General features: G+C 62.9%; 805 protein-coding genes, 7 tRNA genes, 1 other RNA gene, 9 pseudogenes and 1 riboswitch (1 of these 823 running past the window's edge). Of the genes and pseudogenes, 386 read left to right on the top strand and 436 right to left on the bottom strand.

The window, feature by feature from the left end:
* Nucleotides 1-280: 280 nt before the first annotated feature.
* From araD1 to chvE, 4 genes are all read right to left on the bottom strand, one after another.
* A complete protein-coding gene (araD1, locus tag JQK88_RS07620) occupies nucleotides 281-1,276 on the bottom strand; it encodes an AraD1 family protein (RefSeq protein ID WP_203277917.1) in 996 nt (331 codons plus the stop codon).
* 196 nt (nucleotides 1,277-1,472) lie between these two features.
* The gene (gene mmsB, locus JQK88_RS07615) at nucleotides 1,473-2,765 is read right to left on the bottom strand and encodes a multiple monosaccharide ABC transporter permease (RefSeq protein WP_112565523.1); all 1,293 of its coding nucleotides are present in this window, start codon (nucleotides 2,763-2,765) and stop codon (nucleotides 1,473-1,475) included.
* Nucleotides 2,762-4,294 (bottom strand): multiple monosaccharide ABC transporter ATP-binding protein, encoded by a 1,533-nt coding sequence (mmsA, locus tag JQK88_RS07610; protein ID WP_203277916.1) that lies wholly within the window; start codon nucleotides 4,292-4,294, stop codon nucleotides 2,762-2,764. The genes mmsB and mmsA overlap by 4 nt, the downstream gene beginning before the upstream one ends.
* 122 nt (nucleotides 4,295-4,416) lie before the next feature.
* Nucleotides 4,417-5,487 carry a multiple monosaccharide ABC transporter substrate-binding protein gene (chvE, locus tag JQK88_RS07605; protein WP_192258872.1) on the bottom strand — a complete coding sequence of 357 codons (1,071 nt, stop codon included), beginning with the start codon at nucleotides 5,485-5,487 and terminating at the stop codon, nucleotides 4,417-4,419.
* 296 nt (nucleotides 5,488-5,783) lie between these two features.
* Between chvE and JQK88_RS07600 the strand changes: the two genes are divergently transcribed.
* Nucleotides 5,784-6,773 (top strand): LysR family transcriptional regulator, encoded by a 990-nt coding sequence (locus tag JQK88_RS07600; RefSeq protein WP_203277915.1) that lies wholly within the window; start codon nucleotides 5,784-5,786, stop codon nucleotides 6,771-6,773.
* Nucleotides 6,774-7,054: 281 nt separating this feature from the next.
* Nucleotides 7,055-7,513: a hypothetical protein gene (locus JQK88_RS07595; protein ID WP_192258874.1), complete on the top strand. Its 459-nt coding sequence runs from the start codon at nucleotides 7,055-7,057 to the stop codon at nucleotides 7,511-7,513.
* Between the two features lie 66 nt (nucleotides 7,514-7,579).
* On the opposite strand, the gene JQK88_RS07590 is transcribed toward JQK88_RS07595, so the two are convergent.
* Nucleotides 7,580-7,653, bottom strand: a tRNA-Gly gene (locus JQK88_RS07590).
* A 299-nt stretch (nucleotides 7,654-7,952) separates the two neighbouring features.
* On the opposite strand from JQK88_RS07590, the gene JQK88_RS07585 reads away from it, so the two are divergent.
* Nucleotides 7,953-8,216, top strand: coding sequence for a DUF6460 domain-containing protein (locus tag JQK88_RS07585; protein WP_181056239.1), 264 nt, complete (start codon nucleotides 7,953-7,955; stop codon nucleotides 8,214-8,216).
* Nucleotides 8,217-8,226: 10 nt separating this feature from the next.
* Here JQK88_RS07585 and JQK88_RS07580 read toward each other — a convergent pair whose 3' ends face one another.
* Complete coding sequence (locus JQK88_RS07580) at nucleotides 8,227-9,129, bottom strand: histone deacetylase family protein (RefSeq protein ID WP_203277914.1); 903 nt, start codon at nucleotides 9,127-9,129, stop codon at nucleotides 8,227-8,229.
* A 133-nt stretch (nucleotides 9,130-9,262) separates the two neighbouring features.
* On the opposite strand from JQK88_RS07580, the gene JQK88_RS07575 reads away from it, so the two are divergent.
* Nucleotides 9,263-10,600 carry an MATE family efflux transporter gene (locus JQK88_RS07575; protein WP_246749746.1) on the top strand — a complete coding sequence of 446 codons (1,338 nt, stop codon included), beginning with the start codon at nucleotides 9,263-9,265 and terminating at the stop codon, nucleotides 10,598-10,600.
* Here the strand turns inward: JQK88_RS07575 and JQK88_RS07570 are convergent.
* Nucleotides 10,597-11,673: a quinone-dependent dihydroorotate dehydrogenase gene (locus JQK88_RS07570; RefSeq protein WP_192258877.1), complete on the bottom strand. Its 1,077-nt coding sequence runs from the start codon at nucleotides 11,671-11,673 to the stop codon at nucleotides 10,597-10,599. The two genes, JQK88_RS07575 and JQK88_RS07570, sit on opposite strands and share 4 nt — an antisense overlap.
* Nucleotides 11,670-12,020 (bottom strand): DUF952 domain-containing protein, encoded by a 351-nt coding sequence (locus JQK88_RS07565; RefSeq protein WP_192258878.1) that lies wholly within the window; start codon nucleotides 12,018-12,020, stop codon nucleotides 11,670-11,672. Before JQK88_RS07565 ends, JQK88_RS07570 begins: the two co-directional genes overlap by 4 nt.
* Before the next feature lie 106 nt (nucleotides 12,021-12,126).
* Here JQK88_RS07565 and JQK88_RS07560 point away from each other — a divergent pair, with 106 nt between their 5' ends.
* Together JQK88_RS07560 and JQK88_RS07555 are read left to right on the top strand one after the other, a co-directional pair.
* Nucleotides 12,127-12,561, top strand: a complete 435-nt coding sequence (locus JQK88_RS07560) for a hypothetical protein (RefSeq protein ID WP_192258879.1) — start codon at nucleotides 12,127-12,129, stop codon at nucleotides 12,559-12,561.
* Nucleotides 12,562-12,662: 101 nt separating this feature from the next.
* The gene (locus JQK88_RS07555; RefSeq protein ID WP_112565503.1) at nucleotides 12,663-13,322 is read left to right on the top strand and encodes a response regulator transcription factor; all 660 of its coding nucleotides are present in this window, start codon (nucleotides 12,663-12,665) and stop codon (nucleotides 13,320-13,322) included.
* A 53-nt stretch (nucleotides 13,323-13,375) separates the two neighbouring features.
* On the opposite strand, the gene JQK88_RS07550 is transcribed toward JQK88_RS07555, so the two are convergent.
* A complete protein-coding gene (locus tag JQK88_RS07550; protein WP_192258880.1) occupies nucleotides 13,376-14,032 on the bottom strand; it encodes an O-methyltransferase in 657 nt (218 codons plus the stop codon).
* Nucleotides 14,033-14,125: 93 nt separating this feature from the next.
* On the opposite strand from JQK88_RS07550, the gene JQK88_RS07545 reads away from it, so the two are divergent.
* Nucleotides 14,126-14,758: a TetR/AcrR family transcriptional regulator gene (locus JQK88_RS07545; RefSeq protein ID WP_192258903.1), complete on the top strand. Its 633-nt coding sequence runs from the start codon at nucleotides 14,126-14,128 to the stop codon at nucleotides 14,756-14,758.
* An 84-nt stretch (nucleotides 14,759-14,842) separates the two neighbouring features.
* Here JQK88_RS07545 and JQK88_RS07540 read toward each other — a convergent pair whose 3' ends face one another.
* On the bottom strand, nucleotides 14,843-18,331 hold the full coding sequence (locus tag JQK88_RS07540; protein ID WP_203277912.1) for a PAS domain-containing hybrid sensor histidine kinase/response regulator: 3,489 nt from the start codon (nucleotides 18,329-18,331) through the stop codon (nucleotides 14,843-14,845).
* Between the two features lie 253 nt (nucleotides 18,332-18,584).
* Here JQK88_RS07540 and mscL point away from each other — a divergent pair, with 253 nt between their 5' ends.
* Together mscL and JQK88_RS07530 are read left to right on the top strand one after the other, a co-directional pair.
* The gene (mscL, locus tag JQK88_RS07535) at nucleotides 18,585-19,004 is read left to right on the top strand and encodes a large conductance mechanosensitive channel protein MscL (RefSeq protein ID WP_192258882.1); all 420 of its coding nucleotides are present in this window, start codon (nucleotides 18,585-18,587) and stop codon (nucleotides 19,002-19,004) included.
* A gap of 207 nt (nucleotides 19,005-19,211) precedes the next feature.
* Nucleotides 19,212-20,384 carry a pyridoxal phosphate-dependent aminotransferase gene (locus tag JQK88_RS07530; protein WP_203277911.1) on the top strand — a complete coding sequence of 391 codons (1,173 nt, stop codon included), beginning with the start codon at nucleotides 19,212-19,214 and terminating at the stop codon, nucleotides 20,382-20,384.
* Nucleotides 20,385-20,402: 18 nt separating this feature from the next.
* Here JQK88_RS07530 and hemA read toward each other — a convergent pair whose 3' ends face one another.
* Entirely contained in the window at nucleotides 20,403-21,680 is a 1,278-nt protein-coding gene (gene hemA / locus JQK88_RS07525; RefSeq protein WP_203277910.1) for a 5-aminolevulinate synthase, read from the bottom strand.
* Between the two features lie 279 nt (nucleotides 21,681-21,959).
* Between hemA and galE the strand changes: the two genes are divergently transcribed.
* The 3 genes from galE to JQK88_RS07510 all read left to right on the top strand — a co-directional run bounded on the left by galE (nucleotide 21,960) and on the right by JQK88_RS07510 (nucleotide 26,150).
* The gene (gene galE / locus JQK88_RS07520) at nucleotides 21,960-22,955 is read left to right on the top strand and encodes a UDP-glucose 4-epimerase GalE (protein WP_203277909.1); all 996 of its coding nucleotides are present in this window, start codon (nucleotides 21,960-21,962) and stop codon (nucleotides 22,953-22,955) included.
* A 115-nt stretch (nucleotides 22,956-23,070) separates the two neighbouring features.
* Complete coding sequence (locus tag JQK88_RS07515; protein ID WP_203277908.1) at nucleotides 23,071-24,321, top strand: D-amino acid dehydrogenase; 1,251 nt, start codon at nucleotides 23,071-23,073, stop codon at nucleotides 24,319-24,321.
* Between the two features lie 2 nt (nucleotides 24,322-24,323).
* Nucleotides 24,324-26,150, top strand: a complete 1,827-nt coding sequence (locus tag JQK88_RS07510; RefSeq protein ID WP_203277907.1) for an alanine racemase — start codon at nucleotides 24,324-24,326, stop codon at nucleotides 26,148-26,150.
* Here JQK88_RS07510 and JQK88_RS07505 read toward each other — a convergent pair whose 3' ends face one another.
* The 7 genes from JQK88_RS07505 to JQK88_RS07475 all read right to left on the bottom strand — a co-directional run bounded on the left by JQK88_RS07505 (nucleotide 26,151) and on the right by JQK88_RS07475 (nucleotide 33,320).
* On the bottom strand, nucleotides 26,151-27,527 hold the full coding sequence (locus tag JQK88_RS07505) for an FGGY-family carbohydrate kinase (protein WP_203277906.1): 1,377 nt from the start codon (nucleotides 27,525-27,527) through the stop codon (nucleotides 26,151-26,153).
* The gene (locus tag JQK88_RS07500) at nucleotides 27,524-27,841 is read right to left on the bottom strand and encodes an L-rhamnose mutarotase (protein WP_203277905.1); all 318 of its coding nucleotides are present in this window, start codon (nucleotides 27,839-27,841) and stop codon (nucleotides 27,524-27,526) included. Before JQK88_RS07500 ends, JQK88_RS07505 begins: the two co-directional genes overlap by 4 nt.
* A complete protein-coding gene (locus JQK88_RS07495; protein WP_203277904.1) occupies nucleotides 27,841-28,836 on the bottom strand; it encodes an ABC transporter permease in 996 nt (331 codons plus the stop codon). The genes JQK88_RS07500 and JQK88_RS07495 overlap by 1 nt, the downstream gene beginning before the upstream one ends.
* Nucleotides 28,833-29,810 carry an ABC transporter permease gene (locus tag JQK88_RS07490; RefSeq protein ID WP_203277903.1) on the bottom strand — a complete coding sequence of 326 codons (978 nt, stop codon included), beginning with the start codon at nucleotides 29,808-29,810 and terminating at the stop codon, nucleotides 28,833-28,835. The genes JQK88_RS07495 and JQK88_RS07490 overlap by 4 nt, the downstream gene beginning before the upstream one ends.
* Nucleotides 29,807-31,357 carry a sugar ABC transporter ATP-binding protein gene (locus JQK88_RS07485; RefSeq protein ID WP_246749745.1) on the bottom strand — a complete coding sequence of 517 codons (1,551 nt, stop codon included), beginning with the start codon at nucleotides 31,355-31,357 and terminating at the stop codon, nucleotides 29,807-29,809. Before JQK88_RS07485 ends, JQK88_RS07490 begins: the two co-directional genes overlap by 4 nt.
* 114 nt (nucleotides 31,358-31,471) lie before the next feature.
* Entirely contained in the window at nucleotides 31,472-32,467 is a 996-nt protein-coding gene (gene rhaS / locus JQK88_RS07480) for a rhamnose ABC transporter substrate-binding protein (RefSeq protein ID WP_203277902.1), read from the bottom strand.
* A gap of 49 nt (nucleotides 32,468-32,516) precedes the next feature.
* Entirely contained in the window at nucleotides 32,517-33,320 is an 804-nt protein-coding gene (locus JQK88_RS07475; RefSeq protein ID WP_192258893.1) for a DeoR/GlpR family DNA-binding transcription regulator, read from the bottom strand.
* A gap of 184 nt (nucleotides 33,321-33,504) precedes the next feature.
* On the opposite strand from JQK88_RS07475, the gene JQK88_RS07470 reads away from it, so the two are divergent.
* The 3 genes from JQK88_RS07470 to ggt all read left to right on the top strand — a co-directional run bounded on the left by JQK88_RS07470 (nucleotide 33,505) and on the right by ggt (nucleotide 38,844).
* Entirely contained in the window at nucleotides 33,505-35,607 is a 2,103-nt protein-coding gene (locus JQK88_RS07470) for a bifunctional rhamnulose-1-phosphate aldolase/short-chain dehydrogenase (protein WP_192258894.1), read from the top strand.
* Between the two features lie 108 nt (nucleotides 35,608-35,715).
* Nucleotides 35,716-37,008, top strand: coding sequence for an L-rhamnose catabolism isomerase (gene rhaI / locus JQK88_RS07465; protein WP_203277901.1), 1,293 nt, complete (start codon nucleotides 35,716-35,718; stop codon nucleotides 37,006-37,008).
* A 96-nt stretch (nucleotides 37,009-37,104) separates the two neighbouring features.
* A complete protein-coding gene (ggt, locus tag JQK88_RS07460; protein WP_203277900.1) occupies nucleotides 37,105-38,844 on the top strand; it encodes a gamma-glutamyltransferase in 1,740 nt (579 codons plus the stop codon).
* A gap of 22 nt (nucleotides 38,845-38,866) precedes the next feature.
* Here the strand turns inward: ggt and JQK88_RS07455 are convergent, their stop codons facing one another.
* From JQK88_RS07455 to JQK88_RS07445, 3 genes are all read right to left on the bottom strand, one after another.
* Complete coding sequence (locus JQK88_RS07455) at nucleotides 38,867-39,211, bottom strand: hypothetical protein (RefSeq protein ID WP_112561882.1); 345 nt, start codon at nucleotides 39,209-39,211, stop codon at nucleotides 38,867-38,869.
* 257 nt (nucleotides 39,212-39,468) lie between these two features.
* Nucleotides 39,469-40,821, bottom strand: a complete 1,353-nt coding sequence (locus tag JQK88_RS07450; RefSeq protein WP_203277899.1) for a sigma-54-dependent transcriptional regulator — start codon at nucleotides 40,819-40,821, stop codon at nucleotides 39,469-39,471.
* Nucleotides 40,821-42,680 carry a sensor histidine kinase gene (locus JQK88_RS07445; protein WP_203277898.1) on the bottom strand — a complete coding sequence of 620 codons (1,860 nt, stop codon included), beginning with the start codon at nucleotides 42,678-42,680 and terminating at the stop codon, nucleotides 40,821-40,823. Before JQK88_RS07445 ends, JQK88_RS07450 begins: the two co-directional genes overlap by 1 nt.
* Before the next feature lie 240 nt (nucleotides 42,681-42,920).
* Here JQK88_RS07445 and JQK88_RS07440 point away from each other — a divergent pair, with 240 nt between their 5' ends.
* Together JQK88_RS07440 and JQK88_RS07435 are read left to right on the top strand one after the other, a co-directional pair.
* On the top strand, nucleotides 42,921-44,255 hold the full coding sequence (locus JQK88_RS07440) for a dicarboxylate/amino acid:cation symporter (protein WP_246749744.1): 1,335 nt from the start codon (nucleotides 42,921-42,923) through the stop codon (nucleotides 44,253-44,255).
* A gap of 144 nt (nucleotides 44,256-44,399) precedes the next feature.
* Nucleotides 44,400-44,981, top strand: coding sequence for a histidine phosphatase family protein (locus JQK88_RS07435; RefSeq protein ID WP_203277896.1), 582 nt, complete (start codon nucleotides 44,400-44,402; stop codon nucleotides 44,979-44,981).
* A gap of 177 nt (nucleotides 44,982-45,158) precedes the next feature.
* Here the strand turns inward: JQK88_RS07435 and JQK88_RS07430 are convergent, their stop codons facing one another.
* Nucleotides 45,159-45,923, bottom strand: a complete 765-nt coding sequence (locus tag JQK88_RS07430; protein WP_192252185.1) for a pseudouridine synthase — start codon at nucleotides 45,921-45,923, stop codon at nucleotides 45,159-45,161.
* A gap of 119 nt (nucleotides 45,924-46,042) precedes the next feature.
* Between JQK88_RS07430 and JQK88_RS37125 the strand changes: the two genes are divergently transcribed.
* Nucleotides 46,043-46,204 (top strand): hypothetical protein, encoded by a 162-nt coding sequence (locus JQK88_RS37125; RefSeq protein WP_312037244.1) that lies wholly within the window; start codon nucleotides 46,043-46,045, stop codon nucleotides 46,202-46,204.
* Between the two features lie 6 nt (nucleotides 46,205-46,210).
* On the top strand, nucleotides 46,211-46,420 hold the full coding sequence (locus JQK88_RS07420; RefSeq protein WP_192252188.1) for a DUF768 domain-containing protein: 210 nt from the start codon (nucleotides 46,211-46,213) through the stop codon (nucleotides 46,418-46,420).
* Nucleotides 46,421-46,498: 78 nt separating this feature from the next.
* Here the strand turns inward: JQK88_RS07420 and JQK88_RS07415 are convergent, their stop codons facing one another.
* Entirely contained in the window at nucleotides 46,499-46,957 is a 459-nt protein-coding gene (locus tag JQK88_RS07415; protein WP_203277895.1) for a hypothetical protein, read from the bottom strand.
* Nucleotides 46,958-47,146: 189 nt separating this feature from the next.
* Here JQK88_RS07415 and JQK88_RS07410 point away from each other — a divergent pair, with 189 nt between their 5' ends.
* The 12 genes from JQK88_RS07410 to JQK88_RS07355 all read left to right on the top strand — a co-directional run bounded on the left by JQK88_RS07410 (nucleotide 47,147) and on the right by JQK88_RS07355 (nucleotide 55,787).
* Nucleotides 47,147-47,404 (top strand): DUF982 domain-containing protein, encoded by a 258-nt coding sequence (locus JQK88_RS07410; protein WP_112561894.1) that lies wholly within the window; start codon nucleotides 47,147-47,149, stop codon nucleotides 47,402-47,404.
* A 72-nt stretch (nucleotides 47,405-47,476) separates the two neighbouring features.
* Nucleotides 47,477-48,076, top strand: coding sequence for an SOS response-associated peptidase (locus tag JQK88_RS07405; protein WP_203277894.1), 600 nt, complete (start codon nucleotides 47,477-47,479; stop codon nucleotides 48,074-48,076).
* 372 nt (nucleotides 48,077-48,448) lie between these two features.
* Nucleotides 48,449-49,435 carry a hypothetical protein gene (locus JQK88_RS07400; protein WP_203277893.1) on the top strand — a complete coding sequence of 329 codons (987 nt, stop codon included), beginning with the start codon at nucleotides 48,449-48,451 and terminating at the stop codon, nucleotides 49,433-49,435.
* A 466-nt stretch (nucleotides 49,436-49,901) separates the two neighbouring features.
* Entirely contained in the window at nucleotides 49,902-50,351 is a 450-nt protein-coding gene (locus JQK88_RS07395) for a hypothetical protein (RefSeq protein WP_203277892.1), read from the top strand.
* A 95-nt stretch (nucleotides 50,352-50,446) separates the two neighbouring features.
* Nucleotides 50,447-51,199, top strand: a complete 753-nt coding sequence (locus JQK88_RS07390; RefSeq protein ID WP_203277891.1) for a hypothetical protein — start codon at nucleotides 50,447-50,449, stop codon at nucleotides 51,197-51,199.
* Between the two features lie 338 nt (nucleotides 51,200-51,537).
* Nucleotides 51,538-52,101, top strand: coding sequence for a hypothetical protein (locus JQK88_RS07385; RefSeq protein ID WP_210388220.1), 564 nt, complete (start codon nucleotides 51,538-51,540; stop codon nucleotides 52,099-52,101).
* A 130-nt stretch (nucleotides 52,102-52,231) separates the two neighbouring features.
* Nucleotides 52,232-52,588 (top strand): hypothetical protein, encoded by a 357-nt coding sequence (locus JQK88_RS07380; protein ID WP_203277889.1) that lies wholly within the window; start codon nucleotides 52,232-52,234, stop codon nucleotides 52,586-52,588.
* 73 nt (nucleotides 52,589-52,661) lie between these two features.
* On the top strand, nucleotides 52,662-53,171 hold the full coding sequence (locus JQK88_RS07375; protein WP_203277888.1) for a hypothetical protein: 510 nt from the start codon (nucleotides 52,662-52,664) through the stop codon (nucleotides 53,169-53,171).
* Between the two features lie 101 nt (nucleotides 53,172-53,272).
* Nucleotides 53,273-53,707, top strand: a complete 435-nt coding sequence (locus tag JQK88_RS07370) for a hypothetical protein (RefSeq protein WP_203277887.1) — start codon at nucleotides 53,273-53,275, stop codon at nucleotides 53,705-53,707.
* Nucleotides 53,708-54,463, top strand: a complete 756-nt coding sequence (locus tag JQK88_RS07365; RefSeq protein WP_203277886.1) for a hypothetical protein — start codon at nucleotides 53,708-53,710, stop codon at nucleotides 54,461-54,463.
* A 281-nt stretch (nucleotides 54,464-54,744) separates the two neighbouring features.
* Entirely contained in the window at nucleotides 54,745-55,347 is a 603-nt protein-coding gene (locus tag JQK88_RS07360) for a hypothetical protein (protein ID WP_203277885.1), read from the top strand.
* A 74-nt stretch (nucleotides 55,348-55,421) separates the two neighbouring features.
* Nucleotides 55,422-55,787, top strand: a complete 366-nt coding sequence (locus JQK88_RS07355; protein WP_203277884.1) for a DUF3768 domain-containing protein — start codon at nucleotides 55,422-55,424, stop codon at nucleotides 55,785-55,787.
* 44 nt (nucleotides 55,788-55,831) lie between these two features.
* On the opposite strand, the gene JQK88_RS07350 is transcribed toward JQK88_RS07355, so the two are convergent.
* Entirely contained in the window at nucleotides 55,832-56,098 is a 267-nt protein-coding gene (locus JQK88_RS07350) for a helix-turn-helix domain-containing protein (protein WP_203277883.1), read from the bottom strand.
* Between the two features lie 173 nt (nucleotides 56,099-56,271).
* Here JQK88_RS07350 and JQK88_RS07345 point away from each other — a divergent pair, with 173 nt between their 5' ends.
* The 8 genes from JQK88_RS07345 to JQK88_RS07315 all read left to right on the top strand — a co-directional run bounded on the left by JQK88_RS07345 (nucleotide 56,272) and on the right by JQK88_RS07315 (nucleotide 62,050).
* Entirely contained in the window at nucleotides 56,272-56,802 is a 531-nt protein-coding gene (locus JQK88_RS07345) for a hypothetical protein (RefSeq protein WP_203277882.1), read from the top strand.
* A gap of 105 nt (nucleotides 56,803-56,907) precedes the next feature.
* Complete coding sequence (locus JQK88_RS07340) at nucleotides 56,908-57,102, top strand: hypothetical protein (RefSeq protein ID WP_203277881.1); 195 nt, start codon at nucleotides 56,908-56,910, stop codon at nucleotides 57,100-57,102.
* Between the two features lie 226 nt (nucleotides 57,103-57,328).
* Complete coding sequence (locus JQK88_RS07335) at nucleotides 57,329-58,480, top strand: DNA cytosine methyltransferase (protein WP_210388256.1); 1,152 nt, start codon at nucleotides 57,329-57,331, stop codon at nucleotides 58,478-58,480.
* 3 nt (nucleotides 58,481-58,483) lie between these two features.
* Entirely contained in the window at nucleotides 58,484-59,257 is a 774-nt protein-coding gene (locus JQK88_RS07330) for a GIY-YIG nuclease family protein (protein WP_203277879.1), read from the top strand.
* Nucleotides 59,254-59,667, top strand: a complete 414-nt coding sequence (locus JQK88_RS07325; protein ID WP_203277878.1) for a very short patch repair endonuclease — start codon at nucleotides 59,254-59,256, stop codon at nucleotides 59,665-59,667. The genes JQK88_RS07330 and JQK88_RS07325 overlap by 4 nt, the downstream gene beginning before the upstream one ends.
* A 237-nt stretch (nucleotides 59,668-59,904) precedes the next feature.
* Nucleotides 59,905-60,768: a hypothetical protein gene (locus JQK88_RS07320; RefSeq protein ID WP_203277877.1), complete on the top strand. Its 864-nt coding sequence runs from the start codon at nucleotides 59,905-59,907 to the stop codon at nucleotides 60,766-60,768.
* Nucleotides 60,769-60,920: 152 nt separating this feature from the next.
* Nucleotides 60,921-61,289 (top strand): sunset domain-containing protein, encoded by a 369-nt coding sequence (locus JQK88_RS37765; RefSeq protein ID WP_446669871.1) that lies wholly within the window; start codon nucleotides 60,921-60,923, stop codon nucleotides 61,287-61,289.
* Nucleotides 61,232-62,050, top strand: coding sequence for a hypothetical protein (locus JQK88_RS07315; protein ID WP_203277876.1), 819 nt, complete (start codon nucleotides 61,232-61,234; stop codon nucleotides 62,048-62,050). Before JQK88_RS37765 ends, JQK88_RS07315 begins: the two co-directional genes overlap by 58 nt.
* Before the next feature lie 39 nt (nucleotides 62,051-62,089).
* On the opposite strand, the gene JQK88_RS07310 is transcribed toward JQK88_RS07315, so the two are convergent.
* The gene (locus JQK88_RS07310; protein WP_203277875.1) at nucleotides 62,090-62,614 is read right to left on the bottom strand and encodes a hypothetical protein; all 525 of its coding nucleotides are present in this window, start codon (nucleotides 62,612-62,614) and stop codon (nucleotides 62,090-62,092) included.
* A gap of 141 nt (nucleotides 62,615-62,755) precedes the next feature.
* On the bottom strand, nucleotides 62,756-63,349 hold the full coding sequence (locus JQK88_RS07305; protein WP_203277874.1) for a recombinase family protein: 594 nt from the start codon (nucleotides 63,347-63,349) through the stop codon (nucleotides 62,756-62,758).
* Nucleotides 63,350-63,663: 314 nt separating this feature from the next.
* Between JQK88_RS07305 and JQK88_RS07300 the strand changes: the two genes are divergently transcribed.
* The 3 genes from JQK88_RS07300 to JQK88_RS07290 all read left to right on the top strand — a co-directional run bounded on the left by JQK88_RS07300 (nucleotide 63,664) and on the right by JQK88_RS07290 (nucleotide 66,896).
* Entirely contained in the window at nucleotides 63,664-64,680 is a 1,017-nt protein-coding gene (locus JQK88_RS07300; RefSeq protein ID WP_203277873.1) for a Y4kA family protein, read from the top strand.
* Between the two features lie 31 nt (nucleotides 64,681-64,711).
* Complete coding sequence (locus JQK88_RS07295; protein ID WP_203277872.1) at nucleotides 64,712-64,960, top strand: hypothetical protein; 249 nt, start codon at nucleotides 64,712-64,714, stop codon at nucleotides 64,958-64,960.
* Nucleotides 64,961-65,696: 736 nt separating this feature from the next.
* Entirely contained in the window at nucleotides 65,697-66,896 is a 1,200-nt protein-coding gene (locus JQK88_RS07290; protein ID WP_203277871.1) for a M23 family metallopeptidase, read from the top strand.
* Nucleotides 66,897-67,181: 285 nt separating this feature from the next.
* On the opposite strand, the gene JQK88_RS07285 is transcribed toward JQK88_RS07290, so the two are convergent.
* The 3 genes from JQK88_RS07285 to JQK88_RS07275 all read right to left on the bottom strand — a co-directional run bounded on the left by JQK88_RS07285 (nucleotide 67,182) and on the right by JQK88_RS07275 (nucleotide 70,036).
* Nucleotides 67,182-67,457, bottom strand: coding sequence for a hypothetical protein (locus JQK88_RS07285; RefSeq protein WP_203277870.1), 276 nt, complete (start codon nucleotides 67,455-67,457; stop codon nucleotides 67,182-67,184).
* A gap of 550 nt (nucleotides 67,458-68,007) precedes the next feature.
* Complete coding sequence (locus JQK88_RS07280) at nucleotides 68,008-69,174, bottom strand: DUF262 domain-containing protein (protein WP_203277869.1); 1,167 nt, start codon at nucleotides 69,172-69,174, stop codon at nucleotides 68,008-68,010.
* A 1-nt stretch (nucleotide 69,175) separates the two neighbouring features.
* Nucleotides 69,176-70,036 (bottom strand): FRG domain-containing protein, encoded by an 861-nt coding sequence (locus tag JQK88_RS07275; RefSeq protein ID WP_203277868.1) that lies wholly within the window; start codon nucleotides 70,034-70,036, stop codon nucleotides 69,176-69,178.
* A 471-nt stretch (nucleotides 70,037-70,507) separates the two neighbouring features.
* Here JQK88_RS07275 and JQK88_RS07270 point away from each other — a divergent pair, with 471 nt between their 5' ends.
* From JQK88_RS07270 to JQK88_RS35815, 4 genes and pseudogenes are all read left to right on the top strand, one after another.
* Nucleotides 70,508-72,412 carry an ATP-dependent nuclease gene (locus tag JQK88_RS07270; RefSeq protein WP_203277867.1) on the top strand — a complete coding sequence of 635 codons (1,905 nt, stop codon included), beginning with the start codon at nucleotides 70,508-70,510 and terminating at the stop codon, nucleotides 72,410-72,412.
* On the top strand, nucleotides 72,409-74,313 hold the full coding sequence (locus tag JQK88_RS07265) for an ATP-dependent helicase (protein WP_203277866.1): 1,905 nt from the start codon (nucleotides 72,409-72,411) through the stop codon (nucleotides 74,311-74,313). The genes JQK88_RS07270 and JQK88_RS07265 overlap by 4 nt, the downstream gene beginning before the upstream one ends.
* Nucleotides 74,314-74,351: 38 nt before the next feature.
* Nucleotides 74,352-74,708: pseudogene (locus JQK88_RS37900) on the top strand (DUF8426 domain-containing protein); the annotation flags it as partial.
* A gap of 135 nt (nucleotides 74,709-74,843) precedes the next feature.
* Nucleotides 74,844-75,377: a restriction endonuclease gene (locus tag JQK88_RS35815; protein WP_210388219.1), complete on the top strand. Its 534-nt coding sequence runs from the start codon at nucleotides 74,844-74,846 to the stop codon at nucleotides 75,375-75,377.
* Between the two features lie 107 nt (nucleotides 75,378-75,484).
* Here the strand turns inward: JQK88_RS35815 and JQK88_RS07255 are convergent, their stop codons facing one another.
* The 7 genes from JQK88_RS07255 to JQK88_RS07225 all read right to left on the bottom strand — a co-directional run bounded on the left by JQK88_RS07255 (nucleotide 75,485) and on the right by JQK88_RS07225 (nucleotide 82,662).
* Nucleotides 75,485-76,198: a hypothetical protein gene (locus JQK88_RS07255; protein ID WP_203277864.1), complete on the bottom strand. Its 714-nt coding sequence runs from the start codon at nucleotides 76,196-76,198 to the stop codon at nucleotides 75,485-75,487.
* A gap of 150 nt (nucleotides 76,199-76,348) precedes the next feature.
* Nucleotides 76,349-77,509: a His-Xaa-Ser system radical SAM maturase HxsC gene (gene hxsC, locus JQK88_RS07250; RefSeq protein ID WP_203277863.1), complete on the bottom strand. Its 1,161-nt coding sequence runs from the start codon at nucleotides 77,507-77,509 to the stop codon at nucleotides 76,349-76,351.
* A gap of 1 nt (nucleotide 77,510) precedes the next feature.
* The gene (gene hxsB, locus JQK88_RS07245) at nucleotides 77,511-78,968 is read right to left on the bottom strand and encodes a His-Xaa-Ser system radical SAM maturase HxsB (RefSeq protein ID WP_203277862.1); all 1,458 of its coding nucleotides are present in this window, start codon (nucleotides 78,966-78,968) and stop codon (nucleotides 77,511-77,513) included.
* Nucleotides 78,961-79,293 (bottom strand): His-Xaa-Ser system protein HxsD, encoded by a 333-nt coding sequence (gene hxsD / locus JQK88_RS37375; protein WP_203277861.1) that lies wholly within the window; start codon nucleotides 79,291-79,293, stop codon nucleotides 78,961-78,963. Before hxsD ends, hxsB begins: the two co-directional genes overlap by 8 nt.
* Nucleotides 79,293-79,553, bottom strand: a complete 261-nt coding sequence (locus tag JQK88_RS07235) for a hypothetical protein (protein WP_127218519.1) — start codon at nucleotides 79,551-79,553, stop codon at nucleotides 79,293-79,295. The genes hxsD and JQK88_RS07235 overlap by 1 nt, the downstream gene beginning before the upstream one ends.
* A gap of 204 nt (nucleotides 79,554-79,757) precedes the next feature.
* Nucleotides 79,758-80,987 (bottom strand): HNH endonuclease, encoded by a 1,230-nt coding sequence (locus JQK88_RS07230; RefSeq protein WP_203277860.1) that lies wholly within the window; start codon nucleotides 80,985-80,987, stop codon nucleotides 79,758-79,760.
* Entirely contained in the window at nucleotides 80,962-82,662 is a 1,701-nt protein-coding gene (locus tag JQK88_RS07225) for a RecQ family ATP-dependent DNA helicase (protein WP_203277859.1), read from the bottom strand. The genes JQK88_RS07230 and JQK88_RS07225 overlap by 26 nt, the downstream gene beginning before the upstream one ends.
* A gap of 192 nt (nucleotides 82,663-82,854) precedes the next feature.
* On the opposite strand from JQK88_RS07225, the gene JQK88_RS07220 reads away from it, so the two are divergent.
* Both JQK88_RS07220 and JQK88_RS07215 read left to right on the top strand, forming a co-directional pair.
* Nucleotides 82,855-83,340 carry a hypothetical protein gene (locus JQK88_RS07220; RefSeq protein WP_203277858.1) on the top strand — a complete coding sequence of 162 codons (486 nt, stop codon included), beginning with the start codon at nucleotides 82,855-82,857 and terminating at the stop codon, nucleotides 83,338-83,340.
* A gap of 92 nt (nucleotides 83,341-83,432) precedes the next feature.
* Nucleotides 83,433-84,365 carry a hypothetical protein gene (locus tag JQK88_RS07215; protein ID WP_203277857.1) on the top strand — a complete coding sequence of 311 codons (933 nt, stop codon included), beginning with the start codon at nucleotides 83,433-83,435 and terminating at the stop codon, nucleotides 84,363-84,365.
* Nucleotides 84,366-84,698: 333 nt separating this feature from the next.
* On the opposite strand, the gene JQK88_RS07210 is transcribed toward JQK88_RS07215, so the two are convergent.
* The 13 genes from JQK88_RS07210 to JQK88_RS07150 form a co-directional block, all read right to left on the bottom strand.
* The gene (locus tag JQK88_RS07210; protein ID WP_203277856.1) at nucleotides 84,699-84,971 is read right to left on the bottom strand and encodes a hypothetical protein; all 273 of its coding nucleotides are present in this window, start codon (nucleotides 84,969-84,971) and stop codon (nucleotides 84,699-84,701) included.
* 97 nt (nucleotides 84,972-85,068) lie between these two features.
* Nucleotides 85,069-85,371: a hypothetical protein gene (locus tag JQK88_RS07205; RefSeq protein ID WP_203277855.1), complete on the bottom strand. Its 303-nt coding sequence runs from the start codon at nucleotides 85,369-85,371 to the stop codon at nucleotides 85,069-85,071.
* A gap of 155 nt (nucleotides 85,372-85,526) precedes the next feature.
* Nucleotides 85,527-87,227: a DUF6538 domain-containing protein gene (locus JQK88_RS07200; protein WP_203277854.1), complete on the bottom strand. Its 1,701-nt coding sequence runs from the start codon at nucleotides 87,225-87,227 to the stop codon at nucleotides 85,527-85,529.
* 86 nt (nucleotides 87,228-87,313) lie between these two features.
* Nucleotides 87,314-87,389 (bottom strand) — tRNA-Phe (locus JQK88_RS07195).
* 225 nt (nucleotides 87,390-87,614) lie between these two features.
* Nucleotides 87,615-87,806 (bottom strand): DNA gyrase inhibitor YacG, encoded by a 192-nt coding sequence (gene yacG / locus JQK88_RS07190; protein WP_142869784.1) that lies wholly within the window; start codon nucleotides 87,804-87,806, stop codon nucleotides 87,615-87,617.
* On the bottom strand, nucleotides 87,803-88,429 hold the full coding sequence (locus JQK88_RS07185) for a Maf-like protein (RefSeq protein ID WP_192252197.1): 627 nt from the start codon (nucleotides 88,427-88,429) through the stop codon (nucleotides 87,803-87,805). Before JQK88_RS07185 ends, yacG begins: the two co-directional genes overlap by 4 nt.
* A 19-nt stretch (nucleotides 88,430-88,448) precedes the next feature.
* Nucleotides 88,449-88,667, bottom strand: coding sequence for a translation initiation factor IF-1 (gene infA / locus JQK88_RS07180; protein ID WP_006200926.1), 219 nt, complete (start codon nucleotides 88,665-88,667; stop codon nucleotides 88,449-88,451).
* 183 nt (nucleotides 88,668-88,850) lie between these two features.
* Complete coding sequence (locus JQK88_RS07175) at nucleotides 88,851-89,261, bottom strand: arsenate-mycothiol transferase ArsC (RefSeq protein WP_246501579.1); 411 nt, start codon at nucleotides 89,259-89,261, stop codon at nucleotides 88,851-88,853.
* Nucleotides 89,262-89,304: 43 nt separating this feature from the next.
* Nucleotides 89,305-89,790, bottom strand: a complete 486-nt coding sequence (locus tag JQK88_RS07170; protein WP_192252203.1) for a UPF0262 family protein — start codon at nucleotides 89,788-89,790, stop codon at nucleotides 89,305-89,307.
* A 6-nt stretch (nucleotides 89,791-89,796) separates the two neighbouring features.
* Complete coding sequence (gene hisD, locus JQK88_RS07165; RefSeq protein ID WP_203277853.1) at nucleotides 89,797-91,089, bottom strand: histidinol dehydrogenase; 1,293 nt, start codon at nucleotides 91,087-91,089, stop codon at nucleotides 89,797-89,799.
* 110 nt (nucleotides 91,090-91,199) lie between these two features.
* Nucleotides 91,200-91,634 (bottom strand): DUF2948 family protein, encoded by a 435-nt coding sequence (locus tag JQK88_RS07160; protein WP_192252209.1) that lies wholly within the window; start codon nucleotides 91,632-91,634, stop codon nucleotides 91,200-91,202.
* Nucleotides 91,635-91,935: 301 nt separating this feature from the next.
* Entirely contained in the window at nucleotides 91,936-93,228 is a 1,293-nt protein-coding gene (murA, locus tag JQK88_RS07155) for a UDP-N-acetylglucosamine 1-carboxyvinyltransferase (RefSeq protein WP_203277852.1), read from the bottom strand.
* A 140-nt stretch (nucleotides 93,229-93,368) separates the two neighbouring features.
* A complete protein-coding gene (locus JQK88_RS07150) occupies nucleotides 93,369-93,587 on the bottom strand; it encodes a hypothetical protein (RefSeq protein ID WP_203277851.1) in 219 nt (72 codons plus the stop codon).
* Nucleotides 93,588-93,735: 148 nt separating this feature from the next.
* Here JQK88_RS07150 and JQK88_RS07145 point away from each other — a divergent pair.
* The 5 genes from JQK88_RS07145 (at nucleotide 93,736) to JQK88_RS07125 (ending at nucleotide 95,799) form a co-directional block, all read left to right on the top strand.
* Nucleotides 93,736-93,810: transfer RNA gene (locus tag JQK88_RS07145), tRNA-Thr, on the top strand.
* A 149-nt stretch (nucleotides 93,811-93,959) separates the two neighbouring features.
* Nucleotides 93,960-94,277 (top strand): hypothetical protein, encoded by a 318-nt coding sequence (locus JQK88_RS07140; protein WP_192248404.1) that lies wholly within the window; start codon nucleotides 93,960-93,962, stop codon nucleotides 94,275-94,277.
* A 128-nt stretch (nucleotides 94,278-94,405) separates the two neighbouring features.
* Nucleotides 94,406-94,651, top strand: a complete 246-nt coding sequence (locus JQK88_RS07135) for a hypothetical protein (RefSeq protein WP_192248401.1) — start codon at nucleotides 94,406-94,408, stop codon at nucleotides 94,649-94,651.
* A gap of 9 nt (nucleotides 94,652-94,660) precedes the next feature.
* Entirely contained in the window at nucleotides 94,661-95,353 is a 693-nt protein-coding gene (locus tag JQK88_RS07130) for an SOS response-associated peptidase (protein ID WP_203277850.1), read from the top strand.
* 182 nt (nucleotides 95,354-95,535) lie between these two features.
* The gene (locus JQK88_RS07125; RefSeq protein WP_192248395.1) at nucleotides 95,536-95,799 is read left to right on the top strand and encodes a hypothetical protein; all 264 of its coding nucleotides are present in this window, start codon (nucleotides 95,536-95,538) and stop codon (nucleotides 95,797-95,799) included.
* Between the two features lie 23 nt (nucleotides 95,800-95,822).
* Here the strand turns inward: JQK88_RS07125 and JQK88_RS07120 are convergent, their stop codons facing one another.
* From JQK88_RS07120 to JQK88_RS07100, 5 genes are all read right to left on the bottom strand, one after another.
* Nucleotides 95,823-96,083 carry a hypothetical protein gene (locus JQK88_RS07120; protein WP_192248392.1) on the bottom strand — a complete coding sequence of 87 codons (261 nt, stop codon included), beginning with the start codon at nucleotides 96,081-96,083 and terminating at the stop codon, nucleotides 95,823-95,825.
* A 25-nt stretch (nucleotides 96,084-96,108) separates the two neighbouring features.
* Complete coding sequence (locus JQK88_RS07115) at nucleotides 96,109-96,312, bottom strand: hypothetical protein (protein WP_203277849.1); 204 nt, start codon at nucleotides 96,310-96,312, stop codon at nucleotides 96,109-96,111.
* 259 nt (nucleotides 96,313-96,571) lie between these two features.
* Nucleotides 96,572-96,796 (bottom strand): DUF768 domain-containing protein, encoded by a 225-nt coding sequence (locus JQK88_RS07110; RefSeq protein WP_192248386.1) that lies wholly within the window; start codon nucleotides 96,794-96,796, stop codon nucleotides 96,572-96,574.
* A gap of 110 nt (nucleotides 96,797-96,906) precedes the next feature.
* On the bottom strand, nucleotides 96,907-97,107 hold the full coding sequence (locus JQK88_RS07105) for a DUF768 domain-containing protein (RefSeq protein WP_192248383.1): 201 nt from the start codon (nucleotides 97,105-97,107) through the stop codon (nucleotides 96,907-96,909).
* Nucleotides 97,104-97,982: an ATP-dependent DNA ligase gene (locus tag JQK88_RS07100; protein WP_246501456.1), complete on the bottom strand. Its 879-nt coding sequence runs from the start codon at nucleotides 97,980-97,982 to the stop codon at nucleotides 97,104-97,106. Before JQK88_RS07100 ends, JQK88_RS07105 begins: the two co-directional genes overlap by 4 nt.
* Nucleotides 97,983-98,112: 130 nt before the next feature.
* Between JQK88_RS07100 and JQK88_RS07095 the strand changes: the two genes are divergently transcribed.
* The 4 genes from JQK88_RS07095 to JQK88_RS07080 all read left to right on the top strand — a co-directional run bounded on the left by JQK88_RS07095 (nucleotide 98,113) and on the right by JQK88_RS07080 (nucleotide 100,505).
* A complete protein-coding gene (locus JQK88_RS07095; RefSeq protein ID WP_203277848.1) occupies nucleotides 98,113-98,298 on the top strand; it encodes a DUF3606 domain-containing protein in 186 nt (61 codons plus the stop codon).
* An 852-nt stretch (nucleotides 98,299-99,150) separates the two neighbouring features.
* Entirely contained in the window at nucleotides 99,151-99,369 is a 219-nt protein-coding gene (locus JQK88_RS07090; protein ID WP_192248377.1) for a hypothetical protein, read from the top strand.
* A 570-nt stretch (nucleotides 99,370-99,939) separates the two neighbouring features.
* Nucleotides 99,940-100,161, top strand: a complete 222-nt coding sequence (locus JQK88_RS07085) for a hypothetical protein (RefSeq protein ID WP_192248371.1) — start codon at nucleotides 99,940-99,942, stop codon at nucleotides 100,159-100,161.
* Between the two features lie 170 nt (nucleotides 100,162-100,331).
* Nucleotides 100,332-100,505 (top strand): hypothetical protein, encoded by a 174-nt coding sequence (locus JQK88_RS07080; protein ID WP_192248368.1) that lies wholly within the window; start codon nucleotides 100,332-100,334, stop codon nucleotides 100,503-100,505.
* 473 nt (nucleotides 100,506-100,978) lie between these two features.
* Here JQK88_RS07080 and JQK88_RS07075 read toward each other — a convergent pair whose 3' ends face one another.
* Entirely contained in the window at nucleotides 100,979-101,572 is a 594-nt protein-coding gene (locus JQK88_RS07075; protein ID WP_203277847.1) for a cell envelope biogenesis protein TolA, read from the bottom strand.
* 496 nt (nucleotides 101,573-102,068) lie between these two features.
* On the opposite strand from JQK88_RS07075, the gene JQK88_RS07070 reads away from it, so the two are divergent.
* From JQK88_RS07070 to JQK88_RS07060, 3 genes are all read left to right on the top strand, one after another.
* Nucleotides 102,069-103,037 (top strand): YihY/virulence factor BrkB family protein, encoded by a 969-nt coding sequence (locus JQK88_RS07070; RefSeq protein WP_312037243.1) that lies wholly within the window; start codon nucleotides 102,069-102,071, stop codon nucleotides 103,035-103,037.
* Between the two features lie 51 nt (nucleotides 103,038-103,088).
* Nucleotides 103,089-104,024 carry a complex I NDUFA9 subunit family protein gene (locus tag JQK88_RS07065; RefSeq protein WP_203277845.1) on the top strand — a complete coding sequence of 312 codons (936 nt, stop codon included), beginning with the start codon at nucleotides 103,089-103,091 and terminating at the stop codon, nucleotides 104,022-104,024.
* 554 nt (nucleotides 104,025-104,578) lie between these two features.
* Nucleotides 104,579-104,764 carry a hypothetical protein gene (locus tag JQK88_RS07060; RefSeq protein WP_192248356.1) on the top strand — a complete coding sequence of 62 codons (186 nt, stop codon included), beginning with the start codon at nucleotides 104,579-104,581 and terminating at the stop codon, nucleotides 104,762-104,764.
* A gap of 360 nt (nucleotides 104,765-105,124) precedes the next feature.
* Here JQK88_RS07060 and JQK88_RS07055 read toward each other — a convergent pair whose 3' ends face one another.
* Nucleotides 105,125-105,538: a tellurite resistance TerB family protein gene (locus JQK88_RS07055; protein WP_192258856.1), complete on the bottom strand. Its 414-nt coding sequence runs from the start codon at nucleotides 105,536-105,538 to the stop codon at nucleotides 105,125-105,127.
* Nucleotides 105,516-105,713, bottom strand: a complete 198-nt coding sequence (locus JQK88_RS07050) for a hypothetical protein (protein WP_192258855.1) — start codon at nucleotides 105,711-105,713, stop codon at nucleotides 105,516-105,518. Before JQK88_RS07050 ends, JQK88_RS07055 begins: the two co-directional genes overlap by 23 nt.
* Here JQK88_RS07050 and JQK88_RS07045 point away from each other — a divergent pair.
* Nucleotides 105,697-107,346, top strand: a complete 1,650-nt coding sequence (locus JQK88_RS07045) for a lysine--tRNA ligase (RefSeq protein WP_192258854.1) — start codon at nucleotides 105,697-105,699, stop codon at nucleotides 107,344-107,346. The genes JQK88_RS07050 and JQK88_RS07045 overlap by 17 nt on opposite strands.
* Here JQK88_RS07045 and JQK88_RS07040 read toward each other — a convergent pair.
* From JQK88_RS07040 to JQK88_RS06995, 11 genes and pseudogenes are all read right to left on the bottom strand, one after another.
* Nucleotides 107,309-108,178, bottom strand: coding sequence for a thermonuclease family protein (locus JQK88_RS07040; protein WP_192258901.1), 870 nt, complete (start codon nucleotides 108,176-108,178; stop codon nucleotides 107,309-107,311). The two genes, JQK88_RS07045 and JQK88_RS07040, sit on opposite strands and share 38 nt — an antisense overlap.
* A complete protein-coding gene (locus tag JQK88_RS07035) occupies nucleotides 108,178-108,828 on the bottom strand; it encodes a S24 family peptidase (protein ID WP_203277844.1) in 651 nt (216 codons plus the stop codon). Before JQK88_RS07035 ends, JQK88_RS07040 begins: the two co-directional genes overlap by 1 nt.
* A gap of 110 nt (nucleotides 108,829-108,938) precedes the next feature.
* Entirely contained in the window at nucleotides 108,939-109,862 is a 924-nt protein-coding gene (locus JQK88_RS35985) for a sterol desaturase family protein (protein ID WP_203277843.1), read from the bottom strand.
* Nucleotides 109,863-109,995: 133 nt separating this feature from the next.
* Nucleotides 109,996-110,373 (bottom strand): annotated as a pseudogene (locus JQK88_RS07025) (thioesterase family protein); the annotation flags it as partial.
* A 102-nt stretch (nucleotides 110,374-110,475) separates the two neighbouring features.
* A pseudogene (locus JQK88_RS07020) lies at nucleotides 110,476-110,640 on the bottom strand (thioesterase family protein); the annotation flags it as partial.
* An 11-nt stretch (nucleotides 110,641-110,651) separates the two neighbouring features.
* The gene (locus tag JQK88_RS07015) at nucleotides 110,652-112,871 is read right to left on the bottom strand and encodes a 3-hydroxyacyl-CoA dehydrogenase NAD-binding domain-containing protein (RefSeq protein WP_192258851.1); all 2,220 of its coding nucleotides are present in this window, start codon (nucleotides 112,869-112,871) and stop codon (nucleotides 110,652-110,654) included.
* A gap of 23 nt (nucleotides 112,872-112,894) precedes the next feature.
* Entirely contained in the window at nucleotides 112,895-114,103 is a 1,209-nt protein-coding gene (locus tag JQK88_RS07010; protein ID WP_192258850.1) for an acetyl-CoA C-acetyltransferase, read from the bottom strand.
* A gap of 33 nt (nucleotides 114,104-114,136) precedes the next feature.
* Nucleotides 114,137-115,306, bottom strand: coding sequence for an acyl-CoA dehydrogenase family protein (locus JQK88_RS07005; protein ID WP_192258849.1), 1,170 nt, complete (start codon nucleotides 115,304-115,306; stop codon nucleotides 114,137-114,139).
* The gene (locus JQK88_RS36895; RefSeq protein WP_281434852.1) at nucleotides 115,303-115,425 is read right to left on the bottom strand and encodes a hypothetical protein; all 123 of its coding nucleotides are present in this window, start codon (nucleotides 115,423-115,425) and stop codon (nucleotides 115,303-115,305) included. The genes JQK88_RS07005 and JQK88_RS36895 overlap by 4 nt, the downstream gene beginning before the upstream one ends.
* 114 nt (nucleotides 115,426-115,539) lie before the next feature.
* The gene (locus tag JQK88_RS07000; RefSeq protein WP_192256916.1) at nucleotides 115,540-117,330 is read right to left on the bottom strand and encodes an acyl-CoA dehydrogenase; all 1,791 of its coding nucleotides are present in this window, start codon (nucleotides 117,328-117,330) and stop codon (nucleotides 115,540-115,542) included.
* A gap of 275 nt (nucleotides 117,331-117,605) precedes the next feature.
* Nucleotides 117,606-118,064 carry a MerR family transcriptional regulator gene (locus tag JQK88_RS06995; protein WP_112560507.1) on the bottom strand — a complete coding sequence of 153 codons (459 nt, stop codon included), beginning with the start codon at nucleotides 118,062-118,064 and terminating at the stop codon, nucleotides 117,606-117,608.
* Nucleotides 118,065-118,548: 484 nt separating this feature from the next.
* Between JQK88_RS06995 and JQK88_RS06990 the strand changes: the two genes are divergently transcribed.
* The 4 genes from JQK88_RS06990 (at nucleotide 118,549) to JQK88_RS06975 (ending at nucleotide 125,837) form a co-directional block, all read left to right on the top strand.
* Nucleotides 118,549-122,496: an SEL1-like repeat protein gene (locus tag JQK88_RS06990; protein ID WP_192256915.1), complete on the top strand. Its 3,948-nt coding sequence runs from the start codon at nucleotides 118,549-118,551 to the stop codon at nucleotides 122,494-122,496.
* A 193-nt stretch (nucleotides 122,497-122,689) separates the two neighbouring features.
* Nucleotides 122,690-123,613: a sulfite exporter TauE/SafE family protein gene (locus JQK88_RS06985; protein ID WP_023669608.1), complete on the top strand. Its 924-nt coding sequence runs from the start codon at nucleotides 122,690-122,692 to the stop codon at nucleotides 123,611-123,613.
* Nucleotides 123,613-124,404 (top strand): TIGR02186 family protein, encoded by a 792-nt coding sequence (locus JQK88_RS06980; RefSeq protein ID WP_192256914.1) that lies wholly within the window; start codon nucleotides 123,613-123,615, stop codon nucleotides 124,402-124,404. The genes JQK88_RS06985 and JQK88_RS06980 overlap by 1 nt, the downstream gene beginning before the upstream one ends.
* A 176-nt stretch (nucleotides 124,405-124,580) precedes the next feature.
* On the top strand, nucleotides 124,581-125,837 hold the full coding sequence (locus tag JQK88_RS06975) for an Hsp70 family protein (RefSeq protein ID WP_192256913.1): 1,257 nt from the start codon (nucleotides 124,581-124,583) through the stop codon (nucleotides 125,835-125,837).
* 5 nt (nucleotides 125,838-125,842) lie between these two features.
* Here the strand turns inward: JQK88_RS06975 and JQK88_RS06970 are convergent, their stop codons facing one another.
* Complete coding sequence (locus JQK88_RS06970; protein WP_376740375.1) at nucleotides 125,843-126,685, bottom strand: LysR family transcriptional regulator; 843 nt, start codon at nucleotides 126,683-126,685, stop codon at nucleotides 125,843-125,845.
* Between JQK88_RS06970 and JQK88_RS37370 the strand changes: the two genes are divergently transcribed.
* Genes JQK88_RS37370 through JQK88_RS06955 form a run of 4 tightly spaced genes read left to right on the top strand, consistent with a single transcriptional unit; the run spans nucleotide 126,599 to nucleotide 131,615 of the window.
* Nucleotides 126,599-127,018 carry a hypothetical protein gene (locus tag JQK88_RS37370; protein WP_376740383.1) on the top strand — a complete coding sequence of 140 codons (420 nt, stop codon included), beginning with the start codon at nucleotides 126,599-126,601 and terminating at the stop codon, nucleotides 127,016-127,018. The genes JQK88_RS06970 and JQK88_RS37370 overlap by 87 nt on opposite strands.
* A complete protein-coding gene (locus JQK88_RS06965) occupies nucleotides 127,015-129,945 on the top strand; it encodes a molybdopterin oxidoreductase family protein (RefSeq protein ID WP_203277842.1) in 2,931 nt (976 codons plus the stop codon). The genes JQK88_RS37370 and JQK88_RS06965 overlap by 4 nt, the downstream gene beginning before the upstream one ends.
* A complete protein-coding gene (locus tag JQK88_RS06960) occupies nucleotides 129,942-130,676 on the top strand; it encodes a 4Fe-4S dicluster domain-containing protein (RefSeq protein ID WP_203277841.1) in 735 nt (244 codons plus the stop codon). The genes JQK88_RS06965 and JQK88_RS06960 overlap by 4 nt, the downstream gene beginning before the upstream one ends.
* 3 nt (nucleotides 130,677-130,679) lie before the next feature.
* Nucleotides 130,680-131,615 (top strand): dimethyl sulfoxide reductase anchor subunit family protein, encoded by a 936-nt coding sequence (locus JQK88_RS06955; RefSeq protein ID WP_203277840.1) that lies wholly within the window; start codon nucleotides 130,680-130,682, stop codon nucleotides 131,613-131,615.
* Nucleotides 131,616-131,622: 7 nt separating this feature from the next.
* On the opposite strand, the gene JQK88_RS06950 is transcribed toward JQK88_RS06955, so the two are convergent.
* Nucleotides 131,623-132,495, bottom strand: coding sequence for a LysR substrate-binding domain-containing protein (locus tag JQK88_RS06950; RefSeq protein WP_203277839.1), 873 nt, complete (start codon nucleotides 132,493-132,495; stop codon nucleotides 131,623-131,625).
* A 94-nt stretch (nucleotides 132,496-132,589) separates the two neighbouring features.
* On the opposite strand from JQK88_RS06950, the gene JQK88_RS06945 reads away from it, so the two are divergent.
* Nucleotides 132,590-133,561, top strand: coding sequence for a quinone oxidoreductase family protein (locus JQK88_RS06945; protein WP_203277838.1), 972 nt, complete (start codon nucleotides 132,590-132,592; stop codon nucleotides 133,559-133,561).
* Between the two features lie 3 nt (nucleotides 133,562-133,564).
* On the opposite strand, the gene pdeM is transcribed toward JQK88_RS06945, so the two are convergent.
* The 5 genes from pdeM to JQK88_RS06920 form a co-directional block, all read right to left on the bottom strand.
* A complete protein-coding gene (pdeM, locus tag JQK88_RS06940; protein WP_203277837.1) occupies nucleotides 133,565-134,281 on the bottom strand; it encodes a ligase-associated DNA damage response endonuclease PdeM in 717 nt (238 codons plus the stop codon).
* A 1-nt stretch (nucleotide 134,282) separates the two neighbouring features.
* Nucleotides 134,283-136,829: a ligase-associated DNA damage response DEXH box helicase gene (locus JQK88_RS06935; RefSeq protein WP_203277966.1), complete on the bottom strand. Its 2,547-nt coding sequence runs from the start codon at nucleotides 136,827-136,829 to the stop codon at nucleotides 134,283-134,285.
* Nucleotides 136,830-137,032: 203 nt separating this feature from the next.
* A complete protein-coding gene (locus JQK88_RS06930) occupies nucleotides 137,033-137,893 on the bottom strand; it encodes a C40 family peptidase (protein WP_203277836.1) in 861 nt (286 codons plus the stop codon).
* Nucleotides 137,894-137,919: 26 nt separating this feature from the next.
* Complete coding sequence (locus JQK88_RS06925) at nucleotides 137,920-138,270, bottom strand: MarR family winged helix-turn-helix transcriptional regulator (RefSeq protein ID WP_203277835.1); 351 nt, start codon at nucleotides 138,268-138,270, stop codon at nucleotides 137,920-137,922.
* 70 nt (nucleotides 138,271-138,340) lie between these two features.
* Entirely contained in the window at nucleotides 138,341-139,702 is a 1,362-nt protein-coding gene (locus tag JQK88_RS06920; protein ID WP_203277834.1) for a leucyl aminopeptidase family protein, read from the bottom strand.
* Nucleotides 139,703-139,943: 241 nt separating this feature from the next.
* Here JQK88_RS06920 and JQK88_RS06915 point away from each other — a divergent pair, with 241 nt between their 5' ends.
* On the top strand, nucleotides 139,944-140,765 hold the full coding sequence (locus JQK88_RS06915) for a tetratricopeptide repeat protein (protein WP_203277965.1): 822 nt from the start codon (nucleotides 139,944-139,946) through the stop codon (nucleotides 140,763-140,765).
* Between the two features lie 99 nt (nucleotides 140,766-140,864).
* Here JQK88_RS06915 and JQK88_RS06910 read toward each other — a convergent pair whose 3' ends face one another.
* The 9 genes from JQK88_RS06910 to JQK88_RS06870 all read right to left on the bottom strand — a co-directional run bounded on the left by JQK88_RS06910 (nucleotide 140,865) and on the right by JQK88_RS06870 (nucleotide 150,138).
* Nucleotides 140,865-141,881, bottom strand: a complete 1,017-nt coding sequence (locus JQK88_RS06910; RefSeq protein ID WP_203277833.1) for a type II secretion system F family protein — start codon at nucleotides 141,879-141,881, stop codon at nucleotides 140,865-140,867.
* Nucleotides 141,882-141,921: 40 nt separating this feature from the next.
* Nucleotides 141,922-142,935 carry a type II secretion system F family protein gene (locus JQK88_RS06905; protein ID WP_203277832.1) on the bottom strand — a complete coding sequence of 338 codons (1,014 nt, stop codon included), beginning with the start codon at nucleotides 142,933-142,935 and terminating at the stop codon, nucleotides 141,922-141,924.
* 131 nt (nucleotides 142,936-143,066) lie between these two features.
* Nucleotides 143,067-144,578: a TadA family conjugal transfer-associated ATPase gene (locus JQK88_RS06900; RefSeq protein ID WP_203277831.1), complete on the bottom strand. Its 1,512-nt coding sequence runs from the start codon at nucleotides 144,576-144,578 to the stop codon at nucleotides 143,067-143,069.
* Nucleotides 144,579-144,607: 29 nt separating this feature from the next.
* Nucleotides 144,608-145,891 (bottom strand): CpaE/TadZ family protein, encoded by a 1,284-nt coding sequence (locus tag JQK88_RS06895; protein ID WP_376740382.1) that lies wholly within the window; start codon nucleotides 145,889-145,891, stop codon nucleotides 144,608-144,610.
* Nucleotides 145,892-145,945: 54 nt separating this feature from the next.
* A complete protein-coding gene (locus JQK88_RS06890) occupies nucleotides 145,946-146,683 on the bottom strand; it encodes a CpaD family pilus assembly protein (RefSeq protein WP_192256885.1) in 738 nt (245 codons plus the stop codon).
* A 13-nt stretch (nucleotides 146,684-146,696) separates the two neighbouring features.
* Nucleotides 146,697-148,241 (bottom strand): type II and III secretion system protein family protein, encoded by a 1,545-nt coding sequence (locus JQK88_RS06885; protein ID WP_203277829.1) that lies wholly within the window; start codon nucleotides 148,239-148,241, stop codon nucleotides 146,697-146,699.
* On the bottom strand, nucleotides 148,238-149,053 hold the full coding sequence (cpaB, locus tag JQK88_RS06880) for a Flp pilus assembly protein CpaB (protein WP_203277828.1): 816 nt from the start codon (nucleotides 149,051-149,053) through the stop codon (nucleotides 148,238-148,240). Before cpaB ends, JQK88_RS06885 begins: the two co-directional genes overlap by 4 nt.
* 205 nt (nucleotides 149,054-149,258) lie before the next feature.
* On the bottom strand, nucleotides 149,259-149,777 hold the full coding sequence (locus JQK88_RS06875) for an A24 family peptidase (RefSeq protein WP_203277827.1): 519 nt from the start codon (nucleotides 149,775-149,777) through the stop codon (nucleotides 149,259-149,261).
* Nucleotides 149,778-149,964: 187 nt separating this feature from the next.
* Entirely contained in the window at nucleotides 149,965-150,138 is a 174-nt protein-coding gene (locus tag JQK88_RS06870; RefSeq protein WP_203277826.1) for a Flp family type IVb pilin, read from the bottom strand.
* A gap of 370 nt (nucleotides 150,139-150,508) precedes the next feature.
* On the opposite strand from JQK88_RS06870, the gene JQK88_RS06865 reads away from it, so the two are divergent.
* From JQK88_RS06865 to JQK88_RS06855, 3 genes are all read left to right on the top strand, one after another.
* Nucleotides 150,509-150,931 (top strand): pilus assembly protein N-terminal domain-containing protein, encoded by a 423-nt coding sequence (locus JQK88_RS06865; protein WP_192250024.1) that lies wholly within the window; start codon nucleotides 150,509-150,511, stop codon nucleotides 150,929-150,931.
* Nucleotides 150,932-151,084: 153 nt separating this feature from the next.
* Nucleotides 151,085-151,699 carry a TadE/TadG family type IV pilus assembly protein gene (locus tag JQK88_RS06860; RefSeq protein ID WP_246501494.1) on the top strand — a complete coding sequence of 205 codons (615 nt, stop codon included), beginning with the start codon at nucleotides 151,085-151,087 and terminating at the stop codon, nucleotides 151,697-151,699.
* A gap of 36 nt (nucleotides 151,700-151,735) precedes the next feature.
* On the top strand, nucleotides 151,736-152,359 hold the full coding sequence (locus JQK88_RS06855; protein WP_203277825.1) for a TadE/TadG family type IV pilus assembly protein: 624 nt from the start codon (nucleotides 151,736-151,738) through the stop codon (nucleotides 152,357-152,359).
* 8 nt (nucleotides 152,360-152,367) lie between these two features.
* On the opposite strand, the gene JQK88_RS06850 is transcribed toward JQK88_RS06855, so the two are convergent.
* Nucleotides 152,368-153,324, bottom strand: a complete 957-nt coding sequence (locus JQK88_RS06850) for a phosphate/phosphite/phosphonate ABC transporter substrate-binding protein (RefSeq protein ID WP_203277824.1) — start codon at nucleotides 153,322-153,324, stop codon at nucleotides 152,368-152,370.
* A gap of 176 nt (nucleotides 153,325-153,500) precedes the next feature.
* On the opposite strand from JQK88_RS06850, the gene JQK88_RS06845 reads away from it, so the two are divergent.
* The 11 genes from JQK88_RS06845 (at nucleotide 153,501) to JQK88_RS06795 (ending at nucleotide 165,085) form a co-directional block, all read left to right on the top strand.
* On the top strand, nucleotides 153,501-154,742 hold the full coding sequence (locus JQK88_RS06845) for a phosphopentomutase (protein WP_203277964.1): 1,242 nt from the start codon (nucleotides 153,501-153,503) through the stop codon (nucleotides 154,740-154,742).
* On the top strand, nucleotides 154,735-155,625 hold the full coding sequence (gene mutM, locus JQK88_RS06840) for a bifunctional DNA-formamidopyrimidine glycosylase/DNA-(apurinic or apyrimidinic site) lyase (RefSeq protein ID WP_203277823.1): 891 nt from the start codon (nucleotides 154,735-154,737) through the stop codon (nucleotides 155,623-155,625). The genes JQK88_RS06845 and mutM overlap by 8 nt, the downstream gene beginning before the upstream one ends.
* 166 nt (nucleotides 155,626-155,791) lie before the next feature.
* Nucleotides 155,792-156,565 (top strand): enoyl-CoA hydratase, encoded by a 774-nt coding sequence (locus tag JQK88_RS06835; RefSeq protein WP_192250016.1) that lies wholly within the window; start codon nucleotides 155,792-155,794, stop codon nucleotides 156,563-156,565.
* Nucleotides 156,566-156,804: 239 nt separating this feature from the next.
* Nucleotides 156,805-157,071, top strand: coding sequence for a 30S ribosomal protein S20 (rpsT, locus tag JQK88_RS06830; protein ID WP_023681995.1), 267 nt, complete (start codon nucleotides 156,805-156,807; stop codon nucleotides 157,069-157,071).
* Nucleotides 157,072-157,920: 849 nt separating this feature from the next.
* Nucleotides 157,921-159,465, top strand: coding sequence for a chromosomal replication initiator protein DnaA (gene dnaA, locus JQK88_RS06825; protein ID WP_203277822.1), 1,545 nt, complete (start codon nucleotides 157,921-157,923; stop codon nucleotides 159,463-159,465).
* Nucleotides 159,466-159,821: 356 nt separating this feature from the next.
* Nucleotides 159,822-160,940, top strand: coding sequence for a DNA polymerase III subunit beta (gene dnaN, locus JQK88_RS06820; protein WP_203277821.1), 1,119 nt, complete (start codon nucleotides 159,822-159,824; stop codon nucleotides 160,938-160,940).
* A 59-nt stretch (nucleotides 160,941-160,999) separates the two neighbouring features.
* A complete protein-coding gene (recF, locus tag JQK88_RS06815; protein WP_203277820.1) occupies nucleotides 161,000-162,145 on the top strand; it encodes a DNA replication/repair protein RecF in 1,146 nt (381 codons plus the stop codon).
* A gap of 31 nt (nucleotides 162,146-162,176) precedes the next feature.
* Nucleotides 162,177-162,932: a molybdopterin-synthase adenylyltransferase MoeB gene (locus JQK88_RS06810; RefSeq protein WP_203277819.1), complete on the top strand. Its 756-nt coding sequence runs from the start codon at nucleotides 162,177-162,179 to the stop codon at nucleotides 162,930-162,932.
* 4 nt (nucleotides 162,933-162,936) lie between these two features.
* On the top strand, nucleotides 162,937-163,425 hold the full coding sequence (locus JQK88_RS06805; protein WP_203277818.1) for a GNAT family N-acetyltransferase: 489 nt from the start codon (nucleotides 162,937-162,939) through the stop codon (nucleotides 163,423-163,425).
* Nucleotides 163,422-164,675 carry an aconitase X gene (locus JQK88_RS06800; protein WP_203277817.1) on the top strand — a complete coding sequence of 418 codons (1,254 nt, stop codon included), beginning with the start codon at nucleotides 163,422-163,424 and terminating at the stop codon, nucleotides 164,673-164,675. The genes JQK88_RS06805 and JQK88_RS06800 overlap by 4 nt, the downstream gene beginning before the upstream one ends.
* Nucleotides 164,672-165,085 (top strand): aconitase X swivel domain-containing protein, encoded by a 414-nt coding sequence (locus JQK88_RS06795; protein ID WP_203277816.1) that lies wholly within the window; start codon nucleotides 164,672-164,674, stop codon nucleotides 165,083-165,085. Before JQK88_RS06800 ends, JQK88_RS06795 begins: the two co-directional genes overlap by 4 nt.
* A gap of 12 nt (nucleotides 165,086-165,097) precedes the next feature.
* Here JQK88_RS06795 and JQK88_RS06790 read toward each other — a convergent pair whose 3' ends face one another.
* Complete coding sequence (locus JQK88_RS06790) at nucleotides 165,098-166,099, bottom strand: 2-hydroxyacid dehydrogenase (protein ID WP_203277815.1); 1,002 nt, start codon at nucleotides 166,097-166,099, stop codon at nucleotides 165,098-165,100.
* 157 nt (nucleotides 166,100-166,256) lie between these two features.
* Between JQK88_RS06790 and JQK88_RS06785 the strand changes: the two genes are divergently transcribed.
* On the top strand, nucleotides 166,257-166,814 hold the full coding sequence (locus JQK88_RS06785) for an SH3 domain-containing protein (RefSeq protein ID WP_112560553.1): 558 nt from the start codon (nucleotides 166,257-166,259) through the stop codon (nucleotides 166,812-166,814).
* Nucleotides 166,815-166,835: 21 nt separating this feature from the next.
* Here JQK88_RS06785 and JQK88_RS06780 read toward each other — a convergent pair whose 3' ends face one another.
* Nucleotides 166,836-167,195, bottom strand: coding sequence for a DUF4260 domain-containing protein (locus JQK88_RS06780; protein ID WP_203277814.1), 360 nt, complete (start codon nucleotides 167,193-167,195; stop codon nucleotides 166,836-166,838).
* Nucleotides 167,196-167,206: 11 nt separating this feature from the next.
* Nucleotides 167,207-167,638, bottom strand: a complete 432-nt coding sequence (irrA, locus tag JQK88_RS06775; RefSeq protein ID WP_192249994.1) for an iron response transcriptional regulator IrrA — start codon at nucleotides 167,636-167,638, stop codon at nucleotides 167,207-167,209.
* A gap of 346 nt (nucleotides 167,639-167,984) precedes the next feature.
* On the opposite strand from irrA, the gene fabA reads away from it, so the two are divergent.
* From fabA to JQK88_RS06755, 4 genes are all read left to right on the top strand, one after another.
* Nucleotides 167,985-168,500, top strand: coding sequence for a 3-hydroxyacyl-[acyl-carrier-protein] dehydratase FabA (gene fabA, locus JQK88_RS06770; protein ID WP_023669566.1), 516 nt, complete (start codon nucleotides 167,985-167,987; stop codon nucleotides 168,498-168,500).
* A gap of 124 nt (nucleotides 168,501-168,624) precedes the next feature.
* Complete coding sequence (fabB, locus tag JQK88_RS06765; protein ID WP_203277813.1) at nucleotides 168,625-169,845, top strand: beta-ketoacyl-ACP synthase I; 1,221 nt, start codon at nucleotides 168,625-168,627, stop codon at nucleotides 169,843-169,845.
* Nucleotides 169,846-169,876: 31 nt separating this feature from the next.
* On the top strand, nucleotides 169,877-170,689 hold the full coding sequence (gene fabI, locus JQK88_RS06760) for an enoyl-ACP reductase FabI (RefSeq protein WP_203277812.1): 813 nt from the start codon (nucleotides 169,877-169,879) through the stop codon (nucleotides 170,687-170,689).
* Nucleotides 170,690-170,994: 305 nt separating this feature from the next.
* Nucleotides 170,995-172,548, top strand: a complete 1,554-nt coding sequence (locus tag JQK88_RS06755) for a putative bifunctional diguanylate cyclase/phosphodiesterase (protein ID WP_203277811.1) — start codon at nucleotides 170,995-170,997, stop codon at nucleotides 172,546-172,548.
* 31 nt (nucleotides 172,549-172,579) lie between these two features.
* Here the strand turns inward: JQK88_RS06755 and JQK88_RS06750 are convergent, their stop codons facing one another.
* The 10 genes from JQK88_RS06750 to rimP form a co-directional block, all read right to left on the bottom strand.
* Nucleotides 172,580-173,593: a class I SAM-dependent methyltransferase gene (locus tag JQK88_RS06750; RefSeq protein ID WP_203277810.1), complete on the bottom strand. Its 1,014-nt coding sequence runs from the start codon at nucleotides 173,591-173,593 to the stop codon at nucleotides 172,580-172,582.
* A 90-nt stretch (nucleotides 173,594-173,683) separates the two neighbouring features.
* The gene (gene pnp / locus JQK88_RS06745) at nucleotides 173,684-175,831 is read right to left on the bottom strand and encodes a polyribonucleotide nucleotidyltransferase (RefSeq protein WP_112566388.1); all 2,148 of its coding nucleotides are present in this window, start codon (nucleotides 175,829-175,831) and stop codon (nucleotides 173,684-173,686) included.
* 278 nt (nucleotides 175,832-176,109) lie between these two features.
* Complete coding sequence (gene rpsO / locus JQK88_RS06740) at nucleotides 176,110-176,484, bottom strand: 30S ribosomal protein S15 (RefSeq protein WP_281401875.1); 375 nt, start codon at nucleotides 176,482-176,484, stop codon at nucleotides 176,110-176,112.
* Nucleotides 176,485-176,659: 175 nt separating this feature from the next.
* The gene (corA, locus tag JQK88_RS06735; protein WP_192249979.1) at nucleotides 176,660-177,754 is read right to left on the bottom strand and encodes a magnesium/cobalt transporter CorA; all 1,095 of its coding nucleotides are present in this window, start codon (nucleotides 177,752-177,754) and stop codon (nucleotides 176,660-176,662) included.
* A gap of 43 nt (nucleotides 177,755-177,797) precedes the next feature.
* Nucleotides 177,798-178,763 (bottom strand): tRNA pseudouridine(55) synthase TruB, encoded by a 966-nt coding sequence (gene truB, locus JQK88_RS06730; RefSeq protein ID WP_203277809.1) that lies wholly within the window; start codon nucleotides 178,761-178,763, stop codon nucleotides 177,798-177,800.
* Complete coding sequence (gene rbfA / locus JQK88_RS06725) at nucleotides 178,763-179,182, bottom strand: 30S ribosome-binding factor RbfA (RefSeq protein WP_112566397.1); 420 nt, start codon at nucleotides 179,180-179,182, stop codon at nucleotides 178,763-178,765. Before rbfA ends, truB begins: the two co-directional genes overlap by 1 nt.
* A gap of 171 nt (nucleotides 179,183-179,353) precedes the next feature.
* Nucleotides 179,354-181,918 carry a translation initiation factor IF-2 gene (gene infB, locus JQK88_RS06720; protein ID WP_203277808.1) on the bottom strand — a complete coding sequence of 855 codons (2,565 nt, stop codon included), beginning with the start codon at nucleotides 181,916-181,918 and terminating at the stop codon, nucleotides 179,354-179,356.
* Nucleotides 181,915-182,565, bottom strand: coding sequence for an RNA-binding protein (locus tag JQK88_RS06715; RefSeq protein ID WP_112566403.1), 651 nt, complete (start codon nucleotides 182,563-182,565; stop codon nucleotides 181,915-181,917). Before JQK88_RS06715 ends, infB begins: the two co-directional genes overlap by 4 nt.
* Before the next feature lie 38 nt (nucleotides 182,566-182,603).
* Nucleotides 182,604-184,199, bottom strand: a complete 1,596-nt coding sequence (gene nusA, locus JQK88_RS06710) for a transcription termination factor NusA (protein ID WP_112566406.1) — start codon at nucleotides 184,197-184,199, stop codon at nucleotides 182,604-182,606.
* Between the two features lie 51 nt (nucleotides 184,200-184,250).
* A complete protein-coding gene (rimP, locus tag JQK88_RS06705) occupies nucleotides 184,251-184,883 on the bottom strand; it encodes a ribosome maturation factor RimP (protein WP_192249970.1) in 633 nt (210 codons plus the stop codon).
* Nucleotides 184,884-185,259: 376 nt separating this feature from the next.
* Between rimP and JQK88_RS06700 the strand changes: the two genes are divergently transcribed.
* Nucleotides 185,260-185,424 (top strand): hypothetical protein, encoded by a 165-nt coding sequence (locus JQK88_RS06700; protein WP_192249967.1) that lies wholly within the window; start codon nucleotides 185,260-185,262, stop codon nucleotides 185,422-185,424.
* Between the two features lie 45 nt (nucleotides 185,425-185,469).
* Here JQK88_RS06700 and trmB read toward each other — a convergent pair whose 3' ends face one another.
* From trmB to JQK88_RS06610, 18 genes are all read right to left on the bottom strand, one after another.
* Nucleotides 185,470-186,171 (bottom strand): tRNA (guanine(46)-N(7))-methyltransferase TrmB, encoded by a 702-nt coding sequence (trmB, locus tag JQK88_RS06695; RefSeq protein WP_192249964.1) that lies wholly within the window; start codon nucleotides 186,169-186,171, stop codon nucleotides 185,470-185,472.
* Nucleotides 186,172-186,191: 20 nt separating this feature from the next.
* The gene (metK, locus tag JQK88_RS06690) at nucleotides 186,192-187,457 is read right to left on the bottom strand and encodes a methionine adenosyltransferase (protein ID WP_192249961.1); all 1,266 of its coding nucleotides are present in this window, start codon (nucleotides 187,455-187,457) and stop codon (nucleotides 186,192-186,194) included.
* A 204-nt stretch (nucleotides 187,458-187,661) separates the two neighbouring features.
* The gene (locus tag JQK88_RS06685) at nucleotides 187,662-188,081 is read right to left on the bottom strand and encodes a helix-turn-helix domain-containing protein (protein ID WP_192249958.1); all 420 of its coding nucleotides are present in this window, start codon (nucleotides 188,079-188,081) and stop codon (nucleotides 187,662-187,664) included.
* 137 nt (nucleotides 188,082-188,218) lie between these two features.
* On the bottom strand, nucleotides 188,219-189,811 hold the full coding sequence (gene lnt / locus JQK88_RS06680; protein WP_192249956.1) for an apolipoprotein N-acyltransferase: 1,593 nt from the start codon (nucleotides 189,809-189,811) through the stop codon (nucleotides 188,219-188,221).
* Nucleotides 189,812-189,898: 87 nt separating this feature from the next.
* A complete protein-coding gene (locus JQK88_RS06675; RefSeq protein ID WP_192249940.1) occupies nucleotides 189,899-190,369 on the bottom strand; it encodes a VOC family protein in 471 nt (156 codons plus the stop codon).
* 10 nt (nucleotides 190,370-190,379) lie between these two features.
* Nucleotides 190,380-191,471 (bottom strand): hemolysin family protein, encoded by a 1,092-nt coding sequence (locus tag JQK88_RS06670; RefSeq protein WP_192249937.1) that lies wholly within the window; start codon nucleotides 191,469-191,471, stop codon nucleotides 190,380-190,382.
* Nucleotides 191,472-191,499: 28 nt separating this feature from the next.
* On the bottom strand, nucleotides 191,500-192,006 hold the full coding sequence (gene ybeY / locus JQK88_RS06665) for an rRNA maturation RNase YbeY (protein ID WP_192249934.1): 507 nt from the start codon (nucleotides 192,004-192,006) through the stop codon (nucleotides 191,500-191,502).
* 17 nt (nucleotides 192,007-192,023) lie between these two features.
* Nucleotides 192,024-193,016 (bottom strand): PhoH family protein, encoded by a 993-nt coding sequence (locus tag JQK88_RS06660; protein ID WP_376740374.1) that lies wholly within the window; start codon nucleotides 193,014-193,016, stop codon nucleotides 192,024-192,026.
* A gap of 83 nt (nucleotides 193,017-193,099) precedes the next feature.
* On the bottom strand, nucleotides 193,100-194,452 hold the full coding sequence (gene miaB, locus JQK88_RS06655) for a tRNA (N6-isopentenyl adenosine(37)-C2)-methylthiotransferase MiaB (RefSeq protein WP_246501502.1): 1,353 nt from the start codon (nucleotides 194,450-194,452) through the stop codon (nucleotides 193,100-193,102).
* Between the two features lie 132 nt (nucleotides 194,453-194,584).
* Nucleotides 194,585-195,385 (bottom strand): lyso-ornithine lipid O-acyltransferase, encoded by an 801-nt coding sequence (olsA, locus tag JQK88_RS06650; RefSeq protein ID WP_192249927.1) that lies wholly within the window; start codon nucleotides 195,383-195,385, stop codon nucleotides 194,585-194,587.
* Between the two features lie 27 nt (nucleotides 195,386-195,412).
* Nucleotides 195,413-195,907, bottom strand: a complete 495-nt coding sequence (rimI, locus tag JQK88_RS06645) for a ribosomal protein S18-alanine N-acetyltransferase (protein WP_192249924.1) — start codon at nucleotides 195,905-195,907, stop codon at nucleotides 195,413-195,415.
* Nucleotides 195,907-196,584 (bottom strand): tRNA (adenosine(37)-N6)-threonylcarbamoyltransferase complex dimerization subunit type 1 TsaB, encoded by a 678-nt coding sequence (gene tsaB / locus JQK88_RS06640; RefSeq protein WP_192249921.1) that lies wholly within the window; start codon nucleotides 196,582-196,584, stop codon nucleotides 195,907-195,909. The genes rimI and tsaB overlap by 1 nt, the downstream gene beginning before the upstream one ends.
* A gap of 107 nt (nucleotides 196,585-196,691) precedes the next feature.
* Nucleotides 196,692-197,798, bottom strand: a complete 1,107-nt coding sequence (locus JQK88_RS06635; protein ID WP_203277807.1) for a DUF1513 domain-containing protein — start codon at nucleotides 197,796-197,798, stop codon at nucleotides 196,692-196,694.
* Nucleotides 197,799-197,800: 2 nt separating this feature from the next.
* Nucleotides 197,801-198,874, bottom strand: a complete 1,074-nt coding sequence (locus JQK88_RS06630; protein WP_192249915.1) for an imelysin family protein — start codon at nucleotides 198,872-198,874, stop codon at nucleotides 197,801-197,803.
* Entirely contained in the window at nucleotides 198,874-200,475 is a 1,602-nt protein-coding gene (locus tag JQK88_RS06625) for a di-heme oxidoreductase family protein (protein ID WP_203277806.1), read from the bottom strand. Before JQK88_RS06625 ends, JQK88_RS06630 begins: the two co-directional genes overlap by 1 nt.
* A gap of 12 nt (nucleotides 200,476-200,487) precedes the next feature.
* On the bottom strand, nucleotides 200,488-200,973 hold the full coding sequence (gene bfr / locus JQK88_RS06620; RefSeq protein WP_142868533.1) for a bacterioferritin: 486 nt from the start codon (nucleotides 200,971-200,973) through the stop codon (nucleotides 200,488-200,490).
* Complete coding sequence (locus JQK88_RS06615) at nucleotides 200,939-201,247, bottom strand: (2Fe-2S)-binding protein (RefSeq protein ID WP_112566456.1); 309 nt, start codon at nucleotides 201,245-201,247, stop codon at nucleotides 200,939-200,941. Before JQK88_RS06615 ends, bfr begins: the two co-directional genes overlap by 35 nt.
* Before the next feature lie 60 nt (nucleotides 201,248-201,307).
* Nucleotides 201,308-202,600, bottom strand: coding sequence for an imelysin family protein (locus JQK88_RS06610; RefSeq protein WP_203277805.1), 1,293 nt, complete (start codon nucleotides 202,598-202,600; stop codon nucleotides 201,308-201,310).
* 494 nt (nucleotides 202,601-203,094) lie between these two features.
* Between JQK88_RS06610 and JQK88_RS06605 the strand changes: the two genes are divergently transcribed.
* Entirely contained in the window at nucleotides 203,095-204,348 is a 1,254-nt protein-coding gene (locus JQK88_RS06605; protein ID WP_203277804.1) for an NAD(P)/FAD-dependent oxidoreductase, read from the top strand.
* Nucleotides 204,349-204,363: 15 nt separating this feature from the next.
* Here the strand turns inward: JQK88_RS06605 and JQK88_RS06600 are convergent, their stop codons facing one another.
* Nucleotides 204,364-205,641: a 4-aminobutyrate--2-oxoglutarate transaminase gene (locus JQK88_RS06600; RefSeq protein ID WP_142868528.1), complete on the bottom strand. Its 1,278-nt coding sequence runs from the start codon at nucleotides 205,639-205,641 to the stop codon at nucleotides 204,364-204,366.
* A gap of 255 nt (nucleotides 205,642-205,896) precedes the next feature.
* Here JQK88_RS06600 and JQK88_RS06595 point away from each other — a divergent pair, with 255 nt between their 5' ends.
* From JQK88_RS06595 to JQK88_RS06585, 3 genes are read left to right on the top strand one after another with little or no spacing between them, the layout of a single operon-like run.
* Nucleotides 205,897-207,027, top strand: a complete 1,131-nt coding sequence (locus JQK88_RS06595) for an efflux RND transporter periplasmic adaptor subunit (protein ID WP_203277803.1) — start codon at nucleotides 205,897-205,899, stop codon at nucleotides 207,025-207,027.
* A complete protein-coding gene (locus JQK88_RS06590) occupies nucleotides 207,024-208,106 on the top strand; it encodes an efflux RND transporter periplasmic adaptor subunit (protein WP_203277802.1) in 1,083 nt (360 codons plus the stop codon). The genes JQK88_RS06595 and JQK88_RS06590 overlap by 4 nt, the downstream gene beginning before the upstream one ends.
* Nucleotides 208,106-211,195, top strand: a complete 3,090-nt coding sequence (locus tag JQK88_RS06585; RefSeq protein ID WP_281434851.1) for an efflux RND transporter permease subunit — start codon at nucleotides 208,106-208,108, stop codon at nucleotides 211,193-211,195. Before JQK88_RS06590 ends, JQK88_RS06585 begins: the two co-directional genes overlap by 1 nt.
* A 195-nt stretch (nucleotides 211,196-211,390) precedes the next feature.
* Here JQK88_RS06585 and JQK88_RS06580 read toward each other — a convergent pair whose 3' ends face one another.
* From JQK88_RS06580 to ffs, 11 genes are all read right to left on the bottom strand, one after another.
* A complete protein-coding gene (locus JQK88_RS06580; RefSeq protein ID WP_203277801.1) occupies nucleotides 211,391-212,137 on the bottom strand; it encodes an ABC transporter ATP-binding protein in 747 nt (248 codons plus the stop codon).
* Nucleotides 212,134-212,979, bottom strand: a complete 846-nt coding sequence (locus JQK88_RS06575; RefSeq protein WP_203277800.1) for an ABC transporter ATP-binding protein — start codon at nucleotides 212,977-212,979, stop codon at nucleotides 212,134-212,136. Before JQK88_RS06575 ends, JQK88_RS06580 begins: the two co-directional genes overlap by 4 nt.
* On the bottom strand, nucleotides 212,976-213,896 hold the full coding sequence (nikC, locus tag JQK88_RS06570) for a nickel transporter permease (RefSeq protein ID WP_192249879.1): 921 nt from the start codon (nucleotides 213,894-213,896) through the stop codon (nucleotides 212,976-212,978). Before nikC ends, JQK88_RS06575 begins: the two co-directional genes overlap by 4 nt.
* On the bottom strand, nucleotides 213,893-214,960 hold the full coding sequence (locus tag JQK88_RS06565) for an ABC transporter permease (RefSeq protein WP_192249876.1): 1,068 nt from the start codon (nucleotides 214,958-214,960) through the stop codon (nucleotides 213,893-213,895). Before JQK88_RS06565 ends, nikC begins: the two co-directional genes overlap by 4 nt.
* Before the next feature lie 18 nt (nucleotides 214,961-214,978).
* Entirely contained in the window at nucleotides 214,979-216,616 is a 1,638-nt protein-coding gene (locus tag JQK88_RS06560) for an ABC transporter substrate-binding protein (protein WP_203277799.1), read from the bottom strand.
* A 266-nt stretch (nucleotides 216,617-216,882) separates the two neighbouring features.
* Entirely contained in the window at nucleotides 216,883-218,160 is a 1,278-nt protein-coding gene (locus JQK88_RS06555) for a lytic murein transglycosylase (protein ID WP_203277962.1), read from the bottom strand.
* 179 nt (nucleotides 218,161-218,339) lie between these two features.
* Nucleotides 218,340-218,945, bottom strand: coding sequence for a recombination mediator RecR (gene recR, locus JQK88_RS06550; protein WP_192249870.1), 606 nt, complete (start codon nucleotides 218,943-218,945; stop codon nucleotides 218,340-218,342).
* A 97-nt stretch (nucleotides 218,946-219,042) separates the two neighbouring features.
* The gene (locus JQK88_RS06545; RefSeq protein WP_192249867.1) at nucleotides 219,043-220,011 is read right to left on the bottom strand and encodes a cell wall hydrolase; all 969 of its coding nucleotides are present in this window, start codon (nucleotides 220,009-220,011) and stop codon (nucleotides 219,043-219,045) included.
* A 216-nt stretch (nucleotides 220,012-220,227) separates the two neighbouring features.
* Nucleotides 220,228-220,551: a YbaB/EbfC family nucleoid-associated protein gene (locus JQK88_RS06540; protein WP_112560695.1), complete on the bottom strand. Its 324-nt coding sequence runs from the start codon at nucleotides 220,549-220,551 to the stop codon at nucleotides 220,228-220,230.
* Nucleotides 220,552-220,581: 30 nt separating this feature from the next.
* Complete coding sequence (locus tag JQK88_RS06535; RefSeq protein ID WP_203277798.1) at nucleotides 220,582-222,399, bottom strand: DNA polymerase III subunit gamma/tau; 1,818 nt, start codon at nucleotides 222,397-222,399, stop codon at nucleotides 220,582-220,584.
* A gap of 105 nt (nucleotides 222,400-222,504) precedes the next feature.
* An RNA gene (gene ffs / locus JQK88_RS06530) (signal recognition particle sRNA small type) lies at nucleotides 222,505-222,601 on the bottom strand.
* A gap of 158 nt (nucleotides 222,602-222,759) precedes the next feature.
* Between ffs and JQK88_RS06525 the strand changes: the two genes are divergently transcribed.
* The 3 genes from JQK88_RS06525 to JQK88_RS06515 are packed head-to-tail and all read left to right on the top strand — an operon-like array spanning nucleotide 222,760 to nucleotide 224,486.
* Entirely contained in the window at nucleotides 222,760-223,179 is a 420-nt protein-coding gene (locus JQK88_RS06525; protein WP_112560693.1) for an HIT domain-containing protein, read from the top strand.
* 37 nt (nucleotides 223,180-223,216) lie between these two features.
* Nucleotides 223,217-224,158, top strand: coding sequence for an NAD(+) diphosphatase (nudC, locus tag JQK88_RS06520; protein WP_203277797.1), 942 nt, complete (start codon nucleotides 223,217-223,219; stop codon nucleotides 224,156-224,158).
* A 22-nt stretch (nucleotides 224,159-224,180) separates the two neighbouring features.
* Nucleotides 224,181-224,486 carry a Dabb family protein gene (locus JQK88_RS06515; RefSeq protein WP_192249856.1) on the top strand — a complete coding sequence of 102 codons (306 nt, stop codon included), beginning with the start codon at nucleotides 224,181-224,183 and terminating at the stop codon, nucleotides 224,484-224,486.
* Here the strand turns inward: JQK88_RS06515 and JQK88_RS06510 are convergent.
* Nucleotides 224,483-225,346: a prephenate dehydratase gene (locus tag JQK88_RS06510; RefSeq protein WP_112560690.1), complete on the bottom strand. Its 864-nt coding sequence runs from the start codon at nucleotides 225,344-225,346 to the stop codon at nucleotides 224,483-224,485. The genes JQK88_RS06515 and JQK88_RS06510 overlap by 4 nt on opposite strands.
* A 9-nt stretch (nucleotides 225,347-225,355) precedes the next feature.
* Nucleotides 225,356-226,084 carry a 3-deoxy-manno-octulosonate cytidylyltransferase gene (locus JQK88_RS06505; RefSeq protein WP_192249853.1) on the bottom strand — a complete coding sequence of 243 codons (729 nt, stop codon included), beginning with the start codon at nucleotides 226,082-226,084 and terminating at the stop codon, nucleotides 225,356-225,358.
* A 192-nt stretch (nucleotides 226,085-226,276) separates the two neighbouring features.
* On the opposite strand from JQK88_RS06505, the gene JQK88_RS06500 reads away from it, so the two are divergent.
* The 7 genes from JQK88_RS06500 (at nucleotide 226,277) to JQK88_RS06470 (ending at nucleotide 235,707) form a co-directional block, all read left to right on the top strand.
* Nucleotides 226,277-226,936 carry a c-type cytochrome gene (locus tag JQK88_RS06500; RefSeq protein WP_192249851.1) on the top strand — a complete coding sequence of 220 codons (660 nt, stop codon included), beginning with the start codon at nucleotides 226,277-226,279 and terminating at the stop codon, nucleotides 226,934-226,936.
* A 152-nt stretch (nucleotides 226,937-227,088) separates the two neighbouring features.
* Nucleotides 227,089-228,966 (top strand): extracellular solute-binding protein, encoded by a 1,878-nt coding sequence (locus JQK88_RS06495; RefSeq protein WP_192249848.1) that lies wholly within the window; start codon nucleotides 227,089-227,091, stop codon nucleotides 228,964-228,966.
* Complete coding sequence (locus JQK88_RS06490) at nucleotides 228,966-230,834, top strand: extracellular solute-binding protein (protein WP_203277796.1); 1,869 nt, start codon at nucleotides 228,966-228,968, stop codon at nucleotides 230,832-230,834. Before JQK88_RS06495 ends, JQK88_RS06490 begins: the two co-directional genes overlap by 1 nt.
* Nucleotides 230,835-230,864: 30 nt before the next feature.
* Nucleotides 230,865-231,962: a microcin C ABC transporter permease YejB gene (locus JQK88_RS06485; protein ID WP_192249842.1), complete on the top strand. Its 1,098-nt coding sequence runs from the start codon at nucleotides 230,865-230,867 to the stop codon at nucleotides 231,960-231,962.
* Nucleotides 231,962-233,101, top strand: a complete 1,140-nt coding sequence (locus tag JQK88_RS06480; protein ID WP_192249839.1) for an ABC transporter permease — start codon at nucleotides 231,962-231,964, stop codon at nucleotides 233,099-233,101. The genes JQK88_RS06485 and JQK88_RS06480 overlap by 1 nt, the downstream gene beginning before the upstream one ends.
* Nucleotides 233,098-234,726 carry an ABC transporter ATP-binding protein gene (locus tag JQK88_RS06475; protein WP_203277795.1) on the top strand — a complete coding sequence of 543 codons (1,629 nt, stop codon included), beginning with the start codon at nucleotides 233,098-233,100 and terminating at the stop codon, nucleotides 234,724-234,726. Before JQK88_RS06480 ends, JQK88_RS06475 begins: the two co-directional genes overlap by 4 nt.
* A 39-nt stretch (nucleotides 234,727-234,765) precedes the next feature.
* On the top strand, nucleotides 234,766-235,707 hold the full coding sequence (locus tag JQK88_RS06470) for a 2-hydroxyacid dehydrogenase (protein ID WP_112560682.1): 942 nt from the start codon (nucleotides 234,766-234,768) through the stop codon (nucleotides 235,705-235,707).
* 12 nt (nucleotides 235,708-235,719) lie between these two features.
* On the opposite strand, the gene JQK88_RS06465 is transcribed toward JQK88_RS06470, so the two are convergent.
* Both JQK88_RS06465 and JQK88_RS06460 read right to left on the bottom strand, forming a co-directional pair.
* Entirely contained in the window at nucleotides 235,720-236,079 is a 360-nt protein-coding gene (locus tag JQK88_RS06465; RefSeq protein WP_203277794.1) for a hypothetical protein, read from the bottom strand.
* A gap of 108 nt (nucleotides 236,080-236,187) precedes the next feature.
* Nucleotides 236,188-237,117 carry a methyltransferase domain-containing protein gene (locus JQK88_RS06460; RefSeq protein ID WP_203277793.1) on the bottom strand — a complete coding sequence of 310 codons (930 nt, stop codon included), beginning with the start codon at nucleotides 237,115-237,117 and terminating at the stop codon, nucleotides 236,188-236,190.
* Nucleotides 237,118-237,221: 104 nt separating this feature from the next.
* Between JQK88_RS06460 and JQK88_RS06455 the strand changes: the two genes are divergently transcribed.
* Together JQK88_RS06455 and JQK88_RS06450 are read left to right on the top strand one after the other, a co-directional pair.
* A complete protein-coding gene (locus tag JQK88_RS06455) occupies nucleotides 237,222-238,232 on the top strand; it encodes a ligase-associated DNA damage response exonuclease (RefSeq protein WP_203277961.1) in 1,011 nt (336 codons plus the stop codon).
* Between the two features lies 1 nt (nucleotide 238,233).
* Entirely contained in the window at nucleotides 238,234-239,829 is a 1,596-nt protein-coding gene (locus tag JQK88_RS06450; protein ID WP_192249825.1) for a cisplatin damage response ATP-dependent DNA ligase, read from the top strand.
* Between the two features lie 10 nt (nucleotides 239,830-239,839).
* Here the strand turns inward: JQK88_RS06450 and JQK88_RS06445 are convergent, their stop codons facing one another.
* The gene (locus tag JQK88_RS06445; protein WP_203277792.1) at nucleotides 239,840-241,069 is read right to left on the bottom strand and encodes a hypothetical protein; all 1,230 of its coding nucleotides are present in this window, start codon (nucleotides 241,067-241,069) and stop codon (nucleotides 239,840-239,842) included.
* A gap of 352 nt (nucleotides 241,070-241,421) precedes the next feature.
* Here JQK88_RS06445 and JQK88_RS06440 point away from each other — a divergent pair.
* The 5 genes from JQK88_RS06440 to JQK88_RS06420 all read left to right on the top strand — a co-directional run bounded on the left by JQK88_RS06440 (nucleotide 241,422) and on the right by JQK88_RS06420 (nucleotide 247,334).
* Nucleotides 241,422-241,497 (top strand) — tRNA-Thr (locus JQK88_RS06440).
* A 722-nt stretch (nucleotides 241,498-242,219) separates the two neighbouring features.
* Nucleotides 242,220-243,386, top strand: coding sequence for an acyltransferase family protein (locus JQK88_RS06435; RefSeq protein ID WP_203277791.1), 1,167 nt, complete (start codon nucleotides 242,220-242,222; stop codon nucleotides 243,384-243,386).
* Nucleotides 243,383-244,495: a glycosyltransferase family 2 protein gene (locus tag JQK88_RS06430; protein ID WP_203277790.1), complete on the top strand. Its 1,113-nt coding sequence runs from the start codon at nucleotides 243,383-243,385 to the stop codon at nucleotides 244,493-244,495. Before JQK88_RS06435 ends, JQK88_RS06430 begins: the two co-directional genes overlap by 4 nt.
* Entirely contained in the window at nucleotides 244,492-245,538 is a 1,047-nt protein-coding gene (locus tag JQK88_RS06425) for a glycosyltransferase family 2 protein (protein WP_203277789.1), read from the top strand. Before JQK88_RS06430 ends, JQK88_RS06425 begins: the two co-directional genes overlap by 4 nt.
* Nucleotides 245,538-247,334, top strand: a complete 1,797-nt coding sequence (locus JQK88_RS06420; protein WP_203277788.1) for an ABC transporter ATP-binding protein — start codon at nucleotides 245,538-245,540, stop codon at nucleotides 247,332-247,334. The genes JQK88_RS06425 and JQK88_RS06420 overlap by 1 nt, the downstream gene beginning before the upstream one ends.
* Nucleotides 247,335-247,454: 120 nt before the next feature.
* Here JQK88_RS06420 and JQK88_RS06415 read toward each other — a convergent pair whose 3' ends face one another.
* Genes JQK88_RS06415 through JQK88_RS06395 form a run of 5 tightly spaced genes read right to left on the bottom strand, consistent with a single transcriptional unit; the run spans nucleotide 247,455 to nucleotide 252,694 of the window.
* The gene (locus JQK88_RS06415) at nucleotides 247,455-248,285 is read right to left on the bottom strand and encodes a dipeptide ABC transporter ATP-binding protein (RefSeq protein WP_203277787.1); all 831 of its coding nucleotides are present in this window, start codon (nucleotides 248,283-248,285) and stop codon (nucleotides 247,455-247,457) included.
* A complete protein-coding gene (locus tag JQK88_RS06410) occupies nucleotides 248,285-249,130 on the bottom strand; it encodes an ABC transporter ATP-binding protein (RefSeq protein ID WP_112560673.1) in 846 nt (281 codons plus the stop codon). Before JQK88_RS06410 ends, JQK88_RS06415 begins: the two co-directional genes overlap by 1 nt.
* Entirely contained in the window at nucleotides 249,130-250,014 is an 885-nt protein-coding gene (locus JQK88_RS06405; protein ID WP_246501501.1) for an ABC transporter permease subunit, read from the bottom strand. Before JQK88_RS06405 ends, JQK88_RS06410 begins: the two co-directional genes overlap by 1 nt.
* A gap of 26 nt (nucleotides 250,015-250,040) precedes the next feature.
* Nucleotides 250,041-251,048 (bottom strand): ABC transporter permease subunit, encoded by a 1,008-nt coding sequence (locus JQK88_RS06400; RefSeq protein ID WP_192249812.1) that lies wholly within the window; start codon nucleotides 251,046-251,048, stop codon nucleotides 250,041-250,043.
* A gap of 47 nt (nucleotides 251,049-251,095) precedes the next feature.
* Nucleotides 251,096-252,694, bottom strand: coding sequence for an ABC transporter substrate-binding protein (locus JQK88_RS06395; protein ID WP_203277786.1), 1,599 nt, complete (start codon nucleotides 252,692-252,694; stop codon nucleotides 251,096-251,098).
* Between the two features lie 477 nt (nucleotides 252,695-253,171).
* On the opposite strand from JQK88_RS06395, the gene JQK88_RS06390 reads away from it, so the two are divergent.
* The gene (locus JQK88_RS06390; RefSeq protein WP_203277785.1) at nucleotides 253,172-255,157 is read left to right on the top strand and encodes a long-chain fatty acid--CoA ligase; all 1,986 of its coding nucleotides are present in this window, start codon (nucleotides 253,172-253,174) and stop codon (nucleotides 255,155-255,157) included.
* 38 nt (nucleotides 255,158-255,195) lie between these two features.
* On the top strand, nucleotides 255,196-255,906 hold the full coding sequence (locus JQK88_RS06385; RefSeq protein WP_312037242.1) for a class I SAM-dependent methyltransferase: 711 nt from the start codon (nucleotides 255,196-255,198) through the stop codon (nucleotides 255,904-255,906).
* Here the strand turns inward: JQK88_RS06385 and JQK88_RS06380 are convergent.
* Both JQK88_RS06380 and pgi read right to left on the bottom strand, forming a co-directional pair.
* Entirely contained in the window at nucleotides 255,890-256,621 is a 732-nt protein-coding gene (locus JQK88_RS06380) for an HAD family hydrolase (protein ID WP_192249806.1), read from the bottom strand. The two genes, JQK88_RS06385 and JQK88_RS06380, sit on opposite strands and share 17 nt — an antisense overlap.
* Entirely contained in the window at nucleotides 256,618-258,261 is a 1,644-nt protein-coding gene (pgi, locus tag JQK88_RS06375) for a glucose-6-phosphate isomerase (RefSeq protein ID WP_203277960.1), read from the bottom strand. Before pgi ends, JQK88_RS06380 begins: the two co-directional genes overlap by 4 nt.
* A 376-nt stretch (nucleotides 258,262-258,637) precedes the next feature.
* Between pgi and pdxR the strand changes: the two genes are divergently transcribed.
* Both pdxR and JQK88_RS06365 read left to right on the top strand, forming a co-directional pair.
* Complete coding sequence (gene pdxR / locus JQK88_RS06370; protein WP_192249804.1) at nucleotides 258,638-260,131, top strand: MocR-like pyridoxine biosynthesis transcription factor PdxR; 1,494 nt, start codon at nucleotides 258,638-258,640, stop codon at nucleotides 260,129-260,131.
* 207 nt (nucleotides 260,132-260,338) lie between these two features.
* On the top strand, nucleotides 260,339-261,961 hold the full coding sequence (locus JQK88_RS06365) for a trimethylamine methyltransferase family protein (protein WP_203277783.1): 1,623 nt from the start codon (nucleotides 260,339-260,341) through the stop codon (nucleotides 261,959-261,961).
* 16 nt (nucleotides 261,962-261,977) lie between these two features.
* Here JQK88_RS06365 and JQK88_RS06360 read toward each other — a convergent pair whose 3' ends face one another.
* Nucleotides 261,978-262,376: a hypothetical protein gene (locus tag JQK88_RS06360; RefSeq protein WP_192250052.1), complete on the bottom strand. Its 399-nt coding sequence runs from the start codon at nucleotides 262,374-262,376 to the stop codon at nucleotides 261,978-261,980.
* 138 nt (nucleotides 262,377-262,514) lie between these two features.
* Nucleotides 262,515-264,320 carry an IlvD/Edd family dehydratase gene (locus JQK88_RS06355; protein WP_203277782.1) on the bottom strand — a complete coding sequence of 602 codons (1,806 nt, stop codon included), beginning with the start codon at nucleotides 264,318-264,320 and terminating at the stop codon, nucleotides 262,515-262,517.
* 145 nt (nucleotides 264,321-264,465) lie between these two features.
* On the opposite strand from JQK88_RS06355, the gene JQK88_RS06350 reads away from it, so the two are divergent.
* Nucleotides 264,466-264,915 carry an SRPBCC family protein gene (locus JQK88_RS06350; protein WP_192249797.1) on the top strand — a complete coding sequence of 150 codons (450 nt, stop codon included), beginning with the start codon at nucleotides 264,466-264,468 and terminating at the stop codon, nucleotides 264,913-264,915.
* Between the two features lie 31 nt (nucleotides 264,916-264,946).
* On the opposite strand, the gene JQK88_RS06345 is transcribed toward JQK88_RS06350, so the two are convergent.
* Nucleotides 264,947-266,125 (bottom strand): Mrp/NBP35 family ATP-binding protein, encoded by a 1,179-nt coding sequence (locus JQK88_RS06345; RefSeq protein WP_246749766.1) that lies wholly within the window; start codon nucleotides 266,123-266,125, stop codon nucleotides 264,947-264,949.
* A gap of 157 nt (nucleotides 266,126-266,282) precedes the next feature.
* Here JQK88_RS06345 and JQK88_RS06340 point away from each other — a divergent pair, with 157 nt between their 5' ends.
* The 10 genes from JQK88_RS06340 (at nucleotide 266,283) to JQK88_RS06295 (ending at nucleotide 276,473) form a co-directional block, all read left to right on the top strand.
* Nucleotides 266,283-267,182 (top strand): LysR family transcriptional regulator, encoded by a 900-nt coding sequence (locus JQK88_RS06340; RefSeq protein WP_192249793.1) that lies wholly within the window; start codon nucleotides 266,283-266,285, stop codon nucleotides 267,180-267,182.
* A 135-nt stretch (nucleotides 267,183-267,317) separates the two neighbouring features.
* The gene (locus tag JQK88_RS06335; RefSeq protein WP_112560655.1) at nucleotides 267,318-267,797 is read left to right on the top strand and encodes a formate dehydrogenase subunit gamma; all 480 of its coding nucleotides are present in this window, start codon (nucleotides 267,318-267,320) and stop codon (nucleotides 267,795-267,797) included.
* The gene (locus JQK88_RS06330; protein ID WP_192249792.1) at nucleotides 267,794-269,350 is read left to right on the top strand and encodes a formate dehydrogenase beta subunit; all 1,557 of its coding nucleotides are present in this window, start codon (nucleotides 267,794-267,796) and stop codon (nucleotides 269,348-269,350) included. The genes JQK88_RS06335 and JQK88_RS06330 overlap by 4 nt, the downstream gene beginning before the upstream one ends.
* 10 nt (nucleotides 269,351-269,360) lie before the next feature.
* Complete coding sequence (fdhF, locus tag JQK88_RS06325; RefSeq protein ID WP_203277780.1) at nucleotides 269,361-272,273, top strand: formate dehydrogenase subunit alpha; 2,913 nt, start codon at nucleotides 269,361-269,363, stop codon at nucleotides 272,271-272,273.
* 2 nt (nucleotides 272,274-272,275) lie between these two features.
* Nucleotides 272,276-273,106, top strand: coding sequence for a formate dehydrogenase accessory sulfurtransferase FdhD (gene fdhD, locus JQK88_RS06320; protein ID WP_203277779.1), 831 nt, complete (start codon nucleotides 272,276-272,278; stop codon nucleotides 273,104-273,106).
* The gene (locus JQK88_RS06315) at nucleotides 273,096-273,410 is read left to right on the top strand and encodes a formate dehydrogenase subunit delta (RefSeq protein WP_192249786.1); all 315 of its coding nucleotides are present in this window, start codon (nucleotides 273,096-273,098) and stop codon (nucleotides 273,408-273,410) included. Before fdhD ends, JQK88_RS06315 begins: the two co-directional genes overlap by 11 nt.
* A 156-nt stretch (nucleotides 273,411-273,566) precedes the next feature.
* Nucleotides 273,567-275,120, top strand: coding sequence for an alpha/beta fold hydrolase (locus tag JQK88_RS06310; RefSeq protein ID WP_203277778.1), 1,554 nt, complete (start codon nucleotides 273,567-273,569; stop codon nucleotides 275,118-275,120).
* Between the two features lie 109 nt (nucleotides 275,121-275,229).
* Entirely contained in the window at nucleotides 275,230-275,709 is a 480-nt protein-coding gene (locus JQK88_RS06305) for a carboxymuconolactone decarboxylase family protein (RefSeq protein ID WP_192249779.1), read from the top strand.
* Nucleotides 275,710-275,785: 76 nt separating this feature from the next.
* A complete protein-coding gene (locus tag JQK88_RS06300) occupies nucleotides 275,786-276,148 on the top strand; it encodes a nuclear transport factor 2 family protein (RefSeq protein WP_023688799.1) in 363 nt (120 codons plus the stop codon).
* Between the two features lie 10 nt (nucleotides 276,149-276,158).
* A complete protein-coding gene (locus JQK88_RS06295) occupies nucleotides 276,159-276,473 on the top strand; it encodes a hypothetical protein (protein WP_203277777.1) in 315 nt (104 codons plus the stop codon).
* A 271-nt stretch (nucleotides 276,474-276,744) separates the two neighbouring features.
* On the opposite strand, the gene JQK88_RS06290 is transcribed toward JQK88_RS06295, so the two are convergent.
* From JQK88_RS06290 to JQK88_RS06250, 9 genes are all read right to left on the bottom strand, one after another.
* The gene (locus tag JQK88_RS06290; protein WP_203277776.1) at nucleotides 276,745-277,230 is read right to left on the bottom strand and encodes an ester cyclase; all 486 of its coding nucleotides are present in this window, start codon (nucleotides 277,228-277,230) and stop codon (nucleotides 276,745-276,747) included.
* A 45-nt stretch (nucleotides 277,231-277,275) separates the two neighbouring features.
* Nucleotides 277,276-278,703 carry a gamma-aminobutyraldehyde dehydrogenase gene (locus tag JQK88_RS06285; RefSeq protein ID WP_203277775.1) on the bottom strand — a complete coding sequence of 476 codons (1,428 nt, stop codon included), beginning with the start codon at nucleotides 278,701-278,703 and terminating at the stop codon, nucleotides 277,276-277,278.
* 26 nt (nucleotides 278,704-278,729) lie between these two features.
* A complete protein-coding gene (locus JQK88_RS06280) occupies nucleotides 278,730-279,545 on the bottom strand; it encodes an ABC transporter permease (RefSeq protein WP_192249766.1) in 816 nt (271 codons plus the stop codon).
* Nucleotides 279,535-280,503 (bottom strand): ABC transporter permease, encoded by a 969-nt coding sequence (locus JQK88_RS06275; protein WP_203277774.1) that lies wholly within the window; start codon nucleotides 280,501-280,503, stop codon nucleotides 279,535-279,537. Before JQK88_RS06275 ends, JQK88_RS06280 begins: the two co-directional genes overlap by 11 nt.
* Nucleotides 280,500-281,498, bottom strand: a complete 999-nt coding sequence (locus JQK88_RS06270) for an ABC transporter ATP-binding protein (protein ID WP_203277773.1) — start codon at nucleotides 281,496-281,498, stop codon at nucleotides 280,500-280,502. Before JQK88_RS06270 ends, JQK88_RS06275 begins: the two co-directional genes overlap by 4 nt.
* Before the next feature lie 177 nt (nucleotides 281,499-281,675).
* Nucleotides 281,676-282,830 carry an ABC transporter substrate-binding protein gene (locus JQK88_RS06265; protein WP_203277772.1) on the bottom strand — a complete coding sequence of 385 codons (1,155 nt, stop codon included), beginning with the start codon at nucleotides 282,828-282,830 and terminating at the stop codon, nucleotides 281,676-281,678.
* Between the two features lie 210 nt (nucleotides 282,831-283,040).
* Complete coding sequence (locus JQK88_RS06260) at nucleotides 283,041-283,952, bottom strand: LysR family transcriptional regulator (protein WP_142868454.1); 912 nt, start codon at nucleotides 283,950-283,952, stop codon at nucleotides 283,041-283,043.
* An 80-nt stretch (nucleotides 283,953-284,032) separates the two neighbouring features.
* A complete protein-coding gene (locus JQK88_RS06255; RefSeq protein ID WP_203277771.1) occupies nucleotides 284,033-284,650 on the bottom strand; it encodes a DedA family protein in 618 nt (205 codons plus the stop codon).
* Between the two features lie 192 nt (nucleotides 284,651-284,842).
* Complete coding sequence (locus JQK88_RS06250) at nucleotides 284,843-285,607, bottom strand: DeoR/GlpR family DNA-binding transcription regulator (RefSeq protein WP_192249748.1); 765 nt, start codon at nucleotides 285,605-285,607, stop codon at nucleotides 284,843-284,845.
* Between the two features lie 419 nt (nucleotides 285,608-286,026).
* Between JQK88_RS06250 and JQK88_RS06245 the strand changes: the two genes are divergently transcribed.
* Together JQK88_RS06245 and JQK88_RS06240 are read left to right on the top strand one after the other, a co-directional pair.
* Nucleotides 286,027-286,911, top strand: a complete 885-nt coding sequence (locus JQK88_RS06245; RefSeq protein ID WP_192249745.1) for a phosphotransferase family protein — start codon at nucleotides 286,027-286,029, stop codon at nucleotides 286,909-286,911.
* On the top strand, nucleotides 286,908-289,361 hold the full coding sequence (locus JQK88_RS06240; RefSeq protein ID WP_203277770.1) for a GcvT family protein: 2,454 nt from the start codon (nucleotides 286,908-286,910) through the stop codon (nucleotides 289,359-289,361). The genes JQK88_RS06245 and JQK88_RS06240 overlap by 4 nt, the downstream gene beginning before the upstream one ends.
* An 8-nt stretch (nucleotides 289,362-289,369) precedes the next feature.
* Here JQK88_RS06240 and JQK88_RS06235 read toward each other — a convergent pair whose 3' ends face one another.
* A complete protein-coding gene (locus tag JQK88_RS06235; protein WP_203277769.1) occupies nucleotides 289,370-290,002 on the bottom strand; it encodes a class I SAM-dependent DNA methyltransferase in 633 nt (210 codons plus the stop codon).
* Nucleotides 290,003-290,108: 106 nt separating this feature from the next.
* On the opposite strand from JQK88_RS06235, the gene JQK88_RS06230 reads away from it, so the two are divergent.
* On the top strand, nucleotides 290,109-291,011 hold the full coding sequence (locus JQK88_RS06230; RefSeq protein ID WP_203277768.1) for a phosphotransferase family protein: 903 nt from the start codon (nucleotides 290,109-290,111) through the stop codon (nucleotides 291,009-291,011).
* 10 nt (nucleotides 291,012-291,021) lie between these two features.
* Here JQK88_RS06230 and JQK88_RS06225 read toward each other — a convergent pair whose 3' ends face one another.
* The 3 genes from JQK88_RS06225 to JQK88_RS06215 form a co-directional block, all read right to left on the bottom strand.
* On the bottom strand, nucleotides 291,022-291,495 hold the full coding sequence (locus JQK88_RS06225; RefSeq protein WP_203277767.1) for a DUF805 domain-containing protein: 474 nt from the start codon (nucleotides 291,493-291,495) through the stop codon (nucleotides 291,022-291,024).
* 226 nt (nucleotides 291,496-291,721) lie between these two features.
* Nucleotides 291,722-292,645 (bottom strand): DMT family transporter, encoded by a 924-nt coding sequence (locus tag JQK88_RS06220; RefSeq protein WP_203277766.1) that lies wholly within the window; start codon nucleotides 292,643-292,645, stop codon nucleotides 291,722-291,724.
* A 298-nt stretch (nucleotides 292,646-292,943) separates the two neighbouring features.
* Nucleotides 292,944-294,239, bottom strand: a complete 1,296-nt coding sequence (locus JQK88_RS06215) for an amidohydrolase family protein (RefSeq protein WP_203277765.1) — start codon at nucleotides 294,237-294,239, stop codon at nucleotides 292,944-292,946.
* A gap of 153 nt (nucleotides 294,240-294,392) precedes the next feature.
* On the opposite strand from JQK88_RS06215, the gene JQK88_RS06210 reads away from it, so the two are divergent.
* A complete protein-coding gene (locus tag JQK88_RS06210; protein ID WP_192249714.1) occupies nucleotides 294,393-296,147 on the top strand; it encodes an ABC transporter ATP-binding protein in 1,755 nt (584 codons plus the stop codon).
* Nucleotides 296,148-296,190: 43 nt separating this feature from the next.
* Here JQK88_RS06210 and ilvD read toward each other — a convergent pair whose 3' ends face one another.
* Entirely contained in the window at nucleotides 296,191-298,035 is a 1,845-nt protein-coding gene (ilvD, locus tag JQK88_RS06205; RefSeq protein ID WP_192249710.1) for a dihydroxy-acid dehydratase, read from the bottom strand.
* Between the two features lie 271 nt (nucleotides 298,036-298,306).
* Here ilvD and JQK88_RS06200 point away from each other — a divergent pair, with 271 nt between their 5' ends.
* On the top strand, nucleotides 298,307-298,774 hold the full coding sequence (locus tag JQK88_RS06200) for a VOC family protein (protein ID WP_192249707.1): 468 nt from the start codon (nucleotides 298,307-298,309) through the stop codon (nucleotides 298,772-298,774).
* 232 nt (nucleotides 298,775-299,006) lie between these two features.
* Here the strand turns inward: JQK88_RS06200 and JQK88_RS06195 are convergent, their stop codons facing one another.
* The 3 genes from JQK88_RS06195 to JQK88_RS06185 all read right to left on the bottom strand — a co-directional run bounded on the left by JQK88_RS06195 (nucleotide 299,007) and on the right by JQK88_RS06185 (nucleotide 302,213).
* Nucleotides 299,007-300,599, bottom strand: coding sequence for a peptide chain release factor 3 (locus tag JQK88_RS06195; RefSeq protein ID WP_203277764.1), 1,593 nt, complete (start codon nucleotides 300,597-300,599; stop codon nucleotides 299,007-299,009).
* Between the two features lie 91 nt (nucleotides 300,600-300,690).
* Nucleotides 300,691-301,620: a haloalkane dehalogenase gene (locus JQK88_RS06190; protein WP_192249701.1), complete on the bottom strand. Its 930-nt coding sequence runs from the start codon at nucleotides 301,618-301,620 to the stop codon at nucleotides 300,691-300,693.
* The gene (locus tag JQK88_RS06185; RefSeq protein WP_203277763.1) at nucleotides 301,617-302,213 is read right to left on the bottom strand and encodes a TetR/AcrR family transcriptional regulator; all 597 of its coding nucleotides are present in this window, start codon (nucleotides 302,211-302,213) and stop codon (nucleotides 301,617-301,619) included. The genes JQK88_RS06190 and JQK88_RS06185 overlap by 4 nt, the downstream gene beginning before the upstream one ends.
* Nucleotides 302,214-302,325: 112 nt before the next feature.
* On the opposite strand from JQK88_RS06185, the gene JQK88_RS06180 reads away from it, so the two are divergent.
* Nucleotides 302,326-303,393 (top strand): NAD(P)/FAD-dependent oxidoreductase, encoded by a 1,068-nt coding sequence (locus JQK88_RS06180; RefSeq protein ID WP_192249696.1) that lies wholly within the window; start codon nucleotides 302,326-302,328, stop codon nucleotides 303,391-303,393.
* Here JQK88_RS06180 and JQK88_RS06175 read toward each other — a convergent pair.
* The 3 genes from JQK88_RS06175 to JQK88_RS06165 all read right to left on the bottom strand — a co-directional run bounded on the left by JQK88_RS06175 (nucleotide 303,387) and on the right by JQK88_RS06165 (nucleotide 306,075).
* Nucleotides 303,387-304,760: an amidase gene (locus JQK88_RS06175; protein ID WP_192249693.1), complete on the bottom strand. Its 1,374-nt coding sequence runs from the start codon at nucleotides 304,758-304,760 to the stop codon at nucleotides 303,387-303,389. The genes JQK88_RS06180 and JQK88_RS06175 overlap by 7 nt on opposite strands.
* 137 nt (nucleotides 304,761-304,897) lie before the next feature.
* A complete protein-coding gene (locus tag JQK88_RS06170) occupies nucleotides 304,898-305,692 on the bottom strand; it encodes a class II glutamine amidotransferase (RefSeq protein ID WP_203277762.1) in 795 nt (264 codons plus the stop codon).
* Between the two features lie 128 nt (nucleotides 305,693-305,820).
* Nucleotides 305,821-306,075 carry a DUF6356 family protein gene (locus tag JQK88_RS06165; RefSeq protein WP_192249690.1) on the bottom strand — a complete coding sequence of 85 codons (255 nt, stop codon included), beginning with the start codon at nucleotides 306,073-306,075 and terminating at the stop codon, nucleotides 305,821-305,823.
* A gap of 115 nt (nucleotides 306,076-306,190) precedes the next feature.
* On the opposite strand from JQK88_RS06165, the gene JQK88_RS06160 reads away from it, so the two are divergent.
* The 6 genes from JQK88_RS06160 (at nucleotide 306,191) to JQK88_RS06135 (ending at nucleotide 310,876) form a co-directional block, all read left to right on the top strand.
* On the top strand, nucleotides 306,191-306,661 hold the full coding sequence (locus JQK88_RS06160; protein ID WP_192249688.1) for an Lrp/AsnC family transcriptional regulator: 471 nt from the start codon (nucleotides 306,191-306,193) through the stop codon (nucleotides 306,659-306,661).
* An 85-nt stretch (nucleotides 306,662-306,746) separates the two neighbouring features.
* Nucleotides 306,747-307,232, top strand: coding sequence for a dUTP diphosphatase (dut, locus tag JQK88_RS06155; protein WP_192249685.1), 486 nt, complete (start codon nucleotides 306,747-306,749; stop codon nucleotides 307,230-307,232).
* A gap of 150 nt (nucleotides 307,233-307,382) precedes the next feature.
* Nucleotides 307,383-308,054, top strand: coding sequence for an HAD family hydrolase (locus tag JQK88_RS06150; protein WP_203277761.1), 672 nt, complete (start codon nucleotides 307,383-307,385; stop codon nucleotides 308,052-308,054).
* A 73-nt stretch (nucleotides 308,055-308,127) separates the two neighbouring features.
* Nucleotides 308,128-308,982, top strand: a complete 855-nt coding sequence (locus tag JQK88_RS06145) for a hypothetical protein (RefSeq protein WP_192249679.1) — start codon at nucleotides 308,128-308,130, stop codon at nucleotides 308,980-308,982.
* A 77-nt stretch (nucleotides 308,983-309,059) separates the two neighbouring features.
* Nucleotides 309,060-309,863 (top strand): isocitrate lyase/PEP mutase family protein, encoded by an 804-nt coding sequence (locus JQK88_RS06140; protein ID WP_203277760.1) that lies wholly within the window; start codon nucleotides 309,060-309,062, stop codon nucleotides 309,861-309,863.
* Nucleotides 309,864-309,877: 14 nt separating this feature from the next.
* Nucleotides 309,878-310,876: a proline racemase family protein gene (locus tag JQK88_RS06135; protein WP_203277759.1), complete on the top strand. Its 999-nt coding sequence runs from the start codon at nucleotides 309,878-309,880 to the stop codon at nucleotides 310,874-310,876.
* Between the two features lie 5 nt (nucleotides 310,877-310,881).
* Here JQK88_RS06135 and JQK88_RS06130 read toward each other — a convergent pair whose 3' ends face one another.
* Together JQK88_RS06130 and JQK88_RS06125 are read right to left on the bottom strand one after the other, a co-directional pair.
* Nucleotides 310,882-311,583: a sulfate transporter family protein gene (locus JQK88_RS06130; RefSeq protein WP_192249672.1), complete on the bottom strand. Its 702-nt coding sequence runs from the start codon at nucleotides 311,581-311,583 to the stop codon at nucleotides 310,882-310,884.
* Between the two features lie 96 nt (nucleotides 311,584-311,679).
* Nucleotides 311,680-312,582 (bottom strand): DMT family transporter, encoded by a 903-nt coding sequence (locus JQK88_RS06125; RefSeq protein ID WP_246749740.1) that lies wholly within the window; start codon nucleotides 312,580-312,582, stop codon nucleotides 311,680-311,682.
* 285 nt (nucleotides 312,583-312,867) lie between these two features.
* On the opposite strand from JQK88_RS06125, the gene JQK88_RS06120 reads away from it, so the two are divergent.
* The 3 genes from JQK88_RS06120 (at nucleotide 312,868) to JQK88_RS06110 (ending at nucleotide 316,381) form a co-directional block, all read left to right on the top strand.
* Complete coding sequence (locus JQK88_RS06120; RefSeq protein WP_203277758.1) at nucleotides 312,868-313,860, top strand: adenosine kinase; 993 nt, start codon at nucleotides 312,868-312,870, stop codon at nucleotides 313,858-313,860.
* Between the two features lie 257 nt (nucleotides 313,861-314,117).
* Nucleotides 314,118-314,831 (top strand): antitoxin Xre/MbcA/ParS-like domain-containing protein, encoded by a 714-nt coding sequence (locus tag JQK88_RS06115; protein WP_203277757.1) that lies wholly within the window; start codon nucleotides 314,118-314,120, stop codon nucleotides 314,829-314,831.
* A gap of 380 nt (nucleotides 314,832-315,211) precedes the next feature.
* A complete protein-coding gene (locus tag JQK88_RS06110) occupies nucleotides 315,212-316,381 on the top strand; it encodes a porin (protein ID WP_203277756.1) in 1,170 nt (389 codons plus the stop codon).
* 96 nt (nucleotides 316,382-316,477) lie between these two features.
* Here JQK88_RS06110 and JQK88_RS06105 read toward each other — a convergent pair whose 3' ends face one another.
* A complete protein-coding gene (locus JQK88_RS06105; RefSeq protein ID WP_203277755.1) occupies nucleotides 316,478-317,551 on the bottom strand; it encodes a sensor domain-containing diguanylate cyclase in 1,074 nt (357 codons plus the stop codon).
* Nucleotides 317,552-317,760: 209 nt separating this feature from the next.
* The gene (locus JQK88_RS06100) at nucleotides 317,761-320,040 is read right to left on the bottom strand and encodes an NADP-dependent malic enzyme (RefSeq protein ID WP_203277754.1); all 2,280 of its coding nucleotides are present in this window, start codon (nucleotides 320,038-320,040) and stop codon (nucleotides 317,761-317,763) included.
* Nucleotides 320,041-320,298: 258 nt separating this feature from the next.
* Between JQK88_RS06100 and mutS the strand changes: the two genes are divergently transcribed.
* From mutS to JQK88_RS06085, 3 genes are all read left to right on the top strand, one after another.
* Complete coding sequence (mutS, locus tag JQK88_RS06095) at nucleotides 320,299-323,031, top strand: DNA mismatch repair protein MutS (RefSeq protein WP_192249651.1); 2,733 nt, start codon at nucleotides 320,299-320,301, stop codon at nucleotides 323,029-323,031.
* A gap of 88 nt (nucleotides 323,032-323,119) precedes the next feature.
* Entirely contained in the window at nucleotides 323,120-323,584 is a 465-nt protein-coding gene (locus JQK88_RS06090; protein ID WP_192249648.1) for a nuclear transport factor 2 family protein, read from the top strand.
* A 9-nt stretch (nucleotides 323,585-323,593) separates the two neighbouring features.
* Complete coding sequence (locus tag JQK88_RS06085; RefSeq protein ID WP_203277753.1) at nucleotides 323,594-324,169, top strand: TetR/AcrR family transcriptional regulator; 576 nt, start codon at nucleotides 323,594-323,596, stop codon at nucleotides 324,167-324,169.
* Here JQK88_RS06085 and JQK88_RS06080 read toward each other — a convergent pair.
* The 4 genes and pseudogenes from JQK88_RS06080 to JQK88_RS06065 all read right to left on the bottom strand — a co-directional run bounded on the left by JQK88_RS06080 (nucleotide 324,166) and on the right by JQK88_RS06065 (nucleotide 328,914).
* Nucleotides 324,166-324,924 (bottom strand): MBL fold metallo-hydrolase, encoded by a 759-nt coding sequence (locus JQK88_RS06080; RefSeq protein WP_246501491.1) that lies wholly within the window; start codon nucleotides 324,922-324,924, stop codon nucleotides 324,166-324,168. The two genes, JQK88_RS06085 and JQK88_RS06080, sit on opposite strands and share 4 nt — an antisense overlap.
* Nucleotides 324,925-324,976: 52 nt before the next feature.
* Nucleotides 324,977-325,821 (bottom strand): annotated as a pseudogene (locus JQK88_RS06075) (aldo/keto reductase).
* Between the two features lie 143 nt (nucleotides 325,822-325,964).
* Nucleotides 325,965-326,357, bottom strand: coding sequence for a CopM family metallochaperone (gene copM / locus JQK88_RS06070; RefSeq protein ID WP_192249640.1), 393 nt, complete (start codon nucleotides 326,355-326,357; stop codon nucleotides 325,965-325,967).
* Nucleotides 326,358-326,400: 43 nt separating this feature from the next.
* The gene (locus JQK88_RS06065) at nucleotides 326,401-328,914 is read right to left on the bottom strand and encodes a heavy metal translocating P-type ATPase (RefSeq protein ID WP_192249638.1); all 2,514 of its coding nucleotides are present in this window, start codon (nucleotides 328,912-328,914) and stop codon (nucleotides 326,401-326,403) included.
* Between the two features lie 187 nt (nucleotides 328,915-329,101).
* On the opposite strand from JQK88_RS06065, the gene JQK88_RS06060 reads away from it, so the two are divergent.
* From JQK88_RS06060 to JQK88_RS06035, 6 genes are all read left to right on the top strand, one after another.
* The gene (locus tag JQK88_RS06060) at nucleotides 329,102-329,944 is read left to right on the top strand and encodes a glycosyltransferase family 25 protein (RefSeq protein ID WP_192249636.1); all 843 of its coding nucleotides are present in this window, start codon (nucleotides 329,102-329,104) and stop codon (nucleotides 329,942-329,944) included.
* A 33-nt stretch (nucleotides 329,945-329,977) separates the two neighbouring features.
* On the top strand, nucleotides 329,978-332,773 hold the full coding sequence (locus tag JQK88_RS06055) for a [protein-PII] uridylyltransferase (protein ID WP_192249634.1): 2,796 nt from the start codon (nucleotides 329,978-329,980) through the stop codon (nucleotides 332,771-332,773).
* A gap of 40 nt (nucleotides 332,774-332,813) precedes the next feature.
* Nucleotides 332,814-334,421, top strand: coding sequence for a murein biosynthesis integral membrane protein MurJ (murJ, locus tag JQK88_RS06050; protein ID WP_203277752.1), 1,608 nt, complete (start codon nucleotides 332,814-332,816; stop codon nucleotides 334,419-334,421).
* A 173-nt stretch (nucleotides 334,422-334,594) separates the two neighbouring features.
* Nucleotides 334,595-335,662, top strand: a complete 1,068-nt coding sequence (gene trpS, locus JQK88_RS06045; protein ID WP_192249630.1) for a tryptophan--tRNA ligase — start codon at nucleotides 334,595-334,597, stop codon at nucleotides 335,660-335,662.
* A gap of 267 nt (nucleotides 335,663-335,929) precedes the next feature.
* Nucleotides 335,930-336,421 (top strand): universal stress protein, encoded by a 492-nt coding sequence (locus JQK88_RS06040; protein WP_192249619.1) that lies wholly within the window; start codon nucleotides 335,930-335,932, stop codon nucleotides 336,419-336,421.
* A 188-nt stretch (nucleotides 336,422-336,609) separates the two neighbouring features.
* Nucleotides 336,610-337,179, top strand: a complete 570-nt coding sequence (locus JQK88_RS06035) for a NifU family protein (protein WP_112560600.1) — start codon at nucleotides 336,610-336,612, stop codon at nucleotides 337,177-337,179.
* Nucleotides 337,180-337,296: 117 nt separating this feature from the next.
* On the opposite strand, the gene JQK88_RS06030 is transcribed toward JQK88_RS06035, so the two are convergent.
* Nucleotides 337,297-337,914: a L,D-transpeptidase gene (locus tag JQK88_RS06030; RefSeq protein WP_192249616.1), complete on the bottom strand. Its 618-nt coding sequence runs from the start codon at nucleotides 337,912-337,914 to the stop codon at nucleotides 337,297-337,299.
* Between the two features lie 239 nt (nucleotides 337,915-338,153).
* Here JQK88_RS06030 and cueR point away from each other — a divergent pair, with 239 nt between their 5' ends.
* The 5 genes from cueR (at nucleotide 338,154) to JQK88_RS06005 (ending at nucleotide 341,932) form a co-directional block, all read left to right on the top strand.
* Entirely contained in the window at nucleotides 338,154-338,576 is a 423-nt protein-coding gene (gene cueR / locus JQK88_RS06025) for a Cu(I)-responsive transcriptional regulator (RefSeq protein ID WP_192249613.1), read from the top strand.
* A 51-nt stretch (nucleotides 338,577-338,627) separates the two neighbouring features.
* A complete protein-coding gene (locus JQK88_RS06020; RefSeq protein WP_192249610.1) occupies nucleotides 338,628-339,032 on the top strand; it encodes an OsmC family protein in 405 nt (134 codons plus the stop codon).
* Nucleotides 339,033-339,444: 412 nt separating this feature from the next.
* Nucleotides 339,445-339,945 (top strand): MmcB family DNA repair protein, encoded by a 501-nt coding sequence (locus JQK88_RS06015; protein ID WP_181056465.1) that lies wholly within the window; start codon nucleotides 339,445-339,447, stop codon nucleotides 339,943-339,945.
* A gap of 171 nt (nucleotides 339,946-340,116) precedes the next feature.
* Nucleotides 340,117-340,863: an SDR family NAD(P)-dependent oxidoreductase gene (locus JQK88_RS06010; protein WP_203277751.1), complete on the top strand. Its 747-nt coding sequence runs from the start codon at nucleotides 340,117-340,119 to the stop codon at nucleotides 340,861-340,863.
* 43 nt (nucleotides 340,864-340,906) lie between these two features.
* A complete protein-coding gene (locus tag JQK88_RS06005) occupies nucleotides 340,907-341,932 on the top strand; it encodes an RNA polymerase subunit sigma-70 (protein WP_203277750.1) in 1,026 nt (341 codons plus the stop codon).
* Here JQK88_RS06005 and nhaA read toward each other — a convergent pair.
* From nhaA to JQK88_RS05980, 5 genes are all read right to left on the bottom strand, one after another.
* Nucleotides 341,929-343,113, bottom strand: coding sequence for a Na+/H+ antiporter NhaA (gene nhaA / locus JQK88_RS06000; protein WP_203277749.1), 1,185 nt, complete (start codon nucleotides 343,111-343,113; stop codon nucleotides 341,929-341,931). The two genes, JQK88_RS06005 and nhaA, sit on opposite strands and share 4 nt — an antisense overlap.
* Before the next feature lie 361 nt (nucleotides 343,114-343,474).
* Nucleotides 343,475-344,038: an ActR/PrrA/RegA family redox response regulator transcription factor gene (locus tag JQK88_RS05995; protein ID WP_112560594.1), complete on the bottom strand. Its 564-nt coding sequence runs from the start codon at nucleotides 344,036-344,038 to the stop codon at nucleotides 343,475-343,477.
* Between the two features lie 143 nt (nucleotides 344,039-344,181).
* Nucleotides 344,182-345,507, bottom strand: coding sequence for an ActS/PrrB/RegB family redox-sensitive histidine kinase (locus tag JQK88_RS05990; RefSeq protein WP_203277958.1), 1,326 nt, complete (start codon nucleotides 345,505-345,507; stop codon nucleotides 344,182-344,184).
* Nucleotides 345,508-345,539: 32 nt separating this feature from the next.
* A complete protein-coding gene (gene hrpB / locus JQK88_RS05985) occupies nucleotides 345,540-348,128 on the bottom strand; it encodes an ATP-dependent helicase HrpB (protein WP_203277748.1) in 2,589 nt (862 codons plus the stop codon).
* Nucleotides 348,129-348,175: 47 nt separating this feature from the next.
* Entirely contained in the window at nucleotides 348,176-349,066 is an 891-nt protein-coding gene (locus tag JQK88_RS05980) for a DMT family transporter (RefSeq protein WP_203277747.1), read from the bottom strand.
* A 26-nt stretch (nucleotides 349,067-349,092) separates the two neighbouring features.
* Here JQK88_RS05980 and JQK88_RS05975 point away from each other — a divergent pair, with 26 nt between their 5' ends.
* From JQK88_RS05975 to dhaK, 14 genes are all read left to right on the top strand, one after another.
* Nucleotides 349,093-349,791 (top strand): PIG-L deacetylase family protein, encoded by a 699-nt coding sequence (locus JQK88_RS05975; protein WP_203277746.1) that lies wholly within the window; start codon nucleotides 349,093-349,095, stop codon nucleotides 349,789-349,791.
* A 233-nt stretch (nucleotides 349,792-350,024) separates the two neighbouring features.
* Nucleotides 350,025-351,356 (top strand): ABC transporter substrate-binding protein, encoded by a 1,332-nt coding sequence (locus tag JQK88_RS05970; RefSeq protein WP_192249589.1) that lies wholly within the window; start codon nucleotides 350,025-350,027, stop codon nucleotides 351,354-351,356.
* Between the two features lie 117 nt (nucleotides 351,357-351,473).
* Nucleotides 351,474-352,421, top strand: a complete 948-nt coding sequence (locus JQK88_RS05965) for a carbohydrate ABC transporter permease (RefSeq protein WP_210328085.1) — start codon at nucleotides 351,474-351,476, stop codon at nucleotides 352,419-352,421.
* Nucleotides 352,418-353,368, top strand: coding sequence for a carbohydrate ABC transporter permease (locus tag JQK88_RS05960; RefSeq protein WP_112560588.1), 951 nt, complete (start codon nucleotides 352,418-352,420; stop codon nucleotides 353,366-353,368). Before JQK88_RS05965 ends, JQK88_RS05960 begins: the two co-directional genes overlap by 4 nt.
* A complete protein-coding gene (locus JQK88_RS05955; protein ID WP_192249583.1) occupies nucleotides 353,365-353,571 on the top strand; it encodes a hypothetical protein in 207 nt (68 codons plus the stop codon). Before JQK88_RS05960 ends, JQK88_RS05955 begins: the two co-directional genes overlap by 4 nt.
* Nucleotides 353,572-353,573: 2 nt before the next feature.
* On the top strand, nucleotides 353,574-354,686 hold the full coding sequence (locus tag JQK88_RS05950; RefSeq protein ID WP_192249580.1) for an ABC transporter ATP-binding protein: 1,113 nt from the start codon (nucleotides 353,574-353,576) through the stop codon (nucleotides 354,684-354,686).
* A complete protein-coding gene (locus tag JQK88_RS05945) occupies nucleotides 354,679-355,692 on the top strand; it encodes an ABC transporter ATP-binding protein (protein WP_203277745.1) in 1,014 nt (337 codons plus the stop codon). Before JQK88_RS05950 ends, JQK88_RS05945 begins: the two co-directional genes overlap by 8 nt.
* A 65-nt stretch (nucleotides 355,693-355,757) precedes the next feature.
* Complete coding sequence (locus JQK88_RS05940; protein WP_203277744.1) at nucleotides 355,758-357,401, top strand: dihydroxyacetone kinase subunit DhaK; 1,644 nt, start codon at nucleotides 355,758-355,760, stop codon at nucleotides 357,399-357,401.
* Between the two features lie 70 nt (nucleotides 357,402-357,471).
* Nucleotides 357,472-358,074 (top strand): dihydroxyacetone kinase subunit DhaL, encoded by a 603-nt coding sequence (gene dhaL, locus JQK88_RS05935; RefSeq protein ID WP_203277743.1) that lies wholly within the window; start codon nucleotides 357,472-357,474, stop codon nucleotides 358,072-358,074.
* The gene (dhaM, locus tag JQK88_RS05930) at nucleotides 358,071-358,460 is read left to right on the top strand and encodes a dihydroxyacetone kinase phosphoryl donor subunit DhaM (RefSeq protein ID WP_142867578.1); all 390 of its coding nucleotides are present in this window, start codon (nucleotides 358,071-358,073) and stop codon (nucleotides 358,458-358,460) included. The genes dhaL and dhaM overlap by 4 nt, the downstream gene beginning before the upstream one ends.
* A gap of 21 nt (nucleotides 358,461-358,481) precedes the next feature.
* On the top strand, nucleotides 358,482-358,784 hold the full coding sequence (locus JQK88_RS05925) for an HPr family phosphocarrier protein (protein ID WP_203277742.1): 303 nt from the start codon (nucleotides 358,482-358,484) through the stop codon (nucleotides 358,782-358,784).
* Nucleotides 358,768-360,354 carry a phosphoenolpyruvate--protein phosphotransferase gene (ptsP, locus tag JQK88_RS05920; RefSeq protein ID WP_203277741.1) on the top strand — a complete coding sequence of 529 codons (1,587 nt, stop codon included), beginning with the start codon at nucleotides 358,768-358,770 and terminating at the stop codon, nucleotides 360,352-360,354. The genes JQK88_RS05925 and ptsP overlap by 17 nt, the downstream gene beginning before the upstream one ends.
* An 11-nt stretch (nucleotides 360,355-360,365) precedes the next feature.
* Nucleotides 360,366-360,791: a hypothetical protein gene (locus JQK88_RS05915; RefSeq protein WP_112560582.1), complete on the top strand. Its 426-nt coding sequence runs from the start codon at nucleotides 360,366-360,368 to the stop codon at nucleotides 360,789-360,791.
* A 26-nt stretch (nucleotides 360,792-360,817) separates the two neighbouring features.
* The gene (dhaK, locus tag JQK88_RS05910; RefSeq protein ID WP_192249564.1) at nucleotides 360,818-361,804 is read left to right on the top strand and encodes a dihydroxyacetone kinase subunit DhaK; all 987 of its coding nucleotides are present in this window, start codon (nucleotides 360,818-360,820) and stop codon (nucleotides 361,802-361,804) included.
* Between the two features lie 50 nt (nucleotides 361,805-361,854).
* Here the strand turns inward: dhaK and JQK88_RS05905 are convergent, their stop codons facing one another.
* The gene (locus JQK88_RS05905; RefSeq protein ID WP_192249562.1) at nucleotides 361,855-361,959 is read right to left on the bottom strand and encodes a lasso RiPP family leader peptide-containing protein; all 105 of its coding nucleotides are present in this window, start codon (nucleotides 361,957-361,959) and stop codon (nucleotides 361,855-361,857) included.
* Between the two features lie 417 nt (nucleotides 361,960-362,376).
* On the opposite strand from JQK88_RS05905, the gene JQK88_RS05900 reads away from it, so the two are divergent.
* The gene (locus JQK88_RS05900; RefSeq protein WP_192249559.1) at nucleotides 362,377-363,402 is read left to right on the top strand and encodes a nucleotidyltransferase family protein; all 1,026 of its coding nucleotides are present in this window, start codon (nucleotides 362,377-362,379) and stop codon (nucleotides 363,400-363,402) included.
* A gap of 7 nt (nucleotides 363,403-363,409) precedes the next feature.
* On the opposite strand, the gene JQK88_RS05895 is transcribed toward JQK88_RS05900, so the two are convergent.
* The 4 genes from JQK88_RS05895 to JQK88_RS05880 form a co-directional block, all read right to left on the bottom strand.
* Nucleotides 363,410-364,405: a phosphoenolpyruvate carboxykinase (ATP) gene (locus JQK88_RS05895; protein WP_192249556.1), complete on the bottom strand. Its 996-nt coding sequence runs from the start codon at nucleotides 364,403-364,405 to the stop codon at nucleotides 363,410-363,412.
* Nucleotides 364,402-364,836 (bottom strand): lasso peptide biosynthesis B2 protein, encoded by a 435-nt coding sequence (locus JQK88_RS05890; RefSeq protein ID WP_192250039.1) that lies wholly within the window; start codon nucleotides 364,834-364,836, stop codon nucleotides 364,402-364,404. Before JQK88_RS05890 ends, JQK88_RS05895 begins: the two co-directional genes overlap by 4 nt.
* Nucleotides 364,836-365,123, bottom strand: coding sequence for a PqqD family protein (locus JQK88_RS05885; protein WP_192249553.1), 288 nt, complete (start codon nucleotides 365,121-365,123; stop codon nucleotides 364,836-364,838). Before JQK88_RS05885 ends, JQK88_RS05890 begins: the two co-directional genes overlap by 1 nt.
* Before the next feature lie 508 nt (nucleotides 365,124-365,631).
* A complete protein-coding gene (locus JQK88_RS05880; RefSeq protein WP_203277740.1) occupies nucleotides 365,632-366,477 on the bottom strand; it encodes a DUF2259 domain-containing protein in 846 nt (281 codons plus the stop codon).
* Between the two features lie 145 nt (nucleotides 366,478-366,622).
* Between JQK88_RS05880 and JQK88_RS05875 the strand changes: the two genes are divergently transcribed.
* From JQK88_RS05875 to JQK88_RS05865, 3 genes are all read left to right on the top strand, one after another.
* Entirely contained in the window at nucleotides 366,623-368,530 is a 1,908-nt protein-coding gene (locus JQK88_RS05875) for a propionyl-CoA synthetase (RefSeq protein WP_192249547.1), read from the top strand.
* Nucleotides 368,531-368,821: 291 nt separating this feature from the next.
* The gene (locus JQK88_RS05870) at nucleotides 368,822-369,529 is read left to right on the top strand and encodes a metallophosphoesterase family protein (protein ID WP_203277739.1); all 708 of its coding nucleotides are present in this window, start codon (nucleotides 368,822-368,824) and stop codon (nucleotides 369,527-369,529) included.
* A 31-nt stretch (nucleotides 369,530-369,560) separates the two neighbouring features.
* Nucleotides 369,561-369,737 (top strand): hypothetical protein, encoded by a 177-nt coding sequence (locus JQK88_RS05865; protein ID WP_192249541.1) that lies wholly within the window; start codon nucleotides 369,561-369,563, stop codon nucleotides 369,735-369,737.
* Nucleotides 369,738-369,758: 21 nt separating this feature from the next.
* Here JQK88_RS05865 and JQK88_RS05860 read toward each other — a convergent pair whose 3' ends face one another.
* The 6 genes from JQK88_RS05860 to JQK88_RS05835 all read right to left on the bottom strand — a co-directional run bounded on the left by JQK88_RS05860 (nucleotide 369,759) and on the right by JQK88_RS05835 (nucleotide 377,460).
* The gene (locus JQK88_RS05860; protein ID WP_192249538.1) at nucleotides 369,759-372,137 is read right to left on the bottom strand and encodes a polysaccharide biosynthesis tyrosine autokinase; all 2,379 of its coding nucleotides are present in this window, start codon (nucleotides 372,135-372,137) and stop codon (nucleotides 369,759-369,761) included.
* A gap of 182 nt (nucleotides 372,138-372,319) precedes the next feature.
* Nucleotides 372,320-373,216 (bottom strand): UTP--glucose-1-phosphate uridylyltransferase GalU, encoded by an 897-nt coding sequence (gene galU, locus JQK88_RS05855; RefSeq protein WP_192249535.1) that lies wholly within the window; start codon nucleotides 373,214-373,216, stop codon nucleotides 372,320-372,322.
* Between the two features lie 141 nt (nucleotides 373,217-373,357).
* On the bottom strand, nucleotides 373,358-374,341 hold the full coding sequence (locus tag JQK88_RS05850) for a glycosyltransferase family 2 protein (protein WP_192249532.1): 984 nt from the start codon (nucleotides 374,339-374,341) through the stop codon (nucleotides 373,358-373,360).
* Nucleotides 374,298-375,248 carry a glycosyltransferase family 2 protein gene (locus JQK88_RS05845; protein ID WP_192249529.1) on the bottom strand — a complete coding sequence of 317 codons (951 nt, stop codon included), beginning with the start codon at nucleotides 375,246-375,248 and terminating at the stop codon, nucleotides 374,298-374,300. Before JQK88_RS05845 ends, JQK88_RS05850 begins: the two co-directional genes overlap by 44 nt.
* Nucleotides 375,245-376,243: a glycosyltransferase family 2 protein gene (locus JQK88_RS05840; protein ID WP_192249526.1), complete on the bottom strand. Its 999-nt coding sequence runs from the start codon at nucleotides 376,241-376,243 to the stop codon at nucleotides 375,245-375,247. Before JQK88_RS05840 ends, JQK88_RS05845 begins: the two co-directional genes overlap by 4 nt.
* A 44-nt stretch (nucleotides 376,244-376,287) precedes the next feature.
* Entirely contained in the window at nucleotides 376,288-377,460 is a 1,173-nt protein-coding gene (locus JQK88_RS05835) for a glycosyltransferase (RefSeq protein ID WP_192249523.1), read from the bottom strand.
* A gap of 483 nt (nucleotides 377,461-377,943) precedes the next feature.
* Here JQK88_RS05835 and JQK88_RS05830 point away from each other — a divergent pair, with 483 nt between their 5' ends.
* The 3 genes and pseudogenes from JQK88_RS05830 to JQK88_RS35980 form a co-directional block, all read left to right on the top strand.
* Complete coding sequence (locus tag JQK88_RS05830) at nucleotides 377,944-379,230, top strand: glycosyltransferase family 4 protein (RefSeq protein ID WP_203277738.1); 1,287 nt, start codon at nucleotides 377,944-377,946, stop codon at nucleotides 379,228-379,230.
* A 281-nt stretch (nucleotides 379,231-379,511) separates the two neighbouring features.
* Nucleotides 379,512-380,306, top strand: a complete 795-nt coding sequence (locus JQK88_RS05825) for a family 16 glycosylhydrolase (protein WP_203277737.1) — start codon at nucleotides 379,512-379,514, stop codon at nucleotides 380,304-380,306.
* 330 nt (nucleotides 380,307-380,636) lie between these two features.
* Nucleotides 380,637-381,686 (top strand): annotated as a pseudogene (locus JQK88_RS35980) (polysaccharide pyruvyl transferase family protein); the annotation flags it as partial.
* Nucleotides 381,687-381,911: 225 nt separating this feature from the next.
* Here JQK88_RS35980 and JQK88_RS05820 read toward each other — a convergent pair.
* From JQK88_RS05820 to JQK88_RS05780, 9 genes are all read right to left on the bottom strand, one after another.
* The gene (locus tag JQK88_RS05820; RefSeq protein WP_203277736.1) at nucleotides 381,912-383,375 is read right to left on the bottom strand and encodes a lipopolysaccharide biosynthesis protein; all 1,464 of its coding nucleotides are present in this window, start codon (nucleotides 383,373-383,375) and stop codon (nucleotides 381,912-381,914) included.
* Nucleotides 383,372-384,541, bottom strand: coding sequence for a glycosyltransferase (locus JQK88_RS05815; RefSeq protein WP_203277735.1), 1,170 nt, complete (start codon nucleotides 384,539-384,541; stop codon nucleotides 383,372-383,374). The genes JQK88_RS05820 and JQK88_RS05815 overlap by 4 nt, the downstream gene beginning before the upstream one ends.
* A gap of 221 nt (nucleotides 384,542-384,762) precedes the next feature.
* Complete coding sequence (locus tag JQK88_RS05810; RefSeq protein ID WP_203277734.1) at nucleotides 384,763-386,004, bottom strand: glycosyltransferase; 1,242 nt, start codon at nucleotides 386,002-386,004, stop codon at nucleotides 384,763-384,765.
* Nucleotides 386,005-386,243: 239 nt separating this feature from the next.
* The gene (locus tag JQK88_RS05805) at nucleotides 386,244-387,323 is read right to left on the bottom strand and encodes a glycosyltransferase (protein WP_192249505.1); all 1,080 of its coding nucleotides are present in this window, start codon (nucleotides 387,321-387,323) and stop codon (nucleotides 386,244-386,246) included.
* Between the two features lie 31 nt (nucleotides 387,324-387,354).
* The gene (locus JQK88_RS05800; protein ID WP_203277733.1) at nucleotides 387,355-388,686 is read right to left on the bottom strand and encodes a UDP-glucose dehydrogenase family protein; all 1,332 of its coding nucleotides are present in this window, start codon (nucleotides 388,684-388,686) and stop codon (nucleotides 387,355-387,357) included.
* 55 nt (nucleotides 388,687-388,741) lie between these two features.
* The gene (gene exoK, locus JQK88_RS05795) at nucleotides 388,742-389,623 is read right to left on the bottom strand and encodes an endo-1,3-1,4-beta-glycanase ExoK (RefSeq protein ID WP_246749739.1); all 882 of its coding nucleotides are present in this window, start codon (nucleotides 389,621-389,623) and stop codon (nucleotides 388,742-388,744) included.
* Between the two features lie 122 nt (nucleotides 389,624-389,745).
* Complete coding sequence (locus JQK88_RS05790) at nucleotides 389,746-390,141, bottom strand: hypothetical protein (RefSeq protein WP_192249500.1); 396 nt, start codon at nucleotides 390,139-390,141, stop codon at nucleotides 389,746-389,748.
* Between the two features lie 127 nt (nucleotides 390,142-390,268).
* Nucleotides 390,269-391,291: a glycosyltransferase family 2 protein gene (locus JQK88_RS05785; protein WP_192249497.1), complete on the bottom strand. Its 1,023-nt coding sequence runs from the start codon at nucleotides 391,289-391,291 to the stop codon at nucleotides 390,269-390,271.
* A 145-nt stretch (nucleotides 391,292-391,436) separates the two neighbouring features.
* Complete coding sequence (locus JQK88_RS05780; RefSeq protein ID WP_192249494.1) at nucleotides 391,437-392,564, bottom strand: nucleotidyltransferase family protein; 1,128 nt, start codon at nucleotides 392,562-392,564, stop codon at nucleotides 391,437-391,439.
* A 497-nt stretch (nucleotides 392,565-393,061) separates the two neighbouring features.
* Between JQK88_RS05780 and JQK88_RS05775 the strand changes: the two genes are divergently transcribed.
* From JQK88_RS05775 to JQK88_RS05750, 6 genes are all read left to right on the top strand, one after another.
* Nucleotides 393,062-393,214 carry a lasso RiPP family leader peptide-containing protein gene (locus JQK88_RS05775; RefSeq protein WP_023684233.1) on the top strand — a complete coding sequence of 51 codons (153 nt, stop codon included), beginning with the start codon at nucleotides 393,062-393,064 and terminating at the stop codon, nucleotides 393,212-393,214.
* Nucleotides 393,215-393,390: 176 nt separating this feature from the next.
* Nucleotides 393,391-393,660, top strand: a complete 270-nt coding sequence (locus JQK88_RS05770) for a PqqD family protein (protein WP_312037240.1) — start codon at nucleotides 393,391-393,393, stop codon at nucleotides 393,658-393,660.
* Nucleotides 393,653-394,060, top strand: a complete 408-nt coding sequence (locus tag JQK88_RS05765; RefSeq protein ID WP_246749738.1) for a lasso peptide biosynthesis B2 protein — start codon at nucleotides 393,653-393,655, stop codon at nucleotides 394,058-394,060. The genes JQK88_RS05770 and JQK88_RS05765 overlap by 8 nt, the downstream gene beginning before the upstream one ends.
* A gap of 3 nt (nucleotides 394,061-394,063) precedes the next feature.
* A complete protein-coding gene (locus JQK88_RS05760; RefSeq protein WP_203277731.1) occupies nucleotides 394,064-395,983 on the top strand; it encodes a lasso peptide isopeptide bond-forming cyclase in 1,920 nt (639 codons plus the stop codon).
* Nucleotides 395,980-396,957: a phosphoenolpyruvate carboxykinase (ATP) gene (locus tag JQK88_RS05755; protein WP_203277730.1), complete on the top strand. Its 978-nt coding sequence runs from the start codon at nucleotides 395,980-395,982 to the stop codon at nucleotides 396,955-396,957. The genes JQK88_RS05760 and JQK88_RS05755 overlap by 4 nt, the downstream gene beginning before the upstream one ends.
* 5 nt (nucleotides 396,958-396,962) lie before the next feature.
* Entirely contained in the window at nucleotides 396,963-398,798 is a 1,836-nt protein-coding gene (locus JQK88_RS05750) for an ABC transporter ATP-binding protein (protein ID WP_203277729.1), read from the top strand.
* 46 nt (nucleotides 398,799-398,844) lie between these two features.
* Here JQK88_RS05750 and JQK88_RS05745 read toward each other — a convergent pair whose 3' ends face one another.
* On the bottom strand, nucleotides 398,845-399,117 hold the full coding sequence (locus tag JQK88_RS05745) for an exopolysaccharide production repressor protein (RefSeq protein WP_203277956.1): 273 nt from the start codon (nucleotides 399,115-399,117) through the stop codon (nucleotides 398,845-398,847).
* 607 nt (nucleotides 399,118-399,724) lie between these two features.
* Between JQK88_RS05745 and JQK88_RS05740 the strand changes: the two genes are divergently transcribed.
* From JQK88_RS05740 to JQK88_RS05730, 3 genes are all read left to right on the top strand, one after another.
* Entirely contained in the window at nucleotides 399,725-400,402 is a 678-nt protein-coding gene (locus tag JQK88_RS05740) for a sugar transferase (RefSeq protein ID WP_112396228.1), read from the top strand.
* Between the two features lie 176 nt (nucleotides 400,403-400,578).
* Nucleotides 400,579-401,829, top strand: coding sequence for a polysaccharide biosynthesis/export family protein (locus tag JQK88_RS05735; RefSeq protein WP_192249475.1), 1,251 nt, complete (start codon nucleotides 400,579-400,581; stop codon nucleotides 401,827-401,829).
* 115 nt (nucleotides 401,830-401,944) lie between these two features.
* Entirely contained in the window at nucleotides 401,945-403,036 is a 1,092-nt protein-coding gene (locus JQK88_RS05730; protein WP_203277728.1) for an acyltransferase family protein, read from the top strand.
* Between the two features lie 63 nt (nucleotides 403,037-403,099).
* On the opposite strand, the gene JQK88_RS05725 is transcribed toward JQK88_RS05730, so the two are convergent.
* The 5 genes from JQK88_RS05725 to JQK88_RS05705 all read right to left on the bottom strand — a co-directional run bounded on the left by JQK88_RS05725 (nucleotide 403,100) and on the right by JQK88_RS05705 (nucleotide 410,449).
* Nucleotides 403,100-404,383 carry an O-antigen ligase family protein gene (locus JQK88_RS05725; protein ID WP_203277955.1) on the bottom strand — a complete coding sequence of 428 codons (1,284 nt, stop codon included), beginning with the start codon at nucleotides 404,381-404,383 and terminating at the stop codon, nucleotides 403,100-403,102.
* Between the two features lie 300 nt (nucleotides 404,384-404,683).
* Nucleotides 404,684-405,511 (bottom strand): SDR family NAD(P)-dependent oxidoreductase, encoded by an 828-nt coding sequence (locus tag JQK88_RS05720; protein WP_203277727.1) that lies wholly within the window; start codon nucleotides 405,509-405,511, stop codon nucleotides 404,684-404,686.
* 96 nt (nucleotides 405,512-405,607) lie between these two features.
* Nucleotides 405,608-406,093: an acetone carboxylase subunit gamma gene (locus JQK88_RS05715; protein WP_203277726.1), complete on the bottom strand. Its 486-nt coding sequence runs from the start codon at nucleotides 406,091-406,093 to the stop codon at nucleotides 405,608-405,610.
* Nucleotides 406,090-408,294: a hydantoinase B/oxoprolinase family protein gene (locus JQK88_RS05710; RefSeq protein ID WP_203277725.1), complete on the bottom strand. Its 2,205-nt coding sequence runs from the start codon at nucleotides 408,292-408,294 to the stop codon at nucleotides 406,090-406,092. The genes JQK88_RS05715 and JQK88_RS05710 overlap by 4 nt, the downstream gene beginning before the upstream one ends.
* A gap of 13 nt (nucleotides 408,295-408,307) precedes the next feature.
* Complete coding sequence (locus JQK88_RS05705) at nucleotides 408,308-410,449, bottom strand: hydantoinase/oxoprolinase family protein (protein WP_203277724.1); 2,142 nt, start codon at nucleotides 410,447-410,449, stop codon at nucleotides 408,308-408,310.
* Nucleotides 410,450-410,565: 116 nt separating this feature from the next.
* Between JQK88_RS05705 and JQK88_RS05700 the strand changes: the two genes are divergently transcribed.
* Nucleotides 410,566-411,339 carry a helix-turn-helix transcriptional regulator gene (locus JQK88_RS05700; protein WP_203277723.1) on the top strand — a complete coding sequence of 258 codons (774 nt, stop codon included), beginning with the start codon at nucleotides 410,566-410,568 and terminating at the stop codon, nucleotides 411,337-411,339.
* A gap of 20 nt (nucleotides 411,340-411,359) precedes the next feature.
* Here JQK88_RS05700 and JQK88_RS05695 read toward each other — a convergent pair whose 3' ends face one another.
* The 3 genes from JQK88_RS05695 to JQK88_RS05685 form a co-directional block, all read right to left on the bottom strand.
* Nucleotides 411,360-411,941: a DUF1349 domain-containing protein gene (locus tag JQK88_RS05695; RefSeq protein WP_203277722.1), complete on the bottom strand. Its 582-nt coding sequence runs from the start codon at nucleotides 411,939-411,941 to the stop codon at nucleotides 411,360-411,362.
* Between the two features lie 15 nt (nucleotides 411,942-411,956).
* A complete protein-coding gene (locus tag JQK88_RS05690) occupies nucleotides 411,957-413,396 on the bottom strand; it encodes an aldehyde dehydrogenase family protein (protein ID WP_192249448.1) in 1,440 nt (479 codons plus the stop codon).
* 167 nt (nucleotides 413,397-413,563) lie between these two features.
* Nucleotides 413,564-414,049 (bottom strand): hypothetical protein, encoded by a 486-nt coding sequence (locus JQK88_RS05685; protein ID WP_203277721.1) that lies wholly within the window; start codon nucleotides 414,047-414,049, stop codon nucleotides 413,564-413,566.
* A 138-nt stretch (nucleotides 414,050-414,187) separates the two neighbouring features.
* On the opposite strand from JQK88_RS05685, the gene JQK88_RS05680 reads away from it, so the two are divergent.
* The 6 genes from JQK88_RS05680 (at nucleotide 414,188) to JQK88_RS05655 (ending at nucleotide 419,519) form a co-directional block, all read left to right on the top strand.
* Entirely contained in the window at nucleotides 414,188-414,574 is a 387-nt protein-coding gene (locus JQK88_RS05680; protein ID WP_203277720.1) for a hypothetical protein, read from the top strand.
* An 89-nt stretch (nucleotides 414,575-414,663) separates the two neighbouring features.
* A complete protein-coding gene (locus JQK88_RS05675) occupies nucleotides 414,664-415,899 on the top strand; it encodes an ROK family transcriptional regulator (protein WP_203277719.1) in 1,236 nt (411 codons plus the stop codon).
* 14 nt (nucleotides 415,900-415,913) lie between these two features.
* Complete coding sequence (locus JQK88_RS05670) at nucleotides 415,914-416,993, top strand: Gfo/Idh/MocA family protein (RefSeq protein ID WP_203277718.1); 1,080 nt, start codon at nucleotides 415,914-415,916, stop codon at nucleotides 416,991-416,993.
* A complete protein-coding gene (locus tag JQK88_RS05665) occupies nucleotides 416,993-417,829 on the top strand; it encodes a sugar phosphate isomerase/epimerase family protein (protein WP_203277717.1) in 837 nt (278 codons plus the stop codon). The genes JQK88_RS05670 and JQK88_RS05665 overlap by 1 nt, the downstream gene beginning before the upstream one ends.
* Nucleotides 417,826-418,629 (top strand): alpha/beta fold hydrolase, encoded by an 804-nt coding sequence (locus tag JQK88_RS05660; RefSeq protein ID WP_203277716.1) that lies wholly within the window; start codon nucleotides 417,826-417,828, stop codon nucleotides 418,627-418,629. The genes JQK88_RS05665 and JQK88_RS05660 overlap by 4 nt, the downstream gene beginning before the upstream one ends.
* The gene (locus JQK88_RS05655; protein WP_203277715.1) at nucleotides 418,626-419,519 is read left to right on the top strand and encodes an ROK family protein; all 894 of its coding nucleotides are present in this window, start codon (nucleotides 418,626-418,628) and stop codon (nucleotides 419,517-419,519) included. Before JQK88_RS05660 ends, JQK88_RS05655 begins: the two co-directional genes overlap by 4 nt.
* A 25-nt stretch (nucleotides 419,520-419,544) precedes the next feature.
* Here JQK88_RS05655 and JQK88_RS05650 read toward each other — a convergent pair whose 3' ends face one another.
* The 6 genes from JQK88_RS05650 to JQK88_RS05625 all read right to left on the bottom strand — a co-directional run bounded on the left by JQK88_RS05650 (nucleotide 419,545) and on the right by JQK88_RS05625 (nucleotide 425,882).
* Nucleotides 419,545-420,543, bottom strand: coding sequence for an ABC transporter ATP-binding protein (locus tag JQK88_RS05650; RefSeq protein ID WP_203277714.1), 999 nt, complete (start codon nucleotides 420,541-420,543; stop codon nucleotides 419,545-419,547).
* 32 nt (nucleotides 420,544-420,575) lie between these two features.
* A complete protein-coding gene (locus JQK88_RS05645) occupies nucleotides 420,576-421,637 on the bottom strand; it encodes a Gfo/Idh/MocA family protein (protein WP_203277713.1) in 1,062 nt (353 codons plus the stop codon).
* Complete coding sequence (locus JQK88_RS05640; RefSeq protein ID WP_192249431.1) at nucleotides 421,634-422,473, bottom strand: carbohydrate ABC transporter permease; 840 nt, start codon at nucleotides 422,471-422,473, stop codon at nucleotides 421,634-421,636. Before JQK88_RS05640 ends, JQK88_RS05645 begins: the two co-directional genes overlap by 4 nt.
* Before the next feature lie 10 nt (nucleotides 422,474-422,483).
* A complete protein-coding gene (locus tag JQK88_RS05635) occupies nucleotides 422,484-423,413 on the bottom strand; it encodes a carbohydrate ABC transporter permease (protein WP_192249428.1) in 930 nt (309 codons plus the stop codon).
* A gap of 250 nt (nucleotides 423,414-423,663) precedes the next feature.
* The gene (locus JQK88_RS05630; protein WP_203277712.1) at nucleotides 423,664-424,923 is read right to left on the bottom strand and encodes an ABC transporter substrate-binding protein; all 1,260 of its coding nucleotides are present in this window, start codon (nucleotides 424,921-424,923) and stop codon (nucleotides 423,664-423,666) included.
* Nucleotides 424,924-424,925: 2 nt separating this feature from the next.
* Nucleotides 424,926-425,882 carry an N-acetylmuramic acid 6-phosphate etherase gene (locus JQK88_RS05625; protein WP_203277711.1) on the bottom strand — a complete coding sequence of 319 codons (957 nt, stop codon included), beginning with the start codon at nucleotides 425,880-425,882 and terminating at the stop codon, nucleotides 424,926-424,928.
* A 198-nt stretch (nucleotides 425,883-426,080) separates the two neighbouring features.
* Here JQK88_RS05625 and JQK88_RS05620 point away from each other — a divergent pair, with 198 nt between their 5' ends.
* From JQK88_RS05620 to JQK88_RS05595, 6 genes are all read left to right on the top strand, one after another.
* The gene (locus JQK88_RS05620) at nucleotides 426,081-426,959 is read left to right on the top strand and encodes a glucosamine kinase nucleotide-binding domain-containing protein (RefSeq protein WP_203277710.1); all 879 of its coding nucleotides are present in this window, start codon (nucleotides 426,081-426,083) and stop codon (nucleotides 426,957-426,959) included.
* A complete protein-coding gene (locus JQK88_RS05615; RefSeq protein ID WP_112561221.1) occupies nucleotides 426,956-427,738 on the top strand; it encodes a GntR family transcriptional regulator in 783 nt (260 codons plus the stop codon). Before JQK88_RS05620 ends, JQK88_RS05615 begins: the two co-directional genes overlap by 4 nt.
* Nucleotides 427,735-428,766: an SIS domain-containing protein gene (locus tag JQK88_RS05610; RefSeq protein WP_112561222.1), complete on the top strand. Its 1,032-nt coding sequence runs from the start codon at nucleotides 427,735-427,737 to the stop codon at nucleotides 428,764-428,766. Before JQK88_RS05615 ends, JQK88_RS05610 begins: the two co-directional genes overlap by 4 nt.
* Nucleotides 428,763-429,938, top strand: coding sequence for an N-acetylglucosamine-6-phosphate deacetylase (nagA, locus tag JQK88_RS05605; protein WP_203277709.1), 1,176 nt, complete (start codon nucleotides 428,763-428,765; stop codon nucleotides 429,936-429,938). The genes JQK88_RS05610 and nagA overlap by 4 nt, the downstream gene beginning before the upstream one ends.
* A 9-nt stretch (nucleotides 429,939-429,947) precedes the next feature.
* Nucleotides 429,948-431,060, top strand: a complete 1,113-nt coding sequence (locus tag JQK88_RS05600) for an NAD(P)/FAD-dependent oxidoreductase (RefSeq protein ID WP_203277708.1) — start codon at nucleotides 429,948-429,950, stop codon at nucleotides 431,058-431,060.
* 66 nt (nucleotides 431,061-431,126) lie between these two features.
* Nucleotides 431,127-433,235 (top strand): ABC transporter ATP-binding protein/permease, encoded by a 2,109-nt coding sequence (locus tag JQK88_RS05595; protein WP_203277707.1) that lies wholly within the window; start codon nucleotides 431,127-431,129, stop codon nucleotides 433,233-433,235.
* A gap of 8 nt (nucleotides 433,236-433,243) precedes the next feature.
* Here the strand turns inward: JQK88_RS05595 and JQK88_RS05590 are convergent, their stop codons facing one another.
* The 4 genes from JQK88_RS05590 to JQK88_RS05575 form a co-directional block, all read right to left on the bottom strand.
* Entirely contained in the window at nucleotides 433,244-434,755 is a 1,512-nt protein-coding gene (locus tag JQK88_RS05590; protein WP_203277706.1) for a malonate--CoA ligase, read from the bottom strand.
* A 92-nt stretch (nucleotides 434,756-434,847) separates the two neighbouring features.
* Nucleotides 434,848-435,579, bottom strand: coding sequence for a GntR family transcriptional regulator (locus JQK88_RS05585; protein ID WP_203277705.1), 732 nt, complete (start codon nucleotides 435,577-435,579; stop codon nucleotides 434,848-434,850).
* Between the two features lie 479 nt (nucleotides 435,580-436,058).
* Nucleotides 436,059-436,736, bottom strand: a complete 678-nt coding sequence (gene rpe, locus JQK88_RS05580; protein WP_192249399.1) for a ribulose-phosphate 3-epimerase — start codon at nucleotides 436,734-436,736, stop codon at nucleotides 436,059-436,061.
* A 140-nt stretch (nucleotides 436,737-436,876) separates the two neighbouring features.
* A complete protein-coding gene (locus JQK88_RS05575) occupies nucleotides 436,877-438,835 on the bottom strand; it encodes a hypothetical protein (protein WP_203277704.1) in 1,959 nt (652 codons plus the stop codon).
* Nucleotides 438,836-439,029: 194 nt separating this feature from the next.
* Here JQK88_RS05575 and JQK88_RS05570 point away from each other — a divergent pair, with 194 nt between their 5' ends.
* Nucleotides 439,030-439,584, top strand: a complete 555-nt coding sequence (locus JQK88_RS05570) for a dihydrofolate reductase family protein (RefSeq protein WP_203277703.1) — start codon at nucleotides 439,030-439,032, stop codon at nucleotides 439,582-439,584.
* Between the two features lie 104 nt (nucleotides 439,585-439,688).
* Here JQK88_RS05570 and JQK88_RS05565 read toward each other — a convergent pair whose 3' ends face one another.
* The 9 genes from JQK88_RS05565 to bcoG all read right to left on the bottom strand — a co-directional run bounded on the left by JQK88_RS05565 (nucleotide 439,689) and on the right by bcoG (nucleotide 453,862).
* Nucleotides 439,689-443,531: a DUF7929 domain-containing protein gene (locus JQK88_RS05565; protein WP_203277702.1), complete on the bottom strand. Its 3,843-nt coding sequence runs from the start codon at nucleotides 443,529-443,531 to the stop codon at nucleotides 439,689-439,691.
* A gap of 10 nt (nucleotides 443,532-443,541) precedes the next feature.
* Complete coding sequence (locus JQK88_RS05560; RefSeq protein WP_246749737.1) at nucleotides 443,542-445,479, bottom strand: hypothetical protein; 1,938 nt, start codon at nucleotides 445,477-445,479, stop codon at nucleotides 443,542-443,544.
* Nucleotides 445,480-445,960: 481 nt separating this feature from the next.
* Entirely contained in the window at nucleotides 445,961-446,896 is a 936-nt protein-coding gene (locus JQK88_RS05555) for an alpha/beta hydrolase (protein WP_203277700.1), read from the bottom strand.
* 215 nt (nucleotides 446,897-447,111) lie between these two features.
* Complete coding sequence (locus JQK88_RS05550; protein WP_203277699.1) at nucleotides 447,112-447,894, bottom strand: carnitinyl-CoA dehydratase; 783 nt, start codon at nucleotides 447,892-447,894, stop codon at nucleotides 447,112-447,114.
* Nucleotides 447,887-449,965, bottom strand: a complete 2,079-nt coding sequence (locus tag JQK88_RS05545) for an acetate--CoA ligase family protein (RefSeq protein WP_203277698.1) — start codon at nucleotides 449,963-449,965, stop codon at nucleotides 447,887-447,889. Before JQK88_RS05545 ends, JQK88_RS05550 begins: the two co-directional genes overlap by 8 nt.
* 66 nt (nucleotides 449,966-450,031) lie before the next feature.
* Nucleotides 450,032-451,195 (bottom strand): acyl-CoA dehydrogenase family protein, encoded by a 1,164-nt coding sequence (locus JQK88_RS05540; RefSeq protein ID WP_203277697.1) that lies wholly within the window; start codon nucleotides 451,193-451,195, stop codon nucleotides 450,032-450,034.
* Nucleotides 451,196-451,200: 5 nt separating this feature from the next.
* Complete coding sequence (locus JQK88_RS05535; RefSeq protein WP_203277696.1) at nucleotides 451,201-452,295, bottom strand: carnitine 3-dehydrogenase; 1,095 nt, start codon at nucleotides 452,293-452,295, stop codon at nucleotides 451,201-451,203.
* Between the two features lie 2 nt (nucleotides 452,296-452,297).
* A complete protein-coding gene (locus JQK88_RS05530) occupies nucleotides 452,298-452,924 on the bottom strand; it encodes an HD domain-containing protein (RefSeq protein ID WP_203277695.1) in 627 nt (208 codons plus the stop codon).
* A 14-nt stretch (nucleotides 452,925-452,938) separates the two neighbouring features.
* A complete protein-coding gene (gene bcoG / locus JQK88_RS05525; protein ID WP_203277694.1) occupies nucleotides 452,939-453,862 on the bottom strand; it encodes a 3-dehydrocarnitine:acetyl-CoA trimethylamine transferase BcoG in 924 nt (307 codons plus the stop codon).
* A gap of 79 nt (nucleotides 453,863-453,941) precedes the next feature.
* On the opposite strand from bcoG, the gene JQK88_RS05520 reads away from it, so the two are divergent.
* The gene (locus JQK88_RS05520) at nucleotides 453,942-454,922 is read left to right on the top strand and encodes a GlxA family transcriptional regulator (RefSeq protein ID WP_181056733.1); all 981 of its coding nucleotides are present in this window, start codon (nucleotides 453,942-453,944) and stop codon (nucleotides 454,920-454,922) included.
* Here JQK88_RS05520 and JQK88_RS05515 read toward each other — a convergent pair.
* From JQK88_RS05515 to xylA, 5 genes and pseudogenes are all read right to left on the bottom strand, one after another.
* Entirely contained in the window at nucleotides 454,903-455,664 is a 762-nt protein-coding gene (locus JQK88_RS05515; protein ID WP_312037239.1) for a TIGR01458 family HAD-type hydrolase, read from the bottom strand. The genes JQK88_RS05520 and JQK88_RS05515 overlap by 20 nt on opposite strands.
* A gap of 87 nt (nucleotides 455,665-455,751) precedes the next feature.
* Nucleotides 455,752-455,955: a hypothetical protein gene (locus JQK88_RS05510; protein WP_203277692.1), complete on the bottom strand. Its 204-nt coding sequence runs from the start codon at nucleotides 455,953-455,955 to the stop codon at nucleotides 455,752-455,754.
* A 204-nt stretch (nucleotides 455,956-456,159) separates the two neighbouring features.
* Nucleotides 456,160-456,252 (bottom strand): annotated as a pseudogene (locus JQK88_RS37895) (hypothetical protein); the annotation flags it as partial.
* Nucleotides 456,253-456,325: 73 nt separating this feature from the next.
* Nucleotides 456,326-457,084 (bottom strand): SDR family NAD(P)-dependent oxidoreductase, encoded by a 759-nt coding sequence (locus tag JQK88_RS05505; RefSeq protein WP_203277691.1) that lies wholly within the window; start codon nucleotides 457,082-457,084, stop codon nucleotides 456,326-456,328.
* A gap of 139 nt (nucleotides 457,085-457,223) precedes the next feature.
* The gene (xylA, locus tag JQK88_RS05500; RefSeq protein WP_203277690.1) at nucleotides 457,224-458,549 is read right to left on the bottom strand and encodes a xylose isomerase; all 1,326 of its coding nucleotides are present in this window, start codon (nucleotides 458,547-458,549) and stop codon (nucleotides 457,224-457,226) included.
* 113 nt (nucleotides 458,550-458,662) lie between these two features.
* Between xylA and JQK88_RS05495 the strand changes: the two genes are divergently transcribed.
* The gene (locus JQK88_RS05495) at nucleotides 458,663-459,025 is read left to right on the top strand and encodes a nuclear transport factor 2 family protein (protein WP_203277689.1); all 363 of its coding nucleotides are present in this window, start codon (nucleotides 458,663-458,665) and stop codon (nucleotides 459,023-459,025) included.
* Between the two features lie 263 nt (nucleotides 459,026-459,288).
* Here JQK88_RS05495 and xylB read toward each other — a convergent pair whose 3' ends face one another.
* From xylB to JQK88_RS05480, 3 genes are all read right to left on the bottom strand, one after another.
* Nucleotides 459,289-460,743: a xylulokinase gene (gene xylB / locus JQK88_RS05490; RefSeq protein WP_203277688.1), complete on the bottom strand. Its 1,455-nt coding sequence runs from the start codon at nucleotides 460,741-460,743 to the stop codon at nucleotides 459,289-459,291.
* Between the two features lie 82 nt (nucleotides 460,744-460,825).
* The gene (locus tag JQK88_RS05485) at nucleotides 460,826-462,148 is read right to left on the bottom strand and encodes a tetratricopeptide repeat protein (protein WP_203277687.1); all 1,323 of its coding nucleotides are present in this window, start codon (nucleotides 462,146-462,148) and stop codon (nucleotides 460,826-460,828) included.
* A gap of 25 nt (nucleotides 462,149-462,173) precedes the next feature.
* Entirely contained in the window at nucleotides 462,174-462,797 is a 624-nt protein-coding gene (locus tag JQK88_RS05480) for a LysE family translocator (protein WP_181056726.1), read from the bottom strand.
* A 227-nt stretch (nucleotides 462,798-463,024) separates the two neighbouring features.
* Between JQK88_RS05480 and JQK88_RS05475 the strand changes: the two genes are divergently transcribed.
* The 6 genes from JQK88_RS05475 to JQK88_RS05450 all read left to right on the top strand — a co-directional run bounded on the left by JQK88_RS05475 (nucleotide 463,025) and on the right by JQK88_RS05450 (nucleotide 469,042).
* Complete coding sequence (locus JQK88_RS05475; RefSeq protein WP_192249344.1) at nucleotides 463,025-463,792, top strand: L,D-transpeptidase; 768 nt, start codon at nucleotides 463,025-463,027, stop codon at nucleotides 463,790-463,792.
* A 99-nt stretch (nucleotides 463,793-463,891) separates the two neighbouring features.
* Entirely contained in the window at nucleotides 463,892-465,058 is a 1,167-nt protein-coding gene (locus tag JQK88_RS05470) for a diphosphate--fructose-6-phosphate 1-phosphotransferase (protein WP_112565578.1), read from the top strand.
* Entirely contained in the window at nucleotides 465,058-465,807 is a 750-nt protein-coding gene (locus JQK88_RS05465; RefSeq protein WP_203277686.1) for an MBL fold metallo-hydrolase, read from the top strand. The genes JQK88_RS05470 and JQK88_RS05465 overlap by 1 nt, the downstream gene beginning before the upstream one ends.
* Nucleotides 465,808-466,033: 226 nt before the next feature.
* On the top strand, nucleotides 466,034-467,560 hold the full coding sequence (locus JQK88_RS05460) for a DegQ family serine endoprotease (RefSeq protein ID WP_203277685.1): 1,527 nt from the start codon (nucleotides 466,034-466,036) through the stop codon (nucleotides 467,558-467,560).
* A 127-nt stretch (nucleotides 467,561-467,687) separates the two neighbouring features.
* Nucleotides 467,688-468,299 carry a molybdopterin-dependent oxidoreductase gene (locus JQK88_RS05455; RefSeq protein WP_192249336.1) on the top strand — a complete coding sequence of 204 codons (612 nt, stop codon included), beginning with the start codon at nucleotides 467,688-467,690 and terminating at the stop codon, nucleotides 468,297-468,299.
* Nucleotides 468,296-469,042 carry an FAD-binding oxidoreductase gene (locus JQK88_RS05450; RefSeq protein WP_192249333.1) on the top strand — a complete coding sequence of 249 codons (747 nt, stop codon included), beginning with the start codon at nucleotides 468,296-468,298 and terminating at the stop codon, nucleotides 469,040-469,042. The genes JQK88_RS05455 and JQK88_RS05450 overlap by 4 nt, the downstream gene beginning before the upstream one ends.
* A 14-nt stretch (nucleotides 469,043-469,056) precedes the next feature.
* Here the strand turns inward: JQK88_RS05450 and JQK88_RS05445 are convergent, their stop codons facing one another.
* Entirely contained in the window at nucleotides 469,057-470,157 is a 1,101-nt protein-coding gene (locus tag JQK88_RS05445; protein WP_192250030.1) for an FAD-binding oxidoreductase, read from the bottom strand.
* Between the two features lie 78 nt (nucleotides 470,158-470,235).
* The gene (locus tag JQK88_RS05440; RefSeq protein ID WP_203277684.1) at nucleotides 470,236-471,483 is read right to left on the bottom strand and encodes an aromatic ring-hydroxylating oxygenase subunit alpha; all 1,248 of its coding nucleotides are present in this window, start codon (nucleotides 471,481-471,483) and stop codon (nucleotides 470,236-470,238) included.
* A gap of 117 nt (nucleotides 471,484-471,600) precedes the next feature.
* Nucleotides 471,601-471,803: riboswitch (cobalamin riboswitch) on the bottom strand.
* Nucleotides 471,804-472,304: 501 nt separating this feature from the next.
* Here JQK88_RS05440 and JQK88_RS05435 point away from each other — a divergent pair.
* The 3 genes from JQK88_RS05435 to JQK88_RS05425 all read left to right on the top strand — a co-directional run bounded on the left by JQK88_RS05435 (nucleotide 472,305) and on the right by JQK88_RS05425 (nucleotide 473,143).
* Nucleotides 472,305-472,508, top strand: a complete 204-nt coding sequence (locus tag JQK88_RS05435) for a DUF680 domain-containing protein (protein WP_192249327.1) — start codon at nucleotides 472,305-472,307, stop codon at nucleotides 472,506-472,508.
* An 80-nt stretch (nucleotides 472,509-472,588) separates the two neighbouring features.
* Nucleotides 472,589-472,792, top strand: coding sequence for a DUF680 domain-containing protein (locus tag JQK88_RS05430; RefSeq protein ID WP_192249324.1), 204 nt, complete (start codon nucleotides 472,589-472,591; stop codon nucleotides 472,790-472,792).
* A gap of 123 nt (nucleotides 472,793-472,915) precedes the next feature.
* A complete protein-coding gene (locus JQK88_RS05425; protein ID WP_192249321.1) occupies nucleotides 472,916-473,143 on the top strand; it encodes a DUF680 domain-containing protein in 228 nt (75 codons plus the stop codon).
* Nucleotides 473,144-473,317: 174 nt separating this feature from the next.
* On the opposite strand, the gene JQK88_RS05420 is transcribed toward JQK88_RS05425, so the two are convergent.
* The 5 genes from JQK88_RS05420 to JQK88_RS05400 all read right to left on the bottom strand — a co-directional run bounded on the left by JQK88_RS05420 (nucleotide 473,318) and on the right by JQK88_RS05400 (nucleotide 479,906).
* Nucleotides 473,318-474,430, bottom strand: a complete 1,113-nt coding sequence (locus JQK88_RS05420; protein ID WP_192249318.1) for an ABC transporter ATP-binding protein — start codon at nucleotides 474,428-474,430, stop codon at nucleotides 473,318-473,320.
* 65 nt (nucleotides 474,431-474,495) lie between these two features.
* Nucleotides 474,496-476,157 (bottom strand): beta-galactosidase BglA, encoded by a 1,662-nt coding sequence (gene bglA, locus JQK88_RS05415; protein ID WP_192249315.1) that lies wholly within the window; start codon nucleotides 476,155-476,157, stop codon nucleotides 474,496-474,498.
* 5 nt (nucleotides 476,158-476,162) lie between these two features.
* Complete coding sequence (locus JQK88_RS05410) at nucleotides 476,163-477,317, bottom strand: carbohydrate ABC transporter permease (RefSeq protein WP_192249312.1); 1,155 nt, start codon at nucleotides 477,315-477,317, stop codon at nucleotides 476,163-476,165.
* Nucleotide 477,318: 1 nt separating this feature from the next.
* Nucleotides 477,319-478,332 carry a carbohydrate ABC transporter permease gene (locus tag JQK88_RS05405; protein WP_192249309.1) on the bottom strand — a complete coding sequence of 338 codons (1,014 nt, stop codon included), beginning with the start codon at nucleotides 478,330-478,332 and terminating at the stop codon, nucleotides 477,319-477,321.
* A 218-nt stretch (nucleotides 478,333-478,550) separates the two neighbouring features.
* Nucleotides 478,551-479,906: an ABC transporter substrate-binding protein gene (locus tag JQK88_RS05400; RefSeq protein ID WP_192249306.1), complete on the bottom strand. Its 1,356-nt coding sequence runs from the start codon at nucleotides 479,904-479,906 to the stop codon at nucleotides 478,551-478,553.
* Nucleotides 479,907-480,268: 362 nt separating this feature from the next.
* Between JQK88_RS05400 and JQK88_RS05395 the strand changes: the two genes are divergently transcribed.
* From JQK88_RS05395 to JQK88_RS05385, 3 genes and pseudogenes are all read left to right on the top strand, one after another.
* Nucleotides 480,269-481,291 carry a substrate-binding domain-containing protein gene (locus tag JQK88_RS05395; RefSeq protein WP_203277683.1) on the top strand — a complete coding sequence of 341 codons (1,023 nt, stop codon included), beginning with the start codon at nucleotides 480,269-480,271 and terminating at the stop codon, nucleotides 481,289-481,291.
* Between the two features lie 572 nt (nucleotides 481,292-481,863).
* Entirely contained in the window at nucleotides 481,864-482,889 is a 1,026-nt protein-coding gene (locus JQK88_RS05390; RefSeq protein ID WP_192258389.1) for a hydroxyacid dehydrogenase, read from the top strand.
* Nucleotides 482,890-482,932: 43 nt separating this feature from the next.
* Nucleotides 482,933-483,217, top strand: a pseudogene (locus tag JQK88_RS05385) (substrate-binding domain-containing protein); the annotation flags it as partial.
* 898 nt (nucleotides 483,218-484,115) lie between these two features.
* Here the strand turns inward: JQK88_RS05385 and JQK88_RS05380 are convergent.
* Nucleotides 484,116-484,952, bottom strand: a complete 837-nt coding sequence (locus JQK88_RS05380) for a coiled-coil domain-containing protein (protein ID WP_192254995.1) — start codon at nucleotides 484,950-484,952, stop codon at nucleotides 484,116-484,118.
* A 575-nt stretch (nucleotides 484,953-485,527) separates the two neighbouring features.
* On the opposite strand from JQK88_RS05380, the gene JQK88_RS05375 reads away from it, so the two are divergent.
* The 5 genes from JQK88_RS05375 (at nucleotide 485,528) to JQK88_RS05355 (ending at nucleotide 490,560) form a co-directional block, all read left to right on the top strand.
* Nucleotides 485,528-486,670 carry an amidohydrolase gene (locus JQK88_RS05375; RefSeq protein WP_192254997.1) on the top strand — a complete coding sequence of 381 codons (1,143 nt, stop codon included), beginning with the start codon at nucleotides 485,528-485,530 and terminating at the stop codon, nucleotides 486,668-486,670.
* A gap of 128 nt (nucleotides 486,671-486,798) precedes the next feature.
* Nucleotides 486,799-488,145, top strand: a complete 1,347-nt coding sequence (locus JQK88_RS05370; RefSeq protein ID WP_192254999.1) for an NAD(P)/FAD-dependent oxidoreductase — start codon at nucleotides 486,799-486,801, stop codon at nucleotides 488,143-488,145.
* 211 nt (nucleotides 488,146-488,356) lie between these two features.
* A complete protein-coding gene (locus JQK88_RS05365) occupies nucleotides 488,357-488,533 on the top strand; it encodes a hypothetical protein (RefSeq protein ID WP_192255001.1) in 177 nt (58 codons plus the stop codon).
* A gap of 174 nt (nucleotides 488,534-488,707) precedes the next feature.
* Complete coding sequence (locus JQK88_RS05360; protein ID WP_203277682.1) at nucleotides 488,708-489,274, top strand: OsmC family protein; 567 nt, start codon at nucleotides 488,708-488,710, stop codon at nucleotides 489,272-489,274.
* Nucleotides 489,274-490,560, top strand: a complete 1,287-nt coding sequence (locus JQK88_RS05355) for an NAD(P)-binding domain-containing protein (RefSeq protein ID WP_192255003.1) — start codon at nucleotides 489,274-489,276, stop codon at nucleotides 490,558-490,560. The genes JQK88_RS05360 and JQK88_RS05355 overlap by 1 nt, the downstream gene beginning before the upstream one ends.
* A 10-nt stretch (nucleotides 490,561-490,570) precedes the next feature.
* Here the strand turns inward: JQK88_RS05355 and JQK88_RS05350 are convergent, their stop codons facing one another.
* The 15 genes from JQK88_RS05350 to puuE all read right to left on the bottom strand — a co-directional run bounded on the left by JQK88_RS05350 (nucleotide 490,571) and on the right by puuE (nucleotide 505,879).
* Nucleotides 490,571-491,989 carry a S8 family serine peptidase gene (locus tag JQK88_RS05350; RefSeq protein ID WP_192255005.1) on the bottom strand — a complete coding sequence of 473 codons (1,419 nt, stop codon included), beginning with the start codon at nucleotides 491,987-491,989 and terminating at the stop codon, nucleotides 490,571-490,573.
* A complete protein-coding gene (locus JQK88_RS05345) occupies nucleotides 491,979-492,647 on the bottom strand; it encodes an anti-sigma factor (RefSeq protein ID WP_192255447.1) in 669 nt (222 codons plus the stop codon). Before JQK88_RS05345 ends, JQK88_RS05350 begins: the two co-directional genes overlap by 11 nt.
* A gap of 14 nt (nucleotides 492,648-492,661) precedes the next feature.
* Nucleotides 492,662-493,228: a sigma-70 family RNA polymerase sigma factor gene (locus tag JQK88_RS05340; protein ID WP_192255007.1), complete on the bottom strand. Its 567-nt coding sequence runs from the start codon at nucleotides 493,226-493,228 to the stop codon at nucleotides 492,662-492,664.
* Between the two features lie 287 nt (nucleotides 493,229-493,515).
* Nucleotides 493,516-494,355 carry an alkaline phosphatase family protein gene (locus JQK88_RS05335; RefSeq protein WP_192255009.1) on the bottom strand — a complete coding sequence of 280 codons (840 nt, stop codon included), beginning with the start codon at nucleotides 494,353-494,355 and terminating at the stop codon, nucleotides 493,516-493,518.
* Between the two features lie 95 nt (nucleotides 494,356-494,450).
* Nucleotides 494,451-496,106 carry an ABC transporter ATP-binding protein gene (locus JQK88_RS05330; RefSeq protein WP_192255011.1) on the bottom strand — a complete coding sequence of 552 codons (1,656 nt, stop codon included), beginning with the start codon at nucleotides 496,104-496,106 and terminating at the stop codon, nucleotides 494,451-494,453.
* The gene (locus JQK88_RS05325) at nucleotides 496,106-496,933 is read right to left on the bottom strand and encodes an ABC transporter permease (RefSeq protein WP_192255012.1); all 828 of its coding nucleotides are present in this window, start codon (nucleotides 496,931-496,933) and stop codon (nucleotides 496,106-496,108) included. The genes JQK88_RS05330 and JQK88_RS05325 overlap by 1 nt, the downstream gene beginning before the upstream one ends.
* A 10-nt stretch (nucleotides 496,934-496,943) precedes the next feature.
* Nucleotides 496,944-497,903 carry an ABC transporter permease gene (locus tag JQK88_RS05320; protein WP_192255014.1) on the bottom strand — a complete coding sequence of 320 codons (960 nt, stop codon included), beginning with the start codon at nucleotides 497,901-497,903 and terminating at the stop codon, nucleotides 496,944-496,946.
* Nucleotides 497,904-497,919: 16 nt separating this feature from the next.
* On the bottom strand, nucleotides 497,920-499,506 hold the full coding sequence (locus tag JQK88_RS05315; protein WP_192255016.1) for an ABC transporter substrate-binding protein: 1,587 nt from the start codon (nucleotides 499,504-499,506) through the stop codon (nucleotides 497,920-497,922).
* 154 nt (nucleotides 499,507-499,660) lie between these two features.
* Nucleotides 499,661-501,646, bottom strand: coding sequence for a CocE/NonD family hydrolase (locus tag JQK88_RS05310; protein WP_203277681.1), 1,986 nt, complete (start codon nucleotides 501,644-501,646; stop codon nucleotides 499,661-499,663).
* 79 nt (nucleotides 501,647-501,725) lie between these two features.
* A complete protein-coding gene (locus tag JQK88_RS05305) occupies nucleotides 501,726-502,139 on the bottom strand; it encodes a type II toxin-antitoxin system MqsA family antitoxin (protein WP_203277680.1) in 414 nt (137 codons plus the stop codon).
* 1 nt (nucleotide 502,140) lies between these two features.
* A complete protein-coding gene (locus tag JQK88_RS36890; protein ID WP_281434850.1) occupies nucleotides 502,141-502,272 on the bottom strand; it encodes a type II toxin-antitoxin system MqsR family toxin in 132 nt (43 codons plus the stop codon).
* A 208-nt stretch (nucleotides 502,273-502,480) separates the two neighbouring features.
* A complete protein-coding gene (locus tag JQK88_RS05295; RefSeq protein WP_203277679.1) occupies nucleotides 502,481-503,074 on the bottom strand; it encodes a nucleoside deaminase in 594 nt (197 codons plus the stop codon).
* 5 nt (nucleotides 503,075-503,079) lie between these two features.
* Nucleotides 503,080-503,580, bottom strand: a complete 501-nt coding sequence (locus JQK88_RS05290; protein ID WP_203277678.1) for an ureidoglycolate lyase — start codon at nucleotides 503,578-503,580, stop codon at nucleotides 503,080-503,082.
* Nucleotides 503,577-504,434, bottom strand: coding sequence for a bifunctional allantoicase/(S)-ureidoglycine aminohydrolase (locus JQK88_RS05285; RefSeq protein ID WP_376740372.1), 858 nt, complete (start codon nucleotides 504,432-504,434; stop codon nucleotides 503,577-503,579). Before JQK88_RS05285 ends, JQK88_RS05290 begins: the two co-directional genes overlap by 4 nt.
* 26 nt (nucleotides 504,435-504,460) lie before the next feature.
* The gene (gene puuE, locus JQK88_RS05280; RefSeq protein WP_203277676.1) at nucleotides 504,461-505,879 is read right to left on the bottom strand and encodes an allantoinase PuuE; all 1,419 of its coding nucleotides are present in this window, start codon (nucleotides 505,877-505,879) and stop codon (nucleotides 504,461-504,463) included.
* Between the two features lie 199 nt (nucleotides 505,880-506,078).
* Between puuE and uraH the strand changes: the two genes are divergently transcribed.
* The 4 genes from uraH to xdhC all read left to right on the top strand — a co-directional run bounded on the left by uraH (nucleotide 506,079) and on the right by xdhC (nucleotide 511,469).
* Nucleotides 506,079-506,453 carry a hydroxyisourate hydrolase gene (uraH, locus tag JQK88_RS05275; protein WP_203277675.1) on the top strand — a complete coding sequence of 125 codons (375 nt, stop codon included), beginning with the start codon at nucleotides 506,079-506,081 and terminating at the stop codon, nucleotides 506,451-506,453.
* A gap of 3 nt (nucleotides 506,454-506,456) precedes the next feature.
* A complete protein-coding gene (xdhA, locus tag JQK88_RS05270) occupies nucleotides 506,457-507,938 on the top strand; it encodes a xanthine dehydrogenase small subunit (protein WP_203277674.1) in 1,482 nt (493 codons plus the stop codon).
* Complete coding sequence (xdhB, locus tag JQK88_RS05265) at nucleotides 507,938-510,298, top strand: xanthine dehydrogenase molybdopterin binding subunit (protein ID WP_203277673.1); 2,361 nt, start codon at nucleotides 507,938-507,940, stop codon at nucleotides 510,296-510,298. Before xdhA ends, xdhB begins: the two co-directional genes overlap by 1 nt.
* Before the next feature lie 160 nt (nucleotides 510,299-510,458).
* A complete protein-coding gene (xdhC, locus tag JQK88_RS05260; RefSeq protein WP_192255030.1) occupies nucleotides 510,459-511,469 on the top strand; it encodes a xanthine dehydrogenase accessory protein XdhC in 1,011 nt (336 codons plus the stop codon).
* A gap of 13 nt (nucleotides 511,470-511,482) precedes the next feature.
* Here the strand turns inward: xdhC and JQK88_RS05255 are convergent, their stop codons facing one another.
* From JQK88_RS05255 to JQK88_RS05245, 3 genes are all read right to left on the bottom strand, one after another.
* Entirely contained in the window at nucleotides 511,483-512,733 is a 1,251-nt protein-coding gene (locus JQK88_RS05255) for an LLM class flavin-dependent oxidoreductase (protein ID WP_192255032.1), read from the bottom strand.
* The gene (locus tag JQK88_RS05250; RefSeq protein WP_246749736.1) at nucleotides 512,730-513,710 is read right to left on the bottom strand and encodes an LLM class flavin-dependent oxidoreductase; all 981 of its coding nucleotides are present in this window, start codon (nucleotides 513,708-513,710) and stop codon (nucleotides 512,730-512,732) included. The genes JQK88_RS05255 and JQK88_RS05250 overlap by 4 nt, the downstream gene beginning before the upstream one ends.
* Nucleotides 513,711-514,192: 482 nt before the next feature.
* Nucleotides 514,193-515,113, bottom strand: coding sequence for a LysR family transcriptional regulator (locus tag JQK88_RS05245; RefSeq protein WP_192255034.1), 921 nt, complete (start codon nucleotides 515,111-515,113; stop codon nucleotides 514,193-514,195).
* A gap of 138 nt (nucleotides 515,114-515,251) precedes the next feature.
* On the opposite strand from JQK88_RS05245, the gene JQK88_RS05240 reads away from it, so the two are divergent.
* From JQK88_RS05240 to JQK88_RS05225, 4 genes are all read left to right on the top strand, one after another.
* A complete protein-coding gene (locus JQK88_RS05240) occupies nucleotides 515,252-516,469 on the top strand; it encodes a urate hydroxylase PuuD (protein WP_192255036.1) in 1,218 nt (405 codons plus the stop codon).
* Between the two features lie 2 nt (nucleotides 516,470-516,471).
* Nucleotides 516,472-517,788, top strand: a complete 1,317-nt coding sequence (guaD, locus tag JQK88_RS05235) for a guanine deaminase (RefSeq protein WP_203277672.1) — start codon at nucleotides 516,472-516,474, stop codon at nucleotides 517,786-517,788.
* A gap of 222 nt (nucleotides 517,789-518,010) precedes the next feature.
* Nucleotides 518,011-518,508, top strand: coding sequence for a heme-degrading domain-containing protein (locus tag JQK88_RS05230; protein WP_112567441.1), 498 nt, complete (start codon nucleotides 518,011-518,013; stop codon nucleotides 518,506-518,508).
* Nucleotides 518,505-519,770 carry a glycerate kinase type-2 family protein gene (locus tag JQK88_RS05225; protein WP_203277671.1) on the top strand — a complete coding sequence of 422 codons (1,266 nt, stop codon included), beginning with the start codon at nucleotides 518,505-518,507 and terminating at the stop codon, nucleotides 519,768-519,770. Before JQK88_RS05230 ends, JQK88_RS05225 begins: the two co-directional genes overlap by 4 nt.
* Before the next feature lie 227 nt (nucleotides 519,771-519,997).
* Here the strand turns inward: JQK88_RS05225 and JQK88_RS05220 are convergent, their stop codons facing one another.
* The 4 genes from JQK88_RS05220 to JQK88_RS05205 form a co-directional block, all read right to left on the bottom strand.
* On the bottom strand, nucleotides 519,998-521,458 hold the full coding sequence (locus JQK88_RS05220) for a UdgX family uracil-DNA binding protein (RefSeq protein WP_203277953.1): 1,461 nt from the start codon (nucleotides 521,456-521,458) through the stop codon (nucleotides 519,998-520,000).
* A 2-nt stretch (nucleotides 521,459-521,460) separates the two neighbouring features.
* On the bottom strand, nucleotides 521,461-522,696 hold the full coding sequence (locus tag JQK88_RS05215) for a putative DNA modification/repair radical SAM protein (protein WP_203277670.1): 1,236 nt from the start codon (nucleotides 522,694-522,696) through the stop codon (nucleotides 521,461-521,463).
* Nucleotides 522,697-522,783: 87 nt separating this feature from the next.
* The gene (locus JQK88_RS05210) at nucleotides 522,784-524,169 is read right to left on the bottom strand and encodes a glutamine synthetase family protein (RefSeq protein ID WP_203277669.1); all 1,386 of its coding nucleotides are present in this window, start codon (nucleotides 524,167-524,169) and stop codon (nucleotides 522,784-522,786) included.
* A 62-nt stretch (nucleotides 524,170-524,231) separates the two neighbouring features.
* Complete coding sequence (locus JQK88_RS05205; RefSeq protein WP_203277668.1) at nucleotides 524,232-525,614, bottom strand: aspartate aminotransferase family protein; 1,383 nt, start codon at nucleotides 525,612-525,614, stop codon at nucleotides 524,232-524,234.
* A 158-nt stretch (nucleotides 525,615-525,772) separates the two neighbouring features.
* Here JQK88_RS05205 and JQK88_RS05200 point away from each other — a divergent pair, with 158 nt between their 5' ends.
* Nucleotides 525,773-526,225, top strand: coding sequence for a hypothetical protein (locus JQK88_RS05200; RefSeq protein WP_192255048.1), 453 nt, complete (start codon nucleotides 525,773-525,775; stop codon nucleotides 526,223-526,225).
* A 17-nt stretch (nucleotides 526,226-526,242) separates the two neighbouring features.
* On the opposite strand, the gene JQK88_RS05195 is transcribed toward JQK88_RS05200, so the two are convergent.
* Nucleotides 526,243-526,674 (bottom strand): MarR family winged helix-turn-helix transcriptional regulator, encoded by a 432-nt coding sequence (locus JQK88_RS05195; RefSeq protein ID WP_192255050.1) that lies wholly within the window; start codon nucleotides 526,672-526,674, stop codon nucleotides 526,243-526,245.
* A 63-nt stretch (nucleotides 526,675-526,737) separates the two neighbouring features.
* On the opposite strand from JQK88_RS05195, the gene JQK88_RS05190 reads away from it, so the two are divergent.
* Complete coding sequence (locus JQK88_RS05190; RefSeq protein ID WP_203277667.1) at nucleotides 526,738-527,193, top strand: hypothetical protein; 456 nt, start codon at nucleotides 526,738-526,740, stop codon at nucleotides 527,191-527,193.
* A gap of 2 nt (nucleotides 527,194-527,195) precedes the next feature.
* Here JQK88_RS05190 and JQK88_RS05185 read toward each other — a convergent pair whose 3' ends face one another.
* Both JQK88_RS05185 and JQK88_RS05180 read right to left on the bottom strand, forming a co-directional pair.
* Entirely contained in the window at nucleotides 527,196-528,170 is a 975-nt protein-coding gene (locus JQK88_RS05185; RefSeq protein ID WP_203277666.1) for a WD40 repeat domain-containing protein, read from the bottom strand.
* A 247-nt stretch (nucleotides 528,171-528,417) separates the two neighbouring features.
* Nucleotides 528,418-529,458: a CobW family GTP-binding protein gene (locus tag JQK88_RS05180; protein WP_192255056.1), complete on the bottom strand. Its 1,041-nt coding sequence runs from the start codon at nucleotides 529,456-529,458 to the stop codon at nucleotides 528,418-528,420.
* Nucleotides 529,459-529,890: 432 nt separating this feature from the next.
* Between JQK88_RS05180 and JQK88_RS05175 the strand changes: the two genes are divergently transcribed.
* On the top strand, nucleotides 529,891-530,361 hold the full coding sequence (locus JQK88_RS05175; protein ID WP_192255058.1) for a MarR family winged helix-turn-helix transcriptional regulator: 471 nt from the start codon (nucleotides 529,891-529,893) through the stop codon (nucleotides 530,359-530,361).
* Between the two features lie 15 nt (nucleotides 530,362-530,376).
* Here the strand turns inward: JQK88_RS05175 and JQK88_RS05170 are convergent, their stop codons facing one another.
* Nucleotides 530,377-531,240 (bottom strand): AraC family transcriptional regulator, encoded by an 864-nt coding sequence (locus tag JQK88_RS05170; RefSeq protein ID WP_203277665.1) that lies wholly within the window; start codon nucleotides 531,238-531,240, stop codon nucleotides 530,377-530,379.
* 46 nt (nucleotides 531,241-531,286) lie between these two features.
* On the opposite strand from JQK88_RS05170, the gene JQK88_RS05165 reads away from it, so the two are divergent.
* From JQK88_RS05165 to JQK88_RS05145, 5 genes are all read left to right on the top strand, one after another.
* Nucleotides 531,287-531,694, top strand: a complete 408-nt coding sequence (locus JQK88_RS05165; RefSeq protein ID WP_192255062.1) for a DUF2000 family protein — start codon at nucleotides 531,287-531,289, stop codon at nucleotides 531,692-531,694.
* A gap of 184 nt (nucleotides 531,695-531,878) precedes the next feature.
* Entirely contained in the window at nucleotides 531,879-532,763 is an 885-nt protein-coding gene (locus JQK88_RS05160; protein ID WP_192255064.1) for a DMT family transporter, read from the top strand.
* A gap of 65 nt (nucleotides 532,764-532,828) precedes the next feature.
* Nucleotides 532,829-533,851, top strand: a complete 1,023-nt coding sequence (locus JQK88_RS05155) for a LacI family DNA-binding transcriptional regulator (RefSeq protein ID WP_112563795.1) — start codon at nucleotides 532,829-532,831, stop codon at nucleotides 533,849-533,851.
* A complete protein-coding gene (locus JQK88_RS05150; RefSeq protein WP_203277664.1) occupies nucleotides 533,848-534,831 on the top strand; it encodes a 2-hydroxyacid dehydrogenase in 984 nt (327 codons plus the stop codon). Before JQK88_RS05155 ends, JQK88_RS05150 begins: the two co-directional genes overlap by 4 nt.
* Before the next feature lie 92 nt (nucleotides 534,832-534,923).
* The gene (locus JQK88_RS05145; protein ID WP_203277663.1) at nucleotides 534,924-535,331 is read left to right on the top strand and encodes a hypothetical protein; all 408 of its coding nucleotides are present in this window, start codon (nucleotides 534,924-534,926) and stop codon (nucleotides 535,329-535,331) included.
* Between the two features lie 9 nt (nucleotides 535,332-535,340).
* On the opposite strand, the gene JQK88_RS05140 is transcribed toward JQK88_RS05145, so the two are convergent.
* Nucleotides 535,341-536,114 carry a gamma-glutamyl-gamma-aminobutyrate hydrolase family protein gene (locus JQK88_RS05140; RefSeq protein ID WP_112563764.1) on the bottom strand — a complete coding sequence of 258 codons (774 nt, stop codon included), beginning with the start codon at nucleotides 536,112-536,114 and terminating at the stop codon, nucleotides 535,341-535,343.
* 296 nt (nucleotides 536,115-536,410) lie between these two features.
* On the opposite strand from JQK88_RS05140, the gene JQK88_RS05135 reads away from it, so the two are divergent.
* Nucleotides 536,411-537,520 carry a TRAP transporter substrate-binding protein gene (locus JQK88_RS05135; RefSeq protein WP_142867874.1) on the top strand — a complete coding sequence of 370 codons (1,110 nt, stop codon included), beginning with the start codon at nucleotides 536,411-536,413 and terminating at the stop codon, nucleotides 537,518-537,520.
* Nucleotides 537,521-537,774: 254 nt separating this feature from the next.
* On the opposite strand, the gene JQK88_RS05130 is transcribed toward JQK88_RS05135, so the two are convergent.
* From JQK88_RS05130 to JQK88_RS05115, 4 genes are all read right to left on the bottom strand, one after another.
* Nucleotides 537,775-538,803 (bottom strand): zinc-dependent alcohol dehydrogenase family protein, encoded by a 1,029-nt coding sequence (locus tag JQK88_RS05130; RefSeq protein ID WP_192255074.1) that lies wholly within the window; start codon nucleotides 538,801-538,803, stop codon nucleotides 537,775-537,777.
* Nucleotides 538,804-538,922: 119 nt separating this feature from the next.
* Nucleotides 538,923-540,701, bottom strand: coding sequence for a TRAP transporter large permease (locus JQK88_RS05125; protein ID WP_203277662.1), 1,779 nt, complete (start codon nucleotides 540,699-540,701; stop codon nucleotides 538,923-538,925).
* Nucleotides 540,698-541,303, bottom strand: coding sequence for a TRAP transporter small permease subunit (locus JQK88_RS05120; protein WP_203277661.1), 606 nt, complete (start codon nucleotides 541,301-541,303; stop codon nucleotides 540,698-540,700). Before JQK88_RS05120 ends, JQK88_RS05125 begins: the two co-directional genes overlap by 4 nt.
* A gap of 198 nt (nucleotides 541,304-541,501) precedes the next feature.
* Complete coding sequence (locus JQK88_RS05115; protein ID WP_203277660.1) at nucleotides 541,502-542,407, bottom strand: branched-chain amino acid ABC transporter permease; 906 nt, start codon at nucleotides 542,405-542,407, stop codon at nucleotides 541,502-541,504.
* Nucleotides 542,408-542,559: 152 nt separating this feature from the next.
* Between JQK88_RS05115 and JQK88_RS05110 the strand changes: the two genes are divergently transcribed.
* The 6 genes from JQK88_RS05110 (at nucleotide 542,560) to JQK88_RS05085 (ending at nucleotide 551,284) form a co-directional block, all read left to right on the top strand.
* Nucleotides 542,560-543,171 carry a CGNR zinc finger domain-containing protein gene (locus tag JQK88_RS05110; RefSeq protein ID WP_203277659.1) on the top strand — a complete coding sequence of 204 codons (612 nt, stop codon included), beginning with the start codon at nucleotides 542,560-542,562 and terminating at the stop codon, nucleotides 543,169-543,171.
* Nucleotides 543,164-543,694 (top strand): hypothetical protein, encoded by a 531-nt coding sequence (locus JQK88_RS05105; RefSeq protein ID WP_376740371.1) that lies wholly within the window; start codon nucleotides 543,164-543,166, stop codon nucleotides 543,692-543,694. Before JQK88_RS05110 ends, JQK88_RS05105 begins: the two co-directional genes overlap by 8 nt.
* Nucleotides 543,695-543,915: 221 nt before the next feature.
* Entirely contained in the window at nucleotides 543,916-547,386 is a 3,471-nt protein-coding gene (locus JQK88_RS05100) for an indolepyruvate ferredoxin oxidoreductase family protein (RefSeq protein ID WP_203277658.1), read from the top strand.
* 134 nt (nucleotides 547,387-547,520) lie between these two features.
* Entirely contained in the window at nucleotides 547,521-549,836 is a 2,316-nt protein-coding gene (locus tag JQK88_RS05095) for a putative bifunctional diguanylate cyclase/phosphodiesterase (protein WP_192255084.1), read from the top strand.
* Nucleotides 549,837-550,229: 393 nt separating this feature from the next.
* On the top strand, nucleotides 550,230-550,994 hold the full coding sequence (locus JQK88_RS05090; RefSeq protein ID WP_192255086.1) for an N-acyl amino acid synthase FeeM domain-containing protein: 765 nt from the start codon (nucleotides 550,230-550,232) through the stop codon (nucleotides 550,992-550,994).
* A gap of 140 nt (nucleotides 550,995-551,134) precedes the next feature.
* Entirely contained in the window at nucleotides 551,135-551,284 is a 150-nt protein-coding gene (locus JQK88_RS05085; protein WP_112563742.1) for a DUF3096 domain-containing protein, read from the top strand.
* 8 nt (nucleotides 551,285-551,292) lie between these two features.
* On the opposite strand, the gene JQK88_RS05080 is transcribed toward JQK88_RS05085, so the two are convergent.
* Nucleotides 551,293-552,108 carry an alpha/beta fold hydrolase gene (locus tag JQK88_RS05080; RefSeq protein ID WP_203277657.1) on the bottom strand — a complete coding sequence of 272 codons (816 nt, stop codon included), beginning with the start codon at nucleotides 552,106-552,108 and terminating at the stop codon, nucleotides 551,293-551,295.
* A 260-nt stretch (nucleotides 552,109-552,368) separates the two neighbouring features.
* Here JQK88_RS05080 and JQK88_RS05075 point away from each other — a divergent pair, with 260 nt between their 5' ends.
* The 4 genes from JQK88_RS05075 (at nucleotide 552,369) to JQK88_RS05060 (ending at nucleotide 555,751) form a co-directional block, all read left to right on the top strand.
* On the top strand, nucleotides 552,369-552,593 hold the full coding sequence (locus tag JQK88_RS05075) for an aa3-type cytochrome c oxidase subunit IV (protein WP_192255090.1): 225 nt from the start codon (nucleotides 552,369-552,371) through the stop codon (nucleotides 552,591-552,593).
* Between the two features lie 81 nt (nucleotides 552,594-552,674).
* The gene (locus JQK88_RS05070; protein WP_203277656.1) at nucleotides 552,675-553,922 is read left to right on the top strand and encodes a Re/Si-specific NAD(P)(+) transhydrogenase subunit alpha; all 1,248 of its coding nucleotides are present in this window, start codon (nucleotides 552,675-552,677) and stop codon (nucleotides 553,920-553,922) included.
* Nucleotides 553,922-554,347 (top strand): proton-translocating transhydrogenase family protein, encoded by a 426-nt coding sequence (locus JQK88_RS05065; protein WP_210328238.1) that lies wholly within the window; start codon nucleotides 553,922-553,924, stop codon nucleotides 554,345-554,347. The genes JQK88_RS05070 and JQK88_RS05065 overlap by 1 nt, the downstream gene beginning before the upstream one ends.
* 6 nt (nucleotides 554,348-554,353) lie before the next feature.
* A complete protein-coding gene (locus JQK88_RS05060; RefSeq protein WP_192255096.1) occupies nucleotides 554,354-555,751 on the top strand; it encodes an NAD(P)(+) transhydrogenase (Re/Si-specific) subunit beta in 1,398 nt (465 codons plus the stop codon).
* 75 nt (nucleotides 555,752-555,826) lie between these two features.
* On the opposite strand, the gene JQK88_RS05055 is transcribed toward JQK88_RS05060, so the two are convergent.
* Both JQK88_RS05055 and JQK88_RS05050 read right to left on the bottom strand, forming a co-directional pair.
* Nucleotides 555,827-556,744: a hypothetical protein gene (locus JQK88_RS05055; protein WP_203277655.1), complete on the bottom strand. Its 918-nt coding sequence runs from the start codon at nucleotides 556,742-556,744 to the stop codon at nucleotides 555,827-555,829.
* A gap of 9 nt (nucleotides 556,745-556,753) precedes the next feature.
* A complete protein-coding gene (locus JQK88_RS05050) occupies nucleotides 556,754-557,041 on the bottom strand; it encodes a hypothetical protein (RefSeq protein ID WP_203277969.1) in 288 nt (95 codons plus the stop codon).
* 48 nt (nucleotides 557,042-557,089) lie between these two features.
* Between JQK88_RS05050 and JQK88_RS05045 the strand changes: the two genes are divergently transcribed.
* Complete coding sequence (locus JQK88_RS05045; RefSeq protein ID WP_203277654.1) at nucleotides 557,090-558,541, top strand: hypothetical protein; 1,452 nt, start codon at nucleotides 557,090-557,092, stop codon at nucleotides 558,539-558,541.
* 91 nt (nucleotides 558,542-558,632) lie between these two features.
* Here JQK88_RS05045 and gyrB read toward each other — a convergent pair whose 3' ends face one another.
* The 3 genes from gyrB to JQK88_RS05030 all read right to left on the bottom strand — a co-directional run bounded on the left by gyrB (nucleotide 558,633) and on the right by JQK88_RS05030 (nucleotide 564,533).
* Nucleotides 558,633-561,104 (bottom strand): DNA topoisomerase (ATP-hydrolyzing) subunit B, encoded by a 2,472-nt coding sequence (gene gyrB, locus JQK88_RS05040; RefSeq protein WP_203277653.1) that lies wholly within the window; start codon nucleotides 561,102-561,104, stop codon nucleotides 558,633-558,635.
* A 145-nt stretch (nucleotides 561,105-561,249) separates the two neighbouring features.
* Complete coding sequence (locus tag JQK88_RS05035; RefSeq protein ID WP_246749734.1) at nucleotides 561,250-563,880, bottom strand: caspase family protein; 2,631 nt, start codon at nucleotides 563,878-563,880, stop codon at nucleotides 561,250-561,252.
* A gap of 83 nt (nucleotides 563,881-563,963) precedes the next feature.
* Complete coding sequence (locus tag JQK88_RS05030) at nucleotides 563,964-564,533, bottom strand: NADPH-dependent FMN reductase (RefSeq protein ID WP_203277652.1); 570 nt, start codon at nucleotides 564,531-564,533, stop codon at nucleotides 563,964-563,966.
* A 217-nt stretch (nucleotides 564,534-564,750) separates the two neighbouring features.
* Between JQK88_RS05030 and JQK88_RS05025 the strand changes: the two genes are divergently transcribed.
* Complete coding sequence (locus JQK88_RS05025; protein ID WP_203277651.1) at nucleotides 564,751-566,121, top strand: cytochrome P450; 1,371 nt, start codon at nucleotides 564,751-564,753, stop codon at nucleotides 566,119-566,121.
* A 15-nt stretch (nucleotides 566,122-566,136) separates the two neighbouring features.
* Here JQK88_RS05025 and JQK88_RS05020 read toward each other — a convergent pair whose 3' ends face one another.
* The 8 genes from JQK88_RS05020 to JQK88_RS04985 form a co-directional block, all read right to left on the bottom strand.
* Nucleotides 566,137-567,117 (bottom strand): complex I NDUFA9 subunit family protein, encoded by a 981-nt coding sequence (locus JQK88_RS05020; protein WP_192255109.1) that lies wholly within the window; start codon nucleotides 567,115-567,117, stop codon nucleotides 566,137-566,139.
* Between the two features lie 163 nt (nucleotides 567,118-567,280).
* Nucleotides 567,281-567,733: a DoxX family protein gene (locus JQK88_RS05015; RefSeq protein ID WP_203277650.1), complete on the bottom strand. Its 453-nt coding sequence runs from the start codon at nucleotides 567,731-567,733 to the stop codon at nucleotides 567,281-567,283.
* A 308-nt stretch (nucleotides 567,734-568,041) separates the two neighbouring features.
* On the bottom strand, nucleotides 568,042-568,401 hold the full coding sequence (imm45, locus tag JQK88_RS05010; protein WP_203277649.1) for an Imm45 family immunity protein: 360 nt from the start codon (nucleotides 568,399-568,401) through the stop codon (nucleotides 568,042-568,044).
* Nucleotides 568,402-568,425: 24 nt separating this feature from the next.
* On the bottom strand, nucleotides 568,426-569,427 hold the full coding sequence (locus tag JQK88_RS05005) for an Ldh family oxidoreductase (RefSeq protein ID WP_203277648.1): 1,002 nt from the start codon (nucleotides 569,425-569,427) through the stop codon (nucleotides 568,426-568,428).
* A 120-nt stretch (nucleotides 569,428-569,547) separates the two neighbouring features.
* Nucleotides 569,548-570,357: an ABC transporter permease gene (locus JQK88_RS05000; RefSeq protein ID WP_203277647.1), complete on the bottom strand. Its 810-nt coding sequence runs from the start codon at nucleotides 570,355-570,357 to the stop codon at nucleotides 569,548-569,550.
* Entirely contained in the window at nucleotides 570,357-571,070 is a 714-nt protein-coding gene (locus JQK88_RS04995; protein WP_312037248.1) for an ABC transporter permease, read from the bottom strand. The genes JQK88_RS05000 and JQK88_RS04995 overlap by 1 nt, the downstream gene beginning before the upstream one ends.
* 158 nt (nucleotides 571,071-571,228) lie before the next feature.
* The gene (locus JQK88_RS04990) at nucleotides 571,229-572,029 is read right to left on the bottom strand and encodes a transporter substrate-binding domain-containing protein (RefSeq protein WP_203277646.1); all 801 of its coding nucleotides are present in this window, start codon (nucleotides 572,027-572,029) and stop codon (nucleotides 571,229-571,231) included.
* A 54-nt stretch (nucleotides 572,030-572,083) separates the two neighbouring features.
* Entirely contained in the window at nucleotides 572,084-572,899 is an 816-nt protein-coding gene (locus JQK88_RS04985; RefSeq protein ID WP_312037237.1) for an ABC transporter ATP-binding protein, read from the bottom strand.
* Nucleotides 572,900-573,112: 213 nt separating this feature from the next.
* On the opposite strand from JQK88_RS04985, the gene JQK88_RS04980 reads away from it, so the two are divergent.
* The 4 genes from JQK88_RS04980 to JQK88_RS04965 all read left to right on the top strand — a co-directional run bounded on the left by JQK88_RS04980 (nucleotide 573,113) and on the right by JQK88_RS04965 (nucleotide 577,093).
* On the top strand, nucleotides 573,113-573,985 hold the full coding sequence (locus JQK88_RS04980; protein WP_203277645.1) for a dimethylarginine dimethylaminohydrolase family protein: 873 nt from the start codon (nucleotides 573,113-573,115) through the stop codon (nucleotides 573,983-573,985).
* Entirely contained in the window at nucleotides 573,955-574,623 is a 669-nt protein-coding gene (locus tag JQK88_RS04975) for a TetR family transcriptional regulator C-terminal domain-containing protein (RefSeq protein ID WP_203277644.1), read from the top strand. The genes JQK88_RS04980 and JQK88_RS04975 overlap by 31 nt, the downstream gene beginning before the upstream one ends.
* On the top strand, nucleotides 574,620-576,200 hold the full coding sequence (locus JQK88_RS04970; protein WP_203277643.1) for a 5-guanidino-2-oxopentanoate decarboxylase: 1,581 nt from the start codon (nucleotides 574,620-574,622) through the stop codon (nucleotides 576,198-576,200). Before JQK88_RS04975 ends, JQK88_RS04970 begins: the two co-directional genes overlap by 4 nt.
* Before the next feature lie 185 nt (nucleotides 576,201-576,385).
* Entirely contained in the window at nucleotides 576,386-577,093 is a 708-nt protein-coding gene (locus JQK88_RS04965; protein WP_192255126.1) for an SDR family NAD(P)-dependent oxidoreductase, read from the top strand.
* 14 nt (nucleotides 577,094-577,107) lie between these two features.
* Here the strand turns inward: JQK88_RS04965 and JQK88_RS04960 are convergent, their stop codons facing one another.
* The 6 genes from JQK88_RS04960 to aroA form a co-directional block, all read right to left on the bottom strand.
* Nucleotides 577,108-577,410, bottom strand: a complete 303-nt coding sequence (locus JQK88_RS04960; protein WP_192255128.1) for a hypothetical protein — start codon at nucleotides 577,408-577,410, stop codon at nucleotides 577,108-577,110.
* 95 nt (nucleotides 577,411-577,505) lie between these two features.
* Nucleotides 577,506-578,327, bottom strand: a complete 822-nt coding sequence (locus JQK88_RS04955; protein WP_192255130.1) for an MOSC domain-containing protein — start codon at nucleotides 578,325-578,327, stop codon at nucleotides 577,506-577,508.
* A gap of 263 nt (nucleotides 578,328-578,590) precedes the next feature.
* Entirely contained in the window at nucleotides 578,591-580,288 is a 1,698-nt protein-coding gene (gene rpsA, locus JQK88_RS04950) for a 30S ribosomal protein S1 (protein ID WP_112563700.1), read from the bottom strand.
* A gap of 206 nt (nucleotides 580,289-580,494) precedes the next feature.
* Nucleotides 580,495-581,136: a (d)CMP kinase gene (gene cmk / locus JQK88_RS04945; RefSeq protein ID WP_203277642.1), complete on the bottom strand. Its 642-nt coding sequence runs from the start codon at nucleotides 581,134-581,136 to the stop codon at nucleotides 580,495-580,497.
* Complete coding sequence (locus JQK88_RS04940) at nucleotides 581,136-582,098, bottom strand: Abi-alpha family protein (RefSeq protein WP_203277641.1); 963 nt, start codon at nucleotides 582,096-582,098, stop codon at nucleotides 581,136-581,138. The genes cmk and JQK88_RS04940 overlap by 1 nt, the downstream gene beginning before the upstream one ends.
* A 10-nt stretch (nucleotides 582,099-582,108) precedes the next feature.
* Nucleotides 582,109-583,470 carry a 3-phosphoshikimate 1-carboxyvinyltransferase gene (aroA, locus tag JQK88_RS04935; protein WP_203277640.1) on the bottom strand — a complete coding sequence of 454 codons (1,362 nt, stop codon included), beginning with the start codon at nucleotides 583,468-583,470 and terminating at the stop codon, nucleotides 582,109-582,111.
* 206 nt (nucleotides 583,471-583,676) lie between these two features.
* Between aroA and JQK88_RS04930 the strand changes: the two genes are divergently transcribed.
* The 3 genes from JQK88_RS04930 (at nucleotide 583,677) to JQK88_RS04920 (ending at nucleotide 584,800) form a co-directional block, all read left to right on the top strand.
* A complete protein-coding gene (locus JQK88_RS04930) occupies nucleotides 583,677-584,069 on the top strand; it encodes a TIGR02300 family protein (protein ID WP_181056631.1) in 393 nt (130 codons plus the stop codon).
* Between the two features lie 172 nt (nucleotides 584,070-584,241).
* Nucleotides 584,242-584,317: transfer RNA gene (locus JQK88_RS04925), tRNA-Ala, on the top strand.
* A 147-nt stretch (nucleotides 584,318-584,464) separates the two neighbouring features.
* The gene (locus JQK88_RS04920) at nucleotides 584,465-584,800 is read left to right on the top strand and encodes a hypothetical protein (protein WP_246749733.1); all 336 of its coding nucleotides are present in this window, start codon (nucleotides 584,465-584,467) and stop codon (nucleotides 584,798-584,800) included.
* Between the two features lie 49 nt (nucleotides 584,801-584,849).
* Here the strand turns inward: JQK88_RS04920 and JQK88_RS04915 are convergent, their stop codons facing one another.
* From JQK88_RS04915 to msuE, 5 genes are read right to left on the bottom strand one after another with little or no spacing between them, the layout of a single operon-like run.
* The gene (locus JQK88_RS04915; protein WP_112563690.1) at nucleotides 584,850-585,614 is read right to left on the bottom strand and encodes an ABC transporter ATP-binding protein; all 765 of its coding nucleotides are present in this window, start codon (nucleotides 585,612-585,614) and stop codon (nucleotides 584,850-584,852) included.
* A 24-nt stretch (nucleotides 585,615-585,638) separates the two neighbouring features.
* Complete coding sequence (locus JQK88_RS04910) at nucleotides 585,639-586,637, bottom strand: ABC transporter substrate-binding protein (RefSeq protein ID WP_203277639.1); 999 nt, start codon at nucleotides 586,635-586,637, stop codon at nucleotides 585,639-585,641.
* 39 nt (nucleotides 586,638-586,676) lie between these two features.
* Nucleotides 586,677-587,525: an ABC transporter permease gene (locus tag JQK88_RS04905; protein WP_203277638.1), complete on the bottom strand. Its 849-nt coding sequence runs from the start codon at nucleotides 587,523-587,525 to the stop codon at nucleotides 586,677-586,679.
* A gap of 25 nt (nucleotides 587,526-587,550) precedes the next feature.
* A complete protein-coding gene (locus JQK88_RS04900) occupies nucleotides 587,551-588,927 on the bottom strand; it encodes an LLM class flavin-dependent oxidoreductase (protein ID WP_192255144.1) in 1,377 nt (458 codons plus the stop codon).
* Nucleotides 588,928-588,977: 50 nt separating this feature from the next.
* On the bottom strand, nucleotides 588,978-589,535 hold the full coding sequence (gene msuE, locus JQK88_RS04895; RefSeq protein ID WP_192255146.1) for an FMN reductase: 558 nt from the start codon (nucleotides 589,533-589,535) through the stop codon (nucleotides 588,978-588,980).
* Between the two features lie 332 nt (nucleotides 589,536-589,867).
* Here msuE and JQK88_RS04890 point away from each other — a divergent pair, with 332 nt between their 5' ends.
* On the top strand, nucleotides 589,868-590,887 hold the full coding sequence (locus JQK88_RS04890; RefSeq protein WP_192255148.1) for an LLM class flavin-dependent oxidoreductase: 1,020 nt from the start codon (nucleotides 589,868-589,870) through the stop codon (nucleotides 590,885-590,887).
* A 170-nt stretch (nucleotides 590,888-591,057) separates the two neighbouring features.
* Here the strand turns inward: JQK88_RS04890 and JQK88_RS04885 are convergent, their stop codons facing one another.
* The 5 genes from JQK88_RS04885 to JQK88_RS04865 all read right to left on the bottom strand — a co-directional run bounded on the left by JQK88_RS04885 (nucleotide 591,058) and on the right by JQK88_RS04865 (nucleotide 597,602).
* Entirely contained in the window at nucleotides 591,058-591,903 is an 846-nt protein-coding gene (locus JQK88_RS04885) for a fumarylacetoacetate hydrolase family protein (RefSeq protein WP_192255150.1), read from the bottom strand.
* 150 nt (nucleotides 591,904-592,053) lie between these two features.
* Nucleotides 592,054-592,785 carry an SDR family oxidoreductase gene (locus JQK88_RS04880; RefSeq protein WP_192255152.1) on the bottom strand — a complete coding sequence of 244 codons (732 nt, stop codon included), beginning with the start codon at nucleotides 592,783-592,785 and terminating at the stop codon, nucleotides 592,054-592,056.
* 182 nt (nucleotides 592,786-592,967) lie between these two features.
* Nucleotides 592,968-595,340, bottom strand: coding sequence for an aldehyde dehydrogenase family protein (locus JQK88_RS04875; RefSeq protein WP_203277637.1), 2,373 nt, complete (start codon nucleotides 595,338-595,340; stop codon nucleotides 592,968-592,970).
* A gap of 166 nt (nucleotides 595,341-595,506) precedes the next feature.
* The gene (deoC, locus tag JQK88_RS04870; RefSeq protein WP_203277636.1) at nucleotides 595,507-596,556 is read right to left on the bottom strand and encodes a deoxyribose-phosphate aldolase; all 1,050 of its coding nucleotides are present in this window, start codon (nucleotides 596,554-596,556) and stop codon (nucleotides 595,507-595,509) included.
* A 218-nt stretch (nucleotides 596,557-596,774) separates the two neighbouring features.
* Nucleotides 596,775-597,602, bottom strand: a complete 828-nt coding sequence (locus tag JQK88_RS04865) for a ferredoxin--NADP reductase (RefSeq protein WP_192255158.1) — start codon at nucleotides 597,600-597,602, stop codon at nucleotides 596,775-596,777.
* A gap of 221 nt (nucleotides 597,603-597,823) precedes the next feature.
* On the opposite strand from JQK88_RS04865, the gene JQK88_RS04860 reads away from it, so the two are divergent.
* Both JQK88_RS04860 and JQK88_RS04855 read left to right on the top strand, forming a co-directional pair.
* Nucleotides 597,824-599,908 carry a hydantoinase/oxoprolinase family protein gene (locus JQK88_RS04860; protein ID WP_192255160.1) on the top strand — a complete coding sequence of 695 codons (2,085 nt, stop codon included), beginning with the start codon at nucleotides 597,824-597,826 and terminating at the stop codon, nucleotides 599,906-599,908.
* A 1-nt stretch (nucleotide 599,909) separates the two neighbouring features.
* On the top strand, nucleotides 599,910-601,595 hold the full coding sequence (locus tag JQK88_RS04855) for a hydantoinase B/oxoprolinase family protein (protein WP_192255162.1): 1,686 nt from the start codon (nucleotides 599,910-599,912) through the stop codon (nucleotides 601,593-601,595).
* A 40-nt stretch (nucleotides 601,596-601,635) separates the two neighbouring features.
* Here the strand turns inward: JQK88_RS04855 and JQK88_RS04850 are convergent, their stop codons facing one another.
* The 7 genes from JQK88_RS04850 to JQK88_RS04820 form a co-directional block, all read right to left on the bottom strand.
* Nucleotides 601,636-602,526 carry an SGNH/GDSL hydrolase family protein gene (locus JQK88_RS04850; protein WP_192255164.1) on the bottom strand — a complete coding sequence of 297 codons (891 nt, stop codon included), beginning with the start codon at nucleotides 602,524-602,526 and terminating at the stop codon, nucleotides 601,636-601,638.
* 328 nt (nucleotides 602,527-602,854) lie between these two features.
* A complete protein-coding gene (locus tag JQK88_RS04845) occupies nucleotides 602,855-603,310 on the bottom strand; it encodes a MarR family winged helix-turn-helix transcriptional regulator (protein WP_192255166.1) in 456 nt (151 codons plus the stop codon).
* Nucleotides 603,307-603,891: an amino acid synthesis family protein gene (locus JQK88_RS04840; RefSeq protein WP_203277635.1), complete on the bottom strand. Its 585-nt coding sequence runs from the start codon at nucleotides 603,889-603,891 to the stop codon at nucleotides 603,307-603,309. Before JQK88_RS04840 ends, JQK88_RS04845 begins: the two co-directional genes overlap by 4 nt.
* The gene (locus tag JQK88_RS04835; protein WP_192255170.1) at nucleotides 603,884-604,768 is read right to left on the bottom strand and encodes a UPF0280 family protein; all 885 of its coding nucleotides are present in this window, start codon (nucleotides 604,766-604,768) and stop codon (nucleotides 603,884-603,886) included. The genes JQK88_RS04840 and JQK88_RS04835 overlap by 8 nt, the downstream gene beginning before the upstream one ends.
* Nucleotides 604,768-606,309: a 6-hydroxynicotinate reductase gene (locus tag JQK88_RS04830; RefSeq protein ID WP_192255172.1), complete on the bottom strand. Its 1,542-nt coding sequence runs from the start codon at nucleotides 606,307-606,309 to the stop codon at nucleotides 604,768-604,770. The genes JQK88_RS04835 and JQK88_RS04830 overlap by 1 nt, the downstream gene beginning before the upstream one ends.
* Nucleotides 606,306-609,290 carry a molybdopterin-dependent oxidoreductase gene (locus JQK88_RS04825; RefSeq protein ID WP_203277634.1) on the bottom strand — a complete coding sequence of 995 codons (2,985 nt, stop codon included), beginning with the start codon at nucleotides 609,288-609,290 and terminating at the stop codon, nucleotides 606,306-606,308. The genes JQK88_RS04830 and JQK88_RS04825 overlap by 4 nt, the downstream gene beginning before the upstream one ends.
* The gene (locus JQK88_RS04820; RefSeq protein ID WP_203277633.1) at nucleotides 609,287-610,150 is read right to left on the bottom strand and encodes an FAD binding domain-containing protein; all 864 of its coding nucleotides are present in this window, start codon (nucleotides 610,148-610,150) and stop codon (nucleotides 609,287-609,289) included. The genes JQK88_RS04825 and JQK88_RS04820 overlap by 4 nt, the downstream gene beginning before the upstream one ends.
* Nucleotides 610,151-610,421: 271 nt before the next feature.
* Between JQK88_RS04820 and pncA the strand changes: the two genes are divergently transcribed.
* Together pncA and JQK88_RS04810 are read left to right on the top strand one after the other, a co-directional pair.
* Nucleotides 610,422-611,036, top strand: a complete 615-nt coding sequence (pncA, locus tag JQK88_RS04815) for a bifunctional nicotinamidase/pyrazinamidase (protein WP_203277632.1) — start codon at nucleotides 610,422-610,424, stop codon at nucleotides 611,034-611,036.
* Between the two features lie 128 nt (nucleotides 611,037-611,164).
* The gene (locus JQK88_RS04810; protein ID WP_203277948.1) at nucleotides 611,165-612,490 is read left to right on the top strand and encodes a sodium:proton antiporter; all 1,326 of its coding nucleotides are present in this window, start codon (nucleotides 611,165-611,167) and stop codon (nucleotides 612,488-612,490) included.
* A 237-nt stretch (nucleotides 612,491-612,727) separates the two neighbouring features.
* On the opposite strand, the gene JQK88_RS04805 is transcribed toward JQK88_RS04810, so the two are convergent.
* From JQK88_RS04805 to gcvA (JQK88_RS04770), 8 genes are all read right to left on the bottom strand, one after another.
* On the bottom strand, nucleotides 612,728-613,450 hold the full coding sequence (locus JQK88_RS04805) for an ABC transporter ATP-binding protein (protein ID WP_203277631.1): 723 nt from the start codon (nucleotides 613,448-613,450) through the stop codon (nucleotides 612,728-612,730).
* Nucleotides 613,447-614,172, bottom strand: a complete 726-nt coding sequence (locus JQK88_RS04800) for an ABC transporter ATP-binding protein (RefSeq protein WP_192255182.1) — start codon at nucleotides 614,170-614,172, stop codon at nucleotides 613,447-613,449. The genes JQK88_RS04805 and JQK88_RS04800 overlap by 4 nt, the downstream gene beginning before the upstream one ends.
* Nucleotides 614,169-615,131, bottom strand: coding sequence for a branched-chain amino acid ABC transporter permease (locus JQK88_RS04795; protein ID WP_203277630.1), 963 nt, complete (start codon nucleotides 615,129-615,131; stop codon nucleotides 614,169-614,171). Before JQK88_RS04795 ends, JQK88_RS04800 begins: the two co-directional genes overlap by 4 nt.
* Nucleotides 615,128-616,009 carry a branched-chain amino acid ABC transporter permease gene (locus tag JQK88_RS04790; RefSeq protein ID WP_203277629.1) on the bottom strand — a complete coding sequence of 294 codons (882 nt, stop codon included), beginning with the start codon at nucleotides 616,007-616,009 and terminating at the stop codon, nucleotides 615,128-615,130. The genes JQK88_RS04795 and JQK88_RS04790 overlap by 4 nt, the downstream gene beginning before the upstream one ends.
* 156 nt (nucleotides 616,010-616,165) lie before the next feature.
* Nucleotides 616,166-617,470 (bottom strand): ABC transporter substrate-binding protein, encoded by a 1,305-nt coding sequence (locus JQK88_RS04785; protein WP_203277628.1) that lies wholly within the window; start codon nucleotides 617,468-617,470, stop codon nucleotides 616,166-616,168.
* Between the two features lie 153 nt (nucleotides 617,471-617,623).
* On the bottom strand, nucleotides 617,624-619,066 hold the full coding sequence (locus JQK88_RS04780) for a hypothetical protein (protein WP_203277627.1): 1,443 nt from the start codon (nucleotides 619,064-619,066) through the stop codon (nucleotides 617,624-617,626).
* 267 nt (nucleotides 619,067-619,333) lie between these two features.
* The gene (pncB, locus tag JQK88_RS04775) at nucleotides 619,334-620,638 is read right to left on the bottom strand and encodes a nicotinate phosphoribosyltransferase (RefSeq protein WP_192255192.1); all 1,305 of its coding nucleotides are present in this window, start codon (nucleotides 620,636-620,638) and stop codon (nucleotides 619,334-619,336) included.
* Between the two features lie 168 nt (nucleotides 620,639-620,806).
* A complete protein-coding gene (gene gcvA, locus JQK88_RS04770) occupies nucleotides 620,807-621,775 on the bottom strand; it encodes a transcriptional regulator GcvA (protein WP_203277626.1) in 969 nt (322 codons plus the stop codon).
* A gap of 215 nt (nucleotides 621,776-621,990) precedes the next feature.
* Between gcvA (JQK88_RS04770) and speB the strand changes: the two genes are divergently transcribed.
* The 8 genes from speB to JQK88_RS04730 all read left to right on the top strand — a co-directional run bounded on the left by speB (nucleotide 621,991) and on the right by JQK88_RS04730 (nucleotide 629,161).
* Nucleotides 621,991-623,052, top strand: a complete 1,062-nt coding sequence (gene speB, locus JQK88_RS04765) for an agmatinase (protein ID WP_203277625.1) — start codon at nucleotides 621,991-621,993, stop codon at nucleotides 623,050-623,052.
* A gap of 92 nt (nucleotides 623,053-623,144) precedes the next feature.
* Nucleotides 623,145-623,927 carry a transporter substrate-binding domain-containing protein gene (locus tag JQK88_RS04760; protein ID WP_376740369.1) on the top strand — a complete coding sequence of 261 codons (783 nt, stop codon included), beginning with the start codon at nucleotides 623,145-623,147 and terminating at the stop codon, nucleotides 623,925-623,927.
* Between the two features lie 6 nt (nucleotides 623,928-623,933).
* Nucleotides 623,934-624,590 (top strand): amino acid ABC transporter permease, encoded by a 657-nt coding sequence (locus JQK88_RS04755; protein ID WP_192255200.1) that lies wholly within the window; start codon nucleotides 623,934-623,936, stop codon nucleotides 624,588-624,590.
* Nucleotides 624,587-625,234: an amino acid ABC transporter permease gene (locus JQK88_RS04750; protein WP_023671276.1), complete on the top strand. Its 648-nt coding sequence runs from the start codon at nucleotides 624,587-624,589 to the stop codon at nucleotides 625,232-625,234. The genes JQK88_RS04755 and JQK88_RS04750 overlap by 4 nt, the downstream gene beginning before the upstream one ends.
* Nucleotides 625,235-625,302: 68 nt before the next feature.
* Nucleotides 625,303-626,391: an ABC transporter substrate-binding protein gene (locus tag JQK88_RS04745; RefSeq protein WP_376740368.1), complete on the top strand. Its 1,089-nt coding sequence runs from the start codon at nucleotides 625,303-625,305 to the stop codon at nucleotides 626,389-626,391.
* A gap of 81 nt (nucleotides 626,392-626,472) precedes the next feature.
* Nucleotides 626,473-627,510 (top strand): ABC transporter ATP-binding protein, encoded by a 1,038-nt coding sequence (locus tag JQK88_RS04740; protein ID WP_203277623.1) that lies wholly within the window; start codon nucleotides 626,473-626,475, stop codon nucleotides 627,508-627,510.
* On the top strand, nucleotides 627,507-628,361 hold the full coding sequence (locus JQK88_RS04735; RefSeq protein WP_203277622.1) for an ABC transporter permease: 855 nt from the start codon (nucleotides 627,507-627,509) through the stop codon (nucleotides 628,359-628,361). The genes JQK88_RS04740 and JQK88_RS04735 overlap by 4 nt, the downstream gene beginning before the upstream one ends.
* Nucleotides 628,358-629,161, top strand: a complete 804-nt coding sequence (locus tag JQK88_RS04730) for an ABC transporter permease (RefSeq protein ID WP_192255208.1) — start codon at nucleotides 628,358-628,360, stop codon at nucleotides 629,159-629,161. The genes JQK88_RS04735 and JQK88_RS04730 overlap by 4 nt, the downstream gene beginning before the upstream one ends.
* Before the next feature lie 264 nt (nucleotides 629,162-629,425).
* Here the strand turns inward: JQK88_RS04730 and JQK88_RS04725 are convergent, their stop codons facing one another.
* The 9 genes from JQK88_RS04725 to JQK88_RS04685 all read right to left on the bottom strand — a co-directional run bounded on the left by JQK88_RS04725 (nucleotide 629,426) and on the right by JQK88_RS04685 (nucleotide 638,526).
* Nucleotides 629,426-629,584, bottom strand: coding sequence for a DUF1127 domain-containing protein (locus tag JQK88_RS04725; RefSeq protein WP_192255210.1), 159 nt, complete (start codon nucleotides 629,582-629,584; stop codon nucleotides 629,426-629,428).
* A gap of 129 nt (nucleotides 629,585-629,713) precedes the next feature.
* Nucleotides 629,714-630,010 (bottom strand): nickel-binding protein, encoded by a 297-nt coding sequence (locus JQK88_RS04720; RefSeq protein ID WP_112560016.1) that lies wholly within the window; start codon nucleotides 630,008-630,010, stop codon nucleotides 629,714-629,716.
* A gap of 193 nt (nucleotides 630,011-630,203) precedes the next feature.
* On the bottom strand, nucleotides 630,204-632,024 hold the full coding sequence (locus tag JQK88_RS04715; RefSeq protein ID WP_203277621.1) for a winged helix-turn-helix domain-containing protein: 1,821 nt from the start codon (nucleotides 632,022-632,024) through the stop codon (nucleotides 630,204-630,206).
* A 119-nt stretch (nucleotides 632,025-632,143) separates the two neighbouring features.
* The gene (locus tag JQK88_RS04710; RefSeq protein ID WP_203277620.1) at nucleotides 632,144-633,547 is read right to left on the bottom strand and encodes an MATE family efflux transporter; all 1,404 of its coding nucleotides are present in this window, start codon (nucleotides 633,545-633,547) and stop codon (nucleotides 632,144-632,146) included.
* A 187-nt stretch (nucleotides 633,548-633,734) separates the two neighbouring features.
* Nucleotides 633,735-634,496 carry an SDR family NAD(P)-dependent oxidoreductase gene (locus JQK88_RS04705; RefSeq protein ID WP_203277619.1) on the bottom strand — a complete coding sequence of 254 codons (762 nt, stop codon included), beginning with the start codon at nucleotides 634,494-634,496 and terminating at the stop codon, nucleotides 633,735-633,737.
* Between the two features lie 10 nt (nucleotides 634,497-634,506).
* Entirely contained in the window at nucleotides 634,507-635,319 is an 813-nt protein-coding gene (locus JQK88_RS04700; protein ID WP_192255220.1) for an ABC transporter permease, read from the bottom strand.
* Entirely contained in the window at nucleotides 635,319-636,182 is an 864-nt protein-coding gene (locus JQK88_RS04695) for an ABC transporter permease (protein WP_203277618.1), read from the bottom strand. Before JQK88_RS04695 ends, JQK88_RS04700 begins: the two co-directional genes overlap by 1 nt.
* A gap of 63 nt (nucleotides 636,183-636,245) precedes the next feature.
* Nucleotides 636,246-637,409 carry an ABC transporter substrate-binding protein gene (locus JQK88_RS04690; RefSeq protein WP_203277617.1) on the bottom strand — a complete coding sequence of 388 codons (1,164 nt, stop codon included), beginning with the start codon at nucleotides 637,407-637,409 and terminating at the stop codon, nucleotides 636,246-636,248.
* Nucleotides 637,390-638,526, bottom strand: coding sequence for an ABC transporter ATP-binding protein (locus JQK88_RS04685; RefSeq protein ID WP_203277616.1), 1,137 nt, complete (start codon nucleotides 638,524-638,526; stop codon nucleotides 637,390-637,392). The genes JQK88_RS04690 and JQK88_RS04685 overlap by 20 nt, the downstream gene beginning before the upstream one ends.
* 113 nt (nucleotides 638,527-638,639) lie before the next feature.
* Between JQK88_RS04685 and JQK88_RS04680 the strand changes: the two genes are divergently transcribed.
* The 7 genes from JQK88_RS04680 to JQK88_RS04650 all read left to right on the top strand — a co-directional run bounded on the left by JQK88_RS04680 (nucleotide 638,640) and on the right by JQK88_RS04650 (nucleotide 646,045).
* A complete protein-coding gene (locus JQK88_RS04680) occupies nucleotides 638,640-639,449 on the top strand; it encodes a response regulator transcription factor (protein ID WP_246501689.1) in 810 nt (269 codons plus the stop codon).
* A 218-nt stretch (nucleotides 639,450-639,667) separates the two neighbouring features.
* Entirely contained in the window at nucleotides 639,668-640,585 is a 918-nt protein-coding gene (locus JQK88_RS04675) for an AraC family transcriptional regulator (protein WP_203277615.1), read from the top strand.
* Nucleotides 640,586-640,813: 228 nt separating this feature from the next.
* Nucleotides 640,814-642,085 carry an ABC transporter substrate-binding protein gene (locus tag JQK88_RS04670; RefSeq protein ID WP_203277614.1) on the top strand — a complete coding sequence of 424 codons (1,272 nt, stop codon included), beginning with the start codon at nucleotides 640,814-640,816 and terminating at the stop codon, nucleotides 642,083-642,085.
* Nucleotides 642,086-642,189: 104 nt separating this feature from the next.
* Nucleotides 642,190-643,056 (top strand): carbohydrate ABC transporter permease, encoded by an 867-nt coding sequence (locus JQK88_RS04665; protein WP_192255234.1) that lies wholly within the window; start codon nucleotides 642,190-642,192, stop codon nucleotides 643,054-643,056.
* Nucleotides 643,053-643,880: a carbohydrate ABC transporter permease gene (locus tag JQK88_RS04660; protein WP_203277613.1), complete on the top strand. Its 828-nt coding sequence runs from the start codon at nucleotides 643,053-643,055 to the stop codon at nucleotides 643,878-643,880. Before JQK88_RS04665 ends, JQK88_RS04660 begins: the two co-directional genes overlap by 4 nt.
* A 15-nt stretch (nucleotides 643,881-643,895) precedes the next feature.
* Nucleotides 643,896-644,942 (top strand): NAD(P)-dependent alcohol dehydrogenase, encoded by a 1,047-nt coding sequence (locus JQK88_RS04655; RefSeq protein WP_192255237.1) that lies wholly within the window; start codon nucleotides 643,896-643,898, stop codon nucleotides 644,940-644,942.
* Nucleotides 644,943-644,944: 2 nt separating this feature from the next.
* The gene (locus tag JQK88_RS04650) at nucleotides 644,945-646,045 is read left to right on the top strand and encodes an ABC transporter ATP-binding protein (RefSeq protein ID WP_192255239.1); all 1,101 of its coding nucleotides are present in this window, start codon (nucleotides 644,945-644,947) and stop codon (nucleotides 646,043-646,045) included.
* Here JQK88_RS04650 and JQK88_RS04645 read toward each other — a convergent pair.
* From JQK88_RS04645 to gcvA (JQK88_RS04605), 9 genes are all read right to left on the bottom strand, one after another.
* The gene (locus tag JQK88_RS04645) at nucleotides 646,038-647,624 is read right to left on the bottom strand and encodes an FGGY-family carbohydrate kinase (protein WP_203277612.1); all 1,587 of its coding nucleotides are present in this window, start codon (nucleotides 647,622-647,624) and stop codon (nucleotides 646,038-646,040) included. The genes JQK88_RS04650 and JQK88_RS04645 overlap by 8 nt on opposite strands.
* The gene (locus JQK88_RS04640; RefSeq protein ID WP_203277611.1) at nucleotides 647,621-648,304 is read right to left on the bottom strand and encodes an HAD family hydrolase; all 684 of its coding nucleotides are present in this window, start codon (nucleotides 648,302-648,304) and stop codon (nucleotides 647,621-647,623) included. Before JQK88_RS04640 ends, JQK88_RS04645 begins: the two co-directional genes overlap by 4 nt.
* A gap of 11 nt (nucleotides 648,305-648,315) precedes the next feature.
* Nucleotides 648,316-649,794, bottom strand: a complete 1,479-nt coding sequence (locus tag JQK88_RS04635; RefSeq protein WP_203277610.1) for a mannitol dehydrogenase family protein — start codon at nucleotides 649,792-649,794, stop codon at nucleotides 648,316-648,318.
* Nucleotides 649,795-649,882: 88 nt separating this feature from the next.
* Nucleotides 649,883-650,653: an L-iditol 2-dehydrogenase gene (locus JQK88_RS04630; RefSeq protein WP_192255247.1), complete on the bottom strand. Its 771-nt coding sequence runs from the start codon at nucleotides 650,651-650,653 to the stop codon at nucleotides 649,883-649,885.
* Nucleotides 650,650-651,654 carry an ABC transporter ATP-binding protein gene (locus JQK88_RS04625; protein WP_112560003.1) on the bottom strand — a complete coding sequence of 335 codons (1,005 nt, stop codon included), beginning with the start codon at nucleotides 651,652-651,654 and terminating at the stop codon, nucleotides 650,650-650,652. Before JQK88_RS04625 ends, JQK88_RS04630 begins: the two co-directional genes overlap by 4 nt.
* 107 nt (nucleotides 651,655-651,761) lie before the next feature.
* A complete protein-coding gene (locus JQK88_RS04620; RefSeq protein ID WP_112560002.1) occupies nucleotides 651,762-652,586 on the bottom strand; it encodes a carbohydrate ABC transporter permease in 825 nt (274 codons plus the stop codon).
* A gap of 11 nt (nucleotides 652,587-652,597) precedes the next feature.
* Nucleotides 652,598-653,470 (bottom strand): carbohydrate ABC transporter permease, encoded by an 873-nt coding sequence (locus JQK88_RS04615; RefSeq protein ID WP_112560001.1) that lies wholly within the window; start codon nucleotides 653,468-653,470, stop codon nucleotides 652,598-652,600.
* A gap of 119 nt (nucleotides 653,471-653,589) precedes the next feature.
* Entirely contained in the window at nucleotides 653,590-654,900 is a 1,311-nt protein-coding gene (locus tag JQK88_RS04610) for an ABC transporter substrate-binding protein (protein WP_112560000.1), read from the bottom strand.
* Between the two features lie 462 nt (nucleotides 654,901-655,362).
* Nucleotides 655,363-656,271 carry a transcriptional regulator GcvA gene (gcvA, locus tag JQK88_RS04605; RefSeq protein WP_203277609.1) on the bottom strand — a complete coding sequence of 303 codons (909 nt, stop codon included), beginning with the start codon at nucleotides 656,269-656,271 and terminating at the stop codon, nucleotides 655,363-655,365.
* Between the two features lie 110 nt (nucleotides 656,272-656,381).
* On the opposite strand from gcvA (JQK88_RS04605), the gene JQK88_RS04600 reads away from it, so the two are divergent.
* Nucleotides 656,382-656,567 (top strand): hypothetical protein, encoded by a 186-nt coding sequence (locus JQK88_RS04600; RefSeq protein ID WP_192255251.1) that lies wholly within the window; start codon nucleotides 656,382-656,384, stop codon nucleotides 656,565-656,567.
* A 23-nt stretch (nucleotides 656,568-656,590) separates the two neighbouring features.
* Here JQK88_RS04600 and JQK88_RS04595 read toward each other — a convergent pair whose 3' ends face one another.
* Entirely contained in the window at nucleotides 656,591-657,550 is a 960-nt protein-coding gene (locus JQK88_RS04595; RefSeq protein ID WP_112559996.1) for a sugar-binding transcriptional regulator, read from the bottom strand.
* Between the two features lie 213 nt (nucleotides 657,551-657,763).
* Here JQK88_RS04595 and JQK88_RS04590 point away from each other — a divergent pair, with 213 nt between their 5' ends.
* Nucleotides 657,764-658,396, top strand: a complete 633-nt coding sequence (locus JQK88_RS04590) for an HAD family hydrolase (protein ID WP_203277608.1) — start codon at nucleotides 657,764-657,766, stop codon at nucleotides 658,394-658,396.
* 216 nt (nucleotides 658,397-658,612) lie between these two features.
* Here JQK88_RS04590 and JQK88_RS04585 read toward each other — a convergent pair whose 3' ends face one another.
* From JQK88_RS04585 to ureC, 9 genes are all read right to left on the bottom strand, one after another.
* On the bottom strand, nucleotides 658,613-659,380 hold the full coding sequence (locus JQK88_RS04585; RefSeq protein ID WP_203277607.1) for a class II aldolase and adducin N-terminal domain-containing protein: 768 nt from the start codon (nucleotides 659,378-659,380) through the stop codon (nucleotides 658,613-658,615).
* 80 nt (nucleotides 659,381-659,460) lie between these two features.
* The gene (gene ureG / locus JQK88_RS04580; RefSeq protein WP_203277606.1) at nucleotides 659,461-660,093 is read right to left on the bottom strand and encodes an urease accessory protein UreG; all 633 of its coding nucleotides are present in this window, start codon (nucleotides 660,091-660,093) and stop codon (nucleotides 659,461-659,463) included.
* Between the two features lie 2 nt (nucleotides 660,094-660,095).
* Nucleotides 660,096-660,530 (bottom strand): DUF3995 domain-containing protein, encoded by a 435-nt coding sequence (locus JQK88_RS04575; protein WP_203277605.1) that lies wholly within the window; start codon nucleotides 660,528-660,530, stop codon nucleotides 660,096-660,098.
* Nucleotides 660,527-661,198, bottom strand: coding sequence for an urease accessory protein UreF (locus JQK88_RS04570; protein WP_192255461.1), 672 nt, complete (start codon nucleotides 661,196-661,198; stop codon nucleotides 660,527-660,529). The genes JQK88_RS04575 and JQK88_RS04570 overlap by 4 nt, the downstream gene beginning before the upstream one ends.
* Nucleotides 661,191-661,790: an urease accessory protein UreE gene (gene ureE / locus JQK88_RS04565; protein WP_192255263.1), complete on the bottom strand. Its 600-nt coding sequence runs from the start codon at nucleotides 661,788-661,790 to the stop codon at nucleotides 661,191-661,193. Before ureE ends, JQK88_RS04570 begins: the two co-directional genes overlap by 8 nt.
* On the bottom strand, nucleotides 661,787-662,392 hold the full coding sequence (locus JQK88_RS04560) for a glutathione S-transferase family protein (RefSeq protein ID WP_203277604.1): 606 nt from the start codon (nucleotides 662,390-662,392) through the stop codon (nucleotides 661,787-661,789). Before JQK88_RS04560 ends, ureE begins: the two co-directional genes overlap by 4 nt.
* A 42-nt stretch (nucleotides 662,393-662,434) precedes the next feature.
* Nucleotides 662,435-663,028 carry a hypothetical protein gene (locus JQK88_RS04555; protein WP_192255267.1) on the bottom strand — a complete coding sequence of 198 codons (594 nt, stop codon included), beginning with the start codon at nucleotides 663,026-663,028 and terminating at the stop codon, nucleotides 662,435-662,437.
* A gap of 34 nt (nucleotides 663,029-663,062) precedes the next feature.
* A complete protein-coding gene (locus JQK88_RS04550) occupies nucleotides 663,063-663,497 on the bottom strand; it encodes a YfbO family protein (RefSeq protein ID WP_112559987.1) in 435 nt (144 codons plus the stop codon).
* Between the two features lie 32 nt (nucleotides 663,498-663,529).
* Nucleotides 663,530-665,242, bottom strand: coding sequence for an urease subunit alpha (gene ureC, locus JQK88_RS04545; RefSeq protein ID WP_376740367.1), 1,713 nt, complete (start codon nucleotides 665,240-665,242; stop codon nucleotides 663,530-663,532).
* Nucleotides 665,243-665,420: 178 nt separating this feature from the next.
* On the opposite strand from ureC, the gene JQK88_RS04540 reads away from it, so the two are divergent.
* Together JQK88_RS04540 and JQK88_RS04535 are read left to right on the top strand one after the other, a co-directional pair.
* Complete coding sequence (locus tag JQK88_RS04540; RefSeq protein ID WP_192255269.1) at nucleotides 665,421-665,783, top strand: hypothetical protein; 363 nt, start codon at nucleotides 665,421-665,423, stop codon at nucleotides 665,781-665,783.
* 129 nt (nucleotides 665,784-665,912) lie between these two features.
* The gene (locus tag JQK88_RS04535; protein ID WP_192255271.1) at nucleotides 665,913-666,398 is read left to right on the top strand and encodes a hypothetical protein; all 486 of its coding nucleotides are present in this window, start codon (nucleotides 665,913-665,915) and stop codon (nucleotides 666,396-666,398) included.
* Between the two features lie 26 nt (nucleotides 666,399-666,424).
* Here the strand turns inward: JQK88_RS04535 and JQK88_RS04530 are convergent, their stop codons facing one another.
* Genes JQK88_RS04530 through JQK88_RS04510 form a run of 5 tightly spaced genes read right to left on the bottom strand, consistent with a single transcriptional unit; the run spans nucleotide 666,425 to nucleotide 668,793 of the window.
* Nucleotides 666,425-666,730: an urease subunit beta gene (locus tag JQK88_RS04530; RefSeq protein WP_203277603.1), complete on the bottom strand. Its 306-nt coding sequence runs from the start codon at nucleotides 666,728-666,730 to the stop codon at nucleotides 666,425-666,427.
* 8 nt (nucleotides 666,731-666,738) lie between these two features.
* Entirely contained in the window at nucleotides 666,739-667,332 is a 594-nt protein-coding gene (locus tag JQK88_RS04525; protein ID WP_203277602.1) for a HupE/UreJ family protein, read from the bottom strand.
* 29 nt (nucleotides 667,333-667,361) lie between these two features.
* Nucleotides 667,362-667,607 (bottom strand): DUF1272 domain-containing protein, encoded by a 246-nt coding sequence (locus JQK88_RS04520; RefSeq protein ID WP_112559981.1) that lies wholly within the window; start codon nucleotides 667,605-667,607, stop codon nucleotides 667,362-667,364.
* A 10-nt stretch (nucleotides 667,608-667,617) separates the two neighbouring features.
* Complete coding sequence (locus JQK88_RS04515; protein ID WP_023693076.1) at nucleotides 667,618-667,920, bottom strand: urease subunit gamma; 303 nt, start codon at nucleotides 667,918-667,920, stop codon at nucleotides 667,618-667,620.
* A gap of 30 nt (nucleotides 667,921-667,950) precedes the next feature.
* Nucleotides 667,951-668,793, bottom strand: coding sequence for an urease accessory protein UreD (locus JQK88_RS04510; protein ID WP_203277601.1), 843 nt, complete (start codon nucleotides 668,791-668,793; stop codon nucleotides 667,951-667,953).
* A gap of 216 nt (nucleotides 668,794-669,009) precedes the next feature.
* On the opposite strand from JQK88_RS04510, the gene JQK88_RS04505 reads away from it, so the two are divergent.
* From JQK88_RS04505 to JQK88_RS04495, 3 genes are all read left to right on the top strand, one after another.
* On the top strand, nucleotides 669,010-669,264 hold the full coding sequence (locus JQK88_RS04505) for an acyl carrier protein (RefSeq protein ID WP_023671226.1): 255 nt from the start codon (nucleotides 669,010-669,012) through the stop codon (nucleotides 669,262-669,264).
* Complete coding sequence (locus JQK88_RS04500) at nucleotides 669,265-670,473, top strand: beta-ketoacyl-[acyl-carrier-protein] synthase family protein (protein WP_192255283.1); 1,209 nt, start codon at nucleotides 669,265-669,267, stop codon at nucleotides 670,471-670,473.
* A 141-nt stretch (nucleotides 670,474-670,614) separates the two neighbouring features.
* Nucleotides 670,615-671,319 carry a glutathione S-transferase family protein gene (locus JQK88_RS04495; RefSeq protein WP_203277600.1) on the top strand — a complete coding sequence of 235 codons (705 nt, stop codon included), beginning with the start codon at nucleotides 670,615-670,617 and terminating at the stop codon, nucleotides 671,317-671,319.
* A gap of 110 nt (nucleotides 671,320-671,429) precedes the next feature.
* Here JQK88_RS04495 and JQK88_RS04490 read toward each other — a convergent pair whose 3' ends face one another.
* Nucleotides 671,430-671,780 (bottom strand): hypothetical protein, encoded by a 351-nt coding sequence (locus JQK88_RS04490; RefSeq protein WP_203277599.1) that lies wholly within the window; start codon nucleotides 671,778-671,780, stop codon nucleotides 671,430-671,432.
* Between the two features lie 85 nt (nucleotides 671,781-671,865).
* Nucleotides 671,866-672,486 (bottom strand): nucleoside triphosphate hydrolase, encoded by a 621-nt coding sequence (locus JQK88_RS04485; RefSeq protein WP_203277598.1) that lies wholly within the window; start codon nucleotides 672,484-672,486, stop codon nucleotides 671,866-671,868.
* A gap of 250 nt (nucleotides 672,487-672,736) precedes the next feature.
* On the opposite strand from JQK88_RS04485, the pseudogene JQK88_RS37365 reads away from it, so the two are divergent.
* A pseudogene (locus JQK88_RS37365) lies at nucleotides 672,737-673,947 on the top strand (helix-turn-helix domain-containing protein).
* A gap of 193 nt (nucleotides 673,948-674,140) precedes the next feature.
* On the opposite strand, the gene JQK88_RS04475 reads toward JQK88_RS37365, so the two are convergent.
* Complete coding sequence (locus JQK88_RS04475) at nucleotides 674,141-675,232, bottom strand: hypothetical protein (RefSeq protein WP_192255291.1); 1,092 nt, start codon at nucleotides 675,230-675,232, stop codon at nucleotides 674,141-674,143.
* A 311-nt stretch (nucleotides 675,233-675,543) separates the two neighbouring features.
* Nucleotides 675,544-677,358, bottom strand: a complete 1,815-nt coding sequence (locus JQK88_RS04470; RefSeq protein ID WP_203277597.1) for a methyl-accepting chemotaxis protein — start codon at nucleotides 677,356-677,358, stop codon at nucleotides 675,544-675,546.
* A 361-nt stretch (nucleotides 677,359-677,719) separates the two neighbouring features.
* Between JQK88_RS04470 and JQK88_RS04465 the strand changes: the two genes are divergently transcribed.
* Nucleotides 677,720-678,706 (top strand): D-alanyl-D-alanine carboxypeptidase family protein, encoded by a 987-nt coding sequence (locus JQK88_RS04465; RefSeq protein ID WP_203277596.1) that lies wholly within the window; start codon nucleotides 677,720-677,722, stop codon nucleotides 678,704-678,706.
* 267 nt (nucleotides 678,707-678,973) lie between these two features.
* Here JQK88_RS04465 and JQK88_RS04460 read toward each other — a convergent pair whose 3' ends face one another.
* Nucleotides 678,974-679,423: a universal stress protein gene (locus JQK88_RS04460; RefSeq protein WP_203277595.1), complete on the bottom strand. Its 450-nt coding sequence runs from the start codon at nucleotides 679,421-679,423 to the stop codon at nucleotides 678,974-678,976.
* A gap of 458 nt (nucleotides 679,424-679,881) precedes the next feature.
* On the opposite strand from JQK88_RS04460, the gene JQK88_RS04455 reads away from it, so the two are divergent.
* Together JQK88_RS04455 and JQK88_RS04450 are read left to right on the top strand one after the other, a co-directional pair.
* Nucleotides 679,882-680,796 (top strand): DUF1003 domain-containing protein, encoded by a 915-nt coding sequence (locus JQK88_RS04455; protein ID WP_203277594.1) that lies wholly within the window; start codon nucleotides 679,882-679,884, stop codon nucleotides 680,794-680,796.
* A gap of 231 nt (nucleotides 680,797-681,027) precedes the next feature.
* A tRNA-Arg gene (locus JQK88_RS04450) sits at nucleotides 681,028-681,104 on the top strand.
* A 46-nt stretch (nucleotides 681,105-681,150) separates the two neighbouring features.
* Here the strand turns inward: JQK88_RS04450 and JQK88_RS04445 are convergent.
* Nucleotides 681,151-681,852, bottom strand: coding sequence for a haloacid dehalogenase type II (locus JQK88_RS04445; RefSeq protein ID WP_203277593.1), 702 nt, complete (start codon nucleotides 681,850-681,852; stop codon nucleotides 681,151-681,153).
* Between the two features lie 87 nt (nucleotides 681,853-681,939).
* On the opposite strand from JQK88_RS04445, the gene JQK88_RS04440 reads away from it, so the two are divergent.
* On the top strand, nucleotides 681,940-682,857 hold the full coding sequence (locus JQK88_RS04440; protein WP_376740381.1) for a LysR substrate-binding domain-containing protein: 918 nt from the start codon (nucleotides 681,940-681,942) through the stop codon (nucleotides 682,855-682,857).
* Nucleotides 682,858-682,869: 12 nt separating this feature from the next.
* Here the strand turns inward: JQK88_RS04440 and JQK88_RS04435 are convergent, their stop codons facing one another.
* Complete coding sequence (locus JQK88_RS04435; protein WP_203277591.1) at nucleotides 682,870-684,138, bottom strand: YcaO-like family protein; 1,269 nt, start codon at nucleotides 684,136-684,138, stop codon at nucleotides 682,870-682,872.
* Between the two features lie 116 nt (nucleotides 684,139-684,254).
* Between JQK88_RS04435 and JQK88_RS04430 the strand changes: the two genes are divergently transcribed.
* Nucleotides 684,255-685,988 (top strand): adenylate/guanylate cyclase domain-containing protein, encoded by a 1,734-nt coding sequence (locus JQK88_RS04430; protein ID WP_203277590.1) that lies wholly within the window; start codon nucleotides 684,255-684,257, stop codon nucleotides 685,986-685,988.
* 12 nt (nucleotides 685,989-686,000) lie between these two features.
* Here the strand turns inward: JQK88_RS04430 and JQK88_RS04425 are convergent, their stop codons facing one another.
* Complete coding sequence (locus tag JQK88_RS04425; protein ID WP_203277589.1) at nucleotides 686,001-686,579, bottom strand: hypothetical protein; 579 nt, start codon at nucleotides 686,577-686,579, stop codon at nucleotides 686,001-686,003.
* A gap of 164 nt (nucleotides 686,580-686,743) precedes the next feature.
* Here JQK88_RS04425 and JQK88_RS04420 point away from each other — a divergent pair, with 164 nt between their 5' ends.
* Both JQK88_RS04420 and JQK88_RS04415 read left to right on the top strand, forming a co-directional pair.
* Nucleotides 686,744-688,093 (top strand): S8 family serine peptidase, encoded by a 1,350-nt coding sequence (locus JQK88_RS04420; protein ID WP_203277588.1) that lies wholly within the window; start codon nucleotides 686,744-686,746, stop codon nucleotides 688,091-688,093.
* Nucleotides 688,084-689,202, top strand: a complete 1,119-nt coding sequence (locus tag JQK88_RS04415) for a DUF1501 domain-containing protein (RefSeq protein WP_203277587.1) — start codon at nucleotides 688,084-688,086, stop codon at nucleotides 689,200-689,202. Before JQK88_RS04420 ends, JQK88_RS04415 begins: the two co-directional genes overlap by 10 nt.
* 79 nt (nucleotides 689,203-689,281) lie before the next feature.
* On the opposite strand, the gene JQK88_RS04410 is transcribed toward JQK88_RS04415, so the two are convergent.
* From JQK88_RS04410 to JQK88_RS04400, 3 genes are all read right to left on the bottom strand, one after another.
* Nucleotides 689,282-689,509 carry a hypothetical protein gene (locus JQK88_RS04410; protein ID WP_203277586.1) on the bottom strand — a complete coding sequence of 76 codons (228 nt, stop codon included), beginning with the start codon at nucleotides 689,507-689,509 and terminating at the stop codon, nucleotides 689,282-689,284.
* A gap of 193 nt (nucleotides 689,510-689,702) precedes the next feature.
* Entirely contained in the window at nucleotides 689,703-689,885 is a 183-nt protein-coding gene (locus JQK88_RS04405) for a hypothetical protein (protein WP_181056758.1), read from the bottom strand.
* Between the two features lie 215 nt (nucleotides 689,886-690,100).
* Nucleotides 690,101-691,222 (bottom strand): LacI family DNA-binding transcriptional regulator, encoded by a 1,122-nt coding sequence (locus JQK88_RS04400; protein WP_203277585.1) that lies wholly within the window; start codon nucleotides 691,220-691,222, stop codon nucleotides 690,101-690,103.
* A gap of 585 nt (nucleotides 691,223-691,807) precedes the next feature.
* Here JQK88_RS04400 and JQK88_RS04395 point away from each other — a divergent pair.
* From JQK88_RS04395 to JQK88_RS04385, 3 genes are all read left to right on the top strand, one after another.
* On the top strand, nucleotides 691,808-692,770 hold the full coding sequence (locus JQK88_RS04395; RefSeq protein WP_181056760.1) for a sugar-binding protein: 963 nt from the start codon (nucleotides 691,808-691,810) through the stop codon (nucleotides 692,768-692,770).
* 122 nt (nucleotides 692,771-692,892) lie between these two features.
* The gene (locus JQK88_RS04390; RefSeq protein WP_192255465.1) at nucleotides 692,893-694,431 is read left to right on the top strand and encodes a sugar ABC transporter ATP-binding protein; all 1,539 of its coding nucleotides are present in this window, start codon (nucleotides 692,893-692,895) and stop codon (nucleotides 694,429-694,431) included.
* Between the two features lie 70 nt (nucleotides 694,432-694,501).
* Nucleotides 694,502-695,491 carry an ABC transporter permease gene (locus JQK88_RS04385; protein ID WP_192255331.1) on the top strand — a complete coding sequence of 330 codons (990 nt, stop codon included), beginning with the start codon at nucleotides 694,502-694,504 and terminating at the stop codon, nucleotides 695,489-695,491.
* A 2-nt stretch (nucleotides 695,492-695,493) separates the two neighbouring features.
* On the opposite strand, the gene phnN is transcribed toward JQK88_RS04385, so the two are convergent.
* The 9 genes from phnN to JQK88_RS04340 all read right to left on the bottom strand — a co-directional run bounded on the left by phnN (nucleotide 695,494) and on the right by JQK88_RS04340 (nucleotide 705,116).
* Nucleotides 695,494-696,123 (bottom strand): phosphonate metabolism protein/1,5-bisphosphokinase (PRPP-forming) PhnN, encoded by a 630-nt coding sequence (gene phnN, locus JQK88_RS04380; protein WP_192255467.1) that lies wholly within the window; start codon nucleotides 696,121-696,123, stop codon nucleotides 695,494-695,496.
* Entirely contained in the window at nucleotides 696,120-697,259 is a 1,140-nt protein-coding gene (locus JQK88_RS04375; RefSeq protein ID WP_203277584.1) for an alpha-D-ribose 1-methylphosphonate 5-triphosphate diphosphatase, read from the bottom strand. The genes phnN and JQK88_RS04375 overlap by 4 nt, the downstream gene beginning before the upstream one ends.
* Before the next feature lie 33 nt (nucleotides 697,260-697,292).
* The gene (locus JQK88_RS04370) at nucleotides 697,293-698,000 is read right to left on the bottom strand and encodes a DUF1045 domain-containing protein (RefSeq protein ID WP_203277583.1); all 708 of its coding nucleotides are present in this window, start codon (nucleotides 697,998-698,000) and stop codon (nucleotides 697,293-697,295) included.
* A gap of 151 nt (nucleotides 698,001-698,151) precedes the next feature.
* Complete coding sequence (gene iolB / locus JQK88_RS04365) at nucleotides 698,152-698,964, bottom strand: 5-deoxy-glucuronate isomerase (RefSeq protein WP_203277582.1); 813 nt, start codon at nucleotides 698,962-698,964, stop codon at nucleotides 698,152-698,154.
* 5 nt (nucleotides 698,965-698,969) lie between these two features.
* Complete coding sequence (locus JQK88_RS04360) at nucleotides 698,970-699,200, bottom strand: DUF3329 domain-containing protein (RefSeq protein ID WP_203277581.1); 231 nt, start codon at nucleotides 699,198-699,200, stop codon at nucleotides 698,970-698,972.
* A 43-nt stretch (nucleotides 699,201-699,243) separates the two neighbouring features.
* Entirely contained in the window at nucleotides 699,244-700,161 is a 918-nt protein-coding gene (gene iolE, locus JQK88_RS04355) for a myo-inosose-2 dehydratase (RefSeq protein ID WP_192255342.1), read from the bottom strand.
* 227 nt (nucleotides 700,162-700,388) lie between these two features.
* Nucleotides 700,389-702,239, bottom strand: a complete 1,851-nt coding sequence (gene iolD, locus JQK88_RS04350; protein ID WP_203277580.1) for a 3D-(3,5/4)-trihydroxycyclohexane-1,2-dione acylhydrolase (decyclizing) — start codon at nucleotides 702,237-702,239, stop codon at nucleotides 700,389-700,391.
* Between the two features lie 32 nt (nucleotides 702,240-702,271).
* Nucleotides 702,272-704,206, bottom strand: coding sequence for a bifunctional 5-dehydro-2-deoxygluconokinase/5-dehydro-2-deoxyphosphogluconate aldolase (locus JQK88_RS04345; protein ID WP_203277579.1), 1,935 nt, complete (start codon nucleotides 704,204-704,206; stop codon nucleotides 702,272-702,274).
* Between the two features lie 181 nt (nucleotides 704,207-704,387).
* Nucleotides 704,388-705,116 carry an SDR family oxidoreductase gene (locus JQK88_RS04340; protein ID WP_203277578.1) on the bottom strand — a complete coding sequence of 243 codons (729 nt, stop codon included), beginning with the start codon at nucleotides 705,114-705,116 and terminating at the stop codon, nucleotides 704,388-704,390.
* A gap of 121 nt (nucleotides 705,117-705,237) precedes the next feature.
* Between JQK88_RS04340 and JQK88_RS04335 the strand changes: the two genes are divergently transcribed.
* A complete protein-coding gene (locus tag JQK88_RS04335; RefSeq protein ID WP_246749731.1) occupies nucleotides 705,238-706,146 on the top strand; it encodes an AraC family transcriptional regulator in 909 nt (302 codons plus the stop codon).
* Here the strand turns inward: JQK88_RS04335 and JQK88_RS04330 are convergent.
* Nucleotides 706,143-706,988, bottom strand: coding sequence for a MurR/RpiR family transcriptional regulator (locus JQK88_RS04330; RefSeq protein WP_162712017.1), 846 nt, complete (start codon nucleotides 706,986-706,988; stop codon nucleotides 706,143-706,145). The genes JQK88_RS04335 and JQK88_RS04330 overlap by 4 nt on opposite strands.
* A 153-nt stretch (nucleotides 706,989-707,141) precedes the next feature.
* On the opposite strand from JQK88_RS04330, the gene JQK88_RS04325 reads away from it, so the two are divergent.
* Nucleotides 707,142-708,251: a Gfo/Idh/MocA family protein gene (locus JQK88_RS04325; RefSeq protein WP_203277945.1), complete on the top strand. Its 1,110-nt coding sequence runs from the start codon at nucleotides 707,142-707,144 to the stop codon at nucleotides 708,249-708,251.
* Nucleotides 708,252-708,256: 5 nt separating this feature from the next.
* Here JQK88_RS04325 and JQK88_RS04320 read toward each other — a convergent pair whose 3' ends face one another.
* On the bottom strand, nucleotides 708,257-708,958 hold the full coding sequence (locus JQK88_RS04320) for a helix-turn-helix transcriptional regulator (RefSeq protein ID WP_203277577.1): 702 nt from the start codon (nucleotides 708,956-708,958) through the stop codon (nucleotides 708,257-708,259).
* Between the two features lie 127 nt (nucleotides 708,959-709,085).
* On the opposite strand from JQK88_RS04320, the gene JQK88_RS04315 reads away from it, so the two are divergent.
* Nucleotides 709,086-709,721: a LysE family translocator gene (locus tag JQK88_RS04315; protein ID WP_203277576.1), complete on the top strand. Its 636-nt coding sequence runs from the start codon at nucleotides 709,086-709,088 to the stop codon at nucleotides 709,719-709,721.
* A 302-nt stretch (nucleotides 709,722-710,023) separates the two neighbouring features.
* Here the strand turns inward: JQK88_RS04315 and JQK88_RS04310 are convergent, their stop codons facing one another.
* The 7 genes from JQK88_RS04310 to JQK88_RS04280 form a co-directional block, all read right to left on the bottom strand.
* Nucleotides 710,024-711,115, bottom strand: a complete 1,092-nt coding sequence (locus JQK88_RS04310; RefSeq protein WP_203277575.1) for a 3-deoxy-7-phosphoheptulonate synthase — start codon at nucleotides 711,113-711,115, stop codon at nucleotides 710,024-710,026.
* Between the two features lie 436 nt (nucleotides 711,116-711,551).
* On the bottom strand, nucleotides 711,552-712,346 hold the full coding sequence (locus tag JQK88_RS04305) for an SDR family oxidoreductase (protein WP_203277574.1): 795 nt from the start codon (nucleotides 712,344-712,346) through the stop codon (nucleotides 711,552-711,554).
* A gap of 20 nt (nucleotides 712,347-712,366) precedes the next feature.
* Nucleotides 712,367-713,362: an inositol 2-dehydrogenase gene (gene iolG, locus JQK88_RS04300; protein WP_203277573.1), complete on the bottom strand. Its 996-nt coding sequence runs from the start codon at nucleotides 713,360-713,362 to the stop codon at nucleotides 712,367-712,369.
* Between the two features lie 112 nt (nucleotides 713,363-713,474).
* Nucleotides 713,475-714,242 carry an ATP-binding cassette domain-containing protein gene (locus tag JQK88_RS04295; RefSeq protein ID WP_203277572.1) on the bottom strand — a complete coding sequence of 256 codons (768 nt, stop codon included), beginning with the start codon at nucleotides 714,240-714,242 and terminating at the stop codon, nucleotides 713,475-713,477.
* A 2-nt stretch (nucleotides 714,243-714,244) separates the two neighbouring features.
* Nucleotides 714,245-715,321: an ABC transporter permease gene (locus JQK88_RS04290; RefSeq protein WP_192255364.1), complete on the bottom strand. Its 1,077-nt coding sequence runs from the start codon at nucleotides 715,319-715,321 to the stop codon at nucleotides 714,245-714,247.
* A gap of 112 nt (nucleotides 715,322-715,433) precedes the next feature.
* Nucleotides 715,434-716,375, bottom strand: a complete 942-nt coding sequence (locus tag JQK88_RS04285; protein WP_192255366.1) for a sugar ABC transporter substrate-binding protein — start codon at nucleotides 716,373-716,375, stop codon at nucleotides 715,434-715,436.
* Between the two features lie 598 nt (nucleotides 716,376-716,973).
* Nucleotides 716,974-718,005, bottom strand: a complete 1,032-nt coding sequence (locus tag JQK88_RS04280) for a LacI family DNA-binding transcriptional regulator (RefSeq protein WP_203277571.1) — start codon at nucleotides 718,003-718,005, stop codon at nucleotides 716,974-716,976.
* A gap of 162 nt (nucleotides 718,006-718,167) precedes the next feature.
* Between JQK88_RS04280 and JQK88_RS04275 the strand changes: the two genes are divergently transcribed.
* From JQK88_RS04275 to JQK88_RS04265, 3 genes are all read left to right on the top strand, one after another.
* Nucleotides 718,168-719,259 carry a fatty acid desaturase family protein gene (locus JQK88_RS04275; RefSeq protein ID WP_203277570.1) on the top strand — a complete coding sequence of 364 codons (1,092 nt, stop codon included), beginning with the start codon at nucleotides 718,168-718,170 and terminating at the stop codon, nucleotides 719,257-719,259.
* Nucleotides 719,260-719,345: 86 nt separating this feature from the next.
* Complete coding sequence (locus JQK88_RS04270) at nucleotides 719,346-719,660, top strand: MocE family 2Fe-2S type ferredoxin (protein WP_023744927.1); 315 nt, start codon at nucleotides 719,346-719,348, stop codon at nucleotides 719,658-719,660.
* Nucleotides 719,657-720,895, top strand: coding sequence for an NAD(P)/FAD-dependent oxidoreductase (locus JQK88_RS04265; RefSeq protein ID WP_376740366.1), 1,239 nt, complete (start codon nucleotides 719,657-719,659; stop codon nucleotides 720,893-720,895). The genes JQK88_RS04270 and JQK88_RS04265 overlap by 4 nt, the downstream gene beginning before the upstream one ends.
* Nucleotides 720,896-721,142: 247 nt before the next feature.
* Here the strand turns inward: JQK88_RS04265 and JQK88_RS04260 are convergent, their stop codons facing one another.
* The 5 genes and pseudogenes from JQK88_RS04260 to hslV all read right to left on the bottom strand — a co-directional run bounded on the left by JQK88_RS04260 (nucleotide 721,143) and on the right by hslV (nucleotide 725,267).
* Nucleotides 721,143-722,099, bottom strand: a complete 957-nt coding sequence (locus tag JQK88_RS04260; RefSeq protein ID WP_203277569.1) for a DUF1402 family protein — start codon at nucleotides 722,097-722,099, stop codon at nucleotides 721,143-721,145.
* A gap of 175 nt (nucleotides 722,100-722,274) precedes the next feature.
* Nucleotides 722,275-723,588, bottom strand: coding sequence for an ATP-dependent protease ATPase subunit HslU (gene hslU / locus JQK88_RS04255; RefSeq protein ID WP_192255376.1), 1,314 nt, complete (start codon nucleotides 723,586-723,588; stop codon nucleotides 722,275-722,277).
* Nucleotides 723,589-723,592: 4 nt separating this feature from the next.
* Nucleotides 723,593-724,192: a DUF2585 domain-containing protein gene (locus JQK88_RS04250; protein WP_192255378.1), complete on the bottom strand. Its 600-nt coding sequence runs from the start codon at nucleotides 724,190-724,192 to the stop codon at nucleotides 723,593-723,595.
* Between the two features lie 15 nt (nucleotides 724,193-724,207).
* A pseudogene (locus JQK88_RS04245) lies at nucleotides 724,208-724,726 on the bottom strand (GNAT family N-acetyltransferase); the annotation flags it as partial.
* Entirely contained in the window at nucleotides 724,716-725,267 is a 552-nt protein-coding gene (gene hslV / locus JQK88_RS04240; protein WP_192255382.1) for an ATP-dependent protease subunit HslV, read from the bottom strand. The pseudogene JQK88_RS04245 and the gene hslV, both read right to left, overlap by 11 nt.
* A gap of 248 nt (nucleotides 725,268-725,515) precedes the next feature.
* Between hslV and hisB the strand changes: the two genes are divergently transcribed.
* The 13 genes from hisB to JQK88_RS04175 all read left to right on the top strand — a co-directional run bounded on the left by hisB (nucleotide 725,516) and on the right by JQK88_RS04175 (nucleotide 736,752).
* A complete protein-coding gene (gene hisB / locus JQK88_RS04235) occupies nucleotides 725,516-726,115 on the top strand; it encodes an imidazoleglycerol-phosphate dehydratase HisB (protein WP_112560031.1) in 600 nt (199 codons plus the stop codon).
* A gap of 4 nt (nucleotides 726,116-726,119) precedes the next feature.
* On the top strand, nucleotides 726,120-726,596 hold the full coding sequence (locus JQK88_RS04230) for a DUF2628 domain-containing protein (RefSeq protein WP_203277568.1): 477 nt from the start codon (nucleotides 726,120-726,122) through the stop codon (nucleotides 726,594-726,596).
* 1 nt (nucleotide 726,597) lies between these two features.
* Nucleotides 726,598-727,248 carry an imidazole glycerol phosphate synthase subunit HisH gene (gene hisH / locus JQK88_RS04225; RefSeq protein WP_203277567.1) on the top strand — a complete coding sequence of 217 codons (651 nt, stop codon included), beginning with the start codon at nucleotides 726,598-726,600 and terminating at the stop codon, nucleotides 727,246-727,248.
* A gap of 265 nt (nucleotides 727,249-727,513) precedes the next feature.
* Complete coding sequence (hisA, locus tag JQK88_RS04220; protein ID WP_203277566.1) at nucleotides 727,514-728,260, top strand: 1-(5-phosphoribosyl)-5-[(5-phosphoribosylamino)methylideneamino]imidazole-4-carboxamide isomerase; 747 nt, start codon at nucleotides 727,514-727,516, stop codon at nucleotides 728,258-728,260.
* On the top strand, nucleotides 728,257-729,093 hold the full coding sequence (locus tag JQK88_RS04215; protein ID WP_203277565.1) for an arginase family protein: 837 nt from the start codon (nucleotides 728,257-728,259) through the stop codon (nucleotides 729,091-729,093). Before hisA ends, JQK88_RS04215 begins: the two co-directional genes overlap by 4 nt.
* A complete protein-coding gene (gene hisF, locus JQK88_RS04210; protein ID WP_185970392.1) occupies nucleotides 729,090-729,884 on the top strand; it encodes an imidazole glycerol phosphate synthase subunit HisF in 795 nt (264 codons plus the stop codon). The genes JQK88_RS04215 and hisF overlap by 4 nt, the downstream gene beginning before the upstream one ends.
* 34 nt (nucleotides 729,885-729,918) lie before the next feature.
* Nucleotides 729,919-730,242 (top strand): phosphoribosyl-ATP diphosphatase, encoded by a 324-nt coding sequence (locus tag JQK88_RS04205; protein WP_203277564.1) that lies wholly within the window; start codon nucleotides 729,919-729,921, stop codon nucleotides 730,240-730,242.
* Between the two features lie 133 nt (nucleotides 730,243-730,375).
* A complete protein-coding gene (gene coaA / locus JQK88_RS04200) occupies nucleotides 730,376-731,335 on the top strand; it encodes a type I pantothenate kinase (RefSeq protein WP_203277563.1) in 960 nt (319 codons plus the stop codon).
* Between the two features lie 98 nt (nucleotides 731,336-731,433).
* A complete protein-coding gene (locus JQK88_RS04195) occupies nucleotides 731,434-732,432 on the top strand; it encodes a glycosyltransferase family 2 protein (RefSeq protein ID WP_203277562.1) in 999 nt (332 codons plus the stop codon).
* Nucleotides 732,432-733,202, top strand: coding sequence for a class I SAM-dependent methyltransferase (locus tag JQK88_RS04190; RefSeq protein WP_203277561.1), 771 nt, complete (start codon nucleotides 732,432-732,434; stop codon nucleotides 733,200-733,202). Before JQK88_RS04195 ends, JQK88_RS04190 begins: the two co-directional genes overlap by 1 nt.
* A 7-nt stretch (nucleotides 733,203-733,209) precedes the next feature.
* On the top strand, nucleotides 733,210-733,605 hold the full coding sequence (locus JQK88_RS04185) for a GtrA family protein (protein WP_203277560.1): 396 nt from the start codon (nucleotides 733,210-733,212) through the stop codon (nucleotides 733,603-733,605).
* Between the two features lie 322 nt (nucleotides 733,606-733,927).
* Nucleotides 733,928-735,205: a hypothetical protein gene (locus tag JQK88_RS04180; RefSeq protein WP_203277559.1), complete on the top strand. Its 1,278-nt coding sequence runs from the start codon at nucleotides 733,928-733,930 to the stop codon at nucleotides 735,203-735,205.
* On the top strand, nucleotides 735,202-736,752 hold the full coding sequence (locus tag JQK88_RS04175) for a hypothetical protein (RefSeq protein ID WP_203277558.1): 1,551 nt from the start codon (nucleotides 735,202-735,204) through the stop codon (nucleotides 736,750-736,752). Before JQK88_RS04180 ends, JQK88_RS04175 begins: the two co-directional genes overlap by 4 nt.
* A 28-nt stretch (nucleotides 736,753-736,780) precedes the next feature.
* On the opposite strand, the gene JQK88_RS04170 is transcribed toward JQK88_RS04175, so the two are convergent.
* The 3 genes from JQK88_RS04170 to JQK88_RS04160 all read right to left on the bottom strand — a co-directional run bounded on the left by JQK88_RS04170 (nucleotide 736,781) and on the right by JQK88_RS04160 (nucleotide 739,604).
* Entirely contained in the window at nucleotides 736,781-737,392 is a 612-nt protein-coding gene (locus JQK88_RS04170; RefSeq protein ID WP_203277557.1) for an alpha-ketoglutarate-dependent dioxygenase AlkB family protein, read from the bottom strand.
* 80 nt (nucleotides 737,393-737,472) lie between these two features.
* Nucleotides 737,473-737,907: an alternative ribosome rescue aminoacyl-tRNA hydrolase ArfB gene (gene arfB, locus JQK88_RS04165; RefSeq protein ID WP_203277556.1), complete on the bottom strand. Its 435-nt coding sequence runs from the start codon at nucleotides 737,905-737,907 to the stop codon at nucleotides 737,473-737,475.
* An 86-nt stretch (nucleotides 737,908-737,993) separates the two neighbouring features.
* Nucleotides 737,994-739,604 carry a phosphoenolpyruvate carboxykinase gene (locus JQK88_RS04160; protein ID WP_203277555.1) on the bottom strand — a complete coding sequence of 537 codons (1,611 nt, stop codon included), beginning with the start codon at nucleotides 739,602-739,604 and terminating at the stop codon, nucleotides 737,994-737,996.
* Between the two features lie 345 nt (nucleotides 739,605-739,949).
* Between JQK88_RS04160 and JQK88_RS04155 the strand changes: the two genes are divergently transcribed.
* From JQK88_RS04155 to JQK88_RS04085, 15 genes are all read left to right on the top strand, one after another.
* Nucleotides 739,950-740,651: a response regulator transcription factor gene (locus tag JQK88_RS04155; RefSeq protein WP_010912942.1), complete on the top strand. Its 702-nt coding sequence runs from the start codon at nucleotides 739,950-739,952 to the stop codon at nucleotides 740,649-740,651.
* Nucleotides 740,652-740,675: 24 nt separating this feature from the next.
* The gene (locus JQK88_RS04150) at nucleotides 740,676-742,460 is read left to right on the top strand and encodes a sensor histidine kinase (protein ID WP_192255404.1); all 1,785 of its coding nucleotides are present in this window, start codon (nucleotides 740,676-740,678) and stop codon (nucleotides 742,458-742,460) included.
* Nucleotides 742,457-742,909 carry an HPr kinase/phosphorylase gene (locus tag JQK88_RS04145; protein ID WP_203277554.1) on the top strand — a complete coding sequence of 151 codons (453 nt, stop codon included), beginning with the start codon at nucleotides 742,457-742,459 and terminating at the stop codon, nucleotides 742,907-742,909. Before JQK88_RS04150 ends, JQK88_RS04145 begins: the two co-directional genes overlap by 4 nt.
* 164 nt (nucleotides 742,910-743,073) lie before the next feature.
* Nucleotides 743,074-743,475 carry a PTS sugar transporter subunit IIA gene (locus tag JQK88_RS04140; RefSeq protein WP_112559892.1) on the top strand — a complete coding sequence of 134 codons (402 nt, stop codon included), beginning with the start codon at nucleotides 743,074-743,076 and terminating at the stop codon, nucleotides 743,473-743,475.
* Complete coding sequence (locus JQK88_RS04135; RefSeq protein ID WP_192255407.1) at nucleotides 743,472-743,771, top strand: HPr family phosphocarrier protein; 300 nt, start codon at nucleotides 743,472-743,474, stop codon at nucleotides 743,769-743,771. Before JQK88_RS04140 ends, JQK88_RS04135 begins: the two co-directional genes overlap by 4 nt.
* Before the next feature lie 141 nt (nucleotides 743,772-743,912).
* Nucleotides 743,913-745,313, top strand: coding sequence for an adenosylhomocysteinase (gene ahcY, locus JQK88_RS04130; RefSeq protein ID WP_192255409.1), 1,401 nt, complete (start codon nucleotides 743,913-743,915; stop codon nucleotides 745,311-745,313).
* Between the two features lie 288 nt (nucleotides 745,314-745,601).
* A complete protein-coding gene (locus JQK88_RS04125; protein ID WP_203277553.1) occupies nucleotides 745,602-748,166 on the top strand; it encodes a sensor histidine kinase in 2,565 nt (854 codons plus the stop codon).
* Nucleotides 748,167-748,174: 8 nt separating this feature from the next.
* Nucleotides 748,175-749,686, top strand: a complete 1,512-nt coding sequence (tsaE, locus tag JQK88_RS04120) for a tRNA (adenosine(37)-N6)-threonylcarbamoyltransferase complex ATPase subunit type 1 TsaE (RefSeq protein WP_203277552.1) — start codon at nucleotides 748,175-748,177, stop codon at nucleotides 749,684-749,686.
* Nucleotides 749,683-750,447, top strand: coding sequence for a nucleotidyltransferase family protein (locus tag JQK88_RS04115; RefSeq protein ID WP_376740365.1), 765 nt, complete (start codon nucleotides 749,683-749,685; stop codon nucleotides 750,445-750,447). The genes tsaE and JQK88_RS04115 overlap by 4 nt, the downstream gene beginning before the upstream one ends.
* A gap of 60 nt (nucleotides 750,448-750,507) precedes the next feature.
* The gene (gene addB / locus JQK88_RS04110; protein ID WP_203277551.1) at nucleotides 750,508-753,645 is read left to right on the top strand and encodes a double-strand break repair protein AddB; all 3,138 of its coding nucleotides are present in this window, start codon (nucleotides 750,508-750,510) and stop codon (nucleotides 753,643-753,645) included.
* Entirely contained in the window at nucleotides 753,642-757,160 is a 3,519-nt protein-coding gene (gene addA, locus JQK88_RS04105; protein ID WP_203277550.1) for a double-strand break repair helicase AddA, read from the top strand. The genes addB and addA overlap by 4 nt, the downstream gene beginning before the upstream one ends.
* A gap of 73 nt (nucleotides 757,161-757,233) precedes the next feature.
* Complete coding sequence (gene trxA, locus JQK88_RS04100; RefSeq protein ID WP_023672297.1) at nucleotides 757,234-757,557, top strand: thioredoxin; 324 nt, start codon at nucleotides 757,234-757,236, stop codon at nucleotides 757,555-757,557.
* 186 nt (nucleotides 757,558-757,743) lie between these two features.
* Entirely contained in the window at nucleotides 757,744-758,025 is a 282-nt protein-coding gene (locus JQK88_RS04095; protein ID WP_023681396.1) for a cupin domain-containing protein, read from the top strand.
* Nucleotides 758,026-758,098: 73 nt separating this feature from the next.
* Nucleotides 758,099-758,347, top strand: coding sequence for a plasmid stabilization protein (locus JQK88_RS04090; RefSeq protein ID WP_112560027.1), 249 nt, complete (start codon nucleotides 758,099-758,101; stop codon nucleotides 758,345-758,347).
* Nucleotides 758,344-758,757: a PIN domain-containing protein gene (locus JQK88_RS04085; RefSeq protein WP_203277549.1), complete on the top strand. Its 414-nt coding sequence runs from the start codon at nucleotides 758,344-758,346 to the stop codon at nucleotides 758,755-758,757. The genes JQK88_RS04090 and JQK88_RS04085 overlap by 4 nt, the downstream gene beginning before the upstream one ends.
* A gap of 4 nt (nucleotides 758,758-758,761) precedes the next feature.
* On the opposite strand, the gene JQK88_RS04080 is transcribed toward JQK88_RS04085, so the two are convergent.
* The 6 genes from JQK88_RS04080 to JQK88_RS04055 form a co-directional block, all read right to left on the bottom strand.
* A complete protein-coding gene (locus JQK88_RS04080) occupies nucleotides 758,762-759,181 on the bottom strand; it encodes a VOC family protein (RefSeq protein ID WP_203277548.1) in 420 nt (139 codons plus the stop codon).
* A 26-nt stretch (nucleotides 759,182-759,207) separates the two neighbouring features.
* Nucleotides 759,208-760,533, bottom strand: coding sequence for a bifunctional folylpolyglutamate synthase/dihydrofolate synthase (locus JQK88_RS04075; protein WP_192255425.1), 1,326 nt, complete (start codon nucleotides 760,531-760,533; stop codon nucleotides 759,208-759,210).
* A gap of 127 nt (nucleotides 760,534-760,660) precedes the next feature.
* On the bottom strand, nucleotides 760,661-761,578 hold the full coding sequence (gene accD, locus JQK88_RS04070) for an acetyl-CoA carboxylase, carboxyltransferase subunit beta (RefSeq protein WP_192255426.1): 918 nt from the start codon (nucleotides 761,576-761,578) through the stop codon (nucleotides 760,661-760,663).
* 48 nt (nucleotides 761,579-761,626) lie between these two features.
* Nucleotides 761,627-762,466, bottom strand: coding sequence for a tryptophan synthase subunit alpha (gene trpA, locus JQK88_RS04065; protein ID WP_203277547.1), 840 nt, complete (start codon nucleotides 762,464-762,466; stop codon nucleotides 761,627-761,629).
* Between the two features lie 2 nt (nucleotides 762,467-762,468).
* Nucleotides 762,469-763,719 carry a tryptophan synthase subunit beta gene (trpB, locus tag JQK88_RS04060; protein WP_192255428.1) on the bottom strand — a complete coding sequence of 417 codons (1,251 nt, stop codon included), beginning with the start codon at nucleotides 763,717-763,719 and terminating at the stop codon, nucleotides 762,469-762,471.
* A gap of 28 nt (nucleotides 763,720-763,747) precedes the next feature.
* A complete protein-coding gene (locus JQK88_RS04055; RefSeq protein ID WP_203277546.1) occupies nucleotides 763,748-764,407 on the bottom strand; it encodes a phosphoribosylanthranilate isomerase in 660 nt (219 codons plus the stop codon).
* Here JQK88_RS04055 and JQK88_RS35960 point away from each other — a divergent pair.
* Entirely contained in the window at nucleotides 764,330-764,737 is a 408-nt protein-coding gene (locus JQK88_RS35960) for a hypothetical protein (protein WP_246749772.1), read from the top strand. The genes JQK88_RS04055 and JQK88_RS35960 overlap by 78 nt on opposite strands.
* A gap of 286 nt (nucleotides 764,738-765,023) precedes the next feature.
* On the opposite strand, the gene JQK88_RS04045 is transcribed toward JQK88_RS35960, so the two are convergent.
* The 4 genes from JQK88_RS04045 to JQK88_RS04030 form a co-directional block, all read right to left on the bottom strand.
* Nucleotides 765,024-765,782 (bottom strand): M48 family metallopeptidase, encoded by a 759-nt coding sequence (locus JQK88_RS04045; protein WP_203277544.1) that lies wholly within the window; start codon nucleotides 765,780-765,782, stop codon nucleotides 765,024-765,026.
* A 119-nt stretch (nucleotides 765,783-765,901) separates the two neighbouring features.
* A complete protein-coding gene (locus JQK88_RS04040; RefSeq protein ID WP_192255437.1) occupies nucleotides 765,902-766,387 on the bottom strand; it encodes a DUF2852 domain-containing protein in 486 nt (161 codons plus the stop codon).
* 117 nt (nucleotides 766,388-766,504) lie between these two features.
* A complete protein-coding gene (locus JQK88_RS04035) occupies nucleotides 766,505-767,647 on the bottom strand; it encodes a benzoate/H(+) symporter BenE family transporter (RefSeq protein WP_203277543.1) in 1,143 nt (380 codons plus the stop codon).
* 6 nt (nucleotides 767,648-767,653) lie between these two features.
* On the bottom strand, nucleotides 767,654-768,424 hold the full coding sequence (locus JQK88_RS04030; protein WP_203277542.1) for an alpha/beta hydrolase: 771 nt from the start codon (nucleotides 768,422-768,424) through the stop codon (nucleotides 767,654-767,656).
* Between the two features lie 219 nt (nucleotides 768,425-768,643).
* On the opposite strand from JQK88_RS04030, the gene infC reads away from it, so the two are divergent.
* Together infC and JQK88_RS04020 are read left to right on the top strand one after the other, a co-directional pair.
* A complete protein-coding gene (infC, locus tag JQK88_RS04025) occupies nucleotides 768,644-769,180 on the top strand; it encodes a translation initiation factor IF-3 (protein WP_112559872.1) in 537 nt (178 codons plus the stop codon).
* Nucleotides 769,181-769,361: 181 nt separating this feature from the next.
* A complete protein-coding gene (locus tag JQK88_RS04020) occupies nucleotides 769,362-770,000 on the top strand; it encodes a methyltransferase family protein (protein WP_203277541.1) in 639 nt (212 codons plus the stop codon).
* Nucleotides 770,001-770,104: 104 nt separating this feature from the next.
* Here the strand turns inward: JQK88_RS04020 and JQK88_RS04015 are convergent, their stop codons facing one another.
* Together JQK88_RS04015 and JQK88_RS04010 are read right to left on the bottom strand one after the other, a co-directional pair.
* Nucleotides 770,105-770,587 (bottom strand): helix-turn-helix domain-containing protein, encoded by a 483-nt coding sequence (locus JQK88_RS04015; RefSeq protein ID WP_203277540.1) that lies wholly within the window; start codon nucleotides 770,585-770,587, stop codon nucleotides 770,105-770,107.
* Nucleotides 770,588-770,717: 130 nt separating this feature from the next.
* On the bottom strand, nucleotides 770,718-771,872 hold the full coding sequence (locus tag JQK88_RS04010; RefSeq protein ID WP_203277539.1) for an ISNCY family transposase: 1,155 nt from the start codon (nucleotides 771,870-771,872) through the stop codon (nucleotides 770,718-770,720).
* A gap of 277 nt (nucleotides 771,873-772,149) precedes the next feature.
* Here JQK88_RS04010 and rpmI point away from each other — a divergent pair, with 277 nt between their 5' ends.
* From rpmI to JQK88_RS03980, 6 genes are all read left to right on the top strand, one after another.
* On the top strand, nucleotides 772,150-772,353 hold the full coding sequence (gene rpmI, locus JQK88_RS04005) for a 50S ribosomal protein L35 (protein ID WP_006201248.1): 204 nt from the start codon (nucleotides 772,150-772,152) through the stop codon (nucleotides 772,351-772,353).
* Nucleotides 772,354-772,391: 38 nt separating this feature from the next.
* The gene (gene rplT, locus JQK88_RS04000; protein WP_006201247.1) at nucleotides 772,392-772,793 is read left to right on the top strand and encodes a 50S ribosomal protein L20; all 402 of its coding nucleotides are present in this window, start codon (nucleotides 772,392-772,394) and stop codon (nucleotides 772,791-772,793) included.
* Nucleotides 772,794-772,953: 160 nt separating this feature from the next.
* Nucleotides 772,954-774,039 carry a phenylalanine--tRNA ligase subunit alpha gene (pheS, locus tag JQK88_RS03995; RefSeq protein WP_203277538.1) on the top strand — a complete coding sequence of 362 codons (1,086 nt, stop codon included), beginning with the start codon at nucleotides 772,954-772,956 and terminating at the stop codon, nucleotides 774,037-774,039.
* On the top strand, nucleotides 774,036-774,470 hold the full coding sequence (locus JQK88_RS03990) for a GFA family protein (RefSeq protein ID WP_203277537.1): 435 nt from the start codon (nucleotides 774,036-774,038) through the stop codon (nucleotides 774,468-774,470). The genes pheS and JQK88_RS03990 overlap by 4 nt, the downstream gene beginning before the upstream one ends.
* The gene (gene pheT / locus JQK88_RS03985; RefSeq protein WP_203277536.1) at nucleotides 774,470-776,878 is read left to right on the top strand and encodes a phenylalanine--tRNA ligase subunit beta; all 2,409 of its coding nucleotides are present in this window, start codon (nucleotides 774,470-774,472) and stop codon (nucleotides 776,876-776,878) included. The genes JQK88_RS03990 and pheT overlap by 1 nt, the downstream gene beginning before the upstream one ends.
* A 73-nt stretch (nucleotides 776,879-776,951) precedes the next feature.
* Entirely contained in the window at nucleotides 776,952-777,554 is a 603-nt protein-coding gene (locus JQK88_RS03980; protein ID WP_203277535.1) for a nucleotidyltransferase family protein, read from the top strand.
* Nucleotides 777,555-777,747: 193 nt separating this feature from the next.
* Here JQK88_RS03980 and JQK88_RS03975 read toward each other — a convergent pair whose 3' ends face one another.
* Complete coding sequence (locus tag JQK88_RS03975) at nucleotides 777,748-778,743, bottom strand: aldo/keto reductase (protein ID WP_203277534.1); 996 nt, start codon at nucleotides 778,741-778,743, stop codon at nucleotides 777,748-777,750.
* A 96-nt stretch (nucleotides 778,744-778,839) separates the two neighbouring features.
* On the opposite strand from JQK88_RS03975, the gene JQK88_RS03970 reads away from it, so the two are divergent.
* The 4 genes from JQK88_RS03970 (at nucleotide 778,840) to JQK88_RS03955 (ending at nucleotide 782,319) form a co-directional block, all read left to right on the top strand.
* On the top strand, nucleotides 778,840-779,730 hold the full coding sequence (locus tag JQK88_RS03970) for a LysR family transcriptional regulator (protein ID WP_203277533.1): 891 nt from the start codon (nucleotides 778,840-778,842) through the stop codon (nucleotides 779,728-779,730).
* A 297-nt stretch (nucleotides 779,731-780,027) separates the two neighbouring features.
* Nucleotides 780,028-780,606 carry a cytochrome b gene (locus JQK88_RS03965; RefSeq protein WP_192256929.1) on the top strand — a complete coding sequence of 193 codons (579 nt, stop codon included), beginning with the start codon at nucleotides 780,028-780,030 and terminating at the stop codon, nucleotides 780,604-780,606.
* A 67-nt stretch (nucleotides 780,607-780,673) separates the two neighbouring features.
* Complete coding sequence (locus JQK88_RS03960) at nucleotides 780,674-781,249, top strand: YceI family protein (protein WP_203277532.1); 576 nt, start codon at nucleotides 780,674-780,676, stop codon at nucleotides 781,247-781,249.
* Nucleotides 781,250-781,332: 83 nt separating this feature from the next.
* Nucleotides 781,333-782,319, top strand: a complete 987-nt coding sequence (locus tag JQK88_RS03955) for a Gfo/Idh/MocA family protein (protein ID WP_192256933.1) — start codon at nucleotides 781,333-781,335, stop codon at nucleotides 782,317-782,319.
* An 85-nt stretch (nucleotides 782,320-782,404) separates the two neighbouring features.
* Here JQK88_RS03955 and JQK88_RS03950 read toward each other — a convergent pair whose 3' ends face one another.
* The 3 genes from JQK88_RS03950 to JQK88_RS03940 are packed head-to-tail and all read right to left on the bottom strand — an operon-like array spanning nucleotide 782,405 to nucleotide 783,670.
* Complete coding sequence (locus tag JQK88_RS03950) at nucleotides 782,405-782,629, bottom strand: hypothetical protein (protein WP_203277531.1); 225 nt, start codon at nucleotides 782,627-782,629, stop codon at nucleotides 782,405-782,407.
* On the bottom strand, nucleotides 782,604-783,251 hold the full coding sequence (locus tag JQK88_RS03945) for an alpha/beta fold hydrolase (RefSeq protein ID WP_203277530.1): 648 nt from the start codon (nucleotides 783,249-783,251) through the stop codon (nucleotides 782,604-782,606). Before JQK88_RS03945 ends, JQK88_RS03950 begins: the two co-directional genes overlap by 26 nt.
* Before the next feature lie 53 nt (nucleotides 783,252-783,304).
* The gene (locus tag JQK88_RS03940; protein ID WP_192256937.1) at nucleotides 783,305-783,670 is read right to left on the bottom strand and encodes a VOC family protein; all 366 of its coding nucleotides are present in this window, start codon (nucleotides 783,668-783,670) and stop codon (nucleotides 783,305-783,307) included.
* 152 nt (nucleotides 783,671-783,822) lie between these two features.
* On the opposite strand from JQK88_RS03940, the gene JQK88_RS03935 reads away from it, so the two are divergent.
* Together JQK88_RS03935 and JQK88_RS03930 are read left to right on the top strand one after the other, a co-directional pair.
* Nucleotides 783,823-784,131 (top strand): hypothetical protein, encoded by a 309-nt coding sequence (locus JQK88_RS03935; protein WP_210388213.1) that lies wholly within the window; start codon nucleotides 783,823-783,825, stop codon nucleotides 784,129-784,131.
* Nucleotides 784,132-784,190: 59 nt separating this feature from the next.
* Nucleotides 784,191-785,081, top strand: coding sequence for a sigma-70 family RNA polymerase sigma factor (locus JQK88_RS03930; RefSeq protein ID WP_203277529.1), 891 nt, complete (start codon nucleotides 784,191-784,193; stop codon nucleotides 785,079-785,081).
* A 30-nt stretch (nucleotides 785,082-785,111) separates the two neighbouring features.
* On the opposite strand, the gene JQK88_RS03925 is transcribed toward JQK88_RS03930, so the two are convergent.
* Nucleotides 785,112-785,828, bottom strand: a complete 717-nt coding sequence (locus JQK88_RS03925) for a GntR family transcriptional regulator (RefSeq protein WP_192256941.1) — start codon at nucleotides 785,826-785,828, stop codon at nucleotides 785,112-785,114.
* Nucleotides 785,829-785,924: 96 nt separating this feature from the next.
* Between JQK88_RS03925 and JQK88_RS03920 the strand changes: the two genes are divergently transcribed.
* Nucleotides 785,925-786,464, top strand: coding sequence for an autotransporter (locus tag JQK88_RS03920; RefSeq protein WP_192256944.1), 540 nt, complete (start codon nucleotides 785,925-785,927; stop codon nucleotides 786,462-786,464).
* 267 nt (nucleotides 786,465-786,731) lie between these two features.
* Here JQK88_RS03920 and JQK88_RS03915 read toward each other — a convergent pair whose 3' ends face one another.
* Nucleotides 786,732-787,478, bottom strand: coding sequence for a winged helix-turn-helix transcriptional regulator (locus JQK88_RS03915; protein ID WP_203277528.1), 747 nt, complete (start codon nucleotides 787,476-787,478; stop codon nucleotides 786,732-786,734).
* A 153-nt stretch (nucleotides 787,479-787,631) separates the two neighbouring features.
* Between JQK88_RS03915 and JQK88_RS03910 the strand changes: the two genes are divergently transcribed.
* The 4 genes from JQK88_RS03910 (at nucleotide 787,632) to JQK88_RS03895 (ending at nucleotide 790,058) form a co-directional block, all read left to right on the top strand.
* On the top strand, nucleotides 787,632-788,078 hold the full coding sequence (locus tag JQK88_RS03910) for a hypothetical protein (protein ID WP_246749730.1): 447 nt from the start codon (nucleotides 787,632-787,634) through the stop codon (nucleotides 788,076-788,078).
* 7 nt (nucleotides 788,079-788,085) lie between these two features.
* On the top strand, nucleotides 788,086-788,388 hold the full coding sequence (locus JQK88_RS03905; protein WP_203277527.1) for a YdhR family protein: 303 nt from the start codon (nucleotides 788,086-788,088) through the stop codon (nucleotides 788,386-788,388).
* A 471-nt stretch (nucleotides 788,389-788,859) separates the two neighbouring features.
* Entirely contained in the window at nucleotides 788,860-789,582 is a 723-nt protein-coding gene (locus tag JQK88_RS03900) for a DUF899 family protein (RefSeq protein ID WP_203277526.1), read from the top strand.
* 110 nt (nucleotides 789,583-789,692) lie between these two features.
* Nucleotides 789,693-790,058, top strand: a complete 366-nt coding sequence (locus JQK88_RS03895) for a VOC family protein (RefSeq protein ID WP_203277524.1) — start codon at nucleotides 789,693-789,695, stop codon at nucleotides 790,056-790,058.
* Nucleotides 790,059-790,206: 148 nt separating this feature from the next.
* On the opposite strand, the gene JQK88_RS03890 is transcribed toward JQK88_RS03895, so the two are convergent.
* From JQK88_RS03890 to JQK88_RS03880, 3 genes are all read right to left on the bottom strand, one after another.
* Nucleotides 790,207-791,244 carry a YihY/virulence factor BrkB family protein gene (locus JQK88_RS03890; protein ID WP_203277522.1) on the bottom strand — a complete coding sequence of 346 codons (1,038 nt, stop codon included), beginning with the start codon at nucleotides 791,242-791,244 and terminating at the stop codon, nucleotides 790,207-790,209.
* A 46-nt stretch (nucleotides 791,245-791,290) separates the two neighbouring features.
* Nucleotides 791,291-791,770, bottom strand: a complete 480-nt coding sequence (locus JQK88_RS03885; RefSeq protein ID WP_203277519.1) for a pyridoxamine 5'-phosphate oxidase family protein — start codon at nucleotides 791,768-791,770, stop codon at nucleotides 791,291-791,293.
* A 315-nt stretch (nucleotides 791,771-792,085) separates the two neighbouring features.
* Nucleotides 792,086-792,367, bottom strand: a complete 282-nt coding sequence (locus JQK88_RS03880) for a hypothetical protein (protein WP_203277517.1) — start codon at nucleotides 792,365-792,367, stop codon at nucleotides 792,086-792,088.
* A 119-nt stretch (nucleotides 792,368-792,486) separates the two neighbouring features.
* Here JQK88_RS03880 and JQK88_RS03875 point away from each other — a divergent pair, with 119 nt between their 5' ends.
* Together JQK88_RS03875 and JQK88_RS03870 are read left to right on the top strand one after the other, a co-directional pair.
* Nucleotides 792,487-792,903 (top strand): GbsR/MarR family transcriptional regulator, encoded by a 417-nt coding sequence (locus tag JQK88_RS03875; protein WP_246749729.1) that lies wholly within the window; start codon nucleotides 792,487-792,489, stop codon nucleotides 792,901-792,903.
* 49 nt (nucleotides 792,904-792,952) lie between these two features.
* Nucleotides 792,953-793,663 (top strand): methyltransferase family protein, encoded by a 711-nt coding sequence (locus JQK88_RS03870; RefSeq protein ID WP_203277514.1) that lies wholly within the window; start codon nucleotides 792,953-792,955, stop codon nucleotides 793,661-793,663.
* Nucleotides 793,664-793,862: 199 nt separating this feature from the next.
* Here the strand turns inward: JQK88_RS03870 and JQK88_RS03865 are convergent, their stop codons facing one another.
* Nucleotides 793,863-794,768, bottom strand: coding sequence for a LysR substrate-binding domain-containing protein (locus JQK88_RS03865; RefSeq protein WP_203277512.1), 906 nt, complete (start codon nucleotides 794,766-794,768; stop codon nucleotides 793,863-793,865).
* Between the two features lie 204 nt (nucleotides 794,769-794,972).
* On the opposite strand from JQK88_RS03865, the gene JQK88_RS03860 reads away from it, so the two are divergent.
* Together JQK88_RS03860 and JQK88_RS03855 are read left to right on the top strand one after the other, a co-directional pair.
* Entirely contained in the window at nucleotides 794,973-796,271 is a 1,299-nt protein-coding gene (locus tag JQK88_RS03860) for an FAD-binding oxidoreductase (RefSeq protein ID WP_312037231.1), read from the top strand.
* A 23-nt stretch (nucleotides 796,272-796,294) separates the two neighbouring features.
* Nucleotides 796,295-797,479 (top strand): MFS transporter, encoded by a 1,185-nt coding sequence (locus tag JQK88_RS03855; protein ID WP_203277508.1) that lies wholly within the window; start codon nucleotides 796,295-796,297, stop codon nucleotides 797,477-797,479.
* 81 nt (nucleotides 797,480-797,560) lie between these two features.
* Here JQK88_RS03855 and JQK88_RS03850 read toward each other — a convergent pair.
* Both JQK88_RS03850 and JQK88_RS03845 read right to left on the bottom strand, forming a co-directional pair.
* Nucleotides 797,561-797,637: transfer RNA gene (locus JQK88_RS03850), tRNA-Arg, on the bottom strand.
* A gap of 194 nt (nucleotides 797,638-797,831) precedes the next feature.
* Nucleotides 797,832-799,349: an ATP-binding protein gene (locus tag JQK88_RS03845; protein WP_203277506.1), complete on the bottom strand. Its 1,518-nt coding sequence runs from the start codon at nucleotides 799,347-799,349 to the stop codon at nucleotides 797,832-797,834.
* A gap of 322 nt (nucleotides 799,350-799,671) precedes the next feature.
* On the opposite strand from JQK88_RS03845, the gene rpmH reads away from it, so the two are divergent.
* The 5 genes from rpmH to yihA all read left to right on the top strand — a co-directional run bounded on the left by rpmH (nucleotide 799,672) and on the right by yihA (nucleotide 803,603).
* Complete coding sequence (rpmH, locus tag JQK88_RS03840; protein WP_008833937.1) at nucleotides 799,672-799,806, top strand: 50S ribosomal protein L34; 135 nt, start codon at nucleotides 799,672-799,674, stop codon at nucleotides 799,804-799,806.
* A 16-nt stretch (nucleotides 799,807-799,822) separates the two neighbouring features.
* On the top strand, nucleotides 799,823-800,176 hold the full coding sequence (gene rnpA, locus JQK88_RS03835; RefSeq protein WP_192256954.1) for a ribonuclease P protein component: 354 nt from the start codon (nucleotides 799,823-799,825) through the stop codon (nucleotides 800,174-800,176).
* A 14-nt stretch (nucleotides 800,177-800,190) separates the two neighbouring features.
* The gene (gene yidC / locus JQK88_RS03830; RefSeq protein WP_203277505.1) at nucleotides 800,191-802,005 is read left to right on the top strand and encodes a membrane protein insertase YidC; all 1,815 of its coding nucleotides are present in this window, start codon (nucleotides 800,191-800,193) and stop codon (nucleotides 802,003-802,005) included.
* A 303-nt stretch (nucleotides 802,006-802,308) separates the two neighbouring features.
* On the top strand, nucleotides 802,309-802,947 hold the full coding sequence (locus tag JQK88_RS03825; RefSeq protein WP_203277503.1) for a CatB-related O-acetyltransferase: 639 nt from the start codon (nucleotides 802,309-802,311) through the stop codon (nucleotides 802,945-802,947).
* The gene (gene yihA, locus JQK88_RS03820) at nucleotides 802,944-803,603 is read left to right on the top strand and encodes a ribosome biogenesis GTP-binding protein YihA/YsxC (protein ID WP_203277501.1); all 660 of its coding nucleotides are present in this window, start codon (nucleotides 802,944-802,946) and stop codon (nucleotides 803,601-803,603) included. The genes JQK88_RS03825 and yihA overlap by 4 nt, the downstream gene beginning before the upstream one ends.
* Before the next feature lie 9 nt (nucleotides 803,604-803,612).
* Here yihA and JQK88_RS03815 read toward each other — a convergent pair whose 3' ends face one another.
* The gene (locus tag JQK88_RS03815; protein ID WP_203277499.1) at nucleotides 803,613-804,356 is read right to left on the bottom strand and encodes a TetR/AcrR family transcriptional regulator; all 744 of its coding nucleotides are present in this window, start codon (nucleotides 804,354-804,356) and stop codon (nucleotides 803,613-803,615) included.
* Nucleotides 804,357-804,502: 146 nt separating this feature from the next.
* On the opposite strand from JQK88_RS03815, the gene JQK88_RS03810 reads away from it, so the two are divergent.
* Together JQK88_RS03810 and JQK88_RS03805 are read left to right on the top strand one after the other, a co-directional pair.
* Entirely contained in the window at nucleotides 804,503-805,687 is a 1,185-nt protein-coding gene (locus tag JQK88_RS03810; protein ID WP_192256964.1) for an HlyD family secretion protein, read from the top strand.
* A 22-nt stretch (nucleotides 805,688-805,709) separates the two neighbouring features.
* Entirely contained in the window at nucleotides 805,710-807,311 is a 1,602-nt protein-coding gene (locus JQK88_RS03805) for a DHA2 family efflux MFS transporter permease subunit (protein ID WP_203277498.1), read from the top strand.
* A gap of 99 nt (nucleotides 807,312-807,410) precedes the next feature.
* Here the strand turns inward: JQK88_RS03805 and JQK88_RS03800 are convergent, their stop codons facing one another.
* The 5 genes from JQK88_RS03800 to JQK88_RS03780 form a co-directional block, all read right to left on the bottom strand.
* The gene (locus JQK88_RS03800; protein ID WP_203277490.1) at nucleotides 807,411-808,946 is read right to left on the bottom strand and encodes an FAD-dependent monooxygenase; all 1,536 of its coding nucleotides are present in this window, start codon (nucleotides 808,944-808,946) and stop codon (nucleotides 807,411-807,413) included.
* A gap of 155 nt (nucleotides 808,947-809,101) precedes the next feature.
* Complete coding sequence (msrB, locus tag JQK88_RS03795; RefSeq protein ID WP_203277480.1) at nucleotides 809,102-809,602, bottom strand: peptide-methionine (R)-S-oxide reductase MsrB; 501 nt, start codon at nucleotides 809,600-809,602, stop codon at nucleotides 809,102-809,104.
* Nucleotides 809,603-809,818: 216 nt separating this feature from the next.
* Entirely contained in the window at nucleotides 809,819-810,376 is a 558-nt protein-coding gene (locus JQK88_RS03790) for a fasciclin domain-containing protein (RefSeq protein WP_203277479.1), read from the bottom strand.
* A gap of 226 nt (nucleotides 810,377-810,602) precedes the next feature.
* The gene (locus JQK88_RS03785) at nucleotides 810,603-811,328 is read right to left on the bottom strand and encodes an anti-sigma factor (protein WP_203277477.1); all 726 of its coding nucleotides are present in this window, start codon (nucleotides 811,326-811,328) and stop codon (nucleotides 810,603-810,605) included.
* Nucleotides 811,325-811,864, bottom strand: coding sequence for a sigma-70 family RNA polymerase sigma factor (locus JQK88_RS03780; protein WP_112559010.1), 540 nt, complete (start codon nucleotides 811,862-811,864; stop codon nucleotides 811,325-811,327). The genes JQK88_RS03785 and JQK88_RS03780 overlap by 4 nt, the downstream gene beginning before the upstream one ends.
* A gap of 147 nt (nucleotides 811,865-812,011) precedes the next feature.
* Between JQK88_RS03780 and JQK88_RS03775 the strand changes: the two genes are divergently transcribed.
* Nucleotides 812,012-812,602, top strand: coding sequence for an amidase family protein (locus tag JQK88_RS03775; RefSeq protein ID WP_246501764.1), 591 nt, complete (start codon nucleotides 812,012-812,014; stop codon nucleotides 812,600-812,602).
* Nucleotides 812,603-812,711: 109 nt separating this feature from the next.
* The gene (gene argB / locus JQK88_RS03770; RefSeq protein ID WP_112559011.1) at nucleotides 812,712-813,605 is read left to right on the top strand and encodes an acetylglutamate kinase; all 894 of its coding nucleotides are present in this window, start codon (nucleotides 812,712-812,714) and stop codon (nucleotides 813,603-813,605) included.
* 42 nt (nucleotides 813,606-813,647) lie between these two features.
* On the opposite strand, the gene JQK88_RS03765 is transcribed toward argB, so the two are convergent.
* The 3 genes from JQK88_RS03765 to JQK88_RS03755 form a co-directional block, all read right to left on the bottom strand.
* The gene (locus tag JQK88_RS03765; RefSeq protein ID WP_192256976.1) at nucleotides 813,648-814,046 is read right to left on the bottom strand and encodes a RidA family protein; all 399 of its coding nucleotides are present in this window, start codon (nucleotides 814,044-814,046) and stop codon (nucleotides 813,648-813,650) included.
* A gap of 166 nt (nucleotides 814,047-814,212) precedes the next feature.
* A complete protein-coding gene (bchE, locus tag JQK88_RS03760) occupies nucleotides 814,213-815,760 on the bottom strand; it encodes a magnesium-protoporphyrin IX monomethyl ester anaerobic oxidative cyclase (RefSeq protein ID WP_203277475.1) in 1,548 nt (515 codons plus the stop codon).
* Between the two features lie 112 nt (nucleotides 815,761-815,872).
* Nucleotides 815,873-816,349 (bottom strand): Lrp/AsnC family transcriptional regulator, encoded by a 477-nt coding sequence (locus JQK88_RS03755; RefSeq protein WP_192256980.1) that lies wholly within the window; start codon nucleotides 816,347-816,349, stop codon nucleotides 815,873-815,875.
* A gap of 140 nt (nucleotides 816,350-816,489) precedes the next feature.
* On the opposite strand from JQK88_RS03755, the gene phhA reads away from it, so the two are divergent.
* Complete coding sequence (gene phhA, locus JQK88_RS03750) at nucleotides 816,490-817,326, top strand: phenylalanine 4-monooxygenase (protein ID WP_203277473.1); 837 nt, start codon at nucleotides 816,490-816,492, stop codon at nucleotides 817,324-817,326.
* A gap of 14 nt (nucleotides 817,327-817,340) precedes the next feature.
* Here phhA and JQK88_RS03745 read toward each other — a convergent pair whose 3' ends face one another.
* On the bottom strand, nucleotides 817,341-817,832 hold the full coding sequence (locus JQK88_RS03745) for a MarR family winged helix-turn-helix transcriptional regulator (RefSeq protein WP_203277471.1): 492 nt from the start codon (nucleotides 817,830-817,832) through the stop codon (nucleotides 817,341-817,343).
* A 95-nt stretch (nucleotides 817,833-817,927) separates the two neighbouring features.
* On the opposite strand from JQK88_RS03745, the gene JQK88_RS03740 reads away from it, so the two are divergent.
* Nucleotides 817,928-818,095: a hypothetical protein gene (locus JQK88_RS03740; protein WP_203277469.1), complete on the top strand. Its 168-nt coding sequence runs from the start codon at nucleotides 817,928-817,930 to the stop codon at nucleotides 818,093-818,095.
* A gap of 158 nt (nucleotides 818,096-818,253) precedes the next feature.
* On the opposite strand, the gene JQK88_RS03735 is transcribed toward JQK88_RS03740, so the two are convergent.
* The 3 genes from JQK88_RS03735 to JQK88_RS03725 form a co-directional block, all read right to left on the bottom strand.
* The gene (locus JQK88_RS03735; RefSeq protein ID WP_203277467.1) at nucleotides 818,254-819,693 is read right to left on the bottom strand and encodes a GMC oxidoreductase; all 1,440 of its coding nucleotides are present in this window, start codon (nucleotides 819,691-819,693) and stop codon (nucleotides 818,254-818,256) included.
* Entirely contained in the window at nucleotides 819,690-819,860 is a 171-nt protein-coding gene (locus tag JQK88_RS03730; RefSeq protein ID WP_192256990.1) for a hypothetical protein, read from the bottom strand. The genes JQK88_RS03735 and JQK88_RS03730 overlap by 4 nt, the downstream gene beginning before the upstream one ends.
* 179 nt (nucleotides 819,861-820,039) lie before the next feature.
* Nucleotides 820,040-820,801, bottom strand: a complete 762-nt coding sequence (locus JQK88_RS03725) for a GGDEF domain-containing protein (protein WP_203277466.1) — start codon at nucleotides 820,799-820,801, stop codon at nucleotides 820,040-820,042.
* 175 nt (nucleotides 820,802-820,976) lie between these two features.
* Between JQK88_RS03725 and JQK88_RS03720 the strand changes: the two genes are divergently transcribed.
* A complete protein-coding gene (locus tag JQK88_RS03720) occupies nucleotides 820,977-821,696 on the top strand; it encodes a pyrimidine 5'-nucleotidase (RefSeq protein WP_192256993.1) in 720 nt (239 codons plus the stop codon).
* Between the two features lie 85 nt (nucleotides 821,697-821,781).
* On the opposite strand, the gene JQK88_RS03715 is transcribed toward JQK88_RS03720, so the two are convergent.
* A complete protein-coding gene (locus JQK88_RS03715; RefSeq protein ID WP_192256994.1) occupies nucleotides 821,782-822,627 on the bottom strand; it encodes an LOG family protein in 846 nt (281 codons plus the stop codon).
* 226 nt (nucleotides 822,628-822,853) lie between these two features.
* Here JQK88_RS03715 and dapD point away from each other — a divergent pair, with 226 nt between their 5' ends.
* The 4 genes from dapD (at nucleotide 822,854) to JQK88_RS03695 (ending at nucleotide 825,290) form a co-directional block, all read left to right on the top strand.
* Complete coding sequence (gene dapD, locus JQK88_RS03710; protein ID WP_203277464.1) at nucleotides 822,854-823,708, top strand: 2,3,4,5-tetrahydropyridine-2,6-dicarboxylate N-succinyltransferase; 855 nt, start codon at nucleotides 822,854-822,856, stop codon at nucleotides 823,706-823,708.
* 72 nt (nucleotides 823,709-823,780) lie between these two features.
* The gene (locus JQK88_RS03705) at nucleotides 823,781-824,134 is read left to right on the top strand and encodes a DUF805 domain-containing protein (protein ID WP_112559022.1); all 354 of its coding nucleotides are present in this window, start codon (nucleotides 823,781-823,783) and stop codon (nucleotides 824,132-824,134) included.
* Nucleotides 824,127-824,498, top strand: a complete 372-nt coding sequence (locus JQK88_RS03700; RefSeq protein WP_246501765.1) for a DUF805 domain-containing protein — start codon at nucleotides 824,127-824,129, stop codon at nucleotides 824,496-824,498. The genes JQK88_RS03705 and JQK88_RS03700 overlap by 8 nt, the downstream gene beginning before the upstream one ends.
* A 21-nt stretch (nucleotides 824,499-824,519) precedes the next feature.
* Complete coding sequence (locus JQK88_RS03695; RefSeq protein WP_192257000.1) at nucleotides 824,520-825,290, top strand: hypothetical protein; 771 nt, start codon at nucleotides 824,520-824,522, stop codon at nucleotides 825,288-825,290.
* Between the two features lie 72 nt (nucleotides 825,291-825,362).
* Here the strand turns inward: JQK88_RS03695 and JQK88_RS03690 are convergent, their stop codons facing one another.
* Complete coding sequence (locus JQK88_RS03690; protein ID WP_203277462.1) at nucleotides 825,363-826,376, bottom strand: 2-dehydropantoate 2-reductase; 1,014 nt, start codon at nucleotides 826,374-826,376, stop codon at nucleotides 825,363-825,365.
* A gap of 115 nt (nucleotides 826,377-826,491) precedes the next feature.
* On the opposite strand from JQK88_RS03690, the gene dapE reads away from it, so the two are divergent.
* Both dapE and JQK88_RS03680 read left to right on the top strand, forming a co-directional pair.
* Nucleotides 826,492-827,685, top strand: a complete 1,194-nt coding sequence (dapE, locus tag JQK88_RS03685) for a succinyl-diaminopimelate desuccinylase (protein ID WP_203277460.1) — start codon at nucleotides 826,492-826,494, stop codon at nucleotides 827,683-827,685.
* A 2-nt stretch (nucleotides 827,686-827,687) separates the two neighbouring features.
* Complete coding sequence (locus JQK88_RS03680) at nucleotides 827,688-828,293, top strand: transporter (RefSeq protein WP_192257006.1); 606 nt, start codon at nucleotides 827,688-827,690, stop codon at nucleotides 828,291-828,293.
* Here JQK88_RS03680 and truA read toward each other — a convergent pair.
* From truA to def, 4 genes are all read right to left on the bottom strand, one after another.
* Nucleotides 828,290-829,045: a tRNA pseudouridine(38-40) synthase TruA gene (truA, locus tag JQK88_RS03675; protein ID WP_192257008.1), complete on the bottom strand. Its 756-nt coding sequence runs from the start codon at nucleotides 829,043-829,045 to the stop codon at nucleotides 828,290-828,292. The genes JQK88_RS03680 and truA overlap by 4 nt on opposite strands.
* A 130-nt stretch (nucleotides 829,046-829,175) precedes the next feature.
* Nucleotides 829,176-829,682: a GNAT family N-acetyltransferase gene (locus JQK88_RS03670; RefSeq protein ID WP_192257010.1), complete on the bottom strand. Its 507-nt coding sequence runs from the start codon at nucleotides 829,680-829,682 to the stop codon at nucleotides 829,176-829,178.
* Nucleotides 829,679-830,650 carry a methionyl-tRNA formyltransferase gene (fmt, locus tag JQK88_RS03665; protein WP_203277458.1) on the bottom strand — a complete coding sequence of 324 codons (972 nt, stop codon included), beginning with the start codon at nucleotides 830,648-830,650 and terminating at the stop codon, nucleotides 829,679-829,681. Before fmt ends, JQK88_RS03670 begins: the two co-directional genes overlap by 4 nt.
* A gap of 6 nt (nucleotides 830,651-830,656) precedes the next feature.
* Nucleotides 830,657-831,187 (bottom strand): peptide deformylase, encoded by a 531-nt coding sequence (gene def / locus JQK88_RS03660; protein ID WP_192257020.1) that lies wholly within the window; start codon nucleotides 831,185-831,187, stop codon nucleotides 830,657-830,659.
* A 103-nt stretch (nucleotides 831,188-831,290) separates the two neighbouring features.
* Here def and JQK88_RS03655 point away from each other — a divergent pair, with 103 nt between their 5' ends.
* Nucleotides 831,291-832,544, top strand: coding sequence for a DNA recombination protein RmuC (locus JQK88_RS03655; protein WP_192257022.1), 1,254 nt, complete (start codon nucleotides 831,291-831,293; stop codon nucleotides 832,542-832,544).
* On the opposite strand, the gene JQK88_RS03650 is transcribed toward JQK88_RS03655, so the two are convergent.
* The 4 genes from JQK88_RS03650 to JQK88_RS03635 form a co-directional block, all read right to left on the bottom strand.
* Entirely contained in the window at nucleotides 832,541-833,347 is an 807-nt protein-coding gene (locus tag JQK88_RS03650) for a class I SAM-dependent methyltransferase (protein ID WP_203277456.1), read from the bottom strand. The genes JQK88_RS03655 and JQK88_RS03650 overlap by 4 nt on opposite strands.
* Nucleotides 833,348-833,427: 80 nt before the next feature.
* A complete protein-coding gene (locus JQK88_RS03645) occupies nucleotides 833,428-833,832 on the bottom strand; it encodes a GFA family protein (RefSeq protein ID WP_192257026.1) in 405 nt (134 codons plus the stop codon).
* A gap of 77 nt (nucleotides 833,833-833,909) precedes the next feature.
* Nucleotides 833,910-834,863 carry a cation diffusion facilitator family transporter gene (locus tag JQK88_RS03640; RefSeq protein ID WP_192257028.1) on the bottom strand — a complete coding sequence of 318 codons (954 nt, stop codon included), beginning with the start codon at nucleotides 834,861-834,863 and terminating at the stop codon, nucleotides 833,910-833,912.
* A gap of 118 nt (nucleotides 834,864-834,981) precedes the next feature.
* On the bottom strand, nucleotides 834,982-835,791 hold the full coding sequence (locus tag JQK88_RS03635) for a transglutaminase-like domain-containing protein (protein WP_192257030.1): 810 nt from the start codon (nucleotides 835,789-835,791) through the stop codon (nucleotides 834,982-834,984).
* A gap of 210 nt (nucleotides 835,792-836,001) precedes the next feature.
* Between JQK88_RS03635 and JQK88_RS36885 the strand changes: the two genes are divergently transcribed.
* Both JQK88_RS36885 and sugE read left to right on the top strand, forming a co-directional pair.
* A complete protein-coding gene (locus JQK88_RS36885) occupies nucleotides 836,002-836,127 on the top strand; it encodes a hypothetical protein (RefSeq protein ID WP_112559036.1) in 126 nt (41 codons plus the stop codon).
* A 196-nt stretch (nucleotides 836,128-836,323) separates the two neighbouring features.
* On the top strand, nucleotides 836,324-836,638 hold the full coding sequence (gene sugE, locus JQK88_RS03630; RefSeq protein WP_192257034.1) for a quaternary ammonium compound efflux SMR transporter SugE: 315 nt from the start codon (nucleotides 836,324-836,326) through the stop codon (nucleotides 836,636-836,638).
* Between the two features lie 209 nt (nucleotides 836,639-836,847).
* Here sugE and JQK88_RS03625 read toward each other — a convergent pair whose 3' ends face one another.
* Nucleotides 836,848-837,276 (bottom strand): DUF6481 family protein, encoded by a 429-nt coding sequence (locus JQK88_RS03625; RefSeq protein ID WP_112559037.1) that lies wholly within the window; start codon nucleotides 837,274-837,276, stop codon nucleotides 836,848-836,850.
* A 243-nt stretch (nucleotides 837,277-837,519) separates the two neighbouring features.
* On the opposite strand from JQK88_RS03625, the gene JQK88_RS03620 reads away from it, so the two are divergent.
* The 14 genes from JQK88_RS03620 (at nucleotide 837,520) to JQK88_RS03560 (ending at nucleotide 849,993) form a co-directional block, all read left to right on the top strand.
* Nucleotides 837,520-838,581 carry an LLM class flavin-dependent oxidoreductase gene (locus JQK88_RS03620; protein WP_192257036.1) on the top strand — a complete coding sequence of 354 codons (1,062 nt, stop codon included), beginning with the start codon at nucleotides 837,520-837,522 and terminating at the stop codon, nucleotides 838,579-838,581.
* Nucleotides 838,582-838,693: 112 nt separating this feature from the next.
* Nucleotides 838,694-839,866 carry an AI-2E family transporter gene (locus tag JQK88_RS03615; protein ID WP_192257038.1) on the top strand — a complete coding sequence of 391 codons (1,173 nt, stop codon included), beginning with the start codon at nucleotides 838,694-838,696 and terminating at the stop codon, nucleotides 839,864-839,866.
* A gap of 80 nt (nucleotides 839,867-839,946) precedes the next feature.
* Nucleotides 839,947-840,774: an arylamine N-acetyltransferase family protein gene (locus JQK88_RS03610; RefSeq protein WP_203277454.1), complete on the top strand. Its 828-nt coding sequence runs from the start codon at nucleotides 839,947-839,949 to the stop codon at nucleotides 840,772-840,774.
* 5 nt (nucleotides 840,775-840,779) lie between these two features.
* Complete coding sequence (locus tag JQK88_RS03605) at nucleotides 840,780-841,778, top strand: LLM class flavin-dependent oxidoreductase (RefSeq protein WP_203277452.1); 999 nt, start codon at nucleotides 840,780-840,782, stop codon at nucleotides 841,776-841,778.
* Nucleotides 841,779-841,851: 73 nt separating this feature from the next.
* Nucleotides 841,852-842,667, top strand: a complete 816-nt coding sequence (locus JQK88_RS03600) for an inositol monophosphatase family protein (RefSeq protein WP_203277451.1) — start codon at nucleotides 841,852-841,854, stop codon at nucleotides 842,665-842,667.
* A gap of 102 nt (nucleotides 842,668-842,769) precedes the next feature.
* Complete coding sequence (locus JQK88_RS35945) at nucleotides 842,770-843,018, top strand: phosphopantetheine-binding protein (RefSeq protein WP_246749727.1); 249 nt, start codon at nucleotides 842,770-842,772, stop codon at nucleotides 843,016-843,018.
* Nucleotides 843,019-843,023: 5 nt separating this feature from the next.
* Nucleotides 843,024-843,821 (top strand): thioesterase domain-containing protein, encoded by a 798-nt coding sequence (locus JQK88_RS03595; protein WP_246749726.1) that lies wholly within the window; start codon nucleotides 843,024-843,026, stop codon nucleotides 843,819-843,821.
* Nucleotides 843,822-844,205 (top strand): AMP-binding protein, encoded by a 384-nt coding sequence (locus JQK88_RS03590; protein WP_203277449.1) that lies wholly within the window; start codon nucleotides 843,822-843,824, stop codon nucleotides 844,203-844,205.
* 85 nt (nucleotides 844,206-844,290) lie between these two features.
* On the top strand, nucleotides 844,291-846,207 hold the full coding sequence (gene dnaK, locus JQK88_RS03585; protein WP_192257053.1) for a molecular chaperone DnaK: 1,917 nt from the start codon (nucleotides 844,291-844,293) through the stop codon (nucleotides 846,205-846,207).
* A 221-nt stretch (nucleotides 846,208-846,428) separates the two neighbouring features.
* The gene (dnaJ, locus tag JQK88_RS03580; protein WP_192257055.1) at nucleotides 846,429-847,559 is read left to right on the top strand and encodes a molecular chaperone DnaJ; all 1,131 of its coding nucleotides are present in this window, start codon (nucleotides 846,429-846,431) and stop codon (nucleotides 847,557-847,559) included.
* A 162-nt stretch (nucleotides 847,560-847,721) separates the two neighbouring features.
* Nucleotides 847,722-848,327 carry a phospholipid N-methyltransferase PmtA gene (gene pmtA / locus JQK88_RS03575; RefSeq protein WP_203277448.1) on the top strand — a complete coding sequence of 202 codons (606 nt, stop codon included), beginning with the start codon at nucleotides 847,722-847,724 and terminating at the stop codon, nucleotides 848,325-848,327.
* A 46-nt stretch (nucleotides 848,328-848,373) separates the two neighbouring features.
* On the top strand, nucleotides 848,374-848,970 hold the full coding sequence (locus tag JQK88_RS03570) for an NADPH-dependent FMN reductase (protein ID WP_192257059.1): 597 nt from the start codon (nucleotides 848,374-848,376) through the stop codon (nucleotides 848,968-848,970).
* Complete coding sequence (pyrF, locus tag JQK88_RS03565; RefSeq protein WP_203277447.1) at nucleotides 848,967-849,680, top strand: orotidine-5'-phosphate decarboxylase; 714 nt, start codon at nucleotides 848,967-848,969, stop codon at nucleotides 849,678-849,680. The genes JQK88_RS03570 and pyrF overlap by 4 nt, the downstream gene beginning before the upstream one ends.
* 25 nt (nucleotides 849,681-849,705) lie before the next feature.
* Complete coding sequence (locus JQK88_RS03560) at nucleotides 849,706-849,993, top strand: DUF1330 domain-containing protein (protein ID WP_203277446.1); 288 nt, start codon at nucleotides 849,706-849,708, stop codon at nucleotides 849,991-849,993.
* 98 nt (nucleotides 849,994-850,091) lie between these two features.
* Here JQK88_RS03560 and JQK88_RS03555 read toward each other — a convergent pair whose 3' ends face one another.
* Nucleotides 850,092-850,708 carry the 3' portion of a D-alanine--D-alanine ligase family protein gene (locus tag JQK88_RS03555; RefSeq protein ID WP_203277445.1) on the bottom strand. It continues 442 nt past the right edge of the window, so only the last 617 of its 1,059 coding nucleotides appear in the window; the start codon falls outside the window, past its right edge; its stop codon occupies nucleotides 850,092-850,094.

The raw sequence follows: 850,708 nt of genomic DNA, 5'->3' as shown, positions 1-850,708 counted from the left end.
AAGGCTCGCGCAAAACATCTTGGCTGCCCATCCGCTCGACAAACCTATCGCCAGCAAGATGCGAAGGGCAAACTGGAGCAAAGACTTCTTCTATGACCTCTTTACTCATATGCGATAGCCCTGCCCTTGAGGGGGAGATGGCCGGCAGGCCAGAGGGGGTCGCTGCGCGTAGAACGCCAACGTCGTCTGGTGCCCGCGGAAGGCGTCGGCGCTCCACGCGCGACAACCCCCTCTGTCGCCTTCGGCGACATCTCCCCCTCAAGGGGGGAGATTGCCCCCTCTACAACGCCTTCACTGCCACCTTCACCGGCTGCTCGATCTCCAGCGGGTTGCGCAGCGGCAGGCCGAAATCTCCGGCCTCGATCTCGAAGACGTCGCCGGCCTGCGTCCTGATGCCGTCGGCGAAGGACAGCGTCGCCGTGCCGAACATGTGCACATGCACGTCACCGGGCTGGCGGAAGGCCGAATATTTGAAATGGTGGTGCTCGAGATTGGCGATCGTGTGCGACATGTTCGCTTCGCCCGACAGAAACGGCTTTTCCCACAAAAGATTGCCGTCGCGCAGGATGCGCGAAGCGCCTCTGATGTCGGCCGGCAGATCGCCGATCAGGATCTCCGGCCCGAACGAGGCATTGCGCAGCTTGGAATGCGCCAGGAACAGATAGTTCACCCGCTCGGTGACGTGGTCGGAAAACTCGTTCGACAGCGTGAAGCCGACGCGGAACGGCGCACCGTCATCGCCGATGACATAGATGCCGGCGATTTCCGGCTCCTCGCCGGCGTCCTGCGCAAAGGCCGGCGACATTAGCGCCGCGCCCGGCGCCACCGCCATGGTGCCGTTGCCCTTGTAGAACCATTCCGGCTGCACGCCGGTCTGGCCCTTGGCCGGTTTGCCGCCTTCGAGCCCCATACGGAACATCTTCATGGAATCGGTGAGTTGTTCCTCGCCGCCGTCGCGGAGCTTCTTGTGCATGGAATCGCGCGTCGCCGCCGAGCCGAGATGGGTCAGCCCGGTGCCGGTCAGATGCAGATGCGCCGGATCGGGATGATTGATCGGCGACACCAGCCGGCCCTTCTTGTAGACGGCGTCGAGGTCGACGGCTTCACCGTATCCCTTGCGCTCGATCAGTGCGGCCAACCCGGTGCCGGTGCGCGCGGCTTCCATCGCCAGCGAATAGACGCTGCGGGCGCCGTTGATGACCCTGGTCTTGCCGCCGCCATTGCGGGCAACGACGCGGATCGTCTCGGCGTCGTCGAGGATCTGGGAAATCAGCATGATGAACCCTCTCTCAATTGTCTTGGCTCGGTTGCCGCTTTGACAAACCTTACCGGCGCGGCGCGGACCTATCCGTGCCACGGGTTAAAACTCTTCGTCCGGATTGCGCTCGCGATCCTGGTCCTTCAGGGGACTTCTTGCACTGCCCGGCAGCGCCGCGATGTGACCCGTATGCCGTCCTGGTTCCGCTCCCGGTCTAACCTTTGTTTTTGTTGTATACGTCGAAGACCACTGCGCCGAGCAGCACCAGGCCTTTGACCACCTGCTGCCAGTCGACATTGACGCCCATGATCGACATGCCGTTGTTCATCACACCCATGATGAAGCCGCCGACCACCGCGCCGATCACCTGGCCAACGCCGCCCATCGCCGAAGCGCCGCCGATGAACACCGCGGCGATGACGTCGAGCTCGCTGCCGAGGCCCGCGGCAGGCACGGCTTGTCCCAGGCGCGCCGCTATGATCAGGCCGCCAAGCGCCGACAGCACACCCATGTTGACGAACACCATCAGGGTCAGCCGCTCGGTCTTGATGCCCGACAGTTGCGCCGCCTTGGCATTGCCGCCCATGGCGTAGATGCGGCGGCCGATCGTCATGCGTTTTGTGACGAAGACGAACAGCGCGATCAGTGCGCCCATCACCATGAGTACGATCGGCAGGCCCCTGTAGCTGGCAAATTGGTAGACCAGGAACAGCGCCAGCGCGCTGGTCACCAGGGTCTTGATGACGAACAGCGTGAAAGGCTCGGCTTGGTAGCCGTGCGCTTCGCGGGTACGCCGTGCCTTGAGTCCGAAATAGGCATAGGCGAGCACGGCGACCAGGCCCAGCACGATCGTCGTCATGTGCAGGGTCATGCCGCTACCTACAATGGTCTTGCCGGCCGCATTTACCGTCGGTGGGATCAGCGTCAAGGGGCCGATGACATCCGGGATGAAGCCTGAACTAAGCGCCTTGAAGCCGGCTGGAAGCGGCCCCACCGAAGACCCGCCACCCAGCAGCGCCTGGCAGATGCCGCGGAAGATCAGCATTCCCGCCAGCGTCACGATGAAGCTCGGTATTCGGTGATAGGCAATCCAGTAGCCCTGTGCCGCGCCGATGAGGCCGCCGACGATCAGGCAGACGATTGAAACCACCAGCGGATTGCTGAACGGTCCAAGTGGCCAGATGACCATCATCATAGCCGCCAGCGCGCCGATGAAGCCGGCGACGGAGCCGACGCTGAGGTCGATATGGCCGGAGACGATGACCAGAAGCATGCCTAGCGCCATCACGATGATGAACGAGTTCTGCTGCACTAGGTTGCTCAGGTTCACCGGCTTGAACAGCGTGCCGGAGGTGGTGAACTGGAAGAACACCATGATGGCGATCAGCGCCAGTATCAGGCCGTAGTCGCGCAAATTGGTGATCAGCGCCGAGACGGCAACGCGCGGCCCCTGTTGCACATCTTCGGCGACGCCGCTTTTCGGCGCGGGACCGCTTTCGGTGGTCATGATGGCTTTCCTTCTCCCCGAACGATGGCGCGCATGATCTTTTCCTGGCTGGCGTCGCTCGCCGCCATTTCTCCAACCATGCGCCCTTCATTCATGACGTAGATGCGGTCGGTGATGCCGAGCAGTTCAGGCATCTCCGACGAGATGACGATGATCGCCTTACCTTCGGAGGCGAGGCGGGCGATGATGGTGTAGATTTCGTACTTGGCACCGACGTCGATGCCGCGCGTCGGCTCATCGAGGATGAGCACTTCCGGATTGGCGAACAGCCATTTCGACAGCACCACCTTCTGCTGGTTGCCGCCCGACAGATTGCCGGTCATCTGATAGACGCTGGACGAGCGGATGTTGGTCTTGGCCTTGTAGTCGTTGGCGACGGCGAGTTCGCGCAAATCGTCGATGACGGCGTGGCGCGACACGCCGCCAAGGTTGGCCAGCGTGATGTTGTGCTTGATATGATCGATCAGGTTGAGACCATAGGTCTTGCGGTCCTCGGTGACGTAGGCAATGCCATGGTCAACCGCCTTGCTGACCGAGGAGACATCGATAGGCTTGCCCTTGAGCAGCACTTCACCGGTGATATGGCGGCCATAGGAGCGGCCGAACAGGCTCATCGCGAATTCGGTGCGTCCGGCACCCATCAACCCGGCAATACCCACCACCTCGCCCTTGCGGACTTTGATATCGATGCCCTTGATCACTTGCCGCTCGGCATGGATCGGATGATAGACAGACCAGTTCTTCACCTGCAGCACAACCTCGCCGATCTTTGGCTCACGTGGCGGGTAACGATCGTCGAGCGAGCGCCCGACCATCGAGGTGATGATGCGGTCTTCCGAAATGTCTTTCTTGGAAAGTGTTTCGATGGTGCGCCCGTCGCGGATGACCGTGACCTTGTCGGCGACCCGGTTCACTTCGTTGAGCTTGTGCGAGATCAGGATCGAGGTCATGCCTTGCCGCTTGAACTCGAGCAGCAGGTCGAGCAGCGCCTGGCTGTCCTTTTCGGACAGGCTCGCCGTCGGCTCGTCCAGGATCAGCAGCTTGACTTCCTTGCTCAGCGCCTTGGCGATCTCGACCAGCTGCTGCTTGCCGACGCCGATATTGGTGATCAGCGTCTTGGGGTCCTCCTTGAGGCCCACCTTCTTCAGCAGGGCGCTGGTGCGCGTCTCGTTGGCATTCCAGTCGATGACGCCGAATTTGGCGTGTTCATTGCCAAGGAAAATGTTTTCGGCGATCGACAGCATCGGCACCAGCGCAAGTTCCTGGTGGATGATGACGATGCCCTTGTGTTCGCTGTCGTGAATGCCCTTGAAATGGCATTCCTCGCCACGGTAGACGATCGCGCCGTCATAGGTGCCGGTTGCATAAACGCCGGAGAGAACCTTCATCAGCGTTGATTTGCCGGCGCCGTTCTCGCCGACCACGGCATGGATCTCGCCTTCCTCGACCCTGAGGTTGACGTTCGACAGCGCCTTCACGCCGGGGAACGTCTTGGTGATGTCGCGCATCTCCAAAATCGTCGAGGCCATGGGTACTACCGCTCCTTGAGAGGTCGGCAAACACTGCCGGCGAGGTCGGCAACAATACCGGGCTCGCTGGTGAACGAAAAGGGGCCCTGCGTTGAGCAGGACCCCTGATTTTACAACCGAATTTACTTCAGCTCGTCGGCCTTGATGTAGCCGGAGTCGACCACCAGCGCCTGGTAGTTCGACTTGTCGACATCATGCGGCGTCAAAAGGATCGAAGGAACGACCTTGACGTCGTTGTTGTAGGTCTTTTCATCGAGGCCTTCCGGCTTGCCGCCCGAGAGCACCTTGTCGACGAGTTCGACAGTGGCCTTGGCCAGTTCACGGGTGTCCTTGAACACGGTCGAGTACTGCTCGCCGGAGATGATCAGCTTGACCGAGGCGGTCTCGGCGTCCTGGCCGGTCACGATCGGCCAGGGCTGGGCGTCGGTGCCATAGCCGACAGCGCGCAGCGAGGCGGTGATGCCGCGCGACAGGCCGTCATAGGGCGACAGAACGCCATCGACGCGGCTGCCGTCCGAGTAGTTGGCCGACAGGAGGTTGTCCATGCGCGCCTGGGCGGTGGCGGCGAGCCAACGCAGCGTGCCGACCTTGTCCATGCCGGTCTGGCCGGACTTGATCTTGATCGAACCGTCATCGATCAGCGGCTGCAGGACGGAGATGGCGCCGTTGTAGAAGAAGAAGGCGTTGTTGTCGTCCGGCGAACCGCCGAACAGCTCGACGTTCCACGGCTTGGTGTTCGGGAAGCGCTCCTTGAGGCCCTTCACCAGCGAGTTCGCCTGGATCACGCCGACGCCGAAATTGTCGAAGGTGGTGTAGTAGTCGACATTGGCGGTCTTCTTGATCAGGCGGTCATAGGCGACGACGACGACGCCGGCGTCAGCGGCCTTCTGCAGCGCGTCCGACAGCGTGGTGCCGTCGATCGAGGCGATGATCAGCGCCTTCGGGCCCTTGGTGATTTCGTTTTCCAGCTGGCTGAGCTGGTTGGGGATGTCGTCCTGCGCATACTGCAGGTCGACCGTGTAGCCGAGAGCTTCGAGCTGGGACTTGACGGCGTCGCCGTCATTGATCCAGCGCTGCGAGGTCTTGGTCGGCATCAGCACGCCGACAAGGCCTTTGTCGGCTGCGTGCGCCGAGTAGGTCATGGCAGCGATGCCAAGGGCCGCGACGGCGGCCAGTGTCTTGATGATTTTCACGTAAAACTCTCCCTGGTTGATGGACGCGACACCTCGGGGCTTCGCGGGCCGCGCAGTCGGGCGGATGCGCCAAAGCGCCGCCGCCGTCATATCGATCTCCGGTATCCTCCCAATCGGCCCTCAGTCGCCTGATTTCAATCGATACGATTTTGCTCGTCATCGACCGTCAAGTCTTGAGGACGCGCGAAGGGTGTGTCGCTTTGCCATAACTGTCAAATGCGATCTTCGGTGGTTGCTATACCGAAACCGGTATATGACTAGAGCAGGTCGGGACATTGGCGGGAGCGGGTGAAAGCATGGCGGCATTGCAAAATCCTCAAGAAATTTCAGGTAGTTACGATGAATTTCCGGGCGGTGGCGAAACACTTCTGCGCAGTGGGCTCAGCCTGCGCCACATGCGCATGATCGCGGCCCTCGACGATCACGGTCGGGTGAGTGCGGCGGCGCAGGTGATGAATATCTCGCAGCCGGCGGCCTCGCGCATGATCTCCGAGATGGAAGCGGTGCTTGAGGTAAAGCTCTGCGAAAGGCTGCCGCGCGGCATCACGCTCACCCCTTACGGCAAGGCGCTGGCCCGGCGCGCCCGTTCGATCCTGCTCGAAATGCGCGAGGCCGACCGCGAGATTTCAGAGCTCAAGGCGGGCAAGGGGGGCTCGGTGTTCCTCGGCGCGGTGACGGCGCCGGCGATCGAACTGGCGGTGCCGGCGATCCGCGAGATCCGCCGCCTCTATCCGCACATCGAGATCACCATGCAGGTCGAGACGTCGAACGTGCTGGCGCGCGAACTGATCGCCTCACGCCATGATTTCATCATCGCTCGCATCCCCGACGACCTCAATCCGCGGCTGTTCGAATCGCGCGTCATCGGCGTCGAGAAGGCCTGCCTGATCGTGCGCCGCGGCCATCCGCTGAGCAACGGCAAGGCCGTGCGGCTGGACGATACGGCTGCGTATGACTGGGTCTTCCAGTCCGGCGGCTCGCCGCTGCGCCAGGCGATGGAAAGCAATTTCCTGAACCGCAACATCGCGCTGCCGGACCGCATCCTCAACACCTCTTCGCTGCTGCTGACCCTGGTCATGGTGGCGCAGTCCGATGCCATCGCCCCGGTGTCGATCCAGGTGGCAAAATTCATCCAGAACCCCGACGGTCTCGCCGGCGCCATTGACGTCGTCCAGACCGAGTTCGACATCGAGGTCCGCCCCTACAGCCTGATCACGGTAAAGAACCGCGCGCTGTCGCCGGCCGCCAAAATGCTGCACGACTTCATCCTGCGCGAAGTGGGATAACGGCCGGGAACTCCATCCTTGCGCGGAACGGGACTATAGCCGGACCTGGTGCGGCCACACGGATGGCGGCATTGGCGTCGCCCGCCAATGTGATCCTTTGCGGCCCCCAAGAAAATTGGACAACGGGTCACGCGCCCAGCTCTGCGCCGCAGGTTGGAGCCGGTGGAGGGGATCTCGTTCGCGCCAGTGTAACAGACTGATCGGAAGATTGATGAGCGTTGCCTAATGTTAACCATCTTGATGCTAGCGTTGGCGTCGCGAAACAAACGCGAGGCCATAGGATGCACACTGAACTGCCGCTTGCAAAGCTTGGATGGACGTTGAAGACCATGGCGATTGGGCTCTTCGCCGCCACCCTGACGGCGCTGCCCGCGAACGCGGAGACGGTGAGCGGCAATCCCGGTGGCCAGATCGTGACCTTCGCTTTGCACGTCGCCAAACTGCGCGCCGCCGACGAGCCAGTGCACTTTGACGGGGCGTGCGACAGCGCCTGCACGCTCTATCTGTCCCTGCCCGTCAAGCAGCTTTGCGTTACCCCGCGTGCATCCTTCGGCTTCCATCTGCCGTACGGCGTCGGCGCTCATCAGAACGCCGTCGCTGCCAACTACCTGCTCTCGCAATATCCCGATTGGGTGCGGCAGTGGATCGACGAGCATGGCGGCCTGTCGCACACCCTGATGCGGATGGAAGCCGATGAGGTGGCAATGCACCTTCCCATATGCGCCGGGGTGCAGGCATGAACAGGGTCGCAATGCGCAGGCCTGCGGCTGGCGCCGGCAAACTCCGTCTAGATCATTGATTTTTGCTGGAGCGGGTAGCGGGAATCGAACCCGCGCGTTCAGCTTGGGAAGCTGACAAGCTACCATTACATCATACCCGCGTCGGCCCCTCGATATCATGATGGGCCCGCTTCGGGCAATCGCCCTTGGACAGCTCTTCGGAAACGGCTGTTGGAAACCCGGCCGGCCGGAGCATCTTCGGCGGCGCGAGCTAGGGTGGCATTTGGAGAAGGTCTAACCCTAGCGGCTGACCTCACAGCCTGTCCGCAATATGTCGGAGGGACCTGCTGCACGGTTGCTCGGGCGACAGCGAAGCCGCCCCGGCTTGATGCCGGGCGGCCAAGTGCGTATTCGTGGACCTGTACCCCGAATCCGGGCACCCGAATCTGGAGGCAGGCCCTTGTCCGCATTGACGCGCTTTCTCGGCGACTCGCCCGTCAGGGTGATCGTCAAGCTGCTGGTCGTATCGTTCCTCGTCGGCCTGGTGATGAACGCTTTCGGCTGGACGCCGATGGACGTCTTTTATGGCGTCCAGAAATTCTTCATCGACCTGTGGAACCTGGGTTTCCACGCCATTGACCGCTTCCTCGGCTATATCTTGCTTGGGGCCGCGATCGTCGTGCCGGTCTTTATTTTCTTGAGGATTGCCAATTACCGGAAGTAACTTTCGTTCCTCAGGCGAAGCTCGATGCCACCTCGAACAGGATGGCGTGGCGGGCCGCCAGTGCTGCCACGTCGGTTGAATAGCCGCCGCCGATGACGCCGCAGACCGGAATGCCCAGCGCGCGGAAATGGCCGATCACCATCGCGTCGCGGGCGCGCAAGCCATCATCGCTGAGCGAGAGCCGGCCAAGCCGGTCCTCGGCATGGACGTCGACACCGGCATTGTAGAAGACGATGTCCCAGCGCGCCTTGGCCGAGAGCTCCGGCAGGATGGCGCCCAGCCGTTCGAGATAGGCGGCATCGCCGGTGCCGTCCGACAAGGCGACGTCGAGATCGGAGGCGATCTTGCGCGCGGGATAATTGCGCTCGCCATGCATGGAGAAGGTGAAGGCGCGTGGTTCGTCTTTCAGGACGTTCGCGGTGCCGTCACCCTGATGTACGTCGAGATCGACGATCAGGATGTTTTCGGCGGCACCTTCGGCGCGCAGCACCAGCGAAGCGACGGCGACATCGTTGAAGGTGCAGAAGCCGGCGCCCTGCGCGCGCCGCGCATGGTGGCTGCCGCCGGCGGTGTTGCAGGCAATGCCGTTGACAAGCGCCAGCCGCGCCGCCAGCACCGTGCCGCCGGCGGCGAGTTGCGCCCTGAGCGAAACACGTGGCCCCACGGGAAAGCCGATCTCGCGCTCGATCTTTTCGGGCACTGAGCACGTGATGACCTGGTCGACATAATCGGCCGCATGGGCAAGCTTCAGCCAGGAGGCCGGCGCCGGCTCGGGCATCGACAGCGCCTCGGCGTGGATCAGACCCCGCACGTGCAAGGCCTGCATCAGCAGCGGATATTTGCTCATCGGAAAGCGATGATTGACCGCGAAGCCGGCGTCGTAATCGGGGTGGTGGACGATCTGCAGGGGCATGCACTGGATCCGGCGGGCTCGCGCCAGGCCGAAGATTTCGATTGGCCGTCACGGCAAAGGTGATTGCGCGGTGGCCGGAAAATGGGGCACATCGGCTGTTCGATCAAGCCGCAATCAGCAAGGCAGCTATCCCTTGGACACGGGTGCAACCCCAGCCGACGCGAGACCTTTCGCCGTCACCAACCGGTCGGTGCTTGCCATCGCCGTGCCGATGACGCTCGCCTATCTGACGACGCCCTTGCTCGGCATCGTCGATACGGCGGTGGTCGGCCAGTTCGGCGACGCCGCCCTGCTCGGCGGCCTGGCGGCTGGCGCGCTGGTCTTCGACGTCGTCTTCAACACCTTCAATTTCCTGCGCTCTGGCACGACCGGCCTCGTCGCCCAGGCTTTCGGAGCCGGCGACGAACTGGAGGAGCAGGCGGTGTTCTGGCGCGCCGTGCTGATCGCGGTCGCCGCCGGCATCGCGCTTGTCGCCCTTGCGCCGCTGATATCCATCGCGGGCCAGAAATTCATCGGCGGCGAACCGCGCGTCAGCGAGGCGATGGGCGTCTATATCAGGATCAGGATGCTCGCCGCCCCCTTCGCGCTGATCAACTACGCCATCCTCGGCTATGTGCTGGGGCGCGGCGAGGGCGGGCTTGGGCTGATGCTGCAGGCGGTGCTCAACGGCATCAACATCGTGCTCTGCATCCTGCTCGGTCTGAAGCTCGGCTGGGGCGTCGCCGGCGTCGCCTGGGCGACCGTCACCGGCGAATTGCTGGCCATGCTGCTGGGCCTCGCCATCATTGTCTGGCGGTTCCGGGCCGCACCGCGCCTGCCACGGCATCGCCTGCTCGACATGGCCGCCTTCCTGCGCATGCTGTCGCTCAATCGCGATATCATGATCCGCTCGTTCTCGCTGCTCGCCGCCTTCGCGCTGTTCACCCGCCAGGGCGCGCAGTTCGGAACGCTGACGCTGGCCGCCAATGCCGTGCTGATGAACCTCTTCCTTGTCGCCGGCTATTTCCTCGACGGTTTTGCCACGGCGGCCGAACAGTTGGCGGGACGCGCCATTGGCGCGCGCGCCGAAACCTCGTTCCGCCAGGCGGTGCGCCTGACCCTGTTCTGGGGTTTCGGCCTGGCGGGAACCGCGACGCTGATCTTCTGGCTCGGCGGCGCCGGCCTGGTCGCCCTGATCACCACATCGCAGGACGTTCGCGACGTCGCGGATGTCTATCTGCCATGGGCGGCGCTGACGCCGTTCAGTGGCGTGCTGGCCTTCCAGATGGACGGCGTCTTCATCGGTGCGACCTGGTCGCGCGACATGCGCAACATGATGCTGGTTTCTTTCCTGGCCTTCAGCGCCGCATTGTTCACCTTGGCGCCGTCCCTGGGCAATCACGGCCTGTGGGCGGCGCTGCACGTCTTCCTGCTGGTGCGCGGCTTCAGCCTGCTGACAATTTTGTCGCGAAGGGTGCGCACGGCCTTCTAGAGCGGCTTTGCAGCCCACCGTTCGAGACCGGCATCGCGCAGTTCGCGCAGCGACTTGAGCCGCTCCTTGTCGGCAAATCGCACCATCCCGGTCAGAATTCGCCCCGGCAGCGCAGGGCCGGCATAGATCATGCCGGTATAGAGCTGCACCAGATCGGCGCCGGCGCGGATTTTCTCCAGCGCGGTGTCACTGGAATCGACGCCGCCGACGCCGATGATGGCCCGCTCCGGCCCGAGCAGCTTGCGCATCTTGGCCAGCACGATGGTTGAGCGTTCGAACAGCGGCTTTCCCGAGAGACCACCGGCTTCGCCGGCGACAGCCGCGCTTCGCAATCCGGTCCGCGCCAGCGTCGTGTTGGAGACGATGACGCCGTCGATCTGTTTTTCGCTGATCTCGGCGGCGATGTCCTCCAGTTCGGCCTCGACCAAATCAGGTGCGATCTTGAGGAAGATCGGCGGTTTTGCCGAAGCTGCCGCACGCGCTGCCACGACCCGGGACAAAAGCTCGCCGAGCTGTTCGCGCGCCTGCATGGTGCGCAGGCCCGGCGTGTTTGGCGACGAGATATTGACCGTGAGATAGCTGGCGTATTTCGCAAAGCGCGAGACGCCCAGCTCATAGTCGCCGATGCGATCGGCGCTGTCCTTGTTGGCGCCGATGTTGACGCCGACAATACCGCCGCGCCCCTTGCGCGCGGCAAGGCGCCTCTCGGCGGCCTCGTGGCCCTCATTGTTGAAGCCCAGCCGGTTGATCACGGCATCATCCTCAGTCAGCCGGAAAATGCGTGGCTTCGGGTTACCCGCCTGCGGCAGCGGCGTGACCGTGCCCACTTCGGCGAAACCGAAGCCAAGGCCAAGCAGCGCGTCGGGCACTTCGGCGTTCTTGTCATAGCCCGCGGCCATGCCGAGCGGGTTTGGAAAATCGAGGCCACATAGGCTGACCTTCAGCCTGTCGTCGCGTACTGCCCGCGCGCCGACCGGCAGGCCGCAGCGCAATGCGGCGATCGACATGCCATGCGCCGTTTCCGGATCGAAGCTGAACAGCAGTTTCTGGCCGATGCGGTCGAGCACGCTCATTCGGCCTCCAGCGCCGGGAATAGATGTGCACCGTCGGCGCCGAGCGGCAATGGTTTCACCCAGAGGACGGCGTTCATCTCGAGCACGCCATAGAGATGCGGGAACAGCGCGCCGCCGCGCGAGACCTCGTATTTCAGCGCATCATCCAGCCGCGCCCCGTCAATGGCGACCAGCACCAGATCCGTCTGGCCGGCGAAGTGCTTGGCCGCTGTTTCCTTGGCTTGTCCTGCGGTGGAGAAATGGATGAAGCCATCGGCGATGTCGATCGGAGCACCGGTGAAGCGGCCGTTTTCCTCGGCCTCGCGCCAAAGCGCTGCGGTCGCGATCTTGTAGATAATCTGAGACATGGTTGCGCTATAGTCCGTATGGCTCATGCGGGGAAGGGCAACTCTTCCGCATTTACGGCGCAAAGCTGTGATAGGCTCTCGTACACTGGCTCGTGGAGGATGGAACATGCGTCTGCAGCACATACTGATCCCCGCCGCACTGGTCTCGCTGGTCGCGGCATCGGCCTGGTCCGAGGAGACCGATCGCTACCGGCTGGAAAAATCGGCCAACGGCTACGTCCGCATGGACACCGAGACCGGCGCCATGTCGATCTGCGAGGAACGCTCCGGCCAGCTGGTCTGCAAGATGGCGGCCGACGAGCGCGCAGCCTTCCAGGACGAAGTCGACCGTTTGCAGGCCTTGATGAAGGCCATGGACGAACGCGTCACCAAGCTGGAGAACTCGCTGTCCGCCCGCCTCGAATCGAAATTGCCGAGCGAGGAGGATTTCGACAAGACGATGAATTATATGGAGCGCATGCTGCGTGGCTTCATGGGCATCGTCAAGGAGATGGACAAGGATAATGGCGACGGCGCGAAGCTCAATTCGCAAAAGACCTGAGCCGCATCCAGCCATTGCCGCTTGAAAACAGAACGCTTCGCCGCATAATCGTCCGGTCCCGCAAAAGCCGATAATCAACAACGGGATTTGGGGAGGAATATTTGCCGTCGGGCTACACCTTCGTCATCGCCGACGATCATCCGCTTTTCCGCGGCGCGCTGAAAGAGGCGCTTGCCGGCGTCGGCGATGTTGCCGCCATCCATGAGGCCGGCGATTTCGAAAGCGCCAAGGCGCTGGTCGTGGCCAATGAGGATGTCGACCTGGTGTTGCTCGATCTGTCGATGCCGGGCGCCAGTGGCCTGTCCGGCCTGATCTCGCTGCGTGGCATCCACCCGGCGGTGCCGCTGGTGGTGGTGTCGGCGCACGATGACCCGGTGACCATCCGGCGCGCGCTCGATCTCGGCGCCTCCGGCTTCATCTCCAAATCGGCCAGCATGGAGGAGATCCGCAGCGCTGTGCAGACGGTGCTGGCCGGCGATATCGCCGCGCCCGTCGGCATCGATCTCGGCGTCGAGCGTGACCCCGAAATATCGGACCTGATCAAGCGGCTGCAGGCGCTGACGCCGCAGCAGACGCGCGTGCTCGGCATGCTGGCCGAAGGCCTGCTCAACAAGCAGATCGCCTATGAGCTCAGCGTCTCAGAAGCGACGGTCAAGGCGCATGTCTCGGCCATCCTGCAAAAACTCGGCGTCGACAGCCGCACCCAGGCGGTGATCCAGCTGTCCAAGATCGGCAGCGATCCGCTGCAGCCGGTGAACTGAGCGCCGGAGCGCTCAGTTTTGTTCGGTTGCCGGCAGCCAGTCCGCCGGCGGCTTCAGCTCAGCCGCACCGACAGTTCGACGTCGTCGCCGAACGGCGTCGACATGTAGCCCGATGCCGGCGCGCGCACGCGCTCCAGATATTCGGGGCTGAAATCGGCGTTGTCGGCGATCACCAGCGCGCCGGGCCTGAGCCGGCTTTCGACCAGGCTTAGGATCTCCGGATAGATCGCCTTGGCACCGTCGAGCAGCAGGAGATCGATCGTCTCGGGGAGATCGGCGCTCAGCGTCTGCAATGCGTCGCCTTCGCGGACTTCTACCAGATCGATAAGGCCGCCCTCGGTCAGGTTGGCCTTGGCCCGCATCACCTTGGAGGGCTCGAACTCGGTGGTGATCAGACGGCCGCCGCCATTGTCCCTCAGGGCGGCTGCCAGATAGAGCGTCGAGATGCCGAACGAGGTGCCGAACTCGATGATGACGCGAGCGCCTGAACTGCGCGCCAGCATGTAGAGCAGCGTGCCGGTCTCCGGCGAAACCGCAAGCCACAGGTCCTTCAGCCGTCCGTAGAAGTCGACATATTCGGTCTTGCTGCCGAGAAGGCGTGCTCGTTCGTCAGGCGAGAGCCCGGCTGCTGCCGGGCTGGTCGCAGCCTCGGCTTCCTTGAACAGGCGGGCGAGCAGAGGTGCGAGTGGGGCGCTGGTGAGGGTGGTCATCGAAGTTTCCAATCAAAAATCATTGCGTTCTTGTGTCGTGCCAAAAATACGAATAATCCTTCAGGTTTCCAATTCGCATTGCCGGACAGCACGATGGCCGAACGCCCAAGCCTTTCTATTTCCTCGCGAAAACAGCCCAAGCAGGCGCGTGCGGTCGAGCTTATCTCGGCGATTTTGGAAGCTGCTGTTCAGGTTTTGGCGAGCGAAGGCGCGCAGCGTTTCACCACCACGCGCGTGGCCGAAAGGGCCGGCGTGAGCGTCGGCTCGCTCTACCAGTATTTCCCCAACAAGGCGGCACTGCTGTTTCGATTGCAGAGCGACGAATGGCAGCAGACCGGCGGCCTGCTGCGCACCATACTCGAGGACAATCAGCGGCCACCGCTTGAGCGGTTGCGCACGCTTGTCCATGCCTTCATCCGCTCGGAGTGCGAAGAGGCTGCCGTGCGCGGGGCGCTCAATGACGCCGCCCCGCTTTATCGCGACGCACCCGAGGCGCATGAGGCAAGGGACGCCGGCGAGCGCACCATTCAGAACTTCCTGCGTGAAGCCTTACCTGAGGCACCGGAAGCGGTCCGGGATCTGGCGGGTGGCCTGATCGGCGCGACGCTGAGCGCCGTGGGCAAGGATTTTTCAGGCAGCCCTCGTACCGACGCGGAGATCGAAGCCTATGCCGATGCGATGGCCGACATGTTCTGCGCCTATATTGCGAGCCTTGGGCATAGCTGAGGAGTGGGCTTTGCATAGGGGGGCTGGCACGGCCCTATGCGACAGGGTGAGGCCCTCCTTCGCAAGAACCCATATCCGACGCTACTATTCCGCCGCCGAAGCCAGCGGCCTGACCCTGGCCATCATCGAGCGCAGCACCGCCGGTTTGAGCGGCTTGTTGATCACCGGCACGTCAAGCGCGGCGGCGGCGGCGCGGACCTCGGTGGAGCGGTCGGCGGTAACCAGCACGGCCGCTAGGTCGCGGCCGTGGATGTCACGTAGCCGCGCTATCACGTCGAGACCGCTCCTGCCGTCGAGGTGATAGTCGGCAAGCACGATGTCGGGACGATGGATGTCGGCCCTGGCGAAATCCTCCGAGCCGGAAAACGTGCCGACGCTGCAGCCCCAGCCTTCGAGCAAAAGCCGCATGCCGTCGAGGATGCGGGCGTCATTGTCGATGCACATGACGCGCAGGCCGGCCAGCGAGTTCGCGGTGCGGGCAGGCGCCTTGGGCTCGACCTCGCGCCGCGGCGCCTCAACCGCCGCAACCGGCAGGATGACGGAAAAGCGTGTGCCCTTGCCGGGGTTGGAAAAGATCCGGATCTCGAGCCTGAGCACCCGGGCGATGCGGTCGACGATGGAGAGGCCGAGTCCGAGGCCTGCGGCCTCGCGCACGCCTTCGTCGAGCCGGGTGAACTCGTTGAAGACCGTGTTCAGCTTGTCGCCGGCAATGCCGATGCCGGTGTCGATCACCTGGATTTCGGCGAGGTCGCCACGCCGCCGCACACCGACGAGGATGCGGCCATGGCGCGTGTATTTGATGGCGTTGGAGACCAGGTTCTGGATCAGACGCCGCAACAGGTTGCGGTCCGTCATCACGCTGAGCGACGAGGCCATGATCGTCAGGTCGAGTTTCTTTTCGGCGGCGAGTGGCTGAAAATCGTTGCCGATCTGGCGCAACAACCCATCCAGGCGGAAGGCGCTGTCATCCGGCTTCATCGCGCCGGCGTCGAGGCGCGAAATATCGAGCACGGCGCCTAAGATCGTCTCGACCGATTCCAGCGAGGATTCGATGTTGACGGCGGCCTTGCCCGCCGGACCTTTGCCGGCCTTTTCGATCAGCGACGAGCAATAGAGCCGGGCGGCGTTCAGCGGCTGCAGGATGTCGTGGCCGGCGGCGGCGAGGAAGCGCGTCTTGCCGAGATTGGCCTCCTCGGCCAGCATCTGCGCCTGCGCCAATTCCTCATTGACGCGCGTCAGTTCGATGGTGCGCGTCTTGACCCGCTGCTCCAGCGATTCATTGGCCCGCTTCAGCGCCAGATCCTGTTCGACGCGTCCCGAAATGTCGGCATAGGTGGCGACGATGCCGCCATCCGGCATCGGGTTGGAGCGCAGTTCCAGGATGCGGCCGCTGGTCTTCAATTCCATCTGCCACGGGCTGACGAAGCTGGTCAGCCGGTTGAGCATCGCCACACGCTGGTCGGCCGGGATATCGCCGCGCTCGGCAAGGTGGCGCAGGATAAGGTCGAGCGAGACGCCGACCTGACCCATCTCGTCGGGCAGGTCGAACAGCGCGCGATATTGTCTGTTCCAGCAGATCAGGCGGAAATCCCGGTCGAAGACGGTGATGCCCTGTTCCATCTGGTCGAGCGCTATCTGCAGCAGGTCGCGATTGTGCTGCAGCGCCTCGGTGGCGTCGTCGAGCAGGCGGAACGCATCCTTGGATTCGCGGTCGTTGCGGCGAAACAAAAGCGACAGGATCAGCCGCGCCGAAGACGAGCCGACCGCGCTTGCCAGCAGCTGCTCGGAAAAGCGGATGACATCCATGCTGGCCTGCTCATTGCCGTGCAGCGAGACGCCAGTGCTTTTCTCGAAGGACTGGAAGGAGCGCTCGGTACGCTCGACGCCGAGATAGCGCGATATGGTGTCCTTGAGGAGGTTGACGGTAATGGCGGTGCGGAAGCGGCGCAGGCTGGGCATCGGGCCGGACTCGCGCGGCACGAAGATTGACGCCTGGATGCGCTCCAGCGGCACCGACGCACGCGACAGTGAGCCGAGGACAAAAAACAGCGTGTTGACGGACAGGCTCCAGAGCACGCCGTGGTTCAACGGCTCGGCGACGGTGCCGAACAAGGCCTGCGGCCGCAGCGCGTCGAAGCCGAACAGCCCTTGCACGACGATGTCGGCATCGGGCGCCGACAGCGAAGGCAAAAGCAGCGTGTAGCCCCAGACGAGGATGCCGGCGACCATGCCGAGTGCAGCGCCACGGCCGTTGGCGCCGCGCCAGATCAACCCGCCGATCAGCGCCGGCGCGAATTGGGCGATGGCCGCGAACGACATCAGGCCGATCGACGACAGCCGCGCCGCGTTGGTGCTCTCGCGGTAGTAGAGGAAGGCGATGAACAAAAGGATGAAGATCGCGCCGCGCCGCACATTGAGGATCAGCGTCGACCAGTCCTCATTTTCCGAGGTCGTGGTCTTGAGCAGCCGGCGCACGAACAGCGGGATGACGAGATCGTTGGAGATCATGATCGACAGCGCCACGCTTTCGACGATGACCATGGCGGTCGCCGCCGACAGGCCGCCGATGAAGGCCGCCATGGCGAGCACGTCATGGCCGCTGAACAGCGGCAGCGACAGCACATAGAGATCGCTGCTGGTCCTGGTGCCGACCAGCGACAGGCCGGCGAAGGCAATCGGCAGCACGAACAGGTTGATCGCCACGAGATAGAGCGGAAACACCCAGGTCGCAGTGCGCAGTTCGGCCTCGCCGCGGTTCTCGACGATGGTGACGTAGAACTGGCGCGGCAGCATGATGATGGCAAAGCCGCTCAAACAGGTCAGCACCAGCCAGGTGGCGAGCGAGGTGTTGTAGCCCATCGCCTGCCGCACCTGGTTGTTCTCGGCCAGTTTGTCGATCATGTCGCCCGGCCCCCCGAAGATCAGGAAGGTGACCATCAGACCGATCGCCAGGAAGGCGGCGAGCTTGACCACGGTTTCGACCGCCACGGCCAGCACCAGTCCGTCCTGGTGTTCGGTGGCATCGGCATGACGGGTGCCGAACAGCACCGCAAACAGCGCGAGCAGCATGGCCACCACCAGCGAGATGTCGCTGACGAACGGATCGAAGGAGGGCGGCGATCCCGTATAGTGCTCGACCATCAGGCCGACCGAACCGGAAATCGCCTTCAACTGCAGCGCGATATAGGGCACAGCGCCAATGGTGGCGATCAGCGTGGCGATCGCCGAGACGGCAAAACTCTTGCCATAGCGGGCGCCGAGGAAGTCGGCGATCGAGGTGATCTTCTCGCTCTTGGCCAGCCGCACGATGCGGTTGAGCAGCGGAAAGCCGAACACGAACACCAGCACCGGGCCGGTATAGATGCCGAGGAATTCGAGGCCGCGCTCCGATGACAGGCCGACCGAGCCGAAGAAGGTCCAGGACGTGCAGTAGATGGCCAGACTGAGCGCGTAGATGAAGGGCCGGGCACGGTCGGGCCCGGAAGCCGCCGAACGCCGGTCGCCGAGGCTGGCGATGACGAACAGCAGCGTCACATAGGCGACGGCAATGATGACGATGAACCAGCCCTGCACGGCCCGAAAGTTCCTCCTGGGCCAGCTTTCATCCGGCCAACTCAGACGCAATCACAGCTTTGGGGTCGAGTCCATCGCGGCTTTCGGCGCATGGCGGCTGCCTGTCACCCCGTCGCGCCATGACCTAAGGTAAGGAGAAAGCGGCGTTTTCCCGACTTTTGCTTCTGTTGCAACCGCAGGTTTTTGTTATGGTATGCACGGGCCGGCGCCGGAGGACGGCGGCAGCGCGGCCTGCCATGACAAGGAGGGTCGAATGCTGAAAGAATTCCAGGAATTCATTTCCAAAGGCAATGTGATGGACTTGGCCGTCGGCGTCATCATCGGCGCTGCCTTCGGCAAGATCGTCGATTCTCTTGTCAACGACATCATCATGCCTTTCATCGGCGCGCTAGGCGGCGTCGACTTTTCGAACTATTTCATCGGCCTGTCCTCCACCGTCCATTCAACCAACCTTGCCGATGCACGCAAGGAAGGCGCGGTGTTCGCCTACGGAAATTTCATCACCGTGGCGCTGAACTTCGTCATTCTCGCCTTCATCATCTTCCTGATGGTCAAGGCGGTGAACAATCTGCGCAAGCGGCTTGAGCGCGAGAAGCCCGCCGCCCCGGCTGCTCCGCCGCCGGCCGATGTCGCTTTGCTCACCGAAATTCGCGATCTCCTCGCCAGGAAATAGCCCAAGGTCAGATTTCTGGACCAAAACCCCGGTCGTTCGCGGCCGGGGTTTTCTGTTTTCGTATCTGCTAAGAGCAATTCCAGGAAAAGTGTGAAACGGTTTTCTGTCCGGAACTGCGTAAAAACAAAGACATGGAGCGGTTCGGCGTTTCCTTCAAACGATGAACCGCTCTATGAGCACTCGCTCGATATCAAAACGGACCTGTCCATGACCCTGATCGATAGCTTGCGCGCCGAAGCGGTGGCCGCCCCGGAGAGCGGCATTGTCGCCGTCGTCAATTACGGCCGTACGCGCGAGGGCATGATCCCGCTCTGGGCCGGGGAAGGCGACCTGCCGACGCCTGCCTTCATCTCGGAAGCCGCCGCCAAGGGGCTCGCCAATGGCGAGACCTTCTACACCTGGCAGAAGGGCATTCCGGAGCTCAGGCAAGCGCTTTCGCGCTACTATGCCAGGCATTTCGGCAAGAATTTCGCCGAAGAGGAATTCATCGCCACCGGTTCCGGCATGCATGCCATCCAGCTGGCGCTTGCCGCCGTCGCCGGCAGTGGCGACGAGGTTGTCTATCTGTCGCCGGCCTGGCCGAATTTCGCCGCTGCCGCCGGTGTCTCCGGCGCTACTCCCGTAGCTGTCACGCTCGACCAGTCCGGCAATGGCTGGTCCTGCGATGTCGACAAAATAGCTGCCGCGGTGACACCGCGCACCAAGGCGCTGTTCGTCAACACGCCATCCAACCCGACCGGCTGGACCGCCGACAGGGAAACGCTGCAGGCGATTCTCGACCTCGCCCGCAAAAAGGGGCTGTGGATCATCGCCGACGAGATCTATTCGCTGTTCCACTACGGCCACGGCCACGGCCGCGCGCCGTCCTTCCTCGACATTTCGGCCGCGGAAGACCGCATCCTGTTCGTCAACTCCTTTTCCAAGAATTGGGCGATGACCGGCTGGCGCATCGGCTGGATCAAGACCCATCCCGACCTGCAGCAGGTGTTCGAGAACCTGATCCAGTATTCGACCTCGGGTGTCGCCCAGTTCATGCAGCGCGGCGCGGTCGCCGCCCTCGACCAAGGTGATGCCTTCATCGTCGAGCAGGTGGAGCGCGCGCACGCGGCGCGCGATCTGGTCTGCGGCATAATCGGCGCCACCGGCAAGGCGCGCTTCACCGTACCGCAGGGCGCGTTTTATCTGTTCTTCACGGTCGACGGCCTTACGGACCCGCGCCGGGCCGCCTTCGACATCGTGGACAAGGCCAATGTCGGCCTGGCCCCGGGAACGGCCTTCGGCCCGGGCGGCGAAGCGTTTTTGCGGCTGTGTTTCCACCGCCGCCTCGATCAGCTCGAGGAAGCGGCACACCGGCTGGCGGGGTGGATGAAGACTGTTTGATCTGAACGGGCGGCGGCTTCAGCCGCCCGACTTCGGCACCAGCAGCGGAACAATCCGGTCGCTCTTGGCGACAGCGGGCCGGCCTGCCGAACCGTAGGGAATGCCGAGCGCATCCCATGTCTCGACCAGCGCGTCCTGTAGTCCCGCAATCAGTGCATCGGAATGGAACGGCGTCGGCGTGATGCGCAGCCGCTCGGTGCCGCGCGGCACGGTCGGGTAGTTGATCGGCTGGATGTAGATACCGTGCACGCCAAGCAGTCGGTCGCTGGCCATCTTGCAGAGTTCGGGGTCACCGACCAGCACCGGCACGATATGCGTCGGCGAGTCCATCACCGGCAGGCCGGCGGCAGACAGAACCTCCTTGGTCCGCGTCGCCTGGCGCTGCTGCGCGTCGCGTTCGGCCTGTGAGCGCTTCAGGTGGCGGATGGAGGTGGTGGCGGCAGCGGCGATCGCCGGCGGCAGCGCCGTGGTGAAGATGAAGCCCGGCGCGTAGGAACGCACCGCATCGATGATGGCGCTGTTGCCGGCGATGTAGCCGCCGAGCGTACCGAACGCCTTGGCCAGCGTTCCCTCGATGATGTCGATGCGGTCGGCCAGCCCCTCGCGCTCGGTGATGCCACCGCCGCGCGGTCCGTACATGCCGACGGCATGGACCTCGTCGACATAGGTCATGGCATTGTAGCGTTCGGCCAGTTCGACGATCTGCTTGATCGGCGCAATGTCGCCGTCCATCGAATAGACGCTCTCGAAGACGATCAGCTTGGCGCGCTCGCGGCCAGCCGTCTGCAGCAGGCTTTCGAGATGGGCGACGTCGTTGTGGCGGAAAATCTTCTTCTCTGCGCCAGAGCGCCGTACGCCCTCGATCATCGAGGCATGGTTGAGCTCGTCCGAGATGATCAGGCAGTTGGGCAACAGCCGCGCTATGGTCGAGATCGAGGCTTCGTTGGAGACGAAGCCGGAGGTGAAGACCAGGGCCGCTTCCTTGTCGTGCAGGTCGGCAAGTTCCACTTCGAGCTCGACCAGCGGGTTGCTGGTGCCGGAAATGTTGCGGGTGCCGCCGGCGCCCGAGCCCATCTTGCCGGCCGCATTCTGGAACGCGGCGATGACATCGGGATTCTGGCCCATGCCGAGATAGTCGTTGGAACACCAGACGGTGATTTCCTCGGCGCGGCCATTGGAACGCCAGATGGCGCGCGGAAACTTGCCGACGATGCGCTCGAGATCTGCGAAGACGCGGTAGCGCCGCTCGGCATGAAGCTGGTCGATCGCTTCCTCGAAGAACCGCTGATAGTTCATATCGCCTTCCCAGTTTTGCGCGGGATCATAATCATTGGCCCATTCGTCGTCCACCGGGCCTGTTTGGTCAAAATGCCACGCCCCAAGCCTGTTCCTAACGATCCCAGATCGTGGCCTATTCCCTTGATGTGGATCAATTTTGTTTCCGTACGATGCCACAGGCCAGTGAGACTGTTACGGATTTAACATTCAGGCGTTTCTAATGGCCTTGCCGCAGGCTTTCCAGTAAGGCGGTCATTGAGACAGTTTCCGATAAATCATGAGCAAAAGAGGACGCGGATGACGGTTTTGGTAACGGGCGGCGCCGGCTATATCGGCAGCCACATGGTCTGGGAACTGCTGGATGCCGGTGAAAGCGTCGTCGTGCTCGACCGGCTTTCCACCGGCTTCGAATGGGCGGTGGCGCCGGAGGCCAAGCTGGTTGTCGGCGATGTCGCCGACAGGGAACTGGTCGGCCAGATCATCCGGGATAACAAGGTCGACGCGATCATCCATTTCGCCGGCTCGATCGTGGTTCCCGAATCGGTTACCGATCCGCTCGCCTATTACGAGAACAACACCTCGAAGACCCGCACGCTGATCGAAACCGCGGTGCGTGAGGGCGTTCCGCATTTCATCTTCTCTTCGACGGCCGCCGTTTATGGTGGCGCCGGCCTTGAGCCGGTGCGCGAGGATGCCCGCCTGGCGCCGGAATCGCCCTACGGCCTGTCCAAGCTGATGAGCGAATGGATGCTGCGCGATGCGGCGCTTGCCCATCCCTTGCGCTACACGGCGTTGCGCTATTTCAATGTCGCCGGCGCCGATCCCAGGGGCCGCACTGGCCAGTCGACCCCGGGCGCCACTCATCTGATCAAGGTCGCCTGTGAGACCGCGCTCGGCAAGCGTCCCTTCATGCAGGTATTCGGCACCGACTATCCAACGCCGGACGGCACCTGCATGCGCGACTACATCCATGTCAGCGACCTGGCCGCGGCGCATCGCCTGGCGCTGGAGCGGCTGCGCGCCGGGGGGCAGAGCCTCGTCGCCAATTGCGGCTACAGCCATGGCTATTCAGTGCTCGAGGTCATCGACAGCGTGCGCCGCGCCTTCGGCCGGGATTTTGAGGTCAAGATGGGCGACCGCCGTCCGGGCGACGCCGCCGCCGTGGTCGCCAATTCGGATCTTGCCCGCGCCGAACTCGGCTGGGCCCCGCAACGCGACGATCTCGACCAGATCGTTGCCGACGCGCTCGCCTGGGAGCGTATCCTGACCGGCAAGAACTCAGCCCGGGGCTGAGCCGAGAGGCTCCCAACGCCCCCAAGGGCTCGCAAGGCGCGCGGCGAAGCGCTATTGAAGGCATTCGCAAGCAAAGCGTGGAGGCGCTGCGCCGCGAAGAGCTTTGGGGGGTGGCATGAGGATAACGGTGCTCGGGGCCGGCGTTGTCGGTACGGCGGCCGCCTATTATCTGGCCGCCGACGGCCACGAGGTCACCGTGGTCGAGCGGCATCCGGCGCCGGCGCGCGGCACCAGCCAGTCCAATGCCGGCCTGGTCTCGCCCGGCGACGCCACCGCCTGGGCCTCGCCGGCGGCGCTCAAGACGTTTTTGCGCGCGCTCTGGAACCATGATCTCGGCATCAAGGTCAGGCTGCGCTTCGATCCCTATTTCCTCGCATGGAGCCTGCGCTTCCTGCGCCAATGCACGGTCACCCGCCTGCGCGCTAACAGCCGCGTCAAGTTGCGGCTGGCGCTCTATTCGCGCGACTGCATCAACGCCATCTCGGCCGACACCGGCATTCACTATGACGAGCGCAAGAAGGGCATCCTCTATTTCTTTCGCTCGCAGCACAGCCTCGACACCGGCACCGACAATTATCGCTATCTGGCCGAGCACGGCCTGCCGATCGAGATCGTCGGCCGCGACCGGCTGATCGAGCTGGAGCCGGGCCTTGCCGGCGTGAAGGAAAAGATCGCCGGCGGTGTCTATTCGCCAATCGACCAGACGGGCGATTCCAGACTGTTCGTCGACAATCTCGCCACCTATGCGCGCGAAAAGCTTGGCGTCAAATTCCTGTTCGACACCACGGTCGAGGGCCTCGATATCGAAGGCGACCGCGTACGTGCAGTGATGACCTCGGCCGGTCCCATCGCAGGCAATGCGGTGGTCATCTCGATGGGGCCGGAAAGCGGGCTGCTCGGCCGCCGTTACGGCATCGACCTGCCGGTCTATCCGGTGAAAGGGTACACCGCGACCATTCCGCTGGAGGATGAGAGCAAGGGCCCGACCATGGGCGGCGCCGACGAGGACCAGTTGATCGCCTATTCCAGGCTGGGCAACCGCTTGCGGCTCGCTTCGACCGCCGAATTCACCGGCTTCGACCGCACCCATCGTCCAAGTGACTTCGCCGCCATGTTCCGGACCGGCAAGGACCTGTTCCCCGGCGCCTTCGACGAGAAAAAGGCGGTGCTCTGGGCGGGTCTGCGGCCAATGACGCCGAACTCCGTGCCGGTCATCGGTCCGGCGCGCTACAAAAACCTCTATCTCGACACCGGCCACGGTCATGTCGGCTGGACCATGGCCTGCGGCTCCGGCAAATTCCTGGCCGACCTCATCGCCGGCCGCAAGCCGGAGATCGACCCGCAAGGTCTGGTCTACGGAGGCTAGGTATGTCGGGACCGCAAGTCGCCATCGACCTTGGCCGCATCGAGCGCAATGCGCGCACCATCGTCGAACGCTGCGCGCTGTCGGGCATCAAGGTCTTCGGCGTCACCAAGGGCACGTGCGGCATGCCGCAAGTGGCGCGCGCCATGCTGCGCGGCGGTGTTGCCGGCATCGCCGAATCTCGCTTTGAAAACATCCGCCGGCTACGTGACAGCGGCATCAGCGCGCCGATCATGCTGCTGCGCAGTCCACCGATGGCGCGCGTCGAAGAAGTGGTGCGCACCGTCGACATCAGCCTGCAGTCGGAGCTGACCACGATCCGCGAGATATCGCGCATCGCCGAGCGCATGGGCCGCATCCACGACATCATGCTGATGATCGATCTGGGCGACCTCCGAGAGGGTATCTGGCCGAGCGACCTGATCCCGACCGTCGAGCAAATCCTGGCGTTCAGGGGCGTGCGCATTGCCGGCATCGGCACCAATCTCGGCTGCTTCGGCGCCATCATGCCGACGCCGGAAAATCTCGGCCAGCTCGTCGCCCATGCCTACAAGACCGAGCGCCTGTCCGGCAAAAGCCTCGACTTCATTTCCGGCGGCGCCTCGTCGTCGCTGACGCTGCTGCTTGAAGGCAAGTTGCCGGCCGGCATCAACAATCTCAGGGTCGGCGAGGCGATCCTGCAAGGCGGCATCGAAACCTTCCGCGATGTTCCGTGGCCGGAACTTGAGCCCGATGCCTGCCGGCTGACCAGCGATATCATCGAGGTCAAGCTCAAGCCGTCGCGGCCGATCGGTGAATCCGGCTACGACGCTTTCGGCAATCAGCCGGTCTTCGCCGACGAAGGCGACCGGCTGCGCGCCATCGCCAATATCGGCCGCGAGGACGTGCTGGTCGAAGGGCTGACGCCGATCGCCAAGGGCATACGCGTACTCGGCGCCTCCAGCGACCATCTGCTGCTCGACGTGCAGGACGCCGATCCGCGCCCCGCCGTCGGTGACCGCGTCGCCTTCCGCATGAACTATGGCGCCATGCTTTTGGCGATGACCTCGGAATATGTCGAGAAGGCGCCGATGCACGATGTCGCCGACTTTTCCGGCCGCAAGATGGTGTCGATCTCGGCCGAACAAGAAGCCGCCGGCATCCTTGCGCGAGAGGGAACCGGCGCGCGGCTGGAGGCGATGAACTTCGATGTGGTGGAACTCGCCGATGTCGAGCGCCCGCCATCGGGCTTGATCCGGCTCGCTGCCGGCGCCGACCGCCGTATCGCCCACAAGGCACTGACCGCGACGGCGCGCGCGACGCATTCCTTCGGCCTGATCTGGATCGATTCCATCGCCGCGCTGATGCCCGAGGACGAAGACGCCCCTGCCATGCCGGAAGCCTCGGTGCTGGCGCGCACACTTGGTCTCGATCACAAGACTGGTGCGCTGCAGCCACAGCTGTCGCCGGAAAATGTCGTCATCATCGGCCTGCGCCACGCCGATCCGGCCGAAGCGCGGGTGCTGAAGGATTCGCGTGTCTCGGCCTTCACCATGACCGACATCGACGCCATGGGCATGCGCGACCTGATGCATGAGGCGATCCGCATCGCCACCTCGGGAACGCAAGGCTTTCACGTCAGCTACTCGCCCACAGTCACCGAATTCGCCGGCTGGGCAGCAGGCTCCGGCGGACTGACGGTGCGCGAAACGCATCAGGCGATGGAAGCGATCTCGCTCTCCGGCGGCCTGCTGTCGATGGATGTCTCGGGCCTGACCGCCGATCTTGAGCCAAGGATCGGCACAGACGTGGTCAACTTCGTTATGTCGGCCTTCGGCAAGCGGATTTTGTGATCAGCCCTGCGCTCGTACAGCCGCGCGCCACGCGCTGACATAGTCTGGCCAGACCGGGTCGGTCTGCGGCTCTATTCTCTCGCCCTTGCCGTGCGCTGTTACCTGGTCCGTTGCCAGCAGTGCCGCGCCGATGCTGGTGCCGGTGGCCGCCTCGGAGGCGATGACGGTGCGCGCGGTCGCCGCGGCCAGCATGCCGACAAAGAGGCGGTTGTGGGCAAAGGGTCCTTCCACGGTGGTCGGGCCATCGGCGCCGATCAACTCGAGGCAGGTCGCCGTCATCAGCGCCAGATAGAACGAGATGGCGGCGAAGCGCTCGCCCTTGCTGATGTCGTCGGCATCGAGCCATGCCGCGGCATGGTGCGGGAACGGCCCTGATCCCTGCTGTGTCGAGGGCAAAAGCAGCATTTTTCTTGTCAGAACGGCCAGCACATCGCTGCCGCTGCAATCCTGCGGTTTGTCCTTGGTCAGCAGGGAAAACTCACGACCACCCATGAACCTCGCCGAGGGTACGGGAGCACCGAGCGCACTGACATTGACCAGCGTATCGCGCGCCGCATCGAGTGCAATCTCTTTGCCGCCGACGGCCATCGACACCACCCAGGTCCCGGTCGAGACCACCGAGAAGGGCGGCGCGTCGGACAGGAGATGCGGCAGCAGCGAGGCATTGGAATCGTGCAAGCCGCAGAAGACTGGCGTCTGCGGATCAAGCCCGGTTCGCGCGGCAAGCGCCGGCAGGATCGGGCCGAGCCAATCCCTGGCCGGCCGCACCGGCGCCATCAGGCTGCGCCATTTCAGGCAGTCGACCAGCGACGAAAAATCGGCTGTCCGCGGGTCCCACAGATCGGTGTGGCAGCCGAGCGAGGTCACCTCATTGGCGGCGACGCCGGTCAGGCGCAGCGCCCAGTATTGCGGGTACATCAGCATCGCGGCGGCCTTGGCGAATTCGGCGGGAAAACGCTTTTGCTGCCAGAAGAATTGCGCGCCGAGATTGAGGCCGAGCGGCAGGCGCGGCGTGCCGGTTTCAGTGAAGGGCGGACGGATCGCGTCATACTCCGCCGCCAGCCTGTCGGGTCCGTCGAACTCGTAGTCGAGCACCGGCAGCACCAGTTCACCAGAAGCGTCGACCAGCACACCTGTTGCGCCATGGGTGGTGATCGAAATGGCGTCGATGCGCTGTTCGCGGTTGAGGCTGGCCAGGCTGTTGAGGATGAACGTCCACAGCGCCTCGACATCGTGATGCGGGTAGGGCGGCTGCCGCAGCGGCGCATTGGCCATCCGGCGCAAAGCCACCTCGCTCAGCGTGACGAGATCGACCAGCGCCACCTTGGCGTTGGTCTTGCCGATGTCGATGACGGCGATATGGCGCAGCCCACTCATGCCATATGGAACATTGTTTCCAGCGGTACGGCCACCGGCTCGTTTTCGGGTCTGGTCTCCATGATGTCGGCCATATGCGCCCACCAGCGCTGCATCACCGGATGTTTCGGCAGGTCGGCCATGCTATGATCGTCGCGCCGCCACAGCACGTCGATCAGGATGTTGGTCTCATCGTCGAGATGGATCGAATAGTCGGAAACCCCGGCCTGTTGCAGCAGCGCCACCAGTGCCGGCCAGATCTCGTCGTGGCGCTTTTTGTACTCGGCCTTCATGCCGGGCTTGAGCTGCATCTTGAAGGCGTATTTCTCGGCCATCAGCTGACACCACGCAGCCGCCGCCAGACGATCGGCAGCGCGATGACGACAATCAGCAGCAGGCCGATGAAGATCGACATGACGATGCCGGGCACGTTGAGCAGGCCGAGGCCGAAGGTCACCAGGCCCATGATGAAGGCCGCGAGCACGACGCCCAAAATGCTGCCGGAGCCGCCCAGAATGCTGACGCCGCCGAGCACCACCATGGTGATGACTTCGAGCTCATACCCCTGCGCGATCGACGGCCGCGTCGAGCCGAGACGCGAGGTGATCAGCACCGAGGCGATGCCCGCCATCAGCCCAGTCAGGCAAAACAGGATGAATTTGATACGGCCGACGCGTACGCCGGAAAACTGTGCGGCGACCGGATTGTTACCGATGGCGAAGACGCGGCGGCCGAAACTCGTGCGATGCAGCAGGAACCAGTAGACGACTGCCGCTATGAGGAAGAGCACCAGCTCGAACGACACCACCCACCAGACGTAACCCTGGCCGAAGAAAGCGAAGCTCTCGGGGTAGCCCTTGTAGGCCTGGTCGCCGAGGATGATGAAGGCGATGCCGCGAAACAGGCTCATCGTGCCGATGGTGACAACGATGGATGGCAGACCAAGTCGGGTCACCAGTAGCCCGTTGAAGGCGCCGCAGCCGAGCCCGACGACGATGCCGATCAGCACCAGCACAGGTGTATCCGCACCGGCCTGCACCGCCATGCCCATCATGGTCGACGCGAGCGCGATGATAGCGGCGACCGAAAGGTCGATCTCGCCCGAAATAATCAGCAGCGCCATGGCGAAGGCGATCAGGCCCTTCTCGGTGAAATTGAAGGTCAGGTCCGAAAGCGAATAGGCGTCGAGGAAATAGGGCGAGGCGAAACTGTTGATGGCAAAGATGGCGACCGCCACCACCACCAGCAGCGCCTCCCAGGAAAAGATCGCCGAGGAGAGCGGCTTGTCGAGCCGGTCGGGAATGTGGCGCGGGGCAGGGACGTCGCTCATGCCGCCTCCGCTTTCCGCAGGATGATACGGCCCTGCCGGCGTTCGCCGCGCGCGTTGAGCACGACGGCCAGGATGATGGCGCTGCCCGAAATCGCCATTTGCCAGAAGGGCGAGATGTTGATGACCGGCAACGCGTTGGAGATGATGCCGAGGAAGAGCGCGCCAAGCACCGCGCCGCCGACCGAGCCGATGCCCCCGGCGATCGAGATGCCGCCGATGACGCAGGCGGCGATGATGTTGAGCTCATAGCCATTGGCGACCTCGACCGAGGCGATGACATAGCGCGAGATCCAGAGATAGCCGGCGAGGCCCCCGATCATGCCGGAAATGCAGAAGACGATGAATTTGGTGCGACCGACATCAATGCCGGCATAGACTGACGCCGTCGGGTTGACGCCGATGGCGTAGATCGAGCGGCCGAGCGCGGTGCGCGTCATCAGGATGAAGAACAGTGCGATGACCAGGATGGCGATCCAGGACAGAACCGGAATGCCAAGGAAGGCCGCCCGTTGGAAGCCGATGAAGTCAGGGCTCATCTTGTCGGCATTGACCCAGGCGCCACCGGACAGGACGAAAGTGGCGCCACGATAGATGGTGAGCGTGCCCAATGTCACCACGATCGAAGGGATGTTCAGCCGCCACACCAGCAGGCCGTTGATGGCGCCAAGCACCAGCCCGACGGCGAGCGCTGTCACGATCAGCAGTGGGATCGGGATCGCCGGATGCGCTGCGTTCAGCATCGCCACCACCATGCCGGTGAAGCACAGGTTGGAGGCCATCGACAGGTCGATCGACCGCGTCAGGATGACAACCATCTGTCCCAGCGCCAGGATCATCAGGATCGAGGTGTCGTTGAACACCTGGCCGAGATTGCCGGGGTCGGCAAAGGCCGGGAAGCGTGTCGAGATCAGGCCGATCAAAACGACGATGGCTGCCGCCAGCCAGATCTCGCGATATTTCAGGAGAGCCTTCATGCCGCGATCCCCGCTGCCGTCCTGACCAGCGTTTCGGCGTCCAGCCCCTTGTTGTCGTAGACCGCCGCAACCAGGCCTTCGCGCATGACGACGACGCGGTCGGACATGCCGAGTATTTCGGGCAGTTCCGACGACACCATGATCACCGACAGGCCCTGGGCCACGAGCTCGGCCATGAAACCGTGCACGGCGGCCTTGGAGCCGATATCGATGCCCTTGGTCGGCTCGTCCAGGATGATCACCTTGGGCGCGGTCGCCAGCCATTTGGCAATGACGATCTTCTGCTGGTTGCCGCCCGACAGCGTGCCGACATCCTGGCTGAGTGAGGAGGCGCGCAGGTCCAGCCGCTCGGTGTAGGAGCGGGCGAGCGAAAATTCTTCCGCCAGCCGCAGCAGGCCGGATTTGGATGTTCGCTTGAGCGAAGGCAGCGAGACATTCTGGAAGATCGGCAGGCCGATCACCACGCCCTGCTTGCCGCGCTCTTCCGGCACGTAGACGATGCCGGCCTCGATCGAATCCGCCGCCGATTTCGGTGTGATCGTCTTGCCTTCCAGCGTGATAGTGCCGCCGGATATGCGGGTTATGCCCGAGATCGCCTGCATCACCTCGCTGCGTCCGGCGCCGACAAGGCCATAGAAGCCGAGGATTTCGCCTCTGTGCAGCTCGAAGCCGATATCGTTGAATTCGGTCGGGTGCGACAGGCCGGAGACCGACAGCACCGGCGCGCCGATCTCGGCCTTGCGCTGCGGAAAGATGTGATCGACGGAGCGGCCGACCATCATGCGCACGATCTGGCTCTGGCCGGCATTCTTGATCAGCCCTTCGCCGACCATCTCGCCATCGCGGAACACCGTGTAGCGGTCGGCAATGCGATATATCTCGTCGAACTTGTGGCTGATGAACAGGATCGCCTTGCCTTCCTCCTTGAGGAATTCGATCAGCAGGAAAAGCTCCTCGATCTCCTTCATCGAGAGCGCCGCAGTCGGCTCGTCCATGATGACGATCTGCGCGTCGATCGACATGGCGCGCGCCACGGCGACGAGATGCTTGTTGGCGATGCCGAGGTCCTTCAGCCGCGCATCGGCGTCGATATGGCCGGCATGCATGGTGTCGAGCACTTCGCGTGCATTCTTGCGCATGGTGCGCCAGTCGATGGTGCCGAACCGTGTGCGCGGCGCATGGCCGAGAAAGATGTTTTCGGCGACCGTCAAATCGTCGAACAGCACGGTTTCCTGATGAATGGCGGTGACGCCATGGCCGAAGGCGGCATGCGCGCTGGGCAAAGTGACAGCCTGGCCGTCAATGCTGATCGTGCCGGTGTCGGGCTGGTAGATGCCGGTCATGATCTTGACCAGCGTCGACTTGCCGGCGCCGTTTTCGCCGATCAGCGCGGTCACTTGGCCGGGGTAAAGCGACAGGCTGACATTGTGCAGCGCGCGCACACCGGGAAAGCTTTTGGAGACGCCGGACAGCGTCAGGCGCGGGGCCGCTTTACCCTCCCCCTTGTGGGGAGGGTCGCGAACGATGTGAGCGGGGTCTACTAGCATATCAAGGTCCTGGCACATGGAGATGTCGCCACCCCCACCCCGTCTCGCCGGTTTTGCTTCGCAAGACCGCCTCGCCGACCCTCCCACAATGGGGGAGGGTACTGGCGCTCCGGATCAATAGATCTTGGAGAACTTCTCGATATTGGTCTTGTCGAACTGGAAGGGCGGAGCCATCGCAGCCGAGTTCGTGTCGTCGAGCGTGACCTTGCCGACGCGGCCGATCGACAGCGTGGCGCCGGGCTTGGCCTCTTCCTTCTTCACCGCCAGATCGTGGGCGAGGTAGACGGCGGAGTAGCCGAGGTCGATCGGGTTCCACAGCGCAACCGCCTGGCTGGAACCGTTGTCGATGAACTTCTTGAACTCGGACGGCAGTGCCAGGCCGGTGACATTGACCTTGCCGATCAGGTTGGCATCAGTGACGACCTGGGCAGCGGCAACGACGCCGACGGTGGTCGGCGCGATGATCGCCTTGAGGTTCGGGTAGGATTTCAGCAGGCCCTTGGCTTCGTCGGTGCTCTTGGCCGAATCGTCATCGCCATAGACGGTGGCGACGAGTTTGATCTTGGGGAATTTCTCCGGCAGGATTTTCTTGGCCGCTTCGATCCAGGCGTTCTGGTTGGTCGCGGTCGACGACGCCGACAGGATGGCGACTTCGCCGCCTTCCGGCAGATAGTCGGCGGCGAGCTTGATGATGGTCTCGCCGATCAGGCCGGTGTCAGACGGGTTGAGGTGCAACTGGCGGCCTTCCTTGGCGACGCCCGAATCCCACGAGATGACGGTGATGCCGCGCTCCATCGCCTTCTTCAGCACCGGCACCAACGCGTCGGCGTCATTGGCCGAAATGGCGATGGCGTTGACCTTCTGCGCGATCAGCGAATTGACCACTTCGATCTGCGCTTCGGCGGTCGCCTTGGTCGGGCCGGTGTAGATGATGTCGACATCGCCGAGTTCCTTGGCCGCCTCTTCGGCGCCCTTGTTGGCGGCGTCGAAGAAGCCGTTGCCGAGCGACTTCACCACCAGCGCGATCTTGACGTTCTCGGCATAGGCGGCGTTCACGAACATGGCGGCCGAGAATGCCGCCGTCACCATCAATTTCTTCAAGAAGCTCATTGTATTTCCTCCCTTTGAGCGTTGCATTCCATCGTCGCTGCGGTTGGTCTCAGGCCTGCAGCGAAGATTCTTCCTTTGCCGACTTGCGGGCGACGATCAGCGTCACACCTGCGGTTTCCAGCATGTTGGCTTCGCGATCCTCGATGCCGTCATCGGTGATGACGGTGGCGATGCGCTTCAGCCCGCACAGGATCAGGCTGGAGCGCTGGCGGAATTTCGAGGAATCGACCAGCACCACCAGCTCGTCGGCCTGGTCGATCAGCTTCTGCTCCGCCTGGATCAGAAGCGGGTCGCCTTCCATCAGGCCGAGCGGGCCGAGCCCCTGCGCACCCATGAACATGCGGCGCGCATAGAAATTGCGCGTCACGTCATTGTCGAAGGGCGACAGGATGATGTTCTGTTCGCGGTAGATCGTGCCGCCCGACAGCATCACCGTGTTCTTCGAATGCTTGAGCAGATGCTCGGCGATCGGGAACGAATTGGTGAAGATCGGCATGCGGCGTCCGGTCAGGAAATGCACCATCTGGAAGGTGGTGGTGCCGCCATTGATGATGATCGGCTCGCCGTCTGTGCAGAGCTCCACCGCTTCGCGCGCAATCGCCCGCTTCTGCGACGCATTCAGCGTTTCGTTGACGGAAAAGGGCCGGCCGGCGAGGCCGATGAACTGTGGCGGCGAGATTGCCTCGGCGCCGCCGCGCACCCGGCGCAGGCGCTTTTGCACGTGAAGGGCTGCGATATCGCGCCGGATCGTCGCCTCGGACGAGTCCGTCAGGTCGACCATCTCCTGCACCGTCACCACAGGCTTTTCCTGGACGGCGGACAGAATGATCCTGTGGCGCTCTTTTTCGTGCATGGTTCCTCCCTGCATGGTCATGAGGCACTAGAAAACAACCAGTGTCAATCATTTCCGATCATATAATTTCATTGTGCAGTGCAATATGATCGGTATTGATCGTTTGTGATTGACAAGCAGCGTGCTTGCGTAGACATTTCCGGCAAAATGGATCGCGCCTTTTTGCGTCCCAGGGAGGATAATCATGCTCGACAAGCGCTCCGGCTCGCGCCTTGCCAATCTGTGGGACGATGCGAAAGCCGAAGGGATGAGCGGGCCTGAGCTTCTGGTCTATCGCTCGAACACGCTCGGCTCCGACAAGCGCGTCACCAACTATGGCGGCGGCAACACCTCCTCGAAAATCTGGCAGAAGGACCCGCTCACCGGCGATGATGTCGAAGTGCTCTGGGTCAAGGGCTCGGGCGGCGATAGCGCCTCGATCAAGCTTGACGGCTTCGCCACCCTCTACATGGACAAGCTCCGAGCGCTCAAAAGCCTCTATCGTGGTGTCGCGCATGAGGACGAGATGGTGGGCTACCTCCCCCACTGCACCTTCAACCTCAATCCGCGCGCGGCCTCGATCGACACGCCGCTGCATGCCTATGTGCCGAAGCCTTTTGTCGACCACATGCATCCCGATGCCATCATCGCCATTGCCGCCGCCAAGGACTCCAAAGCGCTGACCAGGGAGATCTTCGGCGACGCCATCGGCTGGCTGCCGTGGAAGCGGCCGGGCTTCGAACTCGGCCTGTGGCTGGAAAAATTCTGCGTCGAACATCCCGAGGCCAAAGGCGTCATTCTCGAAAGCCACGGCCTGTTCACCTGGGGCGACACACCCAAGGAATGCTACGAGACGACGATTTCGGTAATCAACCAGGCGATCGAATGGTTCGAGCGCCGCTCCGAGGGTCTCGCGATCTTCGGCGGCGAGGCGGTGAAGTCGCTCGATGCCACTGAGCGCCGCGCCATTGCGGCGAAACTGATGCCGAGGATTCGCGGCCTGATCTCGGAAAAGAGCCACAAGCTCGGTCATTTCGACGACCAGCCCGCCGTGCTCGAATTCGTCAACTCCAGGGATTTGCGCCCGCTGGCCGCACTGGGCACCTCATGCCCGGATCACTTCCTGCGAACAAAAATCCGGCCGCTGGTGATCGAGTTCGATCCGGCCAAGCCTGATGTCGATGCGGTCATCGCGCGCCTTGCCGATGACATTGCCGCTTATCGTGTCGGCTACCAGGCCTATTACGACAGCTGCAAGCACCCGGACTCGCCCGCCATCCGCGATCCCAATGCCGTGGTCTACCTGATGCCCGGCGTCGGCATGTTCACCTTCGCCGGCGACAAGGCGACGGCCCGCATCTCGGGTGAATTCTACGTCAACGCCATCAACGTCATGCGCGGCGCATCGACCGTCTCGTCCTATGTCGGCCTGCCCGCGCAGGAGGCTTTCGACATCGAATACTGGCTGCTCGAGGATCTGAAGCTACAGCGCATGCCGAAGCCGAAGTCGTTAGCCGGCCAGATCGCACTGGTCACCGGCGGCGCCGGCGGCATCGGCCGCGCGACCGCCAACCGTCTGCTGCGCGAGGGTGCCTGCGTGGTGCTGGCCGATATCGACGAGACAGCGCTCGTCAGCGCCAATGAGGAATTGGCCAAAGCCTATGGCAAGGATTTCGTGCGGCCGGTGCTGATCAACGTCACCTCTGAGGATCAGGTCGTTTCCGGCTTTGCCGAGACGGCAGTCGAGTTCGGCGGCATCGACATCCTGGTCTCCAACGCCGGCCTGGCGTCCTCGGCGCCGATCGAGGAAACCACGCTGGCGCTGTGGAACAAGAACATGGACATCTTGTCGACCGGCTATTTCCTGGTCTCGCGTGAAGCCTTCCGGCTGTTCCGCGCCCAGAAGATCGGCGGCAATGTCGTCTTCGTCGCCTCCAAGAACGGCCTTGCCGCGTCGCCCAACGCCGCCGCCTATTGCACCGCCAAGGCTGCCGAGATCCATCTCGCCCGCTGCCTGGCGCTGGAGGGCGCGGAAGCGCAGATCCGGGTCAATGTCGTCAATCCGGATGCCGTGCTGCGTGGCTCGAAAATCTGGACCGGCGAGTGGAAGGAACAGCGCGCCGCCGCCTACAAGATGTCGACCGACGATCTGGAGGAGCACTACCGCTCGCGCTCGATGCTGAAGCGCTCGGTCTTCCCGGAAGACATCGCCGAAGCGATCTATTTCTTCGCCTCCGACATGTCGGCCAAATCCACCGGCAACATCATCAATGTCGACGCCGGCAACGCGCAGAGCTTTACGCGCTGAGCTAACGTCGAAGCGCTTCCCTTCTCCCCGTCACTATACGGGGAGAAGGTGGCCCCAAGGGCCGGATGAGGGGCAGCGCTGACCGAACGCATTTGGGAGGAATAGCACTTGTCCGAAACCATCATCTCCGCCGACCTCGTCGCCAGCCACAACGCCGCCCGCAAGCCCGACCTCGAACGCGACTACGCCTCGCTTGGCGAACGTCTCGACCGGCGCGGCATCGCCATCGACGCCATCCGCGACAAGGTCGAGAAATTCGCCGTCGCCATTCCGTCCTGGGGCGTCGGCACCGGCGGCACCCGCTTTGCCCGTTTTCCCGGCGCCGGCGAGCCGCGCGACATCTTCGACAAGATCGAGGACTGCGCCGTCATCAGCCAGTTGACGCAGGCGACACCGACCGTCTCGCTGCACATCCCCTGGGACAAGGCCGACCCGAACCGGCTGAAGCAGGCGGCCTCGCGCTTCGGCCTCGGCTTCGACGCCATGAACTCCAACACCTTCTCCGACGCGAAGGACCAGAAGCTCTCCTACAAATTCGGCTCGCTGTCGCATGCCGATGCCGGCACCCGCCGACAAGCGGTCGAGCACAATCTCGAATGCATCGAGATCGGCAAGACGCTTGGTTCGAAGGCGCTGACGGTGTGGATCGGCGATGGTTCGAATTTCCCGGGCCAGGTGAATTTCGCCAAAGCCTTCGAGCGCTATCTCGACGCCATGAAGGAGATCTACGCTGGCCTGCCGGCCGACTGGAAACTGTTCACCGAGCACAAGATGTACGAGCCGGCCTTCTATTCCACCGTCGTGCAGGATTGGGGCACCAACTACCTCATCGCCAGGGAGCTCGGCGACAAGGCCTTCTGCCTGGTCGACCTCGGCCACCATGCGCCCAACGTCAACATCGAGATGATCGTGTCGCGGCTGATCCAGTTCAAAAAACTCGGCGGCTTCCACTTCAACGATTCCAAATATGGCGACGACGATCTCGATGCCGGTTCGATCGACCCCTACCGGCTGTTCCTGGTCTTCAACGAACTGGTCGATGCCGAGCTTTCCGGCGTCGAGGGTTTCGATCCCGCCCATATGCTCGACCAGAGCCACAACGTCACTGACCCGATCGAAAGCCTGATGCTGTCGGCGGTCGAGGTGCAGCGCGCCTATGCGCAGGCGCTGCTGGTCGACCGCAAGGCGCTCGAAGGTTTCCAGGACGGCAATGACGCGCTGATGGCGACGCAAACGCTCAAAAGCGCCTACCGCACCGATGTCGGGCCGATCCTGGCCATGGCCCGGCTGAAGAGCGGCGGCGCCATCGATCCGGTCGCCGCCTACCGCGCGGCAGGCTACCGCGCCAAAGTCGCGGCCGAACGCCCGGCGGTTGCGGGTGGCAGCGGCGGCATCGTCTGACAGGCAGACATCCTAATTGATCTGGTCCAGTCCCATTGGCGGTGGACTTGGCGGCTTTGAGGGTCTTTCCTAGCACACTGCACTTGGAGCACCGCCATGCCCTTGACCCGCCGGACGCTGATTGGCGTCACCCTTTCGCTCGCAATAGCGCTGACGCCATCCGCGGCCGTCTTCGCTGCCTCGCCGCAGCCGGCGAAGGGCGAGCACGGCATGGTCGTGACCGCCCAGCATTTCGCGTCGGAAGCCGGCGTCGAGGTGCTGAAGAAGGGCGGCAACGCCGTCGATGCGGCGGTCGCCGTCGGCTATGCGCTCGCGGTCCTCTACCCTAATGCCGGCAATATCGGCGGCGGCGGGTTCATGACCATACGCTTCAAGGACGGCAAATCGACCTTCCTCGACTTTCGCGAGCGCGCGCCGCTGGCGGCAACCAAGACCTTGTATCTCGACAAGGATGGCAAGCCGGTGAAGGGCGCCAGCCTTGATGGCTATCTCGCGGTAGGCGTGCCGGGTTCCGTGGCCGGTTTCGAGATGGCGCGCGAAAAATACGGCACGCTGCCACGCCAGGACTTGATGGCGCCGGCAATTGCCTATGCCAAGGATGGCTTCGTTCTCGACCAGGGTGACGCTGCTTCATTCGCAAGCAATGCCGCGCGGCTGGCGAAGGACCCTGCCGCGGCCGCCATCTTCCTGAAGCCGGACGGCAAGCCCTATGGCGCCGGCGAGCGTCTCCTCCAGCCCGACCTTGCCGCCTCGCTCGGCGCCATTTCCGAAAAAGGCGCCGATGCCTTCTACAAAGGCGCCATCGCCGATGCCATCGTCAAGGCGAGCGGCGCCAAGGGCGGCATTCTCGCAAAGGCCGATTTCGAGCAGTATGCGGTGCGCGAACTGAAGCCGGTGAGCTGCACCTATCGCGGCTACGAGATCATCTCCTCGCCGCCGCCGAGCTCCGGTGGCGTCATCATCTGCGAAATCCTCAACGTGCTGGAAGGGTACCCGCTATCCTATCTCGGCGCCGACTCGGCCGAGACTGTGCATGTCATGGTCGAGGCGATGCGCCGTGCCTATGTTGACCGCAACTCGGCGCTTGGCGATCCCGATTTCGTCGACAATCCGGTCTCGAAACTGCTCGACAAGGGGTACGCCAAGGACATCCGCGACAAGATCGACCCGTTCCGGGCGGGGGTCTCTCAGGACCTGATGCCGAAGGGCTTTGGCGAGTCGAACGAGACGACGCATTATTCGATCATCGACAATGACGGCAACGCGGTCGCGGTCACCTACACGCTGAACGGCTCGTTCGGCGCCGGTGTCGTTGCCGACGGCACTGGCATCCTGCTCAACAACGAGATGGACGATTTCACCCAGAAGCCCGGCGTGCCCAATCTCTACGGTCTGGTCCAGGGCGAGGCGAATGCCATCCAGCCGAAGAAGACGCCACTGTCGTCTATGAGCCCGACCGTCGTGGCCAAGGACGGCAAGCCGTTCATGGTCATCGGCAGCCCTGGCGGCTCACGCATCATCACCATCACGCTGGAAGCCATCGTCAACGTCATCGACCACGGCATGAACATCCAGGAGGCAATCGACGCGCCGCGCATCCATCATCAGTGGCTGCCCGATACGATCTATGTCGAACCGTTCGGCCTGTCGCCCGACACCGAAAAGCTGCTGGCCGGCATGGGCTACCACCTCGATCTCGCTGATTCGACCTGGGGCCAGGCGGCCGGCATTCTTGTCGGAGGCAAGAGCCTTGCGGAAATCGAGAAGGGCGGAGGCGCCCGCTACAACGGCGCCATCGACAGCCGCGCCGCATCCGGCGAGGCTCTAGGATACTAGATCACGATCAAACAAGGACCGATCAAAGGACGAGCGTGAGGGTCGATCCGACCAGCATCAGCGCCGCGATGCCAACGAACAGCGCGTAAATGCGCGGCCGGTCGAGTAGCAGCGCATTGCCCGATATCCAGGCGGCGGTCGCGCCGCCAAGCGCAAACAGGAAGCCGTTGCGGTGGCCGAAGGTCATGGAAGCGGCCATCAGCCCGCCAATGATGAGCGCGCCGAACACGATGATCACGGCGACGGCGTATTTCTCGAAGTCGTTGCCGCCGCCCATGGCCGGGCCGATCGCGTTCAAATTCGGCAGATCGTCCGGATCGAAGGGACTGGTCGACCCATATTCATCTTGACCGACAGGTTCTCGCATCACTCATTCTCCGCTGACCGGCAACAAATCATCAACATCTGCCGAGCGCAACCGGATCGCGCATTGCCGAAGGCGGCCGATGCGGTCTTCAACACCTTCTGATGCCGACTTGCCACGGTTTTTTCGGACAGGGTCGCAAAATCCGCCATGCTTTTAAAGCAATTCCAGGAAAAGTGTGATCGGTTTTCCCGGGAAAAGCGCGTAGCGCTTTCCCTTGGGAATTGCGCCGAAACAAAGAGATAGAGGCTCACACCCCATTACCTGGAAAAATCGCTGCGCACGATGCCGTGCCGCTGCAGTTTGTCATAGAAGGTCTTGCGCGGGATGCCGAGCGCCTCGATCGTACGCCGGACATCGCCGTCATTGCGGCCAAGTGTCTCGCGGATCACATCGGCCTCATAGCGTTCCAGCCGTTCCGGCAGCGAACCGGCGTCGTCCGTTTCCGCCGAGGCGGAAAGCGACGCTTGCGCCGCTTCCTCAAGCCCAAGCACGAAACGCTCGGCGAAATGCGCCAGCTCCCGCACATTGCCCGGCCAGTCATGCTGGCCGAGATGGCGATGTACCGAAGCCGGCACAACGGGTACCGGACGGTGGAAGCGGGCGGCGGCGCGCTCGGCGAAATAGAAGAACAGCAAGGCGACGTCGTCGCGGCGTTCGCGCAGCGGCGGGATCGAGATCGTCACCACGTTGAGCCGGTAATAGAGATCCTCGCGGAAGGCGCCGCGCTGGCCGGGATCGCCGAGATCGACCTTGGCGGCGGCAACGACACGCAGATCGACCGGCCGCACTTCGTTGGTGCCGAGCGGCGTCACCTCGCGCATTTCCAGCACCCTGAGCATCTGTACCTGGGTCGAGACCGGCATGCTTTCGATCTCGTCGAGGAACAGCGTGCCGCCGCTCGAATGCTCGATGCGGCCGATCCGCTTCTTCTGTGCACCGGTGAAGGCGCCGGCCTCATGGCCGAATAATTCGCTCTCGATCACCGTATCCGGCAGCGTGCCGCAATTCAACGCCACGAAATTGCCTTTGGCGCGCCGGCTCCAGCGATGCAGCAGGCTCGCCACCACCTCCTTGCCTGAGCCGGTCTCTCCGGTCACCAGCACGTCGACATCGGTATCGGCGATTTGCCTCAGCGTGCGGCGCAGCCGTTCCATCGCCGGCGTCTGGCCGATCAGCGGCAGGCCGTCCTGCGCCTGTTCGGCGCTTTCGCGCAAGGCGCGGTTCTCCATCACCAGGCGGCGCTTTTCGGCTGCGCGCGCCACGCTTTGCGCCAGCCGGTCGGCGGCGAACGGCTTGGTGATGAAATCGTAGGCGCCGTCCTTGATTGCCTTGACCGCAACCGCGATGTCGCCATGCCCGGTGACCAGGATCACCGGAATGTCAGGATCGAGCCGCAAGACGCGGTCGAAGAGCTGCAGGCCGTCAATGCCGGGCATTCTGATATCGGACACCACCACGCCGGAGAAGTTGGCGTCGAGCCCGGCCAGCGCCTCGGCGGCAGTCGCAAAGGCCGACACTGAAAAGCCGGCCAGTTCCAGCGTCTGCCGTGTGGCTCTCAGCAGCTCCCTGTCGTCGTCGATCAGGATGACCGGTGCGGTGTGGTTATCCATCACAGAGCCTTGGCGAGGTGAACGGTGAAGCGCGTGCCGTCTCTGCCGCTCGCCACCTCGATGCGGCCGCCATAATCGGCAACGATATCCTGCGAGATGACGAGGCCGAGCCCGAGCCCCTTTTCCTTCGACGTGTTGAACGGCGTGAACAGCGATTTGAGGATGGCGGGCGAAATGCCCGGTCCGTTGTCGGCGACGGCAAGCGCCACGCCGTCGGCCGTTTCCTGCGCCGCCACTTGCACCCTGGCGCCGTCGCGGCCGTCCAGCGCCTCCAGCGCGTTCTGGAAAAGATTGATCAGCACCTGCTCCAGCCGCAGCCGGTTGCCCATCACCTTGAGTGTCTGCGGTGGCAGCGTGATGTCAAGCGCATCTAGCCGGCCGGCAAAGCGGCTCCTGAGCAGCACGACCGCCCCTTCGATGACACCGCGCAACTCGACCGGTTCGGCTGCCGTGCGCCCCTTGCGGGCAAAGACCTTCAACTCCTCGGTGATGCCGCCGATACGCTCCGTCAGCGCCGCAATCGCGCCAAGGTTCTCCTCGGCCGAGGCGGTCTGCTTGCGCTCTAGGAACACACGCGCATTGTCGGCATAGGCGCGGATCGTCGCCACCGGCTGGTTGATCTCATGCGCGACGCCGGCGGCAACCTGGCCGAGGGTCGCAAGACGGTTGGCCTGCACCAGTTCCTGCTGCATGACCTGCAGCTTGGCCTCCGTGCTGCGGTGATCGGTGATCTCGGCCTGCAGCCGGTCGCGCGCCAGGCTCAGATCATGCGTGCGCTCGACGACGCGGCGTTCGAGCTCTATGCGCGCCGCCTGTTCGGCGGCAATGCGCATCTGCGCCGACTGCCGGCGCCACAAGAGATAGCCGGCCAGCGCCAGCAGCGGCACCACGACGCCCAGCGCCAGCAGCCGCATTTCACGCACCGCAGCCGCGATCGGCGCTTCGGCCGGGACGAGATAGTCGAGCCGCCATGGCGTCGATTGGACCAGTGTCGAAAGTCTGAGATATTCGGCATCGCTGCCGCCGGGCGTCACCGCATGCACCATCGATACGTCAGGGCTCAATGCCTCGGGGCGGGTGATCGGCAAGGGGATCAGCGGCGCATTGCCGAATTGCTGGCTGCTCCGGATGGTGGCAGCCAGCGGGCCGGCAAGTGGTGCCGTTGTCATGAAACGCCAGGACGGCACGCTGGTGATCAGCACGACGCCATGATCATCGCTGACATAGGCCGGGCGATTGGCCTCGTGCCAGTCGGCCTCGAGCTGGTCGAATTCCATCTTGACAACGACGACGCCGAGCGGGGCGGCCGCATTGCCGACGCGCCGCGAAATATAGAGGCCGGGGCGCTTGCTCGTATTGCCGAGGGCGAAATACTCGGCGGTTCCGGATTGCATGGCGCCGGAGAAGTAGGCGCGGAAACCATAGTCGTTGCCGACGAAGCTGGTCGCCTCACGCCAGTTGCTGGAAGCGATTGCGAAGCCGTCGACGCCGGTGACGTAAAGCACTGACGCCTTGGTCCCGGAGACCAGCCCTTCGAGTTTGCGGTTGAGCACGTCGATCGCGACTGCGCCTTTGCTTTGCAGGGCGTCATGCACCTGCTGGTCTTCCGACAAAAGCAGCGGCAGCGCCCGCGGGCTTTCCAGCACGGCGCGCAGCAGCGCAACCTTCAGGTTGGCATCGGTGCGGCCTTGCGCCGCCAGCGTCGCGACCTCGGCACGGCGCGCATAGAGGCCGGCGCCGGTGAGCGCCGTCGCCACGAACACAAGCGCTATTCCCGCAAACAGCAGCCAGGCGCGGCGTGCCCGCTTGCCGAGTTGCTCCGGCGTCGATGACAAGGCAGCGGCAGGGCGTTGCAGCATCGCCCATTTGTGCATGATTTCGCACAAAGCACAATTCAGTCATGCGGATGTCCGCACTTGCGTCCGAGCGACACCAACCTCGATCGATCGAAATAATCAACAAAATCAATGAGTACGACCTCGCCACGCGGTCTGGCATGGCAGTTGCAATGATCCATTCAGCAGTCGCGAGGCTGCTGGAGGTCAAAACAACTTGCCCCGGGAGGTCGAGCTTTCGATCGGGGCGCCATGGAGGACGTCATGCAGCCAGCATTCGCTGCCGCCGAACCGCGCGGCACGGTACCTTTCTACCGGCATCTTTACGTGCAGGTCCTGACGGCGATTGCCGCCGGCGTTCTGCTTGGTCACTTCTATCCCGAACTCGGTGCTTCGCTGAAGCCGCTCGGCGATGCCTTCATCAAGCTGGTCAAGATGGTGATCGCACCGGTCATCTTCCTGACGGTAACCACCGGCATTGCCGGCGTTTCCGACCTGAAAAAGGTCGGCCGCGTCGCCGGCAAGGCGATGATCTATTTCCTGGTCTTCTCGACCCTGGCGCTGGTTGTCGGCCTGGTCGTCTCCAACGTCGTCCAGCCCGGTGCCGGCATGCACATCAATGCGGCGACGCTCGATCTCTCGAAGGTCGCGACCTTCACCGAGAAGGCGCATGACACGACCATCGTCGGCTTCCTGCTCAACATCATCCCTGACACCATCACCGGCGCCTTCGCGCAGGGCGACATCCTGCAGGTGCTGTTCTTCTCGGTGCTGTTCGGCATTTCGCTCGCGCTGGTCGGCGAGCGCGGCCGCCCGGTCGTCGACTTCCTGCAGGCGCTGACGTCGCCGATCTTCCGCCTGGTCGCTATCCTGATGAAGGCCGCCCCCGTCGGCGCTTTCGGCGCCATGGCCTTCACCGTCGGCAAATACGGCATCGGCGCGATCGCCAACCTCGCCTTTCTGATCGGCACCTTCTACCTGACCTCGCTGCTCTTCGTGCTGGTCGTGCTTGGCGCTGTCGCATGGTACAACGGCTTCTCTATCCTGGCGCTGATCCGCTACATCAAGGAAGAGCTGCTTTTGGTGCTTGGCACCTCGTCGTCCGAAGCGGCACTTCCCGGCCTGATGGCCAAGATGGAGCGCGCCGGCTGCACCCGTTCGGTGGTCGGCCTGGTCATCCCGACCGGCTATTCCTTCAACCTCGACGGCACCAACATCTACATGACGCTGGCCGCCCTGTTCATCGCCCAGGCGACTGACACGCCGCTCACCTATGGCGACCAGATCCTGCTGCTGCTCGTCGCCATGCTGAGCTCCAAGGGTGCTGCCGGCATCACCGGCGCCGGCTTCATTACGCTCGCGGCGACGCTCTCGGTGGTGCCCACGGTGCCGGTCGCCGGCATGGCGCTGATCCTCGGCGTCGACCGCTTCATGTCGGAATGCCGGGCGCTCACCAACTTCGTCGGCAATGCGGTGGCGACCATCGTCGTGGCCCGCTGGGAAGGTGAACTCGACCAGACCAAGTTCGCCGCCGCCATGGCCGGCACATTGTCCGAGGAAGCTGACCTCGCCCTGTCGGGCGATCTGCAGCCCGCCTGAATACGGAACGCTGACGTTCGTACATGAGGCCGCAGCCGGTTCGCCGGCTGCGGCTTTTTGTTTTGGAGCCGGAGTGCGGCACAGCTGGTGCGGGCTGGGCGTTCCCGGCTAGGGTGCGCTCGGGTCGAAGCCGAAGGTGAGTGAATGAGCAGCGCGTATCCCGAAATCTACCTCGTCCGTCACGGAGAGACCGAATGGAGCGCGTCGGGAAAGCACACGGGCCGCACCGACATCCCGTTGACGGCGGCGGGCGAGGCCGCCGCCCGCGGCGTCGCGGACCGGCTCAAGGGCCTGTCCTTTGAGGCGGTATGGTCGAGCCCGTCGCAGCGCGCCTTCAACACCTGCACGCTTGCCGGCTTCGGTTCTGCTGCGGTGAAGAAGGACGATCTGCAGGAATGGGACTATGGCGCCTATGAGGGTGTAAGGACCAAAGAGATTCTGGCCAAGCGTCCCGGCTGGCAATTGTTTCGCGATGGCTGTCCCGGCGGCGAGACCGCCGCGGATGTCGGGGCGCGAGCCGACACAATCATCGCCGGGATGCGCGCCATCGAGGGAAACGTGCTGGTGTTTTCGAGCTCGCATTTCCTCAGAGTCCTGGCAGCACGCTGGCTCGGCCTGCCGCCTGAGGGCGGCGCGCATTTCGTACTCGACACCGCCAGCATCAGCATCCTCGGCTACGAGCACGATCTGACCGAGCCCGTCATCCGCAAGTGGAACCAGAAATAGTCCTGGCTGAACTTCTGACGGATGCGCGAGGCCCCCTCATCCGGCCGCTTCGCGGCCACCTTCTCCCCGCTGGGGAGAAGAGGCGAGCACCGACGCCGGCGATCTCCTCTCCCCTCGGGGAGAGGTCGGATTATCCGAATTGCCTTTGCAATTCGGTTGGCAATCCGGGTGAGGGGGCTAACGCACTCCCGCAGTCGCAAGCAGCGCCAATTCCTCTGATGTCAGATGCCGCGCCTTACCCTTGGCGAGCTCGCCGAGCTGCAAGGCGCCGATCGCCACCCTGATCAGCCTCAGCACCTCGATATCGAAGGCGCCGAGCAGGCGGCGGATCTGGCGGTTGCGGCCCTCGTCGAGCACGATTTCCAGCCACGCAGTACGGCCTCCGCTGCGCAGCAGATCGATCGAGCTTGCGGTCAGCAGTTCCCCGTCGACATCAGCGCCTTCGCGAAACCGCGCCAGCATCGCCTCGTCGGGCGCGGCGCCGATCTGCACGTGATAGGTCTTGGCGACATGCGACGCCGGATCGAGCAGGCCATTGGCCCAATGCGTGTCGTTGGTCATCAGCAACAGGCCTTCGCTGGCCTTGTCGAGGCGCCCGACCGGCGACACGAAAGGCAGGTCGAGCCCGGTGAGGCAGTCATAAACGGTGCCGCGCCCCTGCGGGTCTTCGCGGGTGGTGACCAGCCCGCGCGGCTTGTTGATCATCAGATAGACCTTTGCCTCGGCAGCGATGCGCGCGCCGTCGACGGCAATGCGGTCACGATTGAGATCGACGCGAAGCGACGGATCGCGCACCACCTTGCCGCCGACCCGCACGCGCCCCTCGGCGATCAGCAGCTCGGCCTGCTTGCGCGAACACAGACCAAGCTTGGAAAGCGCCCGGTTCAGGCTGACGCCTGTGCCCGGGGCCGATTGTCGGTTAATATTGGGCGGCTGCGCCATAATCCTGTTCTGCATCACAATGAGCGGCAGCGACAGATGCCACGCGGCGCGATGTTGGCGCAACATGCTCGACAGAAGACGAGTTCTCCAACTCAGGGGCGTCGGCCTCAGCGCCGGCCATGGAACGCGGCCTCGCGAAAGACGTTGTTGCTGACGAGCGAACTGTCGCGAAGGGCATTGGTATGAAGAAAATCTACGAAAAACCGACGCTCGTGAAGCGAGGCAGGCTCACCAGCGTGACGGCTCAGATCGTCGCTTCCGGGGTCATTTTGGGGGAATAGAAGCCGATGAGCGAGCGCGGCGTTGATTTTATGCAAGGCTGGATACATGAGCACCTGCCGGGTGAACTGCCTGCCGACAAGGCAACAGCTCGAATCCTGACCACGCTGGCAGCCCTGGATGCTCGGCATTCAGGCCTTGAGGTCAGCGAGATCGAAGAGGATTTCGGTTCGCTGGAACGGGTGATTTACGAGGCGCTCGATCAGCCCGAAATCTAAGCCCGCTGCAGGCGAATGTCGGCCCATCGCCTTCTTGGCGGTGGGCTTTTCTATGATTGCCTCTGTGAGGGCGCAGCCCTATGCGGCACGCATCGATTGCGCTGCCCGGGCTGGCGGCAGTTCGAACACGGTGGCGCCGTTCTCCTGGCCGCTTTCGACATAGCCGATGACGCGGAACCATTTGGCGACGTCGGCCCGCTGCAGCCAGCTGCGCGAGTGAATGGGAAGGTTGCCGGCGAGCGCCTGGACATGGCGGATGTGACGACGACAGAAGCGGACCGTCGCGGCGCTGAAAAAACCCTCCTGCGCGGCAAACAGCGTGTCGGCGGCGTCGCTGTTCTCATGCCAGGCGATGATCGCCACCGTCTTGTCGTCCTCGACCAGCGCGTGAGCGCGGCCTTCCTTCAAATTCATCATCAGATTGTCGTAGGCGGCCTTGCTGTCCTTGCCGGCGGCCGCATACTCGTCCGACATACGCGTGGACAAATCCCGAAAAACACTTTCGAGATCGCCGATCGTAGCTGCGCGTGCTCGCATTTCTCCTCCTGCAGCCCCGGCAGGCAGTTTGCCCTATGAAGAGGGGATTACCAAGCAAATCAAATCCGCGATCTGGCCCATGCGCGCAAAGTGATTTCGGCAAGCGGGGTTTTTGTGCTGGCAAATCGTGCCTGTGGAACCGAACTGGCTCTCCCGAATTGACTTGCGGTCGCGTTCGGGAGGGAAAGCATGCAAGACCAGCATTTCGATGAGCCGGTTCGCGTCGCGCTCGGCAGGTCCAGAAACACGATCTACAAGGTCGAGCGTGTCGCCCAGGCCGCCGACATCCTCATCAACCGCTGGCCGGTGAAGACGGGCCGCTATCACGTCGCGGCCCGCAAAGCTTGCCTTGGCGCACTCGAAGGCCTGAAAGAGGCCCGCTATGCCCGCGCCGCCTTCGTCAATGCGGCGATCGAGGCCGATATACTGGTTGAGCGCGATGCCTAGAGCGGCCCGTTGCTTTTCATCGCCGCTTCGTTTGCCGTAACGTAGACTTGGCAGTCCGGTCCGGAGCCTTCCATGTGCAATGATTATGAACAGCATATTCTCTGGGCTGAATATTGCCGGATGCTGGAGTCGTTGGCCCTCGAGATCCCCACCCACCAAACCGAACTTGACCTGCCGCAGGCGGACGACATCCACATCAATGATCCGGCCCCGATCATGCGCGCCGCCGGCGACACCGGCGTTGTTGAACTGGTTTCGATGACGTTCGGATTTCCACCGGCCGGACCGAAAGGCGGACCGGTGTTCAACTTCCGCTCCGAAGGTCGGCAATTCGGGGGCAGCAAACGCTGTCTCGTGCCGGCATCCGGCTTCTTCGAGTTCACCGGCACCAAATATCCGAAGGCCAAGCATCGCTTCACCCTCAACGGCTCTCCGTTCATGGCCATCGCGGGGCTTTGGCGTGAAGCCGTCGGCAACAAGCCGCCAACCTTCACCATGCTGACGACCGAGCCTGGACCGGATATCGCGCCCTATCACAATCGGCAGGTCGTGGTCCTTCAGCCGGAAAATTGGTCCGCCTGGCTCGATCTGACGAAAACGGAAGCCGAACTGCTACAGCCGCTGCCGGCCGGCTCGCTGGGTGTGGAGACCGTGCGCGCCGGCAGTTCATAGTTCGGTTGCGGGGGCGCACCGGCACATTCAGCGTCCCGAGATCCGCCTGGAGCCGTCGGCAAGAGGTCAGTCACCTGATTTCTTCAGAGAAAGAGATGGTGCCCAGAGGCGGAAAAGGCAGAGCGAAGAAAAAACCTAGCAAAATCAACGCGAGGCTGTCCCGTTGTTACCGGCTGTGTATCACCCGCGTGGTGCAAAGTCGAGACACCGAATGGCGCTGATTGCCAAGCGATGTACCGCCGCAGAGTGGAACGCGCAAAATTTCGTGCGTCGTTGGGCTCCGTAAGCATTTCATATCAAGCTTGCTTTGTCAGTTGCTCAGTCCGCTTTTCGAAAGCAAAATCCATCGATTGCTGGAGTGGAAATACCGGTATGCTCCCAGAGTCGGCAGGTCGTGCAAAGCGCTATTCTGAAGCCGAAAAGACGGCCGCCTTGAAGACATACGAATCCAAGATCGCGTTTGGGCTGACTGCCGCCGATGCGGCGCGATCGGTCTCCATACCCCGAAAGACTCTGGAGCGTTGGCTGGACGAGCGCAAACGTAGCCAAGTGCAGACAGAGGCGAGCGTCGGAACAGCGCTGATCGAGACGTCAATCTCTATTCTTTCAGGCGTGGGTCACTTTGAAACGGGCGCGATCAAGTCGGCTTTGTTTGCGTTGGTGGCATGGCTTAGATGGCCGGGGGAGGTCCGAAATCTCCCCGGCTATGTGCTTTTGCTCCACTGTGGATACCTAGTCAAAAAGTACGGCGTGAGCCGTATTCAAGATCTTCCACTGGAAGAAAAGGGCGCGATCGAGAGCAGCTTAGACCTATCGGTTATTTTCGATCTTTTTCTGGGTAACATGGTATTTCCACGATATATGGAATACGAGAGCGAGTATTATACAAGGAGGGATAAAAACGCAGAGATTTGTTCCTTTTTTATGAACGCTAAGGAGAGCAATATCGAACCAAGTATTGGAAAGGCGTTCCATGTCGTCGAAAATTGTGGCTTCTCACGGGACTTCGAAATGGGCGAGAAAACATTTCGATCTTTTTGGAGAAGCAACGCTTCGGTTATGCCCTTCGATTATGCTGAATTGTACCATTTTCCTTCGCTCGACCTTGCGCTCGATCCCGAGGAGCCAGATTTCCACAAGAGTATAGATGACCTGCTGAAGCGGAGCCGTGCAATTGTCGAGTACCTCGGGGGCTGCAAATGGGCAGTGCGGGAGTTCCATTCGTCGCTTGATCGCAGGGCCCTAAGCTCAATCTGGACCCCTAATTTTCCCCCGCAGCTCTTACCTCGCGAACTCCCTAGGCTGAAGCTGAGCAGCAAGTTAACGGAAGCGCTTTCTCGCCCGCGCACGGTTGCCTGAACATCGATTTAATATCTTAAATCAGGTGGTTAAGCTGGAGTGGGAAGCCTCGCCAGTACCCGGTCGCTCGGGATCTTTTTAAGTTTCATGGTGCCAGCTCGATAGTGAGCCGCAAGTAAATGGAGGCCCCATGAACAATGCACTGAAAATTTAGAAGTTTCGCCGATCGGGATTGGTCCAGTTGGAGACATTCTGGCCTGCAGGCCGATCCCTATAGCGCCACCGTGGTTGGCACATGCGCTCCGGAGGATATCATTCTCTGTTGCGCCTAGGGCCTCGTACGACGGCTTGGCGAGCCCACCGACATCCACAGTCAAATAACAGACTTTTGCCAGTAGCGTGGGTCTGACCGATAACGTCCGGCTGTTGTTACCCGGGCATCCCTAAACCCAGAGCAGCGACTTTCAGCCTCAACCCTCCTCAGGGCTGAGCAGCTGCTTGCTGCCAAAATTTGAAGGAACAGGAAATGAAGACGATCAAGAAGGTGCCCCAGATGATGGAATTTTTCTTGGGCAAGCTACAAGAAGATCAAGACACTCACTGGGTCACCACGACGGCGTCGAATGTAATGGACACCATGCGCTGGCGGCTCGAGGAGGGCCAGCCGTTTGAGATCGAGACTAGCATAACAGCGTATATCGAGGATCTTGCATTGATCCCGGAAGACGATTTTCAACCGATCGGCGTCGTCCGCTATAATTGGGCTTTTTGTGAGTTTTACTTCAGAATCGCCGGTTTTATTTTGGAAAATGGCCGCAAGGTCATGCAGTTGTCCGACGTGCTGACTCTCCTTTTGCGGGACCTTGAGCTCACCAACCTGATCTCCATGCAGAGCCACGACGGCAAGACCATCGTCAAGAGCTCCAGCGAGTTCAATAAGCAGTTCAATACCCGGATCGACGTAACGATCGGCTAGTGCCCCGACACCCCGAAACTCAATCAACCGGCGATCGCACGGTCGCCGGTTCCCTTACTCACGATCCGTTCTACCGCCAACAAAAAGGTGCTCCCATGACGATACGCAAGAGAAGAACTTTTGGCAAAACTTCAGAGAACCATGCTGTCTTGAGAAGAAAGGCAGCCCGCGAATCGAGGGGCGATTCTTCGGGCAGACCGAAGAATGAAGCTGCTCGCCGGAAAGCCGAGGAATTTGAACAATTCGCTGCAGACCAAGGTGACATGGTAGGAGGCATGGAGGAAGCCACTGTTCAGCTTGACTACGAGGCGGTAGCCGCAATCGTTGCCAAGGGACAGGAGCTCGCAAGGGACGAGAAGGCTTGGCAGGAATTCATCACCCTGCCTTTCTGGACCGGCGAGGTGAAGAAGGGCAGACCAAAACCAAAACACCGACCTGAGGCCGTGCGGTTCATGCTGCGCAGGTACCGCGGCTCGTCGGAATCCAAGCAGGCAAGTGAACGGTGGCGGGCGGTAAAAGTTTTGCTTGAAGAGGGCATTCCGCCAAGTCGAATAGCGAAGACTCTTGAACAGCGCGGCGGATATCGAGGCATCAATCGGTCCAAGCGTAAGGGGCAAGATTCCGTCAGGACAGAGGCCAAAAGCGTCAGTGCGAAGCCTACGTCGGGCTTGCCCGACCAGACCGCCGTCTCTTGTTTTCTGAAGGCGGTTTTTCCCGACAATGTCCGTGCCCTGACCAGCTTGGCTGTTCCCTGCAAGGTCAAACTGATCGGCACCATCGAAGAACTGGGCGCTATGACTGAGATCCGTGTGCAGAGATTCGTGAAGTTGAAGCCGCGTCACAGCTAGGAATGATGGTGGCCGCCGATGTCGGGGCGCGCCGGTCACCATTCATCTCTCTCAGGGCAACCTGCAGCGACAAATCGCAACACTAGATGCATTGCGTAAAGCAGCATGTTCCGGTCAGCCGGGATGCCAATTTCAACACATCGAGCAGCACGAAATGCGTCGGACTCGCCACGCAGGAAGTGCTGCTCCTCACAATGCCAGATGCCGGTTCGGAGAGCCTGCATATGGGTACCTATGGCCGATGAGGACATGAAACCACGGTGCATGTGCAGCAGCGCTGCCGAGGGCACTGTTCATCACGCCAACCACCACACAACACACCAATCCAACGAGACCTTATGCTGATGAGCACACCGATGGAGCACCTGATCGCCGGGTACGGCTACATGTTCAGAGAACGTGTTCGCCAAGGTTGGCAACCCACCTTCCTAACTTTCACCTTCAACCACCTGCGCGGCTCACCGGCGAACGTTGCGTGGCAGATGCGTGATGAGCTTGAACGCGTCTACGCAATGGTGCTCACCCGCATCGAGCGCAAACCTCGCCACGTTCCAACAGACAGTTTGCCACTATGGGTTTGCTCACCAGACTTCCCCGTAGCCAAGGCGGAAAAGGGTCACCTACGAGACGCCAAGGTGAACGATGGACGGCACCTCCATGCCATCGCGGCGGTCCCCCCGTGGTCGCGTATGAAAGAGACGCTGGGGGGCCATTTCCATGAGTGTCAGGTCCAATACACCGGCAACGACAAGCGCCTGTTCCGCATAGAGGCAGAGCCGATCACCCATAACGGCTGGTTCGTCACGGACTACGCTCTCAAGGGCATGAAGAGCCCTCGCGTCGGCTACGACGAAGTTTTGATCCTGCCACGCAGCAGGTCGGAGTTGGCGCAACGAAGCTAGGGACCCTAAGCCCTCGGCAGCAACATCCGCAGAACCCCGAAGAGCGACCGGTAAAGCGACGTGTTCCACCTGATCGCGGACTCAAACCGCGACCAGCAGGTCATCACCATCATCGAGAAGGAAGAACACCATGTCGAAGTCGAACAGAAAGCAAGCCGCAAGCGCGTCTAAGCGGCAACCCGACCAGTACGTTTCCGAGGCCGACTTCGCGAAGAAATTTGTCGAGCAGAAAGCGATCGACGTCCGCGACTGGTGCCTGAAAGTCTTGCGCGACGGTCATCGGTTCACAGATGTGCGCCCGAGCTTTTCCGCCCCAAACCCTGAAGAGCCATCAACCGTTTTCCGCATGACCTTCGAGGTCCTCATGCCGACCGCTCATGCCGAGCACATCATGGATTCGCTCGCCGACGACGACTTTCACCATCGCTATGACGAGCACCTAGAGCGTGTGGAGGAACAGCGTCGCCGCCGGGCATCAAAAGCGTAGGCATCCGGCGACCGGAAGTCGGAGGACGTTACGCCGCAACTCAGTGCGATCCGTCACGATGGAGGAGTTGTCCATGGACCGCAACATGTTCAGGATCGACATCATCACCGATCCCGATACGCTGCTCGACTGGGTTGTCGAACAAGCGATCAACGCCGCTCCTTTGATCGACACATCCGGCAGCATTCAAGCCCTGTTGGAATCGGAAATCGCCCACCTGCACAAGGTGGGTTTCTTGCCGCCACCTGCCGATTCAGGAGAGTACCTGCGCGACGCGCTTGCCGCCATGGCGCGACCAGCCGGGTCATTTTTGTGCAACGAACGACTCCCGACCTTGTTGGCGGAGTTCATGCATCGCCTCCTCGCGAATGAGGAGCCGATCGAGCTGCACGAGGCCGTGCTGCGTCTCGCCGACATCGCTCGCCTAAACCTGACTGCGTCGGATGACGTTTCAAGCGACGGTGTTCTCATACAGGCTCGTGTCGCGTTGAGCGCGACACACCATATGCTCATCGGCACACGGCTTGAGCGGCGGATGCGCAGGCAGGGCCGGGGTTCAAATATCGACGAGGCAAGACGATGAAGGTCGCCTCCGACCACCCCATTATTGGTTGTGCCGCGACGACACCAGCAAGGCTTTCCTAATGTCATGGATGGGCCTGGATGAGACCTTCCTGAGAAGTGATGTGCTCCGCCGCAAAAAGCAGGCTGGACGAGACACTCAGCGTCAAGTATCCGGCGAAGGTGATGGCATTGGCGGTGGGCGAGCGGCCACATGTCTGGCAGTTGCTGGGCGTGGTACGGCTCGACGAACTCACTGAAGCTGAGAAAAGCCCAGCAAAGCCTATTCTGAAAGGCCCTGGAAGGCATGTCAAAGGGGGTTATATGTCAGGCAGGATCAATTGGGCGTCCATCATTGCGACGGGCATTTTCTTTTTAGCTCTTTGGCTACTGCAATCAGCGCTGGGCGCGCTCTACGAGCGGGTGGAGACGACCTGCGGAATTGCGACATGCGGCGAGAAGATAGCCGTCGCGTATCAATTTTTGTCATTGTCGACTGTGGTGTCCGCCGCGGCGGTTGCGATGCTGTTCTATCGCTATGGCCTAGGCGGTAAGTGAATGGGCTATATCATTGCTCACGTCGCCTTCGACAGCAAAGGCCAAGTGTATCCAGTCAACTGCTACCGAACTGATATAGGTATCGGCGACGATGTGGTGGTGCGGATGAAGGAAGGCACGCTGAAATGGGCTCGCGTCGCCGATCTCAATTATCTGAACTGGAACTGCCGCAACACGATCGAATGCCTTGGACGAGAGGCGACCTCTACGAGGGACGGCATTGTTCTTCCGCGAGGAGAGTCCTTGAGCGTCCGCGGTATGACGCGCCCTATTGATCTCGCGATACACCTCACTGGGATCGGATGGATACGGCGGCGGCCCGCCAACAAGGCCTACAGGGTAGCGTTTACCGCCACCAACGAGAGACGCACCGGGCTGATATTGATGCGCAAGAACGGTGTCGACGTGCAGCTTCTACCGGGCCTTCCGGACGAAGAAATGAAGCGTGACTCGTTGCTTCGGATAAGCAGATTGAGATCTCCCTTTTTCGAACAGGGCCTCGGTGGTAGCGAGCAGAACGTCTTCATGCGGATAGCCGCCTTCGCCGAAGCGTTCCTGCGCGATGATCCCGGGCTGGAGGATTTGCTGGTCCCGTTGCGGTCTACAAAGACACTTCCAGCCCGGCCACGCAACATCCGCGAAGCCGATGATGAAGATGATCTCTATTCCTTCTTCGGAGGCATGGGCGAGCCTGTCTATATGGGGGATGGCATTTGGCTCACCAGCGGTGGGGGCGCGCACGACTGGGGGCGGTAGTTGCTAGCTCAACCGGCATTGCCATCTCAAAGCCAGACGCTCTCAACGGTGCGCGCAACTCAACCAACTCTGGCCGCAGAGCCAACAACCTCCGGTTGACATAGGAAAATAATCCTGATAAGCTGGTTGTGGCGAGCTGCGTCGCCTGACGCGGTTAGGCCATACCGTAACAGGAGCACTAACATGCCTTTGACAGATCGACCCGACACGCCATGTCGGCACCACTCAAATCACACCGCAAGGGGCCTTCTGGCCCCTTTGTTGTATCAGGAGGCAAGACAATGAATGTCGCCTCCGAAACCACCCGCTCGTTGATCGTGTTTGGAAGGGATGACTCCCGCAAGCCTCACGCGTCGGTGTTCCTGCTACCCGAGGTCGAAGCGGCTGAGAGCGCAGCGAGGCTGATGGGGATGCATTCGCATCGCGTTGAGCCCGGCGAAGCACCCGAGATCGTCATGCGCCTTCCGGCTGGCAAGCTGTTCGATAGCGGCAAGGCCTTCGTGCCGTTCGTCAAAGGTGAGCTTTATACCCGCATCGCAGCCCTTGCGGGCGTCGCTGACGAGCGCGACAGCGGGTCGGGCGACGACAAGGCCGCCGACAGCCCCGAAAACGCCTCAGCGGGCTCGCCTGAGGCCGTCACGGGCCATGGCGGGGCCGACGGTGGTGGCGGTGCCAGTGGCGACCTTTGGGCAAGGCTGGCGGTCGGCGACATGGTGCTGGCGTCGGAAGGTCCCGACGAGGGATATTTCGAGGCTCGGATCATGAAGGCCAAAGCCAAGGGTATCTTCACCCTAAAGTTCAGGGACTATCCAGACGCTCCGCAAATCGACCGCAGCTACTACCAGCTCGGCCTGATCCACCCTCGCCAGCTGGCGAAGAAATAGGCGGGCTTGCAACGGGCCGGGTTCGTCCTGGCCCGGTACCCCCTCAATCAAACATCCATTCGAAGGAACCACCCATGACATGCTCAACAGAGCGCGTCGGTCGGCAGTCGGCGGCCGATCGAACCGCGCGCATTCGAGCCCTCAACGATCAACTTCGCCAGACGGGTGCTGGTGGGCGCATGGTGATGACCGCCGGTGTCGCCGCACTGCCTGCGCACGAGATCGGCGCCATCCTGCTGGCCATCGCCGCCTTCGACGCATTCGACGAGAACAACGATCCATGGGGCCAGCACGACTGCGCTCTGCTGTACGTCAGCGACCGGCAGTTGTTCTTCAAAATAGACTACTATGACCTCGCTCTGGCGAACCTGTCGCCTGACGCCTCCGACCCGGCCGTCACTATCCGGGTCATGACCGTCATGCTGCCGGAGGAGTATTGATGTTCTATCCTGCACGGGGCGCAGGGGCGCAGCCGCCCGTCCCATTACGCCGACTTCGGCTTTCTACCGGACGACAGGGGCATAGGTTGCCGTGCCCCTTTGGGAGGCTCGGTCAAAAGAGTCGCGGCGGGCACCCCAAGGACCGCTGCCAAGGCATCCAACGTATCAATTGTGACGTTCTCGGAGCCTCGCTCAATGCGGCCAACATAGGATCGATCGATCTCCGCCGCCAAGCCCAGCCGCTCTTGCGACAAACCTTGCTCTGCCCGGAGCTTGCGGAGATTCCAACCAATGATTTTGCGCACATTCATTGTGGGCAAGGAAGCAATATAAACGGCTTGACAATCGACGGACTGACAGTCCCCTATTCGGTGGGGAACTGCTTCGGGTTCGAAGCAAACCGGTTTCGAGGCGCCGCTACGGCATTCATTGCATGGAGAAGCCGTCGTGCAGGCCGAATTAAAACATCGGATGGAGCGGCAAAATGAAAATGATTCTGCGCGGGTTGATAGCACTAACTGCCACCATGCCCATGCTGGGAGTCTCGGCCTATGCCCAGAGCGCAGAGGACTATCTGAGCCAGCAGTCAAATATGTCCTACGCCATGGAATGTTGGTTTCGGGGCAGCCAGATTTTGGGCGTTCCGTCCACCAACGGCCGGGATGATGAAGAGGCGTGGCAATTTGCTGCCGATGCAGACGGCAATCTCTACGTCAACGGCACTCGGGCGCAACCCGGTCCAAAGGGCAAGGCTACCATTGAGGAGAATGGTACCGGGGTGAATTCAGTCGTCAATGTCATGATGGCCTACGTGCAAGCAAGTGCAGTAGGACAACCCCCCGAATTAGCAGCAGCCGGAATATCCATGTTCATCTCGGTCATGAGCAATCGGCCGCACGAACGTTTTGCGGTCTTCGACTTCAACAACACGAAGGTCTCCTTCGCCGATTGGGACAAGCTCAATAAGGCGTTTATCGGAGGTGTCGATATTCAATGCTCCGAGCAAGGCGAATGAGCAGTTCGATCGGTAGTGGGTCAGTTTGAAAATTGCCGGAATGCAATGCATTTCCCATCGGCCCGACCTCCTATATGCTTGGCGGAAAGCATGGGAGGCGTCGTCGTGGCCAAGCTGACAAATGCCGCCGATATGGCTAGGTCCGTTGGTGTTGATCCGAAGGCGTATCGACAGGCATTGCGAAATGCGAACTTCAGTTGGCACAAGCACAACGATGATTGGATCGTCGAGCTTGATAGCGATGAGCATTCGTCAATGCGGACTGTGCTGGTGACCTTGCTCAAGCGGAAGAAAGCCTAATGCGCACCGAGCGCCGCCGCCAAGAACTTAGTTCGAACAGAGGCTAAAAGCGCGCCCCTAACATATCACCGGAACGGCGCGCCGATATTGCAATCGTTCACTAATTGTTCTTGAATTTCACCCCAAGGTAGGATTCAACTGTGGGAAACGAATCAGCGCGATTGCGATTCCTAACGACCTGACGACTCTTCGCATCCATAGGGGAGATTCTGTGCGTAGCGTTGAGATGTTTTCAGGATGCGGCGGACTTGCCTTGGGTCTTGCCCGGGCTGGGTTCGAGCATATGCTGCTTGTCGAGCGGGACCGGCACTCCGTAGCTAACGTTGATCACAACGTTCGGCGCGGCATAGAGCACATTAGCCATTGGCAAATGCACTCGAACGACGTGCGCGCGGTGAACTGGCGCTCGTTCAAGGGGAAAGCGGAGTTCGTGGCCGGAGGGCCGCCGTGCCAGCCTTTCTCAATCGGCGGACTACACAAGGGCGAGGAAGACTCCCGCGACATGTGGCCGGAGGCCGTCCGAGCTGTTCGAGATATTGAGCCGAAAGCATTCCTTTTCGAAAACGTCCGGGGCTTACTGCGACCCAAGTTTTCCGAGCACCTTGATTGGATTCGCCTCTCCCTCACTAATCCGGAGCTTGAGCAGCTGCCACTCGAAGACCGCGGGAAGCACCTTACGAGGCTTCGACGCGCTGAACTGGCGGGCGCGTATGAAGTGGCCGTTGTGAAGGTAAATGCAGCCGACTATGGCGCTGCGCAGAAGCGGCACAGGGTGCTTTTCTTGGGTGTTCGTCGCGACATCGTCCAATCGGTTGAACCGCCGAAGTCAACCCATTCTCGCGAGCGCCTCCTATGGGACCAGTGGATATCTGGAGAGTACTGGAAGCGGCATGGCATCAGGAAACCCGAAAAGGGTCCTTCATCAGCAGATGTGCGGACGGTTGAGCAAATGCGCAGGAGCAAAGACAAGCCGCAGGGTTTGCCGTGGCGAACGGTGCGCGATGCATTAGCTGGGCTCGGCAACCCTTCAGGTAAATCGGACTTCGAGAACCATACCCCGCAGCTAGGTGCTCGCTCTTACCCCGGACACACCGGCAGTCCGGCCGATGAGCCAAGCAAGGCTCTGAAGGCAGGCGTCCACGGGGTTCCAGGCGGAGAGAATACGCTCGCCCTCCCAGACGGTAGCGTTCGTTATTTCAGTGTCCGGGAGGCCGCGCGGCTGCAAGGTTTGCCTGACGACTACCACTTCGTCGGGTCGTGGAGCGAAAACATGCGGCAGCTGGGGAACGCAGCCCCAGTGCAATTAGCAGAGTCGTTCGGTCGCCATCTTATGGGGATTCTAGAGCGCGCCAGCAAGCCACAGCGACACGCGGCTTAGCCCATGGGGTACTCGGAGTTTGAACTCAACATCCCGGCAGTTCTGCGGGCCGAACTTCCTAAGTACTTCGACGATATGGCCGCGTCGGCGCTCACAGAAGAAAACGTGAGGGCGCAAATTCCGGACGGCGCGCAAGGGGCATATCTTCTCTATTTGCGCGATGCGCTCGTCTACATTGGAAAGACTGATTCCAAGGCCGGGTTTCGAAACCGACTTATCCGACATCTGAATTTCGTTCAACATCGGCGCAATCTCGATCCGGTCGATGTGCGGTTCAAGGCGGTCCGGATCTTCGTCTTTTCGAACTTTGACTTGGAAGCGATGCTCATCGAGGAATACACCAGACATCGCGGGGCACGTCCGGTCTGGAACTACTCGGGCTTTGGTTCAAACGATCCGGGGAGGCGGAGAGAGGGCCAAGACCCCGCCGTCTACGACCTGGAATTCCCGGTCGATATCGATCAAGAAGTTCCATTTTTGAAACCCGGGGCGCAGCCTCTTCTCTCTGCCATGTTGGCTTTGAAGGATGGTCTGCCATATATCTTCCGGTATGATACCGCTGGTGAACATTGGTCCCGCGGTCATCACCTAATGCGAGACAGGATGGTTACAGTTCCAGAAGGCAGAATGACAACAAGACTGGCTCTGAAGCTTTTCCTTGGCGCATTGCCGGACGGCTGGAGAGCAACTGTGCTTCCGAACCGCGTGATTTTATACCCGGAGAGGGACGATGCGATCTACCCCGGACAGGTAGAGGCTTTGTTCAAGGATCCATGACGGTCGATCCCGCCCGCAGTGCGCAGATGGCGCTGGTTCGGAGTAAAAACACCAGACCTGAAATGATTGTCCGACGCATAATTCATGCGATGGGATATCGATATAGGCTCCATCGAACCGATCTACCGGGTAAACCTGACATCGTTCTGCCAAGCCATCGGAAAATTGTCGAGGTTCGTGGATGCTTTTGGCATCAGCATCCCGACGAGTCATGCGGCCGCGCGCGAGTTCCCAAAACGCGGAAAGACTTTTGGATACCAAAGCTCCAAGGCAATCGCGCCCGCGATCTTGCCAACGATGAGGCTCTCCGCGAGCTTGGCTGGAACATAGTGGTCGTTTGGGAATGCGAAACCACTCCCGCCGGACGGGTGGAATTGACAGCAAAACTCCAGGCCTTCCTAACTGAATAATGGTCTACGCCTTGACTGCTTTGGTCTTGCGTCGTGAATAGCTGGGGCTTGGGGTTTGTCCTCCATGACGCAGCAGACGTTTGAGGGGTACGACTGCACCTCAGGCTGTTCAGGCCACCGAGCTGAATACGATTGAGCTGAGCAAACAGCTCCCAAGGGTGCTGGTCATTGTTGCTCCTCATGCCATTGTAGGAGATAAACGCCGCAACGGGAATTTGGTGGCGGACTCCTTCTTTAATGCGTAAGAGCAAAAAAAGCGCAGTATTCGCGGTTGGGCTTTTCGCTGGGGTCGCTCTGGCTTTCCTGTTCCTAGTTTGGGCTTTTCCCGGATTTCGCAATCCGACCTACCAGCAAGAACGATATCAACACGAAAAAAACGACGAGAACGGGAAAGACAATCCAGTCGTTAGGCCAAGCATATGGGAAACCTACACTAGCCCTACAGATACTTATGCACAGTGGATTGCAGCCATTTCCGCAATCGCCAGTTTCGGCGTTAGCATCTGGGCCGTGAGACTTGTTCGCGACACGCTCGAACTCAATAGAGCTGCCACCGAGGCCGCGATCAATGCCTCCAACGCATCCATGGAGGCCAACAGGGATGCTAAAGAGCTTTTTGCCGCTGAGCAGAGGCCGTGGCTTAGTCTTCGACGCCCTGAAATAAGCGCAGCTATAAGCGATGGATCTGTGCAGGTGTACTTCAAAGCTAAGGCAGAAAACATAGGAGACAGTCCCGCCTTTCAAGCCGAATTGAAGACCCAAATGCTCCTGTCCAGACTTCCGATGGAGAGTGTCGTTGGAGTTAGAAAGTATGCTGAGGAATGTAGCCTTCAGCCAGATTGGGAAAACGATCACAAGCTCATTTTCCACGGCAAGGATCGCGAGCTTTGGGCGTACTCCGAAGAAATCATCGATCCAGAAAAACCATTTAACTTCATACGAATTTTCTATTGTGTAATTTACCGGGCAAACGGGATCGAAAGAACCCTCGCCACAGCCGGTGAGGTCATTTTCAGCGGCAATATTCCAGCCGACTCGAGTACGGAGTCGCTAGTCGCCATTGAACGTTACGTTTTCTACGGCATGAGCTACGCGAGTTAGCCCGCCAGAACCACCATCAGGACAGTTCCCGCAGGCGCACTCAACTGCAAGGCGCCGCCAACCCACCTTCCAAGAAAGCGCCAGCGCGAGAGTAGCTCCGCGCCGACTTCTAGACTTTTCGCCCAGATCAACGCATTCTTCCTTTCGGGAAAATGGACATGGGCAATTCCGATCTGCCATGGGTCAGACGGCGAAGGCGGCCTTGGTGGCGTTCGCTTCTCCGCGCTCGCCTTCCGATTTCTCTGGCGCTGCTCGGCACGACGTCCTTCGCGTACGTCGCGACAGAAACCCGGCACATGCTTCCAAATGTTCATTATCCCGGCACATCAACGACCTCCGTCGCCGTGCGCAGGGTGGGCTGTGACATCAAGGGGAACATCAATGATCGCGGCGAGCATATCTATCACCTGCCCGGTCAAGAATATTACTCGGCGACACGCATCAACTCAGCGAGAGGCGAGAGATGGTTCTGCTCCGAATGGGAAGCGTGGTGGGCTGGTTGGCGAAAGGCGAAGGTATGAAGTCAGTGGGAAAACGGGTCGGCTCGCTAATTGCGATTGTATTCGTGTTATCCGTTCTGTCGGCACGTTTGGAGGCGAGCCAGTGCTACGACATCTCCAAAGGACAACCGGAGTATCTGTCCGGCCAACTTCTCTACAAGATATTCCCGGGCTCTCCCAATTTCGAAGATGTGACAAAGGGAGACGAGCCAGAGCCAGCCTACATACTCCGTCTTGCCTCACCAATTTGCCTAACCGGTGACGAGTTCGCGAACGAAACCGAGGCGGTCTTAACCGTGCAGCTCGCGGCGACAACCGCCACCGAGCCATTGCTGCGTTCTCTCGTGGGGAAGGACGTCGAGGTCCGATTGGCCGGTCAGGCAGCAGCTATCACGGGACACCATCATGCCCCTCTGCTGGCGAGCGCAATCGAGGTCTCTCCCGCCGACGACATTACCGAAGAGTACGGAACCGCGGCTACAACCGTGAGGGCGTTCTACTACGCTCTTGGGAACGGCAACGGTGATCAGGCCGCCCAATACGTCATTCCAGAGAAACGCAATCGCGGTCCGCTTTCTGCGGCAGCCATAGGCGCGTTCTACAGCAACCTCGCGAAGCCGTTGCAACTCGTTAGCCTTGAAGCACAAACCGGAGGCCGCTTTCTGGCCCGCTATGCGTTCGAGCGCAAATCGGAAACTTGTCTTGGTCGTTCAGTCGTCCAGACAGTCCGAAGAAACGGCAAGAACCTCATTTCTTCAATCCGAGCACTGGATGGCTGTTAGCGCCAACCCGGTGATAGCACCCACTGCCCGCCCGAACATTCAGATCGAGCCTAGGGCGTGTCGCAGGTTCGCCAGCTCCGAAACGAGGCGCTGCCCCGCAGTCTGGAGCGACTTAGCTATTTCATGGGCCTCATTCTGTTCGATGACTACGGCTGTGCGCTCCGGCTGTTTTGATCGGAACGTAAGCGTACGCAGCACGAGCAACCAGTTCCCTTGTTGGTCAAGCACAACTTTGCCGACCCCGTGGGCCAGCGAGGCGCGCAAGCCCTCGTGTGGACGGAAGGCCGACAGCGCTGCCGCGCATGCTTTCCCCTCCGAGCCGAAGGCCCCGGTGGTCCCAATCAAAGTCGCCAATTCCTCGAAACGATGTCCAACCAAATGGGGTAGCTTCGCTATAGCGCCGTCCCTCGTCGTGTTCGCCATCACGAGAAGCGTCTCGCTAACGGCCACCTCGCTCCTCGCAAATAAATCGAGGCAACGTCCACGCCACGCGTTTACGGCCGTGATGGCATGAAGCCACTGATCGTTGCTGAAAGCAGAAATGGTGGTCGTTTCGGTATCCATTCGCAAGCACTATATTAGAACTTCATACCAATACGTTGGCTACAACGCGCCAGCAAGAGCTTATCGGAGTAAGCATTGGCCAGATAGATGGAGTGCCAGCTGGGTGGGCTACATTCTCCCGATGCCGCTAAATGTCTCCAGTTAGTCGTTTGCTAGAGATGCTCGAGTGGTCCGGGGGGAACTGCTAGCTTCGCTGCCTTGAAGGATCCGATAGACCTGCATTCTCGAGCAGCCGACTACCCTCGCAATTTCGGAAGGACCGCTTCCGTCTGCACTCAGTTGAAGAACCCGACCGCGATCAAGCCTCTGCTTGCCACCCTTATAGACCCCGCCTCGCTTGGCCTGCTCGATGCCGTCCCGCTGCCGTTCCTTAATGAAACGGCGCTCCATCTGAGCGACCATGCCCAGCACAGTTAGCACGATATGGCCCATCTCGCCGCGTGTCGAAACGTGTGGGTCGAGCACCGTCACAAAGGCGCTCTTCTGTTCGCATTCGTAGATGAGGTTAAGCACATCGCGGGTGTCGCGGCCGAGCCGGTCGAGGCGCGTCACTACCAGTTCATCGCCGGGCCGAAGGAAATCCAAAACCGTTGCCAGTTCGGCGCGGCCGTCACGGCTGCCGCCCGACACCTTCTCCGATCGGATGACCTCGCACCCCTCAACTTTCAACTTAGCTAGCTGCGTTTCTAGGTCTTGGTCAGTGGTGCTGACGCGAGCGTAACCAATGCGAGCCATAACCTGTCACCTCAAGGTTTGAGGGTTCGACGCTACCCTGTCACAAATAGTCGGTGTCAAGCTGGATTGAGGCGCTGAGTTCATTGCGGTGCAATCGCGACAGCCATAAGTCGAGATCGTAGTCGATGTCCGTTTCCAGCGTACTTTAGCAAGTTGTGGAAATCCGCGCGATGCCATTCTCGCATGCATGCATCAGGTATAGAAAACGATTCCAGTAGTGGCTCTGTCCCCATCTAGTTTCGTCGAACGTCGTTGACGATCTACGTCCGCGTATCCGTGCGTCCTAAGCGGATATTAAACCATTGGAGGACTGAATGCGGAGCCTGCTACCTATTCCTATCGTCTTGCTCGCGGGCTGCTCAATTTACCCTCTTCCCGATGATATTATGGGCTATAGCAGCCGCGACATCGCGACCCAGATCCGTTGCGAAACCCGCTATGCTCTTCAGCAGCAACTAATCGGGATGCTGACGAGTGACGACGACAACGTTTCCTACGACGGCAAAGTGGGCTCGGTGGCTGCCGCTGCTTTTGACGCCGACCGGACGCTCTTTCATGGGCTTTCTTGGGAAAAATTTAAATGGAAAGGTCATGAGGACCTAAGCAAGACGCTGGCTGGCCTCGGTGTGACGATGGTTAGCTATGACTTCACGCTTGATGGGACGGAAAACAATACACTCGGATTCTCAGGAACCGTGCTTGGTGATTTTAAGCCCAGAAAGCACAACCTTGGCTTTGATGTGGGCAATGATCGAACCCGCGAGGTTAGTCGCCACTACCGAGTCTACGACACATTCAACAGCCTTGTGATCGGGATGACAGAGAATTTCTGTCACAACTTCAATAAGTTCGACAAGAACTCCAAGCTCCCAGACAAATCGTTCACGACCAAAGAACATTACCTCTACCCGAGCACGGGGATGCTAAGGATTGAGTCGCTTGTTCATGATTTCATTGGGCAGACTATCGAAGGAAATCTCGGCTCAGATCCGAAGGCCGGGAGCTGGAAGCAGCCTAATATGACCGATACGATAACGCTGACAACCAAGGTGTCAGGCAATCTAGACCCTACTTCTACGTATTCACCTCTCAATCCGGGCTGGGATGTCATCAGCTTGGGCCTGAAGGCCGACAATTACCGTACGGACAAGCATACGATTATCATCGACTTGTCTCTTCCACCGGACAAGACTGGGCAACCTGTCTTTGATGAGTTCGGCAGGTTGATTGACCCCAAGTCTGCAGCGGCCGCTAGAAAGCAGGCTGATAGCAATCTCGATAGGACCGAGCAGCGGAATTTCGAACAGCGCACCGCAGTGTTTGTTCAGTAACGAAATCCGCAACATCAGAAAGGAATCACCGATGGCCCCTCGTGTCAGGAAACCCTTTAGCGTGCAGGACGTGGTAACCGCTTTGGACATCATGAAGGAAGACGGCACCTTGAATGCGTTCATCAAAGAGGCCGAAAAGAAGAAACTCTCGTTCGCGGTGTCTGCATCGCTGCATACGTTGGCACACAAACACCTTGAGCCTAGGATTCAGGCGATCAAGGAGGGCAAGACGGCCGACTTGCAATTGAAACGCTCGCTTCCCTGCTTTCCCGAGAGATGACGTCGGGCTGCCGACTGGTGAGAGCCATCCTCACGTCCTGCGCAGTGCAATGCTGAAACAAGCGTAGCAGCAATCCACGGCCTCCCGAATGCCTACTCCCGGGCAACTTGTCGCGTTCGATCAGGGCGAAAGCCGACCGCAGGGGTCCACGACTAGATTCGCGCCCCGATGGTCGGCATATATCCCTGCTTCGAGGAGCAAGCCGCCATCGGCTTAAGCCGACGCACAGTCGGAGTCGAAGCGCAGAAACGTCACTTCGAGGTTTAGACTCTACGCTTTCGTGTCACAGATGGTCGGTGCCGACCCGGATGTTACACAGTTCAGTGCGGGCTGGGTTACGTCACTCGGGGGTATACCCCAATGTGATGCGCAGTTAGCCGCATATATAGCTCGCCCGAAAGTCAAGGAGCATTGCGGAGCCTATCTGGCCTCCCTGACCGCTGCCCTAGATCAGTAGTAAACGCATTCGCGGGTCATAAATACGGCAGAAAGCCCTCGAGTTGAACCTGGGAGTGCTCATTTCCAGACGCAATGCGCAATGTTAGCTAAGTGCGTTAGATCACTGGTATCTAAGTGGAAATTAGATTGATGTGATCGATGCGCGTTATAGCTAGTCGTCGTAACGATGGAAACTCACCGCTTCACCAGTTGATCAATTACTTGCTAGCGAAAGCAATTAAGAGTATGCATCGACAAGTTAACTTGAAACTGTTTTCAAAATGTTGCGGGGGTCAGCATGGACAGCGAGGGAAGGGAAGCACTCGATCGCATCGCCAGAGGAATACGGAGCCTAAGGCCTTTGGGTGCCAATGCGGTTCATCGAAGAACGTTCGCAATAGTCAAAGAAGAAATTCAACGTGCCGATGGGGTGAAGATTGAGAGGGACTGTGGTGATGACGATCCGGGTCCGCGGCAACCTATCGTCTCTGATGGTCGCCGAGAGTATACTTTCAACAATGCATACTTCGAGTTTCGGCAGGACGACCGCCGTAGATCGATATTCTTGGACCCGGTAGAATCGTTAGCTGCTCAATTCGTCGATTTTTACACGGATCGGGTTGATACCCTTGAGTTCCGTCACGACGCTGTACCTCTTGAGGAAACAGTGCTCGCGGCCGAGCAGAAAGCAATCGAGTATCTGAGGGACAAGACTCATTTGGTGAACGTGATGACGGTGGCGGCAGAGGACACCGGCGCAATCATCGACACTCTAAGAAGTCTTGCTTACGTCCTTGAGCAGCGTGAGAAGAACCAAGTCAATCTTCAGGTGGCGAGCTTCTCAAAAATTGCAACTCTAGGTAGAGAAATATGCAAGTTGGTGCGCACTGAAGCTGGTGCTAGCCAATGGAGCAATAATGGAAGAACGCTGTCACAACCGTTTCGAGACGTATACAGTTGTATTGATTCCGATGCCTGCTGTACGAATCAGGCCTATACGAAGTATGGCGAGTGGACCACTCGAACCGTATGGCAAGATGATGGCAACGTGGCGAACCCGCCCCCGGTTGTCCCGCCGCCCTTTACGCCGCACAATTGGGACAATCATTGTGCGGTGCTGTCAACGGCTACAGGCACTGTGTCGTCAGACTGGGGTTGGCGCGGTCTCAATGGGCAAAGCGACTTTCACGGTGGCATGGACATTGCTGTTCCTGTCGGTACGCAGGTATTCGCTGCTGTAGCAGGAGAGGTCGTATATATAAGACGAAACGGGGCAAACGGAGAAACTGGTGTAGTCATTAGAACCGGAAACGATACTCGCACGTACTGGCATATCGATCCCGGCGAGGCGTTGCGCAATGGGGCCGTTAATGCTGGCGCTCTTTTGGGAACGGTGGCAGCGAGGTCCGAGGTTCATTTACATTTTGCTCTCCACTCGCCACCCGGGGGTGACTTCAATCTGAGGTCAGACGCCAACTCGCACGACCCCTGTCCGTAGGAGTGAACGATGAGACATTTGGGAAGTGTCTTAGTCGCGGTCGGAGCGGGTGTTCTGCTAGGGGGTTGCGCTGGCCCGCTGCTACAGGCGCCAGCTGTTAGCGATCTCTCGGCGGGCTATCAGAAAAGCGCCCATGTCGTCACCGAGCCTCGTCAGGCTCGTCTATTAAAGGACAGCGTCTCCTACTCGACAAGGCTCGGGGGGGGAACCCAAATTCTCATCCCAGCTCGCAAAGCTGTCAACGGCGCTACTTTCGCTTCGTTTGCGCTTAGAGGCTCTCAAAAGTTAAAGCCCGGCGACGCCATAGAGTTCATTCATGAGGTTGCTTTCCGTCGTTTTCCGTTTTTGTGGACCGAAAATACGAAGCTGGTTTCGCGTGTCGTCACGGGCGATCGCGCCCGGATCATAGCAGGCTCGGTTCCCGAATGCGTCCATGTTGGCGATGCGTTTTCCGTTAGATTTTCCTTGAGACCGCAGGCAAGCGAAGAGACTGCTTCTGTGATAGTGCCTGTGGCCCAGATAGGCGGAAATTGCCTGCAGAGAATGCAGGGCGACGATCACGGGGTCCGTTTTAAGGCAGTATGCGAAGGCACGGGGACAATCGCCGCATCGCTCCCAGAACGCCCGGGCGTCCGCGCGAGTGGTCCGCGGCACGTGCGCATAGTTGCCCCCCTGACCCCGCCGAGGAATCTCACTTATACAATCGGCGACTACAATGTTCCAGAAGACCCTGACCCAACATCGCCGGAGAAAGAGCGTCTAGTTACATTCAAATGGACAACACAATCAGCAATGACCGGCCTTAGCTTCGCAATTTTCAGGGAAGGCTTCACCGCTCCGGTTGAAGAGGCAACCTTTTCGCCCAACGACAGCGAATACGCGGCAAGTTTGGTAGCCGGAGGCCGCTACAGGGCTGAAATCAGAGGGAAGTACGCTGGATGTCTGGCCGACGGAGAATGGTCAAAGAAGACAATTACGTCCATATTCGACGTGCCATCTTAGCAATCTTTAGATGCAACTTCTAGCGCACGACTGATGATGCAGCTGTAGGCCGAAATCCGTCAATTCTGGAAAGGTGACTAGTTGAGATTCCATTGATCAGGCCATATGCCTACTTTAGAAATTCAAAGAGTCTCCTTCGCATTATCTTATAACGCCCCTCGATACTGGCTTGGTCATTGCTGGTTCGCGTGAGTATTTCATAATCCAACAATTCTGGATCTCGACTAGGGTCTCCTAGCGGCAGCTTTCTATTCTTCTCACGCTGATTGTTGAAGTTTACGAGAAATGGACGGAATTGCTGACGCTGGGCCGGATTTAGCTCACGGCCGAGCCAGTAGACCACCGGGATTTGTGCCGCCTGTCGCAGCACATCATCCTTGGTGACGAAAAGCGGCGCAAGACGGCTTAGAGTGTCAAGCACTCGCATGGCCGACCGTTCTACGTTGGTATTCTCAGTTTCTGCAGACGCTTCGATCAGATCGCCCACAACGCCCTCCGTGTCGGTATCGTCATCGAAGGCATACTCATCAAGATTATTGCTATCGCCATCCGAAATAGAAACTTCTGAGGCGCTCAGAGCGTTCGCTTTCGTCACAAGCTCATCTAGCTGCTTCTTTTTCGTATCGACGGCCGAACCCGCATGTTCCAGCAAAAGAAGTTTAGCAGCCGCATTTTTATCCTGGCCTCGTAAGGTGCTGAATCCAATCTTCGACCAGAAGGGGTGCTCCACGATCTGACGGATCAGTCGCGGAACGTCTCCCAACATGGCATTTCGAATTTCGGCCCCTGACAGCGGCTTACTAGTGTTGAGCCTCAGGAACAGTTCACTTATTTTTGCCTCGTCGTCCGTAACGACGCTCATCATAGCAAGAGCATAGTTGTTGTATCTGCGCGCAATCTTTGGATAGTTGGACGTGAGATCTTCATATGACAACCCGCCAAGCGACAAGGTTGGGTCCTCATAGAACGTGAACCTCTTGGCGAGCGTGAAATCACCCGCAAAAAAGCCGAAAAGCGCTATAAGACGCTGCTTGCCGTCAATAACAGCATATTTCTTTTTCTTCTCGTTGAGAGCGCTGTCGAGAATGGTGAAATCGGCCAAGTATAACTTCGGAATGTCGAATCCATTAAGTACGGTATCTACCAAATCCTGTTTCTGAGGTTTCGACCAAAGATGGCCCTTCCGCTGGTAGACGGGGTCAAAGTCGATGTCGGGTTGCTCGTCCCACCATGATACGAGTGTTTGGACCTGCATTGGGGTAACGCGAAATGTCATCTCAAAAGCCCCGTCGATTTCTAATTTCCCGTCCAAGCCCGTCCAAATCGGGATACACTACAGAATCGGAAATGCCCATGTTGAACAGGTGCTCGAACATCATTCGTTTGGCTTTCGCTGGAACCGTGAGCTTGCGCAGCAGCCGGGGCACAGAAACGAGGGTTTCCTGATCCTCGATGGGCGCTGTCTCCTTACCATACATAACGAAGGAACCTCGCTGAGCCACAATCCTCGGACTATTGTGGATTCCGTACACCGCGCAGGGCAACTTTTGGCTCAACGCCTTCCCCTCTCCGCTTGGTCTATAACCCTCAAGGTCTCCCGTATAGGCTCCGAAAATTCTATCTGCGGAATCGCGATTTTTGTGAACGGTGGCGTTCAGTTTGGCTGGGTCCAGAACCCACACCGCCGCCTCCTTTTCCTTACCACCGTCCTCCTGTTTGGCATTCTCCAGTGCGAAGAATAATGCAATAAATGGGTTTTCGCTCCAGTCCAAAAGCCGAGTTGGAACGCGATAGTGCTGCATCAAGAAAAGCAGCTCGATGTTGTCGTCAGGAAGTTTCCGGATAAAAGGCGGAGCTTGGTGCCGAAAGTCGGATAATAAAAGCCACTCCAGTTCAAGCAATTCGGCAGGGGCTGTTATAGTCTCGTGCCTATAAAGGCTCGGTCTCAGGTCGTATTTTGAATCTCGAACTCCTCGAAACCAATGCTTGGCTCCCTCGGTCGCCAAGTTTGCAATGAAAGTCGCATACTCAGTCATTGTGGCAATCGTGACGGTTTCTACCGCCCCCTTCGATAAAGGGGGTAAATCTTCGCTATGCGGTGCGTCAGATTGGACCTGCCCACTCTCACCAACAATCATGCATATTTCCCCCCGGGGCACATTCACGGCCCTTCCAACGGGATGCACTTGTGCTCCGAAAAACTTCTCTAGATCAAGGGCCGGGCGTTTAATTTCTACAAGGAAGTGCAAGCCATGGAGCTTCGGGGCATCGCATTTACGCGATGCCCCATGACGATCCGGGAATGTGCGATCCGCCTAGGTCAATTCATCTTTCAGGTCGCGCAGCCTGCCCTTTCGCCGCTAACGATCAGGCACATCTTTGCCTGTCGTTGATGGGGCCCACTACGTTTGCTGGAAGCCGCCAAACCCACGACCCCGATGAGATGGGCGAGGCATAAGTGTTCTGCGGCCGTTTGTTGCAAGGGGCAAAGTGCTTGAATGTCCTCTATGCGCGAAGTGTGATCACCCGTGATGCCATCAAATGGCTTGTCCACGATTACTCAACGTGAAATATCTACGCTACATGCTTACAGAGTTGGGGCAGCCGCGTTGCACATTGGTCGCATTAGTATCAAGAATTTTCGCTGTATTGGCTCCCTCGAAGTCGATTTAAGCCCAACTTCGGTACTCATCGGTGAAAACAACGCTGGAAAAAGCGCTATTCTTGACGCCATCAAACTAGCGTTGGGACGTCGGTGGGGAAGATCTGGACAGACAGGTTTTAGCGAATATGATTTTCCCTTCAGTCATGATCCAGCCGGTCCGAGGCCCGAGATACAGATCAGGTTGTGGTTTAGTGAAAGGAGCGCTCAAGAGTGGCCCCAGCCTCTCGTCGATGATTTGAGCGATATTATCCGGAGCGATCCGGCCGCCAACACGCATTCAATCTGTATGCAAGTAACCTGTCGCTACCAAGACGTTACAAAATCTGTCGATCCGGTCTGGCAATTTCTGAACGAGCAGAACGAACCTTACGCGGGCGCGGGAGCTCGGAGTCAGAATCTCTCGCGCTTCTTCGACTATGTCCCCTGCTTCTCGATGGCTGCAATGCGCGACGCCAATGTTGAATTCAGTGGCCGATCGCGCTTCTGGGGGCCATTGCTGAGAAGTGTTGAGATCGCTCCCGAAAAAACAGCTCAGCTGGAGAAGGCATTCTCTGAACTGAACAGCGAACTCCTTGCCGCCGACCCTAAGCTAACCGCAATCAAGAGTACACTTAAGGCGATTAGCGCAGTGGTAGCCAACGGGGCGGCGGGTGACGTGGATGTTAGGGCTGTCTCGGCCAACTTGTGGGAAATTCTCAGCAAAGCTGAGTTGGTTGTGCAAGGAAAAGCCAACGATCCATGGCTGCCGATTGGTCGTCATGGGCATGGCGTACAAAGTTTGGCCAGTATCTTTCTTTTTCGAGCTTTTGTTGAGAACGCGCTGTCAACCAGCCTACAGGAAGAAAGCGAACCAATCCTGACACTCGAGGAGCCGGAGGCACACTTACATCCGCAGGCATGTCGATCCCTTTGGGAGGCTGTCTCGGCCCTTCCCGGACAAAAGATAATCACCACCCACTCGCCCTATTTCGTGCAAAACGTACCCTTCAAAGACATTATCTTAGTCCGCAGGAGTGAAGAAGGTGCAGGCGCTGTGACCATACCGCGCTTTTGCGCCGCTGCAGTTCCTGAAAACGCCGATCTTCACGCTGCGTTGGCAAAGGCACCCGCCATTCTGCGGTGGGATAAACCCTCGAGGTCCGTTCAATGCATGGGTGCCATTCCTGAGGAGAGGTATCGCGATCTGCTCAGGTGCTATCTGGGCGCAGATCGAAACCAGCATCACGCTTCTCTGAGGCAATTGCAGGCTGCAAGCTTCGAAATTATTGAAGACGCGGAACTGTCCAAGCTCGAGGGTTGGGCAAAGCGGATCCGCGGAGAGATATTCTTTGCGTCGAAGTGGCTCCTTTGTGAGGGGCAGTCGGAGTTCTCGATTTTGGCGGCTATTGCAGACCGGCTAGGAACTCCTGCCGATGCGCATGGAATAGCGCTAATCGACTATCAAAATAACGGTTCTCCGGGAGCCTTTGCGGCACTTGCACGATCGTTCAAATACCCTTGGGCAATGATCTGCGACGGCGACGGCGGAGGAAATGATCACATATCACAATTGAGGAACCACCATTTTTCCGATGAAGATATTGCCCAACGAGTCACGCAGCTCCCTACCGGATTGGCACTGGAAGCAGCGCTTCTTGGGGGCGGCCTTCGGCAGTTTTTGCTTGCCGCAGTTCACGACATAGACAAATCTGTGAAGGATGAGGATGCTGACATCCTCGACTTCATCGGAACCGATCGCAAAGAGGTTGTCGCTGCGCGCACAAGCGGCCATATACGTCGAGGTGCAAAGCCCGAAGACATCCCAGACTTGTTCAAGAAACCCTTTCAATCGCTTGGCGTCATCAAGTGAGCGACATAGACCTGCTAACTGACAATCTCACGCCCGTGCAGCGGGCCGCCGTGGAATGGGATAACGGTGCTCTGCTTTTGTTGGCAGGGCCGGGATCCGGCAAAACCCACGTGCTGACTACCCGTATGGCACGACTCCTTTTGATGGACCCCGACGGAAAGTGGCGGCAGCTCGCCCTCACCTTCACACGACGAGCGGCCGATGAAATGAGGTCACGCCTGGAGCAGTTAGCTCCGAATTTGTCGGCACGAGTCTACATCGGCACGTTTCACTCCTTTGCAGCAGAACTCTTGCGACAAAGCGGATCACACGTCGGTGTAAAAACAGACTTCAAGATCTACTCGGCACCCGCGGACCGGGAACTGTTGCTCGCTGAGGCGCTTAAGGAGGCGGACCTCCAGCTCGCCGACACACTTCCTGCCGCACTGTCTGTCATTGATGGCCTGAGAGACCGATTGGCATCGCCGGAAAATTGCCTCCGCTTTTTCAAGGACCAGCATCGCGGCGAGCGATACGCTGCCGCTTACTCTGCTTATCTAAATTATCTAGATAGCGAGAATGCTCTCGATTTTCATGGTTTGCTCCTAAAAGCCTATCAGCTTCTTGCCGATTTTCCCACTATTGCAGAGCGATATAGAAAGACATATAAGTACATTAGCGTAGATGAATTCCAAGATACCAACTATGCCCAATATTCTATTCTTCGTGCCTTAACTGGGAATTCGCACAGGAATGTTTTTATTGTAGCAGATGATGATCAAATTATTTATCAATGGAACGGAGCGTCACCGCAGCGCTTGCATCAGACCGCTCAAGATTATGAGGCTACCACTCTCCAGATGCCGACGAACTTTAGGTGCCCCAGCGACGTTATCGCGATGGCCAATAAACTTGTGTCTCACAACCAGTTCCGTACCCCCGGGAAGGACCCGTTAGCTGCAGCCAAGGGGAATTTCGAGAGGCGAAGCTCAGTTCGTGTTCTGAGATTTGATACCGATCAGGATGAGGCGACCGGGGTTGCAAACGATATCAAGGAGAACCATCGAGGCCAACTCCATCGTGTGGGCGTTCTGGCTCGAACTAAGGCCACTTTAGCTCTCGTAGAGAAGGAGCTAACGCAAGTCGGCATTAAGTCCAAGATTGCTCAGCGCCGCGACAATTTCGCCAGCCTGCCATATCAATGGTTACATGTGACCCTAGCTCTAGCTGCACGTCGATCGGATGTCGGCACGTTCAAAAGCTTTGTTGATGCGTCCAATGCATTGATGAGGCTGAAGCTTATTGACTCAGTTTTGATATCCGACGCCAACGCGGGTAACGGCGACCTTCTGAAGGCGTGGATAAAGGGCACAGAGGAATTTAATGGCGATGAACTTCACTTTTCGGACCTTATCCGCAGTTTGAAGACAGACCTCGGCGAGAGAACAGATTTGCACAAATTTTTGCGATTTGTCACAACCGAATTCAAGGCCAAGTATGAAGAACTTCAGCAAACATTCTCGTCTTTTGACGAGGATCGCCGCGCGTGGTCCCAAGTTTATCGAGAGATTGTTTTAGCAATCGGACGAGACGCATCTCTAGACACATTTATTGAGGAACTAGATTTCCGTTCGAAGGAGCCGCCGCTAGATGAAAATACGGTCCCATTGCTGACGATTCACGCATCGAAAGGCAATGAATTCGACCATGTTTATCTCCTCGGGATGGCCGAGGACGTCCTTCCATCCATTCAAAGCAAACGACAGGGGGACAAGAGTCCTCAAATGGAAGAGGAGCGGAGAAATTGCTTCGTCGCGATTACTCGATGCAGACTGACGCTGACCTTTTCATACGCAAAGACCTATTTTGGTAGACCCAAAGATAAATCACGTTTTCTATCCGAGATGGATGTGTTCGCTTAAGGCGTAACACGTGAGACTGGAAGGGAGGGCCATTGCGGATGCCACGTTCATGGTTGATTCGGTTGGGGCGCTTTGGTGAGCAGGAAACTGCGGCGCTTGCCACGGGGGAACTGGCTACTGGCTGGATCATCCCGGACTTTCCAAGCCCCCCAGTAAAAGACTCAATCTCAGCGGTCCTACAGAAAACGTATCCTGACGCAAAGGCAGGAACGCTTCAAAACTGGGCGGTACAACTCAATCAGCTTGCAAATTCCATTTCTGATGGAGACCTCGCGGTCATCCCGTTGAAAACGACGGGACAGATAGCGATTGGGCAAGTGGCTGGAGGTTTTTTTGTCGATGCAGAAGGGCGACCCGCTAGGCGGGTAAAATGGTTGCGCACAGACCTCCCTAGGGACTCGGTGAAGCAAGACCTATTGTACAGCCTTGGGGCGTCTCAGACAGTTTGCGAGGTGCAACGGAACGACGCCGCTGCTCGCTTCAAGGCTTTGCTTCAGTCTGGCCAGGATCCGGGGCCAAATGGAAAGCCGTTGACCACTTCCGGCCCAGAGCAGAACACAGCTGACTCGATCTCTGACGCTCAAGTGGATTTTGTCGTCCCTGCGCAGGACCAAATTGAAAGGCATATTTCAGCGAACTTTGTCGGACATGCCTTCACAGAGCTGGTGGCCGCAATCCTTCGCGCTCAAGGTTACCAGACAAGGGTCTCGCCACCGGGTGCCGACAAAGGTGTAGATATCGTGGCGGGCCAAGGTGCGCTTGGACTTGAGAGCCCGCGGCTTGTGGTCCAAGTTAAATCTGGAGACATAGTTGTTGATCAACCAGCCCTTCAGAGTCTGCTTGGGACAATTCAGGACACTCATGCCGAATATGGCCTTCTCGTTAGCTGGTCAGGATTCAAAAGCTCCGTTCGCCAACGCACCAACGATCTGTATTTTCGTGTCAGGTTTTGGGGGCGACAGGAACTGATTGAAGCGCTCTGCTCGGTTTATGACCGGTTGCCCGAGGAGATTAGAGCCGACTTGCCGCTCCGGCGCATCTGGGTCCTTGTTCCAGAAGCCTGAAACAGATCCTCTCAGGCCTTCCCATCCGTATTCATGGCTACCCGATGACTTTAGCGTCGCTACTCCAACTCCTTTGGCGGGTGTAAGCCTACCAGCTTCCGCATGGTTCAGATCGTCGGCGACGACCGAGAGCCCAACGTGACTTCCTTGATCAAAGCGCTGATCGTAAGCGTATCTTCTCGAAAGCGTTTCTCGAACTCGGCTGAAGTAATCGGGGCACCAAGCGTTTCGCTGATCGCGCGCAGCTTAACCCCGGCAATCGGAATCATTTGGGTAATCGCGACAACGACCGGCGACCATCGGACCAGCCAACTGTCTTCCCCACGGTAGACGACGGTATCTGCGATACCATAGAATTTTGGCTGCAAAACTAGCCGTTTGATTGTTGATTGAGCTGAGAGCGACTCGCTCAAAAACGAGGAGAACGACGCCAATTTTTCCTCAAGAGACAACGTGAGATAGGCCGTGGCACCTCGGTCTGTTAGGCCTGTTAGGGTCTTCTCAAAGCCTCGACATGCTCCTTTGAACCGGTTGATTGCACCGATAGGCGTGGCATTGCTATCGGCGTCAACATGCACTTTGAATTCTAAGTAGGCTCTGGAAAGCGCAGATACTGCGACTGCGAGTGGCACATAGACGTCCGCCGCCACTTTCCTAGCGTTGTCCAGATAGCTGTCCCGGGTTTTCTGCTCATACGAGAGCTGAACCTCGCGGAAACGCCATCCGGCGGACAGATAACCCGTTATTCCACCAACAACAGCAACCCCGACACCTGCCAGAGCCGTTGCCCAAGTAACAAGTTGGTCTGGAGCTATAGGCATGGTGGCACGTCACCCCGCTTGAATGAAAAGGCTGCCGAAGGGCTTTGACGACATGAGTCTGTGCGCAAGCACGCCCCTCGCTCGATTCGATCCGGATACTGCACCAAGAAGCCATCCCGGGCGTTCCGCCGTGATAATTTCCAACGTTACTTAATGGAAAGCAGATATATGAGAGCTGCGCGCGAGATTGCTCGACGAAAAAAAGCCCCCACATTCGCTCTTCCGGGAGCAAGTTGCACACTCGCCCACGTACTCATTTTTCCAGTCGCTGATCGACCGCTTTGCAAACCTGTGGATGGAGCCGTCAAGAAGGCACAGCTGGTGGTTGTAGACCGAAACGTTGATACGAGCAGCCGCCAAATATTGCACTGCCGCGCGCAGCTCGGCGCGATAGTCGTACGGGTCCATCCAGAGCTTATCCATGTTTGCTCTCGTGTACCCAGTGATCTCGAGGCCCATGAACGTCACGTGATCGACGAAGGTTAGGTTCCTGAAAATGAAATCCGACAAGTCAGCGAGACCCTCATACGTCTGCTTATGAACGACGACTCGTATCTCGACCTCGGCACCAACTGACTTCAAATTCATGATCCCGCGGATCGTTTCGTCAAAAGCGCCTTTGGACTGAACCACGTAATCGTGCACTTCCGGATCAGCGGAATAGATCGGTATGCCGACCGAAAGGCGGCGGTGTCCAATCGCTTGATACCTCTCCGCAAAGGCCTTGTCCTTGAACGTTCGGCCGTTGGAAAGAATATGAATTGGCGTGTTAGGAAGGTGGTCGCGAGCCGAGGCCAGAATGTCAAAGAAATCCTCACCCACCAGCGTTGGCTCACCGCCAGTGATTCCGAGAAACGGGGTCGTTGCGGGCAGCAGGGGCAGCACATCCAAAATCTCCCGCGCCAACCAGCGATCGTCAACGTCTTTGGGTGGCTGGGAGCACATCAAGCACAGGTGGTTGCACCGCTCCGTTACGAGGAAATAGTTCGCGTTGGCATCCTTTCTGAACAGGACACGCACTGCCTTCCGATCCGGCACAAAGCGGATAACGTCTCCCTCGCTGAGGTAGTCGAACTCTTGGGGCAGCACGACTAGTCGTCGGTCTGAAAACAGTCGCTCAGCCTCCGGCCGATGCTCCTCAAAGGTGACAACCCACTGGCATTCGGAATGAAACGCCTGCCCTTTGAAAAGATACGCATCATGCTCCGGGTTAGGCGCTTGATCAGCTTGGCCCGTCACGAGCCTAAGTGCCACTCGCTGTGAGAAATCACCGACGCTTGCTGACGCAGCGAAGCCACTCAGTCGCAACATCCTAATTCGCCCAACTTAGGAAGAGTTCTCGGGCGGTAACGTCCCTATCCATAAGGTCGATCAGCCTCTTGAAGATCGACATGTTGCGATTGCAGAATCCGGATCGCGTTTTGAGGCCTACAAAGTCGCCCTGCGTTGCAGTGTGGAATACGGGATCAGACCCACAAAAAGGCTCGTAGGCGCATTCGGCGCACATCGGAGCGGACCCGGCAAAGGACTGCTCAATAGGATCGAGGAGAGCGTCAGACCCGAAAATCTCCGCGTACGTGTTTTCGTGGACGTTCCCGAGCAGAAATGTCTTGTCGCCCATCTCAGCCAACATGCGCGCTTCGTCGGATGCGTAGACGCTGGCGTCATAGTTATAGACAACGGCGGAGATACCGATGCCTGCCGGGCTCATCAGGTCCACATATCCCGGCTCGAAAGGCGTGAGCATCTTTGTGAGGATAGTGGCTGCGTAAAACTCCTTGAAGGGAACACCATTCCGGTTCAGTTCCAGGATGTAGTTTAACCCTTCGAAGTAGAAGTCGAGCCAGCGATCCACGTCGTAGGCCGCGTATGATTTCGTCTTGACCGCAAAACCGTATGGAGAAAGTGGCCGAAGAAATATTCCGGGGAAATCCAGCCGGACGTATTCGTCAATGATCTCGCGCACAAGTGAAAGGCTGGCCTTCGTGGTCGTCATAAGTGCGCTGACGCGTTCATGGCCAAGAGCCAGTCTGGCCTTGTGGATACCTGCCACAGCCAATTCATAGCTGTTCTTTCCCGGGCGCGGTCGATTGGCATTGTGAAGAGTGGCCGGACCATCAAGCGACGTAGAAATTAGGACGCTGTGCTCGCGGCAAAACTCCAAGATCTCGTCCGTAACGACAGCGAGATTCGTCGTGATAACGAATTGCAGCGACCGCCCGGCGACCTTGTTGATCGCTTCAGCCCGATGCACGACGTGTTGGATCAACGGGAAATTCAGAAGCGGCTCGCCGCCTTGGAACTCGATCTTGATGGCCGGACTTGGAGACTGGAAAATGAGCGCCAACGCCTGCTCGGCAGTCTCCTCTGACATGTCGAACGCTGAACGATCTTCGCTTTGGCGAGATACCTGACAGTAGGGGCAGGAGTGCTCGCAACGCAGCGATACGACCATTATGTGGAGCGAGGTGAAGTTCTCAAGCCTCTTTGCCTTGGTCCGAACCTTAAGCGCCAGCAGCTCCTTGCCGATATTGGAGGATGCATCAAAGAGGAACTGCCTGCTGCGCAGGCGGGAGTAAACGGGGTGTGTGCTGGGAAGCTCGTGCTTAACAAACGAAGCCAGCACGGCGCGCGGCAATACCAGATATTCGCCCGCTTGGTTGGTCAGCACATACCGCTCGTCGTCCAACTGGGAAAAACGGAAGTACGCGAGCTGGTATGTGTCGTCCAACGGTCGTTGGAACTCAGTTGCCGGAGCAAACTTAGTCATCGGACTGTAGGCCCGATCTGGAAAACGCCAGCGCCAGTATCGCGTTTCTAACCGTGGCGGTTTCGGCGGCGATGCTGCTACGCAGGTCCTGATCCAAGACCTCTAGTCGCAGCCTCTCTATCGCTGCGTCGGCCGAAGCTTGCACGGCCGCCTTACTGAAGTTGATCGTGCATACTGCGAAGCCGCCCTCGATCGTGATCTCAACCGCAGCGTTTCCGGTTACCCGATACGCTGCGCGCTTCACACAGTCGAGGCTGAAGACTGACAGATCAAACTTGACTTGGGCAGTCTGGACGAGCTCGCTATCGCGAGAGGTGTCCGACATCAACAATAGCTGTAGCCAGAGCAGTGAGAGCCGTGACTAGCGTGGCTTGAATGGCTGGTGTGGTACGCCATGATGACGTCTGTACCATTTGAGCGATCGAGCACCTCACCGTAGCCGAGGTCCGCCGGAACAGTGCCAGCTTCAGCGAGCTTGGCCGAAGGCTGATTTGCCGATTCGACAAGGACCGCAGCCTGAACTTGGCCGCCGAGAATCATCGTGGCCGACAAGGCCATTGGTGACAGGAAATTGCGCTTCGACATTATCCAAACCCCCGTTTGCATCCGACTCAATATCAAACGGAGCCCGTCAGAGCAAGTGTTGTGATACAACTGCTATTAAGCAAGTGCTAATGATCCACTTAAATATTGCGCACTGTCGATGGAGATTTATTCCGTAGCTCACAATTGAAAGTGGTGAACGATTGCACTCGACGGCGAGAGTCTCCGTTTGAGGCTTCTTCCCATTCACAGAGCTGTTTTAGTCAGCGTTAGAATGCGGCCATCAATCCTAATACGCCATTGGTGCCCCCCATCGTCCAAGGCCTCGAAAACCCCTAGATGAGCTTGTCGATGATGGTTGGGGCACAGAACCATGATATTGTTAGCGGCCAATGTGCCAGCCATCAGTAGCGAGACCGGTTGGACATGGTGAGCTTCCGCAAAGGGAGTTCCGTCTTTGCGAAGGAACGCAATCGGGTCAAACCCGAGGGCTTCGCAAATCTGGCAGCGACAGCCTCGAATTTCCTTCACTTTCTGACCAATTGGGCCGCGTTCAATGTATTTGCTGATGCGAGACTTGCGCACCGGATCGGACTTCGACGCCTCGAGTTCGAGCATCTTAATGCCCGTGGAGGTCGCGGCTTTCTGCTCGTCCGTGAGGTCGAGGCGGGTCAAACCGGCCCGGCGATACACCTCTGAGAATGCCCGTCGAGATATCGGGATGGTAGCGCTCGGCATCGGCAATCTAAAATGCCGGAAGTCCGCGTTGTTAGGCAGCCCACCAACGGCGATTGGGTCTTCGACGAGATTGGCGAGCAGCTTCAAAGGAGCGCGCCATACGACTGCCCGGGCGTCCGCCCTATTCGCGTAATATGCCTCGCTATCGTCCGGCTGAAGACGAGGAGAGCCCAGAACCTCGACTATTGCATAAACCGCAGCTGGATGTGATGCGGCTGCTCTTTTTCCCCTCCGAGCGTTGATGCGCAGGACGCCGAGGTCGCCTGCCTGCATTTCCTTGTGGTTATGATCGGAAACTTTGTAGAGCACGGTCGTTCCAGCGTCTCGAAGCCATGCTTCGCCATGCCACACTGTTCGGTTGCAAACGAACATCCAATAGCCGGTGGGCGGAAGTTTGCGTAATGTCTCGGTGGGCAAGGGCGGGCGCAACGGCAACGGGGCCGCATCAGCAGCCGTGTAGGTCTCAATTACTTTTTGCAGAGCTTCGATGGTGCGCGAACCGACGTTTGGCAAGGGCTTATATCCCTCTATCCAAGGAAGGCCCATCAGGTTGAGCACATGCGAGATGTTCTGCATACGATGCTCTGTGCTCGTTCTGGACGCGATTGGCCCTGATACCAACATGCGCTGAACGGCCGCTTTGTTGTATTTTTCACCGCGACGTTCGAGTTCCTGCATCTGAAGATAGGCTTCTACGGCAGCTGCAAGCTCGTCAGTTGTCCATTCTGTGGTTGCCATCTCTTCCCCCTTGTCCTCGACCTGTTCGCGGAATTTCACCTCCAAGGACCCATGCAAGATACGCGGCTGCACCGTGTTTCTTAATCAATTCAGCGTCGCAGCTATCGCAGCAAGCGGTGTGGTGGGTTCTCGGCGCACGTGTTCCAAAAACCCATTCAAGGATCCGCTCTGCAAGGCTCAGGTTGTGCCGTTTCTCGCTATCGCCGAAATAGTTGCGGATCGACTTACGAAAACAAGAAGTCGAGCGGAGCATCCCGGCCACTTGATCGATGTTCCGGGTCCGCTGCTCCAGCATGACCGCTCTTTGGTGTTCATCCCCCGGTGCATTCGAAACGGTCATCTCGGCCATGAATTTGAGGCGTCCCGTATCACCTCGGCCCTTACCGTCGTGGAACATGACCGAGACCGACGGCTTCCCATCTCTTCCAGCGCGGCCAAACTCCTGCAACAGGTCTTCAACAGATGCTGATTGTTGCCAGTGCACCACCAGCCGCACGTTAGGAACGTCGAGGCCCATGCCAAAGGCGTTGGTGCAAACAATCTGATCGACCACTGGGCGGCTCTGCCCCAAGAAGCGCTTCACGAGTTCCTGCCTCTCCCATGCAGTTCCCAGCTTGGAATGATAGAATGGGATGTCCAACCCCATCGCCGACAAAGCAGTCCGCAGTTCGTCACCCACTTTTACCGTAGGGACGAAAATCATCGCCTTCTGCCCCTTCAACTGGGGCAGCGCCAGCATGGATGCTATTTCCTGCGCCCGCTGTTCAGATCGACAATGCCATCGCAACATCGCGATGTTTGGCCTATCCACATCGCGGACGAACACCTTCGCGTCCGGGATGCCAAGCGAGGCGAGAATCCGGTCCTGCATTTCCTTTCCCGCGGTAGCTGTGAAAGCCAAGACTGGGGGAGCACCGAGCTTTTCCCGAACCTCGCGCAAACGCCCGTATTCGGGGCGAAAGTCCTCACCCCAGCGGTCAACGCAATGGGCCTCGTCTATAATCAAAAAGGACGGTTCGCTCCGCTTAAGCTGGTTGCGCTCGGCGTCGCTACGAACAAAAAACCGCTCCGGCGCTACGTAGAGGAGCTTAATGGCCCTCTGCGAGAGGAGAGAAAAGCGTGTTTCCTTCTCTACACGGCTGAGATCACTGTTGATGAACGTTGCCGGTATCTTCTTCGCGAGAAGGTCAGACACTTGCTCTGCCATCAGCGCCTTTAGGGGAGATACAACGAGGGCAACGCCGCGCCTCAGCACCGCGGGAAGCTGAAAACACAAGGTTTTGCCGGAACCTGTGGGGCTGACCACCAGCACAGACTTGCCCGATAGTGCCGCCATGATGATGGGTAACTGACCGTGACGAAATCGTTCCAGCCCAAACAGTCGCAGAGCGGGTCCGAAGTTGCCCGCCGCTTCGGTGACCACTCCTTCGCGGTCCAGCCATCTCGCGAGCCTCACGGCCCATCTCTCAATCGCCCTTCTTGCCAGACCACCAGCCAAGTTTGGGTGATGGCGCGCGTGGCAGCCGTCACAGAGGGTCACTAAGTTCGACATTTCGTCGGTTCCCCCCATCGAGCGGGGGAGCAAATGGTGTACGTCCGCATCCACCGACTTGAGCCTGATGCCACAAGACACACAGCAATAGCCGTCGCGTTGCAACACCTGCTGTCTGATCATGGACCAGCTACTGGATGGCACGTTCAGGTCAGACTGTCGCATTGTAGTTTGCGGCTGGCAGGGCAGTCCCCTCGAAAGCTTCTAAGATGTAGGCGGAATAATGAGGGACCTCCGTTAAAACCGCGTGTAGGAAACGATTGACTCGTTTGGCGGCCGGAGGCATTGCCGTGTCGTCAAGGGGAGTTGGGCAGCATGATGAAACTGATTTCGGCGTTGTTAGCAGCCATTTTACTCGCCGTCTCACCGGCAGTGGCAGAACCCAAATTCGGCGACTATCCAACGAAAATGTATCTCAAGGGAAAGCCGGTCCTGCCGAAGTTCGCAGGCTCTGTCGCTCAATTCAAAACGAGGATTCGGAAGGGCATGAAGTCCGGCTCGAACTACGGCGGCCACTTCTCCCTAATCGAAATCGGCTGTGGCACGTCGTGCATCTTCGCGTTTCTGATCGACGGCCGTGATGGAAGAGTGGTCGATTTTCCACTAGGCGGCGAGGACAACTACCAGCTTCAGCTCCACTACGGCATCGATAGCACTCTCCTGCAAGCCGAATGGATGGACACCAGCAACGATAAATACGACACCTGCGTCCGGCGCTTCTACGACGTCGGATCGGGGAACCTAACGATGGCTTTTGAGACGACGTATAAGATCGAACCACACTCGTTCTGCGGCCAGTGACCGCGCTGGCCCAGCTTGGCGCAACGCTTGGCAATTGACGATGCTGGTACAGGCGGTAATAGCCTGCAACATTGAAACATTCTGGAATTCTCATGATCGCTATCAGGTTCGTTGCGGCTGCGCTCGCCTTGATTTCGTATGCGCCTACCGCGCAGGCACTTGACTGGCCAGCCCAGCTACATAAGTCTCCAATAGACCTCCAGCTCGCGCTCGGATCGAGTGTCAGCTGCTCGGACACTGGCTTCTCGGTTCCAGTTGAGATCGTTGATGCAGAAACCAAGGTGCAGGCCAACCTACTCGAGCCGGTCACCAGCTATAGCAAAGCGTTCAGCTTAGGGGACATATCATTAGATCGTGACGAGCACCGTCGTTTCGTTTCTAAAAACGTCGAGCTAACGACATGTGTGATCGGCCGAGAGGCAACAGCCACGGCGTACTCGTACAAGGGCGAAATCTTCCGGATCGCAATTCAGTATGATCGCTGTCAGGAGCGCAGGGAAGAAACCAGTTTCCTGTTCAAAACGACGGAAATGGTCTGCACCGGAGCCGATGACACTGAGAAACCCTTTGACACCACCCTCTACAGGGAAATCACCAATATCGCCCATGGGTATGAGACGGATTATGAATGGATCCCTTCCCTGCATGAGGAGTACGCGCCAGCAGAGCAGCAGCTCATAGTTAGCCTTGAGTGCGACGGAAGCGATGAACTGAGACGACGCCTTTATGCCATTGAGGACTCGAAGCGGTGCCTGATCGGCGTTGACAACACAGACGTCAAGCGCTGGTCGGCCACTACGATGTATGAGCTCTACAAAGACGGCTATCTCAGCGATCAAGTCACGGCGCATCTCACCGCATCGCGGCTGTTCGTTGACCTAGCGGCGGAACAGCAAGCCGTCGAAGCGATGCTTCCTGAATTTCAGGGTATGATCAGTGACATTCAGAAACGAATAGCAGAACGGCTAGATGCGAAGACGTCAAATGAGGACGCGGTTTCAGACATCCTCGGCACAGGCAACTGACACGACTCTCGGGTGAATAATACGGCAACTTTGCGATCTCACTGAGCATGGTTTTAAGCGTAACCTCCCCGTAGGTTTCGGTGACGGTTCGAGGCGCCTGTCCCTGAATGGAATCAAGGACTCTCGGCGGAGTACCAGCTTCCATCCCGACTGTTTTGAAGCGATGCCTCCAGCCGTGATTGGGTGCCACGCTCGGGTCGGTGACAAAGGTTCGCGCGAACTCTGCGAGCCGGTTTTTTAGACCGCGTAAAGCTCCGCTAACCGGGTACGACATTCAAAAAGGAGGTAGCCGCTGGCACCCTTCGTGGCAAATTGTGTCCTCAAGATCGCAGGTTAACGTGGCCTGCCATTGCTGGCCAATTTCTTGTGCCACGGCAATGCGTCCCACTCCGCTTGCAACGCGCTAATGTGAGCAGTCTGTGCTTGCTGAATCTGCTTCGCCTGTTGCGCAAGATCCTGTCCCGGCTGAACTGCGTAAACGACTTGCGGGCGCGGGCGGCGAAACGCAAGCACAAGCAGGAGAATAAAAACCATGAACAGCCATAAAGGCCAAAGAGCCAATATGGCCAGAAAAACCATTGTCAACATTGCCAAAAAAACCATCATTGGAACTCCCCGAGGTTCGCTGGATAATTACATCGCACCATTTGTCTGCCTCGGTTTACCGTCGTAGCCTTAAGCTTGGGCGAATTTTTAGGTGGCATTAATCTCTGCCATCGACGAACGTTTTCCCCGACTTTCTCTTATGAAGATTCTTATTCGTTTTGTTCAAGCCGATCACGCCGCCAACCAAGCCGCCGAAGATCATCATAATTGCGACGGCAAACCACCAGACTGCAAACGCCGTTCCCATAAGCGCCAACCCCATTGCTGGCACAAAAATCACCGCGACGAGCATGGCAACCATCGTTCCGGCCGTGGTCCAGCGCCGAGTTGTCGTGCTGAGTGCCTGTTTCCGAACCGCGCCAGCTAACTGGCGCGATGTTGATAGATCGCGGTTACCCATTTGATGCCCTGCCTCCCCGAAAATACGGCTCCTCCTTTAGCAGCTAATTGACCGCCAAAGTCGAGGGGGTCGCAAACGAGGGAGGCGAGCTTTGGTAGGCGTTGGCGGGGCGCACTGTGCAACAACCTACGTGGCGCGTTCGACCGCTCTGGCCGCTAGGCGGAATTCTGTTCCAGAGACCGCAAGTGATAGAAGGGCAACTTTCCAATCTCCCCTGCCATCGTCTTTAGAGTGACCTCGCCGTAGGTTTCGGCCACCGTCCGGGGTGCCTGCCCCTGAATTGCGTCAAGGATGCGTGGCGGAATACCTACTTCCATCCCGACCGTCTTGAAGCGGTGTCGCCAACCGTGATTCGGAGCGACATTTGGATCCGACACGAAACTTCGACCGAATTCGGCAAGACGGTTCTTAAGACCGCGCCGTGCGCCTCGACTGTCTTCGGAGGGATCGACATTCAGGAACAGGTGACCGCTGCCAGATTCCTCGACAAATTCATGGAAACCGAGGTCGATGAGCTGCTCATGGAGAGGTACATCCCGAGCCTCGTTCGTCTTCACCGTCCCAGCCTCGGGAGTGATGCGAATTATCCAAAGACTGTCGCGTGTGAATACATCCTGTTTTCGCAACTGGGCCAGTTCGCCCACCCGGGCTCCAGTGAACGCGCACAGCCACGGAATCCAGCGCTTGGCAGCAAAGGTCTTCGGAGTTTCCTGTCCTCGCTGATGTGCCATAGCGCCGGATAGAATGGCCGTGGCCTCCTCGTCCGAAAGGCTCTTCGATCGAAGCCGCGGCGTCTTTCCTACCTTCAAGGTAACACCTGCCGCCGGGTTGTGGGTGACAAGTCCGTTTGCGACTCCCCATTCAAAGACAACTTTCAGAGCCGACAGATTGCTGTCTTTAACCGTCTTGGCCGAAACCATTTTTCCGGTCTTAGGCGAGGGTGTGCTCAGGCGGTGATTTTTGAACCCAATCACGTCCTTAGCTGTCACCTTCGCCGCATCCTCGTGGCGGAGGAAATTAGCAAGATAGGCAAATGCATTGCGATAGCTCTCATAGGTGCTCGGCTTCCGACCAGCCGCCTTGTTTTCTTGCCACCACCCTTCAACCAACCCCATTAGCGTGGCTGGATCAGATTTCGTCTGTGCCGTCGTCGCTTGGAGTGATCGAGTGTCCGCCGGTCGACTTGCCGAACGATCGATGCGCTCGAGTGGCTCTAGGCCGAATTCGTACTCCCCGCGTTCGAGCTTTTGCAGGGTCAAGCTGGCTCGTTGAAAAGCTGCGCCCACCGCCCGCGCCATCTTCGTGACGCTCCATGGGTCGTTCGCAAAGCCATTCTCACGCAGGATGTCTTTAGCCCTGCTGATGCATTCGGCCCTCATCGACTTCCAAAAGATATTCTCGATCGGCATTGTTCCTGGAATCGGGTCGGAGATCCCTTCCACTCCAGGAATCGGGTCAGTCGAAGGCAACGGGTACTCGGTCCACATGCCGTCGTAGAAGTCGGGGTGCCAGTGCAGCTGTTCGCTGGGGTTGTCGTAGAACTTTGCAAGCCATTCATCGTGAACCGTCTGGGCGAGGGAGTGCGCCTCCCGGTCGGTAATGGGACGTGCGGGTGACACGGCTTTCTGAGTGGGCTCGCCATGACCGACACCAAGCCGAATTCGGGAGCAATCAGCTTCGAATTCCGCCAGCACCTCTGCATATCTTCGCTTGGCCTCTTCAGGCTCTTTCGTTCCAAGGGTCTTGTTGACTTCCTTGCGACCCGTCAGCGCGGCTATGTCCGCCGGTAGGCGCTTTCGAAACCAGTACACGCCGGTCTTCCGATGTTTGACAGGACGGCTCATAGCAAGGACCATGTGTAACACCCGTGTGTAGCAGTCGGGCAGGCCTAAGCATATAATTTCGCTAGTTTTTCAGCTGCGTCAACACCTTGAGAAGGTGATGGTGCCCAGAGGCGGATTCGAACCACCGACACGCGGATTTTCAGTCCGCTGCTCTACCAACTGAGCTATCTGGGCCTCGCCGGCAAACAAGATATCGTTGACCGGATTTCAGGAAAGCACCGTGGGCGCCCCTTGAAAGCGCGTGGGTTATAGCACGGGAATCCGGCCTGTCCAGCGCCTAAGCGCCGATTTTCCGGGGCAATTGTCGCGGATAGGTGACGAGGCTCGATAGGCGTCGGCAAAGCAGCAATCGCGCAAGGTCGGCCAAGTGAAATTGTCGCGGCCGGCGCCGCGCAAACCCTACTTCGGCTCGTCGCTCTCGTCCTCATCATCCCGCGCGGTGATGACATAGGCGCCCTTCAGCCAGCGGTTGAGGTCGATGTCCTTGCAGCGCGTCGAGCAGAAGGGATAGGTCTCGCGCGCCGATGGCTTGCCGCATTCGGGGCAGGGGCGCTTCGGGCGCAGCGGCGTGACCTTGTCGTCCAGGCTCATGGCCGCGCGGTGTGCCAGTTGGTGTGGACCTTGAAGCCTTCACCGGAAAGCAGCGCCACCGTCTCGTAGAGCGGCAGGCCGACGATGTTGGTGTAGGAGCCGACCAGCTTGACGACGAATGAGCCGGCGAGACCCTGCACGGCATAGCCGCCCGCCTTGCCGCGCCATTCGCCCGACGCGACATAGGCATCGATCTCCTCGCGCGGCAGCCGCTTGAAGCGAACCCTGGATTCAACCAGCCTTTGGCGCAGCTTGCCTCCCGGCGTGATCAGGCAGATGCCGGAATAGACCCTGTGCGAACGGCCCGAAAGCAGCCCAAGGCAATTGGCGGCGTCATCCAGCGTCTCGGCCTTGGGCAGGATGCGGCGCCCGACGGCGACCACCGTATCGGCGGCCAGCACGAAGCCTGGCGCATAGTCTTCCTCACTTTTCAGCGATGCCAGCGCCTTCTCGGCTTTTTCCGTCGACAGCCGCTTGGCCAGCGAGCGCGGATGCTCGGCGCGCAGCGGCGTCTCGTCGACATCGGCCGGCAGCACGCGGTCCGGCTCGATGCCGGCCTGCTGCAACAACTCGATCCGGCGCGGTGAACCCGAGGCAAGCACCAGCTTCTGCAAACTGCTCATCGCGGTCCGGATCTAATTCTTATTTGAAACGATAGGTGATGCGGCCCTTGGTCAGGTCATAGGGCGTCATCTCGACCAGGACCTTGTCACCGGTCAGCACGCGGATGCGGTTCTTGCGCATGCGGCCGGCCGTATGGGCGATGATCTCGTGTTCGTTTTCGAGCTTCACCCTGAACATCGCATTCGGCAACAATTCCGTCACGACACCCGGAAACTCGAGGACTTCTTCCTTCGGCATTCGATACCTTTGCTTGGATTGCAGTTCCGGCGTCCTGGAGTGCCCAGGCCGGAATTTCGGCGGAACCTATATGATAATCGTCCGCTTGTGAACACGCTTAGATCGCGTCATATGCGACGCGATCTAAGCTTTTATTGTGCATGTCGTTGTCTCAAAACCGGGACCACTTTTGAGCGACATCCATTAATCCGCGGCGTTTTTTGCTTCTGGAAGCAAAAAACGTCGGCTAATCCGCGCTTTCAGCCGTTCTCTCACGTCGCGGTAGCTGGCCATGATCTGCTCGCGCCTGCCGCCGACACCGGTCGGGTCCGGCATCGGCCAGTACTCAACGTCGACGGCAAGCGAGCGGGTGAGTTCGAGCGCGGCGTGGTGCGCTTCCGGCGCCAGCGTAACGATCAGGTCGAAATAGTCGTCCTCGAGATCGTCCATTGCTTTCGGCTGGCGCTCGCCCAGCGTCAGCCCTTCTTCGGCCAGCACCGCATCGACGAACGGGTCGCGCTCGCCCCTGTGTACGCCGGCAGAGGCAACGAAAGTGGCCGGCGGCAGCATGCGCCGCGCCAGCTGCTCGGCCATCGGCGAGCGCACGGCATTCATGCCGCACAAAAACAGGATCGAACGGGGCAGAGCGGCAGGCAGTTCAGCCTCGCCAATGCAGCACGCATACCAGCGTGAACAGCCGCCGCGCTGTGTCGAAGTCGATGTCGATCTTGCCGGCCAGCCGGTCCATCAGCGTCTGCGAGCCTTCATTGTGCAGGCCGCGCCGGCCCATGTCGATCGCCTCGATATGGCTCGGCGTCGAGGAGCGGATGGCGTCGTAATAGCTTTCGCAGATCAGGTAATAGTCTTTGACGATGCGTCTGAGCGGGGTCAGCGACAGGATGTGGGTGACGACGGCAGCGCCGTCTTCGCGGGCGACCGCAAACACCAGCCGGGATTCGGCCAGCGACAGCTTCAGCCGGTAGGGACCAGCGCCGTCATCATTGACCGGCTGAAAGCTGTTTTCCTCGATCAGGTCGAAGATCGCCACCGCGCGCTCATGTTCGACGTCGGGCGTCGAACGGCCGATCGATTCGTCGAGTTCGACATCGATCAGCTTGGCGCGGGTTCGATCGTAGTCCGACATGGTGGCCTACATGTTCAGCCGGATGGCGACGGAGCGGCCATGCGCGTCGAGGCCTTCCGCCTTGGCCAGCGCGATGGCCGCCGGCGCAAGTGCTCTCAGTTGCTCCGGCCCGAGCTTCAGGATCGAGGTGCGCTTGACGAAATCGAGCACCGACAGGCCCGACGAGAAACGCGCCGAACGCGCCGTCGGCAGCACGTGGTTGGAGCCGCCGACATAGTCGCCGATGACTTCGGGCGTATGACGGCCTAGAAACACCGCACCTGCATTGCGCATCCTGGCGAGAAAACCCTCGGCGTCGTCGATGGCCAACTCGACATGTTCGGCGGCGATGCGGTCGACCAGCGGCAGCGAGGCCTCGATCGTGTCCACCAGGATCACCGCGCCGAAATCGCGCCAGCTGGCGGCCGCCGTCTCTGCGCGCGGCAAACTTTGCAGCTGGCGCTCAACCGCCTGTTCGACGGCTTTGCCAAACGCGGGATCGTTGGTGATCAGGATCGATTGCGCCGACACGTCGTGCTCGGCTTGGGCCAGAAGGTCGGCGGCAATCCAGTCGGGATCGTTGCTGCCGTCGGCCACCACCAGCACTTCCGACGGGCCGGCGATCATGTCGATGCCAACCGTGCCGAACACCTGGCGCTTGGCCGCGGCGACATAGGCATTGCCGGGTCCAACGATCTTGGCGACCGGCTTTATTGTTTCGGTACCATGGGCAAGCGCTGCGATCGCCTGCGCGCCACCGACGCGGTAGATTTCCGAGACGCCTGAAATGTCGGCCGCCACCAGCACCAGCGGGTTGATGACGCCGCCCGGCGCCGGCACCACGATGACGATGCGCTCGACGCCGGCCACCTTGGCCGGCACGGCGTTCATCAGCACCGAGCTCGGATAGCTCGCCGTACCGCCCGGCACATAGAGCCCGACCGCCTCGATCGCCGTCCAGCGCGAGCCCAATTCGACGCCGGCGGCATCGGTGTAGCGGTCGTCCCTGGGCATTTGGCGTTCGTGATGGGATCGGATGCGGTCGCGGGCAAACTTCAGCGCCTCGACTGTCTGCGGGTCGGCTTCCTTGTAGGCCCGAGCGATATCTTCCTTCGACACGGCGATACCGAGCCTGTCGAGCTCGGCGCGATCGAATTTCCTGGAATAGTCGATCAGCGCCGCATCGCCCTCGGCGCGAACCCGCGCAATAATGGCGCGCACGGCGGTGTCGACGTCTTCCGACACTTCCCGCTTGGTGGTCAGGAAGGCGGCAAAACGCTGTTCGAAACCGGCGTCGGACTGGCGGAGCGTGATGGCCATCGGCTGCGTCTAGATCATGATGAGATTTGTTTGAAATCTCACCATGATCTAACCCTTTGTTGGAGCATGATCTTTTCCAAAAACCGGTACCCACTTTTTGGGATCATGCCTTAGCCCCTGTGCACCGGACGCGAGGTGGCTTCCCAGGCGCCGCCGATATCGGCAAGCCGCGCCTCGATGCATTCGACATCGAGCATGATCGTGCCGCCGCCCGAAAAGACCAGTTCGACGATGCCGGCGGGCTTGCTGATCTCGACGAAGCTGATCGCCAGCAGCGACAGCACCTCAGCCGGTCGGTCGCGGGCGATGCCGTTGGTCTTGGCGCCGAGCACGCGATCGAAATGCAGCACCGCCTGGCGCCGTTCATTGTGCTGTCTGAACAGGCCGGACTTCGCCTCCCAGACGAAGCGGTTCATGGTCAGCAGGAAACGCTTGGCCGAAGGCAAATATTCGAGGTCCGAAACCTTCATCACGGCGTCCTGAACATGGGCCGAGACGATGCTCAGATCCTGATCGTCGAGCGCAATGAGTTTGAGGGCTGCCATGCGGAATTTGTGCCTAAGGTTGGTCTGAAGCCTTCTGTTAGGCGGTCTTAGCGATCCGTGCAACCGCGCCAATAGCTTCGTTTTGCGCTGCCCCTCATCGCCCTGCCGGGCACTTCCCCCCGTATAGTGACGGGGAGAAGGACGCAGATCCGAAGGATTTCGCCAATTTTCTACGTTGCAAGAGAGGAGCCGATATCGCGATCAGCCCCTTCTCCCCGTCACTATACGGGGAGAAGATGCCGGCAGGCAGATGAGGGGCGGCGCCGAGATCGACGATTGTCTGCGCCTGGAATCCTGCCGCCTATGCCGAAATCCGCTCGATCACGGCGCCGCAGCTGGACAGCTTTTCTTCCAGCCGCTCAAAACCGCGGTCGAGGTGGTAGACGCGGTTGACCGTGGTCTCGCCTTCGGCCGCGAGGCCGGCAATGACCAGCGACACCGACGCGCGCAGATCGGTCGCCATGACAGGCGCGCCCTTCAGCTTGGCGACGCCGTCGACGATCGCCGTCTGGCCCGACAGCGTGATGTGGGCGCCCAGGCGGGCCAGTTCCTGCACATGCATGAAGCGGTTTTCGAAAATGGTCTCGGTGATACGCGACTTGCCCTTGGCCATGGTCATCAGGCCCATGAATTGCGCCTGCAGATCGGTCGGGAAGGACGGGAAGGGCGCCGTCGTCACGTCGACCGGTGCAATGCCGGCGCCGTTGCGCCGCACACGGATGCCGGAATTGGTCGGCGTGATCTCGGCGCCGGTCTGCGCAATCACGTCCAGCGCGGTCTGCAGCAGCTCGGGGCGAGCGCCTTCCAGCACCACGTCGCCGCCGGTCATGGCCACGGCCATGGCGTAGGTGCCGGTCTCGATACGGTCCGGGATGACGCGCACGCGCGCGCCTGACAGCGATTCGACGCCATCGATGGTAATGGTCGGCGTGCCGGCGCCGGAGATCTTGGCGCCCATGGCGTTGAGGCATTCGCCGAGGTTGACGATCTCGGGCTCGCAGGCGGCGTTTTCCAGCACCGTCTCGCCCTTGGCCAGCGACGCCGCCATCATCAGCACATGGGTGGCGCCGACCGACACTTTAGGGAAGATATAGCGGTTGCCGACAAGGCGGCCATTCCTGGTCTTGGCCAGGACATAGCCGGTGTCGACATCGATGTCGGCGCCCAGCGCCTGCAGGCCTTCAAGGAACAGATCGACCGGCCGCGTGCCGATGGCGCAACCGCCCGGCAACGACACTTTGGCCTCGCCCATGCGGGCCAGCAGCGGGCCGATCACCCAGAACGACGCCCGCATTTTCGACACCAGCTCGTAAGGCGCGGTCGTGTCGACGATGTTGCGGGCCGAGAAATTGATGGTGCGCGAATAGCCCTCATTCTGCTTTTCGCGGCGACCGTTGACCGAATAATCGACGCCGTGATTGCCGAGGATGCGGATCAGCTGCTCGACATCGGCCAGATGCGGCACATTTTCCAGCGTCAGCGTGTCGTCGGTCAGCAGCGACGCGATCATCAGCGGCAGGGCTGCGTTTTTCGCGCCCGAAATCGGAATGCTTCCGGCGAGCTTGTTGCCGCCGACAATTCTGATGCGATCCATGAGAGAATGTCCCCTCGGCGCGAAAGGCCGGTTTCGTCAGTTTGAGTATCGGCCCGTCTAGACCATTGGCCGGCTTGGTTCAAGAAATAGGATTTCCTGCCCCTTTGGCCAAGGTGGCGGGCCAGTGTGGCGGCTTTTGGTTAGTCCTTGTGCATTTTTTCAGCAGCCGCCAGGCCTTCCGGCTGCTGGTCGGCGTCGCCGGCGCGCTGCTTGTCAGCGTCGCCGTTGCGCCGTGAACGCGCCTGCGCCTTGCGCTTCATGAGATTGGCGCGCAGCTGCTCTGCCAGGCGGTCCTTGCGGTCCGTGCCGCCCTTTTTTGCCGGATCGGCCCTTTTCGGTGGAATTGTCTTGTCGTTCATCGTCCCGTCCCACCCGTGACTGGCAGGCTTGCCGTTCTGGGATAGCTAGCATTGTGGCGCCGGCATGTCAGCGAAACTTGTCTGGCAAAGCCTTTCACAGATGCCTTGCGCTTGTCGGTTCGATATGGCAGAAGCCCCGCCATCAGCGGCTGCGGTAGCTCAGTGGTAGAGCACTCCCTTGGTAAGGGAGAGGTCGAGAGTTCAATCCTCTCTCGCAGCACCAGTCTATCTCCTTGAAATCATTGAAGTCATTGACAGGTAACGGTTTCTGTCCATTCTGACGTTACAAATGCCGTAACAATCAAGCTCATTGAGCGTCTCGAAGCAGCCACCGGTCCAGATCGGCAACTCGACATCGACATCTGCTATGTGATGGGCTGGGTAGATGAGCGGGGGACGCCGGAAGAGGCCGCTGAATTGGGGTTGCCATATCTCACGGGCAATTTGGCCGAGGTTTCCTCAATCACCCATAAATCTCTTCAAGGCTGGACGATCGAGGTCGACCAAGCCCCTTGCGACGCTCGCATCATCGCGCCGGAGCGCGACGAATACGACGATAGGAGCGCGGCTGCATGGCGCACTTTCGATGGCAGGGTCTATATGGAAAGGCCACCGGCCAACACCGCGATCGCCCTGACACTGGCGGCTATGCGTCTTCAGGCCGACAGTTTTTTCGAGCAAGCATGGTAAGGCGCAGCCGAAGCATTCCGGCGCCGTCGACGATCGACCAGAAATGGCCACACCAGGTCGCACTGCCAGACGATATCTGCACCGACCGGAACCTGACTGCGATTACCAAATTCTGTCAGGATCGCGGAATGAAGTTCCAGATCAGGCACGTCCAGGCGATATGGCCGAGTGCCGAGTATGAAAACTGGAGACTGCACTGCTTCGCTGACGCTGCGACCGCCCAGGCATTTCTTGACCACTTTAGCGGGGTTATGTTCGATCCCAAGCGTGACCGGGAGAACGGCAAGGTGCGTGGTGTCTGGCGTCGGACTGGCCGCTATGAACGAATTCTGGACCTCGGGCCGCTCAGCGTGCCGGAGATCCTTCGCAACTGAGGCTCAACCATGTGCGGACGCTACACGAGATATCTGTCGTGGTCGGAAATCCACCGGCTCTACCGTCTGACAGCTCCCGCTGAGGTTGGGCGCAACGATGCGCCCCGCTACAACATTGCGCCCACTGACGAAGTTCCATTCATCACCGCCGGCGATGACGGCAATCACAAGCTCCGGACCGGCCGCTGGTGGCTCGTTCCGTTCTGGGCGAAGGAAATGCCCAAGGCCGCGATGTTCAATGCTCGGATTGAAGGTGTCGACACAACGCCTGCCTTTCGCGATGCCTTCAGGTCGAAGCGCTGTCTCATCCCAGCCGATGGCTACTATGAATGGACGATATCGCCGGCAGACGGGAAGAAGGACCCATGGTTCATTTTCCAGCCCGGCCATGCACCGTTCTCATTCGCCGGACTCTGGGCCTACAATTCGAACTTTGAAATCACGAGTTGCACGATCATCACCGAGCCGTCAGCGGCGCCGGTTAATCAGATCCACGACCGCCAGCCGCTCATTCTGGATCCCGCTTTCTACAACGCATGGCTCGATCCCAAGACGCCGGCGGGAGACCTGAAAGACATCTTGCGCCACGACATTGACGGGAGTCTGCAATTCTATCGGGTCGGGCGAGAGGTCAATGGGGCCGCCATCAACAAACGGCCCAACGACTACGCAGGGCTGATCGAACCGATCAAACTGCTATGAGCGACGAAATCAGACTCCCCAGGCAGGACCATGTCACCACGCCGGGTATCCAGCATCACTTCTGTGAGCGCTCGAGTTGCGGCAGGGACGCCGGCTGGGGCTTTGCGAAGCCAAAGCAGGCACCTCATTGGTTCTGTTTCGAGCATCGCGCTGACGGCCAGCGGTTCCTATAGGAGAGGTGAATGTCGGACAACGTGCTGCCCACCCAGGCCAAGCCGAAGCTGATTGTAGTTGTTGCGTTAGACCGCGGCGAGGAAGGCGACCTGTTCACTGCCTATGGTCCGACAGATCAGCAGAGCGAAGACCGGGCGATCCGCACCGCCAAGGCGTTGGCTTCAAGCCACGTCGGCGTGATCGCATGGAGCCGCGATGCTGACCCCGCGCTGGGTGACTACGGGCCGCCGACGACCCTGTTTGTCAGCGGCGACGTGCCGGACATGGAATAAGCGGACCTCTAAGCGACATCGGTTTACTTCCGAATAGTCCAATCGATCCGGGTGAAAGGAACCGCCGAGGAATTGGTGAAAACTGCGTCACGAAACGCGTCGACGGCGGAGGCGTGAGTAACATTAACCACCACGTCCGCCAAACGCTCAACTTCATCGGCCAAGTGATCAACCCGATCCATGCGCTTCACGACGCGATCGTGCAGCATCTCCAACCGGGCGGCATGGTAAAGCACGCTGCGCTTATGACCGTTAGTATCAAGTGGTTTGAACAGCATTGTCATGGCGGCCAATCCTCACTTGGAGGTCTCATCCGGCGGACAGATATGACTCTGGCGCTTCCTGGCGTCCGTCACGCGCTGTTGAGCTGCCGGGATTCTGCAATACAGGGCGAGATCGACGGCGGCGCCATTTTTCCTTGTCCGTTTCTTTTCGTGCGATTGTGAGCGAATTCTCGGCGCGTTTGACGCGCAGCCTTGCGCTGCCAAGTTCGAAATCAAGAATCTCACCCATTGTTCCGCTTCCTATTGGGTTGCGGTCCCTTCGACTAATAAATCACGGCTGTTCAGTTTGGTTCCGGCCAAAAAGACTAGTTGCGACGGCCGCAACCTGCGGCCTTTCGAGGGCGCTTACCGAAGTGCCGCTGCATGGACAATGACAGGCTGTCAGTGCGGTCCCAGCGCGGCAAGCGACAGGGACATCACCAGAGCAACGATAACAAGAGTTGCCAGGATTCCTGCTGCAATCCAGAATCGTTTCGACTTCGGCATGCTCATCCAATTCCGCTACCACCTTCGCGATGCTGCATGGCGTCGGCGATCACTTTGAACACGCTGCCGACCTCCTCGGCGATTTCATCGCTGGAAATGCCTCCGCGGTCGGCAGCCTTCAGCGCCTGATCGGCCAAGTCGCTGATGGCCGCGGGATCGTCGGTGAAGGCGTTCGGCAGTTGCTCTGCCATCCATTTTTCGAGGAAGTCGATGCCGCGTTTGCTCATTGAGGAGATAAGTTGAGCCGGTTCATTAAGTTCCGCTCATAGATATTCCGTAGCTAAAGAACGCCTCACACAGACCTTTGTCGATCACTTACGTTTCGAAGTGACACCTATTAACGCAACCCCTGCATGAGGACTTGGAACGTCGCTCCGATCTCTTCATCAATCTCTTGGCCCGGAATGCATTGGGCTTGCGCTGCCCGTTTTGCGTCCACAGCCATATCGATCACCATCAGCACAGGGTCGCTAATCGGATCGTCCTGCAGATGATCCGATATCCAATGGCAGAGAAAATCGCTTCCCCGCTTGCTCATTCTTCCCTAAAGTCCTGCAGAGAGGCATGACGTAAATCGTCCTCGCCGCGAAGGTGCTTCACGCGGCCGATCACCCCTGGCTTTACCCACACAGTCGCCGGCCGCTTCATGCCTTTTGGCGCCTGTCCTGGGGTCTCCTGGACACGCTTCCATAACCGTTCGCGCATTTCCCGATTGGCGTTGATAAAGGCGCTTCCGACATAGCGGCCTGTTCCGCGTTCTGCCATCAGCGCAAAAGCGGGCTTGCCAGGCTCGCGCTCGACGCCGAGCAGATCGTATTCCTCGATCATGAAGGCTTTGGTCTTCAGCCAGGCAGTCGACGGACCGCTGCGGTAGACACTGTCCTTACGCTTCGAGACCATGCCCTCAAGCCCGGCCTTGTCGACCAGTTCGAAGATGGCCTTTGCATCTCCTGGTAGCGTCTGGCTGAACTGGATGCGACCGCCGGCGGGGATCATCGCCTGCAGAATCTCGCGGCGGTCCTCCAGCGGCATGTCGCGAAGATCGTGACCGTTGAGGTGAAGCAGATCGAAGGCTACGAAATAGAGGTCGTGCTGGCGGCTGGTGATAGCTTTGCGCAGCGCCTTGAAGTCGGACAGGCCGGCCTCATTGGTGACGATCACCTCGCCGTCGATGATGGCGCTTTCGACCTTCATCTCACCGGCCGCCTTGGCGAGGTCGCGGTATTTGGACGTCCAGTCCAGACCGCGACGCGTGTAGATGCGCACGCCGCCAGCATCCCTAATGATTTGGGAGCGGTAGCCGTCGAACTTCACTTCGTGAATCCAGCCATCGCCCTCCGGCGGCTTCTCCACCAGGGTCGGCATCAACGGAGGTATGAACGACAGCCGGTTCCCGCCGGTTGGCTTGCGCATCGGAACCCCACGCACATCGAATTTGATTCAATATCGCTTGGTTGTTTCGGTTCCGTTAGCTAGCTCTTATATAAGAGAGAGATGGAACATTCGCTGTCGGCCACTGTTTTCCTAACCAGGAGGAACAGCCATGGCGGACGACAAGACCAACACCGATTTCCGTGACCGCGAGCGACTGTCGGGAGACGACGGCTATGAGGTCGCCCATTTCGCAAGAGAGTTCCAACTTACGATTCCTGAAGTTCGGGAGCTCATCAGGAAGCATGGCAACGATCGCGCGACGCTTCAGCGCGAAGCCATGTTGCTGGGCGCCTAGGTGAAGCCATCTGATCTAGGACCGCCCCTTCCGGGCCAGCGACATGGCGGCGAACCGGCTGACGAGCGGGAGAACTTTTATCAGTGCCCGACATGCGGGCAACTGGTTGACATGCGCGACCTGCGCCAGGTGTTCTGGCACGAAAAGCCAAAGCACAAGCCGCTTCTATTGCTGGTGGATTAGTTCGCAGCCCCGCCACCTCGGATCGTCAGAAACGCAAAAAACCCGCCTCGGCGTGGGGCCGAGACGGGTGAGGCCTAGGGTTGGAAATGACCAGGAACTTCCTGGGCCGTAGAAAACTACCCTCGCAAGGGCGAAGGTTCCGTCAGCAACCTTCCGTCGTCGTTTTCATCTGACCTGGCGCAGCAGATTTTGCATCTGTATCCTGTTGGCCGGGGGCCGCCTGTTTGGCGCTGCCCGTTTGTTGACCTGGCGCGCAATCCTTAGCCGAATTCGAGTTCGTCCCACTCGTGGTAGTCGAGTCGGTTCCCTGGTCAGTCGTAGTGCTCGGCATCGTCGTGGTTGTTGACGATCCGCCTGTCGTTGTCGAGGATCCGCCTGTGGTGGTGCCGGTCGATTGTGCAAAGGCGAACCCAGTTGATAATGCCGCAATGGCTGCAGCGCAAAGAAGCCGTTTCATTCTGAACTCCGTATTTCGCACGTCCCTTCGGTGACGAAACATCTCAGCGAAACGACGGTTCCAAGAAAATCAGGAGCTCGCTGTCACGCATCACAGTGCCTCGGGATTCGACAATCTGGCTACAGATACTGCATTATCATGTCATTCCCAGACGGACATGACCGGCTTTGCGCGATCGAATGGCTGGTCCAGAGATTGGCTGTCGAGCACTCTTGCGCACGCCCGATCCGATCGTTGCCGCCGAACATCTCAAGGCTGCCGGGGAGGACTATGGCACCCTGGTTTTCACCAGCGCCGTCAAGGCCGACACCGCGGAAGGGATGACTGGACTGGATATCAGCACCGCAAATTACAGAAAACCCGCCGCCCCATCCACGGCAGCGGCGGGTCGATCCCGCTTTTTGGGCTGGACCTGCGGCAGGCGAATTTGAGGGACTGCGCCTGCCGTCAGCACAAACCTTTGACGATCACTTACGTTCCGAATGCATGGGTCTTGGAACCTTATGCGATTTCTTCGTCGATTTCTTGGCCTGGATGCCTTGGGTCCTCGCGGGCCGGCCCTGAAGGTGAAAAGCCATATCGCCACCGACAATAGAATGTGGCGCCGCCGGCAGAGAAAAGCATACGGATAAAGCCCCTGAGAACCGCATATTAGCAACCCCTTGACTAACCGCCAGGCCGCGCCAGACTCTTGGTATGGCTAGGGGTAGCAGCTTTAAGGTAGGCGACGAGGTTGCCGTCACAGCGGTTGTGCGCGGTCGGGTGACACCCGATCGCATCAGCGTAACCATTCCTTCCTACGCCTTCCCACATTCGGTTGTCGATTCGACTTCGAAGGCCGTCATCGGAGTTGACCGGCAAGGTCACGCGCGTCGAGGGCGACAAAGTGACGATTAGCCTTCGGCCATTGGTGACTGTCGACGCTGAGCATGTTCGCCTGGTCGAGAGCTGTGTGACGCCGAAGCGGAAAATGCCGCTTGTCGATAAGGCGTAGGCCGAAAATGACCAAGCTGTCTCTTGGCCCACCAATCCCCAGTAAGCGACGCGGCGCCGAGCCGACCGACGAGCGAGACCATTTCTACAACGGCCCAAACTGCGGCCAGCTGGTCGACCAGCGCGACGTCCGGCAAGTGTTCTGTCACGAAGCGACGGGTCACGATCCGTTGGAACTAGAAGGCACGGCCAAGGTGCTGCCGTTCCCGGCGATGCGGCGTCTGAAATAGCCAACGTTGAGGTCGATCATGAACTCATCGACCAAGCGCGACAGCTTCGCCGTCAACTCGGTTGCTGGCATGGATGGTCTCCCGGTCTGCGCGGGTGCGATAAGGTGATTTGATCGGAACAGAGCGGGCCAATCGGCGTTGTGTCACCGGCAAAACAAGGCAATTGGGCGTTGAAAAAGAAACCTCCGCTACCCGCGAATTCGTCAGTCAAACTTGAGCGCACCGATACGGGCTGGCTGCTGTTCATTGTGCTGCCAGGATTGGGCGAGACCGGAATAACCACTCCGCACAAGACATTCGATGAGGCGATTGCCACTGTAAAGGGGATGTTTGAGGTCGAGTAGTAGGTAGTTTCCTGCTGAACTGGTCGTCGAAAGGCGCTATGCTGAACGGACCACGATCTGCGCCTTCGTGCGCTGTTACTCAGGAAAGCAAGACGATAGATTTAGGAGGTGCTATGATAGAATTCATTCTGACAACATTGGACGGGCAAAAGCTTCGCGGACAAAATGTATGTCACCAAATCCTCCCTCTGATGGCAACCGTCGCCAGCATCGCCAACGCGCCAGTGGTGACATAGCCATCCTCATGTCAGGAGTCGCGATCACACTTGAGGCTTTGCTCGTCGTAGCCGAAGAGGCCAGAACCCCACGCTCCGGCCCATCCGTCGCGCCTGACGCCGGATGAACATCTCCTAGGCCTGGAGAGGTTCAACCGATGGCTGTTACCGAGTGTTGAAGGCCGCCAGCCTTGCGTTAGCAGCCGGCTCGCAGGAGCCAGGAGCAACGGGAACCGCCTGCCTACTCTTCTGCCTCCTTCAGCGCGTCACCGTGCGCCTTCTGTTCGCGCTCCCATCTTGGCTCTCGTTGACTTCCTCTTTCTCCAGCTCCTCTCGTCGCTGTCTGATGGAGTTCGTCGTGCTCTCATGGCGGCTACGAGCGCGCGCGAACGCGGCATTAGCCTTGGCGATCATCCGCTCGCGTTGCTTCTTCGCACGCTCGCTCCTGGCCTCCGCCTTTGCGCGATTGAGGGCCTCATGTTTTCTTTCCCTTTCGAGAGCGGCCGCCGCGTTCCGTTTCGCTTTCTCGTCGGATTTCATTTCGACGTGCTTGCTGGTGTCCGCGCGCTGTCCACGACCCTGCGGAGCCCGCTGGACCCCCTCCGGTGCTTTCGGAAGCACAGCCTTTTCAGTGAATTTCCCATGCGATCCGACCGGCCGCCGCAACACCACGCCTGGCGCGGCCATGGTTGCTTCCACCACTTTGGGGTCTTCCGTCGGTTTCGCGAATCCGCGTTTAAAGATGTCGGGATCGGCACCCCAGGCCTCTGCGGCAGCTTTCATCGATGGTGCTGCGACGGCAAGGTCAAAGAAGCCAATCGAGGTTTGATAGACTTTTAGTTTCTTCGCCATCCGATGGAGACCTTACAAGTGTCCTTTCTGGATTGCGCTTCAATTCACCTTTGCGCACCGGAGGCAATAGTGAAACACTGCTAGAGGTGCAGAGCAACCTATGGTGTCGCCATCGGTCGATGGCTGCCCATTCAGCCGGCCCGCCTTCGAAGGCGTGGAGCCACGACGAAAGCATTGGCGAACGTCCACTCAAAGCATTTCGCCCAGCTTCTAATCCGATACGGGATCGTCCTTGGACCCGGTGAGTTCTCCGACATGGTTCACGACATCAAGACTGGTTACGCCAGGGTGATTGGGAAGCGATCGAAAAAGACAGGTCGTGGGATCCAGTAGGCCCACAGCCGGCGCTAGAGCCTTAAAGGGGTTTGAGCCCGTGACTTGGACGTGGCCCCCAACCGGAACATCGGAAGTTCTGGCGCATTGCTAATGGACGCCATTTCAACTCACTGCCTGCGGATTCAAAGTGCGACCCTCAATCACAAATCTATGGGACTTGGTGCGAGAAAGCGTAGTCGGCTTCATCAACGACAATGCTCTTGGTCATGGCGCTGCGATGGCTTTTTATGCCGCCACGTCGCTTGCGCCGATCGTGCTGATTGTGGTCGCTATCGCAGGTCTCGTTTTCGGTCATGATGCCGCGCAATTGGCTTTGTCTGCCCAGATCTCGGGGCTGATGGGGCCAGAAAGCGCCGATCTCCTGCAGACTGCGCTGGAGAGCGCATCGAGCAAGCTATACAGAACCTGGGCCGCCGTGATCGGGCTAGTCACCTTGTTGGTGGCTGCGTCTGGCGTGTTTGGCGAAATGCAGCAGTCGCTGAACACGATTTGGAGGGTCGAACCGCAGGGCAATTCCTTGTCGCGTCTGGTGCGGGCACGTGCCGCTAGTCTGGGGTTGGTGGCTTCGCTAGGTTTCCTGTTGCTGGTCTCTCTCATAGCGAGTGCTGCGATTTCGGCGCTGGGTAATCTCATCAACGCCCATCTGCCGTTCGGCACGATCATCCTCAGCATGATCAATGCCGTCGTTTCCTTTGCCCTCATCTCCCTGATGTTCGCATCCATTTACAAAGTTTTGCCCGATCGAAGGCTCGAATGGCGGGATGTAGGGATTGGTGCTGTTGTGACCGCTGCCCTGTTCACGCTCGGAAAATCACTCATTGGCTGGTATATCGGCACCAGTGCGATTGCGTCCTCATATGGTGCCGCTGGTGGACTGCTCGTCATACTCCTCTGGGTTTACTACTCATCGGAAATCTTTCTTTTCGGCGCCGAATTCACGCGCGCCTATTCCGTTCGGCACGGCAGCAGGTCCGATCTGGACGCGCTGGTTCACAGTGCTTTGCCCGCAAGAGATGTCCCATTTCGTGCAAAGAAAACGTCCAGCCCTGCCGGCGTTGTCGCGCTGATAGCGGTGGCGTGCGCGAGCGCAACGTTGACCACCCTTATGCTGGGTCTTCGCCGGTCGTAAACCTCGCGGCAGGCGCTCGGCAGGCATGCCAAGACAAGGAATGGCGAGGCAATGGATTCTGCTAATCTCAACACGAAACGGATCGTCACTGTGTTCGGCGGAACAGGCTTTCTCGGGCGCAGGATTGTGAAGCGGCTCCTAGAAGGGGGCTTCACGGTCCGCGCCGCATCCCGCCACTCGGCTCGCGTGAGCCCGATCTTTTCATCGACCGGAAGGATGCCCGAAGCAGTCGAGGCGGATATATTGGATGCGTCCTCGATCGGCTCGGCCATTGCCGGATCAGAGGCGATCGTGAATGCCGTCAGTCTTTATGTCGAGCAGGGAGTCCAGACATTCGAACGCGTGCACCACGTGAAAGCCGCGGCTGATCTCGCCGCCGCGGCGCGCGATGGCAAGGTCGACCAGTTCATCCACATTTCGGGGATCGGCTCCGACCCTAAATCGGATTCGAATTACATCGGGGCACGTGGGCGCGGAGAAGTAGCGGTGGAGAGCGCGTTTCCCGGCGCTTTCATTGTGCGTCCCGCCGTCATGACAGGACCTGACGACGCTTTCCTCACGACTATTGTGAGACTGATACGCCTCCTGCCAATCTATCCGGTGTTCGGCGATGGTGGCACGCGGCTTCAATCGGTCTACGTGGAAGACGTCGCAAAAGCAGTGAGCGGGCTGATCGACGGGCGAAACCCCAAGGGTTCCTCCATATTCGAATTCGGTGGCCCGCGCATTTACACCTATAAGGAACTGCTTTGGGAGATCGCCCGACAGCTCCATACTAACGTCAAGCTGATGCCGGTGCCGTTTGCGGTGTGGAAGGCCTTGGCTGGCGTCGCGGAACTCCTTCCGGCCGCGCCCATCACGCGCAACCAGGTCGATCTTATGCGTCACGACAATGTGGCAGCAATCGGCGTCCCGGGCCTGAAGGAACTCGACATCGAGCCACGGGACATCGACGAGGTGATCCGCTTGATCGAACAGCGCGCGTAACGCAGCTTCGCGCTGGGCCGGTGGCTATACCGATCGGTTGGCCCCCGCCCAGCGTGTGCCGGCCATCTTCCTCTGAAATCATCAAGCCCGAACACCTACTTTGCGGGCGGCGCGTTCGCGTCTGGGCAATCGGGGTTTGATGACCATTCCTCACACGGGGAGGGCGAATCGCCAAGCTTGCCGTTACGTTCCACGAGTTTTGCGAATCCGTAGGCGAAGGCGAAGAGAAGCGCGAGGACAACCACTATTCGGACGGCCATTCGGGATCATAGCAGGATCTCGCTAGCGATTTGACCAGCTACAGGTAGAAGGCGAGCGCCTAATGCGTCTAGCGCTTCTTGTCCGGCGTCACGGCGTGGTTTGTGAAAACCAGCTTGCGGTCGTCGCGGCTTGCCTCGCGACAGGGCTGGCAACAGAGCACCTTGATCAGATCCCAGTGCAGCAGCCGTAGTCGTCGCCCAGGCGGCGGGCGAGTGGCGGCACGTCGATGACAGTGGTGAGTGGCGTGACAAGCCGGACGCCTATATGCTTCGGCGGAATGTAGGGGAGCCACAATGGCCTACACTGTCATCTGGTATGGAAGACAGGGCATCATCGACAAGATGACTTTCGACGCCGAGAAGGTCGCGAAAGACTATGCAATCTCCATGTTCCAGACCCGAAAGGGCGACGATGGGATTGTGTCCGTTGAAGTTCGCAAGGACGACGGCGCTGTCGTCTTCAGCCACGCGGAGAATTAGGAAGGCCCGCGTCTCGCGCGGCCTGCCGCACAAGCCATTTGGCGGCTCTTCGCGGAGGGGCCTTGCCCTGCTTCTGCTGGTCGCGTGTTCGCTTGTTGCAAACCCCGAAACATAAGCCGTTTGAAAATGCGAAGGGAAAAAGCCCGCTGCCTGGGCGGGTGGGCTGTTGGGGCGGCAGCGGGCTTCGTTGCTAGGCAACATCGAGACCATGAGCCGGTGCTAATGCGGAAGACCTTAACGGAACCCGGACAATTTTACCGATCGGCCCGTCGCCTGTGGATACTGGGCAAACGCTGTGTGGCGACCGTCTATTCTGATCCGGTCCTGGTCAGCTTTTTCTAGGGGCTACCGGCGAGACTTTTAGGTCAACGTCCGCAGCCGCGCCTTCGCGCCGCGCGCGATGGCCGCGGCGGTCAGCGTATCGAGATCGAGTTGGCGCCGGATGAGCTGCAGCACCCGCAATTCCTCCATGCGCATTTCGAGATCGACGGCGGCAACCTCAAAGGCGGCGGCATAGGCGGTGTCGTGCAGCCGCTCGGGCAAAGCCTTGCCAACACGCTCGAGAACGCCTTCCAGCCCATCCTTTTCATGCAGCATCTTCTGGCAGTCCTGCGCGATGGCAATCAGCCTGTCCTGATTGAAATCCTCGAACACCGGCCAGCTGCGGACGACGTCGCCTATGCGCGCCAGTTCGACATCGGTCATGTCGCGGTCGGATGCGGAGGTGATGACCATCAGGTAGATCAGAGCTTCATGCGTGGACGGCAACGGCATTCAAAACTCCTTGATATTGGGTTTCGAAGGTAGGAACGCGGTCTCCGCGCCGCAAGGAAAAACCGCCGCGCGCGTTGACGCCCAAGGCGTGCACGCCTAGAGACCGGTTGAAAAACTCCGATCCGGCGATGCCGGTGCATGATTTGGAAGACAGCGACATGACGGGATCAAACATCGTCGATCTCAATCCCGAGATGCTTGCGGCAGCAGCCGAAAGCAAGGCCTGGCCGTTCGAGGAAGCCAAAAAGATCATCGAGCGCTACAAGGGCGCCGATTTCCCCGAGACCGTCCTGTTCGAGACCGGCTACGGGCCGTCGGGCCTGCCGCATATTGGCACGTTCGGCGAGGTCGCCCGCACCTCGATGGTGCGCCACGCCTTCCACGTGCTGACCGGAAACAAGGTCAAGACCAAGCTTCTGTGCTTCTCCGACGACATGGACGGCATGCGCAAGATCCCCGACAATGTGCCGGATCGCGCAGCGCTCGAGCCATATCTGCATATGCCCTTGTCGTCGGTGCCCAATCCGTTCGGCGGCGACTATGCGAGCTTTGCCGACCATAACAACGCAATGCTGTGCCGTTTCCTCGATACGTTCGGCTTCGACTACGAGTTCGCCAGCGCGACGCAGTATTACAAGGCCGGTCGCTTTGACGCGATGCTGCTGCGTGCGGCCGAACGCTATGACCAGATCATGGCGGTGATGCTGCCGACGCTTGGGCCGGAGCGCCAGGCGACCTACAGCCCGTTCCTGCCGATCTCGCCGAAGAGCGGCCGGGTGCTCTACGTGCCGATGAAGCATGTCGACGCCAAGGCCGGCACCATCACCTTCGACGATGAGGACACCGAGACCACGCTTTCGGTGACCGGCGGCAGGGTGAAGCTGCAGTGGAAGCCGGATTTCGGCATGCGCTGGGCAGCACTTGGCGTCGATTTCGAAATGTTCGGCAAGGACCACCAGACCAATGCGGTGGTCTACGACCGCATCTGCAACATCCTCGGCGGACGCGCGCCGGAGCATTTCGTCTACGAGCTGTTCCTCGACGAGAACGGCCAGAAGATTTCGAAGTCGAAGGGCAACGGGCTGACCATCGACGAATGGCTGCGCTATGCGCCGACCGAAAGCCTCGGCCTCTACATGTACCAGCGGCCCAGGCAGGCGAAAAAACTCTATTTCGACGTCATCCCGCGGGCCGTCGACGAGTACTACACCTTCCTCGGCGCCTATCCGCGCCAGGACTGGAAGGAGCGGCTGGGCAATCCGGTCTGGCATATGCATGACGGCAAGCCGCCGGCGATCGACCTGCCGGTGCCGTTCTCGCTGCTGCTCAATCTGGTCAGCGCCTCCAACGCGCAGAACAAGGATGTGCTGTGGGGCTTCATCTCGCGCCATACGTCCGGCGTGACGCCGGCAACGCATCCCGAGCTCGACCAGCTGGTCGGCTTCGCAATCCGCTATTTCGACGATTTCGTGAAGCCGACGAAGACGTTCCGGCCGGCCGACGACGTCGAACGCGCAGCACTCGAAGCTCTTCGCAACGCGCTTGGCGCCCTGCCCGCGAGCGCCGATGGCGAAGCGATCCAGAACGCTTCGCTCAACGTCGCGCGCAAGATCGAACGCTATCAGGATCATTCCAAGCAGAGTCCGGACGGGGGCCCCGGCGTTTCCGGCGCTTTCTTCCAGATGATCTACCAGGTGCTGATCGGCCAGGAACGCGGCCCGCGCTTCGGCTCGTTCGCGGCGCTTTACGGCATTGCCGAGACGCGCGCGCTCATTGAGCGGGCGCTGGCTGGTCAGTTGGCGGCGTAACGTCCGTCCCGGCCGGCGCGACATCTGTCGCCGGGGAATCGAGGATCGGTTGCGAGGCCGTTGGGGCGGCAACCGGCGTTGGCGCCGGTGGCAGGCCGCCGAGATCGGGCGCGGCGCCGAAGATGCCCTTTTTGGCGGTGCGCGCCTTGTCGCCCGCTTCGACATAGGGGCCGCCGGCGACCGCGCGCGCCCAGCCGTTTTCGACCAGCCACTGGCCGACATCCTGCTTGCCGATGCGGCACTCGGCGACGATCAGGTTGCGGTCGGCCTCCGGCGGCACCTTGCACGCCACGGCCCGGCCGCGCAGGAGAGACCGGAACGCGGTGCGCGCGCGAACGCCGCAAGCCCAGGACTTGCCGTCATCGGTGCAGATCTCGTCTTGCCTGACGATGTCGATGCCGGAAACCGCCACGGAATAACCATTGGCTTCGATCAGGCCGGCGGCGGATGCGACCGGCTGGAACAGTTTTGTCCCGCCCCAGTCGTCGACTGCTTTCGGCCGGCGCGGCTTGGGCGGTCCGGCCAGCGCCAGATCGCTCAGCGGTGCGCGCGGTTCGACCCGTTCGAGCTCTGACGGCAGCGGCGGCGGTGCGATGGCCTCTGGATCGATCGCTCTCGAATGCACCGGAGGCGAAGGCACCGGAGGACTGGGGGGCTGGATCTCGGGGATCGCCGACGTTGCCGGCTCTTCGGGCACGATGTCAGCGGCCGGGTCGATCTGGTCGATGACGACGCTGCTCTGCTCGGGCTGCAGGACGCGGCCACCGGCGACAACCAGGGCCACCATCGCCGGGACCGCCAGCACGGCCAGGGCCAGTTGTACCAGCCGCACTACTGGCTTGCCCAGACGATCCGCGCCACCCATTCGACATCGCGCAACGCGATGTCGCGGTCCGGGTGGTCGGGATTGAGCGAGATCAGCAGGATCGATTTCGCCGTCTGACGGTCGAGCACCTTGGCCATGACCTCGCCGGCATTGGTCTTGACGACGACGCGGTCGCCCTTGCGGGTGGCGGCGCCCGGCTCGACAATCAGCACATCGCCATTGCGATAGAGCGGCAGCATGGAATCGCCCTGCACCTTCAGCGCATAGGAGGTTTCCGTCGCCCGCGCCGGAAGCTCGACCAAATCCCAGCCCTGGCCGGAGGGATAGCCGGCATCGTCGAAGAAGCCGCCGGCGCCGGCCTGGGCAAAGCCAAGCAGCGGCACCGCTGAACGCTGCGCTGTCGTGGCGCCTGAAGCATCCCTGGCGCGGCCTTCGACCAACCCGGTGAATTCGTCGAGCGAGGCGCCCGTCGCCTCGATGATCTTGGCCAGCGATTCGGTCGAGGGCCAACGCGGCCGGCCATCCGAGGACAACCGCTTCGACTTGTTGAACGCGGTCGAATCAAGGCCGGCACGCCGCGCCAGGCCCGAGGCCGACAGCGAATAACGCTCGGCGAGAGCGTCGATGGCGGCCCAAACGCGGTCATGCGAGAGCAATTCGCTCTCCTCAAAAACAGGAAAAAATACCTTTCCTTCATAAGAGCCGAGGGCAGCCTTGTCCAGCATTTGTCTTGGCCAGGCGCCAGCGCGGCGCAGTTTTGCACGCCCTATTCCGCCTTGACGTCGAGCGGCCGCGGCTCACGCACGCCAGTGTCGCGCGCCAGCCAGTCGGGCAGCACGGCCCGCAATGCCTGGACTCCCCTCGTCGCCATTTGTGACCATTCCAGCAGCGGCCACAGGGTCAGCTGCACGACATCATTGCGTGGCACGCCGGCCGCGCCCATGGGGGCGTTGCAAGGGCCGGGAACACGGTAGGTGCCGAACATCCAATCGAAGAAGGGGAATAGATTGGCGAGGTTCTTGCCGTAGGCCTCGGGCACATCGGCATGGTGCCAGCGGTGGAAGCGCGGCGAAGCGACCAGCATGCGCAGCGGGCCGTGACTCCAGTCGACATCGATGTGGACGTAAATGTTGTGCAGCAGCAGGATCAGCGCACCGATGCCGATGGCGTCCGCGGGCAGACCGAGCCAGGTCAGCAGGACGGTGTAGGAGCCCCACATCACCAGCATCTCCAGAGCGTGGACGCGATAGGTTGTCAGCCCGTTGACGACCGGATCGGAGTGATGGATCGCGTGCACCGGCCACAGCCATTTCATGTGCATGAGGCGATGGTTCCAGTAATTGGCAAAATCGTGCGCGAGTATGGCGACAAGGCTGAGCGCCCAGACCGGCAGGTTTCCCCAGACGGCGCCTGGCACGCTGGGGATGCCCAGCAGCCCATAGAGCGTCTCGATTTCCCCGGAGAGCAGCCAGAGGCCAGGGATCAGCACGATGTTGATGTGGAAGATGGCCAGCGTCGCCGCCACGCTTTCCACGGCGCGCCGCGACCAGGAAATCCGCCAGCCCTTGCGGGCAATATCGAGGGCGAGCAACAGGAGCAGGAAGGCAAAGACGCATTGCTTGCCGGGATCGCTCGCCTGGCCGCGCCAGGCATCGAAAATGCCGGTGATGAAATTGACAATGCCGTCCACGCCGCGCCCCTAACCGCGCCGGGGAGCGAAAGCGACCCGTCGCAAAGCCCGGCCCGGCAGGGGCAGCCTTAACGGAATTTGTTTAAGGCCGGTTGAATCCGGGCTTTGGCATTGGATCTTTTCCCCTGCGGCCTCAAACCCCCTTGGCCAGGCGGCGCAATCCCTGGTGGGAGGTCATGAAGGTCCGCTCGGCCTCTGTCGGCGGCCGCGGTTGAACGGAACGGCCAAGTGCCGCCACGGCCTCGCCGATGTCGACAAAGCGGCGGCCGGGACGGTCATAGACACCGCCCATCGTCATGATCAGAGCAGCCGTCTCGCCATTGTCGAGGACAAACCGGTGCCTGCCGATGACCTGGGTACCTTCCCAGGTCTCGATCGAGGACATCACCTCAAAGCGACGCCACAGCCTGATCTCGCGCACATAGACCGACTCCAGACCTCCGATCATAGGCGCCCAGCCTTTCTTGCGCGCCAGCGCGATCAGGCCGACGCGCAGGAAGATGTCGATGCGCCTACAGCGCCGCGCGTCCTATTGGACGCGCTAAGGACGCTGTAGCACTTTGATTTGGCGCATGATCCTTTCCGAAAATCGATTCCGATTTTCGGGGTCATGCGCGAGATCGGCCAGCATCATGTAGCGGGCGTTGTTGAGATGGCTGTTGAAGTCGATGTCGGTCGGCAGGCGGCGGAAAGCCAGGCGGCTTTCGCTGCCGACCATATAGGGGCCACGGCGTGATGCCGTGGCCATCATGCGCGCCAGGCGCCCCCAGACATACATGGGGCGCTAGATCAAGCGGCCTTCTTCACTTCGCCCTTCGCATAGGGGTCGAAGCGCTGGTAGAAGGTCTCGCCCTTTTCGGCCAGCTCGAGCAGCAGCTTTGGCGCCTTGAACTCGGCGCCGTATTTCTTCTGCAGGCCCTTGGCTATTCTGACGAACTCCTTGGCGCCGATGCCGTCGATATAGGACAGCGCGCCGCCAGTGAACGGCGCAAAGCCAAAGGCGAGGATCGAGCCGACATCGGCCTCGCGCGGGTCGGTGACGATGCCCTCTTCCATCACCCTTGCCGCTTCCAACGCGATGGTGACCAGCAGGCGCTGCTGCAGCTCCTCATAGTCGACCTTCTCCGGCTTCAGCTGCGGATAGAGATCCTTCAGCCCCGGCCACAGCTTCTTCTTGGCGGGCTTTGCGGGATAGTCGTAAAAACCCTTGCCGTTCTTGCGGCCGAAGCGGCCATGGGTCTCGACCAGCGTGTTGATCAGCGCCATCTGCTTGGGGTCGACGGCCTTGTCGCCGAGGTCCCTGATGGTCTGCTTCATGATCTTCTGCGCCAAGTCGATCGCCGTCTCGTCGGTCAGCGCCAGCGGGCCGACCGGCATGCCGGCGGCCTTGGCGGCGTTCTCGATCATCGGCGCCGGAACGCCCTCTATCAGCATCTTGTAGGCTTCCGACATGTAGCGCAGCACGCAGCGGTTGACGTAGAAGCCGCGCGTGTCGTTGACGACGATCGGCGTCTTCTTGATGGCGCGCACGAAGTCGATCGCGGTGGCAAGCGCCTTGTCGCCGGTCTTCTTGCCCAGAATGATCTCGACCAGCATCATCTTGTCGACCGGCGAGAAGAAGTGGATGCCGACGAAATTCTTCGGCCGCGCCGAATTCTTGGCCAGCGCGGTGATCGGGATGGTCGAGGTGTTGGAGGCAAAGATCGCCGGCGATTTCAGCACCGCTTCCGCCTGTTCGGTCGCAGCCTTCTTGACGGCCGAATCCTCGAACACCGCCTCGACGACGAGGTCACAGCCGGCGAGATCGGCATAGTCCGCCGTCGGCGTGATCAGCGACAGCAGCGTCTCCTTCTCCTCGGGCTTGGCGCGGCCCTTCTTGACCTGATCCGAGATCAGGCTGTCGGAATGCGCCTTGCCCTTCTCGGCCGACGCCATGTCGCGGTCGAGCAGCACGACCGGGATGCCGGCCTTGGCGGTGACAAAGGCGATGCCGGCGCCCATGAAGCCGGCGCCGAGAATGCCGATCTTCTTGAACCTGGTTTCCGGCACGCCGGCCGGGCGGCGAGCGCCCTTGTTGAGCTCCTGCAGCGAGACGAACAGCGAGCGGATCATCGCCGCCGCTTCCTTCGACTGCATGATTTCGGTGAAATAGCGCTGTTCGATCCGCAGACCGGTGTCGAACGGCACCAGCAGGCCCTCATAGACGCATTTCAGGATGGCCGCGGCGGCCGGATAATTGCCATAGGTTTCGCGGCGCAGGATGGCGATGGCCGGCGGCCACAGATTGAAGCCGGCGGGCGAATAGATCTGGCCGCCCGGCAGCTTGAAGCCCTTCTCGTCCCAGGGCTGGACGGCTTTCAGGCCGTTTTTGATCATCGCCTTGGCGGTCTCGATCAGCTTGCTCGGTTCGGCGATCTCGTGGATCAGGCCCATGGCCTTGGCCTTCTGCGGCGACAGGTTCTGGCCTGTGGTCAGCATCTGCAGCGCCTGCTGCTGGTCGGTCAGGCGCGGCACGCGCTGGGTGCCGCCGGCGCCGGGGAAGATGCCGACCTTGACTTCCGGCAAGGCCATCTTGACCTTGTCGCTATCGGCTGCAACGCGGCCATGGCAGGCAAGCGACAGTTCGAAGGCGCCGCCCATGCAGGTGCCGTTGATGGCCGAAACCCAGGGCTTGCCCGAGGTTTCGAGCTTGCGCCAGAGCGCGCCCATACGGCCGGCATTGTCGAACAGAAGCTTCGCCGCCTTCTCCGGATCCTTGCTTTTCTCCTTAGCAAAAACCGTCAGCATCTTCTGCAGCATGGTGAGATCAGCGCCGCCGGAGAAGCTGTCCTTGCCCGAGGTGATCACCGCACCCTTGATGCCGGCATCGGCCACCACCTGGTCGATGATCTTGTCGAGCTCGTTCATCACCTCTTCGGTGAAGACGTTCATCGAGCGGTCCGGCATGTTCCAGGTGACCAGCGCAATGCCGTCTGCGTCGGTGTCGACCGTGAAGTTCGTGTGGGTCATGTCTCTCTCCTTCCGGCCGAAAATCAGACGCGTTCGATGATCGTTGCGGTGCCCATGCCGGCGCCGATGCAGAGCGTCACCAAAGCGGTGTTGAGGTCGCGACGTTCCAGCTCGTCGAGCACAGTGCCCAGGATCATCGCGCCGGTGGCGCCGAGTGGATGGCCCATGGCGATGGCGCCGCCATTGACGTTGATCTTGTCGTGCGGGATGTCGAAGGCCTGCATGTAGCGCAGTACCACCGACGCGAAGGCCTCGTTGAGCTCGAACAGGTCGATGTCCGACAGCTTCATCTTGGCGCGCTTCAGAAGCTTCTCGGTGACATCGACCGGGCCGGTCAGCATCAGCACCGGCTCGGAGCCGATATTGGCAAAGGCGCGGATGCGCGCGCGCGGCTTCAGCCCCATCGTCTTGCCGGCCTTCTTGGAGCCGAGCAGCACGGCGGCCGCGCCATCGACGATGCCAGACGAATTGCCGGCATGGTGGACGTGGTTCACTTCCTCGACTTCCGGATGCTTCTGCACGGCAACCGCGTCGAAGCCGCCCATTTCGCCAGGCATGACGAACGACGGGTTGAGCGAGGCCAGCGACTGCATGTCGGTCGACGGCCGCATATGCTCGTCATGGTCGAGGATGATGAGCCCGTTCTGGTCCTTGATCGGGATGACCGAGTTCTTGAAACGGCCGTCGGCCCAGGCCTTGCCGGCGCGCTTCTGGCTCTCGACCGCATAGGCGTCGACGTCGTCACGCGAGAAACCGTATTTGGTGGCGATCAGGTCGGCCGAAATGCCCTGCGGCACGAACCAGCCGGGCAGGCCGACGGACGGATCCATGAACCATGCGCCGCCCGAGGCGCCCATGCCGACGCGTGACATCGATTCGACGCCGCCGGCAATGACGATCTCGTCCGCCCCTTGCGCGATCTTGGCAGCGCCGAAATTGATGGCGTCGAGACCCGAAGCGCAGAAGCGCGAAATCTGCATGCCGGGCGCCTTGTTGTCGTAGCCGGCCTCGAAGGCGGCGGCACGCGGAATGACCGAGCCGGCCTCGCCGACCGGATCGACGCAGCCGAAGATGATGTCGTCGACATTGCCGGTGTCGAGCCCGTTGCGGTCGCGCAGCGCCTCGAGCGTCCTGGCGGCGAGCCGCACCGCCGGCACTTCGTGCAGCGAGCCATCTTTCTTGCCCTTGCCGCGCGGCGTGCGCACGGCGTCATAGACATAAGCTTCGGCCATTTTCTTGCTCCTTGGGTTTGCCGGTCGTGGCTCTCAGAGAGAGCGGCCGATCAGCAATTTCATGATCTCGTTGGTGCCGCCGTAGATGCGCTGGACGCGGGCGTCGCGGAACATGCGGGCGATCGGATATTCATTCATGTAGCCATAGCCGCCATGCAATTGAAGGCATTCGTCGACGACTTTTCCCTGCAGGTCCGAGAGCCAGTATTTGGCCATCGATGCCGTCACCGGGTCGAGGCCGCCATTGATGTGGCGGCTGACGCAATCATTGTAGAAGACGCGGCCGATGGTGGCCTCGGTCTTGAGTTCGGCGAGCTTGAACTGGGTGTTCTGGAACTCGATGATCGCCTTGCCGAAGGCCTTGCGCTCCTTGACATAGTCGATGGTCAACGCCAGCGCGCGCTCAATCATGGCGATGGCGCCGGTGCCGATCTGCAGGCGTTCCTGCGGCAGTTGCTGCATCAGCTGGATGAAGCCTTGTCCCTCTTCATGACCGAGCAGGTTGGAGGTCGGCACGCGCATATCGTTGAAGAACAATTCCGACGTGTCGTTGGCCTTCAAGCCGATCTTGTCGAGGTTGCGGCCGCGCTGAAAACCATCGACCTCGTCGGTCTCGACGACGATCAGCGAGGTGCCCTTGGCGCCCTTGGCCGGATCGGTCTTGGTGACGACGATGATGAAATTGGCGAGTTGGCCATTGGTGATGAAGGTTTTCGAGCCGTTGATCTTGTACTGGTTGCCGTCCTTCTCGGCGCGCGTCTTGACGCCTTGCAGGTCGGAGCCGGCGCCGGGTTCGGTCATGGCGATGGCGCCGATCAGTTCGCCAGTCGCCAGCTTCGGCAGCCATTTCTTCTTCTGCTCTTCCGAGCCGTAATGCAGGATGTACGGGGCGACGATCGCATTGTGCAGGCCGATGCCGAAGCCGTCGACGCCGACATGGCCAATCGCCTCGATGATGGCGCTCTCATGCGCAAAGGTGCCGCCGGAGCCGCCGTATTCCTCGGGCATGGAGGCGCAGAGCAAGCCGGCCGCACCCGCCTTGCGCCAGCTCTCGCGGTCGACCATCTCATTCTTCTCGAACTCGTCGTAGCGCGGCGCGATCTCCTCCGACATGAAGCGATGCGCCATGTCGTAGAGCATGCCGACCTCGTCCGCCGCCCAGGCGGGCTTCGGCAAAGAGAGCACTTCGGCTGGATTTGTCATGCCGTTTCTCCCGCGCCGGCGTCCCCCTCCCCCTTGTGGGGTGGGTGGCCGCGAAGCGGCCGGGTGGGGTCGCCGATGACGTGGTCGACCTTGTCCTTCAACACTTGCACCGAATGCATTTGCGATCTTCCTCCTGCCAGCGCTCCCATGGGAGGCCAGCGCACTTCACGCAGGACCCCTCCCGGCCCTTCGGGCCACCCTCCCCTCAAGGGGGAGGGGGACGCTGGCCATTTTTAGAACGCTTCCGCAGGTAGCGCCATTAGCGTGTCCGCACCACTGGAAATGCGGGCGAGATGCGCCGACGTCTCGGGCATGATCCGTTCCATGAAGAAGCGTGCCGTCACCACCTTGTTGTCGTAGAAGGGCTGCGAGCCGTTGGCGCCGGTCTTACCTAGCGCGGCCTTGGCCATCTGCGCCCACATGTAGCCCAGCGCCACCAGGCCGAAGAGATGCATGTAGTCGGTCGAGGCGGCACCGGCATTGTCGGGCTTGGCCATGCCGTTCTGCAGCAGCCACATGGTCGCCGCCTGCAGATCGTTGAGGCCCTTCTTCAACGCCCTGGTGAACGGCGCCAGCTTCTCGTCGGAACGGTTCTCCTCGCAGAACTCGCCGATGTCCTTGAAGAACGCCTGGATGGCGCGGCCGCCATTCAGGCCGAGCTTGCGGCCGACGAGGTCGAGGGCCTGGATGCCGTTGGCGCCTTCATAGATCATGGCGATGCGGGCATCGCGCACGAACTGGCTCATGCCGTGCTCTTCAATATAGCCGTGGCCACCGAACACCTGCTGCGCCATGACAGCGTGGTCGAAACCCTTGTCGGTGAGCACGCCCTTGATCACCGGCGTCAACAGGCCGGTGTAGTCGTCGGCGGCCTGGCGGTCCTTGTCGTCGGCGGAGCGGTGGGCGATGTCGGACTTGATCGCCGTCCACAGCGCCAGCGCGCGGCCGGCCTCGTTGAAGGCCTTCATGGTCATCAGCGAGCGGCGGATGTCGGGATGGACGATGATCGGATCGGCCTTCTTATCCGGCGCCTTGACGCCTGAGAGCGAACGGCCCTGCAGCCGTTCCTTGGCGTAGGAGACCGCGTTCTGGTAGGCGATTTCCGACAGCGACAGCCCTTGCAGGCCGACGCCGAGGCGGGCTTCGTTCATCATCGTGAACATCGCCTTCAGGCCGCCATTCTCCTCGCCGAGCAGCGTGCCCTCGGCCTCGTCATAGTTCATGACGCAGGTCGAATTGCCGTGGATGCCCATCTTCTCCTCGATCGAGCCGCAGGAGAGCGTGTTCTTCTCGCCCGGATTGCCCGACGCATCGAGCTTGAGCTTCGGCACGATGAACAGCGAGATGCCCTTGACGCCTGCCGGCGCGCCTTCGATGCGGGCCAGCACCAGATGGACGATGTTGTCCGACATGTCGTGCTCGCCGGCCGAGATGAAGATCTTCTGGCCTGAAATCTTGTACGTGCCGTTGCCGTTCGGCACCGCCTTGGTGCGCAGCAGGCCAAGATCGGTGCCGCAATGCGGCTCGGTCAGGTTCATGGTGCCGGTCCAGGCCCCCTCGACCAGCTTCGGCAGCCATGTCGCCTTCTGCTCGTCGGTGCCGTGGGTGATGATCGCGGCGATCGCCCCTTGCGTCAGGCCGGGGTACATCATCAGCGCCATGTTGGCCGAGACCATGTATTCGGCGACCGCCGTGTGCACGGCATAGGGCAGGCCCTGGCCGCCGAACTCGACCGGTGCCGCCAGCCCCATCCAGCCGCCTTCGCGATACTGGTCGTAGGCCTCCTTGAAGCCCTTCGGCGTCGTCACCGAGCCGTCTTCATGGCGCACGCAGCCTTCCATGTCACCGACACGGTTCAAGGGATGCATGACGTTTTCGGCGAGCTTGGCGCCCTCGGCGAGGATCGCCTCGACCACATCGGGCGTCGCGTCGGCAAATCCGGGAAGGTTGGAATAGCGCTGGTAGCCCAGCACCTCATTGAGCACGAACAGCGTGTCCTGGACCGGAGCCCTGTAGATCGGCATGTGTTTCCTCCACCATGCGGGTCTTTGGCCGCGAGATCAGGCCCCCGAAACATAAGCTCGGGGCAGCATGCGGACCGATGTTGAAAGCGGGATAGCAAAAATTGACGTTTGCGTAAACGTCAATTTTATTGCCGCGACAAAATTTCCTTGTGCCAGCCTATCGGCACGGCTCAGTGGACACGCGGTGCTTGGGTTGACCAGACGAAGATGGCAAACGAAAAGAGCCGCGCGGGCAGTCCCGCGCGGCTCTTGTCAAACGTCCCGGCGGATCGAGATCAGCCGGCGGCGCTGGCCGGGGCTGAACGCTCGGACAGCATCTGGCGCACGGCCGACATCGAGCCGCTCAGCTCGTTGATCGCGTCGTCGATCAGCGCGCGCTGCTTCTGCAGGCGGGCAAGCTGCTTCTCCGACTTGTCGAGAGCCAGCCGCAGCTGCTTGGTGTTGGATCCCGTGGGATCGTAGAGATCCATCATCTGCTTGACGTCGCGCAGCGAGAACCCGACCTTGCGGCCGAGCAGGATCAGCTTCAGCCGCGCCTTGTCGCGACGCGTGTAGAGGCGCGTTGCCCCGTCGCGCTTCGGATTGAGCAGGCCCTTGTCTTCATAGAAACGCAGCGTGCGCAAGGTCACGCCGTATTTCTTGGCCATCTCGCCGATGCGCACGAGCTCCTCGCCGGCTTCGACAGACATATTGTTGGTGTTGGCCGCGGCTTCGCCGGGCGAAACAAGTTTCATGGTCACTGGCTTTCCCCTGTAGTGGCGTCGCGGTCCCGGACCGTGCAGCGCCTGAGTGGAAGCGGGGGCATGCTTCCAGTCGTGGGTTTCAACTAATTCATCGCAAAAGGCACGAACAGCGCCCCTCTTACGTTTACGTCAATTCTATATCGATAGCCGCCTCATGACGCAAGGGCGTTCTGGGATTGCGAAACCTTATGCCGCACCCTTGGTATCCGGTCCGAGATGGCACTGCTTGTAATTCAGCGATGCCGCAACTTCTTAAGCTTGGTTAACGCCTTGTTTACCACGATGGGTGAAATGTGCGCATGTCGGTCACCCGTGTTTATCCTGTAGCGAATTTTTCACGGTTTTTCGGAGAGCGGGCCTGGCCCGGGAAGCTCGTTCTTCCGCCGCAGCATAGCCGCACGGCCGCCTTCGTTCCCGACAGGGACTTTGGGGAAAACTGGCAGCAAGCCGGCCATTCTGAAAAACGGACGCATCGATGAACAGCAAGCGGTCCTATCTCGATACACTCAATGCCGGCAGGCCGCGTAGGCCGAACACCACGCTTGATGAATTGAACCGCTCGCTGGAAACGCTGGAGCAGCGGCTGGAGCGCAAGCGCGAGGACGTGGGAGAGCGCTTCGATCCGCGCCGGCCACCGGTCGAGCCGCGCTACGCCAGCGCCCAGCCCTACGCCCCGCCGCGCTGGTACGAAGACCCGCAGCCCGCGCCGCGGCCGAAAAGCCCTGTGACGTCCGGCTTCGACCAGAATTATCAGGGGCTTGCGCGCGACATCGACCGTGTGCGCGGCCAGGAAGACAGCGTCGCCGTGGTCGGCAAGATCGCCGGCGAATTGCGCGGCCTGCGCGAGGAATTGCGCCATCAGATGACCGCCGGCCTGCAGCGCGAATTCGCCGCGCTGCGCAAAGACATCGAACGGGCGTTCCAGGCGAGCAGCCAATCAGGCGGCTTGCCCGGCAAGGGCAGCGCCGAACTCAGCCTCGAGTTCGAGCGGCTTTCCGGCGCCATCCAGACGCTGGCCGAAAAAAGCGACGACAGAAGCGTCAACATGCTGCGGCTCGAACTCGAGCAGGTAAAGACCGCGCTCGACACGCTGGCGCGAGAAGAGAGCGTGCTGAAGGTCGACCGCCGCTGGGACGATTTCGACCGCCGCTGGAGCGCATTCGAGGACCGCGTGGACGCCGACCAGCGCAACCGCGCGGACGGCCCCGGATTTTCGGCCCTGACCGATCGTCTCGAGCAGATCAGCAATGCCGTCAACAATCTGCCGGAATCGCTATCGCTGCGCTCGATGGAGGAAAAGGTCCGCACGCTTGCCGGCGCCGTCGACCACTTCGTCAGCCAGCAGAACAACCGCGGCGGCGACACGCTCGGCCTGATCGACGAACGGCTTGACGAGATTACGCGCGCCATCGTCGCCTCGACCGTCGCCGCCCAGGCCAATTCCTTCGACCCCGAGCCCTTCGAGCGCATCGAGAAGCGGATCGCCTCGCTGGCGCAGCAGATCGAGGAAGTGGTGCAGGTCCGTCCGAGCGGGGAGGTTCTTGAGCGTCTCAGCATGCTGTCGAACCGGGTCGACGACCTCGCCGGCCGCGCCAATCTGCCGGAACAGGCGATGGAGCGCCTCGGCAACCAGATCGCGATGATTGCCGACAAGATCGACCGCGCCCCGGCCATGCCGGACGTCGACTATATTTTCCAGGGCCTGGAACAGCGCTTCGACGTGCTGTCGGGCATGATGGAACGCCGGCAAGGTGATGCCATCGAACAGGGCAACATGCTGTTTCGCGACCTCGAGCGGCGGCTGGACGAGGTTGCCGACCGCCTAGACCAGCGCCAGCCGCAAGCCGACAGCGCCGAAATCATGAACGCCATCGACGCACGCTTCACCGCGCTTGCCAAGCGCATGGAGACGCGTGTTCCCGATCCTGCCAACGAGGCGGCGATCCGCGGCCTGGAAAGCCGGCTCGAAGACATTTCAAGCCGGCTGGAATCGTCGGCCGCGCAGGTCGCCGGCATCGATCCGGCGCTGATCCGCAGCCTCGAGGCGCAGGTCTCCGGCCTGTCGGCGCATCTGTCGAAGCCCGGCACGCCGCTGCCGGAATTCGAGGACATCAGCCCGCGCCTCAACGAGATCGAGAAGTCGCTGGCCGGCACCCGTGAGTCCATCATGGGCGCGGCACGCGAGGCGGCCGAGAGCGCCGTGCGCTCGCTGGCCGATTCCAATGCCAACACCGCGGCCGTCACCGGCCTCGCCCAGGATCTGAAGACGCTGGAAGCGCTGACGCGCCGTTCGGACGAGCGAAATTCGCGGACATTCGAGGCCATTCACGACACGCTGCTCAAGATCGTCGATCGCCTGGGCTCGCTGGAAACCAGCGAACCGGTCGAGGCGGTGAGCGAACTTCTGGATACGCCGGCCGAGCCGGCACGGCGGGCCCGCGCTGCCCGTGCCTCCAAGATCGCAGTGCAGGACGCGCCGTCGATGGATATCGACCAGCCGCTGCCCCTGACCGGAGACATGGCCGACCTCGACGGCCGCGCCGCCGCGATCATGCGCAACGAACCCGATATGCGCGCCGAACCTGACATGCGCAGCGAGCCGGTACGCCGCTCGCCGGCCGAGGCTGCCGCGGCCGCCGCGCAGGCGGCGCTCGGTTCCGATGCGATTGCCGAGAAAGGCGAAGGCACGGCCAAGAAATCGCTGTTCGGCGGATTGGCGCGCGCCTTCAGGGGCAAGAAGCAGGCTGACATGCCGCCGCTTGCCGGTTCGGCGCCTAATGCCGACATGCCGAGCGTCGATCTCGATGAACCGCTCGACCCCAAGTTCGCCAACCGGCCGCTGGAGCCAGGCTCCGGCGCGCCCGACCTCAACGCCATCATGAAGCGGGTGCGCGATGAGCGCGGCCCGCCGGCGCGCCAAAGCACCGGCGATGCGTCGAAATCCGACTTCATCGCCGCGGCCCGGCGCGCGGCGCAGGCCGCGGCCGCCGAGGCCGACGCCCTGAAACGCCAGTCCACCATGAAGGGTCCGGTGAAAGCGCTGCGGATCGGCGACCTGCTCAAGGCGCGGCGCAAGCCGATCCTGATGGGAGCGATCGCGATCATGCTGGCGCTTGCCGGCCTGCAACTGGGCAAGGCCTTCTTCGCCGACCCGGTCGAGGTCGCCAGCAACGATACGGCGCCGATTGTCGCATCGCAGCCGGTCGAGACCGCCTCGGTCAACGCTCCCAGCCAACCCAAGGCAGACACGCAGGCAACCGTGCAGGATGCACCGGCCCGGATGGTCAGGCAGGCGGAGCCATCGCAGCCGCCCGCCAAGGATGACGCGCCGATCGAGGCTGCTTCGACAAGTTCTGTTGGCCCTGACGTGCCGGCAGCCGAATCCACGCCTGCACCAATGGCTTCGGCCGATCCGGCCCCGGCGCCAGACGCAACATTGCCGACGACCGCCACTGCGGAACCGGCGGCTGACGCGCAACCTGCGGCCGCTGTCGTGGCGCCATCGGCATCGGATACGACCGGCGCCGTTCCGCCCGCTGACACCGCGGCAACGCCTGTCGTCGCCAAGATCGACGTTCCGGCCGATGCCGGCCCGCAAGCCTTGCGCGACGCGGCCGCCGGCGGCGACGCCAAGGCGCTGTTCGAGCTCGGTTCGCGCTATGCCGAATCGCGCGGCGTCAAAGAAGACATGGCGGCAGCGGCCAAATGGTACGAAAAGTCGGCCGAACTCGGCTTCGCGCCGGCCGAGTATCGCATCGGCAATTTCTACGAAAAGGGCATCGGCGTCACGCGCGACATCAAGAAGGCAAAGACCTTCTACCAGCTCGCCGCCGCGCAAGGTAACGCCAGCGCCATGCACAACCTCGCCGTGCTCTTTGCCATGGCCGCGGACGGCGTGACCGACAATGAATCTGCCGCGCACTGGTTCCAGGCGGCGGCCGATGTCGGCGTCAAGGACAGCCAGTTCAATCTCGGCATCCTGGCGGCCAAGGGCGTCGGCATGAAGCAGAGCCTGGAGGAATCCTACAAATGGTTCGCACTGGTCGCCAAGACCGGCGACAAGGATGCGGAGGCCAAGCGCGACGAGGTCGCCAGTGCGCTGCGGCCCGAACAGCTCGAGCGGGCGCGCGCCGCCACCGAACTGTGGAAGCCGAAGCCGCTCGACCCGGCGTCCAACTCGGCCGACATTCCTGAATCCTGGCAGGAAGGCACGCCGCAGACGACCGCCAGCGTCGACATGAAGAAAGCGGTCAAGAACATCCAGCTCATCCTCAACAAAAATGGCTACGATGCCGGCGGCGCCGATGGCGTGATGGGCGGCAAGACCAAGACTGCGATCATGGCCTTCCAGACCGACAACAAGATGCAGGCGACCGGCGAAATCGACGAAAAGCTGGTGAAGGCGCTGCTGGCGCACAAATAACGGCAGATGCGTCGCTAACGCGACGCCCTTGCCACACATTTGCCTGTTAACTGATTGAGATGTTTTTTGTTTCGGCAGGGCGGCGGGGTTTGACCCGACTGCCCCGTCGGCGCAAGGAAAAATTGGCTTTTCGGTGCGACAATGCCCGCGAATGGCTGCAATCGCCGACAGGCAAACTGATCGAGACTGACGGGTGGGCATCTATCTCCCGATCGCGGAAATTTCTGTCAACGTCTTCGTCCTGCTGGCGATGGGCGCGGCGGTGGGTTTCTTGTCGGGCATGTTCGGGGTCGGCGGCGGTTTTCTGATCACGCCGCTCCTGATCTTCTACAACATCCCGCCGGCCATCGCGGTCGCTACCGGCGCCAACCAGGTCATCGCCTCCTCCTTCTCCGGCGCGCTGTCGCACATGAAGCGCGGCACGCTCGACTTCAAGCTCGGCGGGGTGCTGCTGGCCGGCGGCATTGTCGGCTCGACCGGCGGTATCTTCGTCTTTGCCTTCCTGCGCCGGCTCGGCCAGCTCGATTTGTTCATTTCGCTGCTCTACGTCGTGTTGCTCGGCACGGTCGGCGGGCTGATGCTGGTCGAAAGCGTCAATGCGCTGCGCGCCACGCGCAGCGGCGCTGCGCCGGTGTTGAAGAAATCCGGCCAGCACAACTGGATCCACCGGCTGCCGCTGAAGATGCGCTTCAGGGCCTCGAAACTGTTCGTCAGTGTCATTCCGGTGCTGGGGCTCGGCGCGGGTATCGGCTTCCTGTCGTCGATCATGGGTGTCGGCGGCGGCTTCATCATGGTGCCGGCGCTGATCTACCTGCTGAAAGTGCCGACCAACGTCGTCATCGGCACTTCGCTGTTCCAGATCATCTTCACCTCGGCCTACACCACGCTGGTGCACGCCACCACCAACCAGACGGTCGACGTCATGCTTGCCTTCCTGCTGATGGCGGGCGGCGTCGCCGGTGCGCAATATGGCGCCAAGGCAGGCCAGAAGCTGCGCGGCGAGCAGCTCAGGGCGCTGCTGGCGCTGCTGGTGCTGGCGGTCGCGATCCGACTTGCCATCGATCTCTTCGTCACGCCGCCAAACCTCTATTCGCTGACCGCGGCAGGCCTGAACTGATGCGGGGATGGAGGACTTTTTCGGCCGCCGCTTTGTTTTTCGCCCTCGCCCTGCCGGCGACAGCACAGGCGCCGAACCCGCTGCCGGAAGGCATCCAGATCGGTCTTTCCACCGACGCCGTGTCGATCACCGCCGGTTTTTCCGGCGCCGACCTGACCATTTTCGGTTCGCTGGAAAACCCCGATCCGCTGGTGGCGCGGCAGGGACGCTATGATGTCATCGTCGTGCTCGAAGGGCCGCCGCGCCCTGTGGTTGTGCGCCGCAAGGACCGGGTGCTCGGCGTCTGGGTCAATCTGGAATCCGAAACTTTCGAAAACGTGCCGGTGTCTTATTCCGTCGCCACGACGCGGCCGCTGCAGGACATCACCGAACCCAACAGCTACAGGCAGCTATCGCTTGGCGCCTCCAACCTTTACATGCAGCCGGCCGACGCCACCGACAGCCCGGCGACGATCGAGGAATTCACCACGGCGCTGCGCGAGCGCAAGGGGGCGACCGGCCTCTACAGCGAGAATGTCGGTGGCGTGCAATTCCTGTCGCAGAACCTGTTCCGCGCCACGGTGCGGCTGGCGCCGAATGTCCCGGTTGGAACGCATAAAGCCCGCGCGTTCCTGTTCAAGAGCGGGCTGTTCCTCAAGGAAAGCTCGGCCCAGCTCGAAATCCGCAAATCGGGTTTCGAACAGTCGATCTTCCGCGTCGCGCACGATTATTCCTTTCTCTACGGCGTCTTCGCCGTGTCGCTGGCCATGATCACCGGCTGGCTGGGCAGGCTGATCTTCCGCAAGGATTGACGTCTAGAAGCTCATTTTACCGGAAAAACAGGGTTCCCCTTTCCGCGTTTATGCGATAGATCGCCGCCTCCCAACCCTCGCGCAAATACGCACAATCAATTCGGCAAGCGGTCCGGACATCCGGATGACAGTGCTTTTCAGCGTCGGCCACCGCGACCCAATGACAGGAGGCTGCAATGCATCAGGCATTTGGCGGCATCGATTTCGGCACGTCCAATTCCACGGTGGGCGTAATCCGGAACGGCCAGGCACGACTGGTGGCGCTGGAAGGGGAACAGCCGACATTGCCAAGTGCGGTGTTCTTCAACTTCGAGGACGGCCACACCTATTTCGGCCGCCGCGCCATCGCCGACTACACCGACGCCATTGAAGGGCGGCTGATGCGGTCACTGAAGAGCGTGCTCGGCAGTTCGCTGGCGCATGAGAAGACGCGCATCAAGGCGCGCCAGATCGGCTTCATCGACATTGTCGGCATGTTCGTCGGCCATCTCAAGAAGCGGCTCGAGGAAGATGCCGGCGCTCCCGTGGAGAGCGTCGTACTCGGCCGGCCCGTGCAATTCGTCGACGATGATGCGGAAGCCGATGCCAAGGCGCAGGGCGAGCTTGAAAAGGCAGCGCGCGCGCAAGGCTTCAAGCACATCGCCTTCCAGTTCGAACCGATCGCCGCTGCACTCGATTACGAACAGGGTGTGGCACGTGAGGAGCTGGCGCTGATCGTCGACATGGGTGGCGGCACGTCCGACTTCTCGATCGTGCGGGTTTCGCCGCAGCGCGCCCGCTCAGGCGACCGCAAGGACGATATCCTGGCCAACCGCGGCGTCCACATAGGCGGCACCGATTTCGACCGGCTGCTCAGCATCGCCCATGTCATGCCCAAGCTCGGCTATCTCTCGCCGACGAAAGACGGCAAGCGCAACCTGCCGGCGAGCTATTTCATCGACCTGGCGACGTGGCAGCGCATCAACCTGGTCTACACCGCCAAGGCGATGACGGACCTCAGGCAGATCCGCTTCGAGGCCAGTCGCGCCGACCTGGTCGAGCGCTTCATCCACATTGTCGAGCATCGCTACGGCCATGCGCTCGCCGGGCTGGTCGAGCGGGCCAAGATCGAGCTGACGGATCAGGCTTCGGCCGATGTGACGGTGGCGCTGCCCGACGTGCATTTTGCCGCCGAAATTACGCGGACCGGTATGGAAGAGACGATTGCCGCCGACATCGAACGGGTGTCGGCGACGGTGCGGCAGACGATCGCTGACGCCGTCGTGAAAGCGTCCGATATCACCGCCGTGTTCCTGACCGGCGGTTCGACTGCGATCCCGCTGGCCAGGCAGCAGATCCTGGCGCTGGTGCCGCAAGCGTCGGTTATCGAAGGCGACATGTTCGGCTCGGTCGGGCTTGGCCTGGCGCTGGACGCAAAGCGGAAGTTCGGCTAGCCCCCTCACGCATGGTCTGCAGAGGCGCTGAGATGCGCTTTGAGCGCCATCTGCGCTAGGCTCGCCTGGCGATCGCGATGGGTGATCATGGCGAAGTCGCGCTTCGGCAGTTCGAGCGGCACCGACCGGAGACTGCCCTCGGCCACGGCGCGCCCGACGACGAGATCGGAAATGATAGTGGCGCCGGCGCCGGCCTCGACCGCCTGGCGAACCGCCTCGTTGCTTGGCAGCACCAAAAATATCTGCAGATCGGCGAGTGAAATCCCTTCGCGGCGGGCCAGATCCTCCAGCACCTCGCGCGTGCCGGAACCACCCTCGCGGATGATCCAGCGCAAACCCCTGATATCAGGGCGGCCCGGCGTGATTTCGACGATCTCGGGATGCGAGGCGGCGACGACCAGCATCAGCCTGTCGACGTCGACCTTGGTGCGACGCAGGATATCGGACTCGGTGCGCCCCTCGACCAGGCCGAGATCGGCAGTGCCGTCCAGCACGTTGGCCTCCACCTGCCTGGTGTTGCCGATGCTGACGCTTAAGCGGACCGCCGGGTAGGCTTCATGGAAGGAGGCCAGCCGGCGCGGCAGCCAGTAGCTGGCGATGGTCAGGCTGGCGGCGATCGAAAGACTGCCGGCGACTGTCTGCGAGACATGCTCCAGCACATTGCGGGCGGCGGCGGCGCGCTCCAACACCGCCTTGGCCTCCGGCAGGAAGCGGTGGCCGGTTTGCGCCAGCTCGATGTTGCGGCCTACACGGTTGAACAAATGAACGCCGTGCTGCTCTTCGAGGGCGCGGATGGCCGCCGAGGCGGCCGACTGGGAGATGCCCAAAAGCTCCGCCGCCTTGGTCATATGGCCGCGCTCAGCGACGGCGACGAAAATGCGCAACTGATCCAGGGTCATGCGCGCATTAAGAACCAATTTCGATCGAATTTACAAGAACAACTGATTAGACAGATCGATAGCTTTATTCTACTTTTTCAACCGAAGTTAGAAGAAATTCGCCAACAGATCGCAGCCAACAAAATGATCGGGCGGTTCAGATTCCTGCTTGCGCATTGGACCCGTGGCCTGAGGCGGCGGCTGGCCGGCGACCGCTATCACCCTGAAGAGCACTATATGCGTGGCCCCGGACCGAAGACGCGGGCCAAATTCTCAGGTAGCAAAAGCACGCCTGGCCTATGAACCACGGAGCGCCGCGCGGGGCCAATTCCGCACCGTCGCAACGGCCGCTTGCCGATACGCGCGCGCCGGACGAAGGCGACGGCGTCGACACCTCGCCCGATGTTTCCGACAGCATCGCCAAGACCACCTGCTATATGTGCGCCTGCCGCTGCGGCATCGACGTCCACATCAAGGACGGCAAGATTCGCTACATCAACGGCAACAAGGACCATCCGGTCAATCGCGGCGTGATCTGCGGCAAGGGCAGCTCCGGCATCATGCAGCACTACAGCCCGGCGCGGCTGAAGAAGCCGCTGTTGCGCAGCGGTCCGCGCGGCTCGGGCGAATTCCGCGAGATCGAGTGGGAGGAAGCCTTTTCGATTGCGACTGAACGACTTTCCAACATACGCCGCACTGATCCGAAAAAGCTCGCCTTCTTCACCGGACGCGACCAGTCGCAATCGCTGACCGGCTGGTGGGCGAGCCAGTTCGGCACGCCGAACTTCGCTGCCCATGGCGGCTTCTGCTCGGTCAATATGGCGGCGGGCGGGCTCTACACGATCGGCGGTTCGTTCTGGGAGTTCGGTGAGCCGGACTGGGACAACACCAAATACTTCATGCTGTTCGGCGTCGCCGAGGACCATGATTCCAACCCGATCAAGATCGGGCTCGGCAAGCTCAAGGCGCGCGGTGCCAAGGTGGTGTCGATCAACCCTTGCCGCACCGGCTACAACGCGATCGCCGACGACTGGATCGGCATCAGGCCCGGCACGGACGGCCTCTTCGTCTTCGCCCTCATCCATGAACTGCTCAAAGCGGGCCGCGTCGATCTCGATTATCTGCTGCGCTACACCAACGCTCATGTTCTGGTCGTCCAGGAGCCGGGCGCGGCCGATGAGGGGCTTTTCCTGCGCGACAGCGAGAACAATCCCGTCGCCTGGGACCGGGTGGCGAAGGCCTGCATCAACGCCGCCGACCCAGATGCAAAGCCGGCGCTGACCGGCAGCTACACCGTCGCCGGCCGTCGCTGTGTGCCGGTGTTCCAGCTCATTGCCGACCGCTATATGGGCGAGAGCTACGCGCCGGACGCAGTCGCGGCGCAGTGCGGGATTCCGGCTGACACGATCCGCCGGATCGCGGCCGAACTCGCGCATGTCGCCTTCGAACAGACGATAGAACTGCCGGTGGCGTGGACCGACTGCGCCGGGCGTCGGCACGAGACGATCAAGGGACGGCCGGTGTCGATGCATGCCATGCGGGGCATATCGGCCCATTCGAACGGTTTTCACTCTTGCCGCGCCATTCACCTGCTGCAGGTGCTGCTGGGCACGATCGACGTGCCCGGCGGCTTTCGTTTCAAGCCGCCCTACCCGCGCTCGGCGCCGCCGGGGCCGAAGCCGTGCGGCAAAAGCGTAAAGCCGATGACGCCGCTGGACGGCGTGCCGCTCGGCTTCGTCTGTGGGCCGGACGACCTGCTGGTCGATGAGGCCGGCACGCCACTTCGCATCGACAAGGCCTATTCCTGGGACGCGCCGCTGGCCGCGCATGGGCTGATGCATACGGTCATCCGCAATGCCTGGGCCGGCGACCCTTACCCGATCGACACGCTGATGATGTACATGTCGAACATGGCGTGGAATTCCTCGATGAACACCGTCGAGACCATTGCCATGCTGACCGACCATGACGAGGCGGGCAACTACAAGATCCCCTTCATCATCTATTCCGACGCCTACTATTCGGAGACGGTGCCGTTCGCCGACCTGGTGCTGCCCGACACCACCTATCTCGAACGGCATGATTGCATCAGCCTGCTCGACCGACCAATAAGCCATGCCGATGGACCGGGCGACGCTATCCGCCATCCCGTTGTCGAGCCCGACCGCGACGTCAGGCCGTTCCAGTCGGTGCTGATCGAGCTCGGCGCGCGGCTCGGCCTGCCCTGCTTCGTCAACGACGATGGGTCCGCGAAATACAGCGACTATGCCGACTACATCGTCAATCACGAGCGCACGCCGGGCATCGGCCCACTCGCCGGCTGGCGCGGCAAGGACGGCACGTCTGTCGGCAAGGGCGAAGTCAATCCGGACCAGCTGCAGCGCTACATCGACAATGGCGGCTTCTGGCACCAGGACTTTGCCGCCGACCAGCGCTATTACAAGATGGCCAACCGCTCCTATCTCGACCTCGCGGAGCAGTTGGGGTTCATTCCCAAGGCCGAGCCCATCGTGTTCCAGCTCTATTCCGAGCCGATGCAGCGCTTTCGCCTCGCCGCGCGCGGCCATGGCCGCGTGCAGCCGCCGGAAGCCGAGCGCGGCCGTATCGAGACCTATATGGACCCGCTGCCGTTCTGGTTTACACCGTTCGAAGAGGCCGCCGTCGATCTCGAAAAATATCCGCTGCACGCGCTGACGCAGCGGCCGATGCACATGTATCATTCCTGGGGTTCGCAGAATGCGTGGCTGCGGCAAATCACCAGCCAGAACCGGCTGTTCGTGCATAACAAGACCGCAGCAATTCTCGGCCTTGTCGACGACGACTGGGTGTGGATCGAAAGCATCAATGGCCGGGTGAAGGGGCAGATCAAGCTGGTCGACGGCGTCAATCCAGATACGGTGTGGACCTGGAACGCCATCGGCAAGAGGCGCGGCAGCTGGGGGCTGAAGGACGATGCCGCCGAGAGCAATCGCGGCTTCCTGCTCAACCACATTATCGGCGACCAGACCTCGGTCGATGCCAACGGCAAGCGCTATTCGAATTCCGATCCGGTGACCGGACAGGCGGCGTGGTTCGATTTGCGAGTGCGCATCGTCAAATGCGCGGCCGAGGAAGCCGGCTTCACCGAGCCGCAATTCGAGCGTTTCAGCCAACCGCCAAATGTCGCGCCATCGCCCGACATCGTTCGCTACGGCGCCGAATTCCGCGTCAACAGGGAAGCCGTGGAATGACCTGCCTTCCCACCCATACCGACAAGAAGCTCGGCCTTGTCATCGACCTCGACACCTGCGTCGGCTGCCAGGCCTGCGTCACCGCCTGCAAGGAGTGGAACACCGGCGGTCACATGGCGCCGCTGACCGACATCGACCCCTATGGCGGCGACGTCGACGGCGTCTGGTTCAACCGTGTGCACAGCTATGAGCACACGACCGAGGCGGGCGGGCGCACCGTCAACTTTCCGCGCTCCTGCCTGCATTGCGAGACGCCGGCCTGCGTCACCGTCTGCCCGACCGGCGCCTCCTACAAGCGGGCATCGGACGGCATCGTGCTGATCGACGAAAGCAAATGCATCGGCTGCAAATTGTGCAGCTGGGCCTGCCCCTACGGCGCGCGCGAATTCGACACCGATGTCGGCGTGATGAAGAAATGCACGCTCTGCGTCGACCGCATCTACAATGACAATCTGGCCGAGGAGGACCGCGTGCCGGCCTGCGTGGCCGCCTGCCCGACCAGCGCCCGGCATTTCGGCGATCTCGGCGATCCCGCCTCGGCGGTGTCGCAACTGGTCGCCAGCCGTGGCGGCGTCGACCTGATGCCAGAGATGGGCTACAAGCCGACCAACAAGTACCTGCCGCCGCGTGCCCACACCGAGCGTGCAGCTTCAGTGGCGGCGCCGAGGCTCGAGGCGGTCAAGGCCGAAGGCGGTTTCCTCGGCTGGGTCGACCGCATGCTTTCTAACTGACCAATGCATCCAGCCTTTTCCGTCGTCTTCTTCACCACTGCCACCGGCGCCGGCTACGGCCTGCTGGCACTGCTTGGCGTGCTTGGCGGACTGGGGTTCATCCCGGCCGATTTCTGGCTCGGCCTCATCGGCATGGGGCTGGCGCTCGGCCTGATCGCCGCCGGCTTGTTGTCGTCGGCTGGCCATCTCGGCCGGCCCGAACGGGCCTGGCGCGCCTTCTCGCAATGGCGCAGTTCCTGGCTGTCGCGCGAAGGCGTGGCTTCGGTCGCGACCTTCATTCCGGCCGGGCTGTTCGGCCTTGGCTGGGTGTTTTTTGGCCGCACCGGCTGGGTGACTGTTGCAGGGCTGCTCGCGGCCATTGGCGCGGTCGTCACCGTCTGCACAACCGGCATGATCTATGCGTCGCTGAAGCCGATCGCGCAGTGGCACAGCCGCTACACGCTGCCCGGCTACCTCATCTTCTCAGTGATGACCGGCAGCGTGCTGCTCAATTCGCTGCTGCAGGCATTCGCCATCGGCTCGAACCCGGTCGTGGCCGCCGCCCTGCTGCTGACCTTGCTCGGCTGGGGCTGGAAGCTGGCGACGTGGCGCTACAATGACAGGCTGGAGATCGCCACCACCGCCAACACGGCAACCGGGCTTGCCGGCGGCACGGTGCGCTCGCTGGAATGGCCGCACACCGAAGAGAACTACCTGCTCAAGGAGATGGGCTTTCGCATCGCCCGCAAGCACGCCGCCAAGCTGCGAGGAATCACGCAGGCGCTGGCTTTTGCCTTGCCGGCTTTGTTTCTGCTTGCTGTTCTATTCGCTTTGCCTTGGCCGCTCGTGGCGGTGCTGTCGGTGCTTGCGGCCATCGTTCAGTTCGCCGGCATACTGGTCGAGCGCTGGCTGTTCTTCGCCGAGGCCAAGCACACCGTTACCCTCTATTACGGGCGGTAGCGCGCCGTCAGGCGGCCCGCGCTTCCGGCGCCGCCGGCAAGTCCTTCAGCAGGATTTCGATAGCGGCATCGACCACCGCTGTCCGTCGGTCGTGCGCATAGAGTCCGTATTGCACGATGAGCGGCTCGGGCACCGATGTCTTCAGCACGCGCATTGAGCCAGTGCGCACCGATTCCGGTGGAAGCAGTCCGACGCCCAGTCCGTTCTCGATCGCCGCCTGCAGGCCGGTGACGCTCTGGCACGACAGAACGATCCTGTGCTCCCGGCCGGCGGCAACCAGCGCCTCAATCATGCGCCTGCGCCAAGGGCAGGTTGCACCGAAGGCGACGAGATCGAGCGGCCGTTCCTGATCCAGCACATAGTCCGTAGCGCAGACCCATTGCAGTTCGACATTCCACGTCGTCAAGGCATCGGCTGCGACGACCGATGTCGGGGCAATCATGACATCCAGCGCGTCTTCACTCCACAGCCGCCCCAGCGCGACACTGTGCTCGACCATGGCGTCGAGGCTGATGTCGGGATAGGTGCGGTGCAGCCGTCCCAGCGCGGCCGAGAGCGCTGCGGTGGTGACTTCCTCGGCGAGGCCGATGCGCAGGCCGCCGCCAATGCCGGCCTGCTGCAGCCGCGCTACCGCTTCATCGCCGAGGGCCAGGATGCGGGTCGCATAGCCCAGAAAGAGCTCTCCCTCCGCGGTCGGCACGACGCCGCGGCCGGTGCGCTGGAACAGATGCCGATGGAGCAGTCCCTCGAGCCGGCGCATCTGCATGCTCAGCGACGATTGGGTTCTGCCGGTCTGTGCGGCGACCCTGCTCAGGCTGCCTTGCCGGCAGACCGCCACAAAGGTGCGAAGAAGGTCCAGGCCGATCTGTTCAGATATCATCTTCTTTGAACTCTGTTGTCAACGATATCAGTCTACAGCGATATCTCCTCACGCGCTATCTCCCTCCCCCATGAACAGCGCAGGGAAGAAAAACATGAAAGCGATCCGTGTTCACTGCCATGGCGGGCCAGACGTGCTCACCTATGAGGATGTCGACATCGGCCAGCCCGGGCCGGGCGAGGTCCGCGTGCGCAACCGGGCGGTCGGCCTCAACTTCGTCGACGTCTATTTCCGCACCGGCGAATATGCGCCACCCGTTTTGCCGTTCACGCCGGGCAATGAAGGCGCCGGCGAAATCATCGCGGTCGGCGAAGGCGTCAGCGGCTTTGCCCCGGGCGATCGCGTCGCCTATGTCGAGACGCTCGGCGCCTATGCCGAGGAGCGCATCGTGCCGGCGCATTTCGTCGTGCATCTGCCCGACGCCATCGATTTCGAGACGGGTGCGGCAATGATGCTGAAGGGGCTGACGGCGCAATATCTGTTGCGCCGCACGTTCCGCGTCGAGGCCGGCCACACCATCCTGGTGCATGCGGCGGCCGGCGGTGTCGGCCTCATCCTGACGCAGTGGGCGAAGCATCTCGGCGCGACCGTCATCGGCACGGTCGGCTCACCCGAGAAGGTCGAACTTGCACTCGCCAATGGCTGCGACCATGTCATCGACTACAGCAGGGAAGATTTTGCCGCGCGGGTGAAAGAGATCACTCGTGGCGAAGGCTGCGACGTCGTCTATGACGGCGTCGGCAAGGCGACCTTCCCGGCTTCGCTCGATTGCCTGCGGCCGTTCGGCACCTTTGTCAGCTTCGGCACAGCGTCAGGTTCGATCCCGTCCTTCGACATCATGCTTTTGATGCAGAAAGGATCGCTCTTCGCCACCTGGCAGTTGCTGTTCCATCATCTCGCCAGGCGCGAGGACGTTGTCGCCATGAGCGAGGATCTCTTCAGCGTCGTGCTCAGCGGCGCGGTGAAAATCCCCGTGCACACAAGCATGCCGCTCGCCGAAGTGGCTGAGGCGCATCGCCGGCTCGAAGCGAGGCAGACGACCGGCGCTACCGTGCTAATACCGTAGAACTCAGCCCGGCCGCAGCATGGCGTGGGAAATGGCGAAGATGCGCTCGGCGCCCAGCATGTAGGCCATCAGCGTCTCGCGGCGGAACAGGCCGGCATAGGCGCGGTCGAGCACGTTGAGCGAACCGGTAAAGGCGCCGAAGGCCGGCATGATCATGCGGCCGCCATCGCCGGCAAAACAGCGCCGCCGCACCGAGCGGCCACGCTGGACGATGCGCGCACAGGGATGCAGATGGCCTGCGACTTCGCCCTCGGTTCGCACCTTCGACGGCTCGTGGCGGAAGAGCAGCGAGCCGATGGCGAGTTCGCGCACCGTCTCGCCCGGCAGGTCGGCCGGCGCTTCCGGATCATGGTTGCCGGCGACCCAGAACCAGTCGCGGCCGGCCATCAGCGCCTCCAGCCGTTCGCGGAAGGATTGATGCATCCGCTCGGCGCCACCGCCATCGTGAAAGGAATCGCCCAGGCTGATGACGATCGAAGGCTGGTAGTCCGATATCACCGCCTGCAGCCGCAGCAAGGTGGCGCCGGTATCGTAAGGCGGGATCAGCGCGCCGCGCCTGGCGAAGGACGAGCCTTTTTCGAGATGCAGGTCGGAGACCGCGAGCAGCCGTAGATCAGGGAAATAAAGCACGCCGCGCGGATCGCAGACCGCACGTTCACCGGCGATGCCGACCATGTCGGCCTCGGCGATCAGTGTTGCGCGCGCCAGCGAAAAATTCATTTCAAGTCAGACCCTCTTGGTCCGGTTTCGCCCTTGGCCCCATGGCCTCTTCAACCAGATCGGCGGCCTCCATGAGCAGAGACTCGTTGGCGCCGCCATTGACCGATTCCCTGCCGATCTCCAGCATCACAGGCAGAGCCAGCGGCGAAATCTGGTCGAGATGCTTATGCATGATTCGACCGCGCACACGCGAGAGCATCTCGGCAAGTCTGCTGACATCGAGCAATCCGGCCGAGGCATCTGTGCGGGTCGCCTGCAGCAGGATATGGTCGGGCTCGTGGCTGCGCAACACATCGTAGATCAGGTCGGCCGAGACCGTCACCTGGCGGCCGCTCTTCTCCTGCCCCGGGAAACGCTTCTCGATCAGCCCGGCAATGACAGCGCAGGTGCGGAAGGTGCGCTTCAGCATCCAGCTGTCGTTCAGCCAGGCTTCAAGGTCGTCGCCCAGCATGTCCTCGTCGAACAGAGCAGCCAGCGACGGCTTCTTCGCCTTGAACAAAGCCGCCATGTCGTCGAGCGCCCAGACGGCCAGCGAATAGTCGGTGGCGACGAAGCCGAGCGGACGGGCGTTGGCCCGCTCCAGCCGGCGCGTCAAAAGCATGCCGAGCGTCTGGTGCGCCAGCCTGCCCTCGAACGGATAAGCGACCATGTAGTGGCGGTTGCCGCGCGGAAAGGTCTCGACCAGAAGATCGCCCCGCTTGGGCAGCACTGACTTTTCCTTCTGCAGTCTGAGCCAGTCGGCAACCTGCTCGGGTAGCGCCTGCCAACGGTCGCTGTCGGCCAGCATGCCGCGAACCTGCTCGGCGAGATAGGTCGACAGCGGAAACTTGCCGCCGGCATAGGCTGGCACGATGATGTTGGCGCCGGCGCCGTTCGAGACCACGCATTCATTCTCGCGAATGCCCTCGAAGCGCAGCACTTTGCCGGCGAACAGGAAGTTGTCGCCGGGCCGCAGCGTCTCGGCGAAATACTCTTCGATCTTGCCCAGCACCGGCCCACCGCGTCCGGCCATGCCGCGGCCTTGCCGGACATAGCGGACATTGAGCTCCGGCATTTCGACGATGGTGCCGACATTCAGCCGATATTGTTGCGCGATGCGAGGGTTGGAGACGCGCCACAGCCCGTCCTTGGTCTGGCGGATGCGGGCGTAGCGCTCATAGTTCTTCAGCGCATAGCCGCCGGTGGCGACGAAGTCGACGACACGGTCGAAGGTCTGGCGCTCCAGCCCGGCATAGGGCGCAGCGCTGCGCACCTCTTCGAACAGAAGGTCGGCGTAGAAAGGCGCGCCGCAGGCGACGCCCAGCACATGCTGCGACAACACGTCGAGCGCGCCATTGATCAGCGGTGGCGTGTCCTGCGCGCCGAGATAATTCGCGTCGAGTGCCGCCCGGCATTCCAGCACCTCGAAGCGGTTCGCCGGGATGAGGATCGCCTTCGACGGCTCGTCCATGCGGTGGTTGGCTCGGCCGATGCGCTGCGCCAACCGGCTGGCGCCCTTGGGTGCGCCGACATGGACAACCAGATCGACATCGCCCCAGTCGATGCCAAGGTCCAGCGTCGAGGTGGCGACGATGGCACGCAGCGCGTTGTCCGCCATCGCCTTCTCGACGCGGCGGCGCTGGCCGACATCGAGCGAACCATGATGCAGCGCGATCGGCAGCGAGTCCTCATTCGCCCGCCACAGTTCCTGGAACAGCATCTCGGCCTGGCTGCGGGTGTTGACGAACAGCAGCGTCATGCGATGCTTCTGGATCGCCTCATAAATCTCGGGAATGGCATAGCGCGCCGAATGTCCCGACCACGGCACACGCTCGCGCGAGTCGAGGATGGAGATGTCGGGCCTGGCGCCGCCGGAGACGGTGATCAGACCGGCCATCTCACCCGGTGGATTTTGCCCGACCAGCCAGCGCCGCAACTCATCGGGCTCGGCCACGGTTGCCGACAGGCCGATCGTCTGCAGGCCGGGCACGTAAGCGCGCAGCCGCGCCAGACCGAGTGCCAAAAGGTGGCCGCGTTTCGAAATCACCAGCGAATGCAGTTCGTCGAGCACGACATAGCGCAGATCCTCGAAGAAGCGCCTGGCATCAGGCGCCGCGATCAGCAGCGCCAGTTGCTCCGGGGTGGTTAGCAGGATATCGGGAGGCGCCAGCTTCTGGCGCTGGCGCTTGTGCGAGGGCGTGTCGCCAGTGCGCGTCTCGATGGTGACGGGAAGCCCTATCTCTTCCACCGGCTTGCCGAGATTGCGCTCGATATCGACTGCCAGCGCCTTCAACGGCGAGATGTAAAGCGTGTGGATGCCGCAATGCGCCTGACCGGGTTTGCGCCTGGGACGGTTGGCCAGTTCGGTCAGCGACGGCATGAAGCCGGCCAGCGTCTTGCCGGCCCCGGTCGGCGCGATCAGCAGCACCGATTGCCCGGCCTGGGCTCTCGCCAAAAGTTCGATCTGATGGGCGCGCGGCGACCAGCCCTTCTCGCCGAACCATCTGATGAACTGTTCGGGCAAGGCGACACTGGCATTCTGTTCGGCAAGGCGCGGCTGCTCGGTCACGCGAAAGAGGTAGCGCGCGCGCGCGCGAACGCCAAGCAAAATCGGAACAAAAGGTGATCGAAGAGAGCTTTCCTCGCCCCGTTTACGGGGAGAGGATGCCGGCAGGCAGGTGAGGGGCGGCGCCAACGATCGAAAGTTCGCGCCGCCCCTCATCCGCCCTTCGGGCACCTTCTCCCCGTATAGTGACGGGGAGAAGGAAGAGGCTAAGGCCTTCTGAACCCCGTCGGCCCGCCATAGAGATAGCCGATGCGGTCGATCGCGTCCTTCAGCCCTTCGCGCGATACCAGCATGGTGTGGCCGTTGGCGTGGATCATGTCGCGGGCGTCGGTCATGATGGCGACGTGGCCCCTCCAGAACACCAGGTCGCCGCGCTTCAGCCCGGCATAATCCGGTCCCGGATCGAGCGGTTCGCCAAGGCCTGCCGCCTGCATGTCGGAATCGCGCAGGACATTGCGGCCGGCCATGCGCATGGCCAGTTGCACAAGGCCCGAACAGTCGATGCCGAAGCCGGAGGTGCCGCCCCAGAGATAGGGCGTGCCGAGAAACATCTCGGCCACCGCGACGTAGTCGTAAGCCACGTCGCCAAGCGGGCGGAGATGGCCGGCGATCAGCGCTTCGCCGGAGGGCAGCAGCGCATAGTGGGTGCCGCGCGTTTCGGCAGTGCCGGTCACTGTCACCGTCGAGCCCATCGACAATTGCCCGCTGATCGGGAAGCGCAGATCCGGGCCGGGATAGAGGAAGGTGCGCGGCGCCGCGATAATATGGGTGGGCGCATGCTCGCGAGCACCCAACATGGTGGCACCGACATAGCCGACATAGCCGTCGCGTTCGGCCTGGACCCAGGCCCAGCCTTCGGCTTCCTCGAAGACAAGCACATCGTCACCAAACAGCACCTGCGTGTTGACGCCCGCGTCGGGGCGCGGCGCCTTGCGGATATCGGCCACGGAGGCCGCGATGCGCGCCGGACGGCCGGTGACGAAGCGATCGGCTGAAACCTCGCCTTTCAGCCTGGCATCGGCGAGGTCGGAACGGAAGGCGTGAAGGCGGGCATCCCTGGCAGTCAAATCAGCAATCCAGCTATTGGGTATGGTCAGATGGGCAGCTCAAGCGCCCGGGCAACGATACCATCGCCGAAGCGCTCGACAAAGAGCGCGCCTTCGACAGTGCGTCGGATCAGCACGTTGCGCTTGTCCAGCTCGTCGCGATGGCGCGACACCAGCTTCAGCGCGCCCATCGTATCCAGCGCGCGGGTGATGACCGGCTTGGTGACGTTGAGGCGGGCTGCTAGGCCGCGCACTGTATGCGGCGGCGGGTCAAGATAGATGGTGAACAGGATCGCCGTCTGGCGCATGGTGAGATCGGGCGCGCCACCGCGCACCTGCGACAGCATCACCTGCTGCCACAGTCGCATGGCCTGGCTCGGGCGCATCGAAATCGACATCGCCAGAGCATGACGGCAAATTGTTTCGGTTCCGTTTCAGTTTGGAGGCCGGGCGCTATGCCTCTCGACCTCAGGCATAGCGCCTCGAAATGATCCGCTCCAGCGCACGGATGCCTTGCGCCTCGCCGCCGGCAGGGCCGTAGGGGCGGTCGGACGGATTCCAGGCAAAGATGTCGAAATGCGCCCAGCCCGGCGTCCGCTCGACAAAGCGTTTCAGGAACAGCGCCGCGGTGACCGAACCGGCAAAGCCGTCGGTGGTGACATTGTTGATGTCGGCGATCTTCGAGGCCAGCCTGGCATCGTAGGGCCGCCACAGCGGCATGCGCCACAACGGATCCTCGACGGCAACGGAGGCCGCCACCAATTCGGACGCCAGCGCTTCGTCGCCGGTGTAGAAAGGCGGCAGATCGGGACCGAGCGCGACGCGCGCGGCGCCGGTCAGCGTCGCCATGTCGATCAACAGTTCAGGCTCCTCATCATCGGCCAGCGCTAGTGCATCCGCCAACACCAGCCGCCCTTCGGCATCGGTGTTGCCGATCTCGACGGTGGTGCCCTTGCGGCTGGTCAGCACATCGCCAGGCCGGAAAGCATTGCCGGCAATCGAGTTCTCAACCGCCGGGATCAGGACGCGCAACCTTACCTTCAACCCGGCAGCCATGATCATCGAGGCAAGGCCCAGCACATTGGCGGCGCCGCCCATATCCTTTTTCATCAACAGCATGCCCGACGACGGCTTGATATCGAGGCCGCCTGTGTCGAAACAGACGCCCTTGCCGACCAGCGTCACCTTCGGCGCATCGGCCCGTCCCCAAATCATGTCGATCAGGCGCGGCGCGCCGACGGAGGCGCGGCCGACCGCATGAATCATCGGAAAATTCTGCTTGAGCAGATCGTCGCCCTTGATCACCGACACCTCGGCCTTGTGTGTCGCCGCCAAGGCGCGCACGGCCTTTTCCAACTCGTCCGGTCCCATGTCACTGGTCGGCGTATTGACGAGATCGCGCGTCAGGAAGACGCCGTCGGCGATGCGGCGGACACGGCCCGCATCGGCGCCGGACGGCATCGCAAAGCGCAATACCTTGCCTGGTTTCTTGCCGTATCGGGTGAAGACATAGCCGCCGAGAACCAGGGCTATGGCCGAGAGTTCCGGCTCGGCATGCGCCGAGGCAAGGTGCCAGTCGCCCTCCGGCAGGGCTCTCGCCAGCGCACCGATGGCCAGCGCGCCCTCGCCTTCGCCGATGCCGAACAGAGCGCCGGCAAGCGCGCCGTTTTCGCCGGGCACGGCGAGTGTCCTGCCGGCTTCGCCGGAAAAGCCGTTGGCGGCCGCCCAGGTGATCGTGGAAGGCGAAAGCCCCAAGGCCTCCAGGCCATCCCTCGCGACCAGATGGACGGGCAAGGCAGTGTTTAGTGTCTCGACGAGTTCGACGGGCATTCGATGGTCTCCGCGCAGGCTTGCAAGTCGTCCCCAGTCACCTGACAGGGACGTCGAATGATTTCAACCTCTATGCACAGAGGCCAAGCATAGGAAAATGCCAAGCCAATGGCTTCCGGCGGGCGGCGTACCGATCTCAACGGGCCACTTTTTAACTATCCGTTAGGGTTAACAGAATATTTCTGGGGGAGTGAAGACGGCCACGCAATGGCCGCGCGCAGGAATGGAGAGCCCCGTGCCGATGCCTACCGACCGCAGGATGAACGTCAAGGGCAAACGGCTGGTCACCACGGCGTTGCTGATGGCGCTCGCGGCCGGTGTTGCCGGGTGCGGAACCAGCAAGCTCACGACCGGCTCGATCGGGCGCACCAGCGGCAAACCGCTGGAAACCATGTCGGCCAACGAGTTGCACAGCGCGACCACGCGGCTTGGCGAATCCTACGCAAAAAATCCCAACGACAAACGGCTGGCGACAAATTTTGCGGCGGCGCTGCAGATGGACGGCGATGCCGACCAGTCGCTTGCCGTGATGCGCAAGCTGGCGATCGCCTACCCCAAGGATCGCGACGTGCTCGCCGCCTATGGCAAGGCGCTCGCCGCCAACGGCCAGTTCGAGTCCGCGCTCGACGCGGTGCGCCGGGCGCAGACACCGGAATATCCGGACTGGCGGCTGATGTCGGCCGAGGCTGCCATCCTCGACCAGATCGGCCAGAAAGATGAAGCGCGCCAGGATTACCGCAAGGCGCTGGACCTCAAGCCAAACGAGCCGTCGATCCTTTCCAATCTCGGCATGTCCTATGTGCTGGAAGGCGATCTGCGAACCGCCGAGACCTATATGCGCTCGGCCGCCCAGCAACCGAACGCCGACAGCCGGGTGCGCCAGAATCTGGCGCTGGTCGTGGGACTTCAGGGCCGTTTCGACGAGGCCGAGAAGATCGCCTCGCAGGAGCTTTCGCCCGAACAGGCGCAAGCCAATGTGGCCTACCTTCGTCAGATGCTTGCCCAGCAGAACGCGTGGAGCCAGCTCAAGGATCAGGACAAGGGCAAGCCGGCGACCAACTGAGCGCCGAATACACCTCCAAAATCCATCCACATCAAAGCTGAAAATCCAAGAGCCGCATTGCATCGGCAACGCGGCTCTTTCGCATGGCTGCAACGAAGCCTACTGGCTCGAGGAATTGTGCTGGTCACCGAAGATGCCGCGCTGGCTGACCTGCATGCCGGCCGGTCCAAGAATGATGGCGAACAACACCGGCAGGAAAAACAGGATCATCGGCACGGTGAGCTTCGGCGGCAGGGCGGCGGCCTTCTTCTCGGCCGCATTCATGCGCATGTCGCGACTTTCCGATGCCAGCACGCGCAATGCGTGCGCAACGGGCGTGCCGTAACGCTCGGCCTGGACCAGCGCCTGGGACACCGACTTCACCGATTCCAGGCCGGTACGAGCCGCGAGGTTTTCATAAGCCTGCTTGCGCTCCTGCAGATAAGAGAGTTCGGCATTGGTCAGCACGAACTCCTCCGCCAACGCCACCGACTGCGAGCCGATCTCATCGGCGACCCTGCGCATTGCAGCCTCTACCGACATGCCCGACTCGACGCAGATCAGCATCAGGTCGAGCGCATCCGGCCACGCCCGCTGGATCGACTGCTTGCGCTTGGCGGCACGGTTGTTGACGTAAAGGATCGGCGCGTAGAAACCGGCATAGGCGACAAGGATGCAGACGAACAGCTTCACGAAAGCCGGCCGGTCCGGCAGCCCGCCGAGCACGAACAGATAGATCGCCGCCAGCGCGAAACCGACAAAGGGCAGGACCAGGCGGAAAAACAGGAAGCGCGTCAGCGGGTTCTGGCCACGAAAGCCCGCCACTTTGAGCTTCTGCAGCGTGCCTTCATCGGCCAGCGCACGCCGCAGGTCCAGCCTGTCGACGATGTTGCGCATGCCGACAGACTGTTCCTCGCGCAGGCCCTTGCGGCGGCGGTCGGCTTCGTCGGCCAGCCGCGCGCGCTGCTTGGCGCGCAGTTCGTCACGCTCCAGCGCGACCGATTTCATGCGCGCCTTGAGCTGATCGCCGCCCAAGGCCGGCAGCAGCGTGAAGACGGTCGCGAACACCGCGATGCCGACCAGCAATGCGATCAGGAAGGCAGGATCGGTCAGCGATTTGACGACTTGGTCTGTCATTCGTTTTCAGTCTTTTCGTTCGAGCTTTCCGAAGTCGGGCCTAAACCTCAAAGTTCATCATCTTGCGCATCACCAGAATGCCGATCGACATCCAGACGCCGGAACAGCCGAGGATCAGATTGCCGGTGCTGGTGGTGAACAACGGCATGATGTAATTCGGGCTCGACAGGTAGACGAGAAGGGCGACGACAAAAGGCAGCGCGCCGATGATGACGGCCGAGGCCTTCGCTTCCATCGACAGCGCCTGGACCTTGGCCTTCATCTTCTTGCGATCGCGAAGCACGCGCGAAAGGTTGCCCAGCGCCTCGGAGAGATTGCCGCCGGCCTGCGACTGGATCTGGATGACGATGCCGAAGAAGCTTGCCTCGCTGCATGGCATGGTTTCGGCCATGCGCAAGGTGGCATCGGGGATGGACATGCCAACCTGCTGTGAATCGACGATGCGGCGGAACTCGGTCTTGACCGGCTCCGGCGATTCATTGGCGATCAGGCGAATGGCGTCGTTGAGCGGCAGGCCGGACTTGACGGCGCGCACTATGATATCGAGGGCGTTGGGAAATTCGTTGAGGAACGCCTTGACCCGGCGCGCGCGGCGAAGCGAGACGAACCAGCGGGGCAGGCCGAGCGCGCCGGCCAGCAGCGCGCCTGGCAAGACCAGCAGCGGCGCACCGGCGAAATAGGCAAGCGCCGTCAGCGCGATGCCGCAAACGAGGGAGTACAGATAGAAACGCTCTATCGAGACCTGCATACCGGCCTGACGGAGCTGGGCCTTCAGCGGCGGCTTGTTGACAACGCGTTCGGTGGTCTTCTGCTTTTCGTCGAGCTGTTTCAGTGAATCCTGGATGGATTTGCGCCGCTTGGCCGTCTCCGCGACACGGTCGCGTGAAGCCTTGACGACCGAACGATCGGTCTCGGCGGCTTTGATCGTCTCGAGCCGCTTGCCGGCCTGCTTCTCGTTGTTCATCTGGGTGAACAGGAAGGCATAGGCGACCGCGCCGGCGCTGAAGCCGGCGAGCACGATGAACGCCAGTACGGTGGTGTCAATTCCGAACATCAACCTTGGTCCCTAGCGCATTTCGCCGTTTCAAAGAAACGGCGACCCGTCCTATCTCTTTGTTTTGACGCAATTCCGGACGGAAAACCGCTTCACACTTTTCCTGGAATTGCTTCCAACCTCCAGATGCGTCAGTCAGCGCGTTTCTCCATCGATTCCAGCGCATTGGCGAGGCGCTGTTCCTCGCCATAGTAGCGGGCGCGATCCCAAAAATGCGGACGGCCAATGCCGGTCGACACATGCTCGCCCAGCAGCCTGCCGTTCGAGTCCTCGCCCTTGATGTTATAGAGCACGAGATCCTGCGTGATGATGACGTCGCCTTCCATGCCGATCACCTCGGTGATGTGGGTGATGCGGCGCGACCCGTCGCGAAGGCGTGCTGCCTGGATGATGACATCGATGGAGCCGACGACGATTTCGCGCACGGTCTTCTGCGGCAGTGAATAGCCGCCCATGGCGATCATCGATTCGATACGGTTCAGGCATTCGCGCGGGCTGTTGGAGTGGATCGTTCCCATCGAACCGTCATGGCCGGTGTTCATCGCCTGTAGCAGGTCGAAGACCTCCGGTCCGCGCACTTCGCCGACGATGATGCGTTCGGGCCGCATGCGCAGGCAGTTCTTGACCAGGTCGCGCATGGTCACCTCGCCTTCGCCCTCGAGATTGGGCGGGCGGGTTTCGAGACGCACCACATGCGGCTGCTGCAGTTGCAGTTCGGCCGAGTCCTCGCAGGTGATGACGCGTTCCTCGCGGTCGATATAGTTGGTCAGGCAGTTGAGCAGCGTCGTCTTGCCGGAGCCGGTACCGCCGGAGATGACGATGTTGCAGCGGACGCGGCCGATGATCTTGAGGATCTCGGCGCCCTGCGGCGAGATGGCGCCGAACTTGACCAGCTGATCGAGCGTCAGCTTGTCCTTCTTGAACTTACGGATGGTGAGCGCTGTGCCGTCGATGGACAGCGGCGGGGCGATGACGTTGACGCGGGAACCGTCGGGTAGGCGGGCGTCGCAGATCGGGCTCGATTCGTCGACGCGGCGGCCAACCTGGCTGACGATGCGCTGGCAGATGTTGAGCAGTTGCTGATTGTCGCGGAAGCGAATGCCGGTCTGTTCGACCTTGCCGTTGACTTCGATGTAGACGTTCTTGGAGCCGTTGACCATGATGTCGGCGATGTCGTCGCGAGCAAGCAACGGCTCCAGCGGGCCGTAGCCCAGCACGTCGTTGCAGATGTCTTCGAGCAGCTCTTCCTGCTCGGCAATCGACATTGCGAAATTTTTGATGGCGATGATGTCGTTGACGATATCGCGGATTTCCTCGCGCGCGCTCTCGGGATCGAGCTTGGCGAGCTGCGACAGGTCGATGGTGTCGATAAGCGCGGAGAAGACCTGGCTCTTGGTGTCGTAGTAGGTCTCGCTGCGTTCGCGCTGGACCTTTCTTGCCGGCTCCGGCGCCATCGGCGGCGCCTCAACAGCGCGGCGAGCGGGTGGCATTGCCGGCGCAGCAGACGGCGACGCTGCGGCGGGCCGGGAAAGAACGGCCGTGTCCGCGGGCTTTGCAGCCGCCGGCGCCGCGGGCGAGGGTGCTGGCTGACGGAATTCCGGGATGGACCGGCTGCCGTCGTCGGAGCCTCTTTTACCAAACATGATCGACTACCAATTCCGCTTGAGAAGCGTCATTTCTTGTTACGCGAGAGCTTGCCGAGCAGGCCGCCAAGGCCTGCCTTCTTCTTGGCCTTGATTTCGCTGCGACCGGTCAGCACATGCGCGATTTCATTGATCATCCCGACGACCGGGCTCTTGGCATCCATCTCGCCCAGCATGCGGCCGTTGTTGGCGGCGTTTCCAAACAGCAACGGGTCGAAGGCGATCACCGACATCGGCGTGATGCCGAGCGGCTCGGCGAAGTCGGAAGCTGATATTTCGGGTCGTTTCGGCACCCCGGCCTGATTGATGATGAGCTTCGGCGGCGCATCGTTCGGGCGAAGCCGCGTCAGCATATCGACCATATTCTTGGTGTTGCGCAGATTGGCCAGTTCCGGTGTCGCCGTGATGACGATCTCGTCGGCCTTCATCAGTGTGTTCTTGGTCCAGCCGGTCCAGACATGGGGGACGTCGAGCACCAGCAGCGGCACGCTGCGCTGCGCGGTGTCGATGAGTTGTGTGAAGGCCTCGGGATCGAAGTCGTAGACCCGCTCCAGAGTGGAGGGCGCAGCAAGCAACGACAGATGCTCGGCGCACTGGGCAAGCAACCGGTCAAGATAGACCTCGTCGACGCGTTCGGGCGAAAACACGGCTTCGGCGATGCCTTGCGCCGGGTCCTGGTCGAAATTTATGTTGGCCGTCCCGAAAGCCAGGTCGAGATCGGCGACGACCACTTCCGACTTGAACAGCGATGACATCGCCCACGCCACATTGTGGGCAATGGTCGAGGAGCCGACACCACCCTTGGCGCCAATGAAGGCGAGCGAGCGGCCGATCGGCTCGGCTTCCGGATCGACGAAGATCGACGACACCACGGAGACGACATCGGCCATCGACACCGGCGCGATGACATATTCGGAAATACCGAAGCGGATAAGTTCGCGGTAAAGCCCGACATCGTTGTAGTGGCCGATCACCACGACTTTCGAGGAGGGATCGCAATATTCTGAAAGCTGGGCAAGCTGCTCCAGCAATTGCTTCGGTTCGCTGCGCGATTCCAGCAGGATCAGGTTCGGCGTGGGAGCCGACTGGTAGAATTCGATCGCCGTGGCGATGCCGCCCATATGCACTTTCAGATGCGCCTTCGCCATGCGGCGATCCTCGCCGGCTCGCTCCACCGGATGCGCGACACCTTCGGTCTCGCAAAATGCCTGGATCGAAATACGCGGGACCGGCCGCAGCGCCTGCATCGCGGCAATATCTGATTGCGAGCTGTCGCCGCCGTCTACGGGCGCGTCGTAGGCAAGATTGCTCATCGTCATGCTCTTTCCGTGACTTCTCTTTCCGGTCTCCACGCGGGACTGGCGCTCCTAGTACGTCACTTCCGAATTGCCGAGGAACTCGTCCGAAATACCCCTACCGCGATAGACGTCGATCACCGCACCGCGGTTCTCGGCGTCGATATCGGTCGACTTTCTTGGCCCCAGCAGATCGGCCGGATTGGCGAGCTGCGCGGCGAGGTTGTTCTGAGACGAGCAGCCGTAATCGGCGTAGTGCTTGTTTTCCGAGGTCTCGAACAAGTCCTCGGGCCAGCGCCCGCATTTGTCGGTCTGGGCTCTCACCGAAATATAGGAGACGCGGATAGGCGCCGAGGCTTCCGGGGAAACTGACTGATAGGAGGTAACGACGATCCGGTTTCGCTTGATGCCGCTGGCAATCGCCAGCCTGGCGAAATCGCGCGCCGCGGCAGTCGCTGCCACCTCGTTGGCCGAGCCGATCGGGGTCGCGATCGTCAGCGCCGGGGCAGCGCTCTTGTCGTAGCCGTCGAGGAAGCCCAGAAGCGTGTCGCGTTGCGAGCCGGTCATGCCGCGATCACCGGCGCCGACCGGAAGGTCGATCTTCTGGTTCTTCTCGGCAATGACGATCGGATGCGTGGTGCGATAGTCATCGGGGATTGCCCCAACCGTGATGCTGTCGCGCTTGGCGCAACCGGCGAGCGAGGCCGCGATCGCGATCGCCAGGATCGGTATTGCCGATCGGCGGATCCGGGCACCACCGGACCGCACTGTTGCGGCGACCGCCATTGCCTTCGATGCTGACTGAGACATGTCCGCTCCCCGCTTACTTGTAGATGAAGCCGACAACGCCGTGGTAGCGGCCGTTGGGCTTGTCGGTCTGCATGGTGCCGTAGACGCGGTTGACGCGGCCAAGGAACATGGCCGGGCCATCGCCGGCGGCGTTGAAATTGTCGTCCGGCTTGGCCAGGTCGTTGCGCGCCACCGGCCGCGCCAGATAGGGCGTGATGATGATCACCAGCTCGCTTTCGTTGCGGACGAAATCGCGGCTGCGGAACAACGTGCCGAGCACCGGGATCTTGGCAAGGCCGGGCAGACCCGAGACTGCCTGGCGGACGTCGTCGCGAACCAGGCCGGCGATCATCATCGAGCCGCCTGACGGCAATTCGACGGTGGTGTCGGCAAGCCTCTTGCGGATCGACAGGAGCGTCGTGCCGGGCAAGTTGGCGGCGCCCTCCAGGGTGGTCGCACCTTCCATGGTCGGCTCCGACACGGAGGTCCTGACCTTGAGGCTGATCCGGCCCGCCGACAGCACAACGGGCTGGAACTCGAGGCCTATGCCGTATTCGAGCTTTTCGTTGGTGTAGGTTACCTGGCCGGTCTGGTTGTCGGTCGAAACGTTGCTCGTACGTGCGGTGATAAGATTGAATTCGCCGCCGGCCCTGAACGTTGCCTTCTCGCCCGAAACCGCCGTGAGGGTCGGTTCGGCAAGCGTCTTCATGACGCCGCTTTGCTCCATGGCGTTGATGTAGGCTTGAAGGCCATTGCCTTTCCCGTCACCCAGCAGATTCAACCCCGAATTCTGCGAAATCGGTTTGCCCAGCCCGTAGTTGGCCGAACTCAGCGCACCGTAGGAAATGCCGTCAATGCTGCCGTTGCCGACCATATTGACGCCGAGCTGCTTCATCACCGAGCGGCTGACTTCGGCCACGGTCACCTTCAGCGTCACCTGATCGTCGCCGATGATCTGCAGCAGGTTGACGATCTTCGAGACCCGGCGTTCGGCATCCGGATTGTTGATGTCGACGCCGCCATTGGCATTGCCACCGGCCGCGGTCTGCGAGTACTGGCCGGTCGTCGCTTCACCGCCGGACACGAAGATGGTTGCCAGATCGACGGCGCGCTTGGCATCGAGCGGCGTATCCACCGTGCCGGTCAGGACGACGTTGTCGTTCAGCAACTCGACCTTGATGTCGGCCGTCGGCAGGAAGCGCTTGAGATAGTCGTCCAACCCGGCGACGTCGCGTTCGACGGCCAGATCCAGACTGACGATCTGCTCGCCATTGGGACCGAAGACGAAGATGTTGGTTTCGCCCACTGCCTTGCCGAACAGATAGATGCGCCTTGCCGTGCGCGTCACCGCATCGGCGACTGCGGGGTTGGCAACAAGAATGTCGTAGGCGTCGCTTGGCAGGTCGATGACCACCGATTTGTTGAGGCCGAGCTTAACGCGTTGCGTGGCCGTCGAAGCCGTGACCCCGGCCCTCTGGCCGGCGGCTTTGGCCTCGAGGAGGCCACTTGCATGGGCTCCGAGGAAAAGCAGGCCGATTGCCGCAGCCATGGTGACCGGCAGTTTAGCGATTAACCTCATTTCCTTGCCCCTACTTCGGAAACTTCGCCCGATTTGATCAACCGCACCGTTCCGCGCCGCCCATTGCCGGAAACGAGGTAGTCGGCTTCATCCGTACCTTTTTCCTTGTTGTCGGTGATTGAGCGCAGCGCCAGCGTCAGGCGATCGGCCATCTGCTGGGCGACAGTGATGATCTCGGCCTGCTGCGGCGTGAGCTCCAGCGTCGCCGTCTGTCCGACCCTGGTCTTCTTGCCTTCCTCGTCCTCCTGGATGGTCTGGTCGATCGCCAGGACCCGGATGTTCTTGAGGATGGTTTCTGTGGTGAATCCGCTGCCGGCGTTTCCGGTGTCGGATCTGCGGGTCATGATGACGTCGACAAAATCGTTGGGCAGGATAAAGCCGCCTGCCGACGTATCGGCCGAGATCGCAGTGGCGACAGCCCGCATGCCGCTGGGCAGGATCGACGACATGAAGCTCTGCCCCTCGCCGATCAGCTTGGAGCGCCGCAGCGGCTCACCGGTGTACATCGCGACGCGGGCGACGGAGCCTTTCAGCTTGTCCAGCGCGTCGGGTTCGACGGCTCGGGTGATGAAATTCGCGTTGATCCCTTCGGCCGGCCAGGACTCCCAGCTGATGTTGTTCTCAAGCGGACTGCCCATGGCGACGTCGCCGGAAAGCACGAGCACGTCCTGCAAGGCGATTGCAGGCGCCTGAGGCGCGTCGACGACGACCTGTTGGGGCGGCGAGACCGCCACCATGTTCTTGGCAACGTAACCTGCACCACCTGCCGCAGCCACCGCCACGCCCAGAATGATCAGTCGGGATGCTGGCATCTGTCCGAACCCTCGCCTTTAGGCAAACCACCTAGCCAGGCCGGACTTTGCAGCGGCAATCGTCAAAACAAGGTTAATGTAATGCTTACGATCGTGATTAATTTAAGGTTTACATAAATTAGATGCATCCAACGCCGCGACAAACAAAAAGGCGGCCAAGCCGCCTCTTTTCATCGATGCCGGAGCGGCAAAGAGGATCGCTGTATCAGGTCGCCAGCCTTGCCAGTGCCCATACCATCAAAGGTGAATCCGGATAGGTCAGCAGCCCGCCAATGCCGAGCGCAATGCCGTAGGGAACGCCAGTCGTGTCGTCGGCGAAATGGCGCAGGAACGGATTGTGGCTGGTATAAGTCGCCAGCGGCGATTTCCGATAGAGAAGGATGGCGAGCGTCAGCAGGCCACCGATGAACGTCGAGATCACGAGGTACTCGACAAGGTGAGGGTTGAACCCCATCCAGACGGCGGTGCCGGCGAGCAGCTTGGCGTCGCCGCCGCCCATGCCGCCAAGCGCAAACAGACCGAACGTCACGGCCAGCACCAGGGCGCCGGCAGCGAAATGCCAGCCATAGGTTGCCCAGTCCATGCCCGTCAGCGGCGCAACCAGGGTAAACACCGCCAGCAGCAACACCGGTACGCGGTTGGCGATCGTCATCGACAGCATGTCGGAGATCGCGGCAAAGAGCATGCAGAAGGGAAAGACGACGAAGATCAGGGCTTCAAGCATCGCGTGGCGCCTTGGTCAAATTGTATCGGCTTCAGCCTAGACAGGTTCGATTAACGATTGATGAGGCAGCGATCTCAAATCGCCTGATGTCGCTTGCAAACTCTGGATTCAGATCCCGCGCATCCCAAGAATGAAACAAGGGCCGCAGAAGCGGCCCTTGTTCTGAAACAACGACGGGATGTCGCTATTAGTTCGAACCGCTCACGGCTTCGGCGATCTTGTTGAACTTGACACCCAAGGCGTTGCCGAGCGAACCAGCACCGACCATGATGGCAAGCGCGATGAGAGCGGCGATCAGACCGTATTCGATGGCGGTCGCGCCGGACTCGTCCTTCACGAAACGTGCGATGAGATTAGACATTCGAGAGCTCCTACTCCACGTGTTACAGCACTTCCGTCAACTTCTGTGGTGGTTGATCGGATGCTGCCAATCTAGGGAGAAGCCCTTTCAATCGGCTTAATAAACAGCCTTACCGATTCCTTTCGCGCGTCGAACAGCTTGCGTGGTTAACCGTAAACTAAACGCCGGACAGCGGCTCGCCTGCCCCATGAAAACGCCGCGAAAGCTGGGACTTCAGGGCTGTCGGCAGGGACACTCTTTATATTAGCCAGTGATGTTAGCCAGTGGCAAAATGCGCGCGGATATCCCGGGCCTGGCTACCAGCTTAACCGTTGGTTCACCAATCTCGTTCATGTTCCGTTGAACAAGTCTGCCGCCGTGGAGCGCCTCGATGACCGCCATGAAATCGTCATTCCTGCTTGCCGCGCTTCTCGCCGTCCCGGCTATTGTGCTGCCGGCCAAGGCCGGAGCCGGCATCGAAGTGACGATGAACCAGGCCAAGATCGTCAAACTGACACGCCCAGCCGACACCATCGTGGTCGGCAATCCGGCGATTGCCGACGCCTCCGTCCAGGATGCATCGACGATCGTGCTGACGGGCAAGGGGTTCGGCGTCACCAATCTGGTTGTCCTCGACCAGGAGGGCAGCCCAATCATCGACGAGCAGGTGACGGTGGTGCGCCAGGACGCGTCGTCGGTGCGTATCTACAGGCGCGCTTCGGTACAGACCATGTCCTGCACGCCCTATTGCGAGAGCTCGTTCAAGAGCGAGTCGGAGAAGGCCTCCGAAGCCGAAATGAGCGCCGGCCAGTAAGCGCCTGGGCTGCTACCAGTTTCCCGAAATTTTGCTTCGGTTAGCGGCGGGTTAATGCCTTCCCGTCGAATTTAACGGTCATCCAAACCGGACCTCAATGGGTTCTCGCTAATGTTGCTGACGGTACCGCATCAGGATCGGCAGGGACGTGACATGGGCGACGTTTTGGACGGGCGTTTAGACGAGGATTCAGGACGCGAGATCGCGAAGGGCAAGGCTGGACGCGTAACGTTTACCCGCCGCTTCCTTGGCGATCGTCGCGGCAGCACGGCGATGGAATTCGCCATGCTGGCGATCCCGTTTGCGCTTCTCGTCTTCGCCATCCTCGAGAGCTGCATTTCATTTGCCGGACAGGAGGTGATGGCCAACATCACCGACGACGTCGCCCGCCAGGTGCGCACCGGCCAGCTGAAGCCGGCCGACCTGACCGGAACCAAGCTCCGGGACCTCATCTGCACCAGACTGGAGATCATGGTCGCCAAGACCTGTCCCGGACTGCTGGTGGATCTGCGCGAATATCCGACCTTTGCCGATGCCGCCACGGCTGGCTTCAAGATCGTCAATGGCGAGATCGTGCTGACGCAAGGCACGAATTCGATGAGCTTCGCCGTAACGCCGGGCCTGGCGGAAACGAAGAATATGCTGCGGGTCTTCTACAAATGGCCGGTCATGACCGATTTCATGGCCAAATCGATGGCCAATCTGAAAGACGGCAACACGCTGCATTTCGCATCGGTGACCTGGCAGAACGAACCGTTCGACGACTGAGAACGCAGCGTTATTTTGGCTTAAAGGGAAACGGGCATGTATCGTGCGGGGGCGCATCAGGGGTTTTCGAGTATCTGGGCAAGAGCGATGCGATTCTGCTCGGATCGCCGCGGCGTCGCGGCCATCGAGTTCGCCTTCATCGTGCCCGTGCTGCTGGTCATGTATTTCGTGACCATGGAGGCCTCGCAGGCCATAGAGACCAGCAAAAAGGTCAGCCGTATCGGCTCCATGGTTGCGGATCTGATCACGCAGCAGCAGACAATCATGGCCGCCGATATCGATGCGATCATGAAGATCGGCACCTCGACCTTGCAGCCCTACAACCGCTCAACGCCAAACATCATCGTCACGGCGATACAGATGACGGACGAGGCCTCGCCCACGGCAGAAGTAGTGTGGTCGCGCAAGGTGGTGAACGGCACCTATTCCGCCGACGCTAAGAAGGACGACCCAACCACGGTGCCCGCTACGCTTAGGATCAGGAACACTTTCCTTATCCGTGTCGAAAGCCAGCTCGGCTACCAGCCCATCATTGCATGGGACGCCGACAATGCGAAACGGGTTGGATTGACCAGCTCCTTCTTCAGCACCATCAACATGGGCGAGACCTATTACCTCAGGCCGCGCCGGAGCACGACGATCCCCTGCGGCAACTGCTGAGCGCCGGATCATTGGCCGCTGCTGTCCGACAGCAGGCGCACAATGGCTGTTGCCATCGCATAGTCGCCAGCGGCGGCTGATGTGAAGCCGCCGGAATGTTTCGATTCCACGAAATCGTAGACTTCCGGCGACTGCGACCTGAGATTGGTGAGGAAGACGGTCAGCCGGCGTTTGGCTTCGGGGTCGAGGTCGCTGCGGACGGCGTGGGGACCGTATCTGAGCATACCCGAGGTCCAGATGATCTGGAGCGCGGCTTTTGGAATCCCCGCCGCCTCAAGCCGCGCCGCCGTGCCGTCGGGGTCAGCCGGCTGATCGCCGGCAATCGCCGTCCGGTTTTCCGCCGCGGCCCGCTCCCAGCCGAACATCGCATCGGCCTGGCCATCGACCAGCATCGCTTCGGCAGCGGCGGCCGAGCCGGCATGAGTGAGGAATGGCGCATCCTGGCTGATCTTGACGCCATCGGCGGCCAGCCCGGCGAGCGGCAGAAGAAAACCGCCGACATTATCGGAAGGCGCCATGGCGATGCGGTGCGTTTGCATGGCTGCAAGATCGGGAAGCTTGCTGTCGCGGGTCAAAAGCACGGAGCGGATGCCGGTGGCGCCGTCGGCATCGACCGGCGCCACCAGAGGTTCGACGCAACCGCAGCGCTCCAAGGCGGTGGCGTAGGCGGTCGCCGAATAGACCGCGTACTGAATCCGGGCAGTGGCCTGTGCCTCGATCAGCGCCGCATAGTCATGCGCGACGACAAATTCCACCTTCATGCCGAGCGCCTTGCCGTAGGCGTCTGTCAGCAAGGCCAGACCCGGAACCGTTTTGCCTGCGCCCGGCTCGGCAACGATGCCGATCCGAAACGTCCCGATCTGGTCGCGCCAGTCGGCGTGCACGGCCTGCGGCAAGGCCAGCAACGCCACGCTGGTCGCCAATGCCCACCAACCCGGCCCTATGGCGAGATCCGCCCGTGTCATCGTTTCATGCCTCTTACCGCCGTTCCTCGAAGCGCGCCGCATCCCGCAAGGATGCGTACACCGCGCCTGCCCGCCGTCGCGACTATTGCGCCAAGCCGTTGCCGCCTGGTTTCCGATTTGCCAATGCCGCGACGGGACCTTATGTCTGGTCCCCCAGACTGGCAATGACGGCACCGATGGCGCGCGCTTTCCTCTTCGTTCTCGATTCTTTCGGCATTGGCGGCGCCGCCGATGCCGAACGCTATGGCGATGCCGGCTCGAACACATTCGGACATATCGCCCAGGCCTGCGCGGAAGGCCGCGCCGATCGCGAAGGCCTGCGCAAGGGACCGCTTCTGGTGCCCAACATGGTTTCACTCGGTCTAGCCCGCGCCGCGCACACTGCGACCGGCTTCCGGTTCGACAGCAAGGCCGACGCCGTTTCGGCCTCCGCCTTCCACGGCGCCGCGCAGGAGATCTCGAGCGGCAAGGATACGCCGTCGGGCCACTGGGAAATCGCCGGCCTGCCTGTGCGCTTCGACTGGGGCTATTTCCCCGATACGGTGCCCGCCTTCCCTTCCGAACTGACCGAAGCGATGATCCGCGAAGGCAACGTGCCGGGCATCCTCGGCAATTGCCATGCGCCGGGCACGGAGATCATCGAACGCTTCGGCGAGGAGCATATCCGCACCGGCAAGCCGATCTGCTACACCTCGGTCGATTCCGTCCTGCAGATAGCAGCGCACGAGGTGCATTTCGGCCTGGACCGTCTCTACGAGTTCTGCAAGACGGTGCGCCGGCTGGTCGACCCGCTGAAAATCGGACGGGTGATCGCACGGCCCTTCCTTGGCGAAACATCCGCCACCTTCGAGCGCACCTACAACCGCCATGACTACGCCGTGCCGCCGCCCGAGCCGACGCTGCTCGACCGCTTGACCGGGCGCGGCAGCCGGGTGATCGCGGTCGGCAAGATCGGCGACATCTTCGCCCACCGCGGCATCTCGGAAGTGCGCAAGGCGCCCGGCAACATGGCAATGTTCGACAAGGCGCTGGGCGCGATGGACGATGCCGGCGACGGCGACCTGGTGTTCGCTAATTTCGTCGACTTCGACACCGAATTCGGCCACCGTCGCGACGTCGCCGGCTATGCGGCGGCGCTCGAAGCCTTCGACCGCCGGCTGCCCGAGGCGCTGGTGAAACTGAAGCCGGGCGATCTGCTGATCCTCACCGCCGACCACGGCAACGACCCGACATGGCGCGGCACCGACCACACGCGTGAACGCATTCCGGTCATCGGCACCGCACCGGGTCTCACGGGCGGCGACATTGGGCTCAGGACGACCTTCGCCGATATCGGTGAAACCGTGGCCGAACACCTCGCGCTGGGGCAAGGCCGACACGGTACCTCCTTCCATGCGACGATAGGCGGCCATGCCTGAGCTGCCCGAGGTCGAAACGGTCCGGCGTGGCCTGCAGCCGGTTCTGGAAGGCGCGCGCATCGTGCGCGTCGAGGTACGCCGGCCCGATCTCAGATTTCCGTTTCCGGTGAAATTTGCGCAGCGGCTGACCGGCAAGACCATCACCGCGCTTGGCCGCCGCGCCAAATATCTGACCATGCATCTGGACGGCGGCCCGGTTCTGATCTGCCATCTCGGCATGTCGGGCTCGTTCCGTATCGAAACCGCTGATGACAGCGCGACGCCAGGCAAGTTCCATCACGAGCGCTCGAAGGATGCCAAGCACGACCATGTCGTGTTCCACCTCGTGTCGCCAGCCGCCGTCCAATCTCGCGTGGTCTTCAACGACCCGCGCCGCTTCGGCTTCATGCTGTTTGCGGAAGGACTGGCCGACGCGCACCCGATGCTGGCGGGACTGGGCATCGAGCCGACCGGCAACGCGCTGGACGGCGCCCTGCTCGCTTCGCTGCTGAAGGGCCGCAGATCGCCGTTGAAGGCGGCGCTGCTCGACCAGAAGCTGATCGCCGGGCTCGGCAACATTTATGTCTCGGAGGCGCTATGGCGCGCCGGCCTGTCGCCAATGCGCGAGGCAGGCACTATCGCCGGGGCCGGCAAGAAGGCCAAGGAGCAGAGCGAACGACTGGCGGAAGCGATCCGTTCAGTGATTGCCGACGCGATCGCCGCCGGCGGGTCGTCGCTGCGCGACTATGTGCACACAGACGGGTCGCTGGGCTATTTCCAGCATTCCTTCGCGGTCTACGATCGCGAGGGCGAGCCCTGCCCGACGCCCGGCTGCCGCGGCCACATCGAGCGCGTCGTGCAAAGCGGCCGCTCGACCTTCTATTGCCGGACCTGTCAGCGGTGAGCTAGAGCGGCTCACCGTTTCACGGAAACCGCGACCCGTTCTAGCTATTGTTTTGACGCAATTCCCAAGGGAAAGCGCTATGCGCTTTTCCCGGGAAAACCGCTCACACTTTTCCTGGAATTGCTCTAGACCGATCGCTTCAATGCCGGAACGAGGAGGCGAGCCCATGAGTTATGAAACCATCATCGTGGAGACGCGCGGCAAGGTCGGCCTGATCACGCTGAACCGGCCCAAGGCGCTCAACGCGCTGAACGCCCAGGTGCTGGCGGACATATTGGTGGCAGCAAAGGGGTTCGATGCCGATCCGGGCATCGGCGCCATGGTCATCACCGGTTCCGAGAAGGCCTTTGCGGCGGGCGCCGACATCAAGGAAATGCAGACCATCGCCTACGCCGACGCCTATGTCCGGGATCTTTTCGTCGGCTGGGAGGAATTCACACGCACGCGCAAGCCGATGATCGCGGCGGTCGCCGGCTATGCGCTGGGCGGCGGCTGTGAGCTGGCGATGATGTGCGATTTTATCATTGCCGCCGACACGGCAAAATTCGGCCAGCCCGAAATAACGCTTGGCGTCATTCCCGGCATGGGCGGGTCGCAACGGCTCACCCGCTTCGTCGGCAAGTCGAAGGCGATGGACATGTGCCTGACCGGACGGATGATGGATGCCGCGGAGGCCGAGCGGAGCGGCCTGGCGTCGCGCGTTGTGCCGGCTGGGGAACTGGTCGACGAAGCGCTGAAGGCCGCAGCCAGGATCGCTGAATTTTCGCTGCCCTCGGTGATGATGGCCAAGGAGGCCGTCAACCGCGCCTACGAGACGACGCTGGCCGAGGGGTTACGCTTCGAACGCCGGCTGTTTCACTCGCTGTTTGCGCTCGACGACCAGAAGGAAGGCATGGCGGCCTTTGCCGAGAAACGGAAGCCGAATTTCACCAACCGCTAGCGTCAACGCGTTAGAGCATGATGCCGCGACAAACGGTTTCCGTTCGTCCGAGAAAAACGGCTTCACCCCTTTCGGCATCGGGCTCTGGCGGCGGAGGCCAAAAAGAAGCCAAAGCGGCGTTGACGTGCCGGGAAAGCTGAACTATAAGCCGCTCCAACCGAGGCGGCCGTTGGCTGCCCGTTTGTTTTTTGCGCCCTGCGGCATCCCGCATGCGCTCACCAGATCAGAAGAGAGGCACCATGGCCAATACCTCCTCGGCCAAAAAGGCAACGCGCAAGATCGCCCGCCGCGCAGCGATCAACAAGAACCGCCGCTCGCGCGTGCGTACCTATGTCCGCCAGGTCGAAGAGGCACTGGCTGCCGGCGACAAGGCAGCCGCGCTGGAAGCCTTCAAGACCGCAGAGCCGGAATTGATGCGCGCCGCGACCAAGGGCGTGATCCACAAGAATACGGCATCGCGCAAGGTGTCGCGTCTGGCTCACCGCCTCAAGGTGCTGTCGGCCTGATCGACCGTTCCTGAACTGTCGTTCTTTTCAACCCGGCCAATCGCGCCGGGTTTTTTCGTTTGCCGGCAAGCACTTAAAAAGAATGCCCGCAAAGCGCGCCCCGGCCCGCATTCCAGAGTTCGGAATGCTTTGCCGGCACATACACTCCCAATGATATTCCAATCCGCCGAAACGGCCCACGCCAATAAATTCGATTGTCACAAATTACTGATATTTTTCAATGGCTTGCTGGAAGTGATCCACAGCTTGTTCACATCGCCTGTGGGCGACAGGCGGCAAGTTGGTGTCAAGCGAATTATTTCAGAAAATTTCAAACCGCACAGCCATTTTCATATTCGCGGCAAAAGGGTTTGAATCACAATGGCTTTGTCAAAATCTGTGGTTCCAGAACGGGACCCGAGCCCTTCATCAGCAACCAGATTCCTTAAAAATCCGTTAGACGTGGCCTTGCCCTATCCACAGCGATTTCGGTAATGTCTGTCCATCGAAAGGGACGGGCCCTTAGCCCTTAACCCAGCCTGAATCGGCCAGCTCACAGTGGCAGAATTCATGACGCGGAGCAATTCCGCGAACGGGTATGGTTTGTCTTTTCGATGCGGTAGGGGACTGGCGTAATTTGTACATGGCAGGTTGATGGCGCACCGGCGTTTTCGCCGGGTGGCACCGCTCTGCCCGAACATGTCAGACGGACTGGCTTTAAGCAGCCGGACCGATCCCTTGCTGACGAGGCAACGTCATCCGCCGGCGGCGGCGGTGGTGTTGTAGCGAAGATACGGTCGTCGGAAACATGGGTGCAGGAGGCGCACTCCCGGCGGAAAAAAGGTACAAAGGAAAAGGGACGCAATCATCATGCAGAGCGGCATCGAGCGGGAGCTTTCGGGCGACCTGCCATTTCCTGGAACATTGGTCGGAGCACACGACGTGGCGACTTCCAGCGACGCGGAACAGAAGTTCGACCGGGTCAAGGCCCAGTTGAAGGCGCGTCTGGGAACCGAGGTCTATTCGAGCTGGTTCGGGCGGATGAAGGTGGCGGAGGCTTCCCGGGGCATTGTACGCATCTCTGTGCCCACGGCCTTCCTGCGCTCGTGGATCAATGGTCACTATCTCGATCTCATCGCCGATCTGTGGAAGCACGAAGACCCCGAGGTCCTGAAAATCGAGATCGTCGTGCGCACCGCGACCCGTCCGGCCCGCAATGGCGTCGAGCCCGAAGCCGTGCCTGCGCGCAAGATGACCAAGCAGACGCAGACCGCACTGGCGGCCGGCACGGCGGGTCCAGGCCGGGTGGAGCGGGCGCCCGCCCCTCGCCCCGGCACGCCGATCGAGGCCGAGTTCCGGCACAATGTGCTGGGGTCGCCGCTTGATCCACGCTACACGTTCGGCTCCTTTATTGAAGGCCCGTCGAACCGGGTGGCCTTCGCTGCCGCCAAAGCCGTGGCGGAATCGCAGTCGAGCGCGGTGCGCTTCAATCCGCTGTTCCTCCATGCCACCGTCGGTCTTGGCAAGACGCACCTTTTGCAGGCGATCGCAGCCGAGTCGCTCAAACAGAACCCGAAGTCGCGCGTCGTCTACCTGACGGCCGAGTATTTCATGTGGCGCTTCGCCACCGCGATCCGCGACAACAATGCGCTTACGCTGAAGGAACAGCTGCGCGACATCGACCTGTTGATCATCGACGACATGCAGTTCCTGCAGGGCAAGTCGATCCAGCATGAATTCTGCCATCTCATCAACATGCTGCTCGACAGCGCCAAGCAGGTGGTGGTTGCTGCCGACAGGCCGCCGTCGGAACTGGAATCGCTGGAGCCGCGCGTGCGTTCGCGCCTCAATGGTGGTGTCGCGCTCGAAATGTCGGCGCCGGACTTCGCCATGCGCATCGGCATGCTCAAGCTGCGGCTTGCCACCGCCAAAGTCGACGATGCCTCACTCAATATTTCGGAGGAGATCCTCAACCATGTCGCCCGCACGGTGACCGGGAGCGGGCGTGAACTGGAAGGCGCGTTCAATCAGCTGCTGTTCCGTCAGTCGTTCGAGCCGGCGATCACCATCGACCGCATCGACGAAATCCTCGGCCATATCTATCGCTCGGGCGAGCCGAAGCGGGTGCGCATCGAGGACATCCAGCGCATCGTGGCGCGCCATTACAATGTGTCGAAGACAGAGCTTCTGTCCAACCGGCGCACGCGCACCATCGTCAAGCCGCGGCAGGTCGCCATGTACCTGTCGAAGGTGATGACGCCGCGTTCGCTGCCGGAGATCGGCAGGCGTTTCGGCGGTCGCGATCACACCACGGTGCTGCATGCCGTGCGAAAGATCGAGGACCTTTCCGGCGTCGACAATACGCTGGCGCAGGAGCTGGAACTGTTGCGCAGGCTGATCAACGACCAGGCCTGAGCGGCGAGGCAAACAGAGCGCGCCGGGTTTAGAGTATTCGGTCGGCGCGCTTTAAATTTCTTGTTTGATGCATGTCGTTGTCCCAAAACCGCTGCGCACTTTTGGGCGACATAGTCCTTTTTGATGCATGTCGTTGTCCCAAAACCGCTGCGCACTTTTGGGCGGCATGCATAGGTTGGCGGCCATTGCCCGCTTTATCCCCAGAAAGCCCGCGTAACCGGCGCGAACCGGTGGCGCGGGCTTGCGTTTAACGGCTTTTTCCTGTCAGTTTGCATAGATTCTGAGCCTGTTCAGACCTTTCGCGGGGCGCCGCCCACTGGTGACCCGTTCATTCATTCAAGCGAGCCTGTTTCGTCATGCGTGTTATCCTGGAACGGTCAAATCTCCTGAAGTCGCTCAACCATGTTCATCGCGTGGTCGAACGGCGCAACACCATACCGATCCTGTCGAACGTGCTGCTCAGCGCCGAGGGCGCCAGCCTTGAAATGAAAGCCACCGACCTCGACCTCGAAGTAACCGAAGCGACACCTGCAAAGGTCGAGCGCGGCGGGGCGACGACGGTTCCGGCGCACCTGCTCTACGACATCGTGCGCAAACTGCCCGACGGCGCCGAGGTGATGCTGAAGACCGACGAGGACGGCAATGCCATGACGGTGACGTCGGGCCGCTCAAGCTTTCGCCTGCAATGCCTGCCGCAGTCCGATTTCCCCGAGCTTTCGGCCGGGTCGTTCTCGCACATCTTCCGGCTCGATTCCGTCGCCTTGAGAGGCCTGATCGAGAAGACGCAGTTCGCCATCTCCACCGAAGAGACGCGCTATTATCTGAACGGAATCTACCTGCACACCCATGAGACCGGCGGCAAGCTGAAGCTGCGCTCCGTGGCGACCGACGGCCACCGCCTGGCGCGCGCAGAGATCGACGCCCCGGCGGGTTCCGAAGGCATGCCGGGCATCATCATTCCGCGAAAGACGGTCAGCGAGTTGCAGAAGCTGGTCGATGATCCGGATGTCGCTGTCACCACCGAATTGTCCGACACCAAGATCCGCTTCACCATCGGCAGCGTGGTTTTGACCTCGAAGCTGATCGACGGCACCTTCCCGGACTATCAGCGGGTCATCCCGACCGGCAACGACAAGAAGCTGATCATTGATCGCCAGAGTTTTGCCGCCGCCGTCGACCGCGTCTCGACCATTTCCTCCGAACGCGGCCGCGCGGTGAAGCTTTCAATTACCGAGGGCCAGGTGACGCTTGCGGTGAACAATCCGGATTCTGGCAGCGCCACCGAGGAACTGGCCGCCGACTATTCGTCCGACCCGATCGAGATCGGCTTCAACGCCAAATATCTGCTCGACGTCGCCGCCCAGTTGACCGGCACGGAAGCGAAATTCATGCTGGCCGATGCCGGTTCGCCGACGCTGATCCACGACATGGCCGACGAAACCGCGCTCTACGTCCTGATGCCGATGCGGGTGTAGCCGCGCTGCGGCAAACCTTCGGCGTGACGGCTGCGGCGACTTCTACAGGCGGATAGCGGTTGCCCCAGCAAAGCCATATAAGTAAGCTTACACTTACGAACTTCCGCAACTATGCGGCGTTGTCGATCGACCTTTCCCCGGGCGCCGTGGTGTTTTCCGGCGACAATGGCGCCGGCAAGACCAATCTCCTGGAAGCCATCTCCCTGCTGACGCCCGGCCGCGGCCTGCGCCGCGCACCCTATGCCGACGTGGCCCGCGAAGGCGGCGATGGTGGCTTTGCGCTGCATGCAAGGCTCGACGGACCGGAGGGCCAGGTCGAGATCGGCACCGGAATCACCGGGGGCGAAGCGGCCGGTGAGGGCGGCCGCAAGGTGCGCATCAATGGCGCGCCGGCGCGTTCGGCCGATGCCATGCTCGAATGGCTGCGCGTCGTCTGGCTGACGCCGGCCATGGACGGCCTGTTCCCGGGACCTGCCGCCGACCGCCGCCGCTTTCTTGACCGGCTGGTGCTGGCAATCGATCCCGGCCACGGCCAGCGCGCGCTCGACTATGAGAAGGCGATGCGCGGGCGTAACCGATTGCTTACGGAAGGCTCGCGCGACAGCGCCTGGTTCGATGCCATCGAGACGCAGATGGCCGAGACCGGCGTGGCGATCGCCGCGGCGCGCGCCGAACTGGTGCGCCTGCTCGCCGCCATGATCGACAGGCTGCCGTCCAGCGGGCCGTTTCCGCAAGCCGATATCAGCCTGTTCGGCGACTTGGAAAGCGATGTGGCCACTTCGCCAGCGGTCGACGTCGAGGAACGCTATCGCGCCGCCCTCGCCGAAGGCCGCGAGCGCGACCGCGCTGCCGGACGCACGCTGGACGGTCCGCACCGTTCGGATCTTCTCGTGCGCCACCGCCCCAAGGCGATGCCGGCCGAACTCTGCTCGACCGGCGAGCAGAAGGCGCTGCTGGTCGGCATCGTGCTGTCGCATGCGAGGCTGACCGGCGAGATGTCGGGGATGACACCGATCCTGCTGCTCGACGAGATCGCCGCCCATCTCGACGCCGGCCGGCGCGCCGCACTGTTCTCGATCCTGGAAGAGCTGAACTGCCAGGCCTTCATGACCGGAACCGACGCCTCGCTGTTTTCCAGCCTTAGAGGACGCGCGCAATTCCTCACGGTCGACCACGGAACGGTTGGGCCAACCGAAGCCCCCTGACAAGATTTTCCTTCCACTATATGGTCCGGCAATGACCCCTGCCGCCCTCACCGACGAAGAGCTTGAACGTTACGCCCGCCACATCGTGCTGCCTGAGATCGGCGGCGCCGGCCAGCAGAGGCTGAAGCGGGCGCGGGTGCTGGTCATCGGCGCCGGCGGGCTCGGCGCGCCGGTGCTGGAGTATCTTGCTGCCGCCGGCGTCGGCACGCTCGGCATTGTCGACGACGACATCGTCTCGCTGTCCAATTTGCAGCGGCAGGTGATCCATGCCACCGACACGGTCGGCACCGCAAAGACCGGGAGCGCCAAGGCGGCGATCGCCCGTATCAATCCCCATGTCGCTGTCGAACAGCACGAATTCAGGCTGACGGCCGAGAACGCCGCTGCGCTCATTGCGCGCTACGACATCGTCGTCGACGGCTCCGACAATTTCGAGACGCGCTATGTCGTGGCCGATGCCTGCGCGGCGGAAAAGCGGCCGCTGGTGCACGCCGCCGTCGGCCGCTTCGACGGCTCGGTGACGGTGCTGATGCCGTTCGACACCGGCGCCGACGGCAGACCTAACCCAAGTTATCGCGACCTCTTTCCCGAAGCGCCGCCGGAAGGGCTGGTGCCGTCCTGCGCGGTGGCTGGCGTTGTCGGCGCGCTGACCGGCGTCATCGGCACGCTGCAGGCGATGGAAGCGATCAAGCTGATCACCGGCATCGGCGAGCCGCTGGTCGGCCGGCTGCTGCTCTACGATGCGCTGTCGGCGCGCTTCGATACGATCCGCTACAAGAGAAGCTGATCGTATGGATCGCTCCATCGGCGTTTTGGTCACGCAGCTTGCCCCCGGCTTCGATCGCTGGGACGAACTGCTCAGCCTGATCTTGCGGGCCTTTGCGCCGATGGATGGCGTCATCGACCCGCCCTCATCGGCGCATCTGCTGAATGTCGAGAATCTCCGGGACAAGGCCGGCCAGGAGACGGCGTTCCTGGCGCTGCAGGATGGCCGGATCGCCGGTTGCGTTTTCGCGCTGGAGAGGTCCGCCGATTTCTATGTCGGCAAGCTCGCCGTCGAAGCTGAATTTCAGGGGCAAGGCATCTGCAGGCGGCTGATGCAGGCTGTCGAGGATTTTGCCCGCAGCCGCAACAAGCCAGCCATCGAACTTCAGACACGGATCGAACTTACGGCAAATCACGCGACCTTTGCCCGTCTCGGCTTTCACGAAATCGGGCGCACCGCGCATCAGGGCTATGACCGGCCGACTTCGATCACCATGCGCAAGGAGCTCAAGTGAGCCTCGCCCTCGGCGCACAGGAGCAAGCAGTCGCCGCCGGCCATGACGGGACTGCGATGGCAATGCGCATCGTTGTCGAAAGTGCTGCGCTGCTTGGCGCGCCGCGGCTGATCCCGATCGCCTCGGCGCATATAGACGGCGCGCTCTATCACGGCGATTCCGGCACGCTGTTCGCCGAAAGGCTGGTCGAGGGCGGCGCGCGCGTTGCCGTGCGCTCGACGCTCAATGTCGGCGCACTCGATTTGATGGGCTGCTCGCGCGTGCGCCTCGAAGAGCCGGCGCGCGGCATGGCGCGGCGGATGATGGAGGCCTACCGCAAGCTGGGCTGCGAGCAGAGCTGGACCTGCGCGCCCTATCAGGCCGGCCACAGGCCAGCCCAGGGCACTGACGTCGCCTGGGGTGAATCCAACGCAGTGGTCTTCTGCAATTCGGTGCTCGGCGCGCGCACCAACCGTTACGGCGACTTTTTGGACATTGCTTGCGCCATATCGGGCCGGGCGCCGGATTACGGCCTGCACCGCGTCGAGAACCGGCAGGCGCGGCTGGTGTTCGATGTTTCAGGCCTCTCCGCCTCGTTCCTCGGTTCGGAGATCGCCTGGCCCGTACTAGGCAGCCTCTACGGCCGTGAGGTGGGCAATGCCGTCGGCGTCGTCACCGGTGTATCCCACCATCCCGGCGAGGACGCGCTGAAAGCCTTCGGCGCGGCGGCGGCATCGTCAGGCGCAGTCGGTCTCTTCCACATTGCCGGCGTCACGCCTGAGGCACCCGACGCCGAGACCATCCTGGTCGGCGGCAGGCCGGAAACAGTGATCCATGTCACGCCGGAAATGGCCGCGAAGGCCCGCGCCGGCCTGTCCACCGCAATCACTCAAACCGCCATCGATGCGGTGGCGATCGGCAGTCCGCATTTGTCTTCGGCCGAATTCGATGCGCTGGAGCGGTTGATCGCTGGGCGGCGGCTTCACGTGCCGATTTACGCCTGCACCGGCCGCCATGTGCTCACGACGCTCGAACGGAACGGCCAGCGCAAGACGCTCGAGGCGAGCGGCGTGGTCATCGTCGCCGACACTTGTGTTGTGGTGACGCCGATCCTGCCGGAGCTTGCCGGCGGCGTGCTGATGACCAATTCGGGAAAGTTCGCGCAATACGCGCCGGGCAATACCGGCTACGCCGTGCTTTACGGATCGCTGGCCGACTGCGTGGAAAGCGCCGTCATCGGTAAGCCGTTCTTTACGGATATTGCCGCATGAGCGCCTTGGCCGAAATCCTGGTGCCGGGTCGAGCCGGCGAAGGCGAGGCGCTGGTGCTGACCGCGCCGATCAGCTTCTGGGGCGGCGTCGATCCGCAGAGCGGCCGCATCGCCGATGTCCGCCACCCGCAGCATGGCGAGACCATTGCCGGCCGCGTGCTGTTCCTACCCGGCACGATCGGTTCGTCCTCCGCCTCCGCCGTGCTGATGGAACTCGTCCACAACGGCCATGCGCCGGCGGCGCTCGTGCTGCACGAACCGGACGCGATCTTGCTGCTCGGGTTGATTGTTGGCAGGGAAATGGGCTGGCGGACGCCAGTGGCGCTCAGGCTGGAGCGCGATGCGTTCGCGGCCTACCGTGGAAGGCGGGTGAGCGTCGCTGACGACGGCGCTCTTACAACCGCTATCTGAACGCCATCGACTTCAGGTCCTGAGCGGCAGCACGCGGTCCGGCGGACGGTGGCCGTCGAAGAAGGCGCGTATATTGATGATCACCCTCTCGCCCATGTCGATGCGGCCTTCGAGTGTCGCCGAGCCCATATGCGGCAACAGCACCACCTTGTTCTTGGCGGCGAGCTTCAGCAGCTTCGAGTTTAGCGCCGGCTCGTGCTCGTAGACGTCGAGGCCGGCGCCGGCGATCTTGCCGTCCTGGATCAGCTTGACCAGAGACTCCTCGTCGATGATGTCGCCGCGCGCGGTGTTTACGATGTAAGCGGTGGGTTGCAACAGCGCCAGCCGCCGCGCTGACAGCAAATGGAAGGTGGCCGGCGTCGACGGGCAATTGACCGAGATAATGTCCATGCGGGCAAGCATCTGGTCGAGGCTTTCCCAATAGGTCGCCTCCAGTCCTTCCTCGACCGCCGGCAGCACGCGATGGCGGTTGTGGTAGTGGATTGACAGGCCGAAGGCCTTGGCGCGCCTGGCGACCGCGGTTCCGATGCGGCCCATGCCGACAATGCCGAGGCGCTTGCCCCAGATGCGCCGCCCGAGCATCCAGGTCGGCGACCAGCCGGCCCATTTCTTGTCGCCGGTCAGCACATTGGCGCCTTCCGCCAGCCGACGCGGCACCGCCAGCATCAGCGCCATGGTCATATCGGCGGTGTCTTCGGTCAGCACGTTCGGCGTGTTGGTGACGGTGATGCCTTTCTTGGCTGCCGCCTCCACGTCGATTTTGTCGACACCATTGCCGAAATTGGCGATCAGCTTGAGATTGTCGCCCGCCTGGGCGATCAGCGCCGCATCGATCTGGTCGGTGATGGTCGGCACCAGCACGTCGGCTTCCTTGACCGCCGCGACCAGCTCCGGCTGCGTCATCGGCCTGTCCTCGACATTCAGCCTGGCGTCGAAGAGTTCGCGCATGCGGGTCTCGACCGGATCAGGGAGCTTGCGCGTGATGACGACGAGAGGCCGTTTTTTGCCTGCCATTGTTTCCTCGAACCCGATCTCGTTGAGACCTCTTTAACCAAGACAGGCGAAACTGAATACCGGTCGCGGTGCCTGCCACTCCTGTAACAAGCGGTGCCGCCGAAGACAAAGAAAAAGGGGCGCCGTGACCAAAGGGCAGGCGCCGAAAGGAACGAAAGTGTCTGGTTTCGCGTCGCTTCGCCTGGTCCTCAGCGCAGCGCTTCTCGGCGCTCTCCTGCATTCCCCGCAAGCCGCGGCGCAAGGTGCTGCCGCACCTGCGCAGACGGTGACGCTTGGGCCGAGCGGCCTGCCGCTGCCGCGTTTCGTCAGCCTGAAATCGGCCCGCGTCAACTCACGCGTCGGCCCGGGCGCCAACTATTCCGTCGACTGGATGTATACCAAGGCCGGCCTGCCTATGGAAATCATCCAGGAATTCGATACTTGGAGGCGCGTGCGCGACGCCGATGGCTCGGAGGGCTGGATCAACCAGTCGCTGTTGTCAGGCCGCCGCACCGCGATCGTCGCACCCTGGCAGCGAAGCAAAGGTGGCCGAATCAATCTGCTCGACGATGCGGACAAGGACGCCAGCGTCGTCGCCATCATCGAGCCGGGCGTGACTGGCACGATCAAAACCTGCGATGGCCAGTGGTGCGAAATGACCTTCGACGGCCACACCGGCTGGATCGCCCAGTCGCAGGTCTGGGGCGCCTATCCCGGCGAGCACGTCAAGAACTGAACCTAAGCCCGGGATAGCTGCCTATCTGCCGATGCGGCCGAGATGGGTATCCTGGAAGCCGCTCGACAATTTCAAACCGTAGCCGAGAGCACGGTCGACCGCGATGTGGATAATCCAGATCAGCCCGATTGCCGTTGCCATGGAATTGGCCAGGAAGTATCCCGCGAGCGCCAGGAAAAGCGGGACAATCAGGATGTGCAAGGCGTTGTAAGCGACGGCGCCAACGCGCGGCCCGGCGAGATAGCCCAGCATCGACAGGTCAGGCGCCAGGATGAGCAGGGCAAATAGCCACCAGGAAGTACCCGACAGCGCGTACAGGACGATGCCCACCACTGCGACGGCGGCCCATTCGAGCCGGATCACCAGATCGACCGGTTTCATTGATGTGCTATTCAGGCGCCGCGCTTCGGGCGCAGCCGCACCACGATGTCGACATTGGCGATCTCCATGCCCGCGGGTGGCTCCGGCAGGTTGGAGACGGTCACCGGACCGCTTTCGATGTCGAAGATCCTGTTTTCGCCTTCGATGTAGAAATGATGGTGATCGGAGGTGTTGGTGTCGAAATAGGTCTTCGACCCCTCGACCGCGAGGATGCGCAGCAGCCCGGCCTGGGTGAACTGGTGAAGGGCGTTGTAGACGGTGGCAAGGGAAACCGGCACGCCGGCGGCGATCGCCTCCTCATGCAGTTCCTCGGCCGAAAGGTGGCGGTCGCCTTTGGCAAAAAGCAGATCGGCCAGCGCAATGCGCTGGCGCGTCGGCCTTAGGCCGGCTTCGCGAACCCGCTTGTCCACAGCGACATTTTCCTTCCGGCAGCCCAGATCCATCTATTCGTCCAAGCCCACAGTTCCGCCTCAAGACACCCCCAGAGTGGCGAAAAAACGTCATCGACCGAAACTGGACACCTCTCGACATATATTCTGTTGGCCGAATGCGATCAATAGAGCGACGTGCGTCCAGTTGGACGCACTAAGTGCGCTCTATGACTTTTTTGGCGTCGCATCGGGCTTTCCGGAAATCGAAATCGATTTCCGGGCCGATGCGAGAGCGCGCATTGACCCGGGCAGACGGGCGGGTTAAGCGCAAACGCCGGTTTCCGGCTCGAAATGGATTGTGTTAGGAAACCAACGACAAGGGCGCCCACCGCCCGGGACTATTATGGGGACGAGATTGATGGCGGGTTCGAAATCCAGCTACGGTTATGAGGAATTGCTGGCCTGTGCCCGCGGCGAGCTGTTCGGGCCCGGTAACGCCCAGTTGCCCTACCCGCCAATGCTGATGTTCGACCGCATCACCGAGATCAGCGAGACCGGCGGCGCCCACGACAAGGGCTTCATCCGCGCCGAATTCGACATCAAGCCGGACCTGTGGTTCTTCGCCTGCCATTTCATCGGCAATCCGATCATGCCGGGGTGCCTCGGCCTCGACGCCATGTGGCAATTGACGGGGTTCTACCTCGGCTGGCTCGGCGAACCGGGCAAGGGCATGGCGCTGTCGACCGGCGAAGTGAAATTCAAGGGCATGGTGACGCCATCGGTCAAGAAGGTCGAATACGGCATCGATTTCAAGCGCGTCATGCGCGGGCGCCTGGTACTCGGCATCGCCGATGGCTGGCTTAAGGCCGACGGCGAACCCATATACGCGGCGACAGACCTCAAGGTGGGGCTGTCCAAGCAATCGGCCGCCTGACCGGCGCCACTGCAGCAGGGCGTTTCCCAGAACGCGCAATGACGCTGCAGCATTTTGATTTTGCGTATGATCGCTGGCCAAAACCGGCTACGGTTTCGGGATCATCCGCTGGAAGGAGTTTCGAATGAGAAGGGTCGTCGTCACAGGCCTCGGCATCGTATCGTCGATCGGCAACAATGCCAACGAGGTGCAATCCTCGCTCTACGATGCCAAATCCGGCATCAGCTTCTCCGACTCCTTCGCCGAACACGGCTTCCGCTGCCAGGTCTGGGGCGCGCCGACGCTCGACCCGTCGGCCATGATCGACCGGCGCGCCATGCGCTTCCTGAGCCAGGGTGCAGCCTGGAACCATGTCGCCATGGACCAGGCCATCGCCGACGCCGGCCTTGGCGAAAGCGACATCACCAATGAGCGCACCGGCATCGTCATGGGATCGGGCGGTCCGTCCACCCGCACCATCGTCGAGGCGGCCGAGATCACACTCAAGAACAGCAGCCCCAAGCGCATCGGTCCGTTCGCGGTGCCGAAGGCGATGTCGTCGACCGCGTCGGCGACGCTCGCCACCTGGTTCAAGATCCACGGTGTCAACTATTCGATCTCGTCGGCGTGCTCGACCTCCGCGCATTGCATCGGCAATGCCTACGAGCTGATCCAATGGGGCAAGCAGGATGTGATGTTTGCCGGCGGCCATGAAGACCTCGACTGGACGATGTCGGACCTGTTCGACGCCATGGGCGCGATGTCGTCGAAGTATAACGACAAGGCGTCAACGGCGTCCCGCGCGTACGACGCCAATCGCGACGGTTTCGTCATCGCCGGCGGCGCGGGCGTCCTCATCCTGGAGGAACTCGAACACGCCAAGGCGCGCGGCGCCAAGATCTATGCCGAGATCGTCGGCTACGGCGCGACGTCGGATGGCTACGACATGGTGGCGCCGTCCGGCGAAGGCGCGGTGCGCTGCATGCGCCAGGCGCTGGCGACGGTGTCGACGCCGGTCGACTATATCAATACTCACGGCACCTCGACGCCGGTCGGCGATTCCAAGGAGATGGGCGCCATCCGCGAGGTGTTCGGCGACAAGATGCCGTTCATCACTTCAACCAAGTCGCTGACCGGCCATTCGCTGGGCGCCGCCGGTGTGCAGGAATCGATTTACTCGATCCTGATGATGCAAGGCGGCTTCATCGGCGAAAGCGCCCATATCGAAAACCTCGATCCGGAATTCGAGGGCATGCCGATTGTGCGCAAGCGTATCGACGACGCCAGGATCGACACGGTTTTGTCCAATTCGTTCGGTTTCGGTGGCACCAACGCAACGCTCGTTTTCCAGCGCTATTCCGTATAAGGCCAGCGCTTTTATATAAGGATTGCCGGCCATGGACGGACTGATGAAGGGCAAGCGCGGGCTTGTCATGGGCGTCGCCAACGATCATTCGATCGCCTGGGGCATCGCCAAGAAATTGTCCGAACACGGGGCGGAGCTCGCCTTCACCTATCAGGGCGATGCCTTCGGGCGCCGGGTCAAGCCGCTCGCCGAAAAGCTCGGGGCGTCACTGGTGGTGCCCTGCGACGTCGAGGATAGCGCCTCGGTTGCGGCCACCTTCGAGACGCTCGGCAAGGAATGGGGCGGGCTCGACTTCGTCGTCCACGCCATCGGCTTTTCCGACAAGAACGAGCTCAAGGGGCTCTACGCCGACACCAGCCGCGACAATTTCGTCCGCACCATGGTCATCTCCTGCTATTCGTTCACCGAGATTGCTCGCCATGCCGCCCCGCTGATGAGCGATGGCGGCGCGATGATCACGCTGACCTATGCCGGCTCTGTCCGCGTCATGCCGAACTACAATGTCATGGGCGTCGCCAAGGCCGGGCTGGAGGCCAGTGTGCGCTATCTCGCCAATGATTACGGCCCGCGCGGCATCAGGGTGAACGGCATATCGGCGGGGCCGGTGCGTACGCTGGCCGGCGCAGGTATTTCGGACGCGCGGCACATGTATTCCTACCAGCAGCGCAACTCGCCGCTGCGCCGCACAGTGACCATCGACGAGGTCGGCGGCTCGGCGCTCTATCTTTTGTCCGACCTCTCGTCAGGCGTCACCGGCGAGATCCATTATGTCGATTCCGGCTATCACATCGTGTCCATGCCAACACTGGATGAGTTGAAGCAGACGGACAGCGGACGCGATTAGAGCCCGTTCCATCCCGATGAAATCGGGGCTCTATCTCTTTTGGTTAAGCATGATCTCTGGACAAACGGTTCCCGTTTGCCCGAGAAAAGCTGAGATCACTTTTCGCGATCATGCTCCAATTCTTCCGGTAAAATTAGATGCATTGGCGGAAACTCATTTTAAGGAGATATCCGCTATAAGTCCTATGGCTAGGGCACTGCGCGTTCTTTCTGGGCGCAAAGGGATGCTTTAGGATTTATGAATTTGCATGTGATCTTTCCGGAAAGTCGAGTTGATTTTCGAGATCATGCGACAGGGACCGAGTAATGCCTGCTGTCAGCAATCCGAAGCGAACACCTGTGTTCCGGCTGCTCACCGTCGCCGCGTCGGGCCTTGGCAGTTTCGTTCTCGGGCTCTGGGGTCTCCAGTTCGGTTTCGGTGACGGCTTTGCCGGCATGCAGGCAGGAACCATGGTCGGCATCGCGTCGGCTTTATGCGCACTGGCCGCCGCCGGTGCGGCCCTGTCCTTCTTCGCCGGCGTTGACGAATCGGTGGACTACGTCTTCAACGAAACCCATTTCGACAAGCTGACCGGGCTTTTGGCGCGGCCAGCCATGGTCGGCAAGGTTGCCGATGCTGCGTCGGCGACGATCAAGACCGGCGAGCCGGTGTTCCTCATCGACATCGACATCGACCGCTTCAAACAGATCAACGACGCGATCGGCTACAGCCATGGCGACGAACTGATCCGCGCCTTCACCAAGCGACTGAGGGCCTGCATGCCCGAGGGCACGGTGATGGGGCGCATCGGCGCCGGCGAGTTCGCCATCCTCGTCTCGGAACATGAGATGCAGGGATCGATGGAAGCCACCGTCGAAACCCTGATCGAGGAGATGCTGAAGCCCTACCAGCTCGATTCCCACCTGCAATCGGTCGGCCTGTCGGTGGGCATCGTGGCGATGCCGAAGGACGGCGTCGATCCCGTCCTCGTCCTGCGCCGCTCCAACCTAGCGCTGCAGAATGCGCGCGCCGGCGGGGTGGGCAACTGGGCGGTCTTCCATTCCGACATGGGCCAGGTAGCCGATTACCGCCACTGGGTCGAATCCGAGCTGCACATCGCCTTCGACCGCGGCGATTTCGACCTCCACTACCAGCCGCAGCTTGATCTTCCGAGCGGCCGCATCGTCGGCTACGAGGCGCTGATCCGCTGGAAACATCCGGAACGGGGCATGATCCCGCCGATGGAGTTCATTCCGATCGCCGAAGAGACCGGCATGATCCACCCGATCGGCAATTGGGTGCTGCACAAGGCCTGCAGCGATGCCCGCCATTTGCCCGAGGACTGCTTTGTTGCCGTCAACATCTCGCCGGTCCAGTTCATGACCAAGGATTTCGTCGGTATCGTGCGCGACACGATGGCCAGCACCGGCATCAAGCCGTCACGGCTGGAGCTCGAACTGACCGAGACGGCGATGATGCAGGACCGCGACCGCGCCGCCATCATCCTGCGGCAGCTTGCCGACATGGGCATTTCGGTGGCCGTCGACGATTTCGGTACCGGCTATTCCAATCTGAGCTATCTGATCGACTTCGCCTTCGGCAAGCTGAAGATCGACCGCTCCTTCATCAGCCGCATGGACACCGATTCCAATTCGGGTGCTGTTGTCTCCACCATCGTCGGCCTGTCACGGGCGCTCGGCGTCGGCATCATCGCCGAAGGCGTCGAGACCGAGAACCAGGCGACGCTCTTGCGAGCGGCCGGCTGCGAGATGGTGCAAGGCTATCTGTTCGGCAGGCCGGCGCCGCTCAAGATCAAGCCCGGCGAGATCAGAGCGACCATTCCCGTCCACGAGCCGGCGCGCATCGTCAGCATGCATTGAGGCGGCGCTACGCTGCCTTCCGGAAGTTGTCCTATCGACGCGCGGCAAAGACCTTGAACATGCCGTCGCGGGCGAGTTCGGAATGGCTGGAGAATACGGCCTTCAGAGCCGGTTCGTAAGGCAGCTGGCGGTTTGCCACCATGAACAGCCGCCCGCCCGGCTTCAGCGCCTTGCCTGCCGCCTGGATCATGCCGGCGCCGATTTCCGGCTCGGCCGCCCGGCTGCGATGGAAGGGCGGGTTCATGACGATCACGTCATAGCGCCGCTCGACCGGCTCGCTCAGCAGATCGATCCAGAAGAAGCCCGCCTCAAAGCCTATGTTGCCGATATTGTTTTTGGCCGCCTCAAGCGCGTCGAAATCCGCCTCGTAGAGGTCGAGCCCGGTTATGCCGGGTGAACTTGCCGCAATCTCGGCAGCGACATAGCCCCAACCTGCGCAGAAATCGGCGATCTTGCCACGCAGGTCTTTGGGCAGGTTGTCGACCAGAAGCTTTGAGCCGGCGTCGATGCGATCGAAGGAAAACATGCCGGGCGCGGTGCGGAAGTGGCCATCGATCAGCGCGACAGGGTTGGCGATCCGGAGTTTTTCCGCAGCGACCAGATTGACAGGACGGCGAAGCCAGAAGGCAATGCCGTGATGTTTCGGCAGATGGCCTTCGAGCGGCACAAGCTCGTCGATGCGCTTGCGCAGGCTGTCGATGCCGTCCTCCTTGCCGCCGGCGACAACGATCAGGCCGCCCGGTGCAACGCGTTCGATCGCCTCGGCTATGCGCATCTCGTTCTGGCCGCGATGGCGACCGACGAGGACGAGCGCTGCATCGAATGCATCGCCTTCCTGACGCGGCGTCACCGTGTTGCCGGCACGCTCCAGCACGCGGAAATGCGGCCGGAAGCCCTGCACGAGGTGAAGCGCCGCCTCAAAACCTCCCGGCAGGCGGAAGCCGGGCTCGGCGCCGAGGAACAGCACACGTTCGCCCTTTTGCGGCAGAGGCAGCGCCTCGGCCTCGAAGGGATGGAACAGTGTCTTCAGCGGCTCAGCGGCCATTCTTCGATCTCATGCCTGAAACAAACCGGGTCTTAAACGAAAACGGGCGCGACCTATGCCGCGCCCGTTTCAATTTCACTATCAGACCGCTCAGGCGGCGTTTTCTTCGCCTTCGGCCTTCTTGTCGCGGACGATTTCCTTGCCGGTGGCCTGGTCGACGACCTTCATCGACAGGCGGACCTTGCCGCGCTCGTCGAAGCCCATCAGCTTGACCCAGACCTTGTCGCCTTCCTTGACGACGTCCGAGGTCTTGGCGACCCGGTCGTTGGCAAGCTGCGAAATGTGAACGAGGCCGTCACGCGGGCCGAAGAAGTTGACGAAAGCGCCGAAGTCGGCGGTCTTGACGACCGTGCCTTCGTAGATCTCGCCGACTTCCGGCTCGGCGACGATGGTGTGGATCCACTTCTTGGCCGCCTCGATCTCCTTGGCGTTCGACGAAGCGATCTTGACCGTGCCGTCATCCTCGATGTTGATCTTGGCGCCAGTCTTCTCGACGATCTCGCGGATGACCTTGCCGCCGGAGCCGATGACGTCGCGGATCTTGTCGGTCGGGATGTGCATGACCTCGATGCGCGGTGCGAACTCACCGAGTTCCGGGCGGGCGCCGGTCAGAGCATGCGCCATCTCGCCGAGGATATGCTGGCGGCCATCCTTGGCCTGGTCCAGCGCGATCTTCATGATCTCCTCGGTGATGCCCTCGATCTTGATGTCCATCTGCAGCGAGGTGATGCCGTTGGCGGTACCGGCGACCTTGAAGTCCATGTCGCCGAGGTGATCTTCGTCACCCAGGATGTCGGACAGAACCGCGAAGCGCTCGCCTTCCTTGATCAGGCCCATGGCGATACCGGCGACGGGCTTGGCCAGCGGCACGCCGGCATCCATCAGCGCCAGCGAGGTGCCGCAGACGGTCGCCATCGACGACGAGCCGTTGGACTCGGTGATCTCCGAGACGACACGCAGCGTGTAGGGGAACTGGTCAGCGGAGGGCAGCATCGGACGGATGGCGCGCCAAGCGAGCTTGCCGTGACCGATTTCGCGGCGGCCCGGCGAACCCATGCGGCCGGTCTCACCGACGGAGTAGGGAGGGAAGTTGTAGTGAAGGAGGAACTTCTCCTTGTACATGCCGGTCAGCGAATCGACATACTGCTCGTCCTCGCCGGTGCCGAGCGTGGCAACGACCAGCGCCTGGGTCTCGCCGCGGGTAAACAGCGCCGAACCGTGAGTGCGCGGCAAAACGCCGACTTCGGAGACGATCTTGCGGACGGTCTTGAGGTCACGGCCGTCGATGCGCGAGCCGGTGTCGAGGATGTTCCAGCGCACGACCTTGGCCTGGAGTTCCTTGAACACCGAGCCGATCTGCTCGGACGTGTACTTGGCGTCTTCGCCTTCGGCCGGGGCAAACGCTGCCTTGACCTTCGCCTTGACGGCGTCGACGGCGGCGTAGCGCTTCTGCTTGTCGACATTCTTGTAGGCATTGCTGAGCTCGTCGCCGACGATCTTCAACATCTCGGCTTCAAGCGCGGAATAATCCGGCGCCGTGAAATCGCGCGGCTCCTTGGCGGCAACTTCGGCCAGCTTGATGATGGCGTCGATCACCGGCTGGAAGCCCTTGTGGCCGAACATCACGGCACCGAGCATCAGCTCTTCGCCAAGTTCCTTGGCTTCGGACTCGACCATCAGAACGGCGTCGGCGGTGCCGGCGACAACGAGGTCGAGCTTGGATTCCTGCATCTCGTCGACATGCGGGTTGAGCACATATTCGCCGTTGATGTAACCGACGCGGGCGCCGCCGACCGGGCCCATGAAGGGAACGCCCGAGAGCGTCAGAGCGGCCGAGGTGGCAACGATCGACAGGATGTCCGGATCGTTTTCGAGGTCATGCTGGACGACGGTGACGACGATCTGGGTGTCGTTCTTGTAGCCATCGGCGAAGAGCGGGCGGATCGGGCGGTCGATGAGACGGGAAACCAGCGTTTCCTTTTCGCTCGGACGGCCTTCGCGCTTGAAGTAGCCGCCCGGGATCTTGCCGGCGGCGTAGGTCTTTTCCTGGTAGTTGACGGTCAGCGGGAAGAAATCGAGGCCCGGCTTCGGCTCTTTCATCGAAACGACGGTGGCGAGAACCTTGGTTTCGCCGTAGGTCGCGAGCACCGCGCCGTCAGCCTGACGCGCGATCTTGCCGGTTTCCAGGATGAGCGGACGACCGCCCCATTCGATTTCCACTTTGTGGTGATTGAACATGTCTTGTCCTTAATAAGCGGAAAGGGCCGCGCCGTTTCACGGTGCGCGGATGCCCTTCCCTGGCTTCCTTTCTCGGGCAGCCACGGGCAAGACAACGGGAAGCTCGGGTAAATTTCGGCGCTGGTCAGCGCACGAGCGTCCTGCAATCCTGCCCCATGACCGTCCATGGGCGGTTTCGAGTGGCCCTCTGCACGCTCGAAACCGGGTCTGGCCAATCGATGCGACTGGCAGAATGCGCGACCGGCGGACTCTCCGAAGAAAGCCCGCCGGTCAATTCGTCAACGGCGCAGACCGAGCTTCTCGATCAGCGTCTGATAGCGCGCGTCATCCTTGCGCTTGAGATAATCAAGCAGGCTGCGGCGCTGGGAGACGAGAGCGAGCAGACCACGGCGGGAATGGTTATCCTTCTTGTGGTCCTTGAAGTGGTCGGTCAGGTTCTTGATGCGCTCGGAAAGGATGGCCACCTGGACTTCCGGAGACCCGGTATCGCCCTTGGCGGTTGCGAATTCACCCATCAATTCCTTTTTGCGCTCGGCAGTAATCGACATCGTGTTTTTCCTTATCTGTTTGAGGAAACGGGTCGCCCTCAGCCGGGATGTCGTCCAGCAGGGGCCGGTGCAAGCAACGCGACATGGCGCGATGCTGCGGCGCATATAGGGCAATTCCCTGGAAAACACCAGCCCAATTCATAAAGCCGGCTTGTCGCAGGCTTTCGCTGGGGAATTCAAGATTTCCCTGATGCCGGAGGCCTCAAGCGCGTGGGGTACGCGCGTGAGATCTTTGTTCTGCATGTCGCCCAGAACCGCTGACACTTCTGGGCGACATGCATTAGAGCCACTTCTTGCGTTTGAAGAAGACGATCAGGCCGACAGCAACGGCCAGCATGAACAGCAGCGAAGCCGGGTAGCCATAATAGGCTTTCAGTTCCGGCATATTCCATGGCGAGCTTTCAGGGTCGAAATTCATCCCCCAGATACCAACCAGGAAGGTTAACGGCATGAAGATCACCGAGACGATGGTCAGGTAAGAGATGACATCGTTGGTGCGCGCCTGGCTCAGCGACAGATGCATTTCGATCAGGCCGGTCAGCATGTCGCGCTGGTTCTCGACCAGCTCGATCAGCCGCAGTGCGTGGTCGAGCGTGTCGTTGAAGAAGATCTTCGTTTCGGGCTTCACATAGGGCACGTCGTTGCGGATCAGCGTCGCCAGCGCATCGCGCATCGGCCACAGCACGCCCTTGAGCACATTGGCGTCGCGCCGCAATTCGTGCAGTTGCCGCATCTGATGCTTGTGCGGGGTGTTGAGCATCTCGTCCTCGATGCCGTCGACCTCCTCGCTCGCGGCCTCAATCGGCGGGAAATAGCTGTCGACGATGGCGTCGATGAGCGCATAGGCCAGATAGTCGGCGCCGCGCATCCGCAAGCGGTTGGGCAGCGAGGCGGCAATGCGCTTGCGCACGGGATCGAACGGATCGCCTTCGCGCTCCTGGAAGGTGACGACGAAATTCCTGCCGAAGAACACCGCGATCTGCTCGTAGCGATGCACCTTGACGTCGTCGATCATGCGCATGACGACGAAGGCGTGATCCTCGAAGAAATCGACCTTCGGCCGCTGGCCGGTGTTGACGACATCTTCCAGAGCCAGCGGATGCAGGTTGAAAATCCGGCCGATCTCCTCGATCAGCTGGATGTTGGCCAGCCCGGTGCAATCCAGCCAGACGACCGGCCAGTTGTCGCAATGGGTGTTGAGATCATCGATGCTGGCCTTGTCGATGGTCTTGAATTTTTCCGGCGAGATCAGCGTCAGCCGGAGCTCGGAGCGGCGCGCCGCCGGATCGGCGATCAGCGTGCCTGGCGAAGCGCCGACCGGCGGTCGCCGCGTTTTCACCGGCGCCCGCTTCTTCACAGCCTCAGCCTTTGCCATCTGCCCCTCGGATGTAACCTCGAGTGAAACTAGACGAGAGTGGTCAGCCGGCAAAGACCCGCTTCGGCTTGAACATGCCTTGCTCGATGGCGCCTATGGCGACCAGCTTGCCGCGCGCGGTGGCGCAGGCTTCCTCGGCTTCCACGGGCGCGTCGCGACCGCGGATGATGACGGGATTGCCAAGACGAATCTTGGTCGCCGCTTCGTCGCTGATGGCGATCTGCGGCAGGCAGTCGAGCGCGGCCGCCGTATCGACAAGCAGCGCATCGATGGCGCCGAAGTCGATCGGCGCATCGACAACATCGGCGTCGCCGTCAGCTTCGCGCTGTTCGCCGAAACGGGCGGCCTCCAACTCAGCGACGGTGACGAAATCTTCCTGGGTGAACGGCTCTACCTCAACCCGGCGTAGTTCGGCGATATGACCGAAGCAGCCAAGGTCGCGGCCCATGTCGCGGGCCAGCGAGCGCACATAGGTGCCCTTGCCACATTCGACCTCGAACAGGGTGCGGTCGGCGGCGTGCTCCACAATATCGAGGCGGCCGATTTCGATCTCCCGCGCGGGTATGTCGACCGTCTCGCCCTCGCGGGCGAGGTCGTAGGCGCGTTCGCCCGCTATCTTGATGGCCGAGAATTGCGGCGGCGTCTGCATGATGACGCCGGTGTATTTCGGCAGAAGCGCCCTGACGTCGGCCTCGGCCGGACGCCGGTCGGAGTTTTGCGTTACCGGACCCTCGAGGTCGTCAGTCGAGCGCTCCTCGCCCCAGGCGACTGTGAAACGATAGATCTTGGCGCCGTCCTGGACGTAAGGCACGGTCTTGGTCGCCTCGCCGAGCGCGATCGGCAGCATGCCGGAGGCCAGCGGATCGAGTGTGCCGGCGTGGCCGGCCTTTTCGGCCTGGAACAGCCATTTGATCTTGGAGACGGCTTCGGTGGAGCCCATGCCGACCGGCTTGTCCAGCACCACCCAGCCGGAGATCGGCCGGCCCTTCTTCTTGCCGCGGCGCCCCACTATTTCTCGTCCTTGTTCTTGTCTTCGCCATCGGCGCCCAAGTCTCGCGCGACTTCGGGCGACTTCAAGAGATCGTTGATCCTGGCAAAATTGTCGAAGGACGTGTCGAGCTTGAAGCGGAACTCCGGCATGAACTTCATCTGCCGCAGCGCGCCGGAGACGCGGCCACGGACGAATTTCGCGTGCTTGTTGAGCGCGTCGATCACCGCACCGGTATCCTTGGCGCCGAGCGGCGAGACAAAAGCAGTGGCAACCCTCAAGTCGGGCGACATGCGCACTTCCGAGACCGACACCACGGTATTCTCGATCAGCGGATCGATGATCTCGCCGCGCTGCAAGGTTTCGGAGAGTGCATGGCGCACCTGTTCGGCAACGCGCAACATGCGCTGGGATGGGCTGGAGACGGTTGGACGGGGCATTGTTCTCAATCCTGAAAGCGTGAGGCGCGGGATGGGACCGTGCCGCACGTCTCATACTTGTTTTATGCATGTCGTTTATCCCAAAACCGCTACGCACTTTTGGGCGACAGGCATTAAAGTTAGGGCGGCGGTCTTTCGACCACCGCCCGGTCATTTCGACAGTATACGAACTCAGAGCGTCCGGGTCACCATCTCGACGCGGAAGCACTCGATGATGTCGCCGACGCGCATGTCCTCGTAGTTCTGGAAGGCCATGCCGCACTCCTGACCGCCGGGGACTTCGGCAACTTCGTCCTTGAAGCGCTTGAGCGTCTTCAGCGTGCCTTCGTGGATGACGACGTTGTCGCGGATCAGGCGTACGCCCGCACCGCGCTCGACCTTGCCTTCGGTGACACGGCAGCCGGCAATCTTGCCGACCTTGGTGATGTCGAAGATCTCGAGGATCTCGGCATTGCCGATGAAGGTCTCGCGACGTTCCGGCGACAGCAGGCCGGAAAGCGCCGCCTTCACGTCATCGACGAGGTTGTAGATGATCGAGTAGTAGCGGATCTCGATACCGGCAGCGACAGCGGCAGCACGTGCCTGGGCATTGGCGCGGACATTGAAGCCGATGATGGCGGCGCCCGAAGTCTCCGCCAGCGACACGTCGCTCTCGGTGATGGCGCCGGCGCCGGCATGAACGATGCGCGCACGCACCTCGTCGGTGCCGAGCTTGTCCAGAGCAGCGCTGATCGCCTCGATCGAACCCTGGACGTCGCCCTTGATGACCAGCGGGAACTCCTTCAGCCCGCTCGTCTGCAACTGCGACATCATCTGTTCGAGCGAGCCGCGCTGGCCGGCATGCTTGGCCACCGCCTTCTCGCGGGCCAGACGCTGACGATACTCGGTGATCTCGCGGGCGCGGGCCTCGTTGTTGACGACGGCGAAGCGGTCGCCGGCCTGCGGCGTGCCTTGCAGGCCAAGCACCTCGACCGGCATAGCCGGCGGGGCTTCCTTGACCTGTTCGCCACGGTCGTTGACCAGCGCGCGCACCCGGCCCCATTCGTTGCCGGCGACGAGAATGTCGCCCGGCATCAAGGTGCCGGTCTGCACCAGCACGGTGGCGACGGGGCCGCGGCCCTTGTCGAGCTGGGCTTCGATGACGACGCCCTCGGCGGTGCGGTCCGGATTGGCCTTGAGGTCGAGAATTTCGGCCTGCAGAAGGATCGCCTCGAGCAGCTTGTCGAGATTAGTGCCCTTGGTCGCCGACACTTCGACGTCCAGCACCTCACCGCCCATCGATTCGACGAACACCTCATGGCGCAGCAGTTCCGAACGTACCTTCTGCGGATCGGCGCCGTGCTTGTCGATCTTGTTGATCGCCACGATGATCGGAACGCCGGCCGCCTTGGCATGGCTGATCGATTCGATCGTCTGCGGCATGACGCTGTCGTCGGCCGCCACCACCAGGATGGCGATGTCGGTGGCCTGGGCGCCGCGGGCGCGCATCGCCGTGAAGGCGGCGTGGCCGGGCGTGTCGATGAAGGTGATCTTCTGACCGTTCTTCTCGACCTGGTAGGCGCCGATATGCTGGGTGATGCCGCCGGCTTCGCCGGAGACGACATTGGCATTGCGGATGGCGTCGAGCAGCGAGGTCTTGCCATGGTCGACATGGCCCATGATGGTCACGACCGGCGGACGCGACACCAGGTCCTCGGCATTGTCGGCGATGTTGAACAGGCCTTCCTCGATGTCGGACTCAGCGACGCGGCGGACCGTGTGGCCGAATTCGGTGGCGACCAGTTCAGCCGTGTCGGCGTCGATAATGTCGCCCGGCTTCAGGATCTGGCCCTGCTTCATGAAGTACTTGACCACATCGACGGCGCGCTCGGACATGCGCTGCGCCAGTTCCTGGATGGTGATGGTTTCGGGCAGGATCACTTCGCGCATAACCTTCTCGCGCGGCTCATTGTGCATCGCGCGCTTGAATTTTTCCTGGCGGCGACGCATCGACGACAGCGAGCGGGCGCGCGCATCCTCGTCGGAAAGCGCCGTGTTGAGGGTCAGCTTGCCGCGACGACGGTCTTCCTCAGCCTTGGTCGGCTTGGCCGGACGCGCCACTTCGGGCGTGACCGGACGGCGAACCGGTGCCCCGACGCCGGTGCGTTTCGGCTTGACCTCTTCCTCGTCATCGACCGTCGCCAGTTCGGCGGCCAGCGGCGCGCGACGGCGCGCCTCTTCCTCGGCACGGCGGCGGGACTCGGCCTCAGTCTGCAGACGAGCTTCTTCCTCGGCCTGACGGCGCGCGGATTCCTCGCGCTCGCGCTTTCGGCGTTCCTCGTCCTCAGCACGGCGCTTGGCATCTTCGGCGGCGCGCTGGCGATCCTCGACTTCGCGAACCTTGGAACCTTCGAGCGCCCTGCGCCGGGCTTCCATTTCGCCACGCGACAATTCGTTCAGCACCATGCCGCTGCGTTCGACCGGCGGCGGCGGGGGCGGCGCCTTGGGCGCTTCCTGCACCACGGGGGCTGCCGCAACCGCGGGCTTGGGCGTCAAAACGGGTGCAGCCACCGGCTCCGGCTTGTCGCCGGGCATGGAGAATTTGCGCTTCTTGATCTCGACCTGGACCTGCTTGGTGCGGCCATGCGAGAAATTCTGGCGCACGACGCTCTGCTCGGTACCGGGGCGCTTCAGCGTCAAGGTCTTCTTCGGTGTAACACTCAACGTCTTGTCGTCGCCCGATTTCGTATCGCTCATTCCATATCCTCTGCAGCATCATCTTCGTCAGCAACGGCCGCAAGCATTGCCAGATCGTCGGGGGTTCCGCCCCGATATCGGTCGAGCGCAACCATGCGCTTCTCAACCGCCTTGCCCGCGTCTCCCGCGAGAACGGCAGCATGTATCACATTTGTGCCCCCCAATGCCAAGCTCAACTCGGCCTCGGAGAAAAGTTTGTAGGCAAGGACTGCAGGCCCGCCGAGGTGGACCGTTGCCCGCCGCGCCTGGCTGATCTTGCGCACGCCGTCGTCGGATGCTTCGGTCGCGTGGAGCACGAAAAGCGCCAGTCCACTGCGCACCGCGCTCTCGACCTTGGTGGCGCCGAGAGCGATCGCGCCGGCCTTGCGAGCAAGGCCGAGCATGCCCAGAGCGGATCGTGCAAGCAGTCCGTCGACCATGCCACCGAGATCGGGCGGCACGGTCACTTGCGCCTTAAAGGCGCGGGCAAACAGGTTCTTCGCCGCCGCCTTGTCGATATGTAGGCGGTCGGCGCTCACCCAACAACCACGGCCGGGCAGGTTTCTCTTGATGTCCGGAACGACGGCCGAATCCGGGCCGACGACGAAACGGATCAGCTCATCCGGCTCGGCTTGCCTGCGGGTAACGATGCAGGTGCGATCGTTCATCTCGTCCTGGGGCGGGTTGTGTGCGATGCGGTTTCACCTCACGCACCAACAGCTTCGTCAGCCGGGACCTGTTCGGCTGCAAGCTCGTCTTCGGTGATCCAGCCGGCCTTGAGGCGGGCTGCCAGAACCATCTGCTCGGCATCGGCGCGCGACACGCCGTGATTGGCGAGCACGCCCGGATAGACCTTGGTCTCGCCGTCCTTGCGTTCCTTCCAGCCGGTGAGGTCGTCGGCGGCATAGCCGGCGAAATCCTCGATCGTCTTCACGCCATCCTCGCCGAGCGTCACCATCATGGCGGTGGTGACGCCGGGGATTTCGCGCAGTTCGTCGGTGACGCCCAGCGCCTTGCGCTTCTCGTCATGCTCGGCTTCGATTTTCTCCAGATATTCGCGGGCGCGGGTCTGGATCTCCGAAGCGGTGTCTTCGTCGAAGCCGTCGATCGAGGCGATCTCGCCCGAATCGACATAGGCAACTTCCTCGACGCTGGTGAAGCCTTCGGAGGCCAGCACCTGGCCGACCATCTCGTCGACATCGAGCGCTTCCATGAACAGCGACGAACGTTCGACGAATTCCTTCTGGCGGCGCTCGGATTCCTCGGCCTCGGTCAGGATGTCGATATCCCAGCCGGTGAGCTGGGAAGCAAGACGCACGTTCTGGCCGCGGCGGCCAATGGCCAGCGACAGCTGGTCGTCCGGCACCACCACCTCGATGCGCTCGGCATCTTCGTCGAGCACGACCTTGGCGACTTCCGCCGGCTGCAGCGCGTTGACGATGAAGGACGCGGCCGAAGGCGACCACGGAATGATGTCGATCTTCTCGCCCTGCAATTCGCCGACGACGGCCTGAACGCGGCTGCCGCGCATACCGACGCAGGCGCCGACCGGATCGATCGAGCTATCGCGCGAAATGACGGCGATCTTGGCGCGCGAGCCCGGATCGCGGGCAACCGACTTGATCTCGATGATGCCGTCGTAGATTTCCGGCACTTCCATGGTGAAGAGCTTGGCCATGAACTGCGGATGGGTACGCGACAGGAAGATCTGCGGGCCGCGCTGTTCGCGGCGCACATCGTAGACATAGGCGCGGACGCGGTCGCCATACTTGTAGTTTTCGCGCGGGATCAGCTCGTCGCGGCGGATAATCGCCTCGCCACGGCCGAGATCGACGATGACGTTGCCATATTCGACGCGCTTGACGGTGCCGTTGACGATCTCGCCGATGCGGTCCTTGTATTCGTCATACTGGCGGTCACGTTCGGCCTCGCGCACCTTCTGCACGATGACCTGCTTGGCCGACTGGGCGGCGATGCGGCCGAAATCCATCGGCGGCAGCTGTTCGGCGATGAAGTCGCCGAGCTGGGCGTCGGGATTGCGCTCGCGCGCCGAGGAGATGGCGATCTGGGTGGCGTAGTCGTCGACCTTCTCGACCACTTCCATCAGCCGCTGCAGCTTCATCTCGCCGGTGGTGGCGTTGATGTCGGCGCGGATGTTGGTTTCCTGGCCGTAGCGCGAGCGCGCAGCCTTCTGGATCGCATCGGCCATTGCGGCGATGACGATCGACTTGTCGATCGACTTTTCACGCGCGACCGCATCGGCGATCTGCAGCAGTTCAAGTCTGTTGGCGCTTACAACCATGTCTTTATCTCCCGAACTGGGTGCCGGAGCTTTGGCCCGGCAGCTCAATCGTTATTCCTGTTCGTGTTCTTCCGTGGCGTCTTCGGAAACATCGTCTTCCGGCTCGCCGCGGCGTTTCTTGGCTTCCTTGCGTTCCCTGTTATCCTTCGACAGGGCGTCGCGGATGAGGTCGTCGGTGAGGACCAGCCGCACATCGGCGATCGCGTCATAGGGCACGCGCACCGTCGGCTCCTCGCCATAAGCGGCCTTGTCGCGCTCGATCAGCACATCGTCTTCGGCGGCTTCGGCGATCTTGCCCTTGAAGCGCTTGCGGTCGGCGACCAGCACCGAGGTTTCCATCTTCACCAGATGGCCGGTCCAGGTGACGAAATCCGACTTGCGCACCAGCGGCCGGTCGATGCCGGGCGACGACACTTCGAGATGATAGGCCTTTTCGATCGGATCGTCGACGTCGAGCGCCGGCGACACAGCGCGGCTGACCTCTTCGCAATCCTCGACAGTCATGGTGCCGTCCTCGCGTTCGGCCATGATCTGCAGCGTCAGCCCGTTCTGGCCCGACAGATGCACCCGCACGAGGCGGAAACCGATGCCGCGCAACACCGGCTGAACGATCAGCGCGATGCGCGCATCGATGCCGCTTTCGCGGATGATGCGGTCGTCGGCTTCGCTTGCCGTTGCAGTCATGCGGTTCCTAATCCAACTCTTCGTTGGAGCATGGTCCCTGGACAAAACGGTTCCCGTTTGTCCGAGAAAACCGGGGTCCCTCTTTTCGGGATCATGCTCTGATACTGACCGGCAGGTAATAAAAAAGAGCGGGACCGGGTGGACCCACTCTTCGTCATACCGACCAAGAATTTGAGGCTCATATAAACGATCCCGGCCGGTGTTTCAAGCCTGTTGACGGGCCGGGCAAAGTGCAGCTGGCGACGGCTGGCCAGGATTGTGCGGAGCGCATGCCGCCTATGCGGTAACGGCCCTGTGATTTCAGACGCCGCGTTCCTATCTACGTTGCACTGCACAAACCGAGATGGCGCGCGGTGGCGCGCGAAAGGTCAAGACAATGAACAAGCGTACTGTGTTTTCCACCATAGGCGACGCCTTCGCCCTGTTCGGCAGCGCCGTTGCTGCCTCGCGGGCCGTCGAAGCCGGCCGCAAGCCGCGCGCGAACGATTTGCGCCGGCTCGGCATGGACCCGACCGCTTTCGACAAGCTCGGCCGTTTCTAAATCTGAAGCGGACCACGATGCCGGGACCGTTGGTCCCGCATCGGACTATTTCCTGACGAAGGTGAGATAGGCCGGCCGCCTGCCCTCGCGAATGGCTTTTGCCTCGTAGCGTGTGCCAGGCCAGCCTTCATAGGGCCGATGCCAGTCAGCCGCGTCCTCAGCCTGCCACAGGAGCGCGCCATGCGCCCGGCAGTGCAACAAGGTCCAATTCACATAGGTATCGATGTCGGACGCGAAGCGGAATTTTCCGCCGGGCCTCAGAACACGCGCGAACCGATCGAGATTGAGCGCGCTGACAAAGCGCCGCTTCCAGTGCTTTTTCTTCGGCCAGGGATCGGGGTAGAGCAGGTCGATGCCGTCGAGCGAAGCCTGAGGCAACCAATCGAGCAGCCGCGTGGCGTCGTCATTGTGAACGCGAAGATTGGCGAGCGGCTTTTCCCGCACCGCCATCATCAGCTTGGCCATGCCGTTGACGAACGGCTCGACACCGATGAAGCCGGCCGCCGGGGCCTCCCTGGCCCGATGCAGCAGATGCTCGCCGCCGCCGAAGCCGATTTCCAGCCGAACCGTTGAAACATCCGCGGCAAACAGCGTGCGCAAGTCCGCCGGTGCATGGGCCGAGAGGTCGAGGCCATAGGCGCCAAGACCGCTTTCCAGCGCGGCCGCCTGCTGCGGGCGAATGGTCTTGCCATGCCGGCGGCCGAAGAACCCTTCGGTCGCCCGGCTCCGCCTTTCCTTTGGATCCATGGCTGGGTCGCGCGCCGCCCTCAGGCGGCGACCGCGTCCTTGAGCGCCTTGGCCAGATCGGTCTTCTCCCAGGAGAAGGACCCGTCACGGCCGGCCTTGCGGCCGAAATGGCCGTAGGACGACGTCTTGGCGTAAATCGGCTTGTTGAGGTCGAGATGCCTGCGGATGCCGGACGGCGACAGATCCATCACGGTGCGCAGCGCCTCCTCGAGCTTAGCCTCGTCGACCTTGCCGGTGCCGTGCAGGTCGACATAGACCGACAGCGGCTGGGCAACGCCGATGGCGTAGGAAAGCTGGATGGTGCAGCGATCGGCGAGCTTGGCCGCCACGACATTCTTGGCGAGGTAACGCGCCGCATAGGCAGCGGAACGGTCGACCTTGGTGGTATCCTTGCCGGAGAAAGCGCCGCCGCCATGCGGGGCCGCGCCACCATAAGTGTCGACGATGATCTTGCGGCCGGTCAGGCCAGCGTCGCCATCCGGGCCGCCGATGACGAACTTGCCGGTCGGATTGATGTACCACATGCAATCGTCGGCGATCTTGAGGTCGCCGAGCGCCTCGCGGATATAAGGTTCGACGACCTTGCGGACCTTCTTGGAATCCCAGCTCGCATCGAGATGCTGGGTCGACAGCACGATCTGCGTCGCTTCCGCCGCCTTGCCGTCGATGTAGCGGACGGTGACCTGGCTCTTGGCGTCGGGACCGAGCTTGCCGGCCTCGCCGTTGTTTTCGTGACGGGCGGCTGCGAGCAATTCGAGGATCTTGTGGCTGTAATAGATCGGCGCCGGCATCAGGTCCGGCGTTTCGCGGCAGGCATAGCCGAACATGATGCCCTGGTCGCCGGCACCTTCCTCGCCCTGGCGGTCGGCGGCGTTGTCGACGCCCTGGCCGATGTCAGGCGACTGGCCGTGCAGCAGAACCTCGATCTTTGCCGTTTTCCAGTGGAAGCCGGCCTGCTCGTAGCCGATTTCGCGGATCGCCTTGCGGGCGACCGACTTGAACTTGGCCGGATTGACGACCGGGTGGCCGGCGGAATCCATCAGGATGTTGCCAGCCTTGTCCTTCTTCAGCAGCGTCTCGGGAACCCGGACCTCGCCGGCGATGACAACACGGTTGGTGGTGGCCAGAGTCTCGCAGGCGACGCGGACTTTCCACGGGTCCATGCCGGTCTTCTTGGCCTCGCGATAGACCAGATCGACGATCTCGTCGGAGATGCGGTCGCAAACCTTGTCGGGATGACCCTCGGCAACGGATTCCGAGGTGAAGAAGTAGTTCTGCCGCGTCACGGGTGTCCCCTCTTGAAAAAACGATCGGCAGGGCTGCCGATTTTGGCGCGCCACGTGTTAACGGTGCCGGGCGCCGCTCGTCAAGCGGTGCCGCGGTTCTGGCATGAATGTCGCAGCAATATATCTTGTACCACCGGCGGCTTGGCGCCGCCGGCAGTCGAGCCCTTGAGCTACTCCGGCCAATGGGTCAATCGACGCACCGGATCAGTCGGCATCTTCGGCAGAAAGGGATTTCACCAGATCAATGATCCGGCGGCGCACCTTCACATCCGCTATCTTGACGAAGGCGCGGTTGAGCTGAAGTCCTTCCGGACTGCCGCAGAATTCGACGGCGAAAGCCATCGAAGCGTCCTCGGCAAATCCTCTGTTACCCACCGGCTCCTGCCCTGGCGCATCCTCGAAAAAGAAGGCGACAGGCACGCTGAGTATCGAGGCTATTGCCTGCAGACGGCTGGCGCCGACGCGATTCGTTCCCTTTTCATATTTTTGGATCTGCTGAAACGTAATACCGAGATTTTCACCCAGCTTTTCCTGGCTCATTCCAAGCATATTGCGCCGAAGCCGGACGCGACTTCCGACATGGATGTCGATCGGATTCGGTTTTTTCTTGTTTTCTTCTGTCATTTTTTCCTCGCCGAATTTTTCCGGCTTTTTCTATTTTTCTCGCCCAAACGAAGCCGGAGCCAACTGCCCCAACAGAAATACCAACCGACTTCGAGAAAATTAGGCGGGAACAGTATGAGTTTCTAATGTGTCGACTGTCAATTCACCCGTAGCCGTTGCCTTACGTTCAAGCCGAGGGCGATCACGGCAAACAGGAACATGATCAGCATTCCGTTAATGCGCCGTTGACCGGCGGAGATGAAGGCCTGCCCGGAGATGGGCACCCGCACGTCGATGGCGCCGCGCGCATCGACCGCCAGGGCGTCGACGATGCGTCCGCGCGTATCGACAACGGCCGAAATGCCGTTGTTGGCTGCGCGCAACAGGGGCAATCCATTTTCCACCGCACGAACCTGTGCCTGCCTGAAATGCTGATACGGCCCGGGCGTGTCGCCGAACCAGGCGTCGTTGGTGACATTCACAATAAGCTGGGATGACGTTGCGTCAACTGCCACCAGATCCGGAAAGATCACCTCGTAGCAAATAAACGGCAAGGCGCTTATGCCACCGGGCAAGACGATCGGGTGGCGCTCATTGCCGGCGGCGAAGTTCATCGGCCCGGCGACCAATTGTTCGATGCCGAAGCGGCTGAGCAGACCGGAAAACGGCAGATACTCGCCGAAGGGTACCAGATGGACCTTGTCGACGGCGTCGGCAATCTCGCCCTTGTCGTCGATCGCCACCACGGAATTGTAATAGCGACTGCCGGCATCGGCCCCCGATCCGCCCTCCTCGCGCACGACGCCGGCAATCAGCATCTGCCCGGGCTGCAGCATGTCGCCGAGCGCGGTCAGCGCATCAGGGCGCTCGGTGAACAGAAACGGCACCGAGGTCTCCGGCCACAGGATCAGCTGCGGCTTGTTATGACCTGGATCCGGTGCTGCGGCCGACAGGCCCATCATGGTGGCGAAGATGCGGTCACGCACCGAAGCGTCCCACTTCTCGCTGAGATCGACATCCGGCTGCACGATGCGGACATCGAGATTGTGCGTTGCCGGCTTGTCGGGGGCGGCCAGCCTGAAATAGCCGAAGCCGACATGGGCGGCGACGAGAACGGCAAGCAATACCAGTCCGAGGCGCAGATGCCGGCGCGCGGCGAGCAGAGCCGGCATGGCAAAGACAAAGACCGCCAGCGCGTTCATGCCGATCATGCCGGTCACCGACACGCTCTGCATCAACAGCGGTACCGGCATCGCCGCATAGCCGACGGCATTCCAGGGAAAGCCGGTGAACAGGAAGCCTCGCAGCCATTCGGTCAGGCCAAAAGCAAAGGCAAGAGCGGCGATGCGGCCGATGTCGTTGGTCCATAACAGCCGGGCGACGACCGCGGCGAATCCGTAGAAAAACGCCAGCGCCAAGGGAATGCCGACGACCGCGAAGGGCAAGGCCCAGGCGAAGCTGTCGGCCTCGACCAGAAGCGCCTCGCCTATCCACCACAGGCCGGCGAGGAAATAGCCGAAGCCGAACCACCAGCCGATGGCAAAGGCCGGCCGCAGGCGCCTGAGCCAGCTGTCGGAAGCCTCGCCGGTGGCGCCGTCGAGCAGCCAGACCAGCAGCGGAAACGAGACGAAACAGACGGCGAAGAAATCGTAAGGAGCCTGGGCGAGAACCGCCAAAGCCCCGGCGAGAAACGCTACCAGCGCGCGCCGCCAGCCCCAAAGCAGAATTATCCGGCCGGCAAGGCGCTGCATGCAGACTTCCCAAGTCGTGCGAATCAAGAGCCAAGATTTATCAGATTTATTGAAATGCGACTCGCTGCGAACCGGCCAATCACTGCGTTACCGGTGCCAGCCGTCGATGCTGAAGCCGCTCAGCTGCTCGGCCTCTTCGCGCGAAACGGCACGCAAGGTCTGGGTGAAGGTCCAGACATGGCCTTCGGGATCGCGCGCCCGGTATTGCCGCTCGCCGTAGAAATGGTCGGCAGGCGCCTCGACTATCTCGGCTCCGGCCGCCCTCGCCCGTTCGCAATGCGCGTCCAGGCCGTCTTTCAGGCGCACACAAACCGACTGGGTGTTCTTGCCGCCGACGGTTGCCGGGCTGGCGACGTGATCGGCCCATTCGGAATCGACGATGATGTAGCCGTCGCCGAAACGCATTTCGGCATGGACCAGCCGTCCGTCGGCGTCGCTGACCACCATGCTCGGTTCGAAACCGAAAGCGGCTTCAAGCCAGATCAGTGCAGCCCTTGGATCCCTATAGAAAACCCCGGAACCGAACGTGGTGTGCTTGAACGGGTCTTCGACCGTCATGCGGCGCGAATCAGGCCTGCTCGGTGCGAGCGGTGGCGCGGCGGCGGCGCTCGCCTTTCTGGTTCTGGACGATGCGCACGCGCTTGACGCGGCGCGGATCGGCGTCGAGCACGTGGAACTCGAAGCCGGGTATCGCCTGGACCACTTCGCCACGCGCCGGCACGCGGCCCAGCGTGTTGAAGATCATGCCGCCAATGGTGTCGACATATTCGCCATGTTCGCCGGCGGTAAAGTCCTCGCCGATCATCTTGGCGACCTCGTCGATCTCAGCCTTGCCGTCGACGACGAAGACGCCCTCGCCGGTCTGGGTGATCAGCGGCTCATCTTCGTCATGTTCATCCTCGATGTCGCCGACGACCATTTCGACGATGTCTTCCAGCGAGGCCAGGCCATCCGTGCCGCCATATTCATCGATGACCAGCGCCATCTGGGTGCGCGTTGTCTGCATGCGACCCATCAAGTCGGAGGCAAGCATGGAGGGCGGCACGAACAGTACCGGGCGGATCAGATTGAGGTCGCCGATGGTGCGGCCAAGATCGACCTGGGCGAGGTCGAGAAGCGTCGTTGCCGGCGTCTTCCTCGATGTCCTGCCCTTCTTGACGCGGGCGACCTTGGTGATGTGCGCCAGCACGTCACGGATGTGAACCATGCCGCGCGGGTCGTCGAGAGTCTCGGAATAGACCGGCATGCGCGAATGGCCGGATTGCTCGAACAGGCCGAGCAGATCGCCCAAAGTCGTGGTGATCTCGACCGCCTCGATGTCGGCGCGCGGCACCATGACGTCCTCGACGCGCACTTCGCGCAGGCGCAGTATGTTGTTGAGCATGGCGCGTTCGCCGGGCGAAAAAGACTCGGCATCGCTTGTCGTTTCGGCAAGCGCGCCGGCGATTTCCTCGCGCAGGCTGGTGCCGTTGCGCTGCCGGAACAGGCCCAAAACGCGCTCGAACAGAGACGGACCGGCAGGCGATGGCTCGCTGGCAATGCTACCAGAAGCGGGGCCGCCGGTGATGGTACTCGGACTCGATCCCTCTTCCGTCGTATCGGAAGGCTTGGTCGCACTGCCAGCCTCGGGGCGGGCGGCAGTTTCTGGTTTGTCGTTCATCGTCGTCCGGTCAATTGGTCTTTTGTCATTACGTGTAGGGATCGGGAATGGCAAGCCTTGCAAGCGCCGCGCGCTCGATAGCTTCCATCTCCTCGGCCTCTGCATCAGTCTCGTGATCGTAGCCCAGCAAATGCAGCAGGCCGTGGATAACGAGATGGGTGATATGGTTCTCGAAGGGCTTCTCTTCCAGGGCCGCTTCGCGCGCGACCGTCTCGGCAGCGAGCACGATATCACCCAGCATCGGCGGCAACTTGCCGCCCTTGGGGAGCGGAAAAGCCGGGAAAGACAAGACGTTGGTGGCTTTGTCCTTGCCGCGCCAGCCGGCATTGAGGGTGCGGATATGGGCATCGTCGGAAAAGACGATGCTGAGTTCGGAGTGGCCGGCAGCGGCGGTTTCGGCAAAGGCAGCCGACACGGCGCGGTCGACCAGAAGCGCCAGCGCCTCCTCGCCGGGCCAATCGCCGGCCTCGACCACCAGATCGATCTCGACGGGGATCGAACTGTCCCCGCCGCCGGTTTTTATGTCTTCAGGCATGAGCCCGCATCGTCACATCAGCTCTCGGCGCCGAGGCCGCGCGACAGCTTGGCGTCGCGGTCATAGGCCCTGACAATTTCCGCCACCAGCGGATGGCGCACGACGTCGACATCGTTGAAGCGCACGGTTACCGCGCCGGCCACACCGTCAAGGACACGCAAGGCTTCAACCAGGCCGGATTTGGTGCTTGGGGGCAGATCAATCTGCGTCGGATCGCCGGTGACGATCATGCGCGAATTCTCGCCGAGGCGGGTCAGAAACATCTTCATCTGCATCGGCGTGGTGTTCTGCGCCTCGTCGAGGATGACGGCGGCATGCGCCAGCGTGCGGCCGCGCATGAAGGCGAGCGGCGCGATTTCGATCACCTCGGCGGCAATGGCGCGTTCGACCTTGTCCGCCGGCATCATGTCGTACAGCGCATCATAAAGCGGCCGCAGATATGGATCGACCTTTTCCTTCATGTCGCCGGGCAGGAAGCCCAGCCGCTCGCCGGCCTCGACCGCCGGTCGCGACAGGATGATGCGCTCGACCATGCCGCGTTCGAGCAGCATCGCCGCATGCGCCACCGCCAGGTAGGTCTTGCCGGTGCCGGCCGGACCGATGCCGAACACCAGTTCCGAGCGCTCCAGCGCCCGCATATAGGCGTCCTGGTTGAGCGAACGGGCATAGATGGTCTTCTTGCGGGTGGATATCTGGGCGGCCGAGACCTTGCCCTTGCGCTCCAGCGTCGGCAGCGTCAGCTGGTCGTCGGCGGCAACCGCCATGCGCACGGCGCCGTCCACGTCGGACTGGCCGATATCGGTGCCTTTCTGGAGAATGCCATAGAGATTGTCGAGCGCGCGGCGCGCCTGCTCGGCCGCCGAGGCCGAACCCTTGATGGTCAACTGGTTGCCACGCGAGCGGATGTCGACGCCGAGCTTCTGCTCGAGCCGGGCCAGGTTCTCGTCAAACTGGCCGTACAGGGCGCTGGCAAGCTTGTTGTTGTCGAAAGTCAGAACGATGTGCGCCATGTCAGAGGCCCCGGATGTCTGGTTCTGGGGCAGAGTCTTCACTTCAGCAGCGCTCAACCGTCTCTCCTCATCTGCCGAGGCCATCAGGCCAATTCGGCGAACAGGCTATTGTAGCCCGTCTTCGTGATTCGCACCCGGATAATGTCACCGATTTCGCCGGCCTTTTCATCAACAATAACCGGCTGCAGCCAAGGCGAACGGCCGACCTTCTGGCCAGCCTGACGGCCGGGCTTCTCGATCAGCGTATCGATGGTGCTGCCGACCAGGCTCAGGCCGAAATCCTGCTGCTGTTTAAGCAGCAGCGCCTGCAGTCGCTGCAAGCGCTCGTCCTTGACCGCTTCGGGCACGTGATCGGGCATATCGGCGCCCGGCGTGCCGGGGCGCGGCGAATATTTGAACGAAAAGGCCGAGGCGTAGTTGACCTGGCGCACCAGTTCCATTGTCGCCTCGAAATCGGCGTCGGTCTCGCCGGGAAAGCCGACGATGAAGTCGCCGGACAGCGCGATATCGCCGCGGGCGGCGCGGATGCGCTCGAGCAGCGCCAGATAGTCGCTTGCCGTATGCCTGCGGTTCATCGCCTTGAGGATGCGGTCGGAGCCCGACTGCACCGGCAGATGCAGATAGGGCATCAGCGCCGGCAGGTCGCGGTGGGCGGCCATCAGTTCGTCGTCCATGTCGCGCGGATGGCTGGTGGTGTAGCGCAGCCGCGCCAGGCCGGGGATCTCTGCCAGCCGGAACAGCAGGCGGCCCAGGCCCCATTCCGCACCGTCTTCGCCCTTGCCGTGCCAGGCGTTGACGTTCTGGCCAAGCAGCGTCACCTCGCGCACGCCAGCCTCGGCCAAGCGCTCGGCTTCGGCGACGATCTGCGCCACCGGCCGCGACACTTCCGAGCCCCTGGTGTAGGGCACGACGCAGAAGGTGCAGAATTTGTCGCAGCCTTCCTGAACGGTGAGGAAGGCGGTGACGCCGCGCTTGATGACTTCGGCACGCTTCGGCTGCGGCAGGTGCTCGAACTTGTCCTCGATGGCGTATTCGGTCTCGACGATCTTCTCGCCGCCGCGCACCCGCGCCAGCACGTCGGGCAGCCGGTGATAGGTCTGCGGGCCGATGACCAGGTCGACGGCGGGCGAGCGGCGGATGATCTCAGCGCCTTCGGCCTGCGCGACGCAGCCGGCGACGCCGATCAGCATTTCGCGCCCTGCTGCGGTGCGTTCGGCCTTCATGTCGCGAATGCGGCCGAGTTCGGAATAAACCTTTTCCGCCGCCTTTTCCCTGATGTGGCAGGTGTTGAGCAGCACCAGGTCGGCCTCGGCGATGGCGTCGGTCGCGGTATAGCCGTCGGCGGCCAGCGCATCGGTCATGCGCTGGGAATCATAGACATTCATCTGGCAGCCATAGGTCTTGACGAAGACCTTTTTGGCCGGGGCGGACGCCATGACCTTGCTTTCGGCGGCAATGTCGGCGTCGTTCCGCTCTATCGTGTTCAAATCCATCCGGCGGCTTCTAACGCCTTTCCGTGACAAAAAACAGACGATTCTCGAGATGCGCCGATAGGCGCACTGCCTGTGCTAGCGGCTCGGGAGGGGGTCGGCGAGTGCCGCCTGCATCATCGCGCGCACCTGGCTTTCCATCAGCCTCGATGTCTCCTTGCGGTTCGAGCCCTTGGAAAAGACGATTGGCTCGCCGAAATGCACTTCGACGTCGAGCGCGCCCTCAGCCATCAGCACCTTGAGATGCGGCATCAGGTCCTGGTCGCCGATCCAGGCGGCGATCGACCTGTGACGGCGGCCGAGCGGCACGCCGTGCACCCGCGTATAGGCGATCGCCAGCGGCTGGATGAAGACCTGTTCGGCGGCACCTTCCGAAATCGCCATCGAGGCGGCGCCAAACAGTGTGCTCTTGAACGGCAGGATAGTGTTGCCATCGCCAGTCGAGCCCTCGGCAAACAGAACCATGGCGTCGCCCTTGGCCATGCGGCTAGCGATCTCGCTGGCCTGGTCGCCCGCCGTGCGCTTGCGCTCACGCTCGATGAAGACTGTGCGTTGCAGCTTCGACAGCCAGCCTATCAGCGGCCACCCCTCCATGTCCGCCCTGGCGATGAACGTCACATCGGCAAAAGAGCCGAGCACCATGATGTCGGTCCAGGAGATGTGGTTCGAGGCGACCAGCAGCGGGCGCTGGCTGGACAAATTGCCTTTGACATGGATGCGGAGACCGAGCGTGCGGACGATGAGCCTGTGCCATACCTTCAGAATGACAGTTTCGCGCCAGATGCCGGTCTTCATCGACAGCAGTTGCAGCGGCACAAGGACCAGCGAGCCGACAACAACGAGGCTCAGCGCCAGGAAAATCCTGATTTTTCCGATCATGCGCCTGACCTTATCCCGCGTTCTGCGCTAGCGGAGATCGCGGCGCATGACAAGCGCGCCGGTCGGGCCATGCTCGGTCGAGCGGTAATAGTTGGCGCGGTGGCCGACCTGGCGGAACCCAAGCCGCCGGTAGAGGGCGATCGCAGCGACATTGGTCTCGTCGACTTCGAGGAAGAGCGCCTCGGCGCGCTGCGCGTGCAGTTCGCGCAGCACCGCGTCCATCAACTGCCAGCCGAGGCCCTGGCGGCGATGCGAGCGCGCCACCGCCACGGTCAGGATCTCGCCTTCGCCGGCAGCAAGCCTGGCCAGCACGAAGCCGACCGGCGGCTTGGCGCCCTGGCCGATCTCACGCGCGGCATAGCCGAACACGGTGTCCTGCTCGAGCAGCGCGGCGAACTCGCCATCGGTCCACGGCCGGACGAAATCCTCGCGATGCAGCACCGAGACCGCTGGGCTGTCGGCGATGGTCAGCGGTTCGAGCGCATAGTCCCTGCGGCGCGGCTGGAGGAAGGGAATGCGCATTACTTTTCCTGCCGCGATAGAATGAAACCCGCCTGCGGTTTGGCGTCGGCGCCGCGCAGATAAAGCGGTTTCGGCTTGTCGCCCTCGCCTTTTGCCGCTGCCAGCCGGGCATAGATCGCAATGTCGGCGGTGGCTGATATCGGGCCGATGTCGAAGGTCCGCCCGACCACCGCAGCGATCTGCAAAGCGGCCGTGCCGGCAAGCACCGGAAGATTATCAGCCGCCATTCCCGCGGCTTGCGCAAGTGTGGTCACCGCCGGACCATAGCGCAAAATCGCATCCGCATCGTAAAACGCGGCGTGGATCTCCTCGCGGCCGGCGTCGAGCGCGGCCAGGACCGGGCGGCCGGGGAACGCCGCGCTTGCTTCTGCCGCCAACGCTTCCAGCGTCGTCACGCCGATCGCCGGGATTTTCAGCGCCAGCGCCAGGCCGCGCGCCGCCGACACGCCGACACGCAGGCCGGTAAAGGAGCCCGGACCGATGGAGACCGCAACGGCGCCAAGGCCGGCGTAGTCTGTACCGCCGGCCTTCAGCGCTTCGTCGATGACGGCCATCAGGTGTTCGGCATGGCCCTTGCCGAGATCGCGTACCGAGCGGCCGAGCTCCTTGCCGGCCGCCGCGTCATAGACGCAGGCGGCGCAGAGATTGGCGGCACAGTCGATGGCAAGCAGTTTCATGGGCGACCGGTTCGAAAAACAGTCTCCCTCTGCCCGCCATGGCGCGCCGCCGCAAGAGCCAGCGTGTAAATTGTTAAGCGGCTTCGCTTCGGCGTAGGCCGGACGGCTTACGCCGCCGGCGCGATGCGCAGCATGTGGTTGTCCCAGACATAATCGGGCTCGGAGCGCGTCGTGCCGCTGCCTTCGATGATTTCGCCAGCACCTGTCGTCGCCATGAAGCCCGGCCCGTCGGGTGCCAGGCCGCAGACCTCGACCAGCACCTTGGTGGCGACGATCTTGCCGCTGGCGACATCGATCACGGCCAGCGAATTGCCTTCCGGCGACGACACCGCGACCGTTCCGGCAACCGGATTGGCCGCGACCGAGCCGATATAGTTCTTGAAGCCGGACAGCACGTCCTGCGGCATGTCGATCAGCTGCAAGTTCTTGCCACGGGCAGCGCGGCCGACCAGCAACGGACGGTCGGTGCCTGGACCACGATACTGGCAGCCGAACCAGATGGTGCCGGACGCATCGGCATCCATGTGGCGGATCGACAGTTGGTGCAGGGAAGCCGGCAGTTCGTGTTTTTCGATGAGGTCGCCGGTGATGCAGTCGACCAGCACATAAGACGGCTTCATCGTCGCGATGTTGAGTTCGGCGCGGCCATAGTCCGGATGGGTCTCGATGCCGCCATTGGCGATGGCGACCGTCCTGCCGTCGCCAAGCAGCAGAAGCTCGTGCGGCCCCATGCCATAGGTCGGGAACTCGCCGATGCGGCTGAATTTGGCGCGTGCGTCGTAGATTCCGACGACGCCGGCGGCATTGTCGAAATTATTTTCGGTGGCGTAGAGCAGCGCCCCATCGGCAGAGAACACGCCATGGCCGAAGAAATGGCGGCCGGTGATGCTGGCAATGGTCTGCGGTGCTTCTCGGCCGGTATGGTCGAAGACCACGGCGAAGGTGCCGGGTTGCCTGGCGAAGACCACCGAGCGCTTCGATACCGGATCGAAGGTGACGTCGTGGCCGCGGTCGGGCAGGTCGATCGCATGCAGTAGTTTGCCGGCTTCCGACAGCACAGCCGCGCCAAAACTGCCGTCGCGCTTGACGAAGGCGGTGGCAAAGACCGTATCCGTGCTGAGCGTTTCCGCCCAGGCCCGAGGCGCCATAGCCGCTATGAAGCCAGCGCCGGCGGCCTTCAGAAAATCGCGGCGATCGATCAATGGCGTCCTCATGATCAGTCTCCGTCGAGCGAGGAGAAGCCGGCGGTCAGGCCAAATTCGGCCGTCAACCTGGTGCCGATCAAGCCTGACAGGCTGGAGGTGATCAGCGCGAAATGCTCGAGCTTCTCGCGCTCAACCGGATCGGCCAGCGCCTTGTCGATCGGGCCTTGAACTGACCTGGCGGTGGCGATGCCGTTGACCAGCTGGATATGGATCGATTCCGCCATCCAGCGTGCATCCCCCGGCAGCGCGTCGCCGAGTTTCGAGGCCTCAAACAGCGTGTCGATGCCGGAGAGATTGCCGGCTAATGACAGGCCGGTGTTCTGCGAGCGCCAGAAGATCGCCTGCCTAGGCTTGTCTGCATCCGGCTTGGCGCCGAGGAAGCCTTTGAGGCGCACGTCGCGGACCATTTCCAGTTCGTTGATGAAGACGCCGACCAGTTCGGTCACCGCTTCGGTGCCGTCGCGATAGAGCGCGTTGTCGGGTCCCGGATTGGCCCACAGGGCCGCAAAGCCGTCCGGCTTTTTCCAGGCTGCGTCGACGTCGGCGGCCATCGTCTCGATATTCTTGGCAATCGCCGCGCCGTAGGCGCAGCGGTACGGATCGTCCTTGCCGGCGAGCGCCTCGGAGCCATCGCCATAGAGCACGAACTCCAGCGCCCCTAACCCCTGCATGGCGACGCTCTTGCCTGCCAGCTGCGTTGGGTCGCTGGCGGTCGGGTCCCTGGCGGCCAGAGCGGCCTGCACCTGCTTCAGGCCGATGCTCTTGCGGTCCGGCCAGTAGAGCATGCGCTCCAGCCGGTTGTTCTCCTTGATCGGCCCGAAGCCGATGATTTCGGCTGACGACCAGGCTGCGACCGTGGCCGAGAATTCGGCATGCGCGGCGTCGAGATTGCCCTGTGATGGCGCCTGACAAAGCGCGTCCATGGCCTTGGCCAGGCTACCGGTATGGTCATGCAGGCCGGCATAGGCGGGACGGACAAAGCCGTCGATCGCGCGCTGGATGACGTCGGAGGCTTTCACCGAGGCCGATGCCGGGGAGGACATGGCCAGCGCCAGCGCGAGGGCAGGCAAAAAGCGCTTCAACATCAGAGTGACTCCAGGAATTTGATGAGAGCATCGCGGTCGGCCGCATCGGTAGCGGCAAAGCGGTCGCGCGCCTTCTGCCCCTCGCCGCCGTGCCAGAGGATAGCTTCGGTAAGCGTACGCGCACGCCCGTCATGCAGGAAGAAGCTGTTGCCGTTGACCGTCTTGGTGAGCCCGATGCCCCAGAGCGGCGGTGTGCGCCATTCGCTGCCCATAGCCTCGCCAACGACCTGGCCATCGGCGAGACCGGGACCCATGTCGTGTAGCAGGAAGTCGGAATAAGGCCAGACCAGCTGGAACGCTTGAGCTTTGTTGGGCGTGCCGCGCATGGTGACGAATTTCGGTGTGTGGCAGGAGATGCAGCCCATGTCGTAGAACAGTTTCTTGCCGGCGAGCACGGCGGGATCGCCGACATCGCGCCGCGCCGGCACGGCAAGGTTCTGCGAATAGAAAGTGACAAGGTCCATCACCGGCGACGGCGCCTCGACAGTACCGAGCCGCTTCTGGACGCCGTCCGGCATGGCGAGGCAGGCCTTTTCGGCCGTGGTGCAATCGCCCCAATGGTTGGGCTCTTCCGGCGTCGAAATGCCGATATCGCCGTCAAAGGCATCCGCCGCCTGCTGGCGGATCGAGGCGGTTTGCGCCTTCCAGCCGAAGCGGCCGAGTGTCAGTTCGTCGCTGCTGACGTCGCGTACGATGTTGGGTTTGCCGGAAATGCCGTCGCCATCGCGGTCGTCCGGATCGGCGTGGGCAAGAATATCGGCCGGTGCGATCTGTTCGATCAGGCCAAGGCCGATCATCGGCGGCGTCAGCCGCGGCGACACTGTGGTGTGCGGGTCGAGCGGGCCGTAGCCAAGACCATCGATGGCATAACTCGGTTTGCGCAGCGAAACGACGGTGCCGTCGCCAAGCGCAACCTTTTCATCGCCATAGTCGACACGCATGCGGCCTTCGCCCTTGAGGCCAGGAACCGCCAGTTCCTGCAATTGCGTGCCGTAGACAGGGTCGGGGAAGTTCAACACATTGTGCCCGGCGATCTCGGCCTTTTCCTCCGCTGTGCTGGCATCGCGCGCCAGCCGCAGGAACATCGAGGTGGTGCGGCTGTCGGCTGACGGCGGACGGCCGCGGCCGTCCTTCAAATGGCAATTCTGGCAGGCACGCTCGTTGAACAGCGGCCCGAGACCATCCGAGGCCTGGGTCGAGGACGGCGACGACACCCAGTTCTTGCGAAAAAGCGCATTGCCGAGCTTGAAATTGCCCTCTTCCTCGAAGGTGATGTTTTCAGAGGGTTGCGAGAAGGCGTCGCGGTCGACCTGCTTGCGCGAGGTGCCGGCGCCGCCTTGCATCGTTTCGAAGGCTTCCGGTTTGGAGAAATCGGCGGTCGGCCTGGTGACGGCAATGACGCGGGCCTGATCCTTCGGCGTCAGGTCGGTGCGGCTGGTGGCGAGGCCGGCCGGGTCCACTGCACCAGCCAGCGCCGGGGCCGAAACAATCGCAAGGATGGCAATCGAAAGCCCGCGAAACGGCTGGTATCGCGGGTTTTTGAGGAGCGGCAGGCCGTTAGCCCGCCGCAAGCGGCGCGGAAAATCTAGGAGGCGCCGCATTCCCGCATGGTCCTATTCCGCCTCATCCGCCGATGCGGCGTTGAGCTGGCCGTATTTTTCCTCGCCGATCGAGGCCAGCAGGTCGAGTTGCGTCTCGAGGAAGTCGATATGACCTTCCTCGTCGGCCAGCAATTCCTCGAACAGCTTCATCGTCACGTAGTCGCCTGCTTCTTCACAGATCTCGCGCGAACGCTTGTAGGCGGTGCGCGCGTCATATTCGCCGGCAAGATCGGATTCGAGCACTTCCTTGACATTCTGGCCGATGCGCAAAGGCGCTACGGACTGCAGATTGGGGTGGCCTTCGAGGAAGATGATACGGGCCACCAGCCGATCGGCATGGTGCATTTCCTCGATCGATTCGGCGCGTTCCTTCTTTGCCAGCTTGGCGTATCCCCAGTCCTCCAGCAGACGGAAATGCACCCAGTACTGATTGACGGCGCCGAGCTCGAGGAAAAGAGCTTCGTTAAGCCGCTCTATGATCTGCTTTTCGCCTTTCATGGGTTCTGCTCCCGTATTGGACGCGCAGGCCTCTGACGCGATCCAGATGTGAAACGATGTCGCCGCTCGCCTCCGAGCGGGCGTGGTAATTTTCGGTAACCCGAATGATCGTTTCGACCACATTTGGGAAGCAGCCGCAACAGCGACCGCGCTTTTGCATCGTGTGATAGACTTTCGCCGGGACGATGAGCTGCCAGGGATCCTGGTCCAGCAGATCGACGATCGTCTGCTCAATCTCCTTTTCGGTGATGATATTGCAATGGCAGATCAGCATGGATTGGCTCTGGCTGACGGCGCCTCCTCCGCGCCGCTTGGCTGGTGGTTGGTTGGGGTGTTACTTGAACACCTTCTCCGGTGCATCAAGGCTGTCGGAACCCTCAAAAGCAATGTCGTTGAGCTTCAAGGCACCAACGGCGCGTTCGATCGACTTGGTCTGGTCGACCAGCGCGTCGATTGCCGCCTGCACCGTGGCGTTGCCTTCGGTGTTGCCCTCGGCGATCTGCTGGTCATAGGCCTCGCCGGCCACAGCCCGCGCCTTGATCGCCTCCATCTTGGCGACCGAGACGTCGAGCTTGTCGGACAGTTCCTTGTCGATCGCCGGATCGGCCGCCTTGACCATATCGTGCACCGACGGGCCCGAAACGACGGTGCCGTCGAGGCGGGTGTAGCTGGCGAGATAGGCGGCGCGGATGCCGATCGCGTCATGGAGATGCGAGTTGTAGGTGTTGTCGGAGAAGCAGTCGTGCTCCTCTTCCGGATCGTGCAGCAGCAGGCCGAGTTTCATGCGCTCGCCGGCCAGTTCGCCGTAGGACAGCGAGCCCATGCCGGTGAAGATCACCGAAATGGCGGTGTTCGGCTGGCCGTCGAGGAGGTTCTTGCGGGCGGCGCCGTCTTCCTTCCAGTTGCCGACCATCTCCTGCAGGTCAGAGACCAGCAGGTCGCTGGCCGACTTCAGATACTGCGCGCGGCGGTCGCAATTGCCGCCGGTGCAGTTCTTGAGGTCATAGTCGGTATAGGGCCGCTCGCCGGCGCCCGGGCCGGTGCCGTGCAGATCCTGGCCCCAGAGCAGGAATTCGATGGCATGATAGCCGGTCGCAACATTGGCTTCGATGCCGCCGGCTTCCTGCAGCGTGCCGGAGAGGAACTCCGGCGTCAGGTTCGAGGCGTCAACCTTCTTGCCTTCGATCTCGATTTCCTTGTTGGCGATCACATTGGCGGTGTAGAGCGCGTTGGCATCGGACTCGGTGCCATAGCTCTTGGCGACATAATCGATCAGGCCTTCGTCCAGCGGCCAGGAGTTCACCTTGCCTTCCCAGTCGTCGACGATCTTGTTGCCGAAGCGATATACCTCGGTCTGCTGGTAAGGCACGCGCGACGCCTTCCAGGCATCGCGGGCGGCGTTGAGCGTGTCGGCCGATGGATTGGCGAGCAGCGCGTCGACTGCCTTGTCGAGCGCCTGCGCGGTGGTCAGCGAATCCTCGTACTTGGCCAGCGCGATGTCGGAATAGGTTTTGATGACCGCCTTGGCGTCGGTCTCCGCCGCCTTGGCCGGCAGGATGAAAACCGCCGCCGTCAACATTGCCGTGACACCGATCGCAGCCAGCCTGCCGCCATATCGTGCTGTCATCATCATTCTCCAGTTCAAAGGGAATTCGGTAAAAGGCGCGCGTGCCAAACGGTGCCAGGACACAGGCATGCCATAGGTCACAACGGATGCCGCGCCGTTGCGCGGCTCACGGTAGAAAGACACCAAATGCCTCCAATCGAACGGGTTCAAGGCCCAAACATCAAAGGGATGCGCTGACGCGCGAGCCTCCATAAAACGATGGCGGCGCTGGAAGTCAACTGGCGAACCCCAGAAAATTCAATTGAAACAACAGTTTAGAATTATTCTAAACTAGGACTATCAACTTTAAACCGTATCCCCAGCAGCCGTGGTGAGAGACACCGAGATTGACAGACGACCATTCCGGGTGCGACCCGGACCCGGGCTCTTGCGACGGCGGCAGACAATCGCCATCTGGCGGAACAGCTCACAATCAGAGAGCATGATGTCGTCCGCAAACCGCTTCACACTTTTCGGCATCATGCTCCAGATTTGAAACAGGAATTCGGGTTGCGATGAAGAACGGTGTCGTCATTGTCGGTGCGGGTCATGCGGGCGTGCAAGCGGCCGCCAGCCTGCGCGAGGAAGGCTATGACGGACCGGTCGTGCTGATCGGCGACGAAAACGAGCTGCCCTACCACAAGCCGCCTTTGTCGAAGACCTTCATCAAGGATGCCGAGGCCAAGGCGCAGCCATTGCGCGGCGAGGCTTTTTACACCGGCAGCACCATCGACTTCAGGCCGGGCATCCGTATCGACCGCATCGATACGGCAGACCGCAGGCTGGACATAGCGGGCGGCGGCGCGCTTGCCTTCGACCGCCTTATCCTGGCCACCGGTTCGCGGCCGCGGCTTCTGCCGCTGCCGGGCGGGGACCTCTCGGGCGTGCTGTCGCTGCGCTCGATCGCCGATGCGCGGCTGATCCGCGAGCTCAGTGCGCAGAGCGACGATGTCGTCATCCTCGGCGGCGGCTTCATCGGACTGGAGATCGCGGCGACGCTGAGGGCCGCCGGCCGCAACGTCACCGTGGTCGAAGCCGTCGACCGGCTGCTCGGCCGCGCCGTGGCGCCGGTGGTGGCGAGCCATGTCCGCCTGCGGCTGGAGGCGCTGGGCGTGCGCATCCTCACCGGCACCACCATTGCCAGGCTGGAGGGCGAAAACGGCCATGTCTCGGCCGCCATCACTTCCACCGGCGAAAGGCTGCCGGCACGCATGGTCATTGTCGGCATCGGCGCGGTGCCGAATGTCGAACTGGCGCAGGCCGCCGGGCTGACTGTCGCCAATGGCATCCGCGTCGACCAGCAGATGCGCAGCTCGGTGCCTGACATCCTCGCCATCGGCGACGCCGCTTCCTACCGCCACTGGTCGACCGGCGGCGACGTTCGGCTGGAATCGGTGCAGAACGCCACCGACCAGGCCCGGCTTGCCGCGCGCACCATAACCGGCCACGCCGACAGCTATTCGGCCGTGCCTTGGTTCTGGTCGGACATCGGCGACATGAAGTTGCAGATGGTCGGGCTGACGTCAGGCGGCGACAGCCATGTCGTGCTGGGCGATCTCGCCGACAACAAATTCTCGATCTACCACTATGCCGGAAGCCGGTTGCTCGGCATCGAATCGGTCAATCGCCCCGGCGACCATATGCTCGGCCGCAAGATGCTCGGCGCCGGCTTCTCGCCGACGCCGCAGACGGTAGCGGAAGGCCCTGATGGGCTGAAGGCGGCGCTGGCCGCCTTCCAGCAGGACGAGCCGGCCAGAGCTGCCGGCTAGCCCAATGTCTATCGACTAAGCAGCGCAGACTTCGCGGATCGAGCTTTCAAGAATGTCGAGCGCCTCGTTCATGACATTGTCCTGGATCGTGATCGGGGCCAGGAAGCGGATGACGTTGCCGTAGACGCCGCAGGTCAGCAGGATCAGGCCCTTGTCGAGCGCCTTCAGCCGAATGGCGTTGGCGATCTCAGCCGACGGCAGGCCTTTCTTGACGTCGTTGAATTCGACCGCGTTCATGAAGCCGAGGCCCCTTATATCGACAATCTCGGGCACGTCGTCACGGATCGCCTGCAGCCGTTGCTTCAGCCGGGCGCCCAGCGTGTTGGCGCGGTCGCAGAGCTTTTCGTCCTCGATCACGTCGAGCACGGCATGTGCTGCAGCGACACCGATCGGGCTGCCGCCATAGGTGCCGCCGAGGCCGCCGGGGCCGGGCGCATCCATGATTTCGGCGCGGCCGGTGACCGCCGCCAGCGGGAAGCCGCCGGCCAGGCTCTTGGCCATGGTGGTGATGTCGGCCGCAACCTCGTGATGGTCCATGGCGAACATCTTGCCGGTGCGGGCAAAGCCGGTCTGCACCTCGTCGGCAATCAACAGCATGCCGTGCTGGTCGCAGAGCTTGCGCAGCGCGGTCAGGAACTCGCGCGGCGCGTCGTAAAAGCCGCCCTCGCCCTGGACCGGCTCGATGATGATGGCGGCGACGCGGGCCGGATCGACATCGGCCTTGAACAGTCTGTCGAGTGCCGCCAGCGAATCCGCGACCGACACGCCGTGTAGCGGCACCGGGAACGGCGCATGGTAGACGTCGCCCGGCATGGCGCCGAAACCGACCTTGTAGGGCACGACCTTGCCGGTCAGCGCCATGCCCATGAAGGTGCGGCCGTGGAAGCCGCCGGCAAAGGCGATGACGGCCTGGCGGCCGGTGGCGTTGCGGGCGATCTTGATGGCGTTCTCGACCGCCTCGGCGCCGGTGGTGACGAAGATGGTTTTCTTCTCGAACTTGCCGGGCAGCATGGCGTTCAGCCGTTCGGCCAGCCTGACATAGCTCTCATAGGGCACCACCTGGTGGCAGGTATGGGTGAAGCGGTCGAGCTGCGCCTTGACCGCCTCGATCACCTTGGGGTGGCGATGGCCCGTGTTGACGACGGCGATGCCGGAGGAGAAATCGATGTAGCGGCGGCCTTCGACGTCCCATATCTCCGAATTCTCAGCGCGGTCGGCATAGATCTGCGTCGTCATGCCGACGCCGCGCGAAATCGACTGGTTCTTGCGTTCGGAAATGGCTGCGTTCTTCATGGTCATCCCTCGCCGGGCTGGCGCCCGCTCTTGCTTGACAGGTCTCAAGCCTGTTCTGGCCTTATTTCACGTTTTCCTCAAGTCGGCACCGTCGCCCGGCGATTGGGCCTGCCGTCGGTGCGCGGCACGTCGACAGGTCCTAACCCGCTGACCGATACGCGTACGAGATCGGTTTCCTTTTCCTTGGGATCGATTATCCTCCCGATGTCTGTGACAGCTCACCCATCATGAGCGTGCCGGATCGGTGAGGGACCCATGAGCAGGAACGCGACATCGTCCGCCCCGCAGCCCCCGGCCTCAGCCCTTTTTTCGTTTTCTCCGATCCTCCTCGCCTGTGCGATCGCGCTGTTCATTCTAGCCGGCTGCCAGAAGCAGGAGGCGGCGGCCAAGAAACTGCCGATCATGGTGCGCACCAAGACGGTGGCCATGGCCGATTATGCGCCGCGGACCTCGCTGACCGGAGTGATCGCGGCGCGCACGCTGAACAATCTGTCCTTCCGTGTCGGTGGTCGCGTCGCCGAACGGCTCGTCGATGTCGGCCAGCATGTCGACAAGGACGCCGTGCTTGCCCGCATCGATCCGCAAGAACAGGAATCCGATTTGCGCTCGGCGCAGGCCGATCTCGATGCCGCTCAGGCGCAACTGACCCAGGCGGCCGCCACCTTCGAACGGCAGAAAACCCTGCTTGCCCAGGGTTTTACCACCAGGCGGGACTATGATGCGGCCGACCAGGCGCAGAAGGTGGCGCAAGGCAGTGTCGATCAGGCGCAGAGCGCGCTTTCCAACGCCAGGGAGAACCTGTCCTTCACCGAGCTCAAGGCGGGCGCTGCCGGCGTCATCACCGCTCGGCAGGTCGAAGCCGGGCAAGTGGTGCAGGCGGCACAGACGGTCTTCACCGTCGCCGAGGACGGTGACCGCGATGCGGTGTTCAATGTCCAGGAAACGCTGGTCGCCAAAACGGCGCCATCGCCCTCGGTGACGATCACGCTGCTGGCCGACCCGCAGGTGAAGGCCTTGGGCAAGGTGCGCGAAGTCTCCCCGGCGGTCGATCCGGCTTCGGCGTCGGTCCGGGTCAAGGTCGGCATTGCCGACACGCCGGAAGGCATGCCGCTCGGCGCCACCGTCATCGGCTCGGTCAACGCCAGACCGGCGAAAGCCGTCATCCTGCCCTGGCAGGCGCTGACCTCGATCGAGGGCAAGCCGGCTGTCTGGATTATCGATCCCTCGACCAAGGCGGTGGCGACAGCCTTGGTCAATGTGCTGGCCTTCGATTCCGGCGTGGTCGTCGTCGACAAGGGGCTGGAGGCCGGACAAAGCGTCGTCACCGCCGGTGGCCAGTTGCTCAGCCCCGGACAGGCGGTCGAGGTATCGGGAGCAGCACAATGAGGCGGCTGCGTATCCTGCCTTTTGTACCTGCCCTGGTTGCACTGGCGACACTCACTGCCTGTTCGAAGTCGCAGGAAAAGCCGCCAGAGATCATCCGGCCGGTGCTGTCGATGGTGATCAAGCCGCAGACGACGCGGACCTTCGGCTTCGCCGGCTCCATCGAGCCGCAGGTCAGCGCCGACCTCGCCTTCCGCCTGCTCGGCCGCGTCGTCTCGCGCGACGTCAAGGTCGGCGATATCGTCAGCAAGGGCACGACGATCGCCACGCTCGACCCGACGGCGCTCGAGCTTGCCGTACAGGCGGCAAAGGCCGAACTCTCCAATGCCGAGGCGCAATTCGCCAACGCCGCCGCCAGCGAGGACCGCCAGCGCCAGTTGCTCGCCGCGGCCAACACCTCGCAGGCCGTCTTCGATGCCGCGCAGCAGGCCAGGCAAGCGGCCGAAGCCAACGTCGAGCGGGCCAAGGCAGCGCTTGCCAAATCGCAGGAGCAGCTTGGCTATGCCAGGCTGTTCTCGGACTTCGACGGCGTCGTCACCGCCACCGGCGCCGAGGTCGGCCAGACGGTTTCGGCCGGCCAGACCATCGTCACCGTGGCGCGCTCGGATTTGCGCGAAGCGGTGGTCGACATTCCCGACCAATTGATCGGCGATCTGGCTGTCGGCACGTCGTTCGAGGTCATCCTGCAATCGCTGCCGTCGATCCAGACCGAGGCCACGCTGCGCGAGATCGCGCCGCAAGCCGATAGTTCGACCCGCAGCCGCCGCGTCAAGCTGACGCTCACCGATCCGCCGCAAGCCTTCCGGCTCGGCTCGACGGTGACGGCGACACGGGTGGCTAAGGTGGCGCCGACGATCGAGCTGCCGCTGTCGGCGCTGCTGCAGAAGAATGGCGGCGACAAGGTCTGGATCGTCGATGAAAAGACGTCGAGCGTCTCGACGCGCGACATCAAGATCGCTTCGAAGGGCGCCGCCAGCTTCATCGTCGCCGAAGGACTTGAGGCCGGGATGCGCGTCGTCACCGCGGGCGTCCACAGCCTGGTGGACGGCCAGAAGGTGAAAATACCGGAGGGTGGGGTCTGATGAAGGGCTTCAATCTCTCCGACTGGGCGCTCAGCCACCGTTCGCTGGTTTGGTATTTCATGCTGGTCTTCGTGGTGGCCGGCATCTTCTCCTACCTCAATCTCGGCCGCGAGGAAGATCCGAACTTCACCATCAAGACCATGATCGTCCAGGCCAATTGGCCGGGTGCCTCGGTCAACGAGACGGTGCGGCAGGTCACCGACCGCATCGAAAAGAAGCTCGAGGAACTGGACAGCCTCGACTTCACCCGCTCGGTCACCACCGCGGGCAAGACCGTCATCTTCGTCAACCTGAAGGACACCACCAAGGCGCGCGATGTCGTGTCGAACTGGACCCAGGTGCGCAACATGGTCAACGACATAGCGCCCCAATTTCCGCAAGGCGTGCAGGGGCCGTTCTTCAACGATCGCTTCGGCGACGTCTTCGGCAATATCTACGCCTTCACCTCCGACGGGCTGACGCCGCGCCAGTTGCGCGACTATGTCGAGGATGTCAGGACCCAGATCCTGACTGTGCCCAATGCCGGCAAGGTCGATCTGGTCGGCGCCCAGGACGAAGCCATCTATCTCGAATTCTCGACCCGCCAGATCGCAGCCCTCGGCCTCAACCAGCAAGCGATCGTGGCTAGCCTGCAAGCCCAGAACGCTATCACGCCGTCGGGCGTCGTCGAATCCGGACCCGAGCGCGTCAGCGTGCGGGTCGGCGGCCAGTTCACCTCCGAGGAAAGCCTGCGCGGCATCAATCTGCGCGTCAACGACCGCTTCTTCCGGCTGAGCGATGTGGCAACGATCCGGCGCGGCTATGAAGACCCGCCGACGGCACTGTTCCGCTTCAACGGCCAGGATGCGATCGGGCTCGCCATCGGCATGAAGCCCAATGCCAACCTGCTCGAATTCGGCGCCGCCCTCGAGAAGAAAATGGACGAGGTGCTGGCCGACCTGCCGGTCGGCGTCGGCGTGCATCTGGTCGCCGACCAGCCGGTGATCGTGGAGGAAGCCGTTTCGGGCTTTACCCGGGCGCTGGCCGAGGCGGTCGCCATCGTGCTTGCCGTGTCCTTCATCAGCCTCGGCATGCGCGCCGGCTTCGTCGTGGCGCTGTCGATCCCGCTGGTGCTGGCCATCACCTTTACGGTCATGGCCTATCTCGGCATTTCGCTGCAGCGCATTTCGCTGGGCGCGCTGATCATCGCGCTCGGCCTATTGGTCGACGACGCCATGATTGCGGTCGAGATGATGGTGGCGCGGCTGGAGGTCGGCGACAATCTGCGCAAGGCGGCGACCTATGTCTACACATCGACCGCCTTCCCGATGCTGACCGGCACGCTGGTGACGGTCGCCGGCTTCATCCCGATCGGCCTCAACAACAGCGCCGCCGGCGAATACACGTTTACGCTGTTCGTCGTCATTGCGGTCTCGCTCCTGGTGTCCTGGATCGTGGCGGTGCTGTTCGCGCCGCTGCTCGGCGTCACCATCCTGCCGGCGACGATGAAGCAACATCATGAAAAGCCCGGACGCTTCACCAGCCTGTTCCGGCGCGTTCTCGTGGGCTCGGTGCGACACCACTGGCTGACCATCTTCGTCACGGTGTTGTTGTTTGCCGGCTCGATAGCCGGCTTCGGCCTTGTCCAGCAGCAGTTCTTTCCGCCTTCGGACCGGCCGGAATTGATCGTCGACTGGAACCTGCCACAGAACTCGTCGGTCACCGAGACGCGCGACCAGATCGAGCGCTTCGAAGGCCGGGCGCTGGCCGGCAATCCCGACGTCGACCATTTCTCGTCCTATATCGGCCAGGGCGCGGTGCGCTTCCTGCTCGCCTTCGACGTGCAGCCGGCCAATCCCTATTTCGGCCAGACCGTCATCGTCACCAAGAGCATCGAGGCGCGCAACCGGCTGAAGCCGGTGCTGGAGAAACTGCTGCGCGAGGAGTTCGTCGGCACCGATGCCTTCGTCAAGCCGCTCGAACTCGGGCCGCCGGTCGGGCGCCCGGTGCAATACCGCGTCGGCGGACCCGACATCCAGAAGGTGCGCGACCTGGCGCAGCAATTTGCCGGCCTGATCTCGGTCAATACGAAGCTGGCGGCGCCGACTTTCGACTGGAATGAGCCGCAGCGTGTGTTGAGGGTCGATGTGCTGCAGGACAAGGCGCGCCAGCTCGGCATCACCTCCTCCGACATCGCCAGCGCGCTGAACAGCACGGTCGGCGGCGCCACCATCACCCAGGTGCGCGACGCCACCTACCTGATCAACGTCATCGCTCGCTCGCGCGAGGCAGAACGCGGCTCGATCGACACGTTGCAGAACATGCAGCTGCCGACCGGCAATGGCGAGGCGATCCCGCTCGCAGCGGTGGCGAACTTCCGCTACGACCTCGAACAGCCGACGGTGTGGCGGCGCAACCGCATTCCGACCATTACCGTGCGCGCCGGCCTGGTCGGCGATGTGCTGCCGGCAACCGTCGTCAACGAATTGAAGCCGTCGGTCGACGCCTTCATCGCCAAGCTGCCGCCGGGCTACTCGGTCGCAACCGCCGGCTCGGTCGAGGAAAGCGTCAAAAGCCAGGGACCGATCGCCGCCGTGGTGCCGCTGATGCTGTTCGTCATGGCGACCATCCTGATGATCCAGCTGCAGAGCTTCCAGCGCCTGTTCCTGGTGGTGGCGGTTGCGCCGCTCGGGCTGATCGGCGTGGTAGCGGCCCTGGTGCCGAGCGGCGCGCCGCTCGGCTTCGTTGCCATTCTCGGCGTGCTGGCGCTGATCGGCATCCTGATCCGCAACTCGGTCATCCTGATTGTGCAGATCGAGGATTTGGTCGCTGAGGGCAAGGACCGCTGGGAAGCGGTGATCGAGGCCACCGAGCACCGCATGCGCCCGATCGCGCTGACGGCGGCGGCGGCGAGCCTGGCGCTGATCCCGATCGCGCGCGAAGTGTTCTGGGGGCCGATGGCCTATGCCATGATGGGCGGCATCATCGCCGGCACGGCGATTACGCTGCTGTTCCTGCCGGCGCTCTATGTGACGTGGTTCCGGATCAAGGAGCCAAAGGCGGAGGCAGACAACGCCGTGGTGGAAAGCGCTGCTGTTGCGGAGACGTAAGGCAAGGTCGCGTTCCTTCGCACCCCCCTCTGTCCTGCCGGACATCTCCCCCACGAGGGGGGAGAGCAGTGGTTTCGGCGCCGCGCCTACAACACCGGTGATTTGCGAAAACCGCGATGACAGCTAATCTCCCCACCCGTGGGGGAGATGGCCGGCAGGCCAGAGGGGGGCGCGACAGATCGCGACGTCGACCTGCTACGTCCTTACAAACCCCTCGCTCGCCCTCAACAGGTTGCGCGTATAATCCATGGTCACCCGGTGCCCGATCAACTGGCTTGCGGTGAGATTTTCCACCGCCTCGCCGCTCTGCATCACCATCAGCCGTTCGCACATATGGGTGATGATGGCGAGGTCGTGGCTGACCATCAGGAAGGTCAGTTTGCGCCGCCGGCGGACCTCTTCCAGCAGATTGAGCACTTCGGCCTGCACCGAGGCGTCGAGCGCCGAGGTCGGCTCGTCGAGCAACAGGATCGAGGGCTCGAGGATGAGCGCTCGCGCGATTGCCACGCGCTGGCGCTGGCCGCCGGACAATTGATGCGCGTAGCGGAAGCGGAAGCCGTTGCCGAGGCCGACCTCGTCCAGTGCGCGCTGGATACGCTGTTCGCCGTCGGCAAAGCCGTGAATGGCGAGCGGCTCCTGCAGCAGGCGGTCGACGGTCTGGCGCGGGTGCAACGAGCCATACGGGTCCTGGAAGACCATTTGCACTTCGCGATAAAAGGCCTTGTCGCGGCGGGCGCCGAGTGTCTTGCCGTTGACGGTGATAGTTCCGGACGCTGCCGGCACGAGACCGGCAATCGCCTTGAGGAGCGTGGACTTGCCGGAACCGCTCTCGCCGACCAGGCCGAAGGAATCACCCGACTGCACCTCCAGGCTGACACCCTTCAGCGCGCGAAAACGGTCGAACACCACCGCCAGCCCGTCGATGGAAATGGCTGGTGTCATGCCGCCCACTCCGGCTTGCGGTCGAGCACCGGCAGCGGATGGCGTTCGTAACCGATCTTGGGCATGCAGTTGAGCAGGCCGCGCGTGTAGGGATGCTGGGCTTCGCGCAATTCCGAGGCCTTGAGCTGTTCGACCACCTTGCCGGCATACATGACAATGACGCGGTCGCAGAAGGAGGCAACCAGCCGCAGATCATGCGAGATGAAGATCAGCCCCATGCCGCGCTCGCTGACCAGCCGGTCGAGGATGCCGAGCACGTCGAGCTGCACGGTGACGTCGAGCGCCGAGGTCGGCTCGTCGGCGATCATCAGTTCCGGCCCTGCAATCAGCATCATGGCGATCATGGCGCGCTGGCCCATGCCGCCGGAGACCTCGTGCGGATGCAGGTCGAAGACGCGCGCCGGGTCGCGGATTTGCACCGCTTCCAGCATCGCCAGCGCCCGCTCGCGCGCCTCCCCCTTGGAGACCTTCTCATGCGTGCGCAGCGTCTCGACGATCTGGCGGCCGATGCTCATCACCGGGTCGAGCGAATATTTCGGATCCTGCAGGATCATGGCAATGCGCTTTCCGCGCAGCGCCCGGCGCTGGCGGGCCGGCATGGCCAGAAGGTCGATGCCGTCGAGGGCGAGCTTCTTCGCCGACACAAGGGCCTGCGGCGGCGTCAGCCCCATAATGGCGCGGCCGGTCTGCGACTTTCCGGAACCGCTTTCGCCGACAATGCCCAACCGCTCGCGGCCGAGCGAGAAGGAGACGCCGCGCACCGCCTGGACAAGGCCGGTGCGGGTCGGGAAATCGACGCGCAGATCGTCGACCTCCAGCAATGTGCCTGTCGCGTCGCTCATTGGTCCCCGCTCCTTGGATCGAGCGCGTCGCGCAAACCGTCGCCGAGCAGGTTGAAGCCTAGGCTGACGATCAGGATGGCGAAGCCCGGCGCGCCGGCAACCCACCACTGATCGAGCACGAAGCGGCGGCCGGATGCGATCATGGTGCCCCATTCCGGCAGCGGCGGCTGCGCGCCGAGGCCGAGGAAGCCGAGACCGGCGGCAGTGAGGATGATGCCGGCCATGTCGAGCGTCACCCTGATGATCAGCGAGGAGATGCAGAGCGGCATGATGTGGCGCAGCACGATGCGGAACGGCGAGGCGCCCATCAACTGCACCGCCTTGATGTAATCCGAGTTGCGAACCGTCATCGTTTCGGCACGGGCAATTCGGGCGTAAGGCGGCCAGGAGGTGATGGCGATGGCGAGCACGGCGTTTTCGATGCCTGGTCCAAGTGCTGCGACAAAGGCCAGCGCCAGGATCAGCTTGGGGAAGGCAAGAAAGATATCCGTGATGCGCATCAGAATGGCATCGGTCCAGCCGCCGGCATAGCCGGCGACGGTGCCGACCACAAGGCCGATGGGGGCTGCGATGATGGCGACGAGGGTGACGACATAGAGCGTCCATCGCGAGCCAAAGAGAATGCGAGAATAGATATCGCGGCCGAGATCGTCGGTGCCGAACCAATGCGCGCTGCTCGGCGCTAAAAGCCGCGCGTTCTTCAAATCGCCGACGGTCGGCGAATAGGGCGCCAGCACATCGGCGAAGGCAGCGACCACCAGCAAGGCGATGATGATCAGCAGGCCAAGAAACGCCAGCCGGTTGGCGGAAAAGCGCCGCCAGGCGACATAGGCGCGGCCGAGCCTTGCCTGCATGCGCGAGGCCGGCCGATCGCTGAGCAGCCAGTCACGACGGGTCTGGACGGTCGCGATACTCATCCTGTCTTGGTCCTCGGGTCGAGCAGCTTGTAGAGAAGGTCGGACAGGAGATTGATGCCGATGAACACCGAACCGATGACGATGGTGCCGCCAAGCACCGCGTTCATGTCGGCGTTCTGCAGCGAATTGGTGATGTAGAGGCCAATGCCGGGCCAGGAAAACACGGTCTCGGTCAGCACCGAACCTTCGAGCAACCCGGCATAGGAGAGCGCGATTACGGTGACCATCGGCACGGCCGCGTTGCGCAGCGCATGGCCCCAGATGATGCGCGTTTCCGACAGGCCCTTGGCGCGTGCGGCGACGATGTATTCCTGCGACAGCTCGTTCAGCATGAAGGAGCGCGTCATGCGGCTGATATAGGCGAGCGAAAAATAGCCGAGCAGCGAGGCCGGCAGGACGATGTGGCGATAGGCGTCGTAGAAGACATCCCATTGGCCTTGCATCGCGGCGTCGAGCAGATAGAAGCCGGTGATCGGCGTGAAGGTGTATTCGTAGACGACGTCCAGGCGGGCCGGGAAAGCCACCCATTGCAGCTTGGCGTAGAACAGGACAAGCCCCAGAAGCCCGATCCAGAAGATCGGCACGGAATAGCCGATCAGGCCGATGACACGCACGATCTGGTCGATCAGGCTGCCGCGTTTAACCGCTGCCAGCACACCAAGCGGCACACCGATGACCGAGCCGATCAGAGTTCCCAAAGTCGCCAGTTCGATGGTTGCTGGAAAGGCACGACGGATGTCGGTCATCACCGGATTGGTGGTCAGCACCGACGTGCCGAAATCCCCATTCAGGGCATTCTTCACGTAGATATAGAACTGCTCGATGAGCGGCAGATCGAGGCCCATTTCGCGACGGGTGCGCTCGACGACATTGAGGGGCGCCCTGTCACCCAGCACCGCCAGCACAGGGTCAATCGGGATGACACGGCCGATGAAGAAGGTCACCGCGAGCAGGCCAAGATAGGTCGTGATCGCGATGACCAGGAAGCGGCCGATGAATGATGCGACAGCGACGGCGCGAGCGCTGCCGCGCCCCGCCGCCACTTCGTTTTCAGCTGCACTCATGCGGCGCGTCCGCCGGCGTTATTCCTTGGAGACCGGGCCGACGAAGTTGGTGTCGAAGCTCGGGCCGAGCGCGAAACCTTTCAGGTTCTTGCGCAGGCCGGCCACTTCCAGTTGCTGGTGAATGATGACGAAGGGGCTGGTGTCGAGGATCTTCTGCTGCAGATCCTTGTACATGTCAGCGCGCTTGCCGGCATCCTTCTCGAGCAGAGCCGCTTCCGTTTCCTTCGTCAGATCCGGAATGTCCCAAGAGTTGCGCCAGGCGAGCGTGTGCGACTTGCCGGCGTCCGAATTATCGGGGTTCGAGGCAAAGGTCTGGGCATTGGAATTCGGATCGAAATAGTCCTGGCCCCACTGGCCGATATAGATGTCATGATTGCGGGCGCGGTACTTGGTCAGCGTCTGCTTGCCGTCGCCGGGGATGATCTCCAGCTTGATGCCGGCCTGACCCAGCGTCTGCTGCATCGATTCGGCCATGCCTGTCTCCGGCTGTTTGCTGCGCACGTCCATGGTGACGCTGAAGCCGTCGGGCAAGCCGGCCTTAGCCAGAAGTTCCTTGGCCTTGGCGACGTCGAGCTTGAACGGATTCTCGTCCAGTTCGCCGAGCACGCCCTTCGGCAGGAAGGTCTGGTGGATCTCGCCGATGCCCTTGAGGATGGTGGAGCCGAGAGCGTCATAGTCGACCAGATATTTGAACGCCTGGTGCACTTCGGGCTTGGCGAGGTTGGGGTTTTTCTGGTTGAGGCTGATGTAGTAGACCGTGCCCTTCGGCGCACTTGTGGTGATGAGGTCAGCGTTCTTGGCGATGGCGTCGAGATCGTTCGGCTCAAGGTTGCGGGCAACGTCGATATCGCCGGCCTCAAGCGCCAGACGCTGCGCCGAGCTTTCCTTCATGTTGCGATAGATGACACGGGCGAGCTTGGCCTTTTCGCCATTGTAATTGTCGTTGCGCTCCATGACGACGGCCTCGTTGGCGCGCCATTCGCGCAGCTTGAACTGGCCGGAACCGGCATAGCCAGTCTTCAGCCAAGCATTGCCGAAGTCATTGTCCCATTTGTAGTCGGCGCTCGGCGTCACCGCGGCGACATGTTCCTTGACCAGCTTGGCGTCGACCACCGAGGCGACGGTTGCCGACAGGCAGTTCAGCACGAAGCTCGGCGCGTAGGCCTTGTCGACGGTGAACTGGAAGGTCGTGTCATCGACGGCCTTGGCCTTGTCGGCGACATTGTCGCCGCTGATGCCGAACTGGCCGATGATGAAGGCCGGGCTCTTGTCCAGCTTGACGGCGCGCTCGAACGAATAGGCGACGTCGGCCGCGGTGATCGGATTGCCGGAGGCGAATTTCAGGCCGGGCTTGAGCTTGAACGTATAGACCAGGCCATCGTCGGAGACGGTCCAGCTTTCGGCGAGATCGCCCTTGACCTTGGAGGTGTCGCTGAGATCGAGGCGGACCAGCAGGTCATAGGTGTTGCCAGTGACCTCGGCCGTCGACAGCTCGAACGCCTCGCCCGGATCCATGGAGATGATGTCGTCGATGGCAAAACCTTCGACCAGCGTGTCGGCAGGCGTCACGGCGAAGGCAGGCGCCACAAGCAGCGCGGACAGCGCGGCTCCTGCGAGCAATGCGCGAGAGCGTAGAGCAAACTTTTCCATCAACATGGTGATTGTTCCCTGTTTTGTTGATTGTTGACCCCGAGTTCCCTGCTCAGGGCTGCAGCGTTGTTTTTCGCGGTCGTAGGACGACCGTTCACCCTTTACCGTGTTGGTTTTTGTCCAGTTGGTCAACACCCTATCCGGCAGCCTTCAAGCCGGCAACGGGCATTTGCGAGCCGGGATACTGATACTGGACCGGAATGCATTGCGCACGTCGAAGCATGGCCGGCCAATTGCGATCGCCGATCGGGAAAAATCTGCTCTTGTCAGTGCTACTTGATCGCGGCGACCAGATCGGCGTCGGGAAAGCAGGTGGCGGCGCGGCCGTTCTTTTTCTGCCAGCTGCCGATCGAGCGGCGGGTCTTGAAGCCGGGCAAGCCGTCGGCGCTGCCGACATCATAGCCCTTTGCCTCCAGCGCCCGCTGCAGGGCGGCGATGTCGGAACGGTGCAGCCCGCCGACCGGACCCCAACTGCCGGCGAAGTCAGCGTCGCCATGAGCGATACGGTCGGCGCCATGGCCGATAAACAGGGCGTAGAGGTCGCTGGTGTTGTACTCTTTCAGGACGTAGAAATTCGGTGTGGCGATGAAGGCCGGGCCGCTGCGCCCGGCAGGCATCAAGAGAAAGCCTTCGGCCTTCAATTCGCTGGCTGGAAAGGCTTTGCCGCCGACACGGCTGATGCCCATCGCCGCCCAGGCTGAGATTTTCTTGCCCTGGTCGGGACCTTCGAGCGAGCAGGAGACGCTCTCCGGGACCGTCACCTCGAAACCCCAGCCGCGGCCTTTCACCCAGCCGTAGTGGACGAGATAGTTGGCGATCGAGGCCAGCACATCAGGCGTCGAATTCCAGATGTCGGGGCGCCCGTCACCGTCGAAATCGACGGCATGCTTCAGGAACGAGGTCGGCATGAATTGCGGCTGGCCGAGCGCGCCGGCCCATGACGATTTCATGGCGCCGACCGGCGCCAGACCGCGCTCGACGATTTCGAGTGCGGCCAGCACTTCAGTGCGGAAGAAGTCTTTCTTGGTCGACATGAACGCCTTGGTGCCCAGCACCTCGAACGCGTCGTAAGGCATCTTCGCCGCGCCGAATCCGGTCTCGCGGCCCCAAATCGCCAACAGCACTTCACCCGGCACGCCGTAGCGTTTCTCGATGGCGGCCAGCGTCCTGGCGTTGGCCGCCTCGCGCGTACGACCGCCAGCGGTGACGGCGCGCACCGTCTTTTCGGCGAAATAGGCGCCAGGCGAGCCGAACTCGGCCTGATGTTGCTTTTGCGGGGTTTTGGGCTTTTCTCCGGGTAGGACGAGGTCGGGCAATTTGAGGTTGGGCTTCACGCCGTCGAAGGCGGAATCGAAGGTGGATTTGGAGATGCCTTTGGCTTTTGCTTCGGGCCAAAGGTCGGTCTGCAGCCAGGCGCGGAACTGGTCGTCGATTTTGGCGGCGGGGGCGGGGGAGATGAGGAGGAGAGCGGCGAGGGCTGTGAAAAATAAAAGTAGGGCCAATCTGAGAGGTTTGCGTTCCTTCACACCCCCCTCTGTCCTGCCGGACATCTCCCCCGCAAGGGGGGAGATTGGCAGCTTCATTGGCGACGGTCTTCTTCCAACGTGGGTGATTGGCGAAAGCTGCGATGACATCTGATCTCCCCCCTTGCGGGGGAGATGTCCGGCAGGACAGAGGGGGGTGGGCGGGAATGCTGTCATCTCAGAGGCCACTTTTCCCGCCAATTGCGTCAAAACGCCGTCCGCGATCGCAACGCGGCGGCCAGTGTACCCTCATCGAGATAATCCAGCTCGCCGCCAACCGGCACGCCATGCGCGAGCCTGGTCACCTTGACCTCGAAACCCGAGAGCTGGTCGGTCAGATAATGCGCCGTCGTCTGGCCTTCGACCGTGGCGTTGACGGCGAGGATCACCTCCTTCACCTCGCCGCCGGCAACACGGTCGACCAGCGAGCGGATGTTGAGTTGTTCGGGGCCGATGCCGTCGAGCGGCGACAGCGTGCCGCCGAGCACGTGGTAGCGCACGTTCATCGCCGCTGCCCGCTCCAGCGCCCAGAGATCCGACACGTCCTCGACGACGATCAGCGTTGAGGCATCGCGGCGCGGATCGGTGCAGATCATGCAGGGATCTGCTGTGTCGACATTGCCGCAGGTCGTGCAGATGCGCACCTTGTCGGCCGCCTCGGCCATGGCTGCGGCGAGCGGCGACAAAAGCTGCTCCTTCTTCTTGATGAGGTGCAGTGCCGCGCGCCGCGCCGAACGCGGCCCGAGCCCCGGCACCTTGGCCAGGAGCTGGATCAGGCGTTCGATCTCGGGACCGGCGATTCGCTTGGACATCGCACTGATCTAGGATTTTTCGGCGCGCTTTGAAACATGCACCAAACGCATGGAGCCCACCATGCTGCCATGGCGGGCTCTGAAAAGGCTTCAGGCGTTAGTAGGCCGAGAGCGGCCGGGTCTGGTCGGCAATCATCGCGCCGATGGCGTCGGTGTTCTCGGGTGTCGACTGGAAGCCCATCGACGCTTCCTGCGTCGCCGAAGGTACCGAGGTGATGTAGCGGGCGTTCAGCGTGCCACCGAACCGCGAGGCATCGGGCTCGGCCATCGGCTCCTGCATCGCCACTTCCGTCTGCTTGGCGGCGACGCGGGCGCCCTTGGCGGGCGCCACAGCAGCCGTCACATAGGTCTGCTCGACCGGGGCCTGGCTAGCCTTGGCCGCGCGAGCCGCTGCGGCCTGCTTGGCGGGGTCCGGACGGACGATCGTTTTCACCACCGGCTCGGCGTAAGCCACCTGCACGGGCGCTTCAGCCACGGGCGCGCGCGGCGTCACTGAAGCAACCATGGTCGTCGGTTCATCCGGCAGCGGCTGCCAGTTGCGGCCGCGCTTCTCGTAGAAAGCATTGCCGCCGGCAACCATGGTGTAGTGCATGTTCTTGTAGGGGAACTTCAGGCCGGCTGTGTGGAAGTACATCGTGTTCTTCAGCTTGGCCTTGCGCTCGCCCTTGAGCACCGCCTCGGCGGCTTCCTCGACATCGGGCATCGCCTTGGAATTCATCGGCCGCGTCATCACGCCGGGCGCGAACTGGCCCGGTTCGCCCACCACCTGGCAGATGGTGCTGCCATGGTTGCCGGAGCGCAGCCGGTTCATCACCACCGTGCCGACGGCGATCATGCCGTCGCGGCTCGAGCGGTTGGATTCGAAGAACATTGCCCGCTCCAGGCATTCCTTCTCCTTCGGCGTGTTGCGGTAGGCGCGCGTTGAGAGGAAGCTGGGGGTTATGGCGTCGGTCAGGCTGGCGACCGACATGCCGTGAGAAGAAGTGGTCTGGCTGCAACCCGCCAGGAACAAAGGGGAGAAGATGATGCCGAGCAACAGCGGCGTCTTCCATCGCGTCGCGATCAACAAAAGTGCCTCATTTTCCAGATGCCGCCCGTCCCAGGATGTGGCAAGAATGAGACTCTTAAAGGCAAAAAGATGGCTAAAGGATTAGCATTCGTGCAGCATAGGTAAAACTTTATAAATGCCCGGATATGTCCGCGTGAGCAAAGCCGGGGAAAGTCTTAACAATAGCCCCCGCAACCGATTTCCGTTCATAATCAATTAACTGGTGAAGCCGGCTCAGAACGGCAATTTCATTCCGGGCGGGATCGGCAAGCCTGCCGTCAGCGCCTTGGTCTTCTCCTGCATGATCTGCTCGACCTTATTTTTGGCGTCATTGTGGGCGGCCAGAAGCAGGTCTTCGAGGATCTCGACATCGTCCTCCTTGAACAGGGACGGATCGATCTTCAGCGACTTCATTTCGAACTTGCCGGTCAGCGTGACGCTGACCAGGCCGCCGCCGGCCTGCCCGCTTGCTTCAAGCGTGGCGATCTCGTCTTGCATGGCCTGGAACTTGGCCTGCATTTCCTTCGCCTTGCCCATCAGGCCGAGAAGATCTTTCATGGTCGGGTCCTTTGCGGATTCGTGCTGTGGTCAGGTTTCGTCGTCGTCGGCCGGTGGCTCGACCGGCACTTCGGCCTTGTCGGTGTCGACGTCCGGCGCGTCGGGAATGCGCACGTCGATGATCTTGGCGCCGGGAAAGCGCGCCAGGATGGCGGCGACTGTCGGGTCGCTTTTCGCATCGGAGAAGGCGGTCTCGCGCTTGGTCGATTCCATCTCGGCCAGCGTCTGGCCGCCTTCTTCCTTCGACAGCGATACCAGCCAGTTGCGGCCGGTCCAGGCGCGCAGCTTGGCAGTCAACTCGTTGAGCAGCATTTTCGGCGCATCGTCGGTCAGGCTGACGTCGATGCGGCCGGGTTCGATGCGCACCAGTCGCACGCAGCGCTTGACTTGCACCTTGAAGGCAATGTCGCGCTGCTGGTCGGCAAGGGCGACGATGTCGGCCAGCGATTTCACCGGCACCGGCGGCGTCTCAACGACCGGCTCCGGGGGCGCAACGAAGCTGGCCGGCAGCGGTTCGGGCTCGACCAGGCGCATCGTCTGCGCGCCGCTGCCGGGCGACGGCATCCGCGTCTGCGCCACGGCACTTGCGCCGCCGCCATTGCCTGGGCTCGTCGGCGCACCGTTCGGACGCGGCGTGCCACTCGAGACGGAAGCGCCGCTCTCCAGCGATTTCAGGGCCTCGTCCAGGGTTGGCAGGTCGGCGGCATGCGCCAGCCGGATCAGCACCATTTCGCCAGCGCTGACTGGGCGGTTGGAAGACTGCACCTCTGGGATGCCTTTCAACAGCATCTGCCAGGTCCGCGACAACACCTTGACCGACAGCGTGCTCGCGAAGTCGGCGCCGCGCCGGCGCTCGTCCTCGGACAGGGAGGCATCGTCGGCGGCCGTCGGCACGAAGCGCAGCCGGGTGACGAGATGGTTGAATTCGGCCAGATCGGTGAGCACTGCGGCCGGGTCGGCGCCGGTGTCGTACTGGTTGCGGAATTCGGCGAGCGCAGCGGCGACATCGCCCTTCATCACATGTTCGAACAGGTCGACGATGCGGGCGCGGTCGGCCAGCCCCAACATGGCGCGCACCGCCTCGGCACTGACGGCGCCGCCGCCATGGGCGATCGCCTGGTCGAGGATGGACAGCGAATCGCGGGCCGAGCCTTCGGCGGCGCGCGCGATCATCGCCAGCGCGTCGTCGTCGACCGATATGCCTTCCTTGCCGGCAATGGACGACAGATGCGCGACCAGCGCGCCGGCGTCGATGCGCCTCAAATCGAAGCGCTGGCAGCGCGACAGGACGGTGATCGGCACCTTGCGGATTTCGGTGGTGGCGAAGATGAATTTGACGTGCGGCGGCGGCTCTTCCAGCGTCTTCAACAGGCCGTTGAAGGCCTGGGTGGAGAGCATATGCACTTCGTCGATGATGTAGACCTTGTAGCGCGCCGACACCGGGGCGTAGCGCACGCGCTCGATGATGTCCCTGATGTCGTCGATGCCGGTGTGGGAAGCGGCGTCCATCTCGATGACGTCGACATGGCGGCCTTCCATGATCGCCTGGCAATGCTCGCCCAGGACGGCAAGGTCGACCGATGGCTGGTCGACTGTCGGCGTCTTGTAATTGAGCGCCCGCGCCAGGATACGCGCCGTGGTCGTCTTGCCGACGCCGCGCACGCCGGTCAGCATCCAGGCTTGGGCGATGCGGCCGGTGGAGAAAGCGTTGGTCAGGGTGCGGACCATCGGCTCCTGGCCGATCAGTTCGGAGAAATTCGACGGACGGTATTTGCGCGCCAGCACACGATAAGCGGCGGCCTTTTGCTTATCCAGGTTTTCTGGGCCCGAATTTCCGGCTTCGCTCATTCGCCCGTAAAGCTCCAAAAAGGCCGCGTCCGAGGTGGCCGATTCCTGCTAATAGTCTCGCCCGCGCTGCAATGCGTCGTCAATGTCGCGAGAGGGGCCGATGAGGTGGGAGGCTGGAACAATGACCCGTTCCGGGCTCGTTAGGGCTGCTTCCTTCCGGACCTGACCCGGTTGGCGAGTGGATCGTCCACCACCAACCTCCCGCGTTCCATATCGGCAATTGCGCGATGAAATGCAAGGGTGCATGAGAATCGGACGCCCTTGAGCTCCGCCCCTCAATGAATCGCTTGCAGCCCCCGTGCAGCCGCTCTAGCGTTCATGAGTTTGGGAAATAATGCGAGAAACGCAAGGGAAACGCCAATGCTGCCGGGCCTCAAGGCCGGATTCACGCTCGACTCCAGGCTGGAGGCGGACAGCGAGCAGTTGATGTGGCTCGGCCTGTGCGAACTCAGAGTGATGAACGACCGCCGCTGGCCATGGCTGGTCCTGGTACCGCAGCGGCCCGGCATCGAGGAAATCCACGACATGACGCCGCTCGACCAGGCGATGCTGACCTTCGAGACCAATATGGTAGCGCAGGCGCTGAAAAGAACCACCGGCTGCACCAAGATCAACACCGGCGCGCTCGGCAACATCGTGCGGCAACTGCATGTCCATGTCATCGCCCGGTCGGAAGGCGATCCGGGCTGGCCGGGTCCGGTATGGGGGCACGGCATGCGCGAACCCTATCAACGCTCCGAAATCCGCCGGTTTGCGCAACAGATAAAGGCGGCGCTATAAACTGCGCTCGTGTCCATCCCTGAACCTTCGAGCCTCCATGACCTTTCGCCTGTTTGACGCGCCCTTGCGCGAGCCGAGCCAGTTTGTCGGTTTTGCCGGCAACACGATCGACCGGCAATCCGAGACCCGCGCCGATGATTCCGTCGAAAAGGCGCTGGCCGACCCGACGGCACGGCTTTTGCCGATGCGTGGTGGCCGGCTTTATCTGAAACTCAGCGACGGCAACTTCGACCCTTGGTTCGATGTCGCCGGCAGCGAGGTGCTGCAGCCGTCCTTCGCGCAAGGCGTGCTGCTCGGCTTTGCCGAGAGCAATCCGGTGCTTGCCGTGCCGGTCGGCCTCGATCCTGAACAGCTGCCGGAGACCATCAAGGCCATCGACTATCGCTCGGTCTACATGCAGGGGCTGATCGATGAAGCGGCGGCGGGCGCACTGGCGCAAGGGGCGGCGCTGCTTGCCTGGCATGCCAGCCATCGCTTCTGCAGCAAATGCGGCCATGAATCCGAAATGCGTGCCGGCGGCTACAAGCGACACTGCCCCAACTGCGGCACCGAGCATTTTCCGCGCACCGATCCGGTGGCGATCATGCTGACGGCGACACGGGAGAAATGCCTACTCGGCCGTGGCCGGCATTTCGGGCCGGGAATGTATTCGGCGCTTGCAGGCTTCATCGAGCCGGGCGAGACGATCGAGGCGGCGGTGCGCCGCGAGACGCTGGAGGAAGCCGGCATCAGACTCGGCCGCGTCGTCTACCACGCCAGCCAGCCCTGGCCGTTTCCCTATTCACTGATGATCGGCTGTTTCGGCGAACCGCTCAACGAGGATATCCAGGCCGACCTGAACGAGCTGGAGGACTGCCGCTGGTTTTTCCGCGACGAAGTGCGCTCTATGCTGGAGAGGACGCACAAGCACAATCTGGTGACGCCGCCGAAAGGCGCCATCGCGCATCATTTGATCCGCGCCTGGGTCGACAGCGAGTAAATAGGGATAACGGGAGCAAGAAATGATCCGTCACACCGTGGTTTTCACCCTGAAGCACCCGCAGTACTCGCTGGAGGAAAAACGGTTCCTCTCCGACGCCAAGCGCATTCTCAGCGCGATCAAGGGCGTTACCCATTTCGAGCCGCTGCGGCAGGTCAGTCCCAAGAACGACTATCACTTCGGCTTCTCGATGGAGTTCGCGGATCAGGCGGCCTACACCAGATACAATGAGCATCCCGACCATGTCGCCTTCGTGCGCGACCGCTGGGTGCCGGAAGTCGCGACCTTCATGGAAATCGACTACGTGCCGCTGGCGCTTTTGGTCTAGTCCGCGACCTTCCACTGCTCGCGCGACTCGCTCGCGGGATAGACACCCAGGATGCGCACTTCACGCGAGAAGAAGCGCAGCTCGTCCAGCGCCAGCTTGACCAGCGGATCGTCGGGATGGCCCTCGATGTCGGCGTAAAACAGCGTCGCCGTGAAGGCGCCCAGCTGGTAGCTCTCCAGCTTGGTCATGTTGATGCCGTTGGTGGCAAAGCCGCCCATCGCCTTGTAGAGTGCTGCGGGCACGTTGCGGACGCGGAAGATGAAGGTCGTCATCATCTTGGTGTCGGCCGAGGGCCGCTCGGCCCACTGCTTGTTCTTGGTCAGCACGACAAAACGGGTGACGTTCGAGTCGGTGTCCTCGACATTCTTCTCGATGATGTCGAGGCCATAGAGCTCCGCGGCAAGTGCGGGCGCGAGCGAGGCCATGGTGCGGTCCTTGAGCTCGGAAACCAGCTTGGCCGAACCCGCTGTGTCGCCCGCGACCACCGGCTTCCAGCCGTTCTTGCGGATGTATTTGCGGCACTGCCCCAGCGCATGGATGTGGCTGTGGACGGTCTTGATCTCTTCGCGCTTGACGCCCGGCAGCACCATCAGTTGGAAATGGATCGGCAGGAAATACTCGCCGACGATGTGCAGTTTCGATTCCGGCAACAGATGGTGGATGTCGGCGACGCGGCCGGCGATGGTGTTTTCAATCGGGATCATGGCGAGGTCGGCCTTATTGGTCTCGACCGCGTTGAAGGCATCCTCGAAGGTCGGGCACGGCAACGGCTCCATCGACGGGAACATGTTGCGGCTGGCGGTGTCGGAATTGGCACCGGGCTCGCCCTGGAAGGATATTCTGTTGGTCTTTTCAGGCATGCCGATGTCTCAGGTTGAAAGGATGGTTCTGGCGCGTTCGAGGTCTTCCGGCGTGTCGACGCCAAGCGGCAGCGATTGCACGATCTCGGCGTCGATGCGCATGCCGGCCTCCAGCGCCCGCAGCTGCTCCAGCCGCTCGCGCCGTTCCAGCGGCGACGGTTTCAGCGCGACGAAGCGCTCGAGCGCTGCGCGGCGATAAGCGTAGAGGCCAACATGGTGATAGAGCGGCCCCTCGCCCCAGGGCGCGGTGGCGCGGGTGAAATAGAGCGCTTTGAGCCGCGTCGCCGACAGTGGCGAACCGACGATCTTGACGACGTTGGGATTGGTCTTTTCCTCGTCGCGGACGATCTCGACGCCGAGCGTGGCGATGTCGACCGCAGGGTCCTCGAAAGGCCGCAGCGCCGCCCCAATGATTTCGGGATCGATGGTCGGCAGGTCGCCCTGCACATTGACGATGGTTTCGACCTTGCGGCCGGGATCGAGCGCGGTCAGCGCCTCGAAAATGCGGTCGGAGCCGGATTCATGGTCGACCCGCGTCATCACCGCCTCGAAACCGTGAACGCGCACGGCCTCGGCCACGCTTTGCGTGTCGGTTGCCACCACCACCCGGCCAAGCCCGGCCTCGGCGGCGCGGCGGGCGACATGCACGATCATCGGCGCACCTTCTATATCGGCCAGCGGCTTGCCCGGCAGGCGCGTCGAGGCCATGCGGGCCGGGATCAGGATGAGCGTGGACATTGGGGCTGCTGGCGTTTGAAAAGACAATGGGAAAAGTGGCAAAAGGTCTCACTGGAAGCGCCCTTATAGGTGTTGCAACGCTGGAGCAAAAGACCTAGTTTCCGCCCCGATTTGACCGGCTCGACGGGGCGGGTCACGATACCGACGGACGGAGTGGACGATCGGTCCGCCGGAAAAAGGAGCAAGGGGCGCATGGATTCCAACGAAGTCAACAAGCTGCTCGCCGGATTGCTCGGAACTTGTTTCGTCGTTTTCTCGGTCGGCCTGGTGTCTGACGCGCTGTTTGCTTCGCCGGCGCCGGAAAAGCCCGGCTACGCCATCGAGGCGACCGAGCCGGCCGAAGGTGGTGGCGCCGGACCCGCGGCCGAGGCCAAGCCGATCGCCGACCTTCTGGCCACCGCCAATGTCGAGCAAGGTGCGGCCGTGTTCAAGAAATGCCAGGCCTGTCATTCCGGCGAAAAGGGCGGCCCGAACAAGGTCGGCCCGGACCTCTGGGACATCGTCGACCGCCCCGTCGCCGAGCATGAGGGCTTTGCCTATTCGGCCGGCATGAAGGAATTCTCCAAGGGCGGCGCGGAGAAGTGGACCTATGACAACATCAACCACTTCATCACCTCGCCGAAGAAGTTCGTGAAGGGCACGGCGATGGGCTTTGCCGGCCTGCCCAAGGACGAGGACCGCGCCAACGTCATCGCCTATCTGCGCACGCTGTCGGACAGCCCGAAGCCGCTGCCGACCCCCGGTGCAGCAGCTGACGCAACGGCGCCGGCCAAGCCCGCCGAAGGTGCCGCTCCGGCGAAGCCGGCTGAAGGTGCCGCTCCCGCAGCACCGGCTCCGGCACCTGCCAAATAACCGAATTGTCATCTCGATGACCTCAGAAAAGCCGGGTTCAGCCCGGCTTTTCTGTTAGGAAAATCGCATATGCGGCGACAAAGCCGGCGCATGGCGGTTTTCACCGGCGTCAAATCATCTAGGATTGCCAGGCATCGCGAAGAGGAGAACGCATGACGGTTGGCCGTACGCTTCTGAGGTCCTTTCTGGTTGTGGCCACCCTCGCAGGCGGCCTGCAGGCAGCCTTCCCGGATGAATGGCACACCACCTCCTCGCTGATCGGTCCCTCCAAATATGGCGAGAATTTCCAACGCTACGATTATGTGAACCCGGACGCGCCGAAGGGCGGAACCTACAATTCGGTCGTTTCCGGCACATTTGACAGCTTCAATCCCTACATCGTGCAGGGCTCGCCGGCGGCCGGCCTGCAGCCATTTGGCGGCGGCCTGCTCTACGACACGCTGATGGATCAGGCGACTGACGAAGGCAGCGTCAGCCACCCGCTCATCGCCGATGCCTACAAATACCCGACCGACTATTCCTCGGCCACCTACCGACTCGACCCACGCGCGAAATGGCATGACGGGCAGCCGATAACCACCGAGGACGTGATCTGGTCGTTCCAGGTGCTGAAGGCCAACAGCCCGATGTACAGCCGCTATTTCGAAAACGTCACCGACGCAGTCGCGGTCTCGGACCGTGAGGTCGAATTTCATTTCGACCAGAAGGGCAATCGCGAATTGCCCAAGATCCTCGGCGATCTCGTTGTGCTGCCCAAGCATTGGTGGGAAGGCACCGACGCCAACGGCAAGAAGCGCGACATCACCAAGGGGACGCTGGAGCCGCCGCTGGGCTCGGCTGCCTACAAGATCGCCAGTTTCAAAGCGGGGTCGGAAATCGTCTGGCAGCGCGTGCCCGATTATTGGGGCGCCAAGCTGGCGGTGAAAATCGGCCGCGAGAATTTCGACACCCAGCATTTCACCTACATTCTTGACGACAACGCCTCCTGGGAGGCGTTCAAGAAGGGGGGGCTTGACGACATCAAGCCGGAAAACAGCTCGAAGCGCTGGGCGACGTTTTACGATTTCGCGGCGATCAAGGCCGGCGACGTGATCAAGCAAGAATTCAAGACCACCTCGCCCGAGCCGATGCAGGCTTTCATGCTCAACCAGAGACATAAGCTGTTTGCCGATCGTCTGGTCAGGGCCGCGCTCACCTACCCCTTCGATTTCGAATCGATGAACCGCACGCTGTTCTTCGGTTTCAACAGCCGGACCCACAGCTATTTCCAAGGCACGGAACTGGCATCCAGCGGCCTGCCGCAAGGCAAGGAACTGGAAATCCTGGAGAAGTACCGCGACAAGCTGCCGCCCGAACTGTTCACCCAGGAATTCAAGCTGCCGGTCTACGATTCGCCGCAGGCCGAGCGCAAGTATCTGAAGCAGGCGGTCGACCTGTTCGCGCAGGCCGGCTGGGTGATCAAGGGCGGCAAGATGGTCAACGCCAAGACCGGCGAGCCATTCAAGTTTGAAATCCTCGGCTCGGGTGAAACTGACCAGGTTATCTCCAGCCCCTGGATCGCCAATCTGCGCAAGATCGGCGTCGATGCGACATTGCGCATCGTCGACCCGAGCCAGTACACGAACCGCGTCAGAAATTTCGATTATGACGTGATCACAGGGCAGCTTCAGCAGTCGGAATCGCCCGGCAACGAGCAGCGCGATTTCTGGAGTTCGAAAGCAGCCGACACAGCGGGATCGCGCAACTATTCCGGCATCAAGAACCCGGTCGTCGATGACCTTGTCGACCGCATCATTTTTGCCACGGACCGCGATGACCTCGTCGCCACCACGCATGCGCTCGATCGCGTGTTGCTGTGGAATTACTATGTCGTGCCGCAATACTACCGCGCCGTGGTATGGCTCGCTTACTGGAACAAGTTCGGCATCCCGGAAAAGCAGCCCGGCTACCGTGGCGCCGACATCGATTCCTGGTGGATCGATGCGGACAAGGAAAAGGCGCTGGCCGCCAAGTACAAGGGCAGCAATTGATGGCGGTGCTTCCTCGCCGCGACTTTCTGGCCCTCGGTGGCGCCGCCGCCGCTGCTGCGCTGCTGCCGGGCAAGGCTTTCGCTGCCAGCCCGACCGGCGTGAAGCTGCACGGACTATCGGCTTTCGGTGACCTCAAATACAAACCGGACTTCACCCACTTCGACTATGTCAATGTCGATGCGCCGCAAGGTGGCACCTTCAATTTCCTGCCACGCACCTGGGGCTGGAACCAGACGCCGCTGACCTTCAACACGCTGAATTGTTTCGTGCCCAAGGGCGATTCTCCGCAGCGCATGGAGATGTGCTTCGACGCGCTGATGGTGAGGGCATATGACGAGCCTGACGCCGTCTACGGGCTGATCGCCGACGGGGTGACGATCTCCGACGACCGGAACGGTTTCACCTTCTCGCTGCGCCCGCAAGCCCGTTTCCATGACGGCACGCCGCTTACCGCTGAAGACGCCGCCTTCACCTTCAAGCTACTCAAGGACAAGGGCCATCCGGACTTTTCGCTGACACTGACGCATCTGGATGACGCGATCGCCGTGGATACCCACACGCTGCAGCTCAAATTCTCCGGCAAGCAGACAAGCCGCACCATCCTCAACGTCGTCGCGTTCCCGATCCTGTCAAAGGCTTTCTATACTGCCAACCCGTTCGATTCCTCGCAGATGAACCCGCCACTGGGGTCAGGCGCCTACAAGGTCGGCCGCTGGTCGGCGGGGGCGTGGATCGAATATGAGCGCGTGGCTGACTATTGGGGCAACGACCTGCCGGTCAATCGCGGGCAGGACAATTTCGGTCGCATCCGCGTCGAGTTCTATCAGGATCGCAACGCTTCCTTCGAGGCGTTCAAGAAGGGAGAAATCCTCTACAAGGAGGAAGCCGTCTCCCGCATTTGGGCGACTGGCTACGATTTCCCCGCTTTCATTGCCGGCAAGGTGGTGAAGCACGAATTCCCGGCTGAAACCATGCCGTCCATGCAGGCCACCGCCGTCAACCAGCGGCGCGAGCAGTTCCGCGATTCGCGCGTGCGCCAGGCGATCGGCCTCTGCTTCGACTTCGAATGGACACGGCGCAACTTCTTTTACGGCTCCTATGAGCGCTCGCAGTCCTGCTTCGAGCAATCCGATTTTCGTGCCGAAGGCTTGCCGTCGCCGCAAGAGCTGGCTCTTCTCGAACCGCTGCGAGATCAGATCCCCGCTGAGGCTTTTGGCGAAGCCGTGATCCAAGACGTATCGAACGGCTCCGGCCGTGACCGCCGATTGCTTGGCAAGGCGGCCAAGCTTTTAACCGAGGCCGGCTGGAAACGCTCCGGCGATTTCGTCGTGAACGACAAGGGCGGGCGGCTATCGGCAGAGTTCCTGGTCGACGACCAGGTTTTCGAACAGGTCTACTCTCCCTGGATCGAAAACATGAAGGCGGTCGGCATCGATGCCTCGATCCGGCTGGTCGATGCGGCGCAATATCAGCTGCGACAGAATTCGTTCGATTACGACCTCATTTCGGCTGCCTTCATTTTCGGCGCCACGCCAACCCGTGACGATCTGGAACTGTTTTTTCATTCGCGAGCCGCCACCCTGTCGGGAACACGCAATCTGCCGGGAACATCGAGCCCGGCCATCGACGCCCTGGTCGACGCCGCAGGCGCCGCCGAGGATCGCGAAAGTCTGACAATTGCTATGCGCGCGCTCGACCGGGTCTTGCGTGCACGACGCGATTGGATTCCAAGTTGGTTCCTGGCGAATCACCGAAGCGCCTATTGGGATATGTTCGGTTTCCCCGAGCGGAAACCCGATTTCGGCTTTCCGGTCGAAGCGCTGTGGTGGGTCGACAAGGACAAGGCGGCAAAAATTGGCAAAGCCTGACATGACCGTTCGCGCAGGACTGGCGGCCTGATGGGCGCCTACATACTGCGACGCATCCTGCTGATGATCCCGACCCTGTTCGGCATCATGGCGGTCGCTTTCGTCGTCACTCAATTCGCACCGGGCGGACCGGTCGAGCAGGTCATCGCCAGCTTGACCAACCAGGGCGGCAGCGACCGTCTCGGCAGCGGCGGCGGCGATGCAGGAGGTGGCGGCAATTTCGATGTGGCCGGCGATGTCGGCTCGAAATACCGCGGCGCGCAAGGGCTCGACCCGGAATTCATCAAGAAGCTGGAAAAGCAGTTCGGCTTCGACAAACCGCCTCTCGAACGCTTCGGCATGATGCTGTGGAACTATGCGCGCTTCGATTTCGGCGACAGCTATTTCCGTGACATCTCGGTGCTCAACCTGATCCTGGAAAAAATGCCGGTATCGATTTCGCTCGGATTGTGGATCACGCTTTTGTCCTATCTGATCTCGATACCGCTCGGCATCCGCAAGGCGGTCAAGGACGGCTCCGCCTTCGACGTCTGGACCAGCGGCGTTATCATCATCGGCTATGCCATACCGGCCTTCCTGTTCGGCATATTGCTGATGGTGCTTTTCGCGGGCGGCTCGTTCTGGGACTGGTTCCCGCTGCGCGGCATCGTCTCCGACAATTGGGACCAATTGTCGTGGCCGGACAAGATCGTCGATTATTTCTGGCACATGACCTTGCCGCTGACGGCGCTGGTGCTGTCGGCCTTCGCCACGACGACGCTGCTGACCAAGAACTCCTTCCTGGAAGAGATCCGTAAACAGTATGTGGTGACCGCCCGCGCCAAGGGCCTGTCGGAGCGGCGGGTGCTCTACGGACATGTGTTCCGCAACGCCATGCTGATCGTCATTGCCGGCTTTCCCGCTGCCTTCATCTCGGCCTTCTTCACCGGCTCGCTTTTGATCGAGAACATCTTTTCCCTCGACGGTCTCGGGCTGCTCGGCTTCAGGTCCGTGTTGGCGCGCGATTATCCGGTGGTGTTCGCCAACCTCTATATGTTTTCGCTGCTTGGGCTGTTCGTGACGCTGCTGTCCGACCTGATCTACACATGGGTCGATCCGCGCATCGATTTCGAGCGGAGAGAGGTCTGATGACGCAGGCCGCAGCCGAGACGACTCCGACGAGGATCGCGCGACCCTGGCTGTCACCGCTTAACCTGCGGCGCTGGCAGAACTTCAAGGCCAACAGGCGCGGCTACTGGTCGTTGTGGATATTCCTCGCTCTGTTCGTGCTGTCGCTGTTTGCCGAACTGATCGCCAACGACCGGCCGATCGTCGCCTACTACAAGGGCGAGATCCTGTTCCCGGTGGCGGTCGCCTACCCCGAAGAAAAATTCGGCGGTTTCTACGCCGTCACCGACTATCGCGACCCGGTCATCCGCGACGAGATCAACGCCAATGGCTGGATGATCTGGCCACCGATCCGCTATTCCTACCGCACCGTCAACAATGCGATCCCCGACGCCGCTCCGGCAAAACCGTCGTGGGAATACGACGCGCAAATGCGATGCAGCCAGTATCCGCAGGGCGCTGCCGATCCCGACTGCATTGTCGGCAACTGGAACTGGCTGGGTACCGACGACCAGGCGCGCGACGTGCTGGCGCGCATCATCTACGGGTTCAGGATTTCCGTTCTGTTCGGACTGATCCTGACCGCGGGCTCGTCGGTGATCGGCGTCGCGGCCGGCGCGCTGCAAGGCTATTTCGGCGGCTGGACCGACCTTCTGTTTCAGCGCTTCATAGAAATCTGGTCAGCGATACCGCTGCTCTATCTGCTGCTCATCGTCGCCGCCATCCTGCCGCCGGGCTTCTTCATCCTGCTTGGGCTGATGCTGCTATTCTCCTGGACGTCGCTGGTCAGCGTGGTGCGCGCCGAATTCCTGCGCGCCCGCAACTTCGAGTACGTCAACGCTGCCCGCGCGCTTGGCGTGTCCAACCGCACCATCATGTTGCGCCATCTTCTGCCCAACGCCATGGTGGCGACGCTGACCTTCATGCCTTTCCTGGTCAGCGCCTCAATCTCAACGCTGACCTCGCTCGACTATCTCGGCTTCGGCCTGCCGCCAGGTACCGCTTCGCTCGGCGAACTGCTAAAACAGGCGCAGAGCAACCTCAATGCCCCCTGGCTTGGCATATCCGGCTTTGTCGTCATCTCGCTGATGCTATCGCTGCTGGTGTTCATCGGCGAGGCGACGCGCGACGCGTTCGATCCGCGCAAGGCGTTCCGATGAGCGAGCCCCTGCTCTCAGTCCGCCATCTCAGCGTTGCCTTCACGCAAGGCGGCAACCAGTCGATCGCCGTCGATCACATTTCCTTCGACCTCGCCAAGGGCGAGACGGTGGCGCTGGTCGGCGAATCCGGTTCGGGCAAATCGGTGTCGGCGCTGTCGGTGCTGAAGCTGCTACCCTATCCCACAGCCAGCCATCCCTCGGGCAAGATCCTGTTCCAGGGCGCCGACCTGCTGGCGATGAACGAAAAGCAGTTGCGCAGCGTGCGCGGCAACAAGATCACCATGATCTTCCAGGAGCCGATGACCTCACTCAATCCGCTGCACACGATCGAGCAGCAGATCGTCGAGATTCTGGCGCTGCATCAGGGGTTGGGCGACCGCCAGGCCAAGGCGCGGACGCTGGCGCTGCTCAACGAGGTCGGCATTCGCGAGCCGGAAAAGCGCCTCGACGCCTATCCGCACCAATTGTCCGGCGGCCAGCGTCAGCGCGTCATGATCGCCATGGCGCTGGCCAACGAGCCTGAACTGCTGATCGCCGACGAGCCGACCACCGCGCTCGACGTTACCGTGCAGGCGCAGATCCTCGAATTGCTGGCGGGGCTGAAGGCCCGCAAGGGCATGTCGATGCTGTTCATCACCCATGATCTCGGCATCGTCCGCAAGATCGCCGACCGGGTCTGCGTGATGACCAAGGGCAAGATCGTCGAGACCGGGCCGACCAAGGACATCTTCGCCAACCCGCAGCACGCCTATACCAAGCACCTCCTGGCCGCCGAGCCGAAAGGCAAGCCGCCGGCCGCAAACGCCGCCGCCAAGCCTGTCATGACCGGCAAGGACATCAAGGTCTGGTTTCCCATCAAGAAGGGTTTCTTCCGCACCACCGTCGACAATGTGAAGGCGGTCGACGGCATCGATGTCACCGTGCGCGCCGGCCAGACGCTTGGCGTCGTCGGCGAATCCGGTTCCGGCAAGACCACGCTCGGCCTGGCGCTGGCGCGGATGATCTCGTCGACGGGAACCATCCAGTTCAACGGCAGCGACATCAACCAGTTGTCGTTCAACGCCATGCGGCCGCTGCGGCGCGAATTGCAGATCGTCTTCCAGGATCCGTTCGGCTCGCTCAGCCCGCGCATGTCGGTGTCGGAAATCATCGAGGAAGGGTTGAAGATCCACGAGCCGAAACTCTCGCCCGACCAGCGCGACGACAAGATAGTCGACGTGCTGAAGGAGGTCGGGCTCGATCCCGCAACCAGGAACCGCTATCCGCATGAATTCTCCGGCGGCCAGCGCCAGCGCGTCGCCATAGCGCGCGCCATGGTGCTCAATCCGCGCTTCGTCATGCTGGACGAGCCGACCTCGGCGCTCGACATGAGCGTGCAGGCGCAAGTGGTCGACCTGCTGCGCAATCTGCAGGCCAAGCATGACCTTGCCTATCTGTTCATCAGCCACGATCTGAAAGTCATTCGCGCCCTTGCCAACGACGTCATCGTCATGCGCAATGGCAAGATCGTCGAAGCCGGCCCGTCCGAACAGATTTTCGAGCGGCCGCAGACCGACTATACCAAGGCGCTGATCTCGGCCGCGTTCAGGATCGAGACGGCGCCGGTCGGCATCGTCAGCGAATAACGGGTTCAGGCTGGACTAACAGGGAAGAAAAATCCGCAAATGGAAAAAGGCAAAATCCTGCTTGCCGTCACCGGCTTTCATCCGCAGCGCTGGCGCGAGCTGCTGTCGGCGGAACGCGAGGTGGTGCTGGAGCCGGACGGTGCTTCGGACCCGTCGATCACCTATGCGGTGGTGTGGAAGCAGAAGCCGAACCTCCTGAAGTCGCTGCCCAATCTGCGTGCCATCTTCTCGATCGGCGCCGGCGTCGATCACATTTTCGCCGATCCCGGCTTGCCCGACGTGCCGATCGTCAAAGTGGTCGCCGACAATCTTACCCAGTACATGACCGAATATGTCGTGTGGCGGGTGCTCGACCATCACCGCCAGGGCATGCTCTACCGCGCCCAACAGCCGAAGAAGATCTGGCACGAGCCGCCGCAACGGCCGGCCGGCGACATTTCGGTCGGCATTATGGGGCTCGGCAATCTCGGCCGTGCGGCCGCGTCGGTGCTGTTGTCGCTCGGTTTTGCCGTCAATGGCTGGTCGCGCAACGACAAGACCATGAAAGGCGTCTCGACCTATGCCGGCGAGGCCGGACTGATCCCCTTCCTCAACGCCACCGACATATTGGTGGTGCTGTTGCCACTGACGCCGGACACGCAAGGCATCATCAACCATGGCGTGCTGAAGGAACTGCGCAAGCGCAATGGCCTTGGCGGCTCGGTGCTGATCAATGCCGGGCGCGGCCGGCTGCAAAAGGACGCAGACATTTTGCGCGCGCTGGATGACGGCACGTTGAAGGAGGCAAGCCTCGACGTGTTCGAGGTCGAGCCGCTGCCGAAAACCAGCCCGCTGTGGGGCCATCCGAAAGTGTTCGTGACACCGCATGCGGCGGCAACCTCGGACCCCGTTCACCTGGCGCCGATCATGCTTCGCCAGATGGATGCCTTCGAGCGCGGCGAAAAGCTCGACAATCTGGTGGATCGCAAGGCCGGTTACTGAGAAAGTCCAGGTTCAGCTGGGCAGGGCGAACTTCTTCTGCTTGTTGGGCTTGCCGCAGTCGCGGCGTTCTAGTGAGCGGTTCATGGCGTCGATCTTGCCGCTTGCCAGATCGGTGTCACGCTTGCTTTTGGAACGCATATCCGGCGTGAACGGGCCAAAGCCCATCGCCGGATTGGAGAAGCTTGGCTTTGCATCCGTCGAAAGATGATATTGCTGCGCCAGCCCGTTGCGCTGCGCCAGCAATTGATCGCAAGGCACGCTGTCATACTGCAGTGACGATTGCACGTCCTGGTCCTGCCGTTCGGACATCGAACTGCCCATGCAGCCGGTCATCGCCAGGCAAGACGCCAAGACCATCATATTCCAGCGCATCCGTTTCTCCTCAATGCCGAACCGAGCGGACCTTCTCTCGGCAGATATCCTATCTGATGCCGCGCCAGCCGAAAAAATCCTATTCACATTTTCGAACAGGACGAGACATCAGCCGGAAGATAGCGTCGCCAGCACGGCCAGCCCATCGACCGGCTGGCGGCGATCCAAGCGGATGACCGTGGGCTGCACGGACAGCACCGACAGACCGCTGGTGGTAAGCACCCGCTCGACATAGGCTTGAGAATGGGCGTAGCGGCGCGATGGCCGCAGCGCGAAACCGGCCTCACCGGCCGCCTCGCCTTCGCCTGGCGTCTCGACGGAAAAGGCAAACAGCCCATTGGCGGCCAGAATGCCGGCGACGGCCTTCACCACGCCGTCGAGCGCACCGACATAGATGAACACGTCGGCCGCCACCACCAGATCGGCTTTCGGGCCGACGTAGGCAAAGTGCTGCAGGTCAGCCTTGGCAAGCAGGTCGTAGACGCCTTTGGCGCGAGCTCTTTTCAGCATCGCGGCAGAAATGTCGTAGCCCTCCAGCCGATCGGCGACCGGCCGCAGTCTTTCGCCCATCAGGCCGGTGCCGCAGCCGAGGTCAAGAGCTAGCGGAAAACGACCGGGCCTTGCCGCTCGAATGGCATGATCGAGGAACTCCGGCAGCCGGTAGCCGAGCTTGTTGACCAGCTCGCCCTCGAAGCTTTCGGCATAATGGTCGAACAGCGTTTCGACGAAGGCGCTGGGTGGCGCCGCGGCAGCAGGCGCCTTGCCGATCAGTTGCAGCTTCAGCGCGGCACCCAGGCGATCCGCCGGGTCGAGTTTCAGCGCCATCGCCCAGGCCTGCGCCGCCAGGTCGAGCTGCTCCCTTGTCTCCTGCATCTCGCCGAGGCGGAACCAGCCCGCCGCCCATTGCGGCGCCAGTTCCAGCGCGCCGAGCAGCAATTCCGCTGCTGCCGCAGGGTCGCCCGAGCCGAAAAGCATCTCGGCATAGTCGGCACGGCGGTCGGCGGTCAGGTCGCCGGACGAGGTTTTCAGCGTTTGCATGGCGATGGCCTGCCGGCTGATGCGGCCGGTGGCTGGCTGTAGGACGAGTCAGCAGTCTCTTGCAACAGGCTTCCCGTGCCGGAATTAGCCACTATCTTGACGAGATGCGCGCCAGAGACCTGCTTCATCCCCGGCCGGAGGGCCTCTATTGCCCGCCCGGCGATTTCTTCATCGACCCGGTGCGGCCGGTCAATCGGGCCCTGATCACACATGGCCATTCCGACCATGCCCGCTCCGGCCACCGCTCGGTGCTGGCGACGCAACAAACGCTCGACATTATGGGACTGCGTTATGGCGAGGACTTTGCCGGGACGACGCAGGCAGCAGCCCTCGGCGCGGCAATGGCGCTGAACGATGTCACCGTTACCTTTCATCCGGCCGGCCATGTGCTGGGCTCGGCGCAGATCGCGGTCGAGCACAAGGGCAGGCGCATCGTCGCCTCCGGCGATTACAAGCGCCAGAAGGATGCGACCTGCGCTCCCTTCGAGCCGGTGAAATGCGACGTGTTCATCACCGAGGCGACTTTCGGCCTGCCGGTGTTTCGCCATCCGCCCGACACGGAAGAGATCGCTCGTCTCCTCAAATCGGCGGCGCAGTTTCCCGAGCGCTCGCATCTGGTTGGCGCCTATGCGCTGGGCAAGGCGCAGCGGGTGATGCGGCTGCTGCGCGATGCCGGCTATGACAGGCCGATCTATATCCACGGCGCGCTGGCCAAGCTCAGCGAGTATTATCAGAGCCAGGGCATCGACTTGGGCACGCTGGAGCCGGCAACGGTGGACAGCGGCGGCAAGCAGGATTTCACCGGCGCCATCGTCGTCGGCCCGCCATCGGCCTTTGCCGACCGCTGGGCGCGGCGCTTTCCCGACCCGATCTCGTGCTTTGCCTCCGGCTGGATGCGAATCCGCCAGCGCGCCAAGCAAGGCGGCGTCGAACTGCCGCTGATCATCTCCGACCATGCCGACTGGGACGAGCTGATCGCCACCATCAAGGAAACGGGTGCCGGCGAAATCTGGGTGACGCATGGCCGCGAGGAAGCGCTGGTGCGCTGGTGTGAGCTGGAAGGCATCGCCGCGCGGCCGCTGCATCTGGTCGGCTATGAGGACGAGGGCGATTGAGTTGAACCGCTTCGCCGAACTCCTCGACCGCCTGGTGCTGACGCCGTCGCGCAACGGCAAGCTGACGCTGCTGGTCGACTATTTCCGCAGCGTCGAGGATCCCGACCGCGGCCTAGCACTGGCGGCGATTACCGGCGACCTCAACATCGCAGCGGTCAAGCCAGCCATGCTGCGCACGCTGGTCACCGAGCGCATGGACCCGGTGCTGTTCGGCTATTCCTACGACTATGTCGGCGACCTCGCCGAAACCGTGTCGCTGGTCTGGCCGCAAACGCCGGGCCATATCCCCAATCGGGAACCGACGCTTAGCGATGTTGTGGCCAAACTGCAGGCGGCAAGCCGCTCCGACGGGCCCAAGGTGCTGGCCGGGCTGCTCGACAGCGCCGGCATTTCGGCGCGCTTCGCCATCATCAAGCTGGTCACCGGCGGCCTGCGCATCGGCGTTTCGGCACGGCTGGCCAAACAGGCGCTGGCCGATTTCGGCAAGGTCGATGTCGCCGAGATCGAGGAGCTGTGGCACGGCCTGACACCGCCTTACATCTCGTTGTTCGCCTGGCTGGAAGGCAAGGCCGAAAAGCCGCAGCGGACGGCGCTCGCCCTGTTCAGCCCGGTGATGCTGTCGAACCCGGTCGGCGACGGCGATCTCGAAAAGCTCGATCCGGCCGACTATGCCGCCGAATGGAAATGGGACGGCATCCGCGTCCAGGCAGTGTGCGAGGGCGGCGTGCGCCGGCTCTATTCGCGCACCGGTGACGATGTCTCCGGCGCCTTTCCCGATCTTGCCGAAGCCATGAATTTTTCCGCCGCGCTCGATGGCGAATTGCTGGTCGGTGAGCCTGCGGCGACCGGGACCTTTTCGGACCTGCAGCAGCGGCTGAATCGCAAGAGCGTGACGCCGAAGATCCAGCAACGATACCCGGCCTTCATGCGCTGCTACGATGTACTGCAGATCGACGGCGAGGATTTGCGCGCATTGCCCTTTCGCGAGCGACGAGTTCACCTCGAAGCCTTCATCAAGACGCTCGACCCCAGCCGCTTCGATCTTTCGCCGCTGGTCGACTTCACCGATTGGCAGGCTCTGGAAGAAATGCGCCGGGCACCGCCGCACCCGATCATCGAAGGCGTCATGCTGAAGCGCTGGGATTCGCCTTATCTCGCGGGACGGCCGAAAGGCCCGTGGTTCAAGTGGAAGCGCGATCCGCACACGGTCGATGCCGTGCTGATGTATGCGCAGCGCGGCCATGGCAAGCGCTCCAGCTTCTATTCGGACTATACGTTCGGCGTCTGGTCGGGGCCGGAAGGCGCGGAGGAACTGGTGCCGGTCGGCAAGGCCTATTTCGGCTTCACCGACGAGGAACTGAAGCAGATCGACAAATTTGTCCGCGACAATACGGTCGAGCGTTTCGGCCCAGTGCGCTCGGTGCGCGCCGACCGCAAGCAAGGCCTGGTGCTGGAGGTGGCGTTCGAAGGCCTCAACCGCTCGACCCGGCACAAATCCGGCGTCGCGATGCGCTTTCCCCGCATTTCGCGGTTGCGCTGGGACAAGCCGACGGCCGAAGCAGACCGCATCGAGACGCTGCAGGCACTGTTGGATTGATAGGCGTAGTTTACGGCTCGATCGAGACGCGGATCTCGTAGATATCGACCGCCTTGCCCTGCTTGTCGAAGTCGGAGTTGATGGCGATGCTGCCGGCCGCGCCCGGGGGCTTGTCAGGGAACTTCACGTCGAACAGATATTCGTTGCGCTGCTGGCCGACGGCATAGCGCTTGCGGCCGCAATCGCCGAGATCGCCGAAATTGCAGTCGATGGAGATCTGCGTGTCCTTGCCGTCCTCGGCACGGGCGACGATGTCGAACACGGCATGCTTGCCGGCAAGCTTCTCCAGCACGCCCTGCCCGACATCGAAGCTGATGGCCGAGCCGGACGCGCCGGAGCGGATGCGCAGGAAGGAGCCGGTGTCGTCCTGCACGACATCGGCCTTGGCGTCGGAAGGCGTTGCGACATGCGTCGGATCGGTGGGCGTAAACACGTTGATCCAGTCGCGCGTCTGTTCGGCCGCACCGGGCTGTAGCGGCGCGCCGGGCTGCTGCGGCGCGTTTGTATCGGCAGGCGGCGTGAAATCGTCATCGTCGACCGTCGGCGGCGCCTCGGGCGGGGCCGTGTCGAGCTGCGCCGGCGTCTTGAAGACACCGGTCTGGACGGCGAAATAGAGGCCGATGCCGGCGGCAGCGAGCAAAGTGACGCCAAAGAAGATCGCCGTCAGTGGCAGGCGGCGGCCTCTTATCCGCCTTTCGTCGCGGTCAGGCGCCACTTCCGTCGCGGCCTCGGCCGTCGCGGAATCGGCCATGTCGATCGCCGGGGCGCCGGGAAGCGTGGCGTCGGGCATGATGTCGGGGACGACCGGCAGCACGCGCGAGCGCGGCGCGTCGGATGCATCGGGCTGAACCGGCCCATCAACGACGATCGCCGGCGACGGGCCGGCCGCGACGCCTGTAGGGGCATCGACCGCAGGCGCTTCGGCGGCGCCTTGCGTCTCCGCAGTATCTTGGGCCTGAGCGGCGCCTTGCGTCTGCGCAGCGTCTTGCGTCTGCGCAGCGCTCTGCGTCTGCGCGGCGACATCGGGGACCGCCGGCAGGAATTCCGATTCGATCTCGGTGATCTTTTCCTGCACCGCCTTGCGGCGCTTGATGGCGGCTTCCACCGTCACGCCGGGATTGGCCTGGAGGACGCGGTCAAGCGCCGCGAAGGCCGATCGATAGACCCTTTCGCGAAACGCCCGGTCCTCGGCATTGCCTTTCTCGAAGGCGTTGCGGATCGCTTTTTCGATCGCGTCCAAGCGAATTTCCCCTGTCCGTTCGCTCACATTGCCATGATCGTTAGCCGCAGGCGACCAATCAATCAACGGGCGAGCGTCCGCATTCTGCCTCGGCGGGGCGTTGAAAGCCAATTTCCAGGGTTTTGACAATAAAATCAGCCTGTTTCGTCACCTTCCCGGGCAATTTACGCGCGGACCGCCGAGATATTCCCACGCGATCGAAAAACGAAACGAGACGTGGTTCCCTCCAGCGCAAACGGAAAATGCCGGGACGATTTGCCGGATACCGCCTTGAAATCGCGGTAGCCCATCTTGAATTAGCGGCCGGTTGAGTCTATCACCCAGCCGATCTTGGAAGCCCTGCGCTTCCCGGGCCGCTTTAGCTCAGTTGGTAGAGCACATCATTCGTAATGATGGGGTCAGGTGTTCGAGTCACCTAAGCGGCACCAGTTCCCCATCCGACGCAAGCGCGCGACGGCCGCAAGGCCAATCCACGTCACTCCCTACGCAAACGCATCCCTGTCCGCGTCGACATGCGCCATATCGCTGCCGCCACTGGTGCGGATGTCTCCGGTTGTCAGCTCCCAGCACCGGGATTGTCGCGCTATCGGGAAGGACTGCGTCGTCAGACGCTTGGCCATCGATTATGCTGCGTCGCGCAAAATCAATAGTTTCGATCTTGCCGATTATTCGTCAATATAAACTTCAATCATAAAATACAGAACCAATCTTCTTAACCTATTTTTATAGCCTACTGAAGACAGTCAAGCCACGCAGATTCTAGGCATGCAATTAAAGCAGGTATTCGTGATATGATACAACTCGTCCGACGGGCGTGGCGCGCGAGAAAATCCGTCAACGACATAGCGCATTTGCCAATCATATCCATTTTTAAGCATTCACTCACATGAATATTACAGTTCGGAAGATATTTTGTGTTGCACTGCACCATTGCCCGGCTACACCATTTCCTGGGGGGATTCGGTACCAGGACGTGCGCCGTGGAGGATTCCGCCAAGGTGACCAGCTTGAGTTTTTCGCTGGCCACTACCGATTTCGAGGCTGCCTCGCGCACAAGGCGCGGGTTTGATGTTGTCTGCGCACTCTCAACGCTGGCAGACCTGCCGGGCCGCCGGCTTCATCGGAGATCTCAGACCGGCGGAAATGGCTAATGGTCGCGCGCGACAATCAGCTGGACGCGTTGCGCGCCATCGCTGTCACGATGGTTCTCTATTCTCATTTCCTGGCACCCAACGGGTCCTCCTTTTGGGGCCATATCGGCGTGCGGCTGTTCTTCGTGCTGAGCGGCTTCCTGATCACCCGACTGCTGCTCGAAGCCCGCGCCGCGGCCGAATTCGAAGCCGGTCCTGCCTTGAGATCCTTCTACATCAGGCGCGCGCTGCGCATATTCCCGCCCTATTTCGCCGTGCTCGGGTTCGTCTGGCTGACCGATCTGGAGCAGTCCCGCGGATCGCTCGCCTGGCATGCGCTTTACCTGTCGAATTTCTGGTACGCGCTGCGCAACGAATGGACACCTTGGCTACTCTGCCATTTCTGGAGCCTGAGCATCGAGGAGCAGTTCTACATCGCCTGGCCGCTGGTCGTGCTTCTGGCACCGCGCCGGCGCGTGGAATCGATCACTATCGGTGTCATCCTGTTGTCGCTGGCCTATCGCTTCTACTGGCCGATCACCGCCACCCCGGCGCTGGCGCGCGACCTGCTGCCGCCGGCATCGATGGATGCGCTGGCCCTGGGTGCTCTGCTTGCCTGCCGGCGGGCCAGAGGCGCTGGCTTGCCGCAATGGATGCGGCTAGGCTGGCCAGCCCTTGCGGCCATCTTCCTGGCGATTGAATGGCTTGTCCCAGCACCGGCCGATCCCATGCTGGAATGGGCCCGCTGGGCGCTGCTGCAGATCCTGCCCTTGGTGCCGCTGGTGGCCGTTGTCGCCGCCTGTTCAGCCGGCCTTGGCGGCGCCCTCGGCAGGGTTTTCGAACTGCCGCCGCTGCTGTCACTGGGCCGCATCAGCTACGGCGTCTATCTCTACCATCCGATCCTTCTGTCGCTCGCCGTCAAGTCACAGCCCTGGATTCCGCTCAATGTCTCGGAGCAGGGGCCAGGGCGGTTCCTGGTCGCGAGCACCGCCACGATCGCCGTCGCTTCGATCTCGTGGACGGTTTTCGAAAGGCCGCTCAACGGCCTCAAGCGTCGCTTCCCCTATGTCGCGCGCCGCCGCTCCCAGGCACGCGCCGGCGATGCCGTCTGGCTCGGCAGGGTGGCCAGCGGATCCCCCGATGGCCGCGCCGCCCTCGATCTCCAGCCAACGGATGCGCAGAGATGACCGCCGCGCCGCTCGTCACCGTCCTGCTGCCGGTCTATAATGCCGGGCCTTATCTCGCCGCTGCGCTCGGGAGCATTCTGCGGCAAGACTACGATCGCCTGGAGGTCATCGCCATCGATGACGGGTCGACTGACAATTCGCTCGAGATCCTCGAACGATACTGCCGGGCCGACAATCGCGTTTCTGTCATCTCGCGTGAAAACCGCGGCCTCGTCGCCACCCTCAATGAAGGACTACGACTGGCCCGGGGCGAGCTGGTTGCGCGAATGGACGCGGACGATGTCGCCTATCCCTGGCGCCTCTCGCGCCAGGTGGCACTGTTCGAGCGGCGTCCCGAGCTCGGCTTCTGCGGCGCCTGCGTCGATACCTTGCTTCACGGCCGTATCGCCAAGGGCAGGCTCGACCCGGCGTTCCGATCCGGCCGGCTCGACATATTGTCGATGTTCTTTACGATATTCATGCATCCGACGGTGGTCTACAACAGGAAGGTCATAGGGAACGACGATCTCTATTACGATCCAAAATACAGGCACGCCGAGGATTTCGATCTCTTCAGGCGGCTTGCTCACCGTTTCCCAGCGACCATCTCACCCGAGAACCTGCTCGTCTATCGCATCCATGCTGGAAGCGTGACCATGCGGCATGCCAAGGAAATGCGCAGGACGCATTTGCGGATCGTGGCCGAAAATCTCCAACGTGAGGGGCTCGCGGAAGCCACTGCGGATCTGCGCGACATCGGCGAGATCGTCTCGTTCGACACGGTTGCGCGCGCAGCCAGTTTCATCCGTGCGCTGGAAGAGCGGATTTCCACGCTGCCGGCCAGCACACGGCCAAGCTTCGAGGCCGGCGCGCTGAACCTTTTCTATTTCCTCTACCAGCTCGTCAGCGACGAAAGAGAACCGCCGCTGACGCACGAATTGCTCACGCGGACAGCGAGATGGAACTTCATCCGGCGCCGCGAACAATATGCGCTGCGTCCCGGCGTCTGGGCGCCCTGGCTCAGCCTGGCCTCGATAGCGGCCGGAAAGCGGGCGGACGCGGTGGAGTACTTCTTCAAAACTACGCCGGCCGAAGCGGTGCTGGCGCGTTATCAGCGGGGAATAGTATGACCGACAGGCCCCACCCGCTCCTGCGCGATCACCCGTTTGCGAGTGCGCCTGTCCCGACAACTCCCCGATCGGAGCGGCCGTCGTTCGAGGTCAGCTTCATCGTCTGCACGCGCGACCGCGCCGCTGTGCTGGAGGCCTGCATAGCGTCGATCCAGGCTGCATGCCGGGCGCACGCCGCCTTCGCGGCTGAGTTGGTGGTGGTCGACAACGGTTCACGGGACGGCACGTCAAAGCGGCTGGCCGGTATCGCCGAAACGTCAGACATCCCGGTCACAGCCGTCTCGGAACCCCGTCCCGGACTAGCCGCTGCCCGCAATGCCGGATTGGCGCGAGCGCGAGGCCGCGTGCTGGTCTTCATCGACGATGACTGCAAGCTCGATCGCAACTATCTCCGCGACCTCGAGCGGCACTACCGGAGCGGCGAGAAATGGCTGATCCGCGGCGGTCGCGTCGAGCTCGGTGATGCCCGGGACCTGCCCTTCACCATCAAGCGCTGCGAGGCACGCGAGCGGCTGACCCCGGCGGTCCACCCAGGCGGCTTCGTGCTCGGCTGCAACATGACCATGCACCGCGACGTTGCGGCCCGCATCGGGCCGTTCGACGAACGCTTCGGCGCTGGCGGCCCGCTACGCTCGGCTGAGGATACGGATTATCTCGTGCGGGCGATGCTGCTCGGCATGCCGGTCGAGTATGTGCCCGACATGACGGTCTTGCATCATCACGGCCGGCGAGACCGCAAATCGATCGACAAGCTGCACCGCGACTATAGCCTCGGTAATGGTGCACTGTGCCTGAAACATGTCCGCCACGCCCCTTGGCTGCTTCGCCATGTCTATTGGTCCGCGCGGGCCGCGCTCAAGGAACTGGCGGGCCGTCCTCGCTTCGACCGCGACCTCGATCTGTCGCACTGGCCTATTGTCGTCATGAATCTGGCAGGTGCCGCCAGATTTGCGCTGCTCGTCATGATGGGATGGCCAAAACGGCTGCCGCTGCGCCAAGACCGGCAAGCCAGCGAAGCCAATGCGGAGGCCAGAGCGCGATAATGTCACGGATTCCGTCAGCCCTGCCAATGCTGCGCCGCGCGCTTGGTGGCAGGCTGTTGCGGCTCGTTCCCATCGTGGTGGGGCTCGGGCTTGCGGGCGCCGCGCTGGAAGGCCTCGGCATCGGCCTCATCATTCCGCTGCTCGGCATCATTATGGGGCGTGGGGAAACATCAGGCATGGCCGGTTTCTCCGCCCTCCTCCAGCAGGTTGGAGCGGACCTCGGCGAGCGCGAGCGGCTGATCGCCATTTCGGCCGCCATCCTCGGTTCGATCGTGCTGAAGAATGTCTTTGCCTTCGCCAACACGCTGCTGACCAGCTTCATCTACGGCAAGGCAGGTTATTCGATCCGCAGCGCACTGTCGGAGCAGTTGCTCAGGGTCGGCTACCCCTTTTTCCTGCAGCAAAGCCCCGGGCGGCTGCTCAACATCATCTCCAACGAATCCTGGCGAGCATCCGACGCTATCCAGGCCCTGCTCGGCGCGATCGTCAGTGCCTCGGCCGCCGTCATCCTGCTCGCCTTCCTCGTGCTCCTGTCCTGGCAGATGACGCTGCTGGTGACGCTGGGGCTGGCACTTGTCCAGCTGGCGCACGGGATTTTGTCGTCCAATCTGAAGGCGCCGAGCCGCAGCGTCGTCTCACGCAACAGCGCACTCGCGTCGCAGATGCTGCATCTGGTGCATGCTGGGCGCCTGATCCGCATCTTCGGGCAGGAGAACCGCGAAAAGGCGATTTTCGCCAAGGCGTCCGACGGGGTGCGGCGGGCGGCTTTCGCGCTTTCAATCCGCCAGGGCGTCTTGCCGCCGCTGACCGAGGTGTTGCACGCGATGCTGTTCCTGGCGGTGGTGATCGGAGCCTGGCTGGCGAATGTGAGCTTCCCGCTGACCGTTGCCTTCCTTATCCTGCTCTACCGGCTGCAGCCGCATATGCGCGCCTTGCAGATGTCGTGGAGTCAGCTGCAAGGCATGAGCGGCTCGCTGGAGGAGGTGCAATGGCTGCTCGATCCTTCCGACAAGCCCGAGGCGCCGCAGGGCAGCCTGCCGTTCGACGGTTTGCGCCAAGGGATCAGCTTCGACGATGTGAGCTTCGCTTATTCCGGTGCCCTGCCGGGCCCCGACGCGCGCGAGGCGGTGCTGCATCAGGCGGTGTTCAACATCCGCAGCGGCCGCTCGACGGCGCTGATCGGCCGCTCGGGCGCCGGCAAGACGACGATCGTCAATCTCCTGTGCCGCTTCATCGAACCCGACAGCGGCAGGATCCTCGTCGATGGGGCACCGCTGGGTGAAATCGACCCAAGGCAGTGGCTGCGGAACATTGCCTTGGCCAGCCAGGAGCTGGAATTGGTCGACGGCACCATTTTTGAAAACATTGTCTACGGCCACGACACGGCGTCGGCCAGCGATGCCATGCACGCCGCAAAGCTGGCCGAGGCACATGAATTCATCGAGCACCTGCCGCGGGGTTACGCGACACTTGTCGGATACCGGGGCGTCAATCTGTCAGCCGGACAAAGGCAAAGGATTGCGCTGGCGCGGGCGCTGGTGCGCGATCCCGATATCCTCATCCTCGACGAAGCCACCAGTGCGGTGGATGGGTTGTCGGAAGCCGCTATTGTCGAGACGCTGAAGTCGCGGGCCGGCCGCCGCACCACCATTGTCATCAGCCATCACCACAGCACCATCTCGTTCTGCGACGACGTTGTGATCTTGAGCCGCGGCCGGGTGAAGAAACAGGCCCCCTTCGCAACGCTGGCAAAGCTTAGCATGGACGAGCTTTACCAACACGGAGCGGGTGAGTAACGGGGCGCATCCGAATCTGCGACGCGGCCTGCGCCCGGCAGCTCGCGGATTGCGATCAATCCTGCCGGCAAACCACCGCCGCGACACATTTCCGATTGTGCAAAAGCATTGCCAGGGAGGTCAGGCAGCCTTTTTCTTCGCCAGCCGCGCCTTGATCGAGGCGACGTCGGCGCGCGGCGTCGCGGCGAACAGCGTCTTCGTATAGGGGTGCTTGGGGTCGGCAAAGACCTCGTCGCGCGAGCCGTATTCGACCGCCTCGCCGAAATACATCACCATCACATCGTCGGCGATGTAGCGCACGACAGACAGATCGTGGCTGATGAAGACGTAGGTCAACTGGAATTCGTCCTGCAGGTCGGCGAGCAGATTGAGCACCTGCGCCTGCACCGAAAGATCGAGCGCGGAGACCGGCTCGTCGAGCACCAAAAGGCTCGGGTTCAGCATCAGTGCGCGGGCGATGGCGATGCGCTGGCGCTGGCCGCCCGAGAACATATGCGGGTAGCGGTTGTAGTGCTCGGTTCCGAGGCCGACCTTCTTCAGCATCTTCATGGCGAGGTCGCGCCGCTCTTCGGCCGGCTTGTCGGTGTTGATGAGCAGCGGTTCGCCCAAAACATCGCCGATCTTCTGGCGCGGATTGAGAGAGCCGTAAGGGTTCTGGAAGACGATCTGCACCTTGCGGCGCATCTCCTTGGTCAGGCCGTTCCTGGCGATGTCGACCTTGTTGCCGTCGATGAACAGTTCTCCCGACGTTGCCGGATCGATCAGCGTGATGATGCGCGCCAGCGTGGACTTGCCGCAGCCGCTTTCACCGACGATGGCCAGCGTCTTGCCCTTGTCGACGCTGAACGAGACGCCCTTGACCGCATGCACGGTGCGCGCGCCGCGAAACAGGCCGCCGCCGACGTGATAGTCGCGCTTGATGTTCTTGCCTTCGACGACCTTGATGCTCATCAGGCGACTCCGGCGGCCGGTTCGAACAGCATGTCTGAGACGGTCGGCAGCCTGTCGCCGACGGCGTTGTCCGGCAGCGCCGACAACAGCGCTCGGGTGTAATTGCTCTTCGGCGATTCAAACAGCGACAGCACGTCGGCCTCTTCCATCTTGCGGCCCTTGTACTGGACGATGACGCGGTCGGCGGTCTCGGCCACGACGCCCATATTGTGGGTGATCATGATCAGACCCATGCCGTATTTGACCTGCAGCGACACCAGCAGATCGAGGATCTGCTTCTGGATGGTGACATCGAGCGCGGTGGTCGGCTCGTCGGCGATCAGAAGCTTGGGATTGCAGGCGATGGCGATGGCGATCATGACGCGCTGGCACTGGCCGCCCGACATCTGGTGCGGGAACGAGTTCAGCCGTTCCGCCGGCTCGGCAATGCCGACCTGCGTCAGCAACTCGATGGCGCGCTCGCGGCGCTGGGCCTTGTCCATGCCCATATGAAAACGCAGCACTTCCTCGATCTGGAAGCCGACGGTGAAGCAAGGATTGAGGCTGGCCATCGGCTCCTGGAAGATCATCGACATGTCCTTGCCGACGATCTTGCGGCGCTCGGCCGGGCTCATCTTCAGGAGGTCGCGGCCGTTGAAGCTCATCTCGTCGGCAGTGACCGTCGCGGTCCACGGCAAAAGGCCCATCACCGCCAGCATCGACACCGACTTGCCGGAGCCGGATTCGCCGACGATGGCAAGCACTTCACGTTCGTTGACATGGAGCGAGACGCCGTCGACCGCGCGGAACGGGCCGGATGCGGTCTGGAACTCGACGACGAGATTGCGGATGTTGAGCAGCGCCATCACGACCTCCTCAGCTTCGGATCGAGCGCATCGCGCAGGCCGTCGCCGATCAGGTTGATGGCCAGAACGGTGATGAGGATGGCGAGGCCAGGGAAGGTTACCACCCACCAGGCGCGCAGGATGAATTCACGCGCCGAGGCGAGCATGGTTCCCCATTCCGGCGTCGGCGGCTGGGCGCCGAGGCCGAGGAAGCCGAGAGCGGCCGCCTCGAGGATGGCGTTGGAGAAGGACAGCGTGCCCTGGACGATCAGCGGCGCCAGGCAGTTGGGCAGGATGGTGCGCAGCATCAGCCGGATATGTCCCGCGCCGGCAACCTTGGCAGCGACCACATATTCACGGCTCTTTTCGGCCATGACAGCGGCGCGCACCAGGCGCGCGAAATGCGGCTGCAGGACAAGCGCAATGGCCAGCATGGCGTTGAACAGGCCGGGGCCGAGGATGGTGACCAGAACCAGCGCCAAAAGCAGCGACGGGAAGGACAGGATCAAATCCATGACGCGCATGATCGCCACGTCGACCCAGCCGCGGAAATAGCCGGCCAGCAGGCCGAGTGTGATGCCGCCGGTAAGTGCCAGCGTGACGACGACGGCGCCGATCAGCAGCGAGAAACGCGCGCCATAGAGCAGGCGCGAGAGCATGTCGCGGCCGACCGCGTCGGTGCCGAGCAGATATTCGGCGCTGCCGCCCGCCTGCCATGCCGGCGGCCGCAAGAAAGCGGTCTTGTCCTGGATGTCGGGCGCATAGGGCGCCAGCAGCGGGGCAAACAGAGCTGCCAGCACCAGCAGGATGAAGACGAACAGGCCGATGACGGCGCCGCGGTTCACCGAGAAATAGTGCCAGAAGGTCCTGAAGCCAGTCAGGCGATCAGGATTGCCGGCGGCCATCGGGGCGATTTCGGTCGACTGGCTCATCACGCTGCCCTAATGCGCGGGTTGATGACGGCATAAAGCACGTCGACGATCAGGTTCACGGCCATGACGATAAGGGCGATCAACAGCAAGCCCGACTGCACGACGACATAGTCGCGCTTGGATATGGAATCGACCATCCACTTGCCGATGCCCGGCCAGGCAAAGATGGTTTCGGTGAGAATGGCGCCGGCGAGCAGCGTACTGACCTGCAGGCCGATGGTGGTGACCACCGGGATGAGCGCATTGCGCAGCGCGTGCACGCCGATGACGCGGGACGACGACAGCCCCTTGGCGCGGGCGGTCCGCACATAGTCCTCGCCCAGCACTTCGAGCATGGCCGAGCGCGTCTGGCGGGCGATCACCGCCAGCGGGATGGTGCCGAGCACAATTGTCGGCAGCACCAGATGGCTCAATGCCGAGCGGAAAGCATCCCATTTGCCGTAGAGCAGGCTGTCGAGGGTCAGGAAGCCGGTGATCGGCTTGATGAAGAACTGCAGGCCGATGCGGCCGGAAACCGGGGTCCAGCCGAGATAGCCGGAGAAAAAGATGATCAGCAGCAGGCCCCACCAGAAGATCGGCATGGAATAGCCGACAAGGGCTGTGCCCATCAGCCCCTGGTCGAACCAGGAGCCGCGCTTGACCGCGGCGAAGATGCCCGCGGGAATGCCCAGCAGCATGGCGAAGATCATGGCGAAGACAGAGAGCTCGATGGTTGCCGGGAAGAGCGTCATGAAATCTTCGATGACGGGGCGCTTGGACGAGATCGAGACGCCGAAATTACCGGTCGCAGCATCGCGGACATAATGCGCGTATTGCTGCCAGATCGGCAGATTGTAGCCGAACTGTTCCTTCAGTTCTTCGTAGCGCGCGGGCGACACGCCATGCTCGCCGGCCATGGCAAGAATGGGATCACCGGGCAGCAGCCTGACGAAAGCGAAGGCACAGATGGTGATGCCGATCAGCGTCGGGAGCACCAAGACGATTTTGTTGAGGAGATATCGGAGCATCTTGAAAAGGGGGCGGCGCTTGATTGCGCGCCGCCCGCCTAACAGTTCTATTCGGCCTTGTCGACGCCGTCGAAGCGATGAATGCCAAGCGGGTCCATCATGTAACCGCTGACATTCTTGCGCACGACTGCGTAAACCTGGCTGTGTGCCATGAGGAAGGCCGGAGCCTGCTTGGCAAAGACGACCTGCGCCTGCTCATAGAGCTTGGTGCGTTCGGCCTGGTCGCTGGTCTTCTTGGCCTTCTGGATCAGGTCCTCGAAGTCCTTGTCGCACCAGCTGGAGTAGTTCGACACGCCGATGGCCGAGCAGGCGAACAGGGTGGCGAAGAAGTTGTCCGGATCACCATTGTCACCGGTCCAGCCGATCTGGAAGGCGCCGGGGCGTTCCTTCTTCTTGCCTTCCTCGCGATACTTCGTCCACTCGTAGCTGACGATCTCCGCCTTGACGCCGACCTTGGCCCAGTCAGCCTGGATCAGCTCGGCGGCACGCTGGAAGTTCGGGTTGTAGGGACGAACGCGATCGGAGGCCCAGAGCTGGATCTCCTTCAGCCCGGCATCGGCCAGCACCTTCTTGGCCGCTTCCGGATCATAGGCGTCGGACTTCACGTCCTTGTTCCATGACCACATGGTCGGCGGGATCAGGTTTTCGGCCGGCGTGGCGCCGGCATCCTGGAACAGCGACTTGATGAGCGATGCCCGGTCGATCGCCTGGTTGAGTGCATGGCGCACCTCAGGCTTGTCGAGCGGCGGGATGGTGGTGTTGTAGCTCATATAGCCGATGTTCAGGCCGGCCTGATCCATCAGGGTCACGTCGGCATTGGCCTTGATCGTGCCGATGTCGGCAGGATTCGGATAGGGCGCGATGTCGCATTCGCCGGCGAGCACCTTCTGGATGCGTGCGGTCGCGTCAGGGGTGATGGCGAAGACGAGATCGTCGATCTTTTCCTTGCCCTTGAAGTAATCCGGGTTGGCCGCATAGCGGATCACCGAATCCAGCTGGTAGTCGACGAACTGGAACGGACCAGTGCCGATCGGCTTGGTCGAGAAGTCGGCCATCTTGCCTTCCTTCTCGAGCTGGTCGGCATATTCCTTCGACACGATCGAGGCGAAGTCCATGCCGAGATTGGCCAGCATCGGCGCGTTCGGCTCGGTCAGCGTCAGCTTGACGGTCAGGTCGTCGACCTTTTCCCACTTGGCGACGTATTTCGGCATGTCCATGCCGGTGTAGTAGTCCCAGGTCAGGTTCGGCAGGTACTTTTCGCCGTTCCAGGGGTTTTCCTTGTTGAACTGGCGATCGAAGGAAAAGACGACGTCGTCTGCATTGAGGTCACGCGTCGGCTTGAAGAAATCCGTGGTCTGGAACTTCACGCCTGGATGCAGGTGGAAAGTATAGACCAGGCCGTCGTCCGAAATCTCCCATTTGTCGGCGAGGCCGGGCTCGATCTCGGTGCCGCCATGCTTGAACTCGACCAGGCGCGAATAAACGGTACGCGACGAGGCGTCGAAGTCGTTGCCGCCCGTCGTGGTACCCGGGTCGAAGTTAGCCGGCGAGGCCTCCGAGCAGTAGACCAGCGTCTTGGCATTGGCCACGCCGCCGAGGACGCTTGCAGCCAGCAACGCGGCTGCAAAAGTCAGTTTCTTTTTCATTGAGCACTCCCTGATGTTCTTCCAAGCCCCTCTATCAGGCTCGCGAAGCGCGCATATAAGCACCGTTTTTCCGGCTTTGGAACACCCTGTTTGCCTACCCCACCGTAAGCAGAAAATATTTCTCGGCTTTTGCTCGATTTCAGAAAGAAATAGCAAAATCTGCTAATCACGAGATTGTTAACGACCGCATTTTTTCATTGATGACCGATATCGCTGGAACAATGATCCACGGGCCGGGGGTCCCTCATGCCATCGCGACAAGCTAGTGCCTAAGGCAACAGCGCGGGACAGATTTTGACGGCAAATCTTTGCCGTCCTGCCGTTGGGGCAAGACTTGCACGGCCGCCGATAGTCGCAATAGATAGATGACACGCCGGATTTCCCGGGAATGCGCGACATCGCTGCAGCGGAGGACGCCTCACCATATAGAGGCGGTACAGCATGGAGCAGGCAAAGAACGACTAAGGGAGGCTCGAGGTGGCAAAAGCAACAAAGACAACGGCCCCGGCGAAAGCAAAAGCGGCAACCGCTTCAAAACCTGCCGCCGCTGCCGCCAAACCGAAAGCGCCGTCAGCCAAAGCCGCCAAGCCAAAGGCAGCCAGTGCGCCGGCGAAGGCAAGCGCCAAGCCGGCAGCGAAACCTGCGACCAACCCCGCGGCCGCGAAGACAGCACCTTTTGCAAAGCCTGCCGCCAGCCCCGCAGCGAAAACGGCGGCGGCAAAGCCGGCCTCAAAACCGGCGCCGAGCCCGGCCAAAAAACTGCCGAAGACGCTGACAGCGCTTGCCGCCGGTCTGCCTGACAAACCGTGGCTTAAAAGCTATTCGAAAGTCGTTCCGGCCGAGATCGGCACCCTGCCCTACAGTTCGATCGGCGACTTCCTGGTCGGCGCCTGCAAGCAGTTTTCCGGCCAGCCGGCTTTCGTGTGCATGGGCAAGTCGATCTCCTATGCCGAACTCGAGCGGCAATCGGCCGCCTTCGGCGCCTATCTGCAATCGAAGGGCCTGCAGCAGGGCGCACGCGTGGCGCTGATGATGCCGAATGTGCTGCAATATCCGGTGGCGATGATGGCTGTGCTTCGCGCCGGCTATGTCGTGGTGAACATCAATCCGCTCTACACGCCGCGCGAGCTCGAACATCAGCTCAAGGATTCCGGCGCGCAGGCCATTGTCATCCTCGAGAATTTCGCCAGCACCCTGGACGCGGTGATCGCCAGGACTGATGTCAAGCATGTGGTGGTCGCGGCGATGGGCGACATGCTCGGCGGCCTCAAGGGCACGATCGTCAACCTCGTCGTGCGGCGGGTGAAGAAGATGGTGCCGGCCTGGTCGCTGCCCGGCCATGTCAAGTTCAATGCGGCCGTGAAGGCCGGCGCCGGCATCGCCTTCAAGCCGGCCAAGATGGAAGCAAGCGACGTCGCCTTCCTGCAATATACCGGCGGCACCACGGGGATTTCCAAAGGTGCTGTGCTGCTGCACTCCAATGTGCTGTCCAATGTCGCGCAGAACACGCTGTGGCTGCAGGACGCTTACGCCATCAAGCCGAAGCCGGCGCATCTCAACTTCATCTGCGCGCTGCCGCTCTACCATATCTTCGCGCTGACGGTGAACGCGCTGATGGGTATGCAGCAGGGCGCCCAGAACGTGCTGGTTCCCAACCCGCGCGACATACCCGGCTTCGTCAAGGAACTGCAGAAATACCCGATGCACATTTTCCCGGGCCTCAACACGCTGTTCAACGCACTGCTCAACAATGAGGATTTCCGCAAGCTCGACTTCAAACCGCTGATCATGACGCTGGGTGGCGGCATGGCGGTGCAGAAGGGGGTTGCCGAGCGCTGGAAGGCGTTGACCGGCAACTCGATCACCGAGGGCTACGGGCTGTCGGAGACCTCGCCCGTGGCCACCGCCAACAGGTTCAGCGACGGCAATTTCACCGGCACGATCGGCCTGCCGCTGCCGTCGACCGAGATCGCCATCCGCGACGACGACGGCAACAATCTGCCGCTGGGCGAGGTCGGCGAGATCTGCATCCGCGGGCCGCAAGTGATGGCCGGCTACTGGAACCGGCCGGATGAGACCGCCAAGGTAATGACCAAGGACGGTTTCTTCAAATCCGGCGACATGGGCTTCATGGACGAGCGCGGCTACACCAAGATCGTCGACCGCAAGAAAGACATGATCCTGGTCTCCGGCTTCAACGTCTATCCGAACGAACTCGAGGAAGTCGTCGCCCAGCATCCGGGCGTGCTGGAAGTGGCGGCAATCGGCGTGCCGGACGAGCATTCGGGCGAGGTGCCAAAACTGTTCGTGGTCAAGAAGGACCCGGCGCTGACCGTCGAGGCGCTGACCGCCTATTGCCGCGAGAACCTGACCGGCTACAAGCGGCCGAAATACATCGAGTTCCGGACCGAATTGCCGAAGACGCCGGTGGGCAAGATTTTGCGCCGGGCGCTGCGGGAATAGTGGATGGTTTGCGAGACGGTCCTGGCGATGGCGGGATCGTGGACGTCGGTCGACGTCCCGACCCGGCAACATTCATCAAAGCAAACCTGCGGCTAGCGCCCGTTCCCGCGCTTCCCGAAATCCAGCTCTACACGGCTCATCCCGGCAGCGGCCTGAGGCGGCTTGTCGATCCACACCAAGGTGCGGACGCGGACGACGATGCGATCGAGCCGGACGGCGATGAGCCACAGCCGCCTTACTGGGCCTATGCCTGGGCCGGCGGCGCCGTGCTTGCGCGGTACATACTCGACCATCCGCAAAGCGTTGCCGGCCGCCGCGTGATCGACCTTGGCGCCGGCTCGGGCCTTGTCGGCATCGCCGCCGCGAAGGCCGGCGCCAGCACGGTGATCGCCACCGAGATCGATCGCAACGGCGTCGCCGCGATCGGTGTCAACGCGGCGGCCAACGGTGTCACGATCAGCGTTGTCGAAAAGGATATCACCACGGGCCCGCCACCGGCGGTCGACCTCGTGCTTGCCGGCGACGTGTTTTATAGCCGCGACGTTGCCTTGCGGCTGATCCCGTTCCTTGACCACTGCATGGCAGCCGGCATCGAGGTGCTGGTCGGCGATCCCCGCCGCGCAGACCTGCCGCTGTCGCGACTGCGGCTGCTCGCAGAGTATCAGGTGCCGGATTTCGGCGACGCAAAGGGTGTTGCGACCAAGCCGAGCGGGGTGTTTTCGTTCGAGGCCGTCAGATCGTCTCCTTGACGCGCGCCGACAGGAAGTCCGGCAGATCGGCAACCGAATCCAGCACGATATCGGCAATCGACGACAGCGATTCCCGCGTGCCGGTGCCGGAGAGCACGCCGATCGCCAGCCCGCAACCGCCGGCACGCGCCATTTCCAGATCGTGGCGGTTGTCGCCGACCATGGCGATCTCGGACGGCCTCAATCCGGTCAGGTCGCAGAAGGCCAGGATCGTGTCCGGCGCCGGTTTCGGATTGGCAACCGCATCATAGCCATAGGCGGCGTCGAAGAGCTGGGCGACGCCGAGCGTGACCATGGTCTTTTCCGCCCCGCTGGTGGAATCGTTGGTGGCGACGCCGAGCCGGTAGGCGCGTTTGTGCAGCGCCGTCAGCGCCCCGACGATGCCCGGCAGCGCCACCGCCATCGACGAGCCCTGCACCGAGGTGATCTCGTTGAAGCGGGCGACGGCCAGCATCTGGTCCTCGTCGGACAGCCGCGGGAACCACAATTCGACGACATCCATGTTGGTGCCCGAGGCAAAGATCGAATCGGGCCTGAAACGTTTGTTGACGAAATCGAAGCCAGCCGCCGAAAGCAGCCTGTCGGCCTTCCAGCGATCGCCCTCGGCGGCGTCCATGGCCATGAAATCGGCAATGCCAAGCCAGGTCGCGTTGAAATCGACGAGCGTGCCGTCCTTGTCGAACAATATGCCCTTGATGTCCGCCGGGTTTTTCATGCCGCACCCCGCAGCTGCTGGATGCGCGCCACCAGCCCAGCCGTCGAGGCGTCACGCTTGGCGGCGCTCTCCTTGCCTTCCACGACAGGCAGCAGACCGGTCGCCAGTTCCTTGCCGAGCTCGACGCCCCACTGGTCGAACGAATTGATGTTGAACAGAGTGCCTTCGACAAAAACGCGATGCTCATAGAGCGCGATCAGCCGGCCGAAGGTGCGCGGGTCGAGCTTGCGGTAGAGGATGGTCACCGACGGACGATTGCCGGAGAAGACGCGGTGCGGAGCGATCTTGTCGACATCGGCCGGCTTCATGCCCTTGGCCAGCATCTGCGCGCGCGCCTCTTCAAGCGTGCGGCCTTTCATCAGCGCCTCCGATTGGGCCAGGCAATTGGCAAGCAGCAGATCGTGCTGATGCTTCAGATCAGGCTCGTGGCCGACGGCGGCGGCGAGGAACTCGACCGGGATGAAATCTGTGCCCTGGTGCAGCAACTGGAAGAAGGCGTGCTGGCCGTTGGTGCCGGGCTCGCCCCAGACCAGCGGCCCGGTCGGCGTCGTCACCGCCGTGCCGTCGAGGGTGACGCCCTTGCCGTTCGATTCCATGTCGAGCTGCTGCAGATAGGCCGGCAGCCTGGACAGGCGCTGGTCATAAGGAATGACCGCACGGGCCGGATAACCGCAGATCACGCGATGCCACCAGCCGACCAGCCCCAGCAGCGCCGGCAGGTTCTTCTGCAGGGGGGCGGTGCGAAAGTGATCGTCCATCTCATGCGCGCCATCGAGGAAGGCGCGGAAGTTGCGCGGGCCGATGGCAATCATCACCGGCAGGCCGATGGCGCCCCACAACGAATAGCGGCCACCGACCCAGTCCCAGAAGCCGAACACGCGATCGGCCTCGATGCCGAATTTGGCCACCAGGTCGAGCGCGGTCGAGACGGCGGCGAAATGCTTGCCGACGGCTTCCTTGCCGAGCGCCTTCTGCACCCATTTGCGTGCCGTCTCGGCATTGGTCATCGTCTCGACCGTGGTGAAGGTCTTCGAGGCGATAATGAAGAGGGTGGTTTCGGCGGACAGGCCCTTCAGCGTGTCATGGATATGGGCGCCGTCGATGTTGGAGACGTAGTGCGCGCGCGGGCCGTCGTGATAGGGCGCCAGTGCCAGCGTGGCCATGGCCGGGCCGAGATCTGAGCCGCCAATGCCGATGTTGACGATGTCGGTGATCTTTTTGCCGGTGGCGCCGGCGGCCTTGCCCGAGCGAATGGCGTCGGCAAAGGCGCCCATGGCGTCGAGCACGGCAAGCACATCCGCCTTGACGTCCTGGCCGTCGACGGTGACGCCCTTGCCCGAGAGATTGCGCAGCGCCGTGTGCAGCACGGCGCGGTCCTCGGTGATGTTGATCTTCTTGCCGGAAAACATTGCTGCGCGGCGCCCTTCGAGGTCGGCCGCACCGGCGAGCTTCTCGAGCAGCTCCATGGTGTGCTGGTCGACCGCGCATTTCGACCAGTCGAGCAGAAGGTCGTCGTCGCTGGCCGAGAATGTCTCGAAGCGCTTGGGGTCGGCGGCAAAAACCTCGCGCATCGTGCCCGATGCCGCCCCGCGCGCAGCACGCAAGGCGACAAGCTGTTTGTCGAAGGAGGAATGATCCACTGCCGGCTCCTGATACTTTTTCATGACATCTTATCAGACCGGATGTTTCCGGCGCGTGTCGCGGTGGAGTTATTGAGCCGAATTCCATTTGTTTCAATGCGTGGGGATGACGCAGTGCAACATAGCGGGGTGGAGCGACGACGCTTCGCGTCGCGCCGGGAGATCGAGGCAAGGGCGACGACGCTGCGCGTCGCGCTGGGGATGTTGCTGCTTACAGCGCACGCGACGACGCTTCGCGTCGCGCCGGCGTCGCGCGAAGGATCACTGGCATAAATCCCAGCGATCAGAAAAATTGATTGGCGCAACCCCTTGTGCCACGGTTACCTTCCGCTGGTCCAGCCAAGCAAAAAAGACTGGCCATCGAGGAACATCTCCCATGCCACAGCGTAACGACACGGCCATATGGTCCGGCCTGTTCCGGATTTCGGCGGAATCGGGCCAGACCCTGCAGGCGCAGATTCGCCAGGCGATCGTCGCCGCTATCCTCGACCGGCAGATCGCCGCTTCGATGCCGCTTCCGTCCTGCCGCATCCTGGCCGAAAAACTCGGCGTCGCGCGCGGCACCGTGGTGCTGGCGTTCCAGCAGCTGGTCGACCAGGGTTTCCTGGTGGCGCGCGAACGGCGCGGCCATTTCGTCAATCCCGATGTGCTGGCCACCCCCGCCAAGCCGCACCAGAAGGCGCCGGACCAGCAGAACGAGATCGACTGGAAGGCACGCCGGCAGATCGCCGCCAGCGACATGCCGCCTCCGGCCAAGCACGACAACTGGATCAAGTCCTCCTACCCCTTCGTCTACGGCCAGTTCGACCCGGCGCTGTTCCCGACCGCCGAATGGCGCGAGTGCAACCGCATGGCGCTGGCGGTGCTCGAGATCCGCAACTGGGCCTCCGACATGGTCGATCGCGACGATCCGCTCTTGATCGAGCAGATCCAGGCGCGACTGCTGCCGCGGCGCGGTATCTTCGCCAATCCGGACGAGATCATCGTGACGCTCGGCGCGCAGAACGCGCTCTATATGCTGGCGACGCTGCTGATGACCAAGGGCTCGAAGGTGGCGATGGAAGACCCAGGCTATCCCGACGCGCGCTCGATCTTCCGGCTGGCCGGCGCCGACATCCAGCCGGTTCCGGTCGACCAGTCCGGCATCGTAACCACTTCCATTCCCAACGATTCCGGGTTCGTCTTCGTCACCCCCAGCCACCATTGCCCGACCATGGTGCCGCTGTCGGCGGAGCGGCGGCAGGATCTTCTGGCGCGCGCCAACCGCCACAACCAGATCATCATCGAGGACGGCTATGACAGCCAGCTTCTCGACGAGGCACCGCAGCAGGCGCTGAAGAGCCTCGATCGTTCAGGCCGAGTCATCTATGTCGGCTCGATGTCGAAGACGCTGGCTCCAGGCTTGCGGCTTGGCTACATCGTGGCTTCGGCTGGACTAATCGCGGAACTCAGGGCGCTACGCCGCTTCATGCTGCGGCATCCGCCGGCCAACAACCAGCGCGCCGTCGCGCTGTTCCTGTCGCTCGGCCATCACGAGGCCCTGGTGCGGCGGCTGTCGTCGGCCTTCGACGAGCGGCGCAAGCGTCTGGTCCATGCGATTTCCGCATTCCTGCCGGAATGGCGCTCGACCGATTCGGCCGGCGGCACATCGCTCTGGCTGGAAGGGCCGCGCGGCACCGATTCACGCGGACTGGCCGAGGCCGCGGCGTCGCGCAGCGTCATCATCGAGCCCGGCGACCGCTTCTTCGACCGCACCGAAAAGCCGTCGCGTTTCATGCGCTTGGGCATTTCCTCGATCGCGCTGCAGCACATCGAGCCGGGCATTCGCGAACTCGCGACCGCGGCCGGCCGTAGGCCGGCAGCCGCCTGATTTCCTCGTGCCGGGGCCCTGAACGGTCCCGGTCCCTGACATCCTTCCCAGCACTGTTCTTTAGTTCCCTGGCATATGCGACGGGGTCCACTGGCCCATAGGCTGTGCCAATGCCGGCGGCATAGTCGGCGGACAAAGGGGACGAAGCAGGCCGACGGTGGACCAATCACCGCGTCCGGTTTCGCAAGCTAAAGGTGGAGTGCCTCCATGTCAGTGGCTCTTGAAAAGCAGGATGCGGCTCTTAAGGATGCAGCTATTAAACAAGAAGCTTTGGGCGATCAGCGTTCGCGGCGATCCGGCGGGCGCGAAGCGCGCCGCGCCATGCGGGCCGCACCGCTGGCCGACGATATCAGGCCGGTGCGCGCCGGCCTCGAAGGCGGTAGCTACGGCCCGCTCAACAAAAACGACCAGGAGCGCATCCATGAAGCGGTGCTGACGCTTCTGGAAACCGTCGGATTCGCCAATGCCATTCCCTCCTGTATCGAAGCGCTGACCGGGGTCGGTGCCGTCTATGGCGATGACGGCCGCATCCGCTTTCCGCGCGGCCTGGTGCTGGACACGATCAAGAAAGCGGCGCGGAATTTCACCCTGCACGGCCAGGACCCGAAGCATGACATGCTGATCCAGGGTAAGCGCGTGCATTACGGGACCGCGGGTGCCGCGGTGCATCTGGTCGATGTCGAAAAGCGCGAATACCGCGAGTCGCTGGTGCAGGACATTTACGACGCCGCCCGCCTCGTCGAAGGGCTCGACAACATCCACTTCTTCCAGCGGCCGATGGTGCCGCGCGACATTCCCGATCCGCTCGAAATGGACTTCAACACGCTCTACGCCTGCGTGATGGGAACGTCGAAGCATGTCGGCACCTCGTTCACGGTGCGCGAGAACGTGCAGCCGGCGCTGGAAATGCTGTATGCGATCGCCGGCGGCGAGGAGAATTTCCGCGCCCGGCCCTTCGTCTCCAACTCCAACTGCTTCGTCGTGCCGCCGATGAAATTCGCCGAGGACGCTTGCGGCGTGCTCGAGGCATGTGTCGAAGGCGGCATTCCGATCCTCCTTTTGTCGGCCGGCCAGGCCGGCGCCACCGCCCCGGCGGCGATTGCCGGGGCAGTGGTCCAGGCAGTGGCCGAAGTGCTCGTCGGTCTCATCTATGTCAACGCCATCAAGCCGGGGCATCCGGCGATCTTCGGCACCTGGCCGTTCGTCTCCGACCTCAGGACCGGTGCCATGTCGGGCGGCTCGGCCGAGCAGGCGGTGCTGACTTCGGCCTGCGCGCAGATGGCGCAATTCTACGATCTGCCGGGCGGTTCGGCCGCCGGCATGACGGATTCGAAACTGCCCGACATCCAGTCCGGCTATGAAAAGGGCATCACCGATGTGATGGCCGGTCTGGCCGGCCTCAACCTCGTCTATGAATCGGCAGGGATGCATGCCTCGCTGCTCGGCTTCTGCCTGGAAAGCCTGATCATCGACAACGACATGCTGGGCCATTGCCTGCGCTGTGTGCGCGGCATCGAGGTGACAGACGAAGCGCTGTCGATCGACACCATCACTGAAGTCTGCATGAATGGCCCGGGCCATTATCTCGGCAACGAGCAGACGCTGCGGTTGATGCAGACCGAATATTTCTATCCGGCCGTCGGCGACCGCTTTTCGCCGAAGGAATGGAATGAAAAGGGCCGGCCCGACATCTTGCAGCGGGCGATCATCGAGAAGAAACGCGTGCTGGCCGAGCGCTTCCCCCGCCATGTGCCGAAGCTGCTCGACGACAAATTGCGCGCCCGCTTCGGCGAGATGATCAAGCTGCCGCGCAGTGGCATGGGTGGGTAAGCCTAACCTTACGAAGTCAGTCCGCGCTTAGCCCAAATCGATCGACGACCTCGGCGCTGATCAATTTGGCATGCAGCGCCATCAGCACGATCTGCGCATCCAGACTGTCGCCGGTTTCAAGCGCTGCTTCGATGCGACGCTCCGCGTCCAGCCGTCGCTCCGGGCCGTTGGCCTGCTCGAACGTTTGCGGCCCGGCGATACAATAGCCGAACAGCTGCGCCACGGACAGATAGGCCTCCGGCGGCGGTTCGTCCGGCCAATGGTCTTTCATCAGGTTGACGATGGTAAGCTTTACGCCCTCGGGAACAAGGGCCGGATGAAGATCGGCGGCGCGCAGCGCGCTGTCGAGTTCCCGCAAATCGCCCGAGCGGCCGAACATGCCGAGAAACCCAAGGGAAGAGCGCCGTTTCGTCATTGATGGGTCTATCTCTTGTGCAGAACATGCCGAGATAACGTATCTGTAGACCCGGCCCAGCCGATACAAGAGCGTCGCCATGAGAAAAGGCGGCCTGCCCGATGGCAAGCCGCCTTTGATTTCACCAAACCTGCGACGCTAGTGGTTGTCTCTCGGCACACCGCTAGTATGCGCGACGTCCTGGTATTTCACCGCCGGCTTCAGCACCATGCCTTCCGAGAACTGGTCGACCATGGAGCGCTGGATTTCCTGCCATGGCGTCTGGTGCTTGGGGTAGTGATAGCCGCCATCGTTCTGCAGTTCGGCGCGGCGGCGCGTGATTTCCTCGTCGGTGACGAGGATGTTGGCGGTGCCTTTGCGTAAGTCGATGCGCACGCGGTCGCCGGTCTTGAGCAGCGCCAGACCGCCGCCTATTGCCGCTTCCGGCGAGGCGTTGAGGATCGACGGCGAGCCCGATGTGCCCGACTGGCGGCCGTCGCCGATGCAGGCCAGAGCGTGGATGCCCTTCTTGATGAGATAGGCGGGCGGCTGCATGTTGACGACTTCGGCGCCGCCGGGATAGCCGATCGGGCCGGCGCCACGCATGAACAGGATGGTATGCTCGTCGATGCCTTGCGCCGGATCGTCGATGCGGGCGTGATAGTCTTCCGGGCCGTCGAAGACCATGGCATTGCCTTCAAAGGCTTCCGGGTCCTTCGGGTTGGACAGATAGCGTTCGCGGAATTCCGGCGAGATGCCGCTGGTCTTCATGATCGCCGAATCGAACAGATTGCCGCTGAGGTTGATGAAACCGGCATTGACCTTGAGCGGCTTGTCGACGCTGCGGATGACATCCTGGTTCTCGTTGGCCGCGCCGCGGCAATTGTCGCCGATCGCCTTGCCGTTGACGGTGACGGCGTCGGGATGCGGCAAAAGCCCGGCCTTCAAAAGCTCGGCCACCACCGCCGGCACGCCACCAGCATGGTGGTAGTCCTCGCCGAGATACTCGCCGGTCGGCTGCAGATTGACGAGCAGCGGCACGTTGAGGCCGATTTTCTGCCAGTCGTCATTGTTGAGCGGCACGCCGAGATGGCGGGCAATCGCATTGAGGTGGATCGGCGCATTGGTCGAGCCGCCTATCGCCGAATTGACGACGATGGCATTCTCGAATGCCTGACGCGTCATGATGTCGGAGGGCTTCAGATCCTCATGCACCATCTCGACGATGCGCCTGCCCGTCTCGTAGGAAATCTGGCCACGCTCGCGGTAGGGTGCGGGGATGGCGGCCGAGCCCGGCAGTTGCATGCCGAGCGCCTCGGCCAGCGAGTTCATCGTGGTGGCGGTGCCCATGGTGTTGCAATAGCCGGTGGACGGCGCCGAGGAGGCAACGATGTCCATAAACTCGTCATAGTCGATCTCGCCGGCCGACAGCCGCTGGCGCGATGCCCAGACGATGGTGCCGGAGCCCGTGCGCTTGCCCTTGTGCCAGCCATTGAGCATCGGGCCAACCGACAGTGCAATCGCCGGAATGTTGACGGTGGCCGCCGCCATCAAAAGCGCCGGCGTGGTCTTGTCGCAACCGATGGTCAGCACGACGCCGTCGAGCGGATAGCCGTAGAGCACCTCGACCAGGCTGAGATAGGCAAGGTTGCGGTCGAGTGCCGCAGTCGGGCGCTTGCCGGTTTCCTGGATCGGATGGCAAGGGAATTCGAAGGGGATGCCGCCCATCGAGACGATGCCTTCGCGCACGCGCTTGGCCAGTTCGATATGGTGGCGATTACAGGGCGACAGATCCGAACCGGTCTGGGCGATGCCGATCAGCGGCTTGCCCGACATCAGCTCGGCCCGCGTCAGCCCGTAATTCAGGTAGCGCTCGAGATAGAGCGCTGTCATGCCCGGATTGTCGGGATTGTCGAACCACTCCTGCGAGCGAAATTTCTTTTTTCTGGTGGGGGCGCCTGCCATTGTGGTCTCCGTATTTGTAAGACAAATCGATATGGCAACGCGCCGTGGCAGGCAAGAGGTCACACAAGCGCACCCAGACTTTGGTGCGATAGACAGGCGTCGGACCCTGCGTTAGGCCTTTTCGGAGCAACGCGGGAGGGTATCGATGGCTTTGGTGATCGAAGGCGAGGAACGCATTGCCGCCGCCCTACAGAAAGTCTGGGAAGCGCTGAATGATCCTGACGTGCTGCGGGAAAGCATTCCCGGCTGCCAGAACCTGGAGATGAAATCGCCGACCGAAATGGCGGCGACGGTGGTGGTGAAGATCGGGCCGATCAAGGCGACCTTCAACGGCGAGGTGACGTTGAAGAATTTGAGGCCGCCGCACGCCTACACCATCCAGGGCGAAGGCAAGGGCGGCATTGCCGGCTTCGCCAAGGGCGGCGCCGATGTCACGCTGACGGCGGACGGGCCGGATGCGACGGTGCTCAAATACGCCGCCAAGGCCGATGTCGGCGGCAAGATCGCCCAACTCGGCAGCCGGCTGATCGAATCGACGTCGAAGAAACTGGCGGGTCAGTTCTTTTCGACGTTCGGCGAGAAGGTAGGCGGTTAACCCCTCCCCCTTTAGGGAAGGGGTATTCCCGCTACTCGAACACGATGCTCGGCACCGCCGCTTCGGCCGCGCCGCGCTCTTCGTTGACCCGGTCCCAGACCTTCGAAGCAATGTCGCGATAGATCTTCGCCTCGGGGCTATCGGGCTTTGACGCCACCACCGGCGAGCCTTCGTCCGAGCTTTCGCGGATGCCCATTTCCAGCGGCACTTCGCCAAGGAAGGTCACGCCGAGACGTTCGGCTTCGCGCCGGGCGCCGCCATGGCCGAAAATGTCGTAGCGCTTGCCGGTGTCCGGGGCGACGAAATAGCTCATATTCTCGACAATGCCGAGCAGCGGCACGTCGACCTTCTTGAACATGTTCAACCCCTTGCGGGCGTCGATCAGGGCCAGGTCCTGCGGCGTCGAGACGATGACTGCGCCGGCCAGCGGCACCTGCTGGGCCATGGTCAACTGGGCGTCGCCGGTGCCGGGCGGCATGTCGACGACGAGCACGTCGAGCCGGCCCCATTCGACTTCGCGCAGCATCTGCGTCAACGCCGACATCACCATCGGGCCACGCCAGATCATCGGCGTCTCCTCGTCGACGAGGAAGCCCATCGACATCACCTTGAGGCCGTAATTCTCCATCGGTTTCAGGATCTTGCCGTCGACCGTCTGCGGCCGGCCATGGATATTGAGCAGCCTTGGCATGGACGGCCCGTAAATGTCGGCATCGAGCACGCCGACCCGCAGGCCATTGGCGGCGAGGCCGAGGGCGATGTTGACGGCGGTGGTCGACTTGCCGACGCCGCCCTTGCCGGACGCAACCGCGATAATCGCCTCGATGCCGGGCACGCCACGCTTGCCCGAGCTATGCGAGGCCGGGGCGTGCGGAGCCCCGCGTGGCGCGGTTGGCGGAGCCGGCGGTGCCGGTCTGGGTGCGGGGCGCGCCGGAACCGGCGCCTCCATTCCGCCGCCCTTCCTTTCCGCCGTCAGCGCGACGACGGCGCCGGCGACGCCGGGAATCGCCTTGACGACGCGCTCGGCGGCGGCGCGCAACGGTTCCATCTCCTGCGCGCGGGCAGCGGGAACGGTGATCGAGAAGAATACTTTCGAATCGGCGATGAAAATCTCCGAAACCATGCCGAGATCAACGATGTTGCCGGTGAAGTCCGGCCCGTTGACCGTCTTCAGGCGCTCGGTGACGATTTCCTTGGTGACGGACATCAGGTCTTCCTTATGCAAGCTTGCGCCTGAGATAATGCAGTTTCCCGGCAGAACCAAGTCGTGGCGCAACAGCCGGCGTGCTCTGCCCGGAAATCGACGGAATGGCTGAGGTGCCCAACTGCGTCTGGCGCCGCCGCCCGGCGCCGGTTAGCTTGCGCCAATGATCGACAAGCTGGAATTTTTCATCGCGCTGGCCAAGGAGGAGCATTTCGGCCGGGCGGCGGAGGTGTGCGGCGTCACCCAGCCGACGCTTTCGGCGGCGATCAAGCAACTGGAGGAGCAGCTCGGCGTCATGCTGGTGCTGCGCGGCTCGCGCTTTCAGGGGCTGACGCCGGAAGGCAAGCAGGTGCTGGCGTGGGCGCGCCGCATCGTCGGCGACAGCCGTGCCATGAAGGAAGAGATGCGGGCGGCACGCCACGGCCTTTCGGGGCGCATCCGCATCGCGGCGATCCCCACCGCTTTAGCGATGGTGGCGCGGCTGACGACACCATTCCGGGCAAAGCACCCCGGCGTCACCTTCTCGATCCTGTCGCGCACCTCGATCGAGGTGCTGTCGCTGCTTGGCAATTTCGACGTCGATGCCGGCATCACCTATCTCGACAACGAGCCGCTCGGCCGCGTCACCAGTGTGCCGCTCTATGACGAGCGCTACCAGCTGATCACCGCTGTCGGAAATCCGTACTCCGACCGCGACAAAGTGACGTGGGCCGAACTCAGCCAGCTGCCGCTCTGCCTGCTGACGCCGGACATGCAGAACCGCCGCATCATCGACCAGCATCTGGCCGAGGCCGGCGTCGAGATGCGGCCAACGCTGGAATCCAATTCAATGATCGTGCTGTTCTCGCATATAAGGACCGGCAAATGGTCGTCGATCATGCCGCTCAACCTCGCGGAAACATTCGGCTTTTCCGAGCCGATCCGGGCCATCCCGATCGTCGAGCCGGATGCCAGCCACACCGTCGGGCTGGTGGCCGCACCGCGCGAGCCGCACACGCCGCTGGTACAGGCGCTGCTGGACGAGGCGATGGCGCTGGCAGACGATTTCCGCAACCACCGCTAGGCTAGACAATGCAGGCTGACGGGTTTCGATAGAAAATTTCTATCAAGCGACGGATCAGCTTTATTGATTTCGGGGGTTTCCTCTGATTTCGTAAGCACTTAGCGCGAGACCGCTATCGACCAGGGAGGGCGCTGCATGACGATGCAGCCTGCAAGTACCGAGATCCAGTCGCGCACGGCTGCGATCATCCAGGAGCTGAAGGACCTCGAGGGTCCACTGCTGCCGATCCTTCACGGCATCCAGGAAGAATTTGGCCACGTACCGCAGGACGCCGTGCCCGTCATCGCTGATGGGCTGAACCTGTCGAGGGCCGAGGTGCACGGTGTCGTGACCTTCTATCATGATTTTCGCGCCCGCCCGGCCGGCCGGCACGTGCTCAAGCTCTGCCAGGCGGAAGCCTGCCAGTCGATGGGTTCGGATGCGATCGCCGCAAAGGTCAAGCAGCTGCTCGGCATCGATTTCCACGAGACCACCCGCGACGGATCGGTTACACTTGAGCCTGTCTATTGCCTCGGGCTTTGCGCCTGTTCACCGTCGGCGATGCTGGATGGTGAGGTGATCGGGCGGCTCGATGACGAGAAGATCGAAGAGATCGTCGCGGAGGTACGCTCATGATCCCGCGCATCTACATTCCAGGTGACTCCGGCGCGCTGGCGCTCGGCGCCGAAAAGGTCGCCAAGGCGATTCGTGCAGAACTGGCCGAACGAGGCATCGAGGCCAAGATCGTGCGCAACGGCTCGCGCGGCGCCTATTTCCTCGAACCGATGGTCGAGGTCGCGACCGCCGAGGGCCGCGTCGCTTACGGGCCGGTGAAGCCTTCCGATGTCAAGAGCCTGTTCGACAGCGGCTTCCTCAAGGGTGGCCATCACAAGCGCTGGCTGGGCGCGCCTGACAAAATCCCGTTCCTGGCCAAGCAGACGCGCCTGACCTTCGCGCGTTGCGGCATCAACGACCCGCTGTCGCTCGACGCCTACAAGTCGCTCGGCGGACTGAAGGGCCTGCAGAACGCGGTGGCTATGGCGCCGCTCGACATCGTCAAGCAGGTCACCGAATCGGGCTTGCGCGGTCGCGGCGGCGCTGGCTTCCCGACCGGCATCAAGTGGAAGACGGTGCTTGATACCGCCGGCGAGCGTAAGTACATCGTCTGCAACGCCGACGAAGGCGACAGCGCCACTTTCGCCGACCGCATGATCATGGAAGGCGATCCCTTCGTGCTGATCGAAGGCATGGCGATCGCCGGCATCGCCACCGGCGCGACCAAGGGTTTTGTCTATATCCGCTCGGAATATCCGCATGCGGTGGCTGTCATGAACAAGGCTGTCGAGTTCGCCCGCAAAGCCGGCGTGCTCGGCGTCAACGTGCTGGGTTCGCCCAACGCCTTCGACATGGAAATCCGGGTAGGCGCCGGCGCCTATGTCTGCGGTGAGGAAACTTCGCTGCTGAACAGCCTTGAAGGCAAGCGCGGCGTGGTTCGCGCCAAGCCGCCGCTGCCGGCAATCCAGGGATTGTTCGGCAAGCCGACGGTGATCAACAACGTAATCTCGCTGGCTTCGGTGCCGATCATCATGGACAAGGGTGCTGCCTTCTACAAGGATTTCGGCATGGGCCGCTCGCGCGGCACCATCCCGATCCAGATCGCCGGCAACGTCAAGCATGGCGGACTGTTCGAGACGGCGTTCGGCCTGACGCTCGGCGAAATCGTCGACGACATCGGCGGCGGCACAGCGACTGGCCGGCCGGTGAAGGCAGTGCAGGTCGGCGGCCCGCTCGGCGCCTATTTCCCGCGCGCGCTGTTCGACACGCCGTTCGACTACGAAGAGTTCGCGAAGCGTGACGGGCTGATCGGTCATGCCGGCATCACCGTGTTCGACGATACCGCCGACATGCTGAAGCAGGCGCGCTTCGCCATGGAGTTCTGCGCCATCGAAAGCTGCGGCAAGTGCACGCCCTGCCGCATCGGCTCGACACGCGGGGTGGAGACCATCGACAGGCTTGCCGCCGGCATCGAGCCGGAAAAGAACCTGGCTCTGGTCACCGATCTCTGCAACACGATGAAGTTCGGATCGCTCTGCGCGCTGGGCGGCTTCACGCCCTACCCGGTGATGAGCTCGATCACCCATTTCCCCGAAGATTTCAAGCCCGCGCCGGCGCGCGTAGCTGCTGAATAGGAGCTGGCAGATGAATATCAAGGCCGACTTCCCGACACTCATCGAGGAACTCGACTACGGAACCCCGGAATCGAAGGCGCAAAAGCAGGTCACGCTGATCGTCGACGGCCGCAGTATCAGCGTGCCGGAGGGTACGTCGATCATGCGCGCGGCGATGGAAGGCGGGGTCGAGATTCCAAAACTCTGCGCCACGGACATGTTGGACTCGTTCGGCTCCTGCCGCGTCTGCCTCGTTGAGATCGAAGGGCGCGGCGGCACGCCGGCATCCTGCACGACGCCGGTCGGCGAAGGCATGGTGGTGCGCACGCAATCCGAGCGGCTCGACGCCATCCGCCGCGGTGTCATGGAGCTTTACGTTTCCGACCATCCGACCGGCTGGAACGAGAAGGCCGGTACCGGCGCCAGCGAGTTCGACGCGGTGGCGAAGTCGGTTGGCCTGACCGAAAACCGCTTCGGCATCGAGGGCCGCAACCACGTCAAGCAGGAAAACGGCGTGGCGCCCGGCCATGGCTCGCTGACGGTCGACTACATCGCGCGCGATGAGTCCAACCCCTATTTCACCTATGATCCGGCGCAGTGCATCGTCTGCTCGCGCTGCGTGCGGGCCTGCGAGGAGGTGCAAGGCACCTTCGCGCTGACGATCGAGGGCCGCGGTTTCGAATCGCGCATGGTCGCCGGCATGCATGAGGATTTTATTGCCTCCGAATGCGTGTCCTGCGGCGCCTGCGTGCAGGCCTGTCCAACCGATGCGCTGCGTGAAAAGACCGTGCTTGAGAAAGGCATGCCCGAGCGCTCGGCCGTCACCACCTGTGCCTATTGCGGCGTCGGCTGCTCTTTCAAGGCCGAAGTGAAGGGCGACGAAGTCATTCGCATGATGCCCTACAAGGACGGCAAGGCGAACCACGGCCACTCCTGCGTGAAGGGCCGTTTCGCCTATGGCTACGCGACCCACAAGGACCGCATCCTGTCGCCGATGATCCGGGAAAAGGTCAGCGATCCCTGGCGCGAGGTGAGCTGGGAAGAGGCAATCGCCCATACGGCCAAGGAATTCCGCCGTATCCAATATCAATACGGACGCACCTCGATCGGCGGTATCACGTCCTCGCGCTGCACGAATGAGGAGACCTATCTGGTGCAGAAGCTGGTGCGCCAAGGCTTCCGCAACAACAATGTCGACACCTGCGCCCGCGTCTGCCACTCGCCGACCGGTTACGGCCTCGGCCAGACCTATGGCACCTCGGCGGGCACCCAGGATTTCGATTCCGTCGACTTCACCGACGTCGCCGTCATCATCGGCGCCAATCCGGCTTCCGCGCATCCTGTGTTTGCCTCGCGACTGAAGAAGCGGCTGCGCCAGGGCGCCAAGCTGATCGTGCTCGATCCGCGCCGCACCGAAATGGTCAAGTCGGCGCATGTCGAGGCCGACTACCACCTGCCGCTGAAGCCCGGCACCAACGTAGCGGTGCTGACGTCGCTCGCGCATGTCATCGTCACCGAAGGGCTTTTCGATGAAGCCTTCATTCGCGAACGCTGCGACTGGACGGAGTTCCAGGACTGGGCCTCCTTCGTCGCTTTGCCGGAGAACAGCCCCGAGACCGTCGGCAAGCTTTCCGGCGTCGACCCGGAGCTGATCCGGGGTGCTGCGCGGCTCTATGCCAAGGGCGGCAACGGCGCGATCTATTACGGCCTCGGCGTCACCGAACACAGCCAGGGTTCGACCACGGTTATGGCTATCGCCAACCTTGCCATGGCGACCGGCAATATCGGCCGCCCGGGCGTCGGCGTGAACCCGCTGCGCGGCCAGAACAATGTGCAGGGCTCATGCGACATGGGCTCCTTCCCACACGAACTGCCGGGCTATCGCCATATCTCCGGCGAGGCGGTGCGCGACATCTACGAGACTTTGTGGGGCGTGAAGCTCGACGACGAACCGGGCCTGCGCATCCCCAACATGCTGGATGCCGCTGTCGACGGCTCCTTCAAAGGCATCTACATCCAGGGCGAGGACATCCTGCAGTCCGATCCTGATACCAAGCACGTCGCGGCCGGCCTGGCGGCGATGGAATGCGTGGTCGTGCACGACCTGTTCCTCAACGAGACAGCGAACTACGCGCATGTCTTCCTGCCAGGCTCGACCTTCCTGGAGAAGGACGGCACCTTCACCAATGCCGAGCGCCGCATCAACATGGTGCGCAAGGTGCTGGAGCCGAAGGCGCGCTACGCCGACTGGGAAGCGACGCAGGAGCTTGCCCGTGCGATCGGGCTTGACTGGAACTACCAGCATCCCTCCGAGATCATGAACGAGATCGCCAAGACGACGCCAAGCTTCGCCGGCGTCTCCTTCGATCTGCTCGACCGTGTCGGATCGGTGCAGTGGCCCTGCAACGAGAAGGCCCCGCTCGGTACGCCGATCATGCATATCGGCGGCTTCGTGCGCGGCAAGGGCAAGTTCATCCGCACCGAATATGTGGCGACAGACGAGCGGACCGGCCCTCGTTTCCCATTGCTGCTGACCACCGGCCGCATCCTCAGCCAGTACAATGTCGGTGCGCAGACAAGGCGTACCGAAAACGTCATGTGGCACTCGGAAGACCGGCTGGAAATCCATCCGCACGACGCCGAGAACCGCGGCCTGCGCGATGGCGACTGGGTGCGGCTGACCAGCCGCTCGGGTGAGACGACGCTGCGTGCGCTGATCACCGACCGTGTGTCGCCGGGTGTGGTCTACACCACCTTCCACCATCCGGACACGCAGGCCAACGTCATCACCACCGACTTCTCCGACTGGGCGACCAATTGTCCGGAGTACAAGGTGACTGCAGTGCAGGTCGGCGCGTCCAACGGCCCGTCGGAATGGCAGCGCGAATATGACGAGCAGGCGCGCAACAGCCGCCGCATCGCTCCGCTACAGGCGGCGGAGTAGTCTTGGCCGCGCGCCGCAAAGCGACGACGCAGACCTCGCGGCTGGCGCACCGCGCCAGCGGCACGACCTCGGCCTACCGAATGGTGCCGGAGGAGACGCCGGTGGCGTTCTCCTTTGCTGGCACCACCCATGCGGTGATGATGGCGAGCCCGGCTGATTTCGAGGATTTCGCGCTCGGCTTCTCGCTGACCGAAGGCATCATCGCAGATCCCCAGGAGATGGAGGCGATCGAGGTCGAGGACCATGGCGCCGGGATCGACATCCAGATCCGGTTGAAGGACCAGGCCAATACGCGCTTCGAGGCGCGACGCAGGCGCTTGGCCGGCCCGGTTGGCTGCGGACTGTGCGGCATTGAATCCATCGAGGAAGCGATGCGCTCGGTCGACAAGGTCGGTGCGTCAAAACTTACGCTTGATGCGGACGACATTACTCGCTCGGTGAAGCTTCTGTCGAAGGTGCAGCCTCTGCATTCCGAAACCGGCGCGGTGCATGCCGCGGGCTTCTACATCCCCGGCAAGGGAATTGTCATGGCGCGCGAGGATGTCGGCCGCCACAATGCGCTGGACAAGCTCGCCGGCGCGCTGGCGAAGGCCGGCATTAACGGTGCCTCGGGCGCCGTGGTCGTGACCTCACGCGTCTCGGTCGAGATGGTGCAGAAGACGGCGGCCATCGGCTCGGCTTTCATCATGGCTGTCTCGGCGCCGACCGCGCTTGCCATCCGCACCGCTGATGAGGCCGGCATGACGCTGGTGGCGCTGGTGCGCGGCGACGATTTCGATGTTTTCACCCACCCGGAACGGGTGGTCTTGGGAGTTGCCCAGCATGTCGCATGACGAAGACCATATCACGAGCACCAGGGAAAAGCTGGTGCGGATGGCCAATCAGATCGCCGCCTTCTTCCATTCAAGGCCGCGCGAGGAAGGCGTGGCGGGTGTGGCCGAGCACATCAACAAGTTCTGGGAGCCGAGGATGCGGCGCCAGTTCTTCGAGATGCTGGACAGCGGCGGCGAAAATTTCGACGAGCTCGTCGTCGAGGCCTCGGCCCGGATAAAGCGGCCAAAGACCGAGGAGCAGGCCGATATGAGCATTGGCTACGTCCAGCCCACAGGTACAGAGAGCGCCGCTCCACAGAAATAGCCGATCGCTAGAAATAGCCGGTCGCCAGAAATAACCGGGCGAACGCAGTTCGGGCCATCGGGCTATATTCCTGCCTTCTAAAGTTTGACTGCCGCATCCGGCAGGCGTCTGCTATTGTCAGCGATCAAAAATCGTCTGGCCGGGCGGGATGCAGTCGTGAGGCCGATCGAGACGCGATATGCCCTCAGCGGCGACGTGCGGATCGCCTATCAGGTGGTCGGCCAGGGATCGTTCGACCTGGTTTTCGTGCCTGGCTTCATTTCCAATCTCGACCTGCATTGGGAAGACGAAGGTTATACCAGGCTGTTGAAACGGCTCTCGGCGTTCTCGCGGCTGATCCTGTTCGACAAGCGCGGCAGCGGCCTGTCCGACCGCGTCGACCCACGCCATCTGCCCAGCTTAGAGACCCGCATGGACGATGTGCGCGCGGTCATGGATGCCACCGGCAGCGGCCGTGCCGCCCTGCTCGGCGCCTCGGAAGGCGCGCCGATGGCAATGCTGTTCGCCGCCACTTATCCGGAACGGACACGGGCGCTGGCGCTCTATGGCGGCTACGCACATTTCCACAAATGGGTGATGCCGCCGGATCGCCTGGAGGCCTTCATCGCGACGGCCGGCACGGAGTGGGGCACCGGCGCCACTTTGCCCAACTTTGCGCCGGGCCGGGTCGATGACCCGCATTTCACCCAGTGGTGGGCGCGCTTCGAACGGCTGTCGGCCAGCCCGACGGCGGCGGCGGCCCTGGCCCGGATGAATGCCGACATCGACGTGCGCGACGTGCTTTCGGCGATCGGCGCACCAACGCTGCTCATCCATCGCCGCAACGATGTGCGGGTCGACCCCGACGCCAGCCGCTTCCTGTCGAAAAAGATCGCGAATGCGCGACTGGTCGAAATCCCCGGGCGCGATCACCCGATCTGGACCGGCGATGTCGAACGGGTGGCCGACCTGATCGAAGAGTTTCTGACCGGCGAGCGCGCCGTGGCCGAAGCGGAGCGCGTGCTTGCCGCTCTTCTGGCGACACGTATCTACGACACGGCGCGGATGGGCGACCGCATGTGGAGCGAGCGCAGCCAGCGTTTCCAGGAGACATGGCGGACGCTGGTCGGCCGCCATGGCGGCCGCGCGGCGGGTACGCATGGCGAGCTGATGATCGCACGCTTCGACGGGCCGGCGCGGGCGATACGCTGTGCGGCGGCGCTGCGCGACGCGGCGCAGGAAATCGGCGTGGCGAGCGCGCAGGGCGCGCATGTCGGCGAGGTCGAAATGCGCGGGCCGCCGATTGGGCTGATGGCACGGGTGACGATGCAAATCGCCGCCCATGCCGGGCGCGGCGATATTCTGGCGTCGCGGCTGGTCGCCGATCTGGCGGCCGGTTCCGGCCTGCATTTCATCGATGCCGGGCGTGTCACGGTGGATGAGCTGGACGAGCCGCTTGCGCTGGTCCAGGCGACGTCGGAACAACATCTCGAGCCCGCTTGCCGTCCCAAGGCCAGGCCTGCCGAGCCGGCTCAACTGACGGCGCGCGAAAGCGAGGTGGTGAGCCTGATTGCCGACGGCAAGAGCAATGCCGCAATCGCTGCCGAGCTGAGGCTGAGCGAGCATACGGTCAAGCGTCATGTCGCCAACATATTGTTGAAGCTCGACCTGCCGTCACGGGCGGCCGCAGCGGCATTTTCCGCCAGGCATATTGGCCCGGACGGGCCATAGGAGCCATGGCGCTTTCGGGCGAAGCGGCCAAGGGCGCGCAGGCGCTACCAATTCTCTCCATGCAGCCCAGGCGGATGTCGCCGGGAAGGCGCTGCGAACGGAGGATGCAATGCTGAAGTCAAACAGGTCGATCAAATCGCTGATGATCGCGGCAAGCGTTGGCGCGCTGTTCACCATCGCCCCTGCCAAGGCCGAGGATGCCGCGGCGACCGCCGCTTACAAGGACATCGAGGCGACGCTCGGCTCGGTGCCGGACATGTTCAAGACGCTGCCGGATGTCGCGGTTGCCGGCGCCTGGGCCGAGATCAAGGGCGTGCAGCTCAACCCCAAGACCGCGCTCGACGGCAAGACCAAGGAGCTGATGGGGCTGGCCGTCGCCTCGCAGATCCCGTGCCAGTACTGCATCTATTTCCATACCGAGGCAGCCAAGCTCAATGGCGCGACCGATGAGGAGATCAAGGAGGCGATCGCGATGGCGGCCATCGTGCGCCATTGGTCGACGATGCTCAACGGCAGCCAGGTCGATTTCGCGACCTTCAAACAGCAGACCGACGGTGTGTTCGCGGCCGTCAAAGCCAAGTCGCAGTGAAAGACCCTGCCCGGCGATGGGCGCCGGGCAGTGCTTCTGATCATCAACCGCCCGTCGACGGGCCATGGAGGAAAAAATGCTGACCAAGACGCAAAGCGTTGACGGCGCGGCGATCAAGAAAGCGATCGAAGGGCGGGACGGCAGGATGCTGGCGAGCTTCTATGCCGACGATGCGCTGGTGCGGGTGATCGATCGCAACAACCCGCCGAGCAAGCCGCGCGAGATCCGCGGCCGGGCGGCGATCAGCACGTTCTGGGACGATATCTGCAGCCGGGCAATGACCCACAAGGTGGACACCACCATCGCCGATGGCGACAACCTCGCCTTCACCCAGGCCTGCGCCTATCCGGACGGGACGAAAGTGTTCTGCGCAGCGATGCTGGAGTTGAAGAACGGCCGCATTGCACGACAGACCGTCGTGCAAGCCTGGGACGAGTAAGGAGGCCGACATGTTCAGCGCCAGATGGCAGATCGACGCCAAATTCGGGCACAAGCAGACCGTGCTTGAACTGCTCAAGAAATGGGAGCGCGAAATCGGCTCTCAGGTCGGAATCGCCGACCTCAAGTTCCAGATCATGACCGGCTCGATTGGTGCGCGGGAGGCGACGGTCGAGTCGCATCACCAGGTCGAGAGCCTGGCCCAGTTGGAGGCGTTCTTCGCCAAGATCGGCAAGATTGACGCCCACGCCAAATGGGGCAAGGAGATGGAGCCCTATGTCGTGTCGGGAACCAGCATGTGGAACATCTATCGCATCGTGGAGTAGTGGCTGACGCCCTTCTCCCCGGCAACGAAGGGGCAATCGCATAGGAGACCGGGGCTTTCGCTCTACGATCTACCCCCACCCCTAACCCTTCCCCACAAGGGGGAGGGAGACTTCGTTGGCCTGACATCGGCAGATTGCCGACGTTTTGACGCCGAGTAAGAGCGCGGCAGCATTCCCTCCCCATTGTGGGGAGGGTTAGGGTGGGGTCTATCTTCGTAAGAATCCATATGCGATCGCCCCGCCGGCAACGGGGAGAAGGGAAGCGGCGCTGCTACATAAGACCAAGCTGCTTGTAGAAGCCGAGCGCGTCGTAATAGTCGCTCTGGGTCGCGATCTTGCCGTCCTTGACCGAAAACATCGAGGCACCGGTGAAGGAGAACTTCTTGCCGGTGGCGGCGGTGCCGTCGGCCCAGGCGCCGGTATTGGTGCCGGAAAACTCCCATTCGAACGAGACGCGATCGCCCTCCACGACGGGCGCACCCTTCATCGTCCAGACGGCATCTGGAACGGCCTTGAGGAAATTGTCGATGACGCCGGTCTTGGCGGCCTCCTTGCCTTTGACCGGTTTGCCGACCGAGGCGTCGTAATAGGTGACGTCGTCGGCGAAGTAGCCGGCGGCCTTGGCCGAGTCATGCGCATTCCAGGCGGCGAGATAGGCTTCGACCACCGATTGCGCAGTATCGGCGGCTAAGGACGGCGCCGTGGCGAAAAGCGTCGCGGCGATGGCTGCGGTTGTCAGAAACTGGCGGCGATGCATGGTTATTTCCTCCCTGGTTGAATGCTTGTATTGCGCGCTCAAGCGCTAGGCGTGGGCTACCATCACATGCCGCACGGCGGTGTAGTCCTCCAGCGCATAGAGCGACATGTCCTTGCCGTAGCCTGATTGCTTCAATCCGCCATGCGGCATCTCGTTGGTCAACATGAAGTGAGTGTTGATCCAGGTGCAGCCGTACTGAAGACGAGCAGCCGTCGCCATGGCGCGCGAGACGTCCTTGGTCCACACCGATGACGCCAGGCCGTAGTCGCTGTCATTGGCCCAGTTCACGGCCTCGTCGACCTCGGAGAAGCGGGTGATCGAGACGACCGGGCCGAAGACTTCGCGGCGCACGATTTCGTCTTCCTGCAGCGCGCCGGCGACGACCGTCGGCTGGTAGTAGAAGCCGGAGCCCTCGCCCGGCTTGCCGCCTGTTGTGATCTCGATGTGCTTCAGTTCCGACGCACGCTCGACGAAGCTCGAGACGCGATCACGCTGACGGCGCGAGATCAGCGGGCCGATCTCGTTTTCGGTGTCGTCCGGCTGATTGAATTTGATAGTCGACACGGCCGAAGACAGGTCGGCGACGAGCTTGTCGTAGATTTTCTTGCCGGCATAGATGCGGCAGGCTGCGGTGCAGTCCTGGCCGGCATTGTAATAGCCGAACGCGCGCAGGCCATTGACAACGGCGCCGAGGTCGGCATCATCGAAGACGATGACCGGCGCCTTGCCGCCGAGCTCCAGATGGGTGCGCTTGACCGATTTGGCGGCCGCCTGCAGCACCTTCTTGCCGGTGGCGACATCGCCGGTGATCGAGATCATGTTGACCTTGGCGTGATTGATCAGCGTGTTGCCGACGCTGTCGCCGCGACCGAGCACGACATTGACGACGCCTTTGGGCAGCACCTCGGCCAGGATCCTGGCCAGTTTCAGCGCCGTCAGCGGCGTCTGTTCCGACGGCTTGAAGACGACGGTGTTGCCGCCGGCAATCGCCGGCGCCAGCTTCCACGCCATCATCATCAGCGGATAGTTCCAGGGCGCGATCGAGGCGACGATGCCGATCGGGTCGCGCCGCACCATCGAGGTGTGGCCGGGCAGATATTCGCCGGCGACTACGCCGGGCATCGAACGCACCGCACCGGCAAAGAAGCGGTAGCAGTCGACGATTGCGGGGATTTCGTCATTGAGCACGGCATTGATCGGCTTGCCGCAGTTCAGCGCCTCGAGGGCTGCGAACTCCTTGGCCTCGGCCTCGATGCGGTCGGCGATCTTGAGGAGATAGCCGGAGCGCTGCGCCGGCGTGGTGCGTGACCACAAGACGAACGCTTGCTCGGCGGCAGTGACAGCCGCCCCGATCTGCGCCTGGCTGGCTTCAGGCAGGTTGAGGATGGTCGCCCCGGTCTTTGGATTGAGGATCGGCTCCTCGGTCTCGGCGCCGTTCTCGAATTTCGGGCCGATCAGCATCTGGGTGTCCATGGACGTCTCTCCCTTACGAACTGACGTTATTTGCCCGAACCGGCGATCTGGTCGCCGTCGCGGGTGAGGTAATAGGCAAACAGGATGGGCAGCAGCGTCACCAGCACCACGACCATGGCCACGACATTGGTGACCGGGCGCTGGCGCGGACGGATCAGCTCCTCCAGCATCCAGATCGGCACGGTCTGCTGCTGGCCGGCGGTGAAGGTGGTGACAATGACCTCGTCGAAGGACAGCGCGAAGGCCAGCATGCCGCCGGCAAGCAGTGCGGTGGCGATGTTGGGCAGCACGACATGCCGGAAGGTCTGGAAACCGTCAGCGCCGAGATCCATCGAGGCCTCGATCATCGAGCCCGAGGTGCGGCGGAAGCGGGCAACCGCATTGTTGTAGACGACGACGACGCAGAAGGTGGCGTGGCCGAGCACGATCGTCCAGAACGAGAACGGGATATCGGCCAGCGAGAAGGCCGAGCGCAGCGCGATGCCGGTGATGATGCCGGGCAGCGCTATCGGCAGGATGACCAGCAGCGAGATGGTCTCGCGGCCGAAGAATTTTGTCCGCGACACGGCGGCGGCGCACAGCGTGCCCAGTATCAAGGCAATCGCCGTCGAGATGGCGGCGACGCGGACTGAAAGCGACAGCGCCTGCCAGACATCCGGCCGGTTCCAGGTGACGGCGAACCATTGCGTGGTCAGCCCCGGCGGCGGCCAGACGAAGCTCTTCTCTTCCGTGGTGAAGGCGTAGACGAAGATCAAGAGGATCGGCAGATGCAGGAAGAGCAGGCCGCAGGCGGCTGCGATCTTGAGGCCGAGCGGGGCGGATTGCGAACCGTCAGAGCGCATCGAAGGCCCCCATGCGCTTGGCGCCCCAGAGGTAGAAACCCATGATGATGATGGGCACCACGGTGAAGGCGGCGGCGAGCGGAATGTTGCCGGCGGTGCCCTGCTGCGAATAGACGGCCTGGCCGATGAACAGCCTAGATGTGCCGATGATCTGCGGGATGATGTAGTCGCCCAGCGTCAGCGAGAAGGTGAAGATCGAGCCGGCGACGATGCCGGGCAGTGCCAGCGGGAACAGCACGTTGCGGAAGGTCTGGCCCGGCGACGCCCCAAGATCGGAAGAGGCCTCGACCAGATTGCCGGGCACGCGCTCCAATGCCGCCTGCACCGGCAGGATCATGAAGGGCAGCCAGACATAAACGAAGACGATGAAGGTGCCGGTGGCGGAGACCGACAGCGAATTGCCGCCCACGACCGGCAGCGACAGCCAGCCATCGAGCACCCAGAGCAGATGCAATTTGGCGAGCAGCCAGGTCAGAATGCCTTCCTTGGCGAGGATCAGTTTCCAGGCATAGATCTTGACCAGGTAGCTCGACCACAGCGGCAGCATGACGCCGAGATAGAACAGCGCCTTCCAGCGGCCACGGGCATAGCGCGCCGCGTAGTAGGCGATTGGGAAGGCGATGATGGCCGAGGCCAGCGTGACCAGCGCCGCCATCGTCATCGTGCGCAGGATGATGTCGAGATTGGCGGCCTGGAACAGGTCGCCATAGGTCTTCAGCGTGAACTCATGGTTGATGAGGCCGGAGAATTCGTCGATCGAGAAAAAGCTCTGTGCCAGCAGCGCGAACAGCGAGCCGATATAGACAATGCCCAGCCACAGCACCGGCGGCGCCAGCATGAGGAAGAGCAGGAGTTGCGGCCGACGCCAAAACAGGTCGGAGAGCGCACCACGCATGCCACCGCTGCCGGGCAGGATGGCGGGAGCTGTGGCACGCGGCATGGCGGCGTCGAGGCTCATGCCAGCTCGTCCATCAAATGCAGATGCTCGCGGTTGAAGGTGAGCATCACCGCTTCGCCTTCCGCCGGCAATTTTGTGCCGGCCGGCACGATGGCGTGCAGCCGCAGCCCGTCTGCGTCGAGCGCCAGCTTCGTGGTGGCGCCGAGATAATTGGTTCCGACCAGGCGCGCGGCAACGCCATCGCCTTTCGCAGCGCGGCCTATGCGGATGGATTCAGGGCGCAAGCTGCCCCAGCGGTGCTGGCCGGAGTAACGCTGGACGAAATCCGGCGGCAGCACGTTGGACGAGCCGACGAAATCGGCGACGAAACGTGTCTTCGGACGCTGGTAGATGTCTTCCGGCGTGCCGATCTGCATGATCTTGCCGTCATTGAAAACGGCGACGCGATCCGCCATCGACAGCGCCTCGCCCTGGTCGTGGGTGACGAAGACGAAGGTGATGCCGAGCGCCTTCTGCAGCGATTTCAGCTCTTCCTGCATGTTCTCGCGAAGCTTGAGATCGAGCGCGCCGAGCGGCTCGTCGAGCAATAGCACCTTGGGCTGGTTGACCAGCGCACGAGCAAGCGCGACGCGCTGGCGCTGGCCGCCGGAGAGCTGGCCGGGACGGCGAGCGCCATAGCCGGGCAGACGCACCAGCGACAGCGCCTCTTCCGCCGCCTTCTGCCGTTCGGCCTTGCCTACGCCCTTGACCATCAGCCCGTAGGCAACGTTGTCGAGGACGTTCAGATGCGGGAACAGCGCGTAGTCCTGAAACACCGTGTTGACGTTGCGGCGATAGGGCGGCACGCCCTCGGCGCGCTCGCCGAAGATCGAGATCGAGCCCGAGGTCGGCTGCTCGAAACCGGCGATGAGGCGCAGGCACGTCGTCTTGCCGGACCCCGAGGGGCCGAGCATGGCGAAGAACTCGCCCGGCACGATGTCGAGATCGACCGCATCGACGGCACGCACGCTGCCGAAATGGCGAGACACTTTCTGGAAGTAAACGGCCGAGGTCATGGGTTGCCAGTCTGTTGCCTGGTTGATCTTCTGATGTCGCGCGCGACCCGACCTCCCCCTCGATTGGGGAGGTCGCGGCGAAGCCGCGGGTGGGGGTGATGGCGCGGCCTATCGGACAGGCCTACACCCCGACGCTGCGCGTCGACCCTCCCCACAAGGGGGAGGGTAAAGGCGAAATTACCGTCCGCCGATGACGCCGATATAGTCCGACACCCAGCGGTAATAGGGCACGCACTGGTCGTTCTGCGTGGCGCACTTCGAGACCGGGGTCTTCCAGAACTTGATCTTGTCGAAATTGTCGTAGCCGTTGGTCTTGCAGCCTTCGTCGGTCAGAAGCTCGTTGCCCTTGCAGGCAGCGGGAACGACCGGCAACGAACCAAACCAGGCCGAGACATCGCCCTGCACCTTGGGCGACAGCGAATGTTCGAGCCACATATAGGCGCAGTTCGGGTGCGCGGCATCGGCCTCCATCATGGTGGTGTCGGCCCAGCCGGTGACGCCTTCTTCCGGCACGGTCGAGGCGACCGGCTTCTTGGCCGCGACCAGCGTGTTGACCTGGTATGGCCAGGAACCCGAGGCGACGACGCCTTCGTTCTGGAAATCGTCGACCTGGATAGCGGCGTCATGCCAATAGCGGCCGACCAGCGTGCGCTGGACGCGCAGCAGTTCGAGCGCCGCCTTGTACTGGTCTTCGTTCAGCTCGTAGGGGTCCTTGATGCCGAGTTCCGGCTTGTGGAACATCAGATAGTTGGCGGCATCGGCAATGTGGATCGGGCCGTCATAGGCCTGGACGCGGCCCTTGTTCGACTTGCCGTCAGGCAGGTTCATTTCCTCGAAGACGACGTTCCAGCTCTTGGGCGCTTCCTTGAAGACATCGGTGTTGTACATCAGGACGTTCGGGCCCCACTGATAGGGAACGCCGTAATGCACCTTGTCGACGGTGAACCAAGGCGCATCCTTCAGCCGGTCGTCGACGCTCTTCCAGCTCGGGATGAGATCGGTGTTGATCGGCTGCACGCGCTTGCCGGCAACGAGGCGCAGCGAGGCGTCACCCGAAGCGGTGACCAGATCGAAGCCGCCCTCATTCATCAGCGAGACCATCTCGTCGGACGTGTTGGCGGTCTTGACGTTGACCTTGCAGCCGCTCTCCTTCTCGAAGGAGGTCACCCAGTCATAGCCCTTGTCGGTTTCGCCGCGCTCGATATAGCCGGGCCAGGCAACGATGCTGACCTCGCCTTCGCCCTTGCCAAGCTCCTTGACCTGGGCGACGGCCTGACCGGAAAAGGTCAGCGCGACCGTCAAAGCCACGCACGTCTTCAGAAATGAATTCATCGTCAATCTCCCATTTTGGCGCCTGACTACGAAGCCGGTCTTCGCTGCGGTCAGCCGCAGGCTGAAAAGTGTCAGTTCGTCCGATGAACACTTACCGCTCTAGCGACGGTTCGGTCCCTGAAATGAAAAGTGCTTGGAAAATTCCGGTTTCGCAAATTGATTTATCAGAAACACGATATCGGTTTTTCCGATAGATAGCTGCACATCCGATCAACGCTGCTGACGTACCGTCCGCTGCGATTGGGCAAGGCCGATGAAGTCGCGTGCCGCCTGCGGCAGGCCGGAGCCGCGGCGCCAGACCATGCCGACCTGGACGACCGGCAAAGTGCCTGAAATATCGCGCGATTCTATGCGGTCGCCTTCCAGCGACCAGGGCCGATAGACGAGGTCGGGCAGCAGCGCCACGCCGGCGCCTGTGGCGACGAGGCTGCGCACCGCTTCGACCGAGCGGGTGCGGAAGGCGACATGCGGCTTGGCGCCGATCGCCGCCAGAAGCTTGCCGGTGCTTTCCTCGATCTCGTCGACGGTGAGCATGATCAGCGGTTCGCCGGCAATGTCGCCAATGCCGATAATGTCGGCGCTGGCCAGCTTGTGGCTGAGCGGCACCCACAGCCGGTAGGCCGAAACTTCGAGGATTTCCGACTGCAGCGCCGTGCGGTCGCGCAAATTGGAGGTGACCATGACGGCGATATCGAGCTTGCCGCCGATCAGGAGGTGCTCGAGATAGTCGCCATTGTCCTCGATGGCCGAGACGTCGACGCCGGGATAGGCGCGGCGGTAGCGCGCCAGAAGATCGGACAGCACATAGCCGGCGACCAGCGAGGTGACGCCGAGCTGTAGCCGGCCGCCCGCCACCACCTGGTCGTCGGAGAAAGCCCGGCGCGCATCGGAGACGTCGGCCAGGATCTTGGTGGCATGGCGCAAGAACTGGTGGCCTTTGTGGGTGATGTTGAGGCCGCGCGGGTGGCGCTCGAACAGTTCGACGCCGAGATCGCTTTCCAGCTCCTTGATCGCTTCGGTGACCGAGGATTGCGAGATGGAGAGGTTTTGTGCCGCGCCTGACACCGTGCCCTGCTCGGCGACGGCAATGAAGAACTGCAACTGGCGGATGGTGAAGGCCATGGCCGGACTAAACACCGGCGCAGCAGGGAAGGAAAGCCGGCGCCGGGCTTATCCCTGGCAGGATATCTGGCGCGGTGCGCTCAGCCGAACAACAGCCTGATGCCCCGCCGCCACGCCGAGCCATAACGCAAGGCAAGCATGAAGGTCGCTTCCAGCGCCACCACGATGACGATGATGCGAAAGCCGATGGCATAGGAATCCCGGCCGCTGCCGCGCATGAGGTAGCCGGTGATGAGAAAGCCGGTGTTCCACAAAGTGGCGCCGAGGAGCGTCGTCGCCGCGAAGGGCAAGAGCGGCAGGCGAAGCGCGCCGGCCGCGATCGGCAGGTAGTTGCGAACCGTCGGAATGAACTGCGCCAGCAAGGAGACCCGTATGTGATGGCGGCGGTAGGCCTCGCCGAGCCTGGCATAGGTCGCATAGCGCAGGCAGACATATTTGCCGAAACGCTCGACCAGCCTGTCAGCGCGATCCAGTCCAATCCGCCGTCCCACTCCATACCAGACAAGGCAGCCTGTGATGGCGGACAACGTGGTCACCAGGAGCAGGACCGTCAGCCTCGATAGATCAGGCGCTGCCGTCATGCCGAGGAACAGCAGCAGCACATGCGAGGGCGGCAGCGGCAGGATCTTTTCGGTAAAGGCGAGGCAGGCGACGCCGAGCAGGCCGAGGCCCAGGATCGCCGACAGCGGATCGGTCATGAGAAACGCCAGTCATAGGTTTTGAGGTTCTTGATCCTGGACACCTTATACACCGTCGCCGGCGGGAAGTTGCGGAAGGTGCGGCCAAGCCGGGTCGCTTCCAGGTCGCATGAACATTGCGAAGCGCAGGCTTGAGCGAAAGATTTGTCGGGAAACGCGCTCCGCTCTCCGGTGCTCGGGGATCAGAATTCGCTAAGCGGCTGCGATGCTAAGGCGTGCACCTGCCCCCGCCAGGGCAGCGGCAATGTCGCGCGGCGGCGGCTGGTCTGTGGCGAGTTCGGAAAAACCGTCGAAGCCGCAGACCTGGACCAGACCCTGGCGGCCGAATTTGGTGTGGTCGGTGATGACCAGCGAGCGCTGGCCGCGCGACAGCACCATGCGGGCGAATTCCGCCTCCTCCAGATCATAGTCCGCCAGCCCTGCGGCGGCGTCCACCGCGCCGATCGAAATCACCGCGTGGCTGACCGAGAAGCGGCTGACGAAGTCGATGGCCGAGGCGCCGAAGGCTGCACCGGAATCGCTGCGCAGCTCGCCGCCTGCCATATAGACCTTGTTGCCGTTGACCGTGGCCAGCGTGCGGGCGATGTCGGACGAGTTGGTGACCACCGTCAGTCGTCGGTGGCCAAGCAGCTCGCGGGCCAGGAACGAGGTCGTTGTGCCGGTGTCCAGCATCACCGATTCGCCGTCCCGGATAGTGGCGGCGACCATGCGGGCAATCAGCCGCTTGGCCTCGGCATTGTCGCGCATGCGCCGTTCGAACGGCGCCTCGCCGGCCATCGACGGCAGGCCGATGGCGCCATGCATCTTCAGCACCGAGCCATTGCCGGTCAGCGGCTTGACATCACGGCGCACGGTTTCAAGCGAGACCCCCAGCCGGTCCGCCAGGCTGGCGATGGTGACGGTACCCTCTTCCTTCAGGAGACGGAGGATTTCGCCATGCCGTTTCGAATGGATCATGTGGCCTCTCGATCTGCGATCTGCCCGGTTTTAGGGCAATACAGGCGTTTTTAAAGGAATTGCAGGCGGTTTCGGGCAAAACACCCAAAAAAAGTCACAACATTTGATTGACACCCAGGCGGCACTGGCGTGACATTGATCGCGTGACAGGCTTCGGAACTGCCACGGGAGGGTGATGGCAGAGCCGCAATTCACGGACCGGACCGTCTGGCCAGACCGTCTGGGATTGATCTGGCACAAAGGCTTTTCAAATCCGCGGGGGCGGAGACCGGGTATCAAAACCTGGCCAAAGGGGCTCGTCGGTGCGGCGCGGGACGGGAGAGTCCCGGCGTCCCGCACCGACGAGATTTTTGCGTTCCCCCAACCCTCTTTGCGCGGCGCGCCGCCTTGTCGAAGCTCCGCCAAATCAGGGGTGGCCCGTGACTGCTGAAGATCGCATCCGGGCCCTGCCCTGCTGGAACGGCAGCGTCGACATTGCACCGTTGCCGGGCGGCCTCAGCAACGCAAACTACCTGGTCAAGGACGCGGCCGGGCGGCACGTCGTGCGCTTGGGCCAGGACTATCCGTTCCACCACGTCTTTCGCGACCGCGAGGTGATGACATCGCGGGCTGCGCATGAAGCGGGCTTCGCGCCGGCGGTTCGATATTCTGAACCTGGCATCATGGTCACGGAATTCCTCGGCGCAAAAACCTATGTCGCCGAAGACGTGCGCGCCAATATCGGCCGGGTGGCCGCGCTCATGCGCGGGTTCCATCGCGAGATGCCCAATCACATCTCCGGCGCCGGCTTCATGTTCTGGGTCTTCCATGTCATCCGCGACTATGCGCGCACACTGAGCGAAGGCGGCAGCCGCAAGCGCGACGAGCTGCCACGGCTTTTGGCGCTGGCCGACGAGTTGGAGCGGGCGCAGAAACTGCTGCCGATCGTGTTCGGCCATAATGATCTTTTGCCGGCAAATATTCTTGACGACGGCGACAGGCTATGGCTGATCGACTTCGAATATGCCGGCTTCAACACCGCGATGTTCGATCTTGCCGGTGTTGCCTCCAATGCCGAGATGAGCGACGCCGAGTCCTTCGCCTTCCTCACCGCCTATTTCATGCGCGAGCCGGATGAGGCGATCCGTCGTTCTCATGCGGCCATGCAATGCGCATCACTGTTGCGCGAGGCGATGTGGAGCATGGTTTCCGAGCTTTATCTCGATGCGCCGGGCATCGACTACGTCGCCTATACCGAAGAGAACCTGACGCGGCTCGACGCAGCGCTGGACAATTACCGCACGAAATATGGAACACGGCCATGACCTTGCCAACGCAAGCCGGCATCGTCGTCATCGGCGGTGGCATTATCGGCTGTTCGACGGCCTATCATCTGGCGCGCGACCACAAGGCCGATGTCGTGCTGCTGGAGCAGGGCAAGCTGACCTCCGGCTCGACCTGGCATGCGGCCGGGCTGGTCGGACAGCTGCGCTCGTCGGCCTCGATCACCCGGGTGCTCAAATATTCGGTCGAGCTCTACAAGGGGCTGGAGGCCGAGACCGGGCTCGCCACCGGCTGGAAGATGACCGGGTGCCTCAGGCTTGCCACCAACGCTGACCGCTGGACCGAATACAAAAGGCTGGCGACGACAGCAAAAAGCTTCGGCATGGACATGCAGTTGCTGTCACCGGCTGAGGTGAAAAAGATGTGGCCGCTGCTGGAGACCAGCGACCTCGTCGGCGCGAGCTGGCTGCCGACCGACGGCCAGGCCAGCCCCTCCGACATCACGCAGTCGCTGGCCAAGGGCGCGCGCATGCATGGCGCGAAGCTGTTCGAGGATGTCCGCGTCACCGGCTTCGACATGAAGGAAGGGCGCATCACCGCTGTGAAGACCAACAAGGGCGACATCGCCTGCGACAAGGTGGTGAACTGCGCCGGGCAATGGGCGCGCCAGGTCGGCGCGATGGCCGGCATTTCCGTGCCGCTGCAGCCGGTCAAGCACCAGTACATCATCACCGAGAAGATCGACGGCCTGGCGACCGACGCGCCGACCATCCGCGACCCCGACCGCCGCACCTATTTCAAGGAAGAGGTTGGCGGCCTAGTGATGGGCGGCTATGAGCCGAACCCGCAGGCCTGGGCAACCGGCCTGCCTGGCGGCGACGTCCCCGATGACTGGGAGTTCCGGCTGTTCGACGACGATTACGATCATTTCGAACAGCATATGAGCCAGGCGATCGCGCGCGTGCCGGCGCTGGAGCGGGCCGGCGTCAAGCAGATGATCAACGGACCGGAAAGTTTTACGCCGGATGGCAATTTCATCCTCGGCGTCGCGCCCGAATGCGCCAACATGTTCGTCGGCGCCGGCTTCAACGCCTTCGGTATTGCGTCGGGTGGCGGCGCCGGCTGGGTGCTGGCGCAATGGGTGGTCGACGGCGAGGCGCCGCTCGACCTCTGGGTGGTCGACATCAGGCGCTTTTCCGGCCTGCACCGCGACCGGCAATGGGTCAGTGACCGCACGCTGGAAGCCTATGGCAAGCACTACACGATCGGCTTTCCGCATGAGGAGTACCTATCGGGCCGGCCGCGCATCGTCTCGCCGCTCTATGAGCGGTTGAAGCAGCATCGCGCCGTGTTCGGCTCGAAGCTTGGCTGGGAGCGTCCGAACTGGTTCGCGCCCGAGGGCACCGAGCCTGAAGACATCTATTCGATGGGCCGTCAAAACTGGTTCGCGCCCGTCGGTGATGAGCACCGGCATGTGCGCGAAAAGGTCGGTATTTTCGACCAGTCTTCCTTTGCCAAATACGAGATCACGGGTGCGGACGCACAAAAGGCGCTGGACTGGATCTGCGCCAACGATGTCGCCAAGCCGATGGGACGGCTGACCTATACGCAGCTGCTCAACACGCGCGGCGGCATCGAGGCCGACTTGACGGTGGCCAGGCTCGCCGAGGACAAATTCTACATCGTCACCGGCACCGGCTTCCGCACGCACGACCTTTCCTGGATCGGCGACCATGTCGGCAAGGAACTCGACGTGACGTTGAAAGATGTCACCGAGGATTTCGGCACGCTGTCGCTGATGGGGCCGCGCGCCCGCGAGGTGCTTGCGGCGGTCACCGAGGCGGATGTCTCGAATGCCGCCTTCCCATTCGGTCATATCAGAGAGATCGCCATTGCCGGCCACACGGTTCGGGCGCTGCGCGTCACCTATGTCGGCGAGCTTGGCTGGGAGCTGCATGTGCCGATCGCCGCCACCGGCGAACTCTTCGATACGCTGATGGCGGCGGGCGAGCCGCACGGCATCCGCCCGATCGGCTACCGGGCGCTGGAATCGCTGCGGCTGGAGAAGGGTTACCGCGCTTGGGGTTCCGACATCACGCCCAACGACACACCGCAGGAGGCGGGTCTCGGCTGGGCGGTGAAGCTGCGGAAGAACACCGATTTCGTCGGCCGCCGGGCGCTCGAAAAGATCAGCGGCAGCGAACTGAAGAAGCGCTTTGCCGGCTTCACCGTCGACGATCCCGATATCGTGCTGGTCGGGCGCGAGACGATTTTGCGCAATGGCGAACCGGTCGGTTACCTCACCAGCGGCGGTTATGGCTACACGCTGGCTAAGAACATCGGCTATGGCTATGTGCGCAATGCCGACGGTGTCAGCGACGACTTCCTCAGCTCAGGCGACTATGAGCTGGTGGTGGCGATGGAGCGGACGCGGGCCAAGATCCATCTCGAGCCGATGTACGATCCGGCGATGAGCAAGATCAAGGTATAGATCCTGGATCAGCTCATGCGCAGCACGAGGCCGCGGCTGGGCACCGTATCCACCTCGCCGGGCATCGAGACATAGGGCGCAGTCTCCTCGGCGCGAACGACCCTGCCCTCAGCCTCGAGCGCAGCGACGCGTTCGGCAAAGCCGGCGTTCCACAGCGTGTTCTTGACCGTCAGCACGATGACGCCATCCGGCCGGCAGATGCGGATCAGTTCGTCCAGCCCGTCAGCGCCGACATGGCCGGAGGTGAAGACGCCAGCCGAGACGATGCCGGCATAGGCATTGTCGGCAAAGGGCAGCGGGCCGCCGAGCGCCAGGCAATGCAGCGCCGAATAGACGCCCTTTGCCGCCGCCTTGGTGAGCATGCCCTGCGAAATGTCGAGCGCCTCGACCTGGGGATAGCCGGTAATGGCCAGCCATTCGCCGATCAGCCCGGTGCCTGCGCCGGCATCGAGCAGCGGGGCGGCGCCACGCGGCAGATGGCGGGCGAGCAGGGCCAGGCAGATCGTTGGATGGCGGTAGCCGGCGGCCGACATGTCGGCATCGTAGGTTTCCGACCAGTTGTCATAGATCGCGGCCACGTCCTCGGGCCGTTGCGCCGCATAGGCGGCGCCGAGCCCGCCATGATCCTTGTTTCCCGTCATCGCTGTTTCTCCGCCAGCTCGATGCTCACCCTTGAACCGATGATAGCCAAACGGCGAAAACTGTGGAACCGTTATCGAAAGAAATAACACGCCAGGGGCAACAGGCATGGGGATGGACGAGGTACGCGCAACACTTGCGGCGATTCCGGCACTGGCCGGCTATGACGGACCGCTGGAGCGGCTGGGCGGGATGACCAATCTCGTCTTCCGGGCCGGCGATATCTGCCTGCGTATCCCCGGCAAAGGCACCGACGAGTACATCAACCGCGCCAATGAAGCGGTGGCGGCGCGTGAGGCGGCCAAAGCCGGCGTTAGTCCCGAGGTGCTGTATGTCGACCCCAAGACGGGCGTGATGGCGAGCCGCTTCGTTACCGGCGCCGAGACGATGTCGCCGGAGAAGTTCAAGCTGCGCGCCGGTAGCCCGGCCCGCGCGGGCGAAGCCTTTCGCAAGCTGCACGCGTCCGGCGCAGTGTTTCCGTTCCGCTTCGAGCTGTTTGCGATGATCGACGACTACCTCAAGGTATTATCGACCAAGGACGTGGCCTTGCCTCCCGGCTACCACGACGTCGTGCGCGAATCCGAAACCGTGCGTGCTGCCCTTGCCGCTCACAAGCTGCCGCTTGCCGCCTGCCATTGCGACCCGCTGTGCGAGAATTTTCTCGATACGGGCGAGCGGATGTGGATCGTCGACTGGGAATACTCAGGGATGAACGACCCGCTCTGGGATCTCGGCGACCTCTCGGTCGAAGGCAGGTTCGATGCAGCGCAAGAGGAAGAGATGATGCGCGCCTATTTCGGCGGTGAGGCAAAGCCGGCCGAACGCGGCCGCGTCGTCATCTACAAGGCGATGTGCGACCTGTTGTGGACGCTGTGGGGGTTGATCCAGCTTGCCAACAACAATCCGGTCGAGGATTTCCGAGCCTATGCCGACGGCCGTTTCGCCCGCTGCAAGGCGCTGATGGAGACGCCTGAGTTTTCACGCCATCTTGCAGCTGTGCGCGCGGGCTAGACGTCGGCCTCTATTCGAAGACCCGCTCTATTTCACTCATCGTCACTGTATCGTCGGACTTTTTGCAGTACCAGACGATCAGCGCGATGGTGCCGATGGGGAACAAGCCCGCAAGGAGCTGATGCCATCCGCTTCTATTGATGTCATGCAGCCGGCGCGTGGTCATGGCGAGTGTCGGCAGAAGGATAGCAAGATTCCAAATCGATGAGACAATTTCGTTGTTCAACACGGCATCGACTATGACCACAACGATGCCGACTATGAAAATGAAGAGGTAGGAATACCAGAACTCCGAGCGGCTGGCTCTGCCCGAAAAATTCGCATAGTTCTGGAAAAAGCTTGAAATAGCTTCCGTAAAACTCATAGGAGGCGGTATGTCTCCGAAACGATTGCTACCAGCTGGCGGGGCTCTTAAAACAAATATCAATGGCAGGCCGATAAGGACCAAAACGATCAGCCAATGCCATATTGAAAAGCTACCCATTATCCCCCCAATCACAGTTCCCCGGAGATATTGGTCTTGGCCTATTCCCGCCAAGAATCAATCCGGGATTGCGCCCGGCAGGAAATCTACTCCGCAAGATATCGATGTAAATACCGAAAATTTTGACAGAACACTTCAGTGATTCTAGCGATAATCGTATTATTATCAAATGCTAAAGCGTCTCGCTTCAAAACGGTACCGTTCGAAGCGCTTTACGCTTGCCGCTTCAGTTCACGCCCTTCGGCACGTTCTCCGGCGGCACCACGGTCTCCACCACCTTCTGGCGGTGGAAGATGAACAAGCCGGCGAGGACGACGATGGCCGAGCCGATCAGGATGCGCGGGCCCGGCACATCGCCGAAGAAAGCCAGGCCGAAGATCACCGCCCATAGAAGCAGGCTGTAGTGCAGCGGCGCCAGCGTCGAGGCAGGCGCCAGCTTCAGCGCCCTGGTAATCATCAGATGGGCGCTGCAGGAGACGATGCCGAGCAGGAGCATGGCTCCGAAATCGAGCGACGAGGGCGTGCGCCAGGCACCGATGGTCATCACGGCGCCGACCAGCAGAGTGCCGATCGTCTGCCAGGTGACCAGTGTGGTGTCGCTGGTGCCGCGCAGGCGGCGGCTGAGAATGATGGCGAAAGCGAAGGCAATGCTGCCGACCAGCGCGAACATCGAGGAGAGCGAAAACGCCGCCGAGGACGGCTTCAGTATAATCAGCACGCCGCAGAAGCCGACCAGGATGGCAGCCCAGCGGCGCCATCCGACCTTTTCGCCGAGCAGGAAATGCGACAGCGCCGCCACATAGATCGGCCCGGCCATGTAGAAACTCATCACGTCGGCAAGCGGCAGATAGACAACGGCGGCATAGAACAGAGCGGTATCGACCGTTGTCGCAACCACGCGCAGAGACTGGAGGACAGGCCGCTCCATCTGGAACAGCTTCGCAGTGCCCTGGTTGGCGATCATCGGGCCAAGCACGATGAACGCGCCGATCGAGCGGATAAACACCACCTGGCCAACCGAGAAAGAGGCGACCAGCCATTTGCCCATCGCGTCGTTCAGCGCAAACATGAAGTCGCCGGCCAGCATCAAGAGAATGCCGGCCAGAAGCACGTTCCTGATCGTAAAGTTGCGAGCGAGCGACTGGGCCATGCGGCTCCCTAGCTCCAAGTCGCCGCTTTGACGAGGCAAATCGGTAAGACCAGCCGCGGAAATCGGCTGTCTCCATGCCTTTCCTAGCTATCCGCAACCTTGCCGCGAAAGCCGGGCTAGTGGGGCCGCGGGCGGATGATGATCGGGCGATAGATGGTCGGCCTGTCCCAGGGATCGAAAGCCGAAACCCTTCTGAATTCGGCGCGCCGATCGAGGTCGATGCGCTGCAGGCACTCGGCAAAGGCGTCGTTCTTCTTGGTGAAGCAGATGCTATGGCCTGTTGGGCCGGCCTGATTGCCTACGACGCCGACGCACTTGCGGCATTATGCCGGCGGTTCACCTGGCCCGGCCGCCCGGCGATCGACAGCCGCGTCTCCTGCTTCGTGCGCTCGGCCACCACCTTGCCTCTAGCAACGACGCAGAGCCGTTCGGCGCGCAGGCGCAAGGCCTCTATCGGGTTGCCGGCGTCGAGGATGACGAAGCTGGCGCGCTTGCCCACGCTAAGGCCAAGATGATCGAGGCCCATGATGGCGGCGTTGACGTTGGTGACCATGTCGAAGCAGCGTGCCATGTCGGCCGGGCTCGACATTTGCGCGACGTGCAGGCCCATGAAGGCGACGTCGAGCATGTCGGCGGTGCCCAGCGAATACCAGGGGTCGAGCACGCAATCCTGGCCCCAGCCGACACGGATGCCGAGCGCCAGCATCTCTTTCACCCGGGTCAGGCCACGGCGTTTGGGGAACGTGTCGTGGCGGCCCTGCAGCATGATGTTGATCAGCGGATTGGGGATCGCCGACACACCGGCCTCGGCGATCAGCGGTAGCAGCTTGGAGACATAGTAGTTGTCCATCGAATGCATCGATGTGAGGTGCGAGCCGGCCACTCTGCCCTGCAAGCCGAGGCGCTGCGTCTCATAGGCAACCTGCTCGATGTGGCGCGACAGCGGATCGTCGGTCTCGTCGCAGTGCAGGTCGACCATCAGCCCGCGTTTTGCCGCGATTTCGCACAGTTCGGTGACCGAGCGCGTGCCGTCGGCCATGGTGCGTTCGAAATGCGGGATGCCGCCGACGATGTCGACACCCATGTCGAGCGCGCGCAGCGTGTTCTGCAGCGCCGTCGGCGAGCGGTAGTAGCCGTCCTGCGGGAAAGCGACCAGTTGCAGGTCGATATAGGGCGCGACAATCTTCTTGACGTCGAGCAGCGCCTCGACCGCCAGCAAGCGGTCGTCGCAGACATCGACATGGGTACGGATGGCGAGCAGCCCCATCGAGACCGCCCAGTCGCAATAGGCTAGCGCCCGCTCACGCACGGCATCATGCGTCAGCAGCGGCTTCAGCTCGCCCCACAGCGAAATGCCTTCGAGCAGCGTGCCCGAGGCGTTGATGCGCGGAATGCCGTAGGACAGCGTCGCATCCATGTGGAAATGGGGGTCGACGAAGGGCGGCGAGATCAAATTGCCATGGGCGTCGATCGCCGTGCCGGCGCTGACGTTCAACTTTGGCTCGATGGCGACGATCGTCTCGCCGACAATGCCGAGATCGGCGATAGTGCCATCAGGCAGCGTTCCGCCGCGCACAACAAGGTCGAAATCCATCTGTCGTCATCTCCCTGCAGATTGAGCGCCCTATCGTCGTGATGGGCACCCCTCTTTTCCAAAGGTTCCATCCGGCGGCAACTCGCTCTATAAGCCGCCAGTCGCCCCCGTGGCGAATCCGAAATTCGTCTCAGTCAGGCATGGGATCAACCATTGTTTCGCTTCTTCCGTTCGACGGAAAACCAGCGCCTCATCACGAGGCTGGTCAGGGAATCCTTCCACGAGCACAAGTTTGGCTATGCCGCCGCGATCGCGTCGATGCTGGTGGTGGCCGCCATGACCGGCGCCAGCGCCTGGATTCTTCGCGAGATCACCAATGAGTTCGTGATCTACAAGAGGCTCGACCGCGTCAACCTGATTGCCGGAGGGGTCGCCGCGATCTTCGTCTTCAAGGGCATCGCCAACTTCGTGCAGTCCTACTTTATGAGCCGCGTCGGCAACAGCATCATTGCCGACCGGCAACGCAAGATCTACGACCGCATTCTGGCGCAAGGCATAGAGTTCTACCATTCGACCTCGTCGTCGGAGCTGATCACCCGCATGACCAACAATGCGCAGGCAGCGCGCAACGTGCTCGACCTCGTCGTCACATCCTATGTGCGCGATCTGGTGACGATGATTGTGCTGGTAGGGGTGATGGTATGGCAGCAGCCGGCACTGTCCCTGATCTGCTTCGTCATCGGCCCCGTAGCCATTTACGGCGTCAACCACATCCTGAAGCGCGTGCGCAAGATCGCCGCGCAGGAATTCCGCTCGCTCGGCCAGATCGTGCAGGTGATGCAGGAAACGGCAGTGGGCGTGCGCGTTGTGAAGTCCTTCGGCCTCGAAGGCGCGATGCGCAAGCGCATGTACAAGGCCGTGTCGGACGTGGAGACCCGCGCCAACAACATCGCGACGCTGGAGGCCGCCACCAGCCCGGTAATGGAAACGCTTGCCGGGCTGGCAATTTCCGGCTCCGTCCTGGTCAGCGGCTTCCTGGTTCTGGGTGGGGGCCAGATGCCGGGCAACATCATGGCCTTTATCGCAGCGCTGCTCTTGGCCTACGAACCGGCCAAGCGCCTGGCGCGCGTACGCATCTCGCTGGAAACCGGCATTGTCGGCGTGCGCATGATGTTCCAGCTTGCCGACAGGCCGCTGACGCTGGCCGAGAAGCCCGATGCAAAGCCGCTGCAGACGGGTCCTGGCGAGATCCGTTTCGACAATGTCAGCTTCGCCTACCCCGAAAGCCAGCCAGTGTTCGAGGGACTGGACCTGACGCTTGCCGCCGGCCAGATGACGGCCCTTGTAGGGCCCTCGGGCAGCGGCAAGTCGACCATCCTCAACCTGATCATGCGCATGTACGACCCACAGATCGGCAGGGTGATGTTCGATGGCCAGGACATCTCCGACGCCACGCTCGCCTCGGTCCGGGAGAAGATTGCCTATGTCAGCCAGGACACGTTCCTGTTTGCCGGCACGGTGATGCACAACATCCGCCTCGGCCGCCAGGACGCGACCGACGACGAGGTGATCGCCGCCGCCAAGGCCGCCAATGCGCATGACTTCATCAGCGCCATGGCCAAGGGTTATGACACGGATGTGGGCGAAAACGGCGCGCTGCTTTCAGGCGGCCAGCGCCAGCGCATCTCGATCGCGCGCGCCATGCTGCGCAATGCGGAGATCCTGCTGCTCGACGAAGCGACCAGTGCGCTCGACGCCGAATCCGAGGCGCTGTTCCGCGATGCGCTGCAGCAACTGACGGTCGGGCGCACCACGATCGTCATCGCCCACCGCCTGTCGACCGTGCACCAGGCCGACACGATCGTGGTGCTGGAAGCCGGCAAGGTGGTGGAAAGCGGGGCGCATCGCACGCTGCTCAACCAGGGCGGGCTGTACCAGAAGCTTTACGAGTATCAGCTGATGCCGTGAGGGGCGGCTTCTCCTTCTCCCCCCGTGGGAGAAGGAAAAAACCTCACTCCGGCACGTGCCGCACTGCGCCCTTGTCGGCGCTGGTGGCGAAGGCGGCGTAGGCGCGGAGCGCCGTCGTCACCTTGCGCTTGCGCTTTTCCTCGGGCTTCCAGGCCAGGGCTCCCTTCGCCTCCATGGCAGTGCGCCGCGCGGCCAGTTCTGCCTCGCTGACCGCCAGATGGATGGTGCGGTTGGGAATGTCGATCTCGATCGTATCGCCTTCCTGAACCAGCCCGATCGTGCCACCTTCCGCAGCTTCCGGCGAGGCATGGCCGATCGACAGGCCTGACGTGCCGCCGGAGAAGCGGCCGTCGGTGACCAGCGCACAGGCTTTGCCGAGGCCCTTCGACTTCAGATAGCTCGTGGGATAGAGCATTTCCTGCATGCCGGGACCGCCACGCGGTCCCTCATAGCGGATGACGACGACGTCGCCGGCCCTGATTTCGTTGGACAGGATCGCCTTGACCGAAGCGTCCTGGCTTTCGAACACCCGCGCCGGGCCGATGAATTTCAGGATCGATTCGTCGACGCCGGCGGTCTTCACGATGCAGCCGTCGAGCGCCAGATTGCCTTTCAGCACGGCAAGGCCGCCGTCTTTCGAGAACGGCGTCTCCGCCGAGCGGATGACGCCTTTCTCGCGGTCGAGATCGAGCTCGTCCCAGCGGCGATCCTGGCTGAAGGCGACCTGCGTCGGCACGCCACCGGGTGCGGCGAGGAAGAAGTCGCGAACGTTCTGGCTTGTCGTGCGGGAAATATCCCAATGGTCGAGCGCTTCGCCAAGGCTCGCCGTATGAACGGTCGGCAGGTCGCGGTTGAGCAGCCCGGCATTGTCGAGCTGGCCGAGGATGGCCATGATGCCGCCGGCGCGGTGGACGTCTTCCATATGCACGTCGGATTTGGCCGGCGCCACCTTGCACAGCACCGGAACCCGCCGCGACAGCCGGTCGATGTCTTCCATGGTGAAGTCGACCTCGCCCTCATGCGCGGCCGCCAGGATGTGCAGCACGGTGTTGGTCGAGCCGCCCATGGCGATGTCGAGCGTCATGGCGTTTTCGAAGGCGCCCTTGGAGGCGATGCTGCGCGGCAATGCCGTCTCGTCATCCTGCTCATAATAGCGCTGGGCGAGATCGACGATGAGATGGCCAGCCTCGACGAACAGGCGCTTGCGGTCGGCGTGGGTCGCCAGCGTCGAGCCGTTGCCCGGCAGCGACAGGCCGAGCGCCTCGGTCAAACAATTCATCGAATTGGCGGTGAACATGCCGGAGCAGGAACCGCAGGTCGGGCAGGCCGAGCGTTCGATGACCTTGACGTCCTCGTCGGAGATCTTGTCGTCGGCGGCCGCAACCATGGCGTCGACCAGGTCGAGCGCCTGCGTCTTGCCGGCCAGCACCACCTTGCCGGCTTCCATCGGCCCGCCTGACACAAAGACGGTCGGGATGTTGAGGCGCAGCGAGGCCATCAGCATGCCAGGCGTGATCTTGTCGCAATTGGAGATGCAGACCATGGCGTCGGCGCAGTGCGCATTGACCATGTATTCGACGGAATCGGCGATCAGCTCGCGTGACGGCAGCGAGTAGAGCATGCCGTCATGGCCCATGGCGATGCCGTCATCGACGGCGATGGTGTTGAATTCCTTGGCGACGCCTCCGGCCTTCTCGATCTCGCGCGCCACCAGTTGGCCAAGGTCCTTGAGATGCACATGGCCGGGCACGAACTGGGTGAAGGAGTTGACCACCGCAATGATCGGCTTGCCGAAATCCGAATCCTTCATGCCTGTGGCGCGCCACAGGCCGCGGGCGCCGGCCATGTTGCGGCCATGGGTGGTGGTGCGGGAACGATAGGCGGGCATGGATATTCCTTAGCTGGATGGCTGCGCCCAGTGCGGCGCGTGGCAGCGCTGAATTTGGATCGCAGGGTTTATAGACCGCCAAGTATGGTCTGGCCACATTTTTGCAATGCGCCAGATTCTCGTAAAAAACGGAGTTTGCGAAAAAAATTGCGGCCAGTGTCGGATCGCCTGCTGGGCGCGCGTCCTTTGGTCAACGGCAGGGGAATGGCACCATTTCTAGAGTCAGCCGTTTCATCCGTAACCGCAACCAAAACATCCCGAGGAGCTCGACATGCAAAAGATCACCACCTGCCTGTGGTTCGACGGCCAGGCCGAAGAGGCGATGAATTTCTACGTCTCCATCTTCAAGAATTCGAAGGTGCTGAGCGTTCTGCGTTGGCCCGAGGGTCACGCCGATGCGGGCAAAGTGCTGTTGACCACGTTCGAGCTCGACGGCGTTCCGTTCCAGGCGCTCAATGGCGGACCGCAATTCAAGTTCAACGAGGCGATGTCGCAGTCGATCGACTGCAAGACCCAGGAAGAGGTCGATTATTTCTGGGAGAAGCTCACCGAGGGCGGCGAACCCGGCGTCTGCAGCTGGCTGAAAGACAAGTTCGGCGTCTCCTGGCAGGTCGTGCCGGAGCAACTGCCGCGCCTGCTTCTGGATCCGGACCGGGCCAAGGCCGGGCGGGTGATGTCGGCAATGATGCAGATGGGCAAGATCGACATTGCGAAGATCGAAGCGGCGGCCAAGGGGTGAGAAGCGGTCCGCGTAGCGGACGAAAAGCCAATTGCTTGGCTTTTCGAGCTTCGAACGGTGAAGACCCGGTCCGCCTTCGGGCGGATCAAAAGGTCCGGTGGACCTTTTGAAGGGGCTGAACGCCCGAAGGGCTGGGAGCCTGCGAAGGGCCGGGCGGCCATTGAGGTCGGCGCCGCCCCTCCGCCCTTCGGGCACCTTCTCCCCGTGAACGGGGAGAAGGACAGGTCAGCGCTCACGCCGCCTTGTCGCGGACCTGATAGTCCTTGATCGTCGCGAAGCGGATCGCCTTCCAGCGCTCGGCTTCGTAGTTCAGCGAGAAGGCGTGCTGGGCCAGGAACACCGGGTCGTTGTCGAGGTCGCGGGCGATGTCGCCGCGATGGGCCTCGATGAAACGAAGCGTCTCGGCCTTGTCGTTAGCCGATATCCAGCGGCAGACGGAAAAGCGCGACATCTCAAATTCGACCGGCAGGGTGTATTCGAAATTCAGCCGTTCCTTCAAAACGTCGAGCTGCAGGGCGCCGACGACGCCGACGATGGCCGGTGAGCCATCCTCGGGCGAAAACAGCTGCACGACGCCCTCCTCGGCCATCTGATGCAGCGCTTCCTTGAGCTTCTTGGCCTTCATGGCGTCGCCCAGGCGGACGCGGCGCAGGATTTCCGGGGCGAAATTCGGCACGCCACGGAACAGGATTTCCTCGCCCTCGGTCAGCGTGTCGCCGATGCGCAGCGTGCCGTGGTTGGGGATGCCGACGACATCGCCGGCAAAGGCCTCGTCGGCGGTGACACGGGTGCGGGCGAAGAAGAATTGCGGCGCCGACAGGCTCATCGGCTTGCCGGTGCGCACCAGCTTGGCCTTCATGCCGCGCTCGAGCTTGCCGGAGCAGACACGCACGAAAGCGATGCGGTCGCGGTGGTTGGGGTCCATGTTGGCCTGGATCTTGAAGACGAAGGAGGTCATCTTCTCCTCGGTCGCCTCGACCTTGCGGGTGTCGGCCTCCTGCGCGCGCGGCGACGGCCCGAAGGCGCCGAGCGCCTCGATGAGGTCGCGCACGCCATAATTGCGGAGCGCCGAGCCGAAATAGACCGGCGTCAGATGGCCTTCGCGAAACGCGTCAATATCGAGAGGCCGGCAAGCCTCCCGCGCCAGCTCCAGTTCCTCGATGAAGGCTTCGCGCTCGTTTTCCGGCAAAAGGCCGGCGACGCGGTTGGAATCGGGACCGTTGACCGGCGTGCGCTCTTTTTCCGCATCGCCCTTGCGCACGGCGTTCAGCGCAAGGTGATAGGTGCCGGCAAACGTCTTGCCGCGGCCGATCGGCCAGGTAATGGGGGCCGTGTCCAGCGCCAGCTTCTGCTCGATCTCGTCCAGAATCTCAAACGGGTCGCGGCTTTCGCGGTCCATCTTGTTGATGAAGGTGATAATCGGGATGTCACGCAGCCGGCAGACCTCGAACAGTTTCAGCGTGCGCGGCTCGATGCCCTTGGCGGCGTCGATGACCATGACCGCCGAGTCCACCGCCGACAGCGTGCGGTAGGTATCGTCGGCGAAATCCTCGTGGCCGGGCGTGTCGAGCAGGTTGAAGACATTGTCTTCATACTCGAAAGTCATCACCGAGGTGACGACCGAAATGCCGCGCTCGCGCTCGATCTTCATCCAGTCGGACCGGGTCTGGATACGGTCCTTCTTGGCCTTGACCTCGCCGGCAAGCTGAATGGCGCCGCCGAACAGCAGCAGCTTTTCGGTGAGCGTCGTCTTGCCGGCGTCGGGGTGGGCGATGATCGCGAAAGTGCGGCGGCGCGCCACTTCCTCTTGTATTGCTTCAGGCATTCTCTGGGATTTCCGTGTGACAGGCCGGGCTTCTAGCAGCGCAGTGTCGGGCTGTCGACCGGTGCGGCGGCGCGGACGCCGCCGCATTGCTTCAGGCCAACTCGCTCATGCGGCTCGCCCGAACGACCTCCGGAAGCCAACCGGCAATGGCATGGCCAATCGCATCGGCGTGATCTTCCTGCAAATAGTGCGCGCCAGGCCCGAGATTGATGAACCGGCAGTTTTTCAGCCCGGCCGCGAATTCGCGCGCAGCCTGCGGCGCAATCAGCGCGCCGGGATCGCCAGCAAACAGGAGTTTCGGGTAAGTGGACAGCCGCAACGCGCGATGGTCGTGCTCGCTGATGGCGGCAACGTCGGCGGGCTGGCCCTCGATCGGCAATTCCCTGGGTAAACGCAGCACCGGTTTGCGCGATTGCGGCGTCGGGAACGGCGCCCGGTAGGCAGCCATCTCCTCGTCGCTCATTGTGCGCAACACCGAGGCCGGCAGCACCTTTTCGACGAAGACATTGTCGTCCAGGACGAGCTTTTCGCCGACGCCGGGCGTGCGCAACGCCTTGAACAGCTCGCGGGCCTGCGGGCGCTGGTGAAAATCCTCCCAGCGCTCGAAAGGCCGGATGAACTCCATGAAGGCGAGGCCCAGAATGCGCTGCGGCCGCCGTGCCGCGAGATGGAAGGCCAGTGCCGTGCCCCAGTCCTGCGCGACAACCACCACATCCCTGATGTCGAGCGCCTCGAGGAAAGCGTCGAGATAGCGGACGTGATCGAAGAAGCGATAGTCGATATCGGGCTTGCCGGACTGACCGTAGCCGATCAAGTCGGGCGCGACGCAACGGCCAAACGGCGCGATATGCGGGATAATGTTGCGCCAGATATGGGATGAGGTCGGGTTGCCGTGCAGGAACAGCACGGTAGGACCGGGTGCGCCAACCTCGACATAGGAAATGGTCGAATCGAGCACCGCGATCTGCGAACGTCGCGCTGCGGCGACGCCAGCTTGAGGCAGGTCGGTTTTCGAACTCATGGGGTCGTCTCCTTTGCGAACACTGTGCTGAAGATGATTTTCTTGAACCGCTCGAGCGGCTCCGGACTGCGCTCGACCTTCATGCGCAGCATGGCGCCCTGCCAGGACGACAGCAGGAAATCGGCGAGGTCCTCAGGATCGAATGCGTTGGTGATGTCGCCGGTTGCCTGCCCCTCGGCGATGCAGGCCGCGAAGGGCTGGCGCCAGCGTTCGAAAATAGCGACCAGCCGCAGCCTGAGCGGCTCGCTGTGAACAGCCGTCTCCAGGCTGAGATTGCCGATCATGCAGCCGCGCGCCCAGTCATGTGCCTCAAGCTTCGAAGTGATGACATCGAGGTAGCGTCGCAGCCTGCCTGTGGGAGGCGTGCCATCCCGCGCCAGGGCCGCTTCGACCAGCCCGCTGACATAGGCGAAATACCGCTCCAGCACCTCGCCGGCGAACTCCTCCTTGGAGGCAAAATGGTTGGTGAAGGAGCCCGGCCGAGCATCGGCCGCGGCAACGATGTCGCGAATGCCGGCTGCGGCATAGCCGGAATTCCAGATGGTCTGGAAGCCTGCATCGAGGAGTTTTTCGCGGAGTGATTGTCTAGCCATGGCGAAATAATACGTACGTACGTATTTATGTCAAGCACGCAAGTTTGCATTGGCAAAAGCCACCACAAAATGGCAGGTGGCAGAACTCATCGGCAACAGGACGGAGGATAGCGTGGCGAAGCAAATCGTCGTCATCGGCGCGGGCATTATCGGCGCTTCGATCGCCTGGCATCTGACAAAGGCCGGCGCACGAGTCACCATCGTTTCCGAGAGCGGCGCAGGCGGGGTCGCCACACCCAATTCCTTTGCCTGGATCAACGCCAGCTGGGGCAACCCCGAAGTGTATTTCAGGCTGCGCACCCGCGCCATGGTCGAGTGGAAACGGCTGGCAAACGAGTTGCCCGGCCTGCCGCTCGCCTGGTGCGGCGGGCTGTGTTGGGATCTGCCTGCCGACAGGCTCGAAGCCTACGCGGCCGAACACTCTTCATGGGGCTACGGCATCGAACGCGTTGACGCCAAACGGGCGACGCAAATCGAGCCCAACCTCGTCGAGCCGCCTGAATTTGCTGTTTACGTCGCGGAGGAAGGCGTGGCTGAGCCGGTTGCGACGACCAAGGCGCTGTTGGCGGATGCGGAGCGGCAGGGGGCGAAAATCATCACCGGAGCTGTCACGGCCTTGGTGCATTCCAATGGCAAGGTCTCCGGCGTGGAGATTTCCGGCCGGCGGATTGCCGCCGACGAGGTGGTGATCGCGGCTGGCACCGGCGCCCCGGCCATTGCTGCCACCGCCGGCATCAAACTGCCGATCGAGACGCCGCCCGGCCTGATCGTCCACTCTCGGCCATACAAAAAGCTGCTCAACGGGCTGGTGCATGCCGAAAAGCTGCATATGCGCCAGACCGCCGAGGGTCGCATCATCGCCGGCTCGGATTTCGCGGGCGGTGATCCTGGCGACAACCCTGACGCCACGGCGCGCGAACTGTTTGCGGCGGCGAAGGCAGCCTTGCGCGGCGCCGACGGGCTGGAGCTTGATTTCCACACGGTCGGTTACCGGCCGACGCCGACCGATGGCTTTCCGATCGTCAGCCGCGCCGAGGGCATGAATGGCCTTTACGTCGCGGTCATGCATTCGGGCATCACGCTGGCACCGGCGGTTGGACTTTTCGCCACACGCGAAATCCTCGATGGCGAGCGCGACCCGCTGCTGGCCCCCTACGGGCTGGAGCGTTTCGCTCAATAGCCCGGCGGCCGGCGAAAGCCACCGGTGAGCGGTTCGATTGCTCTGGCGATACCGAGCAGCCGCGCTTCCGACCAGCGCGCGCCAACCAGCTGCAGGCCAATGGGCAGGCCGTCGCGGTCCTGCCCGCAAGGCAGCGAAAGGGCCGGATGGCCTGAGTAATTGAAGACCGCGCCATAGGCCGGCAGCATCCAGTAGCTTTGCTCTTTGCCGTCGACCTTGATCGATGTGCCGGGTTCGCAATGCGGAAAGGCCGTGGTCATGGCGACCGGGCACAGCAAGGCATCGCAATTTTCGAAGAACCTGTCCCAGGCGAGGATGGACCTGTCACGGCGGGCGAGCGCCTCGAACCAGCGGGAGACCGGCGTCGGCTGTTCAGGCGGTTCGGGTTGCGCGGCCTCCAGCATCATGCCGATCAGCGCGCCGCCCTGCTCCAGATCGTCGAGCAGATCGAGCTTCGGAAGTTTTGCCGGCTCGACGATCGCACCCGCCGCCTGAAGCCGCTTCGCCAGAGCGTCGACGGCAGCGCTGATCTCGCTGGCCACCGGAAAGCCGGGAATGGACGGCGCCACAGCGATGCGGAGCGACTTGAGATTGACCTCCAGGATGGCCTCGACCGGCACCGGCGCGAGGTCGGTGTCGGCTCCATCGGGGCCGGCGATGATCTTGTAGATCAGCACCAGATCGTCCACCGAGCGGGCCAGCGGGCCGAGGCAGGACATCAGCCGCACGCTACGCGCGACACCGCCCGGATCGGGAAAGGCGCCGGCCAGCGACACACGGTGCTCGGTCGGCTTCAGGCCATAGACGCCGCAGAAAGCGGCAGGCAGGCGGATCGAATCCTGCATGTCGGTGCCGACATCGAACGGCGTCATCCCGGTCGCCACCGCTGCCGCGGCGCCACCGCTCGAGCCACCGGCGGTGCGGTCGAGGTTCCACGGATTGCTGGTGCGGCCGAACAGCGGATTGTCCGACTGCCAGTCGCCCAGCATGGTCGCGACATTGGTCTTGGCCGTGAGAACGCCGCCGGCAGCCTTCAATCGGGCAACGACCGGGCTGTCCTGCCGCGCCACATAGTCGGCGAAAGGCGGGAAGCCGACGGTGGTCTTCATACCTGCCGTTTCGTGCATGTCCTTCAAGGTGAAGGGCACACCATGCAACGGACCGAGCGCGTCGCCGCGCGCCAATGTCGCGTCGGCCTCTTTTGCGCGCTCACGAGCCCCTTCACGGTCGAGATTTATGACGGCGTTGACAGCTTCGTTGTGCCGGTCGATCTGCGCCAAATGCGCGTTAAACGCTTCGACGGCGGATATTTTTCGCGCAGCGATTGCGGCGGCAAGGTCGGTGGTCGAGGAGAAGACGAGGTCCATGACGAATGCTCCGGCTGCTGTCCCGCGTATAACGGCTTGAAGCCAAGTTCAGCATTTCTAGGCCAGGTAGCGCTTGATCGGAATTGCGCTAGCCGGTTCGGTCGAGGGGGGCGCGAAGGAATGCGGCCTAGATTGGCTTAGACGACCAGCGCCAACCTTGCCGACGCCGGAACAAACGGCCGAATCGCCATGCCATCACCTGTAATGGTGACGAAACTCGCCGGCGGAATGGCCTGCCAGTCGCCGCCTTCGCGGTCGAAGGGTTCGGACACGATGCAACGGCCGCCATTGCGAACCGAAGTGTAGAGCGTCGGTGCGTGGGCGTCGCTCGCATAACGCACCGCATAGAGCGCCTGCCCATCGGAAAAGGCGGCGGTGAGTTTCAGGGACGGCTCAAGGCCAGCGCGGCGTGAAGCCTCGATGACGCGGGCGGTGGCGCGCGACACGGCACCTTGCGGATCCCCGGCAAGATCCTCGTCGATCATCAGCAGGAAAAACAGTTCGGAATCGGTGGTGCCTTCGCGCTGGTCGAAGACGGCATCGGAAAGCGAATTTTCCAGCGCGCGGCGGATTTTCTCGAAGCCGCCGATCTGGCCGTTGTGCATGAACGACCAGTTGCCGGAGATGAAGGGATGGCAGTTCATGCGGCTGGTGGCGCCGCCGGTCGATGCCCTGACATGGGCGAGGAACAGGCCGGATTTGATCTGCCGGCACAGGCTTTTCAGATTGGGGTCCGACCAGGCCGGCAGGATGTCGCGGTAAAGGCCGGGCTCGGGCCGCTCGCCATACCAGGCGAGACCGAAACCATCGCCGTTGGTCGGCGACTTGGCTTCCTGGGCGCAATGGCTCTGCGCGATCAGCGAGTGACAGGGCGCGGTGACGATGTCTTCGAGGAAGACTGCTTCACCGAGATAGGCCGCCCATCGGCACATCGCTTTGACCGTTTCTAGAGCATGATGCCGAAAAGTGTGAAGCGGTTTTCGGACGACATCATGCTTTATCTCTCTGATTTAGAGACGGATTTAGATTTCAGGTCGACTCGACCTGAAATCATCCGGCTCTAGGCGCGATCCAAGAGAGCCTGGGCCTCTTTGACCGCGTGTGAGCCTCTGTTGTGCGTCCGCTCATAGAGTTCGCGAACGATTCGGCTTGCCGTAGTCTCGAAGAGAAATGGCAAGAAAGCGTGAACAAGCGCGGCTCCGGCAGCCATCAGGAGGCGCGAGGAGAACCAGGCGGCAAAAGCCATGTGGCTGAAATAGGTTTCGCCGACCTTGGCCGGGTGCGAGGTGAAAAGCTTCGAAAACAGCGTCGTCATGGTGATCCCTCCAGCCGGGATAAGCCCCGATGCTGGGTATCATGCCACGGGCAAAAGGTTCATCGGTCTCAATTTGTCCTTGCCTAACGCTGTAGTTCGGGACATTCATCCCAACATGGCGCTTGAATTCGATGAAATAGACCGAAGATTGCTGGCCGAACTGCAACGCGACGGCACGCTGTCGGTCGACCAGCTCTCGGAAAAAGTATCTCTGTCGCGCAACGCCTGCTGGCGGCGGGTCAAGCGGATGGAAGAGGACGGCGTCATCACCGGCCGGGTGGCGTTGGTCGATGCCGACAAGCTCGGGCTCGGGCTTTCGGTGTTCATCCTGATCCGCACCTCCAACCACGATCCGGACTGGCTGCAGAAATTCCGCGCGGCGGTGACCGGCTTTCCCGAGATCACCGGGGTCTACCGTATGTCCGGCGATCTCGACTATGTGCTGCGCGCCCGCGTCGCCGATGTGAAGGCCTATGACCGGCTCTACCAGCGGCTGATCGCCAAGGTGGCGCTGTCCGATGTTTCGGCTTCATTCGTCATGGAAGAGATCAAGGAGACGACGGTCGTGCCCGTGGAACTGCGCTAGGTCATCGTGACGCCGCAAAGAAAGCCGTTGATAGCGTGGCGGGCGAGTTGACCGAATCGCGGTTCGCGCCGATAGGATCGATTTTATGCGCGCAGCCCTCCACACCTCCTCCGTCATTGGTCCCACTGTCGGCTTCGTTCGGTTGCCGCATGGTGAAGGACTTCCCCTCCCCGCCTATGAAAGCACCGGTGCCGCCGGCATGGATTTGCGCGCCGCGGTCCCGGATGACCGGCCGCTGCTGATCCTGCCGGGCAAGCGCGCCTTGGTGCCAACCGGGCTGATCCTGGAGATACCCGAGGGGATGGAAGGCCAGGTGCGGCCGCGTTCCGGCCTTGCCTTCAAGCACGGGCTGACCGTCCTCAATTCACCAGGCACGGTCGACAGCGATTATCGCGGCGAGGTCAAGGTGCTGCTGATCAACCTCGGCGACGAGGATTTCGCGGTGACGCGCGGCATGCGTATTGCCCAGATCGTGTTTGCCACGGTAACGCAGGCGACGGTCGAGGAGCGCAGCCTGGCCGGCGGCACAGCGCGCGGCGCGGGCGGATTCGGATCGACCGGCACCGCCTGAATGCTGGGCCGTATTTCAATCATATTGAACCATTCTACCGGGTGAATTCGAGCCAAATCCTTCGCCCTGCGGACTTGGCCGTGCTACCAGCACGACCTGCGCCGCAGGGCTCGACCTTGACCCGAATTCCCTCCGACAGAATGGTTCAGTATGACTGAAACACGATCCCTTCCAAAACTGGTCATCTTCGACTGCGACGGGATCCTCGTCGACACCGAGAACCTTGCCAACCGGCGGCTTGCCGAGTGGCTGACGGCCGCCGGTTATCCCACCACATTCGAATATTGCCGCAAGCATTTCTCCGGCCGCAGCATGATCTCGGTGCAGAAAGAGATCGAAGCTTCGACCGAAGCCCGGCTCGGCGCCGATTTCGTCGATCGCTGGAACGCCGGTCTGCCGGATTTGTTCTCGCACGGCGTCGAGGCGATCCCTTATATCAGCGACTTCATCGAAGTGGTGCGCACGGCCGGCATCGCCTACTGCGTCGCCACGTCCGCACGCATCTCGAAGATGCACATCACGCTCGGCCAGACCGGGCTGCTGCCGCTGTTCGAGCATGCAATGTTCTCGGCTACCATGGTCAGCCGCGGCAAGCCGTTCCCGGACCTGTTCCTGCATGCGGCAAAGACCATGGGTTTTGCGCCCGCCGACTGCATCGTCATCGAGGACAGCGTCGCCGGGACACAGGCCGGCGTTGCCGCCGGCATGCGCGTCTATTCCTATCATGGCGATCCCTATTCCGACCGCGATGGCCTGGCCGACGCCGGCGGCGTCCTGTTCGATGACATGCGCGCACTGGCGGGGCTGGTGCCGATCCACTGATGCGGGCAGTTGCCAGGCTGGACGCTTTGGGAGGCTGTGCTACGGTCCGCGCGCCCGACAGCCTGAGGCACCCATGCCAACCAACCTGCTTCGCTTCATCCTCGCCCTAGTGTTGCTGCCATGGCTGTGGACGGCAGCGGGCGCGCAGGCCGTAAGCTTCCCGGAGTTCGGCAGCGCCATCCCTGGCCACAAGGATGTCACTTATCTCGACCTCGCCAGGATGGTCATTCCCGACCTGACCGGTGACAGTAACGGCTTCTATAAGGGCGGATTGCCGATCGAGATGCGCCACATCGAGGGACCTGATGGCGGAGGTTCGCCACCCGAGACGTCAGGCCTCTCCAACGCCGGCGTGCTTGCGGTCAAAGCCGGCGGCAAGGACCGGCTGGTGATGCTCTATGACCTCGGCGACTCTCCCGACAGCGCCGAAGGCTATGCCGTGCTGGCGCTCTACGACATCACCGGAAAGCCGAAACTGCTCGACGCGGTCAATGTCGCCGTCGACCGCAGCACCTATTTCCGCGAGTCCGGCAAGCTGTCCGTCGGCGCCGGCGACGATGTCCTCATCACCATGAGCACGCATTTCAATTCAAGCCAGGGCTATGTGATCACGCCGCTGATCATGGTGCGCGATGACAAGTTCGAACTGGTCGACATGATCTACACATTCGACGAGAACCTCTGCGCCTACAGGCGCACGCAGGATGTGGCGTTCCAGACGATCGCCGACGGACAGCCTTATGCCGCAATCAAAGTGACGGTGACGGATGCCACGGCGTCCAGCGATGAAAGCTGTGATGAGCAACCGCCCGAGCCTGAGTCTCATGCGATTTCCGTCACCTATCATTGGGACAAGACGGCATCCCACTACGTCAAGGATTCCGATGCGCTGGACAAATTGGCAGGAGAGAACGCCAAACGCTTCTGAGCCAACCGCATTCGTTTGCCCGGTGCAAATCGGCACGATAGAATCCGCAGACAGTTCCGCACATGAAGGGAAGCACCATGGACAAGGGCAAGATCTTTCGCGACCTGCACGCCTCGACCTTCGTCATGCCCAATCCATGGGATGTCGGCACGACCAAGCTTCTGGCCTCCTTCGGCTTCAAGGCGCTGGCGACGACCAGCGCCGGCTTTGCCTTTTCGCGTGGCCTGCCCGACGGCGCGGTGACATTCGAGGCGATGATCCACCATTGTCGCGAGGTGACGGCTGCGACCAGCCTGCCGGTTTCGGCCGATCTCGAGAAGGGCAAGGGCGACAGCGCCGAGCAGGCGGGCGAGACCATTTTCGCCGCTGAGGCCGCCGGCCTCGCCGGCTGCTCGATCGAGGACCATACGGGCGATCCGGACAAGCCGATCTATGAGTTTTCGCACGCCGTCGAGCGCGTCGCCGCGGCAGCGGAGGCGGCGCGCGCGCTCAAGCATGATTTCGTCTTCACCGCCCGGGCCGAGAATTTCCTGTGGGACAAGCCGGACCTCGACGACACGATCAAGCGGCTGCAGGCCTTCGAGAAGGCCGGTGCCGATGTGCTCTATGCGCCTGGCCTCAACGATGTCGAAACGATCCGGAAAGTCTGCTCGGCGGTGAGCCGGCCGGTCAATGTCATGGCACTGCCGGGTTTCACCATCGCCGACCTCGCCATGGCCGGGGTCAAGCGCATCTCGCTTGGGCCTTGGCTGACCAATTTCGCCTTCGGCATGCTGGAAACAGCGGCGCGCGAGATCCAGCAGGACGGCACGTTCGGCTTCACCCGCGCCGCTATGCCGTTCAGCAGGCTGCAGGCGCTGTTTGCCAAGTCCTCAGGCTAAGAGGGGCCTGGCGCATGACGCTCACCGTCGTCGACATGCACACCGGCGGCGAGCCGCTCAGGATCATCACCAGCGGCTATCCCGATATCCCCAAGGGCACGATCCTGGAGAAGCGCGCCTACGTGCGCGACCATCTCGACCACTTGCGCAAGCTGCTGATCTTCGAGCCGCGCGGCCACTACGACATGTATGGCGCGCTGCTGGTGGGGCCCGACCTGCCCGGCGCCGACCTCGCCGTGCTGTTCATGCACAATGAGGGCTATTCGACAATGTGCGGCCACGCCATCATTGCGCTCGGCCGCTATGCTGTCGACCAAGGCCTGGTGGCGAAACAGGAGCCAATCACGACCGTCAACATCGAGGCGCCATGCGGCTTGGTCGTGGCTTCGGTGGACGTCAGGGACGGCAAGGCCGGCGCCGTGTCGTTCGAAAGCGTGCCGGCCTTCCTGTTTGCCCGCGACCAACAAATCGACTTGGCAGGATACGGCAAGATTATCTTCGACATCGCCTATGGCGGCGCCTTCTATGCGCTGGCCGATTGCCATCAATTCGCTCTGGAATTCGGCCGCAGCCGGGTGCGCGATTTCGTCGATGCGGCAACGGCGCTAACCGAGCGGCTGAAGGCGGAGTTCCCGCTATCGCATCCCGATCATCCCGATCTCGCTTTCCTTTACGGCACCATTCTGACCGACGGGGGCGATGCGTTTTCCGGCGAGGCGACGAAAAATGTCTGCGTCTTTGCCGATGCCGAGGTCGACCGTTCGCCGACCGGCTCCGGCGTCACCGCAAGGCTGGCGTCAATGCATGCCAAGGGCGAGATCGAGATTGGCCAGGAGCGGACCTTCGAAAGCATCGCAGGCTCGCGCTTTTCCGGCGCCGTGGCGCGCACGACCAAGGCCGGGCCGTATGAGGCTGTTATCGCCCGTGTCGGCGGCCGCGCCTATTATTCGGGGCGAGCCGAGTTCACTGTCGAGCCGGATGACGACTTGGGGCGCGGTTTTCTTCTGCGTTGAAAGGCCTATCGCCTGGCGCTCTCCCGCGCGCCGATCGCCTTGTGCAGATGGACCATCATGGCGGCGGCGAAGAGCGGCGTCAAAAGGTTGAGCAGCGGCACGGCGAGGACGGCGGCGATGAGCAGTCCGGCCAGAAACACCGTGCCGGCATATTTCCTGCGCAACGCCCTCGCCTCGTCTTCCGGGCGAAAGCGCATGGCGGCGAATTCGAAGAATTCGCGGCCTAGCAGGTAGCCGTTGACGATGAAGAAGGCGGCGATGTTGATGCCCGGCACGAGCAGAAGCAGCAGGGCTACGATGTTGCCCAGGATGACGACGCCGAGGAACTTCACCGACAGCACCAGCGAGCGCAGCGCCGGCATGGCCCTGCCGGCCGGGTCGCCAGGAAAGTCGGTGCGCTCGACCACTTCGGCGATGTCGTCGAGAAACAGGCCGGCTACGATTGCCGTCACCGGCGCGATCAGCAACGCCATCCCGAAGGCAAGCGCGATGGCCGCGATGATGCCGCTCAGCCATCCGGCCCAGGACGGCAGGCCGGGCAACAGCGAGTGAACCCACGGCAGGGCCAGCCAATCGAGAAGCCCGGTCAAGGCGAACCACAAAGCGACCAGCGCCAGCACGGTCAGTCCAAGTGTCTTCAGGAAAACAGCGCGGAATTCGGGAGAGAACAGGCGGCTGAAGGCGGCGCGGGCAGCGTTGGAGATCACGGCGTTTCCACCCCCGGAACAAACTCATATCTCCGACATAGGCGGAGACCCGGCCAGCCGCAAGCCTGCTGGAGCGGACGCAATTCCGGACAGAAACTAGCGCGCCAGCGCCGGCGAACGGGCGGGGATGGTCATCGCCGCAACGCCGGCGACGACGCAACCCATGCCCCAGAACGCCGTCGGCCCGAGGCTCTCGCCGAGGAACAGGACACCGATGCCGACGCCGATCGGCACGCGCAGATAGGCCTGCGATGTGGTGCCGACCGAACCAAGCGTGTGGATGAGACGGAAGAATATGCAGAAGGCCAGCGCCGTGGAGAACACCGACAAGGCCAGCAGGGCCAGGATGGACGCCATCGAAGGCGCCAGCGTCCACGGGCGGTCGACCACCAGGCTCAAGGGTACGAGGATGACCGCGCCGCACAGCATCGAGCCGGCGGCCGGGAGCATCGGGTCGAGTCCCCTAAAGCCGCGGCCGAAAATGGCAGCGCCGGCATAGCAGACGGTCGCCGCGACAACCGCAAACTGCGCCCACAATTGATGGCCGAGCCCGCCAAGCGCCTGGGTGCCGACGATCAGGCAAATGCCGGCAATGCCGGCGCCGACGCCGAACAGCTTGCGTGCGGTCACCTGCTCGTGGCGGGTGATGAGCGCGGTCAGCAGGAAGGTGAAGATCGGCGATGTCGCGTTGAGGATGGTAGCAAGGCCGGCATCGATGGAGCGCTCGGCGGCGGCGATCAGCGTGAACGGCACGACGCTGTTGAGGCAGGCCTGGACCATGAAACGCCACCAGGTCGCGCTGTCCTTCGGCATGGCGAGGCCGCGCCAGCGGATCAGCGCGAGCAGGATGCCGCCGGCGATCAAGGTTCTGGCTGCTATGAAGGTGATCGGCGGGATCGTCTCGACACCGATCTTGATGAACGTATAGGACGCGCCCCACAGAGCGGCCAGCGCGCCAAGCAGCGCCAGTTCGGTGGTCATGTCGGTCTTTGCTTGCATGCCTGTCAGTGCCTTCAGCTGCTGTGATCGAAGTTCCTCTAATCCGCTGCGGGGAGGAAATGCTTCGATGACGACACAACTGTAGCCGCACATCACCACAGTGCGCATGGTCCAGTTCGATTTGACGGCTAGGCAAAACCCGTCCCGATTACATCGGGACGCGGCTCTATTTTTGTTTGACCACGATCTTGTCCGAAAACCGGGTTCCACTTTTCGGGATCATGGTCTAGACCCGCGCCCGGCCGGCGTGGCAGAAAGCCGGCAGATTCCAAGGCGGAGACATTGATGCCGGATTATGACGTGCTTTGCATCGGCAATGCCATTGTCGACATCATCGCCCAGTGCGACGACGCTTTTCTCGAGACCAACGGCATCATCAAGGGTGCGATGAACCTCATCGACACCAGGCGCGCCGAGCTGCTCTACAGCCGCATGGGCCCGGCGATCGAGGCCTCCGGCGGCAGCGCCGGCAACACGGCGGCGGGCGTCGCCAGTTTCGGCGGCCGCGCCGCCTTCTTCGGCAAGGTGTCGAACGATCCGCTCGGCGAAATCTATGCCCATGACATCCATGCCCAGGGCGTTGCCTTCGATACCAAACCGCTCGAAGGCCAGCCGCCGACGGCGCGCTCGATGATCTTCGTCACCCCCGACGGCGAGCGCTCGATGAACACCTATCTCGGCGCCTGCGTCGAACTCGGGCCGGAAGACGTCGAGGCCGATAAGGCATCCGGCGCCAAGGTGACCTATTTCGAGGGCTATCTGTGGGATCCGCCGCGCGCCAAGGAGGCGATCCGGCAGACGGCGAAGCTGGCGCACGCCGCCGGACGCGAAGTGTCGATGACGCTGTCGGACTCGTTCTGCGTCGACCGCTACCGGGAGGAGTTCCTTGAGCTGATGCGCTCGGGCACCGTCGACATCGTCTTTGCCAACAGCCACGAGATCAAATCGCTCTACCAGACCAAGTCCTTCGACGAAGCGCTGGAGGCTATCCGCAAGGACTGCAAGATCGCCGCCGTCACCCGCTCCGAAAAGGGCTCGGTGATCGTGCGCGGCGACGAGACCGTCACCATCCAGGCGACGACGATCCGCGAACTGGTCGACACCACCGGCGCCGGCGACCTCTATGCCGCCGGTTTCCTCTACGGCTATACGGCCGGGCGCAGCCTGAAGGATTGCGGCGATCTCGGCTCGCTCGCTGCCGGGCTGGTGATCCAGCAGCTCGGGCCGCGACCGCGGCAGAACTTGCGCAGCGCGGCCCAACTGGCCGGGCTGCTGTAGTCCCGCTGCGTCACCTCTGGCGAGGCGTCAAACGACGTCTCTGTCGTGCGCCCGTCACAGAGGCCTCCTACATGCACAGTGAGGCGTCTCGCGACTGACATTTCGGGACGCCCACAGACAGTTGGGGTGTCCAAATGCAAGACAGCAACCGGTCAGGTCGCTGCGCCTGTTGTCACCGCGCTTTCCGCTTTCCGTTGTAGCCATTCAACAACCGGCCGCAGCCTGGGAGGAGAGCGCGTGGCCAGCAAGACAGATGTATGACCAGATTTCAGACCCCGACGGACGGAATCTCGCAGGAGGCCCTGGCTGGCCTCGTGGCCGAGGCGGTGCAGCAGGCGCTGGTCCAGCACGGCATAGCCCTGGATCCGCAGGCATTGGCTTCGGCCGGCGCCGTTGCCGGCAGCATCGCCGCCGCCTTGACTTTCCTTTCGCAGACACAGCGGCTCGCCATCGATACCGTCAGAGGCGAATGGACCGCATTCGCTACCGAATTCGTCCAGTCGATGGTGGACAAGGCCGCGCGCCGAGCTACGGCGCCTCGCAATCCAGCCGCGGTTGACGAGCCAGCTCCTGCAGCCGATGCAGACAAGGCCGCATCTCCCCAACCCGGGGAGCGGATGCTTCAGTCGATGCTGATCGAGGACTGGGCCGGCGAAGTCGCCGGGTCGACCTATCTGGAGGAGAAATTTCGCATCCCGCGCTCGACGCTGCATCGCTGGCAGCGGCGCAGCGAGGTCATTGCGCTGCGCAAGGGCGGCCGCAAGCATGTCTTCCCGCTGGCCCAGTTCGTCGACGGCAGGCCGGCGGCAGGTATCAGAGCAGTGCTGTCGGAGATCGTCAATCCGAGGCTTGCCTGGTTCTGGCTGACCCGCGCCGCGCCGGAACTTGGCGGCCGCGTTCCGATCGAGATGCTCAAGCAAGACATGGTGCAGGAAGTCGTGCTGGTCGCGCGCGGATTTGCGACGACCTGATTTTCCACCTCGATCGAGAACGACCAGCTGTTCGCGCCTTTGGCAGTACTAAGCCAGGTAAATAAATTTCACAAAACAGTCATAGTTGAATTCGAAGGGCGCTCTGTGCCATATATCTCCATATATCTCCGTCTCTTATGTGCAGTTTGTGCCATTTGTGCCATATTGTCAAATATATGACGTGATAATTGCGCAACAATACTTTTCGAAGAGTCCAAAAACTGCGTTCCCGACACAATCTCTGTTGATCGCCGCCATGGCATAGGCCATGTCGAAGGCGAGAGCGCGGCGCGATGCGCGGCTTTCAATATGGGGTGAATCGGCAGGCCTTGGAGCCATGTCCGACCTGATTTTGAACCTTTGACTGGAGATTCAAGAAAATGAACATCAAGAGCCTTCTTCTCGGCTCCGCCGCGGCCCTGGTCGCGGTTTCGGGCGCGCGCGCCGCCGACGCGGTCGTCGTCGCCGAGCCGGAACCGGCCGAATACGTCAAGATCTGCGATGTCTACGGCGCCGGCTATTTCTACATCCCCGGCACCGAAACCTGCCTGCGCATCGGCGGCTATGTCCGTTACGACATCGGCGTCGGTGATTCCGGCTCGTTCGATGGCGCCAACCATGTCCCTGACCATCAGGATGGTGACACGCATTCGAGCTACTCCAAGAACGCCCGTTTCACGCTGAAGACCTGGACAGGCCAGGAAACCGAACTCGGCACCTTGAAGACTTACACCGAGACCCGTTTCAACTTCGGCAACAGCAACGGCGACTATCTTGATCAAGACGCTTCCAATGCCAACGACTGGCAGGGCCGCAACAAGTCGCTGTCGCTGCGCTACGCCTACATTCAACTTGGTGGCCTGCGCGTCGGTAAGGACGACACGGCTTTCGATACGTTCACGAACTATGCCGGCGCCGTCATCCAGGATACGCTGGTTCCGTACGGCGGACAGGAAAGCAACGTCGTTCAGTACTACTTCGATGCAGGCAACGGATTTTCCGGAGTGGTTTCGCTCGAAGAAGGTGCCGGCGCGGTTGGCACCATCGACAGTTACGTTCCGCATGTCGTCGGCGGCTTGAAGTACAAGGGCGACTGGGGTTCGCTTTCGGGCGTCGTCGCCTATGACAGCAACTACGAGGAAGTGGCGGGCAAGGTCCGTTTGGACGTCAATGTCAGCAAGGAGTTCTCGCTGTTCGTCATGGGCGGCTACGGCACCGACGACAACCTCACCGACGACGCGGGCAATGCCATCGACGCTCACGGTCGCGGCTTCTACAAGCAGTGGGGCGGCAACTGGGCCATCTGGGGCGGCGGCACCTACAAGTTCAACGAAAAGACTGCGTTCAACGCCCAGGTCTCCTATGACGACTGGAAGAATCTCGGTGTTGCCGCGAACGTTGCCTATACCGTTGTGCCTGGCTTCACCGTTACGGCCGAAGTTGATTACCTCAATGCCGGCAAATTCGGCGACGCAGACTTCAACAACTGGACCAAGGCCAACAAGAAGAGCAGCCTCGGCGGTATCCTCCGCTTCCAGCGCTCGTTCTGATTGATCGATCTCGACAAAAAAGGCCCGCAGCGCACGCTGCGGGCCTTTTTCATTCGAGCACCGGGCGTTGCTGTGTCGTCGCGATGAGCGCTTCGCTCAGGCGGATTGGCGAAGCTCCCCGGCTTCGGACCCCAAAGCGTCGGTGGTGACCAGCCGGTCGCGACCGTTTTTCTTGCCGATGTACATGAGCCGGTCGGCGAGCGCGACCAGCGCGTCCGGATCGGCAGCCTCCGTCGGATAGATCGCAACGCCGACAGTGCAGCCGACATGGATGTCGCCACCCGGAGCGGGAACCTTGATGCGCAGCCGCTCAAGCACGCGCTCCGCCACGCGCACGGCCTTCTCCCTGGCCTGCTCCGCGTTCCCCGAAAACAGGAAGGCGAACTCGTCGCCGCCAAGGCGCGCGACGAAATCAGCGCTGCGCAGGATGGCACGAAGCTTGTCCGACACGCGCTGCAGCAACGCATCGCCGGCCTCGTGGCCGAGCGTGTCGTTGACCTCCTTGAAGCGGTCGAGGTCGATGAACAGAAGGCCCGCCGCGTCGCCGGAGCCGGCGCACCGGTCGATCACCGATTTCAGCTCGTTGTGGAAGGCGCGCCGGTTGGGCAGGTCGGTCAACGCGTCGTGGTTGGCCGAATGGTCGCTCTGCTGTTTGGCGAGCTCGATCTCGCGCTTTTGCGCGGAGAGCTCCTCATTGGCGGCCTTCAGCTCCAAAAGCAGCTCGGCGTTGAGATCCTCGACGACCTTGCGGTCGCTAATGTCGACGACGAAGCCTTCCAGGAATTCCAGTTCGCCGGCCTCGTCCCAGACGCCGCCGCCGATCTCGCGGACCCAGAGCGGCTCGCCGACCTGCGGCACGATGCGGTAGTCGACGTTCCAGTTGCAGCGCGCCTCGAGCGCGGTGTCGACGGCGGCATAGACGGCGGCAAGATCATCCGGATGGATGGCCGAGACGTAGTCGCGCACCGCGTTGTGGATGAAATCGCTCGGCCGATAACCGCTGACGGTGAAAATGCCGTCGCTGATATAGAGCATGGTGTAGGACGCATCGTTGCGGCAACGGTAGAGATAACCGTCCATGCGGCCGGTGATGCTGAGCAGCGCGTCGAGCCGCTCGTCGTGGTAGACCCCCTGGCCAACCGCGGATGCAGAAACCCCGTCATGCTTCATGGCCGCACCCCCGTTAGCGGTCTGAGCGCGCCGTAGATGCCTTAACGGCAAGTCGGCGAGAAGGGTTCTATATCAGCTGAATATTATCAATCTCTTATGGAGCGGCGCGAATGGGCCATCGGTGCAAGCGTTCGGCGACACGAGCCGCTGCCAACGCCAGCGACTCTGCCCAAGCAAGAATAAAGACAGTCCGCGGCGCGGACCGCTCGTCAAGCCCCCGCCGTATACGCGGCAATCGCCGCCATGTTGACAATGTCACTGTCCTTGGCGTTGAGCGAGACGATCTGCACCGGCTTGTTCAAGCCGACCAGCAGCGGGCCGATGACGGTGGAGCCGCCGAGTTCCTGCAGCATCTTGGTCGAGATCGAGGCCGAGTGGAACGCGGGCATGATCAGCACGTTGGCCGGGCCGGTCAGCCGGATGAACGGATACTGCGCCATGGCGCGGGCGTTGAGCGCGACGTCGGCGGCCATCTCGCCATCATATTCGAAATCGACCCGGCGCTTGTCGAGGATGCGCACCGCTTCCTGCACCCGCTCGGAGCGTTCGCCCTGCGGGTGGCCGAAGGTCGAATAGGCCAGCATGGCGAGCCGCGGTTCGTAACCCATGCGGCGGGCAAAGCCGGCCGCTTCCTCGGCGATGTCGGCGATCTGCTCGGCATTGGGCATGTCGTGCACGGCGGTGTCGGCGACAAGCACGGTCTTGCCCCGCGCCAGCACGATCGACACGCCGATGACGCGATGGCCCGGCTTGGCGTCGATGATGCGGCGGATGTCATCGAGTGCGGTCGAATAGTTGCGGGTCACCCCGGTGACGATGCCGTCGGCATCGCCCAGCGCCACCATGCAGGCGGCAAAATGGTTGCGATCGTTGTTGATCAGGCGCTGGCAGTCGCGAAACAGGAAGCCTTTGCGCTGCATCCGCTCATAGAGAAAGTCGGTGTAGATGCCGTTACGGCGCGACAGCCGGGCATTGATGATCTCGATGCCTTGCTTGTTCAAGTCGATGCCGGCGTGCCTGGCATTCTCCTTGATGACATCGTCGCGGCCGAGCAGGATTGCGGTGCCGAGCTTCTGGTTCACATAGGAGACGGCGGCGCGCATCACCTGCTCTTCCTCGCCCTCGGCAAAGACGATGCGCTTGGGTTGGCGGCGGACGCGATCGTAGATGCGCTGCAAGGTGGAGGCGATCGGGTCGCGGCGGGCGGAAAGCTCCTGCGCGTAGCGGTCGAGATCGAGGATCGGCTTGCGGGCGACGCCTGACTCCATCGCCGCCTTGGCCACGGCGAGCGGAATGGCCGAGATCAGGCGCGGATCGAACGGCACCGGAATGATGTAGTTGGGGCCGAATTTCGGCCGGTTGCCCTGATAGGCGGCGGCGACATCGTCGGGCACGTCCTTGCGCGCCAACTCGGCCAGTGCGCGGGCGGCGGCGATCTTCATGTCGTCATTGATGGTGGTGGCCCTGACATCCAGCGCACCGCGGAAGATGTAAGGGAAACCCAGCACATTGTTGACCTGGTTTGGATAATCAGAACGCCCGGTGGCCATGATGGCGTCGGTGCGGATCTCGGCCACTTCCTCCGGCGTGATTTCCGGGTCGGGATTGGCCATGGCGAAGATGATCGGGTTCTTGGCCATCGACTGCACCATCTTGGTGGTCAACGCGCCCTTGGCCGACAGACCGAGGAAGACATCGGCGCCATCAAGCGCTTCGGCCAGGCTGCGCGTATCGGTCTTGACCGCATGCGCCGATTTCCACTGGTTCATGCCCTCGGTGCGGCCTTGAAAGACCACGCCTTTGGTGTCGCACAGAATGATGTTTTCCGGCGCAAAGCCCATCGCCTTCATCAGCTCGATGCAGGCGATGCCGGCGGCACCCGCGCCGTTGCAGACCATTTTCGTGGTCTTCATGTCGCGGCCGGTGATCTCCAGCGCGTTGATCAGTCCGGCGGCGGAGATGATGGCGGTGCCGTGCTGGTCGTCGTGGAAGACCGGGATGTCCATCAGTTCGCGCAGCCGCTGCTCGATGATGAAGCATTCCGGCGCCTTGATATCCTCGAGGTTGATGCCGCCGAAGGACGGCCCGAGGAAACGCACGCAATTGATGAATTCGTCGGCATCCTCGGTGTCGACCTCGAGATCGATGGAATCGACATCGGCGAAGCGCTTGAACAGCACCGCCTTGCCCTCCATGACCGGCTTGGAGGCCAATGCGCCTAGATTGCCGAGGCCGAGAATAGCGGTGCCGTTGGAGATGACGGCGACCATGTTGCCGCGCGTCGTGTAATCGAAGGCGCGGCTGGGGTCCTCGGCGATGGCCAGGACCGGAACCGCGACGCCAGGCGAATAGGCGAGGCTCAAATCGCGCTGCGTGGCCATCGGCTTGGTGGCGACGACCTCCAGCTTGCCGGGGCGGCCCATGGCGTGGAATTCCAGCGCCTCCTGGGCGCTGACGGACGGGCCGCTGTTTTCGGTTTTCTTGGCCATGATGCTTTTGATTTCCTCGCCGATGCCGGACCCTTGAGACGGGTGCGTGTTTTTGACCTTCCGGATTAAGGCTACACGCCACCGCTGTAAACCGCCAAGCGATCTTCACACCCGGCCGCGCTAAATCTCTCGAACTCGGGCAACGTCGAGTTGGCGGCGGCACAGACTTGCCGCAAGCCGTCACTGAGGGCCCGGTCGTCCCCTGTTTTCGACGCCGCCGGCATTAAACCGCTCGGCCACATCTGCTAGCGTGCCGGCATGAACATGCACACTTCAGCAGAAACCGACGCCCCCGAGGTGACACCGTCGGCGCCCGCCTCCGGCAGCGTCACGCCGATGATGGAGCAGTATATCGAGATCAAGGCGGCGAACCCGGATTCGCTGCTGTTCTACCGCATGGGCGATTTCTACGAGCTGTTCTTCGACGATGCCGAGAAGGCGAGCCGGGCGCTGGGCATCGTCTTGACCAAGCGCGGCAAGCACCAGGGCCATGACATTCCTATGTGCGGCGTGCCGGTGCATGCGGCCGACGACTATCTTCAGAAACTGATCGGCCAGGGATTTCGCGTTGCCGTCTGCGAGCAGATCGAGGATCCGGCGGAAGCCAGGAAGCGCGGCGGCAAATCGGTGGTGCGCCGCGACGTGGTGCGGCTGGTCACGCCCGGCACCATCACCGAGGACAAACTGCTGGCGCCATCGGAATCAAGCTTCCTGATGGCGTTGGGACGAGTGAAGGGCAGCGGCAGCGAACACGCCTTTGCGCTGGCCTGGATCGAGATCTCGACCGGCGTTTTTCGCGTCGCCGAGACCACGGCCGACCGCCTGCTGGCCGATGTGTTTCGCGTCGATCCGCGCGAGCTGATTGTCGCCGAGCCGGTATTTTACGATCCCGAGCTGAAAGCGGTGTTCGACGTCATCGGCCGCGTCGCCAGTCCGCAGCCGCCGTCGCTGTTCGATTCGGCTTCCGCCGCGGGGCGCATCGCGCGTTTCTTCGAGGTGGCGACGCCGGACAGTTTCGGCGCCTTCTCGCGCGCCGAATTGTCGGCGATCTCCGGCGCCATTGCCTATGTCGAAAAGACGCAGAAGGCCGAGCGGCCGCCGCTGTCACGCCCCGAACGCGAGGAGCAGGGCTCGACGCTGTTCATCGATCCGGCGACGCGCGGTAATCTGGAGTTGCTGCGCACGCTGTCCGGCAGCCGCGACGGCTCGCTGTTCAAGGCGATCGACCGCACGGTGACCGGCGGCGGCGCCAGACTGCTGGCCGACCGGCTGATGGCGCCGCTGACCGATCCGGCGGCGATTGCGGCCAGGCTCGATTCGGTGTCGTTCTTCCGTGCGGAGACACAGCTTTGCCAGGCGGTGCGCTCAAGCCTGAAAAGCGTCGCCGATATGCCGCGCGCGCTGTCCAGGCTGGCGCTCAACCGTGGCGGCCCGCGCGACCTCGGCGCGCTACGCGCCGGTTTCGAGGCGGCGGGCGCGATCGCCGAAATCTTTGCGACCACTAGTTTGCCGCATGAATTGGCGGAAGCCCTTGCTGCTATTCAAGCGCTGCCGAGCGCGCTGGCCCAGCATCTGACGCAAGCGCTCGGCGAGGAACTGCCGTTGCTCAGGCGTGACGGCGGCTTCGTGCGCGGCGGCTACCATGCCGAACTCGACGAGATGCGGGCCTTGCGCGATGAGTCACGCAAGGTCATAGCCGGGCTGGAACGCTCGCTGATCGAGGAGACCGGCATCCGCTCGCTAAAAATCCGGCACAACAACGTGCTGGGTTATTACATCGAGGTCACCGCCAACCACCACTCGATCATGACCGGCAGCGACGGCGCCAAGGCGCGCTTCATCCATCGCCAGACCATGGCCAACGCCATGCGTTTCACCACGACCGAGCTTGCCGAACTCGAGACCAAGATCGCCAATGCCGCCGACCGGGCGCTGAGCATCGAGCTTGCCGCCTTCGACACGCTGACGGCTGAAGCGGTCGGCGAGGCGCAAAAAATCCGCGCCGGCGCCGATGCGCTCGCCGTGCTCGACGTGTCGGCAGCCCTTGCACTGTTGTCGGAGAGCGAAGCCTGGTGCCGGCCGCTGGTCGATTCCAGCCTTGCCTTTGATATTGCAGGCGGGCGCCATCCGGTGGTGGAACAGGCGCTGCGGCGCTCGGGCGAAGGGCCGTTCGTTGCCAATGATTGCGATCTGTCGCCGCAAGGCGGCGCCAAAGCCGGCGCCATCTGGCTCTTGACCGGCCCGAACATGGGCGGCAAGTCGACGTTCCTGCGGCAAAACGCGCTGATCGCAATCCTCGCCCAGACCGGCTCCTTCGTGCCGGCGACGTCGGCCCATATCGGCGTTGTCGACCGGCTGTTCTCGCGCGTCGGCGCCTCGGACGATCTGGCGCGCGGCCGCTCGACCTTCATGGTCGAGATGGTCGAGACGGCGGCGATCCTCAACCAGGCCGGCGAACGGGCGCTGGTGATACTGGATGAGATCGGCCGCGGCACCGCCACTTTCGACGGCCTGTCGATTGCCTGGGCGGCGGTCGAGTACCTGCATGAGAAGAACCGCTGCCGGGCGATCTTTGCCACCCATTTCCATGAGATGACGGCGCTGTCCGGCAAACTGCCACGCCTCTCCAATGTCACCATGCGGGTCAAGGAATGGGAAGGCGACGTGGTCTTCCTGCACGAGGTCGGCAAGGGTGCCGCCGACCGTTCCTACGGCGTGCAAGTAGCCCGCTTGGCCGGACTGCCCGAGGCAGTCGTCGGTCGCGCGAAGGAGGTGCTGCACCAGTTGGAAGAAGGCGAGGTTTCGGGCAAGGCCAACCGGCTTGTAGACGATCTGCCGCTGTTTTCGGTGGCGGCGAGGCGGGAAGCGCCCAAGCCGGCGAAGAGCGATGCTCTCGGCGCTGCAATCGGCGAGATCAACCCCGACGAGATGACGCCGCGCGAGGCGCTGGAGGCGCTCTACCGGCTGAAGGGGCTGGCGGGGAAACCCTAGCCTAACTCAGGCCTTTGACCATTGGCCTTGACCCGACTGTACCAAACGGTACAATGCGTCTCATCGCCTTTGCCGATGGGAGAATTCCATGAGCCGTCCGCCCTTGCCGCCGTTCACGGCCGAAACAGCGGCGCAAAAGGCGCGCCTCGCGGAAGACGCCTGGAACAGCCGCGACCCGGAACGGATCTCGCTCGCCTATACCGAGGACAGCACCTGGCGTAATCGCGCCGAGTTTGTTTCCGGCAGAAGGGAGATCGTCGGCTTCCTCAAGCGCAAATGGGCGCGCGAGTTGGACTATCGACTCATCAAGGAAGTGTGGACCTGGAACGACAACCGCATCGCGGTGCGCTTTGCCTATGAATGGCGCGACGACAGCGGCCACTGGTTCCGCTCCTACGGCAATGAGAACTGGGAATTCGACGAAGCCGGGCTGATGCGCCGCCGCGTCGCCAGCATCAACGACCTGCCGATCACTGAGGCCGATCGCAAATATCATTGGCCGCTCGGCCGCCGGCCGGACGACCATCCGGGCCTGACCGAACTCGGGCTGTAAAAGTCGCCAATGCGGCGCATCGCACCCGACCGCGACCAGCTGCTGGCGATGGTGGCTGAGGTCTTTCGCGAACACGGCTATGAGGGCGCGAGCATCGCGCTGATCGGCGCGGCGACGGGGCTGGGCAAGGGAAGCCTTTACCACTTCTTCCCCGGCGGCAAGGAAGAGATGGCAGGGGCCGTCATCGCCCATATCGACGGCTGGTTCGAGGACAATGTCTTCGAACGCTTGCGCGACGGCACCGATCCGCGAGCCGGGATCGAGCATATGTTCGAGGCGACCGACAGCTATTTCCGCTCGGGGCGCCGGGTGTGCCTTATCGGCGCCTTCGCGCTGGAGGAATCGCGCGATCTCTTCGCCAGCCAGATCAGGGACTATTTCGGCCGCTGGGTCGGGCACCTCGCCGATGCGCTGGCGCGAGACGGGCACGGAACGACCGAGGCGGCCGAGCTTGCCGAAGAAGCGGTCGCTGCCATCCAGGGCGCGCTCACGCTTGCCCGCGCCGTCGACGATGCCGGCATGTTTTCGCGCGTGCTGCGCCGGACGCACATGCGGTTGGGGCTGACAGGCGGCGACGATATCTAGACAGGTTCGAAGCGGAAGCCTGTCTCGGTTCGAAAAACCCGGCCGACTCCCGGTGAATCGAGATGCGCTCCCGCAACGAAGCAGGCGTTGTCGGCGGCAAGGGCCAACAGTCGCAATCGGCTTGCGCGCGCCTGCTCCCGGTCGGCGTCGAATTCCCAGGCGATCTCCGGGCGATCGAACTGAAGCGACGGCACATGCACGGTGTCGCCCCAAATCAACAGTGTCTCGCCGGCGCTCGTCACGCGAAAGCACGTGTGGCCGACTTCATGGCCGGCGGCGGCAATGGTCTCGATGTTCGCGCCCAGACGCTGTCCGGCGTCGAAGGGCTGTGCTCGGTCGTGGAAGCGTTCCAGCCTCGCCACTTCCCGGAACATGTCGAGTTCAGCTCGCGGGACAAGCAGACGAGAGAGTTGCGGGAAGCCGTCGCCACCATCGGCAAGGATCAGCCCGTGGATATGGTCGAGATGGGTATGGGTGAAAGCAACGGTCCGTATCCGCCCAGTGGCGATCTTCGCCTCGCGAAGCGCCTCGGGCAGATGCCCCATTGTCGAGTGCCAGGCGTTCGAGGAGCCCGTGTCGATGAGCGTGATGTCGTTGCCGTCATCGATGGCAAACGCGTTGACCGATAGCCTGAGCGCGCCGTCGACGAGTGATACCTGCGCCGGTAGGTCATCGCCGAATGCAATGTCTCCCGGCTGGCGCAGTCGCCTTACCGGCATGTCGACATAGCCGTCGCGCAGTGACGTGACCGTCATTGCTCCGACTCTATACGCCGTATGATGATGGCCGGCCGAAATCCGTTCCAATCTAGATCATCTCCAGCCCGCGCTTGCGGGTCGGCGGCGGGAAGGCGCGGTCGAGTTCGGCGAGGTCTTCGCCTGTGAGCTTGATGTCGAGCGCCGCGACATTCTGGCGGACATGGTCCTGGCTGCTGGCCTTCGGGATGGCGATGACGCCTGGCTGCGCCATCACCCAGGCAAGCGCGATCTGTGCCGCCGTGGCGTTGTGGCGGGCGGCGATGATCTCCAGCCTGGCATTGCGCGCCAGCGCGCCCTGCTCGACCGGCGAATAGGCCATCAGCGGAATGCCACGTTGCCGGCTCCATGGCCCGAGATCGAATTCCGGGCCGCGCCGCGACAGATTGTAGAGCACCTGATTGGTCTGGACATTGTCGCCCGAGCGCAGCCCGGTCAGTTCCTCCATCTCGTCGGTGTCGAAATTGCTGACGCCCCAATGGCGGATCTTGCCGGCCTTTTTCAAAGCCTCGAAAGCCTCGACGGTTTCAGACAAAGGCACGCTGCCCGGCCAGTGCAGGAGATAGAGATCGATGCGGTCGGTGCGCAGGCGCTTCAGGCTGTTTTCGCAGGCCCGCGCCACGCCGGCGCGCGAGGCATTGGACGGCAACACCTTGGAGACTAGAACGAGTTCGTCGCGGCGTCGGCAATGGCTTCGGCCACCACCTCCTCGGCGCCGCCGCTGGCATACATTTCGGCGGTGTCGATCAGCGTCATGCCGAGGTCCAGCCCGAGCTTCAGGGCGTTGACCTCGCCGGCACGGCGGCGGGAATCCTCGCCCATCTTCCACGTACCCTGTCCCAGCACCTGGACGGCTTCGCCCGAAGGCAGCGTGGTGGTTCTGATCGTCGTTGGCATAGAGGCTCTATCTTTGTTACACAATTCCCGACGGAAAACCGCTCGCACTTTTCCTGGAATTGCTGGTCTGGCGGTCGATGCGCATGGCATCACAAGCACAGGGAGAAATCCAGAATGGATCTCTCCTGCATGATCGGGGATGCCTACTTCAGCGGATGGGCTGCGAGCCAGTCCTGCATCTGCTTGATCTCGGCTTCCTGCGCGGCGATGACGCCTTCGGCCAGCTTGCGGATTTCAGGATCCTTGCCATTGGCAAGTTCCACCTTGGCCATGTCGATCGCGCCCTGATGATGCGGGATCATGCCGCGCACGAAATCGACATCGGCATTGCCGGTGTATTGGGGGGCCATCATGTCGGCATGCATCTTGTCCATCGCCGCCTTGTAGCCTTCGGTCGACGGACCGGTCGCGTCTGTCGCCATCGCGCCCATGTCGTGTTTCATCTCCTCGGACTGCGCCGGAACGCTTTCGAGGAAAACGGCAAGCAGCATTCCCGCCGCCATCAGCAAAAGCACGATCTTTTTAGCCAAGGTCATCCATGATCTCCTGTTGATTGGATTTCGTATTTGGGGGTTGAGTTCAGAGTTTCAATGTCCTGAGCTGCAATGCGTTGGCGATCACCGAAACCGAGGACAGGCTCATCGCCGCCGCCGCCAGCATCGGCGACAAAAGTGTGCCGGTCAGCGGATAGAGCACGCCGGCGGCAATCGGCACGCCAAGCACATTGTAGAGGAAGGCAAAAAACAGATTCTGGCGGATGTTGCGGATCGTCGCCTGGGCCAGCGTTCGCGCCCGAACGATGCCGTTGAGGTCGCCCTTGACCAGGGTGATCCCGGCGCTTTCGACCGCAACGTCGGCGCCCGTGCCCATGGCGATGCCGACATCGGCGGCGGCAAGTGCGGGTGCGTCGTTGACGCCGTCGCCGGCCATGGCGACGCCGGTGCCCTTGGCGCGCAATTCCTCGACCAATGCCGCCTTCTGCTCCGGCAGCAGGCCGGCGCGCACCTCGTCGATCCCGAGGCTTTTGGCGATGGCGCGCGCCGTGCGCTCATTGTCGCCGGTCGCCATGATGATCTTCAGTCCCCTGTCGTGCAGTGCCCGGATCGCCTCGGCCGTCGTTGCCTTGATCGGGTCGGCGACGGCGACGATGCCGGCCAGTTTTTTGTCGACGGCAACGAACATGGCGGTCTTGCCTTCGGCCTGCAGCGCCTCGGCCCTGGCCGACAGGGGCGCGGTATCGATACCAAGATCGGCCATCATGGCGGCATTGCCGAGCGCGACCTCGCGGGTTGACACAGTGCCGGAGACGCCCTTGCCGGTGACGGCTTCGAAGCCACTGGCTTCTTCGATTGTCAGGCCACGCTCACCGGCGCCGCCGACGATTGCTTCGGCCAAAGGATGCTCCGAGCCTTTTTCGAGGCCAGCGGCGAGCGCCAACAATTCGTTCTCCGCTAGGCCAACCGCCGCGACGACATCGGTCAGGCGCGGCCGTCCCTCAGTCAAGGTTCCGGTCTTGTCGACGATCAGCGTGTCGACCGAGGCGAAACGTTCCAGAGCGGCGGCTTCCTTGATCAGCACGCCGGCGTGTGCGCCGCGGCCGGTGGCGGTCATGATCGACATCGGCGTCGCGAGACCAAGCGCGCAGGGACAGGCGATGATCAGCACCGAGACCGCCGAGACGATGGCGAAGATCAAGCTGGGCTCGGGGCCGAAGACGGCCCAGGCGGCAAAGGCGGCAAGCGCCACCAGCACGACGGTGGGGACGAAGTAGAAGGAGACGCGATCGGCCAACCCTTGAATCGGCGCGCGTGAACGCTGTGCTTTGGCCACCAGTTGAACGATGCGCGCCAGCGTGGTTTCCGCGCCGACCTTCTCGGCGCGCATGATCAGCGAGCCGTTTTTGTTGAGCGTGCCGCCGGTCAAGGCATCGCCATCAGTCTTTTCGACTGGCAGCGGCTCACCCGAAATCATCGATTCGTCGACCGAAGAGCGCCCCTCAAGCACGATGCCGTCGACCGGCACGGCATCGCCCGGACGGATGCGCAGCCTGTCGCCGGCCTTGACCGCATCGAGCGGCACGTCGGTCTCGGAGCCGTCCACGCCCAGCAGCCGCGCCGTCTTCGGCGCCAGGTCGAGCAGCGCGCGAATGGCCGAGCCGGTCTTTTCGCGTGCTCGCAGTTCGAGGACCTGGCCGAGGAACACCAGCGCGACGATGACGGCGGCGGCCTCGAAATAGACCGGCACGGTGCCGCCATGCCCGCGGAACTGATGCGGAAAGATGTCCGGAAACAGTGTCGCCACGACGCTGTAGAGATAGGCAGCACCCACACCGAGCGAAATCAGCGTCCACATGTTGGGGCTGCGGTTGACCAGTGAATCCCATCCGCGATGGAAGAACGGGAAGGCCGCCCACAGCACGACGGGGCTCGCCAGCGCCAGTTCGAGCCAAACCATCGTGCGCTCGTCGACAAAGGCCTGGAAAGTCAGGCCGAGCATCGGCGCCATGGCGACGATCAGCAGCGGCACGGACAGCACCGTACTGACCCAGAACCGCCTGGTGAAGTCGACCAGTTCGGGGTTCGGGCCCTCATCGCCGGTGGGAACGCCCATCGGCTCCAGCGCCATGCCGCAGATCGGGCACGAGCCGGGCTTGTCGCGAATGATCTCGGGATGCATCGGACAGGTGTATTGCGTGCCTTTCGGCATTGGCAGCGGTGCCGGCCTGTCGCCGAGATATTTTTGCGGCTCGGCTTCAAACTTCGCCTGGCATCCGGCCGAGCAGAAATAGAACCCCTGGCCTTCGTGCCGGAAGAAATGCCTGGCTGTGGCACGATCCACGCTCATGCCGCAGACCGGGTCCGTGGCGGTCAGGTATTTTTCAGGCTCAGCGACGAATTTCGTGCGGCAGTTCTCGCTGCAGAAGTGAAAGAGGCGACCGCCATGCTCGACCGACGGCTTGCCCGCTACCGGATCGACGCTCATGCCGCAGACGGGATCGCGCACCACGGCCTCGGCGGTCGGCACAGCCGCCTTTGCCGCACAGCAGCCGCCATCGGCCGTGTGCGCGTGGTGGTGATGCTCGGAATGCGCCATCGAATAAATGCCTTCATGTCTGTCTGGGTGCGGAGGTAGTGCTTCCAGTAACTGGAAGGTCAAGGGGCGATTTCCACTTTTCGATCATGGCCCCCATCGGACGGCATCGAGGGAAAAATCGCTTACGCAATTTCTTTCCTATGTTATGGACGCGACCACCTGCATCCGCTGCATCGAACCCACCCACATGAAATGCCTGGTTATCAATCTCGATCGGTCCCGCGACCGCCTCGCCCATGTGTCGGCCGAGTTCGCCCGCGTCGGCCTCGCCTTTGAACGGGTCGTCGCCATCGACGCGCGCGATCGGCCGGATCTGGCCGAAATGCCGCAAAGAAAAAAGCGTTTGCGTATGGCCGACACCGAGATTGCCTGCCTGCTCAGTCACAAACAGTGCTGGTCGATGATCGCGGCAGGCGATGACGCCTATGGCGCCATCTTCGAGGACGATGTCGTCTTCTCTGACAATGCCGGCGCTTTGCTTGCCGATGTGGGCTGGATCCCCGCCGATGCGGATATCGTCAAGCTGGAAACGTTCTTCAATCGAACCGTGATTTCACGCAAGGGGGTTGCCTGTGGTCACGGTTTTTCTGCGAGCAGGCTGCACGCCGTCCACATTGGCGCGGCCGGGTACATCCTGTCGAGACAGGCTGCCCGACACCTCGTCGACGCGGCGAATGAGATCGCCATTCCCGTTGATCATCTCGTCTTCAATCCGCGTTTTGCGGCCTCGTCCGGCAAGGTCATTTATCAGCTTGTGCCGGCTTTGTGCCTGCAGGCTCAGTTCCTTGGCGAAGGACCAGTGCAATTGCCGAGCCTGCTCAAGCAGGAGCGCGCGGAGGAACGGGTGGCAAGCGGGATGGACAAAAGGCGGCATAAGCCGATTGCCGCCAAGGTGAGGATCGAAGCCTGGCGGCTGGCGCGGCAGATCGTCGATCTCTTCCGGCTCCGGCAGGAGAAGGTCATTCCGTTCGAGTATCGCGGCCGGCGCGTCCGGCGGCCCCATACACAGCGCCGTGAAAACGCGCTATAGACGCCGCCGAAAGGCGAGGCCGACCGGTAACTTATGGCAAAAATCTCCCTCAAACTCGACGAGTTGATCGACGGCGACGCCCTGCGCCGCGAGATGACGGCGCTGACCTCGGCCGGCAGCGGCGCCGAGTCCGGCGCGCGCGTCGGTGCGCTCAAGCTGTTGAAGGGACGCCTGACCGAGGGCCGCAAGGTCGCCGAGCGCATGCTGATGGACGATGGCAGCGGCGCGGCCTGTGCTGCCCGGCTGTCGCATCTCATGGACGAGATCATCCGCGCCCTCTACGAGTTCGCCGCGACCCATGTTTATCGGGTGAAAAACCCGTCGACCGCCGAACGCATGGCCGTCGTCGCGGTCGGCGGCTATGGCCGCGGCACGCTGGCGCCGGGTTCCGACATCGACCTCTTGTTCCTGCTGCCCTACAAGCAGACGCCGTGGGGCGAACAGATCGTCGAATACATGCTCTATATGCTGTGGGACCTCGGGCTGAAGGTCGGCCACGCCACCCGCAACATCGACGAGTGCCTGAGGCTGTCGCGCAGCGACATCACCATCCGCACCTCGATCCTGGAGGCCCGGTTCCTGTGGGGAGAGCAAAAGCTCTTTGACGAATTGCTGACCCGCTTCGACCATGAAGTGGTGCGCACCACCGGGCCCGAATATGTTCAGGCCAAGCTCGCCGAACGCGACGAGCGCCATGCCAAGGCCGGCGAAAGCCGCTATCTGGTCGAGCCCAACGTCAAGGACGGCAAGGGCGGCCTGCGCGATTTGCAGACGCTGTTCTGGATCGCGAAATACTTCTATCGCGTGCGCACCGGCGAGGAGTTGGTCGACAAGGCCGTTTTCACCGAGGCCGAATACAGGGAGTTCCTCAAGGCCGAGGACTTTCTGTGGGCGGTGCGCTGCCACATGCATTTCCTCACCGGCAAGCCCGAGGAACGGCTGCATTTCGACATCCAGCGCGAAATCGCCGAGCGTCTCGGTTACACCACCCATCCCGGCCTGTCGGCGGTCGAGCGCTTCATGAAGCACTATTTTCTCGTCGCCAAGGATGTCGGCGACCTGACCCGCATCTTCTGCGCCGCGCTCGAGGAAGAGCAGGCCAAGCACGTGCCGGGCTTCAACCGCATCTTCCTCACCTTCCAGCGCCGCAAGCGCAAGCTGGCCGGCACGTCCGATTTCATCGTCGACAACCATCGCATCAACGTCGCCGACGACACGGTGTTCGAGCGCGACCCGGTCAATCTGCTCAGGCTGTTCTGGTTCGCCGACAAGCACGGGCTGGAATTCCATCCCGATGCGCTGAAGCTGCTCACGCGTTCGCTCGGTCTCGTCAACAAGTCGCTGCGGCGCGACGAGGAGGCCAACCGGCTGTTTCTCGACATCCTGACCTCGGACCGCAATGCCGAGCTCAATCTGCGACGCATGAACGAGGCCGGCCTGCTCGGCAAGCTGATCCCCGACTTCGGCAAGATCGTCGCCATGATGCAGTTCTCGATGTACCACCACTATACGGTGGACGAGCACCTGATCCGCTGCATCGGCGTTCTGGCCGAGATCGAGCGCGGCGACGGCGAAAAGGTGCATCCGCTGTCGCACACGCTGATGCCGGGGCTGAAGAAGAGCCGCGAAGCGCTTTATGTCGCCGTGCTCTTGCATGATATCGCCAAGGGGCGGCCGGAGGATCACTCCGAGGCCGGCGCAAGGATCGCGCGGCGCATCTGCCCGCATATGGGGCTGTCGGCCGCCGACACCGAGACCGTCGCCTGGCTGGTCGAGAACCATCTCGTCATGTCGATGACGGCGCAGACGCGCGACCTCAACGACCGCAAGACGATCGAGGATTTCGCCTCGATCGTGCAGTCGGTCGAACGGCTGAAGCTACTGTTGATCCTGACCGTCTGCGATATCAGGGGCGTCGGGCCAGGCGTCTGGAACGGCTGGAAGGGCCAGTTGCTGCGCACGCTATACTACGAGACCGAGCTACTGTTGACCGGCGGCTTCTCGGAGGTGTCGCGCGCCAAGCGCACGGCGGCGGCGCGCGAGCGTCTGGCCGAGGCACTGGCCGACTGGCCGGACAAGGCGCGCAAGCGCTATGTCGGCCTGCATTATGAGAATTACCTTTTGACCGTCGATCTTGCCGACCAGTTGCGCCACGCCGAATTCATCCGCGAGGCGGACGCGGCGGGCAAGAAGCTGGCCACCGTGGTCAGGACACACCAGTTCGAGGCAGTGACCGAGATCACCGTGCTGGCGCAGGACCATCCGCGCCTGCTCTCGGTCATAGCCGGCGCCTGTGCGGGCGCCGGCGGCAACATCGTCGACGCGCAGATCTTCACCACCTCCGACGGCCGCGCCCTGGACATCATCCTGATCTCCAGGGAGTTCGACCGCGACGAGGACGAGCGCCGCCGCGCCGAGCGCGTCGGCCGGCTGATCGAGGACGTGCTGTCGGGCAAGAGCTGGCTGCCGGAAATGATCGAGAAGCGCACCAGGCCGCGGCGCGGCGCCAAGGTGTTCAAGATTCCGCCGCGCGCCGAAATCCGCAACACGCTATCGAACCGGTTTTCGGTGATCGAGGTCGAGGGGCTGGACCGGCCGGGCCTGTTGTCGGAGATCACCAGCGCGCTGTCGGACCTGTCGCTCGACATCGCCTCGGCCCACATCACCACCTTCGGCGAGAAGGTCATCGACACTTTCTATGTCACCGACCTGACGGGACAGAAGATCGACAGCCCGGCGCGCACCGCCGCCATCCACACCAGGCTTATCACAGCGCTCGAGGGCGTGGCCCCCGAGCGCGGCGGCAAGGCCAAGGCGGCGGCCGAGTGACCATCACTTTGTCCCAATCACCCAGGCAATCTCCGCGCGCATGAGCCTCGTCAAGAAATTCGCCACAGTTGCATCCGGCACGCTGATGAGCCGCGCGCTGGGCTTTGGTCGCGAAATGCTGATGGCGGCCGCACTCGGCACCGGACCGGTGGCGGACGCCTTCAACGCCGCCTTCCAGTTTCCCAACACGTTTCGCCGGCTGTTTGCCGAGGGCGCGTTCAACGCCGCCTTCGTGCCGCTGTTTGCCAAGGAGATCGAGACCCACGGCACCGACGGCGCCAAGCGCTTTTCGGAGGAAGTGTTCGGCGTGCTGTTCTCGGCGCTGCTGGCGCTGACCATCGTCATGGAACTGGCGATGCCGCTGATCGTGCGCTATCTGGTGGCGCCGGGCTTTGCCGACACGCCGGGCAAGTTCGAGACGACCGTCCTGCTTGCGACGATCATGTTCCCCTATCTCATCTGCATGTCGCTGGCGGCCATGATGGCCGGCATGCTGAATTCGCTGCGCCGCTACTTCGCGGCGGCCGTTGCGCCCGCCTTCCTCAACATCATTCTGATCAGTGTTCTCGGCTATGCCTGGTACCACGGCATGGATGCGCATGATGTCGGCTTCAGCCTGTCCTGGGGCGTGCTGGCGGCCGGCCTGGTGCAACTCGCCATCGTGTGGGTGGCGGTGCGCAATGCCGGTATCGCAATCGGTTTTCGCCGGCCGAAGATGACGCCCAACGTCAAGCGGCTGCTGATCCTGGCGCTGCCGGCGGCGATCACCGGCGGCATCACCCAGATCAACCAGCTGATCGGCACGGCAATCGCCTCGGCGCAGGACAGCGCCGTGTCCTCGCTGGCCTACGCCGACCGCATCTATCAGCTGCCGCTCGGCGTCGTCGGCGTCGCGGTGGCGATCGTGCTATTGCCGGAACTGTCACGGGCGCTGAAATCCGGCAATTTGATCGAGGCTGCCAACCTGCAGAACCGCTCGGTCGAGTTCACGTTGTTCATGACCTTGCCGGCGGCGGCGGCGCTCTGGGTGATGTCGGAGCCGATCGTGCGGCTGGTCTATGAGCGCGGCGCCTTTGCAACCAACGGCTCGACGCCGACGGTTGCCGCGATCCTGGCGATCTTCGGCCTCGGACTGCCGGCCTTCGTGCTGATCAAGGCCTTCACCCCCGGCTATTTCGCGCGCGAGGATACGCGGACCCCGATGATGTTCGCCGCCATCTCGGTCGGCGTGAATGTTGCCACGGCACTGACACTGTTCCCGAAGATGGGCGCGCCCGGCATCGCGGTGGCCTCGGCCGTCGCCGGCTGGGTCAACGCGGTGATGCTGCTTGCCGTGCTTATCAGGCGCGGCCATTGGGGCCGAGACGTGCCGCTGTTGAAGCGGATTCCGCGCCTGGTGCTGTCGGCGGCGGTGATGGCGGCGGCGCTCTATTGCGCCGAACACTGGCTGGCCGTCAGGCTCGGCCCCGGCTCGCCATTGGTGATCAAGGCGACGACACTGCTGGCGCTGGTCGCCGGCGGCGCGGCTCTCTACTTCGTCACCGCGTTTGCCACCGGCGGCGCCGATTTCGGCATGATCCGGCGCAACGTGAAACGCGGCTCGGGCAAGGCAGCCCCACCCGCCGCAAACACCGAACTGGACGAGTAGTCGGGGCAGCCCGACGGCAACACCGGTCTTGATCGCAAGGCCGCTCTCGTCCATAAGCGCGCCGTCGAAAGACTTTCGCCGCGCGTGGTTTCCAGCCGCGTGATTGGCTCCGAAAAGTCTGCAACTTTTCGGAATCACGCTTAGTACGGCCCTCCACAAGCCATGAGGACATCATGACCGCCTTCAAACAGCTCGTCTTTTCCGGCGTCCAGCCGACCGGCAATCTGCATCTCGGCAACTATCTCGGCGCCATCAAGAAATTCGTCGCGCTGCAGGACACGTCCGACTGCATCTATTGCGTCGTCGACCTGCACTCGCTGACCGCGCAGCTCGTCCATGACGACCTCGCCGATCAGACCCGCTCGATCACCGCAGCCTTCCTTGCCTCCGGCATCGACCCGAAGAAGCACATCGTCTTCAACCAGTCGCGGGTGATGCAGCATGCCGAGCTTGCCTGGATTTTCAACTGCGTGGCGCGCATCGGCTGGATGAACAAGATGACGCAGTTCAAGGACAAGGCTGGCAAGGACCGCGAGAATGCCTCGCTGGGCCTGCTCGCCTATCCCTCGCTGATGGCGGCCGACATCCTGCTCTACCGCGCCACCCATGTGCCGGTGGGCGAGGACCAGAAGCAGCATCTGGAGTTGACCCGCGACATCGCGCAGAAATTCAACAACGACTTTTCGAGCCGCATCGCCAGCCTTGGCGTCGGCGTCGAGATGCAGGTCGGCGAAGAGACGGTGAACGGCTTTTTCCCGATCACCGAACCGGTGATCGGCGGCCCGGCAGCGCGCATCATGAGCCTGCGCGACGGTTCGAAGAAAATGTCGAAATCGGACCCGTCGGATCTGTCGCGCATCAACCTGACGGACGATGCCGACACCATCTCGAAGAAGATCCGCAAGGCCAAGACCGACCCGGAGGCCTTGCCGAGTGAGGTCGACGGACTGGAAAGCCGGCCGGAAGCGGAAAACCTGGTCGGCATCTATGCCGGGCTGGCCGAGATGTCGAAGGCCGATGTACTCAAGGAGTTCGGCGGCCAGCAGTTTTCCGTGTTCAAGCCGGCGCTGGCCGACCTTGCCGTGGAAAAACTGGCGCCGATCGCCGGCGAGATGCGCCGCATCGAGGGCGACCGCGCCTATGTCGACGCGGTGCTGAAGGATGGTGGCGAGCGCGCCGGCGTGCTGGCTGAGACCACGATGAAGACCGTGCGCGACATTATCGGCCTTTTGCAGGGCTGAGTTCAGGTTTCAGGGTGCACTGCACCACACTGGCCCAGTGCCGGCGGCTTGCCGACGGTCTGCCGCGGTGGCAGATTGCGGCCGAAATGACACTCGTATCGCTGATTTTGAAATTCGCACTGCCCTCGATATCCAACTCTGGCGAATTTCAAAATCAGCGATACGAGCAACCTATTGATTTCTAGTGTCGTGTTGATTTCGTAGTTAGCTCGCAGCGCGATATCGAAGTCTGGCTAACTTCTAAATCACGACACTAGGTAGATAGACATGGTCTCCAAACGCCTCAGTCGCGAAGCCGGCCATCGCAGGAAATTCCTGGCGATCATCGATGACACGCCCGAGTGCGAGCGCGCGGTCGCCTACGCCTCGAAGCGGGCGCAGAGCACCAGCGGCACGCTGGTGCTGCTCTACATCATCACACCGGACGATTTTCAGCACTGGTTGGGCGTCGAAAAGATCATGCGCGAGGAGGCCAACGCCACGGCACGCGCCGCTCTCGACGGCTATGCCAACAAGGTGCGTCAGAAGCTTGGTATCGAGCCCGAAATGGTGGTGCGCGAAGGCAAGCCGACCGAAGAGATCCACAAACTGATCGAGGAAGACCAGGATATCGCCATCCTGGTGCTGGCAGCAGGCGCCGGCAAGGAAGGGCCCGGACCGCTGGTCGGCGCTGTCGCCGGCAAGGGCGCGGCCTTCCCCATTCCGGTCACGGTGGTGCCGCAGAATTTGTCGGACGAGGAGATCGACAGCCTCGCCTGAGGTGAGCTGATATTCAGGTGAGGCCGGCCTGACCTGAATCTCAACGCACCTCGGTTTGCGGTAAGGGCCAGCAAAAACATTCCGCCAGCCAGCCGTTTCCAGCGATGCGTTTCGCTTGAATGTCCAGCCAATTGAGCCTATTTAGAATTATTCCAAACTAGCTGCCCGAATGGGGCACGGAGACGGCCATGTTCATCCAGACCGAATCGACGCCGAACCCGGCAACGCTGAAATTCCTGCCCGGCAAGGAAGTGCTTGTCGAAGGCACCGCCGATTTCCGCGATGCTGACAGTGCGGCGAGCGCCTCGCCGCTGGCCGGCCGCCTGTTCGAGATTCCCGGCGTTACCGGCGTCTTCTTCGGCTATGACTTCATCACCGTGACCAAGGACGGTCCCGACTGGCAGCATCTGAAGCCGGCCATCCTCGGCGCCATCATGGAGCATTTCATGTCGGGCGCGCCTGTCATGGTCAACGCCGGCCCCGCCGCCGAGACCAGCCAGACCGGCGAATTCTACGACAAGGCCGACGAGGAACTGGTCATCACCATCAAGGAACTGCTCGACACCCGGGTGCGCCCGGCGGTTGCCCAGGATGGCGGCGACATAACCTTCCGCGGCTTCGAGAACGGCACCGTGTTCCTGCACATGAAGGGCGCCTGCGCCGGCTGCCCGTCGTCAACGGCGACGCTGAAGCACGGCATCCAGAATCTGCTTCGGCATTTCGTGCCGGAAGTGCAGCAGGTCGAGCAGGTTTCCTGAGAGTTCTCAGCGCAGAGCTTCCGCCAGTGCCGTAAAAAACAAAAAACCGGGCCAAATTGCCCGGTTTTCTGTTTGGGACGTCCGTTGTTGCCTAGACGGTCCGCGCACGAACTGTAATCACATCACAATAACCTTGGCGCCGACCGACGTGCGGTCGTAGAGGTCGATAATGTCCTGGTTCATCAGCCGGATGCAGCCTGATGACATCGCCTTGCCGATCGAATTCCATTCCGGGCTGCCATGAAGGCGGTAGCCCATGTCGCCGCCCTTGTTGAACAGGTACATGGCGCGCGCGCCGAGCGGGTTCTTCAGGCCCGGCTCCATGCCGCCGGCAAACTTGGCCAGTTCCGGCTGACGCTGGATCATCTGCCGCGGCGGGGTCCAGGTCGGCCATTCGCGCTTCAGCGCGATGTGGGCGGTGCCGTGCCATTCAAAACCTTCGCGGCCGACGCCGATGCCGTAGCGGATCGCCCGGCCGTCGCCTTCGACGAAGTAGAGAAACTTGTTCTGGGTATCGACGATAATGGTGCCCGGCTTTTCCGAGGTGTCGTAGTTCACCTCCTGCCGGTGGTACTTCAGCGGCACCTTCTCGATCGGGATGCGAGGCAGCTGATAGCCTGCATCGTTCACCGCGCCGTAGTTGTTGGAGAAGAGCTGCGAGCCGATCGTGCTGCAACCCGAGATCGCGGTCGACAACGCAAGTGCAGCGACGATTGCAAATGACTTCATGCGCATGAAATGGTCCGATGCCCCGCCCAGAATCGAACGGCACGTTGCGGCCGCTTTTCCTGAAATCATTCTTGCTGGCATTTGCTTTGCTTGCCAAGCGCGCGATGCCTATATGCGAGACCTTACCTGCCGGTAAGCCGTCAACTATGGCATTTCGGCAACAGGGGTGACGGGATTGTGAAGGAAAAACAATGGGCGGTCCTGTCGGACGGCCCAGAATCAGGGAACCACATCGAGGAACCACTATGAATGTTGGCGATGCCGCGGTGCGGTCCGGCCTGCCGGCCAAGACCATCCGCTACTATGAAGAGATCGGCCTGATCGCGCCGGCGCGCGCCGGCAATGGCTATCGCGACTATTCGGGCGATGACATCCACCGGCTGGCTTTCCTGCGCCGCGCCCGCAACCTCGGCTTTTCAATCGACGATTGCCGCCAGTTGATGGCGCTCTATCGCGATCGCAGCCGCGCCAGCCACGATGTGCGCGAGATCGCCGCCGCCCATGTCAGTGCGATCGAGGAGAAGGTGCGCGAGCTGCAGTCGATGCGCGCGACCTTGCAGAAGCTGATCCACGCCTGCCATGGCGACGACCGGCCGGACTGCCCGATCCTGGACGATATTGCGGGATCGGCGCTGACTGGAGACAGGCCGGCCTCGGCCACGACTTGAAGGACTGGGCGCCGGACGCTTTCGGCGCTTCGCAGGGAGGGCGATCCAGCGATGATGTCGGCAACCGTTGAACTGCGCACGGTCGAGGGCACGCAGGCCGCGATGGGCTGGGCCGGCGGACATACGGTGGTGGTCGACCGGCCCGAAGGCAAGGCCGGCGGCATGGGGCTGGGCTTCAACGGCGCCCAGATGCTGGCGCTGGCGATCGGCGGCTGCTTCTGCAACGACCTGCGCTATGTCGCCGAGGAGATGGGCGTTGGTCTGGGAAAGATCGCCATCAGCGTGACCGTGAACCTCGACGGCAAGCCTTTGCTGGCGACCTCAGCCACGATGACCGTTTCCTGCGACACACTGGACGGTTCAGATCCCCGGAAGGTGATCGACAAAGCCGGTGAGATTTCCGCGATCAGCAACTCGCTGCGGCGGGGCGTGCCGGTGACGATCGAGGTGACCTGAAGGCATGCCCAGGGGGTTGATTAGGGTGCCGCTAAGGTATGGAACGGGCCGGTTCGGGCCGCCATGGCTGGGGTGGCGCACGAAAGCTGACTTCCTAGGTCTAACTTAGGTCTAATATCTCGTTTGGCTAAAATACGGAACGTCCAATGGACAAGAACGGAACCAAAGCGGTTACATCAGACCTTTGCGTTCACGGCGCAAGACTTTAGTCCTGCCGTCTTATAGTTAAGAGCGGAAGTTGATTGGCACGACATAGGGCCGCCCCGGATTAATACCAGACTGCACCCAGACGAATATGGTGCGATCGCGGAAGGCGCCCAGATCAAGCGGTCACCCAGGTTTGCCAACCATATATCCGCCGTCCTCCAAAAACAGGTTCAAACCGTGAACAAAATCTGGCATGGTGGCTGCCATGCCGATCATTTCGCCGATTCCCCTCAATCCCCTGATCGACGGCCGCCAGTCGGAACGCGCCATGCTGGTGCGGCGTGGCGTGCAGCGGCTGTTGATGCAGATGGGCATGCATGTGCTGCCTGAACTGTCGCTGGCGACAGGCCGGCGCGCCGATCTGGTGGCGCTGACCCGGCAAGGCGACATCTGGATCATCGAGATCAAATCCTCGATCGAGGATTTTCGCGTCGACCGCAAATGGCCTGATTACCGGCTGCATTCCGACCGCTTCTTCTTCGCCACCCATCCCGGCGTGCCGGCGGAGATCTTTCCCGAGGAATGCGGTTTCATCCTTTCCGACGGCTACGGCGCCGAGATCCTGCGCGATGCGCCGGAGCACCGCATGGCGGCGGCGACGCGCAAGGCGCTGATGCTGCGCATTGCACGGGCGGGTGCAGCGCGGCTGCTGGCGGCGGAGCTTGCGGGCGTGGCGGTGCCGGCGCTGGAGGGGGAGAGCGAATAACAGTGCGCCGGGCCGACGGTGGCGCGTCCCGCTTGTGTCCGACCATGGCTTCGCGCGAGCCCGCCGATCCATCGAGACAATTTTTTCACCTGCACCGATGATTTCCGATCACCTCGATTGTCCTGATCAATAGGCGCTGGATGGTCCGGCGGCCGGAAAGAGAGGTGATCCATGCGATCGTTACAAGGTCAGAATGTCGTCGTCGTCGGAGGCAGCCGGGGTGTCGGCCGCTCAATCGTGGAGGCTGCGCTTGGCGAGGGCGCGACAGTGCTGGCCGTTGCTCGTGGCGCAGCGGCGCTGAAGGAACTCTCCTGGGAGACATCAGGTGTGAAGACGCTTGCGGTCGACGCCACCGACGAGACCGCACCCGATGCGGTTTTCGCCGCGCTCGAGCCGGACGTGCTGGTGATCTGCGCCGGCGCTCTTGCCCCGTCCGCGCCCGTCCAGGATCAGAGCTGGGAGGACTTCTCGGTGAACTGGGAAGTGGACGTCAAGGCGTCGTTCCTGTTCTGCAAGGCCGCGCTCCAGGGCCGGCTGAAGCCAGGCAGCCGGGTTGTGCTGATCTCCAGCGGCGCAGCCTTGACCGGCGGACCGCCGTTCGCCGGCGGGTATGCAGGCGCAAAGCGCATGCAGATGTTCCTGGCCGGTCATTGCCAGAAGGAATCGGATCGGCTTGGGCTGGACCTGCGGTTTATGGCGCTCGCACCGGCTCGCATCATGCCAGGGACCGGCATAGGCGATGCCGGGCTCGATGGCTTTGCGGCCTATTTGGGCATCCGGCCTGCAGACGTCCTCGCGAGCATGACCGACATGCAGACGCCGGCCGATGTCGGCCGCGCGGTGGTCGCGCTCGCCACCGGCAAATTGGAAGGCAGCTCCTTCGCCGTCAGCGGCAGCGGACTTGCGGCAGCGGCGTGAGGCGCGCACGATGCCAGGAAGCTTCAGCACCGCAGGCTCCTCCATGACAGACGCTCCTGGCCCTGTTGAGCCCCTGGGCCGGCCGATCCTCGATCGACTGGCCTTCGAGCGTTTGACGGCGGCTCACCGCCGCGAGCTCAAACTCCATTGCTATCGGATGATGGGCTCGCTGCATGAGGCAGACGACCTTGTCCAGGACACGTTCCTGAGGGCGTGGCGCGGCAGGTCGCAATTCGACGGCCGGGGCTCGGTGCGCGGCTGGCTCTATACGATCGCGACCCACAGCTGCCTCAACGCCATCAAGGCGAGGTCGACGGCGCATCGCATTCTCCAGCAGCCCGGACGACCTGAGACCGACGGGCGGGCCACCGGCGGGCCCGCCGCCGAGTTCACCTGGCTGGAGCCGTATCCGGACACAGAGCTTCCGGACCTCGTTGACGACGAGCCCGGTCCGGAAGCGCGCTACGAAGCCCGTGAAGCGGTGCAACTCGCCTTCGTGGCGGCGATCCAGCTTCTGCCGCCCAGGCAGCGGGCCATTCTGCTTCTGTGCGATGTGCTGGGATGGTCGGCTGTCGAGACGGCGCAATTGCTGGGCGGCTCGACCGCTTCGATCAACAGCGCCTTGCAGCGGGCCCGCGCAACGCTGGGCGAGCGATATCCTCAGGGGCGTCCGCAGCAGCGGTCACGGCCCAACCGGCAAGAGGCGCTGCTGCTCGAACGCTACATGCAGGCCTGGCAGGCGGCCAAGCTCGATAGCCTCATCGAACTCTTGAAGGAGGACGCCACCTACCACATGCCACCATGGCGGGAATGGTACCGGGGACGCGAGGCAATCCATGCTTTCTTCGAGACCGTCTGGGGCAATTTTTCGGGCTACCGCACGGTGGCCATCGGAGCCAACGCCCAACCGGCGGTCGGCGTCTACGCACGCAGCCATCAGGATCTATTATGGCGCCCACATTCGCTGCATGTCATCGAGCCTGCGGACGGCAAAATCGCCTCGCTGACGATCTACGTGCCGCCGCTTGGCCCCGAACTGTTCGCGGCTTTCGGCCTGCCGCCCATCTAGTCTTCGTCAATCTCCCCCACGGCCGGCGCCATCAGCAGCACGGCGGCGCCGAGCAGCGCGGCGATGAACGAGCCGGCCAGGATGCCGACCTTGACCGCGTCCTGCAGCGCCACGTCGTTGGCGAAGGCGAGCAAGCCGATGAACAGGCTCATGGTGAAGCCGATGCCGCACAAAAGCGAAATGCCGATCATGTGCAGCCAGCCGGCATTGACCGGCAGGTCGGCGAAGCCGAGCCGGATGGCCAGCGCCGACGAGCTAAAGACGCCGACCAGCTTGCCCAGCACGAGGCCGGCGGCAACGCCGAGCGTCAGTGGCTCGACCAGGGCAGCGGCGCTGAGGCCGGCCAGCGACACGCCGGCATTGGCAAAACCGAAGATCGGGATGACGAAGAAGGGAACGATCTTGTGCAGGCCGTGCTCCAGCCGGTGCAGCGGCGAATGGTCGAGATCGTGGCCGCTGCCGGGAGACACTTTGAGCGGGATGGTGAGCGCCAGCGCAACGCCGGCCAGCGTCGCGTGCACGCCCGATTTCAGCACCAGCACCCACAGGATGGCGCCGAGCACGAGATAGGGCGTCAGAGCCGTCACCCGCATGCGGTTGAGCACGACGAGCACGGCGATGACGGCGAAGGCGGCACCGAGATAGGCGAGCGACAGGCCGCTTGTGTAAAAGATGGCGATGATGATGACAGCGCCGAGATCATCGATGATGGCGAGCGCGGTGAGAAAGATTTTCAGCGACGCCGGCACGCGATTGCCGAGCAGCGACAGCACCCCGAGCGCAAAGGCGATGTCGGTGGCGGTCGGGATCGCCCAACCGGAGAGCGCGGCCGCATTGTTTCGGTTGATGGCGACATAGACCAGCGCCGGCACCAGCATGCCGCCGGCGGCGGCGACGCCCGGCAGCACGCGGCGCGGCCAGGTCGAGAGCTGGCCATCCAGCATCTCGCGCTTGATCTCCAGCCCGACCAGCAGGAAGAACACTGCCATCAGCCCGTCATTGATCCAGTGCGAGAGGCTGAGCGGGCCGAGATAGGCATGGAGGGCGGCGAAATAGGTTTCGGCCAGCGGCGAATTGGCCACGATCAGAGCCAGGGCAGCCGCCACCATCAGGATGATGCCGCCGGCAGCCTCGCCATCGAGGAATTCGCGAAGGATGGATTTTGGCCGTTCGTCGCGCATGTGTTCTCCGTTGCCGGGTTTCCCGGTGGCGTTAGCGATGATGCGCAAAGGTCGATGGCAGGGCAAGCGCAACTCTTTCCAGCGTTGGCGCCGCCCCTCATTGTCCTGTCGGACGTTCGTCATTCGAAACGCCAAGCAGTTGGCTTTTCGTCCGCTTCGCGGACCATTCCTCAACTCCCCGTATAGCGACGGGGAGAAAGGGGCAGCTTCAGCCTAGCCGTCGTTTCCTGCAACGCCGGCGATTGGCGAAACTAGCGATGAGAGCGCCCCTCTCCCCGTCTCTATACGGGGAGAGGATGCCGGCAGGAAGGTGAGGGGCAGCGCTGAGGTTCGGCAATTGGCGGCCTGCGCCGCGTGAACCTCAGCGCGGCGCGCGCTTGGCCAGTATCCGCTGCAGCGTGCGGCGGTGCATGTTCAGCCTCCTCGCGGTTTCGGAGACGTTGCGGTCGCACATTTCGTAGACGCGCTGGATGTGTTCCCAGCGCACGCGGTCGGCCGACATCGGGTTTTCGGGCGGAGCGGCGCGTTCGCCGGCGGTGCGGGTAAGCGCTGCAAACACATCGTCGGCATCGGCGGGCTTCGACAGATAGTCGATGGCGCCGAGCTTCACCGCCGTCACCGCGGTGGCGATGTTGCCATAGCCGGTGAGGATGACCGTGCGAGCGTCGTCGCGCTTCTCGCGGATGGCGGCGACGACGTCCAGGCCATTGCCGTCCCCAAGCCGCATGTCGACCACCGCATAGGCCGGCGGATGGGCGCGCGCCTTGGCCACGGCTTCCTCGACGCTCTCGGCCGTCTCGACCACGAAACCCCTGGTTTCCATGGCGCGGGCCAGCCGCGTCAGGAACGGCTTGTCGTCGTCGACGATCAGCAGCGAGGTGTCCTCGCCTTCAACCATTGCACCAATTGTTTCTTCGCCAGTCATCGTCTCAAAAAATCCTGCTGCCTTAATTTTACGCAGATATAGTTCCTGAACGCCATTGTCCAATTTTGCCGGTCTTGGCTATTGCATGACCCCGAAAATCGTAATCGATTTTCGGAAAGGATCATGCGCCAAATCAAAATGCCTCAGGCGGTGTCGAACATCGAGGTTCCCACCGATTCCGGGTTGAGGAAGACGGTTCGCGGCCACGATATCTGCACGATGGCGCCCTCGCCCAGTCCGCTCGAATTGCGGAAGTCGAGCGTGGCGCCGGAGCGTTCGAGCAAGGTCTTGGCGATGAACAGCCCGAGACCCAGGCCACCACCGGCTTCGTTGCCCTGGCGCGTCGACATGTAGGGCTCGCCGATGCGGTCGATGATTTCGGGCGGAAAGCCCGGGCCGTCGTCGATGATCGAGAAGGTGACGTCGAGCTCGTCCCAGCTCCAGCGTATAGTGACGGTGTTGCGGGCGAAGTCGACGGCGTTCTCGACCAGATTGCCGAGGCCATAGATGACGCCGGGATTGCGCCGTCCCACGGGTTCGGGGCCGATGCGCTCGCCCGGCCGCAGCTTGATCGAGATGCCGAAATCGCGGTGCGGCGCCGTCACCTCTTCGACCAGCGAGGTCAGCGGCAGACGCGACAGATGCGCCTCGCCTTCGGAGGACAGGCTGGTCAGGCGCTTCAGGATCTCGCGGCAGCGCTCGCTCTGCGACCGCAGCAGCTTGACGTCCTCACCGTATTTCGGGTCGTCGCCCAGCGCCTTTTCCATCTCCTTCGAGACAAGGGCGATGGTGGCGAGCGGCGTGCCGAGTTCGTGTGCTGCAGCGGCAGCCAGGCCATCCAGCGCCGACAGATGCTGCTCACGTTGCAGCACCAGTTCGGTGGCGGCAAGCGCATTGGCAAGCAGGCGGGCTTCCTCGGCGACGCGGAAGGCATAGATGGCGGTAAAGGCGATCGAGGAAAACACCGCCATCCAGATGCCGGCGACATAGATGAACGGCATGGGCAGCGGCGCGCCCTCGTACCAGGGCAGCGGCAGATGGAAGAACACCAGCAAGCTTGCCCCCACTATCACCAGCCCGCCAAGAATGGCGGTGAGACGCAGTGGCAACGATGTCGCCGAGACGACGACAGGCACAGTCATCAGCAGCGAGAACGGATTGGTGAGGCCGCCGGTCATGTAGAGCAGGCCGGCAAGCTGCAGGCTGTCGAAGGTCAGGATGAAGAAGGCCGGGAACGGGGTCAGCCGGTGCGCTGCCGGATAGCGGAAGGTCAGAACCAGGTTCAGCCAGGCCGAACAGGCGATCAGCGCGAAGCAGAGGCTGACCGGCAGCGGGAATTTCAGCCCATAGGCGACGACCAGGACGGTCAGGCTCTGGCCGACAATGGCCAGCCAGCGCAGCCGGATAAGCGTGTTGAGGCGCAGCCGCTGGCTCTGCTGGAAGTCGGGCGCATGCAGGATTTTGATCATGGCCAAGGATTATAGCCGGGAAAGCAGAAACGCTAGGTGCCGCGCGGTTTTGCCCGAGCGGTGGCAGCGGCGAGCAGCGGATTTTCCGGCCAGACATGGCGGGGGTAGCGGCCACGCATGTCGGTGCGCACATCGGCCCAGGAGCCGCGCCAGAAGCCGGGCAGGTCGCGCGTCGTCTGGATCGGCCGGTGGGCCGGCGACAGAAGTTCGAGCGTCAGCGGCACGGTGCCGCTGGCGATAGCGGGATGGCGGTCAAGGCCGAACAGCTCCTGCACGCGGATCGCCAGCACCGGCCATTCGCCGTCATAGCGGATCGGCACGTGGCTGCCTGACGGCGCTTCGAAATGGGTCGGCGCCAGCGTTCCGATCTTGCGCTGCAATTCATGCGGCACCAGCGCCATCAGGCCGGAAGACAGCGCGCCCGGATCGATCGCGGCGAAGGACGCCTTGCCTGTGAGGAACGGAAGCAGCCAGTCGTCGAGGCGCTCGATGAGGGCGGCGTCCGAAACATCGGGCCATGGGGCGCCGAGGCCGCGATGCAGCCAGCCGAGGCGCTGGCGCAGCGTCTCGCCGTCCTTGTCCCATTCCAGCAGCGACAGGCCGTGCTCGCGCAAGGCATCCAGAATGGCGCGGTCGGCGTCAGTGCCGGAAGGCGCCGGCAGCATGCGCTCGGACAAAGTGATGGCGCCGAGCCGGGCGGTCTCGCGCACGCGCACCGCTCGCCTCTCGCGGTCGAAGCTCACTTCGCGGCGGGTCTCGATCCTGTCGGAAAGTGCTGCGCGGATGTCGGCCTCGTCGACGGCGGCCGCTGCGGTGATGCGGGCATTCTGCGCCTTGCCTTGCAAATCGGCGACGACAAGCCAGGCCTCGCCCGCCAGCGGGTCGGCGGCGTCGAGCATGGCGCCGGAGCCGTTGGTGAGCACAAAGCGTCCGCGCTCGCCGCGCGCCCTGGCGACGCGGTCCGGCCAGGCATGGATGAGCAGCGCGCCGGCGCTGCTACGCTCCCCCTTGTGGGGAGGGTCGGCGAGCGCGCCTTGCGCAGCAAGGCGAGGGAGACGGGGTGGGGGTGCCGGTGGCGTGCGCGACGATGGCGTGCCCGAACCGACCCCACCCCGATCCGCTGCGCGGATCGACCCTCCCCTCGAGGGGGAGGGTTTGGCCAGCCGCTCGGCAAGCTGTCTTGCCGTAATGGCGCGCGGCGATTTCTCGGTGCGAAAGCGCATCAATCGACGCTCGAGGTCGGCGCCGTCGCCGCCGAGACCACGCTCGGTGAGCAGCACGGCCAGCATCGCAGCCTCCGTCGCATGGCCGGTCCCAGCAGCTTCGGCGACCATGTGCGCCAACCGTACCGGCAGCGCCAGCTTGCGCATCGCGCCGCCCTGCTCCGTCAGCCGGCCGGCGTCATCAATGGCGTGCAGCGCGCCGAGCAGGGTCCGCGCCTCATTGAGCGCAGGCGTAGGGGGCGGATCGAGGAAGGACAGGCTCGCCGGATCGGCGACGCCGAAAGCGGCGCAATCGAGCAGCAGGCTGGACAGATCGGCTTCGAGGATCTCGGGCGGGGTGAAGGCGGGCAGTGCCGCCGTCTGTTCGGCCCGCCACAGGCGGATGGCGACACCGGGCTGCGTGCGCCCGGCGCGGCCGGCGCGCTGGTCGGCCGATGCCCTTGAAACCCGCACCGTCTCCAGCCGGGTCAGGCCGCTTGCCGGCTCGTAGCGCGGCAGCCGCGACAGGCCGGAATCGATGACGACGCGCACGCCGTCGATGGTGATCGAGGTCTCGGCGATCGACGTCGCCAGCACCACCTTACGGCGGCCGGGCGGCGGCGGCTTGATGGCGGCGTCCTGCGCCCTGTTATCGAGCTGGCCGTAGAGCGGCACGATGTCGGTGTCGGCGCTGAGGCGGTCCTGCAGCCGCTCGGCGGTGCGCTCGATCTCGCGCTGCCCGGGCAGGAAGGCGAGCACGCTGCCGCTCTCCTCGGCAAGCGCCGAACGGATTGCCTTGGCCATGGCATCTTCGACGGGAACGCCGGCCGGCCGTTCGTCGTAACGGATGTCGACGGGAAAGGCGCGGCCCGCGCTTTCGATCACCGGCGCGCCGGACAAGAGTTTCGCAACGCGCGCGCCGTCGAGCGTCGCCGACATCACCAGCAGGCGCAAATCCGGCCGCAGCGCGCCTTGCACATCGAGCGCCAAAGCGAGGCCGAAATCGCCGTCGAGCGAACGCTCATGGAACTCGTCGAAAATCACCGCCGAGACGCCGGGCAACTCCGGATCGTCGAGGATCATGCGCGCCAGCACGCCTTCGGTGACGACCAGTATTTTTGTCCGGGCGGAGGTGCGGTTTTCCATGCGCATGGCATATCCGACTGTGGCGCCGGGTTCCTCGCCCAGCAATTCGCCCATGCGGCGGGCGGCTGCGCGGGCGGCGAGCCGGCGCGGTTCAAGCAGGACGATCTTGCCGGCGCCCAGCCACGGCGTGTCGAGCAGCGCCAGCGGCACCAGCGTCGTCTTGCCGGCGCCGGGCGGCGCCACCAGCACGGCGCTGTTGCCAGCGCCGAGCGCCTCGCTCAGCGCCGGCAGTACGGCGGACACCGGAAGCTCCGGCAAGGGTCTTGTCGTCATCGCGTCCGCATATCAGCGGTCACTATGGCCGTGCAACCGGCGCTCGCTCACAGCCTTGTTCGCGACAGCGGGTTCCAGCGCACCGTACCCAACCGCACTTCCTCGCGCACCATGGTCAGCAGGCCGGAAGCGCCAACGACGGCGAGGCCGACCAGGGACAGCCAGTCGGGATATTCCTGGAAGAACAGCGCGCCGAGGATCACTGCCCAGACGATCTGCGAATAATGTGTCGGCGCGATGCGGTTGGCGGGCGCGTATCTGGCGGCCAGCAGCTGCAGCAACTGTCCGCAAGCGGCGAACGCGCCCGCCATCACCAGCCACAGCAGCTGCATCGCGTTGGGAAGGGTAAACGATGTGGCGGCGACGCCTATGCCGTTGAACACCAGGCCATAGCCAACCAGCACGCCCAGCATGGTGGTGCGCTTTTCCTGCTGCGCCAGCGAGCGGGTCAGGATGATGTTGGAGGCGGCCAGGAAGGCGACAGCGAAGGCGGCAAGGTGGCCGAGATGCAATTCGCGAAAACCCGGCCGCACTACCAGCATGACGCCGGCAAAGCCCGCGACCACCGCCAGCCAGCGCCAGGGGCCGACCTTTTCCTTGAGCACCAGCGTCGACAGAATGGTGACGCAGAGCGGCGCCAGGAAGACCAGTGCATAGACCTCAGCCAGCGGAATGGTGGTGAAGGCATAGACGCTGAGCAAGCCCGATGCCATGCCGGCCCAGGCGCGGGCGTGCACCGCCCATGGCCGCTTCGTGCGCCAGAAACCACGCCAGCGCTCATCGGACGGCCGGCTGAAAAACAGGAAGCCGCCGGCAAACAGCGTCACGAAGAAGGCGATCTCGAAGACGGTGAACTGTTCGCCAAGGCTCTTGATAACGGCGTCGCTGCACGAATAGCTTGCATAGGCGATGAGGGCGAGCAGGATTCCGTTCGTCACGTTTTTCCATTTCCGGGGAGAGTGCGGTGAAGGTATTGGCGCTCGGCGCGCATCCGGACGACATCGAGATATTCATGTTCGGTACGATGGCCGCCTATGCGGCGCAAGGCGCAGAACTCACTTTTGCCGTGGCCACCGATGGCGCCAAGGGCGGCAAGGGCGACCCAAGCGTTTTGGTTCGTGTCCGGCGCGAGGAAGCGGCCGCCGCTGCGGCTTTGCTCGGCGCGACCCCGCGCTTCCTCGACTTTCCCGACGGCGAACTGGTGGCCGATGCGGCGCTGATCGGTTCGCTGAAAACGCTGATACGTGAGACAGCAGCGGATCTGGTGATCACGCATGCGCCCAACGACTATCACGCCGACCACCGCGCGCTGTCGGACGGCGTGCGCATCGCGGCCTCGTTCGCTGTGCCGGTGCTGCTTGCCGACACGATGGGCGGAACCGGATTTTCGCCGACGCATTACGTCGACATTTCCGCCTACCGCGACGTGAAAACGCAGGCGATCCGCGCACACCGCTCGCAGATGCCGGAGCAATATGTCGACAGGGCGCGCGTCCAGAATGAGTTTCGTGCCGGGCAGTGCAACGGCGTCGCCGGGTCCCTGGCCGAGGCCTTCCGCTTCGAGCCGACATTTCCCTTCGCCGACATACGCGCCCTGCTGCCGCCCGCGCCGCCTGTCCGGCCGGTGACGCCACACACGAAAATTGTAGGCGACGCCGGCTAAGCAACCTCCAGGCGAACCCTCCGGCAATCATTTCCCAACGATTTCAATCCTCGTTTCGAAATGCTGCGGCGCAGCAACGAATTCGCTTGCCTTGTTTAGTAAAAATTGCATCACTAAACAAATTACTAAACATCTGCGACGCACCGCGCCGCCATGTTTAGGCCCTCGGAGGAGCGAGGGTTGAGGGCTCTTGAAACCGCCATCCGGGCGCGTTTCGCAAATGGGAGGAAGGCATGAAATCGAGCTTGAAACTGGCGTTGGGACTGACTTCGGCGATCACCGCGTCGACAGCCGTCTCGAACGTTGCGCACGCTGAAGACCTGACGCTTTGCTGGGCCGCCTGGGATCCGGCCAACGCGCTTGTCGAACTGTCCAAGGACTTTACCAAGGAAACCGGCATTGGCATGAAATTCGAGTTCGTGCCGTGGACCAACTATGCCGACCGCTTCCTCAACGAGCTCAACTCGCACGGCAAGCTCTGCGACCTGATCATCGGCGACAGCCAGTGGATCGGCGGCTCGGCCGAGAATGGCCATTACGTCAAGCTGAACGACTTCTTTGACAAGGAGAAGATCAGCATGGACGACTTCGTGCCGGCAACCGTTGTCGGCTATTCCGAATGGCCGAAGAACACGCCGAACTACTGGGCGTTGCCGGCCATGGGCGACGTCGTCGGCTGGACCTACCGCAAGGACTGGTTCTCCAAGCCGGAACTGCAGAAGGAGTTCAAGGAAAAGTACGGCTGGGACCTCGGCCCGCCGACCACCTTCGACCAGCTGAAGCAGATCGCCGAATTCTTCCAGAAGCGCGAGATCGACGGCAAGACCGTCTATGGCGCCTCGATCTACACCGAGCGTGGCTCGGAAGGGATCACCATGGGCGCCATGGACGTGCTTTACAGCTTCGGTTTCCAGTACGAAAACCCGAAGAAGCCCTACGAAATGGAAGGCTTCGTCAACTCCGAGAAATCGGTGAAGGGGCTGGAATTTTACAAGGCGCTCTATGATTGCTGCACCCCGCCCGGCGCCTCGAACAGCTACATGGGCGAAGGCGTCGATGCCTTCAAATCCGGCCAGGTGGCCATGCATATGAACTTCGCCTTCACCTGGCCCGGCCTGCAGAAGGACGAGAATGTCGGCGGCGACAAGATCGGCTACTTCGTCAATCCGAAGGGGCCGGACGGCGAGCAGTTCGCCCAGCTCGGCGGCCAGGGCATTTCGGTGGTGTCCTATTCCGACAAGCAGGAATCGGCGCTGAAATACATCAAGTGGTTCGCCAACAAGGACGTCCAGGCCAAATGGTGGTCGCTCGGCGGCTATTCCTGCCTGAACGCGGTGGTCAAGGACCCGGCCTTCCCGGCCAGCCAGCCCTACGCGCAGACCTTCCTCGACTCGATGGCGATCGTGAAGGACTTCTGGGCCGAGCCCAGCTACGCGCCGCTGCTGCAGGCCTCGCAGAAGCGCTTCCACGACTACGTCGTTGCCGGCCAGGGTTCGGCCAAGGATGCGCTTGACGGCCTGGTCAAGGACTGGACGCAAGTGTTCCAGGACGACGGCAAGATGTAACCGGACCAACGGCTCCTCCCGAGCCAGACCGACGCGTCCCGTGCCACCCTTGGCATGGGACGCAGTTCAGATAAATTCCAGTTGTCGAGACTTGACGTGACCGAAGCAGGACTCACCATGCTCAATCGGACTGCGGACAGCGTTGCCCGGGCGACCCCGGAGCCGTTGGCCCGCAAGGTCCGCGGCATCAGCGACAAGGGCCTCGCCTGGCTGTTCATCTCGCCGACGATCCTGTTGCTGCTCGCCATCAACATCTTCCCGCTGTTCTGGGCGATCTATCTGTCCTTCACCAACTTCCGTGCCAACCGGCCGAACGAGGTGGTGAAGAACCTCGGCTTTGCCAATTACCAGCGCATCCTTGGCGACCAGGACATCTGGATCGCAATGCAGACGACGGCACATTTCGTGTTCTGGACCATTCTTTTGCAGACGCTGATCGGCTTCACGCTGGCCTGGCTGATCGACCGCAAATTCCGCGGCCACGCCTTCTGGACGACCATCATCCTGGTGCCGATGATGCTGTCGCCGGCGGTGGTCGGCAATTTCTGGCGCTTCCTCTACGAGCCGCAGATCGGCCTGTTCGCCTACGCCATCTCGTTCGTCACCCGCATCCCGCCAACCGACATCCAGATGCTGTCCAACGTCGAGCTGGCGCCGTGGTCGATCATCATCGTCGACACCTGGATGTGGACGCCCTACGTGATGCTGATCTGCCTCGCGGGCCTGCGCTCCATCCCCGAATACATCTATGAGGCGGCCGAGGTCGACCGCGCCTCCAACTGGCGGCAGTTCTGGTCGATCACACTGCCGATGGCGCTGCCCTTCATCATGCTGGCGGTGCTTTTCCGCGGCATCGAGAACTTCAAGATGTTCGACATGGTCAATCTGTTGACCGGCGGTGGCCCTGGCTCGACCACCGAGGTCGCCTCGATCACGCTGAAGCGGCAGGCCTTCGAGAGCTGGCGCACGGGCTATTCCTCGGCCTTCGCCATCATCCTGTTCGTCGCAGTGTTCGGCCTCGCAAACATCTACGTCAAGGCGCTCAACAAGGTGAAGCAGAGATGAGCCTGACCACTGCCCACTCCGTCGTCGCCCCGTCGGGAACGGCAAAAGGCATCGCAGGCACGATCATCGTCGCCTATGCGCTGATCTCGATCGTGCCGCTGCTGTGGATTTTTGCCACCAGCTTTAAGACCCCGCCGGATTCGATCGCCTATCCGCCGAAGATCGTTTTCCAGCCGAGCATCGAGGGCTATTGCAACCTGTTCACGACCCGCACCCGGCAGACGCCGGAATACATCAACTCGCTGGGGCCGGCGACCGGCTTCTGCGACGAGACGGTGCGCAAGCGCAACATGGTGATTGCCGGCCCGTCCAACTTCCTGCCGCGCTTCGTCAACTCGCTGATCATCGCCTTCGGTTCGACCTTCTGCGCCGTCTTCCTCGGCACGCTGTCGGCCTACGGCTTCTCGCGCTTCAAGGTGCCGCTGGCCGATGACCTTCTGTTCTTCATCCTGTCGACGCGCTTCATGCCGCCGATCGCGGTCGCGATCCCGATCTACCTGATGTACCGCGAGCTCGGCCTCTCCGATACAGCGCTCGGCATGATCCTGCTCTACACGGCGGTCAATGTCTCGCTGGCGGTGTGGTTGCTGAAGGGCTTCATCGACGAAATCCCGCGCGAATATGAGGAAGCGGCGATGATCGACGGCTATACAAGGCTGCAGGCGTTCTGGCGCACGGTTTTGCCGCAGGCGACCACCGGCATTGCCGCGACCGCCATCTTCTGCCTGATCTTCGCCTGGAACGAATATGCCTTTGCGGCGCTGCTGACCTCGGGCACGGCACAGACCGCGCCGCCCTTCATCCCGACAATCATCGGCGAAGGCGGCCAGGACTGGCCGGCCGTGGCGGCGGGTACGACGATCTTCCTGGTGCCGATCCTGGTCTTCACCATCCTGCTCCGCAAGCAATTGCTGCGCGGCATTACCTTCGGCGCGGTGCGCAAATGAGCATGACCAAACCCACGAAACGCAAGTCGCGCTGGCCGCGCTGGGCTCGGCGCGGCCTCTTGGAAAACATCGCCACGGCGATCATCGCCATTGGCTTCCTGATGCTGTTCCAGCCCTTCGCGCTGGCGCTCTACACCTACTCCTTCATCACCATGCTTGCCGGCACGGTGATGTTCATCATCGTCTCGAAATTCCCGGAATAGTCATGGCCGAAATCCGCGTCCAACACCTGAGAAAGGCCTTCGGCGATTTCGTCGCCGTGCAGGATTCGAGCTTCGTCGTCGAGGATGGTGAGTTCTTCGTCATGCTCGGGCCGTCGGGGTGCGGCAAGACGACGACATTGCGCATGATCGCAGGCCTCGAACTGCCGACCGGCGGCCAGATCCTGCTCGGCGGCGAGGATGTCACCATGCGCCGGGCGCGGGAGCGCGACATCGCCTTCGTCTTCCAGCTGTTCGCGCTCTATCCGCACATGAATGTGCGCAAGAACATCGGCTTCCCGCTTTTGGCCCAAGGCATGCCGTCGGCCGAAATCCGTCAACGCGTCGAAGAGACCGCAAAGCTGCTGCGCATCGACCATCTGCTGAACAAATCGGTCTCAGGGCTTGCCGGCGGCGACCGCCAGCGCGTCGCGCTCGGCCGCGCCATCGTGCGGCGGCCAAAATGCTTTTTGATGGATGAGCCGCTCGGCACGCTCGACACAGAGTTCCGTGACCTGATGGTGCATGAACTGCGCGAGCTGCACAACCGCATCCACGCCACCACCGTCTATGTCACCCACGACCAGATGGAGGCGATGTCGATGGCCGACAAGATCGCCGTCATGAACCACGGCGTCATCGAACAGTTCGGCACGCCGCGTGAGATCTACGACCGGCCGGCAACCATGTTCGTCGCCGACTTCATCGGCTCGCCGCCAATGAATTTTTTGGGGTTCGGCGGTGGACTGGCAAAGGGCGCCAGAGAGATCGTCGTTCAGGGCGCCAAGGTGGCGGTGCCGGAGGTGCGCGAAGACATCGCGCCAGCCGACATGGCGCTGGGCATCCGCCCCGAGCACATCCGCTTCGACGACGCTTCGAAACTGCGCGGCGCCATCTACGGCACCGAATATCTCGGCACCACGCAGATCGTCGCGGTGGAGACGGCCGACGGCATCATCAAGGCGCGGGTGCCGGCCGAAATCCGGCTCGCGGCGGGCGATCATGTCGGCCTGACGCTGAGCAGCGCGCGGCTGTCGCTGTTCGAGAAGGGATCCGGCCGCGCGGTGCGCACCGCGATCCATGACACTGTCTCCCAGGGGAGAGCACAGCATGGCTGACGTGCACATCAGGAACGTGAGCAAGAGCTTTGGCGAGCAGATCGCCGTGGACGATCTCGACCTGCACATCGCCGATGGCGAGTTCGTCGTGCTGCTCGGGCCGACCGGCGCCGGCAAAACGACCACGCTGCGCCTGATCGCCGGGCTGGAGCAGCCCGACAGCGGCACGATCCATATTGGCGGGCACAATGCGACGGTGCTGTCGCCGGCGGAGCGCGACACGGCTTTCGTGTTCCAGCAATATTCGCTCTATCCGCATCTGTCGGTCTACGACAACCTCGCCTTCCCGCTGCGCTCGCCGGCGCGGAAAATACCGGAGGACCAGATCCGCCGCCGCGTCGAAGAAGTGGCGAAAATGGTGCGTATCCACCACAAGCTGAACAACCGCTCGACCAAGCTGTCCGGTGGCGAGATGCAGCGCGTTGCCATCGGCCGCGCGCTGGTGCGCAAGCCCTCGATCTATCTGATGGACGAACCGCTGTCGTCGCTGGACGCCAAGCTCCGCGCCGATCTCAGGCTCGAGCTGAAACGCATCCAGGCAGAGCTCGGCGCCACCATGCTCTATGTCACACATGACCAGATCGAGGCGATGACCATGGCCGACCGCATCGGCATCCTCGCCGATGGCGTGCTGGTACAGATCGGCACGCCGCGCACGATCTATTCCGAGCCGGCAAATCTTCATGTCGCGGCACGGCTCGGCCAGCCGGCGATCAATCTTCTGCCGGCCGGACTGCTGCCCGATGGCGGCGCTCCGACCGGCACCAAGACGATCGGCGCACGCACCGAACATCTGTCGATCGAGAAGGCCGCGAACGGCCATGCCGACGGCGTCGTCGATTGGGTCGAGCATCTCGGCGACCAGAACCATCTGCATGTGACGGTGGGGGCCAAGAAGCTGGTGACACTGACCGACCCCGACACGGATCTGGCGCAAGGCGACAAAGTGGTGATCCGCTACCACTCGCCGCTCTATTTCGGCGCCGACGGGCAAAGACTGATGTGAGGTTTTCGGTGTCTCGCCAAAGGTACGGCACCGGCTTCTAATTGACGAATACAGGACGAAATTCGATGAAGCACTTTTTCAACCGCAGGGAAACGATCGTCACCGAGGCGCTGGACGGTCTGTTGCGGACCATCGGTTCGGGCGATCTCGTGCGCCTCGACGGCTATCCCGAAATCAAGGTCGTGTTGCGCGCCGACTGGGACAAGACCAGGGTCGCCGTTGTCTCCGGTGGCGGCGCCGGGCACGAGCCTTCGCATGCCGGCTTTGTCGGCAAGGGCATGCTGACGGCGGCGGTCTCGGGCGAGATCTTTGCCTCGCCAAGCGTCGAGGCAGTGCTTGCGGCGATCCGCGCGGTGACCGGACCGGCCGGCTGCCTGCTGATCGTCAAGAATTATACGGGCGACCGGCTCAATTTCGGCCTGGCGGCCGAGAAGGCGCGCGCCGAGGGGTTTCGTGTCGAGATGGCGATCGTCGCCGACGACATCGCCTTGCCAGATATCAACCAGCCGCGCGGCGTTGCCGGCACCTTGTTCGTGCACAAGATAGCCGGCCATCTGTCAGAAACGGGAAGCGATCTGACAGCGATCGCAACGGCGGCGCGCACGGCGGCGAAGGACATCATCTCGCTCGGCATGTCGCTGTCGTCCTGCTCGATCCCCGGCCAGCCGCATGAAGAGCGGTTTGGCGAAAATGATGGCGAACTCGGCCTCGGCATCCATGGCGAGCCAGGCGTCGAGCGCATCGCGGTGCAAAGTGCTGACCGGCTGGTGGCGATCATGGCGGAGCGGCTGGCAGCGCGGCTCGACCCGGAGGCCAACCACGCGCTGCTGATCAACAATCTCGGTTCTGTGCCGCCGCTCGAAATGTCGCTGGTCGCCAATGCTGTGCTGGCCTCGCCGCTGGCCAGGACCGTGAAGCTTGCCATCGGCCCCGGCCCACTGATGACGGCACTCAACATGAACGGCTTTTCGCTGTCGCTGATCAAGCTTGATGCCGCGCGCGAGGCGGCCTTGCTGGCGCCGGTCGGCTCGCACGCCTGGATGCCGGCAAAGCCCGTTGCAGCGCCTGCCATCGTGCCGATGGCGAAGGCAGCCGGACAAAGCGCGACGCGCAAGCCGAGCGAGGATGCGCGGACAAGGCGACTTGTCGTCACGGTCTGCGAGCGGCTTATCGGGCTCGAAGAGACATTGAACGGGCTGGATGCCAAGGCAGGCGACGGCGACACCGGTTCGACCGTAGCGACCGGGGCGCGCAGTGTGCTGGAAAAGCTCGATGCGCTGCCGCTGGCCGATCCGGCCGCCACGCTGGCGGCGGTGGGCGATCTCCTGGGTGTCGCCATGGGTGGTTCCTCGGGCGTGCTGCTGTCGATCTTCTTCACGGCGGCAGCGCAGGCTACGAATACGGGGGCGACCCTGTCCAAGGCGCTGCTTGCCGGCCTTGGCCGGATGACCTTCTACGGCGGCGCCAAGATCGGCGACCGCACCATGGTCGATGCGCTGGAACCGGCGCTGAAAGCGCTCGACGCCAGGAACCTGGACACGGCGGCGACAGCAGCCCGGCACGGCGCCGAGGCGACGGCGGCCATGGAGAAGGCGAAAGCCGGGCGCTCCGCCTATGTCGGCACCAAATTGCAGGGCGTGGTCGACCCCGGCGCGCATGCCGTGGCCGAAGTGTTCGCCGCCGCCGCCGCGCTGTATGCAACGGCCTGATGGCATGCTTCAGTTGTCGAATGAAAATTCTTTCGATACTGCCGGCAGGACCGAAACCGGGAATTTGGATATGGCGGTCTTTGATCTTGCCAGCCTGATCACGGCCGCTGCGGACACGATTGCCGCCCACGCCGAGGAGTTGACCGCTCTAGACCAGGCGATCGGCGACGGCGACCACGGGCTGAACATGAAGCGCGGCTTTGAAGCCGTGCGGGCCGAGGCAGAGGCGTTTTCGGCCAAACCGTTGCCCGAGGCCCTGAAGGGGATCGGCACCAAGCTGGTGATGACGGTGGGTGGCGCGTCCGGGCCGCTGTTCGGCACGCTGTTCCTGACGCTCGGCAAGGAGATTTCGGCAGAGCCGGATCGCGCCAACCTGACGGCTGCCTTCGGCAAGGCGATCGAAGCGGTGGCCGCCAGAGGCAAGTCGCAGGTCGGCCAGAAGACGATGCTCGACGTGCTGCAACCGGTGCATGACGCGCTTGCGGGTGGAAAGACGGCGGCGGAGATCGCCGATATCGCTGATCGGGCGGCCGACGCGACCATTCCGATGAAGGCCCTGCGCGGCCGCGCCTCGTTCCTTGGCGACCGTTCTATCGGTCACATGGATGCCGGCGGACGCTCGGTCGCGTTGCTGGTGCGGGCGATCGGCGAAGCGCTGGAAGGTCAGCCATGAGCAATGTCGGCATCGTCATCGTCTCGCATTCGCCGCTGGTCGCCGAAGGCACCGCTGACATGGTGCGCCAGATGGTGGGCGACGAAGTGCCGCTTGCATGGTGCGGCGGAAACGGCCATGGCGGTCTCGGCACCAGTGTCGAGGCGATCATGGGCGCCATCGAAAAGGCGTGGTCGGAGGCCGGAGTCGCCATACTGGTCGATCTCGGCGGCGCCGAGACCAACTCGGAGATGGCGGTGGAAATGATCGGTGAGCCGCGGGCGCAGAAAATTGTCGTCTGCAACGCGCCGATCGTCGAAGGTGCGGTGATGGCGGCGACCGAGGCGTCCGGCGGCGCCTCGCTGAAGGAAGTGGTGGCGACGGCGCATGAATTGTCGCCGTCGTGAATGAACGGGAATTTTGAGCGCATGTCCGCATTTGCCGAGGCAACCGTCCTGATCACCCACGAGGTGGGTCTGCATGCGCGCCCTTCGGTGAAGTTCACCAAGCTCGCCAAGAGCTTTGCCGCCGAGGTGGAAATAGCACTCGCCGCCAACGGTCCGTGGTTTGACGCCAAGAGCATCGTCAAGGTGATGGCAACCAGGGCGCCGAAAGGCACCATGCTGCACATAAGGGCCAGCGGCGAGGCCGCTGCTGAGGCGGTCGGCGCGTTGGCTGAACTGGTGCGGCGCGATTTCGACGAGGACGCGGGCCATGCCCGAACCGCTTAGGCTGCAAGGTATTTCGGCCTCGGCCGGCTATGCCGAAGGGCCGCTGTTCAATCTCGACCGCGGCCCTGCGCGCTACACGGGCAAGGCGACAGCCGGCGAGGAGAAGGCTGCACTGGAAGCAGCACTCGCCGGCGCGACGGACCGGCTTGCGACCCTGATCGAAACCGCCGATGAAGAGGCCGCCGGCATTCTCGAGTTTCAGCTTGCCATGCTGGAGGACGAGGCGCTGACCGGACCGGCCTTCGCGGCGATCCCTTCCGGCATGCCGGCCGACATGGCGTGGCGGCAAGCGTTGGACGCCGAGATCGCCGGCTATGAAACGTCAGACCAGGACTATTTCCGGGCTCGCGCTGCCGACATGCGCGATATCCGCGACCGCGTGCTGCGCGCGCTGACCGAGGAGCAGGAGAGCGCTGCGCCAGCGGGCGCCATTCTCTATGGCGAGGACATTGCGCCGACGCGCTTTCTCGAGACCGACTGGAGCGCCGGTGGCGGCATCGCGCTAAGGGCCGGCAGCACCGCCAGTCATGTTGCGATGCTCGCGCGCTCACGCGGTGTGCCGATGGTGGTGGGGCTTGGCGCTTCGCCGGCTAATCCCGATGGCCTGGCCCTGCTCGATGCCGAACATGGCGGCATTGTATTGGCGCCCTCAAAGGCCGAGATCGAAACCTTTCGCCGTTCGTCGTCTTCGTTTGCGGCACGCCGCGACAAGGCCGACGCCTATCTGGCGAGGCCGGCAGTGACCAAGGCCGGCACTACGGTGCGCGTACAGGTCAACATCGCCGATCCCTCAGAGGTCGACAGCATCGACATCGCAACCTGCGACGGCATCGGGCTGATGCGCACCGAATTCCTGTTCGGCAAGGCGCCGCCGGACGAGGAGACGCAATACAGCTGCTATCGCAAAGTGCTGGAATGGGCCGGCGACAAGCCGGTGACCATCCGCACCGTCGACGCCGGCGGCGACAAACCGGTGCCGGCCTTCACCGTCGAGGAGAGCAACCCGTTCCTCGGCCTGCGCGGCATCAGGCTGTCACTGGCAAGGCCGGACGTGTTTCGTGTGCAAATCCGGGCGTTGCTGCGCGCCGCCGTGCACGGCAATCTGAAGGTGATGTTTCCAATGATCGCCGTTAGCGAAGAATACCAACGTGCCGCCGCTCTGTTCGCGGAAGAGCAGGCTGGGCTCGTCGCGCGCGGCGTCGCGCAAAAAATGCCGCCGCTCGGCATCATGGTCGAGGTGCCGTCGGTGGCGATCGCGCCGGAGGCGTTTGCCGATGTCGCCTTCTTCTCGATCGGCTCCAACGATCTGACCCAATATGTGATGGCGGCAGCCCGCGACAACGCTGCGGTGGCACACCTCAATTCGGTCCGCCATCCGGCCGTATTGCGGCTGATTGCTGAAGTCGCCGCTTTCGGCTTGCGCGCAAAGATCCCGGTCAGCCTGTGCGGCGATGCCGGCGGCGACCCCGCAGCGATACCGGCCCTGATTGAGGCCGGGCTGCGCGATCTTTCCGTCGCTCCTGCACAACTTGCCATGGCCAAGGCGACTATAGCAGATGTTGCGATCTAGGCGTGGCTGAGATGGTTGACAAGACACCAGAACCCGGCTCCGACGAGGCGATCCGCGCCTACAAGACGATCCTGTCGCAGGTCATCGACCAGCGCCCGTCGGGCATGCGCCAGCGCCTTGCCGATGCGCTGGGCAAGCACCGCAGCTTCGTGACGCAAATCTCCAGCCCAGCCTATTCGATCCCGATCCCATCGAAACATTTGCCGGCTATTTTTTCTGTCTGCCATTTCAGCCCGGCCGAGCGCGATCATTTTCTCGCCGCCTATCATCTGGCGCATCCCGGCAAGATGTCGATCGCCGCCGGCATGCGCAAGACGCGGCATGTCTCGCTGATCGTGCCGGATTTCGGCGACGACAGGCAGAATGCGGCGCTCGACAGGGCGGTCAATGATTTCATCCAGAAGATCACCAGCATCACCGGTAAAAGCGGGGGCTGAGCGTTTCCTGGTGTTCGGGAGGACACATGAAGAAATTTCTGAATTCAGTCGACACGGTGCTGACCGAAAGCCTCGACGGCTTGGTTGCTGCCCATGCCGACATCCTGGTGCTGGGTGACGAGCACAAATTCATCCACCGCAAGGTGCTGAAGCCAGGGAAAGTAGCACTGATCTCGGGCGGCGGCTCCGGCCATGAGCCGCTGCATGCCGGCTTTGTCGGTCACGGCATGCTGGACGCCGCCTGCCCGGGCCAGGTGTTCACCTCGCCGACGCCGGACCAGATGCTGGCGGCCGCCGCGGCCGTCGATGCCGGCGCCGGCTGCCTGTTCATCGTCAAGAACTATGAAGGCGACGTGATGAATTTCGACATGGCCGCCGAGATGGCCGACGGCGTCCTGCAGGTGGTGACGAATGACGACGTCGCGGTCGAAAACTCGTCCTATACGACCGGCCGGCGCGGCGTTGCCGGCACGCTGGTGGTCGAAAAGATCATCGGCGCCGCCGCCGAGCAAGGCATGGCGCTGGCGGATCTCAAGGCGCTCGGCGACCGCGTCAACGCTGCGACGCGTTCAATGGGCGTGGCGCTGACCAGTTGCACCGTGCCGGCGGCGGGCAAGCCGACCTTCGACATTGGCGACGGCGAGATGGAATTCGGCGTCGGCATCCATGGCGAGCCCGGCCGGCGTCGCGACACGTTGAAGAGCGCCGATGCGATCGCCGGGGAGATTTGCGCCGCGATCCTGGGCGATCTCGGCGACAAGGCGAATGGCCCCGCCCTGCTGTTCATCAACGGCTTTGGCGGTACGCCGCTGATGGAGCTTTATCTGATGTACAACAGCGCCCGCAAAATCTTCGAAAACAGCGGCGTGACAGTGACCCGCTCGCTGGTTGGGTCCTATGTGACGTCGCTCGACATGGCCGGCTGCTCGATCACGCTTACCATGCTGGACGGCGAAACGACGGGTTTGTGGGACGCGCCGGTGCACACGGCGGCGCTGCGCTGGGGAATGTAGCGGAGAGGCTTTGCCCGATATTCCGATCAGGCAGCGTTATGAACCGGCCGTCAGCCCGCCGGACCGATCGGACCGGACGCACCGTTGTCCGCGGTCACGCTGGACAGCTTGCCCGCCTTGCGCAGCACCGGCGCCTCGTATTGCTTCTTGGTCATTTCATTTCCCCCTTTGTCGGCAAGTCCGGTGGTGGCCCGACAAGGACACCGGCATCTGGCCTTAGCCAAGCCGAAGTCTCAGAAGTCTTAAAGCGCCTTTGACGCCCCGCCGGCCACCAGGCTGGACAATTTTCCCGCCTTGCGCAGCACAGGCGCCTCATACTTTTTCTTGGTCATTCCAATACCCTCCAGATTCCAATGCAAAAGAATGGACGGAAACCTCGGAAAGTCAATTCATGAGCCGGTTCTGCCACCATGCGCTGGCTTCATGCATGCTTTTCTGCAACATACGCCCTCCCAGAGCAGTTCACCGAAATGGAGGGCTGCCCTAGTTTCTTGTCTTGATGCAATTTCGGATGGAAAACCGCTTCACACTTTTCCTGGAATTGCTCGATTGGGCGAACGACATCCGGATTGATGCTGCCACCTCTTGCGCCTGCCGATGAAAAACTGCTGCTGACCTTCGCCGATCCGGAGGCGTCGGCTGCTGTCGCCAGTGACGTTGCTGCCAAAACCTTGCTGGCACTGCTCGCCAATGCCGAGTTCCACGGCGTGCTGCCGATCATGCTGCGCAAGCTCCGGGAAGTCGGCGACGCGCGACTGCCGGCAGATGCCGCCTTGCAGCAAAAATTGTCGGAACTGCGCGACCAGTCGACGCTGGCGACCGGCCAGTCGATGCTGTTGCAGTATCATGGCGATCGCATCATGAAGGCATTGGCGGCGAAAGGCGTTCCGGCCCGCATCGTCAAAGGGCCGGTCTTCGCGCGCAAACTTTACCGCCACGCCGCAGACCGGCCTTTCACCGACATCGACATTCTGGTCGAGCCGGCCAGCATCGTCGACGCCAATGCCGTGATTGCCGGATGCGGCTTCGAGCTCTGGAGCGGCGAGGCGCAGTCTCAGGATCTGCAGGAGTTCAAATGGCTGGAGAAGGAGAATACCAGCCTGCTGATCGAACTGCACGGCAATCTGGTGCATGATTCCGGCATGCGGCGGCGGCTGTCACTAGACTTTCGCGAATTGCAGATCATCGACAGTGGCGAGGCCGACACGCCGGCCGCGCTGCTGACCATCGCCATCGTGCATGCCGCGGGCGGGCACAAGTTCCACCGGCTGCAGCTTTGCGTGGACGTGTTGCAGGGTGTGCGCGCGCTGCGCTCGCATGCGGACGAGGACCGGCTGTTCGAGGCGGCGCGCATGAGCGGCATCGAGCTCGAACTGGCGACGGTTCTCAATGTGACGGGGCGGCTGTTCAATGCACCGCGCGCGGTCGAACTGGCCGACCGCATCGAACCCGATCTCCCGATACGTCTGGCCAAATGGCTCATCACGGGCGATACACTGCTCGGCGTCAACTCCCGGGACAAGATGCATTCGCGTCTGCGCCGCGACGCCTTCCGCTGGGTCCAGCGGCTTGCCAGGCCAAAGGCGCATTTCTCCTGAATGGTGCTTAGTCCCGCGCCGCCAGCGCCGAGCGGATCAGCGGGGCCGCCTCGGCCGGGTTCGCACCGACTTCCAGCGTAAATGTCGGAACGGCTTTGACCAGCATCGCGATCGTTGCCATGCGGCGCCTCTGCGCCGGCAAAAGGCCGGTCATGCCGGTCCTGACATTGTCGGCGGCGAGCGCCACCATGGCGTCGGTCCTGGCCATCGGCGCCAGCCGGGTTTGCGCGTCCGCCGAGCGGGCGAGATGAAGCAATGCTACGACCGGCCGGTCGACTGTCTCCTCGATGCGGATGATCTCGGCGAGACGTTCCAGCGAGACGGCCTGCTCGCCATTGGTATCCCATTTGTCGCCAAGGCAGGGAGCCACGAAAGGCAGCATCGCCGCCGTGTTGCGGTGGACCTTCACCTTGCGCGGCAAGCCCCAGGCCGTGATACCGCCGTCGGACGCAAGCTTGAGGATCATGACGTCGTCCGAGCACAGGCCGAAGCCTTGCGATGCCAGCGCCAGCGAGGTCGTCGACTTGCCGGTGCCGCTCGGCGCATGGACCAGCACGAGCGCCTCGCGGCCGGGCAATGTCAGGCCGGCGGTATGGAGCATATGCTGGCCGCCGGCATCGAGGGCGGCATCCAGCACCATCATCAGCAACGTCCATTTGACCTTGGCGTCGGGATGAACACGAATTTCGGCCCAGCCCTTATCGGCGTTGATCGAGGCGGTCTGCAGGCCGGGAAAGATCAGGTGAACGATGCCGCCGCCGTCGATCATCCGGCAATGGCCTTCCTCCGGCACCTCGCCGTCGAAAGCGAGGTTGCCGGCAGGTGATTCCTGCAGCGCCGACGTCTCGACGATGTTGACGCGGAAAGCGGGCTCGACGGGTTCGGCCACACGCAAGGTGCCGAGCATGAGGTCGAAACTCGGCCAGAGATCGGCCCGCGAGGCCGATATGCTGATGACCTGGCCCTTGAGGTCATAGCAGAAAGTGGCCGCCGAACCGGTCAAGCAGCGTGCGCCTTTCCGGCATCGGCGTGATGGCGATAGATCTCCACCATGCCGGGGAGGCTGTCGCTGACCACCGGCCGGCCGTCGAGGCAAACCCAGCAATGGGCGGACATGCGCTTTGCCTGCATCGACTTTGGATCGACGCCGAAGCGCAGATCCGGATCGAAGCCGGCAAAGCGCAGGAAGCGGTGCGCGAGCAGGCCTTCCCTGAGGCATCTTCGATCGCGCATCAACCAGGGGTGCCGGACGGTGCGGTTGACGGCAGCCACGATGTAGGCGGACGACAGGCCGCGATAGGGGGTAGGCGCGCTGAGCGGCGCCCATTTCAACACCGATTCGAAGCTGCGGCGGCCGATCAGGACCGGCATCAGCCGCGCGCTTGTCCACAGATGGACGCGAAACAGGGTGCGCAGGAGAACGCCGTCCACAATCAGAGAGCCGGATCGGCGAGAATGCCTTCGCCCACCAGTTCGGCGGCCAGCGCCGCCATGTCCTGGTCGAGTGTATCCTTGTCGACCTCGAACTCGTCGGACAGCAGGACGACGATCTGGTCGAGGCTGCGGGCGCCGTCGACCTTGTCGAGAAAGGCTTCGGTGGTGCCGTTGCAAGTGTAGAGCTGGCCGCTGCGTGCGAGCAGTACGACGGCGCCATCGCCGACATGCTGGACCGAGGCGTCGTCGGCCAGCCGCAGAACCATTTCAGAAGCGATTTGGGCCATGGAGCCCCTCCAGACCATTTCCTGAAAAGGAGATAGCGCGGCGATGCGGCGATGTCCATTACGCGGACGGGACGGAGAACAGGCCGGTCGAAACGATCTGTGGCAATCCGGCAACGGCAACACCTCTACGACACACGCTACCAAAACACGGTGGAGACATCCAATCCTGGGTTGTGGTAAGTTCCACGCCGTCGCAGGGCTGAGAGCAGGACTCCGCCCCGGTGCGCAAACCGTCAAGCCGGCTGTCGGACAGGGTCAAGGTGTTGCTTTTCTTACCTTAAGTAAGCTATGGAGTCGCCGGGTTTTGGGAGACTTACGAGTATGCGTTACAATTGGGAGCGGGCTCCGACGACGTTCGAACGCCATCGGAAGGCACTGGCAGCCGCTATATTGATTGCAGGTGGCGTCGGCCTCATGCTGGCGGCCTTGCCGCTTTAAGAGCTGATATCCGACACGAGCCTCACGGGGCACATAAGCCGTTGCTGCCTGCCGCAAGGCAGGCTGCGGCTCATCGTGCGTACCCCGTCACGGCGATGAAGCGGCGGTCGCGTCCCTCGAAACCCTGGCTGAAACGCTGCACCAGCACAGCCAGCACGGCCGGTTTGCCGGGCGGCGCGTATTTGTAGGATTCCGACAGGCTGTATGAGGTCGGGCAGTTGCGCGAGCCTGGCACAGCCTTGTCCTCGTGCAGGACCTTGAACGGCTTGCCGTCCTGCCCCTGCAGGGACAGGCGGAAGCCGAGCGCCTTGCCCGTCTTGTCCCCTTGAAGTGCCTTGTCACCTTGAAGTGCCTTGTCGCCCTGCTGATCGTCCGGCTTTGCATCGTCGAAGCTTGCCGAGCAATCCGTCTTGCTGTCGGCCAGGATCTCATCGAGCTGGATGGTCGAGATCTCCGTTTCGTCATAGAGCGGCGACAGCCACTTCTGCGCCGCTTGTTCGAGGCGGAAGATGTCGTTGTACTCGACGATATCGTCCGGGAAGGAGAACCTGTCGGACGCCGTGCGCTCACCGCGTGCGGCAATGGCATGTTGGGCAAGGATGGGTGCGGCCTGCTCTGCCGCCTGCGCCCGTGCCTGCTCCAACGTCATCGTCGCCTGTTCCGATAGATCGACGATAAGAATCGGCTTGCCACCGGCGAATTCGTCGGTGCGAGTGTCGATGATCTCGATCTCCGAGTAACCTGAATCGGACGCTCCGGCGTCGAGCGTGCCATATTGTTCGAAGGCAAAATAATTGCCGTCGGGCGAGAAGCCGATGATGCGCCGGGCCGCGGCATCGCCGGCCTGGGCGGCGGAAACGATCGTCAACAGCAGCACTGCCAGGCTGGCAGATCCAAACCCGTATCGCGACGTCATTGCGCCCTGCCCCGATTTCAACTCGATTTATGGTGCCTGCAATTTGTGACCATGGCGAGATCGGTTATACAGCAAACTGGGGGGCATGGCCGGGAAAGCCGGCATAGGCTATTGCAAGACGGCAAACTTGCCTGGGGAGGAATGGATGGCGTCACGCTACCACGAGGTCTATGACGGCTGGAAACGCGACCCCGAAAAATTCTGGGCCGATGCCGCCGAGGCGATCGACTGGTATTCGCCGTGGGCCAGCGTGTTCGATGCCAGTGCGGGCGTTTACGGGCGCTGGTTCAACGGCGCCACCTGCAACACCTGCTACAACGCCATCGACCGCCATGTCGCCGGCGGCCGCGCCGACCAGATCGCGCTGATCCATGACAGCGCCATCACCGGCACGGTCAAGAAATTCACCTATGCCGAGCTGAAGCGCGAAGTGGTGGCGCTGACGTCGGTGCTGAAGAACCGCGGCATCGTCAAGGGCGACCGCGTCATCATCTACATGCCGATGGTGGCGGAAGCGGCGATCGCCATGCTCGCCTGCGCCCGCATCGGAGCGGTGCATTCGGTGGTGTTCGGCGGCTTTGCCTCGCACGAGCTTGCCACCCGCATCGACGATGCCAAGCCGAAGCTGATCATTTCGGCGTCGTGCGGCCTGGAGCCGGGACGCGTCGTCGCCTACAAGCCGCTGCTCGACAAGGCGATCGAGATGGCGCGGCACAAGCCGGACGCCTGCCTGATCCTGCAGCGCGACCAGCTGCGCTGCGAGCTGAAGGAGCATTACGACATCGATTTTGCCGACGCGGTTGCGCGCGAGCGCGCGGCAGGCGCCAATGTCGACTGCGTTCCGGTGCTCGCCACCGACCCGCTCTACATCATTTACACTTCCGGTACGACCGGCCAGCCAAAAGGCATCGTGCGCGACAATGGCAGCCACATGGTCGCGCTGAAATGGACGATGGAAAACGAGTTCGGCGTCAAACCGGGCGAGGTGTTCTGGGCGGCCTCCGATGTCGGCTGGGTGGTCGGCCATTCCTACATCGTCTACGGGCCGCTGCTGCATGGCGCGACAAGCGTGCTGTTCGAGGGCAAGCCGATCGGCACGCCCGATGCCGGCACTTATTGGCGAGTAATTGCCGAGCATGGGGTCGTCGCGCTGTTCACCGCGCCAACCGCCTTCCGCGCCATCAAGGGGCAGGACCCCAAGGGCGCGTTCGTTGCGAAATACGATTTGTCGAAGTTCCGCACGCTGTTCCTCGCCGGCGAGCGCGCCGACCCCGAAACCATCAAATGGGCGGAACAGAAACTCAATGTGCCGGTGGTCGACCATTGGTGGCAGACCGAGACGGGATCGCCGATGACCATCAACCCCGCGGGCCTCGGCCTGCTGCCGGTGAAATACGGCTCGCCCGGCGTGCCGATGCCGGGCTACGACATCCGGGTGCTCGACGATGCCGGCCATGAAGTGCCGCGCGGGACGCTCGGGAATGTGGTGGTGAAACTGCCGCTGCCGGCCGGCTGCCTGCCGACGCTGTGGAACGCCGACGCCCGCTTCCGGCAGGCCTATCTTGAGGAGTTCCCCGGCTACTACAAGACCGCCGACGCCGGCATGATCGACGAGGACGGCTATCTTTATGTCATGGCGCGCACCGACGACATCATCAATGTCGCCGGCCACCGGCTGTCGACCGGCGCCATGGAAGAGGTGCTTTCAGCGCATCCCGATGTCGCCGAATGCGCTGTCATCGGCATCGCCGACGCCATGAAAGGCCAAGTGCCGCTCGGCTTCGTCGTGCTCAATGCCGGCGTCGCCCGCGATGCCGCTGCCATCGAAAGCGAGGTGGTCGGGCTGGTGCGCGAACGGATCGGTCCGGTCGCCGCCTTCAAGACGGTGGTGACGATCAAGCGGCTGCCCAAGACGCGCTCCGGCAAGATCCTGCGCGGCACCATGCAGAAGATCGCCGACAAGGAAGAATGGACGATGCCGGCGACCATCGACGATCCCGTCATCCTCGACGAAATCACTGCGGCGCTCAAGGCCCGCGGCATCGGAATCTGACCACTCGCGCTGCGGGGGCCGAGCCGGCACAGAGGCGTGGTGGCGATCCGCTGAGCCACGGATCCGGCTGCTGCTCGACCACAAGGCGGTCTGATCGCCAGGCCTTGAGGCCCGCGGCGAAAGCAGCCGCCGTTATGGAATTTCCAACGCCTGCCATGTATCCACGGATTTCTGGCGCGTCACAAAGGCGCGCCAGTGAAAACGAAACCCGATTTTTGGCAGGCATCGAGCCCAGTGGCCTTGTTTCAGCGATCCAGACCCCCTCGGCCGGCGCCGCGCGAGCGCCTGGAAATGGATATGGAGGATACCGTCGTCTACGCGATCGGCGACGTGCATGGCTGCTACAAGGAATTGCTGTCGCTGGAGGAGAAGATCGCGCTCGACGGGCTCCAATTTCGCGGGCGCAAGATCATCGTCATGCTTGGCGACTATATCGATCGCGGGCCGCAATCGGCGCGCGTGCTAGATCATCTGCTGGCGCCGCCGCCGAAAGGGTTTTTGCGCGTCTGCCTGGCGGGAAACCATGAAGTGGCTATGCTGAACTATCTCGACGGCTATCTGTCGCGGGACAGCTGGCTGGCGATCGGCGGCCGCGAGACGCTGTTTTCCTACGGCGTCGATCCGGAGCGACTCAGCAGCCTCTATGCATCCAGCGACGAGGTCGACAGGCGCATAAGGGAGGTCATCCCCGTCGATCATATCGACTTCCTGCGTAGCCTGCCGGTGTTGCTCTGTTCGGAGAAATTCGTGTTCGTCCATGCCGGCATCAGGCCGGGCATCGACCTTGTGGCGCAGGACGAGCAGGATCTGCTCAACATCCGCGACGAGTTCTTCGACGCCGCCCATCTGCTCGACCGCTTTGTTGTGCATGGGCACACGCCGGTCGACATCCCCCGGCTCGACGGACGAAGGCTCGACATCGACACCGGCGCCTTTCACACCGGCCGGCTGACCGCCGTCAGGATCGCCGACAAATTCGGCAAGCTGATCTTTTCCTGACAGTTGAATGCGGCTTGCCAGGAGCGCGAGGATGAGAAGCGGCATTCGGGTTTACGATCATCTCGATATGCTCGATGTGACCGGTCCGTTCGAAATGTTCGACTGGGTCGCAATATTACCCCGACCCGCCGTCCAGCAGCGCCATACCGCCGGCGCCGGCGTCTTGCCCTATTCCGCGAGCGAGAGATCAAAGCAGCCCAGCGTTTGACGCTGAGCTGCTACAACGACTTCACGCCGCCGTCTTGGCGCGCAGATCCGACTTTTCGAGATAGTAGGTCGAATAGCGGTCGAAGAATTTCTCCGAGCCGCCGAGCGAGCCGTATTTCGCCAGCTTCTTCAGGTCGACCTTGTTGAGCACGGCGCCGACGATCTTGTTGGCAACATAGGGCTCCTGTTCCAGCAGCGAGCGCACCATGGCGCGCGGTGTGCGGCCCCATTCGGCGACCAGCACGAAACCGTCGACCAGCGGCGCGAAGGCCTTGGCGTCGACCACGGGACCGAGCGGCGGCAGGTCGACGACGATGTACTCGAACGTCTCCTTGGCGTTGTCGATGAAACGCCGCATGCCGGCCGACGAAAGCAGCTCGCTGGTGTGCGAGAACTGGCCGCGCAGCACGGCCGGGATGATCGCCAGTTTGGTCTGGCGGTCGACCTTGCCGACCGACTGCCACGTCTGGCCGTTGACCACGGCTTCCATCAGCCCTTGCTCGGCCTCCATGCCGAGGTTGCGGCTGAGGCCCGGATTGCGCAGATCGGCGTCGATCAAAAGGGTTTTCGAACCGTTGGCGGCAAGCAATCCGGCCAGATTGGCGGCGACCGTCGACTTGCCCTCGCCAGGCAGGATCGAGATCACACCGATGACCCGGCTGCCTTGCCCTTCCATGACGACGTCGAAGGCGATCTTGGCGTTGCGCAGCGTTTCGGAGAACATCGATGCAGGCGCATCGACGCTGACCCGCATGCGCGCCCGTTTCTCGGCCGCCGACAAGGTGTTGGTGCCTTTGGCATCCGCCGCACCCTCATCGGCATCCTTGCTCAGCCTGCCGCCGATCGTCGGCAGATAACCCAGGAATTTGAGGCCGACGCGATCGCGAACGTCCTCGCCGGTCCTGAAGAACCGCTCGTTGAACTCGTTCAGGCCGCCAAAGCCGGCGCCGAGCAGCACGCCAAGCACCAGCGCAAGCGCCAGCACCCTGGAGGTGCGCGGGCTCGAGGCGGAAAGCGGTGCTGACGCATCCGAGATGATGCGGACCTTGCCGACCGGGAAGGACTGCTGCTGCGAGGCTTCCTCATAGCGGCCGAGGAAGGTCTGGTAGAGCGTGGTCAGCGCCTGCGCCTGCTGGTCGAGTTCGCGCAGCTTGACTTGGCTCTGGTTGTCGACGGAGCTCTTGCCGGCGGCGTCGGCGATCTTCTGCCTCAACGCCGTCTCGCGCGACAGAGCCACTTCATATTCGTTGCGATAGCTTTCGGTCAGCTGCTTCAACTCGCCGAAAATCTGTGTCGACAGATCGGCCTTCTCCTTGGCCAGCGCCACGGCTTGCGGATGCTCGGCGCCGAAATTGGCCGTCACGTCCTGCAGCCGCTTGGCGACTGTGAGATAGCGGGTCTTGAGCGTTGCAATGACCGAGCTCGCCGGCTGGTCGCTCGATATGGCGGAATCGTTGAAGGCGTTGTCGGAACCGCTTTCGACGATGGCCTTGTATTGCTGGTAGCGGGCGCCGGCGCGCGCCGTATCGGCCTGCGCGACGATCAGTTGGGCGGTGAGGTCGGCGATCTGCTTGTCGCTGATCAGCTGGCCGTCACTGTTGGCGGCCAGGCCGTGCTCGGACCTGAACTTCTCGACCGCGAGCGCCGCTGCCTGCGAGTTTTGCCGAAGTTCGGTCAGCCGGCCCTGCAGCCAGACCGCCGCGCGCTCGGTGGCGTCGAAGCTGGCGTTGAGCTGGTCGGCGAGATAGGCGTCGGCATAGGCCTTGGTGATGGCGGTGGCCAGCGCCGGATTTGTCGATTGGTAACCGATGGCAATCACATAGCTGCGGCCGGTGCGCTGTGCCAGCACCTCGCTCTGCAGCTTCAGCACAGCATAGTCATGGCGCGCCGTCTGCATCATCGCCTGGCGCGTCGCTTCATCGACATTTTCCATGCCGGGAATCTGGTCGGCGGAACTTGAGCGGAAATAGCCGACCACGCCGCGCACGAAGCCGATGCCCTTGGCCAGGGCCGATTGCGGCGGGTTCATGAACTCCGCGTTCTGGTCAAGCTTCAGCTTGTCGACCACCACTGAGGCCAGCCGCGCCGAGTTGATGATTTCGATCTGGCTGAGAAGGGCGGCGTCGGTCTGCATGGTGACGGATGTAGCCGAGATGTCGTCGACCACCTTGTTCAGGCCTTCGTCGATCAGCACGCTGGCCACCGACATGTATTGCTTGGGCGTGGTCTGCAGATAAAGCACGCCCATGAACAGGCCGATGATGGCGCAGACCGCCACCACCTTGACCTGCCGCGCCGCCATGCCAAGCAGGCGCTCGACGTCGATGAAATCTTCACCCTTTTCCTGATCGGTGTTGGGCAATGGCATCCTCTTGTCGAGAGGAAAGCTGGCATAATTCATCTTCGGTCCAATTCTAGGTTACAGGCGCCGGAGCGAGACGGGCTTCTCGCCCGAAGCTGCGGAGATCGGGGGCGAGATATGCAACGCAAGCTTCGTGCCATCTGGCGCCGGGCCTGAAGGGCCAGGCGCGCAGGCATGGGCTGCGCCATCGTCCAAACGCATATGCCCTCGAAAGATGGGCATTATGCGGCCACTTCCTGACGCTCATGCGACCGCACGAACGCCTGCAGCATTTCCAGCACCGGCCCCTTCATGTCGTCGCGCGCCAGCGCGAAGGCGATGGTGGCCTCTATGAAGCCTTCCTTGGAGCCGCAGTCGAACATGCGGCCGTTGAAGGGCTGGGCGTAGAAAGACTGGCTTTTCGACAGGCGGACCATGGCGTCGGTAAGCTGGATTTCGTTGCCGGCGCCGCGCTGCTGGTTGCCGAGCAGTGAGAATATCTCGGGCTGCAGGATGTAGCGGCCGTTGATGTAGTAATTCGACGGCGCGTTGGCCGGCGCCGGCTTTTCCACCATCGCCGTCACCTCGAAGCCGCCGCCGGCTTCAGCGCCCCGGCCGACAATGCCGTATTTGCTGGTCTCAGACGGGTCGCAGCGTTCAACGGCGATGACGTTGCCGCCGGTCTGCTGATAGAGATCGACGGTTTCGGCCAGGCAGCCGCGGCTGCCGAACGACACCATGTCGGGAAGCAGGAGCGCAAACGGCTCGTCGCCGATGACTTCGCGCGCGCACCACACCGCATGGCCGAGGCCTTGCGGCGACTGCTGGCGGATGAAGCTAGTCGCGCCCGCCACCGGCAGCATGCTTTCGAGCGCCTCCAGCTGGGTCTTCTTGCCGGTCTGCTCAAGCGTTCCGATCAGTTCAGGATGCAGGTCGAAATAGTCCTCGATGACAGCCTTGTTGCGGCCGGTGACGAACACAATGTGCTCGATGCCGGCTTCGAAAGCCTCGTCCACGGCATATTGGACGACGGGCCGGTCGACCACGGGCAGCATTTCCTTGGGCATCGATTTGGTCGCCGGCAGGAACCGTGTTCCGAGCCCCGCCACCGGGATGACTGCCTTCCTGACTTTCTGCATCTGGTATTCCTTCTGAGAGAAAAGATTTCTACCTATCGCCAGCCGGTTCATAGTTGGAGCATGATCTCTGGACAAAACGGGAACCGTTTTGTCCGAGAAAACCGGTTCCCACTTTCGGGATCATGCTCTGGCCCGCATGCTTCATCTCCCCGTCCCCACGGCAAACTGTGCCGCAACCCTCCGCAGCCGGACGGCGATCGGCATCGACATATGCCTGACAGCTGCCGGATCACTTAGCGCGGTGCGTATCGCCTTCAACGGCGAGCGCGCCTTAATGTGCTGGACCAGCGACAGGAACGATGCCGCCTTGCGCAGGCTGCGGGCGCGCCTGGCGAAGGCGGCCGCGGCAGCCGCGTCCATGGAATTGGTCTCCGCGAAGACCGCATCGGCCTTGCGCATCGCCTCGACATGGTGAAGTTCGAGCACACGCGAGATTGAGCCTGTGCGGATGTGGTAGATATAGCCGGTCGTCGGCTCGACCACGCATTTGCCGCCTTTGGCCAGCGCGTTGGCGAGCAGGATGTAATCCTCGCCGATGCTCAGATTTTCATCATAGCGGAGCCCGTTTTCGGTCAGGAAGCGGCGCTGGAAGATCGGCTTGAGGTAGCCAAGATTGAACGTGGATTCGAAAACGATGTTGCCGGCGATGTAGTCGGCGAGCGTGATTTCACGCAGGCCTTCCAGATATTCGGCGGGGAACATCGTCGCTTCGGCAACGCCGTCCTCGCGCACCACCTGGAGGTTGTCGACGGCGATCACAGCGCCTGCCTTTTCCGCCCGCGCGATCATGGCGGAAAGCCGCCCGGGAAGGACGGCATCGTCTGAATCGAGCACCGCGACCCAGCGGCCGGAAGCCAGCTCGAGCCCGGCATTCCTGGCGCCGCCCGGTCCGCGGTTTGCGGGCAATGCGACGACGCGGACGGTGTCCTGCGGGTAGGCTCTTGCGACGTCGAGCGTGTTGTCGCGCGACTGGTCGTCGACGACGATGATTTCGACGCTCACATCGCGCTGGGCCATGGCGCTGACGATCGCCCGGTCAAGCGTGGCCGCGGCATTGTAGGCGGCGATGACAAAGGAGACGTCAGGCTGCACGCTTGCCTCCTTGCTGCGGGGATGGCAGGCCATATTGACGGATCTCGCTGATACCGACCAGGCCGCTGACGACGCCGACATGCATGATGCCGCGCAGCACGCTGCGGTTGCGGCGAACCGGGCTGATCGCGGTGAGCGCCGCCATGCCGAAGCAGTAGGCGGCCTTGGCCGAGGCAAGTCCGACGTCCTTCATGCGTCTGGCAGCACCGGCATTTTGGCCGATGAGATGGCCATGTGTTTGGCCGAAGCGGAAGCGGCGGCGGCGCAGCCAGTCGAACGCGGCACGGGCGGAAGGCACTACTTCCTCGACCCATGCTTCCGGCGCGAAGGCGATGCGGCCACCGTCCCTGACCATGCGATCGAAGAATTCAGTGTCCTCGCCGCCGCTTTGGCCGCGCGCCAGGCTAAAACGCCGGTCGCGCAGGCTGTCGGCGCCCATTCTGAGCAGCACGTTGCAGGTGTAGCCGGTGCGGATTTCGCCCTGCACCCAGACCGGCAAGGTCGAATGGAAATCGCCCTTGCGCATCCAGTCCGGCGCGTCCGCGCGGTAGAGCGCCCGCACCGGACCGAGCACGGCCTCGGCGCCGCTGGTCTCGGCGGTGGCGACCAGCTCGGCAAGCCATTGCGCGGAGGCGGTCTCATCATCGTCGATGAAGGCGACAAAATCCGCCGTGCTGGTGTCAAGACAGGCGTTGCGGGCGACCGAGATGTTGCGTGCCGGGGCGTGCCGGTAGCGGACCAGCAGCTTCAATTCCCGCGCCAGCTCGATCACCAGCGACTCGGCGGTCGGCTCGTCGTCATTGTCGGCAACGATGACGCCGATGCCGAAGCCGGCAGGTATGTCCATGGCAGCGAGCGAGCGCAGCGTGTCGGCCAGTTCCGGCCGGCGAAACGTGCAGACGCAAACATCGATGCGGCGATCCCTCGAGGCCATGCTCATGACGCCACCTTGCGCTGCGATCCCGCCCCGAGCAGTTGCAGCCAAAACCCGACCGACCAGCCGAAATGCATGACCATCGCCGAAATGCCGGTCAGCACATTGTTGGGGTTGCGCTGGGCAATCGCGGTCCACACGCCATAGCCGAGACACACCGAGCCCCAGACCAGCAGCGGCACCGCCGCCAGCCAGTGGATGAAGGAAAATGCCGCGAGAAGAACGACAGGCGCCACCAGAAGCGGGATCATCTGCCGTACCTTTGGGATCATGCGATGCTTGAGCACATTCTTGGCGCGGCCGCGGCCATAGCCGAGATATTGGAAATACAGGCCCTTCAGCGAGGAACGTGGATAGTAGATCATCTGCGTCTTGCCGCTCATCCAGATGCGATAACCGGCCTGGCGCAGCCGGTAGTCGAACTCGGCATCCTCATTGTGGCTGAAGGTCTCATCATAGCCACCGACCGCGGTGAAGGCCGAAATCCGGATCAGCGCGTGATGACCATGGTCGACCCATTCGCCGGCCGAGAGGTGCCTGTGCTTGGAGCCGCCGGTGCCGAGCTTGGAATTTTGCGCCGCCGCGACCGCTTTCTGCACCACGCCGCTGCCGCTGGTCAGCATCGAGACGACGACCGAATCGGCTGATGTGGCCAGCGCCTCCTCGACCAGCCGGTCGCAATAATCGGCGGGATAGCCGCCATGGGCGTCGATGCGGATCAGATATTCGGCGCCGGCGCCGTAGCTGGCGACGGCGAGGTTGATCGCGGCGCTCTGGATGCGCTTTGGGTTGTGCAGGAGGATGACCTGGGGGTTCTTGGCCGCAACCGCCTCGACGATGGCCAAAGTGCCGTCGGTGCTGCCGCCGTCGGCAACGACGATGCGGGCGCCGAGCCTTAGCGAGGCTGGCCTCAGTTGCTCGAGCAGCGCCCCGATATGCGCCGCCTCGTTCAGGCACGGGATAATGATCAGGCTTGGCGGAAGCGCTTTCGTTTGCGTCATCGGTGCCTTCCTGCGTTCTGTATTTTTGTCATCGCCAATCATCCCTAAGCCAGTGCCTCGGTGACGAAGGAGCCGGGTGAAACCACCAGGCCGCGCAGCCGGTCGACAAAGGCGCGGCAGTCGCTGCGGTCGTAGCTCCATGTCCTCGGATTGCGGGCCAGAACGCGCGCCTTGGCCTTGCCGAAGCGCTCTTGGTCCATGCGGCCAAGTGCGGTTTCCAGCGTCTGCGGCGTGGCGTCGGACAGCAGGACGCCAATGTCCTGCTGGTCGAGGAAGCGCCCGGTCTCGGTGTTGCCCATCGAGATCGGCACGGCGCCGAAGCGGCAGCCCTCATAGAGGCGATTGGGCAGCAGCCATTCCGAATTCTGCCCTTCCTCGAAGAAGTCGATGGCCCAGGAGAAATGCACTTCGCCGTAGATCGCCGCCATGTCCTCCGGGTTGCGGTAGGGGCCGCGGAAAGAGAGATAGGGCTCGGCTTCGACAAAAGCGTGGAAATCCGGGAATTCCGAGAGTGCCGGACGGCCCCGCAGGACGACCTCGAAGCGCCCGCCCTGGCGGCGCGTGAAATCGGCCAGCAGCTCCAGCGATCGGCGGCAGCGAAGCGCACCGAACCAGCCGATGCGCCAAGGTGGCGCGACAGGGTTTTCCGCCTTCAAGCGGTCGTCCGTCGAGACCGGCGCGGTTTCGAAGTATTTGTTTTCAACCAGCTCCACCGGCGCTGCGACTTGCCCGAACGGCTTGAAATAATTGGCTATAAAGGCCGGCGAGCTGGTCACCAGAAGCTTTACGTCGCGGGCGAGATAGCGTTCCACGGTGCGCAGCGCCCGGCCCAGCATGTCGTTGCGCAGCACCAGGCGGTGGATATCGAGGCATTCGTAGACAATCGGCACGCCGCCGCGGAAGGCTGCCTTGGCACGTCTGGCCAGCGCCAGCATTTCCAGATTGCGCGCGATGATGAGATCGGGCTTCGGCATCGCCCCAAGCTTCGAGCCTATCGACAGCGCCGCCTTGGCGACCGCCGCCATGCGCTGGCCGAATCGGCCGTCACGCGTCGCGCCAAGGTCGATCGGCTGCAGGCCCTCGACGTCGAGAACAGCATTTGTGGTCCGACGGAAGCCGGCCAATGTGACCCGCGCGCCGCCTGCCCTGAGCATTATGATCCGCCGGCGCACGGCCGGGTCGGAAACGTCGTGCACAAGGTACAAGACATGCAGCATGAAAACTCGACCGCTGTTGGCCCACCCAAAGGAATGCTAACGCAGCTTTTGCTGCATCGCAACATTTTTGGTGCACCGTAGCAAAATTAGCCACCTCTACCGCGCCGCACAAATATATCGCCAGAAGTCGGTAGCGCGCAAAAAGTGGCTACCCAGGTGAGCCGCAGAAAATGGTACGACGTGCGGAGCCGGCAGTTTCGGGTAATTTTGCCCCGTGCGCGGCAAAATCGCGATCCGATCACGCCGACCATCAAAACTCCGATGTCGGTGACCGTGGTAAACCAATTGCTAATATTGTGTTGCACCGCAACAAAAAATGATGTTGAATTCACCCTAGGGAAGTTGGGGTTTTGAATTGGCTAGGGGATCCGCGCTGCATTCTGCTGCAGTGCGGGATGATGAGTGCATGGCAGCTCAGCTGCACTTTTGGAATAGCTTGCGAAGACCCCTGATGCCAACTGTTTAAATACGGGTGGGTGCTGCATGGGCAAGTCTCTTCGTATTGCCGTCTATGACGACAAGTATCCGACCAGTTTCGTTACGCCGCGAGCGTCCCGACATACGATCCTGCGACAGCGATTTCTGCCGTTCAACCTGGTCTCGTCGAAGCTGGAAGGTGTGACGCTGATCGAACCTGCTCTGTCCGTTGACATGGTGCATGCGTTCAACCGGATACCTGTCAATTCCTCGAAGTACATCATGTCATTCGAATCCCATTTGCCGCGGCAGTTCGCGCTTCGCAAACGCGGGCTTATGGCGCGATACCTGGTCTCGCGGATCACGACCCCCGGCTGCCGCCGCATTATCGCCTTATCGCATTTCGCCCGCAGATGTTTTCTGGCGCAGCATGCCGGAAATCCGCAGCTGGACCTCCTGACCGCAAAGCTGATGGTTCGTCACCCGAATATCGTCGTGCCCGCGGTTGAGGATGCGATGTCCCAAGACACTGCAGCGGAACTGGTGCTGACATTCGTCGGTGCCCATTTCGGCCGCAAGGGCGGATGTGTTGCGGTCAAAATCGCGGAAAAGGCGTTGGAGCAGAATTTGCCAATCCGGGTGAACATCGTTTCCAGTCTCCAGGTTGGCGGTCCCATATGGACAGACCCGACAGCTCCAGGGTTCTTCGACCCCTATCTCAAACTGCTCGGACTGAAGAATGTCCAACATCACGGGGTGCTGCCAAACCAGGCGGTGCGAAAATTGCTGCGCAATTCGCATTTCAGCATCCTCGCCACGTTCGGCGATACGTTTGGGTACTCTGCACTGGAATCGATGTCCGAGCACACTCCGGTTCTTGGGACGGGGGTCTGCGCTCTGCCGGAATTCCTCGAGGACGGCGTCAACGGGATTTCATTGCCAGTGAAGCTGAACGAGGTCGGTGATTGGTGGAACCCGGGATACGACTTCCGCGGCGACACGAATTTTGCCCAATATTTCCGCGATGAAGTCGAGCGCCTTGCCTGCCTGGCCATTGACCGGCTGAAGACCTATATCGGCCACCCCGAACTGATGGCGCCGCTACGGCGCCAAGCCCGCAGGACGGCGGAAACCATGTTTGCGGCCGAACCCGCAGGCGCATTTCTCGATGCGCTTTACGATCGTGTTGCGCTGGAGCGAGCGACCGATCCGGCGCAACTCGATCCAGCTCTTGACGTTTCCTCTCCGCAATCCTTGCCGGCTGAATCCTTGCCGTCCGTATCATCGCCGTTTGTGCCTAATGAAAATACACCGGAGCAACCCCACCGCATCCCGACCGCCTCCGCGGCTTGAGCACCCGGGCACCGCTCCGAAAGTAGCGACCGCGGTTGCTTTGCTGTTGCGCATTGGCCCACCGATCGGAAGGGGGCGGTTTATTCCCGGACGGTGCGGCAAGGAGAACGGATTTGCTGCTTTGCAACATTTTTGATGCAGTGCGGCGAAAAATTGCCATATCCTTGGTGCACGGCTCAATCCTCAAGGTGTCACGTAAGCTGCTTCACGTCGAAGAGCCGCATCAAACGGCCGGCTTGAAGTCGCCGCCGAAAGGTTAAAGGCGCCAACGGAGGCCATGCATGAATTGCACACGCAGAAAACTCCTGGTGCTTCTGGCTGCCTCCACGGCCGTGCAGTCGGTTGCTGGACAGGCGCTGGCGGAGAGCGTTGTGGCAGGAGCCGGGGACGCTGCCCTCGACAAGCTTCCCGACTGGTCGGCGGTCAAGCTCCAGCTCTGGAAATACACCAATCCCTTCGTGCCGTCGCAATGGAGCGAGCCCAAGCTCGGAGGCTATGACTGGAAGGCCGCGAACGTCAAAATCGTCGACGGCGCACTCCAGCTTAGCGTCAGCGAGAAAGCGTCCGCGGAGGTGATATCCGGCGGCAAATCCGATTTTTCATCGGCAAGGTGGGAAGTGGACGTAACGCTCCCGACGATGAAGCCTGGGTTGATCGCAGCGCCGCTTTGGACATTCAACGACAAAGCCCATGAGGAAATCGATTTTGAGATCGTCGGCACGAAGGGGTTGCAGCTCACCGTCTGGGCGGACGTCGACAACCAGCACAAGAGCGTTTGGGTAAAATGGATCCTGCTTGGGGATCTGTCGGGCAAGCGATACCGCCTTGGCATAGAGTATGAGGCCGGGAAACGCGTTGCCTTCTTCATCGACGGGAAGGAAGCTGCTGTGGTTACGCCGGCTGACACCAACGGCGGCGCCTTTCCGAACCATCCCATGAAGCCATATTTCGACCTTTGGGTTGCGGCAGGCGCTGTCATGGACGCACGCTGGGCCGGCAAATGGGAGCCAATGGCTGCTTCGGACAGATTGGTCATGACACTTCACGGTTACAGGCGAAGCGATATCGCCCCGTGAGGGCAAGAAACCGGCAGCGAAAGCTGCTTATGTCGAATATCGAGCAGATGGTTGATCGTGCCGGTGCGACTTGATGCTGCATCGCAACATTTTCGGTGCGGCGTAGCAATGAGTGCACGTTTTTTGTTGCAGTGCAAAATTGATCCGCTAATCTCGGACTTGCTTGAGTGCCACTCGAGCCGTGCGTTGGCCATCAGCCCGGTGCAACGCCCTAAATCGTGACGCGGACCGCATCGGGATTGTCCTGGCGTGCAGCATTTTCGGTCACTACGCCCGTCTTGAGCACCGCTGGCCTGGCCGCGGGATTTGCTGACGCAATGAGGTAATTCCATGAAGATCGTCGTCGAAAACACAGTCTGCCTGAATACCGGGGATGCGGCGATTCTGCTGGCGATCCGCCACATTCTCAAGACGATCGTGCCGGGCAATTTGCGGTTCGCCGTGTTCGACAGCCAGCCCGAGGTTGCAGAAAGGCTCTATCCGAAGAAGGATTATCCCGACCTCGAATTTCACAAGCTGCTGTCGGAATCCCTGTTCCGATACAAGAATGGCAGCGGGCTGAAGGACCGGTTCAAGCCGATCTACAATCGGCTCGTTCTCCAGGCCCTGCGCTGGTTTGGCACCAGCGCGCTTGGCACTTTTTTAAGCCAGAACGACCGGCGCGGTCTCGACATTTACGCCGACGCGGACATGGTGGTCACGACGGGGGGAACCTATCTCGTCGAGAACTACAATCTCGAACGACGCCTCAATCAGTTCCGGCTTGATGCCATATTTGGCAAGGATCCGGTCTTCTTCACACAATCCCTCGGCCCGTTCAACAAAAGTTACAACCGCCAGGAGCTTGGCCCGATCTTTGACCGCAGCCCGCTAATCCTGCTGCGCGATGAACGGTCGCGGACCCATATCCAGGATCTGGTTAAGGATCTCGGCAAGTGCCACGTGGTGGCCGATGCCGTATTCGCCCTGGCCGATACCGATAGGATCGGCAAGTCACTCGCTTCCAGCCAGCCGCCGGCGCCGACTGGCCGCGTCGCCATTTCCGTACGCCACTGGAACTACGTCAGCGACGGTGAAGGCGGCATGCGCCGCTATCTCGATTCGATCCGCGAGATCGCCACAATTCTTGTCAGGGACCTCGGCAAGGAGGTGACCTTTGTCTCCACGTGTCAGGGCGTGCCGGAATATGCCCATGACGATTCCAAGACCGCGCGGGCCATCGTCGCCGAGCTCGATCCTGAGATCGCCAGGCATGTGACCGTCGACGCAGCGTTCCACACGCCGGACCAGTTGATGGCGCTGGTGAAGGGCTTCGACTTCGTCGTCGCGACGCGCATGCACATGATGATCATGTCGCTTTGCGTCGGCACGCCGGTGCTGCCGATCGCCTATGAGTTCAAGACCAAGGAAGTGGCCAAGCGCATAGGTGTCGACGATGTGCTGCTCGACATCGACACCGTGACGTCCGCAGAGGCGCGCGAAAAGCTCGGCCGGTTTGCGGGAAATCTCGACCGCTATCGCAAGACAAGCCTTAAGGCCGTGCTTGAGGAACACGCTTCGGCAATGTCGGCCACAAACCTGCTGGCGTCGCTGATCGGTAGTCGCTCAGCGGATGTTGCGCGCGGCGTTGGACAGGGTGGTGGACAAAGCGCGTCGCGACTGCGGGACGGCAAGCATGAAAACGAGACCGATGCCGTAGTTGAGGGCAAGCGCCAGAAAGACCGCGAGCAGGTCTGACTGGCCGGTCAGCGACGCCGGCAACCACAGGTACAAGAACCAGGCAAGCAGGGACGAGGCGATGAAAAGCCCCTGCATGAGCAGGAAGTCGGTGGCGGTCACCGGGCCGACGCGATGAACCAGTACCGCGAGCACGGGAACGCGCAGCACGTAACCGCTGATGGCATAGGCCGCGGCAACGCCGACGGCGCCCCAATGCAGGCCGACGAGGAAGGCAGCGACGGTCGTCAGCGACGAGTAGATGCCCCAGTGGAACATGGTCTTCGTCTTGCCCTGACAGATGAATATCCACCCCGTCGTGCTTGAAACGGACTGGACCAGGCTGGCGATGCCCAGCCAGGCAAAGATCGGCGCGACCGGCGCCCAGCCCGCGCCGAAGAGAAGGCCGACGATCTGATCGGAGGTCAGCGTCAGCGCGGCGATGCCAGGCATGGTAACGGCCGCCAGCATCCAGTTGGTGCGCACGTAGATATCGCGAAAGCGGGCCTTGTCGTCGTGGATGCGGCTGAGCAGCGGCACCATGACCCGCGTCAGCGGCTGGTTGATGTTCTGCAGCGGGAACAGCAGGAGCTTGTAGGCGCGGTCGTAATAGCCGAGCTCGATCGCACCGGAATATTTTCCGATGAGAATGTTGTCGAGATTGCGCGAGAAGAAGTTGGCAAGGTTGAAGCCGGTCAGGTTGGCGCCGAACGACAATATGTCGGCGTCGACTTTCAGGTCCGGCCGCAACGGCGTCCATCGCGCCACCCGCCAGGCGGCAGCCAGGGCGACAACCGCCGAAACCGCCGGGCCGATGACCAGCGACCAGTAGCCGAGCCCCGCATAGGCCGCGATCGCGGCGGTCAGAAGTCCGGCGGCGGCGCTTATCACGTCGTTCAGTGCGAGCTGGCCGAACTGCAGGTGGCGATTCATCAACGCCAGCGGCACCGCGGCCAGACTGCCGAGAAGCAGCGGCAGGGCGGAGCCAAGGGTGATGCCGGACATGCGTTGATCGCCGTAGAACGCGGCGACGGCAGGCGCCAGGCCGGCCACCACCACGGCACTGCCCAGCCCGACCAGCGCGCTGATCCAGAACACCTGGTTGAGCTGCTGGTTGGTGATGTCCTTGCGCTGAACCACAGCCTGCTGCAGGCCCAGATTCTGAAGCAGTCCGACAAAGGCCACGATCGGCCCGACGGAAGCCACCAGACCGAAATCCTCGGGAACGAGCAGACGGGCGAGCACGATGACGGAGAGAAACTGGATCGCCATCTTGAAGCCCTGGGCGCCGATGGTAACCAGCCCGCCGCGCAGGGCGACACGACCGAACTGGGGGGGCGGATTGGCGTTCATGCAAGCGACCTCGTTTCGCCAAGCTGCATGGCGATCTCCACGAAATGTTGGTTCAGCAGATCGGAGTTGAACTCCGCCTCGATCTTCTTGCGCGCAGCGAGGGCGATCTCTTCACACGGCTTCGGGTTCTCAGCGATCCAGGCAAGTTTCCCGGTCAGCGCCGCAACGTCCCGCTCAGGCACGAGAAAGCCTGTCTTGTGATCATCGATCAGTTCGGGAATCCCGGAATGATATGTGCTGACCACTGTCAGCCCGGCGGCCATCGCTTCCATCAGCGAAACCGGAATGCCTTCCAGATCGCCATCGCGCGCGCCGACGCTGGGCAGCAGGAACACATGCGCATCGCGCAGACGCTGCTTGACTTCGCTGTGCGGCCGGGACCCAAGAAAACTCACCCGGTCGGCGATGCCGAGATTTGTAGCGATCGCCTTCAACTCCTCAAGAAGTTCTCCGCCGCCGATCACCGAATAGACCCAGTCGCGGCGCGGCAGGCCGGCAAGCGCGCGAAGCGCATATTCGATGCCCTTCTTTTCGGTCAGGCGGCAGACCGAGATGAAAGAGAGCGTGGCCTGCTCCCACGAGCGCCACTGGTAGTCGATCTCATTTGGCCGCACCCCCATATGGTGAACCACAACCTGCTCCGGCGATGCACCGACCTCAATCAAGGCATCGCGGAAAAAGCCGTTGACCGGCAGTTGAAGAACGCCCTTTTCGAACACGATTTTGTAGCGCGCGAGCGTATTGTCATGCAGCGGCTCGCCGACATCGCGGCCGTGAAATATCGTCACCAGGGGAGCGGAAATCCTGCCGCGCTTGATGGCGCGCGCCACGCGCATGCCGTTGTTGCCAAAGTGGGCGACGATGACGTCGGCGCCCTGCAATTTTCGCGCGTGAGCAATGTCGATGGCCGTCGAGAGCTTGTCCCAGAACCTGCCGGACCACTTCCTGAGCAGCGGGCGATAGCGACCCAGACCGCCCCACCAGCATACGACCTTTCCTGGCAGCGCCTGCCAGCGCGGATCGTCGATATTGCGGTCCTTGCCGAAGGACGTCTCGTTGCAAACCACACCGACTTCCATGCCGCGCTCAAGGCACCCGGCTATCTGGTCGAGAACGAAAGTCTCGGACAATGAGGGAAACTTGTCGACTACGAAGCAAATCTTCATCGGCAGGATGCGCCCGTGCGGGGAGCTGGTGTGCCCCTGACGACAGCCGGGCGGAAAACGTCGTGCGCGAGGCACAAGACATGCAGCATGAAATTCGACCGCTGTTTGGCCCACCCGCGCAGACGTTAGTACAGGTCTTGCTGCACTGCAACATTTTTGGTGCAGCGTAGCAAGATTCCCTCGATTTGGCGTCTCTGCCGATCAATCGCTCAAGGGCGGTGTCAGCCGGCAGATGAAGGATCCGCCAAGCCCTCGGCAACGCCGACATGCCTGGCAGGTTCAGGTGCAAAGCCTTGCGCGGCCAGTTGGATAACGATCTGCGCAAAACGTTCGTTCAGAGCATCTGCGTTGAAGTCCTCCTCGACCTTGCGGCGTGCAGCAAGCGCGATACGCTCGCATGCCGCCGGATGCTCCGCGGCCCAGGCAAGCTTGCCGGCAAGCAGTGAAACGTCTCGCTCGGGTGCAAGCAACCCTGTCTCACGATCCTCGATGAGCTCCGGGATTCCGGAATGATACGTGCTCACCGCAATCAACCCGGAGGCCATCGCTTCCATGAGCGCGACCGGAATGCCTTCCATATCGCCGTCACTGGCGGTGATACTCGGCAGCAAGAAGAGATGCGCCTTGCGAAGCCGCTGTTTCACCTCCGCGTGAGGGAGACTGCCGAGGAATGTTACGCGCCCGGTCAAACCCAGTTCCAGCGCCAGCTTCTCCAGATCCATCCGCAGTGGGCCGTCGCCGATAATGTCGTAGCGCCAGTCTATCTCAGGATGGGAGGCCTTTAGGGAGGCCAGGGCGCGCAAGGCGAACTCGACGCCTTTCTTTTCGACCAGGCGGCAAACCGTCGTCACGACCAATTGGGTGCTTTCCCACGATTCCCAGCGATAGCCGATTTCGAGGGAATCAATTCCCATATGATGAACCGTCGTGCTCGACTGGGACAGGCCGGCCTCCAGCAACATCGTGCGGAAGTAATCGTTGACGGGCAGGTTCAGGGTCCCATGCTTGATCAGTCCAGCGTATTGCGTCGAGAGCACTGCCTGCCGCGCCGGGATCGCCACGTCCGCGCCGTGAAAGATGGTTATGACCGGTGGTTTGAGAACCTTCCATTTCTTCAGCGCGGCTGCTCTCTCGCCGTTCTGTCCGAAGTGAGCGACAATCACGTCACAGCGGTTCAGGCGGCGTGCAAAGACAGCATCAAGAGCGGTCGAAGCCTTGTATCGCAGGCGCGGCGGCAGCCGCCGTACAAATTTGCTGAGTCCAGCGGCCCATCGCCACCAATGTTGAGTTCTGGCGAGCAGCGTCGCCATCGGCTCGCTTTGCCGGTCGATTCGGTCGTCACCTTTCGTCCTGTCGCATACGACCTCCACGTCGAAGCCCCGCGCCAGCAGCCCAGCCATCTGGTCTGCGACGAAGGTTTCCGAAAGGAGGGGGAATTCGCCGACGACAAAGCCCACGCGCATGACCCGCCCCATAAGGTTGGGGCTTGCCCGGACCCCCAAGCGGTCCATATCGCACAAGCCCTAATGTAGACAGGCAGAATACACGTTGATTGTTGCGGTGCCACAAAAATATTGCACTGCAGCAATCAAAAGTGATCAGGAGGGATCGGCACGCGACGCCTGGAACTGGCTCATGGAGCCTTGCGCGACTGCCATCGCCCGGCGCCGCAGCGTTTCAGATGAATTCCAACGCGACGCGTTTAGGCTGCGCGCTCCAGGCCGAGACGCCTTGCGCTGTCGAGCACGCCCATGAACGTGGCAAACTGACGGTCAGGGTTCATTTGCGGCCGCTCCGAAAACTGACGTGCTGCCGCTGACAGCCGCTTGTACTCGGCCTCGTCGCTCCACAGCCGTCTGACCGCTGCGACCCAGTCGGCGAGCGGGGCATCGTAGTCCAGCACCACGCCACCGGAGCCGATCGCTTCCGGCAGCCCGCCGCGCCGCGAGCCGACCACAGGAATGCCGCTGCAATGCGCTTCCGACGCCACCCGGCCCCAGGCCTCTTCCCATTTGCTGGGCGCAAGCAGGATTTTCGTGCGGCCGTAGACCGTCTTCATGTCGCTGGTGCGGCCTTCCAGCTTGACGTTTTGGAGGGGAGAGATTGTTGCTTCGATCCGGGCTCGATGATCGTCGTCGAGCTTCCAGCTTTCGACGAACAAGAACGGGATCTCGGGACAGGCGGCGGCAATGCGCACTGCAAGATCGAAGCCTTTTTCCTCATAGGGATTGATGAGGGTGACAAATTCACCGGTCGTCGGTGTGCTGTAGAACGCAGGATTGATGGTCGGCGGAATGACCGTCGAATCGATATCGAATTTTGCCTTGTAGGTGCGCGCCGTGAACTCGGAATTGGCAATATAGAGCGCTGAATGCAGTTCGCGCAGATCACCGGCCAGTTCATGGAATTCGACGTTCCTGAGGTAGACAACGACAGGCACGCCTTTGGCCTGCAGCGCCTTGCCGATCGGGACCGAATTGTGGCACTGCACGACCGCGACATCCGGCCTCAACTTTTCGACGGCGAAGCCGGCCGCCTCCCAGGGAAACCACGCCCGCACCACCGGATAGCCCGGGAAATTGTCGATGACCGCGCGCTGACGAAGGAGCTTCATCTTGGCGCGCGCCCTGAAGCCGAACATGCCGTCGCCGAACAAGGCTGCCAGCACGGATGCCTCGTGACCGTTCTCACGCAATTGTTCGACCAGGTGGTGGGTGCTCGACTGAACGCCGCCGCTGAATTGCGGCGTGTAGCCGGTGCCGCCTGCAAACAGAACTTTCATGAACCTGGCTCCTCGTTGTGCCGCCCTGCCCTCACGCGGCCATCCTGCCGATCGAGAAATACTCGATGCCGTGGCGGGCGATGACCTTGGGATCGTAGAGGTTGCGGCCGTCGAAGATGACCGGCGTGGTCAGCGCATCCTTGACCGCGTCGAAGGACGGGGCGCGGAAACTCTTCCACTCGGTGGCGATCAGCAACGCGTCGGCGCCGCGCAATGCCGCCTCCTTGGTGCCGCACAAAAGCAGATCGTCGCGCAGGCCGTAGATGGCCTGGCATTCCTGCATCGCCTCGGGATCATAGGCCTGCACCTTGGCGCCGGCCTTCCACAGCGCTTCCATCAGAACGCGCGCCGGCGCCTCGCGCATGTCGTCGGTGTTGGGCTTGAAGGCGAGGCCCCAGAGCGCGAAGGTCTTGCCTTTGAGGCTACCCTTGAAATAGCGGTGCACCTTGTCGAACAGAACGGATTTCTGCTCGTTGTTGCGCTCCTCGACGGCGCGCAGCAGCTTGGCATCGAACTTGACGCCTTCGGCGGTCTTGATCAGCGCGCGGACATCCTTGGGGAAGCACGAGCCGCCATAACCGAGGCCGGGATAGATGAAGTGGTAGCCAATGCGCGGGTCCGAACCGATGCCCTTGCGCACCTCCTCGATGTCGGCGCCGAGCTGCTCGGCCAGATTGGCCATCTCGTTCATGAAGGAGATCTTGGTCGCCAGCATGCAATTGGCGGCGTATTTCGTGAATTCGGCGCTGCGCACGTCCATCACGATCATCTTCTCGTGGTTGCGGTTGAACGGCGCATAGAGTTCGCGCATCACCGCCTCGGTGTCCTCGCTGTTGGTACCGACGATGATGCGGTCGGGCTTCATGCAGTCGGCGACGGCGGAGCCTTCCTTGAGGAATTCCGGATTGGAGGCGACGTCGAAAGCCAGATCCTGGCGGCCGCGCGCCTTCAGCGTCTCGGCGATTTTGGCCTTGACCTTTTCACAGGTGCCGACCGGCACGGTCGACTTGCCGACCACGATCTTGGGGCTGTCCATCTCACGGCCGATGGTCTCGGCCACCGCAAGTACATATTTGAGGTCGGCCGAGCCGTCCTCGCCGGGTGGCGTGCCGACCGCGATCATCTGGATTCCGCCATGCTTAACGGCGGCGGCGGCATCGGTGGTGAATTTGATGCGGCCGGCGGCGTGGTTCTCCTTGACCAGAGCCTCCAGGCCCGGCTCGAAAATCGGCACGAAGCCCTGGTTGAGCCGCTCGACTTTCTTTTCGTCGACATCGACGCACACCACCTGGTGCCCGACTTCCGCCAACACCGCGGCCTGCACGAGACCGACATAGCCAATTCCAAAGACCGTCAAATTCATTCGGGTTAATTCCTGTTCACGCCCTTTGGCCTGATATGGCCGAGCCGGTTCAGATCTACTTTATGCTGCTTACACTACATGCCAGCGATTCCGGAAACTGGCACGGCTGGCCGAGCGCGGTGAAGGCGACGCGTTGCACCTGCATCGATACCTGGCGGCCGGGATCCGAAAAAGCGCCCATCCAGTTGGTCAGCGTGTCGCTGCCCCAGAGGCTGAAGAATATCTTCTGCGAATGGGTCGGCAATTGCTCGGGATTGGTCACTTCCTGGACCAGCTTGCCGTTGACGTACCAGCGCAGCCGGTCCTTTTCCCAGATGAAGGCATAGTCGTTGAAGCCCTTGTCGGTGCCACCTTCGACTTCGGCCAGCTTCTCGTTCTTCGGTTTGCCGGCGATGTAGCTGTTGACCTGCACCTTGGATGTGTCCTTGGTCAGGACCTCGAAGTCGATCTCGTACCAGGGCTGTTTGTCGGCGGGGCCGATATAGGTGAAGAAAGCGGCGTTGAGGCCGGAACCGGTGTCCGTCTTCATCCGCGCTTCATAGGTTCCGTAGCCAAAACGCTGCTTGGTCTGGATCTCGGCGCAGGCGAATTCGCGATCCTTCAATTTGCGCTTTTCGAAGCCGAGCGTCAGCATGTTGTCGGAAAGTTTGACCAGGCTTTTCGACCAGGTGCAGTTCTGGTGGTTGCCGTTCGACCAGCCGTCGGAGACAAACCAGCGCGATCGATCGAAACTCTTGAAATCGTCGACGAAGGACGGTGCGCTTTTCATCTCCGGCGAGGCATCCTGGGCACGGGAGGGCTGCGCGGCGCCGAATAGAGCTGCGGCTGCCGCCAGCAGAAGCGCACCAACGGACAGAAGACGCAACGGCCGATTTGGCTGCGCCGAAATCATGGCATCGACTGCCATGATGGGGATCGTCTTCGGATCTTCGTTCATATCAATTCACCTTTGTGCTGTTCCGCCCCAACCCAAAGTCACCGACTGGCCCACATCCCAACGGGCCGATCCCGATCCTCCGTCCCCTCGAACTTTCTCGTTTGTGCCTCGTATGACCGGCTTCAGCCGGAGCGGCCTGCGGATTTGACGTCTTCGGCCTGAGAATCAGGACCCAAGGCATTCTCGTCGACAATCGCGTCGAGTGAATGACGCAGTTCCTTCATCCGGCTGGTCTGGCGCACCAATTCGGCGATGCGCTGTTCGCAGTTCAGGATCGATTTCGTCAACTCGCCGATCTCAGACATCCTGCTTGCCGACGCCGAGCCATTCTCCATCGACTCGACCAGGAAGGCCGCGTTGGTGGACTTCGACCGATAGCGATTCTCCAGCCCGGTTTTCTCAGCCGCGATCTCGGCCGTGATCTGATCCAGCAACTTTGCCAGACGGTCGAAACGCGCCAGATCGGTCTGCTTGTCCCGGGCCGGATCCCTGGACCTGAAGCCGAAAATTGAAGCCATCCGGTTGGCCTTCCAAAATTGCTGCACCGCAACATACAGTGCCATCGTCGGAGCGCGTAGGCAACCTCCGAGTTTCAGAAAGGCAATTTTTTCAACTTCCGTGCTCGTTGCCGCGGACTGGAGAGGCCTACTTGTTCGGGGACGTGCTAGTCCCCGCCATCAGGTACCGCAAGGGCGGCACTGGCTGCTGTCTCGGTGACAAACCGACGTGACGAAACAACGCATCGAGCTTGTCCGAGGCCACACCGCAAACGATGGGAATGAGGTTCGACTGGCTGGCCAGCGCATAGGCGGCTGCAGAAGCCATGCCGCGCTCGGCCTTCACATCGAGGAAATTGCGCAGCCGGTATTTGTCGCGCACGTGCCGCTCGTGCTTGCGCAGAACGGCCTTGGAGCCTTCCGGCAGGCTGTCGATCTTGAGAAGCGCCAGGTCGGCATCGGCCAGGCGCTTCAGATCCTGCGTCTTGTGCCGGCCACTCAGCGAATCGGCGCGCACGATCGCGCCGTAGCCGCAGGACCGGATGACCTTGAACCGCGCGCCGAGGGCAAAGGCACGGGCATAGAGTTCGTAATCTTCACCCAGACGCAGGTTTTCGTCGTAGCGCAGCTCATGCCTGTCGAGGAAAGCCCTTGATATCACCGGTTTGAGAAAGCCGAGCTCGCCGCGCTGGACGCGCCTCCTGGAAATGTTGCCTTCGATGAAACGCTCGAAGTCGAGGAACTCCGGATCCGCCGAAAAGGCCGGGGCGACGATTTTGGAAACATCGGTCGCCGTATCGTCGCGGATCAGCATGATGTTGTCGGCGGCGAAATCCCAGTCGGTGCTGGCAAACAGCTGGCGGAACCGGCCCTCGAGGAAGAAGTCGTCGGCGTCGAGAATGCTGATAAAGGGCGATTTGGAGCCGGCAATGGCGGCGTTGCGGGCGAAAGAAGGGCCGCGATTGACGTCGAGGCGGATAACCGACAGCCGGCCGCTGCCATCGTCGGCAGCAGTGGCGACTTTTGCGGTGTCGTCGGTGGAGGCATCGTCAACGACGACGACTTCCGCTACCTCCGGCTCGCGCAGCGCCGAGGCGATGGCCGCGGGAATGGTGCGGGCCGCGTTGCGGGCCGCGATGATCACGCAGACCTGGGATTCTGTCATGGACATAGGGTGGCCTTTCGATTGCATAAATTGTTGCGAGGCCCCTCGCCCTTCCGGCGCACGGCGCCGGATCCCGATTCATCCTCCCGTGATCCATCGCCAGCGAATCGGGACGGAACTTTCTCTGCCTGCTGTCTGACGACCCTCGTCATCACCGGCCTTCCGGTCGCTCAAAGATCCGCCGGCTGAGGTCGGCGGACGCGGCCCAGCCTGCTTCGGTCAGGTAGCGGACAGGTTCGCGGCCGCATAGTTCCCACAAAACGGTGCGCCGTTGCGGCCATCTCAGCGACGACAGCCACGGCGCGATAACCATGTGGAACAGGTCTTCATTGCCGATGCGTGACAGGATCCTGGTGGCCCGATCCGAGAGCAGCGTGCCGGCGCCGCCAAGCAGCACGTCGGCGGCGCGCAAGCCCAGAAGCAGCGTGTCGGCCAGCCCCTGCTCGGCCGCGTAGTCGAGCACATTCTGCTGCTCGGCCTCGCTCAGGCGGCTGGCCGCGGCCCTGATGTCGCAGACATAACCCGCGCATGGCTCGCGGTTGAACAGCGCCTTGGCGACACTGATGCAGGACAAGAGCAAGGTGTCGGAAGCCGAGATGAAAGGTACGCTGGAGCCGGCGATCGCAAGCGCGCGCTTGCGGCGCAGAAAGCCGTCCGTGTCGCGTGGACTTGGCGATCCCGGCTGCTGCAGCCGGTAGTGGAGATCGACGGTGGACAATTTCGGACCCTGGCTGCGAACCATATGCTGTTCGCCCAAAAACCGCACCCACCAGACGGAGCGGGACTTGCCGGCGACCTCGTAGCCGATCGAGCGCAGCGCATCGCGGGCTTTGAAGAAGCCGGCTGGCGACACCAATATGTCGACATCGCCCGACGGCTTCATGAAATGGTCGCCATAGAGCAGTTGCTGCTGGAACGGTCCCTTCAGGAAGACGAAATCGATCTTGCTGTCGCGCAGCGCCTTGTCGATTGCCATCGAATCCATGATGCCGGACGAGTTCATCGCGATCGTGCGCCGGCGGTAGGTGTCGAGCCACTCGAGCAGCCCAGGCGGGGTCTCGCCCACAGGTGGGCGCGACAGCGCCTTCAGCACAAAGGTCGCGACCTTGTTCAGCCGCGCGATGTCGCAGACATCGGCAACGGAGATAGCCGGCGCAGGCGCAGTGCTGGCGCTCGCCTCCGGGTTGAAGAACAGCCGCAGGCACGCCTGCACATAGGCCACTTCGTCGGCGCAGCCGGCGGCGCGCAACCTCTCGAAGGTCCCTTCCTGCAAGGCCATATGCTGCAGCATCTCCGCAAAAAATTTTGTGAGGCGCGTTATATTGCAAGTGCGAAGCAAAGCATCGCCAAATTAAGCTGCCGCGTCCAGTTTTTCCTTCGGGGCCGATCTTACCACAACCTTAGCGTTTAGCGGCACAATTGTGCAACGCAGCGCAGGCGTCGCCGGAATCGGATCGGCCGACAGCACGCCTGCAGCAATTTCCGTGCGGCTTTGCTCGAGCCTAAAAGGCGGGCATTCCAAGTATAAAATTTAGTGTAATTAAATCAGATGCTTAATTAATCGCCACGGATATATTGTTGGATTCACTTGGGATGCGCGGCTAGAGTGCAGATGCAAGCGTTTTGATCACCATTGAAGGCGGCCGCAACCGAGAATTGATTAACGGCGGGTAAATCAGGCTTGACTCATAAATGCTGCCATGCAGCTATTGCGGTGCAGCAATACATCGCTGCCGGCAATCGACAGGCCGCTTCCAGTCCGTATTGGAGAGTAAAATGGAACAGAATGTTGAAAAGCATGAGTACGAAACCCCAAGCCTGACGGTCCACGGCTCGATCGAGACCATCACGCAAGGCGGTAGCGGCACCACGGCACTCGACGCCTCTTTTCCGGCACATACGCCGGTCGGCGAACTCACCTTCTCCTGAGACTCTCTTCTCGTTGGGGTGACAAAGTCCGGACTCTGAAACAGAGCGCACTAAGGAGAGTCGGGGCTCAGGCCCCGGCTCTTGCGCTTGTCCGGAATTGCCTAAGCGTTGGTGTAGTGAGCAGTGTCGTGTGAGCGAGGTTTAGGATGGACTGGAACCCCTCGGAGCATGATCGGGTGAGCGCGAGCAAGGATGCGGTTGCCTGCGAATTCGGCAACGGCCTGGCGCTGCTCGATATGCGGTCCAACATCTATTACAGCCTGAACAGCGTCGGGGCCTATATCTGGGAACTGATCCAGGAGCCGAAGCCGATCGCGGAAATCCGCAGCGCGGTGCTCGAGCGCTACAATGTCGAGCCCGAACGCTGCAAGGCCGATGTCGACGGATTGTTGAAAGGCCTGGCGGACGCCGGGCTTGCGAGGCTCCATGATGAGGAACTTGTCTAGAGTTTTCTCGCTGAGCGGGCCGGAGATGCTCTTCCTCGCCCACTGCCTTGCGGTGGTTGCAGCGGTGAGACTGGGGCTGACGCTGCTTTCGTACAACAAAGTTCGCAGCATGGTGACGCGGCTCGACGCGAGCGCGCCGGCCGGGATCGGCGATCTCAGGCGCGTCGCCTGGGGCGTTGCGGCCGCGGCGCGGCTGGTGCCCGGCGCAAGCTGCCTCACCCAGGCGCTTTCCGGCCAGTATTTGCTTGCCCGCCAAGGCAACGCTTCGAAGATCCGCATCGGCATCGAGCGCGATACCGGCACTGAATTGAAGGCGCATGCCTGGCTGGTGAGCGGCGACCACATCGTGCTTGGCGGCTCGCTTGGCAGGTTTACCCATCTCGTCGATCACGGCCAGTGACCGATGAGCGGCGTCGCCGGAATTCTGCTCAGGCAGGAAGGCAAGCCGGCCGCTGCGGCTGACATCCAGCGCATGCTTGCCCGCATGCAGCATCGCGCGCCTGACGGCAGTTCGTGGTGGATGGACGCAAGCGTCGTTCTTGGCCACGCCTGGCTCAACACCACCGATGAAGCCGGCCCCGGCCCGGTGACGATGGCGGGCGGCAAGCTCGCGATCACCGCCGACTGCCGGCTGGACAATCGCGACGAATTGCTGGCCAGGCTCGGCATCAGGGACAGTTCGGTCGCTGACGCCGTGGTGTTGATGCGCGCCTATCTGCGCTGGGGCGAAGCCTGTCCCGAACATCTGCAGGGCGACTTCGCCTTCGCCCTCTGGGATGGCGAGCGCCGGCAGCTGTTTTGCGTGCGCGACCATTTCGGCGTCAAACCCTTCTACTACCATTCGAGCGACCGGCGCTTCGTCTTTGCCTCGGAGATCGGGCCGATTCTCGATGTCGGCGGCGTCGACATGCGCATCAGCGAACACCAGATTTCCGGATTTCTCGCTGGGCTGCCCGACGATCCGCAGTCAACAGCCTACGCCGACATTTTCCGCCTGCCGGCGCGCCACAGCCTGACCGTGACCGGCAATCAGGTAGTGTTGCGCCGCTACTGGCAGATCGAGCCATCACCAAGGCCGATGCGGGCGGACGCGGCCGAGGAATTCCGCCATCTGTTTTCGCAATCGGTCCGCAACCGCATGCGCGGCACGCCGGCGGTCGGCGCGATGCTGAGCGGCGGGCTCGATTCCTCCTCGATCGCCTGCGTGGCCGGCATGCAGAATGCGGCGCAGCGAAAGCCGAGGCTGCCGACCTTCTCGCTGGTGTTCGAAAAGGGTTCGCCGATGGACGAGCGGCCTTTCATCGAGGCGGTGCTGGCACAGCAGAAGGTCGACGGGACCCTGATTTCCGTCGGCAACTATGCGCCCTTCGCCGAGTTCGAGCGCATCCTGGAAGAGCAGGAAGAAACGTTCCTGGCGCCTGGCCTGTCGCTGACACGCGACATCTACAGAACCGCCGGCGCCAAGGGCATGAAGGTGCTGCTGGACGGCCATGGCGGCGACGAGGTGGTTTCGCAGGGCCACGGCCATCTGCACGAACTCGCCGATGCCGGCAAATGGATGGAGCTTTGGCGCGAGCTGCGCAGCGCTTCCAACACTTATGGCGACGGCATGCTCGGCCTCTATTATCAATTCCTCACCCTTTACGGGCCGGCCTGGCGCATCGCCAAAATCAAACGGCTCGCGAACCGCGCGCTGAGCAAATTACGAAGCCGTCCCACTGGGCGGCCGGTGACAAGCTGGCGCGGCCTGATCAATCCGGATCTGGCGATGCGGACGGACCTCGTCGAGCGGTTTCGCCGGGCTGGCTACATGCCGCCCGCGGTCAGCGCCAGTGAGACCTTGACCCATCGCTGGCTGCTGTCGAACGGGATGGTGCCGCACGCTTTCGAGGTTCTCGACAAGGCCGCGGCGAATTTCGGCGTCGAGCCGCGCTACCCCTTCTGGGACAAGCCGCTGGTCGAGTTCTGCCTGGCGCTGCCCGGTGCGGAGAAACTCAACCAGGGCTTTGGCCGTTCGGTGCTGCGGCGCGCCATGGAAGGAATTCTGCCGCCGGCGGTGCAGTGGCGGCGCGACAAGATCGATTTCACCTCCAATTTGGTCAAAGGCATGCTCGGCAATCACCGCGATCTCCTCGACAAGGTGCTGGTGGCGGATGCGGCGCTGATTGCCCCTTACGTCAACCTGCCCGAAGTGACCGCCGCCTACGGCCGCATCTCGCGGCAACCGGACGAAGCCACCTTGCCCGATGTCCAGTATGTCTGGCGCTCGATCGCGCTGTCGCTGTGGCTAAGGCAGGTGCAACTGCGCGAGAACCACGCATGATGCCGGTCAACATGCCACTCACCGCCGATCCGAACCGCGAGGCCGGTCATCCCAAGGCTCGCGCGCGACATTTCTACAAGGCTTATGGCCTGACGATCGCTTCGCAGATCGACCTGCCCGAGCTGGAGCCGAGCGCACCAGCTCCTGCCGACGTCCTGATCACGGTCGGCCCAATCGACTTGCCAAAACCTTCGCCCCAGACCGGAACTGCTTTCCGCTTCGAGCCGCGGCAGCAATATCTGGCATGGCAGACTGTCGGCGCCTTCTTGATCACCGATGCCTGCCGCATCGAGGTCGAGCCGGCGCCTGATGTCGACGATGCGCTGCTGGCGTTTCCGCTGCTCGGCCCGGTCATGGCGCTGCTCCTGCACCAGCGCGGCCTGCTCATCCTGCATGCCAGCGCCATTGCCGTCGGCGGCAAGAGCGCTGTTTTCATGGGCGACAAAGGCGCCGGCAAATCGACGACGGCAAGCGCTATGATCGGGGCCGGACATCGCTTGCTGACCGACGATGTCGTAGCGCTCGATCTCACCGAACAGCCGATGATCGTTCCGGGCTTTCCGCAGTTGAAGCTCGCCGCCGATGCCGCAGCCGCGTTTCCCATCCGGCAAGCTGAGATACGCCCGCAGGTGCATGCGGCGATCGACAAGATGCAGCATCGCCTGCGTGGCGGATTTTCAAGCGAGATGGTGCCGGCAACGCGGATCTACATCCTCGAGCGCGGCGAAAAGGCAGCGATTACGCCGCTGCCGAACATGGGCGCCCTGCCGGCTATCATCAAATTCTCCTATGTGACGCGGTTCGGCCGCCCGGCCCTGGTCGGCGATTTTGCCACGACGCACCTCCGCCAATGCGCAGCCCTCGCCAGCCAGATCGGCGTCTGCCGCCTCGAAGTGCCGACCGGGCTCGACCGTATCGGCGAGGCCGTCGCCCTGATCGAAAACGATCTGGCCGCCGACAACCGGCCGCGGTGAGCAACATGTCGGTATCGAAGATCTTGCAACTGTCGTTTTACCGAGATGTCGCCGGGTTCGGCGCCGCCATGGCCCGGATTGGCGGGCGCAGGACGCTGACGGCGCTGCTGTTCCTGATCCTGGGGAGCCTGACGGAAGGCATCTCGATCCTGCTTCTGGTGCCGCTGCTGCATCTGGTCGGGCGGCCCGAGCAGAATTTTGCGGTCAAGCTGCCGAACAACGACTTCGTGCGCTGGCTGGCGCCGGACGGGACGCTGCAATTGACCACGGTGCTTTGCCTGCTGGTCGGGCTTGTCGCGCTGCAAGCAGCGTTCAATCGCTACAAATCCGTCTACATGGCGCGGCTGCTGCTCGACTTCATCAACCGCCTGCGCATGAACCTGTTCGAGAGCATCGGCAAAGCGCGGTGGGGCATTTTTGCGCGCATGCGCAGTTCCGACCTCGACCATGCGCTGACCGGCGACATCGACCGCGTTCAGTCAGCCGCCTTCTCGCTGCTGATGCTGGTGCAGATCGCTGTGCTTCTGGCAGGCTATTTCGTGGTTTCGCTGTTCATTTCGCCTGTCATGACGGCCTTCGCCATCGTCGTCGGCATCGTCACGTTCCTGGCTCTGCAGCCGTTTCGTGCGCGAGCCAGCGCTTTCGGCCGGGTTTTGACCACCAATCGTCAGGAGCAGTACCGCACGGTCTCGGAGTTCCTCGGCGGCATCAAGGTGGCCAAGAGCCTGAATGTCGAGGAGACCTATTACGCGCAGCTTCGCGCGACACTGGAGAAGATGAAGGCCGACAACATCAACTATGTGCGCAACAGCACCATCGGCACCGCTTTGTTCCAGGTCGCCAGCGTCATCGGCCTCAGCCTGTTCATCTATGTCGCCCTGGTTCGCTTCAATCTTTCGCTTGCCGAGATCGTCGTGCTGCTTCTGGTGTTCATGCGCATTGCGCCGCGCTTCATGGATATGCAGATGCAAGCGCAGCAAGTGCTGATCAATCTGCCCGCCTATGCCTCGATGCGTGACATGCAGGCGCGTTTCGACGCCGAGCGCGAGCCTGCGAACCTCGAATCCGATGCCAAGCTGTCACTGGATATCGGGCTCAACATCCGCAATGTTTCCTTTGCCTATGAGGCCGGCGGCGAGCCGGTGGTGAGCGACATCACCTTCGGCCTGCCTGCCGGCAAGGTAACGGCACTGATCGGCCCGTCAGGCTCGGGCAAGAGCACGCTTGCCGACATGCTGCTCGGCCTGCTGGAGCCGAGCGAAGGCAAGATCCTGGCCGACGGCGTCGAGATCAGTGCTGCCAACCGGCGGCACTGGCGCGATCAGGTGGCCTATGTGCCGCAGGATGTGTTCCTGCTCCACGACACGATCGCCGCCAATCTGCGCCTTGCCGCGCCACAAGCCAGTGACGAAGAGCTGTGGACTGCACTTCGCGCCGCGCATGGCGCTGAGTTTGTCGAAAAGCTGGAACTGCGGCTCGACACGGTGGTCGGCGACCGTGGCGTGCGGCTCTCAGGCGGCGAACGCCAGCGCATTGCACTGGCGCGCGCGTTGCTGCGCAAGCCCTTGCTGCTCATTCTCGACGAGGCGACCAGCGCGCTCGACTGGCAGAACCAGTCTCTGATCGCCAAATCGATCGACGGCTTGCGCGGATCGATGACGATCCTGACCATCGCGCACAGGCCGTCGATGATCGCCTTCGCCGACTGGGTGGTTGCGATCGAAACCGGCCGGATCGTCGAAGTCGGGCAATATCAGAGGTTGAAGGCGAAGGCCGGCAGCCGCCTGTCGAGGATGCTTTCAGGCGAGCAATCAAAACCCGAGCCGGCCGAAGCAGGCTGAGTCCGATTGCAATTTGGCCGAGGTCGCGTACGACCTCGGCCTGTGTTCAATGCACGCTGCGCCTGGCCGAGAGTTTCTCGCCTTCGGACGCCTTTTCCGCGCCGAGGCCTCGTTCGGCGTCGCGAGCCCTGTCAGCCGATGTCGGCGCGCTCCTGGCGATCATCACATAGACCAGCAGGAAATAACCGATCTGGATAAGGACAGCACAGCCAATGACGCGAAGCACCGTTGTGGAGAGCGACGCGCCGTCGAAGTACGACCACGCGACCAGGATCGCGAGGGCGAAAACCATTCCGATGACGAATTTTGGTAATGACATGATCGGCGGCCCGTCAACCGGCCCGAGCATGCAAAAGCGATGACTTTCCCACCCGAGTATCTCCCCATTCGCCATGCGAGCTTATTCAGCTGCTCTTTTTCGGCCGGTTGCTTCCGGCCTTCCCAACCCATTCAGACTCTAACAGAAATAATTTGCGACTCTATTAAGGCGCGAAACTGGCGGCAAGGGCAACCGGCGACAATTTTCAATCCGCAATGGCGTTGGACTCTGCCATGCTGCGATGCACACCCAGGGGTGGCGGCCTAACTCGTCAAACGATTCTTACTTCAGTAGAATCTACAATCTTGATTAGTATTTTATTTGATTAATCTAGCAAAACGAGTGATTCGAAACCGAGTTAAAGCCATTCCCTCTGGGGCGAAGGACGATTCGCCCAAAATGGGCCGGAAAAAGGCATTACATTTCCTACCGTTGCTAATTATTCGTCACAAACTTGCCATAAAGGGCAAAATTTGGGCAGGGCGCGTTTATTATTTAGTCAATTCATGACGTGACTATTTCACTCGTATGGGAAATTGTGTGTTGCGCTGCAGCATTTTTTTGGTATCGTGGCATAAACCATCCGTTCAACGTATGGAGCTTTTGCATGAGGGACGTTGCCAAGTCGGCTAATGCGGCATTTTCGCAGGTCGGCGTAGATTTTCCGCCACCGATCGGCGGGCTGCTAAAGCGCAGTTTCGATATTCTCGGTTCACTTGTCGGCCTGGTGGCGCTCAGCCCACTGTTCCTGATGGTGGCCCTTCTGGTCAAGCTTTCCGACGGTGGCTCGATCTTCTACGGACACAAGCGAATCGGACGCGGCGGGCGGATTTTCCCCTGCCTCAAGTTCCGCACCATGGTCGAAGACGGCGAACGCGTGCTGACCGCTTATCTCGCGGCCAACCCGGAAGCCAACGCCGAATGGATCGCGACCCGCAAGCTGAAGAACGATCCGCGCGTCACCCGCGTCGGCGCCGTTCTGCGCAAGCTCAGCCTCGATGAGCTGCCGCAGATCATCAACATCCTGCAGGGCGACATGAGCCTTGTCGGACCTCGTCCCGTGGTGCGCGACGAGCTTGAGATCTATGGCAGCGCCGCAGTCTACTATTTGAAGTCGCGGCCGGGCCTGACCGGGCTCTGGCAGGTCAGCGGACGCAACGATGTCTCCTATGACAGCCGCGTTGCGTTCGACCGTCACTATGTCGAGAACTGGTCGCTGTTCGAAGACGTTCGCATCATCCTCAAGACTGTGCCTGCGGTGTGGATGTCGCGCGGTTCCTACTGACCGACCGCAACTGGTCAGCAATCGGGCCGGTCCGGCCCGAAGCCAATCCGGCCCAAAGCCATTCGGCGATGGGCCGGCCTTGCATTGCAGTCGAGGTGCTCAACCGGCATTCGGCAGCAGGGCCTATCGGGCGGATGGGGCCAAAACGGATCGGAAACGTTCAGTTGAAAACAGATATGTCAGCCTATTTTCGCCTTGCCGGCCCGATGCGGCCAGCACGGCTCGTCGCCACATGCCTCGCTCTGTCGCTCACGGTACCGGCCATGGCCGACGAGTACCGGCTCGGCTCGCAGGACAAGCTCAACATCCGCATCGCCGAATGGCAGACCGTCGAAGGCACGTTCCGTGACTGGGCGGCGGTGAACGGCGAATATTCGGTCGGCCCGGCCGGCAATTTGTCGGTGCCGTTCGTCGGCGAATTGCCGGCCGCCGGCAAGACCACGTCGGAGGTTGCGGCCGCCATCAGCGTCGCCTTGCAGCGCAAGCTTGCCCTGTCGGACAAGCCGGAAGCCTCGGTGGAAATGGTGCAGTTCCGGCCGTTCTACATCTCGGGCGAGATCCAGACGCCTGGCCAGTTTCCCTATGTGCCCGAGCTTACCGTGCTCAAGGCGGTCAGCATCGCCGGTGGGATCCGGCGCAACGCCGACTATGGCCCGCAGATCGGCAAGGACCTGGTCACCGCCAAGGGCAATTTCGATATCTATGACGACCAGCGCGTGCGGCTGATCGTCAAGCGTGCCCGCATCGATGCGGATCTCGCCGGCAAGGCTAGTTTCGACGTGCCGAAGGAGGTCGAGGGCGATCCGCGCTTGCCAGCCATCGTCGCCGACGAGATGCAGATCCTGACGGCCGATCAGAAGGCGCTAAAGCTGAAGCTGCAGGCGCTCGACGAATTGAAGGGGGTCCTGCAGGCCGAAATCGAAGCGCTGCAGAAGAAGATCGTCAACCAGCAGCGGCAGGTCGACCTTGCCAAGCAACAGCTCGAAAGCATCAGCCCGCTGGTGCAGAAGGGCCTGGTCGTCAACACGCGTGTACTGAGCTCGGAGCAGTCCGTCGCCAATCTGCAAGGCCAGATTCTCGACTACGAGACGGCCATCCTGACCGCCAAGCAGTCGATCAGCAAGGCGTCGCAGGATGCCATTGATGCCCAGAACACCTTGAATTCGAACCTTGCCTCCAGCCGCCAGCAGGTCGAAGCCGACCTGAACGAGGCGGCGCTCAGGGTGGGCATGCAGAAAGGCCTGATAGCCCAGGCATCGGATCCCGCCACGACCGCCGCCATCACAAGCGGTGAGGAGCCGACGCTTCTCTACTCGCTGGTGCGCGTTGCCGACGGCAAGACGAGCGAGATCGAGGCCAAGGAAGACACGCCGGTGCTGCCGGGCGACGTCATCAAGGTGAAGCTGGCGCCGACGGCCAGCCAGTAGTTTCGCGCAGGGCTCGTTCCGGAGACCGGCACGGCGGAGGCGGGAGGAACAATTTCGGCTCGTTCGCGCCCAGGCGCGGGCGAGCAATTCTATCTGGACCGCTTGAAGGCATACAATGCAGCCCGCCGCCCCGCGCCATGTCTACCTCAATCTCGACGCCATCCGCGGCGTGGCGGCGATCAGCGTGATGCTCTACCATTTCTCGCCGTTCCTGGCCGCCGGCAAGGTGCTGCCGTCGAGCTATCTCGCGGTCGATCTGTTCTTCCTGCTCAGCGGTTTCGTCATCGCGCATGCTTATGACCGCAAGATCGAAAACGGCATGGGCTTCGGCACGTTCGTTGCGATCCGCCTGATCCGCCTTTACCCGCTTTACCTTGCCGGCACGTTGCTCGGCTTCTTCTATTTGCTGGTCAAGAACCGGCTGATCCCGGCGGAATACATGCCCCTCTCGGAGATCGGCACGATGCTGACGACCGGCATGTTCTTCATCCCGCTGGTCAGCGAGGCCTATCACACGATCTTTCCGCTCAATCCGGCGTCGTGGTCGCTGTTCTTCGAACTGATCGTCAACATCGCCTATGTCGCTGTCTTTTTCCTGCTGTCGAAGCGCGTGCTGACAGTCCTCATCGCCGTCAGCCTGGCGCTGCTGGTGGTCGCCTCGATCGTTGCCGGCACGCTCGACTTCGGCATGACTGGCAAGACCATCATCAGCGGACTGCCGCGCGTCTGTTTCTCCTTCTTTCTCGGCGTGCTGCTTTGCCGATCCATGGCGCGCTACCAAAGCGGGCTCGGCTTGCTGCGGCGCGGCTGGTGGGTCGAGGCTGCGATCCCCCTGACGCTTGTCGTCTTCGCCATCGCACCGGCCGGCGACGCGCGGATCGCCTACGATCTCGCCTGTGTCGTCTTCATCTTCCCGGCCCTGGTGGTGATCGGTGCCATAGCGCCGACGGCACCCCGCCTGTCAGGCCTCTATGGCTGGCTCGGGCGGATTTCCTACCCGATCTACATCATCCACACGCCGATGCTGATGATCATCGCCGGCGCAGGCAAGGCCGCCTCGATCGACCCATTCGCGCATCATCCCTGGTTCGGCATCGTCATGGCGACTGCGGTCATCGTCATCGCCGACATTGCCACGCGCATCTATGACGAACCGTTGCGCCGCTTCCTGCAGCGCCTGATGCAGCGCAAGCGGGCCGTCGCCTGAAGCTTTAGTATTGACGCAATTCCGGACGTAAAACCGCTCACACTTTTCCTGGAATTGCTCTCGTCAGACTCGCGCCGGCATGCGGCCGCTGGCGGCCTTCTCGTCCTGCATGGGAGCATAGGCCCGCCTTGCCCGGGCCACCGGCACCGGGCGCAGCTTGAACAGGCCGTAATAGACGATGAACGAGGCCGTGAAATAGGGGCCGAGTATCTCGACCTCGAAGAAGGAGCGGATCAGCATCAGGCCGACAGCGCCGGCAAGCACCACCGAATCGGCACTCCAATCGCCGAACACCACTTTCGAGACATGGCCCCAGAAGGAGCGCAGGATGATCAGCGCCAGTATGGTCATGCCGATGAAGCCAAGCTCGACCAACGTCTCGATATAGGTGTTGTGGAAATGGAAGCCGGTGCGGGTCGAGATGTAGAACTCCGCCCAGAGCCGTTCTGGATCGGCAAAGCCCTGTATCCAGTAGGCGGCGTAGCCATAGCCGAGCACTGGATGCTGCTGCGCCGCCAGCCAGCCCTGTTCCCAGAGATAGGTGCGGCCGGTCAGCGTCGAATCCTTGCCGAAGATGCCGAGCACGAAGTCGAGCAGGCCGAGGTTGAGCGCGGCCACCACACCCGTGACAAGCGCGACGGCGCCGACGACAAACATGACGCGCCGATAGGCGCGCGACAGGATTTTGCTCATGGTGAGCAAGGCAACGATGCCGATCACCGCCGGCAGCGAAGCGACGGAGGTCGCCGAATGGGCAATCGCCAGCATGTAGACCGACAACAGCATGATCGGCGCGGTCCAGACGAAACTCATCCAGTTGCGCCGGTAAAAGACGAGAAAGGCAAGGCAAAAGAAGATGCCCAGCGAGGCAAAGAAGCCGACCTGGTTCTTGGAGCCGAAGGCGCCGACGAAATTGGTGGTGCCGTCGATGGTGTCGAGCGCATAGCCGCCGACTTTCAGCGAATAAAGCAGCACGACGAAGATGCCGATCAGCGAGCCCAGCAGCAGCGTGCGCACGCTTATGGTGCGCGCGGCGACGTAGGCGCACAGGATGTGCGAGAAATATTGCAGTCCCGCCCGCGCACTGGTGCCGGCCGCTTGCGACCAGAAGACCGAGAGGCAGATATAGGCCACGAAGACAAGCGGCAGCCATGTGCTGGAAAGATCGCGCGTGAAGCGCCGGTAGTCGACGAACAGCAGCGGCAGCCACACCAGATAATAGGCAAGGATCAGGATCTTGCCGAAATTCGTGGAATAGGCGAAGGCAAAGACCGACACGGCAACGGCGAAGGCGGCATAGGCCTTGTTGCTTTCCGGATCGATCAGAATGGATTTCGGAATCTTCATATCCGTACCGGATTTCTCATTCCTGCCGCCTTCCAACTGGGCACGCCGCCTTTCAGCCGCGCATAAGCGCCCATGAGCCGGCTTTTCCGCGTCGGCCTCGGGCGTGACGCTCGCCGGCGGCCGCACGCGACCGCTGCCTTTGCCGGAGCCCGATCTACGGGTATTCATTGTGCAGTGCAATATAACCTGTATCGCCTGTCACTCAATGGAAAAGTTGTCACGGGGCAAGTGCGCCGGCCAGAACGACCATGCAACAGCCAGATGGCGCGAATGCGGCCTCGCGCGATCAAGGCGTGGCGGCTACCACAGCGCTCCCCCGGTCACCTGGATGTTTTCCATGGTGATGCCCTTGGCGAGGTCCGAGCACAGGAAGACGGTCAGGGCCGCAATCTCCTGCGGCTGCAGCAAGCGCTGCTGCGGATTGCCCTTGGCAATCTCGGCCATCGCTTCCTCGGCCGTGCGGCCCTTGCCCTCGCGCTCGACGACCTGCGCCACGTTGCGGCGCATCAGTTCGGTCTCGACCCAGGTCGGGCTGATCATGACGCAGGTGACGCCATGTGCCGCCCCTTCCAGCGCCACGCAGCGGGTGAGGCCGAGAAGGCCGGCCTTGGAGGCGCAGTAGGCCGGGTTGTCCTTCCAGCCGACGGTGGCCGCCGTCGAGCCGATGTTGACGATGCGGCCCCAGCCGCGCTCGATCATGCCGGGCAGCACGGCTCGGGTGACGCGGAAAGCGCCGGTCAGGTTGGTGTCGACAATCTTGTCCCACAGCGCATCGGAATGGCCGCAGACCGGCTGCTCGGCAGTGGTGCCGGCAGCGTTGACCAGTATGTCGGCCGGGCCGATAGCTGCTTCTGCGTCGGCCGCAAACCGGTTGGTGATGTCGCTGTCGCGGACATCGAGATGCGCCGCGTGAACCCTGGTGCCATGGGCCGATAGGGCGGAGCGCACACGCTCGATCTCGTCGGCGCCCGGATAGTAGGCGGCATCGGATCTGTCCGCGCCGGCGGGCGCGATGTAGGAGCCGACGGCGACATGGGCGCCGGCTTCAGCCAGTGCCGTGGCAATGGCGAAGCCCATGCCGGAAAACCCGCCGGTGACGATGGCGCTGCGGCCGGAAAGGTCTGTCATAGGCAATGGATCTCCGACGCCGAAATCTGATGCGATAGTCTTAGACCCAGCCCGCTAACGAACGCTACCTTGCCTGCGGCGCCGGCCACGACATCACTAGAGCGGGTTGCCCAGCCATTCGCGATAGAAGCCTTCTAGATCCGGCTCGAAATCGTGAACGATCGGATAGCCGGGTGCCGCCGCTTCGACCTCGTGCATGGTGCCGCATTCCGGGCAGATGAACTCGCGAATTTCCATCCATTGCGGATCGGGGATATCGCTGTTGGGGTAGATTTCGCGCAGCGCCTCCTCGGTGTTGCGCACGATGATGGCGGCCTTCAGCTTCCAGTTCTTGCGATAGTCGCCGAAGGAATGGCCGCATTCGCAGCGGGTGATCCGCTTGTCGCCGCTCTGGCAGATGAAGAGGTGATCTGAGACCGGCAGCAGGATCGGGTCCTTCCAGGCGACACGGTCCTGATAGACGGCGACCATCTTGAAGAAGCGGTCATCATCCTTGTAGGCGCTCATGATGCGCCTTGTCTGCGGCCAGGGCAGCTTGCCGGCGGCCAGATCGCCGAGGACTTCCTTGCTGTACGAGGTCATGGCTTTGCTCCCGGCATGAAGATCGATTTGGCGTCGACGGTCCAGAACTCACTGAAATCTTTGGTGAAGCGCGACGAAAGCTTGATCGCGCTGGCATACATTTTCTTCACTTCCGGCGCGAAGTCGGCTTTCTCGACGCGGCTTCGCTCGGCGTCGATCCAGTCTGAAACCGGGATAGCCTTGGCCAGACGCTCTCTGCGCATGGCGGCGCGGCGTTCGACGGTGGCATCGATATCGGCAAGGGGATAACCGTGGGCGTCGTCCTTCAGCACGATGCCGAAAACCTGGATCGCCGCTTCGCGGGTGAGGTAACCGTTCTCGACATCCCATGCGGTCTTGATCGGATCGCGCTCCAGCACGTCGCCGTAACCGCCGCCGCCATTGTAGGAATGGCTGAAGATGTCACCGGACTTGTGCGGCGAGGTGATGTAGGGGCCCTCGACCACAACATGTTCGCCGCCGATGTTCTTCTCATAGTCGGAGACATGCGGGTCGATGCCGGGCGCATGCGCCAGCGGTTCGCCTTTGGCCGCCAGTTCATGGATGTTGGAGTTGCGCACGGCGCGATGCTTCTGGCAGGTCGGCGCCGGATAGCCGCCGCACATGCCGCCATTGTCAAACACCCTGGAGGAATGCTCCGAGGTGTGGAGCCGCAGATGCGAGGTCTTGCTGATCAGCCAGGTCGAGACGAAGGAACAGCCACCGCGATATTTGCCGGCGCCGCCGGAGTTGGGGACGATCGAGCGGCCGATATAGACCATCGGCATCGACTGTTCCCAGACCTCGATGTTGCCCATGTCGGATTCCGGGTTCCAGCCGACATAGGCCGTGTCGAGGCCGTCGGCGATGGCGAGCGCGCCGGAGCCGGCGGCGGCGCATTCGAAATGCGCCATGCCGAACGGCGTGCCGTACTGGCTTTCGCCCCCCATCTCGATCATCGGGCTGTTGACCTGGCCGACAAAGGCTTCCTCAACGAAGCCGCGGGCGACGAAGCCGCGCGACAAAAGCCGCTGGAACACACCATAGGCCGGCAGCAGCAGCGCCCATGAGGTGGCGGTCGCCACCATCTCGTTGTCGGGGTTGGTCCAGGTGCCATGCGGCAGTTTCAGCTCGGTCGCCATCCAGGCGCCATCATTGACCAAACCTTCGAAATTCATGTGCTGGGTCAAAGTGACGAACATGCCGCCATCCATTCCGGCCGGCGTGCAATTCATCGAATGGTAGCCCCAGGGCTGCGTGCCCTCGAAGTCCATGGTGATCTTGCCGTCGGTGGTGATCTCCATCTCGATCGGGATGTTATAGAGCCAGTCGGGATCGCCGAGCAGCTGGAAGCCGGGTTTTCCCGCCGTGACGTGGCCGTAAAAAGTGTGGCCGCGATAGATGCCGGGCACGGTGAGCTGGCGGGTGCGGGCGAGCTGGGCGCGGCGGCCTTCCTCGATGAACTCCTTCGACACCTTCATCCAGTAGTCGAGGCCGATCTCGGAGATCAGCTGCTTGACGCTTTCGCGCATGTCGATGCAGGAGGCGACCTTGGCCTTCTCGTCGAGCACCCAGTAGATCGGCATGCGCAGATTGCGCTCGCAGCGGATGACATAGTCGCGGCGGATCTCGTCATTCTCGCCGATCTTTTCGGCGCAGACGAACAGGCCTTCGGTAAAGCGTTCCTGTGCGAGACAGACGTCACCACCAGGCGTGATGCCGCCGGCTTCCAGCTCGTGGCAGACAGCCCCTGCCCAGCCAACCAGCGTGCCTTCATGGAAGATCGGCACCACGTCCATCACATCAGGCACCTGCACGGTGCCGATGAAGGCATCGTTGTTGGCGAAGATATCGCCTTCGCGGATCTTCGGGTTTTCCTCGTAGTTGTTCTTGATCATCCATTTGATGAAGCGGCTCATCGTGTGGACGTGGACCATGATGCCGTTGGAGAGCGCGATGGCGTCGCCCTCCGGTGTGTAGATGGCGACCACCATCTCGCCGACCTCGCGCACGCCGGGCGAGGCCGAGATGCGGCGGGCCATTTCGCGGGCCGAGACGCAATAGGCGCGCAGCTTGGTGTGCAGAGTCTCGAATTTCAGCGGATCCTGGTTGCGCAGGGTGAGTTCCGTGATGCCGTCATAGCAGCCGGTCTCTTCCATCAGCCGCTCGGAATCGAGCAGTCTTTCGCGAAGGCGCAGGGCCGAGGCAGGTTTGTCCAACATGGCGATCGCCCTCTCAAGCATGGGAATAGTGAAGCAGCGTCCATTCATCGACAAAGACACGGTCTTGCGGATGAACGACGAGCGTTGTCGCCGGGTGTTCGATGATGGCCGGGCCGATGACCTCGTGGCCGGGCTGCAGCAGGTCCATCTCGTAGAGATTGGCCTTGTGCCAGCGGCGGCCAATATAGGCTTCACGCACGCCCTTGTGGGCCGATGCTGGATCCGACTTGCCGAGCGGGCGCTTCAGCAGCACCGGCTTGACCTTGTCGGCGGTCGCGATCAGCCCGAGCTCGGTGATGGTGAAGCCGGCCTCGCCATAGCGCGAGACGCGGTGGTTGACCTTGGCGTAGACCGCCTCGAACTCGTCGATGACCTTACGCATGTCGTCAGCCGAATTGACCTCGGCAAGTGGCGCCATGACTTCGATGTCCTCGAGTTGGCCGGTGTAGCGCATCATCAGGAACGGTACGGTCTTGATCTTGTCGCGGGCGTGGCCGTCCTCGATCATCTCGTCGACCGCAGCCTTGGTCAGGTCGTTCCAGACAGCGGTGACCTTTTTGCCGAAGGCGAGCAGTTCGTCATCGCTCGCCCGTGCGCCGATGTCGTGCTGTGTCGATACCGAATGCCGGCGCATGAAGTCGGCGGTGGTGCAGCCGAAGGCGGAGAAGGCGGCGGCGAACCGGAAGGTGATGATGTCCTTGAAGCCGATGCCCCTGGAGCAACCGGCCAGATGCAGCGGCCCGGAGCCGCCATAGGACAGCAGGGTGAATTCGGAGGGGTGGATGCCCTGGCCCGAAATGACCCGGCGCAGTGCGTTGTTGGCATCGGACTCCAGCATGTCGATCATGCCTTCGGCTGCCTCTTCGACGCCGACGCCAAGGATGCTGGAGCATTTTTCCTCGAATGCCTTGCGCGCCTTCTCGACCTGCAGGACGACCTTGCCGCCGAGGAAATAATACGGGTTGAGACGGCCGAGGATGGCGTCGCAATCGGCGATGGTGGGTTCGGTGCCGCCCTTGGCGAAGCAGATCGGGCCGGGATCCGAGCCCGCACTTTCCGGCCCGAGCGAGACCTTCTTGGTCAGCGGGTCGACCTTGAGGATCATCCCGGCGCCGGCGCCGATCGTGTCGAGATGCAGCGTCGGCACGTTGAGCTTGAAACGGTCCATCAGCGGCTCGTTCTCGATCCGGGTCTGGCCGCGCGAGATGACGCCCATGTCGAAGGAGGTGCCACCCATGTCCGAGCAGATCAGCGAATCGTTGCCGATGAGCTTGCCGACATAGGCGGCGCCCAGAATGCCGCCGATCGGGCCGGAGATCATGGTTTCGTGCAGGCGCGGATGGTTGATCGAGGTCAGGCCGCCGAAGGACAGCAGCGTCTGCACGCCGTATTTGAAGCCGTATTTCTTCGAGACGTCCTCGATACCCCTAAGCTGCTTGCGGCCGCGCGATGTGGCGTAGGCCTCGATCAGAACCGAGTTCAGCCGCGACTGTTCGCGAATGACCGGGCGGACTTCGTGGCTGGTGTAGATGAGAATGTCGGCGCCGGCCTTCTGCACCTCCTCGCGGCAGATCTCGGCGATGCGCTTTTCGTGCACGGGATTGACGTGCGAGAAGATGGTCATGATGCAGATCGCTTCGACCTTGTCGGCGATCAGTTTTTTCGCGGCGGCGGAGACCTCATGCTCGTAGAGCGGCAGCACGATGTCGCCGAACTGGTCGATGCGCTCGGTGACGCCGTGGGTGCGGCGGCGCGGCACCAGCGGATCGGGATGGTGGTGGGTGACCGCATGCAGGCGATCGGCATAGGAATAATCGGCCCAGGCCTGCAGGCCGCGGCCCATCAGGATCATGTCTTCCAGGCCCTTGGTGGTGATCAGGCCAAGCTTGCGGCCGGTGCGCGACAGCAGCGTGTTGAGCATGCCGGTGCCGGAATAGAGCACGACGTTGACGCCGGAGAAGAGCGTCTCCAGCGAGATGCCCCAGGCATCGGCCGCGTCTTCGGCGGAGGCGAGGAAGCCTTCGGCCTCGTCCTTCGGCGTGGTCGCCGATTTGCCGATCTTGAAGTGGCCGTCCTGATCGACAAGGATGGTGTCGGTCATGGTGCCGCCGGCGTCGATGCCGATAACGATGGGGTTGGTGGTGATCTGGTCCACGGGTCGCCTTCCCTCTTCGAGAATGACCGCAAGCTAGAGGTTCGGTGCCGGATCGCGCCATATGCCTAAAGACACAATGACTGCGCGGCTGACATCGCCGAGAAAAGGGCATCCGCATGAGCACTATCTGGGGGCCGCTGGCAAAGGCGATCGCCGCCACCGGCACGGACAGGCATGTCGACTGCCTGATCGACCTGATCGGCGCGGACATCGGCCATGATCTGGTCACCGTGACGCGCTATTCGGCGACGCAGACGCCGGAATTCATCAAGCATCGGCGCTTCTCGGACGAAATGGTCCGGCGCTATCTCGACAATTACTACGTCTTCGACCCGTTCTACGCCTCATGGCGGCGAGAACGCCGGCTGGGCATCCTGCCGCTGAAGCGGCTCGCCGACGACGAGGCCAAGCGTGGCCAGTACATAGCCGGCTTCCTGGCGCAGTCGGAAATCTGCGACGAGGTCGGGATCATGCTGGCCGATGGCGGCGACTGGTGCCTCGGCATTTTTCTCGACCGCTCGACCTCATCGTTCAAGGACAGCGAGATCGCCCTGCTGGATGAGCGGCTGCCGGTGTTCGAAGCCCTGCATGCGCTCGACATCAAGGCGCGCGGCACCGAGTTCTCCCGCACCTCGGCGCCGACCGGCCCCGGCGCCTCGCCCCGGCAGGAGCCGACCATCCCGACGAGCCTGTGGCCGGAACTGTCGCTGCGCGAGCGAGAACTTGTCCAGCTGATCCTGGCAGGACATCCGACGGCGAACATCGCCGAAAGGCTCGGCATCACCGTCGGCACAGTGAAGAACCATCGCCGCCGCATCTACGACAAGCTCGACATCACCACCGAGCGGGAACTGTTCTTGCAGTTTTTCCAGCATCGCGCCGACGGTTAGTCCGGCGATCGAAATCGCCGTCAGTCGTGCAATTGCCTGGAAATCGGCGGGCCAACGGTAAAGCCGGAGAATGTGACTTCAAAACCTTCGCGCTGCGGCGAACAGCACATCATGCCGACATCGACAGACCTCGAGATCGGGAAATAGGCGAGCCGCACCGGCTTCCAGTGGCCATCGGTGGAGTCCAGATACTGGATGCGGATGGCCTCGGCGTGGCGGGTCAGACGGATGCGTACGCCATTCGGATCGCGGGGGATGCTGACCAGCGACCAGTCGGAGGTGTCGTTGGTGACGACAACGGAGAAATAGGCCAGCCCGTCGGTATACTCGATGCCAGCCTTGATCCAGTGCGTTTCGCTCAGCCGCAGCATCAGCCCGGCCTGGTCGTAGAGCACCTTGTAGTCGCCCTTGACGGTGACCTCGGCACTGAAGTCGCCCTCGACCGGCCGGTAGAGGAAATGGCCATTGTCACGCCAGAAACCGTAGAAGGTCTCGCGCCAGAAGTCGGTTTCCTTGCCGGTGCGTACATGCACCGTGTCGTCGCCGAACACATGGTGGGGCGGCGGGTTGAGCCAGGTCAGCTCCTCTCTCACCGATGTCATCGGTTCGCCCGCCGATTAGCCGGCAAATGTGTAGGCTGTCTTCACCGTGGTGTAGAACTCCGCGGCATAGCGGCCCTGTTCGCGCGGGCCGTAGCTCGAGCCCTTGCGGCCGCCGAACGGAACGTGGAAATCGACGCCGGCGGTCGGCAGGTTGACCATCACCATGCCGGCTTCCGAATTGCGCCGGAAATGCGTGGCGTGTTTGAGGCTCGAGGTGCAGATGCCCGAGGTCAGGCCGAAGGGGGTGTCGTTGGCTACAGCCAGCGCCTCGTCATAGTCCTTGACGCGGATGACGTTGGCGACCGGCCCGAAAATTTCCTCGCGCGAAATGCGCATGGCGTTGGTGCTCTCGGTGAACAGCGCCGGTCGGAGATAAAAGCCGGGCGTTTCGCGATCGAGCCGCTCGCCGCCGAAAGCAAGGTTGGCGCCCTCCTGGCTGCCGATGGCGATATAGTCCTCGTCCTGCTTCAGCTGGCTCGCATCAACGACAGGCCCGATCTGGGTCTTGGCGTCGAGCGCATCGCCAATGACGAGTTTGTCCAGGCGCTCCTTGAGTGCGGCGACGAAGCGGTCGTGAATGCCTTCGGTCACCACCAGGCGCGACGAGGCCGTACAGCGCTGGCCGGTCGAGAAATAGGCGCCGTTGATGGCGCAATCGACAGCTATGGCGAGGTCGGCGTCGTCGAGCACGACGAGCGGGTTCTTGCCGCCCATTTCGAGCTGGAACTTGCGCATGTGCTCGACGCTGGCCGCGGCGACGCGTTTGCCGGTGCCGACCGATCCGGTGAAGGTGATGGCGTTGAGGTCGGGGCTGTCGAGCATGGCCTGGCCGACCACCGAGCCCTTGCCCATGACCAGGTTGAGCACGCCTTTCGGCAGGCCGGCGCGATGCAGGATGTCGACAATGGTCCAGGCGCTTTCCGGCACGAGTTCGGCCGGCTTGAAGACGATGGTGTTGCCGTGGGCGAGCGCCGGCGCGATCTTCCAGGTGGGAATGGCGATCGGGAAATTCCACGGCGTGATGATACCAACGACGCCGACGGCCTCGCGGGTGATCTCGACGCCGACGCCCGGACGCACGCTGGGAACCAGCTCGCCCGACAGGCGCAGCGTCTCCCCGGCGAAGAAATCGAAGATCTGGGCGGCGCGGATGGTCTCGCCAATACCCTCGGCCAGCGTCTTGCCTTCTTCGCGCGACAGCGAGCGGCCGATCTCGTCTTTGCGGGCCATGATCTCGTCCGACGCCTTCTTCAGCACACTGTGACGGGCGAGCGGCGCCGAGCGCGACCAGGCCGGGAAAGCGGCCTTGGCCGCTGCAATCGCCTGCTTTGCCTGTTCGGCGCCGGCCGAGGCATATTCGCCAACGACATCGCCGGTATCAGACGGGTTGATGTTGCGCGAGCCGGCTTCGCCGACCCACTCGCCATCGATCAGATTCTTGCGGAACAGGGTCATGTCGCGGTTTCCTTGTAATTGTTCACTGGCGGTGCCGTATGCCTGAATCATTTATCAGACAAATGACGACACTGTGAGGGCCGAAATCTGGCTGCGGACTGGATAGCCGATGGCGCGCCGCTGCGAAAGCTGCGACCTCAAAATGGACGATATGAAGCGGGCCTTTGTCAGGTCGGAAAAGACCAGAACAGGCAAGCCAGCATCGCGGCTGCGAAGATGACGAAGAACAGGCTTCTGAGCAGGATGTTGCGGCGCAGCTCGTTCATGGTGAAATGGCTGCCGACGATGGCCGCGGCGAACAGGAAGCGCCAGTTGACCAGTGCCCACAGCACGCTGCTCTGGCCGAAGGCCCAGCGGGCGACGAGACAGCCGACAATCGTTGCGAACAGGGCGATCACCGCCCAGAAGAGCGCATCCGCCGCATGGGTGAGGACGATGCCGGCGGCCCGGATCGGCAGGATCATCATCAGCATGGCGCTGAAGAAGTAGACGGCGGCGAGCGGCAGGAACGAACCGGCATCGGCAATGCCGTCCAGCCGCCTCACCCCAATCGCGCCATAGGGATAGCCGTGTCTGGCGACCGCCAGGCTAAGCGCCATGAGGAGTGCGGTGAACACTGCAACCAGTGCGAATGTACTAAGAGCCTTGCTCATGCCGTTCCTTGCTTTGAGGCCCGATCCGGGCCGAATCACGAGGAACGATTTTAGCGCACGGTCCAGGATTGCGCGTCAGCTTTGAGGCTGCCGAACACGGCGCAGCCGACCCAGAACAGCAGGAGCAGCTAGCCGACGATGACCGAGGGCGGCAGTTGCGCAACGGTCTCGCGGACCGGCTCGCAACCCCCCAGCCGAGCGCGCCGCGTCGCGGCACGGGAAACCATCAGTTCCATCATGGCGACACACGGCGGCGTTGCCGCGGTTCTCGAAGCCCCTGTCATACGGGCGCTGGCCGATATTGTAGTGGCTGAGGCCGGCGGCGAGCAGCGGCAGCTGCGGACCGAAATTGTCGCCGAAGACAACGACCAGATCCTTGCTGTCGAGACGCGCCTTGGGCGGCGTCATGGCCTGCTTGCAGGCTTCCGGCGCGTATTGCGCCCAACCGCCGACCGAGACGCGCTAGAACCGGCATCGCATCCTCCCATGCCAATTTGTAATTTTATGATACAAATCATCGTTTGAAACTGGGGGCAATGGGCTGAGTACGCCAAATATTTTGTTGCACTGCACCCTATTTTGGCCATTTCCAAGCACAGAGAAAGTCAATTAGTATGTCAACCAAACAAATTACGGAGGATGCCGTGCTGGTGTCGACCGATCTTCGGCCGAATGAAACGCGAGCCCTTGCAGCGCTGTTTCGCGCCGGCGCGTTGAGCCGGGCAGCGCTTGCACGCGACCTCGGCCTGACCCGGTCGACCACCGGCGCCCTGGTGCTCGGCCTGACGGAAGCCGGTCTGGCGCGGGAGCGGTCGGATGAAGCTAATGACGAGCAAGACGGCGAGGGCCGCGTCGGCCGCCCCGGAATCCTGGTCGAGATCGAAGGCAATGGCGGCTTCTTCCTTGGCGCCTATATCGGCGTGAACTGGATCGCGACGGTGGCTGTCGACCTTGCCGGCGCGCAGCGTGCCAGCGCCTCGAGAGCCTTTGCCGGCCCCGGCAGCACGCCTGAAGCCGCAGTCGCCATCATTAGGGAACTTGTCGCCGAGATCCGTTCGCAGTTGCCCGAGGGTGCGCGTCCATACGGGCTCAATGTCGCCGTGCCTGGCTTCCCCGCCGCCGACGGCATTTCATACCATGCCACCATCCTTGGCTGGCATGGTGTCAATCTGGCCGAGCTCTTGGGCAACGCCTTTCGCGGCGATTTTCCAATCCTGCTGGAAAACGATGCCAATGCCGTCGCGGTGGCCGAGACATACCGGGCGCAGCCGGGAAAGGATGATGAGGATGCCCTGGTCATCCTGATCGAGAACGGCGTTGGCGGCGGCATCATCAATGCCGGCAGGCTGCATCGCGGCCGGCTCGGCGGCGCCGGCGAAATCGGTCATCTGCGCATTGGCGACGAAGGTTTTGTCTTCGACGCCAAGCGCCCGGGCCGGCTGGAATCCTATGTCGGCAAGGATGCTTTGCTCGCTCGCTACCTCCACATAAGCGGGCGGCGCGCCGGTGTGGATGAGTTTGTCGCAGCGCTTGCCGGCGGCGATCCGGCTGCCGTCGCCACGGCGCGCGACTGGGCGCTCTGGTTCGGCCGCGGCTTGGCGACGCTCGCCTGCACCTTGCAGCCGGAACGCATCATCCTCTCCGGCTCCGTCAATGCAATCTATCCCTTTGTCGCCGAACAGGTGGAAGCTTTCCTGCTGGACTTCCTCGCCGAAGGCTATCCCGTTCCCACGGTCGAACTGTCGCGCGTCGGCGCGGACGGTCCCGCGCTGGGCGCTGCCTGTCTGCTGCATCAGGCAGCTTTGTCGGGCGATCCGCAATTTCAACTTCGCGGCCTCGCCGCGCGCTAATCAGGAGAAATTCCATGCCTCGCAAAGACGAAAAGCGGCTGCGTGTCGGCGTGCTCGGCTGCGGTCCGATTGCGCAGGCGGCGCATTTCGAATCCTGCACCAAGGCGCGCAATGCCGATCTCTATGCCATCTGCGATGTCGCCGACGATCTGCGCGACAGGATGGCGGCCACTTTCGCGCCCGAAAAATCCTATGCCGATTATGGCCAGATGCTGGCCGATCCCGACCTCGATGCCGTCATCATCGCGACATCGGATACGTTCCATGTCAAGGCAGCGGAGCTGGCATTGGATGCCGGCAAGCATGTGCTTTGCGAAAAGCCGCTGGGTGTTTCGGTCGAGGAAGTCGAGGGCTTGCGGGCCGCGCTCGACAAGAGCGGCAAGGTGCTCCAGGTCGGCCATATGAAGCGCTTCGATCCGGGCATCCAGGCGGCAAAGGCCTTCGTCGATGACGAGATGGGCGAGCGGCTGGCGTTCAAGGGCTGGTATTGCGACAGCACCCATCGCTATCCCATGACCGATGCGGTGCAGCCGCTCATCATCACCAGCGCCAAGGCGCGCAAGCCGTCCGTCAATCCCAAGGCGGATCTGCGTCAATACTACATGCTGGCGCATGGCAGCCATCTCCTCGATACCGCCCGCCATCTGCATGGGCCGATCGAGGCCGTCGAGGCCCGGCTCACCGAGCGCTATGGCGCCTATTGCTGGTTCGTCACCACCATCTTCGCCGACGGTTCGATCGGTCATCTCGACCTGACGGTCGCCGTGCGCATGGACTGGCACGAAGGGTTCCAGATCTACGGCCAGAACGGCAGCGTTCTCGCGAAGACCTTTAACCCCTGGTACTACAAGAGCAGCGAGGTCGACATCTTCCGTGAGGCCGATGGCAGTTGGCATCGCACGCTTGGCGCGGATGGCCACTTCTATCGCCGCCAGCTCGAAGGCTTCGCCGATGTCGTACTGAATGGCGCGCCCATGGTCGGCGCCGGCATCGAGGACGGCATCGCATCCGTCAGGGGCATGGCGGCAATCGCCCGCTCCGCCGCCGCCGGCGGCCGCGCCGTCAACCTCGCAGATGTCGACGGGGTTGTCTGATGCAGCTTGGGATTTTCGCCAAGACCTTCATTGCCACCGGCGCCGTGCCGGTGCTGCGCGCGGTGGCGGATACCGGCTACACGGCGGCGCAGTTCAACATGGCGTGCCTTGGCCTGCCGTCGATGCCGGACAGCATCGAGCCCGGCGCGGCCCGATCCGTCGCCGTGGCGAGCGGTGAAACCGGCGTTTCGATCGCCGCGATCTCGGGAACCTACAACATGATCCACCCGGATCGCTCGGTTCGTGTGTCAGGTCTTGCCCGGCTTGAGGTGCTCGCCGCGTCATGTGCGGATATGGGCACCAGGCTCATCACGCTGTGCACCGGCACCAGGGATGCGCAGGATCAGTGGCGCTGGCATCCCGACAACGCCAGCGAGGCCGCCTGGAGCGATCTTCGACGGGAGATGGAAGCGGCGATTGCGATTGCCGACCGCTTCGACATCGAGCTTGGCATCGAACCGGAACTCGCCAATGTCGTTTCCAGCGCGCGGGCCGCACGCCGCCTGCTCGACGAGATGAACAGCGCGCGCCTGCGCATCGTGCTCGACCCGGCAAACCTGTTCGAAGTGGCTGACAGCGCAGAGCGTCATCGCCTGATCGACGAGGCCGTCGATCTGCTGGCCGCGGAGATCGGCATGGCCCATGCCAAGGACCGCCATGCCGATGGCAGTTTTGCCGCCGCTGGACAGGGCGTGGTCGACTTCCCGCGTTTCATTAGCCGTCTGAGAGCCGCCGGCTTCGACGGTCCTTTGATCACGCATGGTCTGACGGAAGCCGAGGCGCCTGATGTCGGTGCCTTCCTTCGTGGCGTCCTCGAAGAAAGCGGAAAAGCGTGAAAAGGACCTTCAGCCGCGATGGCGTCGACCTTGCCTACCGGGATGTCGGCGCCGGCCTTCCCGTCATCTTCCAGCATGGCCTTGGCGGTGATGAGGCGCAGGTCGCCGACGTTTTTCCCGACCTGCCGCAGACACGGAGGGTGACGCTCGAATGCCGGGGTCAGGGTGGATCCGGCTACGGGCCGGTCGAGCGGCTTTCGGTTGCGACGTTTGCCGAGGACGTCGAAGCGCTGGCCGAGGCTATCGGCATCGGTCCGGCTGTCGTCGGCGGCATCTCGATGGGCGCCGCGCTGGCGCTGCGTCTGGCGGTGCACAAGCCGGCTCGCGTGCGCGCGCTGGTGCTCGCCCGGCCTGCCTGGGTGTCCCAGGCTGCCCCGGCCAATATGAAGCCCTACGCCGTGGTCGGCGATCTCTTGATGCGCCACTCGCCCGAGCATGCGAGGCGTCTCTTCGATGAAAGCCCTGTATCAGCCGAACTGGCCAGGCTGGCGCCGGACAATCTCGCCAGCCTGCAAGGCTTCTTCACTCGCCCGGATCCGGTTCTGTTCGGCAGGCTGCTGATGGCAATTGCCGGCGACGGTCCCGGCGTCAGCGAGGCCGGTATCCGAGCGATCACTGTTCCGACCCTGGTCATCGGTCATGACCATGACCTCGTCCATCGACTGGCCGACGCGCAAGCGCTGGCCGGGCTCATCCCGTCGGCCCGGTTTTGCACCATCACCGCCAAATCGCAGGATCGCCAAGCCTACCGGCGGGAATTCCGCGCCTGTCTTTCGGAATTTCTGGAAACGCTCGCATGACCGACAATACGACGGACGACACGATCGCCGTGGTCGAGATCGGCGGCACGTCAGTCAAGGTCGGCTTTGCCAACCATGGCATCCCGGTGGAGTTTGCCCGCACCTACCCCACGGCGCAGCTGCGCCAGGGCGCGCCCGTGGCGGGGTTGGCCGATGCGGTCACCGCGGCCTGCCGCGATGCCGGCTTCAAGCCCGCGCGCGTCGTTGCGACCGTGCCTGGCTTCATCGACCGCGATTTCGACACGGTGCTGCACACCGCTAACATTCCCGAACTGAACGGTATCCGGCTGGGCACCGAACTGGCTTCGCGACTCGGCGTTCCCGCCCGGCTCGAACGCGACGTCGTGCTGCAATTGTTGGGCGAAAGCGTTGCCGGCGCGGTGAAGCGGCAAAAGGAGGTCCTGGCGGTCTATCTCGGCACCGGCATCGGTGCGGCCTATCTCGGCAAGGATGGCATTTTCAGGGGTGGCGGCTGGGCGCTCGAAATCGGCCATATGCCGATCTACCGGCCCGGCGATGGCGAACCACCAAACCGGGTCGAGACCTACGCCTCAGGGGCAACGCTCGTCGAACTCGCGACGGACTACGATATTCCGGTGGCCGATCTTTTTTCGGCGACCGGGCAGCCGCCGTCGCTGCGCGAATGGCTCGACGAGATCGTCTGGCAGCAGGCGGTGACGATCGCAACGGCAGCCGCCCTGTTTTCCCCGCAGACGATCCTGATCGGCGGCGGCATCGTCGACATGAAGTCTTATCCCCGCCAGACGCTCAAGCAGCGCATTGCCGAAAGCCTGCCGCATTCGCTTGTTGTCCAGCCTCTGGACATACGCTGGGCGGCCCTGGGCTGGCAGGCGGCCATCCACGGCGCGGTGCTGCTCGGCGCGGTGTGATCGCCTCGGCGCTGCCTGCAGCGGATTATTTGATCGTCTTGCCGTCCGCCCCGAACCGATACGTCTTCCCCGGCTCGGGCGTCGCATAAAGCGTCGCGCCGGGCTCCGCGTCGTAGACGCCGAAAATGCGCACCGTGATCAGCCCGGCCTTTTCGCAGTCGAGATAGAGGTTGGTGTCGGCGCCGAGATGTTCGGCGTGCACGACCGTGCCTTTCCAGGCGCCGGACTTCGCATCGACGGTCAGATGCTCCGGCCGCACGCCAATGGTCTTGGCCGTCTCACCCAGCCGCGCGCCGTCGATGAAGTTCATCTTCGGTGAGCCGATGAAGCCGGCGACAAATTCATTTGCCGGCGAATTGTAGAGCTCCATTGGGCCGCCGATCTGCTCGATCCTGCCGGCATTGAGCACGACGATCTTGTCGGCCAGCGTCATCGCCTCGACCTGGTCGTGGGTGACGTAGATCATCGTCGCCTTCAGCCGGCGGTGCAGCTGCGCGATCTCCAGCCGCGTGTTGACGCGAAGTGCTGCATCGAGGTTCGACAGCGGCTCGTCGAACAGAAACAGTTTTGGCTCGCGCACCACCGCACGGCCGATGGCGACGCGTTGGCGCTGGCCCCCCGACAGCTCCGCCGGCCGCCTTTCGAGATAAGGCTCCAGCGACAGCATCGAGGAGGCGATGCCGATGCGGCGATCGATCTCTGGGGCGGGTGTACCGGCCTGCTTGAGGCCAAGGCCCATATTGTTCTTCACCGTCAAATGCGGGTAGAGCGCATAGGTCTGGAACACCATGGCGATGCCGCGCTTGGCCGGCGGCGTGGCCGAAACATCCGCGCCGTCGATCACCACCCGGCCCGAGGTCGAATCCTCGAGCCCGGCAATGACCCTGAGCAAGGTCGACTTGCCGCAGCCGGACGGACCGACGAAGACGACGAATTCGCCGTCGGTCACTTCGAGGTTGATGCCCTTCAGCACCTCGACCGGCCCGAAGGCCTTCTTCACATTTTCGATTACCAGCGAGCCCACGGCTTCGTCCTTGTTCTAGAGTTTGACTCTACCTAGAGTTTTATTGGGGCGCCGCTGCGTACGCTCTCATCGGCGGCAAGGCAGACGGCGAGCGATTTTACGGCGTCGTCCATGTGGCGGCTCAGGTCGATGTCTTCGCGGATCGCCTTCAGCACAAAGGCCTGTTCGAGGTCGCAGAGATCCTGGTGGCGGGGTTCGCCTTCCATCGATAGCATCTCGTCCGGCCTGGCGAACTTGCCGTCCGGCCCGGTTGCGGCACTGTGCAGGCGGATGGTCGAGGTCTTGGTGTGGGTGTCGATATCGTCGGACTTCACGCCCTCTTTCATCACGATCGACACGCAGCCATTGGGCGAAATCACGTCCTTCACGAAGAACGCTGTTTCCGAAATCATCGGCCCCCAGGCTGCCTCGTACCAGCCGACCGAGCCGTCGTCGAACAGCACCTGCAGATGACCGTAATTGTACATCGTCGGCGCGATCTCTTCGGTCAGCCGCAGCCCCATGCCGCGCACCTCGACCGGCTTGGCGTCGGTGATCTGCAGCATGACGTCGAGATAGTGCACGCCGCAGTCGACGATCGGCGACGTCGTCTGCATCAACTGCTTGTGCGTCTGCCAGGTCGGACCCGACGACTGCTGGTTGAGGTTCATGCGGAAGACGTAAGGGCCGCCAAGCTTGCGCGCCTCGGCGATCAGCCGGACCCAGGACGGGTGATGACGCAGGATATAGCCGATCACCAGCTTCTTGCCGTTGGCCTTGGCCGCGGCGACGACGCGCTTGGCGTCGGCCACCGTCGTTGCCAGCGGCTTTTCGACAAAGACATGGCAGCCGGCCTCGAACGCCTTCACCGCATAGTCGGCATGGCTGTCGGAATAGGTGGCTATGCAGGCGACGTCAGGCTTCTCGTCACGCAAAGCGTCGTCGAAGGAACGGCGGATGCCATAACCCGACAGCCCATCGGGCAGCGGGACATCGGACCGGTTGATGAGTGCGGCGATCTCGAACCCCGGATTGGTGTGATAGGCCAGCGCATGGCTGCGGCCCATATTGCCGAGGCCGGCGACGACGACACGAAGAGGCTTTTCTAGACTCACTTGACGGCTCCGGAAGTGATGCCGCGGATCAGTTGCCGCGAGAAGATGACGTAGAGGATCAGCACCGGCATGATCGCCAGCGACAGGGCCGCCAGGATGGCGTTCCAGTTGGTGACGAACTGGCCAAGGAACAGCTGCGCGCCGAGCGTCACCGTCTTGGTCTCTTCCGACGGGGCCAGGATCAGCGGGAACCATAGATCGTTCCAGATCGGGATCATGGTGAAGACGGCGACGGTCGCCATCGAGGGCCTGACCAGCGGGAGCACCAGCCGGAAGAAGATCGTGTATTCCGACAGGCCGTCAATGCGGCCTGCATTCTTCAAATCGTCGGACACCTGCTTCATGAATTCCGACAGAATGAAGACTGCCAGCGGCAGGCCCTGCGCGGTGTAGACCAGGATCAGCGCCGTCAGCGTGTTGACCAGTCCGCTCGCCACCATCAATTGCAGGATGGCGACGGTGCCGAGCCGGATCGGGATCATGATGCCGAGCGCGAGATAAAGCCCCATAAGCGTGTTGCCGCGAAAGCGGTATTCCGACAGCGCAAACGCCGCCATGGCGCCGAACAGAAGCACGAAGAAAAGCGAGGCGACGGTGACGACGAGACTGTTCTGGAAATAGTGGATGAAGTCGCCCTGGCCGATCACCGTGGTGTAGCCGATCAGGTCGAAGGTCTTCGGCGTCGGCGGCGTTAGCGGCGCGCCGAAGATGCCCGCGCGCGATTTGAACGAATTCATGATGACCAGGATCACCGGAAACAGCGCGATCACCGTGTAGGTCAACAGGATCGCGTGGGCGCCGATGGTGCGGGGCAGAGAACGGGTGGCTAGGCTCATCTCTGGCTCCTCAGAACTGGTAGCGACGCAGGCGCGTCTGGACGAGGAAGAGGTAGACGCAGACGCCGCCGAGGATGATCAGGAACATCATCGTGGCGATCGCAGCCCCCATATTGGGATCGCCGACCTGCAACTGGAAGCCGAAGAAGGCGCGGTAGAGGAAGGTGCCCAGAATATCGGTCGAATAGTTCGGCCCGGCGAGCGCCCCTTGCGCGGTGTAGATCAGGTCGAAGGCGTTGAAATTGCCGACGAAGGTCAGGATCGAGATGATGCCTATCGACGGCAGGATCAGCGGCAGCTTGATCTTCCAGAACTGCGACATGCCGGTAATGCCATCGCATTCGGCGGCTTCGATCACCTCTTCGGGGATCGACAGCAACGCTGCATAAATCAGCATCATCGGAATGCCGATGAACTGCCACACCGAGATCAGGCTGAGCGCGGTCAGCGCATATTGTTCCTTGCCGAGCCATGGCGTGAACAGGCTTTTCAGGCCGACCAGGTCCATCAGGTGCGGCGCCACGCCCCATAGCGGCGACAGGATCAGCTTCCATGCGAAGCCGACAATGACGAAGGACAGGATGGTCGGCACGAAGATCGCCGTGCGGTAGAAGGCGGCGAATCTCAGCCGCGGGCTGGACAGCAATGCCGCCAGCATGACGCCGATCGGGTTCTGCACCAGCATGTGGATGATGAAGAACCAGACATTGTTGCGCAGCGCATTCCAGAAATTGACCGACCAGTTGGGGTCGCCGAACAAGGTGCGGAAATTGTCAAAGCCGACGAAGACCTGGTGCTGCTCGATGTTGCGGAACAGCGACAGCTGCAGCGTCCCGGCCAGCGGCAGGATCATGATCGCCGTATAGACCAGCAGCGCCGGCGCCAGGAAGACGCCGATATGCCAGCGGAACGGTCGTTTCGGTCGTGTTTCTGCGGCCATGAGTGCGGTCCCCGCCTATCCACGGTCTGGGCAAAAATGCTCCCACGTCGGCGCTGCCCCTCTCACCCTTACCCTCTCCCCGTGAAGAACGGGGAGAGGGGGTCGCCAGCGCTGGAGTGCATCCCTTCTCCCCGTCACTATACGGGGAGAAGGTGCCGGCAGGCGGATGAGGGGCGGCGCCGTCGTTGGCAGTCGATGCTATCGAAAAACGCAGGGCCGTCCACTTGGAACGACCCTGCTCGTTGAGCTCTTACTTGCCCGGCTTGTACCAGCTGTCGAGGCCGTCCTGCAGCTTCTTGGCGGCAGCTTCCGGCGTATCGGTGCCGTTGATGACGTTGGCCGATTCAACCCAGGTCTCGTTTTCCAGGTTCGGCGTGCCGCGCGACAGGATCTGGTAGGTCGAGCGGATCGTCGACTTGCACTTGTCGCGCCAGGAGACGAATTCCTGCGCCAGCGGGTCTTCCATCTTCACCGGGTTGGAGTTCAGGCTGAAGAAGCCCGGCAGTGCGTTGGCGTAGATGGTGGCGAAGTCCGGCGAAGCGACCCAGGACAGGAAGGTCTTGGCCGCATCGGCATTCTTCGACGCTGCATTCAGGCCCATGCCGATATCGGTATGGTCGGAAATGTAGCAGGTGTCGCCGGCCTTCTCGACCGGCGGCGGGAAGGCGCCCATCTTGAACTGCGCCTGGGTGTTGAACAGGCCGATCTCCCATGAGCCGGCAGGGTAGATGGCGGCGCGGCCAAGCGTGAACAGGTTCTGGCTGTCCGGGTAGGTCTGGGCTTCGAAGCCGTCGCCGAGATAGGGCTTCCACTTGGCCAGTTCGGCATAGGGCGCGACCCAGTCGGCGTCGGTCAGCTTCTGCTCGCCCTTGATCAGTGCCTGGCGGCCTTCCTCGCCCTTCCAGTAGTTCGGGCCGATGTTCTGGTAGCCCATGGTCGCGGCTTCCCAGAGATCCTTGGTGCCCATCGCCATCGGGATGTAGGTGCCGTCGGCCTTGATCTTGTCGAGCGCGGCGAAGAACTCGTCACGCGTCGTCGGCACCTTGATGCCGAGCTTGTCGAAGGCGTCCTTGTTGTAGATGAAGCCGTGGATGACCGAGGCCATCGGCACGCAGAAGCTCGCCTTGCCGTCGTCGGTCTGCCAGGCGGCCTTGGCGACGGGCGAGAAGTTTTCCATGCCTGGCAGCGCCGAGAGATCGGCGAGATTGCCCTTCTTGAACAGTTCGAGCGACTTGTCGAACGGGCGGCAGGTGATCAGGTCGCCAGCCGAGCCGGCGGCGAGCTTGGCGCCGAGCGCTGCGTCATACTCGGTCGGAGCCGACGGTGCGAACACCACCTTGATGCCCGGGTTCTTGGCTTCGAAGGCCGGGATCAGCTTGTCCTTCCAGATGGTGAGGTCGTCGCCGCGCCAGCTTTCGATATTGAGCGTTACGTCAGCGGCGTGAGCCAACCCGACGGTGCCGAGAATGCCGGTGCCGAGAAGCAGTGCCGTCAGTAGTTTCGTTGTCATGCTTAGTCTCCCTGTTGACCTTTTTCAGGTTCGGTTTTGAGAACAGGGGCCTTCGCGCCCTTGTTCCCCTCGATCGCGGAAAGGGCTGGCCTGAGCTTCTGGCCGGTCCCTTCCAGTATCTTCTCGGCCACATCGGCGTTGGCAGCGCCGGCGGCGAGCAGAATGGCTGTCTTGACAACGCCGCCGCTCGCTTCGAGCAGGCGCGCCGCAGCGTCCTTGTCATGGCCGCTGATGGCGGCGACGATGCGGGCCGCGCGGTCGCGCAGCTTGATGTTGTCGGCGGTGAGATTGACCATGTAGCCATCATGGACGTGGCCGAGATGAATGGCGGTCAGCGTCGACAGCATGTTAAGCGCGATCTTCTGCGCGGTGCCGGCACCCATGCGCGTCGAGCCGGCAATCACCTCCGGCGGTGTTTCCAGCAGGATGGCGACATCGGCCAGCTTGAGCACTGGCGTGTCCTTGTTATTGGCAATGGCGATGGTCGCCGCGCCCCGGCCACGCGCGTCCTTCAAAGCCTGGACTGCATAGGGTGTCGAGCCGCTGGCCGAGATCGCGATCAGGCAGTCGCCCTTGCCGATGCCGGCGCCGGCAATTGCCGCCGAGGCTTCGTCGGTGTCGTCTTCCGGCCCGCCGGCCAGCGTCTTGAAGGCCTCGTCGCCGCCGGCGATCAGGATGACGATGCGCTCGCGCTTGATGCCGAAAGTGCCGGGCAATTCCAGCGCGTCGGCCAGCGCCATCAGGCCGGAGCTGCCGGCCGCCGCATAGGCAAGCTTGCCGCCGCCGTTCAGCCGGTCGGCGATGATCTCGGCCGCGGCAGCGATGGCGGGAATGGCGCTGCGGACTGCCTTGGCGGCCTCGATCTGTGCATCAGCCAAAGAAGAAAGGATGGTGTCCGGGGCCTGGATGTCCAGTCCCTCGGCATTCCTGTGAAGCGCTTCGGTGCGCGGTTCGGCCATCCCTGTCCCTCCGATGAAGGAACAATACCAAAAAAATACCACTTGTCCACACGCATTAACGGATTTGGCCGCCAGAAATCGCTGAGCCGACGAAATGTCTAGTTTTTTCAATAAAATACGCCTTAATCTTTTTGAAACGGAAATTAATCCTTGGCTATTGGTATTTTATTGGTATTATCCGCCCCGAGGAGAAATCGCGTGAATTTCGTGCTCGGTATCGATGGCGGCGGCACCAGCTGCAGGGCAGCCCTTGCGACAGGCGATGGCGCTGTCATTGGCCGTGCCAAAAGCGGCGCCGCCAACATCCGCACCGATCTCACCGGCGCCAGGACCCATATTGTCGAGGCGGCACGGCAGGCATTCATCGCCGCAGGGCAAGACCCGGACCTGATCCCGCAGACACCAGCCATTCTTGGCCTTGCCGGCGCCAATGTCGGCACCTACCGGCAGCAACTCGAAGCAATCCTGCCATTCAGCATCAGCCGCGTCGAGACTGACGCCGAGATCGCGCTCGAAGGGGCGGTCGGCTCGGGCGATGGCGCCATGGCCATCCTCGGCACCGGCACCGCCTATATGGCGCGCAAGGGCGGCACATCGCGTGCCATAGGCGGCTGGGGCTTCCAGGTCGGCGATCAGGGCAGCGGCGCCCGTATCGGCCGCGATTTGCTCGAACAGACGCTGCTCGCCCATGACGGCGTCCGCCCGGGCTCGCCCTTGACCGACAGCATGATGGCGACCTTCCGCAACAATCCCGAAGACGTGGTCGAATTCACCACCAACGCCAAACCAGGCGATTTCGGCGGCTTCGCGCCCAAGGTGTTCGAGCACGCCGAGAAGGGCGACGCCGTCGCCAACTGGATCGTCGACAAGGCGGTCGGCGATGTCGAAGCGTCGCTCGGGGCACTCGATCTTTCGCACGATGCCCCGCTCTGCCTGCTCGGCGGGCTGGCGCCGCTTTATGCGCCGCGCCTTTCCCAGCGCTACCAGGCGCTGCTGAAGGCGCCGCTCGACGATGCGCTGGGCGGCGCCGTGCAGATGGCGGCTCGCATCTTCGCCAAAGCGGGCGCAGCGCGATGAGCGAGGCCGCCGACCAGATCTTCGCCACGCTGAAGCAATCGTCGCAAAGCGGCGCGCCGCTCTATCTGCAGCTGAGGAAAAGCATTGAGGACGCGGTCAATCGCGGTCTGATCGGGCCAGGCGACGCGTTGCCGTCGGAGCGCGACATCGCGACCAAGGCCGACATTTCCCGTGTCACGGTGCGCAAGGCGGTCCAGGACCTGGTCAAGGGCGGCATATTGGTGCAGCGCCACGGTTCCGGCACCTTCGTGGCGCCACGCATGGAGCGCGTCGAGCAATCGCTGTCGCGGCTCACCTCCTTCACCGAGGACATGGCCCGGCGCGGCATGGCGGTGCGTTCAGCGTGGCTCGACCGCGGCCTCTATGCGCCCTCGCCCGACGAGATGATGGTGCTCGGCCTGTCGTCGAACGAGTTGGTGGCGCGTGTGTCGCGCCTGCGCATCGCCAACGACACGCCGCTGGCCATCGAGCGCGCCTCGCTGTCGGCCAGCGTGCTGCCGGACCCCGCCGGGATAGGCTCTTCTCTCTATGCGGCACTGGAGTTGACCGGCAACCGCCCGGTGCGGGCGGTGCAGCGCATTTCGGCCGCCAATCTCGGCGACGGTGACGCGCGCCTGCTCGAAGTGCCGCCGGGCATTGCCGGACTGCACATTGAACGCATTTCCTATCTGGCGAGCGGCAAGGTGATCGAATTCACCCGTTCCATCTACCGGGGCGACGCTTATGATTTCGTCGCCGAACTGCGGCTGACAGGGCCGAGCGAAGAGGGCCGACCATGATCCCCAACACCACCCATATGCGGCGCGAGATCGACGAAATCCCGCAAGCCGTCGCGCGCCTGCTCGACGGTTCGGCGGCGGTGCTGACCGAGGCCGGACGCGGCATTCGCGAGCGCGATCCGAGCTTCATCGTTACCGTCGCGCGCGGCTCGTCCGACCATGCCGCCACCTTCATGAAATATGCCGTCGAGCTGACCGCCGGTCTGGCCGTCGCTTCGGTCGGCCCGTCGATCGCCTCGATCTATGGCGCCAAGCTCAAGCTCGCCGGCTCGGCCTGCCTGGCCATCTCGCAATCGGGCAAGAGCCCTGATATCGTCGCCATGGCCGAGACGGCCAGGGCCGGCGGATCGCTCACCGTCGCCATCACCAACACCGCCGATTCGCCGCTGGCACGGGCCTCGGATTTTGCCATCGACATCCTGGCCGGGCCCGAGCGCAGCGTCGCGGCGACGAAAACCTTCGTCAATTCGGCGGTGGCCGGGCTGGCGCTGATGGCGCATTGCACCGGCGACGACAAGCTGCTGGCCGCCCTCGCCCGCCTGCCCGAACACTTCAGCAAGGCGATCGCCTGCGACTGGATGGCGCTGGCCGGCGCGCTGGAGACGCCGCAATCGCTGTTCATTCTCGGCCGCGGCCCGTCCGCGGCGATGGCCAACGAGGCGGCGCTGAAATTCAAGGAGACCTGCGGCATGCATGCCGAGGCCTATAGTGCGGCCGAAGTCATGCACGGCCCGCTGGCATTGGTCGGGCCGGGCTTCCCGGTGCTGGCGCTGGCCGCTCGCGACGCCTCGGAGCCGTCCGTGGCCGAGGCCGCCGACAACCTTGCCGGCAAGGGTGCCGCCGTCTTCATCACTTCCGACAAGGCGAGGAGCGCGCAGTCCCTGCCGCATGTCGCCACCGGTCATCCCTTGACCGACCCGCTGACGCTGATCGTGTCCTTCTATGGCTTCGTCGAGGCCTTCGCCCGCCATCGCGGCCTCGATCCGGATGTGCCGCGCAATCTGCGCAAGGTGACGGAAACCGTATGAGCGACCGTTTTGCCCTGACTGGCGCCCGGATTTTCGACGGCGACGACTGGCATGATGATGCCGCCCTGCTCGTGCAAGGCGATGTGGTCGAAGGCATTCTTCCTGTCGGCGCAATTCCTTCCGGCGTTGCCCGGATCGACACCGGCGGCGGCATGCTGGCACCGGGCTTCGTCGACCTGCAGGTCAATGGCGGCGGCGGCGTGATGCTCAACGACCATCCCGATGTCGCCTCGCTGGCAACCATATGCCGGGCGCATGCGCCGTTCGGCACTACGGCGCTGCTGCCAACCCTGATCACAGATACGCCTGAGATCACCGCCGCGGCCATTGCCGCCGGCGCTGAAGCGGCACGGCAGAAGCTGCCGGGCTTTTTGGGCCTGCACCTCGAAGGCCCGCATCTCTCCGTAGCCCGCAAGGGTGCGCATGACCCGGCGCTGATCCGGCCGATGACCGATGCCGACCAGGCGGCCCTGATCGCGGCGCGCAAAAATCTGCCGGTGCTGCTGACAACGATTGCTCCGGAATCCGTCGAGGCCATCCGCGTCGCCGCGCTCGCCGAGGCCGGCATCGTCGTCAGCCTCGGCCATTCCGACACCGGCTACGCCACGGCCAAAGCCTTCGCAGAAGCCGGCGCCAGCGTGGTCACCCACCTGTTCAACGCCATGAGCCAGATCGGCAACCGCGAGCCGGGACTGGCTGGTGCGGCCATCGACATAGGGGGCCTCTCGGCCGGCATCATCGCCGACGGCATCCATGTCGACCCAGCCACCATGCTGATTGCGCTGCGCGCCAAGCAGGGACCGGGCAGGATCGTGCTGGTCACCGACGCCATGGCGACGATCGGCACCGACATGACCTCGTTCACCCTCAACGGCCGCATCATCTATCGCAAGGACGGCAGCCTGCGGCTGGCCGACGGCACGCTGGCCGGCGCCGATCTCGATATGATCTCGGCCGTCCGCTATGTGCACAGGATTGTCGGCCTGGATCTGTCGGAGGCCTTGCGCATGGCCTCGCTCTATCCGGCGCAAGCGGTAGACCAGGCGCACCGGCTCGGCCGCTTCGCCAACGGCACCGCGGCCGATATCGTCGCGCTGTCGAACGATCTCAACGTCAAGGGCGTGTGGATCGGCGGCGACAGGGTTTTTGCAGGTGCGGACAGTCGGCGCTAAAGTCCATCCATGCATGATGTCGATTGCATTGTTGCCGGGGCGGGTGTGGTCGGCCTCGCCATTGCCCGTGCGCTGGCGCTGGCGGGCCGTGAGGTGCTGGTGGTCGAGAAGGCCGCAGCCATCGGCACGGGCACCAGTTCGCGCAACTCGGAAGTCATCCATGCCGGGCTCCATTATGCGCCGGGCAGCTTCAAAGCCCGGCTCTGCGTCGCGGGTCGCGAGCGCCTCTATGCCTACTGCCGCGAGCACGGCGTCGCCCACCGGCGCACCGGCAAACTGACCGTTGCCGTCGAACCCGACCAGTTGGACAGGCTGCAGGCAATCCAGATCAACGCGGCGCAATGCGGAGTCGCTGACCTCACGCTTTTGACGCGCGCAGAGGCCGAAAAGCTCGAGCCCGCGCTGACCTGCGCCGGCGCCTTGCTGTCGCCGTCAACCGGCATCGTCGACAGCCAGGCGCTGATGCTGTCGCTGCGTGGTGATGCGGAAGCCGCTGGCGTATCCTTCGCGCTGCTCACGACTGTTGCCGGCGCGGCCATCGAAGCCGACGGGATCCGGATCGACACGCGTGGCGCCGATGGCGAGGGGTTCCGTCTCAAGGCCGGTGCCTTCATCAACGCCGCCGGCCTCGACGCCCAGGCATTGGCCAGACGCATCGAAGGCTTCCCGCAAGACCTCGTTCCGCCGCTATGGCTGGCGCGCGGCAACTATTTCGCGCTGTCCGGCCGCTCGCCCTTTTCGCGGCTGATCTATCCGGTGCCAGTCCATGGCGGTCTTGGCGTTCACCTGACCCTCGACCTCGGCGGCAGCGCGCGCTTTGGCCCTGATGTCGAATGGATCGATCGCGTCGACTATACCGTCGATCCCGGCCGAAGCGCCGCCTTCTACGAGGAGATCCGGCGCTACTGGCCCAGCCTTGCCGATGGCGCATTGCACCCCGCCTATGCCGGCGTCAGGCCAAAACTGTCCGGTCCAGGCCAGCCGGGGGCAGATTTCATCATCCAGGGCCCGGCCGAGCACGGCGCTGGGCCGATCATCAATCTGTTCGGCATCGAGAGCCCAGGCCTGACGGCGAGCCTGGCAATCGCCGACCATGTTGTCGAGCTGCTCAGCCTGAAATGACAGGGCTGCGGCTGTTGTCGTCTCTAGCTATGAAACCTTTTGATTTTGAGGCCGTTGACGGGGCGTATGTCCGAGGCGAAACCCAAATCGAAACCGACCGACGGCATCAGACCCAGCGATGCCCCGAAGTCGCGCCGGGAAAAGCCGTCACGACAAAAGTCGCGCGACCGACGAACGGGCGAGGAGAAGCCGCGCGAAAAGAAGCCAACGCCCGCCGACGCAGTGCCGGAGGTCGACGGCCAGGCGGGGCCGCCGCCGGAAGCTATCGAACCCGATCCGCAGCTGACGCCCGAAGAGGCCGAGCAGGCGCGCAAGAAATACCTGCTGCGGCGTTTCTGGATCAGCGCGCGCGGCTACTGGAGCCGGCGCGGCGACCGGCTCGCCTGGCCATTCACGATCGGAGTGCTGCTGCTGATCTGCATCAACATCGGTTTCCAGTATGGCATCAATGTCTGGAACCGCTCGATGTTCGATGCCCTCGAGCAGCGCAACGCCCGCACAGTCTATTTCCTCAGCGCCGTATTCGTGCCGCTGGTGATCTGCAGCGGCTGCCTTGTCGTCGCGCAGGTCTACCTGCGCATGACGATCCAGCGCCGCTGGCGTTCCTGGCTGACCACCGGGATCGTCGCGCGCTGGCTGGCAAACGGCCGCTACTACCAGCTGAACCTCGTGGGCGGCGACCACCAGAACCCCGAGGCCCGCATGACCGATGATCTGCGCATCGCCACCGAGTCGCCGGTCGATTTCGTCGCCGGCGTCCTCAACGCGTTCCTGTCGGCCTCGACCTTCATTGTCGTGCTGTGGACCATCGGCGGCGCGCTCACCCTGCCGATCGGCGGCGAGAGCATCACCATTCCCGGCTTCCTGGTCATCACCGCGATCATCTATGCCGCCATCACCTCGACCTCGATGGTGGTCATCGGCCGCAATTTCGTCCAGCTCTCCGAGCGGAAGAACCAGGCGGAGGCCGAGCTGCGCTACACGCTGACGCGCGTGCGCGAAAACGGCGAGAGCATCGCCTTGCTGGGCGGCGAGGAGGAGGAGCGCGGCGGCATCGACAGGAATTTCGGCCATGTGCTGAGGCAATGGGCGCTGCTGACCGGACAGCACATGCGCACGGCGGCGGTGTCGCAGGGATCGAGCCTGTTTGCGCCGGTCGTGCCGATCCTGCTGTGCGCGCCGAAATTCCTCGAAGGCTCGATGACGCTTGGCGAGGTGATGCAGGCGGCGTCGGCCTTTGGCATCGTGCAAGGCGCGTTCGGCTGGCTGGTCGACAACTATCCGCGTCTCGCCGATTGGAACGCCTCCGCGCGGCGCATTGCCTCGCTGACGATGTCGCTCGACGGGCTCGAGCGCGCCGAGCAGAGCGATGCGCTCGGACGCATCAACCGGGGAGAAACCGAAGACGGCGCCATCCTCAGCCTCGACAATCTTTCCGTGACACTCGACGACGGCACCTCCGTGGTCAAGGAAACCGAGGTCGTGATCGAGCCGGGCGAGCGGGTGCTGGTGGCTGGCGAATCTGGTTCAGGCAAGTCGACGCTAGTGCGGGCCGTCGCCGGCCTGTGGCCATGGGGCGGCGGCAGCGTCAATTTCCACGCCGACAGGCGCCTGTTCATGCTGCCGCAACGCCCCTACATCCCCACCGGCACGCTTCGCCGCGCGGTCGCCTATCCCGCGGCGGCGGACAAGTGGACGATCAAGCAGATCAAGGCTGCCCTCGACAAGGTGGGGCTTGGCTATCTCACCGACAGGATCAGGGAAGACGCGCCATGGGACCAGACGCTGTCGGGTGGCGAAAAGCAACGCCTCGCCTTCGCACGCCTGCTGCTGCATCGCCCCGATATCGTGGTGCTGGATGAAGCGACTTCGGCGCTCGACGAGAAGAGCCAGGACACGATGATGAAGACGGTGATCCGCGAACTGCCTGATGTCACCATCATCAGCGTGGCGCACCGCGCGGAGCTAGAAGCCTTCCACAGCCGCAAGATCACCCTGGAAAGGCGTGAGGGCGGCGCCAAGCTCGTCAGCGATGTCGACCTCATCCCACGCAAGCGCAAACGCAGCCTGCTGAACCGCGCCCTGTGGGGTTCCGGCACCCAAAGCCGCGCAGGTAGGGACGGCACTACCGAACCGCGAACAGGTGACAGTGGAGCGCCTGAAGCAAGTGATTAGCCGGCTTCTTAACGGTCGTAGAGACCCTTGTAGGTTTCGCGCAGTAGGTTCTTCTGCACCTTGCCCATCGTGTTGCGCGGCAATTCATCGACGAAGATGACCTGCTTCGGGTGCTTGTATTTCGCCAGCTGGCCGGCAATGGCGTCAACGATCTCGGCCCCGGTTATCCGCGAGGCCGGCTCCCGCACCACGACAGCGGTGACGCCTTCGCCGAAATCGGGATGGGCAAGACCGATGACCGCACTTTCCGCGACTCCGGCCAGCGCGTCGATCTCGCTCTCGATCTCCTTCGGATAGATGTTGTAGCCGCCGGAAATGATCAGGTCCTTGCCGCGCCCAACTATGTGGACGTAGCCGTCGGCATCGATAAGGCCGAGATCGCCGGTGATGAAGAAGCCGTCGCGGAATTCCGCCTTGGTTTTCTCCGGCATGCGCCAGTAGCCGGAAAAGACATTCGGCCCCTTCACCTCGATCATGCCGACCTCACCCTGGGCTAACGCAGCACCACTGTCGGGATCGGCGATGCGCAGCGAGATGCCGGGGAGCGGGAAGCCGACCGTGCCAGCGCGGCGCTCGCCCTCGTACGGGTTCGAGGTGTTCATGTTGGTCTCGGTCATGCCGTAGCGTTCGAGGATCGCGTGGCCGGTCAGTTCGCGCCAGGCCTTGTGCGTTTCTGAGAGCAGTGGCGCCGAGCCGGAAATGAACAGGCGGATATTCTTCGCTGCATGCGCGTCGAGTCCCTGTTGCAGCAAGAGCCTGGTATAGAATGTCGGCACGCCCATCAGCACCGTGGCGCGCGGCAGAAGCGAGACGATGCGGTTGGCGTCGAATTTCTGCTCGAATAGCATAGAGGCGCCGGCCATCAGGGCGACGTTGGTGGCGACAAACAGGCCATGCGTGTGGAAGATCGGCAGCGCATGGATCAGCACGTCGTCCCTGGTGAAGTGCCATTGCTCGGCCAGCACGCGCGCGTTGGAGGCCAGGTTTTCGTGGCTGAGCATGGCGCCCTTCGAACGGCCGGTCGTGCCCGATGTGTAGAGGATCGCCGCGAGGTCGTCCGGCTCGCGCGCCATATCGTCAAAATCCGCGGGCTGTTGCACGGCCAGTTCGGTCAGCGAGCCTTCACCGTTGCTGCCGAGCGTGGCGGTAACTGCGCCCGAAGTCTTTGCCAGCGGCGCGATATCGCCGGCCCGCGCCGGGTCGCAGACGACCAGCCGCGGCTCGGCATCGCCGAAGAAATAGCCGAGCTCCGTCAACGTGTAGGCGGTGTTGAGCGGCAGGAAGACCGCACCGGCGCGCAGGCAGGCCAGATAAAGGAAAATGCATTCGGGGCTTTTTTCGACCTGCACCGCGACTCGGTCGCCCGGCTCGACGCCCAAATGCCTCAGCGCCTGCGCCAATTGCGCCGACCGCGCCAGCATGTCGCCGTAGCGGATCGAACGCCCGTCATCGGTCTCCATCAAGGTGCGCCCGGGCGCGGGCATGCGGTCGCGGAAGGCATCGAACAGGTGATTGCTCATGCGTCTTCCCTAGCGCATGGCCTCGAAAAAAAACAACCGCTTTTCGGAACACCGCTGCAAGCAGATTTCGGATCGAAAAACCGCAAGTGTTGCTATCTGCGGCCGCGCAACGCCTTGCTTGCCCGGAGATCGCCGCTCTCGTTGAAGCGCTCCATGCACATGGCTGCCGTCAAACGGTAGTGGTTGAGCAGCGCTTCGACGGCGCCATCGGCATCGCCATCCACGGTGCGCTCGGCAATCAGGCGATGCTCGCCGATATCGTCGCGCTCGGGCCTGTCCTGGGAGATCAGCCGGTAGCGGGAGGCCTGATCGGAAAGCTGGTCACAAAAGCCGATCAGCCAGTGCGACCGGCAGCCTGCGATCAGTGCCCGATGGAAGGCGCGATGCAGCTTTTCCCATTCCGGATTGTTCGAGGACGGATCCTCCGGCAAACGGCGCTGGGCGCGCGCCAGCCGATGCAAGGCCAGTACCAACTGCTCTTCCCATTCGCCGGTGCGGTTGGCAATGGATTCACGCAGCGCCCGATCTTCCAGCCAGCAGCGCGTGCGCGTCAACTCTTCTAACTCGGGGGCGCTGACCGGCATGATGAAGAAACCGCGCTGGTCGTGGCGGCCGAGCAGGCCTTCCGAAGCAAGCCGGTTGAGAGCCTCGCGAACCGGCGAAGCGCCGGCGCCGTAACGGGAAACCACCCATTCGACACGAAGCTTGCTTTCACTTTCAAACACACCGCGCAGGAGATCGTCGCGAAGCTGCTGGTAGACCGTGCTGGCGAGTGTGCTCTTGGCGCCGGCGCCTTCGCTCATATCGGCAGATCCGTAGGTCAATATGACTCCTATCGCTCTCCCACGCTCCGCCAGCCCGTTCGCGAAGCAAACGAATCCCCTATACTTTTACTATACGCCCTAAGGCATCCATGGCTCAAGGGGAAGATCACGATATTCGACTTAAAGAGGAAGGTTTGCACATCTTACTCGAGGGAAGTAACGAATATCGTGAAAAACTTGTTCTTACGAAGAAACTTTGTCCCGCGATGCGGCTTGCGTCTTCGCGACCCGGCTGCGAGATCCGGAATACGGGTAATTTTTTCTTAACGCACGTCAGATTGCCGAACTTGCCGCTCCCGCAATGAACACGCCCTCGGCATTCGTCCAATAGATTTTGCTGCCAGATGCTGTGATCGCGTCGCTCGCCGCGACGGTCAGTTCCGGCGACTGCCGCCAGTTGACCGCTTTCCGGGACATCTCGCCGGCTGAAAGATCAGGCCGAGAGGTCAGAGCTGTCGCGATTTTTCCGGAAACTGATGTCAGCCGGCAGCCCGGTCGGCCGCGGTTCGGATGGCTTCGATATTGGCCCGATAGGCCTCGACGCTGCCGCCCTTGAAGACGGCGGCGCCTGCCACCAGCACGTCGGCGCCGGCTGATGTGACCAGGGGAGCCGTCTCCGGCGACACGCCGCCGTCGATCTCGATGCGGATCGGCCGGTTGCCGATCAGCGCCTTGACCCGCTTGACCTTGTCGACCATGGCCGGGATGAAGGCCTGGCCGCCAAAACCCGGATTGACGGTCATGATAAGGATCAGGTCGAGCCGGTCGAGCACATATTCGATCGAGCTTTCCGGAGTCGCCGGATTGAGCGACACACCAGCCTTCTTGCCGAGACCCTTGATGGTCTGCAACGAACGGTCGAGATGCGGTCCAGCCTCGGCATGCACGGTCATGCCGTCGCAGCCGGCATCGGCAAAGGCGGCCAGATAGGGATCGGCCGGCGCAATCATCAGATGACAGTCGAAGAATGCCTTGGTGCGGTTGCGGATGGCCTTGATCACCGGCGGGCCGAAGGTGATGTTGGGCACGAAATGCCCGTCCATGACATCGAGATGTATCCAGTCGGCGCCGGCCGAGGTCACCGCCTCGACCTCGTCGCCTAGCTTCGAGAAATCCGACGCCAGCACCGATGGCGCAATCAGGGTCTTGCTGGCCATGTCCGCTTCCCGTTGTTGAGCTTGCTTCCGCCCTAATCGTCTCGACGCCGCTTGTCGACAGGAATCCGGTGTGAGCGGCTGATCCACACAATGCGGAGAGGCGGCAGTGGGCCGCCTCTCCAGGTCTGTAGCGTCAAATTTCAGTTCACGTGACGCCGCGGTTTGGCCAATCCCGGCGCAAACAGCTTGCCGCTGCCTTGCTTCAATCTCTGCAGATTGAACGTCTTGACGGGTGGCTTCGACACGCAATGTCCACGCACAAGCTTTTCGGTCGTCCGGCAGCCGGTGGTGATGATGGCGTCCTTCACGCATGCCTTGCCGGCCAGGTGGTAGCCGCGTTTGCAGTCGATGATCACAGGAGGCTTGCGCACGCATTTGCCGTTGATGCGCAATTCGTCGCGCCTGCACTGGTCGGCGACCTCCGGGTTCCTCACGCATTTCAAGCCGACCTGACGATAGCCTGGCAGACAGTGGATGCTGACGCCGATGCACCTGCCGTTGACAAGCTTTTCGGTGCTCTTGCACGCGGCAACGATCGGCTTGTCGATACATCTGCCGCGCAGCAATGTCTGGCTGGGCAGGCATTTGCGGCCGGGATCGACGACGACCGGCGGCGGTCTCGGCTTGCCGAAGTCCGGACGCGTGCTCGAGACGAGATCGTCGGCCTCCGGTTCGGAGGTGCGCTTTATGCAGGTGAAGTCCTCTTTGTCCGTATCGACGCTGGCGATGGAGCCGTTCTGCTTGATCTCCTGCAGGGTGCACTGGATCGAGCGGGTCCTGACGATGCTGAGATCATGTGCCGCGCTGGCCTTGAAGACGCCGCCATCATTGAAGGCGACCGTGGTGCCGGTGAAGAAGGCGCCGTTCGAACAGCCGATCCGGTAGTGAAACGCGCCGGGCTCGTCGCGGCTCGCCTCGAATGCCACCTGACCTTTGCGAGGGCAGAGTTTTCTCGCACCTGCGCTGTCGGAAACGGTGACTTCGCCTTGCCAGTCGGCCTTTGCCGGCGGGTTGTCGAGATCGGCCTGCGGTGCGTCGGTGAAACCACCACCGCCGGCGCCGGTGCAATGCACCGTGATGTCCTTCCAGCCATCGAAGGGTTCGAACGGTCCGTTGCCGACGATCTCGGTCTTGTACTGGAAATAGGCCGTGGCGCCGACGTTCTCCCACTTCTCATAGCTGGCGTAATAACCATTCTTGCTCGCGTCGTACGATGCCCACGCCTGCTTGAATTCGGAGGTGACCGGTCCGCCGTCCTTCTGTCGCCAGATGCGCATCGAGACCGGTCCGGCCTGGTTGGCTTGCGCCCGGCTGGTAACCTTCAGCGAGGGGCAGACCGTGCCAGGAGTCGAGCCCGGTTGGTTCGACTGGTAGGTGGTCAGGAACAGCTTGACGTTCTCGACCTCGAACTTGCCGAAATCGGCAGCGACGTCCTGGGCATCGGGCTTGATCACCGGGTCGCAGACAACCTGCACCTGGAAAGTGCCATGCGCGGCGTAGTTCGAATCGAAAAGCGGATAGGGCCAGCTGCCCTGCTGGGTTTCGGCGACGGCATTGCCCATGTCGAGCGCCTTGTCGGTAAGTGCCGTGAAGCTGGCGTCGAACGTGTGGCTGAACGAATAGGATTTCGTCGGACCGTCAGCCTGCAGGTGCTGGTTGCACCTGGCGATGATCTGGTCGCCATAGGGCACGACGGCTATGCCGGTGTCCGACGATAGGGGTATATTGGCCGGATCAAAGGCGAAGTTTTCCTGGTGGTCGTAGTCACGGCTGACCGGCGCGGCGCTCCAGATCGGTGGAAACGGGCCGCATTGGCCGGGTCCGCAGACGCCGAGTGCGACACCGACATCCTGAACGTAGCCGGGCCAGCGCGTATCGATCTTCATGTGACCCCAGAACTGGACGGTGCCGCTCTTCAGCCTGTCCCATCTCTGCTTGTCGCTCGAAACGACGTGAAGCGTGGTGTTGGCGCTCTGCGTGTCGAAGGACATCGACTTGATGTTGGCCTGTTCGGCAAGGGCCGACGTGCTGGCGAGCGCGGCTGCGATTAAGGCAACAGCGGTCGCCGTGTTGCGAAAGATATAGCGGGATGAAGACATTCTCTCTCTCTCCTGAAAGTGTTCCTTCAGGAGTGGGTCATCCCAGCCGGAGCTAAGGTTCACAGCGACAGAACATAATTGCTGGTCCGAGTGTTGGCCTTCCCGGGTGATCCACCTCAGTCCGTTCGCTCTTTGAAATCTGATTGTAAATCGCAATCAGATATATAGCCTATAGGCATCGAACGGAGGTACACGTGGGAAAGATCGTCTACTCCATGCTGACGTCGCTGGACGGCTTTATCGAGGGAACGTCGGGCGACATCGGCTTGCCGGTGCCCGAAGAAGAACTGCACCGGCATTTCAACGACGAGATGCGGCGGACCGCGATCGCGTTCTGCGGACGCCGGATGTATGAGGCGATGCGCTTCTGGGACAGTCCGGAGCGCCAAACCGGGGGAGAGGTCGAGCGGGATTTTGCCGATGCCTGGCAAAAGACCCCGAAGATCGTGTTTTCGACGACGCTTCGCGACGTCGGGCCCAATGCCCGGCTGGTGTGTGGCGATGTCGAAACCGTTGCAAGTGAGCTCAAATCGCGGACGGAGGGCGAAATCTCCGTCAGCGGCGCCGATCTTGCCGCACAATTCGCGCGCGCGGGCCTGATCGACGAATTCCGGCTCTACATGCAGCCGGTCGTGCTGGGCGGCGGCAAGCCGTACTTCCAGTCCGGCCTGTCGCTGACCTTGCAGCCGCTCGGCACGCAAAGCCTTGCCCAGGGCGTGACGTTGCTGCGCTACGCGCCCGCCAGCTGAGATTCGGCCTGGAGCAGTGTGAGGATCGACAACTCTGCCGCCTGAAAGAAAAACCCCGCCGGATCGCTCCGGCGGGGGTTCTATTTCTGGCTCGTATCCAGAACCTACGGCTTGAAGTTGGCCGTCGGATCCCTCTGCGGCTGTACCTGCGGATGCTGCGTGCGGTTCGGCACGAACTGCTGAAGGATCCCCGGATTGAGCAACAGGCTCGGATCGAGCGATGGCTGTTGCCGGATTGCCCTGCAGTTCGGATACCGCCCAACCGTGCCTTCCGGGCAGCGCCGCCTGATCGGTTGGCACTGGCCGTTGATCATCACCGAGCCCGGGGCACATTCTTCCGGCCTCGGCTTGCGGCATGCGCCGTCGATCACCTGGGTGCCGCGCGGGCAAACGCACTCGCCGCGCTTGTTGTGGACCTGGCCGCGTATGTCGCACTGTTCCAGCACAGGCCGCTTCTGCCGGCAGGCACCGTCCCGCACTTCGGTGCCCCGTGGGCAGACACAATTGCCATTGGCGTCATGAACCTGGCCGCGGATGGTGCACTGCTCTGGCTTCGGCCGGATCGGCCGGCAGGCTCCATTGCGCACCTCGGTCCCACGCGGGCAGACACAATCGCCATCGGCGTCATGAACCTGGCCGCGGATGGTGCACTGCTCTGGCTTCGGCCGGATCGGCCGGCAGGCTCCATTGCGCACCTCGGTACCACGCGGGCAGACACAATCGCCGTCGGCGTCATGAACCTGGCCGCGTATGGTGCACTGCTCGGGCTTCTGCTTGTCGCGCACGCAGGCATTTGCCTGTCGGTCGAGATGCGTGCCGTCCGGGCAGTAGCAGCCATTGCCGTCCGACGTCGGAACCGAGCCTGGGATGGTGCAGCCCGGCTTGTCGATCTTGACGCAGGCGCCGTTCTCGAGCTCGGTTCCGCGTGGGCAGACACAGCGTCCGTCCTCGGTGCGGATCTGGCCCTTGAGCAGCACGCAGGGCCTTGGCTTTGGCTCGATGATGACGCCACCGCCGGGCGAGCACTGGCCGTTGCGGAAGGTGGTGCCTTCCGGACACACGCACCGGCCGGCGTCGTTCATCACAAAGCCCGGCGAGCACTCTTTCTTCACCTTACGCTTGATGGTGAAGGGATGGCACGCATAGGCCTTGCCGCGACCGCCCTGGATGTTGGTCTGATCGCCGGACAGCATGTCGCCGCCTTGCACCCTGGTATCAGGAGACAAGACACCGACGCAGTTCTGGCCGCTGACATTGCCCTGCAGGTTGGCCAGCGGGGCGTCGGGAAGGACCACGGTGACAGTGTGCACGTGGCTTTCCCCGGCGCCGAGAGTCAGGTTGGCGATGCAGGACAGAGGCAGCGTCGTCGGTTCCGGCGAGCAGCCGAAGGGCGGTTCAATCGACGTGATCGCAACGCCTTCCAGCCGGCCGAGCCCGTCCACGCCGATCGCATCGCCGATGCGGACCGGACCGGAGAATGGGGTCTGGCCGTCATTGGTGATGGTGATCTCGAACGAGCAGGGTTGTCCCGGCTGGCACTCGGCATCGCCGGTCTTCTTGACGCTGATGGTGGAGGTGCCACCGCCCTTGGCGCAGGCCTGGCCGAACGGGTAGACGACGTCGTCTCCCGGAGCCGGGCCGTACGAGCCGCGTGCGCAGTTCTCGAACGCGCCATTGGCCGAAACCGTCACGTCGAAGTGCCGGCTGGTTCCAGGCGTCATCACGGCGCCCGGAATCTGGCACGACAGCGCGTTGGCCGGAACCGCTCCGCAGGCCCATTCCGCGCCGTCGGGTGTGACGGTCTGGATCTGGACCGGCGCGCCGCCCGAGATCAGCGTGGCGGCATCGTTGACCCGCACCGGACCGGTGGGGGCAGAGGTGCCAAGGCTGATGACGGTGATGCGGCAGGAAACCACCGCCGCGCCGGCCAGCGAGCCGCTGCACACCTTGGTTATGCGCAAGGTTGGCTTGCCGCCGTTGGGATGCCGGAAGCGTTCCTTGGCGCAGGCCTTGTTGTTGGTGAGGTCGACCTCACCGGGAACGGGCTTCAGCGCCGCGCAGTTTTCCACCGAGTCCGACTGGTAGCCGGCCGGCATCACCGCCTTGACGACGATCGGCGTCGAGGCGCCCGGCATCAGCACGATGCCGGCATTGTCGCAGCGGAACTGCCCGGGGCCGTTCGGTCCGCATGTCCAGGGCGGAGACGGGCCGAAGGTCGAAGAGGCCGGCGCGCCCCCCGGATAATTGTCGATGACCGTCAGCGGCCCATTATAGGGAACGCTGCCATTGTTGATGATGTCGATCACGAAGTAGCAGATGCCGTCGGGCGTACAGACCGGAATGCGGGCACGCTTCTTCAGGATCAGGTCGACCTTCTTGTCGACCGGCGGCCGGCAATCGCGGTCGCGGTCGCCACGCCGGCAGATCGGGATCGAGGCGCAGCCACGATCGTTCTGCTGGCTGCCGAACAGCGGCTTGCCGCTGGCGCCGTAATTGTAGGTGGCGCAGTTGCGCAGCGTGCTGCCTTGCCAGCCACCGGCCGGCTTGAAGCCGAGCTTGAGGTCGACGGAGGCGCCCGGATTGAGCGTGGTCACCGGATAGGCGCACGTCATCGGGGTCGCGCCGGGCACGCAGACCCAGGGCGGGTTGGGCCCTGAATCCAGCGTCGAGCCGGCCGGCAGCGTCACCTCGTCGAGCACGATCTTGCCGTGATACGGCCCGTCGCCGACATTGGTGACCCGAATGGTGAAGTCGCAGCCGCCACCCATCGTGCAACGCGTCACGTCGGCGCGTTTCTCGACCTTGAGGTCCGGTTCCTTGTCCTTGGGCGGACATCTCAGGTCACGCGGGATGACGATGTCGATGGTTTGCGTGCAGCACAGCCCCCAACCCTCCTTCGGGCCGGCATAGGTCTCGATGCCGGTGACGATGAGGTGGATGACATCGCCGGGCGATGCGCCGACGATCTTCCAGTTGAGCACACCGCCGCCCGCCGGCACCAGTTGGGTGTCGGGGATGATGGTGATACCGGGGGTGGTCGTCGACACCTGCACCCACTTGCCGCCCATCTCCGGGCCGACAGGCATGTGGTAGATGAAAGCGCCGCCGCCGGGCACGCAATCGACCGTGCCGCGCTCCACCTTGAAGCATTCCCGGTCGGGAGGCGGAGGCCGCTTGTCACAGTTGGTGAGGTCGATCTTGATCGAGGTCTTCACGCCGGTCTTGAAGTCGCCATCGTCGGGCTTGCCCGGATCCTGCGACGGGATGATGGTCCCGGTGCCAGCTCCATTTGTCACCTTGATCAGACCCTGGTTGTCGACGATGGTCGGCGAGGGAAACGCCGCATGGTCGATCTTGGCGGTGATCTGGAAGTTGACGACGCGTTCATTGGCAGCGCCCGCGCCGTCGAGATCGGCGGCGGAGAGCCGGAAATCAGACACGGTTGCCGTATCGTTCGGATCGGCCGAGGTGCTGATCGAAACGCCGGGCAGCGGGCCGCCCGCAGCGTCCGTGCCGTCGCCCGACACATGAGCGCTGACGATCGACAGGCCGTGCGGAAGCTGGTCCTTGAACTCGATCTTGAGCTTCTTCAACAGGGCAATCATGCCCGGGTCGGCAAAGCTTTGCGCATCGCCGCGCAGGCCGAAGCTCAGGGAGTAGACGACGTAGTCGCAACCTCGCTGGGTGCCTTTCTTGGTGAAGAACGGCACGACCCGTTCCGGCCTCGGAGTGATGATTTTCGAATTGTCGAGGTCGAGCCGCAGTTCCGGGGTGATCGGGACGGCGTCTTCGGCGTGACTTGCCACAGGGGCGTACATGGCGACCGCGATACCGGCCGCCATCAGCCAGCGCGCGCCGCGCCTGGCGTATGACAGGGGTCTCATGATGGTCTCCATGACGGTTTTCTGGTTGCGCGTCGCGGTGGGGGAAAGTGCAGAAATGTTCATCTCTCCCTCCTCAACGTTCGCAGCTGACGGCTGGGGTTCTGAGCGGCAAAGTCATCTTGCAGCAAGGGTAGTAGCCACCCTTGTCCTTGTCGGATTGCCTGTAGAAGCAAAGCCCGACATCGACTGTGTCGCCCGGATAGTGGCCGGTGATGTCGATCGTGTAAGGCTTGCCGGGCGCGTGCGACTGGGGTGATGTCACCCCGACGCCTGGCGTCCTGGACTGGGCCTTGATCGAATCGCCGCCGAAGCCGGTATGGTCATGGAGATAGAGGTCGGCCTGGAGGCCGCGAGGCGTGCAGTAGAACTGGACATCCTCGACATCGATGCACGGCGGCAGATCGCCGGGCGGTGGGAAATCAGGCGGATAGAAGGGCGGCAGGTAACCGCCGGGGATTTCTTCATAGTAGCCGGCACGGCCTTCACAGGGGTGCCAGACCTCGACATCGCCGACATGGCCTTCCACTTCGGGGTCCTCGAAATAGCCGTCGAAATCGACGAACCACGACCCGAAGGGCGGCACGTTGGCCGGCTTGACCAGCGGCGTCGGCGTGATCTGCACGCCGTGCACGGCAAGCGGCCCGCCGGCGGCGAGCCGGTCGGCCAGTGTGGGGTTGTCGCGCAACTTGTCGCCGGTGTTGACCAGCGTATCGGTGCAGACGCCGGTGTTGAGATTGCCTTCGGCGTCGTAGCCATATTGCAGGTCGAGGCCGCCGGCCGACTGCCGGTTGCCCTGCGGGAAACCGGCCGCATATTCCTGCGGCTCTTCCACCCACTCCGATTCCGTCGCCGGATCGTCGGGGTTTTCACGCCAGTAGCGGATGACCTCGCCTTTGCCGGAATCGGCGAACTGGCTGTAATCGTAGCGGTTTTCCACCGGGCCGCGCTGCGCCAGGTACATGAAGCCTTGATTGTCGAAGGCGATGTCGGTGACGGCGTAGTCCTTGTCGGCCTTGACCGTCAGCTCCCAGCGCGGATCGCCGGCAAAGCTACCGTCGCGGGCAATGCCCACCGACCAGATTTCGGACTTTTCGCCGACCGAATAGTAAACCCGGCCGCCATGATAGGCGACCGCCCAGACGCGGCGTTCATCCTGCGTGTAGCCCCAGGTATCAGGATCTTCCGAGTCGAACGCAGCACCTTGTATGTCCATTACCGCGCCGTCGTCGGCGACGGGCGCGAGCCCATGCGCCGGTCGGCCGGCAACGCCGTGGTCGAACGTGTCGATTAGCGTACCGTCGTCCGCGAGGCGGTGGATGAGGCCGGTGTCGAGGTCGCTGGCGAAGAATTCGCGGTGATTGCTGTCGAAAGTGACGTCGCCGATGCCGGGACCGCTGTTGGTGTCGATGTCGGCGAATTTGGAGACGGCGCCGGTGATGCCGTCGATCTTCCAGATCGTGCCGGGACCGCCACCATTTTCGGTGCCGAACTGGCCGTCCATGAAGACCGCGCCGGCCGTGCCGCGGCGCTGCCGCTCGGGCCTTCCGTCGGCGTCTTCGTCAGGGGTGACGATGCGGATGCCGTGCAGCGAGCTGGCGCCGGCATAGAGGTTGGGGATGCCTGATGGGACGCCGTCGCGCACGCCGTCATCATAGGTGACGGCGAACACCTGGCCGATCTGTTCGGCCGTTACTTCGAAAGGCGGCGGCGTGTAGACGAGCTGGCCGGAGGCAGGTCCGCCCAGCGCCGAAACGTCGAAAACGCGCAGGGTGGCGCGCGTCGTGTCGATGAAGGTTTCGTCGACCGGGTCGACGCCGGGCGGCAGCCCTTCTTCGAAATTGGGAATGACGGTGCCGGAAAATCCGGTCACGGCCATCGAGCCGGGATAGATGATCTGAGTTTCCTGCGCCCGGGCAGCTGTGCCCAACCAGAGCGTGGCGCTCAGCGCCAGGGCAAGCAAACCCCCGGCCAGATGGAGCGAACGACGCAAACCGCCGCGTGGAGATGGCATGGACGTGCCGCGATCGCAGGACATAAAACTCCCCCCGAAGTTTTCGGGAGGAACGTCCGGTCCGGCCGTGCGAATCAGGGCAAGGCGCGTCGTTCCGGCACGTTCGTCCCTGATCGAATTGTCTGCTTTCCTCATCCTCACGATACGCCTGCTCCTGCGCAGGGTCAACGGAATCAGCCGGAAGCCCAGCGCATCGACCCCATCCCGAAGGCGATGGTCGCGCTGAGCTCCCGTTGTTCCCGGAGACCTGCGAGTCTCTGGGGTCCTGGTCATTGGGGGCATCCTTTCCGGCCCCGCACCATGCGGCGCCTGAGCGTCAGTCGCAGGCGGAAGTGGAAAGGTTCATGCAAAACGGCGGCTGGGACTGTTCGCCATTTCACAGAAGCGGCGACTAATTCTTGTGTCAGTCAACTCAGGATGGAAGACAGGTTGGTGCTTGCTCCTCCTGGGAGGGTTGCTCAGGCAGATTGTCGGCGAATGATCACCAAGCCCAGTCGCCCTTGCCCAGCACCGAGACCGCCTCAACGATACGGCTGAAGCTGGCGCGCGCCCGGCCGACCGTGTGCCTGGCCCGGAGATAGCTATGCACCAGCCCGGGCTCCTCGAACCAGGTGGCGCGGCCGCCTGCGGCGAGGACGCGGTCGCGATAGGCTTCGCCGTCGGACGACAGCGGGTCGCATTGCGCGGTGATGAGCACCGTCGGCGGCAGTTTGGTGAAGTCGGTGTCGGCGAGCGGCGACAAAGTGATATCGCCGGTGGCGTCAGCGCCGCCGGTGCGGATGTGCTTGTAGAAGTCGAGATCGCGCACCGTCAGCATCGGAGCTTCCGCATGCCTCACGTAGGAACCCCTCGAGCGGTCGCCGCCCAGGCCGGGATAGATCAGCACCTGGCCGATTGGCCGCTTTGCATGGCCACGCGTTGCGTGGGCAACGGCCGCGCAGAGATTGCCGCCGGCGCTGTCGCCGCAGAGCACAACGGGGCGGTCGTACGTCGAGGTCGCCCACTGGAATGCATGCAGCGCATCGTCGAAGGCGGCCGGGTGCAAATGCTCCGGCGCCAGTCGGTAGTCGACGGAGACCACCTCGAAGCCCGTGCGGGCGCACAATTCGGCGCAGACATCGTCATGGCTGTCGAGCCCGCCGAGGATGAATCCGCCACCATGGATGTAGAGCACCATCGCCCCCTTGTTCGGGGTAGCGCTGCGATAGATGCGGATCGGGATATCGCGGGCGGCAATGATGGTCGTTTCCGCCGTCACGCCATCGGGATAGCCGGCAAAGAATTCGCGACACATCCGGTCATAAATCGCGCGCTGTTGGGCAATGGTGTAGTCGATCGTGTCGGGCGGGTAGAAGGAATTGGTCCGCTCGATGAAGACCCAGGTCTCGGCGTCGATGAGGGTTTTGTAGTCGGTCATGCGGGAAGACCAACTTTGGATGATGGCCCCCAGGCACCCCCCTCTGGCCTGCCGGCCATCTCCCCCTCAAGGGGGGAGATCGGATGTCGCGAATGGTTTCGCCAATCGTCTACGTTGGTGGGTGGGCGTCGAGGTCCGAGCAGCCAATCTCCCCCCTTGAGGGGGAGATGCCCGATAGGGCAGAGGGGGATGAAGGAACGCCATCGTCCGCTAGGCTACTTCCCCTTCCACACCGGATCGCGCTTCTCGGCGAATGCGCGAAAACCTTCCATATTATCTTCCGAGCCATACAGCGCATCGACGGTCGCCAGTTGCCGCCGCGTCACGCGGTTCATCGCATCCTGGAAGGTCAGGGCTTCGGCAACCCGCGCCGTCTCCTTGATCGCGGCAAAGACCAGCGGCGGCCCGCTGGCCAGCAGCCTTGCAATCTCCCAGACACGGTCTTCGAGCTTTTCCTTGGGCAGCACTTCGTTGACCAGACCCCAGCGATGCGCTTCGGCGACATCCATCCAGCGGCCGGTGAGCAAAAGGTCCATGGCGACATGGTAGGGAATGCGCTTCGGAAGCTTGATCGTCGCCGCGTCGGCCAGCGTGCCGGCGCGGATTTCGGGCAGTGCGAAGGAGGAATGGTCGGAAGCGTAGATGAGGTCGCAGGACAGCGCCAGTTCGAAGCCGCCGCCCACCGCCATGCCGTTGACGCAGGCGATGACCGGCTTGTTCATGTCGCGCAGCTCCTGCAGGCCGGCAAAGCCGCCGACGCCATAGTCGCCATCGACCGCGTCGCCGCCGGCAGCGGCCTTCAAATCCCAGCCGGCGCAGAAGAACTTATCACCGGCGGTCTTGACGATGGCGACGCGAAGCTCCGGATCGTCGCGGAACGCCTTGAACGTCTCGCCCATCAGCCGCGACGTCTTGAGGTCGATGGCATTGGCCTTCGGCCGGTCAAGCGTGACCTCGAGGATAGTGCCCTCGCGGCGGGTCGAAATGACGTTAGACATTCTTCTTGTCTCCCAGCACCAGCAGCGCGTCGGCGATCCAGGCGCCCTTGCCCTCGGCGCAGACGATGAGCGGGTTGATGTCGAGTTCCTCGATCTCGCCGGCATTCTTCTGCACGAAGTCGGCAATGCCCGCGATGGCCTCGATGGCGGCGGCGACATCGGCTTTCGGCCGCCCACGATAGCCCTCGAGCAGGGGGAACAACTTCAGCCGGCGCAGGGCCGCCTCGATATCGTCGCGCGTCGCCGGCAGCATCAGGGTGACGCTGTCGCGCAACAGTTCGACCAGCACGCCGCCGGTGCCCAGCGTCATCACGGCGCCGAACATCGGGTCGCGGGTGAAGCCGACGATCAGTTCGGCGACGCCGTCGCGCACCATGCGCTCGACATAGAGCCCGGTGCCGAGCGGCAGCAGATCATGCGCCGCCGTGCTGACGGATTCGGCATCCCTCAGGTTCAGCCTGACAGCGCCGACTTCCGACTTGTGGGTGACACCGAGCGCCTTCAGCGCCACCGGGAAGCCGAGCGCCATCGACGAGATGACGGCGTCGACTGCATTGGCGGCGCGTTCGCCCTTCGGCACCGGCAGGCCTGCCTTGATCAGTCGCTCCTTGGCTTCGGCCTCATCAGGCGTCACATGGCCGCCTTCGGCAGCGCCCGCGGCTGACGTGTCGATCGGCTGCGCCTGCGGCTCGGCCCAGGCCCAGCCGATGAAGGCTGCTGCGCCTGCGGCGTCCATGGCTTCGGAGATGCCGAACAACGGCACCATGCCGCGCGCCATCAGCTCGGCGGTGTATTCCTCCGGCAGGTTCTCCGGCAGCGACGAGACGATCGCGCCATGCGCCTTGTTGGTCTTCAGCGCCGATTCGAAGGCGCGCAGCGTCGCCCACCAGTCGGTGACCGAGCAACGATCGGGGCGCGGAAAGTCGAGCACCAGCATGTTGAGGTCGAACCCGCCCGAGACCATGGCGGTGAAGGTGGCGGTCATCGCCGGCTCGTTGTTCCAGATGAAGGTGTGGTAGTCCAACGGGTTGGCGACAGCGACCAGCGGCCCGAGCGTCGATTTGACATGGGCGCGGTGCTTGCTGGTGAGCTCTGGGAAGTTGACCCAGCGGCCCTCGGCACTGTCGGCCATCACCGAGGCCTCGCCGCCCGAACAGCTCATCGACGACAGGCGATAGCCGGGCAGCGGACCGGTGACGTGCAGCAGCTTCAGCGCCTCGATGAAGGCGGGGATGGAATCGACGCGCGCAATGCCGAGCCGCCTCAGGAAAGCGCCGGAAGCGGCGTCCGAGCCGGCGAGCGAGGCGGTGTGCGAGACTGTCGCTTGCCGCGCCTGTTCGGAGCGGCCGACTTTCATGGCGATGATCGGTTTTTTCAGTTCGCGGGCTCTCGCTGCCAGACGCTCGAAGCCGGCTACCGAATCGAAGGCCTCGATGTGCAGGCCGAGCGACGTCACGCGCTCGTCCTCGATCAGGCCAAGCGCCATTTCGGACAGGCCGGTCTGCGCCTGATTGCCGGCGGTCATCAGAAAGGCGATCGGCAGGCCGCGCTTCTGCATCGTCATGTTGATGGCGATGTTGGAGGACTGGGTGATGATGGCGACGCCCTTGGCGCTTTCGGGCAACCTGATGCCGCCATGCTGGTCGGGCCACAGCAACGCGCCGTCGGCATAGTTGATCAGGCCATAGCAATTCGGGCCGATGATCGGCATCTGGCCGGCGGCAGCCACCAGTTCGGCCTGCAGCCGCTCACCGTCATCATCGTAGGCCTCGGTCTCGAGAAAGCCGGCGGCAAAACAGACGGCGCCGCCGGCGCCACGTTCGGCCAGCGCCTTGACCACCTCGATGGTCAAGTGCCGGTTGACGCCGACAAAGGCAGCGTCGGGCGCACCGGGAAGGTCTGCAACAGAACGATAGGCCTTGCGGCCGGCGACCTCGTCCTTGGTCGGATGCACCGGCCAGATTTCGCCGGCAAAGCCCATCTTGATCGATTGGGCAACGACGGCAGCGGCCTGCGCCCCGCCGAACACAGCAATCGACTTCGGGCGCAGGAGACGTTCGAGTTTATGCATGGCCATCTTTTCGTTTGAGCATGATCTTCTCCCCAAACCGGACCCCGGTTTGGGGTACATCATGCTCTATGCTCCGAACGGACGCAGCAGCGCCCGCGAAATAATATGTCGCTGAATCTCCGAAGTGCCTTCCCAGATGCGCTCGACGCGCGCATCGCGCCAGATGCGCTCCAGCGGCAGGTCGTCCATCAGCCCCATGCCGCCATGGATCTGGATTGCTTCGTCGGCGACGAAAGCCAGCATTTCGGTAGCCTTCAGCTTGGCCATCGCCATGTCCTGATCGGTGACGGTGCCCTGATCGTACTTCCAGCCGGCTTCGAACACCATGAGGTCTGCGGCCTTCAATTCGGTCGCCATGTCGGCGAGCTTGAATGACACGCCCTGGAACTTGCCGATCTGCTGGCCGAATTGCTGGCGCTGCGCGGAATATTCGATGGCGTGGCCGAGCGCTCGCTCGGCGCGGCCGAGGCAGGTGGCGCCGACCTGCAGCCGGGTGGCGCCGAGCCAGGAATTGGCGACCTCAAAACCTTTGTGCACCTCGCCGAGCACCTGGCTCGCTGGCAGCCGGCAATCGTCGAATTCGAGGATGGCGTTGGTATAGCCGCGATGCGAGACGTTGCGGTAGCCGTCGCGCACCGTGAAACCCTTGGTGCCCTTGTCGACGAAGAAGGCGGTGATCTTCTTGCGCTTGCCGCGCGGCGTTTCTTCCTCGCCCGAAGCCATGAAACAAATCGCGAAATCTGCGAGGTCGGCGTGGCTGATAAAATGCTTGGTGCCGTTGAGCACCCAGTCGTCACCGTCCTGCACGGCGGTCGCTTTCATGCCGCGCAGGTCGGAGCCGGCGCCGGGCTCGGTCATCGCCAGGCAGTCCCACTTTTCGCCACGGATGCAAGGGAACAGGTATTTTTCGCGCTGTTCCGGCGTGCCGGCCAGAAGGATGTTGGAGGGGCGCGCCACGCAAGTCCAGTGCAGCGCGTAATTGGCGCGGCCGAGCTCCTTCTCGTAGAGCAGCCAGGTCACCGTATCGAGGCCGGCGCCACCGACATCGGCTGGCATGTTGGCGGCGTAGAGCCCGGCCTCGATCGCCTTGACCTTGATCTCCTCGATCAGCTCGCGGCGCAGCACGCCGGTGCGCTCGACCTCGCGTTCATGCGGGTAAAGCTCATTCTCGACGAAGGCGCGCGTCGTCTCGACAATGAGCTTCTGTTCCTCCGACAGCCCGAAATCCATGGTCTTCAGCCCTTCTTCTTTTTCTTCGGCTTTTCCACCTTCTTCACCGGCTTCGACGCCTTGGCCTTTTCGGCAGCCTTGGAAGCCGTGGGCTTCTTCGCCGCCAGCTTGGCCAGCTGCCTGGTATAGTCCTTGTGCAGCGCGCCGGCGCCCCAGCCCTTGCCTTTGTTCTGCTTCGACAGAGCGTCCATGATGGCGACCAGATTGTCGTCGCGGATCTTTTCCAGCTCGCGGATCGACAGGCCATGCGCCTGGTCGTCCGACTGGGTGGCGATCAGGTCGACCAGTTCGTCGTTGAACTCCGGCACGTCCATAAGCTTGGTCCACGGCCATTTCAGGCACGGCCCGAACTGCGCCATGAAGTGGCGCATGCCGGCCTCGCCGCCGGCGACGCGATAGACCTGGAACATGCCCATCTGCGCCCAGCGCAGGCCGAAGCCGTAGCGCATGATGTCGTCGAGCTCCTCGACGGTGCAGATGCCGTCCTTGATCAGCCACAGCGCCTCGCGCCAGGCTGCTTCCAGCAAGCGGTCGCCGACAAAGGCCTCGATCTCCTTGCGGATCACCACCGGCTTCATTCCGATCGAGGCATAGATTTCTTTCGCAACCTCGATCGCCTCGGGGAACGTCTGCTCGCCGCCGACGATCTCGACCAGCGGCAGGAGATAGACCGGGTTGAAGGGATGTCCGACAACCAGCCGCTCCGGATGCTTCTTCATCGCCACCTGCATGTCGGTCGGCTTGATGCCGGAGGTGGACGAGCCGACGATGGCGTTGGCGGGTGCATAAAGGTCGATCTCGGCCAGCACCCGGTGCTTCAGGTCGAGCCGTTCCGGCACGCTCTCCTGGATGAAATCGGCATCGGCCACCGCCTCGGCAATGGTCTTGGCGAAGGTCAGCTTGCCCTCCTTGGGTAGGCCGTCGGGAACCATCTGCTTGTAGGCGCGGCGCGCGCCCTTCATCACTTCCGAGACCTTGCGCGACGCTTCCGGGTCCGGATCGAAGATCGACACGTCGATGCCGTTGAGCAAAAGCCGCGCCACCCAGCCGGCGCCGATGACACCGCCGCCGATGGCGGCCGCCTTGTTGATGATGCTCATGGTCAGGCTCCGGTTCTTGTCTTGGCTGTTTGAGGGTCGATGAGAGGGATGCGCTCGCCGGCGCGGATCACAGAGGCGTCGTAGGCCTTGCGGGCAAAGACTTCGAGCACGAAGGGCCGGAAGAATTCGATCGGCAGCGTCTCGTAGTCGGGGTCGAAGCTCGACTGATCCCAGCGTTCGCAGAACTGGTCGCAATCGTCGAAATACATATGGCCGGCGAAGCGGTCGCGCGCATGGCGGTTGCCGCCGAGATGATGCGCGTAATAGAGGCGCTGGAAATCCCCATGCTTTTCCACCACCCAGGTGCATTGCTCGCGCACGAAAGGTTTCAGGATCGAAGCGGCGTATTCGTCGTGATTGTAGGGCGCGTAGATGTCGCCAATGTCGTGCAGCAGGGCGCAGGCGATCCAGTCGGTGTCGGCGCCGTCGCGCCACGCCCGCGTCGCCGCCTGCAGCGAATGGCCGAGCCGGGTGATCTTGTAGCCGGACAGGCCTTCGTCGAGCTGGACCAGCGCGTCGAGCAGCCGCTCGCCGGTCTTGGCGGCATAGTCGATTTCATGGGCGGTCAGGAACTCGTAATCGTCCTTGTCGCCATCCTTCATCGCGGTGAATTTGACGGTATCAGCCATCGCCAACCCCCGCCTTACGCAGCTGCTGCGATCGGCGCCCGCTTGGTCAGGTTGAGCTTCTTGCGCACTTCCTCCGGCCCGAGGATACGGGCGCCGAGATTGGTGACGATGCTGGCGGCGCGCTCGACCAGCTGTGCGTTGGTCGCCAGCACGCCCTTGTCGAGCCAGAGATTGTCTTCAAGCCCGACGCGGACATTGCCGCCGGCGAGCACCGCCGCTGCGGCATAGGCCATCTGGTTGCGGCCGATGGCGAAGGCCGACCAGTTCCAGGTCGACGGCACATTGTTGACCATCGCCATGAAGGTGTTGAGGTCGTCGGGCGCGCCCCATGGTACGCCCATGCAGAGCTGCACCAGCGCATCGGGGTTCAGCACCTTTTCCTCGACCAGCTGCTTGGCGAACCAGAGATGGCCGGTGTCGAAGGCCTCGATCTCCGGCTTGACGCCGAGTGCCGTCATCATGCCGCCCATGGCGCGCAGCATGCCGGGCGTGTTGGTCATGACGTAGTCAGCTTCCGCGAAGTTCATGGTGCCGCAATCCAGCGTGCAGATTTCCGGCAGACACTGGCGCACATGTTCCATGCGGTTGGTGGCGCCGCCCATGTCGGTGCCTTTTTCGTTGAGCGGCAATGGCGCCTCCGGCGAACCGAACACCATGTCGCCGCCCATACCGGCGGTGAGGTTGAGCACCACGTCGACATTGGCGTCACGGATGCGCTCGGTCACTTCGCGGTAGAGATGGACATCGCGGCGCGGCTTGCCGGTCTCGGGGTCGCGGACATGGCAGTGGACGATGGCCGCACCGGCCTTGGCCGCGTCGATGGCCGAATCGGCGATCTGCTTGGGCGAGCGCGGCACATGCGGCGAGCGGTCCTGCGTGCCGCCGGAGCCAGTGACGGCACAGGTAATGAAGACCTCACGGTTCATCGCGAGCGGCATGGCAATTTCCTCCCAATCGTCAGAGGTCCTAACAATGGTCCGACTTGCGGGGAACTGTTTTGCGATTTACGAAGCTTCCATGATCAAAAGCGAAAAGCCGACCATCTTTCGCTCGGAACGCTCGCCGCTCAAGGTGACGCTGCTGGTGTTTTCCGGCTCGTCCATCATGTGCGTGGCTTCGGCCGTCGACCCGCTGCGCGCCGCCAATCGCATTTCCGGCGAGACGCTGTTCGATTTCAAACTGGTCTCAGTCACCGGCGAGGCGCCGGTGACGACATGCGGCCTGCCAGTGGCGGTCAGCGGCCGTTTCGATGCCGCCGAGCCAACCGACGTTCTGGTGGTCGTTGCCGGCTTCGGCACCCAGAATTATGCGACATCGGCTTTGCTTTCGGGCTTGCGCCGCGCGGCTCGGGCCGCCCGCGCCTGCGGCGGCGTCGAGGCCGGCACCTGGCTGGTGGCCCGCGCCGGTCTGCTGGAAGGGCGCAGCGCCACCACCCATTGGGAGGACATGGAGGATTTTTCCTCGGCCTTCCCTGGCGTCGATGTCCGTCCGGACCGCTATGTTATCGACGGACCGGTCTTCACCTCCGGCGGAGCGTCGCCGACCTTCGACCTGATGCTGCATCTGATCCGCACCCGGCTCGGCATGGCCGTGGCGCTCGATGTCGCCAGCGTCTTCATCTACGATCAGGCCCGCGCCGCCACCGACGCGCAGCCGCTGGTCTCACTCGGCCGGCTCGATGGCTACGACCCGCGCTTGGCGCAGGCGATTAGGCTGATGGAATCGCATGTCGACCAGCCGCTGACGATCGACGCGGTGGCAAAACGCGCCGGGGTGACGGCGCGGACGCTGGAAAGCATTTTTCGCAAGTCGATCGGCGAGACGCCCGGCGCCTATTATCTCAGGCTGCGGCTGGGCGCGGCGCGGCGGCTGGTGGTCGACACGCGGATCGCCATGGCGGATATTGCGGGGCGGACGGGATTTTCGTCCGCCGCGGCATTTTCCAGAGCGTTTTCAAGAGCGTTCGGCGAAGCACCGGTCAGGCTGCGGCGCGGCTGATTATCCAGTCGGTCGCGGTGGCGACGTCGTCGACGAGCGCCGTGGGCGCCGGATTGAAGCGGGTCTCGTCGCCGGGGCGATATTTGCCGGTCCGCACGAGCAGCGCCGCGCCGAGCCCGGCGCCGAGTGCGCCAGCGACGTCGCTCTCCGCGTCGTCGCCGATCATGACCGCATCGGCGGCCGGACAATTCAGATCGGTGAGCGCCGAGTGGAAGAAATCCGGCGACGGCTTTCCGAGTACGACAGGGCTTCGCCCGCTGGCGAATTCGAGCGCCGCGACGAAGGCGCCGGTGTCGAGGCTGAGCAGTCCGTCCGTGTCCTTGAAGGTGCGGTTGACGGCAAGCGCCACGAAATCCGCGCCGGCGATCAGCTCGCGGAAAGCACGGTTGAGGTTGGCATGGTCGAAGGCCTCGCCGGCATCGCCGACGATGACGGCGCGCCCGCTCCCACCTTCAAGCCCGGAGAACTCGACCTCCAGATCGGGATGGACGAGCAGATGTGGCTGGCGGTCATGTTTGCGCAGCCATTCGACGGCGGCGCGCGCCGGTGTCAGCAATTCTTCATCCGCAACCTTGATGCCCATGGCGGCAAGCTGCGCGATGATTGCGCCGCGTGGCGCACGTGTCGTGTTGCTGACGAAACGCAGCGGCAAACCAGCCCGTCGCAGCCGCTCGACCGCGGACGCTGCGCCAGCGATCTGGGTGTCGCCGTCATAGACGACACCCAGAAGATCCAGGAGCACCGCGCGTATCATCGGTGCAGGATGGAGAAACGGTCTCCGTTCGTCAAACCAAGGAAGTATCAGGCCGCGGAAGAATTGCCGGAAGAATCAGGCGGCGTCGCGGCCTTCGCCGACAATGCGCGAGCGCATGCTTCTGGCCAGCGCCGTCTCCAGCCGCGCGGCGACCGCGCGGTCCCATTCATTTGTCTTGCGGGCGCCGTCGTACGAATGCGGCAGCGCCATCAGCCGGTCGATGATCGATCCGGTCTCGCCGGATGAGAGCAGGGCGTCGATTTCGCGTTCGTGCTGCATATCGGTTCGCCTCCTTCCTTTTCACCCGCCACAACGGTCCTTTTATACGAGATACGTGACGGCAGTTTGAAGGCAAGAGCGAGGTCATTGAGGGGCGGCAAAGGGCAAAAGCATGTCGCCGGATAGGGTCGTGCGCAAACCTCATTCCGGGGCGGCCGGGATGCCATCCAGCCGCCCTTGAGCACGACGAATCGGCTTTCGTCCTCAGACGTAGCGGTTGACGATGTTTTCCAGCAGTTCCTGGCGGCCGGAGCGCGGCTGCGGTTCGATCTTCTTCTTGAAGGCGCGCTCGGCGAATGCGTTGGCGATGCTATTTCCAATGCTTTCCGTAACCCGCGACCGATCGTGAACGAGACCGGTCGTTTCGGATTCAGCCCTTGCGCTCCTGAAGGCTGTTGCCGCCGTCGACCACCAGCAGGGCGCCGTTGACGTAGCTGGCACCTTCCGATGCCAGGAACACCACCGCTGCGGCAACCTCGTCCGGTCGCCCGGCCCGCGCCGGTGGCGTGTGCAGGGCAGCTTGCCGCTCCATTGCGCTCGACGAACCCGTTTCGATCCAGCCGGGGGACACGGCATTGGCCGTGATGCCACTTTTTGCCACTTCGAGCGCCAGCGTGCGCGTCAGGCCGACCATGCCGGCCTTGGCGGCGGAATAGGCTGATGTGCCTTCGAAAGACACCAGCGGCCCGGTAACCGACGCCACATTGACGATGCGCCCATAGCCTGCCTCTACCATCGCCGGCAAAAACGCGCGGGTGACCAGGAATACGGTCTTCAGGCTGACGTCGATCCCTTGGTCCCAGTCGGCCTCGGTCATGGCGAGAAACGCCTTATCGGCCGAGGGCGATGCCAGCGAGCCCATGCCGGCATTGTTGACCAGGATGTCGACAGCGCCGACATCAGCCCGTAGCCGCGCGACTTCGGCTGCGATGGTGAGATCCGCGACTGCGGCTTTGGCATTTATGCCTTCGGCGCAAAGCTCGGCGGCGCGATCGAGTACACGCGCGCTGGCACCGTTCAGGAAAACGGCATGACCGGCAAGGCCGAGCTGTCGCGCAATGGCAATGCCGATGCCGTCAGCAGCACCCGCCCCGGTGATCAGCGCACGCTTGGTGGTAGAAGAAGGCATGGTCAAATCAGACTCCGCTGGGTGCGCCGTCGCGATCTTACCACGCACTTTGGCGAGCGTGCTGCGGTCTGACTGGCAGAGGTCAGCCGCCGCGGCTTTTCGGCCACGCGCGGCTTATGTCAGCCCAAGGTACCAGGTCTCAGACGTAGCGGTTGACGATGTTTTCCAGCAGTTCCTGGCGGCCGGAGCGCGGCTGCGGCTCGATCTTCTTCTTCACGACGCGCTCTGCAATGTCTTCCAGCGTGCGCTTGCCCGACAGCATCGCCTTGGCCTCTGCCGTGTTCCAGCCGGCATAGCGTTCGGCGAGCGGACCCGACAGCGCCTTGTCCTCGACCATCTTCGCGGCTGCCTTCAGACCGCGTGCGCACGAATCCATGCCGCCAATATGGCCGATCAGCAGGTCCTGCGGATCGAGCGACTGGCGACGTAGCTTGGCGTCGAAATTGGTGCCGCCGGTCTTGAAGCCACCGGCCTGCAGGACCTGATAATAGGCCAGCGCCATCTCCGGCACATTGTTGGGGAACTGGTCGGTGTCCCAGCCCGACTGGTAGTCGTTGCGGTTCATGTCGATCGAACCGAAGACGCCCAGCGCATTGGCCAGCGCCAGCTCATGCTCGAAGGAATGGCCGGCGAGGATGGCGTGGCCCTGCTCGATGTTGAGTTTTACTTCCTTCTCCAGGCCGAAGCGCTTGAGGAAGCCATAGACCGTGGCGACGTCATAGTCGTACTGGTGCTTGGTCGGCTCCTGCGGCTTCGGCTCGATCAGGATCGTGCCCTTGAAGCCGATCTTGTGCTTGTAGTCGACGACCAGGCTGAGGAAGCGTCCGGCCTGTTCCTGCTCGCGGGCAAGGTCGGTGTTGAGCAGCGTCTCATAGCCCTCTCGCCCGCCCCACAGCACATAGTTTTCGCCCTTAAGCCGCTTGGTGACGTCGATGCAGCTCTTCACCGTCGCCGCCGCATAGGCAAAGACATCCGGATCTGGATTGGTGGCGGCGCCCGACATGAAGCGGCGGTTGGAGAACAGGTTCGCCGTGCCCCAGAGCAGCTTGACGCCGGTCTTCTTCATCTTGTCCGCAAAATAGTCGGCGATCTCGTCAAGCCGCGCGGCACTTTCAGAGAAATCCTTGCCTTCCGGGCGCACATCCGCGTCGTGGAAGCAGAAATATGGCGCGCCAAGCAGCGAGAACATCTCGAAGGCGACATCTGCCTTCAGCTTGGCCAGTTCCATCGTGTCGATGCCGCCCGCCTTGGGGAACCAGGGACGGTCGAAGGTCTGGCCGCCGAAGGGATCGCCGCCCGGCCAGGCGAAGGAATGCCAGTAGGCGACCGCGAAGCGCAGATGGTCTTCCAGCCGCTTGCCGGCGACGACCTCATCCGGGTTGTAGAACCGGTAGGCCAGCGGATTGGTCGAATCCGGCCCCTCATATTTGATTGCTTTGATGTCGCCGAAGAATCCGCTGCTCATGATTTCTGTCCTCTCTCGAATAGTTCGCCCTGATTACCTCAGGCGTAATTGGTTTCGTTCTGCCAAGGGGTGAAAAGGCTCGTGTCAAAGCCACTCAACGAAGGAGACAGACCATGACCGACCTCAACACGATCGCTCAAAACTACATCACCGCCTGGAACGAGGCCGATGCGAACCGCCGCGCCGAACTGCTCAAGGCGACCTTCACCGAAGACGTCAGCTACCGCGATCCGCTGATGCAGGGCGACGGCCATGCGGGTGTGGCCGCGCTCATCGATGGCGTGCAGCAGCGTTTTGCCGGCTTCCGGTTTTCGCTGAAGGGCACACCGGACGGGTTTGGCGACACGATCCGCTTCTCGTGGAATCTTGGGCCGGAGGGTGTGCCGTCGGTTATCGAAGGTACTGATATCGGAGTTATCGAGAATGGGCGGCTGAAGAATGTCACCGGGTTTCTCGACAAGGTTCCGGCGCAGTGAGGTTACCCTGCAAAGGCGCGGAGGAGAGCGCCAGTCGCCACGGTTGGCGCCGCCCCTCATCCGCCTGCCGGCACCTTCTCCCCGTATAGTGACGGGGAGAAGGGGGCTGGCAGCAGCGCCGGCGCCCTTCTTGCAACGTCGGCGACTAGCGCAGCCCGCCATGACAGCGCCCCTCTCCCCGTCCCTATACGGGGAGAGGATGCCGGCAGGCAGGTGAGGGGCAGCGCCGACGCCCGGAAACGGGTTATGGGCCAAGCCCCCACTCACGCGGTTGCCGCCTTGATCGCGGCATACAATGCGCGATAGCGCTGATAGGCATCTGCGTACGCCCCACTAAGCCCAGCATCCGGCTCAATGGTGGCATCCGTCTTCGGCGCCGTGCATACTGCCAGCGGATCCGCCCCCGTCGCCGCGATCAGTCCGAGTCTTGCCGCACCAAAAGCGGCGCCGAAATCGCCGTCGGCGGGAATATCCACCGGCACCTGCAGTGCGGTAGCAATCGCCTTCAGCCAGTAGTGCGAGCGCGAGCCGCCGCCGATCGCCGTAACCCGCGTCAACGTCGTACCCGCCGTCTTCAAGGCTTCGAGACTGTCCCGGAAGGCAAAGGCAACGCCTTCAAGCACCGCTTGCGTCAGCACCGCACGGCTCGATTCATGCGCCAGCCCGGTGAAGGATCCGCGAATGGCGGAATCATTGTAAGGCGTGCGCTCACCCGAGAGGTAAGGCAGGAACGATACACCGCTCGGCGCCTTCAGCGTGTCGCCGAGCTCGGCGGTCAGTTCGCCGGCCTTCTTCCCCGATACCTCCGACAGCCAGTTCAGCGAATCCGTCGCCGACAGGATGACGCCCATCTGGTGCCAGGTGTTGGGCAGCGCGTGACAGAAAGTGTGGACCGCACTGGCCGGGTTCGGCAGGTAGGAGGCATTGGCAGCAAACAGCACGCCGGAAGTGCCCAGCGAAACGAAGGCATGGCCGGCGCCGACCGTGCCCATGCCGCAGGCCGAAGCCGCATTGTCGCCGGCGCCACCGGCAATCGGGATGCCAGCCTGGACGCCCCATTTGGAGGCGAGATCGGCGCGCAAGGCGCCAGCCTTTTCAGTGCCTTCGACCAGCGATGGCATCTGCTTCTCGCCGAGCGAGGTGGCTGCAAGCAGTTCCGGCGACCAGCGCCGCTTGCCAACATCGAGCCATGAGGTGCCGGCCGAGTCGGACATTTCCGACATATGCTCGCCGGTCAGCCAGAACCGCAGGAAATCCTTGGGCAGCAGCACCTTCGCCACCTTGGCGAAGACAGCCGGCTCGTTGTTCTTCACCCAGGCGAGTTTTGGCGCGGTGAAGCCGGGGAAGACGATGTTGCCGGTCAGCTTGCGGAAGCGTGGGTCGGCATCGAGCGTGGCCGCCTCGGCATGGCTGCGCGTATCGTTCCACAATATGCAGGGGCGCAGCACCTGGTCGCCGGCGTCGAGCAAGGTTGCGCCGTGCATGTGGCCGGAGAGGCCGATGCCTTTGACGGCGGCAAGCTCTTTCGGATGCGCTGATTTCAGCTCGGCAATAGCGGTCTCGCAGGCTCGGACCCAGTCGGCCGGATTCTGCTCGGACCAGCCGGGATGTGGCCGCGATACGTCAAGTGAAGCATGGCCGGAGCCGATGACGGTTTGCCCGGCATCGATCAACAGCGCCTTGACGCCCGACGTACCGAGATCGAGGCCGAGATACATGCATTCCTCCCACTGCCATTAATTTTTTCGGGCCTCGAAAAAATCTGGCTTGGCCAGTTTTTAAAACAAGATCCGCTGCGGGTCAATTCTCTGACAAATTGGCGGCCCGTCGAGAAAACAGCGCCGACAGCGGGCTGTCCGGCCGAGCCAGCTGACGCTCAGCCGTCAGCGCCCGTGCCAATGCTGTGTCGCCGGCGCGCAACGCCGCCTCGATCAGTGTCAGGTCGATCACGTCGCGCTGGGCATGGCTGCCGCCGAAGCGATGAGCAATCGAGCGAATCGGCCGGATCAGGCGCACCGCCTCGTTGTAGTCGCCCTCGCCAAAAGCCTTGATCGCCAATGTCAACGGATGGCCGACATCCCTGGTGAAGGCACCGTTGTCGTCGCTGCCGCGCATCGCCTCGCGCTGTGCCTCGAGCAAGATCTTTGCTGGCGCCTCGAGCCCGGCGCCGACGAAGGCCATCATGGCATGGGCGTCGTTGAAGGCGTAATTGCCGGCACCGACCCTGGGCCAGTTGGCGGCGAGTGCTATCCAGCGGTTGCCGACATCGACGCCGCCGAGATAAAGCCGCCACAGGATCGCCGAGGCATCGACCATATTGAGCGCCATCGTCGACGGCGCGCCGTAGATCGGCCCGTCATACAGGGCCAACACCTCTTCGGTCTCGCCGAGATCGTAGTGGAACAGCGCCAGGTGCCACCAATTGTGCACCTGCAGGAAACTCTCTTTCGTCCACGCCTGGGGATTGGCGCGCATCCAGGCGATGCCGTCCCTTTGCCGGCTTTGCATTTCCATGACATGGGCGACAGCATGCTGCGCCCAGCCGTCGCGCGGCTCGATATCGACAGCCTGCCGGCCCAGTTTCTCGGCGCGCGCATAGTCGCCCATTTCTTCCAGCCCGAATGCCTGCATGCCGAGAATGGCGTGATATCCAGGCATGTCCTTTTGCCAGGATGGCAGCGCGCGGCCGATACGGTCACGCAGCATGCGGGCGTTGCCGGTGAAGAAGTCGACCTGGTGCCCGGTCTGCAGCGCCACCGCGTCGAGCGGGAAATCGATGGCGATATCTTCGAGCAAGCGAGAGGCCTCGTGCCAGCGGCCGGCGGCGAGATGGCCGAGGGCAGCGACATGCGCCTGCTCGCGCGCGGTCGCGGCAAGCGGCAGCGCCGTTTCGTGGCATGCCTTGGCCACCGCCGTTGCGTCGCGCTCGGTTGCGAGGCCGAACAGATAGCCCTTGAACACATGCGCCATGACGAAGCCCGGGTCGGCCGCAATGGCGCGATCGACGGAAGCGACGGGGTCGCCGATAAAGCATTGCAATTCATGAACGGCCTGGCTGTAGGGCGAAAACCCCGTCTCGGTCGCGCCCGAAAATGTCAGGCCGAATGTATCCTTCACTGCCATGCCGGCCCTTGATGCTCCGCGGATCCTAGTTACCTGAACGCATCGCCACGGTAGCTATCCCCGCGCCGACCAGCAGCGTGCCGCCGGTGCGGTTGAAGATGCGGATCGCTTTGGGATTGCGCACGACGTTGCGGGCGCGCGCCGCAATCAGCGCGTAGCCGAAGGCATTGGCGAAGGCGAGCGCCAGGAAGGTCGTCTCGAAGATCAGCATCTGCGGCCAGAAATCGGCCTCGCGGTTGAGGAACTGCGGCAGGAAGGCGACGAAGAAGGTGATGCTTTTCGGGTTGAGCGCAGTGACCAGCCAGGCATGCGCCATCATCTTGGCCGCCGACACGGCGTCGGTGCGCGGTTCGGCTTTCAGCGCGCCGCCGGCGCGAAACAGTTTTATGCCGAGATAGATCAGATAGCAGGCGCCGATCAGCTTCAGGATGGTGAACACGGTCGCCGATGCGGCCAGCAGGGCGCCGATGCCGAGCATCGACAATGTCATGGCGGTGAAGTCGCCCAGCGCCACGCCGACCGCCATCGGCAAGGCGGTGCGCCAGCCCTGGCCCAGCGCATAGGACACGACCAGGAGAATGGTCGGGCCGGGAATGATCAGCAGGACGGTGGAGGCGGCGGCGAAGGCGGCCCAGTTTTCGAACGACATCTTTGTCTCCTTGAGCGCAAAGAAAAGGATAAATCCTCGGGTGCGCGGGAATGTAAAGAGCCATCTCAAAAAATGCGCGGCGTGCCGTTTCGCGCGGCGACGTAGGCATACAGGGTATAGGGTTAAGGCAAGCCTGAAGACCTTCACCCTTTTTCAACCATGTTTGGCGAAACTGCGTGCTATCCGGCCGGACCGTGTTTCCCGCCGACAGCGTAGGGTTTGGGTGCATGCGTGAGTTGCCGCAGAATCTGACGCCGCCTGCAAATGGCGACGCAATCGAAACCGAACATCTTTATTCCCGCCGCTTCATCCTGTCGGGCGCCGGCGCCATGGCGCTGCTCGGCATGGCCGGCTGCAGCACCGCGACGCTCGAACTGCCGCAGCTGCAGCTGGACGACACGGTCACCGGCTCGGTGCGGCCGATCCGCCCCGCAATCAGTGTCGACAAGAACATCACTGGCCCAGACGTCATGTACGCCGCACTGACCGACGGCGGCTTCGAGGTGCCGGCGGTGCCCTATCAGAAGGTCAAGCCGGAGTTCCGCCGGCAGATTGTCGTCAACGAGACCGGCGAGGCGCCCGGCACCATTGTCGTCCATCTGCAGGAGCGCAAGCTCTACCTCGTGCAGGAGGGCGGCGACGCCATCCGCTACGGCGTCGGCATCGGCAAGGACGGCTTCCGCTGGTCCGGCCGCGCCAACATACAGTACGGCAAGGAATGGCCTACCTGGACGCCGCCGCCGGAAATGATCCAGCGCAAGCCGGAACTGGTGAAGTGGCAAAATGGCCAGCCCGGTGGCCTCACTAATCCGCTCGGTGCGCGTGCCCTCTACATCTATCAGGATGGCAAGGACACGGGCTATCGCATCCACGGTTCGCCCGAATGGGCGAGCATTGGCCAGGCGATGTCGTCGGGCTGCGTCCGCCTGATCAACCAGGACATCATCGACCTCTACAGCCGCGTTTCCAAGAAGAACCCGGTCGTCGTCGTCTGATCCTTCTGCGGCGGTTTGGCGCCACTCGAAACTCTCGTTGCGCGATGCGGCAAGCTAGGCCAAGGTGCCTGAAAACCATCGCGCCGGGAGACAGCAAGCATGGCTGGAACTTTTGTCATCGCACAGGGCGGCGGCCCGACTGCCGTCATCAACCAGACGGTCGTCGGCGCCACGCTGGAAATCCGCAAGCGCCATCCCGGCGCCAAGGTGCTGGGCTCCATCCATGGCGTGCGCGGCATTCGTGACGGCAACTATGTCGACCTGTCGGCCATCCCCGAGGATCGGCTGCGGCTGATCGCCGGAACGCCGAGTGCCGCCCTCGGCTCGACGCGCGACAAGCCGGATGCCGCCTATTGCGAGGTCATCCTCAATGGCCTGAAGAAGGCGGGCGCCGACGCCTTCATCTACATCGGCGGCAACGACACGTCGGGCACGCAGCAGATCCTGACCGACGCCGCCGGCGGCAGCATCGCATTCGTGCATGCGCCAAAAACCATCGACAACGATCTCGAGGAGAACGACCACACGCCGGGCTTCATCTCGGCGGCCGAATTCGTTGCCGGCGCCTTCCTCTCCGTCGATCTCGATTTCCGCGCGCTGCCCGGCATCTATGTCGGCATCGTCATGGGCCGGCATGCCGGCTTCCTCACCGCCGCAGCCGCCGCCTGGCAGCTCGATCCCGACAGCGGCCCGCATCTCGTCTACGTGCCGGAACGGCCATTCTCGGCCGCCGGCTTCATCGACGATGTGCGCGCCTCGCTCGACCGCCACAAGCGCTGCATCGTCGCCGTCTCCGAAGGCGTCAGCACGGCCGACGGCAAGGCGCTGGTCGAGAGCCTGGTGCCGCCGGATAAGCTCGAGCGCGACGCCCATGGCAACGTCAAGCTGTCGGGCAGCGACCTGCCGGCCGCCCTCGAGCGGGCTCTCGCCGAAGGCCTGCCGGGCAAGCGTGCCCGCGTCGATGCACTCGGCTACATGCCGCGCGGCTATATCGGGGCGATCAGCGCCGTCGACGCGCAGGAGGCCTTCGACGCCGGCGCCTTCGCGGTTGCCGTTGCCGGGGAAGGCGGCGGCTCGGTGGCGCTGCAGTATGACGGCACGAAGACGGTGCTGAAGAAGGTGCCGCTCAAAAACGTCGCCGGCAAGACGCGCCATATGCCAGACGATTTCATGAAGCCCGACGTCAACCAGCTGTCGGAAGCCGGCATGGCCTATTTGAAGCGGCTGGTGCCGGAAAAATACAAGGTCGGAAAGCCCTTCGTCTGATGGGCGACCGTTTTGGCGGCGAGCGTGTCGTCGGTGACTGGTTCAGCAAGACCGTCGTCGACGCCAGCACAACGATGCTGACCGAACCGTTCGTGCATGATTTCGTGCGCGCGAACATCTGGCATTTTAGGGGACGCGATGCCGACCTGCTGGTCGACACCGGCATGGGCCTCTGCCCACTGGCGCCTGAGATCGATACGCCGCGGGGCAAGCCGCTTATCGCTGTGGCCACCCACATCCATCTCGACCATGTCGGCTCGCTGCACGAGTTTCCGCTGCGGGCCGGGCCGCGGCACAGCGCCGAACATTTCGAGACCATGAACGAGCAGGTGACCTACGCCTACATGTTCACCAATCTCGACGGCGCCGTGTCGAAATTGCCGATGCCAGGCTGGACGGCGGCCGACTACAAGATCCCGCCGGCGCCGTTGACGCGCACACTGGACGAAGGCGACATCGTCGACCTCGGTGACCGGCAGTTCCGCGTGCTGCATTTGCCCGGCCATTCCCCGGATTCGATCGCGCTCTTCGACGAGGCGGACGGCCTGTTCTTTGCCGGCGACGCCATCTACGATTCCATGCTGGTCGACGACCTGCCGGATTCCTCCAAACCCGACTATCGCCGCACCATGCAGCGGCTCATCGAGCTGCCTGTCCGCCTCGGTCATGGCGGCCATGGGCCGAGCTTCGATGGCAATCGAATGCGCGAGATCGCTACCGCTTATCTCAGACGCACAGAAGGGCGTTGAGGGTGGCTTGCCCGCCGTCTAACGAAAATGTGAGTGGAAATTAAATCTTCGTAAGGTGGCGCAAAAACCCTAAATCGGGCCGATCCCTACCCTAGATGCAGGGCTGTCGATCCGGCCGGCTGCCATGCCAGGCGAGACGGGCAACCGCGACCGCCGACACGCCGATGGCCGATTCTCTCCCGGAACGGCCACGGTGCCGGATCATCTCTCGCCCGGACAAACGACCATGTCAGACATAATTCGCAGACATCGCGTCGCGGCCTTGCTGGGCGCTGCGCTGATCGTCGGTCCCTTCGTCGCGTCTTTCGCCCAAAGTGCTGGCTCCACAGTTGCCACCACCCAGACCCCTGTCGCCGGGATAACGGCCCCCAACGGCTCCTTCGCCCCAATCGTGGCCGTCGACAAACCTGCGGTGGTGACGATCACCACCGTCATGAAGGCGCAGCCGCAAGACATGAGCGAGGAACAATCTTTCGGCGGCAATTCGCCCTTCGACGACTATTTCCGCCAGTTCTTCGGCGACCAGGGCATCCCGATGCCGAAGACGCCGCCACAGCAGGCGCAGCGTGCCGAGGCGCTTGGTTCCGGCTTCATCGTCGACGCCGACGGCACCATCGTCACCAACAACCACGTCATTGACGGCGCCACTTCGATCAAGGTGACGCTCGACGACGGCACCGAACTTCCCGCGAAGCTGGTCGGCCACGACGCCAAGAACGACCTCGCCGTGCTCAAGATCAAGGCCGACAAGCCGCTGCCGACGGTCAAATGGGGCGATTCCGACAAGCTCATGCCGGGCGATCAGGTGCTCGCCATCGGCAATCCGTTCGGCATCGGCACCACGGTCACCGCCGGCATCGTTTCGGCGCGCGGCCGCGACCTCAACAGCGGGCCGTTCGACGATTTCATCCAGATCGACGCCCCGATCAACCACGGCAATTCTGGGGGCCCGCTGGTCGATGTCGCCGGCAATGTCGTCGGCATCAACACGGCGATCTATTCGCCCAATGGCGGCAGTGTCGGCGTCGGCTTCGCCATTCCATCGGACCAGGCGCAGAAGGTCGTCGCCAAGCTGATGAAGGGCGGCAACATCCAGTACGGCTATCTCGGCGTGCAGATCCAGCCGGTGACGCCCGATGTGGCGGGTGCGGTCGGCCTCGACCATCCCGGCGGCGCGCTGGTCTCCGAGGTCACCGAGGGATCGCCGGCGGCGAAGGCCGGCATCAAGACCGGTGACGTCATCACCAGCTTCGCCGGCGAGGCGATCAAGGATCCCAAGGACCTGTCGCGCGCCGTCGCCGATGTCGCGCCGGGCGCAAAGGAAACGCTCGACGTCTGGCGCGGCGGCAAGACGGTACAAATATCAGCCGATGTCGGCCGCAACAGCGACGATGTGAAGACCGCGTCGACCGAGGGAGACAATCAAAAGCCCTCGGCCGGCCAGGCGCTTCGCGTTCCCTCGCTGGGCCTGGGCCTGACCGATCTTACGCCTGATATCCGCGAGGAGCTAAACCTGGCGTCCAACCAACGCGGCGCCGTGGTCGAGCGCGTCAATCCGGACAAGGCGGCCGCCAATGCCGGCCTGCAGCCGGGCGATGTCATTGTCGCCGTCGACCAGTCTCCGGTGCGCAACGCAAGACAGGCCAACCAGGCGATCGCCGAGGCGGGCAAGTCGGGCCGGAAGTCGGTGCTGCTTTTGGTCGATCGCGGCGATGCGCAGATCTTCGTAGCCGTACCCTTCGCCGCCGGCTAAGGCATGATGCGGCAGGCTCGCCGGCACCGCCGGTAAGCCTGCCGCCCCGCGCCGCCAAAATTCCTGTTGCCCGTGGCGGCATCTTCGAGAACACTGCAGCTGCATCCCAGCAGACGGACAGGTCCCGATGGTCACTCGCGGTTTTTCTTCCGGTCGAAAGCCTCCAACGGAAACCGACACGCGCATCCCGCCCGGGCAATATCTGGAACAGGGTTTTCCGGTCCTGTCCGCCGGGCCAACGCCGCGCGTGCGCACCGAGGATTGGTCGTTCACGCTCAAGCACGGCCCGCGCCCGATCAAGAAATGGAACTGGGCCGAGTTCAACCAGCTGCCCTTGACCAAGATGACGCGCGATATCCATTGCGTCACCGCCTGGACCAAGTTCGATACGGCTTGGCAAGGCGTGCTGGTCGACGACATTCTTGCCGATGCCGGCATAGAAGCGCCGACCGGCTTCCTGCTGGCGCATGGGTATGATGGCTACACCACGAACGTGCCGGCCAAGGATCTCACCACCGGCAAGGCGATGGTGGCGCTGCTTTATGAAGGCAAGCCGATCACGGCCGACCATGGCGGGCCGGCGCGGCTGCTGGTGCCGCATCTCTATTTCTGGAAGTCGGCCAAATGGCTGAACGGTCTGCAGTTCACCGAACGCGACGAGCCGGGCTTCTGGGAATTGCGCGGCTATCACATCTATGGCGATCCGTGGCGTGAGCAGCGCTATAGCGGCGATCCATGAGCGAGGCATCGGCGCCGCTATCGCCCTGGCAGACAGCCAGGATCACCCGCATCGAAAAGCGCACGCCGCGCGTCACCAGTTTCTTCTTCGCGTTGTCGCGACCTTTCGCCTATCGCGCCGGGCAGCATGTCGACGTCCGGCTGACGGCGCCTGACGGCTATCAGGCGCGCCGTTCCTATTCCATCGCCTCGGCGCCGGAGAGCGGCGCCGCGATCGAGCTGGCGATCGAAAAACTCGACGACGGCGAGGTTTCGCCCTTTTTCCACGAGGTGGCGGCGGTCGGCGACGAGATCGAGCTGCGCGGACCGCTTGGCGGCCATTTTGTCTGGTCCGACAGCGATGGCGGGCCGCTGCTTCTGGTCGGCGGCGGCTCCGGCGTGGTGCCGCTGATGGCGATGGTGCGTCACCGGACCTTGCGCAAATCGGCGGTGCCGGTCGCGCTGATGTTTTCGGTGCGGGTCTGGGACGAGGTGATCTTCCGCGACGAGCTGATCAGCCTCGACGACCGCCGCGACGGTTTCGACCTGGTGCTGACGCTGACGCGCGAGGCCGCACAGCGTCCGTCCGACTATTCAAGGCGCATCGACACGGCAATGGTCATGCAGGCGCAGGCGCGGCTGCCGCAACCGCCGGCGCTCGCCTTCGTCTGCGGCGCGAACGCCTTCGTGTCGGCGGCCGCCCAGGCGCTGATCGACGCCGGCATATCAGCGGACATCATTCGCACCGAGCGCTATGGCGTCTGAGCGGGCGGCGCCGCTCAAGCCTCGATTTCCAGCGCCGACAGCGGTTTCGAGCAGCAGGCAAGGATGAAGCCGTCATCGATCTCGTGGTCGAGGATGCCGCCATTGTGGCTCATCTCGACAGCGCCGGAGACCTTCTTCACCTTGCAGGTACCGCACAGGCCGAACTCGCAGGCGGCTGGTATCCGCACGCCCGAGGCGCGCGCCGTCTGCAGCACGGTCTGGCCGGCGACGCAATCGGCGTCGACCTCCGAAAGCGAGAAGCGAATCGGCGTCACGGCTTCGGCAGGAGCGGTGATGCCTTCTTCAGCGGGAGACGCAAACGGCGCCGGGATTTCCTCCACCGCGGGCGCGGCAAAGCTCTCCTGATGATATTTCATCATGTCGAAGCCGGCGGCATCCAGCATGCCGCGCACGGCGCGCATGAAGGGATCGGGACCGCAGCAAAAGATCTCGCGCTCGCGGAAATCGGGCGCCAGCAAGGGCAGCCGGATCGCGTCGATGCGGCCCATATGGCCGTACCAGCCTTCACGGCTCGAGCGTTCCTCGATCATGAAGCCGAGCGACAGGCCGGGCATATGACCGCCGAGCAGTTCGAGTTCCTTGCGGAAGATGATCTCTTCCGCACGCCGCGCGCAATTGACGAAGCCGACATCTGTCCATGGCGCGCAGTCGTTCAGCCAGCGCAGCATCGACATCATCGGCGTCACGCCGGAGCCGGCCGAAATGAACAGATATTTGGCCGCAGGGTGGCTGTGCAGCGAGAAGTCGCCAGCCGGTCCATAGGCCTTGACGTGCGAGCCGGGCGTCAGATGGTCGAACATCCATCGCGTGCCGATGCTGCCCGGCTGGGCCTTGACCGTCACCGCGATCGAGAACGGCCGCGACGGCGACGACGACAGCGTGTAGGTGCGCATCAGCGGCCCGTCCGGTGTCGGCAGCTCCAGCGTCACGAACTGACCCGGCTTATAGCGGAACCAGGTCTGGTTGTCGGAGCGGAAGGTGAAGGTCTTGACGTCAGGCGCCTCGTCGCTGACGCCGATCACTTCCAGCACCTGCAGCCTGTCATTCCACGGCGCCATCTGGTCGAGATGGCGATAGAGCCCAAGATCCGTCATCGCATTCATCCCTCTGTCCTTTTTGCTCTGCTCATGTCGTGATCCCAAAACCGCAATACACTTTTGGGCGACATGAGCTCACGCGACGCTGCGCAGCGCCGGCCGGCCGCCTTCGGCAAGGCGCGGACCGATGAAGGCTGCGTACCATTCGACGAACTGGATCACGCCGCCCTCATGCAGCTCCGAATAGGGGCCCGGTTCATAGGCCGGAGACAGGATGCCGAAGGCGTTTTCCTCGACGATGCGGCGGTCCTGATCGTTGGTCTCGGTCCAGACATGCGTGAGTTCGTCGATGGTGTAGTCGACGCCCTCGACCGCATCCTTGTGCACCAGCCACTTGGTCGTCACCGCGGTTTCGGTGGCGCTGATCGGCAGCACCCGGAAGGTCACTGCATGGTCGATGAGGATGTGGTTCCAGGTCGTCGGATAGTGGTAGTGCATCAAGGTGCCGATACGGTCGGCGGCAACAGTGTCGGAGAGGTTCTTCGTCACCGCGCGCTTTCCCGTCATCGTGTAGCTGACGGCATCGCGCAGCAGCGGCGCGCGGGTGGCGCGGTATTGTCCGGCCGGATCGATGCGGAATTTGCTCGGCAGGCCCGCCGCTTCGCATTTCGCCCAATGCGCCAGCATTTCGGGGTCGCTGTCGGCACCCTGCACGCCGGTTACCGTCGGCGCTTCCGGGAAGGTCTTGCAGAGTTCGGGATGGTTGCCGGCGCAGTGGTAGCACTCGCGGTTGTTTTCCCAGACCAGCTTCCAGTTGCCCTTCTCGACGATGGTCGATTCGAAAGCGATCTTGGCTTCGCTCAGCCGATGCGGCTTGAGGTAGGGCTCGATCATGGCCCGCATCGGCGCGAAGTCTGCGGGTTCTTTCGCCAGGCAGATGAAGATGTACCCGGCCACGCTTTCGCAGGCGACCGGCTTCAGCCCGAACTGGCTCTTGTCGAAACCCTCGGCCATCTGGCGGGCGAACAGCAGTCGGCCGTCGAGCTCGTAGGTCCACTGGTGATAGGGGCAGACGAGCTTTGCCGCCGTGCCTTTCTCGGTGTTGCAGACGCGGCTGCCGCGATGGCGGCAGGAATTGTGAAAGGCGTTGATGTTGCCCTTCTGGTCGCGGACGAGCACCACCGGATAGTCGCCGATCTGCACGGTGATATAACTGCCGGGCTTCGGCAGTTCGCAATCATGGCCGACGAACAGCCAGTCGCGATACCAGATCAGCTCCATGTCGAGCTTGAAATAGTCCGGGTCGGTATAGAAGGGTTGCTCGAGCGAAAAGCCTTGCTTGCGGCCATTCAAGAGCCTCAGCATGTCGTTGCGCGCATCCATAGTTCTGTCCTCGTGGTTTAAGGACTGAACTTGGTGGTGATGGAGGAAGGATCGGCCGCGGGCCGGCAACACGCCGGGCATGCGCTATCCACCTCTTGACCGCCCACCGCGATCAGTCGAGTTCAAGCATCTCGGGCTGGTTTCCGGGCTCTGGAGTTGTCCTTGCGGACGATCGCGACACCTTCCCAGGCTTCTCGCCCAGTGGTCTCCCGTTGCGACTTGAACTCCACCACCGTTGCGGGGGCAGCGCCGGATTCTGACCGGCTTCCCAATTCTCCGCTCCGTCGTCACGAAGCGGCACCTGAGATGGGATCATCTAACCACGGCAGCGATCGCGACATCGGCATGAAAGCGACATCGTCTCCATGCGGCGCGACACGCGCGACAAACGCGGCGGCAGACGATAGTGGGGCTGACGATGTTGTTTTCGGGGCGGATCGCGGCCCTCGCAAATCACCTCGAATCAGACTGCCGACCAAGCGAAAACACGTCAACGGTATCGAAAAGTGACTATTAGCAGTTTCTAAAATCGAACCGAACGGTTCGTTTCTGTTGACAATGCGTGCAGGACGGTGTGAACGCTGACGCCCGGACACACTCGGTGAGCCAGACAGCATGGTCACATAAGCCTTTGTATTATTTACATAAAGCAAGATGATAGGCATGCTTATCAAAATTACAAGAGGTGAAATCATAGCCCAGCCGGAACAACTTCGTGATTGGAAACCAGCCTATGGCTTTCCCACATCGGGGCTGTCCGAACGACGCGAATTGCTCCCACCACACGCCGCTAGACGGACAGCAAAACTGGAGTACTAAAAATGAAAAAGATAATCCTTACTGCCGCCGCCGTTTTGGCCATCACCGGCAGCGCCTTCGCTGGTAGCGACAATTATGGTTCCAATGGTGCGAACCAGCCCGCTGCCGCGGCTGACAGCTCGTATACGGCTTCCATTCAGAAGTCGGCGCCCGCTGACAAGCAGCCCGTCGTTCAGGGCAGCGACCGCAACCTCTTCGGCCGTTAACAGCTGATCCCGATCCAAACAGAAGCGTGGCGGCCTGTCCGCCGCTCTTGGGATCTCGAAGAAATTCAGGAGTATTTAAAATGAAAAAGATCATCGTTGCTGCCGCCGCCGTTCTGGCCGTTTCCGGCAGCGCTTTCGCCGCCAGTGACAACTATGGTTCGAACGGCGCCAACCAGCCTGCGGTTACGTCGACCGATAGTGGCCACACGGCTTCGGTTGCGAAGTCGGATTCGGCTGCTCAGGCCCCCGCACAGGGCGCCGACCGTAACCTCTTCGGTCGCTAACAGACGATCGGGATCTGACCTCAGAGTTTTTCGAACAACGATCCCAGTCGAACATCGAACAAGCTGCAGAGCGGCGTGATCACCAGCCGCTCTGCCACATGATGAAAATTCAGGAGACTTGACATGAAGAAGATCGCTCTTGCTGCCGCTGCGCTTTTGGTTGCCGCCGGCAGTGCTTATGCCCGCAACGACAATGTCGGCTCTAGCGCCGTCGACAACCAGGCGACCGTCAACGTCGACAACACCCGGACGTCGTCGGTGCCCAACACCGGCTCGCCGGTCTACTCGTCGGGCGACGTACAGAAGTCCGCCCCGCAAGGCAGCGACCGGAACCTCTTCGGCAATCGCTAGAACGTTTCACCGTTTCACAGAAACGGCGAACCGCTCTATCTGTTTGTTTTTCGCAATTCCCGAACGGAAAACCGCTGACACTTTTCCTGGAATTGCTCTAACAGCCGAAGTTTGAAAAAAGAGCGGCGGGCCTGGCCCGCCGCTCTTTTTTCATGCCGATGCGACGCGCCGATCTCAGGCCGCCTTCACTTCCACCGGCTTGAGCGAGAAGGAATGCCCGTCGGCGTCGAAGATGTGCAGGTCGCCGGCATCCGCAGTCAGCCGCAGCTTCGCCCCGCGCTTGACCTCGACATTGCCGGGCAGCTTGGTCACAAGCGGCAGGTCGGCGCGGCCGATGTCGACATAGACCAGCTGGACCTCGCCGAGCTGCTCGACATAATCCACCACGCCTTCGAACAGATACTCCGTGCCGGTGGCGACCGACAGATCTTCCGGCCGCACGCCGAAGCTGACTGCCGCGCCCTTGGCAGACGCCGGCGTCGCAATCGGCACCGTTGCCTTGCGGCCGCCGACATGGCTGACGATGGTCGGGTCGCCGGTCTTGTCGATTGTCGCCGGCAAGATATTCATGGCCGGCGAGCCGATGAACTGGGCGACGAACAGATTGCCGGGCTTCTTGTAGAGGTCCATCGGCGTGCCGACCTGCTCGATATGGCCATCCTTCAGCACCACGATGCGGTCGGCCAGCGTCATCGCCTCGACCTGGTCGTGGGTGACGTAGATCATCGTCGTGTTGGGCATCGATTCCTTGAGCTTGGCGATCTCGATGCGGGTGGCGACGCGCAGTGCCGCGTCGAGGTTCGACAGCGGCTCGTCGAAGAGGAACACTTTCGGGTTGCGCACGATGGCGCGGCCGATGGCGACGCGCTGGCGCTGGCCGCCCGACATCGCCTTGGGCAGACGGTCGAGATATTTGGTCAGCTGCAGGATCTCGGCTGCCTGCCGTACCCGTTTGTCGATCTCGGCCTTGCTTTCCTTGCCGATCTTCATCGAGAACGCCATGTTGTCGTAGACGGTCATGTGCGGATAGAGCGCATAGGACTGGAACACCATGGCGATGCCGCGCTTCGAAGGCGGCACATCGTTGACCACCTCGCCGGCGATCTTCAGCTCACCGGAGGTGATCTCCTCAAGCCCCGCGATGGACCTCAGCAAGGTCGACTTGCCGCAGCCAGACGGGCCGACAAAGACGATGAACTCACCCGACTTTATGTCGAGGTCGATGCCATGGAGAATGTGCAGATTGCCGTATGATTTCTTCACTTGTCTCAGCGTGACATCGGCCATGATTTCCTCCCAGTGATTTCCCTAGAGAACCCAGACTTCCTCAAGAAATTCCGTTTCGTCAAAACTCAGTCGATGCGCCCGAACCAGGCGCCGTAGCCGCCGAGGCGGATCGAACCTGTGCCGGATTGTCCCGAAAAACCGTGCCCGGCCAAGGGCTGCAGCGCCTGGCCGAGATCGACCTCGGCCGGCCTGCTGCCCAAATTGAAGACGCAGACGATCTGCTCATTGCCCTCACGGCGGGTGAAGGCGACGGTGTCGCCCTCACTTTCGATGAATTCGATGTCGCCTTTGGCCAGCGCCGGATGCTGACGGCGGAAGCCGAGAAAGCGCCGGTAGTGCTCAAGCAGCGAGGCGGCGTCGCCCTGCTGCACGTTGACCGCCTGCGACAAATGCTTGCCCGGTACCGGCAGCCAGGGCTTGGCCGTCGAGAAGCCGGCATTGCTGGCGGTTGCATCCCACACCATCGGCGTGCGGCAGCCGTCGCGGCCCTTGAATTCGGGCCAGAAGCGGATGCCATAGGGGTCCTGCAGATCCTCGAACTTAAGCTCGGCTTCGCCCAGCCCAAGCTCCTCGCCCTGATAGAGGCAGACCGAACCGCGCAGCGACATCAGCAGCGCCGAGATCACCTTGAGATAGGCCGCCGGATCGGCCTCATCGGCAGCCCAGCGCGAAGCCGGACGCATCACGTCATGGTTGGAGAAGGCCCAGCATGACCAGCCGTCGCTGGCGACCTTTCCGAAGGCTTCCAGCACCTGACGCACCTTGGCGGCGCTGATCTTTTCCGGCGCCAGGAAGTCGAAGGAATAGCACATATGGACGCGCTTGCCGCCGGCCGTGTAGGCGGCCACCACTTCCAGCCCACGCTGCGAATCGCCGACTTCGCCGACGGCGGCGGTCGCCGGATATTCGTCGAGCAGCGCCCGGAACCGTTCGAGGAAGGCAAGGTTCTCCGGCCGGCTCTTGTCGTAGAGATGGTCCTGGTAGTTGTACGGATTGACGGCGGGTGCGGTCTGGTCGTTGCGCTCTTCCGGCGGCAGCGGCGGGTTGTTCTCCAGCCCCTGGCTGTGGAAGTAGAAATTGATGGTGTCGAGGCGAAAGCCGTCGACGCCGCGCTCCAGCCAGAAGCGGGTGACGTCGAGCAGCGCGTCCTGGACTTCCAGATTGTGGAAGTTGAGGTCCGGCTGCTCGGACAGGAAATTATGCAGATAATACTGCTGGCGGCTTGTGTCCCACTGCCAGGCCGAGCCGCCGAAGATCGACAGCCAGTTGTTGGGCGGCGTGCCGTCCGCCCGGGCGTCGGCCCAGACATACCAGTCGGCCTTCGGGTTAGCCCGATTGGCGCGGCTTTCCTTGAACCATGGATGGATGTCGGCCGTGTGCGACAGCACTTCGTCGATCATCACCTTGAGACCGAGGTGATGGGCTTCCGCCACCAGCGCGTCGAAATCGGCGAGCGTGCCGAACATCGGATCGACGTCGCAATAGTCCGAGACATCGTAGCCGAAATCCTTCATCGGCGACTTGAAGAAGGGCGAAATCCAGATGGCATCGACACCCAGCGAGGCGATGTAGGGCAACCTGCGGATGATGCCCTTGAGGTCGCCTATGCCGTCGCCATCGGAGTCCTGGTAGGAGCGCGGATAGATCTGGTAGATCACCGCGCCCCGCCACCAGTCGCGATCGACGGCGAGATCGGGTTTCGAGGTCGCCTTCAAAGCGGATTGCATCAGTCTCAACCTCCTTTGACCGAGCCGGCCAGCAGCCCGCGGACGAAATAGCGCTGTAGCGAGAAGAACACGATCAGCGGCACGATGATGGTGACGAAGGCCGATGTCGTCAGGATCTCCCAGTCGCCGCCGCGCGAACCGAGCAGCGCATTGAGCTTGGCGGTCAGCACGATCTGATCGCCCTCAGTACCGAGGAAAACCATCGCCACCAACAAATCGTTCCAAACCCACAGGAACTGGAAGATGGCGAAGGAGGCCAGCACCGGGAACGACAGCGGCAGCACGATCTTGACGAATATCTCGAAATCGCTGGCGCCGTCGATACGCGCCGATTCCATGATCTCGCGCGGCAGGCCGGCAATATAGCTGCGCAGGAGATAGATGGCGAAGGGCAGGCCGAAGCCGGTATGCGCCAGCCAGATGCCGAGATAGGTTTTCGACGGCACGCCGAAGAAAGTGCCGACGCCGTTGTAGAGTTTGAGCAACGGGATCAGCGACATCTGCAGCGGCACGACCAGCAGGCCGATGATGACGGCGATCAGCAGCGCGCGGCCGGGAAAGCGCATCCAGGCCAGCGCATAGGCGGCGAAGGCCGCGATCAGGATCGGGATGACGGTCGCCGGAATGGTGACGGTCAGCGAGTTCATGAAGGAGCGGCCGATGCCTTCGGAAAACAGCACCGTGTTGTAATTGTCGGTGGTGAATTTCGGCGGCGCCGACGAGGCATAATAGACGCGCTGGCCGCGGTCGCCCTCAAAGGCTTTCGGCGACGACATGACGAACGTGCCGTCGGCATTGAGCTGCAGGGTAACGCCATCGCCGAGATCGGCAGTCGTGCCGGCCGGATATTGCGTCGGTGCCGCCGACTTGACGCCGAAAGCGCTGATGTTGCGGGCGGCAGCGTCGCCGAAGATGTTGCCGGCAAGCACGAATTTGCCGTCCTTCTCGACCTGCGCCGAGGCAGCCGGCAACCGGCCGGCTTCGGTCTGGGTGGAACTGGAGAACGAATTCCACCAGCCCGAGGCGATGATCTGGTCCTTGTCGCGCAGCGAGGAGACCAGGATGCCGAGCGTCGGCACGGTCCAGATGGCGACGAAGATGAGCACGGCGATGTGGACGCCGAAACGGCTGGCAAAGGATTTTCCGGTTGCGACGGCCATCTCAATGTCCTCCCGTCTCTTTGTTCGCCTGGCGAATGTTCCAGACCATGATCGGGATGACCGCGATCATGATGATGATGGCGATGGTGGCGCCGCGCCCGAAATCACCGCCGCCGCGGAACATCCAGTCGAACATCAGATTGGCCAGCACCTGGCTGTTCCATTGGCCGTTGGTCATGGTCAGCACGATGTCGAACACTTTCAGCACCAGGATGGTGATCGTCGTCCAGACCACGGCAATGGTGCCCCAGATCTGCGGCACCATGATCTTCCAGAAAATCTGGAACGGATTGGCGCCGTCGATGACCGCGGCTTCGAGCGTCTCCTCCGGAATGCCGCGCAGCGCCGAAGACAGGATGACCATGGCAAAGCCGGTCTGGATCCAGATCAGGATGATCATCAGGAAGAAGTTGTTCCAGAACGGCAGAGATATCCAGACCTGCGGCTGGCCGCCGAAATACTGGATGATCGAGTTGAGCAGGCCGATCTGCACCTGGCCTTCGCCGCGATACTCGTAGATGAATTTCCAGATCACGCTTGCGCCGACGAAGGAGATCGCCAGCGGCAGGAAGATCAGGCTCTTGGCGATCGTGCCCCACCAGATCTTGTCGGTGAGCACGGCGATGATCAGCCCGAGGAAGGTACACGCCGCCGGCACCACCGCCAGCCAGATGATGTTGTTCAGGATCGAGTTGCGGAACTCACGGTCGCCGAACGCCCATTCATAATTGGCGAAGCCGACAAAATGCTGGCCGCCGCGGTCGAGGAAGGACAGCCAGAGCGTCGCCACCACCGGATAGATCAGATAGACGGTAAGGATGATCATCGCCGGGCCGACGAACAGCCACGGACGGACCAGCCCTTGCCGGCGCAGATTGTCGATGGCCGCGGCCCCGGCGACGCCGCGCGACGGGAAAATCAGGTCGACCAGCTTGTTGGCGCCCCAGAAATAGGCGACGCAGCCGCCGACGCCGATGATGATGACAAAAATGGCCGATAAGATCTGAGCAGCCATGGGTCCCTCTCCCTGCGCATGATCGGCCGGGCTTTGAACAGCCCTGGCGATGTGGCAATGCGCCGATTTAAGTTATTCGGAACGAACGAACGCAAATCGGTCCGGCGTACGGCGCCGGTCGGATCCGGGCCAACAAGGCCCGGATCCAGTCTGTGGAGGAAGTCCTGAATTTGCAGCCAAAGCGGCTGCTGACTCGCCGCTCACTGCTTGGCCGCTGATTACTTGATCGCGTCCCAGCTCTTCTGGATGTCGGTTGCGACATCCTGGGCCGACTTGCCGCCGACCAGATCGATCATGCCGGTCCAGAAGGCGCCGGCGCCGATCTTGCCCGGCATCAGGTCCGAACCGTCGAAGCGGAAGGTCGAGGCATTGGCGAGGATTTCGCCCTGCTTCTTCAGCGCGTCGCTGGCATAGGCATCCTTGTTGACCGACTTGAGCGGCGTCACGAAGCCGCCCTGGGCCATCCAGATTTCATGCGCCAGCGGCATCTTCAGGAATTCGATGAAGGCGCGCGCGCCCTTCGAATCCTTGGTGATCATGGCGAGCGTACCGGCGCCGAGCACGGGCGTGCCCAGTTCAGGCTTGGACGCATAGGGCGGGAAGTAGAAGAAGTCGGCATCCTGGCCCACCTTGGTGCCTTCCGGGAAGAAGGTCGGGATGAACGACGCCTGATGGTGCAGGTAGCATTTCGGCGGCACCGAGAAGAGGCCCTTGGGGCTGTCGCGGAAGTCGGTCGCGGCAACCGCCTTGGCGCCGCCATCGACCATCTTGTCGTCGGTGGCGATCTTGCCGAAGATGTCGATGGCGTTGACCACCGCCGGGTCGTTGAACGGGATCTCGTTCTTCACCCACTTGTCGTAAACGTCCGGCGCCTGGGTGCGCAGCATGATGTCTTCGACCCAGTCGGTCGCCGGCCAGCCGGTGGCGCCGCCCGAGCCGAGACCGATGCACCACGGCGTGCCGCCGTCCGCGATGATCTTCTTCTCGAGGTCGGCAAGCTCTTCCTGGGTCTTGGGAACCTTGTAGCCGGCTTCCTCGAAATTGTCCGGCGAGTACCAGACCAGCGATTTCACGTCGGCCTTGTAGGGGAAGGCGAAGAAGCCCGGCTTGCCGTCCTTGTCCTTGAAGGTGCCGAGGTCGACCCATGACTGGCCGGCGCCGTAATTGTCCTTGACCCATTTGGCGGTGTCGTCGCCGAGCGGCGTCAGCAGGCCCTTGGAGGCCAGATCCTGGATCAGGCCCGGCTGCGGCAGCACGGCGATGTTGGGCGGGCTGCCGGCCTGGGTGTCGATGACGATCTGCTGTTCGTAATTCTCCGACGAGGAGTATTTGATCTCGGCGCCGGTGGCTTCCTGGAAATACTCGAGAACCGTGCGGATGAGACCTTCGTCCTCGCCGCGCCAAGGTCCGAAGATGGTCAGCGTCTCGCCCTTGAGATCGACCTTTTTCAACTCTTCGTAGTTGGCCCAGTTGAAACGCTTGTCTTCACCCGGCTTGAATTTCAGTTCGGCTTGCGCCGGCAGGCTCAGGGCGAGCGTTGCAAACGCGGCGCCAAGCAGAAGCATCTTCTTCATCGCATTCCTCCCAGTGGTCACATACACCCGGACGGAACCTCCATTCCGCCCGCCGACGCCGCAGGACTGTGACTCACTCGGAAAGGAACCGCAACCTTTCGAAAGAGTCTTCCAAAGCGCTTTGGTCTTTTTGATCTCGCCATTGAATCCAACGGAAGTCAAGAGGGTAGCGGGCTAATCGATTTAATTTCGGGTTGCAGCACTTGATAAAGTGCACTGCAGCATAGTTTTTTGGCGATGCAGCAGCGTATTATGCTTCAAACTGGCCGGACCAGTGCGTATGGTCCCATGGTTCGGCAGCGCCCTTCATGGCGCCGTGCGGATCCAAAATTAAAAGCGCTTTGAGGCTTGGAGGCCTCCCAGTGAACCTGAAACAGCTTTCCCATATGCTGGCTCTGTCGCAGACAACGGTCAGCCGTGCGCTGAACGGCTATCCGGAGGTTAACGAGGAAACCCGCCGGCGCGTGGTGGATGCCGCCAAGCGCCACGGCTACCGGCCCAACCCGAGCGCGCGCCGGCTGGCGACCGGCAAGACCGGCATGATCGGCTATGTCCTGCCGACCGGCGCCTCGGTCGATATCGATCCGCATTTTGTCGAGTTCCTCTCCGGCCTGGGCGACTATGCCCGCTCGCACGAACTCGACCTCGTTCTGTCGCCGGCAGACGCCGACGACCAGGAGACCACCTATCGCCGCATCGTCGCCAACCGCCAGGTCGACGCCGTCTACATCTCCTCGCCGCGGCCGGCCGACCGGCGGGTGGCGCTGGTCAACACGCTGGGCATCCCCTTCATCGTCCATGGCCGCAGCGACGGCTTCGATTTCGACTATCCGTTCACCGACATCGACAATGAGGGCGCCTTCCACGAGGCGGCCCGGCTGCTGGTGCAGCTCGGCCATCGCCGGCTGGCGCTGATCAATGGCGACGACCGCGAGACCTTCGCCATCCACCGCGAGCGCGGCATGCGCCGCGCGCTGGCCGCCCGCGGCCTGACACTCGGCGAGCGCCATGTCTGCTCGGTGACGATGACCGAGGAGAACGGCTATCGCGCCGCGCGGCGCCTGCTCGAACAGAGCGAACCGCCAACCGCGATCGCCTGCTCCAGCCTGATCATGTCGCTCGGCGTCGTGCGCGCGGTGCGCGACCTTGGCCTGACCATTCCCGGCGACCTGTCGCTGATCGCCCATGACGACGTCTTCCCATGGCTGAAGCCGGAGAATTTTTCCGTTCCGCTGTCGACGACACGCTCGTCGATCCGCCTCGCCGGGGCCCGCATCGCCGAGCGGCTGGCGGCGCGCATATCGGGGCTGGAAGAGGGGGCGCGCGGCGAAGTCTGGCCGGTCGACCTGGTGGTCAGGGGCTCGGTGGCAGGCGCGCCGGGTTAGGGGGCAGAACTCAATCACCTGTAGCGATCGAACTCGACCCAAAGCCTACGTCCGTCTTCCACGACGCGAATGGCCCCAACGCGCTTAACATCAGCCGTTGAGCAGACATACTTGCGTCCCGGAAACCGGACGCGATGCACTCCTGCTCCTGGCGCGATGGGGGTTGGGGGACCAGATCGTGCTCGACGGCACTGACAGCGTACTTCGCGCCTCGACCAACGCCGTCAACTGAGGCGGAGATATTCCCGCTATAGCCAGGAAAAGTGAATGCAGGACCTCTGCTGCGCTATTTTTTTGGACGGTCGTGTGCGAGGCTTAGGCCGTGGGTCCGATATGCCCCAGGAAAGAAGCATGCTTAAGATGCGTTGCGCCTCTCCGGCAGCGATCGCGGTTGAGCACTCAAGCCGTTGCCCGGCAACGCGGCGACTGCGCACGCATCTGTCCAACACCTGCCAGCGCTTCGTCCGCGGCCGACGTACCAACCAGCCCGGACGCGCTTCGAAGCGGATTGAAATCGGCAAGAACTGTTCCGTCGGGACAATTCGAAGGTATTCGAGGAGATCGCCACCATCATGAGCGCTCAAGGCTTGCCCAGGGTTCTCGCATTTGAACGCTACGACCCGACTGACGCCTCGCTAGACTGGCTGCGCGAGCGTGGGGTCAACGTCATTTTCGGCAATGCGCTCTGGGAAATGCCGTTCAAGCGCTTCACCGAGGATGAGCTGATTGCCAAGGCACATGGCTGTGTCGCCTTGATGGGGGCAAGCGGCACCCGCATCACCAGGCGCGTGATGCAGGCGCTTCCGGATCTGCGCTACATCTCAAAATATGGCATTGGCGTCGACAGCATCGACATCGACGCCGCCACCGAGCACGGAATTCTGGTTTCGAGTACGCCGAACGATTTTCAGATCTTCACGGTCAGCGAGCACGCGGTCGCCCTGATGCTGGCGGTTGCCAAACGACTTGGCACGTGGACGCCCGAATTCATGCGGCGCGGCGGGTGGCGCGGCCTGACACATGGCGCGACGCTGCGCGGCGCCACCGTCGGCATCCTCGGCCTGGGCCGCATCGGCCGTGGCGTGGCGCAACGGCTGTCGGGCTGGGAGGCTCGCATCCTTGCCTATGATCCCTTCCTGAAGGAAGCGCCTCCAGGCATCGAACTCGTTGACTTCTCCACCCTGGTGGAGCAATCCGACTTCCTGACGCTGCACGCAACGCCGAGCCCGGATAACCATCACATCCTAAACGCTGCCGCGTTCGCGAAGATGAAACCGTCAGCTATCGTCGTGAACACCGGGCGCGGATCACTGATCGACTACACGGCCCTGCGAGCAGCGCTGGCCAATGACCAAATCGCGGGTGCGGCTCTCGACGTGTTCGACCAGGAGCCGCCGAAGACCGACGATCCGCTGTTTTCGCTACCCAACGTCTTGTGCACACCGCATGTCGCCGCCTGGACGACTGAAGGAACTCAGGCCATCGGCTGGCATGCGGCCAAGAACCTGTGGGCGATGATGAGCGGCGAAGGACATGCCGATATCGTCAACCCGCAAGCCAGGCAGCGCAGGAGTGCGGCCTTGCTCGGCGACGTGTGATTCCACGAGACTGCACCATGCAGCCCCTTGATGCCCTTGCTCATCCAGCCTGATCATGTCGCTCGGCGTCGTGCGCGCGGTGCGCGACCTTGGCCTGACCATTCCCGGCGACCTGTCGCTGATCGCCCATGACGACGTCTTCCCATGGCTGAAGCCGGAGAATTTTTCCGTTCCGCTGTCGACGACACGCTCGTCGATCCGCCTCGCCGGGGCCCGCATCGCCGAGCGGCTGGCGGCGCGCATATCGGGGCTGGAAGAGGGGGCGCGCGGCGAAGTCTGGCCGGTCGACCTGGTGGTCAGGGGCTCGGTGGCAGGCGCGCCGGGTTAGGCCGGAACTCTCGATGGCTGGCAGCGACCATAGTTCGACCCGAAGTTGCCCTCTGTCGTCGAGCCGATAGGCGCTCGCTATATTACCGCGGTGACCCTTCCCCCCGCGTCGAGGCGACATATGACTCTCGCCTGTCGCACTTGGATTTTGCCTTGGCGTGCGTACTGTATTCGCACCTCGATCGGCGCCATCAACGCAGCGTGACGTTGGCGCATTGGACCGGCACTCACCGCCGACACACGCAAGGCGCCAAGCGGCGTTGCGGCAGACACGATCGCCGCGCGGCAGGCGCTCACGACTGCAGGCGTCGTCCCGGGTTTCGCTTTCAATGATGCCAGGAGCCCAAAGGCATAGCCCGTGATAATCCTATCGAGCTCGCCGTGCCCGGCTTTGGAGGGCTTGAGGGTAGATGGCAGGTCGATGGTGCGTGTGGCGCTATTGGCCGAAACAACGGCAGTGTTGTCTGGGGCTCGGCTGACGCTAGTATCCGTCGCAGCAGCAGACGGGTTGCCGGTACCTGTCGATACGCCTCCGCTTGTGCTGCCCCCATTACCGCCAGCATCGATGCCTACGCCGAGCGCCCCTTTGTCTGTGCCGACCGATGCTCCAACGCTTGTTCCGCCCACACCGTCGACGCTCGCACCGACCCCGACAGAGACGCCTTGTCGACCGGCGCTCACTCCAGCACCGACCCCGACAGAGACGCCTTGTCGACCGGCGCTCACTCCAGCACCGACCCCGAGACCGCCGACCTTACCGCCAACACCCACGTCGAGGGCCGAGGCCGGTCCAGTGGCTACACCGACAATCAGGGCGACTGCCACGTATCTGTACATTGCGGGATTCCTCCTGCGGCATAGGTTTAGGCCCACCCCCGTTGCGCTCTTTGTTTTCACGATCAAGGGCCCTGCGGGGTGGGGAGCAATGCATCGGGGAGGGTGATGGTCGTCGCCACCAGCACCCGTTTTGACGATTTTTGAACCTTCTTGTTTTTCTCCTGCAACCCCCGTTGACGCGCCGGTTGGCTTGCACTTGGACCTGCCGCGACCCGCGCTTCGGTTGCTTGCTCGATACGCGCGGTGCGACGCACACCTTGCGCTTTGACTAGCTCGATCGCCTTACGCGCGGCGCTGAGGTTGATGGCCATGCCGATGACCTTTTCGCGCGCCTGCTCCAAGGCAGCGCTCAGCTCGGCAGAAATCTGCTTGGCCGCGTCGCGTTCCTGGCGGGCACCGTCGAGATCACGCGCGGCTGACTCCGTCCGCGCGCGCTCCAGTTTCAATGCGTCGTTAGCCTGCTCTAAAGCAGCCTCGGCCAGCTGTCGGCCCTTCGCGGCATCGGCCAGGTCGACCGCAGCCAAGTCTGCGCTTTTCTTATTGGCGTCGCTGGCTTGGCGGGCCATGGCGAGTTCGTGTTCGGAGAGCTCAGCCCTGTGCAGCTCCTGATCAAGCGCCCGGTTCGCCTGGGCCAGGGAAACTGCCATGGAATGGCGCGCTTCATCCAAGAGAATGGCTTTGGCTTGCAAGCCTTTGATGACGCGGCGCGCCGCTTCCAGATCGAGTGTGAGGGCTTCGTCTCGTCGGTTCGCTTCCTTCAAGGCCTGTCCCTGCTTGGCCGCAGTGTCAGCAGCTATACGCGCCTGCTCGTTGGCGTTGCGTTCGGCGCGCTGCATCAAGTCCAGTTGCGCTTTTGCCGCCGCCAATTCGCCGTGCGCCGCCTTGAGCTTCTGCTGCATTTCGGCCCCATCGTTTGCCGGAGATATCAGCCAGAGCAGCAATATGCATACGGGAATGGCGCTCCATCTCCAGTGGCGCATGCTAAAGTGAACCCAGCCCGGGCGCGTGTCGTCCTCGAACTCTGAAGGTGATCTACCTCTGAACATCAATGGCGCGACCCTCGCTGCTAGTTATTCTCACCAAACTCGTGAGCACACCATTGCGGCCGTGCTTGCAGTGAGCAATTTCAGCATGCCAGTTCACCTCGTATAGACCCGGTTTGACCGAGGGGAAACTTGCACTATGTGAGGTTGTTCCCATTGTGTGCGCCAAGTACCTAATAGGGCTTAGGCGTCGTCTCCATAAGGAGTAACATCACGGACTTTCACAGTGCGATCTCACCTCGGAGGGCGACGTCCGTGGAATACAGATAGGAAGGTCGGCGCGAGACGTGTTGAAGCCGGGACAGATCACAGCCGGTCGCCGGAGCGCCGGTCTAGGATCAAGACCAACCAGTCTCGACGGTCGCGACGCCTTCTTGGAGGTGCTTTTTCTGTGCGATGGTCGAAGGCGTGACAGAAGGATTTCGCGGATCATGTACGACGAGATCATTGCCTGGCGCCGTGATCTGCACGCACATCCCGAACTCCAATATGAGCTACCGCGCACCTCGTCATTCGTAGCCGACAAGCTGAGGGCGTTTGGCTGCGACAGCGTCACCGAGGGTGTCGGCATCAGCGGTGTCGTCGGCGTCATTGCGGGAAAAAGCCGGCCCTCCGGCAAAGTGATCGGTTTGCGCGCCGACATGGACGCGCTGCCGATCGAGGAAACGACCGGCCTTTCCTACGCATCGCAGATCCCTGGCAGGATGCACGGATGCGGCCATGACGGACATACGGCGATGTTGCTGGGCGCCGCAAAGGCGCTCGCGGAGACGCGCAATTTCGACGGCACGGTGGTGCTCATCTTTCAGCCCGCCGAAGAAGGCGGCGCCGGCGCGAAAGCCATGTGCGATGACGGGCTGATGAGCCGCTGGGGCATCGAGAAAGTGTTCGCCCTGCACAACGAGCCAGGTCTGCCGATCGGCCATTTCGCCACCCGCACCGGGCCGTTCGGCGCTGCCGTGGCCAGCTTTCGGATCACCATCGAAGGCAAGAGCGCTCACGCGGCCAGCCCGCAGGCGGGCGTCGACACGCTGCTCCCCGCTGCCAACATTCTGGTAGCCTTGCAAACCATCATTGGGCGCAATGTCCATCCGTTGAAGAGCGGGGTCATAAACATCGGCTCACTGAATGGCGGTCTGTCGGGAGTGGGTGTTCCCCAATCGACGCTGATGCGCGGCACCGTGCGCTGGTTCGATCCCGAGGTCAGGGACATGATGCAGCAGCGCATCACCGAGATCTCGGAGGGTATAGCCCCGTCCTACAGGGCGGTCGCGACAGTCAAGTTCAGGAACCTCTATCCGGTGGTCGTGAACCATCCGGCCGAAACCGCACTGGCGGCGACGGCCGCGCGCGGCGTCACGGCAGCCGTCGATTCCGAGCATCCTCAGCTCATGGGGTCCGAGGATTTCGCGTTCATGCTTGAAGAGCGGCCCGGCAACATCGCGCTCATCGGCAATGGCGACACTGCCGGCTTGCATGACGCGTCATACGATTTCAACGACGCGGCAATTCCCTATGGGGTCTCGTACTGGACGCGTCTGGTCGAGACGGCAATGCCGATAAACTCCGCATAGAAGGCCTGTGAAAGTTCGGAGCAGTGGGTCGTGGGACAACGGTCTGCCTGGCCCTGTCCTTGATTTGGCTTCTACAGGGTGGCAACGAGTAAGCCAGAGCCATCGACCAGCCTACAGGGATGCGCCATTTGCCCACCTTCCCGTTCTCCGAAGCGGATCCAATCCAGCATCCTGGCCCACCGCCGAAGACGTCGGAGGTGGTAATCGTTGGCGGCGGTGTTATCGGCGTGACGACAGCGCTTTTCCTGGCGCAGCGCAACATTGGGGTGACGCTGCTGGAAAAGGGACGCGTTGCGGCAGAGCAATCGTCCCGCAACTGGGGCTGGATCAGAAAGCAGGGACGGGACGCCGACGAGTTGCCCATCGTCATCGAGGCTATTCGCCTGTGGCGGCAGCTGGCTGAGGAATGCGGCGAAGACATCGGCCTGACCCAGGCAGGCGTGACCTATCTGGCAAACTCGGACAAGGACATGGCCGGCTTCGAAGCGTTCATGAAGATCGCCGCGATCCATGCGCTCGACACGCGTCTCCTGGACGGTGACGAAACCGCGAAGCTCATCAAAGGCATGTCGCGCAGATTCAAGGGCGCGATGACGACGCCCTCCGACATGCGTGCGGAGCCCTGGCTGGCGGTACCGGCACTTGCCCGGCTTGCCGCGCGAAAAGGCGTCAAAATCGTCGAGAATTGCGCAGCGCGAACCCTCGAGATCTCGGCCGGCAAGATCAAGGGCGTGTGGACCGAGGCGGGGTATATCGATACCTCCACCGTGCTGGTTGCGGGTGGCGCCTGGTCGTCCCTGTTCCTGAGAAGACATGGCGTCTCCATCCCCCAGCTCAGCGTCAGGGTAACCGTAGCCGCAACGGAGCCCTTGCCCGAGATCTATGCAGGTGCGGCAACTGACGAACACATCGCTTTCAGGCGCCGGCAGGATGGCGGCTACACGCTCGCCGCAGGCGGCAGCCATTTGCACTACGTGGGGCCGGACGCATTCCGTCACGCCACCAAATACCTTGCGGCCCTCAGGGACAATCCGCTGGGAACACGCTACTTTCCGTTCGCGCCGTCAGGTTACCCCGATGCCTGGTCGACGCCGCGCGATTGGGCGCCGGATTCGCATAGCCCTTTCGAGAGAATGCGGGTGCTCAGCCCGGCCCCTGAACGGGCCCGTCTGCGTTCGATAGAACGCAAGTTCAAGCACCTGTTTCCGCAGTTCGGGACGGTTCGCCTGAAGGCAGGCTGGGGTGGCATGATCGACGCCATGCCCGACGTCGTCCCCGTCGTGGATCGAGTGGAGGCAGTCGGCGGCCTTTTTGTCGCGACGGGAATGAGCGGCCACGGCTTCGGGATCGGGCCTGGGATCGGCCGTGTCGTTGCCGACATGATCCAGGGAAACGAGACCGGGCACGACCTCAGCCGCTTCCGGCTGTCGCGCTTTTATGATGGAAGTCCTGTCCGGTTGGGTCCGGCCCTCTGAATTGGCCGCGCGTATCCGCCACTTCTTCTTCGTCGCCGCCTTCGTGTCCGGCCACCCATAGCCGAAAATCCCTCGCCAGGTCATCTGCGATTTTGTTACCGAACGTCGGTTTTGGTGCAACCTTGCAGATACAAATGTGGAGCATTTAACAGACTGTTGCGCGGCTCCTTGGGTATATCCCGAGGCGCCGAAAGCTCTACAGGAGAAGAAGATGTCAATGTTTGAAACGGTCGCGCGCTACGGGGCGGCCATCAAAAACGCCCGTGAAGCACGAAAGTCCGAACGCGTTCTGAACAGCCTGCCATTGGAAATTCAAAAGGACATTGGCTGGCCGGTTACACCGCGCCAAAAAAGGCTCTCATCAAACAGCTGGGGCAGGATCCTCTGAACGAGGCGCCACTCCAACCTCGGCGATCGCTGGAGTTCGGCCGCAGGAGTTACGCCAGCACAGCGCTTCGCCGGGCGATTCCACGCTCACTCCCATGCTGCGTACAACACGCCCGTGGGAAGACATTCCGTCCGCTGTAAGCCGGACCCTCACCTGTCAACAGGAGTACGACCTATGACCAAACACATGGAAACCGCCACAAATGGTGTCAACGTAGCCGCCCTGCTTGGCGCCCGCGAGGCACTGAAGGATGCCCCCGAGGCCGCCCGTTTCAAGTGGCGCGCGACGAGTGAATGGGTCAAAGGGACCCACAACCGAGCCACAGTCGACGGATTCTTCGGCCTGGGCGCAGAACAGCAGCATCGCCAGACCTACAAGTTCGAGTCCGATCACCCGGAAATCTTTGCGTCCGAGGACAAGGGTGCGACACCCGTCGAATTTGTGCTGGTCGGACTGGCCGGCTGCCTCACCGCGGGCATCGCCGCTGTCGCGCAAAACCGCAACATCCAGCTCCACTCGGTCAAGGCAACGCTCGAAGCCGGCATGAATATCCAGGGCATCCTCGGCATCGATCCGGACGTGCGCAACGGCTTCGACGGCATCAAGGTGCACTACGACATCGACGCGGACGCCAGCGCGGAAGACATCGCCGCTCTCGTCGCGCAGTCGCAGAAGCGCTCGGCCGTCTTTGACGTGATCACCAACCCGACCGATGTAACGGTCACCTCGAGCAAGTCCTGATGAGCAAAAGTGCATCGCGCGGGATCGCCGGCACCGTTGACGTCGTCGTCATCGGCGCCGGTCACTCAGGCCTGGCGATGAGCCATCTGCTGGGTCAGCACTCGCTCAGGCATGTGGTTCTCGAGCGAGGCGAGGTCGCGAATAGCTGGCGCATGGAACGCTGGGATTCGCTGCGCTTGCTCACGCCCAACTGGATGGCGCGGCTCCCCGACTACCCATACCAGGGCGACGACCCGGACGGCTACATGAGCGCCGGGCAGGTCGCCGATTTCATTTCCGATTACGCCACATACACATCAGCACCGGTTCTAACGCGCACCGCAGTCAACAGAGTTGCGCAGGGCAGCCACGGCTTTCGGGTGGAAACCCAAAACGGAGACTGGCTGTGCCGTGCCGTGGTGCTCGCCACTGGCGGCTTCAACAAGCCGGTCATACCGCGATTGGCCGATGCCATGCCAGCGACCATCGAACAGCTGTCGGCTCACTCCTACCGCAATCCCGGGCAGCTTGTTCCTGGCGGGGTGCTGGTGGTTGGGGCATCGGCGACAGGTCTGCAATTGGCGCAGGAAATCCAGCTCAGCGGCCGGCCTGTCACGCTCGCGGTGGGCGAACACGTCCGGCTGCCGCGCGTCTATCGAGATCGCGACATCCAATGGTGGATGCTTGCGACGGGCGTGCTCGACCAGCGCATCGAAGACGTTGACGACCCCGATCGCGCCCGAAGAGTACCGTCGCCGCAGCTTGCGGGCGCATCAGACCGCGCCACGCTCGACCTCAATGCCCTGCAGGGGCAAGGCGTTAAAATCGTCGGACGCCTGATGGGCATTCGCGACGCAACAGCCCAGTTTTCCGGATCGCTTCGCAACGTCTGCGCGCTTGCCGACCTGAAGATGAACCGGCTGCTCGCATCGATCGACGAATGGGCAGAGGCGAATGCACCGTCCGGCGTTGGTCCCATCGAGCGCTTTGCCCCCACTGCAATCGACGCGGCGCCGCAACTGAAGCTCAAACTCGGCGAAGACGTTCGCACGGTGCTATGGGCCACCGGTTTTCGGCCGGACTTCTCCTGGCTGGATTTGCCGATCTTCGATCGCAAGGGCGATCTGAAGCACGATCGAGGCGTTGCTGACGTTCCCGGGGTCTATGTGGTTGGCCTGCCGTATCTGCGTCGCCGGAAATCGAGCTTCATTCACGGCGCCGAGGACGACGCGCGGGAACTAACCGCGCATCTGACCGACTACCTCGACAGGACACGCCAGATGTCTCTGCGCGCACTGGCCATTTGAAGAGACCGCACTATTTCGCCGCTTCGGCCGCTTTGATGTCCAGCAGCCCATAGCCGAAATCCTTGTCGCGGCCCTTCGGGCCGAGATCCCGGGCGGTGGCGGCCAGCGCCTTTTCGATGTCGTCGGCCGAGCGCTCGGGTGCGGCGTGGATCAAATTGGCGATGGCGCCGGAGACGATCGCGGCGGCAAACGAGGTGCCGGTGACCACGTCCGAGCCGGCGCCGCTCGGCGCCACCATCTCAACGCCGGGCGCCGAGATGAAGACGTAGGCGCCGCGATTGGCCTGCGGCATCAGCCCGTCCTTGGCGTCGGTGGCGGTCACCGCGATGACGCCGGGATAGGCGGCGGGGTAGCCATAGGGCGCTTTCGGCCCGTTGTTGCCGGCCGCCGCAACCAGGATGATGCCAAGCCCGCGCGCGTTGCGGCAAGCGGTGGCGAGCAAATCGTTCTTGGGGCCGACGAAGCTCATGTTGATGATGCTGACATTCTGCTCCGCCGCCCAGTCGAGCGCCGACAGGATGACATCCATGGTCGACCTGCCGTCCTCGAAGGCGCGCGCATGATAGATCCTGGCCCCGGGCGCCATGCCTTCGAGCGCGCCGACACCGGCAATCAGCCCATCGACCGAGGTGCCATGGTCGCGCTTTTCGATCGGCACTTCCGGCATGGCGTCGAACTGGTCGGCAATGACGCCGGACAGCGCGGGATTGGTGTCGTCGATGCCGGTGTCGATGACGGCGACGCGCACGTTCTCGCCGCTGGCTTGCTTGTTGTCGAGCTGGATGCGCTCGAAGGCATAGTTGACGATGCCGGCCGCCTGCTGCAGCGAATAGATATGGTTTGGTTCGCGCCGCTGCGTGCGGCCGTCGGCGGCCAGCTGCGCCAGCACGGTGCCGACCGGGCGGCCGTCGGGAATGCCGAAGCGCACCAGCGTGGTGCCGAGCAGCCGCGACTGGCGCTGCGAGCGCACTTCGAGGCCGAAGGAGGCGGCGATCTGCTGAACGGCGCCGGCGTCACCATCGACAGTCACCAGCACCTCGTCGGGCACGAACGCGCCGGCGATGGCACGCCGCGGCGCGGTCGCGACAAGATCGGTCGGCGAAACGATGGGCCCACCGGCTGGTGGCCCGGCCTGGGTGTCGGCAGGCGGCGCTGACGGCCGTGGCGTCGGCACCGGCGCTGCGGAAGCGGGCGGATTGGGAAACAGGTCGACGATCAGCGCCGGAAGGACAACAGCGCCCTGGCCGCCGCCTGCTCCGCCACCCTTGTCGTCCTTGGGGCAGTCGGCTGCCGCCGCACCGGTCGTGTCGGTGCAGTCGGTCTTTGTGCGGCCGGCATTGGAGTCGTTGGTCTGCGCTAAAGCGGGCACGGCGGCGATTGTCATCGCCGCCGCAAGGACTGCAAATCGAATGACCGCCTTAGCTGCCATCAACCGGTTTCCTTCCCTCGATCACAGTCTCAGCGAAAGGCTGGGCGCCAATTAGGCCGAGCAACTTGGCATAGTCTGCTCCGGTCTTGGCCGGGAGGGCAATGCGGAAGACGCCCGAAGCGGTCGGTCCGCCGGCGATCTTCAGCCCGTTCTGGTCGAGGAAGGCGGCGATGTCGGACATCCTGGCCTCCGGCTTGAACTTGACCAGCGCGAACGGCAGTTTCGCCAGCTCGTCCTCGGCCCCGGCAATCTCGAAATCACTGCCCTTGCCGCCGGTGTGCACGTAGGACTGCACCACCACCAGCGCCAGCAAGACAGCGGCCGCCGCCCAGGCCACACCGACCGGAACCGCCATGAAGCGATCGAGCGCCTGCGCCAGCCAGGACCGGCCTGCCGGCGCGCGTGCCGGCCCGGCCTCCGCATCGAGCGCCTTGGCAAAGCGGCTGAGCGCATCGGCCGGTGGCCGGATCGCTTCGTTGGCGGCGGTGGTGCCGGAGAATTCGGCCTCGGCTTCGTTAAGCGCCGCCATCGCAGCCGGGTCAGACGCCAGCCATTCCTCGACGGCTTCGAGATCGGAGCCCTCCAGCGAACCGTTCAGGTAGAACGGCAGCAGCGTTTCCATTTCGTCGCGGCGCGACATCTTTTCAGCGGCACTCATATCTTCAGGATTGCTCATGGCCACCCCCTATCGTAACCGGCAGCCTTCAGGGCTTCGCCGAGTTTCTTGCGGGCGTAGAACATTCGGGTCTTGACGGTGGCGACCGGAATGTTGAGCACCTCGCCGATCTCCGTCACCGACTGTCCATGGTAATAGGCAAGGTCGATCACCGAGCGGTGTTCTTCCGGCAAGGCATCGACAAAGCGCCGCAAGGCGGCGCCCTTGTCTTCCTTCATGGTCGCGACTTCCGGCGTGTCGGCGCTGTCAGGGACCTGCGCCGCATCGTCATCGTTGATCCAGTCTTCCTTTTTCTTGCGCAGCAGCGACAGCGCCTTGAAACGGGCGATGCCGAGCAGCCAGGTCGAGACTTCCGAGCGTCCTTCGAAGCCGGGCGCCTGGCGCCACAGCTCAAGAAAGACCTCGTTTGCGATATCGTCGGCCATCATTTCCGATCCCGTCTGGCGCGCCACGAAGCGGTAGACCCGCGCGTGGTGACGCATGAACAGCAGCCGAACAGCGGCACGGTCGCCCTTCGCGACCCGGTCGACAAGCGCGCGATCAGTCTCGGTCGCTGCCGTCATGGCCGGTCGAGCCGCCTGGCTCCTGTCTGCTCTGTCGCCGATCGGTCCAAAAAGGTTCATCCTTCCGCCAAGGAATTTTGGCGAAGCTAACCGAAGAGAGGGAGTGTTGCCAGTGTGTCTCCCTTCTCCCCGTCACTATACGGGGAGAAGGTGCCGGCAGGCGGATGAGGGGCGGTGCAGGCGCACGTTGTTGATGCCGAACGTTCGCGCTGCCCCTCACCCTTACCCTCTCCCCGTATAGTGACGGGGAGAGGGGGTCGCGAGCGTTGGCTCAGCGACCGCCTCCGTCATCCCAAAAATGCTTTAGCCTTCATCGTATCCGGCACCGGCACACCCAGCCGCTTCAGCACCGTCGGGGCCAGTTGCAGCTGGTCGAGCAGCGTATCCGCCTCCGGTCCCTTGCCTTGCCCAAAATAATACAGCGCGAAATCCTGCATTTCGTCGTCATGGCCGCCATGATGGCCGCGGTCGGTCTGGCCGTGGTCGGCGGTGACGATCACCTCGTAGCCGGCTTGCCGCCAGCCCGGCAGGAAGGCGGCCAGCATGCCGTCCATGGCATAGCAGGCATGGTCCATTTCGTGGCAGTCATGGCCGAAGCGGTGGCCCATCGAATCCAGCGTGCAGGTGTGCAGGATGCCGTAGTCGATATCGTGGCGCCGGGTCAGCATGGTCAGCGTCGCAAAAAGGTCGACGTCGCTTGGGGTCATCTGGTTGCGCAAGTTGTAGCCAGTCATGGTGTGGAAGCGGCCATGCGTGATCGGCCCGTCCGGCTCGTCATATTCCATGTCCTCGACCAGATCGAACGGATAGGAGCGGAAGAATTCGGACCAGTAGGAATGCGTCACCGCCCCGGTCTTGCCGCCGGCCTTGCTGACCTCGGAGAAAATGTCGGGCTTGTTGACCAGAAAACGGTTCTCGTTGGACAGGATGCCATGCTCCTGCGGCGTGACCCCGGTGTGGATCGAGGCATAGCAGCAGGCCGATGTCGACGGCAGCACCGAGCGCATCTTCCATACCTGCGCCTCGCCCGACTGCACCCATCCCTCGAGATTGCCCATCAGGCGGCGCCAGTTCCGGTAGGGCACGCCATCGAGGACAATGAGGAGAAGCTTGGTCTTGAGCGCCATCGGCGGCTCCATGCGGTCTTGCGGGAGAGGTCAGCATCCGGGGCGGCCGGCCAGGCCAAGCCCCAGATGTTTTGAGAGAGGCGGAAGCCGGCCGCCTAGTTGCCCGCGCTCGCCATGCGGCGTCCCTTGATCGCCTTCTCCAGCCAGCCGATCTCCATCTCGGGGACGGAGGACAGGAGCAGGTCGGTATAGGCGTCGAAGGGCGGCGTCAGCACCTTGCTCTTGGCGCCATAGCGCACCACCTCGCCGCGATACATCACCGCGATCGAATCAGCGATCGACTTCACCGTCGCCAGATCGTGGGTGATGAAGAGGTAGGCGACCTTCTCGTGCTGCTGCAGGTTGAGCAGCAGCTTGAGGATGCCGTTGGCCACCAGCGGGTCGAGTGCCGATGTCACCTCGTCGCAGATGATCAGCTTCGGCTTGGCGGCAAGCGAGCGGGCGATGCAGACGCGCTGCTTCTGGCCGCCGGAGAGTTCGGCGGGATAGCGGTCGAGAAAGCCCTTGCCCATCTCGATCTCGTCGAGCAGTTCGGCGACGCGCTTGTCGCGTTCGCGGCCGCGTATGCCGAAATAGAACTCGAGCGGCCGGCCGATGATGGTGCCGACGGTCTGGCGCGGGTTCATCGCCACGTCGGCCATCTGGTAGATCATCTGCAATTGCCGCAGATCCTCCTTCGGCCGGTCGGCAAGCCGGTTGGCAAGCGGCCTGCCGTCGAAGGTGACGGTGCCTTCCTCAGGTGGCAAAAGCCCGGTGATGGCGCGCGCCAGCGTCGACTTGCCGGAGCCGGATTCACCGACGACGGCCAGCGTCTGGCCCGGATAGATGTCGACCGAGACGTTCTTCAGCACCTTGATGTGGCTGCCGCCATAGGCGGCGGTGACGTTCTTGACCGACAGGAACGGCGTCGCACCTGGCTTCTGTTCGGCATGCTCGATCTCGTGCACCGAGACCAGCGCATTGGTGTATTCCTGGCGCGGCTCCTTGATGATCTGGCGGGTGCCGCCCCATTCGACCAGCCTGCCGTGGCGCAGCACCATGATCTCGTCAGAGACCTGGGCAACGACGGCAAGGTCGTGGGTGATGTAGAGCGCCGCGACATGGGTATCGCGAATGGCGTCCTTGATCGCCGCCAGCACGTCGATCTGCGTCGTGACGTCGAGCGCGGTGGTCGGCTCGTCGAAGACGATCAGGTCGGGCTCCGAGCACAGCGCCATCGCCGTCATGACACGCTGCAGCTGGCCGCCCGAGACCTGGTGCGGAAAGCGTTCGCCGATGGTTTCGGGGTTCGGCAGGCTGAGTTTCTTGAACAGCGCCACGGCACGTTTCTCGGCCTCGGCCCGTGTCGCCGTGCCGTGCAGCAGCGTGGCTTCCACCACCTGGTCCATCAGCTTGTGCGCCGGGTTGAAGGCGGCGGCGGCCGATTGCGCGACGTAGCAGACCTCGCGGCCGCGCAGCTTGCGGAAGCCTTCCTTGCCGCCCTTGAGGATATCGCGGCCGTTGAGCAGCACCTCACCGCCGGTGATGCGCACGCCGCCGCGGCCATAGCCCATCGACGACAGGCCGATGGTCGACTTGCCGGCGCCGGACTCGCCGATCAGGCCGAGCACCTTGCCCTTTTCCAGCGTCAGCGAGACGTCGTGCACCAGCACGATGTTCTTCGGCGCCTCGCCGGGCGGGAACACTGTCGCTTCGATGCGCAGGTTGCGGATATCGAGCAGCAGGCCGGGCTTTGCTTTGGTGTCAGCCATCACCCGCGTCCTCCCTTCAGGCTTGTCGTGCGATTGAGGATCCAGTCGGCGACAAGGTTGACCGAGATAGCCAATGCAGCGATTGCCGCCGCCGGAATGAGCGCGGCGCCGATGCCGAAGACGATGCCGTCCTTGTTTTCCTTGACCATGCCGCCCCAGTCGGCATCCGGCGGTTGTACGCCAAGGCCGAGGAAAGACAGCGTCGACAGGAACAGCACGGCATAGATGAAGCGCAGGCCGAGTTCCGAAACCAGCGGCGACAGCGCGTTGGGCAGGATCTCGCGGAAGATAATCCAGCCGCTGCCTTCGCCGCGCAATTTGGCGGCTTCGACATAGTCCATGACGTTGATGTCTACGGCGACAGCGCGTGACAGCCGATAGACGCGGGTCGAGTCGAGGACGCCCATCACCAGGATCAGCGTCACCAGATTGGTCGGCAGCACCGAGAGCACGACGAGCGCCATGATCAGCGTCGGGATCGACATCAGGAGATCGACGAGGCGCGACAACAGCGTGTCGAACCAGCCGCCGAATACCGCCGCCGAAAAGCCGAGGATGGCGCCGAGCGAGAACGACAGCGCGGTGGCGAGCACGGCGATGAACAGTGTGACGCGGGCGCCATAGATCATGCGCGACAACAGGTCACGGCCAAGATTGTCGGTGCCCAGCCAATGTGCCGAAGACATCGGTTCCCAAGGAACGTCGCTGACTATCTCGGCATTGCCGTGCGGCGCGATCCATGGCGCAAACACGGCTGCCACGACGAACATCGTCGTCAGCACGATGCCGATCAGTGCGGGGATGGGGATGCGTCTGATATCGAGCATGCCCGCCCCCTTATTTCGGATGTCTGAGGCGCGGATTGGCGACAATCGCCCCGATGTCCGCAATGATGTTCAAGGTGATATAGACGGCGGCGAAGATCAGGCCGACCGCCTGCACCACCGGCACGTCGCGCTTGGTGACGTGATCGACCAGATATTGCCCCATGCCGGGATAGACGAAGATCACCTCGACCACGACGACGCCGACGATCAAGTAGGCGAGGTTGAGCATGACGACGTTGATAATCGGTGCGATGGCATTGGGGAAAGCGTGCTTGCGGATGACATTGAAGGCCGACAGGCCTTTCAGTTCCGCCGTCTCGACATAGGCCGACTGCATGACGTTGAGGATGGCCGCGCGGGTCATTCGCATCATGTGCGCCAGCACAACCAGCGTCAGCGCGGCGGCCGGCAGGGCGATCGCCTGTATGCGCTCGCCGAACGGCATGCCGTCATAGACCGTGGAAATTGCCGGAAACCATTGATATTTGACGGCAAAGAAGAAGACCAGCACGTAGCCGATGAAGAACTCCGGGAAGGACGTCGAGGCGAGCGCCAGTCCGGAGATCAGCTTGTCGACCCAGCCATTGCGGTAACGCACCGCGATCAGGCCGAGAATGATGGCCAGCGGCACGGCCACGACCGCCGCCCAGAAGGCGAGGAACAGCGTGTTCCACAGCCGCCCCTTGATCGAGGTCGCGATGTCCTGGCCGCTCGACATCGCCGTGCCGAGATCGCCCGTGAGCGCACCGCCGAGCCAGTGGAAATACCTGATGTAAGCCGGCTGGTTGAGGCCGAGCTGCTCGCGCAGATTGGCGAGCGACTCCGGCGTCGCCGACTGTCCGAGAATGGCTTGCGCGACGTCGCCGGGCAGGATTTGCGTACCGGCGAAGATCAGGACCGAAACGGCCAGCAGGAGGACGATGCCCAGCGCAACGCGCTGGGCAATCAGTTTCAAGATGGGTGAGGACATATCCGCAACGCCGGGCTCAGGCTTCGAGCCAGCACTTTGCCAGCGCGTAGCCGTTCATCAGCTCCTGATGCGGATCGTCGACCCAGCCGCCGACCTTGGCGCCGGTGGCATCGATGAACTGGTTGAACATCGGCAGGATCAGGCCGCCTTCGTCGCGCACCAGGACGGCCATGTCGTGGTACATCTGCTTGCGCTTGGCCTCGTCGAGTTCGGCCCGCGCGGCAAGCACCATCTTGTCGAAATCCGGGCGCTTGAAACGCGTATCGTTCCAGTCGGCGGTCGACAGATAGGCCGTCGAGTACATCTGGTCCTGCGTCGAGCGGCCGCCCCAGTAGGAGGCGCAGAAGGGCTGCTTGTTCCAGACCTCGTTCCAGTAGCCGTCGCCGGGTTCGCGCTTGATCTCGATCTTGATGCCGGCCTTGGCCGCGCTCTGCTGAAAGAGCTGCGAGGCGTCGACGGCGCCGGGGAAGGCGACGTCCGAGGTCCTGAGCAGCACGGTGCCGTCATGACCCGACTTCTTGTAGTGGAACTTGGCCTTGTCGGGATCGTATTTGCGCTGCTCGATCTCGGTGAACAGCGGATAGGACGAATTGATCGGGAAGTCGTTGCCGAGCGAGCCGTAGCCGCGCAGCACCTTGTTCAGCATCTCCTCGCGGTCGATGGCCAACTTCAGCGCCATGCGCAGGTCGTTGTTGTCGAACGGCGCCGTGTTGCAATGCATGATGAAGACATAGTGGCCGGGGCCGGCATGGTTGCGGATGGTGACGCCGGGCACGCGCTTGATCAGGTCGACGATCTTCGGTTCGACGCGGTTGATCATGTTGACCTGGCCGCCCTGCAGGGCCGCCGTGCGCGCGGTCGCGTCGTTGATGACGACGACTTCGATCTGGTCGGCATGGCCCATCTTGTCGCCCTGCCAGTAATTGGCGAAGCGCTCGCCGACATGGCGCACGCCGGGCTCATTGGTCTTGACGACATATGGGCCAGCCGAGATGCCGGCATCGGGCTTGTCCTTGCCGCCGTTCGGCTGGACGATCAGGTGATAGTCGCTGAGCAGGTAAGGAAGGTCGGCATTGGCCTCCTTGAGCGTCAGCACCACTTCCTTGCCGCTGGCCTTGATGGTCTCGATGCCCTTCATGTAGCCGAGCGCGCCGGACTTCGACTTCTCGTCGGAATGGCGCTCGAGCGTGGCGGCGACGTCCTCGGCGGTCACGGTCTTGCCGTTGTGAAACTCGACGCCGTCGCGGATCTTCAGCGTCCACACCTTGGCGTCGTCGGACGAGCCGATCTCTTCGGCGATGCGGTTCTCGAGCTTGCCCTCGGGCGACAGCTCGACGATCATTTCGCCCCAGCACTTGCCGAAGGCGAACGGCACCTGCGTCATCATCAGCGCCGGATCGAGGCTGTTGGTCGATTCACCACCGACCAGGCCGGCTTTCAGCGTGCCGCCCTTGACCGGGCCTTCCGCGCGAGCCGCACTGGAAAGCAGCATGTTAGCGAAGGGTGCGGTGACGCCGAGCGCAGCGGCGCGGCCGAGAAAATCACGACGGCTCAGTTTGCCGGACGCAACACGCCGGCTCAGATATTCGAGTTCATTTGACATATGAGTTCCTCACTCTGTGGGTTCGACCTTATGGTCGTTTTTTGTTTGTTATTACCGGGGGAATAATGACCGGAAGCCAAAGCCGTAAGCAAGACCGAATGCGACATGCCGTGGCGTAAATCGCACGTCGCAACTGGACCAGTCGGATCTGCGCTCAGAGCAGGTCGCGTGGAATCGTCTCTGCGAAATCGCGCTCGAAAACCAGCGTTTCGCCCTCATAGGCTTCGATTCTAGCGCTGACGGTGAAGTTTTGCGCGTCGCAGCGCATTTCGGCCGATGTCTCGGTGCGCACCGACCATTCATTTCGCGACAGGGTCTGCGTCCAGTGGGTTTTTCCCAAGGCGGACAACGGGTCGTCGGGATGGATGACCCACGTCTCGCGGGCGATGCTACCATTGGCCAGCCCATGCGCGAGATCGCGCACGGCGCCGAAATCGTCCGTGATCGATAGCGTGACGATACCGGTCTTTTCGTCACGATCGACATGACGCTCGGAATTCGCCGCCCGGACCGACTCGGTTGCCCAGGGCGTGGCGCCTTCGGGGGCTTGGAAAGAGACCTCGTCGCCTTTTGCCAGCGGGCGCAGCGGCAGTGTCAGCGTCGCCGCCCAAAGGTCGAGCCGCACCGGCTCCGGAGATGGCCAGATCATCGGCCAATAAGCGCTGGAAACGGCAATGCGCAGGCAATGTCCGGCCGGCACACGGTAGGCGCACTGGTCGAGCACGACACGTGCCGAAGCGGTCTCGCCCGGCACCAGCGCTTGCGGGGATTCATGCGAGTTGCGATGGGTGAGGTTGAGTACGCCGTAGGAGATCAACTCCGAAGCGCCATCGGGATGCAGGTCGCACAGACGCACCGCGATGTTGGCCTGTGGCCGATCCGACGACATCCGGACCAGAAGCTCCGGCGCGCCAACGATGTCGAGCGCCTCGGCAAGCACAGGCTGATCGAAGCAGACGGACAGCGCGTCGTCCGGCCGCTGGTCGCCCGGCAGCTCCGGGCCAAAGGTGAAGGGAAAATATTCGCCGCCCGCGAGTCCGCAGCTTTGCGGTGTCGCAACGATCGCCGGCTTGGCGCCTGCAGCGATGAGTTCGATCGCCTCGACCTTGATGTCGGGTGACGGCCACTCCTGTTCGGCCACCCAGCGGCCCGGCCGCTCCGGGTGCCAGCGCGCCGGACGCACGCTGTCCATCACATAGGCGCGATAGTCCGGGTCGGCCTCGACGCCGGTGTCGGCGCCCTTCAGCCAGCGATCCCACCAGCGCAACGCCTCCTGCAGGAAACCGATGGCGGGTTTTGGTCCGGCATAGTGCGGGTATTTGTGGATCCAAGGCCCGACAATGCCTTTCACCGGCGCATGAATGTTGGTGACGAGGTGCGAAATCGTGTTGCGGTAGCCGTCATGCCAGCCGCCGATCGACAACACCGCTGCTTTCACAGCGGAAAAATCCTCGCAGATCGAACCGCGTTTCCAATAGGCGTCGCGGTGCTGGTGGCTGAGCCATAGCGGCAAAAGGAAAGACTGGTTCTCCAGCCGCGTCAGCCACAGATCGCGCCAGCGGTTGTCGCCGGCAATCAGCGGATCCGGCGGCCGCGACGAGTAGGACAGCATGGTCGAGGCCCAGCCGAAATTCTCCGTCAGCAGGCAGCCGCCCTTGTAGTGGATGTCGTCGGCATAACGGTCGACGGTCGAGCACAGGCTGATGACAGCCTTCAGCGCAGGTGGCTGCTTTGCCGCCACCTGCAGGCAGTTGAAGCCGCCCCAGGAAATACCCATCATGCCGACGCTGCCGTTGCACCAGGGCTGCGCTGCCGCCCAGGCAATGACATCGCAGGCATCCTGCAACTCCTGCTCGGAATATTCGTCGTCCATCAGCCCTTCGGAATCGCCATTGCCGCGCATGTCGACGCGGATCGAGGCGTAGCCGTGGCCGGCGAAATAGGGATGCGTCAGCTGGTCGCGAAAGATGGTGCCGTCGCGCTTGCGATAGGGCAGATGTTCGAGGATCGCCGGCACCGGATCGTCACCCGCATCCTCAGGCATCCACACTCGCGCCGACAGCCGGCAGCCATCCGGCATGACGATGCCCATATCCGGGAACTCGACGACTTTGCGGGGAAACTCGGTGACGGTTTTCATGGGCTGGCATAACGCCCCGCCAGCCCGCGACTTTCAATCGCCATTCGCGACTGGAGCAGTGAAAAATGCGACCTGGCCGCTAACGCAATTCGTCCAGCAGTTCGGGATGTTTCTCCAGCAAGGTCATCAGCTGAATGGTCGGACCGCTCGGCTCGATCAGACCCCTTTCATATTTGTCGAAGGCGTTCTCACCGACCTTGAAAAGCGATCCTGCCTCGCGCTGCGACAGTTTGAGCTTCGTGCGCATGCGCCGGATGGTTTCCGGCGCGGGGACTCCGTCGACTTTCTCCTTCAGAATTCGGAGAGCCACATCGGTGGCAATCATGTCGTCTCCCACATGCACACCTTCGCCCTCCGAAGCCGGATAGTAGCCCGGCAGGTCGACGGTCATGCTCTGACCCTTGTAGGTCACGGTGAAAGGACGAACACCGCGCGTCAGGGTTTCTCCGGTTTCGGGTGAGATCATGGTTTCGCTGGTTTGTCTTGCCGCCATGTCATTTCTCCTTGAACGCCATGACCGTAAATTCAGTCACGACATCCGCCTGGAATTTCACATAGAGAACGACGTCGCGTGCCGGCACATGATAGACGTCCTGCCAGACCCGATGATCGGCGAAAGTCGTCATCGACTTCACAAACATCTTGCGTGTTCGGCACGATCGAAGCCGAGGCCGAGAGCGTCGCGCAACGCCGATGTTGTGATCGCCAGCGTGTCCACAGACCCGAACGTCGTCTTGATCGCATCAAGATCGTAGGTGGGCCTGCGTTTCTCCATATCTAAATATGCCACCATAAAGGTGGCAATTCAAGCCGCTCGGATCAAACAGCCTGAGGTCAGTTCAGCGGGATCTCGTTCCCGGCCTTGCTGTCCTGATATACGCCGGAGAGCGCGTCATAGCGCGCCGAAATCTTGCCGATCCGTGCCTCCAGCCTTTGACGTTCCGCCTCGGGCTGCGCGCGCACCAGCCTGCGTATGGAAAAGCTCTTCCAGTAGGCGTTCTCGGCATTGTAGCCGCCGGGGTCGAGGGTGAAGACTTCTTTCAGAATCTTCAGGTCGTGCGGAATGGCGAACGAGTCGCGCGAATCCTCGTGGCTGAACAGATAGTAAAAATTGTCGAAGCCGGTCCAGGTGATCGCCGACAGGCAGAGCGAGCACGGCTCGTGCGTGGCGATGAAGATGGCGTCTTTGGTGTCGACACGCTCGGCCTTGGGCATTTCATAAAAACGCTTCAGGCAGTGCACCTCGCCGTGCCAGAGCGGATTTTCCGTCTCGTTGTTGGTCTCGGCCAACACCAGCGAGCGGTCGCTCTTGCGCAGGATCGCGGCGCCGAACAGCTTGTTGCCATGGGCAACGCCGTCAGCCGTCTTCGGCACGATGTCGTGCTCGATGACATCGAGCAGGCGGTCGATCAGCGATATGTCGGTCATTTCACTCAGGTCTCGTCGGGGAGATGGATCTCGTAGGGGTGCGAGAAGTGGAATTCTTCGAGGTTGGAGCCGTCGCCGCCACGATCGACAATGACGAAGTCCTGGGCTTCGCCGAGCGGCGTCAGCACGCCGTGCCAGAGATTGCGCGGATAGTTGATGCCTTGGCCGGGCGCTGTGATGAAGGCGTGGGGTTCGCCGGGGCCGTCCTTGCCGTCATGGCAGACGACGACCAGGAACGGGCGTGGCGACTGCGGGATGAACGCCTGGCTGCCGAAGGGATGGCGCTCCACCATGGTCAGCTTCAGCGGCAGCTCGTAAGGCGTGCCGCGCACCATCGAAATCAGCACGCGGGCATTCGGGCCCGCCGCCTCAGCCGTGGCAAGATCGTGGTAGCGCTCTGCCTTGCCGCCATTGATCGGGTAGTGATTGTCGCCGCCCATGTCGATGACGTCGCCGAAGCCGGCAAAGCTCTCGCGAGTCAGCGGCCGCGCTGTGATGCGGGTCACCGCGCGCGACCGCCAATGCCCGCCCCGCCAAGCTTGGCGTGCCGGTTGACGTCCTTGTAGAGCAGATAGCGGAATTTGCCGGGGCCGCCGGCGTAGCAGGCCTGCGGGCAAAAGGCGCGCAGCCACATGAAGTCGCCGGCCTCGACCTCGACCCAGTCCTGGTTGAGGCGGTAGACGGCCTTGCCTTCCAGCACATAGAGCCCGTGCTCCATGACATGGGTCTCGGCGAACGGAATGACGGCGCCGGGCTCGAGCGTAACGATGGTGACATGCATATCGTGGCGCATGTCGACCGGATCGACGAAACGGGTCGTCGCCCAGCGGCCCTCGGTGCCGGGCATCGGCGTCGGCGCCACTTGCTGGTCGCTTGAGAACAAGGCCTCCGGCGTATCGATGCCGTGGACGGCCTCATAGGCCTTCCTGATCCAGTGGAAGCGCACGGCGTCGTGGCCTTCGTTGCGCACCGTCCAGCCGCTGGCCGGCGGCAGGAAGGCAAAGCCGCCGGCTTGGAGCACGTGCTTCTTGCCGGCGAGCGAAACCGTCAATTCGCCTTCGACCACGAACAGCACGCCCTCGGCGTCGACGTCCGGCTCCGGCCGATCGCTGCCGCCGCCGGGCAGCACCTCGACGATGTATTGCGAAAATGTCTCGGCAAAGCCCGACAGCGGCCTCGCGATGATCCAGGCCCTGGTCTTGTCCCAGAACGGCAGCGGGCTGGTGACAATGTCCTGCATCACCCCTCTGGGGATGACGGCATAGGCCTCGGTGAAGACAGCGCGGCCGGTCAGAAGCTCATTTTGGCCAGGATGGCCGCCATGCGGCGCATAGTAGGTTTTCTGGTCAGTCTTGATCATATCCATGGGGTCCTGACCCTCAGTCATTAGAGCGGGAGCATGTCTTTCAGGCGGAGCAGCGCGATGCGCTCGACCTGTTTGCAGGCGGTATCGAATTCGACGCCACGGCTGTTACCGATGCGCGCCTCAAATTCGGTGAGGATTTCGTCCTTGGTCTTGCCCCGCACCGCAATGATGAAGGGAAAGCCGAAGGTGGTGACGTAAGCGGCGTTGAGTTTTGAAAACAGTTCGCGCTCCTTGTCGGTCAGCGCGTCGAGGCCGGCGGAAGCCTGTTCCCTCGTCGATTCCGCTGTCAGGCGCCTCGCCTTGGCCAGTTTGCCGGCAAGATCCGGATGGGCGTTGAGCACGCCGAGCCGTTCGGTGTCGCTGGCGGCGCGGAAGATGCGGCAGAGCGCATTGTGCAGGCCGCCGGCGCTGTCATGCGCAGGTCCGAGCTCCAGTTCAAAGGCGCGCTCGGCGATCCATGGCGAATGTTCGAACACGCCGCCGAATGTGTGAACGAAGGTCTCGAACTCCATTTTCGACGGCTTGAGCGCCGCCGGCTGGTAGGGATGGTGTTCCTGCCAGTGCCTGGCGATATCGATGCGCCGCGCCAGCCAGACCTTGTCGTGCGACTTCACATAGTCGACGAAGCGCTTCAGCGCCGCCACGCGGCCGGGTCGGCCGACCAGCCGGCAATGCAGGCCGATATTCATCATGCGCGGCCGGCCGGCCTTGCCCTCGGCATAGAGCGTGTCGAAACTGTCTTTCAAATAGGCAAAGAACTGGTCGCCCGAATTGAAGCCCTGCGGCGTGGCGAAGCGCATGTCGTTGGCGTCGAGCGTATAGGGGATGACAAGCTGCGTGCCGCCGCTGTGCTCGAACCAGTAGGGCAGTTCGTCGTCATAGGTGTCCGACACATAATCGAAGCCGCCCTCTTCGGCGACCAGCCGCACCGTATTGACCGAGGTGCGGCCGGTGTACCAGCCGGTCGGCCGCTGCCCGGTCACCTCGTAGTGCAGCTTGATCGCCGCTTCGAGGTCGCGGCGCTCATCCTCGGCGCTATGGTCGCGGTAGTCGATCCATTTCAGCCCGTGCGAGGCCATTTCCCAGCCGGCCTCCTGCATCGCCGCCACCTGATCGGGCGAGCGCGCCAAGGCGGAAGCGACGCCGTAGCAGGTCACCGGCACTTGCGCCTCGCTGAACAGACGCAGCAGCCGCCAGAAGCCGGCGCGCGCGCCATATTCGTAGATCGATTCCATGTTCCAGTGGCGTTGGCCAACCCATGGCGCGGCGCCAACGATCTCCGACAGGAAGGCTTCCGAGGCCTTGTCGCCGTGCAGAACGCAGTTCTCGCCGCCTTCCTCGTAATTGACGACGAACTGCACGGCCACGTGCGCGCCGCCCGGCCATTTCGGATCCGGCGGATTGGCTCCATAGCCGCGCATGTCTCTAGAGTAACGCATTGCCCCTCCCTGCCGGACACCGCCGGAAGTTGTGATCAGGATAGTCGAAAGGGGTGCCTACGCATTCCCTCGAAATTTTTGAAAGTGTTTTTGTGCCGCTCCGCTCGACCGGGACTTATGCATCGCCTTTAATTGGCGCACAATTCATTGCTTTGCTCGATTGTACCGGGCCAGTTCGTTCTGGAAATGGGAGGCGCCAGTGGCAGAAACGTCGAAAGCCGATGGCGGACGTCTGACGACGCATGTGCTCGATACCGCGACCGGCAAGCCGGCGGCGGGCCTGTCGATTGCGCTTTATCACCTCGAGGGTGGGGCTCGGACACATCTGAAGACCGTTGTCACAAATGCCGACGGACGCTGCGATGCGCCGCTGCTGGCAGGCGCGGAGTTTCGCACCGGCGAGTACGAACTGATCTTCGCGGCCGGCGACTATCTGCGCGGCCAGGGAACAAAACTGCCTGAACCGGCCTTCCTCGACAGCGTGCCGATCCGCTTCGGCATGGCTGCAACAGTGCATTATCACGTGCCATTGCTTATCTCTCCCTATGGCTACTCGACCTACAGGGGGAGCTGACGCATGGCCAAGGTCACCATACGCAACGAGATCCGTTTCATCCTCAATGGCAGGGAAGTTGCGCTGCCATCGATGGCGCCAGAGACGACCTTGCTCGACTGGCTGCGGCTTGAACGCTCGCTGCGCGGCACCAAGGAAGGCTGCGCCGAGGGCGATTGCGGCGCCTGCACAGTACTGGTCGGCAAACTCTCGGCCGGCAAGCTGGTCTACGAAAGCGTCAATGCGTGCATCCGCTTCCTCGGTTCGCTCGACGGCACCCATGTCGTGACGGTTGAGCATTTGCGCGGTGCGCCCGGCCAGTTGCATCCGGTGCAGCAGGCGATGGTCGATTTCCACGGTTCGCAATGCGGCTTCTGCACGCCGGGCTTCGTCATGTCGCTCTACGGCCTGTGGATGAGGTCGCCGGACCCGTCGAATGCGGCGATCGAAAAGGCGCTGCAAGGCAATCTCTGCCGCTGCACCGGCTACGAGGCGATCATGCGCGCTGCCCGCGCCATTTCCAGCTACGGCAAGGCAGCAAAGGACCCGCTGGCGGCGGAGCGCAAGGCGATCACGGCAAGGCTCGAAGCGATGCGTGATGGCGCGCGTGTCGAGATCGGCGCCGGCAAGCAGCGGCTGATCGTGCCGGCCAACGTCGACGATTTTGCCGCCGTGCTGGACAAGGAGCCCGGCGCCACGGTTGTCGCCGGCTCGACCGATGTCGGGCTCTGGGTCACCAAGCATATGCGCGACATCTCGCCGGTAATCTTTATCGGCAATCTCGAGGGGCTGTGCGCGATCTCTGAGGACAATGACGTCATCACCATCGGCGCCGGCGTCACTTACACCGACGCTTTCGCGACATTGGCCAGGCGCATCCCGGCGCTCGGGCCGTTGTTCGACCGTATCGGTGGTGAGCAAGTGCGCAACATGGGCACGATCGGCGGCAACATCGCCAACGGTTCGCCGATCGGCGACACGCCGCCACCCTTGATCGCGCTCGGCGCGCAGCTGACGCTGCGCCGGGGCAAGAAACGGCGCACCATCGCGCTCGAGGATTTCTTCATCGCCTATGGCAAGCAGGACCGGCAGCCGGGCGAATTCGTCGAGGCCGTGCATGTTCCTGTGCCGGTCAAGGGCACAAAGTTTGCCGTCTACAAGATTACCAAGCGCCGCGACGAGGACATCACCGCAGCCCTCGGCGCCTTTTTCCTCGACCTGGCCAAGGACGGCACGGTGGCCGACATCTGCATCGCCTATGGCGGCATGGCGGCAACGCCCAAGCGGGCCTTTGGCGTCGAAAAGGCGCTGCTCGGCAAACCGTGGACGGAGGCAACGGTGGAAACGGCGATGGCTGAATATGCCGGCGATTTCACCCCGCTGACCGACATGCGGGCGTCAGCCGAGTACCGGGCGCTGGCGGCGAAGAACCTTTTGCTGCGTTTCTTTGCCGAGACCAGCGGCACTCGCGAGCCGACTCAAGTGTCACGCAACGAGGCGGCCTGATGAACAAGCACGCTTCTCCCAACCTCAAGGCACCGAAGATTGCCGGCGGCGTCGCCACCGACCAGCGCCATGATTCCGCGCACAAGCATGTCAGCGGGAGCGCGGTCTATATCGACGACATGCCGGAACCGGCAGGCATGCTGCATGGCTGCCTCGGCCTGTCCATGGCAACGCATGCGACCATCACCAAAATGGATCTGTCGGCGGTGCGCGCCGCGCCGGGGGTTGTCGATGTGCTGACGGCAAAAGACGTGCCCGGCGAAAACGACATCTCGCCGACCGGCCGTCATGACGAGCCGGTGCTGGCCGACGACAAGGTGCAATTTTACGGCCAGCCGATCTTTTGTGTCATTGCCGGGACGCGCGAGGAGGCGCGCCGCGCCACGCGGCTGGCCAAGGTCGAATACAGTCAATTGCCTTTCGTCACCGATGTCGGTGACCTCGACCCGCGCAAGGACAAACTGGTTACCCCGCCGCTGACCTTGAAGCGCGGCGATGCCGCTGCCGCGATCAAGGCGGCACCGCGCCGGCTGAACGGCAAGATGCGCATTGGCGGCCAGGAGCATTTCTACCTAGAAGGCCATATCGCCGTCGCCATTCCGGGCGAGGACCAGGACGTCACCATCTATTCCTCGACCCAGCATCCGAGCGAAGTGCAGCATATGGTCAGCCATACGCTGGGCGTGCCGAGCAACGCCATCACGGTGGAAATCCGCCGCATGGGCGGCGGCTTCGGCGGCAAGGAAACGCAAGGCAACCAGTTTGCCGCCCTCGCGGCGATTGCGGCCAAGAAACACCATCGCGCGGTAAAGATCCGGCCCGACCGCGACGACGACATGATCGCCACCGGCAAGCGTCATGACTTCCTCGTCGATTACGAGGTCGGCTTCGACGATGACGGCAACATTTTGGGCGTCGACTTCATGTTCGCGGCGCGCTGTGGTTTTTCGTCGGATCTCTCCGGCCCGGTCACCGACCGTGCGCTGTTCCACTGCGACAACACCTATTTCTGGCCGGCGGTGCATGCGCAGTCGGCGCCGCTCTACACCAACACGGTGTCGAACACGGCGTTTCGCGGCTTCGGCGGCCCGCAAGGCATGGTCGGCGCCGAACGCGTCATCGACGAGGTCGCCTTTGCCGTCGGCAAGGACCCGCTCGAAATCCGCAAGCAGAATTTCTATGGCACCAGTGGTGATAAAGAGGGGGGCCGCAACGTCACGCCCTATCACCAGACGGTCGAGGACAACATCATCCATCGCATCGTCGCCGAACTGGAGGCGAGCGCGGACTATGCAAGCCGCCGCAGGATCATCCAGGCCTTCAACGCCAACAGCCGCTTCATCAAGCGCGGGCTGGCGCTGACGCCGGTGAAATTCGGCATCTCGTTTACCGCGACGCATTACAACCAGGCCGGCGCGCTGGTGCATGTCTATACCGACGGTTCGGTGCATCTGAACCATGGCGGCACCGAGATGGGGCAAGGCCTCTATGTCAAGGTGGCGCAGGTGGTGGCGGAAGAGTTCCAGATCGACCTCGACCAGGTGAAAATAACCGCGACGACCACCGGCAAGGTGCCCAACACATCGGCCACTGCGGCGTCGTCCGGCACCGACCTCAACGGCATGGCGGCGCAGAACGGCGCCCGCCAGATCAAGGACAGGCTGACCGATTTCGCCGCTGAAAAATACCAGGTGCCGCGCGACCAGGTGCTGTTCCTGCCCAACCGCGTGCGCATCGGCAACCAGGAGATCGCTTTCGCCGACCTCGTCAAGCAGGCCTATATGGCCCGCATCCAGCTGTCGGCGACGGGCTTCTACAAGACGCCGAAAATCCATTGGAATCGCGACAAGGGCGAGGGCCGTCCATTCTATTATTTCGCCTACGGCGCCTCGTGCTCGGAAGTCTCGGTCGACACGCTGACCGGCGAATATGTCGTCGAGCGCACCGACATCTTGCATGAGACCGGCCGCTCGCTGAACCGTGCCATCGACCTTGGCCAGATCGAGGGCGGCTTCATCCAGGGCATGGGCTGGCTGACGACGGAGGAACTGTGGTGGGACGACAAGGGCCGGCTGCGCACGCACGCGCCGTCGACCTACAAGATCCCGCTGGCGTCCGACCGGCCGAAGATCTTTAACGTCACGCTGGCCGACTGGCCGGAAGCCAACGAGCCGACGGTGCACCGCTCCAAGGCGGTCGGCGAACCGCCCTTCCCGCTCGGCATGTCGGTGCTGCATGCGCTGTCGGATGCGGTAGCCAGCGTTGCCGACCACAAGATTTGTCCGCGTCTCGACGCCCCGGCGACACCGGAACGGGTGCTGATGGCGATCGAGCGGCTGAGAGCCGCCAAATCGGCCTGATCGAGCCAGAACGTGCAAATCCGGCCCGAAAACGCTATGTTTCACACCGCATGACCCCGAAATCGATATCGATTTCGGAAAGGATCATGCGGCAGACTAAATGAGCCGCAGCGTCCTTTGTGCGTCCAGGACGCACGGCGCTGCGGTGGGAATGCAGACGATGAACTCGAAAGTGCAAAGCTTGAAAGCCTTTCTCGGCAGCGCCGGCCGGCTTGCTCTGGTCGAAGTGGCCGGCACCAAAGGCTCGACGCCGCGCGAGAAGGGCGCCTTCATGCTCGTCTCGCAGGCGGCGATTTTCGGCACGATCGGCGGCGGCCAGCTCGAATATATGGCGATCGACAAGGCCAGGCAGATGCTTTTCTCCCCCCTTGAGGGGGAGATGGCCGCAAAGCGGCCAGAGGGGGTCCTCTCAGGAGGCACCGCAAGGGTGTCGCGCACTGCCGCAACGACCCCACCCGGCGGCTTCGCCGCCACCCTGCCCTCGAGGGGGAGGGAAACCCGCATCGAGGTCGATGAAGTCTGCGCCACGCTCGACGTGCCGCTCGGGCCGGAGATCGGCCAGTGCTGCGGCGGGCGCGTCGAAGTGTTGATCCGTCTGGTCGATGCGACGCTAGCGCAAGAACTGATCGCAGCGGCGGCGGCCGAGGAAGCCCACCTGCCACATGTCTATATCTTCGGCGGTGGCCATGTCGGCCAGGCACTGGCCTCGACCATCGCACTTCTTCCTGTGCACGGCGTCGTCATCGAGACGCGGGCCGAAGCGTTGGAAGGCATGCCTGAAAACGTCGAGACGCGACTGACGCCGATGCCCGAGGCCGAGATACGCAAAGCGCCTGCCGGCGCCGCCTTCGCCATCCTCACCCACGACCACGCGCTCGATTTCCTCATCGTTGCCGAGGCGCTCAAGCGCGACGATGCGGCCTATGTCGGCATGATCGGCTCCAAGACCAAGAAGGCGACGTTCAGGAACTGGTTCCTGAAATCGGCGGAGGGCACGGAGGCTGAGTTCGCCCGCCTCGTCTCGCCGATCGGCGGCGACGGGGTCAAGGACAAGCGCCCGCCGGTGATCGCAGCGCTGGCGGCGGCCGAGATCATGACGGCGCTGGTCGTTCACAACGCGACGTCAAATATCGACCATCCGGTCCAACGAGACAAAGAAATAGCCGGCTAACTTTTCGCCACAGCTACGTCGGCCGCTTCAACCCCAGATGCTCGCGTAGAGTGCTACCCTCGTACTCCCGGCGGAACAGGCCACGCCGCTGCAGTTCAGGCACCACCAGCGTGGCGAACGCATCGAGTTCGCCGGGAAAATATGACGGCATGACATTGAAGCCGTCGGCCCCGCCGCCTTCAAACCGCGCCTGCAACTCGTCGGCGATCTGCGCCGGGGTACCGACAATACGCCAATGGCCGCGCGCGCCGGCGAAATGACGGGCAAGCTGGCGGATGGAAAGGCCGTCGCGGCGCGATTGCTCGACAACCAGCGCCTGCCGGCTTTTCATGCCCTCAGTCTCCGGCAGTTCCGGCATCGGCCCGTCGATCGGGTAGCGATGCAGGTCCGAAATGCTGAGATAGCTGGACAGCAGTGCGACGCCGACATCGTCGGGAATCAGCGCCTGCAATTCCTCATGTTTCTCCCGCGCCTCAGCCTCGGTTTCCGCCACCACGGGCGACACGCCAGGCATGATCTTGATATCGTTCGGCTCGCGGCCATAGGCCGCCATTCGGCCCTTGAGATCGTCGTAGAAGGCTTTCGCTTCCTCGAGAGTCTGCGCGGCCGTGAACACCACATCGGCGGTGCGGGCAGCCAGGTCGCGGCCGACATCCGAGGCGCCGGCCTGTACCATCACCGGTGCGCCCTGCGGCGAGCGCGGCAGGTCGAGCGGGTCGCGTACCGAGAAACTCTGGCCGTCATGGCCGAGAAAGCTGCCGCCTTGCCAAAGTCCGGTCACCACCTCGGCAAACTCACGCGCCCGCTCATAGCGGTCGGCGTGGGGTTTGAGGCCCGTCGCGCCGAAATTGGCGGCTTCGATGGGGCTCGCTGATGTCACCAGATTCCAGCCGGCTCGGCCGCCGCTTAAGCGATCGAGCGACAAAAAGGTCCGCGCCAGGCCGTAGGGCTCGTTGTAGCTGGTCGAGGCCGTCGAGACGAGGCCGATGCGGCTGGTCTGGACGGCGAGCGCCGACAGCAGGCTGATCGGTTCGAAGCCGATCGAGCGCGAGGTCTGGCTGGCGATGCCGACATTGGCTTCGCGCAGGCCGGCGGCGTCCTCACAGAAGATCATGTCGAATTTTGCCGCTTCCGCCGTGCGCGCCAGCTGGATGGAGTGGTCGATGTCGATGCCGGCCGTGACATGTGCCTTGGGATGGCGCCAGGCGGCGATGTGATGGCCCGTCGCCCACAGGAAGGCGCCAAGCTTCATCTGGCGGGTCATTGATCACCTCCGGCAAGTCCGAGGTGTGCGCGCAATGTCGTGCCGCGATAATCCTGGGGAACGAGGCCACGACGCCGCAACTCCGGCAGCACGCGGTCGAAGAAGCCCTCGAGCGCGGAGGGCGGCATCGCGATGTTGAACCCGTCACAGCTCTTCGAGCGGAACGACGCGTCGAGAGTGTCGGCGGTAACATCTGCGCCAACGCTCAGCAGCAGTTTGACCGCGTCCGGATCGCGTCCGCAGACAGCGACGCGACGTTTGAGATCGTCATGGCGTGCTTTGGCTTCCCCTACGGGTCCGTCGAGCAGGATGACATCGGCGGTGCGAGCCGCCATGTCCCGGTCGGCCTCGGAGACATCCGACAGCACCAGCACTGGCGTATCCTGCGGCGAGCGCGCGACGTTCAGCGGTCCGCGCACCGAGAAGAACTCGCCCTTGTGGTCGAGCAGATGCATCTTGCCGGGATCGTGGAAGTGGCCGCCGACCTTGTCGAACAGCAGCGCATCCGCATCCCAGCCCCGCCACAGGCCCTGGACGATGCCGATATATTCTTCGGTGCGGCGACGAAAATCGGCGGCGGAAAACCCCTCGGGACGGCTGAGATTGCCCGCTTCGCGCGAATTTTGCACCACGGTTGCGTTCCAGCCGGCGCGGCCATGGCTGATGATGTCGAGCGAAGCAAAGCGGCGCGCCAGATTGTAGGGCTGGTGGGCGACGGTGGAAGCGGCAGCAACGAGGCCGATCCTGCTCGTCACGGTCGCCAGCGCCGCCAGCACCGTCGTCGCTTCGAAAGGAATCTGCTGGTTGCGCGTATCCGCATCGGCAGCAGGCGCGGAGTCAGCGAGCAACACCATGTCCAGCCCGGCGGCTTCGGCCTTCTGCGCGAAGCTGGCAAGGCTGCGGAAATCCGACGCGTCTTGCGGTGAAGGATAAAGCATCGGCGAAACAGCAAGATGCATCATGGTGCCGGCGGTCATGGATGGTCCTTGCGGGAAGGCATATGGAACTATGTTCGCCGCATCCCGGGATGGCAACCGCCGGCGGTGGGCCAACTGTCGGTCACTTGCCAGCCAGCATTCATTTTCCGCCCACGTGCCGGAGAGAGGCCGCATGCGTTGATGGGATCAAAACACCTCAGCGGTTAGCCGAAACGCCCATCCCTTCGTCATCCACGGGCGAAGCAAGGAGCGAAGCGACGCGGCGCAGACCCGCGGATCCATGCCGCGATTTCGGAGCGTTGCCATGGTCCAGAATTCTGCGCCGCCGCACATTGCGGCGAGAGTCACGGAATGGATCCCAGGGTCTCCGCGACGGAGCTTCGCTCCTGCTTCGCCCTGGGATGACGAAGTTGAGGGGCCTCGGCTAATCTCGAATGTCGGGCATCATGACTGGCTGGTTCTCGTTGGCCGTCGTAGGCAACCATCTCACTCGCCAACGGCCTATCCCTCGCCGGCCAGCCCTATTTGCCGGCCAGAAGGTCTTTGATCAGCCGCTGGCAGCGCTCGGCCATGAAGTCGAGCAGCAGCCGCACCTTGGGATCCTGCAGCTTCTTGTGCGGATAGACGGCAGCGAACTGCACCGGCGTCGGCGGCGTGCTGGCCAGGATCACCTGCAGCCGCCGGTCGCGAATGAAGGGTTCGACCTCGAAGCGCGGCTTGTTGATGATGCCGCGACCCGACAGCGCCCAGCCGGTCAGCACATCGCCATCGTCGGTGTCGTAGGGGCCGTGCACCTCGAATTTCTGCGGGCCGGACGGCGTCTGCAGCGTCCAGACATATTCGCGCGCCCCGGAATAGCGCAGCATCAGGCAATCGTGCTTCTTGCCGATCAGTTCCTGCGGCTCCACCGGTTCGCCGCGCGCTTCCAGATATTTCGGCGCTGCCACCAGCACGCGCTCGCATTCCATGATGCCGCGCATTCTCAAGCTGGAATCCTCGATGATGCCGAGCTTGAAGGCGACGTCGATGCCTTCCTTCATGATGTCGATATTATGGTCCGAGAGCCTTAGCCGGACCTCGATATCGGGGTATTTGTCGTGGAAATCCGGAATGCCCGAGGCCACCAGCCGGCGGCCGAGGCCGAGCGGCGCAGTGACCCGGATGGTGCCGCGCGGCTGGCCGGAGAGCGCCGAGACAGCGGCTTCCGCCTCGGTGATCGCTTCCAGTACCTGCTTGGCGCCGGAGTAAAACACCGTGCCGTGCTCTGTCGGCATCAACTGCCGTGTCGTGCGGTTGAACAGCCGCACGCCGAGATGCTTTTCCAGTTCCTTGATGCGATTCGACGCGACCGCGGGCGAAATGCGCATGTCGCGGCCCGCAGCCGATAGATTGCCGAGCTCGACGACGCGAACGAAGACGGCGATGTTGTCGAGATAGGCCATCAGATTTTCGTGGCTCTCAAACGGCTCGTGGGATCAACCTACTATTTTCCATTTTTTTTTGAAAGTCATCGTACACCTCGCCTCTTTTCGTTGGCGTACCACACCGTAAAGTCAGCCAATCGGCAGGGACGATTTCATATGATGGATTTCGCGATTTTCTGGGACTGGCTGAGTTTTGCCGTGCGCTGGCTGCACGTCGTCACCGGCATCGCGTGGATCGGCTCGTCCTTCTATTTCGTCGCGCTCGATCTTGGCCTGCGCCAGCGTCCCGGCATGCCGGTCGGCGCCTTCGGCGAGGAATGGCAGGTGCATGGCGGCGGCTTCTACCATATCCAGAAATATCTGGTGGCGCCTTCCGAAATGCCCGAGCATCTGACCTGGTTCAAATGGGAATCCTACGCCACCTGGCTGTCCGGCTTCGCCATGCTGTGCGTGGTCTACTATGCCGGCGCTGACCTGTTCCTGATCGATCCCAACGTCCTGCCAATGTCGGTGCCGGTGGGCATATTGCTGTCGATGGCAACCATCGGTGTTGGCTGGGTGGTCTATGATCTTCTGTGCCGCTCGCCGTTGGGAAAAAGCGACACCGGGCTGATGCTGGTGCTCTACGGCGTTCTGGTGCTCATCGCCTGGGGGCTGACGCATCTGTTCACCGGCCGCGCCGCCTTCCTGCACCTGGGCGCCATCACCGCCACGATCATGTCGGCCAACGTCTTTATGGTGATCATTCCAAACCAGAAGATCGTCGTCGCCGACCTCATCGCCGGCCGCAAGCCCGATCCGAAATACGGCAAGATCGCCAAGCAGCGCTCGCTGCACAACAACTACCTGACCCTGCCCGTGCTGTTCCTGATGCTGTCGAACCACTATCCGCTGGCGTTCGCGACTGAGTTCAACTGGGTCATCGCCTCGCTGGTGTTCATCATCGGCGTGCTGATCCGGCACTATTTCAACACCGTGCACAAGCGTGCCGGCAATCCGCACTGGACCTGGATGGCGGCCGCCGTGCTGTTCATGATCATCATCTGGCTGTCGACGGCGCCGAAGGTGCTAACCGGCGAGCCCAAGGCATCCGCCGCGGCGGAGGTCTATATCGCCTCGTCGCATTTCCCGGCGGTGCGCGACACCGTGCTTGGCCGCTGCTCGATGTGCCATGCCGCCGAGCCGGTCTATGAGGGCATCTACCACGCGCCCAAAGGCGTGATGCTCGACACCGACGCCGGCATTGCCGAGCATGCCCGCGATATCTATCTGCAAGCCGGGCGCAGCCACGCCATGCCGCCGGCCAACATCACCCAGATCAGCGACAAGGAGCGGGCGCTGCTGGTCGCCTGGTTCGAAGGCGCAGGAAAATAAGCATGACCTCCACACTTCTGCGCGGCCGCACGCTGAGCTTCTTGCGCTGGCCCGAAGCCATCGACGATCATGCTGCCTGGCGCTACGAGGAGGATGGCGGCCTGCTGATCCGCGACGGACGGATCGTCGCCGCAGGCGCCTACGCACAGATCGAGAAACAAGCGGGCGAAGGCGTAAAGAAAATCGACCACCGGCCGCATCTGCTGCTGCCGGGCTTCATAGACGCGCATGTGCATTTTCCGCAGATGCAGGTGATCGCTTCCTACGGCGCCGAGCTGCTCGACTGGCTGAACACCTATACCTTCCCGGAAGAGACCAAGTTCGCCAATGCCCAGCACGGCCGCCGCATTGCGCGGCTGTTCCTCGACGAGATGGTGCGCCATGGCACGACGACGGTCGCCGCCTACTGTTCGGTGCACAAGGCCTCGGCGGAGGCCTTCTTCGCGGAGTCGCATGCGCGCGGCATGCTCAACATTGCCGGCAAGGTGATGATGGACCGCAATGCGCCCGCAGGCGTGCTCGACACGCCGCAATCCGGCTATGACGATACCAAGGCGCTGATCGCGGAATGGCATGGCAAGGGGCGCCAGCTTTATGCGATCACGCCGCGTTTCGCCATCACCTCGTCGCCCGAGCAGCTGGAAATGGCCGGCACGCTCTGCCGCGAACATCCCGATTTGCACATGCAGACGCATCTGTCGGAAAACCACGCCGAGATCGCTTTTACGCAAAAGCTCTATCCGCAGGCGCGCGACTACACCGATGTCTACGAGCAATACGGGCTGCTGGGCAAAAAGAGCCTCTTCGGCCACTGCATCCATCTCTCGGAACGCGAGGCGGATGCGCTGTCGGACTCAGGCTCGGTGGCGGTGTTCTGCCCGACCTCGAACCTGTTCCTCGGCTCCGGCCTGTTCGACTATCAGCGCTTCCGCCACCGCGACAAACCGCTGCGCATCGCCGCCGCCACCGATGTCGGCGGCGGCACCAACTATTCGATGCTGCGCACCATGGACGAAGGCTACAAGGTGATCGCGCTGAACGGCGAGAAGCTGAACCCGTTCCAGTCCTTCTGGCAGATCACGCGTGGCAATGCCGAGGCACTGTCGGTGGCGGAAAGGGTCGGCACGCTGGATGCAGGCACCGATGCCGACATCACCGTGCTCGACGCCCGCGCCACGCCGGCGATGCGGCTGCGGATGGAGACGGTGGAGACGCTGGCCGAAGAACTGTTCCTGCTGCAGACGCTGGGTGACGATCGCGCGGTGCGCGAGGTCTATGTCGCGGGGCGGCCGGCGAAGAGCGACATGGCCGCGGGCTAAGTCCCCCTCACCCGGATTGCCGAGACCGAATTGCAAGGGCAATTCGGGGCAATCCGACCTCTCCCCGAGGGGAGAGGAGGGCGCCGGCTTCGACGCTCGTCTCTTCTCCCCAACGGGGAGAAGGTGGCCGCGAAGCGGCCGGATGAGGGGGCGGCCGCGACGAGACCTTGACCGGGCGGAGCTTGTCGTACACACGACGTGTGACGATTTCGGAGAAAGAAAATGGCCGCTGCGGACGACATCGCTCTGATCCAGAAACAGGAAGAGACGCTGGTCTTTCCGGCCTTCGACGAGGCAGTGGCCTTCAAGATCGGCGTTGCGATCCGCAAGCGGGCGCTGGCTGACCATTTGCCGATCATCGTCGACATCAGGCTGTGGGACCGGCCGCTGTTCTATGCCGCGATGCCGGGCTCGAATGCCTCCAACCCCGACTGGGCGCGGCGCAAGATCAATGTCGTCAAGCGCTACCTCAAAAGCACCTACCGCCTGGTGCTGGAGCAGCAGCGGCCGGACCGCACTTTCAAGATCGGCGAAGGGCTGGACATTGTCGACTATGTGCTGGCCGGAGGCGGTTTTCCGGTGACGGTCAAAGGCGCCGGCGTTATTGGCGCGATTACGGTCTCCGGCCTGCCGGAGCGCCAGGACCATGGCGTCGTCGTCGATGCGCTGTGCGATCATCTCGGCGTCGACAAGCGTGGACTGGCGCTGGCTGCGGAATGACCGTGCTCGAACCCAAATCCTTCCTCATCTCCATCTTCGACGCCGCCGTTGCTGCCGCCGATCCCGAACGCACGATCCGGGATCATCTGCCGACGAAACCTAGAGGCCGCACCATCGTGATTGGCGCCGGCAAAGGCTCCGCCCAGATGGCGGCGGCGTTCGAGAAGGTCTGGGACGGTCCGATCGAAGGGCTGGTCGCCACCCGCTACGGCTACGGCGCCAAATGCGAGCGCATCGAGATCATCGAGGCGGCGCATCCGGTGCCTGATGCCGCCGGTCTTGAGGCCTCGCGGCGCCTGCTGGAGAAGGTGCAGGGGCTGACCTCAGACGATCTGGTCGTGGCGCTGATTTCGGGCGGCGGCTCGGCGCTGCTGCCGTCGCCGGCCGCCGGCCTGACATTGGCCGACGAGATCGCCGTCAACGAGGCGCTACTCGCCTCCGGCGCGCCGATCGCGGCCATGAACACCATCCGCAAGCATGTTTCGACCATCAAAGGCGGCAGGCTGGCGGCGGCTGCGTATCCGGCCAAGGTCGTGTCGCTGGTCGTCTCGGACATTCCGGGCGACAATCCGGCGCTCGTTGCCTCCGGTCCGACCGTGCCGGACACCGGCAGCCGCGAGGACGCGCTGGCCTCGATAGCGGCCTATGGCATGAAGTTGCCGGACGCCGTGATGGAGCACATCAACTCGGCGGAGGCCGATGCACCAAGTCCTGGGGATGAGCGCTTTGCAGGCAATGAAGTGCATCTCATCGCCTCGGCCGGCGTGTCGCTGGAAGCGGCGGCAGCCGAAGCCAGGCGCCAAGGCATCGAAGCCGTCATCCTCTCCGACTCCATCGAGGGCGAGGCGCGCGAGGTCGGCGGCGTTCATGCGGCCATCGCGCGCGAAGTGGCGACGCGCAACCGGCCGTTTTCGAAGCCGGTGCTGATCCTGTCCGGCGGCGAAACCACAGTGACCTTGCGGGCCAAGGGCAAGGGAGGCCGCAATTCCGAATTCCTGCTGGCCTTCGCCATTGGCATCAGCGGTGCGGACAACATCCATGCGCTGGCTGCCGACACCGACGGCATTGACGGCTCGGAAGACAATGCGGGCGCCTTCGCCGATGGTTCGACGGTGGCGCGCATGCGTTCAGCCGCCGTCGACGCCAAGGCGATGCTGGCCGGCAACAATGCCTGGACGGCATTTAGTGCGGTTGACGATCTGTTCGTGCCAGGGCCGACCGGTACCAATGTCAACGATCTCCGGGCCATTCTGATCCGGTAGAGCACGTCGCGTTACCTGTCTGCACAAGAGTCGGCGCTGCCCCTCATCCGCCTGCCGGCACCTTCTCCCCGTATAGTGACGGGGAGAAGGAAACTGGCCACGCCTTCGCGCTCTTCTTACGACGTTGACGATTTGCGAAAGCCGCGGTGACAGCGTCTTTCTCCCCGTCACTATACGGGGAGAAATGCCCGGCAGGGCAATGAGGGGCGGCGCCGACCGTCGCCTGATTAAGCCGCCATCAGTCGCTTTACCTGCTTCATATCCGCCAGGAACCGCTCCCTTTCGGCCTCCTTGTCCGCTGGCTCGTGGATGCGCAAAATGAAAGACGGATGGATGGTGATGAACACCCGCAACCCATCCTCCCGCTCGATCACCCGGCCGCGCATCTTCGTCACGGGAACAGCCTTGCCCAGCAGCGACAGCGCCGCCGTGGCGCCAAGCGCCACGGCAAGGTCCGGCTTGATCAGGTCCAACTCCCTGCCAATCCACCAGCGGCAGGCCTGAACCTCGCCGGCATTCGGTTTGGAATGGATGCGGCGCTTGCCGCGCGGCTCGAATTTGAAATGTTTCACGGCATTGGTGACGTAGACCTTTTGCCGGTCGACGCCGGCGTCATCGAGGATTGCATCGAAGACTTTGCCTGCCGGGCCGACAAACGGTTTACCGGCGAGATCCTCCTGGTCGCCTGGCTGTTCGCCGACGAAGACCACCTTGGCGTTGTCAGGTCCTTCGCCGAACACGGTCTGCGTCGCGTCGCGCCACAGTGGGCAACGACGGCAGCCCTTCGCGGCCTCACGCAGTTCGGAAATGGTGCTGGCGTCGTCATCGGGCACTTCGGCCGGCTCGCGCTTCGGCCAATGCCTGGCCTGCACCCTGGCGTGGTGCGGCGCTGGCGTCGTCGGCATTCTGGCAATCATGTCCTTTGCGGCCTCATCCGCTCCTGCGATCAGATCTGGAATGAGCGAGGCCTCCGGAAGGTTCCGCCAATATTTCTTCGGCATCTCCTTTTGCATGGCCTTCACCTTCAGCCGCGCCGGGTTGAAGATGTTCTCGAAATAGGTCAGCCACAGCGCCTCGGTGTCGTCTTCAGCCGGTGCATCGCCCTTGGCCGCACCTGGGCCGATCGCCAGCCTTTCGCCGTCCCAGTCGGCCGAGGCATAGGGCGTCAGGATGGTCCAGCGCATGCCGGTGAAGCGCCGGACGAAGAAATCCGCATTGCGCTCGACGATGAAATGCTCCGGCTCGAACCAGGCGACATAACGCTCCTCACTACCCTCGCCGATCTTCCGGAAGCGCACGAAGGCATGCATCTTGTGGCTGTCGCGCCGCACCGCCTTTTCCATTGCTTCGAGCCGCCTGGTGTCAGGATCGGATGCGATCGCCAGCAGCTTCGGCTCGATGCGCTGACGCCAAAGCATCCGGTAGAGAAAGGCAAACCGGTCGGGGTCAGAGTGGCAGGAGGCGGTTTCGGCATGCGTAATAAAATCGCGCGGCACGGTCAGCTGCGCGCCTGCAGGCGCGGCAGGCAAATCGGCTGTGTCGGAGCCCGGCGCGACATGCCAGTTGATGTCCTCGGGCCTGACCTCGTTCAACGCCAACCGCCGTGCGGCGCCGCGCCAGCCGACGAAATCGGTCTCGCTGTCGAGCCGCACATCATATCTGGCAAAGGCAAACTGAGCCGGCTGCATGGTCAAAACAGCGATAGTTGTTCGCAAGATTGCACGATCTCGTCGCGCAGGCCGGATTTGTCCGTAAGTCCGCCAGGCGACCAGCCCTCGGCGATGATGAAGGGCCGCAGCTTGGCGATCGAGTGGCAGATGCGTCCGACATCTTCCAGCCGCAACCGCCGGTGGCGGCGTGTCTCCAGAATCTTGGCGATCACCTTGGTGCCGAGGCCGGGCACGCGGAGCAGTGCCTCGCGGTCGGCGCGGTTGATGTCGACCGGAAACCATCCCCGGTTGCGCAGCGCCCAGGCGAGCTTCGGGTCGATGGCGAGGTCGAGCATGCCGTCGCCGCTGCCGGCGAGGATTTCCGGCTGCGAGAAGCCATAGAAGCGCATCAGCCAGTCGGCCTGATAGAGCCGGTGTTCGCGCATCAGTGGCGGCTTTTTCAGCGGCAGCGATGATGACGAATCCGGAATCGGGCTGAAGGCCGAATAATAGACCCGCCGCAAATGATAGCTGCCATAGAGCCGCGCGCTGGTGTGCAATATGCCATCGTCGGATGTCTTGTCGGCGCCGACGATCATCTGCGTCGACTGTCCGCCCGGCGCAAAGCGTTCGCGCTTCTTGGTTCGCAGCGTCGGCTCGGCCTTTTCCTCCATCTTGCGACGCAGCCTGGCCATGGAAAGGCGGATCGTCTCCGGCTTCTTTTCCGGCGCCAGTTTTTTCACGCCCTCATCGGTCGGCAGTTCGACATTGATCGACAGCCGGTCGGCATAGAGCCCCGCCTGCTCGACCAGTTCGGCCGAGCTTTCCGGAATGGTCTTCAGATGGATATAGCCGGAGAATTTTTCCTCCAGCCGCAGCCGCCGCGCCACCTCGACCATCTCGGCCATGGTCTCGTCGGGCGAGCGGATGACGCCGGAGGACAGGAACAGGCCCTCTATGTAGTTGCGCCGATAAAAGTCCATGGTCAGCTTCACCACCTCGTCAATGCCGAAGCGGGCGCGCCGCACATTCGAGGACGAGCGGTTGATGCAGTAGCTGCAATCGTAGATGCAGAAATTGGTCAGCAGGATTTTCAGCAGCGAAATGCAGCGGCCGTCCGGTGCGTAGGAGTGGCAGATTCCCATGCCTTCGGTGGAGCCGATGCCGCCGGATTTCAGCGAATCCTTCTTCGCCGAGCCTGACGAGGCGCAAGAGGCATCGTATTTGGCGGCGTCGGAGAGGATGGCCAGCTTTTCACGGACGGTGAGTGCGCTCATCTGTTCATGATATGTTCTGAACGACCGAGGCGCCACCTCATTTGATGCAGGCGGCGAAAAAGTGATCGCCGCCGGACCATCAAGCCATCAAACCTCGTGGAGGTAGAGGTGGTAGTCCAGCTCGCTGACGGTGCGGGCGACGCGCAGATATTCGGATTGTTTGATCGCCACGAAAGTGCGGTGCAGATCCTCGCCCAGCGCCTCTTTCAGAAAGCTCGACGCCCGCGCGGCCTCGATCGCGGCGCGCCAGTCGACCGGCATGGTCGTGCGCGTGACGGCGGCTTCATAGCCGTTGCCGGTCGTCTCCGGGCCGGGGTCGAGGCCTTCGTCCAGTCCCTTGACGATGCCGGCCAGCACGGTTGCGGCGATCAGGTAGGGATTGGCGTCGACGCCCGACGGCCGGTGTTCGATGCGCCGGTTCTTCGCATCGCCCGCCGGCACGCGCAGCGCCACCGAACGGTTGTTGACGCCCCAGGTCGGCGCCACCGGCGCATAGGATTGCGAGACGAAGCGGCGCCACGAATTGGCGTGCGGCGCAAACACCAGCATCGATTCCGCCATGGTCTGGATCAGGCCGCCGAGCCCCTGCAGCAGCGGCAGCGACCAGCTCTCGCCACCGGCCTCGGCAAACACGTTTCGGCCTGCCTTGTCCTGCAGCGAGACATGGAAATGCATGCCGGAGCCGGCGTATTTTTCGATCGGCTTGGCCATGAAGCAGGCGGTGACGCCGTGGCGGCGCGCCTGCGCCCGCACCAGCCGCTTCAGCATGACGAGGTCGTCGGCCGCCCGCATCACATCCTTGCGGTAGTTCAGCGTCAATTCGTACTGACCGGGCGCATATTCGGAAATCACCGTCTCGGCCGGAATGCCTTGCGCCTTGGCCGCTGCATAGATGTCGGAAAACAGCGGCTCCATGCCGTGCAGGTGGTCGACGGAATAAACCTCGGTCTTGGCCGAGCGGCGGCCGTCGAGCACTGCGTCCGCCGGCTTCACCTTGCCGTCGGCATCGCGCTCATTGGCAAGCAGGAAGAATTCGAGTTCGAAGGCGCCGGCGGGATAGAGGCCCTTGGCGGCCAATATGTCGACCTGCCTGGCCAGCGCCAGCCGCGGGTCCGACGACATAGGCTGCCCGTCGAGATGGTACATCGCCATCAGCAGCTGCCCGCGCGGTGGGCTTGTGCCGTAGAGCGGCACCAGCGTGCCGGGGATCGGCCAGGCCCTGAGATCGCCGTCGCCGGTCGTCCAGATCAGCCCGGTCTCGTGCACATCCTCGCCGGTGATGTCGAGGCCGAGGATCGAGATCGGCATGTGGCGGCCGCCCTCGAAAATGCTTTTCAGCTCATGCCGGCGCACGATCTTGCCGCGGCCGACGCCGTTGGCGTCGGTCAAGACGATGTCAAAGGCCTCGATTTCAGGATGGGCGTCGAGAAAGGCTTGCGCCTCGGCGGGCGTCGAGCCCGAAGGTGAAGTCATGATTGCTGTACTCAAGGTTTGCTTGGCAGGCCGTTCGTTAGCCGCCCGTTCAGTCGCTTGTCTCATGCCGTCAGCCTTGCCGCAACCGTGGCGAAGGCGGTGATCAGCCGGTTGACCTGGGCGCCGGTGGTGGCCGGCGAGATCAGCATCATGTTGTGGAAGGGCGCAATCAGCACGCCCTGGTTGACCAGCGCGACGTGAACAGCCGCTTCCAGTTCCGGCGCATGCGCCGCCTCGGCCTCGGCGCCATTGCGCAGCGGACCGGGCGCGCAGATGAACTCGACGCGTGCGCCGACGCGGGCGACATGCCAGCGCAGGTTGTAGCGGTCAATGACCCCGGTCAGCCCGGCGTCGAGTCGCAGCGCCAGGCGGTCCATCCGGTCATAATTCTCACTGGTCATCACTTCTTCCAGCGTCGCGCGCATGGCTGCGAACTGCAAAGGATTGGCCGACAGCGTCGTGCCCATACCGGAATAACCGGGTTGCTTGGTTCTGTTGTAGTCGGCGTAGCGGTTGGCGACCTCGTCGCTCATCCCCCACACACTCGCCGGCACGCCACCGGCAATCGGCTTGCCCAACACGAACAGGTCGGGCTGCAGCCCGAATTTCCTGGTGTAGCCGCCGGGGCCGGTGGAGATGGTGTGGGTTTCGTCGATCAGAAGCAGCGTGCCGACCGCGCGCGTCAGTCTGCGCAGCGCGTCATGAAAACCGCGATCGGGCAGCACCATGCAGGAATTGGTCAGCACCGGCTCGGCGATGACGCAGGCGACATCTTTGTCTTTCAGCGCTGCTTCAAGCGCGACGACATCGTTGAACTCGATGACCTTCGCCGTCTTGGTCAGGTCGCGAAACTCGCCCGCCAGTCCCGGCCGGTTGACAGCCTTCCCATCGACCAGCCGCACCATCGTCTCGTCGACCGAGCCGTGATAGCAGCCGTTGAAGACCAGGATCTTTTCGCGATCGGTGATTGCGCGGGCAACACGCAGCGCGAAGCGGTTGGCGTCAGTGGCGGTGGTGGCGATCTGCCAGAACGGCAGGCCGAAGCGCTGTTGCAACAGCGGCCCGATCGCCAGTGCATCTTCCGAAGGCAGCATATAGGTCAGGCCTCGCCCGGCCTGGCGGCGAATGGCGCGCGCCACCGGCGGCGGCGAGTGGCCGAACATCGACCCGGTGTCGCCCAGGCAGAAATCATCGAGCTTGTTGCCGTCAATGTCGGTAATGGTGGCGCCTTTGGCGCTGTCGACCAGGATCGGGAACGGCGTCGGCCAGTCGTTCATCCAGTGCATCGGCACGCCGCCGAAGAAGCCAGGCAGGCCGTTGCCCACCTTGGCTGCCGATTTCGGCCGCGCCTTGCGGAAGGCTTCTGCCTCACTCTCGCGCAGCCTGGAGATGCGGTCACGGCTGATGCCGCCGATCGATAGGCCTGAATGGTCGGTTGAATGCATGAAAATCCCCTCTCGGCCACCACTCTAGCCAATCGCCATCTCAAACCGCAATTGGCCGCCGGGCTGCACTGCATTGGTTCAGCAGCACTCGGCTGGCGCTTGACCTTGAGGCCAAGCCCGGTGCCAATACGCTTAGGCATTTGGTTCTGGGGGAGAAAATGCGGACGATCATCTGCACGACGACATTGCTTCTGTCGGCTGGCGCGGCCTTCGCGTCGGGTGGCATCTGGTGTTCCGCCGATGACAAGGCGGCAAAATTCGAGGTCGAAGCCGGCGTCACCCGGGGCATGGGCGGTCCGACCTTCAACTTTCGTGGCGATCTCGAAATTCTCGGCCGCCCCGACGGCGACAGCCTGCGCAAGACCGTATTCGAAGATTCCAACCTGACGCAGTACTGGCTGGACGACAAGGAATTGCGGCTGAACATCTACCGCGAGCACGAAGCCGCGCAACGCTTCAACTCGGTCGAACTGACGATCCTGACCAAGACCACTGACGAAGGCGTCTATGACGGGGGCTATACGCTCGCCATCTATGATGCCGCGGCGGACACGGACCAGGATGGCAAGCCGGTTGAAGTGACCGGCAAGGTCTCGTGCGGGGCCGAATAGCTCTTCTTGATCTGCGGTCAGCCCGACTGCATCGACGCGATGGCGCGCCGCATCATGTCGAGAAACACCAGCCGCTCATCTTCGCTTAGATCGACCAAGGCTGCTTCGTTCTGTGAACGCGCCGCCTGTGTCGCTGGTTCGCGCAGGGCAATGGCCTTAGCGGTGAGATGGATCGACTGCGAGCGCCCGTCCTCGGGGTGAGACCTTCGCTCGATCAACCCGTCACGTTCCATGCGGATCAGCGTGTTGGCCATCGTCGCCTGCTCGACGCTGAGCCGCTGGACGAGTTCGCGTTGCGTCAGGCCATCCTCATCCCACAGAGCCAGCAGCGCCATGAACTGAGCCGGCGCCAGACCGAGCGGCCGGATGCGCTGCTGCAGCCCGTTGGCGAACAGCCGTGCCATGTGGTTGGCCAAGAATCCGGCGGATCGTTCTTTCTGAAAGGCCATGGGACTGGATAACAGTTGAATAGCATGCTATGCAATGATATATAGCTTGCTATGGAGATAACGATGAAAACCTGGATTCACGCAGCGGCGGGCGCCATCGCGCTCATCACAGTTTCGGTCTTCTGGCTGTCGACGGCCGCAGTTGAGCTGTTCGGCGACGCGGCCGCGGTCACAACGATCAAAAACTGTGTGCTGGCCGGCATGGCCGTGCTCATCCCGACGATGATCGTCGCCGGCGCGTCCGGCTTCTCGCTCGGCAAGGGGTGGAGGAGCCCGGTCGTCGCGCGCAAGAAACGACGCATGCGCATCATCGCCGCCAACGGGCTGCTGGTGCTGGTGCCCTCAGCTGTCCTGCTCAGCAGCCTTGCCGATGCCGGGCGTTTCGACACCCTGTTCACAATCGTCCAGGCGATCGAACTGACGGCCGGCGCCGTCAACATCATCCTTTTGTCGCTCAATATGCGCGACGGGCTGTCGCTGCGGAGAAAGCCCGTCCGGCTGGCCGCGCGGGCGCGGTGAGTTCAGGCCGAGATATCAATGATGCCGCAGTCGCCGGCGGCACTGCCGAAGGCGACGCGTCGCTCTTCCTTGTCCCACATCATGGAGGTGATGGCGCCTTTGCCCGGGCGGCGTAACAGCACCTCCCTGGCGTCGGCAAAGCGCACTGCCATCACCATGCCGTCATCATAGCCGATCGCCGCCACGTCTTGGCTTGGGTGGCAAGCGACGCAGGTGACCATCACATTGCCGCGGGTGCCGAGCTCCAGCGGCGCCTTGCCCATCGGGCCGTCCTTGCCCGAAAACGGCCAGACGATCGCCGCCGGCGCGCCGGAACTCGCCAGCCACTTGCCCTTCACGCTCCATGACAGGCTTTTGACCTTGCCGGGGTAACCGGTCATGCGCATGTGCTTGCCGTCGGCAAGCTTCCAGCCATGCAGCGCGTTTTCCTGCATGGTGGTGACCAGAAAGGCGCCATCGGGCGAAAAGGTAATGCCGGTGTGGGCGCCGGCCCATTCGAGCTCCACCGGCTTGCCCTCGGCGGCCGGGAAATGCAGCGTCGCGCCATTGTAGCGGGCGACGCCGAAGCGCATGCCCTTGGGCGAGAAGGCCAGCCCCTCGACCGAACGCGGATGGGTGAATTCCCGGGTCTTGCCATCGGCAAAGCAGACGAAGGCGGTCTTGCCCGTGGCATAGGCGATGGCGCCTTGCGGTCCGGCGGCGACGCTGGTGATCCACTTCTTGCCGGCGCTTGCCAGTTCGCTGACATTGCCGCCTGCGGAAACGGCAAAAATCTTGCCATCCTCGCCGCCGGTGATCAGTCGGTCATTGGCGGCATCGTGGAAGGTTGAGAGCAGCCCGTCATTGGCCTGCGCCGTCTTGTGGCCATTGTCGAGCCGATGAACGGCGCCATCGGCCAGCGCAAAATGCGGCACGTTGTCGAGGAAGACGGCGGCAAGGCAATGGCCATCGAGATCAAGCGGGGCAACTGTGGGCATCACATCCATTCCAATGAATTTGTCGCCATCCCCGGGAAGCCGCCAGCGCGGCCAGGTGGCGCCAACCTTCTCCCCTTGTGGGAGAAGGTGGATCGGCGCGCAGCGCCGAGACGGATGAGGGGTGTTGGACGGTTCGCCGTCGGTGCCAAGCTGGAACACCCTCATCCGACCGAGCTTCGCTCGGCCACCTTCTCCCACAAGGGGAGAAGGAAGAAGGGCGCAGCGCTAGCGCCATAAAGTTTCGAAATCAAGCCGCCTGGCAGGCCTCAAAGCTCTTCTTCAGCCGCTCGGCGTCAAGTTCGCGGCCGATGAACACCAGCCGGCTTTCATGCTTTTCGCCGTCCTTCCAGGCGCGCTGGTGGTCGCCTTCGATGATCATGTGCACGCCCTGGATGACATAGCGCTCGTCGTCGCCCTTGAGCGCGATGATGCCTTTCAGCCGCAGGATGTTGGGGCCTTCCATCTGGGTGACCTTCTCGATCCAGGGGAAGAATTTCTTCGGGTCCATCTCACCGCCGCGCAGCGACACCGACTGCACCGTCACGTCGTGAATGTCGGAGGGGTGCGCGTGATCATGGTGATGATGATGATCGTGGCCGTCATGATCGTGGTGATCATGGTCATGATCGTGCGCTTCGAGGAAATGCGGGTCGTTCTCCAGCGCGCGCGACAGGTCGAAGGCGCCGCGGTCAAGCACTTCGGATAGCGCCACGCCGGCCCGCGTGGTGCGATGGATCCTGGCCGCCGGGTTGATGGCGCGGATGGTCGCCTCGACCTTGGCCAGCTCTTCCGGCGTGACCAGGTCGGTCTTGTTGAGCACGACGACGTCAGCGAAGGCGATCTGGTCCTCTGCTTCCCTGGAGTCCTTGAGCCTGAGCGGCAGATGCTTGGCGTCGACCAGCGCCACGACAGCGTCGAGCTTGGTCTTGGAGCGCACGTCGTCGTCCATGAAGAAGGTCTGCGCCACCGGGACCGGGTCGGCGAGGCCGGTGGTCTCGACGACGATGGCGTCGAAACGGCCGGGACGGCGCATCAGGCCTTCGACGACGCGGATCAGGTCGCCGCGCACCGTGCAGCAAACGCAGCCATTGTTCATTTCGTAGATTTCCTCGTCGGATTCCACGATCAACTCGTTGTCGATGCCGATCTCGCCGAATTCATTGACGATGACGGCGTACCGCTTGCCATGGTTTTCCGACAGGATGCGGTTGAGCAGGGTCGTCTTGCCGGCGCCGAGATAGCCGGTAAGGACGGTCACGGGGATCTGCGTCGTCTGTGCATCGCTCATGTCTTGCCTCGAATGACTGGGCCGCGAAATTCCGGGCCGCAAGAAGGGATTGTTGGCCTGATATAGGATGTGTGCCGGGTTTTTGCACGGGGCAAACCGCCTTGGGCGTTTGACCCAGAGAGTGACGGAGCGGGTGCGTGGACTGAAACACTCCCCGAACAGGCAGTGTGGTAGGGATGCCGACCATCCAGCGCGTCGCCTGAACGCCTCTTCGTTGACCTGTGCAAAGCCGCGCCGTCTCAAACCATTGCAATCGCCTTGGCGGAAACTCGTTTGTCATCTAACTGAAATAAACATCTGGCATCACCACGGTGGCACCACAAATGCTTGCCGGCAAAGCTGTTTCGAAAGCCGGAATCTTTTGATCGTCGATTGCCAACCGGCCGGCTGCGTCTATGCTGCACGCACCGGTACGGCCGAAGAGGGATCACCATGGCCAAGGCGGACAAGACTGCAACGATGAGCCGGCTGCATTCGGCGGCAAGGCTGGCAAGGACCGCGCTGGCGTCGCGGCTTCTGGCGCACGGCTTCTATGCCGGCCAGGACCAGATCATGCTGACGCTCGACCGCGAGGACGGCCAGACGCCGGGCAACCTCGCCGGCCGCCTCGGCGTGCGCCCACCGACCATCACCAAGACTATCAACCGCTTGCAGGCGCAGGGTTTTCTGGAAAAGCGCGCCTCTTCTGCGGATGCCCGCCAGGCGCATATCTTCCTCACCGACACCGGCCGCGAAATCATCCACGCCATCGAGAAATCGGTGAAGAAGACGGAAAAGCAGGCGTTGAAGGGCCTCGACAAGAAAGAACAGAAGACGCTGTTCAAGCTGCTCGCCCGCATCGAAGCCAATCTGTCGAACGAGGAACTGGTGTTCGTCGACGACGAGACCGACATCGACGATTGATCAGCACGTCTTGAGCTAAGCCGCCACCGAAGGTCCGCGCACCAATGCCGACCAGCGGCCGGGCGTCAGGCCGTATGCTTTCTTGAAATGTCTGTTGAAATGGCTCTGGTCGCTGAAGCCGGCGCCAACGGCGATCTCGGCCAGCGGCTCGCCCGCCGCGATCATCCTTCTTGCCTTTTGCAGCCGGCGCATCAGCAGGAAACGATGCGGGCTGGTGGAATAGGTCGCGCGGAAATGGCGTGACAGCGCATAGCGGTCGAGCCCGGTGATCGCCTCCAGCTCGTCGGAACGGACGGGCCGCTCGGCATTCTTCTCAAGATAGTCTCGATCCAGTGCCGCGGCGCGCCAGGCCGTCTTTCCCATCGGCTTTGCCGACTGTCCGGCATGACGCCCGAGATGCTGCGCCAGCTCCGCAACGAAATCGGCGACGAAAAGCCCGTCCAGTTCTTCATCGAGCGGCGCCAAGGCCGATAGCAACGTGCCGCGCAAGGCAGGATCGCTCACCACCGCATCCCCGACGAAAGGCAGCGGCGCGCCGTCGAGGCAGTCGAGCAGCAGCGACGGCTCCAGGTAGAGGATCCGGTAGCGCAAGCCATCCTCGGTACCGGCGCCACCATCGTGCATTTCGTCGGGATGCAGCACGATCACCTGGCCGGGCAGGCTATGGTTCACGACGCCGCGATAGTGGAAGCGCTGCACACCGGAAAGCGTCACGCCGACGGCAAGCGTGTCGTGGCGGTGCAGGTCGAAGGCGTTGCCATGGAAATGCGCCTCAATGCGCTCGATGCCGGTGCTGCCCGGCGCTGAAACGATCCGGTCCTCATCCGCGCACGAACGTTCAAGACCTTGTGCCGCCTCACCGTTTAGACCCTGCGCCATCGCCTATCCTGCCCTTTGCGGGCCAACTTCCGGAGTCCTCATTTTGGTGTTCGATACAAAATTTGCAATCGTGCTGAGGGACGATCTCGCGGGCTGGCAGAAGCTCAACGTCACCGCGTTCCTGACCAGCGGCATCGTCGCGCAATTCCCTGACATCATCGGCGAACCCTATCGCGACCGAGCCGGCAATCTCTACAATCCGCTGTCGATCCAGCCGGTCATCGTGCTTTCGGCCGATGGGTCGACGCTCAATGCCATCCACGGGAGGGCGCTGGAACGCGGCGTGACGACGTCAGCCTATGTCGAAGAGATGTTTGCCACCGGCTTTGATGCGGCCAACCGCGCCGTCTTTGCCGAATTCGCCCCGGAGGACGCAAGGATCGTCGGCATAGGGTTGCGTGCCGACAAGAAACTCGTCGACAAGATCACCAAAGGCGCCCGCATGCATGCCTAATTCGTAGGCAGCTGGGGTGCAGTGCGCTGAGCCTGTGCGCCGTGCCTGTTGTGCCAGTCGCTTTTGGCTTGCCGGGCACAGGCGATTGCCGCAAAGGTAGGCTCTATCCTCCCTGCCCGGCCTGACATTGAACGTTCCCGCAAGATCAGACGAAAGCGCAACACCGCCCGCGGCGATGCTGTTCATGCTTTCGACCTATGTGTTTTTCACCTTCCTCGACACATCGAGCAAATATCTGGTGCTGGCCGGCGTCTCGGCCCTGATCGTCGCCTGGGCGCGCTTCACCGTCCATGTCCTGCTTGTCGGCGTCTTTCTGCGCGGCTGGCGCGAACCGTCGCGCTTCCGCGCCAACAATCTGTCGGCCCATATCCTGCGCGGCGGGCTGCTGTTCGGCTCGACCATGTGCAACGTCATGGCGCTCAAGACGCTGCAACTGGCCGAGACCACCTCGATCTATTTCTTCGGCCCGATGGTGATCACCGCCCTTGCCGGACCGCTGCTTGGCGAATGGGCGGGGTGGCGGCGCTGGCTGGCGATCCTGTCGGGCTTTGTCGGCGTGCTGGTCATCACAAGGCCGGGCGTCGGCGTGTTCGGCGTCGGACATCTCTTCGCCCTCGGCTCGATGCTGTCGAACAGCTTTTACGTCATCATGACGCGGCGGATGTCGGCCAGCGAAAGCTCGGAAAGCCTGATCCTGTTTTCGGCGCTGGCGCCGGCCGTGCTGCTTTTACCCATGTTGCCGTTCTCGCACGCGCTGCCGCAGGATGGCTGGCACTGGTTCATCCTGGTGATGCTGGGCGTGTTCGGCGCCGGCGGCCACTGGCTTCTGGTGCAGGCCTACCGCCTGGCGACCACCACGGCGCTGGCGCCGTACCCCTATTCGCAAATGGTCTGGATGATCCTGTCCGGCTGGATCATCTTCCACCAGTTCCCCGACCGCTGGACGCTGGTTGGCGCGGCAATCATCGTCGCCAGCGGCCTCTACATCATCCATCGCGAGCACCGTCTGCGGCTGCGCAATCGCACGACTGTCGACGTCGAGGCGGAGGCGCTGGCGAAAAAACTTTGATTTGCTCCGAATCCGATGGCATAACGCCGCATTTAAAAAATTTAAAAAACTCGGGGAGCGAAGGACTGGCACAGAAGATCAAGCTTTCGACGATCGCGGATGCGCTTGGCGTGTCCACGGCAACGGTCTCGCTCGCATTGCGCGACAGCCCGCTGGTCGCCGGCGCCACGCGCGACCGCATCAAGGAACATGCCCGCGCCATCGGCTATATCTACAACCGCCGCGCCGCCTCGCTGCGCACCTCGCGTTCGGGTATTGTCGGCGTCGTTGTGCACGACATCATGAACCCGTTCTTTGCCGAGATCCTGCGCTCAATCGAGAGCGAGCTCGACCGCAGCCGGCAGACCTTCATCCTGTCCAACCACTACGACCAGCTGGAAAAGCAGCGCACCTTCATCGACACGCTGCTGCAGCTTGGCGCCGATGGCGTCATCATGTCGCCGGCGATCGGCACACCGGCCTCCGACATCGTCATGGCAGAGGAAAACGGCCTGCCGGCGGTGCTGATCGCGCGCACCGTGGAAGGCGCCGACGTGCCGGTGTTTCGCGGCGACGATGCCTACGGCACAGCACTTGCCACCAATCATCTGATCTCGCTCGGCCACAAGCGCATCGCCATGATCGGCGGCACCGACCAGACCTCGACTGGACGCGACCGCTATCAGGGTTACCTCAACGCCATGGAAGCGGCCGGACTGGAAGTCAGGCCGTCCTGGCGCATTCCCGGCCCGCGCACAAAACAGGGCGGATTCGAGGCGGCTGGACAGTTTTTGGCGCTCAAAGACAAGCCAACCGCCGCCTGCTGCTGGAATGATCTCGTCGCCATCGGCCTGATGAACGGCATTGCCCGCGCGGGCCTGGTGCCTGGCGCCGATATCTCGGTCACCGGCTATGACGATCTCGAGGAGGCGGCAATCGCGACACCGGCACTCACCACCGTCTGGAACGGCCAGCGCGAGGTCGGCCGCCGCGCCGCCAGCGCGCTGCTCGACAAGTTGAACGGACAGGCGGTACGGCCGTCGCAGGAACTGATCAAGCCGGAACTGCATGTGCGCCAGTCGACCGGCAAGCCGGTGGAGCGTGTATGACCAAGGCCGAACAATTGAACTCCGTCGCCGTTCTGGTGCCGGGGCATTTCAACGACCATGCGGTCGAGCGCATCGACCGCACCTTCAGACGGGTCAAGATCGAACGCGCCGATCCCGCGCTGGTCACCGACGAAATGCGCCGTGACGTGCGCGCCATTGCCTCCTTCGCCGGCGTCAATGCGGCGCTGATGGATGCTTTGCCCAAGCTCGAACTCATCGCCTCCTTCGGTGTCGGCTACGATTCGGTGGATGCCGTTCACGCGGCCAAGAAAAACATCATGGTCACCAACACGCCCGATGTTCTGACCGAGGAGGTCGCCGACACCACGATCGGCCTTCTGCTCAACACCGTGCGCGAACTGTACACCGCCGAGAAATGGCTGCGCGACGGCAGCTGGGTGAAGAAGGGCAACTATCCGCTGAGCCGGCTGACCTTGCGCGGCCGTCATGTCGGCATTTTCGGCATGGGCCGCATCGGCCTGGCCATTGCGCGCAGGCTGGAAGCGTTCGGGCTGCCGGTCGCCTACCACAACCGGCGCAAGGTTGAAGGTCTCGCCTACCAGTACCACCCGACGCTGAAGGGCCTTGCCGAAGCGGTCGACACGCTGATTTCCGTGGTGCCGGGCGGCGCTTCCACCGAAAAGGCGGTCAATGCCGAAATCCTGACCGCGCTTGGCGCCAATGGTGTGTTCGTCAACATCGGCCGCGGCAGCACGGTCGACGAGCCGGCTCTTGCGACGGCCCTTGCGAACGGCGTCATCGCCGCCGCCGGGCTCGACGTCTTTGCCGACGAACCGAATGTGCCCAAGGCCTTGCTCGAAGCGCCCAACACCTCGTTGTTGCCGCATGTCGGTTCGGCCTCGCACCACACGCGCCGCGCCATGGCGGACCTGTGCGTCGACAATCTGGTGTCCTGGTTCAGCGAGCGCCGGCCGCTGACGCCGGTGCCGGAGACTGCCCATGTGAAGGCATCCGGTTAACGCCGGGGCGCGACGGCCACATTTATTAACGTCAGCTTAACCCTTCGAAATGATTATTCATCCGGGGCGCGTATGCGTGGATGAATACCAGAATGAAGACACTTTCCGTATTGACCGCCGCGGCGGCGCTGTTCGGCGGCGTTCAGCTGTTTCACGGTGGCGCTGGGCAAAGCGCTGCCGACGAGGTCATGCCGTCCACCAGCTTCAGGCTGGTCGCCAATGGCGACGAAGGCGACTGCGCGGTCACCCGCGGCGCCGCGATTAACGATGGCCTTTTATTGTTGACGGTGGCGCCGAATTGCCGCCGGCTGCTGCCCGGCATTGAGCGGGCGAAATTCTGGCGCGAGGAGCAGGACGGCACGGTGGCTTTCAGTGCCGACGGCATCGACCCGATCGTCACCTTCTCGGTTGCCGACGGCGATGGCTACGAATCCTACGCGCCGGCCTTGCCGCTGCTGTCGTTGGCGACAACCGACAGCCCAGATCAATCCGGCAACTGATACGATCGATTATTCGGCCGCAGCCCGCGCGCCGGCTTTCGCCGCGGCATGCAGGCGCACCGCATCGCCGAAAGCGCGGAAAATCTTGGCCGAGTTGCTGTCCGACTTGACCCAGTATTCGGGGTGCCATTGCACGCCCACGGCAAAGGCGCGGGCATCCTTCACCGAAACCGCCTCGACCGTGCCGTCGCCGGCCACCGCTTCGACCTGCAACTTGGAGCCAAGCCGGTCGATCCCCTGGCGGTGCAGCGAGTTGACCTTGATGTCGCCGGCGCCGAATACACCGGCCAGGCAGCTGCCGGGCTTGATCGAAATGGTCTGGTGGATGGCGAAGCGTTCGTCCTGGTTGTCGCTCACCGGCGCGCGATGGTCGAGCGAACCTTCGCGCTCCTGGATCTCGGTGCCCAGTGTGCCGCCCAGCGCCACGTTCAATTCCTGGATGCCGCGGCAGATGGCAAGCAGCGGCACGCCGCGCTCGATCGCCTTGCGGATCAAGGGCAGCGTGGTGGCATCGCGGGCCGGATCGTAGGGGCCGTTGGCCTCGCTGGCGTCGCCGCCATAGAGCGAGGGATGCACGTTGGACTTCGAGCCCGTGACCATGACGCCGTCGACCGACGACAGCAGCTCGTCGAAATCGAGCCGGTCGCCGAAGGACGGCACCAGAAGCGGGAACACGCCGGCGCCGGAAAGTGCCGCCTCGATATATTGCTGCGGGGCGGCATGCCAGGTGTAGTTGTCGAACTGACGGACGTCGGTCGAGATGGCGACGAGCGGCTGGTGCATTTTGGGTCCGGATTCCCTTTGGCGCGAAGCGAATAGCTATTATGCCTGCAAAATAGGCGATCCGAAGGCGCTTTTCCATGGCAAGTTTCGTTGTCTCGCATGGGCCACGCCATAAACGTTAGACTATAGTTGCAGGCCGGGCGCCAAGCCTGCGGATTTGTCACCAGCGCCGCCGTCAAATCCCGCTGCCATGCTGGACTCGACCCCTTGCCCGTGTATTGTTTCGGCCAAACCGATGCCGGGGCGTGAGGAGATGTCCCTGATGTCGGTTTGTTGGTCCAATAGGGAGGAACTGCATGGATCGTCGTTCATTCATCCGCAAGGCAGGGGTCACCGGCGTGGGCGCCGCGGCGGCTGCCGCCACGCTTGCCGCGCCGGCAATCGCCCAGTCAAATCCGAAAGTGACGTGGCGGTTGGCGTCGTCCTTCCCCAAGTCGCTCGACACGATTTATGGCGGCGCGGAAGTCTTCTCCAAGATGCTGTCGGAGGCGACAGACGGCAATTTCCAGGTCCAAGTCTTTGCTTCCGGCGAACTCGTGCCCGGCCTGCAGGCCGCCGACGCCACCACTGCCGGCACCGTCGAGGCCTGCCACACGGTGTCATACTATTACTGGGGCAAGGACCCTACATGGGCGCTCGGTGCGGCAGTGCCGTTCTCGCTCAACGCGCGTGGCATGAATGCCTGGCATTACCATGGCGGCGGCATCGACCTGTTCAACGAGTTCCTCGCTACGCAAGGCCTTTTCGGCCTGCCCGGCGGCAACACCGGCGTGCAGATGGGTGGCTGGTTCCGCAAGGAGATCAACACCGTCGCCGACCTTTCCGGCCTCAAGATGCGAATCGGTGGCTTTGCCGGCAAAGTCGTCTCGAAGCTGGGTGTCGTGCCGCAGCAGATCGCCGGCGGCGACATCTATCCGGCACTGGAAAAAGGCACGATCGACGCCGCCGAATGGGTCGGCCCCTACGACGACGAGAAGCTCGGCTTCTACAAGGTCGCGCCCTACTACTACTATCCCGGCTGGTGGGAAGGCGGCCCGACCGTCCATCTGTTGTTCAACAAGGCGAAATACGAAGAGCTTTCGCCTGCCTACAAGTCGCTGGTGCACACCGCCGCGCAGGCGGCGGATGCCAACATGCTGCAGAAATACGACTATCTCAATCCTGCGGCGGTGAAGCGGCTGGTGGCCGGGGGCGCGAAATTGCGTCCGTTCAGCCAGGACATCATGGCCGCCTGTTTCGAGAAGGCCAACGAGGTCTACGCCGAGATGGAAGCCTCGAACGCACCGTTCAAGAAGATCTGGGACTCGATCAAGGGCTTCCGCAAGGAGCACTATCTCTGGGCGCAGGTGGCCGAGTACAATTACGACACCTTCATGATGGTCCAGCAGCGCAACGGCAAGCTGTAGGCTAGTTCCCTTCTCCCCGTCACTATACGGGGAGAAGGTGCCGGGAGGCGGATGAGGGGCGGCGCAGGCTTAGGCGACTGAATCGCCTGGGCCTGCGTGGAGGTCTGAAGCGCAAACTCGTGCTTTATCCATCCAACATTGGCGCCGCCCCTCACCTGCCTGCCGGCATCCTCTCCCCGTATAGTGACGGGGAGAGGGAAGCTGTCATCGACGGCTTCGCCAATCGCCAACGTTGCAAGACGGAGGCCTGCACCTCAGCCTATTCCAGGCACCACCAGCACCTTGACTTCGCCGGGCGCACCCGGATTTGCGATCACCGCTGCCGCCTCTTCAAGCGTCACCTGCCTGGAGATCAGCCTGTCGACCTCGATTGCGCCAGACGCGATGAGATCGGCGGCCCGCCGGTGCGTGAAAGGGTTGATGAAGGAACCCAGCACCTTCAGCTCACGAAACAGCACATCGAAGGGCTCGAAGGCTACCTTCTCGCCCTGCGGCATGACCCCGACGATGACAACCGTGCCACCGGACTTTGCCAGCTGCGTCGATTGCTCCACCGTATCGAGCACGCCGGCGCATTCCAGCACCACGTCGACCCCACCGGGTACCAGCCCGACCGGCCCGGCGATGGCGTCGATGGCGTCCACGGAACTCGGATCGACGGTTGCTGTCGCGCCGAGCCCCTCGGCAAGCGCCCGGCGCGACGCCTGCCTGGTCGACAGGACGATGGTCGCCGCGCCCGCTAGTTTCGCCAGTTGCACAACAAGCAGGCCGATGACACCGCCGCCGAGCACCACCACGGAAGCGCCGGGCCTGATGCCGGCGAGGTCAACAGCATGCAGGCAGCACGCCAGCGGCTCGCAGAAGGCGCCATGCGTTGGCTTGAGGTTCGCAGGCAGAAGGAAAGCCTGGCTCTGCGGCATCACGACATAGTCAGCGAAGCCGCCGTCGCGATGGATGCCGATGGCCCTGAGATTGCTGCACAAATTGACGCGGCCTGCCCGGCAATGACTGCAGCGCCCGCAGGAGATGTTGGGATCGCCGGTGACGCGGTCGCCCACGGCGATGCCGGAAACCGCTTCTCCGACAGCCTCGACGATGCCGCAGAATTCGTGACCAAGTGTAACCGGCGGGCTCGAAGGGAATTCGCCGTGGAGGAGATGACGGTCGGTGCCGCAAACGCCGCAGGCTTCGATGCGCACCAGGACATCCTGCGGCCCCGCAACGGGCTTGTCCACTTCCCGCAGCGCAATGCTACCCACGGCTTCCAAGCGCACAGCTCTCATGACGTCCTCCCTCAGAGCAATTCCAGGAAAAGTGTAAGCGGTTTTCCGTCCGGAATTGCGTCAAAACAAAGAGATAGAGCGTTTCGCCGTTTCCGCTAAACGGCGAAACGCTCTGGCCATCAGTTGAAGTTCGGCGGCTGCGACAGGTCGGTCGCCGGCGCCGCCGGCTTGGCGGGTGGCGTCTCGCCGAAGTTCGGTGGCTGCGACAAATCGTTCGACGATGGCGCCGCGGGTGATGCGCCGCCATCGGCTGGCGGTGGTGGGCCGAGAGGCGCAAGGCCTGGCATGTCCGGCAACTTGATCTCGATCGTACCCGGATCGACGGCCGCACCCTTGTAGCGCATGACCATTTGCGGGAAGGCGATGGTCAGCCCGATCATGATCACCTGGATACAGACGAAGGGCACCGCGCCCCAATAGATCTGGCCGGTGGTCACCGGCGCGATCTGCTTGCCGGTGAGGCGGTCGAGATAGGGCACGCGGGCGGCGACAGAGCGCAGGTAGAACAATGCAAAGCCGAAAGGCGGGTGCATGAAGGAGGTCTGCATGTTGACGCCGAGCAGCACGCCGAACCAGATCAGGTCGATGCCGAGCTTGTCGGCAGCCGGCGCCAGCAGCGGCACGATGATGAAGGCGAGCTCGAAGAAATCGAGGAAGAAGGCGAGCACGAAGACCAGGATGTTGACGCCGATCAGGAAGCCGACCTCGCCGCCCGGCAGCGACGTCAACAAATGCTCGACCCAGACGTGGCCGTTGACGCCATAGAAGGTCAGCGAGAACACCCGCGCGCCGATCAGGATGAACAGCACGAAGGACGACAGCCTCGTCGTCGAGGCGAGCGCCTGCTTGATGACATCCAGCGACAGCCGCCCCTTCATCGCGGCCATGGCAAGGGCGCCGACCGCGCCCATGGCGCCGCCCTCCGTCGGCGTGGCGATGCCGAGGAAGATGGTGCCCAGCACCAGGAAGATCAGGGCCAGCGGCGGGATCAAAACGATGATCACCTGCTGCGCCAGCCTGGACATCATGTTGATGTTCAAGCCCTTGTCGGCGATAGCCACAATGTAGATCAGGATCACGCCAACGCTCGCGCCCAGAATGTCGGCATTGTCGCCATGTGCCGGCGCGAGATAGCGGTAGGCAGCGTAGGAGACCGCTGTTGTCACCAGCAGCGCCGCCAACAGCGACAGCACGCCGTGGCCGAGAGTGCGGGCCGCCAGCGGCAGTGCCGGCATGGAGTTCGGCCGGACGATCGACATGATCAGGATGTAGAGCGTGTAAAGGCCGGTCAGGACCAAGCCCGGGATCAGCGCGCCGGCATACATGTCGCCGACCGAGCGGCCGAGCTGGTCGGCGAGCACGATCAGCACCAGCGACGGCGGGATGATCTGCGCCAGCGTGCCGGATGCCGCAATCACGCCCGATGCCAGCCGTCGGTCATAGCCATAGCGCAGCATGATCGGCAGCGAGATCAGTCCCATGGCGATGACCGACGCCGCCACCACGCCGGTGGTGGCAGCCAGCAGCGCGCCAACGAAGATCACCGCATAGGCAAGCCCGCCACGGATCGGCCCGAACAGCTGGCCGATCGTGTCGAGCAGGTCTTCCGCCATGCCGGATCGTTCGAGCACGATGCCCATGAAGGTGAAGAACGGAATGGCCAGCAGCGTGTCGTTCGACATCACCCTGCTGCCGTAGAAATTGTCCGGCAAGGCGTGCAGCAGCGGCCAGGCGAGGTTGATCGAGCCGCCCGAATAGGGGGACAGCAGGACGCCGATGAAGAAGAACATCAGGCCGTTTGCGGCGAGCGAGAAAGCGACGGGGTAGCCGATCAGCAGGAAGATGACCAGCGAGGCGAACATGATCGGCGCCATGTTCTGGGCGATGAACTCGATCATGGGCGCGCCTCCTGGGCGAGCGCCTTGGCTTCTTCGGCAAGGGCTTTCGCCTCGAGCTCGGCCTGTTCGTGCGCCGATATGAACGGATTGGGATCGTCCATGTCGCCGCGCATGATGGCGATCTTCTTGATGATCTCGGAGATGCCCTGCAGCGCCAGCAGGAAGAAGCCGACGAGCAGGATCGCCTTTGCCGGCCAGATGATCAGGCCGCCGGAATTGTTTGACATCTCGCCGCTGCGAAACGACAGCGACACATAGGGCACGAAATAGATCACCATCAACGTCACGAACGGCATCAGGAAGAACAGATGGCCGAGCAGGTCGATCCAGTGCTGCACGCGGCGCGAGAACATGCCGTAGACGATGTCGATGCGGATGTGGTCGTTCTGCTTCAGCGTATAGGCGGCGGCCAGCATGAAGGCGGCGCCGAACAGGTACCACTGCAGTTCCAGCCAGGCATTGGACGAGATGTCGAACATCTTGCGGATGACGGCATTGGCGGCGCTGACCAGGATTGCCAGCAGTATCAGCCACGATATCCATCTGCCGATGAACTCGTTCATACGGTCAATCGTTCTGGATAGAGCGAGCAGCCCTGCCATGCATTCCTCCCTTGTGTCGAAGGCGCGCCGGCTCCCCTTATTTTCCGCCGCGCCGCTGTGGCCCAACGGTATGCCGTGCGTGGTCCGGCGGGTCAACATGGCAGGGGCGCGATCAACGCCGTTGTGACTTGAGGCAGGGGATAAAGTGCCGGCCGGCTGCTGCGTCATGCAACCAAAGTCTGATGCCGGATGCGGCGATCAGGCGATCTTCTGCTGGTCGCGGCCGGGACCGATCAGCACGAGTGCTGCGACCAGGAACAGATACATCCAGCCATCGCGCCATTCGATCGGGAAATAGCCGGCCCATAACGACTCCGCCATGCCGAAGGCGGCCGCACCGAGCGCAGCCCGCGGCGGCGAGAGATAGCCGCCCACTGCCGTGACAAACAGGATTTTCAGCCCGTAGACGAGGCCGGAGCCGAAGCTGACATTGCCGTAGTAGAGCCCGGCCATGACGCCGGCCAGCGCGGCGCAGAAACCGCTGAACAGCACCGCATGCCGGAACACCCTGCGCACATCGACGCCGCACAAGGCGGCCGCGTGGGGGTCGTCGGAGACCGCGCGCCAGCGGCGGCCGAAGCCGGAGCGGGCGAACGCCCAGGCGGCGAGCATGATTGCCGACAGTACTATCGCGCAGTCGATGAGCTGGATGAGAGTCAGCGTCGCCTGGAAGCCGGCGCCTTGCGCGAAAACAACGGGCTGCGCCAGCATCGGCGGCAGCCACCAGTCATGCGTGTCGGCGGCAATGCGGCTGGCTTCCGACAGCACCAGCAGAATGCCGAGCGTCGTCACCACAATCGCGTTGGGCGTACGGTCGGCCAGCGGTTCGAAGACGCTGCGCGACAGCACGTGGCTGATCAGTGCGGCGTAGAGGAAAGCCGTGACGACGCCGAGCACCACCGCCGCCAGCAAGGTCAGCCACAATACCTGATAACCGAAGGCCACGGTCAGGATCATCGTCTGGCCGCAAAAGGCGAACAGCGCACCATAGGCGAGATTGGTCCGATGCAGGATGCCGTTGGTCAGCACGTAGCCAAAGGCGAGCAGCGCATAGAGCGCGCCTGAATGCAGCCCGTTCAGCATCTGCTGGAAGAAATAGAGCATAGACAGACCTCAGAGCATGTCGCCCAAAAGTGCAGAGCGGTTTTGGGGCGACGACATGCTCAAACAAAAAGGCAGCGGAGGCTGCGCCCGGGCCAAGGTTTGCATCGTGGAATCTAACTTGTCAAACGCGATTTATCGGTTAGATTTCTGATATGACGGTATCCTGGACCCCGCATCGCTTCACTGGCGGCATGCTTGCGCTCGACACGGCCAACACCGTGGTGCTGCGCAACGATCCCGAAAAGACCTTCGACCGGTTTGCCGATCCGGCCGAGATCGCGCGCTTTGCCGAGGCCGCCACCGGCTTTCGCGGCGCCGAGCTTGGCGGCAGGCGGCTGGAGGCTGCCTCGCCGGACAGGATCGCGCCCGTGGTTCTGTCGATCCGCGAGACGACCGACCGCCTGTTTCGCGGCGCGGTGTCGAAAGGTGCGCTTGCCGCCGACGATCTGGCTGTCTTTCTCAAGGCTTGCGCCGGCGGTCTTGAGCACAGCCCAGCTGAAATCGGCGCGCCGGGAAGGCCGTTCGGCGATCCGGCGACACCGATCGCTTTTGAGGCGGCGCTGGCGGTTTCAGCCTTGTCGCTGCTGCGCGACGATACGGTTGCCAGGCTCAGGGTCTGTCCCAATTGCAGTTGGCTGTTCGTCGACAGAAGCCGCAATTCCAGCCGCCTCTGGTGCGACATGGCGGTATGCGGCAACCGCCAGAAAGCAAGCCGTCACTATCGCCGCCGCCGCACGGCGCCTCATGAGGTCAAGAATGCCTAGGGGGTTTTTTCGTTCGATCCTTGTCGGCGCAGCACTCATTGCCGCCGTCGCGCTCGGCGCCTGCCGCGACACCGGCGGCGATGGCAAGCTGTTCGAGGTTTCCGGCAAGGTCGTCGTCTTCAACTACCGTCTCGCCCGGGCGACCTATGTCGTGACGCTGCGGCCCCTGCAGCCGATGGGCGAGGGCCAGGTGGCGGTCGCCAGCTTCCAGAACCCCGCCGGCGGTCCTCCCCTGGTGGTCGAGCAGAAGGTCTGGCCGAAGCTCGACAAGGTCAGCCTGGAGAGCCCGGCGCTGACCTGTATCGTCAAGGACAAGCCTTATGCGATCTCCATCAGCATCAGGGGTCCTGACGGCACATTCCTGCAGAAGATCGACACCACGCTGATCTCGACGGAGGACCAGTCGATCCTGCCCGACCGGCCGCTGGTGGTCGACCAGCTCTATACGGCCAATCCTGACCTTGCCGGCCATCCCGACGGCAAGCTGCCGGGCGAGCCCAAGCCTGATTGCTCGAAGGGCTGACGTGTTTTTGCCCGACGCGACTCAGTAGAAATTTTCGGTCGCCGCACAGCCGCTGAGGATCGGTTTCGTGCGGGAGCAGCATAACGAGCGACCGTTCATTGCCGCTTTGCCTGGCACTTTCGATTTCGTTTGACCTGCCTTGCAAGCGGAGAAAGACTGCGCAATCTCACTCCTACGTTGGCTGCGCCCCCCCGCTGCCGCCTCCGCAGAGGAAATGCCTGATGACGCTGCACGACGTCGCGCTCGACGACAAGTTCGATCTTGGCAAGGAGCGCATCTTCCTATCCGGCGCGCAGGCGGTCATCCGCATGCTGTTGATGCAGCGCGAGCGCGACCGCCGCGCCGGCCTCAACACGGCCGGCTTCGTTTCCGGCTATCGCGGCTCGCCGCTCGGCGGCCTCGACATGCAGCTGTGGCGGGCGAAAAAGCAGCTGGCGCAAGCCGATATCGTCTTCCAGCCCGGCCTCAACGAGGAGCTTGCCGCCACCGCCTGCTGGGGCTCGCAACAAACGGAATTGTTGGGCGAAGGCACGCATGACGGTGTGTTTTCGGTCTGGTACGGCAAGGGCCCGGGCGTCGACCGTTCGGGCGATGTGTTCCGCCACGCCAACCTCGCCGGCTCGTCGAAGCATGGCGGCGTGCTCGCTCTGATGGGCGACGACCATATGGCCGAATCTTCGACCAACGCGCATGCCACTGAATTCCTGTTCGTCGACACCATGGTGCCGATCCTCAACCCGGCCGGTGTCCAGGAGGTCATCGACTACGGTCTCTACGGCTTTGCCATGTCGCGTTTTGCCGGCACATGGGCGGCGATCAAATGCGTCAAGGACAACATCGAATCGACGGCCTCCGTCGATGCCGCGCTTGAACGGCTGAACATCGTAGTGCCGGAGTTCGACATGCCGCCCGGCGGTCTCAACATCCGCCATGAGATCGACATGCTCGGCCAGGAGGAGCGGCTGCATGAGCACAAGCGCGCCGCAGCGTCCGCCTTCATCCACGCCAACGGGCTGAACCGCATCGTCTATTCCGGCGGCCGCAGGCCGAAGCTCGGCATCATCACGCTGGGCAAGAGTTATCTCGATGTCCGACAGGCGCTGGAAGACATCGGCGTCGACGAGGCCGCCGCCAACCGCATCGGCATCCGCCTGTTCAAGGTCGGCTGCCCGTGGCCGCTCGACCTGCAGCATATCTCCGAATTCGCCCGCGGCCTCGACACCATCGTCGTCGTCGAGGAGAAGCGCTCGCTGATCGAGGTGCAGCTGCGCGAAAACCTCTATGGCACCGCCACCCAGCCGGCCATCGTCGGCAAGAAGGACGAGCGCGGCGACTGGCTGTTCCCGGCCAAGGGCGCGCTCGACCCCAACGAGATCGCCATTGCGCTGGGCGAGCGGATTCTGCGCACCATCGGTCCCTCGGAAGAGATCGCCGCGAAGGTGGCGAAGCTGCGCCAGTTCCAGGCGATGCTTGCCGATGCCAGCGATATTGGTTCGCGCACGCCGTTCTTCTGCTCCGGCTGCCCGCACAATTCCTCGACCAAGGTGCCCGACGGCTCGATCGCTGCCGCCGGCATCGGCTGCCATTTCATGGCGCTGTGGATGGATCGCAACACGGTCGGCTTCACCGCCATGGGCGGCGAGGGCGCGCAATGGGTCGGCCAGGCGCCGTTCTCCAAGCGCGACCACATTTTCCAGAATCTCGGCGACGGCACCTACAACCACTCCGGCACGCTGGCGATTCGCTTCGCGCTGTCGACCGACGCCAACATCACCTACAAGATCCTCTACAACGACGCCGTCGCCATGACCGGCGGCCAGCCGCATGAGGGCGGCCTGACGGTGGACATGATCGCAAGGCAAGTGCGTGCCGAAGGCGTCGAGCGCATCGCCATCGTCACCGACGAGCCGGACAAATATGCCGGCAAGGCCGAATTCCCGGCCAGTGCCACCATCCATCACCGCGACGACCTCGATCTCGTCCAGCGCGAGCTGCGCGACGTCAAAGGCGTCTCGGTGCTGCTCTACGACCAGACCTGTGCGGCCGAAAAACGCCGCCGTCGCAAGCGTGGCACCTTCCCGGATCCCGACAAGCGGGTGTTCATCAACGAATTGGTCTGCGAGGGCTGCGGCGATTGCGGCGTGCAGTCGAACTGCGTCTCGATCCAGCCGGTCGAGACCGAGTTCGGCCGCAAGCGCAGAATAGACCAGTCCAGCTGCAACAAGGATTTCTCGTGCGTCAACGGCTTCTGCCCCTCCTTCGTCACCGTGCACGGCGCCAAGATCCGCAAGGCTGAAGGCATTGCCGGGCGGACCGATCCGCTCGATGGCGTGCCGGTCCCGGCTGAATTCCCACTCGGCAGCGAGGGTTGGGCGGCGATCATCGACGGCGTCGGCGGCACCGGTGTCGTCACCATCGGCGCGGTGCTGGGCATGGCTGCCCATCTCGAGGACAAGGGCTGCGGTATGATCGACATGGCCGGCCTCGCCCAGAAGGGCGGTTCGGTGTTCACCCATGTCCGCATCGCCCGCACCCCGGACGATATTCATGCCATCCGCGTTTCGGCAGGTAAGGCCGACCTGGTGCTCGGCTGCGACCTCGTCGTGTCCGGCGCCAAGAAGGTGCTTGGCGCGGTGCGCGAAGGCCATACCATCTTCCTTGCCAATACCGCCGAGATCATGCCCGGCGAATTCGCCCGCTCGGCCGATTTCTCGCTGCCGATCGAGCGGCTGAAGAAGGCGATCCGCGCTGCCGCCGGCGACGACAAGGCGCATTTCTTCGACGCGACGGGAACCGCCACGCAATTGTTCGGCAATTCGCTCGGCGCCAACATGTTCATGCTCGGCTTCGCTTTCCAGCATGGCGGTCTGCCGTTGCCGGCCGAAGCCGTTGAAAAGGCTATCGAATTGAACGGCGAAGCGGTGGCGATGAACATCGCCGCATTCCGATGGGGCCGTCGCGCCGCGCATCAGCCGGAGTTCGTGCGCGGCCTCATCGCGCAGCCCGGCAAGGCCGCGCCGATCGCCGAGACGCTGGACGATGTGATCGCCCGCCGCGTCGCTTTCCTTACCGCCTATCAGAACGCCGCCTATGGCCGGCGCTATGCCGAAAAGCTGGCGGTTTTGCGTGCCGCCGAGGCAAAGGCCGTGCCCGGCTCGACCGCGGTGACCGAAGCGGCGGCAAAAAACCTGTTCAAGCTGATGGCGATCAAGGACGAATATGAGGTGGCGCGGCTCTACACCGACGGCTCCTTCGCCACGGAACTGTCAAAACAGTTCCAGAGCTACGAAAAACTCGAATTTCATCTGGCGCCACCCCTCATGGGCAGGCGCGGCAATGACGGCAAACCGAAGAAATCGAACTTCGGCCCGTGGATGATGAAGGGTTTTCGCCTGCTGGCGACGCTGAAAGGCCTGCGCGGCACGGCTTTCGATGTGTTCGGCTACAGCGCCGAGCGACGCTTGGAGCGACAGCTTCTGGCCCGCTATGAGGCCGATCTCGAGCTTGTCGCGGCAGCACTTGCCCCAGGCAGGATCGAGGTCGCCGTGGCGCTGGCCTCGGTGCCAGCGCTCATTCGCGGCTACGGCCATGTCCGGCAGGCCAGCGCCGAAAAGGCCGACGGCGAGCGCAAAAGGCTTGTCGAGCGGCTGGCCAACACGCCGGCGCGGCCTGAACTTCAGGCGGCGGAGTGACGCCTTGTTTACCTGAAGCTTGATTTCCCAATCTGTACTGCATTTGCCCGCCCTCGGCAAACAGGCCAAAGCCCCGTTCTAAGCCTTTCTTAAGGCGGGTGTGGCATGACAAGGCTTAGCGTTGGGCCAACGGTATGGACAGAGCAAAGACCGAAGACATCCCGGCGGATGTTTATATCCAGTTTGTGCGGGCGTTGTCCGACAACGCCTACATGCTGGTGGTCGGCGGCGTATGCTACTGGATCCTCGGATTGATGATCTACCTGCGGACGCACGATCCGCTGTATCTTGGCTTCGCCTTCCTTCTGTTGTCGATCAGCCTTTGGCGTTACTTCAGCATCCGCAGCTTCAACAGGGCAGGCAGCCCTATACCCACTGTCGAAAAGGCAGAGGCGTGGGAACGCGGTTACATTCTCAAAGGCAGTGCGCAGGGCCTCGCGTTGGGGTCGTTGTGTTTCGTGTCGATCTACCTGCGTCCCGATGACTTCGCCGAACTGGCGGCTGTGTCGTTGGCATTGACCACCCTGCTCACGGTTGTCGGCCGAAGCTACGGATCCAGGCGCATGGTGCAGATTTTTTCCGTGACCCTCATTGGGCCAGCAGCACTTGCGCTCTTCCTGCGCATGGACGTCCCCGACTTCGTCCTCGGGCTGATGATCATTCCGACGACAATCGTCACCATCAGCAGCGCCGACCATGTCCGCAACGTTCTGTTCTCGGCGGTCATCGGTCACAGGCAGGCGAAGGAGTTGGCGCAAAGGTTCGATCGGGCGCTAAATACGATGTCGCATGGCCTTGTCATGCTCGACTCGAACGGGAAGGTGGTCGTCGCCAACGCCGAGGCAGCACATTTGATGTCGCTGCGCTCACCGGACCAGCTGCTCGGCCGGTCGATCCATTCCCTGCTGCTGCGCGGCGTTGCCGGCGGCATGCTGGCCCCGAAGGACTGCCGCTACATCGAGGCGCAACTGACGCGCGCCCTGCGCGAAGGCCGCGACCGCAAGGTACTGGTCTCGCTCGCCAACGGCCAGCATTACGAATTCTCCGCCCGTGAAGGCAGCCAGGAACTGGGCGTCATCACCTTCGAGGACGTGACGGCCCGCGTCGAGGCGGAGGAAAAGATCCGCTTCATGGCGCGCTACGACAGCCTTACCGGCCTGCCAAACCGCGCCTATTTCCATGAGCTGGTCGGCGAAGCCATGGCGTCGGGCAGCCGCGACCGCCTCTGCGCGCTGGCGGTGATTGATCTCGACGATTTCAAGAGTGTCAACGACACGCTCGGCCATCCGGTTGGCGATGGGCTGATCTACGCCGTTGCCGAACGCCTGGCGGCCGTCGCCGGGCAAGGTGTCAATGTCAGCCGCTTCGGTGGCGACGAGTTCATGATCTTCTTCGACTGTGTCGAGGACGAGAGCCATCTCAATACCCTCCTCGACCATATATTCGCGGACCTGCAGGGTGAGGTGGACGTCGCCGGCCACGGCTTGCGCATCCAGGCCAGCGGCGGTGCGGTGCTGTCCAAGGTCAAGGACACCGACGTTGATGCCATGATCGTCAAGGCCGACCTTGCCCTCTACAAGGCCAAGGAGCTCGGCAAGAACAGCTGGAGGCTGTTCGAGGCGGCCATGGACGCCGCCTTCCGCAATCGCCAGCTGATGAAGGCCGATCTGCGCAACGCCGTGCAGGCCAGGGAATTACGCGTCGTCTATCAGCCGATCGTGGCTGTAAACACCATGCGCATCGCCAGCTGCGAGGCGCTCTGCCGTTGGGACCACCCCGATCTCGGCCCGATCTCACCCAGTGTCTTCATCCCCCTGGCCGAGGAGATGGGTATCGTTTCCGACATAAGCACTTTCGTGCTGGAAGCCGCGTGCGCCGAATGCGCCAAATGGCCGGCCCAGACCAGCGTGTCGGTCAACCTTTCGGCCAAGGATTTCCGCAATCGCGATATCGTCGAGAAGGTCAGGGATGCCTTGGCCAAGTCGGGCCTTGCGGCGCGCCGGCTCGAAATCGAGGTCACCGAGACCGCCCTGCTCGACGACAAGTCGCTGACACGCGAGACGATCGAGGAATTGAAGGCTCTCGGCGCGCGCATCGCGCTTGACGATTTCGGGACCGGCTACTCCAGTCTGAGCTATCTGCACAAGCTGCCGCTCGACAAGATCAAGATCGACCGCTCTTTCCTGGTCGATGTGAACCAGAATCGGCAGTCGCTCGACCTTCTGAAGGGCATCGTCGGCCTGTCCCGGACATTGGGCCTTTCGGTCACCATCGAAGGGGTCGAGACCTTCGAGCAGCTGAAGACGCTGGTCCATTTGGTCAAGCCGGACTTCTTGCAGGGCTTCCTGTTCGGCGCCGCGCTCAGCGCATCGGGCATCGAGACGATGTCGACCGTCACATGGCCGTTTGCCGCTGACCTGCATATCGCCGGCAAACGGACAGCCAGCTAAAAGCAATTCCAGGAAAAATGTGAAGCGGTTTTCCGTCCGGAATCGCGTCTGAGCAAAGCAATTCCAGGAAAAGTGTGAGCGGTTCTCCACCTGAAATTGCATTTAAAAACACAGAGCAATTGTTCACTTGATAAAATGATGACCGCTCAGGCGTCGTCCAAACCCGCTACGTCTTGGCGCTTTCAAGATCTGACTTCAGAATAATTTCGATAACCGCCGCCAGACCGGATCAGGCAACCACCGGCTGCGCCATTTGCTTTTTCGTGTCCAAGATCGGTGAACGACCCCGGTCGTTAAGGTTAACAAGCAGTAAATAAGCAATGTTGAATTTTCAGCTTGTGTCTCATTTCAACTCGAATAGCCTAACTTCCAGGCGGAATTCGAGGACTGGCAATGGATACTGCGAAGAAGAGTGCGTCGGTTGAGGCCAGCGCGAGGATCGACTCGGCGCTCAACCGATCCATGATGCAATTGCTGGATCATGTCGAATATCGTCTCATTACCGGGGGCGAAGATCTGGAGGCGATCTACCGACTCCGCTATAAGTCCTATCTGCGCTCAGGTATGTGCGGCCCGATCACCAGCGGCATGTTCGAGGATCGATGGGACAATCTGCCCAATTCCTATCGGTTCGGTGTCTACTGCTACGGCGAATTGGTCAGTACAGTGCGCCTCCACTATATTTCCAGTGACCAGCCATCCTCGCCTTCGGTCGACGCTTATCCCGAAATATTGCTTCCCCGGCTTGCCCGCGGGGAAACCTTCATCGACGGAACCCGCTTCGCGACAGATCCCGACAGCGCGCCGGCGCCCGGAGTGCTGCCTTTCCTGACGCTCAGGATTTGCATGGCGGCCTACTGTTATTTTCGCCAGACCGCGATGTTTATCCCGATTAAGTTGGAGCATTCCGCATTTTATGCCCGCTTCTTCAGCGCCACGCAGAGGACTGCGGGCAAGGTGTTTCCGGGCGTTCTCCCTCCGCTCGCATTGTTCGAAATTCCCGGCAATCAAGAGAATGTTCAACGGATACTCGACCGGTTGCCGTTCTTCAGATCGACAGCGACGGAGCAAAGGCTGATGTTTGGCAATCCGGCTATCAACCGGCTGACACCTTTGTCCATTCTGCCAACAGCGAAATATTACCGCGACGCCGCCTGAACGGATTTCATTCTCGCGCGATGAACCTTTCCGGTGGCTTCGTCGTTATTGCTTGTGGCGGCGGCGGCGCGTCCCTGGTGCTGCCGTAGCCCTGCCTTAAAGGCGGTTCCTCCGAATTGTTCACGGGAAAGCATACCGACATGACAATCTCCACGCTTACGCTCACCCCGCTGATCTCGCTGATCGCCGGCGTGCTGATCCTGGTGATGCCGCGGCTCCTCAACTACATCGTCGCCCTTTATCTGATCGTCGTCGGACTGCTCGGCCTGTTCCCGCATCTGGCCGGCTGAGAGGAACGTCAGCCGGCGAAAAAGCGAAGCGCCGCAGCCACTATCGTTTCCGGGGCGTCTTCCTGCATGAGATGGCCAGAGTCAGGAACAAGTGTGAGGGCGCAATCCGGCAGCAGGGCGGCGAGCGTCTTGCCACTGTCCGGCGATATCCAGTGGTCCTCCTGTCCCCACAGAAGCGACACCGGGCAGCGAAATCCTCGGTAGCGCTGTTCGACCTCGTCGGTGAAGCATTGGTCCATCTGGGCGATCTGGCGATAGAAGGCCGGCTGGCCGACAGGTCCCATCCAAGGCGCGATGTAGGGCTCAAGCTCGCTATCCGATAGTGGCCTGTAGGCTGCACCCGAAATATAGGCCTTCAAGATCGCCGCCTGGATGTAATCCGGCGTCCCCGCAAAAGCGGCCTCATGTTGCCGGACATGCTGGACAAAGGGCGAGCCCCAAGGACGCACGGCAACCGGGTCGACCAGCAGCAGCCGCTCATAGTCGCAACCGTCGATCAGGTGCGCGCGCAAGGCCGTGGCGCCGCCGAAATCATGAGCAATGACGTTCGGCCGCTCGAGCCTCCAAAAGGTTAGCATTGCCGCCAGCGCCTTGTTCTGAATGCCCAGGGAGACATCTTGGCCCGACCGTTGCTCTGAGCGCCCGTAGCCCGGAAGATCGTAGAAATAGAGCGTGTGGTCACGGGCCAGTTCGGGAGCGACCCGGTGCCAGACATGCGAGGAAAACGGCGTTCCGTGGACCAGCACGACGGGTGGACCCGAGCCGGTCGTGCCCCATGCGATGCCGGTGCCATTCCAGTCAAATATTCGTGTCGGCGAAATCATGACGCGTCACCGTTCGGCGGGGTATTCCAGCAATAATAGGCGCGCATCCTGTCGCCAGGAACGCGAAATCCATCGGTCCAACTTCGACGCCATTGCGAGATCGCCTGAGACCGCGGGAAACGCAGCTTTCAGCGCAGCCGTGCCCGCCGATTTAAACATTCCTTTGAGGCTGTTGTCGCTGGTCGTGCGGCAATAGCGCCATTGCTCTTGGCCCGGCTTTTCGCTATGTGCCTCAAAGATGTCTTCGAAGGGGTATTCCTATGGCTGATCACACGCCGACCGGTCCTGTCGAACTGGGCGCGAAGATGGATTATGCGGAGCACGACCGCACCTATCACGGCTTTCTGGCGCTGGCCAAATACGGTTCGCTATTTTGCGGCGCCCTGCTCCTGGCCATGGCTTTCGGCTTCTTCGCGGGCGGCTTCTTCTCGGCGGTCATCTTGTTCGCGCTGATCCTGGCCATCGGCGCCTTCATTCTCCGATAGACTTTCAGACCCTTTGCCGGAAGGCTGCCGGACTCCGGCCGCCATGTTGCGCAAACAGGTTCCAGCCGAAAGGATCATGCGGTGGGGCAGACGGTTTTCATCCCTCGTGAACTCGACGCCAACGAGCCGCGTGTTGCTGCTTCGCCCGATACGGTGAAGCGACTTGCGGCGTTGGGGTTGGACGTGATCGTCGAGACCGGCGCCGGCACCAGGTCGCGCATTCCCGACGAGGAATTTGCCAAGGCAGGTGCCGCGATCGGCAAGGCTGCGGATGCCGGCAAAGCCGATGTGGTGCTGAAGGTGCGCCGGCCGACGGATGCCGAGCTGAAGGGCTACAAATCGGGTGCGGCGGTCATCGCCATCATGGATCCCTACGGCAATGATGCCGCTGTAGCGGCGCTGGCCAAGGCCGGCGTCACCGCCTTCTCGATGGAATTCATGCCGCGCATCACCCGCGCCCAGTCGATGGACGTGTTGTCGAGCCAAGCCAACCTTGCCGGCTACCAGGCGGTGATCGACGGCGCATCGGAATATGACCGGGCGCTGCCGATGATGATGACGGCGGCGGGCACTGTGCCGGCGGCGAAGATCTTCATCATGGGCGTCGGCGTCGCCGGCCTGCAGGCGATCGCCACCGCGCGCCGCCTCGGCGCCGTCGTCACCGCCACCGACGTTCGACCAGCCGCCAAGGAACAGGTGGCATCGCTCGGCGCAAAGTTCCTCGCCGTCGAGGACGAGGAGTTCAAGGCGGCCGAGACCGCCGGCGGCTACGCCAAGGAAATGTCGAAGGAATATCAGGCCAAGCAGGCGGCGCTCACCGCCGAGCACATCGCCAAGCAGGACATCGTCATCACCACGGCGCTGATCCCCGGCCGTCCGGCGCCGAAACTGGTATCGGCAGCGATGGTCGTCTCGATGAAGCCGGGCTCGGTGATCGTCGACCTCGCCGTCGAGCGGGGCGGCAATGTTGAAGGCGCGATCCCAGGTCAAGTGGTGACCACTGCCAACAATGTGAAGATCATCGGACACCTCAATGTGCCCGGCCGCGTCGCTGCATCGGCCTCGCTGCTTTACGCCAAGAACCTGTTCGCCTTCCTCGAAACACTGGTCGACAAGACAACGAAGACACTCGCCATCAACCGCGACGATGACCTGGTCAAGGCGACGATGCTGACCGACGGCGGCAAAGTCGTGCATCCGGCCTTCGCCAAGGTGGCGGAAAAGCCGCATGTCGAGCCAGCGGCCATTCCGGCGACAACCATGGTTGCCGACGCCGCGCCAAAGAAGGCCGCGCCGAAAAAAGCCGCCAAGCCGAAGGGGATCGCGTGATGGATCAGACCTTGCAGAAAGCCCTCGACCAGCTTGATCAGGCAAGTGCCGCCGTCCGGCTCGCGGTGCAGAATCTGGCCAATGCCCCCGGCGGTGCCGAAGCGGCGGGTGATGCCGCGCACGCCCTGTCGGGTGGCGCCATCGATCCCTTCGTCTTCCGCTTCGCCATCTTCGTGCTGGCGATCTTCGTCGGCTATTACGTTGTCTGGTCGGTGACCCCGGCACTGCACACGCCGCTGATGGCCGTCACCAACGCCATCTCCTCGGTCATCGTCGTCGGCTCGCTGCTGGCCGTCGGCATCTCGGCCTCGGGCATTGCCACCGGCTTCGGCTTCGTCGCGCTGATGCTGGTCTCGGTCAACATCTTCGGCGGCTTCCTGGTCACCCAGCGCATGCTGGCGATGTACAAGAAGAAGGACAAGTAGAGCGCCATGAACGCCAACTTCGCGTCCTTCCTCTATCTGGTCTCCGGCGTCCTGTTCATCATGGCGCTGCGCGGCCTGTCGCATCCGACCACCAGCCGCCAGGGCAATCTGTACGGCATGATCGGCATGGGCATCGCCATTGCCACCACGCTGGCTCTGGCCGTGCCTTCGGCCAGCGGCTTCGGCCTGATCGTGCTTGGTCTGGCCATCGGCGGCGGCGTTGGCGCCATCACCGCGCGCCGCATCGCCATGACCTCGATGCCGCAGCTGGTCGCCGCTTTCCACTCGCTGGTCGGCCTCGCCGCCGTCATGGTGGCCGCTGCCGCCATCTACGCACCGGAAAGCTTTGGCATCGGCACCAATGGCGACATCCACGCCCAGGCCCTGATCGAGATGAGCCTTGGCGTTGCCATCGGCGCCATCACCTTCACCGGTTCGGTCATTGCCTTCCTCAAGCTCGACGGCCGCATGTCGGGCAAGCCGATCATGATCGGCGGCCGTCACATCATCAACGCCGTCCTCGGCGTCGCGCTGATCGTGCTGATCGTGCTTCTGGTCGCCACCGAGGCCAAGCTGGTGTTCTGGCTGATCGTCGCCGCGTCGCTGTTGCTCGGCGTGCTGCTCATCATCCCGATCGGCGGCGCCGACATGCCGGTCGTCGTCTCGATGCTGAATTCCTATTCCGGCTGGGCAGCCGCCGCGCTTGGTTTCACCCTCGGCAATCTGGCGCTGATCATCACCGGCGCGCTGGTCGGCTCGTCCGGCGCGATTCTGTCCTACATCATGTGCAAAGGCATGAATCGGAGCTTCATCTCGGTCATCCTCGGCGGCTTCGGCGGCGAGACCGCGGCAGCGACCGATGACGGCATCGAGCGCACGGTCAAGCAGGGCTCGGCCGATGACGCCGCCTATTTGATGATGAACGCGCAGAAGGTCATCATCGTGCCGGGCTACGGCATGGCGGTCGCCCAGGCGCAGCATGCGCTGCGCGAAATGGCCGACAAGCTGAAGGCCAATGGCGTCGACGTGAGATACGCCATCCACCCGGTCGCCGGCCGTATGCCCGGCCACATGAACGTGCTGCTTGCCGAAGCCAACGTGCCCTATGACGAGGTGTTCGAGCTCGAGGACATCAATTCCGAGTTCGCGCAGGCCGATGTCGCCTATGTCATCGGCGCCAACGACGTCACCAATCCGTCGGCCCGTGACGACAAGAGCAGCCCTATCTACGGCATGCCGATCCTCGACGTCGACAAGGCGCGAACCTGCCTGTTCGTCAAGCGCTCGCTCGGCTCCGGCTATGCCGGCATCGACAACACGCTGTTCTACAAGGACGGCACCATGATGCTGCTCGGCGACGCCAAGAAGATGACCGAGGAAATCGTCAAGGCGATGGATCACTGATCCAGCCGGATTCAGAGGAACAAAAAAGCCCGGCCTTGGTGCGGCCGGGCTTTTGCCTTCAGTGGCGTAGCTGCTTCAGCGGTTGGCGATAAAAACCGCTTCCTCCTCGTCGCGTTGCCTGCCGCCCAGCGCTGCGGCAGCACTGGCGATGAAGGCGCCGATGACCAGCGACAGGGCGCCAAGCAGAGCGAAGGTGGCGCTGCCTTTCCTGGCGGTGTCGGCGGCCTGCTTTGCCTTGACCTTGGCGTCCTCGACCTTGGCCACCAGTGCATCGACACGCGCCTTGGCGTCGGCCTCCGAGAGACCGGTGCGGGCGGCGACCAACTGCGACAGATAGTTCTTGTCGTCAGCCGAAATCTCGCCTGCCGCCGCACTGGCGATCAGGATGCGCGAGGCCTGTCCGACCGCTGCGGCGTCGCTGTCCGGATTGGCGGCCGCCAGCTTGGTGGCATCGGCGGGCCGGAACAGCGAATCCACGAGATAGGACGTCGCATTGTCGGCCGATGCGGGGCCGGCATTGGCGGACGCGCCAGCCGATGCACCCATGGCGGCGCCTGATGCCACTGTCGAAGCCGCCTGCACACCTGACCCGATCACAGCAGAAAGCGCCGAACCGAGCACGCCGACGACCAGCAGCGTCGCCAGCGCCCAGGCAAGGAAGCCATGTGCGGTGTCGCGGAAATAGACCTCGTCGGTGTGAACGCCGACCCATTTGGTCCGCAGGCGTCCGGCAAGATAGCCGCCGACACCGGAGGACAGCCATTGCACGATGATGAGCCAGATCGCTCCGGACACCGCGAAGGTAGTCAGCGAGGCGCCGGAGCCGGACCATGGCGAGACCATGGTCAGCCCCAGCCCCGAGCCGAGCAGCATGAGGATGAAGGTCAGCGAAGAGGCCGCGAAGGCGCCGGCGATGATCGGTCCCCAGCTGACAGCTGTTGCGGATGATTCTTCTGAAGCGGATAGGTCGATGGCCGATACGGTGGGCTGCATCGACGCCTCCTACCGTACGAACAGCATGATGAGAATGATGATCGGGATCGGAATACCGAGCAACCAGAGCAAAATACCGCGTCCCATGAAAGCCTCCTTGAGAAATCGTGATCGATGGTTTGACAATGTCTTGCGGCGACTTCCGTTCCGGCGGGCAATGAAATGATTTTGGTTGCCGGGAATGGAACTATTTGGCGCGTTGGCACGCGCCAAGACTGCAAAACTGTGGATTGGTTCACGGAGTTCCGCATCGGCTGCAGTGTATTGTTGGCTCGGGGAAGCATCGGGGGGTAGCATGGAAACAATCCCGTCCAGTCGACGGGATTGCCGTCAACGGAGACGTTGGTGCCCAAAGCTGTCGCATCGCCGGTTTTCAAAAAAGCGCCGCACAAGCCCAGCCAGGCGGTGGTGATCGTGCATGGCATGGGTGAGCAGCGGCCGATGGATACGCTGCGCGGCTTTGTCCACGCGGTCTGGAGCAGCGATCCCACCCGTGCTCCGCCTTACGCCCAGATCCCTGATCCCGACAATCCCAGCGCCACGATCAACCAGAGCTGGATCACGCCCGACAGCCGGACCAGGTCGCATGAGCTGCGCCGCATCACCACGCCCTACGATGTCGATGGCCGCCGCACCGATTTCTACGAACTCTATTGGGCCGACATCACGCAAGGCACGACGCGCGGACGGCTGGCCGCCTGGGTGACGAACCTGTTGTGGCGCAAGCCCGCCGATATTCCGCCTGACGCCCGCAAGCTCTATGTCGCCACGCTTTTGATCGTCATCCTCATTCTCGGCGCGGCACTGGTGCTGGCGACGTCGGTCTGGCAGCAGGCTGTGTCCGTGGCTACCGGCCTTGTGATCACCGCTCTCGCCTCTTTCATCATCTGGGCGGTCGACCAGTTCGCCCTGCCCTATTTCGGCGACGTCGCCGCCTATGTGCGCGCCGAGGCGGCAACGATCGAGAAGCGGGCGCTGATCCGCGACCGCGGCCTGACGCTGCTCAGGACGCTCACGAAGGACGACAGCTACGACCGCATTGTGCTGGTCTCGCACAGCCTGGGGTCGATTATCGCCTATGATCTGCTGCAGATCTTGTGGGCCGAGTTCCGGCCGCGAAAACTGGAAGCCGTCCGCGACAAGGCCAAACTGGAAGCGGTCGAGGCCGTCGACAAGGCAACGCTTGGTTCCGATGGTTCGACTTGGCCTGCTGCCGTCAACGACTTCGCTGGATTTCGGCGCCGGCAGTGGGCGCTCTACCAGCAACTGCGGGCCAAGGATGCCGACCATCCGTTGCCGTGGAAGATCAGCGATTTCGTCACCCTTGGCAGCCCGCTCTCCCACAGCGAATTCCTGGTGACCTACAATCTCGCTGAATTCAGGCGCGGCCTCGCCGAGCGACTGTTCTCGGCGTGCCCGCCGATTGCCGATGGCGGGCAGGCCGGCGGCACCGTGCTTTATCAGGAAGGACACAGTCCCGCAGGCAAGGCGCAGCGCGCGGTGCATCATGGCGCGGTGTTTGCAGCAACGCGCTGGACCAACGTCTTCGATCGCGGCAATGGCTGGGCGACAGGCGATCCGATTTCGGGACCGATGACGGAAAATTTCGGCCCCGGCGTCGAGAATACCCAGGTCGAACTGCACAGCTCGCTCGGCCGCGTCTTCACCCACACGCTCTATTGGTCATCGACGGCAACCGGCGGCGAGGTCGCCCCGCCAGCAGGCGCCGCGCCGCGCTCGCATTTGCAAGTGCTGCGCGACGCCGTCGACCTCGGCCGCAAACTGGAACCAGGCTGAGCGGCGGTGTCGAGAGCGGTTCATCGGTGGAGATTGGCGGAAGCCTCACCAAAGTCGTCATCCTAGGGCGAAGCGATAGCGAGGCCCGTCCTCAAATATCCAGATTGGCTACCGACAGCGCGTTGTCCTGGATGAATTCGCGCCGCGGTTCGACCTCGTCGCCCATCAGCCGCGAAAACAAGCTGTCAGCATCGGTCGCGTCATTGACCTTGACCTGCAGCAGCGAGCGCACATTCGGGTCGAGCGTGGTTTCCCACAGCTGCTCGGCGTTCATCTCGCCGAGGCCCTTGTAGCGCTGCATGGTCAGGCCCTTGCGGCCGGTCGCAAACACCGCGTTGAGCAGCGCCAGCGGCCCCGAAATGGTTTCGGAGACATCCTTGCGGCGCAGCACCGGCGGCTCACCATAGACCTCGGTGAGGCGGGGCGCATAGCGGTCGAGCTGGCGTGCGTCGGCCGAATTGATCAGCCCGGCATCGATCTGCGCGAATTCCTTGACGCTGCGCACCGTGCGCTCGAAGACATAGCCGCCGACGCCTTCATTGGAGGTCGACAGGCGGCCGGTCCAGCCGCGCTCGGTGTCCTCGGCGATGATGTCGAGACGCTGGGCGACGCGTTCGGCCATGGCATTGGCGCGGCCAAGATCGTTGAGCACATCGGCATTGAGCGCCCCGGCAATCGCCGCCTGCTCGACCACGCCCCTGTTGTAGCGCGTGTGCAGCCCGTTGATCAGCTGGCGCACCGCCAGCGCGTCGTCGATGGAACCGCGCAGATCCTGTCCGGCCCGCGCCTCGCCGGAGGCGAGTGTCAGCGACGCCTCCTCCAGCCCGGAGCCGATCAGGAACTCCTCGAAAGCGCTTTCGTCCTTGATGTATTGCGAACTTTTTCCGCGTGTCACTTTGTAGAGCGGCGGCTGGGCGATGTAGAGATGGCCGCGCTCGATCAGCTCCGGCATCTGCCGGAAGAAGAAGGTGAGCAGCAAGGTCCTGATATGGGCGCCGTCGACGTCGGCGTCGGTCATCAGGATGATCTTGTGGTAGCGCAGTTTGTCGGCGTTGAACTCGTCCTTGCCAATCGAGGTGCCGAGCGCGGTGATCAGCGTGCCGATCATCTCGGAGCCGAGCATGCGGTCGAAGCGGGCGCGCTCGACATTGAGGATCTTGCCGCGCAAAGGCAGGATCGCCTGGTTCTGGCGCGAACGGCCGCCCTTGGCCGAGCCGCCGGCCGAGTCACCCTCGACGATGAAGATTTCGGATTTCGCCGGGTCGCGTTCCTGGCAATCGGCGAGCTTGCCGGGCAGCGAGGTGACGCCGAGCGAACTCTTGCGGGTAATGTCGCGCGCCTTGCGCGCGGCTTCGCGCGCCGCGGCCGCCTGGATCACCTTGTCGATGACCACCTTGCCTTCGGTCGGGTGTTCTTCGAGCCAGGTGCCAAGCGCCTCGTTGACCAGGCCTTCGACCACCGGACGGACTTCTGAAGAAACGAGCTTGTCCTTGGTCTGCGAGGAGAATTTCGGGTCAGGAACCTTGACCGACAGGACCGCCGTCAGGCCTTCGCGGCAATCGTCGCCGATCAGCGCCACCTTTTCCTTCTTGGTCAGACCCGAGGACTCGCCATAGCCGGTGATCTGGCGCGTCAGCGCGCCACGAAAGCCGGCGAGATGGGTGCCGCCATCGCGCTGCGGGATGTTGTTGGTGAAGGCAAGCACATTCTCGTGGTAGCTGTCGTTCCACCACATCGCCACTTCGACGGTGATACCGTCGCGCTCGGCCTTGATGGCGATCGGCTTGTCGATCAGCGGTTTCTTGACTCGGTCGAGATATTTGACGAACTCTTCCAGCCCGCCATCATAGTGCAGCTCATGGCGCACGAGATCGGCATGGCGGGCATCGGTCAAAATGATGCGCACGCCGGAATTCAGGAAGGCGAGTTCGCGCAGCCGGTGCTCCAGCGTGCCGAAATCGAACTCGACCATGGTGAAGGTCTCGGACGACGGGAAGAAGGTGATTTCGGAGCCGCTGCGGCCTTCATAGGTGCCGGGCTGCTTGTTCTGCTCGTAAGTGCCGGTGGCCTTGAGCGGCGCGTCGGAATTGCCGTGCGTGAAGCTCATTTCGAAAATCTGGCCATTGCGGCGGATTTTCAGCTTCAGCCAGGCCGACAGCGCATTGACCACCGAAACGCCGACGCCATGCAGGCCGCCCGACACCTTGTAGGAATTCTGGTCGAATTTGCCGCCGGCATGCAGCTGCGTCATGATCACTTCGGCCGCCGAAATGCCTTCGCCCGTGTGGATATCGGTCGGAATGCCGCGGCCATTGTCGATAACGGTGACCGAACCGTCGGGATTGAGCGTCACCGTCACCAGGTCGGCATGGCCGGCCAGCGCCTCGTCGATGGCGTTGTCGACCACCTCATAGACCATGTGATGCAGGCCCGAGCCGTCATCGGTGTCGCCGATATACATGCCCGGCCGCTTGCGGACAGCGTCCAACCCCTTCAAAACCTTGATGGAATCGGCGCCGTATTCGGCTTCGACGCCGTTGGTGTTCTCGGTCTGGTCGCTCATGAAAACCTGTTGTCTAGATGCCGCTTGTGCAGCGCGAAAAATCGGCCCCGAATCGCGCCTCTGATATTGGTTAGATATAGGCGCTAAAGGCGGTTTTTCCAAGGTTTGCGGGGATTTCCAGCCTAAATCCCCAACCGGCAGTCGGCTATTTTTTTCGAGCGTTGGAATGGGCCAGAAGGTTGCGCAAATATTTGATCATGAATTTGTCCCCGGGCGCCAGCCGTCCCGTACGGTCGAGCTCCAGCGTCAGCTTGAGCGCCTTGGTCAGCGCCGCCTTCGGATCCCTCGCCACATAGGCATAGGCGACATAGGCGCGCGCCAGATCGATTTGCCAGATCGCATTGTCCGGATCGGACTGGGCGAGTTTCTGGGCAATGGCGAGGCTGGCTTCGAATGCCGCCTTGGAACCCTCAAAGTGACGTCGATCGGTTTCCAGATAGCCGATCTTCTGCAGGGTGATCGACATATCGCGCTGCCAGTTCGAATTGGCAGGATCGAGCTTGGCCAGCCGGTCGGCTATGGCAAGACTGTCCTGATAGTTTTGCAGAGCACCGCTGGCATCGCCCTGCTCTCTAAGCACCTCGGCGACCTGTTCGAGACACACAGACAGGTCGCGCTGCCAGTCCGTGTTGCCGGGATCGATGGCGGCAAGGTCGCGCGCCGTGGCCAGCGCCTGCTGGAAGGACTCCAGCGCGAGCGGCCAATCCTTCTGGTCGCTGTAAGCTTTGCCGATCTTGGCGTAACCGACCGACAGGTCGCGCTTCAAATCGGTGTTGTTTGAGTCGCGGCGCACAAGCGCTTCGGCGATCACCTGGCTCTTGTTGTAGGCGTCGAGCGCACCGGCAGCGTCGCCACGCTCGCGCAGAACGTCGCCGATCCTGGTGTAGCTGACGGAGACGGCGTGCTGGTGCCTGGGGTCATCGGGTTTATTCTGCGCCAGTGCCAGCCGGATTCTCAGGCTCTCTTCGAATGCCGTTTGGGCGCCATCCAGCTGGCCGGCGGTGCGGGCAAGATCGCCGATTTCGTCATAGGTAATGGTCAGGTCGCGCAGCAAATAGACGCTGTTCGGCTCGGCATTGGCCAATTGCTGCTTGATGGCCAGGCTTTGCTGATAGGCTTGGGCTGCCGCACCCACATCGCCTTGCGTCGCCAGCACATTGCCGATCTTGTCATTGGCCATCGCCAGATCGCCGAGCCAGTCTTTTTTGTCACGGACCTTTGCGGTCAGATCCTGCAGCATGTCCCTGGCCGCCTCATAGTTTTGCAGAGAGGCCGACAGGTCGCCTTGCGCCATCTTTATGTTGGCGAGCTTGATATGACTGATGGCGAGATCGCGTTTGACGCTGGGGTCGGTTTCCTGACGCGCCCGCTGCTCGAGATTGGCCAGCAGTGCGGTGAAGGCGCGGCCAGCGGCGTCGGTATTGCCAACCGTTGTGTAGAGGATACCGAGTTCCTCCATCGTCCGGCTCTGCCGGTCGGCCTGTTCCAGGCTGAGCGAGGTCTGCCCGGCCTCGCCGTAGAGCGACAGCACCGTTTCATAGTCCTTGATGGCGGTGGCATAGTCGAGGCTGGCGCGCGCCGCGCCGCCTGACAGAAAGCGCGTCGCGGCCTCGGAAAGGGTGCGGCTGACGAATTTGGACTTCAATGTGTTGCGCGAGACATTGTCGATGTCGGCGGCCTTGGCGAGGATCACGCGTGCGCCATCGAAGGCGCCGAGCGACAACTGCTCTTCGGCCTGCCGGCGCAGCGCCGTCACCGTCGGATCATCGGCGGCCAGGGTCTTCATGTCGTCACGCACCTTGACGAAGGCGTCGGCGGCCTCGCGCAGCCGGGCGTCCAGGCTTTCGCCGGAGAGATGGCTGTTATCAGTGCTGATCAGCGCGCCATAGAGCGGCGCCAGCGGCATGTCGGCATCGCTGGCGACCCGTTCGACCGCGCCGCGCATCTCGGGCGTCACATCCGCCATGGCGAGCAGCAGCCGTTCGCGCTCCGGCAATTGCTCCTTGGCCGCCGAGGCAAAGAACAGCTTCGGCAGTCCGTTCTCGACATAGGGCAATTGCTTGCCGCGGCTGAGGTCATAGACCTCCTGCTGCACCAGCGTCAGCACCGAGCGTATCTCAAGCCCTTCGGTACCGAGATATTTGGTCAGCGCCGCTGTAAAGGGCGAATTCGCGCCGGTTCCGTCGGCGGCCGTCTCGCCGGGCGCGGCCGAGAAGGCGAACAGGATGTTTTCCGCCTTGCCGATGCGCCCGAGACCCGGCTTGACCTTGTCCACCAGATCCTTGATCAGCGATGTCGCGCCGCGCCCGTCGCCGCTGGTCCCAGAGAACGGATCGCTGCGGCAGGCGTCGAGCACGATCAGCCCGACCTTGGCAGTGGCTGCAACCGCATCGCGCACCTCTTCCAGCGGCAGGCTGGTCTTTTCCAGCTGGTCGAGCGAAGAGGCATCGGCGTCGACCGGCAACAGCCGGTTGTCGCCGGAGATTTCGACGCCATGGCCGGAAAAATACACCAGCGCCACATCGGCGCCCTTGGCGTCCTCGCGAAAATCATCGAGAGCGCGGCGCATGCGCCTGAGGTCGCGGTTGGTTTCGAGGACGACTTCGAAGCCAAGCTTCTTCAGCGCCGCTTCCATCGCCTCGCCGTCATTGACCGGATTGGAGAGCTTCCGCACCAGCCGATAGTCGTCATCGGCAATGACCAGCGCCACGCGCCGCTCAGCCACCGCCGTCGCGGTGGTCGCAAGCATCAGCAGCAAGGCAAACAAAAACCGCAAGTCGAACCGCCCCCGGCTCAGTCACCTGCCGACCATTCCATCTCTTTATGGCATGAGCAAGCCGGGGCCGAATACCGGCTGCTTTACGCAGCCCGCATCGGCTTCAGCGCCTCGCTCCAGCGCGACAGCTCGTCCAGCATGGCTTTGGTTCCGCCCTGCACCTGCTCGCTTGCCTTGAAGGAGCCGTCGCTCTCCAGCAGTTTCTGGTAGAGCGGCAGCGCGACGCCTTCGGGGATCGGCATGATGCCGACCGAGGTCAGCAGCGGCTTGAGCGCCTGCGCGGCGCGCAGGCCGCCGGAGACGCCGCCATAGCTGAAAATGGCGGCTGGCTTGTATTTCCATTCGCGGAGGAGGTAGTCGATGGCGTTGACGATCGCCGGCGCAACGAAATAATTGTACTCCGGCGCCACGAACACAAAGGCGTCGGCGGCATCGGTGGCCTTCGACCAGGCTTTGGTGTGGTCGTTCTGATAATTGCCAAGCCTCGGGTGATGCGGTTCGTCTAGAACCGGCAGGTGGAATGCGGCAATGTCGGTCAGCACCGGTTCGAATTTGCCGTGTTCGCGCGCAAAACCCTCCAGCCAGTGGGCGAAGACCGGCCCGGCGCGGCCGGGCCGCGTGCTGCCGATGATGATGTTCAGCTGGTGCTTCAAGGCGGGCTCTCCTGGGCGGTTGGCAGTATCTGTTGGTGACTGTCACCTACTGCAGAGTGCCCTGCTGGACAAGGCGCAGCCGTTTCACAGGCGGTCACGATCCGATGAACAGGCTGTCAGTCGAAGCATGCCCGCGATGCAGGGTTCCGGTCTGCCCTTCGGTCACATGGACGCCCCGATTGCCAGCCACTACATTGAGGCATCAGCGGAGTACCTCATGGACACGCAGCCCGCTCCCTTTGTGCCACCGGCGCCCAAGCCGCGCACGACTCCGCCTTCGACGTTGGAGATGATGCGGATCGTTTATCGCAATCCGCTCGAATTGTGGGGCGAGCACACCTACAACGAACCCTGGATTTCGGCGAATGGCGTCGGCGGGCATCTGATCGTCGCCAACGATCCCGGCCTCATCAAACACGTGCTGATCGACAACGCCAAGAACTACAAGATGGCGACCGTGCGCCAGATGATCTTGCGCCCGATCCTGCGCGACGGCCTGCTGACCGCCGAGGGCGAGGTGTGGAAACGCTCGCGCAAGGCGATGGCGCCGGTGTTCACGCCGCGCCACATCTTCGGCTTTGCCGAGCCGATGCTGCGGCGCACGATGCAGTTCGTCACCCGTTACGAGAGTGGCGGCATGTCCGATATCGCCCACGACATGACGCTGCTCACCTACGATATCCTGGCCGAAACGCTGTTTTCCGACGAGATTTCGGGCGAACCCGGCAGTTTCGAGAAGCAGATCGACCGCCTGTTCGAGACCATGGGCCGCGTCGATCCGCTGGATCTGTTGCGCGCGCCCGAATGGCTGCCGCGGCTGACCCGCATCCGCGGCCGCAAGACCATGGCGTACTTCCGCAAGATCGTAACCGATACGGTCAAGATGCGCGAGGAACGGCTGAAGCGCGACCCCGACACCGCGCCGCAGGATTTCCTGACGCTTCTGCTCAGGGCCGAAGGCCCGGACGGGCTGACGCGCGCCGAGGTCGAGGACAACATCATCACCTTCATCGGCGCCGGCCACGAAACGACCGCGCGGGCGCTTGGCTGGACGCTCTACTTGCTCGCCGAGGCGCCATGGGAGCGCGAAAGGATCGAGCGCGAGATCGATGCCGTGCTGGCGCGCGAGCCCGATCCGACGAAGTGGCTGGACGCCATGCCCTTCACCCGCGCCGCCTTCGAGGAGGCGCTGCGGCTCTATCCGCCGGCGCCGTCGATCAACCGCGAGCCTATCGAGACGGAGACCTGGAACGATTTGGTGCTGCCCAAGCGCGCCGCCGTGCTGGTGATGCCCTGGGTCGTGCACCGGCACAGAAAATTGTGGGACAGGCCCGACGCCTTCATGCCCGAGCGCTTCCATCCGGGAAATCGCGAGAAGATCGACCGCTTCCAATATCTGCCTTTCGGCGCCGGTCCGCGCATCTGCATCGGCGCCAGCTTCGCCATGCAGGAAGCGATCATTGCGCTCGCCATCATGCTGTCGCGCTTCCGCTTCGATGTGACGGCGGAAACGAAGCCGTGGCCGGTGCAGAAATTGACGACGCAGCCGCAGGGCGGCCTGCCGATGCAGGTGACGCGGCGCGTTTAGGGCGTGACGCCTTAGTTACGCGATGCCTGCGGGCTTGCGCTGAAACTGGCCGGCGGCGCGGAAGCGCCAGAGGTAGCTGGGCAGGATGGTGCCGATCGACTGCGGCTGGATGTCGAGGCCGGCAAGCGTCCGGTTGGCCTTGGTGGCCGCCTCCGAGACGATGTTGTGCTCGCGCAGCTGCAGCACCTGGTCCTTGGTCAGCAGCGGATTGGGCAGCAGGCCGAGGACCGAGGCCTGCAGATTGGCCACCCACCACGGCACCGGCACCAGGAGCCGCTTGCGTTCGATGACGGTGAGCAGTTCTTCCATGCACTCCTTGAAGGTGAGCACCTGCGGCCCGCCGAGCTCGTAGATCTGGCCGCCCTTGATCTTGCCTTCGACCGAACGCGCCACCGCCTCGGCGACATCGCCGACATAGACCGGCTGGAACTTGGTCCGGCCGCCGCCGATCAGCGGCAGCACCGGCGAATAGCGCGCCATGTCGGCGAAGCGGTTGAAGAAGCTGTCCTCCGGCCCGAAATTGATCGAGGGACGGAAGATGACGGCATCGGGGATGGTCTCCAGCACTGCCTTTTCGCCGAGCGCCTTGGTGCGGGCATAGTCGGACTCGGCGTTAAGGTTGGCGCCCAGCGCGGAAATATGGGTGAGGCCGGCGCCGACCGAGCGCGCTGCCTCGGCCACGGCGCGGGCGCCGAAATCGTGCACGGTGTTGAACTTCTGCCGGCCGCTCTCATGCAGGATGGCGACGAGGTTGATGACGTGGTCGGCGCCCTGGACGGCGCGATCGACCGACCAGCGCATGCGCACATTGGCCTGCACCGGCTGGATCTGGCCGACATTGCCGAGCGGCTGCAGATGGCCCGCGAGATCGGGCCGGCGCACCGGCACCCGGATGCGGTAGCCGCGCTTGGCCAGCGCCCGCACTATGTGACGGCCGACAAAACCGGAGCCGCCGAAGACGACCACGAGCTTGGGGATTTGCAGGATTTCGGTCATGGCTGGCTCCGGCGCTCGAAAGCTTGGCTGAAGCCGTTTCATAGTCCGTTTTGGGCCAAAGGCAAAGGGTGACGCGTCGTCGCTGTCACCCTCCTTTCTGAGCAATTCCAGGAAAAGTGTGAAGCGGTTTTCCGTCCGGAATTGCGTCCAAGTAAAGCACCTTTCAGAACGCCTTGCCGATGCGCGCGTCGACCGATTGGCGGTTGCCGCCGCGGATGACGAAGAACAGCAGGATCGCCGCCCACAAAAGCGACTTTTCGGCGCCGGAAAAGCCCTGGCCGACCGTGATCCAGTGGAACCAGACGGTGACCAGCAGCACAAACATGCCGGCGAAGCTGGCCGGACGGGTCAACAGGCCGATGGCGATCAAAATGCCGCCGAAGAATTCGGTGCAGGACAAAAGCAGGGACCAGAACGCACCGGGATAGAAACCGAGGCCTTCCACCATCTCGGCGGCGCCGAAAGGGTTGGTGATCTTCTGCGAGCCGTGGATGGTTAGGAAGCCACCGGCGATGACGCGCAGAAGGGTTTCCACGCCGTCATGCAGCGACGAATACAGACGGCCAAACGCCGGGATGATCAGTCTGCCGCGGGAAGCGTCGGTGGTTACGGACATCGTAGCTCCTGTTGTTGTGATGACCACTCGCAAACGCCCGATGGTTTCCAGCAAGTCAAGTTAACAAAAGTTAACTTTCACCGTCATGTTTATCGCGCTTAGCGTAAGACGCAGAAAACCCCGCCGAAGCGGGGTTTTCCGGGTGACGCAACGGTCGAGACAGGGCTCGAGGCGGCTGACCTGAGACGGCAAACGCCCGCCCCGGCCCAAAACGCATCCGACAGAAGACACCGACCGGGCAAACCCGACCCGGCAGCTATTGGGTCGCTGCCGCGCCCGAAAAGGTTCAACGGGCGTGCTGCGAAAAGCTATTCTTCGGGCAGTTTGTCTGGTGCTGGGCGACCAGCCAGGCAAACCCAGACCTGGTCGGGGGTGGATTCGCTATCGACCCAATTTTGCCAATTGTGCCTTAGCCATTCGGGCGAAATGGCCACCACCTTGCCCGGGACCTTCGCCTCTGCCGGAAGAAATACGAGGACATTGCCTGCTCCATAGCCGGAATCGCGAACCAGACCCAGGCCTGACGCCTCATGCGTTTCAAAAAGCATGTCGTCGATGACTTCCTCTATGGGCGCCATCTTCCGGTAGCGAAACAGCGATCCGCGAAAAAGAGGCGGATCATCCTTCAGATGATCCAGCCTGGTCCAGGTCATTTTCGGAATATCCAAGTCGAACTCCTGGACGAGACTGCTTCAGCCCGAATACCGCTCGGCGAATTCGGAAATGCGCTGCACCACCGCCTTGGGGGCGTTGATGCCGCGGGCCTGCGCCTTTTCCGCCGCTTCGGCGCGGGCGCGGCCCGGCACATGCACGCCAAAGCGCCGGCGCAGCCGGTCGAGCTGGTCTTTCATGCGCTGCTCGAAATCCGGATCGAGCAGCTTGGGCTCGACGGCCAGCACGAACAGGCCGGTTCCCGGGCTGTCCGGCCCGCCGGTGAACCAAGGGGCGTCGAGCGACCAGTTGGCGCCCGACAGGCCGGCCGCCAGCACTTCGACCATCAGCGCGATGTTGGCGCCGCGCTGGCCGCCGAAGGCCAGCATGGCGCCTTTCATGGCCGCGGCCGGATCGGTGGTCGGATTGCCGCTGGCGTCCAGCGCCCAGCCTTCGGGGATCTTCTTGCCGTCCTCGGCCGCCTTGCGGATGTTGACGAAGGCGGTGGCGCTCGACGACTGGTCGATGACCAGCGGCGCGCCATCGGCAGCGGGCGCGGCAAACGACATCGGATTGGTGCAATAGACCGGCTTGACCGAGCCCGAGCCGGCCAGCACCGCCGGCCCGTTGGTGGCCGCGAAAGAGACCAGTCCCAGCTGCGCGAGACGGCCGGTGAAATAACCGAGCGCTCCGCACGTATAGGCGTTCTTCTGCGAGAAGATGGCGACGCCGAACAGCTTTGCCGCCTTGGCAAGGTCGTCGATGGTGCGGTCGAAGCCGGTATGCGCCAGGCCACCGCGCGCATCGGAGAGATAGACGGCGAGCGCCGGCCGGGTAATCACCGGATCGGCATTGCCGTCGATGCGGCCGGCCTCCAGCGCCTCGAGATAGTCGATGAAGTGCGTCAGTCCGACGGTCGAAAGCCCTTCCGCCTCGGCGGCGATGATCGAGGCGGTGAGCGACTGCGCCGCCTCTTCATTGGCGCCGGCGCCAAGAGCTGCCATCCGGCAAAGCCCGGTTGCCTGGTCGAGAGAGAGTTGCATGGTGAGCCCTAATGACGGTGAATGGTGAATAGTGAATGGCCGTCTTAGGCGAGGGCGCGAAAATTGCGACCCCTTTCCGCCGACTATTCACCATTCACTATTTTACCATTCACCATTTCACTACCCAATCTTGTTCGGAATCCGCGCCTCGATCTTGCTGAAGGCAAACACCAGAATACCGGTGATGGTCATGTAGATCAGCGCCAGGAGCAGCAAGGGCTCGTAGGTGAGGTAAGTGTCCTGCCGCACCTTGGACGAGACGGCGAAGATGTCGATGACGCTGATCGTTGCCACCAGCGGCGTCGACTTCAATTGCAGCACGGTTTCGCCGGTCAGCGTCGGCAGCGCCCGGTAGATGGCCTGCGGCAGCCAGATGCGACGGAAAATCTTCCAGCGGCTCATGCCGAAGGCGCGGGCAGCTTCGAGTTGCCCCTTGGGCACGCCGGCAAAGGCGCCGCGCATCACTTCGCCCTCATAGCCCGCGAAGGACAAGGTCAGTGCCAGCACGCCATAAGGCCAGGCTTGCCTGAGATACGGCCACATCCAGGATTCGCGGATCCACGGATATTGCGGAAACAGCGAGCCCAGCCCGTAATAGAGCAGCCACAGCTGGATCAGCAGCGGCGTGCCTCGGATAACGGTGCAGAATGTCTTGGCGGGTGCGGCGAACCAGAACGGGCCGGCGGCCTGCGCCAGCCCGAGCGGCACGGCGAGCAGGAAACCGAGAAAACAGGTGACGGCGAGGATCCACAGCGAGCGCCAGATGCCCAGCAATCCCATTTCATAATATTGCGGCAGCCAGTCCCAGCGCATGAAGAAGGCTGCACCGAGAACCAGCGCGACGGCGACCAGGATCAGCATGATGCGATGCGGCTGCAACCATAGCGACGTCCGTGCGGCAGCGTTGATGAGGGTCGCCTCTCCCGCCATCAGCGCGCATCCTTGAGCGAAGGCATACCGCGCCGCGACCAGGCCTCGACACGGCCGATGAGCAGGTTGGAGACCAGCGACAGGATGAGATAGAGCACGCCCGCGGCGAAAAAGAAGGTGAAATAGGCTTTGGTGACGCCCGCGGCCTGCCGCGTCGCCAGCGCCAGCTCGTAAAAGCCGACGACCGCCAGAAGTGCTGTGTCCTTGGTGGCGATCAGCCACAGATTGGCGAGGCCCGGTATGGCGAAGGGCAGCATCGCCGGCAGCGTTATGCGCCGCAGCATCAGGCCGGGCGACATGCCATAGGCACGGGCAGCTTCGATCTGGCCCTGTGGAATGGCCAGGATCGCACCCCGGATCACCTCGGTCGAATAGGCGCCCTGGACAAAACCGAGCACGGCGATGCCTGCGGCAAGGCCGCTGATATCGACCCGCTGATAGCCCATGGCGGTCAGCGCCTGGTTGATCAGGTCCGTTCCGGCATAATAGAGCAGAAGGATCAGCACCAGTTCGGGTACGGCGCGCACCACGGTCGTGTAGACGGCGAGCAGGTCGCGCACGACCGGGCCGCCATAGAGCTTGCCAAAAGCGCCGCCGGTGCCGATCAGGAGACCGAGGACCGTGGCGCCGACCGCGATCTCGATCGAATGGAGCAGTCCAAGCAACAGCGTGCCGCCCCAACCCGGCGGGTAGGGTGAAAGAAGCTCTATGATGCCGGCCGCCGAGGCCGAAAGAAGTGCGTCGATCAGCGTCGCCCCCGGATTGCTGGCTCTAGCCGCCGACGGCAGCGCCGGCGGCAAGCATGTCTGGGAAAGATCGGGCAGGACGGCATGGCGCTAAGCGCCATGCCTCTCAGCTTATGCGAGGGTCGTCAGTTCGACTGCGCGCCGCCACCGCCATAAATGTCGAAATCGAAGTACTTCTTCGAGATCTCGTCATATTTGCCGTTGGCGCGGATCGCTTTGATGCCGGCGTTGATCTTTTCTTTTAGTTCGGTGTCTTCCTTGCGCACGCCGGCGCCCACGCCTGGCCCGAGCACCTCGTCATCGGGAGCCACCATGCCCTTCAAGTCGCAGCAGGCCTTGCCCTGGTCCGATTTCAGGAATGCGTCGAGCGCGATCGAATCCGCCTGGACGGCGTCGAGGCGGCCTGCGGCCAGATCGTTGTTGGCTTCGTCCTGGGTCTGGTATTCCTTGATCTCGGCGGCCGTGGGGCCGAAATGCTTCTTGGCATAGGCCGAATGGGTGGTCGACACCTGCACGCCGAGCACTTTGCCCTTGAGGTCGTCCGGCGTGGCGCCGAATTTCTGGTCCTTCGGCCCAATGATGGCGGTCGGCGTGTTGTAGTACTTGTCCGAGAAGTCGATGGTCTTCTCGCGTTCGGCGGTGATCGACATCGAGCTGGCGATGACGTCGATCTTCTTGGTCGTCAGCGCCGGGATGATGCCGTCCCAGGCGACAGGCGTAATGACGCAGTCGAGCTTCTCCTCGGCGCATACGGCGTCGATGAACTCGATTTCCCAGCCGACCCATTTGCCGGAGGCGTCCGGCGAGGTGAAGGGCGGATAGGGCTCGGCGGCGACACCGATCTTGACCGGATCGGCCTTGGCCACGCCCATGGCAGCGGCGCCGAGCAGCAGCGCTGCGGCGAAGGTTTTCAGAACAGTCTTCATTATCACGACTCCCAGTTTGTTGTTGGTTCCCGGTTTTCTTCCGTCCCGGCCTTCCTAGCCGATGTTGCGGATGAACTGCTTCAGCCTTTCGGATTTCGGTGCGCCGAAGATCTGCTCCGGCGGTCCCTCTTCCTCGACCAGCCCGTTGTAGAGGTAGACGACATGGGTCGCGACCTCGCGGGCGAATTTCATTTCATGCGTCACCAGCACCATGGTGCGCCCTTCGCGCGCCAGGTCGCCGATCACCTTCAGCACCTCGCCGACCAGCTCCGGGTCGAGCGCCGAGGTCGGCTCGTCGAACAGCATGACGCGCGGGTTGATGGCCAAAGCGCGGGCGATCGCGGCGCGCTGCTGCTGGCCGCCGGAGAGATAGGCCGGATAGACATCGCGCTTTTCGGCGAGGCCGACGCGCGCCAGCAGCTTTTCGGCTTCCCTGATCGCCACGTCACGCTTGACGCCCAGCACATGCACCGGAACCTCGATGACGTTCTCGATCAGCGTCATGTGGCTCCACAGGTTGAAGTTCTGGAACACCATGCCGAGCTTGGATCGGATGCGCTCGATCTGCCGGCGGTCGGCGGGCACGGTGTGGCCGTGGCTGTCGGCCTTGAGCTTGATCTCCTCGCCATTGACACGGATGATGCCGCTGGTCGGGTTCTCCAGGCAGTTGATGCAGCGTAGCAGCGTCGATTTGCCGGAGCCCGAGCCGCCGATGATGGCGATCACCTCGCCGTCGCGCGCCGACAGCGAGACGCCCTTCAGCACATGCAGCTGGCCGAATTTCTTGTGCAGGTTCTCGACATGGATGGCTTCGGCCGCACTATTCTGCGCCTTGCCGGATGGGACTGTGGCGACTCCCACCGCGCTCACCGGGAGACCTCTACCACATGGTCGACGGCAGATCGTCGAACGTCTATCCGGCTAATCAACATACGCTGTAATGCCACTCCAGACTTCAGCATGGACTCAACAGCGCGAGCCCGTCAATCCCGCTCATTACGGCACTTGCGGCCTTATTGTGCAAGTGTATAAATAGCCTTCGATGAAATTTTTTCCATTTTTTTCACCTTGAAAAGGGCATCGATGAACGCTTTCGGATCACAGTCCATGGCGGCGCCGCTGCGGCGTGTGCTGATGCGGTCGGCCGCGAATGCCATGCGCGGCGCCGACAGGGCTACCTGGCACTATGGCCCGGGTTTCGACCCGGCGAAAGCAGCGTCGCAGCACGCGGCTCTCGCTGAACTGGTAAGGGCTTCCGGCGCCGAAATCGAATGGATCGATGACAAGGCCGACGGACTATCGGACTCGGTATTCACCCACGACCCGTCGCTGATGACCGACCGCGGCGCGCTGATCCTGTCCATGGGCAAGCCATTGCGCGCCGGGGAGCCGTCGCTGCATGAGGAAACCTATACACGCCTGGGTATTCCTATCCTCGGCCGTGTCGAGGCTCCCGGCCAGGTCGAAGGCGGTGATTGCGTATGGCTGGACAACAGCACGCTGGTGATCGGGCGCGGTGTGCGCTCCAACCAGGAAGGCATCCAGCAGGTGTCCAACCTGCTGACGCCGCTTGGCATTTCCGTCTACGGCTTCGATCTGCCGCTGTGGCAGGGCGAGGAGGCGTGCCTGCATCTGATGTCGGTGATCAGCCCGCTGGCCGACGACCTCGCGCTGGTCTATTCACCGCTTTTGCCGGCCCCGTTCTATCAGTTGCTGAAGGCACGCGGCATCCGGCTGGTGGAAGGCGACGCCGAAGAGTTTGCCGCGTCCAACGGCCTCAGCCTGAACGTGCTGCCAACCAGCCCGCACAAGGTCATTGCCGTTGCAGGCTTTCCCAAGACCCAGGCCGCGATGGAAGCAGCCGGCTGCACGGTTGAAATCTTCGACGCGGATGCGCTCTGCATCGCCTGCGAAGGTGGGCCGACATGCCTGACGCGGCCCATCCTGCGCCAATGAATGAGCGCCGCAAGTTCCGTCGCGAGGGCGAGGAGCGACGGCGGCAGGACCTGATCGACGCGACCCTGGACAGCGTGGCGGAACATGGCCTGGAGGGCGCCAGCCTGCGCGCCATCGCCTTGCGCGCCGGTGTCACCGCCGGGCTGATCCGGCACTATTTCCCCGGCAAGGAGGAATTGCTGCAGGAAGCCTACGCGGCGCTGATGGGCCGCATGACCGAGCAGGCGAAGGCAGCATTGCTGATGGAAAATTCTTCGCCGCGCCAGCGCCTTGCGGCCTTCGTCACCGCCAACCTCAATGCGCCGATCATCGATGCGCGGGTGTTTTCGCTCTGGGCAACCTTCATCGGCCGCGCCGGCGCGGATCCGTCGCTCGCCCGAGCGCACCGCGAAGGCTATCTCGGCTTTCGCAACGAGGTGGAAGCGGTCGTGGCCGAAGTGCTCGGCGCCGAACAGCGCAGGCCGGACGCAAATGAGCTGCGCCGCCATGCCATCGCGATCAACGCGATCATCGACGGGCTCTGGGTCGAAGGCTGTCTGGCCGCAGAGATGTTCTCGCCTGGCGAATTGGCGGCGATCGGCGTCAAAGCCATAGAGGCCGAGCTCGGCCTCGCACCGGAAAGGGGAAAAGACAAATGACAACGATCGGCGAAGCCCTCATCACGCTGCTCGAGGCGCATGGCGTCGACACCGTCTTCGGCATTCCGGGCGTCCACACGGTCGAGCTTTACCGCGGGCTGGCGCGGTCAAAAATCCGCCACATCACGCCGCGGCACGAACAGGGCGCCGGCTTCATGGCCGACGGCTATGCGCGCGCCAGCGGCAGACCGGGCGTCGCCTTCGTCATCACCGGGCCGGGGTTGACCAACACCATCACCGCCATGGGCCAGGCACGCGCCGATTCGGTGCCGATGCTGGTGATTTCGGGCGTCAACGCGATGCCGACGCTGGGCAAGGGGCTGGGCTTCCTGCACGAGCTGCCGGACCAGCGCGGCATGATGGAAAAGGTGGCGCTGTTTTCGCAGCGCGTCACCGAGGCCAGCGAATTGCCAGGCGCTTTGGCGCAGGCCTTCGCGCTGTTTTCCTCCTCGCGACCGGGGCCTGTGCATATTGAAATCCCGACCGACGTCATGGTCAAACCGGCCGACGGTATTGCTGCCTTGCTAAGCAATGCAGCGCCGCCGGCGCCGGATGGCGCGGCCGTTGCCGCAGCTGCCACGCTCATCGCCGCCGCGCGCCGGCCGCTGATCCTGGCTGGCGGCGGCGCCAAGCGCGCCGGTGAGCCCTTGCAACGCCTGGCCGAGCGGCTCGGGGCGCCAGTCGTCCAGACCGCCAACGCGCGCGGCCTGCTGCACGCGCATCCGCTTTGCGTACCCGCCAGTCCCAGCCTGAAAGCGGTGCGGGCGCTGATGGCCGACGCCGATCTGGTCATCGCCGCCGGCACCGAATTCGGCCCGACCGATTACGACGGCTACAGCGATGGCGGTTTTGTCTTGCCGGCCAATCTGATCCGCATCGATATCGGCGCCGACCAGATCGCCCGTCGCCCGGTGAGTGTCGGCATCCAGGCCGATTGCGCTGAGGCGATCGAAACCTTGCTTGCCGCGATAGGCCCTGATCATGTCGCAGCGAAGGACGGCGAGAGCCGCGCCGACGCGGCACGAAAGGCGGCCTTTGCCGAACTGAGCCCTGCCTACGCGGCACAGGTGCATGCGGTGGAAACCATCCGCGACGCCTTGCCGGGCGCCATCATCGTCGGCGATTCCACACAGCCGATCTACGCCGCCAATCTCTATTACGACCACGACCGGCCGGGCGGCTGGTTCAATGCCGCCACCGGCTTCGGCGCACTCGGCTACGGGCCGCCGGCGGCGATCGGCGCCGCGCTCGCCATGCCCGGCGTGCCGGTGGTCTGCCTCACCGGCGACGGCGGCTTCCAGTTCACCTTGCCGGAACTGGGCGCGGCGCTCGATGCGCCGGCGCCGGTCATCTTCGTCGTCTGGAACAACAGAGGCTATCGCGAGATCGAGACTTCGATGCTCGATGTCGGCGTCGAACCCGTCGGCGTGTCGCCGGCGCCACCGGATTTCTGCAAGCTGGCCGAGGCTTACGGCATTGCCGCCGAACGGCTTGCCGGTACTGCTGATCTTGCCGATGCGCTCAAACGCGCACGCGCAACCGGGCTACCGCACGTCATCGAAATCACCATCGATTGACGCTTTGCCATCCGCCGTACGTTCATGCGCCGGCAAAGCGGGGGGGCCGGCAGCTTCGAGCGATGCAAAGACGCAACACTGCCATGTCGAGATGGCGGTTGAGTGATCGTGCAAAAGGCGCGACGCTCTGCGCCGGGCGCGGCGAAAGAACGACATAATCATAAAAAATTACAGGAGCGTCCAGGATGACGGAAACACTTCAGGGAAAGCATATCGTGGTGACCGGTGGCACCGGGGCGCTCGGTGCAGCGGTTGTCGGCAAATTGTTGGCCGACGGCGCGATCTGCCACGTGCCGAATGCCCATGCCGCGGCCCCCACGCATTTTCCCTTCACGGCACATGATCGCGTCAGGCTGGCGCATAATGTCGATCTCGCCGATCCCGCCAAGGTCGACGCCTTTTACGACAGCGTTCCTGATCTGTGGGCCTCCATCCATCTGGCCGGCGGCTTTGCCGGAGCACCTGTCGAAAAGATCGAATCGGCATCCTTTGCCGAAATGATGGACACCAACGCCCGCACTGCCTTCCTGTGCTGCCGCGCGGCCGTGCGCTCGATGCTTGGCTCGGCTACTGCGGGCCGCATCGTCAATGTCACGGCCCGCGCCGGGCTCGACCCGCGTCGCGGCGCCGGCAAGGTCGCCTATGCCGCGAGCAAGGCCGCGGTGGCGGCAATGACGGTGGCTATTGCGGAAGAGCTGAAGCACAAGGGCATACTGGTCAACGCGGTCGCGCCCTCGACGCTCGATACGCCCGCCAACCGCGCCGACATGCCGGATGCCGATGTCACCAAATGGGTCAGCCTGGAAGCCGCCGCCGAAGCCATCGCCTATCTGGCATCGCCGGCCAATCTGGCGATGAACGGCACGCTGGTGCCGCTTTACGGCCGCGCCTGAAGGGGCGCCGCGTCTCATTTGCAGACGAGCTTGCCTATCTGCAGCTTGAACTTGCGTGGCCCCGGCATCGGTTCCGCGCTCGCATCGTCGACGATAAACACATCGAGCGTGCAGCCGCCGCCGCCCACCTGGTAGTGGTCGTTTCCGATATGCTCGATCGCGTCGATGGGGCCATGCTTTTCCACCCTGCGCGCAACATCGCCGCTGTCGGTGATGGCGTCGATCTCGGCCCCACGGTGCCAGTAGGGAGGTAATGCAGCCGACGCCGCCGCAGTGCCGATCAAAAGGAATGCCGCGACAAAACCGATGCGGGTCATGGGGCCTCCGATCGTCTGGCTTCCACCAGCGGTCTTTGCCGACCTAGCGAGCATGGCGGCCGCCGACGCTTCCACGGCATAGAAGAACCCGCGGACTATGTCAGGTTGGAGACGCCCGCCTCCACGACCTCGACTGCGTCGCCGATCGAGATCGTGCCGGCGTTGTTGGGAATCGCATTCTGGCCGAAAATGATGCCGCCCTTGGCGGAGCGGTGGAGTTTGCCAAGCGTCTGCAACGGCTCGCGCGGGTCCGGCTGCTCGCCGCTGTGCGGATCGCGGGTGGTGATGACACAGCGCGAGCAGGGCTTTGCGATGCGCAACTCGACAGCGCCGATGCGGATCGTCTTCCAGCTGTCTTCGGGCCATGCGCCTTCTGCGTCGATGACGATGTTCGGCCGAAACCGCGCCATCTCGATGGGCCCGGCAAGATGGCTGTTCAGATGGTCTAGCGAGCCCGTCGTGGCGATCAGCAACGGATAACCATCGGCAAAGCCGACGTAATCGCCAGGCTGGCCGAATTCCGGGTCGACCGGCCGGTTCTTCGGATCGTCGAAATAAACGAGATCGACGGGCCGGCCAAGAATCGCCGAGAGATATGCGCCGGCGGCCGGATCGGCCGACCGCGCAACAACCATGTCCTTCCATATCTTGACCTGACGGAGTGCGGCGCCTGGGCCGGGAGCCTCTACGGCGTGCGAGCCATGCCTGTCATGTTTCAGCAGGATGCCGGTGCCGCGATGCTCGACGTCGATCGTCGTCATTGCCGGTATCTGGCGGATGGTGAGGAACTGTCCGTCCTTGTCGACGACCATCCAGCGACGGTCGCCTTCCATGCCCATGGTCTCGATGTCGGCGCTCGGAACGGCATGGCCGCGCAGGCTCTTGACCGGATAGCGATAGAGTTCGACGACCTTCATGCCCAATGCTTCTCTTTTGCCCGAAGGGCGTGACATTCCACGTTTATGCCGGCAAACGACATGCGCCCGAACCTACAGCCGCCCGTGCCGAATTGAAGGGGTTCCACCGTCTTTGTCTTGTGCCAACCGCTTAAGGCCGCCGCCACCCGGCTCTCACCGCGCATGAAAAAACCCGCGAGCCTTGCAGCCCGCGGGTTTTCTTGGTTCAGGCCGCGCGCGAGGCGCGACAGCAACCGAGGCTTACGCGCTGCGCGCGAAGCGGCTTAGCTGCCCTGCTTCTTCAGCGCGGCGCCCAGAATGTCGCCCAGCGAAGCGCCGGAGTCGGTCGAGCCGTACTGTGCGACCGCTTCCTTCTCTTCGGCGATTTCCAGCGCCTTGATCGAGACCTGCAGCTTGCGGGTCTTCTTGTCGAAGGCGATGACGCGGGCGTCAACCTTCTGGCCGACGGTGAAGCGCTCGGGGCGCTGCTCGTCGCGGTCGCGGCTCAGATCGGAGCGCTTGATGAAGGTCTCGATGCCGCTGTCGACCAGCCGCACTTCCAGACCGCCATCCTTGACGCCGATGACTTCGCAGGTGACGACCGCGTTCTTGCGCAGTTCACCCGAAGTCGCCGCTTCGCCGACCGTATCCTTGGCCAGCTGCTTGATGCCGAGCGAGATGCGTTCCTTGTCGATGTCGACGTCGAGCACCTGCGCCTTGACCATGTCGCCGCGATTGTACTCTTCGATGACCTGCTCGCCCGGACGGGTCCAGTCGAGGTCGGAGAGGTGCACCATGCCGTCCACGTCGCCTTCGAGGCCGATGAACAGGCCGAACTCGGTCTTGTTCTTGACCTCGCCCTCGACCTGGCTGCCGACCGGATGGCTCGAGGCGAAAGCCTGCCACGGATTCTCGAGCGTCTGCTTGAGGCCGAGCGAGATGCGGCGCTTGGCCGGATCGACCTCGAGCACCACCACGTCGACTTCCTGCGTCGTCGACAGGATCTTGCCGGGATGCACGTTCTTCTTGGTCCACGACATTTCCGAAACGTGGATGAGGCCCTCGATGCCCGGCTCCAGTTCGACGAACGCGCCGTAGTCGGTGATGTTGGTGACGGTGCCCTTGATCTTCTTGCCGATCGGGAACTTGGTGCCGATCTCGGACCACGGATCGCTCTCGAGCTGCTTCATGCCGAGCGAGATACGGTGGGTTTCCTGGTTGATGCGGATGATCTGCACCTTGACCGTCTGACCGATGTTGAGGATTTCGGTCGGATGGTTGACGCGGCGCCATGCCATGTCGGTGACATGCAGCAGGCCATCGATGCCGCCGAGGTCGACGAACGCACCGTAGTCGGTGATGTTCTTGACGACGCCTTCGACAACCTGGCCTTCTTCGAGGTTCTGCACGATTTCCGAACGCTGTTCGGCGCGGCTTTCCTCGAGCACGGTGCGGCGCGACACGACGATGTTGCCGCGGCGGCGATCCATCTTGAGGATCTCGAAGGGTTGCGGGTTGTGCATCAGCGGGGAGACATCGCGGATCGGGCGGATATCGACCTGGCTGCGCGGCAGGAAGGCCACGGCGCCGTCGAGGTCGACGGTGAAGCCGCCCTTGACCTGGTTGAAGATGACGCCTTCGACGCGCTCACCCTTGGTGAACTTCTCTTCGAGCTTGACCCAGCTCTCTTCGCGGCGGGCCTTGTCGCGCGACAGGACGGCTTCGCCCAGTGCGTTCTCGATGCGCTCGACCATGACTTCGACCGTGTCACCGACCTTGAGCGTCGAGTCCTTGCCCTTGACGCCGAATTCCTTCAGCGGCACGCGGCCTTCGACCTTGAGGCCGACATCGATGATGGCCATGTCTTTTTCGATCGCCAGGATCGTGCCCTTGACGACCTGGCCTTCGCCGGAGTGACCGGTGGTAAATGATTCTTCGAGCAGGCTCGCGAAATCGTCGCGAGTGGGATTTGCAGCTGACATATTTTCTCCTGGAGTGCCCCGCATCTGGAAGCGGGACGGGCGCCGTGGGTTAGCGTTGCGTTGGCCTGCCGGCGTTCCGGGCTACAAAAGCCCTGGGCCGCCTAAGCGGCAATTCCGGCGCATGAAGAATGCTGGCAGGCTGGTTCGTGCCCGATATGGGTATTTTCTTTGCTTCCGGCAATCGGCGGCAGCGGGAAAACCTTCAATCAGGCTTTATCTCTCTTGGCCAAGGCGTCGTCTATGATCGTTTTGGCCGCCAGAAACGCGGCCTCTATAGCCATTTCGGAGGTATCAAGCAAGTGCGCGTCGTCCGCCGGCTTCAGCGGCGAGTCGGCGCGGCCCATGTCGCGCTCGTCGCGGCGCACGATATCGGCGAGGATTTCGGAAAAATTGGCTGAGCCGCCGATGCTTTCGATCTCCGCCAGCCGGCGCTGCGCCCGCACCTCGGCGCTCGCCGTCACATAGAGTTTGATGTCGGCATCGGGGCACACGACGGTGCCGATGTCGCGCCCATCGAGCACCGCGCCTGGAGGGGTTTTGGCGAAGTCACGCTGCTTTTCGACCAGGATGCGCCGCACGGTCGGGTAAACCGCTACCTTCGAGGCAGCCTCGCCAACCGCATGCGCCGATAGCATCGCCCGGTCGAGCTTCGCCAGATCGACCTGACGCGCGGCGGTCTCGGCCGCAGAGACATTGTCGAGGGGTAGCGCGTGCTGGAGCAATGCGTAGGCCACGGCGCGATAGGTGAGGCCAGTGTCGAGGAGGTTAAGGCGGTAGTGGTCGGCAAGCCGGCGGGCAAGGGTGCCTTTGCCGGCGCCGGCGGGACCGTCGATGGCGATTACGATCATCACTTTTCTGAACCACGAAGCGGTTCACCTTCAGGCACAGGCAAAGCCTCGATGTGCTCTCTAATTGCTCTAGAGCATTTCCCTAAAAAATAATATCCAAAAGGGGATATCCGGTATAGATCAACAGAATATTCGACAGAAAAATCCTTGGATCTCATAGAAATAATCTGCCTTTCTAGTAAGGAGAGGTTTCTCAGAACCGCAATGTCTAGGCGGATATCTTCGTCGTCGTAAGCTTCCTGCATCTCGTCAAGAGCAGTAAATACTTCACTCGATATAGTAGCGCTCGCATAAAAAGATCCAGGACCAGGTAAAACGCATTGGCAGAAATAAAAGAAATATTGGTTCGGATCGCCAGAGTCGATGATCTTCCGAATTGTATCTGTTAAGACTAAACCTCTACGAGGATGGTGGGAGATAGGCTGGTCGCCCACCATCGACTTAATCCAATCTATATGTATACTATCTTTTTGACTGGGGCTGTAATCCTGTTCGTCGGTTGCGTTTCCTGTCCAGAATATTCGCTCCAAAAGATCAGCCTGATTTGAAGAAAGTTCGGACAGCACATTTATCAGATGAGGCGATATTCCGGCGCCCTTTGCAGCGCTGGCGATAAGCTCCGCCCACCGTTCCATCATCTCGGTATCATCAGAGCTTTCGAGCGATGCTTTCTCAAGGGCTGGGACCAATACCTTGTTGGGGATCGGGTTAAATTGGCCACCTTCAATATCCAAGCGTTGTCGAGCCCGCCGAGCGATCTCAATGAGGACATCTTCACGTTGAAGTCTAATCTGATCCGCGCGTAGGCCGCGCGCTTCTGATATAGGCCTGATTATATCAGTCAGAGCGTCCAGCAGACGGCCAGAAGATTGAGGCGGGATTTCTGCTTTAATTTCCGCCTTGGCGCCTACACCAACGTCGATATTTATCCCGATTTTCTTTTGAGAGTCGCTCTCGCCCATCTTAATCCCCTCAAAACCCGATCTCCGCGCCCAGCCCCGTCATCAAATCCATGAACTCCGGGAAGCTCGTCGCGATCATCGCAGCGTCGTCGATGGTCACCGGCTTTTCCGTCGCCAGTCCCATCACCAGAAAGCTCATGGCGATGCGGTGGTCGAGATGGGTCTGTACGGTCGTGTCCTGGCCGTTGGGATGGCCACCCAGGCCCTTGCCGCCGGGCTTGCCGCGCACCGCGAGCGAAGCCTCACCCTCGGTGCAGTCGACGCCATTGATTTTCAGGCCGTTGGCGACTGCCGCCAGCCGGTCGGACTCCTTTACCCGCAGCTCTTCCAGTCCCTGCATCAGCGTCTCGCCTTCAGCGAAGCTCGCTGCAACGGCCAGCACCGGATATTCGTCGATCATCGACGGCGCCCGCTCCGGCGGCACGGTGACGCCCTTGAGGTCGGAATAGCGCACGCGCAGATCGGCGACATCCTCGCCGCCGGCATTGCGTGGGTTCAAAACGTCGATCTGGCCGCCCATTTCCTGTAGCGTCAGCAAAAGGCCGGTGCGGGTCGGGTTCATCAGCACGTTTTCGATGACAATGTCGGAACCCGGCACGATGAGCGCGGCGACCAGCGGGAAGCCGGCTGAGGACGGATCGCCGGGCACGGCGATCGTCTGACCGGTCAGCTTGCCCTGGCCTTCGATGAAGATGTGGCGCACGCCGCGCTCGTCGGTCTCGACCGAGAGATTGGCGCCAAAGCCCTTCAGCATCTTTTCGGTGTGGTCGCGCGTCATCACCGGTTCGATGACGGTGGTGATGCCCGGTGTGTTGAGACCGGCGAGCAGCACGGCCGACTTCACCTGCGCCGAAGCCATCGGCACGCGGTAGGTGATGGGGGCTGCGTGCTTCGGCCCATGCAGCGTGATCGGCATGCGGTCGCCCGGCGTTGCCTTCAGCACCTGCACGCCCATCTGGCGCAAGGGCTCGAGCACGCGACCCATCGGGCGTCCGGATAAAGAAGCGTCGCCGATGAAGGTCGTTTCCATGTCATAGGTGCCGACAAGGCCCATGGTGAGGCGTGAGCCGGTGCCGGCGTTGCCGAAGTCGAGCGGGCCTTCCGGTTGCAGCAGCGCGCCATTACCCGTGCCGCGGATCACCCATTCGGCGCCGCGCTTCTCGATATGCGCGCCCATCGCCTTCATGGCGGCGGCCGTGCGCATCACATCCTCGCCTTCCAGCAGGCCGGTGACGCGGGTTTCGCCGGAGGCCAGGCCGCCGAACATCATGGAACGATGTGAAATCGACTTGTCGCCCGGCACGCGGGCGGTGCCGGAAAGGGCTGAGGATTTGCGGGCGGTGGCCGGCTTGGCAGCGGCGGCGTGAGACATGGAATTTCCCTGGACGGAATGCCGGCGCACCGGCGCTTTTCATTTGTTGCGGCGGTCTCGTATCACGGCGGGCACAAATGGTCATCCCCATGGTCGTCACTTGGCGCGGGGCCTTTCAGTACTTGGTTTTGTGACGCCGGCTTTTCGCTTTGACAGCGCGGTAAACTGTGGTTATGGGGACCACTCTTTTACTGACGAGGCTTGCCGTGGCAAAAAACGAACTTGGCACAAAGCGTGTCGACCCTGAGACGGGTCGAAAATTCTACGACCTGAACAAGGACCCGATCGTCTCGCCCTATACCGGCAAGACATATCCGCGTTCCTACTTCGAGGAAGGCAAGATCGCCGCCATCGAAGAGGAAGAGGAAGTGGCCGAGAAGGAAGTAGACGCCGAGGAAGAAGAAGGCGTTGAAGTCGTCTCGCTTGAAGAGGCCGACGAAGACGTCAAGGCCGGCGACGACCTTCCCGATCTGGGCGACGACGAGGACGATGTGGACCTCGGCGACGACGAGGACGATACGTTCCTTGCCGACGAAGAAGAAGAAGATGACGATGTCGCGGACATGATCGGCGTCGGCGACGACGACGACGAGGTCTGATCGGCTGCGGGCGCGTACGCCCGCAGGCTTTCTTGAGCTGTGACGAAAAAGCGGTTCTTGCAGGCTTGATATTCAGGGAAGGCGGGGTTAGAAGCCGCCTGCACTAAACGGCGCGGTGTTGAAACCGCTCCGGACCTCTACGCCGGCAACGGCGCCGGCTGACTGCCGGAGTGGGGCCATAGCTCAGTTGGGAGAGCGCTTGAATGGCATTCAAGAGGTCGTCGGTTCGATTCCGATTGGCTCCACCAAACAGTCTCTTTCCGACGCTCGGTTTCGCGGCATTCATGCTTGTCGCCTGCCAGTCGGCTCCTGAACCAACCCCTGCCCCCGAACCTCAGCCCATTGCACCGGCCACGGCTTCTGCTCCGGACGGTGCGGCGGTCCTCGATCCGTCAGTGCGGGTCATGCCCCCCGGCGAGGGCATTCCGGCCAAATATGTCGCATTTTCCGGCATATGGGGCGGACGTCTCGATGGGATGTATGACGGCAAGCTCGCCGTGCTGACGATTTCGCGCGGCGGCAATGTCACCGCCACCTACGCCTGGGGCGATATCGCCGACAACAAGCCTGGCGTGGCCGACGGCGAAGGCAAGATTTTCGGCAACACGTTGAAACTGCGGCGCCTTCCCAATGGCGGAGACGTCAGCGCGGTCATGCAGGCGGACGGGACGCTGACTGTCACCTATGGGCTTGCCGACCTCACCTATACGGGCACGTTCACCAAGCAGTAGCCGCGAGAGCGAACCTCCTGTGTCAGCCCACGGCTGGCGCCTGCCCCGATCAATGCAGGCCGAATTCGCGCAGCAATTCTTCGCGATAGCGTACGAAGCGGGTTTCGCTGCGTTCGCGCGGGCGTGGCAGGTCGATGTCGATCAGCCTTGCCGCGCCGCCTTTCTCCTTGGGCAGGATGAGCACCCGGTCGGCCAGATAGATCGCCTCTTCCAGATCGTGGGTGACCATCACCATGGTGACGTTCTCCTCGCTCCAGATGCGCGCCAGTTCCTCCTGCATGCCGATCTTGGTCATGGCGTCCAGCGCCCCCAGCGGCTCGTCGAGCAGAAGAATCTCGGGCTGGACGGTCAGCGCCCGGGCGATGCCGACGCGCTGCGCCATGCCGCCCGAAAGCTGGCTCGGAAAAGCATCGGCGAATTCGGCAAGGCCGACCAGCGCAACGTAGAAGCGGGCGCGTTCCTCGGCCTGCCTCTTGGGTACGCCGCGCACCTCGAGACCGAAGGCGACATTGCCGAGTACGCTTAGCCAGGGCAGCAGGCGCGGCTCCTGGAAAATCACGGCGCGCTCGGCGCCGACGCCATGCACCGGCTGGCCGTCGATCGCGACGGCGCCGCTATCGGCAGCCTCCAGTCCGGCCAGAATACGCAGCAACGTGGTCTTGCCGGAGCCGCTGGCGCCGACAATGACAAGGCATTCCCCCGAACGAATGTCGAGGTTGAGTGTTCGCAGCACGGCAAGCCGGCGCCCGCCGAGGCTGAAGGATTTGGAGAGGTCGCGGATCGAGACCTCTCCGCCACGGTTGGAACCGGTCATCTCATCTCCCAGCTATTTCGGAGCTCAGTTGGTCTTGGTTTCGCCGGGCCGGTACAGGATGCCGGCGGCCTTCAGCTTGCCCTTGGCGAGGCGGCCGTCGCGCTCCAGCACGGCGACCCAGAAATCGATGTCGCGGTCGGTCGCTTGCGCGCCTTCGCGCAAGCCAAAGCCGGTCCAGTAGCGGGCGAGATCGCCGTTTTCGCCGCGCTTGTTGAGGATATTGGCCAGCACCTTGCGGGCTTCGTCCGGGTTCTGGCGCGACCAGTCTGAAGCGCGCGCCGACTGTTCGACGAAGTTGTGCGCCGCATCCGGATTGGCGGCAATGAAGTCGCGCCTGAGCACGACGAAGCCGCCGGCGAGTTCGCCGAGCACCTGGGTGTCGTCGAACACGCCGCGCACGCCGCCATTGGCGACCAGCGCACCGGCAAACGTAGCCTGCCAGTAGCCGAGCCCGGCTATATCGACCTGGCGCGAGCGCAAAGTCTGCTCCAGCTGCGGGCCAGGCACGACAACGAGGTTGGCGGCGTCCGGCGGCAGGCCGACGCTGTGCAGGGCCTCACGCACCGTATAGTCGAGATGGGCGCCGAGCGTGTTGACCGAGATGGTCTTGCCGGCAATGTCGGCGATCGATTTGATCGGGCTGTCTTCCAGCACGTAGAAGACGCTCTTCACGTCCTTGTTGATGCCGTTGCTCGGATAGGCGGCGACGAAGTCGTTGCCGCCAGAGATCGAGTTGATCACCGCCGCGGTGGCGGCCGAGCCGATGTCGACGCTACCGGACGACAGCGCAAATAGCGATTCCGGTCCGCCCGAGGCATAGCCGACATTCTCCAGCTCGACGCCGAGCCCTTTGTAGTAGCCGAGCTCGGCGGCGAGTTCGTGCGGGGAGATGCTGCCACGGCTGGCGAGATAGCGAAATTTCACCGGTGCGGTTTCGGCAAAGGCGATGCGCGGCAGGCCGGTGGCGATGAGGCCGGCGGCAAGCGGTGCGCCGGCAAGCAGGGAACGGCGGGTAATTTTCATGATCCGGTCTTTCCTGAGTGGAGGGTGAGGGACGGACTGCTAGTTGACTGGGTTGCTCCAGCGGCAGAGCCGCCGCTGCAGCGTGACCAACGCCTGGTTGGCGATCAGGCCGAGCCCGGCGAGGATGACGATTGCCGCAAACATCAGCGGGATCTGGAAATTGTACTGCGCGTTCATCACCTGGAAGCCGATGCCCTTGTTGGCGCCGATCATCTCGGACGCGATCAGGAGCAGCAGCGCGGTGGTGGCGCTTAGCCGCAAGCCGACGAAGATCGACGGCACGGCGCCCGGCAGCACGACGCGGCGAAACACGGTGAGCCGGCTCGCGCCGTAGACGCGGGCCATTTCGAGCAGCTTGGGATCGACTTCCTTGACGCCGCTGGTGGTGTTGAGCAGCAACGGAAACAACGTTGCCCAGAAGATGACGAAGATCTTCGAGGTTTCGCCAAGCCCGAGCAGCAGGATGAACACCGGGTAGAGCGCCAGCGCCGACGTCTGCCGGAATACTTGCAGGATCGGATCGAGCGCGGTTTCGACCGGACGCACCTGGCCCATGAACAGGCCGAGCGGGATGGCAACCGCAACTGCCGCCGCAAAGGCAATGCCGGCGCGCTGCAGGCTGATGGCGATGTCGCCGAGCAGGCTGCCGCCGGCAAGCCCCTTCCAGAGCGCGGTGATGATCATGTCGAGCGGCGGCAGCACCGCCGCGTTGACCCATCCGACGCTGCTCGCTACCTGCCAGAGCGCCAGGAAACCGACAAGCACACCGTAGCGCGACAGGCAGCGGACAGCCGCCCTGCCGCTGAGGCGCAGAAAGTCGTCGCCAGGCCCGCTTTCGCTGCGACTGGCGCGAATCGTGATCGGCCGATCGATGTGCTGCAATGTCATCGCGTCATCCCTTCAGCTATGAGGATCATTCGGCGGCAAGGACGGTCGAGCGGGCGACGGTCCATGGGTTTTCCGGCCGCGTGAGGCCGAGATTCTCGCGCAATGTCCGGCCTTCATAAGCGGTGCGGAACAGGCCGCGCCGTTGCAGTTCGGGAATGACCAGGTCGACGAAATCGTCGAGCCCACCGGGCAGCCAGGGCGGCAGGATGTTGAAGCCGTCGGCCGCCTCGCTGGTGAACCATTCTTCCAGCTGGTCGGCGACCTGCGTGATGCTGCCGACGATGGTGTAGTGGCCGCGCGCCGTCGCCACCCATTGGTAGAGCTGGCGGATGGTGAAGTTGTGCTCGTCGGCGATCTGCCGGATCAGCGCCTGGCGGCTCTTCATGCCTTCGGTTTCCTTGCTCGGCGGCAGCGGGCCGTCGAGCGGATAACCTCTGATGTCGAGCGTCTGGCCGGCAAGCCCGTTGAGCAGCGCGACACCGTCCTCGGGCAGGATCAGGTCGTTGAGCTGCTGGTATTTGGCGCGGGCTTCTTCCTCGGTGCGGCCGACGAAGGGGGCGACGCCCGGCATGATCAGCACCTGGTCGGGGTCGCGGCCGACTTCCGCCACGCGGGCCTTGATGTCGCGGTAGAATTCCTGCGCCGTCTCGAGCTTCTGATGGGCGGTGAAGATGACTTCGGCCGAGTGCGCGGCAAGCCCGCGTCCGTCTTCCGACTGCCCGGCTTGTACGACAACCGGATGTCCCTGCACCGGGCGCGGCACGTTGAGCGGGCCCTTGACGCTGAAATGCTCGCCCTTGTGGTCGATGTCGTGCAACTTGTCCTTGTCGTAGAAACGGCCCGACTGCTTGTCGCGGATGAAGGCGTCGTCCTCCCAGCTGTCCCACAGCGCCTTGACCGTCTCGACATGCTCATGCGCCCGCGCATAACGCTCGGCATGGTTGGGCTGGACGTCGCGGTTGAAATTGCGCGCCGTCTCGTCGCCGGCCGAGGTCACCACGTTCCAGCCGGCGCGACCGTTCGACAACAGGTCGAGCGACGCGAATTTACGCGCCAGCGTATAGGGCTCCTCATAGGTGGTGGAGGCCGTGGCGATGAAGCCGAGATGCGAGGTCAGCGGCGCCAGCGCCGCAAACAGCGTCACCGGCTCGAAGCCGGCGATCTTGGCATTGCCGCCTTCGCGGGCGCCGAGGCCGACGGTCAGGTTGTCGGCCAGGAAATAGGCGTCGAACAGTCCGCGTTCGGCGGTCAGCGCCAGCTGTCTGTGGAACTCGAAATTGGTGGCGCCGTCGGCCGGCGCATCGGGATGGCGCCAGGCGGCGATATGCTGCCCGCCGCCGGGCAGGAAGGCGCCGAGCTTGATTTGCCGCGGCTTGCTATCGGACTTGCTGGCTCGGGTCATTGCAGGTGTCCTTCTGGTCTATGCGGGAAGAGATGTTGCGTTGCTGATCTTCAGGCAGCACGGACGACGCTGTAGGGCACGCCGGCCACCCGGCATGCCTCGGCCACCGCCTGCCGGCCTCGCGCCTGGACGGCTTCGGACACCAGCACGCCATTGGCGAAATCCTTGTCCGAGGCGTAGATCGCGGTCGGCAAGGTCTGCGCCTCGAAGAAACCGAACAGCGGCCGCAACTGGTGCTCGACGACAAGCGAATGGCGCTCGCCGCCGCCGGTCGCCGCGAGGATGACCGGCTTGCCGCGCAACGATGACGGGTCGAGCAGGTCGAAGAAATGCTTGAACAGACCGGTATAGCTGCCTTTGAAGGTGGGCGAACCGACCACCAGCACATCGGCGCCCAGCAGCTGGTCGACAATGGCGCGGGCCGCCGCATCGAGATCGTCAAGTTTCCTTGCGAGCGGAAAGGACGGGCCGAGATCCTCGATGTCGAAAACGCTGAAGGCCGCACCGGCACGGCTCGCCACTTCACCAGCGATGTGGCTGACGAAAGCCTTGGTCTTGGACGGACGGGTCAGGTTGCCAGACAACCCCACCACCAGCTTTCTCGACATTTTTGCGGCTCCTTGCACGATGGTATGTGCATTAAGGCTACCGATTTTGTAGAATTAAATGAGCGAGAAGATTTCAAAACCAGCCCGTCAAGCGAATGGAGTTTGCGACATATCGCCTTTCCTTGGTTCATTTGGCCCCAAAAGCGACGCGGCAGATCCGGTTCGAGATCCGCTGGCTCTGATAAATAGACAATCCTGGTGCTTTGCACGCTGATGGGTATCGTCGCGAAACCGTCAAGGGTCGGCGCCATTGACACTGCGTTGCGTCAGATATGATTGAACCCAATCGCACGGGCGACGAAGTAGGGACCTGCAAAGAACAGGATGCACGCATGAAAAAGATCGGCTTTCTTTCCTTCGGCCATTGGTCGCCCTCCTCGCAGTCGCAGACGCGCTCGGCCGCCGATGCGCTTTTGCAGTCGATCGACCTGGCAGTGGCGGCCGAGGAGCTTGGCGCTGACGGCGCCTATTTCCGCGTGCATCATTTTGCCCGCCAGCTTGCTTCGCCCTATCCGCTTCTGGCCGCGGTCGGCGCCCGCACCAGCCGCATCGAGATCGGCACCGCCGTCATCGACATGCGTTACGAGAATCCGCTCTATATGGCCGAGGATGCGGGTGCTGCCGACCTGATCGCCGGCGGCCGGCTGCAGCTCGGCATCAGCCGCGGCTCGCCGGAGCAGGTGATCGACGGCTGGCGCTACTTCGGCTACGTGCCGCAGGAAGGCCAGAGCGACGCCGACATGGCACGCAACCATGCCGAGGTTTTCCTGAACGTGCTGCGCGGCGAAGGCTTTGCGCAGCCCAATCCGCGGCCGATGTTTCCCAATCCACCCGGAATGCTGCGCCTCGAACCGTTCTCGGCCGGTCTGCGCGACCGGATCTGGTGGGGCGCCGCCACCAACGCCACCGCCGAATGGGCGGGCAAGCTCGGCATGAACCTGCAAAGCTCGACGCTGAAGTTCGACGAGAGCGGGCAGCCGCTGCACGTCCAGCAGGCCGAACAGATCCGCGCCTTCCGTGCGGCGTGGAAGGAAGCAGGCCATGCGCGCGAGCCGCGCGTGTCGGTCAGCCGCAGCATCTTCGCGCTGGTCGACGACCGTGACCGCGCCTATTTCGGCGGCAACGACAGCGAGGACCATTTCGGCTACATCGAACCCGAAAAACGCGCCGTGTTCGGACGTACCTACGCAGCCGAGCCTGATGTGCTGGTCGAGCAGCTGAAGGAGGACGAAGCGATCGCCGAGGCCGACACGCTGCTTCTGACCGTCCCCAACCAGCTCGGCGTGGAGTACAATGCCCATGTCATCGAGGCTATCCTGAAGCACGTCGCGCCGGCTCTCGGCTGGCGCTGACGCGGGCGCCAGCCCTCGGGCACGCAGACTTGGAGCAATTCCAGGAAAAGTGTGAAACGGTTTTCCCGGGAAAAGCGCATAGCGCTTTCCCTTGGGAATTGCGTCAAAACAAAGAGTTAGAGCAGGTCGCCATTCGGTGAAACGGTAAACTGCTCCAGGAGAAGAGGCGGCTAGACATCCGCCTTGAAGGTCTGCTTCTGCTGGCCGAGCCCCTCGATGCCGAGCTCCACCACATCGCCGGCTTTCAGGAACACCGGCGGCTTCATGCCAAGCCCAACGCCGGGGGGCGTGCCGGTGGAGATGATGTCGCCGGGATGCAGCGACATGAACTGGCTGAGATAGGAGACGAGATAGGCGACGCCGTAGACCATGGTCTTGGTCGAGCCGTTCTGCATGGTCTTGCCGTTGACCGTCAGCCACATCTTCAGGTTCTGCGGGTCGGCCACTTCATCCTTGGTGACAAGCCACGGGCCGGTCGGGCCGAACGTGTCGCAGCTCTTGCCCTTGGTCCACTGGCCCTGGCGCTCGGCCTGGAAGGCGCGTTCGGACACGTCATGGGCGACGGCATAGCCGGCGACATAATCCAGTGCGTCGGCCTCGCTGACATATTTCGCCGTTTTGCCGATGATCACGGCGAGCTCGACCTCCCAGTCGGTCTTTTCCGAGCCGCGCGGGATCAAAACGTCGTCATCCGGGCCGACAATGGCCGAGCTGGCCTTCATGAAGATGATCGGCTCCGGCGGCACGGTGGCGCCGGTTTCGGCAGCATGGTCGGAATAGTTCAGCCCAATGCAGATGAACTTGCCGGTGCCGGCAACGCAAGGGCCGAGCCGGGGCTTTCCGGACACCGCCGGCAGCGACTTCGGATCGAGCTTCGACAATGTCTCGAGCGACGCCGGATCGAGCGTCTTGCCGGCAATATCAGGGACATGACCTGAAAGATCGCGGATCGTTCCATCCGCATCGAGCAGGCCGGGGCGCTCGCTCCCAACCTCGCCATAGCGCAGCAGTTTCATCTTGCTCTCCAAATTGCGGCCCAAGGCCGTTTTCAAACTCACTCAGCCAAAGCGACGAGGGACTGGGCGGACTCTGGCTATCGGATCCGATCTCGGACAAGCCGGACTTTAGGCCTGCTCGATCCCGGACCTTCGGATCGGGAATAGTGCTCAGATCGACCAGCCACCGTCGATATTGTAGGCCTGCCCCGACGTGTAGGTGGCGCCGGCGAGATAGACGGCGAGGTCGGCGATTTCCTCGGGCGTGCCGAGACGGCCCATCGGCTGACGGGCGATGAAGGCCGCGCGAGCGGCCTCATAATCCCCCTGCGCATGCATGCGGTCCTGCAGCGAAGGGCTTTCGACCGTGCCGGGGCAGATGGCGTTGCAGCGAATGCCCTTGGCGACATAGTCGGCGGCGATTGCCTTGGTGAGACCGATCACGGCTGCCTTGGTGACGCCATAGGCGAAGCGGTTGGGCACGCCTTTGCCGGCGCCGGCGACGGAAGACATGTTGATGATGGAGCCGTCGCCGCGCTCCAGCATGCCGGGCAGCACGGCCCGGATGGTGCGGATCATGGCGCGGACATTGAGGTTGAAGGCGAAATCGAGATCGGCATCCTTCATCTCGAGGATCGACCCGGAATGGACGAAGCCGGCACAGTTGAACAACACGTCGACGCGGCCGATTTCAGCAAAGCCCGATGCCACCGCATCATCGTTGAGAACGTCGAGCTTGCGGGTCTTGATGCCGGAGGTCCTGGTGAGTTCGGCCAGCAGCGCTTCGTTGATGTCGGTGGCATAGACGACGGCACCTGCCTTGGCGAAGGCCAGCGCGCTCGCCTTGCCGATGCCTTGCGCCGCCGCCGTGACGACAACGGTCTTGCCCGCCAGGTCCGCCATTCGTCTTCTCCTCGTCCGTTTGCGATCAACCGGCCTCTACCGGCAGACGGTCGCGATGCATTGTGCCAGGCGAGCACTATTGTGCTGCCTGCGCCCAACCCGATAAATGTTTTTTCTCGTTAAAGAACATTATTTCCGGCGTCAAGCCCGACGGTCCGCTCCGGAGACGGGAGCACGAACCCTCAGTCGCCGTAAGGCACCCAGACGTTCTTGACCTCGACGGCGCGGCGCAGCAGGGCATCGCCGGCAGCCTCCTCGGACGCCCAGTCGAGGCCGCGGCCGTTGCCGGTCCAGACGCGCTTGAGATTGCCTATGGAATCGGCCTCCGCCTTGGCGCAGGTCTCGGCATCGGCGAACACCCAGAGCCCGTCGACATCGTCGTGCTTGGCCAGAACGCCTGCAAGTTCCGCCATGCGGCCGGTGACGATGTTGATGGCGCCGGCCGGGACGTCGGAATATTCGATCACCTGGTAGAGATCGGTGGCGAGCAGAGGATAGCGCTCGGATGGCACGGCGACCACGGTGTTGCCCATGGCAAGGGCGGGCGCCACCAGCGAGATAAACCCGAGCAGCGGCGCGCTGTCCGGAGCGACAATGCCGACGACGCCGACCGGCTCGTGCAGAGCGAGCGTGACGGCGCGGGCCGGCGGCTGATGCACCCTGCCCTCGAACTTGTCGGCGAGGCCGGCATAGAGGAACAGCCGCTCTATGGATTGCTCCACTTCTTCCCGCGCGGCCTTTGCATTGGCGCCGGTCAGTTCGGTGAGACGGGCGGCGAACTCATTGGCTCGGCCGGACAGATTTTCGGCGAGGTAATAAAGCACCTGGGACCGGTTGTAGGCGGTCGCCTCCGGCCAGGCTTTGCAGGCGCGAGCGGCGGAAACGGCGTCGCGGATATCCTTGCGGTTGCCGAGGCCGACTTCGCCGGCCAGCTTGCCCTTGGCAGTGGCTATCGCCAGCGAGTAATTGCCGTCCGGGCGGACCTGCTTGCCGCCGATGAACAGCTTTGCCGTGCGGTCGATGGCGCCGCCGTCCGATTGCTCGACCGGCTGCGCGGAAGACGTCGCCGGCTTGATCACCGGACCGAGCGGCAGCTTTGCCGCGAGATATTCGAACATGCCCTCCCGCCCGCCTTCGCGGCCAAAGCCGCTTTCGCGGTAGCCGCCGAAGCCGCAGGCGGCGTCGAACATGTTGGTGCCGTTGACCCAGACGACGCCGGCCTTCAGCTGCGGCGCGACATGCAGAGCGAGGTTGATGTTTTCACTCCACACCGAAGCGGCGAGCCCATAGCGCGTGTTGTTGGCAAGCTCGATCGCTTCCTCGGTGCTGCGGAAGGTCATAGTGGCCAGCACCGGGCCGAACACTTCCTCCTGCGCCAATATGTTAGCCGGCGAAACACCGGTGGCGAGTGTCGGCAGATGGTAATAGCCGGAAGACGGCAGTGCTGCATCCGGCTGCCAGCAGACGGCGCCCTGTTTAGCACCCTCGGCAACCAGGCCCTTGACCCGGTCAAGCTGCGTGGCGTCGACCAGCGGGCCGATATCGGTGTTCTTGTCCAGCGGGCTGCCGACACGCAGCCGGCTCATCCTGACCTTGACCTTGGCGATCAAGGCCTCGGCTATGCCTTCCTGCACCAGAAGCCGCGACCCGGCGCAGCAGACCTGGCCCTGGTTGAACCAGATGCCGTCGACCAGGCCTTCGACGGCGCTGTCGAGATCGGCGTCCTCGAAGACGACGAAGGCCGACTTGCCGCCGAGTTCCAGCGATATTTTTTTCCCGGAGCCGGCCGTGGCTTTGCGAATGATCTTGCCGACTTCGGAGGAGCCGGTGAAGGCGATCTTCTGGACGCCGGGATGGTTGACGATCGCCACACCCGCTTCCGGTCCGCCCTGGACGATGTTGACGACGCCCTTGGGCACGCCGGCGCGTTCGCAGATCTCGGCGAACAGAATGGCGGTGAGCGGCGTGAACTCGGCCGGCTTCAGCACCACCGTGCAGCCGGCGGCAAGCGCCGGTGCGATCTTCCAGGCCAGCATCAAGAGCGGAAAATTCCATGGGATGATCTGGCCGACGACGCCGACGCCCTTATGGCCAGGGAAATCCTTGTCCAGCGCCTGCGCCCAGCCGGCATGATGGATGAAATGGCGGATGGCGAGCGGCACGTCGATGTCGCGGCTTTCGCGGATCGGCTTGCCGTTGTCGATTGTCTCAAGCACCGCGAACAGGCGCTGATGACGCTGCATGGCGCGGCCGATGGCATAAAGCACCTTCGCGCGCTGGTAACCCGAGGATGTCGCCCATTTCGGCAGTGCCTTGGTGGCGGCGGCAACGGCCGCATCGATATCGGCGGCGCCGGCATCGGAGACCTTGGCCAGCAGCTTGCCGGAGGACGGCTCGCTGGTGTCAAAAGTCTTGCCGCTGGCGGCGGCCTTCCAGGCGCCGTCGATGAACAGCGCCTTGCCGAAGTCGCGCGCGGCGAGCCAGGCATCGGCCTCGTTGCGGGCTTCCGGCGCCGGGCCGTATTCCATGGCGTGATAACGTTCGAGGATGTTCATGTGGTGCCTCCTTCACCCTCCCCCTTGTGGGGAGGGTCGATCGGCAAAGCCGATCGGGGTGGGGTAAATTTCTGTCTATTCGGTTCATTCGACTGCGGATCTGATTCTTCTGACCCCCACCCCGTCGCTGCGCGGCGACCCTCCCCACAAGGGGGAGGGTGGGAGCTCACGCCATCGCGTGGCGATGATTGGCCGAATAGTGCCCGGTCAGATGATGCTCGAGCTGGCGCTCGATATCGGTCAAAAGGCTCGAAGCGCCGAAGCGGAACAGGTCTGGCTCCAGCCATGGCCGTCCGAGCTCTTCCTTCATCAGCACCAGCCAGTCGAGCGAAGCCTTGGCGGTGGAAATGCCGCCGGCCGGTTTGAAGCCGATGAGAAAGCCGGTCTCCTCGAAATAGGCCCTGATGGCGCGCACCATGGCGAGGCCGACGGGCAGCGTGGCGTTGATGCTTTCCTTGCCGGTCGAGGTCTTGATGAAATCGGCGCCGGCCATCATCGCCACCATCGAGGCCAGCATGACATTGCGCAGCGTGGCGAGATCGCCGGTGCCGAGGATGACCTTCAAATGCGCATCGCCGCAGGCTTCGCGCATCGAGACGATCTCGTTGTAGAGCTCCTGCCATTTGGCGCCGAAGACGAGGCCGCGCGGGATGACGACGTCGATTTCGTCGGCGCCGTCGCGCACCGAAGCCTCGATCTCCTGCAGGCGCGTCGACAGCGGCGCGAGGCCGTGCGGAAAAGCGGTGGAGACGGCGGCGACATGGATGCCGGTCCCGCGCACGGCGTCCACGGCGGTGGCGACGAAGGGATGATAGACGCAGACCGCCGCCGGGCGGATCTTTTCGCCTTCGATGCCGAGTCCTTCGACAATGTCACGGCGGAACGGGTTGACCGCCTTGGCGCACAGACGGCGCACACGCTCTTCGGTGTCGTTGGAATTCAGCGTCGTCAGGTCCATGCAGGAGACGGCTCGCAGCAGCCATGCCGCCTGGTTGTCGGCCTTGATCGAGCGCCTTTTGGTCAGGCTGGCGACGCGGCGTTCCAGCGCCGAGCGGTTGACGGAGCGCACCGATTCCATGAAGCCGAGATCGAGCCGCATGCCGGTGTTGCGGGCTATGCCGTGCGACTGTGGGACAGGGGTGTTGGCTGCCGCACGCGCCGGCAGCGGTGTGACCTTGGACGTACCGAGATCGGCTTCGCGGATTGTGCTGCTCATCTCCTGCCCTTTCGCTCGACGATTTTACGTCGTGGTGCGCGTCGTTCCTCCGGGCCGCAAAGCAGCTTGGGCGACACACGCCGAAGATAGCCCGTGAATCGATGCTTCACGAGTCCTTCAAGCGGTCATATCGGAAAAAGGCGGCGAAAGCAGCTGAATTTTGACCGTATGGTCAAAACATCGATCCGAGAGCGCCGGCGCCGAAGCGCCGGCAGTTCTCAGCCGACGAAAGCGCGCTCGACGACGAAGCTCGAGGGATGGCTGAGCGAACCTTCATGGAAGCCGAGGCTTTCAGCCAGTTCCTTGACGTCCTTCAGCATGTGCATCGAGCCGCAGATCATGATGCGGTCGGTCTCCGGATTGAGCTTCTCGATGCCGAGGTCGGCGTAGAACTTGCCGGAGCCGATCAGCGCGGTGATGCGGCCCATGCGGCCGGACTCTTCGCGGGTCGTCGAATTGTAGAGGGTGACGCGGCCGCCGGTCAGTTCGCCGATCAGCGGGTCGTTCTCGAGCGCGGCCACCAGTTCCTGGCCATAGACCAGTTCGGCATTGTCGCGGCAGGTGTGGGTCAGGATGACCTGCTCGAACTTGTCGTAGGTGTCGGGATCGCGCAGCAGACTGGCGAAGGGCGCGATGCCGGTGCCGGTCGAGATCATGAACAGGCGCTTGGCGGGGGTCAGCGCGTCGACAACCAGCGTGCCGGTCGACTTCTGGCGCATGATTACCGTGTCGCCCACCTGGATCTTCTGCAGTTCGGAGGTCAGCGGACCGTCCGGCACCTTGATCGAGAAGAATTCCAACTCTTCGTCCCAGGCCGGGCTCGCCACCGAATAGGCGCGGTACACCGGCTTCTCGGCATTGGGCAGGCCGATCATGACGAACTCGCCGGAGCGGAAGCGCAGCGACTGCGGACGGGTGATGCGGAACGAGAACAGCCGGTCGGTGTAGTGCTTCACCGACACCACGGTTTCGGCATAGACATTGGCCGGAATCGGGAACTGCAACGGACGGGCGCCGGCGGTGTTGAATGCGGATGTGGTGTTCATCAAATCCAACTCTGTCTGCCCACTCACATATGCGGGCGCCAAACCATTTCCTGCGCGCCCGGACCGTTCAGGTCCCGGCGTGCCGTTCACACACTCCAAAGCGGTAAGCTCTTGTGTCCGAAATTTATTAGTATACAAACGATATTTGTGTCAAGATACCACGCTAAAACAGCTTTCCAAACTGCGGCATATTCGTAGTCCTGCCATTTCGGGTTTCGACAATGAAAGAGAATTTTTCGGTGCAACAGCCGGATTCCCTGGGTAACGTCGTTGCCGGCATCGATGTCGGCGGAACCTTCACCGACCTCATTTTGATCGACGGCAAGGACGGCGGCAGGGTGCATATCGCCAAGACGCCAACCACGGTCGACAACCAGGCTTTCGGCGTGGTTTCAGCGCTTGGCGCCACCGGCTTTTCCATAGACGGCATCGACCTCATCGTGCATGGCACGACCACCACCACCAATGCGGTGCTGGAACGCCGGCTGGCGAAAACCGGCATGATCACCACACGCGGTTTTCGCGACGTGATCGAGCTTGGCCGGCGCACCCGGCCGCAGCCCTATGGCATGACCGGAAGCTTCGTGCCGATCATCCCGCGCGATCTCAGGCTGGAAGTGTCGGAGCGTGTCGAGGCGTCGGGCGCAGTGCGCACGCCGCTTGACGAAGCCGAAATGCGCGACGCCGTGAAGGCGCTGGTAGACCTCGGCTGCGAGTCCCTGGTCATCCATTTCCTGCACTCCTATGCCAACCCCACACATGAGCGGCGTGCTGCCGAAATCGCCGCCGAGTTCTGGCCGAACAACTACATCACCGCGGGCCATGCGCTGCTGTCGGAAGCGCGCGAATTCGAGCGCGGGGTGACAGCCGCCGTCAACGCCTCGGTGCAGCCGATCCTCGAGCGCTATGTCGAGCGGCTGCGCAAGGAATTGGCTGCCAAAGGGTACGCCCGCGACTTCCTGATCATGAACGGCAATGGCGGCATGATCTCGGCTCGCTTCGTCACCAGGGAATCGGCCAAGACCGTCATGTCCGGTCCCGCGTCCGGGGTGATCGCCGCCGCCTATACGGGCAAGCGCGCCGGCTTCGAAAACCTCGTCACCTACGACATGGGCGGGACCTCGACCGACGTGGCGCTGATCCGCAATGCGGAGCCTGCTGTCTCGAACGAGATCGAGATCGAATATGCGATGCCGATCCATGTGCCGATGGTGGCGGTGCACACGGTCGGCGCCGGCGGCGGCTCGATCGCCCGCGTTGATGCGGCCGGGCTGATCCAGATCGGCCCCGAAAGTGCCGGCGCCAATCCCGGCCCGATCTGCTACGGCCGCGGCGGCGCCGAGCCGACCATCACCGATGCCAATCTGGTGCTCGGGCGGCTGGCGCCGCAAAAGCTGCTGGCGGTCGAGAATCCGGTCACCGTCGAGCGCGTCACCGGTATCTTCGAAGACAAAATCGGCAAGGCCACCGGGCTCTCCGGCGTCGAGGCGGCGGGCGCAATCCTGCGGCTCGGCAACATGAAAATGGCCGGCGCCATCCGCATGGTCTCGGTGTCGCGTGGCCATGATCCGCGCGATTTCGCGCTGTTCGCCTTCGGCGGCGCTGGACCGTTGCACGCCTCCGCGCTGGCGCGCGAACTCGGCCTGCCCCGCGTGCTGGTGCCGGCGCGTCCAGGGATCACCAACGCCCTCGGCTGCGTCGTCGCCGATCTGCGCCATGACTTCGTCAACACCATCAACCAGCCGGTGGCTGTGCTCGATGAAACCCAGCTCCATGTGGTATTGGAACGGCACCGAAACGAAGGCGAAGAGCTGATCGGCAAGGAAGCGGTGAAGCCGGAGACGATCCGTGTCACCCATTCCGCCGACATGCAGTTTGTCGGCCAGACCCACATCATCAACGTGGCGCTGCCGTCGTCCTCGGTGACCCGGAGCGAGCTGCAGGCGCTGTTCGAAAAGGCCTATTTCGCCCGCTTCAAGGTCGAATTGCCGGAAATCCGCGCCAATCTGGTCAACCTCAACACCTCGGTGACCGGCATGCGGCCGGCGATCGACCTATCGCGACTGATCGACCCGGCCGGACGCGCCAAGACGCTTGACGAGGCGCTGCGCGAGACAAGGCCGGTCTGGTACGCCGGCCGCTGGCACGAAACGCCTGTCTACGCACGTGAAAAACTGCCGCTCGATGCCGTCATCGAGGGGCCGGCGATCCTCGAACAGATGGACGCCACCACGGTGCTTGAACCCCGCGACCGCGCACGTTCGGACGCCGACGGCAACATCATCATCGACATCGGCGAGGCCTGAGATGCAAAAGCTCGACGCCATAACGCTTTCGGTCCTCCAGGCGGCCTTGCAGCAGGTCTGCGACGAGATGGACCTGACCTTTTCGCGCGCAGCCTTCTCGCCTGTCATCGCCGAGGCCAATGACCGCTCCGACGGCATTTATTCGGCCGTCGACGGTTCGCTGATCGCGCAAGGCAGCCAGGGGCTGCCGGTGTTCGTCGGTGTCATGCAGTACTCGACCAAGACGGTGATCGAGATGATCGCCGACGGCCGCTGCCTGGCCCCCGAACCCGGCGACATCTACATCGTCAACGACCCCTATCTCGGCGGCACGCATCTGATGGATGTGCGTTTCGCCATGCCGGTCTATCGCGACGGCAAGATATTTTGTTGGCTATCGAACACCGGCCACTGGCCCGATATTGGCGGCTCGGTGCCGGGCGGCTTCTCCGCTTCGGCCACGGCAGTCGAGCAGGAAGGGCTGCGGCTGCCGCCAGTAAAACTGTTCAAGAAGGGCGTGCTCGACACGGAAATCTACGCCATCATTTGCTCCAACATCCGCGTTGCCGACCAGCGCATCGGCGATATAAGGGCGCAGGCCGCGGCACTGCTCATCGGCCAGGACCGGCTCAACGGAATCCTGGATCGTTACGGTGACGAAACTGTTGTCGAGGCGATCGCCGAACTGCGTCGCCGCGCCGCCGAACAGATGCGCGCCAACATCTCCGCCATCCCCGACGGCACCTATCGCTCGACCGCCTTTGTCGACTCGGACGGCGTGGTCAACGAGCCGCTGACCATAGCGCTCGCCGTCGAGAAGCAGGACGACACGCTGACTTTCGATTTCACAGGTTCGTCAAAGCCCTGCGCCGGGCCGATGAACAGCGTGCTGGCGACGACACTGTCGTCGGTCTATCTCGCCATGCGCCATATTTTCCCTGATGTGCCGATCAGCGCCGGCGCTTTCGAGCCGCTGATCGTCAAGCGGCCGGAAGGCACCTTCCTCGATGCGAAATACCCACGCCCGGTTTCAGGCTGTGCGGCGGAAGTGTCACAGCGCATTGCCGAGGCAGTGTTCGCGGCGATGGTGCAGGCGCTGCCGGACAAGGTGACCGCCGCACCCGCTGGCTCGAGCGGCAATTTCGCGCTGGGCGGCAACGATCCGGCCCGCGGCCGCGACTATGTCATGTACCAGATCTCCGGCGGCGGCTATGGCGGCAATTCCGGCCATGACGGGTTGACCAATGGCTGCTCAACCATCGGCATTTCGAAATCGCCGCCGGTCGAGATCATGGAGCAGGCTTTCCCCGTGCTCTATCGCCACTATGCGTTGCGCGAAGGCTCTGGCGGCGCCGGCAAGCAGCGCGGCGGTTTTGGCCTTGCCTATGAGGTCGAGATATTGCGCGGTGAGGCACGCGCCTCCTTCGTCATGGACCATGGCCGTTTCGGCCCGCAGGGCGCGCTCGGCGGCAAGGACGGCGCGGTGAACACGGTGACCGTGTTTCGCGGCGGCGAGGAACATGTGCCGCCGCATCTGTCCAAGGAGCAGGACATCGCGCTCAAGGCCGGCGACCGCGTGCGCGTCGGCACGCCGGGCGGCGGCGGCTATGGCGATCCCTTCCAGCGCGATCCGAAACTGGTCGCTGAGGATGTCCGGCTTGGCTACTACACGGCAGAGCAAGCCAAGGACCTGTTCGGGGCCAAATGAACTCGACGGCCTTGGGCGGCGTCGAGCGCCTATCCAATCATCAGGTCTGCAGTTTCGCCTTCAGGGCGTCGGCGAATTTCTGCGCGATCTTCTTGAAGCCGGCGGGATCGGGATGCAGCTCGTTGGCCCAGTCGGCAACCTTCAGCGTTCCCTGCGTGTCGACCAGGTGAAAATTGTTGCGCGGCTCGTCGGCCAGACGCTTCACCACATCCCGGAATGCCGCCAGCGCCGCGTGAACGATGACCGTGCCCTTGGCCACCGACCAGTTGCAGAAATCGAGCGACGGCTTCAGCCACGGACCGGCACAGGATGGATGCGCGCCGTTCGGAATTGGAAAATCGTAGCAATGGCCGAAGATCGGCACGCCAGGCGCGACGCGGTCGCGCAGAGCGAACAAATCGAGATAGCAGGCCTCGACCATGCCCAGCGCCTTGGCGAAGCGGTCCTTGTTCAGCCCGGTGGCATGGCCGTCGTTGAAGTCGAGGAAGATGCAGAACTGGTCGCCGGCAATGTCGTTGCCGCCGGCCGAGAACAGGATGGCGTCAGGCTTGCCGCCCAGCCAGTTCGCCTTGTTGCGCAAGGCTGAAATCATCCGTTGCTGCTTGGGCAGCGACATCTCGTCGGTCGCCGCATCGCCGTGATGAGCGAGGTTGAGGATCGTCGGCGGCATCGAGCCGATCCGGCGCAGCTGCGCGATCACATCGGTGTCGACAAAGGGAAACCCGTTGCCGGTCAGCGGATAGTCGAACCAGGAATCGCCCTGCGCCAGCATCACCAGCGGGCGGTTGGCGACGGCGGCCTCGAGATTGCCGGCACTTTCCCTTGCAGCTTCAAGACGCTCGATGTTGGCCTGGTGAACCTTGACGCGCTTGGCGATGTCTTCGTCGATGCGCCGTTGCGCGGCTTCCTGCACGAATTCCTGCTGGTCCATCCAGGTCCTCCCATGACCGCCACAAGTGCTGAACTGCCTGTCTCAATTCAGCATCTGCCCGCGCACATCATCAATATGTAATTTACCTCACAGTCAGGGCAGCCGCCGCGCCGTGATCGCCGCAGAGCATGTCGTTTCCGTCTCCGCCGCGCATCGCAAAGACCGTAGACTTCTGATGTCAACGGGGAACCGGAACCGCATCTGCGGCTGCCCTTCACTGCCGTCGGGACGGAGCTGAGCATCAACATAAACGGCAAACCGACACGGGCCGTGGTGGCGCCGATGCCATTCCTCGACCCAGAGGGGACGAGGCTGCGCGCCTGATTGCTCAGGCGAGCTTTGCTAACAAGCGCATGAACGTCGCCGCCTCCTTGGCGGTCAGCGGCGCCAGCGTTTCCTGGGTGATGGCGCGTGCCAGGGGGATCAGCCGCTCGATGGCCTCGCGTCCCTCAGGCGTCAGATTGACCAGCAGCCGCCTCTTATCGACCTCATGCTTGGTGAGATCGACCAGCCCACGCGCTTTCAGCCGGTCGATGACGCCCTTGACCGTCGCCGCATCCATGGCGATCAGCGTGCCGAGCTGGTTCTGCGAGGTCTCGCCGACATCGTGCAGCTTGGCCAGCGCCGCAAATTGCGGCGGCGTCAGGTCGCCGATCTGCGAGGCAAAGATCGAGACATGGCGCTGGTGCGCCTTGCGCAGGATGAAGCCAACCTGTTCCTGCAGCCGATAGTCATGATCGTCAGGCTCTTCGGCCTCGACCAGCTTGAGCTCGCCACCGCTCATCGCAAGCCGTCCCAGGCCTTGATATCACCAACCGCCAGGCCGCCCATGCGATCATGCACGCGCGGACCGCAGCTCATGGCGAGGCAGAACAGAATCTCGTCGGGACGCGGCCCGTCGCTGATGCCGACTTCCATGGCGTCGAAATGGCTGCGGACATAGGCGGCGTTGGTGTGGCCGAGCGGCACGTCCAGCCGCGAGCCGAAGGCGCCGACCTTGGTTGCCGACGGCACGATCGCCTTGGCGTCGCCGAGCCGTTCGCGCATGGCATAGCCGCCCGGCACATGCCAGAGCGCGCCATGTTCGAGCTCCCCTGACGAGCCGACAATGGTGCCCTTGCCGTAGGCGTCGATCTGCTTGATGTCACCGCCCAATGCGGCAATCAGCTTGTCCGTGAGCAACAACCCGAGCGGCTTCAGATCGTCCATGGCGCTCTGCAGTTCTTCCACATAGCGGCCGGCAAACGGGTTCTTGACCAGCGCCACGGCTGCGGCGCGGCGGCGCGGCACGGCTGCGACCGGCCCGCCATCGTGAAAGATCTCTTCGGTCAGAACCGCAACCTTGCGGATCGGAAACTCAGGCATGGGCAACTTCCTTCCCTGGATTTTTGTTGGGCGCGGCAAGCGCCATGGAACCACTGATGCGGGTCTCACCGCCAAGAAACAGCGCCGATGCGGCGATCAGGCCGCGCCGGCGAAAATCTTCGGCGACAGCAAGGCCATTGTCCAGCGCCCGCGCCACCTCGCCAAATGCAAGCGTGCCGACCGCTTGCGTCACCAGCCGCGCGCCGAGATCGCTGTCGGGCGAGAGTTCCTGTGCGGGGATACGCTTGATGGCCGGATTGCCGGGCAGGTCGACGGCATTGGCAATGAGGGTCGCCGCCGCATCAGCCTCGGCTCCAGTCCGCGCCAGCACAGTGACGGCGTCGGCAATGCCAAGCGAGAAGGAGCGGCCGCGCCAACCGCTGGTGGCGACGCCGCGCACACCGTCTGCCGAGTGAATGGTGATGCGGTCGGCCGTGCCGTTGCCGGTGCCGGCGATCGCCAAGTTCATCGACTGGCCGTGGCCGATATGGAGAGCGCTGTCGCCGCCATTGTTGACATAGGCACGATCGAGCTTGCGGCCGGCAAGCAGTGCGGCGAGCATTTCGTCGGCTACCGATCCGGCAACGGCGGCCATCGGTGTGATGAAGCATTCCGCCAAGGGTATGACGGCTGCTTCCATGCGGCGCGCCGTCGGACCGGCGAAGGTGCGCGGCGCCATGAAGAATGCCGGCAACCGCAGTTCGGGAAGCTCCTCGACCAACTCGATCAGGATCGTCTGGAAGCGCGCGACCGCCTGGTCGTAGGCGGCACGACACTCATCCGCCTCGCCGAAGGCTTCGACGATGAGGTCGATCGGCCCGTGGTTGAGATGCAGCCGCTTGCCGTCCTGCAGCCAGGTTACTTGTGGGCCTTGCATCACCCGGCCCCATTCGAACCGGCGCGGCGCAACTGCGCCAGCGGCGGCCATGGATTTTGGGACTCGGCGCCTGTGCCGCGGCGCGGATTGAGGTATTCGCCGCCCTTGGCGACGATGTCGTCGACGCTGCGTATTTCGGCCTCGTAGCCGCCTAGCCTGACATAGTCGTCGCGGCGCAAGGTGAATTCGATCGGCGCCACCAGCGCCGGCGTCGGCACATAACCGAAGGCGCCTTCCGGTACCCTTGTGACATCGACCATCAGCGTGATGCCGCCGCCCGGCCAGACATAGACCGGCGCGCCGCCCACGGTCACATAGGTCTTCAGGCCTTGCACCGAGCGGGTGAGATTGACCGGGTTTTCGGTGACGCCGGCGCGCAGCGAACCGCCGGCGCCGCCGATGAACAGCACGGTGCAGAGCGCCGGCTCACAATTGTCCTCGATCAGCCCGACCGATTTTTGCAGCCGCTCCGGGAATGGCTTTTCGACCGGCTTCAATTCGTCATCGAGTTCGTAATAGGCAAACTGCTCGCCCGTGGTCGACACCATCAGCAGCGATAGGCCCGGACGCGCGCCCTTCTTGGAATTCCACTCGCCGAGGATCGACAGCGGATCGGAAATCGAGGTGCCACCCCAGCCGAGGCCGGGCTCGGAGACTTTGAAATAGCGGCCCGGCGTCGAACGGCGGCCGATGATCTTGATGCCGGTCTCCTGCCAGCCCAGCACCTTGCCGGCCTGATGCTCGGAGACAACGCCGGTGATGTGGTCGTCGACCACCACTACCTCGTCGACCAGGCCGCGCCATTGCGTGGCGAACATGCCGATGGTAGCGGAGCCGCAGCCAACGCGCATGCGGTGTTCCTGCTTGCCGTCGATGACAGGTGGTTTGCCGGCTTCGACGATGATGGTGGCGCCGCCGTCGATGGTCAGTTCGACCGGCTTGCGGTTGCACAGATTGAGCATCGCGTCACAGGTGGCGCGTCCCTCCGCCTTGGAGCCGCCGGTCAGATGATGCACGCCGCCCAGCGACAGCATCTGCGAGCCGTATTCGCCTGTGGTGACATGGCCGATCGCTTCGCCTTGCGAGCGCACGATTGCCGTTTCGGGGCCGAGATGGCGGTCGGTGTCGATCTTCACCTTGACGCCGCAGTAGGAGAAGATGCCCTCGGTGACCACGGTGACGAGATCGACGCCTTCGACCTCCTGGCTGACGATGAACGGCGCCGGCTTGTAGTCGGGATAGGTGGTGCCGGCGCCGATTGCGGTGACGAAGCGGCGGCCGGTGTTGACGAGCTCGCCGTCCCATTGCTCGCCTTCGGCCGTGAAAGGCACGACGGCGCCGCCGGTTTCGGCCGCATGATCGAGAATGGTCAGCGGGTCCATGCGCACGATGCGGCCGCCCGAATTGCCGTAGCGGTCGCAGGCACCGGTGCGGCCATCGGCGATATAGCACATGACCGGACAGGCATCGCAGCGGATCTTTTCCGCCACCAGCTTCTCGCCGGGATCGTGGGTTTCGAAGCGTTCGGCAAGCTCGCTCATGCGCGTGCCTCCTTGTCGCGGATGCCATCTTTTTCGCGAATGCCAGCGCGGATGCGCGTCGGCGTCGCCGGGACCTTGGTGATGAGCACGCCGGTGGCGTGGCGGATGGCGTTGAGGATCGCCGGTGCGGTCGGGATCAGCACATGCTCGCCCAGGCCCTTGGCGCCGAACGGGCCTTCCGGATCGGGAACCTCGATCAGAATGTGCTCGATCGGCGGCACATCGCCGATGGTCGGGATGAGATAGTCGTGCAAATTCTCGGTACGGCCGGGGATATACTCCTCCATCAGCGCCATGCCGATGCCTTGCGCGATGCCGCCTTCGATCTGCCCCTCGACCAACAGCGGATTGATCGCCTTGCCGACATCATGCGCGGCGGTGATTTTCAACAGCTTCACGGTGCCGAGCTTGAGATCCACTTCGAGTTCGGCGATCTGCGCGCCATAGCCATAGAGGGCGTAAGGCTTGCCCTGGCCCTTGGCGTCGAGCGGCAGCGTCGGCGGATCGTAGGTCTCTTCGGCGCGGAAGACGAAACCGCCGGCATCGACATCGAGGGTGGCGAGATCGATGCGGCGGGTGGCTTCACCCTCGCGGATGACGAGCGCCGCGCCGTCCAATTGCAAGGCCGCGTTCTCCGAGACATTGGCAAAGCGCAGGATTTTTTCGCGCAAGGCGCGGCCGGCTTTTTCGGCCGCCTTGCCAGTGACGAAGGTCTGGCGCGAGGCCGATGTTTTGCCGGCGTCGGGGCTGATCGCGGTGTCGGCGCTTTTCAGCCGGAATCTTTCCAGCGGCAGGCCGAGGGCGTCCGCGCAGATCTGGGTGATGACGGTGTTGGAGCCTTGGCCGATATCGACGGCGCCCTGATGCAGGATGACCTCGCCCGCTGGCGCAATGCCGACCCTTATGGTCGACGGATTGGGCAGCGAGGTGTTGCCGCAGCCATACCAGCAGGACGCGATGCCGACGCCGCGCTTTTTGCTCGTATTGGAGGAATTGAATGTATCTGCGTCGGCCGTCGCGCGAGCCCAATGCGGCCGCAAAGCATCGAGGCATTCGAAAATACCGACACCCGACTCCAGCCTCTGCCCGGTAACCGTTTCGGATCCGTTCCGAAGGCAGTTTTTCAAGCGGAAATCGAGCCGATCCATGCTCAGTTTGCCGGCGAGCTCATCATAGAGCGTCTCCTGCATGATCGTCGCCTGCGGCACGCCGAAGCCACGGAAGGCGCCGGAGATCGGCCCGTTTGTGTGGATGGCGCGGCCTTCGGCCCGATAGTTCGGCGTCGCATAGGGACCGGAGGCGTGCACGGGCACGCGGTTGGCGACGGTCGGGCCCCAGCTGGCATAGGCGCCGGTGTTGAAATCGCCTGTGAAGACCATGCCGGTGACCCGTCCCTCGGCATCGGCGCCGATGGTTGCCTTCATCTCGGAGGGATGGCGTTTGGTGGTCGACATCATGGATTCGTTGCGGGTGTAGGCGAGCGCTGCCGGCCGGCCGGTCTTCAGCGCCACAAGGCCGATGAGGGGCTGCAGCGAGACGTCGAGTTTCGAGCCGAAGCCGCCGCCAGTCGCGGTCGGCACGATGCGGACCTTGTCGACGGCAAGGCCAAGCACTTTGGCCGTGTCGTCGCGGTCCATGTAAGGCGCCTGGGTGCAGGCGACGACAACCAGCGTGTCGCCATCCATATAGGCATGGCCGGCCTCCGGCTCGATATAGGCGTGCTCGACATAGGAAGTATCGATGGCGCCGGACACCGTGAAGGCAGCGCCGGCAAGAGCAGCCTCGGGGTCGCCGCGCTCGACAAAGCCCTTGGTCAACAAATTGTCCGGGCGGTTGGCATGGATCAGCGCAGCACCTTCGGCCTGCGCGTCGCCGGGCTGCAGAAAATGTGGCAATTCGGTCCAGCGGACTGGGAAATCACTGAGGTCAAGATCGAGCATCGCCTCGCGCTCGCCGGCGACCAGCGCCACAGCCTCGCCGCGCAGGCGAGCAAAGCCTTCGGCCAGCGCCGGCTGATCGGCAAATGGACCGATGACGCCAAAACAGTTTTTGCCTGGAATGTCGGCGGCGGTGAAGACACCGACGATGCCGGGATGCTTCTTCACCCAGCCGTCGAGATCACCGAAAACGAAGCTGGCGTGATAATGTGGCGAACGGACCACCAGCACAGCCAGCGCATCGGTGGGGAAAGAATCACCGCCGAACTTTTCGCCGCCGGTGACTTTTGGCACGCCGTCGAGCCGGACTGGAGAGGCGCCTACGGCATTCCCTTTGGTTGGCATTCTACGGTCAAGGCCGAAGTCCAACGAATCAGGTTGGCGCTGCCCCTCACCCTTACCCTCTCCCCGTGAATGACGGGGAGAGGGGGTCGCCGGCGCCGGAGCTTGTCCTTTCTCCCCGTCATTATACGGGGAGAAGGTGCCGGCAGGCGGATGAGGGGCAGCGCCGTCGGTCGACGTCTGGAACCGCCCTGCATCCATCACCGCCGCGATGATCTTCCTGTAGCCGGTGCAGCGGCAGAGGATGCCGCCCAGCGCATCCTGCACCTCGACCTCGGTCGGGTTCGACTTTGTCTCCAGCAGCGCCGTGCCCGCGACCAGCAGGGCCGGCGTGCAGATGCCGCATTGCGCCGCACCATGCGCCAGGAAAGACGCCTGCAGCGCCGACAGGCGGCCATTGGCGAGGCCTTCGACGGTCGTCACCGATGTCCCGGCCGCGGAGGCCGCCGGCATCAGGCAGGCACAGACGGCGTCGCCGTCGACCAGCACCGTGCAGGCGCCGCAATCGCCGGCATCGCAACCGACCTTGGTGCCGGTCAGCTGCAATTCGTCGCGCAGAACCTGCGAGAGCCGGCGCAGCGGCGGCACATTGACCGAGACGGCGGCGCCATTGACGGCGAAAGCGATATCCGCACGCTCGAGGCCGAAGCCCGGCACGAGGTCGGGCAGAGCTTCTATCGCCTCAGAACGAACCTGGCTCATGCCGCCACCATGCTGTTGTCGTTCGTCAGACCGCAGGCTCCCAGCACGGCGCGGGCGACAAGCTCGCGTGCCGCATCGAGCCGGTATTCGGCGCTGCCGCGCACATCGGCGATCGGCCACAGCTCGGCCATCGGCGCGGACAGGACCGCATCGGCGAGTGCCGGGCCGGCAGGTTTGCCGCGCAGCACAGCTTCGACACCGGCGAGCCGCGCGGCGACAGCCGAACAGGAGCCGACGGAAACGGCCGCTTCCGTGACTATACCGTTGTCGACGACAAGGCGCGCCGCCACCATGGCGATGGAGATGACAAGGTAGCGCCGCGCACCAAGCTTGACGAAAGCCGACGTACCGGCGGAAGCGCGCTTCGGAATGCGGATGGCGGTGACCATTTCGCCGGGCAGCAAAGCCGTGCGGCGGTTGCCGAGAATGAACCGCTGCAGCGGCAGGTAGCGCGTCGCTGCGACTGAGCGCAGTTCGACCTCGGCGTCGAGCACCAGCAGACCCGGCACGCCGTCGGCGGCCGGCGAGGCGTTGCAGAGATTGCCGGCGATCGAGGCGACATTCTGGATCTGCAGCGAGCCGACCTCACGCGCGGCCTGCTTCAGCGCATCGAAAGCCGCCGGCAAGGGATGGCGGACCAGATCGGTCCAGGTGGTGCGGGCGCCCAAAACCCAATGGCTCTCGGTCTCGGCGATGCCGCGCAGGCAAGCCAGGCCGTTGATGTCGAGAACATTGTCGCGGAACGGCTTGGCGCCTTGCGCCGGATAGAAATCGGTGCCGCCGGCAAGCACGCGCCAGGCGCCCTCGCTCAACAGGGCGAGCGCCTCGTCCAGCGTGGTGGGTTTCGCGTAACGGATCACGCCTGCCTTCCCAAGAAATGGGCCTTCCCAAAAAGTGGGGTCTTCCCGAAACCCCACCAGTATTCGATCTGGCCAAATTCATTCGTATGCAAATGATATCAAGCTGGTGGAAATTGTCAAAGCCGGAGTTTGCGGCAAGCTGGTCGCCACGCATTTGTTACGCTTGCAGAGGTTGACGCAGGCCGCCATCTGGTCAAGTTTCTGCATCCGGTCGCATCCGCGGCGTTTTTCACTCGATCCCCGCTCGAGACGAAGAAAGAGGAGAGGCGCCATGGCCGACGAAGCGCTTGTTATCATCGACCTGCAGAACGACTTCTGCCCCGGCGGTGCGCTGGCGGTTGCGGGCGGCGACGAGATCGTGCCGCTGGTCAACGATCTGATCCGGCACGCCGAGCACGTCGTGCTGACCCAGGACTGGCACCCGGCCGGACATTCGAGCTTTGCCTCCAGCCATCCGGGAGCACAGCCTTTCAGCGCGATCGAGATGCCCTATGGGCCGCAGACGCTATGGCCCGACCATTGCATTCAGGGCAGCCTCGGCTCGGACTTCCATTCAGGGCTCGCCTGGACCAAGGCCGAACTGGTGATCCGCAAGGGATTTCGCCCGGCAATCGACAGCTACTCCGCCTTCTTCGAGAACGACCACAAGACGCCGACCGGGCTCGCCGGCTACCTCAAGGAGCGCGGTATCGACACCGTGACGCTGGTCGGCCTGGCGACCGATTTCTGCGTCGCCTTCTCGGCGCTCGATGCGGTCAAGCACGGCTTCAAGACGACGGTGCGGCTCGACGCCTGCCGCGGCATCGATCTCAACGGCTCGGTCGAGGCGATGCTGAAGCGCATGCGCGACGCCGGGGTGAGGCTCGAAGACCAGACCTCGGCCTGACCGTGAGGCGTCGGGGGAGTTTCACAGGATCGTTGGCAGTTTTGGTGGCTGGCACCTTGACCGTCGCCATTCTCCTGTTTCCCGAACTGGCTTTCGCGTCGGAAACCCACGAATTGCCCGGTGCCGCAATGTCGCTGTGGTGGGGGCTGCCGTTTGCCGGACTGCTGCTGTCGATCGCCACCGGGCCGCTGCTGTTCCACCATGTCTGGGAGCATCATTACGGCAAGATCGCCGCCGCCTGGGCAGCACTTGTGGTGGTGCCGCTGGCGATCGCCTTCGGCATGCCTTCGGCGAGCGAGGCCGTGCTGCACACGCTGCTCACCGAATTTATGTCGTTCATCATCCTTCTGTTCGCGCTCTACACCATTTCGGGCGGCATCCTTGTTGCCGGCAACATCCACGGCACGCCACTGGTCAATGCCGGGCTGCTGCTTGTCGGCGCGATGCTGGCCTCGGTGATCGGCACGACCGGCGCCTCGATGATCCTGATCCGGCCGATGCTGCGCGCCAATGACAACCGGCCGTTCAACGCCCATGTCGTCATCTTCTTCATTTTCCTGGTGTCCAACATTGGCGGCTCGCTGACGCCGCTCGGCGATCCGCCGCTGTTCGTCGGCTTCCTGCGCGGGGTCGACTTCTTCTGGACGACGGCGAATCTCTGGCGCGAGACGCTGTTCACCGGCGGCCTTGTGCTGCTCGTCTTCCTGGCCATCGACATCGTGCTGCACCGCCGCGAAGGCGGCGCGCCGAAGATCACGGATCCGACGCCAGATACGAAGGTGCGCATTCGCGGCCTCGCCAATTTGCCGCTGCTGGCCGGCGTCATTGGCGCGATTCTGCTGTCGGCGGCGTGGAAGCCAGGCGTGAGCTTTCCAGTGCTGGGCGTCAGCCTCGAATTGCAGAACCTGGTACGCGACGCGATCATCCTGGGGCTGGCCGGACTGTCGCTTGTCGTCTCTTACAAAAGCCATCGCAAGGCCAACGGCTTCACCTGGGGACCGATCGCGGAAGTGGCAAAACTGTTTGCCGGCATCTTCGTCTGCATCGTGCCGGTGATTGCCATCCTTCGCGCCGGCCATGATGGCGCGCTGGCGCCGTTGGTCGCGCTGGTCACTTCGCCCACCGGTCAGCCCAACGATCTCGCCTATTTCTGGCTGGCCGGCGGGCTGTCGTCCTTCCTCGACAATGCGCCGACCTATCTGGTGTTCTTCGAACTGGCCGGCGGCGATCCGCAGCATCTGATGACCGAGGCTGCCACGACGCTTGCCGCGATTTCGGCCGGCGCTGTGTTCATGGGAGCCAACACCTATATCGGCAACGCGCCCAACTTCATGGTCTACGCCATCGCCCGGCATCGCGGCGTGAAGATGCCGGGTTTCTTCGGCTATATGGCGTGGTCGGGGCTGGTACTGGTGCCGGTATTTCTGGTCGCGGGCTTTTTGTTTTTTAGCTGAGGCGGCGCACTGATTCCTGCGGCAGCGCCGCCCCTCATCTGGCTGCCGCCATCTTCTCCCCGTGAACGGGGAGAAGGACGCTGTCATCGCCGATTTCGCCAATCGCCAGCCTTGCAGAATGAGCGCCGAGGGCACGGCCAGCTTCTTTCTCCCCGTTCACGGGGAGAAATGCCCGGCAGGGCAATGAGGGGCGGCGCAACCGCCTGTCGCCTGGCGCTGCCGCTCAGACTTCGCAGTTTACCCCACCCCTACATAACGCCTGACCGCCGACGGGTCGGCGCGCAGTTGCTCGACATCGACGGTCTCGCGGTTGCGGCCGTTCTCGATGAAGCAGACGCGGTCGGCGACCGACAGCACGGCATCGACCCGCTGCTCGACCAGGATGGTGGAGACGCCAAGCTCGCGCAGTTTCACCACCGTCTCGCGGATCTTGGCGATCATCGACGGCATCAGGCCTTCGGTCGGCTCGTCGAGCAACAGCACCTGCGGTTCGAGGCAGAGCGCCCGGGCCATGGCCAGCATCTGCTGTTCACCGCCGGACAGGGTACCGGAGCGTTGCCTGAGCCGCTGGCGCAGCAATGGAAAAAGGTCGAGGACATTTTCCCGCACGGCCTTGCCCTTGCCGCGCGCCATCAGGCCGATCTCGATGTTTTCCGCCACCGTCATCTCGGCGAACAGCCGCCTGCCTTGCGGCACATAGGCGACGCCGGCCTTCGGCACCTCATGCGCCGGCAAACCGGTCAGTTCCTTGCCGGCGAGCTGGATCGAGCCGGCGCTAGCAGGAACAAGCCCCATGATCGCCTTCAGCGTTGTCGTCTTGCCGGCGCCGTTGCGGCCGAAGAGACACAGCACCTCGCCCTTGTAGAGCACAAGGTCGAGCCCGTAGAGCACCTGGACCTCGCCATAGAAACAGTCGAGCCCGGAGATGATCAGCGCTTCAGTCGTGGGGGCTTCGGTCATGGCGCCGTCCCCAGATAGGCTTCCTGCACCTGTGTGTTGGCGCGGATCTGTTCGGGCGTGCCTTCGGCGAGGATCCTGCCTGCGTTGAAGACGGTGATGCGGTCGGCCAGCTGCATGACGACCGGCATATTGTGCTCGATCAAAAGCACGGTGGCGCTTTTGGCGATCTCGCGCACCAGCTCGATGAAATTGTCGATCTCGCTGTCGGCCAGGCCTTGCGTGGGCTCGTCGAGGATCAACAGCCGCGGCTTCAGCGCCAGACCCATCGCCACTTCCAGCAGCCGCTGATGGCCGTAGGAGAGCTGGCCGGCCGGCATATGGGCGCGGTCGGCAAGGCCGGTGCGCTCCAGCGCGGCCATGACGCCGGTGCGCACCGCGCCTTTCGAGCGGCCATCGGTCAGCGTGCGCTGCACCGGCAGCGCGACATTGTCGTAGGCGGACAAGTTGGCAAAGACGCTGGTGATCTGGAAGGTGTAGGCGATGCCCTGGCGCACCCTGAGATAGGCCGGCCGGCTGGTGATGTCGGTGCCGTCGAAGACGATCATGCCGGAGGACGGCTGGATGCGGCCGCTGATCAGGCTGACGAAGGTGGTTTTGCCTGCGCCGTTGGGGCCGATGACAGCGCGGATTTCGCCCGGCATCAGCTGGAAATCGACACCGTCGACGGCGCGCAGACCGCCGAAATTTCGCGCCAGGTTCTTTGTCGTCAGCAGCGGCATCATGGCAGCCACCCAAGCCAGCGCTGGCGGATGGTGCCCAAAATGCCTTTTGGGAAAAACAGCACCAAAAGGATAAGCGCGATGCCGACGATCAAGAGATAGGCCGAGGTGTAGCCGCTGGCGATGTCGATGACATAGTACATGAACACCGTGCCGATCAGGGCACCCAGCGTCGTGGCGGCACCGCCGAGCAGCACCCAGAGCAGCGGCAGGATGGAATACTGCACCGAGGCAAGGCTCGAGCCGACATAGCCGAACAACAGCGCATAGGCCGCACCCGAGGCCGCGCAGATGGTGCCGGAGACGACCACGGCGATGAGCTTGTTCGAAAAGGTGTCGTAGCCGAGCATTTTCGTGCGCTCCTCGTTTTCGCGCACGGCGACCAGCACGCGGCCGTAGCGGGAGCGGACGACGGCGAGCGTGATGAGCAGCACGATCGAGAACAACGCCAGTGCGCTCATGTAGCGCACCGTCGGGTTGGTTAGATCGAGCGACGTCGCGCCGAGATTCAGAACCCGCGCCGGCTGCGGCACGACCAGGCCCTGGTCGCCGCCGGTCCAGGCGGCGAAATAGAGGATGACGAGATAGAAAACCTGCGCGAACATCATGGTCACGATCATGAAGGCGACGCCGGTGGTGCGCAGCGCCAGCAGGCCGATCACCAGCGCCAGCAGCGCGCCGCAGGCGATGCCGGCGAGGAAGGCCAGCGGCACGTTCCAGCCGAGATGGATGACGGCAAAACCGGCGCCATAGAGCCCGGCAGCAAAGAACATGGCATGGCCAAGGCTGAGCAGGCCGACATAGCCGAACAGCATGTTGTAGCCCATGGCGAACACCGCCAGCACCATGATGCGGGCGAGCAGGCCGTGATGGTATTCCGGCAGGACGAAGCTGAGCGCAAAGAGCAACGCGATGACGCCGAGATGCAATGCATAGGCTTTTGCCGGCGAAGCTTCGCTCATCGCGACGCCTGCCCGAACAAGCCTTGCGGCCGGAACACCAGCACCATGGCGACCAGCATAGTGGCGATGATCTTGGCCAGAGTCGGCGAGAAGAACACCGAAATGATGCCGTCGGACAGGCCGATCAGCACCGCGGCGACGACGGTGCCGCGCAGCGAGCCGAGACCGCCGATGATGACGACGATGAAGGACAGAAGCAGCGGGTCCTGCCCCATCAGGTAATGCGCCTGGCTGATCGGCACGATCAGCACCGCGGCGATGGCTGCCAGCATGGCGCCGAGCGCGAAGACGCCGGCATAGACGCGGTCGACCGGAATGCCGAAGGCCTGCGCGGTCTCGCTGTCATACTGCGTGGCGCGCATGATGAGGCCGATCTTCGTGTGCGTCAGCACCAGCCAGGTGAGGACAAGCAGAAGTGCGGAGGCGGCGATGATCGACAACTTGTAGCCGGAATAGCCGAACCATGGCAGGAGGATGCGGTAGCTGAAGGGAGGCTCCACCGGCCGCGCTTCCGGGCCATAGAAGCTCAGCGCCAGCTGCTGGATGATGTAGAGCATGCCGATGGTGGCAACGATGGTGGCTTCCGGATTGTAATTGAGCCGGCGCAGCACCAGCCGCTCGGCAACCAGCGCGATGGCGCCGACGATCAGCGGTGCGATCACCAGCGCGGCCAGGAAGCCGACGGTGGGATGGCCGGGTATCGCCGTCGAGATCGCCCAGGCGAGCACCGCGCCGAGCATGAAGAATTCGCCATGGGCGACGTTGACGACGCGCATGACACCGAACACCAGCGACAGTCCCAGCGCCGTCAGCGCCAGCACGGCTGAGGTGACGAGGCCTTCGAGGGCGGCGAGGAGGAGATGGGGTCCAAAGTGCATTCAGGGCGCCCTTACCTCCCCCTCGTGGGGAGGGTGACCGCGCAGCGGTCGGGTGGGGGGTGGGGCACGGGCCGTCGTGACCCCACCCCGTCTCACAAGCTTCGCAAAGTGCGAAGCTTGCGTGCCGACCCTCCCCACAAGGGGGAGGGTAAGCGTCTATAGCGCCTGCGTCGTGTAATCCCCCTCGGCCTCATACAGCCCGTCCTCGATCTTGGTCTTGTGGACGACATTCAGCCTGCCGCCCTCGACCTTGGAGATGTTCTGGATGCCGAAGCACTGGTGGATCTTGCCGTTGAAGGTTTTCGGCCCCTGCGGGTGCTCCGGGCCTTCGGCGAATTCTGTCAGCGCTTCGGTCGCCTCGACCAGCTTGGCGCGGTCTTCCGGGCCCTTGTAGCCGGCGTCTTCCATCGCCTTCTTGACGACGTAGAGCGTCTCCCAGCAGCCGAACATGTGGGCGGCGGTGGAGACGTCCTTGGGATCGCCGACGGCCGCACCATTGTCATCGATGCCGACGGCGGCGCGGTAGGCTTTTTGCGCGGCTGAGTCATTGGCCTGCGCGTAGCGCGGCGAGCCTTCCCAGAAATGGCTGCCATCCAAAAATTCGAGGCCGGGGCTGTTGATGTCGGTGGCTTCGAGCGAATCGATGAAGCCGAACAACTGCGGCCGGTTGGAGCCGTAGAACTCGCCGAGCTCCTTGACGAAGGTGAGCACGGCCGGGCCGACCATGACGTGGTAGATGACCTCGGTTTCCGCCGGGATCTGCGGAAAATATTTGGTGAAGGAGGATTCCGTCGGCGGGATGGCGATCTGGGCGATGACCTCGGCGCCCTGCGCCTTCAGCGCCGGCGGCAGGTAGTCGCGATGGTCGTAGCCGAAGGCGAAATCGGGGAAGATCTGCGTCACCTTCTTGCCGGCGTTGGCGGCGATCCACGGCGCCATCGACTGGATCTGGCTCTTCACATCGGTGATGCCGGGCTGGAAGACGTAGCGGTTGAGCTTGGTCGAGGCGACATGGTGGCCTTCGCTGACGACGAAATAGGGAATCTTGTTTTCGCCGGCCGCCGGCGCCGAGCCGATCACGACATGCGAAAACAAAGTGCCGAAGACGATGTCGGTCTTGTGCTGGGTGGCGAACTTGCCGACCACTTCGGCGCCGCGGCCGGGATCGGTGCCGTCATCCTCGATGACCAGTTCGACCGGGCGACCATTGATGCCGCCGGCATCGTTGATCGCCTTGACCGCGGCCGCACTGGTCTTTTCGTACCAGCGGCCATAGGCGGCGCCGATGCCGGTGCGGTGTGACTGGAAGCCGATCTTGATCGGCGCCGAGCTCTGCGCCTGGCTGTAGCGGACGAAGCCGGGCGCGAGCGTCAGGCCGGCACCGGCGGCGAGACCTTTCAGCGCCGTGCGGCGAGAGAGCGTGGATTTGGAGAGATCGAAAAACCCATTCTTGTCAGTCACGGCAGTTCCCCTGTTTTTGAGTTTTGACTGTCTGTAACGAGGCAAGGCCACTCCCTTGCAGGAGGGGCAGAAATCGCATGTATACAAACTAAATCATCAAAGCCTCGACGTGGCAAGCGGGCTTTCCCCGAAGGCATGCCGGTCACCTTTTTGTCATCCGGCAGTCGGCGTGGCAAGCAACCAGAGACCGAAGATGGTGTAGGCGATCATCAGCACGGTGAGCGGCAATTGACTGAGCGCGGCGCGCGATGGAACCGGGTGCAGCCGCCAGGCCAGACCATGGGCGACAAGCACGGCCAGCATGTGGCCGGCAATGATGATGCCGGCCTGCACATTCCACAGCCACCAGACGGAGTCGGCGCCGGCGACGATGCCGGCCTCGATCTGCATGTCGGCGGCGCCGAACAGGTTCCAGCCCAGCGCGAACGGGTCGGACAGCGCAGCAGCCGCGTATTGGCCATCGACCAGCAGCGCCGTCAGATAGTGCGCGACATGATAGGCGAGTGCGATCGGCACGATCGACCAGACCAGCAGCCCGGCAGCCTCTCCTAGGGTATGCTTGCTGCCGGCAAGGCGCTGGCCGAGGATGACGGCGAGCAGGAACGCCGCCGCCAGCAGGACGAACGTCAGCACCAGGCCGAAACTGCCGATGCCGATCAGCGCGGTGCGGCCGGGATATTCCAGCGGATTGGTGTCGAACAGACCGAGCCAGAAGAAGGTTTTCGACAGGCCGTCGAAGGAGACAGACGAGAGGCTGAGCAGCAGGAAAGCGATGCCGCTGCCCGGCAGCGGCGCGGCGTCGAGTAGTTTTGCGCCTGGCCAGCAAAGATTGAGCCGGCCCGCCTCGTCGCGTTCGATCGGAGCAAAGCGTGCCACTATGGCGAAGAAGACGGTCAGGAATTCGCCGCGTTGACTCCAGCCGGGATAGCCGAAGGCGAGCATCGCGACGAAGGTGAAAAGCCAATAGAAGCCAGCGACGTAAGCCAGCCGCGCCGGGTCGTCGGGCGCCGGGTCGATCAGCTCGAACCAGGCAAAGGCGAAGAACAGGATGACGGCCGGCCAGCAGCCGAGCCATGCGGGAAGGCGCTGATGCTGCGGTTCGTCACCGTGTCGGCCGAGTAGTCGGTTCACGATCCGACATGGGCCGTACCATGGGTTCAGCCATGACCAGAGATCGCCGAACAGGCCTTGCGCGATGGCGAGGCCGACCCACAGTAGGGTCCAGATGGTTGAGGGAAGCGGGTTGGAGAGTGGGTCGCGGCTGCCGAACAGGCCGGCTGCGATGAGGATTGCAAAGCCGGCAAAGGAGAACAGGCTGACGATTGTGCGAGGGGCGTCGCTGAATGTGAAAAGTCGTAAGCGGCGGCGCCAGAAGCGGTCGAGGGCATCCGGTGGCAGCAAAGCCAGGACGAGGAAGCTGACGGCGACGGCAAGTGCACCGCCGGCGATGTAGTAGCCGGTGGGGAGCAGGAGGACGTGGCCCCGGTCGGAGGCGTGCGCAAAGGCGGGCGTGGGGAGGACGGTGAGGAGGAGGTAGCAGGCGACATATGTCAGCCAGCCGCGATCCTTCACACCCCCCTCTGTCCTGCCGGACATCTCCCCCGCAAGGGGGGAGATTAGATGTCGCCCGGGCTTTCGCCAATCTTCAAGGGTGAAGAAAGAGGCGCGGTGCCCGACGCTGCCAATCTCCCCCCTTGAGGGGGGTGAGGAATGATCCGCGCAGCGGATGGAAAGCCAATTGCTTGGCTTTCCAAATGACGAACGCCCGGAGCGCCAGCGGAGGGCCGGGTCCGGCAGGACAGAGGGGGGTGAGCGGGAACTCAAGTTTTCCGGGATTTCCATCTTACCCCGCGATGCACACCCTTAAACCTTGACCAGCTGCTCCACGCGGTCCTTGGCCCCGAAAATCCTGAGATAGCGCTCGATCTCTTTCTTGTCGCCCGTCGCCTTGGCCGGATTGTCCGACAGCTTCACCGCCGGGCGGCCATTGGCTTCCGTCACCTTGCAGACCAGCGATATGGCATCGAGGCTGTTGGTCTCGGTCGGCGCGCAGCCTTCGAAGTCGTTGGTGAGGTTGGTGCCCCAGCCGAAGGACATGCGCACCTTGCCCTTGAAGTGATGATAGGTCTCCTCGATGGTCTCGACTTCGAGCCCGTCGGAGAAGATGAGCAGCTTCTGCCTGGGGTCCTTGCCCTTCTCGCGCCACCAGTCGATGATTTTTTCACCGCCTTCGATCGGCGGCGCGCTGTCGGGGCGAAAGCCGGTCCAGTCGGCGACCCAGTCGGGCGCGTCGCGCAGGAAGGAAGCGGTGCCGAAGGCATCGGGCAATACGATCAGCAGGTTGCCGCCATAATAGCGCTGCCAGTCCTGCAGCACCTTGTAGGGCGACTGCTTCAGTTCCTTTTCCGTATCGGCAAGTGCGGCAAACACCATCGGCAGTTCATGCGCGTTGGTGCCCAGCGCTTCGAGGTCGTTGTCCATCGCGAGCAGTACGTTGGAGGTACCGGTGAAGGCTTCGCCAATGCCTTCCTTGAGCGCCTCGACGCACCAGCGCTGCCACAGGAACGAATGCCGGCGGCGGGTGCCGAAGTCGGAGATGCGGATGCCGGGCAAGGCCTTCAGGCGCTCGGTCTTGGCCCACATCTTGGCCTTGGCACGCGCATAGAGCACGTCGAGCGCGAAGGGGCCGAAGGCGCGCATGGCCGCACGGGAGCGGAGTTCATTGATGATGGCCAGCGCCGGGATCTCCCACAGCGTGGTGTACATCCAGGGGCCGCTGAAGGAGAGCTCGTACTGGCCGTCGCGCTTGGAGAGCTCATAGTCGGGTAGCCGGAAACCTTCCAGCCAGGCGAGGAATTCCGGCTCGAAAATCTGCTTGCGGCCATAGAAATTGTTACCGCCGAGCCAGATCATCTCCTTCTTGGAGAAGCGCAGCGTGCGGGCATGGTCGAGCTGGTCGCGCAGTTCGCCTTCGTCGATCTCGTCGGCGAGGCGCACCGATGTGGTGCGGTTGATCAGCGAGAAGGTGGCGTCGACCTTGGGGTACATGCCCCAGATCATCTGCAGCATCAGAAGCTTGTAGAAATCAGTGTCGAGCAGGCTACGGACGATCGGGTCCAGCTTCCAAGTGTGGTTGTAGACGCGCCGCGCTATGTCGGTTCTTGCCATATTCTGCCGTCGCCTTCGCTGGTCACGTCTGTCTTACGCAATTCCGGACGGAAAACCGCCGCACACTTTTCCTGGAATTGCCTGGCAAGAGCTATTAGCATTGAATTTTTGAAAGCGCTGCCCGCTTTCCCAACTGGCCCGACAAAAAGGAGCCGCTCCGGTCCAGCCTCAGCTCTTGGCGCCGACCACACGCAGTGCCGGGCGCTTCCTGCGGATGCCGATGCGGCCGGCCACCGGCGCGTCGGCGCGGCTGTCGGCCTGTTCCTTCTCGGCAAACAGCCAGTCGACGAACAATTGCACGATCGGCGCCGAGCGCATCTCGTTGCGGCAGACGACATAGAAATCGTCGACCGCCGGCACCGACAGGCTGAACGGCGCCACCAGCAGGCCCCTGGCGAGTAGCATGCTGGCGGTGACGGAATCGCCGAGCGCCACGCCATGGCCATGCACCGCGGCTTCGATCGCCGTGCGCGCATCGCCAAGATGGTGGCGGCGGCCGCGCTCAAGATCCAGCCCGTCGGCAGCCGCCAGCCACGTGTGCCACTCGCGGCCGTCATCGCCATGCAGGATGACATGGTCGGCCAGATCCCGGCAGGTGCGGATCGGCCGGTTGTTGATCAGTGTCGGGCTGACCACCGGGAACAGTTCGAGGCCCGACCATTTGCGCATCCAGCAATCGGTCCAGCTGCCGTCGCCATAGAGCACGCAGACATCGACCTGCGGCGCGCGAATGTCCTTTGGATCGTTGGACGGGATCAGCGTCAGCCTGATATCGGGATATTGCGCCATGAAGCTGCCGAGCCGCGGCGTCATCCACAGAAGCAGCAGCGCCGGCACGCAGGACACCGACAGCGTGCCGGCGCTGGCCGGCCTGGTCATGCGCTGGGTGGCGGCGGCGATGCCGTCGAACGCGGTCGACACCGCCGGCAGCAGTTCGGCGCCATGCGGTGTGAGCTTTACCCGCTGCCCGGTGCGTTCGAACAGTTTTACGCCCAGCGACTGCTCAAGCGCCTTGATCTGGTGGCTTATGGCGCCATGGGTGACGTTCAGCTCACTCGCCGCCTTGGTCAGCGAGGCGTGGCGCGCCGTCGCTTCGAAGGCGCGCAGGGGATTTAGGGGAGGCAGACGCTTGGCCATGTGCAACCGGATACTCTGTGAGATTTTCTCACAACCGGCACCGTAACAATATCAATTGATTTTTCAATGCGGCTGCCGGACACTTTGGCAGGTCAACAGCATCAATGACGTGAAATCTGCAGGCAGCCAGCGGGACAGCGACCCGGCCGGATGACGGTCAGTACGCAAGATGCCGCCACGACCGCATGCACCAGCCCGGCAGGAGGAGACCGACAATGGGTTATGATCGTGGCAAGCTCGACGCGTTGCGCCGCAAATATGGCGAAAGCCATGGCGGTGAGATGTTCGACCCGAAATTCCGCAAGGTCGCCGACAAGATCTTCTCCAAAAGCGGCACCAGGCTGGCGCCCTATTCCGGCATCCCGACCTTCCTCGCCGCGCCCTATCGCGAAGTCGCGGCCGACAATCCGGATTTCGGCGATTTGCAGGTGGCGATCATCGGCGTGCCGATGGATCTCGGCGTCACCAACCGTCCCGGATCGCGCTTTGGGCCGAGGGCGCTGCGCGCCATCGAGCGCATCGGCCCCTACAACCATGTGCTGGAATGCGCGCCGACGCATGAGCTGCGCGTCGCCGATATCGGCGATACGCCGTTCCGCAGCCGCTACCGGCTGGAGATCAGCCATGAGGATATCGAGCGCCGCACCAACCAGATCGTCGATGCCGGCGTGCTGCCTCTTTCCGTTGGTGGCGACCATTCGATCAGCCATCCGATCCTGAAGGCGGTTGGCAAAAAGGCGCCGGTCGGCATGATCCATATCGACGCCCATTGCGACACCAGCGGGCTGTTCGACATGACCAAGTTCCACCATGGCGGACCCTTCCGCAACGCGGTGCTGGACGGCGTACTCGACCCGACCCGCACCATCCAGATCGGCATCCGCGGCTCGGCCGAATATCTGTGGGAGTTCACCTACGAATCCGGCATGACGGTCGTGCACGCCGAAGAGGTGACCGGACTCGGCATCCCCGCCATCATCGAGAAGGCGCGCAAGATTGTCGGCGACGGCCCGACCTACATTTCCTTCGATGTCGACAGCGTCGATCCGGCCTTCGCGCCGGGCACCGGCACGCCGGAGATCGGCGGCCTGACGACGCGCGAGGTGCTCGAACTGCTGCGCGGCCTGAAAGGCCTCAACATTGTCGGCGGCGACGTCGTCGAGGTGGCGCCGCAATATGACGCCACCACCAACACCGCCCATGTCGGCGCCCAGGTCCTGTTCGAGATCCTGAGCCTGATGGTGTTCAGCCCGGCCATTACGAGCAAGGGGGCCTGACGGACTTCACATGCAAAGGCGGCCGCCGCGCTGGAGCCGGCGGCCGTTTCAAATAAACAAGCTTCCAGAAGGGAACCACAATGAATCTTCACATGAAATCAACCGTCGCAGCCGCGCTGATGCTCGCCGGCCTCGGCTTCGCCACCCAGGCCCATGCCGACGCCGTCGACGACATCACCAAGGCGGGCGCCATCAATGTCGGCATCTTCTCCGACTTCCCGCCCTTCTCCTCGGCGAGCGCCGATATGAACATCAAGGGCTATGACGTCGACGTGGCGCAGGCGATCGCCGACGCCCTCAAGGTGAAGCTTAATCTGGTCAGCGTCACCGGCCAGAACCGCATCCCCTATCTCACCGACAAGCGCGTCGATATCCTGATGAGCGTCGGCTATTCCAAGGAACGCGAGGAGGTGATCGATTTCGCCGCCGCCTATGCGCCCTATTACATCGCCGTCATCGGCCCGGCTGCGCTCTCGGTCAAAGGCAAGGAAGACCTTGCCGACAAGTCGATCGCCGTCAATCGCGGCACGCTGGAAGATACGTCGCTGACCGAAGCTGCACCGGCTTCCGCCGACATCAAGCGCTTCGACAATTACAACTCCGTCATCCAGGCCTTCATCTCCGGCCAGACCCAGCTGATGGTGGTCGGCAATGATGTCGGCGCACAGGTGCTGGCCAAGCAGGACGCGCTGAAGCCGGAGCAGAAGTTCCAGCTTTTGACCTCGCCCTCGCATATCGGCCTCAACAAGCATGAGGACCGGCTGAAGACGGCGGTCAATGACGCGGTTGCCAAGATGCTGGCCGACGGCAAGCTCGACGAGAGCTCGAAGGCCTGGCTGAAGACGCCGCTCAATCCTGAAAACCTCAAGGATTGAGTTCCCGTGGCCTTTGCCTGGCTCCCAGGTGCTCTGGGCGATATCACGCGCGGTGCGCTCACGACGATCCTGCTGATCGTCGTGACCACGCTCGTGGGCACGCTGCTCAGCATCCTGGGCGCCGCCGGCCGGCGCAACGGCCCGGCATTCCTGAAGCGGGCGATCGCGGTCTATGTCGAGGTGATGCGCAACACACCGTTTCTGGTGCAGCTGTTCTTCATCTTCTTCGGCCTGCCCAGCCTCGGCATAAGGCTCGATCCGATCCTGGCCGCCATGCTGGCGATGACGCTCAACATGGCGGCCTACACGATCGAAATCGTCGGCGCCGGCCTCGATGCCGTGCCCGGCGGACAGACGGAAGCCGCCCTTTCGCTGGGCTTGAGGCCACGCCAGGTGTTCATCAAGATCGTGCTGCCGCAAGCGCTGACGGTGATCTATCCGGCACTGACCAGCCAGATCGTCATCATGATGCTGGAATCCGCCGTGGTGTCGCAGATCGCCGTGCGCGAACTGACCTATGAGGCCGACATGCTGCAGGCGCGCACCTTCCGTTCCTTTGAGACCTATTTCGTCGTGACGCTGGTCTATCTCTTGATGTCGATGGCCTTGCGCCGGCTGCTGGTCACAGGCGGGCGCCGCGTTCTGGGAGCCGGCGTGTCATGATCGAATTCACCTTCTGGGACATCGTCCGCAATCTGCTGCTCGCCGCCCGCTGGACGGTGCTTCTGTCGCTGGCCGCCTTCGTCGGCGGCGCTGTTGTCGGCCTGATCGTGCTGTTCTTCCGCATCGCTGAGAATAAATGGAGCCGGCGCATCGCTTCCGGCTACATCGCCCTGTTCCAGGGCACCCCGCTGTTGATGCAACTGTTCCTGATGTTTTTCGGCTTGCCGATGCTGGGCCTGCGCATCGAGCCGTGGACGGCCGCCGTGCTCGGCCTGACTTTCTTTGCCAGCGCCTATCTCGCCGAGATCTGGCGCAGTGGCGTCGATGCGCTACCGCGCGGGCAATGGGATGCCGGCGCCAGCCTCGGCCTGCACCGCTTGCAGGAGCTCAGGCTCATCATCCTGCCGCAGGCGTTCTCGATCACAAGGGCGCCGATCGTCGGCTTCCTGGTGCAATTGATCAAATCGACGGCTCTGACCTCGATCATCGGCTTCGAGGAGCTGGTCAGGACGTCCAACGCCATCAACAATGCCACCTTCGAGCCGTTCAAGGTCTACGGGTTGGTGGCGCTGATCTTCTTCGTCATGTGCTTTCCACTGACGCAATACGCCCGTACGCTCGAACAACGAGCGGCGGCCCACTGACGCCAGGCGGCGACAGTGCGTGAAGGGAACCTGCCGGAATAGAGCGGCACCAACTGAGGAGAAACCTGATGAACAGACTGATCGAAAAATCCCTGACACGGCGCGGCGTGCTTGGCGCCGGCCTCGCCATATCAGGCGTGCTCGCCATGCCGTCGATCCTGCGCGCGCAGGACAAGTCGCTGAAAGTCGGCGTCTATGGCGGCTATTTCAAGAAATCCTTCGACGAGCACGTCTTCCCCGACTTCACCAAGGCAACCGGCATTGCGGTGGAATCGGTCGCCGAGCCGACCGGCGAGGCCTGGCTGGTGCAGCTGGAGCAGGCGGCCAAGGCCGGCCAGGCGCCGGCCGACCTTTCGATGATGTCACAGACCTCGACGCTGAAGGGCCAGTCGACCGAATTGTGGACGCCGCTCGACACCTCGAAGTTCAAGCACTATGGCGACCTGTTGCCGCGCTTCATCAACAAATATCCGGACGGCCGCGTCGCCGGTATCGGCGCCGTCGCCTGGTGGATCACGCTTGTTACCAATACCGACGTCTACAAGGATGCGCCGACATCGTGGGCAGCCCTTTGGGACAAGGCCAACGAGGATAAGCTCGGCCTACTGGCGCTTGCCTCCAACTCGTTCCTGCTCGAAGTGACGGCCAAGACCTTCATGGGCGGCACCAATGCGCTCGACACCGAAGAGGGACTGAACAAGGCGTTCGAAAAGCTCGCCGAGGTCAAGCCGAACGTTCGCCTCTGGTATCGCGACGAGGCGCAGTTCGAGCAGGCGCTGAAGTCGGGCGAAATCCCGATGGGCCAGTATTATCACGACGTCACCGGGCTCGCGGTCGCCGACGGCTTCCATGTCCGCTCGACCTTCCCGAAGGAAGGCGGCATCCAGGATTCCGGCAACTGGGTGCTGTCGCGCGCCTCGACCAAGGTCGACGAGGCACATGCCTTCATCGACTATATGAGCCAGCCTTCGATGCAGGGCGTGATGTCGCGCAAGGTCGGCACCACGCCGACGCTCAAGAAAGAGGTACTCGACCTCAAGCCGGAAGAGTTCGCCGCGGTATCGTCGGATATCGATCCGATCATCCCGCGCTACGATCTCTATACGTCGAAGGCCGACTGGATCAACCAGAAGTGGACCGAGTTGATCGTCGGCTGAGCCGTTCGATCCGCCTGAAAACTGATCGGCCGCCGGATTTCTTTCGGCGGCCTTGAAGCGCACAGCCTGAGAGGGATGAGCATGTCCGGACTAGACATCAACAGCATCACCAAAAAATTCGGCAATTTCGCGGCCGTCGACAATGTCCAGCTCAACGTGCCGCATGGCACGTTCGTGTGCCTGCTCGGCCCATCGGGCTGCGGCAAGACCACGCTGCTGCGCATGATTGCCGGGCTGGAGGAGCCGACCAGCGGCGAGATCGTCCTCGACGGCGAGGACATCACGCCGCGGCCGACGCACAAGCGCGATCTCGGCATGGTGTTCCAGTCGCTGGCGCTGTTTCCGCATCTCTCCGTCGGCGACAACATCGCCTATGCGCTGCGCATTCGCGGCGCCTCCAAGGAGGAGCAGAAGAAGCGCGTCGACGAATTGCTGAGCTTGATCCACCTGACCGGCTTTGCCGATCGTCCGGTGGCCAAACTGTCGGGCGGCCAGCGTCAGCGCGTGGCGATTGCCCGGGCACTCGCTTTGTCGCCAAAACTGTTCTTGCTTGACGAGCCGCTGTCGGCGCTCGACGCCAAATTGCGCGAGGCCATGCAGGTGGAATTGCGCCAGCTGCAGCAGCGGCTTGGCATCACCACCATCGTCGTCACCCACGACCAGCGCGAAGCCATGACCATGGCCGACCTCGTCGTCGTCATGGGCCATGGCAAGATCCTGCAGGCGGCGCCACCGATCGAGATCTACCGCAAACCGGCCGACGCCTTCGTCGCCGACTTCATCGGCATCACCAATCTGCTGCCGGCCGAGATCGACAGCACCGGCCGCACCACCATTTTGGGTACAGCCATTCCCGGCCTGACCATGCCGGCGGGTCAGACAAAAGCGTCCGTCTCGGTCCGTCCCGAGGATGTGCATCTGGGCAGCCCCGGCGGCTCGGCCATCACCGGCGAAGTGAGTTTCGTGCGCGACCTCGGCGGCACGATTGAGACCTTCGTCGACGTCGGCGGCACCAGCATCATTGCGGTCACGACGCCGCGCGAGCGCCATGACGTGCCAGTCGGCGCCAAGGTCGGCGTCACGCTGCCGCCTGCGAGCTGCGTGGTGCTCGGCGCATGAGACGCGAAGCTCCGAAGTCGGTAGCCGACTACACACCGCTGTTCTTTCCGGCGCTGATGCTGATCGTCTTCTTCGTCGTGCCGTTCTCGACGATGATCGCGGTGAGCTTCTTCAAGCGCAACCCGTCCGGCTTCTACACGCCGGATTTCGTGCTCGACAATTACGCCCGCTTCCTGTCGGTGTTCTTCGGCGGCGTGCTCGGCTTCTCGCTGATGCTGGCGGTGCTGGTCGCTGTCTGCTGCGTCTGCATCGCTTTCCCCTTCACCTATCTCCTGACCCGACGGCCGCGCCGCGCACAGACGCTGTGGCTGGTCGGCCTGTTGTCGGTGCTGTCGCTGTCGGAAGTCATCATCGGCTTTGCCTGGTCGACGCTGTTTTCGCGCACCGCAGGCATCACCAATTTGTTCGTGGCGATCGGGCTGATGGACAAGCCGGTGGCACTGCTGCCGACCTTCGGCGCGGTGCTGACCGGCATGGTCTACCAGGCGCTGCCTTACACCATCCTGGTGCTGTACCCCGCTCTGGTCCGCCTCGACCCGACTTTGCTGGAGGCTGCACGCACGCTCGGCGCCTCGCCTATCCGGGCTTTCTTCAACGTCGTCGCGCCGGCGCTGCGCAACACCATCGTGGCGACGCTGATCATGGTGTTCGTCTTCGCACTCGGCTCGTATCTTTTGCCGCAGATCCTCGGGCGGCCGCAACACTGGACACTGTCGGTGCTGATCACCGACCAGGCGATCTACCAGTCCAACATGCCGTTCGCAGCCGCGATGGCAGTGTTCCTGGTGCTGATCTCGCTGGCGCTGGTCGGACTGACCCTTCTCGTCGGACGCCGGGAGAACGCCCTATGACCGCGACCTTGCTGCGCCGTGTCTATTTCACCATCGTCGCGCTGTTCCTGGCCGCGCCGCTGATCGTGGTCGCGGGCGTATCGATCAACTCACGCCAGGAACTCACCTTCCCGCCGGTTGGTTTCTCGCTGGCCTGGTACGCCCAGATCTTCACCGATCCGGAATGGCGGCTGGCGCTGATCCATTCGGTGACGCTCGCCGTTTGTTCGGCGGCGATTGCCGTTGCGGTCGCGCTGCCACTGGCCTGGTTCCTGTGGCGGCGCATCGCGCCATGGGCGAACATTTTCCAGGTGCTGGGGCTTGCCCCTTTCATCCTGCCGCCGGTCATCACCGCGCTCGGCTTCCTCAGCTTCTGGGCGACGGTCGGGCTGTTCGGCAAGTTCTTCACCGCCATCATCAGCCACGCCATCTTCTTCGTGACGCTGCCGCTGGTGACGTTGTCGCTGGGCTTTGCCTCGATCGACCGCTCGCTGGTCGAAGCTGCCGCCACCATGGGCGCCGACGACCGCACCGTGCTGAAGACGGTGGTGCTGCCGCTGATCCTGCCCTACCTCGTTTCGGGCTATGCCTTCGCCTTCGTGCTGTCGCTCAACGAATACATCGTCGCCTATATGACCATCGGCTTCACCACCGAGACGCTGCCGATCAAGATCTTCAACGCCCTGCGCTACGGCTACACGCCGACCATGGCCGCGGTGTCGGTGTTCTTCGTCGCGGTGGCGGCACTGGTGTTCGGCTCGATCGCCAGGTTCGGCGATATTCGCAGATTGCTCGGTGCGATGTCGTCGGAGGGCAACTGAGCCAAGCCAGGCAGCTTTGCATAGCGAGACTTCAAAATGCGACCGATCTGGACCAGATTCAGAAGCACAAAGAAAACATTCCAGCCGACGACGTTCATGAGCGGCGCCGGCTGGCTGTAAAAATACACGGCAAGACAGATTGCAGCCGCCGTGGTGAGAATCCTCAGCCGCAAAATGTCCAGCGTGAAGTAGGCGATCACATACAGGATGTTCGCCATGTTTATCAGAAGGTCCATGTCCCTGGTTCCAATGGATGCTGGGCACTCAGACGAGACGGTCCTTGAAGTGTTCCCGAACGGCATAAGCGATCGCACCGCGGCGAATGCCTATGTCCTTCAGGATGTGGTCGGGCAGTTCCTGCAAAGCCCTCTCGGCCCTGCGTGCTCTCAGCCCGATCGAAACGCGCTTCAGGTAGTGAAACATTGCTTTCTCCGTTCGTGGGAATCGCAGCGCATGGAAGGCGGCATGCCGCCCCAGGCGCCGTGCTGTTAATGGTTGCTGGTTGAATGACGCTGCCTCGCTTTGTTCACGCGAGGCAGCGACTGGAGGTCGTCAGGCCGCCGCCGTCATCGGATCATTGCGAAGGATGACCGTGTCGGCGACGGGGTAGAATTCCTCACCGGGCATGCCGACGCGCTTGGCGTGATCCCGGATGGCCTCGCCGTCCTTGGCCTCGTAGATGCAGAAGGTGCCGATGCGCCCGTCAGGCTCGTGCACGACATAGCTGCGGATCCAGCTGACCGTGCCCGCCATCTGTTCCTTGGCGACCTTTGCCGATTTCGCGCCGGCGGCTTCGAGTTCCTGCAAGGATGCCCACGCGCTCGGGCGGCGGATAACAAACAGGTTCATGATCTTTCCCTTTCGATTTCGCGCCAGCCTTTCGCCGACGCTGCTGATGGCCAGGCGTGTCTGCCTGGCTGGGGAAAAATTACCTTCCAGGGGGACTGATCGTCCTTATCGGGACCTGATCTCTGGCTGATCTTTCGCTGCCATCGCCGATAAGCTCGATCAGGAGCTCGTCCTATCAAGGAGGCGGATTGGGTCAGAGGGTGAGTTCTTGCGTAGAGCCATCGACAAGCGGCTGGCTCTCGCGCGTAAAGCTATGGCGAAGCGTTGCAGCTTCCTCTTCCAGGCGCCGCGATCCCAGATGGCGGGCCGATCTCTCTGCCGCGGTGATCTCTACTTTCGCTCCGCTGACGTCGCCCGATCTCAACAAGGCGCTGGCGAGCTGCAGCCGAACCCTTGCCGCGTGATATTCGACGCCTGCGCTGGTCCAGAGCTGCCGGGCCAACAGCAGAAGCCGATTGCCGTTCGGGTCGCCTGGCTCGCAAAGTGCTGCCTTGGTTTCGGCTATCAATGCCTGCGTTGCCGGTTGCCGCCAGCGTTCTGGCTCTGCATCGATTTCGTTGAGATAGATTGACGCCTGGGCAGAGCGCCCGCCGCGCGCCGCAATGCAGGCTGCGTTCACCAGCAGGTTTCCGCGCCGCTGCAGATGGAACCACGACATCCCTTGCAGAGCCCGATCGAGCGCGGCAAGCGCCCCGTCCAGATCGCCTGTTTCGAACAAAAGCACGGCATTGCCCGGCTCCGCGTCCCAGCCCAGTGCATAAGCCTGGTCGTAGTCGGCGCGCGCCGATGTGAGGTCGCCGATCATGGCGAAGATATCGCCGCGAACGCGGAAGCCTTCGCCGAGCGACCAGGATTCCTCCGCGGAGAGTTTGGGAAGCGCCTCGTTTATGCAGGTCAGGGCTTCAGGCAATATCTGCTGCGCAGCGGCCACTTCGGCGCGATGAAGGTCACACGCGCCCGAGGTCTGCGCGAAACTTGCGGTGCACCAGCTTTCAAAACCTTCGCTCCACTGGCGGGCGCGGGGCCAATCGGCGTATGTCCTGCAACTCCAGAGGATATTGCAGTAAACCAGGCTACCGGTGATCGGGTCGACCTGGCTCGACAACGCGATCGCCGCCGCGTGGTTTTGCTGCTCGCTGCCCTCCTCGATCTTGCCGAGGGCGAGATTGAAAAACCCCTTGTATGTCAAAGTCAGAGCCCGCAGGCCGGGATCGTCGCAATTTTCAGCTATCGCGTAAGCGGCTGACGCCAGTTGCAGCGCTTCCTCGGGACGGCCGCCCGGGGATGCCAGGCGCGACCTCATCCACAGCAGATATGCTTGCGTAGCATCGTCCGGCGACTGGGACAGAAGCGACGCAGCACGCTCCAGCCATCCCTCTGCAACGGCCCCTGATCCGCGCTCGGCCTGGATCTTTGCGAGCGTGACAGCGGATCTGGCGGCGCGGGCCGAGTCGCCGGCCTCGACATGAGCCGCCACCGCGCGGGCCAGCACAGGGATCGCCTCGGTCGGTCGCCCACCACATTCGACGACCAGAGCCCAGAGATCGACATCAGCAGGAGAGAGATCTTCATTGTCCGCCAAATGCGCGAAAAGTTTTGCAGCCGCGCTCCAGTCGCGCAGGGCTGCCAGCCTGCGGGCCTCGGCAAGCATGTCGTCCCCTTGCAACGAGGCAGGCCGGACATAGCCCAGTCCCGGTTCATCGATGGCGAAGCGATAGCCGTGGCGAACGTAGCTGTGTATCGCGTCCTGCAGGCCACCGGCTGCAAGCGCCTTGCGGGTGAGGCTGACGACGCGCTGAAGCGATGCTTCCGTCACGATGACATCCGGCCAAAGAGCGTCCATCAGTTCGTCTTTGGGGACCACCCTGCCAGCGTTGCGTACCAGATACACCAGCAAGTCAAAGACGAGCGGCTGGATTTTCTGCCCAACGCCGCCTAGCGACAGTTTGCGGGCAGCTTCATCCAGTTCGAATTGTCCAAATGAGTGTTGCATCGCCTCATCCCGATGCGACAATCTACCTTATCAGCTTTGACTAGGGGAGAGGCCTGGGCCGAACGGTGGCAAGGCTTCGGTTCGATCGGTAGCCAACGGCAGCTTTAGCGACAGCAACTGGCGGACCGATTGGTGCGCCATCAATGGCTGAAGACGAGCGGCGGCGCGATGCGGTCGCGCCTGAGCCAGCGGGCCAGGAGCAGCACCGCCACCACCGCCAGACCCGACGCCAGGCCGATCCAGATGCCGACGCCGTGCAAGCCGAAATGGAAGGCGAGCAACACGCCGAGCGGCAGGCCTATGCCCCAATATCCGACGGCGGCATAGATCATCGGCACCTTGGTGTCGTGCAGGCCGCGCAGCATGCCGGCGGCAACGGCTTGCGCGCCGTCGAAAATCTGGAACAGCGCCGCAAAGGCCAGGAACGACACGGCAAGGGCGATCACCCTGGCATTGACCGGATCGGTCATGTCGATGAAGGCGCTGATCAGCAGATGCGGCCACAGGACCATCACCAGCCCCATCAGCGCCATGAACGAGACGCCGATGACGAAGGCAGTCCAGCCGGCGCGTGAAACGCCTGCCGGATTGCCGGCGCCGTGGGCCAGGCCGACGCGCACCGTGACCGCCTGGTTGAGGCCGAGCGGCACCATGAAGGAGATCGAGGCAATCTGGATGGCGATGGCGTGCGCTGCCAGCGAATCCGCATCGATCAGGCCCATCAGCAGAGCTGCCGCGTTGAAGATCGTCACCTCGAAGGCGAGGATGCCGGCGATCGGCAGGCCAAGCCGCAGCAGGCCCTTGAAGCGCGGCCAGTCGGCGCGCCAAAAGCGCCCGAGCAGCCGGTAGCGGCGGAACTTCTTCTCCAGCATCACCACTGCTGCCAAGCCGCAGAACATCAGCGTGCTCGACAGCGTGGTGGCAAGTCCTGAGCCCGCAATGCCCATCGAGCTGATCCCGAGATTGCCGAACATGAACACCCAGTTGAAGAAGGCGTTGCAGGCGACGGCGACGAAGACGATGACCAGCGCCCAGCCCGGCCGCTCCAACGCCGAGATGAAGGAGCGCAGCACGATATAGCCGTAGAAAGGCAGCACCGCCCATTCGAGCCAACGCAGATAGATACCGGCTTGATGGGCGAGCGCCGGCTCCTGTCCCATGGCCAGCAGAATGGCTTCCCCATGCCAGAGGAAGATCCAGATCGGGATCGCGATCAGAATCGCCAGCCACAGGCCCTGGCGCACGGTGCGGCGCAGGTCGCGCACGGAATGGCGGCGGCGGCCAAGCTCGGTCGCCATCATCGGCGAGGTCGCCAGCATCAGGCCGAGGCCGAAGATCAGCGGCATGAAATAAAGGTTGGCACCGAGCGCGCCGCTGGCCAGCGTGTCTGCGCCCAGACGCCCCATCATCATGACGTCGGTGGCCGTCATCGCGGTCTGGCCGAGATTGGTCAGCACCATCGGCCAGGCGAGCGCCAGCGTCGCCCTGATTTCCTGACGCCAAAGATTTTCCGGCGCACGAGCGCCGGCTTCGATCGCAGACATTGTCCTGCTCTTTCCGATTGCGGCGCGTCGGCAATAGGCCGGAAGCCGCACTTCCAAACGGCAAAACCTTCGGTTTCGCGGCGTTTGTGCCGTTCTATTGGACGAAATGCGACATTAAGGCAAGGGAGGAGGGACAGGCAGAGATTGAGCCAGAGACGCGAGACCCTCCCACCCGGCCGTCCCTGGATCAGCCGATGCTTTCGCCGCCGTCGATGACCAGTGCCTGGCCGGTCATGAAGGATGAGCGGTCGGAGACGAGGAACAGGATCGCTTCGGCGATCTCCTCGGCGCTGGCCCAGCGACCCATCGGGATCTTGGTGCGGACATAGGTCTCGATCGCTTCGCGTCCGCCCATCTGGGCGATGAACGGCTCGTTGAAGGGCGTATCGACCCAGCCGGGGCAGAGCGCGTTGACGCGGACATTATGCCGGGCATAGTCCAGCGACATCTGCCTGGTCATCGCCACCACCGCATGTTTGGAGGTGGCATAGGCGATCATCTCGCGGTCGTAGAATACGCCGGAATTCGAGGCCGTGTTGAGGATGACGCCGCCACCTTGCGCGACCATTGCCGGCATGACGATCCGCGCGGCCAGAAACTGCGCCCGTACATTGATGCGCCAGGACGCATCCATGCCATCGACTTCGACCTCGGTCAGCGCCCCGCCGACCTGGATGCCGGCATGATTGTGCAGGATGTCGATCCGCCCGTGCTTGTCGAGCGTGCCACCAATGAGTTGCTCGACAGCCGTGTCGTCAGCGACATCGGTCGCGATCGCTTCTGCCTGCCCGCCCGCCGCGCGGATGGCGGAAGCCGTCACCTCGCCGCTGGCCTGATCCCGGTCTGCGATGACCACGACCGCGCCCTCCCTGGCCATGATCATGGCGCCGGCGCGGCCGATGCCGGAGCCGGCGCCCGTTACCACGGCGATGCGGTCTTTGAGGATCATGATGCGGCTTTCAGTTTGCCGGCTTGCGCTGGCGCAGCTGCCATTGGGCAAGCACCACGAGCAGGACCGAGGCGACGAGCACGATCGTCGCAATGGCATTGATTTCCGGCGTGACGCCGCGCCGGATCGAGGCGAAGACATAGATCGGCAGTGTCGTCTGCGCGCCGGCAACGAAGAAGGCGACGATGAAATCGTCGAAGGAGAAGGTGAAGGCAAGCAGGAAGCCGGCGACCACCGCCGGCATGATCTGCGGCAGCACGATCGAGCGGAAGGTGGTCAGAGGCGTGGCATAGAGATCGCTGGATGCCTCGACCAGATTGCGGTCGAGGCTGGCGAGACGCGTGCCGACGATCATCGTCACCAGTGCCATGGAGAACAGGCCATGCGCGGCGATGATCGATCCATAGCCGAGCGACAGGCGCGGCGGCTGGCCGTCAGGCCAGACCGAGGCGAGGAACGGGTTGAGCACGCCAAACAGCTGGACGAGCGCGACCAATGTCGAGATACCGATGACGACGCCGGGAACGACGATCGCGGCACCCATCAGCGCGTCGAAGACGGCGCGGGTTCTGAGCCCGACCCGCGCCAGGCCGAGCGCTGCTGCCGTGCCGCACACCGCCGCCAGAAGCGCGCTGGTGGTGGCGATGAACAGGCTGTTCTTCAGCGCCTCGACCAGGAACGGGTTCGACAGCGCGGTGCCATACCACTGCACCGAAAAGCCGGTGAACTCGCTGGCATGACGGCCGGCGTTGAAGGAGAACAGCACGACCAGCGCAATCGGCAGATAGAGGAAGGCGAAGACGGCGGTGACGAAGGCGCGCATCAGATCAGGTCCACCCTGCGGGCGCCCGACACCCGTGTCGAAATGCGGTTGGCAGCAATCAGCGCCACCACCGAAACCGCCACCAGCGTGATCGCAATGGCCGATCCGAACGGCCAGTTGCGCGACTGCAGGAACAGGTCGACCAGCGCGTTGCCGATGAAGAACACCTTGCCGCCGCCAAGAAGCGTCGGGATCAGGTATTCGCCGAGCAGCAGGATCATGACCAGCGAGAAGCCGGTCATCACGCCGGGCAGCGAAAGCTTCAGGGTCACGCCCAGGAATGTCGAGAGCGGCGTCGCGCCGAGATCGGCGGAGGCTTCCAGCAGCCGCCGGTCGAGCCGTTCGAGGCTGACATAGATCGGCAGGATCATCAGCGGCAGATAGCCGTAGACGATGCCGAGCAGAACGGCGCCCGGCGTGTTGATCAGCCTGACATCCTCGATGCCGACAAACGCCAGCAGCGCCGGGATGCCGCGTCCGCCCAGAATGTACATCCAGGCATAGGTGCGCATCAGAAGGCTGGTCCAGAACGGAATGACGACGAGCGCAAGCAGGATCAGCCGCCAGCGTTGCGGCGCCTTCAAGGCAAGGTAATAGGCGACCGGGTAGGCGACGAGCAGGCAGGCAAGCGCGCCCGCCGGCGCCAGCATCATCGTGTTCCAGAATGCGGTCGCCCGCGCCGGAAGGTTGGCGTATTGCGCCAGCGTGAAGGCGGCCTGGTAGCCGCCCTCCGGCGCCCGCTCGCCGACGCTGAACACGGCAATGGCGACGAACGGCAATACCAGAAACACCACCAGCCACACTGTAGCCGGAGCGAGCAGCAGCGCTGTCAGGATATTATGCCGGAATCTGTTGCCGTGCATGAAAAACCGCCCCGAGGCCGGCGGACATAGGCCCGCCGGTTTTCCGTTTGCTTCAGGCCAGCCTCAGGCCGACTTGAAGCGCGCCATCAGCTCGGCGCGACCGGGATCGGTCAGCGTCGCCGCCGCGCCGAATTCCAGCGGCGTCAAAAGGTCGGCCGCCGGATAGAGGATCGGATTGTCCAGCACTTCCTTGGGCAGCAGCTTGTTGACGCGTGCATCGGTCGAGGGCGCGCCGTTGGCCAGATGCTCCTTCACCGCAACCTCAGGGGTCATCAGATAGTTGAGCAAGGCATAGCCGGCAGGCTTGTTCGGCGCGTCCTTCGGGATGGCGTAGAAGTCGGTCCAGATCTCGCCACCCTCCTTGCCCAGCACATAGGCGATCTCTGGGATATCGCGATGCAGCTGCGCGCCGTCATTCGTCCAGCACATGGTCATCCAGGCGTCGCCCGCCCGCATTCCGGGCTGATAGTCGGACGAAACCGCGAACAGATGCGGCTTGACCTTGAGCAGCAGTTCCTCGGCCTTGGCGAGTTCGTCCTGCTTCAGCGAGTTGAAGGAGTAGCCGTAATATTTCAGCGCGTTGCCGATGGTGGTCAGCTGGTAGTCGTGCACCATGGTGCGGCCATCGCCCTCAGCCATGGCGACGTCCCAGAACTCCTTCCAGCTGGTCATCGGCTTGGCCAGCTTCTTGGTGTTGACGGCAAAGCCGGTCGTGCCCCAGTTCTTCGGCACCGCATAGGTCGTGCCGTCGATCGTGCCTTCCGAGGTGAAGCGTGGGTCTTCCTGGGAGCCGTCGAAATTCGGCAGCTTCGCCATATCGAGCGGATCGATGATGCCGAGTTTCTTGTAGGTCGAGATGGTGTAATTGGTCGGCACGAACAGGCTCCAGCCCGAAGCGCCGGCCTGCAGCTTGGCCAGCATCTCCTCATTGGAGCCGAAGACGTTGACCTCGACGGCGACGCCGGTGTCCTTCTTGAAGTTTTCGAAGGTCTGCGGGTCGTGGTAGTTCGGCCAGGTGGCGATCGACATGCGGTCGCCAAGGTTTTCGGCGGCGAAGGCCGGCGTCGGCATGATGCCGATCTCGCGCGCCATCACCGCGGTTGCGATGCCCAGGCCGGTGAGGCCGAGGAAGTCGCGGCGGCCGATCGAGCCGCGCTTCAAACGCATTAGCTGGTCGACGAATTTCTCGGGGCTTATCGGCAGTCCGTCACGATATGATTTCGACATTTTTTGCTACCCTCTGGTTGGTCCCGTTGTTCTTGATCTCCGGAAACGCCAGCGGCGTCCCGGAGGCAAAGCCGATGGCGACGGGTTCACCCGGCTTGAAGAGATTGCCATGGCCGATCACATGGTCGGCCTTGGCCAGCAGCGTTCCGATGCCCTGGATCTCGATGGCGTATTCCGCCGTCGAGCCCAGGAAGATGCGGTTGCGCACGATGCCCTTGAACGGGCTGCCTTCCGTAGCGCCGAGGCTAAGCGATTCCGGACGCAGACTGACCGAAACGGCCTCGCCCTGCTGCAAGGCGATTCGCTTGCGCGCGGCAATGACGGTTCCGTCGGCGAGCGCCACGTTGACCAGGTCGCCTGTATGCCCGGCGACCTTGCCGCTCAGCAGGTTGGTCTTGCCGACGAAATCGGCGACGAACAGGTCGGCCGGCTCGTCATAGATCTCGCTCGGCTGCCCCAGCTGGACGATGCGGCCGCCATTCATGACGCAGACGAGGTCGCTCATCGACAGCGCTTCCTCCTGGTCGTGGGTGACCAGCACGAAGGTGATGCCGATCTCGCGCTGCAGGTTCTGCAGCTCGATCTGCATGTCGGTGCGCAGCTTCTTGTCGAGCGCCGCCAGCGGTTCGTCGAGCAGCAGCACCGCCGGCTTGTTGACCAGCGCGCGCGCCAGAGCGACGCGCTGCTGCTGGCCGCCGGAGAGTTCGTGGATCTTGCGGCCGCCATAGCCGGCGAGCCGCACCATTTCGAGGGCCTCGCCGGCGCGCCGGCCGATCTCCTGCGACGACAGCCGTGGCCGTGCCTGACGCAGTCCGTAAGACACGTTCGCTTCCACATCGAGATGCGGAAACAGCGCATATTGCTGGAACACCATGTTGACCGGCCGGCGATAGGGGGGCGTGCCGGCCATGTCCTGGCCGCGAATAAACACCTGGCCTTCGCTCGACTGCTCGAAGCCGCCGATCATGCGCAGGCATGTGGTCTTGCCGCAGCCGGACGGGCCTAGCAGGGCGACAAAGGCGGAGGGCGGAATGGCGAGATCGATGGCGGTGACCGCGGTCACCGCGCCATAGCGCTTGGTGACGCCGCGAAACTCGATGTCGGGCACTGCAGTCAAAGTGCTGGCTCCAGCAACAGGGCTATTTCAGGACGCTACCAGAGCCAATGGCGGCTAGTATATACCTCGCTGGTGGTATATCTGATCTATTTTCTCGTTTAAGGGGGTATAGGTTGAGTGCGTCCCGCAACGACGAATACAGCCAGCTCGCTGCGCTTGTCGCGGCGACGCGAGAGACCAGCGGCGACCTGTTCGGCCAGGCAATGGTCGGCTGGCTGAGGCAGCATGTCAGCTTCGACCACTGCGTGATCTTCGGCTATCGCGGTGCGGCGCGACCGCCGCTGCTGTTCGAAACCTTCTCGCCGGCCGAAAGCCATGTCTTCGTCACGCTCTATCAGGAAGGGCCTTATCTGCTCGACCCGTTCCACCACGCGGCGGTCGAGCGCAAGGAGGGGTTCTGGCGCATGCGCGAACTGGCGCCGGACCGCTTCTATGCCAGCGAGTATTTTCGCACCTACTACAGCCAGACAAGGCTCGCCGAGGAGGTCGGCTTCTTCGTGCCATTGCCGGGAAAGGATGCGCTGGTGCTGTCGCTGATGCGCTTGCAGGCCTCAGGGCCCTTCGGCACCGCCGATACCAGGCTGCTGCGCGACATGGCGCCGGCGGTGATCGGTTTCGCCCGGTTGCGCTGGCCAGCTCTTGCGACTGACGAGCCGGACGAAGCGGAGCAGGACGAGACGATCGCCGCGACCAACGAGTTCGACCGTGCGCATATCTGGGAGAGCCTGTCGCTGACAGCGCGCGAAAAGCATGTCGTCGACCTGGTGCTGCAGGGGCATTCCACCGAGTCGATCGCGAGAGCGTTGCGCATCGTGCCGGGAACCGTGAAGGTCCACCGCCGCAACATCCACCGCAAACTCGGCATCAAATCCCAGGCCGGACTGTTCGCCCGTTTCATCGAGATCATCGAGAGCCGGCGCTGACGTCGTGAAGATAGAGATCGTTCACTTGCCGGCGACAGCCTAGAGCGTTTCACCGTTTCAGGGAAACGGCGGAGCCGCTCTATCTCTTTGTTTTTACGCAATTCCCAAGGGAAAGCGCTGCGCGCTTTTCCCGGGAAAACCGCTCACACTTTTCCTGGAATTGCTCTAGGAACGAGCTGAGACCGGACCGCATCCGGATTTCGCCCGGAGAGCAGACGATGGCATTCAGGCGCAGAAAGAACACGGCCGCGATCCCGCGCACGGTGCCTGCCTTCGAGCATATCGTGACCGAGGCGAGCGACAGTTTCCTGTGGCGCGTGGACGACTATCCCTGGGAGCGCAATGTCTGGAATTTCCATCCGGAATACGAAATCCATCTTTTGCGGAAATCCTCCGGCGTCGTGCTGGTCGGCGACCATATCGGCGAGTTCGGACCGGGCTACCTGACCATCGTCGGCGGCGGGCTGCCGCATGACTGGGTAACGGCGGTGCAGCCGGGCGAGCTGATCGAGGGACGCGACATCGTGCTGCAATTCGACCCGCAGCGGCTGCGCGGATCGGCCGGGTTGTTGCCGGAGCTGCGCGAGTTGGAGCCGTTCCTGGAGCGGTCGCTGCGCGGCATTGTCTTCCATGGCCGCACCGCGCTTGAAGGCGCCGCGCTGATGGAGCGGATGGGCACGGTGCATGGGCTGGCCCGGCTCTGCCTGTTCCTCGAACTGGTCGACCTGCTGGCCAGGACCGACGAATACGAGCTTTTGTCGTCGCCGGATTTCTCACCCGCCCTCGATGCAACCTCGCTGGACATCATCCAGCGCACGCTGACCTATCTGTTCCAGCATTTCGCCGAGGACCTGAAGCTGCCGGAGGTGGCGGAACTGGCCGGCATGAGCGAAAGCACGTTTTCACGCTTCTTCCAGAAGAACACCGGCAACTCCTTCAGCGACCACATCGCCAAGCTCCGGCTCTGGCAGGCCTGCAAGCTGCTGGCGGACACCGATATTCCGATCACCGACATCTGCTTCCAGGTCGGCTATATGAACATCTCCAACTTCAACCGCGCCTTCCTGCGCAAGCACAAGATGACACCGTCATCCTATCGCAAGCTGTCGCGGCAGCGGCTGACGATGCGTGCCTGAAACCGCCTTTCCCGGCCCATCGGTACTCACCTGACGGACACCGTCTCCGTGGAGCCGATTTTGCAGCGCACAATGCATAAAAGTACAGGTCTGCTGCAACGGGGCTCCTAGCGCGGCCTTTAGCAACTCCTCATTTTGGCGATGGGTGGCTTGTCACTCGGGCGATGGCGAGGATCGCGCAAACCGAGGACTTCCGCTTCCTGCGACTGTTCCTGGAGGAGAAAATCAATGAAACCAATTCGGCTCGCTGCGAGCTTGAGCGCAGCTTTCATGCTCACCACCACCGTCTCGACCATGGCGCTGGCGGCGCCGGTCTGTTCGGCGCCGGTCAAGGTGCTGGCCCAGCCGCGTGACGGCCTGACGCTGCTGGAGGAGTCCAAGGACGAATTCCAGAAACTCGCCGGCGCCAGCTTCCAGATCGACTATCTCAACGAGAACGATCGCCGCGCAAAGTCGCGCGCCGACGCCTCCACCGTCGGCAATTACAACGTCTATTATGTCGACGAAGCCAATGTTGCGCTGTTCGCCTCGTCGAAATGGATCGTGCCGCTGACCGATTATTATCCGGCTGACTATGACTATGCCGATTTCGATCCGGGCCGGCAGAAGGTCGCCACCTATGACGGCAAGGTGTGGTTCGCACCACTGACCGGCGGCGGCGATCTGATGGTCTACCGCAAGGATGTGTTGGAAGCCGCCGGCATCCAGCCGCCGAAGACGCTGGACGAGCTGATCGCTGACGTTCCGAAGCTGACCGATCCGGACAAGGGCATGTACGGCATTGCGCTGCGCGGCGCGCGCGGCTCGGGCGCCAATGTCTGGCGCTGGATGCCGTTCTTCAAAGCCTATGGCGGCAAGTGGTTCGATGGCGACAAGCCGGCTTTCAATTCAGAGGCCGCGGTCAAGGCGACCGAGACCTACCTTAAGCTGTTCAAGGACTCCGCGCCCGGCACGCAGACCGGCAGCTGGGACGAATCGACCGGCGCGTTCCTGTCGGGCCAGGTCGCCATCCTCGTCGAATCGACGCCCCTGTCGGGCATGGCGGTCGACCCGAAGACGTCGCAAGTGGTCGGCAAGATCGGCTTCCTGCCACCCCCTTCGCCGCTGACCGGCGGCGGTTATGGTCATGGTCTTGCCATTGCTGCCAAGGCCAATGCCGATGACGCCTCGAAGAAATGCGCCGGCCTGTTCATTGCCTGGGCGACGTCGAAGGAGAATGAGAAGCGCCGGCTCGACGCGCACCAGTTCGGCGAGCTCAACCGCACCAGCATCCTGTCCAGCAAGGAGTTCGCCGACATCTATGGCGCCGATCTCGGCCAGGCACTTGCCGAGACCGGCAAGGTGACGGCGGTGAACTTCTGGCAGGATCCGCGCTGGCCGGATCTCGGCGACCGCTGGGGCATCATCCTGGAAGAGCTGGTCACCGGCACACGCACCGACGTCAAGGGCGGTCTCGACGAACTCGAGGCCTACGCCAACGAGTTGGTGAAGAAGAAGTAATCCTCCCGCCCGCGGCGCGCGGTCCACGGCATTCGGTAGGATGCCGGGACCTGTGCGCCGCGGGTCTCCCGCATTCCCGAAAAGGCACAGCCCGAGGATAGGCAATGCGCCGACGCTCTTCCCTGCCCGTGACGTTTCTGGTTCCGACGCTCGCCATTCTCCTGGTGCTGTCGATGGTGCCGACGCTCTATGCCATCGTCATCGCCTTGCAGAACCGCGAACTGAGCTCGTCGGACTATTCCTGGGTCTGGTTGTCGAACTTCATCGATCTGTTCCTCGACCGGCGTTTCCTCAACGCCGTCTGGGTGTCGGTGAAATGGGAAATCGTCACCGTGGTGGCAACAATGGTGGTGGCGATCGGGCTCGGCGTACTGATGTTCGAAGTGGCGTCGCCGCGGCTGCGCAACATCTACTGTCTGCTGTTCATCATCCCGGTGCTGTTGCCGCGCGTATCGGCAGCCTTCGTGTGGAAGTTCGCCTATCATCCGCTCTACGGCATCGCCACCTACCCTTACCGGCTCATCACCGGTGGACTGATCTTCGATCCGCTGTCCAAGCCGTCGACGGCGCTGTTTGCCGTTGCCTCGGTCGATGTCTGGCAGTGGGGACTGTTCTTCGCCGTCATCGTGCTGAAGCTTTTGGAGACCTTGCCGCCGCAGCCGATCGAGGCGGCGCGGCTCGACCACGCCAAACGCTGGCAGATCCATGCCTATGTGACCTTGCCTATGCTGAAGGCGCCGCTGATCAGCCTGATGTTCGTCAAGATGATCGAGTCGTTGCGTTCCTTCGACCTGATCTATGTGATGACGCGCGGCGGGCCGGGCGTGGCGACCGAGACGCTCGACATGTACGCCTTCTCGCAGGGCTTCATCGAATCCGGCAAGGTGTCCTACGCCTCGGCCATGGCGGTGCTGATGATGATCGCAACCGTCATCACCTTCACCATGCTGTGGAAGCGGGTGCAGGCATGAGGCCCCATCGCACAAGATTAGGCCTGATCATCGGCAAGACCATTCTGGCCTTTGCCGGCTTCATGGCGGTGTTTCCGCTCGCCTGGACCGCACTCAATTCGCTGAAGAACAATGTCGACATCATCACCCGCGTGCCGCGCCTGGTGTTTTCGCCGACATTCGACAACATCCGCTACATTATCGGCCGCGACAGCGTCATGACCGGGCTCTACAATTCGGTCATCGCCTGCTGCTGCGCGGTGCTGATCGGCGTCGTGCTCGGGCTGCCGGCGGCCTACACGGTGGCGCGCTATCCCAACCGCTTCGCCGGCGACATCCAGTTCTTCGTTTTGTCGCTGCGCTTCCTGCCGCCGGTCGCGGTCGCCATTCCATTGATGGTGATCTGGCTGCAGATCGGGCTCTATGACACTTTGCCGGCGCTGATCGTCACCTACTCGCTGCTCACCATCTCGGTGATTATGTGGCTCGCCATCCCTGCCTTCCAGGCAGTGCCGAAGGAAATCGAGGAAGCGGCCTTTGTCGATGGCTACGGGGCCTATTCGGTGTTCTGGCGGATCGCATTGCCGGTTGCGGCGCGCTCGCTGATCGGGGCCGTCGCCTTCAGCTTCGTGCTGGTGTGGAACGAATTCCTGATCGCGCTGATGCTGTCGAGCTCCAACGCCAAGACCCTGCCGATCGTCGCTTCCGAACTGTCCCAGCAAGGCATGAACGTGCCATGGGGCATCCTCAACGCCTCGGTCGTGCTGTTGTCGCTGCCGCCGCTGCTGTTCCTCGGCGTGCTCAGCGGCTTTCTGAATTCTGTTTTCCGGCAAAAAAAGACTTGATGCGAGGACTGACCGATGCGGGCACTGGTGCTTGAGAAAAAAGGCGAACTGTCGTTGCGCGAAATCGCGCTGCCGCTCGACGTCGGACCGGACGATGTCAAAATCGCCATCCACACGGTCGGCGTCTGCGGCAGCGACGTGCACTATTACACGCATGGCGCCATTGGCAGCTATGTCGTGCGGGCACCTATGGTGCTCGGCCATGAAGCCTCCGGAACGATCGTCGAGGTGGGCGCCAATGTGGAGACGTTCAAGGTCGGCGACCGCGTCTGCATGGAGCCCGGCGTGCCGAACCTGTCGTCGCGCGCGACAAGGCTCGGCATCTACAATGTCGACCCCGACGTCAGCTTCTGGGCGACACCGCCGGTGCATGGCGTGCTTGCTCCTCAAGCGGTGCACCCGGCCGCCTTTACCTACAGACTGCCGGACAATGTCTCTTTCGCCGAAGGGGCAATGGTCGAGCCCTTTGCCATCGGCATGCAGGCGGCCAGCCGCGCCCGCATCGTGCCGGGCGATGTCGCCGTTGTCGTCGGCTGCGGACCGATCGGCATCATGATCGCGCTTGCCGCCCTTGCCGGCGGCTGCTCGAAAGTGCTGATCTCCGATTTCTCCGCCCCCAAGCTCGAGATCGCCGCGCAATATGCCGGCATCGTGCCGGTCAATATCGGCGAGCAATCGCTGGCTGATGCCGTAGCGGCTGCTACCGACAAGTGGGGCGCGGACATCGTCTTCGAGGCGAGCGGCAGCCCTAAGGCTTTCGCCGATCTGTTCGATGTCGTGCGTCCAGGCGGCGCTGTGGTGCTGGTCGGGTTGCCGGTCGAGCCGGTCAGCCTGAACGTTCCGGCGGCAATCTCCAAGGAAGTGCGCATCGAGACGGTGTTCCGCTACGCCAACATCTTCGACCGCGCGCTGCAGCTGATCGCTTCGGGCAAGGTCGACCTCAAGCCGCTGATCACCGGCACTTATGCTTTTGCCGACAGCATCGAGGCCTTCGAGCGGGCGGCGCAAGGCAACCCGCAAGACGTCAAGCTGCAAATCCTGCTTACCGGCGAGAAGGGCTGATCATGTCCGCGATCGTTTGCTCCCATGTCGACAAGGCCTACGGCGCCACCACCGTCATCCGCGATCTCAATCTCTCGATCGAGGAGCATGAGTTCGTCGTCTTCCTCGGGCCTTCCGGCTGCGGCAAGTCGACCTTGTTGAGGATGCTGGCCGGGCTGGAGGATATCAGCGGCGGCGAGGTGTCGATCGGCGGCAGAGTGGTCAACGATCTCGAACCCGGCGATCGCGGCATCGCCATGGTGTTCCAGAACTATGCGCTCTACCCGCACATGACGATCTTCGACAACATCGCCTTCGGCCTCAAGCGGCAGAAGGTGCCCGCGGCCGAGATCCAGAAGCGGGTCGAGGCGGTGGCCAAGACGCTGGGCCTCGAACCTTACCTCGCCCGCAAGCCGACGGAGCTTTCCGGCGGCCAGCAGCAGCGCGTGGCGATTGCGCGCGCCATGATCAAGACGCCGAAGGTGTTCCTGTTCGACGAGCCGCTGTCCAATCTCGACGCCAAGCTGCGCAACCACATGCGGGTCGAGATCGCCCGGCTGCATCAGTCACTGAAGACCACCACCGTCTACGTCACCCACGACCAGCTCGAAGCGATGACGCTGGCGGACCGCATCGTTTTGCTCAAGGACGGCGTCATCGAACAGATCGGCTCGCCGGCCGAGATTTACAGGCAGCCGGGCAATCTGTTCGTCGCCGGCTTCATCGGCACACCGAATATGAATTTCATCGACGTGGCGGTCGGTCGGAAGGACGACCGCTGGGCGCTGACGGGTGCCGGCACGACCTTTTCCATCGAAGGCTCCGGCTTCGACCTGGGAGGCGTCCATCGCGCGGTGCTTGGGGTCCGGCCTCCGGACCTGAAGACCGCCGACGCCGGGGACAGCACCAACCTCCTGCAAGGCACTGCCGATCTCATCGAGTTCCATGGCAATGACGCGCTGGTGACGTTCGCCTGTGGCGGCAAGGAGGTCAGCGCGCTGGTGCCGGCCCGCGAATGCCCGGCGTTGCGCGCGCCTGTGCGTTATACATTCGAGGAGGAGAGCGTCCACCTGTTCGACGCGACGTCAGGTGTATCCTTGCGCAAAGCGCAGAAGCCTAGCTGATGGCGTCGAGCGCCTGCCGCTGGCGGTGCATTTCGAGGAAAATCTTGTAGTCGCGGTCGAAACGGCCTGACGCGGCCGGGTTCGAGGCGCGCGTTCTGCCGCCTTGCTGCATGGCGACACAGGCGGCGTTCAGGTCCGGAAACAGGCCAGCGGCGGTGGCGGCGACCATGCCGGTGCCGAGCAGCACCGCTTCGTCGGCCAGCGGCTCGATCACCGCGCAGCCAGTGGCGTCAGCATAAAGCTCCATCAAAAGCGGGTTCTTGGTGTGGCCGCCGGTGACATGCAGCGTGTCGATGAGATAGCCATTCTCGTTCAGCGCCTCCAGCACATGGCGCACGCCGAGCGCGATGCCGACGGCGGTGCGCCAGTAGAGCTTGCACAGGCTGTCGAAGGAGGAATCCAGCGTCAGCCCGCTGACCACGCCGACGGCATGCGGATCGGCAAGCGGCGAGCGGTTGCCGTGAAAATCCGGCAGCACGTGCAGCCGGGCGGCGAGCTTGTCGCCCTCTGTCGCGCGCAGTTCTGCGACGCGTCTGGCGATCTTGGCATGCATGGCGGCGTCCGGCTCGCCGCCGGCGCCATGCCAGCGGATGATATGGTCGAGCAGAGCTCCGGTGGCCGACTGGCCGCCTTCCGACAGCCACAGTTTTGGAAGTGCCGCGCCATAGTAAGGACCCCAGACGCCGGCAAAGGGCTGCGGGTCGGGCGACATCGCCATGACGCAGCTCGACGTGCCGGCGATCAGCGCCAGATGCCGGCCGATATTCTGTTGATCGCCGGCAAAGCCGCCGAGCACGCCGAGCGCGCCGGCATAAGCGTCGATGACGCCGGCGCCCATCCGGCAGTTTTCCGTCAAGCCAAGCTCGGTGGCCGCTTCTGCCGAGAGCGTGCCGATATCGGCGCCGACCGCACTCGCCTTCTCCGGCAGGTTGCCGTGCTCGAACAGATCGCTTAGCCCGACAGTCTCGAAGAAGTCGCGACGCCAGCCGGTTTCTTCGTGCGCCAGATAGGTCCATTTGGCGGTCAGCGTGCATTGCGAACGCGCCAGCGAACCGGTCGCCTTCCAGGTCAGGAAATCGGTGAGATCAAATAGATAGCCGGCTTCATGCCATGTGCCGGGCAGATTGCGCTTCAGCCACATCAGCTTCGGCGTCGCCATCTCCGGTGACATGACGCCGCCGATATAGTCGAGCACGGCGTGGCCGCTTGCCGTGCACTCGTCGGCTTCGGCAATGGCGCGGTGGTCGAGCCAGACGATGGTGTCCCAGCGCCGCTCGCCCGTCACCGACACGCTGAGTTGGCCGCCATCCCTGTTCAGCACCACCAGCGAGCAGGTGGCGTCGAACGACATGCCGACAATGTCTTCAGCTGACACGCCGGCCTTTTCGCGCGCCGCGCGCACCGCAATGCACACTGCCGACCAGATATCCTGCGAATTGTGCTCGGCGTGATCAGCCTTCGGCTGGTTCATGACGATCGGATGCTCGGCGCGGCCGAGCAAGGTGCCTGACGTGTCGAGAATGCCCGCGCGGGCGCTCCCGGTGCCGACATCGACCGCGCAAACGAAGCTTTTCGTCAAGATGCTTTTACTCTCGCTCCCAGGCCTGCAATCAGATCGGGCAATTGCAGCATGTCAGCGAATATAAAGTCCGGTTCACTCGACGCAAGCCGCGCTTTCAAGGCCGGGTTGCCGGCGTGCGAACCGCCGGTGAAGGCAAAGACGCGCATGCCGGCGGCCCGGGCCGCGGCGATGCCGGCCGGGCTGTCCTCGACGACAAGGCAGCTGCTCGGATGGGCCCGCATCGAGGCGGCGGCGTGGAGAAAAAGATCCGGCGCCGGCTTGCCGCGCGCGACCATGGCGGCGCTGAACAGATGCGGCTCGAGCAGGCCGAGCAGGCCGGTGACGTCGAGCGCATAGCGGATGCGGTCGAGCGTGCCCGAGGAGGCGACGCAGCAAGGTGCGCCCAGTTTCGGCAGGACCTCCCTGATCCCGGGTATCGGCTTCAGCTCCTCGCGGAATTTGCGCATCAGTTCGACGCGCATGTCGGTCAGCTGACCGTCGGTGATGTCGATCGCGAAATCGCGGCCGAGAATTTCGCGCACGCTTTTCATGCTCTTGCCGAGGAAGTGCTCGTAGGCGGCGTCCTCGCTGACCGAACCGCCGGCAGCCGTGATCATGCCAAGCAGGGCCGAGACTGACAGCGCCTCGCTGTCGACCAGCACGCCGTCACAGTCGAAGATGACCAGTTCGGGCGTCATTGCGGCTCGCGTCAGAGCTTGCCGGCGATGTAGCGCGTCAGCGTCGCGCGCGCACCATTCGCCCACAAGACGTTGAGCGCATGGGCAAAGGCCTCGGCAAACGGCGCCGAGCGGCCGACATCGCCATAGATGTCCTCCATCGCAAGCCAGGTGCCGGGCTTGTCCTTCGCCGCCTTGGCGGTGGCCTGCAGCCGGTCCCAGCTCGGATCGTTGGCCTCGATGACGGCGCCGCTGTCGGTGGTGCCGAAGCAGTAGCGGCACCACAGTGCCGATTCCAGCGCGAGACCCGCAACGCTTTTGCCGGCTTTCAGCCGGTCGGCGATGGTCGGGATGATGAATTTCGGCTGCCGGTTGGAACCGTCGAGGCAAAGTCTTCGGATGGTGTCACCGATCTTCGGGTTGGAGAAGCGGTGCTCGATGAGCTGATAATAGTCCTCCAGCACGGTGTTCGGCACTGGCGGCACGGTCGGAATGATCTCGTCATGTTCGAGCTTGGCGAGGAAGCCGCGCACCAGAGGCTCCTGCATCGCCTCGTGGACGAAATGGATGTCCATCAGTCCTGCTGGATAGGCGATGGTGGCATGGCCGCCATTGAGGATGCGGATCTTCATCAGCTCGTAAGGCGCGACGTCCTTGACGAATTGGACGCCGACTTTCTCCAGCGGCGGACGGCCGTCAGTGAAATGATCCTCCAGCACCCATTGCTTGAACGGCTCGCAGAACACCGGCCAATTGTCCTCGAGGCCGAACTCCGTGGCCAGGATGCCGCGCTCGCGATCGGAGGTGGCCGGCGTGATGCGATCGACCATGCCATTCGGGAAGGCGACGTTGTCGCTGACCCAGTTGGCCAGATCTTCGTCGATCAGGCGGGCAAGGCCGATGACGCCGTCCGACGTGACATGGCCGTTGTGGGGGATGTTGTCGCAGGACATGACTGTGAACGGCACGATGCCGTCGGCGCGGCGGCGCATCAGGCCGGCCAGGATGAGGCCGAACACCGTCTTCGGCGTCGTGCCGGCCTGCGCGTCGGCGACGATGTCGGGATGGGTCGGGTTGAACTTGCCGGAGGCCGGATCGATGAAATAGCCGCCTTCGGTGATGGTCAACGATACGATCTTGATGGCGGGATCGGCAAGCTGGTCGATGATGGCATCCGCATCGCCGGGCGTTAGGAAGTCGATCATGACGCCGGTGACGCGGGCGCTCATATGGTCGGAATCCTGCTCGACCACGGTGGTCAGCCAGTCCTGTTCCTGCAACTTGGAACGGCCGATTTTCTCGCCCTCGAAGACGCCGGCGCCGATCAACGCCCAATCATGGCCAATGCCCGCGTTGAAGAGGTCGTCGAGATAGACAGCCTGGTGCGAGCGATGGAAATTGCCGACGCCGAAATGGACGATGCCGGCTTTGAGCGCAGTGCGATCGTATTTCGGGCCGGCGACCTCTGGGGGAAGCTTGGCGAGGATGGAGGAAGAGAGTTTCATGGTCATCTGCTTTTACCCTTTGGCCGGGCTGCGGCCTGCGTAATCCCGGCCTCTTCTCCCCGTGGAGGGACGGGGAGAAGAGTGCCTTCGCCCCTCAACTCATCCACTGGCCACCATCGACATTGTAGGTCTGGGCGACGATGTATTCGGCGTCATCGCTGGCCAGGAACACGGCCATGCCGGTCAGGTCCTCCGGCTTGCCCATGCGGCCGTAAGGCACGCCCTCGCCGACCAGCCGCTTCTTCTCGCCCTTCGGCCGGTTCTCATACTTGGCGAACAGCGCGTCGACCTCATCCCACATGTCGCTGTCGACGACGCCCGGCGCGATGCCATTGACGTTGATGCGGTGCTTGATCAAGTCGAGCCCTGCCGACTGGGTGAGCGAAATGACCGCGGCCTTGGTGGCGCAGTAGACGGCGACCAGCGGCTCGCCGCGCCGTCCGGCCTGACTCGCGATGTTGATGATCTTGCCGCCCTTGCCGCGTGCGATCATTGAGCGGGCTGCGGCCTGCAGCATGAACAGCGTACCGGCGACATTGACCGAAAACAATTTGTCGTAGCTCGCCTTGGTGATCTCGATGATCGGCGCCAGGTCGAACAAAGCGGCGTTGTTGATCAGTATGTCGAGGCCGCCGGTTCTTGTCTCGACCGCCTTGACCGCCGCCTCGATCGAAGCGAGGTCGGAGACGTCGAGCCTGACCGCATAGGCCTTGGCGCCAATCTCGGAGGCTGTCTTTTCGGCAGCCGCCAGATTGATATCGGCAATGGCGACGGTCGCGCCCTCGCGCACATAGGCTTCGGCGAAGGCCCTGCCTATGCCCCGCGCAGATCCGGTGATCAGCGCCGATTTGCCTTTCAGCCTCACTGCGTCAGTGCCTTTCCGTCGGGGCCGAAGCGATGCATCCGAACCTTGTCGGGCGTGAGGTAGATGGTGTCGCCGTGACGGACAGGCATTTCGCCGTCGGCGCGCACGGTCAGCGTGCCGACGCCATCGGCCTGGACGTGCAGGAAGGTGTCGGATCCCAAATGTTCGGCAACGCCAACAGTGGCTTTCCAGTCGCCCGCCGTGGTCGAGATGTTCATGTGCTCGGGACGGATACCGATGGTCTTGGCGTTGTATTTGGCGGCCGGCGCGCCTTCGATCAGGTTCATCTTCGGCGAACCGATGAAGCCGGCCACGAACAGGTTCTTCGGCGACTTGTAGAGCTCCATCGGCGAGCCGACCTGTTCGATGTTGCCGGCGTTGAGCACGACGATCTTGTCAGCCATGGTCATGGCTTCGATCTGGTCGTGGGTGACGTAGATCATCGTCGTCTTGAGCTGATGGTGCAGCTCGCTGATTTCCAGCCGCATGGTGCCGCGCAGTGCGGCATCAAGGTTGGACAGCGGTTCGTCGAACAGGAAGGCCGAGGGCTGGCGCACGATGGCGCGGCCGATGGCGACGCGCTGGCGCTGGCCGCCGGAGAGCTGGCCGGGCCGGCGCTCGAGGTAGTTGGTGAGGTTGAGCACGCGGGCCGCGTCCTTCACCTTCTTGTCGATCGTCGCCACATCCTCGCCCGCCATCTTCAGCGGGAAGCCGATGTTCTTGGCCACCGTCATATGCGGGTAGAGCGCATAGGACTGGAACACCATGGCCAGCTTGCGCTTGGCCGGCGCCTCGCCGGTGACGTCGCGGCCATCGATGTTGATGGTGCCGCCGCTGGTGTCCTCAAGGCCGGCGATGAGGCGCAGCAGCGTGGACTTGCCGCAACCCGACGGACCGACGAAGACGACGAACTCGCCATTCTCAATGACCAGGTCAAGGCCTGGAATGATGACCGTCGATCCGAAATGCTTGGAGACGTTCTTGAGCGTGATGTTTCCCATGGTTTCCTCCCCGAGGGGTAACTATTTGGTTTACGCAATTCCGGACGGAAAACCGCTACACACTTTTCCTGGAATTGCTTCAGCCGGTTGCTTCAGGCAGTTTCGGTTTACTTCACGGCTCCGAACGTCAGGCCGCGCACCAGCTGCTTCTGGCTGAACCAGCCCATGATCAGGATCGGGGCGATCGCCAGCGTCGAGGCCGCCGATAGCTTGGCCCAGAACAGGCCTTGCGGGCTTGAGAACGAACTGATGAAGGCCGTCAGCGGCGCGGCCTCTGTGGTGGTCAGACGGATGGTCCAGAACGCTTCGTTCCATGCCAGGATGATGTTGAGGAGCATGGTCGACGCTATGCCTGGTACCGCCATCGGGGTCAGCACATAGGCGATCTCGCCCCACAGTGTAGCGCCGTCCATGCGCGCCGCTTCGAGGATTTCGCCAGGGATTTCGCGGAAGTAGGTGTAGAGCATCCAGATCACGATCGGCAGGTTGATCAGCATCAGCATGACCATCAAGCCGATGCGGCTGTCGAGCAGGCCGGTGTCGCGGAAGATCAGGTAGATCGGGAACAGCACCGCGACCGCCGGCATCATCTTGGTCGAGAGCATCCACATCAGGATGTCTTTGGTCCGTTTGCCCGGCGAGAAGGCCATCGACCAGGCGGCCGGAACCGCGACGATCAGGGCCAGGATGGTCGAGCCGACCGAGAGCAGCACCGAGTTGAAGAAGAACTTGAAATAGCCGCTCTGCGCCTGGACCTCGGTATAGCTCTCGAACGTCCCCGACGGGATCAGGGCGAAGCCCTGGATGGCCTCCTGCTCCGACTTGAACGAGGTGATGATCGTATAGAGGATCGGGAAGAAGATCAGCAGCGCGACGATCCAGGCGGCGCCGGTCGCAATGACCTTGTGTTGGGTGGTGACTGCACGTGCCATCGTATCCTCCCTTACTTGTCCAGGTTCTTGCCGACTGCGCGCATGGCGAAGAAGGCGACGATGTTGGCGAGAATGACGGCGATGACACCGCCGGCGGATGCCTGGCCGATTTTGAACTCCAGCAATGCCTTCTGGTAGACGAGGAAGGGCAGGTTGGTGGAGGCGTAGCCGGGGCCGCCATTGGTGGTGACCAGGATCTCGGCATAGACCGACAGCAGGAAGATGGTCTGGATCAGGATGACGACGGTGATGGCGCGCGACATGTGCGGCAGCGTCAGATAGATGAAGCGGCTGACGAAGCCGGCGCCGTCCATCTCGGCGGCTTCCTTCTGCTCGCCGTCAAGTGACTGCAGGGCAGTCAAAAGGATAAGCGTCGCGAAAGGCAACCATTGCCAGGCGACGATGATGATGATCGCCATCATCGGATGCTGCCCGAACCAGTCGATCGGTTGAGCCCCGAAGAAGCGCGCAATGTCGGCGAAGACGCCGTATTGCGGATGCATGATCATGTTCTTCCAGACAAGCGCCGCCACCGGCGGCATGACGAAGAACGGTGAGATGACGAGGATGCGCACGATCCCCTGTCCCCACATCGGCTGATCGATCAAAAGCGCCAGCAGGATGCCGCCGATGACGGTGATCAGCAGCACGCTGCCCACCAGAACAAGCGTGTTGAGGATCGACTGCAGGAAGGCCGGGTTGGAATAGAACAGCGCGTAGTTGGAGAAGCCGACGAACCCGTCGCGGATCGGATTGAGCGGATTGTACTGCTGGAAGGAGAACCACAGGGTGATGACCAGCGGCACGATCATCCAGACGAACAGCAGCACCACGGATGGCGCCATCATGAAACGGGCAAGCGAACGAGTCTGCTGAGTAGCCATGACGGTCACCCTTCAAGGTCAGCCAAATTTTCAAGTGTGTGAAAGAGGCCGCCCGAACTGGGATTCGGGCGGCCGTTGCCGGCCAGGAAGGCGGCCGGCAGTCGGCACCGGGAGGAGCCTTACTTGATATAACCGCCTTCGGTCATCGTTGCCGTGGCGGCGTCCTGGGCCTGCTTGAGCGCATCGTCGACGCTCGACTGGCCGGCAAGCGCCGCCGAGAAGAGCTGGCCGACGGTGGTGCCGAGACCCTGGAACTCAGGGATGGCGACGAACTGGACGCCGACATAGGGCACCGGCTTGACGGTCGGATGCGTCGGGTCGGCGGCGTTGATGGAGTCCAGCGTCATCTTGGCGAACGGAGCCGCCTTCTGGTATTCGGCATTGGCGTAGAGCGAGGAGCGCGTGCCCGGAGGAACGTTGGCCCAGCCTTCCTTCGCCGCGACGAGCTCGGCATAGTGCTTCGAGGTCGCCCAGGAGACGAACTTCTGAGCCGCATCAGCCTTCTGCGTACCGGCGGGGATGGCCAGAGACCAAGCCCACAGCCAGTTGCCGCGTTTGCCCAGACCGTTGTCGGGAGCAAGAGCATAACCGACCTTGTCGGCGACAGTGGAAGCTTTCGGGTCAGAGACGAATGAGGCGGCGACGGTGGCGTCGATCCACATTCCGCACTTGCCCTGCTGGAACAGCGCCAGGTTTTCGTTGAAGCCGTTGGACGAGGCGCCCTCAGGACCGTCGGCCTTCATCAGGTCGACATAGAATTGCAGCGTGTTCTTCCATTCCGGCTGATCGAATTGCGGCTTCCAGTTCTCGTCGAACCAGCGGGCACCGAAGGAGTTCGACATGGCGGTCAGGAAGGCCATGTTCTCGCCCCAGCCGGCCTTGCCGCGCAGACATACGCCGTTCACGCCATTGGCGCGGTCGGTCATCTTGTCGGCGGCCTGCTTGATGAAGTCCCAGGTCGGGGCGTCGGGCATGGTCAGCCCTGCCTTCTCCATCAGGTCCTTGCGGTACATGACGAAGGAGCTTTCGCCGTAGAACGGTGCTGCATAGAGCTTGCCGTCGACCGACAGGCCGCCGGCGATGGCCGGGATGATGTCTTTTGCGTCATAGTCGTCGCCGAGTTTGTCGAGCGGCAACAGCCAGCTCTGCTTGGCCCAGATCGGAACCTCGTAGGTGCCGATGGTCATCACGTCATACTGGCCACCCTTGGTGGCGATGTCGGTGGTGACGCGCTCGCGCAGCACGTTCTCTTCGAGCGTGACCCAGTTGAGCGTGATGTCGGGGTTAGCCTTGGTGAAGTCGTCCGTCAGCTTCTGCATGCGGACCATATCGCCGTTGTTGACGGTGGCAATGGTGATGGATTCGGCATGCGCGGCGAAAGCAAAAGCGCTGGCCGACAACAAGCCCAAAGTGAGCGTGCGAAGTTTCATCAAATTCCTCCCATGAACCAAGATGAGCATTTGCCTTGGTGCTGAGCAATTACTCACTTGGCATTAATTATGTCAAGCCGGATTCGATGCTGCAGCGCAGCACGCGGGCACCGCGCGGCGTCGGGTGGAGAGGGAATATTCGATGGATTGGGAGGGTAGCTGTCGGGCGCGATTTACCAGACCGGCTTGTTGCCAGCCATCGCAACCCCATCAATAACGGAGCTAGGCAAACCCTCAGCCGTGGGCCGGATAGCCTCCGACGGAATATTCGAAAACACTGCCGTCGCGAATTTGCTTGGCCCTGGTCAGCGTTTCCGTCACCCGGATCCAGTTTGGTTCGTCCTTGCGCAGCCTAACTTCCCGGCCGATTGCCTCTACGGCTGCTTGTCCCCGAAAAGCGAAGTTTTGCGACTAGACCTTGCAGAGTTCACTCCCGGAACCATTCCGCGAATTGCTCGGGCCTTAAGCGCAGGCGATCTCAGCCAGTATCCAGTCCCGGAAGGCCTTTATCTTCGGCACGTTGCGGCGGGCTGTCGGGTAGACCAGCCAATAGGCGTGGCCGTCGTCGCCAACCAGGTCGAAGGGCTGGATCAGGCGGCCGGCGGCGAGCTCGGTCTTGAACAGCGCCGTGGTCAGGATCGCCACGCCATGGCCGGCGATCGCCGCATTCGCCTCATAGGCCTGCGCGCCCATGCTGGTGCCGGTGCGATTGGCAAGTTCGTCCGCCGGCACGCCGGCAAGGGCGAACCATTCCCGCCACCATATGTCGGTGGGATCGAGAATGGGCAGTTTGAACAGGTCGGCCGGTTCGTGGACGCCACCAATGCTGGCGGCGAGCGCCGGGCTGAGCACCGGCGTGAAATCGGCCTTGAACAGAAGATGGGTTTCGACCCCCGGCCATTTACCGCTGCCGGAGCGGATGGCAATGTCCACGTCCTCGCGGGCGAAATCGATGACCCTGTTCGAGGTATCGACACGCACCGCCAGCGACGGATGCGACAGCTGGAAGGAGCCGAGGTGCTGCGCCAGCCAGTTCGAGGCGAAGGTCAGCAGCGTCGACACGCAAAGCACGCCATCGGCGCCGCCGCGTGCGGCCGAATACGCGCTGCTGATCAGACTGAACGCCTCGCTGACGGCGGGCGCCAGGCGCTGGCCGGGTTCGGTCAGCACGATCTGGCGCGGCTGACGCAGGAACAGCGGCGAACCGATGCGCTCTTCAAGGAGCTTGATCTGATAGCTGGCGGCGGCCTGGGTCATGCCCAGTTCCTCCGCGGCCTTGGTGAAGGATAGATGCCGTGCGACGGCTTCGAACACCCTGATGGCCTGCAGCGGTGGCAGTTGGGCAAGCTGTGGTGCCTTGAGTTCGGGCATAAGCCCTCCTTATGGGTCATGATCGACGTTTGATTGGAAGCCGGAGCCGATCAGACCGATATCTGGTGCCGACGATCAATCCAGTTCAAGCATAGCGGAGGCTGAAGATCATGACCACGGTACAGCAAAAGCTCCATTCAACCCCGGCGCAGAGCTGGTTTTCCGTGCTGGCGCACGAATTTTCGCTGCTGGTGAGCCGCAAGCGCGGCTATGTCGACGTCAGGGACCTGTCGCCGCATTTGCAGCGCGACATGGGTTTCCTCGATGGAAACGACGTTTGCGGCCGGCACAAATAGCCGTGCCGATTTTTATCGCCAGCTCAGGCGCTGTCGAGCAGGGCCGTGGCGGTCCGCTCGTCGGTGATGAGGCCGTTGACCAGCCGCCGGTTCACCGCCGCCAGAATGCCCGGCAGCTTGCGCTCGCCCATGGCGAGCGCAATGACGAGCGATTTTTCGCGTGACGGCAACGCGGCCGACGATACCCGGTCGTTGGTGATGCCCTCGATCATGCGGCCTTCCCGGTCGAACACCCAGCCGACGATCTCGGCGACGCCGCCGGCCTTTTGCAGCGCCTTCAATTCACTTTCCGAGATGAAGCCGTCCTCGTAGAGCGGCGCCTTCGGGCCGAGATCGCCAATGCCGACAAAGGTGACGTCGGCTTCCGCGGCCAGCGCCAGCGTCGGCTGGATCATCGGCTGGGCGAGCAGCATTTCACGCTCTTCGGGCGACGAGGCGATGACCGGCAGCGGCATCGGGAACGAGCGCGCCTTGACCCTGTCGGCCATGGTGAAGATGACGTTGTAGAAGGCGGCAGAACCGTCGGGCGAGATGTTGCCGGTCAAGGACACCACCTTGTGCTGCGAGCATTCCATCGGCGGCAGCTGCTCGATCGCCGCCTTCAGCGTGCGGCCGGTGCCGATGGCCATGACGATCGGCGTCGGCGACCTGAGCCGCCGCTCGATCTCGGCCGCGGCCGCCTCGGCAATGCCGATCGTGGTCGAGGACGAGGTCGGATCGCTCGGCACCACTTCGACCAAATCGAGCGCGAAGCGCGACCTCAGCCGTGCGGCAAGGTCGAGGCAGTTGGCGATCGGGTGATCAACGCGCACCTTGATCAGCCCTTCCGACACCGCCAGCGACACCAGCCGCTGCGCTGTCTGCCGGGAAATGCCGAGCGTGGTGGCGATCTGGTCCTGCGTGTTGCCGGCAACATAATATAGCCAGCCGGCGCGCGCCGCCTCATCCAGCCTGTTGCTGCCGCCGTCCTGCCGCGAATTCAAAGTCTTCCTCCCAGGCCCGCCCCTTTTGGGCGAAGCCTATAGTCTTGCAGGGAATGGGCCGGTGCGCAATTGTCTATGCAAAGGGCAATTGCTTGCCGCGTTGACCCGATTGCGACGAGGCAATCGCCACGGCCAAAATCGCCTGCACATGGCTTCGGCGGTTTATCTCCCGGTACAAACGCTTTAAGGGGATCGGCAAAAGGAGCCTCGCGCATGACGCCGAAAGCGGTTTTCTGGGATATGGACGGCACACTGGTCGACAGCGAGCCGCTGCATGAGGCCGCCCTGGTGGCGGCGCTGCGCAGCGTCGGCATCGCGCCGCCGGTCGACCTGCATGAGCGGGTGCTGGGCATCGCCGCCGGACCGGTCTACGAGATGCTGCGCAGCGAGTTCGGCCTCGACCTGCCCTTCGACGACTGGATCGTGCGCAAATACGACCACTATCTGCCGATGGCCGAGACGCTGAAGCCGCGCCCCGGCGCGATCGAGGTGTTCAACGCATTGCGCGCGCTCGGCGTGCAGCAGGCGGTGGTGTCCAATTCCGACCGGGTGATCGTCGACGCCAATCTGAGCGCGGTCGGCCTGATTTATCCCGGCATGCGCACGATCAGCCGCAACGATGTGCGCGAAGGCAAGCCGCATCCCGAGCCCTTCCTGCGTGCCGCGTGGCTGGCCGGCGTCGATCCTGCGGATGCGGTGGCGGTCGACGACAGCGTGACCGGCGCCACATCCGGCCTGGCCGCGGGGATGCGGACGATCTTCTGGCCGGAGGCGCCAATGGCAGGCCCGCCGGGCGCTGTTGTAATCAACAGCGCGGAAGAGTTGCGGGCTCAGTTGGGGCTCTGAGGAGATCCCTTCTCCCCGTCACTATACGGGGAGAAGGTGCCGGCAGGCGGATGAGGGGCGGCGCTGACTTGGGAAAGCGTCGACGTCCAGATGCTGATTTCTGAAACCTTGGCGCTGCCCCTCATTGTCCTGCCGGACATTTCTCCCCGTATAGTGACGGGGAGAAAGTGGCTGTGTTGATGGTTTCGCCAACTACCGGCGTTGCGAAATGATCGCTCAGCTCCGGTAAACCGGCACCTCCTCGTCGAGGATCGCCTTGAGCTCGGCAAGATGACGCTCGGCCTGGCCTGGATAGTCGTCCATTTCGCTGGCGGCCTTTTCGGCAACCGCGTCGGAGAGCGTGCGCAGCGGACGGCCGGTCCACAGCGCCTTGATGTAGGTTTCGGCGGCGCGCTCGAAATAGAACATGCGGTTGAAGGCATCGGCGACGGTATCGCCGATGACCATCACGCCATGATTGCCCATCACCATCACCTTGACCTTGGGGTCGGTGAGCAGCTGCGAACAACGCTCGCCCTCTTCCTCGAAGGCCAGGCCGCCATAATGGGCGTCGACGACATGGCGGTTGAAGAACATTGCTGAGTTCTGGTCGATCGGCGGCAGGGTCGAATCGGCCAGCGATGCCAGCACGGTGGCGTGGATCGAATGCACATGCATGGCGCAGCGCGCATGCGGGACGTTGCGGTGGATGGCGCCGTGCAGGCCCCAGGCGGTCGGGTCCGGCGCATTCGGGCCGGACAACGTCTCGGGATCGTTGGCGTCGATCAGCAGAAGGTCGCTCGCCTTGATGCGTGAGAAATGCACCTGGTTTGGGTTCATCAGGAATTTGGTGCCGTCCTCGTTGACCGACAGCGAGAAATGATTGGCCACCGCCTCATGCATGTTGAGCCGCGCCGTCCAGCGGAAGGCAGCGGCGAGATCGACGCGCTCTTCGTAGTAGGGCAGGTTGGTCAGCGTTTCCTTCTGCAGGCGGGCGATGCTCATCTGAAAACCTCCGTTTTCGAGAGAATGCCGCGCCCGACCGTGGCCAGCAACGGCAAACTGCTGGGTCAGGCTGTCTTGCGTCAGGCCGCCGTGCGAGCCGACTGCAGCCCGCCATGCTCGACGATGAAGTCGATGACCGCCTGCAGGCCCTTGCCGCGCGACAGGTCGGTGAAGCCGAACGGGCGCTTGCCGCGCATGCGGGCGGCGTCACTTTCCATGACATCAAGGTTGACGTTCACATAGGGCGCGAGATCGCTCTTGTTGATGATGAGGAAATCGGAGCGGGTGATTGCAGGTCCGCCCTTGCGCGGGATTTCCTCGCCCTGGCAGACCGAGATGACATAGAGGGTCAAGTCGGCAAGGTCGGGCGAGAAGGTGGCGGCAAGATTGTCGCCACCGGATTCGATGAAGACGATGTCGAGGTCGGGAAATCTTTTGTTCAGCCCGGCGATCGCCTGCAAATTGATCGAGGCGTCCTCGCGGATGGCGGTGTGCGGGCAGCCGCCGGTCTCGACGCCGACGATGCGGTCTTCCGGCAGCGCCTGCAGGCGGGCCAGCATCATGGCGTCTTCCTTGGTGTAGATGTCGTTGGTGACCACGGCGATGGAAAAGTCGTCGCGCAGCGCCTTGCAGAGCTTTTCCGTCAGCGTCGTCTTGCCGGAGCCGACGGGGCCGCCGATGCCGATGCGAAGGGGACCGTTGGCCTGGGTCATGCCTAAAACTCCGTTATGGCGAGAATTGCGAAGCTGAGCCCGATCAAAAGGCACAGCGGCGAATAGAGACTGGTATCGAGCCGCGCAAAAGGCTGCTCCGGCGCCAGCCGGCGCCACCAGGGCGTGAAGCCGGCAACACCGCGGCCGAGAAACACCAGCCCGATGAGCAGCGCTGTGGCGGCAAGGCCTTCCCTGGGAAAAGGCGAAGCAAAGACGTCTTCAAGCGCCAGCGGCCACAGCGTTGCCAGACACAGGCACGCGGCAACAGCAAAACAGGCAAGGGGCGTCGGCATTTCGTCGACGCCGCGAAAGCCGACGACGGCGTGGGCGCAGGAAGCACCGTCCCTGCCCGGCCAGATGCCGCCAAGGCCCCAATAGACATGCAGCGCGGTGATCAGCAGCAGGACGGCCGAAAGGGCGAAGGCGAGCGTGGTCATGAGCGGAACAGCCTGGAATATTGCGTCTCGTGCTTCATCGCCATGACGTCGGAGAGGAAGGCGCAGCCGCCGAGATCGTCCAATGTCGAGCCAGCCGCTCGCGCGGCGGTCGCCAGCGCCAGCGGCTCGAAGCCGGCGAGCAGCACCGTAGCTCCACTCTGACCAACGACGCCGAGCCGGATCGCCGCCTGGACGAGGTTGGAGAAGAAGGCCTGCAGGAAGGCTGACAGCGCGTCCTGAAGCGCGATGCCGTTGCCGCCGGCAACGGCGCCGACAGCGACACAGTAGGCGCATTCGGCCGGCAAACGCTCCAGCACCGGATTGGGCCATGCCGAGGCCGCTTTCAGGAAGGCGGCGCCTTGCAGCATGGTTTCCATGTGGCGCCCGTGCGACCCTGCCAGCGCTTCGGCGAGATCGGCAATCTCATCGAGGTCGCCGTCGTCGCGGGCGCGCCGCCAGGCCTCTGTGAACAGCACCGCGTCGTTCCAGCCCGAGCCCATTTCGACCAGCGTCTCAAGCCAGCCGGCGAGGCTTTCACGGTCAGCCACCAATCCGTCATGCACGGCGCGCTCGAGACCATGGCTGTAAGAGTAGCCACCGACGGGAAAGGCCGGCGACAGCCAGGCCATCAGCCGCAACAGAGCGATGCCTGACGGCTGGTCAATCATGATCGTGATGATGCCCGTCATGGGAATGGCTGTGGGAATGAGAATGCGATTCGCTATGTGAGTGAGAGTGAGCTTCGGCGTGGCTGTGTGCATGCGCTTCGGCGTGCGCGTGACCATGATCATGCCCACCGGAATAGGCGCCGCGCACCGGCTTGAACGGCTCGGAGACCTCGCGCACCGTGGCGCCGAGCCCCTCCAGCATCGCCTTGATGACATGGTCACGCAGGATCAGGATACGGCCGGCCTCGATCGCCGCCGCAAGATGCCGGTTGCCGATATGCCAGGCAAGTTCGGTCAGGTGCACGCCATCGCGAGCGCGGATGTCGTAGACCTCTTCGGGTGCGGCTGTGATTTCGACATGGCGGCCGTCCTCCAGCACCAGCCGATCGCCATCGTTCAGGTTGACAGGCTCGGGCAGGTCGACCAGCACCTTGCTGCCGTCCGCAAGCTCGATGGCGCGGCGGCGCAGATGGCGCTCGTCATGGGGCAGAACGGCACGGCCAGATGGTGCGGCGGTTCCGGCTTTGCCGGCAGGCAGCACCGATACGGCACGCGGGAATTTGGTGAAGTCGGTGTTGAGGTTGAGTTTCATCGTATAGCTCCACCATTAGCCTGCGCCCGCGCCCGGGCCGGCCGCGACAGCAGGCGGTCGAAATAGGCGTTGACGCGCTCGGACTCGATCGGGAATTTTCCGGCACGGGCCCAGTTGCCCATGTCGCCCAGCAACACATCGATGGCCGAAAACCGGTTGCCGAGCGCAAATGGCTTGTCGCCCAGCCGGCGGTCCAGCGCCTTGGTCTCCGAGGCGAAATCGTAGGCGGCGGCTGGGCCGACATCGACTCGCACTTCCTTCGGCAGCAGGAAGCGGTGGCGCAACTTGTTCCACAACGGCGCCTCGAACTCCGACTGGGCAAAATGCATCCAGGAATCCATCTCGGCGCGACCGGCAACACCGGGATTGGCGCCCATGCCCTTGTCGGCATGTTTGTCGGCGAGATAGACGCAGATCGCCGCCGAATCCGTCACCGTCAGTTCGCCGTCGATGAGGATCGGCACCTTGCCCGACGGATTGAGCGCATAGGCTTCCGGCGAGCGCAATTTGACCTCGACGAATTCATAGGGCTGACCGAGTTCCTCGAGCATCCAGAGAACGCGGCTGACCCGGGATCCACGCGATCCGATGGCCTTGTACATGGTTGAACCTCTTTCTCCTGGACCGTAGACCATCGCGCTCGCTCAGACGATGGTGTCGAAGAGCCGCAGGATGAACGAGACCTGGTAGATCAGCGTGCCGACGACGAAGGCGATGTGGAAACGGCGGTCGCGCACCAGGATGGCGGCAATGCACAGCAGGACGAAAACCGGCGTTCGGAACAGATATTCATTGCCGTACCGGGCGAAATGCTCGGGTCCTTTCAGCAGCGTGTCGACGACATCGAGCAGATAGGTCGTCGCCAGCAGGCCGAAAAACCAGCCGCGGCGTGAATAGAAGAAATCCTCGTAGCTGGTGTAGTCGAGCATCGAATCCGGAAACAGCAGCGCGCACAGCAGGAACAGCGTGATGGCGTAGAAGATCAGGAACAGGTACTTGCCGAAGGTCCAGACCTCTATGGTGTAAAGGCCGAACTCCCACCACCAGAAATGCACCAGCAGTAACAGCATGGAGGCGACCCAGGCGAGGTGCACGGGGTAGAGCCTGTATTGGCCGGGATGCTGGACAATGCGCGCGAGCCCAGACAGCAGGCGAGTGACTCCAAGCCCGATCACCATGCCCATGACGATGCGGATATGCGGGAAGATGTCGTGGGCAGAGACGATTTCGGTGGCCATTCGTCCGTTCTACCGGCTGCTTCGACAATTGCAGCTAATCATACCAGAGCCACAGCTTTCGGTAACCGGCCGGAACGTCAACCTGCTCAGCGGGCAGATGATCTACATCTCCCTCCCAGGTTTCGTCCGGCTCAAAGCCTGACGGCAGCCAGCCAATGACGTGTTCTTCGCTGGCGCGCGTTGTTATGACGACCTTGTCCGAGAACGGCCATTCTCCATCGTCACATTGCACGATTGCTATTCGAACGTCGTGAACGTCAGGCCTTTTTCGTATCGACTGAAATGCCGCCAGAACCGTATCATTGTCTGGCTCTTCCGGGCTGTTGCACAGCAATCCGGCTTCGCCCTCAGCTCCATCGAAATATTCTTCCAAAGTGACAAGTGGCATGGCAAGCGGAGCGACGCCGCCATTGTATTTTTGCAGCGCGCCCATCCTGGAAATCAGGGCTAGTTTCTTTTGCTCGTCCATGATGGGTCCGATGCTTCGCGGGCGCACCGACCCTAAAACAGAAAATACCGCTGCGCCATCGGCAGCACGGTTGCCGGCTCGCAAGTGAGCAACTCGCCGTCGGCACGGACTTCGTATGTCTCGGGGTCGACCTCGACGAGCGGCGTGGCGTCGTTGAGCACCATCGAATGCTTGCCGATGCCGCCGCGGGTGTTTTCCACCGCAACGAACTGCTTGTCGACGCCGAGGCGGCCATGCAGGCCCGACTCCAGTGCTGCCTTTGAGACGAAAGTCACCGACGAATTGGTCCTGGCCTTGCCATAGGCGCCGAACATCGGGCGATAGTGCATGGGCTGCGGGGTCGGGATCGAGGCATTGGGATCGCCCATCGGGGCCGCGGCGATCATGCCGCCGATCAACACCATGTCAGGCTTCACACCGAAGAAGGCCGGGTTCCACAGCACCAGATCGGCGCGTTTACCGACCGCGATCGAGCCGATGTCCTTGGACAGGCCATGCGCGATGGCCGGGTTGATGGTGTATTTGGCGATGTAGCGGCGAACGCGGAAATTGTCGTTGTTGCCGGTCTCCTGCGGCAGCGAACCGCGCTGGCGCTTCATCTTGTCGGCGGTCTGCCAGGTGCGGATCGCCACTTCGCCGACACGGCCCATGGCCTGGCTGTCGGACGAGATGATCGAGAAAGCGCCGATGTCGTGCAGGATGTCTTCGGCGGCGATGGTCTCCTTGCGGATGCGGCTTTCGGCGAAGGCGATGTCCTCGGGGATCGATGGCGACAGATGGTGGCAGACCATCAGCATGTCGAGATGCTCGGCCAGGGTATTGACGGTGTAGGGCCGGGTCGGGTTGGTCGAGGACGGGATGACGTTGGGCAGGCCGCAGACCTTGATGATATCAGGCGCATGGCCGCCGCCGGCGCCTTCGGTGTGGAAGGCGTGGATGGTGCGGCCCTTGATCGCCGCGACGGTGTTTTCGACAAAGCCGGATTCGTTCAGCGTGTCGGTGTGGATCATCACCTGCACGTCGTAGTCGTCGGCGACCGACAGACAGCAATCTATGGCCGCCGGCGTCGTGCCCCAGTCCTCATGCAGCTTCAGCGAACAGGCGCCGCCCAGCACCATTTCCTCAAGCGCCGCCGGCAACGAGGCATTGCCCTTGCCCGACAGGCCGATGTTCATCGGAAAAGCATCGAAGGACTGGATCATGCGCGCCATGTGCCACGGCCCGGGCGTGCAGGTCGTGGCCAGCGTGCCATGCGCCGGGCCGGTGCCGCCGCCAAGCATGGTGGTGATGCCCGACATCAGCGCCTCGTCGATCTGCTGCGGGCAGATGAAGTGGATATGCGCGTCGAAGCCGCCGGCGGTGAGGATCTTGCCCTCGCCGGCGATGATCTCGGAGCCGGGGCCGATGATGATGGTGACGCCGTCCTGCGTGTCCGGATTGCCGGCCTTGCCGATGGCCGCGATGCGCCCGTCGCGAAGGCCTATGTCGGCCTTGAAGATGCCGGCTGTGGCATCGATCACCAGCGCGTTGGTGATGACGGTGTCGACCGCGCCGCCGGCGCGCGACACCTGGCTCTGGCCCATGCCGTCGCGGATGACCTTGCCGCCGCCGAATTTCACCTCTTCGCCATGGATGGTGAGGTCCTTTTCGACCTCGATGAACAATTCGGTGTCGGCAAGCCTGACCTTGTCGCCGACGGTGGGACCGTACATCTGCGCATAGGCTGCGCGGGTGATTCTAGCCATCAGTCAATGCTCCTCAAAACGGTCTGGCTTCAGCCGAATTCCACATCGTCGCCGTCCAATGGTCATGCAATGACCCGCTCGGCGACACCTTCTGATCCCATTTGGCCGTTGAGGTGGGCGTGTCACCCCGAACCAACCGTTTGCCAGATCCCTGGCCCATTCGATGGAAGGAAAATCCATGCGCAAAGTCATTGTTCTTGCAGCCGCCGCCACACTGGCCTCCGCGACCGTAGCCGGCGCCCAGCAGCAGCCGACGCCGCAACCGAAACCAACCGCACCTAGCGCTCAGCCGGCGGCGCCGGCGATCCAGAGCGTCAACATCGTCGATATCACCGAGCTGCCTGAGGCCACCCAGACGCAGGTCAACCAGGTGATCGCCAAGCGCGGCGATGCCGGGCTGCAAAAACTGCGCAGCTCGATCGATGCGACACCGCAGCTCAAGTCGGCGCTCGAAGCCAAGGGGCTCACCTCGGCACAGGTGGTCGCCGCCAGCATGACCACCAATGGCGCGCTGACCCTGGTCACCAAGAAGGCGAGCTGACGACAGTGCCTGGCGGGCCGATACCCGGCCCGCCGGCCCTATCGCCGAGGGAACCTTCGCCGGACGGGAGTCGTTTGGCTTTTTTGGCGCCGAACGGCGTTGCGCAGAAAAGTTCGCCAGGAGCGATCTATGCCGACCATTCCCTTTGCCGACGCCAGATGGCTCCAGACCATAGCCACTTGCATGTTCCTCGCGGCCTGCGGACCGCCCGCCGCGCAGGCCGTTGAAAGCGCGGACACCGTCAACCGGATCGTCGGCTCCGATGTCCGCCAGGAAGAGGCGCGGACGACGGCGGAGACCGGAAAGCTCATCGCCGCGATCGAGCGGACGCGTGAAAACATCGGCACGGTACGCAAGACATCCAAGCTCGACACGGTGGATATCGTCTTCCTCACCGACGCGGCGCGCAGCGAAGGCGGCCCGCCGCCGGCCGTCGAGAGCAAGGTCAGGCAGCATCAGGACGATATTGCGGAATTGCGCAAGGAGATCGACGCCAACGCGCTGCTGTTCAATGCGATCGATTCCAGGCGCGTGCTTGCCGAGGACGTCCTCGCCGTCGAATTCGACGGCCCCGCAGGAATCGTCATCTATGCAGCGGCCAGGCCCTCGAACTGATCTCAGGGCGTTCGACCCTGTCGATCTCACAGCTTGCCCATGATTTTCTGCTGGAAACCGTAGACCTCGCGTTTTCCGCCGAGCGGCACCAGCGTGACGTCGCGCTGCTGGCCCGGCTCGAAGCGCGTCGCCGTGCCGGCGGCGATATCGAGACGCATGCCGTGGGCTTTGTCGCGATCGAACTTCAGCCCTTCGTTGGTTTCGAAGAAATGATAGTGGCTGCCGACCTGGATCGGCCGGTCGCCGCTGTTGGCGACTTTGAGCGTCACCGTCGGCAGACCCTTGTTGAGCTCGATGTCGCCGCTTGCGGTGATGATTTCGCCGGGGATCATCTCAGGCCTCACAGAACGCCGAAGACCAGGCCAACGCCGACCGCAGCACACGCCGCGCCGGCGGCACGGGCAAGGCCGCGAAAGCGCATGCCGAGACCGAGGCCGGCGGCGATGCCTATGGCATGGAGAAGCACGGTGGCAGCGGCAAAGCCTGCCATATAGTCAAGCCCGCCGGCATTTTCCGGCACTTCGGTGCCATGGGCATGGCCATGGAACAGCGCGAACAGGCCGATGATGGCGACGCCGGCCGAGACCGGCAGGTCGACCGCCAGCGCAACCAGCAGGCCAAGCGCGACGACGGAGGCCAAAATGCCCGGTTCGACGAAAGGCAACGGCATGTGCAGCATGCCGAGCGCGCCGCCGACCAGCATGACGCCGACAAAGACCAGCGGCCAGGTCCAGATCGCCTTGCCACCCTTGAGCGCGGCCCACAGGCCGACGGCGATCATCACCGTCATATGGTCGAGCCCGGACAGCGGATGCGCGAAGCCCGCCGCGAAGGACGAGGTCATGCCGATGCCGACATGGGCATAGGCGGGCATGGCCGCCGCCAGCAGCAGGATTGCGGCGAGCGTGGTGCGTTTGGTTGAGGCAGAGATCATCGGTCTTCCCTTCCAAGTCACGGTAACAATCACGCGGCCTTGCAGCCCTCGGCCTTGAGCACACGTTTGGTCGAGGCCGGATATTTCTTCAGCTTCTCTGCCGGCCGGATGGGGCGGGCGGAAAAATTGCCGCCGCAATTCGGACAGACGCCGCCCAGCACATTTTCAGCGCAGTCGGCGCAAAACGTGCATTCGAAGGTGCAGATCAGCGCATCCGTCGCTTCCGGTGGCAGGTCCTTGTCGCAGCATTCGCAGTTGGGCCTGAGTTCGAGCATCGTTTCCTCCTCACCTGATCGGTTCGTGCACGGTGACCAGCTTGGTGCCGTCGGGAAAGGTCGCCTCGACCTGGACGTCGTGGATCATCTCGGCGATGCCTTCCATCACCTGCGCACGGGTGACGACATGGGCGCCGGCCTCCATCAGTTCGGCGACCGGGCGGCCGTCGCGGGCGCCCTCGACGACGAAATCGGTGATCAGCGCGATCGCTTCGGGGTGATTGAGCTTGACCCCGCGCTCCAGCCGCTTGCGTGCCACGATCGCCGCCATGGCGATGAGCAGCTTGTCCTTTTCACGCGGCGTAAGGTTCATGCACTTTCCTGGATTTGGCCTGGATTTGGCTCAGAGTGACCATAATTTGGGCAGACCGGCCCGCCCGTTGAGCAGTTCGACGAGCGGAACCAGCCGCTTACGCAGCTGGTAACCGTCCTCGGCAAACAGCCTCGCAAGAAGCTTGCCAGATTGTTTCACGCTCCAGGCGCTGGCGTCGCCCTCGGCGCCGATGATGTCGCGGGCCGGCTCGAGCAAGGCTTCGGCTTGCGGTGAAACCATCAGCAGCGTCGCCACGGCAATGGCGCCGCCGGCGACCGCAGGGCGACCAAGGGCTGCCGCTATGGCCGGCCCGATGCGGAAATCCTCGGCATGAATGAGCGCGCCGTCCCGGCGGACCCGCCAGCGGTCGTGGAAATGGCCGTGCGCGGCCTGTTCGCCCATGGCCAGGCGGCCAAAGACGGTGGCCTCGAGCAGCAATGCCTCGGCGCCTGCGGCAAGATCGACGTCCAGCGTGCGGGCAAAGGCCGCGCGGTCGAAGACGATGGTTTCCTGCGGCAGCCAGGCAATCCGGCCACCCGCGCCGACTTCAAGTTTTACCCGCACTTCAGCACGGTCGCTTTCGGCGCGATAGATCTTTTCGCAGGCCTGGGTGGTGATCGAAGCGGAGCCACCTGGCCCGACATCGATCTCCCAGCCGAGCCGATCACCGCCAGTCAGCCCGCCCGCGGTGTTGATGAGCACGGCTTCGAGCGGATCGGCCGCAACGGCCGGCATGCGGATCTTGGCCGATCCGTCCTGATAGAGGCGCGAAAGCCTGGTGCGGCCGGCACTGACGCCGCATGCAAGCCGGGCCGCACCAGCGACGCGCTGGGCCGGCAGCACCGCGGTCAAGCCATGTTGCAACGTATCCATCGTTCCAACGTTAAGCACTCCGGCTGCTTTGTCGATATGTAGCTTGTCGATATAGCTTGTTGCTTGACAGCGTTTCCGTTTCTATAGAGGGAGCCTCTTTGGAACGGGTCATGCCGCGCCTGGCGGGGTTTTGAAGGCGACGGCGATTTTCAGTCCAGGCAACACGGGCGCCAACCAATCGGCACCGCGAAATGATAAAATTGGGGAAGGAAACGAATGGCTGACGAGCTGGCAACGGAAATCATCGCCAAGATCAGGGCACATGCGGAGCCCGGCGGCGAAGAGATCACCACCAATACGGAATTGACCGCGCTTGGCATCCATTCCCTGGAACTGACCGAGATCATCTTCGATCTTGAGGAGCAGTACGGCATCGAGATCGAGATGAACACGGTCGATGCCTGGAGCAATCTGAAGAATGTCGGCGACATGGTTGAGGCTGTTCGCGCGCTGATCGCGAAGAAAGCCTGAATGCACAAGCGAGTCGTCATTACCGGCATAGGCGGCATATGCGGGCTTGGCACCAATGCGCCTGCGATCTGGAACGAAATGCGCGCGGGACGATCGGCGATCGGCCAGATCGACAACCCGCTGCTGCATGATTTGAAGGTCAAGGTCGGCTGCGAGATCAAGGCGATGCCGGACCATGGCATCGGCCACAAGCAGACCGTGTCGATGGACCGCTTCAGCCTGCTGGCGGCGATTGCCGCGCGCGAAGCCATGCAGCAGGCCGGACTGGCGTCGGATGAAGCCACCACGTATCGCATGGGCACCGTCGTCGGCGTCGGCGTTTGCGGATGGGAAGCGATCGAGGAGAACTATCGCGCCATCCTGATCGACGGAAAGAACCGTGCCGGCATCTTCACCGTACCGAAAGTGATGCCAAGCGCTGCGGCCGGCCAGGTCAGCATGGTGCTTGGCCTGCGCGGGCCGGTGTTCGGCGTCACCTCGGCCTGTTCGTCGTCGAATCACGCCTTCGCCTCGGCGGTCGATCAGATCCGGCTTGGCCGCGCCGACGTCATGGTCGCCGGCGGCACCGATGCGCCGCTGGTCTGGGGCATTCTAAAGGGTTGGGAAGCGCTGCGGGTGCTGGCGCCCGACACCTGCCGGCCATTCTCGGCCGACCGCCAGGGCCTGTCGCTGGGCGAAGGCGCCGGCATGGCGGTGCTGGAAACCTACGAACACGCCATGGCGCGCGGTGCCGACATTCTGGCCGAAATTGCCGGCGCCGGGCTTTCCGCCGACGCATCCGACATCGTCGCGCCGACTGTCGAAGGGCCTACGGCGGCGATGCGTGCCTGCCTGGCCGACGCCGGGCTCAACCCCGAGGACGTCGACTATCTCAACGCCCACGGCACCGGCACCAAGGCCAACGACCAGATCGAGACGGCGGCGATCAAGCGCGTCTTTGGCGACCATGCCTACAAGCTCTCGGTGTCGTCGACCAAGTCGATGCATGCGCATTGCCTCGGTGCCTCGGGCGGCCTGGAGATGATCGCCTGCGTAATGGCGATCCGCGAAGGCATCGTGCCGCCGACGGCCAATTTCCGGCAGGCCGACCCCGATTGCGATCTCGACGTCACGCCCAATGTGGCGCGCGAGCGCAAGGTGCGGGCGGCGATCAGCAATGGTTTTGCCTTTGGCGGCACCAATGCCGTGGTGGCGTTCAAGTCGGTCTGACGGCGGGCGGCTGGCCGTGAATCGCTGGTAAACACGGTGTGTGCACCGCCGGCCGGTTGATCGGCAAACACGTGGCGGATAATCCTTCGCAACCCGCCAAACGGCGCGACGCCAGCGCCAAATTCCCGACCGGAGCTTTCGATGACCGACCTGTCCGCTTTTCCGATCACCAAGCGTTGGCCGGCCAGCCATCCCGATCGCCTGCAACTCTATTCGGCGACGACGCCGAACGGGGTGAAAGTGTCGATCGCGCTGGAAGAACTCGGCCTGCCCTACGAGGCGCATCTGGTGGACATCGGCAAGGACCAGAGCTGGACGCCGGAATTCCTGTCGCTGAACCCGAACGGCAAGATTCCGGCCACCATCGATCCCAATGGCCCGGGCGGCAAGCCGTTCGGCCTGTTCGAATCCGGCGCAATCCTGCTTTACCTCACCGACAAGACCGGCAAGCTGATCCCGGCCGATCCGGTGCGGCGCTACGAAACCATCCAGTGGGTGTTTTTCCAGATGGCGGCGATCGGGCCGATCTTCGGACAGGTCGGGTTTTTCAACAAATTCGCCGGTCGCGAGATCGCCGACAAGCGGCCGCTCGATCGCTACCGCAACGAATCGCGGCGGCTGATCGGCGTGCTCGAGACAAGGCTGAAAGGCCGCAGCTGGATCATGGATGACGATTTTACCATCGCCGACATTTCGATGCTGGGCTGGGTGCGCAATCTGATCGGCTTCTACGAGGCGCGAGAACTCGTCGGTTTCGACGATTTCCCCACCGTCGCGGCATGGCTTGAGCGTGGCCTGGCACGGCCCGCGGTGCAACGCGGCCTGACCATTCCAGCCAGAGGCTGACGATCAAAGCCTCGAAAGCGGCTTTCCCCCTTTTGTTTGACGCAATTCCCAAGGGAAAGCGCTACGCGATTTTCCCGGGAAAACCGCTTCACACTTTTCCTGGAATTGCTCTACTTTGCCTTGGCTTTGGCCTTGGAGCCGCCCTTGCCCATCACTGACGCGGCAAGTGATGCAGCGCCTCTGGCCGTGGCGACAACCGCGCCGGCCGCAACGTTGGCTACATTGCGCATGGTGCCCACCGAGCTGCCGCTGCCTGCCGGCCTCTTGGCCTTGGCAGGCTTTGCCGCCACCTTGGCCGCTGCGCCCGGCACCACCTTCTTCGGTGCCGCCTTGCCGAAAGCCGGCTTTGCATCCTTGGAGCGCGCCGCAATTGCCGGGCCGGCGCCTGCTTTTGCCTGGGTGGCTTTTGCCGGCGTTGCCCTGGATTTGGCGGCTGCAGGTTTTCTTGCTTTGGTTGCCATCGGACGAAATCCCTCTGTGGCTAAGTTGCCTCGTCAGCGATAACGACCTGAAAGTCTTAAGGTTCCCGTTCGGAAATCCTGAGAATTAAGCGGGATCGCCCACAACAAGGTCGGCGGACCTTCGCCGGCCAAGCACGCGATCGATGTTGGGCATGTCGTTGGAGGCGATCCAGGCGCGTGCGTCTTCGTCCGAACGGCCGTGTTCGTGCCAGCGCATCAGCAGGCGACGCTCGAGTTCGGCGCGCGGCACATCGACAAAGATGGTAAAGTCGAACAAAGGCGCCAGCCGCGACCACGGCTCCTCGTCGAGCAGCAGGTAATTGCCCTCGACCAGGATGAACTTGGCCTCGGAGGCAATGATGGACGCCGCGGCGCGCGACAATTCCATGCTGCGGTCGAACACCGGAATGGCGATGTCGGGCTCGCCCGAGCGGATGCGCTTCAATAGCGTTTCGAAACCGGCGAAATCGAAGGTTTCGGGAGCGCCTTTTCTTGGCCGCAGGCCGCGCTGGTTGAGCACGATGTCGTCATAGTGAAACCCGTCCATCGGCACGACTTCCGAGGCGCCTTCCGGCAACAGATCATGCAGGCCGGCCGACAGCATCGACTTGCCGGCGCCGGGCGGGCCGGCAATGGCGACGATGAAGCGCTTCGCCTTGCCGGCGCGCTTGAAGATGGTGGCGGCGAGGTGGGCGATTTCGGACATGAGAGCCTCTTTTGCAGCCAGATGGTTTCAGCCGCATCTTGGCGGCTGTTGGTGGAAATTTCAAACCGGGATTTGGGTCGTCTGGCCAACAGCCAACGGTCCAGGTCGGCGCCGCCCCTCATCCCCCTGCCGGCATCCTCTCCCCGTATAGTGACGGGGAGAAGGGGCTGGTGTCCGACCCGGATAGATAGGTAACAGAATGGACCGATAGCATGGGTGACAGTTTTCTTGTCCGCCGGGAGGACCGGCGATGGTTTGGCGAGAGACTGGCATCATGGACGAGCGGCTTCGGTTTGTTGTGGAGTGTCTTTCTGGAGATGAGACGATGGTGGCGCTTTGTGCGGCCCACGAGATCTCACGCAAGACCGGCTACAAGTGGCTTGAACGCTATCGGGCGTTCGGGCCTGAGGGTTTGCACGACCGGCCGCGAGCCCCGCTCAATCATGGCCGGGCGACAGCCCAGGATCTTGTCGAGCGGATCGTAGCGGCGAAGGAGACGCATCCGCTCTGGGGGCCGAAGAAGATCGTGGCGCGGCTCAAGCGCACGGCTCCCGAACTCATCTGGCCGTCGGCCTCGACGGTGGGGGCGATCCTTGCGCGGCATGGGCTTGTCAACGCCCGCAAACGGCCGCGTCTGCGGGCCTGCGGCAATGGACCGTGGCCGCAAGCCGAGAGGCCGAATGCGGTGTGGACTGGCGATCACAAAGGCTGGTTCCGGACCCGTGACGGGTGGCGCTGCGAACCACTGACGGTGGCTGCGAACCACTGACGGTGATGGATGCGTCGAGCCGCTATCTTCTGGCGCTCGAAGCGACGGGATCGACGGCCGATAGCGAGGCTTGGCCGGTGTTCGAACGGCTGTTTGAGGAGCATGGCCTGCCGGATCGGTTCAGAAGTGACAACGGCCCACCCTTCGCATCGGCCGGCGTCACCGGGCTGACGCCGCTTGCGGTGCGCTTCATCAAGCTTGGCATCACGCTGGAGCGGATCGCACCGGGCAAGCCGCAGCAGAACGGACGCCACGAACGCTTTCATCTGACCATGCTGCCGATGGCAGAGGCGCCGGAAGCCGACAGAACGGCCCAGGGCCAGGCCTTCGAGGCCTTCCGGCACAGCTACAAGGAGGAGCGTCCGCATGAGGCACTCGCCATGGATACGCCAGCCCAGCATTACCGCCCCTCGCAGCGCGCCATGCCCAGAACGCCACCTGAGCCTGACTATCCGGCCGAGGCTGCGATCCGCCGTGTGCGCCACAATGGCGAGATCAGGTGGAATGGCGGCTTCATCTATGTCTCGCAAGCGCTGGCCGGCGAGCCGGTCGCAGCCGCGCAGACCGAGGACGGCGAATGGACACTCTCCTTCCATGCCCATCCGCTCGGCATCATCGACACCAGGCGTATGAAGCTTGTCCGGCGCAGCGCCGCGCCAACCAAACCGCTTGGCGCTGCGCCGGACGCATAAGGGGAGAGAAGTGTTACCTATGTATCCGGTTCATTCTGTTACCCATCTATCGGCTGGACACCGGCCGCGACCTCGCGCATTTCTTGCAATGTCGAAGATTAGCGAAACCGTCGGCGACATCACCCCTCTCCCCGTCACTATACGGGGAGAGGATGCCGGCAGGCAGGTGAGGGGCAGCGCTAGCGTTCGAAAATCAGCCGTGCTTGCCGATACGCAGGAAATCGCTGTCGAAGGCGACGTCGCGGGGCGAACCAGCGGCTCCGGTGAGACGCATGTGACCTGATGTTGTCGCGATATGGCGCGGCGGCTCGCCGCTAGCCTGCGGCAGCGCGCCGATGACATGGCGAAAGGAGACTTCGCCGCCGAGCGCAAAGGCGGTCGCCACGCCTTCGCGCTTCAGCCAGTTATCGCCGACCGATGCGGCATGGCCGACGGCGGCGCGGCCGTCCTCGATGCCGAGCACGCCGCGATGGCGGCCGCTCCACGGCACGTAGTCGCGGCCGCCATTGCTGAACCACAACATGGTGACCGGCAATTCGGCCGGGTTCTTCAGCACCAGCACCAGGTCCTGTTCGGCCCGGCGCGCCAGCGCCGTCCAGCCCGGACCGCCATGATCGGCCTCAACCATGGTGATGAAATCCTCGCGCTGATCCTCCATGCGGTAGTCGGTGAGATCGAGCGTGCCGCCGCCGGCGGCCGGAAAGCGCGTCAGATCGGTGGTGCGCGCGGGATAGGCAAGCTTGAAGCGGCCGCGGGCCGGATCGGGCTCCAACGGTGTGTCCAGCGTTGCGGCAAAGCGCTTGGGCGAAAAGGCCAGCCGGCCGCCGTCGCGCATCGCCGTCATCGGATGGTGAGCGACGGACACCGCGCCGGCACCGCCGGAAAAGACATGCTCCTGGTAGAGGAAGGGATGACCATCCCGAAGCGTAAAGATCTTGTCGACCGAGGCACCCATGACCTGGCGGCGCAGCCGGAAGATGGCCCGCCAGCCATCGGATGTCGCTTCGCTGGCAACGATATCCCAACCGCTGTTGGCCGGCCAGCCATGCAAGGGTGCTGCCTCGATGTCGCTCGCCGAAAACGGCGCGCACAGGAAATCGCCGGAAAGCCGCACGGTGCCCTCGGGCAGGTCCGGCGGCAGCGTCTCGCCGGCGTCGATCCAGGGCGCGCGGTGCAACGGTTTCAGCTGGCGGCCATCGCTGTCGACGGTCATGTCGGCGATATGGCCGACGGTGAGGTCGACCGTGACCGAGATGCCTTTTGCCTTGATCGTGACCGTATCCATCCATGCACCTGCTGATTCTGATGGCAGCGAACAAACCCGCTCCGCGCAGCTTGCGCAAGCGCAGCTTCCGGCATTTTGCATCAGGGCAGTTCCACCCTCCCCCTTGTGGGGGTGAGAAGCGGTCCGCGCAGCGGACGAGAAGCCAATTGCTTGGCTTTTCGAGCTTCGAGCGCCCTGAGCCAGCGAAGGGCCGGGCTGATAATTGGCCAGCCCGGCCGGGTCCCCGCTGCTTCGCAGCGTCCCGGCGTTCGCTGGCCTTTCATCGTGCCACAGGCACGATGAATTCGCCTGCGGCGAACCGGCTGCTCACCCTACTGCCGCTTGTATTCCCGCACCGGCGACTTGGTGCCGTCGGTGTAGGTGACCTGCACCGCCATCGACGTCACGCTGTCGGCGACCTTGAAGTAGGGCTGGTAATCATAAGGGATGGCGTAGGGGTCCTTCTTGTCGCAAGGCGGCAGCTTGATCTCCTTGTCGAGCGCGGTGCCGTTCAGGCTGTAGCGCACCGCCTTGATGCCGCAACGGTATGACAGCATCTGCGAGAAATAGACCAGGCCGTGATTGCCGCTGGCGTCGAAGGCGATCCACGACGTCCAGAACTGGTCGAGGATCTGCTTGTTGCCCTGCTGGAGGGCGGCTTCCGGATCGAAACTTATGTTGAACGGCCCGGTCTCGCGGCCCCTGAGATCGAGATATTTTACCCCGATGATGGTGGCCGTGGTGCTGTCGGGCAATTCGAAGCTCGGATTGGGCATCGGCTTGCCGGTGCGCTGGTCGTTCATCGCCATCAGCCCGGTATCGGTGAACGGACCGGACTCACCCAGGCGCCAGGAAATGCCGGTTGCCGCCTCGGGCAGCGAGATGGAAATCGTCCAGCCGGCATTGGAGCGCATCGGCGTCAGCGACGGGGCAAAGCGCGCGGGGTCGAGCACGTCGCCAAGGGCCGTCAGCCGGCTGCGGCTGTGGTCGAGCCAGTCGGCAAGCTCCCTCTGGTCGACGAAATATTTGAGCAGCCCGCCATCCTTTTCGTAGGAGACGAATTTGGTCAGCGCCGCGGCCTCGCTGCGCTTGTCGGACAGCGACTGGGCGCCGAGGCGGTCCTCGGAAAACTCCTGCGCCAGGAGGTAATAGGCCGGTGCGAAATCCGGATTGGCCGCGATGAAGGCATTGAGCTTGTCGAGACGCTGGGTGTCGTCGAACTGCAAGACATGGACCAGCTTGATCGACAGCGCCTTGGCCTTGTCGGCAAGCTGGCCGAACACTTCGCGCGCGCCGGCCTTGCCGTCCTGCACGCGCAGCAGCGTGGCAAAGCGGGTGTAGGGATCGACGGCGTCGACGTCGAAACCGGCAAAGGCGAGATAGGAGCGGCGGGCATTGAGCATATCGCCGGACAGCTCGTAGACGCGGGCATTGTGGTAGAATTCATCCGGCCGCTTCGGCTCGGCGATCGCCCCGCCTTGCGCGGCCAATGCGGCAAAGCCCTTGGCGATGGTGTCGATGGAGGCTGCAATCTGCTCGGTGGTCGCCTGCAGTTTTTCGGCCTGCTCGGCCTGTTTCTGCTGGCCGGCAGCGAGCGTTTCGGTGGTCTGCTTGACCTGATCGACGGTCTTTTGCGTCTGCGCGCCCTGCTCGGTCTGCTGCTGCTGGTTCGACGCAATCTCCTCGGTCTTTTTCGCTACCGCGTCGGTCGACTGCTTGACCCGGTCGACCGTCTGCTGGGTCTCGGTAACCGTCTGTTCGATCCTGGCCACCCTGGCCGAAACGATGCCCAGCTGCTGCTGCACCTGGGCGATGGCCGGCACCAGGCCGGCGATCACGCCGTTCTGCGAATTGGTCTGCTGCTGCAGGCCGTAGACGCCGCCGGCGACGGCAGCCGCACTGGTGGCAAAGATCAGCGCCGGCAGCGCCTTGGCGGCCAGCACCAGCCGCAGAACAATGGCGATGGCGATGATGGCGGCGGCGACCGAGGCGACCAGCGCGATATAGGCGGCGAACGGCGCCAGCGGATTGAGAATGTCGGAAGCAGCACCACCGATGAAGGCGACACTGCCGGCCCATTTGCCGGTGCGGCTGAGCGAAGCCCTGATAAGAGATGGCGCAGCCGCGCCGATGTCACCGGTCGTCATGTCAAACCCCCAAAGCAATTGCCGCGCGCAGTGTAGCAGCGCAACCCCGCCGGCAAAACAGGACAGGAAACAGGCGATTTCGGGGCGGGCACCAAGCGCGAGTTCCTCGCCCCCACAAAGTGGGGGAGAGGTGGCCGCGAAGCGGCCGGAGAGGGGGCTTCGTAAAGCGCCATCCGGCAAACGAAGATCCTGGAGCCTGTTCTGCGCCGTCGGCGCCATTCCCCCTCTCCGTCTCGGCTTCGCCGAGCCACCTCTCCCCCGCTCCGCGGGGGCGAGGAAAACCAGGCTTCGCCGTTAACCAAATGGACGCGGGCAATGGGTTAGGCTAGGTTCCGGCCCTCTCAGCAACGCCGGACTTGCCTTGCCCGATTTCCACTTCCCCTCCCTCGCCCAAAGATTTGTCGCAGCCATCCTGCTGCTCGTCTTCGTTGCCGGCTGCAGCACCACCGCACCGCCCGACAGCGTGCTGGCGGTGCCGGCGCCGCAGGAGAAATATGCGGCCATCGTCGTCGATGCCAGCGGCAAGACGCTGTTCGAGGTCAGTTCGACGGCGCAGCGCTATCCGGCGTCGCTGACCAAGATGATGACGCTGTATCTGCTGTTCGAGGCGCTGGAGACCGGCCGCGTCTCCAAAGAGACGCAGATCCCGGTCTCCGACAATGCGGCCCGGCAGCCGCCGACCAAACTGCGCTTCAGGCGCGGCGAGAGCATCGATGTCGATTCGGCGATCCGGGCGATCGTGGTCAAATCGGCCAATGACGTGGCGGTGGCGGTGGGCGAATATCTTGGCGGCTCGGAAGACCAGTTCGCCGCCATGATGACGTCGAAGGCGCGCCAGATCGGCATGACCAGCACAGTCTTCCGCAACGCATCCGGCCTGCCCGACGCCGGCCAGCACACGACGGCGCGCGACATGGCAACGCTCGGCATGGCCTTGCGCGCCCGCTTCCCGCAACAGTTCCACTATTTCTCCAAAAGCGATTTCATGTTCCGTGGGCGGCTGGTGCGCGGCCATAACGACATGCTGGGGCGGGTGCGCGGCGTCGACGGCATCAAGACCGGCTATATCAGGGCCTCCGGCTACAACATCGTCACCTCCTACAATGCCGATGGCCGCCGGCTGATCGTGGTGGTGATGGGCGCCGACAGCGCCAGGCAACGCAACGACCATGTCGAAGCGCTGATCCAGCGCAGCCTCTCGCCAGCGATGGCCGATACGAAGACGCGGCTGATGTTTGCAGGAGACCAGCCGGCCGCGTCGCCGCTTCCCGGCCTGCCGCCATCTGGCTCGTCGCTTCCTGGCCTGACGCCGCCCGGTTTGCCGGCGCCTGGTTTGCCGACGCAGTAGCGTGGCGCAAGGACGGCGCCTGCACGAAGGCTCACAACGCTTCGTCATCCTAGGGCGGAGCAAGGAGCGAAGCGACGCGCGCAGACCCTAGGATCCATGCCGCGAGCTATGAGCGACGCTACCGTGCAAACCTGACACTGGAACACCAGATGTCCTCATTCTGCTCCGCTGCATTCTTCGGCAGACGTAACGGCATGGATCCTAGGGTCTACGCGCCGCTTCGCGTCGCTCCGCCCTAGGATGACGAAGTGAGAGCCGCTTGCAGCCCTACCGCACCACCAGAACCGGGATCTCTGTCAGCGACACGACTTCCGCGGTCTGGCTGCCCAGCACCAGCCTGCCCAGCCCGCGGCGGCCATGCGAGGCCATGACGATGAGGTCGCAGGCCTCGGCGCGGGAGACGTCGAGGATGGCCTCTGCCGGCGTCCTGTTCTCGATGTACAAGGTCTTTGCACGCACGCCGAGCGCGTCGGCCCGGGCCTTGCACTTGTCCAGCACCTCACGGCCATATTTGCGGGCGTTTCCCTCGTAATTGACCAGCTCTTCGGCGGCGACATAGCCGGCCATTGCGCCGCCCCAGGCCAGTGCCGGGAACGGCTCGGAAACGTTGATGAAGGTAACAGCGGCAGCGAGGCCCTTGGCCAGTTCGAGGCCGTGGGCGACGCCCTTGGCGGCGAGTTCCGAACCGTCGGTGGCGATCAGGATATGTTTGTACATGACGACAACCCTTGTTGTGACGGCAGCCCGACAGGCGCTTGATGGCGACATCGTCTGGGCTAGGCTTGATATAAGCGCCCGGCCCGGCTCGCTACAGGGTGAGGATGGGGCCAGCCGCCGATGACCATGACGCCAGGGTGGACCATCGCAGATGGCGCTCCCCCTCTCCGTCTCGGCTTCGCCGAGCCACCTCTCCCCCGCTCCGCGGGGGCGAGGAACCCAGGCTTTTGGAGGCCGCGACTTTTGAGATTGGCGTTTCCTCGCCCCCATGAAATGGGGGAGAGGTGGCCGCGCAGCGGACGGAGAGGGGGCTGGGCACTGCCCTATGCGATTGCAGGCAGACTGGCGGGGCCTGATCACAAGAACTTGCACGGATGCTCGATTTGCGCCGCAGCGATAGCTATGCCGCGCCGGCTTGGCGTAACGTGGCCGACAGCGCGACAGCAGGAGCCGGCATCATGAGCACAGCCCCAAAACCATCCGAGCAGGCCGACAGCGAAAACGACAGCGGCGGCGAGTATTTCGAGGCGCCGCCCGCCCACGAAGCCGAGCTGGTTGCCGACGAGGCGCTCGAAGCGCCCGAGGTGCCGGACTCCGAACCCGCCGGTCATGGCCGCCTGAAGCCGAAGCGAAAACCGTCGGCGATTTCAGGTAGAAAGTTCCGCAAGCGCGACCTGGTGCGCATCGACGATCTCAGGCCGAGCCTTGCCGACCGCATCCGCTCCGACCATCCCGACCTGCCGCGCGGCGCCCGCATCAGCCGCGAGGAGCTCGGCCGCTACCGCATGCGCTACATGGAGGAGTTGCTGCAGCAGGAGCACGGCGAATTCTCCGAGCTCGACCGCCAGGTGGTCGAATCGATCGCCAGGCAGGACACGATTTCGGAAAACTCGGAAGAGGAGTTCGAGGAGCACAGGTCGTTCGCCGACCGCGTCTCCGACAATATGGCGGCCTTCGGCGGCAGCTGGTGGTTCCTGATCTCGTTCGGCAGCGTGCTTTTGGTGTGGATCGGCATCAACCTGCTCGAGGGCTTGCAGAGCGCCTTCGACCCCTACCCCTTCATCCTGCTCAACCTCCTGCTCTCCTGCATAGCCGCCATCCAGGCGCCGATCATCATGATGAGCCAGAGACGGACGGAGGCCAAGGACCGCCTGCGCTCCTTCAACGACTACCGGGTGAACCTGAAAGCCGAGCTGGAAGTGCGCCATCTGCACGAAAAGCTCGACTACCTGATCTCCCGCCAATGGACGCGGCTGGCCGAAATGCAGCAGATGCAGCTGGATGCGATGCACGAGCTGACGGGTGCCAAGAAGGCGAAGCGGACGGTACGCAGTGTAAGGAAGAGGGCGGTGAAGGGTGAGGCGGCGGGATGAGGTCCGCGTAGCGGACAAAAAGCCAATTGCTTGGCTTTTTGAATTACGAACGCCCTGAGCCTGCGAAGGGCAGGATGCGGCAGGATGCGGCACAATGCGGCCAAACCCTTGCCGGGGGCCGAGCCAAGTTCGCGTCGCCCCTCCAATTGCCCGTTGAAGCCCGCCACGGCTTCCGCTAAGAAGCCGTTGCTGGCCGGCCTATCGGCTGGTTCGTTTTCAGGTTCCCTGAAGGCACCCGTAGCTCAGCTGGATAGAGCGCTGCCCTCCGAAGGCAGAGGTCACAGGTTCGAATCCTGTCGGGTGCGCCAGGCCGTCACCCCTGAGGTGACGCGCCTCGTGCGCGCCTACCGGGCCTTAAAGCCAGCCTGCGGCTTCGAACAACCCGGGCACGTCATCCAGGCCGTGGGCGACCGCGTCCGGCTGGTAGTCGGGCGGCGGGCGGCGGCCGGTGCCGCGGTCGACCCACACGGCGCGGAATTTGAGATCGCGCGCGGCGGCCAGGTCGAGATGCGGGCTGGCGCAGATGTGCACAAGCTCGTCCCTGGTCACACCGAGGGTTCGCCAGGCATGTTCGAAAATCTGCCGCGACGGCTTGTAGGCCTGTGCCTGCTCGGCGGTGATGACCCGGTCGATCGATCCGCCGAGCTGCGCGACGTTGCCGGCGATGATGGCGTCATCGGTGTTGGAGATGATCGCCAGCTTGAAGCCGGCATCCTTTAGCCGGCGCAGCGTCGCGACGACTTCGGGAAATGGCGGCATCTTGCCGATCGACGAGGTCAGCAGTTCCGCGTCGTCGGGCGCCGCTTCGAGCGAGAACTCCCGCAGCGCCAGCCGCAAGGCCTTTGCGGTGACGTCGGCGAAGGACAAATGCGGCCTGGTGTGCTCGAGCTCGTGCTCGTGCCGGTCATAGATGGGGATGAAGTCCCTCGCTTCTATCTTGCGGCCCTTGCGCGCGAGGATCGTTTCCATCGCCGCCATCAGGCCTTCATCCCACTGGATCAGCGTTCCGTAGCAATCGAATGTCAGCCAGGTCGGGCGCGGCCCGTTCAATGCCATTTGGAGATACCTCAGGGGAAGTTGGCTGGACACTGGCAGCGATTTCAGTCATTTGAAAATTAAATGTTGCGATAGGATCAAGTGGAAATTCGAATGGAGCTGGATCTCGATCTGTTGCGCAGCTTCGTCGCGGTGGTCGAAACCGGCGGGTTTACGCGCGCGGCGGAGCGCGTGCACCTGACGCAATCGACCATCAGCCAGCAGATCAAGCGGCTGGAGGACAGCGTCGGCCACAGCCTGCTGGTGCGCGAGCGCGCGCCGGGCGGCGTACAGGTCACCGAAGAGGGCGAAGTGTTGCTCGGCTATGCGCGCCGGCTGCTGTCGATCTCGGCCGAGGCGGAAGCGGCCTTGCGGCAGCCCGCGGCGCCGAAGACGGTGCGGCTCGGCGTGCCGGAAGACTTTGCCGGCCGGCGGCTGATCGACCTGCTGTCGGGTTTTTCCCGGGCGTCGCCGCACCTGCGGCTCGACACCGTGAGCGGCTGGAGTTTCGAGCTGCGGCGTCTGCTCGACAATGGCGAGATCGATCTGGCGCTGATCAAGCGCGAACCTGGCGACGCGCCTTGCCTGGGGCGCTGGGAGGAGACGCTGGTCTGGGTGGCCGGCGCGTCCGGGGCGCTCGACGCCGACCCCGTGCCGCTCGCCATGTTTCCGCAAGGCTGCATCTACCGGCAACGGGCGACGCGCGCGATCGAGGCGACAGGGCGGATGTGGCGCATCGCCTATACAAGCCAGGGGCTGATCGGCGTGCAGGCGGCGGTGGCGTCGGGGCTGGGCATCAGCCTGCTGCCGGTGGATGCGGTGCTTCCCGAGCACCGCCTGCTCACCGCTGCCGACGGTTTTGCCGAGCAGCCGCCGTCGGAGCTGGCGTTGATCGCGCCCTCACGACGGCTGGATGCGCCGGCGCGCGACCTGGCCGCGTTTCTGGTCGCAAACATCGGCGGCATTCTGCATGGCTCTGTCGCCCGGCCGAAGGAAGCGCGGCGTCCGGTTGCGGCCCTGCGCTAGCTGGTTTCGGCGCTAAAACGGGAAAGGGTCTCGGCATATGGAGCTCGCAGGCCCGAGGCCAAGAGTGCCTGGAACAGAATAGAGCCTGCCCGGACCAAACCTCGGTTTGGTCGAACGCAAGCCGGGAGCGAACATGCGGACAAGGGACCGCTGCTCATCCTGCATCAGGATGACGGCGAATATTTCCAGGTTTCGTTCGTGGCAGAGTTTGACGCATGAGGCGTAGTCAAGTGTCGTTTCATCCGCGCAGGCAGGGCCGCCACCCTGCAAATATGGACACAGCCCCAGATCCGTCTCTCGATGCCAGCGATAAAGTTTCCGCGCTCCGGGCGTAAAGCGGGTCGTTCCCTGTTGCTGCGCCTGTTGGGAGAGCAGAGCAAGGTTCGCTTCGCATTGAGCAAGCTCGCCAACCGCCCTTGTGGCAGCCGCTGACCACGATGCGCCTGCCGCAAATCCCATCGCCGGACACCGGCCGGACCTGTCGCTGGAGATTGCCGCGACTATCGGCACCGCCAAATCCAGCGTAAGGCGCAAAAGCCGCAATTCACGACCTTGGTGCCGAAGCCAGTCCTCGTAAGAAGATACGGTGTCGCTTGCCATCGACTTCGGATCGATTCGAGGCAAAACAAGTCGATTGTACCACCAGATGGAGGTCGCATCTCGCTCTATCAGCTCGAGAAGTGCGCTCATCGCAGCGTCCTCAGGGTTGGCGCCCAGCGCAAGTCCGTTGGAGTCGGCAGCCGGCAAAGATGATTGCTTGCCACCGGGATCATATCCGAGGAAACACAACCCCGCGGGCACCCAGGCTTGCTCCGTACCGAGCTTGTCGTCACTCAGGATCCAGTCTTCAGGCGCGGATCTATCCCAGCGGGCCGGAACCATGTTGCGGGGTTGTCGGTTCCCGGCCTCTCGCCGGTCATATTGCTCTTCGCTGAAAAGAAGGATGCCGGGCGGCTCGACGACCCGCCCATGAATCGCATCGGCACACGACCGGAGAAGTCGCCCCTCGGGAATGATCTGGGCGAAGTGGGTCTCGTCCGCCTCATAAAGGCAGCCTTGCAGCGCCTGCTCGACTGTCGTGCCCCAACCGGACACGAAGTAAGTGCTCTCATCGCCATCCCTGGCGGCGCGAACGCGGCCGGCGGCCACCGTGAGAGGACAGCCGAGCAATGGGTCCGAGATCACCACCGGGCCATAGAGAAGACTAGACCCCACGCAGACCTCGAATGTGCGTATCTTTCGCGTTGCGAGCGCTTCTGAACGGATTTCGCTCTGTCGCACGCCCGAAGCTCTTGGTGCAGCAGTTTACACGCTGCCATGCGCGATAGCATCATGCAAATGTGCTAAAGTACGTTCGGACGTCCGACCCGAGGTATGGATTGACCCCAAAGCCTGGATTGACCGCAAACAACGGCACGCTGAAGCGACGCCTGACTGCGATCGTGGTCGCAGACGTGGTCGGCTATTCGCAACAAATGGCGGAAGACGAGGAAGGAACGTTTACCCGCGTCCGAGCGCTGATGCACGACGAGATCCCGGGCTACGTTCATCGGCATGACGGCCGCGTTGTAAAGAACACCGGCGACGGTATCGTAGCGGAGTTCCTCAGTGCGGTCGAAGCGGTCCGGTGTGGGGTGGCTATCCAGGCCTATCTCGCAAGCCCCGAGCGGCCGTCGCCCGGTCTGTCGCTTCGGATGGGCATAAATTTCGGCGACATTATCGTCGACGGCGACGGAGACGTGTTCGGCGACGGCGTCAACGTGGCTGCACGCCTTGAACAGATCGCAGCTCCCGGAGGCATTTGCCTTTCGGCAAAAGTGCATGAGGAGGTCCGCGCGGGGCTGCAATTGCCCTTCGAATATTGCGGTGACTTCCTGCTCAAGAACATTCCCCGACCCGTGGCGGTCTACTCGCTTATTCACAGACCCGAGAGCCCCTCGCCGAGCATCGGCGCCGAGATTTCGGGCTCGAACACGCCATCGATCCTGGTCCGCCCATTTGTCAGCACCGGCGGCGTGGAACCCTATTTCAGCGAAGGGTTCACGGAAGACGTCATCACCGAGCTGACGCGGTTCACGCAGCTCTCCGTCGCGTCATATCATACCTCGATGCGGCTCAAGGATGTGGAGCTGCCAAAGCTGGTCTCGGATATCGGGCTCGATTTCGAGCTTGCGGGGCGAATCCGCAGGATGGGGAAGCGTATCCGCCTGTCGTGCGAACTGGTTGACGCAACGTCCGGCGGCGACGTTTGGGCCGAGCATTATGACAGCGACGATCAGGACATTTTCGATGTGCAGGACGAACTGGTCCGCAAGATCGTGGGCACAGTCATCGGGCGCCTCAAGGCAGCGGGTGCGGAGAAGGCGCGGCGCAAGCCGCCGGCCAATCTGGCGGCCTATGAGTGCGTGCTGCGCGGCAATGCCCTGCCGCTAGGCGACCTCGCGTGCGAAGCGGAAGCCAGGCAATGGTATCAGCGCGCCATCGACCTCGATCCGACCTATGGGCGCGCCTACGCCAAGCTGGCTCACTACAAGCAGCTGGAATGGTTTCGCGACATGGGATCTTCCGATGCCTTGCTCGACGAGGCGCACGCAATTGCCAAGAAGGCGGTGGCGCTCTCCGCCAACGATCCGGTTTGCCTCAACATTCTCGGCTGGGTGCTGCTGCACCGGCGAGACTTCGACGTCGCCGGGCAACTCTACGCACGGGCCCTCTACCTCAATCCGAACGATCCCGAGCAGGTTTCCTATCTCGGCACTCTCTACACATTTTGCGGCGAACCGGATCGCGCCATGCAATGGTTCGAGCGGGCGCAGGTGCTCGATCCTCTTTATGAACCATCCTGGTATTGGCCGTTTCGCGGCATCGTCCACTTCATTGCGGGCCGGCCCGAGCAGGCGTTGGTCGCTTTGAGCCGTTCGTCGACAATGCCGACATGGGTTACGGCCTACATGGCCGCTTCGAGCTCGGCGCTTGGCCGGGACAGCGACGCAAAGTTGTATGCGGCTCGCGTGTTGGCAGGTACGCCCAGCTTTTCCTGCAGTCGATTCGTCGCCAAGGAGCCCTATCGCCTGGAAGAGGATCGGGCCACGCTGCTCAAAGGGCTGCTCGCCGCCGGGCTGCCGAACTGATATTGAAGTTTGCTATCGGCAGCCGAAAAGGACCGCGGACGCAAGCTCGTCATGATAGTGCCGACCCTGTGCGTTGTTGTGGTACGTCCCCAGGTAACCTATCAGGTCCTCGCGCGTGACAACGCCTTCCGGCAGGGCCGGCAGGACCACAGTCAGCTCCGTTGGGGCATCGCACACCAGTTTCACTTTCGCGTCGACGATCTGCTCCAGCACAATCTTAAGTTCGCTTAGAAGAGTAGCGTCATTCAGGTCTTTTACTTTCGACACTACGCCATTCAGCAAGCTCTTGCCTTTGTAGTCGATATCGACACCGCCAAGATCAACGACACGCAAGGTTTTTCCCGTAGTGCCTGTGATCTGTCCTACCCTCACACTTCGAAGACCGCCATTTTTATCTCCAGTGCGCAGAGCTATGACGTCATTAACCGTGAAGGCGTTCGGTATGTCGACGGTTATACGCAAAGGACTTGTCGAAACTACCGCCGATACAGTCGCCGTGAATGCGGGCGGTAAAGCCTTCAGCCAGGCTCCCACGAGCGCCGCGCCAATCTCCTGGGCCTGTCGGCCCTGCTTGAGTTTCACCTTGGGCACAACCGTTGCTCCCCGCGCTTTGAGGCGTGCGAGAACAACCTAGGCTGCTTTTTCTTTGGCCGCAAGAAGAGCCTCAAACGGTTCGCCTCCAAAGCTTTGCCGTGGACAGAAAGAGCTATTGGGAGCATGCTGCCAGTCAGTCGACCAGCAGATGGGGGGGATCCATGAGGTTCGCCTGGCTTGTGACTTTTCTCGCCGCCACATTTTCCGCGGCCACGATCGTGCACGCGGACGAAGACCCGGACGGGCCGCAAGTAACGCAACACACATTCATCGCGCCACTTGCGGACAAGGACAGATTTGGATCGGTTATCGCCAGCCTGAACAAGATGAATCTGTCGGGGGACCCCCTGCAGGCCGTCGACATGCCGGACCTGGGATTTAGCCTGGTCACTGGAAGCTTTACCGATGAGGAAGCGAACAAGCTTCTATCCGAAGGGTACGAGGAACCGGACTCCCCGGAAGTAAGCCTGTTCGCGGATGGCGGTTGCGAAGCACGTAGCCGGCTAGAGCCTGTGACGGGTGACAAGCTCGTGCCGCCGAGCGTTTGCAGAGTCGTCGGGTCGCCCAGTCCTGTGACCAACGGGTCCGCGGTCTGGATCATCGATAGCGGCGTCGACGACGACGTCGTCACAAAAGGGCTTCTCAATATTTCGGAACGGATCGACTGTATGACCACTACCTGCAGCACGACCACCGGCGCGCCAGACACTCAAGGTCACGGCACGATGGTTGCAGGGATCATTGGCGGAAAGCGTGTGCCAGGTGCAACAAGCGGTCAATTCCTTGGCATCGTTGGGGTCAGCCCCGGGGTGCCGCTCAAGATTGTCAAGGCGTTTGAGGATAATAAGTCGAAGATCGTCGGGCCGCCGCTTGTCGCCCTGCAATATGTCAGTGATCATGCGTCCGCCGGCCAAATCCTGAACATCAGCTGGGGCGCGCAGTTCTTGGAGACCGCGAGGAAGGGTGGCCAATTGGACCTGCTTGGTCAGATGGACAAGCTGCTGTTTGCGATCGCAAACAAGCAGGTCCGCATTGTGATTGCGGCGGGCAATGCGCGGGACGACGACGAGGCGTCGTGGGTACAGTCCTTTTTCCCCGCCAATGCGTCGGAATATTTTTCTCCAAACCCGACGCAAGGCTTCATCCAAAGTGTCTCGGCATCCGACAGCACTTATGTCACCGGCACCGGCACCGGCGCGTGCAGCACCGTTTCAAACGGGTGGTGTGATGTGCTTTGGAATGGCGGCGCTTTTGGCGCGGCCATGTCCGAGCCCGGCGTCGGCGTCCCGGTGCTTTGGCGGAGTACAAACAACACCCACAAGCTAAGACAGAATATCTGTTCGGGGACGTCCCTTGCCGCTCCAGTCCTGGCGGGACTGCTGGCCCGGCCCACTCCGAATTTGCAGGAGGTCCCGATCAAAAAGGGTGTGATCCCAAATGCCGATCAGCTTGGATTTTCGACGCCCGGAACGCCGGACGTCTCTGATCCGGACTATCCGAAATGCAATTGACGCGCCGCACGGCCCTCCAGGGTTTGGGTCTTACCTCGCTGTTTGCGACCAGCGCAGGGCTTGCTTCGGCGGTTTTTGCCGGCGACAGCCACCCGCGACTGCTGGTCGTCCACCTTCGGGGCGGACTTGATGCGCTGGCCGCGCTGCCGCCCCATGGTGATCCGGATTTCCGGCGGGTGCGAGGCAGGGCGAGAGAACTTGACAACTCCGACGACGCGTTCGGTGTGAAGCTTGATCCGCTGTTTGCGCTTCATCCCGCGCTGGAACCTCTTGCTCGGTTCTATTCGGCCGGCGAATTGCTGATCCTGCCCGCGACGGGCATCCCGGGTATCGGGAAATCGCATGACGCCGCGCAGAGGGTCCTGTTCGACGGCGATGTCGACGGCGGCGATTTTGGCTGGCCAGGAAGAGCCGCTTCGGTGCTGTCGCAAGGAAGGCAAGCCATCTGGCGTGTAGCGCCGGCCGACCTGCCAAATGACGCGCTTTTGGATCTTGTGTTGGCCAATCCGGGACTGGACATCGCCCGCCTTTGCCTCGGTGAGGCGTCCGGTTCAGCCGGAGACGCGGTGCAGACATTGCTTGCGCGGCGACATGCGCTGAGTGCCGCCAGCTTTGCCGCAGCGGCGACCTCCGCGGCGCAGGCGCTGTCCAGGCCGGACGGTCCGCGCGTGGCCCTGCTGCAGTTGGACGGCATCGATACCCACGTTGCTCAGGGAGAGCGTCTTTCGGCGACCCTTGGGACATTGGCGCGCGGTGTCGTCGCGTTCTCGGAAGCGGCAGCCGCAATCTGGCGCCAAACCGTTGTGCTCGGCATTACGGAATTTGGGCGCTCTGCCCACTTCAACGAACAAGGCGGCACCGACCATGGCAGTGCCAGCGTAGCGTTCTTGATGGGTGGTGCGATAGCCGGGGGGCGGATCGCGGGTCGCTGGCCCGGATTGGCGGCAGATCAGCTTCACGAGGGGACCGACTTGGCGGTTACCACCGATGCCCGCTCGATCGTCAATGCGGTGTTGAAAGACCATCTTGGACTCTCGAGCCAGGCAATGGCGATGGTCGCTCCAAGTGCATCGGGCCTTCAAGCAGTCAAAGGCTTGTTTCAGACTTGATGCACCCTTGGCAGAACGCGTAGCGGCGCCGACGTCCGTTCGCGGGGACCACACGCCGGGATCGACGCAATCGCGGCGGCTAAAACCCGAACAATTCCTTGCGCAGGGCGTCTTCGTATTTCGCCTTCAGGTCCCGGACCTTGCCGCGCATCTCGTCTTCCTTGAAATGCGCCGCTTCCCATGTGTCGACCTCTGCGACCGAATGATTGACGGAGGCCAGTTCCTCTTCCTGCTTGATCGCCGCTATCCACTCTTCCACCGCGGCCTTGTAAGCGCTCTGGAGTCGGTCGATGTTGTCCGCTGGCATGGCACGCTCCCTTGTTGAGACCGCCATTTTTAGGTTAACCCTATGAACGGACTAAGACAGCCAGCAGGCCACGGGCCGTGGCGTTAACCACCCTTTGTGCCGGCTAAAATTGCCCCTCTGGCCTTTTGTCTCAGCCGCTCTATCTGGCTGATGTTAGCCTTATCCTCTGATGGAGGTTTTGATGGATCGGCGATCATTCTTGACAGCATTGTTCGGCGTTGCGGGGGCCGCGGCGCTTGCTACTACGGTTCGGCCTCTCGAGGCCGTGGCCGGGGTTCCCAATGTCGGTAACGGCATTCTCGATGAGCTCGACAAGCAGGATGCCAGTGCTTTCGATGACGACGAAGGCCCGGGCGATGTCGAGCAGATCTACCATCGGCGATGGCACCGTCGTCATCACAGGCGGCGCGTCTGGAGACGGCATTGCCGCAGGTTCTGGCGGTATGGCCGGTGGCACAGGCGCTGCTACCGCAGGCGCTCCTATGTCATCTTGCGGTTCTAGCCGCAGGATGATCCCGAGGTTCGGACAAATCCTGCCCTGAGGCGCAAGTACTGAACAGACCCATCCCGATTTGCTTCGGGATGGGTCTGTCAGGTTTGCCCCGCCACCGCGGCTACCGAGTCCCGCTCGACCAGTGGGCATTCGAGCTTGGTGATGGGATAGCGGCCGCGGCCGGGCGGCGGCGGCACCTCGAGCTGCTCGATCGCCCATTGGCCCATGGCCATGTGCGGCAGGATCGACGTCGTCAGCGGCGGGAACAGATGCCGGGCGATCTCCTCATCGTCATAGCCGACGACGGAGATGTCCTGCGGTATGTGCAGGCCCGCCTCCTTCAGCGCTTCGTAGCAGCCGATTGCCGTGCGGTCGTTCTGGCAGAAGATGGCGGTCGGGCGATCTTTGAGCGCCAGAAGCTTGACGGTCGCGGCATAGCCGGCGCTGGCCGACCAGTCGCCTTCGACCACCAGTTCCGGATCGAACGGGATGTCTGCGGTAGCGAGCGCCCTGCGGTAGCCCTTCAGGCGGTCCTGCGCGGCCTGCATCCACGGCTCTCCGGTGATGGTGGCGATGCGGCGGTGGCCGTGGCCGATCAGATGCCGGGTCGAACTCTGGCCGCCGGCGATCTCGGAAGGAACCACGGCGGGGAAGGCATAGTCGGATGTGTAGCAGTTGAGCAGGATGACCGGGATGTCGAGGCTGTAGAGGAAGTCCGGTGCTGAGATCTCGCGGGTGAAGATGGTCATGTAGATCAGCGCCGAGATGCCGCGCTTGGTGAGGGCCGCAATGGCGCGCGGCTCCATGACGGCGTCGCCCATGGTCTGCGCCACCAGCAAGACATTGCCGGCGTTCCACGACGCCTGGCGCGCGCCCTCGATGGCGACGACGGCTTCCGGACTGGTCGCCAGCTGATCGACGGCGAAGCCGATGACGCCATCAAGCCCTTCGAAAGCGGGAACCGGTTTGCGCAGCGCCGAGAAGGCGGGCGCGGAATAGCCGAGCGCACGCGCGGCGTCGATCACCCGCTCGCGCGTCTGCTGCGACAGCCTGATGCCGGGCGAATTGTTGAGCACGAAAGAGACGGTCGCCTGCGAGCAGCCGGCAGCCCTGGCAATATCCGTCATGGTGACGCGGCCGCCTTTGGCGGTTCTCGCCGGCGCCTTGCGCCGCCGCGCCGCGTCGCTGGCCGGGCCGTCCGGGTCAATCGTATCGCTCATGGCATTCGTGTCCCCAATCCACGGCCTGTCTAGCGGCAGCCAGTCAGGCCGACAAGATGGTTCGGCGCCATCCACTAATAGAAGTCGCCGGATATGATTATGTTTATTAGCAGCTTCAGCTCGCTGCCGCTACGCCTCTCCGTTCGGTTGTAACTCAACAACCGCAAGGCATCCGCTTGGATGCCGCCGAAGCGGCGCACCTTGGGAGAACGAGCCCCGCCGCCTTGCCAGCGCCCTCGCGTGAGACCCTTTACTAATACTGTTTACTAATACAAAAATGCGCTGTAACGTCAATCCGCCGCGTCCGGTCCGGCTGGGACCCGCGCGGCGAGAAGTGGGCGTGAATGGCCTGACGGCGAGCGGGGATTGCCTCCGCAAGCTCTGTCTCGGACATGTGATATGTCAGACAAATCAGACTATTTACGAGCATGGGATGAGTCTCTAAAGTCCGTAATCGCGACTGGAACGACGCCATTCTTTCAGTGCCGGGAACCCTGAGGAGGAGGGCGTCCAAATCGCAAGCGGCAATTCAGTGAATGCAAGATCGGTTCAGTCCGACGACTGAGCCAAAACGGGAGGTTGAACATGAAATCCTTGATACGACATGCATCCGTAGCCACGGCAGCCCTGCTGCTTGGCCTGACGGCGACAGCCATTGCGCGCGCCGACGACAAGCCGACGCTGGCCTTCGTCGTCAACGGCGCGTCCGACTTCTGGAAGGCGGCGGAAGCCGGCGTCAAGAAGGCGCAGGGCGAGTTGCCCGACTACAATCTCGAACTCAAATATCCCGAGCAGTCCTCGGTCGCCATCCAGCAGCGGCTGATGGACGATCTGGTGACTGCCGGCGTCAAGGGGATCATGGTCTCGGCCGTCGACCCCAAGACCTCGACCGACGGTCTGAACAAGATCGCCTCTGAGACGGCGCTGTTCACCACCGACTCCGATGCCCCGCAGACCAAGCGCGTCGCCTATATCGGCTCGTCCAATGTCGACGCCGGCAAGCAGGCGGCCGAGATCGCCAAGAAGGCGATGCCCGACGGCGGCAAATGCCTCGGCTTCGTCGGCCTGCTCGGCGCCGACAATGCCAAGGAACGCATCCAGGGCATGAAGGACGGTCTCGCCGGCAGCAAGATCGAACTGGTCGACGTGCGCGGCGACGACATCGACCAGGCGCGCGCCAAGAAGAATGTCGAGGACGCGCTGGTCGCCAGCCCCGACATCACCTGCATGGTCGGTTTCTACTCCTACAACACGCCGCGCATCTATGAAGCGCTGCGCGACGCCGGCAAGCTCGGCTCGATCACCGTCGTCGGTTTCGATGACGATCCGATCACGCTGGGCGGCGTCAAGGAAGGCACGGTGGCGGCGACCGTCGTGCAGCAGCCCTTCGAATGGGCCTACCAGGGCATGAAGCTGATGGCCGCCTATCTCAAGGGCGACAAATCCGGCATTCCGGAAGGCGGCCTGATCATCATCCCGACCAAGATCATCGGCAAGGACGATGTCGACGCCTATGCGGCCAATCTGAAGGCGATGTCCGGAAACTGAGGCCACGAGCGGTTACGCCGGCTCAAGGTTCGCCTTGGGCCGGCGATCGTGTTGACGGGCGGGCGAAGGCCCGTCAGTCTGCTGAAGGGGCCATTTTGGCCCAGCGGCTGCTGTCAGGCTTGATGAACTATTCCGACACATCCATTGCAGCGACTACCCCGTTCCTCGGCCTCGAGAACGTGCGCAAGAGCTATCCAGGCGTTGTCGCGCTGGACGGCTTTTCCATGGAGGTCAGGCCGGGTGAGGTCATCGGCCTGGTCGGCGAAAACGGCGCCGGCAAATCGACCTTGATGAAGATCCTCGGCGGCGTCACCCGGCCGGACAGCGGCATCATTACCGTCGACGGCGTTGCGCATGACGGCCTTAGCGTCGAAGGCAGCCTGGGGTCGGGCATCGCCTTCGTCCACCAGGAACTCAACCTGTTCGAAAACCTCGACGTCGCCGCCAACATCTTTTTCGGCCGCGAGCCGTTGCGTGGCGGGCCGCTGCGGCTGGTCGACCGCGCCAGGCTGCGCGAGATGGTGGCGCCATTGTTGAAGCGCGTCGGCGCCAATTTCTCCGCCGATACGCCGGTCGCCGACCTGTCGCTGGCGCAGCAACAGATGGTCGAGATCGCCAAGGCGCTGTCGATCAAGGCGCGGCTGGTCATCCTCGACGAGCCGACCTCAAGCCTGCCGATCGCCGAAACCGACAAGCTGCTCGACGTCATCAAGGCGCTGAAGGCCGATGGTATCAGCGTCATCTTCATCTCGCACCGGCTGCACGAGGTCGAGCGCGTCGCCGACCGGGTGGTGGTGTTGCGCGACGGCATGCTGGCCGGCACTTTGCCGAAGAGCGCCATCAACCACGACCAGATGGTCAAGCTGATGATCGGCCGCATGCTGAAGGAGCGCGAGAAAGCGTCCGAAGCGGCGCGGGCACCGGGCGCAACGGCGCTATCGGCCAAAGCTGTACGCACCCCCGCCTACCCTGCCCGGCCGGTCGATCTCGATGTCAGGCGTGGCGAAATCCTCGGCCTTGCCGGCCTTGTCGGCTCCGGCCGGACCGAACTGGCGCGGGTGTTCTTCGGCATAGACAGCACGCTTGGCGGCGCGCTCGAACTCGACGGCAAGCCGCTTGTCCTGGGCTCGGCGGCCGATGCCGTCGCGCACGGCATTTTTCTCGTCCCGGAAGACCGCAAGCTGACCGGGATACTGCTCGATTTGTCGATCGCGCAAAACATTTCGCTGCCCGATCTGCCGGCCCATGCGAAGCGCCAGCTGGTGTCGGCAAAAGCGGAGACCGTCACAGCCGAGAAGCAGAAGAAGGATCTCGGCATCAAGGCGCCATCGGTGCAGACGCGCACCGGCACGCTGTCGGGTGGCAACCAGCAGAAGGTGGTGCTGGGCAAGTGGCTGGCGATGAACCCCAGGGTGATGATCCTCGACGAGCCGACGCGCGGCATCGACATCGGCGCCAAGGCCGAGATTTACGGGCTGATGCGGGCGCTGGCCGATGCCGGCGTCGCCGTGCTGATGATCTCCAGCGACATGGAAGAGGTGATCGGCGTGTCCGACCGCATCGCCGTCATGCATGAGGGCCAGATTTCCGGCATTCTCGACAAGGAACAATTCAGCCAGGAAAACGTGCTGTTGCTGGCGGTCGGCAAGAAGCCGAATTAGGCTTTGTTTGCCGCGGGTCGCGCGGAACATTTTTGCAGAACCTGCTCAAGCGGGCATTGGGGAGAAGACGATGAGCAAGAAAGATCTCGGCCTGCTGATCCTGATCCTGGTGGTCGGGGCCGTGGTGGCGATCATCAATCCGCGCTTCCTGCTGCCGATCAATCTTGCCAATACGTCGAACCTGATCGGCCTGTTCGGCATCCTGTCGATCGGCCAGGCCTTCGTCATCATCACCGGCGGCATCGAATTGTCGGTCGGCTCGGTGGTTGCGCTGCTCGGTACGCTGTTCATCGACTTCATCGCCGTGCGCGGCCTGGGATGGCCGATCGCGCTGCCGCTGATCCTGGTGCTCGGCGGCATCATCGGGCTGGTGCATGGCTGGCTGATCACCCGGCTCAAATTGCAGCCCTTCGTGGTGACGCTCTGCGGCCTGCTGATCTATCGCGGCGTGGCGCGCTTCTACACCGCCGACGGCACGGCGGGCTTCGGCTTCGGGCAAAATTTCCCGGAGCTGGAATTCCTCACCGCCGGCCGGTCGTGGGGCGTGCCGAACAGCTTCATCGCGCTGATCGTCATCGCCATCGTCATGTGGGTGGTGCTGCACCGCTCGGTGTTCGGCCGCTATCTCTATGCCATCGGCAAGAACGAGGAAGCGGCCAAATATTCGGGCATTCGCACCGGCCGTGTCGTCATGGCCGCCTATGTCATCTGCGGCGTGCTGACTGCGCTGTCGGCGATCTATTTCGCCATGTACACGCGCTCGATCTCGCCGGCCAGCCACGGCCAGTTCTATGAACTCTACGCCATCGCGGCGGCGGTGCTCGGCGGCTTCTCGCTGCGCGGCGGCGAAGGCTCGCTGGTCGGCGTCATCCTCGGCACCGTGCTGCTGCAGGAGCTGCAGAACCTGGTCAATCTGCTCGGCATCCCGTCTTCGCTCAACTTCGCGGTGATGGGCGGCGTGATCCTCATCGGCGTGCTGGTCGACCAGCAATGGGGCGTGTTCCGCGCAAGACGGCTGATGCTCGACGCCAGCCGCAAGGGCGCCGTGGCGGCGGAGTAGTGCTAAATTACCCCCGACATGTCAGAGAACGCCATCGCCTTGCGCAGCACTTCGGCGAAGCGTTCGCCGGCGGCTTCGCGCGGGCCGCCATTGTCGATGGAGGTGACGCCGGGTCCGGACAAAGCGACATTGGCGCTGCGGGCGAGGCGGGCGAGCACTTCGCCGCGCGATTCGCGGCCGCGCTGGGCGAGCCGTTCGGCGAGGATTTCCGGGGCAGCGGTGATCTCGACCACAGCCAGATTGGCATAGCGCTCACGCAGAACCGGGATGACCGCTCGCGACACATTGGCGACCGCGACGTGGCCGTTGGCAATCGACCAGTCGACATCGGCCGGGATGCCGTAGCGCAGACCGTGCGCCTCCCAGGAAATGGCGAAGGCGCCATCAGCCTCGGCCTCGACAAAGGCAGCGTCGGCCAGCGTGTCGTGGTCCTCGCTTGCCGCGTCGCTCGGCCTGGTGATGACCCGGCGCACGAACTCCAGCCTTGTCTCATCGGCAAACAGCGACTTGGCGTAGCCGATCACCGTATCCTTGCCGGCGCCGCTCGGGCCGACGACGGCGACAAAGACGCCGTTGCGGACCGGAAAGGCCTCGGCGGTGAGTTCGCGCTCGATCGACGCCGAGACCATCAGGCGACCCGGCGTCCCTGGCGCCAGACGGTGCGCACGACCGGCACATGGTCGTCGACGCGCACGCGCACCAGGTCGGCGCGGCGGCCCGGTTCGATGACGCCGCGATCGCTGAGGCCGATGGCCTCGGCCGGGTTCTTCGACACCATGGCGACCGCCTGCGGCAGGGAAATGCCTTCGACGACGTCGCCTAGAAAGAAGGCCGACTGGATCAGGCTGAAGGGAATGTAGTCGGACGACAAGATGTCGAGCAGTCCGTCGGCGGCCAGCGTGCGGGCCGAAACATTGCCGGAGTGCGAGGCGCCGCGCATGACATTGGGCGCGCCCATCAGCACGCCGAGCCCGGCCTCCTTTGACGCTTTGGCGGCTTCCAGCGTGGTCGGAAACTCGGCAACGCGCACGCCTTGTTCAATCGCCTCGTCGACATGGCCTGATGTGGCGTCGTCATGGCTTGCCAGCACAATGCCGCGCTCGTTGCAGGCGGCTGATATCGCTACCCGGTTCGGTCCCGAATTCTTCGCCGATTCCGACATCCGCTTTTCGCAGAACAGCTTGAAGTCGCGATCGGTCAGCTTCAGCTTGCGCTGATAGTAATAGGCGTAGGTCTCGAGGTTGACGAACTGGCGCTGCCCCGGCGCATGGTCCATCAGCGACGCCAGCCGCACGCGCTCGTCGCCGTCGAAATTGGCGAAGGCTTGCAGGCAGTCCGGCGCCGAAACCTCGCAGCGCAGGTGCAGGAAGTGGTCGGCCCGCAGGCGATCCTGCGCCACGCTGTCCTCGATGGCATCGGCCAGCTTGCGGATATCGTCGGAGGTGAGGTCCGCGTCCTCGTCCATGCCGACGCGCAAGGCATCGAGCACCGTGGTGATGCCGGCGGTGGCCACCTGCGCGTCATGGGCAAGCACGGCGGCGATCGGGTTCCAGCGCACCTTCGGCCGCGGCGCATAGTGGCCTTCGAGATGGTCGGTGTGCAGTTCGACCAGGCCGGGGATGATGTAGTCGCCGCCCATATCCTCGCCGGTCCGCCCGGTGCCTGCGTCGATGCCGGCGATAAGGCCGTCGCGCAGCAGCAGCGACCCTTCGACGATCTCGTCGGCAAGCACGATGCGGGCATTGGTCAAAACGGTCTCGGCGGTCATCTCAGGCAGTCCTTAGGTTTTAAGGCGACGTGGTCAGGCAGTTTTCCGGGCCGCGCGGCGGCCGAGTGCATGATGGGAGAGCACCATGAACGGGGCGCCCGGTTCGGTTTCGACAAACAGCGTCAGCGCATCCACCAGCACCGGCTGCTGCAGCACCTCGGCGAACAGGCTGTCGATTGCTGCGCGCAGACGTAGGCTTTCCTGTGGCCCGGCCCGGCCGGACAGGGTCATGTGGAAGCGAAACGTCTCGAAGACATAGGGGTAGCCCCACTGGCAGAGATTGCGGAACTCGGCGGGTTTAAGCGAATCCGGGCTGCGCCGCTCGATTTCCGCCTCAGTGAGCGGCGCGCGAAAACGGTCGAAACCAAGCACGACATCATCGGCGAAACGGTTGAGCGGCGGCAGCGGGCCTTCGGGCACCAAGGCAAAGAAGCCGTCGATCTGGCTGACGATGAGACGCGGGATGGTGACCGTCGGCGTCGCTTCGGCAAAGACGTCCAGGGCAGCACGCAGCGAGCTTTCGGTCTCGTTGGCGGCCAGCCGGAAGGGTGCCTTCAGCGTCGCGTGAAAACCGTAGCGGCGGGCCGATGCGGTGTGGAAGGCGACCTCCGCCGCCGACAGGTCGCCCACTGCCTCGACCGGCCTGGTAGCGGCGCCGAAGGGGTCACGTCCCAGCCAGTTGGCGGCGATCCGCGCCAGTGGCTCGTCCTGCCTCGGGGTGAAATAGATGGCGTAGCGCATCGAAAATCCTCGTCAGCCCGCTGCCATAGGTGATTTCCATGACGGATTGACGAAGCTTTGAAGGGTTTTCGATGGCAAATCGACCCCATGGGTCGTTAGCCGACGATTTTTCCGAACTGGGCCAACAGCTTCCCCTGAAAGACAGGGGTGGTCAGGCCTTCATCAGCCATTCGTGCTCGGCCGCGTTGTGGAACTTCCACGTCCGTTTCGGGCCGGCCATGACGTTGAGATAATAGAGGTCGTAGCCATGGCAGGCGGCGCAGGGGTGGTAGCCCTTGGGCACCAGCACGACATCGCCGTCCTCGATCGCCATCGCCTCGTCCAGTTCGCGGGCGCCATTCTTATCGGCGTCGGTATAGACACGCTGGAAGGCAAAGCCCTGCGGCGGGTTGAGGCGGTGATAGTAGGTTTCCTCGAGATAGGATTCGGCCGGCAGATTGTCCTGGTCGTGCTTGTGCGGCGGGTAGCTCGATGTATGGCCGCCGGGCGTGATGACCTCGACCACCAGCAGCGAGTCGGCCGGCTTGCCCTCCGGCAATATGTTGGTGACGTAACGCGTGTTGGTGCCCTTGCCCCGCACTTCCTGGCCGAGATCGTCGGGTGCGATGACGCGCACCGGCAGGCCGCCGCCCAGGCCCGGCGCCGAGCAGACGGCGAGTTCGAGATCGGTGTCCGCGGTCACCGACCAGTCCGCCCCCTCAGGGATGTAGACCGACCATGGCTTGCCCTCGAAGGGCGACATGCGCTCGCCGAGCAGGCCGAGTTCCTGACCACCGGCCTTTGCCGTACCCTTGCCGGTGACGAACACCAGGCAGACTTCGCGATCACCAGTCTTTCCCGAGGCGTTTTCGCCCGGCTTCAGCCGGTGCAGGTCGAAGCCGACATAGGTCCAGCCGGCGCTTTTGGGCGTGACATGGGCGACGCGGCCATGGCCCTTGTCGGCTTTGACGAGCAGTTTCGACATTGCGGTCATTCCTTCGGTTCGGCGCCAGTCTTCGGCTCGACCGGTGGCTTCGCCTCGTCGACTGGCTTGTAGAGATAGAAGAACTGCCAGACGGCGTAGGCGGCGAAGCCGAGCGCGATGGCGCCCCAGAACGGCGTGCCGGAGGCGAATTCGATGATCGCCCAGATCACGCAGACGGCGACGACCGCAACGCGCCGCCACAGCGGCCGGAAGAATGGGTGTTCGTAATCTTTCATCGGGCCAATCTACAGCAAGCTGGCTCGGCGGAAACCCGTCGCATCAGACATTGGGGAACCCTTGCGTCTCGACGGTGTAGCCGGCTGCCGTCATCACCCGCATCAGCTCCTTATGGCCGACCTGTGCCATCTTGAGCGGCGGGTTCTTCTTCGGGTCCTGCTCGGCCTCGACGACGAACCAGCCTTCATAGCCATGGTCGGCGAAGCGCTGCACGATGGCGCCGAAATCCAGCGAGCCATCGCCCGGCACAGTGAAGGCACCGAGCGCCACGGCGTCGAGGAAGGACTGTTTCGTGCGGTCGAGCCCGTCGATCACGGCCATGCGCACATCCTTCACATGGACATGGCTGATGCGCCTGTGGTGGTTGTCGATGGCGCGCAGCACGTCGCCGCCGGCAAAGGCGAGATGGCCGGCATCGAGCAGCAGCGGAATGCCGTCGCCGGAATGGCGCATGAAGGCATCGAGTTCCGGCTCGGTCTCGACCACCGCCGCCATGTGGTGATGATAGGACAGTGGCATGCCCTGCTCGGCGCACCATTCGCCGAACTCGGTCAGCCGCCTTGCATAGGCCTTCATCTCGTCGCCCGACAATTTCGGCTTGGTGGCGAGCGGCTTGGAACGGTCGCCCTGGATCGAGCGGCCGACCTCGCCATAGACGATGCAAGGCGCGTTGACCGCCTTGAACAGGTCGATCATCGGCTGGATGCGATCCTTGTTCTTGCCCATGTCCTCGTCGACCAGCGTCCCGGAGAACCAGCCGCCGCACAGCGTCACGTCGGCCTTCTTCAGGATCGGCAGCATGATTTCGGGATCGTTGGGAAAGCGCCGGCCCATTTCCATGCCGGTAAAGCCCGCCGAACGCGACTGGCGCAGGCATTCCTCCAGCGAGACGTCGTCGCTGAGTTCGGCAAGATCGTCATTCCACCACGCAATGGGGGACATGCCCAGTTTGGCTTTCAAGTCGTCACTCCGGATTGAAACAGTTCATTCTTTTGCCGCCGGCGCTGCCCCTCATCCGCCTGCCGGCACCTTCTCCCCGTATAGTGACGGGGAGAAGGGGTCTAGCCGCGACCTCGGCGTCTTTCTTGCGACGACGGTGATTGGCGAAACCGGTGATGACAGCGTCCCTCTCCCCGTCCCTATACGGGGAGAGGATGCCGGCAGGCAGGTGAGGGGCAGCGCCCATTTCAGTCACCCACGCTCTGCATCTGCCGCTTTTCGTCATAGGCCTTGCGCGCCGCGTTGACCTGGCTGCGGGCGGAGACTTCCGGCACCGCCACATCCCACCAATGGCCGCCGGCGTCGGTTGAGACAAGCGGATCGGTGTCGATCACCAGAACGGTGGTGCGGTCGTTCTTTTTCGACTTCTGCAGCGCGTTTTCCAGGCCGGCGATTGATGGCACTTTTTCTGACATTGCGCCCATGCTGGCGGCATGCGCGGCGAAGTCGATGTCGGGCAGGATTTCGTGGCGCGAGTCCTTCAGCAGATTGTTGAAGTTGGCGCCGCCGGTGGCCATCTGCAGCCGGTTGATGCAGCCATAGCCGCGGTTGTCGAGCAGCACGATGGTGAGCTTGAGGCCGAGCATCACCGAAGTGGCGATCTCGGAATTCAGCATCAGGTAGGAGCCGTCGCCGATCATGACGACGACTTCCTCATCGGGCTTGGCCATCTTGGCGCCAAGGCCGCCGGCAATCTCATAGCCCATGGTCGAGAAGCCGTATTCGGCGTGGTAGGAGCCGGGCGCGCCGGCCTGCCAGAGCTTGTGCAACTCGCCGGGCAGACCGCCGGCGGCATGCAGCAAGGTCACGCCGGAGCCCAAAGCGCGCTGCACGGCGCCGATCACCTGAGCATCCGAGGGATAGGCGGCATTGGTCGAGGCCGTTACCTTGCCGGCATCGGCCTGCCAGGCTTTCTTGCCGGTGGCCGAATTGTCGGTCCAGGCGGGAGGCGCCTTCCAGCCCTTGAGCCCGGCACCGAGTTCGGCGAGCCCTTCGGCCGCATCGGCGACCAGCGGCAAAGCCCGGTGCTTGCCGGCATCGAAAGGCTGCACATTCAGCCCGATGATGGTCTTGCCGGAATTCTTGAACAGCGCCCACGAGCCGGTGGTGAAATCCTGCAGGCGCGTGCCGATGGCCAGCACGACATCGGCCTCTTCCGCCAGCCGGTTGGCGGCCGAGGTGCCGGTGACGCCGACCGCCGCCATGTTGAGCCTATGATTGTCCGGCAGCGAGGATTTGCCGCCTTGCGTCTCGCAGACCGGAATACCTGCGGTTTCGGCGAATTTTGCCAGTTCATCCGATGCCTGCGAATATAAGACGCCGCCCCCCGCGATGATCAGCGGCTTCTTGGCGCCCTTAAGTGCCGCCACCGCCGCCGCCAGTTCGCCGCGGTCCGGGCGCGGCCGGCGCTGGTGCCAGACGCGCTCGGCAAAGAAGCTTTCGGGATAGTCATAGGCCTCGGCCTGCACGTCCTGACACAGCGACAGCGTCACCGGGCCGCACTCGGCCGGATCGGTCAGCACTTGCATGGCCCGGCCCAGCGCCGGAATGATCTGCTCGGGCCGGGTGATGCGGTCGAAATAGCGCGACACCGGACGGAAGCAGTCATTGACCGTCGCCGTGCCGTCGGAAAAATCTTCGGCCTGCTGCAGCACCGGATCGGGGATACGGTTGGCGAAGACATCGCCCGGCAAAAACAGGACGGGCAACCGGTTTACGTATGCAAGGGCCGCCGCCGTCACCATGTTGAGCGCGCCCGGGCCGATCGACGAGGTCGCGGCCATGAAGCGGCGGCGGAAATTAGCCTTGCCATAGGCGATCGCCGCATGCGCCATCGCCTGCTCGTTGTGGGCGCGGAAGGTCGGCAGTTCATCGCGCACCTGATAGAGCGCCTCGCCGATCCCTGCGACATTGCCGTGGCCGAAAATCGCCCAGACGCCGCCGAAGATCGGCACTTTTTTGCCGCCGATCTCGGTCATCTGCTTGCTGAGAAAGCGGGTCAGCGCCTGCGCCATCGTCAGGCGGATTGTCTTCGTCATAGTGTTTTCCTCCGCAGTCCTGTGCCGCGCCTTTATGCTGCTTTACGGCCACGCGCGGCAAGCCACGCTTCGGTCAACTGTTCGAAGCGCGACGCCATGTCGGCGATCGCCTCGTCATCCGACATCTTGCCGGCCAACCACTGTTCGGCGGCGTGGACGAAGATGGTGCGGCCGACGGCGAAGCCCTTGACGATCGGCGCCTTGGCGGTCGCGGCGAAGGCAGCTTCCAGCTCGTCCTGCGGCGCTTCCAGCCCAAGCAGCACGACGCCACGGCACCACGGATCGTGCTTGAGGATGACGGCCTCGATCTTGGCCCAGGCGCCGGCCGAGGCCTGCGGCTCGAGCTTCCACCAGTCCGGCTTGATGCCAAGCGCATAGAGTTCTTCCAGCGCGCGCGGGATCGTGGTGTCGTCGAGCTTGCCGTGCTTGCCGGCGATGATTTCGACCAGCAATTCCCGCCCGACCTTCCGCGCCGCCTCGAACAGCGCGCGCAGTTTCTGCTGCTGTTCTTCCTTGAGCGCCGCCGGATCGTCCGGATGGTAGAAGCACAGGCATTTGATGCAGTGGTCGACCGGCCATTCCACCAGCTGCGAACCTATGTCCTGTGAGAATTCGAAGCGCAGCGGCCGTGAGCCCGGCAGTTCGACGGGACGGCCGAGCCAGGCGAAGGGATGCCTGGCGAATTCGAACATCGCCTCGCGGCCGTGCTTCTCGTCGATCAGCATGCCATAGCCGTCACGGCCGGCGGCGACTTTTGCTGCCGCCTTGACCGCCAGCACCTTGAAGTCGCGGATGCGGGCCGGATCGGCGCCGGTCTTGGCCGCCACGTCCTCGAGCTGGACGCGATGGTCGCAGGCGAGCGCCATCATCGAGGGGATGTCGCGCCGGCGTGTCGTTGCCCAATGGATGTGGTTGATCGCCTCGTCCTTGCGCAAAGCGAGATGCTTGCTGCCGTTCTTGAGGAAGAACTGCAGCTCCTCGAAGGTCGGATATTCCGGCGCGCACAACAGCCGCGACACGGCAAAGGCGCCGCAGGCATTGGCCCAGGTCGCCGCCGTCGCATGGTCTTCGCCACCCAGCCAGCCGCGCAGGAAGCCGGACATGAAGGCATCGCCGGCGCCGAGCACATTGTAGATCTCAATCGGAAAACCCTTGCCGACGACGCCGTCTTCCAGATCGTCGCTGATCGGCCCGTCATAGACGATGCAGCCCATGGCGCCGCGCTTCAAAACGATGGTGGCCGACGACAGCGCGCGGATGGTCTTCAGCGCGCTCAGGCAATCATCGGCGCCAGACGCGATCATGATCTCTTCCTCGGTGCCGACGATGAGATCGCAATCAGGTAATACCGTCTTCAGCTGCGCCGAGACGCGGTCGGATTTCACATAGCGTTCAAAGCCTTCGGCATGGCCGGCAAGGCCCCAGAGATTGGGGCGGTAGTCGATGTCAAACACCACCTCGCCGCCCTTGGCCTTGATGAGGCGGATCGCCTTGCGCTGGGCGGCGTCGCTGTTGGGCCGGGAAAAATGTGTGCCGGTGACGACGATGGAACGCGCCGAGGCGATGAAGGCCTCGTCGATGTCTTCCGGCGCCAGGGCCATGTCGGCGCAGTCCGAGCGGTAGAAGATCATCGGCGAGACGCCTTCGCTCTCGACCGAAAGCAGCACCAAGGCCGTCAGCCGTTCCTTGTCGGTCTTGAGACCGTCGACATTGACGCCTTCGCGCCGCAGCTGTTCGCGGATGAAGCGGCCCATCTGCTCGTCGCCGACGCGGGTTAGCAGCGCCGAGCGCAGGCCGAGCCTCGCCGTGCCGACCGAGATGTTGGCCGGACAGCCGCCGACCGACTTGGCGAAGGAGGTGATGTCCTCCAGCCGCGAGCCGATCTGCTGGCCGTAAAGGTCGACGGAAGCGCGACCGATGGTGATGACATCGAGCGGAGCGTATTTCGCGTCCACGGCTTCGCTCATTGGAACCTCCCGTCAGTCTTGTTGTCTTGAGCAACCTAGTTGGGGGACACGCGCGAGCGGCAGCGTGACGCCGGGAATATGAAATAATAATTCCAATCCATAGTCAATATGGAATGAGCGTTCCTTCTCTTAAAAGTGCTGAGGATGATAACTGCCGGGGACCTTGGAGGCCCGGCTCCTTTCACCAGGGGAGCGGGCCATCGTCGTTGAAATAGCCGGCGTTCGGGCCATCTGCATCCAGGGTCGCCAAGTGTATCACGATCTCGGCCGCCTGCTGCACGGTGCGGTGGCCTTTAAAGCCATTAAGGTCGGTGGCGGTATAGCCGGGTGCCGCGGCGTTGATTTTGATGCCGCTCGGCGCCAGTTCCCGGGCGAAGGCCACGGTAATGGCGTTCAGCGCCGTCTTGGAGCTGCCATAGCCCAGCAGGTTGATCGCATGGTTCGGAGTGCCGGAATCGAGCGCGCGGCCGATGGATCCCGTCGAACTGCTGACCATGACAATACGCGCGGCCGGCGCTGCCAGCAGCAGCGGCAGAAAGGCCTGGGTGACGCGGATCGGGCCGAACACATTGACCTCATAGGTGGCCCTGATATCGGCCAGATGCTGTTCGCTCGGCGGCAACTCATAATTGATGGCGATGCCGGCATTGTTCACCAACACGTCGAGACCGGCGCTTTCCGCACTGACGGTTTTGGCGGCGGCCGCCACGCTGTCGTCCTGCGTGACGTCAAGCGCAAGCCATTGAACGTCCAGGCCTTCGGCGTGCAATTCTTGTTCTGCCGCCATGCCGCGCTCGGCATCCCTGGCGCCGAGCCACACCTTGAAGCCCATCGTCGCCAGCCTTCGGGCGATTTCGCGGCCGATGCCCTTGTTGGCGCCGGTCACCACAGCGGTTTTCGTCGTCGTCATTTTGATATCTCCATTTCTCCATATCGGAGACACGGAGATGGCGCGCCGCTGGCAATGCCGCGCGCCGAAACCTCTCTTCCTCTTGCCTAATCCTCTCGTCCGCCTTGCACGGCCCTCCTGGATGCGCAATGTTTACGCCATGATCGAGGCACTGCGGGAACTGATCGAAATCGCCGGCCGCCATGCGCAGGGACGACGGACGAGAACGGCGATCCCCCACCTTTCGATCGGCCGCAGCGAGACCACCACGGCGCCCGTGGCGGGCGTGTGGGGGTCCGGGATCCTGTTCGTGCTGCAGGGCGCGAAGACGGTTCTGATCGGCGACAGGGCGCTTCGTTACAATCCCGCCAGCTATTTCATCTACACGGTGGAAACGCCCACCATCAGCCAGATCATCGAAGCGAGCGCCGGGCGTCCGTACCTCGCCATCGGCTTCACCCTTGACCTGCAGGCCGTCGCCGCCCTGCTTGTCGAGCACGAGCCGGCGCTTGGCGGCGACAGTTTCGCCACCTCGCCCGTCAATGAAGACCTGCTCGATGCATTGCGTCGAATCATGCGGCTGCTCGACCGGCCGGCCGAGATTCCCGTGCTGGCCAGCATGCTCGAACGCGAGATGCTGTTTCGGCTGCTGCAAGGACCCCAGGGCGGGAAGCTTCGCCAGCTGGCGCGCTCCGATGGCCATCTGTCCCGCATCGGCCAGGCGATCGCCTGGATCCGGACGCATTGCCATCAGCCGATCCGGGTCAGCGATCTCGCCCAGATCGCCCATATGAGCGAGGCTGCCTTTTACCGTCACTTCAAGGCGGCGACCGCGATGAGTCCGATCCAGTATCAAAAACAGATAAGGCTGCTGGAGGCCCGTCATATACTGCTCGCCCAGCCAGGCAATGTTGCCAGCGTCGCTTTTGCCGTCGGCTATGAAAGCGCTTCCCAGTTCAGCCGGGAATATGCCCGCCAGTTCGGGTCGCCGCCGGCGCGTGACGCGGCCCGGCTTTCGGCGGCAGACGAGGCTGCCGTAGAGGTGATCTAGGCCTTGCGCTTGCGGCTCGTGCTTCGCCGCTTCTCGCCGACGCCGACGGTCAACGCCATGGCCAGCGCCATGGTTGCCGACAGCGAGCGGAAGCCGGCGAAATCGGCCTCGGCGACTTCGAACCAGACGCTGGCGAACTGCGCCAGCGGCGAAAACGAGCTGTCGGTGATGGCGACGATCGGCACGCCCTGTTCGGAAATGGTGCGAGCTTCCTCGATGGTGGCTGGCGCGTAGGGCGAGAAGCTGATGGCGATGACGGCGTCCGCCGGCGTAGCGAAGGCGACCATTTCGGCGTTCAGCCCGGCGGCGGATTCGATCAGCTGGTTGCGGATCTTCAATTTGCCCAAAGCATAGGCGATGTAGCTCGCCACTGGATAGGATCGGCGCTTGGCGAGCACATAGATGGTCTCGGCCTTGGCAAGCAGCGAGATCGCGTCTTCGAGATGCGCCTCGTCCAGCGTGCGCGAAATGTCATTGAGCGAGGTGCTGGCGGCAGCGACGAAGCCGTCGAAGATGGCGCGGTGGCCCGCACCCGCATCGGCCTTGGCGCGCAGTGCCTGCAAGCGCTCGTCATAGGAGGAGTTGCGCTCGCGCAGCCGCTCGCGAAACACCTGCTGCAGGCTGGTGAAGCCGTCGAAGCCAAGCTGCTGGGCAAAGCGGATCAGGGTCGAGGGTTGCACGCCCGCCGAAGCGGCGATGCTGGCGGCGGTGCCGAAGGCGATGTCATCAGGATTGTCGAGCGCATAGGCGGCGATCTGGGCGATGCGTTTGGGCAAGGTTTCGCGGCGATCGAGGATCGTGGCGCGCAGCGTCTCGAAGTCGCGAGGTACCCGTTCGTCCATCGTCGGCCCGTCCAAGCTCATCCGTGAAACGTCCTCTCTGCCCCATCATAGCCAGCCAGCGCAAGAACGCCATAAAAAATGAGGCAGACATTCCATTTCAGAACAAAATGGACTAATTCATCCACCGAGGATTTTAGGCAAGTGGAGAAGAAGATGGTCGGCGTCGGTCTTATCGGCACGGGTTTCATGGGCAAGTGCCACGCCATAGCGTGGAGTGCCGTCGGTGCCGTCTTTCCGGATGTCGCCAAACCAAGGCTCGTCCATCTCGGCGAGGTCAATGAGGAACTGGCCAAACGCAAGGCGGGCGAATTCGGTTTCGCCAAGGCTTCGGGCGACTGGCGCGCCGTCGTCAACGATCCGGAGGTCGATATCGTCTCCTTGACCACACCCAACCAGTTCCATCCGGAAATGGCCATCGCCATCCTCGAAGCCGGCAAGCATCTGTGGTGCGAAAAGCCGATGGCGCCGAGCTTTGCCGAGGCCGAGGCGATGGCAGCCGCGGCGAAGAAGTCCGGCAAGGTCGCCGCACTTGGCTACAACTACATACAGAGCCCGGCGATCCGCCACATCGGCGCGCTGCTGGAGGAGAAGATCATCGGCGAAGTCAACCATCTGCGCATCGAGATGGACGAGGACTTCATGGCTGACCCGGAAGCGCTGTTCTTCTGGAAGCATGAGGCGGCGTCCGGCTATGGCGCGCTTGACGATTTCGCCGTGCATCCGCTGTCGCTGGTCTCGGCGCTGTTCGGCCGCGTGGCAAAAGTCATCTGCGACATGGCCAAGCCCTATGCCGACCGCAAGCTGGCCAGCGGCGGCCGCCGCGCCGTCGAGACCTATGACATTGCCAGCGTGCTGATGCATCTGGAAAACGGCATTGCCGGCACGCTGCTGGTCAACCGCTCGGCCTGGGGCCGCAAGGGTCGCATCGCCATTCAGATTTTCGGCTCCAAGGGATCGATCCTGTTCGATCAGGAGCGGATGAACGAAATCCAGCTCTATGTCACCGCCGACCGCCCGACCGAGCAGGGCTACCGCACCATATTGGTGGCGCCGCACCACAAACCCTACGACGCCTTCCTGCCGGCGCCCGGCCACGGCCTTGGTTTCAACGATCTCAAGATCATCGAGTGCCACGAACTGCTGACACGGCTTGCCGGCAAGCCGGCGCGGGTGATCGAGTTCGCCGAGGGGCTGGAGATCGAGCGCACCGTACACGCCATGGCGCGCTCGTTCGAGGAAAAGCGCTGGATGGACGTGCGGTAATAGACTCAGCCGGTCGCGGCCACGGCGTTCGTCTCCCAGCCATCGACCCAGACTTGCCGCAAGCGATCGCCTTCGCCCTTGAAGCGCAGGCCGGTCGCCCGGCAATCCTCGATGCGGTCGCTGCGGAAATTGCGGATGGCCTGGCGCAGTTCGCACCAGGCGACGATGTTGGCGGTCTCTGAGTAGTAGATCAGCGCGATCGGGCGGATCAGCCGCTCGGAAGCGCGGCCCATTTCGTCGCGATAGGAGAGATCGAGCTTCTCCTCGTCGCGGATGGCGCGGCGCACCAGCGCCAGATCGATGGTGCCGATTGCGGGCGCGGCGAAGCCCCAGACATGCAACGCATTGGCGTCGAACGCCTGGCGCAAGGGCGGCGGCACAGCACCTGCAATTTTGGCGCTGACGCGCTTGGCCGCCTGCTTGAGTTCGCTGTCGCCCGTGCGCTCCAGCAGCGCCAGCGACAGCACGATCGCCTCCATTTCCTCGATCGAAAACATCAGCGGCGGCAGATCGAAGCCGGGGCGCAGGATATAACCGATGCCGCGCCCGCCCTCGATCGGCACGCGCATCGCCTGCAGGGCGGCGATGTCGCGATAGATCGAGCGGACCGTCACTTCCAGCTGCTCGGCGATCATTGCCGCCGTTACCGGCTGCCTTGCCAGCCGCAGGATCTGGATGATCTCGAACAGGCGCGACGCCTTGCGCATTTCCTCTCCCGATCAAAACGCTACTGACACATCCCCGTCAGTTGGGATGGTCTATTGGACTGCCTATCGGCTTGAAAATCAACAAATTCCTCAACGGCACACCGTGAGCAAGCGACAGGCAACTGACATGAGTTATGCAGAGAATCTCTGGCTGTTCTTTATCCTGCTGTTCGGCATCATCATCGTGCCCGGCATGGATATGCTGTTCGTGCTTGCCAATGCGCTGACCGGCGGCGGTAACAGAGGGCTTGCCGCGACCGGCGGCATCATGACGGGCGGCATGGTGCATACGCTGAACGGCGCGGTCGGCGTCGGCCTGCTGATGCATTTCGTGCCGATCCTCTACAACCCGCTGCTCATCGCGGGCGCCGCCTACATGGCCTATATCGGCCTGACGCTGATACGCAGCTCGATCAAGGTCGGCCAAGACGGGCCGGCCGGCAGCCGCTCCGCATGGAAGGCGTTTCGCCAGGGGCTGGTGATCTGCCTGATCAATCCCAAAGCCTATCTCTTCGTCTTCGCCGTCTATCCGCAATTCCTGAAGCCGGCCTATGGCCCGATCTGGATTCAGGCGGCCATCATGGGATTGATGACGGTCGCCACGCAATTTGCCGTCTATGGCGGGCTCGCAGTGTCAGCCGGGCGCAGCCGCAATCTGCTGGTCGCCAATCCGCGGGCGACCATATTTGCCGGCCGGGCGGCCGGACTGCTTCTGGTTGTGGTTTCGGTGCTGACCGCCTGGCACGGTTTGAAAGCGGCATGATTGCTGCTACCCGCCGCAGTGCAATCGCCGCCTATGGCCTGGGCGCCCTTGCGCTTTACGAATACCCCCACCCTTAATCCCTCCCCTCAAGGGCAGGGCTATCGCATATGGATTCTTACGAAAAGGGACCCCCACCCTAACCCTCCGCACAAGGGGGAGGGAACGCTGCCGCGCGCCCTGTTTATCTCCGCCCCTGCATCCAGACGTCAATAATTTGCCGGATCAGCGCCAGCAGAGTCTCCCTGCCCCTTGTGGGGAGGGATTAAGGGTGGGGGTAAGTGCCGGGCAAACGCCGGCAAGCGTCAAGCCGCGCCCTGCCGGCTCTCCAGCATGGCGCGGCGGGTTGAGCGGCGCCATTCGACGGTGCCGGCGAGGCCGTGCAGCACCGTCTCGGTGGTCGCCCAGTCGATGCAGCCATCGGTGATGCTCTGGCCATAGACGAGCGGCTTGCCGGGCACCACGTCCTGCCGGCCGGCGACGAGATTGCTCTCGATCATGACGCCGATGATGCGCTCGTCGCCCGCTGCCACCTGGCCGGCCACGTCGGCCGCCACCTTGGGCTGATTCTCCGGCTTCTTCGCCGAGTTGGCGTGGCTGACATCGATCATCAGCCGCGGCGCGACACCGATGCGGGCGAGTTCGGTCGAGGCCGCCTCGACGCTCGCCGCGTCATAATTCGGCTGAACGCCGCCGCGCAGGATGACATGGCAGTCCTCATTGCCGGTGGTTGCAGCAATGGCGCTGCGCCCACCCTTGGTCACCGCCATGAAATGATGCGGCTGGGCAGCCGATTTCACCGCCTCGGCGGCGATCCGCAGGTTGCCGTCGGTGCCGTTCTTGAAGCCGACGGGGCAGGACAGGCCCGATGCCAGCTCGCGGTGGATCTGGCTTTCGGTGGTGCGCGCCCCGATGGCGCCCCAGGCGACGAGGTCGGCAATGTATTGCGGGATGGTCATATCGAGGAACTCGGTCGCTGCCGGCAGGCCGAGATTGTTGACGGCCGACAAGACGTTGCGCGCCATGCGCAACCCTTTCTCGATGTTGAAACTGCCGTCCAGGTCGGGATCGTTGATCAGGCCCTTCCAGCCGACCGTGGTGCGCGGCTTCTCGAAATAGACGCGCATGACGATCTCGAGCCGGTCGGACAGGGTCTCGCGCAGCGCCGCCAGACGGCTGGCATAGTCAACGGCCGCGACCGGATCGTGGATGGAACAAGGGCCAACGATGACAAGCAGTCGATCGTCGGCCCCCGTAAGGATGGAATGGATGGCGTTGCGCGATGCGCTCACGGTGCGCGTTGCCGTCAGCGTGCGCGGTATCTCGCGCATCACCTCTTCCGGTGTGCTCAATGCCCTGATTTCGGTGACCCGGAGGTCGTCTGTGGTGGTCAACACGGCTTTCTGCTCCTGTTTTTTAGGAGACCTGCCGGCTGAAACAAAAAAGCCGCCAGGTCTGGCGGCTGTTCGGACTTGTTGCTGCAATCTTCAGATCGAGCGCAATCCTCCCGCCGCCAGCGAGCTGCTAAAGTACCAATACGTGGCGGACAGGTTGATCATGAGGCTCATATAATCGAAGCCGAGGTGTTTGTCACGTGCCGTAAATGAGTTGGTGAGATCGCCGGCGAGAGCGCCCCTCTCCCCGTCACTATACGGGGAGAGGATGCCGGCAGGCAGGTGAGGGGCGGCGCTTGCGTCGGAGGATAGGACGGGGCGAAAAGCGCTACTTCAATCGACCCTGTAACTGTCAAAGTCGGTGCTGCCCCTCATTGCCCTGCCGGGCATTTCTCCCCGTATAGTGACGGGGAGAAAGGGGCCGGCCGCGGCGCCGGCCTTACTCCGGTGATGTCCCCGCAACATTCTGGTCGTAGTCGACCAATGACCCGGTCATGACGCCGGATTGCGGGCTCACCATGTAGCTGATCAGCCGTGCCAGTTGATCCGGCTTCACCAGCTGGCCCATCGGCTGGCCGGCCTCGGCCTTGGCCAGCCAGTCGTCGGAGGCGCCGTGCCATTTCTTCTGCACGATGTCCTCGCCTTCGGTGTCCATCCAGCCGGGCAGCACGGCGTTGCAGCGGATGCGGTTGAAGCGATAGGCGTTGGCGACGTTCTTGGTCAGCGTCGCCAGTGCGCCCTTGCTCGAGGAATAGGGAGCAAGGAAGGACTGTCCGCAATGCGCCGACATCGACAGCACATTGACGATCGAGCCGGGCGCTTTCTTGTCCAGCAGATGCGCAACCACGCCCTGCATCAGGAAGAACGGGCCACGCACATTGGTCTGGAAAATCTGGTCGAAGACCTCTTCGGAGGTCTCGACCAATGAACCGCGTGCGGAGGTGGCGGCGGCGTTGACCAGCGCGTTGATGGTGCCGAAATGCGAGATCGCGGTGGCGACCGCGCGCTTGCAGTCGGCCACTTTGGAGACGTCGGCGCTGATGAAGATGGCGTCGACGCCGGCCTTCTTGAAGTGGGCGACCGCCTTGTCGCCCTTCTCCTGCGAACGGCCGATGAGCGCCAGCGCCCGGCAGCCCTCGTCGGCCAGTGCTGTGGCGACGGCAAAGCCGATGCCTTGCGCGCCGCCGGTGACGATGGCGCGCGTCTTCGAATTGCGATCGGCTGATGTGCTCATCGCTCTGCTCCTGTGGGTTCTTACTTGTCGAGGCGGACGGTCTTGCCTGATGTCGCCGATTTCAGCGCCGCATCGGCCAGCTTTAGCGCCACGAGGCCATCGGCGCCGCTCGGCGATGCCTTCTTGCCCGAGGTTGCGGCGGCGATGAAGGCGGCAATCTCGATGGCATAGGCGTCGAGATAGCGGGTCATGAAGAAGTCGTGCAGCGGCGGGCGGGTATAGCCCTTCTCGTTGGCGACCTCGATCGACACCGGCCGCTGATTTTCGGCGGCGACCATGCCCTTGGAGCCGTGCACCTCGATGCGCTGGTCGTAGCCATAGGTGGCGCGGCGCGAGTTGGAGATGACGGCCTGCTTGCCGGACGCCGTCTCGAGGATGACGCTGACGCTATCGAAGTCGCCGGCCTCGCCGATCTTCTTGTCGACCAGCACCGAGGCATGGGCGCTGACCGCTACCACCTCTTCGCCGAGCAGGAAGCGGGCCATGTCGAAGTCGTGGATGGTCATGTCGCGAAAAATGCCACCCGAGCGCTTGATGTAGTCGACCGGCGGAGCGCCGGGATCGCGCGAGGTGATGGTGACCATTTCGACAGCGCCGATGGCGCCGTCGTCGATCGCCTTGCGCACGGCGGCGAAATGCGGGTCGAAACGCCTGTTGAAGCCGACCATCAGCGTCGCCTTGGCCTTGTCGACCACGGCCAGGCATTTTTCCACGCGCTTGACGTTGAGGTCGATCGGCTTCTCACAGAAGATCGCCTTGCCGGCCTTGGCGAAGCGCTCGATCAGATCGGCATGGGTGTCGGTCGGCGTGCAGATGACGACGGCGTCGATGTCTTTTGATTTTTCAATCGCGTCGATGGTGCGCACCTCGGCGCCATAGGCAGTTGCCAGTTCGGTCGCCGCCTTCTCGAAGGCGTCAGCCACAGCTACCAGCTTTGCGTCGGGGTTGGAGCCAACGGCGCGGGCGTGGACCTTGCCGATGCGGCCGGCACCAAGGAGAGCGAAACGAACAGTCATGGAAATTTCCTCTAGGGGGATGGGTTCGAGAGAGAGTTGTGTGCGCACCTTTCTGTCTGGGGAAGGTGGCAAGGCTATTTCTTAACGTCCGGAAACAGGGCGGTCGCCCTGTTTAGGCCGCGAGCTCCGCCTCCCCGGTCTTGGCGCCGGTGATGTAGGAGACGATGTCCTGGCCGTCGGTGTTTTCCTTGCGCAGGTTGGCGACGATGCGGCCGCGCCGGAAGACGACGATGCGGTCGCACAGGTCAAACACCTGGCGCATGTTGTGGCTGATCAGGATCAGCGGCTCGCCATTGGCCTTCAGCGTGCGGATGATGTTTTCGACCTGCGCCGTCTCCTGCACGCCAAGCGCTGCCGTCGGCTCGTCCATGATGATCAGCTTGGAGGCGAAGGTTGCGGTCCGGGCGATCGCCACGCATTGCCTCTGGCCGCCCGACATGTGGCGGATGGTGTTCGACAGATTGGGGATCTTCACCGCGGTGCGCACCAAAGCCGCCTCGGTCGCCTTGCGCATATATTTGCGGTCGAGGATCGAGAACGGTCCGAGGTTGAACAGCACCTTTTCGCGGCCGAGGAACAGGTTCGACGGCACGTCGAGATCGTCGGCCAGCGCCAGGTTCTGGAAGACCGTCTCGATGCCCGCCGTGCGGGCCTCGATCGGCCCGGCAAAATTCACTTCCTTGCCGTCGAACCAGATCTGGCCGCTGGTGCGTTGCTCGACAGCGGTGATCTGGCGCACGAAGGTTGATTTGCCGGCGCCATTGTCGCCCATGATGGCGACATGTTCGCCCTTGCGCAGCTCGAAATTGGCGCCTTCGAGCGCATGCACGCCGCCATAGCGCTTGGTGAGGTTTTCGGTCTTCAGGACGATGTCTGACATGGTCAAGCCCTCAATGCCCGCATGCGTTGACGCCACTGGTCGAGCACGACCGCGCCGACGATAATCACGCCCTTGACCATCTCCTGATAATAGGCGTCGAGGCGCAGGAAGGTGAAGCCGGAAATGATGACGCCGAAGATCAGCGCGCCGATCACCGTGCCGATGATCGAACCGCGACCGCCCGACAGCGAGACGCCGCCGATGACCGCCATGGCGATGGCGTCGAGCTCGTACATCACACCCATGCCGGACTGGGCGGTCAGGTTCTTGGAGCACAGCACGACCGCGGCGAGCGAGGCAAGAATGCCGGCGATCGTGTAAACGAGGATCTTGTGATTGGGGATCTTGATGCCGGACATGCGCGCGGCATCCTCGTTGGATCCGATGGCATAACAATGCTTGCCGTAGCGCGTATATGTCAGGATCAGCTGGAACAGCACCGCCAGCGCCAGGAAGATGATGACCGGCCTCGAGCCGGTGCTGATGGCGGCAAAACTGTCGGTGGGAAACGAGATCGGCTGGCCTTTGGACCACCATTTGGCGATGCCGCGCGCGGTGATCATCATGCCGAGGGTGGCGATGAAAGGCGGGATGCGCGTGTAGGCGATCAACGAGCCGTTGATCAGGCCGGCGAGCATGCCGCAGCCGATCGCGACCAGCACCGGCACGATGACCGGCAGGTCGGTCCAGCCTTGCGCCAGGAACATCGCCTTGGGGTTGGGGTTGCCGTTGACCGTCGCCACCTGGGCGAAGCTCATGGCGATCATGGCGGTGGCGCCGACAATCGAACCCGATGACAGGTCGATGCCGCCGCAGATGATCACTTGCGTGACGCCAATGGCGATGATGCCGACGATCGACACTTGCAGGATGATGATCTGCAGGCGGGCCTCGTTGAAGATGCCGGCGACATTGTCGCGGGTGTTGAACAGGAAGGAGTCGCCGAGAAAGATGCGGCCGATCAGTTCGAAGACGATGACGAGAATGATGAGCGCCAGGAAGACGTTGAATTCGGCCGGCCATGTCCGCTTCTTCGCGTCATAGCTGACCCCGCCGACGCCATGCGATGTCTGTGACATGTCTTGTCCTCCGTGAGGCCACACCTGCCCTCCCGCCCGTCAGGGCGGCGAGGGAGACAAGAGCGGCGCGGATGTTGATGCGCCGCTCCGTTGGTCGAGCGAAGCGCTTGCCTCAGTTCTTCTTCAGGAACTTGTCGATGTTGGCCGGCGTCACGAGCTGGAAGGGCACGTAGACCTTGTGCTCGACCTTCTCGCCCTTGGCGAGCTTCAGGGCTGCGTCCAGAGCACCAGCGCCCTGGCCAGCCGCGTCCTGGAACACGGTTGCGTCGAGGTCGCCCGCCTGCATGGCGGCAAGCGCGTCCTGCGTGGCGTCGACGCCGCCGACGACCACCGACTTCATGTCGACGTTGGCGGCCTTCATCGCCTGGATGGCGCCGATGGCGCTTTCGTCATTGTTGGCGATGACGCCGTCGAACGGCTTGCCGGTTGACAGCCAGTTGGTCATCAGGTTCTGCGCTTCGTCACGGTTCCAGTTCGAGGTCTGCTTGTCGATGATCTTGATGAAGCTGCACTCAGGCGTGGCGATGACATCGTCGATGTCCTTGGTGCGCTGCACGGCGGCCTGGTTGGAAAGCTCGCCCATGATGACATAGACATTGGCTTCCTTCTTGCCGGCTTCCGTGAACAGGCGGCAGACTTCCTTGGTCTCGAGCGTGCCGGAATCAGCCTCGTTCGAGGCGACGAAAGCCTGGTTGTCGGGCAACGTGTCGACATTGACCGGCTCGCGGTTGACATAGACGAGCGGGATCTTGGCGGCGGCGGCGGCATCGGACATCGCCTGCGTGGCCGACGTGTCGACCGGGTTGACGATGATGGCGTCGACGCCCGAGGCGGCGAAGTTCTTGATCTGGTCGAGCTGCTTGGCGACGTCGTTCTGTGCGTCTTCGACCTGCAGCTCGACGCCGCTCATGCCCTTGGCCTGCTCGATCATGCCGTTGCGCAGCACGGTCAGGAAGTTGTCGTCGAACTTGGCCATCGACACGCCGATCTTGGCGGCAAAAGCGGACGAACTCATCAGCGCCGCAAAGGCGACGCCCAAAATCAGTTTCTTCATTGTGTTTCTCCTCCACATTTGGTGTCCGGCTGCACCGACCTACCCGGAATCCCCGATCGCCCGAGGAATCTCTCCCTGATGTCGTCTCTGTTCCGGACGGCGTTTTCCCAAGGATTGGAACGCCAGGCTCCCTGTTTGAAACAGATGTTCCGGAACGAAAGAACCAAAATGCCTAGTTGGTGAAATATTTATTCCATTTTTCGGAGACGTCAAGAGCCATTCCAAACCGGGTTAAGGATTTTAGGAGGATGGACGATCGAAGCCGCGCCTAAGCTGGGACAAAAAAGGGGATCGAGACCTCTGCTGCCGACAGTCGCCACCGTCCGCGATTTGCGGAAGACCACCCTGACTTCGTCATCCTAGGGTGGAGCAGTCGCGAAGCGACGTCGCGGAAACCCTAGGATCCATGCCGCGACGGCTGCGAGGGGCATAGCGGCCCAGAATGAAGGTCGCGCTCACCAGAGTCAGTTCTGCACCGTGGCATCGCACGGAAGTCACGGCATGGATCCTCGGGTCTGCGCCGCGTCGCTACGCTCCTCGCTCCGCCCGTGGATGACGAAGGCGTGATTGTTCCGGCCAATCGCCAACGTCGAGACCCCTAAATATTCTCCGGCAAATAAATATCGAACGGCAAAAACGTCTGGCCCGGCGCGTTGGCGGCGCCCGTCTCGATGGCGTGGGCCATCAGGTCGACCAGTTCGCGGCTGAGCGCCGCCAGCGGTGTCGAGATCACCATGGTCAAGATGCCGTCCGCCAAAGCCGCGCGCGACACCGCCGTGATCTCGTTGCAGATGACGGCCGGCATTTCGGTGGGCTTCGCTTGCCTGAGCGCCGCGACCGCGCCTTCCATGCCGCCGCCGGCGACATAGCAGCCGACGAGATCGGGGTGGCTGGCGAGAAGATTGACCAGCGTGCCCTGGGTAATCTCGTTGGCTTCGAGATTGACCAGTGTTTCCAGCAAGGTGAATTCCGGGGCCTGTTCGCGGAAGAAGGAGCGAAAGCCGATCTCGCGCAGTTCATGGCCATGGAAGCGGTGGCTGCCGACGAACAGCGCGACCTTGCCCGGGCGCTTGGCCGCCTTCGAAATCATCCATGCCGCGGAGCGGCCGACCTTGCGGTTGTCGAGGCCGACATAGCCCTCGCGAATGCCGGCGGCGAAGTCGGACAGCAGAGAGAAGACCGGCAGGCCTTTGGCCTTCATCTCCTCGACGGCGACCGTCACTGTCGGGTGATCGGGTCCGACCAAAGCGACGGCCCGGCATTTGGAGCCCAGCTTGCGCGCGCGCTCGACGATCTCGTCGGGGGCGAGCGAATCGGCAAAGTCGATCATCGCGACGCCGCGGAAGCGCGGCGATTGCGACACGGCCAGCTCGAGCTCATGCGCGAACGCGCTGTAGAAGACGTAATTGCCGCGGAGCAGCAGGAAGCCCAGCCTGTACTCCGGCAGCTCATGGCGCAGCCGTTGCTTGATCAGGCCGGCAGCGTGGTAGCCGATCTCGGTCGCCGCCTCATAGACGCGGCGCGCCGTTTCCTCGCGCACCGGCAGGCGGCTGTTGAGCACGCGATCCACCGTGGCAACGCTGACGCCGGAAATGCGCGCCAGGTCGGTGATGGTCGGTCGCTTGGCCATGGTCGCCTCGTTGGATTCCTCCGAAGCACGTTACATTATTCTGATAGGAAATGATAGAAACTATCTTTGTGATGTTGAGTCTATCATGCGTCGGCGTTATTTTCACGCTCGAAGCCAGGCTGGCATTCGCTGGAGCGAGCGCCGTTGCCATGGGAGGCCATTATGACCGCAACACCGTCCCGGCGGGACTACAGCCTGATTGGCCGCGACGCTCAACTCGCCGTCGAGACCGGACTTTCGGCGGCCGATTGGTATCACACCGACATTCCGCGCAAGCAGATGAAGGAGCTGATGCAGCGCTCCGACGGGCCGGCGATCCGCGACACCGCGATCTGGCTCGCCGCGCTGATCCTGAGTGCGGCCGGCGGCATCTGGTTCTGGGGCAGTTGGTGGTGCGTGCCGTTCTTCTTCATCTATGGCGTGCTCTACGGCTCCTCGACCGACTCCCGCTGGCACGAATGCGGCCATGGCACGGCTTTCCGCACGCTGTGGATGAACGATGCCGTCTACCAGCTCGCCTGCTTCATGATCATGCGCAACCCGGTGACCTGGCGCTGGAGCCACACGCGTCACCACACCGACACCATCATCGTCGGCCGCGATCCCGAAATCGCCGTCATGCGGCCGCCGGACCTTTTGCGCGTGGTGCTCAACTTCTTCGGCATTCTCGACGCCTGGCATGCGATGACCGACATGGTGCGCAATGCCGCCGGCGTCATCAGCGCCGCCGAAAAAACCTTCATTCCCGAGCAGGAGCAACCTAAGGCGATCCGTGTGGCCCGCATATGGCTCGCCATCTACATCGCGACCATCGGCTTGGCCCTCTACCTGCATTCCTGGCTGCCGCTGATGCTGATCGGCCTGCCCCGCCTCTATGGCGCCTGGCATCACGTCATGACCGGCCTGCTGCAGCATGGCGGCCTCGCCGACAATGTCATCGACCACCGCCTGAACAGCCGCACGGTGCTGATGAACCCGGTCAGCCGTTTCATCTACTGGAACATGAATTATCACGTCGAACACCACATGTTCCCGATGGTGCCCTATCACGCGCTGCCCAGGCTGCATGCGCTGATCAAGCACGATCTGCCGGCGCCGACGCCGTCGATCCTGGCCGGCTATCGCGAGATGATCCCGGCCTTCCTGCGCCAGCTGCGCAACGAGGATTATTTCCTCAAGCGCGAATTGCCGCCGACAGCACGGCCATACCGCGACGAATTCCACAACGATGCCGTCGCCGCCGCGGCGGAATGACGATCCGGTTTGGACTTTTATTTTGACGCAATTCCTGACGGAAAACCGCTACGCACTTTTCCTGGAATTGCTTTTGGAGAGAAAAAATGAGCGACTGGGTCGAAGCCTGCGCCGCGGGCGACATCGACGAAGAGGATGTGATGCGCTTCGATCATGGCGGGCGTACCTTCGCCATCTATCGCAGCCCGGACGATGATTATTTCGCAACCGATGGCCTGTGCACGCATGAGAAGGTGCATCTGGCCGACGGGCTGGTGATGGACGACATCATCGAATGCCCCAAGCACAATGGCCGCTTCAATTACAAGACGGGTGCTGCGCGCGGCGCGCCGGTCTGCGTCAACCTCGCGACTTATCCGGTCAAGGTCGAGGCGGGTAAAGTGCTGATCCAGATCGGATGATGGCGATGCAAGCGGGGATGGTCATCATCGGCGCCGGCGAATGCGGCGGGCGGGCAGCGCTGACGCTGCGCGAGCTCGCCTATGACGGGCCGGTGACGCTGGTCGGTGACGAACCGCATCTGCCCTATGAGCGGCCGCCTCTGTCGAAAGACGCAATGGTCAGCGATGCGCCCGAGATCAAGGCGATCGCCAGCGACGCAATGCTGGCCGAACGCGCGATCCGGCATATCCATTCCGTTCAAGCGGTGGCGATCGACCGCACGGCACATACGGTCCGACTGACCGACGGCTCGGTCCTGCTCTATAACAAGCTGCTGCTCGCGACAGGCTCGACACCCCGCAGGCTGCCGATGCCAGGTTTGGGGTCGCGCTGCGTCTACCTTCGCACATTTGCCGACGCACTCGCCATTCGCCAGCATCTGAGTGCAGGCAACCGCGTCGCCATCATCGGCGGTGGCTTCATCGGCCTCGAACTCGCGGCCTCGGCGCGCAAGCTCTGGGCTGTGGTCATCGTCATCGAGGCGCAGCCGCGCATTCTGATGCGCGGTGTGCCGGCGGAGATCGCCGAGATTGTCCATCAGGCGCATGAAGCCGAGGGCGTGAAAATCCTCACCGGCCAGGGCATCATCTCCATCGCCGATGACGGCACCGAGGTGTGCATTGCGCTCGCCGACGGACAAGAGATCGTTGCCGATCTGGCCGTCATCGGCATCGGCGCCGTGCCGGTCACCGGGCTTGCCGTCGAAGCGGGTCTGACCATCGACAATGGCATCGCCGTCGACGCCACGCTGCGCACTGGTGACCCGGACATCTTTGCCGCCGGCGACTGTTGTTCGTTTCCGCTCGCTGTCTATGCTGGCCGCCGCGTGCGGCTGGAGGCCTGGCGCAATGCCCAGGAACAGGGTGCGCTGGCAGCGAGGAACATGCTGGGCGCCGGCGAGGCGCATGCCGCGGTGCCGTGGTTCTGGTCGGATCAGTATGGGCTCAGCCTGCAGATTGCCGGACTTTCCGACGAGGGCAAAAGCATGGTGCGCCGCGACCTCAGCGATGGCGCCTTCATTCTTTTCCACCTGGCCGAGGACGGCAGGCTGGTGGCGGCCAGCGGCATCGGCCCCGGCAATGCGGTGGCGCGCGACATCAGGCTGGCCGAGATGCTGATCGCCAAGCGGGTAAAGCCGGCGCCGGAAGCGCTGGGATCGCAGGATGTGAAGCTGAAGTCGCTGCTGGCGGCTTGATTGACATAGTCGTCAGGGGTTGCGCCGCCCCTCATCTGCCTGCCGGCATCTTCTCCCCGTATAGTGACGGGGAGAAGGGAGCTGTCGCGGCCCTCGGCGCCTCGTTGAAAATTGGCGAAGCATCGACGAAAGCGTCTTTCTCCCCGTCACTATACGGGGAGAAATGCCCGGCAGGGCAATGAGGGGCGGCGCAGACCTATTGAAAAGGTTCAACTTCCACGCAACAGGTCACGAACCCTGGGCGCCCCTAAAACAGCGCCTTCAGCTCGTCCAGCTTGTCGTTGACCAGCCAGCCGTAATAATTCTCTTCCGGCAGTTTCACCGGCTCGCCGGCGGCGCGGCGCTTGTCGTTTTCGGCTTTCAGCGCATAGGCGCGCTGCTCGGGATTGCCGACATTGTAGAGTGTGGCGGTGAGCCCCGGATTGCCCGAAATGTCGAAGCCGGCAATGCTTTTATAGGCGTCGATCGATTTCTTGATCGTCGCCGCGACGTAGGGCAGCGTCAGGTCCGGATCCATGATGGTCTTGTAGACTGAATTGGGGTCGGCGACATCGAGCTCGGGCAGTCCCGAAACCTTGTGGACGAGATCGCTCATCTGCAGCGCGGTCAGCGGGTTGAGCTGGCCGAGGCCAAAGGTCTGGCCGGCATAATAAGGCTGGAAGAAGGTGGCGCCGAAGCGGTCGTTGGGAAAGCTGGTGCCGCCGACGGTCTTGCCGCGGAAAGAGTGGTTCCACACCTGCTCACGGCATTCCCACAGATCGTAGCTGTCGGACATCGTGCATTTCTTGAATTCCGGCCGCTGCACGAAATCGGTGATGTCCTCGCCGTCATAGGCGAAGGACAGCTTGCTGGAGAGGTAGGAGATCGCCTTGACATAATAGGTCTGCAGCCGGTCGTAGGCGTCGACATTGTAGGTGTGCTCGCCGACGATGGCGCCGACGATGTGCAAGGGGTTGATGCCGTAAGCGGCGGCCGCCTTCTTGATCTTGGCGCGCAGTTCGGCGTCACTCTGCAGCAGCGCGTACACCTTGCGGTATTTGGCCTGGAACGTGGTGTTGGTGGCCTGGGTGCGACGGCTCGACGCCCCGGGTATGTCGGGCTGCACGGCGTTGCGGTTGCCTGCCGGCACCAATGTTGCCGCGTCGGCGGCGACCAGCGTCGCCGCCAGCGTCAAGCCGAGAATGATCAGGATCAGTTTTTTCATGCGCCGCCGCCTGCAATAATGCCGCGCAAACTAGGGTAGTGCTCCCGGTTGAGTCGAGAGCGCCCCAGCAGCCGGCAAGACGAAAGGTGGCCGCATGATACCATCCGGCCACACATCAAACTGTTTGCCGGAAGTTGGTGCCTAAACCGGCGCCGGATTGATCCGGTGCCGTTGTTTAAAGGATGAATCGCGACAAATCTGTGTTTCGCGAGAGGTCGCCGACATGCTTTTCCACATAGGCGGCGTCGATTGTGACGCTGGTGCCGTTGCGGTCCGGCGCGTCATACGAGATGTCGTCGAGCACTCGTTCCATCACCGTCTGCAGCCGCCTGGCGCCGATATTCTCGATGCTGGCGTTGAGGTCGACGGCGACGCCGGCCAGCGAATCGATGGCGTCGTCGGTGAAGGTGAGGTCGACGCCCTCGGTCTTCATCAGCGCGATGTACTGCTTGATCAGGCTGGCCTCGGTCTCGGTCAGGATGCGGACGAAATCTTCCTTTTCCAGCGCTCGCAGTTCGACGCGGATCGGCAGGCGGCCCTGCAGTTCCGGCAACAGGTCGGACGGCTTCGAGACATGGAACGCGCCCGAGGCGATGAACAATATGTGGTCGGTCTTCAACGGTCCGTATTTGGTTGCCACCGTGGTGCCTTCGATCAGCGGCAACAGGTCGCGCTGCACGCCTTCGCGGGAAACGCCGGCGCCCATGCCGCCTTCGCGCGAGGCGATCTTGTCGATCTCGTCGAGGAAGACGATGCCGTCATTTTCCGTCGCGTCGAGCGCCTGGCGCACCACCTCGTCCTGGTCGAGCAGCTTGTCGGACTCGTCATTCACCAGCAGCCCGTAGGACTCCTTCACCGTCGTTTTGCGCGACTTGGTCTTCTTGCCGCCCATCGCCTTCGACAGCATGTCGTTGATGTTGAGCACACCGATATTGGCGCCCGGCATGCCGGGAATCTCGAAGCCGGGCATGCCGCCAGCACCGGTATCAGCCACTTCAATCTCGATCTCCTTGTCGTCGAGTTCGCCGTCGCGCAGCTTCTTGCGGAAGCTGTCGCGCGTCGCCGGGCTCGCCGTCTTGCCGACGAGGGCCTCCAGCACACGTTCCTCGGCGTTGATGTGGGCACGCGCCTTGACGTCCTCGCGCATCTTTTCGCGCACCAGGCCGATGGCGATCTCGACGAGGTCGCGGATGATCTGCTCGACATCGCGGCCGACATAGCCGACCTCGGTGAACTTGGTGGCCTCGACCTTGACGAAGGGCGCACCAGCGAGCCGCGCCAGGCGGCGCGAAATCTCGGTCTTGCCGACGCCGGTCGGGCCGATCATCAGGATGTTCTTCGGCATCACCTCTTCGCGCATCTGGCCTTCCAGCTGCTGGCGGCGCCAGCGGTTGCGCAAGGCGATGGCCACGGCGCGCTTGGCGTCCTTCTGGCCGATGATGAAGCGGTCGAGTTCCGAAACGATTTCACGGGGAGAGAAGGTGGTCATATCACTAAATTCCACTTTGCCACTGCTTGATGGGCTCGAACGGATGCAGCAGCATGATCACGTTGAGCGTCAGATTGTCCCGGATGAGATAGCCGACGCCCAGTTCGAAGATGAGGGCGAGGCCGACGACGACTGATATAGGTAGCTTTCTGGCCATCACAAATCCCAGCACCATGGCCAGTGTGTCGGACACCGAATTGATGATCGAGTCGCCATAGTAATCCAGCGAAATGGTGCCGGCGCGGTAGCGCTCGATGATGAACGGGCTGTTTTCCAGCAGCTCCCAGCCGCCCTCGATGACAACGGCAAAAGCCAGGCGCAGGCCGATCGGCGAGCGCGGAAACAGGAACCAGGCCAAGGCGTAGAACAGGAAGCCGTGGATGATGTGCGAGAAAGTATACCAGTCAGAAATGTGCTGGGAATTCTCCGAACTGTTCACCACCCCGTGCCAGAGTTTGACGTAGCCGCAGGTGCAGATCGGCGTGCGGCCCATGCCGTAAAGCGCGCCCGCCTGGAAGATGAGCAGAGCGAGCACGAGCAGAAGCCCCATCCGCCAGCTGTCTTCGTAGGCCGAGTAATTCGTGTCCCTATCCCGTGTCGTCATCAGGTTATTCCCCCCCCCCTCTTGCGCGTCGCCTTCGGCATCGACGGCCATCAGCACGACGTCCCCATATTCCGAGTGCCTGCGATCAATGGCGCGGAATCCGGCCTTTTCATAGGCCCGGATGGCGCGGCCATTGTCGGGATGCGGATCGATGATGACGCGCGGCGCGCCTTCTTCGAACAGCTGTTCGACGAACTGCCTGACGATGGCCGAGCCATGACCTTTGCCGATAAGGTCCGGCACGCCGATCGACAGATCGATGCCGAGCGTGCCGAAAGGCTGGTCGGCATAGGGATGACCATCCTCCAGATGCGGATCGTAGCTCTGCAGATAGGCGATCGGCTTGCCGTCGAGCTCGACGATCAGCGGCTCGACGGAAATCGAGTCGATGTTTTCGCGGATACCGGCGATTTCCGTCTCCGGATCGTCCCACCACTGCGCCACATGCGGCTCCGCCAGCCAGCCGGCGATCATCGGCAGGTCTTTTTCCACAACCGGCCGAAAATCGTAGAGCACCGGCGGCTCAGGCGGCATCGAGCGTTTCGATGGCGAAATTGTTGTTGGTGTAGACGCAGATGTCGGAGGCGATCTGCATCGCCTTGCGGGCGATCTCCTCGGCATCCTTGTCGGTGTCCATCAGCGCGCGCGCGGCGGCGAGTGCATAATTGCCGCCGGAGCCGATGGCCATGACGCCGAATTCAGGCTCGAGCACGTCACCGGTGCCGGTCAGCGCCAGCGAAACCGACTTGTCGGCCACCAGCATCATGGCTTCGAGACGGCGCAGATAGCGGTCGGTGCGCCAGTCCTTGGCAAGCTCGACGCAAGCCCGCGTCAGCTGGTCGGGATATTGTTCGAGCTTGGCTTCCAGCCGCTCCAGCAAGGTGAAGGCATCCGCCGTGGCGCCGGCGAAACCGGCAATGACATTGCCGCCCTTGCCGATGCGGCGCACCTTTTTGGCATTGCCTTTCATGATGGTCTGGCCAAGGCTGACCTGGCCATCGCCGGCGATCACCACCTTGTTGCCCTTGCGCACCGTCACGATGGTCGTGGCGTGCATGGTCAGTTCATTCGACATTTATAGCTCCGATTCGCGCGATCCCGACAAGGCGATTGGCACGGTACGAGTGGTTTCGATCGGCCATATGTATGCATGGGGCGGGTGATTGCAAACCGCCTCCGCTACCGGCGATAGCGATCCGCATCGCAACTGGCAATCGCCGGATCATGCTGCTAGAAGGCTTTCGTTTTCAAGCAAATGAGCGCTTGGAGGCATTGTCTTTCCGTTTTGCCCCCAGTCGTTTGCCCAAAGACAAGGATAAGGTCATGGCGTCCCGTTCCGCCGAAGTCAGCCGCAAGACCAAGGAAACCGAGATCGCGGTTTCGGTCCATCTCGACGGCACCGGTATCTCCGACATGTCGACGGGCGTCGGCTTCTTCGACCATATGCTCGACCAGCTGTCGCGCCATTCGCTGATCGACATCACGGTCAAGGCCAAGGGCGACCTGCACATAGACGACCACCACACGGTCGAGGACACCGGCATCGCGATCGGCCAAGCGCTGGCCAAGGCGCTGGGCGAGCGGCGCGGCATCATGCGCTATGCCTCGATCGACCTTGCAATGGACGAGACGCTGACGCGCGCTGCGATCGACGTGTCCGGCCGGCCGTTCCTGGTCTGGAACGTCGCCTTCTCGTCGCCGAAGATCGGCACGTTCGACACCGAACTGGTGCGTGAATTCTTCCAGGCGCTGGCGCAGAATGCCGGCATCACGCTGCATGTCACCAATCACTATGGCGCCAACAACCACCATATTGCCGAGACCTGCTTCAAGGCGGTGGCGCGCGCCCTGCGTTTCGCACTGGAGCGCGACCCGCGCCAGCCGGACGCGGTTCCCTCCACCAAGGGATCTCTGAAAGGGTAGGCTGATGGCCATCTATGTCGTGATGGAACCGCCGGGCCGCACCGAGGCGGCCGACGCAACCATTTTTGTCCGCGACGGGTTTTCCTGGCTGGCTTTTCTGTTTGCGCCGCTGTGGCTCGCCTGGCACCGGCAGTGGGTCGAGGCCGCGCTCGCCTTCGTCGCCATGGGCCTCACCTCGCTGCTCGGCCAAAGGCTGGGACTGGATTGGGCAGGCTCGGCATTGTCGCTGCTGGTCTCGCTCTATATCGGCCTGGAGGGCCAGGGGCGGCGCATCGCGGCGCTTCGGCGCCGGGGCTGGCATGAATGGGGCGTGATCGAAGCCGACAATCCTGACGCTGCCGACATCCGCCAGGCGCTGGACGCGGAGGCGCAGGCGGAGGAACAGGCGCCGCTGCCACGCATCGTGCCCGATGCCAGTCTTGCCCGGCCGGCGCAGACCGGCCTGACGCTCGGGCTGACCCATACGCCGGGAAAAGGCTGACATGCGGGTTGCGATCATCGATTACGGGTCGGGCAATCTGCGCTCGGCCACCAAGGCCTTCGAGCGCGCCGCGCATGAAGCCGGCATTGCGGCGGCCATCGAGCTTACCGCCGATGCCGAACGGGTGCGCAGCGCCGACCGCATCGTGCTGCCCGGCGTCGGCGCCTATGCCGATTGCGAGGCGGGCCTGCGGGGCGTCGCCGGCATGTGGGAAGCGGTGGAGGAGGTGGCGATCGCCAAGGCGCGGCCGTTCCTCGGCATCTGCGTCGGCATGCAGCTGATGTCGCAGCGCGGCCTGGAAAAGACCGTGACCAAGGGGTTTGGCTGGATTGCCGGCGACGTCAAGGAGATCACGCCGACCGATCCGGCGCTGAAAATCCCCCAGATCGGCTGGAACACGATCGATCTGGAGCGCAAGCACCCGCTGTTTTCCGGCATTGCGACCGGCCCCAAGGGCCTGCACGCTTATTTCGTCCATTCCTATCATCTTGACGCGACAAAGCCGGACGAGGTGCTGGCCGTTGCAGACTATGGCGGCCCGGTAACGGCTGCGGTCGCCCGCGGCAACCTCGTTGGCACGCAGTTCCATCCCGAAAAAAGCCAGGCGCTCGGCCTGGCGCTGATCACCAATTTCCTGCGCTGGAGACCTTGATGAGCCATTTACACTGGTCGTTGGCGCTGCCCCTCATTGTCCTGCCGGACATTTCTCCCCGTATAGTGACGGGGAGAAAGACGCTTTCTTCGATGTTTCCACTAAATTTCAACGTGGCGACGAGGCCGGAACTGCTCCCTTCTCCCCGTCCCTATACGGGGAGAAGGTGCTGGCAGGCGGATGAGGGGCGGCGCGGACGTTTGACTGGTCGCAGCGATCCACAGGCCAATTCGGGCGCCCAATCGTTCCAGGAGCGCAAGGCCGCATGATCCTGTTTCCCGCCATCGACCTCAAGGACGGCAAATGCGTGCGTCTGAAGCACGGCGATATGGCGACCGCGACGATCTACAATGACGATCCTGCCGCGCAAGCCAAGGCCTTCGAGGACCAGGGTTTCGAGTGGCTGCACGTCGTCGACCTCAACGGCGCCTTCAAGGGCCAGAGCGTCAACAGCGCGGCGGTCGGCGCCATCCTCAAGGCGACGAAGAACCCGGTGCAGCTCGGCGGCGGCATCCGCACGCTGGCGCAGATCGAGGACTGGCTCGACCGCGGCCTGGCCCGCGTCATCCTCGGCACCGTGGCGGTGCGCGATCCCGACCTGGTCAGAGAAGCCTGCAAGACCTTTCCCGGCAAAATCGCCGTCGGCATCGACGCCAAGGGCGGCAAGGTGGCGGTCGAAGGCTGGGCCGAGGCCTCCAGTCTCGGCGTCATCGAACTGGCGCAGAAATTCGAGGGCGCCGGCGTCGCCGCCATCATCTACACCGACATCGACCGCGACGGGGTTCTGACCGGCATCAACTGGGATGCCACGATCGACCTCGCCGACGCGGTGTCGATCCCCGTCATCGCCTCGGGCGGGTTGGCCTCGATCGCCGACATCGTGCGCATGACCATGCCCGACGCAAAAAAGCTCGAAGGCGCCATCTCCGGCCGCGCGCTCTACGACGGACGCATCGACCCGGCTGAGGCGCTGGCGGTGCTGCAAGGCAGGACTACGGAGACCCGCACGTGAAAATCTCCATCATCCTGGCCTCCTATGACAGCGGCCACTATCACGGCGGCATGGGCCAGGGACCGGACGCGCTGATTTCAGGCGGGCTCGTCGACGCGCTGACGCTCGCCGGGCATGACATCGTCGTTACCGACATCGGCAGGGTCGGCGACGAGCAGGAGCGCGAGATCGCAACCGGCTTTGCGGTCTGCAATGCCGTCTGCGGCGAGGTCCGCATCGCCCTGGACCGCGGCCGCTTTCCGATCGTGCTCGCCGGCAACTGCCTGACATCGGCCGGTGCGGTCGCCGGCGAAGACGCCGATGCGATCATCTGGGCCGACCAGCATGGCGACCTCAACACGCCCGAAACCTCCGTCTACGGCTTTCTCGACGGCATGGCGCTGGCGACGGTCCTGGGCCTGTGCTGGAAGCCGATGGCCTCTTCCATCCCCGGCTTCAAACCGATCGATCCGGCACGCTGCGTGCTGGTCAATGCCCGCGACCTCGATCCGGCCGAACAGGAGCTGTTGAAGACGCTGCCGGTCATCCGCGCCGAATGCCCGGACTGGGCAACGGCCTGTGGCAGGCTGAAGGCACCGGACGCAAAGCGGGTGCACCTGCATCTCGATCTCGACGTGCACGATCCCGAGGCGTTGCAGGCCAACCGTTACACCACGCCGGGCGGCCCGGAGCCGAAACAGCTGCGCCAGGCGGTCTGCGGCATGGCCGGCCTGCTGCCGATTTCCGGCATCACCATCTCGGCCTACGATCCGGCCTTCGACGCGCAGGCCGAGGTTCCGCCGCTGGTCGGCGAATTGCTCACCGAGTTGCTGGCGACGATGGAGAAGCGCTGATGCTGAAAGCCCGCGTCATCCCTTGCCTCGACGTCAAGAACGGCCGCGTCGTCAAGGGCGTCAATTTCGTCGATCTGGTCGATGCCGGTGACCCGGTCGAGGCGGCAAAAGCCTATGACGCGGCCGGCGCCGACGAGCTCTGCTTTCTCGACATCACCGCGTCGTCCGACAACCGGGAAACCATCTTCGATGTCGTCGCCCGCACCGCCGAACAGTGCTTCATGCCGCTGACGGTCGGCGGCGGCGTGCGCCAGGTCGCCGATATCAGAAAACTGCTGCTGGCCGGCGCCGACAAGGTGTCGATCAACACGGCGGCGGTGAAGAACCCGGATTTTGTCGCCGAGGCAGCGGACAAATTCGGCAATCAGTGCATCGTCGTGGCCATCGACGCCAAGAAGGTTTCCGCCGCGGGCGAGAGCGACCGCTGGGAGATCTTCACCCATGGCGGCCGCGAAAAGACCGGCATCGATGCGGTCGAGTTTGCGCGAAAAATGGTCGATCGTGGCGCCGGTGAGATCCTGTTGACCTCGATGGACCGTGACGGCACCAAGGCCGGCTACGACATTGCGCTGACCCGCGCGATTGCGGATGCCGTGCGCGCGCCGGTCATCGCGTCGGGCGGCGTCGGCACGCTCGATCATCTGGTCGAGGGCATCCGCGACGGCCACGCCGGAGCCGTGCTCGCGGCATCGATCTTCCATTTCGGCACCTACACGATTGCCGAAGCCAAGGCGCATATGGCCAAGGCCGGCCTGCCGATGCGGCTGGACTCATCCGTCGATCGGCCCTAGAGCGTTTCCGGCTAAGAAAGGCTTGCTACGCGCCATGGCTGAATTCTCGCTCTCCGAGCTGGAGACAATCATCGCCCAACGCGCCCAGTCCGGCGACCCGGACTCGTGGACGGCGAAACTGTTTGCCAAGGGCATGGACAAGGCCGCGCAGAAGCTTGGCGAGGAGGCGGTCGAGACCGTCATTGCCGCCGTCAAAGGCGACAAAAAAGCCCTCGTTTCCGAAAGTGCCGATCTTATATATCATTGGCTTGTCGTGCTCGGCATCGCGGGAGTTCCGCTGGACGACGTACTGCGCGAGCTCGAGAGCCGCACCGGCCGCTCGGGCGTCGCCGAAAAGGCTTCGCGGTCGAAGGGTTGACCGCTAGAGCCGGATGATTTCAGGCCGAGGCCTGAAATCTGAATCCGTCTCTAAATTTGATAGAGGGAGCATGATGTCACCCGAAAACCGCTTCACACTTTTCGGCATCATGCCCTAGAGGGCAGGAAACTCGATGGACCAGCTCGCTCCGACCGAGAAATATTCCCCCTATCGTTTCTTCTCGGCCGAGCAATGGTCGAAATTCCGCGCCGACACGCCGATGACGCTAAGCGAAGACGAGATCAGCCGTCTGCGCTCGCTCAACGACCCAGTCGACCTCGAAGAGGTCAAGCGCATCTATCTGTCGCTGTCGCGGCTGCTGTCGGCCCATGTCGAGGCCAGCCAGCTGCTGTTCCGGCAACGCCAGGCCTTTTTCAACGCGCTGGATGTGGTCAAGACGCCGTTCATCATCGGCATTGCCGGTTCGGTCGCGGTCGGCAAGTCGACCACGGCGCGCGTGCTGAAGGAGCTTCTGGCGCGCTGGCCGTCGAGCCCCAAGGTCGACCTCATCACCACCGACGGTTTTCTCTTACCCAACAAGGTGTTGCGGCGCGACAATCTGATGGAGCGCAAGGGCTTTCCCGACAGCTACGATGTCGGTGCGCTGCTGCGTTTCCTCTCGGGCATCAAATCGGCGCAGCGCAATGTCCGCGCGCCGGTCTATTCGCATTTGACCTATGACGTCATTCCCGGCGAGTTCGTCACCATCGACCGGCCCGACATATTGATCTTCGAAGGCATCAATGTGCTGCAGCCCGGCAAACTGCCGAAGGACGGCAAGATCGTGCCGTTCCTGTCCGATTTCTTCGATTTCGCCATCTATATCGATGCCGACGAAAAGCTGATTCATCACTGGTACATCGCCCGCTTCATGCGGCTGCGCGAGACGGCCTTCCGCAATCCGGACTCCTTCTTCCACCGCTATTCGCAACTTTCCGAAGACGCCGCGCGCGCCATTGCGGAAGGCTTGTGGACCAACATCAACCTGAAAAATTTGCGCGAGAACATCGTGCCGACGAGGGCGCGCGCCGACCTCATCCTGCGCAAGGGCGCCAATCACCTGGTCGAGGAAGTGGCGCTCAGGAAACTGTGAAATCCCACCCTATTGGTTGAAATCAAAGACTATAACTTAAAGTCATCTTAACCCAGACTTGCCTATTGTTGCGCCTGATCCGCGGGCTTGGGCAGGCAATGAACGCGCCATTCCTTCATATCGATCGGCCAGCAGCAGGCCCCACCGTGCGTCCGCAGGACGGGACGGCGACCGTTGCGCTGATCGTACCGGTGCACAATGAGGAAGCCGCAATCGCACCTTTCCTCAAGGCGGTGTGCGCAAGCATCGACCCGTTGAAGGAAACGTTCGAGCTCATCTTCGTCAATGACGGCAGCACCGACGCCACGCTCGAGCGGCTGATCGAGGCGCAGCGCGCCGATCCACGCATCCAGGTGATCGACCTGTCGCGGAATTTCGGCAAGGAAGCCGCGATGACCGCCGGGCTCGATTGCTGCGACGCCGAAGCCGCCATCCCGATCGACGTCGACCTGCAGGATCCGCCGCATGTCATTCCGCTGCTGATCGAAAAATGGCGCGAAGGCTTCGAGGTGGTCCTGGCCAAGCGCACGGACAGGTCGAGTGACAGTTTTGTCAAGCAGCGCTCCGCTTCGATGTTCTACCGCGTCCACAACTGGATCGCGCAGCAGAAGATCCCGCACGATGTCGGCGACTTTCGCCTGATCGATCGCCAGGTGATCGAGGCGCTGCGCTCCTTGCCCGAGCGCCGCCGCTTCATGAAGGGCCTGTTCGCCTGGGTCGGCTTCCGCACCGCGACCGTCGACTATGTCCGCGACCAGCGCATCGCCGGCCAGTCGAAATTCTCCAGCTGGAAGCTGTGGAACTTCGCCCTCGAGGGCATCACCAGCTTCTCCACCGCACCGCTTGAGATCTGGACCTATGTCGGCGCTGTCATCTCGGCCTTGTCGTTCCTCTATGGGCTGGTGATCGTCGCCAAGACGATGATCTTCGGCGTCGATGTGCCGGGCTACGCATCGTTGCTGGTCAGCGTGCTCTTCCTCGGCGGCATCCAGCTGCTCGGCATCGGCATCATCGGCCAGTATCTCGGCAGGGTCTATGCCGAGATCAAACAGCGCCCGATCTACATCGTACGACGCACATTCGAGGGTACCGACTGATGGAACTCGACGCCTATCGCAACATGGCGGCAACCGAAGACAGGCATTGGTGGTTCTGCGGACGCCGGGCCATAGCCGAAGCCGTCATTCGCAGCCTCGATCTGCCGCAGGACGCGAAAATCCTTGAGATTGGCGCCGGGACCGGCGGCAACATATCGATGCTGGAACAGTTCGGCGCGGTTTCCGCCGTCGAAATGAGCGACCTCGCGCGGCAGATCGCGCGCGAAAAGACCGGCCGCGACTTTCTGCCTGGCCACCTGCCCGACAACATCCCGGTCGCACCGGCAAGCTTCGACCTCATCTGCCTGTTCGACGTGCTGGAGCATGTCGCCGAGGACGAGGCGTCCCTGGAGGCGATCCGCCACATGCTGAAACCGGGCGGCCGGGTTGTGTTGACGGTTCCGGCGCATCAGTGGCTGTGGAGCACGCATGACGTCGGCCTGCATCACATGCGCCGCTATTCGCGCAGCCTGCTGCGCGGACGCATCGAAGCCGCAGGCTATCGGATCGATCAGCTGACCTATACCAATGCGGCGCTTTTCCCTATCGCGGCGCTGGCGCGGCTGGCGGACCGGATGCGCAAGCCGGCGCGACCGTCCGGCCATGCGACGCCGCCCGGGCCGATCAATGCGGTGATGCGGGCGATGTTTTCGGCCGAGCGCCGCATCGTGCCTAATGCAACCTTGCCGTTCGGCGTGTCGCTGCTGGCGGTGTTCGGCAAACAGCCCGCCGAGAATACAGCTCCGGTTTCAAGCAGATTGGCGGCTTGACCGGGGCATGCAGGGACGCCCGTCATATCACCGCATGTCGCGGTTTGCGCTTATCGGTGTAGGCTCGACGCTGATCTATGCGGTCTGCGCGTTCGTTCTGTCGCGTGGCCAGGAAGCTATCCTGCCAGCGACGCTGGCTTCGGTTGCGGCATACGCCATCGCGGCGCTGTTCTCCTATACCGGGCACAAGTACTTCACCTTCATGTCTGGCGGCGATCATGCAATGGAACTGCCGCGCTTTCTCCTGCTCACCGCGTCCGGGCTCATCGTCGCGGTTGTCTTGCCCGGATTGCTCACCCAGATGCTCGGAATCCCGGCCGCGATCCCAATCCTGCTCACCTGCATCGCGGTGCCGATAGTCAACTATATCGTGCTGGGCCGCTGGGTGTTCCGTGATGTCTAGTTCGCAATTCGTCGGCTCGCCGCCGGCCAGCGAAAGCCCCTTCTCACGGCTCGCAAGGCTTGGTGCGGCCCCATTTCTGCTGATAGGCCTGATCGTGTCGTACGCCGTTTGGCTTTCAACAGTGGCGATGCTGACCAATGTCGACGTGTCATGGCTGCTGATTGTCTGTGACCGCCTGCTTGCAGGAGCGCGGCTGAACACGGATATGCTGGAGACCAATCCGCCATTCTCGATCTGGCTCTACATGCCGTTCATGCTTTTGGAGAAGCTTGTCGGCGGGCGCGCCGAACTCTGGCTGACGCTCGGCGTCATCTGCCTGAGTTTGGCCAGCCTGTTCCTATCCGCTCGAATTCTCGCCCGTGCCGACCCGGTTTACCGGCAGCCGCGTGCACTTTGGCTGGCGGCGGGCGCACTGTTCATGATCCTGTGTTTTCTGCCAGATCAATTCGGCCAGCGCGAACAGTTCGCGCTGATCGGCATTCTTCCCTGGCTGGCGCTGCAATGCGCACGACAGCGCATGCCGAACTTCGCCGCCGGCTCGCCTGTCGAGCGCATCGTGGCGGGACTGGGTGCCGGCGTGGTGGTTATGGTCAAGCCGCCGCATTTTGCGTTGGCATTGATGGTGCCGTCTCTGTGCCTTGCACTTCAAAGACGGTCCCTGAAACCGTTCTTCGTCACGGAAAATCTCCTCGGCGCTGCGATCGCGATTGCCTATGTCACTTCGATTGCGATGTTCGATCGCGCCTATTTCGATGAGATTCTGCCCTTCGTGCGGGAAATCTATCTGCCGCTGCGTGTTTCGCTCGTCGACAATATGGCCAATTGGCCGAAGATCGTCCTGCTGCTGGCTGTCGCCACCGTCATCGCGGCGGGCGGAATGCGAGCCCTGCATTGGGATATGAAGATCCTGCTGGCGAGCGCGCTGGGCTTTGTCCCAGCCTTTCTGATCATGGGCAAGGGTTGGCCAAACCACGCGCTTCCGATGGTCGTTGTCTCCACGATTGCATTTGGCGTCCTGCTTTTGCGGTTCGGTGGCTTTCAGAGTGCGGCCAGCATTCGCAAAGCAGCGCTGGTGTTCGGCTGCGCGCTTGTGCTGCAAGTGACGATCAGGGCGCAGTATGCGGCGCTGACCACCGACAGCGAACCGATCGTGCGGGCTGCCGCCGTGATTCGCGGTACGATCGAAAATCCGACGATCGTGTCGATTGCCGGCCAGATGCAAGTTGCGCATCCGCTCACCAGGTTGGTTGGCGGCAGTTTCATAGCGCGCCAGTCGTCCGCCTGGGCGGTGTCGAATGCGGACGTGCTCGCTCGCGACGCGGGCAATCCCGGTCAAAGAGAAAAACTGGAAGGCATCCGCGATCAGCTCATTGGTGAACATGCCATCGAGATAGCGTCGAAGAAGCCCGACGTCGTGCTGTCAGGCCCGGAAGCCGATCCGTCCTGGAACACCCTGATGCTGCAGGACAAGAGGATTGCGGCCGCTTTGAGCGACTATCGTGTGCTGTATACCGAGCCGCTGATCACCGTCTATCTGCGTTGCACGGTAGGCAGTCATGACTGTCAGGTTGGTCGCCAGGCGAGCGGCAGTAACCAATGACCGTCCTGTCTGATCTCGACGCGCCGAGCAGCCAGCCTGTTGCCAGGCAACACCGTCAGGCCACGTGGGTTCTGATTGCGAGCCTGGCAGTCGTGGCAGCAGCGCCATTCTGGCAGATGCGCTGGGGCGTCATTCCCGACACCAGCTGGCTGATTACGCTGTGCGAACGGATGCTGGCCGGCGATCGCCTCTATGTCGACCTGATCGAGACCAATCCGCCGTTCAGCGTCTGGCTATATATGCCCGCGGTGTATGTCGCCAACCGGATCGGGGTTGCGCCGGAACACGTCGTCCATGCCTACAGCTATGGATTGTGTGTTTTTGGCCTGTGGTTTGCCGGGTTCATCGCGCATCGCGCCCGGTTCGTCGAAAATCCGGTCCTGTACAGGCTGGTGCCGGTGTTTCTGGCCCTGCTGGTGCTGTTTCCCGGCAACAGTTTCAGTGAGCGGGAGAACCAGGGGATCGCGCTGCTGCTGCCGCTGCTGGTGCTGATGGCCTGGCGCGCTGGCGACGACCGGCCTTCGGAACCGCAATGGTGGCTGGCCGCGCTGGCCGGCCTGTCGGGCAGCGTCATGGTGCTGGTGAAACCCTATTATGCGGTGATGATCCTCGCGCCGGCGCTTTACGTCGCCTGGCGCCGGCGCAGTATCCGGCCGCTGTTTGCCATCGAATATTGGGTTATCGGCATCGCTTGCGTCGTCTATCTGGCAGCGGTGCTCCGGCTCTATCCCGAGTTCATGCGCGACATCTACCCGGCCCTAGCCGACACCTATATGCGCTACAAGCAATACACGCTGGTGCTGGCCAGCTATGGCGGCACCTACCTGGTCTCGATCTGCCTGTTCCTGCTGTTGTGCCGCGGCCGGGCGCTGTCGCCGCTGGTCGTGGTGCTGGCGATCGCATCGTTCGCCGGCTTCGTTCCGCTGGTCTACCAGGCCAAGGGCTGGGCCTACCATGCCTATCCGGCGGTGGCTCTGATCCTGGCGGCGATCGTGTGCCGTCTCGCCGAACGCTCTTTGGCACCCAATGCCGCGCGGTCGGACATGGTCCAGAAAATTCTGCTTGCCGCCGTGGTTGCGGTGAACTGGCTGCCGTTCCAATACACCCAGAAGCCGGAGGCGGACTTCGTCGCCGGCATTCGCGCCGTTACCGATCATCCCGGTGTTGGCCTGATCGGCTCGGGCATCGAAAGTGGCCACCCGCTCGCCCGAATGATCGGCGGCCGGTGGATATCGGCCTATTGCAGCGACTGGCTTGGCGGCTTCGCCGCCGCCTTTGCGCAGCAGGAACGCGAAGCAGGCGATATGGCCGAGGCGGCGCGGCTGGACGCGCTGGAGCGCAACTTCCTCGACGCCAAGATCCGCGAGCTCAATACCGCCAGGCCCGAGCTGATGATCGTCCAGAAGGCGGATGTATCATGGGTCTCGCACGTGATGGCGCGTGACGATTTCGCCAGCTTCATGAGCAACTATCGGCTTTTGGCTGAAGACGAGACCGTCCGCGTCTACCTTCGCAACGGTTCGGGAAAAGTCGCTTCGAGCGACTGAGGCGGCCACCGCCGAGGCATGGCCAGGGTCAAGGATTGACCCGCCGCAGCGTCAGATTGATGCGGCCGCCATTCTTCAGCAGTGCCGAGGTCGACGGGTAGATGCGGTCGACGCCGTGGAAGCAGAGCCGGCCTTCACCTCCGAGCACGACGACATCGCCGCTTTTCAAGCGGAACGATTTCGTGCCGCCATCGCGCGTCGTCTGGCCGACCCGGAACAGGCAGTCATCGCCGAGTGAGACCGACACCACGGGCGCCGAGAAATCGGCCTCGTCGCGGTCCTGGTGCAGGCCCATTTTGGCGTCCTGCGTATAGAAATTGACCAGGCAGGCCTCCGGCGGCTGCGGATAGGCGGAAACCTCCTGCCATAATTGCATCAACGCGCCGGGAATCGGCGGCCATGGCTCCCCGGTCAACGGATGCGTCGGCTGGTAGCGATATCCCAATTCCTTGTCGGTGACCCAGCCGAGCGAGCCGCAATTGGTCATGCGCACGCTCATTTCCTTGCCGGTGCGCGGCATCGCCGGCACGAACAGCGGCGCCTGCTGCACCACCTTGCGCAGGTCTTCGACCAGCGCTTCCTGCGCCGCGCGGGGCAAATAGCCAGGCATATGGCGGACGCCTTTGGGCAGAACGAGCATGGGTGGACCCAGGTTGATCCGGTCAACAATGCCACCGCCAACCGAAAACGGCGACCCGAAAGCCGCCAACACCCTTCAACCTAGTCGTTTTCCACCCGGCCGCGCAGCTTCTTGATCGTGCCGCGCCCGGCCTTGCTCTTCAGACGCCGCTCGACCGCGCCTTTCGACGGCCTGGTCTTCTTGCTCGGCGGCGGCGGCGGTTCGGCGGCCTTGGCGACCAGCGCCGTCAGCCTTGCCCGGGCATCGGCCCGGTTCTGCTCCTGGGTGCGGAAGCGCCCGGCCTCGATGACGATGACGCCATCCTTGGTGGCGCGCTGGCCGGCAAGCTTGATGGTGCGTGCGCGTACGCGCTCCGACAGGCCGGCCGCATTGGCCGCGTCGAAGCGCAACTGCACGGCGGTGGCCACCTTGTTGACGTTCTGGCCGCCGGGACCGGACGAGCGGATGAAATCCTCGTGCAGGTCGCCCTGGTGGATCACGGCTTCGTCGGCAATGATGATGTCGTCGATCGGCATGCCGCAGTCATGGCGCGGCGGACCGAAAAAGAAAAGGCCCGATCGGGACCGGGCCTTTCAACGATATTCCGAGAGCGACGTCGCGATTACTCCGCAGCCTCCTGCAGACGCGGCGCGGCGCCGAGCACGACGGCATCGACGTGGCTTTCGAATTTCTCGAAGTTGACGGCGAACATGCCGACCAGCCTTGCTGCCTGGCGGTCATAGTCAGCCTTGTCGGCCCAGGTCGAGCGCGGGTCGAGAATGGCGCTGTCGACGCCCGGAACGGCCACCGGCACCTCGAAGCCGAAATTGGCATCGGTGCGGAAGCCGGCCACCTTCAGCGAACCGCAGAGCGCGGCCGCCAGCAAGGCGCGCGTCGCCTTGATCGGCATGCGCTTGCCGGTGCCGTAGGCGCCACCGGTCCAGCCGGTGTTGACCAGCCAGCAATCGGCGTCGTGGCGGGCGATCAGCTCTCGCAGCAGATTGCCGTATTCCTTGGGATGGCGCGGCATGAACGGCGCGCCGAAACAGGTCGAGAACGTTGCTTCAGGCTCGGTCACGCCCTTTTCGGTGCCGGCCACCTTGGCCGTGTAGCCGGAGAGGAAATGATACATAGCCTGCGCCGGGGTCAGCCGTGCGATCGGCGGCATGACGCCGAAAGCATCGGCGGTCAGCATGATGATGTTCCTGGGGTGGCTGGCGCGCCCGGTCTTCGAGGCGTTGGGGATGAAGTCGAGCGGATAGGCGCAGCGCGTGTTTTCGGTCAGCCTTCCGTCGTTGAAGTCCGGCACGCGGTTTGCGTCGAGCACGACATTTTCCAGCACCGTGCCGAAACGCTGCGTGGTGGCAAAGATCTCCGGCTCGGCTTCGGCCGACAGCCGGATCGTCTTGGCGTAGCAGCCGCCTTCGAAATTGAAGATGCCGTGCGGCCCCCAGCCATGCTCGTCGTCGCCGATGAGCGTGCGTGACGGATCGGCCGACAGCGTCGTCTTGCCGGTGCCGGAAAGCCCGAAGAAGATCGCCGCGTCGCCGGCCGGTCCCTCATTGGCCGAGCAGTGCATCGGCATGACGCCCTTGGCCGGCAAGAGGTAGTTCAGCATGGTGAACACCGACTTCTTCATTTCGCCGGCATAGGAGGTGCCACCGATCAGCACGATCTTGCGGATCAGGTCGACCGCAATCACCGTTTCGGTGCGGCTGCCGTGGCGGGCCGGATCGGCGCGGAAGGACGGCAGGTCGATGATCGTCATCTCCGGCACGAACTGCTCGAGCTCGGCCGCATCGGGGCGAATGAGCAGGTTGCGGATGAACAGCGAGTGCCAGGCGAATTCGGTGATGACCCGCGTCGGCAGCTTCAGATCGGCATCGGCGCCGCCGACGAGATCCTGCACATAAAGATCCTTGTCCGCGGCGTGGACAAGGAAATCGGCGAACAGCGTCTCGAACTGGGCCGGCGAAATCGCCTTGTTGTTGTCCCACCAGATATGGGCCTCGGTGGCGCCGTCGCGCACGACAAACTTGTCCTTGGGCGAGCGGCCGGTGTGCTGGCCGGTCTCGGCAAGCAGGGCGCCGCCGGCGGTCAACCTGGCCTCGCCACGGCGGATCGCGTCCTCGTAAAGGGCGGCCGCACCAAAATTATAATGAACCGTGCCGGTGGTTTTCAGGCCGATACGATCGATCGCGCAGGCGGAATTGCGTTTGCCGACTTCCGACATCAAGGGTCCCTTCTTCTGGATTCGCCGCAGTTTGCCGACGTATTTCCGGCATGCTCGCGAGGTGGCTGAGACGGTCAGAACCAGAAAACCCGAATGATATCAAATCATTAATCGATTTAAAAAATTTGAAAGTTGTTTAAATCGTTTATATGTGCAAAAAATCACAGTGGTTGCCCAAAGGATTGGCACACAGTGTTCGTCCAATCCGTGTAGAGGTTCCGATGGGGCCGCTGGAAAGCCGTCCGCGACAGCGGATGGAGCCTGTGCCACATTTTGTACCTAATTTGTCCTGCAAAAGCCCCTTCTCTAAGACAGAAGGGACAGCTCATGAGGGAGCCGCTTGAAATGGCAACAATCGCGCTTGTCGATGACGATCGCAACATTCTGACGTCGGTCTCGATCGCCCTCGAATCCGAGGGGTATCGCGTCGAGACCTACACGGATGGGGCGTCGGCGCTGGAAGGCCTGGCGGCGCGTCCGCCGAATCTCGCCATCCTCGACATCAAGATGCCGCGCATGGATGGCATGGAGCTGCTGCGCCGGATGCGGCAGAAGTCCGACCTGCCGGTGATCTTCCTGACCTCGAAGGACGACGAGATCGATGAGCTTTTCGGCCTCAAGATGGGCGCCGACGATTTCATCCGCAAACCGTTCTCGCAGCGCCTGCTGGTCGAGCGGGTGCGCGCCGTGCTGCGCCGTGCCAGTGCCCGCGAGGCTGCGGCAAAGGCGCCCAGCCAGCAGGCCCGTTCGCTCGAGCGCGGCCAGTTGGTCATGGACCAGGAACGCCACACCTGCACCTGGAAGGGCGAGCCGGTGACGCTGACGGTCACCGAATTTCTCATCCTGCACTCGTTGGCGCAGCGCCCCGGCGTGGTAAAAAGCCGTGATGCGTTGATGGATTCGGCCTATGATGAGCAGGTCTATGTCGACGACCGCACCATCGACAGCCACATCAAGCGGCTGCGCAAGAAGTTCAAGGCCGTCGACGATGACTTCGAAATGATCGAAACGCTTTACGGAGTCGGATACCGGTTCCGCGAAGCTTAAGACCGGACCGGGAGCTGCTATTCGATGGCAGTTGACGTAGAGCGAGGCAGACGGGCGGGCGCCGGCAGGCGGCCGTCCAGGATTATGCCCGCATTCCTGTCGAGGATCACGGTGCCGATGCGCCGCTTCCTCGGCCATCACATCTTTTCCAGCCTGACCCGGCGCATCCTGTTCCTCAACCTGGCCGGCCTGGCCGTGCTGGTCACCGGCATCCTCTATCTCAACACCTTCCGCGACGGGCTGATCGACGCCCGCGTCGAAAGCCTGATGACGCAGGGCGAGATCATCGCCGGCGCGATCGCAGCGTCGGCGACGGTCGAGACGGATTCGATCAGCATCGATCCGGAAAAACTGCTCGAACTGCAGGCCGGCGAGAGCCTGGGGCCGGGTTCCGACCAGCTCGACAATCTCGATTTCCCGATCAATCCCGAGCGCGTCGCGCCGGTCTTGCGGCGGCTGATCTCGCCGACGCGCACGCGCGCCCGCATCTATGACCGCGACGCCAATTTGCTGCTCGATTCACGCCATCTCTACTCGCGCGGCCAGATCCTGCGTTACGACCTGCCGCCGGTCGAGGACGAGCAGCCGGATATGCTGGAGCGGGTGCAAAAATTCGTCTTCGATTTCTTCCGCAACAAGGATCTGCCTGTCTATCACGAGCAGCCCGGCGGCAACGGCGCCGCCTTCCCCGAGGTGGTCAAGGCGCTGACCGGCAGCCCGTCGACGATCGTGCGGGTGAGCGAACAGGGCGAGCAGATCGTCTCGGTGGCGGTGCCGATCCAGCGCTTCCGCGCCGTGCTCGGCGTGCTGATGCTGTCGACCGAAGGCGGCGACATCGACAAGATCGTCGCCGCCGAGCGCAAGGCGATCCTGCGCGTGTTCGGCATTGCGGCACTGGTCACCGCCATCCTGTCGATGCTGCTGGCGTCCACCATCGCCAACCCGTTGCGGCGGCTGTCGGCGGCGGCGGTGCGCGTGCGGCGCGGCGTCAAGAGCCGCGAGGAAATCCCCGACTTTTCCGACCGCCAGGACGAGATCGGCAATCTGTCGATCGCGGTGCGCGACATGACCAATGCGCTCTATGCCCGCATCGAGGCGATCGAAAGCTTTGCCGCCGACGTCTCGCACGAGTTGAAGAACCCGCTGACCTCGCTGCGCAGCGCGGTCGAAACGCTGCCGCTAGCCAAGAACGACAATTCACGCGCGCGTCTGATGGAGATCATCCAGCACGATGTCCGGCGGCTGGACCGGCTGATCACCGACATTTCCGATGCCTCGCGCCTCGACGCCGAGCTGGCGCGTGAGGATGCGGCAATCGTCGATTTGAAGAAATTCATCACCGATCTCGTCGCCGTGTCGCGCGAGGCGACGCGCAACAAGAAGGCGGTCGAGATCGAGTTCAAGGCCGCCAAGCTGCCGCAAGGCGTCAAAGGCTATTTCGTCACCGGCCATGATCTGAGGATCGGCCAGGTCATCACCAACCTGATCGAGAATGCCCGTTCCTTCGTGCCGGAGGACCACGGCCATATCGCCATTTCCCTGGCACGCTCGGGCAAGGTCAACATCGTCACCGTCGACGACAACGGCCCCGGCATCCGCGCCGACGCCATCGACCGCATCTTCGAGCGCTTCTACACCGACCGCCCGGCCGGCGAGGCGTTCGGCCAGAATTCCGGGCTTGGCCTGTCGATATCTAGGCAGATCGTCGAAGCCCATGGCGGCACGCTGACGGCCGAGAACATCCCCGGTACCAAGCCGGGCGACATCAAGGGCGCGCGCTTCGTGGTGACGCTGCCGGCCGAGGCATGATCCCGCATGCTGAAAACATTCACGGAACGGCGCTGCTGATCGGCGAACGCGGTGTGCTCATCACCGGACCGTCCGGCGCCGGCAAGACGACGCTGGCGCTGGTGCTCATCGACCATTGCCGGGCGCGCGGGCTGTTTTCACGGCTGATCGGGGACGACAGGCTGCTTACAGCCGCTCGCGCCGGGCGGCTGATCTGCCGCGTGCCGGCCACCATTGCCGGCCTCGCGGAAGTGCCGGGATTCATGCCACGGCCGCTGTCGTTCGAGCCAGGCGGGGTGATCGACCTCCATATCCGGTTGGTGCCGAAACATCAGAGGGACCGCTTTCAGGAAGACTTCAGCGAGCCGATCGCGGGCTGTCCGGTGCCGCGGATCGATCTCATCGAGCGCAACGTTGCGACAGCTTTGCCGGCCGTAATGGCGCGGCTAGCGATTGCGCCTTTCGTATGATCAGCCCCCGGTTTTTTGCTGCAATGCGTCAAAATGGCTATGGCCGGCGCAATTTTGGGCTTGTCAACGCGCCGCGCGTCGACAAGATAGCGCTCCCGCCGCCTGGGATGGCCGGCGAGCATAAAATACGCCTGTGAAGCGGCGATGACGGGAGCCACTATAGAATGATCGGACTCGTGCTTGTAACGCACGGTCAACTGGCCGCCGAGTTCCGCCATGCCGTGGAACATGTCGTGGGGCCACAAGACAATTTCGAAACCGTGGCGATCGGCGCCGATGACGATATGGAGCAGCGGCGGAGCGATATCGTCGACGCTGTCGGCCGCGTCGACACCGGGACCGGCGTCATTGTTCTGACCGACATGTTCGGCGGCACGCCGTCCAACCTTGCCATTTCGGTGATGGAATCCGGCCGCACCGAGGTCATCGCCGGCATGAACCTGCCGATGCTGATCAAGCTGTCGTCGATCCGCAAGGGTGACAACATGGCGGCCGCGCTCGACGAGGCGCAGGCCGCGGGGCGCAAATACATCAATGTCGCCAGCCAGCTCTTGAGCAGCAAATGAGCATGGCATCGGAAAAGGACCAGATATCGGTCACCAGGGAGTTTCCGATCATCAACCAGCGTGGCCTGCATGCGCGCGCCTCGGCCAAGTTCGTCCAGGTCGCCAGCGGCTTCGACGCCACCGTGCATGTCGAGAAGGACGGCCTCAAGGTCGGCGGCACCTCGATCATGGGCCTGATGATGCTGGCGGCGAGCCCCGGCTATTCGATCCGCGTCACCGCCAGCGGCGCTGAGGCCGTCGCGGTGATGGACGCGCTGGAGCAGCTGGTCGCCTCGCGCTTCGGCGAAGAGTGCTGAAAACACATACGCGCATAAAGATTTCTTTATATCCCATTGTCGTCTGAGCGGCGATCTGCTAGTCAGGCCGGCATTCCCGCGCCCTTCGACGCGCCGTGTGGCGCAGGCGCATCTGAAGACAAATCACACCGGAGCACTGCCATGACAGGTAGCAAGGACTATGTGGTCGCCGACATCTCGCTTGCCGGCTGGGGCCGCAAGGAACTCGATATCGCCGAAACCGAAATGCCGGGCCTGATGGCCTGCCGCGAGGAATTCGGCGCCAAGAAGCCGCTGAAGGGCGCGCGCATCACCGGCTCGCTGCACATGACCATCCAGACGGCCGTGCTGATCGAGACGCTGAAGGCGCTCGGCGCCGACATCCGCTGGGCCTCGTGCAACATCTTCTCGACCCAGGACCATGCCGCCGCAGCCATCGCCGAGGCCGGCATCCCGGTTTTCGCCGTCAAGGGTGAGAGCCTCGAAGAGTACTGGGACTACACCGACAAGATCTTCCAGTGGGCCGATGGTGGCCTCTCCAACATGATCCTCGACGATGGCGGCGACGCCACCATGTACATCCTGGTCGGCGCCCGCGCCGAAGCCGGCGAGGACGTTCTGTCCAACCCGCACAGCGAGGAAGAAGAGTACTTCTACGCCCAGGTGAAGAAGCGTCTGAAGGCGTCGCCCGGCTTCTTCACCAAGCAGAAGGAAGCGATCCGCGGCGTCACCGAAGAGACGACGACGGGCGTCAACCGCCTCTACCAGTTGCAGAAGAAGGGCCTGCTGCCCTTCCCGGCGATCAACGTCAACGACTCGGTCACCAAGTCGAAGTTCGACAACAAATATGGCTGCAAGGAATCGCTCGTCGACGGCATTCGCCGCGGCACCGACACCATGATGGCCGGCAAAGTTGCAGTCGTCTGCGGTTATGGCGACGTCGGCAAGGGGTCGTCGGCCTCGCTCAAGGGCGCCGGCGCCCGCGTCAAGGTCACCGAGGTCGATCCGATCTGCGCGCTGCAGGCGGCAATGGATGGCTTTGAAGTGGTCACGCTGGAAGATGCGGCCCCGACCGCCGACATCGTCATCACCACGACCGGCAACAAGGATGTCGTCACCCTCGACCACATGCGCTCGATGAAGGACATGGTGATCGTTGGCAATATCGGCCACTTCGACAATGAGATTCAGGTGGCGTCGCTGCGCAACCTGAAATGGACCAACGTCAAGCCGCAGGTCGACATGATCACTTTCCCGGATGGCAAGCGGATGATCCTTTTGTCCGAGGGACGGCTGCTCAACCTCGGCAACGCCACCGGCCATCCGAGCTTCGTGATGTCGGCCTCGTTCACCAATCAGGTGCTGGCGCAGATCGAACTCTACACAAAGCCCGGCCAGTACCAGAACCAGGTCTATGTGCTGCCCAAGCATCTCGACGAGAAGGTGGCGCGCCTGCATCTCGACAAGCTTGGCGCCCGCCTGACCGAACTGTCCGGCGAACAGGCCGCCTATATCGGCGTGACCCCGCAGGGTCCGTTCAAGCCGGAACACTACCGCTATTAAGCATAGCGCAAATTGCCACTAGATATTGAAGCCGGGCGATTGACATTTCGCCCGGCTTCTTTTTTGCGCGGAATGATTCTTCACGCCGATTCCAGCACGCGCTATTGTGGTGATTCGCGGGCCGGGGACGAGGGCCGGCTCACGCATAGAGAGCATGATCCCGAAAAGTGGGAACCGGTTTTCGGAAAGATCATGCTCTTCAAAAAAGGAGTTAGATCGGGAGGGCGTTCCACCAACGTCATCCTGATCTAGGCGGTCTTGCATTCAGGCGGCGAAGAGGACCAAGACATGCCGGGGGAAAACCCGCCTCGCGCGGGATGGGCCGTTTCCGGCGGCCATGACGATTCCGATATCACTGGCTCCGCCACGACAGGCGGCGGCCTGAAGAAGCGCGTCGGCGCCCGCGTCGCGGGCTTTCTCGCCACATCCGCGCTTGCCAGTCCGCTTACTTTGTTTGCCGCGCATGCCGAGCCATCCATTGCGCAGAAGGCCGGGCTGTCGGTCAGCGCAGTCGAGGTCATCCAGCTCGCCATGTTCGTCGGCGTCATGGGCGCCGCTCTGGTCTCGGCCATCTTCCTGATCCGCGAAAGAGCCCGCACCTCGGCGCAGAATGTCGAGCTCAGGGCCCGCATCGCCGACGTCAACGCGGCGCTGCAGCGTTCGGAAGCGCTGCTCAATCTGCGCGACCAGCGCATCATCGTCTGGGCTTCGGAGAACAAGAAGCCCGAGCTGATCGGAACTTTGCCGCTCGAAAGCGGCGCGCCGGAAGACCGTGCGGCGTTCCTCGCCTTCGGCCGCTGGCTGATGCCGCGCTCGGCGGCAGCGCTCGAAAATGCCGTCGCGGGCCTGCGCGAGAAAGCCAAGCCGTTCGATCTGGTCATCGAATCGCAGGCCGGGGCGCCGCTCGAAGTGCATGGCCGCAAGAGTGCCGCCCATGTGCTGGTGCGCTTCGTCTCGCTGTCGGAAACGCAGCGCAGCCAGGCCAGGCTGAAGATCGAGAACCAGCGGCTGGCCGCCGACTACGACACCATGATCGGCCTGCTTGACGCCTTGCCGATGCCGGCATGGCTGCGCGCCACCGATGGCCGGCTGAAATGGGTCAACCGCGCCTATGCCGGAGCGGTCGAGGCCCCGAACGCCGAAACCGCCGTGCGCGAAGCCAAGGAATTCCTCGGCGGCCAGGCGCGCGAACAGATCGCCGAACAACACAAGTCACGGCCGGTGTTCGAACAGACGCTGTCGACGGTGATCGAGGGCGACCGCCGCGTCTTCGCCGTCACCGATTTCGCCGGCAGCGACGGCTCGGCGGGCCTTGCCTGCGACACCAGCGCCACCGAAACCATACGCGGCGAATATGAGCGCACGGTGCGCAGCCATGCCGACACACTCGACCAGCTCAACACGGCGGTGGCGATCTTCGATACCGACGAGAAGCTGCGCTTTTTCAACCAGGCTTTCCAGAAACTGTGGGGGCTGGACTCTGGCTTCCTGCACAGCGCGCCGGACAATGCGCTTTTGCTCGACCGGCTGCGCAGTGAAGGCAAGATCGCCGAGCAGCCGGAATGGCGGCGCTGGAAGGAAGGCCTGCTTAACGCCTACCGCGCCGTGGAATCGCAGGAACACTGGTGGCATCTGCCTGACGGCAAGACCATCCGCGTGGTCGCCAACCCGCAGCCCAAGGGCGGCGTGACCTGGGTGTTCGAGAACCTGACCGAGAAGATGGACCTGGAAAGCCGTTACCAGACCGCGGTGCGGGTCCAGGGCGAGACGCTCGACAATCTGGCCGAGGGTGTCGCGGTGTTCGGCCCCGATGGGCGGCTGCGTCTGTCCAACCCGGCCTTTGTCGCGCTGTGGGGGCTGAGCCAGGATGTGGTCAAGCCCAACGTCCATGTCTCGGCGATCCGAGACCTCAGCGACCAGCGCGCCGTCGACAGCCCGTGGGGCGGGTTCGTCGCCGCCATCACCGGTTTCGACGACGAACGCCGCGAGCGCCACGGCCAGACCGAGCTGAAGAACGGCACCGTGCTAAGCTACGCCGTCATCCCGCTGCCCAACGGGCAGGTGATGATGACCTTCGTCGACGTCACCGACAGCGTCAATGTCGAGCGCGCCCTGAAGGACAAGAACGAGGCGCTGCAGAAATCCGACCAGCTGAAGAACGAGTTCGTGCAGCACGTTTCCTATGAGCTGCGCTCGCCGCTGACCAACATCATCGGCTTCACCGAGTTGTTGTCGCTGCCAACGACCGGGCCGCTGAGCCCCAAGCAGCGCGAATATGTCGAGCATGTCGGCTCGTCGTCTTCGGTGCTGCTCACCATCGTCAACGACATACTCGACCTCGCCACCGTCGACGCCGGCATCATGCAGCTCGACATTTCGGAGGTGAGCGTCGATCGCACCATCCAGGCCGCCGCCGAACTGGTCGCCGACCGGCTGGAAGAGCATGCAATCAAGCTCAAGATAGACGCCGCGGCCGCGCCGAAGAGTTTCCACGGCGACGAGACCCGGGTCCGCCAGATCCTCTACAATCTGTTGAGTAACGCGGCCAATTACGCGCCGGAAGCGAGCACAATCACGCTGGCCTGCCGCCATTTGGAACAAGGCGTCGAATTCTCCGTCCACGATGACGGTCCCGGCATGCCGCCGGACCTGCTCGATTCGGTGTTCCGCCGCTTCGAGCCGCGTACCAATGGCGGACGCCGGCGCGGCGCCGGCCTCGGCTTGTCGATCGTCAAGAGCTTTGTCGAGCTGCATGGCGGCAGCGTGCGCATCGAGACCGGCAAGGACCAGGGCACCACCGTCATCTGCACCTTCCCCGATGCACCGTCGGGCGTCCGCGCCGCGGCCGAGTAGCGCGCTCGATGACTGTTGCTGTGCTGGAGCGTTTTCTTGCCGACGAGGCTGCGACCGCAAGGCTCGGCGAAGACCTGGCCATGGCGCTGCGGCCGGGCGATGTGCTGGCGCTCAAGGGCGATCTCGGCGCCGGCAAGTCGACGCTGGCGCGTGCTCTGATCCGGGCGCTGGCCGACGATGCCGGCCTCGACGTGCCGAGCCCGACCTTCACTTTGGTGCAAAGCTACGACACGCGCATCCCCGTCCATCATTTCGATCTCTATCGGCTGTCCTCCGCCGGCGAGATCGACGAACTGGGTTTCGACGAAGCGCTGCTGCAAGGCGCTGCCCTGGTTGAATGGCCGGAGCGGGCCGAGGCCGCCTTACCCAAGACGTCGATCTGGATCGAACTCATCCATCATGGCGAAGGCCGATTAGCGAACTTGTCGGGCGAAGGTGCAGCCTTCGAACGCATGGCGCGATCGCTGGCGATGCGCGACTTCCTCGAAACGGCCGGCTGGGGCGAGGCCGCGCGGCGCCATTTCGTCGGCGACGCCTCGGCGCGCTCTTACGAGATCGTCTCGCTCGCGGGCCTCGAGCCCCGCGTGCTGATGAACTCGCCGCGGTTGGTGTTCGGACCGCCGGTGCGCGACGGCAAACCCTACGCGGTGATCGCCCACACTGCGCAATCGGTGACGGCCTTTGTCGCCATCGACAAGGCACTGCTGGCGCAAGGTGTCAGCGTCCCCCAGATTCACGCCGAGGATCTCGATCAGGGCTTTCTGCTGCTGGAGCATCTGGGCTCGGAAGGCTTTCTCGGCGGCGATGGCGAGGCGGTGGCGGAGCGCTATGCGGCGGCGGCCGAATTGCTGGCGATGATGCATGGCAAGGCGTGGCCGCAGCGCATGGAGGCCGTGCCGGGCATTTATCACGACGTGCCCCCCTTCGATCGCGATGCCATGCTGATCGAAGCCGACCTCTTGGTCGACTGGTATGTGCCGATGGTGACCGGCAGCGCGGCAAGCGAAGCCTTGCGGGCCGGCTATCACAAGGAATGGAACGCGGTTCTCGACCGGCTGAACACAGACGAGTACACATTGATGCTGCGCGACTTCCATTCGCCCAACATCATCTGGCGCGGTGACCGTACCGGCCACGACCGCCTCGGCATTGTCGATGTCCAGGACGCGCTGATCGGCCCGGCCGCCTATGACGTCGCATCACTGGCCATGGATGCCCGCGTCACCGTCTCGCCCAACATCGAGCAACACACCGTCGATGCCTATGTCGCGGCGCGTCAAGCCGCCGGCGGCTTCGACGAGTCCGCTTTCCGCGAGGCCTATGCGATCATGGCGGCGCAGCGCAATTCGAAGATCCTCGGAATTTTCGTGCGGCTCGAAAAGCGCGACGGCAAGCCCTATTATCTGAAACACCTGCCGCGCATCCGCGACTATCTCAGGCGGGCGCTGGCGCACCCGAGCCTGAAAGGGTTACACGACTTCTATGTCGCCTACGGGCTGCTGGAGGAACGATCGCCGTGACGGCAGGTCCCAAGATCGCAATGGTGCTGGCGGCTGGTCTCGGCAAGCGCATGCGGCCGATCACCGACACCATGCCGAAGCCGCTGGTGCGAATCGCCGGCAAGACCTTGCTCGACTGGGGGCTGGACAGTCTCGAAGCGGCCGGGGTCACCAAGGCCATCGTCAACGTGCACTATCTGCCGGACCAGATCGTCGCTCATGTCGCCCACAGGCAGGTGCCGAAAATCGTCATTTCTGACGAGCGCGATGCGCTGCTCAATTCGGCCGGAGGCATCGTCAAGGCATTACCGCTGCTGGGTGCCGAACCCTTCTACATCATCAATGCCGACACGTTCTGGATCGACAGCGGACAGCCCAGCCTCGAGCGCCTTGCCCTTGCATGGGATGGCGCGAAAATGGATATTCTGCTGATGCTTACCGATCTCGACTCGGCGACCGGCCACAGTGTCGGCACGGATTTCCTGATGGCGCCGGATGGCGGCCTGCGGCGCTCGAAAGGCGACCCGGCCGGGCTGATCTATGCCGGAGCGGCGATCGTTGATCCCGCCATCTTCGGGGATGCACCAGCCGGCGCGCATTCGCTCAATGCTTATTTCGACAAGGCGATCGCCTCTGGCCGCCTGTTCGGCATGCAGATGCGGGCCCGCTGGATCACCGTCGGTACGCCCGATGCCATTCCGCAGGCGGAAGCGGCGGTCGCCGGCGCCCTCGCCGCATCGGCCCGAAAATCGGGGTCGATTTTCGGAAAGCACGATGCGTAGATACAAAGAGTTAGATCGTCCTTTGTGCGCCCAAACGGGCGCACGGCGATCTAATGTGGTATGAGCGGCGCGCGCCGCGTTCTCTCGATCCCGCCCGGAGCGCCATTCCTGCCGACTCTGGCCGAGGCCTTGCTGGCCGGACGGCTGGTACCCGGCTTTCGCTTCGACGGCGATCCGCTGGCGCTGGCCGACGTCACCATCTATGTGCCGACACGGCGTGCAGCGCGTGCGCTGCGCGGTGCCTTTGTCGACGCGCTTTCCGGACCTGGCGTGAGCCGCCGTTCGGCGATCCTGCCGGTCATCCGCCCGCTCGGCGAGTTCGACGATGACGAGGCCGCCTTCGACACTGGCACGCCGGCCGAGCTTGAGATGGCGCCGCCGATCGCCGCGATCGAACGCCTGCTGCTTTTGGCGCCGCTGGTGCGGGCGTGGAAGCGCACCTTGCCGGCGCATGTGCTGGCCATGTTCAACGAAGAGATCGTCGTGCCGGCCTCCGCCGCCGCTGCGATCTGGCTGGCGCGCGACCTCGCCCGATTGATGGACGAGATCGAAACCGAAGGCACGGACTGGACCAGGCTTGCCGATCTGGTGACCGGCAATCTTGCCGGCTGGTGGCTGGTAACGCTCGATTTCCTTCGCATCGTTACCGACGCCTGGCCGAAATTACTGCAGGAGCGCGACCGCTCCAACCCGGCCGCGCACCGCAATGCGCTGATCCGGCGCGAGGCGAAGCGGCTGGAACGCAATCCGCCGAAGGGCCCGGTGATCGCCGCCGGCTCCACCGGCTCGATCCCGGCCACGGCCGAACTGCTTGCCGCGGTCGCCGGCCTGCCCAACGGCGCCGTCGTGCTGCCCGGTCTCGACCGGATGCTGGACGAGGCGTCCTTTGCCGCGATTGCAGCACCCGGCGCTCGGCCGGCTCTGCTCGGTCATCCGCAATACGGTATGGCCAAGCTGATCGGCAAGATCGGCGTGCTGCGCGGCGACGTCGAGGAGGTCGTATCCGCCGAGCGGGCGCAGGCCCTTCGTGCCGCGCTTGTCGGCGAGGCGCTGCGGCCCGCAGAAACCACCGAATTGTGGGCCGAGACGCGCATTGCCTTCAATGCCGGCGACATCGCCGAAGCCTTCGCCGATGTGACGCTGGTCGAAGCCGCCAGCGAACGCGACGAGGCGGTGGCAATCGCCATTGCACTGAAGACAGCCGTCGAGCAGCCGGGACAGCGAGCGGCCCTTGTCACCGGCGACCGGGCGCTGGCGCGACGCGTCTCGGCCGAGCTTCTGCGCTTCGGCGTCATCGCCGACGATTCCGGCGGCACGCCGCTCGCCAACACGCCGGCCGCCAGCCTGCTGCGGCTGACGTTGCAAGCCGTGTTCCGGCCCGGCGATCCCGTCGGCCTGCTGTCGCTGCTCAAGCATCCGCTGCTTGGGCTCGGCCTGGAGCGGGCCGTCGTGCGCCATGCCGCCGAGCTCATCGAACTGGTGGCGCTGCGCGGCGGCACCGGCCGTCCCGACATCGCCTCGCTGCCGGCGCTGTTCGAGGACCGCCTTGCCGGCCTGAGCAGCGACAGGCGCCAGCCCTTCTGGTTTTCGTGCCTGACCGTGCGCGGTGTCGAGGAGGCTCGCAACCTGTTGGGCCGGCTTGCGACGGCGCTGGCGCCGCTGACCACTTTTCGCGGCGAAGAGAATGCCGATCTCGTCGCGCTGACCAAGGCGAGCGTCGCCGCGCTGGAAAATCTCGGCCGCACGGCGGACGGCAGTCTCGCCGAACTTTATGCCGGCGATGCCGGCGAGAAGCTCGCCGAGCTGCTGCGCGGCGTGGTCGCGGCCTCGGCCTCATTCGACTTCCCGGCCGACGAATGGCCCGATGTTATGGACGCGCTGATCGCGCCCGAGACGGTGAAGCCGGGACAAGGCACCGACCGCAACATCGCCATCTGGGGCGCACTGGAAGCGCGGCTGCAGAATGTCGACACGCTGGTCATTGGCGGGTTGAACGAGGGGGTGTGGCCGCGCAAGCCGGAGAGCGACCGCTTCCTGTCGCGGCTGATGAAGACCGGCATCGACCTCGAGCCACCGGAGCGGCGCATCGGCCTTGCCGCTCACGATTTCCAGATGGCGATGGGGGCAAAGAAGGTGGTGCTGACGCGCTCGGCCCGCGCAGGCGACGCACCTGCCGTGCCGTCGCGGTGGCTGCAGCGCATCCTCACCTTCATCGGCAACCACCCCGCGACCGCGCTGCGCCAGCGCGGCGATGAATTGCTGGCCTGGGCCCGCGCGCTGGACGCCGGCGAGCGGCAACATTTCGCGCCACGGCCGCAGCCGAAGCCGCCGCTGGCAATGCGGCCGCAGCACTTCTCGGTGACCGAGATCGAGACGCTGCGCCGCGATCCCTATGCGATCTATGCCCGACGCATTCTCGGCCTCCTGCCGCTCGAACCGGTGATCCGCGATCCAGGTGCGGCCGAGCGCGGCACGCTGTTTCACGACATACTGCACCTGTTCTCGACAGAGGTTGCCGACCCGCGCGCGCCGGAAGCCCTGGCGAGGCTTATCTCGACGGGCCGCAGATGCTTTGCAGAAGTAGCCCTTCCCGCCGATGTCGAGGCCGTGTGGTGGCCGCGTTTCGAAAAACTCGCCGCCAACATCATCGAATGGGAGCGTGGCCGGGCTCCCGCCGTCGCGCGGCGGCATGCCGAGGAGCGGGCAGAAAAAACCGCTGTCGGCCGTACCGGGGTGACGCTGTCAGGCTATGCCGACCGTGTTGATTTGCTGGCCGGCGGCATGGCCGACATTTTGGACTACAAGACCGGCTCTTCGCCATCCAAGGCGCAAGCGCACACGCTGCTGGCGCCGCAGCTGGCGCTGGAAGGCGCACTGCTCCGGCGCGGCGCCTTCAAGGGGCTTGGCGCGCGCGAACCCTCGCAACTTGCCTTCGTGCGGCTGAAGCCGAATGGCGAAGTGTTCGAGGAATCCATCCTCGACTACAACCGCCAGCCGAGGACCGCCGAAGACCTCGCCGAAGAAGCCTGGGCGCGGCTGGAAAAGCTGCTTGTCCATTATGCCGACCCAACGACCGGCTACCTGTCGCGGGCGCTGCCGTTTCGCGAGGGCGAGAGCGACGGCGACTACGACCATCTGGCGCGCGTGCTCGAATGGTCGGCCGGCGGCGACAGCAACGACGAGGCGGGCGAGGCATGAAGAAGGCCTATCCCATCCCAACCGAGACCGCCGCCAGTCAGGCGCGCGCCTCCGACCCGAAGAATTCGGCCTGGGTATCGGCCAATGCCGGCTCCGGCAAAACGCATGTGCTGGCCCAGCGCGTCATCCGGCTGCTGCTCAACGGCACCGATCCGTCGAAGATCCTGTGCCTGACCTATACGCGGGCCGCCGCCGCCAATATGTCGAACCGGGTGTTCTCGACGCTCTCGGAATGGACGGCGCTTGGTGATGTCGAGCTTGCCGCCAAGATCACCGCGCTGGACGATCGCCGACCCGACCGCGACACCATGCGCCGGGCGCGCCGGCTGTTTGCCGAGGCGCTGGAGACGCCGGGCGGGCTGAAAATCCAGACCATCCACGCCTTTTGCGAATCGGTGCTGCACCAGTTCCCGCTGGAGGCCAACATCCCGGCGCATTTCGAAATGCTCGATCCGCAGATGGAGGCCTCGCTGTTCGCCGCCGCGCGCCGTGACATGATTTCCGGCACGTCTGCCGGCGACGCCGGACTGGCCGAGGCCTTCGCCACTGTGCTGGAACGCGGCGGCGAACACGGGCTCGACGCGCTGCTTTCCGAAATCGTGCGCAAGCGCGACGGCCTGCGCGGCTTCATCGACGCGGTCGGGCGCGACGGCGCCGGCTTTCAGGCTTTGTTCGAGGAATTCCATTTCCGTCCCGGACAGAGCGCCGAAGACATAGCGGCATCTGTGTGGCCGCTGCCGGGTTTCCTGCCTGATTTCTTTGCCGTGTTCGCCAGCGCAGCCGAAGCCGTCGATGCCCGCACTGTTCTCAACAATCTTCTGCCCTATGCCCGTCAGGCCTTCGTGGAAACCGATCCGATCCGCCGGTTGCAAATGCTGGGCAAGGCCTTCCTCAAGGCGGATGGCGACCCCTATGATCCCGCCAAGGCATTCAAGAAGGCGCTGCTTGACCGGCTGCCCGACCTACCCGAGCGCTATCTCGCCGCCGTCAAGGCGATCACAGAGGTTTCCGACCGGCTGGCGCTGTTCCGGATGCTGGAAGGCACGGTTGCGGCGCTGACCATCGCCGACTGGCTGATCGTGCGATACGAGCGCCTGAAGCGCGGCCGCAGCTTCCTCGACTTCAACGATCTCATCACCCGCACCGTCAATCTTCTGGCGCGGCCGGACGCTGGGCCGTGGGTGCAGTACAAGCTTGACCAGGGCATCGACCATATCCTGCTCGACGAGGCGCAGGACACCAGCCCCGACCAGTGGGAGGTGGTGAAGCGGCTGGCGGAAGAGTTTTTCGCCGGCCATGGCCAGCGCGGTACGGCCCATCGCACGGTATTTGCCGTCGGTGACGAAAAGCAATCGATCTATTCGTTCCAAGGCGCCGCGCCGGATTCCTTTGCCGACAGCCGGCTTTTGTTTGCCGGGCGCGTGCGCGATGCCGAGGCTTCGTTTGCCGACCTCAAGCTGACCTGGTCGTTCCGTTCGACCGACGATGTGCTGGCCGCCGTCGACCGCGTCTTTGCCGATCCGGGTGTGCGGCGCGGCATCAGCCACGACCCCGATCCGCTCGACCACAAGGCGATCCGCAACGATGCGCCGGGCTATGTCGAGATCTGGCCATCGCTTGGCGCCGATGCGGTCGAGGAACCCGACGACTGGACACTGCCGGTCAACCACGCCAGCGCACCGGCGGTGCGCGTTGCCGAACATGTGGCGGCGACGATCCAGGCCTGGCTCAAGGACCGCGAGATCATCGAGGGCAAGGGCCGCAGGCTGCGGGCCGGCGACATTCTGGTGCTGGTGCGCAAGCGTGACCGCTTCGTGCATGCGCTGTCACGGGCGCTGAAGGACCGTGACATTCCTGTCGCCGGCGCCGACCGGCTGAGCCTGCCCGGCCATATTGCGGTGAAGGATCTGATCGCGCTCGGCCATTTCCTCATCCAGCCGCAGGACGATCTTTCGCTCGCCGCCGTGCTGCGCAGCCCGATCTTCGACGTGTCGGAGGAGACGCTGTTTGCGCTTGGCGCGGGAAGGCCGGCCGCGACATCGCTGATAGCGTCACTGCGACAGCATGCCGGCGACAGTGCCGCGCTGGCCGCTATCGTCACCCGGCTCGACGGCTGGGCCAATGAGGCGGCGTTCCGGCCGGTGTTCGAATTCTACGCCGGCGTGCTGGCGCGCGACAGCCTGCGCAAGAAAATGATTGCCCGGCTCGGCCCGGAGGCCGGCGACATCCTCGATGAGTTCCTGAGCTTCTGCCTCGCCGAGGAACGCACCGGCTTGCCGGGACTGGAAGCCTTTCTGGCGACGCTGGAAAACACCGGCCCCGAAATCAAGCGCGAGATGGACCAGACGCGCGACGAGGTCCGCGTCATGACCGTGCACGCCGCCAAGGGGCTGGAGGCGCCTGTCGTCTTCCTCGTCGACGGCGGCTCGGCGCCGTTCAGCGACCAGCATTTGCCGCGGCTGATGCCGTTCGATGGTTCGGGCCGCAACTTTGACGGCAAGGGCTATCTCTGGCGCTCGGCTGCAGACGTCGCCAACGGTTTCTCCAAGACGGCTTCGGCGCGGGCGCGCGAGCTTGCCGACGACGAATACCGCCGCCTGCTCTATGTCGGCATGACGCGTGCCGAGGACCGGCTGATTGTCTGCGGCTATCACGGCAAGCGCTCACCCAGCACTGGCACCTGGCATTCGATCGTCAGCCGCGCGCTGACCGCCGCACCGGAAAGCACGGAGCGCCGCCACCCCGCCAGCGGCGAGCCGGTGCATCGCTTCGTCATGACCAAGCTGCCGCCTGTGGCACAAGCGGCGGCCGATGAAACGCGGCTGCCGCAACAGGTCCTGCCGCTGCCGGAAAGCCTCTACCGGGCCTTGCCGCCTTATGAGGAGCTGCCGCGTCCGCTGTCGCCCTCCGGCGCCTCGGCGCTGATCGACGAGGGCAAGGAAGCTATTGTCGATACGCGCTCGCCGGTGCTGGACAGCGAGGCGGAGCCCGGCTTTGCGGTGATGCGCGGGCTGACGATGCACAAGCTGCTGCAGATGCTGCCGGGCTTCCCCGAGGGCGAACGGCAAGGCGCGGCGGGGCAATATCTGAGCCGTGCCGGCGCCGACTGGACTGAAGCCGAACGCGGCAAGGCGCTGGCCTCGGTGATGGCGATCCTCGGGGATTCGCGTTTTGCCGAACTGTTCTCGCCTAATTCCCGCGCCGAAGTCGCTGTCATGGGCAGCCTCGAGGTCAAGGGCAGATTGCGCTCGATCTCCGGCAAGATCGACCGGCTGGCGGTGACGCCGGAGCGCGTTTCGATCGTCGATTACAAGACCAACCGGCCGGCGCCGGCTACACTCGCCCAGGTGCCACCGGCCTATATCCTGCAGCTGGCGCTCTACCGCGCGCTGCTCAAACCGCTTTATCCCGACCGCGCGGTGACGGCGGCGCTGCTGTTTACCGAGGCGCCGAGGCTGATCGAACTGCCGGCCGAGGCAATGGACGACGCCCTTGCCCGACTCACAGGAGCGTGACACAAGTTCTGCTTGAAGAAGGGCTGCTCAACCACCACATTTGGTGCGAGATAAATTTCGAAAGGATTTTCGCATGGCCACCGTCAAGGTCGACAAGAGCAATTTCCAGGCCGATGTGCTCAACGCCTCGCAGCCCGTCGTGGTAGATTTCTGGGCGGAATGGTGCGGCCCGTGCAAGATGATCGGCCCGTCGCTGGAAGAAATCGCCAATGAGCTCGGCGACAAGATCAAGATCGCCAAGCTGAACATCGACGAGAACCCCGAGCTTGCCGCGCAGTTCGGCGTGCGCTCGATCCCGACGCTGATGATCTTCAAGGGCGGCGAAGTGGCCGACATGAAGGTCGGTGCGGCGCCGAAGACCGCGCTGTCGCACTGGATCAATGGCAGCCTCGCCTGATCTTTTTTAGGCAATCCCGGACAGAAAACCGCTTCACACTTTTCTTGGAATTGCCCTAGCAGAACTCTCGATATCGAAGCCCGGCCTCGCGCCGGGCTTTTTCTTTGGCGTCATCGCCCAACCGCCTCTGGCCCTCGCATAGGCGCACTCCATGTCATCTGCTTGAGGCAGGACAGGAGAGACAGAATGACCGGATCCGCCAAGGCCACCGTCTTCATCGACAATGAGCGCGTCATCGTCACCGAATACCGCTTTCAGCCGGGCGACAACACCGGCTGGCATCGACATGGCCACGACTATGTCGTGGTGCCGCTGATGGACGGCAAGGTGAAGCTGGTGACCAAGGATGGCGAGTCCTTCGCCGAGATGAAAAAGGGCGCCCCCTATTTCCGCAAGGAAGGCGTCGAACACGACGTCATCAGCGCCAATGACGGCGAATACGCCTTCATCGAGATCGAACTGAAATGATGGCATGCCATCGCCTGCCATCTTGATGGCAGGCCCTGATGAGGCTATATCTTTCCTCAAAAGGGAGTTTGAAATGGCCGAACCCCAGCTTTCAGTCCGCAGCGCAAAAGCACGTGATCTTGCGCATCGACTCGCTCGTCGCGAAAACCGCTCAATAGCTGATATCGTCGAACGCGCTCTCGAATCCTACGAGATTCGCGAAGCCGGGCGAGAACCGGCATCCGCCTTCTACTCCCGTCTGACGGCAAGCATTGGCGTCGACATCGATCTGGAAGAAATCATCCGGGAAAGCCGCAAGGTCCATACAGGGCCGGAGCTTTGATTTTCGTCGACACCAATGTGATTTCGGAGACCCTTGGAAAGACGCCTGACGCGGCTGTCATGGCTTGGCTGGTCCGCAACGATGCTGAACTGGCTCTTCCCACGGTGGCGATTGCCGAAATCGCTTTCGGCATCCAAAAGATACGACCTGATGAGCGCGCCGACCGCCTGGAGCAAGGTCTCTCTCAATGGCGCCATCGCTTTGCCGACCGCATTTTTGGGCTGACTGAGGAGGCGGCTCTGGCTTATGGCGAGATTATGGGAACCGCCACCCGCCAAGGCCGAGGCATGTCGGCACCCGACGGCATGATTGCAGCGATAGCACGCGTGAATGGCGGTCGGCTGGCAACGCGCAATCTGAACGACTTAGGCCCGGCCAACCTCGAGCTGATCTCGCCTTGGGATTTCTAGAGCATTACCAGTCGGCTATGCGGTCGCCACCGGTGAATTGTGCGCTTTTTTCGGTGTATTCGAACAGCTCGATCTTCACGCCGTTGGGGTCGCGGATCCAGGCCTGAAAGGTGTCGTCGCAGGCGTGTTTCTTGGCCGTAACGTCGACGCCGTTCGACTTGATGTGGGTAATCGCAGCGTCGATGTTTTCCACCTCAAGGCAAAAGTGGTTGATCTGGTTCTGCTCGCTGTATGCAGTGCCGTTCTTCTGGAACACCTCCACATGGCTGCGGCCGCCGCAATTGAGGTAGAAGCCGAAGACCTTGCCGTCGCGCAGGAAATTGAACTGGGTGTCGAGGCCAAGCACGTCGCGGTAGAAGGCTCGCGTCGCTTCCAGATCATGCGCGAAGATGCAGACATGGGCGAGCTGCTTGACCTTGATCATGACTGTTCCTTGCGTGGGTCGGGTGCTCAGGTCGGCGGCGTCTCGTTTTCGGCCAACACCGCGCCGGCCAGATACAATGACCCGCCGATCAGGATGCGTGGCGCCGGGCCATCCCAGGTGTCGCGCAGCAGCATCAGCGCGCTGGCGACGGAGCTGACCGGTTCGGCGGTGAGACCGGCTTCCGTCGCGCGGACCGCCAGCTCGTCATTCGGCACGCCGGCGTCGCTGAGGCTGACAGGCACTGTGTAGACGTGACGGACCAGACCCTTGAAGGCGTGGAAATAGCCGCTCTGGTCCTTGGTGTTGATCATGCCGGAGATCAGGAACAGCGGCCTCGGGTTTTTTTCCTCCTGCTCGGCCAGTGCCTCGGCAATGACCATGCCGGCACCCGGATTATGGCCGCCGTCGAGCCAGATGTCGGCACCCTTGGGCGCCAGTTCGGCCAACCGACCCTGTGCCAGCTTCTGCATGCGGCCCGGCCACGCGACGGTGGCCATCGCCTTTTCCGTGGCACGGTGGCTGATCTCGAAGCCGGCGGCCTTGACTGCGGCAATCGCTGCCGCCGCATTGGCGAACTGGTGGCGTCCGGGCAGGCGCGGCGGCGGCAAATCCATCAAGCCGTCCTCGTCCTGATAGACCATGCGGCCGTTTTCCTCGAAGGCGAGGAAATCCTGACCGTAGACGAAGGTCGGGCAATCCAGCCGCTCGGCGGTTTCGATCAGCACCTGCAGCGCCGTCTCGCTCTCCTGCGCGCCGATGACCACCGGGCAGCCGCGCTTCATGATGCCGGCCTTTTCGGCGGCGATCAGTTCAACCCGGTCGCCGAGATAGGCTTCGTGGTCCATCGACACCGGCATGATCACCGACACTGCCGGCCGGGTGACGACATTGGTGGCGTCGAAGCGGCCGCCAAGGCCGACCTCGATGATGGCGGCAGCCGCCGGATGCTCGGAAAACAGGATGAAGGTGACGGCAGTGAGGATTTCGAAGACGGTGATCTTCTGGCCTTCATTGGCCCGTGCGACGCGGGCGATGGCCTCGGCAAAGGTCTCGTCATCGACCAACCTGCCGCCACCCTCGGCCGCTAGCCGGTAGCGCTCGGCCCAGTTCACCAGATGCGGCGAGGTGTGAACATGGACGAGATGGCCGCCGGCTTCGAGCAGCGCGCGCGAAAAGGCCGCGCACGAGCCCTTGCCGTTGGTGCCGGCAATGTGGATGACCGGCGGCAGCCGGTCCTGCGGATTGCCGAGGCGTTCGAGCAGCCGGGTGATGCGGTCGAGCGAAAGGTCGAAGCCTTTCGGATGCAGCGCCATCAAGGCGTCGATTTCGCGGTCTGCGGCAAGTGTGGTCATAAGGGAATCCTACCGCATGAGCCCAAAAACACGAATCGGTTTTCGGAAAGGATCATGCGTAACAAGAAGATACCGCGCGAAACATCGCGCGCAATCACTGATAGCGGCCAGGAATGTCGCGTCAGGCCTAAGGCCGGGCTTCCATCGGGATCACGGCCGGCGGCAGGATTTCCGGCTCCAGCGGCTTTTGCTCGGGAACCTTGAGCAGCATCTTCAACAGCCGCGCAATCGTTCCGCGCAGTTCCAGCCGCGACACCACCATGTCGACCATTCCGTGCTCCATCAGATATTCGGAGCGCTGGAAGCCGTCCGGCAGTTTTTCCCGGATGGTCTGCTCGATCACGCGCGGGCCGGCAAAGCCGATCAGCGCACCGGGCTCGGCGATGTGGACGTCGCCCAGCATGGCATAGGAGGCGGTGACGCCGCCAGTGGTCGGATTGGTCAGCACGACAATGTAGGGCAGGCCGGCTTCCTTCAGCCGATCGAGGCCGACCGTGGTGCGCGGCAATTGCATAAGGGACAGGATGCCCTCCTGCATGCGGGCGCCACCGGAAGCGGCGAACAGGATCAGCGGCCGCTTGCGCTGCAGGGCGACCTCGAAAGCATGCACGATGGCGTCACCGGCGGCCATGCCGAGCGAGCCGCCCATGAAGGCGAAGTCCTGCACCGTCACCACCACCGGCAGGCCTTCGACCGTGCCCAGCGCGTTGACGATGGCATCTTCCAGGCCGGTCTTGGCCTTGGCGTCCTTCAGGCGGTCTGTGTAGCGCTTCTCGTCGCGGAACTTGAGCGGGTCCTGCATGACCTTGGGGTTCTCAAGCTGCTCGTATTTGCCGTCGTCGAAGAAGAACTTCAGCCGTTCCTTGGCCGAGATCTTCATGTGATGGCCAGAGGACGGGATGACGAACTGGTTGGATTCCAGGTCTTTGTGGAACACCATCTCGCCGGTCTCGGGATCCTTGATCCAGAGATTCTCCGGCATGTCGGTGCGCCGGCCGAGCATCGAATTGATCCTCGGGCGAACGTAGTTGGTGATCCAGTTCATCGCTTCGGCTCCTGTCCTGACGAAGAGTTGGGTAAAGAGGTAGGAGAACTATTCGGCAGCAGCAAGGCGGGCCGAACGCACGCCTTGCGACAGGCCGCTGACCAAAGTGGCGACGGCCTCGGCCGGATCGGCGGTCTTTTCGCCCTTCGGCCCCAGCACATTGGCCACCGCATTGACGATGGCGGTGCCGACGACGACGCCGTCGGCATTGGCGCCGATGATGCGCGCCTGCTCGGCGGTCTTGACGCCGAAACCGACGCAGACCGGCAGGTCGGTGTGACCTTTGATGCGTTTGACCGCCGCCGCGACCTTGCCGGTATCGGCCAGAGCCGAGCCGGTGATGCCGGTCATCGACACGTAATAGACGAAGCCCGACGTGTTCTGCAGCACTTTGGGCAAGCGCTTGTCGTCGGTGGTCGGCGTCGCCAGGCGGATGAAGTTGACGCCGGCCTTGAGCGCGGGAATGCAAAGTTCCTCGTCCATCTCCGGTGGCAGGTCGACGACGATCAGCCCATCGATGCCGCTGGCGATCGCGTCCTTGAGGAAGCGGTCGACGCCGTAGATGTAGATCGGGTTGTAGTAGCCCATCAGCACGATCGGCGTCTCGTTGTCGCCAGCGCGAAAGTCCGCCGCCACCTGCAGCGTCTTGACCAGCGTCTGGCCGCCTTTCAGCGCTCGCAGGCCCGCTGCCTGGATCGCCGGACCGTCGGCCATCGGATCGGAAAACGGCATGCCCATTTCGATGATATCGGCGCCGGCCTTCGGCAGCGCCTTCATGATCGACAAAGCGGTGTCATAGTCCGGGTCGCCGCTCATAAAATAGGTGACGAGCGCCGGGCGGCCTTCGGCTTTCAGTTTTGCCATGCGGCGGTCGATGCGGGTCACCATGATCAGATCTCCATGCCCAACATCGAGGCCACCGTGTGCACGTCCTTGTCGCCACGTCCCGACAGGTTGACGATGACGATCTGGTCCTTGTCCATGGCGGGCACGATCTTCACGGCATGGGCAATGGCGTGCGCGGATTCCAGCGCCGGGATGATGCCTTCGACGCGCGTCGTCAGCTTGAAGGCTTCCAGCGCCTCGTCGTCGAGGATCGGCACATATTCGACGCGGCCCGAGTCACGCAGCCAGGAATGCTCGGGGCCGACGCCGGGATAGTCGAGGCCAGCCGAGATCGAATGACCGTCCAGGATCTGGCCGTCGGCATTCTGCAAGAGATAGGTGCGGTTGCCGTGCAGCACGCCGGGCGCGCCGGCGTTCATCGAGGCGCAATGCTCGATGCCGTCGAGGCCGCGGCCGCCGGCTTCGATGCCGATGATGCGAACCTCCTTGTCGTCGAGGAAGGGATGGAACAGGCCGATGGCGTTCGAGCCACCGCCGACGGCAGCAATGATGGTGTCCGGCAGTCGGCCTTCCTGCTCGAGTATCTGGGCGCGCGCCTCGGTGCCGATGACCGACTGGAAGTCGCGCACCAGCTCCGGATAGGGATGCGGGCCGGCGGCGGTGCCGATGAGGTAATAGGTGTCCTCGACATTGGTGACCCAGTCACGCAAGGCCTCGTTCATGGCGTCCTTCAGCGTGCCGTGGCCGGCGGTTACCGGACGCACTTCGGCGCCGAGCAGCTTCATGCGGAAGACGTTGGGACTTTGGCGGGCGACGTCGGTGGCGCCCATATAGACGACGCAGGGAAAGCCGAAGCGCGCCGCGACCGTGGCTGCCGCCACGCCGTGCTGGCCGGCGCCGGTCTCGGCGATGATGCGCTTCTTGCCCATGCGCTTGGCCAAAAGGATCTGGCCGAGGCAGTTGTTGATCTTGTGCGAACCGGTGTGGTTCAGATCCTCGCGCTTGAAATAGACCTTGGCGCCGCCCCCGAGGCCCTTCGCCGAGGAAACCTCACGAAGATGTTTTGTCAGCCCTTCGGCGAAATAGAGTTTCGACGGCCGCCCGGCATAATGGGTCGACAGATCGGTCAGCTCGGCCTTGAAGTCCGGATCGTTCTTGACCTCGTTCCAGTGCCGCTCGAGGTCGAGGATCAGCGGCATCAGCGTCTCGGCGACGAAGCGGCCGCCGAAAATGCCGAACATGCCCTGCTCGTCGGGTCCGGTGCGGAAGGAATTGGGTGTCGCCGGCTGGTCCATCGCCGATCTCCTGGTTCGAAAGAATTATTCAGGCGGCGCGGTCGTCGCGCGCGGCCCTGACTGCCCGGAAAAACTGCTCGATCAGCGCCGGATCCTTGACACCCGGAGCGCTTTCCACGCCCGACGAAATGTCTATTGCGGGCGGATTGGCTGACCTCAGTGCGTCGCCGATATTGGCGGCGTTGAGCCCACCGGAAAGCATGTAATCGAGCCCGGCGTCAAGGCCGGCCAGAATGCGCCAGTCGAAGGCGACGCCATTGCCGCCCGGCAGTTGCGAGCCTTTCGGCGGCTTGGCATCGAACATGAACCGATCGGCAATGCCGATGAACGGCTTTATCCGGTCGAGATCGGCGGCCTCGCTGACCGAGAACACCTTGACCACCGGCAGGCCGTAGCGGGCTTTCACCTCGGCTACTCGCGCAGGCGTTTCAGCGCCGTGCAACTGAAGCATATCGGGCCGCATTTTCTCGACGATCTCGTCCAGAAACGCGTCGTCTGCATCGACCGTCACGGCGACCGCCTTGGCCTTTCCGATCGCCGACTGGCGCAGGCGGCCGGCTTGCGCAGGCTCGACATAGCGCGGGCTCTTGGCGAAGAAGATGAAGCCGACATGGCTGGCACCGCCGGCCAATGCCGCGGCCATTGCCTCATCGGTCTTCAACCCGCAGATCTTGATGTCGAGCGCCATGGCGCGGGGATTGGCACGAAAAGCGCCAAGAGTCGAGAAAAAGCATGCTGTTTGCCGGCAACGCCAAAGGCGCTACCTATTGATGGACAAGCCAAGGCGGGAGCAGATGATATGGCCGACCAGAGGATAGCCGAACTCAGACAGAAGATTGCCCAGGCGCGCGATGTCATCGCCCATCTGATAGACAAAGCTGCCTTCGACGGCGCGGAAGCGCACCGGGCGCTGGATTATTTCGGCAGCGATGAATTCGAGCAGAACTTCCTGCCATGGCCGCGCCATGGCGATGAAGGACTGCGGCCGGAGGAGCTTAACGCGGCGAATGATGATTGAAGGCTTCTAGGGCGGCCCCTTCGTCATCCTAGGGCGGAGCGGCGCGAAGCGGAGCGCAGACCCTAGGATCCATGCCGGGTCGCCAGCCAAAGAATGCAGCGGCGCAGAATAGTTGTGTTGTTACAACGACCGGCTCTGGTGCACCCCAAAGGTCTGCACCGGTGCTACGCTCATAGGTTATGGCATGGATCCTAGGGTCTGCGCCGCGTCGCTTCGCTCCTTGCTTCGCCCTAGGATGACGAAGTTGAGATGGCTTCGCCAACCCCAATCGCTTGTGCTATCAGGCTCAATCAAAAACAATCGCCTGCAGCGCGCTGCCGTTGCGCTTCAGCCAGTCCTTGCAGCGGTCGGTGTCGGGGCAGAGCTGTTCGCACAGTTTCCAGAATTTCGGGCCGTGGTTCATCTCCTTGAGATGCGCCACCTCATGCGCGACGAGGTAGTTTATGACCGGCGTCGGCGCCATCATGATGCGCCAGGAGAAGGACAGGTTGCCGTCGGAGGTGCAGGAACCCCAGCGGCTCGACGTGTCCTTGAAGCGGATCGCCTTGGCGCGCTTGCCGAGCGCCTCGGTGTGCTTGACCACCAGCTTCTCGATCTCCTTCTTGGCCTCGCGCTTGAGGAAATCGGCGATGCGGCGCGGCAGATGTATGCGCTCGCCATGCACGATCAGCAGCGGGCCGCGCTCGTCGCGCGAGACGGTGACGGTGCCGCGTTTCGCCGGTTCATGGACGATGCGATGCGCCACGCCGCGGATCGGGACCTTGATGCCCGGGCGCACCTGCGGCCGTGTCGGTACCTTGGCCAGCCGCTGCTCCAGCCAGTCCTGGTGGCGGTGCAGGAACTTTTCCACCTCGCCGCGGCGCAGGCCCGGCGGCACGGTGATGCGCAGGCCCTGGCCGCCGGAATCGATGCGCAACGTAAGCCGCCGTGCCCGGGCGCTCTCGACGATCCTGAGCGGCAGCGTGCGGCCGGCAACGACATGCTCTCGCTCTTCGACGGGCGAGGGCTTTGGTTTGGTCAGGTTGCGAAAGAAGCCGAAGGACATGGCTGAACGATACGCGATTCGAGGAAAACGGCCAGTAGAGCGAACGTGAAAAGAGAACAAAAAAGAAACGGCGCCGCTTGCGCGACGCCGTCTGTCATGCGGAGACCTGTCGCAGGATCTCAGTCGTCAAGCAGGTTCGGGCCCTTGCGCTTGGGGGTCGCGGGCTTGGTCGCTTCGGTCGTGCCCGTGGTCGTCGGTGCGGTCGACTTGTTGCGGTTGGCCATGAAGCGGTCGAACTCGTCCTGGTCCTTGGCGCGGCGCAATTCGCGGGCATAGTCGTCGAATTCGCTCAGCATCTCGTCGAGCTTGCGGCGCTCTTCGGCGAGGCGCTCGAGCTCCTTCTCGCGCCAGTCGTCGAAAGCAACGTTGCCCGTGCGAGCCGAACCATGGCCCCAGCGCGCGGCCTTGTCGGAACCGCGGCGGCAGCCGGCGAAGATGCCGTCGGTGGCGCGGTTGACGTCGCGCTTGAAGCCGTCAAGCCGGTCGCCCCAGATTATGTAGGCGAGCATGGCGAAGCCAAGCGGCCAGAACACCATGAAGCCGATCACCATCAGCGCGATGGTCGCCGGCGTCCAGGCCGGGCGGATCAATGCGGATGTGTTCATTTTCTCCCATTCCTTCGGTTGGAGACAGCCAAGAACGGCTGCGTCGAATCGAGATGGGAAGACAAAAACGGCGATTCAAGACAATGCCGGCCAAAACCGGACAAGAGTCTGAAATGATTATCGCTTTTTGAATGCTTCGAGGAAAAGCACGACCAGTCCGGCGACCAGGCCCCAGAAGGCGGCGCCGACGCCGAACAAGGTCAACCCTGAAGCGGTGACGACGAAGGTGACCGTGGCGGCCATGCGCTGGCCCTCGTCCTTGAGCGCGATCGACAGCGCGTTGGCGAGCGACCCCATCAGCGCCAGGCCGGCGACCAGCACGATCAGGCTCTGCGGCAGAACGGCGAAAATCGCCACCAGCGAGGCGCCGAAGATGGCGAAGACGAGATAGGCCAGAGCGTAGAACGGGCCGGTCTTCCAGCGCTCGGCGGGGTCCGGATGGACATCCGGCCCGGTGCAGATCGCCGCCGAAATCGCCGCCAGATTGGTGGTCGAGCCGCCAAACGGCGCCGACAGCAGCGAGAACAGGCCGGTGACGCCGATCAGCGGGCCGGGTTCGGGGTGATAGCCGGCGGCCCGCAGCACAGCCAATCCCGACAGGTTCTGCGAGGCCATGGTGACGAGGTAGAGCGGCAGCGCCAGGCCGATGATAGCCGCAGCGCTGAAATGCGGTGCAATCAGCGTCAGCGTCGACAGTTCCGGCGCCGGCAGGCCGCCGACACGGCCGGTAAGGAAGGCGGCAATGCCGCCGCCGATCAGCACCGTCAGCACCGACAGCGCCGGGTTGAACAGGCGAATGACGAAGAAGGCCGCGATCAGCGGCAGGATCAGCCAGGGGTCGACGGAAATGGTCTTGACGGCATTGAGTGCGAAGGTGACGACGATGCCGGCCAGCATGCCGGACGCCACCGAGGCCGGTATCCTCGATATCAGCTGGGTCAGCGGCTTGAACAGGCCGGTGGCTATCAACAGGATGCCGGTGACGATGAAGGCGCCGACGGCATCGGCCATGGTAAAGCCGCTCGATGCCGCCATCAGCGCCAGACCAGGTGTCGACCAGGCGGTGATAACAGGCATTTTCGTGCGCCAGGACAGCCACAGGCACTCGATCGCCATCGCCAGGCACAGCGCCGTCACCCAGCTCGCGGTCTCGGCCTGGGTGGCGCCAACCGCCTTGGCGGCGGCAATGACGACGGCCAGCGTGCCGCCGAAGCCGACGATTGCCGCGACAAAGGCGGATATCGGGATGGAAATGCGCATTCTAACCTAACCCGCCCGCTGGACCATGTCGCTCACGGCTCTCAGCAGCATGTCGAGATCCTGCGGCCGTGACAGGCGGTGATCGCCATCGGGAATGAGCGACAAGGTCACGTCGTCGGCCGGCAGCAGGGAGACCAGCTTCAGCGCATGGCTTGCCGGCACGTCCGCATCGGCCAGACCCTGCAGGATGTGGACAGGGCAATGGGTGTCGATCGGCCCGGTCATCACCCGGTTGTTGCGGCCGTCCTCGATCAGAGCGCGCGTGTAGATGTAAGGGTCGGCGGAATAGTCCGACGGCTCCTCGAAAAAGCCCTTCTTCTTGAGGTCGCGCTTCTGTGCCGCGGTTAGCGCCGGCTCGACCAGTTCGTTGGTGAAATCCGGCGCCGGGGCGAGCAGTACCAGGCCGACGACACTGGTGTCGCCAGCCTTGCGCAGTTCCTGCACCATGCGCAGCGCAATCCATGCGCCCATCGAGGAGCCGACCAGCACCTGCCTGCCCTTGGTGAAACGGCGGAAGACGGCGAGGCTCTCGCCGAGCCATTTCGAGATGGTGCCGTCGGCAAACGCGCCGCCCGATTCCCCATGGCCGGAATAGTCATGGCGCAGGAAAGCTCGGCCTTCGCGGGCTGCCCAATCAGACAGCGTCTCGGCCTTCGTGCCCAGCATGTCGGATTTGTAGCCGCCGAGCCAGACGATGCCGGGCGTCGCGCCCGCCTCATGGCGCACCGCGATGCTGATTCCCTGGATATCCAGCGCGGTCGGGGTGGTCGCGGTCATGGCGATCTGTCAGTCCTGATTTTCCTCGCCGGTCTTTTGGCACAGGCAAAGGCGAAGCGGAAAGTGCCCGCTATATCCTTTGTTTGGTGCAGGCCAGCGTTCAGGGTGATTTTCCGTCAGCGCTGTGCTATTGACTCCGCCCGCGCGCTCACCACATTGGCGCGTCCCGAATATTTCTAGACTTGAACCCTGAACGAAACGGCCAAGGAGACCACGACCATTCGCAGACCTTTCAAAGCAGCGGCGCCCACCAAGGATGGCCCGCGCTCCAACCGTGATATCCGGGTTCCCCGGGTCCAGCTCATCGACGCCGAAGGCCAGAACCGAGGCGATGTCTCCATCAACGACGCATTGCTGCTCGCCGAAGAGGCCGGGCTCGATCTGGTCGAGATATCGCCCAATGCGGTGCCGCCTGTCGTAAAAATCCTCGATCTCGGCAAACTGAAATACGCCAACCAGAAGAAGGCGGCCGAGGCGCGCAAGAACCAGAAGGTCATCGAGATCAAAGAGATCAAGATGCGCCCGAACATCGACAGCCATGACTACGAGACCAAGATGAAGGCCGTGCGGCGCTTCTTCGAGGAAGGCGACAAGGTCAAGCTGACGCTGCGCTTCCGCGGCCGCGAAATGGCGCATATGGAACTCGGCATGCAGCTCCTGAACAAGGTGCGCGAGGAAGTGTCGACCATCGCCAAGGTCGAAGCCGAACCGAAGCTCGAAGGCCGCCAGATGATGATGGTGCTGGCGCCGCGCTAGAATCTCTTTGTTTTGAAGCAATTCCTGGAATTGCTTTGGATCACGTTGTGTTCAGGCGTGGCGTCGCGCTCTAAATCCGCCTGAATCATGGCCCACGGCGTCCCGGCGATCGGCGGGACGCCTGTTTTCTTGGCAGACGCCGCGATCGCCGGCAAAGCTTTTCCACGATCGGATTCCCGGCATGGCCAATGAAATCAATCCTGCGCCCGTCAAGGAGCTGGGCGGCTACCAGCACATGCGCAGGATGGTGCTTGCGGTGCTGGTGGTGGTGCTGTTTGCCGCACTGCTGTTCGGCCAGTCGACTTTTCCGCCGGAGACCCCGGTGCACGAGACGATCGAGATGTTCGGCGTTCTGTTGATCTTCCTCGGCGTTGTCGGCCGCTTGTGGTCGACACTTTACATCGGCGGCCGCAAATCTTCCGAAGTGGTGACCGGCGGCCCGTATTCGATTACCCGCAACCCGCTCTATGTGTTCTCGACCATTGCTGCCGCCGGCGTCGGGGCGCAGATCGGCTCGTTTTCCGGCATCATCCTGTTTGCGCTTTTGTGTGCCGGCGCCTTCCACATCGTCATCCTGCGCGAAGAGCGCTATCTCAAGGAAGTGCTCGGCGCACCTTACCAGGCCTATCTGGCGCGAGTGCCGCGCTTCTTTCCCAATCTGTCGCTCTACCAGGAAGGCGATACCGGCAGCTTCAAGCCACGGCTTTTGCTGACCACCTTGCTCGACGGGCTGGTGTTCCTGGTGGCGCTGCCGGTGTTCGAGACCATCGATGGCGCCCAGCAGTCGGGGATCCTGCCGGTATTGTTCCGCCTGCCTTGATAATCGGACAGAGCGTCGCAGCGCCTGAGGTGTGTCGATAGCTAATCAAGTTGTCCGGTTTGGCAGCACATCATTTGTCCGCTTCTGTTTTGCGTCGAAGCGGTTCACGCGGCTTGCCTGATGGGGCAAGTTTCCTCGATTGCGGCGCCATCAGGCATGTATCGTGCAATGCGGCGCGGCCCGTGGAAGATCGCAAGCGCATGAAGCTGCGTCTTGATGAAGGTGTAGCCCCAGCTGAAATCGTGATCGCGCAGCAGGTGCTCGTGGAAATGCTTCACGTTCCAGCCAAGGTAACGATGGCGATAAAGCTCCAGCATCTCCTCGATCGCTTCCGCTGGCACCCGGCGCGTCGAAAGCTTGCCCAAACGCCGGTCGAGCAACCCAGCGTCCCCGGCCTCTTCATATCGGTCGCGATAACGCCGGAATTGCCGCTCCGACATGCCCAGCAACTCGCCTGCCTCCATCATCGAAAGATCGCCGCCATTCCAGCGGCTCAAAACATCCCGAAACTTCTGCATTCTCCGGTCCTGTAGCCACGCTGCCCGCTTCATCCCCAGCCTCCATTCGCTGGCGATAAAACCGGACAACTCGCGTGCTACCTAATCCGGACAACTCGTGTGCTTACGACACGCAGCGCCTGAGGTGTGTCGATAGCTAATCAAGTTGTCCGGTTTGGTAGCACATCATTTGTCCGCTTCTGTTTTGCGTCGAAGCGGTTCACGCGGCTTGCCTGATGGGGCAAGTTTCCTCGATTGCGGCGCCATCAGGCATGTATCGCGCAATGCGGCGCGGCCCGTGGAAGATCGCAAGCGTCCCATCCGGGTATTGCCTGATCTTGACGGTGGCTTTGACAAAGTGATGCCGGATCGGACTTTTCGGCAGCTGCAATCGCAGCCGCGCGAAAGCGATCGTGTTGTCGCGGGCAACGACGCGCTCCTCCTCGATGCACAGGATCTGGGCCAGTTGTTGCGGGTCGGCGGCGACAAAGGCGCTGTCTTCGACCGCTGCCGGCCTGGCGAAGCGGGCATTGTGGGCCGGCAGATAGGTCTGTGCGATGAAGTGGTTGGCGGCCTCGATATCGGCAATGCCGGCCAGTGCCAGTTCCCTCGGCAGCCGGTCCTGCAAGGTCGAGAACATCCGCTCGGAGCGGCCCCGCGCTTCAGGAGAATAGGCTGGAATATGTTCGATGCCGAGCCGGCCGAGGGCCCGGCCGACCTGGGTCAAGCGGATCTTGTCGACAGTCCCGCCGGCCTTGAGCGTCACGAAATAGTGGCTGCCGCGATCGCTGTAGAGGCTCGATGGCAGTCCCTTGGCAACGAACGTCTCCAGGAGCCCCTGAAAGCTCGACGCCGTGCCTTCCTCCTCGATCAGGAAGGCCGAATAGATCGTGCTCGTCGCATCGTCCATCGTCACGATCAGATCCAGCATCGGCCCACCCGCCAGCCATTGATGACGGCTGCCATCCTGATGCAGCATCATTCCCTCGCACGGCTTGCGTTCGCGCTTGCGCCGGTGAGCACCGCGCCGCTTGGCCCGTTCCACCAGCCCAGCCGCATGAAGCTGCGTCTTGATGAAGGTGTAGCCCCAGCTGAAATCGTGATCGCGCAGCAGGTGCTCGTGGAAATGCTTCACGTTCCAGCCAAGGTAACGATGGCGATAAAGCTCCAGCATCTCCTCGATCGCTTCCGCTGGCACCCGGCGCGTCGAAAGCTTGCCCAAACGCCGGTCGAGCAACCCAGCGTCCCCGGCCTCTTCATATCGGTCGCGATAACGCCGGAATTGCCGCTCCGACATGCCCAGCAACTCGCCTGCCTCCATCATCGAAAGGTCGCCGCCATTCCAGCGGCTCAAAACATCCCGAAACTTCTGCATTCTCCGGTCCTGTAGCCATGCTGCCCGCTTCATCCCCAGCCCCATTCGCTGGCGATAAAACCGGACAACTCGCGTGCTACCTAATCCGGACAACTCGTGTGCTTACGACACGCAGCGCCTGAGGTGTTGCGCGCGCGCCTGCTTTGACGTATAGGACCGCGTTCCAAAAAACCGCCCGGCAGGGCATGCCGTGGCGGTTTCATTTGCTTTTCGGGCTTTTGGTCCGCCCGAAGCGAACAAGAAGCGCGATTGTGCGCCACCAATACGGAGTAGCAAAATGCCCAAGATGAAGACCAAGTCGGCCGCCAAGAAGCGGTTCAAGATCACAGGTACGGGTAAAGTCCTGTCGGCTGCGGCCGGCAAGCGTCACGGCATGATCAAGCGTTCCAACAAGTTCATTCGAAATGCCCGCGGCACGATGGTTCTGGCTGAACCGGACGGCAAGAAGGTCATCAAGAATTTTCTGCCGAACGGCCTCTGAGCATTCGGTCGGAACAGCGTTTTTAAGGAGATCATGACATGGCACGCGTAAAAAGAGGCGTCACCTCGCACGCCAAGCACAAGAAGGTCCTGAAAGCCGCCAAAGGCTTCTACGGCCGCCGCAAGAACACCATCCGCATCGCCAAGCAGGCGGTGGAAAAGTCGTTGCAGTACGCTTACCGCGACCGCAAGAACCGCAAGCGCTCGTTCCGCGCGCTGTGGATTCAGCGCATCAACGCCGCGACCCACGAGCATGGCCTGACCTATGGCCGCTTCATCGACGGCCTCAACAAGGCCGGCATCGAGATCGATCGCAAGATCCTGTCCGACATGGCCATCCATGAGCCGCAGGCTTTCGCCGCCCTGGTCGCCAAGGCCAAGGTCGCGCTCGAATATCTGAAGAACACCACGCCGAATGCTTTTGAAAGCGCTGTCGCCTAAGACCAGCGCTTCCCAAGCTATTCAACACTTGATTTGGGGAACCCGCGCTGGCACGGCTGGCGCGGGTTTTTCTTATGCCTAGAGCGTCTTTGTTTTACGCAATTCCGGACGGAAACCCGTTTCGCACTTTTGCTGGAATTGCTCTGATCGGGTCTGGAACATGAGTGACATGGATACTCTCGAAAACTCCCTGATGGCCGACATCGCCTCGGCCGGCGACGAGGCATCGATCGAAGCGGTGCGCGTTGCAGCCCTCGGTAAGAAGGGCTCGGTCTCCGAAATGCTGAAGACGCTGGGCGCGATGAGCGCCGAGGAGCGCCAGGTCAAGGGTCCGGCGATCAACGGCCTGAAGAACCGCGTCACCGAGGCGCTGACGGCGCGCAAGGCCGAGCTGAAGGATGTGGCGGTCACTGCCAGGCTCGCCGCCGAGACGGTCGACGTGACACTGCCGGTGAGGCAGTCGCCGGCCGAGCGCGGCCGCATCCATCCGATCAGCCAGGTCATCGACGAGATCGCGGCGATCTTCGGCGATCTCGGCTTCGCCATCGCCGAAGGTCCCGATGTCGAGTGCGACTATTACAATTTCACCGCGCTGAATTTTCCCGAAGGACATCCGGCGCGCGAGATGCACGATACCTTCTTCTTCCAGCCGGACGACAAGGGTGAGCGTAAGCTGTTGCGCACGCACACCTCGCCCGTGCAGATCCGCACCATGGAGAAGCAGAAGCCGCCGATCCGCATCGTCATCCCCGGCAAGACCTACCGGCAGGATTCGGACGCCACCCACTCGCCGATGTTCCATCAGGTCGAGGGGCTGGTGATCGACAAGACGGCCAATGTCGCCAATATGAAGTGGGTGCTGGAAGAGTTCTGCAAGGCGTTCTTCGAGGTGCCGCAGGTGAAGATGCGCTTCCGGCCGTCCTTCTTCCCGTTCACCGAGCCAAGCCTCGAGGTCGACATCCAGTGCGACCGCTCGCGGCCGGGCGAAGTGCGCTTCGGCGAAGGCACCGACTGGATGGAGATCCTCGGCTGCGGCATGGTGCATCCCAATGTGCTGCGCGCCGGCGGGCTCGATCCCGACGAGTATCAGGGCTTTGCCTGGGGCATGGGCATCGACCGCATCGCCATGCTGAAATACGGCATGCCGGATTTGCGCGCCTTCTTCGACGCCGACGTGCGCTGGCTGTCGCATTACGGTTTCAGACCGCTCGACATGCCGACGCTGTTCGGAGGTCTCTCCGCATGACGGCGCCGCACACCGGTGGCTGCCGCTGCGGCGCGGTGCGGTTCGAGGCATCAGTCGAACCGCACCACATCAGCTATTGCCATTGCGGCGATTGCCGGCGGGCCAGCGGCGCACCGGTGTCGGCCTTTGTCGGCTTCATGGCCTCGCAGGTGGCTTTCACCGGCAAGGCGCTGAAAATGTACGAGAACGGCCCGGTGACGCGCTCGTTCTGCGGCATTTGCGGCTCGCCCATCGCCTATGTCTACGAGCGGCTGGAAGACCACATTTATTTCATGCTCGGCGCCATGGACATGCCGGCCTATTTCCGGCCGACGCACCATGCCCATGTGCGCGAGCAGCTGCCTTTCCTGCATATGCCCGACGATTTGCCGCGCCATTTGAAGACAAGCGTGCCCAGACCTGACGGGCACAGACAAAACGGAACACAGTGATGAAACTCACCCTTTCCTGGCTCAAGGATCATCTGGAGACAGACGCCACGCTTAGCGACATCGTCGAGCGGCTGACCTCAATCGGTCTCGAAGTCGAGCATGTCGACGACAAGGCCAGCCTGAAGCCGTTCGTCATCGCCAAGGTGCTGACCGCTGTGCAGCATCCCGACGCCGACCGGCTGCGGGTGCTGACCGTCGACACCGGTGATGGCAAGGCGCCGGTTCAAGTCGTCTGTGGGGCGCCTAACGCCCGCGCGGGCCTGATCGGCGCCTTCGCTGCGCCCGGTACCTATGTGCCCGGCATCGACGTGACGCTGACGGTCGGCAAGATCCGCGGCGTCGAAAGCCACGGCATGATGTGCTCGGAGCGCGAGCTGGAGCTGTCGGATGAGCATAACGGCATCATCGACCTGCCGGCCGATGCGCCTGTCGGCACAAGCTTCGCGGCTTATGCGCATCTCGACGATCCGGTGATCGAGATCAATCTGACGCCGAACCGGCCGGATGCGACCAGCATTTACGGCGTTGCCCGGGATCTGGCGGCAAGCGGGCTCGGCCGGCTCAAGACCGCGCCGGTCGAGGCAATCAAGGGCAAAGGCGAGACGCCGGTCAAGGTGACGATCGAGGCGCCGGAGCTCTGCCCCGGTTTCGCGCTGCGCCTGGTGCGCGGCGTCAAGAACGGTCCGTCGCCGAAATGGCTGCAGCAGCGGCTGATCGCCATTGGCCTCAGGCCCATCAGCGCGCTGGTCGACATCACCAATTACGTCACCTTCGACCGCGGCCGGCCGCTGCATGTGTTCGACGCCAAGAAAGTCGCCGGCAATCTCGTCGTGCGCCGCGCCAAAGATGGCGAAAAGGTCATGGCGCTGGACGGACGCGAATACACGCTGACGCCTGACATGTGCGCCATCGCCGACGACAATGGCGTCGAATCGATCGCCGGCGTCATGGGCGGCGAGCATTCCGGCTGCGATGAAAACACCACCGACGTGCTGATCGAATCCGCGCTTTGGGACCCGATCACCACAGCCCGCACCGGCCGCACGCTCGGTATCATTACCGATGCGCGTTACCGCTTCGAGCGCGGCGTCGACCCTGAATTCATGGTGCCCGGCGTCGAACTGGCGACCAAGCTGGTGCTGGAGTTCTGCGGCGGCGAGCCGACGGAAACCGAGGTGGTCGGCTATGCCGGACACACGCCGAAGATCGTTGCCTTCCCGCTGTCGGAAGTGAAGCGGCTGACCGGCATCGAGGTGCCCAGGGCGGAAAGCCTCGACATCCTGTCGCGCCTCGGCTTCAAGCCACAGGGTTCGGGCGAGGTCGTCGATGTCGCGGTGCCGTCCTGGCGGCCGGATGTCGCTGGCAAAGCCGACCTGGTCGAGGAAGTCATGCGCATCCACGGCGTCGACAACATCGCGCCGCAGCCGCTTGGCGCCCACGATGCCGTCAATTCAAAGATTCTGACGACACTGCAGGTGCGCACCCGCACCGCCAAGCGCTCGCTGGCCGTGCGCGGCATGATGGAGGCGGTCACCTGGTCGTTCATCCCGGCCAGGCATGCCGAACTGTTCGGCGGCGGCCAGACCGCTTTGAAGCTCGCCAATCCGATCGCCGCCGACATGTCCGACATGCGGCCGTCGCTGCTGCCGGGGCTGATGTCCGCCGCGCAGCGCAATGCCGACAAGGGCATTGGCGATGTCGCGCTGTTCGAGGTCTCCGGCACCTATGAGGGCGACGGCCCCGACCAGCAGCGGCGCGTTGCCGCCGGCGTGCGTCGCGGCACCGCCAAGCTCGACGGCTCCGGCCGCAGCTGGGCCGGCAATTCCGGCTCGGTCGGCGTGTTCGACGCCAAGGCCGATGCGATCGCGGCGCTCGAAGCCTGCGGCGCGCCGGTCGACCGGCTGCAGATCGAACCGGGCGGCCCGGCCTGGTATCATCCCGGCCGTTCCGGCACGATCAAGCTCGGGCCGAAGACGGTGCTCGGCACGTTCGGCGAATTCCACCCGAAGACGCTGGAGGCGCTCGACGTTTCGGGGCCGATCTGCGGCTTCGAGGTCTATATCGACGCCGTGCCCGAGCCGAAGGCCAAGCCGACGAAAACCAAGCCGAAGCTGGAGCTCTCCGCCTTCCAGGCGGTGAAGCGCGACTTCGCTTTCGTCGTCGACAAGTCTGTCGAGGCCGGCACCCTGGTGCGCGCAGCACTCGCCGCCGACAAGAAGCTGGTGTCAGGCGTTTCGGTGTTCGACGTCTTCGAGGGGGCATCGCTCGGTACCGCCAAGAAATCGATCGCCATCGAGGTGTCGATCCAGCCGGTCGAGAAGACGCTGACCGACGAGGATTTCGAGGCGCTGGCCAAGCGCATCGTCGACAATGTCGGCAAGCAGACGGGCGGCGTGCTGAGGACGTAGCGCGGCTAACGCCGCTCTACGCATTTTCCTTCCGAGGATTGCCGAGCGATGGCGAATCGCTCTCCAAAGGGCGATGGACCATCTGCGCTATTCCGGACTCTCGTTCGAAGCACAACGCGAAGCGTTCCTCGCCATCGTATCGGCCGATCCGCTGGTCCGCGAGGCGCTGGCGCGGGCTCGCGCGCTCGACCTGCCGGACTGGCTGGTAGTGTCCGGCGCACTCTATAATTCCATATGGAACCATCTGACCGGCAAGCCGTCGGGCTACGGCATTAGGGATGTCGACCTCTTCTACTTCGATGACAGCGACCTGTCCTACGAGGCTGAGGACGTCGTCATTCGCCGGGCGGCGCAGCATTTCAACGGGCTGGCGCTTCCGGTCGAGGTGCGCAACCAGGCGCGGGTGCATTTGTGGTATCCGCAGAAGTTTGGCCAGCCCTGCCCGCGCTATACGAGTTCCGGCGAATCCGTCAGCTATTTTGCCTCGAAGACGCATGCGGTCGGGGTTCGATACGATGCCGGCGGACGGCTGGAGCTGGTGGCGCCGTTCGGGCTCGACGATATTTTTTCGTTTCGGATTATGCCGAACCGGGTGACGGATAACCAGCGCACGCATGAGGCCAAGGGTAAACGGGCCAGGGATTGCTGGCCGGAGATCACGGTGGTGGATTGGTGATTAAAAAAGGGGCGCCAAAGCGCCCCTGAAAGCGAAACGAAAGGCCCCCTCACCCGGATTGCCAGCCGAATTGCGAAGGGCAATTCGGGACAATCCGACCTCTCCCCGAGGGGAGAGGAGCTGGCGCCGGTGGCAGGCTCTTCTCCCCTCGGGGAGAAGGTGGCCGCGTAGCGGCCGGATGAGGGGCCTTTTTTCACCCGTTCACCAGCACCAGCAATTCCTCCGTGTAGCGCTTGCCGACCACCTTGTCCGGCGACAGCGCATCGCCAATCGCTGCCACCTCGGCAGCACTCAGCTCGATCCCGGCTGCCGCCGTGTTCTGCTCCAGATGGCGGATCTTTCGCGCGCCGGGGATCGGCACGATGAAATCGCCCTGGTGCAGCACCCAGGCGAGCGCCAGCTGGGCCGAGGTGACGCCCTTTTGCGCTGCCAGCCTTTCCAGCGTGGCAATGACCTTGGCATTGGCCGCCATGGCATCGGCCTGGAAGCGGGGCAAGGTGCGGCGCCAGTCGTCGTCGCTCAAGGCTTCGGGCTTGGCGATGGTGCCGGTGAGCAGGCCACGGCCGAGCGGGCTGTAGGGCACGAAGCCGATGCCGAGTTCGCGGCAGACATCGAACACCTCGTCTTCCGGATCACGGCTCCACAGCGAATATTCGCTCTGGACGGCAGCGATCGGATGCACGGCATGCGCCCGGCGGATGGTGGCGGCGCTGACCTCCGACAGGCCCAGCGCCCGCACCTTGCCCTCGCGCACCAGTTCGGCCATGGCGCCGACCGTGTCCTCGATCGGCACGTTGGGGTCGACACGGTGCTGGTAGTAGAGGTCGAGGACATCGGTATCGAGCCGCTTCAGCGAGGCCTCGGCGACCGCCTTGACGTGTTCGGGGCGGCTGTCGACGCCGACCATGCGCTCGATGCCTGAGCCTTCCTCGGAAATCTTGAAGCCGAATTTGGTGGCGATCGTTACCTTGTCGCGTACCGGCTTCAGCGCCTTGCCGAGCAGGATCTCGTTCTCATAGGGGCCGTAGACTTCGGCCGTGTCGAAGAAGGTGACGCCGATGTCGACGGCGCGGCGCAGCGTGGCGATTGCGTCGGCCTCTGCCTGACCGCCATAGGCGAAGCTCATGCCCATGCAGCCGAGGCCAACGGGATAGACCTTCAAATCTGATCCTAGCTTGCGGGTTTGCATTACGTGTCTCCTTGTTGCGATGCGACTGAGGTAATGGCTTGAACCACGTTCGATAATCGTCTCTTATTCGTACGGGCTGTTCCAAGAGATAGATCAATGAACCGCGCTCATCTTTCGCAACTGGCGGTGCTGGCCACTGTCGCCCAATGCGGCAGCTTTCGCGGCGCCGCCAGGGAACTGGCCATAGCGCCCTCGGCCGTGAGCCATGCTGTGTCCAGCCTGGAGGCGCGGCTCGGCGTACGGCTCTTGGCGCGCAGCACGCGCAGCGTCGCGCCGACCGAGGCAGGGGCGCAGTTGCTGGAGCGGCTACGGCCCGCACTGTCGGAGATCGATCTGGCGCTGGAAACCGCAGTCGAGGCGCGCGACCGGCCGGCCGGCAACCTGCGGCTGACCGTGCCGCGCACGGCCGCGCACCTGACGCTGACGCCCAGACTCGGCGCCTTTGCATCGGCCTATCCCGACATCGTGCTGGAGATCGTCATCGAGGACCGCTTTACCGATGTGGTCGAGGGTGGCTTCGACGCCGGCGTGCGGCTCGGCGAGAGCCTGGAACGCGACATGATCGCGGTGCGCATCGGGCCGGACCTTCGCGGTGCCGTCGTCGGTGCACCGTCCTATTTCGAAAAAATGCCGAAGCCGCGTCACCCGCGCGAGCTGGCCGACCACCGCTGCATCCGCTTCCGCTTCTCCAGCGGTATCCTCTACCGCTGGGAATTCGAGAAGGACGGCGAGGCGATCGAGATCGCCGCACAAGGACCGCTGATCCTCGACGAAGACCATCTGATCGCCCAGGCGGCCATCGACGGCGCCGGCCTCGCTTTCGTCTTCGAGCCTTATGTGCGGGGCCCGCTCGCCGACGGAAGGCTGATCCGCGTGCTGGAAGACTGGTGCCCGCCCTTCGAGGGCTTCTTCGTCTACTATCCCAGTCGCAGGCAAATGCGCCCGGCGCTGCGGGCGTTTGTGGATTTCTTCAAGGTGGGTGGGTAAGGGCGAAATGGTCGCTTCGGCACGGAACTCACACTGCTGACGGCGGCGCTGCCCCTCACCTGCCTGCCGGCATCCTCTCCCCGTAAACGGGGCGAGGGACGCTCCCGTCGACGCTTTCGCCAATCACCAACGTGGCAGGAAGAGCACCGCTGGCGGCACTGCTTCTTTCTCCCCGTTTACGGGGAGAAATGCCCGGCAGGGCAATGAGGGGCAGCGCCGACGTCGGAAAATTTCTCTCCTCATGGGCGGTCTACGCCTTGCACGGAAGAAAGCCCGCCCGCCATTCGTTTACTGCTCATGCCACCATCAATCACAAACAGCACGAACCGCTATGGCTGGGTGGCCATCATCCTCCACTGGCTGATCGGCATTATCTTCATTGGCCAGTTCATACTCGGCTTCGTCATGGTGCGGCTGACCAGCCAGCGCACCGCCTTCGAGCTCATCCAGCTGCACAAATCCTTCGGCTTTCTGCTGCTCGGCCTCATCATCCTGCGCATCGGCTGGCGGCTCGGCAATGCGGCGCCGGCGCTACCAGCATCGACCGGGGCGCTGGAGCGTCGCACCGCGCCGCTGGCGCATCTGGCGCTTTATGTCTTCCAGCTCGCGTTGCCGCTGTCCGGCTGGGCGCTGGTCTCGGTGTCGATGCTGGAAATCCCCAGCATGCCGTTCAACCTGTTCGTGATGCCGAACCTGCCGCTCGGCCTGTCCGACACGGCGGAAAACTTCTGGACAGCAGTCCACTGGTATCTCGCCTATGCCGGCATAGCGCTGGTCGTGCTGCATGCGCTGGCGGCGCTGCGCCATCATTTCTGGCTGCGCGACAACGTGCTCACGCGCATGATCACGCCTTCGTCAGCGCCCGACATGGAATAGGGCGCGCCGCGTATTCGTTCATGGAGGAAAGACGCAGGACTTTGCCTGCCCCAGAAGGACAAAACCCATGTATGCGCGCATCTTCGGATTGGCGGCTATGGCCGCTTGCCTTGCCATGCCTGTCTTGGCCGCGGTCGACCTTAACGACGCAGCCGGCAACTATACGGTCAACCCAGCCAGCTCCAGCATCCGCTTTTCCATCGCCAAGGTCGGCGGCGGCGGGCTCAACGGCGCCTTCGGCCGGTTCAAGGGCTCGATCCGTATCGACAACAGCGATGTCGGGCGTTCGCAGGTCAATTTCACCATCTATCCTGAAAGCGTCGGCACAGGTCAGGGCCGCATCGATGCCTTCCTGCGCTCCGACGCGGTGTTCGATGCCGCCAACAATCCGGAAATCCAGTTCCGCTCGACCAGCGTCACCCGCACCAGCGACACCACCGCGCTGGTCAGCGGCCGGCTAACGGCGCGTGGCAAGACATTTGCGGAAAAGTTCACCGCCGAGTTCGGCGGGCTGAAGGGTGGCACAATCAAATTCCATGTCACCGGCAAGGTGCTGCGCTCGCGCTACGGCATGGATGTCGGCACGCCGATCTATTCCAACGTCGTGGATTTCGACATGACGCTGACGGGGAAGAAGGGTTAGCAAGGACCTGCGCTCCGCACATTGGCTTTTCCCGCAATTTCGGGCAAACCTCCTCGCCTGTAAAAATCGATAGGAGAAGCCTGATGTTCCGATGGGGTGTTTTGTCGACGGCCAAGATCGGCCGCGAGCAGTTACTGCCGGCAATCGTCGAGGCAGAGAATGGCGTGCTGTCAGCGATCGCCAGCCGCGACCTGTCGAAGGCCAAGGCCCTGGGCGAGCGTTTCGGTGCCCGCCATGCCTTCGGCTCCTATGAGGAACTGCTGGCTTCCAAGGACGTCGACGGCGTCTACATCCCGCTGCCGACCTCGCAGCACGTCGAATGGACGGCGAAGGCTATTCAAGCTGGCAAGCATGTGCTGGTGGAAAAGCCGCTGGCGCTCGACGCCAAGGACATCCTGCCGCTGATCAAGCTACGCGACCAGAAGAAGGTGCTGGTTTGCGAAGCGTTCATGGTCATCTACCACCCGCAATGGATCAAGGTGCGCGACCTCATCGCCGACGGTGCCATCGGCCGGTTGCGCCATGTGCAGGGCGCGTTCTCCTACTACAATGTCGACCCCACCAACATGCGCAACCAGCTCGATCTCGGCGGCGGCGCGCTGCCCGACATCGGCGTCTACCCGACGGTCTCGACACGCTTTTGCACCGACAAGGAGCCGTTGCGCGTGCAGGCGACGATCGAGCGCGACAAGAAATTCGGCACCGACATCTATTCCTCGATCCGCGCCGATTTCGGCGATTTCGAATTGTCCTTCTATCTGTCGACACAGATGGCGGCGCGACAGGTGATGGTGTTCCACGGCGACAAGGGTTTCATCGAAGTGTTCTCGCCGTTCAATGCCGGGCTCTACGACCATCACCGCATCGAACTGCACAACCAGAACCACACCGAGGCGCAGGTGTTCCGCTTTCCCGGCACACAGCAATATCGGCGCGAGGTCGAGACTTTTGCCAAAGCGGCGGCGGGCGGCAAGGAGCGCGTCTTCACGCTGGAGGAATCCGTGCTCAACCAGAAGGTCATCGACGCCATCTTCCGCGCCGGCGGCAAGGAAGGCTGGGAGGCTGTCTGATACGGCAATCTTAGCCGGTTAATTTCATCAGGGAAGGGCGTCCGCATTCTGCTTGCGGACGCCCTTCCCTGTTGAACTGACGATCTCACGCGCCGCTGAGCGCCAGGTGCAAGGTCTCGGCGAAGCGGTCGGGATAGGGCGCAAAGCCCATATGGTCGCCGGGGAAGGCGGCGCGCTTGCTGCCGAGCCTGTCGGCCAGCGCCTTGCCCATGCCGTCGATCGGCTGGCCGATGGACTCTTCGCCGATGCCGATCACGATCGGGCGGCCGCGCAGCGCCTCGACATCAGGATGATAGAGCGACAGCGGCATGGCGCCATGCGCCAGCCAGTATTCGAAATTGCCGCTGACCCTGGCAAAGGTCGGCTTCTTCGGGCGACGGTTCGAACGAAGATGGCCCGTCCTGCGGTCCGGCTTCATCCTGGTCCGGCCCTTCCGACAGGCCGTTCTCGCTGAAGAATTTCTGCATCGCCGCCTCGACGCCGTGGCTGCGATAGGTGTCGTGCAGGTCGCGCATGCCGGCCAGCGCCGGCGCCGGGTCTTCGAGCAGCATCATGCTGGGCGGCTCATGCGCGACCAGCGCGCGCACCCGGCCGGGATGGCGGGCGGCAAGGTTGAGGCCGATCTGGGCGCCGCCGCTGGTGCCGAACACATAGGCCGGCCCGGCGCTGAGCGCGTCGATCAGGCGAGCGGCATCGTCGCCATGGACATCGAGGTCCTGTTCCCGTGGTTCGCCATCGAAGGTGCTGTGCGAATTGCCGCGCGGGTCGTAGGCGACCACCGTGTAGCGGTCGGCGAGGTGGCCGGCGACATCAGCGAAGACGCCGGCGTCCTGCGGCCCGCCGGGGATGATCAGCAGCACGGGGCCGGAGCCGCGCGTCTCATAGTAAAGGCTGGCGCCCGGTACTTTCAGCGTCGACGAATGGGGGGTCATGTCCATCTCTCCTGTTGCTCTCATGTCAAAGTTCGGATTTGCGCTGGCCCCGCTCATTTGCTGGCGACAACCATGCGGTTGCCCTCGCTGTCGCGGAACTCGGCGACGGTCCGGCCCGGCTGCCAGGGCGCCTCCTGCGGCTCGGTGATGATTTCGACGCCCCGCGCCTTCAACGCGGCGATCGTTGCCTCGACATTGTCGTCGACCAGAACCATTACGGGTTCAGCGCCCGGCGCGTCATCGGCGCGCCTGATGAAATGCAGGTTGGTGACGGCGAAGGGGAATGCCAGTTCGATCCAGCGCCAGCCGCTGTCGCCCATGGGCTGGTCGGCTATGAGCTGGCAGGCAAGGTGTTCGGTGTAGAACGCCTTGGCGCGGTCCTGGTCGATGACAGGCAACTCGGCAAACTGGATGTGCATGATGGGTCTCTCCTGCTCCTCGATGGCTGCCTGGCAGCCGTCCACGGGGGGAAAGACGATCCGAGCGATCAAAAAGATTCGCCGGCGGTGAGAATCTTTTCGACGCCGCGAAACGTCTTCTCCCTGCAGACTTGAAAAACAGGAGACGACACATGGGCTACAATCTCATCCGCTACGGCGTGAAGGATGAAAGCATCGCGCAGAACCGTATGCTGGTTGCAAAGGTGTTCGAGGCACTCGACGCGACCAAGCCGCAATCCGTGCGCTACCTCGTCCTGGAACTGGAGAATGGCGAGTTCATCCATCTTGTCAGCCAGGACGGCCTTACCGGGCTCGACGCCTTCAAGGCTTTCAGCGCCGATCATGCCGCGCGACGCTCGACGCCGCTTGCCAGATCGCCGGTAAAGATCGTCGGCAATTATCGTATGCTGGCCGGTGCCGATGCGGCCGTGCCAGCCTGATTGCAGCGACTGGCACGGCGTTGGCGCCGTGCCAGAGCGTCATACTGGGAATGGACAGGATGAACACAGCAAAACTCGACCGCGTGGCCCTGGAGGGGATGCTTGGCTCCTTGCGGCCGAAGCTGCACCGCTATTGCGCCCGCATGGCCGGCTCGGTGATCGATGGCGAGGACATCGTCCAGGAGACAATGATCAAGGCGCTGCAGGCCGTTGACGGCGACGCCTCTGTCGAGCGTCCAGAGCAATGGCTGTTCCGCATCGCCCATAATGCCGCGCAGGATCATCTGCGCCGGCGCCAGCGGGAGCAGGCGCGCATGAGCGAGACCGACATGACGACGATCGAAGACCCCTCCGCAAGCGCCGATGCCAGGCTCGCCACCGCTGCCAGCCTGCGCAGCTTCATGCAGCTTGCGACGGCGCAGCGCAGCGCCGTGATCCTGGTCGACGTGCTTGGCCTCAGCCTGCACGAAACCTGCGAGGTCTCCGGCGCGACGCTGGCGGCGACCAAGGCGGCGCTGCATCGCGGACGCGCGCAGCTGCGGCTGCTGGCGGCGCAGGACGAACAGACGCCCGCCCCAAAACTCGACGCCGACGACGAGCGGCGCCTGCGCCGCTATGTCGACCTGTTCAATGCGCGCGACTTCGACGCCGTGCGCGCTCTGATCGCCGAGGACATCCAGCTTGAAGTCGTCAACCGCACCCGCATGCGCGGCAAGGCGCAGGTTTCCAACTATTTCGGCAATTACGACCGCGTCAGCGATTGGGCGCTGTCGCTGGGCTTCGTCGACGGCAGGCCGGCCATCCTGATCCGCAACCCGCAAGCGGGAGATGACGCCGTGCGCGGCTTCATGCTGGTCGACTGGCAGGACGGAAAGGTCAGCCATATCCGAGATTTCCGCTATGCGCCCTATTGCCTTGCCGACGCGGACATCCGCTTCATTGACGAGTGAGTGCCACCGGTGAGCGCAGGCCTCGCCGCCTCAGGCGAAGCTTTGCAAATTGGCGTCCTGCAGTTTGGAGCCGGCAAGCAGGGCCTCAAGCACCTGCTTCTTGAGCGACAGGCACTGCGAACGGGCAAGCTTTGCGATGGCCGAGACCTCGGCCACCTCACAGGCAAGGACGAGCTCCTTTTGCTGGCCAATGATCACTTGCGTGAAGTCGCGCGATTTGAAGCCGAGATGGAGAACGCGCTCCGATTGGTCGAGGATCTGGTCGAGCAGGCGCGCCAGCCGCAGATTGCCCGAGAGCTCGGCCAGCGCCAGGCGAAAGGCGCGGTCGGCGGCGAGGAAGGCGACATGGCTGCGCAGCGTCTCAGGCTTCAGCACCTTTTGCGCCGCCAGCCTGATGTCCTCGAGCCCACGCTCGGTGATGTTGGCGGCCGCCACCCTGAACACTTCCGGCTCGATCAGGCCGCGGACATCGAAAATCTCGTTGACGTCGCGCAGGCTGAGCGGTGCGATGACGTAGCCGCGCCTGGGCTCGCTTTTGATCAGCCCTTCCTGCGTCAGCCGGGCGAGGGCCGAGCGGATCGTCGCCTTCCTGATCTGGTAGCGGTCGCCGATCTGCTTCTCGGTCAGGCTTTCGCCGGGACGCAGCACGCAGGCGACGATATCGCTCTTCAGCTGCTCATAAGCTTCCTCGCTGCGCAATATGTCGGCGGTCGAGGGTGACGCGGCTGCGGATTTCGGGGCGATCATGTCAGGTCTTCCTGGGCAGTTGACGCTGGTTCCGGCATTCGCTAGCCTGAGCATCTCAGTTATGAGTGTTAAGCTTCTTAAGAGGGATAACTGACAATGCCTCTTTCCGCCAACTCGCCTCTCTACGCCGTAATCGCCGATATCGTCAACGCAGCCAAAGGTCCTGATGCCTTCGATCGGGTCAAGGCGGTGTTGCGCGAGCACACCGATCGCTTTCACGCCTCAGGCGTGCTTGCCCATGAAGAGGAAGACGATGAGGTGCTGCTGCATGCCAGCCCGAACTTGACTATCTACCACATCACGCTGTCGCCCGGCCTGCAGTATCCGGCGCACAATCATCTGATGGATGCGCTGATCGGCATCTACAAGGGCAGCGAGACCAACTTCATCTATCCCGTCGATGGCAGCGAGATCGACACCCCGGAACGGCAGGACATAGCGGCGCCTACCGTGCTGCATATGACCGCTGATACCGTCCATGCAGTCGCCAACACCGGTAGCGCCCGCTCAGGCGCGCTGCACGTCTATCTCGGCGATCTGACGGAGATTGACCGCCATATGTGGAGCCCGGATAGCAACCAGGCCGAGCCGTTCGACAATGAGCGCTATCTGGCGGGGGCTCGGCCGATTGGGTAGGCCACTCCTTGGTGCACGGATAGAGAGCAGCCTCCGCGGCATGGCAAGCCAGGAGACGGTTGTTATTGGAGCAAGCGATGCGACGATCCGCGCCTGCGCGGGAAAACTCCCGATACGCACCGTCGAGCCTCTGAGTATCGGCAACGCCTGGCGCACCGTCAGAGCTGAGATCTGAGAAATGGCGCATCGGACAGGATGAAACTGGGCACCGCTATCTTATTGTTTGCGCTATAGCTTTTTGAGGCAAGCCCATATGGTCCTTTCGTCCTAGGCGGGTTGAACAAGGCTGCAACCCAATATGGCTTTCAAGAAAGCTGCACAATTCCCTGGAGCCCTGCATAGACCGAGGGTTCGTAGCCAGCGGTCCATGCTGCGGGCGAGGGCGGGGTCGCCGCTCAGAAAAAGGCGGCCCCTTTCTTTCTCGCGCTCGATGCTGGAGTGGCCCTCGATGATGGCCCCCAGTGAAACAACGCCGGTCTCGACGTAAAGGTCGACATCCCGGCCGGGGTCGAGCCAGCATAGCTCGGGGAATTCCGCGCCTGGCTCGACCACAAACCAGCAGTTGGGACACTTCATTGGGGGATCGTCGCGGAAATGGAAGCGGATGACGGCGCGCCGCCGCGGCAGTTCAGCGAGGTCGATCATTCGCCGCACGACCCACATGATGGTCGAAGCATCCGCACCGCTGAGCGCGATCTCCGCCTCGATGTTGCATAGCGCCCATTCCGCCAGCGCGTTCATCGCCGGTTCGAGCCTGATCGCCTTCCCGGTGCGGAAATAGTCGACGGTGCCCGCCGCCTTGTCCTCGACGCGCTCGACCAGGCCCGACGACTCCATCTCCTTGAGCCGCCTCGACAGGATGGCGGACGAGATGTTGCCCAACCCCTTGCGAATGTCGTTGAAGCGGGTCGAGCCGTTCCAGAGTTCGGTCAGGATTTGGATCGTCCAGCGCGGTTCAAGGATCTCGCAGGCAAGCGAGATCGGACAGATCAGTCCGTAAGGCCGACGCGTCATGGCCGGGCGCTCCTTTGCCGCAAGTTAGTCCTTGCAGAGGTCTAAGGCCAGTTCACAATCTGAAGCGGAACGCTTCCGAAGCTGCCCTAGCGCCTGCCCGCCTTCCGCCGTCATAGTGATCGAACTCGGATGGTCAGACTTAGGAGCAAGAAAATGTTTGCTTTGAGAAAAATTCGCGCAGTGACCCTCTTGGCTGCGGTGTCGTTCGGCTGGCCCGCGATGGCGACCGATACGCCCAAGCTATCGCCTCTAAAATTTTCCAAGGAATGCAGTGATTACAACGGTGAAACACCGAGCTTCTGTACAATTACCGAATCGAGTCTGAAGGAAATACCGGCTGGCACAAAGGTTCTTTATTATGGCCCTGTTCTCAGTAGCCCACTATTTACGAGCAGCTCCGTCGTTCTCGCCGTTGGGCCAGGCGACTCCGCGATTGGTTATTGCATCGTCTATGACACCGCGAAACCGCCAACAGGACATTGCGCGTTCTCCGCAGGAAGCGGGACGTTGGCCGGCTTTCAAGCTATTCTGAACGTGACGGTCGATGACAAGCAAACTTGGCATTGGGAGGGCGGCTATCTTCTCGCAGCCGCGAAGTAGCACTCTTATGTCGGCCAAAATCCTGCAAATCAACTACAAGCTCAACGGGCCAAGGGCCGAGTACGAGAAAGAGAACCTGCCCTATGCTCAACCCATCGCGGACATACCTGGCCTGCGTTGGAAGGTCTGGATCATAAACGAGGCCCAAAGCGAAGCCGGCGGGATCTACCTGTTCGACGATGACGCCGCAGTGCAGGCCTTCCTGGACGGGCCGATTGTTGCGGAAATGAAAGGTGACCCGACATTGAGCATCAAGGCGTTTGACGTGATCGCAGAACTCTCGACCATCACACGTGGCCCGGTGAAGTAGTGTTGCCGGAGCTTGGGAGGGCGCGTGTTGCGGACGAAGGAGCGGGTATCTTCATGCCGACTCCGCTGCCAACAGCATTCGGCATTCCTGAAGGACACTCGCTTGCGGACTGGCTTGAACGCTGCTGGCCCTTGTCCATCAGTGGCGGACCCGCCGCGCCGTGACGCTGGCGATCGCGGCAGCAGCGCTGATCGCCATAAATCTCGTCATCTTTGTGCTTTTCACCCAGCCGGCGAACGCGGCGACGCGGAACTGGACCGTGCAGCCCGAAAAATTGGCAAGCCCTTCACGTCCAATGGGAGTATTCGCACGCCGTCAATGCGGAAGTGACCTTCCTTGCCTTCTGCTGTGCAGTGCTCGCGTCGACGAAGTAGAGCGCCCGGGTCTATTGCTCGTCTTGTTTGCACCGCCCGGGCGGGAACCCTGAGGCGGGGTGACCAGTTGAAGGGGTTTGAACTGGGAGACAAGATCATGGCCGACGGCTCCGCCCTGCAACCCGCCACCGCAATCGCTCACAAGAACCGCGCCCGCCAGCCGAACGAGAGCGCCGAGTACCGCAAGGCGCGCGAGGCCCTGCTGGTCGAGGAGATCGAACTCAATCGCCACATAGCGCGCGTTGCCGCCCAGCGTCGCAACTTGCCGCCTGGCGGTGAGGTGAAAGGCGACTATCAGTTCATGGGCGAAGCCAGCAGCGTGGCCGGCGCCAATCCCGTCGGCTTCGAGGCGCTCTTCGGCGACAAGGACACCCTGTTCGTCTACAATTGGATGTACGGTCCCAAGCGCCAGCGCCCTTGCCCCATGTGCACCGCGCTCCTGAGCTGCATGGACGGCAACGCCGACCACCTCCGCCAGCGGATCGCCCTCGCCGTCGTAGGCCTTTCGGCCATCGAGCGGCAGATCGCCTTCAAGGTGGAGCGTGGCTGGAAGAACCTGCCGCTCTATGCCGACCTTAACGGCAATTTCAGCCGGGACTACCATGCCATCATGGAGGATGGGACTGACACCGCCGCCGAAAACGTCTTCACCCGGCGCGACGGCACCATCCGGCATTTCTGGGGCGCGGAGCTTGGTTTCGAGTCGGCCGATCCGGGCAAGGACCCGACAACCGAGCCGGACCTGATGATGCTATGGAACGTCCTGGACTGGACGCCGGAAGGCCGCGGGACCGACTGGTACCCGAAGATCACCTACTAAACGGTCACATTTACTAAAGGGCCAGGGCTCTGCGCTATGTGAAGGCGCGGCCGGCCTTTGGAAGGAACTGAATATACCGTCGCGGGTTATCGGAGACGGGAGGAGTTTGAATGATTTCCGTCCGATATATCGTTGCCGACGTCGACGAGGCGGTCGGGTTCTATCAAGACAATCTCGATTTCAAGGTCGACAAGCACAATCCGGGCAAGTTCGCCGCGCTGTTGCGCGACGAATTCACGCTATATCTCAGCGCCCCAGGCGCGGGAAGCGGTGGTCAGGCGGGCGGCGATCCGAGGCCTGGCGGGTGGAACCGGTTCATGATCGTTACGAACGAACTCGACGTTCTGATTGAGCGGCTGCGTCGGGCTCATGCACGATTCCGCGGCGATATAAGCGATGGCGGAGCCGGCCGCGCCATCTTGCTCGAGGATCCATCGGGCAACGTCATCGAGCTGTTCGAATTCAAGAAGAACTGAAGCTGCATGCGCGGCTGAACCCTGCGATTGACAGGACTTGGGTTGGGTAGAATTCTCCTCGACAAGGAGAATGGCCATGCCCGATGTCCCGCGCGGCGCCCTGATTTCTACGCCGCGCCGGCTCTTTGCCGGATAAGCGATCCGTCACTTAGTCAGCTGTTTTCCCCAGAGTGTCGGCAACCACCGCGCCGCGCTCTCCCATCGGCAGAGCGGGACCCGTTGTCGAGTCGATTGCCGTCTGATGTTCCATCTCGGCGTTGATTGCTGCGCCGGCGATGAGAATGATGACGGAAATCCATGTCCACATCATCAAGCCAACGACGGCGCCCAACGAGCCATAGGTGGCGTTGTAGTTGGCAAAATGCTGCAGGTAGAACGAGAACAGCCACGATGCGGCGATCCAGACGGCGGTCGCAATCAAGGCACCCCAGCTCAGCCAACGCCACTTCGCATGTTCGCGGCTCGGCCCGAAACGGTAGAGCAGGGAAATGCCTGTAAGCATGAAGCCTGCCAGGATCGGCCAGCGAGACACCGCAACAAGGGTCTCTGTCCAGGCGTCAAGGTAGAAGAAGCGCAACAAGGCCGGGACAACGCCAACCGTCAGCAACAGCACGATGCCGATCACCAAGGCTCCCATCGTGAACAGGATCGACATCAGATTGAGCGTGATGAAGCTGCGCTTCTCGCTTTCCTCATAGGCGATGTTCATCGCATCGAAGAGCGCCTTCATTCCGCTGTTCGCGCTCCACAGCGCGATCGCAAGGCCGACGAAGAAACCTGTTCCGAGCGCTCCCGGTTTCTGACTGGCCAAAGCCTGCAATTGTCCGCGAATGAGATCCAGTCCCTCCGACGGCAGCAATCCGCCGAGATAGGCGACATGGTCCGCGACTGTCACGGGATCGGCGACAAAACCGTAGATCGAGATGAAGGCGGCCAGCGCCGGAAACAGCGCCAGCAGCAGATAGAAGGTGGCACCGGCCGCGACCAGCAAGACCCGGTCCTTGTTGAACTCTTCCCAGAGCCGCCAGAAGATGTCCCTCCAGCCGAGTGCAGGAATCTGTGACGGCCAGGCCGCATCGCGACCACGGTCCCCATCCTCTGCCCTTATAGCGGCCTTGCTGGCTTCAGACGTCGCCAACGCACGATTGGCCGCTTCGGTATCGATCAACGAGGACTTGGTGTCCATCGCTCAACAGCCCCACACTCCGCATCGCCATGAAAGTTGCAGCTCCTCACAGGGACACTTTGGCGACCTTGTCCTTGTATTCCTCTTTCGGATCGAACCCGAGCAGCATTTTTATGCCTGCAGTCAGGCTTGAGCCGTCGAGCCAGATCTCGGCTTCCTGCGGGTCGAACCTAAGCAGTGCCAGCCTCGGGTCGTCTTTCCCGCCTTCAAACCAGGCAGCGACAAAACGATTCCAAAGCCGATCGATGACCACTGGGTTGTTGTCCAGAAAAAGCTTCCCCTGCACTGTGGCGAACAGGTCGTGACCCTTCGATGTGAAGGTAGCTGTCGCGCCGCTGCCATCTTTCAGGCCCTCGACAAGCTCGGTGTCTGTGGCCGTGAAGAACCAGATCGGCCCCTTCCGATCCTCAATCTGGGCTGTCATCGGACGCGGGATGACCTTGGACCCATCGAGGCCGATCATCATTGTCATGTCGGATTTCAACGACTTCCAGAACTTGGCTTCGAGTTCGGCAGGGCTGGCCATTTGGACTTCCTTTCAATGGACGAAAGAAAGCAAACGGCAGCCGGCCGCATCTGTTCCAATTCATTGAAAGATCTTGCTTGGGGTTCCGCCAGCCAAAGGCCGGTGCAGCGTTGCGCCAGCGCCGCGATGTAAACCAGCCCGCCACGCGCGGATCAGCCCTGGCGTGCGTGATGAGCGAGCCGCCATAGGAATGTCCGACCAGGATCGCAGGGCTGCCGACCCCGCCAAGGGAGCTTTTCGCGGCGGCGACATCGCCGGCAAGCGAATCGAGGCCGTGCGATGGCCGCCAACGTCCTGAAGACCTGAGCGGTACACTCAGTCGGTGCGACGATTGCGGCGGAAGAACCAGCCAAAGTAGAGGCAGATCAGGAAAAGCGCAAAATGGATCGTCCCGCGCACGCCACTGAGTTCGGGGGACTGAATGGCGTTTGTCCACATCAGCGGGATCGGAATCTTCGCCAGACAAAAGTAGAACTGCATGCCGCTGCTGACGAAGAACGCGCCGGCCAGAAATTTTCGATACTCGCGGAATCGCACCGCCGCATAGATCGTCGGCAAACCGACGATGACGATCCCAGCCACAAGATAGGGAAGCATAACCGGCTCCAGGGCAGGCCCTTGTCATCCATCATCCTTAAAGGCATTATATTCGAGATATGCCGAATATGTCAAACAATCGCCCTGCCGAACAACGCTTCATCGAGAATGCGGCCAGGTTGCTGATCCCCTGGGGCGTGCCCCAGACAGCGGCGCGCCTCTACGGCTACCTGCTGCTTTGCGCCGAGCCGGTCAGCCTCGACCGCATCACGGCAGACCTCGAGATCAGCAAAAGCAGCGCAAGCGTCGCGGCGCGGTTGCTGGAAGCCTACAGGCTCGCCCAGCGCCACGGCGAGCGCGGAAGCAAGCGCGCTTTGTACGCAGTGTCCGACAATTACGAGGGCATGCTGACCGAACAGAACCGCTTGCTCGACGCGCTCGCCGATCTCATGAGGAACAGCACGGACGCCGTCGCGTCGGGAGCAGCGCGCGATCGCCTCGACGAAATGGCGGCGTTCTACCTGGCGATACGCCAAGCGATGGAGACAGCGCTGGGGCAGTGGCGCGCGAAGAAGCCGCGATCCCGATCGACATGATCGGTCGGCATTCCAGTCCGGAGACAAATCCGCCGAGGGAGGTAGCGCCATGGAACAGACCAAGACGCCCCGGGAGCCGCCCGCTATGTCGCGCGGCACAGGCATTGCCTATGCGATCGGCCTGCCGCTGGGGCTGCTGGGATTGATCTTCGTCCCGGTCGGCACGATTGCCTGGTGGCCCGGATGGGTGTTCCTTGCCGTTATGATTTCGGCGTTCGGCGTCTCGGCGCTGGTGATCGCGCGGGTCAATCCGATCATCTACCGCGCGCGTAGCCGGTTCCAGCCGGGCACGAAAGGCTGGGACAAGGCGCTGCTCGCGGTCATTCTGCCGGCGATGGTGGCGATCCTGCCGGTGGCGGCGCTCGACGCCGGGCGCTTTCACTGGTCGGCTGTTCCCGTCTGGGCGGTGCTCTGCGGCTACATCGCCGTGCTGGCGGGCGTCGCGGTGACCGGATGGGCACAAGCGGTGAACCCATACTTCGAGCCGGGTGTCCGCATCCAGTCCGAACGGCATCAGCGCGTGATCGATGCCGGCCCATACCGTTTCGTGCGTCACCCTGGCTATATCGCAGCGCTGTTTCTGTTCTTCGGCATGGCGCTTGCGCTGGCTTCGTTCTGGGCCCTGGTGCCCGCCGCGCTGGCGTCGGCGCTGCTCGTCTTGCGCACCGCTTGGGAAGACCGGCTGCTGCGGGCCGAACTTCCCGGATATGACGATTATTCCCGTCGCGTGCGGCACAGATTGGTCCCCGGCTTCTGGTGAGGGCGGGAATCCGATCAGCAATTCCAGGAAAAGTGTGAAGCGGTTTCCGTCCGAAACTATGCAAAAACAAGAGGTCTAGGCAGGCACGCTCGAGCTCGGTCTTGAGGTAGCGGAGGTCGCGAGAGATCGCGCCTTTGTTCAGGAATATCAGCGGCGCAAACAGCGTGTATTTGCGCTTGATATCCCAGGTTCGACGGTCTCATGCGACGGTTCTCATCCACGCCAGGAAGGACTCTATCACCGCGGATCTCGGACTGTGGGGCATCCAAACAATATAAAAACTGTAGCCCGGCAAGGATAATTGATGCGCTTTGACGAGCGAGCCGTTTTCCAGTTCACGGCCAACCACGACGTCACTACAGATCGCAATGCCTTGCCCGGCGACCACCGCATCGATCGCATGCAGCTCCTCGCGGAAGCTCAAATCCCAAGCTTTGTGCGGGATTAGGTCTGGATCGATCGAACGGGCCGTTGCTAGCCACCGGGTCCAGGTGGGAGCGTCCGGATCCCGGTTCATCCAGTCAAAATGGATCAGGGGATAACGCAGGAGATCAGCAGCACGCTCAATCGTTCGCCCGTCGCTTGCCAATAGTCGGGGACTGCAAATGGGAAAGAAGGAATCGCGACATATCTCCTGCATGGCAAAGCCCAAAGGCGGGCGACGTGTGTAGCGGATCGCCACATCTGCGGCGCCGGCGCGTAGATCGAGTACTGCGTCCGTCCCGATGATATCCAGTGGTACGGCCGGGTTGGCCTCTCGCCATTTCGGTAATCGAGGCACCAGCCATCGACTCGCGAAAGCGTTTGGGCTTGTCACCCGCAATGGCGCTTGAAAATCCGGCTCGGCGACTGCGGCAAGGGAGCCGGAGAGAAGATCAAAGCCGTTGCGGAGGATGGGAAACAGCCGCGCTCCTGCGCTCGTCAGCACGAGCGGGCGCGGTCGGCGCTGGAACAGCTTGCGATCGCATATATCTTCCAACAGGCGGACTTGGTGGCTGATCGCTGTCGGCGTCACGCCGAGTTCCGCCGCTGCGGCCTTGAAGCTGCCATGCCGGGCCGCGGCCTCGAAGGCGTGCAAGGCGCGAAGCGGCGGACTGTTCTTCATGCCGGCAGTGTAGATGAATTCTGCTCATCTAGCAGCTAAGAATTTCGCTTTTGCAGAGGGTTGCGTCTCTGTGAGACCATAGTCCTGCCAGAACCGAGGGCGATTTCGATGGAGATTCCACGACAGACCGAGGCGCTATTGGGCCGATCTCATTCTCCGAGTGCGGCGATTGAACAGCTACGGCGAGGCTTACGGGGCGAACTGGTGTTGCCGACGGACGCTACCTACGACCAGGCGCGCAGGGTCTGGAACGGGGCGATCGACAAACACCCTGCTGCAATTGTCTTTTGCGCTGACCCTGATGACGTCGTCCATGCCGTGACCTATGCCAGTTCACAAGGCTGTCTCGTGGCAGTTCGCAGCGGCGGCCATAACGTCGCCGGTCTGTCCGTCTGCGACGATGGGGTGGTGATCGACCTATCCCGCATGAAGAAGATCGAAGTCGATCCTGAGCGTCGCATTGCCAGGGCCGAAGCCGGTCTGACCCTCGGCGAGTTCGACGCAGCCACGCAGGCCCACGGCCTCGCAACAACCATGGGCGTGAACGGCGACACCGGTATTGCCGGCCTGACGCTGGGTGGTGGCTTCGGCAAGCTCGGGCGAAAGCACGGACTGAGCTGCGATAATTTGATCGCGGCTGAAATCGTCACCGCCGAGGGACGGCTGTTGCGGACAAGCGCCAGCGAGCATCCCGACCTGTTCTGGGCCTTGCGAGGTGGCGGCGGCAATTTCGGCATCGTGACGGCGTTCGAATACCGGCTGCACCCGCTCGGCCCGGCGCTTCTCGTGGGCTCGGTTCTTCACGATTACAATCATGCGCGCCAGGCTATGCGGTTTTACGACAAATTCTCCCGCGACGCCCCGGACGAGGTCAGCGTCGATGCCGCGCTCGTAACGCTGCCATCGGGCGACCGAGCCTTCAGCATCTCGGCTTGCTATGTCGGGTCACCCGAAACTGGCGGACCTGTCATTGCGCCGCTGATGAAATTCGGATCCCCCATCGACAGTCGCCTTCAAGCCATTCCTTATCTTCAGATCCAATCGGCGGGCGACAGCCTCTTTCCACGCGGGCGACGCTATTACTGGAAAGCGCAGTTCCTGCGCGAGATCAGCGATGGTGCGATCGGGGCGCTGCTCGACACTTACGCGAGGGCTCCCAATCGCTCCTCGCTGCTGGTTTTCCAGCAGGTCGGCGGCGCCATCGCTCGCGTGCCCGCATCGCACTCGCCCTATGCCAACCGCGATGCGGCGCTTGACTGCTTCCCGATCGCCATCTGGGACGATCCGGCAGATGACGACGCAAATATCCGCTGGGCGCGCGACCTATGGAATGCGGTCAGACCATTCTCAACCGGCGGCGTCTATGCCAACAATCTCGGTGACGAGGGTGACGAGCGCGTGCGTGATGCCTACGGCGCCAATTATGCGCGCCTCGCCGCCATCAAGAAGCAATACGACCCGACCAATTTCTTCCGATTGAACCAGAATATCAGGCCTGAATAGTTGGCAATATCCGTGGGGGAACCGTGCGCAGTCGCTGGACGATCCTTGCTGTCCTGTTTGTCGCCCGCACCGCAATGGCGTTTCAGTTCCAGAGCGTCGGCGCCGTCGCGCCTCTGGTCAGCGACAGCCTCGGTGCGAGCCTGGCCGACATCGGCGTTCTGATCGGTCTCTATCTTGCGCCGGGAGTGGCGTTGGCCCTGCCCGGCGCGACCATCGGCCGGCGCTATGGCGACAAGGCAACTGTTCTCGCCGGCCTCCTGATGATGCTGGCGGGTGAAATGCTGATGACGACGTCGACATCCTGGAACCTGCAGGTCGGCGGCCGGCTGATCGGTGGCACTGGCGGTGTCCTCCTGAACGTCCTGATGACCAAGATGGTCGCCGACTGGTTTACCGGCCGGGAAATCGCAACCGCCATGGCTATCTACATCAACTCGTGGCCAGCAGGCATCGCCATCGCTCTGGTGCTGCTGCCGGCAATCGGAACGACGTTCGGGATGACCGCCGTGGGCGTTGCCGTTTCGCTGCTCGTCATCGCCAGCATCGGCCTGATGACCTTCGTCTATCGTTCGCCGGAGGTGCGGCCCGCCGGCGGAATCGAACGCTCCGGCATTTCGGCAGGGACAACCTATGCCCTCATTGCCGCCGGCCTGATCTGGTGCCTCTACAATGTCGGCTTCGCAATGGTTTTCAGCTTCGGTCCGTCGATGTTCGTTGAGCGCGGCTGGTCCAACTCTGCGGCGGGATCGACGATCAGCATCGTGCTTTGGCTGGCCACCCTTTCGGTCCCCCTGGGTGGCTTCCTGACCGATCGCACCAAGCGCGGCGGCGCGGTTCTCGCCCTGGGCTGTATCGGCTTTGCACTCCTGATGCTCGTTCTGTCGCGAAGCGGACCAGTGCTGCCCCTCATCATTGCCATGGGGGTCGTATGCGGCCTGCCTGCCGGCGCGACTATGAGCTTGCCCGCGCGGCTGCTCGATCAGAGGACTCGATCGATCGGGATGGGGGTGTTCTACACTGTCTACTATGCCGGCATGCTGGCGGGGCCGGCGATTGGCGGCAAACTTGCAACCTGGGCCGGCACCGCGACGGGCGCGCTCGATTTCGGCGCTGCCGCACTCCTCCTTTGCCCTTTCCTCCTTTGGACATACCATCGGATCAGCCGCCTCCCACAGCCGATGGTGGTTCCATCCAGGCAAGGCGGCTAGTCGTGCTGAGACCGCCGGCACGCTCGATGACGGGAAACGGCGGTCTATGGCGTTCGCAAATCAGGACAATTTAGAGTCAAATGGCGCGCCCGAAGAGATTCGAACTCCTGACCCCCAGATTCGTAGTCTGGTGCTCTATCCAGCTGAGCTACGGGCGCGCAACAGGCCATGCTTTGCATAGCCCCGCGATCCGGTCCTGGCGACCGGCCGCGACGAGACGTGTTCCCTAACGACTGAATTTCCGAAAAGCAAGCCGATCCGGCAAAAGTTTTGTCGCAGGCGCTTTCGACGGTGCAGATCAAGGTGCGACGAGATTCGGCGCAGGCCGGCCTCAGCTGAATATCGACACACCTCAGGCGGGGCGGCGCAGGCCGTTGCGGGCTTGGTCGAGGCGGACGGGCTGGTCGGGGATGGTGACGGCGAAGGTGGTGCGGCCGCCGATCGATTCGACCAGCTCCACCGTGCCGCCATGGGCGCGGATCAGTTCGTGGGCGATGGCCAGGCCAAGGCCGGTACCGCCGCTGCGGGCCGAGCCGCGAAACGCCGCGAACAGGTTTTCGCGCGCCTTGGGCGGCAGGCCGGGGCCGGTGTCGGTGACGATGATGCGGCTGACGCTGCCCATGCGCTCGGCCGACACGGCGAGCCGGCGCACCAGCGCGCTCTCCGAGTCGGCTGCCATCGCCTGCACCGCGTTGCGGCAGAGATTGGTGAGCACGCGAAACAGCTGGTCGGAATCGGCATCGACCTCGAAAGCGAGCTCGACGGCGTTGACGAATTCGATGCCGTCCTCGATGTCGAGCAGGCCGTGGACGTCGTCGACCAGCTGGCGCAGCCGCAAACGGCGGCGCGAGGGTGCCGGCTCCTGGGTGCGGCCATAGGCCAGCACGCCTTCGGAATAGGACACGGCGCGGTCGAGCGCGCGCAACAGCTTTGGCGCGAAGGCCTGCACGGTCGGGTCCTTGACCAGGCGCAAGCGATCCGACATCAGCTGCGCCGAGGCCAGGATGTTGCGCATGTCGTGGTTGATCTTGGAGACGGCGAGGCCGAGATCGGCAAGATGCTTCTGCTCCGACAGCATCTTTTGCAGCCGCTCCTGCATCTGCGACAGTTCGCGTTCGGCAACGCCGATCTCATCGGCGCGAGCGGCCGGGTGGATGATGCGCCCGGGATCGTCGGGCGCCTCGGAGAAGGACAGCATCGAACGCGTCATGGTGCGGATCGGGCCGATCATGATCAGGTCGATCGCGGCATAGACCAGCATGGCGGTGAACAGCGAGATCAGCAGCGAGACGAAAGCGACATTGCGCGAATAGCGCAGCATGGCGTTGCGCAAGGAATAGTCGGGCATGATCAGCTCGAATTCCTTGTCGCTTTCTCCGACCGGGCCAAAGACCCTCAGCATACGCTTGCCGCCGAAGAACAGCGTGTCGAGCGCCCCGGTAATGCCCTTGATCATGCCGACATTGGCGATGTCGATGTGCTCGTCGACCTGCGGCGGCATTTCGGCCACCACCAGGAGGCGCGAGACGCCGCCGTCGCGCACCGCGATCGCCTTGGCGCCGATCGCCATCAGCACGTCGTTCTGGGCGGCGCGGGAGAGCGAATTGGGCTCGCCCTGCACCAGGACGATCGACACGGCGGCGGCGGTGCTGAGCCTCTCCTTCAGCCAGGCCAGGCGGTAGCTGGCGATCCAGGGCAGGAAAATGAGGACTTCGGCCAGGAGCACGAAGACGATGGTGAGCAAGAGCAGCTTGGTCGACAGGCCGCGCGCCAATGGCACCGAACGGCTCGGAGCCGGGCGAACGGACGCCGGGCTGGTGTCGGCTTTCACCGGGCCGGTCCCTTCATCCGCTGAGGCAAGTTCGCTCATTAAGGCCTGTCTTCACAAACGCTTGATCGGTTGAGATTAGGCGATTGCGGCTTTTTTGCCAATTTCATCCTTGGTTGGACGATGGTACCAGCAATAAAACCGCCTCGAACTGGTCGTTCTCACCGCGACGAACTGGTCGTTCGCACTGCGACGAACTCATAGTTCGCGCCGGATTGACTCCCAAAACCCTTCTTTCTATAAGCCGCTCACGCTCGGGCCATTCGTCCCGGCGCGGTTTCGATCGCGCCAATACCGGCCCGGCAAAGCTCCTGTTACACAGTGACAGAATCAAGAAGGGCCGCACCCCGCGGTATTAAAACAAATGAAGCGTACCTACCAACCGTCCAAACTCGTCCGCAAGCGCCGGCACGGTTTTCGTGCTCGCATGGCCACCAAGGGTGGTCGCGGCGTCGTCGCAGCTCGCCGCAACCGCGGCCGCAAGCGGCTCAGCGCCTGAACGGAAGACGAGATCGTTGCCCACAACCGGCAAGCCAGTGGGACCAAACCCCAAGCGGCTTCTGAAACGTGCGGAATTCCTGGCCGTCCGCCGCGGTGAAAAGCGGCGCGGGCGGCTTTTTCTCGTTGAAGTTCTCGACCGCAATGACGGTCTGTCGCCGCGCGTCGGCTTCACCGTCACCAAGAAAGTCGGCAATGCAGTCGTGCGCAACCGCATCAGGCGGCGACTGAAAGAAGCCGTGCGCACCCATGCCGCAAGTGACATGGCGCCCGGCAATGACTATGTCATCGTCGGGCGTGAAGACGTGCTTACCATTCCGTTCGGCCAGTTGAAGGCCGAGCTCTCCCGCCGTCTCAGCGGAACACGATAGGCCAAGGGCTTTCGATGGAAAACAACCGGAACTTCTACATCACCATCGTCTTGTCGGTGCTGATCCTTGGGCTGTGGCAATATTTCTATGTGCTGCCGCGCAGCGAGCGGCAAGCCGAAGCCACGCGCATCGAAGAGCAGCGGGCGGCGGAGCAGAAGGAGGCGGCCGAGGCCGCAAATCCCGGCGGCACGACGGCGCCCGCGGCGCCCGGCGCCATTCCGAACGCGCCCGGCACCTACGTCACGACGCCGGAAGGCCGTGCGCAGGAAGTGGCCAAGACTGCCCGCGTCAAGATCGACACGCCAAGCCTGTCGGGCTCGATCAACCTGACCGGCGGCCGCCTCGACGACCTCAAGCTCAAGCACTACACCGAGACGGTCGACAAGACCTCGCCGCAGATCCAGTTGCTCAACCCGCAGGCGCTGCCCACCGGCTACTATGCCGAGATCGGCTTTGTCGGCAGCGACACGACCGGCGCGGTGCCAGGTCCGGAAACCGTCTGGAGCGTCGACGGCAATGCGACGCTGACGCCGGCGACGCCGGTGACGCTGACCTTCACCAACGACAAGGGCCTGACTTTCAAGCGCACGATCTCGGTCGATGGCGACTACATGTTCACCGTTTCCGACGCGGTGCAGAATTCGGGCTCGGCTCCCGTTACGCTGTCGAATTACGGCCGCGTTATCCGTTTCGACAAGCCGGCCGTTGCCAGCTCCTATGTGCTGCATGAAGGCCTGATCGGCGTCACCGGCACGGAAGGCCTGCAGGAGCACAAATACGCCGACATCGAGAAGAACAAGCTCTACACCCCAAGCAAGTCGACCGATGGCTGGCTTGGCATCACCGACAAATACTGGGCGGTCACCCTGGTGCCGACCGAGAAGCAGCCGTTCCAGCCGCACTATGCCTATTACGACAATGGCCGCCCGCGCTACCAGTCGGACTTCCTCACCGACCCGATCACCATTGCCGCTGGTCAGTCGGCGACGGTGGAGACCGAGATCTTTGCCGGCGCCAAGGAAGTCAACAAGATCAACGCCTACGCCCAGGACCGCCACATCAGGCTGTTCGACCGGCTGATCGATTGGGGATGGTTCATCTGGATCACCAAGCCGATGTTCTACCTGATCGACACGCTCTACAAATTCTTCGGCAATTTCGGCCTGGCCATCCTGGCCACCACCGTCGTCGTGAAAACCATCTTCTTCCCGCTCGCCAACAAATCCTACGCGTCGATGGCGAACATGAAGAAGGTGCAGCCCAAGATGCTCGAGATCCGCGAGAAATACGCGGACGACAAGATGAAGCAGCAACAGGCGATGATGGAGCTGTACAAGACCGAGAAGATCAATCCGCTCGCCGGCTGCTGGCCGGTGGCGCTGCAGATCCCGGTGTTCTTCTCGCTCTACAAGGTGCTCTACATCACCATCGAGATGCGGCACGCGCCGTTCTTCGGCTGGATCCAGGATCTGGCCGCGCCCGATCCAACCTCGATCTTTAACCTGTTCGGCCTGCTGCCCTTCGCGCCGCCTGCATTCCTGCCGCATATGGGCGCCTGGGCGGTGGTCATGGGTATCACCATGTTCCTGCAGATGCGCATGAACCCGACGCCGCCGGACCCGACGCAGGCGCAGATCTTCACCTGGATGCCGGTGATCTTCACCTTCATGATGGGCAGCTTCCCGGCCGGCCTCGTCATTTACTGGGCCTGGAACAACACGCTGTCGATCCTGCAGCAGGGCGTGATCATGAAGCGCCAGGGCGCCAAGATCGAGTTGTGGGACAATCTGGCGGCGCTGTTTCGAAAGAAACCATCGCCCGCGGAATAGAAGGCACCCTTATGCCACTCAAGAAGCCCCGGCCAGTTCACTGCCCGGGGCTTTTGTTCAACGGAGCATAGGGGGAAGCTTCCTGCTGCCGCCCGGGGCCGCCAACGTCCAGGTCTATCAGGGTGCCGGTTTCGACCGCTCCATGTCCGATCCGATCGTGATCTGCTGCGGCACGAAGTGACCGTCGCAGCTCTGCAGGGCTCGCTCATCGGACGATTGGTGCTATAGGGCGGATCACGCTATTTTGAACGGCGCACGCGGATTGCGCCTGCGCCCGGCTGCCACTTCTCAACGGACCTCGCCATGGACGGACCCAACCCAGACATCAAGCACCCGATCCCGATGCACACCCGGGTCGGCTTCCTGAAGCCGCTGGTCACGGCACCGAATATCGAGATCGGTGACTTCACCTATTATGACGATCCGGACGGGCCGGACAAATTCGTCGAGCGGTGCGTTCTGCATCACTATCCGTTCATCGGCGACAAGCTCATCATCGGCAAGTTCTGCGCCATCGCCGAAGGGGCGCGTTTCATCATGAACGGCGCCAACCATGCGATGTCCGGCTTCTCGACCTATCCGTTCAACATTTTCGGCCATGGCTGGGAACACGGCTTCGATCCGAAAACGTGGTCGCAGGAAGTGCGCGGCGACACGATGGTCGGCAATGATGTATGGATCGGCATGGATGCGGTGATCATGCCCGGCGTGTCGATCGGCCACGGCGCCATCGTGGCGGCGAAATCGGTGGTGACGCATGACGTGCCGGCCTATGCGATCGTCGCCGGCAATGCGGCAAAGGTGGTGAAGATGCGCTTCGACGACAGGACGGTGCGGCGATTGCTTTCGGTGGCGTGGTGGAACTGGCCGGTGGACAAGATCGGCCGCAACCTCAATGCCATCAGGGGCGCCGATATTTCCAGGCTGGAGGCAGCGGTTTGAACGCGTTGGGCAATACGGTTATCGGCGTCGAGTTGTTCACCAAAGGGTGGATATTCATCCGCGGCGTGCCGGCGATGAAATTCCTGCCGCCGGAAGGGCCGCCGGAAATCGCCTTTGCCGGCCGCTCCAATGTCGGCAAGTCGTCGCTGATCAATGCGCTGGTCGGCCATAACGGGCTGGCGCGCACCTCCAACACGCCGGGGCGCACGCAGGAGCTCAACTATTTCGTGCCGGGCGGGTTTTCCGGCGAAGGCACCGACCTGCCGCCGATGGCGCTGGTCGACATGCCGGGCTACGGCTATGCCAGCGCGCCGAAGGAAAAGGTCGACGACTGGACCAAGCTGGTCTTCGACTATCTCAAGGGCCGCGTGACGCTGAAGCGAGTCTATGTGCTGATCGATGCCCGCCACGGCATCAAGGCCAAGGACGACGAAGTGCTGTCGCTGCTCGACAAGGCGGCGGTGTCCTACCAGATCGTGCTGACCAAGACCGACAAGATCAAGGCGGCGGGCGTGCCGCGGCTGATCGAAGAGACGCTGCTGAAGATCAAGAAGCGGCCGGCGGCGTTTCCGTTCGTGCTCGCCACGTCATCGGAAAAGGGTGAAGGTCTCGAGGAACTACGCGCGGCGATCGTGCTGGCCGCCAATGGCGGCTGAGCGAGCCAGCTAGGCCTTTGCCTTGGCCTTCGCCTCCAGGGCGATCAGCTGGTGGCTTTCTTCCTCGGCAAGCTTTTCGGTGCCGTAGTACTTCAGGAACACGTCGACGCCCGTCCGCACGATGTGGTCGATTTCATCCTGGCTCGGCGCCTTGGTGCGGTAGGCGAAGATGCACTGGCGGAACAGGCCGGCCAGGCACAGTTCGGTGAACTGATAGGCGGCAAGATCGACGTCGTCGATCTTGAGCAGGCCGCGATCGACGGCGGCATTGAGGAACTGCGCCACCTTGTCGTGGCCGCGTTTGGGGCCGCGCTCATAGAACCGCGCCCCCATGTCGGGTATCCTGTCGGAAGCGCCGATGACCGTGCGCTGCGCCTGGATGACCTTGGCCGAGGTGATCTTCATCGACATCACCGTGCCGAACTTCACCAGCGTCTGGCGCAGATCGTCGGCGCGGTCGAGCATATCGTACATGTTCTTGAAGATGGTGCCGCGCTCTTCCTCGATCAGCGCCTCGAACAGCTCTTCCTTGTTGGCGAAGTAGACATAGATCGTGCCCTTCGAGACGCCGGCCTCGCGGGTGATGTCGTTCATCGACGCCGCTTCGAAGCCCTTGTCGATGAACACACGACGCGCGCCCTCGATGATCTGGCTGCGCTTGACCGGATCCTGGCCCGCCGCCGGGCGACCGCGGCGCGCGCTGTCCACCACATCGCACGAATCATTTTCGGCGTCGGCTAACGTGTCGGCCATAAAAGTCACACCTCGCAAAATAATTCGAACCGACTGGTTCGATTGCCCTTGATATGGGCCCACTTTAACGCTATGTCAACGTCCACATCGAACCGAACGGTTCAGTATAACACGATTTGCTCATATAGTGACAGTAGCGAGATATCATGTCCTCGAACACCCCAACCACGACCGCCGAAGTCCGGCCCTTCCCCACCGCCAAGGTCTCGCCGGTCATCGAAGCTCCGGAAGCGCCTCCCAAGCCTGCCGCCGAAGTTTTGGCCGAGACCCCGGCGAAGAAGAAGCGCTCGGCGCGCTCACTGATGTTGCCGATTGTCGGGCTCGCGCTGCTGAGCGCCGGCGCCTGGTATGGCTATAACTACTGGACCGACGGCCGGTTCCTGATCTCGACCGACGACGCCTATGTCCAGGCCGACATGTCATTCGTTTCGCCGAAGATTTCCGGCTATGTCGACAAGGTCGAGGTCTCGGAGAACCAGCAAGTCAAGGCCGGCGACCCGCTGCTGACCATCGATGACGGCGACTACAAGATTGCCGTCGCCCAGGCAGAGGCCCAGATCGCCACCCTGACCAAGACGCTCGATCGCATCGACGCGCAGACCAAGGCGGCACAGGCCTCGCTGCAGCAAGCGCAGGCGCAGAAGGTCGCCGACCAGGCAGCCGCCGACAACGCCGCCCGTGCCCAGCAGCGCGCCGCGCAACTGGTCAAGACCCATGTCGGCACACAGGCGCAGCTCGACGATGCCCAGACCGCTCTCGACCAGGCCAATGCAGCCCTTGTCGGCGCCGACGCGCAGATCGCCGCTGCGCAGGCCAATATCGGCGTGTTCGAGGCGCAGCGCGCCGAATCCGCCAGCACGCTGGCCTCGCTGCAACTGAGCCTCGACAAGGCAGCGCGTGATCTGTCCTTCACCGTGCTCAAGGCGCCGTATGACGGCGTCGTCGGCAATCGCTCGGTCGAGCAGGGCGACCTCGTCAGCCCCGGCCAGAAGCTCGCCGTCGTGGTGCCGATGGACAAGCTCTATATCGTCGCCAATTTCAAGGAGACGCAGCTGGCCAAGCTGGTGCCCGGCGAGAAAGTGCGGGTCTCGGTCGACGCCACGGATGGCCATGATTTCGAAGGCACGGTGTCGTCGCTGGCACCGGCTTCGGGCGCGGTGTTCTCGTTGCTGCCGCCGGAAAATGCCACCGGCAACTTCACCAAGGTGGTGCAGCGCGTCCCGGTTCGCATCGAGGTGCCGGCCGATGTGCTGAAGGCGGGCAGGCTGCGCGCGGGCTTGAGCGTCATCGTCGCCGTCGACAGCCGCACGGCTCCGGCCGCGGCGAACTGAGCGGCCGCCGGGAGAGAACGCCATGGCAACCGCAACCATCACTGCTGGAGCCGTGCCGGCACCTGCCATGCCGGCGGTGCCGACCACCATCTCGACGCGCCGCCTCATCGCCTTCCTGGCGATGGTGTTCGGCATGTTCATGGCGATCCTCGACATCCAGATCGTCTCGGCCTCGCTGGCCGAGATACAGGCCGGCCTGAGCGCCAGTTCCGATGAAATCCCGTGGGTGCAGACCGCTTATCTGATCGCCGAAGTGGTGATGATCCCGCTGTCGGGCTTCCTCAGCCGGATGCTGTCGACGCGCGTGCTGTTTGCAGGCGCCGCGGCCGGCTTCACGGCGGCCAGCGCGCTGGCCGCGACCGCCACCAACATCGACCAGATGATCGTCTACCGCGCCATCCAGGGCTTTATCGGCGGCGGCATGATTCCGAGCGTCTTCGCCGCTGCCTTCACCATCTTCCCGCCATCGCGCCGCGCCATGGTGTCGCCGATGATCGGCCTGGTGGCGACGCTGGCGCCGACCATCGGCCCGACCGTCGGCGGCTATATCAGCCATGCCTTGTCGTGGCACTGGCTGTTCCTGATCAATGTCGTGCCGGGTATTCTGGTGACAGCCGCGACCTGGTCGCTGATCGACTTCGACAAGCCCAATCTCGGACTGTTCAGCAAGTTCGACTGGTGGGGCCTTGCCGGCATGGCGGCTTTCCTCGGCTGTATGGAATATGTGCTCGAGGAAGGTCCCAACCATGACTGGCTGCAGGAACAGGCAGTGTTCATCTGCGCCATCATCATGGTTGTCGGTGCGGTGCTGTTCTTCTGGCGCGCCTTCACCGCCGAGGAGCCGATCGTCGATCTCAGGGCCTTCACCAACATCAATTTTGCGTTCGGCTCGCTGTTCTCCTTCGTCATCGGCATCGGCCTCTACGGCCTGACCTATCTCTATCCGGTGTTCCTCGGGCGCATCCGCGGCTACGACTCGCTGATGATCGGCGAGGCGCTGTTCGTCAGCGGCCTGGCGATGTTCGTCACTGCGCCGATTTCCGGCATCCTGTCGAGCAAGATGGATTTGCGCGTCATGATGATGATCGGGCTGCTCGGCTTCGCCGCCGGCACCTGGTGGATGACACATCTGACGGCCGACTGGGATTTCTATGAGCTGCTCATCCCGCAGATCCTGCGCGGCTGTTCGATGATGCTGTGCATGGTGCCGATCAACAACATCGCGCTCGGCACCTTGCCGCCGGACCGGCTGAAGAACGCGTCCGGCCTGTTCAACCTGACCCGCAACCTCGGCGGCGCGGTCGGCCTTGCCATCATCAACACCGTGCTGATCGATCGCAGCGCGTTCCATTACGCCCGGCTGGCCGAGCATGTGGAATGGGGCAGTGCTGCGGCCCAGCAGAAGCTGCAGAACATGACGCTCGATTTCCAGCAGACGCCCGGCCTCGACGCCACCAAGGCGGCGATCTCCAAACTGTCTGGCATGGCCCACCAGCAGGCGTCGCTGCTGTCGTTCATGGACGTGTTCACCATGCTGACCGCCCTGTTCGCGATCATGGCTGTTTTCACCATGGTCATCTCCAAGCCGGCGCCGCCTGCGGGCGGTGGCGGCGGAGGCCATTGAGCGCGTCGGTTCCCCCGCCTGGCGCCCTCATGTGTGACCCCGGAAATCAACCCCCTATTTCCGGGGTCACGATTAAGTACTACCGAGATTTCACGACCTTTATGCCGCGGCAGCCGGCCCGAACCATCTGGTCAGCGCGTCGGTCAGGCCCGCCGATGTCGGACCACCGACCCAGGCCACATGACCGTCGGGCCGAACCAATACGGCGCCGGGAGCTTCGACCGCGCCCAGCACAGGCAGCTCCCATGCACCATCATATCCAGCGTCGACCGAGCGAACCCGATCCGCCCATGGGCCGATGTCGAAAGCGCGGGGTTTTCCAAAGTTGAGCAACAACGGTCGCGCGTCGTGCAGCAGCGCAAAGACCCGCAGCGGCCCGTCGGCGGTGACGAGGTCGAGATCCGGCATGCGACGTCCCAGCAATTCGTGGCCCTCGCCTACATTGTAGCGGATATCCAAACCGGACATCATGCCCGCAAAATGCTTGCGCGGCTCTTCCATGGCGAGAAGCTCAGACACGGTGCCTCGCAGCGCCTTTATGCGTTCGTCTTCACGGCGCAGCACGACCGCCGACATGGTGTTTTGCAACACCCTGGCGGCAACCGGATGACGCTCGGCCTGATAAGTATCGAGCAGGCTTTCCGGCGCCGTTTTCCTGACCACCTGGGCGAGCTTCCAGCCCAGATTGACCGCGTCCTGCACACCAAGCTGCATGCCCTGTCCGCCGTCCGGCGGATGCACGTGGGCGGCGTCGCCGGCCAGCAGCACCCGCCCCTGGCGGTATGACGCTGCCTGCCGGGCCATATCGGTGAAACGGGACAGCGATGCCGGATTGTGGACGCCATAGTCGGTGCCGAAGACAGCAATGAGCGCGTCGCTCAGATCGCGCAGCGTGGGCGGCGCGACAGCCCCGACCTCGCGTTCGGTCACCATTACCCGCACGGTCCCGTCGTCCAGCCTGGTGAGACCATGAATACCTGTTGCATCGCGGTGGATGCCCCAGTTCGGCTCCTCTGTTACCTCGACCTCGCCAATCAGGTTGCTGGTCGTCGGATCCGAACCCGGGAACTCGATGCCCGAAGCCTTGCGCACGAGACTTCTGCCGCCGTCGCAGCCGACGAGGTAGTCGGCACGAAGCGAGCGGCCATCGCTGACCGCGACGTCGACGCCGCTCTCATCCTGCACGAAAGCCGTCACCTCGCAGCGACCGTAGATCGTGACGCCAAGCTCCTCCACCCAGTCGGCAAGGATGCGCTCTATATGCTTCTGCCACAAAGCGAGCCCGTAATTGTGGCGGGTGGGAAAGTCGCTGATATCGAGTGAAACCCCGGCAAAGCCGGCGACCTGGGCAGTCCGCCCTTGCGCCAGAAACCGGTCGGCAATGCCGCGCTGGTCGAAGATCTCGATGGTTCGTGCGTGCAGGCCGCCGGAGCGCAACCCGTCGAGCTCCTGTCCAACGCGCCGCTCCACGATGGCGACATCGATGCCGGCCAAGGACAGCTCGCCGGCCAGCACCAGTCCGGTCGGCCCGCCTCCGACGATCACCACAGGATGGGAGATTTGCGACCGGTCGGCATCAGCACGACCGGTCGATTTGCGCTCGCCTTGGCGAGCCCGTTCTTCAGTTCGTTGCATAGGTTCTGGCCCTCTCGTCAAGGGCTGCGGAATCTACGCATAAAAAGGCATCTGCCAATTCTTGATTTTAAGAGTTTTGGCCCCATTTTCACAGGTAGGAGGCGGTCGCTACGCCACCTCCCACATTTCCGACATCACCAAGAGACGCTGGACGGTCAGGCCATGGCCGGCTTGAAGCTGAGCGCAACGCCGTTGATGCAGTGGCGCAGGCCGGTCGGCGCCGGACCGTCATCGAAGACATGGCCGAGATGGCCGCCGCAGCGGCGGCAGTGGACCTCGGTGCGGGTCATGCCCAGCGAACGGTCCTCGGTCTTGCCGATGCCATTGGGGATTTCCTGCCAGAAGCTCGGCCAGCCGGTGCCGGAATCGAACTTGGTCTCCGAGGGATAGACCGGCAGGTCGCAGCCGGCGCAGGCGAAAATGCCCTTGCGGTGCTCATTGAGCAGCGGGCTGGTGCCGGGATACTCAGTGCCTTCCTTGCGCAGCACGTTGAAGGCTTCGTCGGACAGGATGGCGTGCCACTCGGCGTCGGTCTTGGTGACCTCGAAAGTTTCGGCTGCCCTGGCGGTCTGGGTTCCGCCCATGCGCAACGTTGCCGCCGCGCCGGCCACGGCAGCGATGGCGGCGCCGCTCAAAAGCAAATCTCGACGGTTCATGACAGAAATCCTCCTGCGCGTTGTTTTGCCAAATTTGGCCGCCACTGGAAAATCAAAAGCCGGTGACGGTGGCCTCTGCAAACGAACGCTCCACACCGGCTCCGCGCTTATAGCGGACGGGATGGAGCGCTCGGTCGTTTGCGCGGCCCACGGGGACGCGAGCCGCGCAATCTGCAGGGAGCCTTGACCAACTGTTCGTCGGCGGCAGACGCTTTGTTACATCTTCGGCAGCAGGACCTTGTCGATGACGTGGATGACGCCGTTGGACTGCTCGACATCGGCGATCGTCACATTGGCGACATTGCCGTTCTCGTCGGTGACGGTGACCTTGCCGCCATCGGCCTTGAGCGACAGCTCGCAGCCGCCGACCGTCTTGACCTTGTGGGTGCCGCCGTCGGCCTTGGCCATTGCGGCGACATCCGCGCCCATCGCCTTCGCGCCGATAACATGGCAGGTCAGGATCTTGGTGAGCTTGTCCTTGCTTTCGGGCTTGAGCAGCGTCTCGATCGTGCCGGCCGGAAGGGCTGCAAAGGCGTCATTGGTCGGCGCGAAGACGGTGAACGGGCCGGCGCCCTGCAACGTCTCGACCAGGCCGGCAGCCTTGACGGCCGCAACCAGCGTCGTGTGGTCCTTCGAATTGACGGCGTTCTCGACGATGTTCTTGTTGGCGAACATGGCGGCGCCGCCAACCATCGGGTTCTCGGCATAGGCAGTGGTGGCGAGCGCGGAGACGGCAATGGTACCGGCGAGCAAAAGGGTGGCGATTCTACGCATAGTGTTCGGACTCCTCGGGTTATTGTTCCCCTTTCGGGAACATGAGGAGATACGGAGCAGAACTGCTTGAGTTTCCGCGTGCCGGAAAAATTATTCTTTATTTTGTCGGCGAACTACATTTTCGGGGGACCGAATCATTAATTTTCGCCGCCGGCGGCCAGAACGAAAACAGCGGAAGATATACTTCCTCTGCTCTTCATGACCACGTCATGCCCTTGAGGTCTAATCAGATGCCCTTCAGATCGCCCGCGGCAACGACCGGTCCGGTCGGTTGTCCGGTCGGCGAACCACCCGTCGGTTCGACGCTGACGGCGAGCACGGCGCCTTGCGCCAGCTTCTGCTGCACGGCCGGTGTAACCGGGATGTGCGTGGTCTGGCCGGCGGGAATGATGCCCATCGAAACCGGCGCATTCTTGCCTTCGATCATCCACAGCTCGAAGTCCTTGCCGGCGGCGCGTTCGCCCGAAACCAGCGACAGGCCGACATCGCGGCGTGCGGCGTCGTAGACGACGAGGTATTTGACATCGCTGCCGTCGGCAGCCAACGACGCGACAAGGCGCTCCTGCGGCACGACGACCGGCGGCCTGACGTAAGGCACGGCGACGTAAAGCACCAGCGCGGCGAGAGCCGCTGCGGTGAGGCCGCGCCAGAAGGCAAGGCTGGCCCAAAGGCTGTCGCTCGGCGCCGCAGTAGTCGACGCTGCGGTGGAGGAAAACAGCCGGCGATCGATGGCCGGCTTGACGGTGGCCGGCGGCTCTACTTCCGCATAGGCGGCGGCCATCGGCGAAAAGTGAACCTCCCAGGAATCGACGAGACGAGCGAAGCCGGTCTCCGCGTCGATACGTCCGGAGGCTATCTGGCGTTCATCCGCCGGCAGCACACCGAGAACGTATTCGGCTGCGAGCAGGTCGTCGCCTCCACGTTCCGGTCCATTTTCTTCTGCCAGGGTCATCTTTCCAGACATTCTCTAAGTTTCAACAGGCTACGGCGCAGCCATGTTCGCATCGTGTTCAGAGGAACCTTGTGACGTTCCGCGAGGTCGGCGTAACTTTCGCCGTTCAAATAAGCACCCCGGACGGCCTGCGCCCGGTCTTGTTCCAACTCTTCGAGGCACTGGTAGATGCGCTCGGATTCGCCGCCCGCAACAACCATGGCCTCGGGCCCCGGACCCGGGTCAGCCACGTCGAGCGCGGCATCGATATCGGCAGCAGGCTTGCGCCGCGATCGGATGCGATCAATCGCATGATTGCGGGCTATGGCTACCAGCCAGGAGATTGGGCTGAGATCAGAAACGGCGAAACGATCGGCCTTGGTCCAGACTTTGACGAAGACTTCCTGCAGCGCTTCTTCCGCATCTCCCCGGTCCTTCAATACACGAAGGCACACGCCGAAAAGTTTCGCGCTGGTCTGCCGGTAGAGCAGGTCAAACGCAGCCCGATCCTTCATCGAAGTCCGGACAATCAGGGTGGAGATGTCCTGCGGCGTCATGCGGACAAGCTAGGCGATAGCGATTTATTTGCAAAGGCGGAATTGGTATTCTCCACGCAAACGTCGTCCTATTTGAATCGCGAGTAATTGTCGGTCGATTGCCAAGGAAATCCGCTGTCGTTAGCCTCTCATCAAAAGGGGAAAGCGATGTCGGCCGAACGGATGCTGTGGGAAAACGATGCAACCGGCCTGGCAGAGCTGGTACATAGCGGCGAAATCTCGCCGCAAGACCTTGTCGATGCAGCCATCGCACGCGCCGAAGCCACCCGTCCGGATATCAACGCCATTGCCGAGCCGCTCTACGATGCGGCCAGGACGCGGGCGAAATCCGTCGACCGCACCCTGCCTTTGGCCGGCGTGCCCTTTGCGCTGAAGGACCTCGGCATCGCCATCAAGGGCGTGCCGACGCATACCGGCAGCCGCATTCCGGCTTTCACCGCCGACTTCAATTCGGTGATGACCGAGCGCTATCTCGCTGCCGGGCTCATTCCGGTTGCAACCAGCACCTCGCCCGAACAAGGGCTGAGGCTGATGACCGAATCGGCCGCCTCCGGCATCACCCGCAATCCGTGGAACACGGACCACACCAGCGGCGGCTCGTCCGGGGGGTCGGCAGCACTTGTAGCCGCGGGTGTGGTGCCGGCGGCGCATGCCTCGGATGGCGGCGGCTCGGTCCGGGTGCCCGCAGCCTGCTCCGGCTGGCTGACGCGGCGGGCGCCGCTGAAGGTGCCGGGCTAGATCGCGCCGTCTCTGCGATTTCATCATTGTGACAGCAAAGCCGTTTGCGGCCTGCGCCAATTCCCGCTAAGACGCCGCCGTCCTTACCCACATCCAGGGAACCACGCCGATGACGGAGATCACCGCCACCGCCGAAATGCAGGCCGCCCTGCTTTCGCGGGCACTGCCCTATATGCAGCGCTACGAGCACAAGACCGTGGTGGTGAAATATGGCGGCCATGCCATGGGCGATATCGAACTCGGCAAGGCCTTTGCCCGCGACATCGCGCTGTTGAAGCAGTCCGGCGTCAACCCGATCGTCGTCCATGGCGGCGGGCCGCAGATCGGCGCCATGCTGGCCAAGATGGGCATCGAATCGAAGTTCGAGGGCGGCCTGCGCGTCACCGACCAGAAGACGGTCGAGATCGTCGAGATGGTGCTGGCCGGTTCGATCAACAAGGAGATCGTGGCGCTGATCAATGCCGAAGGCGAATGGGCGATCGGCCTGTGCGGCAAGGACGGCAACATGGTGTTCGCCGAAAAGGCGCGCAAGACCATGATCGACCCGGACTCCAACATCGAGCGCGTGCTCGATCTTGGTTTCGTCGGCGAACCGGTCGAGGTCGACCGCACGCTGCTCGACCTTCTGGCGCGCTCCGAAATGATCCCGGTGCTGGCGCCGGTGGCGCCCGGCCGCGACGGCCACACCTACAACATCAATGCCGATACTTTTGCCGGCGCCATTGCCGGCGCCTGCCAGGCGACGCGCCTTCTGTTCCTGACCGACGTGCCCGGCGTGCTCGACAAGAACAAGAAGCTGATCGATGAGCTGACGGTGGCCGAGGCCAAGGCGCTGATCAAGGACGGCACGGTGTCGGGCGGCATGATCCCCAAGGTCGAGACCTGCATCGAGGCGATCGAGCGCGGCGTCGAAGGCGTCGTCATCCTCAACGGCAAGACGCCGCATTCGGTGCTGCTCGAACTGTTCACCGAACACGGCGCCGGCACGCTGATCGTGCCCTGAGCCGCAGCTGGCCGCAGCCCGTCGATCAGGCTGCCAGTTCTGTCAAGCGGATTGAGGCAGGCGCGCGATGACCTTTATCTCGAAGTCGAAGCCGGCTAACCAATTGACGCCGACCGCGGTCCAGTTGGTGTAGGGCGGCTCACCGAACGCCTTCAGCCGGACGGCGTCGATCGCGGCCCACTGCGCGGCCGGATCGGTGTGGAAGGTGGTGACATCAACGATGTCGTCGAACGTGCAGCCGGCGGCCTTCAGCACGGCTGCGAGATTGTCGAAGGCAAGCTGGACCTGCTTTTCGAAGACCGGTTCCGGCGAGCCGTCCTCGCGGCTGCCGACCTGACCCGAGACGAACAGGAAGTCGCCTGAGCGGATTGCCGCCGAATAGCGGTTGATCTCGTACAGAGCCTGCCGGCCGGCAGGGAAGATAGCGTCACGTTTGGTCATTTTCACTCCATTCAGACGTGGCAGATCGGATCTCCCGACGATCGCGGCCTGCGTTCCATTGTCCGGAGCAGTTTACATACGCCCCGTACGTCTGAGATGGGCACATACGGGGCGTATGTCAATACACATACGCCCCGTATATCTGTAAATGGCAGCAGAGCCCGCGTCAGGCGGCCGGCGAGATAACGACGGCCGCTTCGGTAGACTTGCGCGGCGGTCGCACGACGACCATCGATTCCTCTTCGGCGTCCTGCGGCGCGCCCCAGAACTCAGCCAGCGTCGGCCCGTCCTTCAGGCGGCGGTCGCGGGCCAAAAAGCCCCAGACCTCGCGGAACCAGACGCGGCGGCCCATTTGCGTATACCAGCGCATAGAATGGCGCTGTTCGGGATCGGGGTGGGAAAGAATGCGGGCCAGCGCCTTCGGCCGCGACTGCACCGCGACCTCGATCAGCTTGACCGAGAAGAACAGCATCCAGGGTTTCAGCCGCGTCATCTGCAGCACCTGGTGCTTGTAGTCCCACAGCCGGGCGTCGGTCTGGATTACCTTGCGGTCCCTGGCGATGCGGAAGAACGGCGTCCAGCGATGCGGCGTGACATAGAGCGCCTGGATCTGGTCGGGGTCATAGGCAAGCAGCTGGCGGAAGCCGCGCCAAAGGTCACGAAAGGTCTCGTCCTCGAATCCGGCCACCCAGGTCGCCATCGACAGGATGCCATGTTGGCGCAGCAACCGGATTGCCTCGCGGTCGGACGAGGTGCTGCCGCCCTTGCGGATCAATGCAAGTGTCTGCTCGTCGGTGTTTTCCATGCCGAGCAGCCAGCGGATGACGCCCGCTCTGCGGTAGAGATGCAGGATATCGGCATCGCGCACAATGTCGTCGGCGCGGGTCGAGCCAACGATCAGCACAGGCACGTTCTCGGCGATCAGCGCATCGAGAAAAGCGCGCCAGGCTTTCTTCGACACGGTCGGGTTTTCGTCGGCGAGGTTGACCAGTTCGACGCCGTGCTCGCGGTGCAGCCAGGCAATCTCCTGCGCAAACTTCTTGGGATCGCGATGTCGCCAGCGGGTCCAGAAACCGCGTTGGCCGCAATAATTGCACAGATGCGGGCAGCCGCGCGAAAACTGCATGACCACGGCGCGCTTGCCGCCCCAATAGCTGTAGCGGCGATGGTCGATCAGCTCCCAGCCGACGCGATAGTCGTCGAGAGCGGCGATGGTGGCGGCCGGCTGCGTTGCAAAGGGGCGGCCGAGATCGTCGCGATAGGCGATGCCTGCGACTTCGGCCAACGGCCGGCGCTTGTCCAGCGCCTCGATGAGAGCAACGGTGGTTGCCTCGCCCTCGCCGCGCACGATGAAGTCGAAGACGTCGGTTGCCGCCAGTATGTCGCGCCAGTGATAGGTCGGGAACACGCCGCCATAGATCACCAGCGTCGCCGGCTCGCGTGCCTTGACCATGCGCGCGATGGTGAGCGCGGTCGGATGCGCCGAGGTCGAGCCGGAATGGCCGATCAGGATGCAGTCGGGCTGGCCGCTCAAAGCATCGCGCACAAGAGTGTCCAATGGCATCGGCCCGAATTCGGCATCGACGAGCCGCACCTCATGGCCGGCGTCGAGCAGCGGCCCGCCGATTGCAAGCAGGCCAAGCGGCGGCAGATGGTCGTCGGGCACGCGGCTGCCGATGGCGGTGTGCGGCGGATTGATCAGCACGATGTTCATGACGGACCCCGGAGCAGTGGTCCGGATGGCGTAGCCGGCGTTTCAGATCGGCAATTGGGCTCCGTTCAGCAGTTTGCGTGCAGCTTTTCGGCAGAAATGGCGATGCCGAGCCTTACCGCCTGAGATGGGCAAGCGGCACGTGGCCGGGGCCTTTGATGTTCTGCAGAACCAGCTGGGTGTGAACGTCTCGCACTCCGGCAAGGCGCATCAGTCGATGCATGACGAAGGCGTTGAGCTCGTCGACCGAGGGCACCATGACATGCAGCAGGAAATCGTGCTCGCCGGTCATCGTCCAGCAGGAAGACACTTCGTCCATGCGCTGCACGGCGGCAATGAAGGTTTCTGGTGAACCGTCGCTGTGGCTGACCAGTCGCACCTCGATGAACACCTCGACCATCAGGCCAACGGCGCGGCGGCTGAGCACGGCGGCGAAGCCCTTGATGATGCCGGCCTCCTGCAGCGCCTCGAAGCGGCGCGCGCATGGCGTCGTCGACAGGCCGATCTCCTGCGCCAACTCGGATACGGGTTTTCTCCCGTCGCGCTGCAGGATTTCGAGCATCTTGATCTCGAAATCGTCAAACTGAGGCATTTTCACTCTCCTTCAGCTTTCGCGTGGTGACTTTTACCTCGAATCCTTCCTCCAAGCCATCATCAAAGCTGAATTGCCTCGCCGGCTGCCGCTAGATTCGGCGAACAGATTCGAAGTGTCATGATCAGGGGAGAAGAACCATGACGACGATGAGCGTTGCCGAGTATGCCCGTGATTGCGCGGCCCAAGGCCTGCGCGGCGACTATTCGGTGTGCCGTTCCGACTTCACCGTGGCGCAAGGCTATGATTACAGCGCCGAGGAACAGGCGGTGTGGCGCACGCTGTGCGACCGTCAGACCAAGCTGACCCAAAAACTGGCGCACCACTCCTATCTCGACGGCGTCGCCACGCTCGGCCTGCTGGACAGGATTCCGGATTTCGGCGCGGTCAGCGAGAAGCTGCGCATGTTGACCGGCTGGGAAATCGTCGCCGTTCCCGGCCTCATTCCGGCCGCGCCCTTCTTCGACCATCTCGCCAACCGGCGTTTTCCGGTGACCAACTGGCTGCGCACCAAGGAAGAACTCGACTACATCGTCGAACCCGACATGTTCCACGACTTCTTCGGCCATGTGCCGATCCTGACGCAGCCGGTGTTTGCCGATTTCATGCAGATGTATGGCGAGAAAGCCGAGAGCGTGATTGCACTGGGCGGCGACGAGATGATCACCCGCCTTTACTGGTACACCGCCGAATATGGCCTGATGCAGGAGAAGGACCAGCCGCTGAAAGCTTTCGGCGCCGGGCTGATGTCGTCCTTCACCGAATTGCAGTTCGCCGTTACGAGCCCGGATGCGCACCATGTGCCCTTCGACCTCGAAACGGTGATGCGCACCGGCTACGAGATCGACAAGTTCCAGCGCGCCTATTTCGTGCTGCCGTCCTTCGACGTGTTGCGCGATGCGTTCCGGACCGCCGATTTCAAGGCGATCGTTGCCCGCCGCAAGGGGCAGCCCGCGCTCGACCCGGCGACGGTCTAGCTCCGGCGCCGCTCTCAGGCGGCGTCCGGCCCCTCGGCCTTCAGCCGCGCCAGCTGGTCGCGCTGCAGGTCGAGTGCGGCGTGGACGAAGCGCGATATGGTGGCGAGTTCCGCGTCGCTGAAGGTGGCGACGACCTTCTCGCCTTCGCGTGCGATGGCGCCGTAGTAGCGCTCCGACAGGTCGCGCGTCGCCTCGGTCGCCTCGATCACCACCTTGCGCCTGTCTTCCAGACTGCGCGTCCGGGTCAAAAGCCCGCGCGCTTCCAGCCGGTCGATCAGCGCGGTCACGGCGGCCGGCGTCAGGCCGGTTGCGATCGCGATGGCGCCGGCCGATTGCGGGCCGCCGTAAAGCAGCCCGATGCAATGGCGTTCAGCCATGTTCAGCCCAAGCCTTGCCCCCACAGCTTCATCATAGGCCTGCGTCGCGTCCTGCCACTGCATGATGGCCAGGCCGATGGCCGTCGTCATGTCGTCACGATTGTGGCTTGACGAGTTTATTTCGATCATCTAACTATCAATCTGTCTAACATTTAGACCATTGCATCAATATGCGGCTGCGGCCCGGACATAGCAAGGGGCCAGCCGCCGACAAGGAGTGAAAAATGAGCCTGGTTCAACAGCGTGCACCCCTCTCGCATGAGGAAGAGTACAAATATGCCGAGATGGCGATGAAATGGTATGGCTGGGGCTCGCCCATCGGCCTCGGCATCTTGCTGGTGGCGCTGGCCGCCGCGGCTGTGCTGGTGCGCATCGCCGTCTACGGCCTCTAGGGCAATTGCAGGAAAAGTGTGTAGCGGTTTTCCGTCCGGAATTGCGTAAATCGCTACAACTCAGCACGATCTTCCCAAAGGCGCGCCAAGGCGGCGCCGGCAGCCGTCACAGGCGCCGGCGCCGCCTGCTTTTTGGAGCATCAGACATGATGACTGCGTCACACAGTGATGATCTTGCTGAGATGATCACCCATCCGGCAGGCAAGCGCGGTGATCGTCGTCGTCGGGTTGCATTCGCCCGAGGTGCAGAACACCGAGGAGCCGCCGACATAGAGATTGTCCATGCCGTGCACCTTGCAGTTGGCGTCGACGACGCTTTTGGTCACATCGGTACCCATGCGGGTGCCGCCCATATGGTGGTGGCCGGCCAGTTCCTCATCCGTCGGATAGTCCTGGCCATTGGCAAGCCAGTCCATGATGCGGACGCGGCCGAGGTCCTTCTCGATCAGCGTCGTACCGAAGAGTTTGAGCCCCTCCAGAATGGTGCGCCGCTCCAGCGGCGACTTCTTCCAGTGCAGCTCGATGCGCGGCACGCCGGCATGGTCGACATCGGTCTTCGACAGTTCGATCCGGTTCGAGGCCAGCGGCGCCTGTTCCCAGGCGACGTAGAGCTGGGCCGCGCAGCGCAGATTCTGGCTGAGCTGATACGCCACCCATTCGGCGGCATCGGGCGCGGTGCAGGCCAAGTCGGCAATCAGGCTCTTGACGCCGGCATAGGGCGTCTCGATCAGGCGGATGCCGAAATTCATGATCTGCAGCCGCTCCATGGCGGCCAGCGTCGGCGAGAAGAAGGCCTCGTTGACGGCGTCGACCTCGAACTCGCTGTAGTCGGCCAGGATGGCATTGCCGCCCTCGAAAGTCGGATGCTCCATCCAGTAGCGGCCAAGCGCCGTGGCGTTCGGCACCACGCCGCCATTGGAGCGCTGGTTCGACCATAGAAGCAGCCGTGAATTCTCCAGCCCGCCGGTGCAGACGATGAAATAATCGGCGCTGAAGGAGCCGGCATCCTGGCCGTTCGACCACAGCCTGGCGCCGGTCACCCGCTTGCCGTCGCCGGCAAGTTCGGTGGCATAGGTGTTGAGCACGACGGCGATGGTCTTGCTCTTGTCGAGCTCGTCGGCGAATTTTTCACCAAAGCGCACGGCCGGGCTCTTGATCAGCTGCACCCAGCGTATGTCGTCCGAAATCGGCACATCGGGACGGAAGTCCGGAAGCTCGAGGATGTCATGCACCTCACTCAGATAGGGCTCGATGTCGGCGCGGCTGATCGGCCAGCCAGTGTCCGGCGCCCACGCCTTGGGCTCGAAATCTTGGCTGTCGAGCACCCGGCACCAGCCGGCCCAATGGTTCGACGAGCCGCCCATGAAGCGCAGCCGGGTGATATCGAGGTCGAAATAGGGATCGCCGACCGTGGTGCCACGGTAGAAATCCTGCGACTCGTCGCTGAATTCGCGCGCGCCGGCTTCCAGCACCACGACCGGAATGCCGGCGGCGCCAAGCTTCCTGGCGATGGTGGTGCCGGCAGGGCCTGAGCCGAGGATACAGACCCTGGGTTTGAAATCCGAGGCGCGATACGCCTCATAACTGTCGAAGATCATGCCAGGTCGCTCCGCTTCAGGATCCAGCCATTGACCTCGACGATCTCGTCAGGGTCGGCATGGGGGCGGTCGCTGTCAGGCAGCTTGCGAAACAGCCGTAACGCCGGCATCGCAATCAGCGCCTGCACGATGGCGCGGCGCGATACTTTCTTGATGAAGAAACTCATGACACGTCTCTCGATGGGGGCCTCGATCCACGCATGGCGTTCCCTGAACGGCACACGTGCCGGCCAGACAGGCCATTTCCGTGCCAGTCCTAGCCGGTAAACGGCTTACAACCGGGTAAACGGCGTGGTTGCGTGAAAAAACGACGTTAGCAAATCCTTAGCGAGCATGAGCGCGAGCCTCAGGCGGCCTCGGAAATGTCCCGGTCGAGGATCGACAAATTGCGGCCACGGTGCTTGGCCTCGTAGAGCCGGAGGTCGGCAGCGCGCATCAGTTCCGAAACATTGGCATCCTCACCGCAAGTGATGCCGCCAATGCTGACGGTCAGCGGCACCGTCCGCTCGTCGACCGGCCGGAAGCGGATCAGCTCGACTTCGCGGCGGATGCGCTCGGCGACGCGCCTGGCCTCCGCGCCGGTGGCGCCGACCAGGAAGGCGCCGAACTCCTCGCCGCCGATGCGGCCAAGCACGTCGCCGCTGCGCACGCCACGCTCGATGGCGCTGGCGATCAGCAGCAGCGCGTCATCGCCGGTCAGATGGCCGAAGCTGTCGTTGATCGCCTTGAAATGGTCGGCGTCGATGATCAGCAGCGCGCCGCGATCGGATTTACGCCGCGAGCCGTCGAGCGCGGCAAAGAAGCTCTCGCGGTTGAGCATGCCGGTCATGTCGTCGCGACTCGCCTTCTCCGACAGGCGCCGATGCGCGGCGGCGAGCTGGGCATGCGCGCGGGCAAGGTCGCGATGCGCGCCTTTCAGCCTGTCGCTCTGCCAGAAGGTGCTGGCGCAGGCGATCCAGGCGAGCGCCAGCGGGCACACTGTCGACGTCAGCCAGATGGTGCGACCGACCGGAAAACCCATGGCGGGAACGACAATAAGCGTCAGCAAAAGCGAGACGGCTACCGAGCCGAACGCGACGGCGGCGGACTTTAAAAGTATGCGACTCATCGCTGGCTCCCACTGAACCGTCTCTGTGCCAGCAAGCCCTGAAGGCCACCTTTCGGCGATGGCTAAAATTTGAATGGTGAGCCCATTTCTACAACTCTAGATGCGTATAGGTTGTGGATAAGCCTGACATCAGAAAGGGGTTCGAACAGCAGATATTTCGTGCCATAAGGACGCCATGACCACGTCGCCCGATCCCGCCCGCTTTGCCCATGTCACCGACTGGGTGTTCGACCTCGACAACACGCTCTATCCGCACCATTCGAATCTGTTTTCACAGATCGACGTCAAGATGACGGCCTATGTCGGAGAACTGCTGACGCTGCCGCGTGACGAGGCCCGCAAGCTGCAGAAGGAGCTCTATCTCGAATATGGTACGACGCTGAACGGGCTGATGACGCGCCACGGCATCGACCCCGACGACTTCCTCGAAAAGGTGCACGACATCGACTATTCGTGGCTGGTGCCCGATCCGGTGCTCGGCACCGCCATCCGCCAGCTTCCCGGGCGCAAGTTCATCTTCACCAATGGCGACCGCAGGCACGCCGAGCGCACCGCGCGCCAGCTCGGCATCCTCGACCATTTCGACGATATCTTCGACATTGTCGCCGCGGGGCTGACGCCGAAGCCGTCGCGCCAGACCTATGAGAAGTTTGCCGAACTGCACGCCGTCACCGGCCACAATGCGGTGATGTTCGAGGATCTCGCCCGCAATCTGGAGGTGCCGAAATCGCTGGGCATGACCACAGTGCTGGTGGTGCCGCGCAATTTCGAGCCGACCTTTGCCGAGATCTGGGAACGCGACCCGGCCAATGAGGACGACGTCGATTTCGTCACCGACGATCTCGCAGGATTTCTGACAGCGATTGTGGAGGGCGTAGAAGAATTGAAGAACTGAGGAATTGAAGAACTGGGGAATGGAGGAGCGATCCGGCCCCCCTTTTTCCTCAATTCTTCAGTTCCTCAGTTCCCTAGTTCTTCCGCTATTCCCCTAACTTGTAGAACCGGCTGATAATCTCCCACGCCTCGTCCGCGGTGTCGACGAAGTCGATGATGTCCTGGTCGCCGGGCGTGATGGTGCCCTGTTCGGCCAGGAAATCGAGATCGATCGCCCTTTTCCAGAACGCCTTGCCGAACAGGATCACTGGCACGCGCTCCATTCGGCCGGTCTGGATCAGCGTCAGCGTCTCGAAGAACTCGTCCATGGTGCCAAAGCCGCCCGGAAACACCGCAACAGCCTTGGCGCGCATGACGAAATGCATCTTGCGGATAGCGAAATAGTGGAAGTTGAAGCACAGCTCCGGCGTCACATAGGCATTCGGCGCCTGCTCGTGCGGCAGCACGATGTTGAGGCCGATCGACGGCGCGCCGACATCGTCGGCGCCGCGATTGCCAGCCTCCATGACGCCAGGCCCACCACCGGTAACGACGACGAATTCGCGATAATAGGACGTGGCTGACTGCTTCGCGCAGAGGCGGGCGAATTTGCGCGCCTCCTCGTAGTATTTGCTGTTTTCCTCGAGGTTCTTCTTCTGCGTCTCGTTCTTGGCCGCCCAGGCCTCGCCGCCAGGTTCGGGAATGCGCGCGCCGCCGAACAGGATCACCGTCGAGCTGATGCCGCGTTCGGCCAGGATCATTTCGGGCTTCAAGAGTTCCAGCTGCAACCGCACCGCGCGCAATTCGCGACGCGTCATGAAATCGGGATCGTTCCAGGCCAGACGGTAGGTGTCGGCACGCGTCTGCGGCGTATCGGGCACGCTTTTCGAGCGCTCCAGATCCTCGTCCGAATGCGGCAGCGGCGTCCATCCCGCCTTTTCCATAGGAGTCATATGCTTTACCCGTCCCAACAGTTCACTTGCGCCGTCCCGTGGCGCACGCGCGATTGACCCCCAATACGCCTTAACATAAGCAGGTTCCGCAAAAGTGTCGGCGGTTTTTGCGACAAGAACCTGCTACATGCAAAGACCCAGGCAGGCAAAGCCTGCCAAGGGGTCCGCGCGATTTTCAAAACAGGTTAAGGCGATGGCCTTAACAGCGTGGTAACGGAGCGAATTCATGTCGAAGCCTGATCTGGCAAGCCTCGAAAAGACCATCGAGAAGGCCTTCGAGGAGCGCGACACGATTTCGACCGCGACCCGCGGCGAAACGCGCGACGCCATCCAGTCTTCACTCGACCTGCTCGACCGCGGCACCGTGCGCGTCGCCGAGCGCCAGGCCGACGGCAAGTGGCATGTCAACCAGTGGCTGAAGAAGGCGGTGCTGCTCTCCTTCCGGCTCTATCCCATGGAGATCATCAAGGGTGGCCCGGGCCATGCCGTATGGTGGGACAAGGTGGCGTCGAAGTTCGACGGCTGGAGCGCTGTCGATTTCGAGAAGGCCGGCTTCCGCGCCGTGCCGTCGTCGATCGTGCGCCGTTCGGCCTATGTCGCGCCGGGCGCGGTGCTGATGCCGTCCTTCGTCAATGTCGGCGCCTATGTCGACAGCGGCACCATGGTCGACACATGGGCCTCGGTCGGCTCCTGCGCACAGATCGGCAAGAACGTGCACCTGTCGGGCGGCGTCGGCATTGGCGGTGTGCTGGAGCCTATGCAGGCCGGCCCGACCATCATCGAGGACAATTGCTTCATCGGCGCGCGCTCGGAAGTGGTCGAGGGCTGCATCGTGCGCGAAGGCTCGGTGCTCGGCATGGGTGTGTTCATCGGCCAGTCGACCAAGATCGTCGACCGCGCCACGGGCGAGGTCTTTTACGGCGAAGTGCCGCCGAATTCCGTCGTCGTTGCCGGCTCGATGCCGGGCAAGGCTTTTCCGAACAACGAGCCGGGGCCTGGCCTCTACTGCGCCGTCATCGTCAAGCGCGTCGACGCCAAGACCCGTGCCAAGACCTCGATCAACGAATTGCTGCGCGATTGATCTTTTTTGCAAACGGACGCACCTTCCGCCGGCGCGACATTCCGTCGCGCTGATTCCGCATGGAGGGGTGACATGGACTGGAAGTATCTCCTGACGAGCTATGAAGGCCGTATCAACCGCGCCAAATTCTGGGCTTGCGTTGGTGTGATATTCGTTGGCGCCATCATCGCTATCATCATCGACAACATCATCGGCACCACGTTCAACAACATGCCCTATGGTTTCGTCTACCTGATCTATGTGATCGCCACGCTCTATCTGGTCTTCGCCGTCTACGCCAAGCGTTGGCATGATCGCAACAAGTCGGGTTGGTGGACACTTATCGCGCTGGTGCCTTTCATTGGGGCGATCTGGCTCATCGTCGAGCTGGGCATCCTCGAAGGCAACAGGGGCGCCAATCAATACGGACCGGATCCGCTTGCCTGAAAAAACAGACCTCATTTGGCTTTTCTTCAAAACCTCAGGCCGCGTCAGCCCCGGTGCGTATGCGCTGGCCGGCCTGCTTTTGCTGCTTGCCCAATTTTTCCCGCTTTACCAGTTTGCCAGACTGGAGCCCGGCACCGCAAATAGCCAGGTGTGGGCCACTGTGTTCTGGACCGTTGTGCTGATTTCGACCTGGTCGAGCTTTGCGGTTACGGCAAAACGTTTCCATGATTTCGGCAAGCCGACTTACTACGCGTTGATCTCTCTCATCATCGGCCCGATTCTTCTTCTCATTCTTGCCTGCTTCAGAAGTGATCCCGGGCCCAATCGCTACGGCCGGCACACCAATTCTCCCGCACAAGCCTGAGGGCCGACCGGATATCTCGCCATGCGCTACCGCACGCTTGATCCGAAACTGATCATCGACACCGCCGAGCGGCTGGAAGGGCGCGTCGCCGAGCGTTTTCCCGAGGCGGGCCTGCGCGGCGTCGCCGCGGAACTGGTGTCGCTGTCGCGCGACCTGGCCAAGGCGGCGCAGGCGCTCGAGGCGCCGATCTGGTGGCTGCGCGGCGCCATCGTCGCCGCCGTCGCCGCCGGCGCGCTGATCTTCCTGTTCGTCGGCACCATCCTGCCGCTCATCCATATCTCGCAGGCCGACGACGCGGTGCAGTCGGTGCAAGGCATCGAAGCCACGATCAACATGATCATCCTTGCCGTGCTCGGCCTGCTGGCGCTGATCCGCACCGAGGAGCGCATCAAGCGCAAGCGGGTGTTTCGCCAGCTGCATGGGCTGAGGTCGCTGATCCATGTCATCGACATGCACCAGCTGACCAAGGATCCAGCCGCATTGTCTGCCAACTTCAGGCCGACCGCGCATTCGCCGGCGCGTATCACCAATGCCGCGGACCTGGCGCGCTACCTCGATTATTGCTCGGAAATGCTGTCGATCACCGGCAAGATCGCAGCGCTGTTCGCGCAGTCGGTCAATGACGATGTGGTCATCGACGGCGTCAACGACGTCGAGAACCTGGCATCGAACCTGTCGCGCAAGATCTGGCAGAAGATCACGCTGATCGAGAACCATCCGGCGGTGCAGCCGCTGCCGGCTCCAGGCCCGGCGAGCAAGGCGCCGGCTCCGAGGCGCGCGCCAAAGCTGTGACGCAGCGGTGCCGGCGTGGCTGCCTTTCCGGGCTCATGTGCGAGCCAAGGCCTGACGCTCGCGGCGAGCAGCCTATCCCGTGACGGCTTCCGGCGTTAGCCCGGGTGACCCGCGCTTTTCCCGCTCCGCCTGCCGCACCAGCGCGGTGACCCGCTTCAGCAAAGGCGCCGGCGTGCCGGCCTTTTCGGCGAGGCTCAGGACCGCCCCCTGCAGGTCACCGATCTCGGTTGGCCGGCCGCGCTGGAGATCGTCCCACATCGACGAGCGCGCCTGCGGGTCGATTGCGAGCATGCGCCGCGCCACCAGCCGGAACAGCCAGTCCGGCAGCCGGAGCAGTTTCGGCAGCAGGCCGGGACGCAGGCCGCCGATCCGCGCCGGCGCAATGCCTGAGGCCTTCATCGCCGCCAGCGCCTCGTCGATCTGACCGGCCAGGATCAGCCGCCAGCGGCGGTCGGCAAGTTCACTCGCGAGCGGCAGGCCGGACAGCGCGACGAGCGCATTGTTGAGGTTGATCAGCAGCTTGCCCCACTGCACTGCCTTGATGTCGGCATGGGTTTCGACAGCAAGGCCTTCGACATCGAGAAGGCCGGCAAGACTGGCCGCACCCTCTTCGATCATCACCTTGCCCTCGCTGGCGCGATGCATGTGAAGCGGCAAGTCGCCTTCGGCCGACTGGACAACATTGAACGGCACCATGCCGGCGAGCACCGGTCGAGAGCCCAGCCCGGCGCGCAACCGGTCGGCATTGCCGACACCGTTCTGCAGGCTGACCACCACGACATCGCCGCGAGCGTGTGCGGCAATGAGCGCCGCCATCTCTTCAGTGGCGCCGTTCTTGACCGTTACCAGCACCACGTCGGCATTGGGCAGGGCGGCGGCGGGGTCGGCAGTGACGGACACTGGCTTGATGGATCGGTCGCGACCGTCGAGGTCGGTGACACGCAGTCCACCGCCCAGCAAGGCCTCCGCGATGCGCGGCCGCGCCAGAAACACCACCTTGCGTCCGGCCAGCGCCAGGCAGCCGCCGACATAGCAGCCGATGCTGCCGGCGCCGGCAATGACGATGGTCTTTTCGGCGTTGGCCATGCGATAATCCCGTGTTGGCCTGCACTATACGACATGAAAACCATAATGTCGGCGGCAGGACCGGTCATCATCTCTGACCGTGACAGGCCTTTCGCTTTCGATTATCGCTTTGCCCATGAAACTGCCGACCGATCCCGCCGCCAATCTTGCGACCCTCATACGCTGTGCCTCCGTAACTCCCGCCGAGGGTGGTGCGCTGGCCGCGCTGGAAGGCATGCTGAAGCCGCTCGGCTTTTCCGTCGAACGCCCGGTGTTTTCCGAAGACGGCACGCCCGACATCGAGAACCTTTATGCGCGCCGCTCCGGCAATGGGCCGCATCTGATGTTTGCCGGCCATACCGACGTGGTGCCGGTGGGCGATGAGGCATCGTGGACGCATCCGCCCTTCGCCGCCGAGATCGCCAAGGGCGAGATGTACGGCCGCGGCGCCGTCGATATGAAGGGCGGCATCGCCTGTTTCATCGCCGCGGTGGCGCGCCATGTCGAGAACAAGGGTGGCCCGAAAGGCTCGGTCTCGCTGCTGATCACCGGTGATGAAGAAGGCCCGGCCATCAACGGCACGACAAAACTGCTCGACTGGGCGGCCGCCAAGGGCGAGAAATGGGATGCCTCGATCGTCGGCGAGCCGACCAATCCGGACGCGCTCGGCGACATGATCAAGATCGGCCGGCGTGGCTCGATGTCGGGCAGCGTGACCGTCAACGGCCGCCAGGGCCATGTCGCCTATCCCTTGCTTGCCGACAATCCGGTGCGCGGCCTGATGAGCCTGGTCGAGGCCTTGCTCCACCCCGTCTTCGACAAGGGCACTAGGGATTTCCAGCCGACCAATCTGGAAGTGACCTCGATCGATGTCGGCAATCCGGCGACCAATGTCATCCCGGCCAAGGCGACAGCCACCTTCAACATCCGCTTTAACGACAGCTGGACGGCCGAGACGGTGCAGGCCGAGATCCACAACCGCCTCGACCAGGCTGCCAAGCGCAAGAAATACCGGACCGGCAAGAAGACCCCCGTCGACTATGAGCTTGTCTGGCGCGACCGGCCGAGCCACGTTTTCCTGACGCGCGACGACAAACTCATCGACACGCTGCGTGGCTCGATCAAGGCGGCGGTCGGCAAGGAGCCGGCGCTCTCCACCTCCGGCGGCACCTCGGACGCCCGTTTCATCAAGGACTATTGCCCGGTGGTTGAGTTCGGACTGGTCGGCAAGACCATGCATATGGTCGATGAACGCGTCGCATTGGCCGACCTCGAAACGCTGACCCAGATCTACCAGCGCTTCATAGAAGACTGGTTCGAGCAAGGCTGATCATGCTTTCGGTTGACGAGACCTCTTCATCGCTTACCGGCGCCTGGCGGCTGATGCTCGGCAAGGCCGACGGCTTGCGGCTGCTCGACCTGTCGGCGGACGGCTTCTGGAATTCCTTCTTTGCCATCGTCGTCGCCGCGCCGGCGATGATCGTCGGCTGGGTCGGCACGGCCAACGAGATCGGCGACCCCAATGCGTTCGCCGGGCGGCTGGGCATGTTGATCCGGCTGGCAACCGTCGACCTCGGCTCGTGGCTGTTGCCGCTGGTCGTGCTTGCCCTGGTCGCGTCGCGTGCCGGCATCGGCGACCGCTTCGTCCACTACGTCGTCGCCAGCAACTGGGCGTCGGCAATCACCGCCTGGATGCTGCTGCCATCGGCGTTGATCAGGCTCTTCCTGCCGTCCGGCAACCCATTCGCCGAATTGGTGTGGCTGGTTCTGGTGGTGCTGTCGCTGGTCCTCACCTGGCGGATGACCAACGCCGCGATCGGCAAGGGCGCGGCTGTCGGCACCGCCGTGTTCACAGGCATGTTGGTGGTATCTCTGGCCGTCTTGTTCGGCTTGGTGGCGCTGCTCGGCATCACTGTACCGACGGCCGCCCCGGCCTAGGATTTTTCGGGATAGTCGACGCCGATGAGAAAAAGCCCGTCGGGCGGCGCCACCTGGCCGCAGGCGGTGCGGTCCTGCGCGTCGAGCGCGGCCTTGAGATCGGCAGCCGTCCAGCCGCCGTCGCCGACGCGTTTCAGCGACCCGACCATGGAGCGCACCTGGTTGTGCAGGAATGAGCGCGCCGAGACCCTGACCTCGATCAGGTCGCCCTGGCGGCTCACATCGAGCCGCTCCAGCGTCCGCACCGGACTGTTGGCCTGGCATTGCGTCGAGCGGAAGGTGGTAAAGTCATGTCGGCCGAGCAGGACTTTCGCCGCTTCGTGCATGGCGTCCGCATCGAGCCGCTTCGGCACCCACCAGACCTTGCCCTTTTCCATCGCAGCCGGCGCGCGCCGGTTGAGGATGCGGTAGAGATAGTGCCGTCCGGTGGCCGAGAAACGGGCGTCGAAATCGTCGGGGACAACCCTCGCCTGCAGGATGGCGACGTGCGCGCCGGCCGCCTGCAGGTGCGCGTTGACGGCGTCGCGCACCTTATCGTTGGGCCACGCCTTGGCGAGGTCGACATGCGCTACCTGGGCGGTCGCGTGGACGCCGGCGTCGGTGCGGCCGGCGGCGCGTATTCGCACCGCCTCGCCGCTGAATTTCTCGATCGCCTGTTCTATCGCCTGCTGCACCGAAGGCTGATCCGCCTGGTGCTGCCAACCAGCGAAGAGGCTGCCGTCATATTCGATATCGAGACGAAAACGCGGCATAGGCTATCGACACTCGCCTAGAGCCGGAAGATTTCAGGTCGAATCGACCCGAAATCTGAATCCGGCTCTAAATCAAAGAGATAGAGCATGATGTCGTCCGAAAACCGCTTCACACTTTTCGGCATCATGCTCAGGCGGCGAGTGCGGTAAAGGCCTGGGCGTAAACCAGTTTGCCTTTTTCAGGTGCGTCGCCCCAGGCCAGCGCCTGCAGCGCCTCGCCCTGGTATTCGCTCTCGAAGTTTTCGGCGCGCGCATGGTTGTAGCCGAAGCGGCCGTAATAGGCCGGATCGCCCAAGACAACGGCGAGCACTTCGCCGGCGTCCTTGAGGCGGATATGCGCCTCGCGGATCAGCGCACCACCAATACCCGAACCATGGAACGAAGGTTCCACCGCCAACGGCGCCAGCGCCACTGCCGGGAAACTCTTGCCGCCATTCTGCACATACAGCCTGGAGAACAGGATGTGGCCGACCACCTGGCCGTCTTCTTCCGCCACCAACTCGACAACGGCGTCGCCGCCGGTGACCAACGCGTCGACCAGCCCGGCCTCCGCCTGCTGGCCGAATGCGTGTTCCTCGACGAGGCGAATAGCCTCGCGGTCCCGCGGCGTTGCCGCGCGTATCGACATCATGCTCATGTGAATTTCATTCCTTTTTCGATCTTGGCCCCGCGCAGAAACTCCTGCGCGGCGGCGGGCCTTCCGCCCGCCCGTTGAACTTCGACCAGCCTGACCGCGCCTGTTCCGCAGGCGACCGTCAGCCGGTCATCGAGAATTCCTCCCGACTCGCCCAAATCTTCCGAAGGCGACCAATCTTCGGTAAGTGATTGGCCGTCCACAAGCGTCGAGCGAAGCAGTTTCAGCCGTTCCGTACGGCCGCCAATTTCAATCTCGGACCAGGCCCCGGGAAAGGGCGACAGGCCACGAAGGTGATTGTGGACCTCGACTGCCGGCCGCGTCCAGTCCACGCGGGTCTCCGATTTGTCGATTTTTCGGGCGTAGGTCACCCCATCCACAGCTTGCAAGGTGAATGCCAGCGTTTCCGCCTCAATTCGGGACAACGCTTCCACCATCAGTGTGGCAGCAATGTGCATCAGCCGATCGTGCAGGTCGCCGGCCGTCATATCGGGTCCGATGGTACATTTTTCAACCAATGCCACCGGGCCGGTGTCAAGGCCCTCTTCCATATGCATCACCATCATGCCGGTCTCGGTGTCGCCGGCCATGATGGCGCGCTGGATGGGAGCTGCACCACGCCAGCGCGGCAAAAGCGAGGCGTGGCCGTTGAGGCAGGCAAGCCGCGGCGCCTCCAGAATGGCCTTCGGCAACAGCAGGCCATAGGCGACGACCACGGCGACATCAGCCCGCAAGGCGGCGAATGCAGCCTGCTCAACCTCGCCTTTCAGCGAAATCGGCGTGCGCACCGCGATATCAAGCCGCTCGGCCTCGCGCTGCACCGGCGACGGCGTCAGTTCCAGCCCGCGCCGGCCTGCGGCGCGCGGAGGCTGCGTGTAGACGGCTGCTAGCTCGTGTCCGGCCTCGGCGATCGCGCGCAGCACCGGCACCGAAAACTCCGGCGTGCCCATGAAGATGACGCGAAGCGGCATCTTTTCCTATCCCACCAGCTTGCCCGGCGCCTTGTCCTTGGCGAGCTTCTTGAACTTCTTGACCACCATGTCGCGCTTCAGTTTCGAGATGTGGTCGATGAACAGCACGCCGTTGAGGTGGTCGATCTCGTGCTGCAGGCAGGTCGCCATCAGGCCTTCGGCCTCGATCTCCTGCAGCTTGCCGTCGCGGTCGAGATATTTCACCCGCACCGAAGCCGGCCGTTCGACCTCGGCATAATAGTCCGGGATCGACAGGCAGCCTTCCTCGTAGACCGAGCGGGCGTCGGCGCTTGCGAGGATTTCGGGATTGATGAAGACATGCGGCGCCGGCGTCTCGTCTTCCTTGGCAAGGTCGATGACCAGCATGCGCAGCGGTTCGCCGATCTGGATTGCAGCCAGGCCGATGCCCGGCGCGTCATACATGGTCTCCAGCATGTCGTCGGCCAGTTTGCGCAAAGGCGCATCGACGCGTTCGACAGGTTTGGAAACCTGGCGCAGGATGGGATCGGGAAGGATGATGAGCGGCTTGATCGACATGGCGTCTCACCTAAGACGTCATGCGAAAAGCGTCAACCGGGGCGGTTTGCGCCCGTTCACGTTTTGATCTGTGCCAGACCGGCGAATCGGCTATGCTGGCGACATGAACGACCTGAACTCCATCCTTTCCGAACCTGTGGCCCAGCTTGGCGCCACGACGATCACGCTCGGCCATGCTCTGGCCTTCGGCGCGATCGTGTTTCTCGGCCTGTTCCTGGCGCTGGTGGTTGCCCTGTGGCGGTCGGCCAGGGCGCGCACCATCGCCGCCGCGGAAGCGGCCGAACACGCCCGCGACGCCGAGGCGCGGATGGCCGGCATTTTGCAAAGCCAGGCCGAGATGCAGGGCCGCATGGGCGCCATCGCCGATGTGTTCGGCGCCAGGCAGGCCGAACTCAACCAGTCGATCGGCCAGCGCCTCGACGCCATGACCGGCCGCCTCGGCCAGACCATGACCGAGCAGACCAAATCGACGCATGAGAGCCTGGCGAAATTGCAGGAACGCCTGGCGGTCATCGATACCGCGCAGGGCAACATCCAATCACTTGCCGGCCAGGTCGTGCAGCTACAGGCGATCCTGTCCAACAAGCAGACGCGCGGCGCCTTCGGCCAGTCGCGCATGGAGGCGATCGTCGCCGACGGCCTGCCGATGGGCGCCTATGAATTCCAGGCGACGTTGTCGAACGGCAGCCGGCCCGACTGCCTGGTGCGGATGCCGAATGGCGCTCCGTCGCTGGCCATCGACGCCAAGTTTCCGCTCGAAGCCTGGAACGCCATCCGCGCTGCCGATGGCGCCGACTTGCAGAAGGTCGCGGCCCAGGCCTTCCGCCGCGACATCGAAATCCATGTCCGCGATATCTCGGAAAAATATTTGATCCAGGGTGAGACGCAGGACACCGCCTTCATGTTCGTGCCGTCGGAATCGGTGTTCGCCGAAATCCACGAGAATTTCGACGCGGTCATCCAGAAGGCGCACCGCGCCCGTGTCATCATCGTTTCGCCATCACTGCTGATGCTGTCGATCCAGGTCATCCAGGCGATCCTCAAGGATGCTCGCATGCGCGAGCAGGCGCATCTGATCCAGGGCGAGGTCATCCGACTGATGGAAGACGTAGCGCGCGTCGACGAACGCGTGCGCCGGCTGCAGACGCATTTTGGCCAGTCGGCCAAGGATATTGACGAGATACTGGTGTCGACATCGAAGGTGACCCGGCGCGGCCAGAAGATCGAGGCGCTGGAGTTCGGCGAAAGCGAAGCTGAGGTGCGCGGCGGCGAACCCGCCAAGGCCGAACCCGGGGTGCGGATGGCGGATTCCAAGACGGGCCAGCTCAGGCTCCGTGTCGTCGAGGGCGACGATTAGACCGTAGCGACGATTATGTGTGCCTGGATTTTGGCCGCAACCTCGCCGTTGCCATGCCTGGCTGCAATTGCGGCTGCGACATGATCGGTAGCGGTTCCCAGTTTTCCTCTGGCCTCGATTTCGTTGCGAAGCGGAGTTCCCTGGCAATAAGCAACGGCCGGAAGGCGAGGCGAGGAGGCACGGCTTTGTTCGGCTCTCGTCTCGATCGCCACACGGGAGAAACCTGCATCTTCCAGTTCGCCGCGGATCAGCGCCGTGTCATGGTAGCCGTGCGGCGTGCGGGCGAGAAAGCGCGGCGGATCGTCCGGAAAAACCTCCGCAAGGGCGTTCGTAACATCATTGGCGAATACATTCTCTTCGATGCGATCCCATACGTTGAACAGGAAATGGCCCCCGGGCTTCAGAACCCGCTTTGCTTCGCGATAGCCGGCGGTGCGGTCGGGAAAGAACATCGCGCCGAATTGACAACAAACGAGATCGAAGGCCGCATTTTCAAACGGCAGCGCCATCGCATCAGCCTGGCGCCATTGGATGCGACTGCCGGGCGCTTGTCGCGAAGCGGCGTAGTCGAGCATCGGCTGGTTGAGGTCGGTCACGATATAACTTGCATCAGGGGACAGTTTTGGCGCCAGTGCGCGGGTGACAACCCCGGTACCGGCGGCGATCTCCAAAACGGCGCTGGGCGACAGGGACGCTGCCCGTCGTGCAATATCCGCGGCGAATGGCTCGAAAATCAACGGCACCATGTAACGGTCGTAGTTTTCCGGAATCGAGCCGGCAAACACCTTGTCCGTTTCCGACATTGCTATCCCTCGCCATCCGTTTGATGGCGACCCTAGCACATCATCGTCTGGTTTTGGCCGCGTTTAACCGGAGGCAGGTGCTACTGCGCCTCCACGATGCTTATGCCCTCGAATTCCGGAAGCCAGTGCAGGGCCGAGCGGTGCCATTTCTGCTGAGTCGGAACCAGATCCTCGCGTTGCCGCGCGGTCCCCGCCCTGATCCCATAGATCTTCGGGCCGTCGCCAACCGACGTCGCGTAAAGGTGCGACCCGCAGTCGGCGCAAAAGGCCTGGGCGCGCTTGGCGCCGCTCGATCCTGTCTTGATGTAGACCTTCGGCGTGCCCTTGGTGATCCGGTAGTGATCCTCAGACGCGGGAACGGTGACACGAAAGGCGGTGCCGGTCAGTTGCTGGCAATCCGTGCAATGACAGATGGAGGTCTTTTCCGGGTCGACCTCAGCTTCATAAGTTATGGCGCCGCAATGGCACCCACCATCGATTTTCATAGTTGCTCCTCCGAAATCCGTCGACTGATCTTAGCGGGACCAGGCGATGGGGCCAACGACGGACTTCTGGTCCAGTGCTAATCCGATGCCGCTTCGACTGCCTTGCGCCGGTGTTCCCAGGTTCCCGTCGTCTGCGGCTTGACGAACAGCCTGGTGATCTCCGGCATCTCTTTCTTCAAGAGCGCCTCCAGGCGCTCGACGCAGGCTTCGATCTCGGGCGCCGTTAGATGATCCTCGAACTCGATGCTGAGGCCGGCGACGATCTGTTGTGGCCCGAGGTGGACGGTGAGAACGCCGTTGGCCCGTTGCACCGCCGGATCCTGCTGGGCGATCGCCAGCACCTTGGCCTGCACCTCCGGCGATGCCGGCTCGCCGATGAGCAGGCCCTTGCTCTCCCGAGCGAGGAAGATGGCGGTGGCGCCGAGGATGACCGCGATGCCGATCGAGGCGACGCCGTCGAGTTCGGGCATGTCGAGGACCTCCGCCGCCAGGATGCCGGCGAAGGCGACGACCAGGCCAAGGAGCGCGGCGCTGTCCTCGAACAGGATCGTGTAAACACTCGGATCCTTGCTCGATTGCACGGCCTGCAGCCAGCCTTGCTTGCCCTTTTGCTGGCGGAACTCCTTCAGCGCCACATACCAGGAGCTGCCCTCGAACAGCATCGAGAGGCCGAGCACGATGTAATTGATTTTGGGATTGGCGATCGGCTCGGGCGCCATGATGTGGATGACCCCCTCGTAGAACGACACCCCGGCGCCGAGCGCAAAGACGAGCAGGGCGACGATAAAGCTCCAGAAATACAGCTCGCGGCCATGGCCCAGCGGATGTGTGCGGTCCGGCGGCCGGGCAGCGCGGTGCATGCCGTAGAGCAGCAGGCCGCCATTGCCGGTATCGACCAGCGAGTGCACGCCTTCCGACAGCATGGCCGAGCTGCCGGTGAAGAAGGCGGCGACGAATTTGGTCAGCGCAATGGCGAGATTGCCGGCAAGCGCCGCGTAGATGACCGTCTTCGACCCGCCATGCGCTGCCATGCTGTCCCTCCAAGACACCCAATGTAACGGCCCTGCGACCGAAGCTCCACGGGCATCACAACGCGCCAATCGCCCGGTCGTTCAGGCCCTTGAAGGCTGGCTGGAGAAAAAGACGCCGCTATTCGATGATCTCGTCCGTCCAGACCTTGAAACCGGCCAGCGTGCCCGGGCCGAAAATGTGGGTCAGCGGCACGTCGGCGGCGTCGCGGCCGGAGGCGATCAGGATGCGGCCGATGCGCGGCGAATTGTTGCGCGGATCGAAGACATGCCAGCGGCCGCCGAGATAGACCTCCATCCAGGCGGCGAAATCCATGCTCGCCCAGGGCTTCGGCAGACCGATGTCGCTGATGTAGCCGGTGCAGTAGCGCGTCGGGATGTTAAGCGCGCGGCAGAAGGCGACAGCGAGATGGGCAAAGTCGCGGCAGACGCCGCTTTGCTCGCGATAGGCTTCGGCCGCGGTGCGCGTCGGCCGCGCATTGCCGTAGCTGAAGACGATGTGGTTGTGGACGAAGTCGCAGACCGCCTGGACGCGTGGGACGCCGAGCGGTGTGTTGCCGAACAGCCGCCATGCGTCATTGGCCAAAAGATCACTTTCGCAGAAGCGGCTGGGCAACAGGAACAAGAGCGTGTCCGACGGCAGGTCGCGCACCTCGTGCTGCCAGGCCATCAGGTCGCCCATCTCGAAGGTGCCGGGATCGCGGATGACCGAATCGGTGCCGAAGGTGAAGCGTCCGGGTGGCGCGATGAAGCGGTTGCACCAATTGCCGAAACTATCGCGGTAGCTCTGGATCGGCACGGCCGGATTGGAGGTCAGGAAATCCGGACGCTCGAGATCGGATGCGCGGGAGTAATGGACGTTGAGCATCGCGATCAGCGGCGTTTCCTGCGGAAAGTCGAAGCTCATCTCGCAGCCGATGTGGATTCGCATTGTCGACCTGACCGGACTGCCTGATCATCGCCGGGCGAAGGCATGGCCGATGCTGCAGTGCGAAGGCAACCATGGCACGGACCGGCATGGTTTACGAGCAAATTAGAAAGCGGTTGAAAGCATCCGGCTGGCGGTTACAAGCGGCTAGCCTCTTGCAGTCCGGCGTTTCTCTTGTTTCACTTGGCATCCTAGCAATTGGAGGACCGAATCATGGCTAAAGGTGCGATGAAGGCCGGCAAGGAAGCCCGCAAGCCGAAGAAGGACGCCAAGAAGCCCGCCGCGGCTCCGGCGCTCAAGGCGCCACCCGTCAAGGCGATAAGGCTCAAGGACAAGTAGGCCCGCCCGGGGTCGTTGAATCCGGGCACCCGTTTCGGCGTAGATTTTCACACCGGCGGCATGAGCAATGCTGCCGGTGTTTTGTTGATCGGGCAGGCGAAGCCGCCTATATCGAAGCAGCGAGGACGACCTCGCGCCTTCCGCGAAAAAACCGGCCGGGACGACCCGCCATCCTCATGGAATGGAGTGCATCCCGATGTCGTGGGTCTTTCTGTTTTTCGCCGGCCTGTTCGAGATCGGCTGGGCGATCGGCCTCAAATACACCGACGGCTTCTCGAAGCCGCTGCCGACGGTGCTCACCGTCGCGTCGATGATCGTCAGCCTGGGGCTGCTCGGTCTGGCGCTGAAGACGCTGCCCGTCGGCACCGCCTATGCGGTGTGGACCGGCATCGGCACGGTCGGCACGGCGCTGCTCGGCATCTGGCTGCTGGGCGAGCCGACAACCGCGATCCGGCTCGGCTGCATCGCGCTCATCGTCTGCGGCATTATGGGGCTGAAGCTCGCCGCCTAGAGCAGTTCACCGTTTCACGGAAACGGCGATCTGCTCTATCTTTGTCTTTCGCAATTCCCAAGGGGAAGCGCTGCGCGCTTTTCCCGGGAAAACCGCTTCACACTTTTCCTGGAATTGCTTTAAGCCAAAGCAACCGAGGAAATCGGCGCACAAATACGTTCAGGGCCGCTGGAAGGCGACCCTGATGTCCGATCGTTTCGATCGAAGCGTTAGCGGGCGGAGAAGCCCGGAGGCGTCCGGCCGGTGCGCTGCTTGCGCGCCGCATAGCGTGCGTCGCGCTTGGCCTTGCGTTCGGCTTCGTCGGCCAGCAAACGGGCGATGCGCTCGTTTTCTTCGGCTTCCTTGATCTTCGCTTCAGCCTGCGCTGCCTCTTCGGCGGCAATACGCGCCGCTTCGGCTGCTGCCTCGCGCTCGGCCTTCTCGACCGCCTCGCGTGCCAGCTTTTCCTGCTTCAGCCTTGCCTTTTCGGCCTCGCGCTTTTCACGCGCCTCGAGGATCGCCTTGCGTTCGGCCTGTCTTGCCAGCACCGCAGGATCATCTGCCGCCGGCTTTGACTTGAAGCGCTCCAGAAGCGCCTTCTTTGCCTCGTTCGCGGCATTGCGCCGCTCGAAAATGTCTTTTTCCCTGTAGATAGCCAAGTCCACTTCCCTGAAGTCAATTCGCGACGCTTACATACGCGCGAAAACCGAGAGTTCAAGCGCCAAAACGGAATGCCAGCCATGAAATTCTACGCTGTTGCAGCCAGGAGACGCGCTTTTGCCGACCAAAGCCGACAGAAGCTGGCTGAAACCGACATGCACTGTTCACCATCCTCCCCTCTGGCGGCAAGGCGGCTCGGTCGCTACCTCTAGCCGCAAAACCCAACCATTGGATGACAGATCATGGAACTCGGTCTCTACACTTTTGCTGACGTCAGTCCCGAGCCCGGCCCCGGCGCGATCGGCCCGCACGAGCGGCTGCGCAACCTGATCGAAGAGATCGAGCTGGCCGACCAGGTCGGCCTCGACGTCTTCGGTTTGGGCGAACATCACCGCCCCGACTATGCCGCTTCAGCACCGGTGGTGGCGCTTGCCGCCGCCGCCGAACGCACCAAGCGTATCAAGCTGACCAGCGCAGTCACCGTGCTCTCCTCCGACGATCCGGTGCGCGTCTTCCAGCAGTTCGCGACGCTCGACCTTCTGTCGGGCGGCCGAGCCGAGATCATGGCCGGGCGCGGTTCGTTCATCGAATCCTTCCCGCTGTTCGGCTACAATCTCGAAGACTATGACGAACTGTTCGCCGAAAAGCTCGATTTGCTGCTGGCGATACGCGACAGCGTGAAAGTCACCTGGTCGGGCAATCTGCGTGCGCCGATCAACGACCGCGGCGTCTATCCGCGCCCGTTGCAGGACAAATTGCCGATCTGGATCGCCATTGGCGGAACGCCGCAATCGGCCGCCCGCGCCGGCGTGCTCGGCCTGCCGCTGGCGCTGGCCATCATCGGCGGCGAGCCGGCGCGCTTTGCGCCGCTGTTCGACATTTATCGCGAGGCGGCCAAGCGGGCCGGCACCGACCCCACGGGGCTAGCCACCAGCATCAATGTGCACGGCTTTATCGCCGAGACCACGGAACAGGCGGCCGACGATTTCTACGGGCCGCAGGCCGAAGTGATGAACCGCATCGGCCGCGAGCGCGGCTGGGGGCCGACGTCGCGAGCGCATTTCGATCAGTCGCGGGGTCCCAATGGCGCGCTGTTCGTCGGCAATCCCGAACAGGTGGCGGAAAAGATCGTCGCGCAGCACAATATCTTCAACAACGATCGCTTCCTGCTGCAGATGGCGATCGGCACCATGCCGCACGCCAAGATCATGAATGCGATCGAACTCTACGGCACCAAGGTGGCGCCGATCGTGCGCAAGGAAACGGCGAAGTCGGCGCCGGCCGTGGCAGCGCCCGCCGCGTAATTCGACGACATGGTCTGGATTGTTGGTCTTGCCGGCTAACGGAACCTAGAGGCGGCAGAGGCGTTTCCGTCAGCGGAATGCACCAATTGCGGTGCGCTGCCGGGGGAAAACGATGAAAGCCGAACCCGCCGCTTTGGGCGCAGTCCTTGCCGAGGCCGAAGAGGCTCGCGTCGTCGCGCGCGCGGACACGCATCTGATGCGTTCGCTGCTCATCGGCATTTTCATCCTGATGGCAATCTACGCGCTCTATTTCGCCCGCGCCTTCTTTATGCCGGTCATCCTCGCCTTCCTGCTCACGCTGACGCTGACGCCGATCGTGCGCTTCCTGCGCAAGCGCGGAATTCCCGAACTGGTGTCGGCGACGTTGCTTGTCGTGCTGTCGGTGTGCCTCGTTGCCATCGCAGGCTACCTGCTCAGCGGTCCGGTCATCGACCTCCTCAACAATACCTCGTCGATCGGCCAGCAACTGACGGAGCGGCTGGCGCAATTGCGGCGCCCGCTCGAGAGGATCATGCAGATCTCGCATCAGATCGAACAGATGACCGAGACCTCGCAGGAGCCGGGCGTCCAGAAAGTGGCGGTGGCGCAGTCCGGTATCCTGTCGGCGGCTGCCAGCAATGTCCTGGCGGCAGGTACAAGCCTCACCATCATCTTCGTGCTGTCGCTGTTCCTGCTGGCGTCAGGCACGATGTTCTACGAAAAGATCATCCAGTCCTTCGCCAACCTCAGCGAAAAGAAGCGGGCGCTGCGCGTCGTCTATGACGTCGAGCGCGAAATCTCGCACTATCTGCTCACCGTCACCATCATAAATGCCGGTCTCGGCGCCGTCATCGGCCTTGGCCTGTGGGCGCTCGGCATGCCCAATCCGCTGGTCTGGGGCGTCGCTGCCGCTCTGCTCAACTTCCTGCCCTATGTCGGCGCACTGTTGACCATCGTGCTTGTCTCGGTGATGGCGCTGATCAGCTTCGACACCATCTCCTACGCGCTGCTGGCGCCGGCCTTCGTGCTTTTGTGCGACATCATCGAGGGCCAATTTGTGACGCCGATGGTGGTCGGCCGACGCCTCGAGATCAACGCCGTGGCGATCTTCATCGCCATCGCCTTCTGGTCCTGGCTGTGGGGCTTTGTCGGCGCGCTGATGGCCGTGCCGCTGCTGGTCGTCATCAAGGTGTTCTGCGACCATTTCGAAGGCCTCAGCCATGTCGGCAATTTCCTCGCCGCACAGCAGACGGCGGTCGTGGTGGAGGACGAAGCGGCCGAGGAGAATGGCGAGGCCAAGGCATAGAGGCCGGTACTGCTTGCCGCCTCGTGTTTGTCGTCTTCGGACCGAGTGCCTATATCGAGCCGGTCAAGCCGGACCCTTCCATGACCGACGCTTCCTTCGACCTCGACGCCTATTTCGCCCGGATCAGTTATCGCGGTTCGATCGATGCGTCGCTCGACACGCTAAAGGCGCTGCACCGGCAGCACCCGCAAGCGATCCCCTTCGAGAACATGGATCCGTTGCTGGGCATCGCGGTGAAGCTCGATCTCGCTTCGCTGCAGGACAAGATTTTCGCGCGCCGCCGCGGCGGCTACTGCTTCGAACACAATTTGATCCTCATGCATGCGCTGAAGGCGCTGGGCTTCGAGGTCAGCGGCCTCGCGGCGCGGGTTCTGAGGGGTCTGCCGGAGGACGCCATCACCGCGCGCAGCCACATGCTGTTGCGGATCGAGCTCGACGGCAGGACCTACATTGCCGATGTCGGCTTTGGCGGCCTGACGATGACCGCGCCGCTGTTGTTCGAGTCGGGTCTCGAACAACAGACCCCGCACGAAACATTCCGCATCATCGAGTCGTCAGATCATTCTCGGGTACAAGCCAATGTCGGCGGCGACTGGCAGACACTCTACCGCTTCGACATGCAATCGGCCTATGAGATCGATTATGCGGTCGCCAATTACTTCGTCTCGACCCATCCGACCTCGCATTTCCTGTCCTCCGTCGTTGCGGCGCGTGCCTTACCCGACCGGCGCTACGCACTGCGCAACGCCAGGCTGTCGACGCATCATGTCGGCGGCCGCAGCGAGCAGCGCGAGATCGCGACAGCGGCGGAATTCGCCGACATTCTGGAAAGCCAGCTCGACATCATCATCCCCGACCGCGCCGCCTTTGAAACCAAGGCCCGGCAGCTGAACATTGTAAAGGCTTGAGGCCCATGACCGCTCTTTCCGTTCTTGACCTGTCGCCGATCGTCGAAGGCAGCAACGCCTCGCAGTCGCTGGCCAATTCGCTCGACCTCGCGCGCCATGCCGAGCGGCTCGGCTACAAGCGCTACTGGCTGGCCGAACACCACAACATGCCCGGCATCGCCAGTGCGGCGACCGCGGTCGTCATCGCCCATGTCGCCGGCGGCACCAAGACGATCCGCGTCGGCGCCGGTGGCATCATGCTGCCCAACCATGCGCCGCTGGTGATTGCCGAGCAGTTCGGCACGCTGGCGGCACTGCACCCCGGCCGCATCGACCTCGGCCTCGGCCGCGCGCCCGGCACCGACATGGGCACGGCGCGTGCGCTGCGCCGCAACCTCGAGGCGTCAGACAATTTTCCCCAGGATGTCGTCGAGCTGATGGGCTATTTCCAGCCGGCCGAAGAGGGCCAACGCATCCACGCCGTGCCCGGCGAGGGCCAGAAGGTGCCGGTCTGGATTCTCGGCTCAAGCCTCTACGGCGCGCAGCTCGCCGCCATGCTTGGCCTGCCCTATGCCTTCGCTTCGCATTTCGCGCCGGCCGAGCTCGACCATGCGCTGGACATGTACCGCTCGCGCTTCCAGCCGTCCGAACAGCTGGACAAGCCCTATGCCATGCTCGGCCTCAACGTCTTCGCCGCACCGACCGATGCAGAGGCAAAACTGCTGTTCACCTCGCTGCAGCAGGCCTTCGTCAATTTGCGCACCGGACGGCCGGGCCGCCTGCCGCCGCCGGTCGAGGGTTATGACCAGACGCTGGAGCCGATGGCCAAAACCATGCTCGGCCAGGCGCTGTCCTGCGCCGTCGTCGGATCGCCCGAAACCGTCCGGCAAGGCATCGACGCCTTCGTGCGCCGCACCGGCGCCGACGAGCTGATGGTGACGGCGCAGATTTTCGACCATGCGGCGCGCGTGCGTTCGTTCGAAATCCTGGCCGAGGCGCACAAATCGCTGTCGCAAGCCGCGTGAGTCGCCAGTGAAGCTTTTGCAGGAGAGGCTCGTCTGCTAAGGGCAGACGCCTTCCTCAGCCAGGAGCCTTGCCGTGACCCATGACCTCGACCAGCGCCTGCATTTCGCCATCGATCTGGCGCGACGCGCCGGCGAACTCGGCCTGAAATACTTCCGCGACCTCGAAAACCTGACCGTCGAGAGCAAGGGCCATCAGGACCTGGTTTCCGATGGCGACCGCGAGGTCGAACTGTTCATCCGCGCGGCGATCGCCGGCGCCTATCCGCGGGATGGCATTGTCGGCGAGGAACATGCCGCGGTTGAGGGATCGACGGGCCATGTCTGGGTCATCGACCCGATCGACGGCACCGCCAACTTCGTGCGCGGTATTCCGGCCTGGTGTGTGGTCATCGCCTGCGCCAAAGACGGCGAGGCGGTCGTCGGCGTCATCCACGAGCCGTCGACCGGCGAGACTTTTCACGGCCGCCGCGGCGGCGGTGCCTTCGTCAACGGCCGGCCGATCAAGGCCAGCACCGCCAGCTTGAGCGAAGGATCGGTCGGCACCGGGCTGTCGAACCGCGCGGAGACGAAGCATGTCACCGTGCTGATCGGCCTGATCATGGCAGAAGGCGGCGTCTTCTTCCGCAACGCATCGGGCGCGCTGATGCTGGCCTATGCGGCGTCCGGGCGGCTGCTCGGCTATGTCGAGGAACATATGAATGCCTGGGACTGCCTGGCCGGCATGCTTCTGGTGGAGGAGGCCGGCGGCATGGTGCTGAAGCCGGACCCGAAGACGGTGCTTGCCCAGGGAACGCAGGTGATTGCCGGCGGCAAGCATGTGTTCCCGAAGCTGCAGGCGCTGTGCGCGCAGGCCTTCGGAGCGGCGCCTGCCGGTATTGCGCAGGGTTAGGCTACTTGTTCAACGCATAGGCTGTGGGTTAAAAGCGGACAGGCATTCAGGAGGATGCGCTATTGCCGGCAACGGCGATTCCATCGGTTCAAGGGCCTGCCGATGAACATGCATAACACCATCCGGCCAGACCGAACCGCGTTGGGTAGCGGGCCGGCGCAGGCGATCGCCGGCATCTTTGCGCAAGAATTGCAGCTGGCCTCGGTCGGCCTCGACGACAATTTCTTCGATCTCGGCGGCGATTCGCTGGCTGCCGAAACTCTTGTGCTTGCGGTGCAGAGCCGGTTCGGCGTGAAGCTGCAGACCTCGGTGCTGCGGAAGCGCCGACGCCGCGCGAATTCGGCAGACTGATCGCGTTGCAATTGCCCGAGCACCCGGCGCGGCGGCTGGCGGTGCAGGTTTCCGGTAGCCACGGCCAGGAGCCGATCGCCATGATCCATGGCATTTCCGGTTCGGCGCTGTTCGCCAACCGTTTCGGCAAGGCGCTGAAGCAGCGCTATTCCATCATCGCCGTGCGCGGCATGGGGCTTGAGCCCGGCGAGACGCCCTATGACAGCGTCGAGGAGATCAGCGCCAATTATTTCGACGGGTTGAGCTCGGCCACCGGCCAGCACCCGCGCGTCATCGGCGGCATCTGCCTTGGCGGGCTGCTGGCAATCGAGGTCGGAAGACTGACCTTCGAGGCGACCGGCGAGCGGCCGGCTTTGCTACTGATCGACCCGCCGCCGCTGGGTTCGGCCTGGCTGAAGCCGATGGCGGACAACCGCATGACCGCACAAAGGCGGCGCCAAATCACCCGCAAGGTCGTCTACTGGCGGCTGCTGCGCGACACGCTGGCAGCGGTCGGGCTTGGGCAGTCTAGGCTTGGGCGTCACACTAGGCAGAAGGCCTTCAAGAGCATGCTGGTGCGCGCTGCCGCGGGTTTTTCACCGTCTTCCTACCCTTGCGACATACTGGTCGTCGCCAGCTCGGAATGGAGCGCCACCACGGTCGAGCAGTACAAAGACTGGGCGAGCGAGAACACGCGGGTGGAAACGGTCGTCATGCCGGGCACCCATGACAAGTTCCGGGCCGCCAACATGGACGCGATCGACGCTGCGATCATCGCCTTCCTCGACGCCAGGCGCGCGCCGGCCGGAATGCCGGTCCGCTAGATGGGTTTTGGCCGCGACGTACTGGCTGCCTTCGCCGGCCATGGCGACCGCGTGGCGATGGTCAGCGGCCGCGACCAGATCACCTATGCGCAGGCGCTGATCCAGATCGACCATCTCACCGCCAATTTCAGCGCGCTCGGTATTCGCTCCGGCGATCGCGTCGGGCTGGCTACGATCGGCAATATCGACGTCGTGCTGTCGACCCTGGCCTGCTGGAAGCTCGGCGCAACAGTTTCGATTTGGCAGTGCCAGCCCGTCCGGACCGCCGGGCGGCCGATCTGGCGTGGTAAGCGCCGCATGTGGACGCCCTGCGCAGAATGCTTGCGCCCGATGCCGCCTGTTCTTATATACGCGCCAAGCCGCCCAGCGCCGGAATGCCGGTAGCCGGGGCGGAATTTCTTGTGAACAGGGGCTTTCGTCGGAACGCCTTACGGGTCCTGAGAGCCTGCTTAGCGGAGAGACTAGAAAAATGGCAAAAGTAATCGGTATCGATCTCGGCACCACCAACTCCTGCATCGCCATCATGGATGGCAAGGAACCCAAGGTAATCGAGAATGCGGAAGGCGCGCGCACGACGCCTTCCATCGTCGCCATCTCGGGCGACGGCGAACGTCTCGTCGGCCAGCCGGCCAAGCGCCAGGCGGTCACCAATCCTGAAAACACCATCTTCGCGGTCAAGCGCCTGATCGGCCGCCGCTATGACGATCCGGTGACGGAGAAGGACAAGAAGCTTGTCCCCTACAAGATCGTCAAGGGCGACAATGGCGATGCCTGGGTCGAAGCCGGCGGCAAGAAGCAGTCGCCCTCGCAGATCTCGGCCATGATCCTGCAGAAGATGAAGGAAACGGCGGAAGCCTATCTCGGCGAGAAGGTCGAGAAGGCGGTCATCACCGTTCCGGCCTATTTCAACGACGCCCAGCGCCAGGCCACCAAGGACGCCGGCAAGATCGCCGGCCTGGAAGTGCTGCGCATCATCAACGAGCCGACGGCAGCCGCGCTCGCCTACGGCCTCGACAAGAAGGATGGCAAGACCATTGCCGTCTATGACCTTGGCGGCGGTACGTTCGACATTTCGGTGCTCGAGATCGGCGACGGCGTGTTCGAGGTGAAGTCGACCAATGGCGACACCTTCCTCGGCGGCGAGGATTTCGACATGCGTCTCGTCGAATATCTGGCGGCCGAGTTCAAGAAGGAACAGGGCATCGACCTGAAGAACGACAAGCTTGCCCTGCAGCGCCTCAAGGAGGCGGCTGAAAAGGCCAAGATCGAGCTGTCGTCGACCACGCAGACCGAAATCAACCTGCCCTTCATCACCGCCGACGCAACCGGCCCGAAGCACCTGACGCTGAAGCTGACCCGCGCCAAGTTCGAGCAGCTGGTCGACGACCTCGTCCAGCGCACGATCGAGCCGTGCAAGGCGGCGCTCAAGGATGCCGGCCTGAAGGCCGGCGAAATCGACGAAGTGGTCCTGGTCGGCGGCATGACCCGCATGCCCAAGATCCAGGAGATCGTGAAGCAGTTCTTCGGCAAGGAGCCGCACAAGGGCGTCAACCCGGATGAGGTCGTCGCACTCGGCGCCGCCATCCAGGCCGGCGTGCTGCAGGGCGACGTCAAGGACGTGCTGCTGCTCGACGTGACCCCGCTGTCGCTCGGCATCGAGACGTTGGGTGGCGTGTTCACCCGCCTGATCGAACGCAACACGACGATCCCGACCAAGAAGAGCCAGGTGTTCTCGACCGCCGAGGATTCGCAGTCGGCCGTGACCATCAGGGTCTTCCAGGGCGAGCGTGAAATGGCCGCCGACAACAAGGCGCTCGGCCAGTTCGACCTGGTCGGCATCCCGCCGGCGCCGCGCGGCGTGCCGCAGATCGAGGTCACTTTCGACATCGACGCCAACGGCATCGTCAATGTTTCGGCCAAGGACAAGGGCACCGGCAAGGAGCACCAGATCCGCATCCAGGCCTCGGGTGGTCTTTCGGACGCCGACATCGAAAAGATGGTCAAGGATGCCGAAGCCAATGCCGAGACCGACAAGCAGCGGCGTGCGCTGGTCGAGGCCCGCAACCAGGCCGAGGCGCTGGTGCATTCGTCCGAGAAGTCGCTGAAGGAATATGGCGACAAGGTTTCGGAAACCGAGCGCACGGCGATATCGGATGCGATCGCGGCGCTGAAGACCGCGGCCGAGGGCGACGACGCTGCCGATATCGAGGCCAAGTCGCAGATCCTTGCCGAAGCTTCGATGAAGCTTGGCCAGGCGATGTACGAGGCCTCGCAGAAGGAAGCGGCGGAAGCCGACGCCAAGGCGGACGCCGCCAAGGATAGCGACGTGGTCGACGCCGATTTCGAAGAAATCGACGAAGACGACGACAAGAAAAAGTCGGCCTGAACGGCCTGACGGCAAGATAGTGCCGAAAGCCCGGCGCAGGCCGGGCTTTTTTGCAACCCTCGCTGAAAAAAGTGTGGGTCCTGCCGAAAAAGTCACCGAAAAACACGGACAAGTCCGCGCCGGCCCTAGCATCCGGGCAGCACCGCTCCTAAATCGAGACAACGTGCCGGCAAACGACGCGACATGCATCAAGACGTTGAGCATCCGGACTGCGGGAAAAGATGAAAGCTGATTTCTACGAAACGCTGGGCGTACAAAAGGGCGCGGACGACAAGGAGCTCAAGAGCGCTTTCCGCAAGCTCGCCATGCAGTTCCATCCCGATCGCAACCCCGGCGATCATTCCTGCGAGCACAAATTCAAGGAAATCAACGAAGCCTACGAGACGCTGAAGGACCCGCAGAAGCGCGCGGCCTATGATCGTTTCGGTCACGCCGCCTTCGAGCAAGGCGGTATGAATGGCAGCGCGCAAGGTTTTGGCGCCGGCGGCTTCGCCGACATTTTCGAGGATATTTTCGGCGACATGATGGGCGGGCGCCAGCGCCGCTCTTCCGGCGGCCGCGAGCGCGGCGCCGATCTGCGCTACAATATGGAAATCACGCTGGAAGAGGCGTTTGCCGGCAAGACCGCGCAGATCCGCGTGCCGGCCTCGATCTCATGCACGGAATGTTCCGGGACCGGCGCCAAGCCCGGTACCCAGCCGGTGACGTGCTCGATGTGCCATGGTCACGGCAAGGTCCGCGCCACGCAGGGTTTCTTTTCGATCGAGCGCACCTGCCCGCAATGCCAGGGCCGCGGCCAGACGATCAAGGACCCGTGCCCGAAATGCGCCGGCCAGGGCCGTGTCACCGAGGAACGCTCGCTGTCGGTCAACATTCCGGCCGGCATCGAGGACGGCACCCGCATCCGGCTTGCCAATGAGGGCGAAGCCGGCCTGCGCGGCGGCCCCTCGGGCGACCTCTATATTTTCCTGGCGGTGAAGCCGCACGAATTCTTCCAGCGCGACGGCGCCGACCTTTACTGCAAGGTGCCGATCTCGATGATGACGGCAGCGCTCGGCGGCTCGTTCGAGGTGACGACGCTGGACGGCAGCCAGACCAAGGTGAAAGTGCCCGAAGGCACCCAGAACGGCCGCCAGTTCCGTCTCAAGGGCAAGGGCATGCCGGTGCTGCGCCAGCCCAATGTCGGCGACCTCTACATCCAGACCGCGGTCGAGACGCCGCAGAACCTGTCGCGGCGCCAGCGGGAGCTGCTGGAGGAGTTCGAACAGCTGTCGTCAAAGGAAAACTCGCCCCAGTCGAGCGGTTTCTTCGCCCGCATGAAGGACTTTTTCGAATCCTTCAGCGAGCGCTGACATTTTTCCTGACGCAAGTCGTTGTCCCAAACCGCTTCACACTTTTGGGCGACTTGCGTTAGCGCTTCCCGAACGTCATCAACATCTTATGCCAGATCGTGCCTTGCCTTGGACCTGTTAGCTGCTAAGTAGCGTGCAGGGGGGTGGTTGAGGAGAACTTGCATGGCACGTGGTCCGGGATTGCGGAAGGCGCTGGCGGAAAAGTTCGACGACGAACTCAAATTCTTCAAAGGCTGGATCGACAAGCCGAAGACCGTCGGCTCGATCGTGCCGACAAGCTCCATCACCGCCCGCAAGATGGCTTCGATCGTCAATCCGAAGTCCGGCCTGCCGGTGCTTGAGGTCGGCCCGGGCACGGGCGTCATCACCCGCGCCATCCTCGCCCAGGGCGTGAAGCCCGAAAATCTCTATGCGGTCGAATACAACACCGATTTCGTGCGCCACCTGCGCCAGCTCTATCCCGGTGTCAACGTCATCGAGGGCGACGCCTTCAATCTCAATGCGACGCTCGGCGACAAGCGAGACGTGGTCTTCGATTCCGTCGTCTCCGGCGTGCCGCTGCTCAACTTCCCGGTCGCACAGCGAATCGCCTATATCGAAAGCCTGCTCGACCGCATCCCGGTGGGGCGGCCGATCGTACAGCTGACCTACGGGCCGCTGTCGCCGATCCCGCCCGGCCGCGGCGACTACACGGTCAAGCATTTTGATTTCATCTTCCGCAACATCCCGCCGACGCAGCTGTGGATCTACCGCCGCGAGGCGCATTGATTCGAGTGATCCTTGGCTGTACCTGTCCCGGGTACAAGGTTGGCCAATGGCAGTGATTCCGAAAATCCTCGTCTTTGCCGGCTCGGTGCGCAGCGGCGCCTTCAGCGGCAGGACCGCCGATGTGGCGCAGAAGGAGCTGGCCATGCAGGGCGCCGAGGTGACGCGCATTTCGCTGGCTGACTATACGCTGCCGATCCTGGACGAAGATCTCGAAAAGGAAAAAGGCGTTCCCGACAATGCCGTGAAGCTTGGCCGTCTGATCGCCGCCCATGACGGACTGCTGATCGCGACGCCGGAATATAACGGCTCGATCCCGCCGCTGCTCAAGAACACGATCGACTGGGTAAGCCGGGTGCGCACGGATAGTGGCCGCACGTTCAGGCCGTTTGCCGGCAAGGTCGCCGGGCTGTGCTCGTCTTCCAACGGACATTTCGCAGGGATACGCTGCATCAACCATCTGCGCGCCGTGCTGGTGCGCTGCCGGATGGAAGTGGTGACGCCGGAATGCTCGGTAGCCGATGGCGGCAGTGCCTTCGACGCCGACGGCAATTTCAGGGATGAGAGACTGAACAAATCGATGGAGCACCTATGCCGCACGCTGATGGAAACCTCGCGCATGCTGTCGACCCGGATCGGGGCATGATTGCCGGAGCCATGCAGGCACACACCATGAGAGACAGGCTGATTGTCGGCCTCGACTTGCCGACGGTGAAAGAAGCCGAACATGCGGTGCGCGAGCTCGATGGCGTCGTCTCCTTCTACAAGATCGGCTATCAACTGGCCTTCGCCGGCGGGCTAGACTTCGCCAGGGAGCTGGCCAGCGGCGGCACCAAGATCTTTCTCGACATGAAGCTGCTCGACATCGACCACACCGTGGCCAAAGGTGTCGAGAACATCGTGCGCATGGGCATGACCATGCTTACCATCCATGCCTATCCCAAGGCGATGCGTGCCGCGGTGGAAGCCGCCAAGGGCAGCGATCTCTGCCTGCTGGCGGTCAGCGTGCTGACCTCGATGGACGAGCAGGACGTGATCGACGCCGGCTATGAATACGATCCGCACACGCTGGTGCTGAGGCGAGCCGAACAGGCGCTGCATGCCGGCATGGGTGGCGTCGTCTGCTCGGCCGAGGAGGCGGAAGCGGTGCGCCGCATCGTCGGCCCCGACCTGGCGGTGGTGACACCCGGCATCCGGCCCAAGGGCAGCGACCACGGCGACCAGAAGCGGGTGGTGACGCCTGGCCAGGCAATCCGCAACGGCTCCAGCCATCTTGTTGTGGGCCGCCCGATCGTCGCTGCAAGCGACAGGCGTGCAGCGGCGGAGGCCATACTGGAAGAGATGCGCGCCGCCTGACATTTTTCGAACCAGGAGAAGAACAATGCCAAAGGGATACTGGATCGCCCGCGTCGATGTGCGCGATGCTGAAGGCTACAAGGATTATGTCGCGGCGTCGAAGCTCGCCTTCGAGCGCTTCGGCGCGAAATTCCTGGCGCGCGGCGGCGAGCACGAAAAGGCCGAGGGCCAAGGCCGCGCCCGCAACGTCATCATCGAATTCGAATCGCTCAGCGTGGCGCATGATTGCTATCACTCGCCGGAATACCAGCGCGCCGTCGCCATCCGCCAGAAGGTGGCCGACGGCGAGATCGTGCTGGTGGAGGGGGTCTAGAGCATTTCACCGTTTCACGGGAAACGGCGAACCGCTCTATCTCCTTGTTTTGACGCAATTCCGTACGGAAAACCGCTCACACTTTTCCTGGAATTGCTCTAGCGCTTGAACCGGTTAGTGGCGGTTGCGGCCATCGCATCGGTCAGTGTCATGCCCCACTGTGTTCGGCAATAGGCACGGAAATCGAAGCAGGGTAGACCGGGGCAGACCTCGAACTCGATGAGGTGGACGTGATCGTCGGCCTCGACCCTGAAGTCGATGGAAAACACGTCGCGCAGGCCAAGCCCGCTCATTAGTCGCTCGGTAATACGACGGATGGTTGCCGCGGCGGCCGGCTGGGCGTCGATGACCGGCTCCAGCACCGGTTCGCTGTAGAGCCCGGCTGCCTTGGCGGCCTCGCCGGTGTCGCCGTAAAGCGCCATCGAGTCGGCCATGGTCTGGAAATCGCCGCCGGAATCGACAAAGGCGATGCCGAGCGCTTCGGCGCCGGTTTCCGGCTCAAGCCCGAGGAAGCTGGCGCGGACATTGCGGCCGGTGACATAGGGCTGGACGACGACATCGTCGCGATAGGCGGCATAGACACGCCGGCTAAGTTCCAGCGCGTGCTGCAGCTCGTGGCAGCGCGAATCCGGCCAGATGCCGACCTTGGAGCCGAGCCTGTTGGGCTTGACGAACCAGCCGGCGGCTGATGGCGGCGGCTCGGTCAGCCAGCGGC

It is taken from the genome of Mesorhizobium caraganae, assembly GCF_016836705.1.
Taxonomy (GTDB): domain Bacteria; phylum Pseudomonadota; class Alphaproteobacteria; order Rhizobiales; family Rhizobiaceae; genus Mesorhizobium; species Mesorhizobium caraganae.
Note: the sequence above shows the minus strand (reverse complement) of the source record. Positions and strands in the feature narration are given on the sequence as shown.

Bases quoted from the DNA above. Each gene is read 5' to 3' on its own strand.
- araD1 (WP_203277917.1), bottom strand. From the start codon at position 1,276: ATGCTGATTTCCCAGATCCTCGACGACGCCGAGACGATCCGCGTCGTT.
- mmsB (WP_112565523.1), bottom strand. From the start codon at position 2,765: ATGACCACCGAAAGCGGTCCCGCGCCGAAAAGCGGCGTCGCCGAAGAT.
- mmsA (WP_203277916.1), bottom strand. From the start codon at position 4,294: ATGGCCTCGACGATTTTGGAGATGCGCGACATCACCAAGACGTTCCCC.
- JQK88_RS07600 (WP_203277915.1), top strand. From the start codon at position 5,784: ATGGCGGCATTGCAAAATCCTCAAGAAATTTCAGGTAGTTACGATGAA.
- JQK88_RS07595 (WP_192258874.1), top strand. From the start codon at position 7,055: ATGCACACTGAACTGCCGCTTGCAAAGCTTGGATGGACGTTGAAGACC.
- JQK88_RS07580 (WP_203277914.1), bottom strand. From the start codon at position 9,129: ATGCCCCTGCAGATCGTCCACCACCCCGATTACGACGCCGGCTTCGCG.
- JQK88_RS07570 (WP_192258877.1), bottom strand. From the start codon at position 11,673: ATGAGCGTGCTCGACCGCATCGGCCAGAAACTGCTGTTCAGCTTCGAT.
- JQK88_RS07565 (WP_192258878.1), bottom strand. From the start codon at position 12,020: ATGTCTCAGATTATCTACAAGATCGCGACCGCAGCGCTTTGGCGCGAG.
- JQK88_RS07560 (WP_192258879.1), top strand. From the start codon at position 12,127: ATGCGTCTGCAGCACATACTGATCCCCGCCGCACTGGTCTCGCTGGTC.
- JQK88_RS07550 (WP_192258880.1), bottom strand. From the start codon at position 14,032: ATGACCACCCTCACCAGCGCCCCACTCGCACCTCTGCTCGCCCGCCTG.
- JQK88_RS07545 (WP_192258903.1), top strand. From the start codon at position 14,126: ATGGCCGAACGCCCAAGCCTTTCTATTTCCTCGCGAAAACAGCCCAAG.
- mscL (WP_192258882.1), top strand. From the start codon at position 18,585: ATGCTGAAAGAATTCCAGGAATTCATTTCCAAAGGCAATGTGATGGAC.
- JQK88_RS07530 (WP_203277911.1), top strand. From the start codon at position 19,212: ATGACCCTGATCGATAGCTTGCGCGCCGAAGCGGTGGCCGCCCCGGAG.
- hemA (WP_203277910.1), bottom strand. From the start codon at position 21,680: ATGAACTATCAGCGGTTCTTCGAGGAAGCGATCGACCAGCTTCATGCC.
- galE (WP_203277909.1), top strand. From the start codon at position 21,960: ATGACGGTTTTGGTAACGGGCGGCGCCGGCTATATCGGCAGCCACATG.
- JQK88_RS07515 (WP_203277908.1), top strand. From the start codon at position 23,071: ATGAGGATAACGGTGCTCGGGGCCGGCGTTGTCGGTACGGCGGCCGCC.
- JQK88_RS07510 (WP_203277907.1), top strand. From the start codon at position 24,324: ATGTCGGGACCGCAAGTCGCCATCGACCTTGGCCGCATCGAGCGCAAT.
- JQK88_RS07505 (WP_203277906.1), bottom strand. From the start codon at position 27,527: ATGAGTGGGCTGCGCCATATCGCCGTCATCGACATCGGCAAGACCAAC.
- JQK88_RS07500 (WP_203277905.1), bottom strand. From the start codon at position 27,841: ATGGCCGAGAAATACGCCTTCAAGATGCAGCTCAAGCCCGGCATGAAG.
- JQK88_RS07495 (WP_203277904.1), bottom strand. From the start codon at position 28,836: ATGAGCGACGTCCCTGCCCCGCGCCACATTCCCGACCGGCTCGACAAG.
- JQK88_RS07490 (WP_203277903.1), bottom strand. From the start codon at position 29,810: ATGAAGGCTCTCCTGAAATATCGCGAGATCTGGCTGGCGGCAGCCATC.
- JQK88_RS07485 (WP_246749745.1), bottom strand. From the start codon at position 31,357: ATGCTAGTAGACCCCGCTCACATCGTTCGCGACCCTCCCCACAAGGGG.
- rhaS (WP_203277902.1), bottom strand. From the start codon at position 32,467: ATGAGCTTCTTGAAGAAATTGATGGTGACGGCGGCATTCTCGGCCGCC.
- JQK88_RS07475 (WP_192258893.1), bottom strand. From the start codon at position 33,320: ATGCACGAAAAAGAGCGCCACAGGATCATTCTGTCCGCCGTCCAGGAA.
- JQK88_RS07470 (WP_192258894.1), top strand. From the start codon at position 33,505: ATGCTCGACAAGCGCTCCGGCTCGCGCCTTGCCAATCTGTGGGACGAT.
- ggt (WP_203277900.1), top strand. From the start codon at position 37,105: ATGCCCTTGACCCGCCGGACGCTGATTGGCGTCACCCTTTCGCTCGCA.
- JQK88_RS07455 (WP_112561882.1), bottom strand. From the start codon at position 39,211: ATGCGAGAACCTGTCGGTCAAGATGAATATGGGTCGACCAGTCCCTTC.
- JQK88_RS07450 (WP_203277899.1), bottom strand. From the start codon at position 40,821: ATGGATAACCACACCGCACCGGTCATCCTGATCGACGACGACAGGGAG.
- JQK88_RS07445 (WP_203277898.1), bottom strand. From the start codon at position 42,680: ATGCTGCAACGCCCTGCCGCTGCCTTGTCATCGACGCCGGAGCAACTC.
- JQK88_RS07440 (WP_246749744.1), top strand. From the start codon at position 42,921: ATGCAGCCAGCATTCGCTGCCGCCGAACCGCGCGGCACGGTACCTTTC.
- JQK88_RS07435 (WP_203277896.1), top strand. From the start codon at position 44,400: ATGAGCAGCGCGTATCCCGAAATCTACCTCGTCCGTCACGGAGAGACC.
- JQK88_RS07430 (WP_192252185.1), bottom strand. From the start codon at position 45,923: ATGGCGCAGCCGCCCAATATTAACCGACAATCGGCCCCGGGCACAGGC.
- JQK88_RS37125 (WP_312037244.1), top strand. From the start codon at position 46,043: ATGGAACGCGGCCTCGCGAAAGACGTTGTTGCTGACGAGCGAACTGTC.
- JQK88_RS07420 (WP_192252188.1), top strand. From the start codon at position 46,211: ATGAGCGAGCGCGGCGTTGATTTTATGCAAGGCTGGATACATGAGCAC.
- JQK88_RS07415 (WP_203277895.1), bottom strand. From the start codon at position 46,957: ATGCGAGCACGCGCAGCTACGATCGGCGATCTCGAAAGTGTTTTTCGG.
- JQK88_RS07410 (WP_112561894.1), top strand. From the start codon at position 47,147: ATGCAAGACCAGCATTTCGATGAGCCGGTTCGCGTCGCGCTCGGCAGG.
- JQK88_RS07405 (WP_203277894.1), top strand. From the start codon at position 47,477: ATGTGCAATGATTATGAACAGCATATTCTCTGGGCTGAATATTGCCGG.
- JQK88_RS07400 (WP_203277893.1), top strand. From the start codon at position 48,449: ATGCTCCCAGAGTCGGCAGGTCGTGCAAAGCGCTATTCTGAAGCCGAA.
- JQK88_RS07395 (WP_203277892.1), top strand. From the start codon at position 49,902: ATGAAGACGATCAAGAAGGTGCCCCAGATGATGGAATTTTTCTTGGGC.
- JQK88_RS07390 (WP_203277891.1), top strand. From the start codon at position 50,447: ATGACGATACGCAAGAGAAGAACTTTTGGCAAAACTTCAGAGAACCAT.
- JQK88_RS07385 (WP_210388220.1), top strand. From the start codon at position 51,538: ATGCTGATGAGCACACCGATGGAGCACCTGATCGCCGGGTACGGCTAC.
- JQK88_RS07380 (WP_203277889.1), top strand. From the start codon at position 52,232: ATGTCGAAGTCGAACAGAAAGCAAGCCGCAAGCGCGTCTAAGCGGCAA.
- JQK88_RS07375 (WP_203277888.1), top strand. From the start codon at position 52,662: ATGGACCGCAACATGTTCAGGATCGACATCATCACCGATCCCGATACG.
- JQK88_RS07370 (WP_203277887.1), top strand. From the start codon at position 53,273: ATGTGCTCCGCCGCAAAAAGCAGGCTGGACGAGACACTCAGCGTCAAG.
- JQK88_RS07365 (WP_203277886.1), top strand. From the start codon at position 53,708: ATGGGCTATATCATTGCTCACGTCGCCTTCGACAGCAAAGGCCAAGTG.
- JQK88_RS07360 (WP_203277885.1), top strand. From the start codon at position 54,745: ATGAATGTCGCCTCCGAAACCACCCGCTCGTTGATCGTGTTTGGAAGG.
- JQK88_RS07355 (WP_203277884.1), top strand. From the start codon at position 55,422: ATGACATGCTCAACAGAGCGCGTCGGTCGGCAGTCGGCGGCCGATCGA.
- JQK88_RS07350 (WP_203277883.1), bottom strand. From the start codon at position 56,098: ATGAATGTGCGCAAAATCATTGGTTGGAATCTCCGCAAGCTCCGGGCA.
- JQK88_RS07345 (WP_203277882.1), top strand. From the start codon at position 56,272: ATGAAAATGATTCTGCGCGGGTTGATAGCACTAACTGCCACCATGCCC.
- JQK88_RS07335 (WP_210388256.1), top strand. From the start codon at position 57,329: ATGTTTTCAGGATGCGGCGGACTTGCCTTGGGTCTTGCCCGGGCTGGG.
- JQK88_RS07330 (WP_203277879.1), top strand. From the start codon at position 58,484: ATGGGGTACTCGGAGTTTGAACTCAACATCCCGGCAGTTCTGCGGGCC.
- JQK88_RS07325 (WP_203277878.1), top strand. From the start codon at position 59,254: ATGACGGTCGATCCCGCCCGCAGTGCGCAGATGGCGCTGGTTCGGAGT.
- JQK88_RS07320 (WP_203277877.1), top strand. From the start codon at position 59,905: ATGCGTAAGAGCAAAAAAAGCGCAGTATTCGCGGTTGGGCTTTTCGCT.
- JQK88_RS37765 (WP_446669871.1), top strand. From the start codon at position 60,921: ATGGACATGGGCAATTCCGATCTGCCATGGGTCAGACGGCGAAGGCGG.
- JQK88_RS07315 (WP_203277876.1), top strand. From the start codon at position 61,232: ATGGTTCTGCTCCGAATGGGAAGCGTGGTGGGCTGGTTGGCGAAAGGC.
- JQK88_RS07310 (WP_203277875.1), bottom strand. From the start codon at position 62,614: ATGGATACCGAAACGACCACCATTTCTGCTTTCAGCAACGATCAGTGG.
- JQK88_RS07305 (WP_203277874.1), bottom strand. From the start codon at position 63,349: ATGGCTCGCATTGGTTACGCTCGCGTCAGCACCACTGACCAAGACCTA.
- JQK88_RS07300 (WP_203277873.1), top strand. From the start codon at position 63,664: ATGCGGAGCCTGCTACCTATTCCTATCGTCTTGCTCGCGGGCTGCTCA.
- JQK88_RS07295 (WP_203277872.1), top strand. From the start codon at position 64,712: ATGGCCCCTCGTGTCAGGAAACCCTTTAGCGTGCAGGACGTGGTAACC.
- JQK88_RS07290 (WP_203277871.1), top strand. From the start codon at position 65,697: ATGGACAGCGAGGGAAGGGAAGCACTCGATCGCATCGCCAGAGGAATA.
- JQK88_RS07280 (WP_203277869.1), bottom strand. From the start codon at position 69,174: ATGACATTTCGCGTTACCCCAATGCAGGTCCAAACACTCGTATCATGG.
- JQK88_RS07275 (WP_203277868.1), bottom strand. From the start codon at position 70,036: ATGATTGTTGGTGAGAGTGGGCAGGTCCAATCTGACGCACCGCATAGC.
- JQK88_RS07255 (WP_203277864.1), bottom strand. From the start codon at position 76,198: ATGCCTATAGCTCCAGACCAACTTGTTACTTGGGCAACGGCTCTGGCA.
- hxsC (WP_203277863.1), bottom strand. From the start codon at position 77,509: ATGTTGCGACTGAGTGGCTTCGCTGCGTCAGCAAGCGTCGGTGATTTC.
- hxsB (WP_203277862.1), bottom strand. From the start codon at position 78,968: ATGACTAAGTTTGCTCCGGCAACTGAGTTCCAACGACCGTTGGACGAC.
- hxsD (WP_203277861.1), bottom strand. From the start codon at position 79,293: ATGTCGGACACCTCTCGCGATAGCGAGCTCGTCCAGACTGCCCAAGTC.
- JQK88_RS07235 (WP_127218519.1), bottom strand. From the start codon at position 79,553: ATGTCGAAGCGCAATTTCCTGTCACCAATGGCCTTGTCGGCCACGATG.
- JQK88_RS07230 (WP_203277860.1), bottom strand. From the start codon at position 80,987: ATGGCAACCACAGAATGGACAACTGACGAGCTTGCAGCTGCCGTAGAA.
- JQK88_RS07225 (WP_203277859.1), bottom strand. From the start codon at position 82,662: ATGATCAGACAGCAGGTGTTGCAACGCGACGGCTATTGCTGTGTGTCT.
- JQK88_RS07220 (WP_203277858.1), top strand. From the start codon at position 82,855: ATGATGAAACTGATTTCGGCGTTGTTAGCAGCCATTTTACTCGCCGTC.
- JQK88_RS07215 (WP_203277857.1), top strand. From the start codon at position 83,433: ATGATCGCTATCAGGTTCGTTGCGGCTGCGCTCGCCTTGATTTCGTAT.
- JQK88_RS07210 (WP_203277856.1), bottom strand. From the start codon at position 84,971: ATGATGGTTTTTTTGGCAATGTTGACAATGGTTTTTCTGGCCATATTG.
- JQK88_RS07205 (WP_203277855.1), bottom strand. From the start codon at position 85,371: ATGGGTAACCGCGATCTATCAACATCGCGCCAGTTAGCTGGCGCGGTT.
- JQK88_RS07200 (WP_203277854.1), bottom strand. From the start codon at position 87,227: ATGGTCCTTGCTATGAGCCGTCCTGTCAAACATCGGAAGACCGGCGTG.
- yacG (WP_142869784.1), bottom strand. From the start codon at position 87,806: ATGAGCCTGGACGACAAGGTCACGCCGCTGCGCCCGAAGCGCCCCTGC.
- JQK88_RS07185 (WP_192252197.1), bottom strand. From the start codon at position 88,429: ATGAGCAGTTTGCAGAAGCTGGTGCTTGCCTCGGGTTCACCGCGCCGG.
- infA (WP_006200926.1), bottom strand. From the start codon at position 88,667: ATGCCGAAGGAAGAAGTCCTCGAGTTTCCGGGTGTCGTGACGGAATTG.
- JQK88_RS07175 (WP_246501579.1), bottom strand. From the start codon at position 89,261: ATGAATGCCGTGCGCTCGCCGATGGCCGAGCAGCTGGCGCGGCGCATG.
- JQK88_RS07170 (WP_192252203.1), bottom strand. From the start codon at position 89,790: ATGTCGGACTACGATCGAACCCGCGCCAAGCTGATCGATGTCGAACTC.
- hisD (WP_203277853.1), bottom strand. From the start codon at position 91,089: ATGGCCATCACGCTCCGCCAGTCCGACGCCGGTTTCGAACAGCGTTTT.
- JQK88_RS07160 (WP_192252209.1), bottom strand. From the start codon at position 91,634: ATGGCAGCCCTCAAACTCATTGCGCTCGACGATCAGGATCTGAGCATC.
- murA (WP_203277852.1), bottom strand. From the start codon at position 93,228: ATGGATCGCATCAGAATTGTCGGCGGCAACAAGCTCGCCGGAAGCATT.
- JQK88_RS07150 (WP_203277851.1), bottom strand. From the start codon at position 93,587: ATGAACGACAAGACAATTCCACCGAAAAGGGCCGATCCGGCAAAAAAG.
- JQK88_RS07140 (WP_192248404.1), top strand. From the start codon at position 93,960: ATGGGCTGGGTAGATGAGCGGGGGACGCCGGAAGAGGCCGCTGAATTG.
- JQK88_RS07135 (WP_192248401.1), top strand. From the start codon at position 94,406: ATGAAGTTCCAGATCAGGCACGTCCAGGCGATATGGCCGAGTGCCGAG.
- JQK88_RS07130 (WP_203277850.1), top strand. From the start codon at position 94,661: ATGTGCGGACGCTACACGAGATATCTGTCGTGGTCGGAAATCCACCGG.
- JQK88_RS07125 (WP_192248395.1), top strand. From the start codon at position 95,536: ATGTCGGACAACGTGCTGCCCACCCAGGCCAAGCCGAAGCTGATTGTA.
- JQK88_RS07120 (WP_192248392.1), bottom strand. From the start codon at position 96,083: ATGACAATGCTGTTCAAACCACTTGATACTAACGGTCATAAGCGCAGC.
- JQK88_RS07115 (WP_203277849.1), bottom strand. From the start codon at position 96,312: ATGGGTGAGATTCTTGATTTCGAACTTGGCAGCGCAAGGCTGCGCGTC.
- JQK88_RS07110 (WP_192248386.1), bottom strand. From the start codon at position 96,796: ATGAGCAAACGCGGCATCGACTTCCTCGAAAAATGGATGGCAGAGCAA.
- JQK88_RS07105 (WP_192248383.1), bottom strand. From the start codon at position 97,107: ATGAGCAAGCGGGGAAGCGATTTTCTCTGCCATTGGATATCGGATCAT.
- JQK88_RS07100 (WP_246501456.1), bottom strand. From the start codon at position 97,982: ATGCGCAAGCCAACCGGCGGGAACCGGCTGTCGTTCATACCTCCGTTG.
- JQK88_RS07095 (WP_203277848.1), top strand. From the start codon at position 98,113: ATGGCGGACGACAAGACCAACACCGATTTCCGTGACCGCGAGCGACTG.
- JQK88_RS07085 (WP_192248371.1), top strand. From the start codon at position 99,940: ATGACCAAGCTGTCTCTTGGCCCACCAATCCCCAGTAAGCGACGCGGC.
- JQK88_RS07075 (WP_203277847.1), bottom strand. From the start codon at position 101,572: ATGGCGAAGAAACTAAAAGTCTATCAAACCTCGATTGGCTTCTTTGAC.
- JQK88_RS07065 (WP_203277845.1), top strand. From the start codon at position 103,089: ATGGATTCTGCTAATCTCAACACGAAACGGATCGTCACTGTGTTCGGC.
- JQK88_RS07060 (WP_192248356.1), top strand. From the start codon at position 104,579: ATGGCCTACACTGTCATCTGGTATGGAAGACAGGGCATCATCGACAAG.
- JQK88_RS07055 (WP_192258856.1), bottom strand. From the start codon at position 105,538: ATGCCGTTGCCGTCCACGCATGAAGCTCTGATCTACCTGATGGTCATC.
- JQK88_RS07045 (WP_192258854.1), top strand. From the start codon at position 105,697: ATGACGGGATCAAACATCGTCGATCTCAATCCCGAGATGCTTGCGGCA.
- JQK88_RS07050 (WP_192258855.1), bottom strand. From the start codon at position 105,713: ATGTTTGATCCCGTCATGTCGCTGTCTTCCAAATCATGCACCGGCATC.
- JQK88_RS07015 (WP_192258851.1), bottom strand. From the start codon at position 112,871: ATGACCCACACGAACTTCACGGTCGACACCGACGCAGACGGCATTGCG.
- JQK88_RS07010 (WP_192258850.1), bottom strand. From the start codon at position 114,103: ATGGCCGAAGCTTATGTCTATGACGCCGTGCGCACGCCGCGCGGCAAG.
- JQK88_RS07005 (WP_192258849.1), bottom strand. From the start codon at position 115,306: ATGACAAATCCAGCCGAAGTGCTCTCTTTGCCGAAGCCCGCCTGGGCG.
- JQK88_RS36895 (WP_281434852.1), bottom strand. From the start codon at position 115,425: ATGCATTCGGTGCAAGTGTTGAAGGACAAGGTCGACCACGTCATCGGC.
- JQK88_RS07000 (WP_192256916.1), bottom strand. From the start codon at position 117,330: ATGCCGATCTACAGGGCTCCGGTCCAGGACACGCTGTTCGTGCTCAAT.
- JQK88_RS06995 (WP_112560507.1), bottom strand. From the start codon at position 118,064: ATGAAACTTGTTTCGCCCGGCGAAGCCGCGGCCAACACCAACAATATG.
- JQK88_RS06990 (WP_192256915.1), top strand. From the start codon at position 118,549: ATGAACAGCAAGCGGTCCTATCTCGATACACTCAATGCCGGCAGGCCG.
- JQK88_RS06980 (WP_192256914.1), top strand. From the start codon at position 123,613: ATGCGGGGATGGAGGACTTTTTCGGCCGCCGCTTTGTTTTTCGCCCTC.
- JQK88_RS06975 (WP_192256913.1), top strand. From the start codon at position 124,581: ATGCATCAGGCATTTGGCGGCATCGATTTCGGCACGTCCAATTCCACG.
- JQK88_RS37370 (WP_376740383.1), top strand. From the start codon at position 126,599: ATGAACGCCGTGCTGCTCTTCGAGGGCGCGGATGGCCGCCGAGGCGGC.
- JQK88_RS06970 (WP_376740375.1), bottom strand. From the start codon at position 126,685: ATGACCAAGGCGGCGGAGCTTTTGGGCATCTCCCAGTCGGCCGCCTCG.
- JQK88_RS06965 (WP_203277842.1), top strand. From the start codon at position 127,015: ATGAACCACGGAGCGCCGCGCGGGGCCAATTCCGCACCGTCGCAACGG.
- JQK88_RS06960 (WP_203277841.1), top strand. From the start codon at position 129,942: ATGACCTGCCTTCCCACCCATACCGACAAGAAGCTCGGCCTTGTCATC.
- JQK88_RS06955 (WP_203277840.1), top strand. From the start codon at position 130,680: ATGCATCCAGCCTTTTCCGTCGTCTTCTTCACCACTGCCACCGGCGCC.
- JQK88_RS06950 (WP_203277839.1), bottom strand. From the start codon at position 132,495: ATGATATCTGAACAGATCGGCCTGGACCTTCTTCGCACCTTTGTGGCG.
- JQK88_RS06945 (WP_203277838.1), top strand. From the start codon at position 132,590: ATGAAAGCGATCCGTGTTCACTGCCATGGCGGGCCAGACGTGCTCACC.
- pdeM (WP_203277837.1), bottom strand. From the start codon at position 134,281: ATGAATTTTTCGCTGGCGCGCGCAACACTGATCGCCGAGGCCGACATG.
- JQK88_RS06925 (WP_203277835.1), bottom strand. From the start codon at position 138,270: ATGTCGATTTCGATGCGCCCGAGCCAGGCCATGCGACTGTGGCAGCAG.
- JQK88_RS06920 (WP_203277834.1), bottom strand. From the start codon at position 139,702: ATGCCCGTCGAACTCGTCGAGACACTAAACACTGCCTTGCCCGTCCAT.
- JQK88_RS06915 (WP_203277965.1), top strand. From the start codon at position 139,944: ATGCCTACCGACCGCAGGATGAACGTCAAGGGCAAACGGCTGGTCACC.
- JQK88_RS06910 (WP_203277833.1), bottom strand. From the start codon at position 141,881: ATGACAGACCAAGTCGTCAAATCGCTGACCGATCCTGCCTTCCTGATC.
- JQK88_RS06905 (WP_203277832.1), bottom strand. From the start codon at position 142,935: ATGTTCGGAATTGACACCACCGTACTGGCGTTCATCGTGCTCGCCGGC.
- JQK88_RS06900 (WP_203277831.1), bottom strand. From the start codon at position 144,578: ATGTTTGGTAAAAGAGGCTCCGACGACGGCAGCCGGTCCATCCCGGAA.
- JQK88_RS06895 (WP_376740382.1), bottom strand. From the start codon at position 145,891: ATGAGCAATCTTGCCTACGACGCGCCCGTAGACGGCGGCGACAGCTCG.
- JQK88_RS06890 (WP_192256885.1), bottom strand. From the start codon at position 146,683: ATGTCTCAGTCAGCATCGAAGGCAATGGCGGTCGCCGCAACAGTGCGG.
- JQK88_RS06885 (WP_203277829.1), bottom strand. From the start codon at position 148,241: ATGAGGTTAATCGCTAAACTGCCGGTCACCATGGCTGCGGCAATCGGC.
- cpaB (WP_203277828.1), bottom strand. From the start codon at position 149,053: ATGCCAGCATCCCGACTGATCATTCTGGGCGTGGCGGTGGCTGCGGCA.
- JQK88_RS06875 (WP_203277827.1), bottom strand. From the start codon at position 149,777: ATGCTTGAAGCCCTGATCTTCGTCGTCTTTCCCTTCTGCATGCTCTTT.
- JQK88_RS06870 (WP_203277826.1), bottom strand. From the start codon at position 150,138: ATGTCTAATCTCATCGCACGTTTCGTGAAGGACGAGTCCGGCGCGACC.
- JQK88_RS06865 (WP_192250024.1), top strand. From the start codon at position 150,509: ATGACCGCCATGAAATCGTCATTCCTGCTTGCCGCGCTTCTCGCCGTC.
- JQK88_RS06860 (WP_246501494.1), top strand. From the start codon at position 151,085: ATGGGCGACGTTTTGGACGGGCGTTTAGACGAGGATTCAGGACGCGAG.
- JQK88_RS06855 (WP_203277825.1), top strand. From the start codon at position 151,736: ATGTATCGTGCGGGGGCGCATCAGGGGTTTTCGAGTATCTGGGCAAGA.
- JQK88_RS06850 (WP_203277824.1), bottom strand. From the start codon at position 153,324: ATGACACGGGCGGATCTCGCCATAGGGCCGGGTTGGTGGGCATTGGCG.
- JQK88_RS06845 (WP_203277964.1), top strand. From the start codon at position 153,501: ATGGCGCGCGCTTTCCTCTTCGTTCTCGATTCTTTCGGCATTGGCGGC.
- mutM (WP_203277823.1), top strand. From the start codon at position 154,735: ATGCCTGAGCTGCCCGAGGTCGAAACGGTCCGGCGTGGCCTGCAGCCG.
- JQK88_RS06835 (WP_192250016.1), top strand. From the start codon at position 155,792: ATGAGTTATGAAACCATCATCGTGGAGACGCGCGGCAAGGTCGGCCTG.
- rpsT (WP_023681995.1), top strand. From the start codon at position 156,805: ATGGCCAATACCTCCTCGGCCAAAAAGGCAACGCGCAAGATCGCCCGC.
- dnaA (WP_203277822.1), top strand. From the start codon at position 157,921: ATGCAGAGCGGCATCGAGCGGGAGCTTTCGGGCGACCTGCCATTTCCT.
- dnaN (WP_203277821.1), top strand. From the start codon at position 159,822: ATGCGTGTTATCCTGGAACGGTCAAATCTCCTGAAGTCGCTCAACCAT.
- JQK88_RS06810 (WP_203277819.1), top strand. From the start codon at position 162,177: ATGACCCCTGCCGCCCTCACCGACGAAGAGCTTGAACGTTACGCCCGC.
- JQK88_RS06805 (WP_203277818.1), top strand. From the start codon at position 162,937: ATGGATCGCTCCATCGGCGTTTTGGTCACGCAGCTTGCCCCCGGCTTC.
- JQK88_RS06795 (WP_203277816.1), top strand. From the start codon at position 164,672: ATGAGCGCCTTGGCCGAAATCCTGGTGCCGGGTCGAGCCGGCGAAGGC.
- JQK88_RS06790 (WP_203277815.1), bottom strand. From the start codon at position 166,099: ATGGCAGGCAAAAAACGGCCTCTCGTCGTCATCACGCGCAAGCTCCCT.
- JQK88_RS06780 (WP_203277814.1), bottom strand. From the start codon at position 167,195: ATGAAACCGGTCGATCTGGTGATCCGGCTCGAATGGGCCGCCGTCGCA.
- irrA (WP_192249994.1), bottom strand. From the start codon at position 167,638: ATGGATCTGGGCTGCCGGAAGGAAAATGTCGCTGTGGACAAGCGGGTT.
- fabA (WP_023669566.1), top strand. From the start codon at position 167,985: ATGGCGGGTTCGAAATCCAGCTACGGTTATGAGGAATTGCTGGCCTGT.
- fabB (WP_203277813.1), top strand. From the start codon at position 168,625: ATGAGAAGGGTCGTCGTCACAGGCCTCGGCATCGTATCGTCGATCGGC.
- fabI (WP_203277812.1), top strand. From the start codon at position 169,877: ATGGACGGACTGATGAAGGGCAAGCGCGGGCTTGTCATGGGCGTCGCC.
- JQK88_RS06755 (WP_203277811.1), top strand. From the start codon at position 170,995: ATGCCTGCTGTCAGCAATCCGAAGCGAACACCTGTGTTCCGGCTGCTC.
- JQK88_RS06750 (WP_203277810.1), bottom strand. From the start codon at position 173,593: ATGGCCGCTGAGCCGCTGAAGACACTGTTCCATCCCTTCGAGGCCGAG.
- pnp (WP_112566388.1), bottom strand. From the start codon at position 175,831: ATGTTCAATCACCACAAAGTGGAAATCGAATGGGGCGGTCGTCCGCTC.
- rpsO (WP_281401875.1), bottom strand. From the start codon at position 176,484: ATGCGCCGCAGCATCGCGCCATGTCGCGTTGCTTGCACCGGCCCCTGC.
- corA (WP_192249979.1), bottom strand. From the start codon at position 177,754: ATGGCAAAGGCTGAGGCTGTGAAGAAGCGGGCGCCGGTGAAAACGCGG.
- rbfA (WP_112566397.1), bottom strand. From the start codon at position 179,182: ATGCCCCGTCCAACCGTCTCCAGCCCATCCCAGCGCATGTTGCGCGTT.
- infB (WP_203277808.1), bottom strand. From the start codon at position 181,918: ATGAGCGATACGAAATCGGGCGACGACAAGACGTTGAGTGTTACACCG.
- JQK88_RS06715 (WP_112566403.1), bottom strand. From the start codon at position 182,565: ATGAACGATCGCACCTGCATCGTTACCCGCAGGCAAGCCGAGCCGGAT.
- nusA (WP_112566406.1), bottom strand. From the start codon at position 184,199: ATGGTTGTAAGCGCCAACAGACTTGAACTGCTGCAGATCGCCGATGCG.
- rimP (WP_192249970.1), bottom strand. From the start codon at position 184,883: ATGACTGCAACGGCAAGCGAAGCCGACGACCGCATCATCCGCGAAAGC.
- JQK88_RS06700 (WP_192249967.1), top strand. From the start codon at position 185,260: ATGAACAAGCGTACTGTGTTTTCCACCATAGGCGACGCCTTCGCCCTG.
- trmB (WP_192249964.1), bottom strand. From the start codon at position 186,171: ATGGATCCAAAGGAAAGGCGGAGCCGGGCGACCGAAGGGTTCTTCGGC.
- JQK88_RS06685 (WP_192249958.1), bottom strand. From the start codon at position 188,081: ATGACAGAAGAAAACAAGAAAAAACCGAATCCGATCGACATCCATGTC.
- lnt (WP_192249956.1), bottom strand. From the start codon at position 189,811: ATGCAGCGCCTTGCCGGCCGGATAATTCTGCTTTGGGGCTGGCGGCGC.
- JQK88_RS06675 (WP_192249940.1), bottom strand. From the start codon at position 190,369: ATGACGGTCGAAGACCCGTTCAAGCACACCACGTTCGGTTCCGGGGTT.
- JQK88_RS06670 (WP_192249937.1), bottom strand. From the start codon at position 191,471: ATGAACGACAAACCAGAAACTGCCGCCCGCCCCGAGGCTGGCAGTGCG.
- ybeY (WP_192249934.1), bottom strand. From the start codon at position 192,006: ATGCCTGAAGACATAAAAACCGGCGGCGGGGACAGTTCGATCCCCGTC.
- JQK88_RS06660 (WP_376740374.1), bottom strand. From the start codon at position 193,016: ATGGCGCACATCGTTCTGACTTTCGACAACAACAAGCTTGCCAGCGCC.
- miaB (WP_246501502.1), bottom strand. From the start codon at position 194,452: ATGGCGTCCGCCCCGGCCAAAAAGGTCTTCGTCAAGACCTATGGCTGC.
- olsA (WP_192249927.1), bottom strand. From the start codon at position 195,385: ATGATCGGAAAAATCAGGATTTTCCTGGCGCTGAGCCTCGTTGTTGTC.
- rimI (WP_192249924.1), bottom strand. From the start codon at position 195,907: ATGCGCATTCCCTTCCTCCAGCCGCGCCGCAGGGACTATGCGCTCGAA.
- tsaB (WP_192249921.1), bottom strand. From the start codon at position 196,584: ATGAAACTGCTTGCCATCGACTGTGCCGCCAATCTCTGCGCCGCCTGC.
- JQK88_RS06635 (WP_203277807.1), bottom strand. From the start codon at position 197,798: ATGAGGACGCCATTGATCGATCGCCGCGATTTTCTGAAGGCCGCCGGC.
- JQK88_RS06630 (WP_192249915.1), bottom strand. From the start codon at position 198,874: ATGTTGAAGCGCTTTTTGCCTGCCCTCGCGCTGGCGCTGGCCATGTCC.
- JQK88_RS06625 (WP_203277806.1), bottom strand. From the start codon at position 200,475: ATGCGGCGCCTCCTAGATTTTCCGCGCCGCTTGCGGCGGGCTAACGGC.
- bfr (WP_142868533.1), bottom strand. From the start codon at position 200,973: ATGAAAGGCGAAAAGCAGATCATAGAGCGGCTTAACGAAGCTCTTTTC.
- JQK88_RS06615 (WP_112566456.1), bottom strand. From the start codon at position 201,247: ATGCTGATCTGCCATTGCAATATCATCACCGAAAAGGAGATTGAGCAG.
- JQK88_RS06610 (WP_203277805.1), bottom strand. From the start codon at position 202,600: ATGACAGCACGATATGGCGGCAGGCTGGCTGCGATCGGTGTCACGGCA.
- JQK88_RS06605 (WP_203277804.1), top strand. From the start codon at position 203,095: ATGAAGAACGGTGTCGTCATTGTCGGTGCGGGTCATGCGGGCGTGCAA.
- JQK88_RS06600 (WP_142868528.1), bottom strand. From the start codon at position 205,641: ATGAAGAACGCAGCCATTTCCGAACGCAAGAACCAGTCGATTTCGCGC.
- JQK88_RS06595 (WP_203277803.1), top strand. From the start codon at position 205,897: ATGAGCAGGAACGCGACATCGTCCGCCCCGCAGCCCCCGGCCTCAGCC.
- JQK88_RS06590 (WP_203277802.1), top strand. From the start codon at position 207,024: ATGAGGCGGCTGCGTATCCTGCCTTTTGTACCTGCCCTGGTTGCACTG.
- JQK88_RS06585 (WP_281434851.1), top strand. From the start codon at position 208,106: ATGAAGGGCTTCAATCTCTCCGACTGGGCGCTCAGCCACCGTTCGCTG.
- JQK88_RS06580 (WP_203277801.1), bottom strand. From the start codon at position 212,137: ATGACACCAGCCATTTCCATCGACGGGCTGGCGGTGGTGTTCGACCGT.
- JQK88_RS06575 (WP_203277800.1), bottom strand. From the start codon at position 212,979: ATGAGCGACGCGACAGGCACATTGCTGGAGGTCGACGATCTGCGCGTC.
- nikC (WP_192249879.1), bottom strand. From the start codon at position 213,896: ATGAGTATCGCGACCGTCCAGACCCGTCGTGACTGGCTGCTCAGCGAT.
- JQK88_RS06565 (WP_192249876.1), bottom strand. From the start codon at position 214,960: ATGAGTGCAGCTGAAAACGAAGTGGCGGCGGGGCGCGGCAGCGCTCGC.
- JQK88_RS06560 (WP_203277799.1), bottom strand. From the start codon at position 216,616: ATGTTGATGGAAAAGTTTGCTCTACGCTCTCGCGCATTGCTCGCAGGA.
- JQK88_RS06555 (WP_203277962.1), bottom strand. From the start codon at position 218,160: ATGTCCGGCAGGACAGAGGGGGGTGTGAAGGAACGCAAACCTCTCAGA.
- recR (WP_192249870.1), bottom strand. From the start codon at position 218,945: ATGTCCAAGCGAATCGCCGGTCCCGAGATCGAACGCCTGATCCAGCTC.
- JQK88_RS06540 (WP_112560695.1), bottom strand. From the start codon at position 220,551: ATGAAAGATCTTCTCGGCCTGATGGGCAAGGCGAAGGAAATGCAGGCC.
- JQK88_RS06535 (WP_203277798.1), bottom strand. From the start codon at position 222,399: ATGAGCGAAGCCGGAAATTCGGGCCCAGAAAACCTGGATAAGCAAAAG.
- JQK88_RS06525 (WP_112560693.1), top strand. From the start codon at position 222,760: ATGCTGCCGGGCCTCAAGGCCGGATTCACGCTCGACTCCAGGCTGGAG.
- nudC (WP_203277797.1), top strand. From the start codon at position 223,217: ATGACCTTTCGCCTGTTTGACGCGCCCTTGCGCGAGCCGAGCCAGTTT.
- JQK88_RS06515 (WP_192249856.1), top strand. From the start codon at position 224,181: ATGATCCGTCACACCGTGGTTTTCACCCTGAAGCACCCGCAGTACTCG.
- JQK88_RS06510 (WP_112560690.1), bottom strand. From the start codon at position 225,346: ATGCCTGAAAAGACCAACAGAATATCCTTCCAGGGCGAGCCCGGTGCC.
- JQK88_RS06505 (WP_192249853.1), bottom strand. From the start codon at position 226,084: ATGTCCACGCTCATCCTGATCCCGGCCCGCATGGCCTCGACGCGCCTG.
- JQK88_RS06500 (WP_192249851.1), top strand. From the start codon at position 226,277: ATGGATTCCAACGAAGTCAACAAGCTGCTCGCCGGATTGCTCGGAACT.
- JQK88_RS06495 (WP_192249848.1), top strand. From the start codon at position 227,089: ATGACGGTTGGCCGTACGCTTCTGAGGTCCTTTCTGGTTGTGGCCACC.
- JQK88_RS06490 (WP_203277796.1), top strand. From the start codon at position 228,966: ATGGCGGTGCTTCCTCGCCGCGACTTTCTGGCCCTCGGTGGCGCCGCC.
- JQK88_RS06485 (WP_192249842.1), top strand. From the start codon at position 230,865: ATGGGCGCCTACATACTGCGACGCATCCTGCTGATGATCCCGACCCTG.
- JQK88_RS06480 (WP_192249839.1), top strand. From the start codon at position 231,962: ATGACGCAGGCCGCAGCCGAGACGACTCCGACGAGGATCGCGCGACCC.
- JQK88_RS06475 (WP_203277795.1), top strand. From the start codon at position 233,098: ATGAGCGAGCCCCTGCTCTCAGTCCGCCATCTCAGCGTTGCCTTCACG.
- JQK88_RS06470 (WP_112560682.1), top strand. From the start codon at position 234,766: ATGGAAAAAGGCAAAATCCTGCTTGCCGTCACCGGCTTTCATCCGCAG.
- JQK88_RS06465 (WP_203277794.1), bottom strand. From the start codon at position 236,079: ATGCGCTGGAATATGATGGTCTTGGCGTCTTGCCTGGCGATGACCGGC.
- JQK88_RS06460 (WP_203277793.1), bottom strand. From the start codon at position 237,117: ATGCAAACGCTGAAAACCTCGTCCGGCGACCTGACCGCCGACCGCCGT.
- JQK88_RS06455 (WP_203277961.1), top strand. From the start codon at position 237,222: ATGCGCGCCAGAGACCTGCTTCATCCCCGGCCGGAGGGCCTCTATTGC.
- JQK88_RS06435 (WP_203277791.1), top strand. From the start codon at position 242,220: ATGGTCGCGCGCGACAATCAGCTGGACGCGTTGCGCGCCATCGCTGTC.
- JQK88_RS06430 (WP_203277790.1), top strand. From the start codon at position 243,383: ATGACCGCCGCGCCGCTCGTCACCGTCCTGCTGCCGGTCTATAATGCC.
- JQK88_RS06425 (WP_203277789.1), top strand. From the start codon at position 244,492: ATGACCGACAGGCCCCACCCGCTCCTGCGCGATCACCCGTTTGCGAGT.
- JQK88_RS06420 (WP_203277788.1), top strand. From the start codon at position 245,538: ATGTCACGGATTCCGTCAGCCCTGCCAATGCTGCGCCGCGCGCTTGGT.
- JQK88_RS06415 (WP_203277787.1), bottom strand. From the start codon at position 248,285: ATGAGCATCAAGGTCGTCGAAGGCAAGAACATCAAGCGCGACTATCAC.
- JQK88_RS06410 (WP_112560673.1), bottom strand. From the start codon at position 249,130: ATGGCGCTGCTCAACATCCGCAATCTCGTCGTCGAGTTCCAGACCGCA.
- JQK88_RS06405 (WP_246501501.1), bottom strand. From the start codon at position 250,014: ATGGCCGCCGGCAATCCTGATCGCCTGACTGGCTTCAGGACCTTCTGG.
- JQK88_RS06400 (WP_192249812.1), bottom strand. From the start codon at position 251,048: ATGCTCCGATATCTCCTCAACAAAATCGTCTTGGTGCTCCCGACGCTG.
- JQK88_RS06395 (WP_203277786.1), bottom strand. From the start codon at position 252,694: ATGAAAAAGAAACTGACTTTTGCAGCCGCGTTGCTGGCTGCAAGCGTC.
- JQK88_RS06380 (WP_192249806.1), bottom strand. From the start codon at position 256,621: ATGAAAAACCCGGCGGACATCAAGGGCATATTGTTCGACAAGGACGGC.
- pdxR (WP_192249804.1), top strand. From the start codon at position 258,638: ATGCCACAGCGTAACGACACGGCCATATGGTCCGGCCTGTTCCGGATT.
- JQK88_RS06365 (WP_203277783.1), top strand. From the start codon at position 260,339: ATGTCAGTGGCTCTTGAAAAGCAGGATGCGGCTCTTAAGGATGCAGCT.
- JQK88_RS06360 (WP_192250052.1), bottom strand. From the start codon at position 262,376: ATGACGAAACGGCGCTCTTCCCTTGGGTTTCTCGGCATGTTCGGCCGC.
- JQK88_RS06355 (WP_203277782.1), bottom strand. From the start codon at position 264,320: ATGGCAGGCGCCCCCACCAGAAAAAAGAAATTTCGCTCGCAGGAGTGG.
- JQK88_RS06350 (WP_192249797.1), top strand. From the start codon at position 264,466: ATGGCTTTGGTGATCGAAGGCGAGGAACGCATTGCCGCCGCCCTACAG.
- JQK88_RS06340 (WP_192249793.1), top strand. From the start codon at position 266,283: ATGATCGACAAGCTGGAATTTTTCATCGCGCTGGCCAAGGAGGAGCAT.
- JQK88_RS06335 (WP_112560655.1), top strand. From the start codon at position 267,318: ATGACGATGCAGCCTGCAAGTACCGAGATCCAGTCGCGCACGGCTGCG.
- JQK88_RS06330 (WP_192249792.1), top strand. From the start codon at position 267,794: ATGATCCCGCGCATCTACATTCCAGGTGACTCCGGCGCGCTGGCGCTC.
- fdhF (WP_203277780.1), top strand. From the start codon at position 269,361: ATGAATATCAAGGCCGACTTCCCGACACTCATCGAGGAACTCGACTAC.
- JQK88_RS06315 (WP_192249786.1), top strand. From the start codon at position 273,096: ATGTCGCATGACGAAGACCATATCACGAGCACCAGGGAAAAGCTGGTG.
- JQK88_RS06305 (WP_192249779.1), top strand. From the start codon at position 275,230: ATGCTGAAGTCAAACAGGTCGATCAAATCGCTGATGATCGCGGCAAGC.
- JQK88_RS06300 (WP_023688799.1), top strand. From the start codon at position 275,786: ATGCTGACCAAGACGCAAAGCGTTGACGGCGCGGCGATCAAGAAAGCG.
- JQK88_RS06295 (WP_203277777.1), top strand. From the start codon at position 276,159: ATGTTCAGCGCCAGATGGCAGATCGACGCCAAATTCGGGCACAAGCAG.
- JQK88_RS06290 (WP_203277776.1), bottom strand. From the start codon at position 277,230: ATGCATCGCCGCCAGTTTCTGACAACCGCAGCCATCGCCGCGACGCTT.
- JQK88_RS06285 (WP_203277775.1), bottom strand. From the start codon at position 278,703: ATGGACACCCAGATGCTGATCGGCCCGAAATTCGAGAACGGCGCCGAG.
- JQK88_RS06280 (WP_192249766.1), bottom strand. From the start codon at position 279,545: ATGCGCTCTGACGGTTCGCAATCCGCCCCGCTCGGCCTCAAGATCGCA.
- JQK88_RS06275 (WP_203277774.1), bottom strand. From the start codon at position 280,503: ATGAGCCTCGACGCCGCCATGCCGCGTGCCACAGCTCCCGCCATCCTG.
- JQK88_RS06270 (WP_203277773.1), bottom strand. From the start codon at position 281,498: ATGACCTCGGCCGTTTACTTCCAGAAAGTGTCTCGCCATTTCGGCAGC.
- JQK88_RS06265 (WP_203277772.1), bottom strand. From the start codon at position 282,830: ATGAATTCATTTCTGAAGACGTGCGTGGCTTTGACGGTCGCGCTGACC.
- JQK88_RS06260 (WP_142868454.1), bottom strand. From the start codon at position 283,952: ATGGCCTTCACCATCCGCCAGTTGCAGTTCTTCATTGCCGTCGCCGAG.
- JQK88_RS06255 (WP_203277771.1), bottom strand. From the start codon at position 284,650: ATGACCGATCCGCTGTCGGCGATCCTGGGCCTCGGCCTGCTCGGCGTC.
- JQK88_RS06250 (WP_192249748.1), bottom strand. From the start codon at position 285,607: ATGATCCATTCGAAACGGCATGGCGAAATCCTCCGTCTCCTGAAGGAA.
- JQK88_RS06240 (WP_203277770.1), top strand. From the start codon at position 286,908: ATGACCTTGCCAACGCAAGCCGGCATCGTCGTCATCGGCGGTGGCATT.
- JQK88_RS06235 (WP_203277769.1), bottom strand. From the start codon at position 290,002: ATGACGGGAAACAAGGATCATGGCGGGCTCGGCGCCGCCTATGCGGCG.
- JQK88_RS06230 (WP_203277768.1), top strand. From the start codon at position 290,109: ATGGGGATGGACGAGGTACGCGCAACACTTGCGGCGATTCCGGCACTG.
- JQK88_RS06225 (WP_203277767.1), bottom strand. From the start codon at position 291,495: ATGGGTAGCTTTTCAATATGGCATTGGCTGATCGTTTTGGTCCTTATC.
- JQK88_RS06220 (WP_203277766.1), bottom strand. From the start codon at position 292,645: ATGGCCCAGTCGCTCGCTCGCAACTTTACGATCAGGAACGTGCTTCTG.
- JQK88_RS06215 (WP_203277765.1), bottom strand. From the start codon at position 294,239: ATGGATTTCGACCTTGTTGTGCGCGGCGGAACGCTGCCTGATGGCACT.
- ilvD (WP_192249710.1), bottom strand. From the start codon at position 298,035: ATGCCCGCCTATCGTTCCCGCACCACCACCCATGGCCGCAACATGGCC.
- JQK88_RS06200 (WP_192249707.1), top strand. From the start codon at position 298,307: ATGCAAAAGATCACCACCTGCCTGTGGTTCGACGGCCAGGCCGAAGAG.
- JQK88_RS06195 (WP_203277764.1), bottom strand. From the start codon at position 300,599: ATGCCTGAAGCAATACAAGAGGAAGTGGCGCGCCGCCGCACTTTCGCG.
- JQK88_RS06190 (WP_192249701.1), bottom strand. From the start codon at position 301,620: ATGAGTTCGAAAACCGACCTGCCTCAAGCTGGCGTCGCCGCAGCGCGA.
- JQK88_RS06185 (WP_203277763.1), bottom strand. From the start codon at position 302,213: ATGGCTAGACAATCACTCCGCGAAAAACTCCTCGATGCAGGCTTCCAG.
- JQK88_RS06175 (WP_192249693.1), bottom strand. From the start codon at position 304,760: ATGGACCTCGTCTTCTCCTCGACCACCGACCTTGCCGCCGCAATCGCT.
- JQK88_RS06170 (WP_203277762.1), bottom strand. From the start codon at position 305,692: ATGTGCCGATGGGCGGCCTATCTCGGTGAAGCAGTCTTCCTCGAAGAC.
- JQK88_RS06165 (WP_192249690.1), bottom strand. From the start codon at position 306,075: ATGACGACGCTGTTTTCGAAGCTTTTCACCTCGCACCCGGCCAAGGTC.
- JQK88_RS06160 (WP_192249688.1), top strand. From the start codon at position 306,191: ATGGCGCTTGAATTCGATGAAATAGACCGAAGATTGCTGGCCGAACTG.
- dut (WP_192249685.1), top strand. From the start codon at position 306,747: ATGCGCGCAGCCCTCCACACCTCCTCCGTCATTGGTCCCACTGTCGGC.
- JQK88_RS06150 (WP_203277761.1), top strand. From the start codon at position 307,383: ATGACTGAAACACGATCCCTTCCAAAACTGGTCATCTTCGACTGCGAC.
- JQK88_RS06145 (WP_192249679.1), top strand. From the start codon at position 308,128: ATGCCAACCAACCTGCTTCGCTTCATCCTCGCCCTAGTGTTGCTGCCA.
- JQK88_RS06140 (WP_203277760.1), top strand. From the start codon at position 309,060: ATGGACAAGGGCAAGATCTTTCGCGACCTGCACGCCTCGACCTTCGTC.
- JQK88_RS06135 (WP_203277759.1), top strand. From the start codon at position 309,878: ATGACGCTCACCGTCGTCGACATGCACACCGGCGGCGAGCCGCTCAGG.
- JQK88_RS06125 (WP_246749740.1), bottom strand. From the start codon at position 312,582: ATGCAAGCAAAGACCGACATGACCACCGAACTGGCGCTGCTTGGCGCG.
- JQK88_RS06120 (WP_203277758.1), top strand. From the start codon at position 312,868: ATGCCGGATTATGACGTGCTTTGCATCGGCAATGCCATTGTCGACATC.
- JQK88_RS06115 (WP_203277757.1), top strand. From the start codon at position 314,118: ATGACCAGATTTCAGACCCCGACGGACGGAATCTCGCAGGAGGCCCTG.
- JQK88_RS06110 (WP_203277756.1), top strand. From the start codon at position 315,212: ATGAACATCAAGAGCCTTCTTCTCGGCTCCGCCGCGGCCCTGGTCGCG.
- JQK88_RS06105 (WP_203277755.1), bottom strand. From the start codon at position 317,551: ATGAAGCATGACGGGGTTTCTGCATCCGCGGTTGGCCAGGGGGTCTAC.
- JQK88_RS06100 (WP_203277754.1), bottom strand. From the start codon at position 320,040: ATGGCCAAGAAAACCGAAAACAGCGGCCCGTCCGTCAGCGCCCAGGAG.
- mutS (WP_192249651.1), top strand. From the start codon at position 320,299: ATGAACATGCACACTTCAGCAGAAACCGACGCCCCCGAGGTGACACCG.
- JQK88_RS06090 (WP_192249648.1), top strand. From the start codon at position 323,120: ATGAGCCGTCCGCCCTTGCCGCCGTTCACGGCCGAAACAGCGGCGCAA.
- JQK88_RS06085 (WP_203277753.1), top strand. From the start codon at position 323,594: ATGCGGCGCATCGCACCCGACCGCGACCAGCTGCTGGCGATGGTGGCT.
- JQK88_RS06080 (WP_246501491.1), bottom strand. From the start codon at position 324,924: ATGACGGTCACGTCACTGCGCGACGGCTATGTCGACATGCCGGTAAGG.
- copM (WP_192249640.1), bottom strand. From the start codon at position 326,357: ATGACCTTGGCTAAAAAGATCGTGCTTTTGCTGATGGCGGCGGGAATG.
- JQK88_RS06065 (WP_192249638.1), bottom strand. From the start codon at position 328,914: ATGGCGCATTCCGAGCATCACCACCACGCGCACACGGCCGATGGCGGC.
- JQK88_RS06060 (WP_192249636.1), top strand. From the start codon at position 329,102: ATGAAATGCCTGGTTATCAATCTCGATCGGTCCCGCGACCGCCTCGCC.
- JQK88_RS06055 (WP_192249634.1), top strand. From the start codon at position 329,978: ATGGCAAAAATCTCCCTCAAACTCGACGAGTTGATCGACGGCGACGCC.
- murJ (WP_203277752.1), top strand. From the start codon at position 332,814: ATGAGCCTCGTCAAGAAATTCGCCACAGTTGCATCCGGCACGCTGATG.
- trpS (WP_192249630.1), top strand. From the start codon at position 334,595: ATGACCGCCTTCAAACAGCTCGTCTTTTCCGGCGTCCAGCCGACCGGC.
- JQK88_RS06040 (WP_192249619.1), top strand. From the start codon at position 335,930: ATGGTCTCCAAACGCCTCAGTCGCGAAGCCGGCCATCGCAGGAAATTC.
- JQK88_RS06035 (WP_112560600.1), top strand. From the start codon at position 336,610: ATGTTCATCCAGACCGAATCGACGCCGAACCCGGCAACGCTGAAATTC.
- JQK88_RS06030 (WP_192249616.1), bottom strand. From the start codon at position 337,914: ATGCGCATGAAGTCATTTGCAATCGTCGCTGCACTTGCGTTGTCGACC.
- cueR (WP_192249613.1), top strand. From the start codon at position 338,154: ATGAATGTTGGCGATGCCGCGGTGCGGTCCGGCCTGCCGGCCAAGACC.
- JQK88_RS06020 (WP_192249610.1), top strand. From the start codon at position 338,628: ATGATGTCGGCAACCGTTGAACTGCGCACGGTCGAGGGCACGCAGGCC.
- JQK88_RS06015 (WP_181056465.1), top strand. From the start codon at position 339,445: ATGCCGATCATTTCGCCGATTCCCCTCAATCCCCTGATCGACGGCCGC.
- JQK88_RS06010 (WP_203277751.1), top strand. From the start codon at position 340,117: ATGCGATCGTTACAAGGTCAGAATGTCGTCGTCGTCGGAGGCAGCCGG.
- JQK88_RS06005 (WP_203277750.1), top strand. From the start codon at position 340,907: ATGACAGACGCTCCTGGCCCTGTTGAGCCCCTGGGCCGGCCGATCCTC.
- nhaA (WP_203277749.1), bottom strand. From the start codon at position 343,113: ATGCGCGACGAACGGCCAAAATCCATCCTTCGCGAATTCCTCGATGGC.
- JQK88_RS05995 (WP_112560594.1), bottom strand. From the start codon at position 344,038: ATGACTGGCGAAGAAACAATTGGTGCAATGGTTGAAGGCGAGGACACC.
- JQK88_RS05990 (WP_203277958.1), bottom strand. From the start codon at position 345,507: ATGATCAAAATCCTGCATGCGCCCGACTTCCAGCAGAGCCAGCGGCTG.
- hrpB (WP_203277748.1), bottom strand. From the start codon at position 348,128: ATGACGACAAGACCCTTGCCGGAGCTTCCGGTGTCCGCCGTACTGCCG.
- JQK88_RS05970 (WP_192249589.1), top strand. From the start codon at position 350,025: ATGAAATCGAGCTTGAAACTGGCGTTGGGACTGACTTCGGCGATCACC.
- JQK88_RS05965 (WP_210328085.1), top strand. From the start codon at position 351,474: ATGCTCAATCGGACTGCGGACAGCGTTGCCCGGGCGACCCCGGAGCCG.
- JQK88_RS05960 (WP_112560588.1), top strand. From the start codon at position 352,418: ATGAGCCTGACCACTGCCCACTCCGTCGTCGCCCCGTCGGGAACGGCA.
- JQK88_RS05955 (WP_192249583.1), top strand. From the start codon at position 353,365: ATGAGCATGACCAAACCCACGAAACGCAAGTCGCGCTGGCCGCGCTGG.
- JQK88_RS05950 (WP_192249580.1), top strand. From the start codon at position 353,574: ATGGCCGAAATCCGCGTCCAACACCTGAGAAAGGCCTTCGGCGATTTC.
- JQK88_RS05945 (WP_203277745.1), top strand. From the start codon at position 354,679: ATGGCTGACGTGCACATCAGGAACGTGAGCAAGAGCTTTGGCGAGCAG.
- JQK88_RS05940 (WP_203277744.1), top strand. From the start codon at position 355,758: ATGAAGCACTTTTTCAACCGCAGGGAAACGATCGTCACCGAGGCGCTG.
- dhaL (WP_203277743.1), top strand. From the start codon at position 357,472: ATGGCGGTCTTTGATCTTGCCAGCCTGATCACGGCCGCTGCGGACACG.
- dhaM (WP_142867578.1), top strand. From the start codon at position 358,071: ATGAGCAATGTCGGCATCGTCATCGTCTCGCATTCGCCGCTGGTCGCC.
- JQK88_RS05925 (WP_203277742.1), top strand. From the start codon at position 358,482: ATGTCCGCATTTGCCGAGGCAACCGTCCTGATCACCCACGAGGTGGGT.
- ptsP (WP_203277741.1), top strand. From the start codon at position 358,768: ATGCCCGAACCGCTTAGGCTGCAAGGTATTTCGGCCTCGGCCGGCTAT.
- JQK88_RS05915 (WP_112560582.1), top strand. From the start codon at position 360,366: ATGGTTGACAAGACACCAGAACCCGGCTCCGACGAGGCGATCCGCGCC.
- dhaK (WP_192249564.1), top strand. From the start codon at position 360,818: ATGAAGAAATTTCTGAATTCAGTCGACACGGTGCTGACCGAAAGCCTC.
- JQK88_RS05905 (WP_192249562.1), bottom strand. From the start codon at position 361,959: ATGACCAAGAAGCAATACGAGGCGCCGGTGCTGCGCAAGGCGGGCAAG.
- JQK88_RS05900 (WP_192249559.1), top strand. From the start codon at position 362,377: ATGCTGCCACCTCTTGCGCCTGCCGATGAAAAACTGCTGCTGACCTTC.
- JQK88_RS05885 (WP_192249553.1), bottom strand. From the start codon at position 365,123: ATGGCCCAAATCGCTTCTGAAATGGTTCTGCGGCTGGCCGACGACGCC.
- JQK88_RS05880 (WP_203277740.1), bottom strand. From the start codon at position 366,477: ATGACGTCGCGATACGGGTTTGGATCTGCCAGCCTGGCAGTGCTGCTG.
- JQK88_RS05875 (WP_192249547.1), top strand. From the start codon at position 366,623: ATGGCGTCACGCTACCACGAGGTCTATGACGGCTGGAAACGCGACCCC.
- JQK88_RS05870 (WP_203277739.1), top strand. From the start codon at position 368,822: ATGGATATGGAGGATACCGTCGTCTACGCGATCGGCGACGTGCATGGC.
- JQK88_RS05865 (WP_192249541.1), top strand. From the start codon at position 369,561: ATGAGAAGCGGCATTCGGGTTTACGATCATCTCGATATGCTCGATGTG.
- JQK88_RS05860 (WP_192249538.1), bottom strand. From the start codon at position 372,137: ATGAATTATGCCAGCTTTCCTCTCGACAAGAGGATGCCATTGCCCAAC.
- galU (WP_192249535.1), bottom strand. From the start codon at position 373,216: ATGCAGAAAGTCAGGAAGGCAGTCATCCCGGTGGCGGGGCTCGGAACA.
- JQK88_RS05850 (WP_192249532.1), bottom strand. From the start codon at position 374,341: ATGGCCTGCCATCCCCGCAGCAAGGAGGCAAGCGTGCAGCCTGACGTC.
- JQK88_RS05845 (WP_192249529.1), bottom strand. From the start codon at position 375,248: ATGAGCATGGCCTCGAGGGATCGCCGCATCGATGTTTGCGTCTGCACG.
- JQK88_RS05840 (WP_192249526.1), bottom strand. From the start codon at position 376,243: ATGACGCAAACGAAAGCGCTTCCGCCAAGCCTGATCATTATCCCGTGC.
- JQK88_RS05835 (WP_192249523.1), bottom strand. From the start codon at position 377,460: ATGCTGCATGTCTTGTACCTTGTGCACGACGTTTCCGACCCGGCCGTG.
- JQK88_RS05830 (WP_203277738.1), top strand. From the start codon at position 377,944: ATGGGCAAGTCTCTTCGTATTGCCGTCTATGACGACAAGTATCCGACC.
- JQK88_RS05825 (WP_203277737.1), top strand. From the start codon at position 379,512: ATGAATTGCACACGCAGAAAACTCCTGGTGCTTCTGGCTGCCTCCACG.
- JQK88_RS05820 (WP_203277736.1), bottom strand. From the start codon at position 383,375: ATGAACGCCAATCCGCCCCCCCAGTTCGGTCGTGTCGCCCTGCGCGGC.
- JQK88_RS05815 (WP_203277735.1), bottom strand. From the start codon at position 384,541: ATGAAGATTTGCTTCGTAGTCGACAAGTTTCCCTCATTGTCCGAGACT.
- JQK88_RS05810 (WP_203277734.1), bottom strand. From the start codon at position 386,004: ATGCGCGTGGGCTTTGTCGTCGGCGAATTCCCCCTCCTTTCGGAAACC.
- JQK88_RS05805 (WP_192249505.1), bottom strand. From the start codon at position 387,323: ATGAAAGTTCTGTTTGCAGGCGGCACCGGCTACACGCCGCAATTCAGC.
- JQK88_RS05800 (WP_203277733.1), bottom strand. From the start codon at position 388,686: ATGAATTTGACGGTCTTTGGAATTGGCTATGTCGGTCTCGTGCAGGCC.
- exoK (WP_246749739.1), bottom strand. From the start codon at position 389,623: ATGAACGAAGATCCGAAGACGATCCCCATCATGGCAGTCGATGCCATG.
- JQK88_RS05790 (WP_192249500.1), bottom strand. From the start codon at position 390,141: ATGGCTTCAATTTTCGGCTTCAGGTCCAGGGATCCGGCCCGGGACAAG.
- JQK88_RS05785 (WP_192249497.1), bottom strand. From the start codon at position 391,291: ATGTCCATGACAGAATCCCAGGTCTGCGTGATCATCGCGGCCCGCAAC.
- JQK88_RS05780 (WP_192249494.1), bottom strand. From the start codon at position 392,564: ATGGCCTTGCAGGAAGGGACCTTCGAGAGGTTGCGCGCCGCCGGCTGC.
- JQK88_RS05775 (WP_023684233.1), top strand. From the start codon at position 393,062: ATGGAACAGAATGTTGAAAAGCATGAGTACGAAACCCCAAGCCTGACG.
- JQK88_RS05760 (WP_203277731.1), top strand. From the start codon at position 394,064: ATGAGCGGCGTCGCCGGAATTCTGCTCAGGCAGGAAGGCAAGCCGGCC.
- JQK88_RS05755 (WP_203277730.1), top strand. From the start codon at position 395,980: ATGATGCCGGTCAACATGCCACTCACCGCCGATCCGAACCGCGAGGCC.
- JQK88_RS05750 (WP_203277729.1), top strand. From the start codon at position 396,963: ATGTCGGTATCGAAGATCTTGCAACTGTCGTTTTACCGAGATGTCGCC.
- JQK88_RS05745 (WP_203277956.1), bottom strand. From the start codon at position 399,117: ATGTCATTACCAAAATTCGTCATCGGAATGGTTTTCGCCCTCGCGATC.
- JQK88_RS05740 (WP_112396228.1), top strand. From the start codon at position 399,725: ATGAGGGACGTTGCCAAGTCGGCTAATGCGGCATTTTCGCAGGTCGGC.
- JQK88_RS05735 (WP_192249475.1), top strand. From the start codon at position 400,579: ATGTCAGCCTATTTTCGCCTTGCCGGCCCGATGCGGCCAGCACGGCTC.
- JQK88_RS05730 (WP_203277728.1), top strand. From the start codon at position 401,945: ATGCAGCCCGCCGCCCCGCGCCATGTCTACCTCAATCTCGACGCCATC.
- JQK88_RS05725 (WP_203277955.1), bottom strand. From the start codon at position 404,383: ATGAAGATTCCGAAATCCATTCTGATCGATCCGGAAAGCAACAAGGCC.
- JQK88_RS05720 (WP_203277727.1), bottom strand. From the start codon at position 405,511: ATGACAGACCTTTCCGGCCGCAGCGCCATCGTCACCGGCGGGTTTTCC.
- JQK88_RS05715 (WP_203277726.1), bottom strand. From the start codon at position 406,093: ATGACCTCGTACAGCAAGGAAGTCCTCGGCGATCTGGCCGCCGGCAAG.
- JQK88_RS05710 (WP_203277725.1), bottom strand. From the start codon at position 408,294: ATGTTGGACAAACCTGCCTCGGCCCTGCGCCTTCGCGAAAGACTGCTC.
- JQK88_RS05700 (WP_203277723.1), top strand. From the start codon at position 410,566: ATGAGCACTATCTGGGGGCCGCTGGCAAAGGCGATCGCCGCCACCGGC.
- JQK88_RS05695 (WP_203277722.1), bottom strand. From the start codon at position 411,941: ATGACATCGGTGAGAGAGGAGCTGACCTGGCTCAACCCGCCGCCCCAC.
- JQK88_RS05690 (WP_192249448.1), bottom strand. From the start codon at position 413,396: ATGACCCTGTTCCGCAAGAATCTGATCGATGGCGAGTGGGTCGGCGAA.
- JQK88_RS05685 (WP_203277721.1), bottom strand. From the start codon at position 414,049: ATGAGCAAGGCTCTTAGTACATTCGCACTGGTTGCAGTGTTCACCGCA.
- JQK88_RS05680 (WP_203277720.1), top strand. From the start codon at position 414,188: ATGACCGAGGGCGGCAGTTGCGCAACGGTCTCGCGGACCGGCTCGCAA.
- JQK88_RS05675 (WP_203277719.1), top strand. From the start codon at position 414,664: ATGTCAACCAAACAAATTACGGAGGATGCCGTGCTGGTGTCGACCGAT.
- JQK88_RS05670 (WP_203277718.1), top strand. From the start codon at position 415,914: ATGCCTCGCAAAGACGAAAAGCGGCTGCGTGTCGGCGTGCTCGGCTGC.
- JQK88_RS05665 (WP_203277717.1), top strand. From the start codon at position 416,993: ATGCAGCTTGGGATTTTCGCCAAGACCTTCATTGCCACCGGCGCCGTG.
- JQK88_RS05655 (WP_203277715.1), top strand. From the start codon at position 418,626: ATGACCGACAATACGACGGACGACACGATCGCCGTGGTCGAGATCGGC.
- JQK88_RS05640 (WP_192249431.1), bottom strand. From the start codon at position 422,473: ATGAGCCTAGCCACCCGTTCTCTGCCCCGCACCATCGGCGCCCACGCG.
- JQK88_RS05635 (WP_192249428.1), bottom strand. From the start codon at position 423,413: ATGGCCGCAGAAACACGACCGAAACGACCGTTCCGCTGGCATATCGGC.
- JQK88_RS05630 (WP_203277712.1), bottom strand. From the start codon at position 424,923: ATGACAACGAAACTACTGACGGCACTGCTTCTCGGCACCGGCATTCTC.
- JQK88_RS05625 (WP_203277711.1), bottom strand. From the start codon at position 425,882: ATGGCCGAACCGCGCACCGAAGCGCTTCACAGGAATGCCGAGGGACTG.
- JQK88_RS05615 (WP_112561221.1), top strand. From the start codon at position 426,956: ATGAGCGAGGCCGCCGACCAGATCTTCGCCACGCTGAAGCAATCGTCG.
- JQK88_RS05610 (WP_112561222.1), top strand. From the start codon at position 427,735: ATGATCCCCAACACCACCCATATGCGGCGCGAGATCGACGAAATCCCG.
- nagA (WP_203277709.1), top strand. From the start codon at position 428,763: ATGAGCGACCGTTTTGCCCTGACTGGCGCCCGGATTTTCGACGGCGAC.
- JQK88_RS05600 (WP_203277708.1), top strand. From the start codon at position 429,948: ATGCATGATGTCGATTGCATTGTTGCCGGGGCGGGTGTGGTCGGCCTC.
- JQK88_RS05595 (WP_203277707.1), top strand. From the start codon at position 431,127: ATGTCCGAGGCGAAACCCAAATCGAAACCGACCGACGGCATCAGACCC.
- JQK88_RS05590 (WP_203277706.1), bottom strand. From the start codon at position 434,755: ATGAGCAATCACCTGTTCGATGCCTTCCGCGACCGCATGCCCGCGCCC.
- rpe (WP_192249399.1), bottom strand. From the start codon at position 436,736: ATGGCCAGCAAGACCCTGATTGCGCCATCGGTGCTGGCGTCGGATTTC.
- JQK88_RS05575 (WP_203277704.1), bottom strand. From the start codon at position 438,835: ATGTCTTCATCCCGCTATATCTTTCGCAACACGGCGACCGCTGTTGCC.
- JQK88_RS05565 (WP_203277702.1), bottom strand. From the start codon at position 443,531: ATGAACATTTCTGCACTTTCCCCCACCGCGACGCGCAACCAGAAAACC.
- JQK88_RS05560 (WP_246749737.1), bottom strand. From the start codon at position 445,479: ATGCCATCTCCACGCGGCGGTTTGCGTCGTTCGCTCCATCTGGCCGGG.
- JQK88_RS05555 (WP_203277700.1), bottom strand. From the start codon at position 446,896: ATGACCGACTACAAAACCCTCATCGACGCCGAGACCTGGGTCTTCATC.
- JQK88_RS05550 (WP_203277699.1), bottom strand. From the start codon at position 447,894: ATGTCTAACGTCATTTCGACCCGCCGCGAGGGCACTATCCTCGAGGTC.
- JQK88_RS05545 (WP_203277698.1), bottom strand. From the start codon at position 449,965: ATGCATAAACTCGAACGTCTCCTGCGCCCGAAGTCGATTGCTGTGTTC.
- JQK88_RS05540 (WP_203277697.1), bottom strand. From the start codon at position 451,195: ATGGATTTCGGGCTGTCGGAGGAACAGAAGCTCATTGTCGAGACGACG.
- JQK88_RS05535 (WP_203277696.1), bottom strand. From the start codon at position 452,295: ATGAGCATCATCAACAAGGCGGCCGCCATCGGCGGCGGTGTCATCGGC.
- JQK88_RS05530 (WP_203277695.1), bottom strand. From the start codon at position 452,924: ATGGCTGATACCGTCAAATTCACCGCGATGAAGGATGGCGACAAGGAC.
- bcoG (WP_203277694.1), bottom strand. From the start codon at position 453,862: ATGCCGCTCGCGATGAACCGTGAGGTCTTCATTACCTGTGCCGTCACT.
- JQK88_RS05520 (WP_181056733.1), top strand. From the start codon at position 453,942: ATGATCAAAAGCGAAAAGCCGACCATCTTTCGCTCGGAACGCTCGCCG.
- JQK88_RS05510 (WP_203277692.1), bottom strand. From the start codon at position 455,955: ATGCAGCACGAACGCGAAATCGACGCCCTGCTCTCATCCGGCGAGACC.
- JQK88_RS05505 (WP_203277691.1), bottom strand. From the start codon at position 457,084: ATGCCTTCTTCTACCACCAAGCGTGCGCTGATCACCGGGGCGGGTGCT.
- xylA (WP_203277690.1), bottom strand. From the start codon at position 458,549: ATGAGCAGCGGATTCTTCGGCGACATCAAAGCAATCAAATATGAGGGG.
- JQK88_RS05495 (WP_203277689.1), top strand. From the start codon at position 458,663: ATGACCGACCTCAACACGATCGCTCAAAACTACATCACCGCCTGGAAC.
- xylB (WP_203277688.1), bottom strand. From the start codon at position 460,743: ATGTATCTCGGCCTCGATCTCGGTACGTCGGGCGTCAAGGCGCTGTTG.
- JQK88_RS05485 (WP_203277687.1), bottom strand. From the start codon at position 462,148: ATGGCAGTGAAGGATACATTCGGCCTGACATTTTCGGGCGCGACCGAG.
- JQK88_RS05480 (WP_181056726.1), bottom strand. From the start codon at position 462,797: ATGTCGTTCGAAAACTGGGCCGCCTTCGCCGCCGCCTCCACCGTCCTG.
- JQK88_RS05475 (WP_192249344.1), top strand. From the start codon at position 463,025: ATGCGTGAGTTGCCGCAGAATCTGACGCCGCCTGCAAATGGCGACGCA.
- JQK88_RS05470 (WP_112565578.1), top strand. From the start codon at position 463,892: ATGGCTGGAACTTTTGTCATCGCACAGGGCGGCGGCCCGACTGCCGTC.
- JQK88_RS05465 (WP_203277686.1), top strand. From the start codon at position 465,058: ATGGGCGACCGTTTTGGCGGCGAGCGTGTCGTCGGTGACTGGTTCAGC.
- JQK88_RS05460 (WP_203277685.1), top strand. From the start codon at position 466,034: ATGTCAGACATAATTCGCAGACATCGCGTCGCGGCCTTGCTGGGCGCT.
- JQK88_RS05455 (WP_192249336.1), top strand. From the start codon at position 467,688: ATGGTCACTCGCGGTTTTTCTTCCGGTCGAAAGCCTCCAACGGAAACC.
- JQK88_RS05450 (WP_192249333.1), top strand. From the start codon at position 468,296: ATGAGCGAGGCATCGGCGCCGCTATCGCCCTGGCAGACAGCCAGGATC.
- JQK88_RS05445 (WP_192250030.1), bottom strand. From the start codon at position 470,157: ATGACGGATCTTGGGCTCTATCGCCATCTCGACCAGATGGCGCCGTGG.
- JQK88_RS05440 (WP_203277684.1), bottom strand. From the start codon at position 471,483: ATGGATGCGCGCAACGACATGCTGAGGCTCTTGAATGGCCGCAAGCAA.
- JQK88_RS05435 (WP_192249327.1), top strand. From the start codon at position 472,305: ATGAAAAAGATAATCCTTACTGCCGCCGCCGTTTTGGCCATCACCGGC.
- JQK88_RS05430 (WP_192249324.1), top strand. From the start codon at position 472,589: ATGAAAAAGATCATCGTTGCTGCCGCCGCCGTTCTGGCCGTTTCCGGC.
- JQK88_RS05425 (WP_192249321.1), top strand. From the start codon at position 472,916: ATGAAGAAGATCGCTCTTGCTGCCGCTGCGCTTTTGGTTGCCGCCGGC.
- JQK88_RS05420 (WP_192249318.1), bottom strand. From the start codon at position 474,430: ATGGCCGATGTCACGCTGAGACAAGTGAAGAAATCATACGGCAATCTG.
- bglA (WP_192249315.1), bottom strand. From the start codon at position 476,157: ATGCAATCCGCTTTGAAGGCGACCTCGAAACCCGATCTCGCCGTCGAT.
- JQK88_RS05410 (WP_192249312.1), bottom strand. From the start codon at position 477,317: ATGGCCGTCGCAACCGGAAAATCCTTTGCCAGCCGTTTCGGCGTCCAC.
- JQK88_RS05405 (WP_192249309.1), bottom strand. From the start codon at position 478,332: ATGGCTGCTCAGATCTTATCGGCCATTTTTGTCATCATCATCGGCGTC.
- JQK88_RS05400 (WP_192249306.1), bottom strand. From the start codon at position 479,906: ATGAAGAAGATGCTTCTGCTTGGCGCCGCGTTTGCAACGCTCGCCCTG.
- JQK88_RS05390 (WP_192258389.1), top strand. From the start codon at position 481,864: ATGAGCGCTCAAGGCTTGCCCAGGGTTCTCGCATTTGAACGCTACGAC.
- JQK88_RS05380 (WP_192254995.1), bottom strand. From the start codon at position 484,952: ATGCAGCAGAAGCTCAAGGCGGCGCACGGCGAATTGGCGGCGGCAAAA.
- JQK88_RS05375 (WP_192254997.1), top strand. From the start codon at position 485,528: ATGTACGACGAGATCATTGCCTGGCGCCGTGATCTGCACGCACATCCC.
- JQK88_RS05365 (WP_192255001.1), top strand. From the start codon at position 488,357: ATGTCAATGTTTGAAACGGTCGCGCGCTACGGGGCGGCCATCAAAAAC.
- JQK88_RS05360 (WP_203277682.1), top strand. From the start codon at position 488,708: ATGACCAAACACATGGAAACCGCCACAAATGGTGTCAACGTAGCCGCC.
- JQK88_RS05355 (WP_192255003.1), top strand. From the start codon at position 489,274: ATGAGCAAAAGTGCATCGCGCGGGATCGCCGGCACCGTTGACGTCGTC.
- JQK88_RS05350 (WP_192255005.1), bottom strand. From the start codon at position 491,989: ATGGCAGCTAAGGCGGTCATTCGATTTGCAGTCCTTGCGGCGGCGATG.
- JQK88_RS05345 (WP_192255447.1), bottom strand. From the start codon at position 492,647: ATGAGTGCCGCTGAAAAGATGTCGCGCCGCGACGAAATGGAAACGCTG.
- JQK88_RS05340 (WP_192255007.1), bottom strand. From the start codon at position 493,228: ATGACGGCAGCGACCGAGACTGATCGCGCGCTTGTCGACCGGGTCGCG.
- JQK88_RS05335 (WP_192255009.1), bottom strand. From the start codon at position 494,355: ATGGCGCTCAAGACCAAGCTTCTCCTCATTGTCCTCGATGGCGTGCCC.
- JQK88_RS05330 (WP_192255011.1), bottom strand. From the start codon at position 496,106: ATGGCTGACACCAAAGCAAAGCCCGGCCTGCTGCTCGATATCCGCAAC.
- JQK88_RS05325 (WP_192255012.1), bottom strand. From the start codon at position 496,933: ATGCTCGATATCAGACGCATCCCCATCCCCGCACTGATCGGCATCGTG.
- JQK88_RS05320 (WP_192255014.1), bottom strand. From the start codon at position 497,903: ATGTCCTCACCCATCTTGAAACTGATTGCCCAGCGCGTTGCGCTGGGC.
- JQK88_RS05315 (WP_192255016.1), bottom strand. From the start codon at position 499,506: ATGTCAAATGAACTCGAATATCTGAGCCGGCGTGTTGCGTCCGGCAAA.
- JQK88_RS05310 (WP_203277681.1), bottom strand. From the start codon at position 501,646: ATGAAAACCGTCACCGAGTTTCCCCGCAAAGTCGTCGAGTTCCCGGAT.
- JQK88_RS05305 (WP_203277680.1), bottom strand. From the start codon at position 502,139: ATGGCGGCAAGACAAACCAGCGAAACCATGATCTCACCCGAAACCGGA.
- JQK88_RS36890 (WP_281434850.1), bottom strand. From the start codon at position 502,272: ATGACGACTTTCGCCGATCATCGGGTCTGGCAGGACGTCTATCATGTG.
- JQK88_RS05295 (WP_203277679.1), bottom strand. From the start codon at position 503,074: ATGACCGACATATCGCTGATCGACCGCCTGCTCGATGTCATCGAGCAC.
- JQK88_RS05285 (WP_376740372.1), bottom strand. From the start codon at position 504,434: ATGATCAAGACTGACCAGAAAACCTACTATGCGCCGCATGGCGGCCAT.
- puuE (WP_203277676.1), bottom strand. From the start codon at position 505,879: ATGCGTTACTCTAGAGACATGCGCGGCTATGGAGCCAATCCGCCGGAT.
- xdhA (WP_203277674.1), top strand. From the start codon at position 506,457: ATGGCCAAGGTCACCATACGCAACGAGATCCGTTTCATCCTCAATGGC.
- xdhB (WP_203277673.1), top strand. From the start codon at position 507,938: ATGAACAAGCACGCTTCTCCCAACCTCAAGGCACCGAAGATTGCCGGC.
- xdhC (WP_192255030.1), top strand. From the start codon at position 510,459: ATGAACTCGAAAGTGCAAAGCTTGAAAGCCTTTCTCGGCAGCGCCGGC.
- JQK88_RS05255 (WP_192255032.1), bottom strand. From the start codon at position 512,733: ATGACCCGCCAGATGAAGCTTGGCGCCTTCCTGTGGGCGACGGGCCAT.
- JQK88_RS05250 (WP_246749736.1), bottom strand. From the start codon at position 513,710: ATGACCGCCGGCACCATGATGCATCTTGCTGTTTCGCCGATGCTTTAT.
- JQK88_RS05245 (WP_192255034.1), bottom strand. From the start codon at position 515,113: ATGGCCTATCTCGACAACATCGCCGTCTTCGTTCGCGTCGTCGAGCTC.
- JQK88_RS05240 (WP_192255036.1), top strand. From the start codon at position 515,252: ATGATGGATTTCGCGATTTTCTGGGACTGGCTGAGTTTTGCCGTGCGC.
- guaD (WP_203277672.1), top strand. From the start codon at position 516,472: ATGACCTCCACACTTCTGCGCGGCCGCACGCTGAGCTTCTTGCGCTGG.
- JQK88_RS05230 (WP_112567441.1), top strand. From the start codon at position 518,011: ATGGCCGCTGCGGACGACATCGCTCTGATCCAGAAACAGGAAGAGACG.
- JQK88_RS05225 (WP_203277671.1), top strand. From the start codon at position 518,505: ATGACCGTGCTCGAACCCAAATCCTTCCTCATCTCCATCTTCGACGCC.
- JQK88_RS05220 (WP_203277953.1), bottom strand. From the start codon at position 521,458: ATGCAGCCGGCTCAGTTTGCCTTTGCCAGATATGATGTGCGGCTCGAC.
- JQK88_RS05215 (WP_203277670.1), bottom strand. From the start codon at position 522,696: ATGAGCGCACTCACCGTCCGTGAAAAGCTGGCCATCCTCTCCGACGCC.
- JQK88_RS05210 (WP_203277669.1), bottom strand. From the start codon at position 524,169: ATGACTTCACCTTCGGGCTCGACGCCCGCCGAGGCGCAAGCCTTTCTC.
- JQK88_RS05205 (WP_203277668.1), bottom strand. From the start codon at position 525,614: ATGCATTCAACCGACCATTCAGGCCTATCGATCGGCGGCATCAGCCGT.
- JQK88_RS05200 (WP_192255048.1), top strand. From the start codon at position 525,773: ATGCGGACGATCATCTGCACGACGACATTGCTTCTGTCGGCTGGCGCG.
- JQK88_RS05195 (WP_192255050.1), bottom strand. From the start codon at position 526,674: ATGGCCTTTCAGAAAGAACGATCCGCCGGATTCTTGGCCAACCACATG.
- JQK88_RS05190 (WP_203277667.1), top strand. From the start codon at position 526,738: ATGAAAACCTGGATTCACGCAGCGGCGGGCGCCATCGCGCTCATCACA.
- JQK88_RS05185 (WP_203277666.1), bottom strand. From the start codon at position 528,170: ATGCCCACAGTTGCCCCGCTTGATCTCGATGGCCATTGCCTTGCCGCC.
- JQK88_RS05180 (WP_192255056.1), bottom strand. From the start codon at position 529,458: ATGAGCGATGCACAGACGACGCAGATCCCCGTGACCGTCCTTACCGGC.
- JQK88_RS05175 (WP_192255058.1), top strand. From the start codon at position 529,891: ATGGCCAAGGCGGACAAGACTGCAACGATGAGCCGGCTGCATTCGGCG.
- JQK88_RS05170 (WP_203277665.1), bottom strand. From the start codon at position 531,240: ATGGCGCAGGGTCTAAACGGTGAGGCGGCACAAGGTCTTGAACGTTCG.
- JQK88_RS05160 (WP_192255064.1), top strand. From the start codon at position 531,879: ATGCTTTCGACCTATGTGTTTTTCACCTTCCTCGACACATCGAGCAAA.
- JQK88_RS05150 (WP_203277664.1), top strand. From the start codon at position 533,848: ATGACCAAGGCCGAACAATTGAACTCCGTCGCCGTTCTGGTGCCGGGG.
- JQK88_RS05145 (WP_203277663.1), top strand. From the start codon at position 534,924: ATGAAGACACTTTCCGTATTGACCGCCGCGGCGGCGCTGTTCGGCGGC.
- JQK88_RS05140 (WP_112563764.1), bottom strand. From the start codon at position 536,114: ATGCACCAGCCGCTCGTCGCCATCTCGACCGACGTCCGTCAGTTCGAC.
- JQK88_RS05135 (WP_142867874.1), top strand. From the start codon at position 536,411: ATGGATCGTCGTTCATTCATCCGCAAGGCAGGGGTCACCGGCGTGGGC.
- JQK88_RS05130 (WP_192255074.1), bottom strand. From the start codon at position 538,803: ATGAGAGCTGTGCGCTTGGAAGCCGTGGGTAGCATTGCGCTGCGGGAA.
- JQK88_RS05125 (WP_203277662.1), bottom strand. From the start codon at position 540,701: ATGATCGAGTTCATCGCCCAGAACATGGCGCCGATCATGTTCGCCTCG.
- JQK88_RS05120 (WP_203277661.1), bottom strand. From the start codon at position 541,303: ATGGCAGGGCTGCTCGCTCTATCCAGAACGATTGACCGTATGAACGAG.
- JQK88_RS05115 (WP_203277660.1), bottom strand. From the start codon at position 542,407: ATGCTCTATTTCTTCCAGCAGATGCTGAACGGGCTGCATTCAGGCGCG.
- JQK88_RS05110 (WP_203277659.1), top strand. From the start codon at position 542,560: ATGACGGTATCCTGGACCCCGCATCGCTTCACTGGCGGCATGCTTGCG.
- JQK88_RS05105 (WP_376740371.1), top strand. From the start codon at position 543,164: ATGCCTAGGGGGTTTTTTCGTTCGATCCTTGTCGGCGCAGCACTCATT.
- JQK88_RS05100 (WP_203277658.1), top strand. From the start codon at position 543,916: ATGACGCTGCACGACGTCGCGCTCGACGACAAGTTCGATCTTGGCAAG.
- JQK88_RS05095 (WP_192255084.1), top strand. From the start codon at position 547,521: ATGGACAGAGCAAAGACCGAAGACATCCCGGCGGATGTTTATATCCAG.
- JQK88_RS05090 (WP_192255086.1), top strand. From the start codon at position 550,230: ATGGATACTGCGAAGAAGAGTGCGTCGGTTGAGGCCAGCGCGAGGATC.
- JQK88_RS05085 (WP_112563742.1), top strand. From the start codon at position 551,135: ATGACAATCTCCACGCTTACGCTCACCCCGCTGATCTCGCTGATCGCC.
- JQK88_RS05080 (WP_203277657.1), bottom strand. From the start codon at position 552,108: ATGATTTCGCCGACACGAATATTTGACTGGAATGGCACCGGCATCGCA.
- JQK88_RS05075 (WP_192255090.1), top strand. From the start codon at position 552,369: ATGGCTGATCACACGCCGACCGGTCCTGTCGAACTGGGCGCGAAGATG.
- JQK88_RS05065 (WP_210328238.1), top strand. From the start codon at position 553,922: ATGGATCAGACCTTGCAGAAAGCCCTCGACCAGCTTGATCAGGCAAGT.
- JQK88_RS05060 (WP_192255096.1), top strand. From the start codon at position 554,354: ATGAACGCCAACTTCGCGTCCTTCCTCTATCTGGTCTCCGGCGTCCTG.
- JQK88_RS05055 (WP_203277655.1), bottom strand. From the start codon at position 556,744: ATGCAGCCCACCGTATCGGCCATCGACCTATCCGCTTCAGAAGAATCA.
- JQK88_RS05050 (WP_203277969.1), bottom strand. From the start codon at position 557,041: ATGCTACCCCCCGATGCTTCCCCGAGCCAACAATACACTGCAGCCGAT.
- gyrB (WP_203277653.1), bottom strand. From the start codon at position 561,104: ATGAGCGACCAGACCGAGAACACCAACGGCGTCGAAGCCGAATACGGC.
- JQK88_RS05025 (WP_203277651.1), top strand. From the start codon at position 564,751: ATGGACACGCAGCCCGCTCCCTTTGTGCCACCGGCGCCCAAGCCGCGC.
- JQK88_RS05020 (WP_192255109.1), bottom strand. From the start codon at position 567,117: ATGACCGAAATCCTGCAAATCCCCAAGCTCGTGGTCGTCTTCGGCGGC.
- JQK88_RS05015 (WP_203277650.1), bottom strand. From the start codon at position 567,733: ATGTCCGTAACCACCGACGCTTCCCGCGGCAGACTGATCATCCCGGCG.
- JQK88_RS05005 (WP_203277648.1), bottom strand. From the start codon at position 569,427: ATGCAACTCTCTCTCGACCAGGCAACCGGGCTTTGCCGGATGGCAGCT.
- JQK88_RS05000 (WP_203277647.1), bottom strand. From the start codon at position 570,357: ATGGCGGGAGAGGCGACCCTCATCAACGCTGCCGCACGGACGTCGCTA.
- JQK88_RS04990 (WP_203277646.1), bottom strand. From the start codon at position 572,029: ATGAAGACTGTTCTGAAAACCTTCGCCGCAGCGCTGCTGCTCGGCGCC.
- JQK88_RS04980 (WP_203277645.1), top strand. From the start codon at position 573,113: ATGAACGCTTTCGGATCACAGTCCATGGCGGCGCCGCTGCGGCGTGTG.
- JQK88_RS04975 (WP_203277644.1), top strand. From the start codon at position 573,955: ATGCCTGACGCGGCCCATCCTGCGCCAATGAATGAGCGCCGCAAGTTC.
- JQK88_RS04970 (WP_203277643.1), top strand. From the start codon at position 574,620: ATGACAACGATCGGCGAAGCCCTCATCACGCTGCTCGAGGCGCATGGC.
- JQK88_RS04965 (WP_192255126.1), top strand. From the start codon at position 576,386: ATGACGGAAACACTTCAGGGAAAGCATATCGTGGTGACCGGTGGCACC.
- JQK88_RS04960 (WP_192255128.1), bottom strand. From the start codon at position 577,410: ATGACCCGCATCGGTTTTGTCGCGGCATTCCTTTTGATCGGCACTGCG.
- JQK88_RS04955 (WP_192255130.1), bottom strand. From the start codon at position 578,327: ATGAAGGTCGTCGAACTCTATCGCTATCCGGTCAAGAGCCTGCGCGGC.
- rpsA (WP_112563700.1), bottom strand. From the start codon at position 580,288: ATGTCAGCTGCAAATCCCACTCGCGACGATTTCGCGAGCCTGCTCGAA.
- cmk (WP_203277642.1), bottom strand. From the start codon at position 581,136: ATGATCGTAATCGCCATCGACGGTCCCGCCGGCGCCGGCAAAGGCACC.
- JQK88_RS04940 (WP_203277641.1), bottom strand. From the start codon at position 582,098: ATGGGCGAGAGCGACTCTCAAAAGAAAATCGGGATAAATATCGACGTT.
- aroA (WP_203277640.1), bottom strand. From the start codon at position 583,470: ATGTCTCACGCCGCCGCTGCCAAGCCGGCCACCGCCCGCAAATCCTCA.
- JQK88_RS04915 (WP_112563690.1), bottom strand. From the start codon at position 585,614: ATGACCGGTTCCAACCGTGGCGGAGAGGTCTCGATCCGCGACCTCTCC.
- JQK88_RS04910 (WP_203277639.1), bottom strand. From the start codon at position 586,637: ATGAAAATTACCCGCCGTTCCCTGCTTGCCGGCGCACCGCTTGCCGCC.
- JQK88_RS04905 (WP_203277638.1), bottom strand. From the start codon at position 587,525: ATGACATTGCAGCACATCGATCGGCCGATCACGATTCGCGCCAGTCGC.
- JQK88_RS04900 (WP_192255144.1), bottom strand. From the start codon at position 588,927: ATGACCCGAGCCAGCAAGTCCGATAGCAAGCCGCGGCAAATCAAGCTC.
- msuE (WP_192255146.1), bottom strand. From the start codon at position 589,535: ATGTCGAGAAAGCTGGTGGTGGGGTTGTCTGGCAACCTGACCCGTCCG.
- JQK88_RS04890 (WP_192255148.1), top strand. From the start codon at position 589,868: ATGAAAAAGATCGGCTTTCTTTCCTTCGGCCATTGGTCGCCCTCCTCG.
- JQK88_RS04885 (WP_192255150.1), bottom strand. From the start codon at position 591,903: ATGAAACTGCTGCGCTATGGCGAGGTTGGGAGCGAGCGCCCCGGCCTG.
- JQK88_RS04880 (WP_192255152.1), bottom strand. From the start codon at position 592,785: ATGGCGGACCTGGCGGGCAAGACCGTTGTCGTCACGGCGGCGGCGCAA.
- JQK88_RS04875 (WP_203277637.1), bottom strand. From the start codon at position 595,340: ATGAACATCCTCGAACGTTATCACGCCATGGAATACGGCCCGGCGCCG.
- deoC (WP_203277636.1), bottom strand. From the start codon at position 596,556: ATGAGCAGCACAATCCGCGAAGCCGATCTCGGTACGTCCAAGGTCACA.
- JQK88_RS04865 (WP_192255158.1), bottom strand. From the start codon at position 597,602: ATGAACACCACATCCGCATTCAACACCGCCGGCGCCCGTCCGTTGCAG.
- JQK88_RS04860 (WP_192255160.1), top strand. From the start codon at position 597,824: ATGAAAGAGAATTTTTCGGTGCAACAGCCGGATTCCCTGGGTAACGTC.
- JQK88_RS04855 (WP_192255162.1), top strand. From the start codon at position 599,910: ATGCAAAAGCTCGACGCCATAACGCTTTCGGTCCTCCAGGCGGCCTTG.
- JQK88_RS04850 (WP_192255164.1), bottom strand. From the start codon at position 602,526: ATGGACCAGCAGGAATTCGTGCAGGAAGCCGCGCAACGGCGCATCGAC.
- JQK88_RS04845 (WP_192255166.1), bottom strand. From the start codon at position 603,310: ATGAGCGGTGGCGAGCTCAAGCTGGTCGAGGCCGAAGAGCCTGACGAT.
- JQK88_RS04840 (WP_203277635.1), bottom strand. From the start codon at position 603,891: ATGCCTGAGTTTCCGATCCGCAAGGTTGCGGTTCTGACCGAAGAGATC.
- JQK88_RS04835 (WP_192255170.1), bottom strand. From the start codon at position 604,768: ATGCAAGGCCCACAAGTAACCTGGCTGCAGGACGGCAAGCGGCTGCAT.
- JQK88_RS04830 (WP_192255172.1), bottom strand. From the start codon at position 606,309: ATGAGCGAGCTTGCCGAACGCTTCGAAACCCACGATCCCGGCGAGAAG.
- JQK88_RS04825 (WP_203277634.1), bottom strand. From the start codon at position 609,290: ATGAGCCAGGTTCGTTCTGAGGCGATAGAAGCTCTGCCCGACCTCGTG.
- pncA (WP_203277632.1), top strand. From the start codon at position 610,422: ATGGCCGACGAAGCGCTTGTTATCATCGACCTGCAGAACGACTTCTGC.
- JQK88_RS04810 (WP_203277948.1), top strand. From the start codon at position 611,165: ATGTCGCTGTGGTGGGGGCTGCCGTTTGCCGGACTGCTGCTGTCGATC.
- JQK88_RS04805 (WP_203277631.1), bottom strand. From the start codon at position 613,450: ATGACCGAAGCCCCCACGACTGAAGCGCTGATCATCTCCGGGCTCGAC.
- JQK88_RS04800 (WP_192255182.1), bottom strand. From the start codon at position 614,172: ATGATGCCGCTGCTGACGACAAAGAACCTGGCGCGAAATTTCGGCGGT.
- JQK88_RS04795 (WP_203277630.1), bottom strand. From the start codon at position 615,131: ATGAGCGAAGCTTCGCCGGCAAAAGCCTATGCATTGCATCTCGGCGTC.
- JQK88_RS04790 (WP_203277629.1), bottom strand. From the start codon at position 616,009: ATGCACTTTGGACCCCATCTCCTCCTCGCCGCCCTCGAAGGCCTCGTC.
- JQK88_RS04780 (WP_203277627.1), bottom strand. From the start codon at position 619,066: ATGTCCGGCAGGACAGAGGGGGGTGTGAAGGATCGCGGCTGGCTGACA.
- pncB (WP_192255192.1), bottom strand. From the start codon at position 620,638: ATGGCAAGAACCGACATAGCGCGGCGCGTCTACAACCACACTTGGAAG.
- gcvA (WP_203277626.1), bottom strand. From the start codon at position 621,775: ATGGCCAAGCGTCTGCCTCCCCTAAATCCCCTGCGCGCCTTCGAAGCG.
- speB (WP_203277625.1), top strand. From the start codon at position 621,991: ATGGGTTATGATCGTGGCAAGCTCGACGCGTTGCGCCGCAAATATGGC.
- JQK88_RS04760 (WP_376740369.1), top strand. From the start codon at position 623,145: ATGAAATCAACCGTCGCAGCCGCGCTGATGCTCGCCGGCCTCGGCTTC.
- JQK88_RS04750 (WP_023671276.1), top strand. From the start codon at position 624,587: ATGATCGAATTCACCTTCTGGGACATCGTCCGCAATCTGCTGCTCGCC.
- JQK88_RS04745 (WP_376740368.1), top strand. From the start codon at position 625,303: ATGAACAGACTGATCGAAAAATCCCTGACACGGCGCGGCGTGCTTGGC.
- JQK88_RS04740 (WP_203277623.1), top strand. From the start codon at position 626,473: ATGTCCGGACTAGACATCAACAGCATCACCAAAAAATTCGGCAATTTC.
- JQK88_RS04735 (WP_203277622.1), top strand. From the start codon at position 627,507: ATGAGACGCGAAGCTCCGAAGTCGGTAGCCGACTACACACCGCTGTTC.
- JQK88_RS04730 (WP_192255208.1), top strand. From the start codon at position 628,358: ATGACCGCGACCTTGCTGCGCCGTGTCTATTTCACCATCGTCGCGCTG.
- JQK88_RS04725 (WP_192255210.1), bottom strand. From the start codon at position 629,584: ATGTTTCACTACCTGAAGCGCGTTTCGATCGGGCTGAGAGCACGCAGG.
- JQK88_RS04720 (WP_112560016.1), bottom strand. From the start codon at position 630,010: ATGAACCTGTTTGTTATCCGCCGCCCGAGCGCGTGGGCATCCTTGCAG.
- JQK88_RS04710 (WP_203277620.1), bottom strand. From the start codon at position 633,547: ATGTCTGCGATCGAAGCCGGCGCTCGTGCGCCGGAAAATCTTTGGCGT.
- JQK88_RS04705 (WP_203277619.1), bottom strand. From the start codon at position 634,496: ATGATCCTCAAAGACCGCATCGCCGTGGTAACGGGCGCCGGCTCCGGC.
- JQK88_RS04700 (WP_192255220.1), bottom strand. From the start codon at position 635,319: ATGCGCGCCTTCGTCACCGCCGTCTTCGCCTTCCTCTATCTGCCGATT.
- JQK88_RS04695 (WP_203277618.1), bottom strand. From the start codon at position 636,182: ATGCACGGCAACAGATTCCGGCATAATATCCTGACAGCGCTGCTGCTC.
- JQK88_RS04690 (WP_203277617.1), bottom strand. From the start codon at position 637,409: ATGTCGAAATCATATCGTGACGGACTGCCGATAAGCCCCGAGAAATTC.
- JQK88_RS04675 (WP_203277615.1), top strand. From the start codon at position 639,668: ATGGCATTCAGGCGCAGAAAGAACACGGCCGCGATCCCGCGCACGGTG.
- JQK88_RS04670 (WP_203277614.1), top strand. From the start codon at position 640,814: ATGAAACCAATTCGGCTCGCTGCGAGCTTGAGCGCAGCTTTCATGCTC.
- JQK88_RS04665 (WP_192255234.1), top strand. From the start codon at position 642,190: ATGCGCCGACGCTCTTCCCTGCCCGTGACGTTTCTGGTTCCGACGCTC.
- JQK88_RS04660 (WP_203277613.1), top strand. From the start codon at position 643,053: ATGAGGCCCCATCGCACAAGATTAGGCCTGATCATCGGCAAGACCATT.
- JQK88_RS04655 (WP_192255237.1), top strand. From the start codon at position 643,896: ATGCGGGCACTGGTGCTTGAGAAAAAAGGCGAACTGTCGTTGCGCGAA.
- JQK88_RS04650 (WP_192255239.1), top strand. From the start codon at position 644,945: ATGTCCGCGATCGTTTGCTCCCATGTCGACAAGGCCTACGGCGCCACC.
- JQK88_RS04640 (WP_203277611.1), bottom strand. From the start codon at position 648,304: ATGACGCCCGAACTGGTCATCTTCGACTGTGACGGCGTGCTGGTCGAC.
- JQK88_RS04635 (WP_203277610.1), bottom strand. From the start codon at position 649,794: ATGACCATGAAACTCTCTTCCTCCATCCTCGCCAAGCTTCCCCCAGAG.
- JQK88_RS04625 (WP_112560003.1), bottom strand. From the start codon at position 651,654: ATGGGAAACATCACGCTCAAGAACGTCTCCAAGCATTTCGGATCGACG.
- JQK88_RS04620 (WP_112560002.1), bottom strand. From the start codon at position 652,586: ATGGCACGTGCAGTCACCACCCAACACAAGGTCATTGCGACCGGCGCC.
- JQK88_RS04615 (WP_112560001.1), bottom strand. From the start codon at position 653,470: ATGGCTACTCAGCAGACTCGTTCGCTTGCCCGTTTCATGATGGCGCCA.
- JQK88_RS04610 (WP_112560000.1), bottom strand. From the start codon at position 654,900: ATGAAACTTCGCACGCTCACTTTGGGCTTGTTGTCGGCCAGCGCTTTT.
- gcvA (WP_203277609.1), bottom strand. From the start codon at position 656,271: ATGCCCGAACTCAAGGCACCACAGCTTGCCCAACTGCCACCGCTGCAG.
- JQK88_RS04600 (WP_192255251.1), top strand. From the start codon at position 656,382: ATGACCACGGTACAGCAAAAGCTCCATTCAACCCCGGCGCAGAGCTGG.
- JQK88_RS04590 (WP_203277608.1), top strand. From the start codon at position 657,764: ATGACGCCGAAAGCGGTTTTCTGGGATATGGACGGCACACTGGTCGAC.
- JQK88_RS04585 (WP_203277607.1), bottom strand. From the start codon at position 659,380: ATGAGCATCGCCCGCCTGCAGAAGGAAACGCTGACCAACCTGCCCTAC.
- ureG (WP_203277606.1), bottom strand. From the start codon at position 660,093: ATGACCCAGGCCAACGGTCCCCTTCGCATCGGCATCGGCGGCCCCGTC.
- JQK88_RS04575 (WP_203277605.1), bottom strand. From the start codon at position 660,530: ATGACCACGCTCGCCTTCGCCCTTTCGGCCGTCCTGCTGCTGATCACC.
- JQK88_RS04570 (WP_192255461.1), bottom strand. From the start codon at position 661,198: ATGATTGACCAGCCGTCAGGCATCGCTCTGTTGCGGCTGATGGCCTGG.
- ureE (WP_192255263.1), bottom strand. From the start codon at position 661,790: ATGAAACTCAACCTCAACACCGACTTCACCAAATTCCCGCGTGCCGTA.
- JQK88_RS04560 (WP_203277604.1), bottom strand. From the start codon at position 662,392: ATGTACAAGGCCATCGGATCGCGTGGATCCCGGGTCAGCCGCGTTCTC.
- JQK88_RS04555 (WP_192255267.1), bottom strand. From the start codon at position 663,028: ATGGCCACCGAAATCGTCTCTGCCCACGACATCTTCCCGCATATCCGC.
- JQK88_RS04550 (WP_112559987.1), bottom strand. From the start codon at position 663,497: ATGGACGAGCAAAAGAAACTAGCCCTGATTTCCAGGATGGGCGCGCTG.
- ureC (WP_376740367.1), bottom strand. From the start codon at position 665,242: ATGGCTAGAATCACCCGCGCAGCCTATGCGCAGATGTACGGTCCCACC.
- JQK88_RS04540 (WP_192255269.1), top strand. From the start codon at position 665,421: ATGCGCAAAGTCATTGTTCTTGCAGCCGCCGCCACACTGGCCTCCGCG.
- JQK88_RS04535 (WP_192255271.1), top strand. From the start codon at position 665,913: ATGCCGACCATTCCCTTTGCCGACGCCAGATGGCTCCAGACCATAGCC.
- JQK88_RS04530 (WP_203277603.1), bottom strand. From the start codon at position 666,730: ATGATCCCCGGCGAAATCATCACCGCAAGCGGCGACATCGAGCTCAAC.
- JQK88_RS04525 (WP_203277602.1), bottom strand. From the start codon at position 667,332: ATGATCTCTGCCTCAACCAAACGCACCACGCTCGCCGCAATCCTGCTG.
- JQK88_RS04520 (WP_112559981.1), bottom strand. From the start codon at position 667,607: ATGCTCGAACTCAGGCCCAACTGCGAATGCTGCGACAAGGACCTGCCA.
- JQK88_RS04515 (WP_023693076.1), bottom strand. From the start codon at position 667,920: ATGAACCTTACGCCGCGTGAAAAGGACAAGCTGCTCATCGCCATGGCG.
- JQK88_RS04510 (WP_203277601.1), bottom strand. From the start codon at position 668,793: ATGGATACGTTGCAACATGGCTTGACCGCGGTGCTGCCGGCCCAGCGC.
- JQK88_RS04505 (WP_023671226.1), top strand. From the start codon at position 669,010: ATGGCTGACGAGCTGGCAACGGAAATCATCGCCAAGATCAGGGCACAT.
- JQK88_RS04500 (WP_192255283.1), top strand. From the start codon at position 669,265: ATGCACAAGCGAGTCGTCATTACCGGCATAGGCGGCATATGCGGGCTT.
- JQK88_RS04495 (WP_203277600.1), top strand. From the start codon at position 670,615: ATGACCGACCTGTCCGCTTTTCCGATCACCAAGCGTTGGCCGGCCAGC.
- JQK88_RS04490 (WP_203277599.1), bottom strand. From the start codon at position 671,780: ATGGCAACCAAAGCAAGAAAACCTGCAGCCGCCAAATCCAGGGCAACG.
- JQK88_RS04485 (WP_203277598.1), bottom strand. From the start codon at position 672,486: ATGTCCGAAATCGCCCACCTCGCCGCCACCATCTTCAAGCGCGCCGGC.
- JQK88_RS04475 (WP_192255291.1), bottom strand. From the start codon at position 675,232: ATGGATACGGTCACGATCAAGGCAAAAGGCATCTCGGTCACGGTCGAC.
- JQK88_RS04470 (WP_203277597.1), bottom strand. From the start codon at position 677,358: ATGACGACCGGTGACATCGGCGCGGCTGCGCCATCTCTTATCAGGGCT.
- JQK88_RS04460 (WP_203277595.1), bottom strand. From the start codon at position 679,423: ATGTACAAACATATCCTGATCGCCACCGACGGTTCGGAACTCGCCGCC.
- JQK88_RS04455 (WP_203277594.1), top strand. From the start codon at position 679,882: ATGAGCACAGCCCCAAAACCATCCGAGCAGGCCGACAGCGAAAACGAC.
- JQK88_RS04445 (WP_203277593.1), bottom strand. From the start codon at position 681,852: ATGGCATTGAACGGGCCGCGCCCGACCTGGCTGACATTCGATTGCTAC.
- JQK88_RS04420 (WP_203277588.1), top strand. From the start codon at position 686,744: ATGAGGTTCGCCTGGCTTGTGACTTTTCTCGCCGCCACATTTTCCGCG.
- JQK88_RS04415 (WP_203277587.1), top strand. From the start codon at position 688,084: ATGCAATTGACGCGCCGCACGGCCCTCCAGGGTTTGGGTCTTACCTCG.
- JQK88_RS04410 (WP_203277586.1), bottom strand. From the start codon at position 689,509: ATGCCAGCGGACAACATCGACCGACTCCAGAGCGCTTACAAGGCCGCG.
- JQK88_RS04405 (WP_181056758.1), bottom strand. From the start codon at position 689,885: ATGGTAGATCTGCTCGACATCGCCCGGGCCTTCGTCGTCATCGAAAGC.
- JQK88_RS04400 (WP_203277585.1), bottom strand. From the start codon at position 691,222: ATGAGCGATACGATTGACCCGGACGGCCCGGCCAGCGACGCGGCGCGG.
- JQK88_RS04395 (WP_181056760.1), top strand. From the start codon at position 691,808: ATGAAATCCTTGATACGACATGCATCCGTAGCCACGGCAGCCCTGCTG.
- JQK88_RS04390 (WP_192255465.1), top strand. From the start codon at position 692,893: ATGAACTATTCCGACACATCCATTGCAGCGACTACCCCGTTCCTCGGC.
- JQK88_RS04385 (WP_192255331.1), top strand. From the start codon at position 694,502: ATGAGCAAGAAAGATCTCGGCCTGCTGATCCTGATCCTGGTGGTCGGG.
- JQK88_RS04375 (WP_203277584.1), bottom strand. From the start codon at position 697,259: ATGACCGCCGAGACCGTTTTGACCAATGCCCGCATCGTGCTTGCCGAC.
- JQK88_RS04370 (WP_203277583.1), bottom strand. From the start codon at position 698,000: ATGCGCTACGCCATCTATTTCACCCCGAGGCAGGACGAGCCACTGGCG.
- iolB (WP_203277582.1), bottom strand. From the start codon at position 698,964: ATGTCGAAACTGCTCGTCAAAGCCGACAAGGGCCATGGCCGCGTCGCC.
- JQK88_RS04360 (WP_203277581.1), bottom strand. From the start codon at position 699,200: ATGAAAGATTACGAACACCCATTCTTCCGGCCGCTGTGGCGGCGCGTT.
- iolD (WP_203277580.1), bottom strand. From the start codon at position 702,239: ATGACGAAGACAATCCGCCTGACGATGGCGCAGGCGCTGACCCGCTTT.
- JQK88_RS04345 (WP_203277579.1), bottom strand. From the start codon at position 704,206: ATGAGCGAAGCCGTGGACGCGAAATACGCTCCGCTCGATGTCATCACC.
- JQK88_RS04340 (WP_203277578.1), bottom strand. From the start codon at position 705,116: ATGACGACGACGAAAACCGCTGTGGTGACCGGCGCCAACAAGGGCATC.
- JQK88_RS04335 (WP_246749731.1), top strand. From the start codon at position 705,238: ATGCGCAATGTTTACGCCATGATCGAGGCACTGCGGGAACTGATCGAA.
- JQK88_RS04330 (WP_162712017.1), bottom strand. From the start codon at position 706,988: ATGGACGAACGGGTACCTCGCGACTTCGAGACGCTGCGCGCCACGATC.
- JQK88_RS04325 (WP_203277945.1), top strand. From the start codon at position 707,142: ATGGTCGGCGTCGGTCTTATCGGCACGGGTTTCATGGGCAAGTGCCAC.
- JQK88_RS04320 (WP_203277577.1), bottom strand. From the start codon at position 708,958: ATGCGCAAGGCGTCGCGCCTGTTCGAGATCATCCAGATCCTGCGGCTG.
- JQK88_RS04315 (WP_203277576.1), top strand. From the start codon at position 709,086: ATGAGTTATGCAGAGAATCTCTGGCTGTTCTTTATCCTGCTGTTCGGC.
- JQK88_RS04305 (WP_203277574.1), bottom strand. From the start codon at position 712,346: ATGAGCACATCAGCCGATCGCAATTCGAAGACGCGCGCCATCGTCACC.
- iolG (WP_203277573.1), bottom strand. From the start codon at position 713,362: ATGACTGTTCGTTTCGCTCTCCTTGGTGCCGGCCGCATCGGCAAGGTC.
- JQK88_RS04295 (WP_203277572.1), bottom strand. From the start codon at position 714,242: ATGTCAGACATCGTCCTGAAGACCGAAAACCTCACCAAGCGCTATGGC.
- JQK88_RS04290 (WP_192255364.1), bottom strand. From the start codon at position 715,321: ATGTCACAGACATCGCATGGCGTCGGCGGGGTCAGCTATGACGCGAAG.
- JQK88_RS04285 (WP_192255366.1), bottom strand. From the start codon at position 716,375: ATGAAGAAACTGATTTTGGGCGTCGCCTTTGCGGCGCTGATGAGTTCG.
- JQK88_RS04280 (WP_203277571.1), bottom strand. From the start codon at position 718,005: ATGGCCAAGCGACCGACCATCACCGACCTGGCGCGCATTTCCGGCGTC.
- JQK88_RS04275 (WP_203277570.1), top strand. From the start codon at position 718,168: ATGACCGCAACACCGTCCCGGCGGGACTACAGCCTGATTGGCCGCGAC.
- JQK88_RS04270 (WP_023744927.1), top strand. From the start codon at position 719,346: ATGAGCGACTGGGTCGAAGCCTGCGCCGCGGGCGACATCGACGAAGAG.
- JQK88_RS04265 (WP_376740366.1), top strand. From the start codon at position 719,657: ATGATGGCGATGCAAGCGGGGATGGTCATCATCGGCGCCGGCGAATGC.
- JQK88_RS04260 (WP_203277569.1), bottom strand. From the start codon at position 722,099: ATGAAAAAACTGATCCTGATCATTCTCGGCTTGACGCTGGCGGCGACG.
- hslU (WP_192255376.1), bottom strand. From the start codon at position 723,588: ATGACCACCTTCTCTCCCCGTGAAATCGTTTCGGAACTCGACCGCTTC.
- JQK88_RS04250 (WP_192255378.1), bottom strand. From the start codon at position 724,192: ATGACGACACGGGATAGGGACACGAATTACTCGGCCTACGAAGACAGC.
- hslV (WP_192255382.1), bottom strand. From the start codon at position 725,267: ATGTCGAATGAACTGACCATGCACGCCACGACCATCGTGACGGTGCGC.
- hisB (WP_112560031.1), top strand. From the start codon at position 725,516: ATGGCGTCCCGTTCCGCCGAAGTCAGCCGCAAGACCAAGGAAACCGAG.
- JQK88_RS04230 (WP_203277568.1), top strand. From the start codon at position 726,120: ATGGCCATCTATGTCGTGATGGAACCGCCGGGCCGCACCGAGGCGGCC.
- hisH (WP_203277567.1), top strand. From the start codon at position 726,598: ATGCGGGTTGCGATCATCGATTACGGGTCGGGCAATCTGCGCTCGGCC.
- hisA (WP_203277566.1), top strand. From the start codon at position 727,514: ATGATCCTGTTTCCCGCCATCGACCTCAAGGACGGCAAATGCGTGCGT.
- JQK88_RS04205 (WP_203277564.1), top strand. From the start codon at position 729,919: ATGGCTGAATTCTCGCTCTCCGAGCTGGAGACAATCATCGCCCAACGC.
- coaA (WP_203277563.1), top strand. From the start codon at position 730,376: ATGGACCAGCTCGCTCCGACCGAGAAATATTCCCCCTATCGTTTCTTC.
- JQK88_RS04195 (WP_203277562.1), top strand. From the start codon at position 731,434: ATGAACGCGCCATTCCTTCATATCGATCGGCCAGCAGCAGGCCCCACC.
- JQK88_RS04190 (WP_203277561.1), top strand. From the start codon at position 732,432: ATGGAACTCGACGCCTATCGCAACATGGCGGCAACCGAAGACAGGCAT.
- JQK88_RS04185 (WP_203277560.1), top strand. From the start codon at position 733,210: ATGCAGGGACGCCCGTCATATCACCGCATGTCGCGGTTTGCGCTTATC.
- JQK88_RS04175 (WP_203277558.1), top strand. From the start codon at position 735,202: ATGACCGTCCTGTCTGATCTCGACGCGCCGAGCAGCCAGCCTGTTGCC.
- JQK88_RS04170 (WP_203277557.1), bottom strand. From the start codon at position 737,392: ATGCTCGTTCTGCCCAAAGGCGTCCGCCATATGCCTGGCTATTTGCCC.
- arfB (WP_203277556.1), bottom strand. From the start codon at position 737,907: ATGCCGATCGACGACATCATCATTGCCGACGAAGCCGTGATCCACCAG.
- JQK88_RS04160 (WP_203277555.1), bottom strand. From the start codon at position 739,604: ATGTCGGAAGTCGGCAAACGCAATTCCGCCTGCGCGATCGATCGTATC.
- JQK88_RS04155 (WP_010912942.1), top strand. From the start codon at position 739,950: ATGGCAACAATCGCGCTTGTCGATGACGATCGCAACATTCTGACGTCG.
- JQK88_RS04150 (WP_192255404.1), top strand. From the start codon at position 740,676: ATGGCAGTTGACGTAGAGCGAGGCAGACGGGCGGGCGCCGGCAGGCGG.
- JQK88_RS04145 (WP_203277554.1), top strand. From the start codon at position 742,457: ATGATCCCGCATGCTGAAAACATTCACGGAACGGCGCTGCTGATCGGC.
- JQK88_RS04140 (WP_112559892.1), top strand. From the start codon at position 743,074: ATGATCGGACTCGTGCTTGTAACGCACGGTCAACTGGCCGCCGAGTTC.
- JQK88_RS04135 (WP_192255407.1), top strand. From the start codon at position 743,472: ATGAGCATGGCATCGGAAAAGGACCAGATATCGGTCACCAGGGAGTTT.
- ahcY (WP_192255409.1), top strand. From the start codon at position 743,913: ATGACAGGTAGCAAGGACTATGTGGTCGCCGACATCTCGCTTGCCGGC.
- JQK88_RS04125 (WP_203277553.1), top strand. From the start codon at position 745,602: ATGCCGGGGGAAAACCCGCCTCGCGCGGGATGGGCCGTTTCCGGCGGC.
- tsaE (WP_203277552.1), top strand. From the start codon at position 748,175: ATGACTGTTGCTGTGCTGGAGCGTTTTCTTGCCGACGAGGCTGCGACC.
- addB (WP_203277551.1), top strand. From the start codon at position 750,508: ATGAGCGGCGCGCGCCGCGTTCTCTCGATCCCGCCCGGAGCGCCATTC.
- addA (WP_203277550.1), top strand. From the start codon at position 753,642: ATGAAGAAGGCCTATCCCATCCCAACCGAGACCGCCGCCAGTCAGGCG.
- trxA (WP_023672297.1), top strand. From the start codon at position 757,234: ATGGCCACCGTCAAGGTCGACAAGAGCAATTTCCAGGCCGATGTGCTC.
- JQK88_RS04095 (WP_023681396.1), top strand. From the start codon at position 757,744: ATGACCGGATCCGCCAAGGCCACCGTCTTCATCGACAATGAGCGCGTC.
- JQK88_RS04090 (WP_112560027.1), top strand. From the start codon at position 758,099: ATGGCCGAACCCCAGCTTTCAGTCCGCAGCGCAAAAGCACGTGATCTT.
- JQK88_RS04080 (WP_203277548.1), bottom strand. From the start codon at position 759,181: ATGATCAAGGTCAAGCAGCTCGCCCATGTCTGCATCTTCGCGCATGAT.
- JQK88_RS04075 (WP_192255425.1), bottom strand. From the start codon at position 760,533: ATGACCACACTTGCCGCAGACCGCGAAATCGACGCCTTGATGGCGCTG.
- accD (WP_192255426.1), bottom strand. From the start codon at position 761,578: ATGAACTGGATCACCAACTACGTTCGCCCGAGGATCAATTCGATGCTC.
- trpA (WP_203277547.1), bottom strand. From the start codon at position 762,466: ATGGTGACCCGCATCGACCGCCGCATGGCAAAACTGAAAGCCGAAGGC.
- trpB (WP_192255428.1), bottom strand. From the start codon at position 763,719: ATGGACCAGCCGGCGACACCCAATTCCTTCCGCACCGGACCCGACGAG.
- JQK88_RS35960 (WP_246749772.1), top strand. From the start codon at position 764,330: ATGGCTGGCACCGCCGGCCAATGCCGCGGCCATTGCCTCATCGGTCTT.
- JQK88_RS04055 (WP_203277546.1), bottom strand. From the start codon at position 764,407: ATGGCGCTCGACATCAAGATCTGCGGGTTGAAGACCGATGAGGCAATG.
- JQK88_RS04045 (WP_203277544.1), bottom strand. From the start codon at position 765,782: ATGTCCTTCGGCTTCTTTCGCAACCTGACCAAACCAAAGCCCTCGCCC.
- JQK88_RS04040 (WP_192255437.1), bottom strand. From the start codon at position 766,387: ATGAACACATCCGCATTGATCCGCCCGGCCTGGACGCCGGCGACCATC.
- JQK88_RS04035 (WP_203277543.1), bottom strand. From the start codon at position 767,647: ATGCGCATTTCCATCCCGATATCCGCCTTTGTCGCGGCAATCGTCGGC.
- JQK88_RS04030 (WP_203277542.1), bottom strand. From the start codon at position 768,424: ATGACCGCGACCACCCCGACCGCGCTGGATATCCAGGGAATCAGCATC.
- JQK88_RS04020 (WP_203277541.1), top strand. From the start codon at position 769,362: ATGGCCAATGAAATCAATCCTGCGCCCGTCAAGGAGCTGGGCGGCTAC.
- JQK88_RS04010 (WP_203277539.1), bottom strand. From the start codon at position 771,872: ATGCAGAAGTTTCGGGATGTTTTGAGCCGCTGGAATGGCGGCGACCTT.
- rpmI (WP_006201248.1), top strand. From the start codon at position 772,150: ATGCCCAAGATGAAGACCAAGTCGGCCGCCAAGAAGCGGTTCAAGATC.
- rplT (WP_006201247.1), top strand. From the start codon at position 772,392: ATGGCACGCGTAAAAAGAGGCGTCACCTCGCACGCCAAGCACAAGAAG.
- pheS (WP_203277538.1), top strand. From the start codon at position 772,954: ATGAGTGACATGGATACTCTCGAAAACTCCCTGATGGCCGACATCGCC.
- JQK88_RS03990 (WP_203277537.1), top strand. From the start codon at position 774,036: ATGACGGCGCCGCACACCGGTGGCTGCCGCTGCGGCGCGGTGCGGTTC.
- pheT (WP_203277536.1), top strand. From the start codon at position 774,470: ATGAAACTCACCCTTTCCTGGCTCAAGGATCATCTGGAGACAGACGCC.
- JQK88_RS03980 (WP_203277535.1), top strand. From the start codon at position 776,952: ATGGACCATCTGCGCTATTCCGGACTCTCGTTCGAAGCACAACGCGAA.
- JQK88_RS03975 (WP_203277534.1), bottom strand. From the start codon at position 778,743: ATGCAAACCCGCAAGCTAGGATCAGATTTGAAGGTCTATCCCGTTGGC.
- JQK88_RS03970 (WP_203277533.1), top strand. From the start codon at position 778,840: ATGAACCGCGCTCATCTTTCGCAACTGGCGGTGCTGGCCACTGTCGCC.
- JQK88_RS03965 (WP_192256929.1), top strand. From the start codon at position 780,028: ATGCCACCATCAATCACAAACAGCACGAACCGCTATGGCTGGGTGGCC.
- JQK88_RS03960 (WP_203277532.1), top strand. From the start codon at position 780,674: ATGTATGCGCGCATCTTCGGATTGGCGGCTATGGCCGCTTGCCTTGCC.
- JQK88_RS03955 (WP_192256933.1), top strand. From the start codon at position 781,333: ATGTTCCGATGGGGTGTTTTGTCGACGGCCAAGATCGGCCGCGAGCAG.
- JQK88_RS03950 (WP_203277531.1), bottom strand. From the start codon at position 782,629: ATGCCGCTGTCGCTCTATCATCCTGATGTCGAGGCGCTGCGCGGCCGC.
- JQK88_RS03945 (WP_203277530.1), bottom strand. From the start codon at position 783,251: ATGACCCCCCATTCGTCGACGCTGAAAGTACCGGGCGCCAGCCTTTAC.
- JQK88_RS03940 (WP_192256937.1), bottom strand. From the start codon at position 783,670: ATGCACATCCAGTTTGCCGAGTTGCCTGTCATCGACCAGGACCGCGCC.
- JQK88_RS03935 (WP_210388213.1), top strand. From the start codon at position 783,823: ATGGGCTACAATCTCATCCGCTACGGCGTGAAGGATGAAAGCATCGCG.
- JQK88_RS03930 (WP_203277529.1), top strand. From the start codon at position 784,191: ATGAACACAGCAAAACTCGACCGCGTGGCCCTGGAGGGGATGCTTGGC.
- JQK88_RS03925 (WP_192256941.1), bottom strand. From the start codon at position 785,828: ATGATCGCCCCGAAATCCGCAGCCGCGTCACCCTCGACCGCCGACATA.
- JQK88_RS03920 (WP_192256944.1), top strand. From the start codon at position 785,925: ATGCCTCTTTCCGCCAACTCGCCTCTCTACGCCGTAATCGCCGATATC.
- JQK88_RS03915 (WP_203277528.1), bottom strand. From the start codon at position 787,478: ATGACGCGTCGGCCTTACGGACTGATCTGTCCGATCTCGCTTGCCTGC.
- JQK88_RS03910 (WP_246749730.1), top strand. From the start codon at position 787,632: ATGTTTGCTTTGAGAAAAATTCGCGCAGTGACCCTCTTGGCTGCGGTG.
- JQK88_RS03905 (WP_203277527.1), top strand. From the start codon at position 788,086: ATGTCGGCCAAAATCCTGCAAATCAACTACAAGCTCAACGGGCCAAGG.
- JQK88_RS03900 (WP_203277526.1), top strand. From the start codon at position 788,860: ATGGCCGACGGCTCCGCCCTGCAACCCGCCACCGCAATCGCTCACAAG.
- JQK88_RS03895 (WP_203277524.1), top strand. From the start codon at position 789,693: ATGATTTCCGTCCGATATATCGTTGCCGACGTCGACGAGGCGGTCGGG.
- JQK88_RS03890 (WP_203277522.1), bottom strand. From the start codon at position 791,244: ATGGACACCAAGTCCTCGTTGATCGATACCGAAGCGGCCAATCGTGCG.
- JQK88_RS03885 (WP_203277519.1), bottom strand. From the start codon at position 791,770: ATGGCCAGCCCTGCCGAACTCGAAGCCAAGTTCTGGAAGTCGTTGAAA.
- JQK88_RS03880 (WP_203277517.1), bottom strand. From the start codon at position 792,367: ATGCTTCCCTATCTTGTGGCTGGGATCGTCATCGTCGGTTTGCCGACG.
- JQK88_RS03870 (WP_203277514.1), top strand. From the start codon at position 792,953: ATGGAACAGACCAAGACGCCCCGGGAGCCGCCCGCTATGTCGCGCGGC.
- JQK88_RS03865 (WP_203277512.1), bottom strand. From the start codon at position 794,768: ATGAAGAACAGTCCGCCGCTTCGCGCCTTGCACGCCTTCGAGGCCGCG.
- JQK88_RS03845 (WP_203277506.1), bottom strand. From the start codon at position 799,349: ATGAGCGAACTTGCCTCAGCGGATGAAGGGACCGGCCCGGTGAAAGCC.
- rpmH (WP_008833937.1), top strand. From the start codon at position 799,672: ATGAAGCGTACCTACCAACCGTCCAAACTCGTCCGCAAGCGCCGGCAC.
- yidC (WP_203277505.1), top strand. From the start codon at position 800,191: ATGGAAAACAACCGGAACTTCTACATCACCATCGTCTTGTCGGTGCTG.
- JQK88_RS03825 (WP_203277503.1), top strand. From the start codon at position 802,309: ATGGACGGACCCAACCCAGACATCAAGCACCCGATCCCGATGCACACC.
- JQK88_RS03815 (WP_203277499.1), bottom strand. From the start codon at position 804,356: ATGGCCGACACGTTAGCCGACGCCGAAAATGATTCGTGCGATGTGGTG.
- JQK88_RS03810 (WP_192256964.1), top strand. From the start codon at position 804,503: ATGTCCTCGAACACCCCAACCACGACCGCCGAAGTCCGGCCCTTCCCC.
- JQK88_RS03805 (WP_203277498.1), top strand. From the start codon at position 805,710: ATGGCAACCGCAACCATCACTGCTGGAGCCGTGCCGGCACCTGCCATG.
- JQK88_RS03800 (WP_203277490.1), bottom strand. From the start codon at position 808,946: ATGCAACGAACTGAAGAACGGGCTCGCCAAGGCGAGCGCAAATCGACC.
- msrB (WP_203277480.1), bottom strand. From the start codon at position 809,602: ATGAACCGTCGAGATTTGCTTTTGAGCGGCGCCGCCATCGCTGCCGTG.
- JQK88_RS03790 (WP_203277479.1), bottom strand. From the start codon at position 810,376: ATGCGTAGAATCGCCACCCTTTTGCTCGCCGGTACCATTGCCGTCTCC.
- JQK88_RS03785 (WP_203277477.1), bottom strand. From the start codon at position 811,328: ATGACCCTGGCAGAAGAAAATGGACCGGAACGTGGAGGCGACGACCTG.
- JQK88_RS03780 (WP_112559010.1), bottom strand. From the start codon at position 811,864: ATGACGCCGCAGGACATCTCCACCCTGATTGTCCGGACTTCGATGAAG.
- JQK88_RS03775 (WP_246501764.1), top strand. From the start codon at position 812,012: ATGTCGGCCGAACGGATGCTGTGGGAAAACGATGCAACCGGCCTGGCA.
- argB (WP_112559011.1), top strand. From the start codon at position 812,712: ATGACGGAGATCACCGCCACCGCCGAAATGCAGGCCGCCCTGCTTTCG.
- JQK88_RS03765 (WP_192256976.1), bottom strand. From the start codon at position 814,046: ATGACCAAACGTGACGCTATCTTCCCTGCCGGCCGGCAGGCTCTGTAC.
- bchE (WP_203277475.1), bottom strand. From the start codon at position 815,760: ATGAACATCGTGCTGATCAATCCGCCGCACACCGCCATCGGCAGCCGC.
- JQK88_RS03755 (WP_192256980.1), bottom strand. From the start codon at position 816,349: ATGCCTCAGTTTGACGATTTCGAGATCAAGATGCTCGAAATCCTGCAG.
- phhA (WP_203277473.1), top strand. From the start codon at position 816,490: ATGACGACGATGAGCGTTGCCGAGTATGCCCGTGATTGCGCGGCCCAA.
- JQK88_RS03745 (WP_203277471.1), bottom strand. From the start codon at position 817,832: ATGATCGAAATAAACTCGTCAAGCCACAATCGTGACGACATGACGACG.
- JQK88_RS03740 (WP_203277469.1), top strand. From the start codon at position 817,928: ATGAGCCTGGTTCAACAGCGTGCACCCCTCTCGCATGAGGAAGAGTAC.
- JQK88_RS03735 (WP_203277467.1), bottom strand. From the start codon at position 819,693: ATGATCTTCGACAGTTATGAGGCGTATCGCGCCTCGGATTTCAAACCC.
- JQK88_RS03730 (WP_192256990.1), bottom strand. From the start codon at position 819,860: ATGAGTTTCTTCATCAAGAAAGTATCGCGCCGCGCCATCGTGCAGGCG.
- JQK88_RS03725 (WP_203277466.1), bottom strand. From the start codon at position 820,801: ATGAGTCGCATACTTTTAAAGTCCGCCGCCGTCGCGTTCGGCTCGGTA.
- JQK88_RS03720 (WP_192256993.1), top strand. From the start codon at position 820,977: ATGACCACGTCGCCCGATCCCGCCCGCTTTGCCCATGTCACCGACTGG.
- JQK88_RS03715 (WP_192256994.1), bottom strand. From the start codon at position 822,627: ATGACTCCTATGGAAAAGGCGGGATGGACGCCGCTGCCGCATTCGGAC.
- dapD (WP_203277464.1), top strand. From the start codon at position 822,854: ATGTCGAAGCCTGATCTGGCAAGCCTCGAAAAGACCATCGAGAAGGCC.
- JQK88_RS03705 (WP_112559022.1), top strand. From the start codon at position 823,781: ATGGACTGGAAGTATCTCCTGACGAGCTATGAAGGCCGTATCAACCGC.
- JQK88_RS03695 (WP_192257000.1), top strand. From the start codon at position 824,520: ATGCGCTACCGCACGCTTGATCCGAAACTGATCATCGACACCGCCGAG.
- JQK88_RS03690 (WP_203277462.1), bottom strand. From the start codon at position 826,376: ATGGCCAACGCCGAAAAGACCATCGTCATTGCCGGCGCCGGCAGCATC.
- dapE (WP_203277460.1), top strand. From the start codon at position 826,492: ATGAAACTGCCGACCGATCCCGCCGCCAATCTTGCGACCCTCATACGC.
- JQK88_RS03680 (WP_192257006.1), top strand. From the start codon at position 827,688: ATGCTTTCGGTTGACGAGACCTCTTCATCGCTTACCGGCGCCTGGCGG.
- truA (WP_192257008.1), bottom strand. From the start codon at position 829,045: ATGCCGCGTTTTCGTCTCGATATCGAATATGACGGCAGCCTCTTCGCT.
- JQK88_RS03670 (WP_192257010.1), bottom strand. From the start codon at position 829,682: ATGAGCATGATGTCGATACGCGCGGCAACGCCGCGGGACCGCGAGGCT.
- fmt (WP_203277458.1), bottom strand. From the start codon at position 830,650: ATGCCGCTTCGCGTCATCTTCATGGGCACGCCGGAGTTTTCGGTGCCG.
- def (WP_192257020.1), bottom strand. From the start codon at position 831,187: ATGTCGATCAAGCCGCTCATCATCCTTCCCGATCCCATCCTGCGCCAG.
- JQK88_RS03655 (WP_192257022.1), top strand. From the start codon at position 831,291: ATGAACGACCTGAACTCCATCCTTTCCGAACCTGTGGCCCAGCTTGGC.
- JQK88_RS03650 (WP_203277456.1), bottom strand. From the start codon at position 833,347: ATGTCGGAAACGGACAAGGTGTTTGCCGGCTCGATTCCGGAAAACTAC.
- JQK88_RS03645 (WP_192257026.1), bottom strand. From the start codon at position 833,832: ATGAAAATCGATGGTGGGTGCCATTGCGGCGCCATAACTTATGAAGCT.
- JQK88_RS03640 (WP_192257028.1), bottom strand. From the start codon at position 834,863: ATGGCAGCGCATGGCGGGTCGAAGACGGTCATCTACGCGGCGCTTGCC.
- JQK88_RS03635 (WP_192257030.1), bottom strand. From the start codon at position 835,791: ATGCGAATCCACATCGGCTGCGAGATGAGCTTCGACTTTCCGCAGGAA.
- JQK88_RS36885 (WP_112559036.1), top strand. From the start codon at position 836,002: ATGGCTAAAGGTGCGATGAAGGCCGGCAAGGAAGCCCGCAAGCCGAAG.
- sugE (WP_192257034.1), top strand. From the start codon at position 836,324: ATGTCGTGGGTCTTTCTGTTTTTCGCCGGCCTGTTCGAGATCGGCTGG.
- JQK88_RS03620 (WP_192257036.1), top strand. From the start codon at position 837,520: ATGGAACTCGGTCTCTACACTTTTGCTGACGTCAGTCCCGAGCCCGGC.
- JQK88_RS03615 (WP_192257038.1), top strand. From the start codon at position 838,694: ATGAAAGCCGAACCCGCCGCTTTGGGCGCAGTCCTTGCCGAGGCCGAA.
- JQK88_RS03610 (WP_203277454.1), top strand. From the start codon at position 839,947: ATGACCGACGCTTCCTTCGACCTCGACGCCTATTTCGCCCGGATCAGT.
- JQK88_RS03605 (WP_203277452.1), top strand. From the start codon at position 840,780: ATGACCGCTCTTTCCGTTCTTGACCTGTCGCCGATCGTCGAAGGCAGC.
- JQK88_RS35945 (WP_246749727.1), top strand. From the start codon at position 842,770: ATGAACATGCATAACACCATCCGGCCAGACCGAACCGCGTTGGGTAGC.
- JQK88_RS03590 (WP_203277449.1), top strand. From the start codon at position 843,822: ATGGGTTTTGGCCGCGACGTACTGGCTGCCTTCGCCGGCCATGGCGAC.
- dnaK (WP_192257053.1), top strand. From the start codon at position 844,291: ATGGCAAAAGTAATCGGTATCGATCTCGGCACCACCAACTCCTGCATC.
- dnaJ (WP_192257055.1), top strand. From the start codon at position 846,429: ATGAAAGCTGATTTCTACGAAACGCTGGGCGTACAAAAGGGCGCGGAC.
- pmtA (WP_203277448.1), top strand. From the start codon at position 847,722: ATGGCACGTGGTCCGGGATTGCGGAAGGCGCTGGCGGAAAAGTTCGAC.
- JQK88_RS03570 (WP_192257059.1), top strand. From the start codon at position 848,374: ATGGCAGTGATTCCGAAAATCCTCGTCTTTGCCGGCTCGGTGCGCAGC.
- pyrF (WP_203277447.1), top strand. From the start codon at position 848,967: ATGATTGCCGGAGCCATGCAGGCACACACCATGAGAGACAGGCTGATT.
- JQK88_RS03560 (WP_203277446.1), top strand. From the start codon at position 849,706: ATGCCAAAGGGATACTGGATCGCCCGCGTCGATGTGCGCGATGCTGAA.